Genomic DNA, 788,898 nt, shown 5'->3' with positions numbered 1-788,898 from the left:
GCGAACCTGACCCCGAAACCCCGCAGCGCGCAGCAGGTCGGAGTAACTCCCAAAAATCCGCCGCGCATCATCTTCGCGGATGCGCGCAACATCGCGCAGCTCCTTGTGGCACGGCTGGCGATGCAGCTTCTTCGCCATCTCCTGCACCAGCAGGATCAGCGCATCCCGCGACGGCGGCACGCGATTCGCCGCCCGCTCGCGCCGATTGCCCAGGTTCGGTTCACAGGTTCGGCGAGCCCCTTCCCCGCCGAACTCTCCCACATCCGGTTCGACCTCGGGCCGCGCCGTGTCCGTTTGCTTTTTGCTCCGTACCTTCAGCCTCGCGCATCGCCGTTCCGCGTTCCCTCGGCGAGCGTCGGTACGTGTATGCGCAGTGCGAGCAGTGTCCATGAAAACCCCCGATGAAGAATGGATAGAGAACGACTGCGAATAGTTTATCGAAAAAAGAACATCAATGCAAGGGTTTTGTTTGGCATTCCGATCGGTGATGCAATTGCTTGTGGAATAGGTGTTTGCGCGTGAAAGCGTCTGGGCGGAGCGTGACCAACCCGCCGTCCTTTCCGTGTCCTTTGTGACCTTCGTGCTCGTCGTGCCCTTCGTGCCCTTCGTGCCCTTCGTGCCCTTCGTGCCCTTTGTGACCTTTGTGACCTTCGTGGTGAAGTCCCCAGCACCCGATTCGCCCGTCACTCCGGTCCTCCCCCGTTGCCCAACGGGGGAGGTGTCATCGCGCAGCGATGACGGAGGGGGCCGTCCGGAAAACTGCTTTGTCTTCTCCGCGTCCTCTGCGACTCTGCGGTGAATCCTCTTCACTTCCCGCGCCGCCAATCCCATCCCCGCTTTTCTCTTCGTGTCCTTCGTGCTCTTCGTGGTGAAATCCCCAGCACCCGATTCGCCCATCACTCCGGTCCTCCCCCGTTGCCCAACGGGGGAGGTGTCATCGCGCAGCGATGACGGAGGGGGTGGGGAGGGGGTGGGGAGGGGGTGGGGAGGGGGTGGGGAGGGGGCTTTCCGCCAAAAACTTCTTTGCCTTCTCTGTTTTCTCTGTGGCTTTGTGGTGAAATCACCAGGCTCGAATCACGGCGGCCCTACTTCCCGCGGCGGGCATTCGCAAACCGGATCGCCGCCTCGAAGCCGTCGATCATTTTCGGGATGCTGTAGTCGCGCGTCGCCGTGAGCAGTGCTTCGGCCGACATCCCCCGGAGTTTGGGCCGATCGTTGAGGAGCGCGACGACCTTTGCCGCGAGATCCGGCACGCTGCCGTCTTCGTAGACCTCGCCGTTGATGCCGGGCCTGATGACGTCGTACTCGGGGCCGTGCTTGCTCGCGTCGTTGCAGGTGAGAACGGGGACGCCGTATCCCATGGAATGCAGCACCGACAAACCCATGTGCGAAGGGAAGACCATGAGATCGGACGAGAGGAACCAGGGCGCGAGGTTCTTCTCTTCGTAGACAGCGCCGAGGAATCGCACGCGGGGCAACTGCGCATTCGCCGGGTTCAACAGATTCAGATGCGAGGCAAGCTCGCGCAGGCGCTGCTCATCTTCGCCTCCGCCGATGATGAGAAGCTGCGTGCCGTGGTGCGACTGCGCGATGGTGGGGAGCGCTTCGAGGAGCAGATCGAGCCGGCGCAGCGGGTCGAGGCGCGCGCAGAAGATGAGCGTGGGCGGCGGGAACGGGAGCGATGGTGAACTCTGGCCGAGATCGTTGGTGCGCTGAAACGCTTCGAGATCGCGCGGGCGCGCGAGCCAGTCGCGGCGTGCCGCCTGGATCTCGGTTTGATCGATGCTGTTGGGCGCGACGAAGACGCGCTCCGGCGAAAAGCCGTCGTTGATGAGTGCTTGGCGACCCGATTCTGAGTACACAAGGATGCAGTCGGCGCGTCGTCCGAGCGCGTTGCGGATGTTGCGCCGGGCCGGAGTTTCGTTCTTCGAGACGCCGTGTCCGAAGAAGACGACGCCCATCTTGTTGCGGCGTGCTTTCAAGATGCAGAGCGGATTCTCGAGAAAGCGCACGTTCCAGTTGAGAATCACGACGTCGGCGGGGGCAGAATCTGGAGTGGAGTTGCGCGTGGTGGCAGAGGACTTGGAATCGAGCGCGGCCAGATAACCCGCGTGCCAGAAGAGTTCCGGACGCTGGAAGACTTTGCGGGCTGGTGTGAAATGTCCGTCAATTCCGACTGGATCGACATTGGGGACGTGCCCGTCCGACGAGTACTCAAGATGCAGCGAAATTGCGGGTCGAGAGGCCAATTCGCGCCACGCCGGAAGTCGATATCGAGCGAGCGCCGGCTCGCAGATGATCGTTCGGATTGGGGCTGGCGGCTCGGACATGGTTGGGAGGTTAGTCGGGTGCTTTGAGTCCTGAGTCATGTGGTCCTGCGTCCTGACTCAACCGGTGAATCTCGACGAAGGACCCAGGACAACAGGACCCAGGACCGACTCTTGCATCAGGACTGTCCCGGGTTTTCGGCTCTATAGTCGGACCCGTTTTTTTGGGGGTTGGAATGACCGTTTTCGTCGCTGAGAAACAGGCTGGGAGAACACGCGGCATGTCGCACGCTGAGCAACTGCGGAGCAAAATCGAGGGTCGCCAGGCGAAGGTCGCGGTGATCGGGCTCGGGTACGTCGGGCTGCCGCTGCTCGCGGCATTCCACGAAGCCGGTTTCCCCGTGCTCGGTTTCGACATCGATCCCGAAAAGCCGGTCCTTCTGAAAAAGGGCGAGAACTATCTGCCGCACCTCGGCGGCGATCTGTGCAAGCAGTTTGTCGGCAGCAAAAAGTTCGATGCGACGACCGATCCCAAGCGCCTCGCCGAAGCCGACGCGATCATCGTCTGCGTGCCGACGCCGCTCGGTCAGCACGGCGAACCGGATCTGAGCTTCGTGATCAACACGGGCATCATGATCGGCGCGAATTCAAATCCGAGCGGCGGCCAACTCGTCGTTCTCGAATCGACGAGCTACCCGGGCACGACGCGCGAGGACATGTTGCCCGCGATCATCAAAGAGGCGGCGAAGAAGGGCGTGAAACTCGCGCTCGGCGAAAACCTGTTCGTCGCGTTCAGCCCCGAGCGCGAAGACCCCGGCCGCAAGAGTCACACAACCACCACGATCCCGAAACTCGTCGGCGGCCTCGACGCCGAATCCGGAAAATTGGCGACGGCGCTCTATACAGGCCCGATCAAAACCGTCGTTCCGGTTTCGACCGCCGAAGTTGCTGAGGCGAGCAAGGTGTTCGAGAACGTGTTCCGCTGCGTGAACATCGCGCTCGTGAACGAACTCAAAACGATCATGGATGCGATGGGCATCAACGTGTGGGAAGTGATCGAAGCGGCCAGTACAAAGCCCTTCGGTTTTATGCCTTTTTACCCTGGACCGGGTTTGGGTGGTCACTGCATTCCGATCGATCCGTTCTATCTCACGTGGAAGGCGAAGGAGTTCAAGGTTCCGGCGCGGTTCATTGAGATCGCGGGGGAAGTCAATAATTCCATGCCGCACTATGTCGTGCACAAGGTTGCGGCGGCGTTGAATCAGCAGGGCAAGGCGACGAAGGGCGCGAAGGTTCTGGTGCTGGGGCTGGCGTACAAGCCGGACATCGCGGACACGCGCGAGAGCCCGACGTATGAGTTGATCGAGCTCTTGCTCGACATGGGCGCGAAGGTTGATTACAGCGATCCGTTCGTGAAGTACACGAAGCCGGTGCGGAAGTACAACCTCGACATGCACAGCGTCGATTTGACGCCGGAGAACCTGGCGAAATTCGACGTCGTGTTGATCTCGACGAATCACACGGCGTTCGACTACGGCGCGGTGGCGAAGGGCGCGAAGCTGGTCGTCGATACACGCAACGCGATGAAGAAGTTTGCGGGCGAGATGGGCGAGCGGCTGGTTCGCGCGTAAGGCATTCCTGCGTCCGGTTGTCACGCCGGCATGAAGACGAGATTGGTGTAGGGATAGGTTTCGAGCGGGGTGTGCTCGGAGCGCGCGCCGTTCTTGTATTCGTAGCCTTTGTAGCCGCGGGCGAGGATGTGATCGACGACGGGTCGGCTGGTGCGAGTGCCCTTGGCGGCGCCGACGTCGCCCATTTCGAGCGTGACGATGGGCCTGACTTCGCGGAGTGTTTTTTCCATGCCCTTGAGGATTTCGAGCTCGGCGCCTTCGGCATCGATCTTGAGCAGATTCGGCTTCGCGCCGGTGCGTTCGATGTAGCCGTCGATCGTGATCGCGTCGACCTGGAAGTGCTTGGGCGTGGGCGGGGGCCTGGACTTGTCGAAAGCGACTTTGCCTTTGGAGAGCGAGTTGTACGCGCTGTATTCGACGCCGAAGTCGGTGAAGTCGAGCTTGTCCTCGCGGCTGAAGCCGGCGGCGTTGACGAGCGTGACGTTCTTCAGGTGGCCGACGTTCTTCTTGAGCATCTCGAACGTGCTCGGAGTCGGATCGAACGCGTGCACGCTGCCCGAGGGTCCGACGAGATCGAACGCGAGGAGCGAGAAGTAACCGAAGTGGGAGCCCACATCGAAGAAGGTCATGCCGGGCTTGAGCAATTCGAGGAACGCGCGGGTCAGCTCTTCCTCAAAGAAGCCGTAGCGATAAATGATCGTCGAAACGCCTTCGGGGATGATCGAGTGAAACGGCGCGCCCCAGAACGTGCGGCCGGTGACGGGGAAGGCGCCGCCGCTCGCGTGAGCGCGGCGCTCGAGGATCTTGGAGCCGAGCATGCGGATCGGCCGCCTGACGGCCTTGACCGCGCCGTTTGCGCGCATGAGTTTGACGGACGATTCAAAGTCCCGGAGTGCTGCGGCGTTCATGTTCCCCTTCCCTTCGCGTGAGCAACATCTTCTCACAGAGGGCATGGAACGCCAGAGGCATGCGGCCTCAAAAAACAGAATTGCGGTATCTTCGCGCGGCAAGTGCGTGGACCGATAACTCGATTTGCCGTTGCGTAATTGAGTGAGCTGAGACGCGGATACGTTGAGAATTCGAAAGCAAGGGCAAGAGCTCTGGAAGGCTTGCGAATGAGTTCTTCGTGTGGCGTTTCAGCGTGCCTGCACTTCGATGAACTCGGCCCAGTGCGAACCCGCGCCGAGGTTGATGACGCGGTACCGGGTGGCGTGCAGGCTGGGCGCTATGAACGCCTGATCGATGTGAAAAAACGGGACGTCGCTGGGGATGAACATGCGGACGGCGGAGAAAAGTCCGGGGCCGTCGAGCTGTGCGAAGGGGACTTTGCGCGGGTAGGAGGCTGTGTAGCCGCTGCCGGCCTGGTCGTATGCGTTTTCCATGTCGCCGGTGAGATGCTTGAGGCTGCGGCTGCCTCGCGGAATGTTGAAGTCGCCCATCATGACGTCGGGAGAAGGGAAGCCGCGGCGGCGGAGCTGCTCGGCGGGGACGTTGATCCACTGGGGCTCGCCCTTTGAGTCGGGCTCGGCGGAAAGGACGGTTGCGGTTCCCTGCCACGACTCGAGGGTTGCGATGGCCTGCTTGGTGACGTTCTGCCTGCTGAGCGAGGGATCGCTGGGCAGGTCCATGAGCCAGACGACGAAGGGCTGGCCGGTTCCCTGTTTCACGGTTCCTTCGGAGTCGAAGACGAGGTACATGGAGTAGCCGGGATCGTTGGTCTCGTAGCGGCCGCTCTGTTTCCGGAGATCGAACCCGACGCCCGGTTCGATATTCAGCGTGGTGAAGCCCCACTCGCGGAGCGTGAGCCGGGTGTGAACGAGGAAGATGCCGGCGAGGAACGTGGTGTACTTGTGATTGTCTGCGGATTCTTTTCCGAGCGATTTGAAATCATTGACGACGGACCAGTTGGGCTGGTTGGAAACGACGATGAGATCGGCATCGATCTGTCGGAGCTGGTCCATCCAGCCGTCGCGGACGCGGCCGCCGATATTCCAGAAGAGGAGCGTGTTGTCGATCTGGCCGTGTTTGCGGCCGGTGGAGGTGAGGCCCCATTCGCGGAGCATGTTGTGCTCGAAGAGCGCGGACCAGGCGGCGCAGAGGAACCACGCGAAGCAGAGGAGGACGTAGGGGTTCCTCGGGTAACGCTTGTAGAAAGGGGGACGGTTTTCGGGGGGGCCGCCGGATTTGAGTTGCTCGTAGCCTCGGAGAAAGAACTGGATGGAGAGGGCGAAGGCGCAGGCGAGGCCTGCCACCAGGATGGTGAAGATGCTGGGAATCCAGTAGATGAATTGCGACCAGCGAAAGGAGTCGTTGAAGACTCTGCCCACAAGCCACACGCACAGGAGGAGCAGCCCGAGAGTCCAGAGCGCGGCGCTGACGACGCGGCAAGTTGTGAGGGCGGCACGGACCATGGGCGGAATCATTCGCGTCGCGAGAAGCGGAGGGCTGCCGGAGTGTACCGCGGGGGATTGCCTTGTGCGGGTCGGTGGGCACAGGGCTGGCGCGACATCGAGCGGACGTGAAGATTTCGGTCAGGAGAATCGCGAGAAGACGCGGCAATCAGCCGGGGGTGTTGGAAGGCTTTGCGGCTGGCCCGAGATCGAGGTGCAGGATTGCGGCAGCGTGATTGCGGAAGCGTGCGGGGATCATCTGCACGGCTTCGGTGAGAGCTTCGGGCATGACGGTGCGGATGAGAATCGCGTAGAGCGCGGAGTAGAAGATGCCGTTGGCACCAAAGAGAAGGAATTCGGCGGCGGAGACGCCGAAGCGCTCTCCGAGAATCCGAACGAAGGCGTGACGGACGGAATCATCGACGACCGTGTCGGTGGCGATCGTGAGCGCGCCCGCGAGCAGGCCGAGCGACCAGACCGTGAGCGCGTTCCGGACGACTTCGCGGCGGCCGACGCCCAGAGGCTTGAGCGCGACGACGAGGTGGAGGAGACTCGAGATCACTCCGAAGCTCGCGGTGGCGATGGCGATGTAGACACCGGAGAGCCAGACGCGCTCGGTGACGTACGGCCAGAACGAAGAATCGGCGAGCGCGAGGAAGATGGCGAGATCGAGCTGGGGCTTGCCGATCAGCGTCCCGATGTAGGCGGAGGCCATCGTGCCGATCGCGAGGAGCAGCAGCCCGACGCCCCAGGCGCGGAACTGTCCCCGCGCCTGCTGCACGGCGAGGCTGATGCAGAGCAGGACGTTAATGGCGTAACCGGCGCCGATGATCTGGACGGGGAGGATGCTGGCGGCCCAGCGCTGGCGCCAGACGAGAAACTCGAATGGCCGGTAGGTGGCGGCAAGGCCGATCGACATGAACGTGGCGAGCAGGCTGACTTGGCGGAGCGTGCGCAGGACCGCGGCGCGCTTGCGGTCTTCTTCATCCGCGAGACGGGTGAAGACCGGAACGAGCACCTGATTGATGTTGGTCGAGAGCAGGCTGCCGACCTGGACGACGATCAAGAAGGTGAACGCGTAGATGCCGACGACTTCGAGCGGGGCCTCGAGCCCGATCATGGCGCTCGAACTCTGGTTCATGCCGGCGATGCCGAGTGCCGCGACGAGCGCCCAGCGCGAGCGCAGAAAGAGTTCCCACCATTGGTTGGTGTGCGGCGCAAGAGCCCAGGGCCGGTGGCGGCAGTAGTAGAGCGCCAGCACGTTCTCGACGAGGGCGCAGAGCACGTTCGGGAGAATAAATGAGAGCGGGCCAAGACCGAAATAGGCGAAGGTGACCGAGGAGACGTAGCGGACCATCGCGCTCGAGGTCATGACCGAGGCGTTCTCGCGATAGCGCATGTCGGCGAGGAGCTTGGTGAGGAGGATGCCGCCGACGGTCCCGAGCGGGATGCTCCAGCCGATGATGGCGAGCATGAGGATGAGCCGGTTGTCGTTATAGAGGCTGGCGAAGGGGAAAGCGGCGGCGGTGAGCAGGACGGCCAAGACCGAGTTGAACGCGAGCGCCATCCAGAAGCACGGGCCCAGGAGGCGGTCGTGTTGATCGTGGTGTTTGAGAAGGATCTGGCGGACGCCGCCGTCGCGGAGGACGGAGGCGATGCCGCTGATGGCGAGCGCGATTCCGACGATTCCGAAATCGGATTTGGTGAGCCACCAGGCGAGAAAGATCTGCGAGACGAAGCTGCCGATACGGGTGGCGACCGTGTTGGCGATCATCCAGACCGAGCCGCGCAGAACCTTGCTTGCGTAGCCGGAGTCCGGCTTTGGCGCGGCGGCGCTCTGGGGATTTGCTTCTTCGGGATTGGCGATGGAACGGCTCAACGCGGGGCTGGAGCGTAAGGGAGGAAGAAATGGAAACGGCGAAGAACGGGTCGGTCCGTCAAAATCCGGTGGTGTTTCCGAACGTGTTTCGGAGGTCGAAGAAGCACGCACCGAGCTTATAGGACACGGACGCGTCACCGACGCATCGGGTGATCGCGCTTGAGGAAGAACACGTCCATCTGCCAGAGGGTGTCGTCGGCGGGCCGGCGGGAAAGGCCCATGACATCGTGCCAGACGTAATCGTGCTGCGACATGAATTTCATGACGTCTTCGATGAGCGGCATGTGCGGTAAGAAATCAATAAAACTGACTTCGAGCAGGAGCGCCGGCCCGGACTTGAGAGCGTTCTCGGCGCCCTTGAGCACTTCGAGTTCGAAACCCTGCACGTCGAGCTTCAGGAAGTCGGGCTTTGGGATCTCGCCCGAAGCGATCAGTTCGTCGAGGACGTACATCTCGGCGGTGGCGTTGCCGGAGGATTTGGTGTCGCTGAGCAGAGAGGTCTGCGTGTTTTCGTCGGAGTAAGTGACGGTGTCGCGCTTGGGGCCGAGGAAGCCGAGCTTGTACTGAAAGTTGGGGATTTCGCTCTTGACCTTTTCGAGGCTCGGCTGTTCTCGCTTGTTGGGCTCGAACGAGACGATCCGGGATTCGGGGAAAACCTCGTGGGCCATGCGGGCCCACTCGCCCCGGGCGGCGCCGATATCGAAGATCACGGCGGGGTTGAATCCGAGCGTTGCGAGGTGACGCATCCGGGTCGGCATGTCGAGATGGCGCATGGTCGGGATGAACTGGAGGGCGGCGCCGCGGAGCGCCTCCTTTCCCGACCGCGGGAGAACCTTGTTGAGAATCTTGTGGGCGGACCTGGACATCGTGGTCTCCGTTCCAATGCGATAGCGAACGCCCCGGGGGCGTTGACGTCACTTTATCGGTCCGCGCGAGGGGGTGGGATTCGACGGATTGCGGACCCGATTCGCGTCAGGGCGGGGGCTCGCCCCCGGGAAGCGGGAGCGCGGTTTCCAGGACCCAATCCCAGGTAAGAGGCGGGACGGGCGTGGGGATATCGAGACGCCGGCGCAAACGCTCCGCCCAACAGGCGTGGGCGTTTTCGATGCTGTGGAATTTGACGAAGCGTTTGGCTGCCGGATGGGGCGTGAACTGAACGGACGCTTCGAGCGCCTCGCGCAGCGAGCGTGTGACGTTGTCCTGGTCGCGAACGGTGCAGGCGGTTCCGAGCGCGAAGCGGCGGCATGTTTCGCCGGGCCAGCCGAGATCGGACGAAAGAATGGGCCGACCCTGCGCGGCGGCGCGGATGAGGATGCTGGCGGAGCCGAGATGGCGCCGATAGGTGACGCCGACGAGATCCGCCGCGGCGATGGAAAGGACCATCTGCTCGTCGGAGACGTAGCCGTCGCGGGAGATGATGCGGCCGGAGCGGACGAGGTCGGCGGCCTCGCCTTCGAGGAGGGATCTGATTTCGGGCATGTGCGTGCCGACGAGCAGGAGCCGATCGTCGCTCGAGAGCGATGCGGCGAGGAACGCGCGGATGAGGATGTCGACGCCCTTGCGTTCATCGAGACGTCCGACGCAGGAGATGAGCCGGCCCGACTCTTCGATGCCGAGGCGGCGGCGCGCTTCGGCTTTTCCGACGTGCGGGATCGCCTCAACGGGATCGGGCGAGAGAACGGTGCGAGCCGCGATGCTCGGGGTGAGCGCGCGGAACGAACGCATGAGGAGGGGATCGATGATGTGGAGCGTCTTGAGCGAAGTTGCGCCCAGGAGCGCGGCCCAGGCGCGGCGCTTGGCCCAGCGCCTGGCGCTGCGACTCATTGAGCCGCGATCGAGATAGACCCAGGAGGCGCCCATCACCATCGCCTCGAGCTCGGTTCGAGCGAGCGCGGGGGCGAGCAGCGCGAGCCTGCGAGCGCCGAGCATCTCGAGGGCGCCGTCGCTCGAGGGCGCGATGATGTGATCGGGCCTGAGATCCGCGGCGGCGCGGGCGAGCGAGGCGGCGGTGTTCCAGGCGAAGCCGAGCTTGCCCGTCGGATCGGCTTCGGGGTAGCGCTCGACCATTTCGAAGCGGGACGCGAGCGGCGCGAGCTGCTCCGGATAGGTTTCGCACTGGGCCGCGCCTGGGCTGGTGGCGAGAGAGATCCTGACCGGGAGCGGGGCGAGCGCGCTGATGACGTGTTTCACATAGGTGAAGCGGTGGCCTCTCGGGCAGGGCTCAAAGATGACAACGTGCATCGGGCTCCTTGGGCGAAGTTCGGGAGCCACAGTATCGGCGTTCGAGAGGGGGGGCTAGCGTTTGGGCCGGTGCTCGAATGCGTAGCGGATGGCCGCTTCCATGCCGTCCACCATCTTTGTCAGGCTGTATTCCTGCGTGGCGGTGCGGAAGGCGCTTGCTTTCATACGGTCCAGCCGTTCGCGGTCGGAGAGCACGCTACCGACGATGTGGGCGAGGGCATCGACCGAGCCGTCCTGATAGGTCATGCCATTGATCCAGGGCTGGAGCGCATCCACCTCCGGCGCCCACGATGGCTCGTAGTCGGTCGTGATCACGGGCAGGCCGTATCCCATCGCGTGGAGAAGGCTGAGCCCGACGTTTCGCGGATACACAAAAAGATCGGAACTGAGGAACCAAGGTGCGAGCTCTGATTCTTCGTAGATGGGGCCGGTGAAAATGGTGCGGTCGTCGATGCCGCAGTCTTTTGCGACGGCGCGGAGGTTGGCGTCCTCCATTCCGCCGCCGACGATCACGATGCGGAGATCGGGGTAGGTTTTTCGAAGGATCGCGCCGGCCTGGAGGAGCATGTCGGTGCGGTTTTCGGGGCTGAGGCGCGAGACGAAAAGGAGAACGGGGCCGGGGAGGAGGCCGTGCTGCTCCTTGAACTTCTGGAGTTCGTCGGGCTTTGCGCGCCAGGCGTCGCGTGCGGCCTGGACCTCGCGCTGATCGAGCGAGTTGGCGGCGACGAACGCGCGTTCGGGGCGGCCGTTTCGTTCGACGAAGCGGTTGCGAGCGGTGGCGCCGTAGAAGACGAGCGCGGTGGCGAGATTTCCTGTGCTGTCGCGCAGGAAGCGACGCGAATAGGACTCTCGCTTGGAGTAACCGTGACCCCAGAGGACGGTGGGGATGCCGCGCCTTTGGGCGAGCAGAAGCATCGGAACCAGGCTGAGATAGCGGGTGTTCCAGCCGCCCATGATCACATCGAAACGAGAAAGATCGACGAGATCGATTTGGGCCTGACGCCAGATCAGGTGCGGCCGCTTGAGGATGGTGCGGGAACGGATCGATTCACCGTCGAAGCCCTCGGGCTCGACGTTCTTGACCGGTTCGTCGGCGGAGAAGAACAGGCGGAACTTGATGCCGGACCGGGAAGAGAGCTCGCGGAAGACGGGTAGGCGGTACTTGGGGAGCGCCGGCTGGAACATGCAGAGGCGGATCGTGGGGGCGTCCTGCTGCGGAGTTGTCGCCGGAGTGGAGGTCATTTCGCGCGATGTTCCTTTGCTTGGCGACCGACGCTGAAATAGGTGAAGCCACGGGCGAACATGTCATCGGGCCGGTAGAGATTGCGGCCGTCGAAGATCGTTCGGGACTTGAGTGCCGCACCGAGGCGGTCGAAATCGGGGCTTTTGAAATCGTCCCAGTCGGTGCAGATGACGAGCGCATCGGCGTCCGTCGCGGCCTCGTACATGTCGCCGACGATCCGCGGCGCGGAACCGAGCTCGGCGCTTGCGGTTTCGGCGGCGACGGGGTCGAACGCGGTGACGGATGCGCCGGCGCGGAGCGCCTTGGCGATGAGCGTGAGCGCGGGGGCCTCGCGCACGTCGTCGGTGCGGGGCTTGAACGCGAGGCCCCAGAAGGCGAGCTTTTTGCCTTTCAGACTGCCGTCCCCCGTCGATGCGAAATGCGATTCGATGCGCGAGAAGAAGCGGTCGCGTTGCCTCTGGTTGGTGTCGTGAACGGCTTGGCTGACGGAGACGGGAACGCCGGCGACCTGGCCCATGGCGATGCAGGCGAGGGTGTCTTTGGGGAAGCAGGAGCCCCCGTAACCGAGGCCTGGGTAGAGGAATTGAGAACCGATGCGCTTATCGGCGCACATCCCTTCGCGGACCTTGCCGATGTCGGCCCCGTATGCCTCGCAGAGGTTTGCCATCTCGTTGATGAAGGAGATCTTCGTGGCGAGGAAGTTATTGCTGGCGTACTTGACCATTTCGGAAGAAAGGATGTCCATCAGGAAGATGGGGTGGCCGTTGCGGACGAAGGGGTCGTAGAGGCGGCGGAAGAGCGCGCCGGCTTCGTCGGACTCGACGCCGACGACCACGCGATCGGGCTTGTTGAAGTCGTTGATCGCGTCGCCTTCCTTGAGGAACTCGGGGTTGTTTGCGACGTGGAACTGCGCGGACGGCACGGCGGCGCGGATGCGGTCGCGAACCTTGAGCGTCGTGCCGACGGGAACGGTGGATTTCACAACAACAGTGCGCGGTTTTCCGGGGAAGCGGCTAAACGCGGCGGCGATATCGTCGGCGGCGGCGAGGACGTACTTGAGATCGGCGTGTCCGGCGTCGTCGCTGGGCGTGCCCACGCAGATGAAAATGATCTCCGCGTCCTTGTACGCCTCGGTCGGGTCGGTTGTGAAGTGGAGGCGACCGTTCTTGATGTTGCGTTCGAGGAGTTCTTCGAGCCCGGGCTCGTAGATCGGGCAGCGTCCCTCGCGGAGGGATTCGATTTTCCGGGCGTCCACGTCGAAGCAGGTGACGTCGTTACCGGTTCCGGCGAAGCAGACACCGGTGACGAGGCCGACGTAACCAGTTCCGACCATCGTTAGTCGCACGTGGGATGGGCTCCAAAGCGTTTGAAGTGGTGGATCCGCCGGGCGAAGTCGGCCGGCGCCTCTGTCCCGGAGACGAGGAGAAGGAGGATAGCCGACGAACCACCGACCAACGCCGCACCGAGAGGCCTATTGCCGGTCTCAAATATGCGGATTCCGGAAGAGAAGGATGCAAGTGTTCGCGCGTCTTTTTTGGAACCCGAACGCATAAACTCCCGACCCTATGGCGAACGCCCCATCCGTACAAACCACTCCGATTGACTGGGCGAATGCCCGCGTGGCGATCACCGGCGGCGCCGGCTTTCTGGGGCGCGCGGTGCAGGAGCGGTTGAGGGCGCGGGGCGTCAAGCCGGGGAATGTTTTCATTCCAAGGCGGAAAGATTTCGACCTGACCGACCGCGCGGACTGCGCGCGGCTCTATCGCACGGCATTCGGCCAGCAGAAGGTGGACGTGATGATCCATCTCGCGGCAGAAGTCGGCGGCATCGGCGCGAACCAGGCGAACCCGGGGCGATATTTCTTTGCGAACATGGCGATGGCGCTGCACCTGATTGAAGAGGCTCGGCTGGACGCCATGAGCGAGCGGGGAGGCAAGTTCATCCAGGTCGGAACGATCTGCGCCTATCCGAAGTTTGCGCCGATCCCGTTCAAGGAAGATGACTTGTGGAACGGGTATCCGGAAGAAACCAACGCGCCGTACGGCGTCGCGAAGAAGGCGGCGTGGCAGATGCTCGACGCGTACAAGCTGCAGTACGGATTCCGCGGCGCGTTCGTCTTGCCGGTGAATCTGTACGGGCCGTACGACAACTTCGATCTCAAGAGCAGCCACGTGATTCCGGCGCTGATCAGAAAGTGCGTCGAAGCGCAGGCGCGGGGCGACAAGGAGATCGTGTGCTGGGGAACGGGGAGCGCGAGCCGCGAGTTTTTGTATGTGGATGACGCGGCGGAGGGGATCTGCCGCGCCGCGGATGTGATGAACGATCCGGACCCGATCAACCTCGGCGCGAGCTTTGAGATCACGATCAAGGATTTGGTGGAGTTGATCGTGAAGCTGACGGGCTTCAAGGGCGGGATCGTGTGGGATTCGACAAAGCCGGACGGTCAGCCCCGCCGGAAGCTGTCGGTGGAAAAAGCCGAAAAACTGCTTGGATGGAAGAGCCAGGTGACGTTTGAAGAGGGGCTGAAGAAGACAATCGACTGGTACCGGGCGAATCCGAGCCGGTGAGCGGCAGGGCGGTGGTGAGGAATGAGCATCGCGAGAGATTGGGGGGAAACTACCGCATCGGCTGAGTGGAGCGGGCTTCCAAAGGAGCTTCGTGACGCGCTGGCGCGAGAGCTCGATCCGGACGAAAAACTGCTTTGGGCGGGATGTCCGGTTGCGTGGCGCGTCGCGATCGGCGGAATGACGGCGTCGGTGTTCCTTGCGATCGTGGCGCTTTTGTTCGGAATCGCTTTCTTCGGAATCGCATTGGACCTTTGGCACGAATTCGAAAAGTTGCGTTCGGCGGGGCTTGCGCCATCACCAATCGATGGGCCGACGAAAGGCCGGCTTTTGGTTGCGGCGTCGCTGGGCGTTGTCATCACGGCCTCGGGTCTTTTTCTGTTGCTCTCGCCGCTGAGGATTCTCGCGAACGCAAAGAAGATGATTTATGCGCTCACGAACACGCGGGTGCTGGTTGTTTGCGTTTCGCGACGAGGGCGCGTGCGTGTGAGGTCGCTCGAACCCGGACATCCGCTGGAGTTGACGCGGCTGGAGCATCGCGACGGGAGCGGAACGATCGTGATCGGGGCGAGGGTGCCGGGGAATACTTCACGCGAGTTTTCGCTCATCGGAACCCGCGAGCCGCGTGAAGTCGAGCGGCGAATCCGGCAGACGTTTGGCCCCAAATGATTTCCTGTTCATCGCACGGCGATGTGCAGACGCGAGCGAGGGGCATTTTTTGCGTATCGGAGCGGGTCTGGTTCGAGGGTCCGGTGGGGGAATGGCGAGAAGTGTGCCGGATTTCTCGCTCTCCTGTTGCGAGATTTGACTGTCATGCGACATTGGTGGGTGCCGGGAAGCCGGCGCGGGGCCAAACATGACAGTCGCCGAATCTCTTCAGGAACGGCTGGGAAGGGCGTACAACATCAAGTACCCCGGGGAGAAGCTGCCTCCGGCGCCGGTGCTGAGGCCGGATGCGGTTTCGACGAGCCGGAACGATGATGTCGCGAGGCTGCTCCGCGATGAAAAGGGACGGGTGCTTGAGATCGGTTGCAACACGGGCTCGTTGAGTGAGGCGCTGGCGGGCAGATTCGAGCACATCACGGGGATCGATATTTCGAGTACTGCGGTGGAGGCGGCGAAAAGGCGCGCGCAGAGCAAGCCCGAGCTGCGCGAGAAGCTGGATTTCCATGTTGCGAGCGCGGATCAGCCGCTGCCGTTTGCGGACAAGAGCTTTGATGTTGTGCTCGGGATTGCGGTGCTCGAGCACCTTGTATTCATTTACGAAGCGCTCGATGAGTGGAGGCGTGTGTGCAAGCCGAACGGGTGTCTGATCCTGTGCGTGCCGAATCTTGCGTATGTGAAGCATGTGGTGGATCTGGTGCGCGGGCGTCAGCCAATGACGGGGAGCCCGAGCCGGGATGCGGAGTATTGCCGCGAGCACGGGTGGGACGGGCATCACCTGCACTATTTCACGAAATCGTCTTTGACGAGTCTTCTGCGGCACGTGGGGTTTGAACCGGAAGAGTGGACGGGGGACGGGGCGTATGCGAAATACCGCCGGTGGTACATCAATTTCGTGGGGAACCTGACGGTGCGGGCGCGGAGGGTTGAGGATCGGAAGTCCTGAGTCCTGAGTCCTGAGTCCTGAGTCCTGAGTCCTGCGCGTGCCAGAGACTCCATGCATGGCGCTCGGCCTTTGCCGATGCGAGCGGCTGCGCCGGATCGCCGATAATGAGGGGAATGGATCGGGACGCTTCGGACAACGCGGCGAGCGCGAAGGCGGGGGACGCGACTCCGATCGGCAGCACATGGGGCGCAGCCGGGAATCTTGTGCGCGTGATCTGGATGCTGGTGGGGCGGACGCTTTTGAGGATGAGTTTCGAGGGCGCGCACGGGTATCGCGCGTGGCTGCTGAGGAGATTCGGGGCAAAGGTGGGTCGGGGAGTGGAGATCGCGCGGAGCTGCCGCGTCGAGATCCCGTGGACGCTCGATATCCGCGACGGCGTTCGGATCGGCGAGCGGGCGATTCTGTATTCGCTCGGGACGATCACGATCGGCGAGGGGACGGTGGTGAGTCATTTCGCGCACTTGTGCGCGGGCTCGCACGACTACACAAAGCGGACGTTTGATCTGACTCGGCCGCCGATCACGATCGGCGCGCGGTGCTGGATCGGGCCGGATGCGTTTGTGGGACCGGGCGTGAAGGTCGCGGACGAGACGATCATCGAGGCGCGTGCGTGCGTGTTCAAGGACACGGAAGCGGGAAAGACGTACGCGGGGAATCCCGCGAAGGCGGTCACCATAGAGGCACCGAGGCACGGAGAAGAAAAAACTTGAAGAAGATGCAAACGGAGCGTTCAGCACGCGCGGATGGGCGGTCCGGGTATTCGCCGTTTCAGATTCTCTCTGCGCCTCTGTGCCTCTGTACTGAACTCTGATGAGCGACGCGCTGCGAACATTTACGTGGAGGACGATCGGCCGCCGGTTGTTTGCGCTGAGTTTTCACAACTGGTACGGCGTTCGGCGCGCGATCCTTCGCGCGTTCGGCGCGAAACTGACTTCGACGAGCCGCGTGCGCCCGAGCTGCATCATCACGCATCCGTGGAATCTCGAAATGGGGCGTGAGAGCGCGATCGGTGATCTCGCGTTCGTCGATTCGAGCGAGCGTGTCGCGATCGGAGATTTCTGCACGGTGAGCCAGCACGCGAAAGTGTTGAGCGCGATCGCGGACGCGCGGGAGAATCCGGGACGAGGGTGCCGCGGCGAAATCCGCATCGAGGACGATGGCTGGGTCGCGGCGGACGCGATGGTTCTTCCGGGAGTGACCGTCGGCGCGGGGGCGATCCTGGGCGCTCGCGCGACAGCGCGGGAATCGCTTGCGTCTTGGACCATGTTTGGGGGAGAGCCGCTTCGGGCGATCGGTCGGCGCGCGAGGCCCGAAGGCAGCGAATAAAGTCGGCAATTCCGCGCGGGGCCGGAAGAACTCGCCGCGGACCTCGAACGTTCAATCAACGATGGGCGGCGCCCGGCCGATGCTATAGTCGGGTCCACGCAGCCGTTGGCTCCGCGTGGGGGTGTTTTCGATTGGGAATGTGGGATCGAAATCGGGTGGGGGGAGCGGATTTGGGGTCGGGTCTTGGCGTCGGTTCTGGGCGTCGGGCTTGGGGGGACATGGAGACGGCGTCGTGCGGATCTGCATTCCCGGCGGTTCGGGTTTCATCGGCCGCTATTTTCACGAGCAATTGACCCCCAAGGGCCACGAAGTGGTCATCTTGGATCTTGTCAAGCCGGAATGGGATATCGGACGCTCACCCTTTTTTCACGGCGACATCCGTGATCCGCAGATCGTGCAGCGGGCTATTCGGGGGTGCGATCGGGTTCTGAACCTTGCCGCGGCGCACCACGATTTCGGCATCGATGAGCGCACGTTCTTCGATGTGAACGAGACCGGCGCGAGAGTGCTCTGTGAATCGATGGACAAGGAAGGAATTCGCGATGTCGGGTTCTACTCGACGGTCGCGGTCTTTGGGAGCGCGCCCGAGCCTCACACGGAGGACGCGCCCAAGCAGCCCGAATCGAATTATGGAAAGAGCAAGCTCGCGGCGGAGCGCGTGTACGAACCGTGGGTGAAGAAGGGCGACGGAAGGCGAGCTCTCATCATCCGACCGACGGTGACATTCGGCCCGCGCAACTACGCGAACATGTATTCGCTGATCCGCCAGGTGAACAGCGGCAAGTTTGTGCTCGTGGGCGACGGCAGCAACATCAAGAGTCTTTCGTACGTCGAGAACATCGTCGATGCGACAATCTTCCTGTGGATGCGCGAAGAGCGCGAGCCGTGGGGCGTGTATCACTTCGTTGACAAGCCCGACCTCAAGAGCCGCGAGATCAGCGAGCAGGTGTACCGGTCGCTCGGAAAGAATCCGCCGAAGTTCCGGATTCCGCTCGGGCTCGCGTGCCTGCTCGCGCTGCCGTTCGACATCGTGATCAAACTGACGGGCAAGAACCTGCCGGTGAGCAGCGCGCGGATCAAGAAGCTGTTCGCGATGCAGACCAAGTTCGAGGCGCAGAAGATCCTCGATGCGGGGTATCGCCCGAAGGTGCCGCTCGCCGGGCCCGACGGCGGCATCGACCGCATGGTGAAGTGGTATCTCGCCGAGGGGCAGCACAAAAAGGCCGTGTGGCACTTGCCTCCGCCCGAGGTGCAGAAGTTCAGCGACGCGGAACCCGCGAGCGCTTCTGCTCCCGCGCGCGGCGCGGTCAGCGCGGCGTGAACGCACAGCACAGCACGAAATCGGAAGCAAGTTTGTTGCGTGTGCTAGTCTGCGCGCATGAAGGTTTCTCATCTCACCCCCATCCTCAACGTCAGAGACGTCGTTGCCAGTATCGCCTGGTTCGAAAAGTGGGGCTGGCGCAAGCTCTGGGCGTGGTACGACAGCGTCCAGATGATGGAGAACGATCACCGATTCCCGGTTTTGCAGCAATCGGGGAGAATCGGCGTGCCGGGGTTTGCGGCCGTCGGCGCGGGCGAGTGCGAAATCTTTCTTTGCCGCGATGGTCAGGGCGGGCGCGGCATGCCGACCGCGACGGATTACGAAGCGACTTCCGTCGGCGTGTGGATGAGCATCTTCGTGGAAGGTGTGAACGAGATCCATGAGTTGTGCGTCAAGGAAGGTTTCAAAGTCCTGATGCCTCCGACGAATCAACCCTGGGGCATGCGCGAATTCCATTTGCAGCATCCGGACGGGCACGTTTTTCGGGTCGGTCAGAGCGCCGGTTGCGAGCCGTAATCGGGGCGGCGCTGCTCGCTACGCTCCGGCATGCCTCGAAACATCTTCGTTTTCTGCGGCAATCCGGTCGAAGGAAGTCTTTGCGCCCAGTTCACCGAGCAATACGCTTCAGGCGCGAAGGCCTCCGGACATGCATGCCGCGTGATGTCCGTTGGCGCGATGACGTTCGATCCGAATCTGCGTCATGGCTATCACAAGCGGCTCGAACTAGAAGCGGATCTGCTGGCGGCGCAGGAGGCGATGCGCTGGGCCGATCATCTGGTATTCGTCTACCCGACGTGGTGGGGCTCGATGCCGGCGCTGATGAAGGGGTTTATCGACCGAACGTTTCTTCCGGAGTTCGCGTTCCGCTATCGAAAAAACTCGGTCTTCTGGGATCGTCTGCTCGCCGGGCGCACGGCGCGGCTCATCGTGACGATGGACGCGCCCTGGTGGTGGGACACGATCGTGAACGGCGCGACCTCGCGCCACACCATGGCGGCGCCGATCCTGAAATTCAGCGGCGTGCGGCCCGTGCGCCAGACCGTGTTCGACCAGGTGAGGCGTTCGACGCCGAAGAAACGGGAGCAGTGGATGGAGCGCGTGCGCCGGCTGGGCGAATCCGCCGCGTGAATCAGGTCTTCCGCGCGCGGACCAATGCTTCGAGATCGCGCGCGACCCGCTCGATGATCGGGTCCCACTCCCAGCGCGCCCGCTGACGATAAATCCTCATCGTGGGGTACCAGGGAGAGTCCGCACGGTCTTTGAGCCAGCGGAAATCCGGCGGGTAGAACGCGAGAAGCCAGACCGGCTTGGCGAGCGCTCCGCCCAGGTGCGCGACCGATGTATCGACGGAGATGAGCAAATCCATCTCATCGAGCGCGCCCGCCGTGTCGGAGAGATCATGCAGGAACGGCGAAAGATCGGTGACTTGCCACGGCAGAACCTCCGGGATCTGGCTCGTCGCGGAGCCCTTGAGAACGGCGTAGAAGCGCGTGTTCGGAACAAGAGATAGCGGCGCGAGCCGAGAAAGCGGAATCGAGCGGTTGGCGTCGTTCTGATTCTTCGGAGAACCCGACCACGCGAGAGCGACTTTGAGAGCGCCGGAGGATTCGCGAAGGCGGGATCGCCATTCTTGCTTCTTGTGCGCGGAAACGACGAAGTACGGAACGCGATTCGGAATCGTCCCGATCGTCGTGCCGAGTTCCGCCGGAAGGCTCATTAGCGCGAGCGAGCGATCGTGCGGAGGAAGCGCCTCATCGAACAGGACGACTTCGTCGATGCCCGGCGCGGTGCGAAGAAGCGGCGCGGTGATGGCGTTGCACTGCACGATTACCCGCGAAGCCGCTTTCTTCACCATCGGCAGGAATCGCGCGAACTGCACAGCGTCACCGAGTCCCTGCTCGCAAAAGATCAGGACCCGAGGCAATGTTCCGTCGGGCAGGTGCTCGCCCACCTTCCAGCGGGGCGCATCACCCTTGCGACCGCCTCCGTTGCGCTCGGCCCAGGTCAGCCTCCACTCGTATTCGCGCCAGCCCTCGGGCATCTCGCCCCGAAGCAGGAGCATGATCGCGCGATTGACGTGCGAGTGAGCGTTGTCGGGCTCGAGCTCGGTGGCTCGCGTGTAGCACCGCAGTGCTTCGGCATCATCGCCGGACTTCTCGTGTGCGACGCCCAGGCCGTTCCAGGCGTCGGCGAGCGTCGGGTCGAGTTCGAGTGCGCGTCGGTAGGCATGCTCGGCTTCAGCCAATCGGTCGCGGATGAGTTCCGCGGCACCCAGCCCGGCGTGGTTGAGCGCATCGTCGGGGGCGATCCGCACCGCCTCCCTTGCCGCGAGCATCGCTTCGTCAAGCCGCACGAGATTCACGAGCGCGACCGAAAGATTCCGGAAAGCGGCCGCGTTTGTCGGATCGAGTTCCGTGGAGCGGCGCAGCTCCGCTTCGGCCTGCTCAAACCTGTTGCAACGAAGGAGAGATGCGCCCAGATTCTGATGTGCCGGGGCCGAATCTGGGGCGTGCGTGAGCGCCCGCCGAAACGCGTCGACCGCTTGTTCGTGCCGCCCCGCCATGGCCAGCGCGACACCGAGTTCCGCGTGCGCTTCGCTCTCAGCGGGATACTGCTCCGCGATCTGCGATGCGGCTTGAACAGCCTCATCCAAGCGGGCCGTCGCGCGCAGCGCCGCGGCACGGGTCGAGAGCGCGGGTCGCAAAGCCGGCGCCAGCGCGAGCGCGGCATCCGCGTACCGGAGTGCTTCCGGCCAGGCGCCGACTTTCGCGAGTGCCGTCGCCAGATTTGAGAGCCCCCCGGCATGCTGCGGCCGAAGCTGTACCGACTCCGCGAACGCGACGACCGCATCCGAAAACCGCTCGCGCTTCAGCAGAGTGATGCCCAGGTTGTTCCAGACGTCGGCAGACCCGCCCCCCTTGGAGATCGCTTCGCGGTAGCGTCCCTCGGACTCCTCGTACCGCCCGGCTTCGCGGAGCGCGTTGCCCAGATTCGAGAAGTAGTGGGGAAAGGCGGATGGGCCCGCCGCGGCGAGCGCCGATTCCATCCGCGCAATCGCGTTCTGAATTCGCCCGCGGGCAAGATCGATCATCCCGGCAAGATGAAGCGCATCGGCATTGTTCGGTTGAGCCCCGAGGACACGCTGATATCCGGCCATGGCGATGTCGAGATTGCCCGCCTGATGCTGGCGCGCCGCCTGCTCAAGTTCGCGCTGGAGCTGGTCCGGCGTCACCCCGTGCCGCCTTTCCTCTTCGGTCGCAGGCTCCTCGAGCAGCCAGGTCGCGAGCGCAGCCTTGTTGAAGTCAAACTCGGGCTGGTCTGCATCGGCGGAGTCCTGCTCGCGGCTACTTGTTTGTTTCAATGGCCTTCGCAAGATCGTCGAGATCTTTCTGCATCGCCTTTTTCATCATGCCCATCATGAGGTACCCCAAAGGGGCGAAGAGCTTCGCGAAGAAAGTCTGCGCCACGGTCCGGGTGTGCATGCGGATCGTGGATCCGGCGCCGGTCGGCTCGATCGAGATTGTCGAGATGAATCGTGCGCCGCAGGAATCGGCTTCGATCGCGTGACTCCGGGGCGGGTCCCACGCGGTGATCTCCATCGTCTCGGTTGCTTCTTTGCCGAACATCACCCGGGTTTCTTTGAAGCGGGTGCCCTTACCGACGGGGCCGGGCGTCAGCACCTCGATCTCTTTGATCGCAGAGATCGCTCTCTCCCAGTTGTTCATGTCGGCGAGAAACGCGAAGACGCGCTCGGGCGGAGCGTTGACCTGCTTGATGAGCGTGCACGCGGGCAAACGGTGCTCCTTGGCTGGAGGCTGGTCGAGTCTACTCCTCGGTCGCGAGCGCCACGAACATCTCGACGCCGGTTGCGATCGCATCGTCGTTGAAATCAAACTCGGGCTGGTGCAGCGTCGCGGGGTTCTTGTCGCCCGGGCGCTGCAGGCCGAGCATGAAAAAGACCGACGGGATCTTCTGTGCGTAGTACGAAAAATCCTCGCCGCCCATGGTCGGCTCGGGGATTCGGTGCACCCCTTTCTCGCCGAGTGTTCGCGTCGCGGTGGCGAACCACTTCTCGGTCAGTGCGGGATCGTTGTACGTGACCGGGTAGCCCTCGTGCCAGTCGATTTGGGCTTTGCAATCGTGCGCCGCAGCGACACCGTTCACGATCTCGAAAAACCGCTTCTTGGCGACCGCACGCGCTTCGGGCGTGAGCGTGCGGATGGTTCCCTGGAACTGCGCATCGCGCGGGATGACGTTGTTCGCGGTGCCGCCCTTGATCATCGTCATGGAGCAGACAATGTTGTCGAAAGGGCTCGAGTTGCGAGCGACCAGTTGCTGCAGGCTGATCAGGCACTGCGCGACGCAGAGGATCGGGTCTTTGGCGTAGTGCGGGTACGCAGCGTGTGATTGCTGGCCCGTGATCGTCACGATCACATCATCCGTCGCGGCAAGCAGCGGACCGGGGCGGGAGCCGACGGCATTCAGCGCGAAAGTCGGCCAGCCGTGCAAACCGTACATGCGTTCGATTTTGGGGCCGAGCACGGTGCCGTCGAGCACGCCGTCCTTGCACATCTCGTTGCCGCCGGCGCCGGATTCCTCGGCGGGCTGAAAGACGAAGTGGATGCCGCGGGCGCGCCGGGAAAGCTTGCTCAGCACGCGTGCCGCGCCGAGCAGCATCGCGACGTGTCCGTCGTGCCCGCAGGCGTGCATGACGCCCGGCACCGTGCTCGCGTATTCCTTTCCGGTGTTCTCCGAGATCGGCAGCGCATCCATGTCGGCGCGCAGCCCGATCGAGGGTTTGCTCTCGGCCGACTTGTCCGTCGGCGGCAGATAGGCGAGAACGCCGGTGCCCTTGGCAAGGCCGGCCTTGAAGGTCAGGCCCGACGGCGCCAGTTTCGCGAGCTCGCGCTGCACGAGCTCGCTCGTGCGCTGTTCCTGGAAGTTGAGCTCCGGGTGGGCGTGCAGATCATGCCGGATCGCGATGAGGGACGCGAGTTCCGCGCCGATCAGCGCTTTCACGTTGTCGTTCATTTTCACTTCCGTCACGCTGCTCGGTTTCGCGGTGGCCGTGGACATGGACAAGGGTAGGAACGAACGCCCCAATTCCCTTCATCCACCTTCGCCCCGATCAGTATCCCGATCAGTGCCCGGATTTCGGCGGTGCACCGTGGCCCGAACTCGATTTCTTTTCGCCGCCGTGCCCGGTTTCCGCCTTCTTGGCAACGTTGAGCTTTTCCGCCATCGCGTCGGAGAGCGCGTACGTCGGCTTTTTCTTGTGGAGTGGCTGTACGCCGGTGATCGGCTCGTCCGACGCGTGCGATGCGTCGGCATGCTCGTCGTGCCGGTGCTCTTTCGCGTTTGGGTTGCTCGCGTGCGGATCGACACCGTGCGGATCGGCCACTTCCGCGTGCGCGCTACCCGGCGAGGGGCCATCAGCGTGCGCGTTGTGCTCGCTCGAAGTCGCTCCGTGTTCGCCGGAGATCAGAGAAGCGGGCGCTTTGTGCGCCACAGGTTTCTCGGGCTTCTGGAACCACAGGTGATATCCCCAGACCACGCCGGCAAGAAACAAACTGTTGAATCCAAGCCAGCCGATAGTGTCGCGGATCATCCGGGGTTTTCCGGCGAGCGGCCCGGCAAGGACGGCGACCAGTTTCCCGGGTGATTTCGCGGGCGTTGCGGCGGTCGGAGCCTCCGCGGTCTCTGGCGTTTCGACCTGACCCTGCGGCTGCGAGGGCGCGTGGGTCGGCGACTGAGCAGTCGGCGGCGAATGGGTTTGCGAAGACGTGGGGGCCGGACCTGGCAACGGCGAGAAAATCGGAGTGGTCGGCGTGCTGACCGATTCCGCAGGCGGTTCCGCCGCGGAATTGGTCTCGGTGGATGCAGATTGAGGCTTTGCAGCGCTTGCGACGGGCTCGGTCGGGGGGGACGCGAGCAACTCGTCGGTGAGTCGCGCGAGTTGATCATCCAGCGCTTCGATGGTTTCTGTTGTTGCCACCGCGGGCTGTTGTGCAGATTGTGCCGGCGTACGGGCATCGCCGGACGGAGCGGAGGCGTTTGAGCCGGACTGTTCCGGCTCGACAAACTGATCCACCAGGGTCTCGACCTGTTTCTCGATCGAGGCGACCGCGGCTTCGGCTGCCTCGCTCGCGGAATCCTTTCGCGCTTCGGCGTCGGTCGTGTTCGTCGGCGCCGGGCCGGAGAGCAGCGCATCGATCTGAGAATCGAGCGAACCCGGTTCGGGCGCGCTGCTTCCCGGCGCGGGAGCGCTCGGTGGCGAGGCGGGCTTTGTGCCGGTTGGCGACATGCGAAATCAGGCTGCCATGCACCAAATCGACGCGATCCGGAGGCCGGTCCAGCCACCCCGACTCTATCGGACCCGATCGGCGTTGGTTTCCCTACAAGAGGCCGATTTCCGGGAGGCTCTCGGACCCTGGGCGAAGGGCGGAAGCAGCCTTCAAAGCCTGCAAACCGTCGGATTCGCTACGCTCGCGCCGTGTCCATGCACCGCATCATCCTGCACGCCGAGAGCCCGCAAAGCCTGGCTCCGGGCGATTGCGTGGCCATCGGGGGTGACGAGGCGCACCACGCGATCCGAGTGAAGCGGCTCGGTGCGGGTGACGTGATCGAAATCCTCGACGGAAGGGGAACGCGCGCCAGAGCGCGGATCCGCGAAACGAGCAAACACGGCAAATCCGATTGGCGGCTCGACGCCGAGGTGATCGAGGCCAAGGAGGAAGCGCGTCCGCAGGTGCGGCTCGAGGTCTTTGCCGCGGCAGCGAAGGGAGACCGGCTCGATGAGATGCTCGAGAGTCTCTCGCAGCTCGGCGTCGATGCGTTCTATCCCTTGTTGTCCGATCACGCGATTGTCGATCCGCGCGAGGCGAAACTCGAGCGGCTCCGGCGCGGCGCGCTCGAGAGCATGAAGCAGTGCGGGCGCGCGTGGCCGATCGAGATCGGCGAGCCGATCGAGATGAAGGACGCGATGAAGCATGTTGAGGGCGCGTTCGCGTGCGTGGCCGATGCGAGCGGCGCAGGTACACCGGAGATTCCGGGCACGATCGCACGCATCGCGGTGTTTGTCGGGCCCGAGGGCGGATGGAGCCCGCGGGAATTCGAAATCTTTCGTGCAAGAGGTTGGCCCTTCATTCGTTGCGCGCCGCATGTGCTGCGGGTCGAGACCGCGGCAATCGCGTGCGCGACGATGCTCATCAACCACCCTTCCCTTCGCCGGTACACTGTTGGTTGATCCGGGGGCAAGGAGATTCTTATGTCGATGCGCGTCTCTTCCGTGGTGCTCGCACTCGTTGTCGCGGCGGGTGCCGCCCCGGTCTCTCGTGTTTGTGCAAATGTCGCCGATGCGCCCTCGACCATCGGGACCAAGCCGATCTCGAGCGAGATCCGCACGCTCGGAGAGCAGGTCGCAAAGAAAGCCGCGGCATACCTGCGCACGCAGCAGGACAAGGCGACCGGCGGTTGGTCGATCCCCGAGAAGGGGCCGAGTTTCCCGGCGATCACGGCGCTTGTTGTGAGCGGTCTCTTGATGGAGCCCGGAGCGACGGTCAGCGATGGGTCGATCTCGCGCGGCATCGCCTTCGTGCTCAGCAAGCAGCAGAAAGACGGCGGCATCTACGACCAGATCCTTCCCAGTTACAACACCGCGATCAGCCTCTCGATGCTGAGCAAGGTTGACACCCCGCAAGCCAAGGCCGCGATCAAGCCGGCGCAGGACTTCCTGAAGGGGTTGCAGTTCGGCGAGGCCGCGAACGCGGGCGCGCACAAGGAATCGCCGGAAGTCGTCGGCAAGGACAACCCGTTTTATGGCGGGTGGGGCTACGGCAGCAAGGCAAGGCCCGATCTGTCGAATGTGTCGTGGGTGCTGCAGGGGCTGCACGACAGCGGGGTGCCCGGCGACGATGAAGCGTTCCAGCGAGCGATCATCTTCCTGCAGCGCACGCAAATGGTGGAAGAGTTCAAAGGAATGAAGATCAACGATCAGCCCTATGCCGAGGGTTCGACGCAGGGCGGGTTCATCTACTCCGCGGGCGCGGGCAAGGCTCACGCCGGCGAAGGCGAAACCAACGGCGGCACGATCGAAGAAACGATGGACGACGGCACCAAGGTCAGCCGTTTGCGCGCGTACGGCAGCATGACCTACGCCGGTTTCAAGAGTTACCTCTACGCCGATCTCAAGCACGACGATCCGCGCGTGCTCGCGGCACTCGGCTGGATCAAGGACAACTACACCCTCAGCGAAAACCCCGGCGTCGGCCTGAGTGGTTATTACTACTACCTCATCACCTTTTCCAAGGCGATGCAGGCATACGGGCAACCCGTTCTCGACGTGCAGGAAGAGTCCGGGCGCATGAAGAAGACCGACTGGCGCGAAGACCTCGTCAAGGCGCTCGCCGCACACCAGAAAAGCGACGGCAGCTTCGAGGTTCTCAACGATCGCTGGAAAGAAAACGATCCGGTGCTGATCACGTCGTATAGCTTGAATGCCATCGGTGATGCGCTGAAGTAGAAAGCGCTCTCGGTCGGGCAATCGGACGCCGCGCTGCTCGCTCGGCATCGCGCACGAAGCCGACTAATCGCGAGCGATCACCAGCATCGTCTGGTCGTCGCTCGGCTTCGCGTCGCCGATGAATGCTTTGAGCGACGAATTGATTTGCTTGATCACGTTCTCCGCGCCGGAAGGCGCGGCAAGGAACGCGGCGCGGATGCGATCGACGCCGAAGAGTTTGTGATCGCTCGACATCCCTTCGCTCACGCCGTCGGTGTAAAGCAGGACCGTGTCGCCGGGTTGCAGTTTGACCTTCGCTTCCGCGGAATCGACGCGCTCGAGGATTCCCAGCGGAGGCCCGCCCTCGAATTCGATCTCGTGCGTTGAACGATCGCGCTTGAGGATCGGAGGCGGGTGGCCCGCGCCGGCGAATCGCAGCTCGCTGGTCTTGGGGTCGTACACCGCGGCGAGCGCCGTCACGAACGAATTACCGATCCGTCGCGAGAAGAGTTTGCGGTTGATTTCTTCGAGCAATTCCCGGGGCTCGGGCAGATGTGTTAAATTCGTGACCACCGCGTGGAGCATCGCGACCACAACCGCCGCCGATGGGCCGTGACCGGAAGCATCGGCGATGAGAAAGCCGAATCGCCCGCTGCCCGCGGGATCGGGAAAGACGTCGTAATAGTCGCCACCCGCGCGATCGAAGGTCGCGTACGCCGCGGCAAGTTCGATGCCCGGAATCTCCGGGAACGACTGGGGCAGGAGGCTGCGCTGGATCTCCGCGATCTGATCGATCTCGTTCTGGATGTACGAAGTTGCTTCTCGCAGACGCTGCGCGATGTTGAGATTGCGAATGACCACGCCGACGAGATTCGATTGAAGAACGACCGTCTCGAGCTGCTCGATCGACCACCGGTCTTCAGGCCCATCGAGCAGGATGAGCCAGTCCGCGGGTTGCGACTTTTCGGGGAGCGGCGTCGCGACGAGCGAGCGGTATCCGGCGGTCCAGTCACCGAGCGTGCTGTCGGCGTCGCCCCGCAGGCGAGCCATCTGCGGCATTTCGTTTGAGGTGACGAGTGCGACAAGCCCGCCTTGCAGAATCGGGTTGTTGTTGAGCTGCCCGTCGTGCGAAATTGGCGTGACGAGTTCCTCGCCGTCCGCCTTGCGCCAGCGCGTGAGGCGAAACGAGCCCTTGGGGCAATCGCGCGTGCGCACCATCACCATGCACGAGCGGCCTCGCACTTTTCCCATCGCCTCGGCGAACTCGTTGATGATCCCCTGGTCGTTGGTCTGGCTGAAGAGTTTGTGCGTGAGCTTGAGCAGCAGCGGGATGCGATCGTTGCTCGACAAGTCGGCCAGCTGCACGCCCGGCAGGTCGGTGTCGTGATAAACCGGAGTTGGAGACGGGTTGGCCGGCATCGTGGGACGGCGAGGAGTAGTGGAGGAGGCGGAAAAAGCGGTCGGGCGGCGGGATCGAAATGCCCGTAAACTCGGGCACTGTACTCGATTTTGAATCCGTAACCAGACGGCGTATTGGCCGAAGGAACCGTATGACAACTTCTCCGACAGTGGCGTCTCCGGCATATCAGGAACTCTGTGCGCTCGCGCGCCGATCGACCGCGCTCGGTTCGATCGGCCAGCTCCTCAATTGGGATCAGGAGACGTACATGCCGCCCGCGGGCGGCGCGTTCCGCGCCGAGCAATCCTCGCTCATCGCCGAGCTGCACCACAAGCAGGCGACCGATCAGCGTGTCGGCGACCTCATCGCGGCGTGCGAGCAGGACAAGAACCTGATTGCGAACAACGCCGTCGCCGCGAACATGCGCGAGTTCCGGCGCGATTACGAGCGCCTCACCAAGCTGCCTTCGGATCTCGTGGCCGAACTCGCGAAAGTCGGGAGCCAGGCGCAGGAAGTGTGGAAGGAAGCGCGCGAGAAGAATGATTTCAACATGTTCGCGCCCTGGCTCGAGAAGATGTTCGACCTCTCGCGCAAGAAGGCGGATTGCTACGGAGCTCCGAAAGATGGCGAACGCTACGACGCCCTGCTGGATGAGTACGAACCGGGCATGACCGCGAAGCAGATCGAGTCGATCTTCACGCCCCTGCGCACGCGATTGACCGATCTCGTGCAGCGCGTCGCAAAGGTCGGAAAGCACCCCGACACCTCGATGCTCAAGCGCCCCATCCCCGCCGAAAAGCAGCACGCGTTCGGATTGATGGTGCTCAAGGCAATGAAGTTCGATCTCGAAGCGGGAAGGCTCGATGTGACGACGCACCCGTTCTGCTCGGGCCTCGCGCCGGGCGACACGCGACTCACGACGCGCTACCGCGACGAATCGTTCACCGATGCGCTCTACGGCACGATGCACGAGGCGGGGCACGGTCTCTACGAGCAGGGCTTGCCAAAAGTCGCCTCGCGCGAAGATCTGTACGGGCAACCGCTCGCGGAGTCGATCTCGCTGGGGATTCACGAGAGCCAGAGCCGGATGTGGGAGAACCTGGTCGGGCGCAGCCGTGAATTCTGGATGTGGGCGCTGCCTCTCGCAAAGAAGGAATACGGAAGCGCACTCGGCAACGTGGACCTCAACGACATCTACAAAGCGGTGAACACGGTGAAACCCAGCCTGATACGCGTCGAAGCGGACGAAGGCACGTACAACATGCACGTCATGGTGCGCTTCGAGATGGAGCGCGCGCTTCTTTCGGGCGCGATGAAAGTCAAGGACGTTCCGGCCGAGTGGAACCGGCGCTACAAGGACTATCTCGGTATCGATATCCCCGACAACAAGCGCGGCTGCCTGCAGGATGTGCATTGGTCGTTCGGGTTGATCGGGTACTTCCCGACCTACACGCTGGGAAATCTCTATGCCGCGCAGTTCTGGGAGACGATCGTGCAGCAGATCCCGGATCTGAAAGCACAAATCTCAAAGGGCGAGTTTGGCGCGCTGCGCGAGTGGCTGCGCGAGAAGATTCACCGGCACGGCAAGCACTATCGCGCGGATGAGCTTTGCAAGAACATCACGGGCAAGCCGCTGAGCGCCGATCCGTTGCTGCGGTATCTCGAGGGCAAGGTGAAGGATGTGTACGGGGTGTGAGGGATGTGGGATGTCGGGATAGCCGATATGAACGCGCACCGATGCCCTTGCGCCTCTGCGACTCTGTGGTGATTCCGGATTTCCGATGAACCCGCGGCACGGCGGGTGCGCTGCACGGTGCGGAGAGTGAGAAACCCGGAGGTGCGATCATGCGGATGGTGCCGTGCACGCTCGTAGCTATCGCGTTGACTTTGATGGGCTGTTCTTCCGCGACCAAGGTCGCGAGCGGGGAGCGGAGCAAGCAACAGTCGGTCGTCATCGAGCCCGAGGAGCTTGCCCAAACGCTCGCCTCCGGCGCGCGGCCGATGCTGCTCGATGCTCGGAAACTCGAGGACTACGGCCCGGCTCACGCGCTCGGTGCGCAGCGGATCGACATCCATGAGTGGACCGACGCGAGCCGCGACGGCGCAGGCCTAAACGACACCGAGGCGTGGTCGATCCGCATCGGCGCGCTCGGAATCGACGGGAATTCTCCGGTCATCGTGTACGACGACGGCGGCATGACATCCGCGGCACGCGCGTGGTTCATCCTGCGCGAGTGCGGGGTGCGGGATGTGCGGGTCGTCAATGGCGGGTGGAGCAACTTGTGTCCGGTGCTCGAACCGAGTTTGGTTCAGGCCGGAAATCCCGGTGAATTCGAGGCGGTGCGGTTTGCCGCGGCGGCGCCGACCCGCGTGACCACGCGCGACGAGCTCAAGCAAATCAGCGCGGCACATTCGAAATCGATCGTGGATGTGCGCACGGCGAATGAATACACCGGAAACATCCAGGCGCAGCCGGGCCGGGAAGCGAGGCGCACGGGGCATGTGCCGGGCGCGACGAACCTGCCTCACAAGCAACTGATCGATGAGCGCGGGAGGCTGCGAAGCGCGGAAGAGCTCCGCGCGATGTTTGCGGCGAGCGGCGCGAGCGATGGCAAGCCGGCGGTGCTGTATTGCCAATCGGGCGGGCGCGCGGCGTTTGCGGCGCTCGCAGCGGAATACGCCGGGCTTTCGGAGACGACGGTCTACTACATGTCGATGGGGGAGTGGCTTGGCGACCCGAGTTGTCCGATCTCCACTTCAAACTGAGTGAATTCAACCGGCTTTGCGTTGCGCAGTTCCCGTCAGCGATCCTTCCGCCTGCAGTTCTTTGACAAGTGCCGCGGCCAGGGTTTCGTACTGATCGAGGGTGTTGTACGCCTGAGCGCTGATGCGGACGATGCGGCGGTCGTTGCCTCCGACACGCCAGATCGGCGCGACGACGCCGTGGTTGTGGATCAGGGCGTCTTGCAGCGGATCGTCATACAAACTGGCCCGGCCCTTCATGTTCTGGGGCGGCTCGGGGAGGATGATCGAGGCCATCGTTCCCAGCATGTTGTCGGGGCAGGAGATTTCAGCGCCGATTGCCTTGGTCACGATCTCGCGGCCTTTCACGATCAGATCGTGATTGCGGCGCATGAGTTCGGACCAGCCGCCGGGGAGCAGGCGGCCGAGGTAGGCGATCGCTTCGGGAACGACGAGGAAGCCGGAGTAATCGAGTGTGCCGTGGTAGTCAAAGTCGCGGAGGAAAAGTTCGCGGTCGTGCCGAACCTTGTTCGCGCGGCTTGAGAGGTAGACGGGGCGGAAGTTTGCCTGTTTTTCCTTGCAAACCTGCAGGAAGGCGGTGCCCTTGGGGGCGCTCATCCACTTGTGGAGGCTGCCGACGTAGTAGGTGGGGTCGAGTTCTTTGAGATCGACGGGGATCTGGCCCGGGCCGTGCGCGCCGTCGACGATGACCTCGATGCCTTTTTGCTTGAGGGCGGGGACGATCCGGCCGACGGGGAAGATGAGCGAACTGCCGCTGGTGATCTGGCTGATCATCGCGAGCTTGGTGCGGGGCGTGACGGCCGCCATGACCGCGTCGAAAACCTGCTCGGGGCTTTGGATCGGGAACGGGACCCTGGCGAAGACGACCTTGACGCCGGCGGTCTTTGCAAGCCGCTCGAGTTCGTTAATGCCCGACTGGTATTCATGGTCGGTCAGGAGGATCTCGTCGCCCGCCTTGAAGTCGGTGCTGCTGAAGATGGAGGCGATGCCCATGGTCGCGTTGGGGACCGGGGCGATGGACGACGGGTCGCAATTGAGGAACGCGCCGAGGACCTCGCGGACGCCGTCGGTCAGGCGCTCGAGATCGACCTTGTAGAAGCGGACCGGTTCGCGCTCCATGCGGGCGCGCATGCGGTTCTGGGCTTCGAGCACCGCCCGCGGCACGGCTCCGTAACTGCCGTGATTGAGGAAGGTGGTCGCGGGGTCGAGATCCCAGTGCGAGGTTTGGAAGCGGATGCGGGAAACGCGGTCAACCGGCGCGGGCGAGGGGGTGGGGGGCGCGGTGAGCAGTTTCTCGTCGATGAGTTGCGAAGCGGGGTTCATGTTGAATTTCACGAATGCGGTATCGGCAAGGCGGCGGCCCTGACTCGAAGCGCCGGCGCACTTTAGACAGAGCAGCAGAAGAGCAGAGCAGCAGAAGAGCAGAGCGGCGGAGGCAGATTGCTGCGGTTGCAGATTGCTGCGGTTGCAGATTGCTGCGGTTGCAGAGGCGCGAAGTCCAAAGTGGCGAACGGGCGCGAAGCCCATCTGCCCCAGCAATCCGAACTGCAAATCTGCGGCTCTGCCGTTCTGCCGCTTTAACAGTGCTGCTCTTCGGCGTGCGGGTCGATGTCGGGTCCGGCGGAGCAGGCGAACTGATAGGTATTCATCTTCTTGATCGGCGGGCTGTAGATATGCAGCGTGATGAGGTCGGTCCCCGGCGATTGAAGATTGAGCACCTGGTGGATGTCCGCATCCTGTGCCGCACAGACGTAGCCCGGGGTCATGGAGTTTGTCGCGGTGGGGCAGACGAGGCCGGAGGGAGTCTGCGAATAGCGGATTTCCGTGCCTGTGCCCTCGACGACGCGGAAGGCACAGGAGCTGCCCTTGTGATCATGGATGGGCGTGCAGTGGCCGCTGCGCCAAGTGAGGGCGAGCAGTTCGTACCACTCGCTGCAACTGATGCGATTGCGCCGGTAGCCGTGCGTTCCGAAGACGAGGATGCCTTCCAGGTCCTGGCGCGTGATAGTCACCTTGGAGAGAAGGCGCGCCAGCACATCGAGCTTGGCTCGTTCGCCCTGAGTATCGAGATAGTCGATCAATTCGGCCAGCTTGGGGAAGCGCTGGGCGGGGGGCAAAGACGGAGTTGTGGTCGGCGAGGTCTGCGTCACGTTCACGCTCCAGTCTAACCGCGGCGGACGACGGTGCCAACACGTGATACGGAAGGACACGCGCGAACAGGCCGCGAAAAGCGCGGTTTACTGACAAATCAGGAGGTTGTACGCCTGTGCGAAGAGCACAAAATCGTCATCGAGCACGAATCCGTCCTGATTGAGGTCGGCGGGACAGGGCTCGGGCTGCAACGGATAGAGCATCGACTCGGGGGTCGGACAGAGCAGTTCGTCGTACGCGTAGAGGAAGTATTGGAAATCCTCGTCATTTACCAATCCGTCGCCGTTGAAATCCGCGGCACAAGTCAGTCGCAGCGTGACATCCTCGGGCAGGTAGTTGAGACGCCAGACGCGGCGGGGGAGCGAGGGCGTGATCGCGGGCAGATTGAAAGCATCAAAGCCCCCGGTGCGAGTCGCGCCGGGGGAGCCATCAACCAGCAAGAAGAGATGTGTCGAGATCGGGTTGTACCCGCCTGTGAGTGCGACGGTGAGCGTGCCTCCGAGGGTGTACGGCTTCTTCATCGCGATGGAGTCGTAGGAGGACGAGCTTGCGAGGTTGAAATCGAAGACGGTGGTGCCCGCGAGCTGCGGCGCTTCTTCGAAGATGAGTTGGCCGGTGCCGCTGGGCGGCGTGCCGGGAGCGATTGTGCCTTCGACGCGGACATTGCCTCCGACTGTGCCGCTGCCTCGGAGGACCTGGCCTGGTGAAAGGGTAAGAAGCTCAGGCGAGACCGGGCCGTCGAGGCGGGCGCGGACGCTCGGGTTTGAGAGCGCGTTGAGGATGATCGAACCGGTTCCCAGAAGGGTCTGCGTGCCGGGGAATGCGAGGCGCGTGGCGACGTTGTCGTTCGTCGGGTTGACCACAATCTCGCTGTCGTTTGTGAACGCGCTGAGTGTGAATGTCGAACCCGCGGCGACATCGATCGGCGTGGTGGTGCGGACGGAGCTTGCCGCGGCGGAGCCGTCAACGGTCAGGCGGCCGCTGCCGGTGCGATCGAACTCGCCGCCGGAGACGGATGAACCGGACCGCAATGCGAGGCGACCGGCGCCGGCGCGGACTCTGCCGCCGGCGGTTTGGGAGATTGCGCTGACGATTTCGAGCGATTGACCGGCCGACCCGGCCACGATGAGCCCGGAGTTGTTCATCGCGGAATAGATGCGGCCTTGGCCGGTGATTGTGTGGCCCGGGGCGTGTGTAATCGTGAAACCGGGCGCGTCGAGCATGGCGCTGTCGAGGTTCGCGGCGTTCGCGTTGAGAATCACCGAGCCGGTCCCTTGCAAGGTGTTGCTCGACGAGGCGCGCAGGCGGCTGAGTTGAAGGTCGCCGGCGGGGTTGATCACGATCTGGCCGTTGTTGGTGAGACCGCCGGTGAAGCGGAGCGTGCTGCCGCCGAGCGCGTGGGCGACGCCCCCGGCGCTGATCGTGAACGCGCTCAGTGTGGCGCTTTCGCCGAGCGGCACGCTGAGGCGACCCGTTCCGAAACTGGAAAACGAGCCGCCGGTCAGGGTCATGTTGTTTGCGAGTTGGAGCGTGGCGTTGCTCGCGGAGGTTGCACCCGCGCCGGAGTTTGTGACGTTTGCAAGGAGCTGGAGCGGCCCGACGGGGTTGTTCGCGGAGATCGCGCCCTGGTTCGTGATCGGGATTGTGATCTTGCCGTTGCCGCGGATCGCGTGCCCGGCGCTATTTGAGAGCGAAACGCCGGAAGCGCCGGAGATGACGGCGGTAGCGGGATCGAAACTGTTCGCGTTGAGCGTGATGTTGCCCGCGCCGGAAGCCGCGGCGTTTTGGGTGAAGAAGAGGCTCGTCTGTGTGTTGTCGCCGGTGGAGTTGATGAGAAGTGTGCCGGCGTTCGAAAGGCCGAGACCATCGACGCGCAGCATCGCGCCGGGCCGAACTTCGATGGTGCCGGAGAGAGCCGTGCCGCGCAGGAGCGGGGATGCGAAGCTCCTGATCCTTCCGAAAGCGCCCGCGCCGGCGCTCAGGCTGCCGCCGGTGACGGTGACGCTGTTTCCGAGCGAGAGGATCGAGCCCGCGGAGGTTGCGCTCATGGACCCGCCACCGGACATATCGACATCGCCGAGCACTTCGAGCTCGCGCGAGGCCACGTTGGCGTTGATGGTGGGGACGCCGGCGAGGGGCGCGTAGATACGGCCCGTGCCGCGGATCGTGTGGCCGGAGCCGATGGTGAGCGTGCCGCTCTCGGAAGCGAGGATTGCTGAATCGAGATCGGAAGGATTGGCGTTGAGCGAGGTGGCGGAAGTGCCGCCGCCGCCGAGCGTTGCTGCGGCAACGGCGATGGCCTGCGTTCCGGAGTTTGCACCGGTGTCGTTGATCTTGAGATCGAACGTGCCCGTCAGCGAGCCCGCGCCGATCTCGAGGCGGGCGCCCGGCGCGACCCCGATGAGTCCGGAGAGAGTCATCGAGGCGAGACCGGCCTGATCGATGGCGCGCAGCGAAGCGCCGGGATTGGCGGTCACCGATCCGCCGCTGAGGCGTGCGCCCTGCGCGAGTTCGAGGATGCCGAGAGTCGCGGCGATGGTGCCGCCGGAGTTTTGCACATCCCCCGCGATCTGGAGTGTTCGGCCGGTGAGATCGGCGGCGATCGCGCCCTGATTGATGATCGGGCCGTAGAGGCGGCCCGCACCGGCGATGGTGTGCCCCGGGCCGTTCGTCCAGTTGAAGCCCAGATCGGGGCTGATGAACGCGCTATCGAGCGTGCTCGCCTCGGCGTTGAGCTCGATGCGTCCGGCGCCACTGATGATGCAGCCCGCGGGGAAGCGGAGCTGGGTGAGGATCGCGGCGCCCGAGTTGTTGATGCGGAGCGTGCCGGAATTGGAAAGACCGGTGTTGAGCCCGGCCGTTCCGACGGCGAGCACGGCCCCCGGGTTCATCGACAGGATCGCGGACGGGTTGGTGATGCTCGTGCCGACGAGGAGCGCGGGGATATCGAGCGTCGCGGTGAGCGCGCCCGCGCCGGCGATGACGGCGGATTCCGGGGGCGTGTTGGGCACATCGTTGGGCGACCAGTTGAGCGGGTTGCTCCAGACGCCGCTGCCCGCGATCCAGGTGCGCGGAGTCTGGGCGTGCGTGGCGGATGCGATCGCTGCGACGGCGAGCGCGGGCAGCCATACCCGGCTCGATCGCGCGGATCTGCATCTCTTTGGAATCCCGGAATGCGCCTGCATTGCTCTCCTCAAGATCGGACACTAGCCCATACCAGTGTGCCACAGGCTTTGGGAAAGCAAAGGGGGGAAAGAAAACGGCGGCGCTGATGGGGCGCCGCCGCGGGTGTGTGTGGTGAGTTCCAGGGAGATGATGTCCGAGAACCAGTTATTGGGGCATGTTCACTGATTGCTTCATTCCGGGCAGAGCAGGATGTCGTACGCGTAGACGAAGAGCTGGAAGTCTGTGTCGTCCACGAAGCCGTCGCCGTTGAGGTCGGCGGGGCATCCGGCGGGCATGGACGGATCGTTGCAATCGAGGATGTTGTACGCGGGAACGAAGATTACGAAGTCGGCGTCGTCCACCACACCGTCGTGATTGAAGTCGGCGACGCAGCCCGACGCGAGCACCGTGATGACGACCTGGGTCGGAGCGCCGATGGGGACGTAGGTGACTGCAATCTGGCGGCCGGCGGGAAACGCGACCGGCACGATGTTGGTAAAGGTTCCGTTGAGGGTCGGAGAGGTGAGCACGGTCCAGCTTTGACCCACGGAAGGGGCGAAGAATGGATCGAAGTAGACGGCGAGATTGCCTTGGAGTGCAACGGGAGTGGAGATGTTGAGGCGTCCCGCGTCGGAAGCGCTCGAGATCGTGGTGCGGATGGTGGCGCCGGGGTTCTGGGTGAAGGTCGAGACGTTGGCAACGCCGGCGTCGAGTGCGAAGACGCCGCTGTTGGCGATCGGAACCGAGGAGGAAACGGTCGCGGGGCCGGTCTTTGCGAACGTACCCGTGTTGATGATGGAGTTGGAGCCGGTGTAGTTCACGAATGTGCCGCTGGACCAGTTGGCGGCGCCCTGGTTATTGAGCGTGAAGGCTTGGAAGTAAAAGGTGCTGACGGCGAGATTGAGCGTGCCGGAGTTGAGGAGCGTGCCGGAGTAGGCGCTCCGATCGCCGCTGGCGATCGAGAAGATGCCGGCGTTGGTGAGCGTGCGGTCGTTGAAGCTGCCTTCGCCGGAAGCCCAGAGAAATCCGTCGCCGGCGATGTTGGATGTGAAGTCATCGGAGAGCCCGAACGTGTTCATCGCGATGGAACCGGGGCCGCCGGAAGCGCCCGGGAAATTGCCCTTGAACGAGCAGCTATTGAAAACCAGCGAGGAGCCGAAGAGCGTGTCCGTGAACGATGCGCCGCTGGGCATGATGGTCGCGTTCTGGAAGGTGGCCGATCCGGCTTTTACGTGGAACACACCCGATTGCGCAAACGGTACCGAGCAGGTCCATGACGTGGCATCGATTTTTTCCATCGTCCCGGAGTTCGCGAGCGAATTTGTCCCGGTGTAGTTGTGCCACGTGCCCTTGTGGAGGCGGAGCGTGCCGGAGTTGGAGAACGCGAGCGTCTGGAAATAGAGGGTGCCGGCGGAAGAAGCATCGAACGTACCGAAATTGGCGAAAGCGCCGGCGTAGATGCTGCGGTCGGTGTCGGCGGAGAGCGTGAAGAGATTGGTATTGGTAAAGGTGTTGGCATTGAGCGAGAGTTCGCCTCCCGCGTAATTCAGGCCGGGTGCGCCGGAGACGTTGCTCGTGAAGGGCGCCGAGAGGAATGTGCCTCCGTACATGACGGCGGATCCGCCGCTGGCGGACGCCGAGAGCTTGCCCTGGAGCGTGCAGTTTTCGATCGCCAGCGTTGCGCCGGACGAGACGGTCACGCTGGAAGACGGAGTGAAATTCAGGGGCGCGCCGAAGCAGCGGAGTGTTCCGGCCTGCACCTGCAGGGGGCCGGAGATCGTGGAAGGGACGTTCAGGTTGAACTGGTCGGCGGTCGTCTTCTTGAGCGTGCCGGAACTCGCCAGCGAATTTGTGCCGGTGTAGTTGTACCAGGTGCCGTTGCGCCATTCGGTCGTGCCGGTGTTGGAGTACGCGGCGGTCTGGAAGTAGAGGATGCTCTGGGTGTTGTATAAAAGAGTGCCGCTGTTGTTGAAAGTCGAGAAATAGAGGCTGCGGTCGCCGATCTGCAGGATCGAAAAGAGGCCCTGATTCGTGAGAACAAAGCCGTTGCTCTGCCAGTCGCCTGAGGGCCAGGAGAAGCCTGTCGATCCGGATGCGTTCACCGTCAGATTGCCGGATTGATAGGTGTTTGTGACCATCTCGACCGCGGCGCCGGAGCCGAGCGAGGGCCCGAATGTTCCCTGGATCGTGGAGTTTGAGAAAGAAAGCAGGGTGCCCGCCCCCAGTGTGGTGGTGGGATTCTGGAAATTCACGGTCGTTCCGTTGAACTGGACGGCGCCTTGGTTGATCGCGACGGTTCCGGCGAGCGTTGCGGGGACGCTGGTGTAGAACGTGTCGGGGCCGAACTTGGTCATTGTGCCGTTGTTGGTCAACGAGTTTGTGCCGGTGTAGTTGACCCACGAGCCCCGGTAGAGCTGCAGATTGCTGTTGTTCACGAACGCGAGCGTCTGGAAGTAGAGGGTGGAGGGCGCGGTAGCGACGAATGCGTTGGAGTTGACGAGCGTGCCGCTATAGAAGCTGCAATCGCCGGGGCTAGACAGGGTGAAAAGGCCGGTGTTGGTGAGCGTGTTGCCCGCGGCGTTCCAGTTGCCCGACACCCAGGAGAAGCCGTTCCCGCCGAACACGTTGGTGGTCAGGTTGCCCGATTGGGCCAGATCGCCGCTGAGTCGGAGTACCCCGGTATTCACGACCGAACCGTTGAGCTTGCCCGAAGACGAGAGGCTCTGCAGGCTCAGGGTCGCGCCGGTGCGGACGATCGTGGACGATGCGTTTCCAAAGGTGAAGTTGTTGCTCTGCAGATTCAGAGTGCCCGCCTGCACATCCAGCACGCCGTTCTGCTGCATCGCGACGGTGTTTGTGAAGGGGTCGGCCGATACCTTGTCGATCTCTCCGGAGTTACTGACGGAATTCGTTCCCGTGTAGTTGAGCCAGGTTCCCCCGTGCCAGGTGGTCAAGCCGGTGTTGTTGAACGCCAGTGTCTGGAAGTAAAGAGTTCCGGGATAGGCGTGCTCGAACGTGCCCGTGTTGTCGATGACGCTGGAGAAGACGCTCCGATCGCCACCTGGATTGAGAAGAAAGGTTCCCGAGTTCGAGAGACCCTGGCCGACGCCGTTGCCGAAATTCACGTTCCCGCCGGACCATGTCGTGGTACTGCTTCCGCCGTTCGAAATGCCGCTGACCGTGACGTCGCCGTTGATGTTGGGTCCTGCGGCGATGTTCACCACCACGAAGTTCGATCCGCCGGGGAAGATCGGGCCGCCGCACCCGACCTGGCCGAAGCCGTTGAAGTACTGCAATTGGGTGTTGGGGCAGTTGCCGCTCTGGAAGAAATCGAACCAATTCGGTCCGGCAGCTCCATCCCAGGTCACAACCTGGCCCAAGCAAGAACCCGCGCAGAGCACCAGCGCCAGAGGCGACACAAAAGCTAATTTTGAAGGCATGGCCACTTCCCGCAAAGAATGGCGGAAATGACGATCGGTGTCCCTCCACCAACCGCACCGCACGCGCACTCAAACTAGTAGGCGGGAGGCAGAATTCCAAGTGAAATCTGGCACATCAATCCGCGCAAAATGGCGAGACCGGGCTCGGAATTCGAGGATCATGGGCAAATCAGTAAGTTGTATGCCGCCACAAACATGACGAAATCGGCGTCGTCGACCTGCGAATCGGTATTCAGGTCGGCCGGGCAGCCGGCGGGCATCTCGGGGTCGGCGCAATCGAGCAGGTTATAGGCGGCGGCAAAAACGACGAAATCGGCATCGTCGACTAGATTGTCGTCGTTTAGGTCGCCGGAACACCCGCAGACCCCTGGAGCGTCGCCGGTTTTCCCCACTGCGGTGGCGCCGGAAGGAACGCAGAGAACGAAGCCGTCGCTGAAGTGCACGCCGATGGTGTGATCGCCGGGGTTCCACGCGACGTACGTTCGGATGCCGCTCTTTTCGAAGACCGCGTAGTGGGGGACGTCGGCGGAGATCGAGGCGTCGACCGCGCCGTAGATATTGAGTGTGTGGATCCACTGGTACGCGCGGGCGCGGGAGTCGCCGTCTTCGAGCGGGAAGTTCGGATTGCCGTTCGCCAGGTTCGCGGCCTGCGTCGGGTTCGCCGTCGCAAGCGCGGACCAGAGGATGCTGTGCCACGACGAGGGGTTGTTGTTCGTCTGTGCCATCAGCAGGCTCCAGTTGTCGAGCATTCCCTGGCGATGGTGGCCGAGGTAGAGCGACGCGGGCGTGACGGGCAGGAAGTTGATGCCGTGGATCTGCGCGGGGTCGCCGGTCCACCACGTGCCGTATGCGACACCATCGCCCCAGACGATGCCGGCGATGGGCTTGGTGAAAGACGGGGGCATCGCGGCGTCGTCGGCGTTGAACCAGTACTGCTGGATCGCGGCCTCTTCCGCGGCGTGCAGGAACATGCCCATGTCGCGGATGGCGGTGTTGCCGGTCGCGGCGCCCCAGAGGGCGACGGCGGCGGCGAAGTTCATCGACTCGGACGACGATTCCTGGTTGTTGCCCGCGGCGAATGCGGCATGGCCCGAGGCCCATGAGTGGCTCGCGTATGGATCGAACCCGCGGAGGAACGGAAAGCGGGTGTCGGCGCGTTCCCAGTTGCTCGCGTCGCGGATGAGCATTTCGACCATCGGGCCGTAGGCGGATGCCCATGCGGGATCGAACTGCGCGATCGCCGCGGCGGCCATGATGAAGTAGCCGTAGTGGAAGTTGTGGTCGTTCATTTCCTGCGCGAGGTTGAACGAGCCGGGGTTTCCGAGGAGCGTGGACCACGCAGAGTGGTAATAAAAATTGCGGGAATCGCTGCCACCGCTGCTGCCGGCGAGGTTGAACTTGAGCCAATCGATGCGGATGAGCTCGCCCGGATAAGGCGTGTTGCAGGAGATGTAGAGGTCGTGGACGCGGTTGTTGGCCGCCAGTGCGCTGACGCCCGCGCCCTGGACATTGAGGTTGATCGTGGTCCAGGCGTTGATGCCGCCGGTGTTGCCGATTCCGGCATCGGAGAGCAGCGGTCCATCGATCGCATCGACGCGGACTTGAAGGAGCCCGCTGCCGGGGATGTCGGAGGCGTAGCGGATGGTCATCCCGTTGGGATCGCCGGATCCGAAATCGACGGCGGAGAGCTTGAACCAGTCGGTGCCGCTCATGTCGATGAGCGCTTTCCCGCCTTCGATGTCGCCGACGGCGACGCCCGAGCCGTCCGTGAAGTCTTCGGCCTGGATTGGGTTGAACGCGCTGCTGTTGTTCGGATTGCTGGTGACGCCGGCGGTGAACCAGTCCGCGAGTTCGGCCTTGAGAAAATCGAGGAAGCGCGTCTTGGCAGCGGTGTGGCCGACCGCGTCGGCGATGTAGAGGAGCTGCGCGACGCGCCCGTACGACTTGCCGCTGTAATAGGTGTCGCCCGCGGTGTTGAGGCTTGTCGCCTGATAGGCCTGATTGACAAGGCTGTAGAGCTGCGTCTGGTTCAGGCCGGTTGCGAGGGGCAGGCGGGGCAGGATTCCGCGATAGGGGAACGAGCAGACAAAGGACGAGGCCGCGGCCTGCTTCATGCTGCCTCGGGAGGTGTTGAACGTGCCGCCGACGGTCGGCTGGGCGCTGTTGATCCACTGGTGGCGGTAGAGCGCGATCAGGGGCTGCGTTTGGGCGCCTTCCTTGACCTCCGTCTGGAAAACAAACGTTGTGTCGATGGCCGAAGTCGCTTGGTTGTAGTTCCAGGAGACTTCGCTGCCGGTGATGAAGACGAAGGCGTGCTGCTCCGCGAGGTCGAGCGAAGCGGTGCTGGCGTCGGGCAGGACGGCGACCGAGTAGTAATCCTTGCCGGCGAGGCTGGAGATCGCGCCCGAGCCTGAAATGGTCCAGGCGGCGCCGGCTGGCGCACAGAGCGCGTACGAAACGCCACCCGCGGTGATGCCGATGATGTTGCCCCGATTGGCGAAGACGGTGGTGCTCGTGCGGAAGATCACGCGGGCGTTGCCGCCCGTGACTTTGCAATAGGCGAAGGGCATGCCGTGGCCCATGGTGACTTCGAGCGAGCGGGTCGCGTCGGCGAAGCGGGCGGTGACGGTCCAGTCTCCCGCAGCAGCGAGGCGGCAATCGGGCGAGTCGAGCCCGTCGACCGAGAGTGCGAGCGCGACGCGCGAGCCGCTGAAGTCATACGAATAGAAATTGGAAGCGACGGAGGCCGAGGGGACGTAGCCGATGCGCATGCCGTCGGAGGCGGGCCTGGCCGAGAGCGGGTGGGGGTGCATGTTCTGCCCCCAGTTGTCACCCCCGTGGCGCGGATAGACGAGGCTCGACCACCATTCGTTGGTGGGGACCGGACCGGTGAAGCCCGGAGCGAGGCGGGGCAGGCAGGGCGCGCCGTCGCCGTTGGTCGGTACCGCGTAGCCGGACGGAACGCCGTCGTAGTAGCTACCCGAACCCGCGGGGGTGATCGGTTGAGCGAGCGAGAGCGGCGAAGCAAGTGACAGTGCGATGACGAAACTGGGGCGAAGCATTTTCGAGATTCCTTACCCACCGGGCTGTTCGATCGCGACGAAGGTCGCGAAGACAATCATCGTTCCGAATCAAAAAGAAAAACGCCGATGGGCGCGAGTGCGTGCATCGGCGTGAGCAAATGGAGAAATGTTCTTCGGACCTTGCGCTGTTGCGCACCGGACGATGAACTCATCTATTCAAGGTTGCACAATCGGTGACGAACCGCAAGGAGTCTCGCGGGTAATTCGCCGAAGTCGTGCAGTTTCATCGCAAGCGTGTGCGTTACATGGGTCCGCGACGGGGAAAATGCCGAGCGCGCCGGAGAAAACGGAGGCGGGAATGTGTTATCCGGAACGGCGAAGCGCACTGCCTTTGCGGTCGTGATGCGCATTTCGAATCGCGGAGTTACTCCGGGCATTCGAGGGTGTTGTACTGGACCACAAAGAGCTGGAAGTCCGAGTCATCGACGAGGAAATCAAAGTTCAGGTCGCCGCCGCCGTCGGGGCGTGCGATCAGTTCGTTGTAGCGCTCGACGAAGAATTGGAAATCTTCGTCGGTGACCGCGTTGTCGAAGTTCAAGTCGGCGGTACAGCCCGGGCCGGGGTCGGTGGATTCGCGCCTGAAGTCGTCGAAGTTGGCCTGGAAGCCGAATCCGACTTCGATCGTGAACCGCACCTGGTATCCGATCGCGGGGCTGCCCGCAGGAATCGTGAAGGGCAGCGATCTCTCGGCGAACATTCCCGCGGCGGGAATGGTTGCGCCGGACTCGACGTGTTCGGCCAAGAGCTGGTTGCCTGCATAGAAGCGAACGCGGAGTCCGCCGGTGAAGCCGGGCCGGTTTCCAGCGCGCCAGCGGAGCACCCAGTCGCTCTGGCCCTTGACGGTCGCTGGTGGGCGTTTCTCCAGCATGCCGGTTGTCAGGTAGCCGATCTGAGCGCCTTCGTACTGACCGGCGACATAAGGCGAGCCCGAAAGTTGATTCCAGACGCCCATCTGCTGGTCGGGCGAAGCGGGAATCCAGTGGGGGACGCTGTTGATTGTGTACTGACCGGGCGCGAGCAGGCTGTTGAAAAACTCCAACCAGTCGCAATTTCGAACCGCCATCTACCCTCGCGACCCGGGTCTGAGGGCCAGAAAGTTGTCTGCAATGCGTCGGCGCAGTAGGCACAATCAGAATTTCAACAGCCTGCTAGCGCTGGAATTTCGAAACCACCATTCACGATCGGGATGTTGACGCCGAATGCGAGCGAGGAAATTCCTGTCAATCCGAGCGTGACCGAAAAGGTCGTAATCGAGTTGCTTCGCATGTGTTCCCCCTGGGCGGACTACTCCGGCAGGATACCGACCTTGTCAACCCGCTGCCGGAGAACGCTCTCATGGGCAGAGCAGCGCGTTGTACGCGGCAACGAAGACGACGAAGTCGGCGTCATCCACCAAATTGTCGTTGTTCAAGTCGGCCGGGCAGCCCGCGGGCATTGCGGGATCTGCGCAGTCGAGAATGTTGTAGGCAACAATGAAGATGGAGAAGTCGGCGTCTTCGACGAACCCGTCGTTGTTGAGGTCGGCCGGGCAAGGTGTGAGGACAAATCCTCGCAGCTTCCCATCAACAATTCCGTTCGCGGCGATCCAACCTCTCGAATTGATTCCGTTGGCGCTCGTCAGCACAACGCCTCCCGCGTGTGAGACGAGTGAGTTGAGGTCGATGATCTGTCCGTCACGCCAGAGCACGGCGGTTGATTCGGTCGAATCGGCGTCGAGCTTGGAATATCCGACGATTCCACGCGAATCGTCGATGTCGTACGCGATGCCGAAGGTGTGGCCCGGGAGCGCACCGAGATCCTGCGCCGTCGTGCCGACCCATCGTGTCGCGTGACGCTCCGCGCCGAGTGCGGATTGACCGACAACGACACCGGCATCCGAGATTTTCAAGGCGTCGCCATAGGTTCCGTCGAGCGCCGGGAGCGTGACTGGAAGTGAAGCATCGGTGTCCCAGCGGACCGCGACGGCGCTGTCGGAATTCTCGGCGGTGTACGCCCGACCGACCACGACACCCGAGCCGTTGACGCCGTTTGCGATCGCGACCACGAAGTTGGAGATCGGAAGCTCGACCGCCGTGGCGTCGGAATACCACTTCATCGCGCGTGCGGTTGTCTGGATGCACAGAAAACCTCCGCAACCTGTCGTGCGGTTGCTCCATCCGACGACGCAGTCATCGGCTGCGCCAGAGGCGGCACAGTCACCGCCACCGGGGAGCGGGGGATACGTGACATATCCGGATGGATCCAAGACGGAGCCCGAAGCAGCGAGCGAATAGCCGCCACAAACAGACGAAGTGCTGCCCGCGATTCGTCCGCCCGGGCTCACGTCGTTGAGCCCGCTGCCGCCGTAGGGCAGGCACGGCGCGAGCGAACCCATCTGGCGGTGGAATCCGTCCGCGCTCCGCACGATTCCGATTTGCGGGACCGCGCCTGTGGAGGAAGAAGAACCTCCGACGGTGTAGCCGTCCGCATCAAGGCCGCTCGCGTACGTCTGGTCGTACGGCGATCCCAACGGATAGAGCATTCGGAGCGCGTACTGCTGGGCAAACGCAACAGAAGTCAGGAGCACGGGAATCGTGGCGATTGCAAGAAGTTGGGGACGCATGGGACCTCCGACTTCTCGACATTGTCGGCAGATGGTTTAATGCCGCAAGCAAAATCCGGGATTTCGACCGAATCGCTCGCTGAGAATCACGGGCAAAGAAGCGTGTCGTACGCACCGGCGAAAATCACGAAGTCAGAATCATCGACGTAGCCATCGAAGTTGAAGTCCGCGGCACAGCCCGCCGGCATGGATGCATCGGAGCAATCGAGGATGTCGTACGACGCCGCGAAGATCACGAAGTCGCTGTCTTCAACCAATCCGTCGCCGTTGAGGTCCGCGGGACAACCGGTCGAGAGCACGAGATTGGTGACCGAACCGGCGCCGGTGTCGAGCGTCGAATCGACCGAGACCGCGCCGATCGCCGCGTTGTAGGAATATGCGATCGATGAGCCGTTGCGGAAGACTCCCGCGACCGCGCTGTTCGCGGGCACGCGGAACGTCGTTCCGATGCTCAGCGCGAATCCGCTGTCGTTGCGAAACGACTGGGTGTACGCCGCGGCATTGAGCGGGGCGGTGTTCTCCGAAACCGTCACGTCCACCTGGTGGTGCTTGCCGCTGGGCTGGTGTTCCAGCACAACGTTGTTGAACGTCATGGTGTTCCACGCCGAGGGGAGCTTGGGCTTGAAGTTCATTTTCTGATTCGGAGCATCCGGCGCGTAGTTGAGGAACGCCATCACGCTGTCGACGAGCGTGCTCATGCTCTCCCATGCGTTGGGCCACGCGGTCTGCAGAACGAAGTTGGGGTAGGAAATCGAGTTGTCGTAAGCGATCTGCTCGGCGCCGAAGCCCGCGGGCCCGAGCCGATCGATCATGAGATCGACGCGGTGTTTGTGATTATCGATGTCGGCTTTGCCGGCGGTGAAATCGGCGCGCTCGGCGTAGAAAAGGCCGTACCAGAGCGTCGAGAGGAACCAGGGGCCGCCGTTCCAGTATCCGTCGCCCCAGTAGCGGTTGATCGTGTCCTGGTGCTGGCCGCTGAAGTTGACGAGCGGGTGATTGTTGCCGAAGGCGTCGAGCGCGACGCCGTTGATGCGATCGACGACGAGATTGGTGCGGGCCTCGGTCGGCGTGTAGATGTTGAACGGATAGACCATGCCGAGCTGGCTGATGTCGGTGTTCTCTCCGTTCCAGTCGAGGCGGGCATCGAGCGAAGGCTTCATCGCGCTTGCCTTGTCGAGCGCATCCGACGCTTCGGCGGAAAGCCCGAGCACGTTGAACGATTTGGCGGCATCCTGCAGCCCGCGGATCACGTTCGCGTTGCTGTAGATGAACGTGTCGTACGAATCTTCCCACACGTTATTGGAATACATGAGGCCGAACGCGACGTGCAGACGCGTGCTGTCAACGGTGGATGTTTGCGTGGACGAATAGACGGCGTCGCGGATCTGATCGACGAACGTGCCGAGAAGTCCGGCGTCGGCGTTCATCATGTAGTGGTAGTAGAGACCCCACGGGAGCACGGCGGTCTCGTCGATCTGCGGCGCGCCCCAGATCACGTAGCCGTCGGTGCTGTATTTTTGTTTCCAGTATCCCTTGCGCGTTCCGTAGAACGGGGTCGTTCCGATGTAGTTTCCGGCTGGCGTGTTCCCCGCGTTCCAGGTCTCAAAGTCGCGGTAGCACGTATCGCGCATCCACTTGTAGACATTGAACGATTCGGCGAGGTGGCCCGTCCGCGCCATCGTGATCGCGGCATACACCGCGTCGCGAGGCCAGACATACGGATACGCGCCGTTGTGGAATCCGGCGATCACGCCTCCGTTGAATCCGTCGCAGTGCAGGACGGTCGCGAGCAGGCCGCGCTTGAGCAGCCTGTTGTACGCGGCATCGGGTGTGGAAACGGTCGTCCCGAGTTCGAGCCAGGCTTGCCAGGCACTGTCGGTCTCGGTTTCGCGGGCCGCGACCGAGGTGCCCGCGAACCAATCGAGCACGGGCACGAGCTGTCGGTCGTAGATCTGATCGGTGCCGGGAATCGGTCGCTCGTGCGCGCCCGCGAGCATGATGTCGACTTCCTGTGTCGCGCCCGGGTTGAGCACCAATTGCATGCCGAGCCAACCCTGTCCGTTGTCGGCGGAGGTGTCGCGCCACGATTCGGTCGCGAGCGTGCCACCGGAGGCGCCGGGCGAAGACGTCGATTTCATGGATGCCGCGAGATAGAGCGCGTTGTTCTTCTCGTAGCCGCCGGAGGTCGTCGGGTTGTATTCGTTGGGATCACTGAATCCCGTGCCGGTTCCGGTGACAATGCGGTAGGTCTTGTCGTAGGCGCACATGGTCCCGCGCGCGGCATCGAAGAACATGAAGTCGTAGTTGTCGCCCCCGTTCAGAGCCGGATCCATGTAGAAGTAAACATTCATCGTCTTTGCGCTCGCGCCGTCGTTCCGGAGCAGCACGCGTTTCAGTGCGATGTGACGCTGCGGATTCCCGTTGAGATCGGTGGGAAACGTCACGCCGTAAGGCGCAAAGTCGTGCTGCGTGATGGTGATGTTGTTGCCGCCGGCGAAGAGATGCTGGCTCGTTGTGACCGAGTTGGTGTCGTCGGACGAGTACGACTGCGCGACATTGTCGTACGAGACGCCCGCGGGGTTGCTCACCCAGTGCGTGAGGCCATCCACGCGCAGGCCGATCATCGCCTGATTGAGATGCATCTGGCCGCGCCAACCGACGGGAAGACCGGGCGGAAATGTGTCGGGGCCGTCGGAGTAGCCTTCGTTCCGCGTTCCGACGCCGTACACACCGCCGGGGGTCGGGAAGTGGAAGTCGTAGTAGGTGCCATTCTGGTCGAGTTGCCCGGCGCAGAACGTGTTGCCGATGATCGCTTCTTCCTTGAAGAACGAGACGGGCGGATATCCCTCGCCTGGATTCGCGTTCCCGGCGCCGCGCCCGGGCCACGCGAGTTTGTTCGTGAAGGAATACGAAGCGCCGCCATTGGCGAAGACTTCGCTTCCGACAAACGGTTTCCACGCGCTGACTTTGTACTTGATTGCCTTCGCGTATGCGCGCGTGGCGATGGGCAGCGTTCCCTTCCACCAGTCGCGCGTGCCGCCGTTGGTTTCGTTGCGAACGAAGGAGATCGTTGCGGCGTCGTTCGTCAGGACCTGAGTCGTTCCGGTCGGCGCGCCGAAAGCACCCGATGGCTCCGAGCCGTCGGTCGTGTAGTAGATGCAGACCTTGTCGTAGGTGAACTGGAAACTGACGCGGAAGAACAATTCGACCGCTTCATCTTCACGCGGCACATCTGGTTCGCGCTGCGTGATGCCCGAAGGCTCACCGAACGTCTGGGAGGCGGGGGCGTGCTCCACGCTCGACGGCTGCGCGAGAGCGAGGCAAGAAATCAGCGCGGCGAAGAGCGCGCCAACAAAACTCGGTGATCGCATCGGGTCTGCTCCGGACAAAGGGGCGCAAGACGCGGGCCCAAGGCAAATATCGCGGATGCGCCGGGGCTGGTCAACGAAAAAGCGCCGCGCGGCGCGGAATCTCGGCGGTTTTCCCACGGACTGTTCGGAGCGTGCCCGGTGGAGCCGAGCCCGAGCCGGAAAGTCCGATAGACTTCTGACCTGATCTCGATGAAACAGCCGTTTTCTTCACACTTTGCGGAATCCACGATCATGCAAGCATTCGCCAGTGTTTCCCCGGTGATCTCGCTCTCGCGCACGATTCTTCTTGGTGCCGGTTTGGCACTCGCGGCGCTGGCCGCCTGTGACAGCGGGAGCACGACGAGCACGACAAAAAACGACATCGCGATCGGTCACTATGGATCGCTCACCGGTCCCGAAGCAACGTTCGGACTCTCGACCGACAACGGCATCAGGCTCGCCGTGTCGGAGATCAATGCCGCGGGCGGCGTCGACATCGGCGGCACCAAGCACAAGGTCGAACTCAAATCGGAAGACACCGAAGGCAAGCCGGAGAAAGCGGGAACTGTCGTCACGAAGCTGATCACGGCGGACAAGGTTGCGGCGGTGCTGGGCGAAGTCGCGTCGAGCGTGACGCTCGCGGGCGCGCCGGTCGCGCAGCAGTTCGGCGTGCCGATGATCACCCCGAGCAGCACGAACCCGCAGGTGACAGCCGTCGGAGACATGATCTTCCGAGTTTGCTTCATCGATCCGTTCCAGGGGTTTGCGTGCGCGAAGTTTGCGGCGCAGGATTTGAAAGTGAAGAAGGCGGCGATCCTCTTCGATCAGGCGTCGGCGTATTCGGTGGGTCTCAAGGATGAGTTCGAGAAGAACTTCAAGCAAATGGGCGGGGAGATCGTCGGGGTCGAGGCGTACACCAAGGGCGAGGCAAACTTCAATCCGCTGTTGACCAAGATTCGCGAAACTGGCGCGGAGCTTTTGTTCATTCCGGGTTACTACACCGACGTTGCCAACATCGCGCTCCAGTCGCGCAAACTCGGCATGACGATGCCCCTGCTCGGTGGCGACGGATGGGATTCGGCCGATCTCGCGAAGAACGGGGGCGCCGCGATCGAGGGCAGTTTCTATTCGAATCACTACGCGTCCGATCAGCCGACTCCGGAAATCCAGACGTTCGTGACCAAGTACCAGGAAAAGTTCAACGGCGAGACACCCGACGGGCTCGCGGCACTGGGCTACGACGCGGCGCGGGTGCTCTTTGATGCGATGCATCGCGCCGGCAGCACCGACGGATCCAAGCTCCGCGACGCGATCGCGAGCACGAAAAACTTCAAGGGCGTGACGGGTACGATCTCGATCAACGAGAAGCGCGACGCCGTGAAACCGGCGGTCATCGTCGAGATGAAGGGGGGCAAGCCCGTCTTCCGGGCGCGAATTGAGCCGTAAGCAGACCGGAAATGCGGAGCTACTTCGGGCGGAGTCTTCCGGGCGCGCCGCGGGTCGGTCGAGGGTGTAACTGTTGATTCGCGCGGAGCGCGGTCACGAGGAATCAGAGATGATCGAAGGAAAACGCGACAGTGCGACGGTGACACAGGAAGGCAAGCGGCTCCAGAAGCTGATCGACGGTGTGATTGTTCGCTACGCGACGACGCACGCCGACGAGCGGGGAGAGCTCTGCGAGATTTATGATCCGGCGTGGGGAATCACGCCCGAGGCGATGGTCTATTGCTATCTCACCGTCGTTCGCGCCGGGAAGGTGAAGGGCTGGGTGTATCACGAAGATCAGATTGATCGCCTCTTTGTCGCGACCGGCGCGCTCAAAGTCGTTCTCTTTGATCGGCGAAAGGAATCGCCGACGCACGGCATGGTGAACGAATTCACGCTCGGAGAGCGCAACCGCGGGCTGGTCGTGATCCCGAAGCAAGTTCTGCACGCGGTGCACAACGTCGGAACGACGGAGGCGACTTTCGTGAACCTTCCATCGCGCCCGTACAACCACGCCAAGCCCGACAAGTTCCGCGTGCCTTTCGAATCGCCCGAAATCCCCTACAAATTCGACAGCCGGCTCGGCTGGTAGTGTGGAGGCCGAGTGGCCCGGGTGAGTGTTGTCATTGCGACGTACAACTGGAGCGAAGCGCTCGCGTGTGCACTGCGCTCGGTGCAACTCCAGACCTATCAGGACTACGAGGTGCTGGTCGTCGGAGATGCCTGCACGGACGATTCGGCGGAAGTGGTCGCCAAGGTCGGCGACAGCCGTTTCCGCTGGATGAACCGCGCGCAGAATTCCGGCGGGCAGTGGGGACCGAACAACGACGGCATTGCCGCGTCGAGCGGCGAATACATCGCGTACCTGGGACACGATGATTTGTGGTACCCGACGCATCTCAAATCGCTGGTGCGTGCCGCGGAGAGGCAAAGAGCCGACCTTGCCTGCGCCATGGCGATCATGTACGGACCACCGGAGACCGGGGTGCGTTCGGTCACGGGCGTTTTCCGAGACGGCGCGATGGACGCCGGCCAGTTCGTCGTGCCTTCGTCGATGATGCATTCGCGCGCGCTTGTCGATCGGATGGGCCCCTGGCGCGATCCCGCGGCGGTGCAAATGCCCGCGGACTGCGAGTTCGTCCGGCGCGCGGTCGAGAGCGGAGCCGTGTTTGCTTCGACCGATGAGCTATCCGTGTTCAAGTTCAATGCCGCCTGGCGTCGCGATGCGTACGGAAACAGGCAGACGACCGAGCAGCGCGCGATGCTCGAGAAGATCGAGAGCGGCGTCGACTTTCGGCGTGAGGAACTCACCGAACTGATCCGTGCATTTGTGAGCCACCGGAACGTGGAGATTCGGATGCCGCACGCGAGCGAGGCGACGGCCGGCGCGATGAGGCGCACGAGCATCTACAAGGGTGCGGCGAGCCAGAAGCCCGCGATCGAGCCCCTGTGGGTTGCACGCCGCTTTACGCTCGGCGACCAGCCGGCGTCGCTCGAGTGGTACCCGCCCGAGACGCGCGACGGGCGAGAAACTTTTCGCTGGTCGGGCCCGAGCACGATCTCTTCTCTGCGCTTTCCGATCTCGCTTCAGGCGGAAACGGACATCCGCGTGCATGTGCTCGGGGTTGTTGATCCGCAAATCCTCGGAGCGTTGCGGGTGGAGCTCAATGGTGAACCGGTCGCCTGCGCCGTTTCGTCTCGCGAAGACGGAACGCATGTTCTGCAGATTCGATCAGACAAGCCCTCGCCTCCGGGCCGGGAAGTGTCGATCCAGATCGGCGTGCCGCGAACGACTCCGCGCCCGCAGGATCCGGACCGGCGTCCGCGGGGGATTGCGGTGGGCTGGGTCGACTTTCTGCCCTTCAGTCGTTCGTGAGAGTCGGCTAGACTCTCCGCCCTGCACTCGCCGCGATTCGAACCGGCGGAGTGCGTCTCCAATCGGGCCCTGATTCGCGTGGACACCCTGCTGCAAACTCTGAAAGACGGCCTGACCATCGGGAGCCTGTATGCGCTCATCGCGCTCGGCTACACGATGGTCTACGGCATTCTCAAGTTCATCAACTTCGCTCATTCCGACATCGTGGTGCTGGGCGCGTGGATCAGCCTTGTCATCGCGACAGCGATCGTCAAAGCGCTCGGGCTGGAAACGGGGCAGACGGCGCCCTGGTGGGTCGGGCCGTTCGTGCTTTCGTGCGCCATGCTCGCGTGCGGCCTGATCGGATTCACGATCGAGCGGCTGGCGTACCGGCCGCTGCGCAACGCGCCGAAACTGAACGTGCTGATCACGGCGATCGGCGTTTCGCTGTTTTTGCAGAATACCGGGCAGCTTCAGTTCGTGTTCGGCACGCGTCCCCGGCCGATCCCGCCGCTTCTCTCCGACAACGTCTGGTTTTCGATCGGCAATATGCAGGTGCGGATGCTCGACTTTGTCGTGATCGGCACTGCGGTGGTGCTCATGATCGCGCTCGAATGGCTCGTCTTTCACACGAAGCTGGGAAAGGCGATGCGGGCGGTGAGCTTTGACGTCCGCACCGCCGGGCTTATGGGAATCAATGTCGATCGGGTCATCAGCATCACGTTTGTCATTGGTTCCGCGCTCGCCGCGGCGGGCGGATTTTTGTGGGCGGTCAGTTTCACGTCGATCAAGCAGCCCGCCGACACGAGCTGGGTGCTCCTCGGGCTGAAAGCGTTTGTCGCGGCGGTGGTGGGAGGGATCGGAAACGTGCGCGGGGCGATGTTCGGCGGGCTCGCGATCGGCATGCTCGAAGTGTTCGGTCAGCAGTACATCAACCCCGCACTGAAGGACGTGTACGTCTTCGCGGCACTGATCATCGTTCTGCTCGTCCGGCCGGGCGGCATTCTGGGGAAGGCGACGGTGGAGAAGGTATAAGCGCAGCTCCGGCAGAATGTGCCGGGCGGCGATCAGCCGGAAAGATTCACGGACTCAGGACAACAAGACAACAGGACTCAGGACTCATTCGATTCATGGCCTCGCTTCAAGACAGAGCCGCTCACTTCAAGCCCGCACCGATCGGTGCGGCGTGGCGCATTGCCTGGCCCGTTTTGTTCGCGCTCGTTCTCGGCGTTGCGATGCAGATGTTCGTCCGGCCGAACATCGATGCCTATTCGTCCGCCCAGATCCTGAATATCGGAATTGCGGTGATCCTCGCCGTCTCGCTGACGATTGTGAATGGGTTCACCGGCCAATTCTCGATTGGCCACGCCGGGTTCCTGGCGGTGGGCGGATACGTCGCCGGTTCGCTCGCGTACTACGGCTCGTTCGCGATCTTCGGTTCGGGTGCCGCGCGGATGGGGATGCTCAGCGGCCTGTACGGTGCCCCCGCCGGTGCGCCGTTGATCACGGGCGGCGAGGTTCTCTTCCTGATTTCGCTGATCGTCGGCGGATTGGTCGCGGCGCTCCTCGGCGTGGCGGTCGGACTTCCGAGCCTTCGGCTGCGGGGCGACTACCTCGCGATCGTCACGCTCGGCTTCGGCGAGATCGTGCGTGTTCTTATCCAGCAGACGCCGCAGGTATTGATGAGCAAGGAAGAGATTGCCGCGGCACCGGCGTGGAAAGTCCCTCTCAGCGTCGGAGGTTCGCTCGGGTTCGGCAACGTGCCCAAGTACACGAGTCTTTTCTGGGTCTATGCGGCGGTCGCGATCACGCTGGTCTTTGCGTACCGCTTGAAAATGAGCTCAACCGGGCGCGCGATGCTTTCGATCCGCGAAGACGAGATCGCGGCAGAAGCGATGGGCGTCCGCACCACGTATTACAAAGTCTGGGGCTTCGTGATCGCGGCGTTCTTCGCGGGCATCGCGGGCGGGTTGTACGCGCACACGCTGGGGATCTCGCTCAGCCCTGTTGATGCGGGTTTCCAGAAAAGCTTCGACATCATCATCATGGTCGTGCTCGGCGGGCTCGGTTCGATATCAGGGGCCGCCATTGCCGCGGCGATCGTGACCTATCTGCCGGAACTGTTGCGCACGCCGGACACACTCCAGAAGTTCGCCGTCGTGGGTGTACCGATGCTCATCCTCGGCTTCGCGATGCTCGGGATGGCCGGGCGCCGTGAAAAGAGCGCGGACAAGAGCGGGCGCGATCGGCGTGCTCTCCCCCGCGTGATCATCTCCGTCGGCCTTGTGATCACCGGGCTCAGCGCGCTGGCTTTCTTCGCGAAGAAGCTCGACATCAATCTCGGCGAGTATCGGCTGATCATCTACGCGCTCGCGCTTGTGATCATGATGATCACGCGTCCGCAGGGGTTGCTCGGCGTTCGGGAGCTATGGGAAGGCTCGCTCTACCGCCCGCTCCGCGATTTCTTTTCGTCGCGCTCCGCAGACTCCGGCGGGAGGAAAGCATGAATGCTTCTGCCTCCATGATGGATACGGCAGAGGTGCTCGCGGGCGCGGGAGCGGGCGAGAACTCGCTCGAGGTTCGCGATGTCTGCAAGTCATTCGGCGGGCTAAAGGCCGTGCAGAATTTCCGCTTGACCCTGCCGCCGCGCGGGCTGTACGGGTTGATCGGGCCGAACGGCGCGGGCAAAACGACGTGTTTCAATCTTCTGACGGGCGTGTATTCGCCGGATCAGGGCGGCGTCTTGATCGGCGGGAAGTCGCTGATCGGGCTGCGTCCGCACCAGATTGCCGCGGCGGGTCTCGCACGAACCTTCCAGAACATCCGCCTCTTCGGCGAACTCTCGGTTCTTGAAAATGTGAAGCTGGCGTGCCACGTCCGGACGACGCACTCGATGGCGGGCGCGATCGTGCGCAGCGGTTGGCAACGCGCCGAAGAAGGGGCGATCCGTGAGCGGTCGCTCGCGCTGCTCCAGGTCTTCGGGCTGCTCGATCGGCAGGATGAATCGGCGCGGAATCTCCCGTACGGCGATCAGCGCCGGCTGGAGATCGCTCGAGCGCTGGCGACGGGTCCAAGGGTGCTATTGCTCGACGAGCCCGCGGCAGGAATGAACCCGCAGGAAAAAAAGGACTTGCGAAAGCTGATCCGGGAAGTGCGGGATATTTTCCGGGTTTCGATCCTGCTGATCGAGCACGACATGGGCGTCGTCATGGATTTGTGCGAACGGATCACCGTTCTGGATTACGGCATCGTGATCGCCGAAGGCCCACCGGCAGAAATCCAGAAAGACCCGAAAGTGATCGAGGCGTATCTAGGCAAGGAGTAGTGGGATCGCGGCGAGAGCGCTACGGCGCTCGTGTGCATGAAGCGACTGTCGGATTTGGCACTTTGTCCCTTTGGAGTTCGGAACTGTGCTTTCTGTCGACAATCTCCAAGTGAATTACGGCGCTATCCGCGCACTCCACGGCATCTCGCTGCGCGTCGAGAAAGGCGAGATCGTCACGCTCATCGGGAGTAACGGCGCCGGCAAGACGACCACGCTGCGTGCGATCTCGGGATTGGTGCGCTCGAGCGGCGGTTCGGTCAGCTACGAGGGCCACGACATCACGCGGGTCCGGCCGCACGAACTGGTGCGCATGGGCATCGCTCACTCCCCGGAAGGGCGGGGCGTGTTTGCGAACCTGACGGTCGAAGACAATCTGGATCTCGGCGCGTACGCGCGGAGCGACGCGGCGGGGATCGCGCACGACAAGGAAAAGGGGCTTGCGCTCTTCCCCAGGCTCCGCGAGCGCATCGATCAACTGGCGGGAACACTTTCCGGAGGCGAGCAGCAGATGCTCGCGATCGCGCGTGCGCTGATGGCCCGTCCGCAGCTCCTCTTACTCGACGAACCATCGCTCGGTCTTGCGCCTCAGGTCGTCACGACGATTTTCCAGATTATCCGCGAGATCAACGCCTCGGGAACGACGATTCTGCTGGTCGAACAGAATGCGCACATGGCCCTCAAGGTCGCGCACCGGGCGTATGTTCTGGAAGTGGGGGAGATCGCGATGGAGGGCCCGGCCACGCAGCTCGCCGCGAGCGACGAGGTCCGCAAGGCGTACCTTGGCGTCGGTTAGCGCGCTGCTCGCTTCGGGGGCGGCGCAAATCCCTACACGACGACGTTCACCATCTTCCCCGGCACCACGATGATCTTCTTCACGGGCTTGCCTGCGATGGCCTTCTGCACTCCCTCGTCGGCGAGCGCGATCGCCTCGACGGCTTTCGGCTCGGCCCCGGTCGGGACCGTGATGCGAGCGCGGACTTTTCCCTGCACCTGAACGGGCATTTCGATGGAGTCATCGACGAGCATGCGCGCGTCCACGGTCGGCCATTTCTGGGTGCTGACGCATCCTTCGGATTGTGTCAGCCCCAGACGCGACCAGGCTTCTTCCGCGACGTGCGGCGCGAGTGGCGAGAGCACGATGCACACGCGGCGCGACTGATCCTTCGTGAACGCGCCCGCGCCTTTTTCGCCGGCAGCGATCATCGCTTCGTTCACGAGCTGGATGAGCGAGGCGATCGCCGTATTGAACGAGAGTCGCTCGAAATCCTGCCCGACCTTGTGAATCGTGCGCTGCAGCAGTTTCTCGAGCGACGGATTCTCCTGTGCCGCCAGCCGGGGCTGGCCGCTTTGCTCGTCGATGAGCACGCGCCACGCGCGCTGCAGAAATCGGAAGAGGCCGGGAATGTCCTTGGTATTCCACGGTTTGCTCGCTTCGAGCGGCCCCATGTACATCTCGTAGAGCCGGAACGTGTCGGCGCCGTACTCGGCGATCACGTCGTCGGGGTTGACGACGTTCTTGTATCGCTTGCTCATCTTGGTGACGATCGGTGTCACCGGCTGGTTGTTCGTGATCTCGACATACTTGCCTTCAGCGACTTCCTTCACCTCGTCAACCGGGACGATCGTCTTGTCGGCGCGCTGGTACGCGTAGCTCGTGATCAAACCCTGGTGGAAGAGTTTCTGGAACGGTTCGGGCGTGCTGAGAAAGCCGAGATCGAAGAGCACGTTGTGCCAGAAGCGTGAGTAGAGCAGGTGTCCGACGGCGTGTTCGTTGCCGCCGATGTAGAGATCGACGCCCCCGAGCAACGTGTTCTCGCTTTCGCCGCGCGAATTGCCCGTGAGCCTCTTGTCTTGTCCACCCATCCAGTAGCGCTCGGCATCAACGCCGACGAGGCGCTCGGTGTTCTTCGGATCGCAGTAGCGCACGCAGTACCAGCTCGAGCCCGCGCTCCCGGGCATGGTGTTGGTCTCGCGGCGCACCGGTGTTTCGGGCGCGAGCACATTCGGGTCGACTCCCGCGGCAAACGCCGTCGTATTTGCCCACTGCCGTGCCTTGGCGAGCAGCGGCTGCGGATCGTCGGATTCTTCGGGCTGGTAATCGTTCAATGGCGGCAGGATGACCGGCAGCGCCTTTTCGCTCACCGGGAAGTGATTGCCTTCTTCATCGAAAACAATCGGGAACGGCTCGCCCCAGTAGCGTTGGCGGCTGAATGTCCAGTCGCGCAGCTTGAACCGCGTCTGCGCCGTGCCGACGCCGGCTGCTTCCATCCAATCGATGATGCGTGTGATTGCATCGTCGGTGGCGCAGCCGTCCAGTGACACCGCGGGCAGATCGTCCTTCTCCTGCCGCGATGAGTTGACCGCGATCCCCGGCGCGACACCGGCCTCGCCGCGCCAGGCCTGGAAGCCGCGCCGGTCGAAGATGTGTTTGAGCTGCGCGAAAGACGCGATATCCATGGATTCGAATGCTTCGAGCCAGGTGATACGGATCGCGCCGCGCGACTTCATGCCGATCGCGTCGAGGCTCGCGGGATCGATGTGGGTATTCGACGCCGGGTTCTCGCGTCGGCTGCGAACGATCGCGATCGCCTTCGCGAAGTCCTGCTCCTCGCCGGTTACGACGCCGAGAAAATCCGCGAGCAGCGGCTGCCACGTGTTTTCAACTCGCTCTTCTTCGGTCGCGTGTTCGCAAAAATAACTCATCGCGAGCGCCGTTCGCGGGTAGAGCACATCCACGATCGGCAGATTGAATTGTTTCGCGAATTCGAAATCGCGCTCGTCGTGTGCCGGTACGGCCATGATCGCGCCGGTTCCGTATCCCATGAGCACATAGTCGGCGACCCAGACCGGGATCTTCTCATCTGTGAGCGGATTGATCGCGTAGACGCCGCTGAAGACGCCGGTCTTCTCCTTGTTTTCCATCCGATCGACGTCGGAGGTGTTGCGGGCTTTTTGTACGTATGCCGCGAGCGCCGCGCTATCGGCTCCGGCGCCCGGATGGCGCAGCACGTGATCGATAAGCGGATGCTCCGGCGCGATCACCATGAACGTCGCGCCGAAGATTGTGTCGGGGCGCGTGGTGTACACCGTGAGCGAAAGAGGCATGTCGGCTTTCGCGCTCTTGAGCTCGCTCAGCGCCTGGGGCGAGAGCGAATGAACATCGATATCGAAATCGACCTGTGCGCCGGTCGAACGTCCGATCCACTCCGACTGCTGAATACGTGTCGAAGACGGCCAGTCGAGTCGGCCGAGTTGCTCGAGCAGACGATCCGCGTACGCCGTGATGCGGAACATCCACTGTTTGAGCGGCTTACGGAGCACGGGGTATCCGCCCCGCTCGGAGCGTCCGTCGATCACTTCGTCGTTCGCGAGCACCGTTCCGAGCTTCGGGCACCAGTTGACGGTCTGCTCGCCGAGATACGCGAGACGCTGGTTGTCGATGAACAGGCGGCGCTCGAGTTGCGTGAGCTGGTGCCAGGAGCGCCCGAGATTCATGCCGCCCTCGAGCGGGGCCGCGAAGCCGGACAGACCTTCACGCACGATCTCGCCGCTCGGACCGACGCGGATCGCACCCGACTCGAGCGACCGGATCAATTCCGCGATCGGGCGTGCTCTTCCCTTGGAGAGCCTGCTCGGAGACGGCGCCTCTTCATCGAACCACGAGTTGTAGATCTGCAAAAAGATCCACTGCGTCCACTTGTAGTAGTCCTCGTCGATCGTTCCGAATTCGCGCGACCAGTCGTAGCAGAAGCCGAAGCGCTTGAGTTGGCGCCGGAAGTTGTCGATCGCCTTCTTGGTCGTGATCGCGGGGTGCACGCCGGTCTGGATTGCGTATTGCTCGGCGGGAAGCCCGAAGGCGTCCCAGCCCATCGGGTGGAGCACGTTGAAGCCGTTGAGCTTCTTGAATCGGCAGACGATGTCGGTGGCGGTGTAGCCCTCGGGGTGTCCGACATGCAGCCCGGCGCCAGACGGGTAAGGAAACATGTCGAGGCAGTAGAACTTCGGTCTGGAAGAATCGAACCCCGCCTCTCCGGGGTTGGGTTGGCGGAATGTGTGGTTCGTTTCCCAATATTGCTGCCAGCGAGCCTCGATGTCGTCGGCGAAGGCGGCGTTGTAGCGATGCGGGAATTCCGCGTCTCGTGTCGGAGTTTCGGCTTGCTGGCTCATGAGATGGCCAAGCGTAGCGGTCGCCCGGGGGCGTTTCGGGCAACAAACCCGTCACTCTTCAGGCGCTCACGCGGCAGGCCGATGCCGACCGGAATGCGCATTTACTTGCGGGCGGAGAGCGCGGACGGGCGGGCGGCGACCTGTACAGCGGCGCTGGCCGATTTCTTGGCGGCCATGAGTTTCTTCGCCTCACCCGCAAGATAGAAGGACCCGGTAATGCAGATCAAGTCATCCTTCTGCGCCGCTTTGGCGGCCATGTTGATCGCCTCTTTCAGCGTCGGCGCAAGCTGCGTCATTTTGCCCTGATTCTCGGTAAATCGCCTCTGCAGTTCGCGCGGATCTGCGGCGCGAGAATTTCCCTCCGCTTTGGTGAAGATGATCTTGTCGGCACCGGTACCGAGTCGCGTCAACATCCCGCCGATGTCCTTGTCGGTGGCGCATCCGAAGATGACGATGAGCGAGTCGTACTTCACGTGCGCGCCGAGAGACTTCATGAGTGCGTGAATCGACTCGGGGTTGTGTGCGCCGTCCACGATAATCCGCGGCTGGGAATAGATCTGCTCCATCCGCGCCGGATTCGGCGTCTTCGCCAGGCCTGCCGCGGCCAGACGCTCGCTGATCGCGACGCCTCTTTCCTTGAGCCGATCGAGAATTGCGAGCGCAAGCCCGCAGTTCATCGCCTGGTGCTCTCCGCGGAGCGGCACGGCCACGTGTTCGAATTGAACGCGCGGCGTCGCGAGAGAGACCCGCATGTGCGCGCCCAGTCGAGACGTCGTCTCGAAACGGCTCGAGAATTCGATGGTCTGCCCGATCACGGCGATCGGGGCGCCCTCACGCAGCGCAACTTCCTTGATGGCCTCCAGCACAACGGGCTTCTGCTGCGGGATGGTCAGGATCGGCACGCCGGGCTTGACGATACCCGCCTTTTCCCGCGCGATCTTGTCGAGTGTGTCGCCGAGGATGTGCGTGTGCTCGAGCTGAATCGACGTGATCGCGCAGACTTCGGGCGTGATGACATTCGTTGAATCGAGTCTTCCGCCCAGTCCGACCTCGATGACGGCGACGTCGACAGCCTCTTGCGCAAAGTGCACGAATGCCGCGGCGGTCATGAGCTCGAAGAAAGTTGCCTGGCCCCACCGTCGTCGGATCGAGTCGGCGGCGATCGCGACATCGGAGACGAGCGAAACAAATTCCTGCTCGGAAATCATCTCGCCGTTCAATCGAATGCGTTCGCGGATATCGGCGATGTGGGGGCTCGTGTACAAGCCGGTCGTGAGGCCGCAGCCGATGAGCGCCGCACTCGTCATTTCGCACACGCTGCCCTTGCCCTTGCTGCCGGCGATGTGAACGCTCTTGAATGAACGGTGCGGATTCCCCAGCGCCTCCATGAGCGCAAACATCCGGTCCAGTTTCCAGATTTGCGACGGCACTTTCTTCGGATTGAGGGCTTCGACGTTCGTCCGGCTATAGAGGAAGCGGATCGTCTCGTCGAGATCGGCAAAGCCTTCGAATCCGGGGCCGATTGCAGGCGTCGGTTTCGTGTTTTCCTTCTGAATGACCCGAAGCAGGGAATGGCGCCGTTTCTTCGCTGGCCTCTCGGGCTTCTTCGTCTCTCGGCGCGAACTTGACTTCTTTGATGGGGCCATGGGGAAGTGCGCCGATCGTAACGCGGCGGCCGCGTTGGGCAAAGAAAATATTTGCGGCGCCACCGAAGCTCTCCTGTGCGCGCCCATCTGAATCGGTTGGCGCGGCGGCGAGACCGTCCACCGGGGCTTCATGAAATGAAGCCGGGTCCGCTGCGTCGCGCAATCCGTTATCCCACAAGCCTTTTCATTTCGCGTACGGCTTGTTCAAGCCCAACAAAGACCGCGCGCGACACAATCGAGTGTCCGATGTGCAGTTCCCGGATATCCGAGCGGGCACCCGGCAGAGACAGCAGATCCGGCGTGTTCTGATAATTCAGGGCGTGCCCGGCATGGATGCGGAGCGCATCGGAGAAGTCGCGCACACATCGAACGAGCGACTCGCGTGCTTTCCGATACGTCTCGCCTCCCGCGCCATCGCGATCGATCCACGCGTGCGCAAACGCCCCGGTGTGCAGCTCGAGCGCGTCGAATCCCGCTGCCGCGGCGGCCTCAGCCTGCTCCGGATCCGGGGTGATGAACGCGCTGGTTACGATGCCCGATTCCTTGAGCGGCGCCAGAAATGCCTTCCAGTGATCTACTTTTCCGGCGACCGCCAAGCCGCCCTCGGTGGTCACCTCCTGTCGGCCTTCAGGAACCAGGGTCACCTGATCGACACGATGCCGCAGGGCAATCGACTGCATTTCGACCGTCCCCGCCATTTCGAGATTGAACTTGACATGGCACGCGTCTCTTGTTTGTTCCACATCCCGATCAATGACGTGGCGACGATCCTCTCGCAGGTGGAGTGTGATGCATTCCGCACCTCCGCGGACCGCGGCGGCCGCCGCAGGGACGACATCCGGTTCGCCGTATCCCGCGCTCCCGCCCGGCCCGCTGCGATAGCGGGCTTGGCGGATCGTCGCGACATGGTCCACATTGACTCCGAGCAGCGGCATCGCACGATTGTTGGACTGTTGCCACCCGGGGTATCTTTACCGACGTGAGAGTCCTTATTGGCACACTCGGCTCGGCGGGCGATACTCACCCGTACGTCGCTATCGGCGAAGAGTTGATCCGGCGGGGTCACGTGGTCGCCATGCTCGCCAATCCACACTTTGAGGGTCGAATCCGATCGGTCGGGATTGAGTTCATTCCTCTCGGTGAGGAAGAGGACTTTCTCAGCGTGTTGCACGATCCCCGGCTCGCGCAGGAGGGAAAGAGTCCGTTTCTGGTCATCGAAGCGCTCTTCAACAAGTCGGTTGAGCCTTCGTATCACGCCACACAAGAGGCGATCTCGTCGTTTCGTCCGGATGTGCTGCTGCGGCACCACATTCTCTTCGCCGCGCGTTGGGCGGCCGAGGAGCACCACATCCCGGTTGCGACCGGAGTGCTCACGCCGTCGATGTGGTTTCACCCGGCCGAACCGATGGTGCTCCGATCGTTTCTACCCCATTGGATTCAGAAGTCGCTAGGGCGCGCGATTCGCGAGGGTGGCCGGCTCGCACTCCGGTGGTTCATCGATCGACCGGTGAACCGGGCGCGAGACCGGCTTGGATTGCCGGCGATTCGGGATGTGTTCTTCAGGGAAACCCGCGGCGGAGAAAACGTGCTCGGGCTCTGGTCTCGACACTTCCGACCGGCGCTCTCGGGCGATCCGGCAGGTTCGAAAGTGTGCGGGTATTGCTTCTTTGATCGGGCTGGTGGAGCGGAAGACCGATCGCTCGACCCGAGCCTCGATCGATTCCTCTGCGATTGCGAAGATCGTGGGAAACTGCCGATCGCGTTCACGCTCGGGACAACAATCGTGCATCACGCGCAAGACTTCTTTGGCGTGGCGGTGGAGGCGTGCCGGCAAATCGGGCGACCGGCGGTGCTTCTGGTTGGTCGCGGCGAATCAGGGCCGAGAGCTGGCGGGGAATCGGACGTGTTCGTCGCTCCGTATGCGCCCCACTCGTTGCTGATGCCGCGAGCGGCAGCGTCGGTTCACCACGCCGGCGCCGGATCTTCGTCTCAGGCGCTTCGAAGCGGCAAGCCGAGCGTGGCAATTCCCTTCGTCAACGACGAATTCGACATCGCGTATCGGATGAGCAAACTCGGGGTTGCGCTCGAGGTTCCGGCGTCGCGAATGCGATCGAGAAGAGCGGTCCGCATTCTTGCGGATGCGCTCCGGCAAGTGGTGGATTCACCGATATTTCCGGATCGGGCAAGCCGGCTTGGCGAAAGAATTCGGGCGGAATCTGGCGAAAAACATGCAGCCGATTCTGTGGAATTGATCGCAAATACCTAGGCGAGGGCCCAATCTATTGTGCGATGAAACCGAAATAATTGCCACTTGACACTAGACACGACCTTCGTTTTCGCCTACAACATTAGGACTTCGGTTCGAGGCAGTTTCAATCAGCCCCCACCCCAAAGCCCGCGATTGGCCCAAAAGGCAGATCGCGGGCTTCTTTTTCGGGACGCTCTGTTCGGGGTGTTGAAGCGCTCACGCATCTCCATGCATCGATTCTCAGTTCCGTCTGCACTTCGGGCTGAGATTTCTCCGGTCCGACGTTTCATGGCACCGCTCGCGCGAGCGGAGTGCCCGTCGTCTTCGTCGAATGCTTGTCGATTGAGGCATTCGCGGTTCGATGATCGCGCGCCGATGTAACCAGACCTTTCGTGATCCGGACGAAAGACGCGTCCCCGCGAAACGGTCACGAATTACATTCGAACCTCATTGCCGGAGATGGTCATCAAGGCTTGCGCGGCTGCCTGAATCTCGCCCGGAAATCGAATGGGTTTGCGGATACGCCTCCGGCACTCGTCGCGACTTGTGTGACTTTCTGGACAAGATATTCGGCGAGCCGGCAACGTACACTTTCCGATCTTGCAAGTGCGGCGGGGCGGGTCCTCGGCCGCGGAGCGAACCTTTGGCCACTACCGCGATCAGTACCAAACCCCTTCGACTGTCGGTCGTCGCCGGGCCGGCGATGGAGAATCTGGAGATCGCGCCGGACAAACAGACGGTTCTCGGGCGGGCCGGGATCGCGGATATCCGGTTGCTGGACGAGACGGTTTCGCGCAGGCATGCGCAGCTTGCCCTCAGGGCCGACTCCTGGCTCATCACCGACCTTGAAAGCAGGCACGGGACCACGCTCAACGGCGTCCAACTCGCGCCCAATGCACCGGCGCCGCTCCAACACGGCGACATGATCCGAATCGGACCGTGGATCTTCCGTGTTCTGCTTCAGGGGGGAGGACCGACTACCAGCATCGTCGCGACAACCGACGATGCCGGCGGAAGCATCAGTCGGGTGCAGCGGGTGCCCGAGAGCGAACTTTCGCTGCGAGCACAGGAACGCCTCGACCTGCTCATCGATGCCGCGGCGGGTATCGCGGGCGCGGACTCAGAAATTACTCTTGCCGATGCCGTTCTCGACGTGCTTGTCAAAGCAACGAGTTTCCCGCGTGCCGCGTTCATCAAGCGTGTCGGAGATTCGGATGCGGTTGAGCTTGTCGGCTACAAGGGAGTCGAGGCGGCGTCCGCCACGCCGATTCCGGGCGCGACCGGCGCGACGAATGTGAAACCGACCGAGGGTGGTTTTCCGAGCACGTTCTCGCGCACGGCTGCGGCGAAAGCGTTCTCACCCAGCCGCTCGCTCATCCGCGCCGCGAGCGAGGGCCAAGTTGTGCGCATCGACGCGGGAAGCAGCGCCAACTACGGGCAGTCGATCATCGACATGGGAATCCACAGCGCGATCTGCGCGCCGGTCATGGTTGGGCCTAATGCCGCGGCGTACCTCTACCTCGATAGCCGCGGCGGCGAAGACGCGGTGGCGCCCGATTCGGCGGCGTTCTGTCAGGCGCTCTCGAAAATCTGCGGCCTGGCCATGGCCAAGATCAGCGCGATGGCCCTCGCGGATCGGCAGAAGAAGCTCGAAGCGGACCTGCAGGCCGCACGCGATGCCCAGAGCCTGATCATGCCGGTTCCGACGGCTCGCGTCGGCGCGATTACGTACGCCATGCACAGCGAACCGGGCCGGATCGTGGCCGGCGATTTGTTTGACGTTATCGCCCTCGAGCCGAGCAACCCGCACGGGAAGGTTGCGGTGCTGCTCGGTGACGTCGCGGGCAAGGGTGTCGGTGCGGCGCTCCGGATGGCGACGGCACAGGCGTTCATCAACGCCATGCTCAAGCACACGAGCGATCCCGCTCAAGTGATGAACGCAACCAACCGTCACCTCGCTTCGCGCTGCGACGCCGGGCAGTTCATTTCAATCTGGTTCGGGATTTTCGATCCGCGCCCCGCCGGTGAAGGAGGCGGCACGCTGACGATCGTCGACGCCGGCCACGGCTACTGGCTGCTGATGCCGCCGGGACACGAACCGCAGCGCGTCGAAACCGTCGGCGGAGTTCCGATCGGCGTCGACCCCGACTATTGCTATACCGCCGAGACCGTGCAGATCAAACCGGGCACGCGCATCATTCTGTACAGCGACGGTGTGCACGAACAGCCTTCGCCGGCGGGCGACGAGTTCGGTCTTCAGAGGACGGTGGCGGCGCTGTCGAGCAGTACAAACCCGGAAGAAGACGTTGTGAACCTGGTGCAGTCGGTCAAGGCCCACGCGGCGCCGCAGCTTGTGGCGCAGGCGGCGCAGGGACCATTTGCCGCGGCTCCGACCGTGAATCTCGCGGACGATGTGACGGTCGCGAGCGTACTGATCTCGGAATAGGCGACTATTCGCGGGACGAGCCGGGCGGGTCGGTCGTGCGAAAGCTCATCGTGTACTGCGAGCCGTATATCGGATAGTCCGAGGCGACGCGGTACCCACGGAACTCATCCGGATCGAACAACAGCTTTGCGCAGACGAATTCGAGCATCTGGCGATAGCGCGGCACATCGCTCGAGGCGAAGCGAGCGAGGCCCGAACCGAGGTGGTCGAGCGACTCGAGGAGATCGAACTGATCGATATCGCGCGCCGGGTCGTTCCGATCCGCCGTGCCGCGGATCGCGGTGTCGTAGACGCGAAGATCCGGGTGTTCGTTCGGAAAGAGGTCCTTGTGAACGATGGCGTCGAACTGGAATCGCTGCGCAGGGATCGCAAGATCGCTGGAAGCCCACGCCCGGCGTCCGCGGGAAGCGGGAACAAATCGCGCGATTTCCGAGCGGTTGACTTCGCAGGTCATCATCTGGATCGAATCGCCCAGCTTTACGCCTTCGAGGAGGTAGTGGGTTTGTTCACCCACGATCTGGGCCGTGAGTGCGGGCGTGGGGCTGGTGCAGAACTCCGGCACGACGGTGTTCTGAACAGAGTCGATCGGTTCGCCGGAAACGGTGAACGGAACGCGTGTGTTCGGCGACTCGATGCCGCGCTTCGACGTGAATTTTACGACCGCGGCCGGGCGCAGCCTGGCGAGTCCGGACACCGCTTTGATCCACACGACGTCGCAATGCTCTCCGTCGGCGCTCGGCGCGAAAATGGCGGTCTCGGCAAACACGTTTGCCTGGAGCCCCTTGAGTTGGCTGATCGCGCGGAACGCCGCCTGCTTTCGGCGGAGTTCGAATTCGCGCCGAGCTTCGGGAACCCAGGCGCTCAAAATGGCCTCGAGCGAGCTGCGGTCGCCCGCGGCGCTGTCGATCAGGTTCTCGAAAGCGTCAACGGCTTCGTGCGCCGCCGCGAGCGCTTCCGCCGGAACGCCGTGCTTGGCGCTGGCTCTGAGGACGCGGCGCAACGGTTCGGGACCGGGAGCCCGGTGAATCAGGCTCATCGAATCGGGCGAGCGAACCGCCTTGAGAAGTCGAGAGGCCAGCACAGTGTCAACGCCGAGTTCGGTCGCCAGCCGCTGCGGCCCGGCGTCATTCCCCGGCACGAACTTCAGAACGCCGGTGAGGCCGCTCATGAGTTCGTCGCCCGTTCGCATGATTCGAACGTCTAGCGGAACATTTGAGGGAGGATGGGGAATAGACGTCGCTGCGGAAGTCATGCGTGCACCCGGATCGTAATCCGGCAGATTCGCCCATCATATCGCGAAGAAAGACCAATTCGATCAACATCTTGGAAATTTCCTTGAAACTTCCTTGAATCATATTCCCGGGTCGGTTATACCAGTACAAGTGCCGCGGGAGTTGGGCTTTGGATCCCAATCCTGCGCGGCGATTTATCAACCGCGTTTTCCGCACGCAGAGGAGAGTTTGACATGGCTCGCAACTGTTCACTGTTCGTCGGCGCCGCGATCGTGGCCGCCCTTTCGACCACCGGTTCGGCGAATGCCGGGACGATCTGGGACACCGGCTCGCCGGAGGGTGGTTTCTTTGGATACACCGGGTACGACGTTTTCGTCGGGCAATCGGTCGCCGTCGCGTTCACTGTCACCCAGTCGTACTCGCTCGATCGCGTCGGGGTGTGGATGATGAGCAACGACTGGGAGAATGCGGGTCGCACATACACGCTCTCGATCCGAACCGACGCAAACGGCGGAGCGACTTCGCCGAGCAACTCTGTCCTCGAGTCCTGGAACATGGCCACGGGCGCCACCGGGTGGAACCCGGTGCTCGATCAGGCGAATTCCGTTTTGCACCCGATTCTTGAAGCGGGAAAGACGTACTGGATCGTCGCCGAGAGCACCGAGGAGCCCTTTGTGGATCCGGTTTGGGTGTGGGCGAACTACTGGGATGGGGCGCTCAGCGGCAATATCGACTGGGTTAGCAATCCCGGGGTCTGGCAAACCGGTGTGACCTACGGCAGCACGCCGGGCACGGTGATTGAAGGAACTCTGATCCCCGGCGTCGGGACTCTAAGCCTCGCGGGTATGGCGGGCCTGCTCGCGGCGCGCCGTCGACGCTGAGTCGCACCAACTCGTCTTTCGTTGCACTCCCTTGCACCTCAGCCCCGAAAAACTCGGGGCTGTTTTGTCTTTGTCGGGCGTGTGCGGCAGGGCGACAGGAGATTCGAGCTATCGGAAACCTGTGTTCATCCGAACTGTCCGCAACCCGCAATTCCGAGCGGTCGAATCGGCCCTGGCGGGTACGCGCGGGGAGAGTGGAGACGATCATGCGAATGCAATGCTTGTTGCTCGCGGTTATCGCACCGTTCGCCGTCGCGAGCACAGTGGCGAACGCGGGATCGGGGAGCGGGGAGCTCTCGGAACTGCATCGCGAGATGCTGAGCAAGCGGTCGGACGCAGCACTTTCGACGTGTTTCGCCGAGGGCGCGAGCCCGGAACTCGTCGCGGCGTTCGCGCCCGCTGACGCGGCGCGCTTTCAGAACGCGGGTCGCTGGGAAAGGGCGGCGTATGCGCCGGCGGGCAGCCCCTTCGGACAACCCGTCACGATTTCGTACTCGATTGTTCCGGATGGAACTCCGATCAACGGGTTCAACGGTGAGGCGGATGCGCCGTCCAATCTGCGCGAATTCCTCACCGGAATTCACGGGAGCGAAGCGGCGTGGATGGCTCATGTGCACGCGGCGTTTGCGCGCTGGAGCGAGGTGTGCGGCGTGAAGTACGTCTTCGAAGAGAACGACGACGGCGTGGCGCTTGGGTACGGGCTCGGGGTGCCTGGAGTGAGGGGTGACTGCCGCATCGGCGGGCACCGGATCGACACAAACGGGAACATCCTGGCGTACGCGTTCTTTCCTTCCTCGTTCGAAATCGGTGAGAGCGGGGACGTCGTCGTCGATACGAGCGACAACTTTTTCAACAATCTCGCGGGCAATTCTCTGCTGCTGCGGAATGTGATCGCCCACGAGCATGGGCATGGGTTGGGGATGGCGCACGCGTGCCCGGTCGATGCTTCGAAACTCATGGAGCCGTTTATCGCGTCCAATTTCGATGGGCCGCGGCACGATGAGGTACGTCACGGGCAATACCTGTACGGCGATCGATTCGAACCCAACGATGATGCCGGGGCGGCGACAGCGATGGGAGAGTTGAGCGCCTGCGGGGCGCTGCGCGTGGGCGATCGGACCACGATTTCGCCGTTCAATCCGGCGGAACTGAACCGCATACCCCAGACGTCGCCCGCGGCACTCGGGTACTTTGGCGACCGCGATTTCTATTCGTTCGAAACGACGGCGGCGCTGCGGGTCGACGTGAAGCTCGAACCAGTCGGGTACTTGTTCGACGATTCTCCCGAGGCTTGCGGCGGCTGCTGCTCGGGCACGCTTGGCGATTCTCAGAGGCAGTGGCGGCTCGGCTTTGATGTGTTGGCGGCGGACGGCCAAACGGTCATCGGGTCCGAGACCGCGACGACACTCGGCGGCGCTGCGCTCGCGTCGGAGGTGCTGCTGCCGAGCGCCGGGAATTACTTCGTTCGGGTTCGGGGCGACGCCTTCGAAGCCGGATCGCAGATGTATTCGCTTGTGATCGATGCGAGGAGCGCCGCGCTCCGTGCCTCGCCGGCGGGTGAAACGGATCAGGGTGTCTTGCCGGGGGCTTCGCGAGCGATTGATATCGTGGTCGCACCGGATCGGGAAGAGGTGGACGTTTCGAGTTCGCGTTTGTGGTATCGGCGCACTCCGGCCGAGGCGTGGCGCGCGGCGCTCCTGCGGCAAGAATCGCCCGGCCTGCTTCGGGGAATCATTTTCAACGTTCCGTGCGGCGTGCCGCTTGAGTGGTACGCGGAGGTCGCCGGAACGGGCGGCACGGTGGTGACGACGCCTTGCGGGGCACCCGCCGCAACGCACAAGCCATTCGTCGGTGCACGGACGGTTGTGTTCGAAGACGATTTTGAAGTCGGTCGCGGCTGGAGTGTCGGGACCGATACCGCGACATCGGGAAACTGGACGCGCACCATTCCTGTCGGGACGCAGGCGCAGCCGGGCGAAGATCGCTCGCCGGTGGGATCGCGGTGCTATGTCACCGGGAACGGTCTGCCGGGCGACGCACCCGGCGCTGCCGATGTGGACGGTGGGTACACGCAGGTCGTGAGCCCGCTTCTGAATCTGGCGGTGTATTCCGATGTCGAGGTGTCGTACTGGCGCTGGTATTCCAATGGGAGCAGCAGCGGTCCGTACGTTGACACCGCGAGCTTTGATGTCAATGTCAATAACACTTCGAACTTCTTCTGGCGCAAGGCCGACATCATCGGTCCGGGAAGTGCGATCGATACCGACGTCAACGGTGGCTGGCGGAAGCGCGCGTTCCGATTCTCGTCATTGCCGGTCACGCCGACGAGCATGACAAGGCTGCGGTTTTACGTGTCGGATCTCTTTGAAGGATCGATTGTCGAAGCGGCGTTGGATGATGTGAAGGTGGTGGGGCTCCGATGCGATGCCGTGCCCTCATGCATCGGCGACCTCAACGGAAACAAGGTTGTCGGCGATGCCGATTTCGGCCTGTTCGTCGAGGCGTACAACCAGATGCTGTGCCCAGCGGAAAACCAGACCTGTCCCGCCGACTTCGATCTGAACGGATTTGTGGACGACGCGGACTTTTCAATCTTTGTCGGAGCCTACGCGAGCATGGTCTGTTCGTGACCGGGAGCTATTCCTCCGGCACATTGTCGCTGGTCACGATCTCGCGGAACTTGGCGCGGAGTTTCTTGGTGATCGGCCCTTCGCCCTTGGTCTTACCGATGTGGTTGGCCTTGGTGATGGCTTTGCCGTCGTGCTGATCGATCTGCGAGATCGCGATGATTTCCGCCGCGGAACCGGTCAGGAACACCTCGTCGGCCTTGAGCAGTTCGTCGAGCTTCATGTTTTTTTCGGCGCACTTGAGGCCGAGCGCCGGGCAGAGAACCTTCTGCACGAATTCGCGTGTGATCCCTTCAAGAATGCCCGCGTCGCTCGGCGTGGTGTAGACGACGCCGTCTTTCACCATGAACACGTTGTCGCCCGAACCTTCGGTGACAAAGCCCTCGGTGTTCATCATGATGACTTCGTGGCAGCCGTAGTCGATCGCTTCGCACTTCGCAAGGATGTTGTTCAGGTAGTTGAGGCTCTTAATACGCGGATCGAGGCAGGGGATCGGCGTTTTGGGTCGGTTGGCGACGATGACGCGCATCCCGTTCTCGTACATCTCTTTCGGGAACAGGTGGATCTCGTCGGCGATGCAGATGACGCCGGGAACCGGGCACTTGCGCGGGTCGAGGCCGAGCGTGCCGTAGCCGCGGCTGACGACGAGGCGGATGTACCCCTCGGAGATGTTGTTCATCTCGATGCAGCGGCGCTGCACGGCGACCATTTCATCCTTTGTGATGGGGATCTGCAGGCGGATGGCTTCGGCGCATTTGTAGAGCCGGTCCATGTGCTGCTTGGACTTGAAGATCTTGCCGCGGTAGACGCGGATGCCCTCGAAAACGCCGTCGCCGTAGAGCAGTCCGTGGTCGTAGACGCTGACCATGGCCTTGTTCTTGGGGAGCATCTGACCGTTGACGTAGATGAAGGGGCGTTCTTCCTGCGCGCTCGGAACATGAAAGACGCTGGGGCCCGGCAGAGCGGAGGCGTTGCCGGTGGGGCTTGGCACGATGGTCGAAGTGGCCATGGGTGTACTCCCGACGTCTGGTAACGGAGCGGTCCTTCCCGCGAAACTCCCTTGGCGGTCGGGCGATCCGTACGAAACGCATGATACGGATGCTCGTCGGCCCGGGTGCGAAATGAGGGGCTCCACAGGTCGGACTTTGCGTGAGAAATCCCGCCGCATTTGTGTCTCACCGAAACCGAAAAACCTCGATTGCGAACATGTTTCCCGGGGAAATCGTGAGGCAATCCACTCAATCTCTCATCGCCACACCGACGTGCGAATTCGGGATTTTCCGATCGGAGTCCGCATTTCCCGGTGAAGTTCGCCGGTCGGTGGCGCGCTCGCACCTGCTCGCGTTTCCGCGCGGCACGTCGAGCATCAGGCAGTCGGGACAGCCGGCGCAGATCGCGACGCCGGTGTTCGCGGTTTTCTACAACGTCGGCTGCGAGTACACGGCGACCTCGATCGGTTCGGATCGCGAGAGCACCGCGTTTGTACGAGTGGGAGGACGGGATCTGCGCGAGATGATCGGCGGCTTCGATCCAGCCGTCGCCGACCGCCCCGAGGCGCCGTTTTCGTTTTCGTCGGGGCCGGTCTCCGACCGGGTGTTTATTTCCCAGGCGGCACTTGAGTGTTCGGCGACGCGTCTCGACGCGCTCGCGGCGGAAGAAACGACGCTCCGGCTCGTGAATGACGTCGTCGTGGCGGCGTACACGGCGCGGTCGATCCGGCGGAGAGTCCGCGCCGGAAAATCGGACCGGGACTACGCGCACTGGACTCAGGAAATCCTCGCTTCGAGCTTTCGGTCGCAGAGCGGGCTGACGGAACTCGCCGAACGCGTCGGCGTTTCGCCGTTCTATCTCTGCCGCATCTTCAAGCGCGAAGTCGGGATGACAATTCACGAATTCCGCGATCGGCTGCGCCTTCGGGCGGCACTGGTTGAAATCGCCGACTCCGATCTCCCGATGTCGCTCATCGCGGCACGCGCCGGCTACTCGAGTCAAAGCCACTTCACCGATGCGTTCCGGACTCGATTCGGTGTGCCGCCCGGCCGCGGCAGGAAGCTCCTGAAAAATAGGGCTTGCGCCTCCGAATTTGAAGACCGCAAGATTCTGGAAGACTGAACAACCCGCTCGCGATACGTTGCAGGGAGTCGCCGTTCGGCGCCCCTTTTCTACTTTATTTCGTGGGAGCGGGAGATCGCGATGAAGTCTTTGAAATCTTTGTTCGTTGTCGCATTGCTGGCCTTTGCCGCGGCCTCGGCGCACGCGGAACGCTTTGTGCTCGTTGGCAGTTGGCAGGGAGCGATCAATCGCTATCGCCTCGACGGCTCCTTTGTGGATCAATTCGTCGCGCCGGGCACCGGCGGCATGAGCTTTCCGGACGGCATGGCATATGGAGCGGATGGAAACTTGTACGTGGCGGATGCGAACAACGCCCGCGTGCTCCGATTCAATGGTTCGACGGGCGCGATCATGGGCACCTTTGCGATGGGCTCGCTGCAACGTGCCGGATACTGCGAGTTCGGCCCCGACGGTTTGCTGTATGTCTGCAGCAACGGGGACAACGCGGTGCATCGGTTCGATCCGACGACCGGCGCGTCGCCGGGAGTCTTCGCGAAAGTTGCCGGGATGCAGTTTCCGGCAGGGCTCGCTTGGTCCGACAACACCATGTACGTCACCGGGTTTCAGAGCAACAGGGTCTACAAGTTCAACGCGGTATCGGGAGCGTCGCTCGGCACACTCGCCGGCACATTCAATATGCCTCTCTATGTCCGGGCGGGTCTTGGCGGCAATCTGTACATTTCCGAGTACGGACGCAACGCGGTCTCCAAGTACAGCCTCGTGCAGAACCAAATAATCTCGAGCTACACGAACCAGATGAACGGTCCCGTCGGCCAGACCGTGCTGCCGGATGGAACGATGCTGGTCACGGAATGGAACGCGGGCATCATCAACAAGTACAACGAGGCGACAGGCGCATTCCTGGGCGCGTTCGTCACCGGCTTCCCGCAATGTAACGACATCCTGGTGACGCCGGACATCGTGCCGGCGCCGGGCGCCCTCGGCGGCATCCTCTTGGGGCTGGCGGTACTCGGGCGTCGGCGTCGTTGAGACCGGCTCTCGATCAGCTGCGGAGCCGTTGCGGGCCTTTTTGCATATTCATGCGATGAACAGGGCAGAAAGGTGCGGATGGCGCATCTGACAGCGCTGAAACACACTTTCGGCGCTGTTTCGGAGGCCGGTTTTGTACGGTAATGCTCTTCTGCGCTCGTCCGTGCAACTTCCCGGGTCTCATTCCGAATAACCGAAGTGCTCCGTGGGTCGAGGGAGCTCGGATGCATTCGCAAACGACGATCGTTCTCCGGACAACTCAATTCGAAGCGGGGATCTTCCGGTCGATCGGTCGGAACCCCGGAGAGTTGCGGCACGACGTCACGCGGACGCATCTGATCGCCATTCCCCGCAGCGTCAGCGCGATCACGCAGGCCGGGCGGGGCGAAAGAATCACGACTCCGGTTCGCGCCGTGTTCTATAACCGGGGTTGTCACTACACCGCCCGAAGCGTGTGCTCGCTGCGGGAAACGACGCTGTTCATCCGCGTTCCGACGGCTGTGCTGGCGGACGCGATCCGTCCGCACGATCCGCGCGTGGACGCGCGGGGCGAGCAACCTCTGACATTTACCGATGGACCGATGAGCGATGCGACGTATCTGGCGCTGACGCGCATCGCGTTGGCTTCGCCTCGGGCGCACGATGCGGACAGAGTGCTGCGCGGCGCGGTGCGAGAATTGATCGATGGTGCGTACGCCGAGCGAGCTCGGCGTGCACCTTCGCGCCACGGTGTGAATGACGATGACTACGTCCGGTGGGCTCAGGAACTGATCTCGCTGAGCATCGGAGAGAACATCGGGTTGGCGGAGATCGCAAGGCGGGTGGGGGTTTCGTCGTCGCACCTGTGCCAGGCCTTCCGGCGCCGGCTCGGCATGACGACCCAGGAATTCCGCGCTTGTCTGCGGCTGCGTTTCGCGATGCAGGCGCTGGCGGGAACGACCCGGCCCGTCGGACGGATCGAGCCGATCGCCGCGAACTTGGGGTATCCCGATCCCGCGCAATTCGCACTTGAATTCCGCCGGCGCTTCGGTGTCCCGGCGGAAAGCATGGGCTCGATTCTTCGGTCGGGCGTGCTCCACCCCGCGGGGGTGTAGTGAAATTTGCTACGCGCCTCGGAATTCGGCGTGCAATTCGCTCTTCATCTGATCCATGAGCACGCCGACTTCGGGGTCCACTTCTTCGTGGCGCAGGGTCTTGGAGGGATCGCGGAAAACGACGCGGAGCGTCACGCTTTTCTTGCCCTCGCCGAGCTGCTTGCCCCGGTAGGTTCCGATGAAACGGAACGATTCGATCCGCTTGCCGGCTTCGGAAGAGCCGACGCGCTGCACGATCGAGGAGACATTCGCCCACGTGACCGCCTCGGCGACAACCGGCGAGAGATCGCGCTCGACCGAAGGAAAGGACGGGAGTGCTTCAATCGCACCCTTCGGCGGAAAAGTGTTCAACAGTCGGTCTACAAGCATCTCGCCTCCGACAAGCGGAAGATCCAAGCCGAAGAGTGCCGTTGCCGACGGCGCAAGGACGCCGAGGTGTCCGATCGGCGCATTGCCGAGTTTGACGAGGGCGAACGCCCCCGCGCCGAACGCAGCGGAAACGGGTTCCGTGGCTTCGATTGTCAACTGAGCGAGCGCTTTGGCGCCGCCGAGTGACGAGACGATCGTTTCGATCACCCCGCGGAGCGCTCGAACACCATCCTGCGTTTCATTCAGGGTCACCGACTTGCCGGCCACCGCGACATCCATCAACAGACCCAGGCTCCGGTGTTCGACCTGCGCACCCTTGGCATCCCTTGCGAAGACCGAAGCGATTTCATAGAGTCGAATGCCACCCGGGTTTGCAACCTGGCCATCGAGATTCGCCTTGCGGCAGGCGAGCAAACCGGTGAGCACGCTGGGCCGGAGCGTGGGTTCCTCACCCCTTCGATCGTCATCGACACCGATTGGAGAAAGCCCGGACGGCACGAATGCCGCGGCACGCTCGGGGCGGGTGAACGAAAACGTCACGGTCTCAAAGAACCCCAAACCGCCGAGCACGGAGCCGAGTTCGCGCCGGGCTCGCACCCGTTCCTGCGGGCGCTTCACGGAAACGCCGAGGCGCGGCGCGAGCGGAATCTGATCGAGCCCGTTCTGGCGGGCGATCTCTTCGATCAGGTCGATCTCGCGGGTGAGATCGGGGCGGAAGACGGGAATCGTGCAGCGGAGTACCTCGCCCTGCGTCTCGACGCCGATTTCAAGCGCCTTGAGAATCGCGGCGATTTTCTCGGCTGGTACAGAAATGCCGAGGATTTTCGCGCAGCGATCGGGACGGAGTTCGACAACAGTTCGCGGCAGCGCGGGCGCACCCGCGCTCAGCACACCCTTAAGCAACTGCCCGCCCGCAACCTCGACGATGAGGCTGGCGGCGCGGCGCGATGCGGACTCCAGAGTGCGCGAATCGACAATCCGCTCATACCGATGGCTCGCGTCGGTGCGGAGTTGGAGACGGCGTGCGGCGGCACGCACGCGCGTCGGGTCCCACGTGGCCATTTCGAGCGCGATATCAGTCGTGGTGTTCGTGACTTCGGAATCACCGCCACCCATCACACCGGCCAAACCCTGTGCGCGCTGCGCGTCGGCGACGACGATCTCGCCGGCTTTCAGGACCCGCTGCTTGCCGTCGAGCGTGAGAAGTTTTTCTCCTTCGGTCGCCTCGCGGACGACGATCGCGGGGCCCGCGAGTTTCTTGAGATCGAAAACGTGGCAGGGATTGCCCAGTTCGAAATTGATGAAGTTCGTGACATCGACCACGTTGTTGATCGAGCGCTGGCCGACCGATTCAAGTGCCTTCACCAGCCACGCGGGGCTCGGGCCGACTCTGACGCCCCGGATCACGCACAGCGTGAACATCGGGCACGCCTGGGGCGCGCGGTTTTCGAGTTTGACCGCGGAGGCGACATCTTCATTGGCTGGAGCGGGCTCGGGCTTTTCCTTGCCGCCGGTGCCGGGGGACTTGAACTTGCGGCCGGTCTTTGCCGCGGCTTCGCGGGCGAGACCGACGAGGCTGAGCGCATCACCACGGTTGGAGGTGATGGCGACATCGAAGCGGGTGTCGCCTCCGAGATCTTCGCGGGACTCGATCTCGAAGCCGGCATCGATAAGGGCGTGCTCGATCTCGCCGGGGGTCAGGTTGCCCGGTTCGAGGTAGGAATTCAGCCAGTTGGCGGCAATGTGCATGGGGCGGAAGAATAGGAAAGAGGCGGGTCTCGGCGACCCGCCTCATCAAGTGGCACAATCGAGAGTCGTGGAACTGGCTACTTTCGGGGCTTCAAGGGCGCATCGGGGACAATGTCGCCATTCGCATGCGAATCGGTGCCGTTTCCGGAAGAAACTCGTCCAAGCGCCGGAGGCAATTCAATTCCCGCCTGATTCGCGAGTTCGTGCAGCTTCGGCAGCGCGCCGACCATGCCCGAGACCCAGTCGGCGGTGGTGTTGCGGCCGGTTCCGTTGGCGGACATGCCGCTGTCCCAGACCGTGACCTTGTCGATCTTGAGATTCTGCACGGCCTTTACCTGTTCGGCGACGAGCTTGGGCAACTGCTCGATGAGAAGCAGCGTCGGTCCGACCTGCGGGTTGCTGCCGCAGGCTTCGATCAGCTTGCGATAGCCCTCGGCCTTGGCTTCGAGCACCTTCTGCGTACCGGTCGCTTCGGCCTCGTACTTGGCGAGAATTGCGTCGGCGGCGCCCTGTGCTTCGATGCGCTGGCGTTCGGCCTCGGCGCCCGCCGCGATCTCGATGCGCTTGCGCTCGATTTCCTGCGATGCGAGCGTTTCTTTGCTCAGGCGTGCGAGTTCCTGCTCGCGCTGCGCGATGAGAATGGCTTCCTGCGCTTTGGCCGAGGCGACTTCGGAGCGTTTGCGCGACTCGGCCTGGACTTCGGCGAGCTTGGCATTGCTCTCGGCCATCGTGGCGCGGGCGGAGTTTTCGCCCGTCGTCGCCGCCGACTCCGCCTGGGCGACTGCGATGCGCTGCTCCTGCTCGGCTTTCTTTTTGGCCGCCATCGATTCGGCCTCGCGCTGCGCACGAGAAACTTCCATGTCGCGGTTGGATTGCGCTTCGCCGGCGATGGCCTGCGCTTCGAGCGCCGCAACGGCAACGCGCTTGGTCTGCTCGGCGTCTTTTTGTCCTTTGGCGGCGATTGCGCTTTCGTTCGCGACCTGCACGTTGCGTTCGCGGATGGCGAGCGCTTCACCGATGGCGCCGTCGCGTTCCTGCTGGGCGACCTCGACCTTGGCGCGGTTGATCGCTTCCGCCGCGGCACGCTTGCCGATCGCCTGGATGTAGCCCGACTCGTCGGTGATATCGCGGATGTTGACGTTGATCAGTTCGAGACCGACCTTATTGATTTCCGTCCCGACGTTCTCGTTGATGAGCGTCATGAATTTTTCGCGGTCGCGGTTGATCTCTTCGATCGAGAGCGTCGCGATCACGAGGCGCAATTGACCGAGGATGATGTCCTGGCATTGCTCGCGCACCTGCTGAACGTCGAGATTCAGCAGACGTTCCGCGGCGTTGTTCATGATGACGGGGTCGGTCGAAATGCCGACCGTGAACGTGGCGGGTACGTTGACGCGGATGTTGTTCTGGGAGAGCGCGCCCTCGAGTGGAATGTCGATGACGATTGGCTCGAGCGAGAGGTAGGAATAGTCCTGAACTAGCGGGATGACGAACGCGCCGCCGCCGTGCAGGCATTTGCTCGCTTTGTTCCCGCCGACGCGACCGAAGATGACGAGGATCCGATTCGACGGGCAGCGCTTGTACTGCTTGACGACGAAGATCACGAAGAACAGGAAGAGGAGCAGCACCCCGCCTATGAGACCGAGCCACATCAGCGGCTGCGCCGAGTTATTCGAGCTGCTTTGTCCAAGGCTGAGAATCTGATTCATGGTTCCCTCGCACTCGTTTCTATGACCATTCCGGCTGGCCCGGCCGTTTTTCCAATCAAACCGTTTGCGCAAGCGCAATCACGCTTCGACCGCGACGACGCCCACGGTATTGTCCTGATTCACTCGTACTACACGCACACGCCGGCTCGACGCGATCGCATCGCCCTCCGATTTGGCGTTGACGATCCGCATTCGATCGCGCAGCACCATCCGAACCTGCCCCGAGCCTTCGCCCAATGCGGGGATGTTGACATAGACCTCGCCCTCGTTTCCGATTGCGGAGTCGAGCGAGATATTGCCGCTTTGCTGCATGTCGAAAATTGCCTTCAGCATGAGCGCGAGCAGCCAGACCATTCCCATCCCGCAGAGGATGGCGACGAGCAGACTTGTTTGCCAGGGCCAAACAGCGCCGCGATAAGCGCCGAGACCGCCCCAGCCGAATCCCATTGAAAAAGTGGAGATGCTCTGCAGGCTGAGGAGCTTGAACGCCTCGCCCGGGTCGGTGTGCGATCCATCGACATCGGCATCAGTTTCGATGTCGAGGCCGTGAGAGTGCCCAAGCAGCAGGAACGCGAGACGGAAAACGAAGAACGCCGTGCCCAATGCCGCTGGCAGAGCGAAGTAACCCGCGTTGTCGCCGAAGAAAAGTTCGAGCACCCGGAATCCCCCTTTCAACGCGCAATCGTAAGCGACCGGCGTCCCATCCTCGCCCCATCATTCCGAATACCGCGATCGCGGTTTCATAGATGCCTTGGGGCGCGGGAATTGACAGGCGGCGCGCGCAAGTATCCACTATCGTTCACGGTGGAGGCCACCAAACCCGCAACTCCGATCGCCGTCGGAATCGACCTGGGTACGACCAACAGCCTGGTTGCGGTGTGCGATGAGCGTGGTCCGCGCGTGATCGAGGACGAGGCGGGGCGGGCGCTCCTCCCAAGCGTGGTGCGGTACAACGACGACGGCGGGGTTGTGGTGGGACATGAGGCGAAGCTGTACGCGCACGAGTTCCCGGCTGCGACGGTCTCGAGCGCAAAGCGGCTCATGGGTCGATCGGCCTCCGATGCGCGGAAGTCCGAGGCGTTTGTGCCGTTCAGAATCGTTGCGGGCGAGAACGATACCGCGCGGATTCAGGTTTCGCGGGGAGACCGAGAAGAGGTCCACACCCCGCAAGAGATTGCGGCGGTGATTCTGCGGGAATTGAGACAGCGTGCGAGCAAAGCGCTGGGCGTTGAGGCTTCACGGGCGGTCATAACCGTCCCGGCGTACTTCGATGATGCGCAGCGCCAGGCGACCAAAGACGCGGGCCGGCTGGCCGGACTCGATGTGATCCGGATTGTGAACGAGCCCACTGCCGCGGCCTTGGCGTACGGGCTTGGCGCGGGTACTTCCGAGGAATCATCCGGCGAGCGGATCATCGCTGTTTACGACCTGGGCGGCGGCACTTTTGATGTGTCGATCCTGCGCATCACTCCCGCGCGCAACCAGGGAGAGACGAGCTTCTTCGAGGTTTTGGCGACGGCAGGTGACACGCACTTGGGAGGTGACGACGCCGACCACGCGCTGATGACATTCCTGCTCGGAGGCGATCCCGCGGGGCTATTTCCCGCCGATCGCCGGATCCTGAAGAACGAGGCCGAGTCGCTGAAGATTCGGCTGAGCGAGCATGAAGCCGTCAACTCTGAATTCGCGATCGCGGGGCGCACGCTCAGTCGGCTGGTGACACGTGAGCAGTACGAGAAGCTCATCTCGCCGCTCGTCGATCGCACGATCGAGCACTGCCGGCGAGCGATCGCCGACGCGGCACGAACGCTGAAATCGGAGTCGCCTCCCGCCATCGAGCGTGTGATCATGGTCGGCGGCATGACGCGGACGCCGCTGGTTCGAAGGCGAATCGGCGAGTTTTTTCATCTCGAGCCGTACATCGCGGTCGATCCGGATCAGGTTGTCGCGCTCGGAGCCGCGGTGCAGGCCTCGATCCTGACCGGCCGCACCAAGGGTGCGCTCCTGCTTGACGTCATTCCTCTTTCGCTCGGGATCGAGACAGTGGGGGGCGCGGTCGCGAAGCTCATCGTTCGAAACAGCACCGTCCCGGCGAAAGCGAGCGAGTTTTTCTCGACGAGCGTGGACAACCAGACCTCGATCCGGCTTTCGGTTTTTCAGGGTGAGCGAGAAATGGCGGCGGACTGCCGCAAGCTCGGCGAATTTCACGTCCGCGGCATCCCGCCGATGCCCGCCGGAATTCCGCAGCTCGAAGTTCGATTTCTGGTCGATTCGAGCGGCGTGCTGAATGTTTCGGCGCACGAGCGCCGAAGCGGGAAGAGAGCGGCGCTCCAGGTCATCCCGAATCACGGGCTGACGCGCGAAGAGGTCGACCGAATGGAACTGGAGAGCTACGCCCACGCTCGCGAGGACATGCAGCGACACCGCATCGTCGATCTCATCGCCAACTCAAAGTTGGATCTGAAGTGGATCGGAGAACGGTTCGAGCGGTTTAAAGACATACTCGAACCAGAGAACCGTGTCGAATTGCAGCGCCGCATGGAGGCTCTTCGCGACTTTGTGCAGAGCGCGGAAGCACAGTGGGATTCGGTGAACGCCGACGAGTTCCATCGCGCCAAGGAAGCGCTCGATCGGGCCAGCATGCGGCTCCAGGAAGTGGGTATCGCGATGTCACTCAAGGCAGAAGGCCGCAAGATTTGATGCGGGTGACCGGTCAGAATTGAGGTTGCAGCGGCGCGGGACCAACGGTCTGGATCGTCATCGGCCCGAGTTGGCGCCTCGAGAGATACTCGTTGACCTGTTCGAGCGTCACGGCATCAACCTCGCGAGAGAGTTCCGCGAGCGTGCGGCAGCGCCCGAGGCGGAAGTAGTCGGAGCCGATCGCGGCTGCACGTGCGGCGGAGGATTCACCCGCAAACACGAGCCGGCTCTTCATTCCCGTCCGCGCGCGTTCAAACTCGTCGGCGGTGACGGCGCCCTCTTTCGTCAGGATCTTTCGGAGTTCGGCGATCAGCACATCGAGGCTTTCCTGGGCGCGTTCCGGCTTGCTTCCGACGTACGCGACGACGCCTCCCGTGTCTCGGTCGCCTCTGTACCCGGCGCTGACGCTGTAGCAGAGCCCGCGTTTCTCGCGCACTTCGGTGAAGAGCCGCCCCGACATGCCGCCGGAGAGAACGTTGACCACGATCTTCTCGAGCAGCGAATCGGAGGAGGATTCGGTCGGCGCGTCGTAAACGAGCACGATCTGCATCTGGTTCGTGGCGTCGATCTCGTGGCCGTAACCGCGAACCGGAACTCCGTCGACGACGGGTTCGGGGCTCGTGCCGCTCCAGTCGCCAAGCAACTCATCGAGTTGCTGAGCGAGTTCGGCCGGATCGACCGCGCCGGCCGCGCAAAAGATCGAGCGCGCCGGGCTCTGCGCCTCGATCCATCCCTTCGCGAGTTCATCGTGTGTAATCGAAGTCAGGCCGGATTCGGTTCCGAGCCCCGAACGATTCAACGGTGAGCGATAGTGTCGCTCGCGGGCCGCGAGCACGGCCCGCTGCTGCGGATCGTCCGCGAGCGCCGCGATCGCCTGGAGTGCCAGGTCGCGTGCGGGCTCCACGGCGTTCTGATCGAACCTGGGACGCAGAACCATGTCGGTCAGCAGCGGCAGTGTGGCGTGCAGGCGCTCTCCCAGCAGGATCGAGCTCAGGCGAAGGAAGTACGACCCGTTATCCACGTTCCTCGAAGCGCCAAGCCGGTCCACCGCATCCGCGTGAGACCTGGAATCGAGCGCCTGCGTGCCGCGCATCAGCATTTCGGCCCACATCGCGGCACGTCCCATGCGCGCCGAGGGGTCTTCCGCGAATCCGCCGGGCAGGAGCCATGAAAGCGAGAGAGAGCGAACGGCGGGGTTCGGTTCGACGAGCAAGGTCATACCGCACCGCAATGTGGAAACGTGGATCGACATCGGTGTCGAGTGTAGGAAACTCTTGCTTATCGGAATCGGCCGGCGCAATCGCGCAGCGCAGCTCCCGGCGCTGCTGGACCGGGCATCCGATCGGGCCGATGGGGGTGGGGGTGTTTTCATGCTCAGAGTGACGATCTACCAGGCCCGGGACGGCATGATCGTGGCGATGCCGGTGCTCCATCCGCGCCGCCCCGAGGTTGTGTTGCTGCGCCCCGGGGCCGTGCTCGATCCGCACACGATCGCGAAAATGCGGGAAATCGGGCTTCACGAAGTCTGGGTGAAATATCCGCGGCTCGATCGGCTGAGCGAGTATTTCTCCGCCGGTGTCGTGCAGGCGTGCGCCGCGGTGACGGGACAGATCCGGACCGCGCTCGACAGCGCCATGCGTGACGCACACGCCCGGCTCGACTACGCCGCGTACCGGCGGGCGGTGTCGGGCTTGCTGGAAAAATTCTGCGAGCGTCCCAAGGCCGCGATGTTCGTCGGAGAACTGGGAGATGGCGCATCCCCGGCGCTGCGCCACGCGAGCAGCGTCTGCATGCTCAGCGTGCTCATGGGCATCAAGCTCGATTTCTATTTGATCCAGGAACGCATCCGCCTGGCGGCGCACAGCGCAAAGGACGTTTCGAACCTCGGCGTCGGAGCGATGCTGCACGACATCGGGATGGTGCGGCTCGATCCGGCAGTGCGGGAGCGCTGGGAAGCGACGCGTGATGAGTCCGACCCGGAGTTCCGCGAGCACGTTCAGATCGGGTTTGAAATGGTCCGCGATCAGATCGAACCTTCCGCCGCGGCGGTGGTGTTGCATCATCACCAGGCGTTCGATGGAACGGGCTTTCCGGTGAGGAAGGAAGAAGACGAGAAACCTCCCAAGGGTCAGGAGATCCACGTCTTCGCACGGATCGTCGCGGCGGCGGACCGCTTCGTACGGCTCCAGCGGACCGGCAGCGCGAACGGGACGGCGATCCCCACGGTCCGGGCGCTCAAGCTGATTCAGGAACCCGCGATCGCGGACAAGATCGATCCGGTCGTGCTCAAGGCGCTCTTCAATGTCGTCCCCGCATACGCGCCCGGCACGATCGTGACGCTCTCGAGCGGGCACGAGTGCGTGGTGACGCATTGGTCGCACGAGAATCCGTGCCGCCCGGTCGTCGAAACGCTGGTGCCGCCGGGCCGCGATGACGAGCCCGAGGCGTTCGATCTCAGGTTGCGGTCGGACATCTCCGTGGTGCGGGCGGAAGGACACGCGGTGGCGGAAGACAATTTCGCTCCCATGAACGCCCATGCGTACGACCTGCTGCATGGCGCGATGGGAAAAGAGAACCGCACGCTCGAACTGCTGAAACAACGCAAGGCTTCTTAGGAATGTCTTTGGCGCCCTATTTCGCGGGAGCCGACGCGTCCGCCTGCTTGCTTTCGGGCTTGGCTTCCGATGATTTCAGAGCGACGGAGGCTTCGGCGGGCTTGACGGCGCTGCCGGGCGAGGAGCCGTCGGCGATTGGCTTCGGCGCCGGCTTGCCGCTCTGCGTGATCGCGGCCTTTGGAGCTGGTGAGTCTTTGACAACCGGGATGCCCTTTTCATCGAGCGTATAGCCCGCGAGTTCAAGGCTTGCCTTTTCCCAGGCGCCCGAAAGCACCTCCGCCGGCGCCGGATCGCGGAGCAGGATTGTGCGCCCGACGTCGATGCCCGCGAGGATCTGCGCGAACGTGTCCGAGCGCTTTCCGAGTTTGATGGGCACACGTTCGTATCGGCCCGCCTTGCTGGCGTACACGTATCGCACGGGACCGCTCGTGAAGACGCCCTGCACCGGAATCCCGATCGAGTCCTCCACCCTGCCCATGGTGAGCCGGGCCTCGCAGCGCATCGACGGCTTGAGGAGTGAAATATCCTCGTCGCGTTCGATCTTGATTTTGACCGTGTATTCGCGGCGGTCGGGATCGCGCCATCCGCCAGATTCCGCCAGCACGCCGATCGAATCAACCATGCCCTGGAAGATTCGTCCGTTCGCCGCGTCAACCTTGACCGTTGCGGGCATCCCCGGCTTGATATCGCCTGCCAGGCTCTCGTGCACCTGAACGGATGCCACCATCTCGCTTGTGTCCGGGAGGACGACGAGCAGCTCGTTCGGATAGACCTGCCTCCCGATCTGAAGCGGACCCTCGTTGTTCCACCGGTTGCGGCTCATGCTCGTCGCGTAAACGACCAGCCCGCCGGACGGCGCTTTGACGGTGCACGCCTCGAGCTGCTGGCGCCACTTGTTGAGCGAGTTTTCCCGGATCGTCAGTTGCGTGCGCTTGTTGTTCCGCTGCGCCGCCTTGCTCGCAAGGTCGATCTCGGCGTTCATCTTGACCTTGACGAGCTCGCTGTTGGCCTGCTCGAGATCGCCCTGTTTCTGCTTCTGGTCCTTGGGAAACTGGTAATCCTCGTACACCTTGTCGTCGAGCTGCGATTTGATCCACGCACTCTGCGCCTTGATGTAGTCGAGCTCGTCGCGATCCAGTTCATCCTTGGAAAGGAATCCCTGTTCCTGAAGCTTCTGCGAGCGGATCAGCTTTTCGGCGAGGCGATCAAGCTCCAGCTTGGACTGCGACAGCGCGAGCCGATTGCCCTCGCGTTTGGTCTTCACCTCGCCCTCCAGCCACTGCTCCAGCGAAAGCTTCGCGAGCGTGACCTTCAACTCGGCGTTGCGCAGGTTGTTGGCGTTTTCATTGACCTGGATGTTGTACCCGTTCTCCGCCGCGACCAACTCGCTTTTGGAGGTCTCGATCTGGAGAAGCTGCTCATCGATCGCGGTCAGAATCCGATCCGAGTTAAGACGCACGAGCACGTCGCCTTCCTTGACGCGCGTCCCCTCCGGGATGATTTCCTGGATCACGGCCTGTTGCTCGACCCGTGATCGGATCTCGATCTGCTTCTTGGCCTCGAGTTCCCCGGTGGCGAGCGTTGTGATATCGAAGCTGATCTTCGAAATCTCGGCCGTATCCGATGTCGATAGAGCACCGGGATTTGCGGCTTCGCCCGTCAGACGCCCATTCGCAAAGATTGCCCAAGTCGTCCCCGCCGCGAGCACCACGATCACTCCCGTCACCAAGACCCTTTTCTTTGGCTTTGATTTGACCATAGAAGGGGCTCCTGATCGGGCGGCTGGACCGGTCGAGGCAAGATCCGGGTGAATCGCCTCAGGAACTACCGGCTATCGTGCTCGAGGTTGCCGACGGATGAATTCGGCGGGTACCGCGCTCTAGACGAAGAATAGCGAACAATGACGCCAATCCCAACTATGTAGCCGCATGAAACGCAAAAGGTTCGGTAATTTTGAGGCCCGCAGAATGTTCCAATGACCGGTGTTTGATCGTGGTGGCTGCGGCAGTCGAAGCGCGCGCCATTCACGCCGGATTCCGCTGTGCAGCGCCGATCCCGGATCATTGGGAGCGATCGCGGCTTCACGAGAGATTCGAGTTGTTGTTGTGCGGCGTGGGCAAGTCCAATGCCGCAGGTGCCGCGGCACGCGCGATCGCCTTGGATGCGCCGTCGCGAGTCTTGAATCTCGGGATTTGCGGCGCGCTTCCGCACCCCCAGCCGCTACAGATCCGTGAATCCGTTCTGGCCTCGCGCTGCGTCCTCGCGGATGAAGGAATTGCGACAGATGGCCTCTGGTTGCCGCTGGCAAAGGCCGGATTTCCAAGCGCCATCGACGGCGACGCGATTTCAACTTCGGATTCTTTCAACCATTCACTCACCCCGTTCGCGGATCGTGTTGGCGCGATCGCGACCGTCTCGACTTGTTCTGGAAACGACGAACGCGCACGGGAAATCTTCGGGCGTTGCGCGCCCGATGGGCTTGCCGAAGCGATGGAGGGCGCGGCGATCGGAATCGCGGCGCAACGCAGCGGAATTCCCTTCGCCGAATTGCGGGTCGTGAGCAACCGGGCGGGTCATCGCGATTCGCAAGGCTGGGATTTGAAGGGCGCGCTCGCCCGCCTGGAAGCGATCGCGGCAGGATTGGCCCGGCAAGAGAGCTGATCCCGGATCGCCGCGTTATCGGCCCGCCCGGTCGCGGCTCCGGTTGTTCGCATCGCTCCGAATGCGCCGATCGCGTCGGGGCGAAAACCAAACCGATTCCCGCTCCATCCGCGCCGGCGTCAAGCGCGAGCGGCTCCTCGTCGATTCTCTTGCGTCGCTTTGTCGGCGCGGGAGGGATCGCGGCGCATGTCGCTCGAACTGCTACGAAAACTCAATTCCGTCGGGCTCATGAAGCAGCTGTCGCCTGCCATCGGCGTCGATTTCGGCGTCGACTCGCTGAAACTGATCCAGGTCCAGCCCGGCCCGGTTCCCACGCTCATTGCCGCTGCGATGGTCGAAACGCCCGACGAAATCGGCGACGATCACGCAAAGCGCCTCGACTTTCAGTTGTCGCAAATGCCGCGGCTCATCAAGAAAGGCGGCTTCCGGGGCAAGCGGGTGGTCTGTTCGCTCCCGAGTTGGCAACTCTTCTGCAAACACTTGCAGGTACAGCGCATCGACGGAGTCCCGATGCATCAGGTCGTCGGCGCCGCGGTCGGACAGCAGATCGGCTGCGATCCCGGCGCGCTGGTGCTGCGCCATCGCGAAGTGAGCGCCGCCGGTGGCAAGGCCGAGGTCATCGTGAATGCCGCGGCGCGTTCCGCCGTTCGACACATGGTGGAGGCGATGCGCAAGAGCGGGCTCGAACCCGTCGGCATGCACAGCGAATTTGCCGCGGCCATGAAAGCGTTCGAAATCGCGGGCGGCGGCGAGCAGGACGGCGTGGCCCTTTATCTCGATTTCGGTGCGCACACGACCAAGGCGATGATCGCACACGGAAAGACGATCGTCTTCGAGCGCATCATCGAGGTCGGCGGGCGCCAGCTCGATCGGGCGGTCGCGAGCCAGCTCAAGTGCGCGATGACCGAAGCGCGTCGGACCCGGCTTTCGCTCGATCGCATGATGCCGGAAGGGCAGTCGTCGGAAGGGATGGCCCTGCTCAAGGGCGCCGGTTCCGATGAGCAATCAAACGAAGTCAACCTAAGGGAGCCGCTCGAGATTCTGGCGGATGAAATCCGCATGGGGCTGCGCTATCACGACGGACTCTTTCCCGGTAAACGAGTGGATCAGGCTGTTTTTCTCGGCGGCGAGAGCCGGCAGCAGGCTTTCAGCCGTGCCATGGCGATGGGCCTGGGCATGAACACCAAACTCGCGGACCCGCTCGCCAAGGTGGCGCGAACGGGTTCGGAACCAAGCCAGGGTGTGGATCTCAAGCAGCCGCAGCCGGGTTTCGGAGTCGCCGTCGGACTTTGCCACTGCCCCGCCGACCTCTAGATCCTGAAAGGGCCAAACCATGAACCCGTTCTTGCGACAGAACAACGAGGCGCCGGCCGGAACGAGCTTCCTCCCGGAGGACTATGTCGAGCGGCAGAGCTCGGCGCGCGCCAACGCGATGGCGCTCTCGCTCTTCGCGATCGTCATGGTCGGAGTGATCGCCGCGTTCTTCGTGACCACGCGCCGGTGGGAGACCGTGCGCGCCGAGCAGAGCAAGATCAACGAGCTCTACGCGCAGGAAGCAAAGAAGATCGAGCAGCTCAAGGCCCTCGAATCGCAGCGCTCGCAGATGCTCGACAAGGCCGAGATCACGACCGCGCTCACGGAACGGATCCCGCGAAGCGTGCTCCTCGAGCAGATTGTCAACCGCTGCCCCGACGATTCTCTCGCCTTCGCCGAGCTGGAACTCAAGAGCAAGCGGATCGAACCGCCGAAAGAACTCCCCAAGTCCGCAGCGGGCGCCAAGCCGGCGGTCAAATCGCTCACCGATACCAAGGACCCCAAGGACGAGAAGAAGGACCCCGTTCGGGCTCCGAAGTTCGAATACACGCTCACGATCAACGGCCTTGCGCAGCGCAACACCGACGTCACGGACTTCCTGTCCAGGCTCGGCGACTGCAATCTGCTCGATCGCCCCGACCTGCCCTTCATCGACACGGTGAAGATCGACCAGACGACGTTCCGCAAATTCCAGATCACCGCCGGGCTCAACTCGAATGCCGACGCCCGGATCGGCTTGCCAGTGGCGAGCGCGGAGAAGCAGGCGCCCGCAAAAGCGACGGCCGGTGCCGACGTGAAGCACAACGACTGAACCCGAAAGCGGAGTGAATGATCATGCGATTCGGATTTCGCGAACTGGTGCTGATGCTCATCCTGCTCGCGGTTCCTCTGTCGAGCTACTGGCTGGTCTTTCGGCCGGTGAACGCGGAGATCGAGCTCGCCAAAGCCGAAGCGGACCTGAAGCGCGATCGGCTCTCGAAACTGCGCGAAGAAACCTCCCGCAACGCCGACCTCGAAAAGGAAAACAAGGACATCGCCGCCAGCATCGAGGCGTTCGAAGCGAAACTGCCGAGCAAGAAGGAGCTCGACGCGATCATCCGGCAGGTCTCGGAACTCGCGACGCAGCAGGGCCTCACTTCGCCGACGGTCAAGAGCCTGAAGGCGGTGAAGGCGGCGATGTACATGGAGCAGCCGCTCGAGCTCGCACTCCAGGGAAATTTCCGTTCGTTCCACGATTTCGTCCACAAGCTCGAGCAGCTCCCGCGAATCACCAAAATTCCGGACTTCAAGCTCAAGCGCGCGACCGACAAGAACGGCGATATGCAGGCCACATTCACACTCAGCATCTACTACGTTGACGAAGGGGCAAAGTCACAATGAGCGCCGCCAACAAAGAAAAGCGACTGACGGGAGAAGTCCTCCCCGAAGAAGGCAATTCGATGCCCGGCGCGTTCGCCGCGGGGCTTTCGATAGGCGATGCGCACGGGCTTTCCGCCGCGCCGCGCTCGCGGTTTCATACGCAGCACGTCATCATCTTTTCCACGCTCGCGCTCTCGGTGGCGCTGATCTACGGGATGCGACGCTACGGCATGCAGTCGGGCTTGAAGTTCAATACCGCGGACCTCAGCTACAAGCGCGATGAGTCGCAGCACCGCCGCGCCGAGGGATTCCAGCGCGTGATGGCCGAATTGAACGCCATGAACAAGCAAAGCACGGAAGGGGTGAAGACGAACCCTTTCAAGCTGATGGGAGCCGAGGCGGGCGACGCCAGAAACGACCTGACGCCACGCGATGACAGCGCCGAACTCGCGCGTCGAAAGGCCGAGGAGCGCACGCGAAAACTCACCGAAGAGCTCGGCACCCTCAAACTCGGGAGCATCATGATGGGGCGGGTCCCGCTCGCGCGCATCAACGATGAACTCGTGCGCGTCGGTGATTTCGCGGGCGAGAGTTTCAAGGTCGTGGAGATTTTGCCGCTCGCAGTCACGCTCGAGGCCGACGGCAAGAAGTTCACCCTCGAACTCGCCGACGAATCCAATCCCAAGTCCCGTCCGCCCAGGGCAAAGTAGCCGTTCAAGGTCGTCTTCGAATCGCCGGTCGCGGCGAGCGCAAAGACAGAGAGATCAACCGCGCGTGGCCAAGTACAACATCGACGACATCCTCAACGAGCTGGGCATTGAAAAGCCCACCAGGGCGCTTCCCTCCGGAAACACGGAGTGCGCCGCCACGCCGCCCGGTCAGAAGCGAGTGAGTGTTGACGATCTCGGCGGGATGCCGGCTTCGGTGCGTGCCGCAGGGCCGGATGCTCAAGAGATGGCGCTCAGTCCCATTCCTGCAGTGCCCGCCAATCAGCGCGCCTTTGGAGAGCTCTCCAAGACCCGAGACGGCACCGACGAGACTTCGATCGTGCCCAGCCACGACCCGGCCGTCAAACAGAATCTGCCCGCGGCACCGCGCTCGTCCGTGGGCAGCGCGATGTCCGACCTCTACCGCCCGGAAGCGGCTTCGGGTGCTCTGGCACGGGGCGGGGCCGATCTCGCCGAATACCTTCTCAGCCGGGGCCTTGTCCCGCCCGATCGCATGACGGTCGCGCAGGGAGTGTTGAAGCAATCACCCGGCCGTCGCCTCGCCGACATCCTGATCGAGCAGGGAATCGATGAAGTCGTCATCCAGCGCGCCGTCGCCGAGCTCGCGGGCATCCCGTTCGAGCGGATCGACCTTTCCAAGGGGCTCGACGGCGGATTCGATGGGCGGCTCCTGCAGCAGCTCACCCCCGATTTCTGCAAGAAGAACGGTGTGCTCCCGCTCCGGATGGACGGAGGGCGCGTCGTGCTCGGCGTGACTCGCGCGGACGACGTGTTCCTCCTCGACGAGATCAAGGGCAGGCTCCGCGTCGCCGGCATCAAGGTCGTGATGATCACGAGCTTCGACCTGCGCGGCGCGATGGAAATCGTCGGCGCAGGCAGGGAAGAAGCCGCGGTCGACGTTTCCGAGCTGCTCGCCGAGGTGAACGAGGGCGACGTTCAGGTCGAGAAAAAAGAGAGCAACGAAGTCAACCTCGAGAAAGAGGCCGGCGAGTCGCCGGTCATCCGCTACGTCAACTACATCATTCAGACCGCCGTCAAGGAAGGCGCGTCGGACATCCACGTCGAACCCGCGGAAAAGAAGCTCCGAGTGCGCTTCCGGATCGACGGCGAACTCTTCGAGATGATGAACCCGCCGGGCGCGATGTCCGCCGCGATCACCAGCCGCCTGAAGATCATGGCGAACCTCGATATCTCCGAGCGGCGACTTCCCCAGGACGGGCGTATCCGCTGCGTCGTGCAGGGCCGCAAGCTCGACCTGCGTGTCTCGACGCTGCCGACCGGTTACGGCGAAAAAACCGTGATGCGTATCTTGGACACCAAGAGCATCAACGTGGAGCTCGACAATCTCGGCTTCCACACCGACACGCTTGAAGTCTGGCGCAAGATCATCGATTCGCCGCACGGCATCGTGCTCGTCACGGGTCCGACCGGCTCGGGTAAGACCACGACTCTGTACTCGTCGCTGCGCAAGCTCGACAAGAACACCATGAACATCTCGACGGTCGAAGACCCGATCGAGTATCACCTCGATGGCATCACGCAGACGCAGATGCACGAGAAGATCGGGATGAACTTCGCCGCGGCGCTCAAGAGCCTCCTGCGTCAGGACCCCGACGTGATCATGCTGGGCGAAATCCGCGATATGGAAACCGCGCACATCGCGGTGCAGGCGGCGCTCACCGGCCACCTGGTGCTCAGCACGCTCCACACCAACGACGCGCCCTCTTCGATCACGCGCCTGGTCAACATCGGCCTCGAGCCCTTCCTCGTCGGTGCCGCCGTCAACGGCGTGCTCGCGCAGCGGCTCATCCGGCGCCTCTGTACGCATTGCAAGGCTGAGGAAGCGCCGAGCGCCGACATGATCGAGTATCTGTCGATGCAGGGATTGCCGACGGACAAGCTCTGGGCCGCCAAAGGGTGCGAGCGCTGCCGCAACACCGGCTACGCGGGCCGCGTCGGTATCTACGAACTCCTGACGGTGGACGATCAACTCCGCGACGTGATCGCCCGAAACCCCAACGTCTCCGAATTCCGGCGCATGTGCATCGAGCGCGGCATGGTCACGCTCCGCATGGACGGCGTCCGCAAAGTCGCGCAAGGCCTGACGACGATCTCCGAAATCCTGCGCGTGACCGAGGCAAACGCCTAAGGATTCGCCGCGGAAAACCCGCGAACGCAGGTTTCCTCGCGCCGGTCGCGCTCCGTCTACGGTTGACCGTGAGCAGCGCTTCCCGTCCCAAAGTCGCAATCTCGCTCGGCGATCCCGGCGGCATCGGCCCCGAAGTGATCGTCAAGGCTCTCGCCGACTCGGCGCTGAGAAAGCAGGCTCACTTCCGGATCCTCGGCGCACAGGCTCCGCTCGATGCCGCCGCACACTCAGCGGGCATCGAGCCATTCTGGTGGCGCGTCAACGCAAATACTCCCGCCGCGGAAACCGCGGGCGTTCACGATGTCGTCCTTCTCGACTACGAGCCGGGCGGTTCGTCGCATGCGGCGCGAGTGACAAAATCGTCCGGCGAGCTTTCCTTCCGATTCGTGGACGACGCGATCGCGCAATCGAAGTTGCCGCAGTCTCACGCGCTCCACGCCGACGCGATCGTGACCGGTCCGATCAGCAAAGCCGCCTGGGCCGCGGCGGGCCACGGCCAATTTCCAGGCCACACCGAACTTCTCGCGCAGCGCTTCGGCGTCAAGTACTTCGGCATGATGTTTCATGCTTCCAAAGCCCCTTCCCTGAGGGAAGGGGTTGGGGGAAGGGAGGCGGCTTTTCAATGCGTCCAACCCCACGACCTCAACGTCATCCTCGCCACTGCACACGTGCCGCTGATGGATGTCCGAAACGTACTCACGATCGGGCGGGTTTCCGAAACGATCGATCTGGGATCGAGTGCCTGCAAAACGCTCGGCATCGCTCGCCCGCGCATCGCGGTCTGCGGTCTGAACCCGCACGCAGGAGAAGACGGACTACTCGGTGACGAAGATCAGCGGATCATCGAGCCCGCCATCAAGATTGCACGAAACAACGGGATCGATGTCTCGGGGCCCTTCCCCGGCGACACGATCTTCATCGCGGCGCTCCAGGGAAAGTTCGACCTCGTCGTCGCGATGTATCACGACCAGGGCCTGATCCCGGTGAAATTGCTCGCACGCGACCGCGCTGTCAACATGACCGTGGGGCTTCCGGTGATTCGAACCAGCCCGGATCACGGAACCGCGTTCGATATCGCCGGTAAGAATCTCGCCGATCCGGGGAGCATGCGTCGTGCGATCCTGCTCGCGCTCCGGATGCTCGCGGCACGCTGAGCCTCCTTTCCTACCATCCGCCCCGCACCCATGTCGCAAGCCATCGACTCAACCTCTTCCAAGGCTGGTGACGCTCTTCAGCCGGCCGGGCGATCTCCGCTGATGGAGCTGCTCGCGATCGCGATACCAACGGTCGCGACGATGACCAGCTACACGCTGATGACTTTCGTCGACAAGCTGATGGTCAGCCGGATCGGACCCGATCCTGTCTATGTCGGCGCGCAAGGCAACGGGGGAATCACGAGCTGGATCGCCGTGTCGATCGTCTTCGGCACGCTCACCGTCGTCAACACCTACGTCAGCCAGAACTTTGGGGCGGGGAAGCCCGAGCGGGCGCCCGCCTACGCCTGGAACGGCGTCTGGCTCTCGATCATCGCGTGGATTGTTCTCATTCTGCCCTACGCCGCGTTCATTCCCACAATGTTCGACCTCATCCGCGATCGCAGCCTGAGTCCGGACGCGCTCGCCGACGCGGTTCGCCGCGACGAGATGGCTGCTCCGTGTGCGCAGATTCTCCTGGTCGGCTCGATCATTACGATGGCGAGACAGGCGATCGGCCAGTTTTTCTACGGCATGCACAAGCCGTCGATCATGTTGATTGCCGGCGTCGCCGGCAATATCTCCAACTTCATTCTCAATTCGGTCTTCATCTACGGACCGAACGGGCCCGCCGAAGGTACTCAATCCGGCGTCGTTCAATCCATTATCCACGGCTGGTTTGCCGCGGCATCGGGCGTCGCCGATGCGCTGCACATCCCCGCGCTCGGCGTCGTCGGCGCCGCGGTCGGCACGGTCCTCGGCACGGTGGTCGAGTTGCTCGTGCTCCTGGTTGTGTTTCTCTCGCCTCAGTTCCACCGCCGGTTCGCGACGCGCTCCGGTTGGCGCCCGTCGCTGTCGCATTTGAAAGACCTCTTCCGCATCGGCTGGGCGCCCGGCCTCATGTTCGGCAACGAGATGATCTGCTGGGGCGCCTTCATGGTCTATTTCGTCGGGCACTTCGGCGCGCAGCATTCGACCGCCGGATTCATCGCCCACCAGTGGATGAGCCTTTCCTTCATGCCCGCCGTCGGAATTTCAGTCGCTGTCACGGCCGTCGTCGGAAAGTGCATGGGCATGGGCAGGCCCGATCTCGCGGCACAGCGCGCGTGGCTCGCGCTCGGCTTGGCCATGATCTACATGGGCATCTGCGCCGTTTGCTTCATCGTTTTCCGGCACTGGCTCGTCGGCATCTTCATCGACCCCGAGACTTCGCCCGAGGTCGCGGCGGAGGTCCTGCGTCTCGGCTCCGCCTTTTTGATTCTGTGCGCGCTCTTCCAGATCTTTGATGCCATCGCCATGACGCTCTCGGGCGCCCTGCGCGGCGCGGGCGATACCACCTTCGTCGGTGTCGTCACCGTCATCAGCTCCTGGATCGTCATCGTCGGCGGCGGCTGGGTCAGCGTGCGTTACTTCGCCCAGTTCGAGTCCATCGGCCCCTGGGTCGCCGCGGCACTCTACATCATCACGCTCAGTATCTTCATTCTCACGCGCTTCCTCGCCGGGCGCTGGAAGTCGATCAGGCTCGTGCACGACGAGCAGCACCCGGCCCCCGAGCCGCAGGTCACGGCGGGAGCCGTTGCCGACGGCGTTGTGTGACAGCGCTTTATGCTGTGCGCATGAATCCGCTCAAGCTCTACGACTACCTTGTTCGCTCGCGCGAAAAGATGTTCGATGCGGTGCGCCCGTTAACATTCGAGCAATACGGACAGAGGTTCGACTTCGCTCTCGAAACCATCGGCGCGACGATTACGCACATGATGATCTCCGAGTGGTACTACCTCGCGCGCTTCCGCGGGCTGCCGGTGCCGCCGTATTCGCAATGGCCTGTCCAATACGAGAATCCTGCTACGTTCGAAGTCGTGGAGAAGAACTGGCAAGCGCAACAGCGGGAAGTGCGGGGCGTGATCGGATCGGAGCGTGACTGGACTCGCCGCATCGAGTACGACTCGTTCGCCGATGATGCCGGAAAGCGCTGGCACATCGGCGCGACTGCCGGCGACGTGCTGACGCAGCTTGCGCTCCACGAAGTGCATCACCGATCACAACTCATGGTCATGCTGCGCCTGCTCGGCGCTCGGCCCCTGCAGGATATTGACTACAACGAATTGATGTACGAACGCCGTGAAATCACTTGACCGGTTTCGGCGATTTCTTCGCTTCGATCTCTTCCCAGGCGCTCATGACAGCCGGACGCACAACATCAGTCCAGATCGCGTATCCCTTCGCGGTCATGTGCAACCCGTCTTCGCGAAACAGAGTCGGATCGAGTTTGCCTTCGGGGCCGAGCATCGGAGTCGCGATGTCGAGAAAGGTCGCGCCGGGCGTCTTGTTGCAATAGTCGTTGACGATCGAGTTCGCTCGCTCCATCGCCGGCCAGTTGTTCCAGCGCGCCAGGCTCGGCTTGATCGCGATGTAGAACACCCGCACATCGGGGAACACCGCGCGTGCTTTCTTGTCGAAGTCAATGAATCCCTTTGCCGCGCCGGCGAAGTCGTGATTGTCGGTTCCGAGGTCGTTGTCGCCGCAGTAGTAAACGATTGCGCTCGGCTTGTACGGGAGCACGATGCGATCAAACACTTCGATCACGTCGCGCGTCTGCGATCCGCCGAATCCCCGGTTCAGCACCGGCATCGGCTTCATGTCCTCCGCGAGCGATATCCACATCCGGATGCTCGAACTCCCGGTGAATAGCACCTGTCCCCGGGCGGGCGGCGAAGCGCGATCCGCCTCCTCGAACGCACGGATCTCGTTCTCGTACCACGGCGATTGTGTCGCCGCGCTCTGACCGGATTCCGGCGCGCCCGGCTCTGCGGAGTTGCCGCCCATCAGCGCCGCGCCAGCGCCAACGGCCAGAACGAGAATGCAGACTCCGCGGAATCGTAGCGCCATGGAATGCTTCCTTTTCTGCGCGACGAGCCGCGAACCTTTTCAAGGCTCGATTGCTTGTCTTATGGTCCTTCGACGCCGGCGTATTCGTCATCGGTCGGCAGAATCGGTTGACCGTGCATTCCGTGCTGCACGACCTTGAACTGATCGATCAGGAACAGCGGCTTCTCGCACTGCTTCGCGAGCTCTTCGATGCGCTTCTGCATCCCCGCGACCTTCTCGGGATACTGCGACGCGAGATTCTTCGCTTCCGATGGGTCGTCCTTGATGTTGTACAAGTCAACCGACGAGGGGAGCATCGTCCGCCAGATCAACTTCCAGTCACCCTCCCGGATCGCGGCACGGAACGGCTCGATGTTGTAGACGATTTCGTTTCGCGTCGAATTCGAATCCTGCGCGAGCATTCCCCAGGCATCCATCCCGTCGAGCGGCTTGCTCTTCGAGGTCGGAGCGCCCGCGAGCCCCGTCACTGTCGGGAACATATCGACAATGTGGATCAGTCCCTCCCGTGTGCCCGGCGCGATCTTGCCCGGCCAGTTCGCCAGCGCGCACACCCGCGTTCCGCCCTCGAAAAGAGTTCCTTTTCCTTCGCGATACGGCCCGTTGTCGCACGGGATCGTCACCTTCGACATGTCCGCCATGACGCCCGCGAACATGGCGCTGCGCGTGCCGCCGTTGTCGCTGTGAAAAACAATCAGGGTGTTGTCACGAATCCCCGCCTTGTCGAGAGCCGCAACAACTCGGCCCACCTGATCATCGAGGCACGAGACCATGCCCGCGTAGGTCCGGCGGGTCGGGTCCTGAATGTTCGGGAAGCGATCAACATATTCCTTCGGCGCCTGATAGGGCGTGTGGGGCGCGTTGAACGCGAGGTACATGAAAAACGGAGTCGACTTGTTGTGAAGCTCGATGTACCGCACCGCGTCGTCCCCGAGCAGCGTGGTCGTGTATCCCTCTTCGCGCACGGGTTCGTTATCGCGGAACCAGTCGAGCACACCCTTGTCGCCGTGCGTGTAGTAATCGAGCTCGCCGATCATCGCGCCGTACTGATAATCAAACCCGCGCTGCTTCGGCCAGAACTTCTTGTCGGCGTGGCCGAGATGCCACTTGCCGATGATCGCCGTGTCGTAGCCCGCTTCCTTGAGCGCCTGCGGCAACAGCCACTCGTCGAGGTTCAAGCCGTACGTCGAAGTGGAAGGAATAACCGCGGTCTGCAGCCCGTATCGGAACGGGTAGCGCCCGGTCATCAGTGCCGCGCGAGTCGGCGTGCACATCGGCTGCACATAGAACTGATCGAGCCGCGCCCCTCCCGCGGCGAGCGCATCGAGGTTCGGAGTCTTCATGTCCGTCGCGCCATTGAACCCGACATCTTTCCATCCGAGATCGTCCGCCACGATGTACACGATGTTGGGCTTGGTGCCGGACTGGACCCCGTGATTTGCCTGTTCGCCGCGCACATGCGAGACCAGCGAGACGAAGAGTGCCAAGGCCAACAAGATTCGCATCTGAAAATCCCCGGTGACGGCGTGCAAAAGTGCTACCGATCAGAAGGATTGAGGGTGGGGGACTCGATTTCCTTCTTTCAGAGTCGAGGATCCAACGCCTCGGCTCGAAAAAAACTTCCGGAACAGCGGCGATCTGTAAGGATCGCGTTCGGTTTTGCGGTTGACCTCTGTCTCGAGGCTTCTAGTCTCCCCTCGACAAACAACCCGCCGGCACAGTGTCCGGCGGCAGAGGCCCGTTTTTTCGGAGCACGCATGAGCAGCGACCCAATGGACATGGTGATCGGTTCCAGCACCGCAACGCGCGATGCCGCGGCGGCGGACAAGCACGTTCAGGCCGCGAAGCAGGCAACGCAATCGGGCAATCGCGCCGAGGCGATCGCGGAGCTGCGCAAAGCGCTCTCGAACGATCCGAACAACGCCGAAGTGCTGTTCAATCTCGCGTACCAGCTCGACCTCGTCGGCGAAGAAGACGAGGCGCTCTCGCTCTACGAGCGTGCCGCAAACCGTCAGCCCGCGCACATCAACGCACTGATCAATCTCGCCGTGATGTACGAAGACCGGGGCGATCTCATGCGTTCGGAGCGCTGCCTGCGCCAGGTGCTCGACACCAACCCGAATCATCCGCGCGCCCGCATGTACATGAAGGACGTGATGGGCAGCAAGGAGATCATCGTCGAGGACGAGGCCGATCGCGACATCTTCAAGCGTCGTGCTCTTCTTGACACGCCGGTGACCGATTTCGAACTCTCGGTCCGCGCCCGCACCTGCCTCAAGAAGATGAACATCCGCTCGCTCGGCGACCTGCTCAAGATCACCGAGGCGGAATTGCTCAGTTACAAGAACTTCGGCGAGAGCAGCCTGCAGGAAATCAAGGCCATGCTCGTACAGAAGAACCTGCGCCTGGGCCAGGGCCTCGAAGATGCGCATCGTGCCGCGCGGCGCGCTCTGCAGGATCAGTACAAGGGCACGGGCCAGGAGCAGACGCTCGGCAAGCCGGTCACGGATCTCAATCTGTCCGTCCGCGCCCGTAAAGCCCTCCAGCTTCTCAATATCCAGACGCTGGGCGATCTCGCGAGCCACACCGAAGCGGAACTCATGGGCATCAAGAATTTCGGCGCGACCTCGCTCACCGAAATCCGCGATCGCCTCACCGAGTTCGGGCTCGGCCTCCGCAAGCTCGATTCGTAAACAAACCTTTTCGTGTTCACACAGCCCCGAGCGCCGGGGCTTTTTCATGCGCGAGACGTGCGCGACGGTTGTACAGGTTCGACGCGAGCGCACCGATCAGGATCGAAACGACCGCGAGGACCGCTGTGAAAAAAACCCTATTGATCGCCGTCCCGATGTCCGAGCGCCGAATTTCGCGGGCGGTCGGAGCGCCGTTCACGACATCCCACATGTAGACCATCGAACGCGCGTGCTTCAGATCTGAGTCACGAAGCGCAAAGCGCTCTGTTGGGCCGCCGATCGGAAGTCTGCTCAATTTCAGCGCTCGGTCCTGCGTGGTGAAGCGGGACTCGAGCGCACCAACCATCGCCATTGATTCCATGGGTATCGCGGCGGTTACGTCGTCGGGCCGCAGGTATCGCGCGCCCCCAGCGGTTTGAACCGGGATCGGATTCTTGTCCAGCAGCTCCTGTTGCGTGCAGATGATGGCGCGGTCGAGTACCGCCACGCCCTTTCCGTTGGGTGCGTCGAAGAGATCGACATGCGAAGTGCTCGGGAACATCACAAAGCAGAATCCGTCTGGAACCGGGCTTCCATCCTTTGCGTCCCAAACGACGCGCTCAAATGCCGGACGAGGAACCGCCAGCCACAGAACCGTCATCGATGTCACAAAGGCAATGAAACCGACGAGCGCTGAGGTTGCCTTGTGCTTTGCCTGCCCGCTGAAAATCGCCATGTTCGACTGTTTCTTGTTTGCGCGGAGCGGTGGGGCCGCGAATACGTGGGGTCTGCGCCCGCCGCGCCTCAGCCTAACCGGATTGCTTCGCCTGCTCAACTACGGAAGGGTCGCGCTCGTGCGTCTCGTGGAAGCCGAGTCGCGCCGTCGCGTACTTCTCGGGCGATACGTTCAAGTCCGGCGTTTTCCCTTGAACGTGCTGCGCGTGGAGATGCTTCAGAAACGGCACGCACCAGCCGCAACCTGTCCCCGCACTCAAACACTCGCTGATGAGCGACGCAACCGGCGGATTCTCGACCGCCAGGAACGTGCGGATCTTCCGCAGGCTTACGCGAAAGCACAAGCAAACTTCATCGTCCGGATCCACACCCAATCGTATCGCCGGCTACTCGCAACCCGTCCGCGCGGCACGCGCGCCGGTCACGGCAGAAAATTGTCCGGCTCCGCCGGCGCGGGCAAGACCATCGAAATTCCGCCCGCCGTCAGAATGAGCCGACCATCCACCGCGTGCAGTGCCGAGGGCGGTCGCGAAAGAGCCACGGGCTTGGAAGACACCAGCTTCCCGCTCGGTAACGCGAGGATCCGCAGATCGAGCGTCCGATCCGGTTCCTCGTCCGGGATCATCGCCACCTTGTCCGCGCCCAGGGCAAACAACTGCGCCGTCGCTTCGCCCGCCATCACTCCGCTGTCCATGCCGATGAGTTTGCCGTCGCGCTCAAAGACCGCGACGCCGCGTGAGGAAGCAAAGGCGACGCTGCCGTCGGGCAACGCCACGACACCAACAGCTGAATCGGTCTGAATTCTTTCCTTGCTGTCCAGTTCGCCCACCGGCGAGCTTCCGTCTCCGAGCGTGAGCCCGACGATGGCGTGGTCGTCGTTCAGAACGAACGCCCGATCGCCGACAATCCAGCACTCGAGCGATCGGCCGACCGAGGGCTTCTCGTAGCTCCAGAGCACACGTTCGGCCGGAGCATCGATCGCGACCACCCGGTCGTACATCCCCACCAGCACCCGGCCCCCGCCCAGGCTGCGGAGCCAGCGCACCTGCTGGCGATCACCGGGCGAGCGATTCGAAACCTTCGAATCCGGGACGAGTTTGCTCAGAATCGGTCTCAGGTCCTTCGGCGTTCCGCCCTTTCGTGCATCCAGCGCGAACATCGTCATGGCGGGCAACGAGATCGGCCCGGCGCCCACCCCGACTCTCGCATCCGGGCGTTCGGTGCTCGCCCCGCCGACGATCAATGTTCCAGCCGAGATCGCCCCGTCATACACTTGGATCGAAGGAATTCGCGTCGACCACAACGGCTTTCCGCTTTCGAGATCGATGCTCACGATCCGGCCGACTCGTTCAATCAGGATGAGCGTGCCCGCATCCATCGCGACAAGCAGGTCGCCCGGGCTGACCGAACCATCCAGCGGCGTTACAAACGGCGCCGCGTCGTCCGGAAGGCGAAGCTCGATCTCGTCGAGCATGCCGGCAACCTCGCGCGAAAGCCACGCGCTGGTTCCATCGTTGCGGATTCGTTCGATCACGCCTCCGGCCCGATCGGGGCGCGATTCCGCCGGCCAGTAGAGATACGTCGCCGACTGATCGATCCGGATCACCCGCGGCTGCCTCTGCTCGTAGTTTCGAACCCAGCGCGGCTCGAGCCGGCCGTCTGTCAGCGAAGTCACAAAGAGCCCGACCTGCTTGCGCCCCGGCGAGGTCATCACCACGCGATCGGTCGGTCGGCCGGGGCCTTCGGTGATCTTGGGCTCCGCAACCAGCCATCCGACGAGCGACTGAACGTCGGGTTGGACTCGGTCGCCAAACCGCGCCCGTCGGTTGCCACTCAACAGCCGATCGCTCGCGACCGACGGCACCGCGATCGGCCCGCCGCTGAAGATTCTCGACGCCTCGTTCGCCACGCGAACCGCCTCCGACGCCCGGTCGAGCGCTGCGAGAGTCTCTACAAGCCGGGTCGCGACATGCCGGCCCTCTGCCGCCAACTCCGGGGCGCGTGAACTCTGCGAATACTCAAGCGCTCGCATCGCCAGCGCGAGAGCGCGTGCCGCGGCAGGACGTCGGTTGTTCTTTGTATATGCCTCGGCGAGTCTCGACCACGCGCTCGCAGCCGCAGGCGCCGCGGGATACCGCCTCGCGAGCGCAACAAGCTCCGCCGGGCTCGCCTGCTCCCCTAATTCCTCGAGTTCGCGCGCGGCCTGCGCAGCGAACGCCGCATAGATATCCGGCCCCTGGCGCTTCACCAGCGCCAGCAGGCGATCGGTCGCCATCTCCGATGCACGCACCGGCACACCGAACTCTCCGGCGACCGTCGATCCGCCGAGTGAATCATCCGAGAGGATTCTCGTGTACGCCTCAAGGCTTGATGCCGGAGCACCCTTCGCTTCGCCGAGCCAGCCGAGCGTCAGCTCGTACTCCGCGAGTTCCGCCGGCGATTCCGCTCCGCGCGCAAACCGCAGCGCCAGCTCGCTGAGCACTTGAACCGAGGGTGCCGCAATCGGTCCGCCGCTCGCACGCTGATCGGCCGCCGGGTCCCATCTCTGCTTGCCCGCGGCAAACATATTCCTGAGCGAATCGATCAGCCTGCGCCGCGCCGCCTGCGCCGCCGTCGAATCCGGCAACCGATCGCGGATCTCGAGCACACGATCCACCGCCGGAACGATGCTCGGGTATTTCTGTGCGCGGAACGCGAGATTCATCATCGACAGCGCTGGCGACGGATCGTCGGGAGTCGCCGCCAGCCTCTTGCTCAGGATCGCCTCGGCGGTTTCCCACTTCAAAAAGGCGTGCAGCTCGCCGGAATCCGCGACCAGCAACCCGTCGCCGAGCGCGATGATGTTCCCGGTCTTCGTGATCGGATGCGAGGCCGCTTGCTTGAGGTCCGCCGCGTCGAAGACGAGCAGCCGATCTTCGAGCGGGACCAAGAGCTGTCCACCCGAGAGCGCCGCCATGCGCCCGACCATGGCCGGCTCGCGGAACGACGGGCTCACCACAGGATTCGACTTTTCGAAACCGGAAAGCGGCAACGAAATCACTCGATCCGCCGTCACCACGATGAGCCGATCCTTGACGCGCATCAGGTACGAAGGCAGCGTGGTCGCGTCGCCAAGGTCGTCGGCGTTGCGGCGTCCGAGCATGGTTCCGTCCACAGCAGAAAGCCTCACGATGGCGGAGGCATCCGGGGTGAGCGTGATCAAAGAGGTCCCGTCAAGCACCGGCTCCGAGCCCGCCCAAGGCTGGTTGCTCGCCTGCAGCGAGAGCACCGAAAACGTCCGCAGATCGCCGGGCGGATTCATTCGACGCACCCACACGACCCGGCCGCTCGCAGCCTCGACCGCCGCCACGATTCCCAGTCCGTCGGCGCGATACACAATCCCGTCCGCCGCAACGCATCGCTCCGCGGCACGCGGCGCACGATTGAACGGCATGACGCCCACGCTGCACAGAGGCCTCACCCACCGAAGCTTTCCCGTCCAAATGTCAAGCCCCGCCAGCACGGCGCCCGAGACGCGCCGCACCGACGAATTCCGGCGCATCGGAACGATCAGCACGCCCTCGCTCACGACCGGTTCGCCGCGGACCGAGCAGCCTTCGAGCCTGCGATCCAGCGTCGCGGGGTCGACCGACCACAGAACTCTTCCGGTTCGAATGTCGAACGCGATCAGGCGTCGATCGCCTTCGCGTCCGGTCTCGGTCACGTAGCCCATCGAAGCGACACCGACCGGCCCGCTCACGATCACCCACGCGCTCTCCTCGAGCCTCGAAAGAGGCGGACCCTGGCGCGATGAATCCCTCCGAAAATCGGATCGGGCCGACGGCGCGGGCCGGATCGACCACACCGGGCTCAGCGTGAAGCGGTCGAGCCCGCTGATCTCGGCGCCGTTGTTGACGATGACGAGATCGTCCACAACCACGGGCATCATCCACGCCCGCGATGCCGACTGCCGCGCTATTTCGAAGACCTGAACATCATCTTCGTCCTCTTCGCCGTCGCGCGACGCGCGCCGTGCCAGCACACTCGAGACGAGCGCGGCTTCGGGCAGCGAATCCCACTCGGGGGCTTTGCCCCCCACGCGCGGGCTGGCGAACTCGGTGTCCAGCCCGGCCGGAAGGTCGATCGGGTCACCGACTCCGCCTCCCGCCCCCGCCTCGCGAAGCCACCGATCCGCCCAATGCCTGACGTCTTCGCGCGGCAGATAGCGCGACACCTTCGCGGCAAGGGCCGCGGCATCCCGCCCGCCCTTGCCCGACCGATCCGGGTGGTGCTCGAGTTGCTCGAGCGTCAGCCGAGCCGCCTCAAATTGCGCGGCTTCGAAATTCGTTTGCGCCACCCGAAGAGCCGCTTCGAATCCCGCGGCAGTCAGCAGCCGCGCCCTCTCGACCTCGGCAAACTTGCCCTCCTCCAACAGCTTGTCCGCGCGCGGGCCTTCGGTCGCGCGATACCGCTCCAAAAGGGCGGGCCTCGAGAGCAGCAGCTTGTGTATGTGTTCGCGCACGCTGAAAAAGACGTCCCCGTCATCCTTCGATTCGAGAACCTTGTCGCCCTCTCCATCCAGCAGCGCCTGGATGACGCGTGACGACTCGGCGAGATTCCCGGTGCCGAGCAGATCGTCCACGCGGGAAAGTGTCTCGCGCGCCTGGACCGAATCATCCGGATAGACGGGTGCCACCTGGGCCACGACCGGGGCGCTGACGCCGACGAGAAGCACAAACGCGAAGAGCCAGGCTCTCACGCTTCGCTTCACCTCGACTTCGAATCGCCCCCACATGGATGGACTCCGGGTCAAACGTTCACCGGCGGGCAATGGTCCCAAAACCGTTCGGTCCGGCGTCCCACACTCCGAAAGCAACGGAACGCCAGTCCTCCCAGACACCATGTTCGGTCCAGTCTGTTCCACGGTTTGTGAAGTCTACGGGTCAGTCATCAGATAGCGCTTCAGTAAGCGTTATCAACGGTCGATTCCGCACGACCGATGGCTCGGATTCAGGTCGCCGGTGAAATCCAGTTTCCCGGCGACGCACATGACCCGTCCTCGCGCTCCGCGGTCACGCCAGCGACCGTGGGAGCGGCATCGATTTCCCAGGTTCCGACGTCTTACCGCCACCGACCGCTCTCGTGGCGGGATTCCCGCTTCGCGTGCATTCTTCTTGCGATCCTCGCCATGAGCCTGGCGGATCTCTCGATGACCCTTATCCACGCCACCTCGATCGGAATGCAGGAAGAAAACCCGATCGCCCGGTTGCTCATGCGCTACGGTGGCATCTGTTCGATCTGCGTCTGGAAGGCCGGTACTGTCGCCATCGGCGTGTTCATCCTGTGGCGTATCCGCCATCACCGCTGCTCCGAAGTCGGCGCCTGGCTCTGCTTCTCGATTCTCGCCGCGCTCTGCTTCCACTGGGCCAGCTACAACGCGCAACTCTCTTCTCTCACCAACGAGGTTCTCTCGCTCGACAAATCGACGCACACGAGCGAGTGGGTCGTCATGCACCCCGAAGCGGTGCGCTGAACGCGGGGATGATCTGCCGCGGCAGAATCCCACCGTTCCTGGCTCGCGACCGATCGCAAGAACCCGATTCATTCACTAGACTCGGGGCATGTTCAAGCCCGCGCTCGCATTGATCGCCCTTCTCCCGCTCCTCGGCTGCAGCGGCGTCGCGACTCCCAAGCTCTCGATCGTGGACGTGCGCCAGGATGAACACGAGCCCTCCGGCCGACGCATGATGGTCGTCGTCAAAGCCGAGAATCTTTCCGATGAACAACTGCCGCTCCGCGACGCAACGTACGTCGTGCGACTGGACGGCAAGGAAGTTTTCAACGGCCAACGCTCCCCGGAGAGCACGCTGCGCAAGTGGGGGGTGCAGGAACTCCACTTCCCGGTCGCGCTCCCGGCCGATCGCTGGCCGACGACGGACGTGCCGGTTCGATACGACATCTCGGGCTCGCTCGTCTATCTTCCGCCCGGCAAGCTCAACGAGATCCTCTACGACTACCACCTGCTCCGCCCGACCGCCTCGTTCTCCGGTACCGGCCAGGTCAGCCTCCACGCGCCCTCGCAGCCTGTGTCGAGCGCGGTTCCCGATCAGCCCGCCACCGGCGGGTAATTCTCAAAGCACGCGCACGGGATCGACATCGTTCATCGCACACGACACTCGCACGCCGGGCAGTGCCTTCTCCAGCCGCGCCGCCAGCCGCGCCAGATACCCGCGCTCCGTGCTCGTGTGCTCTCCGAGAATGAGCCCGACGCCCGCGTCGAGCGCGCTCATCACCTCGTGGTGTTTCATTTCCCCCGTCACAAAGACTTCGCACCCGTCCTTCGTCGCCGCCGCAACCAGTTCCGCACCCGCTCCCGGGCAAACACCGATTACGCTCACCGGCTTGTTGATGTCGGCACACGCAACCCGAACATTTTCGCGGGCGATGTGCTTCTTCAGCCTCGCCGCCAGCTCCGAAATCGGAATCGGGCGATCCAGCACGAGCCGTCGCCCGGCCCCCACGCGCCGCGCCGGCTTGGGCATCAGTTCATAAACATCGAGCGCCGGCTCCTCATACGGATGAAACTGTTCGAGCGTCTGGATCGCGAGCGCCAGCGCCGCCTTCGAGCACACCATCTCGAGCCGTACCTCGCGGACGCTCTCGAGACTCCCGGCTTTTCCGGCCGCCGGTGCCGCGCCCGCGCCGCCCAAAAACGTCCCGTTTCCCTCGAGCGAAAACGAACACACCGAGTAGTCGCCGATGAGCCCGGCCCCGGCGGTCGCCAGCGCCGAGCGGATCCTGTCCACCTCCGCCGACGGAACAAACGTCACGATCTTCACCTGCTGCGTCTCTTCGATCCGCGCGTGCGACTTCAAAGCGCGGCAGTCGCCCAGAATCTTCCCTTCGCTCCCGCCCGACAACCCCCCACCCGACAATCCTTCGCACAGCCAATCCGTCATCCCGCCCTCCACCGCATCCAGCGCCGTGTGAGGCGAATAGATCGCGATCCCCCGCTCGATCGCCCGCAGAATCACGCGCTGCTTCGCCGAGGTATCGGTCACGCGCGCGAGCGCCTCCCAGATTGGCGGGTGATACGCGATGATCAGGCCGACACCCGCTTCCTCCGCCTCGTACATCACGCGCTCGGTCAGATCGATCGTGAGAAGAATTCCTCCCCGCAGCGACGCCTCGCCGCGCCCGACGTGCAACCCCACGCGGTCCCACGCCTCGGCGTATTCCAGCGGCGCGATCCGCTCCATCGCCTTGACCGCATCTTGAACCCGCATAGCGCTCCTTGTCTTTGGATCTCGATCAAACCCCGAGGAGTACATACTACGAGTCGTTCGCCCGACGCCGGACTTAGCATCTCCCGTGTCCAAAACGCTCGTCATTCCCGCGCTCGCCAAGCTCAATCTCGCGCTCGCCGTCGCGCCGCCCGAGCAAGACGCGCTCCCCGATGGCAAACCCAACCTCCGCGCCGGCTGGCATCGCATCAGTTCCATCTTCACTTGCATCACCCTCGCCGATGAACTCGCGCTGACACCGCTCCCCGCCGGCCCCTCGCGCTTTTCGATCCGCTGGGCGCCCGACGCTCCGGCTCCCAGCCCGATCGACTGGCCCATCGAAAAAGACCTCGCTTTCCGCGCTCACGCGCTCCTCGAAGCCCACATCGGTCGTCCGCTCCCCGTCGAAGTCGTGCTCACAAAGCGCATCCCCGTCGGTGGCGGCATGGGCGGCGGCTCTTCCAACGCCGCCGCCATGCTCCTCGGCCTCGCATCGCTTTTCGAAATCGACCCCACAGCGCTCCCCGCGCTCGGCGCTCGGCTCGGATCCGATGTCCCGTTTTTTCTCGATCTCGAGCGCCCGCCCCGAGAAGCCGCGCGGCCGGCGCTCGTTCAAGGCTTTGGCGAACGCATCGAGCGCCGATCCGCTTTCTCGTCCTCCGTCGTCCTCATCTGCCCGCGCCTGCCGTGCCCGACCCCCGCGGTTTACCGCGCCTTCGACCGGCAACTTCGCGAGATGCACGCGTTCCGCTTCCGCGAAACCGAAATCCGCTCCATCTTCGACTCCGGCCAATCGCTCGACTCGCGCGCACTCTTCAATGATCTCGCCGCACCCGCCTTCGAAGTCGCTCCCGCCTTGCGCGATCTTCACGCCCGCGCTTCACAAGTGCACACTCCCGTTCACGTCACCGGCAGCGGCAGCACGCTCTTCGCGCTGGCGGATTCCAAAGATGCGCCGAGCCTGACCGAATCCCTCCGCAGACAGCTTTCCGCCGAATCCGCCGTATTGACCGCGTCGCTCATTTGACGATCGAGCGCGCCCGCCGTGCCCGAGCTCGCTCAGAACACGGCCGATTCCGCCATTTGTTCCGTCGTCCTTCATTCCGTCCTCACCCCCGCCGATACACTCAATTGCCCTCCTTGAGCTAGCCATGGCGAAAAACGGAAAATCCGGCTACTACATCGGGATCGACCTCGGCGGCACAAACATGCAGGTCGGCGTCGTCTCTTCCGATCTGAAGCTGCTCTCGCAGGCCAAGAAGAAGACCAAGGCCGAAGACGGCATCGACGGCGTCATGAGCCGCATCGTCGAAGGCGTGGTCGAAGCCTGCTCCGAAGCCAAGGTCAAGCTCACCGATCTCGAAGCTATCGGCCTCGCCGCGCCCGGCGCCGTCGATCCTTCCGAAGGCGTCGTTCTCGCCGCCGACAATCTCCGTTGGTCCAACGCGCCCGCCGCGCAGATCCTCCAGAAGCGCACCGGCGTCAAGACCTATCTCGACAACGATGTCAACGCCGCCGTCTGGGGAGAGAACAAACTCGGCGCCGGCAAAAACTCCAAGAACCTCCTCGGCGTCTGGCTCGGCACCGGCATCGGCGGCGGACTCATTTTCAACGGCGAGCTCTACTACGGCCCCTTCTTCACCGCCGGCGAGATCGGCCACATGATCTCGCTCCCCTTCAATCCGCCCGGTGAGCGCTCGCTCGAACACAACTGCTCGCGCACCGCCGTCGTCAATCGCCTCGTCAAGCTCATCAAGGCCAACCGCAAGAGCAAGCTCGTCGATCTCGCCGAGGGCGATCTCGACAAGATCAAGTCCAAGCTCGTCGCCAAGGCATACGAAGACAAGGACGAACTCACGGTCGAAGTGCTCGATTCCGCCGCGGAATTGCTCGGCATCACGCTCGCCGGGGTGACGACTCTCCTCTCGCTCGATCGCATCGTGCTCGGGGGCGGCCTCACGGAAGCGATGGGAAATCCCTGGGTCAATCTCGTCGAGCAGCACACCCGCAGGTTCGCCTTCCCCGATCGCTGCAAACAGGTGAAAGTCGTCGCGAGCACGCTCGAAGACCGCGCCGGTCTCATGGGCGCCGCGATGATCGCGATGCAGCGCCACGAGAAATAGCAGCGCACGTTGCCCGAACGCTACAGTCCTCCGATGCCGACTGCCGCCCCGGTGCGCCGATCGAACACGCCCGCTCGATTGAAACCGGGTACACCCGCATCAGTCGCGATCCCCCATTTGGTCGATCGCCACGGCCCCAAGCTCTTTGCGCTCGCCTCCCGGCTCTGCGGCAATCCCGCCGACGCCGAAGACATGGTGCAGGACGTCTTTCTTCAGGCCTATCGCAAGTGGCACGCCTTCCGAGGCGAGTCCGATCCCGGCACGTGGCTCTACTCGATCGCCGCGCACTCGTGCAAAGCCCGCACCCGGCGCAAAGGCGGCATCGACCGCCGCATGCCCGTTGTCTCGCAGCTCATGCCCTGGACCGACAACTCCGTCGCCGAACTCGGCGTCTCCAAACAGTCGCCCGTCGCCAAGGCGATCGAGCGCGAATCAGAGCGCGCCGTGCACGAAGCAATCGTCTCACTCCCCGAAAATTTCCGCGTCCCGCTGATCCTGAAAGAAATGCTCGAACTCCCGATCGAAGAAGTCGGCGCGGCGCTCAACATCAAGCCCGAAACCGTCAAGACCCGCGTCCACCGCGCGCGCCTGCTCCTCCGCAAGGCGATCCTCGCGCGAAAAGCAATCCCCAAAAAGTCCGCCCCCGCGCCGACATACGAAATGCAGGTCCTGCGAAGACCTCCTCCGCGCCAAGCTCGACGCCATGGACAAGGGGCGCCACTTTCCGATTCATCAGAAGGTGGTGTGCGAGCGCTGCCGCGCCGTCTTCGCCGAACTCGACCTCGCCCAAGACACCTGCGCGCGCCTCGCCGCCGGAGAATGGCCCAAAGCGATCCGCGACCGCATTCTCCGCTCCATCAAATCCGAAGCCTGATCACTCCGCGCGCTTGCACGTCGAAAGCCCGATCGGCACATACGCCGGGCAGAATCCCACCGCGCTCGTCAGCACAAACACGACGCCGATCGCCGCGACCAACACGCCGAGCCATTGCCCGTGCAGCGCTCCGTGCATGCCGATCCCGATTGCGATCGCCGCCGCGCCGAGAACCAACCGCACCGTGCGATCGGTCTTTCCCATATTGATTGCGATCATGATCGAACCTCCTTTTCCGGTCCGTTCGGACCGCCGCACCCTTTGAGGCCCCAAATCTCCGCAAGGTTCCCGAAAACAGAATACCGGGAACCTCAATCGCACTCGCCGCCTCCAAGGGGTGGACGGGGAAGGCCCCGTCCGGAGGTTCCCAATGAAAACCGCTCGTTTCGCACAGCCGACACACGTCGAATTCGACCCCGTTTCGGTGCGCAGACTCATCGCCGACGGACAAGCGCAACTGATCGACGTCCGCGAGCCACAAGAACGCGCACGTCTCTTTGTTCAAGGCTCCGAGTCGATGCCCCTCAGCGCATTCGATCCCGACAAAATCCCCGCAAACGCAGACAAACTCACCATCCTCCACTGCCACGGCGGCACGCGCTCGCGCAAAGCTCTTGACCGCGCCCTCGCCGGCGCCAAAGGCACTTTCGCCCACATGCGTGGCGGCATCCAGGCCTGGAAAGCCGCGGGCCTCCCCGTCGTCGAAAGCCCTTCGTTCTCGCTCACCCCGATGCAGCAGACCCAGGTTCTTATGGGCTTGCTCGTGCTGAGCGGCACGCTCCTCGGCGCGTTCGTCACCCCCTGGGCCCTCATTCTCTCCGGCTTCATCGCCTGCGGCATGATCTACGCCGGCGTCTCCGGCAACTGCGCTATGGCCAACTTGCTCGCATCGTTTCCATGGAATCAGACAAAGACCGCGCCCGCCGCGTGCAAGATTTGAACGTCATTCAAGAAAGGAATTCACCCCATGCTCAATAACCCCGCCAAGTTCTATGAATCCTGGCCCGCCGAGATGCACGCGATGAAGGCCGCAGCGCCCGACATCGGCAAGTCCTTCGGCCCCTTCTTCCAGTCGCTGATGAAGCCAGGCGCGCTCGCCGTGAAGGAAAAAGAACTCATCGCCCTCGGCATCGGCATCGCGCTCCGCTGCGAACCCTGCATCTACGCCCACGTCGAAAAGTGCTTCAAGGCCGGTGCAACACCCGAGCAGATCATGGAAGTTGCCGGCGTCGCCGTCATGATGCAGGGCGGCCCCGCCTACACCTACGCCCCTCTCGTCGCCCGCGCCGTCGAGTATTGGCAGAACGCTTCCGCCGCGGCGTGAATTCCCGGTAGCGGCGAATTTGAATTTGGTGGCACCGGTCTCCAGACCGGTAGCTTCAGAGAATCGCATCTTGGGAGCGAAGCGCCGCCACAGGCGTCGTGCCCCAGAATTCGAGTGAACCGCTCGTCCGACTTGAATACCGGGATCGATTCAGCACCCGCCCGCGCCGCCTTCTTTGTGAAGATTGCAAGACAACGCGGCATCCGCTGCGGGCATCAAAGCCACGTTTGACAGAATCAAAGAGGTCTTCGATCCCGATTCCACAACTTTGTGGATTCGGCATTGCAATAGAACCAGCTCGTGCTGTTGACACCGCAATCACAATTTGGTAGCGTCTTGCCGCCGTGCCGCATGTGCCGGCCGATCGCATTTCGCTTCCAAACCTTCGCCGGACCCGAATTCACCCGCGGCGTTGCCACCCCTTTTGTTCCGCCCAAAAACACAAAACCCGGAGCATCGCTGCTCCGGGTTTCGTTCTCTCTCAATGCCACTTCCGTAAAGGCCGGACCTCGCTCGGGTTCGCCGATCGAAGCCGCGGCCCGTATGTCATGCTCAGCAGATCTGCCCGCTCTGCGTCTCGTCGATCATGCCGTCGAGCGCCGCATTCAGCTTTTCCGGCGTGTCGTACGAACCGTTCGCGATCTGCGTACGGATCTGATCCACGAGGTCCTGACGCACCGCGGGGATCTGCTTCAGTTTTTCCAGCCAGGGTGCCAGCACCTGCGCCTCCGTGGACAGTTCGACCTTGTCTTCGCCGCGCGATACCTGGCCCTGCACCTGGATATCGCGTGCCCGAGGCTCGCTCACACCCGCGAGCCGACCCACCGAATTCACTCCCGACACACCTTCTGAGATCCCACCGATGCGTGATTCTCCGTTCAAGGGAAAACTCCTTACCACCCGTCGTCGCGAAAGGCACAACCTCCACCAAGGTTCGCCGAGCCACTTCCGGTCTCCCACCGGATCGCCCGCTCGCTGCGGGCTTCTCGACGTCCTGCCCTTCGCTGACTCCCGGCGTCAACGACACTCGACTCTGTTCGGGTCTCCCTTCGATCCGCGATCGGATCCGAGACGAGTGTGCGCCTTTCATCGACGACTTGATAAAGAGTTCTTCAAAGTTAAAACTTCGGCCCAGTCGCCGATAAGTCCAGAAAGCCCCTCAGGTTAACAGGCGTTCATCTCGCCTGCGGCCGCAGAAAATCTTTCCCGGCCTTCCTGCTAGGCTCCGGAAGCCAAAATCACGCCAAGAAATGTGGTACACTCCGACCATGATCCAAACACAATACGAATTTCGGCGATTCGGGGCGGGCAATCGGCCGCCCGTCTCGCACGCTTTGCGCTTCTGTTTGGCCTTCGTTTTTTTCCTGCTCGGGCCGCTCGGTTGCCAGAGCGCCCCCAAGGCCGATCTGGCACTCAAAGCCCAATCCCAGGAGCTCTTCCCCGAAGGCGCGACCCTCCAGGCATCCGACGCTCCGAGCGAATCTTCCGAACTCGCCTCCAAGTGGACCATCAAGCTCCTCCACCTCAAAGGAAGCGAGCGCGATCCCGCGGTCAACGCCGTGCTCCGCTCCGTTCGCGCCACCGGGGTTCCCGAAGCATTCCTCGAAACCCGAGGCGACAGCACGCTCGTCGTCGTCGGCAAGTACGACTCGCCCGCGTCTTCCGACGCCCAGGCGATGCTCAAGCGCGTCAAAGAAATCCAGATCGACGGCCAGCGTCCCTACATGGCCGCCCACATGCTGCCGCCCCCGCCTCAGAATCTCAAGGGCAGCATGCCCGAGTGGGACCTGCGCAACGTCAAAGCCAAGCACGGCAAAGACGCCGAGTACACGCTGCAAGTCAACATCTACACCAACCCGAGCGGGCGCGCCACGCCCGCCGAATTGAGCGAGTTTCGCAAAGCCGCGGAAGATGCCGTTCGAACGCTGCGAAAAGACGGCGCCGAAGCCTACTACTACCACGATCAGACCGGAAGCACCGTGACCGTCGGCCTCTTCAGCCAGGACGATCTCGACTCCGGTTTCAGCCTTAAGCCCGGCGCCGGCAGCGGCGTGCGCGAACTCCAGAAAAAGTTCCCCTACGCCTTGGTCAACGGCCGCGGCGTCAAAGACAAGGCGATCGACGCCCAGGGCAAACCGGTCGAGGCCATGCGCCCCAGTTTCGTGGTGCGCGTCCCCTGATGCTCCCCTTCACGCAATCGCCCGCGGCATTCCGATGAATGTCCATCGCCCCGCCTCGCCGGCGGTGTTGTGCCATTGGAACCAAGCATGCCCGAAACCCAGGCGCCCAGCATCGAATCTCTGACCGGAGGCATCGGCCTGCAGGATCTCCTGCAGATCGCCGGGTTCGCCCCCGCCGCGCCGGTTCCCACACAGCCCGCGCTCCCGCCCGGTTGCACGCGCCTCGCGCTCAGCGCCGAGCAGAAACAGATCAACCTCGACAACAACCTGCGCGCCATGCCCGCGCAGGCCGTCCGCACCATCCGCAAGATCGCCGCGGCATCCCCACGCACCGACATCGCGTTCTTCACGACTCAGGAAGGCGCGATCAGCGCCACGATTTCAGAAAGCGCGGGCACCCGCCAACTCGCGAGCCTGCGCCGGCCGCGCGAAGAAGCCGCAGCGCTCACCGCCGATGTCGATCCGGTCGCTTCCGGCGCCGTCGCGATTCTCGGTTTCGGTCTCGGCTACCACGCCGAAGCGCTCGCGCGAAAGTACGGGAAGATGGGCGTCCTGCTCGTCTTCGAGCCCGATGTCTCTCTCCTCCGCGCCGTGCTCGAGCATGTCGATCACAGCGAGTGGCTGAGTCTCCGCAACTGTGTGGTCGTGACCGATGCGGATGATCAGGGCGAAATCACCGCGTCGATCACCGGCGCCGAAGGCATCTTCATGCTCGGCACCCGCTTCCTCGATCACCCCGCCAGCAAGCAGCGCCTCGGCGATCTCGCCGAGCGCTTCAGCACCACGCTCTCCGGCGCGCTCCGCGCCACCCGCACCTCGATCGTCACGACGCTCGTGCAGGTCGACAAGACGATGCGAAATCTGCTCGGCAACATCGAGGCGTACGCCAGCGCGCCGGGAATCGCCGAACTCGCCGATGTCGCGCGAGGCAAACCCGCGATCGTCGTCTCCGCCGGCCCGAGTCTCCGCCGCAACATCGATCTCCTGCGCAAACCCGAAGTTCGAAACCGCTTCGTCATCATCGCGGTGCAAACGGTGCTGAAGACTCTGCTCGCAAAGGGCATCAAGCCCGACTTCGTCACCGCGCTCGATCACGACGCGATCAGCCGGCGCTTCTATGAAGGATTGACGCGCGAAGAAGTCGAGGGCGTCACGCTCGTCGTCGAACCCAAGGCAAGCCCCGCGATCTTCGAAGCATTCCCCGGTTTCATCCGTTGCCCCGGCGAGCGCATCCTCGACAACATCCTCGCCGAGGGCGCCGACGAAGGAGCGAAACAGCTTCTCGCGCGTCCGCGCGGCGAGCTCAAGCCCGGCGCCACCGTCGCACATCTTGCGTACTACCTTGCGCGCCACCTTGGGTGCGACCCTGTCGTGTTCGTTGGACAGGACTTGGGGTTCACCGATGGACAGTACTACGCGGCCGGCGCCGCGATCCATCAAGTCTGGTCCGGTGAACTGAACGAGTTCAACACGCTCGAGATGCTCGAGTGGCAGCGCATCGTGCGTCAGCGCTCGATGCTCCACAAGATGAAGGACCATCTCGGCCGCGATTGCTACAGCGACGAGCAGATGACCACCTACCTCGTGCAATTCGAGCGCGACTTCGGCGAAGACGTCGCGAGAGGATTGCGTGTGGTGGATGCAACCGAGGGCGGCGTTGCCAAGCGCCACGCGAGCGCGCTCACGCTGCAGCAGGCGATCGATCGCTACGCATCTCCCGAGCCGATCGCGCTTCCAAAGTGCGATCGCGCGCCGGAGAATCCGCGGCGGCGCGATGCGCTCTACCGGCGCTTGCGCCAGGTGCGCGCGGATGTGTGGCGCGTCGGCGAGATCAGCCGCGCGACGGCAAAGTGCGTGCGGGAAATCATCGAGCACCAGCAGGATCAGGCGCGCGTGAACCGCCTGATTTCACGCATCGAATCGCACGCGAAGGACGTGCAGGCGATCGTTCCCGGCTATCCGCTCGTGCAGCACCTGAACCAGACCGGGATTCTCAACCGCTTCAAGGCGGATCGCGCGATCGAACTCGACGGAGATCTCGCGCCGCTCGAGCGCCAGCGCCGCCAGGCCGAGCGCGATCTGAAGAACGTGACGTGGCTTGCGGATGCATCGGATGAACTCGGCGCGATGTTCGATTGCGCGATCGCGTCGATCAAGACGGGGCGTCCGCTGGCGACGGATCGCGCGGATACGCGGCGTCTCGATGCCACGGTCGCCTCGATCACGGTGAGTGTCGCGCGCGAGAACGTTCATGCATTCATCCCGGTCGATCCGGAGCTCTCTTCGCTCGGCATCGCGCGCGATCTCTCGAAGTCGATCGCGGGTTCGCACAATGCTTTGCAGATGACGCTCGCGCGGCTCGCGCGCTCGAAGAAGCTGCGGGGCGTGACCTTGCTCACTTCCAAGCCGGATCGTGTGCGCGCGCTGCTGGGGAATTCTTCGGGTTTGTTCGGCGCGCTCGACGTGCAGATCGCGGCACTGCCGGACAAAGCGGGCGATGCGCGCCGGCGGGCGATCGGCGCGGCACGCGCGTGGTCGCAGCCGTGCTGGCGCGGCGGGATCGCCAACATCACGATCTTCGACGAGGCATTCGCGCCGGGAGCGATGCGCCAAGCAATCGAGCAAACTCCATCGCTGGATGGTGTGCTGCTGCTCGGCGCCGACTGGTGTTTCGCGGATCCCGAGAACATCGATCGGCTGATCGAGCGGTTCGCGAGCGCGACCGACCCGCAGCGGATGGTGTTCTCGCCCGCGGCGCCGGGGCTCGGCGCGTGCATCCTCGAGCGCGCGCTCGCGCTCGAGTTCGCCGCGCAGTTGCGCGCGAACGGCGCGCTCGGTTCGATCGGCACGATTCTCGGCTATTTCCCGGCGGCGCCGCAGGTGGATCAGATCGCCAAGCCCGCGTGCGTGACGGTCGAGCCCGCGGTTCGCGACGCGCAGCTGCGCTTTGTTGCGGATCGCGCGGATCGGGTTCACTTGCTCGCGTCGATCGCGCGGCGGCTCGGGGATCGCTGGATTTCAGCGAGCGCGGAAGAAGTGGCAAAGATCGGGCGCGAAGTGGCGACAGCGGTCGCGCCGAATCCGGATGCGGTGCACATTCAGTTGTCGGCGCAGCGAGTGGGGGGCGCGATCTCGCAGCCGCTCGATCTGGAATTGCTGCGATCGCGGCTTGTGCCGCTGCGTCTTGGCGAGCGCGGCCTTGCGGTGACGTTTGACGGCGGCGAGCCGCTGCTGCATCCGCGCTTTGAACAAGCGGCCACGATGGTGCGCGAACTCGGCGCATCGGCGGTTCACGTTCGAACGGAACTGCTTGACGAGAATGATGTTGCGCGACTGATCGCGATCGCGTCCGACGTCATCAGCATCGACCTGCACGCGGATCGAGCCGAGACATACAAGCGCGTGCGTGGGATCGACTCGTTCAATCAGGTGCGCGAGCGCATCGTGAAACTTCTCGAGGCGCGGAAGACACTCGATGATGGACTGGTGGATCAGTGGATTGTGCCGCGGATCACGAGGCGCGACGAGGTGTACGGGGAGATCGAGAGCTTTTACGACCGATGGATCATGGCGGCGGGCGCTGCGGTGATTGATGCCCTCGATGCGCCGATCGAGGGACAGCGGATCGAGCCGCTCCCGATTCCGGCGATTGCGGCGAAGCGGCTTGAAGAATCGGTGATCCGGATCGGCGCGGATGGGTCGGTTGTCGGCGGCGGAATCTGCGGGATGGATGCCGCGGCATGAAGGCGGTTGCTGTCATCCTGGGTCGCGCGGGGAGCAAGGGCGTACCGGGCAAGAACACGGCGCCGATCGCGGGCAAGCCGTGCGTTCAATGGACGATCGAGGCGGCGAAAGCGTCGGAGCACGTCGCGCACATCATCGTTTCGAGCGATGATCCGGTGATGCTCGAACTTGCCGAGCACGCGGACACGATCGCGATGAAGAGACCGGCGGAACTGGCGAGCGATGGGGCACGGGTCGATGATGCGGCGAGGCACGCGATCCGGGAATTTGAGCGCACGCACGAGAACCTGACGGAGCGTTCACCGATCGTGATTCTCTATGCGAATGTGCCGGTGCGGCCGCCGGACCTGATCGATCGCGCGGTTCACCTGCTGCGCACGACCGAGTGCGACAGCGTGCAGTCGTACGCGCCGGTGGGGAAGCATCATCCGTGGTGGACCGCGAAGGTTGATCAAGCGGGGAAGGTGTCGCCGTGGGAGGGAGAGGTGCTGAATCACGGCGTGTTCCGGCGGCAGGACTTGCCGCCCGCGTTTGTTCCGGACGGTGGGATCATCGCGCTGACGAGGAGGGCGCTTTTTCTTGAAGTGCCCGGCGTGCCCGCGGGCCCGCACGCGTTTTTCGGGAAAGATCGGCGGGGCGTGGTCAATCCGGAAGGTACGGTGATCGACATCGATGCGCCGACCGATCTGCTTGTGGCGGACGCGATTCTCAGGGAGCGAAATGCGGATCGGTGAGCGACAAATTGCTGATCCAAAGGGGGGAGCGCGGCCGTACGTGATCGCCGAGATCGGCGTGAATCACGATGGTTCGGTGGATCGCGCGCTGGAGTTGACGAGGACTGCCGCGGAAGCCGGGGCGGACGCGGTGAAGTTTCAGTTGTTTCGCGCGGATCTCCTGATGAGCCGCGCTTCGGTGCTTGCGAACTATCAGGCGGCGTCGGGAGAATCGGACCCGTTCGCGATGCTGCGCCGATTGGAACTGTCGGTGGACCAGCTCGCGCCGGTGGTCGCGCTCGCGCACCAGCTCGGGATCCATGCGATCGTGACGGTATTCAGTCTCGAATTGGTGGCCGAGGCGGAGCGGCTGGCGTGGGATGCGTACAAGACCGCGAGCCCGGACATCATCCACAAGCCGCTGCTCGAGCGACTGGCCGCCACAGGAAAGCCGCTGATTCTCAGCACGGGCGCTTCCACGATGGAAGAGGTGCACCGCGCGATCGTGTGGCTTCGCGCAGCGCGGGGGCGCCTCGCCGTGCTGCAATGCGTGAGCAGTTACCCGACGCCTTTTGCGCAGGCGGAACTTGGGGGGATCGTGCTCCTGAAGCGGGCGCTCGATTGCCCGATCGGGTACAGCGATCACACATCGGTCGAGGAAACGGGTGCGCTGGCGGTGTCGCTCGGGGCGTCGATTCTGGAGAAGCATTTCACGTATGACACGCATGCGAAGGGGCCGGATCACGGTGCATCGCTGAATGGGGCGTCGCTGCGGCGGTATATTGCCGCGGCCCGAAGCCCGGGCCGGGCGCCCGAGGTCGAAGCCATGAAGCGCGTGCTCGAAATTGAGAAGGATGTACGCCGGGTCTCGCGGCAGTCGATCGTCGCGGCGAGGCCGCTTTCGGTGGGGCACCTCATCGGCCGGGGCGATCTGACGTTCAAACGCCCGGGGACCGGCGTACCACCCTTTGACCTTGAGCGCGTGCTGTCGCACAGAGTGGTGCGCGAAGTGGAGCGCGACATGCCTCTTCAGTGGGACGATCTCTCGCCGATGTCGTAAAAGCATGGCTTTTCAACCGCCCAAGTCCGACTCCGAATTGCTCGCGCCTTCGCCCAAGACGCCGGGGAAGCGGCGCATCGCCATCGTGACGGGCACGCGCGCGGAGTTCGGGCTGCTCAAGCCCGTGATCGCGGCGATCGGCCGGGAGCCGGGGCTCGAACCGGCGGTTGTGATCGCGGGGAGTCACTTGCTCGCGCCGGCGAACACGCACGAAGAAGTAAGGCGCGCGTTCCGCGTCGCGGCGGTCGTGCCGATGCAACTGCCGGGTGCGCATACACGCATCGAAGATGCCGAGGCGCTGGGGCGGGGCATCTCGCGCTTCGCCCGGACTTTCTACAAGGCGAACGTCGATTGCGTGCTGGTGCTCGGGGACCGGATCGAAGCGTTCGGCGCCGCGAGCGCGGCATCGGTCGGCGGGGTGGCGCTTGCGCACATTCACGGGGGCGATCGGGCCGAGGGGGTCGCGGATGAAGCGATGCGGCACGCGATTAGCAAGCTCGCGCATGTCCACTTCGCGGCGTCGAAGCAGAGCGCCGATCGGCTGATCCGGATGGGTGAAGCGCCGGCATCGGTTCACAACGTCGGTTCGCCGGCGATGGATGGGCTGAGTGAGATCGCGGCGCTGGGCGACGAGGAAGCGCGGGCGGTCGGCGACCCGGAGATTGTGATTCTTCATCACCCGTGCGGCTTAGCTGACGCGGAAGAAGCGGCGTGGACGCGCGCGATCGTGGAATTCGCGGCGGGTACGAAGAAACGGGTTCTCGTGCTTGCGCCGAATTTTGATCCGGGGCGGGACGCGGTGTTGCCGGTGCTGAAGGAAGCGATCGCGGCGCACGGGTGGCACTTTCTGGATCACTTGCCCCGCGAGGTGTTCGTCGGCCTGCTCAAGCGTCTGGCGGCGCGCGATGGGATGCTGATCGGGAATTCATCGGCGGGGCTGATCGAGGCGGCGGCGATCAACTGCCGCGTGGTGAATGTGGGCCCGCGGCAATCGGGGCGGGAGTCGCCGGGCAATGTGGTGCATGTTTCGGAGCCGTCGGCTGCTGCGATCGCGCAGGCGGTAGATGCTCATCGGATGCCGCCGAAGCCCTTGCATCCGTACGGTGACGGGAAGAGCGGTCCGAGAATTGCAGGAGTTCTGGCCGGGATCGACTTTGCTGATCCATCGCTGATCCGCAAACGCTGCGCGTTCTGAGCGGGTTTCGAGCGTCCAACGCTTTCGATTTGGTGGCTCGTGAGGGTCTTTGAATACGCGCGGCAAATGCCCGAAAGTGGCACCAAGGCCCGGCCGATAGCTCCTCCATCCAGAGGAGTCTGCTATGTCACAACCGGCCGCCGGCACACCGTCATCCGTTGCTCCCGCTGCAAATGCACAGGCTTCCGGTGCCGCGCCCACGGGCGCCAAGCCGGGCGCACCGGCGACGCGTGAGCAGGTTGTTGCCGCGGCGATCCGCGAGATCAGCCACATCGCGACGCTCCCGGAGATCACGCTGAAGATCGTGGAGCTGGTCGAGAGCCCGAAGAGCACGGCGCAGGACCTGAACAAGATCATCTCGGCCGATCCGGCGCTTTCGTCGCGGATTCTGAAGGTTGTCAACTCGTCGTTTTACGGTCTGCCGGGTCAGATCGCGTCGATCAATCGCGCGATCGTGATGCTGGGGCTGAATGCGGTGAAGAACATCGCGATCGCGGCCAGCCTCGCGAAGCTCTTTCGCGGCGGCGAACTCACGGCAAACTTCTCGGCGAAGCACCTGTGGTCGCACTGCAACGCGGTGGCGGTCGGCAGCAAGATGCTGGCGGACTCGCTGCGGCTCGGCCTTGCCGATGAGGCGTTCCTCGCCGGCCTGATGCACGACATCGGGATCATGGTCGAGATGCAGTTCGATCGGGCGAAATTGATCGAGGTGCTGCAGAAGGTGGGAGCCGACAGCAAGGGCGTGCCGATGACCGACTGGCTGAAAGCCGAGGAAGAATGCTTCGGCGCGAATCACCAGGATTTCGGCATCGCGCTCTGCGACAAGTGGCGCTTCCCCAAGCCGTTTGTGTACGCGACGGGATTCCATCACCGGCCGCTCGAACTGCCGAACGAAGCGCGGACGATCGCCTCGATCGTGTACGTCGCGGACCATCTCGCGAGCCAGCTCGAGGGCGGCTTCCGCCAGGATCTGCTCGTGACCGACATCGGCGCGGATGTGTGCGAGCAGATCAAGCTCGATCAGGTGAAGCTCGATGCGATCCGCAAGATCTTCCCGGACGAGGTAAAGAACGCGAATTCGATGCTGGCGTGAACCAATCCATTCCGGCGGACGGGATCTGTTGAAGCCCGCCGCCGACACGAACTCTCTCTTTCTCCCTTCGGGCGGCTTTGTGGGAACACGAGGCCGCCGTTGTTTTTGTGAGGGTGCTTTGGGAAGCGGGTGGGAAGAGGCTTCCGGTGGTTGACATCGATTTCGGATGACGTTGGAATTCGCCCTGCGGGCGAAGACATGTGCGGGAGATGTGCTCAGCTGGGCGAAGGGAGCACTTGCGCCTTCGTTGGAGGAGCCGAACAAAAAACTGCGGTCGAACTACTTCGCGAGCCTGTCTTTCCAGCGTCCTAGGTGTTCCCGGCGCGTCAGGTCGTACATGAGCGGCGTGACGGTGACGTAGCCCTTCTTGAGGAAATCAACGTCGGTTCCTTCGTCGCAGCCGCGGAAGCCCAGTCCGCTGCCGGTGGACCAGTAGTAGGCTTCTTTCGCGGGGCTGAGGCGCTTCTCGTAGCTGTCTTCAAGTCCGTGCGTGTTCATCGGGCAGACGCGAATCTCGGGCATCGGGCCGCCGGATTCGGTGATCGGGATGTTGATCGAGATGCACTCGTGCGCATCGGGCAGGCCGCCGGCGAGGACCAGCTCGATCGCTTTGCGTGCGCGATTGGCCGCGACATCCCAGCGTGTGAGGCCTTTGCCCATGTGGAGGCTGACGGCGATCGCGGGGACGCCGAGGAAGGCTCCTTCGATTGCCGCGGCAACCGTGCCGGAGTAGATGACGTTGATGCCGCAGTTCGCGCCGGAGTTGAGCCCGCTGATGAGGAGATCGGGGCGGGCGCCCTTGCCGAACTTTTCTTCCCAGAGATTGGAGATCGCGAGCTTGACGCAATCGGCGGGGCGGCCGTCGACGGCGATGCCGCTCATGCGCGGGTTGACCTGAACCTCGGAGACCATAATCGGGAGGTGAAACGTCACGCCGTGGCCGGTCGCCGACTGCACGCTGAGCGGGGCGATGGTGAAGACTTCGAAGCTGGTGGCGCTGTTGGGGGCGGTGATGGGGCCGCCGAAGCGGTTTTCGGGGTCGGTGAGCGCATCGAAGAGGTGGGTGATACCCGGAGCGCGGATGCCGTCGTCGTTGGTGAGCAGAATCTTCATCAAGGCCAGCGTAGGTGTGGGCGGGGGCGATGGGCGCAATCGCGTGCAAAGGACGCACCTTGACCGGCGTGCAACCCGCGGAGCGGAGAGCGGTAGAGCGGTGTCGGAGCACACCATGAAACGCAAATGGGACGAACGGCTGGCGCTCTTGCTGACGATCGTTGGGGTCGCGGCGGGGACGTGGGGGCTGATCGGGCTGGCGCGCACGGTTTTCGCGGCGGACACGCCGGGATATGCCGCACCGAATTCACCTGTTCAAAGAACCCCGGAAAAGCCGGAGCCGGTTTCGGTTGCTTCGGAGATGAGATCGCACGCGGCGGCGGGCGCGGCTCTTTGCGAGACCCCGTTGGGCGAGCAGTTTCTGGGTGCCGCGGCGAGCCTGCCGCCGGTGGCGCCTCGGACGATCTATCGAGATCGGGAACGAGGGCTTGCGATCACGGAGGACGCGTGGAAGAAGCTCGCTGAGGAGGAGCGGGCGAAGTTCAAGCCGCGCGAATGCGATGAGAAGTTCTATTACTACACGGGGTACGGAACGCCATTGAATTACGCGCGGGCGCTCGACCTGGCGGGGAAGTATCTCGGCAGCGGCTCATGGGAAGGCAAGCGAATTCTGGATTTCGGCTATGGAAGTGTCGGGCACTTGCGGATGCTCGCTTCGCTCGGGGCCGATGCGGAGGGGGTTGAGGTGGAGCCACTGTTCGCGGCGCTGTATTCGTGGCCGGGAGATCAGGGGGCGATCGAGCCGGTTGCAGGAAGTAAGAAGTGGGGGTTGCTCAGACTCCATCACGGACATTGGCCGGGTGAATCCGAGATCGCCAAGTCGGTGGGGGACCGGTACGACCTGTTCATCAGCAAGAACACGCTGAAGCGCGGGTACGTGCACCCCGAGCGCCAAGCCGACGAGCGGATGCTGATCAAGCTGGGCGTGGATGACGAGACGTTTCTGAGGGCGGTCTACGACAGCCTCAACCCGGGTGGCATCATGCTCGTGTACAACATCGCGCCGGCGCAGAACCCGCCGCAGAAACCGTTTCTGCCGATGGCGGATGGGCGGTTCCCGTTCGATCGCGCGCTCGTGGAGAAAGTGGGGTTCGAGGTGCTGGCGTTCGATGTGGTCGATGATGAGGTGATGCACAAGTACTGGCAGGTGTACTTTCCGGACCCCGATATGACTCCGCAGAAACTGAAGGAATCGATCTTCACGCACTACACGGCGCTGCGGAGGAAGTGAGCAGAGTTCGATATTTCGGGGATTTAACACGGAGGACCACAGAGAACCACGGAGAGGAAAGGCAGAGAAAGAGGGGAAAGAGAAAAGGCAGCAGATCCGGTGGTGCGAGTGCGCTGGTGCAGTGAGGAATGGAAAACACGGAGGACCACAGAGAACCACGAAGAGGAAAGGCCGAAAAAGCCAATAACGAAATCAGCGATCCGACTTCCGTACTTCCCGTCTCTCCCTTTTTCTGTCTTTCACCGCCTCTTTTCTCCGTGGTTCTCTGTGGTGCTCCGTGTTGAGCTTCACTCTTCGAGCGTTTTTTTGCGGCGAAGCAGGTGGTGGTAGCTCTGCGCGAAGCGGTGCGCCTCGTCGCGGATGGATTGGCAGAGGCGCAGGCCGGGGTTGTCGCGGCCGAGGCGCACGGGCTCGCTTTCTCGCTGGATGTAGATGAGTTCTTCTTTCTTGGCGAGGCTGATGACCATGGGCGGCTTGACGTCGAGCTGGTCGAAGGCTTCCAGTGCCGCGTGAAGCTGACCGAGCCCGCCGTCGATGAGGATGACGTCGGGGTAGAGCTCGTGGCCGCCGCCGGCTTCGCGGTAGCGTCGGCTCACGACCTCGCGGATGCTGCTGTAGTCGTCGTTTGTGCCGCCGCCGGGGAGGTTGGAAACGTTCGCGATCTTGTAGCGCCGGTATTCGTTCTTAAACGGGCGTCCGTCCACGAAGCAGACCTTGCTGCCGACGGTTTCGCCTCCCATGAGGTGGGCGATGTCGATGCCCTCGACGCAGCGGATCGGGTCTTCCATTTTGAGCGTGCGCTGCAGACTGGCGAGGGCTTTCTCGGGATCGAGATAGGAGATCTCGGTTTCGGGCTGCCAGCCGTCGCTTTTGCTGGCGCGCTCGTCGAGTTTCTGGATCGCCTTGATCTGGTCGCGGAGCACGGCGGCGCGCTCGAAGCGCATTTCGTTGGCGGCCTCCGTCATTTCCGATTCCATCTCGCGGAGCATGACGCTGCGTTTGGTCCCGAGGAAGCGGACGAAGCGATCGATATCGGCGCCGTAGGCGTCTTTGCCGATCTTGGCGGCGCAGGGGGCCGTGCACTGGTTGATCGCGTAGAGGAGGCAGGGGCGGAAGAACTTGTTCTTGTCGTCGTTCTCGATGATGTCGAGCTTGCAGGTGCGGAACTTGAAGACGCGCTGGAGGATCTGGATCGCGTCGCGGAGCGCGCCGGCGTTGGTGAAGGGGCCGAAGATCTTCGCGCCCTTGAGGTCCGGGTCGCTCGGGTTGCGTGTCACGAAGACGCGCGGGAAATCCTCGCGCTGGGTGACGACGAGATAGGGGAAGGTTTTGTCGTCGACGAGGCGGACGTTGAAGCGCGGCTTGAGGTCCTTGATCAGCCGGTTCTCGGTGAGGAGCGCTTCCCACTCGCCCTCGCACTCGAGCGTGTCGAAGTCCTGCACGCGGTCAAGCATCGGGTCTTTCTTGAAGCCGAGCTCGGCGGAGGGGATGAAGTAGCTGCTGACGCGGTCGGGGAGATTCGCGGCTTTGCCGACGTAGAGGACGACGCCCTTGTCGTCCTTCATGAGATAGACGCCGGGGACTTTGGGAAGGCCGCGGGCCTTGACGAGCAGGCGCGCGAGGCGGTCTTCGCGCGATTCGGACGGATTCGGGGGGCTGTCGCTCACGGGCGATTGTATTTTGCCGCGGAACGCTGCGGAGGAAGTGAAGAGTTCACCACGGAGGCAAAGAAGCACGGAGAAGAGGCAGGGAAATGGGAAGGCGGAGGGGGAGGACGCGAAGAGGCGTACGCGTGAACAGGTGACGGGGCGAGCAAGTGGAGCGGAAGGGTCGCTCAAGACTCGCATCGCGGCATGCCTCCTCCGTCGTTGCTCCGCTGCTTGAGAATGCGCAAAACACGTGGTTGATCAACCGTTTCAGGCGTTGGTTGTTGCACGCCTACGGCGTGCTGAAAATCTGCGCGCGGGTACGGAGGGTGTCGCTCAAGGACTCGCTCCACCCTCGGCTCGATTCTCTCAGCCCGTTCGGGCTGAAAAGGAAGTGTGCGCCGCGGTGCGTGATAACGAATTCCGCGCCGCTGCACGATCAGTCGTGGGAAGCGGGGGGATCAAGAGAGGAGCCCAAATGTGCAACCTGCGCCGTGAACCGTCTTTGAGCCATCACAGGCAAATGAATTGCTCGTAGCCCTGAATAAAGATCACGTAGTCGAAATCATCGACGACGGAATCCTTGTTGAAATCGCTGGGGCAGGCGGAGGGCATGGAGGATTCGCCGCAGTCGTACAGGTCGTATGCCTGTGTGAAGACGGCGAAATCGTGATCGTCGATGAAGCCGTCGTGCGTGAGATCCCACGGGCAGGGGATGATGACGGGGACGCGGGCGTCTTGCAGGATGGCGAAATCGAGCGCGGAGACTTGATAGCGAATGCCGCGGGCGAGCGGTCTGCCGGACATGACGTCGTTGAGGAGATCGGTTCCGGGCCTGGGCGGCTCGTTGCCGACGAGGAAGGGTGCGCCGAACGTCACGGGGACGGGCGCGCGGTACGCTGCGACGGCGTTGTCGCCGATGAAGCTGAAATTCGTGCCGTCGAACACGATGAGCTGGTCAAAGGTCGAGCGAGCGTTGCCGGAGTAGGTGCCGTCGTTGCCGTTGATCCAGCCGTCGAAGGCGAAAGCGCGTCCGAGGCCGCGGGCAAACTGCGAGACCGCGTCGAAGCGCGCCGAATCGATCGGAGCGGTGCGTGAGAACGGAGCGGGATCGAACCACAGGTCGTTGACGGCGAAGGTCGGGTTGATCTTGAGAACGATGTCGGGATCGAACGAAGCGGCGGGATAGCCGTTTCGGATGTGCGTCGAGGCGCCGGTCTCGAAGATGTCGATGCCGCCGTCGATCGTGTCGAGGTACGACCACGTGAAAGAGCGGCAGGACAGATTGGACACGGATGAATCCGGGAGGACTTCGATCCACAGTTCGGTGTTGCCCTTGAGCCGCTCGGACCACAATGCCGCGGCACCGTGCAGATTGCTCGCGATGCTCGCGGACAATGGAGCGAGCGTGTTCTCGGGATCGTTGAAAGTGACTCGCAAAGTCACCTGAGCCGGTGCGGCGGAAGCGAGGCAGAGCAAAGACAGGACTGCCCCGGCATTTCCTCGGCGCGAACCCGCAATGACCCGCATGATGTCCATCGGCCCCTCCGATGTCCGGAAGAACGCACAGCCATGCCGCCCCCAAAACCCCGATCACATCCCGGAATACGACTTCAGCCTACCCACAGATTCGCGAATCACAAGCAAATCAAGCAGAGCCCACCTCTTAGAAGCGTGAAATGTGCGAAGGGACCGTGGTGAAATGCGAGCGGATCGAGAGCGAGAGCGCAAAATCGGTGCTACTGCGGAGAGATATGCGAAGAAAAACGGAGCTGGTTGCCGGATTCCTGCAAGAATCGGCGGATGCGCCGCGGGGCATTCGTGATCTATTCGTCAGTTTTTTGCCCACATGCAGGCGGGCGGGCGTGGCGGATGGATCACAGTCTTGCCGCAGCGAGGCTGGCGAGTTCGCTGCGCTCGCTCTTGTTGAGCACGACGTGGCCGAAGAGACCGAGGCCTTTCATTTTTTCGGCGGTGTAGGAGAGGCCGTTGGAGGATTGATCGAGGTAGGGGTTGTCGATCTGGCCGATGTCGCCGGTGAGGATGAGCTTCGTACCTTCGCCGACGCGGCTGACGATGGTTTTGACTTCGTGGGGCGTGAGGTTCTGGGCTTCGTCCACGATCATGAACTGGTGAGGGATGGAGCGGCCTCGGATGTAGGTGAGCGGTTCGAGGACGAGCTTGCCGTCGGCCATGAGTTTCTGGATGCGCTGTTCGCTCGAGTGGCTTTCGGCGGCCTGGTGCATCGTCGCGCCGCGCGTTGAAAGCAAGTAGGAAAGGTTGTCGAAGATCGGCTGCATCCAAGCGCCGAGTTTTTCGTCCTTGTCGCCGGGGAGATAGCCGATGTCGCGGCCCATGGGCATGATCGGGCGGGCGACGAGAAGCTTTTCGTAGCGCTCTTCGCTGAAGACCTTGGACATGCCCGCGGCGAGCGCGAGGAGGGTTTTGCCGGTTCCGGCGCTGCCGAGGAGCGTGACGAGGCGGACTTCTTCATCGAGGAGGAGATCGAGCGCCATCGTCTGCTGGACGTTGCGGGCCATGATGCCGAAGACGGGCTTGCGCGGGCCGGTGACGGGGATGACGTGATCGGTCTCGCCGAGGCGGCGGCAAAGGCCGGTGTGATTCTCGTCCGACTCGTCTTTGAGCACGACGAATTGATTTGCGATCAGCTCGCGCTGGTATTCGTGGCCGAGATCGTCGGTGGCGACGAGGTGAGGGGCGAGGCGCTGCATCTCGAGCAGGCGGTCTTTGTAGAGTTCATCGATCAGCGAACCGTCCACGTCGGCTGTGACAAAGCCGGTGTAGAGGCGATCGGCATCGACCTTCTGATTTTCGAAGTCTTCGGTCTTGATGCCGAGGCTGTCGGCCTTGATGCGGGCGGCGAGGTCTTTCGAGACGAAGATCGTGCGCTGGCCCTGCTTGTGGAGCGCGAGCGCGGCGGCGATGATGCGGTTGTCGGGCGAATCTTCCTTGATCGCTTCGGGGCGCGGGTGATCGGTGACGTCGATGCGGATCGTGCCCGTTTCGCCATTGGCGCCGACGGAAGCGCCGGCGCGCGCCTGCGGCGCGAGATCGCCCCAGTTGACGCCGTCGATGAGGCGGCCGGCGCCGCGGAGACGATCGAGATAGCGGATGCACTCGCGCGCGTTTCGCCCGAGGTCGTCTTCCTTGCGCTTCATCTTGTCGAGTTCGCTGATGACGGCGAACGGGATGATGACGTGGTTTTCCTGGAAGACAAAGAGAGCGCTTGGGTTGTGGAGCAGGATGTTGGTGTCGAGCACGAAGTGCTTGACGCCGACGGCGGAAGAATCCGACGGGCTGCGCTTCACGCGACGTCCCGGTTCGTTGCCGCTATCAGAAGCGGTCGCGACGGCTTTTTCCGTTTGTCGTTCGACAGGCTTTTCGGCTGGCTTGCTCGGCACGCCTTTTCGTATTCCTCGGTCGGCGCCCTTATCAGCCTCCGTGGCTCGGGCGGTTGCTGCATCGGACTCCACGGCCAGTTCCTTGGCCCCGCTCAGCGCTTTGGACATCGATCTCTCCGTCGATCGAGAAGCCGGGCTTCTCGACGCCAAGGGAAGCGACTCCGTCGCTCTCCCGCCTTTCCTGTACCGGCGCAGCATACCTCAAGGATCGGTCGAAGCGAAAGTCCCCCCGAGCAAAGTTCTTGCAAATCCTGAGTCCACAAGAGTTACACGCCGCTGGCGGCGCGCTGAAAGCGGTGGCTTGCGTTGATCGCGACCGGCGGTCGTGCATCAGAGGGCCTGAGATACCGCGCCGATCATGAGGAGCAGGGCGATTGCCGCACCAAACGCTCCTTTCAGCACGATGGCGACCCCGCGCGCCGCGGCTGCGCCCGCACCGACGTTGGCGCAATCGCGCCAGGTGCGGTTCGCGCGAGATCGATCCATGAGGCTCGCGCCAATGCCCGCACCTGCGATGGCACCGATGATGGTTCCAACGGGGAAAAACAGGATCAATGAACCGATGAGGGCACCTGCGATGGTCCCGACGATCGCGCCTGCCGCGGCACGCTTTGTGCCGCCCGCCTTGGCGGCTCCGGCGGCCGACGCGACGAGTTCGAGGATTTCGGCGAGGACTCCGAGCAGGAGCGCGACGATGATGACCCACCACGGGAACATGCCCGGGCTGAACCACTGGAAGAGCAGCGCGACGGCGATCGGCAGCCAGATTCCCGGCAGCGTGAGCAGCGTGAGAACAAAGCCGACAAGGCCGGCAAGGAGAAGTGAAAAAAGGGCGAACCAGAGCACGGCTGATTGTTGGGATCGCGATCCGATGGATTGTGGCCCCTCCGATGCGAAGGCTGCCCGCTATGCGGCTTCGAGCACCACGCGCAGGCAGTCGGGGCGGGATGCGCGGCTAAACGCTTCCAGAAACTGAGTCACGCGAAACTTCGCGGTGAGCAGGCTGCGCACGTCCACGCTGTCGCCGGCAAGGAGCCGCAGCGCCTCGGTCAGACGCTCGCCGCGCGAGCCGACGAGTGCGATCTCGTTGGTGTGCAGGAGGTTCAGCGAAGCATGACTCGGAGCCGCCGATCCGGCGGAGGCCGCTCCGGGTGGTTCGAGCAGCAGCACCGTCGCCCGCGGACGGGCGAGTTTCATCGCGATCTCGAGATCGCCGGGCTCGTTCGAACAGAGGAATACAACGTCCTGGTCCGCGCGCCGTCCGACCTGATCGATGTGGCGGTGCTTGACGCCCCATTTTTCACAGAGCTCGAAGCGCGAGGGTTCGCGTCCGAGCACGCGCACGGACGCGTTGCGCTGTGTCATCACCTGGGCTGAGAGCAGCGCGATCGGATCGTCGCCGAGAATCGTCACGAACGGCTTGGATTCGAGCCGGACGAGATCCGCCGCGTGGATCGCGCGCCCGAGCACGGTTGCGAAGCACGCGCGATCCTCATCGAGACCCTTTGGAATCTCGACGAGTGAAGCAACGGGAAGCGAGACCTTCTCGGCGAAGGCGCCGTCGCGCTCGCTCCCCAATTCGGAGCGCGAGCGGCAATGAATCGAGAGTCCGGCGCGGCACAAATCGCAGGCGGAGCACGGGAACACCGAGGGTGCGACCACGCGCTTGCCCTCGAGCGACGGAGAATCCGGCGACGAAAGCACGATTCCGACGAATTCGCATCCCGGAGCAAAAGCGCGACTCGATTCTCGTCTCGTGGCCAGCGTGCGAGGATCGATGAGCGCACGCGTGATTTTGACCAGGGCTTCCCGCGAGCGCACGATCGGATCGGGCGATTCCACGAGCGACCAGCCGGATGTGTGAGCAAGCAGTCTTCGCACCCTTCCCTATCGACTCGCCCGGGGCGCAGGCCGAAGGTCTCCGGTCAGTTCTTTGAGTTCTCGGACGGAGCTGCCGGGGAGGGCGATGCGGAATCCGGCGACTTTTTGCCTCCCGGTGCGATCTCGGAGAGCGGCACCAGCGTGCCCCCGGCGATCGGCGGCATTCCGGCGGGAGTCGCGGCGATCTCGTTGGGCGGAGGCGAAACGAACGGCAGGTATTCGATCCACGTCTTCTTTCGGTGGAAGACCGGGTAGATAAATGGCGTGCCTGCCGCGAAGGGGGATTTCGTTTGGTCGTACCAGCGGATCCATTCGCGGCGGTCGAATCCGAAATCCTGCCCCGTCATCGTCCGGAGCGACGAGAGCGCCGCTTCGTTCACCGAAAGCTGCGAATCCGTCAGGATCGTAATGAGATGCTGGATGACATCGGTGCTCGGGTATTGACCGAGCGCCGTTGCCGCGGCGGTGCGGATATCGGGATTTTCTTCGCTCCCCTCATCGCCCCGGACCGAATCGGGGTCGCGGCTCGCGTCCATGAGAGGCTTGATGGCCTCGCCGCTGTGCAGGCGCTGCAATCCGCGAGCGGCTTCCAGTCGAACCAGCGGATCCTTGTCGTTCAGATTCTTGACGAGGATGGGAACGTTGCTGCTGCTGCCGTGGTTGGCGAGTGCGCGAGTTCCCGCGATCCGCACGGTTGCGTCCGAATCCTGTGCGCGATCCTCGAACAATTGAAGATAAACCGGCTGTCCGGCGAAATACGCGTTGCTGAGGAGCATGGTGCCGCGGTAGCGGTTGTCCGCGTTGTACGGATCGATCGCGAGTTGAACGGCCTCGCTCGGGGTGGGCTGAGCGAACACGTCAAAGATGCTCGTTGCGCCGGGACGGGCATCGTCGAAGACATCGCAGCCCGAAAGCCAGCACGCACACGCTAGAGTTGCGATGCAGATGCGTGCTCCGAGACGAAGCGGGTAGAGGCATTCGGGTTCGGGCGACGCGGACATGGGCGGGAGTATAAGTTTGACTCGCGTGAACACAAATCACCACTGTCGTTCTGCGATTCCTGTCCCGGCCGTACTCGCCGTTCTGGCGGGCGCGCTGGTCGGAGCCTGCGCGACCGAGTCTTCCGGAAGTGCGGATTCCGCGGACCCGGCCGAAATGGTTTCGCAGTCCTCCGGATCGATCTCGGCGGAAACGGTCTACAAGCCGGCTCCCTGGAAGAAGACCTACTCAGAGGGCAGGCGTGTCATCCGGCGTGAAGCGAGGCAGGTCGGCGATTCTCCAAACAAGTGGATCATCGATGAGTTCGATTCGCCCGACGGAACGCTTCGCGGCGGGCTAGTCCGTCAAACAACATTGGAGCGCGGGGCGGATGGTTCTGTTTTTCTCGTCGAATTAGGGCTGGTTCTCGAGAACCGCTCTCTGGCGTTTGACCCGCCGCTGGTTCTCATGCCCGCCACGCTCACAGGCGAAAAAGCCTGCATCAGTACTTCCGATGTGACCATGAAAGACGGCGACTCGGCCGCGGCAACCAAGACCCGTGGCACCGCCACCCAAACAACAAAGCTGGTCCGTCAGAGCGGAGACTCCACCGTCATCCGGTCGCAAATGGAAGCGAAATTCGATTTCTCCACCGTCGATCGAACAGCGGTTCTCACGGTGGTGCCCGGTCGAGGGATTGTTCGCGAAGTGCAGGATCGCTCCGTCCGCTTCGGACTGTTCAACCTCTCACGCACCACTTCCACGGTGACGCTGGTGGAACAGGTTGATCAATAGTCAGCCTCGGCGGCCCGCCGGCTTGCTCCCGCTTAATGCGGCGATTCCGCGGGCTTGGCGTTCGGCGACGCAGGCTCGGTGGGCTTTGGCTCGGCCTTGGGCTTTTCCGTTTCGGGCGCGTGTTCATCCGCGACTGGTGTTGAAGGTGCGGCGTTTGGTGCCGGAGGTTGCTGGGCCGCATTTTGCATCGCTTCCCGCCTCGATCGTTCGAGCGCGGCGGCAGGACCGCCGCTGTCGGCGGCAAAGCCGCCGAAGAACGCCCCGGCGAGACCGCCAAGAACAAGCCCGATGATCAGCCCCGGCAGAAACGCTTTGACGAAAGCACCCGAATTGGCGGATTGGTCGGGCGTCGAAGTTGTTGCTTGATCAGACATTGCGATACTCCCGCGATCTTGTGCCGCGCTCGACTGGCTACAGAAGCCGGCGCATGCGGTGAACCCAAGCCCCATACCTCACAACAGAGCGTATCAGATCAATTCTGGAAGGGCGTCCCCGGCCAAACGCCGTATGAAGGCGCCAACGCCAGTAGGGCCCGCGGAACTTCCATCGGCTGACGAAGGCCAACCGCAACAACTCCCAGATTCCAACAGTCGTTTCGCGCAGAGCTCGGCCAAGACGCAGCATAGTTAAAAATCTCTTCATCCGGCTGGCACGGATTGCCGGCACCATTCGATCAGTTCGACCAAACCCGCCTCGAGCGTGTTCATCGGTTCGTACCCGAGGAGTTGGCGCGCGAGATCAATATTGGCCAGAGAGTGCTTGACGTCCGCTGGACGCTCGGGCTGAAGCACTGGGTGGATGTTGGGGACGCCCGCAACGACCGCCATCTGTCGGGCCAGTTCGAGCAGGGCGATGCTGCGGCCTGTTCCGATGTTGACGACGTCGCCGCGCGGCGGCACCTTGGTTGAGCCCGCAAGCAAAAGAGCGAGAACCACGTCGGAGACAAACGTGAAATCACGGGTTTGCAGACCATCGCCGTAGATCACCGGCGGCTGCCCGGCCATGAGCCGGCGGGCGAATGCCGCGATGACACCCGAGTATGGAGAATCCGACGGCTGGCGGGGCCCAAAGACATTGAACAACCGAAGAGAAATGGTGCTCATCCCGTAGCAACGGGCGTGCACGCTGAGCAGGTGCTCCGCGGCGAGCTTGCTGGCGGCGTAGGGGCTCAGCGGGCGGGGCAACTGGGATTCGACGCGGGGCAGCGAGGGGTCATCGCCGTAGGGCGAGCTGCTCGAAGCGAACACAACGCGTTCGACTCCGGAACCCGAAAGTGAGTTTGTCTTCTTCGTCGCTTGCAGCACGCGGAGCGTGCCTGTTGCGTTGACGCTGAAAGAACGCTGCGGATCATCGACCGAGCGCTGCACGCTGCACACGGCGGCGAGGTGGAACACGGTGGCGGCGCCTTCGAGCGCCTCCGAAAGTGCATCGTCGTCGAGAATGCTGCCCCGGAGAAAGCGGACACGTTCCGGCTCGAGTTCGATCAGGTCCGCGAGATGCTCGAGCGTGGAATTTGACAGATCGTCCAGCACGCGGATCGAGGCGCCCAGCGAGAGGAGCGCGTCGACCAGATGCCCGCCGATGAATCCGGCTCCTCCGGTCACGCAAACGGTTCGTCCGTTGTAGAACGGGCGAAGTCGGTGCACCTTGTCCGCCGGGAGTTTCATCGCCCACGATTATAACGGGCGGCAAAAGGTCGTCACGGGCAGACGAGGCTGGTGTAGGACTGAGCGAATCGGACAAAGTCTGCGTCGTCGCACGATCCGTTGTGATCGAGGTCTCCGGGGCCGGAGACGAAGGCGTCGTAATACGCCGCGAAATAGCTGAAATCCTCGTCATCGACGAAGCGGTCGCCGTTGAAATCGCCCGGGCAGAGCGCTCGGAGCTGGTTCCGCACAATCGCCCACGAGTTATCGGTGAACTGCAGGCGGAACACGAACTGCCCGGCGCTGTTGATGGAGCTGGCGAGCCCGTCCTGACCGTTGCCCATGTAGTAGTTTCCGATCGCAGCGACAGTCTTGCTTTGTCCGTTCACGAGGATCGAATCGCCGGTGGCGATGACCTTGGAGCTGCTCCCGTCGGGATAGTTTGTGAACAGCACACGGTCGTAGCGAGCGCCCGGAATAAAACCTTTCAATGGCGCGCTGAGGAACAGCTCACCCTGCGGACCGACGGCGGAGTACGGAGACAACTCGAACGTCTGGCGGGCGCCCGCGACGCCCGGCGCGGCCTGTCCTGCGCGAAAGCGCTGCACGACAGAGCCATTGGAGAAGCGGGTAAAAAAGCCGTGGTCGGTTTCGGTCTTCACTTGCGATCCGGTGACCGTGGCTTTGAAATGAACGTTGCCGATCGCATCGAGCACGGCCGAAGAAAAGGCGGAGACGCCGAGAGGTTCACCGAACGCTTGGAGCGGTGTCGTACGGGTTACGACCGGCAGGATGGTGTTCGAGCTCGAAAGCCAGATGGAGTGCGCGAACTTCGGTACGGCCAACGCGTCGTCGTGATCTGCAAAGAACACGATGGTGCCGCTGCTGTTCATGCGGTGCATGCCGGGCAGCACGCGCCGAACGATGTAGCCCCCGCCGTCTTCGGCGAGCGGGATGAGCGTGCCGCCCACAATCTGAAGGCTGGGGACCCAATTCGTCGCGGTCCAGCGCGCGCTCTCGTTGATCGGGGCGATGAGCGGACCCTGCAGAACTCCGCCAAACGCCAGCTTGCCGCTGCCGTTCAGGAGCGGGAGCATGAGCTCGCGGACGGTGGTGGTGGGCTGCGAAATGTTGGGAATGTCTCCGCCTTTGAGAACAGGAAGGAGCACGCCCGCGCTGTAGAGCCAGACGCTCCCCTGATTCGACGAAGTGATTCCGGGACCTTGGAGCGAAGCACTGAAGGAGATCTGGCCCGAAGCATTGATCACAGGGTCGCCGAAGTCGCGGAACGTGACTCCGATCGCGAGGCCCGGCGCCTGCTGACCGACGCTGGCGACGACCTGAACTCCCAGCGACTGGGAAGCGCGGAAAACACGCAGCGTGCCGTCGCCCGAACCGGATCGCGCGCTAAAGGCGACTTGCCCGGTGCTGTTGAATGTGACCACGCTCGTGAAGAGCGACTTCAGCGTGCCGAATCCGCCTGACAGGCTCTGGCCTTCGCGTGCGAGCATCGTCCAGTTGCCTGAGGTGCCGACCCAGATTCCGGTCGATTGTGTCGCCGAAGAGAGATTCCCGACGAACGCGAACGTTCCCGCGTCCGAAGTGACCGGCGCCATGAACGAAACGAACTTGGTACCAGACTCGGTGCCCGGCGCGGCCGTGCCGGATGCGAGGATCACGTCGAGTGGCGCGTTCCCGGCAAACGCGGTCGCTCCGAGCAAACCCGCCAGACAGATGCTGGCGGGCACATTCGTATTTCGCAAGACTTTCTCCTCGCGCGCTACGCCGCCCGGATGCGGCAAAGTTTTAACTGACTGTCCTAGTCCTGTGCGGCGAACCGCCGGGCACTGCACGGCGCTTCACGCCGGGCCCAACAATCCAGGCCGTCCGACCCCACAAGTCGGCTCCCTATTGTGCACCACTCCAGCTGAAAACGCTCTCATAAAAACCGCGAAAATGAGAAAAAACTTATGAATACGGAGAAAGCCGGAACAGGAATTCGCGCAGGGATCATCGGTTTGGCGTTGTTTGCCTCGCTTCCGGGCTTTGCGTCCGCGGCAGCTGCCGATCCGGCTGCTTCGGCACCGGAAGACGCCAGGCTCCAGGAAGTCCTGCAGCGAATGCGGGGAGTCATGCGCGATGTCACGACACTCCGCTACGACGGCTCGTCCAAGGTGCAGATGCCCGACGGAAGACGCATCGCTGTGAGCGAGACAAAGGTCGTTGCGGAACGTCAGGTGGAAGCGTCGGGTTGGAAAGTCCTCGTGGACGGCACATTCGGTTTCGATTGGGTCGATCCGAAGGTCGCGCGGAAAGACGATCCGATCGCGATTCGCGCCGCTTGGGACGGGCAAGTTGCCTCAGTCCTGTTCGAAAAGCGCAAGATCCTGAGGAAGACTGCGCCGGCCGACATGGAGGGCGTGCGCCTCGATATGAACCAGGGGGATGCCGCGGCCACGGTTGCGTGGGAGTTGCTCGCAAACCCGCCGTACGGGAACATTGACGGTGCACAGAAGGTGGAGTTTGAGGAACCGGAAAAGGTGGACGAACTGGAGTGCGATGTGATCTGGGTCGTGCCGGCGTCCGCGCGGGGTCCGGCTGTCCCGTTCCGCCTGGCCGTCGCCAAGAAAGACGGCCTGCCAAGGCGCGTCGAGATGTTCCGTCCTGCCGCGGCTCGTGCCCCCAAGGAAAAGCGCGGGGAACCCGGCATCGTTCTCAGCTACTCGAACCTGATTGGAACGCCGGCAATGTCCGGCGAAACTTTCGACGTCGAGTTGCCCAAGGGCTTCACGCTGTCGGCCTCGAAGAATCTGCCGCAGCAAACGGCGGAGCCGAAGGAAGATCCCAAGCCGGTGGAGACGACTCCATCGGCCGACGTGCCGCCGCAGCATCCGTTGCTTCCATCAAACCCGCAATTGCTGTCGGTTGGCTCGAATGCACCGGCCTTCACCTTGAAGGACTTCGAGGGCAAGGAGCACACGCTCGACGAGTTCAAGGGAAAAGTGATCGTGATGGATTTCTGGGGAACGTGGTGCCTTCCCTGCAAGATCGCGATGCCCGCGATTCAGAAGGTCCACGAAAAATTCGCGGGCAAGGACGTCGTCGTGATCGGGATGAACTTTGAATCGAATCCCAGCGCCGACCCCGAGAAGTTCAAGAAAGACAAGGGCTACACCTACATGTCGCTCGCGCATGCCGAGACGATCGCCGGAAACTACAGGGTTTCGGGCTGGCCGACGTTCTATGTCATCGGTAAGGACGGAAAGGTCGTGTGGGGTTCGAAGGCGCTCGTGCCTCCGCCGGGCGGGACGAACAAGCAAGAGGATCTCGTCAAGTATCTCGAGGACAATCTGACACTTGCCGTCGAGAAGGCGTTGAAGTAATCCGGATCACTTGCCGCGGGACGCGATTGCCCGCGGTTTTCTTTTTTGCATCGAGTACCGTACATTGGGCGCATGGGCGAGAGCGCATCAGATCGTCGTTTTGTCGCGGTGAGCGCCGATACGGCGCGCCTGATGGGAGTTGATTTTCTGCCGGTCGCTCGCCGCGCGGCCGTTGATGGGGTTCGGGACACCGTCTTTGTCGGCGCGGATTCGAAGGGTGCTCACGTCGAGGCCAAGCCGCTGCAACGCGGCTCGGACGCCGAAGGCGCGAACCGCGACATTTCCGTGCGTTTGCTCGACGAGCTGCGCGCCCGATACGAGGCCGACGCTCCGCATCAGCACTTTGTGACGGATCACCATTCGATTGTGTTCGGCGAAGGCGATCCGTGTGCGCGGCTGATGTTCATCGGCGAAGCGCCGGGAGCGGAAGAAGACAAGACGGGCAGACCGTTCGTCGGCAAGGCGGGGCAACTGCTCGAAAAGATGATTCTTGCGATGGGTCTCCGGCGCGAAGATGTCTACATCTGCAACGTGCTCAAGACTCGTCCGCCCGGCAACGCGACGCCGACGGGCCGCGAGGCAGAATTGTGCAAGCCCTATCTGATCGATCAGATACGCATCGTCAATCCGCAGGCGATCGTCACGCTGGGCCTTCCCGCGTCGAAAACGGTGCTCGCGACCGAGGCCTCGATGGGGAGCCTGCGTGGAAAGTTTGCGCGGGTGGTGTTCCACGCGCATCAGGGAATTCTGGAGTCCGTGAACGGGCTGCGGCCGGAAGGGATGGAGATCCCCGTTATGCCGACGTATCACCCGGCCTATCTCCTTCGGGATTACACCCCCGAGAACAGGAAAAAAGTATGGGACGACTTGCTGCAAGTTGTGAAATTGCTAGGGCTTACGCCCCGTTCCGTTGTCACAGGGTGAGCAGTTGCCGGCCAAAGGAACGCTGAAACCTGAAGGCCGCAGTGGCTCCGAAACCGGACTTCAGAAAGCGGTGACAAAAAGTCGGCGGGAATCCTGAACCGGACCCGGAACCTTGCGTATCGGAAACCGCCCTGACGGATCGGCCGGTGGCCGCGCCGGCGGGGATCCATGTGACCCCCACGAGACCCGGCGCTCGAGCGTTTGCCCGCAGCGCCGGGGCTTTTTCTTTTTTGGATTTGAGGGATTCCAGTAGGCTCGGGCATGATCATCACCGTTCTTTCGCTGCTTTTGTTCTTGGCCGAACCGGCGGCAAGCACCATTTCGCCCGAACAGGACGCGCCGGCGAAAGCACCCGATCCCGCGGCGGAACAACCGGATGAATACGGCCCGGTCGTCAAAGTTTTGTCAACGGGAGACGAGCCGCGTGAACGCGCGAAATTGTCGCTGCATGTGGGTGATGTGCAGTTCGCGGTGATGGAAGTGGACATGCAGATGAAGATGGCAATGGATGGCGTGGTGCACCCATCGCCTCCGATGCCCGTGATCAGCGTGAACATGCGGATCACGGTGGAGGAAGCGTTTCCCGATGGCCGCTGGAAATACGCGGCGGAATTCACCAGCGTGGATATCACCCCGAAGGATGAAACGCCGGCGGAAGTCGTGACGATGATGCGGGGGATGATTTCGGAAATGGCGGGGATGAAGATGAGCGCCGAGATCGACTCTGAAGGGAGGCAGCGGAATCTCGAGATCGTGTCGAAGATCGCCAATCCCATGCTGTTCCAGTTGCTCGAATCGATGAAGCAGAGCGTGTCGCAGATGGCGATCCGGCTGCCGGAGGAAGAGATCGGTATGGGTGCGCGATGGGAAGTGGACGCCAAGATAAACGTCGGCGGAATCGCCGTGCGCCAACGCAGCACGTATCGCCTGGTTTCGCGCGAGGGAAATACGGTCAAACTCGGGATCTCCACTCAACAATCGCCGGCCGAGAAAAACGCGGCGATAAAGAATCTCCCCGAAGGGGTGAGCGGCACGCTTGTCGATATCGCGGGCAATGGCAAGGGGGAGCTGGTTTACGACCTTTTGCGCGTCTTGCCGGCTCGGGGGCACATCACCGGAGAGTCGGTCGCCAACATGGATATGGAAGGCCCTGGAATGAAGGCCAAGGTCGATACGCACATGACCATGTCTATGGTGATCCGGGAATCCAAGGGGCCGGCCCAGACGGCTGAATCGAAGTGATGCCGAAGCCTACTTGGGTTCCGGCTTCTTTTCCGGCTTGGGGTCGCTGATCGACGGCTGACCTTCGAAGTCGAGCTTGGTTTCGGGTGCGAGGCGCGTCAGCTTCGTGATCACGAGCCGATCTTCCGGGAGCGCGGCGGTCCACTCAACTTCCACGATGACTTCGACTTTGTCGCCGACTTTTAGCCCTTCGTAGCTGACTCCCGCCCCCTTGGCAAAGCTCATGGTCATGGGCTTCATGCCCGGCTTGCCCCGCGAATCGGTTCCGACTTTGCCGTCCTTGTTTGCGAAAGTCGGAATGCGTTCATGGTGCAAGCGCATCACGCTGCTCTCGATGCCGGGGAGTGTTTCAATCTCCGCGCGCACGGTGTACGTCGGATTCGCGGGCGTCGCCGGGGCTTTGACTTCGGACGCGGGCGTTTCGACTTTCGGCTCTGGTTCCGGCGTCGGCTGTGCCACGGGCTGAGGCGGCGGCGTTTCTGCGATCGGCGTGGGAGCCGGTTTCTTGTCCGGCTTGGTTTCTTCGCCGCAGGATGCGAGCAGGAGCGAAGACGCGGCAACGAGCGCGATGTGTTTCATGGTCGATCTCCAAGGCAGTGTACGGGGCGGGTGCGCGCGGGTTCCTGAAGCGCGGGGGCGGCGCAGGGCCCCGATCAATCGCGCATACCGGCGTGAACAACATTCGGTTCATTCTGATCGCCACAACAAAAAACAAACGACCGCCCTGAACGGGCGGTCGCAGTGAATTCCGGAGGCGATCGATCGAATCAGCTCGCCTTGATTTGCAGGAAACGGCTGACCGAGGCGATATCGGGAGCCAGGTCGAGCGTGTAGACCATCTTCCATTCGGCGCCTTTTTCGACGCGAACAACACGCGCGGCGGTCTCGCGGCTCACCCAGTCGCGGTTGCCGCGGTTGTAGACGTTCATGCGCTGGCGACGCTTGGTCTGGGCGCGGCCGAGGGCGCGGCGGTTGTCGGGGTCACGCCGCATGAGACGCTCGATCGTGGAGATGGCGCCGGTCGCCCGGGGCATGGAGCTGACGGTGCAAACGACGTTCTGGCCGGCCTTGAAGGTCGGGGCGGACGGAGCGGATGACTTGGCAGTGGCCATGGTGAACCTCGAAATACCTTTTGGACTGGCCCGGAAGCGGTACTCCGCTCCGTGCAGGGTCGAGATATTAGGCACGAGCCGCAGGCTTTTTGCTCCCATTGGATTCTGAATGCGCCATCGGATCGAAGTCGGTCTCCCTAGAGTTGCGCATGACCACCGAGAATCCCGGCCAGAACCCAACCGGACAACCCTCCGGCCAGCCCCAATTGCCTCCCTTTCACCCGGAGTGGACGCACCACAACAAGCCGAAGATCCGTCCGCTTCGCGGCTTCGCGGCACAGGTGGGCGACCAGCAAGCACTCGGCCTCGCCGATGCCAAGCAGATCACCGATCGGATCGTGATCACGGCGCCGGCGATGCAGGTGGTGCTGCCCTTGATGAACGGGGAGCGGACAGTGGATCAGATCTGCGCCGAAGTGGGGCGCGGTTTGACGCCGCAGATCCTCGGGCAGTTTGTGGTTCAGCTCGATGAATCGGGCCTGCTCTTTGGTCCGAAGTTCGACGAGATCATGACGAAGATGAAGACGGACTTTGATTCGTCTCCGATCCTGCCTCCGGCGACGACGGCGACTTTTGTCGATGCGCTCGTCATGCAGGAAGTGGCGCGCGAGATGAATCTGCCGGCGAAGCCCCCGGAGGATCAGGCGGAGGCGCAGAAGCTCCAGAGGCAGGTGCAGGAGCGTGCCGCGGCGTTGCCGGATGCGAGGAAGGATGAGATCGGCGGCACGAAGCTGCGCGAGATCTTCGACGCGTGGATCGACAAGGCGCTCGAGAACGCGGAGAAGCCGAGCTTCGATCAGTTGCCCAAGGGCGTTGTGGCGCCGCATATTGATTATGCGCGAGGCTGGATCAACTACGCGAGCGTGTGGGGTCGGATGCGCGTGACGGACCGCCCCGACCGGATTGTCGTGCTGGGGACCAACCACTTCGGCGATTCGACCGGCGTTTGTGGCTGCGACAAGGGGTATCGCACGGTGCTGGGCACGTGCGAGCTCGATGAAAAATTACTGGCGACGCTGAAGGAGAAGCTCGGCGCGTCGAACTCGGAGCTGCTGTTCCGGAATCGCTACGACCACGAGCGCGAGCACTCGGTCGAATTGCAGATCCCGTGGATCCAGCACTGTGTCGGGCGCGACGAGGCGGGGAATTTCCCCAAAGTGTTCGCGGCGCTCGTACACGATCCGGCGGTGAACAACGGCGAGAGCTACGACGGCAAGGGTTTGGCGCTCCAGCCGTTCATCGATGCGCTGCGCGAGACGCTCGCGGCGCTCCCGGGCAAGACGCTCATCGTGAGCAGCGCGGACTTGTCGCACGTCGGCCCGGCCTTCGGCGACCAGCAGGGTCCGGCGGGCGACACCAAGGAAGCGGTCGAGTTCCGCAACAAGACGTTCAGTCACGACAAGGAGATGCTCGAGATCTTCAGGACGAACCGGCCGGATGATCTGGTGGCGTCGATGGCGTGGCAGCAGAACCCGACGCGCTGGTGCTCGACGGGGAACCTGGTCGCGGCGCTGAAGACAGTGCAGCCCGAGCGCGTGGAGATGCTGAACTATTCAGCGGCCGTGGACAACAGCGGCGCGGGCATGGTGAGCAGCATCTCGGCGGCGATGTTCTAAAGACGAAGCCAAAGCGATTTACCACAGAGAACACAGAGGGCACAGAGAAGAAAAGGCAAAGAGGAGATTCAGGCGGCACATGCTTCTGACTTCTCTATCTGTCGTGTCTTTCTGTCTGGCTCTGTGATCTCTGCGTTCTCTGTGGTGAAATTCTGAGTTGAATTGTTCGGAGACGGATGATGACGCAGGAAACTTCCAAGAAGCCGATGGACGCGATCATGGCGCTGTGCAAGCGGCGCGGGTTTATCTATCAGGCGTCGGAGATCTACGGCGGCATCAACGGCTTCTGGGATTACGGCCCGATGGGCACGCAGCTCAAGAAGAACCTGCGCGACGCCTGGTGGCAAGACATGATCCTGCGGCCGTGCTGGGGACGCAACGGACCGAACGGAAAGCCGGTGCGGAACGTGGGGCTCGAGACGTGCATCATCCAGCACCCCAAGGTGTGGGAGGCGAGCGGGCACGTGGGCGGGTTCAACGATCCGATGGTGGATGACACAGAAACGAAGCAGAGATTTCGTGCTGATCACTTGGCAGCCGCCCATCTCATTGCGACCGGCCCAAGTCGGGAGAGTGTTGTTGCTTCACCACTGATAGGTGTGGCTATTACGCAGCTTCACCCGACTGCCACTTTTGTTGACGCAAATGCATCGTGGGATGAGTTCCTAAAGCTCGATCAAATCAAGAAGCGCAAGCTGCACATTGTCGAGGCGCAGACATTGGTGCTTTCCGAATTGGTTGGTACATCCCTGCTGTGTCAGAACGGGAAGACTGGTGAGTGGGAATATTGGGTGCTTCGACCTATCCCGCTGAGTGCTTTGCGTGAAATCTACAAAGAGATTCCAAGTCCATTTACTGGTAAGAAGGGCACGCTCACCGAACCGCGCATGTTCAACTTGATGTTCGACACGATCCCCGGCGCGATCCGGGACGAGGCGAACAAGGCGTACTTGCGTCCGGAGACCGCGCAAGGTGTCTTTGTTCAATTCAAGAACGTGGTCGATACCTCGCGCATCAAGATGCCCTTCGGCATCGGAAACACGGGGCGGAGTTTTCGCAACGAGGTGACTCCCCGCAATTTCACGTTCCGTTCGCGCGAGTTCGAACAGGCCGAACTCGAGTTCTTCTGCCATCCGGACGAGTCGCTCGAGTGGTACAAGTTCTGGCGCGATTTCCGCATGGAGTGGTGGAAGACGATCGGGCTTGCGGGCGAAAATCTCATCCTGCGCGAGCACGAGAAGGACGAACTCTCGCACTACTCGCAGGGCACGAGCGACGTCGAATACCGCTTCCCGTTCACCGCGCCCGGGTTCGGCGAGCTCGAAGGCATCGCGCACCGGGGAAACTACGACCTGACGCAGCATCAGAAGGTCAGCGGCGTCAAGCTCGACTTCTTCGATACCGAGCGCGGCGAGACGCTCCCCAACGGCGGCAAGAAGGGCGAGCGCTATATCCCGCACTGCATCGAGCCCGCGGCGGGGCTCGATCGCGGCGCGCTCGCGCTCATCTGCGAGGGATACACGCACGATGCCTCGCGCGCCAGCCCCGAGTTCCTCAAGTTGCACCCGCGCGTCGCGCCGATCAAGGCGGCCGTTTTCCCGCTGGTCGCCAAGGACGGCATGCCGGAAGTCGCGGAGAAGCTGCACACCGAGCTGAACGACAAATTCTGGAAACTCGGCGGCATCGAGATGGACGAGAAGCAGTCGATCGGAAAGCGCTACGCCCGCATGGACGAGATCGGGACGCCCTTCTGCATCACCATCGACGGCGACACGATGAGCCAGCAGATCGTGACGATCCGCAACCGCGATACGGCGCAGCAGGAGAAGGTAAGTCTCGACAAGGTGGGGGCGTTCTTGAGCGAGAAGCTTGGGGTGTAGCGACAGCTTGTTTTCAATTTGTCGCGATCGCGAGTTGATACCTTGACGACATGGGTATTGATGATGGCACGCCCGCAATTCGCTGCGATCATCTTGGGCGAGGCAGGTGTGTAAGGGTGTTGCGATGACGCCGTCTCTTGTCCTTCTTCCCGGGCTCGGCGCCGATCAACGCTTGTTTGATCCGCAGCGCCGCCACTTTCCGAATCTCATCAGTCTCCCGTGGTTCGAGCCGCTGGCGCGCGAGTCGCTGGCGAGCTATGCGGTGCGGATGTCGGAACGTATTCGCGACTCGGTGCCGGCGAATTCGCGGATCGTGCTCGGTGGGGTCTCCTTCGGCGGGATGCTGGCGGCGGAGATGGCTCCGCTGCTCAAGCCCGATGCGGTGGTTCTCATCGGCAGCGCGCTCCATCCGTCAGAGATCTCCTTCAAACTCCGTACGATGGCCTTCGCCGGGAAGTGGATGCCGGTGCCGCCGCGCGCCACAACGCGGATCATGGGGCGCACGTTCATCCGCACGCTCGGCCCGATGAAGCGTGAGCATCGCCATTTTCTCGAAACAATGATCGACGCAGCCCCCTTCTCGTTTCTGCGCTGGGCAGGGAACGCGATCTTCGGCTGGGAAGGGCGTGCGAAGTTTGGATGCAAACTGGTGCGGCTGCACGGCGATCGCGATCGGATCATCCCCCTCCCGAGAAACGGCCTCATTCACATCATCCGCGGCGCGGGGCATGTGCCGAATGTCTCGCATGCGGATGAAGTGAACGAGCACCTGCACGCGACTCTTCGGAATGTGTGAGTATTCTGGGATTGGCAGAGAGGGTCGGGGCAGTATGGGCGGGAGAGGAGGCGACGATGCGATTCTCGTTTTCTGAAGCGGTCCCGATGCTCGAGCGCACGCCGCGGGTGGTGCGGTCGATGCTCCAGTTCCTTCCGGAGAGTTGGACGCATCGGAACTACGGCTCGAACCCGGACGGATCGGCGACGTGGGCGGCACACGAGATCGTGGCGCACCTGATTTTCGCGGATCAGACGGACTGGCTGCCGCGGGCGAAGCACATACTCGAATTCGGAGATTCACGACCGTTCGAGCCATTCGATCGGCACGGCCACAAGCCGTTGATGCAGGGAAAGCCGCTGCATCGTTTGCTGGAGGAGTTCGAGAGCGGCAGGCGCGAGGCACTCGAGGGCCTGCACGCTTTGAAATTGTCCGACGAAGACTTCGGGCGTTCCGGCAAACATCCGGCACTTGGGGCTGTCACGATGGGCAACTTGCTCGCGATGTGGGTTGTGCACGACTTGAATCACGTCGCGCAGATGTGCAAGGCGATGGCGTATCAGTACAAGTCGGAGGTGGGGGCGTGGGAGGCGTACGCGTCGATCCTCGCGCCGCCCGCGCCGAGATAGTGAGAGAAAAGAAAAGGCCCGGCGTTTGCCGGGCCCTTTCGCACGAGAGAAGAGCGATCAGCGTGTGACGATGTACGCCGCGTCGAGCGTGCGGGCGATACGCGTACGTGCGTCGTCGAGATGAGCCTTGGTGTAGGGGTCGTTCGCGCTCTTCATGCCGGATTCCGCGAGCGCATCAACGCGTTTGAGCTCGGCCCGCGCCAGCGTGGAGATCGCACGGAGCGAGGCGCTCCCCGTATCTTCCAGCAGCGCGAGCGTGACGAGGCGTTCGAGGTGCTCGCGCTGGAGATTTCGACGCAGCGACGAGACCGTCGTGCCGGATGTGCCGTATTCGCGCCAGACATTATCGGTGATCGTGCGCACGACTTCGACCATCGTGAGCGGGTTGTCCGACGGCGAGGCGCGGAACTCGTTGTCGTAGAGACGGCGCAGGCGCGTGCTATTCATGAGCATCGTGAGCGCAAACGACTGCGCGCCGCCGATCGTGTCGTGGATCGTGAAGTTTGCATCCTGCACGATTTCACCGACTGCGTTGGGGTCGTAGAAATATTCCTTGTTAAAGTGGCGGACGAGATCGGGGGTGAGCCCGTACGCGTTGTCTTCGAAGGCGTTGTCGATGATGAGCTTGAGCGCGCGGCGCTGCTTCTCGGGCGGGATATCTTCGATCGGCGAGCGATTGCCCGGGTCTCCCTTGGCATCGTTATTCAGATACGAGCCGCCGACCCACCTCGAGGTGATTGAGAGCATCTGCAGGTGCGTACCGAGAAGTGCGGCGTAGCGCCGTCTCGCAAAGGCCCACGACTCGCCGTCCTTCACGACCTTGTCGAGCAGCTTGCTCCGCACGTCTTGCACGAGAGCGAGGCGACTTTCGGCGAACTGCAGATTGTCCGAGCCCAAGTCCCACGTGTTGTTGCGCGGATCGGCATCGAAGGAAATCGCGGCCTGCGACTGGAAAACCAGTTCCGGCTCGCCCGCGCGCTTGGCGAGTTCGGCCATCTTGTCTTCCGGTCCGTATCCGTACGCGATGACCCACTTGTCATACGGCCCGACCGTGGGGGTGGCGTAGGGACCTTGGACATCGCCGAGTTTGAAGTTGATGTTTGCCGCGGCATAGTCCATGACCGAGCCGATGGTCGGGCCGCTGAAGCCGGCGGAGTTGATGTCCTTCAGCGAACAGATGCTGCTGGCGATCATGTTGTGCTGCAGCCCGAGGCAGTGTCCGACTTCGTGTGCCGCGATGTAGCGGATCATCTGGCCGACGAACTCTTCCGGCAGATCATCGAGAAGATCGGCGGAGTTCGGCTTGACCGAATCCGCGGCGAACGCGGCATCGGCGAGTGAGAGGTCGAGCGAGAGCAGCGAGCCGACCTGGCACATCCCGCCGCTCATGTTGGACTGTGCCCATGCTTCCGATCGGGTGAGCGGCGCGGGCGTCGGAGACATGGCCTTGAGCGCCCTCTCCTTCAGAATCGCTTCTCGCTGCTCCGCGTTCACCATGCGAAGGCGAGGGTCCCATGTCGGATGCTCTTCGAGCCACGCGAGCGTTTCGGGACCGAAGGCGTGCTCGGTGAGCGCGGGCGAGAAGTTTTCGATCATGCTTCGAACGGAGCGGGTGAGCCCCTGGTGCCAGACGACGTCGGCATCGAGAATCTCGCCGGTCATCGGATTTGTCCGGCTCGGACCGATCGCGTAGGTCTGGTCGCTGGCGCTCCAGCAAAAGAAGTTGTAGCGGGAATCTTCCGGGTCTTTTTCCATGTTGGCGCCGGTTGCCGCGTCCTGTTGATAGACGACGACCGCGTTGTCGATGCCGATGTCGGCAAAGGCCTGGTTCCACAGAAGGATTCCTTCGCGCACGTAACGCCGGAAGCGCACCGGCGTGGTGTTCTCGATGTACCAGACGATGGGCTGCTTGGGCGGGCTGAGTTTGAGGTTCGGATCGGCCTTTTCGAGGCTCCAGTGATTGATGTAGCGATCCGTCACTTCGCGATTGGCTGTTTTGCCGAAGTCCTGGTGCCAGGTGTAGAAGTAGCCGAACTTCGAATCGGCCTTCCGGGGTTTGAATCCCGGCGTGCCGCTCAATTCGCCGAAGGAATACGCGAAACGGACGAGCTGGCCGTCGGGCTTGGGCGCCTGAAACTCGATGACAATGTTCTTCGGGAAGGCCTTGGCCTTTGTGACCTTTGCCAGCGCCGGATTCACGGTGGGCAGATTCGGTCCATAACCTCCGAACGCGGAGCCGCCGAAGAACTTTGAAACGTCCTTCGTCGCCATGGTGCCAAGGTCGATCACCGGCCGGTTCTGCGGCGCCATCCCGACAATCGGCACGGCGGTCAGAACGCGCCCTGTGTAGAGCTGTTCGATGGAGTCTTTGGCCTGCTTGTCGCCGTTGGTGCGCACGCTGAAGTCCGGCGCGACGAGTGCGAGCTGCTTGTCGAACCGCTCCCATTTGACGTAGTGCGTCGGGCCCATCACGCCGGCCTGCGGATCGCCCGCGGTCACCGTGCACGCGATCATGAGCAGCTGCTGCTCGTAATTGGCGGGCAAGACCGCGAGCAGCTTGGAAGTTTTTTCGTCTCGGTACAGGTCGTAGAGGGGGTTGGAGCCGTCGGCGACAGAAACGACTTTGGTCATTCCTTCCGTGATCTTTTCGAGAGAAGGAAAGTCGGGAGCCTTGGCCGGAGCGCCCGGTGCCGCATCGGGCGCCGGCGGCGGGGCGGATGCGCCCGAGGGTTGCACCGTTTGGGCAAAGGCCGAACCGGCGGCAAGGAAAAGCGAGCAAAGAGAAACGCGAACGCTTCGATTTGTGTTGTTCATCGTCGTGCTCCCGAAAGCGGACGGTTGTCGCCGCGAGCACGATACAAATTGAAGTTGCGAAAGTTGCGACGGATCTCTGCACGCTGTGGCGCGAGAGTCGAGCGGTGCGCGAACGCCGATGCCGAAGACCGCGAACCACCGAGGTGTTTCAGAGTGCAATTGGCGATGTTGCAAAGAAGGGTTTTGATCGGTATACTTTGTGCTCGCGCTGAGTGCGCGATTCAACCGTTTGCACCGTTGCCCGTTGCTGGCTGTAAGAAAAGGATGCTCCTCTCGCTTTTTCGCGGAACGGCGCCTGCGTCGTTTCCCAGAAAGCACGAGACGGGATCTTGGCGACGGACGGATGCGTAACCGGCGGCGGGTTCCAATGGCCCGGGGCGACGAAGGCGGCAGATTTCGGCTTGCGGCGCGGTGACAGACTGAACAGCAGGCCGGCGAGGAGCGTGTTCGCGTGTGGAAATGGATTCTTGGGACCTTGCTCGTCATCGCCGTCGGAATTGGCGGCGCCGGCGTTTGGCTGGTCAAATCCGGTCAACTCGAAAAGATCCGCCAGAACTTCGATCCGTCGCTCAAGGCAACCTTTGTGAAGCTCGAAGTCGTCAAGCGGGGCGATCTCGTGCGCGTGGTCAGCGCGCCGGGTGTGATCGAGCCGCGCCAGAAAGTCGATATCTCCGCGCAGGTTTCGGCGCGCATCATCGCGATGCCTTATCGCGAGGGCAAGCGCGTGAAGCAAGGCGAAGTGATCGTTCGTCTCGACGCGGACGATCTGAGAGCCTCGCTCGAATCGGCGAAGGCGTCGCTCCTGAGCGAGGAAGCGCGGCTCGCGGGCGCCGATGCGTCGATGCAGAACATGACACAGGAACTCGGGCGCAAGCGCGAGCTCTGGGCGAGCAAAGACATCTCGAAGGCCGAACTGGATTCCGCCGAGGCGGAGTACACGCGGGCCCAGAGTCTGTACAACCAGGTTGTCCACTCGATCGCGATCGCGAAAGCGAACATCGAAAAGGCCCAGAAAAACCTGAGCTACACGGTCATCACCGCTCCGTTCGACGGCGTGGTGACCAGCGCACAGGCCGAAGTTGGGGAGCTCGTCGTCGTCGGCACGCTGAACAATGCGGGATCTGTGATCATGCAGGTCGCCGACCTCAACACGATGATCGTGAAAGCAAAGGTGGACGAGACCAACATCGCGCCGGTGCGGATCGGGCAGCGCGCCAAAGTGTACATCAACGCCTTCCCGAATCGGACTTTCGGCGGCGTGGTCGAAACGATCCAGCCCCTGCGCGTGGTGGACAGAGACGGAACCGCGTTTTTTCAGACCGAAATCAAACTGGAAGTGCCGGAGGATGTGTCGATTTACTCGGGCATGACGGCGAACGTCGATATCGAGGTCGAGACCTTTACCGACGTGATCAAGGTTCCGAGCCAGGCTGTCGTCGAGCGTCTCGTTGAAGAACTGCCGAAAGAGGCGATGCGCGACCCGTCGCTTGTTGACCGAAACAAGAAGTGGACGCGGGTCGTGTACGAATACAAAGAGGGCAAGTCGGTTGCGCAGCCCGTTCTCGTCGGGCCGAGCGACCTGACCGATACCGTGATTCTCAAGGGGCTCGATGACGGAAACAAGGTCGTCACCGGCCCGTTCAAGGTGCTGATCAGTCTGAAGTCGGATCAGAATCTGACGGACAAGGAGGATCGCCCGGCGGGAGCGCCTCAGGCCGGCGACGTGCGGACGACCAGCACGACTCCCTCAAAGACGGAAGAAAAGCCGGCGAAACCCGAGAAGGAAAAGCCAAAGGAAGCGTCGAAGGACGAGAAGCCCGCGGAGACCGCGGGCAAGGGCGGCGCGTCATCCGGCGCGCAGGCAACCGCGCCGGCGGGTAGTCGGTAGGGCGATAGCACTCGGCAGCGTTTTATGCTCGCGATCAAGATCCGCCAACTCGAAAAGACCTACCGCATCGGTACAGAGAAAGTCCACGCTTTGCGCGGCGTCGACCTCGACATCCAGCGCAACGAATTCGTTGCCATCATGGGTGCTTCGGGTTCGGGCAAGTCGACGCTGATGAACATCCTGGGTTGCCTGGATCGTCCGACCCGCGGGCAGTATGAACTGGCGGGAAAGCCGACCCACAAAATGAATGCGGCGCAGCTCGCCAAGGTGCGCAACGAAGAAATCGGCTTTGTCTTTCAGAGTTTCGAGCTGCTCAGCCGCGCCAACGCGGTCGCAAACGTCATGCTCCCGCTTCTTTATTCGACGCGGCATTGGTGGGGGGCGCGTTCGATGGCCAAGCGCACGCTCGAGCGCGTGGGCCTGGGCAACCGAATGGGGCACAAGCCCAACCAGATGTCGGGCGGGCAGCGCCAGCGCGTCGCGGTCGCCCGCGCGCTCGTCACAAACCCGAGCATCCTTCTCGCCGACGAACCGACGGGCAACCTCGACAGCAAGACGAGCGAAGAAATCATCGCGCTGTTCAAGCAACTCCACGACGAGGGACAGACGATCGTGATCGTGACGCACGAAGAAGATATCGCCGGACACGCCAAACGCATCATCCGGTTGCGGGACGGAAAGATCGTGTCCGATCATCCGACCGACGAGGATCCCATCCACCAGGATTACCTTCAGTCCGCGGCGGATTTCGCTGTGCGTGCCGCGGCCGCGGTGCCATCTGCGCAGGGCAATCGGTCGAGCTCGATCGGAGCGGGAGCCTGACCCATGTTCATCTTCCGACTCCTTTTTCAGACGGTTCTCATCGCCCTTGCTCAGATTTGGGCGAACAAGGTTCGCGCGCTTTTGACGACACTGGGCATCGTGATCGGCGTTGCCGCGGTGGTTTCGATCATTGCCGCGACCAAGGGCATGGAGAAGTTCGTTCTCGATCAATTCGCCACGATCGGCGCGAACAAAGTCTGGATTTTTCCGCGCATGCCCGACGGCCGGCGCGACCGCTACAGCTGGCGTCAGCTGCGAATCTCGACAAGGCAGGTTGACGGCATGCTCGCGGCCGCGCCGTCGCTGGCCCGGCTCACGCCCATCATGAATTTCACCGGCACGGTCCAATACGGCGACCGAGTGCGTGATCTTGTCACGGTCACCGGGATTCGTCCCGACTGGCACAAGATCGAGGATCGCTCGGTGACTGTCGGCCGCCCGTTCACGCAGACCGACGAGGACGGCAAGCTCCAGGTCTGCCTGATCAACGACAAGGGTGTCGCGGAACTCAATCTGAATTCGGATCCGACGAGCACGGTCATTCTGGTCGCCGGTCGGCGCTTCAAGATCGTCGGCGTCGTCGAGACCAAGGCCGTCTCTCCGATGTTCGGTGGCAATGAATCGCAGACAGAGATTTACATCCCGTTTGCGACCGGCGAGATGATGCGCCCCGAGCCGCGGATGTACGTCGTTGCGCAGAGCCGCGGCCCGGAGTTGACCGAAGACGTCAAGGCCGAAGTCACGACGTATATGCGCCGAGTCCGACAGATCCAGCCGGGTGATCCCAATACGTTCGGTGTGGAGGCGATCGATTCCGCGATCGAGCAGTTCAAGAAGGTCGCGACATTTCTTCAGGTGTTCGCCGCGGGGATCGTCGCGATCTCGCTCGTCGTCGGCGGCATCGGCATCATGAACATCATGCTCGTTTCGGTCAGCGAGCGGACCCGGGAGATCGGGCTGCGCAAGGCGGTGGGCGCGAAGCCGAGCGTGATCCTGACTCAGTTCCTGGTTGAGGCGATCACGCTTTGCCTGATGGGAGGAGCGATCGGGCTTGCGATCGGTCAGGGGTTGGTGTTCCTGTTGCGTTCGTTGCCCGGGCTGTCGTTGGGTGGCGCCATCATTCCCGGCTGGGCGATCACGCTCTCGGTCGGGTTCTGCGCCGCGACCGGGCTTGTCTTCGGCATGTTCCCCGCGATCAAGGCGGCTCGTCTGGACCCAATCGAGGCATTGCGGCATGAATAAGCGGGCTCGCGCACGAGGCGCGTCTTCCTATCCCGGGTCTTACTTCGTTCTTGGGTTCAGAATCGCGGCGCTCGCGGGTGCAGGGGCTGTGCTCTGTGCGTGCGAAGGAAATCCGTTCGCGAGCGAACCGGCCGATTTTGGGCGCGAGGTTGCGCTCGACCGGTTACGCCGGATCGATACAGCGAACCTCGACCGGTACGCCAAGCCGAACCCGAAGATTCCGACCGATGCGGCGGGCATGGTTGACAAGGAAGCCATCGAGCGCGCCCGCAAGCGATTCGAAGGGTTGAAGACGTATGACCTGACGATCGAAGAAGCGCGCGCCAGCACGCTCGCCAACAACTTGGACCTGCAGATCGCGCTGATGGACCCGGCGATCGCGCGCGAGACCGTGAGCCAGGAAGACGCGCGGTTCGAGAGCGCTTTTACGCTTCGGACGTTGTGGAGCGAACAGAATCAGCCGACCGGGCTCGATCTGCCGTTTATCGATCAGACCTACACGGGCACTCGCTTCATCGAGCCCGGCGTGACGATTCCCACGCGCACGGGTGAAACCATCAACGTGTCGTTTCTGCCGCAGCGGTTTGATTCGAACCCCAGCACCGGCGTCTTCAATCCGCAGTACACCAATGATCTCGCCTTTTCCGTCAGCCAGCCGCTGCTCCGGAATGCGGGCCGGCGTGCGAACACAGCCGCGCTCCGCGTCGCAAACTACAACCGTCAGGCGTCGGAAGCCTCGACCAAGCTGGAAGCGATCCGTCAGCTCGCGGCGATCGATCGTTCGTACTGGCGGCTTTACCAGGCGAAGAAGAATCTCGAAGTCGCGCAGCAGCAGTACGAGTTAGCGTCGGCGCAGCTCGACACCGCCCAGAACAAGGTCCGCGCCGGGTCGGTCGCGGAGATCGAGGCGATCCGTTCGCAAGCGGGAGTTTCTGATCGGCTCGACACGATCATCCGCGCGCAGAACGATGTGCTCACACAGCAGCGGGAACTCAAGCGGGTCATGAACATGCCGGGGCTTGATGTCGGTTCGCCGACGATGGTTGTGCCTTCGACGCCGCCGGATCTCGTGCTCTATGAGTTCAACCGCGATGATCTGACGAAGTTTGCCGTCGCGACGCGAATGGAAATGTTGGAACTGGAATTACGCCTTGCCGCGGACGCAGCCAACATTGATTTCCAGCAGAACCAGGCGCTGCCGCTGCTCTCGCTCGACTACACGTACAACGTGAATGGGCTCGGGGGCGTGCGCGGCACCGCGTTCCAGAACACGATGTCGTTCGAGCACGCGGACTGGTCGGTGGGTTTGTCGGCACAGATTCCTCTGGGCAATGAGGCGGCGCGTTCGGCGGTGCGCCGTGCGATTCTGACGCGCCTTCAGCGCTTGAGCACGCGCGAGGCACGCGAGTTGGCGATTCGCCAGGAAGTGTTGAATTCGATCGATTCGATCGAGGCGGCGTGGCAGCGGGTCATCGCTTCGCGACAGTCGGTCATTCTGAATACCCGCGCGCTGCAGGCCGAGCAGCGCCAGTTTGCGGTCGGTAGCAGCACGAGCGTGTTCGTGCTCGACGCAACAACGCGGCTGGCCGAAGCGCAGTTCAGTGAGATTTCCGCCATCACCGACTACGAGATCGCGCAGGTTGATCTGGCGTTCTCCACCGGGACGCTGCTCGGGCAGTCGCGGGTAGACCTGACCATTCCCGGCCGCCCCGATCCCGATCAGCCCGCGCCGCGCGAAGAAGTCGGGCGCGAAGGGCCCGCGCCGTATCTGCCGGGTCCGGGCATTCTCGAAATCTTCCGCAAGGGACGCGCGCCATCCGAGGAAACTCCGCCCGTACTTCCCGCGCCGACCGAACAGCCCGCGCCCGTTCCGTCCGGAACTCCGGTCGATCCGGGCAGGGCCGTGCCCGACCCTGTGCAACCGGTCGCGGACGGGTACGACAAGGCGAAGGCGCCCGCAGGGCCGTAACCGCTCAGTCGCAACCAAAGGCGTTGTACGCCGCGGCAAAGATTGAAAAATCCTGATCGTCCACGACTCCATCGGCGTTGAAATCCGCCGGGCAATCTGCCGGCTGGGCCGGATCATCGCACAACAGATAGTTGTACGACGAGGCGAACAACACGAAATCGGCGTCATCGACGACTCGGTCTGCGCTCAGGTCCGGCAGGCACAAAGTATTCGGCACGAGAGTCAGAATCGAGTTGGACGCGAACGGCCCTTCGAAATGCTGCGTGCGCTGCGCGATCGAGCCGCGCCGCGGCCAAAGGATTTCAATGGAGTCGATTTGGTTCGCATTCCCGATCCCGAAGTGCGCACGCGGATCCTCGGTCGCGCTGTAGCTGGAGCCCGCGACGATCTCGCGCACCTGCGTGCGTCCGCCCGCGGTCAATCGGACGACGGCACCCAGAGCGCTGCCATTGATTCCATTGCCGCCACGGAGGAGCACGTTGAACCAGTTGCCCGTGCCGGGAAGAGCGCCGGAAACATTGTGATAGATGCTCACGAAGTTGCCCGGATTGACGGTGACAATGTCTTCAAAGCCGTCGTTATCGAAGTCGATGCGTGCGCACTGCTGGCTGGCGAGCGAAGTGGTGTTCAGAGCCGCCCGCGCATTTGTCCACGTTCCGTTACCGTTGTTGCGGAACAGAAAGTCGACGTTCGCCGAGCTGAACGAACCTGCCTGATAGTTGTCGAGGAAGCCATCGTTGTTGGCGTCGATGAACGTTGTGCCCCATCCGAAGAAAGTCTGGAACGGAGTGACTTCGGTCAGGGTTCCGGCGCGGTTTTCGTAGTACGTTCCGACGACGGCGTCGGTGATCGCAAAGTCGATCCACCCGTCGCCGTTGAAATCTCCGGGTGCGATTCCCATCGGCGCTGGTCCGACATGGCGGAATCCCGATGCAACGGTCTGATCGTTCAGTCGTCGCTTTCCCGCTCCGGCGGATGAATTCTTCAGTGTCAGCGGCACGGTGTTGTTGAACAGAACCAAGCCATCTTCCCAGCCATCGTGGTCGTAGTCGGACCAGACCTGGGCGTAGGTGATCCCGCTGAACGTGGTCACGGGGACAAGGTCATTCCTCTTCGAGAAAGTTCCGTCTCCGTTGTTGCGAAGAAAGAGCAGTGCCTTTCCTCCGTATCCGCTGTTGGTGACCAGAAGATCGGCGAATCCGTCATGATCAAAGTCGACGGCAGAGGCCGAGGTCGGATTCGTGTCGGTCTGGCGCACGCCCGATGGGCTGCTGACATTGGTAAAGGTTCCATTCCCGTTGTTTCGATAGAGCAGCCCGCCGGTCAGGCCGGCGCCGGGTCCGATCTGATAGATATCGCTCCACCCGTCGTTGTTGTAATCGAAGACAACGACGCCGCCCGGGCCGCGCGCGGTCCCGTCCGCATCGCCGATGCCGCTCGCGACCGTGACGTCGACAAAGCGGCGCCCGCCGGGAGCGGACGGATCGGCGGCATTTCGGAAGAGCCGGTTCGGCGATCCGGCGTTGTCGGCGATGAAGAGGTCGTACCAGCCGTCGCGATCGAAGTCGATGACGCCGATCGAGCCTCGGATCGTTCCGAGCGTGATTTCGTTGCGGGCGGCGCGATCGACAAACGCGATACCTCCGATCGAGGTTTGACCTATGGCAGGTGCCGCTGCAACGCCGGAGCACATGGCGAGAATGCCGCAGTACGTTCTGGTGTTCAAGGAGTTGATCCCGACTCCGCAAATTGGCGCGAGGTCGTGCGGAGAGACGACGTTCGCGTGGCCGCCCGATGTGCGGCGCTCTTCACTGAGATGCCGGGCGAGCCCGGTGTGTGGTTCGAGTTGACAACCCGCCCGAATTTCAGGAAGTTTGCCGGTCCGCGTGATCGCGAAGCGCCCTCAGAATCCGGCGGATGGAAGCGGGCGGAATTCCCTGCCGAGTATTCGCCGCACCGATCGCGAACGCCAGCGTCCACTGTTCGGCGAGAATCCGCAAGCCTTGAGGCAGGCTGAGTGAAGGGTCGTAAATATTCGTTGATTCGGACAGCACGCCATTCAACTCGACGACGCGAAACTCCCGGCCGCGCGCGAACGCCCGCGGGCATGAATAGCGAATGTCGAAGCGACCGAAGAAGAAGCCGGGAGTCCGGCGCGCAATCGAATCGATCGCTTCTTCGAGCTCCGGCGTGATCAGATTCGCGCCGTCGAGAAACATCGTTCCGCGGCAGTGGTTGCCCCGGATCGACAGCGGCACGACTTCGTCCGCCGCAGGAACGGAGTCGGCGCGCTCACCGAGCTGTTCCAGCAAGGTGCGGGCTTGAAGCCGGAGACGAGGATGACTCCAGATCAGCGTCCGGAGGGTCGAGGCGCCGTCGCCCTGCACGCTGGGGAACTTCTTGTCTGTGATCGAGAAGATCCGCCCCTTTGTTTTGCCGGGGTGCCTGAAATAGAAGACGCCTGCCTCAAACGGACCGCGGTCGTAGGTTTGCGCGACGATACGGCCGGGATGCGATGCGAGGTATGCCGTGGCTTCCTCGCGATCGCGAACAAGCGCGACGCCCGTGCCACGTTCACCGACATCCGGTTTCAGAACCAGCGGATATTGCCAAACTCGCTCCGACATGACATCGTCGAGAGCGCGAAGCCGCGTCGAGCCGCGATGACCGTAACGTGGCGACAATTCCGGTTCGAGCACCGCGCTCGGCACGATCGCTTCAGGCGGAAGGCTTCGCAGGATGTCCCACTTGGATTCGCCGACCAGCCCCCCAAGAGGAATTCCAGGGTTCGCGGCGGTGAACGCGGTCAGACTCCGGTGCCGCAACACGAGACGCGCAAAGTGGGGAAGCAGAAGAACGTAAAGGACCCACCACGGCCAGAATTCCCGGCGAGTGAGACGAGACCAGCGGACCGACAATCGGGCAAGCAAGCCACCCGGTCGGTGTGCGGCGGCATCCGGCGCCGGCAATGCCAGGGGTTCAAGCCGTGCGGGCAACGTCGTCATGCAGTCGTCCGAGTGCGAGAGGAAGCAAAGATGCCGCGATCAGCGTTTGTTGTCGAACGCTCGGCGACCGTGTATCGCGCACGCACAACAGAAGAGGCCGCAGGTTGGTTGGAGAGCGAGCGATAGGTGAGACGCACGGAATCGGTGCCCACCTCCACGACCGATCGGCTGACGGTGCGTGCGTCGGGTCGCGACATTTCCACGCTGAGATGGCGACAGTCGGGCCACGAGTGACGGTGAAAAGCATCCTGAGCTTCGAACGCGGACAGGCCCGAAGTCATGATCTCAAGGAAAAGATCGCGGCGAGGCCACTCGACGAGGTGATCGCCCAGGCCCGAAGAAGTCGCGATGAAAGGCTGATCGAGCGAGCGGAACGATTGGACGGTAATCTGCAAACCGTCCGCCGCGGCAACGGCGATTCTCCCGGCTTCGACGGCGACCAGTCGAAACGGCGGATATTCTCGCGCATCGAGTTCGAGTAACGCGGACATCGCGCTCCGCACATCGCCCGCTCCGAGCAACTTCGGAATAATGTCGCCCCGGCTTCGCGTCCCGATCGGCTTGGGTCGGCGCTCAACGGGATTCGCGTTGAGCAACCCGAGCACGACACCGGCGCTGTTGACGCCGATCCAGGTGCCCTGCGAAGGTGGATCGATCGGAAGAATCGCGTCGTATGCGCCGAATCGACGGACGACGGGGGGCAGCGCTTCACAGCGACTTCGCTGTTCATCGCGGTTTACCACGACTCGAAACAGCGTCGAGGGGAGGGCGCCCGATCCCGGCACGATGGTCAGTGTGCACACGCGCTGTTTCCCTTCGCCGAGGCTGATTGATGGGCGAGTGTCGCGGGCGCGTAACCGAAAGAGCCCGGCAGCGAAACCCCGAGATCAACGGCCATTCCCTTGATCGTGGCGTTGTGATGGATTGTGTGCGAGAGCACAAAGGCGAGTTCGCGTCCGAGTGTCGAACGCAGATCGACCGGCGCACCGTCCTTGGTCGGAAGCAATCGGACCGTGAGCGGCAAGTCCAGAGACAGGCTTGCGACGTCGTCGATCTCGCGCCGAAGTCCGCGGATCTCTTCTCGCGCGGCGATGGGGTCGGTTTCGATTTCGGTTCCCCGCAGCCGCCTGTCATATTCGACGACGTCCCCCGAGACGCCGCGGACGAGGGCTCGAATGTGATCAAGACAATGGCGAACGTGCCCGCCGATCGTGCCCTTGAAGAAAGCATCGTCGGCGCGCCGCGTGTATTGCTCTGCGGTCAGCGCGGCAACTACACCGGCGAGCTCACGCAGAAGCTCAACGACCGGACCTGCGAGGGGGCCGGCGAAGTGAGAAGCGGGTGAAGCGGCGGAAGATCGGTTGTCACGGGTCAGGCCGATCATGCCGAGCGGACGCAACTGTGCCTGGGTGCTTTGGATTGCCGTCACGGAGAATGACTCCTTGATCAGAGGATGAACGGACCCCCTTGTGATGCCGGCTAAGCCGCTCTGTGGCACATCTCAAGCCTGGCTCAGAGCGGTCGGACTCCCCCCGAAGGAACCCGCAAACGCTTGATGCCAGCGAGGATTTCGAGCTCTCCGGTGACGGAAACCGGGTCGGCGACAAAGGGCCAGAATTCCGGTCCCAGCGGATCGCCCGTATCGGAGCAAAGCAGAACATGCTCGAACCGCGTCTGCGCGTCGCGGGTGACCAGAACCGGCGGAACGCCGCCCCGGATGCACAGCGTCGCACATGCTTTATGTGTTTTTCCCTCTCCGGGTTTCATCGCGCCCAAGTAGCACTTGGAATCGACGATCTCTCCCGTGATGGTGACGGTACCGAGGCGGGTCGGACGGGCGAGATTGATCGACTTGGTCGCGCTCTCGGGTTTCAGCGCGTCCGATCCGGGCTCGAGTTCAATCATCTGACGCCCATCGCGATCGAGCTTCCAACCGGAAATGTTGACCGCGGAGCCATCGGGGGGGAGTTCCCGGGCTGCGCCGTGTTTTCCCATTTCCACCAACAGAAAAACCGAAGGCGGTCCCCCGCTCGATTCAGATTGAACAAGCAGAGCGGGGTAGGGCGTTCGGACGATGAATCCGCGGAACTGCTGCGCGACTCCGTCATTCCAGCGTGCCGGGCCGGGATCGCGCTGCGTTCTCGCCGCGACGAGTCCGACCGCGATCACGCCCGCAACAAGCAACGGCGCGATCACCTTGAAGAACGTCCGGAGAGGGGCCGGCACCGGTAGATACCCGACATAAAACGGCTGATCGTTTGTTGTCGTGGGTACTTCCTCAGGCACGGACCACCTCCGGCGCTCCGAGTGAGTCTTCCGAGGCAACGGGGGCGGGTTCGATGGGAGTTCCCGGCGGAAGCGGCATGGCGTTCACTTCGATTCGACCGCGAACGACGCGGACCTGATAGGTGGCGATCTTCTCCGTAAACGGTGGGGGGGAGCATCCGTCACCGGGCTTGTACTGCCATCCGTGCCACGGACACGTAATGCAGCCGTCGATGACTTTTCCTTCGGAGAGCGGTCCACCCTGGTGTGCGCAAACGTTGGTCACGGCGGAAATGCCGCCATCATGCCGAAAGACCGCGATGCGCTCCCCTCCGGGTGTACACACATTGCGTGCGCGATTTGCGGGAATGCCCGTGACAGGACCCGCATCAACCCATGTCTCGTCTGATTCGATGCTTGTTTGAACGCCGACATCGCCCCGCCGTTCTTTCTCTGCCGCGGCGATATGCAGCCCGCAAACCAGGGCCGCGCCGCAAGCCATCAGGGCGGGAGCGAGCATGCCGCGATCGGTCTGCAACGCGCCGAGCGCAACATGCCCGACGAGAAGCGCATACGCGACATACACCAGCATGTGAAGCCGCTTCCAGCTTCGGCTCGAAAGATTGCGCAGCCAGAAGTCATGACTCGTGGCTGCCATGAAGAACATGATGATCAGGGCGCAGAGGCCGAGCCACTCGAAAGGGAACGCCTCGATCGATGAAACGCGAGTGCTGCTGGTGAGGAGTGAAAGTGCCGGATTCACAACACCGAAACCGTGGTAATAACCGACGGCGATCGACGCGTGCGCGAGGGCGATCAGGAATGTCAGAACTCCAAGGTGCCGCCGGTTGTAGAGAACCGGGAGAAAACGCGGATCGAGTCTCGCAAGAGGGCCGATGCACAGGATTACATGAAACAGGACGATCGCGCACGAACCGAGCGCGCGCATGATGAGGATTTCGTCCGAGACCTGGTGCGGCGATCTCCAAAGAAACTTCCCCACGGCGACGAAACCGAGCACGTAAAGCGCTGCAGCGCCGCACGCGATCGTGTCGTACACGCGCTTGTGCGCACTCCATTGAACCGCGCGATACCCGACGCTCATCGGCGCGTCTCCGGAGTTGGAGTTTGGCTATCCAGAACACGGACTGCGCGTCTGTGTGCAACGATCGCGAGAACGAGCAGCAGAGCCAACGCCGGAGTGATCAGGATCCATGCCGCGCGATGCATCCGCCGAAGATCGCGTGTCATGGATGCTCTCCCCCCCGAGGGCGGGCGTTTGCGAACTTCACGAGTACCCAGGGCCAGAGTGCCGCGGCACCCGGCCAGATGATCAGCCGGAAGCCGAGCGATACATGGGCCGTTGCCTGATCGATTCGGGCGATGCCGGCGAAAACGAACCAGCCGCCGATTGCGATTCCGATTCCGGCGTATGCCGCGGCAAGGATGAGGATGATGGTTGCGACCGACTCGGACATCGATTGCTTCGATGCCGCAGAATCGGGTTGATCTCAACGGCTGGAGGTTGCGCCGAATGTTTCGAGCCGGATCCGGTAGAGACCCGTTCGGGCGGTCATGTAAAGAGAACGGCCGTCATCGTCGCCAAAAGCAAAATTTGCGGGTAGTTCCGGAATCGAGATGGTTCCCAGGTGCTCGCCTGCTGGCGAAATGATCCAGATGCCGCCGGGACCGGAGACAAACACATTCCCACCATGATCGACTTTGAGCCCATCCAGCGCGATTTCGCCGGGGACGGAAGTCATGTCGAAAAAGGTGGTTTGATTCACAAGTTCACCGGAAGGGGTGACCTCATACCGGAGCACAACCTTGCGCGATTCCTCCCAGTTGTCAACGTAGAGGAAGCGTTCGTCGGGGCTGAATGCCAGTCCATTGGGAGCCTTGAGCTCGCGCGACGCGAGCCGGAGCTGTCCGTTGTAAACGCAGTAGACACCTGAGTAGGCCAACTCCTTCCGAGAATCATCGAAAGCCTTGGGCAGCCCGAACGGGGGATCGGTGAAAAAGAGCGTTCCGTCGGAGCGGTAGATCAGATCATTCGGGCTGTTCAATCGCTTGCCGCCGTCTTGGTCGGCGAGCACCGTAATCGTGCCGTTGGGTTCGAGGCGCGTCACTCTCCGGTTGCCGTGCTCGCAGATCGTGAGGCGGCCTTGAGGATCGAGCGCGAGTCCGTTGGACCCCGGCTGAAAATACTCGCTGATTTCGGCTCCAGCTTCGCCCGTGTAACCGCTCGAAGCGCGGAAGATCGAAACCCGGCCCGACTGCGGGTCGTATCGGTGGATCACGTTCTGATTCGGATCACTGAAGAGCAGATAGCCGCCGTTGCCGCCGCCGCCATAGCGGAACTCTGAAGCGCGTGGAACCCACACCGGTCCTTCAGTAAAGGCGAATCCGTCGGCGAGCAGCTCCGCCTGAGTGTTCGGAGCCAGAATCGCATCGAGCGCCGTGGTCTTGCGTGTAATTCTGGTTTCGACCGGCCGAGCACCGGCGAGTCTGCCGGGTTTGTAAAAGCCCAGGGTGGCGCTACGGATCCAGATGTAGTTGGAGGGCGGTGCCGAGAGCGGCGCGTTTGCAACGAAAACAGCGATCTCGTGCTTGGAGCCGGGGCGAGCATTCGCATCGACGACCACGCGGTTCGGCGCGTTCCATCCGCTGCCAAGTCCGTTGCTTGATGAACCAAGCACCGGTGTAAGCACGCCATCGACCCAGATTTCTGAATAGTCGTCCGCCGTGATGTCGAACACGATCATGTCGCCGCTCACGCCGCGGCCGCGAACTGTTTCGGGCACGGTCAGACTCAGGCGATACCAACCGAACGCGAGTTTGCCCGCGGTTTTTCGCGCTTCGAGTTGATTCGGTTCGACCTGAATCCACGGAGCGTTGTCGAAACTGTCGGTGCCGGGCCGGGGTGAGACATTTCGCGTGGGCGTCGATATACCAGTCGGCTTGTTGTCAGGTCCGGCCAGGCGATTCGTGTCTTCGACAATCGCCGCGTCGAGATAGCGCCACTGCGCACCGACAAGTTGCGCCGCCGAGACCGACCGAAGATCGATGATTGAGTCCGGAACCGGCGGCGATTGGCGAGACGCCGCAAGAACAGTTTGGCCGACTGGGCTGGTGCAGAATGCAACGGCGATCGAGAGAAGAGCGAAGCGATTCATGAGTGTCTCCGGAAGCGGGGTCGATCGCGGGGCTTGCGATCCCGTGTTGGTTGACGGCAATACCTTGAGAGCTGAGGCGAGAAACATGGATCAGTTGCAGCGCAGGTGCGAAAGGCTCGGCCAGTTTTGCTCGGCCTTTGTGTAGTTCCCGCTGGTGTCCTGATTGAAGAGCCGGTAGGCCTCGTCGGTGTGCTGAAGAACCAGCTTGCCATCGACGAGTTGGTAGATTTCAGGATTTACAGGAGAGACTTTGTTGATCGATGCCGCGTAGCCGCAGAATCCGCCGAACTCAGGAACGTACTTTGTCGGCTCCTTCTCGAACATGTTCTTGTTGTCCGCGCTGACGAAGTAATAGGTCGCACCGGCGAAAGTGCGTGCGAGTGCGGGGTCGCCTTTCACGGGCTTTGGCTGCGTGAAATATGTCACCGGGTCGAACCCGTCGAGAGCGAGGCCGCTCGAATCGACGTTGACAAGCGAACGTGGCGCGGTCCCATTTCGATCCACAATGCCGGGCCAGTTCTTGTCAGCTTTCACGAGGTTGCTCGCCGGGTCCTGATGCCAGAGATCCCACGCCTTCTTGTTGTGCTGCAAGAGCAAGCGCCCATTCACAACCTCCCAGTACGTTGGATCGATTGGAGAAATCGCGTCGATCGATGCGGCGTACGCGCAGTAACCTCCGAACTGCGGGGCATATTTGTCCGGAGCAGCATCGAACGCCTGTTTGTGTTGTGCGGATGCGAAGTAATAGACCGCGCTTTCGTACGTTGATCGGATGGATTCGTCACCCTTTACCGCCTTCGCGTCGGTGAAATAGGCGACCGGGTCGTAGCCTTGGATTGCAAGTCCCTCCGAATCCAGATTGAGAAGCACCTTTGTGTCCTTCGTCGTCGCGTCGGCAACGCCGACGCAGCGTCCCGGTCCGGATTGACATCCTGCGAGCGAGGCCGCGATCCCGAGCATGAGGCCGGCGACAAGGCAGAGTGAACGAGCGCGTGTGGTAATCATGTGGAAGTCTCGATGTTTTTTGGCGTGAGTGTGAAGCGAATCGCGATTACTTTGCAGCTGAGGTTGCGCCGGAGGATGCGACAGCAGCGGCGCCGGCGAGAGCGATTTCTTCGTCTTCGCCTTGTGAATGCGCCCCGCTGACGCCGATCGCGCCGATGATGGCTCCGTCGCGCTCGATCGGAATGCCGCCCTGCAGCGGTGTCATCGCATTGACTCCAACAAGCGCGGTTCGGCCCTTGTTGATCGATTCCTCAAAGGCGCGAGTCGGCTTCTTGAAGAGCGCGGCAGTCCTGGCTTTTCCGATCGAAACTTCCGCGCCCGCCGCGAATGTGCCGTCGACCCGCTGAAACGCGATGAGGTTGCCCCCGTCGTCGACGACCGCGATCGCGCCGCCGGCGTTGCGTTTGCGGGCTTCGTTGATCGCCGCCTCGAGAACGCGATTGGCGCCCTCGAGCGTCAGCACGGGCTTGAGCGAAACTGAGCTGCCGGCCGGGCTATCCGCCTCGCAGCACGCGTATTCGGCGGCGCCCATGCCGCCGACCGCGGCCAAAGCGATCGGAAGAGCGAGCAGCGAAAGTGCGAGCGACTTGTTCATGGTTATCCCCTGTTGTGCGCGGATCGATCGCGCCGCGCATCCACCGGGATGCGTTATCGCCGCGAACGCTTCACGCGGAACTCATTTGTTGACGAACGTGCTCTTCCGATGCCCACGGGGCGCGGAACGTGTCACGCGCCTATCGAAGGCCGAGCACTTTTCCGAGCACAACAATGCGCTCTTTGAGGCTCTGCGTGGGCGGATCAGATGCGTTGTGATGGAGCACGACCATCGTCGCGTCATCATCAAGTGTCGGTGCGCCGGTGCGGCGAGCAATCTCCGCGAGCACGAGCGTCCGGAATTGCGAAGGATCGGACGCATCAACCGAGTTGATCACATCCAGCAAGCCGTCTTCACCCCAGGGCTTGCCGTCCGAGCCGGACGCTTCCAGGAATGCGTCGGAGTAGAGCGCAAGCAAATCGCCTCTTTCAAGCTGCACCGCGAACTGTTCGTAGCCGGTCGGATGGATGATGCCCAGGGGTAGGTTTGTCGCTCCGAACTTGCCCGCCGATGCAGAAGCGAGCGTTCCTTCGCACGTTCCATCGAGAAACCGCCACTTGCCTGTGCGAATCGACCGATGCAGCGGCCGGGGATGCCCGGCGTTGCAAATGACCGCGTGATCGGTGGGCGAGAAGTACGTAACGAGAACGGCGGTCGCGAATCGCCCGGCATCACTGGCGAATTTCTTGTTCAGTGCTCGCGCGAATTTCCGCTGATCCGCTGTGTTTATATAGCGGCGCATCAGATCGCGCAGCGATGCCGCCGAGGCGGCCACCACGCTCCCGTGGCCGGCAACATCCGCCAGGACGAACCGCGTGATCATTCCCGCGGCACAGTTCGAAACGTAGTAGATATCGCCGCCCTGCGCGTCGCCGACGTGCGGCGTGCACCCGACAAAGACGTCGTTCCCCGGAACAGAAACTTCTCCGACGAAGCCGTCGTGCCCGCCCCAGACTTCCATGCAGGCGATCCGGCGCGCATCGACTTGCTCTGCTTGATTGATCACGAGACCATGTTCCGACGCGTCGCTTTGATGGCTTTCAAGAGACCCTCGGGTGCTGAACCGCGCGCCGAGTCATCGCTCGGCTCGAGCGCCGCCCGTCCGAGTACGATCGTCTTGCGATACGCGTCCAGATAGTTCACGCACGAAGGACAAACCGCAAGGTGTCGCTCGAATTCCCGAAGCTGTTCCGCCGGAAGCCGACTCTCAAGGTAGTCCGAAATGAAATCGATCAGCTCGCGGCATGTGATGTAATCGGATTGAGACACGAATCTTCCTTGAATGGCGTGCGAACCGAGACCCCCGGGGCTTTGATGCCGCCCGAAATCCCCATGCGTCACTCGTTTCGGGGAAAACTTCGCGAAATTCTGATTTTCTTTGCAAGGCGCGCGAAGACGCGCCCCGCAAGACACATCCGGAAACACGCGGCATCGCACTGCTGCCGCATCGGCTGACGGGCACACCGCCCAGCGTCCGGCGCGAGGAGACCATCATGAAAGCTGTCGCAGTTTTCCCGCGCGAGCGGGCTGTTCGTGTCATCGACGCACCGGAACCCCGAATCACAGCACCCGATCAGGTCAAGCTCCGCACGCTCGAAGTAGGAGTCTGCGGCACCGACCGGGAGATCTGCGGCTTCCACTACGGATTCCCGCCCTCCGGCAGCGACCACCTCATCATCGGGCACGAAGCGCTCGGTGAGGTGATTGAAGTCGGCGCGAAAGTGACCGGATTCAAGAAGGGGGATCTTGCAGTCCTCACGGTTCGGCGCCCGTGCAACCGGCCGGAATGTCCCTCCTGTCAGGAGGGGCGGCAGGATTTTTGCTATACGGGCGCTTTCACCGAGCGCGGCATCAAGCAGCAGCACGGATACATGACCGAGTACGTCGTTGATTCCGAGCGCTTTCTCCTCCAGATCCCCAAGGCGCTCCGCGAATTTGCCGTGCTCGTCGAGCCGCTCACAATCGCCGAGAAAGCGCTCATCGAGGTCTGGCAGGTTCAGCAGCGCCTTCCGTGGTCGTGTCCTCAGGGAGGCAAGAAAAAGCCCGGACATTGCCACCACGCTCTGGTCCTGGGTGCCGGTCCGATCGGCCTTCTCGGCGCGATGGCGTTTGCCAACGCCGGGTTTTCGACGTTCGTCTACAGCCGGGAAGACGAGAAGAGCAGCAAAGCCGAGCTTGTCCGCTCGTTCGGCGCAACATACATCTCAGCGCAGGTCACTCCGGTCGACAAGCTTGTCGATCGCATCGGCACCATCGACGTCGTCTATGAAGCGGCCGGTGCATCCAAGCTGTCATTCGAAGTTCTCAAGCACGTCGGCCACAATGCGGCGTTTGTATTCACCGGCGTCCCGGGGCTGAAGGGCGCATCCGAAGTCGATACCGACCTCATCATGCGCAACATGGTGCTGAAGAATCAGGTCCTTCTCGGCACCGTGAACGCCGGAAAAGATGCGTTCGAAAACGCCATCAAGGACCTCAAGGATTTCAAGAAGAAGTGGCCCGAGGCGCTCCGTGCACTCATCACCGGACGCTACAAACTGAGTGAAGCAACGACTCCGCTGCTCTCGACTGATGGCATCAAGAACGTCATCTCCTTCGGATGACCGAGATGCTTTTGCACTGGAAGGCATACTGCATCGAGGCGTCGCTCCTCGGCGCCTTCATGTTTACGGCGTGCGCCGCGGTCGTGCTCTTTCACCACCCCGGTTCTCCGGTTACTGGCGCGATCAATTCCGACTTTCGAAAGCGCCTCGCGATCGGCGTCCTGATGGGGCTGACCGCGATCGCGCTGATCTACTCGCCGCTCGGGCAATTGTCCGGCGCGCACATGAACCCTGGCACCACGCTCACGTTCTTTCTACTTGGCAAGGTCGAACCCTCCGATGCCGCGTGCTACATCTGCTTCCAGGCCTTGGGCGGGATCATCGGTGTTGCCGCGGCACGGCTTCTTTTTAGCCATCACGTCGCACACGAGCATGTGCGCTATGCCTCAACTCTGCCCGGCAAACACGGGCTCGCCGTCGCGTTTGCCGCGGAATTCATCATCTCGTGCATGCTCATGACCGTGGTGCTGTGGACGAGTAACTTTACTCGGACTGCCGCGTACACCGGAATCTTCGCCGGAATCCTTGTCGCATCTTTCATCGCGATTGAGGCTCCCTTATCCGGCATGAGCATGAATCCGGCGCGCACGCTTGCATCCGCGGTCTGGTCCCGCGAGTACCGTGGCCTCTGGCTCTACTTCACCGCGCCGCCGCTCGGGATGCTTCTCGCCGCGGGTGTGTACGTCGCCCTCCGCGGCACCGACGCCGTCTACTGCGCCAAGCTCCATCATCCGCACGAGGGCATCTGCATCTTTCACTGCAATATCGATCGCATGCCCGGCTGGACCGCGACACCACATTGATCCCGCGGCATCGCATGCGCATCTTTTTCACGCGCGAGCAATCTCATGAACCCAAACGTTTCATCCGACGCTGCCTACGACGTCATCATCATCGGTTCCGGCGCCGGCGGCGGCACGCTCGCACAGCGCCTCGCTCCCAGCGGCAAGCGCATCCTCATCATCGAGCGCGGCGATTTCCTTCCCCGTGAACGTGAAAACTGGGATACACGCGCGGTCTTCGAGGAAAAGCGCTACCTCGCCAAGGAAACCTGGTTCGACAAAGACGACAAACCCTTCGAGCCCTACACGCATTACTGGGTCGGCGGCAACACCAAGGTCTATGGCGCCGCGCTCCTCCGCATGCGCGAGCACGACTTCGGCGAGGTGCGTCACTGGGGCGGAGTGTCTCCCGCCTGGCCCATTTCCTACTCCGATCTCGAACCGTATTACTCCGAGGCCGAGCACCTTTATTCCGTCCACGGCACGCGCGAGCCCGGCAAGCGCGATCCTTACGACCCCAAATCTTCGCGCGATTACCCGTTCGGCCCCGTCGCGCCCGAGCCGCGCATCGCCGAATTGATGAGCGATCTCAGATCGCTCGGCACCAATCCTTTCCCGGTTCCGCTGGGCGTGCGGCTCAACGAGCGCGATCGCGCCGCGCCCCCGTCTCACCTCAGCCAGTTCGACGGCTATCCCGATCTCACCGAAGCCAAGGCCGATGCGCACGTCGTCGGCATCCGCGCCGCCCTCAAGTATCCCAATGTCTCCATTCTCACCCGCGCCAAAGTCGAGCGTCTCGACACCGACGAGCGCGGCCGTACCGTCCGCGAGGTCATCGTTACGCGCGACGGCGAGCCCCTGTCACTCCGCGCCGACATCGTCGTTCTCGCTGCAGGCGCGATCAATTCCGCCGCGATCCTTCTCCGCTCTTCGAGCGCGAAGCATCCAAACGGCCTCGCCAACAGCTCCGATCAAGTTGGCCGCAACTACATGACGCATCACAACGGATGCTTCCTCGTCGTCTCGAGCGAGCCCAACTCCTCTCAATTTCAAAAGCACTTCGCGATCACCGACTTCTACCGCGGTGCGCCCGATTCACCATACCCCCTCGGCACAATCCAGCTCATGGGTAAGCCCGATCCGGGCACGATCCAGTGGCTCCGCGGCGATCAGCTCCCCGGTGAGAATCTCGAGAGCATCCAGTCCCGTACCATCGATTTCTTCCTTACATCCGAAGACCTTCCCAGCGCGACCAACCGTATCTCGCTGCGCGCCGATGGCTCCCTCCGCGTTGCCTACACGCCCAACAACCTCAACGCCTACCAGCGACTTGAAGTCAAACTCCGCGAACTCATGACGCTCGCCGAGCGCGGTCGCGGCAGATCGCAACCTCATTTTCTCTCTTCACGTCTCGGCGTCGGCGGCGTCTCTCACCAAAACGGGACGCTCCGATTCGGCACCGACCCGCGCACGAGCGTGCTCGATCTCAATTGCCGCGCCCACGATGTCGAAAATCTCTACGCCGTCGATGGTTCTTTCTTCCCATCCAGCAGCGCGGTGAATCCGTCTCTCACCATCATGGCCAATGCGCTCCGTATCGGTGATCACTTGAATCGCCTTCTCGGGGCTTCGCAAGTCAGACAGCCGGAGGTCGTGCACGCATGAATCGCCTCGTGCAAGCCCTCTACATGATCGCCGTTCTCGCGCCGGTTCGCGCGCAGACCCCCGCGCAGCCTTCTTCTTCTTCTTCTTCTTCTTCTTCTTCTTCTTCTTCCCAGCCCATCGCCGCCGCCGTCCTCGGTGTCACCATACCCGTCAGCGATCTTGATGCCGCGATTGATTTCTACACGCGCGTGCTCAGTTTCGAAAAACGCGACGAGCGAGAATCCGCCGGACGCGAGTTCGAATATCTCGAAGGGACGTTCGGCGCTCGCGCCCGCTTCGCGACGCTCCGCCTCGGGCAGGAGCAGATCGAACTCGTGCAGTATCTCGCGCCCGAAGGCCGCGCGATCCCCGCCGAGTCGCGCAGCAACGACGCCTGGTTCCAGCACATCGCCATCGTCGTCCGCGACATCAACGAGGCCTATTCCCATCTGCGCCAGAACAAGGTCCGTCACGCATCTTCCGGTCCGCAAACACTCCCCGCGACCATTCCGGCTGCCGCCGGAATCAGCGCGTTCTATTTCAAAGATCCCGATGGCCACGTACTCGAAGTGATCCACTTCCCCGTCGGCAAAGGCGACCCGCGTTGGCAGACTCCGACCGATAGGCTTTTCCTCGGAATAGATCACACGGCGATCGTCACTACCGACACCGAGCGCGCCCTTGCCTTCTATCAAGGCAAGTTGGGCCTGCGCATCGCCGGCACAAGCGAGAACTTCGGCGATGAGCAGGAGCATCTGAACAACGTCTTCGGCGCCCGACTGCGCATCACGGGTCTTCGCGCTGCTTCCGGTCCGGGGATCGAGCTTCTCGAATATCTCGCCCCGCGCGACGGACGCCCGTTTCCGCCATCAACCAAAGCCTCGGACCTCTGGTCCTGGCAAACGCGCGTCGAAACGTTCAACTCGTCCTCTCTCGACGCCGCGGCGACGCTCACCCGATCGTCGTGGGTCTCGCCGGGAATCGTCGAATTCGCGGCCACATCGCAACCTCGTGCTTTCGTCTCGCGAGATCCCGACGGCCACGCGATCATGCTTCTCGCCCCCGCCCCATCCCCTGCCTCAGCCTCCGCCGTAGCCCCAACACCCGTATCCGCAAAGGCAAGCGATTGACACGCTTCACGACACGCGGCATCCCATTTCCGAGCACCAAAAAAGGACGCCCCAGTGATTAGTTTCTCTCGAATCGGCCTCGTCAGCACGCTCGCCTTCTCCGCTCTCGCAATCGCCGAGCCCGCGCCGAACACTTCCGAAATCCGCACGACGCTCACTGCGCTCCAGACCGGCAAGTCTTTCGCGCCCAAGGATGCCGTCGGCTCTTATCTCGCGCTCCACTTTCTTCCCGCTGTCTCAGGTCAGGCTCAGCCGCACGCCGACATCGTGAAAGAATTTGCGTCGCAGACTTCGACCCTGGCGGGACTGACGGAAATCTTCATCACGCCCGACCCAGCGCCCTGGACAACAAATCTCGGCGACTCCGCGGCAATCGTGTATCTCGATACCGGAAGCGGGCTCGCGACCGAACTCAAGCTCAGCCCGCTCAATTCCCCGGCGACGATCGTCTTTGATCCCGCCGGTCACGAACTCTTCCGCTGGTCCGGCGCCGCGCCGCACGACCATTTGTCTTTCGTTGCTTTCCAGCAGCGCTTCACCAAAGCGACTACTCCTGAGTCGATCAAGGAGTACAACCTCCCCAAGGGCAACAACCTCGCGATCGAAGGCTACGACCCGGTCGCCTACTTCGTGGGCGGCAAGCCCCTGAAGGGAAGCGCCAATATCACGTCGACCTGGCGCGGCGTGCAATACCGCTTCGCGAGCAAAGAAAACCGCGACACCTTCAACGCCAATCCCGACAAGTTCGCGCCCACCTACGGCGGCTGGTGCGCGAGCGCGATGGGAGCAAAGGGAACCAAAGTCGAAATCGACCCGACCAACTTCAAAGTCAAAGACGGTCGCCTTCATCTCTTCTACAAAGACTTCTTCTCCGACGCGCTGAAAGACTGGAACAAGCACGAGAAGGAATGGGAGCCCGCCGCCGACGCAAACTGGAAAAAGTCTAGCGGCGAAGGCCCGCGCACTGCCTCGAAGTAGCCATCTCGTTTCCGAGTCTCTCCCTCTCCCTCGTCCCTCGCTTCTTTGCGTTCATTGAAGCGGGGGATTTGAACGCTTCCGATCGGAGCTCCACGATGAATCAACCGCTCTCTCGTCCGCTCCTCATCCTTTCCTGGTCGCTCCAGATTCTGGTCGCGATCATCCTCTTCCAAACCCTCTTCTTCAAGTTCACCGGCGCCGAAGAAAGCAAGTTCATCTTCCGCACGATCAACGCCGAGCCCGTCGGCCGCATCGCCAGCGGCATCTTCGAGCTCATCGCCGTCATCCTCCTGCTGAATCCTCGCACGGTCGCGATCGGTGCCATTCTTTCTGCCGGCGTCATCACGGGTGCAATCATCACCCATCTCACCAAGCTCGGAATCGTCGTGCACAACGATCGAGGCCTCCTCTTCGGCCTCGCGCTCACTGTTTTCTTTGGCTCGATCGCGATCCTCGTTATCCGCCGCCGCGAAATCCCGTTCATCGGACATCACTTTGCATCGAGCGGCGCTCAACCCGGAATCGTGAACACCTAGCGCTTCGCGCACACGCCGTCACTTATTCGGAGCGACAACATGGCAACAGCGACACCCGACCCCGAATCCGCTCGCCTTCAGCATGCGGACAAGCAGCCATGGCGCCGCTGGGGTCCCTATCTCTCCGAACGTCAGTGGGGCACGGTGCGCGAGGACTATTCCCCCGGCGGCGATTGCTGGAATTCCTTCCCGCATGATCACGCCCGCAGCCGCGCTTACCGCTGGGGCGAAGACGGGCTCCTCGGAATCAGCGACGAAGAAAGCCGGCTCTGCTTCGCGCTCGCGCTCTGGAATGGCAAAGACCCGATTCTCAAGGAACGTCTCTTCGGACTCACCGGTCCCGAGGGCAACCACGGCGAAGACGTCAAGGAGCATTACTTCTATCTCGATTCGACGCCGACGCATTCCTACATGAAGGCGCTGTACAAGTACCCACAGGCCGAGTTTCCCTACACGCGCATCGCCGAAGAAAACCGCCGCCGCTGCCGCGATCAGCGCGAATTCGAGCTCGAAGACACCGGTGTGTTCTCGTCGAATCGCTACTTCGATATTCAAATCGAATACGCCAAACGCGGTCCAGAAGATATCGCGATCCGAATCACGGTTTCCAATCGCGGACCCGATGCCGCAACACTCCACGTTCTTCCCACCCTCTGGTTTCGAAACACCTGGTCGTGGGCCAACGACTCGTGCGCGGGTTCGTGCACCACGATGCCCATGATCAAGGCGATCGGTCCCGCATCACTCGCCGCGACGCACGACGATCTCGGCCGGTACGAACTCCACTTCGAATCCGGCGGTGCTCCCTCTGCTCAAACGCCCAAACTCGTCTTCACCGACAACGTCAGCAACGCCGAGCGTCTCTGGGGCGTTCCGAGCGAATCTCGTTTTCGAAAGGACGCGTTTCATCGACTTGTGATCGACCGAGACGCCGACGCTGTCAACCCGCAGCCGATGGGAACCAAGGCCGCGGCGTGGTACACGCTGAACATCGCCGCGGGCGCAAGCGTCGTCCTCCGTGCTCGCCTGGTCCGCACCGGCGACAGCGCGATGCGTGCCCCGACCTCGTCATCGCTCGAAGCAGCCGAAATCAACAAGACCTTCAATCAGCGCATCGCGGAAGCCGACGCCTTCTACAACGCTCCCGGTCGCCGCCACGATCTCCTTCCGCCCGAGGAACGCCTCGTCGCGCGCCAGGCCGCCGCCGGGCTGCTCTGGAGCAAACAGTTCTACTACTTCGACATTCCAGATTGGCTGAACGGAGATCCGAAGACCCCGCGCCCCCCCGAATCGCGCAAGCGGGGCCGCAACAGCGACTGGGGCCATCTCAACAACAAAGACATCATCTCGATGCCCGACAAGTGGGAATACCCGTGGTACGCCGCGTGGGATCTCGCATTCCAGATGATCCCCTTTGCGCGTCTCGATCCGCAGTTTGCCAAAGACCAGCTCGTGCTCTTCCTCCGCGAGTGGTACATGCACCCCAGCGGCCAGCTCCCCGCGTACGAATTTGCGTTCGGCGATGTCAATCCGCCCGTGCACGCCTGGGCGGTGTGGCGCGTCTACAAGATCGCCGCCGAGAAGATTCCCGACGGTTCTTCCAGGCGCGACCGCGTTTTCCTCGCCCGTTGCTTCCAAAAGCTTCTCCTCAACTTCACCTGGTGGGTCAACCGCAAAGACCCGACCGGCAAGAACCTGTTCAGCGGCGGGTTCCTCGGTCTCGACAACATCGGCGTCTTCGATCGCTCCCAGCCGCTCCCGACCGGCGGACACCTGGAGCAGGCCGACGGCACCGCGTGGATGGCTTTCTACTGCGGCACGATGCTGAGCATGGCGCTCGAACTCGCCAAGGACGACCCCGCCTACGAAGACATCGCCACCAAATTCTTCGAGCACTTCATCGCCATCACCGACGCCATGAACACGCTCGGCGGCACCGGTCTCTGGGACGAACACGACGGTTTCTACTACGACCAGATCCGCATGGGCGATCAGGTGACCCCGCTCCGCGTCCGTTCACTCGTCGGCATGATCCCGCTCCTCGCCGTCGAAATCCTCGAATCGGACACAATCGACAAGCTCCCCGATTTCAAGAAGCGGATGGAGTGGTTCCTGAAGTACCGCACCGATCTCCCTTGGGCGACCGAGTGCGCCTGTGCGCATTCACAACACTCGTCCAATCACCGGTTGCTCGCGATCCCGACTCGAGACCGTCTCGTCCGGACCGTGCGCTATCTCCTCGACGAATCCGAATTCCTGTCTCCCTTCGGCGTGCGCTCTGTTTCCAAGTTCCACGAGGCCAACCCCTACATCTTCCGCGCCGGAGACCAAGAACACCGTGTGGACTACTGCCCCGGCGAGTCCAACACATGGCTCTTCGGCGGAAATTCCAACTGGCGCGGGCCCATCTGGTTCCCGCTCAACTTCCTCCTTGTTGAAGCTTTGGAACGCTACCAGCACTATTACGGCGATTCGCTCACGGTCCAGACCCGCGCCGGTCAAACGCTCACCTTCGCACAAGCCGCCGACGAGATCCGTGTCCGGCTCACCAGTCTCTTCGTTCCCGACGAAGACGGCGTGCGTCCTTGCCACGAAGGAAGCCCGCAGTTCTCAACCGATCCGCACTGGAAAAACCTTGTCTACTTCCACGAGCATTTCCATGCCGACACGGGACGCGGGCTTGGCGCAACCCACCAGACCGGTTGGACGGCGCTCGTTCTCGAAATGCTGAGATCCTCTCCCAAACCCGGAAAGTCCGTCGACCGTCGCGATTCGGAGCAGGAAAGCACCGTGACAGTCCGCCGTCACGCCGCCCCGGTCGCGGCATCTCAGTGACATCGTTCCTTTGCGCTCGCCGTGAGGAGTCGCGATGCCCATTTCCCGAATTCTCATCACATCCGGTCCCACACACGAGCCCATCGACGCCGTGCGCTTCATCGGCAATCGCTCGTCCGGTCGCATGGGTGCCGTGCTGGCAGACGCCGCCGCAGGGCGAGGCGACGAAGTCGTATTGCTTCTTGGTCCCGGTGCGGCACAACCTGCGGACCCCGCCGTCACAGTTATCCGTTTCCGTTCCTGCGCCGATCTCCAATCGCTTTTGCGTTTGCACGCCCCGCACGCGGACACCCTCATCATGGCCGCGGCAGTCGCTGACTATCGGCCCAAGCCCAATCCCCTGATGTCCGGCGGAAAATTCCGCCGCACAAATCAGCCGCTCACGCTCGAACTCGAGCCCACGCCCGATCTGCTCGCGGAGGTCGCCGCAACCCGGCGTGCGGGTCAGCTTTTTGTAGGCTTCGCGCTCGAGCCGCGCGAAGAGTTGCTTGCTTCCGCGCAGCGCAAGCTCACGAAGAAAAGAGTTGATGTCGTCGTCGCAAATCCGCTCGAGACCATGGATTCAGATTCCGTCGAGGCCATGCTCGTCTTCAAAGACGGAAGCCGCATTGACACGCCCGGCCTTATGAGCAAGAAAGCGTTCGCGTCGTGGTTCTTCGATGTGCTGCCGGCTTTTCAGAGCGCAGGCAAGAAAACGTCCGAATCCACTGCCTTCGCACCCGCGGCAAACTGAGCTTCCTCCAAGTCCTAAATCCCGGTCGCCATTCGCACAACTTGCGTGGTCATTTCCATCTCGCCTGCGGGCACCATCACCATCAGGTGATCGCCCGGCAGCATCACAAAGCGCGCTTCCGGCAGCACCTCCTGGCCCGCGCGCTCGATGCCGATCACGAGGCAGCCTGCCGGCAAGCCCGATTCGCGGATCGTCCTGCCCGCCAGGCTCGAGCCGTGCTGGATCCCGAGATAAACCGTGTGCGGTTTGGTGATCGTCAGCGCTCCGTGCTCCGCCGTCATCCGATCCACATCCGCCTCGAGCAGCGCCTCATAGATCGGCACGTCCTTCAGTGCGCCCGCGACCAGGTCGCTGATCAGGCACGTGACGCCGAGCGCCAGAAGTTGCTGGTAATTCCCCGTCATCTCGACGATCAGGACGATTCCCGTCAGCGGCGCCCGAATCGAGCCGGTGAAGAACGCCGCCATCCCCAGCACGGCAAACGCGGTGATGTGCGGTTCGAGCGCTGGGAAGAATCGTGCGATCTCCTCGCCGATCATCGCGCCCGAGATCGCGCCGAGCAGAAGAATCGGCGCGAAAATGCCGCCTGGCGCTCCCGACGAGTAGGACAGAATCGTCAGAACAAACTTTACGAGCAGCAGGACGAAGAGCATCCCCAGCCCCCATCCCAGATGCCCGCCGAGTAGTTTTTCTGCGATCGAGTGCCCGCCGCCAACCGCCTCAGGGAGCCACCACGCCGCAAATCCGCAGATCGCCGCCGCGATCCCGGGCAGCATCCACGACGGCACAGCGCGGATCTTCCGAGCCGATGCGCACGACTTCAGCAGCACGCGATTGAACAAGACGCCGAGCAAGCCTCCCGCGACTCCCACAAACGCCGCGGCGGGCAACGCAGAAAGCGGAATCGCCGAGTATCCCGTCGCACCGAATGAGGGCAAATCACCGCCGAGCGCGCGAGCAACGATGTCGGCCGTCAGCGCCGCGACCAGCGCACCCGCGAACGTTCGCGCCGACAGCTCGCGGTGCATCTCCTCGATAACAAACAGGAACCCCGCGAGCGGCGCGTTGAACGCCGCGGCAATCCCCGCCCCGGCGCCGCATGTCAGTAGCTGAGGCACCGACCGCGAAGGTATGCGCAGCAGCCCCGCGACCGCCTGGCCGATCGCCGCGCCCATCTGCACGGTCGGGCCCTCGCGTCCCATCGAAAGCCCGACGCCGATGCCGAGAATTCCGCCCAAGAACTTGATCGGCAGGAGCCTCTTCCATCGCATCGTGCGGACGTGGAGCAACACGCCCTTCAAGTGAGGAATGCCGCTCCCCGCCGCGTCCGGAGCGAACCGCAGCACGACCCATCCGATCAAACTGCCGGCGCACAGCCCGACGATCGGCAGCACCGCCCACCCCCAGAACTCCGCCCGAGGCATGCCATGCAGCCACTCGAGAAAATTCCCGCGCGATCGCTCCGCTTCAACGAGCACCCACTTGAACGCGACAGCGAGTAGTCCTGCCAGAATCCCGACGATCGCCGCCCGCAACAGGTGCCGGTTCTTCGAATCCTGAAGCCGAGTCTCGACATTCGAAACCGGTGAGGAATTTGCTGCAGCGGACGCGGCCGGGGACTTGTGCTCACCGGAATTGGTACTTCCATCCTCCGTCACGAGTGCCCTCGCGATGCATGAGCCTCGGCGTGCCGGCTCTTCGGTTCGCCCGTAACGCGGCGCGCCGCCGCCTCTCGCGATTCACTCTCCGGTTCATCGGCAAAGTAGATCGTCTGCGACGGAAAGGCGAAGTCGATCCCGGCATCGCGGAACTGACGAGCGATCGCCAGATTGATCGACTGCAGCGCATCCATGTGTGCGTTGTAGTCCGGTGACTTGATGTAGTACACCGCCTCGAAGTCGAGCGACGACCCCCCGAATTTGGCGAAATGGCACCGATCAAACCGCAGCTTCTCGTTTCCCTCGATGATCTTCCGCACCATCTTGGGAATCTGCTCGAGTTGATCCGCCGCCGTTGCATAGACCACGCCAAAGTTGAACACGACGCGACGCTCGGCCATCCGCTTGTAGTTCCGTATCCGGCTCTTTAGAAGGTCCGAGTTCGCGAAGACCAGCTGCTCGCCCGAAAGACTCCGAACTCGCGTAGTCTTCAGGCCGATGTGCTCGATCGTTCCCATCTCGCTTCCGGAAATGATGAAGTCGCCCACGACAAACGGTTTGTCGAGCGCAATCGAAAGCGACGCAAACAAGTCGCCCAGGATGTTCTGAGCCGCCAGCGCGACCGCGATGCCGCCGATTCCCAGCCCCGCGATGAGCGCCGTGATATCGATCCCCAAGTTCTGCAAGGCCAGCAGCAGCACCAGCGCGTACACGATCGCCAGAACCGCCCAGCGCAGGCTGACGATCGTTGCGGCCGCCGAGTGTGTCGAAGCGCCGTCCCCTTTGTCCCGCGAGATCCAGGCCAGTCCCCAGTCGACGAACACCGGCACGAACCGCGCGAGCTGGATCGCCAGCATTACGACCACGACGGCCTTGGCCGGGAGCGCGATGCGCGGATCAAACACCAAAAGGGCCGCGGCGACCGCCAAGACCCACGTGGTGATCGCCAGCCACTTGCTTCCCATGCGGCGCATTACCGCGCGGACCGACCAGTCATCCGCTGCGATCGGGCCTCTCCGACCGGTGAACAACTTCCGGATGATCGGAATACCGAAAAGCACAAGCACGAACGTGGCCGCCGCCGCGAGCCAAATCCAGAGCGGCCGATCGAGAATCAACTTGTTCCAGTCCAAGTTCTTCCAGTCCATGGTTCCTCCGGCAATCTCGCCGCGTCCGTTCCCGATTGTTCCAAGCCCAACCCGGCGGGCGCCACCGGCCCGCTCATGAAGACGCTCTCATGATTTATGTTTTTCTTCTGACCGAATACTACCGCCCTCATGCGCTCCCGAAAGTGCAATTCCGGAATTGCATCGATGGGCGCGCAAAGAAGATAATGCCAAAGCCCAAACATCCGTTCTCTAGAATGACGCGCTCGCGCACTCCGCGTTCATCCCATCGGGTGGAGACTCCATGATGCGGAATTCACTTTCAGCGGCTCTCGCAATCATCTCTCTTGCATTCCCGTCCGCCGCGGACCCGCCGCCGCTCGAACCGGTGGATGAAACGATCGAGGCGCTGCTCGCGCAGCAGGACACCAATCACGACAGCCTCATCACCACCGCCGATCAGGGCAGCCGGCTCTTTTTCCTGAATTCGCACGGTAAGAAGCCGTTCCTTGTGGAAGGGACATACCGGCTCGGCAATCTGCTCCAGCAACTCGGGGCCGCGCGCAGGGAAGGAAAGCGGCAGATCCAGGTCACCTCCGCCGAGATATTCCTCAACCCGGCGCAGCACGTTTCCTTCATGATCCGTGAGTACTACTGGAACTGGCTCACCCGCACCGTCGATGCGAAGGGTCTGTCTCGCATCGTCGATGACCCGAAGCTCGCCGGCGCGCCCGCGCGCGTCTACGTTCCGTTCGGTGACGCCGAAGCATGGAAGTACTACTCGACCATCGCAAGCGAAAACCCGAGCCTGCACGTCGAGGCAATCCGTCTGCCCGAAACCGTCACGCCCGAGTTCGCGAGATCGCTCAACAGTGCGCCGGGGATTCTCGCGCTCGCGCTCGTCGGAGACGATTCCGGCGCTCTTTCGGGCGAGCCGTTCGTCGTTCCCGGCGGGCGTTTCAACGAGATGTACGGCTGGGACAGCTATTTCATCGCGCTCGGCCTGCTCGCCGACGGACGCACCGATCTTGCGCGATCCATGGTGGACAACTTCGTCTACCAGATCGAGCACTACGGAAAGATTCTCAACGCCAACCGAACGTACTACCTCACCCGGTCGCAGCCCCCGTTCCTGACCTCGATGGCGCTCGCGGTGTATGAGAAACTGCCGCGAACGGGAGAGAGCCGTTCGTGGCTGGAGCGAGCGGTGCGAGCCGCTATCCGCGAGTACGAAACCGTCTGGACCGCCGAACCGCACCTCACGCCGACAGGCCTCAGCCGCTATTTCGGCTCCGGGCTCGGGGTACCTCCCGAAGTCGAACCGGGGCACTTCGCACCGATCATCCGTCCGCTCGCCGCCGCCAAGGGGCTCACCGAAGCGGAATTCGAGAAGCGCTACATCGCTGGAATGCTTTCTTCCCCCGAACTCGATGAATCGCTGAAGCACGATCGCGCGATGCGCGAGTCCGGCCACGACACGTGCTACCGGCTCATCGGTCGCGCCGCCGATCTCAACACCGTCGCGCTCAACGCGCTGCTCTACAAATACGAGTCCGATCTCGCGAGCATCATCGAACAGGAATTCGGGGGGAGCATCACGCTCGCCTCCGGCGACTTCAGCCCGGACCAGTTGTGGAAGAAGCGAGCGCAAACCCGCCGCGAGCTCATGATGAAGCTGATGTGGGATGAACAGCGGGCCCTCTTCTTTGACTACGACTTCGTGCACGCCAAGCGGCTCGACGATGTGAGCGCCACCACGTTCTATCCGCTCTGGGCGGGGATGATGAACCGCGAAGAAGGGCAGCGCCTCGCTCGCGCGGCACTCGCGCTTCTCGAAGAGCCCGGCGGTATCGTCGCCGGCACCGAGGAATCCCGAGGTCGACTCGGCGCGGGCCGCCCGCCCCGCCAGTGGGATTACCCCTTCGGCTGGGCGCCGCACCAGATGATCGCCTGGCGTGCGCTCGTGCGGTGCGGCCTCGAGGAGGACGCGCGCCGCATCGCCTACCGCTGGATCTACATGATCGCGATGAACGCGGCACGCTCCAACGGCGCGATCGTCGAGAAATACGACGTCGTCGCCCGCAGCATCGAAGCATCGGCCGAGTACGGAAACGTCGGTTCTCGATTCAAACTCGTTCCAGACGGCGGCTTCGGATGGACGAATGCTTCATATCAAGTCGCTTGGTCCTACGTCAGCGACGCCGACCGCGAATCGCTCGGAAGGTTGATCCCGCCGGAGTGGGTCTTCGGCGCATCGCGCGAGAGCCAATCGCCGGAGTAGGCGCAGAAAAAGGGCGAGCCCCTCTGGCTCGCCCTCGCTCACACTCTCTCTCGTGACTCATCTCACGGACAGAGCAGTTCGTTGTACGCGACGACGAAAATCTGGAAGTCGCTGTCGTCGACGAAGTCGTCGCCGTTCAGATCCGCCGGGCATCCCGCGGGCATCGATGCGTCGTTGCAATCGAGAATGTTGTACGCAACGACGAACATCGTGAAGTCAGAATCGTCCACAAAGCCGTCGTTGTTCAGATCGCCCGGACACGGTGCAACTTCCGACTGCCGCTCGAACGCGCCGTGATCCACAATCGGCGCCGTTCCGAATCCGGTATCGACGGTGTCCGGATCGTCCACAAACCGCGGCATCCCGTTCCAGTCCGTCGTCATGCCGCTCGGAACCGCGGCATTCTCTCCCGCATCAACGCTCGGCGAACCCGCGAGCAACCGGTAGTCCCCCGCGCCCGGATCCACAAACATCGGATCCGCAGTCACGATCGTCAGACCTCCGATCACAGGGCCCATCGAGACCTGCGTCGCCTGGAAAACGGTGTTCGCCATGATGTCGATGATGCCGAGATCCGTCGATTCAAATCCGATGCGTGCCCCCGGTCCCGAGAAGTAGAGAATGTTGTTGTTGGCCATCGCCGAAAATCCCGAAATGTCCTGTCCCGTCGTGCGCGGCCCCGTCGCCTTCCCGGTGTTCCCACCCGATCCGGACGATCCGCCGCTCCCGGTCGATCCGGTCGAGCCCGTCGGCCCGGTGCTCCCGCCGATTCCCGGGTTTCCTCCAGGCCCGCCATTTCCCCCCGCGCCACCCGAGCCGGCCGCACCTGCTGCACCACCGGCGGCCGCGACGAGATTCGAAAAAGTGTTGTTGACAACCCGCGGACTCGCGCCGGGATTCGTGACAAGGACCGACCAGAGATTGCCCGAGTTGCCGCCATCGCCACCCGGACCACCTGTACCTCCCTTTCCTCCTGTGCCGCCCTGACCTCCATTGCCGACAACACCTTGGCCGCCTTTGCCTCCGGTACCTCCCTTGCCTCCCGTGCCACCTTTGCCTCCTGAACCTCCGCGGCCGGAAGTGGTCGATTCGAAGAGGTTTTGCGCGATGAGCGATTCACCGGTGTTGCGCATCTCGATGAGGACAAGCGTGCCACCGTTGCCGCCGTCTCCGCCCGGGCCCCCCAAGCCTCCTTGGCCGCCGGTGCCCCCGGTTCCGAATGTGGCGTTGTCGCCGGTGGTGCCTTGGCCGCCGGTGGAACCTTGCGAGCCGTTGCCGCCGGTGCCGGCCTTGAGGTTTGTGAAGAGCGAGTTGGTGACATCGAGGCGCTGTGCGCCGTCGACGTAGATTCCGTAGAGACTGGAAGCACTGCCGCCGTTGCCTCCGGTGCCGCCGGCGTTCGCTCCGCTGTACGATTTCATCGGACCGATGTTGCTGGCGGTCACGGTGATGTCGGCGTCGGCGCCGCCGAGGATCGCGCGACGCGTGCCCGGAGCAACGACGAAATCGTCGTCGTCTCGGATGGTGCACGAAATCAACTTGAGTGTCGCGTTCGATACGTTGAAGCACGTGTTGAGCATGTCGCTGATGATGGTGTGTGTGAACGTCGCGTGCGAACCGCTGAGCACATCGATTCCGTCCCAGGTGTCATTCACAGTCATGAACTGAACGGGGTCGGCTTCGGTGCCGTTGACGTTGACAACAGCGCCGGATTCGAACGAGACTTTCCAATCGGGACCGACGATCACGAGCGCTCCGGCGCCGATCGTGAGGGTGCCGGTGTAGCTTGTGTCGTCGGAGATAATCAGAAGACCGTGAGCGGGCACCACAACATCGCCCGGCATGACGGTGAGCGCCCGGGCCTGTCCCGAAAAGGCGAGAAGCGCGAGCAGAGGTGAAACCGAGCAGAGTCCGCGAGTGAGCATCTTTCGTCTCCTTTTTCTTTGGCGAGCGTGAGGCTTATTCCCCGTGCCAATCACCATCGCGTTGCGGGCGCGCGGCGCGCTTCACGGTTGCTTCGAGAAATCCTGAGATTTTGGCCCTTTAATCAGGGGCGCGGGCTGTTCAGCCAATCCGGCGGTATTTGATCCGGAGGTGGGCCCATGTCGGAAGGTGCGGACATCGCGACGACACTTCTCGCCCGGATCACGCGGGGTGATGGTCATGCCGCGGATGCGCTGACCCCGATGCTTTACGAACAGCTGCGCGCTCTCGCCGGGTCATTGCTCGTGGATGAGCGGCGCGGGCATTCGCTGCAGCCGACGGCGCTCGTTCACGAGGCGTACCTTCGCATGATCGATCAGCAGAAAGTTGACAAAGACGATCGCGCGGCTTTTTTCGGTCTCGCGGCGACGTTGATGAGGCGGATTCTGGTCGATCACGCAAGAGCCCGTCGGCGGATGAAGCGCGGCGGCGGTGCACGACGCGTGATGTTGCGGGAGTCGCTCGCGCCCGGTGTGGAGCCGGCGGACGAGTGGAGCATCGATGTCGAGATTCTGAACGCGTCTCTGGAAAAGCTGGCGGAGCTCGATGAACGCAAGGCACGGCTCGTGGAACTGCGGTTTTTCGGCGGGCTCGACGAACCGCAGGCGGCGGAAACTCTGGGGATTTCCCGTGCCACGGCCGCACGGGACTGGCGGTTCGCGCGTGCGTGGCTCGCGCACGAGATAGAGGAGTCTTCGGGGCCGCGGAACAGGAGGGCGAAGGGAGGCGAGGGTGACTGAGCGAAGAAGCGACGCCGATAGGTTTCGAAGGATCGAGCGGCTGTTCGACGCGGCGTGCGATCTGCCGCGGGAGAAATGGGCGGAAAAGCTGCGTCAATTGGAACCGGAAGACGAGAGTTTGCGCGACGAAGCGATGGCGTTGCTCCGGTCGGAAGGGTGCGGCGTTCTCGAGACCGGCGTGTCGGGCCCCGTCGCGCTGGCATCGCTGCTCGCGGAGAGCACGCCCGCGCCCGTCGATGTTCCGGGGTTTCGAATCACGCGCGAGCTCGGCGCGGGCGGGATGGCGGTGGTCTACGAAGCCGAGCAGTTGCACCCGAGACGATCGGTCGCGCTGAAAGTGCTGCGCGCCGGATTGAGCACGCCGGAACTTGTGCGGCGATTCGAATTCGAAGCGGATGCGCTCGGACGGTTGCAGCATCCGGGGATTGCGTCCGTCTACGAAGCCGGCGTCGTGGGGACCCAAAACCACCCGCGGCCTTACTTCGCGATGGAGCTGGTGGAGGGTGTTCCTCTCGATCAATGGGTGGAACGGGAACAGCCGTCGGTGCGTGAACGGCTGGCGCTGGTTGCGAGCGTGTGCGATGCGGTGCAGCACGCCCACGCACGCGGCGTGATCCACCGCGATCTGAAGCCCGCGAACATTCTCGTGTGGACCGACGGCGCGGCGCACGCGAAGGTGCTGGATTTCGGCGTGGCGCGGGCCACCGATCAGGGTGCTGGTCTGGTGGAATCCACGCAGCACGGGCAGCTTGTGGGAACGCTCGCGTACATGAGCCCCGAGCAACTCGCGGGCGAGCACGACGCTGTCGATATCCGGAGCGATGTGTACGGGCTCGGTGTGGTCCTCTTTGAACTGCTCGCGGGCAGGCTGCCGTGTGACGTGAGCGGGATGGGCGTCTTCGAAGCGGTGCACAAGCTGTGCGAGACCAAGCCTCCGCGGCTGGGGGCGCTGAAGTCTGAGTGTCGTGGTGACATCGAAGTGATTGTGGCGAAAGCAATGGAGACTGACAAGCAGCTTCGCTATCAGACAGCGGCGGCGCTCGCCGAGGACATCCGGCGGTACCTCGATCACCGGACGATCCTCGCGAAACCACACAGCGCGATCGAGCAGATCTCGCGCTTCGCCAGGCGCAACCGGCTCGCGGTGCTGGGAGGCGCGCTCGTTGTCGCGGCGATCGGGGTGGGTGTGCTCGGGCTCGCCCTCGGCCTGAATTCGGCGCGCACTCAAGCGAAGAAAGCCGAGGCGCGCCGCTTGGAAGCGGTCCGCCAGGCGGCGATCGCGCAGGCCGTGACCGACTTCTTCAACAACGATGTGCTCGCGTCGATCGTTCCGAGCGCGGAAGGGCGAGACGTGACCGTCGCCGAGGCGCTCGATGCCGCCGCTTCCGGCCTGCCCGATCGATTCCATGACGATCCGGTGACGGGTGCCGCGATCCGAAACAACATCGGCAACGTGTACCACGCGCTCGGCCGATTTGGCGATGGCGAGCCGTTGATTCTCTCGGCGGCGGAAACGTTTGAAGACAAGCTGGGCGCCGCGAGCGAGCTTACGCTCGCGGCGTGGACTGATTACGGGAAGATTCTCCGCGACCAGGGGAAGTACGACGAGGCAAAGGTCGTTCTTGCGAGAGAGTCTGAGATCGCGGAGAAGAATCTTGGCCGAGCATCGCGCGCGGCGCTCGAACTTCTGATCGTGCGCGCCGCGATGAGGGCGGAGGGTTTCGATGACTTCCCCGGTGCGAGGGCACTGCTCGACGAATTCGATGCGCGCAGCAAGGAGGCTTTGAACGCAAACGATCGGCTGATCGTGTACGCGACGCAGATCCGGGGCGACTGCGCGTTCGCGCTCGGCGAAGCGGAGGAGGCCGAGAGGCTTTACCGGAAGGTGTACGAGGATCGGGTTGCCGAATTCGGGCCCGATCACCCTTCCACGCTGATCGCGCTGCATAATCGCGCCGCGGCGCTCGAGAAACTCCAGCGGTTCGAAGAGGCCGAACCCATGTACCGGCGGATTCTGGAGATCGAGCGGGTGCGCTCGGGACCGGATCATCCGGACGTGCTGGTCACTGCGCACAACCTCGCGTTCCTGTGCGAGAGCATGGGGCGATACGCGGAGGCGGAACCGCTGTATGTCGATACGCTGGCCCGCTGTCACCGGGTCTTCGGGGATGCTCACCCGGGAACACTGACGTGCTCGGTAAGCTTGGCCTCGCTGTATCGCGCGACTGGGAGGCCCGAACTCGCGGCGGAACTTCTCGAGTGCGCGCTGCACGATGCGCTCGAGGAGATGACGGCGGATGCGCCGCCCGCGGTTCACGTGATGACGGCGCTTGCGACAACGCTCGCGGACCTAGGTGAGAACGAGCGGGCCGAGCCGCTCTTTGCGCAGAGCATCACGGTGCTGCGGGGTACGTTGCCGCCGGGCCATGCGCGCCTCGGCGCCGTTCTTTCGAACTGGGGAGGCTGCCTCGTGGCGCTGGGACGGATCGGCGAAGCGGAGGCGCCGCTGGTTGAGGCATTCGAGATTCTCGATGAGAACGGGAGCAGCGCGGACGCGAAGAAGGCCGCGGACCGGCTTTGCTCCGTCTACGAGGCGATGGGGCGCGAGCGCGATCATCGGTCATGGGAAGCGCTGGCGGCGACGGAAACGCAAGACTAACAACCGAGAGGTCTCTGGGTGAGCTGATTCAGGACCGGAGTGCCGCCGGAGTCTCAAGCGCTGACGAATCGAAACCTTCTCCGGTGCTGAGGCGCGCGAATATCTTGGCGCGGTGCGCGAAGAGTTCGCGTGTGCGTTCCTTCTGGCTCGCCTGAGCCTTCTTTGCCGAGCGCTCGCCCAGCAATTGGAGAAGGTGGCGGATGGCTTTTTCGGCGATGCGGTTCTGCTGGCGCGCTTCGCGATCAATGCGCGTCCGATCGGTCGAAGCGAACGCGATTCGTTCGTTGGCGGCACGTGACTCGATGATGCGCGCCTGCTCGACGGCGTTTGCGAAGATTCCGCGGCAGCGGTCGATCGCGAGGATTCGCCGAGCGAGAAGGCTCGGGCGTTCGGACGTGGCGGCTTCCGGGTTGGCGAGCGTGCGGAGCTGTTGCGCGGCGAAATCGGTGCGAACCAGCAGCACAATTTGGCGCAGGCCGCGCGGAACGAAGTCGTATCCCGCGAACGCGGTTCCGTTGCAGAACGGGCAGCGCTTGAGACCGAGCCCCGCGCACGGCTGGCAAACTTTGGTGCCGGAATAGAAGCCCTTGCCGCCGCAGTCGTCGCATTTCTCGCGTCCGCCTTTGCAGTAGGGACACGGGTCGGTCGCGAAGGCATAGATAAGCCGCTGGGCCTGTTTTTCTCCGATTTGCTTTTGGAGCGCGGGCAGCATGCCCGAGCCGCGGCGGATGGCGCCGGATCCGTCAGCGAAGCGGAGGATCTGCATGGCTTCGGTCAGATCATCCTTGCGCAGCGCGGTCTTCAACTCGTCAAGAATCTCGGCCGTTTTGTCCGCGTCGTACGACATGCATCGCGTCCTTTGCTCACAACTTTCGGATAGTGGCACCTATGGTACCTCATGGCAGGCGGTCCGGCCGATCAAGTCGAGCGTGATGATTTGTCGGCGAACGAGCAATCGCAAGACGTCGTCGCACGGTTTCAGGCGGTCGATCTCGGTCCGGACGCAACGCGTGCCTTCTTTGGAACACTAAACCAGGATGAGGCGGCTCGCGTTCTTGAAGGGCTGACGGAGGACACACGCGCGCGGGAAGTGCTGCTTTGGCTGCCGCGGGAACAGAGCGGATTGATTCTGGCATCGATCGATCCGTCGAACGCGGCAAGATTGGTCGCGGAATTGCCGAGCGACGAGCGGGCGGATATTCTGGCTGCTGTCGAAGAGGAACGGCGCGCCGCCATTCAAGCGATGCTTCCGGTCGGGGTGCGACACGATGCGGCGAAGCTTCTTTCGTACGAGCCTGATACCGCGGGCGGGCTCATGGAAACGGAGTTCGTGGCTTACTCGGCGAAGGCGACGGTGAGCGACGCGATCCGGGACTTGCGCGCGAATCAGCAGAAATATGCGGTGATCGGCGTCCAGTATCTGTACCTGCTCGACGAGGCGGGAAAACTGGTGGGGGTTGCGCCGATACGCGATCTGATGTTGGCGGCGGAAGATTCTCCACTCGCGAGGCTCTCGGTCCGCGAACCCGCGTCGGTGCGCGACGTGGCGACGCTGCACGAAGTTGCAGCCGTGTTCGATGAGCACCCGTACCTCGCGCTGCCGGTTGTGGACGGAGCCGGGAAGATGCTCGGAGTCGTTTCGCGCGCCGATGCGACCGAGGGAGAGCAGGAAGAAGCGGAAGACGACTATCGACTGAGCCAGGGAATTGTTGGCGGCGAGGAATTGCGCTCGATGCCGGTCGGGACACGCCTGAGGAGGCGTTCGGCGTGGCTGGGAGTCAATCTGATTCTGTGTCTTGGCGGCGCAGCCATCGTCGCGTTCAATCGCGACACAATCGCGAAGGCGATCGTGGTCGCGGCGGTGCTGCCGGTGATCTCCGCGACGAGCGGGAATGCCGCGATGCAGGCGGCGGCGGTGAGCATCCGCGAGTTGACGCTGGGAGTGATTGATCCGGCCGCGTGGCGGCGGGTGCTGATGCATGAATTGGGGCTCGCCGGACTGATCGCGGTTCCGCTGGGCGGGGCGGTGGCGGTGCTTTCAAATCTCTGGGGTGCGTCGTGGTCCATCGGCGCCGCTGTGGGGACGGCGATGACGCTCAATGCGGTGATCGCAATCGCGATCGGGGCGATCTGTCCGCTGCTGCTGCGAAGGCTCTCGGTGGATCCGGCGCTGGCGAGCGGACCGATCACAACAACACTTGCGGATGTGAGCGGCTTTGCGTTGACCCTTGGGCTGGTCGCGATCGCGACCTAGCAGGCTGTTGAAATTCTGATTGTGCCTACTGCGCCGACGCATTGCAGACAACTTTCTGGCCCTCAGACCCGGGTCGCGAGGGTAGATGGCGGTTCGAAATTGCGACTGGTTGGAGTTTTTCAACAGCCTGCTAGGACCGGTCGCTCAACGGGAACTACGCGGCAGGGACCGGCGCGGGTGGCGTTGAGGGGGCTGCGGTCGACGTTCCGACTTCGGATGTCGCCTCGGGCTTGGGGGCGTCGTCCGGCTGAGCATCGAGATCGATGTCTTCTCCAGCGACGACCATGGCGCAGACGGGGAGGGAAGAAAGCGAATCCTTGAGCGGCTGCCCGCGCGGGCCGGAGAGGCGTCCGCCCCGGACTCGGAGCGGCAGGAAAACGATGGTTGCGCTTCGGGAGTGCTCAATCAGAGAGTCCGGGCCGGAAAAATCGACGAGATCGATCTCGGCGTCGATCCGCGCTTCTTCGAGCATCTCACGGGCGCGGGCGATGGCATCGTCGCGGTGTGCTTCGCCGGAGTGGATAACGCGCAGGCGGATGTCGGCGGACTTCCAGCCTTCGGCCCGCGTCATGAGATGAGCGAGCAGAAGGCAAAGACGACAAGTATCGCTTTCTTTCCACCAGACATCGATGCAGCGTTTGTCGAGGTCGGTCTTTTCGAGCGTGATCCAGTCGGAATCGTCTCCTTCGAGCAGGATCAGGTTCTTCTTCTGTCCGAGCGCGGCACTGAGCGCTTCGGGTGGCGGGGCATCACCCGAAACGGGCGCATCACGGAACTGCTCGCGCGCGCTCATGAGGATGGTGTTGGCGCGAAGAGGGCCAAGTCCGTGTGATTGCAGAAGGACCGCAAGCCCTTCTGCCACGGTCGGTGTGGCGACGACACGCGTAAACGTTTCGAGGCCGGCTTCACGGACCTGCGTACGGAGCATCTCTTCTGCGGCGGCAAGCCGGTCCGCGTCCACGTGCTGTGTGGAGTTGGCCGAGTCCTTGTCGTTCTCGCCGGGCGTCAGAACGCGGACCGCGGTTGTGAAGCCGCTGTCGCCGTCGATCCAGGAAGCGAAGGTGAGGAGACGGACGCGATCACGCGGCTCGTTGCAGAGGGCAAGGACGAAGGGTCGCCAGTCGCGCGGATGCGGAGTGCCGCCGTTCATCTCCATCAGGTGGTCGCGGACGCGCCGGAAGTGATACGCGTAGCGGCTGTCGGCCCATGCCGAACGGGGGGCGATTCGTCGGAGGTATTGATAGAGAGCGACCATCGCGGCGCCGGCGATTGCCGCGGCAACCGGATTGATCATGATCCCGGCGAACAGACAAAGGGCGGCGCCGGCGAGACTGAGCCACGAGTTGAAGAATCGGAAGGTCGGTCTGAACGCGGGGCTCTTGGCGCGGGCTTCGATGAAGGTGGCGTAGTTGAGAAGCCCGTAGGAAAGCAGGAAGCACATGCCGACAACGGCGGCGATGGCGTTCAGGCTTCCGAGCGCGATCGTGGCGAGCGCCACGGCGACGGTGAGCAGGACAGCGCGCCGGGGATTGAGCGTTGGACCGACGCCCTGGGCAAACATCGCCAACGGAGGGATGACTTTGTCGGAGGCCAGCGACTGGAGAATGCGCGGAGCGCCAAGGCAAGACGCCATCGCAGATGAGAGTGTGGCGGCGATCACGCCGACTTCGATGAGCCAGGGGGCGATCGCAACGCGGCGCATTGCGCCGTAGTCCTTTTCGAGAACATCGAGCGGTACGGAAGCGGCGAGGAAGACGGCGGCGGCGAGATAGACGACTGTGGAAATCAGGACGGCGAAGAACGTGCCGCGTGGAAGGCTCTTCGCGGGGTCGCGGAGATCGCCCGACATGCTCACGCCCTGCGTGAAGCCGGTGACGGCGGGGAAAAAGACCGCGAACACGAACCAGAAGGGAAGACCCGACCGCTCGCCGTAAACGCGGAGCGAATCGCGCAGTAGCTCGTTGTTCCAGTTGAGCGCGCCGCCGATGAAGAACGAGGCGATCGCGAGTGCGAGCGCCGCCATAACAAAGTACTGAAACTTGGTGGCGAGGTCGGCCCCCGCGAACGCGATCGTTCCGATGATAATTGTCGCGGTGGCCGCGATCCCGGCGGTGACGGTGACATCGCCCGTGCGACCGATCAGAGCGGCGACTGCTTCGCCGAAACCGATGCAGTAGAAAGCAACAGAGACAGATTGCGCGAGAAAGAGAACCAGACCGATCGCGCCGCCGTACTGCACGCCGAGCGTTCGCGAGATCAGGTAGTAGTCGCCTCCGGCGCGAACGCGGATGTTGGTCGCGATCGCGGCAAGCGAGATGCTGGTGATAACCGAGATCGTGGTCGCGAGCGCGATGATGGCAATTGCTTCGAGCAGCCCTCCCGTGCCGACGACGTAGCCGAGACGTCGGAAGAGGATGATGCCCAGAATGGTGAGAATGCTCGGCGTGAAGACGCCGGCGAAGGTTCCGAGCCGTCCGCGTGCGAGTTCCGGCGAGTGCTGGGCGGGGGGAGCCATGGGATTACTCTATCGATCGCGCTTCGCGCACGGGAACGAGGAGAACCGGGCAGGGAGACGATTCGAGGACGCCCCTTCCGACCGAACCGAATACGAGGCGCTTGAGCAAGCCGTCGGCGTGCGTACCCATCACGATCATATCAATCGAGTGTCTTTGGGCGTGGGTAACTATTTCGTCGATCACTGTGCCGATCGGGCAAAACGTCTGGATTCGAGAGGAAGCGCCGCGAAAGCGTTCTTCGACAAATCGGCGGAGCTTCGAGTTCGCCTCGGCGAGAAGTTCGGAAGAGGGTGGCATCGGCATCGGCAACGCGGCCATGGCGCCGGTTACCGCTGGATCGGTCACGATCAAGGGCGGTTGCATCACATGGATGATGTGGATGTGCGAATCGAAACGGGAAGTGAGAAGTGAGACGTGCTCCGCGGCACGCTGCGAAAGAAGCGAAAAGCGCGTCGGAAGCAGGATTGATTTCAGAGAAGCGTTCATGCGTTTCTCCCATTGAATGGCGGCTCAGATCGGGCGAATGCACGAAGAGTCTTTTCCATCATGAGTCGCCGCATTGAATGAATTCCTCCGGGGTCGTCGGGGCAATCACACGCGGTCAGCGGGGCGAACGAGTCTGGCTTGAGCGTGGTACGGCACGGGGGCGTCGAGCTCCTCGGCGGTACGAGATGCGAGTGATCGTACCGGCCCGAGGTCTTCATCCCAGGAAAGCGACGCCTGCGCAAGCGAAGCGATGGATCCGACGTGCCGGCTGAGTGTTCTCCGCCGCGCCGGATCGGATGTGCGCCTTCCCGCGGCGGAAACGGCGTTCAGAAGCGCGCACATGACGGCGGGATTGCCCGTGGAGCACCGACGGATTTGATCGAGGCATTGGCCGGCGAGCGCATCGAACGAACGCCCCGATGCGAGAACGCGGACGACGCCGTCTTCGGTTCGAAGGCGATCCGGGATGTCGCGGTCGCCGAGCGCTTCGAGGATTACGCCAAGATGATGCACGCACATGACGGCGGTGGTGGTGTCGTTCACGCCCGGCGAGAGCGCCTTCAGTGCGATGTCCACGATCTGGCGGATACCGAAGGCCGCATCCTGCTCGATTGTGCGCGTCGAATCGATCTCGAAGAGGGCTCGGATTCGCGCGTGCGACTCGCCATCGGGCAACGAGGCCAAGCCGATTTCGCAGAGCGTACCGGCGGGCGTCACGAATTCGCCGATATCGGCCGTCATGCGGATGATGCAGTCGAACTCTCTGGCGATCGCGAGCAGTCCAGGGGAATTCAGCGACTGCACATAACCGAAGCGCTCGGCGAGAACAGGATGCCATGCCGTCGCGTTTGGCGGCGGAGCGACCGCCGCAGTGTCGTAAGCGGAAATCGGAGCGCCGAGTTCGTCCGGGAAAAGATGACCTACGGCGGTGAGAGTTTCGGCGGTGACGCTCGAAAGAATGGTGCTAACTTGAATCGATCTGGCGATGTGATGAATAAAGAAGATGAGGACGCCGATGCTGGCAAGGGCCAGGACGAGGCCGCCAAACACGGCGAGAGGAGGAACAAAGTCACCCTCGTCTCTGCTGAGAACCGTGCGCAGCACAATGAGGCAATACGCGAAGAGGCCCACAAAGTAGCCGAGCACGAACTGATTGAGCCGATCTCGCATGAAATTGCGGATCAGGCGCGACGTGTATTGAGAGGAAGCGGTCGCGAGCGTGGTAATGGTGAGCGAGAACGAAAGACTTGCGACCGTCATCATCGACGCGGCGATAGCGGAAAGCATGCCGCGCGCACCGGCGGCCCCAACGCCGAAGATCAATGAGTTTTCTCGAACCCAATCCGTTCCGATCGAGACATCGATGAGGATCAGGGCGAGTGCCAGCGCGATCGCGCCGAAGACCAGAACCAACGGCACAAACCACAGGCTGGAAGCAATCCTGATCCAGAGTTGGTGCAGGTGGTGCACAGAATCGATGATACCGTGAGTCGGAGTCGATCTACGAAGTAATCTGTCGCGTGTGAGCGGCAATTCACGTGGAGTCATCGCGGAGGCGAAGAAAAAGCGACGCTCGTTTGAGCGAATCGATCGCGCTGCGCCGCTCGTATTGCTGAGTCGAGGCGGCCTCATCGACTTGGCGATTGCTGAGCACTCCGGAGGTTGTTGCCCCACGCGGTGCGCGCAAGGAGTTGCGGAATCCGCATCGCTCACTCGCGTCGTCCTATCCGGCTTAAGCCGGGATTTAGTCTCGTTTCATCGTTCTGGCGCGGGTGCCGCACTTTCTCCGGCTGTTGGACCATTTATGATGAGATCCGAAGAGAGAAACACATGTCGTTACAGCAACCAAAGCCTCGTCCGTGGTTGATCGCCGCCTGGCCGGGGATGGGAAACGTCGCTGTTCTCGCGGTAACCCATCTCATCGAGCAATTGCGGATGAACCCATGCGGGGAGCTTGACACAACGCCGTTCTTTGAGGCGACGGAAGTGCAGGTTCGAAGTGGGCTCACACACCGGGTCGAATTGCCGCGCGGGCTGTTTTTCTGCTGGTCGAATCCCGGTCGCGGTCGAGACCTGGTGGTGTTCATCGGTGAAGCACAGCCTCAAACGGGAACTCTGGAGTATGCCCGAGAGGTTGTGCTGGAGGCAAAGAAACGGGATGTCGAACGCGTGGTCACGTTCGCCTCTCTCGCGTCGGCGATGCATCCGTCGCTCCCTTCGAAAGTGTCCGGCGTCGCGACCGATACGGTGACACTCGACGAACTTCGGCGCGCCGAAGTGCGAGCATCCCCGGATGGTCAGATCGGTGGTTTGAACGGACTGCTGCTTATCGCGGCGGCGAATCTTGGAGTCTCGGGATTCTGTCTCTTGGCGGATATTCCATACTTCGCGATGCGCGTTGCCAACCCCAAGGCCGCGAGAGCGGCGCTGAGCGTCTTCAGCCTGCTGGCCGAAGTCGATATTCCTTTGGAGAAGCTGGATGCGCAGGCGGCGATTGTCGATCGAGCGCTGATCGAAGCGCTCGAACAGATGGAGCAGAGCCTTGGCGAAGACGCGCCCTCTGCCTCACGCGATGAAGAGGAAAAGCCGGAAGTCTCGCCGCCCGAAGACGAGAAGGCATTGTCCGAGCCCGACCGGGCGCGCATCGAGCGGCTCTTTGACGCGGCAAAGAAGAATCAGGGCAAGGCTGTTGCGCTCAAGAAAGAACTCGACCGGCTGGGAGTGTTTCCGGAGTACGAAGGCAGATTCCTGGATCTTTTTCGCAGAACGGAATGAAACCTGACGGAGGAGCGGATGTTCCTCGGAGCCGGCGAAATGATTCCGCTCGGAATCGGAAACCGCTCCGGCGAGGAACGCGTCAAGCGACCGCCTGACAGCGATGGGAAAGCGGAGGTTACTCTCCACCGCTCGAACACTCCTCGCGACGGAGACCTCAGGGGAACACTGACGGAATTACTCATCCGATACAAGCGAACAAGACTGCGAACAAGCCTTAGCAGGGCGTTGAACAAAGGCGGCGTCTGCTCCGGATCGCCGATGCCGACTTTGTTCAACGCCCTGCTAGGGCAAGGGCTGGAATGTGATGGCTACAGATAAAAAAGCGAGCGGCAAAATTATTTTTGAAATCCACAAATATGTGGAATGTGAACCACGCAACTTCATAGACAAATGACTTGGCGGTCGCTCCCGGCGAGACAACTTCGTGCGCCATACTGAGTTGCGCGGCGGCTGCAGTAAGAGCTTGTCGCGACTGCATGAACCCACAAAGTTGTGGAGCAAGATGAATGCGAATTGAATGGTGCAACGGCAGCAACGAGCGCAAATCCATGCAATGCAAGACCGTACATTTGCTGAGAGTGCCTGGAACGCTGACTTATCCACATCATGTCACAAACTGCCCACACAATTGACAGAGTTTCGTCACGTTCATATACCGTGCCTCCTGTCAATGTGGGAGTGACTGCCCCGACGAGAAGTCGGGGCCGAAGGCGTGTCAGATAAGCAGGGGAAACAACAGGCCAGCAAGTAGGAAAGGGACATGTGCGTCATGAGAGCACGGGAAGAATTCGGAGCATCGTACGGCCAACGCCTGCCGAAGGCACAACACAGTCGATCGGGGCACCCATGCAGTGCGCGGCAAAACGGCGTCAGAAGTCGCCGGATTGTCGCCATCGTTATCACGATCGTCGCTGCTGCGTCTGGGATTTGCAGTGTGGATCCGCGATGCGCCGCCGCCGCGTTGTTGGAGGAGCCACACCGAGTTAGTCCTGCAACATGTCTCGCGCTGCTTGGCTTTTCGGCAGAGGCTTTGGCTATTGCGGATGCATCCGACGAAGAAGTGCAGCAGGTTCTTTCGTTTATCGCGTCTCAGAGCGCTGACTTTGACACGATTCAGCGGCTTCGGCGGGAGCTCTCCAAGAAAGCGGCTGCCGATAGAACGGACGGAGGTAATCAATCCGACTGCTCCGAGACACAGAAGCAATTGACGGCGCTCGTGGTGTCGCTGAGAACAGCGCTGTTGGGACAATTCAACGACCAATCGCGGACCCTGTTGCAACGATGGATCGAGACATCAAAGTACGACGTCGATCCCGACTTGCGGGTGTTGGAACTGGAGCCGCAGGATTGGAAACGCCTTGAGGCGGCGACGGCGGCAACGCGGGCTGCAGCGCGATCGGGAGAAGTGAGCCCGGCCGCTGAGCAGTCGTTCATCGATGATTTGCGGGCCCGGCCGGAAGTGATTTCGGCCGCGGCGCGAATGGGTGCGCGCTTGGGCGCGGTGCGGCAATCTCTTCGTTCATAGGAGCGGGTGTCATGAATCGTAATTCCGGCATTTCAGCCAGATTCTGTGCGCTTCTCGTGTTGGGAATAGTTGTCGCGACCTCGGAGGCAGGGCTCCGGCTTGACCCGCCCTGCAATCCGGGGACTTTTCCGCAGCTCCAGATTCCCTTGTTGGCGTCGATTCCAAACACCGGTCCGCTCGTGACCTGCTTGCCGAGCGATCGACCTCCGACCGGAGAGGAGCGAGACGAATTCCAAAAACTGCGCGATAAGTTCATTGAGGCCGGATTCAAGCCGGAATGCTTTCCGTCAACCGATGGCAACGGGCATGCCGTTACCAAATGCGTGTGGCGGCGCCCGGACGGTTCGCTCGTGTTCACAGGAGATAAGGATTTCCCGTTTCCCGATGGGTCCCCAAACGGAAATCCGCCCGGGCCACAAGTCACACCGATCAACGCCGGGGGCGGCGGTTCGCAGGGTGGAGGATCTCCAGGGTCGGAGAAGCACGACGATGACAAAGAGAATTGGGCGGGAGCCGCAGGAACGACTTGCAATCCCACGGTGATCGCAACGGGCGCGAAGGTCAACGACGAAGTTGACCTGGTTGTGGCTCTACCCGGTCAGAACTTTGAGTTGCGTCGCTGCTTTTCTCCCGCAGAGCCCAAGATGGGCTACACCGCTGGGCTGGGGTGGAATCTCTCCGTTGATACTTCGGTTGTCAAAGCCGACGTGTTGCGCAATGCAGATGGGTCGCTAGCCCAAGACCGCGGAGTGGCCTACATCGTTGTGAACGCTATTCCGCAGCGCCAGACCACTCTGTTTCATAACGATCGGACTGGTGGGCTGGAGGGAACGGGATCATTCTTCCTCCCAATCGGCCCTGGCTCGACCTTTATCGAAGAGATTGAGAACTTCCCGATTCCAACAGGTCCAAACGGCGAAACCACACCGATGCCGGTGTTCCGAGAGGTGACGTTCGGCGGCGGGGCAACTGTGTATTTTCGAACGAAGAACTTGGTCGCGCCTTCACTTCCGACGGACAAGGTCGAGAAGTACAAGCGGCTCGAAGGAAGCATCGCGCAGCAGTTCGATCCGTTCGGCAATGTCTGGACCTACGACTACGACCAGGACTTCGACTCGCGCCACGATCCGGTGAATGGGTTGGTCATACAGGAGCCGGTGCCGCGCCTGCGGCATGTGTTCTTGCATGGAACTTACGCCGGAGATCCAGGGATGCGTGCCCGCGTGGACTTTGATTGGGACTGGGGGTACATGGACAACAACGCGTTTGTCTGGCGTACGGACATGCTGCGTCGCGTCAATGTCGTGCGCTTTGCGAAGACGGCCACCTCCGCAACCCAGGAGTGTGTCACCGATTCCGTTGTCTATACGTATGTTCAAGATCTGCTCGACATTGCACCTGGTGGCAATACCCAAGCAAACCGCGATGCGATTCTGTATATCGGCACTCCTCGGTGCCTCGCCATGGCAACAAGGCGCACGCTCCTGAATGCTCCCGTCAACGGTGACGCTGTTGGCGGAGATGGCCCGGAGGTGCATAACAGGTTTTCTGAATATCGCTATGCCTTCGTTGGCGGAAGCCTCGCAGGTTTGAAAGCGATCTTCTATCCCGAGCAATTCGAATACATCGCAGAGAATGCCACGACCAATCTGCAGCCAAGCGGCAGTTTGGGCGCGCTCGCCGGAGACGGAAATCTCGTTCAGGCCGCTGCGTTTGAGATGTTGCAACTTGACGACTCGACCGTCGAAGATGTCATTGCGCTGCGAAACTCCGGAAGCTGGACACCCAAGCAACTCGCCGGCAAGTGGATGCACTACGACGCCGGAAAGACACTGAGGTATCAGTTGGTTCGGAGCGGATGCGGCTGCGGTGCTTCGATACGCGAAGACTACGCGGTTGCGCTTTCCGCAACCTCGAACAAGGTCGAGTTTCCGGGCGGGGCGACATTCTGGCTCGCCAACTATGCGCGGATCGTTCATGAACGAGTCTGCGACAAAGACGGAGTTCCCGGAAACGGACCTCCCCTGCGAACCCGTATCTATCGAAACGAGCAGAGGATTATTCACCGAGTTGAAGAGTTTCCCGTTGAACAGTTTCCCAACGGTCCGCCGAGCGAAGGTCAAGTCGGCTGGGGTTCAATCGATTGGGCGCCGTTCACTACCGCAGAAGCAACATTTGAATACAACGACAATGCATTCTCCGAGCCGACACTGAAGCGTGTCTGGGTCACAGGATATGAATACGACGTGAAAAACCGCGCGATAGCGCGGAGAATGTCATCCTCGATGCTGAGCGGGGTGACAAGCGTTCCCATGCCAACGCTCCCGAGCGGAAGCGGCGAGTTCTCGATAGGCAACACGAATGCCGCCGCGGACGCATTGGATTTTCTAGTAAACTCGTATGTGACTGCGGTTCCGGAGATACCTGGTTACTCGGTCGTCGCCTACAAGGCGAGCACGGGTGGGGTGACGGAACTCACGCAATACCGAGATTTCTCGGACGACGCGGCAGGCTTAGGTTACAACCTGCAGACATGGTTTGGACGTACTTTCGGCAGGATAGCGAGTCTCGATGTTGTCCAGAAGAGCACGCAGTCGGGCACTCAGAACTACATAACGGAAGAAAGGGAATTCCTGCCGGTCTCGAGTTGGCGGCCCGACCTCCCAACGCTGCAACGGCGCTTTACCCGCGTTCCTTCCAGTCCGACCATCGACACGAAAAATTCATATCAACTTGAGGCGTTCTACGGCGACGCCAACGTGTTCGGCCCCGCCTCGCTCGGAAGCAGCCTTGTTCGCGTGGCCACAGCCACAACGTCGGTCACAAAGGATGATGCCGGCCAAAACGGAATCACCGACGACATTTTTTCTGCTCAGGGATTTAGCAGGATTGGCAACCGAGTTTGGGAGCGTCAGCCCAACGGACGCTTGGACGTTGCGTTTCACGATGGACCAACCGGCGCCGAGGTGATGCGTGTCAATCACGTGTCGAACGCCACCTCGATTGCGGGCAAGCCGAATCCGCTGGTGACCGGTGCCGCCGGACGCGCCCTCGGCTTTTCGCCGGCAAAGATCACATTCAGCAACAGTGTCGATTCACTTGTTTCAATCGCCATTGTCGACATATTGGGGCGAGAGCGGCGCCGCGTCGTCAATATCCCGAATCAGCACAATTCAAACGGGAGCGGCGGCGATGACTTGGTGCTTCAACCGGGTGGGAGTGTCACGGACACGTCGTATGGCCGCGACACGGTTTTTCAGCGCTGGTACCCTTTGTACTCTGATCGTCGATGGATGACATATGTTGAAACTCACGGGGAAGGATTTTTCTCGTCGCCGACGACCACGAGTTTCTTTCAGCCACCTTCAACGACGCCTGTCGTCTGGCTTGGACCGGCTCAGCGTACGTATCTCGATTCCGCGATGAACGCGGTTTGCGAAGAGACACGCGAATCCAATCACGTCGAAGCAAGTGGGCAAACCCTCGCCCGTACGGAGTATTCGCTCGATATCGCGGGAAGAGTATCCGCAACCCGAAGGTGGTGGTCGGCGCTTAGTGCCGAGGCCGCAGAAGACAAGTTCTACCTGTCCACGGTGGAACGGGATGCGCTCGGTCGTGTAAGCAAGACGATTGACGAAAACGGGGGCGTGACCGAAACAGACTACGACGCTCAAGACCGGGCAATCGAAATACGAACGACGGCGAGTGAGGGCACGTCATTGTCCGCGGCGGCGACGACGAAATTCATCTACGACTATTCCGCAACTTCCACCAACAAAGGCGGCGATGGTCTCCTGCAATTCACGATTCAGTCTGTAGGTAGCGGCAGCCCCGCCAGAGTGCGTCGGAGTTTCTACGACAATTTGTACCGCCCAGTGGCGGAAGTCGCAGTCGAATCGATCGCGGCAATGAACACTCCGGTCGGTCCCTGGAAGCTGACAGTCAGCGATCTCGCCGGACGTACGATTGAGTCAGGAACGGCATCGTCCGAGCTGAGCGTAAGCGCTGTCGTTGCCCGGCTGTCCTCGGTCACGATTGCGATTCCAAACGGCTTGGATGGTCTGGATCACCTGCTCAGCCACGAAAAAACCTATTACTCGGCGCACCGCGGGCTCGCATACCGAACCGAGCGAGCAGTCGAGCCCGGCAATTGGAGCGCCGGTGTGCTTCGAACGGACAGTTGGTTTGGTACCAGCGGCCAAGTGCAGCTATCCCGTGCGCCGTCCTCGCCGATGACTGTTTACTGGCGTGATGTGCACAACCGCGTGTTGATGGAGACGACGCGCTGGCCCGAATTTGTCGCGCCAAACTTCGAGACATTGCCGGCGCCGTCACACCCGGCGCTGCAGCGTCAGTCGTACAGCTATCACCCGGGCACATCTCTGATCAGCCAGAGAGTTTCGATTGCGTCCTCTCCAGACACGACCCTTCCGCAAGTGCAGTCCACTATTGGTTACGTTTACGATCCTGCAGGTCGCTCCATCGCGACCGTGGATTACGGGTACGGGAGCAGCAGTGATCACACCGTTGACGATAAGACGCAGCCGCTCAACGCGGATTCCGCGCCACCGCCGGCGATCATTCCGATGCCGCTCTCATTGGCCCTGTTCCCGTGGTACATCGATTCATATGACTCGGCCGTTCCGGAGGTTCCGAATTCGTTCCTTTCTGCCAATCCGGGCGTGCTCATCACCCGTCAGTCGTACAACGCGATGGGCTTGCCGCAGGATTCCATTGATCCCAACGGACGCATCACGCGCACGCTTTACGATGCGCTCGGGCGCGTTGTCGGCGCGATCGAGAACCTGAGACCGAACAGGTTTGATGGCGTTCGCAACTATCTTGTTTTTCCCAGACTGGTCGAGGCCTCGGGTGCTACGCCCGCGCATTGGGGCGTTGATTGGGCAGACTTCAGCGGGGCCGGCACGCTCGGCGGCGATGAATTCCGCGTCGCGACAAACATGCTCGACGGGTTGGGAAATTCGACCCTAAGGGTCGCCTTCCAGCGCCCGTCGTCCGGCGAAACGACTCCCGCGAAGCAATTCACCCGGTTCGTCTATCGCATCAGCGAGACATCGGGCACTTTCTCGAGCGCAGGGTACGGGTCTTCGAATCTCCTCTATGAAATTCGGTATCCGGATCCCGTGTCCGGCTTGCCTTCGACCGCGGATGATCAGCGAGTTCGCTATCGATACAACATGGCGGGCGAACAAACCGCCGTTATTGATCAGAACGGCACGACGCGGCTCTTTTCACGCGACTCGCAGGGACGGTTGTTGACCGATGCGGTGCAGCTGCCTCTGCCGAGCGGGAGCAAGGTTGATGCGACTGCCGCAAAGATCCGCAATGTCTACGACACCAGCGGCCGCGTCTCGACGACCGAGATGCTCGACGCATCCAATACGACGCTGAACAAAGTGACGTACGAGTACGATGCGCTCGGGGGCGTGAAAGCGCTCAAGCAGATTGCGGGCTTTGCCGGGTCGAGCGCCCTCGGCGGCGAGCGTGCCGTGAAATACGACCTGCAGTCGATTCCGTGGGTCACGAGTCCTTCGGGTGTTTCCGGCGTCTATCTCAACAACTGGCGGGGCGTGCGCGGCATTTCGTATCCGGATGCCACGCCTTCGTCAGCCACGGACGACACCGAGCTTCGTTATTACGCGGACGCGGATCATGTCGGGAGCGTGGCCGCGACCGATGCGCACCATCGATTCTCGATCGCTCAGCCCACGCTTCTTGCGCTGCGGAATGCGGGCGCGGACGTGGGAACAGTTGCCGCCACTTCGCTCAATCCCTCCGGCGTGAAGCTGCTGGCGAACGTGCAGCGGCTGGGCATGGGCCGCACGGTGAGCATGTCGCTGGATGTGCCGCAGGTACACCTGGACCGGATCCGATCGGTGACGGGGCGCACGAAGGAAAACGTGTACTTCGGGTGGGATCGTTTCGGCCGGCTGAAGCATCAGGCCTGGACTCCGACGCGGCCATCAGCACCGACCTCGGCGAACGCGACTCCTGCGAGCGGAACCGGAAGCACGGGCTGGATGCAGGACGCCTCGTCGATGAGCGCGCCGATTGTTCGCCCGCTCTATCAGCACGGGTACTCGTACTCGGCGAGTTCGGAGCGGCTGAGCGACGACGATCTGCGGCCGCAGGTCGCGGGGTCGGCGCCGGACCGGAAGTACACGTACGACAATCTGCGTCGGCTCGTCAAGGAAGAGACCGGCAAGTTCAGCTGGTCGTACGGCGTGCTCGCCTTCGCGCCGGGGATCGGGCCGGCAGGGAGCGGCGTGGAATCGAGGTCGTGGTCGCTCGACATGCTGGGGAACTGGAAGAGCGTGGCGAGTGATGTGGACGGAGACGGGGTATTCGCCGCGGCGGAGACCTCGATCAGGACGCACGATGCACAGAACCAGTTGACGAGCCTGGGCGCGACGACCGCGGGAGGGGGTGGGGGGTGGGGGTGGGGGGACGCCGAAGTACGTTCGCGCGTACGACAAGAACGGGAACCTGATCTCCGAGACCATCGAGGGAGACAGCCAGCCGATCCGCCGGTACACCTATGACGCGTGGAACCGGCTGGTGCGTGTCGATCGGGGAGAGGGCGGCAGTGTTGAACCGTCTCCGGTCGCGTCGTACGCGTACAACGCCTTGAACTGGCGGACGGTGGAGCGGGTGCGCTGGCCCGGGGACGCGGAGTCATCAAACGCGGGGTACACCAGAACCCGCGTCTACTTCTTCAGCAGCGACTGGCAGGTGCTGGACGTGCTGGAGGAGCGGAATGTCGCCGATGCCGGGGCGACGCCTCCGGTGCCGCTGCCGACGGAGCCGGCGACGGGGATCACGGGGGTGGGGGGCTTCACGCCCGACACCGAGACGCAGTTCTTCTGGGGCGTGCGGGACAAGGACGAGCTGCTGGAGGTGCGGAGCCGGGCGCTGACCAACGCGTCGGGGGTGACGATCGATCCGGTGATTCCCTGGACGGACGCCGCGGTGAACTCTCGCTACGCGCTGACGGACGCGAACCTCTCGACCGCGGCGTACGTGAGCGCGGGCGGGACCTTGCGCGAGTCGCGTGTCTTCGATTCGTACGGACGGATGATCCGCTGCCTGCCGGGTGATCTGAACGGTGACGGGGTCTGCGACGACACGGATTTCTCGATCTTCGACTACGCGTACAACGTGCTGGACTGCACGGACGCGTCGATGCCGGACCACAACGGGGGTCCGGGCGGGGGCGGGGGGAATCCGCCGACGTGGGGATGCCCCGCGGACCTGAACGGCGACTGGTACGTCGACGAAGCCGACTTCCTGATCTTCGCGGCGAGCTACAACCAGCTGATGCCGGAGGCGGATGCGCTGGTGAGCGGCAACGCCGCGGGGGGAGCGCTGGCGTGGGGCCCGGGCTGGAACGGGTACTGGTTTGATCCCGCGACGGGGCTGTGGCTCTCCCGCAACCGGTGGTACGACCCGATCGGCGGCAGGTGGATCACGCGCGATCCGGCCGGGTACGTGGACGGCATGTCGTTGTACCTGTATGTGAAGGGCAACCCGTTCCTGTTCAGGGATCCGAGTGGGTTGTACACGTTTGGGGAAATGATGCAGATTGGAGGAGCCTTCCTCTCTGGTGCACATCAGGCGTTTCAAAATGAGGTTGTGGGAATTGATAATATGGCCAGACAGGCGATTTACAACGCGGGGGACACAATTGGTTTTGCGGTTGAAGTGGCGACCGGCGGAGCGGTTTCCTACGAACCATATGGAGAACTCGCGAAGCAATCGGGGGCTACAACCGACGTTGCAGCCGACACATACATGATCGCATCGCGGGCAAAGACCTCTATCGCTTCGCTCACGATCGCCGACAATGTCGAAAACATCTACAACTACGCGAACGGGGAAATCTCTGATGAGCAGTTCTCACAGGGACAGGGGGGCAACGCCGCCAATGCCGTCTTGATGTCGAGGGGTGCCCCGACGCGACCGTCACGAGCGTCTGTGCCCGCTCCGGCCGGAGAAATCCGCCCCGCCGACGCGCCAGTTACCGAGGGAATCTATGAATTTCCAGATCAACAAGCCGGCAAGGTTCCCTATGTTGGCGAGTCCGAAAACATTCCAAGGCGGCTGACTGAACACGAAAGCGCTGGAAGGTATGTGCCTGGCACCGAGACTCGACAAGCTGTTCCCGGCGGAAAATTGGCGAGAGAAATCGCAGAGCACCAGCGAATCCAAAGGATAACAGGTGGACAGAAAGCCAAGAATTCGCCAGCTGTCGCAAATAAGAAAGATCCGATTGGCCCTGCTCGTCGCCCAGGTTGCGGGCTGCCGGAGCCTCATGATTAAAGAAAGAAAGGCTTGGTGTCATGAATTCAAGACCGTCCGAGCTACCCATGCCCGATGCCGCCGCAAGCGATCCGCGCGCTCTCGAAATCTTGCGCGTTTGGGCAGCAGGCGGGAAACAGCATGTTTCAATCGCAACCGACCTTTGGAGAGATCCAGCAAATTGGGGGATCATGCTGGTTGATCTCGCCCGACACATTGCAAATGCGTACGAGCAGGCGGGCACAATGGGCCGCGACGAAGCGCTTAGCAAGATAAAAGCGGGCTTGCAGGCGGAGTGGAGTTCTCCCACGGATCTGCCCACTGGAAGAATCAAAAAATAAGGGCGGGTAGTAGAGCAACGCGCGCCACGTAGACGAGCATGGCGTATTTTTGCAACGGACTCACTGGCGGACGGTGGAGCGGGTGCGCTGGCCCGGGGACGCGGTAGTGTCTGTCAAGTTGCGCACATTCGCTGAGGGCGTCTCCTCGGGAAGGTGCTGCCCGTGCTCCGGGGCGATCAAAGAGGGGAAGATCGACTGGGCGGGCGCCCGCGCGGACGAGGGAACCTGGGCGCGATGGTTCGTCCGGGGCGAACGCCGGAGCGCGGCGTTCAAGAAGAGCCAGCGACGAAGAAAGCTGGTGGAGGAGTTCTTCGGATGGGTGAAGACGGTGGCGGGGATGAGACGGGCCAGGCATGTGGGATGCGAGAAGATCGGGCAGTGCTTCGAGCTGGCTGCCGCGGCGTACAACCTGGTGCGGATGCGGAAGCTGCTGGCGGCGTGAGCGGTGCGGGAAACCAGCCAGCAGGAACGATGCCGCCGGGGAAGTGCTCAAATCGCCGGCAATCGGCCGTTGTTCAACAGCCTCTAGAAACTAACGGAGGGGAGGAGATTCGAACTCCTGAAAGGGACAAGCCCTTTGGCAGATTTCAAGTCTGCTGCTTTCAACCGCTCAGCCACCCCTCCGAGGGTGCGGGCGATTTTAGTCGCCGGCGGACCGTGCGCGCTGCCCGGTTTGCCGCGGATTGACTGATGCCGGACGCTCCGCGGCGGCTGCGATGGGCTGGCTCGGCCAGAGCCCGTGCGATCGCAGAAACTCCACGAAGCTCGCCTTGTATTTTTCTTCGTCGTTTCCGGGCAGATCATTGTGATCGCAATCGAGCGTCACGAGCTCCGCGTCCGGGCGGAGCTTCTTGAGTTCTTCCGAATGACGGTGCGGGATGATGCGATCGTGCTCGCCGTGCACGAGCATGACCGGGGCCTTGATGGTCTTGAGCGCCTCGTCGTTTCGAAAAGGGTGTCTCACAAGCCAGCGCGGCACGTGATAGCCGTCCGCCATCGAGGCGAGGGATGTAAACGTGCATTCCAGAATCAGCGCCGCGGGCGGCACTTGAAGCGCCACGGCGCACGCCACTCCTCCGCCGAGCGATCGCCCGAGCAAAACAAGCTTGCTCCCGTCGATCTCGGGCCTTTGGAGCACGATGCGGAGGATTGCCGCGGAATCCTCGACGATTGCTTTTTCCGAGGGTTCGCCCTCGCTGCGCCCGTAGCCGCGAAACTCGGGCAGGAGGACGTTGAAACCTTCCCGTTGACACGTCTCCGCCATCCACGACCAGTTTTCGATGAAGTCCGCGTTGCCGTGGAAGCAAACAAGCAGCGGACCGGGGGATTGCGCGCTGCGGCCCGCACCCTTGAAATACCACGCTTCGATCTTTCGGCCATCCGGCGCCGTGTACCAGATTCGTTCGCCGGTTGACGGGAGTCCTCTGCCGGACGAGTATCCCGCCGCGCGGGGAAAAATGATTGAATCCTGGACTTCCCACAGCGCGCCCGCGAACGCGGCGTATCCGAGGCCAATGACGGCGACGAGCAGGGCCGCGGCGCGGATCACCCAGCGAGAGACGCGTCCACGCGCGTTTTTGTTCCTTGGGCCGGTCTGATTGGCGGACATCTAACAGGCTGTTGAAATTCTGATTGTGCCTACTGCGCCGACGCATTGCAGACAACTTTCTGGCCCTCAGACCCGGGTCGCGAGGGTAGATGGCGGTTCGAAATTGCGACTGGTTGGAGTTTTTCAACAGCCTGCTAAACCCTTGCTCGTTGGGAGCGACAAAATCTCTCTTATAACCCTCGCACGATGCGGCGCACTTCCTTCAACCACGCAAAATCTTTCTCCCATGGCCAGGGGTGACCCGACTCGTTGCCTTGTCCCACATCCTTCGATCCGAACCACCAGCCTCCCCAAAGAATCGCGCTGTCGCAGCGCTCGCGCACGGTGTCGATCATCGTGCCGAAATACGGAATCATCTTGTTTCGAAACTTCGGATCGGAATGGTGGTAGTGGGGGCAGATGAACGGAATAACCGGCTTGCCATACTTGTACGCTTCTTCGATATTCGCGATTGCGTACTTCACCCAGCCTTTTTCGTCGTCGTAGAACGCGTAAAGAGAAGGGCAGATGACATCGAGGTCGCCCGCTATCACTGAATTGAAGCGGTTGGTTCCGTGCCATGCAAGCAGCTTTTCTTCGCTCGGCATCACGGGCGTCCAGTAATCCCCGACCGGGCATACGGCGTACGTTCCGATCTGTGCGTGCGGATTCTTCTTGTCGCGCTTCGCGGCGCGAAAAGCCGCGATTCGCTGCGCGTGCCCCTGCGCAACGCACTCGGCCTTTTGAACGCGGACGTCCGAACAAAGCCCCTCGAAATCGACGATCAGGAGATCCGATTTCTGCTCGCTCGCCCACTTGCCGACGACGACGGGGTCATATCCGCCGCGTGAATACCACGAGACCGGGGTGAGTCCTTCCAGCGTGAGATCGGGTTGATCCTTGAATCCCAGCAGATTGTACAGCTTGAATCCCATGACTCAAGCGTATCAGCCCACCGCGCGCCGACGCTCTCACGGGCTCTTCCAGCCTTGCGCGATCGGCATTCTTCGCCCCGACCCGAACGCCACGCCGGTCACCTTCAGCCCGATCGCGGCTTGCTTGCGTTTGTACTCTGACAGATCCGTCAGGCGGATCACTCGACGAACTGTTGCCTCGTCGAACCCTTCACGTCCGGAGCAGTCGCGAATGATGTCGCCGGCGCTCTGCTTGCGCTCGACATAGCGGTGGAGTATCTCATCGAGCACGTCGTAGGCGGGCAGCGAGTCCTGGTCTGTCTGATTCGGGCGGAGTTCCGCGCTCGGTGCCTTCTCGATGCTCGCAGCGGGAATCGGGGGCGCCGCAAAGCCGCACTCGCGTGCGTGTGCGTTCATCCACTTTGCGAGGCGATAGACCCAGTTCTTTGTCAGATCACACAGCACGGCGAGTCCGCCGTTCATGTCGCCATAGAGAGTGCAGTATCCAACCGCAAGCTCGCTCTTGTTCCCGGTTGTCAGCACGATCGCGCCGGTGCGATTCGAGAGAGCCATCAGGATTGTGCCGCGGAGGCGCGATTGCAGGTTCTCCTCTGCAAGGTCCGGCAAACGTTCTCCGAGTTTCGGCGCCTCGAGAGAAACCAGGGCCGGATCAATCGTGCTTACCGCGCCGTCGAACACCGGCGAGATCGGCACCGTGATGCACTTCATGCCGAGCCGCTGCGCGACGTCGTATGCATCCGACTTACTGTGCTCGCTCGAGTATGGGCCGGGAAGCGCGACGCCCAATACGCTGGAAGATCCGAGTGCCGCGCACGCGAGCGCCGCCGTCACCGCGCTGTCGATGCCGCCCGAGAGCCCGAGGAGCGCGCTTTTGAATCCGGTCTTGCGGCAGTAGTCACGCACACCCAGGACCAGCGCACGGAACAACTGCTCTTCGTCGCTCTTTGTCGTGACAGGATCCGTCACGGAGCCCGATTTTGTCGGCAGCTCGACGATCGTCATCGCCTCTTCGAAGCCGGGGCCGGCGGCGATCAGATCGCCATTCGGAGCGAATGCCGCGGCATGTCCGTCGAAAACCAGTTCGTCGTTTCCGCCCACCTGGTTCACGCTCGCCACATACACGCCATGGTTCATGGCGTGCTTCTTGAGAATCGTGCGATGTCGCGGGCTCTTCCCGAGCACGAACGGGCTTGCCGAAGCGGAGACAATCACTTGTGCGCCGGCCTGAACGACTTGAGCGACGGGATCGGGCGCGTCGGAATAATGCGAAGCGAATCCGGCGTCTTCGCCCTTCCACAAGTCCTCGCAGATCGTCAAGCCAATTGTGACACCACCGACCTCGACCACCAAGGCGCGATTCCCCGGGGTGAAGTAGCGGTCCTCATCGAAGATGTCGTATGTCGGCAGAAGTCGTTTGTCGTAATAACCCAGCATTTGGCCGCCGCGGTACGCCAGCAGCGAATTGGCGATCCCATCAGGCGAATCCACGTTGCCGCTCACCGGCAGTGGAGAGCCGAAGATCACCGTGATGCCGCTCGAGTGCTTCTTTCCCAACTCCTTTGCGGCATCGACGCATGCGCGGAGAAATCCTCCTTGAAGCAGCAGATCCCTTGGCGGGTAGCCGCACAGGGCGAGTTCAGGAAACACGACGCAGTCGGCGCCCTGGTCTTTGGCGTGCTCGATCGACTTGGCGATTGCCGCGGCGTTGCCCGCGATATCGCCGACCGTCGGATTCGTTTGTGCAAGAGCCAGTCGCATTCATCAATCGTAGTTGTGCGCGATCGCATCGAGCACTCATTCAAGTTTCGAACTCGGTCTCTGGATTCCGTGAGGACGCACCCGCCGGGGTGTGGCCGGTCAGTCCCCGCGGCACAAACATGCGGTGAATGCCGAGTCGAATGAGAGCGAACGCGGATAGCGTCGCATTCACGACGGCTTCACTGGCGAGAACAAGCAGCGCGACGCCGGCCATGGCCGGCGGGTTCTCCAGCCCGAGCATTGCCGCGGCACCGACAACTGCTGCCTCCCGAGTGCCGACCGTGCCGGCAGGGCTCATGACGCCAACGACAAAGTGCATCGATGCCAACAGGACGCATGATTCGAACGGGATCGGTGTCCCGACAATTTGTCCCGCGATGTAGAAGCGTCCCGCCTGGCTTGCCATATCGACCAGCCGCACGGCGACCAGCGCAAGGACGCGACCCGGCGACGCGAGGATGTCGAGCCCGCCGTGAGCGGTGCGGACGAACCTGGTGCGCACGATTGTCCTTGCCCGGTTTCCAAACCGCTCGGCGATCGCCCGAAGGATCGCCATGCCGCGGGTTCCGTGAAAATACCACGCGAGCAGGCAGACGATCGAGTAGCCGGCCGCGCCGGTGAAAAACGCGATCGCGATCCATTTCCCGTTGATTTCGCGCACGGCCAGTGAAGCCAGGAAGAGCGGCAAAATGGTGATTGCCATCACGATCGAGACCGCTCCGAACCAAGCTCCGATCAGGGCCAACGGGACTCGATCTCGCCGGTTGTGTACCAGAATCCGAAAGAGCATCCCGGCCTTGAAAGGGACATAACTCAAGAACGTGGCGATGACGTTGGTCGCCTGCAAATCCCAGAAGTTCAGTTTCTTGATGGGGTGGAGTGAAACATAGAAACTCAGGCCGGAACAAAAAAGCACCATCGCGTTGGCGGCGCAAAGAATCGCGATGTGGTGCGGAGGGGCATGCCTCAACGCCGCCAGCTGCTCCTGGTTACCCGGGCTAAACGCTTGCCTGACGCACCAGGCGAGCAGAGCCACTCCGATCGCAAAGCCGATCACTTGCAGCGCGATTCTTCCGGCGGACATCCGCTTTGGTGTCTCCGTGCTGTTCATTTCCGCGACTCCGGCGCTCGGATCGGACGCACAACCGGCGGCAAGTCCTGCCCCGAAGACTTTGGTTTGCCCGCTGGGACTGTCGCCGGGAACCAACGCGTCAGAACGTCGCGTGAAATCGCCGGGTCGTACCACTTGATTTCGATGAGCCGCCCCAGCTCCGAGAAGTTGATCAGAACCGCGTCGATTCCCCGGTCAAGCAATTTGCCAGACCACTCAAAGGGCGCGTTCTCACTCTCTTTCGTGGTGCGGACGGCGTCACCCAGCGGCGAAGCATCCCAAGTCGTGTGATACACCAGCGGACCCGGAACGTAGAACGGCGTCGAATCTCCGAGCAGATACAGCGTTTCTCCCGGTGCAACCCGGGCGGTGTCGCCCTCCCGCAAACTCGTTTGAGCAAAGAATTGCGGCCCGAACCCGAGCGCTTGATTCGGGTTCCCACCCTGCTCGGACCAGAACGCGTCGAGCGAGCGCATCGCCATGAATCCGGTGCAGACCGACGTGGCGGTTATTGCAAGTAGAGCGTACCGATCGCGCCGTCGCGAAGCGGCGCGGAGCCAGGCTCCGCTGGCCGCCAGCCCTATGAGCATCGCTCCCGGGATCGCAAGGGGTATCAGAAATCGCGACTGCAGGTGTGTCAACGTGAGCCACGCCAGGATCTGTACGGCGAGCGAAGCAACCAGCAGCCCGGTGCACTGTCGAGTGCTTCGGGCGACAAGCCCGATCACGGCCGCGGCGCCGACGATCGGAAAAAAAGCGCTCCACTGCGGATGCATCAACCCCCGATGCCGCGCTCCGGCCGGATCGTTCGGGTCGATGAAAATCAGCATCTTCAGACGATCCGACCAAGAGCCTTCGAATTGGTGCGCATGCGCGAATCGCGCATACTGCTCGGCTGTCCAATGCGCGTCGCCGAAGAGCCCGTGGGCGTACGGGAAAATTGGATTTCCGCTTGCGAACCAGTTGCGGAGCAACCATGGCGCGAGGGCGATGAATCCCGCGCCGGCTGCGTACGCCACCAGCCGGATCCAGCCTCGTGCCGGCGAAAACCAGATGAGCGCAAGCCCCGCCATCGGCGCTGCCAGAACAAGCGCGGTCGGTTTCAGTCCGCACGCTACGCCGATCAGCCAGCCAGTGAGAACAGCTCGGCTCGTTGCTCCGATGCCGCGATCCAGCGCCGCGACCATCGCGCCGGCGATGAGAGAGCACATGGCAAGTTCGTTGTACGCCATCGAACCAACGACGACAATCCACGGAACGCACAGGAACGCCGCGGCACCAACCCAACCGGCTCCGTGCGGCGCCCCCTCGCCTCCTTCTTTCGTCCGAGCGAGCGTTTCGCGCGTCGCGGCGGCGACCATCCATGCGGCAACCACTCCGAATCCAACGTGCAGCAACTGACAAGAGATCGCACGCCAACCGTCATTCGCAAGAATGCCGCTGACGCCGTTCACGGTTGATCGCGGCGCGAACGTCCAGAGTTGCAATGTGAGAAAGGCGCTCTCAAAGTACGACGGAAGATACGAATAGACATTGTGATTCAGCGGCGTGAGCCGGCCTAGTTCCAGCCACTCGCGCGGCAATTGGAGGTGGTAGCTCAGAACATCGAATCCGCCAAACTCGCTTGACCACAGAATCCCCGGTGCTTCCATCGCCGCCACCAGCATCACGGCGAGTGCCAGAACGAACGCACCCGGCGCGATCATCCAAAGTCCGATCCTGCTTCCTCCGGACGCCTCTCGCGGCGGTCGGCGCAGGGAAGCGATCAGCAGCACGAGGCCCAAAGCTCCGGGTGCGAGCGAAACCAGATTCCACAAGTACCCCGGCAGCCATGCCCCGACGCAATTGATTCCATGTCCGATTGACAATTGAAGCGACAACCCGGCGACTGCTTGAATCGCCCATGCTTCTCTGGCTTTTCGGAACAGGGGAAGAACGAGTCGCCCGAGCCCAATTCCAGAAGCGATGTACAGCGCCGCGGGCCCGGCGGAAGCCAGCAGCCAGTACGCCGCGGCAGCCGGACCCTGTAGGCCGCTCAACGGGCCGCCGATCGACGCGATGGCGCCGACCAGAACAACCAGCAAGGCGGCGAGCAGGGGCCACACCAAACGCTCGGTTGATGGTCCAGGGTGTGTCGGGAGCGCGTGAGCCATTCGTTCTGGCTTAGGATAATCTATGCCCGGGTCCAAATCGTTGTCCGGTTCCCCCGCAGAACTCGACGAACTCGCCGTCATTGAACCGGTCTGCGCGGTCTTTCGACGAACGCTAAAAGGGGCCGGGCTGAAGTACACGCTCGAGCGCGCACAGATTCTTGATTCGGTCATGCGCCAGCCGGGCTTGTTCCACGCGGATGAACTGATCAAGGGCCTGAAAGCCGAGGGGTTCCGTGTTTCGAAGGCGACGGTCTATCGCACGCTGAAACTGATGCAGGATTCGGGCATCATCCAGAGGGTGCTCTTCGATGACGATGATGCCGGGCGATATCAGGTTGTGTTCGGAACGAGTGGCAGCGACCTGCTCATCCGTACCGACAACGGTGATGCGGTCCAGATCGAGATTTCCGAATTGCGGGGCCTCTGTGAGAAGCTGTGCGCCGAACGTGGTCTGACACTGAAAGCCCACCGGCTCCAGGTCTTCGCCGCGCCGAATTGAAACAGGGTTGCCGGCCGCCCGCTATTTGCTGGTGGATCGAGAATCCCGATCTTCTCGACACCGATTCTCGCGCAGCGCTCGTGCATCGTGACGACGGCTTCGTACGGAACGTTTTCACGCGGGCGTACCACGATCGCGAGCTCCTTGGGAGATCGATTCGCGGTCATATCGGTCAGCCAGGCATCCAGCGAATCGATCGGTGCATCCACAAGGGTCGGAATGCTCGAAGCCGAGCGCGTCGTGACACGGACGTCCTTGCCGTCCTTGGAAGTCAGCAGCAGCTCGACGCGCGTCAGGTGCTCCGGCACTTTCACGATCGAAGGTTTCGACGGCGGGAGCGCGGTCTTCAGCAGCCACTCCGGTCCCAGCACGCTCGCGCTCGCCATAAAGAACACGAGGATCACCATCACCACGTCCACCATGGGCGTCATGTTCGGTGCGTAATGCTCGTCGTGCATCGCCAGTGCGTTGCGCCGGCGAAAAGCGTGTGCGCGAAGTCCGCTCACGAGGTGCTCCTCCCGCCTTTGGCCGCGACGAGCTTCACCGAGACCAACCCCGCATCGCGGCACGCGGTCAGAATCGGCGCAACCTTGCCGTAGTTCAGCGATCGGTCCGCACGGATCTGCACCTCGGATTCGGGCGCGATCTCGGACATGTCCTTGAGAATCTTGGTGAGTTGCGACTCGAGCACCCGTTCGGTGCCGATGAGCAGAACCGTCTCGTTCGTCTTCTCGTCGACCGCGACGTTGATCACGATCGGTGTGGCTTTGTCCGGCGGGCGCCCCGTGGTCGAGGTCGGCAGATTCACGCTGCTGGACCGCCCCGCGGCGAGATGGCCGACCATCAGGTAAAAAATGATCAGGCACATCACCACGTCGATCAGCGGTGTGACGTTGACGTGCCCCGCGCCTTCGGATTTTCTGAACGTTCGCAAACGCATGATTTGTTTCGAATGAGATTCGGTTACACCGCCGTGGCCATGCGTGAAACCGGTTTGGCTTCGACGCGCGGCGGGAAGGTGCCGTCGTCGTCGTCATCAGCGGGCAGGGACTCGATCAGCTGGGAAGAAACAAGCATGCCCCGCGTGCAGATCCGGTCCACGATCGAGCGGTAGAAACCGAACACAAACAGGCAGGGAATCGCGAGCGTCAGGCCCAGCAGCGTGTGGAAGAGCGCCTTGCTGATGCCCATGGAAAGATCGGCCGGGCCCGCCTGGCCACCCGTGGCGCCGAGCGAAGTGAAGGCCAGGATCATGCCCCAAACTGTCCCGGCCAGACCGATCAACGGCCCGAGATTGCCGACGACGTTCAACGGTTCGATCGCGCGGAACCAGCGCGCAACCTCTTCGCTCGCGGCGATCTCAGCGGTCTCACGCATGCCGAGCCGGTCACGCTTGCGTCCGGGCTCGATGACCTGACGCAGCACCCGCGAAGGAAAGCTCTCGTCGTGCTTGACGAACGCCCGGAGATCTTCCTCGCGACCAGCTCTCATCAGGTCGTTGATGCGTCCGATGCTCGCCTCGGGCAGGATCTTGCGCTCCCGCACATCGATCAGGCAGCGGACGATAATCGCCACCGCGATCAGAGATCCCAAAAGCAGCAGCACAGTGAAGAAGTCGAATGACTGAACGAACAGACCCCAGAGGCCCCCCTGGTCCGAAGCGGCAAGCACGGAAGCGCCGCAGAGAGTGAGACTTTGCATCATGCCTTTATCGTAGAGACCCCGGAGGGCGGCATTAGTTCTCTTTTTCGTCGTGGCTCGCGCGGTCCGGATCGGGGGATGGAATGCCTTCCCGGGGCGCCGCGTCATAGTCGGCGTCGGTTGCTTGGCGGCCGATTCGGTAGGCGCCCGAAAACCATCGGTTCAAATCGGCGAGTTTCTCTCGTTCTCCGGCAAACGGGTATGTAGTACGCGTCGGTTCAACCCAGGCGCCCGAAATCGGACACCGGGTCGGTTCGCGCTCGATGAATTCCGTGGCAAGCGGTCTTTTCGTGAATGATTGAGGCAGGGAGATATCGAGCCGCCGCGTCGAATCGCCGAGATTGGCAAGCCGAATCCGGAGCGAGTCCGGCGATGCACCAAACGCCCCGGAGATCCGTGCCGGCCATTCCACGATAATCACGCGATCGGGTCGAGCGCTTCCGGCCGGGTCCACCGATCGGTCCCATCCCGCGGCGTCGAGATCGTCGGATGAATGCAGCCGATACGCATCGACGTGAACAAGCCGGAGAATGCCCCGAACTCCGCGCCCCAGCGGGTACTCATTGATGACCACAAAGGTCGGGCTGCTCACGAGCCCCGGCCCAACTCCAAGTGCTTGCGCGAACCCCCGAACAAATGCCGTTTTGCCAGCGCCGAGGTCGCCTTCGAGCAGCACGATGTCGCCGCCGCGCAGCAAAGCAGCTACTCCTGCACCGATCGAAGCGGTGTAATCGGCGCTAGTGCTGGTTCGGACAATCTGCGTCACAGCGGAATCATTGGAACGCTTTATCGATGCTCCCAGCCCAGTTCGTGGGCGTCAATTGTGGCCGTGCCGTCGAGAATGCCGCACCCGCGTCCGTTCCCGACGCTCCCGATGCGCGAGATCCTCAGCCCGCCGGGCAGCAGCGAGTCAACCGCGCCAGCGGCAGCGAACAAGAGCTCGTAGTCCTCGCCATCAGAAGCGGCGCGACGCCAGTCCGAACTCTCGCCGGGGATGAGATCAGAACGAATCTCGAATCGGGCGCTCGAAGCGCTCGCCATTCGTGTCGCGTCGCGTCCCAGCCCGTCGGAGATATCCATCATCGCGTGCAGGCGTGGACCGAGAGCTTCGGCGAGCGCTCGGGCCTCTTGCAGGCGGGGCTCGAACGTCAGATGCTTTCCGAGCCCGGTCGCCGCGTCGAGCGTGCCGCCGAGCGTGCCTGTGACGTAAATGCCGTCTCCAGGTTGAGCACCAGAACGGAGCACCGCTCCACGCGATGGATGCGGCGAACCGACGATTGTGACCGTGATCGTGAGCGGGTCGGTCGCGCACGGAAGAGATGCGATGTCGCCTCCCACCAGCGGGCACTGCCAGTGCTCCGCCCATCCCTTCATCGACTCGAACAGCGCGTCCGCGTCCGGCTGCGGAAATCCGCGCGGCAGAGCGCCAGTTGCCAGCGCGCAAACCGGTGTTCCCGCCATCGCGGCAATATCTGAAAGAGAGCGGGCGATCGCCTTGCGCGCCACAAGATCGAGCGGCGTCCCTTTCCGAAAGTGGCGACCCTCAATGACCTGGTCGACCGTCAGCAGGCAGTCGGTGTTCGCGATTCGCACAACGGCGCAGTCGTCGCCCGGGCCGGTGGTGACCTGGGGAAACTTGCGGGCCAGCGATCCTGAGCGCTCGGCGATTTTCGCAAGAAGTTCGCACTCTCGCATCGCATCAGCGTAGCCGCCGATGCAGCCGAATATCGCGGAACGGCGCTTGCCGCCCGCAAAGGAGTATGGGACGCTTGGCGCAACAAAGGAGTCTGGCCATGGCGATCAATCAGGACAAGCTCAACAGCCTGCTCGGAAAAATCGTTGGAGACTTTGGCGGGGCAATGAGCTCTGTGCTCGTGACCATCGGCGATCGTCTCGGTCTGTACAAAGCGATGGCGAAGGCGGGCGAGAAAGGCGTGACGCCTGCTGATCTCGCGCGCGATACCAACACAAACGAGCGCTACGTGCGCGAGTGGCTCTTGAATCAGGCCGCGGGCGGATACTGCGAGTACCGGCCCGCCGAAGGCCGCTTTGTTCTCACGGAAGAGCAAGCGTTCGCGTTGGCGGATGATTCGAGTCCGGCGAACATGGTCGGCGGCTTTCTGGTTTCCAATTCGATGGTCAAAGACGAAGACAAGCTGATGGAGGCATTCCGTTCGGGAAAGGGAGTCGACTGGGGATCGCACCATCACGATCTCTTCCACGGAACCGACCGCTTCTTCGCCGCAAACTACCGCGGCAATCTGGTCGGCAACTGGATTCCCTCGATGGATGGCGCGGAGAGTCGCCTGAAGTCCGGCGCCGTCGTGGCCGACATCGGCTGCGGGCACGGATCTTCGACGATCCTCATGGCCCAGGCTTATCCAAAATCCAGATTCATCGGCTTCGACACGCACGGACCGTCCGTCGAGTTCGCGAATCGCGCCGCGAAATCGGCGGGCGTCTCCGATCGCTGCAGCTTCGCGATCGATTCCGCGACAACAGTCAAGCCGCAGGAAGGCGGATTCGATCTGGCGTGCTGCTTCGATTGCCTGCACGACATGGGCGACCCGGTGGGCGCAGCTCGCAACATCCGGAAAACGCTCAAGCCCGACGGATTCTGGATGATCGTCGAACCATTCGCGAACGACAAGGTCGAAGAGAATCTCAATCCCGTCGGGCGCGTCTATTCCGCGGCATCCACCATGATCTGCGTCGCCCACTCCCTCTCACAGAACGGTCCGGCGCTCGGGGCGCAGGCGGGCGAGGCTCGTCTTCGCGCCGTGGTTTCGGAGGGCGGGTTCACCCGTTTCCGGCGTGCAACGCAGACTCCATTCAATCTGGTGCTCGAAGCGCGACCGTAGCCGAGTGTCGGCGCGGAGCTTCGAGTAGAAGATAGAGAAGGTCGTCCGTAAACGGGGCGTTGCTCGTGAGCTCGATGTGGTCGCCTTGCAGAAAGCGGACACTCGACCATGCGATCGGCGAATCGAGGCGCGCTTTCCATCCGCCGCCCGTGCGTTCATCCATCAACGCGCTGGCGCGTGTCACCGTTCCGTCGCCGGGGGCCTGTTCAGAAACCGTGAGTTGGCCGCTCCGGTGGTCAACTGTGATCACGCTCGGGGTGGGGATGGTGTCGCCGGCGATCAGGTGAATCGGAACCGGGGATTCGCCTATCGGTCGATCGAGCGCCGCATGCAGTTGCTTCGCGCGCTTCAGGCACTTCGACAACTGGTCGAGCGCGATCGCGCGGCGTTGCTCCGCGTCCCCGACATCCGGCAGCAGCCAAGCGACGTACCGATCCTGCCTCGCATCCGCAAGCCCCCAGTTGTATTTCTTCCACGTTTCAACGTCGTAGAGATCGATCGCCTTCCGCGTTTGCGAATCGATCACCCGCGCGTGTCTCGTCCGCGGCAAGAGCTCATAGATCGAAGGCATCGTGCCCAAGAACGCCGGCTGATAGGTGGGCGTGATCGGCGAGTACGAGACACCTTCGACCATCTGCTTCAGCGCGAGCACGGAACCCGCGCTCGGCGTTCCGACAATGATCAATTGATCGATGAACTTGGCGCCCTCCCAGCTGGGCTGAGGAAGCGATCCGTCTTCCGGCAACGCCTGAGTCCCGTACCTCAGGTAATAGAGAGCGACGAGCCCACCCATCGAGTGCGCGACGACATCCACCTTCGCGGGCCTGCCGTCGGCGCGTGCATCGGTCGCGAGCCCCGCGGCATCGCGCACGAGGCGGTCCAGCCGCGCCGCGCTCTCCGAGATGTCACGCCGCCAGTCGTAGTCGAACTGAAAGCAGGTGTAGTGCAGCCCGGCGTAGTCGATCGGCCCCTCGGCCTCTGTCTTCGCCCGAGACGCTCGCGCGATATCGCGATCCACATACTTTCCCGCCGCCAGCGAACGGATGATCCCTTTGTACGGTTCGAGCGCGTTTACTTTGAGCAAGCCCACGTTGGCCTCGAGCGATTCGAGCACGCCGTCGGGCTCGACATCGTCTGTGAGTTCACTGAGCGACGCACCCGAACGCATCGGAAGGCAAAAAAGACGAGCGCCCTCGGGATAGTCCGTGTCGGTCGCGCCGTAGGTGAATGCCCCCCAGACGACTTTGCCCGAGCCCTTCTCCACGAGGTTGGAGCCGAGGATTCCGGGAATGACAACCACCGGGTTGCGCTCGCTTCCGATCTTCTGCGCCGATTCCTCGTAGATCGCCTTGAGGTCCGGCGAGCGTGCCGAATTGGTTGCGCATCCCGGCGCGAGAACGGCCAGCGCCATGACGGCGATTGCGAGCGCGATAGATCTGCTCATGCAAGCGTGGATGCCGGCCGTACCCGATTGTGGCGGCAGAAGTCGGCAGTCGTGCGGAGAATCAGCGGGCGAGGCGTGCCGTAAGCCAGCGGATCGAGCCGACCGCCAAGAGCGCTACGGGGAATCCGACGAGCCAACCCAAGGCGGTCGCCTTGAATGTCCGGGCTGGGAGATGGGAATCAAGTCCAAACCAGGCGATCGAAAGCACGACCGCCGAGCAGGCGGCCACGATCAGCGAGAGCAATGCCAAAAACACCAGTTCCGCACCGCGCTTTGAGAGCATGACACTGGTATCGGCATACGCTGTGGCGTATGCCGCAGATGCAAGATCCGTTGCCGGGCGCGATACGTACGAACAATCAGAAAGCCATGGAGTCGATCTCGGTCTTTGACATCTTCAAGGTGGGGGTCGGGCCCTCAAGCAGCCACACGATGGGGCCGTGGCGGGCGGCACAGCGTTTCCTCGACGCGGTCGCATCCAAGGCGACGCTCGCTCGCGTTCGCCGAGTACGGATCGATCTTTATGGCTCGCTCGCCAAGACCGGACACGGACACGGGACCGATCTCGCCGTCATCCTCGCGCTCAGCGGCGAAGACCCCGAAACCTGCAAAGTCGAGGGGCTGACCCTCCGCGTCGAAGAGATCAAGCAACGGGGGCTTCTTCAACTAAGCGGCCGTCATCCGATCGACTTTGATTTCTCGCGCGATCTGCTTTTTCACATGGGCACGGCACTGCCGTTCCACCCAAACGGAATCACTTTCACGGCGACGCTTGACGATGCATCCGTCATCTCCGAGACGTACTACTCCGTCGGCGGCGGATTCGTCGTGCAGGAAGGCGAAGCCCCGAGCGGCAGCCACGCGCGCAAACTCCCCTTCCCGATCGAGCACGCATCGCAATTGCTCGGATACTGCCGCGCCCAGGACGCGAGCATTCCCCAGATCGTCGGTCGCAATGAACTCACCTGGCGCACCGGCGCGGAGATCCGCGAAGGGCTCCTCAAAATCTGGCGCGAGATGCAGGCGTGCATCTGGCGCGGCTGCAACACCGAAGGCGTGCTCCCGGGCGGCTTGAACGTGGTTCGCCGCGCCGCGCGCATGAGCCGCAAACTGTTGAAGAGCGACACCGCCCGCGATCTTCCGCACGATCTCGACGAGTGGACCGACGCTGTGACCGTCAGCGCCCGCGATTTCGAAGCCATTCTGAAATGGGTCAGCGCGTTCGCGCTCGCGGTCAACGAAGAAAACGCCTGCTTCGGGCGTGTCGTTACAGCTCCGACCAACGGCGCCGCCGGCGTCATCCCCGCCGTGATGATGTACGCCCGGTGCTTCAAGAGCATGAGCGACGACGCGACAATCGACTTCATGCTCGCCGCGGGCGAAGTGGGGAGTCTCTTTAAGAAGGGAGCGACTATCAGCGCCGCCATGGGCGGCTGTCAGGCGGAGATCGGCGTGAGCAGCGCGATGGCCGCGGCAGGCCTCACGCAGGTGCTCGGCGGTTCTCCAGGTCAGGTTCTCATGGCGGCAGAGATCGCGATGGAACACCACCTCGGCATGACCTGCGACCCCATCGGCGGACTCGTGCAGATTCCCTGCATCGAGCGCAACACCATGGGCGCGATCAAGGCGATCACCGCCGCGAACGTCGCGCTCGAAAGCGACCCGGCGCAGGCAAAGGTCACGCTCGATCAGGTCATCGCCACGATGTGGCAAACCGCCAAAGACATGCATCACAAATACAAAGAAACGGCAGAGGGCGGGTTGGCGGTGGCGGTGAGCATCAGCGAGTGCTGAAGAGGCACGAGGCACTAGCAGGCTGTTGAAGAATCCCGCAAAGCCCGCGCAACCGGAAGTTTCCGGCGTGCGAAGATGAGGGCATGAAGGGCACACCCGGTCGGCAGGCGGCGATCTACCACACGTTCAACGTCGAAGATTTGATCGAGACTGGCCATCCGCTGCGGCCGATCAAGCGGATGGTGGACGCGGCGCTCGCGGAGATGACCCGCACGTTTGCCGCGGCGTACAGCAGCCTCGGGCGGCCGGGCATCCCGCCCGAGACGCTGCTCAAGGCGCTCCTGCTGCAGTGTCTCTACACCATCCGGTCCGAACGCGAGCTGTGCAGGCGTCTGAAGACCGACCTCCTCTTCCGCTGGTTCCTGGATTTGCAGCCATCGGACGAAGTGTTCGACCACTCGGTCTTCACGCACAACCGCGACCGGCTGGCCGAGCACGGCATCACGAGGAAGTTCTTCGAGCATGTGGTGAAGCAGGCGATCGATGCGGGATTGACCAGCGACGAGCACTTCACGGTGGACGGCTCGCTCATCCAGAGCCACGCCTCGCTCAAGAGCCTGAAGAGGATCGAACGCGAGGCGTCGGACAAAGACGACGATGGACCATCGGGACGCAACCCATCGGGGGACTTCAAGGGCGAGCGGCGGACCAACGCGACGCACGCCAGCACGACCGACCCGGAGGCGAAGCTCTACAAGAAGGGGAATGGGGTGGGAGCGTTCCTCTGTCACTCGGGCCATGCGCTCACCGAGAACCGGCACGGGCTGGTGATGAGCGTGCGGGTGGATGAAGCCAACGGCACGGCCGAGCGTGCCGGCGCGCTGGCGATGCTCGATCATGTCGAGTGCCGGCACGGGGTGCGTCCATCCACGCTGGGTGCGGACAAGGGGTACGACGCGGGGGCGTTCCTGCTGGCGCTCGAGGAGCGCTGGATCCGGCCGCACGTGGCGATCAAGGAGGGGAAGATCGACTGGGCGAGCACGCGTGCGGACGAGGGAACCTGGGCGAGATGGTTCGTCCGCGGCGAACGACGGAGCGCCGCGTTCAAGAAGAGCCAGCGACGAAGAAAACTGGTGGAGGAGTTCTTCGGATGGGTCAAGACGGTGGCGGGGATGAGACGGGCCAGGCACGTGGGACGCGAGAAGATCGGGCAGTGCTTCGAGCTCGCCGCCGCGGCGTACAACCTGGTGCGGATGCGGAAGCTGCTGGCGGCGTGAGCGGTGCGGGAAACCAGCCAGCAGGAACGATGCCGCCGGGGAAGTGCTCAAATCGCCGGCAATCGGCCGTTGTTCAACAGCCTGCTAGGTGGGAGCGTTGCATTCGGGGCAGGATGTGTTTGGTGGAAGGCCGGCGAGGGAGTAGCCGCAGGATTTGCAGTGGCCGGTGCGGTGGCGCTTCATGCGTCGGATGAGTGCGAAGGAGAGCGGGACGAGGGCAAAGGGGAGTGCGAAGAGAAGAGAGTTGGCGGCGAAGCCGAGCGGGATGGGGCGGAACGAAATTGTGCGACCGTTGGGATCGTTCAACGCGGCAGGGAGAGGCGGAAGGACTTTCAGTTGCCACATCGAGCGCGGCAGTAACTCGCCCGCAGGCACGTACAGCAGGGATGAGAGGCTGAGAAGGGGCCAGCCGCTGGCGCGACCTTCCCAGGTGGTGAAACTCGAATCGTCGTCAGGCGGAAGCGGCATCCATGCAGGCCAGATTCTGGGAGGCATCATGATGTCGCCAGCGCCCATTGGCCACGGCACCATGCGTCTTGAGTTGGTTGGGCTCATATCGGAAGCGATCCGTTCGGCGATTTCATGGCTGAACTTCGTTTTGGAACTGATCGTGACGACGTAAAAGCCGGTGCGATAGCGGAATTCGGCATCGAAATGTTCAACATAGATTGGTTGGCCCGAAGGCCGGATGTTCGCGGGTGCTGAGTCACCCACCTTGTAGACCTGAGCCGGCCGAAGTGACAGCCACCACGCGACTGCGATGTTGGTCACCGCTCCGCAGAGAAGGCAGATTGCAAGGGTGATGATGGTGCGGCGGCGTTTGAGCATGTGAAGCGATTGCAGGTGGGTTATGGTACCGGAATGCCCAACGAACCCCGATACTGCTGCGCGATCCTGATAGATTCGCGCGGCAGGTACGTGTTTGAGCGCCGACCTCGGGATGAGGCGGATGCGCCGGGGATGTTGACATGCTTTGGAGGCGGACGCGAAGATCGCGAGAATGCGGAGTCGTGCCTGCGGCGCGAACTGAAGGAAGAACTGGGGTTTGAGGCGAGCGAACTGGAGCGGGTGTTTACGTTGCGGACGCCTCGGGGCGAGGCGTGGTTTTATCGGATAGCGCAAGGTGCGACGGGTCCGGAGGAGGGGACGGTTCGCGCGCTCGAAGCAGGGTTTGAAGTTGTGTGGGTGGAATCGGGGAGTGAACTGATGAAGGAAGTAGGGGCGTGGCACCGCGTCGTATTCGATGCCCTTGCCCGCGGCGAGCGCGAAGCCCGTGTCGACTAGGTTCTGTCTGACGGATCACCTGTACGGCGCATGTTCGGCGCGACATGCTCATTTTCAGCGTTTCCGCATGGTTCACTCCTGACGATCAACGCTGTTTTCGATCCGTCAGACAGAACCTAGAGCAGTCTCATTTCAAGCAGCGCGTTGGCAAAGAGACATTTCAAGCGATCAACGGCGTGCCGGAAGAGCCCGAAGCGCAGCGAGGGCACCCTTGCAGCCGACATCAACGCTGGTACCAAGAGTCTCCGCGCGTGGCGTGAGTTGAAAACGCTCCAAGCACGAAAAAAGGGCGAGCCGTTGGGCTCGCCCTTCTCAATGTTGAATTGCTCCGAGAACTTACTTTCCTTCCGACGACGCATCCGCCTTCGGCTTCTTCGGGCCGAGATTGCGGACTCCGATCAGATTCAGTTCGATCGTGCACGGAACGTCGCCCGCGCGCGTGCTCCCCGACTGCGGGTTCACCTTGTTCATCTGCGCCGGCACGACGATCTTCCGCTTGCCGCCTACTTTCATCCCCTCGACGCCGTACTGGATCGGCTGAAATTCGTTCGGAATCCAGACGTACGGGTCCGTAGCCGTCACTGTCTCGATGACTTTTCCATCGGCATCGGTAATCGTGTGCGTCGTCACCGCGACGAACTGACCGCTCGCCTCTTCGCCCGTGCCCTCCTTCTCATCAACCACCTGCAGCGCGTCGACCAGCTGAATGACGAAGACGAGGTCCGAATTCGGCGGGATGCTCGCGCCCGCGCCGCGCTCGCCATAGCCGAGCGCCGCCGGGATGATCAGGCGACGAACGCCGCCGACCTTCATGCCGGGCACGCCTTCCTGCCAGCCCTTGATCACGCCGTTCAGCGGGAACGCGACGGGCTCGCCCCGCCGGAACGCCGAATCGAACTCCGTGCCGCCGTTCTTCAGCGTGCCGTGGTAGTACGCCACGACCGCGCCTCCCGGCTTCACCTCATAACCGTCGCCGATCTTGAGGTCCTCGATGATCAGTCCATCCGCCAGTTCCTGCCGATTGACCACCGGGCCATCCGGAACGGGAACCTTCGGGGGCGGGGGAGGCAGCACATCGCCCTCGGGCTGCGGCGAGCCGCCCTGGGCCGGCGTGGCCTGCTGAGCGTGTTGCGGACCTTGTTTCTGAGCGGGGTCGCCGGCGTAGCACATCCCGGCGGCAAGCACGAGCGAAAGAGCGGCAGTCAAAGAGCGCATTGCAGTATTCCTTTCAAGAAGGGAGACAAGGGTAGCCGGGGGCGGGGGTGGTTGCGATAGGCTGCGGACGTGACGCCCGTTCTATCCCCGACTTTTGTGCTTCCGCTGGAGGGTTCGCCCGACGGACGGGTCATGGAACCGGGACTCGCGTTCAGCGGATCGCCTCCGATGTTGTACGTGCTGGAGCCGGTGTGGAACGCGACGTGGGGCAAGTGGTTCTTGTGGCACCTCCCCAGTTTTGGCGCCGCGGTCTTACTGATGACGCTGGCGCTGACTGTTTGGTGGATACGAAGAGTGTGGGTGCGTCCGCGGGTGGCGGGGCAGATGTACTGCCGCGGCTGTAACCATCAGTTGGCGCGCCCCCAGTTGAAGTTGAACGAGAAGAAGCGTGCCGTGTGGGCGGATGCGGAGTCGAAGTGTCCTGAGTGCGGTGTGCGGCACAAGCGCGGGCCGGTGCGGGGAAGGGCACGCTGGGTGCGGCTGCTGATTCCGGCACTGGTAGCGCCGGTGGTGATGTTCGTGTGCGCGCTGGTACTGGTGGCGACGCTGAAGTTCTTTATCGCGTCGCCGTGGGGAGGAACCACGTGGCCGGTGATGGGAATGGAGAAAGCGTTCGGATCCTGGGCGCTTGAACGGCGCGCTGGCGCTCTTTTCTCGCAGTCGCTTCGATTGCTCAAAGTGGATCCGGAGACGGGCAAGGCAGACTCGCTAGGGATCATCGACAAGTGGGGAGGAGGCGGCCTGGAGTTTGTGACGCCCAGCGGCGAGTTCGTGGTGATTGCGATGAATCTGGAGGACGAACTGCTGGTGATCGACACGCGGAGCGGTGATCGGAAGAGCTATTCGATTGCCGAGAGCGATCAAGAGGCAGTTTCCGCTTACGTGCTTCAGTTTGGTCGGGACGGGAACTCCGCGTTCATCAACCGAAACTTTGTCGAACCTTCGGGGAAGGTGATGAACGAGTTGGTGAAATTCGAGCCGCGGAGCGGGCGGATGGAGGTTGTCGGAACGGTGGAAGAGTTTCCGGCGTTTGGTGGGCCGGGCACGCACACGAACGGGCACTTCGAGCTGATGGAGCTGCCCGATCGGGTGATATGGGTGCATGTGACGAGTCGGACGAACACATCGGGGCGCGGGGAGGAAATCGTGCTGCGTTGGATGGCCGGTCGGATGCTGACGGAGTGGACGGAGACAACGGCGAACGGATCGTTCTCGGTTGATTTCAGTGCGGATGGATCGCGGTGCCTGGTGAATGACTTTGTCGCTGGGTCCACGGTCGTGTTCGACATGGAGTCGGGGCAGAAGGTGGACGCGCCGGCGACGAAGCGGCGGGAGCGACCAGAACCGTGGGGTCCGCGGATCGGCTACGCCGGTCCCGGGCGGGCGGAGGTGCGGGCGATAGGAGGCGGGCGCGATGTTGTGGGATCGCTCGCGATTTCGAACACGGGGATGACGCTGGCGGCGACGGACGACGGACGATTCGCCGCGGCAATCGGCGATCGGGACGTGCCGCCATCGTGGCTCGGTTGGCTGCTCGGCCTGCCGCCCACCAAAGGGGCCGAGCTCCGGATCTGGGACTTGCAAAAACTGATCGACTCCAAGCCCTGAATGCCGCACTCGATCAACCGATAGAAGTCGATTGTGAGTTCGGCCGAATCGGGCGCCGCCCGTGAACGCTGTGGGGACACCTCGTTCACTCGCGCCGGAACAAGTACACCCCGAAGCCCATCGTCGCGCGTCCATGCTTCCGATACAACGCATGCCAAGCTCGCGAACGCTCCAGCATCGCCGGAACATCCTTGTCTTCAGGATTCTCGCGCGCAAACCGCTCGATGTTCTCGGAGTACGCGTTTTCGTATACGTCCCATTCTGCTTCGCTCGCAGCGACGGACCACACCAGCCGAAGGCCGTGCGTTTCTCCAAGCCGCTGATTCGCCTCGTGCGAATCCATCTCATCTTCTGTCGTGCCAAGCGCCTTCAGATACTCCGCTTCCGGCTTCTTTCTCCAGTAACCCTCGCCAAGCAGAACATGCCCGCGCGGCGTCACCAGCCGCGCCATCTGCCCCATCGCCCGATGTTTGTCGAGCAGCGCGTGCGACGACCCGATGCAGCTCACAAAATCAAAGCTGCCGCCCGGCAACAGCGGCACGACATGCTCCGCATCGGTCAGCCGAAAACTGATCCGTTCGCCAACTCCTCTCGCCGCGGCACGCGCCCGTGCCTCTTCCATCATGAAGGCCGAGTTGTCAATCCCGAGCGCCCGGAACGGCGCTGCAAATCGCTCCGCCAGACGCACGAGCAACTCGCCCTTGCCGCACGCGATGTCCAGTGCCGACGCGAGCGGTGCCGCGGCCGGCGCGCGGTGCGCCGCTTCGATGTGCTCCAGCGCAGCCTCCATCGAGACGCCGGAAACCGGGTTGCAGTACGCGTGCGAAGCATGCGCAAGCGCGGAAAAGCGGGCGCGGTCCATGTTCCAAGGGTAATCAGCGAGCCAAGCCCTCCCCAGAATTGCCAGCAAATCGCCTGAAACCCTGCAAGATTTCCCTCTCGGCGCGCAAGACATGTCGACGACTCAGTCGTTTGCACTGAGCGAAACGAAATACGACGAGACCGGAGAATCGATATGAAGCACGGAACAATCGTTTCGGCGTTGGGTGTGATTTTGTCCGCGACCGCATCTCAAGCAGCAATCACCGGTGTCACCGGCTCCGCCACCTGGCTCGGCGTCGCGCCCCCAAGCTGCGTACCCGGCGCGCTCACCGGGCCCACCGTCTACACCTGGGATGAACAGCAGAACGTCTTCACCGGCGGCGTCTTTGTCGACATGGTCAACAACCCGGGTTCCAGCGGCGGCGCGATCTCCGGCGTCATCGGCGGCAACTTCGACAGCCACTTCCTGCATCTCGAGGACTACACCGGTGTCGGCCCGTTCATCGGCTCGGTCACTTTCAGCGGCCAGATCATCGGCGTCGTCTTCGTGAACACGACGCTCGACAGCACCGACGCCGGCTTCGGCGCGCTCGGAACCGCCTATCCCACCACCTACCCCTTCCGCGGCCTCAACACCCAGTCCTCATTCTCGATCAGCGGCAACACGCTCAAGTTCAATCTGTGGTCGATCTCGCCGGTGCCGGAAGTCGTTCAGATTCGCGTGCTCACGCACCCCGTCCCCGCGCCGGGCCCGCTGGCGCTGCTCGGTCTCGGAGGCCTGTGCGTCGCGCGCCGCCGCAGGTAATTCCAAATTCGCCCGCTCAGCGGGTCATCGCATTCGAACCACTTTTCAAGCATCCGGATGCTGAATCCGGCATGCAGGGGGATTCCCATGAAACTTGCAATGTCCATCACAGTGTTGGGGCTGTTCACAGGTCTTGCTTCCGCGGCAAACGCTGCAATCACCGGAGTCTCCGGCGCCACCACCTGGCTACCGCTCCCGCCGGCTTCTTGCATGCCCGGTGCCCTGACCGGACCCACGGCGTTCGCGTGGAATGAAAAGCAAGGCCTGCTCGTCGCCAACGTCGCTTGCAACATGGTCAACAACCCGGGCGCAAGCCCCGGCGCCGTCGCCGGTCTCGTCAGCGGCGTGGTCGACAGCCACTTCATCCACTTTGAGCCCAACACCGCCACGCAGATCGTGAACGGGCAGGTCACCTTCGCCGGCAAGATCCGCGGCGTGATCTTCAAGCAACTGCTGCTCGATATCACCGATGTTCCGCTCGGCTCGCCCGGCACCGTCTATCCGACCGGCAATCCGTTCCGCGGCCTCAACGCGTCATCGATCTTCACGATCAACAACAACGTTCTGCACTTCCACTTCGCGGCGCCCGTGCCGACCTCCGACCTAATCGAACTGCGCGTCCTGACCGAGCACGTCGTTCCGGCGCCGGGCGCGATGGCGCTCCTCGGCCTCGGCGGGCTGGGCGCGGCACGCCGGCGTCGATGACCAAGAGCCAAAGAGCATCAACCTTTGAGAGCAAACAAGAGTCAGCAATCAAAATCTAGGAGCATCGATCATGAAGAACTTGACCGCGGCATTGTGTGCGATGATTGGTCTGTGCGGCGCCGCCAACGCCGCGATCACCGGTGTGACAGGGCAGACCACCTGGCTGGGCTCGCCCCCGGCTTCGTGCGTGCCGCTGGCGCTCACCGGCTTCAACGCCTACGCCTGGGATGAACAGCAGAACATCACGCTCGCCACGCTGGCGGTGGACATGACCAACAACCCAGGCACCAGCGCGTTCATGATCCCCGGGTTGCTCGGCGGCACGTTCGACAGCCACTTCATCCACTTCGAGGGCATTCCCGGCGTGATCAGCGCGCAGGGAACCGTCACCTTCGCGACCAACATCGTCGGCGTCATCGTCAAGCCGCTGACGCTCGACAACTCCGACGCCACCTGCGGCTCGTTCGGCACCGTGTATCCGACCACCTATCCGTTCCGTGGCATCAACACGACGATCCCCTCGTTCTTCTCGATCAACGCCAACACCATCACGTTCAATCTCGCGGCACTCTCCGCCGTCGGCGAAGTAGCACAGATCCGCGTGATCACCGACGCCGTGCCCGCGCCCGGCGCGTGCGCCCTGCTCGGAATGGGAGGCATGATCGCGGCGCGCCGGCGCCGGTGATCCACCGGTGACCCGCCGACCACCCGACAAAAACCGGTCGCTCGCGTTCTTCTCGCAAGATCGCTCGGTACAACGAACATTTGTTCGGAGCGCCGAAACATGATCACACAGACGCACTCAGGGCCTGGAGGCCTGCTTCGCGAGTGCATCGATCGCCCGTCCGCTCCTTGAGTCGGCGGGCGGTTGCAATTCGTTTCCGATTAAGAAGATGAGCTGACTTCCCGACGGCAGGGCGAAGCCCTGATCGGCAATGGCCGGTGGTTGCGGCGTAGCCGCACCACCGGTCGATAGCGCCACCCGTTTCATTTCAGGCCGAAGGCCTGAACGAGCGAAACGACAAAAGGCCCCGCGTCGAGCGGGGCTTGTGCGAAATCGGATGGCGAGTGAATCCACCCCCTGCGCGCTCTCTCCGGGAGAGGGTTTCGGAGGAGTGGGGGTTAGCGGCCGGCGGTCTGCTTCATGCCGAGCTTTCCCACCGTCTTCTTCACGCGGCTTGTCTTGATCTCGGTGAGCAGCCTTTCCGCGGCCTGCTTCTCGTAGAGATCGGCGAACTTGAACGCCTTGCGCTTCTTCCACTCGCCGCGGTGATACGCATCGCTCGCGAGGATCGGGAAGAGCGCCGACAACTCGCCGAAGACCATCTGCTCGTGGACGACATCGACCTTGCCCCAGGAGCAGGCTTCGCGGAGGGTCGAGCCGGAGAGAGCGCCGTCGCGGCTGTCGGCGACGGTCATCTGGATGGCGTACTTGTGCATGCCGATGTCGCCTCGGGCCTTGCCGCCCTTGCGCTCGTTGAGCAGTTCAGCGGCAACCACGATGTCCTGGGCGAAGTTCTTGGGGACGCCGCCGCCGAGCATGAGGAGGCCGGTGTCCTTGCAGGCCAGTTTGATGTCAGTCAGTTCGCGGAAGTCCTTGCCGCTGTCGAAGGCGACCTGGCCGCGGCCCTGCTCGATGGCTTCGGTCTGCTGCAGCACGATGCCGAAACCCGCGGAGCAGTCGCTGAAGGCGGGGCAAAAGATCGGGACGCGCTTCTGGTAGGCGGTCTTGACGAGCGATTCGTTCTTCGGGTGATTCTCGACGAGGTACTTGCCCATCGCCTCGATGAACTCGCGGCTGCTGTACGCCCCGGGGGCGAACTGGTTGAAGATCTCGTAGGTCGCGTCGTCGCAGTCGCGGAGATCGTCCTCGTTGATGTAGGTGTCGTAGATGCGGTCGATCATCCAGTTGCGGAGGGTCATGTCATCGACGGGCGGCGCTTCGGGCGAGCCGGGGGCGATGTAGTGCTTGAATCCCAGGCCCTCGAAGAAGTCCTGATCGACGATGTTCGCGCCGGTCGAGACGATGGCATCGACCATGTTGTTCTCGAGGAGCGTGATAATGGCCTTCTTGAGTCCTGCCGACACAAGCGAACCGGCGAGGGTCAGGATGACCGCGCACTCCTTGTCCTTCAGCATCATCGAGTAGATGTCCGCGGCATTCGCCAGCGTTCGGCTCGAATACGCCATGTCGCGGTAGCTGTCGATGATCACCCGCGCATCAAACGCGGTGATATCGATGTGCTCGATGGGGCGGGAGAGGAGTTGCTTTTTGGTCCAGGTGGATTTGGTGTTCTTGGCCATTGTGGGCTCCAAAGAGTCCAAAGCGCCAAAGTTCCAAAGCGCCAAAGACGGGCAGAGCCACCTTTGGCAATTTGGGTCTTTGGCCCTTTGGCGATTTCCTGCAGGCCAAGCCCCCCTGGCCGGTTGCGAGTTGTTCTGGGTGCCGCGGGGGTGACGCGACGACAAATCATACGCGCCTCGCACCGCAAAGTTCGTCACACTCAGGCGCTTGTTACTGGCAGATCAGCCGGTTGTACGCATCCACAAAGATCACGAAATCAGAGTCATCGACAAGTCCGTCGTCATTGAAGTCCGCCGGACAGCCCGCAGGCATCGACGGATCGCCGCAGTCCAGGATGTTGTACATCACCGCAAAGAGCACGAAATCGGCGTCGTCCACGTAGCAGTCGCCGTTGATGTTCGGGCGACACGCGAGGTTGAAACCGGTCACCAGAATCACCCGATCGCCGCCGTTGAATGTATTGAAGAGAAAGTGACCGTTGCGCGGATCGCGCGTGCCGCCCTCGGCGCCCGTGAGCCCCGAGATCAATTCGCGCCGGGTCGCAAGTATCGGATCGCCAGAGGCGTCGAGGTCGTAGCACGCGATCTTGCCCGTGTTGTATTCGCTCACCAGTACGCTGTGCTTGGTGAATCCGGGATTGCCCGGCTGGACAAACACCAACCCTTCGGGTCCGCCGCCGATCCCGATGGTTGTTGGCGCGCCGGTGATGTTGTACGTTCCCGATCCGTCCGCCGAGAACGCGAGGTCCGCCCAGAGCGATGCGTTGTACGAAGATGCTTTCATTCTGCCCTCGCCTGGAAAACCGGCGGGAACAAACTGCACGCTGCCCGTCGAGCCCGCGAAGAAGGGGGCGAGCGACACTTCCTTGTCGGGCCCGGTTGACAACGGCTTGATCTGCCCGATCGCATGCTGGCTGAATCGCGTGAAAAAGAGCACGTTCCCGGGTCCGAAGGTCAGCCCGCCATCGATGTTCGGCGCCGTCGCGAACAACTCGGCCGTCCCGTCGAATCCGTCGATAACCCCTTCCGCGTCGCGCGTCACCCTGATCGAATAGATGGCGCCGCCGTCCTGATTCGCCGCGCCTCCGATGAGCATCATGTCGGGATCGTCATACTTAAAAGTCACACCGCCGTACGGCACGGGCACGCCCGGAACACTTCCGAGTTGGCGGATCGAGTAGCACCCGCCGAAGTCGGGGTTGATGGTTTGCGCCGATGCGATACCCGCGCTCGTGCAGACAATTCCAAAAGCGATGCTGAACTTCATCAGGCTCTCTCCTTCGGCTTCGAAGGCCGGAACCCCTATTCTGTCTGCACACACACGGTAAACGCAAGACCCTTCTTCCCACAAATCTATTGCATTGGTTCTCGGACGCAGGAGCGCGTGATGGAACTTCGATCGCTACAGGAATTCATGGGGGAGCGCCGGATCGACGCCTGGCTGCTCCACGATTTCCGCAACACCAATCCGATTTTCCTGCGGCTCTTTCCCGGCAAGCGCCACGTAACGCGGCGATCCTTCGCGATCGTGCCGGCGCAGGGCGAGCCGAAGCTGATCACGCAGAGCCTCGATGAGGGCGCGTTCGCGACCGGGGAAAGCACCAAGGCGCTGAAGCGGGTGGTCTACTCGGGATGGAAGGATCTGCACGCGACGCTCGCGCGCGAAGTCGGGATGCTCGGGCGCGTCGCGATGGACTATTCGCCGGGCGATGCGCTGCCTGTGATGGACGTCGTACCCAGCGGTGTGCTCGACGTGGTGCGCAATATGGGGCTCGAGGTGGTGTCCAGCGCCAACCTCGTGCAGGTCTCCATCGCGCGGTGGGGCGCGGAGGCAAAGAAGAAGCACGACACAGTGAGCAAGCACACCGGCGAAATCATGCCCGGTGCGTTCGCGTTCATCGCCGAGCGACTCCGCGCCGGCAAGGAAGTTTTTGAACTCGAGGTCGCGGAGTGGGTACGCGCGCAGTTTACCACAAAGGGGCTCGAGTGGCCGGACGGCCCGATCGTGAGCGTGAACGGGCATGCCGCGGACCCGCACTACGAACCGATTGAGCGCACGCCGACAAAGATCAACAAGGGTGATTGGGTGCTGATCGACATGTGGGCGCGGGTGAAGGGCGAGCGCGACGGCGAAGAGAATGTGTACTCCGACATCACGTGGACGGGGTTTGTCGGGAAGGAAGTGCCGCCGGGGATGAAGCGGGTGTTCGATTCGGTGCGCAACGCGCGCGATGCATCGGTGAAGCTCGCGCAGGAATCCTGGAAATCGGGAAAGGCGGTTCAGGGTTGGCAACTCGATGAAGCGGCGCGCGGGGTCTTCGAGCGCGACGGGTTCCTGCCCTTTGTCAAGCATCGCACCGGGCACAGCCTCAGCCCGGGTGTGATGGTGCACGGGATGGGGATGAATCTCGACAACTTCGAGACGCGCGACACGCGCGAGATGCTCGGGGACATCGGCTTCACGATCGAGCCGGGGCTTTACCTATCGAAAGAAGAGGCGGAGCGCGTCTGCGGCAAGGGAACGCCGAGCTTCGGCGTGCGGAACGAGATCAATGTGTATGTCGATCCCAAGAACGGGCCGCAAATCACGAGCTGCGTGCAGAACGAGCCGGTTTTGATCGGGTAAGTCGTTTGCTCGTTCTATTGGACGGATCGCGCAGAAACAGCCGATAGGGGGTAGACCGGAAGAGAGACTCCGCGCGCCGAGCGCGGCGAGCTTTGCATTCGGGCGGGAGAGGGAATTCGGTGCGGAGCCTTGGCGGAGTGTGTGCGCGTGCGCGAAGCAAAACTCAAAGTCTTGATGGCGGGTGGTGCAATTGCCGCGGCATCGTGGATCGGCGGCTGCGCGGGATCCGGCGAACAGAAGGCGCAGGCGAACAAGCCGAGCGATGTGAACGCCGGTCTCAACGCGCTGGCGCGCGGCGATCAGCCGACGCAGGAAGAGCTGCAGAAGTTCATCGAGCGTTCGGCGATCGACATGGAAGAATTGAAGCAAGCGCAGGCCGAGCGCGAGCGCCGGCTGGCGCAGGCGCGGCTCGCGCACGCGGAATTGCCGGAAAACAAGCCCGTGGAAGCCGAGGCTGCTCCGGCGCCCGCCGAGAGCGCCGCGTCAGCCGAGGCGCCGGCGCCGAGCCTGTCGCTGAATGCCGAAGCACGCAAGGCGGAACAATCGACGCAGGATCGGGTGAAGGCGCTCGCAGCGGAACTCCGCCGGGCGATCAGCGACAGGGCGGATGATCCGGAGAGCGCGATGCCCAGGTATCTCGCGCTCGCGATGCTCGAGATGCTGGCGGCGAGCGAACAGGGCGTCAACACCGACGGGCTTTCGCTGCCCGCGCTCGATAAATTGACGGACAAGGAACGGGCGGCAATCAACTCGGTGCGCGATCTGCTGGAGGCGCTCGCGAAAGATCCGGCGTCGGCGGGCGATCCGCAGCGAGTGGCCGAGCTCTTTGCGCGCAGCATGGAGGCACTCTCCGGCGCTCAGAACGTTCACATCGCACGGGCCGAGCTGTGCAGCAAGGTGGAGGCGTTCGGGCGGTTCAAGCCGTTCGAAGGAACGCAGTTTCTCGCGGGGCAATCCAACCGCGTGATCGTCTACACCGAGGTGGAGAAGTACGCGTATCGCGATCTTGCGGGCGACGGCGCGAATTCGGGCGGCGACCGCTGGTCGGTCGAACTCTCGCAGGAGCTGCGGCTCTACAACGCCGACGGCAGCATGCTCGCGTGGCGCAAGCCCGAAGAGACGGTGATCGAGAAGTCGCGGAACAAGCGCCGCGATTTCTTCATCACGCAGATGATCGAATTGCCGCGGACGCTGACGGTGGGTCCGTACAGCCTGAAGGTGATCGTGCGCGATCGGGTGGGCGGCGGCGTGAGCGAAGCGGTAATCCCGGTCAGTATCGTCGCGGATCGCGCGCTCGTGAATGCGGGCGAGTCGAAGACGCAGTGATGACTCGGATTGCCGCGGCGCGGTAGGCTCGGATCGTGCCCGAACTTCCGGACATCGAGGCGTACATCGGCGCGCTGCGGCCGCGGGTGATCGGTCGCGAGCTCTCGCGTATCACGATCAAAGGTCCGTTCCTGCTGCGAACATTCGAGCCGCCGATCGAGGAAGCGGAGGGGAAAGAGGTTGTTTCAGTCGAGCGTCTCGGGAAGCGGATCGTGCTGGGCCTCGCGGACGAATTGTTTCTCGTGTTGCATTTGATGATCGCGGGCAGGCTGCTGTGGAAAGCGCCGGGTGCGAGGCCGAGCGGCAGGATCGATCTCGCCAGCTTTGATTTCGGCGATTCGGGCGTGCTCTTGCTGACAGAAGCGAGCCCGAAGAAGCGGGCTTCGCTGCATCTCCTGCAGGGGCGAGCGGCGCTTCGAGCGGAAGATCGTGGCGGCATCGATGTGCTGAAGTGCACGCCGGCGGAGTTCGCGAGCGTGCTTCTTTTGGAGAACCGCACGCTCAAGCGCCGCCTTACCGATCCGCGCGCGTTCAGCGGCATCGGCAACGCCTACAGCGACGAGATTCTCCACGCGGCAAGGCTCAGCCCGGTGAAGCTCACCCGTGCGCTCGGCGCGGAGGAAATTGAACGTCTCTGCGCGAGCGCGAAGAGGGTGCTTTCGGAGTGGTCCGATCGGTTGCGATCGCAATTCAAAGACCGATTCCCCGGCGTCGGCGACATCACCGCGTTCCGCCCCGAGTTCGCCGTGCACGGCAAGTACGGCAAGCCGTGCCCGGTCTGCGGCAGTCCGGTGCAGCGGATTGTGCACGCGGAAAACGAGACCAACTACTGTGCGACCTGCCAGACCGGCGGGAAAGTGCTCGCGGATCGCTCGCTCTCGCGCCTGCTGAAGGACGACTGGCCCCGCACGATCGAAGAGTGGGAGAGCGACGTGGGCGGGGCTGAATGAAAACCCCGCGCCGGAGCGCGGGGTTTTTCTTTGCAAGCCCTGATTGTGCGAATCCGATCAGCGCGCGGTGAGCACGCGGTCTCCCTGCATGTGCGACGAAACAAGCCGTTCGAGGTCCGCGAGACGCGCCTTCAGATCGCGCGTTTCCGCTTCGAGTTCTTTCACTCGGAGGGAATCGGCGCTTTGCGCTGGCGACGCGTGAGAAGCGTTGAGAATCTCAATGCGGTTTTCGGCAAGGTTTCCGAAGTCTTCGGAAGAGCCGCCGTACCACATCGGGCGCACGAGCACCAGAATCTTTCCGGGCTCGTTCGCGTCTTCCATCGCGATGCCGAGCGACATGCCGGGTCCGTTCTGCCTCATGGCGTGGCCGGGGGTCGGGCTGCTGGTGAGTCGATCGCCCGCCCGGATGACTCCGTAGCCCGTGTCAACCTTGCAGGGAACCCGACCGAGCATCGCGATGGGGCGCCACTCTTGCTTGGCGCGCGATTGCAGCATGTTGCCGACCGCGTTGAAGCCCCACTGATCGCCGGCGTAGTACATCTCTTCCTGCAGGCGCGAGAGTTCGGAGTCGGAATCCTGAACGGCGCTGATGCCCATGCCGCAGACAAACGCGGGCTTGGTGGAGACGACGCCGAGAAGCATGGCCTGACCGGGGCGTGTGCTGCGCTCGACGTGCTCGCTGTTCGGCCCGCCGATCGCAAGGGCGACGACATCACCCGCCTCGAGGTCCATCTGTCCTTCGATCGGCCGGAACGCTTCCGCAAAGTCGAAGGCGTTGGTGGTGACACCGGCGTCGAGTTCCAGATTCGCCTCGTTGGTGCTCTGCATCCGCATCAGCGGCGTGCCGAAGATTTCGGCGGCGTTGGCGTTCAGGGCGAAGACGCCTGCGTTCGGGCCGCTCTCGTTGTTGTCGGTGTCGATGCGGATCGTGATGCCGCCGGTGGATTGGATATCGCTGAAGCCGTCGGGGTCTTCGACGGTGATGTTGCCCTGGATGTGGATGCCGTCGGAGAAGACGAATCGATCGACCGAGTCGTCCCAGCGGAAGTTCTCGCCGGTATCGCTTCCGTCCTCGCGGAAGTAGATGACGCCGTCCTGATCGGCTTCCTGCGAGTGAAACATCATGTTCCCCTGCACGAGGATCGTGCTGTTGCACTCGAGATCGTCCGTGATGTAGACGTCGCCGACGTTGTTCATGCCGCTGGAAGTCGGGGTGCCGGAGCCGAAGCGGCTAAACGACTCCGAAGCGCCGATGCTCAATGTTCCGACGGCGATCGGGCTGCCGAAGGCGGTCGCGTCGCTCACCTCAAAGCGGTCGTCCGAGTCGTCCCATCCGATCCATTCGCTGGTGTTGGAACCGTTGTTGAAGAAATAGATCGTCTGATCGGCGTCGCCGCCCGAATTCGGGCGCATGAAGAGCGCTCCCTGCAGCAGCACGTCGTCCGCGGCGGAGTCGCCGAGCTGGAGCTGCAGGTTGCTTCCGGCGATGGTCAGCTCGGACGTCGAACCGGTGACGATCCACGTGCTTTCATCGATCACGGTCGTATTGCCAAGGCTGTTCGCGCGATCCGCGTTGATCGCAAATGGAGCGGAGTTCAGCCTGGTTCTGGGCAGCACGGCGGTGCCGTTGACTTCAGTCTGCACGTACAGGATCTCGTTGTCCTTGAGCACATCTCCCAGATTGGTGTAGACCGGTCCGCCCGCGGCATCGATGACGGCGGTGCCAAGGTCGACCGTGAACACGCCATTCGAGACCGCCGTGCCGGGCCGGCTGATGCTGCAAATCTCCGTTCCGCCAACCAGCGCGGTGAAGAGCCGGAAATTCAGGTTGAACGCACCATTCGCAGCGACCCCGCCATTGGTGAGGCGCCCCTGATAGGTGACGATGCCCAGCGGCGGAGCCGCGACGGCGAGTCCTGCCAATGACACAAGTCCGGCGACAGCGAAAGCGCGCATCATGGGTCAACTCCTTTCTGTTCGAGCCGGCCCGCACGTGCGCCGGCGGTCCCGCAAGGGCTTCGCGCTTCGGCGAATTGCGGTGCTCCTGCACGCTAACCATGGGCAGATCAAACTGCAACAAAAACCCTGATGTTCCGGGTGATTTCTGAAAAGCGGGTTTGGAGTGTGATCGCTTTCAGCGGGCGCCGTTTCATTTTCATGAAGCGAACTTCACGGCTCCGCCCACACGCGCTCGAAGATCTCGACCGCCCTTGTTTCGCTCGCGGCGACCTTTGCGAAATCCGGCAGGCTTTCGTGACCTGCGGTTTGAAGTTCGCTCGGCGCCGGCCAACCCCCTTTGAGCGCTGCACCGCTCGATACGAACAAACGCTGCACAGGGTCGGCCAACAGGAACCTCACAAAGTCCTGCGCGAGCGCCTCGCGGGAAGCGTCCGAGTCTTTGGATGGATGCGCGACGAGTGCCGCGACCTGCGGCATCATGAGTATCGCGCCTTCTCCTTGCGAAGGCGCGCTCGCGTCGAGTTCGGCCGTGCCGCCGCGGAAGTCGACCGGCCATTTCTCGGCTTTGCCGGCGGCGACATCGTCCGAGTCGGTCAGACCCGCGCTGATTTCTCCTTGCGCGATCGCCTGCACGACCATCGAGTTGCCGTCGTAGAGGCGCGCACCGTTTGCTTTGAGCGCGCGGACAAACGCCTCGTATTCCGTTTCGCCGAATTGCGTCAGGAGCGCCGCCATGTGCGTGCGCGTCGTTCCGAACTGCGGTCGGGCGAGGCCGATTTTTCCCATGAATTCTGGTTTGAGAAGATCACCGAGTCTTCGCGGCGGAGTTTCGTTCTCGAATCGTCCGGTGTGATACGCGATCACCCGCGCCCGGTACGCGAGCGGAAGCCACAAAGGCTGCGAGGGATCGATCGAGGCCGGAATCGGCCTGAGAACACCGGACTGACCGAGCCGGATGACCCCGATCGGTTCGCTCGCCCAGAAGACATCGGCCTTCGGAGATTCTTTTTCGTCCATCAGCCGGCGAACGAGGCCGAACGTTTTGGTTGCTTCGGTGTCGCCGACGATCAAGATCCTCGCGCCGGTCTGTTCTTCGAACAAACGGACGATCGGCCGGAAGAGCGCATCATCGGCAGAGACATACAGAACGAGCCTGTTCTCGGGAGCAGCATTCGCTTTCGCTGAATCGCGCCCGCAAGCGGCGAGGAAGCAACTCGCAAGTCCGCCCAGCGCGGCGACGATCGCGATCTTGATGCACCGCCGGTTGGACTGCACGGAACGTTCGTTCATGCTCGATTCGTACGCGCCCGATTACGTGCCCGAAGGCTTCGGCGCCTCCGGTTTGGAGTCCGCGGGCTTCGGATCAGGCTTGGCGCCCGACTCCGTGGCGGGCTTGGCGGCGGCGTCCACGGCTTTCTTCTCGAGCGTGCCGAAATAGGTCTTGACGGCTTCCTGATACTCGCGCGGCACGCGCATGGCCTCGAGTGCTTCGGCGGCGGAACCCTTTGCCGTCTCGACCGCCGACGCGAACTCTGCCGCGGACTCGCCTCGCACCTGCTCTCCATACACAAGGCGCGTTCCGATGATCGGGCCGCCCTGTGTGTTGCTGTTGGCTTTGCGCTTTTCGGTGCGGTAGTCGGCGGCCAGCTGCTCGGGGCTCTTTCCGTCGCCGCGGCCGGGGCCGCCGGAGCCGCTTCCGTTTCTGTTGGTATCTCCCTCGCGCCACAACCCGTTCTTGGCGTTCTTGCAATTGCCGCCCTTGCAATCGCCCCCGTTCTTGCAGCCGTCGCACTCGCCTTCGGCTTCGCACTTGCCGCCCATTTCCTTGAGCTGCTGCTTCGCTTCGCTCGCAGCGGCCTGGAGCGCCTGGGCTTCCTGGGCCATCTGCTCCATCTCGCTCATCTGCTGGCTGAGCTGCTGCATCGCCTGCTTGCCGGCCTCGCTCATTCCTTCCTTCGACATGCTCTGAGCCATCTGGTTCATGGACTGGCTCATGTTCTCGCACTGGCCCATCGACTTCGACATCGCCATCGCCGACTCGATCATCTTCTTCTGCTGCTCGGGCGACATGTTCTTCATCTGCTCGAGAGCCTTCTTCACGGCCTCGGGATTCTGCGCGGCCTGCTTGGCGAGCTGCTCGGCGGTCTTCTTGTCAACTCCGGCCTGCTGCATCAGGTTCTTCAGTTCTTCCTGCTTGGAAGCCTGGTCTTTGAGCTGCTTGGCGAGCCCGTCGAACTGCGCCTTGACCTGCTCTTTTTCCTGCGGAGAAAGCGAGGAGTCTTCGAGCTTCTTCTGGAGCTCCGCGAGATTCTCCTGCGCTTTCGAGAAGTCGCCCTTGGCGAGATTGCGTGAAAGTTCCTGGAGAGGACCGGGGCCCGGCTGCTTGAGCTGCTTGAGTTGATCCTGGAGGCTCTTGAGTTGCTGCTGGCGCTCGCCGGACTGCAGTTGATTCAGGCGATCGTTCACGTCGGTGAGCTTCTTCACCGCGGCGCGCCGGATCTCATCAGGATTCACTTCGGTCGGCGGCTTTCCGGTCGTGGCGTCGTCCTGCCCTTCCTTTTTCATCTCGACGCCGGCTTTCGCGAGCATCTCGGCGAGCTTGTCTTCCTTGGCTTTGACTTCGGCCTTGACCTGCACGATCTCCTGCTGGTGATCCTGCGCTTCGTGGCGCTTGGCGAGCAAGCCGAGCAGGTCGTAGCGGGGGAGGCTCATCCAGAGGATGCCGACGCAGAGCGCCGCGAAGACTGGCACGTACCAGCGCTGCGGAGCTTCGATCGGAATCGCGTGCGCGACGCGAAGTTTTTTTGCCTTTTCTTCCGCGCTCAAGACGACCGCCTTTGCCCACGAATCGCTGTTCTTCTCGACGCAGAGCGCCGTCGAGAGCGATTCGCGAAGCCCGGCCCTTTCATCGAGGACACGTGCCGCGGCGATTTCACGGTGGCGCTTGGCGATGGACCAGATGAACGCGGCGGCGAAGGCGATGCCGAACGCAACCCAAGGGGAGAGTTTCCAGTTGATCGCGACGCCGAGCAGGCGATCGAGCAGCGTGGCGATGAAGAGCGCGACGATCGCGAGCGTGATCAGCGTCGCGAAGCGGGCGATGAATCCGACGATGAACAACCTGATTGACGCCGCCCGGACCGCGTCCTTGACGTGTTGCATGGCTCGTCCTTCCCGACCGTTTCCCGGCGTGGTCCCCTTCGGGGATGCTCTCGCGTTCGGTTCTACGGTCGCCACACCCGATTCGTTTCGAAACCGACCCTACTTGAGCGCCAAATTCTAGGAGAATGTTCGGAGAATCATCGGCGGGGTTGCGGCGTGCCGTCTATTCGTCGGCAAAGCTCTGGACGGTGACCAGCCCGATGATGATCGGCTTGGCATCCTCCGAGGCGCCGGGGGCCGGGCTTTGTTCGACCTGGCAGAGCACGACAGGGTCTGGAATGTCGGACGCCCAGAATCCGCCCTCGCGGAACGGTTCCCCGAACTCATCGCGAAATTCCCGAAGCGGCAGGGAAACCGATTGGCCGACTCCGATCGGTGTGGTGATGGGTCGGCTGAAGCGGCGATTGAGCCAGATTGTTCCCGGACCCAGAGGCGAAGCGGTGGTGTTCGTGAAGTCCAGTGTCTTCGAGCGCCGGAAGACCTGGACGTCGATCGTGGGTCCGGCGGGAAGCTCCTTCGGATACGGGCGTGCGTAGTCCACGGGAGGAACCGAACCGCAGGCCGACAACATTGCGGCCAAACCAGCGACGAGCAGCGGGGGCAGGAGCATTGAGTTGGCGCACCGGGCGGTCTTCATGATTCCGCCAGAGAGTACCCGCTCGGAGCGCGCCGCGAAAGCCGCGTCGAGAGCGCGAACAATTCGGTATGGCGCCGTCGGTCCACCAGATCAGTGTTTCCAAGGGAGGCGTGCCGAAGCTGCCCGTCGCTTCCGCCCGAGTTCTGGTTGAAGGCGTCGAAGGTGATTGGCAGCGCGACCGGAAGCATCACGGCGGACCGGATCGCGCGGTGTGCCTCTTTCCGCTGTCGCTGATCGAGAAACTGCGGGCGGAGGGGCATCCGATTTCTCCCGGGACGATCGGCGAAAACCTGACGCTGGCGGGAATGACGACGCAAGAGTGGGCGAGTCTCGCGCCGGGCGCTCGGCTTGCCTTCGCCGGTGGTGTTCGACTCGAGATCGTTTCCTTCTGCAATCCGTGTTCGAATATCCGCGACTCGTTCCGCGATCTGCAATTCACGCGGGTCAAGCAGGATCTGCACCCGGGCAGTTCGCGGTTGTACGCGCGGGTGCTTGCGGAGGGCACGATCGAGACCGGTGAAGCGCTCACGATCGAGGCGTCCGGATGAGCACGCACGCGGCAAGGGTTTCGGACGAACTCGCGTGCGAAGGTGCGGAGGAATCGCTCGCATCGTGCGACGTGGGAGGCAACGCGACGGCTCCCTCGCCGGCGATCGCGCCGGGGATCGAATCGATCGATGCGCGCGGCGCGGCGGCCGAAATCGCGAGCGCGCACGGCGGGACAGGAATCGACCCGCGCATCCCGGAGCTCGTGCCAGGGTTTGATGCGCCCTTTTTTCAGGCGGGGCTTGCGGGGTACAGCGATGCCGCGATGCGGATCATCGCGAGGCGGCACGGCTGCCCGTTCTGCGTGACCGAGGCGCTGCTCGATCGGACGTTGCTCGCGGGCGGGCGAGGATTTGCGAAGGCGGACCTGGGCGAGATCGCCGACAACGTGCCCGGCGGGGATGAGGATCATCCGCTGGCGGGGCAGATCATGGGGAGCGACCCGCGCGAGATGGCCGCGGCGGCGCTGAAGATGATCGAACAGGGCGCGCGGAACGATCGCGCGTACCGGGAGCTTGCGTACGTCGATGGAAAATTTCCGGAGCCGGGCGAGCATCTGCGGTTGCCGGGCGGATTCCAAGGTGTCAAGGTGCCGAGGTATCAAGGCGCCGAGGGTGAAACCAAATGCCAAGTTCGCGGCGGTTCTTCTCTTGACACCTCGCCTCCTCGAAACCTCGACACCTCTTTCCAGGTGATCGATGTCAATCTCGCGTGTCCGGTGAAGAAGATCAAGAGCAAGGCGCGGGGCGGACACTGGCTGGCCGAGCCGCAGGGCGCGATCCGGATTCTCGAGGCGGTGCGCGAGGCGGTTCCGAAGGAGATTCCGTGCGCCGTGAAACTCCGGCGCGCGTTCGACGACACGCCTGAGATGGCGGAGAACTTCGAGCGGATTTTCAGTGCGGCGTACGAGATGGGGTATGCGTGGGCGACGGTTCACGCGCGCACGGTTGAACAGAGATACGTCGGCCCGAGTCGGTGGACGTTCTTCCGCGAGCTGCGGGCAAAGCACCCGGAGAAGATTTTTTTCGGCTCCGGCGATGTGTGGCGCGCCGAAGATATTTTTCTGATGATGAAGTACGGGGGCGTGAGCGGCGTGAGCGTCGCGCGCGGGTGCATCGGCAACCCGTGGATCTTCGCGCAGGCGCGGGCGCTCATGCGAGGTGAACCGGCGCGCCCGCCGACGATCGCGGAGCAGCGCGCGGTGCTCGACGAACACTTCCGTCTGCTGGTCGCGGTGAACGGCGCGATGAGGCCGGGATCACCGACCGTTTCGCCGGACGGGACGCCGACGTGGAGCGAGAAGCATGCAGCGCGGCTGATGAGAAAGTTCGGGGTGCGGTTCAGTGCGCATCATCCCGATCGTGAGCGCGTGAAACAGAAAGTTGTGCGTGTCACCAATCTCAATGATTGGCGGCGCGTACTCTCCGAACATTACGGCGAACCGGGCGCCGTCTGAGCGCTCCGCTTCACAGTCGAGGCTGCCCGCGGACGCTCAGACGTTTTTGCTCCGTTCGCCGGTGCGGCAAGGACATGCCGCCCGCCACCCATTCTGGAGGTTTGCATGAGAAAGGTGATCTTTTTCCTTGTTTTCGTCGGCACCCTGATGGCGGGCGTGCCCCGAGTCGCTGCCCAGGACAAGCCGGCGTCACCTCCTCCCGCGGAGCAGCAGGCGCCCGCATCGCCGGCGACGGAGCCGAAGGCCGAAGCGCAGCAGATTTCGACGCAGCAGGCGGAAGATGCCGCGGTCGCAGATACGGGCGAGGGAGCGGCGGCTGCGCCGAAATCGAAGAAGAATTTTCTGGGTCTGCCCGAGGGCTGGAGCGGCGCGGTTGAGCTCGGACTAAGCGGCTCGGACGGCAACACCGAGAACTTCAACATGCGTGCCGCGTTCGATCTTGCGCGCAAGATCGGGCTGGCATCGACCGAGCTCAACCTGACGTATCGACATTCTGCCGAAGGCGGCGACGTGACGGCGAACCGCTTTGTCGCGGGGATCAATCATGATCAGCGATTCTCCGAGACCTCGCGGTGGCGGTGGTTCGCGACGGCGCTCTATGAGTACGACGATTTTCAGGATTGGCGTCACCGGCTGACTTTGGGTACCGGTCTCGGATACGCGTTCATCGAGGACGAGAAGACAAGGCTGATCGGTCGAGTCGGTGCGGGCGCGAGCAAGCGGTGGGGCGGCGCCGACGAGAGCTGGACTCCGGAAGGAGTCCTGGGGATTGATCTCGAGCACAAGCTCTCGGAGCGCACGTCGGTGTATGCGCACGTGACGTATCTGCCGGACATGTCGGAGCTCAGCCAGTACCGCATCAACTCGAGCGCGGGCCTGAAGATCCTCGTTGATCCGGAATTGGGGTTGAACCTGCACGCGGGGTTCGAAGATCGGTACGACTCGAACCCCGGTCCGGGCAGCCGGCGCAACGACATCGACTACTTTGTGATGCTCGGCTGGAAGTTTTGAGAACGCGATGAACGCGCGTGATCAGACTGCTTTGGCGGTGCCGGTCTTGGGTTCGACCGCCGCGGGCTCGGGGTAATCGATCCGGGTGTGATGGATCCCGGACAGGGTGCGCGCGACGCTCTCGGCGATGCGCGAGAGATCGCGGAGTGTGATCTCGCAATCTTCGAACTGTCCGTCGAGCAGACGCTTGTTGACGATGGTCTGGACGAGTGCTTCGAGGCGGGCGGGGGTGGGATCGGAGAGGGCGCGTGCGGCGCTCTCGACGGCGTCGCAGATCATGAGGATCGCGGCCTCGCGCGTCTGAGGTTTGGGGCCCGGGTAACGGTATTCGATCTCGTCGGGGACGTGCACGTCCTGTTCATCGAGCCCTTCGCGATTGGCCTGTTCGAGCGCGCGCTTGCGGGCGCGGTGATAGAAGAATTCGACGAGTGTGGTTCCGTGATGGCTCTCGATGAAATGCTGGATGGAGCGGGGGATGCCGAAGGCGCGCGCCATTTCCATGCCGTCTTTCACGTGACCGACGACGACGAGCAGGCTCATCGCCGGGGTGAGCTTGTCGTGCTTGTTGGGTCCGCCTCCCTGATTCTCGACGAAGTACTCGGGCTTGTTCATCTTCCCGATGTCGTGGTAGAGAGCGCCGACATAGGCGAGGAGCCCGTTGGCGCCGATCGCGTCGGCGGCGGATTCGGCGATGTTGGCGACCGCGAGGCTGTGGTTGTAGGTGCCGGGGGCGCGCATCTGCATATCGCGCAGCAGGGGCTGCTTGGGGTCGCGGAGTTCGATGAGGGTCATGCCTGTCGTGATATCGAACAGGCGCTCGATTGTCGGAAGGAAGAAGAGGAGCGAGCCACCGAGCGCGACCGTGGCCATGCCGGCCGTGATCGAGTCCCAGGTGACCTGCCAGATCGCCGCGGTGCCGAGCGGACGCTCGATGAACCCGACCAGCGCGGTCGCGAGGCCGACGGCCAGCCCCGTGACGAGCGACATGCGGATGACGGTGGCGCGATCGCGCAGGTCCTTCAGCATGAAGACGGCGCAGCAGACGCCGAGCAGGATCACGGCGTAGGAGCCCGCGCTCTGGTTGAGGGCGAGGCAAACGAGCAGCCCCTGCAGCACGCCGAACGCGAGCGCGACGCGCTGGTCGTAGGCGATACAGAGCACGATCGCCACCATGAGCGTCGGCAGAACCGAAAGCGTCGGGGCGAGTTCGGGCTTGAGGGCCGTGCCGATGACGGCGATCGCGAGCGCGGATGCGAGCAGCGCGCACACACCGATGATCCGGCCGCTGCTCCTGCGGATGCGCTGAGCAAAGAGCGCGGTGTACGCGATCATCGCGAGCGTGATCGCCGTGACGATGGTGGCGATGGCGCCGTCGCGCAGCCAGACCCGCCATTTCTCGGCGTCGCGCTCGAACGCGACCATCTCGGCTTGGAACAGGCTGAGTTCCGACTCCTTGAGCGTGTCGCCCCGCCGGAAGATCACCTGGCCGACCGGGCTTTCTGCGATAACCGGCTTGACCGCGTTCGCCGCGGCGTCCTGCGCGAGCGCCGTCGCGTTGCCGTCGAGGCGGAAGGTCGGCTTTGTCAGCTGGGCGATGCGCTCGACGATGACCGGGCGCACGGCGGCGGAAAAACCGGCTTCCCGCGCGAGTGAGTTGACGGTCTGGCGAAGGTGAACGGGGTCGCCCAGGTTCATGACTTCGCGTCGGGATACGCCTTCGACAATCGCCGTTTTCTTCGAGGTGGGCTCCTCAAACGTCAGCGTGATCTGCGTGTGCAGCCCTTCCTGGGTTGCGCGCTGCCAGGTGCCCGCATCCAGAATGGGCATGCCGCGAAGACCCTTCATCAGCTCGCCGACCATCGCGACCCACTGGGCGGATGGCTCGCCGTTGACCGCCTCGCTCTTCACCGCGGCGAGCGAATCCGCGGTCAATGCGAACTGCTCTCGGATCCCGGGTTCGACCTGATCGAGCGATTGCACCCGCGCGAGCGTGCGAGGCAGATTTTCCAGCGAGCTCTTGAGTTCCTGCAGCGCCGCCATGTCTGCCGCAAATATGCGTGGTGTGCGCTGGCGCGCCGCTTCGCGCGCGGTCTTGGTCGCTTCGAGGTCCTCGATCGCGAGCGGCACGCGGACGAGACGCGTGTCGTTCATCACCCTGTTGACCGCGACCATCGGCTGCCGGCGCGCCCAGACCGCGAGCGCCGTCGCAACGAGCACGAAGCACAGCGCGACGAGGATCGCGTTGGTGATGCGGGGCGTCGCAAACAGCGGAGACAGCGCGGATCCGATGGAATCCAGCAGCCGCGACGAGGCGCGGTGGCGCTGCCGGATCAATTCGGCGCGGGAAGACGGCTTTCCCGAATCCTGCGGCATCAGGCTTTCTCTCCGTTCAGGTGCGCCGCGGAACCCGCGGCGTCGTCGCCGTACGCCTCGATGATCCTTTGAACGATCGGATGGCGCACGACGTCCAGCTTCGTGAGTTGCGAAAACCCGATTCCCGGCGTTCGCGACAGTCGCCGTGCGGCATCGATCAGGCCGCTCTCGCGCGGATCGGGCAGGTCGATCTGCGTCGTGTCCCCGGTCACGATCATCTTGCTTCCATGGCCGAGCCGGGTCAGGAACATCTTCATTTGTCCCTTGGTCGTGTTCTGCGCCTCGTCCAGAATGATCACGGCGTTGTTCAGCGTGCGTCCGCGCATGTATGCCAGGGGAACGACTTCGATGACATCGCTCGCCATGAATCGCTGGATCGTGCCGAAGTCCATCATGTCGTGAAGCGCGTCGAGCAGCGGACGCAGGTAGGGATTGACCTTCGCCTGAAGATCCCCCGGCAAATAGCCGAGTTTTTCGCCGGCCTCGACGGCGGGGCGCACCAGAATCAATTTGCGGCAGCGATCTGTCTTGAGCAGATGGACCGCGGCGGCCACAGCCAGGTATGTCTTGCCCGTTCCCGCCGGCCCCACGCAGAACACCAGATCGTGATCGCGGATTGCCTCGACGTAAGCCTGCTGGTTGGAGGTCTTTGGTCTGACGGGTCGGCCCGCCGAGAACACGGCCAGCCGTCCGTCCCACTCTTCGAGCGAGGGTCCCGCGACTGTCGGGTCGTCGAGCGTGCCGTTCGAGCCGGACTTGGCCCGGCGGTCCTCTGCGACCGTTTCATCCGAAATCAGGTTGAGAACTTCCTGGCGGCTGAGGGCGGAACTCTCGCCGTTCATTTCCCCGAGCTTTTCCAGCACGCGGCGGGCGATCGAAACAGGTGATCGATCTCCTCGAACGTACACCGTCGAGTCGCGCGACGTGATGCTTACTCCGAGCGCTTCTCGGAGCATCTTGAGGTTCCGTTCCGACGATCCCACCACGCTGACGCGTCGAGCGCCGGTGGGTACGCGAACTGCGATTTCAATGCGGTCGGACTGCGGCAAGGCGATCCATTCCGATGGCAACCCGTCGAGGGATCGGGAAAACGGGGTGCATCCGATCGAGAAGACCCGGACGGTGGTAGGCTGCTTGATAAAGTCTAAGGGGCGTGGAAGGCCCTTCCCGGTGAATCCGGGTTCATCACACCATCAGCATCGGAGCAAGTCGTGCCGCGTATCAGTCCAATCGCCGCAAGTTCTTTTTTCGTTATCGGACTATTTTCTGCTTTTCAGGGGGCGTGCCTGGTTGGTTGTTCGACATCCGGCGGCAGCAAGGGCTTCTTCACAATTTCAGGAACAACTTCGGTCGCGACAGGAGACTGGGATGATGTCAACGCCTCCGTGCTGGCGGCATCGCAGCACAGAGAAATGACAGTCTTGACCGAGTCGCAACCAAATCCGACGACGCTCGAATTCGATCTTCTGACCGTTTCGAGCGAGCCGGTCACCATCACCGTCACGCGCAGTAGCCCACCGGATCCTTCGATTCGCCTGAGTCAGGAAGGCCCGATCGCGATGACACTGGAGGTCAAAGTGGGAAGATTCGGCGATTCGCGTCGTGAGCGCGAATTGATCGATGACATCCGATTCAGGCTGGGGGATCTCGTCGGGCCGTTCACGACGAAACCGCTTCCTTCGAGTTGGGGGGGCTGGGGGAACTAAGCACCCGGCTGTTCGGCAATTCAACGATCATGGTGGTGCCCTGCTGCCAGACCGATTCGACGCGGATGGAGCCGCCGAGCGCACGCACGGCGTTCTGCACGATCGCCAGACCCAGCCCGGTTCCTCGACGCTTGGACGTGCCCGTTCGCGCGGCATCGACTTGATAGAAACGATCGAAGACTCGTGCCTGATGATGAATTGGAATGCCGACTCCGCGGTCGATGATGCGCCATTCGGTTGAATCGGGCGTATCTCCCGTGCGCGCAACAATTCGGATCCTGGTGCTCTCAAACGCAAACTTGCCGGCGTTCTCGAGCAGATTCTTGAGAATCAGCTCGAACAGCCGCGGGTCGGTGCGGATGCAGGCGAGCTCCGGAGCGAGGTCGAGTTCCAGACTGAGGCGGCGCTCGTTCAGCAGCGGGTCGAGAAGTACGCCGATCGAATCCACGGCCGGCCGCACTTCGACTTCCGCAAACTCTGGCGCTTGTCCCGAAGACTCGAGCTGCGAGAGACGCAGCACATCCGCCGTCAGTGCTTCCAATCGGTTGACGTTGGTGTCGATCATCGCGAGGAGCTTGTCCGTCATTTCCGGATCGTCGTGGACCGACTGCTCCAGTGTCTCGAGCGCTGCTTTGATCGATGCCAGAGGCGTGCGGAGTTCGTGGCTCACGCTCGCGACAAATTCCCCGCCGAGCCGGAGCGCCGATTGGAATTCTGTGATATCCCGGAACGAAAGCAGAATCGATCGGGGCCGGTCCCGCGGCTCCTGAGCCAGCGGCGCCCCAATTACGCGAAACACGCGCCGGGCATCACGACCGGTTATGGCAATTTCTGTCTCGCGACGCTGCTCGGTGCGGGCCGACTCGAAGAGTTCGATGATCTCGGTCTGCGGGAGCAAGTCTTCGATCGAGCGCCCGATGAGGCCGACTCCTCCCGTGCCGAAGAATTCGCTCGCGGCGGTATTCGCGGAAAGCACCGTTGCATCTGCGGAAACGAGCAGCAGCAGATCGTCACTGGCGTTTGCGGCAGCGTGCAGGTCGGCGCCCGCTTGGGCGGCGGAGTCGCGCGGCGGGTTCGCGCCGGATGGCGGACTGATTCCTCGGCCGCGCCGCACAGGAAGCGTCGCAGGCGGGCCGGCCCAATCCGTTTCAGATCTTCGTGCCAGAATCGCCCGGGTCGTCCAGGCGACCGTCGCGATTCCGAGTGTGAGCGAGAGGGTACTCGAAAAACCGGAGTACGCCGTGATGCCGGTTGCCGCGGCGCCCGCGCACAGGATGGCGACATCTCGAAGTGAGCCCGGGCTTGGGCGGCGCGGTGGCATCTTGAATCGTAGAAAGAAGAAGGAGAGCGTCCGGGTCAGGAAGCCGCGGCATCCAGATCGGATGGCGCATCATCTTCGACCGCGAGAGAGCAGCGATACCCGACTCCCCGCACGGTCTTGACGATGTGCGCGGAATCACCGAGTTTCTTTCGGATGCTGGTCACGTGCACGTCGATCGTGCGTTCAGTGACGGTCACTCCCGGCCCCATCGCGCGTGTCATGAGCGCGTTGCGCGAGAGGACGCGTCCACTCGCCTGGACCAACGAGGCCAGAATCCGGAATTCCGTGAGCGTGAGTTTGATCGGGAGATCGTGCAGGGCGGCTTGGTGTGTATCGGTGTTGATCTCGATGGGACCGAGCCTCATGATCCCGCGTTCGCCCGAGAGTCTGCCGCTGCGCCGGAGCAACGCCTCGATTCGGGCGAGGAGTACTTTCATTGAGAAAGGCTTGGTGACGTAGTCGTCGGCGCCGAGCTTGAGGCCGACGACCTGGTCGGTTTCTTCCCCCTTTGCGGTGAGCATGATGATGGGGATGGAGGCCGAAGCTGGCTCGGCGCGAAGGCGCGCTGCGACTTCGGTCCCGGGCAATTCCGGAATCATGACATCTAAGAGGATGAGATCCGGTGCGTGCTTGCTGACGGCATCGAGCGCCGACCTTCCCGCTGCCGCGGTCGCGGTCGAATAACCGGCCCGCTTGAGGTTGTACACCAGCAAATCGCTGAGATCGCGTTCGTCTTCAACGATCAGAATGTGTGGTCGATCGGACATTTCGGTGATCCCAACAATTTGCGAACGCGGAATAAAGGCCGGAGCAGCGTAACGCAGGAGGGACCGAGATGGCTGGAAAGGAGTATTGAGACTGCGCGAAGAATGCCGATCCTGCCGATTAAAGGATTTTGTTTGGCATCAAGATTGAGCAGAAGTCAAAAACGGAGGTGCGAAAACAATTGGTCAGGGGGGGCATACGACCGAAAAAGTCGAAGAGAGTTTGGACTTGCTAATATACGGGTGGTACTGTTCAAGTCCCACCCGGCTCGGATTCCGGGAGTATGTCCCACGATTCGAAGTGCGTTGGAGGTGGGGACTGATCGTCGAAGAGAGCCGCGGAGCGGCTCGAAGCCTGGAGGCGATTCGACGATCGGAAGAGTTGTGGTCGTTCCGCGACTCAGGATTGCGTGGTCCGGAAGACTGGCCTTGGGGCCTCTCTTTCGTTCGGACTTGAAAGATGGGCGAGCTTTGAGACGGCTCGTCCGGGAACAAGGAGTCTTACGAGATGGGTCACACGAGCAAGATGTTCTTTATCGCTGGCGCGGCGCTGGGCCTTGCGGGCACAGCGATGGGCGCAGAGTCGTCCGACACGAGCCGCGCGTACAACGCCGAGCTCACGGCGGACGCCGCGGGTCGCACGAGCCTCGCCGCCGGCAAGGCGAGCCAGGGCCTGACCATCACCGATGGTTCGGGCAACTTCAGCATGCGGATCGGCGGACTGATCCAGTTCCGCTACACCGCTGACTTCCGCAGCGGCAACACCACCGACACGAACCTCCCGACGCCGACTCCGGCTTCGGGCGGCGGCGTGACCGGTCAGGACAAGGCCACGATCGGCTTCAGCCTGCCCCGCACGCAGATCTACTTCGCCGGTATGGCCGGTTCGCCCGAACTGACGTACTACATCCAAGGCAATTTCTCTTCGGCCTCGAGCAACACAACATTCAATAACCCGAATCCGGCGGGCGACTACCTCCAGAACTCGAACAACGGCAACTTCCAGCTCGAAGACGCCTACATCAAGTACGCGTTCGACAACAACTGGGACGTGCGCTTCGGTCAGTTCAAGCTGCCCATCCTCACCGAAGACCTCATCGGTGACGGCTACCAGCAGTCGATCGATCGCTCGTTCGTGACGAACGTGTACCGTCAGCAGCGCAGCCAGGGCATCCAGGTCGGCTACACCGCCGACTCGTTCCGCGTCCTCGGTGCGTTCAGCGACGGCTGGCGCTCGGCGAACACGGACTACAACAACCCCAACGAGTCGGACTACGCCGTGACGCTCCGCATCGACGGCAAGTTCGCCGGCGACTGGAACCAGTGGAACCAGTTCAGCAGCTGGCAGAACAGCCAGTTCGCCGCGTTCCTCGGCGGTGCGATCAACTGGCAGCAGGGCGGCAAGACCGGCACCCCGGGTGACGCTCAGGTCAACCTGAACCAGGCCAACTACCTCCTCTGGACGATCGACGGCCAGGTGAAGGGCAACGGCTGGAACTTGTACGGCGCGTTCATCGGCAGCCATGCTCGCACGCTCAACACCATCGCGGGCGCGGGCGCGAATCTGAACAGCTACGGCTGGCAGATCCAGGGTGGCTGGTTCGCCACGCAGCAGATCGAAATCTTCGGTCGTTACGACGGCCTCTACGCCAACAACTCGCTGGGCGCAGCCCAGGGCGGCGGCACAGTGAGCCCGCGCACGTGGAACTTCATTGACTTCGGCGTGAACTACTACCTCTTCCCCGAATCGCAGACGGCCAAGATCAGCGCCGATGTCGTCATCGGTCTGAACAAGAGCCAGAACCTGCAGGCGATCAACTTCCAGGGTAACGCGGGCACGGGCCAGTTCGTTCCGGGCAGCACCGTTGCTGCTCCTGACACGAACGCCGGCGTCCTCGGTGGCCCGAAGGCCGGCGAAGTCGCGATCCGGGCTCAGTTCCAGCTCCTCTTCTGAGCTGATACTGCTCTGATCAAGCCGCGAGGGTGAAGACTCTCGCGCGGTCCGAACGAGTTGTCTCACCGGCCGCCCTGCACGGGCGGCCGGTTTTTCTTTTTGCGGAGTTATCTGCCTCTGTTCCGGCGTACAAAGGAACCTCCCGATTCCGGCGCATGTATCCGTTGCGGCGAGGTGATCATCGAATGGTTGATGCCGATCCGGGCCGGTGCGGCAGAGCTGGGAAGCGTGGCGGCTTGGAAGTGACTGGGAGGTGATATTTTGCGGACACTGGTCGCGATTCCGGTCTACAACGAATCCAGGCATATACGGGCCGTGCTTGATCGCGTGCTCGAGCACGCGGGGAACGTTCTCGTCGTCGATGACGGCTCAACCGACGACTCGGCGTCGCTGCTGGCGTCGCTGCCGGTGGACGTTATCCGGCACTGTGTGAACCGCGGGTACGGTCGTTCGCTCATCGATGCGTTTCGGTTTGCGGCCTCCGAGCGGTACGACTGGGTCATCACCATGGACTCAGACGAGCAGCACGAGCCCGAGCGATTGCCCGAGTTCTTCGACGCGATCGAACGGAACGACGCGGACATCGTGAGCGGCAGCCGATATCTGCGGGAATCAACTCCCGAAGCGCTGGCGATGGCGCCCGGCGATCGCCGACGCATCAACCGTCTGATGACCGAAGAAATCAACAAGCTTCTTTCGCGGCGTCTCGGAATGACCTTGACCGATTCGTTCTGCGGCTTCAAGGCCCACCGGGTTTCGGCGATGTCGCGACTCGAGCTGTCCGAAGACGGCTATGCATTCCCGATGCAGCTTTGGGCGCGAGCCGCGGCACACGGTCTGCGGGTGCGCGAATTGCCCGTGGATCTCATTTACAACGATCCGAATCGGACCTTTGGCGAAACGCTGAATGATCCGGAGGTGCGGCTGAGACACTATCGCGAGGTGCTGCACAGAGAGATCGCGCTCGGCGGCGACCGGATCCGGCATCACCGTGCGGAGATCACGCCCGCTCCGTGCCGCCACGCGGGGCTTGTCGAATCCGCGGATCGACGTGCGTGCACGCCGAATCGGGCGGACAGTCGCGACCGTTCTTGACGCTCATCCTCCGGCACGAAGAAGAGCGATAAACTTCGTCGTGTCTGATACTTCCGAGAAATCAAGGCCCTGTCCGCTCGGCCACGCCGCCGAGTCGTTCGTGTTGCGTGCAAAGGAACACGGCACGGCGCGTCCGGGCGCACTGGAGCAGTATCGATCGTTCTTCTGGCGGGGCGAGGCGGCCGGTGGCGAGGTTGCGCGGATCGCGAGCGTCGTGATCGACGAAGGGGCGGAAGGCAGAATCTTCAAGTTCACGCAGGAAGTGCCCGCTTCGGAGTCGAAGCTCGCGGGGCAAGTCGAGATGTTGCGGACGGAGAGCGTGCTCATTCCGATGATCGGCAAGCGGCGTGTGCGCACCTACACGCTTTGTGTTTCTTCTCAGGTCGGGTGCGCGATGGGTTGCACATTCTGTGAGACGGCACAGATGGGGCTTATCCGGTCGCTTTCGGTCGCGGAGATCGTGCAGCAGTGGTACGCCGCGACGCATTTGTTGAAGCACGCGGACATCCCCGAACCGGTCGTCACTCCTCAGGGTCTGGAAGGACCGGTGCGCAACATCGTGTTCATGGGCATGGGAGAGCCCATGGACAATCTCGACAACGTGCTGGGAGCGATCGACGTGCTGCGCGATCATCGTGGGCCGTCGATTCCGATTTCCAAGATCACGATCTCGACAGTCGGTCGCGTCGACGGCATCGCGCGCCTGGCCGATCACATTCGCAAGGACGGCTGGCACCGGCTAAACCTCGCGATATCGCTCAACGCCGCGTCGGACGACATTCGCTCGGAAATCATGCCGATCAACCGGCGCTGGAATCTTTCGGAACTTCAGAAAGCGCTGATCGGCTTCCCGGTCTATGGCGGCGGCAAGCTGTGCGTTGAATACGTGCTGATCCCCGGGGTGAACGACAGCGACGACGATGCGACGCGGATCGCCAAGTTTCTGGCGCCGATTAACAGCGACTATCGCGCGCGGAAGAACGCGAGCACGCCGCGCACGCTGCTCAATCTCATTCCGTACAACCCGCGCCGCGTTTCTCCGTGGCCGGCTCCGACGGAAGAGAACGTTGATCGGTTCCTCGCGCGATTGATCGAACTCGGTGTGTACGCCAAGCGCCGGCGCACCAAGGGGCGCGACCTGATGGGCGCTTGCGGTCAACTGGGGAGCGAGCACATCCGCCAGCGAAAACTCGTGGACCTTTCGGTGTCGCGCTAACGCCCCGCGTCAGGGTTGCAAGCGAGTTGATTTCCACTTGCCGCAGCGGAATTCCGCGGGAATGTCCGAGGGCTCGATCGTGCGAGTCCATTCCGCACGATCATGCACTCTTCCGGGTCCGCCTAGCCACAATTCGACGCGTTCCGCCCAGAGCCGCCATCCGCCCCAGTGAGGAGGGCGTGGGATCTCGACTGCATCGCCCTTGTCCATGATGTCTTTGATGGAAATCCCAAGCTTTTCCATGACACCAGCGATCTGAAACAAGAGTTCTTCGCGCGAGGCGATCGGCTGGCTTTGATCGCTCGCCCATGCACCGAGACGGTTTTCCCAGCCGCGGGTCTTGAAATACGCGTCGCTCTCTTCCGCAGGACTCTTCACCACCGGTCCTTCGATGCGGACCTGTTTTTCCAGCGCGTCCCAGTGAAAGACCGCCGCGGCCCGCGGGTGCTTGGTCAAGCCCCGGCCCTTGCGGCTGTTGTAATTCGTATGAAAAACGATCGCGCCCTGATCGAGGATTTTCTTGCAGAGCACGATGCGGGCGGTGAGCGCCCCGCCTTCGTCGAGGCACGCGAGCGTAAAGGCGTTTGGATTCGGTGTGACCTTGTTGGCGACGGCATCGTCGAACCAGGCACGAAAAAGCGGCCAGGGGTCTGCCGGCAGACTATCGGGCAGGGTGTTATGGGGAGAAAAAATCGCCGCGATATCGATGGGCTCTGACATTTCCCAACTCTAGCGGCGGGCGGACGGGGGACGAATTATGCACACTGCTGGGGATTGATTGTCGCTTGGTACAAGTCGTCGGAATGGCGGGCTACGGTGCTGGCGATGAGCAGCTTCGAGGGACAAGAAGGCGGCGGGGGGAGTGTGGGGGGCGGCGGCAAGCCGTGGCGGGAGCGCCGGCCCCCGGTCTCAACGGAAAAGCTGTTCGATCGCCTTCCTCCGCACTCTCTCGAAGCGGAAATGAGCCTGCTCGGTTCGGTGCTTCTCGACCCGCGGATGCTGAGCGATGTGCTCGCGGTGGTGCGGAAGCCCGAGGAGTTTTACGCCGAGGCGCACGCGACGATTTTTCGCTCGATCGTCGAGGTGTACGACCGGTTCAACTCCGGTGACCTCGTTCAGATTGTCGAATCGATCAAGGACAAGGGCCAGCTCGAGAACGTCGGCGGCGCGGACTATCTGGTGAAGCTCGCCGAGAGCGTTCCGAGCGCGGTGAATGCGCCGCACTACGCCCGGATCGTCGCGGAAAAGGCCAAGCTGCGGAAATTGATCGATGCCGCCGGGACGATTTTGTACGACGCGTATCACACCGGCGAACTCGGGCCGGACGGCGCGCGAGAGGTGCTCGACAAGGCCGAGATGGCGGTTTTCGAGATCGCGCAGCAGCAGCAGCTCGCGGATCCGCAGTTGCTGAAGGACTTGCTCCAGCTTGAAATCGATCGGATCGAGAGCCAGGAAGGCAAGGGCATCAGCGGCGTGCCGACCGGTTACATCGATCTCGATGATCTCCTGCGCGGGATGCAGCCCGGCGAAATGGTCATCGTCGCGGCGCGTCCCAGCATGGGCAAAACGGCGCTCGCGCTCAACATCGCGGAGCAGATGGCCGTCGGGGTTTCATCGGGCGGGTATTCGGCGGCCCCGAATCCGGTCGCCTTGTTCAGTCTTGAAATGTCGAAGAGCGCGGTGACGCAGCGATTGATCTCGGCGCGCTCCGGAATCCCTTCTCAGAATCTTCGCGGTGGCCACAAATTGAACGATCGCGAGTATCGCAAGCTGCTGTCGGCTTGTGATGAACTGGCGAAGGCGCCGCTCTATGTCGACGATACGCCGAACATGACGGTGCTCGCGCTGCGTGCGCGTGCCCGGCGATTGGTGGCGCAGCACGGCGTGAAGGCGATCATGATCGACTACTTGCAGTTGCTCACGTCGCCGGGCGCTGCACGAGAGAGCCGCCAGGTGGAGGTCTCGGCGATCAGCCGGAATATCAAGGCGCTCGCGCGCGAATTGAACGTACCGGTGATTTGTCTGTCGCAGTTGAACCGCGCCAGCGAGCAGCGTGAGGGCAACAAGCCCCGCATGAGCGACCTGCGCGAATCGGGTTCGATCGAACAGGACGCCGACGTCGTGATCCTGCTGCACCGCGAGGACTATTACCACACGCAGAATCCGGATTGGGCGCTCGACAATCCGGACAAGGTGGGCGTCGCCGAGCTGATCATCGCGAAGCAACGTAACGGACCGACCGGCGTCGTGCGTCTGACGTGGGATTCGACGACGACGCGGTTCCGCAACTACGCGGGCGCCGGCGTGCAGCCACCACCGGAATTCGCAGGTGGCTTTGATTCCGGTCCGCCATCCGGTGGATACGAATCGGTTTCTGCCGCGGCAGGATTTGTCGAGGCCGCGCCGCGCTCGGCCTTTGCTCCGGGGCGAAAGACGGGGCCGATCGAGAGCCATCGCGACGGCGGCGGTCCGGAGCGAGAGGCCGAAGTCGCTGCGGACGAAGGCGACGATTCGGTGGGCGGCGTTCCGTTCTAAGCCCGATTGCCAATTCCGGATCCCGGTGCGCTCGCGCCGGTCATATGCGGTGCGTCCGAGTCCTTGTTCGCCGGGCCGATCAAGTGCAGCGGGCGTTCGAGCAATTTCATAACCACCAGCGCGATGAGCGCGGCGCCGGTCACGATGGACGCGAGAAGAATCTCGCCAAGACCGCAGGCAGCCCCGATCGCGGCGACGCACCATACCGCGGCGGCGGTCGTGAGGCCGTGAACTCCCTTGTCGGCGCGCACGATTGTTCCGGCGCCGAGAAAGCCGATCCCAGTCGTCAGGCCTTGCAGGACGCGGCTCGTCGCCTGTGCCGCGGAATCGCTGCGCATCCCGCTCGCTCCCGCGCCCACTTCGATGACGAGCAGCGTGAACGCGGCGGACCCGATTGAAATAAGCGTCATCGTGCGAAAACCCGCGGGATGCTTGCCGAACTGGCGTTCCAATCCGATGACAGCGCCGAGGCCGAGTGCGGCACCGATGCGGGCCACCGCTTCAATCGTTGTGATCGTGAGCATCGGGGGAGTTTACCGGCGCCTACCGGGTCGCCGGTTCGGTGATCGGACTCGGGGCGACAAAGCCGTCGTACTTGATGAAAATCGCCACGTCGTCGTCGCTGGGTGCCGCGGATTGCCAAGCGGCGACGTAGAGTTCGGCGAGGAAAGATGCGCCGTCGGCGAGCCGATCGGTGATGAACTCCGCGCCCGGCGCACGCCACAGATCTCCGTTTTGTTCGAGCTTGTAAAGCGGCTCGACCTGCGCGTGTGAGCGCTCGATCTGCAGGATCACGGCGGGCCACGGATTCACCGGGTCGGGCGTGTTGATTTTGGGCGGCGACGCTTTGAGTTCGGCGCGGATCGAGGCTTCATTCAGTTTGTGCTTGGTGAGCGTGTCGGCGTCGATCTGAGCGTGGATTTCTTTCTTTGTCGTGTAGGCATTCGGATTGTCGCCGACCCAGCCGTGGTGATGGCGGGTGGTGTGGAGCGGCTGGGCGCAGTCGCCGACAAAGTGGCTCAGCGCGCCCATCGAAACCGCGATCGCCATGCGCACCGCTTCGATCTCGTTGTGGCGCGCCGGGTCGTTGATTTTCTCGAGCGTTCGCAGAGTCTTGAAGTTTGATTGGAGCTTCGCGTAGTTCTCGCAGATTGCCTGCGGGAGAAAGCCGGGGTAGGCGTCGGTCTTTGCAGCATCGAATCTGGGATTCGGCTGGCGTCCCGCGCCGGGGTGCGCCTCGCGGGCCAGGCGAAGCTGCACCGCGAATTCGTGACGCAGAGGCTCGATCGTTTGAAGCGTCAGACCCAGATCGGTCAGATCCTCGACATCAAGGTAGTGATCCGGGTTGTTGATGTGAGCGAGGAAGGGATTCTTGATGTTGCGCCAGCGATCGGGCATCGTGGCAAGATCGGCGATCCTGATCGACCAATCGGTTTCCGCGATCCAGGCGGCATCGGAATCGGCGACTTTCTCTTTGAATCGTTCGATTCCGACGCGGGTAATCGCGCGATGTCCGAACGCGTCCCACGCGAAGACGGGGGATGCGATAAAGGCGGCACACGCAAAGAGTACTGGTAGATTTCGCACCCAAGAAGCGTAGCGGATTTCGGCCGCGGCCCCAAGCCCTATTCACGGGGCAAGATCAGCCCCGAAAGCAGCGGCTTGCAGCGGTACCCGAGATCGAAACACTCTTCGGATACGTCCGGGGCGGAGTCGTTGGTCGAGCTTGAGTGGGCGGATTGCAGTTGAGTTGCTCGGGGACTATCCGCCGGCATTCTTCACCAGGGTTTTGATTGATTTCAGGTATCCCGCGGCGTTCTCGTTGACACACCCAATCGCGGCATCAAGAAAAGTGATTGCCGCCGGTCCATCCATCACGATCGGAGCCGGAGCCGAGCCGTCGCGCCATGCCGTGACCTCCACGAGGCTTCGGCCAGCGGATTGCGCGGGGACTGATTTTCCGACGCATGCCAGCGCGTCGGCTTTGGATTCAACCGAGGTGACACCGATCGGCGCGAGGCCGCGCTTGGAGAGCCAGTCCGACGATGATTTGAGTGCGGCGGCATCGGTCCACAGCACGATCGGCGGCGAAGGTCGATCGCTCGGGCCCACCCAGGCGACGATGATGGCGGAAGGGGTCTGCATCGTTGAGTCCGGCGCGATCGTGCCCGGTGAAGCTGATTGTTTCGACAACTGCGTCGTTGTTTTCTCTTGCTGCTTTTCGCACGCCGCAAGCGTGGCGAGGGCGAACACCGCGAGAGTCGTTCGACCCAAGAGAATCATGGGGCCTCCCGGTGTTCGCGACTGTCATTAGGCCGCGGCACGCCGCCTGCGAGCGGCGAATACCGCACCGAAGCCGACGACTGCCAGGCAGGTGGGCGCGGGCACCAGGCAGTCCGTGCAGTCGGTACTGAGCGAGTATTTTCCTTTGCCGTACCGGGCGTCGAGCGCGGCCTGTGTGAGCCACTGCGGACCGGCAAGTTCATCCCAGCCGTTGACGACGTTGTTTCCGTCCTTGTCGATGTTGAAGCCGTAGGTGCCGCTCCAAAGCACGCCGATCTTGCCGGGCGCGATGAAGCACACGAGCGAGAGTTCCGCAAGCCAATCAACGGCGCCGCGAAGGTACTCGCGCGTGGGCTTGTCTTCGAACCGCAGGCCGAGCCCGCCGTCGGTTTGATGCGTCTTGTAGAAGAGATTCGGGTACTCGTTTCCGTCGCGTGCTTTCAGCGTGTAGTTCCAATAGAACGGGTAGTCGACGCCCTTTGGATCCGTCTCGCCGGGGTCGAAATAGGGTGTGCCCGCGGGCGTGTCGGTGTTGATCGGCTTGGTTGTCTTGATCAGTTGGATCCACTGAAGCTCGCCTTTGAGCATGTTGGTGGCGACGGCGCCACCGCTGACGGAGACGCCCTTGGCCTTGAGATCGTCATCGCGATAGGGAATCGGGAACGCGAGATTGATCGTGGCGAGGAGTTTTCCGTCGCACTTGATCTCTTTGTTCTTGATTTCCTTTGTGTCTTCGGCGCCGGGTGACGGGCAGGCAACGCCGACCGAGAAAGAAACGAGCAGCAGAGCGATAGATGTTTTCATCCGAATGTCTCGCGGGCAAGCACACGTGTCGGGATATGAATTCACTCGGCAATCGGAAAGGGGCGACCGCCGGTCGCGATCGCCCCTGTTCGACTTCGGTCATCGGCCGGTCGCTTCTCGTTCTCTCAATTTCGGCGGCGACGGCCTGTTGCCAGGATTCCGGCGAAGGCGAGAGCACCCGCCGCACCCGGAGCCGGAACAAGGCAGTGTTCGCAATCGGTGCTGACGGTGTAAATGTCACCGAAGCGCTGATCGATCGCGGCCTGAGTCAGATAAGTGCCGCCGACTGCGATCTCGTTGATCCCGTCGATCGTCAGCAAACCACCGGCGGTGATAGTGAATCCGTAGCTGCCCGTCCACAGAACCCCGATCTCGTTGGTGAGTTTGTTCCAGCAAACCAGGCTGAGTTCGGCGGTCCAGTCGATGGCGGCGCCGGTCCATTCGCGTTTGGGTTGATCAGAGAAGGCGAGCGTGTTGCCGCCGTTCGAGAACTGATTCTGCACCCACAGGCCGGGGTAGTTGTTGCCGTCGCGCCCCTTGAGATTCTCGTTCCAATAGAACGGAAAGTCATTGCCTTTCGGGTCGAGTTCGCCCGGATCGAAGTAGGGCGTGCCCGCCGGAGTGTTGGTGTTGATTGGTTGATTCGTTTTGATCATCTGGAGCCAGCGCATCTCGCCGGCGAAGTTGGCCGTCTTGGTGGCGTTGCCTGTGACTGTGATCCCGCCGACTGCGCCGTTCGAATAAAGCGTCGGCTTGGCGAAATTGATGGTGGCGAGCAGCTCGCCGTGGCATTTGATCTCGCGATCGACGATGCCCTGAAGGGCGGCGAGCGAAGAAGCACTTCCAGCAACAAGCGCGAAAGTCGCGCACGCAACGTTGAAAACTCGAGACATCGCCGATCTCCTATTGATCAATGTGCAGCGCCCGGCAATCTTCCCGGAGATTGCGAAGGCAGAAACTGGAATCGGCGGTGCTTCGTGCCCCGCCCCTCTCCTGAGCGCGCTCTGGACTGGATTGGAAACGGCCGCGCCCACGAACCCCGGCCCGCGCCGGACTCGGTCAGTTTCCCGAGAAACCGGGTGGCTGTCAAGGGAGTACCTTCGCTTGGGGCTCGTTTCGGTAATTTGCTGAGTCGCAGAGCCCTTAGGAAACAAACAGGTCACGGTGAGGCTCGTCGTCCCGCTCGGGACGGGCAGCCCTGGACATGAGCGACCCGATAGCGGCCAGCGGATCGACCTTCTCGAACAGAACCGCATGAACCGCACGAGTTATCGGAACTTCGACCCGATATTTGGCGGCAAGCTGCAAAACAGCACGGGTCGTGGCGACACCTTCGACGACGAAGGGCGATTCGGCGAGATACTTCTCGACGTTTGCTCCGCGGCCGATCGCTTCGCCGCATGACCGGTTCCTGCCTTCCGGGCTGAAGCAACTCGTGGCGAGGTCGCCCATGCCGGCGATGCCGGCAAATGTCTGCGTTGAGGCGCCCATGGCGGCGCCGAGGCGGGCGATTTCGGCCATGCCTCGCGAGAGCAGGGCGCTCTTGGCGTTGTTGCCCGCCTTGAGCCCGTCGAGCACACCTGCCGCGATCGCGATGACGTTCTTGACGGCTCCCGCCAGCTCGATTCCCAGCAAGTCGCTGCTGGTGTACACGCGCAGCCATGAAACGGAAAAAAGGGATTGAATTTGGCATGCAAACACCGGGTCGTCGCTTGCGGCGACCATCGCTGCGGGCAGACAGAGCGCAAGTTCCGCTGCGATGGTCGGACCGGAGAGACAGCCGATCGGCCTTGGTTTCCGATCCGGATTGTCCCTTCCGGTCTTTCGAAGCACATCGGCGATGATCTCGGACGGGCGAAGCAGCGTGCCTTCTTCGATTCCCTTGGAAACGGAGATGATCCCGGCATCGTCGGGCAGGAGCGGCGCGGCACGTTCGAGCGCAGGGCGGATGAATTGCACGGGGATCGCAACGACGACGATGTTCGTGCCCCGGAGTGCGTCTTCGAGCGTCAGGCACACTTTGACCTGTTCGGGCAATTTGAAGTGGTGAAGCCGGGGGCTGGTGCGGGTCTGCGCAAGTTGCGCGCCTTCGGATGGATTCCGACCCCAGATTCTCACGTTCGCGGGCCGCCGGATCAGACCCGGAGCCGCTGGCAACTGCTCCGCCGCCGAAAGAACGCCGGCACATACCAAACCCATCTGGCCCAATCCCAGTATTGCGATCGAGGACAATGCGGGGTTGTCAGGGCTTTTCTTCACGGGGCTCGAATCCGCGTTTATCGATGTTCGGTTTTTGATACCGTTCCGCGCTCGAACCGTTCGGACGCGGGCGTCGTATTGTTGGCCTGCCGGACCGTGCGTCCGGCTGGTCCGGCATTCTGCCAGTCCACCCGGTTTCGTCCAATCATCCAGCCGCCGATCATCGTCCCGCAGTCATTCGGCGCCGATTCAGCAACCTAAAACGCTATGGCAGCTCACACACACACGCACGCCCACGATCACACGCACGACCAGACCAGCGAAGAATTGATCTGCTGCTCGCATCATGAGATCGAGATCGAGCGGTATATCAAACTCTCGCTTTTCGGCGGAGTTCTGGTTTTCGTGACAACCGCCGCCCGGGTTCTTCCTCTCGGCGTTTCGCCAGCGATCGTGCAGATCCCGGCGATGATCGGTGCGGTGCTCTTGGCTTTGCCCTTGCTTTGGGCGGCCTGGAAAGAAGTCCTGGCCGTGCACCTGTCGAGTTCTTCGCTCGCGGCGATCGCGATCATCGCGGCCATCGCTATCGGTGAATACGAGATGGCGGGCTGGCTCGCCTTCATTCTGGTGATCTTCGGTCAGTTCGTCCGGCGCAGCGCGACCGGTGCTCAGCGTGCGATCGCCGAGCTCGTGCAATTGACTCCTGACGTTGCGCGGCTTGTTGACAACGGCGCTGAGCGCGACGTGGCACTGAGCCAGGTTCGCGTCGGCAATCTTGTCCGGGTTCGTCCCGGCGAGAACCTGCCGGTGGACGGAAAGGTCGTCACGGGGCGATCGACCATCAATCAGGCCTCGTTGACGGGCGAAGCAGCGCCGGTGGAAGTGCAGCCGGGCGATCAGGTGTACGCCGGCACGAGCAACCTCACCGGCGGCATCGATATCGAGGTCACGCAGATCGGCGCCGAGACGACGATCGGCAAGGTGACTCAGTTGATCCGGCAGGCCGAACGCAGCCGCACGCCGCGCCAGTTGCTCATCGAGCAGGTTGCGGGCTTCTTTGTGCCGGTTGTGCTTTCGGTCGCGTTCATCGTGTGGTTCTTCATGAGTCAGTCTGAAGACCTGAACTTGCAGAAGAGCGCGATGAAGACGGCGGTGGTGGTGCTGGTGGTCGCGTGTCCGTCAGCGATTTTGCTTTCGAGCCCGAGCGCGATGCTCGCGGCCTTTGCCGCGGCGGCGCGCCTCGGCATCATGGTGAAGCAGCCGAACTATCTCGAAGCGGCGGCCGACATCACGGCGGTCATTCTCGACAAGACCGGCACGATCACGACCGGCAAGTTCCAGGTGACCAAGTTGGCGCCCTCGGCCGGTGTGGACGGGGCAGACTTGCTCCGCGCAGCCGCGAACGGCGAGCAACATTCGAATCACCCGCTGGCACAATCGATTCTGACAACCGCGCGGGCCGCGCGCGTCGAGGTTGACGGCACGCAGAATTACGAGGAAATCCACGGGCGCGGCGTGATCGCGCGGACATCGCTCGGTGAAATCCGCGTCGGGCGCGCGAGCTGGATTTCCGACGGAAACGCGGGCGTTCAGCGCGAGATCGAAGAGGTGGAGAAGCGCATCGAGGGAATGACCGGCGTGCACGTGATGCGCGACGGCCGGTATCTCGGTGCCGTCGGCCTCGAAGATACCGTGCGGTCGAACTGCCGCCAGGTGATTCAGAACCTTCGCGAGAACGGCGTGAAGCACGTGGCGATGTTCACCGGCGACCGGCTCAGCGTCGCGACACGGGTTGGCCAGGCGGTCGGCGTCGACATGATCGAAGCGGAATGCCTGCCCGAAGAGAAGCACGAGCAGATCCGCGGGCTCAAAAAGCTCGGCTATCGCACGCTGATGGTGGGCGACGGCATCAACGACGGTCCCTCGCTCGCGGAAGCGGATGTCGGCGTTGCGATGGGTCTTTCGGGTTCGGACATCGCGGCGAATTCCGCGGGCGTCGCGCTCATGAACGACGACCTCTCGCGCATCCCGTTCCTGATCGAACTTTCCCGCCGCACACGAGCGATCATCGCGCAGAACATCGCGGCGTCGGTGCTCATCGCGATCGTTGGACTCGTGCTTGCCGCGACGGGCAACTTCAACCGCGCGGGAGAATTCGGTCTTCCGCTCGCGGGTTTGTACCACTTCCTCGGCGACATCTTCGTCTTGGCGAACAGCTTCAGACTCTTCCGCTTCGGCGAGAGCTTTGCTTCAACCGAGAGCGCGCAGCCGGCCCTCAGGCGTCGCGCGGCATCTGTTCGCGGTCTCGCCGGTGCGCAGCCTGCTGCGGCCTGACGTTTGGTCAAGAATCTTGTTCCGATGGAGCCCGGGCGAATGCTCGGGCTCTTTCTTTGCTAGAGCAGCGTGCCGCGCAGGATGACGATCGCCGCGGTGAAATAGATGATGATTCCGGTGACGTCCACGAGCGTTGCGACGAAAGGCGTGCTGGAACCCGCCGGATCGAGTTTCATCTTTTTGAGACCGAAAGGCAGCAGCGCGCCCATGATCGAACCCCAAAGCACGACTCCGAACAGGCTGGTCGAGATCGCCGCGGCAAGCCGGATGTAGTGTTCTTGCACCGACGGATCGGTGACTTCGATCCCCTGGGAATTCTTGCGGACCTCAACCCACCAACCCATCAGTCCCCAAAGGCTGACACGGATAAACCCAAGCGAGCCGATGATCAAACCGAGCACCATGGCAACAACGAATTCGCGTCGGATGGTTTTCCACCAGTCCTTGACCGTGACTTCGCCGGTGCCAAGCGCGCGGATGACGAGCGTCGAACTCTGTGAGCCCGAGTTGCCGCCGGAAGAGATGATCGCGGGTACGAAGATGGATAGAACGACCACCTTCTGGATCTCGTCGTCGAAGAAGCGGAGCGTGTTGCTCGTGAGAAGCTCGCTGAGAAACAGGAGCGCGAGCCAGGGCGCGCGCTTCGCGACGAGCGAGCGCACGCTCGCCTGAGCGAAGCTCTCTTCGAGCGCCGCCATGCCGCCGACCTTCTGGATGTCCTCGGTGAACTCCTGCTGGGCGACGTCGGCGACGTCGTCAGCGGTCACGATGCCGATCAGATTGCCCCGGCTATCGACCACCGGCAGCGCCGTACGGTCGTAGCGCGCCATCAACTGCACGGCTTCTTCCTGCGGCTGATCGGCCCGCAACGTGACAAAGTTACGGTTCATCAGGTCTTCGATTTTCGCGGCGGGATCGGCGAGGAAAATCTGTCGCAGGCGAAGATCGTCGATCAATTTGCCCGAATCGTCGACGACGTACACGACGTTGATCGTCTCGGCGTCCCGTCCGTGTTTGCGCACATAGTCGAGCGCCTGCGAAACAGTCCAATCCGGCCTGATCTTCAGGTAGTCGGGCGTCATCAGACGACCGACCGTGCGCGGGGGATATCCGAGAATCGCCTGTGTCGTCGCGCGCGTTTCGGGCGAGAGTTTGGCGACGACGCGCTCCGCCACGGATTCCGGCAGTTCGTCCAGCAATCGCGCCTGGTCGTCGGCGCTCATTCCCTCGATGACGCGCACGGATCCTTCGGCGCCGAGCTCGTTGATCAGCGTTTCCTGGAGCTCGGGCGTGAGATACGCGAAGGCTTCCGCCGCGGCATCGCGTGGCATGAATCGGAAACCGAGTGCCGCTTCGCTCGGCTCGATACTCGACAGAATGTCGGCGACGTCGACGGGCGGAAGTCCGTGCAGCGCACTGCGAACTTCGGAGAACGCTCCTTCTTTGATCAAAGCGGCAATGTCCGGGGCCAGCAGCTCGGCCGTGAGATTCACAGCAAGATCAAAGCACGGACCCAATGCAGCCGCAACAGTCTTGCGGGCAAAATGCGATCAAAGCGCCAGATCTCCCAGTCCTCGAAGCCCGAGTGGTTCGTGCGTGAAGAAGGGTTCTGCCGCGGCGGTTCCGATCCGCGAACCCATAAAGCTCACTCCGGCATCAAGCCGCTCGAGAAGCCCGCTTGCCGCCGGGTTCAGCTCGAATTGGGTGCGGTAGGCGCGGATCGCGGCGCGACGCTTTTCTTGGTAGCCCGCGATATCCATGACAAATGTGGGGTCCGGAACGCGGCGCAGATGGGTGCAGTAGTAGTAAATCAACCATTTGGGGTAGATCGGCGGCCGGTCGAGATCTCCGGGCATGGGCTGCTTCGTCAATTTGGCGTCAAAGCGGGCGTCTTCCACGATCCGCGTGGTCGCAATGTGATCCGGGTGCGCATCGAGCGGATGCGGACAGAAGACGATCGTTGCCTGGTGTGCTCTGATTTGTCCCGCCACCGCATGACGGGCTTCCAGCGAGTGCTGCACCCGCCGATTCGGAAGATCGAGCAGATGCCGGGTAATGACCGGTTTGTCCGGGCCGGGTTGCAGCGCGGCGAGCGCCTCCTTGGCTTCTGTCAACCTTGTTGTTCGATCGCCGACCGGGGTCGGGCATCCGTCGGTGATATCGAGGATCGCGACCCTGTGTCCCTGGTCGGCGAGGCGGGCGATCGTGCCCCCCATTCCCAGTTCCTGATCATCCGGATGCGGTCCGACGACAAGTATGTTCGCCATGCGGTGTTCCTGTGGTCGGGGATCACTCTTGCTGGACCGGCACCTCTTCAAACGGCTTGGGAGGCCGGGCATCGTCGCTCTTTGCCGCGAACGAAAACGGTCCGCTGGCCGGCTTCCAAGGCGGTTCCCCCTGCCAATGAAGCTGCCGTGCATAGACCCACAAGGGCACGGTGTTTCGAATCGGCGTTGAAATACGCTGCTCCACGGGGGTCGGGGTTACGACAAAGCTTGGGTTTGGAGGCGAGATCGAGATAAAGACCTCGGTGCGTCCGCGCTGCTCCATGATCTGATCCAGCGAAACCATCCAACCGCCGATCGGCGGCTCGACGACAACAGTCCATTGGGGGCTGGATTCGATCCAGACGGTGGGGCCGTTCCAAGCGGCCTGCGTCTTTTCGGGGATGAATCTCCCGGGCCCACAGCCGGTGAGCAACGCGCCCGACGCAAGAGCGCCGAATGCGACAACGACTTTGCGAGTTTTTCGAGTCAACGGAACGATTCTGTACATGCGCGAAGATCGTAACCGATGGCCGCACGCGTGCCGCCAGTAGGCCGCGTCGAACGCGCGGAAACTGCCCGTTTCTTCTGGAGCCTGCCAAGCATGTCTCGCCAATGGATTGCGTGTGTTTCCCGCCTCGGGCTTGTCGCCTCGATTGTTTTCGCCTCGGTGGGCTTGGCGGGATGCTCCTCGTTCGATGCCAAACCGACCGGGAGGCCCGTGTCGTTCCGCGAAGAGCCTGACATCCGGGTGCGAATCAAGAAAAGCACCTTGCAGACCCGGATCGAGGGTCCCAGCCGGATGGTAATTCGCCCGACGACTGTAGTGCGGGCGGAAGCGGTCACCGGTCCGCTGACATTCCGCGGCACCACGAACGGCATGGTCATGACGGACGGGACCGGTCGGCAGCGAGAATTCGCGCCGGGCACGGATGTCGAGGTGCTACCCAGAGAAATGAGCGAAACCGAGCGCCGTTCGAGCGACGGGTACAAGCCCGGGGACGCGCTGGTCGTTGACGGAGGGACTCATCCGGGCTTCGCGCTCGTGCATTCCAAGTCGAATGAGGGCGGGGTGCTCGACGTGATCGGCGTGATGCCGATCGAAACGTACGTGCCGGGCGTCATCAGTCACGAACTCATCGCAACGTGGCCCCGACAGGCGTTCGAGTGCCAGGCGGTGGCGGCGCGTAGCTATGCGCTGCACGAGCGAGAACGTTCCCGGCGCGCGTACGAGTACTTTGACGTTGAGAGCAACACCAGCGATCAGATGTACGGCGGGTTGTCGAGCCTGACGGTCGCGGTGGAGGCAACCCGGGCGACTCGGGGCGTGGTCATGACCGAGGGGGTCAGCGGACCGGCGAGCAAGGTGCTGCTCCGCACTTACTACTCGTCCACCTGCGGCGGCGAACAGGCGTCGGCGAAGGATGTGTTCCCCACGGCCGGCGCCAGTGCGTTCAATCTCGCCAAACCGCTCCAGGCGCAGAAACGCGAGCATTTCTGCCAGAGCGCGGGGCGGTATCGATGGAGCGCCAAGCGAGGAGACACCGAGCTTTCAAGAAGAATCCAGGCCTGGGGCGCGAACGCGGGTCACCCGGTCAAGACGATCGGCCAACTCACCTCGTGCAAGATTGTCGAGCGGAATGTCACGGGGCGACCTGTTCGTTATGAACTGGGTGACGACCGTGGCCAGATCTTCAAAATCAACGCAGAGCAGCTGCGCAACGCTTGCAACTTCGCGGCGCCGGGTTTGACCGAGATCACGAAGGAAACTCGGGTCTACAGCGGCGATCTCGAGATGTTCATCGCATCCGAAGATGTGATCATCAACGGAAGGGGATTCGGGCACGGCGTCGGCATGTGCCAGTACTGCGCCAAGGGCATGGCCGAAAAAGGCTGGGATTGGCCCGCGATGATGAAGCTGTTTTACCCGGGGGCGGGAACCATGAAGGCGTATTGAGCCGAGAAGCGTCACCCGAGCAGATCGATCACCATGCCCTGGATGATCTGGCTCGCCGACTTGTTCATGTTGTCGAGAATCTTGCTCGTCTGCTGAAAGCCGGTGAAGAGCTGCGCCGCTTTGAAGAGTTTGGCGCCATCGGTTCGCAGCTTTCGTTCCGACTGCACGACGTCCGGAACTTCGGGCATCGAGGCGACTTGTGCCGCGAGACGCGCCGCGGCCTTGACACTTTCCCGATTGCTCTTGGTGAGATAAAGGTCGAACGGAGTCGGCGGAGCGTTGGTCAGGAGCGCGCGCAGATACTCGTTTTGCGAAAGCAGCACAACATCGAATGGCGGCTGAGCGTCCCGAGCCAAGACCGGCGTCGCGTACCCGTCGTTGCGAATCACGACGGGCAGGAGCGTCGGTCCCTGTTCAAATCTTGCCACCGGCGAGATCACGCAGAGACGAGTTCAACGGCTGTGCCATGCTATTGGATGGGTCCGGAGCTCCGATAAACAAGCCGCTGCTGTACGGAGACCCGGGCGATCGATGCCGGCGCCTTCGAAGGGCTGTTCCGTTTGTGACGACTGTCTCGATTCGGCAACATTTGAAGTCGAATGGTGACCATGGTCAACGCGACCAAAGATCGCCGGTGCTTCAGACGAGCGAACTCGACTACGACCTGCCTGAAGAGCGAATTGCCGTGGAGCCTGTTTCGCCCCGCGATTCCGCGCGCCTGATGGTCGTCGAGCGCGCCCGTGGCCGGCTCGCGGAGCATGCGGCGGTGCGAGATTTGCCGCGCTTGCTGCGGGCGGGAGATGTGTTGGTCTTCAATACCACCCGTGTTCTGCCGGCGCGCCTGCTCGGCAAGCGAGAAGATACCGGCGGTGCAGTCGAGGGCCTGTTTCTTTCGCGCGCAAATGATGAGGATGTCGAACGTTGGACGGTGCTGCTTCGTGCCAAAAAGGTTCGATCGGGCATGCGGTTTTCGCTCGAAGATCCGGCCGGTGCGTCCTGTGGTGTCACACTTATTGCGATTGAGAAGGTTCCGGATGAGGCCGGCGCATGGCTGGTTGCGGTCGAGAACAAGTCCGGAGGCGACGCGCTCGAACGCGCGGGGCACACGCCTCTTCCGCCGTACATCATCAAGGCGCGCGAACACTTGCACCGACCCGGCGAGGAAGCCGACGATGCGAAGCGCTACCAGACGGTGTACGCCGATGCGCCCGGGTCGGTCGCCGCGCCGACCGCGGGGCTTCATTTCACTCCTCAACTCCTGACCGATCTGCGCCGAATCGGAGTCGAACGGGTGGATGTCACACTTCACGTCGGAACCGGGACGTTCCGGCCGATCGAGGCATCGATCGTCGAACAACACCCGATGCACTCGGAGCGATGTTTCATTTCGAAAGACGCATTGCGCCGTATCGTTCGAGCAAAGAGCGAGAACCGCCGCGTGATCGCGGTCGGAACCACCAGCGCGCGCACGCTCGAGAGCTTCGCCGCGAATTACGAAGCGTTGATCACCGGGGGCGCGAGCGAAGAACAGGCGATCGGTCGCCTACCCGACTTTCTTGATACCTCGTTGCTCATCACGCCCGGGTACAGGTGGAATTGGGTTTCCGGCCTTTTGACCAACTTCCATCTGCCGCGCAGCACCCTGCTCGCGATGGTCGGCGCCTTTCTGACCGAGACACAAACACCTCTCCGTACCCTGCGAGACTTGTACGCCGAAGCCATCCGTCAGAAATACCGCTTCTACTCCTACGGCGACGCCATGCTGCTGCACTAGGCGTCAAAAAACGGCCGTTTGTTCAAACCAATCCGCTCTTCGCGGCATCGAACTCTCAAGGGAGTGCGCGATGATTGCAGTCGTCATGTCGTTGCTCGGGATTCATTTGGCGGTTGCCGATCCGGAATCCGGGGCTCGAGCATCGGAAATGAAGCCCGCCGCGGTCGTCGAGTTATTCACCTCGGAAGGATGCTCCTCCTGCCCGCCCGCGGACAAATTGCTCGCCGAGTTGATCGATGAGCACGCCAAGGCCGGCGACCTGATCGCGCTCTCGTTCCACGTGGACTACTGGAACAACCTCGGTTGGAAAGATCCTTGGAGTTCACCCGGCGCCACTCAGCGTCAGCAGGAATATCGCGATTCTCTCGGCGATCAAAGCCTCTACACGCCCGAGTTGGTCGTTGGAGGCAAGGTGGGCTTTGTCGGCTCTGATCGGGCTCGCGCCGAGCGAGAGATCGCGGCCGAACTACTCCGTCCAAAGCCGATCCCCGTTTCAGCCACCGCGAAATGGAAAGAGACCAGCGAAACCGGTCGGCAACTTCACGTCGTCGTCCGGCTTGGAAAGAGCGACAAGATCGAAAAGTTGATTCGCAAGTGGACGGTCTTGGTCGCGGTCACTGAAAAGGGTCTCTCCAGCGACGTTCGCCGGGGCGAGAATGCGGGTCGGAAACTCAGCCACCAGAGCGTCGTTCGAGTCTCGAAGACTATCGAATCCGAATTGAACACCAAGCCCGAAATCGATTTCGCAATTCCGGCTGATTTGCAAGTCGATCGCGCTTCCGTCGTCGTGCTGGTGCAGGCCTCTCCGGGAAAGCCAATTGAAGGGGCTTCTCATACGGAATTGGTTCGAGCCGAACCCGCCACGCCCTGAGACCGCTCTCGCTTCGGCACAGACCAAGTCAGTTTCCTGCTCCGCGTGCTCGTTCCGGGGCTGTTGCTGTCCAGCGTCTATCCGAACCGATATAGGATTCGCGCGCCGGATCGGTCGCGGCATGGAGGCACGGGAATGGATACGTTCGTGATCGAAGGCGGTCGGCGCCTGGAGGGCAGGCTTCGGATCAATGGCAGCAAGAATGCCGCGCTGCCGCTGATGTGCGTGCCTCTGCTCACCGACGAGCCGGTCACGCTGAGGGACGTTCCGAACCTTGCGGATATCCGCAGCCTGCGCAGCTTGCTCGCGGAACTCGGCTGCGTCCAGACCGGCGAGAAGCCGGGAATGATGACCCTGCACTCGCAGGATTTGACCAAATGTCACGCACGATACGAGATCGTTCGCACGATGCGTGCGAGCATCAGCACGCTGGGCCCTCTGGTCGCCCGGCGGGGCTACGCCAAAGTCTCCATGCCCGGCGGGTGCGCGATCGGCGATCGTCCCGTTGATCTTCATCTGCGCGGGCTTGCCGCTCTCGGCGCCGAGATCACACTCAACGGCGGCGACATCATCGCCAAGGCGCCGCGCAACGGGTTGAAAGGCGCGACCATTTTCCTCGGTGGCCAATTCGGTTCGACGGTGCTTGGCACCGCGAACATCCTCTGTGCCGCGACGTTGGCGAAGGGAACGACGGTCATCGAGTCGGCCGCGTGCGAACCCGAGATTGTCGATCTCGCGAACATGCTGATCCGGATGGGTGCCCGCATCCAGGGACACGGGTCACCCCGGCTGGTGGTGGAAGGAGTGGAGAAACTCTCCGGCGTGGATCACACCGTCATGGCCGACCGGATCGAAGCGGGAACGTTCATGCTGGCGGCGGCGATCACCAACGGCGATATCACACTCGAAAACTGTCCGATCGATGCCATGCTGGTGGTCAAGGACAAGCTCGGCGCGATGGGAATCCAGCTCGCAGTGAGCGGGACCGACCTGCTTCGCGCCACCGTTCGTGTCACCAGCGCGCGAACACTCCGACCGGTGGAATTCACAACACAGCCTCACCCCGGCTTCCCGACCGATCTCCAGGCGCAAATGATGGCGACGCTCACGCTCGCCGACGGAAACAGCGTGATCACCGAGCGCATTTTCCCTGAGCGCTTTCTCCACGTGGCCGAGTTGTCGCGCATGGGTGCACGCCTGATGCGCCAGGGACCGACCGTGATTGTCAGCGGCGTGCGGAAGCTGGTCGGCGCCCCTGTGATGGCGAGCGATCTTCGGGCCAGCGCCGGTCTCGTGCTCGCCGGCATGGCCGCGGAAGGAACGACGATCATCAACCGTGTCTACCACCTCGACCGGGGCTACGAACAGATGGAAGACCGCCTCGCGTCGCTTGGTGCGAGCATCCGGCGAATAGACGACAAGGACCTTCCGGGCAATATGACGGGTGTTCTCGAATAGCCTGAAACAGAGGCGTATTTCGGGGGTCGAATGCTCAATCCGAGGCACCGGTTACGGCTCGAACCCGTTCGTTGCCCGTCCGTATGATTGTCGCTCGCCCCATTCTTCCGCAGGAGTTCGCGATGCGGTATTCGAAGATTCTCACGCCGGCGCTTGTCGTTGCCCTATTCACCGGGATCGCCTCACCTTCTCTGGCGGGTGATGGAACATTCGATCCGAATCGCAAGGGCGCCGGCGAGCGCCGCGTAAAGCTCACCGCGATGGAGCGAACGCCGTTCGATTGGACACTTTTCAACAAGCTGTCGGACTGGAAGAACGGCCCCGCGCCCACGCAAGCGGCACTCGATGGCAAGGTCGTACTCATTGTGACCTATTCGGACTGGTACCGTCCGGCCGCTCGCGCGCTCACGATCGCGCGCCGCGCGGTGGAGGCATACGGAAAAGAAGGGCTCGTCGTCATCGCGGCGCACAACCCGGATGGTTGGAAAGACGCCGCCAAGCCCGAGGCGCCCGCCGGGGCCACCATGCTGATCGCTCACGATGCCAACGGCGAATTCCGCAGCGCTCTTCTGAGCGCGCAAGACCCGAATTTCTATCTCATCGATCGCGCCGGGCAACTTCGGTTTGCGGATATCGCGAACGAATCCGTGGACGAAGCTGTGACGTTCTTGCTTTCCGAGAAGCGGGAGGACGCGGCATCGATCAATCAGCGCGAGGCCGAGTCGAGGCGCGCAAAAGAGATCGCGGAAACTCGGACCGCTTCGATCAACAGCCAAAGCGACCTGCTCCGCAACCTCCCGGAGTTGCCCTTCACCGCCCCGACCGCGGACCAATACAGTGCCGCGAACTGGCCAAAGCTTCCGAGCGACGATCGCGGTTCTTCGAGCGGTGAATCGCACAAGGTCACGCTGCCGAACGCCGGGTGGTCGCCGGCGCAGCCGCCGCTCGCGGGTCGAGCGGCGTTGCTCTACTTCTGGAATCCCGGGATTCCCGCCTCCTACGAGCAGATGCAACGGCTCGCCGATCTGATGCAGCGCCAATATCAGCGGGATCTTGTCGTGGTTGGTGTGCTGACCGACATGAGTTCGCTCGGCCAGCGCAACGACCACATGTCCGACGAGGAAAGGGCGAGAAAGTCCCTCACCCCCGAAACAGCTCTCCAGCGCATGCAGGAGTTTCAATCGGCTCGTCGCTACGACCACGCGATGGTCGTCGACCTTCCGGGAAGTGTTCTCAAGACCGTCACCTCGCAGAGCGAGATTTCGCTCCCCTATGTGGCCATTGTTTCATCCGACGGCATGACGCGTTGGTGGGGTTTCATCGGCTCTCCGGAAGCACGAGGGGCTCTCGATCGCGTGCTCGAAGTCGATCCCGGCGTGCAGGCTCGCCGCAAGGCCGAATCCGATTACCTGAAGGCGGCCAAAGGCGAGAGTGTGGGTTCTGCGGCGCAAACGCCGCCCAAGAAGTGAATACGCCGCCTCTGCTGAATCTCGTTCTGCACGAGCCGGAGATTCCCAACAACACCGGCAACATCGGTCGCACGGCGATCGTGCTTGGGTGCTCGCTCCACCTGATCCGCCCGCTCGGGTTCGACACGAGCGAGAAAGCCTGCCGGCGCGCCGGGCTGGACTACTGGCCGCGGCTTTCTGTCGAACATCACGATTCGTGGTCGGACTTTCAAAGTCGCGCTTCTTCCAATCGGATCTGGTATTTCTCTGCGTTCGCCGCGCGGAGTGTGTTTGACGCCGATTTTCACAGGGGTGACTGGCTGGTCTTTGGGAAAGAGACAGCGGGCTTGCCCGAGTCGATTCTGCGACAAGCCTCTCCGGAACAGTGCCTGCGCTTTCCCATGGTCGACGGAGAGCGCGGGCTGAACCTTGCGACAGCGGTCTGCGCCGCGGCATACGAAGCTATCCGCCAGATGCGGGCGCGAGGAGAGATTGCCATCGATGACCGAGGCGTCATCCGACAGTGATCAGGCATCGCGGCTCGAAGCGGCCGTTTCCGATCCCGCTTGTGACGGAAATACAAATCGATCGAGGAACTCTGAGGTCTTCCAGACGCAGTGCTCGAGAGCGTGCGTCCTTCCTTTGCTCCCCATCGCCGCACGCCGCAACGGGTCACACGCAAGCATGCGCATCGCGTCCGTCAGTTCGGATTGGCTCTTGAAGCAAATGCCGGCCTCTGTGCCCAGTTTTTCGCGGATTGCCGGGAGATCGCGGCCGATGACCGGCATCCCCGTCAGCATTGCTTGTACGCACGCCTGCGAGTAGGTTTCCGAAGCCGAGGCGATGATGAGCACATCCATCGCCCGCAGAAAGCCCGGAATCTCGGCGGCCGTCATCCACGGATAAGGGATGACCCGCGAGCCCCACGCGCTCCGTGTGCGCTCGTCGGGCATCCGCGGATAGCTCGCGAGGTGCAGCTCGCAACGCGCGGCGCAATCCTGGGGAAGCGCCGAGAAGGCGCGTATCACGCCCTCCACGCCCTTCAGCGCCGTATCCAGCTTGCCGAGCATGCAGAATCGCACCGGCCTTTGCTGCCGCGCCTCGGGGGCAGGAAAGAACGCGTCGGGGTTCGAGATCCCGTAATACACGTCCACCGGTTGTCCCCCGGTTTTCAACGGAAAAGCATCGGCCACGTGGCGGCTGACGGCGACGACGCGCGCGGGCCAGCGCGAGAGCGTTTTCAGGAACGAAGCTTTCGGCGCCGCGTTCGCTTGGATCACCAGCCGCGCGAACACGCCCCGCTTGAGCATCATGTTCACGCCGGGCACAATTCCCCGGGCCACGTTGCCCACAATCGCGACATCGAACGTGCGATTGCGAAGCGCAACCGCCGCGGCAACGGTCGTCAAGAGCGGCTTGCGCAACGCGGGAACCAGAACGACTTCCAGATTGGGCGCACGCGATTGCGCACCCAGCTGCTCATCGAATTTCGATTTCCAGGTCCGTTCCAGCGGCACGCACAATTGATGACCGAGCGAGACGAGATCGGAGAGGATCTGGAAATCCATCACCTGCACGCCCCGGATCTGTTTGCCGGCGCGATTGGCGAGAAATGTCGGCGCGAGATACAGGATCGCACGCGTGCGGCTCATCGGCTTTGGCTCCGCATGTCGGCGAATCGAGAACGCCGATCAGCCCAATGCCGCGGCACCGGCGACGATTTCGGTGAGCTCGGTCGTGATCTGCGCCTGGCGGGCACGGTTGTAGACGCGGGTGAGGCGTTTGCCCATCTTGCCGGCGTTGTCGGTTGCGGCCTTCATCGCGACCATGCGTGCGACCTGTTCGCTGACGATCGCGTCGTTGAACGCCTGGAAGAGAACAGCCTTGACCGCAGAAGGCAGCAGTTCACCGAGCAGCTCCTCGGCGGACGGGCTGAACTCGTACTGCACCTTCATGCCGCTCTTGGACTCCGGTTTTTCGGTCTTCGATTCGAGCGAATCGGCCTTGAACGGCAGCAGTTGCATGACCGTCGGGATCTGCTTGCCCGCAGAGATGAACTTCATGTAGATGACGTGAACGCTCGAAATATCGCCGTTCGAAAACCGGTCGATGTAGTTCTGCGCGAGTTCCTCAACCTTTTCGTAGCTGGGCTTGTCGCCGAACTGGTTGTGCTGCTGCGAAACCGGAATCTGGTTGTACTTGAGGAAGCCTGCACCCTTCTTGCCGACGAGCTCGATGAATCCCGCTCGGTGCGACGGATTCTCCCGAACAAAGTGCATGCCGGTGCGCAGGATGCTGCCGTTGTACGGTCCGCACAGGCCGCGATCGGAGGTGAGGACGAGCAGGAGAGGCTTGGCTCCGGTCTTCGCCGTGCCGCCGGTGAGCAATGGGTGCTTCACGTCGGTCAGGCTCTTGGCGAGGCTCGCCACGAGTTCGAAAAGAGCGTCGGTGTAGGGGCGGCTCGAGACCGATCGCTGCTGAGCCGCCGAGAACTTGGCGGTCGCGATCATCTGCATGGTCTTTGTGATGCGCCGAATATTGCCGACGGCCCTGATGCGTTTCTTGATTTCGCGGGTCTTGCCCATAGGGGGAGAAGGATAGGCGATTGCAGCGGCAGAATCGCTGGCAAGCGGGGCGAGCTCGGTTCTTGTTCGGTGGCTGGACGAGGCCTTTAGACGGGCATTTCGGCCATGATTTTGGCCGCTGCAGCGAATCCCAACGAAATCGCCTGGCCGCCTTCGGGCGTAACGCGAATCGACTGCGCAGGTGCATCAATTTCCGTGATGGTGGCGAGCGTGCCGGGCTTGAGTCCCTGGCGCGCAATGAATTCGAGGAATTCACGATCCTGATCGGCAACGCGAGCCACTCGAACGCGCGCTCCTTTGGGAAACCCGCAAAGCGACTGCCCCCGCGCTTCGCGCACGCCACCCTTGCCATCCGGAATCGGATCGCCGTGCGGATCGACACTCGGATGGCCCAGATGCCGGTCGAGCGCTTCGAGAACCGTGGGGGAGATCGCGTGCTCGAGGCGCTCGGCCTCGGCGTGCACAACCGACCAGTCGAGTTTGAGCGTTTCGACAAGAAAGGTTTCGATCAGCCGATGGCGGCGCAGGATGTCTCGTGCCGCGGACTGCCCTTTCGCCGTCAGAGAAATCCCGCCGAAACGCTCGTACTTCGCGAGCTTGGCCGCCGCCAGCTTCTTCGCCATGCTTGTCGCGGTTCCGGTCGTGACGCCAACCACCGCGGCGAGACGTTTCATGCCCGCTTCGCCCGTCGGCGACTCGCGGCAGAGCGCGTCCAGCGCTTTCAAGTAGTTTTCAACGGTTTCACTCGCCATCGGATTGTGGAGTAGCCACGTTCGTGTCGGGCGCGGGTTTGATCCATTCCACTGCGGTTTCATAAAGCAAATACCCGTTCAGAACCACGATCACGACTGCCATCGACCACGAAATAGTCTTGAGCCAGGTTCCGTTGACAAAGCGCCCCATCTTCGTCCGGTCGGAAGTGAACATCACGAGCGGAATCACCGCGAACGACAACTGCAGCGAGAGAATGACCTGGCTCAGGATGAGCAGCTCGTTAACGCCCTTGGAACCGTACAGAACCGCGACGATCGCGGCCGGAACGATCGCGACCATGCGGGTGATGAGGCGTCGAAGCCACGGCTTCAGCCGGATATTCAAAAACCCTTCCATGACGATCTGCCCGGCGAGCGTGCCGGTCAGCGTGCTGTTCTGGCCGCTGGCGAGAAGGGCGATCGCAAAGACCGTGCTCGCGGCAGTCGCGCCGAGCACGGGCGTAAGAAGTTCGAACGCCTGCTCGATTCCCGCGACATCCTGGTGGCCGGAATTGTGGAACGTTGCCGCGGCAAGAATGAGAATCGCGGCGTTGATGAAGAACGCGATGAACAGCGCGGCGGTCGAGTCGATGGTCGCGAATTTCACCGCCATCGCCTTGCCCGCGTCGGTGCGTTCGTATCGGCGCGTCTGCACGATGCTGCTGTGCAGGTAAAGATTGTGCGGCATGACGGTCGCACCCAGAATGCCGATGGCGATGTAGAGCTTGGCGGGGTCGGTCACGACCTCCGGGCGGGGCAAGAGTCCCGAAGCGATGCCGAGAATATCCGGCCTCGACGCGATCATCTCGTACGCAAAGCACAGGCCGATGGTGAGCACGAGTGCCGCGATCACGGCCTCGATTGCGCGGAAACCGCGATACTGCAGCGTGAGAATCAGAAGCACATCGACAGCGGTGATGCACACGCCGAGCCACAACGGGATTCCGAACAGCAGATTGAGCGCGATCGCGGAACCGATCACTTCCGCAAGATCGCACGCGGCAATCGCGATTTCACACAACACCCACAAAACGAATCCAACGGGCTTGCTGTAGTGATCGCGGCAGGCCTGGGCCAGATCGCGCCCGGTCACAACGCCGAGCTTCAGCGCGAGGTGCTGCAGCACCATCGCCATGATGTTCGAGATCAGAATGACCGTGAGCAGCGTGTATCCGAACTGCGCGCCGCCCGCGAGGTCCGTCGCCCAGTTGCCCGGGTCCATGTATCCGACCGAGACCATCAGCCCCGGCCCAGTAAACGCGAAAAGCTTCTTCCAGAACGAACCGGTGGTGGGGACCGGGACTGATGCGTGCACCTCCGCGAGCGAAGGAGTTGAGCTTCGGGCTCGCCAGCCGGGCTCGATCGCAGGGGTTGCTGGAGTCGGGTCGGATGGATTCGGCGGAGTGTTTGTCATGGTCTCTTCTCAATACCGCACGGTCATCCCGGCGAAAATCTCGACGGCGCTCGCGGCGTCCGTGAGTCCGATCCGGACTCCGCCGTCGTACTTGAGGTCGGGCGTCACTTGCCACCACGCGCCGAGATTGAGCGAAGCCCGGTAAGGCTCAGCGTGCGAGAAGTTTGCGACCCCCGCGTATTCGACAAACGCACCGACGGCTTCGGTGAATTCTTTTCCGAGCGTGGCCGTGTGAACAAAGTCGACGCTGTACAAACCTGTCCCGCCCGCTTGCACAAGGTCGAACTCGGCCATCGCGCCCAGATCCCATCCGTGTCCGAGCCCCAATCCCGCTGGGATGATCATCGCGAACGCGAACTGGTCGTTTCCGATTCCGGGATGCGCTGTTGGAATCTTGATCGCCGGCATCGCGGCGATCGCGAACGCGTGTTCCGAAGTGTCGTCATTCCCGTAGAGATTGACCTTCAGCCGGACGGTTGTATCCCCAAATCCCTGCGCGATCGTGCCGCCAGCGGGGTCGTCGGTGTGAATCCACACATAAGGCTCCAGTCCGATCTGAAGATCCACATTGTCGAGCAGTCCGGCTTTGGCGAGAAAAGGAGCAACGCCCCATTCGCGCACCCGGGGCGAAGAAGAGTCGGCGTTCCGCAGGGTCCACTCGGCGAAGCTCATTTCGAGCTGGAAATGTCCGGCATCCACCGTGTACGGCGACTCCGTGACATCCGGTCGGTCGGTCGACATCGGCCGCATCTGGTCGCGAGGAACCGGCGAGAAAAGCGTGTACTGGCCGAAAGCAGGCGGCGAAACACCCAGGCATAGCCCGGCGGGAATCATGAGGGGGAGACGGCGCACGTCAAATACTACGGAGATGAGTTTGATGAGTCAAACTTTTAAGTTGGACGAACGAAACGACGTCCGTTTGCATCCGGCGCGGCCAAATCAAAGCGATCACGCCGAGCGCTTGTGCGCTAGAGCCTTTTGCGAGTTACACTCGCAAGGAGGGTTGAATACCTCCCGCCTCCCGGGGTGACCGAGTGCGAGAATTCAACGACCAGCCGAAACAGTCGCTACGGAAGTCTTCCAGCGTGCGCCCAGCACCTGCTCCGCGTAACGGTTCATCGAATCACGAAGCTGCTCGAAGCTCTCGAGGACGTAATAGATCGGCTGGAAGTGGTCAATCTCGAAGTCGGTGTTGCACACGCGTTCCATGTCGAACGGCCGCCATTCGGCGACGGGGCGTTCGATGCAGTCAGCCGCGCTCTGACCCTTCTTTTCCCACGCGCCCTTCAGCGCGTACTCGCTCTCTGCGTGGCTGCTCACCAGACCGCTGCCATAGATCTTGACCTGGCCGCCCTCCTTGATGAGTCCAAACTCAACCGTGAACCAGAAGAGCCGGCCGAGGCGTTTGATGTGCTCTTCGTCCTCGCAGAGCAGCGACGCCTTTCCGTACGTCTGAAGGAAGTCCGCGAAAACACGCAGCGCATGCAGCGGGACGTGCCCGAACACATCATGGAAAATGTCGGGTTCCGGCAAGTAATCCATCACCTCGCGCGGGCGGATGAGCACCGTCGTCGGAAACTCCCGCTGCGCCAGGCAGGCGAAAAAGGCCTTTGCCGGCAGATACCCCGGAACGCCGTACGACGCCCAGTTCGATTGAGCCCGCAGAAATTTGTTGATCCCGTCCAGCTTCGTGCCCTTCGGGAGTTTCGCCCCTCCCGCGATCTCGATGTCGCGGTCCAGCACAAGATCGTCGAGCAGCGGGAGCCGATCGCGCGTCAGCCGCAGGATCTTCATGCCGTCGATGAACTGGTTGCTCACTTGGCGTTCGAGCACATCCCAGCGCCGGTCAAAGAGATCGCGCCACACCTCATGATCCTGGCGCGTGTACTTCGTGTAGTGCTGAGTGATGTAAAACTTGTCGGCGTCGATGTCCTGATGGTGTTGCTCGGGCGCTCTATCCGCCCATGCCTGGGCCTGACGCGCTTCGTCGGAATCGATGATGTTGTTGTAGCGGATTTCCTGGCGCATAGGCCTCTCCGTGCGGAATCGAGTCCTTCAGGGCACGGCACTGTATCCAGAATGAAGTACGAATCCGGCTCACCATGTGCTCGGTCGATTGTCGCCAAAAATAGCGTGGGCCGCAATGACTGCGGCCCACGCCAGGTCAGAGGCGCGTTGGCGCCCCTTTATATGCGGTTGCGAAGCCGAAACCCCACCGGGCGCGCGACTGCTTGCGGCATGGGTCCGCCGAATGTTCTGAGCAAATATCGGCGAATCTCACCGATCAATGCGCGCAACATGACGTGGTTCCTCCCTTCGTACGCCCGCGCGTACGTCTCCCTGATTGACTGAACTCAGGCAATCGGCGGCAACTGCGGAAAACTGCCGCCCGAGTCCACCCAACCTCTTGTCTCTTGGCCACAGAGTAACGCTTGGGTTCGCCCGAACGCAAGCAAAATCCACAAGACCTTGAATGTTCGGATCGTGTAAGGATTTGCAAGGGCCTTTCTTATTCCACGGTGAACGGCAATCTAATTGCTGCGCCTGCGGTCGTCGGACGGAAGCACTCCCATGCCAGCGTTGCGGGAATCGCCTGTTCGGGCGCGATCGCGCTCTCAAGTGTGTTCCTTCGGCGCTCCGTTGCGGCCCGGACACTGTCTTGAGGGTTCGCTCGCACCACGGGCACATCGCTTCCAAACAGAAGCGTTCGACCCGGTTCCAGTCCCGCATCGATGAGCTCGCGCCAAGGCATAACTCGGTCGAGTCGGTGGCCGAGACCGGCGCGAAGCGCCTCAATGTCCGCGAGCAAATGGCAAGGTTGCACGCTGGCGATCGCACCGAGTTCCGCGAAGCGCGGGACGTCGCGCTCATCGACGATTTCGCAGTGCTCCACGCGGATCGCCGGATGGTCTTTTTCGCGCTGATCACCTTTCCAACGCTGGATGCCATCCAAACAGGCGCGAACCGCACCGTCACCGATGGCGTGCATTGCGATCCCCAAACCCGAAGCGCGGCATCGGGCGATCGATTCGGAGATCGCGCGCGCATCCATCAGCGGCTTGCCGTGCGCAAGCTCGGACGGTGCATCCGAGAATGGTTCGAGCACCCAGGCGGTTCTGCTATTGAGCGTTCCATCGGTGAAGATCTTTCCACCCAGCAGCCGTACTCGCTCCGACTCCCACGAAGCGCGCCCGCGTGCCGCGCTTTCTACCTCCTCCAGCGGCACATACAAACCCACCCGCATCTCCCCGTCGCGCCGTGCATTCAGCGCCGCGATCGTCGGCCCGAGCCATGCAGGGCTGAACAAATCATGAACTTCGACGAAGCCGAGCGCGGCAAGGTGATCGAGAGCGCGATCAATGAGCTCCGGCCGCGAAGACTCCGGCGGCTCCGGTGCCAGCGCCCAAGTCGAGAAAGCCACGCTCTCGAGAAGCAGTCCGGTCGGTTCGCTTTCTCGGTTTCGTTCGATGATTCCCCCTGCGGGATCGGAGATCCCGCGGTGAATCCCGGCTTTTTTGAGGGCCGCGGAGTTCGCAAAGACCGCGTGGTGATCGAACGACATGATGAGCGTCGGGATCGTGCCGGTGATGCAATCCAGCGCGTTCCTCTCGAACCAAGCGCCCTCTTGCCATGCCGCGGTTCTTGCGGAGTGTGCCTGCAGCCACGCGCCGGAAGGAAGGGCATGAACCCTTCGCCCGATCCGGTCGAGCGCTTCCGCGGCACTCGCGCATCCTTCCAGCGAGAGCATGTCGAGGGCCCGTCCGAGCCACGGAATGTGCGCATGGGCTTCGCGCAGCGCGCCCGGAGGGGTATTCAGTGCCGGCTCAGCCATGATTCGATTGTTGCCGCGGCCCGTTCGCAAGCGAGACGGCGTTCAAACTCCACCCGCACCAAGCCGGTGCGGGTCCGCACATCAAGACCTATGTCGTCCACCCCGACCGCTTTCGGCTCGATGACTTCACGCCCGCTCAGATCCTTGACGAGCGTTCTCAAAGCGCCCGAGTCCGAGTTCAGAACACGACAGATCCGGGGCTCGTCCGCCCAGAGAGGGTTTGATGCAAATTTTTTTTCGATTTGGAATGATTTTTTGTTCAATTTGCCATCGACCGGGGTCAGCCCGACGAATTTGGCGCCCTCCGACCGCCCGTGATAGATCAGCAGACGATCGCACGCGCCGTCGCGAGCCGCGTCGAGCGCGCGGCACTCGACGAGCAGTTGCAGCGCTCCGTCGGCCTCGTCCGGCACGTGCAGTACGACCGACTGCGCTTCTTCGACGTTCGGCGGCAGCGACGCGACGATTTCGCCCGAGCGCGGATCGATGACAAAATTTCTCCGAAGCACCACTTCATCAGAAAGAATCGTGCCCGAAAAGTGGCGACGCAAGAAGCGCGCCGGATCATCGGGCGAACTCGCTTCAATCATTTCTGTGTTCACCATTGCATCATCGGTTCCTGTCATGACAATTGCAAATCCGGCTGCAAATCAGGCCCAAAACGCCAGCGGGGCCGCACGGCGGCCCCGCAAACGGTCGCGAAATTTTGAATTCGGATCGGAACGATTTGCCGGATTAGCCGGCCCACCCATCCGCGAGTGCAGATAGGGGATTGCGAGAGGGATGTGCGCCGCGGCTATTTGGCAGGGACCACCGCGGGCCTCCCGAATTCCTCTCGCCTGGGAGGATTCGGTCCCAACAGCGCGTTAGCGCCGCTTAGATTTCTTCTTGCCCTTCTTCTTTGCTTTCTTCTTGGCCATGAAAGAGGTCTCCTCAAACATGAGTTCGTGCGCCTTGACCGTTCGGATACGCGACAGGTCCGAGCGGACGCACGTTGAATTATCGGAAGTGTGACAACTTTCTCTTGAGAGTGCAAGTCAAAATCTCAAGTGGCGGAAAGTTTTCCACATAGCGCGCAGCGCGCGACAGCGCTCACCTGTCGTTTGCGCGCGCACTGCGCCACTTCGGCGCCTCGAAGAGAGAGTCGAGTGATGTTGTGTTGACGCGGTTGTACTGCGCGAGCGTTTCTCGATCGCTCGCGCCCGCCGGCACGCGCGCGCGGACATTGCCGTTCGCCGGGTTGTACCAGAATTCCGCAAGGTCCGCGCCCACGCGCGAGTCGACCGCCCGAACGACCGGGTCCTGCAGATACAACTGATCGGCCGAAGCGATCTCGATCCACGGTCGCGTGCCTTCGATCCACGTGTTGCGAGGCGGATCGTCGCCGAACCATTCCGGGTCGATTTTCTTTGGCCAGCCTTCGGGACTCTTTGCGGTTTCGACCATCGCGGCGCGACGGTCCACCTCGCGCTTGAGTTGGATCGCCGCCGCGCGGAGCGTGCTCTCCTTCCCGCCCGAGACCACGCGCTCGTACTGCCAGCCACCGACGACCATCACGCCCAGCAAGAGCGTGATCGCCGCAACGAAGTTGACCAGTCGATGCATGAGGCTCCCCTCCGGCACCCGGTGGCGCCGTATCGCACCTTCTTCGGACCGTGCCATGGTCAACTTTGCCGGAAACTCGGGCTTGCGCTGCCGCCCTTGGAACCTGTACCGCCTGTAGCGGGAAGGGCCCGAAAAAACTGGTAGGATCCGGCGAGTCTTCCGGAGACAGTTATGAATACCCAGATGCGTCAAGATTCCCGGGGTGTAGTCCGCCTGATGATGCTCAGCGGCGCCGTTGCGATCGGTCTGATTTCACTCGCCGGCTGCAGCGGCGCGGGGCAGAGCGAAGTCACGCCGACCGATCGACCGTCCGAGGGCGAAGGATGGGCGGTGCAGGAGCAAATGGCGGAGAGTCAGGGGCAGTAAACGCTCCGTCTTCACCATGACAACGACTTCTCGGTTCGCTTCAGCGAACCGGATAGCATCGTGGGATTCCACGGGAGCTTTTCATGCAAACTCGGCGAGCACATAGCGCGGCAACTTTCCTCTCCATCTCTCTCGCCGCCGTGTCCGGTTTCGGTCTTGCGGGTTGCAAGTCCGACGGCAGCGCGGTCACTCCTGAGAATCGCCCATCCGAGGGTGACGGTTCGCACGTGCAGGAGCAGATGGCGGCGGCGAATCAGCCCCAACAGGAACGCTCGAACGAAGCGAAAATGGAGACCGCCGCCGGCGAAGCCGCGAATCGCCAGATGGCGGAAGCGCCACCTCCTTCTCCGGCGCAGCAGGATGTCGCCGCGAACGAAGCGCCAATGAGCGGAGCAACGCCTGAAGCGCCCGCGTCAACGAAAACCGCTGCCGAGACCCCGACAAGCGCCAAGCCGACGGTCAAGGCTGAAGGTGAACCGAAGGCAGAGCCCAAGCCGCAAGTCACTTTTCTGAATTGCGACAACGCAACCGAGATTTCGACCAAGACCAATGACAATGGCCTTGTCATCGAGGAGCTCAAGCTGGGCGAAGGTGAACCTGTCAAGGCCGGCGCGATCGTGACGATCAACTACCACGGCACCTTGAAAGATGGCGGCACGTTGGTCGACACCACCCGCGGCAAGCAGCCCGCGACGTTTCCGCTCAACAAACTCATCAAGGGTTGGCAGCAAGGCGTTCCGGGTATGAAACCGGGGGGGATTCGGCGGCTGATCATCCCCTATCAGCTCGCATACGGTGAGACCGGAAAGCCCCCTGTTATTCCGCCAAAGAGCGACCTTGTCTTCATCATCGAGCTGATTCAGGTCGTCGAGCCTTCCAAGTAAGGAACAGCCATGCCCACTACGCCCGGCGGCGTCGAGATTGAGGAAATCACCCTAGGAAAGGGTGATGAAGCGACCATCGATTCGATCGTCACCGTCCATTATCACGGCACGCTCAAGTCCAGCGGCAAAGTCTTCGACTCGACCAAGGGCGGCAATCCGATCGAGTTCCCGCTCGAAGATCTCATCCAGGGTTGGCAGGAAGGAATCCCGGGCATGAAGATCGGCGGCAAGCGCAAACTCACGATCCCGTGGGCGCTTGCCTACGGCGCTGCCGGTGCTCCGCCGGACATTCCTCCCAAGGCCGATCTGGTCTTTGAAATCGAACTCGTCGATCTTCAGTGATGACCGTTGCCGATTCTCCGAATCCGCCGGTTGAGCGCATCGACAGATCGCCATGGTGGGCGAGTCTCGGAGTGCGCAGCGCGGCATATGCGGGCAGCTTCACGATCGTCCTCATCGGGACGATCGCGAGCTATCGAATCATGCACGGAAACGAGCCGATCGATCGGCGCTTCCGCGATTTCTATGAGTTCTACAGCGGGGCGGAGGCGCTGGTCAACGGCACCGACGTCTTCGCGGCGGGCAAACTCGGCTACATCTATCCGCCGCTGCTTGCGACGTTGCTGATGCCGCTCGTGCAACTCGGCATCGATGGCGCTGGTCTGGTCTGGCTGGTGACCAACGCATTCGTGCTCGCGTTCGCAGCATGGTTCGGCGGTCGAACTGTTGCAACGAAGTTCGGTGTTCCAAAGGCCGCACCGCTCATCACGCTCATCGGGCTCGCTCTGCTCGCCGACAAGCTCTTCGGCGACATGAAGATGCAGCAATCGAACATCCTGATGTTCGCGTGCTGGGTGATCGGAATGTGGGGGCTGGGAAGACACTGGCTCCTCTCGGGCCTCGCGCTCGGATTCGGATTTAGCATCAAATACCTGCCGATCGTCGCGCTTCCGTACTTTGGTGTGCGAGGACGTGCCAAGCACGTCATCGGATTGATCACGGGGATCGTCTTTTGGGCGCTGATTCCCGCCGCGTTTATCGGGTGGGGGACCAACGCGGATCTCTGGCGCGGCGCCGCCGAGGGGCTCATTCACTCGGGGGACGGCGGCTGGCAGACCGAAGAGGGTCGCGCCCGCGTCATGAACACCCGCGAATACGGAATCTCGATCACGACCGCGATCGTCCGCACCGCGGATTCGATGGGGCAGCCCAAACTCGGCTTGCCGATCGCGGCACTGCTCATGGGCGTCACTTTTCTGGCCGCGTGGTGGGTCTACCGGAGAAACAACCAGCCGATGTGGCTCGGCCGATGGGGAAGAGCCGAGCAGGATCGCTGGCCCTTGCTGCTGGTGGAATGGACCGGGCTGATCGTCGTCGCGCTCGCGTTTTCGCCCCAAACCAACTCGCGCCACCTGGTCCACTCGATGCCCCTCGGGTTCCTGATCGGCGCGGTGATCATCACCGGGAAGAGTCAAACAACGAGGCGTCTTGCAATCGCCGCCGCGGCGATCTGGTGGCTCGGGATGGTCCTGCCCCCGTCGATTCCATCGCTACAGGAGTCGGTCACGGCTTGGAGGCGTGCATCGGGCTCGTGCATCTGTATGGTGATCGCGTGGCTCATCACGGCCGAGGCGGTGCTCGGTGATCGGAATCAAACCCGGAAGATCGAGCCCAGTTTCTTGCCGAGCAGCACCGACGCGGAGAAGAGCGTGATCGTGAGCAGCGCCATCCCCCAGACACCCATCGCGCTGGCGATGTAAACGCCATCGCCCAATCGTTCGGTAAACGCAAAAATCGCTTTGGTCAGCGGATACTGATGCTTCTGCTGCGCGAGCAGCATCGAGTCTGAAACTTCGAGCATCGAGAAGCTGAAGACCAGCATGCCTCCCGCGATGAGATTGGCCATGATGAGCGGGATGATGACGCGCCGCACGGCGGTCAGGCGCGAAGCACCGAGATTCATCGCGGCTTCTTCCAGTTCGCCGCTGGTCTGCTCCAGCCCCGCAACGGTGGATCGAACGATGTAGGGCAATCGCCGGATTGCGTACGCCGCGATCAGCAGCGGGACCGGATTGGGGTTCGCCGCCAGCACGCTCACGAACTCGCCCAGCGGCCCTTCCTTGCCGAACGGCCAGCGCAAACTCATCGCCACATATCCGAACGCCATCACCAGTCCCGGCACGGCGAGCGGGAGCATGCAGAGCGCATCGAGCACCGCGCGCCCCTTGATCGTCGTCCGCACGATCAGATACGCGATGACGACTCCGGCCACCATGCTGATCAGCATCGCCGCGGTCGAGAATTTGAGGCTGTTGACGATTGCGCCGAAACTGTCGCGCGCAGTCAAAGCTTCGCGGTAGTGGGAGGTTGTCCAGGAAGTCGGAAGGACCGAGTCGTACCACTGGCCCGGCACCGTGAAGCTGGTCAGCACGACGCCGAGGTGCGGCAGGATCGCGAGCGCGAAAACGAACAGAAACAGGCCCGCCGCGGCATACCCCGCAAATCCGGTCAGTTCTACTTCTCCTCCCGCGCGGCTCGCCTTGCTGTACATCGCGTAGCCGGCGCGCCCGAAAAAGTACTTGCCCAGCACGTACATGAACACCGCCGAACCGAGCAGCACCAGCGTCAGCGCATACGGCTCGGCGCTCGTCTCGACCTGCTTGAGCCCGTAGAAAATCTGTACGCTCGTGACATTGTAGAAGTCGAACATCAGGGGCGTTCCCAGTTCTGTGAACGCCCAAATGAAGACAATCGTCGCTCCCGCGAAAATGCCCGGACGGATGAGCGGCAGAGTGATCCTGAAGAAACGCCGCCACCAGCCCGCGCCCAGGTTTTCCGCCGCCTCATCGAGCGCCGGGTCGAGGTTCGCGAGTGCCGCGGTGGTGTTCAGGAAAATGATCGGATAGAGCGAGAGCGCCTGGACACCGACGACGCCCCACACCTTCGCCGAACCCAGGATGTCAAAGTGCGTGCCGAAGAGCGCGTTGAACGCGCCCTCCCGCCCAAGGATCGCCCGTACCCCGATCGCCCCGACAAACGGGGGCAGGATCATCGGCACCAAGACCGCGGCATTGAAGAATGTCTTGCCCGGATATTTGTACTGTGCCGCGAGCAGCGCCAGCGGGAGGGCGATGATCGTGGCAACCGTCGTCGTCGCGACCGCGAGCAGCGCCGAATTCCCGATCGCCCGGAAGAACATCGGGTTGCTGAAGAGCAACTGGAAGTGATCGAGCGTGAAGTTCGAGAATCCTCGACCGAATCCCTCGCCTTGCACTCTCTCGAACGCGCCTTGGATCGTCAGAAAAATCGGGTAGATCAGCAGGCCGCTCAGCACGCCGAGCGTGAGAAGCAGAAGCGCGTAATGCCAAGCCTGCCGACGGAAGCGCATGGGGGCGAGTGTAGCGAGCAGGGTCAGACCGCCGCGAACTCCGGCGTTTCCCCGTTCAGCACCCGCCACACATCGCGAACCACCCACGACATGTTTTCCTGCGCTCTCACCGTTGCCGCGGCAAGGTGAGGCGACAGATGCACATTCGGCATCCCGAGCAGCGGATAATCGGCTCCAAACGGCTCGGGTTCGTGAACGTCGAGCAGCGCCATCGCTTCGGCGTTTGCTGCGAAGAATGCGGCGCACGCTCTGTTGTCGATCAAAAAGCCCCGCGCCGAATTGATGAGGAGGACATCAGGTTTCAGGTGCCCAAAGGCGTCCGCGTTCAGTAGTCCGCGGTTCGACGGACGCCCATCGACGTGGATCGTCAAAATGTCGGATTCGCCAAGCAGTTGCTCGCGTGAGGCAGGCTCCGCACCGTGGCGCATCTCCGACGGCATCTCGAGCAGATCGTGGTAGATCGCGCGCATGCCGAGCGAGGTAGCGACCGCCGCCATGCGCTTGCCGATGCGCCCGAGCCCGTAGATGCCAAGTGTCAGTTCATCGATCTGGCGCCGGGCGCGCAGGTCGCGCCGAACTTCAACCCAGTTTGCTTTTTCGAGTGCATCGCTGAGAAAGAGCCGGGGCCGCAGCGCGTCAAAGATCAGCGCCCACACGAACTCGACCACCGCCTGCGTATTCGCGTCCGGCGTGCTCACGACGCGCACGCCCCGCTCGCGGCAAGCCTCCTGATCAATATTGTCGAGGCCCACCCCGGCGCGCCCGACCACCTTCAGATTCGGCGCGCCCGCCAGCATCGCCCGATCGACGCGTGTGTACGTCCGCACAACCAGCCCTTGGGCCGACGCCAACAAACCCCGGAAGTTCGGTGCATCGGTACCGCAGCGGACGAGTTCGCATCGCTCCGCCAGCCACGCGGCAGGGGCGGCATCAAGGTCCTCGGTCTGAATCACGAGCGGTTCGGCCACACAGGAGAATAGTGACGAAGGGATTCCGGGAATTTGCGGATTTCCGCGAACTCGTCGCGGGGGATCCCCGCTCCACAATGGAATCGGGGGGCGAGAAAACTGGGAGTACCTGCATGAAGACCTTGAACACGCGTCTGGTTGCCGGAATCTCCATGGTCTTTGCGCTCGCCGGGCCGACGCGCGCGCTGGCACAGGTCTCGGGCGGGGCGGCTTCAGTGGAAATCGTGCCGCAGGCTCGCCGTTGGATCGCGCCCCAGGCAAATGTTGCAAGGCTCTCTGCGGTTGATGTCCGGGTTTCGATCGACGGGCAGATGGCCACAACCACCCTTGAGCTGGCGCTGTCCAATCCCTCCGGCATTCCCCAAGAAGCCGAGGTCATGCTCCCTGTCCCCGACGGCGTTTCGATCCGGTCGTTGCAATTCGACGGCGTGGGGAATGAGCCGACGGCAAAGCTCCTGCCCAGAGATGAAGCGCGCCGTGTCTACGACGAAATCACACGCCGACGCAAGGACCCCGCCCTGCTCGAATTCGCCGGTTACGGCATGATCCGGACCTCGGCGTTTCCGATCCCGGCAAACGCGACGCTCAAGGCACGCATCACCTACGAGCAGCTGTTGAGCAGCGATAACGGCCGCGTCGAGTATGTCCTGCCGCGGAGCGAGAACATCGCAATTTCGCCTCATGCTTCTCTGGGCGGCGTGGCATGGACCTTCGCCTGTTCGATCAAGGGCGATCGTCCCATCAGCACGATCTATTCCCCGTCCCACGAACTTGCGATTGAAAGGACGACGCCAAAGAGCGCGGAAATCAAGGTTTCTGCCGCGGCGGCCGCGGCACCGGGTGCCTTCCGAATCACCTACTTGCCCGAGAGCACGAAGCACGAGGGGCTTTCCGCCACCCTGCTCGCCTACCCCGATCCTTCGATCGGTGATGGCAACGGCGGCTTTTTTCTGCTACTCGGCGCGCTCCCGCCCCGGGATGACGACGCGCTGATCCAGAAACGCGAAGTGACGCTCGTGCTCGATCGCTCGGGCTCGATGCAGGGTGAGAAGTTCCAGCAGGCCCGCGATGCCGCGATCGCCGTGGTGAACGGCCTCGGTGAAGGTGAACTCTTCAACATCATCGACTACTCGGACTCGGTAAGTTCCTTTGAGAAGGCACCGGTCGCGAAGTCGGCGACGAGCGCGCAGCAGGCAAAGGCTTATCTCGGGGCGCTCCGTGCGGACGGCGGTACAAACATCCACGATGCGCTGCTCGATGCCGTTCGCCCCGGCGTGGCCGAGGGCGCGCTGCCGATGATCATTTTCCTCACGGACGGGCTTCCCACGGTGGGGGTGACGAATGAGGTCGCGATCCGCGAGGCCGTGAAGGCGGCGAACACGCACGAGCGACGCCTGTTTTCTTTCGGCGTCGGCTACGACGTGAACACGCCCCTGCTCTCAAGCCTGTCTTCGGCATCGCGCGGCGCCCCGACGTTCGTGCTGCCCGGCGAAAACATCGAGAACAAGGTAAGCCAGGTTTTTCGCCGGCTCGATGGGCCGCGACTGGCTTCACCCGTTCTCACGACCGATCGAACGATTCGCGAATTGCAGCCCCCGACCATGAACGACGTCTTCGAGGGTGATCAGATTCTCGTCGTTGGTCAGTACACATCGACCGCGCCGCTCAAGTTGCGGCTCGATGGCAAAGCCGGCGGCAAGGATGTCAACTACGAGATGTCTTTCGATACCGGCGAATCGGCTTCCGCACGCAACGGCTACATCGCGCGCCTGTGGGCGACACGCAAGATCGGTTTCCTGCTCGGTGAGATCCGCGAGCACAGCGCCGAAGGCGTGAACCGCGCGGACCCGAAAATGAAAGAACTCGTGGACGAGGTGGTCCGCCTCTCGACCCGCTACGGCGTCATGACCGAGTACACCAGTTTCCTCGCGACCGAGCCGGGGGTCGATTTTGTATCCGGGGCTGGTCGGGAGGCCATGATGGATCGCGCGACGATCGGATTCACTAGGCGTTCGTTCGCCAGAGCGGGCAAGGCGTCCGCCAACCAGGAAATGAATGTCACCGAGCTTCGATCGGCGGTCGTGCCGCAAGCCGCGGCAGTTGGTGGGTATGTCAACAAAGACATGGAGCAGGAAACCGTGGACGGCGTGCAGAACATCGCGCAGAACACCTTCTATCAGAGGCAAGCTCCCGGTGATCAGAACGCACGTCAGCGCTGGGTCGATTCGCGCCTGCTCACCACCGAAACCGAAAAGCCGGATCAGACGGTTGCGTTCGGAACACCGGAGTACGACCTCGTCGCGCAGCGGCTGATCGATCTCGGTCAAGCCGGCTATCTCGGTATGCCCGGCGAGGTGCTCGTGCTCGTCGATTCCAAACGCATTCTCCTTCAGAACATCTCGGAGTAGCGATCCGAAACTCACCCGAAGAAGGGGGACGCAGCGCCCATGAAAAAAGGCCCCGGCGAACGCCGGGGCCTTGGCATTCAGGTGAATCGCGTTATCACGTCGATTGTCCCGCCGCCTCGGGCTTCGACTGCTTCGGCTCCGCCGGCGCTTCGGCCGGAAGCGTCTCGGTGTGGAAGTAGAGATGGTCGTCGGCCTTGGCGGCGGTGTCGCCCTCGGCCGGCTTCTTGTGCGTGATCGTGATCTTGCACGGCGGCGTGAAGTCGCCCTGCAGAAGCATCTCGGAAAGCGGATCCTCGACGTACTGGCCGATCGCCCGACGCAGCGGACGCGCACCGAACTCGGGGTTGTACCCGCGCTCGATCAGGAAGTCCTTCGCCAAGTCGTCGATCCCGATCTCGATCTTTTGCGCCTTGAGCCGCTTGCTCACCTTCGCGACTTCGTAGTCGATGATGTTGGTGATATCGGCCTTGGTCAGCGGGCGGAAGACGATCACGTCGTCCAGACGGTTGATGAACTCCGGCCGGAAGAAGCGCTCGATCTCCTTGGCGAGCACGACCTTGATGTTGTCGTAGTCGCCCGCCTCGGTCCGCTTCTGGAAGCCGAAGCCCGCGCCGCCCTTGATCAAATCAGCACCCAGGTTGCTGGTCATGATCAGGATCGTGTTGCGGAAATCGACGTTTCGTCCGAACGAATCGGTCAAACGGCCTTCTTCCATGATCTGAAGGAGCATGTTGAACACGTCCGGGTGCGCCTTCTCGACTTCGTCGAGCAGGACCACCGAATACGGCCGGCGACGGATGCGCTCCGTCAACTGGCCGCCTTCCTCGTAGCCGACGTATCCGGGGGGAGCGCCAACCAGCCGCGAGACGTTGTGCTTCTCCATGTACTCGGACATGTCGAGGTGGATCAGTGCCTCCTCGTCTCCGAACATGAACTCCGCGAGCGCCTTGGCGAGCAGCGTCTTACCCACGCCGGTCGGACCGACGAAGATGAACGAGCCCATCGGGCGCTTCGGGTCCTTCAGCCCGGCGCGAGCGCGCCGGATCGACTTCGCGATCGCCTTGATCGCCTCGTCCTGGCTGATGACCTTCTTGTGCAGTTCCTTCTCGAGTTCGAGCAGGCGCTGCGCTTCGTTCTTCTCGAGGCGCTGGAGCGGCACGCCCGTCATCTTGCTGACGACTTCGGCGACCACTTCCTCGTCCACGACGCCGTCCACGGCCTGCGCCTTGGTGCGCCATTCCTTCTGCAACTCCTCCTTCTTGCGTCGGAGCTGCTCGGCCTGGTCGCGCAGTTCCGCGGCACGTTCGTAGTCGGCCGCTTTCACCGCCTCGTCCTTCGAAACCGACAAGCGCTCGATGTCGCCCTCGATCTCGGCAAGATTCGGCGGCTTGGTCATGCTCTTGATCCGGACGCGTGCGCCCGCTTCGTCGATCACGTCGATCGACTTGTCCGGCTGCACGCGACCGGTGATGTACCGGCCGGAGAGATCGACCGCGGCCTTGAGCGCTGAATCGGTGATCTTCACCCTGTGGTGCTGTTCGTAGCGATCGCGCAGTCCCTTGAGGATCTCGATCGTCTGCTCGTCGCTGGGCGGATCGACCGTGATCGCCTGGAATCGGCGTGCCAGCGCCGCGTCCTTCTCGATGTATTTGCGGTACTCGTCGAAGGTGGTGGCGCCGATGCACTGGATCTCGCCTCGTGCGAGCGCCGGCTTGAGCACGTTCGATGCATCGATCGCGCCCTCCGCGCCGCCGGCGCCGACAAGCGTGTGCAGCTCATCGATGAAGAGCATCACGTTCTTGGCGCGGCGCACTTCGTTCATCACTGCTTTGATGCGCTCTTCGAACTGTCCTCGATACTTCGTGCCCGCGACCATCATCGCGAGGTCGAGAACGACCAGCCGCTTGTCGTGGAGAATCTCCGGCACGTCGCCGCTGATGATGCGCTGCGCAAGACCCTCGACGATCGCGGTCTTGCCCACGCCCGCTTCACCGAGCAGCACGGGGTTGTTCTTGGTGCGCCGGCAGAGAACCTGCACGACGCGTTCGATTTCGATCTGGCGACCGATCACCGGGTCGAGCGTGTTCTCGCGCGCCAGTTCGGTGAGGTCGCGTCCGAAGCTGTCGAGCGCCGGCGTCTTGCTCTTGCCGCCCTTGGTCGCGGAGACCGAGCCGCCGCCCGAAGACTGCGCGCCCGCTCCGGCGGCTCCCGCGGCCCCGCCTTCCATCTCCTCCGCGCGCTCGTTGCCGGCGCCCAGGAGATTGAGGACTTCTTCGCGGACTTCCTCGAGCTTCAGGCCGAGGTTCATGAGAACCTGTGCCGCGACTCCATCGTGCTCGCGGAGCAATCCGAGCAAAAGGTGCTCGGTGCCGACATAGTTGTGGTTGAGGTTGCGTGCTTCTTCGATGGCGTACTCGATCACCTTCTTGGCGCGGGGCGTCTGCGGCAGCTTGCCCATGGTGACCATCTCGGGGCCGGCCTTGACGAGCTTCTCGACTTCGAGGCGGACCTTGCGAAGGTCGACATCGAGGTTCTTGAGCACGTTGGCGCCGACGCCGGAACCTTCCTTGACGAGGCCGAGCAGGATGTGCTCGGTCCCGATGTATTCGTGGTTGAAGCGCTGAGCCTCTTGATTGGCCAACGCCATCACTTTGCGTGCCCGATCGGTAAAGCGTTCAAACATCTCTGGCACTCCCGGAGGGCAGAACTCCCTCCTTTATCTTCGCACCGGCCGGCCCCCCGGCTTTTGGCTTGACCGCCACCGGGGGCCCAAAACAGTGCTTCGCGAGATCTCAAACGACGCCAAGAATGCGCAAGAGCCTGTAGATCAAGTAGTTCCGTCGAAAAGCGGCGTTTTCCCGCCCTTGCGCCGATTTTGCCCCGAAACGCTCGCGGCAACAAACGGCATCGCTTGTATCGTCTGCACAAGCCGTGCCGTTCGGTAGAAGTTGGATGCCGCCCAAGGAATGTGGGCACAGCCCCGCGCAGCGCCCGGTGTGGCACAAGAAGGGTCAGAACTGCGTTGAGCAGCCAAATGCTGCCAATCTGGCAGAAATGACTCAGGGGCAGATGAGCGCGTCGTACGCGGAGGCGAAGAAAAGGAAGTCCGAGTCATCCACAAGACCGTCCTTGTTGATGTCGGAGGGACATCCCGCGGGCATCGCGGGATCGATGCACAAAAGCAGGTTGTACGCCGAGGCGAAGAGAACAAAGTCTTCGTCGTTGACGAAGCCGTCGCCGGTGAGATCGGACGTCGCGCACGAACCGTTCACCTTCAGTGTGTACTTGCCGCCCCATGGTTGGTTGCGCGAGACCTGGATCACGTAGTTGCCCGGCGCGAGCGAGCGGAACGTATCCGCCGTGTAGGAGCCGCCGTTCAGGATGAAGAAGCCCTGCGCGATCTGCCCGCCGCCGGCGGAAAGAATGCGGATATTGGCGTTGCTCTGAGCCCACACATTATCAGCGACGGCGGAAACCGTCAGCGTGCGATAGTCGGTCAGCGTCACCTTGAAGTAGTCGGCGCTCGCCACAAGCTTCATGTTGTACGTGGTTCCGAGCGAGATCGGCGCGGCACTCGCGAGCGTGGCGTTCGGCGCGAACGCATCGTCGACCGGCGCACCGTACCGACTGACTAATCCGTCCTTGTCGCCTTGGCTCATATAGCTGCGGTTGCCCATCGAGGTGGCAAACTGGGAATACGCGGGGAGCGTATCGATCGCGCGGCAGTTCGCCGGGCACACGCACGATGACCCGGCGGGGCAGCAGATGGAAAAGGAGCACTCGTCGTAGTGCATGATGCTCTCGAAGTCGTACGTGCCCTGCGGCGCGCCGCTGTTGATCGGAAAGTTGGCGCTGTAATACTGCGACTGGATGTTGGCCTGGTTGACAACGACGTAGGTCCCGCGGTCGGAACGCTGCTGTTCGTGATAGATACCGAGCGCATGCATGAGTTCGTGACAAATGACGTAGCGCGAGGACCAGCTGACCAGATTGACCGTTTGAGATCCGCCGATACGCCCGACGAATGAATTGTTGCCGGTGCTGTCCTGCACCATGATGTAGTTGGATTCGCTCGTCCGAGGCACGTACGAGACGTTGCACACAGTCTCGAGCTCATTCATCGCGATGCGAAGCCGATTCGCGTTGGTCGCGTTCACGTTCGCGTTCATCACGTACGGAACGACGCCGCCCGGCCACAAGTTGGCCGCCCAGAGGCTGCGGTCGTCATATATCTGGAGCGGAAGTTGGCAGGGCACATCGTCGGCCGCCGGCTCCGAAAAGAGTGGATGGCTCGGGTAGGGAAAAGTCTGGGCGAAGGCAGCCGTGCAGAGGCTGGCGGAGAACAGGAACGCACACGCGGTCGATTGGCGGGTCGATTTCTGGGTCACAAAAGGCCTCCTGATTTCGGCGGGGGCTTGGTTTGCCCGGGACTTGAATCTACCACCAGAGAAGCCGATTTGATTCGCCCGATTTGGGAGTTCCGCCTAGAATCTTGACCCCACAAGGCCGGAAACCGTCTTTGTGAAGGGACATTTAGGACCGCGTTCACTACCGCGCTGCCCGAGGCTTCGCCGCCCCGGGAATTCGAGAGCCCCGCCTGGTTGGCGACGGCGTCTCGAAACAGTCGGTGGGAGGTTGAAAGTTATGGCGAAAAAAGAAGTCACTCAGGTCTTCAAGATCATGGCCCCGGGCGGGCAAGCGACGCCCGCGCCACCCCTCGGCCCGGTTCTCGGTTCGAAGGGCGTGAACCCCGGCCAGTTCATCCAAAAGTTCAACGCGGCAACCGCGTCGTTCAAGGGCAAGGTCGTCGGGTGCATCGTCACGGTGTACAGCGACAAGAGCTTTGAGCTTGAAGTAAAGAGCTCGCCCGCGAGCGTCCTGATCAAGGACGCGGCAGGCGTCGAAAAGGGCTCGGGCGTTCCGAACAAGGACAAAGTCGGCAAGATCACCAAGGCGCAAGTCAAGGCGATCGCCGCGACCAAGCAGGCCGATCTCAACGCCGCAAGCGTTGAAGCGGCGATGCGGATCATCGAAGGCACGGCGCGCTCGATGGGCGTCACCGTGGTCGAAGGCTAAAGGAGCAAGACCACATGCAATACGTCACCAAGCGCACCAAGAACAACGACAAGCTCCGCGTCAACAGCGCGGTCGAACCCGCCGCGGCGATCGCGGCCCTCAAGAAGTTCAAGGCCACCAAGTTCGATCAGACGGTCAACGTCTGCTTCCACCTCGGCATCGACACCGCGCAAGCCGATCAGGCGCTGCGCGGCTCGCTCAGCCTTCCTAAGGGTATCGGCAAGACCAAGCGTGTTATCGCGTTCTGCCAGAGCGACGTTTCGCCGCAGGCTCTTGCCAACGGCGCGGTCAAGGCCGGCGCCGACGACCTCGTCGCCGAGATCGAAAAGGGCTGGATGGATTTCGATGTCGCCATCGCGTCGCCCGACATGATGCGCGTCGTTTCCAAGCTCGGTAAGGTGCTCGGCCCCAAGGGCCTCATGCCCAGCCCCAAGGCCGGAACGGTCACGACCAACGTGCCCGAAGCCGTGAAGGAATACTCGGCCGGTAAGGTCGAGTATCGCGCCGACAAGGGCGGCAACGTGCACGCGGTGATCGGCAAGATGTCGTTCAAGGACAACGACCTCGTCGAGAATCTCGAGCACTTCATCCGCGCGATCGAGAAGGTCCGCCCGGCGACGGCCAAGGGCGTGTACATCAAGAAGATCACGGTCAGCGGCGTCATGACTCCGGGCGTGCAGGTCAAGTACGTCAATGCCGCGGCGGCCGAGGAATAAGCACACCAGCACTGAGAGGATTCACCCATGTCAAAGACAGTGAAAAACATGATCATGCGGGACTACACGACCCGCATGGGCGAGGTGGAGACGGCGCTGGTGATCGGCGTCCGTGGCCTCAACGCCAAAGACACGACCAAGCTTCGCGCCGGACTCGCGAAGAAGAAGATGAAGGTCACCGTCGTCCGCAATGCGCTGGCGAAGAAGACCTTCGAGGGCGGCAAGCTCAAGCCGCTCACCGAGTTCTTTTCGGAATCGACCGCGCTCGCCTACGGCGGCGAATCGATCATCGAACTGACGCGCGAAGTGGTCGAGCTCACCAAGGCGATGCCGAAGGTTGAACTGCGGGCCGCGATGCTCGACGGCGAGATCTTCAAGGGCAAGGCCGGCGTGACGGAACTCTCGAAGTTCCCGACCAAGGATGAGGCCATCGGCCAGATCGTCGCGCTCGTCATCAGCCCGGCGAAGAAGGTCGTCGGCCAGATCCTCGGCCCGGGCCGCAATGTCGCGGGCCTGGTCAAGGCGATCGAAGCCAAGCTCGAAAAGGGCGAGGCGATCGCGAAGGCGGGATAAGGCAGAGGCATTTGGCATCCGGCACGAGTGTCGCAGAAAGCATCAAACGCCGCGGGGCTCCGAGCCCCGCGGTTTTCTTTTTGTCGCGGAGTGGCCAATGCATCAGCTCTTGGTTCCGGGCGTTAGGCTGTTTGCATGGATCATGCAGTTGCCGCGCGCCCTTCTCAAAGACGAACAGCGGTCGTGGCGACCGCAATGACAATCGCGCTCGTTGCCGGCGCGATGGCGCTGCGCTCCGTGATGCTGTTCTCCAGGGTGCTGCCCCCCGGCATCGACGCCGCGTACTACCCGATGCAGGCGCGGGGCGTGCTCGAGAATGGCAAGCTCCCCTACGTCGAAGTTCCGTTCATTTTCTGGCTCGATGCCGCGCTCGCCAAAGCGCTGATGATCTTGCGCGGCATGGATGTCGATTCGGCGACGCTGCTCGCTTCACGCATCGTCGATGCGGTTTCGCAGCCTCTCGCGGCAATCCCGCTCGCGCTCCTTCTGCTCGGGCTGGCCGGCGCGATCCGCGCGCGAAATGCAGGATCAAGCGGTGAACAGGGCGAATCTCGTCGAGCCGTCCCGCGTGCCCTCGTGATCGCAATCGCCATCTTCGCCGTGGGCGCGATCGCGATTCTCAGCCCGCCGATTCTCCGCATGACGGGTGACTTCCAGAAAAACTCGCTCGGCCTGGTGTGGATGGCGGCATGCGCGTGCGCAATCTACGCGGCCCTCCGGCGCGGCGGCGTGATCCGCTGGCTCTTCGTCGTTTTGTTTCTCGCGCTCGCGGCGATCACGCACATCGGCGCATTCGGCGTGACAATGGTGCTCGTCTCGAGCTCGATCGGCGTGTTCGTGCTGTTCCGTGCAAAGCCTCGCCCCAAGACGATCGTTCTCAGCGGGCTTGCCTGCATCGCCGGCGCGGGAATTCTCTGGCTGCTGGTCTACTCGGTCGCGCCGTCAAAGGCGATCGGCCTGACGCAGGGCGTGACGAAGATGTTCGGCGCGGGCGATCGGCCGCAAGGCCGACCGGCTCTTTTCGATCAACCGGGTCGGCCCGATTTCAGATCCGACAGACCGCATTTTGACGGCCCGGACACTGATCAACCGAGTTTCGACCGGCCGATGCAAGACTCCGCGGGTCCGAATCGTCCGATGCAGTTCGATCGCGGGCCCGGCGGTCCCCCGGGCGGTTTTCCAGCGGGCGCACTCCCGATGCGGGCCGGTGCGTGGGCCGTGCTCTTGGTCTTCGGCTCGCTCGCGATCTGGCGAGCTCGACATGTCGGCGTGGCCGAGATGGCAATCGTTTCGGGCGCGGTATGCACGGCCTTGCTCGTCACATGTCCGCTGATCCAGGGTCAATACGCCGAGCGCTTGTCGCTCATGACGCCGATACCGCTCGCGATCATCGTGGGCTTCTTGCTCCTGAGTGGCGCCGAATCAATCCGAACTTGGGTGCGCATCGGTGCGCCGGCGCTCGGCGCGATCGTCGGAATCGTCATCCTCATTTTGGCGTTTCCGATGGCCCTCCGCGGCAAGGGCGGACCGCCGCCGCGCTTCGCAAACAACTCCGGCAATTTCGCTCGCGGCACAGGCAATTTCAGCGGCCGCGGCAGTCCAAATGGACCGCAAGGTCCCGGTGTTCAGAATGGCGGGGACGGACCGGGCGCACCCGGGGGTGGGGGTGGGGGCGGTTCGGTCGTCGCGGATGATGCCGTCCCTGAGTTTCGTTCGATGCGCGGGCTCGTTCCGTCCGATGGAAGCGCCGTCGTTCTCGCGCGGCACGGCTTGCAGTGGTGGGCCGGGTATTTCCTCAAGACGCCCGTGCGCGAGGAGCATGCGACCGAGGAGCAACTCGAGAAATACCAGCAGGTGTTCGTGCTGACGGAAAAACGCCGCGGCAGCGAGGCGGGCTTTGATTCCGTGGGTGAATTGTCGGGCAATCGTGATCGAGTCCCTGCTGACGGCGATCAGCGCCGTCCGCCGGACGGGGGCACGATGATCCGCGTGCCTCCGGGCGCGGAGGTGGTGTACGACGGTACGTTCTACCGGCTTTCTCGCCGTCGTTGATGTCCAATCACGGACAGATCAGTTCGTCGTAATTGTGAACGAAGACGACAAAGTCGCCATCGTCCACCAGACCGTCGCGGTTCAGGTCGCTCTGACAGTGCGGGGGCATGAAATCGTCGGTGCACAAGAGCAAGTTGTACGCCTGAACAAACTTGACGAAATCGGCGTCGTCCACGAGCCCGTCGAAGTTGAGGTCGCCGCGGCAGACGGGGACTTCGTCGGGGATTCCGTCGGCGTCGGCGTCGCGCGAATCGCCCAACAGAATGTCCATCTTGTCGCGGGTGGCATTGGCGTTCTGATCGAGGTACATACCGGCGTTCACCCCGATGCTTTCGCCTTTCAAGAACACGTCGGTGCCCGCGTCGTAGATTCCGTTATTGTTGACGTCGAGCACGCCATCCACCTCGCACAGGTCGCCACCCTGCGAAGCGCTGCTGTCGCACGGAACGCCCACTTGGACATTCAGAAGATTGCCGCCGGAAACATTGACGACCTTGAACGTGTGCGACGGGGAAATATCGACGAGCGTTTGACCGTTGGAGAGCGGCCCGTTCGCGATGAAGTAGAAGCGCGCGGGGCCGTTGGCGGGAAGGCCAGAACCCTTGAGGAACACCGTTTCGCCGGGCAGGTATTCGTTGCGGGCGTTCCCCGCGTTGTCGGTGAACGTGAGGCGGAGTTCGGGCGGATCATACTTTCGCACGTAAGGATCGCCCGGGATTCCGTCGGCGTTTCCGTCGAGTTGATTCCCTGCGGCATCGGTGATCTGAGCGGGCAACAAAGTCAGCGCGTACATCTGCTCGCTGGGGGCGGTAACCGGGGTCTGAAAGTAAACGTCCATCGTGCGCCACGATCGCACGATGTTCAGCGGCAACGGGGGTGCGATCTGAATGGGGTTCGGACCGATGGTCACGTTCTCGTTGAACGTGAAGCGGATGTGCGCCATCGGGGCGACGGCATCCTTCATCTGTCGCGCCTGAACCACGTACGGAGGTTCGCCGATTCCCGAACCCTGAGCCAGCCATTGGACCATGTAGCGATGCGCGATCTGATTGTTCGGCTCGACATCACGGAGAATGCCGTTTCTGTCCAGTTCCACCATGACGGCGAACGCCGAACCGAGGCCGAGCGCGGACTTGGAGACGTAGGCCACCGCCTCTCGCCCGCGGATCGCGTGGAAGAGCACGGGCATTGCCGTCGCGTGCCACGAACCGGCCGTGTATTGCTCCACGCCCGCGGTTGTTGAGTTTGAGGAGCCGTCGGAGGTCTGGTGAATCCTGATGCGCCATTCACATCCGACCAGAGCGTTCCAGGGCGCGCTGGGCGGCACGCCCGTCGCGGGGTTCATGTCGGCGTCGATTCCGAAGAGGAAATCGCGAGTCTGCCCGGCGAGCATGGGGATCTGCAATACATCGTCGCCCACTCCCATGTGCAGATCGATCTCGTCGTCGCTCGATTGGCCTCCCCGGGCCTTCTCGATGTTGTCTTCCGGAGGAGTCGGCGGAGGACCGCCCGAATCGCAGCCGATCGGCGCGCACGTTCCAATCTGACATGCCTTCCACGTGAGGGTGACCGACCCGTTGTTCTTTCCCGCCCCGCCGTCAAGATTCACGGGCTCGGTCGTATCGGTCGCATCGCAGAAGATGCAGGTGCCCGGGGGATGAATATCCAGATTTCGCATGGTTCCCATCGAGTCGGACGTCGGCTTGCCGGTGAGTTGGAGCGCCTTGTGAATTCCGGCGAGCGCATCCTGGATGGGTTTGCCGTCGGTCTTGAGAATGACGCCCACTGCCGCGGCGAGAACATTGTCGGCGATGTCCGCGATCATTTCCGCCGTCGAATCGTCGTCGTCCCAGAAGTCGATGACCGCTTCGAGGTCGGGAATCGGGCAGCAGAGGTCTTTTTCGATGAGCAGCACGTTGAGTCCGAGCGTGCTGTTATCGCAGATGTTGTAGGGTTTGTCGTCGGAGTTCTTTGCCTTGGCGCCCGCGGAATTGGAGGTGGAAGGTTCGCCCTCGAAGCCGCAGTTCCATGCGAAAACCAGGTCGCCGCACCCGCGCGTGAGCCGGTCGTCCATGTCGTCGATGATCGAAAGATCCTTCAGCCAGACTTTCACCTTGACCTTGGGAACCGGCGCGACCTGCGCGTTCGACGAGTGAACGACGAGCATCGAGCCGGCGAAAAACGCCAATGCCGCCACCGCGCTCCGGAACGAATCGAACCGAGAGGGTCGATCGCTATTCATGTGAGTACTCCCTGCGGGGGCGGAAGCGGCGCGAGCCGCTCCCGCTTCGCATTCTACCTTGCGGTGGGCATTGGCCACCAGAGGGAATCACCCTAGATTGCGGCGGTCCGGGCCCAAAGAGGCAGCGTTTTTGCCGCGGCGGAGCACTTCTCCCTACCATCGCCTCCTCTCAACCTCGGAGATTCGTATGGCTTGGATGAGCGTCAAGCAGGCCGCGAAAGCGGCGCCGGGAACCGCGGTCACCCTGAAAGGGTGGGTTCGCACCCGGCGCGACAGCAAGGCCGACGGCGGCCTCTCCTTCATCGCGCTCCACGATGGAACGTGCTTCGACACGATCCAGATCGTGGCGAAGGGCGACATCTCCAACTACGCCGACGTCGCGAAACTGACCACAGGCTGCGCGATCGAGGCAACAGGAAAGATCGTTCAGAATCCCAAGGGGGGCAACGAAGTGCTCGTCGATGCCGCAATCGCCGGCGAGGGCGCGGGTATCAAGGTCATCGGGCTTGTGGACGATCCGGACAAGTACCCGATCCAGCCCAAGCCGCACAGTTTCGAATACCTGCGCGAGGTCGCGCACCTGCGTGTTCGCACGAACACGTTCGGCGCCGTTGCGCGCGTGCGTCACACGCTGAGCATGGCGATACACCGGTTTTTCGACGAGCGCGGCTTTTTCTATGTGCACACGCCGATCGTCACCGGCAGCGACTGCGAGGGCGCGGGGCAGATGTTCCGGGTGAGCACGCTTGATTCGGTCAACCCGCCCCGGTTGCAGGCGGGCGAAGGTGTCAAGGGATCTGGTGTCGAGGTGTCAAGTACGAAAACACCCTCGGCACCTGGACACCTCGACACCTCGGCACCTGATTTTTCCCAGGACTTCTTCGGCAAAGAAACGCACCTCACCGTCAGCGGCCAGTTGAACGTCGAGACCTATTGCTGCGCTCTCTCCAAGGTCTACACCTTCGGTCCGACTTTCCGCGCCGAGAACAGCAACACCAGCCGCCACCTCGCCGAGTTCTGGATGATCGAGCCCGAGATTGCGTTCGCCGATCTGAAGGATGACGCCAAGCTTGCGGAAGACTTCATCAAGTATCTGATCCAGACGATGCTGAACGAGCGCGCCGACGACATGAAATTCTTCGACGAGCGCATCGAGAAGGGTCTGCTCGTCCGCCTCAAGGATGTGCTCGACAAGCCCTTCCGCCACCTGCCATACACAGAAGGGATCAAGATCCTCAAGGAGGCGATCGCGAGCGGCAAGGCCAAGTTCGAGTATCCGATTGAGTGGGGCAAGGACCTTCAGTCCGAGCACGAGCGCTATCTCACCGAGCAGCATTTCAAGCAGCCGGTGGTGCTGATGAACTATCCGAAGGCGATCAAGGCCTTTTACATGCGCGAGAACGATCCGGGGACGGACGGCGCACCCGGCCCGACGGTCGCGGCGATGGACGTGCTCGTGCCGCAGGTCGGCGAGATCATCGGCGGCAGCCAGCGCGAAGAACGCCTCGACAGGCTCGACGCCCGCATCACCGAGATGGGCCTGCCGATCAAGGAATACTGGTGGTACCGCGACCTGCGCCGCTACGGAACCGTGCCGCACGCGGGCTTCGGGCTCGGCTTCGAACGCGCGATGATGTTCCTGACCGGGATGCAGAACGTGCGGGATGTGATCCCGTTCCCAAGGGCGCCGAAACAGTGTGAGTTCTGAGTAACTGCTCGCTTTTCATGCGCTGCGATACAAGCGCATCCGAGAATGGCCAGTTTCGGTGTTATCGAAGAAGTAACGGGAGTTCATGATTCGAATCGCAAGGCAGTGCTTTGACAGGCCGTCAAACGCACACTGAATCTGACTAGCGGCCGCCAACGCCAAGTCCCACGCACTGCTCGCTTCGACAATTCTGCGTCCAATTGTGTATTTGTTGGGGCCGTTGAACACGATCGGTCGTTTGGATTCGAGTCGATGGATTAGCGCCCCGAGCACCAACCGTCGCGGTGCAGCGGCCGCGCCGGCAGCCATGTTGGCTTGGATCTCAAGCCGCTCCCGAGTCATGTCGTCCAGCGTTATTGTCGTGTCGTGCAACACAGCCTCCTCCGCGCAGCGATGAAGCTCTGCACGCAGCAAGTCGCCTTGAAGCACGCCATGACCAATAACCTCATGCCACAGCACGAATGTGCGACGCGGGTGCCCAGATTCCGGACTTGCGATCTGATCAATCCATGCGCAGTTTCTTACCGGGTCAAACGCGCCGAATACCTTCGCCTTGCCGAGCATTCCAAGATTTGCTCGCTCGATAAGCTCGATGCCGTATTTTGGCTTGATCACTTCACGATAAACGTGAGCAAATCTCCACGATCCCAAGACAAAGTCCATCTCGGTCTTGCGATTGAGAATTGGCGCGAGCACTGCATCGACCGAACGCTCTATTTCGTCCGGGGACGCGTAGGGGACTCGGATCAAACTGAACTTCTTGGCATTCAACGAAGTGTCCATGGTTCCCGAGGATACCCCTCCTCGAAGCGTATCGATCCATTGCCGACAAGTTGAATCGCATAACGTCCCATTCCCGAGAAGCTCTCCATCCCAGGCTTGGCTCGCCAGCTTCGGGCTCCCAATCCGCAGCACGAAAATTCGCCGCTGGAACGCCAATCAGCCCAATGGCAGGTTCCTGCCACCGGCAACGAATCATCCATCTCTCGAGCTGGGAGATTTGCGCTTTGACCATGGAGAAGGACGCGAACGAAGACACGCAAAATGCACCTGAGTGGCGTCTTACTCTCCCTCACCCGGCGCGTGCAGCGTCGTAATCTTGACAAGTGTTAATTGGTTCGGCGATTCGGACTCGTCAAGAAAGAAAAGACGCACAACCAAGTTCGCGTCAAAGGATGTGACGCAATCCAGAACGAGGAGGCCGGGTCGTTCACCGACGGCGCTCGACCGTCGTAGGTACGGATGAGGGGCATCGCTGATGTGGTACACATGCGTCGCGACTTCTTCGCGCACTCCCTCGTCGAGAGCCATCCACGCTCGCTGTGCATCAGGCGTAAGTCGAACGATCCAAGGCAAAGTCAGCTCTTGCCTCTCGCGGTGCCGCGATTTCCAGCGTATGACGACAAATCAAGCACCGCGGTGCGACCTGCTTTTGCGTCGGCGATTGACGCTTCCAGTTCATCAAGGTCAATCCCGATGTTCTTCGCCTCTTTTTGTGCTTGCTCGCGAAAGAACTCGCTGAGAGCGGCGTCCGATATTGGAACTCGGGCGCGGTCGTCGCTCGGACGCGCGCCCCAAGCCTCTTTCCACGGTCGTTCTCGGTGCGTCAGCTCGCGCAGGTACGAACCGGAGTACCTGCTGTAGCGTTGCCACACCCACCTCAGCAACTCTGTTTCTTCACTGGACAGATCGGTTGCGCTCGTCCCAACTTTCGCCGCGATCGCCTCCCCGCCAAATTTTTTGAACTCCTGGTACACACGATCAACCACAGGGCCGTGCTGCCACGCCTCGATGGGTTCTAGGAAGAGCGGCTTCTTGTAATACGCCAGCGACCACCCCTGCGCGTAATACACCAGCTTCTGCACTTGCATGTGCGTCAGGGGCGTTGGCTCTTCCATCTGGTTTGCCAAATGAACAAAGTGGCGGGCGACGGCTTCGGCGGTGGTCATCGGGGCCTCCGTTCCCTTCCGAACTGAAGCCGAACAATAACGGGCCGCACACAGGGAGTCAATGCGTGTCGGTTTCGGGTGCCGCTTACGGGCACACCAGTTCGTTGTACGCGCCGACGAACAGCACGAAATCAGAGTCGTCCGCGAAGCCGTCCTCGTTGAGATCGGCCGGACACTCCGCGGGCATCATTGCATCGGCGCAATCAAGGATATTGTACCCGACGACGAATAGCACGAAGTCAGAGTCATCCACGAACGAATCGCCGTTCAAGTCCGCAGCACAATGCGTCTGGATGATCGCGTTGTCGAGCGCCCAGCACTCATCGAGGAATCCGTTGTACTGGCCGGTCTGTGTGATCGTCCCGAGACAACTGAATGCCACGGTTCCTCCCGTGTGGTTGATCACTCTGCGGAATCGGTAGCGATACGAGGGAATAGCAGAATTGCGATGGATCACAAGCTCGTTCGAGCCCGAGGCGCCGGTTCCGCCGGAGAACGGGCCACCGCCGAAAGGCGTCGCCGGTGAGTACGTTTGCTCAGGCCGATCCGCGTTACTGAACGCGGCTCCGACTTTCTGAACTCCGTTCAGGCTGAACGAAAACGTGTCGGGGCCGAGAAAGAATGCGCCGTTGCCGTCCCACGAGTTGATGTTGTAAAAGTCGAACGCGAAGTCGTACTTGCCCGGCGCGAGCGGCCCGAATGCAAAATTCACGGCTGCGGTCTGGAACACGCCAAGGACGACCTTGCCGTCATCGGCCGCGAATGTCGCGCCGGTGCTCCAGCCCGCCGTTTCTCCCGATTGAAAATCGCTTTGATAGAGAACACCGGCGTCTGCGCATGCCGCGGCCGCCGCCATGGCTACGAATCCTCGACTCCAAAGACGCATCGATCCCTCCATAAAACTGGATACTGCCCCGACAGTCCCGATCGTGCGTGAGGTCACCGCGCGAGGTCGGAACCCCAGGCTCACCCGCTCAGCCTATCGCTCCTTCCGAAGCCGACTCAATGAGAATCTGACGATGTTTGCAGGATTTTCGTGCAGGAATCGGCTCCTCGTGTGAACTCCTTCGTCGCCGTTGCGCTTCAGAAAGGAGTTCGCACCCAAAACGAGTGCCCCAAAAAAGCAAGCCGCGGAACACGAGTCCCGCGGCCGCTCTGAAGAACGGGCAACTTTGAAAGCGAAGAGGCAGCTGCGCGGTCGATTCAGGACCACGCCATCCACTCCGTGCGCGGGAATCCCGGCGCACGCTCGCTTGTGCATGGTCTTGCCAGATGCGCCGTCAACCTTGCAACCGAAAACCGGAATTTTGAAAAAATCTCGAAGTCGGTTTCGGGGATCCCCAAAAGCGAAAAACGCCGCCCCCGAAAGGGCGGCGTTCCGAAACTGGCGACTGCCGTTCTTCAGGAAGCGGCCGCGCCGTACGGGACGGTGCAAATCCGGTCAGCGGATTCGCCGGCCGTGGCCGACAGAACTCTTGTCAGCTACAGAGATTACCGCCGTGTGAAGATTCGAGCAAGGCCTTCACTTCTCCTTCGGTCGCACGAGACTGCTTTGGAACGAAAAAGGCCGCCCCGGAGGCGGCCCGATGATGAGCAACATTTGTCACAAACTGCGAGCGGCGAGCGATTACGAGGCATCACCGCCGTAGGGAACGCAATTCTTCTGGCAGGCCTTCGCGGCGTAGCAGTCGTTGCTGTAGACCTGGCCGTTGGGGCACAGCACCGGCCGCCACACGTCAAGGCAGTAAGTCCCCTTGTTGCAGCCGCCGCCGATCGGACCGACCGCGATGGTCACCGACGCGATGCCGGCAACGCCGCACACCGCCGTCGCAACCGCAAGCATGGACAACTTCCGCACGTTCGCTTTCATGGCGAGACTCCTCGTTCGTACGGTCCCGCGTCCCACGCGGAGGGGGACCGACTGGGCCAATAGCCTACCGCGCGCCGCGGGCGACACAAGCCTGCGGCGATGATCCCAACGCACTGATTTGGCGCAACTCCCGCACCCGCCTGACCCTGTGACATCCCAAAAAAACTGGCGCGCCCACGAATCCACAAATCTGTGGATACGAGGAGGCTTCTGGGTCGTGGTAGTATCGGCGCGTGCCCAATTCCTCCGAAGCTTCCGGCAGTTCCACGCGTAAGCCGGTCGATCGAGCTTCGCTTACTTTTCAGATCTTCTTGCTCGCCGCCGTGTGCGTGCTGTGCGTGCTCGTCGTTCTGCTCGTGCGCCAGAATCGAGATCTTCGCGCACAACTCGAGTGGAAGCAGCGCGTTGCGGAGACGACGGCGACGCCGGCGCTCGCGATCGGTGAGACGGTTGAGCCGCTCGAACTCATTCAACCCGACGGCGCTGTCCAGCGAACGAGTTTCGGAGACGGAGAACCGGCGACACTCCTGCTGTTTGTCTCGGAAAACTGCGGTTACTGCGAAAAGGCGATTCCGCTCTGGAGGGGCGCGCTCCGTGATTCACATGAGTCGCTCTCGCACGCGAAAGGACAGGGAATCCGCATCGTTGGAATCGTCGCGGATCCCGCGGACGACGCGCCGCTCAAACCGATCGCTCCCGAAATCCCGACGTATCGTGTCAAGGACGGCCCAAAGACGTGGCTGATCCGAGTGAACGCGACGCCGAGCGCCGTGCTCTTGTCACCGGTCGGAAGAGTCGAGAATTTCTGGATCGGCGAAACCAGCGCGGCGCAGGTCGAAGAAATGCGTACCGCGATCCTCGCCGCCGCGGCACGCTGAAAGATCGCTTTCGATCACGATGGGCTAGATCGCGCCGTGCAGCGCGCCCTCGCGCGGGAACGCGGAGCCGATCAGTCCGGGCGCGAGCTGCGATTCACCCGAGAGCAGCGCCGCGTTTGCCGCGGCATCGTTCGCGCTCTGCAGCACGCCGTACGCGACGCCGCACACCACGTGGTTGATGTGCTTGAGCTGGCTCAGGATTTCCAGGTGGAGATCGGTTGTCTCCATCGTCTGCTGAGTGCCCTTCTGCAGCCGGTCGTAATGCTTTTCGCGGAGCGAGATCTCGTGATCACGCATCCGCGTTTTATGTTCGAGCAGTTTGCGAGCCATTTCCGGCGAATCCGAGACGAAGACCGCGCTCGCGAGTTCGAGCGTCGCGGTCGTGCCCCGGAAATAGACCTTGAGTTCTTCCCAGCCTTCTTCGCTGAAGCGAAGGCCTTTCTTGGCTTTCTTGATGGCGGCCGAGACCAGATTGCGGTCGATCACGTCGCCGATCGTTTCGAGATCGGTCAGGAATCGCAGTTGGCGATCGCGGGCTTTGTCTAGTTCTTCGGGAAGATCGTCGCCCATCGTTGCGGTGAGATACTTCTTGATCTGACGATCGAGGCGATCGACGTGATCGTCGCGACCGCGGATGTGCTTGCACATCTGCTCATCGCCCGATTTGAGCGCTTCCCACGCTTCCTCGAGCATGTCCACGATCTCGCGGGTGACGAGGCCGATCTCGCGCTTGCTCTGCGAAAGCGCGATCGCGGGCTCGTTCGGCCAGCGGCTGGTGCGCAGCGCAGTCGTGCCGCCGAGGGCACCCGCGCTGCCCGTCAGGAACGTGACAAACTGCGCAACCCACACGAGGAAGGGTAAAGAGACGACGACGGCGATCAGGTTGAACGCCGTGTGCGCGATCGCGATCCGCGCCGCGAGCGAGTACGGGATTTTTTCCATCCACTGCACCGGTATCGGCAGCAAGTAGATGATGACCACGGCGAGGAGACCGCGGCAGATCGTGACGCCGATGCCCAGCCTGCGCGATTCCATCTGCTTCCATCCCGCGATGAGAAGCGTTGCGCACAATCCGAGATTGGCGCCAACCACAAAAGGCAGAGCCACGCTGTCCGACATGAGCCGGCTATCGGTCAGGCCGAGGGTGACAAGCACGGCGATGGTGGCCGTGCTCGATTGGGCAGCGACCGTGAGCGCGATCCCGAGAAGAACGAGCACCATCGGGCTTCCCGCGGCCATTTCAAGGAGCACCGGCACTTGCTTGGAGGATGCGAGCTCGCCGGTGGCATTCGAAATGACTTGCACGCCAAAGAACAGGAACGCGACAGAGAGGATGATCTGGCCGAACGCCCTGATCTTGTCGCGGCTGGTTCCCTGAAAAAGCACAACGCCGACCAGCGCCAGAATCGGCGCCTGATTGAAGATGTTGAACGCGATCAAATGGACGGTCAGCGTGATGCCGACGAACGCGCCGAGAAGCAGAGCCATCGCGCGATGCAGCGCCAGCTCACCATCGCGAACGAGAGAGACTGCGAGCAGACTCAGCGATGTGCTGCTCGGAACGACGGTTCCAATAAACGTGCCGGCCAGAGCCGCCTTGGGTGCGCTGCTCGTCGCGCGTCCGATCCACAGGTCCAGACGCTCGCCCACCAGCCGATCAAGACCTTTGCGAAGGAATCTGATCGCAAAAAGCAGCAGTGCAATACCGCCCGCGGCGTGTAGAAACTCGACCATCAACCAAGCTCCATCCTGTGCATGCACGCGCCGGCTTGCGCTGCCCTGCGCCGCCCATCTGTCGCGTCATGCCCCCAAACCTTTTTCCTCTGTTCCCGAACGCTTCAGCATCGAACCAGCCGGGGCGCGATTTGAGCCAGCGCGCAAACTCCGGCCGGTTCATTACTTCGACGTCGGGAACCGATCGTCTTTACCATTTCTTAACACTTGTTCGGGCTTGGGTCAAGCGATTTTTGCACTCCGGCCCCGAGAAAGGCAGGTGGCGCTCCAATTCGGATCATTCTCAAACCGTCTTCACCGAGTCGGACGGTGACTCGTCCTCAGCTTTGTCAGGCGGAGTAGCCCCACTTGAGAGACTCTTTTCGATGCGCGCGTAGACGATTCCGACGCCGAGCATCAGCAAGCCAAGGCAGAGGACGCTGACCGCTCGCCAACCAAGAGCGACCCGAGCAAGATCGAAGATCAATGCCTTGCTGGCCGCGATCGTGAGCAAGCCAAGCCCGCAGCGCCGTACCAGAGGCACATTTCGCCAGAAGCCGACGACGAGCAGGATGATGGCGAAGAGGCCCCACCAGACACTGACAGCCGCACCGCGCGCGGTGGCGTCGATGGGAAGCATTTCCGAGAATCGGGCGACTTCGAGGCTGGTGGCGACCCAAACGATAACCGTTGCCGTCGACCAGCTCAGGGCCTTCGCCTTGGCTTCCCGACCGATGAGCCGGGGTCTTGAGATTCGCTGGATCGCCAGCAGAGTGCCCGCGAGTGCAAACGCGATCCAGAGCCCGGGGTGGAGCAGCGGGGGAGCACCGGAGCCGGCCCAATCATTGAAGCCGAACTTGGCTACCCATGTGGCGAGTGCCGCCAGCCAGACCAAGAGGGAGTGGAACTCAAACGCAAGATCCTTTGTGACACGAGCGAACGCCAGGCACGTCCAGCAGATTGCAAGCCAGGCGTAGCAGATGCTCGTCGCACTCGAATCGGCGTGCGAAATGCCGAGTACGAGGAGGAACACCGCGAATCCGCTCATGACTTTTGCGACTTGCACCCATCGCCAGGATGCCTCGCTGAGGATCCATGCCATCGCAAGGATGGCCAATCCGTTTGCGAGCGCGACCCACATTTGAGGCACCAGCACAAGGCCGGCAATCTCGACGGTGTTTGAACGCTGCACCCACCACGACAGGCCGATGGTGCAGGCGGTCGCGCCCGCAATTGCTGCGAGAGAAGCAACTCGGAGTCCATCGGATCGGCGGAACGCTGCGGTAAGGCCGAAGACTAGAGCCGTGCCGATCATGGCGCAGGCGATCGATTCGTGCGCCGCTTCTCGGTGCATGACCGACGCGCCGAGAAAGAAAATGCCGATGCCCAGACCGAAGTTCCTAGCGGGTTGCGCCGATCGCCAGGATGCTTCGGTGAGGATCCATGCCAGTGCCAGGACGGACAGTCCGTTGGCGAACGCGACCCACATCTGGGGAACAAGCACGAAGCCTGCAAATTCGACGGCCCCCGAACGCTGCGCCCACCACGACAGGCCGATGGTGCAGGCGGTCGCGCCCGTGATTGCCGCGAGAGAAACAACTCGGAGCCCACTGGATCGGCGGAATGCCGCGGTGAGGCCAAACACCAGCGAGGTGCCGATCATCGCGCATGCGATTGATTCGTGCGCCGTCTTCTGATGGAAAAGGGAAGCGCCAAGCAATGCGATGCCGATGCCCAGGCTGACGTTCTTTGCGATTTCAAGCCAGTGATCCGGGATGAAGCGGGCGGTTCGTTCCGGCGAATCCGCGTCGGCGGGCGTTCCGGGTAGTGCAATCACAATCGAATAGACAATCCACGCGACGCCGACTCCCGCGCACGCGCCGGCCCACTCCGTGAGATAGAAGCCGAGGATCTCGAGGCCCGGGGCGTTTGGCGCGGTCGCCCACGAGTCGTAGAGGAGCACGCGACCGGCGGCGAACAGGAGCACCAGGCCGCTGTAGATGTCGAGCACCTGGGTCCGGAGCCAGCGGGCTGCGCCGAGTGCCGCGAGGCCGATCGCGGTGAGGGCGATCGTTTGTGCAAAGCCCGAGAGCGCGATCGCGATGGTTGCAACGAGCAATGTTCCCGCGGTCACGGACAATGCCGCGGCCAGTCGTTCACGCGTCGACTGTGGTCGCGGATTGAGGATTCCCCCCGGCCCAACCAACAAGCACGCGAGCACGAACGCGAGCCCGCCGATAGCGCCGGGCGTGAGACTCTGCGCGAACGCGTGCGATTCGCGCGCGAGGTAGACGCCGAGAGAACTGGCCCAGGCCGAGAGTGAAACGCTCGCGAGCGGGCGCAGCCGAAGCCGCATCGCCTTCGAGAAAAAATCTTCCGACTCGAGAATCATCGAGAGGTCGGATTCCGAATACTCCGTGATTCCCGCGAGTTCCGCCCGTCGCGCGGTCCAGGCGTTTTCGATGTGACAGAGGAGCCACGTGCCCCCGAGCATGGAGAGCCCGATGATCGGCGACTCCGCGCCAAACTTCATGATCCAGCCGGCGCCGAGCAAGAGCGTGCCGCACGTCGTGAAGAAGCGGCAGATTGCGAACGTTCCGCCCTTGGTCAATGCGAGCACCTGACCGACGACGAGAAGCGCGCCCCAATAGAGCGGCAGATAGACGTAACCGGTGTTGCCGCTGCTGGCGATGAACGGCGCGATGTACGCGCCAATGAGCGAAACAAGTCCGACCACGCTCAGGCTTGTCAGCGCGCTGATTGCCACGCCGATTCCCATGATGCCGGCGAGCACCGCCAGCGTGACTGGAGGCGGCATCAACTGGTACAGCGCGTACGCGGCATAGGACGAGATGTAGAGCGAGCCCAAACCGGCAATGGTGAGGCCGACCGCCGCCCATTCATTCACGCGCCGGCGCGCCCATTCGCCTGCACAGAGCAGCGCGATTCCGAGCATGCCGCCGAGCGAGCAGCGCGCCCAGCCGGGAATCAGCCCAAGCCAGCCATTATCCACAGCGATTTTCACGAACAGCGCAACGGCGATCGTGACCGCGAGACCTCCCGCGAGCGGAAGCCACTTGCCCCCGATGAGGCTTTCGAGTTTCGCCCAGTCAATCGGATTGTGCGCCGCGACCTTGTCGAGCTGCGCTCGCCAGCGAAGTTCCTGCTCATCGTGCAGATCGAAACCCTCGTCGTCCGTGAACTTGACTGGCTCGGCTGCGATCGGCTCAATCACCGTGCGCGGCGGAAACGATTCGGGCGGGATAACAACAGGAGTCGGTCGAACGGGTGGCGTGGGAGGAGCCGGGATCGGTGCGGGCCGCTCCTGTGCGGGCGTGCTGACTGGAGGTGCAACAGGAGGCGCCGCTTTGCTTGGAAACGTCGCGGATTCGATCGCAAGCAGCCGTCGCTCAATCGCTTCGAGCCGTTTCTCGAGATTGTCATCCACGCATGCCCCCGGGCTAAGTGTTAGTAGATACTAGCAAGGTTGTTTTCTGGGATCAAGTCGATCCGGGGATACGCGCCCGAACATCCGGGCCTTCTCTCGGCTACCTTCCCAGACTACCCGGAGACTCGCATGACCAACGCCACTCGACAACCCGAACCCACGATCAAGCTCTATGAAGGTGATGCCGAGGCGCTGCTGCGGGCCGAGTTGTCGCCCGACCGCGTGAGTCTCTTGCCGGGCGCCGGGGGCAAGCTCGCGAGCGGTCAGCGCCTGCGGATCCTGTGGGGGCAGGACATGCTTCGCGACATCCTCGACGGGCGCTATCGCACGGTCGTCTGCGGTGTGAACGACCAGGACAATTCGCACGGGATCATCGCCCAATTGTGCGAGCTCGTCGCGACCAGCCAGTGGTCCTCGCGCTCGGTCACGAGCTACGCGAAATTGTTCCAGGAATCCGTCGCGGTGCACGCGGCGCACGACCGTGAGCCATACGTGCTGAAGTTCGATCTCGACAGCGTACTGATTCTCGCGCTGCTCCGGCCGCGCGGACGAGATCACTTCACGCTGGACGATCTCTCGCGCGGATTCATCACGATCAACAAGATGCTCGCGGAGCGGCGCGATCGGCTTCCGGTCTGCACGGTGAGTTTTCTCAACGCCCGCGCGAACAAGCTCGTCTCGGGAGGGGGCGGCGCCGACGCCAACGCCGAGCCGAGTTTCGAGAGCGTGCTCAAGACGATGTACCACGCGGGATTCCGGGGCGATGTCTACACCTCGCCCGCGATGTGGAAATTCGGGAATGTCGGCGTGTTTCCGAGCTATCCATTCCCGGAGGGCGTCGAGCGCATGCGCGACGGCAGCAGCTAACACGGAACCGCCCCGCTTCCGCACACGAGTTCCGTTCACTCATCTATTTCAGAGGACTCACACGCATGTTCAAGACCAAGGCATTGGTGCTCGCGCTGACCGCAACGCTTGCTGCCGCGATCGGCGCGGCATCCGGTTCCGACATGAACGCCGAATCGGCGGCCGAGCAGCAAGCAGAGAATCTGAATCAGCGCGTCGGCGAATTGGTCGCGCAGCTCCGCAAGAGCCGCGAGGCGATCAAGCAGTACGAGTGGATCGAGACGACGACCGTTTTCCTCCGCGGCGAACAGAAAACGCAGTTCGAGAAGCGCTGCTACTACGGGGCCGACGACAAAGTCGAAAAAATCATGCTGACCGAGCCCGCCCCGGCGGAGCGCAAACGCGGGCTCCGGGGAATGATCATGCAGCGCAAGAAGCAAGAGATGTCCGACGAGATGCGCAGCGCGGTAGGCATTGTGCACGACTATGTACCACCCACGCACGAACGCATCGAAGCATGCAAGGACGCCGGCAATGCGTCGATCGACGTACTCGACCCGGGCAAGCGCGTGCGCCTCAGTTTCAAGGATTACAAAGTCCCCGGCGACAAGCTCAGCATCGAGATCGACCTCACGAACAACCGCCCGACCAAGCTGAGCATCTCGAGCTTTCTCGATTCGCCCTCGAAGCCGCTCAATTGCGACGTGAAATTCGGCACGCTCGATGACGGAACGACGTACGCCGAGGAGACGACACTCAACCTTGAGAAGCAGGAGCTGAAGGTTGTCGTCGAGAACTCGGGGTACCGCAAGCAGCAGCAGTGAGCGACGCGGCGCGATAGTTTTTTTCGCTACCGCAACTCGAGGCCGTCCCACGCGAGCATCATGTCTTCTGGGAGTTCGGCTTGGGTCGCGGCGTGGCCGAGATCATGCGTCATGTGCACGAAGTATGTTCTGTCTGCTCGTACTTCGTGCGCGATGCCGACGGCTTGGCCGAGCGTGAGGTGCGTCGGGTGATGTCGGTGGCGGAGCGCATCGAGCACGAGCGTGCGCGTGCCCCTAAGCGCCGGCCAGGTTTCGGGCGGAATCGCGGAGACATCAGTCAGATACGCGAGCGGAAGAATTTCGCTCGAGGCGTCGGAGGCGTCGATCCTGAACCCGGCGATCGGAAGCCGGCCGTGATGAACACGAAGCGGAGTCACGCGCAGGCCGAAGAGATCGATTGCTCTTCCGATTTCGAGCGGCCACGCGATCAGCGTCGCGACGAAACTCTGATTGATATTCTTCTCGCTCTCGAAGATGTGTCCGAATGTTCGCTTCAGAAAATTCAGAGTGTGCGGCTCGGCGTACACATCGATCGCCTGTTCCTGGAGCGCGTTGTAGCGGCGCACCTCGTCGAGACCGAATGTGTGATCGACGTGGTTGTGCGTGAAGAAAATCGCGTCGAGCCTCTTCACTCCGAACCGCAGCGCCTGTTGTCGAAGGTCGGGGCTGGTGTCGATCAGGATCGTGCGCGGCTTGCCCGAGTCGTCGACCCACTCCATGGCGGCGCTCGTGCGCAGCCGATTGTCTTTCGGATCGCTGCTGCGGCAGACGGCGCATTCGCAACCGATCACCGGGATGCCGCTCGATGTGCCCGTGCCCAGGAACTTGAATCGGAAATTGCGCACGATCCTTTTTGGGCTAGTGCTTGGTCTGCTTCATCGGGATTCCCTCGAAGAGCAGGGGATTGTCGAGTGGCTTGTGCGAGCCGATGAAGATCGAACGCGTGAGGGGGGTGCCCGATTCCTGGGCTTCCCAGTCGGTGATGAAGTTCTTCCAGTTGGGCTGCGTCGTCGGCATGTAGACGTGCGGGAAGTGGCGCTTCATCTGGTTGTAGATCCACGGTCGCGTCGGGCGGCAGCCGGTTCCGTGCATCGCCTGGGAGAAGTGCGCCTTCTCTTCTTTCACCAGATTGATCGATTCGTCCGAACCCATCGAGACGCACGTCTCGAGCAGGAAGAGTTCCTTCGCGAAGGGCGAGAGAAACTCGAGCGATTCCTTCGGATTCGCGAGGTGGTAGAGCACGCCGAAGTTAAAGACAATGTCGTACTTCTCGTCGCGGCGGAGATCGCTGGTCGCGGGGTGCTCGAGATCGAGAAAGAAAAAGCGGAGGCCCGTCATTTCCTTCTCGAAACGCCACTTGAGCATGGCGAGGTTTTCGGGGCGGCTGTCGGTGGCGTCGACAGTGCAGCCACGATCAAGGAAGAACGTTGTCAGATCGCCGATACCCGCCGAGATCTCGAGGATGCGTTTGTTCTTGAGAGGCAGGTTGAGGCTCGCGAGATGCTCCATCACGCGGAAGGTGTGGCGCAGGTACCACCAGGAGTGAAAGTCCGAGCGCGGGTCTTTCTGGTTGTCCCATGCCGCGATCGGCTGCATTCCGCCCGGCCTCATCGGGCCTCCTGTCGTCGTTGTGAACGTCTGAAAATTCTGCACTTTCGAAGCTCCTGTCCGGACCTATCCGCGATTCCGCGTCGTCGTGATTCTTTGCTGCTAGTCGCGATCGCGGAACGAACTCTCACCCATGTAGTTCGGCGATTCTTTGGTGATCCTGATGTCGTGCGGGTGGTTTTCCACGACCGTGGCATTGGAAACGCGGCAAAAACGTGCGCGCTGACGCAGTTCTTCGATGGTTTGACATCCGCAATAACCCATGCTGCTGCGGAGCCCGCCGACGAGCTGATAGACAAATTCGGCGAGCGAGCCGCGGTAAGGAACAAGACCTTCCACGCCCTCGGGTACGAACTTCATTCGCACTTTGCCATCATCGTCGAGTTTTTCGGCCTGGCGGTAGCGATCGGCGCTGCCGGCGCTCATCGCGCCCTCGCTGCCCATGCCGCGGTAGGTTTTGTAGCGGCGCCCGCCGCTGATGACGGCTTCGCCCGGCGATTCATCGAGGCCCGCAAAGAGCGAACCCATCATCACGCAGTGCGCGCCGGCGGCGATCGCCTTTGGAATATCGCCGGAGTGACGGATGCCGCCGTCGGCGATGACGGGGACGGACTTGTCTGCAGCCATCGCGCCGCTCACGGCGTTCATGATGGCGGTGATCTGGGGCACGCCGACGCCGGTAACGACGCGCGTCGTGCAGATGGAGCCGGGACCGATTCCGACTTTGATTGCGTCGGCGCCCGCTTCGATGAGATCGATCGCGGCCTCGCGCGTCGCAATATTGCCGACGATGACCGGTACGCTCGCGCGCTTCTTCACATCGCGGAGCGTTCGAAGGACGTTCTCGCTGTGGCCGTGCGCCGTGTCGATGACCACGACGTCGACTTCGGCTGCGAGCAGTTGCTCGAGGCGATCGAGTTGACCGACACCCATCGCGGCGCCGCAGAGCAGACGTCCGCGCGAGTCGGTATTGGCATTGGGGAATCGGCTGAGGCGCTCGATGTCGCGCATCGTGATCAGGCCGCGCAGGTTTCCCTGCGCATCGACCAGCAGCAGTTTCTCGACCTTGTTCTTGCTGAGAACGACCTCTGCCTGTTCGAGCGTCGTGCCATGCGGCGCGGTGATCAGGCCGTCGTGCGTCATGACGTCGCGGACGAGGGTTGTCGGCTCTTCGACGAATTTCAGGTCGCGCCGGGTGAGAATACCGAGCACTTTGCCCTTGCCGCGCGGGTTGGTCGCGCCGTCTTCGGTCACGGGAAAGCCGCTGACGTTGTGGGCTCGCATCAATTCCTTGGCGCGGCTGACCGTATCGGAAGGGCCGAGCGTGAGCGGATCGGTGATGATGCCGTTGGCGCTGCGTTTCACCTTGGCGACTTCGCGTGCCTGGGCTTCGGGAGACAGATTCTTGTGGATGATGCCGATTCCGCCTTCCTGGGCGAGCGCGATCGCGAGCGAATGCTCGGTGACGGTGTCCATCGGCGCCGACACGAGCGGGATTTTGAGCGTGAGCGTGCGTGTCAGGCGGGTACGCGTGTCGGCCTCGGCCGGCATGACACCGGAACGGCGCGGCACGAGCAGCACATCATCGAATGTGATGCCGTCGTACTCGATCTTTTTGAACGGGTCCAAGCCGCCGGAATCGTTTCGGGGCTTTGCGTGTTCCGCGGCACCCGAGTCCTGGGCACCCTTGGAAATCGGCCGGGCCGCTTCTGCTTTGGGCAACATGGATGAGCGTTGGGGGTGATATCCACCGGGTCAAGCCCGCGACGCTTTCCGGCTTTCGGCATCTCAAGATTCTCATCGGATCTTCAATGGAGCCCGGTCCCGATGCCCGTTTCCGATCGCTAACCTTGCGACTCTCGCCATGCCGCTGCCCACCCTTCAACTCGACCTTTCCCATTCGGCCGACGCTCCCGGTTCTTCGGGTCTTGCGGCACCTCTTCGCCGCGAATGGTTCTTAACAAACGGACTCGGGGGCTTTGCGAGCGGCACTCCGGTTGCCATTCCTCAGCGGAGATATCACGCCTGGTTGATCGGCGCGATGCAGCCGCCGGTGGGCCGAGTGGTCGGGCTGAATTCGATGGTGGAATCGGTCGTGCTTCGCGCGGGCGATGCGCCAAAGGTTGGAACCAGCGCGGGAGGCGAACAGCGCCTCGACTTTTCTTCGTTCATGTTTCCGGGCAATGACGAAGCTGCGCGCATGGGTGAAGCGGGGGGGGCCGCTGCCGTGTTCAGCCCAGCAGGCTATTCCTATCTTCGTCGATTCGAGAAAGACGTTTCGTGCCGCTGGTTCTATCAGTGCGGGCCGGTTGATTTCACTCGCGAACTCACGCTCGTGAGGCATCAGAACGCCGCGATCCTGCGATACCGCGTGAAATCGGCGCGACACGCGGCACGCCTCGAACTCCGTCCGCTGATTTCTCTCCGCGATTTCCACGAAATGGTGCGGCACGCCGATCGCAAGAACGACTACAGCGTGCTCGCGGGCACCACATCGTGCGAAGTCAGCGCTCGCGGCAATCGCCTCTCGATCGAGACGTCGCAGGGCTCTTTCACACAGGACCGTCAGTGGTGGTTTAATTTCCGATACGAACGGGATTTCGAGCGGGGCCAGGATTGCCAGGAGGATCTGTTCACTCCCGGATGGTTCTCGTGCAACATCGAGCCCGGACGCGAGCAAACCGCTGAACTCGTTGTGCGCATTCTTCCGGCGACATCAAAGCCCGTGCGGGTGGCGCTGAGTTTCGATGCCGCGGCAAGTGCGGAGCGCGGCCGATTGAACGAACTCGCTGCCGCTTCGCTTTCGAGGTCTTTGCTCGCGAAGTCTTCTTCTCCGGATGCTCAAACAACGGCCACGCTGGTTCAGTCCGCAGATCAGTTTGTCGTTCGGCGCGTCCGCGCTGTCGCGGCGGGCGCGCGGGCGATGGCGGGTGTCGCCCCAAGCGAAGCCGCGCTGCCGGAGGAGTCGTCGGTGATCGCCGGCTACCCGTGGTTCAGCGATTGGGGTCGCGACACGATGATCTCGCTCCCGGGTCTGCTGCTCACAACGGGTCGATTCGACGAGGCCCGGCGCGTCATGGAAACTTTCGCGGGCCTCACGCGGCGCGGGCTGGTTCCAAATTGTTTCGACAATGGCAGCGGCGAAGCCGAGTACAACACGGTTGACGGCTCGATGTGGTTCCTGCGGGCCGCCCGCGCGCTCCAACTCGCGTGCGCCGCGGAAAAGCTGCCCGATCCGGCGCCGGAGAACTCTCCGATCCGGCGCGCATGCCTTGCGATCGTCGAGGCGTATCAGAGCGGGACGGACTTCAGCATCCGCATGGATCCGGATGACGGCCTGATTTCCGCGGGAGATGTCGGTACGCAGCTCACGTGGATGGACGCGAAGCGCGACGGCGTCGTGTTCACGCCGCGCCACGGAAAGCCCGTTGAAATCAACGCTCTCTGGTATTCCGGCCTGCTCGAAGTCGCCGACATGATCGAAAAAGATCGTCCAAAGACTTCACGCGAGCTTCGTCAGATCGCGGAACGAGCCGGGAAGAGTTTTCGCGAGCAGTTCTGGAATCCGGCCGGATACTTGTACGACGTGCTCTCGCCGGGCGCCGGCGGATATGTGCCGAATGATCAGATCCGACCGAACCAGCTCTTTGCGTGCAGCTTGCCTTATTCGCCCCTCGAAAAGCCCCAGCGTGACTCTGTGCTGGCGGTTGTGCGCCAGCATCTCTTGACCAATCGCGGCCTTCGGACGCTCAGCCCGCACGATCCGCACTACATCGCGCGATATCAGGGGCCGCTTTTCGAGCGCGATCGGGCTTATCACAATGGAACGGTGTGGCCGTGGCTGCTCGGTCCATTCGCCGAGGCGATTCTGCGGTCCGGAAGTTTTTCCGCTTCGGCAAAGTCCGAAGCGCGCAAGGTGATTCAGCCGCTGATTGAAATGGTGAGCCAAGCCAGCGGTGGCGGCCCTTCGCTCGGTCAGATTCCAGAAATCTACGACGGCGATGATTCGCCCGAACGTCCCCGACGCCCAGAAGGCTGCTTTGCGCAGGCGTGGAGCGTCGCGGAATGTCTTCGCGTGTGGCTGCTCACGGAATCGAAGTAGGAGGCGCGTTTGCCGCGCAATTGTCCGTTGAGATTCCCGACGGATCAGCCGCAGGATTTCTTGTCTTTCGGATCCTCGCCGGCCGCCATGAGTCGTTCGCCCTGTTCGGCCGTCATGCTTCCTTCGGCGATGTACGCCGCGATCTCGCGCCGCGATTCCTCGCGCTGCTTGGTCTGGCTCGCACTCCTGATCGCGCTCATCACCATATAGATGATCCAGCCGGTGCCACCGAACACGATCGCAATGATCGGTATGAACATCTCCGCATCATTTCCGAGTGTGTGAATCGCCATCATGTTGCGTCGCTCCGTTTCTCGATCGTCTCGAATCGCTCAGCACATTCCGCCGCGCTTGCCCGCCTGCATCAGTCGCTCGCCCTGCTCGGGGCTCATGGTTCCCTCGGCGATGAACGCCGCGATCTCCCGGCGCGTGCGTTCCCTTGCCACTCCGGTGACCGCCATTGCGGTGTGCTTGGCGATGCTGCAGATCACGATTCCACCGACGACCAGAAGCCACGGGAAATAGCCGTGGTCCATCACGCTGACCCAGAATCGCGGAAAATCGCCGTCGGCCAAGAGTGTGAACATGGTGCAAATCCTAATCCATCGTGTCGCTTCCTCGCAACGAACTTCTTGGGGATCGGCGGCCAAGGATTTCATGAGGACTTTGTGAGTATTTCCCCTTCAGGCCGGCGCCAGACCCCCTCACCAGAGGCTCAGGATGCCGCCGTGGTCGCCGATGTGCTCGGCGCGTATTCCAAGGGCTGGTTTCCGATGGCTCAACCGGACCGCCGGACCGAGGCCGGGGAGACGGAAATCGAGTGGGTGCAACCTCATCGGCGGGCCATTTTGCCCCTCGATCAGCGCTTTCACATTCCAAGGTCTCTCGTCCAGCGCGTGCGGTCCGGACGCTTCAGAGTCACCACCGACCGAGCGTTCGAAGCCGTGATCCGCGGGTGCGCTTCCGTTCCGCGAACAAGCCCGGACGGAGAGGGCGCCAATTCCGCTTGGCTCGCTCCCGACATCATCGACGCGTTTCTTCTGCTCCACAAGCACGGGCACGCGCACAGCGTCGAAGCATGGATCGAATCTCCCGGAGCGAAGGCGAAACTCGTGGGCGGGCTTTACGGGCTTGCGCTCGGAAAAATTTTTTGCGGCGAGTCGATGTTCCATCGCGCCGATCTTGGCGGGACGGATGCGAGCAAGGTCTGTCTTGTTCACCTGGTGTGTCACCTGCGCGCCAGGGGGTTTGAGTTGCTGGATGCGCAGCTCGCCAATCCGCACACAGCGCAATTCGGGATGTTCGAGATGCCGCGTACGGAATACCTCGCTCGACTCTCGGCGCTCGCGCCGCAGAAGGTCGAATGGGCTCCATTCGAACCGGCCCGCTTGTGACCGCGCTACTTCGGCTTCGAACGATTGCGGAGGTGCACGAGCAGCAGGCACTTCCACTGGCTGTAGAAATCAAACGCGGGTCCGGTGTCGACGATCGTCACTGACCCATCTCCGAAAGCGCGCGATGAGTGTCCGCTGCGATTGGGGGGAGGCCTGAACTTCTCGAACGCATCATCGAAGATCGCACGCGGTGCCTCGGCCCGAAAGCGCCGGCACATGCGGTCAAAGTTCTCGCGATCGGTGAAACCCAGTTTCCCCTCCAGAAAGTCGAAACTGAACTGTCCCGTGTCGATCCGGATCCGGCGCGAATCAACGAGATAGATATCGAGAAGGAATCGTTCGGCCACTCGCGACGAAACCAGATTCCCTCCGACGCCGGATCTTCCCGCGGCACCTGCCGCCCCGGTCGCCTCGCCCGGATATCCGTATTCACCCGTGGGAACGGGCGTCGAAGTCACCGAGCGCCGCTCACGGATACGCCCGGCGATCATCGCGAACACATCGTCCATGATGAGCGATCCGGTCTCGTGCATCCGAGGTCGGAGCGGCTCGTACCCGTACATCGCGCGCGGTGCACCGAGCGCCGGAAGCAGGCGCTTGGCCGTGATAGGCGATCCGAGTTTGTCGAGCGATTTCCGCCTCGCCGCGAACGCCTGGATTCCGAGGTCATGAAGCGTGTGGACCGCCTCGTGGCCTTCGGCATCGTCGCAGATCTTGACGATCGCGGGCGTTTCCCACTTCTGGGCGATCTCCGCGCTGTATTCATCGATTTTCAGTGCCGCCGAGAGGGCAACGGTCCGCTCGCGCTCCGTCATATCGGCGGGATAGTGAAGCACGGTGACATACGCCCGGTCGAGAGTCATCTGCGAAATTGTTGCCTCGGCGCGCGCCGAGGTCTCTCGCGGCAAGCACCTCACCCCGTAGCATTCTCGATGCTCTCCGCCGCGGGAAAACAGTCGCCTCCAACCGCTCATCCGGCTCATGCGTTTCAGCGTTGCATCAACCCGCGCTGCGCCGCGGAGTTTCCGGTCGAGCGTGTTCTGGTTGCCTGCCCGAGGTGCCATTCGCTTGTGGATGTTGTCTATCACAGCCATCGCAAGAGCGACCTGGATTTTTCGCTGTTCACGAAGCGCTCTCTCACGACCGGGCCGCGATCCGCGGCGGGTGTGACGATCGGCCAGGGGTCGACCGCCGCGGCACTCGACTTCTCCGGTGTCTGGCGCTTCCGCGAGCTGCTGCCGTTCTTCCGACGCGAGAGCGAGATCGTCACGATCGGAGAAGGGCGGACGAATCTTCAGCGCGCCGATCAACTGGCGAAAATGCTCGGTTTCGATGTGCCCACAGGCCCCGGCACTTCCGGGCCGCTCTATCTCCAGTACGAAGGCTTCAACCCCAGCGGCAGTTTCAAGGACAACGGCATGTCGGCGGGTTTCACGCATGCCTCGATGGTGGGGGCGAGCAGCGTCGCGTGCGCGAGCACGGGCAACACCAGCGCGAGCCTCGCCGTGTACGGCGCGCTCACCGGCGTGAAGTGCTTCGTGTTCATCGGCGAGGGCAAGATCGCCTACGGGAAGTTGTCTCAGGCGCTCGATTACGGCGCGATCACGCTGCAGATCGCGGGCGACTTCGATGCGTGCCTTGCCCGGATCCGCCACATCGCGGAGAACATGCCGCAGGCGGGCGTGTATCTGATGAACTCGGTCAATCCTTTCCGTCTGGAAGGGCAGAAGACGATCATGTACCGGGTGCTGGAAGGGCTTGACTGGAAAGTGCCGGATTGGATCATCGTTCCGGGCGGAAACCTCGGCAACTGCTCGGCGTTCGGCAAGGCGTTTATCGAATTGTTCGAGATGGGGCTGATCTCGAAAGTGCCGCGGCTGGCGGTGATCCAGGCGAAGGGTGCGCGCACGCTCGACCGCGTGGTGAATGAACAGGGAGTCGGGTGGGCGAAATCCGGCGCGGGTTCACTCCTCTCTGGCGAGTACGACCGGGCGAAAGTCGAAGCCGAGTATCTGCGGATGGACACGGCAAATGAGCGCGCGCACACAGTCGCGACGGCGATCGAGATCAACCGTCCGGTGAACTTGCCCAAGGCGCTGCGGGCGCTGCAGGCGATGAACGGCGTGGTGCGGTCGGTGAGCGATGCGGAGATTCTGGAGCACAAGGCGCTCGTTGGTCGCACGGGCTTTGGATGCGAGCCGGCGAGCGCGGCGTCGGTCGCGGGCGCGCGGCTGCTGCTGAAGGAAGGCGTGATCAAGCCGCACGAAACGGTGGTGTGCATTCTGACCGGACATCAACTGAAGGATCCGGACGCGACGGTGCACTACCACATGGAGCCGGAGAAGCAGAAGGGCGACTCGAAGCCCGAAGGCCGCTTCACCAATCGCCCCATCCGAGTCGCCGACAATCTCGATGACATCTTGAAAGCCATGGGTATCGCCGCCACCTGATCTCACTCGATTTGTTGATGCTTGCTCGACCCCGCTTTCTCCGTCTTCCTCCGCGAAACTCCGCGATCTCCGCCCACTCCGCGTTCTCTCGCGTCTTCTACCATCGAGGTCATGCGTTTCAGACTTCTTGCACTTGACCTCGACGGCACGCTTTTCAATCGGGAAAGCGTAATTTCGCCTGCAAATATCGCGGCCGTTGATCGCGCGCGCGATGCGGGACTGAGGGTCGTCGTCTGCACCGGGCGCGGCTTGCTCGAATGCGTCGGGGGTCTTGAAGCGATCAACCAGCGCGAGCCGGTGGTCGTCGCGGGCGGGGCGATCATCGCCGATCCGCTGACGCGCACGACGCTACACCGTTTCAACATTCACCAGAGCCTTGTTCACAATGCGGTGGAGATCATTCTCGCCAGCAAGCACGCGGCACTCGTGCTGAAGGATCCGCTGCAGGCCGGATTCGACTATCTCGTTGTGAATCCAGAAGGCTGCCCGATCGATCCGGTTTCGCAGTGGTGGTTTTCGAAGATGAATGTCGAGGTGCGCTACACCCAGAGCCTTGCGGACGATCCGTGTCCGCTCGCAACGGTGCGCGTCGGCGCCTGCGGCAGAGGGCACATCCTCGACGGCGCAAAGGGCAAGCTCATCGCGGCGCTGGGTGATCGCGCGGTCATCCACAACTTCCCCGCGGTGATTTCGCCCGAGCACGCCAAGGCAGTCGGAACGGGCGAAAGCCTCAACATCCTCGAGATTTTCGATCGCGACGCGACCAAGTGGTCGGCGATTTCCTATCTCGCGTGCGAGTGGGCGATCGAGCCTTCGCAGGTTGTGGCGATCGGCGACGAGATCAACGACGTCTCGATGATCGAGGGCGCGGGGCTCGGAATCGCGATGGGGAATGCGATCCCCGCGGTGAAGGCCGCGGCGAAGCGTGTCACACTATCGAATGCAGAATCGGGCGTCGCTTACGCAATCGACCGCGTTTTGGCGGGCGAGTGGTAGCCTACTTCGGCAGCACAATCCCGAATGATTTCGAGTTCTGCTTCATGTAGTCGTACTTCTTCGATGCCGTGTCGATGCCCGAGATCGAGGCCCAGGCCTTGTCGACGGCCGCGTAGCCCGATTTGATGTGCTCTTCCGACATCGTCATCATGGACCCGCTGGACATGCTGGCTTTTTCCGATTCCGCCTGCTTCTTGGCGGCTTCGAGCGACTGACGGACGACTCGGGCATGCTCGTTGGCGCCGATCGCTTCGTACGCGTCCGCCGCGATCGAGCCGAGCTCCTCGGTCTGATTGAAGTAGGCCCTGGAGAATCCGCCGTGCGAGACCTCGTTCTCGAGCATGAACAGCGACGCCATGCGCTTCTGGTGCTGATCCATTTTTTGGAATGCCTCGCTGTCCACCGACGGATTTCCCCGGTGGGCAAGCAGCATCTCGATCCGGTCTTCGAACATTTGACGGTCTGTGTTCATTGAGATCCTCGCGTTACGATGAAAGCAGGACACACACTTGCCCCAAACCTTGACCACAATAAAAGACCTGCTCTCGGCCCGGGGCCTTGCGCCAAAGAAGTCCCTGGGCCAGAATTTTCTGGTCGATCACAACCTTATCAAAAAACTGGTGGATGTCTCGGGGGTTCAGGCCGGTGAGCTTGCCCTTGAAATCGGCCCGGGAACCGGCGTTCTGACCGACGAATTGCTCTCCAGAAACGTGCGCGTGATCGCGTGCGAACTCGATGACGGATTGCACGCGCTGTTGCAGGATCGCCTCGCTGAGCAGATTTCTTCCGGTCAACTCACGCTCATCAAGGGAGATTGTCTCGACGGAAAGCGAGCCCTGAACCCGGGCCTGCGCCGGCTGCTTCGTGAATCCTCCGGCCAGTCGGACTACGTTGCGGGTGCCGCTCCCCCGACACCTCGGCGCCTCGACATCTCGACGCCTTCATTCCGACTGATCGCGAATCTGCCGTATGGCGCCGCGACGCCCTTGATGACCAATCTGCTTCTCGACTATCCCGGTTGTAGTGGACTGTTTGTTACGGTCCAGAAGGAAGTCGGCGACCGATTCGGGGCTTTGCCCGATACTCCCGACTACGGGCCGCTTTCCGTTATCGCTTTCGCAACAACGCACGTTGAACGGATCGCCAAGCTGCCGCCCGAATGTTTCTGGCCCCGGCCCGATGTGACCAGCGCGATGATCGCGCTTCGCCGTCGGGCGGATCCGCTGACTCCGCGACTTCACGAGCTCGCCGACTTTGTGCAGGCGGTTTTCGAGCAGCGGCGCAAGCAGCTCGGCGGGATTCTGAGGGAGAAATTCTCCGTTCGCGAGCCATTCGCATACCCGGAGGGCGTTTCGCCAAAATCCCGGGCCGAGAACCTCTCGCCCCGGCAACTACTTGCGCTCATGCTCGCCGTTGAGGGTGGCACGAGCCGAACCGGCGCGGTATCGTGAACGAAGATTGACAGGCCCCTTGCCGCGAGGAACCACGCCCTTGCACTCCGCTGCGTCGATCCCGACGAACCGTTTCGCGGCACGCCTCTCACCCCCGATATCGCTCAACCCCGCTGTTCTTCGCGTTTTCGGTTCGCCCAGCCGCGTTCTTGTCTCGCTCGGCCGCCCCGTGCCTCGGCTACACCCATGAGCTTTACCGATCCGCACGCCTCAAATCCGCTCGACCAGAACGATGTTTCGTCGCTCGCCCACATGCTCGAGCCGGTACTTCATCGCCAATGCGACGGCCGCCTTGGGCCGATTACGTGGTTCAAGTCCGCCTGGTCATCCAGCGGCAGCGCGACCGGAACGGCCACATGGACCGATTCCCGCGGCTCTTGCGACGCGATCGTCAAGCTTCCGCTGGGGCCCGCCGAGTTTCGCTGGACCACCGAACTCGGAAACCCCGAGGCGAAAGCCCCGACCCCGCGCGTGTTTGCTTTCGGAAGCGAACTCAACGGATACGACCTCGCTTGGATTGTTGAAGAACGTGTGAAAGGGGAACCGATCGCCCCGCGCATGAAGCCGGATGATGTGCGCCAGGTGCTGGTTGCCGCGGCGGACTTTCACGATTGCGCCATCCGGGTGCGTCCAGAAGTTGAACAACCCAAGCAACTCGATTGGGAAGGAACCTTGGCGAAAGCGCGAGAGGTGTGCCATGCCCACGCCATCGCGGAGCCCCAGCGCTGGAACGAAGCCATCAAGCACGCGGTCAAGCTGCTCCCCAAGCTGCTTGCGCGCTGGAGCGCCAGGCCCCTCAACTGCTGGTGCCACGGCGACCTCCACCCGGGGAACGTGCTGCGGCTTGCGTCGCCTCGCGATGACTCGCACGCGTGCGTCATGATCGACCTTGCCATGGTGCATCCGGGGCACTGGATCGAGGACGCCGTGTACCTCGAGCGCCAGTACTGGGCGGCGCCCGACTACTTGCACGGGGTGAAGCCGGTGACCGAATTGGCGAATCTGCGCCGCAAGCGGGGCCTCAGAGTCGATCCCGAGTACCCTGATTTTGCGAATATCCGCCGCGTGCTCATGGCGGCCGTTTCTCCGGCGTTTGCAGACCGGGAAGGCCACCCCCGATACCTCAGGGCCGCCTTGGAGATGCTGGAAAACACGCTTCCGCAAGTTGCCCGATAGTCCGAACAATTCCCTTGCGGATTCCGCGGTTGAGCCTCCTAGAATGGCCGCCCCACCCCGCCACCGCGCGTGGCGGTGGGGAATGGGGTTGGACGCAGTCAATCAGTGGAGCCATTCGCGTGGAATCCTTCGACAAACTCAAGAAGCTCATCGCCGACGCGGAAGAGGACATTCTCAAATTCGACGGCGGGAACAAGGCCGCGGGAACTCGGGTCCGCAAGTCGATGCAGGAGATAAAGGCCGCCGCCCAGGAGATCCGCGAGAAGGTTCTGGAAGTTCGCGATGCCCCAAAGCCCAGCTGAGGCACAGGTCCATTCCACGGCTCAAGGCCTCTCCAAAGAGGAAGAGTCGCAGAGCGCGCCCGCCAAGTTTCTCTTTGACCTGTCGGGAATCGACCTGCAGGGCGAGGCTGTCTCGGCCCAAGGGCTGGAACTGGTTATCCCGCACCGCGGGAACATGAGGCTGCTCGACAAAATCGTCCACCACAGCGACGATTTTCGCCGGGGTTTGGGCGTCCATCACACGCGTGCGGACGAGTTCTGGTGCGCGGGGCATTTCCCCCCTCGCCCGATCATGCCCGGGGTCCTGATGATCGAGGTGGGCGCGCAGCTCGCCTGCTACCTCTACAACGTCCGGATGCGGAACACGCATATCGCCGTCTTCCTGCGGATCGATGAATGCTCCTTCCGGGCGATGGTCGAGCCCGGGCAGGACTTGTTTGTGCTCTGCCAGGAAGTGAAGGCCTCGCGCCGGCGCTTCATCTCCGATATCCAGGGGATGGTCGATGGCAAGGTCGCGTTCCAGGCACAGATCACCGGCATGAGCATGTGATCTTCGTCGCTTTCGCCGGTCTTCCGCTTTCGCTCCGTCGCGCGCTCAAACATGTCGCCCTGCTGAATGCCGAATTGCTTCGAATGCGTTGCTACCCGCTCGTCTTCCGCCCCATCTTCAAAGACAAAGTGTGGGGCGGGCGCGCGCTCGAGACGCTCGGCAAGAAACTGCCGCCCGGGAACATCGGTGAGTCGTGGGAACTCGTCGATCTTGATTCCACTTCGGCGAGCGGCGGAGGTGGCAGTGCGGAGCACTCGGTCATCGAGAACGGTGCGCTGGCGGGCAAACCGATCCGGGAAGCGATCCGGCAGTGGGGGCCGGAGTTGCTGGGAGAAACCAATCTCTCCCCGGCCGGCGCGTTTCCGCTGCTCGTCAAGTTTCTCGATGCTCGCGAGCACCTCTCGATTCAGGTACATCCCTCGCCCGACTATGCCGCGGCCAACCGCGATTGCCACTTGAAGACCGAGTGCTGGTACGTGCTCGCAACAAGCAAGGTGAACGGACAGGAGCCGGTCATCTTCAAGGGCCTCAAGCCCGGCGTCACGCGCGCGGATCTCGAAGCGGCGGTCAACAACGAGACGGTGCCGGATGTCATGCAGTCGTACCCGGCGATCGTCGGTGAGTGCCACAACCTTCCCAGCGGCACGATCCACGCGCTCGGCGCGGGAGTCGTCGTCGCCGAGGTGCAGACGCCGAGCGACACGACATTCCGCGTCTACGACTGGGCGAAAGAATACGGGCGAAAAGGACGCGAATTGCATATCGGGCAGACGCTCGCATGCACCGATTTCGGTGCGCCGCCGCCCGTCGCGCGGCTCGACGCCGATCAGAACAAGGCGCGGCTCGTCACCACCGACTACTTTCGGCTGGACGAGTGGCGGCTGCGCGCGGGAGAAACCGCGTGCCTTTCCGGTCGGCCGAATCGCGCGCATGTCGTCATGATGCTTCGGGGCGCTGCATCGCTCAACACGGGCGCTTCGCAATCGCTGGAAATCGAAGCCGGCCGGACGATCCTGATCCCGGCTTCGCTGACGAATTCGTCGTCGATTGTTGCAGCGGCAGACTCGACGCTTCTTGTTGTCGATGTGACGTGATCGACGGCTTCGGTTTCGCTACCCGCGCCGCAAGAGGAACGAGTTGTAATTCTCGTGCAGGTTCGGACCAATGAGCGCGATGCGCTCATCGGGCAAGCCGCGCAGCTTCGCAAAGTACGACATGAACAGTGAGACATTGCTCCACCCGATACCGACAAGGGCGTCGCAGCGCGAAGCGAGCAGGGTATCGAGGAGCACATCTTCGCCGAGCCTGCGACCGTCACGATTCTCGTGGAAGTGCAGCCCGACGCTGCCGGCCGTTCTGGTGGCAGAAGTTTCGATCACGCGCGATCCGTATTTGGCGCGGTACTCGTCCGCGGCCGGTTCCCAATCGGTGAGAAGGAGCAGGCGAGCATCGCTCCCGAGCGCTTCCATTTGGCGGGCGATCTCGGTGTGATACGCCGCGTGCACCGGACGCATGTCGCCGACTTCGATGGCTTTGTCGCTGCCGCGCACGTGCGCCGCGATGACCGGTGTGCCCTTTGTTCCGATGCCGAGCTTGTCGGCGGTTTCATCAACCCTGGCGAGGATTTCGGGCCTCGCGTGAACGTGGCGGGCGAGCACGAACTGGTACATCTCGGCGAGCGACTTCCCGGCGAGCGGGCTCGAGCTTCGGATCCAGTGCGAGACGGCGACCGGCGGCGCGTGAAAATCGCTGACCGTGACGCTCGCGTCCGAGGACAAGAACGGCAAGAACGCGATGCGCGACCCCGGCCCGGTGAACGCGCCGTTCTCCGCCACCATGAGGTTGTCGGCGCGCCACTTACTTGGAAAGAACGTCGCGTTTGCCGGAACATCAACGGACGAAACCAGCTCGAAGAAGTACTCCCACGTGTTGACACGCGATTCACCGAAGCGGGAGTTCTCGCCCCATAAGACCAGCGGCGTGCGCTCGGTCATCTCCGCGACCATCAGTTGTCCGATCACGTGATCCACATCCGACCAGAAACCCTGGCCCCACGAGCGGATGATGTGCAGGCCGCCGCGACCGGGTGAAGACTCCGGCATCGTCAGAGCCTTTTCGCGAGCCGATTGCGCGTCGCCGGGCGCGAGCCCGGGCATGTTCATCGCGCGCTCGAGCGCGTCGAGCGCGATATCGCGCCGACCGACGATCCGCGCGACTTCCGCGATCATGATCCACGTGCGTGCATCGCCCCAGCCTGTCGCATTCATCTCGCGGCAGACGCGCTCGGCGAGTTCGATATTTCCTCGCAAGATCGCGTCGCGGCAGAGCGAAAGAAGCAGATTCTGCCGCGGAATGTCGATCGGGATCGTCTGCATGAGGGTGAATGATTGACGCCCAATCGGCGGCGGCTCCAAAAAGAAAAGGGCCCGCGTTTGCACGCGGGCCCGGGAATTCAGATCAGAACGAGGATTACCGGCTGACGTAGTTGGTGAGTTCGTCGTCGCGGACCGGGGTCTTGAGCTCGGTGCAGGTCGTGATGCCCGAGATCAGGTGTTCGCCCGGAGCCGAGGCCTTCGCCAGGAACTTCCACATCGTGCGCCCGCCAACCGGGATCGTGCCGACTTCGAAGACCAGCTTGCCGTTCTCCATGCGGTTCGACTGTGCGGAGCTGACGAACGTGATGACCGACGGGATTTCCATGGTCATCTTCACGTTGGTGAGCGGCACCATGCCCTGGTTCATGACCTCGCAGGTGTACTCGTGATTGTCGCCGACGTAGACCACGCCTTCCACGTCGCTGACGAGCGTGCCCAGGTCGGGCAGGCCGGCCGTCGTCGCGGTGCAGGGGGCCGAAACAGCCGTCGCGCAAGGAGCGGTCGCCGTTGCGGTCGTTGCCACGCTGCCGACGCCCGAGGTCTGCACGGTCATGCTGACCGACTTCGATGCGCCCGGAGCGAGCGAGCCGAGATTCCACGAAGCGCCACCCGCGCCGCCCGTGCCGCCGCTATCGGCCGACGAGAAGGTCGCGTTGGTCGGAGCGGTCGCGGAGACGGTCGTGTTCGCCGGAGCGTTTCCGGTATTGGTGACGGTGAACTTAAAGGTCAGGGGCTTGCCGGTGCGGCCAACCAAGCCACCCTGCGGGCACTCGGCCACGATCTTGAGAGCGGGCTGCGTGATGGTGACCGACTGCGGCTCGGAGGTCGCGAGCAGGCCGTCATCCGCCGTGACCTTGGCCGGAATCGTGTAGGTTCCGGGCTTGGTGGCCTTGAGGCCGAGGCTGAACGGCTTGCTCTGGCCTTGTGCCAGAGAGCCGGCATTGAAGGTGTACGAGGTGCCGCCGTCCATCGTGGTAAGTCCCGCGGGGAGGGACTCGCTGACGACGACGTTCGTCGCCGGTCCCGAACCGGTGTTCTTGACCTCAAAGGTCGCGTTGATGGCGTCGCAAACCGTTGCGTTCGGCGTGACCTTGTGGGTCAGAGCGACGGCCGGCTGAACGACCTGAAGGTTCGAGCAGAGCGAGTTGGCGTAGCTGACGGTGAGACACGTCGAGCTGTTGCCGACCGCGTTGGCCTTGGCGGTCGCATCGATCACCATGCACTTGCCGGGGGGCAGGTCGCCGATAAACCAGCGGGTCTCGCCATTGGGGCCGCTCGTGGTCGCCTGCGGATTGCTGGTGACGATCGAACGGTTCTGCAGGCTGGTGGCCGTGACGATCACGTTGCTCAGCGTCGCACTGGTGAGGTTGCTGACGTAGATCTTGTACGGGAAATTGCTGTTGGCCTTCACCATCGCCGGGAAGACTTCCTGCAGCATGACGTGCGACGAAGACATTTCGCCCGTCGGGAAGCCCTGCTTCGTGGTCATCATGTCCGGGCCGATAACGGGATTGCAGGGGTCCGCCGAGACGCGGGCCGGCGTCGGGGTGACCGCCGGGGCATCCTTCGGCTTGCGCCAGTAGTAGCCGTACGCACCAACGCGCGTCGGGGACTCATCCGTCGGAAGGCGCTTGCCGTCCGCCTGACACCCGATCAAGCTCGATCCCACAGTCACGGCCAGTGCCGTGAGCCCGACCAGTTTTCCGAACATTTTCATAGTTTTCCTCTCACGCCGAGACCGGACTGATGTTTCCAGCGGCCCCAGAGCCGCCAGAATTCGAACCCTCGATCGTGCATGCCGGCCTCGACCGCAAGCGACGACCATGACGGAATAAACACTGCCGCGCGATCGACCCAACGCGGCGGCGAATCGCAAAACTCCAACGCTTTCCCCTGCCGGAAGAACCGTCCTCCAGAAGTTGCCACATGCCATCTTGCATGGAGAAAACGCCCCCGAATGACCGGTGACGGGCCCAGTTAGGCGAACGCCTTTGGCACCCGTTCCGGACTTTCGCCGATTCAGTGTATCCAATTGGGGACCCACCTGTCACCCCCTTTGTCGGCATGAGGCGACTTTTTCGGACTACGTTCGTAAGCTATCGGACGCGAGATTGCGCAAGATCTGCTGTTTTTTCGGCGTCGGCGCGGGGTCGGATGCGGGTCGGCATTGTGCAACTCGCGTGGAGATTCGACGGCGAAGCCATCTTTGCAACCGTCCGACGCATGTTCCAAACAACGATCACGTTTTTGCTACTGGCATGATCCAGAAACTGAGAAAGGACTTTGGCTTGAAACACGCTTCGCGCTCGGCGCCCGGTTCCCGGGCGGCTCTGCTTGCACTCTTGGCGGGAATGACCGCATTCTGCGCGCCGGCAATGGCATGGCAGGCGCCGCCGGCAGGCAAGATCGAGGTGAAAACGGCCGACGACCTGCCCCGCCATACCTACAAGATCGAGGGTGCTGCCAGCGATTTTCTTGTCAGCGACGCGGCGTTCAGGGCTTTTGTTTCGGAGCTGAAGGCCAACACCCTGACCGATCTCGAGAAGTACGACATCCAGGATAAGACGACGCTCAAAGGCTATCAGCAACTGCTCGCGCAGATCGCGATGTTCGAAGGAAACTACGACGAGGCAATCAAACGCATCGACATGGCGAAAGAGCTCGAAGGCAAAGAGTCGGTCCGGCTGATGTCCGGCCAAACGCTCCGATCGATGATCGCGGCGAGAAAAGTCAGCGATAACGGCGCCGACAAAGCCGCGTACCTCGCGGCGTTCAAGAAGGAGCTCGAATCCCGCGTCGCACCGCTTCCGTGGGACAAGGTCCGAGAGAGCATTCTGCAGGCGCGCTCGACCGCGATGATCCTCAACAAGGACCTGATCATCGGGCAGGTGAAGGCGAATCTGGATCCGGTCGTGGCGGCGAACAACGGCGAGATCTCCGGCGACTACGTGGCCGGCATGGTCAACATGCGCAACCTGATCGACAACATGCTCGAACTTCAGCCCGCGGTGGCGGAGGTGTACGGAAAGCTCGCGGAAACCAACAGCAAGCCGCGCGTGGACGTGCTGAGCGCGAGCAAAGTCGAGTTGGCTCCGACCGATAGCGCCACCCCGGTCGTGATCGGCATCTGGGACTCGGGAGTGGATGTCTCGCTCTTCTCGGGAAGGCTCTGGGAAAACAGCGCCGAGATAATCGACGGCAAGGACAACGACAACAACGGGTTTGTCGACGACGTGAACGGCATCGCCTACGACATGAACGCGAAGCCGACGAGCGGGCTGCTGATCTCGATCGACGAGTTGAAATCACCGCTCAGCCTGGTCGAAACGTACACGAAGGGAGCGGGGGATAGCCAGGCCGGTGTCCAGAGCAAGGAAGCCGATGCGTTCCGTACGTACGTGAAAGGGCTGAAATCCGATCAGGTCCAGAGCTTCATGGAAGACCTCGGGCTTTACGGCAACTACTCGCACGGGACGCACGTGACGGGGATCGCGACCGAGGGCAATCCGTTCGCGAGGGTGTACGGCGTTCGCCTCACCTTCGATTTCAAGGCGGTGCCGCGCTACACCTGGACCAAGGAGTTCGCGACCGACATCGCGAAGAGCTTCACCGACACGGTGGCGCTGATGAAGAAAGCGGGCGTGCGTGTGGTCAACATGTCGTGGGGCTTGAGCCGCGAGGACATCGAAAAAGAACTCGAAGCCAAGGGGATCGGCAAGTCGAAAGAAGAGCGGGCGGAACTCTCGCGTGAGTACTTCAAGATCATCCGGGACGCGATGAAGAACGCGATGGCGAGCGCGCCGGAGATTCTCTTTGTTCCCGCGGCGGGTAACAGCGACAACGACAACACGTTTGCCGAGCTTATCCCCTCGGGGATCGAACTGCCCAACGTGCTCACGATCGGCGCGATCGATTCATCGGGCAAGCCGACCAGCTTCACGACGTTCGGCAAGGGCGTGACGATCTACGCGAACGGCTTTGAAGTCGAGAGTTACGTTCCCGGCGGCAAGCGGTTCAAGTACAGCGGCACGTCGATGGCGGCGCCAAACGTCACAAACCTTGTCGGAAAGATGGTTGCGGTGAATCCCGAGCTGACGACGGCGCAGATCGTGCAGTTGATCCGGGAGAACGCGGATCCGATGCAGGGTTACGACGGTCGTTTCGTCATCAATCCGAAGAAGACGGTTGCCGCGGCGAAGCGGTGATCGCGAACGAGGTGTTCGGCAATGAAAAACCCCGGCCGAGCGGCCGGGGTTTTCTGTTTTTGAAGGCGATCGCGTGATCAGAAGGCCGAGGTCATGTCCGGGTCGGGCCAGAAGCGGGCGGCGCCGATGTTCGCGGTGAGCGCGAAGCCGGAAGAGGTCATCTGATAGATCGTCACGTCGTCGCTCGACGCGCCGGCCTGATTGCCGGTTCCGCCCTTGCCGCTCTTCGTGGTCACGCCGGCCGAAGCGGTTCCGCCCCATTCCCACTTCCCGGCGACGAAGCGATCGAAGGCCGCCTGATTCTTAAAGATGAGGACGATGCGGTTTTCTTGAGCGCTGACGCCGGCGTTCAGGCTGTTGCTCGACATCCGCATGAAGGTTTGCTTGCCGGTCGCACGATCTTCGGCAACGCCGAATCCGTTGCTGCCGCCGATTCCCGCGCCCATCGCGATCGTTTGAAACGCGGCATAGCCGGCGGCGCTCTGCAACGCGGCCTTGGCATCGGGGTGTTCACGTTCAAGACGTGCCAGCGCCTGGTCACGCATCAGCTGCGTGCTCGCCTGCCGCTCCGAGGTCGTTTGCCCTGACGGAGATGCGCACCCGCCCACGAACCCGGTCATCCCGGCAATGCCGACGATCATCAACGCACACGCAATATTCCGAGTCTGCATTTGTAGTTCCCTTTGTGTTTCCCGCGGCGTTCCGGCGCGACGACGCGCCCGCGAGTCCGAACGCCCCTTCACTCTATCAACTCCAGCGGAATTGAATTCGTCGGCATGCAGTAAATGTCGAGCGGGCGCAACACTTGCGCCGAAGCCAACTTAGGCGCACCTGGCGTGTTCCACGGTCGCGTCGAACCCTCATTCGGGTGCGGCACCGGCGCACGATGAGCTTTGCATCGTCGAGCTGCAGTGTGCGCGAGCGAGCGAAGCGCCGGTCAGTCTTTGAGAACCACCCAAAGGGCGAGAAGCAAGCCGGGAATGTAGAACACAAAGCAGAGCACCAGGCACAACAGTGTCATGCCGATACTCTTGTTCTTCAAATACACGGCGAGCGGCGGCAGCAGCAACGCGATGATGACCAGAAGCAGTTTGTTCGTCGCAAGATCGTCCGCCATCGCCGTGATCTCCAATTTGGTGCTCGTGTCGATCGAACGCGTGGTTCAATGTACCAAGGAATCGAGAGTCCGGTCGAGTGACAAGTCTCGGGTTGCTCGACGGGACGAACCGAGCTCGCTTCGGGTCGGGCGCGCTCTAGCAGGCTGTTGAAATTCTGATTTTGCCCGCTGCGCCGACGCATTGCAGACAACTTTCTGGCCCTCAGACCCGGGTCGCGAGGGTAGATGACGGTTCGAAATTGCGACTGGTTGGAGTTTTTCAACAGCCTGCTAGTCCGCGGGAAGCGGCGAGTCCGAAGTTGGAGGGATTGCTCTGTACCCGAGATCGTTGACGGCCTTCGCGAGTTTTTCGGGCGCGGTCGTTGCGGGTTCGTACTTCACCGTCGCCACTTTGGTTGCAAAGTTCACGCTTGCCGAGAGCACTCCCGGCTGCTTGGCGAGGCGCCGTTCGATGGTGTTCGCGCACGAGGCGCAGCTCATTCCCTCGATCGAAAGGTCGGCTCGGCGAGATTCGCCTGGCATGTTTTTCTCGCTCCCTTCTAGTGACCGTGATGATGCGGAGCGCCCGGCGCACGCCGCAGCGGCGGGGGAAGAATCCAGGATTTCGTCGCCGCGGCAGGAGCGCGCGGCGCGCTCGCTCCGTCCGCTCGAACTCCGCTTTGCTCGAGCGATTCCTTCGTCGCGGGCAGAGACATCGTTCCGGGGGGCGGCTCGTACCACCCCGGGTCTTCATTCAGGTTCGCGATCTCATCCCGAACTTTCAGAATTGTGAACATGCCGCCCATGGTGATTTCGTCGTACGGACCAACGCCGCCAACCATTGGGATGCTGTTTTGCGGCACCGACATGCCCATTTCCGTCATGCCGCCCATGCCGTTTTCTCCCATCGTCATGTATCCAGGAAGCAATTTGCGGATTCGCGCATCGAGATCGCCGGGCTGTACTCCGATCATGTTGGCGATTCCGTGACCCATTTGATTCATGACGTGGTGAGTCATGTGGCAATGCATCGCCCAATCGCCCGGGTTGTCGGCGACGAACTCGACCGTCCGCGTGGAGCCGACCGGCACCAGCACCGAGGTCTCCGGCCAGCGGGCGGACTCGGGGATGACGCCGCCGTCGGTCTCGGTGAGAATGAAGTAGTAGCCGTGGAGATGGATCGGGTGATGATCCATCGCGCTGAGATTTCCGATGCGGATGCGCACTCGGTCGCCGGTCTTGACGATCAGAGGTTGCGTTCCGGGAAAGCACTTGGCGTTGATCGTGAGCGTGTTGAAGTCGGTCATCTCGTTCGGATCGGGCCGGCTCGCGCCGACTTCGATCTTCCATTCGTGGAGCATCAGCGCGAAATCACGGTCTGGGCGCGGGTCCTGTGGATTGCGCGGGTGAATGATGAAAAGACCGGTCATGCCCATGCCCATCTGGGTCATTTCGTCGTGGTGGCTGTGGTACATCAGCGTGCCGTGCTGGCGGAGCGTGAACTCGTACATGAAAGTCTCATCCGGCAGGATCGCGCGCTGTGTCAGACCGCCAACGCCGTCCATCCCGCTGGGCAAGAGAACGCCGTGCCAGTGAACGGTTGTCGGCGCGGTGAGCTTGTTGGTGACGAAGATGCGGACGCGATCGCCTTCGACGGCTTCGATGACCGGACCGTGCACGCTTGCGTTGTAACCCCAGCAATTGGCCTTTAGTCCGGGCGCGAATTCGTGCTCGACATCCTCTGCGACAAGGTGAAACACCTTCACGCCATCGACGATCCGATATGGGAGAGTCCATCCGTTGGGCACGACGACCGGCGTGTAGTCCCGGCCGGGCTCGCCGGGGGGAAAGTGTTCGCCCGATCGCGGGGTGTGTGTTGCGGGGTGTGCCCCACCGTGATTGTGATCGGGCGGCGTGGAGGGCGACTCCGCGGCACGAGCTTTACCTCCGAGCATCAACGCGCCGCCGGCAATAGCCCCCGCGGTGAGCATGTTCCTGCGGGAAAAGGCGAGCTTGGATCCGCGCGGAGCGACCGTGGTTGGGTTGTTGTTGTTGTTGTTGTTGTTGTTGTTCACTGATGTTCTCCGGTTGCAGAAGCGCCCGTGCTCGTGGAAATGGCGCCGGCTGTTCTGGTCGTTCGTTCGAAGGGGGTCATGCGTCCGCTCAGGATCTGGTCGAGCTCGGATTTGGCCTGCCAATAGCCGTGAACCGAGGCGATGTACTCGGCGCCCGCGGCAATCTGGTCGCGTTTGGCCTGCAGAAGCTGAAAGCCGGAAATCTGCATCGCGTTGTACTGGTCTTGCGTCTCGTCGAGGATTTTCTGCCTCAGAGGCAGAATGACTTTCTCGTAGTAGCGGGCTCGCTCGAACGCAGAAAGAGCTCCGCTTTGTGCGGCACGCACGCGCGAGCGGATCTCGACCGCTCGGGCGATGGTGCGTTCGGCGGCTTGTTTGTAGCGAGCCTGTGCGGCACCGAGTGCCGCCTGACCCTGATCGAAGATTGGAATCGGAACGGCGAGCGAAGGCCCGACGGACCATTCGCCTTCGAGCTCCCGTTCGCTCGCGGCGCCGATCTCGGTGCCGTCGAGCCAGGCGAAAGGCTTGGCCATGCCCGCGGATCGTGCCGCGATTTCGGCTTCTCTGCGCAGGAGAGCGAGGTCGAGGCTCGCTCGGATCGCCTTGGCCTCGAGCCCGTCCTGCGGGGGCTGTTGATCGGGGAGCGCGGGTAGTCGTGCGGCGGCGACCCACAATGTTTGCGATCCCCACAGGCCCATGAGCGCATTCATGCGCTCGCGCAGGTGGATTTCCTCGGCCTGAGCCGCGGCCAACTCGATCTTGGACTGCTCCTTCAGCGCTCGTTCGTTGGAGAGATCGAGCTCGCGGATGTTTCCCGCGTCGCGCAGGCGGCCGGCGAGTTCGTACGAAGCCCCGGTCGCTTCCACAACGGTCTCGCGCATTTCGCGCATCTGACGCGCCGCTTGATAGTCGTAGAACGCGGTTCGTACTTCGAAGGCCGTGTCGAGCACCGCAGCGGTTACGCGTACCTTGGCGGCCTCGAACGCGGCTTCGGCTCGCCCCTTCTTCAGCGGCATGGCCAACAGGCTCAAGAAATCCTGGGCGATTCCGAGATCAACGCCGGGTCCGACGCCGCTCACGCCGAAGCGGAAATCGCCGCTGAAGACCGGGTTTTTCAATAGCCCGGCCTGCACCACATCGCTCTGGGCCAGATTCAGTTCCTCGTAGACTGCTTGCAACTCGTGGTTGTTGAGCAGCGCGACCTGCACGGCCTGATCGGCGGTGAGTTCGCCTTCGAGAATCGTCGCGACAGCGGCCTTTGCCTGCGCATCCTCGGGTGTTCCGTTGTTCCAATGAACTTGTTCGCCCGATCGCTCGGCGATACTTTGTTTCACATCGTCGAATCCGAGGCCGGGCTTCATCGACGAGCAGCCGGCCAGAAGAGAGGAAGCGAGGATCGCCGCGAGCGGCGCTTTGGTTCTCACTTTGGCTCTCCTTGCTTTGCTTTGATGGCGGATATCGGCTTGAGTTTCATGTTGCACTTGGGGCAGCGCTGATCGGGCTTGTCGGACGTGACCTCGGGATGCATGGGGCATGAGTAGATCACGGGCGCTTGCGATGCAGAGGAATTCGAAGGTGCGGACGTGCTTTGTCCCGCGGAGGATTCATGCTCCGGCGGCATCGCCATGTTGCTCATTCCATGGCCGGAGTGATCTGTCTCTTTCTTCGGCGCGTAGACCGGTTCTGCCGCGGCAAGATCCAGAGCGCTCGAGCGCGGCGGCGGAGGCGACTCAAGCGCGACCGGATTTGCCGGGTTGTCGCTGGAGAGCACGGGATCGGTGTACGTCATCGTGCAGCCCCCGAGCGTGAGCAGTATTGCAAGCAGGATTCGATGCTTCATGAGAATCTCCGAGACTTGAGCGGGCATATGCGCGACCGTGATCGCGAGAAGTCCCCCGCGCGGGCGTTTGCCCGCCGGAGGAAGAATGGTGAGAGTGAAAGTGAGCGAGCGTGCATCGGTTTCTCAGTTGTCGCCGTGCATGTGTTCGCCGTGGCTGTTCTTCTTGTCGTTGCCCGCTTCGGAATCAACGGACTTTGATTTGCGGGCCTGATCGACCATGTTGAGGTATTTGGCCGGGTCTTTTTCGATGCCCGACTTGCAGTCGGCGCAGCAGATTTGGATCATCCGACCTCCGACGACGATGCTGTCCGCTTCGCCCATCGCGCCGCCGAGGTCTTCATCGCTCACGGGGCACTTGGTGAGCGGATAGGTGTCGGTCTGCGCCTTGATTGCCGCGGCATCGATTTCGGCGAGGTACTTCTTCGGGTTCTGAAAGAACATTTCCTTTTCGCTTTCGGCGCCGAGTCGGATGAGACGGTTGCCGAAGACGAATTCGTACGGCTTCGCGGGCAAGTCTTTCCCTGTGACGACCGAAGTCGTGAGCGGGTAGAGCGGCCGCTGATCCTCAGCGATCTTGGCATCGAGCTTGGCGGTGCTCGCGGGAAGATCCTTCTCGAATTTGGGTGGGCACTTCGAGCAACAGAAGCGAACTTCGTGCCCTTCGTAGACCTTGATGTCGGCGTCGCCCATCGCGCCGAACTTTTTGCCCGATACCGGGCACATGCCGAGCGGATAGGGATCGCCGATCCGGTTGTTGGACTGCGACGCGGGTGCATCGGCCGCGGGGGCGCCGTGTTGCTTCGACTCATCGGTCGAAGAGGGCGAGTGATGATCATGCTGGCCGAACGCGGGTCCGGCGCTGAAGGCGATCGTGCAAACAAGCACGGAACGAAGAGCGGAGAGAGTTGTCATCGTGTAGCTCCTGATTACCGTTTGAAAATGAGGGGAGCGTGTTGGGTCGCCGGCGGAGGCGCCCGAACTGACGGAGTGAATCCGAACAAACGCCCGCGAACTTGCGGACGCAGTGCTGCATGGAATAAAGAAAGGAACCGATTCGCGCGAGCGGCCAGTGGGAGGGGCCGCCATCAACTCGCCTCTTCGGCGGCGTATCGATCTGCTAGACGATCAGCGCGCAATGCTGGCGCAGAAGCGAAGTCGCGGGTCTGACAACCGTGCGCTGGATATCAAAAGCTGCGTGGGCCGCCTCGTCCGCCCGCTCGGCGATCGGAACGCCCCACACGACGGGAGCGACAACCGGGCTTGCCTTTGCGATCGTCGAATCCGGCGGCAGAGGAATCGCCTGCAGCCCGAGACCGGCGCAATTGTGATGTCTCGGTTGATCGCCGGGGACTGACTCGTGGCAGCCGCCGGTTGTCTCGGATTTGCAGCAGCCGCAACTGTCGCCGCACAACGACATCGCTCCGGAGTCCGACTTCGCAGCCGCCGAAGCGCAGAGGCAAACCGGACCGCCCAGAGCGAGGGCAATCGCGAGCAGAAGACGGAAAATGATTGAGCGTGCGAGCATGAGATTGCGTCGTCCGATCAATTCATAATAGCTCGGCGGTCGCGACGAAGTTCGTTCCGCGCAACGGCCACGATTGATGAACGCGGTCGTGGACACTGGGCAGCCGGTGCACGGTTCGTGCGGCGGGACAGACGTATCGTCCGCGATCCTCTACCCTTCCACCATGCGAACCACCGTCCTTGCTCTGATTGCGGGCGTTTCGATGGCGTGTCCGGCGTTCGGCCAGGCGACGACCAATCCGTCATCTGCTTCAAAGAAGCCCGGGCTCGCCGATCGCTCGGGCGAGCGCATGGACAACTGGTGGAACGAAGCGGTGTTCTATCAGGTGTTCGTGCGTTCATTCAAAGATTCGGAGCAGGGGCCGCTCGCGAACGACGGAATCGGCGACTTCGCGGGGCTGATCGAGAAGCTCGACTACATCAACGACGGTGATCCGAATACGACCACTGATCTTGGCGCGACCGCACTCTGGCTGATGCCCGTTTTCGAAGGTCCGACGTACCACGGATACGAGACCAGTGACTACTACAAGATCGAGAGCGAGCACGGAACCAACGCGGACTTCAAGCGGTTTCTCGACGAGTGCAAGAAGCGTGGGATCCGCGTCATTCTTGATCTCGTGCTCAATCACACTTCGAGCCAGCATCCGTGGTTCAAGAACGCGGCCGATCCGAAAGATCCCAAGCACGACTGGTTCATCTGGTCGAACAGCAAGCCGGCGTGGAAGGGTCCGTGGAATCAGGAAGTCTGGTTCAACGCGGCCGATGCGGGGGGCAGGCGGAGCACCGGCGGCGGAGGCCCGTACTACTACGGCATTTTTTCGAGCCACATGCCCGACCTGAATTACCGCAATCCCGAAGTGACCAAAGAGATGTGCAAGGTCACGGAGTTCTGGCTCAAGGACTATGGCGTGGATGGATACCGGCTCGATGCGATCCGTCACCTCATCGAAGACGGCCAGCAGCAGGAAAATACCAAGGAAACGCACGACTGGCTCCGCAACTGGCACACGTTCTACAAGTCGGTAAATCCAACTGCGTTTACGGTCGGCGAAGTCTGGACCGACACGGCGACGATCGCGAGCTACGTGCCGGATCAGCTTGACACTTGCTTTGAATTCGATGTGTCTTTCGCGACCATCGATGCCGTGAACAACGCGGACGCGAAGCGGCTGCGCGACGCGACGATGAATGCGTGGAAGGCGTACCCACGCAATCAGTTCTGCACGTTTCTGAGCAACCACGACCAGACGCGCGTGATGACGCGCTTCGGCGATGATTTCACGAAAGCAAAGCTCGCGGCGAGCCTGCTCTTCACGCAGCCCGGAATCCCGTTCATGTACTACGGCGAGGAGCTCGGCGTGGTGGGGGACAAGCCCGACGAGAATCTTCGCACGCCGATGCAGTGGACGGCGGGCGCGAACGCCGGATTCACGACCGGGAAGCCGTGGCGTGCGGCGAACGCCGATGCTTCAACGAAGAATGTTCAGGCCGAATCGTCCGATCCGAACTCGCTGCTGAGTTTGTATCGCCGATTAATACGGCTGCGTCGGGACAACCCAGCGCTCGCGAAAGGCGATTACACGGCGCTCGAAGCGAGCGACAAGTCGGTGTATGCGTTCGCGCGGACGGAAGGCGACCAAACGATCATGGTCATGGCAAATCTCTCGGACAAGCCCGTGCAGGGATGCCGCGTCCGCGCGGCATCGGGCCCGTTCGCCAAGGTCGCGCCGCCCCGCGAACTGCTGCAGACCGGGGCCCAGATCAATCCGGCCCCGCCGCGCGTGGTCGGAAAGGGCGGCATCGCGGACTACGTTCCGGTCAATCAGCTCGGACCGAGGAGCGTGTACGTTCTAGAAATCTCGGGCACGAAATAGGGGGCGCTATTTCTTCCGCTGAGGAGGCCGTGCCGCAGGAGGCGGCGCGGTCGGAGCGGACTCGGGCTCTTCTTCGAAGAGCTGCTTCTTCAATTTTTCCAGCGACGCGACAACCGCTTCAGCTTTGTCGTCTTTTGCCCGGGCGAGCATGCCGTCGAATAGTTCTTCGGCGTAGGCACCCTCGTCAAACGTGCTTTGGTCGCGCGTCGAGCGGAATCGCCCGCCGGGCGCAAACTTCACCTTGTAGCTGTGCTCGAAGACTTCGTCATGCGTCACATCGACAAGCCAGTCGCAGTAATCCTTGTTCGCTGAGTAGCAGTCGCACTTCTCAACGAGCGCGTGCGCCTCTTTGCGATAATCGTCGCTGACCCGGCTCTTCTTCAGATAGACATTTCCGATACCGGCCAAGAGCGCGATCAGCAGAACGATCGCGCCACCAATCGATCCCACCCGTCCGAACATGGCAGAGTCTCCTCGGCTTGAACGTTCCGACCGCGTTCCCCGGTGGCGCGCGATTGGCGGAACAATTTAGCAGAGGATCAATCGTCGCACAACACGGAAACGTCCATCCACAGAATTGTGGACTCGAAGAAAGGTTCGATAAGAAACTAGACCCGCTCTTTTTCCGCGTCGGCGATCCGTAGTCCGGCCCTCTGAGCGACGTTTGCAAGCTTTACTCGGTCGTCGATTTTTAGTTTGCGGCCGATGTTTTCGCGGTGGGTGTTGATGGTCTTGACCGAGCGGTGCAGCAGCTTTGCGATTTCTGCCGCGGCAAGGCCCTGACCCAGGAGCGCGAGCACCTCGAGTTCGCGGCTTGTCAGAACATCGAGGGCGCCGAGTTCGATGACCTCGCTATCGACTTTGTCGAAGCCGTCGGTGCGGGTCAGTTCTTCGGCCTTTCCTTCGCCGCTGACGCGCTTGGTAATGACGAGGAAGCGGCGGGGCATCGGGCCGCCGTGCTGTTCACCGGGTTCCATGGAGTCTGCCGCCTCGGCTTCGAGCGGGTGGATCCACGAGTACTGCTGTCTTCCTTCCCAGATCGAACGCAGCTGGACCGGCTTCTTGGTGTCGCCGGCGTGCTTCAGCAGTTTCAGGCGCTCTTCCACCCATGGCTTGGGGTACATGTCCGCAAGATTCTTCCCGATGGTGTCGTGGGACGACTTTCCTTCACCAAAGAACATCTTGGCAATCTGCGGGTTTGCCCAGAAGATGTGTCCGTCCTCGCCGACAATCGCGACCCCGATCATGGGGTCGGCTCCGATCGCTGCAAAAACCGCCCTTAGCTCAGCGGGCGCAACGCCCTCTGGAAGCGAAGACTCCGAACCCGTGCCGTGGGAAGGGTGAAAGTCGGCGTGCATGAGGGAAGCATACCACGGTCTCAGGCTCTTTCCCGAGTGGCATCTGTAAGGCGGAGTCCGGCTCTTTGCGCAACCGCGGCAAGTTTTACGCGATCGTCGATTTTCAGCTTTTTGCCGATGCTCTCCCGGTGCGTATTGATCGTCTTCACAGACCGGTGGAGCACGGAGGCGATGTTGGCAGCCGAAAGTCCTTGCCCGAGTAGCGCGAGAACTTCGAGCTCGCGCGTGCTTAGAACGTCGAGAGCGCCGAGATCGATAACCTTCATGTCGAGCTTTTCGAAGTCGGAGGTGGGGAACATGTCCTTGGCGTTCTCGTCACCACGAACCTTTCGGCTGATCGTCAAAACCTGATGTTCACCTGTTCCTTCGTCTGCTTCGGCAGAGATGACCTGTGCCCATGTGTAGATTTGTTCGCCGCGCCAGATCATGCGAATGAGAGCCGATTTTCCGCTGGCGGCGCACTGATCGATCACCGAGGCCACTTCGTTTGCGAACGATTCCGGATAGATTTCCTTGAGTTTGCGTCCGATGGCCTGTTCGGGTGTCGCGTCCGGCCCGCGGAACATTCTCGAGAGTTGCGGGTTGGCCCAAACCACCGCGCCGCCGGGACCGAAGATCGCCACGCCGCTCATCGGGTCCGATCCGAGCGCAACACCCAGCGCTTGAAGCTGAGCCTTCCCGAGAGCGCCCCCTGTCCCAACGGCTTCCTTTTTTGGGCCGGTGGTCATGCGCTCATTCTACAAAATCGAGGAGCGCGAAGACGACTCAGGAGCAAATAAACCGCTGATAAACATTCCTTCATCGCACCGCGTACGGCGAGATCAATCGTCGTCGGGCGCAGGGATCGCGCAGTGCCCGCCGTGCTTCAGGTGGTAATCCTGGTGGTAGTCTTCCGCCATCCAGAAACCGCCGGCGTCACCCGACTCCTTCGCGAGTTCGATCGTGGTAACGATTTTGCGGGTCCGGTATTTCGGTTTTGCGCTCTGTTCCGCGATGAATTTCTTCGCTTCAGCCAGTTGAGACTCATCCGATGCGAATATCGCGCTCCGGTATTGGCGGCCGTGGTCCGGCCCCTGCATGTCGAGCTGCGTCGGATCGTGAAACTTGAAGAACTTCGCGAGCAGTTCGCGGTAGGTCACGCGCGCCGGGTCAAACACAATGCGCACGGTCTCGGCGTGTTCGGTGTCGGTGTAGCAGACGTCTTTGTATGTGGGGTTTTTGACGTGCCCGCCCATGTATCCGCTCACCACGTCGATGACGCCCGGCACCTGCTGAAACAAATCTTCCGTTCCCCAGAAACAACCGCCGGCGAAGTAAGCGGTTTCAGTCTTCACAGGTCGGCTTGCCGCCGGCAGGTCGAGCTTGCCGCCTGTCATCTCCACAAATTCGAGGGACACGCTGTTGACGCAGTAGCGAAGCCCGGTGGGATCCGGTCCGTCTTCGAAGACGTGACCCAAGTGCGCTGAGCATCGTGTGCAGAGGATTTCGATGCGCTCCATTCCGTAAGCGGAATCCTTGAGATAGGCGACATGGTCGTTGTCGAACGGCCTGAAAAAGCTCGGCCACCCCGTGCCCGAATGGAATTTGTGATCACTCGTAAAGAGCGGCAAGCCGCAGAGGCGGCAGACATACGCACCGTCTTTGTGGTTGTCGGTCAGATTGCCGCAGAAGGCACGCTCGGTTCCCTTTCCGAGAATGACGTCGCGTTCTTCCGGTTTGAGTTTCTGCGCGAGGTCGTCGATCTGCTTCTGCGTGAGAGGCGTGAGGTCGTAGCCGCTCTTGGAGTAGCGAGGTCCGTCGATTTTCTTTTCTCCGGCTTTGCTGATCATGTCTTTGAGAGTTCCTTTTTCATCGGAGGTTTCGCCGCTCTTTGCCGGGAGTGCGGCATTGCCGTATCCGTAGCCGGCATCGGGCCCGCCCGCCTTTGCCAGGTAGAAAATCCCGCCTGCGATCGTTGCGGAAGCGAGGAACAGAACGGTCATCCGAAGAATGCGCATAGTCGTTTCCGCTGGCAAGGTCCGCGAAGCACGCGCCTCGGGGTTCGTGGAACCCTTGGTTTCCGGTACGTCTTCGATGCCGGATGGGTCTTGGATGGTGCACCTTCGTTTCTGATTTGCTGCAATTCCCGATCGTGTGCCAAACGCTGTTTTTGGGGCGTGAATGCCGGATCGATTGCCGAAAAACCGATCATTCAGGAAATGTTGCGAGATCGGGCTCGATCCATGATTCCCGGGCCTGCGCCGACATGATCCTTGCTCGGGAATAGAAAACCCGCATCAGCGAAACGCAGAGCAAGTGGGGATGCTGGGTGAGGAATTCTTCGGGACCCGAGAGCGGGCCGAATGTCTTCATCGCGCTGTGGATGACCCGCATCCAGGCGACGGTCAGGGTTTCGTGGTAACCGCCCGACGGCGTGTTCTCGACTCCCTTGGCTTTATTGAAACGGAGAATTCCGGAGCGCATGAGGTTGATTGCTTCGGGGAGCGGGTGTGTTCGCAGATAGAGATAGGCGACGGTGAGGTGCGCGCGATGCGTGTATTCCTCCTTGGGGATTGCGCATGATTCGAAGTTTGCGAGGGTGATTTCCATGGTGTTCGCTGCAAACTGTCGTCAGGAAGGCGCGCGTGCCGCGGGCGAAAAGATCGCGTTTGCCGCGGCGACACCGGACTGCAACGCGCCCTCCATGTAACCGATAAACGCGTAACTGCAATGCTCGCCCGCGAAGTGAAGCGGGCCGACGCCGCGTGCAAGCGCCGGGCCGATGCTTGTAACCTCGCCCGGAGCGGGAAACGAGTAGCTGCAGCGTGTCCATTCTTCGTGAGGCCAGCCCATGAATCGTGAAGCGACGAAGTTGGCTTTGTAGCCCGGATAGAAGCGCTCGAGGATGCCGGCAAAGTTCGAGTCGCGTGTTTGCCGGGCCCAGTCAAGCGTGTGAACTGAGCCCGGGCCGCCGTTGAAGCCGACCAGACAGGCTTCAGGGCCGGCGTTCTGCCCATCGGTCCCGTCCCAGGTTTGTTCGACGTCAAGATCGCTCAGCGCGTATTGAGAGAGATTGTCGTCCCGCCAGAATCGGCGCTTGACGCGCGCGAGGTACTTCGTGTTCGATCCCGTCTGCGGCAGCAAGTCCGGCGGGAGTGCGGGATCAAACGCAATACGGGCCCAGGTGGGAGGAGGCGTCGCGAACACGATGTGATCGCATTCGATCATCTCGCCGTTCGCAAGAAAGACTCGCGTCGGCATGCGTCTGTCGGTGTTGAACGCGCCGCGTGTGTCGATCGAAGTCACGGGCGTGTTCAAACGGATGCGACCTGCGCCGATTGCGTCCGCGAATCGCCGCGCCAGAAGATCATTCCCGGAAAGTGTGCGATAGGATTCGGTTTCGGTCCAGAATTTTTCGAGCCCACCGCCTTTCACGCACGCGAGCTGCGCCAGCAGGCTCATTCGCGACGGATCCTGCCCGTTGTCGGAAGAGAGCAGCACCCAGCAGGCCCGCTTGGTCAGCGCATCGACATCAAGGTCCTGAATCCACTCATCGATTGTCTTTCGATCGAGTTCGTTGGCGCGCGCACTCAGCCATGGCTGGTTCGAATCGATGTCTTTCGCGAGCGAGTTCATCCGGCTCAACGCCGCGTTCATGCTCTCCCACAATTCGGCGGCCCGATCAAAGTCGAGTTTTTGGCCATCGATCACAATCGGATCGCGTGTTCCCTCACCCTTGCTCACATCGGTGAGCTCGATATCGAATTCCCTGGCGAGCGCGAGCCAAAGCGGGTGATTGGCTCCGATGAGTTCGCCGCCGCCTTCGACTTTCTTTCCGGGCACGAAATCGCGAAGCGTCAGCACGCGCCCTCCGATGCGGTCGCGCGCTTCGAACACGGTGACCCCCGCTCCCGCCCGCGAGAGTTGATACGCGGCGCACAGACCAGCGAACCCCGCGCCGATCACGACCACCTTTTCTTTAGAGGCCTTGTTCGCGATCGACTTGGGACCGGAGGCGCAGGCGGGCAGCAGGAGCGCAGCGCCCGCCGCGGCAGTCGCACGAAGAAACGCGCGACGCGACTCATCCGTCGGTCGTTCGCCAAACAATCCGTGCAATCGCGAATAGATTGTCATAATGTTCAGCCTCCGGGCACACTATCGCATATCCGAACGGATACGCGCCGCATTCTGGCTCCCCTGATGCTCGGGTGATGGACTACCCGCTTCTTCCGCGAAATCCATCCAGCGGAAAGGCGGGATTGGCGATCGGGCGCAGCGCCAGCGCCAGGAGCGAACGCTCCTCGTCGTCGCCGGCGACCCGGTTTGTCCCGATCATGCCGCAGCCCGTGCAGCGGTGGATGATCGCCCATTCGCCGTCTTGGCGGACTTCGATGGCGATCGGCTCCATGCCGCTGCGGCAGGCGCACGCGCGGTCTCCGGGTTCATCATCCACGTGGCGCGACCAGAGGCAAAGCGGGCAGTGGTTTCGATGCCTGGTTCCCCACGCCTGAACGGCGACCGGGGCGTTGCAATGAATACAGGTGAAATCGTTCGATTCAATTCTGCTCTTGTGAGACATTGGTGAAAGCAACCGTGCAAGCCGACGGGCCTTGGCGCGTCGGAAGACTGAGAATCAAGATTCCCGGTTGGATCCAACCCGCGGCGGGTGCGCGCGTACACGCCTCTCCGGAGCCGAGACGCTCTGGAGATTGCGATCTATTGCTCGTGTTCGGAGGCGAAGGGCGCTTCCGGGGGGCAGATCGCGGCCACGGGGGTTGGATCAGACAGTTGCTGCCATCAAAGAAACTGTAGCACGTGCCGCGAGTGGACAAATGTTGTCTGTTGTGCCGGCTTCCGGCCGATGCGATACTCATTCGGAGCCTGTGTGGTGGCTCTCTGACAAAAGGAGTCCCCCATGACGCAGCTCGCTTCTGCTCCCGCATCCGCAGCGACCGCTCCCCACGTTCACGCATTGGCCATGGGTTGGAAGTCGCTGCTGGTGCGCGGCATTTGTGCGATCATCTTCGGCGTGATCGCGGTCGCGGCGCCGATCGCGACGCTGGGCACATTGATCTGGCTCTTCGCTGCGTTTGCGATCGTGGACGGCGTGTTCGCATTTGCCGCCGCGATCTCCGGACGCCTGCGTGCCTACGCACCGACTTGGTGGCTTGTGCTCGTCGGTGTCTTCAGCATCGTGGCCGGGCTGACGATCTTCGCGTATCCGGCGCTCTCGGCGCTTCTGATGCTGACGTTCATCGGGGTGTGGGCGATCTTCCGAGGGATCTTTGAGGTCGTCGGCGCGATCCAACTGCGAAGAGTTATCAAGAACGAGTGGGCGCTCATCATCGGCGGGCTCATCGATATCGCCTTCGGTGTGTACGTGCTCGCATTCCCGGGGCAGGGGGCGCTCGCGATGGTGGTCGTGCTCGGAATCTTCGCGATCATTTCCGGGTTTTCGCTCATCGCTCTCGCCATGAGGCTCAAGAAGCACGCGGTGGCAGCGCACTGATTCGTGAATGAGTTTGCTTTCGCCGCAGCACTTTGGGTTCCATCGTTGCATCAAGGAACTCGTTTCGCCGGGTTCCACTTCCAATCTCGAACTTCGGGCATGTCTTCGCCGTGCTGCTGCACGTAGCGCGTGTGCTCGCGTCTCTTTTCGGCCATTCGCTGAGCGAGGTCGTCCCCCGGCGTACCGAGCGTCCCGATTCGCCGCACCGCATCCATGACGAGGTGATACCGGTCCATGTCATTCAGCACGACCATGTCGAAGGGCGTCGTGGTCGTTCCTTCTTCTTTGTATCCACGCACGTGGATGTTGCTGTGATTCGTGCGCCGATAGGTCAGGCGATGAATGAGCCACGGATAGCCGTGATAGGCGAAAATCACCGGCTTGGTCTTGGTGAAGAGCAAATCGAAGCCTTCATCGGACAACCCGTGCGGATGTTCTGATGGTTGCTGAAGGCGCATGAGATCGACGATGTTGACGACTCGGATCTTGAGGTCGGGAAGATTGTCGCGGAGCATCATCGTTGCCGCGAGAACTTCGAGCGTGGGGGTGTCGCCGCAGCACGCCATGACCATATCGGGCTCTCCTCCGTGGTCGGTGCTCGCCCAGTCCCAAACGCCGATTCCGGCCTTGCAGTGCGCCGCGGCGGAATCCATGTCGAGCCATTGCTGCGAGGGCTGCTTGCCCGCGACGATGACGTTCACGTAATTGCGGCTGCGCAGGCAATGATCGGTGATGCTGAGCAGGCAATTCGCATCGGGCGGCAAATAGACGCGGATGACGTCGGCCTTTTTGTTGACGACATGGTCGATGAACCCCGGGTCCTGATGGCTGAACCCGTTGTGATCTTGCCGCCAGACGTGCGAAGAAAGCAGATAGTTCAGCGACGCGATCGGCTTGCGCCAGCCGAGTTTGCGAGTCACTTTCAGCCACTTGGCGTGCTGATTAAACATCGAATCGATGATGTGGATGAACGCTTCGTAGCACGAAAACATGCCGTGACGCCCGGTGAGCAGGTATCCCTCCAGCCAACCCTGGCACTGATGCTCGCTGAGCATCTCCATGACGCGGCCATCGCGAGAAATATGCTCGTCGGTCTTGAGGATTTCGGCTGCGGACATCCGGCCGGTGACTTTGAAAAGTGCCTGCCATCGATTCGATGAAGTCTCATCCGGGCTGAAGACGCGAAAGTTCGCTTCCTCGGCGTTCATCTTCATCACGTCGCGCAGGAATTCGCCTTGGATACGCGTCGATTCTGCGATCGCGCCGCCCGGAGTCTCGACTTTCACGGCGTACTTGCGGAACGATGGCAGCCTGAGATCCTTCAGAAGCATGCCGCCGTTGGCATGAGGATTCGCGCCCATGCGCCGATCGCCCTTGGGCGCGAGTTCTGCGAGTTCGGCGATGAGCACGCCGTTCCCATCAAAGAGCTGATCGGGCTTGTAGCTCTTCATCCATTGTTCGAGCATCTTGAGATGCCTCGGATTGTCGCGAACGTGGGACAGCGGAACTTGATGCGAGCGGAACGAGCCCTCGACCGGAAGGCCATCCACGACCTTCGGTCCGGTCCAGCCCTTCGGCGTGCGCAGCACGATCATGGGCCACTTGGGTCGCTGCTTGAAGCCGGTCCGGCGCGCCTTGCTCTGGATTTTGCGGATTTCGGACAGCACCTTGTCGAGCGTGCTCGCCATGAGCTTGTGCATCTTCGCGGGGTCGCTACCTTCGACGAAATAGGGCTCGTGGCCGTATCCGCGCATGAGCGCCTGCAATTCGGCCTTCGGGATACGCGCGAGAACAGTGGGGCCGGCGATCTTGTAGCCGTTGAGGTGCAGGATCGGAAGAACCGCGCCGTCGCGCGCCGGGTTCAAAAACTTGTTCGAGTGCCAGCTTGTTGCCAGCGGCCCGGTTTCGGCCTCGCCGTCGCCGATCACACACGCCGCGATGAGATCTGGATTGTCAAAAACCGCGCCGTACGCGTGCGAGAGGGCGTATCCGAGCTCGCCGCCCTCGTGAATCGAGCCCGGTGTCTCTGGAGCGACGTGGCTGGGAATGCCTCCGGGAAAGGAAAACTGCTTGAACAGCCTTTGCATCCCGGCCTCGTCCTGCGAAATGTTCGGATAGATCTCGCTGTAAGTGCCTTCGAGATAGGTGTTCGCGACCAGTCCGGGCCCGCCGTGTCCGGGCCCCGTGACGTAGATGACGCTCAGGTCGTCGCGTGCGATCACGCGGTTGAGGTGGACATAGATGAAATTCAGACCGGGAGTTGTTCCGAAGTGACCGAGTAGGCGCGGCTTCACGTGCTCGAGCCGGAGCGGTTGTTTGAGCAACGGGTTGTCGAAGAGATAGATCTGCCCGACCGAGAGGTAGTTGGCGGCACGCCAATAGGCGTCCATCCGACGGAGAAGCTCGGGTGTCGGCGGCTTGGGCATCTTCAATTCTCCTTCAGCGGCGCTCGCGGACCAGCCTGGCGACGTGCCGCGCGATCATAACTTCCTCATCCGTGGGAATCACGCGGACGCACACGGCGGAGCGCCGATCGGATATGAGCGGCTTATTCGAGCGATTTGCCTTGGCGTCGAGCCGGATGCCGATTCCGGACAGGCCATCGCATAGCCCGGCGCGAATTTCTGGTGAATGTTCACCAATCCCGCCGGAAAACACGAGCGTGTCGATGCCGCCGAGGGAGGCGATCATGGCCCCGAGTTGGCGCCGTGCCGACCAGCAGAACAAGTCGATCGCATCGCCGGCGCGCCGATCGCGATCACACCGCTTGAGAAGTTCTCGAACATCGTTGCTCGACCCCGAGATGCCGAGCAGCCCGCAGCGCTTGTTCAAGAACTCGGTGAGAGCGCGCGGATCGAAGTGCTCCCTTTCGGCGATGTGAATGACCGCGCCGGGATCAAGGTCGCCGGGTCTCGTGCCCATCATGAGCCCCGCCAGCGGCGAAAACGCCATCGTCGTGTCGATCGAGCGTCCGTCCAAAACCGCCGCCATGCTCGCACCGGATCCGAGATGCGCGAACACCACGCGCCGGCGCTTCGCTGCGAATCGCTCCACCCGCGCGAGTTCTCTTACGAGGAATTCGTACGAGATTCCGTGATATCCGTATCGCCGAACACCCGCGTCAAAGAAACGCTTCGGAATCGGCAGCAGCGTCGCGAGCCGCGGCATCGTGCGGTGGAATGCCGTATCGAGGCACGCAACCTGTGCCATGCCCCTAAATTCCCTCTGAAATGCTGCAATCAGCGCGAGTTCGGCGGGGAGGTGCGCGGAATCAAGTGACGAGGCTGCGTCGAGCTTGCGCAGAAGCGGCTTCGTCACAATCTGGTGGTCGGGAGAATCCGAACCGCCGAAGACCAGGCGGTGTCCGATTCCAAGGAGCGGAGCGTCGCACGACAGTGCTCGCAACTCCTTTGCGAGCAGCGAGGCAGCTTCCGCTGGAGAGATCGCGCCGATGGAGCGAGCGCTCTCCGAGGTCCCCTTTGCTTCGAATCGGCGAATCACGAGCCGGGTGCTCGCCGCGCCGAGCCGCTCGATCAGGAGCGAGGCGATCCGGTCTGGCTCTTGCCTCACACGAAACACCGCGGCCTTGATGCTCGAAGAGCCGCCGTTGATCGCAAAGACACAAGCATCCGGCGCGAGCGACCGGCTTTGCGAGCGCCTTCTTGAAATGACTCGTCCGGTGCTCATGTCAACGCTTCGACCCTTCAAAAGAGATCGTCCACCACCAGAACGGCGCGCCGACATAGGAATGAGGCGCACACCAACGTCCGTTCCTGTACGACAAGAGTACCGAAGCCGAAATCTGTGTGTTCAGCGTCCGATTTCGGCGAACAGCGGCAGGTGGTCGGATGCGATATCGCCCCCGACTCTCGCCGCGGAGCACCGAAGCCCACGAACGAGAATGTGATCGATTGGCATCGGGACGAGGCCGGCGAGTCCGCTTGAGGGCCAAGTGCCGATCCACCCGCGCCCGGCGATACCAGCCGTATCGAGCGCTCCCGCGGCCGCGAGTTCGCGCAGATTGTCACTCCGATCGGTGCTGTTGAAATCACCCGCGATCACGACCGCGCGGGTTTCGCTCTTCAACCAGTCGCAAAGCCAGCGAGTCATCGCGCGCTGTTCGGCAAAGTATTGAAGATGGATGGGAGGCGCGAAGTGGACGTTCTGCAGAACAATCGGTTCGCCGTCGTGCTCGATGATCGCTCGAACCTGCGGATCCCAAACACCGACCTCGCCTCCAATGCGCCCTTCCAGCCCATTCGGCGCACGGATGGATCGATGGGGATACAGGTCGGGAACTTCGAGGAAAGGGAATCGCGAATAAATCGCGGAGCCGAACGCGTGATCTCGAAGGCCCTCGGCGACGTTGGGGTATCGACCCGCGAGCAAGGGGATCAGCCTTCTCGCTTTCGCTGGTGTGTACTCCTGAAAGAAAATCACGTCAGGATTCAACTCGATGATCCGGCGCGCGAGCACATCCACGCCGTCGTGCCCGACGAGCAGATTGGCGGTCATGATGTGTAGCGGCGAACGAATGGGCGAAGGTGAGGGACGCATCAATGACCACGCCATCGGTCCGAGCGTCCACCCCAAAAGCGGCGCCGCGATGACTGCGACCCTCCAATTCCGCAGAACAAGCAGACCGATGATCGCGAGCGCGGCGACAATTCCCAGGTGTGGTTCGAAGGTGAGCACGAAGAACGACGCCGCTCCGAGAAGACCTCGCGGGGCAGAAGATTCGATCCAGGCGCTCGGAATCACGTTTGCGAAGACGATCGCGCTCGAAACGAGAATCAGCGTCGACACGCAGGCTGCGACACACGTTGGTCTCGCACGCGGGAGTCGTGATTTCATTCCCGGCCTTACGCCTCGTTTCTACCAAGGTTCGATCGCAAAGTGTGCCTATTTCGCCATAATGAGCCAGCGCCCGAGCCGTGCCGCCCAATTCCGAAAAACCAGCTTGGTGTCCGCATAAGGGTCTTTGACAACGCCGGGTTCTCGGGTTTTGACGAGTGACGAGTCGATCGCAGAGGCAAGCGGTTCGCCAGTCAAAGAATCGACAATCTCCATCTCTGCGGCGGCACCGCCGTCCCATCGGAACCAGTCGTTGTTCGGACCTGCGGAACGCGCCACTTCCGTAATTGCAGTCTTCACGCGCGCCGTTTTCGGCGCGGGGACCGTGATGACCGGATAGGTCGCCTGCAAGATGTCCACGATCTCGTACCGGAAGTCAGCGGCGAGCCGTTGCTTGTCGTGTTCCGTGATCGGGAAGCCTCGCGAACTCTCGCTCGGGATCACGATCACAGGATCGACGATGAATCGCTTGTATTGAGAAAGTTTCGGAGAACTCCAAACGAGCGTGCCCGGAAATTCGGGCGAAGGTTTGAGCCTCGCGTAGTCGGAAATCAGCCCGGAGTGCCGCGGCGGCGGGAGGGTGTTGACATCGAGCGGCTTGGGTTCGCCCAACGTGTTGGTCTCGGCGCGGCTCCCCGAGGACTTCGGCGTTTCGGAGCAGCCGACGAGTACGAGGCCGGAAACAAGAGCGATGCGGAGTGCGAGCATGAGGAGTTCCGGAATTGGGTGGAGCGTCGATCGTTGGAGATACAAGCCTACTCGATCGGCGCGAGCCCCTGCAGCGCCCGCAGATAATTGATCTGGCCGAAGTGATAGGAATCGTGCGGGAGAAAGTGGCTGATGGCGTTCATGTGTTCGGCCGACGTGTCGTTTGAAGCAAGTGCCGCCCCGATTCGCTTCTGGGATTCGACGAACCGCGCCCGTGCCGCGGCCCAGGCGCCTTCCGAGGAGTCGGTGATCTCAGGGAAATTCTCGCGCTCCAGCACTTCCTTGGGAGTTGTCTGGCCGTTCAATTTGCGCAGCCAATGCTCGCGCCACAGGCACATGTGCAGGACGATCTGCCAGATGGAATGGCGCCGCGAAGCGCCGTCGCTCGTCGGGGGTTGCCACGAGGCTTGTGACGCCGAGAGTCCTTCGATCGACTTGGACCACGAGGCTGCCCAGAGACCTTGCGTGAAAGCGTCGTTCCAGAGTTTCGAGATGAATTGGGGCGCGGTTGCAGACATGCAGAGACTCCGATCAGTGCAGATTCGGGGGTGTTTGCCATGCTTTGATCGACTCGATCGGATGCACAAGCATGACCACATTGAGCGTGAGATTGTCGCGGATCCAAAGCAGCGTCACGACCTCGAGTGCGACGAACAGAATCAGGGTGCGCCGTACGCCGATTTTGGATGCGATGAAAAAGCCGAATGCGCAGGACAAGATGTCGCCCAGCGAATTGCCGATGCTGTCCCCGTCGTAATTGAGGGAGGCGGTTTGCGCCCGGTAGCGCTCGATCACAAACGGCGTATTTTCAAGGACTTCCCACCCAGTCTCGAGTGCAATCGCGCCGAGAAACCACCAAGTTGGAGTAAATGCTCTTTGCCAGTGTTCGGGAAGCGCGCCATGCAACCACCGGAAAGCTATGAAGAAAAGCAGGCCGTGCGAAACATGAGAGAACGTGTACGCGTCAAGAAAATGCTGCGAGCAGTGCATCGACCAGACGTCGGTAACCCACGGGGATGGATTACCGCAGGCGCACCACCAGACGCGACCCATCATGCGGAGCCCGACAATTGCGACCCCAACGAAAACAAGAGACATCGCGAGCGGCACGCGCCAAGCGTCATCGAAGTCTTGCGATCTCGGTGCCAACTGCGCCATGATGAAGCGTAACACTCCCCGGCAGCGTGGCTTCAGGGGTCCCCTCGGCCGTAATGCGACACCGATCGACGAATGAGGAGCGATTCGGTGAGGAAGAAAATCTCCGCCGATAGTTCGCCCCCGGGAGGCGTGTCGTGGCTGTGGCGCCGGTAGGTCAGGATCACCGACTCCAGCCCGGTCGCGAGATCAGCGGGTTCGAATCGGAGCGAGGGGTTGCGATCGAGCGCGCGCTGAAAATAGCCTCGAAGGTCGGGGATTCCCTTGATCGACGGTTCGTCGCCTTTTCCGATGGCGTCGTTGTATCGCTTGATGAATGGTGAGTTGTGCTCGATCGAAGCGTCGTAGCACGCGAGAATCGCATCGATATCGTGGGAATTCCACGCGGAAAACCAGCGGCTTGCGAACGAGCGTGATTGTTGGGGAGTGAGCGCCATGGTTGTGCTTCTCTGGGAATGCGATCAGGAGGTGCGCGGACCGACCGAAGGCTGGATCAAGTCCCACTTGTTGCGATAGAGATCGAGAAAAACCGCGACAGTTCCGAACGCCTCGCGCCGGGGCTGCGAAATGAACGTGACGCCGCGCGAGGTGTAGAGATCAAAGTCCCGCGCGATGTTGTCGGTGTGCAGAAAGATGAACACGCGTCCGCCGGTCTGATTGCCGACCGAATCGAGCTGCTCCTTGCTCGCGGCACGGGCGAGCAGAATCGCCGGCGAAGTCGCGGACGGAGGAGACGGCGGCTGCACGCGCACCCACCTTTTTCCTGCGCCCATGTCGGTATCTTCGAGCAGCGTGAAGCCGAGTTTGTTGCAGAAGAAGGCGATCGCTTCGTCGTAGTCCCGAACAGTGAGCGCGAATTGGGCGATGTGCATCGCGCAGAGCGTACACGCCGAACACAGCGTCCGGCGACCTGCCGGGCAGAGCCGTCGGCCCTTCCGCGATTACGGCTTGCGAGCCGAGACATCCAGGCTCGTGATGTAGTCCGAAGGTTTGGAACCCGCCGGCAATTTCGCGATGATGGCTTTGTAGAGCGGATCTTGCCAGTCGGTCATGGAATCGATGTACTGACGCTTCGGAGTCAGGATGATGTCCCCGAGGCCGACCGACGCCGCCATCGCCCGGGTTTCTTCTATGAGCACCGCGCCCGCAACGCAGCCGACGAGCGCCTCGATGTCGGATCGCACCGAATCCGGCAGCGGCCGCACAAGCGCCAAATCGGACACGGCGACTCTGCCTCCCGGTCTCAGAACGCGGGCGATCTCTTTCCAGACCCGCGGCTTGTCCGGCGAAAGGTTGAGCACGCAATTGGAAATCACGACATCCACCAAGCCATCCGCGACCGGAAGGTTCTCGATTTCGCCGAGACGGAACTCCACATTGTCGAGCCCGGTTTGCGCGCGATACGACGCGGCATTCGCGCGAGCCTTGGAAAGCATGTCCGGCGTCATATCCACGCCGATCACACGACCATTGGCTCCAACCTTCGGGCCCGCGACGAAGCAGTCAAATCCGCCACCCGAGCCGAGATCGAGTATCACCTCGCCCGGTTTCAGCGAAGCGATCGCGGTTGGGTTGCCGCAGGACAACCCCATGTTGGCTTCGGCGGGTGAGGCGGACAGATCGGAAGCGGAGTAACCGATCGCGGCGGCCAATTGCTCCGGAGAAAATGTCGCCGGGCCGCAGCAACCGCCGGCGGGCGAGCAACAGGTTCTCGCCTCCTGCCCGGCCTTTGCTTCTTCGAGCATTGCCGCACTTTGCGCCGCAGACCATCCGCCGGCATTTGCGATTCGCGCGTAGCCGGCTCGCACATGCTCGCGGAGCACATCGGCCGAAACCGTGGAGGACGACTTTGCTTCCGTTTCGGCGCAGCAATCCGGGCCGCAGCAGGACTTGTTTTCTTCATTTGTCACGTTCGAGCCTCCTTCAGATTCAATTCGAGCAGCCGCGGTCGCAGCTCGGCAACAAACTTGGCGATCTCGTCGCGGACACGCCGGTAATGCGGCAAAGCGTCTTCATCGGAACGCGCACCGTTCGCCAACCGCGGCGGATCTTCGAACGGCACATGAAGAACACGCACTCCGGGAACGACCGGACAAGATTCATGCGCGGAATCACAGACCGTGATGATCACCTCCGGCGTTGGAACCTCTGCGAGAGACTTCGAAAAGTGTTTCGAAATATCGATCCCGACTTCCGCCATCGCTCGCACCGCCAACGGATTCAAACGCTGCGGATGAGTACCTGCGGAATACGCGCGGACAATGTCGGCAAGCATGGCGCCGGCAAACCCCTCTGCCATCTGGCTCCGGCACGAGTTTCCGGTGCACAGAAAAAGAATGTTGCTAACAGCAGCCACCGGAGGTTTCCTTTCTGGTTGGGCGACACTGTTCGATCGCGACGGCGAGCGCGCGGAAAATCCCGGAGAGGTGAGCGAACCGCACGGAATACGTCACGGTGCGACCGGACTTCGTGGCTTCGAGCGCGCCGGCCCGCGCCAGGATCGCGAGATGTCGCGACACAACCGAGAAGTCAACCGAGCAGCACTCCGCGACCTCGCCGACCGAGCAAGAGCGGCCGCACTTGGCGATACACGCGAGCAGCGAGATGCGAGTGGGATCCCCGAGCGCCCGGAACAACTCGGGCGTCAGCAGCTCGTCGATGGGTGCGCAGCAGGAGGCGGCCTGCTTCGGGGAAGCGGGGCGGTGTTTTATGCGTAGTTGCGTCATTATGCAAATAATAGGCTCCATCGCAAGAGCCGCCTGCGCGACATCACGGCGAAAAAAGCCCCGCGATCACGGGGCTCGTTCCGGATCGGAATGTTCGAACGCGATCAGCGGGCCGTAGCGATCGTGGCTTTCACAGCAGTCGGCACGCTCTGTGCGAGTGTCTGGGTGCGAGCGCTCGCCGGGTACGCGGCAGCAAGCGCGGGCGTTTCGGCCCGTGGCGCCCGGAACGCCGCAGCCTGATCTTGCGCTGACAGCGAAACCGCGCCAACGTACGCCCCGAGGCAGCAGGCGATTGAGCCGACGGCTTTGTTCAGGCGGCGAGTCTTCACGTTTGAAACCTTGGCGTTCATGTGTCGCAACCCCAAAAGACAAGGAAACCCGGCGGAGTGAACACATCAGCCATCTGAAACATGCCCCGAGACCGCGATGCGTGCCAACAAAACCTCCGTTTCCCTCTCCGTCTTTGCGCGTCTGTAACGTCAGTTCCGATAATCCGTTTGGGATATGGGCGGAAGTTCGGCCTTGGCGCCCCCCCCCCCCCCCCCCCCCGAAGCCAAAGCCGCCGAGAGACGACCTGTTGAGGCGCACCCACCGATTCAAATTCCGTCGCGGCTCCCACCTCAGCACAGCTTCGGGGCAAACAGGGGCCCTGGGCACTGCACCGGGTTTGGCTCGGTTGAGCGTCTCCGCATTCGAAGCCGCACTCTTCCTACTCGAGGATTCGCAGAGTCACGACTCGTCGCTCGCCTCGCGCAACTCGCCGACGCGATTCAACAACTGCCAAGCGGCGCCAAGCTCGCGTGCGTGTTCGCGCCGAAGTTCGAAGCAAACAAGCGCGAGCACGAGAACGAAACGCGCACAAAATCTCGGAGGTGTGCTTTGCGCTGCGCTTACATCGTTGCGTGCGCGCGCAGCAATCGCGAATCAGTAGTAATCATCACGCTGCCAATCTGACACGCCAAAACACGCTGGAATTGCGGCGAGATGCGCGTCGCTGTCAATTCCGTCATGTCGTTTTCCGACGGGCGCGGCCGCTCCGCGCCGTGTGCGCGAGCGAACTGAAAAGTGCAGCGATGTGTAACACGAGAGACCGTCACCGGGACGGCCAAACAACTCAACGCTCCGTGGAAGGAAGCACACATGAACACGAATCGGAATGCCACTCACACTCGCTGGTCCCGTCGCGCCGGAATGAGCGCACTCGCTTTGTTTGCCGCCGCGGGCATGGCTCTCTCGGCTCGTCCTTCGGTCGGGGCAACCGATACGAAGATCGCGCCGGAACCCGCACAAGCAACCTCGCTCGCGAAGAGCCTTTCCGCGGCATTCCGCGGCGCCGCGAGCACCATCGGTCAATCGGTCGTGAGCATCCGCATCGAGAAGAAGAGCACAACCCCCGCCATGTTCAATGGCGGATCCGAAGGGGGGAATGGAAATGGTCAGGAAGCGCCGTCGTTACCGCCGGGTGCAGAGAAATTCTTTGAGCGTTTCTTTGGCGGGCAGGGACCCGGAAGCGAGAACCCATCCGCTCGGCCGCAGACGCCGCGCCAGGGTTCCGGGCCGAGCGCTCGCCGCGCGCCGATCATGATGGGCCAGGGGTCCGGCGTCATCGCCACAGAGGACGGCAACATCGTGACCAACGCCCACGTGGTGGACGGTGCCGATCGCATCGTCGTCACCATGTCGGACGGAACGGAACACGAAGCCAAACTCCTTGGTGCCGACAAAGACGCCGACCTGGCCGTCATCAGGATTGATGCGACCGGACTCGCCGCCGCGAAATTCGCCCAAAGCGATGAAGTGCAGCCGGGCGACTGGTGCGTGGCAGTGGGCAACCCTTTCGGGCTCGATCACACCGTGACCGCCGGCATCGTCAGCGCGAAAGGGCGCAGTGGCGTCGGCATGGCGGCCTTCGAGGACTACATCCAGACAGATACATCCATCAATCCCGGAAACTCCGGTGGTCCGCTCGTGAATCTCGACGGCGAGATCATCGGCATCAACACCGCAATCCGCTCGAACTCGGGCGGAAACGAAGGCATCGGTTTCGCGATCCCCGCGGCGACCGTTCAGGCCGTGATGCACGATCTCATGACCAAGGGCTATGTCGAGCGCGGCTATCTCGGTGTGTCGATCCAGCAACTGACCCCCGATATCGCCGCCAACATGGGTGCCAAGCCCCGGCAAGGCGTGCTCATCGGTGATGTCGTGCCCGGCGGACCTTCCGCGGTAGCGGGCCTCGAGGCCGGAGACATCGTGACGACTGTCAACGGACACGCCGTGACCGATCCGGGTCAACTCATGAGCCGCATCGCGCGGTTGAGCCCGGGTTCGACTACCGATCTGCACGTTCTTCGGAACGGCGGCGATCAGGAGTTCTCGGTGAAGCTCGGCAAGCGACCCAGTTCATCGAGTTCCGTGCCAGAAGCCAAGCCGACGGAGTCGCAGGGCAGCGCGCTCGGCCTCTCGGTCCAGAATCTGGACAAGGCGCTGCGTGAGCAATTCAACCTGAAGGCCGATGAGAGCGGGCTCGCGATCACCGATGTCGCGCAAGGCTCCGCCGCGGAACTTGCGGGATTGCAGCCCGGCGACATCATTCTCGCCGCAGGCGGCAAGCCGGCGTCCGATGCCCAAGCGTTCGGCGAACTCGCGAAGAGCACGAATGCCGACAAGGGGCTGCTGCTGCGAATCAAGCGCGGCGAAGCGACCCGCTTCGTGGTCATCAAGCCCGAGAAGTAGTTTCGTGAAGTCGTCCGCCCGCGGGAGGTGGCGGCGGACGACGGCCCGGGTTCGTGGGGCTTTGTTCCGGGTGTGGTGTGTGCTGAGCGCTTGGGGCACGGCCGGGGAGTATGGCCGCAAACGTCCTCTCGCTCTCAAAGCGGGTGTCCGGTGTGTAAAAGCCCCGGGCACCTTTACAAGAGACGGCTCCTTCCCTCCGCGGCCCCGGGTGTGTGTGACCCCGGGGCTGCGGTCTCTGGGGAGTGCATCGCCCGTGCCGCAAGAATCGAACACGGCCGCAATTCAAATGATGACGGTTCGGTGGTTGGGACGGGAGGTATCGGCCGATTCGGCCCGCATGGCGTCCGCGAGCGGCTCGCCGGTGACGAGTGACCTCAGAATTCGCAGCGTGAACAGTCCGTTCGACGGACCATCCCAGAATTCGGCGAACTCGATCCGCACCCGAATGATCGCGATCGAAGGATCGTCCGGACCGGCGGGCCACCACGCCTTGAGCAAGTAACTCCACAGCTCACGCACCTTTGTCGGGTTTCGCTCCGTCATCGCGCGACCGAGTACCGATACAAATCGATTGTGCGACGAGTCCGCGTAGGTGATCTGCACCCGATCCTCGTTGGCGATTTCCCGAACCTTGCCCGTGTGATCGTCCGTCACGAAGAGCAATTCGCCGTTGAATGTTCCGGGGTCGATGCGCTGGGTGTACATCGGGCGCGTGTGACAGAAAGGCTGCGTCGGTCTCGTGGGAAAAGTGGTCATCATCGCGACGCGGATGTGTTGGATGAGCTCGGCGAGTTGACGAAGATCGGATTCTGGTGATGACATTGGTTCGGTTTGTCAAACTTGTGAGTGGCGCACAATCTCAAAAAGATCGGGCGGCCCCGTGAAGGGCGGCTCGATCTCGAGAGAGGGAGAGAGAGGGAGAGACAGTCAGGAGGGCCTAGTTCGGATCTTTCCGTTCGGTTTCGACCTTGCGCTCGACCGTCTCTGTTGTCTTCTTGGTTCCTTCCGGGGTTTCCGTCACTTTGGTGGTCGTGGACTTGTGCGTGCTGGTTTCCTTGTCGCATGCCGATAGGCAGAGCGGCACAAAGAGCCCGAAGAGGCCGGCCGCCGAAAGTGCGGCGATTCTGAATTTCTTTCTCATGACATTGCCTTTCTGAAGTGTGCGCGCGAGGCGATGGCCCTCGCTAGTTGGGCGTGATGGTGGTGTTTTTCTCACGCGTTTCGGTGACGGTCGTTTTTTCTGTGGGCGTATCGGTTGTGGTCTTTGTCGTGGTCTTGGTGTAACCGACGGGTTCACTCGCGCACGAGCAGAGCAGCATCGCCGGCAGTGCCATCGCCGAAGCGGCCACAAGCGACACGATCAATCCCGATTTGGCGCCTTCCTTTCGCATAAACCTCCCGGCTGAAACGGTTCGTCGAAGCGGGGTTGCCCGGGGCTTCGGTGCCTCGTGCTCCTCGCCGAAACAAACCTCAACAACAACTTCGATCGCGACTCTGTTGACGCGATGAGCAGAGCCTAAAAAGCGGCTCAGAGGCGGCCCGACGACTCTCGCGAAACATGTAGACTGCCGCGTCGTGAGCAACATTTCAGACACACCGTCAAAGCCGCGGCCTCCCAAGCCGATCGCGTTCGCGATTCTCATCATGCCATTCGGCGCGATGAGCGGTTTTGTCACCGTCGCGATGGCATTTCTGGGTACGCGTTTTCAGTTGACAGTCGAAGACTCGGCGCTGCTGATCGCGTCGGGCATGTTTCCGCACGTCTGGAAATTTCTATGGGCGCCGATCGCGGATACGACGCTCACGCGAAAGAAGTGGTATCTCATCTCCGTGATCGGTTGTGCCGCGGGCATCACGGCGATGAGTTCGGTGCACTTGAACCCGCAGAATCTCAGGCTTCTTCAAGCCGTCATTTTCACCGCGAACCTCGCGTCCACGTTTCTCGGCATGAGTGTCGAGGGACTGATGGCGCATTCCACTCCGCCGGAGCGCCGCGGGCGCGTAGGCGGCTGGTTCCAGGCCGGCAATCTCGGAGGGAACGGCCTTGGTGGCGGCGCGGGACTTTGGATGGCGACGCACCTTCCATCGCAGGCCGATCCGGCGCCGTGGATATCCGGCGCCGCGCTCGGAGTTGCGTTTCTCGCGGGGAGCGCCGCGCTCTTCATGGTCCCCGACGCGGCCGCGGAGTATCGGAACACCTCGCTTCCGCGTGCGGTCTTCGGAGCGGCGACCGAATTGTGGCAGACGGTCAGGTCTCGCGGAGGTAGAGGCGGCGTTGCGAGCCATCGAGCGGCGTTGCGGCAAAGACGATGCGGCGACCGTCGGGTGAGATCGCCGCGTCTCTCGCGGATCGGTAAATCGATGTGGACGATGGAATGGTGAACGCGAGCGTGCGTTCCGCCGGGGAGCCGCGGACAGGAAACAAATGTGTTGCCGCGAACCAGCTCGCCGTGCCGGCAGCAAGCGCGGCGATCGCTGCCACCAGCAGCACGTTCCGGCGGGATGATTCGCGCGGGACGGGGAGCGCGAGCGTCGTCCCCGTCGGATGGTTCGCGGCAAGATCGAGCTCGATGCGGGCATCGCCGATGTCGTGCAGCCGGTTGTGCTTGTCCTTTGCGAGGCAACGCTTCAGTAAGAGCAGCAACGTCGGGGGAGTATCCGGGGGCAGTAGCGCCCAAGGCGGTTCGCCGTGCAGGATGGCGCCCATCGAATCGGTCGCATTCTCGCCCGGGAACGGACCCGCGCCCGAGAGCATTTCGAAGAGCACGCATCCGAAAGAGAAGATGTCGGAGCGCTTGTCGACGGGCTTTCCGCGAGCCTGCTCGGGCGACATATAGCCGGCGGCGCCCAGCACGACGCCCGCGATGGTGGGGCTGTGCGCCGCCTTGGGGGTGACGACGGTCGGCGAGTCGCCCCTGATCGACGCAAAGCCGGAAGTCGATGGATTGCCATCGGCCGTGCGCGCGAGCCCGAAATCAGCACCTTCACCTTGCCTTCGGGCGTGACCATCACGTTGCCGGGCTTGAGATCACGGTGGATCACACCCTTTTCGTGCGCCGCTTCCAGCGCTTCGGCGATCTGGCGGGCAAGCGGGATCGCATCGTCGATCGGGATCGGGCCGCGCTTCAGCCGATCCGCGAGCGTCTCACCTTCGATGAATTCGAGAACGAGAAAGCGATGCGACTCGGCCTCTTCGAGGCCATAGATCGCGCCGATGTTGGGGTGATTGAGCGAAGCGAGAAGCTTGGCCTCGCGCTGAAAGCGGGTGAGGCGGTCAGGGTCGCCCGACAGATGCTCGGGGAGCGCCTTGATCGCGACCGGGCGGTCGAGGCGCGTATCACGGGCAAGAAAGACGACCCCCATGCCGCCACGCCCGAGCTCGCGCTCGATGGTGTATTGACCGATTTGGCTGCCCGGTTTGAGCACTCGGCAGAGCCTATCAGGATTGACAACAAACGCACCGGCGCGCTCGTCGCGGACTCACCGAGCGTCCACAACGCGCACAGACTTGACCACGACGAGTTCGAGAGGCACGTTCTGCATGCTGCCGTCTTCGACGGGGATATCCGGGCGGGGCTGCGTCTTGCCGCTTCGGATGATCTCGACGACATCCCATCCATCGATGACTCGGCCGAAGACCGCATACCCGGCGCCGCCCGCAATTTCACGGGGCGTGTCAAGCTTGGGGTTGTCCACGACGTTGATGTAGAACTCACGAGAAGCGGAATCCGGGTCTTTCTCGCGGCCGAGTGCGATGGTTCCCTTCACGTTCTTGAGCCCATTCTGCCACTCGTTCTTGATCGTGACATCGGGATGGCCTGCCTCGGCATCCCGCTTCGCATTGTCGCGCAGTCCACCCGGCGCGGAAGGATCAATCGTCCAGCCTCCGCCCTGGATAACGAAATCCGGGATCACCCGCTGGAACGCCGTGTTGTCGTAGTGCCCGGCTTTGGCGTGATCAAGAAACGAAGCCGTGCTGAGGGGAGCATGCACGGGATCAAGTTCGAGCGTGATGTCGCCCTTGGTTGTGGACATCACAACGATGACGACGTCGGCTTTGGTTGTACCGGACGACGCTTGTCGATCGGGAGCGCCCGAGTTCTGAGTACATGATGCGACGAGAAGAATGAGCGGTGCGCCGAGCGTGCGTGCGATCATGCGATCAGCATACCGCCGACGCTCGCACATCATCTGGCCCGAATGTTCCAGTGCCGGAGGTAATTGTGAACCTCCATTTCCTCCGAGGCGATGAGGCCGATGTGCCCATCCGGCCGCACGAGGTAAAGCTCCGTTGGCGAGAAGCCGGCGTCCGCCGCGTGCGAATCAAAGGGAAAGTGTGAATAGGCGAGATTGTGTGTCTTCGCGAAGCGGGGAGTGTTCTCGCTTTGCGAACCGAACGCGTGCAACTGCCAATCGAGCGAACGAAGCGGCGCGAAATTGTCGTGCGTCAGAAGCCAAGGGAGCCGGTCGCCACCCTTCAGTTTCCCGGACTTGCCGCGGCTGAGCGCGCTGCTGTGATATTGGATGCGCACCTGCGAAACAAGACGGAACTGGGCACGCCGAATAGCCCGACTCTTGAGCAAGAGGGGAAACACAAACGGAAAAAGCACGCTTCGAACAAAGCCAGGCCCGACGCCCGGTCCGACCACCGCTTCGAAGATCCGGTCGGTGGTGTCAACGAGCGTGCGCGCGAATCCCATGCGCTCAGACTCATAGGTATCGAGAATCTCGGGTGCGGCACGGTGTTCAAGCACCGCCGCGAGCTTCCACGCGAGATTCACCGCGTCGCCGATGCCGGTGTTCATTCCCTGTCCGCCCGCGGGGCTGTGGATGTGCCCGGCGTCGCCGGAGAGAAACACGCTGCCGCGCCGGAAACCCTGCGCGACGCGGTGATGGACGCGGTACGCGGAAAACCAGTGAACGGCCTGCACTTCTGCGTTGAGCTGCGACCGGATGATCGGCCGAATGTCTTCGAAAGTCGCTTTCGTCGGGTCCGGATGATCGGGCGGAACGATCCCGATGAAGCGATACGAACCCTTTGAGCGCACCGGGAACGCCAGGATGAATGTGCCTTTCGAAACCGAGATGTTCACGCTGTCGTCAAATTCAAGGCCCCGCGCATCGACGTCGGTGACATAAAAGACCTCGTCGTACGTGCCTCCGGGAAAGCCGAATCCGAGAGTCTCCCGTACGGTGCTTCTCGCGCCGTCGCACGCGCAGAGGAATCGGAAGTCGATCGTTTCATCGCCGCTTCGGTTCCGGAGAGTCGTCCGCACGTGAGAATCGTGGTTCTCGCAATGAGTGAGTTCGGTGCTCCACTCGATATCGACGCCGAGCGCCTGCAATTCCGCGACGAGCAGGTGTTCATGATCGTCCTGCGGCAGGCTGAGCACGAACGGATAGGGGCTGATGTCGTCGCCGATCTGATCGAACCGAAAGCCGGCGATCTGTTTTCCTTGCTCGCGCAGCCGGATGCCGCGCATCTTGATTCCGGCGTCGATGCATTTGTCTGCAAAGCCGATCTGGCGGTAGAACTCGAGCGTGCGTGCCTGAATGACCATGGCGCGCGACGCCTGCCCGGGACCCGACAGTTTGTCGATGATCCGAAAGGGAATGCTCAGGTGACGCAGGAAAAGCGCCAGCACGAGTCCCGTCGGGCCGGCGCCGACAATGAGAACCTGCGGAGTCATCCAAATCGGAGTGTACAGGCGGGAATCGCGGCTCGAGCGTTTTGGTTACAGCCCCCCGACTCCAAACACTGTTCCACTCGGAAACTCGAGTCGGTAGTGCGTTCGAAGCACTTGGAGCAATCGGGCCGAGTCCGCGATGACCTCGCTCTTCAATGCTTCGCCGTCGCTCGCGCGACGGTGCGTGAAGTTCCGGGTTTCGAGCACGTATCGAGTTCCGTCGCGGTTTGCGATCGCGGCCATGATGTTCTGCGCAAACTTTGAATTGGGATTTGTGCTCGTCCACCAGTTGCCGACTTCACGGTCGATCGCGTGCATCTCTTCGCCGGTGAATTCGCACACATCTTCCCAGACTCCGGCCAGTTTCACCTGGTGATAGAACCGGTCGTTCTCGCGCACGATCCGTCGGGGCTCGTGAGGCGATTCCTGTTCCTCGTTCAGCACAAATCGGATCGGTGCGGTGGGAGAGAGGCCGCCGACGCCGACATCAGCGATCCACTGCTCGTTGCCCAAATCGACGCGAACGAAAATGTGGGTGCGGGGCGGAACGAAATCGCGGGGCTGTCGAAAGCGAACCCGTGCGGCGAGAGGCATCGCGTTGAAACCGAGTTCGCGCAGCACGTGGAGCAGCAGCCAGTTCTGCTCGAAGCAGTATCCGCCGCGGCGATTGGCAACAAGCTTGGCTTGAATCGAGTCGAGATCGAGCGCGATGCCGCGTTTGAGCAGAACGTCGAGATTCTCGAACGGGATCGAACAGGCGTGGTGCAACTGGATCGCGCCCAGCGTGTCGAGCGTGGGGTCGGTCGGGCCCGCGTAGCCGATGCGGACGAAATAGGCGTCAAGATCGATCGTCGTTGTGCTCAAGCGTACTTCCCGAAACGACCAAGGTAGGAGCGGAGTCTGTACCATCGCGACGCAAAGAGAGCGCAATTGAAACGAGACTTGCACATCCCCGTTCTGCTCAAGCAGGTGCTCGAGGTGCTGGATCCCAAGCCCGGGCAGACGATCGTGGATTGCACGCTCGGACTGGGTGGGCATGCCGCGGCAATTCTCGAACGCATCAAGCCGGACGGTCGGTTGATCGCGATCGATATCGACCCTTCGAACATCATCGAGGCACGCGTCAAACTCCAGAAAGTGAAAGGGCGCGAGGGGACGGTGCGGTTCGACATCGTGCACGACAACTTCGGGAACATCGAGAAAGCCCTCGGCGGCCTGGGCATCGCGCTCGGGAGTGTGGACGGAGTTCTCGCCGATATTGGCGTCGCCAGCACGCAGATCGATGACCCCGAGCGCGGCTTCTCCTATCGCAAGCCCGGTCCGCTCGACATGCGCATGGACCCGTCGCGCGGCGAACCGGCCTCGGCGATCGTCAACAGGATGACCGAACAGGATCTCGCCGACGCGCTGTATGAACTCGGGGATGAAGAAGATTCGAAAGAGATCGCGCGGCTCATCGTGAAGCGCCGGGCGAAGCAGCCGATCACACGCACCGAAGAACTCATGGCGATCGTGTGCGAAGCACGCGACTTCACGATCGAGCGCGGCATGGGCGCGAAGCTGCATCCGGCGGCGCGGACTTTTCAGGCACTACGGATCATGGTGAACCATGAACTGTCGAACCTGGACAACTTGCTCGATGCTCTGCCGCGCGTACTGAAACCCGGCGGGATCGCGGCGATCATCACCTTTCACAGCGGAGAGGATCGGCCGGTGAAACACGCATTCCGGGACTTGTTCCGAGCAGGTGTGTACGCGGCCGACGGACGCGACCCGATCGTCGCGGACGAGGCAGAACTCAAGGAGAATCCCCGGGCGGGCTCGGCGAAGCTCAGGTGGGCGAAGAAGGCGTGAACATGAGACCGGAATTACGGCTGCCCCAGCCCTCCGAGGCAAGAATAAATCAAGAGCGGCCCGGTGCTGAGCACCAGCCACGCGAGTCGATGGCCGCGAGTTGAAAGTACGATGAAAAGCGCTAACCCGAGCAGCATTGTTGCCAAGCCACAAACTGCCAAGGTCTCCGGAAACTGCGTCCTGTACAAGGCGCGAGTCATTCCCAAAGCCCGGCCAATGGGCGGTATTGTCCACGGTGTGGTGACGATCAGCGTGAATGCTGCGAAATAAATGGATCGCAACATGCGGACCCATGCGGGTAATGGAACAGGACTCGTTCTTTCGCTCTGAATGGTGTAATGACCCAGTGGCCGCATTCCGGACAAACGCTCGATATTTGAAGACCGGTCAGGTCATACTCGCACGCGGCGCACGACAAGCCCGCAGGCACCGTCGCGGATTTGGACAATTGATTGTCGAGATGTACCCCATCCACTTTCATCTATTCGCGGGAAAAGCCGCGAGGATGCGTTTGTAGAACTCGGCCTGAGCATCTTGCATGTGCCAGCGCCAAACCACGACGAGATCGTGCTCGGGGTCGATCCAGATGGTGTTGTTGCCGGCGCCGATTGCCGCAAAAGAGGATTTGGGCGCGGCGGGCCAGGCGTTGGTGGTATTGAGCCACCAGAGGTAGCCGTAGTCGGGGCGGCTGCCAGAGAGCTCGGGGTGCGGGTGTGTGGCCTGCCGAATCCACTTTTCGGAGACGATCTGTCGGTGCCACAATCCGTTGCGAGAAATGAGCAGGCCGAAACGGGCGAGATCGAGGGTGCTGATCCAGAGGCCGCCGCCCCATCGGGTGCCGCCACTCACTGAAGGCATGGGAACGGTCTTGCCGTCGGGGTTTTCGACTTCGACGGAAGCATTGTCGTACGGGATCCACTTCCACGTGTCGGAAGCGCCGATGGGATCCATGATTTCAGACTTGAGGACATCGGGAAGCGGACGCTTCCAGAGACGGAGGAGCGAGAGCGAGAAGCGGTTGATGCGGGCGTCGTTGTATTCGAAGTAGGAGCCAGGATCTTTGATGTCGCGCGGCTTCATTGCACCCTTGCCGAACTGCTCCGCGCCAAGGAATGTGCTGGGCTTGCCGAACATTTCACCCTGCCATTCGCTGGTTTGTGTGGCGTGGTGTTGCCAGGTGATCTTTGAGTTGTGGGGTTGGGTGCTGGAGGGATCGGTGTAGCCACCGTCGTGGATGTATTCGACGACCGGATCAGAAATCGACTTGATCTTTCCGCGATCGAGCGTGAGTCCGAGAATCGTGGAGAGGAAACTCTTTGCCACGCTGTATGTGGGATCGACGGCGTTGATGTCGCCGAACTCGGCGATGATGTAGCCGTGCATGACAATGACGCCGTTGGTCGCGGCGTGACTCGCGGGGAGCGGACCGATGGGAAGGCCGAAAAGCTCGGGCTGTTTCGCAAAATCCCAGCCCGAATCTTGTGTTTGCGCCCACTTGATGGCTTCGGCGATCGCGGCATCGTCCAATTCGAAATCGGACGGATTGCGGTGCCACCATTCACCCCGGGGTGGCATGTGGGGGCCTGGTGTTGCCGCCATTCGCCCCGGTGTAGGCGGGGCGCTGGTTTGAGCAAACGCCGGGAGGGTAAAAAACGCGGCAAGAAACAGTGCGGGCGAGTAGCGGAGAAGCATGGGCGCAGTGTACTTGCCGAGCGGGGTGGCGAAGGCGATTTGCGAAGCCCGAAAAAATACGGACGATGCGCGAACCGAATTCCCGCAACGTGCATAAGCCTGATCACCCCGTCGGAGTAAAGAAACGCGGGGCGATAGAAGCAGGACGTAATCGCAAAAAGCAAAGAACGGCGTGGCTCGGAAGAGCGTGAGAGAACGCGCCGATAACTCGTTCATGCACCAGACAAGAAGGACTCATGACCAACGTTCCATTCCGGGCGAGCGCGATCCACGCGCTTGATGAACTCTTGCGTGGCAAACTAACCGACGCGAGCCAAGTGCGGGTTGGTTTGACCCCTGTCCGGCTCTTTGGCCCGTGGGCCCTTGCACTCGGGGCAATTTACGGCTCGTTCATGGCGTGGTACGCGATCGCGGGAGGCGCTCCGAATGCGTGGCTGCACCTTTTGTATCTCATGATAAAGCTTCCGGCGTTGTTCCTCTTGACGCTCGGTGTGACGTTTCCCAGTTTGTATGTGTTTAACGCACTCATGGGGTGCGGGCTGGGCTTCCGGGCGACGCTGCGGCTGCTCGTCGCGACAATCGTGGTGAACCTCGCGCTTGCGGCATCCCTCGGGCCGATTCTGGCGTTCTTCACCGTGAGCACGACGAGCTACACATTCATCGTGCTTCTGAATGTTGCGCTCCTCGGCATCGCCGGAATCGTCAGCATCGGGTTTCTCTTGAGGGCGCTGATCAAGCTGCAGGAGGATGAAGCATCAAAGCAGACCGAGCAAGCAAGCGGTGCCGATGAGCTCATTTCGAGGCGATCGGTCACAGGAATGTTCTTCATCTGGATTGTCACCTATGCATTGGTGGGATCGCAGATGGGTTGGCTGCTGCGGCCGTTCATCGGTCATCCGGGTCAGGAACTGACTTTTCTGCGCGCTCGCAGCGGGAGTTTCATCGAAAGCGTTTGGAATTCGACGGCGGGCCAACTGGATCCTGGAAAGGGCGGCCGCAGGTGAGCGCCGCGAGGTCGTCTTCAATCCGCGAAGCAGACCTAGTTTTTGTCGCGCGTCTGCTTGATCAACTCCGGCGCCCAGGCGACTCCCCGCCGATCCGGCGTGCGATTCTGACGATCGCGCTCTTCAGTCCGCTGTACGGGCTGGCGATGGGGGCGTTCGAACTGAGCGAGCCGCGGGCGATGGGCCCGATTTACTCGGCGGTGAAGATGCCCCTGCTGATCTTTGCGACGTCGGCCGTTTGTTTGCCGGGATACTTCGCGTTGAGCACAGTGCTGAGACTGAGGGACGATCTGCGGACTGCGCTCCGGGCGATCGTCAGTTCGCAGGCCGCGTTCGCGGCGGCGCTTGTCTCGCTCTCTCCGATCACGTTGTTCATGTATGCGAACGGTGTCGATCATCGGACGGCTCTGCTGACGAACGGGATGATGTTCTTCATCGCGACGCTCGCGGCACAGGCAATTCTCTGGCGACGGTACCGACCGTTGCTGATGCGTTCGCGCCGGCACGCGCTGATGTTGAGCTACTGGCTGGTCGCCTACATCTTCGTTGGTATTCAGATGGGCTGGATGCTGCGACCGTTCGTGGGAACCCCTGGATTCGCGCCGACTTTTTTCCGCGAGGAGCCCTTCAGTAATGCCTATGTCGTCGTTTGGAGACTGGTCGTCGGGCACTGATGCCGTCGGCGACGTGCGGACAAGAGTCAACTCGCCGTCACCAAGATCGTCCGCATGGTGAGTCTCCGATCTCCGGGAGGCCAAGGTGAATGCTCGTATGCCCCGTGCACGTCCGAGCACTCGAAGAGGGAGGCTTCAGAATCGTCCATCAAATCGGCTTTGGATTCTGACCGAATTCCGATACGATACGTGGTGTTGTTGAGTCGTTTCCGGCGTTCAGCCGTCTTTGGAGGAGATTGGAATGTCCAATCGTTTTCGTGCTACGGCAGCATGCGCTGTTGCCTCGGCCACTCTCGCTTCGTTCGCGCACAGCCAAGTCATCACGCAGGTCGTGGATGTCGGCGGCAGCCCGCTCAGTCAAACCCCTGCCGCCGGAGGTCAATTTGCGAAATTGGTCGGCACCGGTTTCCCCGCAGTCGTGACCGGCGTTCAGGTCGGTAACAACTTCTCACCGCGCATCATTTCATCGTCCGCAACTCAAATTGAGTTCGTCATGCCCGCGGGCACGGGGACCGCGAAGACCATCCAGGCGTTCTTCAGCGGCGGCGTCTCTTCAAATCAGGTTCTCATCGACTATCAGGGACCGTCGCTTCGCGAGATCGCGCCTTTAAGCGGGCCGACCGCGGGCGGAGGCACCATCACGGTCTCGGGCACTAACTTCGGTTCGAACCCGTCGGTGACATTCGGCGGCGCCGGCGTGATAGTGACATTTCAATCGGATTCGGTCATTCAGTTTCAACTGCCGCCGGGCAGCGGGAAGGGTATTGAACTCAAGGTGACTTCGGGTGGACAGTCGGTGACCACGCACGAGTTTTCGTATTCTCCGCCCTTTGTCAGCTCGGTCGCCGGCAACGGCGGTTCGACCAGCGGCGGACACAGCATCACCATCATGGGTACGGGTTTTATGAGCGGCGCGACGCAGGTGACGATCGGCGGCAATCCGTGCACCCTCGGCTCTGTCACACCCTCATCGATCTCGTGTCTCACGCCCCCCGGCGTCGGCCTGAACCTCCCGGTCGCGGTCACGGTTGGTGGTCAGCCGGCTTCCGGCACCGCGACGTACAGCTACGGCGCGCCGTCCGTCAGCGGGTCGCCCGTTCCCTCGCTCGTCGGCACGGCGGGTGGGCAGCAGGTCACCGTCACCGGTCAGAATTTCGCAACGGTCGCACAGGTTTTGGTCGGGGGGATTGCTGCGACCAACGTCATCGCGGCCCACACCACACTGAAGTTTGATGCTCCGGCCGGGCAGGGTCTCGGGCAGCCGGTCGTCATTCAGACCGCAAGCGGAAGCACGCAGACGTCCATCGGCTATCTCGCCCCTTTGATCGTGACCGCCCCGAATCACGCGATCCCCGGTTCGATCATCCAGATCGATGGACAGAATTTCGGTCAGACCCCCGCCGTGCTCTTCGGCGGATTGGCCGCGAGCGTCGTATCCAAAAGCTCGACGCGATTACACGTTGTTGTTCCCAATCCGACAAGCGCCTCGGCTTCGATAACGGTCTTCGCGGCGAATCAGTTGAGCAACGCGAGATTGTTCGACTTTGACTGCATCGCCGACCTCGACGGAAACCTCCTGGTCGACGACGCGGACTTTGTCCTCTTTGCGACGGCGTACGACCAGCTGGTTTGCTATTGATCGAAAGGCTCTCATCAACTCGCCGTCACCACGATCGCCCTCATCGTGGCGCCGCACGGCTTGTCGCCAAGGTTCGCGGCGATCGCCTTCTCCGCGGCAATCCTGAACGGCGCCGGATCGGTGATGCCGCGCTCGAGAAGGGCGCTGAGTACGGGTGTTCCCTCAACCCACGCCCGCGCCGCGTCCGCCGCGCAGGGCGCGCTACTCGGAAACTCGACGGTTTCGATCTTCACATTCTCAAACCCGCCCGCCCGCGTGACGCGCTCGATCTCCGCGCGATCGGAATACCCATAAGGCATCTTCGCGAGAAACTGGATCGGATTGTCGGGCAGGAGCGACGCGAGCGTCTCGTGCACAAGTCTCGGGATCGGGTTGTGCTCCAGCGAATCCCAGATATTGAAAATGTACGCGCCGCCGGGCGCGAGGACGCGCCGAGCTTCCCGCATCGCCTTCACCTTGTCCGGGAAGAACATGACGCCGTATTGACAGGCGATCAGGTCGAACGAGCCGTCCTTGAACGGAAGCGCGCAGGCATCGGCAGTCTGGAAGGTGACTCCCGGCGCGCCACTGTAAGTGGTGCGAGCGTGAGCGAGCATCGGCTCGCTGATGTCGGTCGCGATGAGCGAAGCGCCCGACGGGAGCGCCTGTGCGATACATTCGGTCACGATGCCAGTGCCGCAGGCGAGTTCGAGGATTCGGGCTTTCGAATTCGCATTCAGCAGCGGCGTGATCCGCGCGGTCAGATCGCGCGCGTACGCATCGAAGATGAGCGGGCCGAGAAAATCGTGATAGGTCTTGGGGACGGAGCCTGAGAAAGTTGGGGACGACATGGAAGAATCCTGAAGGGGCAAAGGGGCAAAGGGGCAAAGGGGCAAAGGGGCAAAGGGGCAAAGGGGCAAAGGGGCAAAGGGGCAAAGGGGCAAAGGGGCAAAGGGGTAAAGAGAGGTTATTCGTAGCGTACGCCCTTGAACTCGATCCACCCTCCCTGCACGTTCCGCGAGTTGTACTTGGGCTTGTGCGTGAAGTGGATCGTGCCGCCCTTGTCCGTGTATTCGTATTCTCCCCGGAGCGAGATCATGTCCCCCGGCCTTACCGGAACGCGCTGCGAAGTCGAGATGTTGTGCGCCACAAGCACCGTGATGTCGCCAGGAACTAGGAGTAGGAACCTCTGGTGTTTGTCCGAGTTGTCGCTGGTGTCGGTGTCATCAGGCAGAAGCTTTTCGACGCGGCCGGCGGTTTCAACCCAGGCATTCCCGCGCTTCGCGTAGAAGAGTTCGCGAACCGTCGAGATCGCGTTGGAATCGACTCGGACGGGAGCGGGCGATGAGGGCGCGCCCGGCTGCGATGCAGTCGGTGTTTGCGAAGTGGGAATCCAGCCCCGCCGCATGGCGATCGTGATCGCCGCGGCAATGAGGACCGCGAGCAGCTTGAAGCCGAAGGAAGAGGCGGACTTTGGAACGCGAGAGGGCATGGGTTTGGTAAACAACTATTCGGCTGGGAATGCGAGTTCGACAAAGTCGCCCGGCGAGAGCCTTTCAACCGCTTGGACGACGATCTCGACATTGCTTTGGATGCGCGGCCAACTTGTCGTGGGCAGAACCAGAATCGCGAGCTTTCGCTTTACGTTGTTCTGCTGGTATTTCAACCCCTGGTCGGTGGTGATAAACGCATCGAAGGCTTCTTCCGCGGCACGAAGCAGTTCGCCATTCTCGAGTCGGTCCCAGTTCATTTCCCGTGCGATCTTGACGTCAAATGCGGATAGCGCACGGCGCAGCGGGGCCGGCGTTCCTTGATCGAATAGAACCTTCATGTCGCGATTCTAACGAACGGAGTACGGCATCCCGATCAGGCCGCCAGGCTCTTCTCGGCATGGAGCAGCACTTCCTCGACCTGACGCGCAGACACATCGGGGAACCACTCCAGGAACTCGGCCACCCGAGCTCCTCCCTCAAGATTCTCGAAGAGTGCTTTCACCGGCACACGCGTGCCCTTGAAGAGCCACGCCCCGCTCACCTTGCCGGGTATCCGTTCAACAGCAGGACATTTCTCCCAGTCGAGCATGCAGCATCGTATGCTCGGAAGGATTCACGCATATGAATCAGTACACCACCCAATAAATGACTTCACCGGTCGTGGTGTTCACCGACACGCCTCCGGCGTTCATCCCGCCATTCGGAATAACGAGCAAATAGGACTTGAAGCCGGCCGGATGTCCGCCGTGTTTCAGGATGAACTGATTCGCGTGTGCGCCCGGGTCAGTGCCGTGGGTCTTCGGATCGGCTGCGATCGCGTTCGTCTCGGCTTGCGCGCGGACTTTCTCGGCGTCGGCAGGAGGCAGATAGTAACGCAGGTCGATGCAGAAATCCGGCGCGGGAAGCCATCCGTATGGGCCAAGAGCGGTGATGCGGACGTCGGTGGCGTTCGCGGGGATGGCGCGCGGGAAGTGCGTCGTACCACCGCTGGCGAGTTGAAGCATCTGCGGGTACTCGCTGATGCGAAGATGACCGCTGTTAAGACGACTATTTTCCATCACGAAGTAGCTGCCGCCGACCAGGCCGAGGACGAGGCCGAGAATGGCGGGCCATCGCGGCTTGAAGAACAGGCCGATGAGACAGACGACGATACCGAGAGGAAGTGCGGGCAATGCGAGGCACGAAAGAGGCGAGGAACTGCCGAACACAACCGTGGCGGCGGAACCGATGGCAAGCACCGGGCCAAAGAGGAGCAGAAGGCCGTGCGGCAGGATTGGATCGACTGTAGCTGACGCGGTTGTCACGGCGACGGAGTCCAGAGTGCTTCGCGAAGAGCGAAGGTACAAGTAGAGAAAAGCTGGTGCCGCTGGTCTGGCACGCACGCGAGCTTCGTAACAGGTCCGACAAACGTTGTTGAGCGGCGTTCGCCCGGCGCTTTCAATCTATCGAGTTTCCTAATGCCTTGTTCTCGAGTTCTCCTGTTATTCATCTTGATATTGGTTCGGGTGGCTCGATTGTCCATTTCGCGGTGAAGTCCGGATTCACGACAACTTCGCCGGTTGATCGAAGCCTGTACTCCCCAGGCGCAGCACGAAAGAAACTTGAAGTACAGGGCGGTAAGAAATACTGCTGGCCCGCTCCTCGTCCGCGCAGTCTAACAGGCTGTTGAAAAACTCCAACCAGTCGCAATTTCGAACCGCCATCTACCCTCGCGACCCGGGTCTGAGGGCCAGAAAGTTGTCTGCAATGCGTCGGCGCAGTAGGCACAATCAGAATTTCAACAGCCTGCTAAGTTCGATTCCTTTTCTTTCGGATGCGGAAACAACCAGCCCATGGAGCTGGCGTTGCTCGACAACCTTACCTTCGGAGTCGACTGTCGTAAGCCCCACAAGAACATACTTCCCAATGAGGGCCCGCGCGAAATCGGAATCCCAGTCTGGACGCGGAGAATTGATGGGAATCGCCTCGGACACTACACCACCCGATCTTCCTTCGCAATCCCCAGCGCCGGCCTCACATCCAGCGGCACAAGCACCTCCCTCCCCGCCTTCTGCTCGATCATCTGCTTCGCCGTTTCCGGATCAACATAGTCGGAGTGGCATGAAAGCTTGGGGGCATTCGGCGTTCGGGATTCGGCATTCGATGGTGCTTCTTCCCCCTGCCCGATGCCTGATGCCGAATGCCCTCCCATCGCCTTCTTCGTCTTGTTTGCGAGCTTGTGGATCTCATCCGGCGAGAGCACGCCGCGCTTGGCGAGGATTTCTTGCTGCTCGGGCGTGAGCGCCGCGCTCTTCACCGGCGCGCCGGCTCTGCCGTTCGCGCCAATGCGCTCGAAGCCCTCGGCCTTGCCGCTGGCGAATTCCTGGATTTCCTTGCTGATGCGGACGCTGCACCAGTCGTGCCCGCACATCGCGCAGAAGTCGGTGTCGACATCGAGGTCTTCATCGTGATACGCGCGGGCCGTGTCCGGGTCGAATGAAAGTTCGAAGTGCTTTTCCCAGTTGAGCGCGGCGCGGGCCTTGGTCAGTTCATCGTCGCGGTCGCGCGTGCCGGGAATCCCGAGCGCCACGTCCGCGGCATGCGCCGCGATCTTGTATGCGATGCACCCCTGCTTCACATCATCCTTCTTCGGTAGGCCCAAGTGCTCCTTCGGAGTGACATAGCAGAGCATCGCCGCGCCGTGATACGCCATGCTCGTCGCGCCGATGCAGCTCGTGATGTGGTCGTAGCCGGGGAACATGTCGGTCACGAGCGGGCCGAGCACATAGAACGGCGCGCCGTGGCAGAGCGTGCGCTGGACTTTCGCGTTGTATTCGATCTGATCGAACGGAACGTGCCCCGGGCCTTCGATCATGACCTGCACGCCTTTTCGCCACGCGCGCTCGGTCAGTTCGCCGAGCGTCTCGAGTTCCGCGAGCTGCGCATCATCGGTCGCATCCGCGAGCCCGCCGGGACGCAGCCCATCGCCGATCGAAAACGTCACGTCGTACTGGCGGAGGATGTCGCAAATGTCCTCCCAGCGCGTGTACATGATGTTCTCTTGATTGTGCACGAGCATCCACTTGGCGAGCAGCGACCCGCCGCGGCTGACGATGCCGATGAGCCGGTTCTTGACATACTTCAAATGTGCGCGCCGAACGCCCGCGTGAATCGTGAAGTAATCGACGCCCTGCTTCGCCTGGTGATGCAGCGAGGCCTCGATCGTCGGCCAATCGAGATCCTCGATCTTCTTTCCGATGATCATCGAGTAGATCGGCACGGTCCCGATCGGCACGGTCGCGTTCCGGATAATCGCTCCGCGCGTGGCGTCGAGGTCGCCGCCGGTCGAGAGATCCATCACCGTGTCCGCGCCCCATTTCTCGGCCCACTTGAGCTTCTCGACTTCTTCATCGGTGCCCGACGAAACCGGGGATGCGCCCATGTTGGCGTTCACCTTCGTTTTGCTCGCGCGGCCGATGCACATCGGATCGAGTTTGTGCGTGAGATGGTTGATGTTCGCCGGGATGACCATGCGCCCCGCCGCGACCTCATCGCGCACGGCTTCGGCGGCGCGGGTTCCATCGGCGCTTGGAAAGAGCGCTTCAAAGTGCGGCTCGCGCTCCGCGACGCGCTTCATCTGAGGCGTGACAATCCCGAGGCGTGCGAACTCGAGTTGAGTCACGGGCCGGAAATTCTTCGGATAGAGCACGCGTCGGCGCTCGCCCCTCGCCGTGGTGAATTCGACAAATGCCTTGTCATCTCCAAGGCAGGTGGCGCATCCGGAGGCGCCGAGCTGCCCGCTTGTCGCGGCGTCCAGTGAAGGCACGTGCGGATTGGCGCTGCAGACCGCGCCCGACCAATCACTTTGCCCCTCTGCCCCTTTGCCCCTTTGCCCCTTTTCCAACAAGACAACACTCCAGCCCTCGGGCAAAAAATCCCACGCGGTCTTGCTGCTGGGCGCGGGCATGCCGGGTGTGTCGGGGCTGGCGAACATGAGCGGGCCGCCCACATCGGGTTTGAGTGCAAACGAACCGGGAGTCGTGACGCTGGGCGTCGCGGCAGGATTGAGCGCGCCGTGCAGCGGCAGTCCGAGACGAGCGTTTGGATTCGAATTGGAATGGACGATCATGGGCTTCCCTCCGCCGGTGCGAACCGGATCAGGTTCTACGGGTGCGTCTCAGCGACGGATGCCGACGAACACCATGGTGTTCAACGCAGCCGCCGCGCCCCGAGCGAAGAAAGAGTGTAGGAGAGAACGGATTGCCAACCCGGGCTTACGAAGTACCATCGCTGCCCGAAGCTGCAAGGCGATATCCGACGCCCGGCTCTGTGAGCAGGAAGACGGGCTGAGCCGGATCCGCTTCAATCTTCCGGCGCAGCTGCCCCGCGTAAACGCGGAGATACTGGATGTCATTCGCGTGCGTTGGGCCCCAGACTTCCTTGAGGATCATCTGGTGGGTGAGAACTTTTCCCGCGTGCTTGACAAGAAACGCGAGAAGCTGAAACTCGGTCGGCGTCAGCCGCACATCCGTGGTCGTGCCCGCGTTCGAGACCCGGACGCTGCGGGATTCGAGATCGATCCAGAGTTTGTGATCGCCCACCATGGTCTCGTAGTTGGAACCGGCTCCCGCACGGGTGTTGGCGTGGCGAAGCGCAACGCGGATTCGGGCGAGGAGTTCCGGAATGCTGAATGGTTTGGTGAGGTAGTCATCGGCTCCGGTGTCGAGCGCGTTGACCTTGTCCTGCTCCTGCTCGCGCGCGGAAAGAACGACAATCGGAACTGACGAATCCGCCCGGAGCGACCTAGTGACATGCAGGCCGTCGCCGTCGGGCAGGCCGAGGTCGAGCAACACCAGGTCCGGTCGCTGTGTGCGTGCGAGAATCAAGCCCTCATTCGCAGTTGCGGCCTCTTTGGTGCGGTAGTGCTGATGCTCCAGCGTCGCACGAAGAAAACGCCGGATCGGTTCTTCATCATCCACGATCAGAATGAGTGGCCTGTGCTCGGGCTTGGGAATGCTTTGAGCTCGCGAATCGGTCATGCGGCATCGCCCTTGACGACCGGGGCATCGTTCGCGCGCTCGATCGGGAGCGAAAAAAGAAACGCCGCGCCGTTCGGGATATTTCGCTCGAACCAGATTCTCCCGCCGTGAGCCTTGACGATTCCCTCGCAGATCGTGAGGCCTAGTCCCATTCCGGGAGGACCGTTCGTCTCGGACTTTCGCCCGCGCTTGCCCCGATAGAAACGCTCGAAGACCCTCGCCGCATCCACCGCGTTGAGTCCGGCGCCCGCATCGGCAACCTTAACGACGACGCTGCTATCGGTTGTCCATGCGGCGATCTCGATCGGTGTCGTTGGCGCTGTGTAGCGAAGAGCGTTTTCGACGAGATTGTGAATGACCTGCGGAAGCATCGCATTATCAACGCGCACCAGCGGAAGCTCGGGCGAGAGGTTCACTCGAAACGGGCGACCAGCGAGCGCGGCGCGGTGGCGCGAAAGTCCGATGCCCACGATTTCCTCGACAGAAATCCATTCTTTTCGAAGCGAAACGCCGGCTTCCAGCCGTGTGGCAAAGACGAGATTCGCAATCAATTCATTGAGCCGCTCGGCTTCGTGCACGATGATGGTTGTCAATTCCGAGCGGGTCGCCGGCTCGAGGTTTTCCTCGAGCAGCGTTTCACCGGCACCCGAGATCGTTGCGAGCGGCGTTCGCAGATCGTGCGAAACCGAGCTCAGAAGCGCTCCTCGCAATCGCTCCGACTCCGCCTCGATCTTGGTGATCTGCTGGCTCTCGATAAGGTCAACCCGTTCGATGGCGAGAGCGATCTGATTGGCGAAGGTATCGAGCAGCAGCAGCTGGGTGGTCGAGGCGAGGTTCGTCTGCTCGTTAGTCCGGATCGCAAGAACGCCCTGCTTGCCGCGGGTTGTCGCAAGAGGTGTATAGCGCCCAGAAAATGCTGGAAGCGCCCGCGTGCCCGAACCGGCGGGCTTGGCGTGATCAAAGGACCACCGGGCGACGCCCTTCTCGCGCTCGTCGAGCCAATCTGGAGATCCAGCGCTTGCGAGCACTTCGAGCGGTTCGGGAGCTTCCCTACCCGGAGTCAGCAGTGACGCATCGCAGTCAAATGTATCGTGCACGTGTTTGACGGCAACCGATGCGACCTCGTTACGGTTCGACGCCGCGGCCAACCCCTTCACCATGTCATAAGAAAGCGCTGTGCGCTGCTCGCGCTGGCGTGCGGCCAGTGCAAGATTTCGAAGCCGATTCGTGAGGTTTGCGATGAGGAGGCCAACCGCGAGCATGACGGCAAACGTGACGAGATACTGCGCATCCGAAATGCGGAATGTGAGCGAGGGAGGGACGAAGAAAAAGTCAAAGGCGCCCACGCCGAGGATCGCGGAGGCAACCGCCGGTCCGCGCCCCAGCCAGACGGCCGCGATGACCACGCCCGCGAGATAGATCATCGAAAGATTGGCGGCATCAAAGCTGGCGGGGAGAAATCGCCCCATGAGCGATGCGATTGCCACGAGCACGAGCGCGCGGGCATACGCCCAAGGCTGTGATCTCTGCACCGCGGGCTGAAACGACGGATCGTCCGCATCTTCAACTTCCGCATCTCCCCGAATCACGTAGATATCAATGTCGCCGCTGGATCGAATGAGATTCCCGAGAAACGAACCAAAGAGCGCCTCGCGCCACGCCGGCCGCCACGTTTTTCCAACAACAATCTTGCTGACGTTTCGGGCGCGTGCGAACGCGACCAGTTCTTCTGCCGCGTTGTCCGCGCTGAGCGTTGAAGTGCTCGCGCCAAGGCTTTCGGCCAGACGAAGTGTTTCGATCACGCGATCCTGATCGCGAGCCGTGAGGCGGGCGGTTCGGGGCGTCTCGACATACACGGCAAGAAGATCCGCGTGCAACCCTGCCGCCATGCGCTTGGCGGCGCGGACAATCTTCGTGGATGCGGGGCTCGGGCTGACCGCGACGAGTATCCGCTCTGCCGCGGGCCAGATGGCTCGGATGCTGTTCCCTTCGCGATACCTCCGCATCTGCCCATCGACCCATTCGGCCGTGCGGCGGAGCGAGAGTTCTCGAAGCGCTGTGAGATTGCCTCGCCGGAAGAACGAATCCATCGCGGGCGCGATGCTGTCGGGAACATAGACCTTTCCGGCCTTGAGGCGTTCAAGCAGGACGTCCGGGGGCAGATCGATCAACTCGATCTCGTCCGCCTTCTCGATCACCGAGTCGGGAACGGTTTCACGCACCTGTACTCCCGTGATCTGCGAGATCACGTCGTTCAGGCTCTCGATGTGCTGAACGTTGAGCGAGGTATAGACACTGATCCCCGCGGCAAGCACTTCTTCGACGTCCTGCCACCGCTTTTCAAAGCGCGAACCCGGTGCATTGGTGTGCGCGAACTCGTCGAGTACCAGGATCTCGGGCCGTCGAGCCAGAGCAGCATCCAAGTCAAACTCTGCGAGTGTCGTGCCCTTGTAGTCGACCCGGCGGCGGGGCAGGATGTCGAGGCCGAGCAGCTGCTGCTCCGTCTCAGCCCTCCCGTGCGTTTCGACGAGGCCCACCACGACGTCCACGCCCTCGCGGGCCAGCCGCTGGGCCGCGGTCAACATCGCATACGTCTTGCCGACGCCTGGTGCGGCACCGAAGAAAATCTTGAGCCTGCCGCGGCCGGCGCGAGCCTCTTCGTGCCGAGCGCGAGCGAGAAGTTCATCGGGATTCGCGCGGCCGGGCATGGTTGATTATTCGTTGATTCGATTGGTGGGCGAAGAGAGAGGAGCCGGCCCCTTCGCGCTCGGAAAGTGCGCATCCAGATCCAGGTTCAAAGCAAGGACATTGACAGTCGGTTCGCCCAGCACGCCGAATTGTCGGGCTTGCGTGTGCAGGGCGACGAGTTCGCGCACCTGAGCGTCCGAGAGATGACGGGCTTTGGCAACTCGCGAGAGCTGGTATTCAGCCGCCGCAGGGCTGATGTGCGGATCGAGCCCGCTGGCAGAACTGGTGATCAGATCGACGGGGATGAGTTGATTCGGGGGACGTACGAAGCCGACCCGGGAGTCGGCGGCTCGAAGAGCGTCGATCCGGGCCTTGACGTTGTCGATAAGTGCCGGATTGGTGGGGGCGAGATTTGATCCGGAAGATCCGGTGAGTTTGTCCGCATTGAACGACGTGTACGGTACCGGCGCGGTTGCGGAGGGGCGCGACCATAAATAGGCGGGCGAGTCCGTTACGGATGCAAATTCCTGGCCGATCAACGTCGAACCTACCGCTCCGTTTCCGCGTGCGATGAGCGAGCCATTGGCTTGTGCGGGAAAGACAACCTGCGCGACTCCCGTGATCGCAAGCGGGTACGCGATTCCCGTAACGATCGAGAAAAGGGCAAAGAGCACGAGTGCGGGGCGGATGAGAGTGAGCATGTGAAAGTGTGTCCTGGGTTGAATCAGGTGCTACAGAAAGCCGAGCACCACATCGATCGCCTTGATTCCGATGAACGGCACGATGAGGCCGCCGACGCCGTAGACGAGCAGGTTGTTGCGGAGCAGCACCGAAGCTTCGACCGGCTTGTACTTCACTCCGCGAAGGGCCAGCGGAATGAGAGCAACGATAATGAGTGCGTTGAAGATCACCGCCGAGAGAATCCCCGTCGCCGGATTCAGCCTCATGATGTTCAAGGCGTTGAGCTGCGGATAGGTGGCGGCAAAGGCGACCGGGATGATCGCAAAGTACTTCGCTACGTCGTTCGCGATGGAAAACGTCGTCAGGCTGCCTCGGGTCATCAGAAGCTGCTTGCCGATCTGAACAACCTCGATCAGCTTGGTTGGGTTGCTGTCGAGGTCCACCATGTTGCCGGCCTCTTTCGCCGCCTGTGTCCCTGTATTCATGGCGACGGCAACGTCGGCCTGCGCGAGCGCCGGCGCGTCATTGGTTCCGTCACCCGTCATCGCGACCAACCGCCCGCCCTGCTGGTACTTGCGGATCAGATCGAGCTTGTTTTCTGGGGTTGCCTGCGCGAGGAAGTCGTCCACACCCGCCTCCGCGGCAATCGCCGCGGCTGTCACCGGATTGTCGCCCGTGATCATGACGGTTTTGATGCCCATCCGGCGCATCTCGGCGAATCGTTCGGAGATACCGCCCTTGACGATGTCCTTGAGCTCGATGACGCCGAGCGTTCGGCCTTTGCCATCGGCGACCACGAGCGGCGTGCTGCCGCGCTTGGAAACGTCGTTGACAATCGCACGTGCCTGCTCGCTTGGGCGCGCGCCCATGCGTGTGACATACGCATCAATCGCGTCCGAGGCGCCCTTGCGAATCTCCCTGCCGTTCACGCTGACGCCGCTCATGCGGGTCTGTGCGGAGAACGGCGTGAACGCGGCGCCCAGCTCGTGGATGTTCCGTTCCCGCAGCCCGTGTTTCTTGGCGAGAACGACGATACTGCGGCCTTCTGGTGTTTCATCGGCGAGCGACGCCAGCTGGGCGGCATCGGCAAGCTCTTCCAACGTCGCGTGATCGACCGGCAGAAACTGGCTGGCCTGCCGGTTGCCAAGCGTGATGGTGCCCGTCTTATCCAGCAATAGCACGTCCACATCGCCCGCTGCTTCAACCGCGCGGCCGCTTGTGGCGATGACATTGGCCTGAACGAGGCGATCCATTCCTGCGATGCGGATCGCCGAAAGCAGCCCGCCGATGGTTGTGGGGATGAGGCAGACCAGAAGGGCGACAAGCACGGTGACCGAAACCGGTGCTGCAGACGACCCGGGATCAGTCGCCTTTGCCTGAGTCACGGCGTAGAGCGAGTAGGGGAGGAGCGTCACGCACGCCAGAAGAAAGATGATCGTGAGTTTGGCCAGAAGAATGTCGAGGGCGATTTCGTTGGGAGTTTTCTGTCGCTTGGCCCCTTCCACAAGCGCGATCATGCGATCAAGGAACGTCTGACCGGGATCCGCCGCGATGCGCACGACGATCCAATCTGACAACACGTTGGTACCGCCGGTCACGGCGGAGCGATCACCACCGGCTTCACGAATGACCGGGGCGGATTCACCGGTGATTGCCGATTCATTGACCGACGCGACGCCTTCGATGATTTCTCCATCGCCCGGGATGACTTCGCCGGTTTCGACAAGAACAACATCGCCCTTGCGGAGAGCAGATCCTTCGACGATCTCGAACACCTTGCGGCTTCGGGAGTCACGCAGCTTCTTGGCTTTCACGTCGCGACGTGTTTTGCGGAGGCTGGCGGCCTGCGCTTTACCTCGCCCTTCCGCCATCGCTTCCGCGAAGTTCGCAAAGAGCACGGTGAACCACAGCCAGAGCGCAATCCACCCGATGAAAGACGCCGAAGCTTCACCCTTGCCAAGGAGAGCTTGAACCCAAAGCAAGGTGGTGAGCAGACTGACAACGAAGACGACGAACATGACTGGATTGTGAATCTGTTCACGCGGATTCAGCTTGGTCAGCGCGGAAACGATCGCGCCGCGCACGATGGTGGGATCAAAGAGCGACCAGGAACTTGCGGAAGTGGTGTTCATGTTTTTAGTGCCCCTGCAACTGGAGCTGTTCGACGATGGGACCAAGCGCAAGCGCGGGAACAAACGTCAACGCTCCCACGATGATGACAACGCAGATCAGCATGCCGACGAAGACCGGCGTGTGCGTCGGAAGCGTGCCCGAAGTTGTCGGCAATACTCGCTTGCCCGCAAGCGAGCCGGCAACCGCCAGCACGGGGACGATCAGCCAGAACCGCGAGAGAAACATGCAGATTCCGAGCGACGTGTTGTAGAACGGGTTGTTCGCGCTGAGCCCGGCAAAGGCCGAGCCGTTGTTGTTTGAGGCTGAAGAGAAGGCGTACAGGATCTGGCTGAATCCATGCGCACCCGGGTTGCTCGTTGTCTGTCCCTGAGGGGCGAGCACGGCGATCGCGGTTCCGAGGAGCACCAGCGCACATGGCATGAGTACCGCCAGCGCCGCCATCTTCATTTCGAACGGCTCGATCTTCTTACCCAAGTATTCCGGCGTTCGACCGACCATGAGCCCCGCGACAAAGACCGCGACGATCACGAACATCAGCATGCCGTAAAGCCCGCAGCCGACGCCCCCGAAGATCACTTCTCCCAGTTGCATAAGCCACATCGGGATCAGCCCCCCCAAAGGCGTGAACGAATCATGCATCGCGTTCACGCTTCCGTTGCTCGCGGCGGTTGTCGCGGTGGCCCAGAGCGCGGAGTTAGCGATTCCGAAGCGGACTTCCTTCCCTTCCATGTTGCCGGCGGATCCAAATGCGGAATCCACACCGAGCGCCGAGAGCCGCGGATTAGTGCCAGACTCCGCCCACACGCACGCTCCGAGCAAGACAACAAAGATCGCCAACATTGCCGCGAGCACGGCCCATCCTTGCCTTCGATCTCCGACCATCTCGCCAAACGTCCAGCACAGTGCGGCAGGGATCAGCAAGATCGCGAGCAACTCGAGGAAGTTCGTCAAGGGCGTGGGATTCTCGTACGGATGTGCGGAGTTGACGCTGAAGAATCCGCCGCCGTTGGTGCCAAGTTGCTTGATCGCAATTTGGGATGCCGCTGGTCCGAGCGGAAGAACCTGCTCGATGACTGCGACCGCTTTGGACACTGGCTTTCCATCTGCTGAAGTCGTCGTGTTTCCCGAGGCCTCGGGCACCGGGTCGTCGTACTGGAGCGGCTGCGTAAGGGTCACGGCCTGGTAGGGCTTGAACGTCTGGACTACTCCCTGCGAAACCAGAACGAGTGCGAAAACGGCCGACAATGGCAACAGGATGTACAAGATCGATCGCGTGAGATCGACCCAGAAGTTGCCGATCGTCGCCGCAGATCGCCGCGAAAGCCCGCGGATGAGGGCTACGAGAACGGCCATGCCCGTCGCGGCCGACACGAAGTTCTGTGTGCCCAGCGCGAGCATCTGCGAGAGATACGACATGGTCGTCTCGCCGCCATAACCCTGCCAATTTGTGTTGGTGACAAACGAGATCGACGTGTTGAACGACGAGTCCGCAGTGATGGCGCTCAAGCCTTGCGGATTGAATGCGAGTGACGCCTGGAATCGCTGCAGGCCATACACAACGAACAAGCCCACCGCGCTGAAGATCAGGACCGCCGCGGCGTATTGCTTCCAGTTCATTTCCTGGGCCGCCTTCACACCGGCAAGGCGGTAGAAGAGCCGCTCGAATGGTCCAAGAACGGAATCAAGGCCGCAAGGCCGCTCTGTATAAACCCGCGCCATGAACCAGCCAAGCGGCTTCACCAAGGCAAGCAACACCGCGAAATAGAGCGCAAGCTGAAAAGCACCCGACGTTGTCATTGAAACCACTCCGGCTTGAGCAGGGCACACAGCAGGTACACGAAGAGCGCCGCGGCAACCACGGCTCCGAGCAGATAAATCCAGCTCACTTGACGCTCCTTTGCTCACGCGGGGCGAGCAGATCGCATACTCGGATGAAACCGAAAGTGGCAAGGACCAGGGCGGAAATCAGCAACAGGAATGTGAAATCGGGCATGAGTGAACCTCGTGGAAGATGGACGCATCAAGCATCGTCCGATGTACGCCCCGCGTCGATAGGACGCGCATAAGGGAACACGCTGTGCGCATAAAGAACGTATAAAGAGCGACGCGTTCTTATGGGCGCCTTATGCGGCAGGGCTGTTTTCTGATGCGTTGTTGATCGACGCTGGAAGAAACACTGCCGATTCTCCCTTCATGCAAAGAGAGAAACCCCTCATGAGCACAATTGCCGAGACGTCTTCGGTTGTCAATATCGTCGCCGCGGCGCTTGGCGTCGCTGCTGCTCTGGCCGAGCTAAACCTTCTGCGAATCTTCGTGCTCGATTGGCGTCAAGGCAGAGCAACCGCTCGCCATCGCGCGCGGCAGAATAGAACGACCTGCTTGTGGGTTGGAGCGGTCGCCGGCAGCGTCTTGTGCCACTCCGCGAGTGCCGATGAATCCGCACCTCCGCAAGCGGTGCCGGCCCCGATGAATTCTGCCCTCGCCCAGGGGGAAGTGGCCGACGCAAAACCGCTCGTGATCTCAACGGATCGGCCGAGCTTCTGCGATACCACCGGCATCGTGCCCCAAGGCCACTTCCAACTCGAAACCGGCTACACGTTCACGCTCAACAATCACAGTGGCGTCAACTCCCAGACACTGAATGCGCCCGAAATCCTCGCGCGCTACACGTTTCTGGACGACCGCCTCGAGCTTCGGCTCAGCACGTCTGGCTATGTCTGGTCGCGGACAAGTGCGGATGGAAACACATCCACGACGAACGGTTTCAGCGATGTCTTGCCCGGTCTGAAGCTGAAATTGACCGATCAGGACGGTGCCTTGCCACGACTTGTATTCGAGGCCGCGACAACGACCGGCATCGGCTCCGACGGCATCAGCAATCAGGACATCGAGCCGATCTTCAAGCTGCTCTGGTCCTATGACCTCGGCAAAGGGTGGGGGATTTACGGAAACTTCAACGTTGCCTACGCAACCACGAGTGGCGAACGTTTCGTGCAGGGACAGGGCGGAGTCTGCGTGACGTATGCCGCGAACGATCAACTCTCGTTCTTTGGCGAGTACTTTCTCTTCGGGCCCAACGCGAAAGGGACAAACTCGGCGCAGTATCTTGATTTCGGCGCGGCGTACTTGCTCACGAATCGCGTGCAGCTCGACGTGCGCGCAGGCGTAGGGCTGAATCACCAGTCGAATAACTTCTTTGCGGGCGCGGGAATCAGCTTCCTGTTCTAAATGGCCCGCCGCGCGACGCACGCTCTTCTCGCGTCGCAATCATCTCGCCAGAGTTCCCTGATCGAAACCGAATCGCTTGTTGAACTCCGCGCTCCCGCCCCGCGCAACCGTGAGTGTCTTCCACTCGATTCCGCTTCGCGAAGCGAGCACGCGAGCTACCTGCATGATCTGCCCCGCGTGATACGCGATGTGCGTCACCGAGCGCATGAGCGCGAGCATCACGGTGTGCGGCTCGCCGCGGATCGTGATGGTCTTTGCGAGGTCCGCATCCGTGAGCGCCGCGAGCTGAGTCTCGAGCGCGCTCCAGCCGGCGCTCCAGATCGACATCAACGCCTCGCGATCCGCAAAGTCGTCCACAAACTCCGTATCGCGATTCCGCCACGGCTTCTCGCCGTCGGTCGTCAGCGCGTCCGTCCAGCGCGAACGAAGATTTCCCCCCACATGCTTCATGATCACCGCGATCGAGTTCGTTTCCTTGTCGAGCGCAATGCGCAACTGATCCCACGGCAATTGTTCCGCAGCGCGCTCCGACAGCATCCGGTACCGCCGGAACTCCGCTTCGATCGCGCTCAGCACGACGCGGCTCATGGCTGCTCCCGTAGATCTGTTGTTGCCTGCCATGTGATCACGGCGAGATCGGGCAACTTGTCCGAGACGTCGGCAATGTTCAGTTGCCGCAGCACATTCACCGCCTGCGCCCGGTGATAGTGTCCGTGCGTAAGCACGTGGAGCAGCAGCGCCGAAGCAGTGAATGCCGATGGTGCAACGCCGAAATCGACGCGAACAACCCTTCCGGGGTCCGCGCGGATCGCCGGCACGAGTGCCGCCAGGTCGCGATGATTTGTGTCGAGGATCGCATCCAGTTCATCGGGCGTGCGGACCTTCGCGTCGACCGCTCCGGTGTACCCGCCCCACGCAGGCTCCAGCGGCAGCCGCGGCGGCTTCCCCGCAATGCGATCCGCCCAGCGCCCCATCACGCTGATGATGTGCGTCAGTAGGCCGTGCAGCCCGCTTTTTTCCGCCAAACCGATTTTGAACGGCTGGGCAAATTGCTCCGGGGTGAGTTTTCGCGCGACGCGCAGCAGTTCGCGCGTCGCCCACAAATTGTGATTGAGCAGGATGTCGTACGGATCGCATGTCGAGGGAATCTTCATGTGGGTGCTCCGGAAGGAATCAATGTATGAACCGCCCGCGGCAAAAGTTCAGGTCTCGAGCAGACGCTTGGTTGATTCCTTGCCGCGATCGGCAGCACCATCTGGCCCGTGCATCGCCGCCCAGACGATCGCTCCCGCGACCAGCATGCTCACTTCCTGCGCCGCACGATCAAGGTCGCGATCCCCGAGCTTGGGCTTGGCGCCGGCGATCCATCCCCGGATCGAGGAATTGAGTTCCGCCGTGTGTGCCGCCGAGATCCGGAAGGCTTTGGAACGCGGATCCTTGACCTCGGCCGCGACGTTGATGAATGCGCACCCTTTGAAATTCTCGGTGTGGAACCAACTGTCGAGCGCATCGAAAATCGCCAGCGGCCGTTTCGCCGGCGCCGATGTTTCGACGATGCCGCGCAGCCACGCCATCCACGCTCCGTGCTTGCGTTCGAGCCATGCCGCCACGAGCGCATCCTTCGAATCGAAGTGGTGATAGAGCGACATCTTCGCGACACCGGCCTTCGCGATCACCCGGTCGATGCCGATGGCGCTAATGCCGTGCGCATAAAAGAGTTCATCCGCGGCTTTCAACAACTTGTCGCGCGCGGACAAACGCCCGCTCGGGCGAAAATCCGCGAGGGGCGTGTCGGACTTTGACTTGCCAGTCGGCATGGGCCGCAATTCTTGGCTTGTCGTTCAGGTTGCCTGAACGAGCGGGAAATCGATCTCGGTCTCCGCGCTCTTGTTGAAAACATTCGTGAAAAGGTTGAGCGCGACGGCGCCGATGATTTCGGCGATCTCCCGGTCGTTCCAGCCCACTTTCCGGACGGACTCAAAGTCCGAGGCCGAAAGCGTGCCTCCGGTCTGCGCCAGGCGGCGAGCGAACTGCAGCGCCGCGGCGGTCTTGGCTTCCGGCGATCCCGCGTTGCGGCTGGCACCGATCTCATCGGGCGTCAGGCCGACCATCTTCCCGATCGCGGAGTGCGCCGAAAGACAGTAATTGCAGGCGTTTGTCTGCGCCGTGACGATCGCAATCTGCTCGCGCAGCTTTGCCGGGATTGACGACGCATTGAGCGCACCCGAGAAGGCGAGGTACCCATCGAGCACGGCGGGCGAGTTCGCCATGACCTTCGTCATGTTCGGGACCAGTCCGAGCTTGTGCTTCACGGCGTCGAGCAGTTCCTTGGTCTTTCCCGTGGCGGCTTGGGGCGAAATGGCGGGGAGTCGTGACATCGGTTGTTCTCCAATTGGTTTGAGGGGCGGGAGCGGGTGTATGGGATGGGGCGTGGGGGCGACGAGCGTGTCCCACACCTGTGTGATGTAGACCGGTCTGTATAGTGACGGTCCGGATTCAAAAAAGCGAAAAATGAATGACGTACCGTGTCGGAATCGTTGGGCTGGGGGGAGGGGGAGGGGGTGGGGGTGGGGGTCGTGTCAATGAAGCCGCTTCACGGCGATCCGATGTGCCGCCCGAGGAATTGCAGAATCGCCTGCGGCAGGTACGTCCCGTACACGTACGCGACGATGTGGTCGCCCCTGGAGTCGATCACCACTTCAGTCGGCACGCCCGCCTCTTTCGCGGAGGCCGCGATCCTCCGCGCGTGGTACACCGGCAGGATGTCGTCGCGCTCGCCGTGCGTGATGAGCAGCGGGATATTGCCGAGTCCCGCCGCCCAGTCTTCCGGATCGGGCTCGTCGGTACCGCCGAGCATGAATCCGGCGATCGGGACAAAGTCGTTCATCGCCCGCCGGTAGGTCGAAAATGCCGAGGCGCTCACCACGCACGCGACCGGAATGTTTTCTTTGAATGCGCGGGAGCCCACGCTCAACGCCATCGCCCCGCCCAGGCTGTGCCCGTAGACCGCGATCTTGTCCGGGTCGACATCGGGGCGCGAGCGCAGATACTCGAACGCCGCCCACGAGTCTTCGGCGAGCGTTGTCGCGGTGAGATCGGCCTTGCTCGAATTCCCGAAACCCCGGTAGTCAAAAGAGAAGACGGTGTATCCCGCCTGCTTGATGAAGTCGGCCATGTTGGAATCGGCCGAATCCTGCACGCCGTGGCAGAACAGCACTGCGGGCTGGCGAGTTCCGGGGTTCGCGATCAACTGCGAGCCGGGGAGAAACCAGCCTTCAAGCGTCAGCGTGTCCGTCGTCGGAAAGTGAACGACCTGCACCAGTTCCGGAGGCACTGGGGGCGGCCCGCCCTTGGGAATCTGATTCATCAGGTTGCAGCCGCCCAGCACGAACACGAGCAGCGCCCGGGCCATGCGAAAACCGCTGGAAGCGAGCAAAGCGATCATGACCGCGCCCCCAAGCTCTTCACGTTCATCAAGCGGTTGATGTATTCTGCGCCCATGTTCAGAACCATCCTAGCGATTCTGCTTCTCATCGCGAGCGGGTGTTCGGTGAATACAAACACAAGGGCCGCGCCTGCTTCACAGTGGGCCATCGCGATTCACGGCGGCGCGGGCGCGATTAATCGGGGAGAGTCGGCGCAACTTGAGGCGGCGTATCGCGATGCGATGGAAAACGTTCTGCGCGAAGGCGAGCGGAGGCTTGCCGCGGGAGAATCCTCGCTTGATGTTTGCGAAGCGCTTGTCTGCATGATGGAGGATGATGAGCTCTTCAACGCCGGAAAAGGAGCGACGCTCACCGAGCGCGGCACAGTCGAACTCGACGCCGCGATCATGGACGGCGGAAAAGGAGGCAGCGAAGCGAGCGCGCCGAGAGCGGGCGCTGTCGCGAGCGTAACTACCGTCAAGAACCCGATCTCGCTCGCGCGGATCGTCATGCAACGAACGCCGCATGTGCTGCTGGTCGGCCCGGGTGCGGATGATTTCGCGGAAAGAGCGGGTGTGGAGCGGGTTCCGAATTCCTATTTCATCACCGAACGCCGCCGTCGGCAACTCGAAGCGGAACTCGAAAAGCGACGCACGGTGACCGAAGCTCCCGCGGCAAGGAAATACGGAACGGTGGGGGTCGTCGCGCTCGATACCTCGGGACGCCTCGCCGCGGCAACTAGCACCGGCGGAATGACCGGCAAGATGCCCGGTCGTGTCGGCGATGCGCCGATCATCGGCGCCGGAACCTATGCGAACGATCTTGTCGCGGTGAGCTGCACAGGAACGGGTGAGCAATTCATCCGCAACGCTGTCGCCAGCGGCGTCGCGACGCGCATGCGCCTGCTCGGCGAGGGCGTGCAAGAGGCGAGCGACTATTACATCTTCAAGGGGCTCAAGCCCAGGGACGGCGGATTGATCGCGCTCGATGCGCACGGAAATATCGCGATGCCCTACAGCAGCGCCGGCATGTACCGCGGCAGCGCCAACAGCGAGGGCCGATTCGAAGTGCGGATCTGGGAGGACTAAGTGGCCGCGGAGTTTGAATTCGCTCTCGCTGCGCACGCCGATCGAGTACGCCGGCAATGGTTTCCGCTCCGCGTTGGCTCTGGGAACTCGGCGTGAAGCGCTAGCAGAAGGCGATCTCGATCAACGGTTCGAGCAGAGGACGTCCGCGTCGATCGACCTCGTATCGCGGCGCCGGAGGAAACGAATCGTCCACCTGCCGCTTGATTACTTGATCGGCTTGCAGTTTTTTTAGGGTCTGCGCGAGCGCTCTGTCCGTGACCGGCCCGAGCGCCCAGCCGATTTCCGAAAACCTTGCACGCGGCGAGTTGCCGACCACAAAGAGCGTCGGCATCGACCAGCGCAGCAGAGCCGACTGTCGGAGTTCGAGGCGCGTGATCGCCCGATCGAGCGTGACCGTCGCCGGACCGAGCGCTTCGCCCGATTCGGTGAGGATGTACTCGGGCCGGAGCGGGTGGCCGTAGCCGGGATTCGGCTGCGCGAGGCCGAGGGCCATGAGATGGTCGAGCGATTGGCGCACCGCGACGGGGCTTGCGCCGAGGCGCCTGGAGAGCGTGACGAACTTGCTTCCGTCGCTCCTTTTGAGCTCCGCCAGGATGGGGATGCACCACCGGCGGGCAAAGAGATGCAGGAGAGTGTCCGGGACTTGTGACATTTTTACCGGGTATTCAAAAAACGGATTGACACATAAAGTATAGCGGCTATATTCCGTTTGTCGATGGGCTTTTTGGTTTGAAGATTCATCCTCAGGAGCAAGCCATGACCACCACGGGATCACCAAAGTCCGCACCGGCGTCCGAAGGCCTCGGGTTCGACGGGGGCCTCACCCTTTCCTGCCAGTGCACCGATCGAAAGAAGTCGATCGCCTGGTACGAAAGGGTGCTCGGCTTCAAACTGCTTTATGATGTTGCGGAGATCGGTTGGTGCGAACTCGCGACCGCGGTCTCGAAAGTCAACATCGGTCTGTCCGAAGTCGAAAAGCCGCGGGTCGGTTCCGGTCCGGTGCCGACCTTCGGCGTCACGAATATCGAAGCCGCTCGCGGGAAGATGGAAAAGCAGGGCGTTCGGTTCGACGGCGCGACGCGTGAAATACCGGGGATGGTGAAGCTCGCGACATTCTTCGATCCGGACGGGAACGCGCTCATGTTGTATCAGGACCTTCAGAAGTCGTGAACCGCGTGCGCAACTGCGATTTGGAAATCAAACATGAACATGCGATCGAAAATGCAGACGGGTGCGATATTCGTGGCGCTTGCGGCCGGTGCCGCGATGTTCGGGGCCGCCGATCCGGCCACTCCGCAAACTTCCGGCGCCTCCGCGCCGGCAAACGGGATCACGGCGACTCTTGCGGACGCATCGTTCCTGAAGGGTTGCTGGCAGGGCTCGATGGGCGCCGATTCGTTCGTTGAAGAGACCTGGAGCGAGCCCAATGGCCGCAACTGCATCGGCATGTTCCGCTGGAACAAACCAGACGGAAACGCGTCGGTCTTCGAGCTTCTCACGATTCAAGAGGAGAACGGAACGCTCCTTCTGCGTCTGCGCCATCATTCCGCGCAGGGTGTTGCGTGGGAAGAAAAGGAAAAGCCGATGGTCTTTGCGCTCGCCGAAAAGACTCCGACGATGCTCCGCTTCGATGCGTTCCGCGATGCGGGCGACGTCGCGCGGTGTAGATATTCGGAGCGCGACGGAAAGCTCAACATCGACGTGGAATTTGCCGCGCCGACTCCGGCGGCTGTCGAGGCCGGAAAAAAGCAGCGCAAGCCGCTGAATTTCGAGTTGAGCCGCAAGCCACTCTGAGGCGAACCGAAGCTGTCAGGGCTTGGTGGCGTATCACGAGCCCCCACCAGAACAGCGCTACTTGTGCGGCGAATCGAGATCCTTCAGATAGTCGAGCATCTCCCGGTCGATCGCTCGGATTTCAGGAGACTGAAAGATCGTGCCGTGGTCGTAGCCGGGAAGCACCTTGATGTACCCTTCCGGCGGCGGTGGATGTCCTGCGGGAGCCTCGTCGCTCCATCCGGTTTGGCTTGGTTGTTCCTTCGCCGCAACCAGATGGTCCACGTCTTCCTTGAGCAGCGAGACTGCTTCGTTTAGGAAGAAGCTGTCTGAATCGCCGACCATGATGCGCACGTTGTATCGCAAAAGCGGGAGGTAGCGATCGGGGTCGGCGCGAACCATCGCGCCGATGTCGAAGGCGCGATATTTCTCCGCTACGGCGTGATCGATGACGCCGGTTGCGGGATCGAAGAGTGCCGCGGGATGGCCAGCGGCGTTCCGCGGGCCGAAGACGGCGAACCACGAATCCCATTGCTGGCCGGAGGTGTTGTCGGGGCCGAGGACATCCTCCTGCATCGCTTCGCGACGGATGGTCATGACGTTGCGAGCTTTGCCGGTGGTGCGATCGAGTTCGCGAAAGCTCGGGCGGTCTTCGCACATGAGCGCACCGGACTCGGTTTTGGTGGGGGCGGTGTAGAAATTGTCTTCGTCGTAGATGTTCACGACCTGAAACTTGCGGAAATCCACTGGATCGGGCGAAGAGGACCACGCGACGCCGAAGGTGTTTGGTTCGGTGAGCGCGAGCCAGATCGTGGACCAGCCGCCCGACGAGTGGCCGCGGAGGATGCGAGCCTCGGGCTTGGCGATCAGCGGAAACTCCTTTTCGAGCGCGGGGATGAGTTCGGTCGTGAGCGCCTTGGCGCACGGCCCGTTGTTCGCGGAGTCGGCGAACAGTGTGTGGCCGTTTGGCCCCTCGGGGTTCAGAACGATCAGAAATGTTTGCTTGGCGAGGTCTCGCGCCGGGCCGGTCGAACTCGCGCGCTCGATCGCGAAGCGAGCGGCGTCAAGGTCGTCGCCTCCAAAACCGGGCACGAAGTAGATCGCGCGGTATTTTTTGGAGGGGTCGTATTCGAGCGGAAAAACGACTCCGGCCCGCAACTCGACCGGTTCGCCTCGAAAATCGCTCAGCAGTGTCGAAGGTGTCGCGAACCAATCAACGCCGTCGACCGACTTTCGGTCCGGGGCTTGCGTGAGGCGATCGAGCTTGAGCCGGACGCTCCCGTTTCCGTCCGCGTCGATCTCGAGATCGCCACGCTCAGAATACAGATTGCCGCTCACTCGCTTCCAGTTGCTGTCCTCGCGTCGAACGATCGCGCATGCCTGCGCGCGATACTTTCCCCGCTTGAGCGCGCCAACGTTGCCGGGATATCCGTCGGCTCCCGCATCGATCACGATCTCTCGATCCGGCAGAAGGGAGTCGAAATCCATTCCGAAAATCGGCTGCTCGGATTCCCAGAACGGTCCGTCGATCGGCGCAGTCTTCTCGTCGAGCCCCGAGTCTGAGTTCACCAGGAAAACGACCATGCGACCCGGCCGGTTCACCGGGGCGGAGCTTGGTTCGAGCGAGACCGAAATCTTCGGAGCCGCGAGAGCTGCCGATCCCAGCGGCAGAATCGAAGCAAGCGCAAAGCTGATGGCAGGTCTTCGCATAAGAACGCACTCGAGGAGTTCGTTGTTGTACCACACAAAATGCGCCGTTGGGCCAAACAAAATACAAACACGCAGACACTGCAACACACGGAATTTCCGTTTAGTGCAGTTTCATCTGCATTTCATGTAGAATTGGTAGTCGAAATACCTAATCCTTGATCCGTCGCCAGGTCCGCCCGAATACAGGTTGCGTCGCCGCACAGATTTGTCGGGCCGGAGACATTGGTCCGGTAGTTCGGGCGAAGGACATCGGAGAGGCCGCCGGTGAGCCAGGACGGGTTTGCGACAAGTTCTTGCGATGTGAATGAACGCTCCATACGGAGCGCGGCTCGACATTGGTTTATCGAGTTGCACTTTGCGAAGTTGCGCGCCACGGGAGAATTCCCGCGCGTGCTGAGCCGACCTCGCGTCCAATTTGTGTATCTCCATCATGTGTTTGACGACGAGATCGAAGGCTTCAGAAACACGCTCAGGGAAATCGGCAGCACGCACGAGTTTGTCACGTATTCGAAGGCGGTCGAACTTGTGTATTCCGGGAAGATCGATCGCCCCTATGCGTGCGTGAGTTTCGACGACGGGCTGCGGACGACCCTGAACGCTTCGCGCGTGATGGATGAGCTGGGGATCAAGGGCTGCTTCTTTGTTTGCCCGGCGATCGTGGGGGAGCCGGACCGGCGTCTCGTGAAGCGTTTTGCCGAGACAAGGCTTCATTACCCTGCAATGGAGGTTCTCTCGTGGGGGGAAATCGAAGACATGCTCTCTCGCGGCCACGAGATCGGAAGTCACACCTATTCGCATCCGAATATGGCCGACGTTACGGCCGAGCAGGCGATCGACGAGCTGGAATTGTCCGCCGACGTGCTTCGCCGGCGTCTGGGCGGAGTGAAACACTTCGCCTGGCCGACCGGCAAGTGGGAGACATTCGGTGCTCTCGCAGGCAGGGCGGTGTTCGACGCAGGCTACGCGAGCTGCGCTTCGGCGATCCGTGGCTGCCACTTGCCGCGCCCGATGCCCGCCGAACGGCGCGAAGTTTGCCTGCGTCGGGATCACATCATGGGCTCCTGGCCGATTCATCACAACATGTACTTCCTGGCGAGAAGCGCGCTGCGGGAGAGCGGGAATGATTACGAATGGCCCAGCGACTGGCAGTCAACCGTCAAGCACGAGCGAAGAAGCGCCCGTCCGGTCTTTCCGGACATGGTCTCGTCGCTCGCGATGACTTCGGCGTAGAACTGTCGAGGCAAGCCGGGCTGTACGACGATCCGGTGATCTACGACCTCTTGCACGAACCCGGCACGCACTCCGAAGCACGGACGCTCGCCAGGGTTTGGAAGCGCGTGAGCGCGGCGGCGCCGCGCGTCGCGCTCGAACCCGCCTGCGGAACGGGCCGGTATCTCGAACGGCTGGCACGCGCCGGTTGGATCGTGCGTGGCTTTGATCTCGACGCGAACATGGTCAAGTTTGCGATGGCGCGCTTGCGAGAGCTCGGCGCGAACAAGTCTTCTGCGATCCGGGTGTGGCGCGACAGGTTCGACACGTTTGGCCGAAGAGTTCGCGCGGATTCGGTCGGATTGGCGTTCTGCCCGATCAATTCGATCCGCCATGTCGCGTCCGATGCCGAATTGGTTCGGCACCTTCGGATGATCCGACGGGTCCTCGCGCCGGGCGGCGTCTACGCGGTCGGAATCAGCCTGAGCGTGTACGGCGCCGAGGCACCGACGGAAGATATTTGGAAGAGTTCGCGAAGAGGCATTTCCGTCAAGCAAATCGTGAACTACACACCTGCCGCTGGCCGAAAAACAGCGCGCGAAAGGGCCGAGCGGGTGGACAGCGTGCTCGAAATTCGGCGCGGAAACAAGACCGAGATCCGCTCGGCGTCGTATTCGCTGCTCAGCTTCTCGCGCGAACAGTGGGAAAATGCGGTCGCCCGATCCGGACTCGTGGTGATCGGTATCGTCAACGAGTCCGCCGCGCGATTCGATCCCGGCGCAATCGGCTACGCGATCTGGCTGCTCGCTCGGCCGGAGCACCCACTCTCGGTCAGGGGATCAGGACGGAGCGATTGATTCTGATCCCCGCTTCCGGGTCCGAGATCGCGACCGGGACGCGCTGGCCCTTGTGCGACGGATAGACCTTTCGGAGAGTGAAGCGGTGAATTACCTGATTGCCGGGCATGACCTCGCCCACATCGACGAGCTGCCGCGGCATCTCGGGCGGGAAGGCGGTCATCACCAGAGTCAACGGCGCCCGGGACTGATTGCTGATCGTTGCTTCGAGGATCACATCGTCTCCCCGAGGGGTCGCGGTTACGGAAAACGAGATATCCCGAAGGCCAAGCTCCATCCGCGAGGTGACGCGAAATGGTTCGTACGAATGACCGGCCGCGAGTTCGACATTGAACACGAATGGCTTCGTTCCGACTTCTTCCGCCGTTCCGAATGAAACGGTCATCGGGAGATTTGTCACCTCTCCCGGCGCGAGCGCAAAGCTGAATGTGCGGGGATTGATCCGCCAGGTGCGATCACGCCGGGCCGACGAACCCAGCCCGCCCGGTTCGAGCAATAGAAGCGTCCCGCTGATCGGCATAGGCCACGTGTTGGTGATCTGGATGTTGTGCTGCGTTTCGGGGCTCGTCATCGAGAGCAAAGGCGGGTCGATCGAAAAGCTCGCGACGAAGTGCAGCAATTCCGCATCGACTCCCTCGATGAAGACGGGCGTGGAGGAAATCGCAAGAGGAGCGCGCGAAGGATCGGTCAGCGGCGCGTGATTGCCGAACACATCGACTGCCTCGATGGGATCCGGTCCGAGATAGTTCTGCAGCTTGACCTGTTCGGGCGGCGCGGCGTCATTCCAGAGCACGAGCACTCCGGAGCGGCGAGACGCCGAACCGCTGCGGTCGCCAAACAGATATGCCTCGCCCCCTGCCGGGAGAGGAAATTCGCAGACAAAATCGCGATTGGAAAGCCGATCGATGGTGGCGCGCCATGCCGCGAGTTCCGGCCGGGGCATGAGTTGGGGTGTCCGCTCCCCGCGAAGAGTCCAGGGGTCGATGAGCGCCGCGCTCACGAAATCACGCGACTGTGAATCCGGACGCGATCGCGTCGCAGCAGACCACACCCGGACGGCGCGCTTCACGAGCGAGGCGGCGGCGTCGCTTGCATCAAGCTGCCCCTCCGGCGAGCACGCGAGCGCCGCGAACAGTCGCCGAATGCCCTGAGCGCTCGACGGAGCGGCGTCACGCCACCCCTCGATCGCAAGAGCACACGAAGTCGGGAGCGCATCGTGCGGCATGAATACCGCGGGTTCGAGGTCCGTTTCCGCCGCGGCAACGGTGAGTTCTTCCATCGAAGTCGGCAGAACAACAATCGGGCCCGGGACGAGTTTTCCCAGAGTTGATTCGATTGAGGCGAGGCCCGACCGAAACGCGCCGGGTGCCGGGAGATTCCTCGACCCAAACCAGCCGATCTGCCAGCGCTGCACGGTTTGGCCGTAGTCATCGAGAAACGCGTCCAATAGTGGGTGGGCCAGCTTCGGCTGTGATACCAGCAATGTCCAGGGGTCGACCGCGACGATCGCCTTCGGATCGGTCGCCGCCTCGGGAACAACCGGAAGTGAGAAGGCCAGATCCAGGCGTTCGGAACGGAATGAATCGACCAGGGGGCGGAGCGAAGCAGAGCGCGCGGGCACGAGCGAATCTGTGAGCCCGGGAGTCCAGACGGGCACGCTCAGTCCGCTCGAACGGATCTCTTTGCACGTCTGTGCGAGCGTGGGATAGGCTGATGAAGGAACTTCCCGCGATATCAACCAGAATCGCGGCGCTGACCCTGCAGCGCTATACGCAAAGCCGGGAGTGGACTCGGGCTGCGGCGGCAGCCAGGCGAAGTCGAGATACGTCGCCCCAACTCTTGCCAACGAATTGGACATGTCCAAAACGGCTCGGTACCAGCCGTAGCCAGGTAGGGCGGGGTTCCAGTTCGTGCGGCTCCGCCCCTCTCCGATCGAGATTGCCCGGGTATCAACAGTGCGTCCGGATGAATCCAGAACGATCAATTTGCCGGCGAGTGCTTCACCTGTGAGGTCTCGCACCAGAAGATGAATCACCGGCGATTCGGGCGCCGCGATGATGTTGGTGACGACCTGAGTCGTCAATTCAAGCCGGGGCAGTTGAACGATGCTGACGTCGTCGAAGTAAGCCGAGCCCGAGAGATCCTGCTTGCGCAGCTCGATCGAATTGTCGAGGGCGGGTGGAGCATCGATCGCTCCGGATCCCTTTGGACCCGGCTCGGTGGAGGACTTCGCTGAAAGGCTTGTTCTGGCCCGCAGTTGATCCGGCTGAAGCAGAAGGAGTTCGAACTGCACGAACGCGGCCTGGGGGAACTCCCCGCGAATGGGAACGGCGAGTTTGGTCCAACGCCCCTGGGAGTTGATCGGCTCCGAAAGCAGTTCGCTCGCCGGAATCGGCCGGAGTTTTTCGTCGAGAAAGCGCACGGCGAGCGCCGCGCGGGCGTGCTGGAGCCCATCGGTGCGGACGCGTGCACCGACCAGGTAATCCGCTTCCTTGAAAACGGGGATGACGCCGCCATCAAGCAACAGAGAAGTTGACCCGCCGCGCGTCGAGAGCCGGACACAGCCTCGAGTAGCGAGCGGCTCGTCTTCCAGTTCGTCGAGTTCGATGGAGTTGAAACGCGGGAAGCCGGGGTGGGGGCGGTCCGGCTGGTCCTGGTTTCGTGTCCAGAAACGCGGGACCGGGTTGGGGTTGGATTCACGTTCTTCGAAGTCAAAGAGCCGCACGATCCGACCCGCCGCGGACGGTCGCGACGCCTCGGTCGTCGAGGAAGCGGCCTCCGGCGCCTGTGCGAGCGAATGCGAGGTGAGCGCGAGTGCGACGGCGACGATATGGAAGTGTTCGCGGAGCATGGGATTGCGAAACAGGAGCGCAAGGATCGCGCTTGGGTCATATCGACCGATCAATGCGGAATTCTGAGATGGAACGCCTACCGAACGCGATTGGCACGCTTTGCGAGTGAACGGGCGGCTCCGCGCAGCGCCACCCACGTGAGCACGAAGTAGGTGGCACAAAAGGCGATTGAGCTGAGCGTAAAGGTCCAAAGGTTGAAATCAAAGAACGTGCGATACGGGCTCCATCGAAATCCGGATGCTTCGCTCACATCGGCTCCCTGGATCGCCGTGATAACCATCGGGGCTGGGTTCCAGACGGCGACAATCCCGAATACCTCGTCGGGCGGCGGGAAGTGGCCGATCTGCGATGCGATCGCAACGCATGCCATAAACACCGCGGGAAAGACGATCCAGATCGCCACGCCAAGACCGAGGTTCAGGGTCGCAGCGACGGGGCTCCGCCGCGCAACGACGCTGAACCAAACCCCGGTGGCGATGAGAAACATGACCGGTGGGATGGCGATCAGGAGCAGGTGCACGAGCACGACAAACGAAAACGTGCCCGGCAGCACGGCGAAAACAAGCGTGATCCCGAGATAAAAAACGAAAACGGGGGAAGCGCGGCGCAGGGCGCCGATCCACTTCGCGCGAACGATCGATCGAGCAGAAAGCGGCGTTGTGAGCAGCACCTCGAGCGATCGCGACTCACGCTCGCCGGCGATGGAATTCGATGCGATCAGAGCGGATTGGAAATAGAACACCACCAACAAGACCGCGGAGGCAAAGAAGAAAATCTCGATCGTCTGGATTCCGGATTCCCAGTACGCGAACGCGAGAAGGGCGACGGCGGCGATCCCCGCCACCCACGGATGCCACGGACGGATGAAAACGCGCTGGCGCAGTTCTCTCCATGCCATGGCGTCGTCCCAGACCGATAGGTCGCGAGCACGAGACGAGGCGCCCTTGTCGCCATCGGGAAGAAGCGCGGCGGCGCGCTTCTTCTTCGACTTGGGTGGAAGGGCGACGTCGCCCCCGAGGGTGATCTTTCGGAATCGCCACGTCGCGATCGCGAGGAAGAGGGCGCAGCCGGCGCCGTTGTACGCGACGGACCACCACCAACCGTTGGCGCTGAACACCGGCGTGTTCACCGCGCCGAGCGAGCTCGTCGTCTCGAGTCCGAGGCTGAAATACGGGCTGAACGGGAGCAGCTTCATCGTTCGCGGGCCGTTGGATCCGATGGCCAGCACGAGCGTCAGGATCATCGGCGCAAAGCACCAGAACACGCTTGTCGCAAGCCCCGAGCTCGCGGCCATCGTGGACGAGCGCACGCGAGCCGATGCGGCGAGCGAAATGCTCGCGTGAAGCATCGCGGTGGTGACCGTGATGCAAGTCGAAGAGACGATGAATGACGGAGAGATTCCGCCAAACAGGCGGATCGCGAGAAGCAGAGGAACTCCCGCCGCGATCAGGATGACGATCTGAACCAGCGCGCCGGCGAATTTTCCCAGAACGATCTGCGCCGGTGTGAGCGGGGTCGCCAGAAGCGATGAGAGCGAGCCCTTGCGTCGCTCGTCGCAGATGGCGCCGGCGGTGAGCGTCGAAGCGACAAAGCACATGATCACGAACTGGAACCAGGCAAAGAACGCTCCGAGCGTCGGCGCAAACATCTGGAGCTGCTGGAGCGCCGACGCCTTTCCGCTGCCGGCGAATCGGATATCGACGGTGATCGCGAAATAGACAAGGCTTGAAATGCCCGCCAGCCCGAGCACATAGAGGGCGCGAACCCAGTACGAAGACGAGCGCCGGGAGACGACGCGGATCTCGCGATCGCAAACGGGGCCGAAGAGCCCGCGGGAGAGGAGTTTGATGGGATTCGCGTTCACGTGTTTGCTGCGTAGTCGTTATTGGAGCGCGCCGGTTGTGAGCTTCAGGAACGCGTCCTCGAGATTGATTTCCGCCGGAGCCAGGCTGTGGATGCGGGCGCCGCTCGCGATCAGCAAGTCGGCCGCGAACGCGTGGCCCTCGCGTTCGGAGAGGCGAAGATCGATGTTGAGTGATGTCGGAGACTCGATTGCGACCGATTCGACTCGGGAGTCACGGCGCAGCGCAGCCGCGATCGAATCGATGGCGGCGGACGCGGGGTGGAGCACAACGACGATCCGTTCGCGCGCCGCGCCGATGGAAGGGCCGTCGGCGTCGAGTGCCGCGGACCGGACTTTTCTGAACGCGTCGTCGATCGACCCGGCGAAGAGCAGCGAGCCGCGTTCGACGATGCCGATCGAGGTGCACATCTCGGCGAGTTCGCTGAGAATGTGCGAGCTGACCATGAGGCACTTTCCCATTTTCCGCAGCTCGATGAGGAGGGATCTCATCTCGATGCGGGCGCGAGGGTCGAGCCCGCTCGCCGGCTCGTCGAGCAGCAGAACCTGAGGTTCGTGAATGAGCACGCGCGCGACGCCGAGGCGCTGCTGCATGCCGCGGGAAAGCGAATCGACCATCGCGTGCTTTTTGTCGGTCAGGTCGGTCAGTTCGAGCACCTGATCGATGACGGCGCGCCGGCGGGAGCGGGGCACGGTGAACGCCGCGGCAAAGAATTGAAGATACTCATCGGCGGTCAGGTCGTCGTAGACGCCGAGAAAATCGGGCATGTAGCCGACGAGCCTGCGGATGGCGTCGGAATCAGTGCGCGTGTTCTTGCCGCAGACAATGGCCTCGCCGGAATCCTGCTTGAGCAAGCAGGCGAGGATCTTCATCGTTGTGGACTTGCCCGCGCCGTTGGGCCCGATGAAGCCGAAGATTTCTCCCGGCCCGATCTCAAGCGTGAGATTGTCGAGGGCGACGAGCGAGCCGAATCGCCTGGTCAGGTTCTTCGTCGAAATCATGGCTTTCTCGTTTTTCGAGGGGGTTTCGAGTCTTTGAGTTCGGCGGCGGGGAGCGGCTGCGGCTTCACACACTCCTCGGGCGCGAGAGGCACCAGAATCCGCCAGACCGTCGATTCGCTCGCGACAAAGTCGACCTTTGATCCCGCGGCGCGGGCAATCAGGGAGGGGTGACCGCTGCTCTCGAACAAATACACGCAGGCCCATCCGCCCGAAGCAATCAGGGCGTTGACCGCTCGTGATCGTTCGCGCGGACCGGGCAATTCGAGCGCCGTTCCAGGCGCAAAGGTCGTTCTGACCTGGAAATCGTCGGGCACAGCATCGGTCGCCGAATCGGCGCCCGGAGGAGCATCCCATCTCGAGCGGGCTTCTTCCCGAGATGAAGACCGGAGCTTGATGCTGTTGCTGGTACTCCCGGAGCTTTCTGAATGGAGCGCGAGGAACCGCGTGCCGACTCGAATCGCACCCTGTGCAAAGGTGCCCGTCGGATTCTGTATCTCCACGATCCAGTCTCCGTCATTTCCTGTTACCCGCACGGTTGGAACGCTTGGTGGCACGGCCGCGGATTCGTTCATGAATGAGCGAAGAGTCCACTGAGACATCGAGAGCGAGCGCGGCGGATGCGGTGAATTGATTCGCACCGGTTTTCCGGATCGCGGCCTGAATTCCGCTTCAAACGTCTCGAACGTCGAGAGCGGCTGTGAGCGCCCGTACTCATCGAGGTACGCGGCAGAAACACCGCGGAACCAGCCGATCGGAGGATCGTCGGGGCGACCCGGATCAAACAGGGAAATCGACGAGCCCGAACTCGAGAAAAGCGATGTGAGGGCAGTGGAGGCAAACGGTGCGTTCTGATCGGGCGTTTGGATTCGATCATTTACCCGCAAGCGATTGGACGTCGACGCGCCGCTCCGGATGAGCGGCGGCACGACCGCCGCCAGAACCGAGGCGATCAAGATCCAACCGAGCGCGGTCACCCAAGACCATGCACGCAGATTCATTCGTCGCAGAACGATTGCATCGAACGGTCCGATCGCGGTGGCGAGGAGAATCAGGAACGCGACGATCGCGATGAACGCACCATCGCCGAGCGCCGGGATGTCGGTGAGCTTGTCAAGAGAAGTGCGGATTGCCAGACGCGCGGGGGCATCGCTGCCGCTGCCGCGAACCCTCCATGAATAGTCAGACCCCGATGCCCGCCTCATCGAGGCCTCGGCGAGCGCGTTTCGGAGCGCACGGGTCCAGTGATACGTCAACTCGGACGAGGTCTGCCCGAGCAACGCGGGGTCCACTCCGACAACAACGATCCAACCGAAGCCGACCGGACCCTGCGCGAGCAGCCCTTCGAGCGGCTCGCCGTCGTGGCGGGCGGTACGGGCGAGCGGCCAGTCGATTCTCCATCCCGATTCTGCGACGGGCGTGGTCAGCCGCAAAGCGCGTCCGGCGATCGCGAATTGCCCGCTCGGCTCCGGCTCGCCGGTATGCCAGGCCGGATCGGGCAGGAGGGCGCTCGAGCTCTCGATGTCGAGAGGAGGCTCCTGCCAGAAGAGTTGCAGCCAAGACTGCGGTTCGGCTCCGGCAAGGACAACGAGACAACCGCCGGAACGCACCCACGCCGCGAGCGAATTCGCCTTGGGGAGAGCCAAAGAAGCGAGCACGTCGGAACGCGCCGCAACAAACGCTGCGCCCAAGTATCCGTACTCGCAAACCGGCAGCTCTTCTTCGCGAACCACGCAGCACGCCAGTCGCTCGTCGACCTTGCGTGCCTCGCTCCGACCGCTGATCGAAGGGCGCGGCTCCGAAACATCTTCAGGTGGACGGAGGGCGCGGGCGATGCTGGGCTGCATGCCGGTCTTGTCGGCAAGAACGACCCCTAATTCGACGTCCTTCAGAATGCAGGCGGGAAGAGCGGAGTCGCCGAATTGCATCCGCCAGTACATTCGCTCGTCGACCACTCGGCCGGCCGGATCGCGCAACTCGACCCTGATCGAGGCCGTCGCCAGCGGGATCGCGGCGATGATCTCGGTCGGCATGATGCGTCCCGGTGTGGTCACGATCCGCGACGTGATCCGGGCGCTCTGCGAAGCGTCCTGTGCGAATTCGAGCGAAACCGTTCCCTCGAACGCGCCGGAATTGATCGCCGGGTTGCCGCTGACGTAGACGCGGACCGGCGCCCAGGTATCCGAGAGCAAATACCCATCGAATCCGAAACGAACGGCTTCGATGCTCGCCGGATACTTCCTATCTGTGCGCGGCGCAGCCGGGATCGGCTCCTGCTCGAAGCTGCGCGGGGCGGCGACGACAGAGTGAACGAAGAGCCCGAGCAGCAGTGCCGTCGCGAGCAGAAATGGGCGGCGGAGAATCATCGGAGGCAGCGCGCAACATCAACAGGGTTACCGAGTGGTTGGTTTGACACGGGCAGCGGATCGGCGAACTCAGATGTGAACTTTGCGGTTGTAGATGAACCACTCGAGCATCAAAAGTCCGGCGCACACGAGAACCAAGTAAGGCCACAGACGCTGATCACCTTTGAACGTTCCATCGTTCGATCGCACGATTCGGCTTGCGAGTTCGACCGAGCCGGTGGCGGCGACCACAGATTCCTGAGGGTCAAGCAGATTGGCAGGGATGCGTCGGATGGTGCGCCCGTTTTCGACCAGGTCTCCGGGTGCCGCGGCTCCTTTCCAGGTCAGGCGATACACACCGGCGCGCCGGACCGGCCCGAAGACCACGGTGCCGTCGGGAAGCGGTGTCAGCGCTGATTCCGACAGATCCTCCACGCCCGGGGGCGGGAGCAGGCGGATGTCGGAAGCGCCTGCGGGAAGTCTTTCGGAAACAGTCGCGCCTATTTGCGTGGAATCGCTGGCTCCGGCGATTGCATCGCCGCCCAAATAGTCGAGGGCGGATGCGAGGAACACGACGAAACTGACATCGAGCGGCCAGGATGAGGCCCCGATATCGAACGGGACGATGATCGCACGGGTGGGTCCGCTCGAGAGCTCGATCATCGCCGGTCCGCGTTCTGTGCGGGCGATCGTGACGGCAGTCGAGCCGGGCCGGACTTCGACATCCCGCGATTCGGCGATGAAGACAGAATCGAGCGTGACATTTCGGAGCGCCGGGTGCGTGCGCTGCCAATCGACGATGGTCGCGTTGCCGGCCTTGCCCTTGTCGGTGATCGGTGAAGGCGGGCCCTCCTTTACACCTGTTGCCGCGGGAACACTTCCGAGAATGAGAAACCGACCCGGAGGCAGGCCCGCCGCATTCGACATGTTGGATAGCGGCGGCAAGACGCCGTCGAGAATCAGCACATCGACCGGAGGCGACTCTCCCTTGTCCGCCATCTTCTTGTATTCGGCGGGCGTGATTGTCCGAAGTTCCGCCAGCGGTAGCCCCGCGAGCGCGGACGAAAGAAACAGACTGCCGGGCGTGACGATCCCGACGCGCAGCCGCTTCGCCGGAGGCGCTTCGACGTAGACGCGATCATCGGTCGGGAATGGATCGAGATCGAGGCTCGACCCTGTCGGCGGGCGCAGCCGGACTTCAGCGAGCAGCGCATCCTCGCGTTCTACCGAAAATACGACACCACCGACGCCGGGGTTCAGAGGTGGTTCGGCGCGCGGCTCTGCGGGCGATGCGGCATCTGAAGTCGAGGGGGATGGTGGGTTTCCGGGTGCCGGGGCTGCGGTCGCGTTCGCGGAGTTAGGCTGTGTTGCGCCCGGAAGCGTGACGGACTTGATTGCCGCAACCGCACCCTCGATCGTCAACTCGACATCGCAGTGGCGCTCGGCCGGATCGGAATTCTGCATCCCGACAAAGACATTGAGTTGCTTCGGGTTGTCGTAGGCACGCTGCGCGCGGACGCTGACGATCCCGAGATTTCCGGATTTCGCCGAACCGATACTGTGGAACTCGAACGAATCGTCGGCCGAGGGCTTGGCCTGATCGGCGTCGGGAATACGACCATCGCTGAAGAGATGGATCGCGATTTGCGGGCCGCCCGAAAGCCCTTCGATCACCTGCGTGCTGCCGTCGGTGTCGACGTGGATGCGCTTGGGCGCGTGCGCCTTGGCGAGGCGCATGGCTTCGGCGACGCTGGTCGGCGCGTCCGACTGTCTGATTCCCTCGATCGCGGCACGGAGCTTCTGCTTGTCGCTGGTGAAACTCTGGCGCACGTCCGCCGCGTTGTCGAACGTGATGATCATCGCCTCGTCGCCGGTCGCGTTCGTCGCTTTCGCGAACAGGCCGGGCTCGCGGAGCGAATCGACGAGCGCGAGCGATTCCTTTTTCGCTTGTTCGAGCCGGGGCGCCGAGGTCGACGAACCGGGCGAAGCGTCGAGCGTCGCCATGCTCGCGGAACGATCGAGCAGGATCACGTGACGCTGACCCTTGAACGTGCCGCTCTTCATCACCGGCTCGGCGAGCGCGAAGAGGAGCGCGCCGAGCACGAGCAACTGCAGGAAGAGCATGATGTTGCGGCGGAGCTTCTGCAGCGGTGCGTTCGCCTGGAGATCCTGGACCGCTTTTTTCCAGAGCAGCGTTGTCGAAATCTCGAGGTCGCGCCGGCGAAGTTTCAGCAGATACAGGATCACCAGCGCCGGGATGGCGATTGCTGCGACTGCCGCGGCAAATGGCCAGGAGAGGAACGTCATTTCAGCACCCCCAGTCGGCGCAATTGATCGGCCACAAGCGCATCGACCGGCATGTCGCTGCGAACCGTGAGCAGAGCCATGTCACGCCGGAGTGCAAACTCGCGGAGTTTCTGGCAGTACGCGGAAAGATTTGCCTGATAGCGCTTCAAGAGCGGCGCACTGATCGTGACCTCGGCGGTGTCGGCATCTTCGATGTCCTTGAGGCGAAGATCGCCCTTGATCGGCGGCTCGAGTTCCTGCGGGCTGAGCACCTGCACGAGAATCAGGTCGTACCCGTGTCCGGCGAGCAGGCGCAAGCCGTCTTCGTAACCATCCTTAAAGAAGAAATCGGAGAAGACGACCATGACTCCCTTGCCCCGGCGCGAGAGCGCGATGCGTTCCGCGGCGGTGCGGAAATTCAGCACGCCCCCGGGCCGAACCGCGCACAGGAACCGCGCGAGATCGTGCACGCGACGGCGACCGCGCAGGTCCCTGAGCGCGCGAATGGACGCCGCGGGCGGAGCCTGCGCGCCCGACTTTGGCTTCTCGTCGGGGGCATCCGCATCGATCCCCGACATCACCGTCGCGGCAACACGATTGAGATTCACAAGCCCGACGTAGCCGAGCGCCATCGCGCAGCGCTGCATGAAGTGGAACTTGTTCGGTTCGCCGCAGTCGGAAGACGCGGACGCGTCGAGTACGACGTGCAGCGAGAGGTCTTCTTCCTCGAGGAAGAGCTTGAGGAAGAGTTTGTCGAGCCGGCCGAAGATGTTCCAATCGATGTGTCGCAGGTCGTCGCCGGTGACGTACGGCCGGTGATCGGCGAACTCGACGGAGTGGCCGCGCTTCTTGGAGCGGCGTTCGCCCTTGAGCTTGCCGAAGAAAACGCGACGGGACGCGAGATCCAGCGGATCGAGGCGAGCGATCTCCTTGGAAGATAGAAGATCTTCGAGCTTGGTGGGGCGGGAGATGGAAGAGGTGCGGAGCATGGGAAGGGAGAGAACGCGGAGGGGCGGAGTCGGCGGAGTTACGCGGAGGGGAGACGCTCGGCGAGCGTCAATTCAGGCTTGTCCGTTTGTTGAGAGCGATCCCGTTCCATCATCCGCCTCCTCCCAAGTTTCATTGAACTGTTTGTGGATCGCGCCAAGCACTTCTTCGCGTGAATTGAAGCCATTGAGGTCGTATGCGCGTGCCACGTGGCGTGCGATCTGACACAACAAATGGCCCCAGGTAGCCGGATCCTTGTAAAGGCGACCTGCAATTCGCACGTACTCCGTTCGGTCTGTCCAGGCACGAAGCACTTCGTGGGCGTCAGGATCAGCCATTGCGTCGTTGGGGACTGCGATTTCACGTGTTTCCTGCATGGTCACTCTCTGACATCGACAAACTGAATTCGAGAGAACGCGGAGGGCGCAGAGGAAGCGGAGTTACACGGAGAGGGGATCGGACTTGAAGAACGCAGAAGGAAGTGGAGTATCGCGCGTCAAGACTCGGCGGTACATTCCGTCTTTCAGCCTTGCGACGTTGAAGTTGAAGATGAGGCCGAGAGGTAGCTTGGCGGAGCGCATATAGCTCTTCAGTTGTGCGAGGTGGGTGTCTGAAACATTCTCTACAGATTTCAACTCGATCACGATGAGACCAGCCACGACAAGATCGACGTATTGGTCACCGAGCGGCGCGCCCTTGTACATCAGGCGTATTGGAAACTGGCGGACGAACGCGATTTGCCGTAGTTCAAGCTCGCGGCAGAAGGCGAGTTCATAGAACTTCTCGAGCAGACCTGGCCCGAGCTCAGAATGCACCGCCATCGCGGCTCCGATCACTGAGTTGGTTAGACGATTCCATTCTGCGGGAACGTCGCTTGGCCCCAAGTGTTGTTTTTGAACACTCTCCATGCATTTCTCCGCGAAACTCCGCTTCCTCCGCGCACTCCGCGTTCTCTCTGTTTATTTCTTCTCCGGCCCCGTCGGCGTCAATTCCAGGATCTGCCGCACGATCGCGTCCGGGTCCACTTTGTCCGCTTCCGCTTCGAAGTTCATGAGCAGCCGGTGTCTCAGCGAGAGCGCGGCAATCGACTTCACATCCGCGTAGCTCGCGTGGAATCGCCCGTCGATCAGCGCCTTCACTTTCGCGCCGAGCAGGAGCGCCTGTGCCGCACGGGGTGAAGCGCCGCACCGGATGTACTTGTTCGTCGGTCCGTCGGTTCCGCCCGCGGCGGTCTGCGTTCCGGGGTGCGTCGCGAGCACCAGCCGGGCGACGAAGTCCTTCACGTGCGGCGCGACGATCACGCCGCGCACCAGGTCCTGCGCCTGCAGAATCCCGGGCCCGTCCAGCACGGGGCTCGCATCCGGATTGTCCTGCCCGGTCGTGCGATCGAGGATGGTGATCAGGTCGTCGAGCTTGCTGTAGCCGACCACGATCTTGAAGATGAAGCGGTCGAGCTGGGCTTCCGGCAGCGGGTAGGTCCCTTCCTGCTCGATCGGGTTCTGCGTCGCGAGCACGAGGAACGGCTTCTCGAGTTTGTACGAAACGCCGGCGACCGTCACGCTCCGCTCCTGCATCGCTTCGAGCAGCGCGGATTGTGTCTTCGGCGTGGCGCGGTTGATTTCGTCCGCCAGCACCACCTGAGCAAAAATCGGCCCGCGCTGAAACTCAAACTTGCGACGCCCTGTCGCCGGGTCTTCCATGACGATGTTCGTGCCGATCACGTCCGCCGGCATCAGGTCGGGTGTGAACTGAATGCGGCTGAACGGCAGGGTCAGGGTTCGCGCCAGCGTGCGCACGAGCAGTGTCTTTCCCAGGCCCGGCACGCCTTCGAGCAGCACGTTGCCGCCGGCGAAGAGCGAGATGAGCACGGCCTCGACGACGTCGGAGTGTCCGACGACGACTTTTCCGATCTCAGATTTCAAACTGGAGAAGGTCTTGCGAAAGTTTTCGCACGCGGCCTTGACCTGTTCAGGCGACATTTCGGTGTGGGGGTGTGGGGGGAAGGTGGTTGGGGTCATGGGGAGTTCTGGATCCTTTCAGTCTCGAATTCAAGTCTGGCGTTGAAACAGATCAGGGCATGCGGAAGAGTGGGATTCGCGTGATATTCGTCTTTCCTCGAAACCTCGTCACCTTGGCACCTCGACACCTTTCCTATTCGTTCATCTCATCCCGTGCGCGTTTCTTGGCTTTGAGGAGCGCGGACATTCCTTCCGAAGCGTCCTTCTTTTCCTGGGCTTGCTGTGCCGCGGCAGGTTTGGTTTCGGCGGGGCGGGAAACATCGACGATGGGCGCTGTGGGCCTCGTGCCCGGCTCCGCTTCGAACTTGACAGCGGCGCTTGATGTTTCCGGTTCTCCCGAGCGCGACGCCATCGTCTGGCGCGCCGCTTCGCGTGCTGCTTGCAACCGATCGATCTGCTGGCTCTGCTTGTTCTTGTGCGGAGACACGAAGCGCTGGAGCGCCCGCGCCATCGCGAGCAGATCGATCCGCACTCGGCGCACACCGACATCGACCAGGAATACTGCTGCCGCGGCGAGCGCGAGCCAACTCCAGATCGGGCGCAGCGCCACCGGCATCTTCAAACCTTCGCGCGACCAGAGATCGTTCTTCGTTGGGTCGTCTGTCAGAAGCCGCCCGCCTGTGATCGACCGTACTTGTTCAAGCAAAGCGAAGTTGTCTTCCAGCACGCGGAATTCATCCGCGAACGGGCGATTGATCGCGGCCTGCACCGATCCCTCGATCTGGCCGTTATCACCGGGCGCGGCGTACACAAGCCCGACGATTGAGGTGCCCGGCGGCGGATTCTTGACGACGCCCTCATAGCGCCCCGGCCCGACCTGCCGGATATCGACCGATTGGCTCGTGCCGTCGGGCATCGCGATGCGCCCGCGGAACGCGGCAAAGTTCAGCCGTTCGCCCTTGGTATCGAGCGCATCAATAAAGATCCGCGCATTGGCGCCCTGCACTTCCGTGGTCACGCGCACATTGGGCGAACCGCTCGGCCTCATCGCCCAGCGGATCTGCTGCTCCCAGAAACTCTTGAACCCGGGCCACGAAACCCAGTCGCCCGCCCAGCGCGTGCTGACATCGCTCGCGAAAACGATGCTGCGCCCGAGGCCGAACTGCCACTGCGCGCCGATCGCGTCGTTTTCTTTGCCGCGCAGCGTGACTTGCGAGAGTCCCTCGCGGTCCGCGGCAACGACATATCCGTGCACCGGAGGAACCGACTTCACGCCACGAAGCGTGTCAAGAACTCCGCCCGCGATCGTCGGGGAGAATGGATCGCCTTCCCAGATCAGCGGGCGCTTCACGGTCTGCGCTTCTTTCGTGAAAATCTGCGGCAGCGTCGCGAGCGCCTGCTGCGTGTTCACGTCGTAGTGGCGGCCGCCCGTGAACTTCGCCATGTCCGACATCTTCCGCGTGTCCATTCCAGAATGCGGGAAGACGCCGACAGTCGAGATCGTGATTTTGGCGTTGACGTAATCCTGCAATAAAGAAACGGGCGGCGGCTGCGGATCGCCGTCCGAAATGATGATGACATGCTTCTGGCCCGCGTTGGCCTTGACGAGTCCCTGATAGGCCAGGCGCACAACCGGCGTGAAATCGGGCATGTCGCCGAACACAAGGTTGTTCACCGCACGCTTGATCGCCGAGCCGTCGCCCACCTCGCGCAGCGGGTACGCCCAGTCCGTGCTGTACATCGGGTTGTATTCGATGAGGCCGGCGAGGTCGAGCCGCGAGAGCGCCGAGATCGCGGCGATCGCCGTTTGCTTTCCGTAGTAGACGCCGTTGGGCATCTCGACCGAGTGCGTGATGATGACGAGCGCGCCCTTCGGAAGCTGGCGTTTCTGGGGCGGATCGAGCCGGACCGGGAGCGCATCTTCCACCGGTGATCCGATCCAGCCTCCCGCGCCGAGTGCGTCGGGGCCTCCGGTCATGACAAGCCCGCCGCCGGAATCTTGGACGTAACGCTTCAGTTCTTCCTGCTGGGCAAGGCTGAAATTGAACGCGGGCTGATTGACGAGAACGACCGCGTCGAACGCGCTCCACTCGGTGAGCGTGCGCGGCGCGGCCTCCGGCGTAACCTCCTCCGTTCGGATCCCCGACTTGTTGAGGACCGCGACCAGTTCCGTCGATTCCTTCTCGCTCGAAGAAATCACCAGCACGCGGCCCTCGCCGCTGACGAACGTGACCGCGCTGGCGACGTTGTTTTCGAGGACCGTGTCTCCCTCCGGTCGACCCCCGGACAAGTGCGGTTCGAAGATCGCCCGAAATTCCTGTGCGCCGTGGCGCGGCGCGATTACCGGAACTGTGAATACGTTCGACCCCGGTTTGAGATCGATGTCCATTCCGAGCATCGAGCCGTTGCCGGAAAGATCGATGGGCTGCCCGTTGAGTGTGATGACCAGCTTGCCGCTGACGGCCTTGGTGGACTGGATCACCGCGCGCAGGCTCATCGTTTCGCCTTGACGCGCCGTTGCGGGCGCGACAAGCCGGTCCACAAGCACTTCGCTGTCGTAGCGGAAACGCAACGGCAAGACATCGATCGGAACGCCCGCGGCGCGGGCCGCCTCGGCGGCACTGATCAGCGAATCTTCCGTCTCGTTGCCGTCCGTCGCGAGCACGATTCGCCGCGCCGCGTCATCGACAGGCAGCGCGAGCGCCATCCGCACGCCCGAAGCAAGATTCGTCGCGTCTGCCGCGCCCACGTTCTGACGCTCGACGACTTTGTTTGTCTTGCTCGGAAGCTGCTGCACAATCGCGGTGCGTCCGACCGTAATCGTCCCCATCCGATCGTCTTCGCGCGGGTCGAGCTCGCGCGCGTGCTCGAGGAATCGATCGACCCGATTCTGAAGGTCGGCGGGCACCGATTGGCTCGCGTCAAGAACATTGAGAATCGCGACGCCTTTTCCCACGCGCCGGAGCTGCGGCTCCGCGAGCGTCGCGAACAACAGCAGCAGCAGGAGTACGCGTGCGCCGAGCGAAACCCACCGCGCAACCGGGCCGAGCCCGGCGATGCTGCGAACGGCCATCAGGACCGAAAGCGCGGCAAGCACGGCGCCGACGGCGAGCCATCCCGGCGAATCGAATTGAACAGGGCCGACCACCAGGGCGCCCAGCGTGGGAGTCATGGGTTGCCCTCACGCTGGCGGGAATTCGGCGCCGCCGCCACATGATTCGGATGCGCGAGGCGATCGAGCGGCGCACGGAAACAAAGCACGCGGTTGTTGCCCGAATCGAGCGCGAACGCGTCGGCGTTGTGAACCGTCACGCCCCATGGCGTGATAAGTTCTCCGTCGCCCCGGCCCGGCTTGCCGGTTCGCTCGAGAACTTTGCCGGATTCAAGATCGACGCGCGTGATGCGCGCCGCGCCCTGCTCGCTGATCAGGGCGCTCCCGTCGCTCAGCAGAACCAGCCCGTACGGATATCGGAAGAGCTCGGAATGATCGTGCAACGCGGTCTTGTCCGCCGTGAGCGCATCACTCCCCGGAATCCAGTGGATCAGTTCGCCGTCGAGCGTGAAGACGCCGATGCGATGGTTGCACGCGTCGGTCACGACCAGCCGCCGGCGGGCAACATCAACTTCCATCGACTGCGGCCTGCTGAATTGAATCTTTTTCGGGTCCGCGCTGTCGCCGAATTCGCCGAACGAACGCACGAACGAAAAGTTACCCGAGCCGTCGGGTTCGTAGATCGAGATGCGGTCGTTGCCTCCGTACTCGCTCACATAGAGACGCGACACCGTCCGTCCGTCTTTTCCCGGCAGGACCGCGACATCGGTCAGATAGATGAATTGTCCCGCACCCGTTCCGTACGCTCCGAAACTCGCGACGGGCGCGTTTTCGGTGGTTCCATCCGCGCCCGGCTTGTAGATCTGCACGCGGTGGTAATGTGTGTCCGGTATGAAGAGCGTCTCGTCCTTGTCGTCGCCCGTCGGATCGAAGACGCAAATCCCAGTCGGCTTTCCCGCGGCAAACTCGGGCATGCGCCATCCGCTGATCGCGCGACCCGTGTCGGCATCCAGCCTTTGAACCCGTGCCGCCTTATCGATTACCCAGATCGAGCGGTGATCGCTGTCAAGACAACGCGGAAACGCGAATTGCCCCGGGCTGATCCCGACTTCGCCGATCGTGCGAGACACCGGCAGGGCACTCGCGACAGAGGAAGTAGAGTCGCCACAAGATTCAAGCGACAGTGCAACCGAAGCAGTGAGAAGCACCAGCGCTGTCGCGCACCTTCGGTTCATGCGGCCCCATCCTACGAAAACCCGTCGGGTGTTGTTCGGATTCCCCAACCTGTGGTTCCAGAAACAGGCTTCACTGCCTCACGATGGAGGATTCGGGCGGGAGAATCGGGCGCTCCGGCTGAGGAACCACAGTGTGACACCCCCGATGACAAGTCCGACCCCCAGCAGGATCAGTCCGGCGGCGGACAATTCCTGCGTTCTTGCAAAGTGGAGTTGATTGAGTATCGCCCGCGCAAATGTGTCAACGCCGGGCGGTTGTAGTTCGATCGAACATTCGATCTCATGAAAGCTGAGGATCGCGACAATCGCCCCTCCGGCACCGAGTGCCGCCCAATTGCCCGCGATCGCCGCTTTAAGCAGACCCAAGACGCCCGTTGCGCCATCCAACCGGCGCTGATCGGTTTGCTCACGCGCTTCTCCCGAAGCGAGCCAGCATCCCAGCGCGATCGGGACGATTCCGAATCGGACGAGGTGCGCGATTGCGAGGATGGCCGCCGAGTCCTCGAGAGCCGGGTAAACGCGCCGAACGAATGCCGCGAGCCAGACACCGATCATGATTCCCGGCGCCAGCGCGCCAAAAGCAAACACGAAGAGAGAAAGCCGCACCAATCGGCGCGAGAATGGGCCCGAAAGCATTCCGATCCAGGCAGCGAGCATGAGAAGCACAGCCGCAACGCCGGTGCTCGTTGCGATTTCGGCGCTGTTGATCAATTGATCGGCGTAGATCCGGACGAAGCCGAGGAGTCCGCCCGCCGAAGCGAGGTGAACAGCAAACAGGCCGAGGGGCACGAGCGCACCCAGCGCGAAGATCCCAATCGCTCCAAGAAGGGAATGCCCACGGACCGACTCGGGCCGAACATCGGTCCGGAGTTCGACATCGGGCCGATCTCGCCAGGAAAGCCGCCAGAAAAGCCACGCACCAATGAGCGCGAACAGAAGCATCGGCCACGCTGTGATCCAGGCGCGCCACTGCCGATCTTGAGGCAGCAAGTCCATGGCCAGCCAAACGCGGATCGTAAGTGTCTCGAGCCGTGCGACGTGCAACGGGATCACCGACCCGAGCATGAGAAGCGTGACAATGGTGATCGCCGCGAGAATTCCCGGTGCGCCGAGCCGGACGCGCTCGAGGAACCACTTCGCCTTCCCCGGAGAATCAAGCGTCAGTTGCTCCAACGTGGAAGTTTCGATCCGGGCGAGCCAAATTGAGAGCGTGATCCCGGCGAGTGGGGCGGCCCAGAGGCTCAGCGATGCCGCGGCAAGCGCCTTGCCCGCGAAGACCGGAATCCAGCCCGAATCTCCCCTTGCGGCCCTTTCCAGCCAGTCGCCCAGAATCGTTCCGGGCGCGCGGAGCAGGTTGTACGCGCCGAATGCGAGGTAATTTGGGAGCAGCAGGGGAGTGGCGACCAGCGGCAGAAACCTCCACCCACGCATCCGGAGAAGCCACGCAAGGGGCCATCCGAGCACTGTCGAGCAAAGCCCGATTCCCAATGCGGTTGCGATCGTCTGAAGTGTCAGTGACCACGAGAAAAAGTGGAGTTCGAACGTTTCGGACGGGGTGTTCGAAACGATCTGCCCGGGATCCGTTTTGAGGGGAGCAAAGAGGTTCGTTTCGCGCAGTGCCGAGGCCCCGGCCCAAACGACAGGTCCGCCGACAGCAAAAAGGGCGAAGCAAAGAAGTGCCGCAGCGACCAGAATGACACCCGGACGATCCTTCATCGCGGCCGCTTCCGGCGCCTCCAAGCCCGATCAACTCCCGAGCGCTCCGCTCAGAGTCGCATCCGGAGAGGCTTCAGAGTATCATCCGAGTCCCTATGTCTATCTTCCCTCCGCAGGCCCTTGCCGGTAAACGCCCGGGCCCATCCAAACCGACCCGAGCCAAGCAAGCGACCATTCCCGGCCAGGAAGAGGCGCAGGGTGGGTTCTTCGGAAAGCGGATGAAGCGGCTCCGCGAAGCGATGGGCGGGCTCGAGCTTTCCCACCTGCTCGTCACCAATCCGCTGGATGTCGGCTACCTGACCGGATTTCTCGGGGGCGACAGCTACCTGATCTTGGGCCCGGGGCGACCGGTCCTTGTCAGCGACTTTCGCTATCAGGAAGAAGTGAGCGAATTCAGCGAGTTGTGCGAGATCGTGATCCGCAAGCGATCGATGGGCGAGGCGATCGGCGAATTGCTTGCGGGTGAGAACGTGCTGCGCGTCGGCATTCAGGCCGAGATCATGACGGTCGCGGAGCGAGATCAGCTGGCCAAGCGCATCGGAACCAAGCGCGTTGCCGCAACCCTTGGTCTTGTGATGAAGATGCGCGCCGTGAAGGATCAGGCCGAGGTCGCGCTCATCCGCAAGGCCGTAAAGATTCAGGAAGATGCGCTCAAGGCGGTCCTGCCGACTCTCGAGCCGGGCTTGACCGAACTCGAAGTGGCCGCCCGCCTCGAAGCAGAGATGAAGAACCGCGGCTCGAGCAAGCCGAGCTTCGAGACGATCGTTGCGGCTCGCGCGAACGGGAGCATGGCGCACTACCGCCCCGGCTCGACGAAGCTCGCGGCGAATCAGCCGGTGCTGATCGACTGGGGCGCGATCTGGCAGGGCTATCACAGCGACATGACCCGCACGTTTTCGCTCGGCAAGTGGCCCAAGCAAATCGCCGAGGTCTACCAGATCGTCCTCGAAGCGCACCAGCGCGCCGCCGCGGCGATCGCCCCGGGGAAATCCACTTCAGAAATCGACAAGATCGCCCGCGATTTCATCACCGACGCCGGGTTCGGCGAAAATTTCGGGCACGGCCTCGGCCACGGCATCGGGCTTCAGACGCACGAAGAGCCGCGTCTCTCGCACATGCTCGCCGGCACAAAGCTGGAGGTCGGGCACGTCTGCACGGTCGAACCGGGGATCTATCTTCCCGGCGTGGGCGGCGTGCGCCTGGAAAACGACTATGTCGTGCAGGAAAACGGATCGCAGAACCTTTGCTCGCTTCCCATGACGATGGACTGGGCAACACTTCGATGAGACGATCGGGACCGCTCCGACTCTTCGATCGACTGGAATCACCATGATTGACCCCAACAAGCTCAAGGATCTGATCAAGCTCATGGTCGACAACGACCTGACGGAGATCGATCTTCAGGATGACAAGGAAACGGTGACGATTCGCCGCGGGCAACCTCCGGTCGCTTCCGTGCCGATGATGTACGCGCCGCACGCACCCGCAGCGGCCGCCTCAGCGCCCTCCGCTCCGGTGGCATCATCCGCGAGTGCACCCGCACCGGCGATATCGAGTGACGCCGGGCTCATCGCGATCGAATCGCCGATGGTCGGGACGTTTTATTCCGCCGCCAACCCGGATTCGGCGCCGTTCGTCACCGCCGGCGCAAAGGTGTCGCCCGCCACCGTCGTTTGCCTCATCGAAGCGATGAAGGTCTTCAACGAGATCAAAGCGGAAAAAGGCGGGACCATCGAGCGTGTGCTCGTCAAGAGCGGCGAAGCCGTCGAGTTCGGGCAGAAGCTTTTCCTTGTGCGTCCGGCCTGATGCGGCAAGGCACTTGGCACTAGGCACTGGGCACTAGTGACAACAAGCCTGACCGAATCTTGTGCCCTGTCCCGACCGCTCGCTCTTCCGCATGTTCAAACGAGTACTCATTGCCAATCGAGGAGAAATCGCTCTCCGCATCATGCGCGCCTGCCGCGAGATGGGTGTCGAGGCCATCTGCGTCTATTCCACCGCGGACAAGGATGCGCCGTACCTCAAACTCGCCGATCGTGCGATCTGCATCGGCCCCGGCCCCGCGAAGGAAAGCTATCTCAACATCTCACGCATCCTGAGCGCAGCGGAGATCGCGGACGTCGACGCGATTCATCCCGGATACGGATTCCTGTCCGAGCGACCCGATTTCAGCCAGGCGTGCCGGGATTGCAAGATCGAGTTCATCGGGCCGAGCCCCGAAGCGATGCAGGCGCTCGGCGACAAGGTCGATTGCAAAAAGACGGCAAAGGCTAACGGTGTTCCGGTGTTCCCGGGCTCGCCGGAGGCGATCGAAGACGAAGAAGAAGCGGTCCGCATTGCAAACGAGATCGGTTTCCCGGTGATCATCAAGGCATCCGCCGGCGGCGGCGGGCGCGGCATGAAGGTTTGCCACAACGAGGTCTCGCTCCGTTCGATGCTGCGGGTCGCGAGCCAGGAAGCCGCCGCGGCATTCGGCAACGGCGCCGTCTTCATCGAGAAATATCTCGAAAGAGCACGCCACGTCGAGATCCAGATGCTCGGCGACAAGCACGGCAACGCCGTGTATCTCTGGGAGCGCGATTGCTCGCTTCAGCGCCGGCACCAGAAAGTGATCGAGGAAGCGCCGGCGCCGAATGTCGATCGCGCCAAGCTCCAGAAAGTGGCCGAGTCCGCCGCGAAGATGATCAAGAGCGTGAAATACGCCGGCGCCGCGACCTGCGAGTTTCTGCTCGATGACAAGGGCGACTTCTACATGCTGGAGGTCAACACCCGCGTGCAGGTCGAACACCCGGTGACGGAGTTGATCACCGGTGTGGACATCGTCAAGATGTCGATCGCGATCGCCGCGGGCGAGAAGATTCCGTTCAAGCAGAGCGATATAAAGATCAACGGCCACGCGATCGAGTGCCGCATCTGCGCCGAAGACCCGGCGCAGGGTTTCCGGCCGAGCGCCGGGAAGATCGCGCAGTGGGAGCCACCGGGCGGCCCCGGCGTGCGCATGGATACGCACGTGGTGAGCGGGTATGTCGTTCCGCCCAATTATGACAGCATGGTCGCAAAGCTCATCGTGCACGCGGAGTCGCGCGAAAAGGCGCTCGACCGAACCGCTCGCGCACTCCGCGAGTTCACGGTCGGCCCGATCAAAACGACGATCCCGCTGCACCAGCGCCTCGTCGAGAACACCGATTTCCGCCAGGGCGGCGTCGATATCCACTATCTCGAGCGTCTGCTGAAGTGATCGATCGACCCGCGGTCAATTGCAGCCGAGCTTGTCGTACGCCGAGACAAAGAGAACGAAATCGTCGTCGTCGGTAACACCGTCGCCGTTGAAATCTCCTCCGACGTCCAGCAATGCGTCGTAGCTGAACGCGAATCGCACGAAGTCGCCGTCATCGACGATGCCGTCGCGATTCATGTCTTGAAAGCAGCGAGTGAGCTCGGCGATGAGGAATTCGCGTGCCGCCTGGTCGGTCTGCGCGCCGAGGTCGCCATGACCCGCCCCCGGAACGGGAAGAAACGTTGGCGATGCGTTTGCCGCGGAAAGCGAGTCAAAGAGTTTCTGGCTCTGCTTGATCGGGACGGAAGTATCGACCGTGCCGTGGGCGATGAAGATGCGTCGATCGCGCGCATTCACGTGCGAGATGGGATTTGCCAGCGTGATGAGACGCATCTTCTCCGGGAAAGGTGAGGCGGGATTGTTCTGATTCGCCCGGAGCACGCCGACGCCCTCGCCGGGCTGGCCGAAACCGATGAGTAGAGACTCTCCGGAACTCGGCGCGTCGTGATCCGTCGTCGAACCCGGGGGCGTGACGACATCCGGATTCATGTTCAACAGATCGGTGGGCCCGAAGTAATCCACGGCGGTGCGGATCGTTGCAAACGGGCCGGTGCCGCCGACAAATCCTTCGAGTTCGAACACGTTGTTGCTTGTGAGCGCGAGCGCCGAGAGATGCCCGCCCGCGCTGCTGCCCCAGGTCGCGATCCGAGCGGGATCGATGCGGAATGTTGCCGAATTGCGCTTGAGAAATCGGATCGCTCCCTTCACGTCGAGTATTTGCGCCGGAAAAATCGCGTCGGAACTCAGGCGGTATTCGACACTGGCAACGACGAAGCCGCTCTGAAGGAGAGCTTTCGCACCGGCAGGAACATTGTTGTGCGTGCCGCCGATCCACGCGCCGCCGTGAATCCAGACGACGCACGGCGAGGGCGAACCCGGAGCGATGTTGTTGTTCCAATAGATATCGATGTGAAGCTGCATCGCCGTTCCATTGTCACGCTGAACGGTGGCGAACACGACTTCGTTGAAGGTGGGAAGCTGTGCGATTGCAGCTGAACAGAGCGTGGCGGCAGAGTAAGCGGAAAGCAGAAAACGATTCATACGCGTGATCTCCGATCCCGTGGAACGCGGAATTAGCAATCGGAGAACGCAAGTCGGGCTCTACTATTGCGGCGGCTCAAGAGCACAGCTAGTTTTCGGGCTCAGGGGCAGAGCAATTCGTTGTATGCCGCGGCAAAGACGACAAAATCTGAGTCGTCGCATTGAGCGTCGCCGGTGAGATCAGCCCCTTGGTAGTTGCCGGGCATGATGAGCTGGTCGTAGAACCCGGCGAAGATCACAAAGTCGGCATCGTCCACGAAGCCGTCGTTGGTCAAGTCGCTCGGGCAGCAGCCTTGCGGCGAGCGCGGGTTCGCGAATCGGCAGAGCTTGATCTCGACTGCGTTCGGCAGATTGTTTCCGACGGCACCCGGGATGCAGTCCGCGCCGATCGGCATCGTTGCGTCAGGGGTGGGGTAGGTACCGACGGCGACGAAGACTTTCGCCGGAAGGGCTGTTCCGCCTCCGAATCGCTTTTTCAGGTCGATTGTTGCGGACAACACGCCGCCGTTGTTCGTCGCCGCGTTCTGTGTGATGTTGCCGCTGGGAACATCAAACCAAGCGTTGTACCCGTTGCTGCTCTCGTTGCCGACGAAGGAAGCCCAGGCGCCCACTTGCCCGCCTTTTCCCCACATCGCATTCTGCAGCGAGCCGGGGCCGGAAGCGCCGGAGAGCAGGAGGAACCGATCGTTGTTTCCCGCCGCGGCCTGTGTCGCCATGTAGAAAATGTCGCCCTTGAGTCCGGCCCACAGATTGATGTTGTTGCTGGCGCTCGTCGCGATGAGCGTCGAGGCGGGATCGCGCACGCCGGTGACGCTCCACGTATCAACCGGTTGTCCGCCGCTCACAGGAAAGTGCCAATCCTGCGATGCATTGTTGTCCCAGATCGTGGCGCTTCCGGGGAGCAACGCGTTGTTGAAGACCATGTCGAGTTGGGTCGCGTTTGGCGGAAGCGAAATCGTCACATTCCACTTTCCGGCGCCCGGTCCGGACGCCATCTGCACCGCGGGCTGCACGGGCGTCCACTGGTTGATGCCCCAGTAGAGTGCGACGTTGCTCGCGCCCGCGAGCGGGCGACCGGCGGAGTCGTAGGTGATCGTCACATTCTGGCCGGCAATCGGGCTCGACGGCGAGATCACGACGGTGTCGCCGCCGCCGCCGGAAGCGCCGGCGCCGTCGCCGACCCAGACGTGCTGGATCGGGGATTTCTTGATGTTGCCGCGGGCGTCGGTCGCTTCGATGTAGTAGTCGACGAGTTTGCTGCGGATTCCGGTGAGGCGGGTGTGGTACTCGTCCGCGACGTACTGCGGCATAACGAAGAAGTTGATGCCGGGATCGTTGAAGAAATTGCCCGCGGGGAAGACGCGCTTGGTCATCGTCACCGATTGCCACGCGCCGACTTCGCTGCCACCGGCGTAGGTCTCGTTCTGGCTGGAAGACAGCGGATTCACGCCGTCGTTGTCGAAGCGGTATTTCAGAATGACGCTGCCGTCCGGGATTCCGCTGGCGTCGTAGGCGAAGGTCCAGATGTCGAAGTCGCCGTTGTTGACGACTTGCTGGTACTTGTGCTGCGGGCCGAAGTTGGTCGAGCCTGGGTTCCACGGAGTCCGCTGCGGAATCCAGATGGTGGGTGCGATCGTGTCGCCGCTCGGACCGGCGCTCGCGATCACCGGATCGGCAAGGCGCGCCGCGTTGTTGCACGCGATGGTCGGCTTCACTTCCATGTCGAGCGATGTGCCGTAGTACATGTAGCCGCTGTTGAGCGCGCCCATGAAGTAATGCCAGGCGCGTTCGGCGGGGAGCGTTGCGTTGTCGGGGTAGACGATGCGGCCCACGTCGAGCGGCGCGCCGTTCGTGCCGCCGTGCGTCGGGTATGACACCGGACGCGCAAGCGTGATCGCTTCCGCGGTTTCAACCCGGTTCTGCATCGCGGTGATGACCGCCCAATTGCGAGCATCCTCCGCCCAGCCGCCCGCGACATCGATGTTGCCCTGCGCATTCACGAGCGGCCAGTTCCAATTGATGAACTGCGGCGCACCGAAGTCCCCGTCGGCATTCACCCATGCTCCGTCTTCCACATGCACGAAGTCGTTCGCGCCGACCGGATAGTCGCTCAGATACTGCTCGATCGTGGTCGCCGGGTATATGCCGTTCGCGGTCGAGACGAGATTCGGCGTCGCCTCCATGTAGTACGAATACCCACCTCCCCAGGCGTTGTCGCCGTCGTGCGCGAGCGTGATGAGCAGCGGCCGCGATCCGGTGTTGAGCGACGCGAGATTTGCGAAGTCGCTGGTCCCTAAAGGCGAGTAGCCGTCGCGCCAAGAGAGACCCTGCGATGAGGGCACGACGATGATCGACGACTCCGTACCTGTGTTCGGATCGACGGATTTCGCGCGGTGCGGAAGGAGCGAGAAGGGCGATTCGACGGGCGAACAACCCCGCGAGATCGATTGCCGGTACCACGCGTTGATGAGCGTCGAATTCGCCGGGTTGATCTGATCGGATTTGTTCGGCGGGTCGCAGTTGATGCCGCCGGAGCCGAAAACCACCGGAAAGTCGGGCTGCGCACGGGCGATTTTTTCCGCGCTCACGACCGACCACGCGATGTTCTCGCTCGCGAGCACGCCGATCATGCGGGTGGAAAACGCCATTTCGCTGGGGAAAAAGCCGCGAGAAACCGGGACCGCGCTGCCCCACGCGTCGGCGTAGATGCGCTTGTACGCCTGCACCTGCTTTCGCATGGTGTTTTCATCCACGAGCGGCATGAGCGCATGATGGAACGGGAAGACGACGACATCGAGGCGCGGCTTTCCGCTGATCGTCGTCCAGCCTCGCGCCTCGCGGATGGAGTTCATCCATGATGGCGAATAGCCGAGCTGGCTTGCTCCGCCGAGCGACATGATGTTCTCGATCAGCCCGCCGGAGTACGTGAGTTGCGCCCCGCCGCGCTGCGTCCAGCAGATCGCGTTCACGCAGTCGCGCGTGCGATACTGATACACGGCCTTTCGATCGTCCGAACCGAAGATTTCGTCGAGGTTGTTTTCGGGATGCGCAGCGCCCGACGCTTTGTGCGTGCGCGATTCCTGGGCGCGCTCGTAGCGATCGAATCCGGATACCTGCTGATCGGGCCAGTAGATTGGCTGCTCGAGATGCCAGAGATACGTGAATTGAACCTTGGATTGAGCGCTGGCCCCGCCGGCGATCAAGACACACCCCGCCGCGGCGGCCACAACTCGAATTCGGGATCGCATCACGCCTCGCTCCGTGTGATTGAAACACCGAGCGTACCGGCACGCGCCGAATGAAGCAAGACAATCCTCGCGTCCGGACGGTTACGGGCAAATAAGCGTGTTGTACGCGGTGACGAAGATCAGAAAATCCTGATCATCGACGAAGCCGTCGCCGTTCAGGTCGGAAGGACACCCCTCGGGATATCCGTTCTCGAGCGTGGGGCAGACCAACTGGTTATACGCCACGACGAAGAGTGAAAAATCCGCATCGTCCACGAGCGCGTCGTTGTTAATGTCACCGGCACAGTATTTCTGGAAGTCGACGTAGCCCAAGTATCCGCAACTGAAATTGTCGCCGGTGTAGATCACGCGGCTCGATCCGTTCGCCGGGTTGAGCGCGAAGATTCCCTGAGAAGCGGTCCACAGCAGCTCACCGGTTCCGATCGGGGAGAAGCCCCGGGGATTCGTCACGGTGATGTCGGGGAGCAGGATGATCGTCGAGAGGCGCTTCACGAACGCGCCGTTCGAAGCGTTGTAGACATAGAGGCCCGGAAATGCGCCCGTGAATCCGACCGCGACAATCCGGTCCTGTCCGCTTTCGTTCCAGCGCCCGATCTGCATCGGGAAATCAATGAGGCTCGATCCGCTCCAGACTCCGCCGGCCGCGCCGATCGATCCCGACGACTGGAAACGGTCGAGCCGGTTTTGCTGAATGTTGGAGGTGACGATCCAGTCGGTGTTCAGCGAGTAAACCGCAAAGGGATCCTCGGCGGAAAACGAGGCGAGGAAGTTTCCCGCCGAGCCGAGGCGCACGACGCCGCCGCCGCTACCGATGTTTCCGCTCGCAACCCAGACCTCTCCATTGACAACGCACATGCCCCGCGGGTTGTTGACGCTGGAAATCGTTCCGAGAAACCTGGGATGCTCGACCTCGGCTGAAAAGCGATAGATCGAATTCGACGTCTGATCGCTGACCCAGACCTCTGACCCAATCTGCATGGCGTGGCGCAGCAAACCGATCGTTGAAGAGTCCACATCGTCGCTGAGATCGAGCCAGCGTCCCGCCGGCTTGGTTGCGAACGCCGTCAGCGATCCCGATGACGGATTCACGCTGATGATCAGCAGGTTTGCGTTGTCCGGAGTGACAACCGCGCTGCCGACAGCGCCGGCGCACACCGTGCGGAGAGACAACAACAGCAAGCCGGCGATCAAAGGCCTCAGCATCAGCACCCTTTGTGGTTCGCTCGAGAGATTCCTCGGCGTTCAATTCCCTTTCCGCGTGCGAAGGCGCGAAGGCTGCATCGAACTTCAGTCCTTGGCGCATTCGTGCGTTGTATTTATCGAACCTGAACCTCAGCCATTTCACCGATGCGACACCCGGAACGAGTTTTTCCGAGTCGCCGAGAGATCGTGCCGGAATTCGATCGTCCGATAACTAAATCGCGGTGTCCGCGATACCCAAGCCGCCCACCACGAGGCTCACGAGGCTGTTCATGGTGAAGAACGCGGCATCGAGACCGGCTTTCCCCCGTCGCGCGAGAATCAGATGCTCGACGATGAGAAGCGCTGCAACCAGGGCGATTCCGCCTCCGAATGCTGGACCAAGCCGGGGATCGAATCGCCACGCCTCGATCAGACAAACGACGGCGAGGCCGTGCAGCGCGCGGCTGATCCAAATGGCCGTGCGCACCCCGAGTCGCGATGGAATGCTGAACAGGCGTTGGCGCCGGTCTTCGTCCACATCCTGCAGCGAGTAGATGATGTCGAAGCCGGCAACCCACAGCGTCACCATCGCGGCGAGAAACCAGAGTGCGGCGCCCGAGTCGGCTGCAACAGGGCCGGAGGCCGCCGCGGGAAGTCCGAGCGCGGCAGGTTCGATTGCGATTGCGGCGGCGAGCGGCGATGCCGCGAGCGAGGTCCCGAGAAAGAGGTGGCAGGCCCAAGTGAATCGCTTGGTGAAGGAGTAGAGCCCGATCCAGAGAAGCACAGGAATCGAAAGCACGAGCGGCCACGGATTCGCGAACGCAAGCCAAAAGATCGCGGTCGTCATGACGAAGAGAGCACCAAGCGACAGCGTGAGCGCCGTGCCGAAACGCGGAGAAAGCCGGCCCGAAGCAAAGGCGCGCCGAGCTGTGCGGGGATTCTGCGCATCGAGCGTGCGATCCGCGAGCCGGTTGATCAGCATGGCCCAACTTCGTGCAAGAAACATGCAGACCACGACCAGCCCCAGGGCGACGCCGAATCGGAGCCAGGGCATTTCGTGCGGGCGAGCGAGGAACGCGGCGAGGAGCGCGAACGGCATCGCGAAAATCGAGTGAGAGAGTTTGATATCCCCCGCGGCGATCGCGAATCGATCGACAACTGCGCTTCGAGGTCCGGCCGAAGTTTGAAGCGAGGTGCTCATTCGCCGGCGGGCTTGCCGCCCTTTCTCGGATCACTTCCCGCTTCGTAGCGTCCGGGAGCGATGGGGGATTTCCGGATGACCTGGATAACGCACTCGGATTTTCCGAGATTGAGTTCATGTCCGCGAGATTCGAGTCCGGCGCGCACCGTTTGCTCTTTCGCTCCCGCGCGCTCGTGCGAATCGGCGATCTCCGGTTCGATACGCAGCACGTTGGGCATCCACTGATGGTGAATGCGAGGCTGCGCGACCGCCTTCGACGCCGGGATTCCATAGGTCACGCAATCGAGCAGAACCTGCAGCGTTCCGGTGATGATCCATGGCCCGCCCGATCCGCCAACGACGAGTTCAACCGGCGAAGATGTGGACTCACCCGCGAGCACGATGGTGGGGCACATGCTCGAGAGCGGCTGCTTGCCGGGAGCCGGGAGATTGCGCTCGTCTTGCCGGAGTCCAAAGGCGTTCGGTTTGCCGCGGCGGGTCGTGAAATCGTCCATCTGATCGTTCAGCAGGAAGCCGAAGCCGGGGACACAAACAAGAGACCCGAAACTCAGATTGATCGTTTCGGTGCAGGCGACAGCGTTTCCCCAGGAATCGACGGCACTCAGATGGCTTGTGCCGGCGTCGCTTGTTGCTTTGTTGTCGTTCTGCGGCAGATGGCTTCCGTACGAATCAATCGGCTGCGTGCGCGTCATGTCGATGCGGGAGGCGAGCTCGCGGGTGTTGCTCTGGCTCGTGAGCGCGAGCAGGGGCACGTTGACAAACGTCGGGTCCGCGAGAAAGCGCGAGCGATCGGCAAACGAATGCTTTAGAGCCTCGGCAAGAAAATGGATCTGTTCACTGCCGGCGAATTCGAACGAATCGAACTCTCTCCGCCTTGCTTCGATCATTCCGAGTGTCTGCACCAGCACGATGCCGCCGCTCGAAGGAGGCGGAAACGCGTAAACACGCCTTCCTTGGAATACCGTGGAAAGGGCGGGCAGCTCGCGCGGTCGATACGCGGCCAATTCTATCGCGGAAACTTCGGCGCCGCCCGCCGCGAGCACGCGCCGGATCGCGGTGGCGATTTCTCCTTTGTAGAACGCGCTCGCGCCGTCGCGCGCGATGAGCTTCAGCGCACGCGCCTGTTCGGGCTGTTTGAGAATGTCGCCCTCTCTGATCGTTCCGTTCAGAAGGTAGATCGTGCGAAACTGAGCGAAACGGCCGCCGTCTTTGAGCCCTCGGGCGACATTGGGTGAATTCGTGGCGCGAATGTAGTCCGCGTCCACGGCGAAGCCCGCTTCGGCGGCACGGATCGCCGGCGCGAGCACGGTCTCCCGGGGAAGCGTCCCGTACGTTGCGAGCGCCTCGAGAAGACCCGCGACGGTGCCCGGGATCGCAACGGCGTGCGCGCCCATCGTCGACGCGCTCGGATCATTCTTCAACCTCGGATCGGTCTCGAAAAAATCAGCCTTTGCCCATGCGGGCGCGACTTCGCGGTAGTCGAGGGCGACGGTGCGAGGCAGGCCGTCGATCTTCGGATGCTTCTTGAGATGGATGAGCATGAACCCGCCCCCGCCGATCCCGCAGGAATAGGGCCGAACAACCGAAAGCGTGAAACTCGCGGCAACGGCGGCATCGATCGCATTGCCGCCTCTTTGAAGCATCTCGAGCCCGGCCTGCGAGGCGATTTCCTGATCCGCCGCGACGACGTGCTTGTACGTCGGTTCCGCGCCGGCCCTCAGGGATGAGCGCGGCGCTGCGGCAAGTCCCTGTTTCCCGGCGAGTTGCGTCTGAGCGCAGGAAGCGAGGAGGACGCAGGCAAGGGTGGGCAGAGCCAATCGACGGAACATCGGCGAAAGGTAGCCCGCAAGCAGGGTGTGGAATTCAGAGCGCGGCGCGACCCCATATTGTTGTGCATGTTGTTTCAGCGACGGAGCAGCCGCTCCCGCTATCAGGAATATCTGACGAAGCGCAAGGATCCGGCGTGGGCCAAGCTCGACGCGGCGGAGGCGACCGGCCAGAGGCAGCGCAAGGGAGCGCGAGGGCGCGGCTTCTTTGAGCTCTTTCGGCTGTTCTGGAAGCAGATCCGGGAACATCGCAAGACGGTGGTCGCGGCACTCGGAACCGTCACGCTCGCGACCGGCATCGGTCTGCTCATGCCCGCGAGCACGCTGATCACAATTGACTACATCGTCACCGATCACCCCGGACCTTCCGGCATACCCGAGGTGGCGCGTCGCCTCATCGCGGCGACAGGCGTCAACATCGACTGGAGCTCCATCGAAAAACTCGATCGGGTCCGTTTGCTGTGGGTGCTCGGGTTCTTCATGGTCGTTCTCACGATGATCAACATCGTGGTGTGGACTTGGGGACGCTGGCAGATGACGCGACTCACGAAGCGCGTGCAAGCCTCGATGCGGATGCAGGTGTTCGAGCACGCGTCGAGACTCCCTCTTCACCGGATCTACCAGCTCAAGACCGGCGGCGTCGTGAGCATTCTCCGCGAAGATGCCGGTGCCGCGGCGGAGCTTCTCTTCAGCCTCCTCTACAACCCCTGGCGAGCGATTGTCCAGCTTGTCGGAACGCTCGCGATCCTCGCGCTGGTTGATTGGCGGCTTCTGGTCGGCGGGATGCTGCTCATTCCGGCGGTCTGGCTGAGCCACCGGACGTGGATCAACCGCATCCGACCGATCTATCGCGATATCAAGATCACCCGCACCAGCATCGATGCGCACAGCACCGAGGCGTTCGGGGGCATGCGCGTGGTCCGCGGATTCTCACGCGAGCTCTCCGAATCCGGCCGATTCACCAAGGCCGGGCACCTCATGTCGCGCCAGGAGATCCTGGTCTGGTGGTGGTCGCGGATCCTGGAGATGGTCTGGTCGCTGCTCATTCCTGTCGCGAGCACGGGCGTGCTGGTCTACGGAGGCACGCAGGTCATCCGCGGCAACCTCACCATCGGCGAGGTGATGATGTTCACGAGCTACTTGCTCATGCTGCTCAGCCCGCTCGAGACGCTGACCAATACCGCGACGGCGGTTCAGACGAATCTCGCGGGATTTGATCGGATTCTCGATGTGCTCTCGGAGCCGGGCGAGTTCGGCGACGACGGACAGGAGGGCAAACTCCAGCTCGATCGCGCGAAGGTGAGGGGGCACATTGCGCTCGAGCACGTGTCGTTCGCGTATCCGATTCTGCAGGCCAGGAGCAAGTCTTCGGGCGCAAAGGGCGACCAAGCCACGCCCGCCCCCCGCGCGGTCCTGAAAGATGTTTCGCTCGACATTCGCGCGGGTATGACCGTCGCGCTCGTCGGCGCCAGCGGCAGCGGCAAGACCACACTCTGCAATCTGATCGCGCGATTCTTTGATCCCTGCGAAGTACCGGATGAGGAAGCACCCGGCGGCAAATGGCCCGCCGGCCGGATCATGCTCGACGGCGTCGATCTCAAGAACATCGATGTGCGATCCTTCCGCAGGCTGCTGGGAATCGTCGAGCAGGACGTTTTTCTGTTTGATGGCACGATCGCGGCGAACATCGCGTACGGTCGGCTGGCCTCCAGCGGCAACGGTTTGGTCACCGAAGAAGAAGTCATGCAGGCCGTGAAGCGTGCGGCGGAATCTGCGAATGCCGCGGAGTTCATCGACAGGCTTGAGCACGGGTATCAGACGCTGATCGGCGAGCGGGGAGTGCGGCTGAGCGGCGGGCAGAAGCAACGGCTCGCGATCGCGCGGGCGCTACTCGCGGATCCCGCGATCCTTATTCTGGACGAGGCCACGAGCAACCTCGACGCCGAAAGCGAGGCGCTTATTCAGCGGAGCCTCGGAGTTCTGATGAAGGGCCGCACCTGCTTCGTGATCGCCCACAGATTGAGCACCATCCGGCACGCCGATCTCATCGTCGTGCTCGAACAGGGCCGGGTCGTGGAAACAGGCACGCACCAGCAACTGCTGGCGTTCGAGGGCCGCTACGCCGATCTGCTTCGAACCCAGCTCGAGGCCCATTCGCCCGACGCCGCAAGGGGTATCCGCGAGGACCTCGCGGAATCCAGGCATTTATTGGGCGATACCGCGGCCTCCGGCATTTCGGAATGAACAGGTTCTACAAATCCGATGTATCATGGTGCCAATGGTCCGCGTCGGGGTCATTTTCGGCCTCCTCTTCCAATCGCTGCTGCTGCTTTGGTGCGCGGCACCGGCGTCGCTTGTCGCCGCGACAGCAGGCGGATGTTGCGAGGTTGAGACCGAGTTCGAAGAAGAAGCGACTTGTTGCCGCGAACCGGCCAACCTCGCCGATGAGGCGGTCGGGGCTGAATGGCAAACGGTTCGCGCGACGCGCGAACGTTGCTGCGAATGCCCGCTGACCGTCGAAGATCCGCGCGTTCCGGTGCGCCCGGAGCGGCGTCCGGTGCTCGAACTCTTCCGGCTTTCGGGATTGTTTGTTTTAACGCCCGTGCTGAATATGCCGGAGCGGATCGGAGCCAGAATTGCCAGCGTCCCGGCGATGGTGCATCCGCCGGATTTCGCGGGTCGATTTGCCTGCGAGAGATTCTGCCGCTGGACGATCTAGAGAGCCGCGGCATTCACACGTTGTGTATCTGCAATGGCCCGCGCGCAGTGCGCGCAGCCACCGATTCAAATACGAAGCGGAAGCCGATGCGCTTCCGCTACACGAAAGGACTTTGATATGAACGCACTATTGCTTGCTGTTTCAACCGCCGGGCTCGTTCTGTTGTCGCCGGCGCCGCAGATTGCGAGCGGTACCGATTGCTGCTGCTGTTGCTGCGGTACGTCCTGCCCGTGCAGCGACTGCTCTTGCAGTACTGGATGCTGCGCTTCCAGCGATTGTGCCGGCTCAGGCTGCGCCGGAGCGCAGAAGCAGAAATCGAAGTGTGCTGCCGCCGGCTCCTGCGGCGGATAACCCGGTTTGAGCGTCCGGGGCCCGGTCACTCCGGGCCTCGGGCCTTTGATTGCGTTATGATTCATGTGTGCGTTCTGATTGATTTCACCCAGGCCCCGGCGATTGGCCGCGAGGAATTCCGGAAGGAAACAGCGCTTGAAGACTCTCTTGAAATTGGCCTTGCTCCTGTCGATTTCCCTCGCACTTTCCGCGGTTGTCACAGGATGCACTTGCAACGAGAAATGCGACGACGGCGATGAGTGCTGCGAAGGCGAGGGAGCTTGCTGCAAGGGAGGCGGCGAGTGCAAAGAAGGCGACAAGGCCAAGCCTGTCGCCGGGGGAAATCAGCAGTCTTCGGCTCCAGTCAACACGACCTGCCCGATCGGAGGCCACGATGCGGATCCGAATCTGACGGCGTCGTACCAGGGAAAAACGATCGCGTTCTGCTGCGACGATTGCAAGCAGGAGTTCCTGGGTATGAACGACAAAGGAAAGTCGGAAATCTTGGCGAAGGCGACGGAGCGCTAACGGGCCCTTCACGAATGTGTCGCTCGACGGTCCGTCCGGATAAATCCCGACGGGCCGGTTGCTTTTTGCGGAAATACCGAAACAGGGCGCCTCAAAACCGCTCGCTGCTGACATAATGCTGGGAGAGGTTGCCCGTCAATCGGAGGTATCGATGGCACGCGGATGGTTACTCGGCGTTGTGTCTTTCTCGCTCGTGGTTCCGATGGTTCGGGCTGATTCCGAACGCGTCTGGTCGCTCGCCTCGCCGGCCGATATCGCCCGCGCGAACGCGGCAAGAACTCTGCCGGATTCGGGCGCCGTGTATCGACTGGATCGTGCGGCGCAACAGGCGGTTCTTTCGAAGGCGCCGCTCGAGTTTTCTGCGGCAGCCGCGCATGCGCCGATCGTGATGCTGCCCCGGCCGGACGGACTGATCGAGGCGTTCGAAGTGGTGGAGTCTCCGATCATGGAGCCGCCGCTCGCGGCGAAGTATCCGCAGATCCGCACGTATTCTGCCCAGGGAATCGATGATCCGGCCGCGACCGCGCGCCTGTGCCTGAACGAACTCGGATTCTTCGCGACCGTGCTCTCGCCGGACGGGGACTACTCGGTTGCGCCGTCTGATCTCGGCGCCGACGCCGTCTATTCGAGCGCCTTCACGAAGAATCAGGTTCCGCCGAGTTGGGAATGCGGAACGACGGGCGAGCCGGTTGAGACGCCGTTGAATGCGGTCGCGGCCGTGACCGGTGACAAACTCCGGACCTATCGCGTTGCCGTTTCGATGGACCCGCAGGTGTGCGTGAACGTCTGCGGCGGAACGGTCGCCGGCGGGCTCTCGGGTGTGACCACCGCCGTGAACGCGCTGAACGCTCTCTGGGAAAAAGAGTTTTCGATCCGTCTGATTGTGATCGCCGACAACGACCAGATCATCTTTACCAATACGGGATCGCACCCGTTTGATACATCCGGCAGGACGGAGATGATGCAGAGCAACGGGACGGTGCTCAGCACATACGTCGGCCTCAACAGCTTCGATGTCGGACATGTTTTTTCCCGTTTCGGAGGCGGTGTCGCCAATCTCGGTGTCGTGTGTACCGGAAACAAGTCCAACGGGCTGACCGGCATTTCCAGTTTCTCGACTTTCTCGAATCCGCAGACCTTCTATCACGAGATGGGACACCAGTTCAACGCGCCGCACAGTTGGAACGGCGCGGGTGGTTCTTGCACGGCCGAGCAGTGGTCGGGAAGCGCCGCGTACGAGCCCGGCAGCGGATCGACCATCATGTCGTACGCGGGCTCCTGCAGCCCGGACAACGTGCAGAATTTCCGCGACAATTACTACAGCCAGGGAAGCGTGCAGCAGATCACCGATTTTTCTGCGTCGCGCACCTGCTCGGAGATCATCACAACCGGAAACGGCTTCCCGACCGCCCAGACCTCCGTGATCAATCAGGCGCCGATCCCGATCGGCACGCCCTTTGAACTGACGGGCTCGGCCACCGACCCCGATGGCGACACGCTGACCTTCACATGGGAGCAGCGTGACACGGGGCAGCGCCGGTCGCTCTCAGCTGGCGACGCCGGAAACGGTCCGCTCTTCCGCTCCTTCCCGCCGAGCACAACCGGGAACAAGCGAGTTTTTCCGAAGCTCTCCACCGTGCTGACCGGGAATCTGTCGGGCTCTCTTGGCGAGATCATGCCGACGACGACTCGGTTCATGCGGTTTCGGATGACGGCACGCGACAACCGGGCGGGCGGCGGCGGACAGAACTACACCGAGGCCCTGATTCGCTCGTACTCCGCGAACGGACCGTTCAAGATCACCGAGCCGAACACGTCCGCTTCGAAGTCCGGTGCTGCGGTGATTCGTTGGCTGGTCGGCGGCACGCAGACTTCTCCCTTTGGTCACACCAAGGTGAACATTCTGCTTTCGACGGACGGCGGCAACACTTTCCCGACCGTCCTCGCTTCGGACACGCCGAACGACGGCGTCGAGGCGGTGGCGCTCCCGCAAACGGCGACCAATTGCCGCATCCGCGTGCAGCCGGTCAACGCGATCTACTTTGACATTTCGGATGCGAGTTTCTCGATCACGAGCGCACCGAACGCGGCCCGGCTCGAATCAGTTTCTCCGGTCAGGATCGACGACGCGTTCGCGAACGGAAACGGCAACGGAATCGCCGAGCCCGGCGAGTCGAAACTACGGGTGTACCTTGATGTTCTCAGCAGCGGACTGGTTTCCGCCACCAACGTTCACGCGACGCTTTCGACAACGACTCCGACAGCGACGGTGCTGCTCTCGCAATTGGACTATCCCGACATGCCTCAGGGGAGTATGGCGGCGGGGATGCTTCCCGCGGTGATCGCCATCGACCCGGCGCATCCGTGCGGCACTCCCATCGCGCTGAAACTGGTTGTGACCGCGAGCGAAGGAAACTGGACGTTGAACTACTCGCTGCCCACGGGAAATTCGGGCGTCTGTGTTCCCGCGGCGAGCTTCTGCCCGGGCGATTTCAACAGCGACGGCTTCGTCGATGACGCGGACTTCGTCATCTTCGCCGGCGCGTACAACGAATTGACCAATCCCGCGGGCGACCTGACGGGCGACACGCTCACCGATGATCTGGATTTCGTGGAGTTTGTCGCCGGGTACGACGCGCTGATTTGTCCGTGACGCTGCGTGAATGTCTCGCAGAAAAATTGGGGATCTAGGATTCGAACCTAGACTAAGTGAGTCAGAGTCACTCGTGCTACCGTTACACCAATCCCCAGACAATCCGGCCGATATTTCAAGGGGCAATGGTACGCCCGAAACCGGGCTCGGCAAGCGCCGAGAGCCGGGCGAGGCCGGCTCGTAAGACCGTTCCGACTTCAACCATGGCGCACGCATCCGGGTACGCCTCACCCTGTAAACTCGCGCCATGCACAACGGAATTTGCGTCCGGGATCGGTGTCGCGCGGCGGTCGCGGTTGCCGCCTTTGTTTTTGTCAGCTTTGGAAACGCTTCGATCGGCGCGGGTGAACCGGCGACGAAACCCGCATTTGTGCCGACACACACCGAAATCGCAGACCGCTCGCCGAAGGTGCTCGCGCTTCTGGATGAATACTACGACTTCACGATGCGGACGAGTCCCGAGGGGGCGAGCACCAAGGGAGACCTGCGATTCAACGATCAACTGAGCGACATGAGTGCGGGCGCAATCGCCGAAGAACGAGGGCAACTGAGGTCCTTCCTCACTCGCATCAGAGCGTTCGATCGCACCGGTCTCGCGGAAGCCGACGCAACCGACCTCGATCTCCTCGAGTACACGATCGGCGTCGCTCTCGATTCCGCGCGTTTCCTTTCCGAGCAGCAGCCGATCACGGCGCTCTCCGGTCCGCACATCGAACTGCCGCAACTCTATTTGTCGTTGCCCCTGCAGAACGATGCACTGCTCGCCGACTACGCGACTCGTCTCGAAAAAATCCCTGTTCTCATCCGGCAGCACATCGCGAACATGCGTGACGGCTTGAACGCGGGCCGCGTGCCGCCCAAAGTCATTCTCGCCAAGAGCGTCGAGCTCACGCGGGGCCTCGCGGGCGATGATGTGATCGCCGATCCTTCGCTCTCTCCGTTCTACGCTCCATTTCGCGCGCGCCCGACGAACGATCCGCTCTCGGCCCGCGCCGCGAGAGCCGTCCGCGAGCAAGTCGTGCCCGCGTTCCGCGAGCTCGCCGATTTTCTCGAAAAGGAATACATCCCAAAGTGCCGCGACAGCGTCGGCGCCGCGCAGGGGCTCGATGGTCTGGCGGCATACGAATCCAATCTCCGCCGCGAAACAACCACGAATCTGACGGCCCAGCAGATCCACGAGATCGGCCTCAAGGAAGTCGCGCGGATCAAGGCCGAGATGATGCGTGTGATCGACGAGACCGACTGGGCCGAGAAGGACAAGTACCAGGGCGAGGAACCATTCGCCAAGTTCGTCGAGTTTCTCCGCACCGATCCGCGCTTCTACTTCACCGACGAGAAATCGCTTCTCGACGGCTACAAGGTGATTTGCAAGACCATCGACCCCGATCTCACTCGGCTCTTCGGTGTTCTCCCCAGGCTTTCGTACGGAGTGCGGCCCATCCCGCGGTTCGCGGCGCCGAGCTCTCCCGCGGCATACTGCTACCCCGGTTCGATCAAGTCCGGCGTTCCCGGCTACTTCATGGTGAACACCTACGACCTCAGCCAGCGCCCGCGCTATGGCATGTGGTCGCTCTCGCTCCACGAAAGCGTTCCGGGGCATCACTTTCAGCTCTCGATCGCGGATGAACTCCAAGGGCTTCATCCGTATCGCACGCAGATCCAGTACACGTCCTACGTGGAAGGCTGGGCGCTCTACAGCGAAAGTCTCGGCCTGGAAATGGGAGACAGTCCGCGCACGAAAGCGAATCCCGAAGCGCGAGGTGTCTACGCCGACCCGTACGACTATTTCGGGCGGCTGAGCGACGAGATCTGGCGTGCCTGCAGGCTCGTCGTTGATACAGGCATGCACGCGATGGGCTGGACGCGCCAGCAGGCGATCGACTACATGCTCGCCAACAGCGCCGGCACCGAGCTCGACACGGTGAGCGAGATCGACCGCTACATTGGCTGGCCCGGTCAAGCCTGCGCGTACAAGATCGGCGAACTGAAGATCCGCGAGCTGCGATCACGTGCCGAAAACACGCTCGGTGATCGGTTCGATGTTCGCGCTTTTCATGATGAGATTCTGGGCGCGGGCGCGTTACCTCTGAGCGTGCTCGAGAAACGCATCGACCGCTGGATCGCGAATCAGGTGAAAGAAACAGTTCAGCCGCCGAAGGGCAGCGGCGTCGCGCGCCCGTAGGGGCTGTTCTGCCGGTTTGCAGCCTCAGCGGGCCTCGGTGCGGGGGTGATCATCGGCGGCGGAACTGGTGCCGGCGTGGGGAACGCCTTGTGGTCACCGGTCGTGCGGCGGGCCCGGACCTCGTCGATCGAGCGATCCAGCTTGCCCAGAATCGCCTTGACTTGACTGAACGATTTTTCGGTAGGACCCATACGCACCGCCTCCATGCAGGTACGCGTCCATCGGTTCACGGACATTCCAACTTGCTTGCTCTTTCGTTCCGCCAGCCACTGGGGCTTGGGCGAGTTCCGTCTATGCGGGCTGGGGTAGCCTGAGGCCCGTCGCTATTCTGGGAGTCGGTCCAGTTCGGCTTCGGCCCTGTCGACCAGCCGGCGCACCGTTTCGGGTCCAAAATCAAAGCGCAACCCGGCGGCGCTGAAGAGCGCCGGCAACGGCCTTGACCCGCCCAGCGTCATCGCCCGGATGTACAGGTCGATGGCCGCTTTTTCGCCTCGTTCAAGCCCGATCAGCCATAACTGCAATGCGCCCAGCTGGGCAATCGCGTATTCGATGTAGTAGAACGGGACCGAAAAGATGTGCGACTGGCGATGCCAGATGTACCGGCGTGTCTCCTCGATCCCTTCCCACGAACAAGAGCTGCCGAACCGCGTGTCGAGGCGCAGCCATTCCTCGATTCTCTGCTCGTGCGAATGGCGGGGGTTGGTATAGATCCAGTGCTGGAACGCATCGACCGTGGCGATCCAGGGGAGCAAATAGACGGCACGCTCGATCTGCTGGCGCCGGGCGCGGGCCAGGTCTTCCTCCGAGGAATAAAAGCCGTCTTGTCCGCCGATGTGAGGCAGCGTCAGCAGTTCCATGCTCATGCTCGCGACCTCGCAGAACTCTAGCGGCGCGTGCCGATACGCCAGCAGCGGCTCGTTAATCGACAGCACGGAGTGAAAAGCGTGCCCCGCTTCGTGCAGCATGGTCGATACATCCCGCCCGGTACCTGCGGCATTCATGAAAATGAACGGCTTGCGCGAGCGGTCGCGTACGTACTGATAACCGCCGGGAGCCTTGCCTTTGCGCGAATCCAGATCGAGGCAGGCGCCATCAGCCGATCCACGTGCTTCGCTTCCGCTTCCGAGTTCGGCGAGCATCGAGCCCAACCGCGGATCGAGCCTGTTGAATGTCCGGACCGACTTGGACATCAATTCCGTGCCGTTACTGAACGGTCGCAGCGGGCCACGCCCTTTGACATCGACGGTGAGGTCCCACGGGCGCAGAACATCGACGCCGAGCGAGCGCCGGCGCTTCTCCTCCTGGCGCCGGATCATCGGAACGACGACGTCCTCGCAGGCACGATGAAAATCGAAACAATGCCTCGGTGTGTAATCGAATCGGTGCTTCGCCTTGAAGACGTAGCCGACAAAGTCCGCGAACCCGGCGTTGCGTGCGACCCGATCGCGCATTTCGACCATGGTGTCGAACAGGCTGTCGATCCCGTCTTTGTCCTGCAAGCGGCGTGCGGCAACGCTCCGCCAGGCGCTTTCTCGCACGGAGCGGTCGATCGACTCCTGGTACACCGCCATCTGAGGCAGCGTCTTTTCACCTCCGTCAAACGACACCGTCATCGCGCCGATTATCTGATCGTACTTCTGGCTCAACTTGGAAAGCTCGGTCTCGAGCGGGATGTTCTCGGTACGAAAAAGCGCGATATCCGCCGCAGTGTCGCGAATCACGACTCCATACCGCTCATCCGAAAGGCTCAGACGCTCCGCCTCGGCCGTCAGCTTCTTGTCCAGCGCAAACGCGAGCGGCTTTATTTTGGGGACGATGTTCTCGATGAATTCCGCGTACGCCCGCTGCGCCGGGGCGTCTTCGGTCGCGCACGTCATCGCGATATACAGATTGGCCTGCGCTTCCGAACACGCCGCGTCCAGTTCGCTCCGGTCGATCATCCACGCATCGAAGTCCGCCCGGGAGCGCAGGGGACGATCAAGCAGCTCGTGAAAAACCGGCTCCAGAGCGCTCCATGAAGTGGCATCCAGCGAAGCGGGAACGCTCGTTGCCGGGGGCACAAACTCGATGGTTGCTGATGTCAATCGTCGTCCTTCCTCTCGCGATGCGGCATCGCGCCGCGTCCCGACGATAGCAGACATCCAAAGAAAAAACGCCGCGAAGGCCGCGGCGTCTCGGGGCAATTTGCGAAAGAAAGGCGGCTATTTCTTCTTGGTCGTCAAATCTTTGATCTTCTTGTCCGTGGGCTCGACCCACTCTTCCTTGAACTTGTCCGGCAGGATGTTGAACTTGAAAATGGAAAGATTCGGATTGTTGTTCACCGCCGACAGAATGCGGTTCATGCATTCACGCGCTTTGCCGGCGAGACGGGCCTTGCGTTCGTCGTCCAGCCCCGATGCCATCTGCAGTGCCGCGTTCAGCGTCTGCACATACTCGGTGAACTGCTGATCGTCGCGCGCCGTCTTCTCGCGGAAATCCATCTGCATCTGCTCGGCCCTGCAGATCGGCCACAAGTATCCGGGTTTCTTCACGCCGACCCACTCCACTTCGGGGAGCCGCATCGCCTTTGCGAGCTCGTCGAGCGTGGCGGCCGTTCCGAGCGAGAACTTCACCTTCGCCGCGGTCTGGGAATTGAACGTCAGCACGCGATCCTTCGGGTTGAGCACGATGTCGCCCGACGTGGTGTCCTGATAGAACGAAACGTCGCCCTCGGGAGAAATCGAAGCGCTCAACGGCTCCATGATCTGCATCGCACGCATGATCTCGAACTTGTGGTTGCCGCGCGCAGAAATCTTCTCCATCTGGAAAAGGATCTGCTCGAGGTCGCGATCCTTCACGGCCACCAGATCGCCGCTCCATCCGGTGCAGGCTCCGTACGCGCCCTCGGGCGTGAAGTAGATTTCCTCAATCGCGTGCGAGGTCATCGCCGCGGCAGAGATCGCGTAATCGATCCACGCGACGGTGCGGAAGTTCCTGCGATATTCGTTGTAGATCACATCCGAAAGCTTCTGGATCTCGAGCAGCGCGCCGCCGCCCGAATTCACCCGGAATACCACGATGTCCACGTCTTCCTGCTTGAGCAGCGGGATCGCATCGTGAAGCGGCTTGGCCATCATGTACAGACCGACCATGTCGCGTTCGCCGCCCTCACCCAGCGTCAGAACCGCGGCACGGGGAACGCCCGGCCGGCGGGGCTTGGGTGCCGCGTCCGAACTCGCCGGAGCGGGGATCGCTTCCGCGGACTTGATCTCTTCCGGCTTGGTTTCTTCGACCTTGCTTTCCTCGGCTTTCGACTCCGCCTTGGCCTCGGCCGACGCCGGATTGCGCTCGATCGACTTCATCTCGCTCGGCGTGAACATCCTCGTTTCTTCGAGATTCCCCGAGCCGATCTTGATCCAGACGATGCCCTCGAACTCGCGAACGATCTCGCCTTCGACGGTCTTGCCGTTCTGAAGCGTGATCCTCGCGTGGTCGCCCACGGCCGCCATCGCTCGCGGCGAGATGCCGGCGATTCCGACCGCCAGCGCGGCGCCCACGAACAATCCCAACACTGACTTGGTGATCCGGATTCTGTTCATTGCCTTTGCCTCTGGGTTCTGTGGCTCTTTGGCCGCTTATTTTCGGTCGACGAGCTGCTGCAATTCGATCTGCTCGCGCTGAAGTTCCAACTGGGTCAAACTCGGCACACGGTTGTCCGCATGCCAGCGCGGACCGAACGCCTCTCCGTACAGCTTCAACTTGTTGATGATTGTGTCGTACTGGCGGATCTGCTTGCCCCGCGATTGCGTGCGCTGCTCGTACGATCCCGTGCCCGCCACGACGCCGCCGCCGCTCTGGTCGGCGTCAAAGTCCTCAAGAATCCTCTTGATTTCCTTGGTCGCGTTGTTCAGGTCGCGCTTCCAGCCGTCCATGATGCGCTTCGAGGCGCCGTTCACGATCTGATGGTTCCTTGATAGACCGAGTTGGAAGATCAGATCGTCGAGATTGTCGGCCGTGCCCTTCGAAACATTGATCGCTCGCGCCGTATCCGAGTTCAGCGTGAGCACCGACTTCGTCGTCCCGCGCACGCTCGCCTGCATCGAGTCGCCCATCTCGCCCGATGTCAACGCGAACTCATCGGGCCGCTCCGGCGCGCGCTCGAGGAAGATCGGCCTCCCGCCCTCGAGCCGGTAGGAGAGCAGATAGCCCGGGCGGCACATCGCCTGGATGATCATCGGGTCGTATCCGCCCCGGATCAGGAAGCCCTCCGCTCTGGCCATCCGCAGCGAGTACTGCTTCTGACGGACGACCTCGTCGCCCTTGCCCTCGAGCATCACGCCGATGCCGCCGATCCCGCCCATTTTGCCGTCGTTCGTAAAGTAGATTTCCGGCGAAATGAACGGAATGAACGCCGGGCCGCCCATGGCGCGCTTCACCCACATCACCAGCCGTGGCGGCTGGCTCCACTCGCGCATCATCTCGTCCCCGAAAATCGGGATGATCTTCTGCGCCCGGAACAACTCGTCGAAGTTCGCTTCGTTGTCCGGAAGAGGTGTGAGCTCGTCCGCCTCCCACTTTGCATCGATCTTGACGATCACCACATCGGCGTTCTGGTTGCGTGCATCGCGCATCGCCTGCCTGATCGGTGTCTCGCTGATGTCGTAGCCGAACTCGCCGTTCAACTCCATCACGTACACGCGCTTGGGTCCCGAATCCTGGGCCCGCACGTGCGACACATTGATCAGCATCGCCAGCGCCGCCGCCGCGACCAGCCCAAGTAACCTCGCTCCGCCTGCGAACACGCTCAGCATCGCCGAAATCTCCATGAAGGGCGCCGGACGCTCGGCCGGCGCAAAAAACCCGTCTCTTTCTATCGAAGCCGGGCCCACCGGGTTCGTCAAAGGTTAGACGCCGGAGGGCGGGTGAAGTTCCCGAGAGATCCGGATCGCCTCGGCCAATCCTTCCGTCGCCGACGTGATTCTGCCCTCCAATTGCCCGTCGTACACCCGCTCCAGGACGGTACGGAAAACCGGCCCGGGCGACAGGCCCGAAGCGACCAGATCGTCCCCGGTCACGAAGGGCTTGGGGGCGATGCCCCCGAACAAACCCTTCAACTCTTCGATACGCCGCCCGATCGCCTCCGCGACCGGAGCATCGATCGCCCGCACGATTTCAACCGCCCAGAAGAACCCGCGGCACGCCGCGGTCCGCTTCTGAAAAGCCATCGCGCTTTCCGTCCATTTGCTCTTCAAAGCAGCCGTCAGCCGGAGCACAGCCAGGCAATCGTCGCGCTCCTCATTGCTCAGGCAGAGTGCGCCGCGTGTCTCACGAAGAACCTCGAGGCGCAGCCCGTCCGCTTCGGGGCCCGCTTGAACGAGGCGATCACCCTCGCGATCGAGAAGTGCCGAAGCCAGCGCGCCGGCAAAGATGCCGCACGGCTCGTCACGCGACGCGAGGGACAGCCGATCCAGTGTCGGTCGCGCGGCATCCGCCCGCGCCGGCCTCTGAAATGTCGGCCCATCCAGCCCGAGCGCCGCGAGCAGCCGCATCGCGCTGCCGCGCGATTCGTGCGCCAGCATCAGCCGCACCTCTTCGCCGATCCGTTCGCGGCTGATCCCGCTCAGTTCGCCCGCGTGCCGCCGGATCGCCTCGCGCGTCGCCGGCTCGATCTCGAAACCCAGCCGCGTCGAAAGACGCACGGCGCGCAGGGCGCGCAGGTCGTCTTCTCTCAGCCGCTGATCGGCATCGCCCACCGCGCGCAGCACCCTCGCGCGCAGATCGGCCACGCCCCCGACATGATCGATCACGCGCGACGGATCATCCGGGCGCTTCACGGGGTCAAGAAACAGCGCATTCACCGTGAAATCGCGCCGCTTCGCGTCCGCGACTTCATCCGAAAACGTGATCTGATCGGGCCGGCGCCGATCGGTGTATTCGCCATCAGCGCGGAACGTCGCGACCTCGACGGTGACGCCCTCGTGGCGAACCAGCATCACACCGAACGCCGCGCCGACATGGGCCGTGCGCGGAAACAGCGCCGCGATCGCATCCGGCCGAGCATCGGTCGCAACGTCGTAGTCTTTCGGAGCGGTCCCGAGCAACTCGTCGCGCACGCACCCGCCCGCGAAATAAGCGACATGCCCGCGCTCGCGCAGCGTCCGCACGATCCACGTCGCGACTTCTCTCGCCTTGGCCGAACCTTGTGCCATCGGCTGAGTTTATGAAAGCGAAAGAGGTTCCGCGTGCCGGCACGTTTCGACTCAGGACTTCAAAACACAGGACCCAGGACATCCCGACATCAGGTTCCACGCGCCCGCATTCGGGTTCTTCTCCGTGTCCTCTGCGATCTCCGTGGTGAATTGCCTTCTCTTCACGCCTTCGCGCGAGCCTGATCCAGAAACTCCACCGCCCGCCTCAAGTGCGGCACCACGATGCTCCCCCCGACGATCAGCGCCACATCCATCGCTTCCCAGATCTCTTCATCCGAGAAACCCAGCTTCACGCACTGATCAACGTGGTACGCGATGCAGTCGTCGCACCGCAGCACCGCCGACGCCACCAGCCCGAGCAGCTCCTTGGTCTTGACCGGTAGCGCGCCCTCCGAATACGTCTGGTGATCGAGCGAGAAAAACCGCTTCGTGACCAGCGTTCCGCCCGGCGCGACCGAACCATCCGCCCGCGCCGCGCCCACGCCGGCTCGCTCCTTCTCATCGCCGAGAATGCGGCAATTCATCCGCGTGCGATAGGTCTGGAACTGCTCGTACCTCGAAGTGGCTTGCGTCATGCCCGATCGTACGGGGAGGAGATTTCACCACGGAGGACACAGAGAGCACGGAGAAAAACGGGAGAGAATGGGACGGGAAGCAAGAGGGAGTCATTTGCGAATGCAGGTGGGCATCACTGGCCGAGAAATTCCCTCCCCCTCCCCTTCATTGCTTTTCTCTGTGTTCTCTGTGTTCTCTGTGTCCTCTGTGGTGAATCTCTTCGCCCTCACTTCTTCCTCACCATCGCCACCCCGTTCCCGATCGGCACGCAGCACGCGATCAGCCTCGGGTCCGCGCCCATCTTCCGATTGAGCGCATCCATCGTGTCCCGATCCGCGTCCTTCCCGGGCTCCATGTCCATCGTCCACCGGCTTGCCAGCGCGTTGTCGAACAGGATCACACCGCCCGGCCTCACCAGCGGCAGCGCCGCCTCCAGATACTGCGGATACTCGCTCTTGAGCGCATCGATGAACACCAGATCCACGCTCTCGTTCCCGATTTCCTTTGCGATCTCTTTTTCAATTTTGGGCAGCACCTCCAGCACGCGCCCCTGACGGATCGAGATCCGCTCCGAGAGCCCGCACTGCCGGAACGTCTCCGCCGCCTGCTCCGCGTGCACCGTGCTCATCTCGATCGTGATCAGCTTCCCGCCCTCCGCCATCCCGCGCGCGATCCAGACACTCGAATACCCCGCCAGCGTCCCGAACTCGAGCGCCAGTTTCGCTCGGCCACTCTTTCCCGCCATCGACGCGATCACCTCCAGAAACTTCCCCGTCTCCGGGCTCACCTCGATCCGCGGCACGCCCGCCTTCTCCGCGCGCGACATCACCGCGCCCAGAGGCGCATCTTCTCGCGCAAACACCTCTCGCATGTAGTTCGAAAGAAACGCCCAGCGCTCGGCGGTCATGTCCATGCCGCACGGTAGCTGGGGAGAAATGAATTCACCACGGAGCACACAGAGAGCACTGAGAAAGACAGAGAGTTATGAATCGAAGTGCAGTGCACGACGACGGCTCCGGCCGCCAAACTCTCTTTCTGCCTTTCTCTGCGTTCTCTGTGTTCTCTGTGGTGAAATCTCTTGCTTACGCCGCCTTCGAGCTTTGATCCACCCGGCTCTTCTCCGCCGCCCAGGCAAACCCCTTCGAAGCGCGATCGCGCAAGGGGTGGAGAACACCTCGCGCCCCTCGCGCGACCGCAGGCACCAAGTTCTTGACGGCGCTGCGGAATGCCGCGGCCCCGTACGCACTCTCCGGTGTCGCTTGCGCTGCAGGCTGCTCGGCCGGAGCCTGCGGAATGTCTTTCTTTCCCAACGATCCGCCCATCGAACCAATGGATGCCACCCGTTCCCGCACGCTCGCGCACGCGCCTTTCGCCATTCCGACGCACGCATCCTTCATTCTGCCGACCGGCCCCTTCGGCCTCTCCCAGCGCTTCCGCGCCACGCTGCGCACGAGGAGCACGCTCGAGCACGCCGCGACCGCGCATCCCCACGCCCACAGCATCGTGGCCCGCGGGCCCGAGAGCGCATCCGACGCCGCTAGTCCGCCCGTGAGAATCGCAAAGAAGGAGCACAAGCCCAGCGTTCCGATGAACGCACCCTTCAGCATCCCGCTCGGCACGGGCATCGGGGGTGGCAAAGGGACCGCTGTTTTCTTGGCGGCTTTCGAAACCCTTGCGTCTTTCCTGTTCGCGGCTTCCGCGCTGTCTTCGCCATCGACGAACTTTGGAGGCGGGATGTACGCCGCAGAGGTCGTCTTCGCGCTCAGGCGTGCCGCCGCCCGTTCCGACGAGTCGTCAAAGGCCCACCAGAGCAGCAAATACCCACGCCAGAGCAGCCAGATCGGGCTCGTGGCGACGCGCAGAACCATGGAGAGTGCGTCGGGCATAGAGCCTTACTCGGAATTACTCGCTCCGTCTTTCGCCAGTTTCCAAGTCTTTCTCGGCCTTTTGCCTTTCTCCGTGTTGCTCCGTGTTGCTCCGTGTTGAGCTGCTTTTTCCCACCTCAGCACGCGAACAATGTAGTCTCGTGTTCTCCCCCATCTCCGAAATCCTCGATGACCTCCGCGCCGGCCGCATGATCGTCCTCACCGACGATGAAGACCGCGAAAACGAGGGCGATCTTGTCCTCCCCGCCCAGTTCGCCACCCCCGAAGCCATCACCTTCATGCTCACGTCGGCCCGGGGCTACCTCTGCCTCTCGCTCACCGAAGCCGATTGCGATCGCCTCGATCTGCACGCCCAGGGACCGCTCAACACCTCCAGCCGCGGCACGGCCTTCACGGTCTCCATCGACGGACACCCCAAGCACGGCTTCACCACCGGCGTCTCCGCGCGCGAGCGCGCCCGCTGCATCCAGATGATGATCGATCCGCGCACCACGCCCGAAGATTTTGTCCGCCCCGGTCACATCAATCCGCTCCGCTCACGCGACGGCGGCGTGCTCGTCCGCACCGGCCAGACCGAGGGCAGCGTCGATCTCTGCCGCATGGCCGGTTTGTACCCCGCCGCGGCAATCATCGAGATCATGAAAGACGACGGCGAAATGGCCCGCGTCCCCGATCTCGAAGTCTTCTGCAAAAAGCACAAACTCAAGATGTGCAGCGTCGCGCAGCTCATCGCCCACCGTCTCGGCGACGGCAGCCTCATCAAACGCCTCGGCCCGATCCGCACGCTCAAGACCGCCTTCGGCGAGTTCGATGCGATCGCGTACGAATCCGCCGTCGATCCGCTGCCCCATCTCGTTCTCGCGCTCGGCGGCGTCGGTCGCGTTCCATCGAACGAGCCGACACTCGTGCGCATGCACCGTCGCCATCTGCTCGGCGATGTTTTCGCGGAGATAAATGGATCCATGCAATCCAGCGGCGATGTGCTCCGTGATTCACTGAAGAAGATCGCCGCGGAAGGGCGCGGCGCCGTCGTCTATCTCCGCACGCAGATGCCCGATGAACCCGAAGACGATTTGGAAGCACTCTTGCAGGCGCCGCGAAGCAGCGGAGTGCCGCGCGTCGCCTCAACCGCAGGCGACGCCTCGCGCACCCAGCGCGATTTCGGCGTCGGTGGCCAGATCCTCCGCGATCTTGGTCTCTCCAAACTCCGGCTCATCACCAATTCCGCCCGCGACCTCCCCGGGCTCGATGCCTTCGGCCTCGAGATCGTGGAACGCATCGCGGCGGGGCAGTGAGCGGCCCATCGCTCGACGATAAAATCTTTCGTAATAGCGTTTTACGAAGAAATACCTAAAATTTTCCGATCCCGTCCAAAAACCGGATAGACTATACCGTGGCGCCCGGCTTTGTGTGCGTTGCGGACCGCAAAGCGTGCAGCGGGTGGGCCAAGGTAATCACGCTCCATCTGGAATTGCTCGGAGAAACGAATCGTGAAACGCAAATCAAATCTGTTCGTCGTGTTCGCAGGGCTGTGCCTCGCGGCCGCTCCCGTCGCCTTCGCCGATGAGCCGCAGAATCCGGCGCAGAAGACCATGGATCAGACCAAGGACGCCGCGAAGCAAGGCTGGCAGCAGGCGCAGGATGCCGCGAAGGATGGCCAGAAAAAAGCCGCCGACATGATGGGGGGAATGGACCCCAAGCAAATGGAAGAGATGATGAAGTCGATGATGCCGGGCGAGCATCACAAGACTCTCCTCCAGTACGTCGGCGACTGGGACGTGAAGGCAAAGATGTGGATGGCGCCCGGCGCGCCGGCCGAGGAAACGACCGGTACCGCGACCGCCAAGTCGGAATTCGGCGGCCGCTTCGTCTTCATGACCTACGAGAGCGAGATGATGGGGCAGCCCTTCGAAGGCCGCCTCATCCTCGGATACAACAACAACACCAAGCAGAACGAGGCGGCATGGGTGGACAACATGAGCACCGGCGTGTGGTATTCGACCGGCAACGCGTCGAGCGACGGCAAGGTGTTCACGTTCACGGGAACATTCGTCGAGCCCGACGGCGAGAAGAAGGCGACTCGCGAAGTGACGACGTTCAAGTCCCCCGACCTGTACGTCTCTGAGTTCTTCGAGACCGGGAAGGACGGCAAGGAAAACAAGATGATGGAACTCACCTACACGCGCAAGGGCAAGGCCGCCACCATGAAGCCCGCAGGTGGCGAACCGAGCAAGTAGCACGCGGTCAACTTGCTTTCTTCGCGGCGTCGGCTTGGTCCTCCCCCTTTGCCAAAGGGGGAGGCGGCCGCTTCAGCGGCCGGAGGGGTTTTCTGCAATCCCTTATGCCCGCTGTCGAAAGCAGGATTCGAATCGGAATTCGTGTGATCAGCGCGGAGAGTGCCAGCGGAATAATCGAAGGGGAGTGAAGCGCCGCGCGAAACCGCCGCGGCGCTTTTTCTTGCCGCGTCAATCTCTTTGCCTGGTCAATTCTTCTGCCGCGACCTCGGCGTTACTGCGACCACCACGCCGCCAGCGCGACCGGCACCACCAGCCAAGCCAGCCCCTTCACAAGGAAGAACGTGAATGCCACGACTCCCGCGCGCTTGCCCCAGCGAGCCACCCATGCAGACTTGCCCGGCGAGGTCGGCGGTTCCTTCTGAGTTTCCGATCGCGAATCGGCCATGCGGAGCTCCGTTGAGACTGAGTCTCAATAGAGTAGCCGCGTCGTATGCCGCGGGCAATCCGAGCGAATCAGATCCGGTCGAAAACCGGCAGGGGGCCCACAAGCGGGCGGGCGTAGTCAAGAAACGCCTGGCTCACATCGTTCGTCCCCTGGATGAACTCCTTGGGCATGTGCTTGGTTTTCGCCGCGACATCAGTCAGCTCGATCCGCTTGAACTCGCAGCGGTAGGGGTTTCCTGGCGCGCGGATCAGCGCGATCGAGCCGTCGAGTTCACCCGCCGCGGCAGCCTTCGCCGCCACGCGCCCAGCTTCGCGCGCTTCCTGCTTGTCCACGACGCTTGCATCCGGCCAGCAGCGCTGCAGATACCCAAACGTGTCCGCGCGCACGCGAGGCGGCTTTCCGTCTTTGCCCTTGATCCGGCTCTTGACCAGATCAGACAACTGATCGCCGAGCGCGCCCGAACCGGAAAGCTGCACGTTGCCGTGGCTGTCCACCTGGCCGCCCTTGATCAGCTTCGCGCCGATCGCCTGCCCGTTTTTATCTTGAATCCCTTCGCTGACCGCGATCTGGCAGCGCCCGGTTTTCGAGTACACCTTCTCGACATCCGCGATGAACTGATCCGTGTCGAACGGGACCTCGGGAAGATAGATCAGGTGCGGCCCGTCATTCGGGTCGCCGCCTATCGAACGCGCCAGCGCGCTCGCCGCGGTCAGAAAACCCGCGTGCCTTCCCATCACCACGTTGATCTTGATGCCGGGAAGGCTCCGGTTGTCGAGGCTGTCCGCGGCAAACGCCATCGCGACAAAGCGCGCCGCGCTCGGAAACCCCGGTGTGTGATCGTTCACCGGAAGATCGTTGTCCACCGTCTTCGGAACATGGAAGCAGCGCAGCTCGTAGCCCGAGGTACGAGCCAGTTCGTTCACGATGCGGCACGTGTCCGAACTGTCGTTGCCCCCGACATAGAAGAAGTAGCGGATGTTGTGCTGCTCGCACGCCTTGAGAATCTTGGCGCAATAGTCCTTGTCCGGCTTGTCGCGGCTGCTCCCCAAGGACGCCGACGGTGTGTTCGCGACGCGCTCGAGTTTGTCCTGCGCGACTTCGGTCAGGTCGATCAGGTCGCCCTTCGTGAGCCCGTTCACGCCGTGGCGCATCCCCAGAATCTTCTGGACGTTTCCCGTCGCTTTCAGCCCGGATCGAAGACCCTCGACCACACCCACCAGCGACTGATTGATCACCGCCGTCGGCCCACCCGATTGCCCGACCACCGCGTTACCCGTCAACAACTTCGCTCCAGCCATACACAAAACTCCTGAACAGGTGTCCGGTTTTCGTTGCTCACTCGCGAGCGCGATAGTACGACCCAAACGCGCGCTCCCGCGCTCCGCGAAGCAACCTCAACCGCTTTTTCCCGTAGACTCGAACCATGACCCTCCGCAGTCTCATCCGTCGTTCTTCGTTCCTCGCCGCCGGCATCGTTTCGAGCTTGGTCGGCGCCGCCGGCGCTCTCGCGCAGCACGCCGTCTCGCCCGATCCGGGGAATCCGCTCGCCGGCCCGGCGAACGGGATGCGCCGCACCGATCTCGGCTGGCAGGCCTTCACGAACGCGACAATCCACGTCGCTCCGGGCAAGACCGTCGAGCACGCAACGCTTGTTGTCCGCGATGGGAAAATCGTCGCGATCCTCACGCCCGAAGCCGGCGGCAAAGCCGCGCCGACGCCGATCGGACCGATCGTGCGCGACTGCACCGGGCTGCACATCTACCCCGGTTTCATTGACGCGTACGTGGAAGTTGCAACGCCTCTTCCCGATCTGAACGCGCCGGGCGCGCACTGGAGCGCGAAGGTGATGCCCCAGCGCCGCGCGACCGACGGCAACGGAGTTTCTGAGCGCGAGGCAGAGTCGCTCCGCAATCAGGGCTTTGTTGCCGCGGCACTCGTCCCCATCAACCCAAGCTCGGGTCGCCCCTTCTCCGTCAACACCAGCGACGATGACTTCGATGAATCCGCGCCGGTGCGCGCCAATCCGGGCGGGATCTTCCGAGGCCACGGCGCGGTCGTGAGCCTGCAAAAGCCCGGCGAAGGAATGAGCGCATCGCGCCCGCCCATCTACCGCGACGATGTCTTCCACGCGCTCGCCTTCGAACTCGGCGGGAGAGCTGGGGGCGGAGGACCCGGTGGCGGTTCCGGTTCGCTCAGCCCGCAGGAACTCGAGCGCTGGCCGAGTTACCCGGGTTCGGAAATGGGCGCGATCGCCCTGATCCGACAGACCTTGAGCGACGCCGATTGGCTCGCGCAGACAAGAAAAGACAACTACAGCGTCCCACCCGGCGTGCTCGATTCATTGATCGATCGCGCGCAGCCCTTGTACTTTGAAGTGAGCGACGAACTCGAAGTCGTTCGCGCCGCGAAGATCGCGCGCGAGTTCAAGCGCCCCGCGATCATCAAGGGCTCGGGCCTCGAATTCCGTCGGCTCGACGACATCGCGCAAAGGCTCGCCGCGGCAGGCGATGCACCGCAGATCCCGCTCATCGTGCCGCTCTCGTATCCCAAAGCGCCCGATGTTTCGACCGTCGGCGCCGCCGAGGCCGCCGGCTTGCGCGAGATGATGACTTGGGAGCAGGCGCCGAGCAACGTGCGCCGCCTGAAAGACAAGGGCGTGCGCGTCGCACTCACGAGTTCCGATCTCCGCTCGCGCTCGCAGTTCCGCGCGAACCTCGAAAAAGCGATGAAGTACGGCCTCGCCCCCGAGGCCGCGCTGGCGATGCTCACCACCGAGCCCGCGGCAATCCTCGGTGTGGACAAGACCCTCGGCACCATCGAGAACGGAAAAGCCGCGAGCTTCATCGTCGCATCCGGCGATCTCTTCGCGCTCCCGCCCGATGAACCCGAAGACAAGAGCGCTGACGAAAAAGCCGACAAGCCCGACGCGGGCGCCCCCGAACCGGAGAAGGCCGATGGTCCCGCGCGCAAGCGCGCCGGACCCGGCCGCGCCGACAAGCCGCGCGCTCCCAAGGTCGAGATCCGTGAGGTGTACGTGGATGGCATTCGCACCGAAGTTGCGCTTGCCGGTGCGTCGCAGCTTGCGGGAGTATGGGATGTGACGTTGGACAAGCCGATGGACGGCACCATCAGCCTCACCTTCAATAACACCGGTGAGTTGACGATCACCAAGACGTTCACCGATCAGAAGGATGATAAGGGCAATCCCAAAGTCACGACTTCCAAGGGCAAGAACGTCGCGGTCGAAGGCCGGCGCGTTTCCTACTCCTTCGAGCACAAGCCCTTCGACAAAGAAGGCGTGTTCAGCGCTTCCGCCGCGCTCGCACCCGACAATCAATCCATGGAGGGGATCGCGCTCACAACCAGCGGCGAACCGCTCAAGTGGCGCGCGGTGAGGAAAGAGGAAAATCAGGAACATGCCGCACGGAAAATGCCGGGATTGGTCGGCTGTTTCCTGCTCGAAGAGATCGATGGCAAGAAAGGCGGCGGCTCGCTCATCTGCATCCGCAAAGACGGAACCGTTACCCTGCGGATGAACAACACGGTTCTCAAGGCCGACGACGTCTCGATCAAAGATGGGACCATCAAGTACACGTGCGACATGGGCAAACTCGCAGATCCTTCGCGCGATGCGCCTTCGGATCGACTTGTGAAAGTGGAAGCAAAGCTCGAGGGCGATCAACTCATCGGATCGATGGTCGTGCCCGATGGTTCGACGCATCAGTGGAAAGGATCGCGAAAGCCCGGTGATCCGGAAGTGCTCGCCGATTTGCCCGACGAAATCGGCTATCCGTTCGGTGCGTACGAGCGCGATGATCGCGCGGCATTCACCGGTGATGCGCCGGTCGTCGTGATCACCAACGCGACGGTGTGGACGAGCGGGCCGCAGGGGATTCTGAAAGATGCGTCGGTCGTGCTCAAGGGCGGAAAGATCGATTCGGTCATCGCGGGCGGTGCGGCGCCGATCGACGGCGCGATCGTGATCGACGCGAAAGGCAAGCATGTCACGCCGGGGATCATCGATTGCCACAGCCACACGGGGATTTCGAAGGGCGTGAACGAGGGCGGGCAGGCGGTCACTTCGGAAGTGCGCATTCAGGATGTGACCGATCCCGATTCGATCTCGTGGTATCGGCAGCTCGCGGGCGGCGTCACTGCGGTGAACAGCCTGCACGGTTCGGCGAACGCGATCGGCGGACAAACCGCGGTGAACAAGAATCGCTGGGGATCAACGAGCGCGGATGACCTGCACTTTGCGGGGCGCGATTCGTTCGATGACGCGAATCCGTTCGCGCCGGGCGTGAAGAAGTCGTATCCGATGCCGCCGGGAGTGAAGTGGGCGCTCGGAGAAAACCCGCGGCAGGTGAACGGCAGCAGCCGCAACCGGTATCCGCAGTCGCGCATGGGTGTCGAAGCGCTCATCCGAGATCGGTTGACGGCGGCGCGGGAATACGAGCAATCGTGGAGGGATTGGAGCGCGGGCAAGCACGGGGCCGGTGCGCTGCCGCCTCGCCGGGATCTCGAACTCGAAGCGCTCGCGGAAGTGCTGAGCGGTTCGCGCCTCGTGCATTGCCACAGCTACCGGCAGGATGAACTGCTCGCGCTCGCCAAGATCTGCAAGGAATTCAATTTCAAGCTCGGGACGTGGCAGCACATTCTCGAGGGGTACAAGGTTGCGACCGATGTGCGCGACAACGCGCGCGGGGCGAGCGCGTTCTCCGACTGGTGGAACTACAAGGTCGAGGTGCAGGACGCGATCGCGCAGGGGCCGATTCTGATGCACGATGTCGGCGTGGTCGTGAGCTACAACTCCGACAGCGACGAGATGGCGCGCCGGCTAAATCTGGAAGCGGCAAAGGCCGTGAAGTACGGGAATCTCTCAGAGGAAGAGGCGCTCAAGTTCGTGACCATCAATCCGGCGATTCAGCTCGGTCTCGAAAAGCGGGTCGGCAGTCTCGAGCCGGGAAAAGAGGCGGATGTCGTGATCTGGAGCGCGGATCCGCTCTCGGTTTCTTCGCACGCCGAGCGCGTGTTCATCGATGGTCGCGAGATGTTCTCGCTCGACATGGACGCGAAACTTCGCAAGCAGAACAACGAGAATCGCCAGCGAATCATCCAGAAGCTGAAGAAGGAGCCGCCGGCGCGCGGCGGCGGGGGCGAAGGGCCGAAGGATTCCGAGATGGATGACGCCGACGCGGCGCGTGAGCGCATCATGCTCGACATGCTGAATCGGCGCGGCAGCCTCGATTCCAACATGCCGGGTGAGTGCGGGTGCGGGCTCGTCCACGCGGTGCAGTAGAGGCAGAGGCATTCACCACAGAGACACAGAGGCGCAGAGAAGAAAGGACAAATCAGGATTGTGGAAAGGCGAAGGCTCTCGCCATTCCGAACGCAAAGTTTTCCGAACAGAAATTCTCAACGAACGACTCACCCATGAAGACTCAAACCAATTCCCTGTTTTTCTCTCTGTGTCTCTGCGCCTCTGTGGTGAGTTCTTCTTCCGCTCAAGATTTGACGGTGAAGGCGCCGGCTCAGGATCTGCCGGTGCTGATCCGGCACGCGACGGCGCACCCGGTGAGCGGGCCGGAGATCGCGGATTCGGTGATCTGGCTTGCGGAGGGCAAGATCAAGGGCGTGTTTTCCTCGGCGGACTTCGCGGGCATCGAGAAGACGATGAGCTGGAAGTCGCCGGGCCCGGTCGAGATCGACGCAACGGGCAAACACGTCTACCCGGGCATGATCGCGGCGTACACACAGCTCGGGCTCGATGAGATCGGGATGGTCGATGCGACGCACGACTACAAGGAACTCGGCGATATCGTGCCGGAAGTGCGGGCGATTGCCGCGGTGAATCCGGATTCGACGGTGCTTCCGGTGACGCGGTCGAACGGCGTGCTCGCGGCGGGCGTGTTCCCGAAGGGCGGGTTGATCCCGGGTCAACCCGCGGTGATCCAGCTCGAAGGCTGGACGTGGGAGGACATGGCGATCGAGAAGTCGATCGGCATGACGATCGAATGGCCGAACGTTCGCCCGGTTTCGTCGTGGTGGATGCGCACATCGGAAGCGGAGCAGAAAAAGCGGGCGAAACAGTCGATCGACGCGATCGAGAATGCGTTTTCGACAGCGACCTCGTACTTCGAAGCGCGGCGAGAGAACGCGTCCATGCCGAACGACCTGAGGTGGGATGCGATGCGGGGCGTACTCAACATTCAGCCCGCGAAGGGGACGATGGGGCTGACGCGTCAGTGGCCGGTGTTCATCGTCGCCAACGACTACGACCAGATCGTGTCGGCGGTGACGTGGGCGGCGACTTTGAAGTTGCGGGTGGTGATCGTCGGCGGCATGGATGCGCCGCTGTGCGCCGAGCTGCTCAAGAAGAACGAAGTTTCGGTCATCGTCGCGGGCACGCAGCGGTTCCCCAAGCGCGATGACTCGGATTACAACCAGTCGTTCGCGTTGCCGGCGAAACTCAAAAAAGCGGGCATCCCGTTCTGCATCGCGAGCGGCGAAGAGACGCCCCACGAGCGGAACACGCCGTACGCGGCGGGGATGGCGACGGCGCACGGACTTTCACAGGAAGACGCGATCCGGTCGGTGACGCTGTCTGCCGCGGAGATACTGGGCGTTTCGGGCCGGCTGGGTTCGCTCGACAAGGACAAGGACGCGACGCTGATCATCACGACGGGATCGCCGATCGAGATCACGACGCAGATCACTGATGCGTTCATCAGCGGGAAGCGGATCGATCTCTCGAACAAGCAGACGAAGCTCTACGAGAAATACCGCGAGCGGTATCGGCAGATGGGGGAGTTGAAGGACCGATCGGGAAAGTAAGAAAAAGGCGATTTACCACAGAGATCACAGAGGACACAGAGGACACAGAGAAAAACAGAAAGGAATCGGGAATTCAGATCCAGCAGTCGTGCTTGGCGCTCACGCCAAGCACTCTTCCGCCTTTCTCCGTGCTCTCTGTGGTGAATTGCCTTTGATTCGGATCAATTCGCGATCGGTGTCGCGGCGGGCGCGAAGTCTTCGGTCGCGGAGAGTTCGATGTCGGGATGGCGCTTGGTGAAGTGACGCATGCCCCATTCGTCGGCGAAGAGAACGACGTTTCGTCCCTGCCAATCGGTCGCGAGCGTCGTATCGGCGGGAAGATCGGGGAGCCAATCGGGCTCGGCTGCGGGTTTGCGCCACCATCGCATGATCTGCCAGCGCGTCATCTCGAGGCGCGACTCGGCGCCGTACTCGGACTTGAGGCGGTACTGCACGACTTCGAACTGGAGCGGCCCGACTGCCGCGAGGAGTGGAGTCTTGATCTGGCCCGAGCCGGTGTAGAGCACCTGGATGACGCCCTCCTGAAGCAGCTGATCGAAACCGAGGCGGAACTTCTTGGAGTTGCCGGGCTGCGGGTTGTGCAGGTAAGCGAACGTCTCGGGCGTGAAGCGCGGGATCTCGTTGAAGACGATCGACTTGTCTTCGGTGAGCGTGTCGCCGATGCGCAGGATGTCGTGGCCGAGGATGCCGACGACGTCGCCGGCGCGGCCTTCGTCCACGGTTTCGCGTTCCTGGCCGAAGAGTTTTTGCGCGTTGGAGAGGCGGATGCGCTTGCCGCTCTGGGCGTGGATGACGGACATTTCGCGCGTGAACGCCCCGGAAACGATGCGGACGAAGGCGATGCGGTCGCGGTGTTTGGGGTCCATGTTCGCCTGGATCTTGAAGACAAAGCCGCTGAAGACGGGGTCTGCGGGCTTGATCCAGCGTTCTCCCGCGGCGGTCGTCACCTTGCGCGGGGCGGGATCGGCGGAATGCTCGACGAAGCCGTCGAGGAGAAGCTGGACGCCGAAGTTGTTCATGGCGCTGCCGAAATAGACGGGCGTCACCGTTCCGGCGAGCACGCGTTCCTGGTCGTAGGTTTCGCCTGCTCCTTGGAGCATCTCGATCTCTTCGCGCGACTGCGTGTAGACGGCCTCGTCCATCTTGTCCTTGACGGCGGGATCGTCGATGCCCATCACTTCGACCGGCGCGACGTAGGCGCCGTGCGTGGCGCGCTCGAAGAGATGGACCTTGTGCGTGAGCCGGTCGTAGACACCCCGGAAATTCGGGCCGGTTCCGAGCGGCCAGTTGACCGGGAATGCGCCGATGCCGAGCACTTTTTCGAGTTCATCGAGGAGTTCGAGCGGATCGCGCGTCGGGCGATCGCACTTGTTCATGAAGGTGAAGATGGGAACGCCTCGCCGGCGGCAGACTTCGAAGAGCTTGCGGGTCTGCGGCTCGATGCCCTTGCCGGCGTCGATGACCATGACCGCAGCGTCCACGGCGGTGAGCACGCGGTAGGTGTCTTCGGAAAAATCTTTGTGGCCGGGGGTATCGAGGAGATTGATGCGGTAGCCGTCGTAATCGAACTGCAGGACGGTGGAGGAGATCGAGATGCCGCGCTGCTTTTCGAGTTCCATCCAGTCGCTGGCGGTGGCGCGCTGGTTCTTGCGGCTCGTGACCGAACCGGCGAGCTGCACGGCGCCGCCGTAAAGGAGGAGCTTTTCGGTGAGCGTGGTTTTGCCGGCGTCGGGGTGCGAGATGATCGCGAAGGTGCGGCGGGGGAGATGTGCGGAAGTCATGGGAGAGTCCTGGGTCCTGAAGTTCTGGGTCGCGTAAGAAGGAAGAATTCACCGCAGAGTCGCAGAGGGTGCAGAGCAAGAGAAGTCAGATGGAAGATTTCGGGTTGTGAAGTTCAGGGTCATCAGTTGGAAAACGCTCACAGGAACCGAGATGCCAAGCACTTCTGACCTCAACCCATTTTCCTCTCTGTGTCCTCTGCGACTCTTCGGTGAGTACTCCGGATAGCGACGTGCGAAACGGGATGTGGGGTAATCGACGAAGATGTGAGGCGACTTTGCTAGACCGCAAAGGCCCGCGCTGTGAAGCGTTCACGATCTTTCGCGAAATCGAGCGGCATATCGGGCAATCGTAGGTAGCGTGCCGGCCTTCCAAGGCCTTGTTCGATCTCGCGTTCGAAGCGGCCGGGGCGGCAGAGTTCCTGCGTGTTGGTCGATGCGAAGAGCACGCCCTTGGGGTTGAGGATTTTCGCGGCGTCGCCGACGAGGCGCGCGTAATCGGCGATCGAGCTCCACGGGCGGATCCCTTTTTTCTTCGAGCCCGCGGAGAAACTGGGAGGATCGAGAATGATCATGTCGAACTTCAGGTTCTTGCGTTTGGCGTAACTGAAGAATTCGAACGTGTCCATGCGGGCGAAGCGGTGCTGCGAAGGATCGAGCTTGTTGTGCTCGAAGTTGCGTTTGCCCCAGTCGAGATAGCGGGGAGAAACATCGACGCTTGCGGTTTGGGCGCCGGAGATTGCCGCGGCGACGGAAAAAGCGCAGGTGTATGCGAACGTGTTGAGCACGGCGGGGGGCGTGCCGGTTGCGCGGACTCGATCCCTCACCCAATTCGCGATGAACTTGCGGTTGTCGCGCTGGTCGAGGAAGAGACCGGTGGACAAACCGTTGTACAGGCGGACTTCGAGATTCCAATCGTGCTCGCGGATGAGGAGGGATTCCGGGAGCGGCTCACCCGCGGCGGGAGCGGGATCGGTCACGATCGGGGGCAACTCGCCGCCCATTTTGGAACGGTCTTTCGCGAAGGGCTTGAAATAGACGGCGCGAGTGTCGAAGGGCGCGAGCACACGGAGGACAGTCTCTGCTTCCGCGATCGGATCGAACGCGCGGGGCGCGCGACCTTCGTACACGATCAGCACGGCGCCTTGGGCGTAGACGTCGACGAATACGCCGTCCATTCCGTCGGCTTCGCCGGAGAACACGCGAAACGCCTGGGTTGTGCGACTGTTCACGAGTGGGCGGCGGCGCTTGAGCGCCTTTTCGAGCAAATTTCGGAACGCCGTCGTGTTCTGGCGCTCTGGCGATGGAGTCGGCGGTTTCACGCGGAGGAGAATACGGAGAACGGCGAACGACCGCGCTGGATGGGCTCTTGCGCGTTCGAGGCTGGTGAGCTGTTCGGTGCGGGCTGTTCGTTGCGAGGGACCGGGCGGGCCGGCTGTTTCACGGCTTGTGGATTTGTGAAACGCCTGGGTGAACGGGTTTGGCTCGCGAAATCGAAGCGAACGGTTGTCTTTGTTCCTCTTGAGTGGAAAGGCGAGTTATTGTCACGCCATGTCAGAGGTGGTTTCACAGCCCGAGCCTCGTGCGAAGCCGATCGGGGTTTGGGTCTCCGCGCCGGCGGCGACACGGCTGGTGTTCTTTATTTCCGGCTTTCTGATTGCCGCCTGGGCGCCGCTGATTCCGTTCATCAAGAACCGGTTTCACTTGAGCGATGCGCAACTGGGTTTGCTCTTGCTTTGCATCGGCGTGGGCTCGATCGGCGCGATGCCGCTGACGGGCGGGCTCACAGCTCGCTTTGGATGCCGGCGCGCGATCGTCGCGGTCGGCACGATCGCGTGCATCATGCTGCCGCTTGCCGCGGCGATCACGCGGCTTGAGCTGCTGATCCCGGCCCTCTTCGTGTTCGGCGCGGTGCTCGGGATGCTGGATGTCGCGATGAACATCCACGCGGTGATGGTCGAGCGTGCGCTCGATCGGGCGATGATGTCGGGTTTTCACGGGCTGTGGAGCATCGGCGGCATTGCGGGCGCGGGGACGCTGAGCGCGCTGGTTTCGATCGGTTCGACGCCGCTTGTCGCTTCGATCGTTGTTGCGGTGATATCGATGATTCTGCTCGCGGTCAGTGCGCGGGCGTTCTATCCGCGCGGCAGTGAAAGGGGAGGACCGGCGTTCGCGCTCCCGCACGGGGGCGTGGTTGTGCTCGGGTGCTGCTGTTTCGTGCTGTTCCTCGCCGAGGGGTCGGTGCTGGAGTGGAGCGCGGTATTTCTCAACAAAGAGCGCGGCATGCAGATCGCGCACGCGGGGATCGGGTTCATCGGATTCTCGGTTGCGATGACCGCGGGCAGGTTGACGGGTGACCGCATTGTTCGTGCGCTCGGATCGAGGCGGATTGTTCTGTTGGGCGGTTTGGTTGCTGCCGCGGGCTTTGGTCTTGTGGTGGCCGTTCCTTCGGCGGCGGCGTCGATCGGCGGGTTTGTGCTGATCGGAGTGGGGGCTTCGAACATGGTTCCGGTGATGTTCTCTGCCGCGGGAAGGCAGGAATCGATGCCGGCGCACCTGGCGTTGCCGGCGATGACGACGCTTGGGTATCTGGGAGGCTTGGCCGGGCCGCCGCTCATCGGATTGATCGCGCAGTGGCTCGGGCTGCCCGTGGCGCTGGGGCTGATCGGGGCGATGATGGGCGTGATCGCGGTTGCGTCGGTGCGGATGAGGTTGTGAGTTCGCGCCGCGGTGCATGGCCTTCGATGGCACTGCGCGAAGCGAACTAGGGAACGAAATTGGGTTGCGGTGCAGATTCCGATCGAGTCGGTTCTGAGGTCTCCGCTTCAATTTCGGTGGTCTCTCTCAGGGGCACAGCATTGTGTCGTACGCCTGGGCGAAGATCACAAAGTCGGCATCATCGACGAAGCCGCTGTGATCGAGGTCGGCGTCGCATCCGAACGGCGACTCATCTTCCGGCGCCGGGCAAGCGTACGTGCTGTATGCCGCGGCGAAAACGACGAAGTCATCATCATCGACCAGCGCGTCGAACGTGAGCTCGCCCGGGCAGGATCGATCGAGATCGACAAGCCAGATTTTGCGTGTGTATTCACCGGCTCTTGTGACGAAATCAGCTGTGCCCGCAAAGATTCGGTTGCTCGCGCTGATCGCTCCGAGCCAGGGTTCGGAATAGAGCAATCCGGGCAATGCCGCGCCGTCCGGCGCGAACAGATCTGTGATTGTTCCAAAGCCGTAGCCGCGCCTCCAAAACGATGCCTGCGGCCCGGGGTAGGGGTTGTATGACGGGTAGATTCCGATGATGGAGCAATCCGGGCTTGCGCCGCCGACACCGACAACATCGACGTCAAGGCGATCACCAGCGATGACGGTTCCGTTGCCCAAGACTTGCCAGAAGCGCAGTTGGCTGCGGCGACCGTATTCATCGAGCGCCATCGCATTCGTCCCGTCGGAGCTGACAAAGACCTCTCGTACATACCCCGTGTTTAGTTGCTGCAAACCGGCCTCTTGAGTCCACAACGCCGACGAATAGCCCGCGCCGATTCCAACCACGCGACCATCATCTGAGATTCTTCCGGACTCGGTGCGGGTGTCCATCACGCGGATTTCCGATGCACCCTGCCAGAGAAACGTACCGGCGTCGCTCGTGTACAAGACGGTCGCGCCGTCGGGTGAGATCGCGATCGCCCGCGCATCCGGCGAGTTTGATGGCGGGTAGTCGTATTGCATCGACTCAACGTGCAGCCGAAACGCGCCTTGTCCTTCTTTGCCTCCGACGACCATCGAACCGTCGCGGCTCAGCCCGCCGTGGCGCGGGTACGTCGCATTCGGCAGACTCACATAGCCGGCCGAGTCGCGCCAGAGCCATGCGGCCGAGAGGTACGGGTAGATCACGATCAGAGTCGATCCGTCGGCGCTCATTCCGCTTACGTATTGATATACGCCCGGCGGGAGATCGATGTAGCGGGTAAGACCGGCGTGAGATGACGCACAAACGATCGCAGTCCCAAGGCACAAGTTGAGCGCGGATGCATGAATCATGGCGGTTCTCCGAGAAGAGGTGCGAATTCCTCTCTCCGGGCGAAGAAACACGGCCGCGAGCGCACAAAAACGGTAGAGATTCTTTGCTTGTGCGAGGCCTAGTTCGGCGGTGCCGCCGCCGCTCGCGCCTCTTTCAACAGGTCCGCATCGTCCTCATCCATTCCCGGAAACAGGAGTCCCGCCGGGATCGAGTCGAGTGCTCTTCGGGCGTCGTCGGCCTTGTTTTGGGCGATCAATGAGAGCGCGAGCACTGCGAAATCTCCGACGGCGGGATCGGCTGTGAAACCGGCGGCTTTCCATGAAGCGAGCCGTTCTCGTGCCGCGGCTTCCGCTTCCTTTGCTTTTCCGGCCCGCAGCAGCGCGAGGGCGCGCGTATTCGCGAGGGCGGCGTTTTTCGGCTGAGCGGCGGTGGCCTCGTCGAGGCGAACGAGCGATTGCAAGGCGAGTTCTTGTGAGGTGTCTGCGCCCTTCACGAGCGCCCAGCAGGCGACATTGACATCCTGGGGCGATCGGGTGAAGGACGGATCGAGCAGTTTCTTGGTGAGAGCGGCTGCCGCGCCGTCCGAGCCGGCCCTGCGGAGGGCTGTGTAGATGTGGGCGTTATTCGTGACGCTCGATGGATTCCGCGAAACAGCGCCGGAATAGAGCTTTAACGCCAAATCGAGCGCATCGGGCGAACCACCCGCGCATTGGAGCAGGACATCGGCGGTGCTTCGCTGCGCCCATTCGTTCATCGACTCGATGCCGGCACGCCGGACGCCTTCGATGATGAATGCTCGTGCTTGATCGGGTCTTTCCAGCCCGATCAGGGCACGTGCTTTGCGTTGAAGCGCGGCGATCGAATACTCGCTGGCGGGTCCGGCGAGATCACAAAGCCTTTCGTACACGCCCTCGAGCGCCGCTACTGCTTCTTCGAATCGACCCTGCATGTTCAGGCTTTCGGCCAGGAGGGACGCGCAGAGCTGTACGTACTCGTGCTCCGGGTCAGCCGCGAAAAACCCGTCGCGAGCTGTACGAAACAGGGGCTCGGATCGGGCGCCTCGATCGGATGCAGGAACGTCCGGGTCGTAGCCTCGGCAGATTCCGATGCCTTCCCTGTAGGCAAAGTGAGCGTGCACAATCGGGGGCAGCCCGGGCAATGCCGCGGCTAACACGCTGATGTCCAAATTGAGCCGGTGCAGGATTGCGGGGGTCATTCCCGGCACCCGGCGACCGCTTTCGAAGTCGGAGGAGAGCGAGTTCTCCCAATCGAGCATCACGTACGCCGGGTCGCTCGGTGGCGGGCACAGCTTGCGGCGCAGCTCGACAATGGTGAGCACTTGTGCGCCGAGCTCAGGCGAACCCGCGTCGGCGAGTTCGTAGTACTTGTTCACGGCGTCTGCGAGCGATCGCTGCTCGGGCGGAAAGGCTTTGTTGAAGACCGCCTCGGATTGCGGGCAGTAGTGGCGCGAGAGGGACCAGGCGAGAGCTCTGTCCTCAAGGGCTTCCGCTTTGTCTGGCAGACCGAGCGACGTGTAGGCCCGGGCGGCTCGCTCGCGGAAAGCGTTGGCCATGACGGGATAGACGCCGGCGGCGTCAAGACCGTCCGCCGCGGCGGCGAGCAACGGCGCCGCGCCGGCGAAGTCCTTCTGACCGAACAGAGCCTGCCCTTCGAAGCCGTCAATGAGGCGCACTATCCAATGGTCGGCGGAAAGCACCTTCGATGCTGCGCCGCGCCACTGCGCGAGCGCTGTTCTCGCGGCGGCAAAGTCGCGCATCTGCAGCAGCGCTTCCGCCTTCCATTGGCGAGCCTGGGCGACGTGGGAATTCGTTTCCGACTTTGTCTCGAGCAGGAGCGAGAGCGCGCGATCCAGGCAGTCGATTGCAAGGCGTGAGTATGCGTCGGGATCGCTGCCGAAACGGCGACGCTGGTGCGACTGATGACCCCAGTAGACCAGCGCGAGAACCGCGGCGTCCCGATCGCGTGACTGCGGGTCGATGTCGGAGCGAATCTGCTTTTCAATTTCCGCGGCACACGCGTGCCCGCCGGCCTCATTGATCTGCGACCAGACGATTCCCGAGTCTTTCATCGACTCAATCGCCCGCCAAACGCCGGGATGCGACTGCTGGAGAACCTGCTTCATTGAGTCGTACACCCGCAGCCGAGGGCTTGTCCTTGCGTCGACACCCCGGGCCTCGTTGGCCTGCCAGTAGGACGAGTAGAACTCGAATGCCGCGCCGGGATCAACCCTTACCCCTGCGCGAAAAAGGTCGTCAGCGATGTCGAATTGCGCGAGCGCCAGCGGCAGAGCCCGTTGCGCCCAGAAGGCACGCCCGATCCGGCTGCGCACGGAAAACTCCGCTTCCGGCTGCGCTTTGAAATAGTCCTCGATGCGCGTCGAGGCCCGTTCCAGCATTTCATGCGATGTTGTGGTCGCGGTGTTTGTGACGTCCGGGTCGGCCGAGCCGATCACCAGATCGCTGAACCGAAGAAGCGATTCCGCCCGCGCCGCCTCGGTCGCGGCCTGAGTCTTGGCGGCTGATTCGGTGCGTTCCGCCGCTCGCGCCGCTTCCGCCGATCGTTCCGCTTCGAGCCGGGCCGACTCCGCTAGTTGACGCAAACGCGTCTGACCGGCTTCGGCGGTCAGGGCGCGGTCGCGCTCGCGTGCCGCGCGAAAGAAGCCCGCGCTGGAGACCACGAGCCCGAGAATCAGAACGAGAAAGATCGAAGCAGAGGAGACAACCAGGCCACGGTGGCGCGCGAGGAATTTTCTCGACTTGTAAGCGGCGCTCGCCGGACGCGCTTCAACCGCTTCGCCGGTGAGGTATCGGCGCACGTCCGCCGCCAGTTCTTCGGCGGTCTGATACCTTCGGCGCCGGTCCTTTTCGAGCGCCCGCATCACGATCCAGTCGAGTTCGCCTCGGATAATTCTGCCGAGTCGTTGAGGCTCCGTTCGGCGCAAGCCGGCGATTGCGGGAAGCCGGCTTCCCGCGGTACTCACGCGCGTGCTCGGACTGGGCGGGTCCTGCTCGCGGATAATGCGCTGCATCTCGAGGATGCCCGCTCGCGCGAGCGAGTCGGAGTCAAACGGGGTGCTGCCCGAGAGCAATTCGTACATCAGCACTCCGAGGGAATAGACGTCGGAGCGGGTGTCGATGTCCTGGCTCGTCATCTCGACTTGCTCGGGGCTCATGTACGCCGGAGTTCCGATCATCTGGCGGAATTCGGTATAGACCGTCAGATCCGCCACGCGCCCGCCGAGCATCTTGGCGATGCCAAAGTCGATCACTTTGGGAACCGAGGCGCCGTCCTGCATCGTGACAAGCACGTTCCCCGGCTTGATGTCGCGGTGGATGATGCCCTTTGAGTGGGCGTGCTGCACAGCCTGACAAACAGGAATCAGCAATTCGAGTCGCTCGCGCGGCGAGAGACGTGCGGCATCGCAATAGCCCGTGATCGGCGAGCCTTTTACGAGTTCCATGACAAAGTACGGCAGGCCGTCCGCCGTGCTCCCCGCGTCGAACACCTTCGCGATGTTCGGGTGGTCCATGAGCGCAAGCGCCTGGCGCTCGGCCTCGAAGCGGGCGATCACTTGCCGGCTGTCCATTCCTGGTTTGAGCACTTTGAGCGCCACGCGCCGTCGGATCGGGCGCTCCTGCTGCGCGAGGTAGACGCTTCCAAAACCACCTTCGCCGATCAACTCCAAGAGCTTGAAGGCGCCGATGGTCGACCCGATCCGATCGAGGTGCGCGGGCGCGTTCGACGCCGCATGGCCTGACGTCGGATTCTGGAGAAAATTCCCCGCCCGCTCGAGCGCCGACAGCAGGGACAAGACTTCAGCCGAGATGCGCGGGTCGGCGCCGGCCTGCGCATGCACGAAAGCTCTTCGCTCCGAGTCGGGCAACTCCAAAGCCTGCTCGAACAGGTCATTGATGCGCGAGCGATCCAATCTGAAGAGCCCCCACGTTGCAAAAACTCTCAGTCTTCCAGCGCCCGGAAAAGCCATGCCCGCGCGCGAGCCCAGAGCGTGTCAGCCTTGCGCGATGAAACGCCGAGCACCCTCGCTGCTTCGTCGCCGCTTAGTCCGGCAAAGAACCGCAGGCGCACAACGTCCGCCAGCACAGGGTCCTCCACCTCCAGGCGAGAAAGCGCCTCGTCGAGCGCAAGGATCTGAGAAGGATCGGCGTGAAGGGCTCCGGAGAAATCGGTCAAGGCTTGGTGGCCGGTACCTCCGCCGCGCTTGTCCGCGTTCCGGGCGCGCGCGTGGTCGATCAGTATCTGGCGCATCGCTCGCGCCGCAGCATCATAAAAATGGGCGCGGTTTGCCCAGTCCGTCGGCGCCCCGCCTACCAGCTTTGCGTATGCCTCGTGCACCAAGGCGGTCGCCTGGAGAGTGTGGTCGCGCCGCTCGTCGCGCATGGCGTTCTGTGCCGCGGCACGCAACTGCGAGTAGACCAGCGGCAGCAATTCGTCCGCCGCTCGCCGGTCGCCCGACGACGCTCTCTGAAGGATGGCTGATACCCCCGGATCTGGCATCGTGCGATTGTATGAATCATCAGCCCGCCGCCAGCGAAATGCTCGAAATCGGAGAGTGGGCCAGTTTGAGTTCTCATGCACGGTGCCTTTGGTGGGACGCCTCTCCGCGGCGTCTTTGGGCCTGTTTCATGAGACCCGCTCCGGAGAAGCGGGCCACCAAATCCAAACTGGCCCGCTACCCGGAAACGCGAAAATCAAGACGAAATCCTCGCGTCGTCACACAGGACAAAGCGTCCGGAGAGAAAATATTGAATGAAGCCAGCGAAACACCGGTTGAACTTTTTGTCGTGGCCGCGGATGCTTTGCCGGGGTCTGTTTGGCGCGGGATTCAATCCGCATAGGCGGCGCGGCAAGGGGATCGCAACGGACGACCCCGACGTCAGTCTTTGCCGCAAAGGCAGCAGCGCTCGACAAAGTGAGAGAATGGGAAACGCAGCGTGCTTGCGAGCTTCGCGAGATCATCGCAGGCAATATCGCCGGTCGCTTCATATCGCTTGATCCAACGGGGATGAATTCCGGATCGCTTTGCAAGCTCGTCCAACTCCCATCCTCGGAATCGGCGCGCCGCCGTGAGCCGTCGGCCGATCATGCGTGTGTCTTGGCTTTGTATGCCCATGCGATTCCCTCCACGTTTTTGGTGAGGGGGACCGCTCAGGTGCCGAGAGGTTGAAATCGCCGAAACGTGGCGCGCGGTATTCCCGCGGACTGTGTTGTATTCCCGCGCCCTCTCGACCTGGAGGGCGCGCGCTTCCGTGAACACACGCGCAATCGCAGTTTCGGGGATCTCACGCCCCATCACGAGATCATGTTTATCTGATTTGGCTCGCGTTGTCACTTGAATTCCGAGGCGTGAGTTCCCCCCCCGATCGTTTGGGCCCAATTAGGAGATTGGGCCAAAGTAGATGTTGCGGCCAATACCGTTTGCGGGCTAACGTCAAGCGGCAAATGGGAGTGGGTGTGTGGCAAAAAATCGACCCACCAAGGCTGCTGCAGAAACCTACGAATTATAGGAACCATGACTCTGGACAGCCGAGTGAATTGTGGATGAAAGCAAACTCAAGGTTGGCATTGACTGCCGGACTCTACCAGGTTGGAGGAGGACCTCCGTAGGGGGCTGAAGGGTAAGATACTGCAGTGGAAGCCGTGTATTCGGTACATGTTAAATCTATTGCACGAATCAGTAAGGTTGTAGCAAGCTTGCGACCTCGTCGATTGCCGATTTCGAGTGACGAGATAGGGACCGGGGATTCACAACCTCCCATTGCGCGGTATCCTTGTACCAAATTGAAGAGGCGAACACAGTGAAGGTGACGCAACCCCCCACCCAATCTGCGTGGGCCCGGTAACGGGCCCCGCAGGTTCTAGCGTTTTTTGTGTTCTACGCGAGAAGCGGACTGTCGGGTGGGAGGCTTGTCCGTTGTATTGACGGTGTATGCCTGGATTGAATCTCGAGACGTGTGGCGCTCAGCAAGCGGCGCGGAGTCGTAAAGATTGACGCCGCCCCTGAGTCGCGACTCACTGAGTTTGCGGGTCACGCCCCTTCGGGGTCATCGGCGGCCAGCATGCAAATCAGGCGGCTGTCTTGCTTGGGGTGACGTTGATCATCTCGTTGACCGCCTCTATGAATCTCGAGATTGGTGTTGGCGTTACAAGAAGCCGCCAAGCCCGTTCTTGCATCGCCGCACCATCAAGTGTAATCTTCTTGTCGAATGACAGAATGATGGTGGGGAGCGAAGCCGCTCCTTTTTCCCTTTCAGCAGCCAACAGCTTATCGACAAGGGGACCACGCTCCTTGGCAGAGGCGATGTGTACGACGCACAAGTTCGGAGGCTCCTGAGTTCCCGATTTCGAGATCGCTTCGCAGAAAATTCGAAAAGCATCGGTATCCGGCTCCATGCCGACAAATATTGGACGAAACGGCCCGGTCAGAGATTGACGAAGCTGTTCCGACCGATGTGTCCAGGAAACGGCGCTGGAACCAGACAGCAGCGAGAGGGTTGTATCTTCCGTGTGCTGGCGAGCAGTTTCTTCGAGCTGACGGACTAATGCTGGTCCAATGTGAAGCGCTCGGCAGTGTTCTGTCGTTGGATAAATTACGTCATTGCCACTACTTCCCAGCAGCATCGCGTGCGCAAAGCGGTCGGCGAGCCCGAGCCGGATGATTTCCATGGATCTAGATGGAGATGCACTTCGTGCGGCGCTAACCGAGGTGTGGTGATGAAGCACCGGGTCCAGAATCAGCCTTGGAAACTTCCAGGCGCCGAGAAATCGATCCATGATGTCCGCGTGATTCAGTAGGAGCATGCGGGACTCGACCAACTCCAGCGGAGCTCCGAGTTGTTGAGCCGTTTCGATAACGTGAATGTATTCCTCGCCCAGGACTTCAGCCAGGATTACGCGGCCCACGTCATGCAACAGGCCACTAGTGAAGGCCGAGTCCACGTCTTGAGCTCCAAGAGCGCGCGAAATCTCGGCCGCCATGACTCCCGTTGCAATGGAATGTTCCCAAAACTGCGTAGTCGCAATGTGCTCTTTGAATGCGGGACAGTTGAAGCGCTCAACAACACTGATATTTAGAACAACTTGTCGAATGTTGTCCATGCCAATACGAAGCACCGCTTTGTGAACAGTATCTATGCGGTCCCCGCGGGAATAGATAACCGAGTTCGCAAGCCGCAGTATCTTGAGCGCCATTGCCTGATCCTGGCGAACGGCCAATGCCACAGAATCCAGGGAGTAGTTCGGGGTCGCAGTTAATTTGAGAATCTGCGACACTGCAGGGGAGAATCCTTTGAGCTCTTCGAACTCCTTTAGGCGGTTGAGAAGGTCGGATCTCGGTATAATCGGCTTGATGGCCTTTAACAGGCTGTTGAAATTCTGATTGTGCCTACTGCGCCGACGCATTGCAGACAACTTTCTGGCCCTCAGACCCGGGTCGCGAGGGTAGATGGCGGTTCGAAATTGCGACTGGTTGGAGTTTTTCAACAGCCTGTTAAGTCATCTGCGAGAGATCCGGTTGTCGTAAGGTGTGCGTTGTGACACCCAGTCACTCGATGTGAGTGCTCAGATCCGACCATTGCAGCCGGAGACACTGCTGGCTCGCTGGCGGGCGGGGATTTGGACTTAGGCCCAATCATCGCAAGTTTCGGATCTGCTGTACTGTCCTCATTCGAAGTGCTTGGAACTGAAGGAAGTCGAGTCGCGGTGGCGAATTGCTCCTTCACGCGACTCAACAGTTCCTTTAAGGAAAAACTAGCCTTGAGCAAGTATCCCGCAATCCCGAGCTTCATGGCTTCGACAATTCGAACTCGATCAGATTCTGCGGAAAGGACAATCACCGGCGTTGTCTTGAACGTCGGTTCATTTCGCATGTATCGCAAAACAGAAAGCCCATCCAGCACCGGCATTCCGAGATCCAGGAGTACTAGGTCGGGTTTCACTTCCGACAAGAGCACAATCGCTTCGTGCCCGTTGGCCGCGGTTGCGGTTTTTAGCCCTTCAGCGCGCAGCACAGCTTCGATCGGCTCTCGGAAAATCGGCATGTCGTCAACGACTAGAACAGTCTTCAACATGCGATGCCCTTTCGGTACCTGGAGTGTCGATGCCGTCCTATCGGCTTAACGATATCTTGGCTTGACATCAATATTCCGCTTGATTGGTGCTGCGGAATGACCGAGGTGTGTGAGATTGTCGGTCCTCCGATAGAACCATTGAGCGGGCAAGATCGCTGCGGAATACTGGAAGGGGGCAGCGTTAAGGCCGTGAAGTACCCGGCCTATGAGGTGCCGTTGATGCGACGAAAGATCTTCAGAATCATCGGCGCAATCAGAATCGCGTTGAGAGCCGCTAGCAGGCTGTTGAAATTCTGATTGTGCCTACTGCGCCGACGCATTGCAGACAACTTTCTGGCCCTCAGACCCGGGTCGCGAGGGTAGATGGCGGTTCGAAATTGCGACTGGTTGGAGTTTTTCAACAGCCTGCTAGCGTCGCAGCTGTTCCCATAACGATCATTGGTGGCACCGCCACTCTCATTGTCGCCGCCGCGCATTTGCGGGATGCGGTTCGTTTGAAGAACAACGGTGAGGCGCTCTCGGCCGCTCGACAGTCAATGCTGGACACCGGACACCTGCTTAGGCTAGACGTTGAAAGGGTAACAGGAGCCGCGATGTCTCGTGGTCGCAAAATTGCGACAAGTTCAACTGTTGTCGCGGCGCTCGGTGATAGGAGCAGAGAACGGCTAACGCAAATCTGCAATGAAACGGTCGTCAATTCAACCGAGATTGATGCCGTCGCAGTATTCAATCGAGACGGAGAAATCCTGGCGATCAATACCGTTCTCAGCGACGGGACTCCCATTCCGCGCGAGCGGGTTGAGAAGATCACCTCGCGGAGCTTTGGTGATCGAGGTGTTATCGCGCGATGTGCGCGCAACGGGGAGCGTGCCGAAGCACTGGAATTTCAAACCAGTTGCGATATTACGCCTGCGTTCTTTGGATCGAGCGGGCTTTCTGTTGCCCACTCACAGGCGGTATACGGTGCAGATGGAAGGCAGATAGGTATCGTCAGTACAAGGCTTCGCTTTGAGCGGATTACTGCCCTCAGTCGCGAGCGGCCTATTGCGGGAGGCAACGGTTCAGTCAGATTCGTTTCCGATCATGGCGCATTTTTCGATGAAGCCACGAATCGAGGCGCCACTCCACCTATTCCGGCAGGTGAATTGTCGGAGATAATCGCGCCGCTGGTGCACGGGCAAGCCTCCGAAGTGCTCGTCGATCGAGATGGCACCACACACGCATTATTTCGCGTAACGGGATTGGCAACCATAGAAGGGGGCGGGATCCAAGTGATGTTGAGCATGCCAACATCATGGTCGACGATAGACACGCGAAATGCGGCAATCGTTGGGGTAGGCACACCATTGAGCATTGGATTGCTGCTTCTTCTGGTAGGAGCTACCTTACGCTCAAGAGCAGAAGCTCGCGTCCAAGCGGACGAGGCGAAGCATGCACTCCTTGAGTCCGCGGCTCTCCGTACGGCCGTAGAGCAGCATTCGATTGTTTCGGTGGCGGATACCGAGGGGCGCATTGTCGCAGTAAATGACTTATTCTGCCAGCTCAGCGGCTACACGCAGCGGGAGCTCGTTGGACACAGTCATCGAATTGTCGAATCAGGACTTCATCCAGTCTCGTTCTGGACGGAAATGTGGCAACGCATAGGATCCGGAAAGGCGTGGCGTGGAGAAATCTGCAACCGAGCCAAAAACGGATCATTGTACTGGATCGACAGCATCATCGCACCGTTTCGAGGCTCAAACGGAGCAATCGACAAATTCGTGTCAATAGGTTCGGACATCACGGCGCGTGTGGAAGCCCAGGAACAAATTGCGGCGAACGAGTTGCGGATGCGCGCCATTATCGACGCAGAGCCAGAATGTTTGACTGTGACCGGGCCAAACCATGAGCTCCAGGAGATTAATCAATCGGGGCTTCAATTGTTCGAGGCAGAGTCGGTAGAACAACTGCGGGAGCTTACTCTGCTGGCGCTGGTGCGGCCAGAGTATCGCGAATTGTTTTCTGAAATGCAAAGACGTGTACTCAAGGGCGCTTCGGAGACATTCGAATGTCAGATCTGCGGATGCAGAGGTCGTTTGCGATGGATAGAGTCACGCGCCGTCCCATTGCGAAGCATCTCAGGAGGTATCGAGGCGGTTATTACGGTATCTCACGACATCACCGATCGAAAGCAAGCCGAGGGAAGAGTTGCAGCGATGCACGCGGAATTGGAATGCCGCGTAGACCAGCAAACAGCTCAGTTGCGTGCGAGCGAAATGCAATACCGCACGCTATTCAATTCGATCGATGAAGGCTTTTGCATTATCGAAATGCTCTACGATGCCAATGGCAAACCAGTCGATTACCGCTTTCTAGAGATTAGCCCTTCATTCGAGAAGCAAACTGGCATTAGCAATGCGGTGGGGCGAAGAATGCGAGAGATCGCGCCAAACCACGAAGAACATTGGTTCACATGCTACGGGAGAGTAGCGCTAACCGGCGAAGCGTCCCGGTTTCAGCACCGAGCCGAAGCGCTGAATCGGTGGTACGATGTCTACGCCTTTCGCTTTGGCGAACCGGCAAGTCGCCAGGTGGCGATTCTATTTAAAGACATTAGCGATCAAAAGCAGATGGAGAACGTGCTTCGCGAAGCAAAGAACGCCGCGGAGCGGGCGAACCGCGCCAAGAGCGAATTCCTTGCGCACATGAGTCATGAAATTCGCACTCCGCTCAATGGCGTAATCGGAATGACCGACCTGCTTCTGGGAACCAAACTCTCAGAGGTTCAGCAGAGATACGCCAGTGTAGCGAAGTGCTCGGCGGAGACGCTCACGACCGTGATCAATGATATTTTGGATTTTTCAAAAATTGAAGCGGGAAAGCTAGATTTTGTCATAAATGATTTTGATCTACACTGCGCTGTTGAAGATGTCATTGAGGTGATGTCGCAGCGAGCTCATGTCAAGGGCCTTGAAATCGGATGCCATATTCATCGAACTGTTCCTCGTCGGTTGCGCGGCGATGCTGATCGGCTCAGGCAGATTCTTATCAACCTGGTCAACAACGCCGTCAAATTCACCGAACAGGGATCAGTTGTAGTTCGACTTTACGGCGAACCTACGACCCGCGGTCGGACGATCATCCGCTTCGAGGTAGCGGATACCGGGCCGGGAATTGCACCGGAACGCATCGGGCGACTATTCAAGTCATTCTCACAGGGGGATGCATCAACGACGCGGCTCTATGGTGGCACTGGATTGGGGTTGGTCATTTCCAAGCAATTGGCAGAACTCATGGGTGGTGATATTGGAGTTTCAAGCGAAGTTGGCCACGGAACGAAATTCTGGTTTACCATTGAATTGGAAGAGTGTGGAGACTCAATCGCCTCCTCGAGAGAGGACTTGGGACGAGTGTCAATACTGCGGGCGCTCGTAATCGACGACTGCGAAATGCAAAGCAAACTGTTGTGTGAGCAGCTCGAAACCGTTGGGATTGCCTCGGATGCTGTGTCTAGCTGCGACGAGGCGCTTCAAATGCTAGTGGCTGCAGCATCCCAGGCGGCGCCATATCGTGTCGCTATCATATCAAATAAGCTCTCAACTCCATCCAGCATCGAGTTTGCGGAGCTCATCCAAGCTGACAAACGCATCCAGCACACGGTGCTGTTGGTGCTACTAGCGGCCGAAGAGCAAGTCGACCATGAAAAGATCCGCGTGAGAGGATTCGCAGGGTATGTCACCAAACCCGTCCGTCAGTCGAGATTGGCGAAGATGATTGATGACAGCATCGCTTCGCCGCAGTGTCGGCCGAAACCAGTGACGCCCGATGAAGGGCAAGGAGTCGTCGAACGCGGGAAGAATGAATCGCCGGCGCAGTGCCGAGGTCGGATTCTTGTTGCCGAAGACAATGAGGTAAATCAGATTGTCACACAAGAGATACTGTCGCGTGCAGGATACGTATGCGATATCGTGGAAACAGGAAAAGAGGCTGTGTTCAGAGCTCTCACCGGACGCTATGACGCGATTCTGATGGATTGTCAAATGCCCATCTTGGACGGATTTGACGCGACACGTGAGATTCGGCTTCGAGAGAGAAGCGCGGACCGCGGGATGGGCCGCCAAAGCCGCATTCCGATCGTGGCGCTGACAGCGAATGCCATGATGGGAGACAAGGAGCGGTGTCTGCAAGCCGGCATGGATGCATATACCAGCAAACCCGTCAACCCGGAGGAATTGATTCGCACCATCGAGCGGGTGGTGCTCAACAAGGGGCGGAGCAACAAGGCGAAGGAAAGCAATGTATGAGTGACTCAGCTGGGCAGGACTGTCGGAGGGACGCAAGGCGGTCAGGTGAAGAACCGTTTGTGCTTGAGGCTCTCCTGGAGAGGTGCATGGGAAACACGACGATTGCGATTCTCGTTCTTGACAAGTTCGAGTCGCAGTTGCGAAAGGATCTAATCGAGGTGGGACAGCGTCCTCTTGTTCACGACGCAAGTCAACTTGCCAATAAGGCGCATTCTCTGAAAGGCTCGGCGGCGGCGGTCGCCGCAATTGGCCTACAGCGAATGGCCGCCAATTTGGAGAGTCTTGCTCGCCACAACGAAATCGCCTCGATCGCGGCGGAGTTGGCAGGGCTGCAAACAGAGATCGGAAGGTGCCTGGGGTACATTCCGACGGCAAAGGCAGAATTGCGTAAAGCGGACGAACGTCGAGTGTCTACGGAGTCGCCGTTATGAATGTATTGGTCGTCGATGACAACGATGTATCCCTCACGCTCTTGGAAGCGACTCTCACGCAGGCCGGCTACGACGTTGAGGCCGTTCGCGATGGAGCGGATGCGCTCGAGCGTGTACGTCGGGGCGGCGTGAAGCTGGTAGTGTCCGACTGGGAAATGCCGAGAATGAATGGATCGGAGTTGTGCAAGGCGATTCGCGCTGATGGCCTATCCGGCTATGTGTACATCGTCCTGGTGACCGGACACGACTTGCCTCATCAGCGAGTGGAAGGACTCTCTGCCGGCGCCGATGATTTTATCGGAAAGCCATTTGATCCATCAGAGCTCATCGCCCGAGTTAGGACTGGCGAGCGGATTCTTGCCTTAGAAACTCGCGATGTCGCCATCTTTGCGATGGCCAAGCTCGCCGAATCTCGCGATCCTGAAACCGGAGCGCATTTGGAAAGAGTGCGCGGTTACTGCGGAGTGCTTGCTCAGGATTTGGCCCGCAGCGGCGCACACAGAACGGAGATCGATGAAGAGTTTATCCGGTTGATTTATGCAACTAGCCCGCTGCATGATATCGGGAAGGTAGGTATCCCGGACAGTGTGTTGCTGAAACCCGGGCGGTTGAGTGATCGTGAATTTGAGATTATGAAAATGCACGCGACACTGGGGGAGCAGACACTTGATGCCGCGCTGCAGGCATTTCCGGGCGTTAAGTTCCTCGAGATGGCTCGCGATATCGCCGCTTCACACCATGAGAGATGGGATGGCTCAGGCTATCCACGCGGCCTGGCCGGGTCCGCAATACCCCTGTGCGGTCGGATCATGGCGCTGGCGGATGTATATGATGCGATGACATCTAAGCGAATTTATAAAGACGCGTTTACGCATGAAGTAGCTCGAGCGATGATTATTCAAGAGGCTGGAACGCATTTCGACCCCGACATAGTGCAGGCGTTCATAAGAAGCGAAAGGAAGTTCATGGAAATCCGCGCTAGGTATATGGAAAGCGGCGCGGCAATTGCAGCTTAGCGGGTCCTCAAGGGTCACAATGACCGCCGCGTCGGGAGATGTCGGGTCGGAATGTGTCGGGCATCAGAGCACAGTTGTGAGAGGGAGTATTGGACCTGAAGCGGGTGCAATGACCGACTTGGGGCCACTCTGTAGCCGGCGTAAGTGAGATTAGTTGTCGAAGTCAAGATGCGGTAACTAGCGGACCTGTGTGGGTGTGACTAGATCAAATGCGGGGAAAGCTTGAGCGCAGTGTGCATCTGCGTCGGCATTGAGGCGAAGCAAATGGAGAACGTGGTTGTCTCGATCACTGATCGAGCAAAGGAGAAGCCCGCGATCCGAGTGCTATGCGTGAGCGTCAAGCGGTTCGAAGGAGACATTCCATGTCGAAGCCGGCAGCAGAGAAGCAGAGAGTTCCGGACGTTTCAACGCGGCATAGCAAGGGCTGGAGATCGCTCGTGGTCGTCGCCCCTGCGATCGCATTCCTAGCGATTGCGGTGGCCGCCGCCTCTTCATTGCTGTGGGGCAGTGCGAACGGAGAAAACTGCGGGCCGCTTGCTCACATGAAGGATCTGTCTTCCGAATTAGTCGGCAAGATCAGGGCTGTAGGAGAGAACGGTCTGCGAAAAACGATTGCCCTATCCAATAGCCCGCGTCTCCCGGAAGTGATTCGGCGGCACGACCGCGCCGCAGCCGAAGCATTGGCGAATGAACTGCTAGCCAACTCTCTCGAACTTGACATCGTCGCAATTTTTGACGCGGAAGGAAGACTCCTCGGGGTTAACTCTGAGGATCACGAACATCGACCGATCGAGCGGAGTCGACTGGAAGCGCTTTATCAGGGAGATTTCTCGAAGCGCGATGTAATTCAACGCTGTCTATCGGACAAGAGCCGTGAATCACGGATGGAATTCCAGACACACTGCGACTTTACGCCGCCGATTTTCGGGAGTAGCGGATTGTCTGTGGCGTACTCGGCCCCGGTGAACGAAAGCGGGAGTAGTGCACATCTGGGTGTCGTGAGTACACGCCTGAATTTTCAGCGCATTGCGGATTTGGCGCAGGAGAATTCATTCGTACGTGCGGGAAACTCTGTCTTCTTGGTTTCGGACGCTGGGGAGTTATTCGACGAGGAAACCAATTCTGGAAGGCGACCCGCGCCGTTGTCGCAAAGCGAGGCTCAAGCCGCTCTTGGTGCTGCAATTGGAGGCGCGCGCGCGGGGGCGCTCGCTCGCATTGATGGAGATGTGTTGCTGGGAGTTCCAGTTTCTATCTCGCATGCGATGGCGGGAGGAGGCCTGAACGTCGTATTGAAAGCTGCCGAGAAATGGGTGAAGGGCGAAACAACGCAAGCGCGGCTTGTCGCCGGCAGCGCGCTGTTGGTGTCTCTTGCCGCAGTCGGGATTTGGACGCTTTATGTGTCCTCAAGGACGAGCAAGTTGCGAGCTCTCGCGGCTTTGGGAACCGAGCGGGCACGAACCGCCATGATACTAGAAAGTGCGGGAGAAGGAATTGTCGCGGTGGATTCTCACGGCAACCTGTCATATGCCAATTCTGCTGCATGTGGAATGTTGGGGGCAACCCAACCTGGTATGCTCAGACAACCATGGACAAGCTACGCGCCATCGGCCACTACCGGAGGTGCGGCGAATGAATGGCATACAGAAGAAGCGATCTTACGTCGTGCAGATGGGTCGCAATTCCATGCTCGCGTTACAACGGCAGGTCTGCCGGACGACGCCGGGAGCGTCGTTACGTTTCTTGATCTAACGGCCCAGATGGAACTACAGGCTCAGTTGCTAAAAGCGACGCGGCAGGCTGGAATGGCGGAGGTTGCGACGGGAGTGTTGCACAACGTCGGGAACGTGCTGAACAGTGTAAACGTCTCCGCGAATCTAGTGAATGAACGGATCCGCAAATCCGAAGTCGCTAGCTTAAAAGATGCGGGAGATGCTCTTCAGCAACACCGCGGTGATTTGGCCCGCTTCCTTTCTACCGACGCTCGAGGGAAGCATTTCGCCGATTACCTCGTTCAACTTGCTCAATGCCTCGGAGCTGAGCGTACCAGCCTGTTGGAAGAGTTGGAAGTAGTCACTCGTGGCGTGGAGCATGTCAAACACATTATCTCAATGCAGCAGGAGCACGCCAAGAAGCAGGGTGTTCTGGAGAAGACAAGAGCGGATCGCATGTTTATCGACGCACTCGAAATGCAAAAAAGCGAACTTCGCGAGTGCGGTATTGCAGTTGAATGCGACTTCGATCCCAGCCCCGCCATTCTGGTTGACAAGCATCAGGTGATTCAGATCCTGGTCAATCTTATCTGCAATGCCACACAGGCAATGGCCGCGAGCGGCGCAAGAGACAAGCGTCTCACGCTGTCGCTTCGCGCAGCTATTGAAGAAGGAAAGCGGTTCATTCACTTCGAAGTAAGTGACAACGGCATTGGGATTCCTTCACAGAATCTGACGAAAGTATTCAGTCACGGGTTTACCACTCGAAAGGACGGACACGGATTCGGTCTTCACAGCGCCTCGAATGTCGCAAAGACGATGGGTGGATCTCTGACAGCGTTCAGCGACGGGATCGGAAAGGGCGCCCGGTTCGTGCTGTCTATTCCAGTTCACGAAGTCGGGATTCTTTCGGATGGAGGATCGGAGGCTCTTCAACCCACGGTGGAGGACGCATGCACCGCATCCTAGTCATCGATGACAATCAGGCAATTCACGGCGATTTCCGAAAAATTCTAGCGGCGGAGCAGTCCGGAAACGAGGCATTGGCAAACGCCAAAGCTGCTCTTTTTGGAGTTGCCGCCGGTCCGAAGGAGCAACGAGGGCGATTCGCAGTCGACTCGGCATTGCAAGGCCAAGCGGGTTGGGACAAACTGAAAGAGGCGGTTCAAGCCGGATCGCCGTACTCGGTCGCTTTTGTGGATATGCGGATGCCTCCGGGGTGGGATGGCCTGCAAACGATTCAGCACCTGTGGGAAATCGATTCGCAATTGCAGGTCGTGATCTGCACGGCTTTTTCCGACCATTCATGGGAAGAGATTTCGTCCACCCTCGGTCTGACAGATCGACTTCTGATTCTGAAGAAGCCATTCGATCCCATTGAAGTATCCCAATTGGCGGCTGCTCTCAGCGAGAAGTGGTCCTTGCAGCGGCAAGCGTCTCTGAAGCACGAGGAGCTCGAAAGGCTTGTTGAATTGCGGACGCGCGACCTCACACACGCGGCAACGCACGACAAACTGACGGGGCTGCCAAATCGAGGAATGCTAAAAGAGCATCTGGCGCGCGTGGTGCAACAGCGGCGTAACAACACCGCTCTGCATTATGCCGTGTTTTTTCTCGATTTCGACCGCTTTAAGATTGTCAATGACAGTCTTGGGCATGATGCGGGCGATCAATTGCTGATCGAGATTTCACGGCGACTGGGTGAGTGCATGAAGGGACCCATATACTCTCTGAGATGCAGTGAGACAATGGCAGCGCGACTAGGGGGCGACGAGTTCGTCGTTGTGGCATCTGGGTTGAAGGATCTCGGTGACCTCCCGCAACTGGCATCCGGGCTGCTTGAGAAGCTTGCAGAGCCGTACTGCCTAAAGGGTTATAATGTCGTCAGTACCGCGAGCATTGGCGTGACGACTAGCGATCTAGATTATGCGCAAGAGGATGAGGTGATTCGGGATGCCGACACGGCCATGTACCACGCGAAGGCGGCGGGAAAAGCGAGATATGTAACGTTTGATCGCGCAATGCATGAAGATATGATTCGACGTTTGTCGATGGAGAATGAATTGCGGGGGGTTGCAAAGCGGGGTGAGCTCGTCGTGCACTACCAGCCGATCGTCAGCCTTGCTTCGGGGATGCTGACTGGATTCGAAGCACTCGTGCGATGGAATCATCCCAAGCGGGGACTGCTGTCGCCGGGAGAATTCATTGCTTGTGCCGAAGAAACGGGGTTGATTGCGCCGATTGGACTCTGGGTGCTCGAAGAAGCATGCAAACAGTTGCAGCACTGGAAACAACGACTTCCTGCCGCGGCCAATGTTGTGATGAGTGTTAATGTATCAGCGAAGCAATTGGCGTCAACACAATTCGCCGATCATGTCGAAACGATTGTCAAAAAGTACGATCTCCAACCCGACTCGTTGGCGCTGGAAATGACTGAGACGGCGGTTGTCAAGGATCCAGAGTTTACAACAACACTCATTCAGCGTCTCCGTGCATTTGGCGTAAGGATATACATGGATGACTTCGGTACCGGCTATTCGTCTCTGAGCCATTTGCATCGCCTGCCACTCAATGCGATCAAGATGGATCGCAGCTTTATGAAAAGCATGGAAGAGCGTAGGGACTACGCGGCGGTCGTTAACGCAATTGTGGCACTCGCGGACAATTTAGGAGTTGCAATTATTGCTGAAGGGGTAGAATCTTCCGGTCAAGCGACAATGCTTCAGGCTATGGATTGCAGATACGCTCAGGGGCATTTGTTTGGACACCCGTGCGCGGCGGAGCAAGCGGAGGCGTTTTTTCAAATGCATGTAATGGGGAAGGCAGCTTAGCGCATAGAGAGTATCAAGCTAACGGGCAACGGTGGCGAGGGGCGATGCAGTAACGCGGCAGCCATTCGTAGTGCAGGTGAGGCCGATCGCTGTCATGCTGCGATTATCGGATGCGCGTGGGACAGTGTAAATGTGCGGTCTTGCGCGGAGTAGCCGTGGACGAAAGACGGTTTTCCGTCGAAGTGAAGGCCGGTGTTCACGGGGATTCTGGATCAAGCCGAAGTGGATGTATCGTGAAGTCGCCAGCGGGGCTCTGATGTGCGTGTCATTGAAGAGTCCTAAAGGGCCATTGTGGGGGTGAAGTGTCCCATGAACTCGACTGCCAGTGCGCTGAAGTCTACCGCGATCATCCAGCATTCGAGTGAGCGCGGGTGGTCAGGAACGTTTCCTCAGCTCGATAGCGAGAGGACGATGATCATTGTTTTTGGCGCCAGCGAATACAAGGACAAATCGGAAGCCTTGCATGAGCTGCACAAGGCGTTTCCGCGATCTCGGATCATCGGGTGTTCGACGTCCGGCGAGATCTTCGGAACCCGCGTGATGGATGGAACACTGTCGGTTGCGATCAAGCGGTTTGACGCTACGACTGTTACTACTGCCATCGCCCCGGTCCGTAACGCCGATGATTCATATCGGGCAGGGGCAACGCTCGGAGAGCAATTGCTACGGCGCGGCCTGCGTGGCGTCATGGTATTGTCCGATGGATTGAATGTTAATGGCACGGAATTGGTGCACGGACTCAACAGTGTACTGCCCGAGGGTACGGTATTGACAGGTGGACTCGCTGGAGATGGGGATCGTTTTAAGGAGACGTGGGTTCTTCGGAATGGGCTTCCTGAGAGCCGGATCGTCTCGGCAATGGGGTTCTATGGGGATCAGGTCGAGATTGGTCATGGATCCAAAGGGGGATGGAGTCCGTTCGGTCCGGAGCGCATGATTACTCGAAGCCAAGGCAACGTGCTCTTTGAGCTCGATGGAACTCCGGCGCTGGCTCTGTACAAGAAGTATCTTGGAGATCGGTCCAGAGAACTTCCTGCGAGTGGCTTGCTGTTTCCGCTCGCAGTTCGGCCGTCACGCGGCGGCTCTCCAATGCTTGTTCGCACTATTCTGGCGGTAAGCGAAACGGATCAGTCGCTGACGTTCGCCGGCGATATTCCTGAAGGGTGGTCGGCCCAGCTCATGAGAGCGAATTTCGATTGGCTGGTTGATGCTTCAGCTGAATCTGCGAAAGCGTCGTGTGCGCTAGATTCCCCTATTTGTGAGCCATTGACGATTGCAGTTAGTTGCGTGGGCCGAAGGCTCATCCTGGGAGAACGGACAGAGGACGAACTGCGCGCCGCCGAGGAAGCGCTGTCGTCCGCTGGCAGAATGATTGGGATGTATTCGTATGGCGAGCTATCGCCGCACATAAACGGGGGCCGATGCGAATTGCACAATCAAACCATGACCATCACCACAATCGGAGAGCGCTGCATCGACAGCTAGTAGAATACGCAAGCCCGTCCCATGCACTCCATTCTTTTGCGTCATCTCGATAAGCTTGGGCTCGAGAAGGACTCGATCCCGTCGTCAGCTGAGCGCTGGATGCAGTTCCTGTCTGCAATGGATCGAGCATTCGTTCAATTCGAGAGCGATCGGCAGTTTCATGAACGATCCATGACCATCGCATCCGAAGAGATGGCCGAATTGCATCGGTCGCTTGCGGCGCAGAATGCCACATTGGAATGCCTTGTTTCCGAACGAACTACCCAGCTAAACAGTGCGTTACAAAAGGCGCAGGCCATCAATGCCGATCTCGAATCCGCAAAGAGTGTGGCGGAGTCGGCAAATCGTGCAAAGAGTGAATTCCTGGCCGCTATGAGTCACGAGATTCGAACACCACTCAATGGCATCGTCGGAACTCTTGAGTTGCTGCAGACTGTGAGTCTCAATGAGAAACAGCGGCGTTATATTCAAATTGGAAAAACCTCGGCAAGGTCGCTCAATTCTGTAATAAACGACATTCTTGATTTCTCAAAGATCGAAGCTGGCAAGCTGGAACTGAGCCCTATCCAATTCAACTTGCGCGGGGTGATTGAGGATGTGATGGAGATGCTGGCGGGCGCTGCTTCGGAAAAACACTTGCAAGTGAGCGGGAAACTGAGCTCGGACGTCCCGGAAGTGGCATTTGGAGATCCGGACCGCTTGCGGCAGATTATAATTAATCTGGTAAATAATGCAATCAAGTTTACATCGCGCGGCTCAGTTATGTTGCAGGTGGGAATGGGGGCCCGCGGAAGGGATGGAGTGCCCCGCGTCAGATTTGAAGTATCCGATACCGGTATCGGGATTCCCAAAGAGCGTCTGAATCGACTATTTAAGGCGTTTTCCCAGGCGGATGCGTCAACTACGCGAACGTATGGCGGTACCGGTTTAGGATTGGCAATTTCAAAGCAGCTGGTCGAGTTGATGGGTGGGAGCATCGGGGTAAGGAGTGAAGCGGGGAAGGGGTCGACATTTTGGTTTGAGGCGAATCTCCTGTGTCCGGGAGCCTCTGAGCCGACTCGAAATAAGGCCATAGACGTTGATGTTTCGGCTGCGTGCTCGAAATCACCGCCGGTCACAGGCGACGTCCAAGCGGACCATGCATCGGTGGAGGTGACGGACAACTCACGAGCGCGAGTGTTGCTGGTCGAGGACAACGAGGTGAACCAGTTGATTGCACGGGAAATGTTGTTGGAGGCTGGATTTGAATGCGATGTTGTATCCAACGGCAATGCTGCAGTGACCGCTGTAAAGGAAGCGGCATTTGACATAGTTCTGATGGACTGTCAAATGCCTGAAAAGGATGGATTTGAAGCAACTCGTGAAATCAGAAAATTGGAGCAGAAGTGTCTCCTCCCCGCACAACGAGGCAGGAATCTTCATATCATCGCACTCACGGCCAATGCTCTCAAAGGTGACCGCGAGCGGTGCCTTGAGGCCGGAATGGATGCCTATACGTCCAAACCCATAGATCGACAACAACTGTTGGCTACGATAGAAAATGTACTCCGAGTGCCGCGACAGACTGTTGAGCCACATAGCCTCTAGTCACATTGCGGAACCGCTACAGATGTGCTTGTGCCCTCTTCGTTGACTGGGGTTGCACCCGTCCGAACTGCCCCAACACGGACCTTGCAGGGATCGCGTGACTATCGAGCATCCGGCCGCGCATGTTGTGGCGTCAAAGAAGACGCCAAAGCTGGAAGCCCTGCGACGAACTGCTTCACCTCTCGAACACCATGCACACATCATGTAGACCGGGAATAAACGCGCTGCGGTAGGTCTTCTTGCCGCTGCTGGCTCCGTGGCCGAAGCGGATGATGTCGGTACACCACTGGCGGAGCCCGCACTCAAAGGCGAGGCGCTTTGTGTGATACGTGAGGGGGACGAACCCGATTTCACGGTCGCAGTAGTCGCCCATCAGGATTGCCAGCTTGCCGTCGGGTGCGAGCAGGGACGCGCAATTAGCGATCGCTAGCCGATAGCGTTCGAGGAAGTCGTCAAGTGTTGCGGCGCGTGAGAGATCGCGTGCGTCGGTTTGCGCATGATCCGGCCGCCGAGCCGTTGTTGGGCCGCCTCGAACGTGGCCCGATCGACCAGTGCTTCGAACCTTCCGGGGTACCACACAATGATAGCGAACCTCGCCGAGATAGATCCGGTTCCGCAGAATCCGGTAGAGGACGGACTTGTCGAATCGAGGATGCGGATGGTAGAGCACGCTCTGCAGAACCCGTTCTACTGCGGGATCATGCGGTACAAAGGCGAGTTATTTGACGGGAAGCACACGCCGCTTATCAGCCGCGAACTCTTCGACAAATGCCGTGAAGTCAGAGTACGACGCGGGATTGGCGGAAGCCACAAGAAAGTGCCGGGGTTTTTGTTCTCACGGTCAATTCGGTGCGGCGAGTGCGGGTACTTCATCACCGCCGAGCGACACAAAGGCCGTCACTATCTGCGTTGCTCGAAGAAGGGGAGGACATGCCATCAGCCCTTCGTGCGTGAAGACGCAGTCGGCGAGCAAGTGCGAGAGCTACTGGCGAAATGCAGCATGCACGACCGGACGGCGGAGAGGCTCTTACAGAAGGCTGACATCCTCGTGAAGGAGGACATCACGGAGTGCAAGTCCGAGCAAGAGTCAATTCGGCGCGACATAGAGGCGTGCGAAGGGCGGTTGGGTCGGCTAAGAACGGCGTACATCGATCAAGTGATCGGACTTGATGAGTTTCGCGAAACGAAGAATCAACTCATCCTCGAGACCCAAGCGAAGCGTGAAAAGCTCGACACTTTGGCGTCCGGTTTGTCGTCGTGGGTTGAACCGTACAAGCGGTTCATAAGAGCTTGTCAGGAGGCGACTTCCGTCGCTGCGAGCGGCGATCCGGCCGCGCAAGCCGAATTTTTGAAGAAACTCGAGTTGAACCCGACCCTTCGGACTCGGCGGCTCGAGTGTGATCTGCCGGGGGTGTGGCAACTGGTTGAGGACGCAGACTTTATGAAACTCAGATCGCTGGCATCGCGTGCCGAAAGTCTGAGCGCGCAGGAACTCGAAGACGAGGAAAACAGGGAATGGAGCCGGGGGGAATTGAACCCCCGTGCCGTGACAGTCAGATGGTCGCCTCTACGCGTGTATCGGGTGATTTGATCTCGACCGCGCGGCTGCCACCAGCAACATCCGCTTTGGTCCAGCGCCCGGAGTTTTCTCGCCTTGCCGCCCGGGTGCGCCGCGGCAAGGCCAGCCTGCTGTCTTCGTTCCGGTCTCTAGCAGGCGTTGAGACCGGAACGCGCAGCCTGTATTAGGCCGCGAGAGCGTAGTTGCTCTCAGCAATCAATTTTTTGCATACTTTTTACCAGGCCAGCATGCTCCTGGACGCGCCACGATCAACGGATCATGCACGGTCGAAACCGATCGGCCCCGGGTTGTCAAAGAACGACGAATTGTACGTGCATCAGTCGCGGCGGGTTCGCGGGGCGTGAGTGGGGGCGTGAGTGGGGGCGTGAGTGGGAGCGGGAGCAAGGACCTGCGCTGTGCGCGCGGGCACGTACAGCTGCACGCTCTGCTCGAAGCCGTCCCACGAGACCGGGTTGCTCGGATAGAACATTTCTTTCACGAGCCCGTGCCCGCTGAACGAGGGATCGTCGGTGTTCAGTACCGACGTGAATGGGATGCCGGAGGGCATCGACGGCGGCACGCCGACGCGCCAATCGGTGCGCGAGTATTCGGGGTTGAGGTTTGCCGTGACGACGAGGCCGGCGCGTTCGAAGACGAGGCACTTCCCAAGTTCATCGATCTGCATGGCGCGGGCCGGGGGCGCTGCGAGGATTCCGAAGCGATCGTCGAGCGCCATAAGCGCGCGGTCGAAGGCCCCAAGATCGCCGTAGCGGAGCAGAGGATTTTCGGCCAGCGACCACTGGCGCCGGGCGTACTTGTAGGAATTCCCGTTGCCTTCGCGGGGGAAGTCGATCCACTCCGGGTGGCCGAATTCGTTGCCCATGAAACTCAGCCAGCCTTCGCCACCAAGGAAAAATGTGAGGAGGCGGATGAGTTTGTGGAGGGCGATGCCGCGGTCGATGATGAGGTTGTTCTCCGCCTTGCTCATGTGGTAATACATGGAGGCGTCCATCAGGCGGAAGGCGAGGGTCTTGTCGCCGACGAGGGCCTGATCGTGGCTCTCGGCGTAGGCGATGTGTCCTTCGTGGGCGCGCCGATTGGTCAGGATGTGGAAGAGTTCTCCCATGTGCCAATCCTGATCGCGGCGCTCCTTGAGGAGCTTGATCCAGAAATCGGGGATGCCCATCGCGAGCCGGTAGTCGAAGCCGAGGCCGCCTTCGCTGACAAGTCGGGCCATGCCCGGCATTCCGGAGACGTCTTCGGCGATGGTGATGGCGTCTTGGCGCGTTTCGTGCGCGACTTCGTTTGCGAGCTTGAGGTAGGTCAGAGCGTCTTCGTCGATATTCCCGCCGAAGTAGTCGTCGTACGAAGTGAACGCTTTTCCAAGACCGTGATCGAGATAGAGCATGCTCGTCACGCCATCGAAGCGGAAGCCATCGATGTTGAACTCTTCGAGCCAGAAGCGGACGTTGCTGAGGAGGAAGCGGAGCACCTCGTATTTGCTGTAGTCAAAGAGCATCGAATCCCAGGCGGGGTGGATGCCGCGGGGTCCGGAATGGAAGTATTGGAAATCGGTGCCGTCGAACTGGTTGAGTCCTTCGATGGTGTTCTTGACGGCGTGGCTGTGCACGAGATCGAGGAAGACCGAGAGACCGAGGCCGTGCGCATCATCGACGAGACGCTTGAAATCGTCGGGTGTTCCGAAGCGAGATGAGACGGCGAAGAAATTGCTGACGTGGTAACCGAATGAGCCGTAGTAGGGGTGTTCCTGCACCGCCATGAGCTGGAGCGAGTTGTATCCGTCGCGGGCGATTCGGGGAAGGACAGTCTCGCGGAACTCGGCGAAGGTCCCGACGCGCTCCTGCTCGACGGCCATCCCGGTGTGTGCTTCGTAGATGCGCGGCGAGTGGGGATGATTTGCCGCTCTGGGCTTCGGGTTTGTTGTTGCAACCGCCACCGGGCGCGGGTTTTTCCACGCGAATGCGGGCGGAAGCCAGAGGCGTCCCGTTGCGTTGTGCCCGTATTGATCAAATGTGACGCGCTGGATGTATGCCGGGAGGCGATAGCTTGCGCCGCGATCGGTCTCGACACGCACCTTGACGGCGCTGTCGTTCGTCAGCTTGTTTGCGTACTCGCGATCGGGAAGGAAAACGTTCCAGATGCCGTACTGGTCTCGTGCGAGCACGTTTGCTTCGGAGTTCCAATTGTTGAATTCGCCGACGAGTGAGAGGCGGAGTGCCGCGGGTGCCCACTCGCGGTACCAGATGCCGGATTGGCCCGAGTTGGTTCCGCGATTGAATCCGAAGTAGCGGTGGCCGAGCGCGAAATCCTTCAGCGACCTTGCGCCGGCCAGCAGTTCGGCGCGGCGGCTGAGGTAACGCTGGTAGCGGGTCTCGAGCGCGGCGCGCTGGTTTTCGAGCCAGGGATCAAGATCGATCAGGCCGGTTCCGGGCGAGGATTTGCTCTTTGTTGCCGTCAAGGAGACGGAGGGTATCCGATCCGGCGGCGGCGCTGCGGAGCTGTGTGGTGCGCCTGGGAATCACTCTCGTTGGAGGTGCGGCCGAAATGCGACAGCGCCGTACGGATGAGGGTGCAATTCACAATGCAGCAGCGGGCGCACGTCGCTCTGATGCCAACTCTTCTTTGAGCGCCTGCAGCAGGTATTCGTATTGTTCGAACGAGTTGTAGAGCTGCGCGCTGATGCGAAGAACGCGCTGGGGCGTGCCCGGCACGCCCCAAACGGGGACTTGGATCTTCCACTTGTCGATCAGCCGCTCCTGTAGAGGATCGCCGTATCGGCTGGTGGGGGGGCGAGTCGAAGGCGGAGCACCGTCGCCGCGGGCGGGCAGCAGCATCGCGGCGATCGAGCCGATCATGTCGTCCGGTGCGAGCGCGCCATTCCCGAAATGCTCGTTGATCAACGCGCGGGCTCGAAGCGCGAGCTCGCGATTCCGGCGCATTACAGAGGAGAATCCGCCGGGAAGAAAACCGCCCATCGTCCGCAGCGCCGCGGGAATCGAGAGAATCGCCGAGTAATCGCCCGTTCCAATGTAGTCGAATTCGGTCAGGAATTGCGGCCGACCCGGCTTTGGCAACTCGGCGTTGTTGCTCAATACCAGCGGGCGAAAGCCGTCGCGCAGCTCTTTGCGAACATAGAGCAGCGCCGATCCTTTCGGCGAGCAGGTCCATTTGTGGCAGTTCGCCGTGTAGAAATCCGGATCGAGCCGGCGGATCGAGAGTCCACCGATCATGCCGGGCGCGTGCGCGCCGTCGATCAGTGAGAGAATGCCGCGCTGCTTGAACACCGGGATTAGCTGCTCGATCGGCAGGACAAGCGCACTCGGGCTGGTGACATGGCTGACAAGCGCGACTTTGGTTCTCGGCGTGATACCGCCGAGGATTGCGTCGATGATGGATTGGCGCGCGCCGGCCTTTGGCAGCGGCCAGGGCAGCGTGACCTTGACAACCTTCGCGCCCGTGCGGGCGGCGATCCGCCGCACATTGTTCAGGCACGCCGGGTATTCGTGATCATTCACGAGTATCTCGTCGCCCGGTTGAAGGCGCACGTTCTCGAGCGCGACCGCGACACCGGTCGTTGCGTTGGGCAGAAAAGCGAGGCAATCCCAATCGCAATCAACAAAACCGGCGACGGCGTCGCGGGTTTCATCCATCAGCCCTTGCAACTGCTCGACAAAGAACCGGACCGGCTCCGATTCCATGCGCGATCGAAATTCTGATTGGGCGTCGAGCACGGCCCGGGGACAGCCGCCGAACGAACCGTGATTCAGGAACACCATTCCCTGTTCGTGCGTCCAATTGTGCGCGAACTCTGAACCCTTGGGTGCCGCGTGCGCTGCTTGCATTCCCGATTGTTGGAGACCGCCGGCCGATCGAGTCCGCACCGCACCGTCGCCGCTTTGGGTACCATCGGCCCATCAGCGAAGCGGTCTCGCAATCTCCGGATGCAGGTTCAAGGATGCGTTGGGCGCTCACCGTCGCGCTTGCCGCGGCATGCCTCGCCCCACCCCCGTTCATGCGCCCGGAATACGCATTGGTTCTTGGTGTTGTCGTTGCGCTGATCGGAATTGCCCCGCACGGCGACATGGTGAAGAAGCTCTCCCGGATCACGATCCAGGTCTGCGTGGTCGGGCTCGGGTTTGCGATGAACCTGCACGAGCTGGTTCGTGCCGGGCTGACGGGCCTGGGATTCGGATTCGGAACGATCGTCGCCACGTTTGCGCTGGGGTTCCTGATCGCGAAATGGCTTCAGATCGATCAGAAACTCTGCACCCTGATCTCTTCGGGCACTGCGATCTGCGGCGGCTCGGCGATCGCGGCGGTCGGCTCGACGATCCGCGCGAGCGGCACGCACATGTCGGTGGCGATCGGCGTCGTGTTCATTCTCAACGCGATCGGGCTCTGGGTCTTTCCCCCGCTCGGACATTCCCTCAACCTTTCACAGCATCAGTTCGGAGTCTGGAGCGCGGTCGCGATCCACGATGTGTCGAGCGTGGTGGGGGCCGCATCGGCCTACGGCAAAGAGGCGCTCGAAGTCGCGACCACCGTCAAGCTCTCGCGCACGCTCTGGATTGTTCCGGTTGCGGTGGTGGCGGCGTGGTTCTTCCGCAAGGAACTCGCAGGAAAAGAGAAACATTCGAGGCTTCCCGTTCCGTGGTTCATTCTGCTCTTCGTGTTCGCGAGCATCGCCGGGACCTATTTCATGTCGCAAGACGTCGCGGCGTGGATTTCCGCCGCGGCCCGCAGGGGCATGAATATCGCGCTCTTTCTTGTTGGCCTGGGGCTGAGCCGAAAGGCGCTCGCGAGTGTCGGAGTGCGCCCGCTCGTACTCGCCGTCGGGCTTTGGGTCTTCATCAGCGTCGTGGCGCTGATCGTGGTGCGCAGCACGATTCAATAGCAAACAGCAATCCGGCGTCGGGCGACCTAAATCACATCGATATGCGAATACTGATCGAGGTTGATCGTCACGATCTCGCCGCTGTCTTTCTTCATCTCGAGTCGATCGAGCCAGAGCTTGTCATCCTTCGAGTGGGCGAACCACGAACCGGTTTTTCCCTGGTAGAAGCGAAGGACTTCGCCCTCGATCGTGGTCGTCATCGTGCCGCCACCGAACGATTGGCGGGGAATTTGCTGTGTGACGCGCACGCGTTGACCGGGCTGGAATCGCTGAAAGGCGGCAAGCATGGGCGGAGTGTAGGAAAAGAGACGCCGATCGGCGAGCCAACGAGCCCATCGGCTTTCACCGTACCCTTCCCTCGTGCGCTACGTCTCGCCAAAGCGTTGGCCGATGGCGATCGATCGCGGGCTACACACTCGCCGGGCTGTTGCCGGCGTTGCTTGATGCGCCCCTGAGAAAGGTGCTCGTCTACTTCCAGTTGCCGCCCGTCGGAGCGACCATCATCCTCGTGAACATCATGATTCCGCTGCTCTTTGTGGCAACGGCGGTCATCTATCCGCGGCCTCTCTTCGCGATTCTGGGCGTTCCGCTCGCGCTCGTCGCGTTCACTACCGAGCGCCTGATCGAATTGAATCCCGCCTTTTGGCAGTGGAGCTTGGGCATGTTTGCCGCGCGGCTCCACCCGATCGTCACCGTCGGAACGATCATCTCGGGCGCGATCGCCCTTTCTGCCTGCTTTGCCACGATGCCGAGGCGCAGAGTCGGTGTTCCGCCTCTTCCCAACGCATGCCACAACTGCGGCTACGACCTTGGAGAAGAGATTCTCCAGTGCCCCGAATGCGGGGAAATCCGCATCAATGCCGCCAAACGTGCTTAGACCGCGACGCCCTTGTCCTGCTCGTCCGCCGGCTTCTCATACCAGAACGGCCCGACCGCCAGCCCGCTCATGCGCGTCCGCTGGAAGCAGCCGATTGCGTGCGATGGCGTGTGCACGATCGGTTCGTTCTCGTTGAAGCTGGTGTTGAGCAGTACCGGCACACCCGTGCGCGCCTTGAAGGCCGTAAGCAGGTCGTAGAAGAGTTCGTTCTGCTCGCGCCGCATGGTCTGCACGCGACCGGTGGAATCCTCGTGCGTGGTTGCGCTCAGCCGCGCCCGCCATTCGGGCCGAACTTTGTACACGATGTTCATGAACGGCACATCGTGCTGCCCTTCGTACAACTCGCTGAGGTGCTCTTCCATGCAGAGCGGCGCGAAGGGACGGAAGGGCTCGCGGTTCTTGACGCGCGCGTTCAGGATCGCCTTCATGTCCGGCCAACCCGGGTGACAAATGATCGAGCGATTGCCGAGCGCACGCGGTCCCCATTCCTCGCGTCCCTGGAACCAGCCGAGGATTTTGCCCTGGCTGAGCGCGTCCGCCGCGGTGTTCAGCAGTTGCTCACGCGTCAGTTTCTTGAACGGCATGCCGCTCTCGCGCACCGCCTTTTCGCACTCATCATCGCTCCAGCCCGTGCCCCAGTATCCGTGAATCACTTCACCCAGCCGAGGCTTGTTGAGGATGCTGTGCATCACGTACGCCGCCGCGCCGGCCGCCGTGCCGTCGTCGCCGGCCGCGGGGTGGATGTACACGCGATCGAGATGATTCTCCATCACGAGCCGGCCGTTCGCGACGCCGTTGAGCGCGCAGCCGCCCGCGAGCACCACGTCGCGCAGCCCGCCGTTCATGCGGATTCCGTCCTGGACGTACTTGATGTAGATGTCCTCGAAGCGCTTCTGCATCGAGGCCGACATGTCCTTGTGCTTCTGCTCGGTCGGGTCTTTGCGCCCGCGTGGCTGGCCGAAGAGCTCCTTCATCGCCTCTGACCACATCGGCTTGACGACGATCTCGCCTTCTTCGCTCTGGTTGTGCGTGTGAACGGTGTAGTGGTGGTTGTAGTACTTGAGGTTGAGCCGCATTCCCTGACCGGGGATGTAATCAACCAGCGCCTTCATCTGGTCGGCGAACGTGTCCTTGCCGTACGCGGACAAGCCCATCACCTTGTATTCCTCGCCGTATTTGTTGAAGCCGAGGAAGTTGCAGACCGCGGTGTAGAACACGCCGAACGAGTGGGGCCAGAAGTTCTTGTGCAGAACCTCGATCTTGTTCCCTTCGCACTTCGCGATGAGGCCCGTGCAGAAGTCGCCCGCGCCGTCGGTCGTGAGCGCCGTCGCGCGCTCGAAGTTGCTCCAGAAAAAACTGCTCGCGGCGTGCGTGATGTGATGCTCGACGTGATGAACCTTCGCCTTGAAATCCGCGTGCGGACGGCCGCACGCCTCCGCGATGAGCTGATCCACCGTCGCGAGCGTCCCGTGAACCTTCTGCGACCACATCGCCAGTCGCAGCCCGCTGATCGGGTGACGCGCGATGAAGCCGAATTTCGCGCCGCGGTTCGCGCCCGAATCGCGCGCGATCGCGACATCCGTCACATCGTTCAGGCTCGCGCCGCCCAGCCGCAGCACTTCCGCGATCGCCAGCGACGGAAAACCCGCGCAGTGCTTCTTGCGGTTGATGCGTTCTTCCGCGATCGCGGCAATCACGCCCTTTTTGTCGTCCATCAACACCGCGGCAGCATCCGGGTGGATCGAGTTCAGTCCCAGCACGAGAGCCATGTCGCGTTCCTGATCTGCCGCGGCAACTCGAAGGAGCATTCGCGAGCGGCGCGGCGGCCCCGCCCGGAAATGGGAAGGGCAAGGGTAGGTCTTGCCCGCTGCGACGACCCGTTTCGGGCCGTCCGCAATGGGGATGTATCGGCACATCCGGGTGCGCAAAATCACAACCCGAGCCGCTTATCATCTTCAAGAAAAGTTCAAGAAAGCACCGGGATCGGCCGGTTGTATTCGTGCACGAAGAGCACGAAATCAGCGTCATCAACCTGCCCGTCGTGATTCAGGTCGGCGCTGCACTCTTCGAGCATCCCCGCGGAGTCGCACTCCATGGCGTCGTACTGCAGCGAAAACAAAATGAAATCGGCGTCATCCACGTAGCCGTCAAAGTCGAGATCCGCGGCGTCCTGCGGATTGATCCAGTTTCCCGTGCCGCGCTGGGGGCCGGGTGCGCTCTCCGCCGCGGCACACAACCCGGCGGCCACCACCAGGCTCAGAAGCAGCGTGCTTGTCGCAAAGTTCCGCATGGGCGCTCCTTCCAAGCAGCGGGGTCATGGTCTCCTACGTGCCGAATCGCTCCGCGTTCGAGCAGCGACCAATTGTTGCCCCGCTTTTCCAGCCGCCCGCACAGAGAAACGCGCGGTCCGAAAACCGCCCTGTTCCTTCCGGCGGGCGCCCGACCGGCTCGGGCGAACCGATTCTCAGCGCTTCGCCTTTCCGGCCTTGGCTCGCACCATCGCGATGCACGCCTTGATCCTGCGTTCGCGTGTCTCGGGCTTCTTCGCCTGCTCGATCGCTTCGACATGCTCGCGCTGATGCGTGTACGCGAGCGCCGAAAACGCATCCATAAGTTTCGCGGCCTTCAGTTCGCGTACCAGATCCTTCGGCGGTGTGACGGTGCGCGGCTGATCATCAAGCGTGAGCGTGACTTTGACTCGCTCTCCCGCCTTGACGCCCGCCGCGTCGCGGTTGCTCTTGCGGAGCGGGATCATCCAGCACCCGCCCATCGGCGAGATGGTCGAGCGATAGGAGTGCTTGCCGATTTCGACGACGACGGGCGCGCGCACTTTTCCAAAGACCGGCTTCGGATCGAACGGAACTTCGAATCCGGTCATCGTTGTATTGTCGTCTGCGAGGATTGTGGCGGTGAAAGTCTTCGAGGCCATGGCGACAGCGTACTCGATCACCCAAAAGAGAATCGGGCGCTGGAGTTCATCCAGCACGGGCCCGAAGAGAAGATTCGCCGAACGGTGTTTCAGTCGCCCGTTGCGAGCAGGACGTTGTACGCCGGAACAAACAACACGAAGTCCTGATCGTCCACGAAGCCATCGCCGTTGAAGTCGGCGGAGCACCCGTCGGGCATCGCGGGGTCATTGCAAATCATGGTGTCGTATTGCACGACAAACAGAGCAAAGTCCGCATCGTCCACCAGCCCGTCGGCGTTGATGTCCGCCGCGATCATCCGCACTTTCAGCATGCCGCTGTCCGAGAGCTGCGTGCCGCAGGCGCTGGTCGCGACCACGTCGTACGCACCGGCGTCCGACGGCTGCACGCCGAAAATGTGCAGCGTGGCGCTGGTCGCGCCCTGAACCGTGCCGCCCCCGGCGGAAGCGCCGCCGACACCCTCACTGATCGGAACGCCGTCGCGCCGCCACTGGAAGGTCACAGCACTCGGGCGCTCGGCGCCGGCCTCGAGCGATGCCTGCATGCGAGCCTCTGTGCCTCGCGTTGCCCGAGAGTCCGCGGGTTGGCCCTCGAAGAACGGCCGCGAATCCTCGGTGTATCTCGTCAGAATTATTCCGCTGGGACTTGCCACGTTGACGACACCACCGGATGGACTTCCGAGATATCCCGCGATGTAGAGCTTTCCCCGGTACTCGGCGGCTGCCGAGTAAGTGAAAACCGGTGTTTGGTTGCGAGGATTGTCGATGGAGGCTCCGATAGCTTGCCAGGTTGTTCCATTGCGGCGATAGATGTTCACTGCATTGAGAACCGACGCAAAGGAGCCAACGGCATACAGGTGATTCTGGTACCGGGCAAACGCAATATTTCCGGAAACGGAGCCAGATTGAGAAACCCACGCGCCGGACGCCCAGGAATAGATTCGAGAGTCCGTCGCCGCCAAGAGCGCGCCATTGTCGCTCGCGAAATCGCGGACATTGCTGATTCCGACATTGGCGCCCGAACGCATCGGCTCCCACTGAAAGCCCGTCCATCGAAATGCATCCGACGGCGTGCCGGCATACAGAATCCCATCGACGACGCGAAGGCAGAATACCGGCCCGGGCAATTGCCCCATGGAGTGAAGAACCGTTCCATCCCAACGAACCACATTTGAAGCCGGGCCCTCGGCGGTCACGGCATTGGCGAACACGCCGCCCATGATTAGCGATCCTTCCATAGACGCGATCGAATGAAGGGATGTGGAATCCGGTAGGCCCGCGGGGACTACCGGCGTCCAATTCTGCCCGTCAAATGCGGCGATCGATCGTGCTGTCACGCCGTCGATGCTTGAAAAAGCGCCCACGAAGATCAGCTTGTTGTCCGCGACGACCGCGTCACGCAAGCGGGCGATCTGGCCCGATTCCGGCGTTTCCGGGCTGATGATGGGCGTCATGTTTCCCCCGACAAGATCCACGCGCGTCCCGTCGACAGTTGCGAGCGAGGGCGATTGCGCGTTGATCGAATTTTGGGAAAACACGCCGTACAAATACAATTTCTCGTTGAAGGTAATCAGTCCGTCCGCCCACGAGCCGGGCAATGGTGTAAGAGGCTGCGGGATACCCGCATTCGACAACCGCGCGACGTGCGTTGAGTACCTGTAGTCGTCAAGCGCGGAATTCGGAGAGAAATAACCTCCGAAATATAGCGACCCTTCGAACTCTTCGAAGGCGAACAAGTCCTTGAGCGTCCCCCCCTTCGCTTGAATGAACGAAGGAGGCGGAACTTCCCACGAGAGCCCATTCCAAAAAGCGAGCGCCGTTTGAACACCAATGCCCCCGACGGCTTTGAAGGTGCCGCCGACGGCGAGTTTTCCGCCGAACTCACCAAGCGCTTCCACATGGTCGCTTGTCAACCCCGATCCAAGCGAGTGAAACGCCGAACCGTCCCACGCAGCTATGCAGGTCGCCGGGACCCCGCCCGCCGAATTGAACATGCCCGCCACTACCAGACTGTTGTCGAAAGCACGCATCGTCAGGATCGAAGCCTCGACATAGTTCGGGTCGGGTACCGTTCCGGTCACGCCGGGGATTGCTCCACCGACCGGCTGCCACACAGCACCATCCCATCGCGCAAGGTGATTGAGTGTGGTTGATCCGATCGCCGTGAAATCGCCTCCCACGTAAAGCTCGTTGTTGTAAACAGCAATACATCGAACCCCCGAGGGACTTGGGCTGTTGCCGAAACCGCGCCATGCCGCGCCATCGAACCGCACGACTCCCCCGACGTTCGCGCCGCCGAGCACGATGTCTTTGGTGCTCGCAACAATCAGTGCGTCATCCTGGACGACTAGCGAACTCGCAATCAACCCCGACGGGGTTCCCGGCAAGGGGCGCCATCGCGCCCCGTCCCATCGAGCGATTCCAGAGAGCGCGGGCGCAAACGAATATGCTTCCGATGCCAGCGCTCCCGCGGCGTAAAGCTCCCCTCGGTAGACCGCCAATGCCGTGACGGCCTTGGTCATTCCCAGTCCGATTGGACGCCAGGATTCTCCATCCCACCCCGCGATTCCATCCGTTCCCAGAAACTGCGTCCACCCGGCGGCAGTCATTCCGCCGCCAGCCACAAGCAACTGTGCCGCCGGTCCGCCTCCATCCGGATCCCATTTGGTCAGTGCTCGAATCGGACCAGAAATTCGTGTGGCCCCCGGATGTCCTAGTCCACCATCAAATCGCCCTTGGCAACCAGTTTGCGCCCACGTCGAATTGCCGCAAAATGCTGCCACTCCCGCCGCAGCGAGAACACCCACCAATCGAATACTCATGTCAGAACCCCAAAAGTAACTGCGCGAACGCGCACCCGCCGCCCCGTACGATGCCACCGCTTGCCATCGTCCCGAAACGACCCCAAATCGTTTCCTTGTTCCCGAGCCGATCGACCATTCGCCCCGGCCCGAGACGGGGTTCCGCAGGAATACCGACATTCCTCAACAGACTACGTGAAAGACGGTCGGGCCGCTGCTTTGGCGCCCGGCCGTTCAAGCTTTCGCGTGAGCGCCCTCTTCATAACGACAAACCCGCCATGCCGGTCCGCCGCGGCCCCAGTCCGGCCACAAATGAAGAAGGACGATCGCGCCGCGATCGTCCTCGTGGAGAGCTTGATGTTTGCCCGAGTTAGCGCCGACGCCGCCGAATCAGCGTCAGCGGCAGCATCACCGCGAGCGTGGCCGGGGCCGGCACTTCCGAGATGACCATGCGAGTGAAATCGATTCCCATCGCATCGTTCCCGCCGTCGTCCGTCGAGAATCCGAAGTTGTTGAGGCCGGTGTAGTCGTACGTGCCCACGGCGTCCGCGATGTTCAGCGTCGAGAGCGTGGTGCCGACGTACCCCACATTGAAGTACACGCCGAACTGGCCGAAGACGCCCGGTTCGCTCGTCGGAATCGGCCACGGATACGCCGTGCCCGTCGAAAGGAAGAATCCGTCCACCGCCGGATCGTTGTTGCGAAGGACGAACATCGGAGTCTGCCCGGCCGGGAAGGGATTCTGAATCCCGACCGTTGCGCTGCCGTACGTCGCGCTGAACGACGATTGATTGATTGTGTATCCGCGCGTCGGCAATCCGTCCGGATCGTTCAAGTACAGATTCGAATCAAGCAGGAAGTGGATCACCGCCTTCGAACCGGCCGGCACATTCGCCCGGTCGAGCGGGCCGCCGTTGCGGATCCCGTTGTAGTAGATGTCGCCGAAGATTTCGACCTGAAAGATCGCCGCACCCGCCGCGGCAGATAGAAACGATGCAAGCCCCGCCGAAATGAGAACCTTGTTCATACTTTCTCCTCAAAGGTAAGAAACGCCCCTCTCACCGAGAATCGGCGATGTGCCGATCCTCCTGATTCCATCAAGGACACACAAGCTGGTCGTACGCCTGCGCGAACAGCACGAAGTCCGCATCGTCCACGTACTCGTCGCTGTTCATGTCCGCGCGGCAGTAACCCGTCATCGAAGCGCTCGCGCACTCGAGCACGTCGTACTGAGCCGCGAACGAGACGAAGTCCGAATCATCAACCTGCCCGTCGTTGTTCAAGTCGCCCGGGCATGGCTGGCGCAGGCGGATGATCGCCGAGTAGTAGTTGAACGTTTCGTTGTCGAAGATCGTCGCGTTGATCGTCGAGCCGTCCGCCGAAACGTTGTAGCAATCCGCAACCGCATATCCATCCGGAAGAACGACGCCGACCATCGCGAAGTACGCCGCCGCCGAGATGAGCCCGGTGCCCTGCGTCCACACCATGCCCTCGGTGTTCCCCCACGAATACTGATTGACGCCCACCGCCAGCGAACCGTCGTTGGTGATCGCAAGCAGAATCGCCTGTCCGAAACCCGGGAGCGTGTCCGGCAGAGCGCCGACCTGCTGAGCGTCGTACCCGGAGCCGTTCCAGGTCCAGATCGTGGCGACATTCAGCGCTGTGTTCTCGTCGGCCGAACTGCCGACGATGAGTGAGCCGTCTCCGTTGATTCCTTCGGCCGCGGTCACGCCGCCATCGACGTTGCTCAGCTCATACTTCGTTCCGTTGCGCCACGCGCGCGGGAACCAGGAACCCGTTTCGCCCTCTTCCCAGCCGCAGGTCACTGAGCCGTCGTAGTTCGTCGCGTTGGCGCGTGCGCTGCGACCCGCCGTTTGCCCGAGCGCGAGTACGCCGCTCGATTCAGACCACGATGAAGCAATAGCTCGGTACGCCGCGCTCCAGAAGAAACCCGTGACAACTTGCCCGTTGCCGGAGAGACCCCAAGCCGAGCCGTAGCCGTCGTCTACAAGCGCTCCGTCCGCGGGCGGCGGGGGCATCGTTTCGGTCCAACCGTTTCCGATGTCCCACAGACCTTGAGTCAGTTGGAAGTCCGAACTCAGGATCGACGCTGAAACCTGGTTTCCGTTGTAGGAAATGTCGGGCGTGCCCGCACCGCGCCCGATCGGAATCACCGTGTCTCTGCCGAGCCGAACGATTCCGCCCGCCGCCGTCCAGCGGAACGTTTCGTACGAACCGTCCCAGACGATGTTGCCGCAGGCAACCGTTCCGTCGTATGACAAACTCGAGACAAACTCACCGGAGGGGAGCAGCGTCACCGTCGGCGCCGCGAAGGCGGCCCCCGCAAACGCGATCGCGGCGAATGAAGACGCAACGCACAGAGCAAGTCGGGGGCGCATGCAGTTATCCTTTGTTCGGAGTAAATGGATCGATGGAAATGAGGCGAGGCGCCCTTCGGCGGCACACCTCGACTGGAGAGAGAGGACATTCGGCCCGCGCGGTTTTCCGCGGCGCGGGCCGCGGTCAGGGGCAGAGAAGCGCGTCGTACGCGCCGGCAAACAGCACAAAGTCGCTGTCGTCGACGATGCCGTCACGGTTCAGATCCGCCGGGCAACGCAAGGGCATCGCCGGGTCGGCGCAGTCGAGCAGGTCGTACGCGTTTGCGAACTGCACGAAATCGGAGTCTTCCACCATGCGGTCGTTGTTCAGGTCCGCCGGGCACGGCTCTTTCAGATGGATCAGGAACGATTGGCTCAGGCCGTTTTCAATCACAAGACCCGCCGCGGCAATGACCGAACCGTCCGGCGAAATGCTCTGGAAATCGCGCAGCCACAGGCCCTCGGGCACTTCAAGATTCAGCGAAGCGAGGAAGTCCAGCCCGCTCATCAAGCCGGTCTCGGGCGTCCAGATGATCGCGTCTCCGCCCTGAAAGGGATTGAACGCGAAGTAATTGGAGCCCACGGCGGTGTTCCCGTCGTCGGTCACGCTCGTGAACCGCGCGCTCCCCCAGCCGAAAGTCGTCTCCGGCAGATACCCATTGAACTGCTGGACGTACTCGTTCCCGTTCCAACGCCAGACAACCGCGGCCTTCATCACAAGGAATTCGTCCGGAGCGTCACCAACGACGACCGAGCCATCGAGGTTGACGCCCTGCACCATCGTCGAGCCGAGGCTGGTCGAAACAAGCGAGTGCTTCACGCCCGAGCGCCACACGGTTGGAAGCCACGGACCAGGGCCCTCATCCTCCCAGCCGCCGACCACCGAACCGTCATAGCTCATGGCGTTCGCGCGCCCGCGCTTGCCCGGCGCTGTGGGCAAATCGATCAGCGTCCCATCGGGCGACCATTCGCACGCCTGCACGCCCACGCCCACCTTCTGGTAGTAGCCCGAGACAAAGCGCCCGTCGCCCGAGAGTCCCCACGCCGTAGACGACACCTGATCGAGCAGGTACACATTCGCAGGCAATGGATTGAAGGCTTCTTCCCAGTCGCCCCCCAGTGTCCACCGGCCCATGGTCGCCATCGAATAGTCCGATGCGACGATCATCGCCGAAACCCTGTCGCCGTTGTATGAGATGTCGGGCGAGCCGCCGCCGACGCCCAGCGCCGGAACCGATGCGCGACCGAGCGCCACGACTCCATTGTCGTGCGTCCAGCGGAACGTCTCATACGAGCCATCGCCCGTAATGTTGCCCGTTGCCGCGGTTCCATCCCACGACAGGTCCGTCACGTAGTAGCCCTGGGGCAGCAGCTCGATCCAGGGCGCTGCCGACGCCGCGCCGCACGCGGTAAAGACACAGAAAGCCATTCCAGCAAAACAAGGATTCTTCATGAGCGAGTTCCGATTTCGTTGAGTGAGGTGACGCGAAGCACGAAACGAAGGAGGCGCATCGCCGGTTGGACGATGCGCTTCAGAAAATGGGGAAACCGACTCAAGCGCGCCGACGGCGGCACGCAACGATTCCCGACAGGGCGAGCAATCCCGCCGTGGAGGGCGCGGGCACCTGGTCCCACGAGAGGTTGTCCGCGTACGCCTGCGGGAAGAACCCGAAGCCGACAAGCCGGACTTCGTCGAAGGTCGAGCCGCTGGTCGTCGTGATATTGATCCACGACTTCGCGGTGGGGCTGAACGCCGGGTTGGTGAGAAAGAGCGATCCGACTTCCACGCCGTTCTTCAGGGCGACAACAGCCGCGCCGCCGCCGAAGAACGAGCCCGGGCCCGAGTCGTCCCAATACTGGCAGCTGAAGGCGCTCAACTGCGACGAGAAGTTCATGTACAGCCCGTATGAGCCATGGGCCGAGTTGCCCGTACCAAGCCAGCTGTAGCCGGGCGCCGTGTTGTACGCGCCGATGTCGACCACGTTCGCATTGTCGCCGGTGCCGAAGTTCGTGATCCCGTACGAGGCAAACGAGTTGGACGGGACGGTCCCGGTCGGAGTGCCGGGCTCATCAAAGTTCAGCGTCGTCCCGTAGGTTGGGGCGGCAGCCGTCGTCTGCGTGATGTTGATCGCCGCGCTGGCGGTCCCGGCGATAGCGGCGCAAACCGTGGCGGCGACAAGGGAAACGTGATTGGGACGCATGGGAGTTCTCTCCTCTTACTGTGTGGGAAACCGAGGGCTAGGAAGACGCCTCCCTGCCTTTGATTTAGGACGTTAAACGATTTGAGACGTCCAGTCAAGTGTCAATATTGACAATTTGTGTGACATTTTTCTGGGATTTCGGCGTGCCGCTCGCTATACTCCGAACAGCTACCGGCTTGCCAGATCGTGGGTGGGGGGCCAGAGACAAATATGTCAACCATCAGTCCACAACAAAAGGTCCGAGAAAAGCTCAACTCTTTGACAGAGGAGCGGGGTGGGACGCTGGAAAGCGTCATTACCGCCTTCCACCGAGCCAGGGCAGAGGTCGCCGGCTTGTTCGCGCTCGTCGGGGTCGATCCGACCAAGACCCGCGAATCCGCTCGCGAACTCGGGATCAACCGCGGGCTCACGTGGCGACTCACCAGGATGGTGCAGGAATCAAACCCGACGCTCGCCGCGAGCGACGTTCCCGGCGCGCAGAGCATGGCAAAGTTTCTCGATGCGTGCCGCGTGAAGGGCGCGCCGGAATCCGCGATCGATTCGGCGCAGGCGGCGCTCCGCGATTTCGAAGCGGCGCTGGCGTCGTGCTCGGGCGATCGCAAGACGCTCGCGATGCTGATGGCCAATCACGGCGACATCAAAGCGACCGCCGAAGCCGAGAAAGTTCGACGCAAACTCTTCGAGGGCGCCTGCGGCACGTGGGGCGTTCAAGCGCGCGTCCGCTTCGTCACCGTGTTTGTCTTTCCTTCTCCGAACGATCCGAACATGCTCGACGCCGGGCACGTGAACGGTTTCGTCGGTTTCCGTCGTCTCCGCACGCAGGCGGTGCCGCTCAGCTACGAAGCGGTGCACAAGTCGACCGGCGAAGTGATGAAGTTTTCGAAAGAGCCGCTCGATCCGAGCGGTTCCGGCGAGGGCAAGGCGCAGGTCTACAAGAAATTTTCGAATCCCGCCGAGCCCGACATCCGCATGGTCGAGTCGGGCGGTTACCGGCGCTTCGAACTCGCGACGGGCCCCGTCGGTAACGAGGGTCTCACAACGTGCGTCTTCGGCACGCGACTGCGCCGGCTCTACGACCGCTATTCCGAAACACCCGAAACCGCCGGCTTCATGGTGCTGCTCAACATCCCCGTCGAGCGCGTGATGTTCGACCTGTTCATCCACAAGGACATCAGGCTCGACAGGCAGCCCAAGACCCTGCTGCTCGATCGACTTCTCTTCCCGCACGTCAACAACGAAGCCGACTTCGACCGTCAATCGCTGCCGCTCGCCGAAACCGCGCACACGTTGCCGCACGGTCTGGATGGAACGCTCTGCGCGTACATGCCGTGGTACACGTCGATGGTGGCGGATGCGACCGGACGGATCGGACAATCGATCGACGACTTCGTCGGTTCGCGCTTCGAAATGATGTACCCGCCGATCACCGCGACTTTGCGTCGTGAGTTCAATCTGCTGCCGCGCCCGCGCTGAACATCACGATTCGGTACACTTGGGCTGCGCGATGCGTCGAACGATGCCGTGTGCGCTGGAGTGTGCGATGTCGCGTGTGGTCCGAATCTGGGACTGGCCGATCCGGGTCTTTCACTTCTGCTTCGCCGCGGGCTGGATCGGCGCGCTGGCGATTGCGCTCCTGAGTTCAAAGCTCGGTTCCACCTTTGCCTATCACAGCCTCATCGGCCTCGCGCTCGCGTGGATGGTGGTGCTGCGCCTGATCTGGGGTTTCGCCGGTACGCGCCACGCGCGTTTCGGCGCGTTCGCGTTCGGGCCGCGCCGGGTGCTGAAGTATTTCCGGGATGCGCTGCGCTTCAGAGAAACCCGGTTCATGGGTCACAACCCGGGCTCGGCGTGGGTGATCTTCGCGATGATCGCGCTGACCCTTGCGCAGGTGTTCACCGGCATCGCGGTCGGCTCGGGAAAAAAGAACCTGCGTCCGCTGCACGAATGGCTCGCCTACGCGATGATCGCGCTCATCGTCGCGCACCTGCTCGGCGTTGCGCTGCACACGCTGCGTCATCGCGAGTGGATCGCGCTCAGCATGATTGATGGCAAGCGAGTTGGGCCGGTTGAAGACTCGATCCGTTTGAGCCGGCCGCTCGTCGGTGCGGCGGCGGCGTTACTGATTGCCGGTTTTTCCTACGGGATCTACCGCAATTACGACCCCGTGCGCCAAGCGACGACGCTCCCCCTGATTGGCGTCGAGGTTCAGATCGGCGACAGCGAAGAAGACTGGGACTAGGCGTTCTCGGTTCGACCGATGGCAGGGCCGATTGAACAAAGTACCGGCGGCTTCGATGGCCATCGATGATTGCTGCCGGCGCTCGCTTCGCGACGGCAATCACCGGCACCAGAATCCGAAAAGCCCGGCGGGCGCTCTCACGCCGGCCGGAATGGTTTCAGGGACAGAAGAGCTGGTTGTAGGCATCGACGAAGATCACAAAGTCGTAGTCGTCAACCAGCGTGTCGCCGTTCAAGTCGCCCGGGCAACCGAGCGGCATTTCCGGCTCGCTGCAGAGCAGGATGTCGTACCAACCCGCGAAGAGCACGAAGTCCTCGTCATCCACGAATCCGTCGTGGTTGAAATCGGCCGGGCAAGAAAGCGGTCCGCCCGCGGCGCCCCAGTATCCGCCCATGAGCATGAAGTCGTCGCCGCCGGTCATGGGTCCGGCATCGGCCTGACCGGTCGTGCCGTTGAGCGTGATGAGCCCGTTCATGCTGAAGCCGCCGCCGCAGTCGATCGTGTGCCAGGAAAGATCGAAGCTCTGGCAGTCGCTCTCGAGAATGACGTCGGCGAAGTAGCAGGAATTCTGGAACGAGCCGGTCGGGAATCCGCCGCCCGCGCCGTGACGATAGACCCCGTTGTCGCCGCTCTCGCCGGAGGCGAGCCCGCGCAGAGGCGGCACCAGGACCGGGTTGTCGAAGACGTTGTTTGTGGATTCGTACCACCCGCCGGGAGAATACACGGAAATCACGTAGACGATGTTGGCGCTGATCGGGATCGGACCGGAAAAATTCACCTGATTCCAGCCCGGCCCGGCGAAGGGCGGAAATGTCGCAAAGCCGAGAAGCGTGCCCGTGCTGGTCCACAGCGAGGCCTTGCATGTCCCGTTGTTGCTGGCGCCGACATAGAAGCGCGCGCCGACAACATTTCCCGATACTTCCGACTTGAACTTGGTGCCGACTTCGATCGGCATGCCGTCGTTGTTGTTCTGGAACGCCGGGGCCGAGTCCGCGGCGAAAAGGCTTGTCTGACACAGGGTATCCGCGCGGGCCGGCAACGCTGCCAGCAACGCCGCGCCACCCAGCATCGCGATTGGAATGTGTTTTCTTTGTGTCATCTGAAATCCTCGAACGGAAGATTGAATTGCGATGGTCGGACTCGTGATCGCTCTGGGTCTTGAGCTTCACTCGTTCATGGCGGATGCACTCGCGTGCGACGCATGCCCGAGTTAACTCTGTTCAGGAACCGGACCTCCCGATGTGGCGCTCAAGACCTTCGGGGGAAGAGCGTGGAAAAAGCGCCCGGGCCACCGGCGGGAGAGCGAACATCGATCTCGAGGTAGCGTTCGTCACCGGCAAAGACATTGTTGCCGAAATCGAGCGTGACGCTGAAGCGGCCGCGGATGAGCGTGACGTCGTCGACGCCGAGTTCCGGGCCGATCTGATTGCCGCCGATCGGTGAGTCGTAGAGGCGGAAGTTGAGGTCGGCATGGGAAACGACAGAGGGCCCGCTGCGCAGTTCGCCCTGGTAGACGAAGCTTGAAGTAACTGGGGTCTGTGCTGCCGCGGGGCGCACGAGGATTCCGCCGCCACCGAGTCCCATAGCCAAGCCGCACGCAAGGAACAGCGCGAAGACATTGCTCTCTGAACGTTTCATGTGTGCTCACCCTCAAAAAGTGATTGACCGAAAGCGCACGTGAGGCGCTGCTGCCTCACGGAAAGACAACCGGAGAAATCGCCCTGCTCGATGCGGAATGCGCATCAATTAGAACACGATTTTGGTGTTGCTTCCCTGCACCCAAACTCCTCAACGATTGAGGAATTACCCCGAACCTCAGTCAGACTCTACCACAATCGAGGAAACGCAAACAGGCGATTTCAGTTTTTTTCGACAAAGAAAGCAATCTCATTCCGGAGCCGCTTTATTGGGCACGGCAAAGAGGCGAAGCTTGACGACAATCGCACATGCCGATTTTTGTTGTTGCAAGCGGGCAGTTTGCGGAAAGCCGCGCTCGCTGCGCGCGGTGCGCGCCCATCGAATATCGATTCGTTCTTGCGTGTCCGGAGAACATCATGTTGCATGAGATAAGGAAAACACCTCAAGACTAGCTAAGGAAAACGCCTCATCGATTATGTAAGGAAAACACCCCATTCGATACGGAAGCAGGGACGCCAAAGAGTATTGTCCGGTCGCAACTCCGCACGGCAAACTCTGCGCGGCAGAGCGCGGCGACGAATCAGCGTGTCGAAATTGGAGCGGCAAACGGCCGGTAATTCTGAATTCGCGTCGCATTCCGGCCGACAGCCATGGCGATTCTTTCTCTATTCAGGGAGAACGCCATGGCCAACTTGTTCCAGTCGATGTTCCGCTCGCTCGTCGCGTGCTTCGCGTTCGCATCGCTCGCGCATGGGGGTCCGCAAACCGCGTTCACCTTCCAGGGATCGCTCGAACAGGCCAAAGGGAGTTTGACCGGGCCAACCGCGATGACGTTCACGCTCTGGGATTCGATCATCGAGGGGAATCAGCTGGGGCAGACTCTGGTGTTCGATGGCGGCGAAGGGAACTTTCCGCCCGTGAACGTGTGGGACAACGGAGGATTCTCCGTCGGTCTCGACTTTGGTGTGCCGGTTTGGGGAGCGGCTTCGGCGCGCTACGTCGAAGTGACGGCCGACGGTCAGCTTCAGCAGCCGCGCTTCATCGTGACCGGGAGCACGTTCTCGAGCAACACACGCGGCATCAACGTCACGCCGAACGGAAATGTCGGCATCGGTACCGCGCAGCCCGGCGCTTTCCTGCTGGCGGTAAACGGGCCCGCGGCGAATCGCACCGGAACCTGGTCGGTCATGTCCGATGCGCGTCTCAAGAAGGATGTTCGCGGCGTTCAACCCGGAACGCTCGATCGCCTTCTCGAGCTTCGCGGCGTCGAATTCGAATACACGAACGAGGCGGTCGCGCAGCACAGTGTCGCGGAAGGCCCGATGGTCGGCTTTGTCGCGCAGGAAGTCGAGTGTATTTTTCCGGAGTGGGTGGAGTGCGACGCGCAGGGAATCCGCTTTGTCACGGAGCGCGGCACGACGGCGCTGCTCGTCGAGGCGCTGCGGGAACTTCGCACGGAAAAAGATCAGCAGATCGCGGAACTGAATGCGCGGCACAAGGCCGAGATCGAGTTGCTCGAGTCCAAAAAGGACTCCAAGATCGCAGAACTCGAGGCGCGGCTTGAAAGGCTCGAGCGGGCGGCTACGAAGTAGCAGGCACTTCAGCGCACATGAAGCCGTCTACTTCGCACCCGTGACGGCCGGCATCTGCGAGGCGACATCGAGATCCATCAGGAGCGCGATCTGGTGCTCGACCTGCAGGAATTGTGCCGCGCGGATCGGAGAGACCGCGGCACCGATTTCCTTGTTGTATTTCTTCCAGAGGTCGAGGCGATCCTGCTCGCCCTGAAGCCACTCGGTCGAGAGCATCGCGGCGTTTGCGTTGTCGAGCCCGCCCTCGTTCGAGAGCGTGACAAACTTCCGGATGAGCGCGATGCGCCGGTCGATGACGGAGTTCAGTTCCTTTTCGTACTTCTGATAGACGGGCCAGAACTTTGCCGCTTCTTCGGGGGTCAGCTTCAGCGCCTGATTCAGCACGCGGATCTTGGTTGCGTTGGAATCGGAGCGGAACGTATCGAGGAGCGTGCGCAGGTTGTCTGAGTTGCCCTTGGGCCGGTTGTCCGCGGCCGGGGCGGATTTCGCCGGAGCGGGTTCGCGCGAGACGCAGACCGAAGCGACAAGCGAGCCGATGCCGAGCGTTGCCGCGAGAATTCCGATTGCTCCGATTTTCATGAGACGAATTCCTGTTTACGAGCAAGAGTGTGCTTGATAGTTGTCGGGGAGTGGCGTTGTTTATGGGGGAGGAGGAGGGGGGGTGGGGGTGGGGGTGGGGCTCAGTTCAGATCGGGATCGACCCAGTACTTGGTGCCCGAGACGGTTGCCTGGAGCGCGATGCCGCTTTCGGTGAACTGATAGATCTGCATGCCGCTGCCGACCGCGACATTCTGTCCGGCGGTGTTGCCGTCGCCGGAACCGGCGCTCGTGCTTGTGCTCGAAGTTCCTTCCACCGTGCCGTCGCTGAAATCGACGTTGGCCTGCGTGGATTGATTGGCGCCGACGCCCTGGTTGTTGTACTGCGCGTTCGCATCGGCATTCGCGCCGAACTGCCAGCCCTCCGTGACAAACTGATTCATCACATCAGGATCGGTGAACACGAAAACGACGCGGAGGTCGGTGACGCCGAGCCCGACGCCGCCACCGAGCGAGGCGACATCCATGTACGTGGTCTCGCCGGTCTTGTTGTTGACGAGCATGCCGTAGCCGTTGCCCGAGGCGACGAGGAAGAGGTGGACGTTGGTCTTCTTGAATGTCGCGTAGCCCGCGGCATTGACGATCACATCGTTCAATTCGGGCTTGATCGCATAAAGCTCCTGCAACATGTCGGCGCTCTGTTCCTGAATGGTCTGCTGCTTCTGGCTCTTGTCGTTGCCGCTGGGGCCGAGGATGCCGAGGCCGAGCAAGTCGGCGTGTGTGCTGCCGGCGGTGACGGAGACGCAGAGCGCGAGGAAGAGGCCCGCGAGCGTCGCTGCACCCTTCGAACGTTTTTCGCGAGCGACTGCTTTGTCGTGCATGGGAGGTACCTCGTAGCGAGGCGTCCCCGTCGGATCACGATTTCCGATCGGTGCGCCCGCGTGAAGCGTAACAGGTCGGACCTCGGCCGGAGCGGGATTTGGATTGGCAGCGTGGCGGAATTTCTAGAGAATCGGACCCAGCATCGCGAGCGCGTTGTTCCAGAGTCGTCGTCCGATGGGCCACGCGCGAACAGATTCGCGCGTGACACGGGTGGAGCGGGCGATATATTCGAGTTGGCGCTCGTAGACGGCGCGGGTGACGCCCGGATCGTGGAGCAGGATGTTGTTTTCGTAGTTGAGATCGAGGCTGCGCCGGTCCATGTTGGCCGAGCCGATGAGCGTGATCTCGCCGTCGAGGGTGAGCGACTTGGTGTGGAGCAGACCGCCGGCGTATTCGTAGAGGATGACGCCGGCGTCGAGCAGGTCGGCGTAGTAACTCCGGCTCGCGCCGGAAACGATCCACGAATCGTTGCGCGCGGGGAGAATGAGCGTCGTCTTGACGCCCCGGTAGGCGGAGGAACAGAGCGCGCTCTGGAGCGATTCATCCGGCACGTAGTACGGCGTCGAGATGGTCACTTCGCGGCGCGATGCGAAGATGAGCGATTCGAAGACCTCGGGCATGGCGGAATAGCGAACGGTGGGGCCGGTGCCGATGACCTGCGCGGCGAAGCCGGGGCGGGGCGCGCGGAGGGGCTGACGGAGCAACCCGTCGATGTCTTCTCCCGTGGCGCTCATCCAGTCGATCGCGAAGAGCCGCTGGTTCTGCTGGGCGATCGGCCCTTCGAATCGGACGAGCGCATCGACCCACGGGGCGAACTTGGCCTTGACGCGGAACTCGGGGTCGGCGCAGTTCTGACTGCCGCAGTAGGTGATGGCGTTGTCGATCACGACGATTTTGCGGTGATTGCGGAGATCGAAGCGGCGGATGGGGGCGAGCAGGATGGGGTGCTTGATGCCCAGGGCGATGCCGAGCCTGACGCCCGCGTCGCGCATGACCTTCCAGGTGGAAGACCTGATCATGAGGCGCGAGCCGAGGCTATCGACGATCGCGCGGCAGACGACTCCGCGCCGTGCGGCACGGATCAGCGCCTCGGCGACACGCTTACCGTTGTTGTCTTCGAGCCAGATGTAGAAGAGAACGTGGACGTGCTCGGCGGCGGCGTCGATGTCGGCGATGATCGAATCGACCGCGGCCTTGGAATCGGCCATGAGGCGGGCGGAGTTGCCGGCGACGGGGTCGAACCCGGAGATCGATTTACCGACGTGGAACAGGTGCTCGCAGCGATCGGGGATCTCGGCGTGCATGTTGGCGAGATCGGCGGGCGGGCTGGGATCGGGGCGGGGCGTGCGTGCTTCGACGGCGCGCAGGCGCTTGAGACGCGCGCCGCCGATGTTGACCTCGCCGAAGAAGATGTAGGCGACGATGCCGGCGAGCGGCAGCGCGAGGATGACGGCGATCCACGCGATGCGCGAGGCGGGCTCGCGGTGGGGGCGGAGCATGACGCGGGCGAGAACGAGGAGTTCGAGCGCGAGGAAGAGGATGAACGTCAAGAACGCAGGGATCATGCGTCGCAATTCTTGGCATCGCATTTTCTGCGATATGAAATCAATTCTTGTTATCGCGTAGTCGAGGAATTTGCAAAATAGTTCCGGGTGCTAGTTCAATTTCGTTGGGAAGTTCGTCAGCCTCAAACGCCGCTGTATAGTTTTCGCGAATCCATTCGGATAAGTGCGCGAAACCTCTCAATCGCAAAAAACTTCTGTTGTGCGGCTGTTGCGCTTCAAACCGAGCGTCCTGTGTAAAGCTCGTGTTGGTGACCATCACGCCAATCTGAAAATCCGAACCCTTCCAGCGAAGCAATGAGCCGAGCTTTGGTCGACCAGTTTTCTGATCTCCAGAGTGATGTTCGCATTGCACTCCAATTAGAATTCCAAAATGCAGTTTTTCACGCGGCCTGGCAATTATATCAATTCCACCGTCTTTGGCGTTGACATGTCCGGTCAAGATCGGCTCCAGCCCCATGCGGTCTAGTCGATCGGCAATGAGCAATTGAAACTCGTCGGGGGTCAATTGGCTCATTTTTTCAGGCGAAAGCTGGAGTTCTCTTAGCGTTGCTTCGGGAAAGGGAATTATCTCAACGCGCGGAGTAGTCAGAGGCTGCTGCTGTGGAACGCGATTGTTGTCTTCCCCAGATGTTGGAGTGCCAACTACGTCGTTCGCCTTATCGAAGCGATCATTCGGAAGCGACTTCTCGACAAAGGCTCGGAGGAAGTCGTCGGTAACGGCTTCTTGAGGAATTGTGATTCGGGCAAGGAGCTCCGAAATGGTGTCGTTTCCTACGCCTGGACGACCAAATAACTCGGGATATTTTGATATAGCGCCAGAAATCCAAAGTCGATTAGTTTTGTACCGCTCATAGGGGTTAGAAACTGCCTCGAGTGCGCGAGCCACAAGCTCTTCGTGCTGGCGATATCCAGTAAGGCCTTGGTCAATTTCCGAAGTGCGACGGATGATTCCGTCGATTGAATTTTGGAGAGTGCTTCCGATCGTGGAGTCGTAGCCGATGCGTTGATTTATTGCTGCTTGTTCAAGTTGGAGCATTGCATCTCGCTCCCGAATTGCTCGAAACGGATCGGAGCGGCTGCTGAAAACGGACGAATATGCTGGATCTCTTCGGTATTTCTCTAGCGGATCAAGCAGATCGGCAATATCCGAGATCTTATATTGCTCCCGTATTTCACGGAGAATCCGCTCGACAATTGATTCTTCAGGCATCTCCCACCTCTATTTGGCCAACGGCAGTTGATGTTAGTGCATTGATACAGCTTCCACAACTTTCTTCGCCGCATCGGAGAGATCCGTTGCCGCTTGCAGCGTCGGCAGCGAGCCCTTCGCATCCTGCAGGAGTTTGCGACCGGCTTCGACGTTGGTGCCTTCGAGGCGGACGACGAGCGGCACTTTGAAGCCGGTGCTTCCGTCTTTGTTCTTGAAGCCGCGCGCGGCGTTGATGATGCCCTGCGCGATGACATCGCACTTCATGATGCCGCCGAAGATGTTGACGAGGATTCCTTTCACGCGATCGTCGGAGAGGATGATGCCGAAGGCTTCGGTGACGGCTTCTTCGGATGCGCTGCCCCCGACGTCGAGGAAGTTGGCGGGCTCGATGGTTTTGTCTTTTATTCCTTTGGACTCGAGAAGCTTCTGACCCTCGAGCTTGATGATGTCCATCGTGGCCATGGCGAGGCCGGCACCGTTGACAAGGCAGCCGATCTGGCCGTCGAGCGCGACGTAGGAGAGGCCGTATTTCTGCGCGCGGGTTTCCGCTGGGTTTTCTTCGGCGGTGTCGGCGAGGGCGGCGATGTCCGGATGGCGGAAGAGGCCGTTCTCGTCGAAAGAGAACTTGGCGTCGATGGCGATGACTTGGCCGTCGGGGTGCTCGGCGGTGGGGGGCGTGAGCACGAGCGGGTTGATCTCGGCGAGCGTGCAATCTTTCTCGATGAACAAGCGCGACAGATTCGTCATGACGGCGACGGCCTGGCCGATTTGCTTGCCCTTGAAGCCGAGCTTGAACGCGACGTCGCGCGCCTGGAATGCCTGCAAACCGAGCAGCGGGTGGAGCGGCACCTTGATGATGGCGTCGGGGCGGTCGTGCGCGACTTGTTCGATCTCGACGCCGCCTTCGCGCGAGGCGATCAGGATGTTGCGGCGGCTCTTGCGGTCGGTGGTGATAGCGAGGTAGAACTCTTCCTTGGCGGAAGAGGCATTGGGCATTCGGGATTCGGCATTTGCCGCACGATCCGCGATCTGCGCGGCCTGTGCGATCAGGACCTTTTTGACCTCGAGGCCTTCGGGCGGAGTCTGAGGCGACTTCATGCGGTTGGTGAGCATGAAATGTGCCGCGGCAACGGCGTCGTCTTTGGTCTTCACGAGCTTGACAAAGCCGGCCTTGCCGCGGCCTCCGGCGTGGACCTGGGCCTTGATGACGACTTCGCCCGCCGGGCTGCCTGCGACGGCCTGCTGGAAGGCGTCCGCGGCGTGTTCGACCGTGGTGATCATGCGGCCGGGGGGAACGGGGATCTTGTAGGAATGGAGGAGGTCGCGGGCCTGGTGCTCGTGGATCTTCATGGGAGTGGAGGATACCGGGGCACTAGGCACTAGCAGGCTGTTGAAATTCTGATTGTGCCTACTGCGCCGACGCATTGCAGACAACTTTCTGGCCCTCAGACCCGGGTCGCGAGGGTAGATGGCGGTTCGAAATTGCGACTGGTTGGAGTTTTTCAACAGCCTGCTAGGCACTAGGCATCCGGCATCGGGCATCGGGCATCGGGCATCGGGCGTTGGGAGTCGGGCGTTGGGCAACAGGAGGTACGCTCATGGCATGAAGATTGACGCGGGGAATAGGCCGGTCATCGAGACGCAAAGGCTCGTGCTGGCGGCACTCGAGATGTCGGACTGCGCGCGGGTCGCAGCGCTCGCGGGCGATAAGCGGATCTACGACATGACATTGCTCATCCCGCACCCGTACGAGGTGCGGGATGCGGAGGACTGGATCGGCACGCACGCGGCGCAGTGGGCGCGCTGGCGCGAGGACTGGAGCATGAACTTTGCGATCCGGGCGCGGGGCGGGGGTGATTTGTTGGGCGTGATCGGGCTCGTCGGCAAGCCGACGCACAGGCGTGCGGAGATGGGCTACTGGCTTGGGATTCCGTTCTGGGGCAAGGGGTACATGACCGAGGCGGCGCGGGCGGTGGTGCAGTTCGCTCAGAGCGAACTTGGAGTGAACCGGATCGAGGCCGGCGTGTTCGACGGGAATGCGGCGTCGATGAGCGTGCTGCGCAAAGCGGGGTTCACGGAGGAGGGATTGCTGCGCCAGCGATTCTGGAAGAGCGGCAAGTTTGTGGATGAGCGGATGTTTGCCAGAATCTGCTCAACTCCGGACAAGAATTAAGAGTCGGGAGATCGAACCTGTGGGGCAGTGTCTGCGCTTGAACGCCATGATCACGCGTGTTCTGCTGATCGTCGGCCTCATTTGCGTGTTTCGCGGTGCGGCCGGTTCGCAATCGGACTCCGATGTTGGTGATCCCGCGAGTAGTCTCGAGTCGGCCAGGGTTGCCGCGGAGTTGACTGCGCACGTTCGGAGCATCACGCAGGACCAGCGGGGCAACATGTGGTTCGCGACCGACGGCGCGGGTCTTGTTCGGTGGGATGGGAAGGCCTTCGCGTTCTTCACCGAGAAGCAGGGATTGCCGAACGACTATGTGCGGACGGTGCAGGTTGATGGCGCCGGAAATTTGTGGATCACAACGCGAGACGGGTTGTGCCGCTTTGACGGCACGAAGTTCACACGCATCCCCGTTCCGGCGGATTCGAAGCAGAATCCGCCTCGGCTCACGCCGGATCTGTTGTGGTTTGAGTCTGAGGGTGGCGCGATGTATCTCGACGGCGACCGGGTCGGGTTCCTGCGGCTGCCGGTGGACGAAGCGGACAAGAACTGGCGATCGGATGTGCCGGGCCTGAACCCGTATCGCCTCTACTCGGTCCACAAAGCCCGCGACGGGACGGTCTGGTTCGGGACAGAGACCCGGGGCGTCTGCCGCTGGGACGGGAAGTCGTTCACCTGGTTCAGAGGGGTGGACCTGGACAAGTCGGCGGTGCGCTCGATCTATCAGGATTCTGGCGGCAACACCTGGATTGGCAACAGCGGCGTCGGGCTCTTCCGGCATGACGGCAAAGAGCTGCGGAATTTCGGCGACGACAACAACATCGGCAATCGCACGTGGCTCCAGGGTGCGCTCATCCGCATCCCCGGCACGATCGGCGATCCGCACGCGATCACGCAGGACAAGGCTGGGAACATCTGGGTCGGCGCGTTCGATTCGGGCGTGTGGCGGTACGACGGCAAAGCAATGATCAACTTCACGACGAAGGACGGTCTGCCCGTGGACTCGGTTTCGGCGATCTATGAGGACCGGGCGGGAAAGCTCTGGTTCGGGACGTACCGGGGGGTATGCACCTTCGATGGGAAGGCGTTCGCGCCGGTGCGTGGGGCGGCGGACTCGAAGGATCGATAAGGCGACGCGCTATTTCTTGGCTTGGTTGATCTTTTTGACTGCCGCGAGAAGGTCGTCGGGCGAGGCGCGCTTGGTGTAGTCTGGATCGATGAAGGCGTAGCGGATCACGCCGTGCGGGTCGATGACGTACGACGCGGTGAGGGGGAGCGCTTCGCCTTCGCCCCCGTTGAACTTGGAAAGATCGAGCTTGTACTTCTTGAGGTGCTCTTTCATCGCGGGAGGCAGTTCGTACTTCACGCCGTACGCCTCGCCGACCTTGAAGCCCTCGTCGCTGAGCATGTGGAATTTCACGCTGTCTTTCGTGACGGTTGCTTCGGTGTGGTCCATGGTCTGCGGGCTGATCGCGACGACGGTCGCGCCCGCGGCATCGAACTCGCCGAGGCGATCCTGCAGGCCGGTGAGTTGCTTGTTGCAGAAGGGGCACCACTCGCCGCGGAACCAGGTCAGGACGACGGGGCCTTTCTTGAGCGCATCTTTGAGCGAGAAATTGCCGCCTTGAGCATCGGGGAGCGTGAAGTCGGGCGCGGTGTCGCCGACTTTCTTGGCCCGCTCGGTGACGCCGGTGGAGGCGATGATTGCGCCGGGGCCGGTGGGTTTAGCGGCATTCGCCGGCGAGTTCGACGGCGCGCTCGCTGGTGCGGGAGAAGACTTCGTTGTCGGAGTGGGGGAAGTGGGGGCAGTGGGGGAAGCGGGTGCAGCCGGAGCCGCGGGCTGTTGCGGCGCGGGCGCGCCGAATGTCGCGGCTTGAGTCAGGAGGATGAGCAGTGAGGCGCGACCGTTTTTGGAATGCAGCATTTCTCGCTCCGCCGGGCGGGTGGGGGAAAGGATGGAACCCCGGCTGACGCCTGAGATGCAGGGGCGCGGGAGCGCGTGACACGGAGTTTCGGAGATTGGGCGATTTGGTTTTTCGGGCTAGGCGTTCGGATTCGTGATGTTCGTCTTGGGTTGCGGGCGGGCTTCCGGGAATCTTGAGCGTGGTAACGGAACAAAGCCGCGTCTTGGAAACCGTGTCGCGCGGATGTTCGTAACGGAACAAGGGGGAAGGGGATTGGCCTGTGCGCGCATCCAGATCCATTTTGACGGGTGTGCTCCGCTATTGGCGTTGCTGGGGCTACCCGCTTCCGCTCATCGGGCTTCTGGCGTACGTGATGTTTCCGGCAATCCGTCCGCGCTTTGGGCATGATGTCTGGACAAGAGAGAACCCTCTTGTCAACCCTCTTGCGGTTGCGGGAGTTCGAAATGGAGTGATTGCTCTTGCCGACGGAAGAATCCTCAAGCCGGCGGGAATTCGCGCGAAAGCTTCGATCAGTAGCGATGTCTACGACAATGCTCTTGCGATCATGCTCGCGCAAGGCGTGATTGTCGAGCGCGACCTCGGAGATGGGCGGGCATTTCTTGTTTGTGAACCGAAGTTTTACAACTGGTGCGGTACGCTCGGATGCGGAGCGAACAATCGTTGGGATCGTTGGGCTGGCGGATATTTCCGATGCCCGCTGAGCCCGCTTTTGATCGCTGGGGGATTTGCAGAGGCTGTGCTCGACGAGCCTGGGTTGAATGATTTCGAGAAATGGCGGCTTGAAGGCACGACTCAATCGCTGTGCCATGAACACCGTCAATTCAGGATGTCCTCCATAAGCCCGTCATTTGCCTTTGATTCGGTCGCTCGGGAAGTCGCCCATCTCGACGAGACATTGGATTTGATTTGGAGCAAGCCGGTCCCGGTGCGCACGGCCGAGGATGCTTCTTCGCGAAGTCCCTGACAGGTGCGTTGGTTCGATGGCGCCGGCTTCTGCTGTCGCTCGAAACGCCCGCCCAACCGTCCCCCCTTCCCCCTCCCTCTGGGAGGGGGTTTTTGATGGCATTCATCGCTTTCCAAAAGGGCCCCTTCGCGCTATCCTTGCCTCCCCCTTTTCCGATCCTTTGGCGGGTTGCGAAGCGGGGCGAATCCGATTGTCTCCGAGGAGTTTTCATGGCCACCAACGGCACGATTACGCAGGTCATCGGTTCTACCTTCGATGCTCAGTTTCCCGAGGACCAGCTCCCGGAAATCTACAACGCTCTCGAGATCAAGGCCCAGACCAAGGCGGGCGATCTGAACTTGACCGGCGAAGTGCAGCAGCACCTCGGCGGCGGGCGCGTCCGGGCGGTGGCGCTCGGTTCGACCGACGGCCTGCGGCGCGGCATGGCGTGTACGGACATGGGTTCGCCGGTGACGGTGCCGGTCGGTGAACAGGTGCTCGGTCGCGTGTTCAATCTGCTCGGCAATCCGATCGACAAGCTGCCCGCTCCGCCCAACGCGAAGCGCGCCCCGATCCACAAAGAGCCGCCCGAGTTTTCGGCGCTGAACCCCAAGACCGAAGTGCTCCCCACGGGCATCAAGGTCATCGATTTGCTTTGCCCGTTCGTACGCGGCGGCAAGATCGGACTGTTCGGCGGCGCCGGCGTCGGCAAGACCGTCGTGATTCAGGAAATGATCGCCCGCGTCGCCAAGAACTTCGGCGGTTACTCGGTGTTCGCCGGCGTCGGCGAGCGCACCCGCGAGGGCAACGACCTGTGGCGCGAAATGAAAGAAGCCGCGTACACCGACGAGAACGGCAAGACCGCGCACGTTCTTGACAAGGTGGCGATGGTGTTCGGCCAGATGAACGAGCCGCCGGGCTCGCGTCTCCGCGTCGCGCTCTCGGCGCTGACGATGGCCGAAGAGTTCCGCGATGCTTCGGGTAAGGAGACCCTGATGTTCGTGGACAACGTCTTCCGCTTCACGCAGGCGGGTTCGGAAGTGTCGGCGCTGCTCGGGCGTATGCCGAGCGCCGTGGGATATCAGCCGACGCTGAGCACGGAAATGGGCGAGCTGCAGGAGCGCATCACCTCGACCGCGAAGGGCGCGATCACCTCGGTGCAGGCGATTTACGTGCCCGCCGACGACTTGACCGACCCGGCGCCCGCCACGGCCTTCAGCCACTTGGACGCGTTCATCGTTCTGGCCCGCGGCATCGCCGAGAAGGGCATCTATCCGGCCGTCGATCCGCTCGCTTCGACCTCACGCATTCTCGATCCGGGTATCGTCGGCGAGAAGCACTATCGCGTTGCGATGCGTGTGCAGCGCATTCTGCAGCGGTACAAGGATCTGCAGGACATCATCGCGATCCTGGGCGTCGATGAACTCAGCGAAGAAGACAAGCAGACCGTGAGCCGCGCCCGAAAGATCGAGCGCTTCCTTTCGCAGCCGTTCCACGTCGCCGAGCAGTTCACGGGCTTCAAGGGCGTGGACTCGCCGCTGGAAGCCACGATCGACTCGTTCGAGCGTCTGTGCAACGGCGAGGGCGATGGTCTGCCCGAGGGCGCGTTCATGTATGTGGGCACGCTGGAAGATGCCAAGTCCAAGGCCGCGAAGATGGCGGCGGGGTAAGCAAAGAAGGCACTAGGCATCAGTCACTCGTAAGAGGTAAAGACATGGAACCCCCGGCAAAGGCCGGGGGTTTTTCTTGGACGCGTATTTTGGGGGCTCGATTGGGCATTGAGAAGCGCTGGGCGTGTGTTACGCTGGGTCGATCCGGGAGCGAAACATGAACGTGAAGGCATTGTGGTCGGGTGCGGTTTGCCTGCAGGTGGTTGCCGCGACCGCGCTGGGCGTGGGGCGTGAAGCATGCACGAAGACTCGCAATGTTGCGAGCGCCACGATCAGGGCGATCCGCTGCATCAAGGACGACACAAAGGTGCGCGGACTCGATGGCTCGTTCATGGCGCCGTGGTCGGACACGATCACGGGGTTTTGGAATTCAACACCGGACGATCCGACGTCGGCGATCACCGCTGGGCATTTCACGGTTGCCCCCGGCGTGCCATCGGGCGGTTCACAAACAGGCTCGCTCGACTGCTGGATTGGCGCCGAGATTCATGGCGTGCTGGCGCCGAGCACGCGTGTCGAACTGAGCTTTACATACGCCGAGCCGATCGTAACAACGGAGCCTTCGACGCTTCGTTTCAAGCCGCACAACATCCTTCCGGGCGTCTATCACCGAGTGACGTTGAGCGGACCGGGCGGGGTGCTCGCGATACGCGACATCGTCGGTGCCGACGTGCTGCTCTCGGTCGCGACGCCGGGGACATACACGTTCGAAACCGAATCGACTTGGACGAGTAGCGACCTGCCGATCGGATCTTCGGAGGTCATCTCGGACACGATGAGTATCCGGAATGCTCTCGAAGTGGGCGCCAGTTGTCCGGCTGATCTGACCGTCGATCAACAGGTGGACGATGCCGACTTCGTCGGGTTTTCCGGCGCGTACAACATCCTGGATTGCGCGGACCCTGCGATGCCGCAGGGCTGTCCGGCGGATCTCAATCTCGATGGATTCGTGGACGACACGGATTTCGTGATCTTTGCCGCGGCGTACGACGCGTTGCTGTGCGAGTAGACTGGGCAAAGGAGTCGATCGCACGATGACCACGCTGGCCTGCGGGCCGTACTTCTCTCCCGGTCTGATTGTGGCTTCACTGCTGGTCTTATCGCTGGTGAAGTACCCGATCTATGTGCTCTTCATCCTGTGCTTTCGCTATCGCGTGAGCACGCCGACCCCGCTTTCTCTGAGCAGCGTGAATCTCGCGGCGCTGCTCCGAACTATCGGAGGGATCCTTGTGCTCGCCACCATCGCGATGTTTGCGACCGGAGTCGCTGATGCACCGGAGGGTTGGCTGTCGTTGGCTTTGCTGCTCGCGGAGCGGGCGCTGCTTTGGCTTGTCATCGGGGCCGTCTTTCATCTGCGTGGCAGACGATTGGTCGGCTTCGCGTTCTCGGGCACGGGGTCGACGCCGCATCCGATCTCCTGATCTTCTTGATTCTCGGTGGTTCCACACCGTTTGGCGCGAAGGCGTCGATCATCCTGGTCTTCCTGGCTGTGGTCGCGTTTCTTGTACCGCTGTTTGTGATCGGTCGTCGTCCGTCGCTCAAGGCCCGGTTCTTTGCGCCGAATCTGTGCCGATGTTGCGGCTACGACCTGACCGGCAACTGCACCGGGACTTGTCCGGAATGCGGTACACAGGTAGGCGCGCCGGCGCTGGCGACTTGAAATCAGAGCTGACGATTTAATCAGCTTCGCGCACCCGCAGCTGATGCGCCGCATTCCGGGCACACCGGGCCGGTCAGTCCGACAAGCGAGTATCCGCAGGCGCGGCATCGAGTGTTTCGTTCTCGCGCCCAGGCACGAAGGTCTCGAACCGTCCGGCGACCTCGGAGCAGCAGGAACCAAGCCGCGCCGAAGAAGAACATATTTCCGGCAAGACCGGCCATTGCGGGTGAATAGGGGATGACTGTGACCTTGTACAGCGCGGGCAGAACATTCGAGTTTGGCCACAAGCACTTCTTCGGAACAGAGAATCCCCCCGCGACGCGCATCCAGTCGTCAACGATCTTTGCGGGCAAACTCGGACGGCCATCATCCCATTGATAGGTCTGAATTCGCGCGGCTTCGCATCGGAAGGCGATGAAGGGCCAGCCCATGCCGTACCAGCGCCACTCGCAGGACTGAGTAGAGCGAAAGCCGCACCGGATTCTCTGCCACATTCCGTCGATCTTTGTGCCGACCGGACGGTTGTAGAGAAACGGAGCTTGAGCGAGAAGGTGCGTGCGGCAAGGGCCGACAAGGCTCTGTCCAAATTCCTGCGCCGCTCCGGATTGGTCATCCGAAACGGTCCAGCTGGTGATGCCGCTCGACCAAGTCTGGGAGACGGCGGGTGAGAACTGCTTTGCCGTGGACTTGCCAAAATCGGGAACGGCGTAGGTGAACGTTTGGGGCTGGTAGGCGCCAGTTTGCGGGGGCGGCCGGAGGGGTGTGGCGATGTTGGTGACCGCCGCGAAAGTGCAGAGTGCGATCGTCGAGATCAGTCCGGCAAAGAGAAAGATCGCTGTCGTTCGAGCGTGCGCGGCGATGGAAATCGGACGCTCCATACGACCTTTAGCTCCCGCGATAGGCGGTTGGTTCCTGATTCCGGCAGGATTTTGGCCGCGCGGTCAGCTTCGTGCGCCGACCACGGATGCACCGCACTCCGGGCACACGGCTGTTTGTCCTTCGGCTATTTCCAGCCCGCGAAGGGAGTAGCCGCACTTGCCGCAACACTCGCCCTTTCGCCAGCGGCGGACTTCGATCACGCGGCTGAGTGCCGCGGCGGCCAGCATCAACAAGGCGAGTATCCAGATCGGCCAGCGCGAAAACGCGGGAAACTGGCGAGCATCGGGCATCCAGAACAAGTGGGGGTTTGAGGGGTCGTACCAGCGGCCTTTTCCGTCGTCGCCCTTTCGCGGGATCGGGTCGGCGGCGATGTAGTAGCGCTGCGCCAGCGGCCAATTGCGACCGAAGCGGAGTCTCCAGGGAGAAGCCGGGCTCGATCTCTGCATGTTGTTGCCGAATTGTTCAGGAAGTTTCAGCGCGACGCTTCCTTCGCCGAGCGACACGAATCCGTAGTCGGGCAGCGTGAAGAAGAACGCACCGAAGGCGGAGAGAAAGAAGAATGCCATGACGGCCGCGGCAAGCCAGAACAGTGTCTTCGTGCGGCGCCGGTACGGCGCTTGCCGCGTTCGGCGAGCCAGCGCGAGAATCTCACTATTCTCATTCATGGCGAACACCGGCTCCGAGTTCACGGTCTCGACGGAAAAAGGGCTGCTCGACCTCGATGTCATCCACGGCTTTCTGAGCACCTGCTACTGGTCTCCCGGGATTTCCCGATCGCGCGTAGAGCGTGGAATCGCGAATTCGATGTGCTTCGGGGTGCATGAGAAGAGTTCCGCACCGGAGGGGCGAGCCTCCCTCAGACAAGTCGGTTTCGCCCGAGTCATTACCGACAAGGCGACGTTCGGTTACATCGCGGACGTGTTCATCCTGGAGGAATTTCGCGGCCGCGGACTCTCGAAGATGCTGATGGACGCGATCTTGAACCACCCGGACCTGAAGGGCCTCCGGCGATTGTGCCTCATGACGCGCGACGCCCACGGTTTGTACGCTCGGTTTGGGTTTGCAGCGATGCCGGAGCCAGGCCGGTACATGGAAGTGGTCGATCGGGAGTCGTACAAACGAGACTAGCACCGGGAGAGCAGCGTTGCGCAAATCGAAAAAGCAGCCGGCCACGTCACGAGCGATGGCGAACATGAAATTCGGGCCAATGTCCCGGCGCGATCTGCCGGAAGTCGCGCGCCTTATCACGCTCGCGTTCGCGGGCACAATGGAGAACAGCACCAAGTGGGTGAGGGAGAACGGCCCCGAAAACATCCGGGTGGTGCGGCAGGGAAACAAGATTCCGGCGTGCCTGCGCCGCATCGAGATGGGGCAGTTCTTTGGAGGAAAGAGCGTTCGGCTGTGCGGCATCGCGGGCGTGGCGACAGCGCCGGAAGCGCGGGGCAAGGGCCACGCTCGCTGGATGATGGAAGAGTGCGTGCGCGAAATGTACAAGCGCGGCGAAGCGATCGGCGGACTTTACGCATCGACGCAGGCGCTCTACCGCCAGTCGGGGTTTGAGCAGGCGGGGCACCGGTGCACCATCAAGGTGCCGGTTGCGCGATTGCTTGGGGGGCAGAAAGCGCGGAATGTCATCGTGCTGAAGGATGCGGACATGCCGCGGGTGGAGGCGTGCTATCAGCGATTCGCTTCTGCGTACAACGGCATGCTCGATCGGCGAGAGTACATCTGGAAGCGCATCAAGGAACGGCCGGACTCGAAGTATCAGGGGTACGGCGTGCTCGATGAACGCGGCATGCTTTCCGGGTATCTATTCATGTCTCAGCCCCGCGACAGCAGCACCGGGCGGCAGGATCTGCAACTGTCCGACATCGCGTTCACGAGCGCGGAGGCCGGGCGCCAATTGATTGCTTTCCTCGCCGACTACGAACCCATGGCCGATTGGTTGCATTTTGGGGGCGGACCCCTTCACCCGCTTCTCACGCTCTTGCCTCAGCAGCGCTACGAGGTCAAACTCAAGGACTATTGGATGTTGCGCGTGGTTGATGTCAAGCGCGCCCTGGAAGGGCGCGGCTATTCGACTGCTGTTCGAGGATCCGTGGACATCGACATCACCGACCCTGTGATCGAAGCCAACACCGGACTCTGGCAAGTCGAATTCGCAGATGGAAAGGCCCGGGTGGAGAGGCGACAGAGCGGCGGGAGCGCAGCAGTCGCATGCACGATCCGCGGCCTGGCGGCGCTGTACAGCGGCCTCTATTCCCCACGTCAGGCAGAAGTGATCGGCTTCTGCTCCGGCGATGGAAAGACGCTCGAATTGCTCGGCGGCGCGTTGGCCGGCGGTACACCGTGGATGACCGATCATTATTGATCCCGGGCTCCGTTGAATTCGATCGTGGAACCGACACCCGGCGGTCCGGTACGCTTGGCACATGCGCACACGTCTTCTTCGGGCGATCGGTCTCGTTGGTGCATGCACGATCGCGTTCGCGGCACATGCGAGGCAGGACACGATGAAATCCGGCACTCAGGCCGACCCGTTTCTTGAACAATTTGCAAAGACCAATCGCTTCCGGCTCGGTGAGCCGGGCGCGTTCAAGGTAACACCCGATGGCAGCGCCGTGCTCTTTCTGCGGAGCGAAGGACCGGAGAGCTTCGTCCAGGAACTCTGGATGTTCGAAGCTGCGACAGGCAAGGAGCGCCGCGTATTGAGCGCGGCCGATCTGCTCGGCAAGAGTGACGAGAAACTGAGCGCGGAGGAACTCGCGCGGCGCGAACGCATGCGTTCGAGCGGCCGCGGCATCGCCTCGTTCGAACTCTCAAGGGACGGAAGGACACTGATCGTCCCGCTCGGCGGAAGACTCTTTCGCGTGCTGATGGCGAACGTCGAATCAGGAGGACCGATTCACGCGACCGAAGTCAGCACCGGCGGATCGGTCATCGATCCGCGCCTTTCTCCCGACGGCAACTTCGTCGGCTTTGCCCGCGACGGCGCGCTCTGGATCAGCCCCGCGGCAGTGGGGGACCCGCGCCGCATCAGCCCGGAGCCGAAGGAAAACGTCAGTTACGGCGAGGCCGAGTTCGCGGCACAGGAAGAGATGAAGCGCATGCACGGCTTCTGGTGGTCTCCGGATTCCCGCCGCATCATGTACCAAGAAACAGATGTCGGCCCACTCGAGACCTTTTACATCCCCGACCCCGCCGATCCGGCCAAGGCGCCGCAGCCGTGGAAATACCCTCGCGCCGGAAAAGCAAACGCGGTGGTGACACTTTGGGTTTCTCCGGATATCAGCGCGGCGGGCAGGGCGCCGACCTCTGTTCAGTGGGACCGCGCCAAGTTCCCGTATCTCGCGCGCGTCGATTGGCCGAAGCACGGCGTGCCGACGATTCTCGTGCAGAATCGCGAGCAAACCGAGCAGATGCTGCTGCGCGTCGATGTCGATTCCGGCGAAACGCGCCCGCTCATCACGGAAAAGGATGCGGCGTGGATCGGTCTTGGACACGATATCCCCGCGTCGATCGGGCTTTTACACGATATCCCCGCGTGGTGCTCCGACGGCAAGCGATTCCTCTGGCTCACCGAACAGGGTGAGACCGACGGATGGGAGCTGCAGGCTCGCGGCACGGACGGCGCGATCCAGAGGAAGTTCCCGCTGCCCGGATGGGAATTGGAGGGATTGGTGGATGTGTGCGACAAGTCGGACATCGCGCTCGTGAGCGCCGTGCCGCAGGACGACAGCGCGCAGATTCAAGTGCTGCGCGTCGATCTCAAGACCGGCGGTGTCCGGCCGGTCACCGCGCCGCTTTCGCGCAGCGAGACCGATCTGGGCGGTCAGATGCACGTTGTCACGAACGACGCGATGACGCTCTGGTTGATCGCGGGTCGGAACCGCGACGGGAGCCAAGTGCTCGATGTCTTCAAGGGCAAACCCGGTCTCGAAGACGCAGCGCGCGTCGGGACTATTCGATCGGTTGCCGCGGAGCCGCCGTTTGTTCCCAAGCCCGAATGGGTTCGCATCAAGGCCGGCGGGCGTGAATTCGCGGCCGTCGTTGTGCGCCCGCGCGATTTCGATCCAAAAAAGAAGTACCCCGTGCTCGACTTCGTGTACGGCGGACCGGGTTCGAACCAGGTGAACGCCAACGCCCGCGCGTATCTGCAGAATCAGTGGTACGCCGATCAGGGCTTCATCGTTGTGAGCATCGATGGAAGGGGAACGCCCCGGCGTGGTCGTGATTGGTCGCGGGTTCTCAAGAAGAACGGAGTGGGCAACTTCATCGACGTGCCTCTCGCGGATCAATGCGACGCGATCGAGGCTCTCTGCAAGAAATACCCGGAGATGGACCGCGAGCGCATCGGGATTTCCGGTTGGTCGTTCGGAGGCTACTTCTCATCCATGGCGACCATGCGCCGGCCCGATGTCTTCAAGGCGGGCGTCGCCGGCGCGCCGGTCACCGATTGGCGTGATTACGACACGCACTACACCGAACGCTACATGGGATTGCCGGATAAGAACAAGGCCGGCTACGACGCGTCCAACGTTCTGACCTATTGCAAGGACTTGAGAGTGCCGCTGCTCGTCATCCAGGGGACCGCCGACGACAACGTGTACTTTGTCCACTCGCTCAAACTGACCGACCGGCTTTTCCGTGAGGGAAAGCAATTCGAGTTCGTGCCGCTGGCGAGCCAGACGCACATGGTGACCAAGCCCGAGATGGTGCTGCGGCTGAACGAACGCATCGTTGATTTCTTTAAGCGGACCCTCGGCGGACCGAAATAGCAAACCATGCTGCCGCACGGTGGCGATTCTGCTGTGCGCGTGTTCAAAAAGCGAAACGCGGCGACCCGCACGAGTCCGCCGCGCTCCAAAGTGTCTCCGGAAAACCTGTTCTCAACACCCCCCGGAGGGCCCAAACCGACTCCCGAAGGACTGCAAAGCGAGAGCGCCGATGGGGCGCCGACACTGCAGGCCTGCGAGAGGCGAATGCCACATTCTCTCCGAAGCAAGAGCGGAAACCAAGGTCATTTGATTTCCGATTGCGTGGAAAGAGAGCGGTTTTCCCTCGGCACTGGTATCTGTTAGGATGCTCGAATGGAAGCGGTCAATACGGCCAAGCTGAAAGTGTCGCCGGAGGGCGTTCGTGACCTTCATTTTTCCAGTCTTGACGAGGTTCTCGCTGAGGCGGATCGGATTGCCGCGGCCGAGAGGGATGGCCGCCTCAAACAAATCGGCAACTGGAGCGCGGGTCAGATTTTCAATCACCTCGCCACCTGGATCGACTATTCCTACGACGGTTTCCCGCCCCAGCTCAGCCCGCCGTGGTTTGTCCGTTTGATCGTCAAGCTTCAGAAGCACAAGTTCATGAACGGGGCGATGCCGCGAGGCGTCAGAATTCCCGGTATCGAGAACGGAACGCTTGCGACCGAGTCTGTGCCGCTCGAAGAAGGCGTGCGACATCTTCGCGCATCGCTGGAGCGATTGAAGCGCGAAAAGCCCACGCAAAGAAGCGTGCTGTTCGGAGAAATGACGCACGAAGAGTGGATCAAGGGAACTCTGCGCCACGCCGAGCTTCATATGAGTTTCCTTCGGTACTGATCGCGTCGATGCCGAAGGAGGAGAAGCAAATCATGCACGTTCTCGCGTTGATTGTTCTGCTCTTCATCGGCTTTGTCGGGTCCGAGCCCGCGCCGAATACGGCTCCGAAGCCCGCGCGCGATCCGGTCATCGCCGCGGTCGAGAGACTCGATTTCCTCCTGGGCGAATGGGACGGCGACGGCATGCTCGCGGGAAACGAAAAGAGCGTGACGCAGAAGGGGCCATGGAAGATCGAGAAAGCGTTTGGCGGCCGGTTTGTGCGACTGGAATTCGATGCGGTCGTCGATGAGGGCGCGGGCGGGAACAACCGGTTCGTCGGGTACTTCACGTTCGATCCGCAGTCAGGCAAGTACACGACTCTCTGGCTCAACGTGGAGAATTTGTTTCAGTTTCGCGAGACCGGCGATCTCGATGCGGACGGCCGGGTGCTGACACTCATTTCGGAGCAGTCCCGCAAGGATGGAAGCATCGTCAAGGTTCGCTCGGTGTTCACTCGTGCGGACGAGAATCACCTGACGGTCGAGGACCATCCGCTCGACGAGGATGGAAGGCCGATCCGCAAGTCGTTTGGTTTCGAGCTGACGCGGAAAAAAGAGCGGGACGCAACGAAATGACGACCGACCAGCCTCGATGAAAACTCACCAGCAGCCAAACATTATCACGCTTCAGTTGATCTGCTTCGCGCTCTGCGCCGGGATGCTGATCTTCGCGATCGTCGCGATTGTCACCACGATCGAGGGCAAGTCGCCGGGCACGCAGCAGAACCCGGCGCCTTCATCGTCCCTCGGGCTGCTTCTGCTTGTTGTCGCGGGGGGACTCGGGATCGGGAATCTCGTCGCCGGGCCCGCGATTCGGCTCGCCGCGGTTCGCGGTGCGAAAGAGCTGTGGCGGGGCGACGGCAGCGTCGAGGAACGCGAGCACGCGCTCTGGTCGCGGTTTACGACGCAGGTCGTCACTCGTGCGGCGTTCGCAGAATCGCTCGGGATTGTCGGAATCCTGGCGCTCTTTCTTGGCGGCCCGCCGCTGGGATGGTGGGGCATGGCGGCGCCGGCGATTGCGCTCGTTTTGATCTTCTGGGCGCTCCCGTCGCAATTCAAGTACGAATCGTTCCTGGCGCAAGCAACAAGTGAAGCGTGACGCCGGGATGTATCAGGCCATCGTCATGCCGCCGTCGATGACGATGGTTTGTCCGGTGAGGAAGCCCGCTTCGTCGCTGGTCGCGTACGAAACCGCCGCCGCGATATCTTCGCCCGTGCCGAATCGCTTGACCGCGATCATGCCCATCACATGATCTTTCACCTGCTGAGGCAGATTCTGGGTCATGTCGGTTTCGATGTAGCCCGGCGCGATCACGTTGCAGGTAATGTTCTTGCCTCCGAGTTCTCGCGCGATCGACTTGCTCAGGCCGATCAACCCGCTCTTTGCCGCGGCATAGTTTGCCTGGCCCGCGTTCCCGACGACGCCGCTCGTCGAAGAAATATTGACGATGCGTCCGAATTTGCCCTTCATCATCGCGCGTGCCGCGGCACGGATCGCGACGAACGCACTGGTCAGGTTGGTCGCGACGACCGCGTCCCAGTCCTCATCGCTCATCCGCAGCGCCAGGCCGTCCTTCGTGATCCCCGCGTTATTGACGAGAATGTCGAGCCGGCCGTGCGTTTCGGCGATTTGTTCGATCGCCGCGGCGAAGGCCTTCGCGTCCGCGATATCCGCCGCGACGACCGAGGCGCTCCCGCCGTTGGATTCGATTCCGTGCTTCACATCGTTGAGCGCGCTCTCGGTGCGTGCGACAAGAACGACGTGCCTCTCGTCCTTTGCGAGGCGCTGGGCGATGGAACGGCCGATGCCGCGGGATGCTCCCGTGACGACGGCGACTCTCTTTGCTGTTTCTGTCATGAGGATTCCGCGATCAGAAGTGGTTTTTGTATGCGGCACGATCAGTCAAAGACCCCGTCGTCAAACTGATTCGCGCGCGCATGAGTTTTGCGTCCGCCCGGCAATCCGGTGAACAGGTATTTGCCGTTGTCCAGCGTGCCGGTGAAACGGACGAGGTAGGCGATTCCGGGTTCCTGCACAGCGAGCGAAACATTGAAGCTCTGCGGTTTGGCGCCCGGCGCACTCAATTCCACCACGCGGATCGCCTCAATTTTCTCCGTGGCATCTTCCCATTGCCCGTTTGCCTGCAGTTGCTCGAGCACGTCCTTTCCGACGTTGATCAGCATCCCGTTCATCGCCTTGGCGTCGCCCTTGGCGATCGCGCTCGCAAGGTCGATCACCGCGAGGGCGACCGTGTCGTCCACGGGCGCCTTTTCCTGCGGGAACTGCACACGCTTGTCCGCGCGGCTGGTCTGGAGCAACGTCGAAACTTCGATCTGCTTCGGCGCCGGAGGAGGGGGAGGAGGTGGTGGGGCGGTCGGTTTCGGGGGCGGCTTCTTTTCGCCGCAGCCGGGAAGAATCGCCGTGCCCGCGAGCAGAGCGAACGAGATCGGAAGGATTGTCCAGTAGGAGTTCAGTCGCATGCGAATTCCTGAGAAGAGTTTCGCTAGGGCTCTTCGTGAGCGATGACCTTGACGTTCTTGTCGATTCTTCGATACAGACCGGCGAGCGTGCGCCCGGGGGCCAGCTCATGGAATTCGGCCTTGCCGGCGAGCGCGGAGGCGATCGCGGCGCAGGATTGTGCCCAGCGAACCGGACTCGTGAGCTGTTCCACCAGTCGCTCGCGGATGCTCGTCGCGTCGATTGCATGAGGCTGCGCTGTGACGTTTGCGTACACCGGGCAGCGGGGGGCGCGGATTTCGACTTCGGAAAGAGCCCTTGCCAATCGCTCGGCGGCGGGCTGCATCAGGGGCGAGTGGAACGCGCCGGCGACGACAAGCGGCGTCGCACGCAGGCCCATCTCACTTGCGATCGGCCCGGCGCGATCGCACGCCGACTTTGAACCCGAGAGCACGATCTGTCCCGGCGCGTTGAAGTTGGCGCACACCAGCACTTCGGAGCCACGTGCTTTTTCGCAGATCTGCTGGGCCTGATTCTCGTCCGCACCGATCAGGGCCACCATGCCGCCCTGGCTCGCTTCGGCGGCATCCTGCATCGCGCGTCCGCGGAGCGCGACCAGTTTCAGCCCGTCTTCGAAGGACATCGCACCCGAGATGGTCAGCGCGGTGTATTCGCCGAGCGAGAGACCCGCCGCCGCGGCGATCGGGGCTTCGCCGTTGCCGTAGTTCCACTGGGCCTTGAGCGCCGCGTAGCACGCGATCGAAGTGGCGAAGATCGCGGGCTGGCTCGCGTCGGTCTTGTTGAGTCGTTCCGCCGGGCCTTCGAAGCACAGTGCGCTCAGAGGAGAGCCAAGCGAAGTTCCGAGGATTCGATCGGCTTGATCGAAAACCGCCCGCACATCGGGCGACTTCTCCGCAAAGGCCTTGCCCATCCCGACGGACTGTGCGCCCTGTCCCGGACAAAGAATGACGAGCGGGGTGCTCATGCGGAAATCATAGGAAACAGAGGTCGATTGCGAGTGGTGGCCGGCCGACAGATTAGAGCTGCCAGAGGCTGCTGCCCCACGTGAGCCCGCCTCCGAAGGCGACGAACATGACCTTGTGCCCCTCGCGGACTCGCCCCGAGCGGCGTAGTTCATCGAGGCAGAGCGGCACGGACGCCGCGACGGTGTTGCCGTAGCGATCGATGTTGATGTAGAGCTTGTCCTCTGGAAGACCGAAGCGCTCGCGCGCGGCCGTCAGAATGCGCTGGTTGCTCTGGTGGCAGACGTACATATCCACGTCGGGGGCAGAAACCTTCGCTTCTTCCAGTGTCTGTTCGATCAGCTTCGGAAAGGTGCCCACCGCGAATTTGAAGACCGACGCGCCGTTCATCTGAACGTGCTCGATCTTGTTCTCGTCGAATTCGACCCCCTGCGGAAAATCCTGTTTGCAGCGCGGGACATAAATCTCTTTCCAACCCTTGCCGTCCGAGTGCATCGACTGGGCAAGAATTCCCTTGCTTGTGTCGTCGGTCGCCTTGATGATCGCGGCTCCCGCGGCATCACCGAAGATGATCGACGTCGATCGACCGAGATTGTCGTAGCGCATCAGCGTCGAGAGCGCGTCGGCGCCGATGAGGCCAATCGTCCGGTACGCGCCCCCTTTGATCAGGTCGTGGGCGACGTTGAGGCCGTAGACGAAGCCGGAGCAGGCGGCGGTCAGATCGAACGCGCCGCAATCCCCCGCGCCGACCAGGTTTGCTACGAGCGATGCCGATGCGGGGCACGACATCTCAGCCGTCATCGTGGCCACAATGATGAGATCGAGGTCGGCGGCGGTCAGCCGGGCATCGGCGAGCGCGAGCTTCAGCGAATCCGCGGCCAACTGGCTGGTGGACTCACCCTTCTCGCGGTCCATGATGCGGCGCTCGCGGATCCCGGTCCGCTGGACGATCCACTCGTCCGAGGTTTCCATCATCTTTTCGAGGTCGGCGTTGGTGAGACGGCGGCTGGGCAATGCCGAACCGGTCCCCGCAATTCGAACGCCGACAGGACGCCGGCCGGTGTTTGTGCCGCTGGACATGAGTGGCAAAGTCTACGCGCCGCCCGGGCCGCACGCCCCCGATTTCTCAGGACTCGGAGCCCACTTCGGCGAACTGGGCGCCGATCGAGCTGACTTCTTCGAGGCGTTTGGCGATGACCTGGTTGACGCCGCTGCTCACAAAGCGGCGGCAATTCCGGATCGCGTTCTTGATCGTCTTCGCCTCGCTGCTGCCGTGCGCGATGAACATGGCGCCGTTGACGCCCAGGAGCGGCGCGCCGCCGTGCTCGTGGTAGTCGTTCTTTTTCCAGATCTGTTTGAAGACCGGCTCGATCTGGAGCATCAGGCCGGGATCCTGAGTCATTATTTCCGTCGCGAGCGCGGAGAAAATGGATTTCGCGAGGCCTTCGGCCATCTTCAAAAGCGTGTTGCCGACAAAGCCATCGGTCACGATGACGTCCGCGTTGCCGTCAAAGAGATCGCGGCCCTCGACGTAACCCACGTAGTTCAGGCCCGGAGTGGCGCGGAGCAGGTCGCGCGTTTGTTTCACGGTGTCGGTGCCCTTGGCCTCTTCGCTGCCGATGTTCATCTGCGCAACGCGCGGGTTTTCGATGCCGTGCACGATCCGCGCGAGCTCTGCCGCCATGACGCCATACTGCCAGAGGTGCGTCGGCTTGGGCTCGGGATTCGCGCCGCAGTCGATCATGACGACCGGGCCTTTGAACGCGGGAACCGTGACCGCGATGCCCGGGCGGTGCACTTTGGGCAGGCGCTTCATGTGCATGATGCCCGCCGAGACGCACGCGCCGGTGTTGCCAGCGCTCAGGACCACGTCGGCGCGAGCGCCCGGGCCTGTTTCAGGAGCCTTTTCGCTGCCCAGAAGCGCCATCTTGACGATCGAGCTGTTCTTCTTCGATCGCACCGCCTTTGCGGGGCTTTCTTCCATGCCGATGACTTCGGAAGCGTCCTCGATCTCGATCCGCTCGTCCCGGATCGCGCGCTCGTTCAGATAGTCCTGGATGAGCTCGCGCGGCCCGACGAGAATGAGCCGGTCATCGCGCGCGAGATCTTCGAGTGCCGCGGCGCAACCCTTCAAGATTGCATCGGGGGCGTGGTCGCCACCCATGACATCAACGGCGATTCGCATCGGCCGATTCCTGCTTCTGGAAATGCCCCTCCGATGGGCGAGCAATGTTCAAGCCAAAACCACGCTCGGGTTTATCAGTTCTTGGGAACGCCGATTCCGAGCTTCGGAACCTTGATCCGCAGGCCGGCGCGAACGTAGCCCGATTCGGCGCACACGCGGTGGTGCTGCTTCGGCATGCCCGAGAGCGGGCAAACGGTCGGCGTCGAGCCGGTCAGAGCGTGGTGCGTGCGACGGCGGCGGGTGCGTCCGTAGCTGACTCTTTGTGGAGGTAGCATCGTTCCAATCTCCCAAACACGCGGCAGTCGCCCGCCGGTTTCGAATCCAAAGTATCGCCCGGCGCACCCTTGCGGCAGGCTCTTGCAGGGGGGGAGTTTAGGGATGCACCCCGAAGGGGTCAACGTGAGGAGGTTGCGCCCGGACAACGCCCATCGGCCCGCAAGGGCTCGCACCGGCCCTCGAAGTTAAGACGCCGAGGCTTTGCTCGCGGCAGTTGGGCGCGTACCATCTCGACCTGAGCGGGTTCAGCCCGCCGATCGCCTCCCTAGCTCAGTTGGTAGAGCAGCTGACTCTTAATCAGCGGGTCGAAGGTTCGAGTCCTTCGGGGGGCACTTTCCTACGGTTTTTAGAGAGTTCAGTGACCGGGCGGCATTTGCCGCCGGGTTTTCTGTGGGCTAACGCGACACCTTTTCGCCCTGTGCCGCCGGAATCCGCGGCTCGACCAGCGCCCCGATGCTCGGCACGGCCGACGGAATATTGACGATGCGACGGGGGCGGGGCTCGAGCTGGAGCGCCACGTCTTCCAAGTCCGCCTCGACCATTTCTCGCACCAGATCCTGGAATCCGGTCTTGTGCTTCCAGCCCAATACACGACGGGCCTTTTCGGGATTGCCGCAGAGAACTTCCGTTTCCGCGGGGCGGAAGAAGAGCGGGTCGATGACGACGTGCTTGCGATAGTCGAGCCCGGCCGTGCCGAAGGCGAGCTCACAGAACTCGCGGACCGAATGCATCTCGCCGGTGGCGATGACGTAATCGTCGGGCTGTTCCTGTTGCAGCATCAGCCACATCGCCTCGACGTAGTCCTTGGCGTGCCCCCAGTCGCGCTTAGCCTCGAGATTGCCGAGTCGGAGTTCGGTCGCAAGGCCGTGCTTGATGAGCGCGACGTGCCGCGTGATTTTCCGGGTCACGAATTCAAAGCCTCGCCGCGGCGATTCGTGGTTGTAGAGAATGCCGTTGCTGGCGTGCAGCTTGTACGCCTCGCGGTAGTTCCGCGTGAGTTCGAAGCCCGCGACTTTGGAAATGCCGTAGGCGGAGCGAGGGTGAAAGGGCGTGTCTTCGTTCTGCGGAGTCGAGCGCACTTTGCCGAAAGTTTCGCTCGATGCCGCGTGATAGAGCCGGCACTTGGGCGCCGCTTCCTTGATCGAAGAGAGCACGAAGTGCGTGCCGTTGATGTTGGCGTTGAGAGTCGAGAACTCGTCTTCGAATGAATACGAAACGAACGACTGTCCCGCGAGGTGGTAGCACTCATCGGGCTGGAGGCGAGAAATCGCCTTGAACACGCTCGGGTAACTCTCGAGCGACGCGGGATGGAGCTTGATCTGATCACCCAGCGGCGCGAGCCGGCCCATACGGTGCAGAGGATCTTCGAGCGCGGCACGTCGGACCAGGCCGTGAACTTCGTACCCCTTCGAGAGCAGCAACTCGGCGAGATAGGAACCGTCTTGGCCTGTGATTCCGGTGATAAGAGCAACCTTGCCCATGCCCGCTTCCTTTCCGCTCGCAGCGCGACCTTAGTGTACCGGCGCTGCCGACGTCGCTCTCGGTCCCAACGACGCCATCCGGATGCAGTCATTCATGCATTCCCTCACGCTTTCCGGCCAATCCGGCCAGACGAATTCTTCGACCGGCTTGAGACGCGGGTTGCGCTTTTCGTGCAGATCTTCGCGGAGCAATCGGGCAAGTTCTTCCGGTCGCGCCGGGTCGAAGAACTCGCAGAATCCTTCGGCGATTTCGCGGTGCGCCGGGATTCCGCTGGCGAACGCGGGCTTGCCCCTCGCCATCGCTTCGGCGACCGGCAGTCCGAAACCCTCGGCGTACGAAGCCATGATCACGCCCCGGCTGGCTTCGTACCACGCTTCCAAGTCGCTGTCGGAGGCGTTCGAAGCCCAGAAGAGCCTCTTGCCCCATTCGCGATGTTCACGAACCCGCTTCATCTGATCGTCGGCCCTGAAACCGGGGCGTCCCAGGATCAGGAGGCAGACGTCTTCTCCAGAGTCCCAGAGCCGATCGAACGCATCGAGGACGGCCTTGTGGTTCTTCCGGATTTCGAACGTGCCGACGATGAGGTACGCGGGTCGCGTTCCAATTTTCCGCACGACTTCGCGGCACGCGTCCGAACACGGAGCCTGTGCCTTGGTCCACTTGTCGCCGCCAAGTCGGAACGTTCCCGCGCGTGCGTCATTCCAACCGGGAACTCCGGTCGAGAGCGCGAATTCGAGGAAGTCTCGGCTCGTGTCGCGCGAGATTCCGATGATGAAGTCGTTGTTCTCGGTGACGCGGAACAGGTGCCTCGTGAAGACCTCGAAGAGCTGGTGACCCACAAAGTCCGGCCGACGCAGCGGGATCAGGTCGTACATCACACTCCCCACCAGCGCGCCGCGGGTCCGGATCTGCTTGACATGGGTCCAGAGCACGTCCACCTGCCAGTTCGAATCCGCGAGAAGGAGCACATCGCCGGGTGAGAAATCGACGTGCTGTTTCCACAGCCGGAGCGTCAGCACTCCCCGGCCGAGCTTTGCGCGCAGCGCCCGGATTCCTCGGCCAACATAGCGAATCGATCGATAGCCAAAGCGTGCGACAGCGGCCACCCCTCTCCAGACCCGTGCGAGGGCTCGTCCTCCAAAGCGAAGTGCACGCCAAATGAGTTTCAGGATCCACCGCACGCCCGACCAGAACCAGAAGAAATGGCTTTCGCGCGATCCGTGCTTTGAGATCTTCCGGAGCAGCGTCCGGAACCCCCAGCGTAATTCAACGAGCAGGTCTTGCGGCAGGCTTCGTTTGATCCATTTGATCGAGTCCTTCACTTGGTCGCGGGTCCAATTCGTGAATCGGATCCAGCGACGTTGCAGTATGAACGGGGAGAACGCGATCAGCGCGCTCAGCGTGGCAAAGAAACCGAAGACGAATGTGACGAATCGGCGCAGGATCCGCGAAACGCCCTCCGCATCGCGGGGCGAGAGCCATTCCGGCGGGATCGTGGCGAGGCCGCGAGACGTCAGAACAATGGGGCTCACCGGAACGCCGAGTTCGCCGGACAGCCCGGACCCCAGTATCGCGAGATTGCGCACGACGCGCGGAATGCCGGAGCGGTTCTTTGTCTGGAAGACGTGCGTGCAATCGACGTAGATGGCACGGACTTTCTGCGCCCTGTCACTCTTCGCCAGAGGCAGATTCCGAGCGATAGGCTGGGCGGTTGCGATCGCGCTCATCGATCGCTCCGTGTGCGGAGCGCACGGCGTCCGGCGCGCGACTTGCGAGGCTGCCCGGGGCGTTCCGTGTTGTCGTGACCAAAGTTGCTCACTCGGGCTTTCGGATGATCATCCCGAACGACGTGCAGCGGAATCCCTGAATCGCAAGTCGCAGGTGCGCCACATCATCCGTGTGCGGGCCGTACGGCGGGAGATCGGTCAGACCGTCAAAGATTTCTTCTCCCATGGAAAAATCGAGTTCCGCGACGTGGTAGCCCTGCTTCCGCATCCGATCGGCGAATTCGGTGAAGTGGCGCTTCTGGAAGAGCACGCATCCGCAGTGGTCGAGCGTCGGGCCCTCGTCGGCCATGTTCCATTCGGTCGTGTGCACAGCTACTCCGCCTGGCTTCAGGGTCTTCAGCGATTCTTCGATGAAGCGAAGCCCGAGCGCGATGCTTCCCAGGTGTTCGAGTGAGCAGGTGGACCAGCAGAAATCAAACGAGTTCGCAAGGTCCGCCGGGATCGCGTTCATGTCCACATAGCGAAGGCTGATGTTCTGGAGCAGCGCCGGATCGGGACAGATTTTGCTGATGCGCAGTTTTTCGACCGAGGCAGAGTGCTGGTCCGTTTCGATCCAGGCCTTGCTTTCCGAGCGTTTGGGATCGAGATCGGTGGCGACCACTTTCACGCCGTACTTGGCGAAGAGGCTGGGCAGCGGCTCTTCGCCGCAGCCGAAGCCGAGCCCGACGCTCCCGGGTTTCAGCTTGCCTTCGTTGAACAGCACCTGCGGGATGTAGCAAAGCTCCCAAACTTTGCGGTGGTAGATCGGCGAGCAGACAAGTTGCGAGCACCAGTAATGAAACCACGGAGACTCGACATCGCGTTGGACGCACGCCTTGGAGGTCAAGGGGGCATCGTTTGGCGACGGGCTCAGCGGGGCGGGGGTGGTAGCGCGGACGATGCGCGCAAGGTAATACCCCATGTTCTTGATGTTCGCCCGCGCGAGTTCGTGCTCCCGCTGCTCCGAAGTAGCAAGGGACGTTACAGCATTTCTGAGTTGGCCCAGCATGTGTTCGTGATTCTCCAATGAACCGGTCCTGGATCGCGATTTTGCAGCTCGCGGCATCCCGAACCGGTGCGCTCTCCTCGGCGACTGCCACCCTTGAGGTGCTTCGAGTTGGCCCCGCACGGAATCCGGCCCGAACGCCTAGGTTGCCGCCCCCGACAGAACGCGATCATAGGACGCGGCGACTTCCTCGACAGGCCCGTTCGCTCGTATTTCGCCGTGCGTCAGAAGGATCGCCCGATCGCATACCGCCCGCACCGTCGCAAGATCATGGCTTACGAACAGGGTGGTGACGCCGCGGCTTCGAAACTGCCGGAAGCGGTCCATGCACTTGGCCTGAAACGCCGCGTCCCCCACCGAAAGAATCTCGTCGACGAGAAGTATCTGGGGGTCGAGATGCGCCGCCACCGAAAACCCCAAACGCGCGAGCATCCCCATCGAGTAGGTGCGGATCGGCTCTTCAATGAAGACGCCGAGTTCGGAGAATGCGATGATCTCTTCACTCCGCTTCTGCACTTCGCGCCGGAGCATTCCGAGGAGAACGCCGTTGAGGATGATGTTCTCGCGTCCCGTCAGATCCGGATGAAACCCGGCGCCCAGTTCGAGCAGCGGACAGATTCTGCCGCGGGTTTTGACGCGCCCTTCATCGGGTTTCAGAACGCCGGCGATAAGGCTGAGCGCCGTGCTCTTCCCCGATCCGTTGCGCCCCATCAGTCCGAGACTCTCTCCTTCGTCCACGCGGAACGAGACGTTCTTGAGCGCGTGAAATATCTGTCGCGGTGCGCGTCGGCGCAAACGAGACGGCAGGCTGAGGATGTATTTCTTCAGCCCCGAGTGCGCCATCGCGTGCATCGTGTAGCACTTGCTCGCGCCCTCGACCAGGATGACTGGTTCCTTAGACAACCTCCGCGAATCTCCATTTCAGTCGGTTATAGAGAATCGTGCCTCCCGCGAGCAGCAGCACGCCCCAGGCCGCCGATGACGCGGTGAGCCAGAGATCGAGCGGTCGATTCTGGAAGACCGCGCGCCACATCCCGGTGATCCCGGCGAAGGGATTCAGATACATGATCCAGCGCATGTTCTCCGGCACGATATCCGACGGATAGATGATCGGAGTCAGATAGAACGCGAGCATCATCGCGAGGCCGACGAGCCGCTCCATGTCCCGGAAGAACATGTTGGCCGTCGCGACGATGAGCATCAGTCCGATGGCCGTGATGATCTGAAGGCCGAATGCCGCGGGCAAGAGGTAGAGCCATTCCGCGGTCGGACGATGTCCGTACCACAACATGAAGACCCCGATAACGGGAAGACAGAAGAAAAAATGCGTCATCTCGTTCAGTGCCGCGGCGAGCACGAGCGTGAATCGAGGGAAAGCCACTCTCTTCAACAGGCTGCGATTCGCCAGAAAGATGCCGCTTCCCACGTTCACCGAATTCGACATCCATTGCCAGGGGAAGAGGCCGGTGATCAGGACCAGCGGGTAGTCCTCGACGTTGTTTTTGAGAACGATCTTGAACGCGAACAGGAAGACCATCGCCATCGCAAGTGGCTGCAGCACGGACCAGAAGTAGCCCAGCACGGTCGCCTGATAGCGGACCTTGAGCTCCTTCTGGAGGAGAACGATGACAAGATCCCGCGCGTGCTCCATCCGGAGTTTCCAGCAATCATCGGTTCGATCGGCGTCGATCCGGCCGCGAGCGCGCCGTGGCGCTGAGGAAGGGCCGGAGCCTAGCAGGACCGAGAATGGCTTTCCAGCGTTGAACGCGTTCCACCAGCCGACCGGGCCACACCGCCACCTACGATTTTCGCGTGAACATCGTCGTCAACGGAGAGAATACCCAGGTGCCGGAAGGTGCATCGGTCCGGGAGCTGATCGAGCGGTTGGGTCTTGGTCAAAGGGCGTGCGCCGCCGAGGTGAATGAATCGCTCGTTCCCCGCAGGGATCACGAGGCGCGTCTTCTGATGGAAAACGACCGCGTCGAGATCGTCACGCTCGTGGGGGGTGGTTGATGCCCGCGCAAGTCGAGATCAAGCCCACGCATCCAGAGGGCCCCGAGCGGGCGCTCGCGCCGCTCGCCATCGGCGGTCGAGTTTTCAGCAGCCGCCTCTTCGTCGGAACCGGTAAATACGCTTCGATGGAATTGATGCGAGATTCGCTCCAGGCGAGCGGTGCAGAGGTGATCACCGTGGCGGTACGCCGCGAGCGGCTTTTCAATGAAGCGGGAAAGAGTCTGCTCGAATTCATCGACCTGTCGCGGTACGCAATTCTTCCGAATACCGCGGGATGCTTCAGCGCGTCCGATGCGGTTCGCGTTGCGCGGCTCGGTCGCGAACTGCTTTCTCAGGCCGGAAACGCGGGCGCCGACTGGGTGAAGCTCGAAGTGCTCGGCGACAAGAAAACACTTCTGCCAGACCCCGCGGGCACCGTCGAGGCGACGCGAGAACTCGTGAAGGACGGCTTTTGCGTTCTCGCGTACACGAGCGACGATCCGATCGCGGCGCTCCGAATCAAGGAAGCCGGCGCGACGAGCGTGATGCCGGCCGGCTCGCCGATCGGCAGCGGGCAGGGAGTCCTCAATCGCGCGAACATCGTGCTCTGTCTCGAACTTCTGAAGCAGGGCGACCCGATGTTTCCGGTCATCGTCGATGCCGGAGTCGGGGCCGCGAGCGACGTATCGGTCGCGATGGAACTCGGTGCGGACGGCGTGCTGCTCAACACCGCCGTGGCGCACGCGAAGGACCCTGTGATGATGGCGCACGCGATGCGCCATGCCGTGATTGCCGGGCGCCAGTCGTATCTCGCGGGCCGGATTCCCAAGCGGCTCTACGCAACGGCCAGCAGCCCGTGGGAAGGCGTGATCGCCCACATCCCGGGAGAGTAAACGTGTGCGGTGTGCTCCGGTGGATTCTGAGCCCTCTCGTGATCGTGCTGGCCTCGTGCTCGCGCGATCCGGGATACTCGCAGGCGAGTCCGGAAGCGACGATCGCAACCGCGAAGCAGATGGTGAAGGACGGCAAGGCCGGACTGCTGGTCAAGCTCATCCACTCCGACGACGAAAACATGCGTCGTTGCCTCAACCGGCTCGGCCACACCCTCGCGCACCTCCAGGATCTGGCGATGGAACTCAATCGCGCATTTCCGGAAGAAGTCCGAAAGCTTCGGGAGGAGGCCGCCTCGCAAACTGCGAACTCCGGGCTTTCCGGTCTGGCCCGCACCTTCACGGGAGGACGCGCGACCAGCCGGCGCGACGGCTCTCCGGCTGACGCCATGAATTCGTCGCTCACGCGGCTCTTCGCGTCCCCCTTTGAAGCCCTCGAGGAAGAGAGCGCGAATCTGACCGCGCTGCAGCTCGACCAGGAAACCAGCTCGCTGCTGTACAAGGGCGGCCCGATTATCCCCGCCGTTCCGATCCTGCTCAAACAGGATCCAAAGGACAAGCGGTGGTACTTCGTTCTTCCGATCGATCTTCCGATCCTGAACGGATACTTCTTCAAGACTCCGGAAGCGTGGCGGACGTACACGGGACTCATCGCGACACTCGACAACATTGTCAAGGACCTCACCCAGGACGTGCGCGACGGCAAGCTGAAGTCGCTCAACGACACGGCACGCGTGGCGGGCGAGAAGGCTTTCACCTCGTTGCCCTTCGCGATCATCGCGATCGACCGGCTGACCGCCGCCGAACGAAGGACGCGCGGGCTGAGCGACCCGTCAGGCTCATCGGGTGGCACGCCGAAAACACCGCCTCTGAAATAGCGATTCGTCCCGGGATCACCGCGCCTATCTCACCTGCGCCTGTTCTCCCAGAATCGGAGTTCGGCCCCGTGTTTCGCCGATGCGGGGCGTCAGCGTGAAGCCGAATCGTGTCTCGCCGGAGATCACGCTTCGGGCGATATTGAAGCCGAGCCGTACGCTCTGGAAATCGCGTTTCACTTCCGCACCAATGCCCTGGAGCTGGTTGCTCGTCAGGTCGTAGCTGGCGCTCACCGTCACGATGTACTGATTTGCGAGCCTGTACGCCAGCCCGCCCCCGAGCGTGGTCAGGTCGAGTGCGTTGAGATACCTGAAATCGACGTTCGCGGTCACGTCCGGAGTCTGCTGCACGATGATTCCGGCCGATGTCCTGGCCTGCTGATTGAGATCGAAGTCATAGACCGTCCCGCCGGTCAACGTCGTGGCATCGGTGACGCGCCACGCCGAGTCCACCGTGCCGTAGTTCCCAAAAGTGGATAGCTCCGGTCGGAAATCAAAGAACCGCCCGACGGGTGATCGGATGTCGGTTTCGGACGTCGAGTCGATGTAGTTCACATCAAGCGTGAATACGTCCACGCTGTAGTAGTGACCCGGCCGGCCGCGCTGCGTCTGCCAGATCTGGTTCACGCCGGCGCGGAACGACGAGCCCTTCGCGATCGATTCGACATTCTCGTCGTATGTAGGAAGCGTCGTCTCGTCGCGGTTGGTCGCGGCGGTGAACAGCGTGACCGACGGCTCGATGATGTGGCGCATCCGGTGCAAGTCGAACAGGCGAGAATCGACGGAGTTGTCCACGCGTTGAATCTGCGTGCTGAGAGTGCCGCCCGTCGAACCCCAGATGCGATACCGGTCGGTTTCGTCGCTGCCGACGTTGCTGCTGAACTGCTGGAAATCATGGTCGTACGCCGTGAGCCGAACGACGCCGAACGGGACGAAATTCACGGGCCCCATCTCGATCTTCGCGTCCACCTGCTGGCGCGTATCGAAGCGGAAGACCTGCTGCGGCAGATAGCCCTGCGCTGTGAGGCTCTGGTTGAGTGTCTGGTTCGGATCGATCCCGAAAATCTGCTGCGACTGCACGGGATTCGAAAAGCCTCGGTACGAGGGCGTCACCGAGTCGAACTTCATCCCCATCATCCCCGCGCGATACTCCTGCGTCCACGTCAGCACGTCGCCGAACCAACTCGAGAGCAGCGGGTCGGCCTGGCGCAGATACTGCAATTCCGGAGCCTTCGACACGTAGTAGCCCTGGCTCTGCAGCAGATACTCGTTCGTGATGAAGTCGTTGAACGAGCCCTTGAGATTCACGTTGAACTCGGTGTTGTCCTCGATCCGGCGCAGGTACATCTGTGTCGTGAATTCGCGCCGGACCTCCGCCATTTCCGGATAGAACGACTCGACAAAGTTCGCATCCGACTGGTACGCACCCTCGCCGAGCAGCGTCCAGCGTTCATTGAGCGCGAGCGCGTGATCCACCAGCACGATGCCGCGGTTCTCGCCGTCATACTTGTGCCGCTCACCGGTCGGCAGGACATCGGTTCCGTGATCGTTGAAAAGCCCGTACGCGAGCGCGCTGCCGTTCGCGTCGGGACCGGCCCAGGCCAGATTGGTGCCGGCGCCGGGGCCGCGGCTGAAATAGGCATCGAGCATCACATCCGCGCGGGTGAAGGGTGTCCCCTTCAGGCCGATGAGCTTGTACGCGTTCCATCGGCTCTTGAGCGCAAAGCCCGAAGCTGTGCGGTTCTCGGCGCGCAGGTCGCGGAGCAGCGGTTCATCGACCGTGCCTTCGTAAAAAGGCCAGTAGAAGAACGGGATTCCTTCGGCGTTGAGCGTGATGTTCCTGGCGTCTATGTAGTTTTCCGTCACCATCGAAGGCATGAGCGCCGAAGCGGTGATCAGGTCCGTCTCGAGTTCGTAGCCGGTGGTGGGCACGCGACCGACACCTCCCGCGTCTCCGGCCGTCGCCATCCCGCGAACACCCATCGTCTGACCGGGAGCGGTGGCGCCGCTCGGAGCGGGGCCCTGTCCCTGGCCGCCGCTGGTCCATGATTCGATCGTCGGCAGGAGCCCCTCGGGCTTGCTCGCAACCTGGCGCCGCGTGAGCGTGACGGTGGTCGTGCCGATCGAGAAATCCGGATTGAAGAATGCGCTGGTCGCCAGTCGCGCTCGCTTCGCGACGAACTCATTGCTCGATTTCTGCCGGATCGTGTCGGCGCGCACGTACAGGGGCAACCGCCGCTGCTGGTCGTACGTCCAGAATACTCCATCGAGCACGATCGCCTTGTTGCGCCGAACGTCGTAATAGATCTTCGGCCCGCGCAACGTGTACTGACCATCGGAGGCGATCACATCGCCCTCGAGATAAAACCCGCGGATGTCGGAGGCGCGGAGCCGACCCATGTCCTGGATCTCGCTCGGATCGGTGAAGACCACGCCGCGCTGTGCGGTGAGCTGCAGCGTCCGTCCGCTGCGCGTGTCCGAGTACTGCACGACCAGACCGTTCGAGATCAGCAGCGAATTCTCGTCCTCACCCGAGATCAGCGTGATGTCGCCGGGGGCGATGGTGAAAATGCCGTCTTTCGCAAAGATCGGACCCGTAAACGCGACGTTCTGCAGAGTGGTCGCGTCCATGTTGTCCGACGCACTCGCCGCGAGCTGGCTTGCGGTGGGGGGGAGATACGAACGCGATTCCGCGGGAATCGGCGCCGACAACCGCTTTCGGCTGTCGAGATCGGGCTGTGCGGTCGCGACCGACTCCGCGCCTTCCTGCTCGCGCAGAATGTTGGCCAGCGCACGCTCGGCCTCGCCGATCAGCGGGTCCAGAGGTTCGCCGGTCATCAAAAGGTCATACTGCAGGTCGATTCCGCTCTCGGGTTCGATCACCGCGCGCACCGGAAGCCGATTGGCCTGCACGCTGACCGAGATTTCCGCCATCGGCGAAGAAACACGATCGAAATAGACGTAGATCTGATAGACCCCCGCGCTCGCGTCGGGCGCGAACGGAACTGGGACGTCTTCGGCCTCCTGCTCTTCGCTCGCATCCGCGAGTTTTTCGATGAATACAACAGCTCGTGCCGCGGAAAAGTGGTAGACACCGAGAGTCACCTTCACGTCGCCGGCCAGAAGCATCTGCTGAATCGTGGTTCCCGTGGCGGAGGATTCCCGCGTCCACGTCGTCACGCGGGCCGCGCCGAACGAAACGGGCCCGCGAACTGTTCGCATAGGGAACCGCAGGCCTCCGAAATCCCGTCCGGTGAACTCGTCGTTGCTGTCGGTGGCGCGACGGCCCATCAGGTTGTCAATCGGGGATTCCGCTCGAACCTTTGCTTCCGGCTGCAACGCCAGACACAGTGCGAGTCCTGCGCAGCAGACCACGGCGCGAGCGCCCGCCTGCGCCGATCGGTGGTTTGCCGTTCCTTGGCGACCGCTTCCTTGTTTCATCACCGGTCATGATACCTGAACGGGGCCGGCGGTCCTGCGGGCCTTGGCTTTCTCATTTCGACTCCAGGAGCTCATCGACCTTTTTCACGAGGGTCGGATCGTCCGGCTTGATCTTGGAATCAAACCTCGCAACCACATTCCCCTGCCGATCGACGAGAAACTTGGTGAAATTCCAGCCCGGTACACCCTCGCCCCCAAGCGGCTTTGGCTGACCTGAAAGCTTCTTGTACAGCGGGTGCTTCTCGTTGCCACGCACCGAGATCTTCGAGAACATCGGAAACGTCACGTTGTACTTGGTCGAGCAAAAAGCCTTGATTTCGCTGTTTGTGCCCGGTTCCTGTTCGCCGAAGTCGTTCGCCGGGAATCCGAGAATCACAAACCCCTTTCCCGATTTTTCCTTGTAGAGCTTTTCCAGCCCGGCGTATTGCGGCGTGTATCCGCATTTGCTCGCCACGTTCACGATCATGATGACCTGCCCCTTGTACTTTGACAGATCTACTTCGTTTCCGTCGATGTCGAGCATGGTGAAGCCCAGCACATACGCGTCGTCGACCTCTTCCGATGACGATGTCGTCTGGGGGTCTTGCGTGACCGGCTCCGCCTTTGGCGCGTCCTGCTTCGGCGCACCCGTGTCGGCGGGAGCGATGGGCGAGGGAGCATCGGCGGGCTTGGCAGGCGCCGGCGAGGCGCCGGTCGATTGCGCCGCCGGGTCCGAAACGACACTTCCTGCAATGGCAATCAACAACGCGGCAGCGACATTCACCATGTTTCACCTCCGTTCGAGTCTTTTCCTCGGACGCACTTCTATCGTACAGCGCTCGACGTGGTTCGGATTCGAGAACCCATGCATCTGCTCACGCGATCAGTCCGATTTGCGATCAACGACGGCCCTTCGCCGGCGGGGTCGAACGGGTATGCGGGTAATCCACCCATTTCCGGGTTCGGGCGCTGGTTTGAGCTGCTCGTCACCTGCCGCGGCAAGATCGATCAGAAAACCGGTTATCTCATCGACATCAAGACAGTGGACGCCCATGTGCGCCGAGATGCCGTCCCGCTGATCCAATCGAGCATCGCCTCTGGCGATGATCCATTCCGCACGCTCGCACCTGTCGTTGCGGTTCTGTCCGGCAGATTGCCCGCGGCACTCGAGCGCGTCCGTCTGCGCCTCACGCCGTACCATGATATCGAAATGGCCTCGAATCAAACGACGCACGCGCTCATCCGCCAACGCTTCGATTTTTCCGCGGCTCACCGGCTCCACTCGCCGGCGCTCTCGGATGCAGAGAATCAGAAGCTGTACGGAAAGTGCAACAACCCGAGGGGCCACGGACACAACTACGTGGTGCAGCCGGTTGTCAAGGTGCGGATCGATGCCGTGCCCGCTTTTTCCCTCCGCGATCTCGAGTCGATCACCGACGACGCCGTTGTAAAGAGATTTGATCACAAGCACCTGAACGAAGATACCGACGATTTTTCGATCGAGCGGGGCGGGGTTCTCCCATCAGTCGAGAACATCGCACGCATCTGCTTCGAGCGGCTCGCGCCCGTGATTGCGGCGCACCCCGCCAGTCCGTCGCTTGAGCGCGTGACGGTGTGGGAAACCGATCGCACGAGCGCCACTTATCCGGGCTGAGCGTGCGCATCCAAAAAACAAAACCGGCCCAAAGGGCCGGTGAAAGAAACAAAAGCGGTTACCGCGCGCCGGCGAGCGCCGGGGACTTCGCTTCGACCGAAGCGCCGGCCTTCATGCCCAGAAACGCGATCACGCTGTTCGCCACGTGCTGGAGCTGTTCCTTGGTCAATTCCGGATAAATGGGCAGCGCCAGCGTCTCGTGCGCCGCGCTCTCCGATTCCGGCAGACTGCCGTTCTTGTACCCGAGGTCGGCGAAGCACTCCTGCAGATGCAGCGGCACCGGATAGTAGATTTCCGTGCCGATGTTGAGGTTCTTGAGGTGATCGCGCAGCGCATCGCGCTTGCCGCCGGCAATGCGAATCACGTACTGGTTGTAGATATGGCGTGCCGGTGCCGCCGGACGGAACGGGATGCGCAGAGGCGACGGATCCGCGCTCCACGGCGTGCCCGAAGTCTTGGCTCCTGCCGCCTGGAACGCGGCGCTGTAGAAGTCCGCATTGCGCTGGCGTCCCGCGTGCCACGCTTCAAGGTGCCGAAGCTTCACGCGGAGGATCGCCGCCTGGAGCGTATCGAGGCGAGAGTTGATGCCGACCAGCTGGTGGTAGTACTTTGGCTTCATCCCGTGCATGCGCAGCATGCACAGCCGATCGAAGAGCTCCGGGTCGTTCGTCGTCATGATCCCCGCATCGCCGAACGCGCCGAGGTTCTTGCTCGGGAAAAAGCTGAACGTCCCGATCGCGCCCCGCGCTCCGACATCGATGCCCTTGTTGTCCCGCGTGCCAATGGCCTGCGCACAATCTTCGACGACAGGAACGTTGAACTCGCGCCCGATCTCGAGGATCGCGTCCAGATCCGCCGCTTGCCCGTACAGGTGCACCGGCACAATCGCCTTGAGCTGCTTGCACTGCTTCGCGACTTGACGCGTGTGCTTCGGACACATGTTGTAGGTCTTGGGGTCGATGTCCACGAAGACCGGAATCGCGCCGAGCCGCGCGATCGATCCCGCCGTCGCGAAGAACGTGTAGCTTGGGCAGATCACCTCGTCGCCCGCTTTCACTCCCAGCGCCTGGAGCGCCAGCAGGATCGCGTCCGATCCGTTCGCGCAGCCCGCGGCAAACTTTGTCTTGCAATATTCCGCGATTTCCTTCTCCAGCGCCGCGCAGTCCGGCCCCATGATGTACGCCGCGCTCTCCAGCACGCCCTTCACCACCGGCTCAAGCTCGGACTTGAGTGTGGCGTACTGCGCCTTGAGGTCGAGAAGCGGGACGGTCACGGAAGTCGCGGGGGTTGGACTGGTCATCAAGGACTCCTTCATTGATCTTTCTGCATCTTCATCCGATGGGCAGCGAGCGCGCCGGCCTCGGGTTTGTCACGCGCGGCAAGGCCTCCATCGTGCCGCGGCGATTTTTGCCCGCGATGGTAGCGCCGCGCTCAACCTTTCTCCGCCGCTGTTCGGGTTTTGAACGGAACGAGTTGCTTGCCGCACGCTCACGCTTTCACGCGCTCATCCGCGCGAATGGCCTGCACCGGCGACTTGGCCCGTTCCCGCAGAATCTCTCGGTAGACCTCGAGGTGTTTCTCATACATCCGCGTCGCACACAAATCCACGCGACGCGATGCCGTCGCGCGCTCGGGCGCGAGTCGCGCGGTCTCGGCTTCGTCAAAGCGCAGCATCGCGAGCGCCAATTCCATCACGTTCATCGGGTCGTTGAGCACGACGCCGTCCCGCGGCAGCGTCATCAACTCCGTCGCGCCGTTGTAGCTTGTCGTGATCACCGGCAATCCGCACGCGAGTGCCTCCATCACGACCAGCGGGCATGGGTCATAGAGGGTGGGGAGAACGAACACATCCGACGCGTGGTAGTAGGGGACCGGATCTTCCTGATCACCCATGAATATCACGTCGTTCGCAACACCCATATGCCGCGCGATCCGTTCGTACTTCGGAATGTCTCCTCCACCGATTACGATCAGCCCGGCATCGCGCCCACGCCCCCGGAGATGCGCCATCGCCGCGAGAATCCTGTCAACACCCTTCAATTTGAAATCGTGGGCGACTGTCAGGTAGATCGTGCGGCTCTGCCATTTGAGCTCCGAACGGATCTGATCGCGGTTCACCCCCGAATCGTCGGGCTTAAAGCGGCCGAGATCGACGCCGTTGTGAATGACGACCACCCGCGAAGGCTCAATGGGGTAGGTTGAAAGCAGCTGGCGCCGCACCATTTCCGACACGGCGACGATGGCCGCGGCGCCTTTCTTGGCGTACTGCAGCCTTTCCATCTTGCGGAATTCCCGGTATCGGGGAAGAACGGCAAAGCCGAGCGGGCGCGCCCATCGCAGCAAACCGTGCGAGAGGCGGCTCCGCTGCTGATATACGTAGCGCCGGATGCCGTGGTGAGGCATCATGACATCCGCCTGCCATCCGTCGCCCATGTCCAGAACGATGTCGAACTTCTCGTTCTGCAACATCCGATCGACTGCCGCGCCGAAACGCAGTCGCCTGCCCGCCGCTAACTGGCCGATTTCGACCAGGTGCGTGCGGGCGCCCGCGGGAGCGCCCTTGATCGACCTGGCGTAGATATGAATGTGATGCCCGTCGTGGAGCAGCCGCTGGGCGTGATCGTGGGTCCAGCGCTGAGCGCCCCCTCCAACGGCGTCGTAACGGTCCAAGACAAAAGCGATGCGCATCGTCGCCGACATCTCCTGCAGTGTAGCTTCTCGAACAAGCACCTGAACCAAACTCTAATAGGCGCCGCGCCCCGTCAGCACGACCCACACAGTCTTGATGATGATGTATAAGTCAAGCCATACGGACCAGTTACGCACGTAATACGCGTCGAGCATCACCCGCTCTTCGTACTCAAGCTCGTTTCGACCAGAGACCTGCCAGAGACCCGTCAGCCCCGGAAGCACTTTCGTGTACAGCGATACCAGTTCCGCGTATCGCGCCGTCTCCCCGGTCGTGATCGGGCGGGGTCCGACCAGGCTCATCTGCCCGACGAGCACGTTGAAGACCTGAGGGAGTTCGTCGACGCTCGACATCCTTAAAAACCGTCCGACGCGCGTGAGGCGCGGATCGTTCTTGAGCTTTTGTGTTTTCTCCCATTCAAGGGCCAGCGCCTCATCGCCCGCGAGCGTGGCACGCAGCACGCCGTCGGCGTTCTCCACCATCGTGCGGAACTTCAATTGGTTGAACAACTTCCCGTTCTGCCCGACCCTGCGCAGCTTCACGAACACCGGGCCTCGTGAATCCAGTTTGATGGCGAGCGCGAGAACCGCAAGGATCGGCAGGAACAGCGGCAACAAAACCAGCAGCGCAAGCAGGTCGAGCCCGCGCTTGAGCGTCCGGCGTCCCGGGTCAAGCAGCCTGTGCTGCACCTCAAGCCCGAGCATTCCACCCAGATCTCGCCCCGACATCCAGAGCGTGGATGGCAGTGGCAAGTCGGGAATCAGAATGACGTTCGGAAACGACTGCAGCGGCCCGGCGAGCAATTCCTTCAGCGAATCGGGCGACATCCCCTCGGTCGCCACAAGTGCATACGGCAGCCGCCCCGCTTCACGGAGCATCTGAGTCAGAGCCGGCGGATCCACAACGGGCACTCCTCCGATTGACTTCGGAAGTCCGAAGTCGGTGCTCACGATCGCGCGGGCCCGCAGCCCGAGATTCGGCTGGCGCGCCAGTTGCCCAACGACACGATCCGCCGCATGACCGCGCGCGAAAATGACCGTCGGGTAGCCGAACCAGGGAGCTCGCTTGAACGCGAGCTTGGTAATCGTGCGCGCCACCGGCACCGCAACAACACACATCGCCCACGCGATCAGGAAGACCGCGCGCGAATAGTCGCTCCCCTGCTTGAGCATGAACGTCCCGGTGCCGAACATCAGGAACACCATCGTGATGACGAGCACCTGCCGCCGGAATTCTTCTACAGGGTGATTCCCCACCCCCGGATACAGCTTCAAAGCCCACGAAAACCCGAGCAGCACCACGATCGCCGGCCAAAGCGTCAGATATACCCGCGGGTCGATCTGCCGTTCGATGACCATCCACAAATACACCGCGATCGCGCAGCAGCTCGCAAACACGATCGCGTCCACGACCGCCAATACCACTCCCGTTAGCCGATGCCCGCGCCCGACTCGCAGAATCGGCGTTGCCGCGGCGTCCATCGCCCGCTGAGGCTTGGTTTCAAAGACACTCGGCATTTCAAGGCCGCCAGGCACGATGTGCAAGGGTACGCGCCGCATCTCCCGCCCGTTCATCCGCCGCGCTTCGCTACGCTGACCGGGCATGTCGCCGGCCGAACAACTCCTCCAAGCTGTCGATCGGTCGCGCCGATGGCTGCTCCTCGCCGCCGCCGCACTGGCCCTCGCCTCGTTCAGCCCACACTGGCGGATCACGCCGGATTCGGCCGTTTTTCTCGGGATCGCCCGCAATCTCGCCGCGGGCCGCGGCTTCACCTTTAATGGCGAGACGGTCACTTCGGTCAACGCCGGCTTCCCGTACCTCCTGGCGCTCGTCCCGTCTTTCGAGTCCGATCCAATCGTCGGCTCGCATGTTTTGATCATGACGATCGGCCTCGCCGCGCTTGTTCTGGTCTACTTGCTCATCACGCGTCACGCCGGGCGCCCGCTCGCGGTTCTCATCACGGTGTTGACGGCAGTCAATGGCACGTTTCTTCGTCATGCATGCGAAATCCTCGCCGACGTCCCGTTCTTCTTCTGCTGCACACTCGCGCTGCTCGGATACGAACTGACGTTCCCTTCCCGTTCCCGCGCGGATGATGCAACCTCACCCGCCGCGCAGTCGGGTGATCCTCACCGCATCCTTCGTCTAAGTCTCGCAGCGGCTCTCGTCCTCATCGGACTCGCCGGAATGGCCTCGCTCCGCATCGTCTTTCTCGGCCCTCTGGCCGCGATCTGTGTCGATCTGCTCTGGCGGCTCCGTCGCTCGCGATTCAAGTGGGCGCTCGTCGCGGGTGCCGCCGCCGTGCTTCTCGCGGCAGTCGCGATCCGCCTCGCCGATCCTCGCATGGAAAACGGGTTCACACTTCTGTCGAAGGAACGTGAGCTCCTCCATCACCTCACCAATTTCTCTGAGACATGGACGCGCATCGTGTCATTCAACGCTCCGCAACTCTTCTTCGACGTCGCCCCCCGGGCAATCTTCGGAAACAAGCTCGGATTGTGGCCCGTTGATGGAGCGATCACTCTCGCGGTTTTCGCCGCCGGCACGATGCTGTTCCGCAGGCGGATCGCGTGGGGAATGCTCGTCGTGATCTACGTTGTTCAGTGGCTGGTCATATTCCCGGATTCGCGTTATTTCCTTCCGGTCCTCCCGCTGCTCTTGCTCGGCTGGTGGGATCTCTCGCTCCTCGTCGTCGGGCGCATCCGCCTGTCGCGACAGCGCGCCGCGCTCGCTGCCATGCTCGCGCTCATCGCGATTCCAAACGCGGTTCGCTCCGTCGGCTTCGCGATCGAGCAGCACCATCATCCGTTTCTAGAGCGCTATCTGCGGGGCAGGTTTCAGGATCTTCCGGAATTGGCGGCACGCGCGCGCGAGTCGCTGCCGCCCGATGCGGTCGTCATCACGGATGCGCAGTTCGCCGCGCCCTTGCACTATTTTTCCGGTCTTCGCACGATCCCCACGATCGGGCCGACCCTGCTCACGCCTCTCCCGAAAGACCAACCAGTCTTTGCGCTCCTTCCAACCGATGCGGGCCTCGATGCCGCACTCAAGGCGCTCAAACTGAAGCGCGCTGGTGAAGTCATCACAGGTCCCGATCGGGGGCCGGCTTCAACTCTCAAAATCATCGCCGTCCATTAGCTGAATCACGTGCTTCCATTTGTAGCACGCCCTCGGCGGCATCTCCGATCGATCGCACAACCAGGTCCGCACGTACACCCTTTTCTTCTGCTTCCTGCAAAACCTCCGCTCCGTGGTCCCCGCTCGCGATCAACACCGTGCGGCAACCAGCCTTCTCGCCCGCCTGTATGTCGCGAATGGCATCGCCGATCATCACGCTCCGCGCAAACTCGATCCCGGGAAAGTCGCGTTGCGCGTCGAACAGCATGCCGGCTTCTGGCTTGGTGCGAGGGCACTTCGCCGGCGCACTGAAATAGATCGCATCGATCCGCACGCCAAAGGGTGCGAGCAGCTCCGCCATCCGTTCGTGCACCCGAGCGAGGTCCGTTTCGGTCAACAGCCCAAGCTCGATGCCGCGCTGGTTGGTCACAACGATGAGCCGCATCCCCGCGCGCTGCAGCTTCGCGAGCGCTTCGCCCGCCCCCGCCGTCAATTCAAACTGCTCCGGCCGAACGATCCACTCGCCCACAAGCCGGGTGTTGATCGTTCCGTCCCGATCCAGAAAGACCGTGTCGATTCTGCGCGCACCCATACTCCCACAGTACCCCTCGCGTGTTCCCGAGTTTGCCTTTCCGTGGTTTTCTTCATGACTTCCTGTGCTCTCGCTCTTTGGTCAGCCTCGCCTTCCCTTCTTTCCACCCAATTCTCCTTGAGCGCATCGATCCCTTCGATTGGAGGTCGTTGCTTCTCCGCGTAACTCCGCAACCTTGACCCTCCGCGTTCTCTCTCCTCTGTCCTTATCTCGCCTTTGCTACCCTGCTCCCATGCCGGCCCACCAAGCGCCCGCCCATCTCGATACCGACGCCATCACCAAACTGCTCCGCGCCGACATCGAGATCGCGCACCGCGCCCTCGACGCCTTCCTCGCCGAACCGGCCAACATCCGCCGCATCGCCGAAGCCGCCGCGATGATCGCCGACTGCTTCCGCTCCGGCAACAAACTCCTCGCGATCGGAAACGGCGGCAGCTGCGCCGACGCGGCACACCTCTGCGAAGAACTCTCGGGTCGTTTTCGCGACGATCGACCGTCTCTTCCCGCCATCGCCTGCAACGACGCCGGCCACATCACCTGCACCGCGAACGACTACGGCTTCGAATCCATCTTCTCGCGCTGGGTCGAGGGATTGGCCCGGTCCGGTGACGTGCTGATCGCGCTCTCGACCAGCGGCAATTCTGCCAACGTCGTCAAAGCGATCGAAGTCGCCACATCCCGCGGCATCAAGACCATCGCGCTCCTGGGAAAAGGCGGCGGCAAACTCGCCGGCCGCTGCGATCTCGAATGGATCGTCAATGGTCCCGATGCACTCCACGCCGACCGCATCCAGGAGATCCACATGGTCGTGCTGCACAGCCTTGTGCGGGCAATTGAATTGCGAATGTTCGGAAACCAAGAGTCCTGAGTCGGATTCCCTCAGTCCTGTGTCCTGCGTCGCGCGCAGCTGATTGCCAATTCTCGACTCAGGACGTCATGACTCAGGACGCAGGACCTTCACTCACGCCGGCCTGATCCCGCGATAGAGCTGCTGCACGCGCTCCGCTTCTTGCTTCCGCACCATATCCAGCACCGCCTTCGGAATGCGGACGTTCTTGTCTTCCTTCGTCACGTTCGAGCAGTGCTCCGCCATGCAGCGGTACAGAAACTTGAACGCGTCTCGCGGCTGGTGCATCTGGTCGAGCGCATCCACCAGGTCCCCACGCGTCACTTCTTCGCTGAACAGATCGAGCAGCGAAATCGGTGTCGCGCCCGGCTGCAGGCACGCGTGCAATCGGCTCGTGCAGAGGTCGTAGAGCATCGCGCCGGTCCAGCTCAACCGATCCACCATGTTCTGCTTGTCGAGCCGCGCCTCCTGAAAGAAAGCCGCGGATTCTTTGTAGAGCGCGTAGCGAAGCTCGACCGGCAGCAGCATCTTCACGCCCACGCCGTCCTGCTGCAGGAACTTGTTGTTCAGCATCGGCCACACCACCGCGCGCATGCGGTCGTAGTCGCCGCTGATCAGCGTCGGCTCGTCCACGCGATCGATGATGATCACGATGCCCGCGTAGCCCAGCGCCTTCAGCACATTCCGCAACCGATCGAACAACCGGTAACGCACCTCATCCGAATCGCCCGCCGGGATGTTGTCCTCATCCCGCAGCACCGGGTCGAGCTGCGCCAGCGAACGCGCGTACGACCGATCCCCGCGCGAAAGCACCCGCACCTGCTTCCGCACGCGCTTCCCCGCAAGGTTGAACGCGATGCGATCCCAGATCGCCGCCTTGCCGATCAGAATCAGCCAGAGCCCGATCAGCGCGAGAAACGCGTACAGCGGCACGCCCGGCCCGATCTCTCCCGGCGTCATCTTGTACCAGTACACGACCGCCGCGGCAGGAATCCACCCGAGCCACGCCGCCGCCTGCCAGAGCCTGCGACCCAAGGGCTTCCAGATTCCCAGTTTCTTCCGCAGTTGCGTCGTGCGTAGGTCCGCCTGCTCAGGTCGGTCGTAGAGCGCTTGCAGCAGCAGCAGATCGCGCCGCTGGCCTTCATCGAGCCGGCGGATCGATTTCCGCGCATCTTCTTTGAGCAGACCTTCGGGGTCGCCCTTCCCCAGCACCGCATCCACCAGCCGCGGCACGAACCCCGCCATCAACGCATCGAGGTGATCCACCAGCCGAATTCGCTGGAAGCTCTCCAGCGGCGATTTCCCGTTCATCCGCGCGTGAAACCGGTCGAGCACGCCATTCAAATCGTCGTACGCCAGCAGCAGGACGCGCTTCTCCACGCCCGGCCCGACATTGAACAAGTCGATCGCCTTGGTGATCTGCAGACGGATCGCGGTCTTGCCGCTGCCCTTCTCGCCAAACACAATCGCCGTCGCCGGTCGCGCGAGATCGCCCAGAATCTTCTCAAAGTCGCTGTGAAAAGTGCCCGTGACCGTCGGCAGCATCAGCGAGACCGTGCTCTGCGACAGCGAGCTGGGGTTCGGAATGGTTCCCGGCGGCGGTGTGTTCCCCGTCGAAGAGAGCGGCGGAGCGCTCGGCGGCGAGGTCATCTTCGCGAACACCGCGTCGTTGCGCGCTTCTTCCCCCCGAAACGGATTCTCCGCCAGTCCGAATCGAGATAGAAGTTCGTTGAGTGTCATAAGAAGGCGCTTGGCACGAGGCACTTGGCACGAGTGAAATGCTGAGCAGCAGCGGGTATCCGCGTTTGAATGAACAGTTTCAGAATCGCCTTTCGAACTTTGGGCCTTGCACTAGTGCCAAGTGCCTAATGCCTAGTGCCTCTCTCCTCAATGCTCCACCCGATGCCCCAGCTTCGGACCGATCTCGGCGAGCATCTTGTCCAGCGTCTTCTTGTCTTTCGCTTCGAGGTTCAGGCGAAGCAGCGGCTCGGTGTTGCTCTTGCGGATGTTTGCCCACCAGCCTCCGTGGTCACCCTTGTTGTTGAAGCAATCGATCGTCACGCCGTCGAGTTCATCGATCGCGCCCTGATATTCCGAGGCCGGACCGTAGAACTCCTTCACCGCCGCGATCGCGCCGTCCTTGTCCTCGATGCTGAAGTTGATCTCGCCGCTCTGCGAATACCGCGCGATCGGCTTGATGAGTTCCGAAAGCCCCTTGCTCGAGTGCGCGAGCACCGTGAGGATCGTGCACATCGCGATCGCGCCGCTGTCAGCGCAGAAGTTGTCGCGGAAGTAGAAGTGCCCCGAAAGTTCTCCGCCGAAGATCGCGCCGCTCTCCGCGAGCGCCTGCTTCATGAACACGTGGCCGACGCGCCCGCGCACCGGCTTCCCGCCGTGCTTGGTGATTTCTTCCGCGACGGCCTTGGTCGAACGCAGGTCGTACGCGATCGCGCTCCCCGGCTCCTTCTCGAGGAAGTGCTTTGCGAGCAGCGCCGTCAGCAGATCGCACCCCACGATCCTGCCCTTTTCGTCCACGGCCATGCACCGGTCCGCGTCGCCGTCGTAGCAGAAGCCCGCGTCCGCCTTGTGCTTGAGCACCGCATCCTGCGTCCACTTCATGTTCGCCGCGACCAGCGGATTCGGCTCGTGCACAAACGTGTTCTTCGTGTTCTCGAAGTTGATCGGGATGATCTCGAGCCCCGCAATCGCACCGAGCGGGCTCTCCTTCCCGAACACCTTGGGGATCATCGTCCCCGCCATCCCGTTGCTCGCGTCGATCACGATCTTGAGCTTCTTTCCTTTGATGTCGAGGAAAGAACGCACGTGCTTGTTGTACGCCTGCCACAGATCGCGCTGCTCCACGCGCCCGTGCGCCGGAACCATCGTCGCCTTGTCCACCATCGCCGCCTGCTTGCGGATCTCGCCCAGACCCGTCGCCTCGCCCACCGGCTTTGCCTTGCGCTTGCTGACCTTGAACCCGTTGTAGTTCGGCGGGTTGTGGCTCGCCGTCACCATGATCCCGCCCGCGCAGTCGAGGTGATTCACCGCAAAGTAGATCATGCTCGTATCGATCATCCCGATGTCGATCACGTTCCCGCCCTGATCCGAAATCCCCTTGATCAGCGCCTTCGCCAGCCCCGGGCTGCTCGCACGCATGTCGCGCCCGACCACGATGTTCTTCATCATCGGGCTCGTTTCGCCGCCCGCCGCGGCATCGCTCAACAGGTATTTGCTTGCCCCGTACCCGATCTGCCACGCCAAGCTCTCGTTCAGCAAATCCGGATAAGTCCCTCGAACGTCGTAGGCCTTGAAAATCCGTCCCAGCATGAATGCATTTCTCCCGCGGCACGCGCGCCGATCGCAGCCCGCACCCGCCAAGCGTAGCGGAGTCCGCACCCATATTTTCTCCGAACGAATCGGCAATTCGTCGGAGGAGACTCTTCAAAAGAACACCGGCGTGCTCGTCGCACGCCGGTGAAATACTCGAGATCTTCAGCGCGTCTAGTTGATCCGCTTTTCCGGGCCGGTCGCTCCGGTCTGGGTGCCGATCTGCTTCGACTGGTCAAAGCCGAACGCCTCGGGCGCGAGGTACATGCCTCGATCCGCCGGCGCCTTTTCAGTCTCGACGGGAATCCGGTGATACTGGGCAAACGCATCGTTGCGCGTGCCGGTCACCTGCCAAGAGACCTTCATCCCCGGCTTGCCGCCGCCGATCTTGAACTGGTTGTCCTTCACTTCCTCCGCGATGTACACCTGCGCGTACCCGCCGACGCACGTGAGCTGGTAGTGATGATCGACGTTGAGCGCGCCGAAATACGCGGGCAGTTTCACGACCGCCGCGCCGTCCTCGCCGATGACCGCCGTGCCGGTGTACACGTTCATCATGTCCGGCGACTCGACGAAAGAGTGATACAGGTACTTGTTCGCCGGGTCGAGCGGGTGATCGATCTTGAACGAACCGCCGCCCTTGCTCAGCGTGCCGGTGACCGTCACGTTCCCCGAGAAGAACCCGGCCGTGCCGCTCGTGGATTGCGCGTACAGGCCCGTTCCCTGGTTGTTGAAGAACGCGCCCCCGGCCACGCCAGCCGCCGAAGCGTCGCCGCGCACGCCCGCCGGAACGCCCGATCCGCCGCCGTTGCCGCCAGCCGTCGAAACGCCGTACACGCCCGCGCCGTTCGTGGTGCCCGCTTCGCCGCGCACGCCCGCCGAGAGGCCCACGCCGCGCACGCCGTACGAGAACGATCCGGTCGCTTGCCCGTACACGCCCACGCCGCTCGATCCGTTGCTCGTCCCGTAGAGCGCCGGCGTGCTGCTCGACGTGTTGTTGACCTGGAAGTACCCGGCATTTCCCGTTCCGATGGTGTGCGCTTCCACCGCTTCACCCGCGTTGTTCGCGTTGGTGATCTCGAAGAGCGCGTTGTCGCCAAGCCCCGTGTGCAGACACCGCAGCGCCTGGCTTGTTGAGTTTCCGTTCGACTGGATCTCCACCGCGTTGGCCGCATTCGACGAATTCGTCACCGTGAACAGCCCCGCCCGACCGAGCCCCGAGTTGCCCGCGTCAATGGTGTTGCCCGTATTGGCGGAATTGGACATGTCGGCGCGAACACCCGCGCCAGACGTCGCAGAAGTATTCGACGCGACAAGCCCCGAGCCTCCGTTGCCCGAGCTTGACAAATACGCCGCGTACGCGCCCGCCGCGCTCGTGTACGACGCCAGCCCGTTGCCGTCGTTGGTATCAAGAATCATGACGGGCTGGAAGAAGATTCCGGCCGTATTACCGCTGGGGCCGGTGCTCGTGAGTTTCATCACGTACGCCGTGTTGCTCGAATTCGTGTTCGTAAATGTCAGCAGCCCATTGGTGATGCTGCTACTCTCCGTCACCGGCAGCTTCAGCGCCTGCGCATACGGCGCGGCCGTCGCCTCCGTCCGGGGCAGAATGGTCGTGTACGCGCCGACCGAAACTCCCGGCCGCACTCTCACCTCGATCCACCTCTCCTCGCCATCGTACTGTGCGCCGAAGTCCGGATTCACGGTGAACACACCGTTCGAAACCGTGATGTCGTTGAAAGTCTGAGTCAGTCCTTGCTGCGATCCTCCGACCGACGCATTGAACATCAAGAGCTGAACGTCATACGTTCCATTCGCGGGTGCTCCACCGTCCGTGAGTCGACCCTGGTACGGGAAATTCGTCCCCACGATGCCCGCCATCGCAGACAGCGGAACAACACCCAATGCAGCGGCCGCCAAAAGGCTTCGAACGACACTTCTCATTTGAAATCCCTCCAAAGTACGAGCCACAAACCGCGCCGACTCAAGCCCGCGCGCCCAACGGTTACACCCTGTTCAGGCTATCAGGCGATCATTCGAACTCCAAGCAGTTCTGCTCTCCAGGCCGCATCGCGGTTAAACGCTTAAAAATACACAACTTGTGGAAGGCTGCTTCCCGGGAAAAGCCAAGACCCCTTCGGAGAGGCCGTCTCCGGAGGGGTCTTGGCAGATTGTCACTGATGAATCCGAACCTTCGCGCTCAGTTCGCGCCCGCGGCAGCCTTCAGCTGCCGAACGGCCTCGTCATGCAGGCTTGCCGGAATGCCGAGCTGCTTCTCCACCGGCTGGCCGTACTCCTTCGGGTGCAGGTAGAGTCCCTTGTCCGAAGCCTTCTTCTCGACTTCCGGCACAATGCGGTGATACTGGGCGTACGGATCGTTACGGGTGCCCGTCACCAGCCAGCTCACCTTCATCCCCGGCTTGCCGCCGGCGATCTTGAACTGGTTGTGGCTCACCTCTTCCGCGATGTACACCGGAGCGCTGCCGCCCACGCAGGTCAGCTGGTAGCGGTAGTCGACGTTCAGCGCCTCGAAGTAACCCGGGAGCTGCACGGTCGCCTCGCCCTGTTCGTTCAGCTTCACAATGCCGTCGTACATGTTCATCATGTTCGGCGCTTCGACGAACGAATGGTACAGAAACTTGTTCGCCGGGTCCAGCGGGTGATCGATCTGGAACGATCCGCCGCCCTTGCTGAGCGTCCCGGTGATCTGCACATCGCCCGAGAAGAAGCCGGCCTTGCCGCTGCCGCCCGACGACTGTCCGTAGATGGCGTTGCCGAAGTTATTGAAGCCCGCGACGCCGCTCGTGCCCGCGCCGTTGCCGTCGCCGCGTACGCCCGTCGAAACGCTGCCGCCGCCGCCGCCGGTCGAGCCCCACACGCCCGCGCCGCCCGTCGCGCCCGAGTAGCCGAACACGCCCGCCGTGACGCCCTTGCCGTACACGCCGATGCCGAATCCACCGGTCGATTCACCCTTGATCGCGACGCCGTTGTCCTGGCTCGCGTTCGGGATGCTGTCGCCCGTCGCGATGTTCTTGGCGTACAGCGTGGGAAGCGTCGCCGCGGAGTTGGAACTGTTGAAGTATCCCGCCCGCCCCGTGCCCGCGTTGTTGACCTCGAGCACGTTGGTCGATGCCGCGTTGTTGAAGTTTGTCAGCAGCGCCGCCCGGCCCATGCCCACCGTCTGCACCTCCAGGGCGTTCGAAGGGTTGGTTGCATTGGTGATATTGAGCGTCGAGACCTGCCCCGACGTTCCGCTGTTGATCCCCACGATCCCGCGCCCGCCGTTCCCGCTCTGAACCGCGTAAATCGCGTACGCGCTGTTCGCGCTCGTCAGCGCAAAGATCCCGTTTCCGTTGTTCGTGTCCGCCGAAAGCACGGGGTTGAAGAATCCGACCGGGAAACTGCCGCTCGCGGCGCCGCTGGTCAACTTCAAGACGTGCGCCGTAGACGACGTGCTCGTGTTCGTAAACGTCAATAGCCCGGAGGAGGCGCTCCCGGTCTCGCTCACCGGCAGCCGAAGGCCCAGCGCGTACGGAGCGGAATCGATCGGCGTCCGCGGCGAGATCGTCGTATACGCCCCGACCGACACGCCCGGCCGCACCCGAAGCTCGATCCATCGGGCATTGCTGTCAAACTGCGATCCGAAGTCCAATTCCGCCGTGAAAACGCCGTTCGAAACCACCTGGTCGTTCAGCGTGATCGTGGACCCCACCTGCGAGCCGCCTACCGAGGCGTCAAATAAGCGAACCTCGATGTCATACGCGCCGCTCGCGGGCGCCCCCCCGTCGGTCAGCCGTCCCTGGTATGTGAACGCCGTCCCTTGCGGCGCCGCAAGCGCATTCGAAAGGAACACCGGGGCCGCGCACACCGCGGCAGAAATCAAGAGTTTTCGGATCGCACGGTTCATGGCAAAGCTCCCTTGTGAACGGTTTGCACGTGTGTGATTCGCGCGATCAAAAGCGCCGCGCCACCTGTTCGTGCGTCGTCCGCAGTCGAAAAGGCTAACCAACGGACCCGTTTTTTCGGAGCCTTTCTGTTGTCGTGCAACCGCTTCGGCCCTGCGGATTTGCGTGCTCGCACTCCCAAAGGGGGCCCGTCGCCTTCAAACTCCCCGTCCGCGTGCTCACCCGCGCACTTCTCGGACCTCCTCCGCCCTTCCTATTCAATGGTGGTCAAGCGCACGCCCTTGGGCAGTGCCGCCAAGAACTGCTTCCCATACCCCGACCGCACCAATCTCGGATCCAGCACCACCACGCGCCCGTGATCTTCCGCGCTCCGGATCAATCGACCAAAGCCCTGCTTGAACCGGATGATCGCCCGCGGCAATGAATCCTCTCCAAACGAGTTCCCCCCGCGCGATTCGATCAATTCGTGCCGCGCCTGCGTCAACGGCCGATCCGGCGGATCGAACGGCAATTTCGTGATGATCACGTTCCGCAGCCCCCGCCCGCGCACATCCACGCCCTGCCAGAAACTCGCCGCGCCCAGCAGCACGCTCCGCTCATCCTTCCGAAACTGCTCGAGCATCGCCGTCCGCGATCCATCAACCGTCTGCGCCATCACCGGGTGCCCGAGCATCCCCAGCGGCTCGCGCACGATCTTCGCCACCGCCCGCAGCATCGCCAAACTCGTAAACAGCACGAACGTGCCCCCGTCCGTCTCTTTCACGTGATGAATCACACGTCGCGCCACGTGCGCCGCATCGTCCGCCCCCGCCCGCCGCGCCCCCATTCCAGCGCGCCGCGCTCCCACCTGCGAAAACTCGTCCGCATCCGGAGCCGTGAGATCGACAATCAACTCCACCTGCTTCGCGTAATCGAACGGGCTCCCGACCTGCATCGTTCGCGCGCCCTCCGCACCCAATCTCCTCATCGCGTGCGCGAACGCGTCCTGCTTCTGCACAAATCGCGGCGGGGCGGCTTCCTCTCTCGCCTCCGCCTCTTCCGATTCCGGCACAAACCGCCGCTCCGTCACTTTCACATCCGCCGCCTTCGCCGCTTCCACAGTCTTCGTCGCCAGCGTCGCGCTCGTCATCACTACGCTGAAATCACCCGAAAAAAGCCGCTCTTTCAACAGCGGCCCGACATCCACCGGCGCGCACGCCAGCGAAACTTTCTGGAACCCGCCCCCTCCCCAGTCCTCATCCCCGCTCGATTCCACCCAGTACGCGCACCCCGGCTGACTCTGATCGACCAGCACGTTCGCATCATCCGCGATCATGCGCGCCCGTTCCGCATATCCATTCAACTCAAACCGGTCCGCGTCCGTCTTCACAAGTTCCTTCAGCGTGTTCAGCCGCTGCGCGAGTTCCGTGCACGCGCCGCTCAGCGAATTCTCGATCGCTCCCGCCCGCCGGATCCGTCCTCCCGATCCCGCGCCAAATACTCCCGATTCCCCCTCCGGCCGCGCCGCCCGCAGCACTTGCTCAAAGAAACCGCGGCACACCTCCTGCGCCCGAATCGCAAGCTGCATTGCCCGCTCCACCGCGCTCGCATCATTCGCATACATCAGCAGATTCGGAAGATACCCCTTCCCCGTCCGCGGATGACACAGCGTCGTGAGCAGGTGCATCACCCGCCCCTCCGACAACGTCCTTCCGAAATGCTCGCTCGCAACATCCTCAACGTTGTGCGCTTCATCGAGCACGACGTGGTGATACCTGGGCAAAAACCCGACATCCTGCACCCGCAGCGCCAGATCCGAAAAGAACAACGCATGATTGCAGATGAGCAGGTTCGCGCCGTCCAGTTCCGCCCGCGCACTCTGATAAAAACACCGATCGAACGTGGGGCACTTCCGCCCCATGCAATTCCCGCTGTCCGATTGCACCTTGTCCCACACGCCCATCCGCTCGAGCGCCGGCAGCGTGCTCAGCGTCCCGTCCAGCGTCTCCCGCGCCCAATCCTCGATCACGTGCAGGCTCCGCCTCGCCGCGGCATCCGCAAACAACTTCTCCTGCCGCTCGCTCGCCTGCCGGAGCCTTCGAATGCTCACATAGTTCCCGCGCCCCTTCACAAGCACCGGTTTGATCCGCAGCTTCTTTTCTCCCCCTCCCTCCGGGAGGGGGTGGGGGGTGGGCGCCGTCTTCTTCTCTCCGTCTCTCCGTCTCTCCGTCTCTTCTTCTCTTCTTCTCTCCGCCCCTTCCATCAGTTCCACCAGCAGCGGCACATCCTTCTGGATCAACTGCTCCTGCAGCGAGATCGTGTTCGTCGCGATGACGACCGTCTCGCCACGCAGGCACCGCAGCATCGCGGGCACGAGATACGCAAAGCTCTTCCCGACTCCCGTCCCCGCCTCGGCCAGCAAGTGCGTCCGTTCCGCCATCGCGCGCCCGACCGCGCTCGCCATCTCCACCTGCTGCCCGCGCGGCTCATACCCCGCGCCGAACACGCCGGCGATCGGCCCCTCCTTCTCAAAGATCGCCCGAACTTCCTCGATCATCGCGCACAGTCTACGAGTCGCAACGGCCTGCTCGCAGGTGAATTCACTTTTGACGGATTTCGCGCACTGCTGCAAAACAGCACGCCTCGAAGCGGCGCAGCTTCCGTGAATCGTGTTTCCCCAATAGGATTCTGAGCAGTGCACCGCCCCGCCGCCTCACCCACGATCAAGCGCAACTGGACCAAACGGGTCATCGGGGCGCTGATTTGCTTCGGGCTTCCGGCGGCATTCGCCGCATCGCTGATTCGGGGTGTTGCAGCTTTGAACCCCGCGTGGTTCGCCGGAGCGTGGTGGCTCTCACTCGCCGGCGTGATCGCCGGGCTCAACATCTACCTTGGGATCGTTCGTCCGTGGATCTTTCGCATTCGAAATGGGTCGTTCGACGGGTTCAAGTGGACCTCGTCCTTGCCCGTGTTGGGAACGCTCAGCCTTATCCCGGCGGTGTTCCAAGGTTGGGGGCACCCGGAACAGCAGCGCTCGGTTTGATTCTCAGCTTGGTGGACTTCGGAGGTTTGCCGTGGTTTGCGATAATGACACGGAGCGATAGATCGCTGTGGGATCAACCCCAGAAACACTGGTCGGCGAGTTCCAGCCAAAAGATCTGACGCGATTCAATCGGAGCGTGGAACGGAACTTGCACTCTGCCTTCGCAGTCCGGAGGACTGCCGTTCAGTAGCCGGGGCGTGGAGCGAGCCGTTTCGGCGAGCGACACCCCCGGTCATGCGACCAAACGACATCGCACCCCGGAGGGGTGCCGGTACTTCGTTTCGTCGCTCTCCGTTTTGCCAAGTGCCCGTTCTCCAGAGGAATTTGGTACCCTCCGCACTCGCTCAAGTGCCGGAGATGATTCATGGCGAGCATTTCAATCAAGACAGTCCTGTCAGCGATGAAAGAACACCCTTTGGTAGAAACTCACCGAGGTGCGAGCGAGCACGAGATAAAGTATTTTCGAAAGATCGCGAACCGACCGCTCCCGGTCAGCTACAAGACATTTCTCTCTGAGATTGGCTTCGCGTATCTCGGCTCCGACATCCTCTACGGACTCGGCCCCGACGCGACGCGCGCAACGTCCGTGCTTGAAAACATGGTCTTTGAGAGCGTGAATGCCGAGCCTCCCATGCGTTCGACTTTGATCCCCGTCATGGGCGATGGTGCGGGGAATCACTTCTGTTTGGATACAGCCGCGATCAAGGACGGCGACTGTCCCGTCGTATTCTGGGATCACGAGCATTCCCGGGGCATGATGCAACGCCCAGAACGAGTCTCCGTTCGGTTCGCCGTCTGGCTGCAAAGACAATTGAAGCAGCTTTCAGACTGAATGCTTTTGTCAAAGGAGTCCGCCGCCATCAGGACAAAAAAGCCCCGCCTTCGCGGGGCTTCACATCGTCCTGTCGCGCCGCGTGGTCTTGGCGCTCTTCTTTCGCTTCCCAAACAACCTCAGATTCGGCCGCCGTATTCCCCGTTACGGGCATTCCAGCTGGTCATAAGCCGCCACAAACAGCACAAAGTCGGAATCATCCACAACTGTGTCGCGGTTCAAATCGGCCGCACAGCCGGCAGACATACCCGGGTCATCGCACAGCAACAGGTTGTACGCCTCGACAAACAGAACAAAGTCCGCGTCGTCAACCAATCCGTCGCATTGCAAGTCGGAGGAACACACCAAGAGGGCGGCGGCCGTGCCGGCAACCTCGCCGCAGGAATTCGAGACCACGGCCCGAACCCGACGCTCATTCAACAGGCCCGTCGAGTCGCTTATCTGCAGCGAAGATTCGTACGCCGAAAGCGCCGAGAGAGCGGCCACGGCGCCTCCCGATTCCGGAATCGGGCCTTCCGCAAGGTCCACAAAGCTCCCCGACCCCGACGCAGTTTCAAGCTGCCAGCGCACCGCAAGCCCGTCGTTTGGCTCTTCGAGTTGAACCGAGAAGGCCGCGGTTCCCAGGCCGCACACATGTTCAGCAACGGGATCCTGCAAAAACTCCGGCGTCCGCGCATCCGTCCACTGGGCAAGCCCCTTCGAGGGCTTTCCGGCCGCGAGTGAGAAATTCCCGCCAGCCATGAACCCGCCTTGCGGCAACACGGCAAAGGCTCGGCCACGATCGTTGATGCCGCCGTCGAGCGCCGACCAGGTGCTGCCGTCCCAACGCGCGATGTTGCTTACCGCGACGCCACCGGCGCTCGTGAACCTTCCCGCCGCAACGACGTCCCCACTTGGTAACACCGCGACCGCCTCGACATCCGCGCCTCCGGTCATCGCCATCCCCGAGCCCATCGTGCTCCACTGGGTCCCGTTCCAGCGTGCAATCGACGCCGCCGGAATCGAAGGTGTGCCGACCCGCGTGAACGTGCCGCCCACGATGAGATCACCGTTCGGGGCGAGAGCCATCCCATGAATCCAGTGCAGCACGCTCCCGGCGTAATTCTCCCAGGCAGTTCCGTTCCATCGCGCCAGCATCTTGACCGCATTCGGCACCGCGAACATTCCGCCCGCAATCAAATCCCCGTTGGGCATCACCACGAACGCAAACGGCAAATTGTTCAGCTCCGATCCCATATACGTCCAGCTCGCGCCGTTCCACTCCATCGCGCAGCGCGGCGTCGTCGTTCCGCTTGGCGTGAAGCTTCCACCCGCCACAATGTGGCCGTTCGGCAATTCGATCAGCGCGTTCACCTTCTTGATCAGCCCGCTCCCGATCGGCGACCACGTACTTCCGTTCCAGCGCGCGATATTGAGAGTCGGGACTCCCCCCGCGCTATCGAACACTCCGCCCGCGATCACGTCGCCGTTTGCCGCCACCGCCAGCGCGAGAATCGACGGCGGCAAGCTCGTCGTCGTCCCCATGCCCGTCGAGAGCGGGTGCCAGTTCGTGCCATCCCAGCGCGCGATCGAATTCGCCAGAACACCGTTCATCATTGTGAACGTCCCGCCCGCGTACACATCGCCGTTCGGCGCGACAGCCAGAGCCGTGATTTCGGAATCACTCCCCGATGCGATTGCGTTCCACTCCGCACCATTCCACCGAGCAAGACCCGCCGCGGTTCTTCCGTCCGCAGTCACGAAGCGGCCGCCCGTCATGAGATCGCCGTTTGGAAGTTGGGCCGTCGTCGAAACCACCCAATTGGTTCCGCCCGCAAAACCGCCCCCCAACGCAGACCAGGTCGATCCATTCCAGACCGCAATCCCCGGGCTCGCAATGCCGCCCGCGGTCTTGAACTTTCCGCTGACGACAAGATTGCCGTTTGCAAGTGGGAGCAGATCAACACCTGCCGCCGAGCTCCCTTCGCCGCCAAGCCCGGATCCGAGCGAACTCCACGATGTGCCGTTCCATCGGGCGATTCCCGAAACGGGAGTTGCTCCAGAATTCTGGAAAACACCCACCGCGACGATCTCGCCGTTCGGCTGCAGCACCATGTCTCTAACAGTCATGTCAAGCCCCGACCCGAGCGCCGCCCACGTGCCGCCGGTCCAACGAGCGACGCACTTGATTGATGCGCCGTTCGCGAGATCGAAGGTCCCGCCCGCGACGATCTCGCCGCTGCTGTTGAGAAGGAGGGAGTTCACGTCCGCGTGCGGTGCGAACAACGACGTCACGCCGAATCCGGACCCGTATGTGGACCAGCTCGTTCCGCTCCAGCGAGCGATCGAATTACCCGGCAAGCCGCTCGTGGTCGTGAAGTTCCCGCCCACGATCAGTTGATTCTGGGGAGTGACGAGCAGCGCCTCCACGTTCGCATACGTGCCCGACCATCCGCTGAACGCCGACCACGACGTTCCGTTCCACTTCGCAAGCCCCAGCGCGCTCACCCCGCCGGCTTCGGTGAACCCGCCGCCCGCGATCAGCATCCCGTTCTGCACAGCGAGCGCCGAGACCGACCCGTTGACGCCGCTTCCCACAGGCGCCCACACCCCCGTCTGCGGATCGAACGTCGCAACATTGCGGCAGAGTGTTGCCCCGACATATTCAAACTCGCCGCCGATCACCAGCACCGGCCCCGCCGGGCCCGCGCCGTCCGGGTCCCACATTGTCGACGTGTAGACCGCACCGTCCACGCCCGGCGCGCCGCTCCCCGGCAGCCACCGCGGCACACAAGGCTCCGCATGCGTCACGCCCACGAGCGTCATCAGCGAAAGAAAAGCAGTACCCACACAGCGATTGATCATTCCATAAAGATACCGGACGCCCACGAACGTGCAAAGAAAAACGCATGCATTGAAACCCGCAACAAGTTCCCGCGAACGGATTACCACCAAAGTTGCACCGCAGCAATTTCTGTCGCTGCGCTGGCTCGCCCCAAACTCTGCGACGATCGCCAAGCCCATTCCACTCGGCCAAGGTCTCCCGCAAGTTATCGACCCGCCGAGCTCGCCTTCGAGCCAATCCCTTTGTCCGTCTCTCCAAAACAAAGGCCCCGCACATCGCGGGGCCTTTCTCTTCCTAATGCCTAGTGCCAAATGCCCAGTGCCTTCTGCCCCTACTTCAGCGACCCCATATCCACCACAAACCGGTACTTCACATCGTTCTTCAACATCCGCTCGTAAGCCTCGTTGATCTTCTGCATCGGGATGATCTCGATGTCGCTCACGATCTTGTGCTTCGCGCAGAAGTTCAACATCTCCTGCGTCTCGCGGATGCCGCCGATCAGCGACCCCGCGATCTCGCGACGCTTGAAGATCAGGTTGAACACCGTCGGCGAGGGGTGGGGGTGTTCCGGCGCTCCGACCAGGCACATCGTCCCGTCCCGCCGCAGCAGCGAGATGTACTGATCGAGGTCGTGCGACGCCGCGACCGTGTTCAGAATGAAATCAAACGAGTTCGCGTGCTTCGCCATCTCTTCCGGGTTTTTCGAGATGACCACCTCGTGCGCACCCAGCCGCTTGCCGTCCGCCACCTTGCTCGGCGACGTCGTGAACAGCACCACCTTCGCGCCCATCGCCCGCGCCAGCTTCACGCCCATGTGCCCGAGCCCGCCCAGCCCGACGATGCCGACCTTCTGCCCCTTCTTCACCTTCCAGTGGCGAAGCGGCGAATACGTCGTGATCCCGGCGCACAGCAAAGGCGCGGCAGCCGCCGGATCGAGCCCCTTCGGAATCGTCAGCACAAAGTCCTGATCGACCACGATCTGCGTCGAGTACCCGCCGTACGTCTGCGTCCCCGGCGCCGATCCGGTGGGCGCCTTGTGATCGATGCTGTTGTACGTGAAGATGATCTCGTTGTCGCAGTACTGCTCGTCCCCGTGCTTGCAGTTCGGACACTTGCGGCACGAATCCACCATGCACCCCACGCCCACCATCTGCCCCGGCTTGAACTTCTTCACAGCCTTCCCGACCGACAGCACGCGGCCGACGATCTCGTGACCCGGCACGCACGGATACTGCGTCATCTTCCATTCGTTGCGCGCGGTGTGCAAATCGGAGTGGCACACGCCGCAGTACAGGATCTCGATCTGCACATCCTTCGGTCCCGGCACGCGCCGCTCGAACGAGAAATCACCCAAGGGCGCGTTCGCCGATCGCGCCGCGTATCCGGCGACCGCGATCGGTGAAGTCGGAAGCGGTGCCGCGGCAAATCGCACCGAAGGCTTGCGAGCGGAACGGGACTTTGTCTTTGTTGCAGTTGCCATTGTGGAATCCTCCGGGGCGCACAATAGCCCCGCCAAATTCGCGTCCGCCCAATCAGGCAAATGCGCCCGGGCCTACGCACAGAATCTTCACATTCTCAAGCTATAGGGCGCGTCATTCCGCATCCACAAATCTCAAACCCAATCCTTGGTCTTGCCCACGACTTTCGGACAGTGGTGAATGAGCGTTAGACGGTAGCGGCCTCGGCCTGAACGGGTGATCGATAGCCGATGCCGCTGTGCAGGCGGTGGTTGTTGTAGAAGCCTTCGATGAACCGGAAGATCGCATCGCGGGCGTGTTGCTGGTCTTTGAACACGGTCTCTCCGATCAATTCTGATTTGAGTGTGGCGAAGAACGATTCCATCGCGGCGTTGTCGTAGCAGTCTCCCCTGCGGCTCATGCTCTGGATGATCCCGTGACGGTCGAGCAGCGTGCGGTAGCTCGCGCTGTCATACTGGATGCCGCGATCGGAGTGGTGCACGAGCCCGCGGAGCGGGCGGCACAAGGCGATTGCCGCGTGCAGCGCGTGCTCGGCCAGCCGCGGACGAAGCGAATCGCCCAGCGTCCAACCGACGATGCGGCGTGAGCACAGGTCCATCACCGCCGCCAGGTAGACGAAGCCGCTCTCGGTCCGGATGTAGGTGATGTCGGCGACCCAGATCAGGCCGGGTCTGTCCGGCGACGGCAGATGCCGCAGCAGGTTCGAAGCTGGCGCCACCGTCCGCGACGAATCGGTCGTGCGAGGACGGAAGCGTCGAGAACGCCTGGAACGCAGGCCCGATTCACGCATGATGGCCGCGGCGGTGTTGCGGCAGATCGGGATGCCTCTTCTCCGCAGCTCGCGGCACAGACGCGGGCTTCCGTAGGCCTGCCGCGTCTCTTCGTGCACGAGACGGACCTGACGGGTAAGCAGTTGATGCCGCTGCCGACGCGGAGAATCGCCGCGATCTTGCGCGGCGTAGTACCCGGAGCGGCTGACTCGCAGCGCCGAGCAGCAGACTCGGACCGGGTAGAGGCCGGCGAGATGATCGCGGATGAAGGCGTACTTCACGGCTGCTGGTTCGCGAAGAACGCCGTCGCTTTTTTTAGGATGTCGCGCTCCATGCGGAGCTGCTTGTTCTCGGCTTCGAGCTGGCGGATGCGTTGCTGGAGATCGGTCTCTTTGGGAACCTGAGATTGAGAGGTCGGCGCGGGAACGGGCAGATCGAGCTTCATCCAACGCCGCAGCGTCCAGCCGGTGATGCCGAGTTCGTTGGCCACCTTCTCGACCGAGACATCCGGCTGCGACGCCAGCCGGACGGCGGTCTCACGGAACTCCCGGGTGTACACCTTGCGTGCCATAATCGGACTCCTGTCGAACCATAACCGAGGTTCAACGGTGTCCGAAAGTCGTGGGCAGGGTCACCTCTCCGTCTTTCCCCGTGTCCTCTCCGTGGTGCTCTGTGGTCCTCCGTGTTGATCTCCTCCGCACATCATCCTGCCCGCAATCCGCAATCCGCAATCCGCAATCCGCAATCCGCAATCCGCAATCCGCAATCCGCAATCCGCAATCGCAATCCGCAATCCGCAATCCGCAATCCGCAATCCGCAATCCCTAGAACGTGATCTTCACCCCCGCGAACGGTCCGTTGAACATCATGTCGTACGCGAAGCGGTCCGCGCCGCTCCCCTTGCTGTAGTTGTCGCTCAGCCAGCGCCAGCCCGCGAATATCGCCCAGTGCTCGTTCAGGTTCACGTTCACCATCGTCAGCGCGTTCCACGTCATGTCCGACATCCCCGCCCCGATATCAACCCGGCCGGTCAACGAAAAAGTCTCGTTGAACGCCAACTCTCCGCGGATGCCCCCGAATCCGTCCACCCACGTCTCGTCGACGCCGCGCGAGCCGATCGGAGTCTGGATCGTCGCATCGAGGTACCAGAGCCGCACTCCCACAAGCGGCTCGATCCGCACCCGAACCGTCGAGTCCGCCGCCGCGCCCGGCAACGGCCCGTCATGGATCGCGTACGAACCGCCAAGCTCAAAGATCCCCTGCTTGTAGTCCACGTTGACCGGCAGCCCCTTGACATCGTTCCCCAGGTGCATGTACATCACGTCGCCGAAGATCGACCAGCGATCCTTCACGGCCTCCATGTGCAGGCACCCGGCAAACCGGAAGTTGTCCCAGAGCGCGTTCCACGTGTCGCCCACCGTCATCGACACATTCGCGTTCAGTCGCCGGATCCCGATCGTGCCGTGCTGCGCGGGAATCCACAAGTACGGCGCGATCACGAACTTCCACGGCTTCCCGTCCACCGTCAGCGCCTGCGAGGGCTGCGATTCCGGTTCGGCAACCGTCATCGAACTCAACGCCGCGGCACTCAGATCAATCGACCCGCTTTGCCGTTCGTCCCCATTCGCACACGCCGCCGCGCCACACGTCACCAACAAAGCCAGCCCGATTCTCCGATTCATGCCCGACTCCTTCACTGTGTTCTTTCAAGACTTACCCGCAGTTTCTTCGGCATTGCGTCCCGGTTGTGCGTTATACAACGAAACCAGCCGCGCCACCAGCAGCGCCATGTAGAACAAGCCGCACGTCGATTCCAGCACCGCCAGTATCCGCGCAAACCCCGAAACCGGCGTGATATCGCCGTATCCCACCGTGTTGAGCGTGATGAAACTGAAATAGATCGCCGTTTCACCCCGCATCACCCCGGCGCCGTCCATGCCGCCCGTCGCGCTCTGAAAGACGAACGCCCCCGGCTGGAGCACCGCAATGAGCGTGTACGCAAAGGACCAGACCAGCCCGAGCATGAGGTACACCGCGATCCCGGCACAGAGCACCTCCGAGTTCACCCGCGGCGCACGGATGATGAACTCGAACAGGCTGAGCGTCACGAACGACATGAACACGATCCCGCCGCACAAAAATACCGCCGGCGGCATGCTCTCCGGGTGCGTGTGATTCAGCCAGCGCGCGATCAGCGCCGGAATGACCAGCAGGATGGCGAGCACAAGCGTGCGATGCTTCGCGCCCACGGCCGGAACCGCCGCCAGCAGCACCAGCGAAATCGCCATGCTCTCGGCGATGTCGCCCCCCTGGATCCTCGAAAAAACCGGCACCGTGATCAGCAGCAGCACCACGGCGCCGAGAAACATCGCGACCGAATGCTTGAGCAGCCCCGGTTCACGCAGCCCTGATGGACGCCAGATCGCCCGGCTCTCTCGTTTCACCTCTGCTCTATCCGTCCTGGGGCACTTTGCATCGCCGCGTTCCCGATGTCCGCCATCCTACATCCGCCATCCCACATTCCTCAGGGCTTCTCCACCCACAGCGCGACAGCCTTCGTCACGCGCAGGTTCATGTCGTTGCCGACCGTCACGTTCGCCAGGTTCACATCCGGCGCCACCCGCAGCACGCGCGTGTTGCCGAGCGGGCCGCGAACCGTAATCGATCGATTGACCGAGTCCACCTTCAACACACGCGCGGAGATCATCGCGGTGTCGGTGATCATCATCCCCGGCTTCTCTCCCGGCTTGGCGCGGAGCATCACCGTGCCGACATCGGCCGTCGGCGCCGATCCGCTCGGGCCGACCCAGATCGCGACCGCGTCCGCCACGCTCGCCTTCACGATGTCCCCCGGCTGAATCTGGTTGAAGTTCCGCACCTCATCGCCGCACTTGTACGTTTCGACAGCGCCGTCTTCCCATTGCAGCGTCACCGTGCGCGCGTTCCGGTCAACCGATTGCACCGTCGCGCTCGCCGTCGCGCCGACGGCGTCGATCGCGCCCACCGTCTCATCCGCGGGCTTGTTCGTGTTGCACGCCGGCATCGCGATCGCCACTCCAACAAACACCGCCGCCAAGAGCTGATTGATTCGATTCACGATTCTCGTCCTTTCCTTGCTTTTCCAAACGATCGGGCCCCGACAGCCACCTTTTCCAATCGCCCGCTTCGCCTTTCAACGGAGCGGGCCTGTTGATCGAATCTCGAGAATCAGATCTGGATTGCCAAACGGGGTTCCGGGTCCCGTCGGACTATTCGAGACAAGCGGTTACTCTCGCCCTGCCTCGATCCTTTTCTGATTTGCTTCGAGTTTCTTGATGTCTTCCGGCGTCAGCTTCGGACGTTCGACCTTGATCGTCAGCTTGTTCAGTTTCGCCGTCAGCGGGAACGGAGGCATGTAGTCCGCGTCGTTCACGCCCGTCAGCGTGTCGCTGCCGATGTCAAAGCTCTCGTCCCATTGCAGGATCATCGGGAGCGTCTTGGGCATCTCGATCGTCTTCACCTCCTTGCCGTCCACGCGCAGCGTCCCTTTCCCGCCCTTGCCCACACCGCTCAGGTCGTTAAACGCGAGCGTCGCGACACCGAGCCCGTCATACTCGAAATCAAACTCGATCGTGTGCTTGCCGGGCGCGAGCTCCGGTCCTTCCCACTTCACTCGCTCCAAATCGATGAGGTTCCACAGGAATACCGGCTTGCTCTTCAAGAGATAGAACCCGTATCCCGCGAACCGACCGCCCGAGGTGAGAATCATCCCCTCCGCGCCGCCAGAAGGGATTTCGATCTCCGCTGTGATCGTGTACGAACTGTCCAGCAGAGCCGGTGAGTCGCCTTGCGGCAGCCCCGTCATCGGGCGCGTGTAGACAAACTCCGTGCGTCCCGCCGTGATGTTCGGCCGCGGCGCCACCAACCGGGCCGCCACCGACGCGTCGAGCGGGAACACCTGGTACTTCTTCGCTTCTTCGATGAACATCTGCTTCATCGCTTTGACTTTGTCCGGATTCTCCGCCGCGAGATTCTTCGACTGGCTGAAATCCGCGTTGAGGTCGTACAGCTCCAGCACCTGGTTGTTGAGCGGGTCCGGGTTCGCCACGCCGTAGGCTTCCCACGGCGCGCGATTGACCTTCGTACTCAGCAGCCAGCCCTCGTGATAGAGGGCCCATTGGCCCATCATCTCGAAGTACTGCGTCTTGTGATGCGAAGGCTCCTTCGCGTTCTTCGCATCAAACGTGTACGCGAAGCTCGTCCCCTCGATCGGGGCCTGCTTGATGCCGTCCACATACTCCGGCGCCGGAATCCCCGACACCTCCAGAATCGTCGGCACGACATCGATCACATGGCAGAACTGCTCGCGCAGTCCGCCCTTGTCCTTGATGTGCCCAGGCCACGAGATCACCATCCCCTGCCGGATGCCGCCGAGCTTCGACGCATTCTGCTTGAACCATGTGAACGGCGTGTCGAACGCCCACGACCAGCCGGCGCTCATGTGGTTGTACGTGGCTTCGGTTCCCCACACGTCATACCACTTCATCTGCACATCGACCGGCACCGAGACGCCGTTGAAGAACGCGACCTCGTTGGGCGTGCCGAGCGGTCCGCCCTCGGCGCTTGTTCCGTTGTCGCCGTTGATATAGATGATGAGCGTGTCGTCGAGTTTGCCGATCTCGTCGAACGCGTCGATGACCCGGCCGATTTCGTGATCGTTGTAGGCCGCGTACGCCGCGAAGATATCGACCTGGCGGATGTACAGCTTCTTCTCTTCCGCCGTGCAGTCATCCCAATTCTTGATCACGTCGGTCGGCCAGGGCTCGAGTTGTGTGTCGGCCGGAATCACCCCGAGTTTCTTCTGGTTCTCGAAGATGCGCTCGCGCAGCTTGTTCCAGCCGTCATCGAAAAGATGCATTTTCTCGATCTTCTCAACCCATTCTTTCGTCGGGTGGTGCGGCGCGTGCGTGGCGCCCGGCGCATACTTGATGAACACCGGTTTGGAAGGATCGATCTGGTGCATCCGATGGATGTAGTCGATCGCGTCGTCCGCCATCCCCGTGATCAGATTCCAACCGGGCTTGCCCGTGAACGGATAGATCTGTGTCGTGTTGCGAAAAAGGTTCGGCTGCCACTGATTCGCGTCACCCCCGACAAAACCGTAGAAATAAGAGAACCCCATTCCGAGAGGCCACTGATCGAAGGGTCCTACTTGGCTTGCGGCGAACGCCGGGGTGTTGTGATCTTTTCCGAACCACGCCGTCGCGTAGCCGTTGTCGAGCAGGATGCGCCCGATCGTCGCCTTGTCTTCGGCGATGATGCTGTTGTAACCCGGGAATCCGGTCGATTGTTCCGAGATCACGCCGAAGCCGGCCGAGTGATGGTTGCGCCCGGTGATCAGCGCGGCGCGGGTCGGTGAGCAGAGCGCGGTCGAGTGGATGTTGTTGTAGCGCAGGCCGTTCTTCGCGACGCGGTCCATTGTCGGCGTGGGGATCACGCCGCCGAATGTGCTCGGGACCCCGAAGCCCGCGTCGTCGGTGATGATGAGCAGAATGTTCGGCGCGCCCCTGGGCGGAACGATGCGCGGCGCCCACCACGGCTTGCTGTTCAGCGCATCGTCTTTGATGACGCCGCCGAATTTCGGATCGGGCGCGGGCAGCTGCTTGCCATCGATCGTCGTCGTCGCGCTCGGTGAACCGGGTTCACCAGTGACCTGCTGGCCGAACGCGGCGCCGCCTGTGAACATCACGATCGCGGCCGCGAAAGAAACTCGTAATTCCCTTTCCATGCGCATCTCCTTTTCCCCTCGCCTGATTCTCCGGCACTTTTTGTCGCAAACTTCGGAGTGACTCCGATCAATTCCTGGTTGCCGGCGCGGCGCCCGGTCCGCTCGCCGAAGAAGGCAGCGACCAGAGCTGCCATGACTTGGGGTCTTCGCCCATCTTGCGTCCGAGATCGGCGAGCGAATCCATCGTCGCCTTTTCAAAATCTCCGGGGACGGGAGGACGCCACGAATCCGGGATCGCCGTGACGCGCACTTCAATGTCCGCGTTGTATTTCAGGTTGACGTAGTCCGCTTCCGCGGCGAGCAGCTTTGCTTCGGTGATCGTGGCCGATCGGATCGCGACCTCGAGCGCCGGCCCGGCGACATCGGGCCACTTTTCCTGCACGGTCTTTGGGATGTGCGCGAGCTGGTTGTTGATGATGACCCAGAATCGCACCTTCGGCAGCGGCTTGTCCGGATTCAATTCCTTCCACCGGTGTATGAACCCGAACGGGCTGCGGTAGTCGAGCCGCAGAAAGACGTTCGCGGTCACGCCGCCGTCGCAGTAGATCTCTTCTCCGACGCCGATGGGGGGGAAGACCGCGGGGATTGCCGCGGACGCGAGCATGATTTTGTGCACGCGGTCGAGATTGCCGCTCGCAATGGCGTCCTGCGCCTCCTCGCCGAGTTCCCAGAAGCGCTGCCGTCCGAGATCGAGATCGGTCGCGCTGACGATCAGGAGCTTGCCCTTCTTCGATTCTTCCGCCATCTGCGCGACGAACTTCTGATCGATCACGCCCTGCAGATCGCGCGTCAGCCCGGGGATCGTCGCGAACGAAGGGTTCGACGGCAGGAAGAACAAGAGCCCGCGCTCCTCCGTCCAGTCCTTTTTCGGATTGCGATAGAACTCCTCGACGGTCAGGCACGACTCGTCGGTTCCGACGTACGCGAAGGGAGCAAGCATCGCTCCCGTGCTCACACCCGTGACGCCGTCAAACTCGGGGCGGCGCCACGCGGGGTCGGGTGCCTTGCCCCAGCCGACGAGGAATCCGGCGCCGAACGCGCCGTAGTCGCCGCCGCCGGACATCGCGAGGATGTTCATGACGACGGGCTGGCCGCCCGCGGCCGCGGTGCGCTTCTGTTCGCGGTTGACCAGATTTCCAACCGATCGCTGGAAATTGCTGATCATCTCCTTCGTGTCTTCGCCCGCGCGCTCCGTCAATTGCGCATCGGTAAGCACGGGACGTGAAGGCGAGCTGCTGCAACCCGCGATCGCGATGGCGATCCCAATCGCCGCTATCAACTTGTACTTCATCGGCTTCATTCCCCGTAAAAAGCGAGCTCGGCTTGCGAGCGGTGTGCCGTAGACTAACCCACGTGCCATCGATTTTCGAGGCTCCGCGGCCGAATTCTCCCGGTATTCATGACGCGCACAGCGTGCGCCCACCTGTCAAACGGCTGTCACGTGGCAAGCGGGCGAGCGGCACAGAATCCCCTTACTCGTTGCGAACTCGGTGTCTGTCGCGAACTTACTGCGCTGAACTCATCCGGATTGAGGCGTCGTCGCGGGCGGCGGGCCGAACAGGTTGTGGACGATGCGCATCACCGCGCGCCCCACGAAAAAAACGCCGAGCGCGAGCACAACGATGATCACGATCACGACGAGCAATTCCACAAGCGAGAATGCACGCGGCCGACTCACAAAGCACAGCATACCGCGCAGAGGGTGCGGCCGGCGCGCGGAACTCCGCGCCGTTTCCGGTGGTCGTCGTGTCGGATGAAACCCGACGGATTACTTCGCGAGCACTGCCGCGGGCGGCTTCCAGGTGCCGTCGAGGATCGAGGGAGGCGTTTCCGAGGGCCAATAGAGGCGCAGCATGAGGATGAATCGGCCCTTGGGCGAGGGAAGCCAGTTCGGCTCCATATCGCCGCCGGGATTCTCGTTCTGGATGATCACATCCACCGAGCCGTCGGCGTTTTCCTTGAATTTGCTCCGGCTGCTCACGGTGTAGCGGTTCAGCGGATTGTTCACGAAGAAAAAGTCCGCGTCGTACATCGTGATCGACCAGAACGCGTTCGCCGGCGGCATCTGCCCCTTGTCGAAGTGGATCACGTACTTCTTTGTTCCGTCGTAGGGCTTGCCGCTCGCGTCCGCTTCCGAAGTCGGATACACCGCGTCCTTCGGACGATTCGCACCCAGCCCGAACGCCGTGATCAGCGCCCGATCCAGGTAATCCGTCCCATACTCGCCTGTCTTGGTCGTGAAGACCCAGCCGTTGATCGGCTTCGCGGCGGTCTTGAACGCACCCATGATTTTTTCGACGCCCAACTTCGGTACCTGCTGCATCGCCTTCGCGGTCTCCGCGTCCCACGAGCCCGCGCTGAACTGCCCGGGAGTCACGCCGATCTTCGCCAGCTTCGCCAGCATGGGCGCGTCCGCCGCGGCGGGCGGATTCTCTTTCATCAGTTTCGCCAGCAGTTCGAAATACTTCTCAGCACTGAGCGCGTTCACCTGCTCGCGCACCGCCGTCTTCATGTCGATCGAAGGATCCACTTTCCCCGGCGCGGGCGTGTACGCCTTGCCACCAGCTCCAGACCAACTGCTCAGCGGCTGAATCGTTATCTTGTCTTCCAGCGCATGCACCGCCTTGTAATCTTCCGGCGTGCCCGTGCAGTAGATCCGGCCCAGCAGCCACACCATCGAAGTCGGCGACTTGTACTCGGTCATCCCCTGCGGGATCGTGCCCGTCCACCCCGGCCCGGTGATCACGTACGTCTGCGCTTTGTCCCCCGTCGTGCGTTTTCCCGGCACCTCGAACACATTCGTCCAGCCGTCCAACATCGGCATCAGGTAGTACCGGTCGTTCATGTCCGGCAGGCTGAGCACCCACGGCTCCTTGCCGACATCCATCCACCCCGTCGTGTAAAGCGTGTCGGCGTTGGGCGCAGTCACATCGCGAAAGCTCGCGTTCGGATACTCGCGCATCCGCACAAGCTGCCCCATCGGAGCGCGCGTTGCTTCCGGCGCAGCGACATTCGTCATGACGCGCCGGGTCATCTCCATCGTGACCAGCGGATAGCCGTAGATGTACGCATCGGTTCCGATCGCGAGCGCTTCCTGCTCGCTGGGTGTCGCGGGCGACGCGAGCGCGCTCCCGCACATCCATACTGCCGCACCGATCGCCGCCGCGCGTCCGACATTGAGCATCGACATTCTGATTCCCCTCGGTCGGTTCGCCTCGCCCGTTGCGGGCTTGGTCGTCCGACGCCGCCAACATTCAACATCCGGGTTGACATGGAGTCAAATCGGGGCTTTTGATGCCGGTTTCGCCCCGGCCTGCCCGGGAACAAATCGAAGAAGCGCGCCGTCGAGTCAAAACCGCCCGTTGTGCGCGCCCATCATCGGTTGCTGTCGCCATGCACCCATTGATTCGGCGGGGCCGGACAGGGTCAGCCAAATCGCCCTTTCGGAGTGGTTCCGACCAGCAAACACGAGTCGGTTCGAGCCGAGCGCGCAACTACACGCTTGGCATTGCAAAAACAGGGCGAAATCACGAGAACTCGCGTCGCAACACCTGATTCGCGCGCAGAGCCGCCCGCGTTTCTGGTAGACTACCCCATCGCGAGATGGAGAGTGCTCGCACGGGTTTCTGCCGCGTCGTTGACGCAGCAAGACTCCACAATCGTCCGGCCTTTTCCTCTTCGTTCAACCCTCTTCAGCGTTTCCAACTGACTCCCGGCTTGTTCGCGCGACAGTCGCGCTCGCTCTCCACACAAATCCAACTCAGATTTCCGGCGCGCACACGGTGCAGCGTTTCCGCGCGCCGGTGCGGCAATCTCTTTCAAAGGGTCATGCTCATGGCGCGCACTACTCGTTCGTTTACTCGGAAGGAAATCATCGATGCGCTGGCGGCGCTCGGCGCCCGGCTCGGGCACTCGCCGAGCAGGGATGAATTCCGGTTGCACTCGAAGATCAAGCGGAGGCAGATCGAAAGGAACTTCAGAACCTGGAACGACGCGCTGTCGGCGGCGGGGCTTGCGGTGAACATCGCGCGCGGCCTGCGCCACGATGAGCTTCTGGAGGATTGGGGCAGAGCGGCGCGGCGGCTGGGCAAGTGCCCGCAGGCGCCGGACTATGTGATGGAGGGGAAGTGGAGTCTGAACACGTTTTACCGGCGGTTCAAGACGTGGTCGGGCGTTGCGCGGGCGTTTTACGCCGGCTATGAGAAGAACCCGGAATGGCAGGATGTGATCGGGATCATCCGCGAGCGCGAGGCACGGGGGGCGAGGCCGTGGTTTATTTCGCCGACGTATCAGCGCGAGGCGGTGGCGCGGAAAGTGTTGGGCCCCAAGTGCGAGATCGTGTACGGGGAGCCGATCGACTTCGAGCTGCTGCGCAATGCGCCGGTGAACGAGGCGGGGGTAATTTTTCTGTTCGGGTGCCTTGCGCGGAAACTCGGGTACATCGTCGAGGCGATCCAGCCCACGTTCCCGGATTGCGAAGCGAAACGGAAGAACGCGGATGGAAGATTGCGGCGGGTGCGGATCGAGTTTGAGTACGAGAGCAGAAACTTTCTGCTGCACAAACACGACCCGGCGTTGTGCGATGTGATCGTGTGCTGGCGCAACAACTGGGAAGGATGCCCGATCGAGGTGGTGGAGCTGTCGAAGCACCTTGCGGAGTTGAAGGCGGCGGCGTGAGGGGGAAGAGATATGCACCGCAGAATGGATTTCGGATAGCGGATAGCGGATAGCGGATCGCAAATAGCGGAAGAGAATTCACCACAAAGGCACAGAGGACACAAAGGGCACAAAGAAAGCAGGACGGATTTGGGCAAAAGGCGTGGCCGAAGAGCGAGCAAACCCGCCGAAGCGGGCTGTGCCATTGGGACACCCCGTTTTCCATCTGCACCCATTCAACAATCGTGCATGGGTCAAGAGTTCACGTCGACTTACACGCAGGTCATCGTTCATTCGTCGCGGTATGCGGCCCAATTCGGCCGAAATGTCGCGCCGGAGGACATGCTGATCGTCGCGTCGCACGCGCCCGCGTGCATGGCGGCGCTCGTACTCGACGCGCGCGGCATCGCCCCTGACTCAGTCCTCCATGAAGTTCAATCGGAATCGGAAGCGGCCGGCAATCCCGACCTCGACAAGTCGCTCGCAGCGATGGCGGCCGTGGTTGATGAGTCGCGCTTTGCGAAGCGGGAATTGGTCGGAACCGAGTTTCTGCTGCTCGGATTGCTGCGACTGGAGGGCAGCATTGCGGCGAGGGCGCTGGGCAAACTCGGCTTGGGCCTCGACGATACGCGCGAGACGATCCGAGAAAAGTTGGCGCGTGAAGGGTTTGTGTATCCGGAGAAGTTGCGGGAGAACCGGGGCTGAACGATGAGGGGTGCTGACTGGCGGCGGCGTGAGGGGGAAGAGTTCACCACGGAGGCGCAGAGGCACAGAGAAGAAAGGGATTGGGTGAAGGCGAGAAGAAATGGTGGCGGCATTCGGAACAGAGGCGGGAATTCGGAATTTGGTGTGCGGATTGGAAACGCGGGAAAGGCGTTCACCACGGAGGCGCAGAGGCACAGAGAAGAAAAGGGGATGGGGGAGATGGCGGATTTCGGATTTCGGATAGCGGAGCGCGGAATGGAAAGGCTGGAAAGGCGTTCAACACAAAGGAAACGAAGAAAGCCGGAGGGGTTGTGCCTGAACGTGGCGGTGAGAGAGACCGTGCAGATGGGCTGAAATGCGTTCACTCGTCCGCGCGAAATCTTTTCGTGCGGTCGTTCGGCTCGCGGTTGCGTGTGGTATCGTGTTTTTGTCCTGCTGAGGGGGATAGATGGGAGTGGCCGTGAGAACGATGCGTTTGCAACTGCGTGGGTCGTCGGCAGAGAGCACGATCATGTGGGTTGGCGCGGCGTTTTTTTTGTCGGCTGCAGCCACGATCTCGCCATGCCCGGCAGAAACTCCCACCATCACAGGGATCGGATTCATTTCATCGAGCTTCAAGAGCTCAACGGCGGCGCAGATCAGCGCGGATGGATCGACGGTTTCTGGTTACGCGGCATTTACGGCGGCAGAGAACCGCGCGATCCGGTGGAGTCGCCTCGGCGGAATTCAGAACCTCGGCCCTGCCGCGTCCGGCGGGCAATTCCCACTCAGTACATACGCCGGCGGATTGAGCAACGATGGCTCCGTCGTTGTCGGTGTCAACGATTGCTGCAACGGCCAGGCGTTTCGGTGGACCAGCGCCTCGGGGCTCGTGTATTTCCCAAAACTTCCGGGGGGCGAAACGTATCTTGCCAGCGCTTCGGCGCTTACGGGCGATGGCTCTCGCTGCGTCGGCCAAAGCTCCACCAACGACGGAACCCGCGCTGTCCTTTGGACAGGTACGACAACGGTGCAAAGCCTCGGGACGCTCCCCGGCATGCGCGATTCTTCCGCGAGTTCAATTACGAACGACGGCTCGACGATCGCCGGCACATGCACGGACACCACCGTTGTTCCCGCGGTCTCCCGCGCATTCCGCTGGACCGGGGCCGGCGGCATGACCAATCTCGGCGTGGTTGCCGGATTCGCAAGCTCCGGCGCGGCGGGAGTCAGTGCGAACGGATCGGTCATCGTCGGGACATCGCACAATGGGAGTAACACGACTCAGCACGGCTTTCGCTGGAAGTCGGGTTCCGGAATCGAGGACCTCGGCACGCTGCCTCCGGCCGCGGCTTCGAGCGCGATCTTTGTGAGCGCGGACGGGTATCTCATCTCGGGATCGACATACGACTCGGCCAATCCGATCATTGCCGATCGGACTCGCGCGGTGATCTGGACTCCGAAGACGGGCTTTGTTGATCTGGCTGAATATCTCGTGGCGCGAGGGCTCGATCTTTCCGGCTGGAAGCTATCGAGCGCGGGGGGAGTCAGTGCGGACGGCCGGACCCTCGTCGGCCGCGGCAATCACAACGGCTTGCCCGAAGGGTGGGTCGTCACGATGGCGGCGCAATGTCCAGCCGACCTCAACAACGACGACCTTGTTGATGACCCTGACTTTGTTTCCTTTGCATCTGCGTACGACCTGTTCGCGTGCGCGGATCCGGCGATGCCGCAGTGGTGTCCGGCGGATCTCAACCTTGATTCTTTCGTCGATGACTCGGACTTTGTCTTGTTTGCGGCGGCATATGACGTTTTCGTGTGTCCGTGACAGTGATTTCAATTTCGGCGCACTCGGCGAGTCGGGAACGAAGTGAGGGGGTGTAAGAACGGGGCGAAGTGCCGCGGGGAATTGCCTGGGGTGCCTGAAGGCGGGGAAGTGCAAGCCCGCTGAAGCGGGCTATGCCGAGACGCGGGAGTGGACCGACTCGGACATGCGGCACGAATCACCGAGAGAAATCGATTGGGAGTCGCTGGTCCCGGCGGATGACAGGACGTGCTGGATGTGGTTCGATGAGAACATACGGGAGATCGAACTCGATCCCGCGGGAGCAAGGCGGGACTTCGAATCGTGGTGATCCAACCGTCTATATCTTGACTCAAGTGCCATCGGTTGATTCGCACCACTCGCGGAGAGACCGCGAATGGTGGCACGCCGTGAGTGGTGCCACCTGCCGCTCAACGTGAGCATCGGATTGCCGACAATCGCTATACTTCCTCCGCCGGAGCTGTGAGAATCGTCGATGGCACGTCAGCCTTCCATCCCCACGCCCACCCCCGCTGTGCCGGTTCATTTTGACTACAGGGGTGCTGCGCAGGCCGCGAAGTTGTCGGAGAACGAGCTGCGCACACTCGTCCGGATTTTTGAGATCGACTATCCGGACGATCTCATGCTCCGCGAGCTTCATGTGCTGCGTGCCTGCAACGCGATCGTGCGCGGGCTGACCACTATTGGTCAGGTGTTGGGTTCGTCGGGCTCACAGGCTGCGTAGGGGATTTGCGTTTCGTCTTTCAGCCCGTTTCAACGGGCTTCCACCCTTCACCCGTCATTCATTCTCTACCATTCTCTATGCGATTCCCCGCGGTGCAGGGCGTGATCGAGCGGCGGCTGCTCGTGAACTTTCGGGCCGATCCGGCCGCCGTGTCGCGTCTTCTGCCGCGGCCGTTCGAGCCGATCGTGGTGGGGAAGGTGGGGGAGGTGGGGGGAGATGGGGGCCACGCGATCGTGGGCATCTGCCTCATCCGTCTCGGCGGCATACGGCCCGCGTTCTTGTCTTCATTGGGGCCCGCGCTTCGGGAGCGCTGCGGCCTCCGCTCGGAAAACGCGGCACACCGCATCGCCGTGCGCTGGCGCGACGGCAACCAGAGCGGTTCACCATATAAGGAAGGCGTGTACATCCCGCGGCGCGACAGTTCGTCGCGTTTCAACGCGCTCGTCGGGGGCCGGCTCTTCCCCGGGCTTCATCATCGCGCGGCGTTCCGCGTTGCGGAGAACGTGCCGCGGCTCGATATCGAGATGAAGAGCGAGGACGGGAGCACGAGCCTCGAAGTGCGCGGGCGCGTGAGTGAATCGTGGCCCGCGGGTTCTGTTTTCAATGATCTCGCGGAAGCGTCGGCGTTTTTCGAGCGCGGCTCGCTCGGCTATTCGGCGACAAACAAGCTGGGGACGTTTGACGGGCTGGAGCTGCGCTGCCGCGGCTGGGCGGTGGAGCCGGTCGAGATGGAATCGGTGCGCTCGTCGTTCTTTGAGGATGCGGAGGTGTTGCCGCGGGGAAGCGTGGAGTTTGATTGCGCGCTGTTGATGCGGAATATCGCGCACGAGTGGCATGGAAGGGGGCAGATGTGTTGTGAGGAGGCGTGTGCGGCCGCGTGACTTGCAGTTGGTGTTGCTGCTGACGTCCCCGATGGAAGATGAGGGGGCGGAAAGGTGATGCAGGCAAGAGCACACTGACGTCGGAGGAACCGACGTCAGTGCCACGGCGCGTTGGGTGAGAATTGCGGGTCCGTAAGGGCGGAACGTGAGGGCCACCCGCCGCTTCCCGCTCCTGTCCCCTTGCTTGGCAATCGCCGACTTCGTGCGACAGAATTCAGGTAATCGAGAAACTCGAGCGCCTTGCGAAGAATGCCCCCCAACGCACTTTGCAGACTTTGGCTATCAACGCCGAATCTTGCCGCAATCTTGCGGTAGTTGTCCCCTTTTCGGTGAGCAGAACCGGAAGATCGCAGGTCTTGAAGGTCTCGTAAGAACTTGATGTGCTTCTCTACTCCGGTAATTCCGCACGCATCAAATGCAGCCTCGAGACGGGAGATGCCGCTCTTCAATCCTGCTCGATTTTTCAGCGGAATACACTCGTTCAGCGATTTCTCGTTCAGAGAATCGATCAAGATTTTAGTGAGGCTCAAGACGACCTCGTCAAAATCGCGCTGTTCGTCAGTTGCCGGAATGCGCACACCCTTGACGTGGTGCTGGTCGGCATCTGTCAGCGGTAGCAGCAACTGCCACCCCAGTACTTCGTCGCACGATTGAACTAGCTCACGGTATCGTTCCTGGAAAACGTGCTCGGGCCGATCGGAATCCGCAAATTCGGCATCCAGCTGCCTTCGAATGAAAGTCTTGCTCATGCCCCCGACTGGAATGATGTTGTGACTTCGCCAATGCAGCTGCTCTTCGTAAGGAAGGTCACGCCCCAAGTCGCCCAACCAAGCACACACTCTGTCGTCATGGTGATTGTCAAGATACATGCCCCACAGCGACGCCCGCCGCAAATAGCCGTCTTCAACGGAATATTTTTGCGGCTGTTGGTAGTACTTCTCCAAAACAGACTTTCGAAAATGTACCGGCGTCAAGTAATTTGGTGATTGCGGGTTGGCGCCAAAATTATTCCCAAGCGCATCTGGATTGCTGGAGTGAGTGCGCGGCCCTCCGTGTTTGTCTGTGCCGATGATGAAGTCGACGTACTTCTTAGGATCGGCGTCAGAATAACCCCAGAAGCCACTCTTGTTCTTAGGAAATGGTGCGATCAATCTTTTTCCAAGCAGCCGGCTGAAGGCTCGATGGCTGCCGAGCATGATGTCGCCGTAGTGTAATCCCCAACATACAAGATCTCTGCGGTAGTCGCTACCCTCCTCGTCGATTCCAAGTTCCTCGAGCGTGTGGGCAGAATCCTCCCTGCAGTCAAACTGCAAGGCGAGGTGCATCTCCTTAATTGCCAGAAACTGGCAAATTTCCTTCACGCGAATTTTGACCAGGTTCGGTTCAATCGTTGCGACAAGATGCTCCTCCCCCTCGTTGTCAATTTTGATGAATTGGTTGAGCTTCTGGTCGTGATACAAGCGATGAAAAAGTCGAAACTCCTCGCTGATTTCCGTGTAGCGCTCGCGTGCCCCATGAAAGTCGCGATCGATGACAAGTGGCTCGATCCCGTCGTCGTCGCCAAATCGGTGATATTCAACGCGTTTGCTTCCTTGTTGGTGGTACTCCACCGCTCCGGGCAGTCCACTGCCGTGACTCAAGTCCCAGTTTGTAGATTTGAGACTCTTCGCGACCTGTTCAGTCGGAATGAGCGCCGCATAAACCCCGTAGTTGTGTTGGTCCCTTATGTCCGACAGATAGACAGTCAACATGTCGGTGGCCGACAACTCGCGCGTTAGCCATTCGCGCATCGCAGCCTGTTGTAGTCGGAGCTTGTCTTCGGCTTCGGACATCGGCCTTTACCTTGTCAGGCAACCTCTGATTCCTGCAGGCTAGGTTACGGAGGCGGGCGTTCGGACGTTGAAATGCATTGAGGGCGGGCGGATGGCCCTGACCTTGCACCGTGGCACCGATCTCGGCTTTGCGAGATCGGTGTGTTGTTGCAGCCCCTTCCTACTTTTCGTCGGGCTGGCTCGCTTCCCCTCGACGTGCGCGGCACTTCGACATGATCCCGTGAACCACGCTGCCAGCCGCCGGTTGATACCCGATCTCGTCGAGCACGGATTGCAGGGTTTCCGGTGTTTCGCTTTGAAGCCAAAAGTCGCTGACCACGTAGTCATTTCGGGAGGACTCCCATTCCAGGAGGAAGATGAAATGGGTAGCCTGCGGCAATCCCGATTCTGCTGGCGGGTGCGTGTAATACTGGACGAGTTGTTTCAGGATGATCGCGCCGAGCGGAGGTTCATGCTTTGCCCACCACGCGGCGCCTGAGAATTGGCGATACCGATCTTGATCTGTGTAGGACGGAGCGGTGAAGGGCGGGCGGTGCCACTCCGCCGGGATGTTGAGTTCCTTGGAAAGCTGAACTAGGTATTCGCGCCCGGGGACAGGGCTTTCGGGAATCGAGAAGAAGAGCCAGCGAATCCGTCGATCGCCGCTATCGATCCGAACTTCGCGGACTCCGCATTGAGTTGCGATCAACCATCCGAGCACCGGCAATGCAACCACAAGTGCAAGGGTAAATCGTCGCGATTCCCGAGTGTTGACAATCCCCCCGAACATGGAGGACGATACGAGCCGCGGCTGACTTGGTTTCGTCACGCTGCGGAGGCGCCAGTCGGAGCTTCGTGAACATAGCGAAGGCAGAAGACCAATCCCACCCCTAGCCCCTCCCTCGGGGAGGGGGAGAAACATCTACTTCTTCCCCTCGCACACCCACTCCACCTCATCCTTCGTCACATCGGAACAAGGCAAGGCACTAGGCACTTGGCAATAGGCAATAGGCATTAGGGTTTTGGCGCCTCACACATCCACTCAATCCCATCCACTACCGGTGAATTGCCGCCCTCATCCCGTCCCGTTGCCCTCACGCGGCAGGTTCCAACGGGCAGCCCGACCCCCTTCCACTCAAACACCCGATCCGGACACTCGCTCGCTTTGAGCACACCCATCGACTTGTCGTTCACAAACAACTCGACCGCGGGCTGATTTGAGTAGACCTTGATGCTGGTTGTCCCGGCCGGTCGAGGGGAGAAGCGTCGGCTCGCGATGTAGACGACGGGTTCGTCGGACCAGTTCGCTTTGAAGAAGTAGAACGCGTCCTTTTTGGTTTTGCGGTCGTAGCTGACGACGCCCTTGTCGTTGAGCGATTGGAAGCCGCCTTCCTGGCGGATCGGCGTGGCGAAGTCGAACATGTTCCAGAAGAACGCGCACCAGAGCCACTCGCGGGTTTTCATGACGTTCCACGCGGATTCGTGGAGGAGCGCCTGGTATTCCTCGGGGTGCCACGGGCCGTTGTGCCGCGGCATCTTGGTCGGCCATTCGTGATGCGCCGGATTTGCCCCCGCGCCCCACTCGGAGATTCCGACGCCGCGGGTCGGAATTCTCGCGTGCAGTTCGTCGATGCCGGCCCAGTCGGTGTGCTTGTCGACGTACCAGCCGTAGTAACGGTTGAAGGCGATCGCGTCGGTGATGTCGTTGAATTCGTGATCGGGCGGGCCGTTGTCGGCGAGCACGATCGGGCGCGACGGGTCGAGCGACTTCGCGAGTTCGTACAACTCGCGGGGGAGTGATGAGCCCTTGTTGTTGTCGCGGCCCATCCAGAGTTCGTTGGAGATTCCCCACACGATGATCGACGGGTGATTGAAGTGCTGCTTGATGAGTTCGCGGAGTTGCTGCTTGGCGTTGGAAGCGAACTCGGGCGCGGAGGGTGGGGGAGCGATGCGATCGACGAGTGGGATTTCCGCCCAGACAAGCAGGCCGCTCTTGTCGCAGAGCGAGTAGGCGTAATCGGCCTGGGGGTAGTGGGCGAGGCGGACGCCGGTCGCGCCCATGTCGAGGATGAGCGCGAAATCCTGCTCGTGATCTTCCTTTGAGATGGCCCAGCCCTTGTCCTTACGGTCCTGGTGGCGATTGGGGCCGTGCAGCGGATAGTGCTTGCCGTTGAGGAAGAGGCCCTTGTCGGGGTCGATGCGGATGGAGCGGAGGCCGAGGGGCTGCTCGACAAAGTCCGTCATGAGATTGCCGTCCGATGCGCTGACCTGCACCAGGTACAGGTAGGGATTGGGCGCGCCGGTCGATCGATGCCCGTCCCAAAGGTGGGGCGCGTCGATCTCCAACGTCTGAATCGCCTCGTCATGAGATTCCGGCGCGACCGTGGTATCGGAGACGCTCTTCGCCACCTCGCATCCCTTGGCATCGCGCAGCGTGCAGTTCACGGTTGCGCGCCACGGAGAGCGGCTTGTGTTGCGCAGCCGGACAGTGACTTTCACGCGCGCTTTTTCCGGCGTGAGTTGTTGCTGGAGCAGATATACCCCCGGCGAAGCATCATCGAGCGGATCGATTGAGCGCTTGTCGAGCGAGAGCAAATGCACATCGCGGTAGATGCCGCCGAAGATCGCGAAATCGCCCGAGATCGGCGCGATGTCGGGGAACTTGGTGTTGTCCACGCGGACCGCGATCACGTTCTCGCCGAATTTTTGTGCCGGAGACGCGTCGAAGCAGAACGCGCCGAACGCGCCGCGATGCTGGCCCAGCTTCTGCCCGTTCATGTAGACATCGGCAACGACCGCGGCGCCCTCGAAGCGCAGGTAATTGACTCGAGCAAGATCGTTCTCTTTGAGCGTGATGCGCTTGCGGTACCAGCCCGGGCCGCGGTAGTAGTTCGCTCTGGACTGCGCATCCTCCGCGTTCCATGTGTGAGGCAGAGTGACTTCCTGCCACGAGGAATCGTCGAACGCCGGCGCTTCGGCACCGGCTACATCTTCGCGCACGAAGCGCCAGCCATCATCGAGCAGCGTGTCTTGCCGCGGGCCAACCTGCCATGACGAGTCTGGCGCCGACTCCGCTCCCGATGCGCACATCGCCATCAAGCCGGCAAACACAATCGCAACCCACAAAGCCACGCGCATCATTCAAACTCCTGCTTGTACTGGTTTCCGCCGCTCCGCCGCTCTGCCGCTCTGCCGCTCTGCCGCTCTGATCCCGATCCTCTTCGTCTCTTCATCTCTCCGTCTCTCCTCTCCGTGCTTTCTCCGTGGTTCCCCGTGTTGAACTCCTACCTCGCGATTCTTCGATAAAGCAACATCGCAAGCACAACCGAGAACGGCGCAACGATCACGATGATCAACAGCCGCCAGAACGCGTAATTCACCAGCTCGCGTCCCGACCCCTGCACTTCCTGCATCACGACCTGCAATCCACCCGCCTTATCCATCAACTGAGGCGAGGCGAGCAGCCGATCGATGCTTTTCGTCAGTTCCGTCAGCCGGTCCGCGGCATCTGCCGTCTTCTGTGCCACGACGCCAAAATCCTTCAACGCATCACCATCCTTCTTCTCCGCGGGCGCACCGCCCGTATTTTCCGGGGCATTGGCGGGGGCGAAGCGTGCCGCGAGTTGGTCCGCGGCCTGGATCGTGACGGTCAACTTGTCCGCGAGCGTGTTCGTTGCGGTCGCCGCCTCGCGATAGTCCTTGAGCGTTCCCTGGAATTTGCTCTGCGCATTCTCGAGATCATTCAGCGCCGCCTGTCGCTGCAGATTCAGAGAGTTGTTGATCTGTTCGATGGTCGCCTGCCGCTCTTTCGTCAGCTCTTCAAAGAACTGCTTGAAAAGCGCCTCGCGCTCCTCGGTGATCTGTGCCGGAAGCGCGGCGAGCGTCTGCGAAATCTCGCCCGCCGCCGCGCTCGCCTGGCGCGCCGAGCCGAGCACTCCCTGCATCTCCGGCGCCTGCATCAGATTCTGATACGCACTCTCGACCTGCCATTTCAGGACATTGGGCACGCGGCTCGCGTAGAAGAAGATCCGCTCCGCCAGCATGCGCGTCTCCGTCACCTCGCGCTGCGCCGGGTCGAGCCCCGCGAGCGGATCGAGAGAGAGCAGGGTCAGCAGGCTCGGGGTGCGCTCGTTCTTCGGCGCGAGGGCAACTTGTCTTGCGCTCGCAAAGTCGTCGAGGCGGATCGAAGACACGTAGGTTGCATCGGGATGATCGGCGCGCCACTGCTTGATGAGGTCCATGAGTTCGGTCTGCTGCTGCGGCGTCATCGCCAGCTTTGCGATCTGCCAGGCGTTTTCTTCCTGTTCTTTGTAGACCGTGACGAGCTCCGCCTGCACTTCCTCGCCGAAGAGCCTTTTCGTTCCCGGCGATTCGAGCACCATGCGCTGCAGCGTCACGACCGTGATGATGTCCGAGAGCGAGACGAGCGGATTCGGGCTGCTCGCGATCAAGAGCGCCGCGTTCACGTTGGCGAGTTTGATTTCGAGGGATGCGCGTCGCACGCTGTTCAGTCTTGCGTTCTCGGGATCCGTGAGTCCGCCCGCGGTCGAGTCCTTTCGGGCGTTCGCCGCGATCGCGTTCCAGATCTGGGCGACCGCGGAGTTGAACGTGTCGGTAAACGACATCACCTCCGATTGCACGGCGGTCGGTGTGAGTTGGCCGGGTCCGACCTTGCGCTCGGCGCTCATGCCTTCGACAACGAAGGGAGAGCGGATCGTGGTTTCGGCGCATCCGGGGGCAACGAGGAGTGCCGCGATGGCGAGCAGGAGACATGAACGCACGGAATAGTGAGAGCGCATAGCCAGAATCGAAGGCACCCAAACGCCGCAACGTTTTCTCTGCTATTTTGTACAAGAAGACATCCGCGGGAGCACATCATGATCGAATCGATTCGCCGCCGTTCCGTTGCCGCGTACGCCTTGACTGCCGTCGCGGCCTGTGCGATCGGGGCGCCGAAGGCGGAAAAGAATCCGGTGGTCGATACGTACCACGGCGTTTCGGTCAGCGATGATTACCGCTGGCTCGAGGATTGGGACGACGCAAAGGTCAGGGAATGGTCGAGCGCGCAGGATCGGGTCGCGCGAGGTTTTCTCGCCAAGCTCCCGAATCTCGGGGCGATCAAAGCGCGCGTGGCGCAGGTGATGTCGGTGCCGACGCCGTCGTTTTCGTCGCTGCACATGACGTCGGACGGGAAGGTATTACTCGGCATGCTCAAGCAGCCTCCGAAGCAGCAGGCGATGCTGGTCGCGTGGGATGAGCCGGCGAAAGTGTTGAGTGCGGAAGTCGGGACGGGGGTGGGGGCGGATGCCGTGTCGCTCGCGCGCCCCGTCGTCGATCCGAACACGCTGGACGCCAAGGCGCTGACATCGATCGATTGGTACGTTCCCTCGCCCGATGGGAAGCTGGTGGCGGTCTCGCTGTCGGAAGCGGGCACGGAATCGGGCGATGTATCGGTCTTTGAGATTCCCAGCGGCAAGCGCGTGTTCGAGACTGTTCCGCGCGTGAACGGCGGTACGGCGGGTGGAAGCCTCGCGTGGGCGCCGGATTCGAAGTCGTTCTACTACTCACGCTACCCGCGCGGCACGGAGCGGCCGCCGGAAGACATGGATGTGTACACGCAGGTCTATTCGCACACGCTCGGCACACCGACCGAGAAGGACCGGTACGAAACGGGCAAAGAGTTTCCGCGGATCGCCGAGATTCAGCTCGAGACGCTGCACTCAAAGTCGGCGCTCGATGGCACGGTGCTGGCGACGGTGCAGAAGGGTGATGGAGGAGAGTTCGAGTTCTTCCTTCGCGTGCCCGATGGAACGTGGACGCAGTTCGCGAAATACGAGGATCGCATCGTGCAGGCGACATTCGGTCCGGACGATGCGCTGTATCTGATCAGCCGGAAGGATGCGCCGCGTGGGAAGCTGATGCGGATGAGTGTCGCTGCTCCGCAGATTGAGAAAGCGGCGCTGATCGTGCCCGAGCAGAAGGAAGCGCTGATCAGTGAGTTTGATCACGCGAACAACTTCGTCGTAACCGAGTCGCTCATCTACACGACCTACCAACTCGGCGGCCCATCGGAGATCCGGGTCTTCGATCACGCCGGGAAGCCTCAAACTGCTCCCACGCAGTTGCCGGTCGGATCGGTGGGCGGCCTTGCTACGGCCGGTGGCGACCAGATTCTGTTTGGGAACACATCGTTTACGACTCCGCCGGCATACTTCCGTTTTGGGCCGCAAAAATGGACATTCAGTTCCCCGTATTCCAGTGAGAAACTGGTGAATTGGGAAACGACGAAAACGGCACTCGCTTCTTCCAGCCCCGTCGACTTCTCCGATTACGAAACCGTCCGCGACTTCGCGACGAGCAAGGATGGCACCAAAGTTCCGATCAACATCATTCGCAAGAAGGGAATCGCTCTCGACTCTTCCCATCCGTGCGTCGTCACCGGCTACGGCGGCTTCGGCGTCAACCGCGAGCCCGCGTTCAGCCCGGCGAGCATCGTGCTGCTCGAGCAGGGTGTCGTGCTCGCGTCCGCCAACCTCCGCGGCGGGGGCGAATTCGGCGAGGAATGGCACAAGCAGGGGATGCTCACCAAAAAGCAGAATGTCTTCGACGATTTTCTCGCGTGCTGTGAGTACATGATCGATCACAAGTACACGACGAGCAATCGACTCGCCATCCAGGGCGGCTCGAACGGCGGCCTGCTCATGGGCGCCGCGCTGACGCAGCGCCCCGATCTCTTCCGCGCCGTCGTCTCTCACGTCGGCATCTACGACATGCTCCGCGTCGAACTCTCTCCCAATGGCGCGTTCAACGTCACCGAATACGGCACGGTCAAGAACCCGGAACAATTCAAGGCGCTGCACGCCTATTCACCCTATCACAACGTGAAGGACAACACGGCGTATCCGGCGGTCTTGTTTCTCACCGGCGCGAACGATCCGCGTGTTGACCCGATGCAGAGCCGCAAGATGACGGCGCGGCTCCAGGCGGCAACATCGAGCGATCCGGCCGCTTCTCCGATTCTGCTCCGAACGAGCATGGATTCTGGACACGGGGGCGGCACGCCGCTCAAGGCGAGAATCGAAGAAGTGGCGGACGTCGATGCGTTCCTGCTCTGGGCGCTTGGCGTGCAGTTCAGCCCGAAATGAGTTGGCGGGTCAAGCCGGACGAGATTGACCGGGGAGAGCGCGGAGAAAGGCACGCGGACTCTACAAGAGGCTTGCGGGAAAGGTGATGACGATCAGAATCGAGGAATCCAAGAGCTGAGCATTCAGATTTCAAATGCGGAAGCCCAGAAGTGGAAGTCGGAATTGGAAGTCAGAAGTTCAAGAGCCGGGGCTAGGGTGGCCGGGAACATCTTCGAGGCGCGAGAAGACCTTGCCGCCCCTCGCGCGAATTACTTCTACTTCTTCGTCGGCGCCCTTGGATGGGCCGCCGATCCGCAGGACGGCGTCGCAGCGGGCGGCGAGGGCGAGGCTGATGGGCATCATAAGAGCGTCGTGTTTGCCGGAGTGATCGTCGGAGTGGGAGTGATCGACGGAGCGGGCGGCTTCGATCACCGGGAGCGCCATATTGACGCCGATGACGGGGGTGTGTCCGAGTTGAAAGACGCGGTATGCCGCGGCGTTCATGGCGCGGAGGTTGGCGGCGCGCTCGCTCTCGGTTCGCGCACCTGACGTGTAGGGCCCGGCGATCATGATCCACATGCTGTGATTGTTGTGCTGAGAGTGTGGGCTTGTGCCGGCCTGCGCTTTTTCAGAATGCGGGGAAATGGGCGCGTTGACCGGGAGTGGCGCTCAAGGTCTCGCTCACGCCGGGCTATTCACTGTCAGTCCTGTGGGCGAAAGACGGCGGAGGCGAATCTATCCTCCGTCTCCATCCATTGCCCTCCCCACTCCCTCCCCCTCCCCCCGGTTTGGAGTCCGACGCGATGCGCGCCGACCAGCAACGTTGATACCAAAACCGCTCTTTGGTTCGTTATCAGAATCCTTGCGGTGGTCGGGATTCTGGCTATGGGAATCGTTCTGCTCCTTGAAACCGACCCCATAGCGGAAAGCACCGGAAGAAAGGGGATCACCCCTGCGAAAACGGCATTGGGGTCTTGGGCCCGATTTGTTAGAATACGGCACAACTTCCGGGAGTCGGGTATGCGTCACACTGTGGTGTCCGCGCTTGCCGCCGTCGCCTGCGCCGTTTCCGGCGCGTGGGCTCAGAGCAACACTTTTATCTCCATGCCGATGCTTCAGGGCGATCCCGTCCCCGGGCTTGCGGGCACGAACTTTGGAAGCGCGACGAGCGTTCCGGCGATCAACGCTTCGAACAACGTTGCATTCTGGAATCGGTACAACGTCACCGACGGTGCGCTCTTCGCGAACTCCGGTGCCATGCACATCGTCGTCAAAGGAAATGACCCGGCGCCCGGGGGCGGACTCTTCGCACCCGTGACGGGGCCGGCGTTTACCTTTTCAGATACCGGGTTCGCGGCGTTCGTGCACTCCCTCAATGGTGGAGGAACTTCGCTCGGCATCTGGTCCGAGACCGGGCTTGGTTTGAATCTCATGGCGTACAACCATGCCGCTGCGCCCAGTTCGCCCCCGGGGACGTTCATCCTCGAAGGCACGCAGCTTCTCTCATGTTCGAACAAGGGTCATCTTGCCTTCACGTGCGTGTCGGATGCGACGGGGACGGGGCATTCCTACATCACGCTGTTCACGGGCAAGCCCGGCTCGCTCTCGCAGCATGCGCGCCAGGATGCACCGCCTTCGAGTACGGGGTTCACCAGCCTCAGCCCGGTCATGCAGATCAACGGCGGGGGAGTAGCGTGTCTCGCGGGGAGTTTCATCAGCGATGCGCCGCACAGCGGCGTGCTCACCGGCGCTTCGGGCGGGCTCCAGGTGACCGCGGCGACCGAGCAGGATGCGCCCGGCACGGCGGGGCAGCCGCTGCCGGGAGTGAAGTTCAAGTCGATCGGGGCGTACGCGCTGAACGGTTCCAATGCCGTGGCGTTTCTGGCGGCGCTCCAGGGCGGCGGGTACAACGGCGAGATGGCGTTGTATGTCAAGGATGCTGGGGGCGTGCGGCAGTTGTTTGTCGCGAACCAGCAGGTGCCGGGCGAGCCCGGAGGCACGTTCTGGGGAACGTTCAATGCGCCGCTCTATTGCGACAACGGCGACATCATCATCCAGGCGAATGTGTTCGGGCCTGCGACCAACAGTTCGAATCAGACGGGCATCTGGCGGTATCGCGCCAATGCCCTTTCGAAGATCTGCCGCGGTGGGCAGCAGGTGCCCGATGTGCCCGGGGCGACGCTGGGACTCTCGTCATCGACGGCGGTTGCCGCGAATGCGGTTGGCCAGATTGCGTTCAGCGGGACGTTCGATCTCGGGGGCAACGTCCAGGCGCTCTTTGGCACCGATCGCTCGGGCAATCTTGTCACGGTGTACAAGGCGCCGGACAAGGTTACGGTTCGGCCGGGCATGATCCGTTCGTTTTCGAGCTTCTCGAATCTCAACATCAGCGGCGGGAACGACGGGAGGCAGCGTTCGCTGAATGACGCGGGGTACATCGCGTGCAGCGCGAGCGTGAATGTGCCGCCGGGGCAGCCGTTTGGCCAGAACGGGAAGGGGATTCTCCTGTTCCGTATTGCGGCAAGGTGTCCGGGGGATCTGAACAACGATGGCGCCGTCGATGACGCCGACTTCATCGTTTTCGTCTTTGCGTACAACACGCTCGATTGCGCGGATCTGGCGATGCCGCTGGGGTGTCCGGCGGATTTGAACGGGGATGGATTCGTGGACGACGCGGACTTCGTCATCTTTGTCGTGGGGTATAACGAGTTGGTTTGCCCGTGAGGGGGTCGGCGAGAATTGATGTGCTGATCGCCGAGAGCAGAATGTGAGAGCGGCTACACCACTCATGCCGAGCCGCGAGCAGTGGCACGTCAAACCGAGTTGCTTACGTCACTCTTCGATACGTCGCGCTCATGAACTGCATCCACTTCCCGTCCGGCCCGAGCGCCTGTGAGCGCATCAGGCGCGTGCCGTCTTTTCGCATCTCGTGGATGTCCTGATACGGCATCGTCTTGGTCGGGTCATTCCAGCCCGGGACGGTGCAGTTCAAGGGCAGGGTTTCTCCCTTCGCGTCCAGTTCGCCCTCGTAGACAAACAGCGTTGTCATCGGCGAACCGATCCACGAGCCTACGCACTTCTTTTTGCTGGCGTCGTAGCCGAGCGTGAGGATCGCGCCGATCATGTTGCCGTCCGGCATCTTGCCGCTGGACTCGGCGACTCTCGCGGCAGCTTCCGGATTTCGGCTTCGCAAGCGCGGCGCAACGCCGGCCTGTGTAGCATCACTCATGCAGGAGCCGCCCGTTCAATCCGCGCCGGATCGGCCGCGTCAGGTACACCGTCCGCCTTCAAGCAACGTCGATCCGAAAGCGATGCTCCTTGCCGCGATCGCGCTCGTCGCCGTGGTCGGTGCCATGTACCTGACCATCCACCTGGTCTTCCGGTAAACGAAAAAGCCGCACGCCGCGGCGATCCGCGGTCGTGCGGGTTCGTGTGGGCAAACCGTTCAGGGTTTCAAGAGGCCGCCGCGAGATTCGCCGAAATCAGCTCCCAGAATTCGTCGCGCCGGAACGTTCCCCTGCGCACCTGCGCAACGACATCCAGAATCAAGTCCGGGTGCATCCATTTCGCGACGCACGCGTCGGCGCCCGCGTCGTACCAGCGCTGCACGACCGGCTCGGCGATCGTGGGCACGAACAGCACGATTCTGGTGTCGGGAGAAACCGCGCGCGTGAGCTTCACAAGCTGATGGGTTGTCTCGCGGAATCCGAGCGGATCGATGAGCGCGATATCGGGCTGCGCCGCGATCAGCATCTCGCGCCAGCTCGGGGTGTCGATCGCGAGCCCCGCCCAACTGATCGACTCGTTGCGCTGGAACACGCGTGCGAGCGCTCGCCCCACCGGCCACAAAGCGTCAAGTGCCATCACCGTTGTCGTGTGCGTCATGTACAAACTCCCCGTGGAGTCCCGGAGCACGTCCTGGCCTCCCACGGAAGATTCTTCCGGTCGCACTTTGCGCGCCGGTAAAGACAGGATAAATGCATGTTCATGGAGTGTGCGCCTGCGAGGTGATGCCCGAGCGCAAAGGCCTCTCTCGCCAGGGGTTACGGGAGCGATATGCGGCCCGCGATTGCTGTCAAAAACATGTCAAAACGGCGCGAAGGCTTTGTTTGAGTCGTCAATCCATGTGGCGCAACGGTGGATATCTTCCGTGGCTTTCTTCAATCTGCCGTGCGTTCAACGAGACGCCCCAAGTTCGGCGACGGCATTTCGAATGGCCTCCGGTCGCTCCCACGGGACAAAGTGTCCTTGCTTGTCGAGTCTCACCACCGAGACACTCTTCGCGTTCGTCAGCATCTTCGTGATGTAATCCACATTGGCGTAGGGCACGAGTTGATCGCTCGCGCCGTGGATGACGATCACGGGGCAGGTAATCTTTGAAAGCTCGGGCGCGAGCAGTTCGGTCTGCTTCTTTGCCGCGGCCAGTTCTCCCATGCTGTTGTCGAGCGTCTGCGGCAGAAAGAACCGTATGAAGTCGGTCGTCGCCACTGCCTGGCCGAGTCCGGGCTTTTCCTGCGCCGGATCGAGCGAGCCCGCCACGATGATCAGTCCGCGCACACGCTCCGGATACATCGTCGCGAGTCGCGCCGCGATCGGTCCGCCGAGTGAATGCCCCACGAGAATCGGCCAGTGCCCGTCGCGCTCCACAAGCAGCGGCGCGATCGCGTCGGCCTGCTCCTGAAACGAATCGACTCCGCTGCGCCCGCCGCGCGAGTCTTTGGATTGCCCGAAACCGAGCCGATCGACCGCGATCGACTCGAATCCCGGAACCGGCGAGGTCAGAAAATCCGCCCATGCTTCGGCGGAGCCCGGGGTGCCGTGAATGTAGATGAGACGCGGGTCGTCCGGTTTGCCGGCATGGAGATACGAAAGCGAAGGTGTCTCCGCTTCCGGTGGCTCGGCGGTTGCCCGGATCGACGCGCGCCGGAGCGCCGCGATCTCCTCGGGCTTGGATGCCGGTCCCGGCGTTGAGCAACTCAAGACAGCAATCGCGCCCGCCGCGGCAAGGAGCAAAACAGCAGCCGGCGCGGATTTGCGTGTCCGTCGCCGCACTCTCCTTGCGCCGCACACCATGCAAATCACTCCGCTCACGTTTTCGATGCCGGAAATTGCGGACTGTTTCGTCTCGCCGCGGGCTCACGAGATGGATTCACGCGCGCTTTCCGCCGGCAAATCAAAGAACATCGCGTGCAGCTTGCCGTCGCCCAGTGCCCGGCCGATTTCCCAGATCGCAAACAGGGGGACGAAGAAGATGAAGAGCACGACGGCGCGGGCGATGATCAATTTCGGGCCGATGTTTGCGAGCTCCTGCCAGAGCTCGTCGAAGGATCTGCCGCGCAGCATTCCCATCACCAGCTCTTCAAGCGCCGAAAACAGCATCGCGAAAACCGTGAATGCGAAGGCCCTCGTCAGTGTGCGCGAGAACATGCGGCGACGAAACACCCGCTCGCCCAGGCGCAGGGCGTTTCCGATCAGCATCACTTTGGCGAGCACCAGCGCTTCGATCGCGCAGTGCAAGAGCGGCCACGCCCCGGCGCCGCCTTCTCCGAGCAGGATCGCGCGATAACCGGCCAGAGCCGCGAGAAACAGGAAGATGTACAAGCCGACCCACGCCATGGTCCGCGTCTCGTGCAGCAGCCGCTGCCGGACGCGCGATCTGGATTCTTGTGACAGCATGCAGCCTCCGTTTGTGGATCCGCCACAGAATACGGAGCCCGCCGCGTTCGCAGAAAAGAACACACCGGCGCCGCGAGGCACCGGTGTGGACACAAAACAAAATGAATCCGGCGGATTATTTCTCGCGGCGACGACGCGCGAGCAGCGCGAGCCCACCGAGCGCCATGACGGCCGAGCCCGGCGCGGGAACCGCGATCACGCTCATCGTGTCCGGTTGCACGTTGTCGGTTTGCACGGCCGGCATCGGTCCGGGCGTGCCGCCGATCGTCTGATTCATCGGCACCGAAAACTGCGATGCCGCGGCGAACGAGCAAGTTGCAGAAACAGCGAGAACGGTCATCATCGCGCGCATGTGTATCACTCCCTGCCCTCTCGGGGCTTTCAATCTCAAAGGTGATGCAGGGTTCTCGGAATGCCAACCGACGTCCGGGAATTGGCGGAAGTTTCCAAAAAGCCTCCTCGAGGCCTCGTTGGGCAATGGGGTCAATTCCTCAGACATCCGGGAAAACCCCGGTTCCCGAGCCCTCGCGGCGCTTCAAGAACGTGGCTCGCGCTTTGGTACTCTCCCGGCCCCGAGAGGGCTTACGGAGTCTGTGAATGTTTTGTCCGACTTGCGGGGCTCAGGCAATCGACGGTGCGAACAACTGCACGGCCTGCGGCAAGCCTCTGCCGCGGGCGATCCCACCCGACAATCAACTCAAGTCGCTCGAGCCGGTCCTGCCCGTGAACACATCGATATGGGCGATCGCTTCCGGGTATCTCGCGCTCTTTTCGATCCTGCTCTTGCCGGCGCCCTTTGCCCTGATCACCGGCATCATGGCGCTGCGGAGCCTCAAGCGGCATCCCGGCCTTCGCGGGCATGTGCGCGCCTGGCTCGGGATCGTGCTCGGCTCGCTGTTCTCGCTCTTCCTTCTTCTCTTGGTTTTCAACATCGTTGCGTCGTCCACCGGGCGGCGCTGATTCCGGGAGTCGCTTTCCATGTTCTGCGCAGTTTGCGGCGCTCCGAATGATGACAACGCGTTCCGATGCACCGCGTGCGGCAAAAAGCTGCTCCGCCCCGGAGACGTGATCTCCGAGAGCGACGAGGACCCGGGAATCGGTCCGGTCGCCGTGCCGATTATCCTCGCCGCGTTCACCGCGCTTTTCTGCTGCCAACCCGCCGGAATCGTCGCTGTGGTCTTCGCGGCGCTCGCGATGGGGCGCAATTCGGCGGGCGCCTATTCCGAGGCGCGCCGTCATTCGGAAACCGCGCGAAAGTGGGCGTGGGCGGCATTCGGGATCGGCCTCACGATTCAACTGATCTATTTGGCGATCGTTCTGATGGGAGTGCTCGCCTCAAAGACCGCCAAGCCCTGAATCGCGATCGAGACTCTCCCGTGGGTGCCTCTACTTCTCTTTCCCTTCCACCCAGATCAGCTTGCCCTTGCGCTTCACGATGTTCTTGTAATCCCACTGGATCTTGGCGCCCTTCTTGAGCCAGCGCTTGAGGTCCTTCTCGGAAACCTCATCAACATCGGTGAACCGCGCTTCCGCGGCCTTGAAACTCCCTTCGGGCGCGAGCCCGGGCTCATCGAACGACTGCCCGCTCCAGAAGAGCAGACGCACGCTGTCCTTCAGCTTGTGATAGCCGACGATCGGGTTGCCATCGAGAAACCACACCGGATGCGCGTGCCAGATCTTGCATTCCGCGCCCGGGAGATGGGCGTCGATGATCTTTGCGAGCGCGGCACAGATCTTCTTGTCCGCGGCGGATTGGGAAGCGTTGTACGCGCGGATGTCTTTGTGGATGGGCATGTCCTATTCCTTCCTGCAAGAGGTGGGAAGACTACCCGATCTCACGGGGCGAAATCCACAAGCAAGCCCACACCTCAAAGGCGCTCAAATGAGGCACGTATTCAAACGATTTTCTCCTGCGCCGACAGGTCACGGACACACAAGCTCGTTGTACGCGCCGACGAAGATCACAAAGTCGGCATCATCCACGAATCCGTCGCCGTTCAGGTCCGTCGGACATCCTGCGGGCATCGACGGGTCGGCGCAGTCGAGGATGTTGTACGCCGCAAGGAAGAGCACGAAATCGGAGTCGTCCACGAAGCCGTCGTTGTTGATGTCGCCCGGGCACGCGGCGCCCTGCGCGCCATCAACGACCACATTATCGAGCGCCCAGTATTCGTCGGAGCTGTCGCCGAAGTTGTTCGAGCCGCTGTAGCGCGTCCACTCGAGCACCGCGCTGCTTCCCGATGCGGTGAACGTCAGCACCGGGTTTCCCGCGCCGTGGCTGAAGTAATAGATTCCGTAGTAGCCGCTGTAGCCCGGGCCGTCTTTGCGCCAATACTCGGCACCCGTATATGCCTTGACGTCCGGCCCGTTGGGACTTGTGTAGTTGGTGTCTGTGTAACGCTGCGGCGAATACGCGCCGTAGTCCGTCCCCTGGTCCCCGTTTGAAAAGATCGTGTCCACCAGGCGCGTGCCGTCCGCCGAAAAATACCAGTTGTCGGTGCCATAGCCGCCTGCCGCGCCGTCCCACGATGCGCCGACGAGCAGATCGAACGACACGGTGTACTGCGTTCCGGGCACGAGCCCCGTTACAGTGAGATTCACGATCTCTTTGCTCGCAGGTCCCTTGCCGATGTTGTACCCCATGCGACCGAGCCACATCGACTGATTGGCGGAGTTCAGCCCGCCGCCGTCAGACGGGAGGCTGAAGCGGGTCAATTCGGTGAGCACGCCGTTGTAAGTGAAAGCGCCGATGCCGCTTTCGAAGTCATTCGAATAGACAGGCGCGGCGGATGCAAATCCGCACACCAGCAAGACACCGAGCGCACACGTAAACCGACTCCCCGCACACATAGATGAACTCATGATTCCCACTCTCCTTGGTTCCCGGTTCGTTCATGGTACAGGGCATGACAAGTGGCAGAGAAATCACGCCCCCCCAATTTGAGCGTGCTCCGCCGCCGGCGTCCCGTGCGGGGTTCTGCCCGCGGTGACTCGATCACCTCGCTCGAAGTTGCTGCTCGAGCACCTTCAGCCTCTCTGCCAATTCCGCGTTCTGCTTCGCCTGCGCTTCCAGCCTCGTCCGCAGTTCCGCGATCTGCGCATCCTTCTCCGCGCGAAGATCGCGCAGCGCCTCAGATCGAGCATTTCGAGCGTCCGGCCTGATCTTGTAGCATTTGGCAATGGCCGTCGACATCTGCCCGCGCTGCGGCAGGCAATTCTCTCGCCGCCCGACCGAGCACACCTGCGAGCGGCTCCCGATCGCGCCCTTGCTCAAGGGCAAAGAGCCGCACGTGCTCGCGCTCTACGAACGCTTCATGCGAGCCGCCAAGTCCGCCGGCAAGAACCGCGGCGATTCCAAGCTGCAGGTCCGCGCGCTCAAGACCACCATCGCACTCAGCGCCCCCCGCGTGATGGCCAATCTCACGCCGCAGAAGAACAAGCTCAAGGTGCTCCTTGTGCTGCCCGGCTTGTGCAACCACCCCCACCCTGCGCCGCCGCCAGGAGATGAGCACGCTCCGCATCTCGCACGAATTCTCGCTCTCGTCCGAGGCCGACTTCGACGATGCGTTCGAAGAACTCATCCGCGAATCGCGCGACCTCGCCGCGGGCTGATGCTTGTGCAGAACGTTCGGTGTGGCTCTTCTTGTCGCGCGTGGCCCGGCGCTTCGGCATCACGGACAGATCAACTCGTTGTACCCCTTCAGAAACTGCACGAAATCAGCATCTTCGACGAGCCCATCCCCGTTGAGATCCGCCGGGCAACCAAACGCCGCCGCCGGATCGGAGCAGTCGAGAATGTTGTACGCCGCGAGAAAGATGACAAAGTCCGAGTCGTCCACGAAGCCGTCGCGATTCAGGTCCGCGGGGCATCCCGCTGCGAGCCCCACATACACCGTTGCATGATCAAGATTGACCCAGCCGAAGTTTTCACTCCACACATAGCCGCGCAGCCGCGCGCCCGGCATTCCGACACCAGCGGTCCAGTCGATGCGCGCCGGATTGCCTGTCAACGCGGTGTCGAAGTTGAACCATCCGGCATTCTCACCCCACGCATAGCCGGTGAGCTTGCCCGTGCCATCCACGTTGATGCCGAAGTTCGCGCCGGTCGTATTGATGTACGGCCCCACTCCGTCGGCCGGGCCATTCCCGAGATTGATCCATCCGATGTTCTCGCCCCACACAAAGCCCTTGAAAAACCCCTGGTAGTTCGACGCCGAGCGCGGATAGAAGCGCGCACCAAGAGGCGCGCTCGGCGCGCCCGCATCAGCCCAGTTCAAGAAACCCGCGTTCTCACACCACGCGAACTTGTGCGCGGGGTCGGTCCAGAGCGACTGTGCCGCGGCAAGCCGCGACAACAGCACGACGCTTGCTGAGCCCACCAGCCCGACGATTGCCCGCTCTCTCCGCATTCATCCAGTATCGCACGCGTGCTCGTCCGCCGCAAGAGAATCCGCGGCAATTGATCCGGACTCTGCACGCCCGCCGCTCCGGAAATTCGCCTTGGCGAAATCGCGAGATTCCTTTACAATCGGCTGATCCTTCGGAGGTGCTCGCATGCGTCACGCTGCTCGAGTTTTTGTCATGGCCGGCCTGATTGGTGCCGCGGCATTCGTGATCGCCGGGCCGCTCAACCCGCCCGCCGGGACCGTCAGCTCAACGGGGAAGACCACGCAGGAAATCTACGACGCGGTGCAGAGCGTGAATTCGAGCGTCGGCGGCGCGGGCCGGGGCGAAGGCGTTCCGGGCGCGGACATGCAGGCGGGCACGATCGACATTCCCGCGGTCAGCGGGTTTCCAAAGATCACCGCGCCCATCGTCGGCATGACCTGCGATCTCGCGTACACGGCGCAAACGGGCGGCGGCTCGAACGGGCAGGCGACTCTCACCGAGTTTTCGGTGCTCCGGAATCTCGATCCCGGCTCGGTCTCGACGTTCAGAGTGATTACGGCGGGCACCCATTTGCAGACCGTGACGGTCAAGCTGACAAACGCATCAGGAAACATCGAGTACAAACTGACCGACGCCGTCCTGACTCGGGTGACGACGCAGTTGATCCAGCGCGCCGACGGCACCTTCGCGCAGCTCGAAAAAACCTGGTTCGCGATGAGCAAGCTGGACATCACGACACCGCTGGGTGTGGCGAGCTACAGCTTCGTCAGCACGCCCTAAAGCAGCAGCATTTCGCGTTGTCCTTCGCGCCTAAACCTCTGAATGCACTGGGTGGAGCTGCAGCCGCTCAGCCCATGTGCCTGATCACCGCGTCGCCGAACTCCGAGCATTTCACTTTCTGAACCGAGGTGTCACCCTCCGCTTTCATGAGCCGCTCGAAGTCGTACGTCACGGTCTTCGCGCTGATCGCGCCGTCCATGCCCTTGATGATCAAGTCCGCGGCATCGCTCCAGATCTTGTCCCCGCCGCTCCCCATATACCGCAGCATCATCTCGCCGGAGAGAATCACCGAGCCCGGGTTCACCTGATCCAGGTTCGCATACTTCGGCGCCGTTCCGTGCGTCGCCTCGAAGATCGCGTGACCCGAAACATAGTTAATATTCGCGCCCGGTGCGATCCCGATGCCGCCGATCTGCGCCGCGAGCGCATCCGACAAATAGTCGCCGTTCAGATTCATGCACGCGATGACGTCGAAGTCCTTCGGCCGCGTCAGCACTTGCTGGAGCGTAATGTCCGCGATGCTGTCCTTGATGAGCAGCATCTTCTTCCACTTGCCGTCGCCGTGCGAAGCGCCGATCGACGCGAGCACGCCCTCGACTTCCTTCACGATCTTCGCCTTCTGATCCGCGGTCATCATGTCATAACCGGGGTCGATCATCTTCGCATTCGCTTCCGCGCTGAGCCCCGGACTCGAATCGCGATTGCCGAGAATCCACGACTCGCGCTCCGTCACCACCTGCGCCCGGAAGAACTGCACGGCAACCTTGTACCCCCAATCCTTGAATGCTCCTTCGGTGAACTTCATGATGTTGCCCTTGTGAACAAGGGTCACGCTCTTTTTCTTCTCTTTGAGCGCGAACGCGATCGCGCTGTGCACAAGCCGCTCGGTCCCCAGATATGAAACCGGTTTGAACCCGATGCCGACCTGCACCGGGTTGTCGCGCGCCGGCGCGCCGATCGCCTGCAGCGCGCTTTGCCACGAATCGCCTGCGGCCTTCGTCCCAAACCGCACCTTCGCGAAATCCTTCGGGAACGTCTGCTGCAGAAAATCCAAAACCTTCTGCGCCTCCGGCGTTCCCGCGGCCATCTCGATGCCCGCGTAGATGTCCTCTGTATTTTCTCTGAAGAGGATCATGTCACAGTCCTGCGGGCGCTTGACTGGTGAGGGCACGCCCTTGAACCAGCGCACCGGGCGCAGGCAGACATAGAGATCGAGCAATTGGCGCAGCGCGACGTTGAGCGAGCGGATGCCGCCGCCGATCGGCGTTGTGAGCGGGCCCTTGATGCCGACGAGATACTTCTTGAAGTCTTCGATCGTCTGATCGGGGAGCCAGTTGCCGGTTTTGTTGAACGCCTTTTCGCCCGCGAGCACTTCGTGCCAGTGGATCTTGTACTTGCCGCCGGAGGCCTTGTTCACCGCGGCATCGATCACGCGCACCGATGCGCGCCAGATGTCTGGTCCGGTGCCGTCGCCTTCGATGAACGGGATGATCGGATCCGCGGGGACGTTGAGTTTTCCGGCGGACATCGTGATCGAAGAAGGCATGTTCAATGCTCCAATGGTTCTGGCTTGATAGGTCGTGGGGGCGGGGACGCCCCGAAGGGAAACTGACAGGGGGGAAGGTTAGCCGGAATGGGGCCTCCGCGGCACGGGGTACACAGGTGCTGCGAACGTTCGCCGCAACCCTCAAAGAAAAGGATCGGGCGGCTCTTCGCCGCCCGCCGTCAGTCGCCGCATGTTCACGACCTGGGTGTGGCGGCCTCTACGCAGCGGGCATCCATTCCCATCCGCCGCCCTCAATCGCAGAGCAGGGTGTTGTAAGCGGTGACAAACAGCACGAAGTCCGCGTCATCCACCAGTCCATCGCGGTTGATGTCGTTCGGGCAGGCCGCGGGCATATCCGGATCGGTGCAATCGAGCAGGTCGTACGCGCCGGCGAAGATCGCGAAATCTGCGTCATCCACGCGGCGATCGAAATTGAAATCCGCGCCACAGAAACTGGGCGCGTTGTTCAGATCGAGATACCAGAACGAGTCGGAGACCCCGGCGAACACGCTCGCGTCGGCGTTCATGCAGAGGGCGGTGATGCCGCTGTTCGGGCCGAATTCGATATTCCGCGAGGCAAGGAACGACTCGAAGGTCTGCAATCCGGATTCATCGTTCCAGATGTACGACTGCGAATCGACGGAAAACGCGATCGTGCGTTCGTCGGCGCTGACGCCGGCGATGGTGAGCCAGGGATAGGCATTCTCGCCCTGCGGCAGGAAGCAGATCGTCTCCGGTAAGCCCGCGTGCCGTCCCGCAAGCGGGACGGTCAAGTCCCAAGACACAAGAGCCGCTCCATCGGGCATCTGCATCATCGCGTACACGTGCGATCGATCGGCGCTGAAGACGACCTCGTCGCCGCCGGAAATCATGTCCGGCAGCGACGGCAGCGTTTCCACGCCATCCGCCCGAGTCCAGAGCCGGAACTGGTTGGTTGCGTACAAGTAGTACGCGGCCCGCTCGCCGTTCGCGGAGATCGCGGCGTTCCACGGCGTATCGGTGCTGATCTTTTCGCTGGCTTCGCCGTCCCAGAGGAAGAGCCCGTAGTCGGAATCGTTGTCCGCCCAAAGCATTTTGGAGCCGTCGCGAGTCAGTGCGAGGCCGCGACCGTACGACTCACTGTTCGGCATGTAAACGCCCGAACCTTCCGAGACGATCCAGTTGCACGCGCCCGAGCGCCAGTCCCGATGAAAGCCGTACTCACGTCCCGCAATCCGGTTGCCATCGGCGCTGATCGCGTGACGCCACGGTTGAAACGACCAATAGCCGATCGGCGAGAACCCGGTTCCGGCGCGCCAGACTTGGCCGGCCGGTCCCGTGCTGAACGGGGGGTTGTAGCTGCCGGGCAAGGCGCCGGCGACTGTCGAACCGTCGGCCGTGAGAGCAGTGGGTCGGAATTCAGTCGGATAGCCGGGCCGCAGCGCCGTGCCGCCCCCGAACGCGGGTCGCAGCGCAACTGCGGCAAAGCAGAGGCCGGACGCAAGGCGGGTGAGGTGTGAATGAGTGGTGCGGGTGTTCATCGCTTGGGCTCCAGGTGCGGGCCGGCATGGCCCGCCAGACTCCGGGCGAGGAAAGCGGGGAAAGGGCGCAAGGGAAACCGGTGAAAATGAGGGGAGATTGTGCAATGTCGGATGTCGAGCGGGGGTAGTGGACCGGTTCGACTTTGGTGACCCGCCTCTCCGAAGCTGGCCTCCTGAAACATGCCAACCTGGCGCGCGGAGGGAGGCCTGGGAAGCTGCGTTGTTTCCGTTTCCGCTCTTGCTCCGGCACTTGGAGGTGCCAATCGCGGATCACCGGCAATCGAGCGCGTCGTATGCGCCCGCGAACAGCACGAAGTCCGCGTCGTCCACCTGGCCGTCGTCGTTCAGGTCAGACGGGCAGCCCGGAGCCATGTTCACGTCCGAGCACAGCAGCAGGTCGTACGCGCCCGCGAACAGAACGAAATCGGCGGCGTCTACTGCGCGACCGCGGGATTCAAGGGCCCGCCCGTCGATGGCATGCTCGAGCTCGGCTACAGCGTTGTCCCGTCTCACCACCGCCGCGGCATCGCAACCGAAATCGTCCAGCTCCTCATCTCCTCGGCCTCACACCAATTCCAAATATCTTGCTTCTGTGCCCACACTCTCGCCGGCGACCCGGCTTCGTCCGGCGTGCTCCGGAAGAACGGGTTTGTGTCCGCGGGGACGGTGATCGATCCGGAAGACGGAGCGTTGAGAGATTCGAGCGGAAGGGGTGAGCAGCAGGGTTTGATGTGCGGAGCGGGCGGTGCATCGGCGTAGCGCGGGCGCGCTCGGTGCGATTGGTCTCGTTGTGGCGCTGTGGGCACGAACGTATTCGGTTTGTCCCGCTGCGAACTGCTTTGTGATGAAGAGCGGGCTTCCCGGTCTCGGCCGAGCGACGCCAAGTTCAATCAATCCGCTCTGGATACAAGTTCATCCGCTCGAGATCAAGTTGCAGGTCAGCCGCGTCGTCGCGGACTGGTCCGGCTTTGCGATCGTGGTTCACACGCAAGCGGACGAAGGCGTGATCATCAGCCGCGCTGAGCGAGGCACATGCCGCGGCAGAACGCGCGCACACGCGGGGATCGGAAATGCGGGTTCGCATCGAAACGGAGATCGGTGCGCCGTTGACGGGAGCGGCTTGATTGACCGGATGGATGCATTCGGGGATATCGACGTTTTTCGGGCGTGCCGCGCATTCGCCGCCGCTACCGGCTGCTCATCACAAAGCCGTTGTTGATGACGGAGGAAAACTGCCCGCTGCCGTCGTCGCGCCTGACCAACCAGCCGCCGCAGAGAACATTGCCTTGAGGGCTGTCCTTCGGCGCCAGCAAACCACTGATATCGACGAGTCGCGGTTGCTGGAAGTAGACGGTGGTATTGTCAACCACCACACGAAGCTCGCGATACGCGGGGTCGTTGTCTTGCCAATCCTTTTCGAGAAAACCGGCGAAGACGATCGGGATGCCGCTCTTGGCGACGGCTCCCGTGAGCAGCGCGCCGATCGCTTTGTTGAGCCGATCTTGCCAGGCGCCTTTGCCGATGGTGACGAGTGCGCGGAGTTTTTCGAGCAGGTCGTCGTGTGCCGCGGGCCAGCGATCGTCGGTGGTGTCGATCTGCGCGAGCGTCTCGGCGAACTTGTTGCCGGTGGTGACGATGCGTTTGTCTTTGGTGAGGCGCTGACCATCGCAGGCGGGGCAGTCGATGGTGACTTCTTTGATGATGTCCTGCTTGATCGGGAATCCGGCTTTGTCGGGCTTCACGGTCCGCGTGCCGGTGACGACCTTCTTGGTCGCTTTGCCCGATCCCTTGCAGCTGCTGCAGAGCGCGGCATCGTGCCAGCGCTTGAGCGCGAGCACCGCCGCGGAAGGTGCGGGGGCGCGGGGTGCTTTCACTGCGGGCGCTTTGGCGTCGTTCGTCGTTGAATCGGAATCGTCGGATTGGGGCTGCTCGGCCGGCACGCCGGGCTCCGGTGTACTCGGTTCGGCGCCTCCCACACGTCCGACCACGCACGCGATCAGGACAACGGCAAACAAAACTCGATGCGTGAACGAATTCATGGGAAGCCCTCTGAGCGGTGCACAGATCGCAGCGAACAAAAACACGGATGGAAGATACCGAAACGCGATCCACAGATTTGTGGAATCCGCCTTGCGGATGCTCCGCCATTCCTCTGCCCCTCCGGGGCAGGCGGGTACGGGCGATCGTCTTAAGGGGTTCGCCGCACCCTGTCCACGGGTTGCGCTTCGCCCGCTATCGGCGGGCTTCGCTGCACCCGTGGCTACATTCCCGCGCCCCGCTGGGACGGGGATTCAGAAATGCGATTCGTTTTCGGTTGCGCGCGCGGCTGAACGCTCTCGACGAGTTCGCTTCGAACTTTCCACGGGTTACGCTTCGCCCGCCTATTGGTGGGCTTCGCTTCACCTCTCGCTACATTCCCGCGCCCCGCTGGGGCGGGGATTCAGAAATGCGATTCGTTTCAGCGGGTTTTGCTTCGCATTCAATTGCCTGCTTATCGCCCCATTGGGGCGACGGCTTGTAGCCACGTGGTGGAGCGGCGGTGCTCTGACCGCCGCGGAACCCGTGGAAGACGGAGACCTCAGAAACATTCCTGTATCTTGTTTCCGCCCCGGCGGGGCGGGGGAATCTGTTCCAGCTCGGCGAGAGAAGTCACACAAAGGGACCCACATGCCCGGCACGTATTCACAGATTCTCTTGCACATCGTTTTTTCGACGAAGTGCCGCGAACCGTGGATCACGCGCGACGTCGCGTCTCGCCTTTATCCGTACATCGGAGGCATCGTGCGCGCCGAGAAAGGCGTGCTCTACGACATAGGCGGGGTGGAGGATCACGTTCACATGTATCTGCGTTGGCGCGCCGACGGTGCGGTCTCGAATCTGATGCGCACGGTGAAGGCGCGATCGTCTCTTTGGGTGCACCAGACATTTCCGAATCTGGAGCGGTTCGCGTGGCAGGAGGGATACGGCGTGTTTTCGGTGAGCAAGTCGCAGGAGGACGCGGTCAAGAAGTACATCGCGATTCAGCACGAGCATCACCGGCGCGAAGACTTCAAGTCAGAACTTCTGCGGCTGCTCCGCGCGCACCGGATTGAGTTCGATGAGAAGTATGTGTTTGAGTGAGGAGGGGAGGGGAGGGGTGGGCCGGGGGATTCCTCTGCCCCTCCGGGGCAGACGGGTGGGGGCGATTGTCTCAAGGGGTTGTGGCGCACCCTTTCGACGGGTTGCGCTCGGTCGAAACGACCTCGCTCCACCCGTCGCTACATTCCCGCGCCCCGATGGGGCGGGAATTCAGGAATGCGATTCGTTTTCGGTTGCGCGCGGGGCTGCACTTTCTCGACGGGTTGCGCTCAGTCGAAACGACCTCGCTCCACCTGTCGCTACATTCTGGCGCCCCGTTGGGGCGGGGATTCAAGAGAGCCGATTGGCGTTGACGACGTGAGGGTCGTCTTGCATCGCTTGCCTTTCGCCCCAACGGAACGAGGGCATGCGGCCAGCGCTCTCGCGCCCGCTCGTTTCGCCCCATAGGGCGATGGCTTGTAGCCACGTGGTGGAGCGGCGGTGCTTTCACCGCCGCGGAACCCGTGGAAGGCGGATCCCTCCAAAACATTCCTGTACCTTGTTTCCCTCCCGGGGGCGAACAACCGAGCCGACTCTCGTCGGAAAGGGTTCACGATCAAAGGGGGTGCCGAAAGAGGAATTCTCGGATGTCTCTTTCTCCTAATTCGCGGATTTGGTATTTGTCGAGCACATGAAGGAGTCGGGCGGTTTTCTCGACATGCCCTCGGTCGGTGAGAAGCTGGAATTTGCACGTGTAGGCAACAGCAGCGAATTCCCTCAGTACTTCGACGTCGCTTTGCGATTGGACACAAAACGGCGGTCGGCCTTCCCAACTGACCCACAAACCCTTTCCATCGTGCCAGCTCTGGAATCCGTTCATTCGAATCTCCGTGAAGAACTGCCAGCCTCCGAAATGGATGCTGCTCCGTTCTCCATCGGCACGCAGATTGGCTTGGCGAAGCGACGCTGCTGCCGTTGAATTCATGGGCTATCGGTCTTCGCTAAACTCCTATTCGGGCTGAATTTATGAGTTGTGCCCATTAATCCGGTCAAAAAACCATTGACACGTACGGTAAAAGTTTGGTATGCTGTGAACCCGTGGGCGGTCGTTCGCTCTTCTATGTCTTTTCTTCTTTTTCTACAGGGGGCCTTCTATGCGAACACGGGACGCGGGACGCCGCACGAGACGGACGCGCCGGGAAATTGTCGAGGCGATTCGGGCGATGGAGAAGCGAGCGGGGCGCGTGCCGCGGAAGGTGGAGTTTCATGCGCAGTCGCGGATTCGGGAGCACGCGTTGCAGCGTGCGTTCTCGAACTGGGGCGAGGCGCTGAAGGCGGCGGGATTTGAGCCGTATCACAAGAAGCCGCTGAGCGATGAGCAATTGCTGGAGGATTGGGGAGGCGTGGTGCGGAAACTTGGGCGGCGTCCGAAGCGCGACGAGTACAACAAGCTCGGTCGGTTCAGTCCCTACCTGCTGAAGAAGAGCCTGGGGAGTTGGAAGCGAGCGGCGGACTTGTTCTGCTCGTTTGCGAAGGGCAAGGCGGAATGGAATGACGTTGTTGAGGTTTTGAAAGAGAAGGGCGAGGAAGAGGATGTCGCGGCGAAGTTGCTGGGGCGCGAGAAAGTGGCGCCGTCGACGGGGGTGTTGCTTGGGGGATCGCGTCTCGAGCCGGTTCGTTTGAAGGGGGCGTGGCGGAGGAGCGAGAAGGGGTGGAAGGGGCTCGGCACGGTTGGGCATGGCGACCCGCTCGATTTCCGGCGGCTGCGGACCGCGCCGGTGAACGAGAGCGGTGTGATCTTGCTGTTCGGGATGATTGCGGCGGAGCTTGGGTTGATGATCGAAGCGGTGCAGCCGGCATTCCCGGATTGCGAGGCGAGGTATCTGTGTGAGGATGGGAAGTGGCGGCGGGTGCGGATTGAATTTGAGTACGAGAGCCGCAACTTTGTGTTGCACGGGCATAAGCCGGAAGGGTGTGATGTGATTGTGTGCTGGAAACACAACTGGAAGGAGTGTCCGCTTCAGGTGATCGAGCTGTCGAGCATCGTGAAGCAGCTCAAGGCGGCGTGAGGAAGAAGAAAGGCACTAGGCACTGGGCACTTGGCATCGGGCATCAGGCATCAGGCATCAGGCATCAGGCACCGGGCACCGGGCACTGGGCACTAGGCACTAGGCACTAGGCACTGGGCACTCAAATGGCCAAATCGCCAAAGGGCCAAAGAGAGTCATCGAGTCATCGAGGCATCGGGCATCGGGCATCAGGAAAACAGAGCCAAATCCCGGAGCGCAGAACAATGAAGCGCAAAGCCTTGAATCTGCGATGCAGAGCGAAAGACACACCGGGTCTGATCGAGACTCGGTGCGCGTGCGTGTCAAGAACGGCGGCGGCGACGCGGCGCGATCGCCAGCAGCGCGAGCGCGATGGGGCCCGGCGCGGGGACCAATTCAACGTTGAAGTCGAGTCCGGTCGTGTCGCCGTAGAAACTGCCCGCTTGGAAGCCGACAGCGGCGTCGATCGTGTCGCCGGCGGCGAGATTCATGGCGAATGTGCCGCTGGAAGCGGTAGCGAGAAACCCGTTGACCAAGCCATCGAAGACCGAGACGTTGTTGACGAGCAGGTGCACATCGGTCGTCGTCCCGATGATGTAATCCTGTCCGATGAAGTTGGCGCTGAAGGTGTACATGCCCGCCGTGGGGGCGGTGAAGCGTGCGAGGCTGTAGTCTCCGGCACCGGCGCCGGGGTGCAACGCGAGTTGCCCGGGATCGAGGACGACCGTGCCCCAATTGATGGCGGAGCCGGTACCGTTGTGAATGGCGCCGAGATAGCCGAGGTACCCATAGGCGCCGTAGTGCCAAAAATCGAAGCCGCTCGTCGTTCCGTTGACGCTGAAGGCGGTGAAGGCGCCTCCGAGCGATGTTTGTCCGCCGAAAGACCAGACGCCGTTGGGATTGTTGGAAGTGGAGAAGTCTGCCGCGGCGTTGTATGTCGTGGCGTGCGTTGCGGAGCATGCGGCGGCAAGGACAATGGCGGCGGAAACTGCGAACGCTTGCTTGCTCATAAGAAACTCCTTCTGTTGCGAACGGGGAAATTGCTCGTTTGGGAGTCTGCGTGCGACGAGGCGGAGTCTTGCGGCGAAAGAGCACAAATCTGCTCTGTTTTTTGGCAAAGGCACCGGATTGATTGGTCCAATTCGCTTGGTTTTCTTTCTGCCCTCCGTGTCCTTTGTGTTCTCTGTGGTGAACCCTTCCCACTTTCCCGATTCTGCTACGCTGCCGCGATGAAGACGACATGGTGTGCCGTTCTGGCCGGGGTAGGGGCCGCGTTGGGACTGACCTCCGGATTTGCTCGCGCCCAGGAGAAACCCATCGCGTTTGTCAACGCGCGGGTGATCCCGATCGAAGCCGGCGGCAAGGCCGCGGAAGAGATCGAGCGCGGCGTGGTCGTCGTGCAAGGCGGCAAGATCGTCGCAATCGAGACGCTCACCAAAGACGCGAACTACAACGCGCCGAGCGGCACGACGGTCATCGACTGCAAGGGCAAGGTGATCATGCCCGGCATCGTCGATACGCACAGCCATGTCGGCGGCATCGGCGGCGCCGACGGGAGCGCCACGATCCAGCCGAGCGTGCGCATCTCCGATTCGCTCAACCCGTTCGACTCGGGCTACCGGCGCGTGGTCGCGGGCGGATTGACGACGATCAATGTCATGCCGGGGTCGGGCCACCTGATGAGCGGCCAGACGCTGTACATGAAGATGCGGATGAAGGATGGCAAGCCGGCGCACCGCATGGAGGATCTCGCGATTTTCGATGAGAACGGCAGCCCGATGGGCGGGATGAAGATGGCGAACGGCACGAATTCGCTGCGGGAGCCGCCGTTTTCGGGAACGCGCGGGAAGAGCGCGGCGATGGTGCGCGAGGTGTACATCAAGGCGCAGGAGTATCAGAAGAAGTGGAAGGAGTACGACCAGAAGGTGAGTGCCGCGGCGAGCGAGGAAGAGAAGGCGAAGATCAAGGCGCCGGCACGGGACCTGGGCATGGATGCGCTGGTGGAGGTGCTGGAAGGAAAGAGGATCGTGCATCATCACACGCACCGCGCGGACGACATCGCGACGGTGATCCGGATCGCGCGGGAATTCGGATACAAGGTGGTGCTGCACCACACGAGCGAGGCGTGGAAGATTCCGGAGGAGATCGCGCAGGCGCAGAAGGACGGCGTCGTGCTTGGATGCAGCATCATCCAGATCGACTCGCCGGGCGGGAAGCTCGAGGCGGCGGAGAAGAGTTTCGTGACCGGTGGCGTGCTCGAGAGAGCGGGCGTGCGGGTGGGGCATCACACCGACGACTGGATCAACGATTCGAGGCTGTTTCTCAGGTGTGCGGCGATCGGCGTGCGGGCGGGGATGACGCGCGCCGGCGCGCTGCGCGGATTGACCCTGAGCGGCGCGGAGATGCTCGGGCTGGAAAAGCGGGTGGGGAGTCTGGAAGCGGGGAAGGACGCGGACCTTGTGATCCTGAGCGGCGACCCGCTGAGCGTGTACACGCACGTCGAACAAACCTGGGTCGATGGGAACAAGGTGTTCGATCGGTCGATCGATGTGGATTACCTGCACGCGGTGGGCGGGTTCGGCGCGGGGCGTGATCAGGAGCCGTACTTCTGCTGCTTTGGGCAGTAGTAAGGTATCGGGCATTCGGCGTTCGGCAATCGGCATTGGGCATTGGGCAATAGGGGAAGGCAGCGAAGCATCACGACGCATTCGAACGGGAAGGTGACATGAGCGATTGGAAACTGAGCGCGGCGATCGGGTTGATGTTGGTTGCCGGCGCGGCGCTCGCGCAGGACATCGCCATCAAGGGCAAGAAGGTCTACACCATGAGCGGCGCGCCGATCTCGGACGGCGTGGTCGTCGTGAAAGACGGAAAGATCGCGGGCGTCGGAAGAGCCTCGGAAGTCACGCTGCCCGACGGCGTGAAGGTGATCGAGGCCGCGGTGGTCACGCCGGGGCTCGTCGATGCACGCGGCACGGTCGGTGTCTCGGGCTTGTTCAACACCAGGCAGGATTCGGATCAGCTCGAGAAATCCGCTCCGATCCAGCCCGAGATGCGCGCGATCGACGCGTACAACCCGATGGACAAGCTCGTGGAATGGGTGCGCGGATTCGGCGTGACGGCCGTGAACACCGGTAACGCGCCGGGCGCGCTCGTGAGCGGACAGACGATCGTCGTCAAGACGGCTGGAAACACGGTGGACGAAGCCGTGATCCTGTCGCCCGCGATGGTGACCGCGACAATCGGACCGGGCGCGTTCGAATCCGGCGGCAAGGCGCCGGGCACGCGCGGCAAGCAGGTCGCGATGCTGCGCGAGGAGTTGATCAAGGCGCAGGAATACGCCAGAAAGCGCAGCGCGGCCGAAGCAAAGAAAAAGGTCGGCGAACCGGCCGAGTCGGGGAGCGAGGATTCGAAGGAAGAAGAAAAGAAGGATTCCGACGCGCGGAATCTCCGCCTCGAGATGCTCAGCGACGTGCTCGCCGGGAAAGTGCCGCTGGCGATCACGGTGAACCGCGCGCAGGACATCGAGAGCGCGCTGCGCGTGCAGAAGGAATTTGGCTTCAAACTGATTTTGGACATGGCCGCGGAGAGTTACCTCGTCGCCGATCAGCTGGCGAAGGCGAACGTGCCGGTGACGCTGCACCCGACGATGTATCGCGCGGTGGGCGAAGCGGAGAATCTCAGCTTCGAGACCGCGGCGAAACTGAAGAAAGCGGGCGTGCTCTTCGCGATCGAGAGCGGATACGAGAGTTACGTTCCAAAAACGCGCGTCGTGTTGTTCGAGGCCGCGGTCGCCGCGGCAAACGGATTGAAGTTTGAGGATGCGCTCGCGAGCATCACAATTGATGCGGCGAAGATTCTCGGCGTCGATAAGCGCATCGGCAGCCTCGAAGTTGGCAAGGACGCTGATGTCGCGCTTTACGACGGCGACCCGTTCGAGTACACGACGCACTGCGTCGGAACGGTTGTCGACGGCCGAGTTGTCAGCGAGGGCAAGAAGTAAGCTAAGCGCTTCCCTGCGGGAATTGCTTGCGTCGACCAACTGCCGGTGAATCCAAAAACAGATGCTCGAGTGATCGCGCGTAAGGCGAAGATTCATAGGCGGTTACGCACGGTTGCGCCCGGTTTGTCCACATCGGATTCTGCTCAAGGATTTTGTGACCACGATCCGATATTCTCTGTCCCCCGCCCCTGAGGTCTCTACGGAGCGGACGGAGAGCAGAGAGATCCCGCGAGGGCAGAGAGAACGCGAAGAATTTTCGCAGAGAGACAAAGGAACGGGCTGCCGACAGGCGGCTCGTTTCGTTTTTAAGGGAGTGATTTGATGCGGTAGCATGGCGCGGAGCGGGTCGAGGGATGCGGGCGGAGGGGGGTGTGGGGCCAACGAAAGGAGAAGCCGGGTATGAGCGCGAAGAAACGATCGGTGGCGTTGATTGCGGTGTGGGGTTTATCGCTGGGATCGGCGGTCGCGGGAACGCCGGAGGCTGGAAAACCGGGGGAGTACACGACGATCGACGGGCGGTATCTACCGAATCCGCCGGCGGCGTTCGGGGGTGAGATCAGCCCGAACGCGGCGGGCTCGAAGCCGTACTGGCCGCCGTTGGTCGCGCCGCCGAAGGGGGCGCCGAACGTGCTCTTGATCATGACGGACGATGTGGGGTTCTCGGCGCCGTCGACGTTCGGCGGGGTGATTCCGACACCGACGCTGGACAGGATCGCGGCGGCGGGGCTTCGGTACACGAGGTTTCACACGACGGCGCTGTGCTCGCCGACTCGCGCGGCGCTGTTGACTGGCCGCAATCACCACTCGGTGGCGACGGGCGTGGTGGTGGATCAGGCGACGGGCTATCCGGGCTACAACAGCGTGATGCCGCGGGACGCGGCGGCGATTGGCGAGATTCTCCGGCTGAACGGGTATGACACGTCGTGGTTCGGGAAGGACCACAACGTGCCGAAATGGGCGGCGAGCCAGGCGGGTCCGTTCACGGACTGGCCGACGGGACCGGTGAAGGGGTTTGACTACTACTACGGGTTCATCGGCGACGACACCAACCAATGGCAGCCCAACAACCTGTTCCGGAACACGACGCCGATCGAGCCGTACCTGGGCAAGCCGGGCTGGAACCTGATCACGGCGATGGCGGACGAGGCGATCGGGCGCATCCGGATGATGAGCGAGGTGCAGCCGGATCGTCCGTTCATGATCTACTACGCACCGGGCGGCACGCACGCGCCGCACCATCCGACCGAGGAATGGGTGAAGAAGATCGAGGCGATGGATCTGTTCAGCGAGGGCTGGAACGCGCAGCGCGAGAGGATCTTTGCGAACCAGAAGAAGCTCGGGATCATCCCGGAGAGCGCGGAACTGACGCCGTGGTCGAAGGACCTGCCGGAGTGGAGTTCGCTGTCGGAGGAGGCGCGGAAGCTTTATGTTCACCAGGCGAACATCTACGCGGCGTATCTCGCGTATACGGACCATGAGATCGGGCGGGTGGTCGAGGCGATCGAGAAAGCGGGGAAGCTCGACAACACGCTGATCATCTATATCAGCGGCGACAACGGGGCGAGCCCGGAAGGAACGCTGAACGGTTTGTACAGCGAATTCGCGGTGGCGAACGGGATTCACCCGACGGTCGAAGAGAACATGAAGTTCTTTGAAGAGTGGGGCACGGACCAGACGTACCCGCACTTTGCGGTCGGATGGGCGTGGTGCTGGGCCACGCCGTATCAGTGGACGAAGGAAGTCGCTTCGCATTTCGGCGGGACGCGGAACGGCATGGCGATGAGCTGGCCGGCACGGATCAAGGACAGGGGCGGCATCCGCCACCAGTTCCACCACGTGATCGACGTGGTGCCGACGATTCTGGAAGCGGCGGGCCTGCCCCAGCCGGTGATGGTGAACGGCGTCGCGCAGCGTCCGATCGAGGGCGTGAGCATGGCGTACACGTGGGAAAAGGGGGATGCGCCGGGGCGGCGGACGACGCAGTACTTCGAGATGTTCGGTTCGCGCGCCATTTACCACGACGGCTGGATCGCCTCGGCGCCGCCGATCCACGCTCCGTGGGATCTTTCGTTGGCCAAGCCGAATCCGGACGTCATGAACGGATTCAAGTGGGAGCTATACAACATCAACGAGGACTGGACGCAATCCAAGGACCTCGCGTCGCAGATGCCCGACAAGCTGCGCGACATGCAGCAGCGCTTTACGATGGAAGCGGAGAAGTACCGCGTCTTCCCGCTTGATGACAGCGTGCTGACGCGGTTTGTGTCGCAGGAGAAACCAAACTACGCGTTTGGCCGAACGGAGTTCACGTATTCCGGCGAGATCGCGAACGTGCCCTTCCCGGGGATCGGCGGTTCGCCGAGCCTTTTGGACCGGGACTTCGCCATCACGGCGGAGTTCAGAGTTCCCGAGGGCGGAGCCGAGGGGATGCTGATGACCGACGGCGGGAGGTTCGGCGGGTACGGGTTCTATCTGCTCAAGGGCAAGCCCGTGTTCACGTGGAACCTTCTGCAGCTTGCGCATGTGAAGTGGCAGGGCAAGGACGCGCTCGCTCCGGGCAAGCACACGCTGGTGTTTGACTGGAAGTACGACGGACCGGGATTCGGCAAGGGCGGCACCGGCACGCTGAAAGTAGACGGCGCGATTGTCGACGCGCACGCGATGCCCAGAAGCATTCCGGTGATTTTGCCCTGGTGTGAGACGTTCTGCGTGGGCGTTGATACCGGTACGTCGGTGGACGGCAAGGACTATGAGGTTCCGTTCCGGTTCACGGGCCAGAACCTGGTGGTTCGGGTGAAGCTGGGACCGGTCGAGCAGTAAGGACCGCTTGAATTTCAGCACTTTCGGGCCGCCTTCGGGCGGCCTGTTTTTTGTCTGGTGCGGGAAGCGGAGGATCGGAAAGAAGACCGCCCCGGGCGAGAGCGCCCGGGGCGGAGAAGTGGTCAGTGAACGAACCGCCAGGAACGGACTGACCGGAGCGGCGCGACGCGTGCCGCCTCGAATGCGAATCGAAAATCAGTTGCGGCGGCGGCGACCGGCGATGAGGCCGGCGAGACCGACGAGCGCGATGGAACCCGGCGCCGGGACGAGATCACCCTGAACGACGAGGTTATCGAAGCGCTGATTGCCGCTGGCGGAGGTAGCGCCCGGAACGACGATGCGGAAGAAAACGTTGGCCTTGTTGGCGAGCGCGGCGTTCGTGAAGGAGAAGAAGTAGTCGCTGACGACGATGCCGGAGCTGCCGAAACCCGGGGACGAGGCGCCGGGGACGATGATGCCGAGGTTGTTGTAGGTGGAACCGTTGAGCGAGTACTGCACGGTCGCGTTGGCGCCGCCGGTGCCGGTGCGCTGCGCGGCGAAGGAGAAGACGATGTTGGTGTAGTTGATCGTGCTGAGCGAGAAGGTCATCGAACCGCCGTCGGTTCCGACGATGGCAAGGGACATCGCGCCGGACTGGCTGCTGGGGCCGCCGGGGGGCGAGCCGCTGCCGGGAAGGCCGAGCGTGGTGCCGGCGAAGTTGGAGGCGGTCCCGACGACGTTGAGGTCGCCGCTGCCGACGTTGGGGCTGAGCGAACCGTTGTCGAAGCCGTAGTGCTTGAGGACCACGGCGGCATTGGCCGCGGAAACAGCGGTGCCGGCCACGAGGGCCAGCGCGAACATGGAAATCTTCATCTCTCAAACCTCCAGAAAAAAAACTCATACGAGTATTCGCGCGCCGCGGAATGGCGCCCCCAACGGAGGGGTGAATATTCGAGCATGACGATAAACGCGGGCGCGCGACTGGAGTATCCGGATTGCGCGCAGTCTTCGCGAAGATCGTGTGAGCAAGATGAACGTGCTTTGAGAATGGCGCTCGCACTGTGAAGGAAGCGCCAAGATTCGGCGCATCGACGTGTGATAACTGTTCGAGCGTGGAATCTGGGATTGCTGCGCGTGTGCAGGGCTTTCCGGAGAGCGTGCGGCACCGCGAATTTCCGCGATTTCCGCTCGCGGGCGCCGCCGATGATGGCGCCGCACGCTCTCCGGTGCGAGGAAGAAAAACGGGAGAGGCGGAATGTACGCGCGAGCGCGCGTGAGGTGCGTTGCGGTTGCGCGCTGATCGGATCAAGGTTGTGTGAAAGCGTGCGCGAGGCCGGGCGGCGAAACGAAGACGGAGCGCGGTGAGAGCGGCGAACTGGTTCTTGACCACAGAGAGCACAAAGGACACAAAGAACACAAAGAAGAAGCAGAGTGCGGAGTGGTCAGCGAATCGATCGTGGGCTCGGGAGCGGAATGCGCATAGCGTTGCGCTTGGTTGGGCGCGGTCCGGGTTTTTAGCTTCGGATGTCCTGGGGTGCGCGGCAAAGAAGGATGCAACGCATGCAATCGCGTGTGCTCGGAAAGAGCGGCTTGAAAGTCTCGGCGATGGGGCTTGGGTGCATGGGATTGAGCTATGCGTACGGCGAGCCGACGGAGAAGCAGGCGGCGGTTTCGCTGCTTCGCGGCGCGTTCGAACTGGGCGTGACGTTTTTCGACACGGCGGAGTCGTACGGGCCGTTCACGAACGAAGAACTGGTGGGCGAGGCGCTGGCGCCGGTGCGCGATCGCGTGGTGATCGCGACGAAGTTCGGCTTCAAGGGCGGCAAGCCCGCGGACGGCTTGGACAGCCGGCCGGAGAACATCCGAGCGGTCGCGGAAGCATCACTCAAAAGGCTGAAGACCGATTGCATCGATTTGTTCTATCAGCACCGCGTTGACCCGCAGGTGCCGATCGAAGATGTGGCGGGCGCGGTAAAGGAGTTGATCGCGCAGGGAAAGGTGAAGCACTTCGGGATGTCGGAAGCGGGAGCGGGCACGATCCGGCGTGCGCACGCGGTGCAGCCGGTCGCGGCGCTACAGAGCGAATATTCGCTGTGGTGGCGCGAGCCGGAAGGGGAGATCTTGCCCCTGCTCGAGGAATTGGGGATTGGGTTTGTGCCGTTCAGTCCGCTGGGGCGGGGTTTTTTGACGGGGGCTTTGAGCGGGGCGGCACTTGATGCGAAGGATTTTCGTAGCGCGCTGCCGCGGTTTTCGGAAGAGGCGCGGAAGGCGAACCAGGCGCTGGTGGATTTGCTCGGAGAATTGGCGGGCGCGCGAGGAGCGACGCGGGCGCAGATCGCGCTGGCGTGGCTGCTCGCGAAGAAGCCGTGGATCGTACCGATCCCGGGGACGACGAAGATGGAGCGGCTGAAGGAGAATCTGGGCGCGGCGGCGATTGCGTTGAGTGCGCGCGATCTGGAAGAGATCGAGGCGGCGGTTGCGCGGGTTCCGGTTCAGGGTGAGCGGTATACGCCGGCGCAGCAGAAGATGGTGGGGCGGTAGAGCAAATGGCCAAAGAGCCAAATTGCCAAAGAGCCAAAGAGCCAAAGGGCCAAAGGGCCAAATTAGGAAGAGAACGCGGAGGAGCGGAGGTGGCGGAGTTGCGCGGAGGGGCGAATTGGGAGAGAGCGGGCCGCTCGAGGGCGGTTCACTTTGGCGCTTCGACTTGCTGCCAGTAGTCGGGAGCGAGTTCAACGATTGCGGACCAGTAGGTGCTTTCCCGAAGGCGCTGATGAAAAGACTCGAGGAGGCGCTGCCGGAGGTTTGGCATGTCGTTCGGGCACGCCCGCGCGAGAAATGATTCGGCTAAGTCCGGGTGGCCCGAAAACACAAGGTCGAGCATCGGCTGGAGCAAGCCGTTTTCGCACAGCACGCTCCACTCTGTTGCGAACTCGTCCGGGAAGCTCATGCAAGTTCCATCGGCCTGTTCGTTCAGGGATTCGGTTGAAGGCGGCGGGGCACGCATCATGTCGACGTCGGGAATGAGTTTGCCATTCTTCATTGAGAGAATGACTATCGGCGCGGGACCGCCGGTGCCTTCCCAGCAGGTGAATTCACGATCACTTGCGCGGATTCCGAACTTGCCCGATTCCGCCGGGGATTCGATGACACGGAATTCTTCTCCGTGCTCGCGATCAAGCTGCGCCGATTTCAACAGGTCGGCATCGATGATGGTGTACGTGTCGTGATCAAACGAAACCGATTCCACGACGATGTCGCCGATGCCATCACCTGTGAAGTCCAGTCCGTTTAAAGACTCGGACAGACTCGAGCGCCACTCCGAAAGGAAGAGCCGAGAAACCTCGGAACCGCCTCGATGCATCTTTAACAGGTAGCCCAAGCGCATCCATGTCACGTCGCTGTGCGGATTGGCGAAGCCGTTGTAGACGATCGCGTACGTTTGACGGAGAGATCGCCGATCGTGCACTGCTGTTCGAGCAGTTCCTGGCGATTCCACCAGACCCATTGGTCCAGGGCGAATTGCCGCGGCACGAAGCTGAGTGCTGCAAGAGCGAGCGCGATTACGATCATCCCGAGGCGGATAATGGGTGTGCGTCGAGGGGCGAATTGGCTTGCGGGCGTGCCGCACTCGGGGCAGCGGTCCGATGTGAGACCGCGTCTGTCGTAACCGCAATTGCGGCAGTGGGTGTCGCGCAGGCGGTACTGACGCCAGAGCGAATAAATCAGGATCAGGCAGACTGCGATGCAGAGAGTCGCCCAGAGCACGCGCGCGGATGTTTCGATGGAGGGCACGTGTCGTTCAATGTACACACTTGCGAGAACCCGTCAAAGAGTCGGATCGGAATTCGAGACGCGGGCGCGGAAGCAGAGCGTTGACGGGGGAGGGCGGTTGAGTATTTGGAGAATGGTGCGGATTCCTCCGCCCCTCGCGGGGCGGGCGGGTTCGGGGCATTCTCTCGACGGGTTGCGCTCGGTCGAAACGACCTCGCTCCACCCGTCGCTACAGCCCGGCGCCCCTGCGGGGCTGAAGAGGATGCGGGATGCATGGATTGTGCTGCCGCGGCGGTTGCGCGGGTTTCGGCTCACAGGATTCTCCGGCAGATGGGGGGACGGTATTGGCCTCGCTAGTGGCGGGCGACGGCGCTCCAGTATTCCGGCGCGAGAGCGACAATTGCGTCCCAGTACGGGCTCACCTGCAGTCGGGAGAGGAACGCAACGCGGAATTCCTGCTTGCCGCGGAGGTTGGCAGGCCACGCGCGGTCGAAGAGTTCGTCGGCGGTGGTCGGATTGCCGCTGTAGATGAGATTGAGCATGGTGCCCCAGAGCAGGGGAGTGGGTTCGGTTGAACCGGGGTCTGCGTTCGATTCATCGTGAATGGCATCGACCATCAATGTGAGCGCGGCGGGGGAGGGCTCGGGTGAGCGCATCAGGTCGATGTCTGCACGGAATTGGCCAGCATCGTATTTCAGAATGACACGAGGTGCGGGCGACCCCGCGAAGCTGGTTTTCCAGTATGCAAAGGTCCAATCGCGGATTGCGAAGCGATAGGTGCGCGATCCGGAGGGCCATTCGAAGAGTTCTTCGCCACCGTCGTAGACGTCAATCGCAGAGTGCACAGGAACTGGGCCGCTGACATCGAAGATGTGGTAGGTGCGGCAGCAGTGCGCGCCGCCCGAGTAAGTTGTCAGAACGATTTCCGGAATTCCATCGCCGGTCAGATCGAATCCTGACATTGGGGCGGCGCCGTGCATGTCGGCCAAGGGATCGGAGGGTTTGAGATGGTTTCCAGATTCAGATTCTTTCGGAAACATCAACGGAGTCGTCGTCACTCGGATGTCGGTGTCGAGCTGCCCCGTGTCTTGGTGTGTGAAGTGGAGCAGAAGACGGTCTCTCCTTGTCAACACGAGGCCGATGCCGAAGTTTCGTTCTCCCCAATCAGGCCTGGAGTATTTGTACTCGTAAGAAAACAGCTCGGCGCGTACGCCGGCGACTTCCGTTCTTCCGAGGGGTACGGCTTCGCGGAAGAAGTATTCCCAGTAATCGATGAGCCGACGTTGCGTCCACCAGCCGACCGAGCAGAGAACGAGGAGAATCGCGGCGAATACCGCGGGTTTAAAGGAAAAGGATCGTCCGCGAAGTTCGGCATCGCTTTGGTGGAGCGTGCCGCATTCGGGGCATTGAAGCGACCTGAGGTTGCGCATGTCATACGAGCATTTGCGGCAACCAGCGGGTCTTCGGCGAACGAATTGAAACGCAAACCAGATCGAGAACACAACGCCCAGGAAAGCGATCGCCAAGAGACTAGCGCGGAGGACCAAATGGGGCGTCGAATACACAGCCTAACCGTAGAGCTTCGCGAGATCGTGCCAGAAGGTCGGGTAGGTTTTCGCGACGCAGGCCGGGTCTTTGATGAAGACGTTGGGGCGGCGGAGGCCGATCAGCGCGAGGCTCATGGCCATGCGGTGATCGTCGTAGGTGTCGAACTCGACGCGGGAGCTCGCGAGCGACATATCGCCCCCGCCTGCCAATGGGGGGGGCGTGATTGCCATGACATCGTGGTCGCCCATGACGGGGCAATCGACTCTGACGTGGAGCTTGGTGAGTTCGTTGCGGAGGGCTTCGATGCGGTCGGTTTCTTTGACGCGGAGGGTGCGCAGGCCTCGCAGGATCGACATGCCGGGTGCGAAGCAGGCAACCGCGGCGAGGGTCATCGCGGTGTCGGGCATGGTGGAGAGATCGGCCATGATCGGTTCGAGCGAGACCGGGCCGCCAACCTGGATGAAGTGATCGCGCGGATCGGGTTCTTCGCGCGCGGAGAGGGGCGTGTTCTGGGTCGCCGGGTTCTGCTCGATGATCGCGCCCATGCGCGCGAGGAGAGAGGGAAAACTCGCGTCGCCCTGGAGCGAGCGGTGGGAGAGGCCGGTGAGTTTCGCGGTGGAACCGGGATTGATTGCCGCGGCTGCCCAGAAGTAGGTGGCGCTGCTGGCGTCGGGTTCGACTTCGTAGTCGAAGGCGTCGAGGCCGGGGGCTTTTCCTGCGGCGGTTGGTGGGGGGCCGACACGGATGATGCGGAGGTCTTCGGACGTTTTGACGAGCGCGCCGGCGCGCTGGAGGAGGCCGACGGACATTTCGATGTAGGTGGGGCTGGTGATTTCGCCGGTGAGGCGGATGGTGAGGCCGCCTTCGAGCCAGGGCGCGATGAGAAGGAGCGCGGAGATGAACTGGCTGCTCTGCGTGGTCGGGATGTCGAGGACTTTGCCCGGACCCTTGCGTGACGGCGGCGGGGTGATGCGAACGGGCGGGCAGTTGGGCGTTTCGAGGAATTCGCAGGTGGCGCCGAGGCGAGAGAGGATTTCGGTGAGTTCGCCGATGGGGCGCTCGCGCATGCGGGCGTTGCCGTCGATGGTGAGCGGGTTTTCGGCGAGGAGCGCGGCGGCGGCGAGGAAGCGGGTTGCGGTGCCGGCGTTGTTGAGATTGAGCGTAAGACCAGATTGCGGCACGGGCCAGGTGCCGGATATGCCGCGGACGGAGAGGGTGTCGTTTTCGAGTTTGAGTGTGACGCCGAGTTGTTCGAGGGCGGCGCGCATGCGGATCGCGTCGTCGGCTTCGAGGAGGGGCGCGTGGATTCTGGATTCGCCGCGTGCGAGCGCGGCGAGGAGGAGCGCGCGGTTGGTGAGGGATTTGGAGCCGGGCGTGCGGAGCGAGAGATCGAAGATGCCGCGCTTGCCGCGGGGGAGAGGCGTGATGGGAAGCGGGTTTGGGAGATCGGAAAGCGGGCGCAGGAAGACCGAGGCGGGGTGATCGGGGGGGAGAGATGAAGAAGTCGTGGTCACGGTGCGCAGATTGGAAGGCGCGCACGAGCGAGCCGCAGTTTGAGGCGGGATTGTATCGGTGGAGAAGCGGACATTGGAGAGCAGAATGACGAAACAGATCACCACCAGCCGAAGACAATCCCAGAAACCACGACGCCGACAGCCATCAGCGCGCACAGAATGCCGAAGAAAAAGTACCACCGCTCAGACTGTCGAGCTGGCATGGGTCCTTGGGCGACTTGACGAAGACATTCGGACAAGACGTGGAAATCGGTGATCCAGTCCGGAATGAGAATGCAACCTCTTGTCGTGAGAACCGCGAGGCCGGAAGAGCGAGGCCAATTCTCTGCTGCAAGGATTTCGTCAAATCTGCATTCGAGAGAGGCACGCGGACTTAAGTAACTGGGCCATCGATTCGAGATCCAGGTGTTTTCGAAGCGGATGCAGTCTGTACTCGTGTCAATAGCGACAGAGAACGGTTGGGAACCCGGACCGCGAAGTAAGAAGAGATAGCCAACTGCAATCAAGCCGGGCCCAGTCGCGATGGTTGCCAGCGCGATGATGATCTGCGCTGGCAGCGATAACTGGCTCGGTTTCGTCAACATGAAGACGCCCAAGACCGGCAGCGAAACTCCACCGATCAGCATGCCGACGCCGAATATCCGATCTCTGATGTGTCGCCATCCAAGAGACCAAGGACTGGCACGAAAAACTCTGATGCGGCCTTCGTTGGGCTCCACGGCGATCACTCAGGTATTGCAAGCGGCGCAACCGCGGCTATTCAGACAGTTCCATGTCGTTGTCGCGGCGGAAGATCGCGACGACATCTTCGATGGGGATGACGAAGAGGCGGTTGTCGCCTTCGAACTCGACGGGGATCGCGTTTTTGGGATTGAAGAGGACACGGTCGTACTGCTCGATGGTGTAGTCGTCGTCGCGTTCGACCTGGCGGCTGATGGCGACGACGCGACCGGTGAGCGTGGGGATCTCGATCTTGTCGGGCAGATGGATGCCGGTCTTGGTTTGTTTCTTGTCGGCGTCTTTGCGGATGAGGACGCGCTTGCCGACGGGTTCGACGATTTCGAGTGTCGGCTTGCGGGAGGACTTTTGGGTCATAGGGGAGAGTAGGAGTGCGGCATTCGGAGTTCGGAGTGGAGGGAGAAATGGCCAAAGGGCCAAAGTTCCAAAGGGCCAAAGGAAGAGGAAGCGCGGAACGCGGAACTCGGAGTGCGGAACGGCGGATCGGATATGCTGCGATTCGTTTCGGTTTTCGCACCGATGCCTGATGCCATTTGCCTGATACCTGCCATGAAACAACTCACCGATCTCATTCGTGATGTGCCGGACTTTCCGAAGCCGGGGATTCTGTTCAAGGATTTCACGCCGCTGCTCGCGGATGCGGCGGGGCTTGCGCTGGCGGTGGAGCTGATGGCGAATCCGTTTCGGGGCAAGGGGATCGAGTTTGTGGTGGGAGCGGAGAGTCGCGGGTTTATTTTCGGGACGGCGATTGCGCAGGCGTTGTCGGTCGGGTTTGTGCCGATTCGCAAGCCGGGGAAACTGCCGCGGAGCGTGCACGGTGCGGACTACGCGCTCGAGTACGGGACGGATCGGCTGGAGATTCACACGGACGCGATGACGCCGGGGAAGCGCGTGCTGGTGGTGGATGATCTGCTTGCGACGGGGGGGACGCTGGCGGCATGCTGTGAACTGGTGAAGAAGTGCGGCGCGGAGATCGCGGGGATCGCGGTGCTGATTGAACTGGTGGCGCTCAAAGGGAAAGACCGGCTGGCGAAGTACGGGCCGGTGGGGGCGGCGATCAGGTACTGAATTTCGGATGTCGGATGTCGGACAGGCGGACAGGCGGACAGGCACCCTATTTCAAGAGCAACGAGCGAAGCAAACCCACCCCCTGCCCCCTCCCGCGGGGAGGGGGTCTCTGAGTTGCGCGACCGCGCGTGCGATGTTCACTTCGCCGGCGTAAGCGTTTCGGCGTCGTCGACAACTTTTTCGAGTTGCTTGTGCTTGAGATCGGAGCCGCTAATCGGCGCGCGTTCGACGACGCGGAGGCCGGCGGGGATCGGGATGCCCTCGAGTCCGGCGGCGATCACGAGGCGCGCGGTGACGCCGGGGTTGCCGGGGCCGACGACGACGAGCACGATGCGTGCGACACGGACATCGCCGGTGGGGAGGTCTTTGCCGGTGTCGAAGTTGGCGATGGTGAATGTCGTGTGCGAGCCGGGCTTGGAAACGCGGCGGGAATCGAAGAGCGGCTGGCGCTGGAGCGCCGGGTGATCGCCGCCGCGGACGCCCATGAGCGTAACGCGCGCCGTGTCCGGCGCGGACATGGAGATTTCGATCTGGAAGGCGGCGAGTGCGCGTGAGCCGACATCGAGCATGATGTCGTAGGAGAGGATGCGGGTTTCGGCGAAGCCGGGCTGTGCGAAGCCGGGCGCGGGGGCGACGGCGGGCATGGCCGGGCTGAAATTGAATCGTGGCGCGTCGTGGCGTTCGGCGCCCTCGCTTGAAGAATCCGCGAATGCGTCGCGTTCGTCGCGGGCGGCGAGCGCTCGATCGGCGAGCGCGGGAACCTGACTCGGCTCGGCACCGACGACCTTGGCGGCGAGTTCGTTGACTTCTTCGAAGGGGCTGACGACTTCGCCGGTCGGTTTGAACCCGCTGCGGGAGCGCTTCGCGGTTGCGCCGGGAGAGTTTTCGACGCGGCGCGCGAGATTGAGGACGTCGAGAATAGTGGGCTTTTCGGGGACGGCGTAGGCGTAGGTTGCGGCGGCGAGCGGCGTGGTCGCGTTGAGATCGTCGGTTTTCTCGGCGGCGCCGGCGTCGGCGAGATGCGTGATGGACTCTTCTCTTGCCTTCGCCGCTTCGCGCTGTTCGGCGGCGACCTTGGCGAATGCGCTGTTGGCGGCCATCTCGGCGTTGCGGCGGTTCATGTAGAACATGAACGATGCGACGATCGCGAGGACGGCGGCGATCTGGAAGCCGCGCCAGAAACCGGCGCTGTGCGCCTTCTTGCGGCGGTAATCGTGGAGCGTGTGGAGCACGCGCGCATCGGCCTCGGGGCTGACTTCGAGAGAGGGCGCGAAGGCCTCGCGCAGCTCGGCGAGAGCGCGCGGCGCGAGGACAGGATCGGGGAGCGCATCGCCCAAGGCGGCTTCGGGGTCGAGAGGGGGTTGAGTGGGCGGGCTAGACATTTTCTCAGACGGGAAAGATGAGACAAAGAGGCCGGAAAGACGGCCCGGTGCTTGAGCGCGCCGGGCGGGGGGGAAGTTCATCGGGTCTGGAATGGGGATTTGGGAAGAGGTTGGGGTCGGGGGTGAGAAACCGGCGAGGTGATGAGGTGATGAGGTGGGGAGGTGGGGAGGTGGGGAGGTGATTTGCGGAACTAGGAGGTCGGCGGAGGTTCGCCATCGAAGAGGGACTGAGTTTTCGGGTCTTGGCGGAGGGTGGCGATGGCCTGGTGGAGGCGGCTTTTGACGGTTCCGATGGGGATGTCGAGGACTGCCGCGACTTCACGGAGAGAGAGGTCGTTGACGAAGCGGAGAATGATCACTTCGCGCTGACCTTCGGGGAGATCCGAAACGACTTTTTCGATCGGGCGGGGCCCGGTTTCGGGAGATCCGGAAGCGGGTTTCCCGGCGGCATCGTGGGTGGGCGAGAGCGCGACCATGCGGTCTTTGCGGCGGATGGTGAGCGCGATGTTGCGGACGGCGGGATAGAGGAAGGTGGAGAGTTTGGACGTGAGGCGGAGGGTGGGGAGTTTCTTGACGAGATAGGAGAAGGTGTCCTGGAGCACATCGAGCGCTTCGGATTCATCGCGCGTGTAGCGGCGGGCGACACTGATGACGAACGAGCGGTGGCGCTTGTAGAGAGCGAGAAAGGCTTCTTCGTCGCCCCGGGAAGCGAGGCCGACGAGGAGCGCATCGGCGCGGGGGTCGTCATCGCGCGGATTGGAAACGGGCGCGGGGAACTTGAGGGGCGCGGGGCCGTGGTCCTGGCCGGGTGAGCCGGTGATCTGCAATCGGGGGTTTTGATCGCCGGGGCGTTCCATGTCGGGAGAAGAACAGGTGAGGAGGTGAAGAGGTGAACAGGTGACGAGGTGTGAGCAGCCTACTCGATTCTGGGGTCGACCCAGCGGTAGAGGACATCGACGATCAGGTTGAAGATGATGAGCATGGATGCGTAGATGAGCACGACTCCGATGATGAGAAAGAGGTCTTTGTTCTGGACGGCGTTGACGAAGTGTTGACCCATGCCTGGGACGACGAAGACGCGCTCGACGACGAAGGAACCGGTCATGGCGTATGCCGCGGCGGGGCCGAGGTAGCTGAGGACGGGGAGGAAGGCGTTTTTGAGGGCGTGCTTGAAGAGGATGCTGCGTTCGGAGACGCCCTTGGCGCGGGCGGTACGGATGTAGTCGGACTGGAGCTGCTCGATCATGCCGAGGCGCGTGAGGCGGGCGATGTACGCGGCGAAGGGGAGGCTGAGCGTGAAGGCGGGGAGGAGGAGATCGACCGGGCGGCCCCAGCTTGGGATGCGACCCCAGCCGAGAAGAACGGGGAAGATGAGGAGGAGCGCGGCGCCGATGACGAACGAGGGAAGGCTGATGCCGATGAGCGCGACGATGAGCGTGAAGAAGTCGGCGGCGGAATTGGGCTTGACCGCGCCCGCGACCCCGGCGACGACTCCGATGATGAGCGCGATGAGGATGGCGGTTGCGCCGAGCGCCATGGAGACTGGGAGCGCGCTGGCGATGATTTCGTTGACGCGCTGATCGCGGTATTGGAGCGAGGGGCCGAGATCGAAGACGAGGCGCGTTGGCGGAGCGTGTCCGGCGGCTTCGGCAGCGCGGGCCTGCGCGGCGGCGCGGCCGGAGAGCGTGTCGCGGAGGTATTTGATGCCCGAGGCGTTGTCGAGATAGGACCAGTAGAAGGACCAGAAACTATCGAGGCGGTACTGCGCCTGCATCGCGGCGGCGACTTCGGGCGCGGGGCGGCGGCCTTCGGGGTTTTCGAGCGGGTTGCCGGGGATGCGCCAGGCGAGCACGAGCGTGAGGGTGTAGATCACCGCGAGGATGATGGGGAGCTGGATGAGGCGGCGGATGATCAGGCCGAGCACAGTCGAGTTCCGTTGGGAGATTCACCACAAAGAACACGAAGGACACAAAGAGCACAAAGGAGACGGGAAGAGAGTAAGGACGGAAGCCGAGAGAGTGAGGATCCGGTGCGGATGTCGGCGCATTTCGCGTCTCTTCTCGGTGTTCTTTGTGATCCTTGTGACTTGGTGGTGAACTCGACCGGGCACGAAATCACGATTCGGTCTCGCCGTCGTGGTGTTCGCCCGGCTTGCGGGGCGGGAGCGAGAGAGGAGTGTCGGAGCCTTTGCCGTCGCCGAAGAGATCGGCGCGATAGAGGAGCTGATCACCCCGCGGGTGCGAGCTGATGCCGGTGAGCTTGTTCGCGTCGAAGAGGTACATGTTGACGTAGTAGAAGATCGGGATAAAGGGCAGGTCTTCTTCGACGAGCAGACGCTCGGCGGCTTCGAGGAGCCGCATGCGAGCAGCGGGATCGGTTTCTATCGCGGCGAGGTCGAGGAGCGAATCGAATTCGGGGCTGGCGTAGGCGCGGTCGTTGTTGCCGTCCCCGGTGCGGGAGATCTCGAGGAAAGAAGTGGGATCGCCGTAATCGCCGAACCAACTGGCGCGGGCGGTCATGTAGTTTTTGTTCTTGAGGCGCTCGCGGAAGACCTTGATTTCCTGAACGGTGATCGTGGTGTTGATGCCGAGGACGCGCTCCCAGTCTTTGGCGAGCGTTTGCGCAATGAGTTCGTGGCCGCCGTCTTTGGTGATGAGCAGATCGAGCGTGATGAAGCCCTTGCCGCCGGGGTAGCCGGCCTCGGCGAGAAGGCGGCGCGCTTCTTCGGGGTCGTATCCGAGCCCCTTGGGAGATTGGTAGTTGCCGATCGAGTTGGGCGGGATGAGGGCGGGGGCGATGTGTTCACCGACGCGGCGGATGCCGCCGGCGATGTCGTGTTTGTCGGTCGCGAGCGCGAGGGCGCGGCGGACGCGCGGATCGGCGAGCGGGTTTTTGCGGCCGTCGGGCAGATTGGGCGAGCAGTTGAAATTCCAGAAGTAGGTGCCGAAGGCCGGGAAAACGTGCACGTTTTTGCGTGGATCGGGCGGGAGGCGCCGGTCGATCTCGATCGGATCGAGGCCCTGGGCTTTGAGCGAGTCGTACTCGGCGCGATGCTCGTTGTAGAAATCGCTTTTGTGCGCGACCATCTCGGCGCGGAACGGTGCGAGCACGTCGCTCACCCAATCGACGGCGCCGGTCTCGAACGCGAGGACGGAGGAGACCGGGTCTTCGACGGTCGGGATCGAGATCGTGTCGATGCTGATCGCGGATTGATTCCAGTAGTAGGGATTGCGGCGGAGGCGCAGGTCGCGCTTGAATTTCCAGGATTCGACTTCCATCGGCCCGTTGGTGACGAGGTTGGGTGGCTTGGTCCAAGCCTGATTCCACTTGATGCGGGCGGTGGCGGGGTCGAGGTTTTCGTAGCGGCTGACGACTTGCTCGCAGATTGGGAAGAACGTGACGAAGCCGACCATGTCGAGGAAGTAGGGCGTCGGGCGCTCGAGCTCGATGATGATGGTGTGATCGTCGGGCGTGCGGGCGCTGACGAGTTCCGCGAACTTGTTCTTTGTCTCGTTCCACAGCGCTTCGGCGGCGGCAGGGTCGGGTGCGCCGGAATGAGCGAGAGCGAAATCGGCGAGGGCGCGGGTGCGCCAGTCGGAGAATGCTTTCCCGCCCTTGACGTGCTGCAGGAAGCCGGCGTAATCGGCGCCGACATCGGGGAGCAGGCCGCGCATCCAGGCGTAGAGAAAATCGGCCGGTGTGATCGGTGAACCGTCGCTCCACTTGGCGTCGCGCAGGTGGAACGTGTAGGTGCGAAGATCGGGAGAGATCTCCCAGCGCTTCGCGACGCCGGGGACGACGTTGTAGTCGTGCGTGAACACGTCGTTGGTGACGAGACCTTCGCCGATGACCTTGGCGACGCGGAGATCCTGTTGCCAGGACATTTGCTGATAGTCGAGGGTGGTGACGTCGCCCCGGTTGATGAACGTGAAGTCGGCGCGGGGCGATGGTCTGTCGGCGCCGACGATGGCGAAGATCGCGGCAATCAGGAGCGCGATGGGGATGAACAGGCGCAGCACGGCCCGAGTCTATGAGGTTGACTCGGCGGGCCCGGTCGCGTTATTTGGTGTTGAGATTGAAGAGACCGTCGGGCAGGTTGAACGGCGGGCGAGAAAGGCGGCCGCCGGGCCCGATGAGTTTCCTGGCGTCGATCACGAACTCGGCATCGGACTCGACCGATGCGCGTCGGATCTTGTCGGCAAAGTTGGTGCGGATCGGCTCGGTCTTGTCGGCGATGAGCGAGAGGCTCTGCTCGCTGGCGCCGACGATCTGAGACGGGGCTTCGCGCAGAGCCTCTTTTTCCTTCCGTTCGGCTCCGGCATCGGCCTGGCGGATAGGGGGCAATGCATTCGCAGAGACCAGGCGAACCACCATGGCGATCAGTTGACCGCTGAGTTCCTCGATGGCGCGGAGGGCTTCGGGCGAAAGGCTGGGGCGATCGGCCTGAACCTTGGTCAGGTCTTCACGGAGCGCGAGCGAAGTGCGGCGGAACGCGTCGAACATTTCCGGCGCGGGAAGCTGGGTGGTCACCTTCACGGCGCACGCCACGATTCCTTTGCAGAGGACGACGCAGGCGCCGTTGCGCACTTCCGACTGGCGCGAGATTTCCATGGCCTTCACGAGCGCACGCGAAGCAGAATCGACGACGATCGGATCGGGGTCCGCGAGTAGCGAGCCCAACTGCGTGGCGGCATCGAGCAAGCGCTTCGGAACGACGGCTGATGACGTGCTGTTGGCAACGACGAAGGCGCGGCTTGCGGCGCCGGCGGCGGCGACGCGGACCGGGACGCTCGGCGAGCGAAATCCCTTTTCGATGATGTCGAAGCCTTCGGCGGTGGCGAGCTCGGCCCCGACCCGCATCGCGTTGATCGCGTTGAGCGCCCGCTTGTCCTCGGCGAGGGTCGCGAGCGGGCGGCCGAGGACCTGGGAGTAGGCCTGCCGGAATGGAACACCGACCGCGATGTCGGTGCGTTGGAGTGGCCGTACCAGGGCGACGCGGGCGTCGCGCACCTTGACGGCGTCGTCACCGCGCAGCGATTCGAGGAATGGATCGGCGTATTGCTTGATGGCTTCTTTTTGCGCGTCGCTCAGGGGCGTGGCGCTGGTAACGATCTCGGTGGGGAGGTCTTGCGCGCGGGCCGCGGGAATCGCGAGCGTGCAAGCGGCCAAGACGACCGCCCACAGAGCCGAACGGACGAAACGAGTGCGGAGCAGTGCCGGGGCGGGAGTGAGCATGGATTGAGTCGTCACTGAAGCGGGCTCCTGTCGGGTCCCGGAAAGGGAGAGGCGATTGTTCGCAGGCTCGGGCGTTGTTTCCGGGGGCGAGCCGAAGAAGGGCAGCCTATCACGCGACGGCGGGAAGCTAGTAGACCTCCAAAAAGACGCGACGGGTCGGGCGAACCTGCTTGTGGATCATGCGGCGATCCCAGGATGCGATTGCATCGAGCGCTTCCGGGTCGACGCGCAAGTATGGATCGAGAGAGGCCGGTTCGAGCATGCGGGCCATGCCCTGGAAGATGCCGAGCTCCATGCCGGCGATGCCGCAGATGTACACAAGCGTGCGGTCGGACTTGAGCAGGGGTTCGAAGAAATCGCGGCTTGTATCGAGGCGATCCTGCACGTAGAGGGGCCGGGGCGCATCCGGCATGACTTCGCGGCTGATGGCGGTGATGTACTTGAAGTTTGGATGTCGCGAGGCGAGTTCGCGGAAGTGCTTGTCGTAGAGAAGATCGCTCGAATACGGGGAACCCATGACGAGCGCGATGCTCGAGCGGCTTGATGCGGGATCGTCGAGAAGATCTTGCAGCATGCCGCGGAACGGGGCGATGCCGGTGCCGGTGGCGAAGAAGATGTAATCGTGTTCACCGGGCGAAGCGGGCAGGACAAAGCGCTTGCCGCTCGGGCCGGTGACGCGCACTTCATCGCCGGGCTTGAGATCGCAGAGGTAGTTGCTGGCGACACCGAGGAAGAGCCTCTCGGTCTCGTCGTGTTCGTCGATCAGGCGCTTGACAGTCGTGGCGAGGACTTTGCCCTGGCCGTCTTCGCCTTTGGTTGGCGAAGCGATCGAATAGAGGCGCAGCGCGTGGTTCTTGCCGCGGGAGTCCTGGCCGGGCGGCAGCACGCCGAAAGATTGCCCCGAACGGAAATTGCCCGCGAGCTTGGTGTTGGAGACGTCGATCGCAACGTGCCGAACAAAGCCGGCCGCTCGCCTTCCCGCGGTGCATTTTTCATTGGAGACGACGATGCCGACGCCCGGATCGGCGGGCGGGTGCAGGTGCATCTTGACATCGTGAAGAACTGGACCTTCGGTGTGCTCGGTCATGAGAAGATTCGACTCTGCGGAAAGCGGCACGAGTGATTAGCCGCCACCCGGCTTGATGCCGGCGCTCGCCCGCTTCTGGACTTCGACGAGAACTTCCTCGATGGAAGTGATTTTTCCGCTTTGGACATCGGCGGTAACCGAATCGATTGCGACCGAGATCGGTCCGGCGAAGGGAGCGACTGCTGCGGAAGGACCCTGTGCGAGCGAAGAAGACGAAAGCATCCACTTGCCACCATGGTTCTTCATGCTGACTTCGGGAGTGCCCGGAAAACTGACCGTTGCCGTGTCGCCCGTTGTTTCAACCTTGTAATCCGAAGCCTTTGTCGGCGCGGTAACGCCGATTGCCTGAGCCTGGGCTTCGGAGAACGCCTTGCCGAATTTTTCACGGCATGCGTTGTCGAGTTTTTGCTGCGCCGCGCTCAGGATGACGACACCGCTGATGATGTTCTCGTGTGCCGGATCTTCCAACTCAACTGCCGAAAGCACCGCGGCTTTGTCGCCGGACTCCATCGCCGCATACACCTGTTCCCAGGCTGCTTCGGCACTCTGCGCTGAAGGGGCTTCGGAATCAGGCGTGCTCTCCGAGCTTGCGGAAGGTGTTGAAGTCTGCTCGGGTTGCGGCGCGGGTTCGGTCTGTTCAGAGGCGGGTTTGCCGGCGAGCGCACCGAGAGCCTCGGCGACCTGCGTCAGGCGATCTTTGATCGCGGCGGCACCCTGGCCTCGCAATTGAACGGAGGAGAATGCGGACTGCGCGGCTTCGAACGCGGTCTTTGACTCTTCGGTCGTCCGCTGGAGGAGTTCGGAGGCTTCTTTCAGAGGCGCCGTGAGTGAAGCAGCAAATGGAAGTGACGGGTCCACAGCGGCGCTCTGCGCAAGAAAGGAGACGTACGACTTGACGCTCGAAGCCTTGGCAGCGAGCGCTCCGGCGAGAGCGAGCTGGGTGCGGCCGACGAGAATCTTGCCGATGACCGAGTTGTCGTTCGAGGCGGCCTTGGCGGAAGCGGCCGCGCTGCGCAGCGAGGCGATCGCTTCGTCGTACTTTGCGATCACGCCCGAACTGCGGGAGGATGCGAGTTCGGTGATCGCGGTTTCGATCTGCTTTGCCGTTTCCGCGGCGGCGGTGCGGGACTGAGCGGATGCCGCGCGACCCTGCTGCGCGCGTTCGCTGATTTCCAGTTTCTCACGGTCGAGCGCGGCGATGCGGTTCTGAGTCGCGGCGATCAACACTTTCAGTTCGTCCGCCTCGGGCTGCGTGACATCGGCTTGCGCCTGAAGGCGTGAGGCTTCCACACGGATGGCGTCGCCTTTTCGGCGCTCATTGCGGGCGTTCGTCAGCTGGGACTCCGCTTCGGTGGCGGAGAGCGAAGCGAGCGATTCACGTGCTTTCGCAAACTCGAGCGCGTACTTGTCCGCTTCTTCAAACTTGGACTTGGCCCGGGAACGAAGATCCGCGAGCCTTCGCTCGACGTCCTGCAGTTTGGACTGAAGGGTCTGGAGTTCGCGGTTGCTCGCGGTGCGGTCGGACTCGATGCGTTCGAGAAGTGGAGCGGGATCAAATCCCTGCGCTGCATCGGCGGACATGTTGTACGCCACCCAGTTGTCGAGTTGAACCCGGATCAACGAAGCGGCATTGACGGCGGCGTGCTCGAGCTCGGCGGCTTCATCGAGAAGAGCGATGGATTGGCCGAGCTGCGCGGTGCCCACGAGTGATGCCGCAGCGGCGCTCTGGACAGATTTATCCTCGCTGCTTGCGACCGGCTTGGCGACGGCGATGACTTCTTTGTAGTTCTTGGCCGTGTAGGCGTTGGCGTAGGCGCCCCCCGAGCTGGCCTGAAGTCTGGCGGAGCCGGTCGCGATCGCGCTCTGGTTCGGGTCCGTGCGATCGCAGGCGGACGGCAGCGCACCCGCCATCAGAATCAGCGCCGACGCGAGGACCGGGCGGCGGACGAGAGTCAACTGGCAAACCTGCATGCGGGCCTCCGGCGGGGTTGATTCATGGGGTGTGAATCGCTGAATGGGCGGGACTCGGGAAGGGGGGGAGTTTATCAGGGAGGCGGGCCCGCCGCGGGTCTCGAGAATCAACGTTCACCATTCGCGGCCGGGGCGAGCTGAAGAGTTCCTTTGGGGACGGGGGGGTCGTAGGTGAGGCCGTATTCCGGACGTGGACGGTACATGGAGCGGATCCAGTCGAGCGTGGCGCGGTAGCGTCGGTCATCGACGGAGCGAATCGCAGGCTTCCACTGGTCCATTCCGGCTTGATTCCGCACGGTGGGATGAGGCCTCATGGAGAGGTTTCGCGGCATCGCCATCTGCAGAAGCGGAGACTTTTCGGGTTCCTCGTAATTGATGAGCGGCTTGCCGTCGGAGAGGCGGAACCGGTCGAGGATCAGGAAGTTGGTGTAGTAGGTCGAGGCGTCGGTCGGGCGCGATCGCTTGATATAGAGCCGGCCGGCCTCTTCGCCGCCGTGACAGCGATTGGAGGCACAGCCGTTCATGAGCCAGCCTTGGTGGACATCGCGCCGGAAAGCCTGTATCGAGGCAGGGTCTTCCATGACTTTGACCATTGGGTACAAGTCTTTGGCTTTGAGCCGGTAGAGCAGATCGAGGATCTGCGACGGCTTTGTCTGGTAGAGCTTGTCGCGGAGCTCGGGCGTCGCCGGCATGAGCGAATCGTCCGAATAGCGTTGGATGAGGGACGCGATGAGCTCTCGCGGAATCAGCAGACGCGGAGGGTTGGTGAGATCGATCTCGTAGACACGGATCAGATTGATCTGGTCGTCGCTCAGAATCGGGAAGGGTTGCGGCGCCGCGATATCCCTTGATTCATCATTCTCAGAGGGAGCCGCGGAGCTCTTTTCCGATCCTTTCTCGGCTTCGCGAGCGGCTTTGCGTTCGGCGGCGGCCTTGTCGATGTCCATCTGAAGCTCGATGGTTTTCTTGAGCTCTTTCGCACGCGGGTGCGAACCATCTATGTGGAGCACGCCGTCGAGTTCGCTCAACGCAAGCTCATATCTCTTGCGGTCGCGGAGCCATTCGGCGAGGAGCACGCGCCGGTCGAGATCGGAATCATCGATCGCCGCCCGCATCTGCTTGTACCGCTCTTCTACCGGCGGCTGCGGCAGGAGCTTGATCACGTTTTCTTTGGCGAAGCGCGTCGGGATACCCGCGATCAGGACGGTGTACTTCTCGTCGTCGATACTGACAAGCCGGCCGACAACTTGAGATCCGTCTTTCAAGATCAGAATGGTCTCGAGTTGACCCGAAGTAATGGGCTCGGCTTTCGGCGCCGGTGACTCGGGCGCTGGCGCTTCCTCCTTCGTGGGCGGGGCGCTCTTGTCGCCCGATTCCGGTGCGACTGGCGCTTCTTCTGCCGGAGCGGGCTCATTTGCCGGGGTGGGAGTCGGGCTCTCGGGGGGCTCCCAAGCAAATGCCGGCGCAATGCCACCCGACGACAGAAGTGTCGCCAGTACAAAAACCCGCCATGAGCAGCGGCTGAATGGACCCGCTTGAGCCATCATTTCCCTGCGATTGTCCGGTCTCCGGGCGATGCTGTCCAGCACGGTGCCGCAGATTCGCAAGGGCGCTACGGGGCAGACCGCCGGACGGTTGCGGCAAATCGCCGGGGACCGAGCGCAAGAATCGCGAAAGTGGCGGGAATTCAGGCCGCCAGCGAGACCGGTTGCGGCGGGAGAGCCTGCGCGATCGCGCGGCGCAGGGCTTCGGGGGCGAACGGCTTTTGCAAGATTTGGACCTTGGGGTGTTCGGCGCGTTGAAGCGATTCGTCGTCGCGAGTCAGCGCGATGAATTCCGCGCGGAATCCCGCGAGTTCGAGGGCGCGAGCGAACGGAACGCCTTCGGCGTCGGGCATGGAGCGATCGAAGATGCAGAGGGCGAATTCCGCAAACCGAACTCGGGAGACCGCCTCTGCGGCATCCGCTGCCTCGTCGACGTCATAGTGTCCGAGCTGCGCGAGCACGGCGCGGGTGATGTTGCGCATGGTTCGGGATTGGTCGGCGATGAGAATTCGCATGACGTCGAGTCCGGAAGGGCCGGACGCCAGCATCATCGACCGAGAATCGGCGCGTCTTTGGGCGCAGCGGAGAAATCGCGGCGCACTTCTTGCCGCGGTCTGATTGCAAACCCGAACGAAGAAATGGGGAGCGACCGCTTTGGGATGGGCGCGGTCAGATCGGAATCGCGAATGCCCAGGAGAGGATTTGAACCTCCATGCCCTTGCGGGCGCTACCACCTCAAGGTAGTGCGTCTGCCAATTTCGCCACCTGGGCTCTGAAGCGGGCTGAAACCCGCTTGGTGGGGGGGAAATATAGTCGCGTTTTTGTCTGCCGCGCGGATAAAGTTGGATCGATCGGGACGGATTGCCCGCGGGCAGCCCGATCGGCATGACTGTGGAGGTTTGCGTGGTGGAGACGCGGAAAATTGCCGCGATTCTGGAGTCCCTGTCCGAGTTTGCCCGCGGGTCGGGCCTGTTCGGCGAGGTGAAGGTCTTGAGCAACCGCCTGGTGGCGAGTGCGGCGGCTTCGGCTGCGCCGGCCGAATACCGGGTGGAAGTGGATGGTGACAGCATTGATGTGGGGCTTTTTATGAAGGACCGGTGGCTGAGCCACTCGATCGAGGCGGACTTGCTCAATACGGGCGACGATCTGGAAGAACTGCTCGAAGAGGAGCTTGTGGAGGTGGGATACTCCGGACCTGCGCTTACGATTGATCACTACCGCAATGACGAGAAGATGTTTGCGTTTCGGTCGCGCACGGGCATCAAGCTGACGGAACAGGGCGCGGAGGAAAAGGTTCGAAAAGTGCTGACGGCGTACGAAGCGTGCTTCAGACCACTTGGAGACATGCACCAGGAAGGCGACGACGAGTGATGAATTCAGGAAGCGCATCATCGTCGGACCGGGCGTGGAGAATCCCATGAGAGTGCTCATGCTCGGCTGGGAATTTCCTCCGTTCATCGCGGGCGGCCTCGGTGTCGCGTGCTACGGCCTGACGCGCGCGCTCGATTCGCTCGGGCATCAGGTCACTTTCGTGCTTCCCAAGCCGGTCGATCGGTCGGAACCGTCTCATGTCCGCCTGCTCAGCCCCGACGCGATGGGCGCAAAGCGGGCCAACGGGGTTCCTCCGGCGGTGCGCGACGCGGTTTCAGCCCAACAGCGCGTGCAGCCGACCGAAAGCATCAGCGGGCTGGCGTCACACGGATTTCGGCACGCGGTCTTTCGCGGAGTGCCGGCGGCATTTGCGAGCCCGTATCCAGGGCACGATCAGAGCGACAAAGCAACCAAAGTGGACGTGAACGCTGTCGCGGCTGCGGTCGCGCCGGAAATGATGCAGAAAGCTGAGGACGCGGAATCACAGGCGGCGGCGCGCCAGATCAGCGAGTTACTCGCGGCGATTTCGCCGGTGGCGAACGGAGGTTCGCTGCAGAACGGCAACGGCGCGTACGGCTTCGATCTCGTGGGTGATTCCGAGCGGTACGCGAGGTTGGTCGTCTCGCTCACGCGGCGCGACGAGTTCGACGTCATCCACGCGCACGACTGGCTGACCTTCCCGGCGGGAATGATGCTCAGCCGCATCAGCGGCAAGCCTCTGCTCGTGCACGTGCACTCGACGGAATTCGATCGCGCCGGGAACAACGTCAATCAACGGGTGTACGAGATCGAGCGGCTGGGGATGCAAGCGGCGGATCGCGTGCTGGCGGTGAGCCAACTCACGAAGAACATCTGCGAGCGGAGGTACGGGATTCCCGGCGAGAAGATCGACGTCGTGTACAACGGCATCGAGCGAGAAACTCAGCAGCCGTCAACGGGCTCGGAGATTCAAAAAGGCGACAAGATCGTGCTCTTCCTCGGGCGGATCACGATGCAGAAGGGACCGGAGTATTTCATTGCCGCGGCGAAGCGCGTGCTCGAGAAGGTGAAGGACGTGAAGTTCGTCATTGCCGGCTCGGGGGACATGGCGCTGCGGATGGTTGAACTCGCGGCAAACATGGGGATCGGGCACAAGGTGCTTTTCACTGGATTCCTGCGCGGCAAGGACGTGGAACGGATCTATCAGATGGCGGATTGCTATGTGATGCCGAGCGTGAGCGAGCCCTTTGGTCTCGCGGCGCTCGAGGCGATCAGTCACGACGTGCCGGTGATCGTGAGCAAGACCAGCGGCGTTTCGGAGGTGTTGTCGCACGTGCTCAAGGTCGATTTCTGGGACATCGACGAGATGGCGAACAAGATCATCGCGGTGCTGAGACACCCGCCTTTGGGCGCGACGCTCCGCGAGCACGGAAGTTTTGAACTCCAAAGGCTGACGTGGGGCGGTGCCGCCGAGCGATGCATCGGGGCGTATTCCGCAGCCATCGAGTCCCGCGCTCGCCAGAATACTCTGCAGCCGGCTTGAACACGAGCGGTGCCGGCGCGGGACAGAGGTCAGCCCACGTCGCGGCCTTCGAAGAGCACGATCGCGAGCGAAAGAAAGACGGTGATCTGGCAGAAGGCGTACCCGGCGGCGAGCAGCAGGTAGACGGATGGAATCGGCCGGTTCTGAGAGACGGCGTCGACCATCCAGAAGCTCTGCATGTTCGGAAACGCGCCCCATACAGCCAGCCAGAACGGCCGGATTCTGGTGGGCTGCAGAAAAACAAAGTCGTCGGGCTGGGGCGGAGCGACCCGCTCGAGGGGCTTTCCGCCGACCATTCTGATCGTGAGTTTCTGCCCTTCGGCGTGGGTGACGACCAAGCCGGGAGGAATATCCGCGCCCAGGAATGTCTCACCTTTCTGGAGATTCCCCTTGAACGGCGGGAACGAAGCGGTCATCATCGGGAACCCGGTCGGGCTTGGAGAATAGAAGAAAGAATCGCCCACTTTGATCGTCGGCTTCGGCGCGTTCTTCAGCTCGATATCGAATGACTCGCCGGGGCTTTCGAGCCGGGGTTTGCCGGGATCGGTCGGAGTCGCCTTTTCGATCTCGGCGACGACCTGATTCACGAAGACTTCTCGCCCGACGAAGTAGTTGGACATCAGCGAGAGCACGAAGACTCCCATGCAGACGACGATCGTCATGACCTGACCGAGCCGCGTGGAGGCGGCGATGGCGATCGAGGTGAGGACGAGCACGGCCATCGAGAGGCACGCGCAGGCGGTGAGAATCTGCGGTTTCAAGTCGACGATGAGACCCTGAAATTTCCAGTCCTTGTGGGTGAAGAGCATCGCCACGTAGGCGATGAGAATGAGCGGCAGAAGCAGGAGCGTCATGACCTGCGGGAAATTCCAGCGGTAGAAGAAGTTGCCCCAGGCGCCGCCGATCGCCGCGATGAAGACCGCGCCGAGGGCGTAGACGACGACCGGCATGTCGACCGAGTCGGCGGCGGTGCTCATGACGCCGTGGCGCACCGCCATGAGCAGGAAGGTGAGCATGATGACCGTGGCGATGAGGATCGCGCCGCTCACGCCGAGGAATTTTCCGAATACCACGATCCAGCGCGAGATCGGTTTGCTCACGATGGTCAGGATGGTCTTGTTCTCGATCTCGCGGCTGATGGCGGCGGTCGCGATGAAACCTGCGATCAGAGCGCCGCAGCCGAAGACCGTCGAGAGCCCGACGTCGAGCAGCACTTTGTTGTCGCCCTGAACTTCGGCGGTCTCGATGTCCGCGAGGCTGAAGGCCGACATCCAGGTGATCAGGATGGTCAGGATCCCGTTGGCCAGGACCAGCATGAGAAGCACCGGCTGACGCAGGCTTTCGATGAACGTATTTCGGGCGATTGCAAGGACGCGCAAATTCATACGGAGAGAGGACTCCGGAGCCGGAGAATCGAAGCAGGAAGGCTAGCAAGCCGGAGGAAAGACTTCCCCGAACCGGCGGTGCGTCCGCGGTCCCGCTCTCCGTTCGCGCGTTTCGACTCGTCGGTTCGGTCGAACCGCTCGGAAACTCGAGCGTATCAACTCGGGTCCGATCCGGGTCCGCGTGGTTCTTGCGCGGCCCGCTCGGTACGGATGGCGCGACGGGTCCCGGGGACAGCGTTCCATCCGTTTGTTGGACGCGGCAACGCTCCCGTTGTCGCGTTCTACCATAGAGGCTCACTGTCTATTCCGCCCCCGAGTTCTTTGGGGGCTTCCGACGCGGACCCACACGATGCGCGCAGATTATCTGAGCTACCAAAAAGCCACGGGCGTCAGTTTTCTCGGAATGGCCATCCAGGGCGTCGCCGCGGCGGCGCTGGTCATCTATGCGGCGCTCGCGAACGACCATTCCGCCATGACCGTGGGTTTGTTTGCGGCGGTCGGCGTGGTCGCCTGGCTTGCACTCGGCATTGTTTTCGACCAGGCCCGACGCGAGCGGATCGAAGCGATCGAGGTGGAAACGCTGGGACGCGACGCGGCGTCGGCGAGCGTCTTTGAATCGACCGGGGACGACTTCAAGGTTGCGGCGCGCCGGCTGCGGGCGATGTACCGGGTTTTCTTCCCGATCGTCAGCGTGCTCATCGGCGGCGCGCTGATCACGATCGGCTGGATCGGCTACACGAAGGGGTGGGCGCTTCGGAACAACCACGACGCGCCTGCGATGCGCGGCTGGGCGATGAGCGTCGAGGCCGGAGTCGCGGCAGCCATGTTCCTGTTGGCCCGATACGCGGGCGGCATGGCGCGCCAGCCGGTTTGGGCCAATCTTCGCGCCGGTGGCGCGATGGCCGCGGGCGTGTCGCTGATGTGCATCGCGATCTTCGCGGCGCACATCGCGGACATCGTGGGACCGGACGGGCCGCTCCGGTACCTGCGATTTATTCTTCCGATCGTGCTGATGGTGCTGGGGGCGGAAGTGTTCCTGAACTTCCTGCTCGAGATCTATCGCCCGCGCAAGGCCGGGGATATCCCGAACCCGGCGTTCAATTCGAGACTGCTCGGATTCTTTGCGGCGCCCGAAGCTGTCGCGAAGTCGATCAACGAGGCGATCAACTATCAATTGGGCTACGACGTTTCTTCGACGTGGCTCTATCGGCTGCTGAGCCGGGCCGTTTTGCCGCTGTTGCTGGGGGGGGCGCTGGTTTTGTGGGGCCTCTCGTGTTTCACGGTTGTCCTGCCGTATCAGCGCGCGATGGTGCTGCGATTCGGGAAGCCGGTGATGAATGATGTGGGCCCGGGGCTTCTCATCAAGTGGCCGTGGCCGATCGATCAGGTCGTGATCCCGGTCGAGATTCTGCGGAACGAAAAAGGCGAAGAGATCGGAACGGCCGAGACGACGACGGGGCTCCGGGAGATCTCGCTCGCGACGCAGGCGCCGACGGGTAGCGGCGCGATCCTGTGGACGAACGACCACGCGCGGGAAGAGGTATACCAGCTCGTCAGGCCGTCGGGTTCGGCGGGATTGCAGTCCGCGGAATCGACGGGCGCGGCGCGCGACCTGTCGGTCCTCTCGCTCGAGATACCGCTGGTTTATTCGATCTCCAACGTTGAGCTCTTTGAAGAGCTTGGCGCGCCTTCGGTTCGCGATGATCTGCTCCGTGCGACGGCGCAGCGCGAGATCATCCGATACATGGCCACGCTGAGCGTCGATGACATCCTCGGGCCGAAGCGAGCGGAGGTGAATCAGGATCTGACGGAGAGGATCGAAACGGCGTTCGCGCGGCTCAACCCCGGCCCGGACGGAAAGGGTCGTGGCCCCGGGATTCAGATCGTGCGACTGGGCGTCGCGGGCGTGCACCCGCCGAAGAAAGTGGCGAACGATTTCGAAGCGGTGGTGGGCGCCGAGCAGAACCGGCAGGCCAAGATCGACCGGGCCAGGGCGGACGCGATCAAGATTCTGACGGACGTGGTTGGAAGTGTCGGGCTTTCCGACCAGATCATCGCGGACTTCGATGCACTCGACAAACTGCGCGCGGCGAACGCGAGCGCGAAGGAAATCAACGAAAAAGAATTCGCGATCCAGAAGCTGCTCGATCAGGCGGGCGGCGCCGCGGCGGGGTTCATCGCGGAAGCGAAAGCCGACCGGTGGAAGCGCCACATGGGCGAGTGGGCGCGATCGGAGCGTTATGCCGGCCAGCTTGCGAGCTTTCTGGCATCGCCCGAAGTGTTCAAGGCTTCGCTGTATTTCGATGCGCTCAAGGTGGTGATGGCGGACAGCCGCGTGTACATCACCAGCGACAGGATTCCCGACCTTCGCTTGACGACGCAGCTGTTCGATCGTCAGTCGGGGACCGACGTGTTCAGAGAAATCAAGCAGGACGATATCCCGAACTGATTGTCATTCATTGCTGAGCGCTCGGCGCTCGGGAGTTTTCAGGTGCGAAAAGCCTTTGTCATCATTCTCGCGGGTCTGTTTGTTCTTGCCATGGTGGCGTACATGTGCACGTACACCGTGCGATTCACCGAGATCGCGGTGCTCACGACCTTTGGCAAGGCCGGTGAGGGCGCGATCAAGACCGAACCCGGTCTCAAGTACAAGCTGCCCTACCCGATTCAGAACGTGACGACCTACGACCGTCGCGTCCGGTTCGTGCAGACTCGATCGGAGACCCAGCAGACGGCCGACGCACGCCAGATCATCGTCGAGGCGTTCGCCACATGGCGCGTGCAGGATCCGCTCAAGTTCTTTCAGCGTTTCTCGAACGCGGGCGACCGGGCCGAGGATCAATTCCGTCGCGCCGAGGACTACTTGCGCGACAGCCTGCGCAGCGCGCTTGGAGTCACGAGCCGGTTCCGGATGGACGAACTCTTCTCGGCGGATGAAAAGGGGAGCAGAATCCCTCAACTCGAGGCGCAGGTGCTGCAGGCGTTGCGCGCTGCGACAACGGGCGGGCAGTCTCTTGCCGATCAGGGCATCGAGGCCGTCAACGTCGGCATCAATCGGATCGTTCTACCCGAGGACACGACCAACAAGACGATGGACGCGATGATCCAGAACCGCCAGAAGCTGGTCAAGGAGCTCGAGAGCCAGGGCGATTCGCGTGCGGCGGCGATCCGAAGCAAGGCGCAGTCCGATGCGCAGCGGATTCAGGCGTTCGCGAAGCGGCGTGCGGATGAAATCAGGGCCCAGGGCGATCGTGAGGCACGCCAATATTTCGAGCAGATGAACGAGAGCCCCGAACTAGCCGTATTCCTGAGGAACGTGGAATTCCTGAAGACCACCCTGAGCAAGCGGACCACGCTGGTTCTCCCCGACAGTCTGCCGGGCTTTGAGATGCTGTCGCTGACGTCGATGGACAAGCTGCGGTCGGGCGCGGCGGGTGGTTCGAAATCGTCTTCGTTCAATTCTGATCCCACGCTGAAGCTGATCCCCGGGACCGAGGAGCGCAAGTCTGCCGGCACGGAGGGCGCGCGGTGAACGACGCCTTTGATCCAACCAATCCGGTGCGATCTCCCGACGAGGGCGAAACGGGCCGGCCGGTGAGCACAAGACGGGCCAGCGTGCAGCTCTCGCGCACCAGCGCGCCGATGCAATCGACCGACGACCTGATGGCGACGGCGAACAAGTCGCTGTCCGACGCCCTGACGGTGACGCTGCGCATTGTGCAGTTGTCGATGATCGTGCTCTTCATTCTGTTCCTGGGGAGCGGCCTGCAATCGGTGAGAGAAGGTCAGCGGGCGATCCGGCTGGTGTTCGGTCGCGTTGAATCGCCGAACCTGCCCCCGGGTTTTCAGTTGTCGTGGCCGTTCCCGGTGGGCGAACTGGTGAAGGTCAACACGGGCACCGAGAGCGTGACACTGGATTCGCAGTTCTGGCCGCTGGTCTCGGATAAAGCCAGGGGCACGTCGATCGAAAACCTGAGCAAGGATCCGCGCCTCAAGCCGGACAACGACGGCTCACTCATCACGGCCGACGCCAACCTGGCGCACGCCCAGTGGCGCGTCGAGTATCAGCGGACTCGGCCCGAGTTGTTCGCGGAGCACGTGCTTCCCGATCAGGAGAAGGCGATCGTCACCGCCGCGTGCAGCAACGGCATCGTTCGCGCGGTCGCTCAGACCAAAGTCGAGGAATTGCTCCGGCAGGCGGCGGGCGAGACCGGTCACGTCGCAGAGATCGCCAGGGGCATCGCACAGAAGCAGCTCGACGAATTGGAATCGGGAATCCAGATCAATCAGTTCCAGCTCACGACGGTCACGCCCCCGATGTACGTCCGCGAGGCGTTCAACAGCGTGCAGTCCGCGGCATCGAATGCGCGGAAGGCGATCGAGCAGGCGGAGACGGGCGTGAAGCAGTTGTTCAATGCGCAGGCCGGCGAAATCGAGCCCTACTTGATCGCGCAGATCGATGCGTACGAACTCGCCGTTGCGAACGACGACGAGAAGGCGAAAGCGTCGATCCTCGGAACGATCAACGAAATGCTCGAGGGGCGTCCGGTGACGATCGACGGGAATGTGATCGAGAACAAAACGTCGGGCGAGGTCGCGAGGATGATCAGCGAAGCGCGGCAGTACAAGGGCGAAGTGGTGAATCAGCGCCGCGCAGAACTCGCGAACTTCAGGGCGAAACTCACGCAGTATCGCTCGAACCCGAGCGTCATGCTGAATCGCGAGTGGACCGATGCGCTGAGCGCATTCCTGGATCGCGACAGTGTTCAGCTGCTGGTTGTCCCCCAGAATGTCCGCACACTCGAAGTGCAATTGACCGAAGATTTCGACCTGGCGAAGAAGCGTGAGACCGCGGAACGCCTGAAAGCGGCACAGGATGCTCGCGCGCAACGAGAAGCCCTCCAGCGCGCGACGGAGTTCAACACGACGCCGAATTCGAGCTTCGCTCAATAGCGCCGGAGGACGCGATGGTTGTTTCTCAGTCCACCGCCGAGAGTCAGGCCGCCAGCGGGCGTCCGGTTGTTCTTTGTCAGAACCTGACGAAGGTCTTCAAGGACTTCTGGCTGCGTCAGAACGCGCGGGCGGTCGAGAATCTCTCGTTTGAGATCCGTCCGCGCGAGGTGTTCGGGTTGCTGGGGCCGAACGGATCCGGCAAATCGACGACGATCAAGATCATCTTGGGGCTTCTCCGCCCGACGAGCGGCAGGATCGCGGTCTTCGGGAAGCCGCCGACGGACGTGGCGGTGAAGAGGCGCATCGGTTACCTGCCGGAAGAGTCGTACCTCTACCAGTTCTTGAATGCCCGTGAGACGCTGAACTACTACGCGAAGCTCTTTCAGCTCGACTACCGCACGAGGCAGCGACGCATCGATGAACTGATCGACATGGTCGGGCTTGCGGGGGCTCAGTTCCGCCCGGTGCGCGACTATTCGAAGGGGATGCAGCGGCGAATCGGCATCGCGCAGGCGCTGATCAACGACCCCGATTTTCTCGTGCTCGACGAGCCCACGACCGGTCTCGATCCCGTCGGAACGCGCCAGGTCAAAGACCTGATCATCGAGCTCGGCCGGCGGGGCAAAACCATCCTGCTTTCAAGCCATTTGCTCGCGGACGTGGAGGATTGCGTCCACCGGATGGTCGTGCTGTACGGCGGCCAGAAGCGCGAGGAAGGCACCTGCGACTCGCTTCTTGAAGTCGAAGATCGAACCACGATCGAAACCGACACGCTCGACGAAGACACCGTCGCGGAAATCGACGCGGTCATCCGTCGGCGGACGGCGGGGAGCAAGAGCATCCGCCGCGTTTCGCATCCGCGCCAATCGCTCGAAGAATATTTTCTTCAGATCGTGGAGAAGGCGCGATCGAGTCATGTCGCGACATCGGGCGCTCAGTCGGGAGGCCCGACCGCGGCGTTCCTGCTCGGGGAAGAATCGCGCGCGTCGGGCGATCAATTGATCGAGCAGTTGACCGCGCAGTCCGCGCCAGAACCTCCCGCGGCCGCCGTTGTTCACCCGGCCGTGCGTGCGGAGCAAGTTCGCCCGAGCGGGCCGGACGCCGACATCATCGGTGCGCTGACGTCGTCAGAGTCGTCGGAGCACGGACCGTCGTTGCCGACGCGCGCAGAGCAGCCGGCCGAGCCGAGATCCGAACCGAACACAAAGCCAGGTAGGCCTCCGGAAGCGGTCGACACCGACATCATTTCGCGTCTCACGGGCGAAGAAGGCGATTCGACGGGGAGGCAAAGCCCGTGACGTTCGGGGAACGCATCCGCGCACTCGACCGGCTTCAAAAATCGAAGCTGTTCAAGCTGATCGCGACGGGAGTCGTGGCGTTCGCCTGTCTTTCGGGGCTGATCACCTATTCGGTCTTGCACAAGATCGAAGCGCCCCGGCTCGAATACCAAGCGCCGCCTCCGGAAGAATCACCGGCCGCCGTCGATTCCGGCGCCGGTGGAGAATCGAGCCCGGTTGTCAAGAACGACATCCCGACGGCGGAAGATTCCAACGCACAGATGGCGGTGCGAGCGATCAACTCGGTTCTCGCGCGCAAGGCGGAGACGATGCAGATCATCGCTCCGGTCGTCGGCGCTGCGCTGTTCGCGATCCTCGTCATCTGGCTCGGGCTCGGGCTTTCCTACACGGCGATCACTCTCGCGCTCGTAGGGGCGTTCTTTGCAGGTTCGCTCTTCCCCTCTATCCGGACGTGGGTGCTCTTTGTCATCGGGGCGGGAGCCCTCTGGGCGGTTTTCCTCGCGCTGGTTGCGGCGTGCCGCGTTCTGCTTTCTGCGCCGCACCAGGTCTTCTCGATCGCAAGGAACACGCTCGATCAGGCCGTTCGAATGAAGATATCCGCGGTCTTTGTCGTGTTGCTGGTTCTGCTCCTGGCGGCGCTGCCGTTGCTGCTCGATCCGAATCAGGCCCTTCGCTATCGGGTGCAGAGCTTTCTTCAGTATGGCACGGGGCTCTCCTACACCATCATCGCGGTCTTGACGGTGCTTTTCTCGGTATACACGGTCGCGACCGAGCAGCGGGACCGGGTCATCTGGCAAACGGTCACCAAGCCGGTTGCTGCGTGGCAGTACGTGCTCGGGAAATGGCTCGGCGTGGTGACGCTCTCGGCGGTCTTGCTCGGGGTCACCGGGTGCGCGGTCTTTTTGTTCACCGAATACCTGCGGGCAAGCCCCGCGCAGGGCGAACGAGAAGCTTTTGTGACTTCGGACGGGACGATCATGTCGCCGGATCGTCGCATTCTGGAGACGCAGGTGCTGACCGCGCGCGTCACCGAGTATCCCGAACTGCCGGCGCTGGACGAAAAGGCGATCACCGAGAGTGTCGAAGCACGAGTCAAGGCCGAGCAGCACAACCGGCCCAATTTCGGTTCCGACCCGGCCGACCGCGAGGGCGCGCGGGCGGATCTGATCCGCGCGATCAATATCGAGTATCGGACAATCGAGCCCGGGCGTGACCGCGTGTTCGCGTTCACGGGTCTCAAGAGCGCCCGAGACCGCGGCGTGCCGATCATTTTGCGTTTCCGCCCCGAGTCGGGAAGCAACCGGCCCGATCTCCAGTATCTTCTCACGTTTCTCTTTCCCGCCAACGGAACTTCCGTCGTCGAGAAAGTCGCGCTCGCGCAGAGTCACAGCATCACGCTCAGTCCGAGCGTGATCAATGACGAAGGCGTGCTGATCGTCAGCATCGTCAACGGTGATTTCTTCAATCGGATTCCCAACCCGAGCGCGACATTTTTCGCGCTCGACGCCCTGGAAGTCTCGTATGCCGCGGGCAGCTACCGCGTGAACTTCATCCGGGTCTTCGCCGTGTTGTGGTTGAAGACGGCGTTCGTGGCCATGGCGGGGGTCTTCGCCGGCACTTTCCTGTCATTCTCCGTGGCGACGTTGACGGCCTTCGGGATATTCCTCGTCGCCGAGAGTGCTGGATTTATCCAGAATGCTCTCGAGAATTGGAACATTACGGACAACAAGGGTCACGACATCGCGTTCTTCTGGGTGATCGACAAGATCGCGAACGGTGTTTCAGCACCGTTCCGGTTCTATGCCGATCTGCGCCCGGCGCAGCGGCTCGTGGACGGGGTCCTTCTGCCGTGGTCGAGCGTCGCGACCGGGGGAGTTCTCCTGATTCTGCTGGTCGTCATTTTGTTCGTCATCGGGTCGCTGATCTTCCGCTCGCGCGAACTCGCCATCTACTCGGGTAACTAGAGAGAGTGGCCTTCCACCATGACACGGTTCACACCAGCCAAGATCGTCGCCCTTCTCTGCGTTCTGCTCGCCGCGGCGGGAAGCGTCGTGTTCTCGGTTCAGATGGCGTCGGTCGCGAGCCGGAACAAGCTGGCGTACACCGATCGCGTCGAGGAAGGGCAGCCGCCGGAAGTGGCGCTCGGGATCGCGCTCGGCGCGTTCCGCGGCGTGTTCGTCAATTTCCTCTGGATCCGGGCGAACGACTTGAAGCAGGAAGGCAAGTTCTTCGAGCTGAATCAATTGGCGGAAGCCATCACCCGGCTCCAGCCTCGGTTCCCGCGCGTGTGGGTCTTTCACGCCTGGAACATGGCGTACAACATCTCGGTTTCGACGCAGACCCGCGCCGAACGCTGGTACTGGGTTCAGAAAGGCATCCAGCTCCTGCGCAACAAGGGCATCGTCGCGAACCCGAACGACATGCTCCTGCACAAGGAGCTCGCCTGGATTTTCCTCCACAAGATCGGGGGCATCACCGATGATGCCAATCGCTACTACAAGATGAAACTGGCCGAGGAGTGGACCACCGTACTCGGGCAGCCTCCCGCGCGTGACTTCAAGGATCGCTCGCGCGAGCACGCGATCGAACAGACGGTCGCATTCCTTCAGCCGATCGCCGATGCGCCGCGCGATCTGAGCGCGGTCATCGAGAAGACCCCATCGGTCCAAACGCTTTTGGATCGGATCGTGGCAGATGTCGGCGACCACGGGGCGATAGGTTCCGATTCGCAGGCAAATGCGGAGAACGTCATGACGTTGCTCCGGCGCTACGAGCTGATCCAGGCCGTGCTCCGTTCGTCGAGCGGCAAGATCGCCGAAGCATCCATGAGCGCTCGCATGAAGGCGATGCTCGCGCTCGTACGCGACCCGGCGCTCAAGTCCGCGTGGGACGCGTACCTGCCTTTCGCTCGCCGGTACATCCTCGAAACCAGCTACAACATGGAGCCGGGCCAGATGATCCGCTTCGTGCGGAAGTACGGGCCGATCGACTGGCGCGTCCCCGCATCGCACGCGCTCTACTGGTCGGCGCAGGGGGTCGAGCGAGGTCTCTTGCGCGCGACGGCACGATCGGAAAAAGACTTTGACTTCACCAACACCGATCGCATCGTGATCCAGGCCGTTCAGGACCTGTATCGCTACGGGCAGATCTACTTTGACTATCTGGGTTTCAACGTCGGCGCCGCCGAAATGTACCTCGAGATTCCCGATCCGAGCTTTGCGCAAACGTACGCCGACATCATGCAGGAGCTCGTGGGGCGCAGCAAGTGGGACACCGCGGATCGTGCGTACACCATGTATGCCGCCGGATACGAGAACTTCTTCACCGACGTCATCCTGTATTTCTACCGGCTGGGCATGAAGGACGTGGCCGAGAAGTACTACCGCCACCTCGCCACATGGGGCGGGATGAACCTGAACGATCCGGACCGGCCCCGCAAGTTCAGCGTGCCGCTCGAGGACTTCGTTCAGGCCCAACTCGCCGATCGCCAGCGATCACCCAATGTTGCGGTTTCCGAAGTGACGGCGTCCCTGATCGGCGCGTTCACGGCGCTGCTCGCGGGTGACGACGAGCAATTCCGCAGCCAGATGGATTACGCGGCGCAGTCGCACGCGTACTTCATGAAGAATCAGCGCAACGCCAGCGCCGTCGACACCGCGAACGCCCGCATGGACATCATGGAGCCGGATTTCCGGATTCAGGCGGGAGCGACGTTTGTGCAGTTCATGAGCATGCTCGGGCTCGACGAGGCCGCGGCGGTCTTTAAGGCAGCGCCCGACGACCTCCGCCGGTTTGCCTACGACCTCGTGGTCGAGCGGTTCCGCGATCCGCAGGACAAGAGCCTCGCGGTCAACGGCGAAAGGTTCGACAATCTCTTTGTCGAGCCGCCGGGGATGGCGGAGCATCGCGCGATGATCGAGGACTATCGCAAGCGGAAGTCGCGGCAGAATGTCCAAGAACTCGAGCAGAAATAAGTTTGGACCTATGAGCGTTTGAGGGCCTCGAGCGCCGCACGATATCTGCCGATTGTGCCGCGGACGACCTCCGCCGGAAGTTGGGGTCCGGGACTCTGCTTGTTCCATGTTCCGGAATCCACGAGAGTTTCGAGGTACTCGCGAAGAAACTGCTTGTCGAAGCTCTTCTGGGGGCGTCCGGGCTCGTACTGATCCGCCGGCCAGAACCGCGAGCTGTCGGGGGTAAGCGCTTCGTCGACGAGCATCGGGCTCGAGTCGGTCGGTTCCCCATCCGTCCCAAGCGGGATACCGAACTCGAACTTCGTGTCCGCGATGAGAATTCCACGTGCCGCGGCATGCTCGCTGGCGGCGAGATAAATCCTGATGGAAGTATCGCGCAAAGTTTCGAGAACCCGCCTGCCCACAAGCTCGGCAGCGCGATCAAAGGTCACGTTTTCATCGTGTTTCCCGAATTCTTCCTTCGTGGCCGGCGTGAATATTGGTTCGGGAAGCCGATCGCACTGACGCAGCCCGGAAGGAAGCTGCACGCCGCAGACCGCCCCGGATTCGTGGTATTCCTTCCACCCCGAACCTTCCAAATAGCCGCGGACGACGCATTCGATCGGTATCACCCTGCACTTTCGTGCGATGGTGCTCCGTCCCTCGAGGTCGGAGGGCTTCAACCCCGAGCCTCGAAATGCCTCGTCGGGTATTCCGGCGATTTCCGAGGAAATCAAGTGCGTTCGCGCGAGCCCCTTTTCGGCGATCATTCGAAGCCAGAAAGTCGAGAGTTCGGTGAGGATCACGCCCTTGCCGGCGAGGGGCGTCGGCATGACGACGTCGAACGCCGAGATCCGGTCCGTTGCGATGATCAAGAGCCGCGGCCCCATCGAGTCCGGCGGCAGGTCGTAGACGTCGCGTACCTTGCCCGAGCGTTTGCCGGGAAGATCGAGGTCGGTGCAGGTAACAGGCCGTTCCGTTGAATGTGGCATGAAAGCGGTGGGAGGCAGAATCGTGCAGTGAAGGGAGAATACCCGACTGGCGGCGGGGCTGGGAACCCGAAAGGTTACACGCCGGAAATCTCGCGAGTCGCGGCCGATGCGACGTACACTCCTCGCTCGTTTCACCCGAACGAAGAAAGCGGGAGCCTGCGCCGGAATGTTCAGCTTTGCCGTCTTCGATTCCGCAGGACTCCCGAGAACCAGCTTCGAGCTGCGCGGCGAGCATCTCATTGGGAATGACGACATGCCGGCTCAGGCGGAAATCCGCTTCGAGAACGGCTTGCTCATCTGCACCAAGCAGGGTCCCGAGGCCGCGGGCATCAGCCTGCTTGTGGATGTGCCGGCGCCACCCGCCGTTCCCCCCTCACCCCCCTCACCCGGTGTGCCCGGGCTCCCGGCACCGGTGCCTTCGCTCGGACAGTTGATGCTGCGGACTTGCTTCCTGCCCAAGCGGGAGGAGCCGTACCTGCTCAGCCTTGAACTTGCGCGCCACCGCATCATGCTCACCCTCAACAAGCTGGAGGAGTGGGGAATGTTCGAGCTTGCGCCCGATCACCCCGCGCTCGTCCAGCTCGAAGCGGCGCGGCTCAAGTTCGGTGAAGCGTTGGTCGCGGACCGGTCCGGTTCGGTTTCGGCCGGAGGTTCCGCTCAGCCGAGCGCCCGTGCGTGGGCCGACAAGCTCGCCTGGGAAGCGCTGGCCATCGCCCTCGACGTTTCCGAAAAGCTGAGCCTGATGAACGCGATGCGCGAGATGCCCGGGCGTCTGACCGGTCAGGTCTTCGAAGACGCGAAGGCGCGCTACACGAAGCTGATCGGGGATCCGCCGCCGGCCGGCCAGCACGTGGTTGTGCCGGGAATGGGAACCGCTGTGGTCCCGGGCGCGCCGCAGATCGGCATCGCAATCAACCCCGGGCAGTTTTCGGAGCCTCTCGTCAAGGCGGCGACGGCTTTCGATTTCTTGCAAATGCCGGTTCGATGGAGCGACCTCGAACCCGTTGAAGGAAAACTGAGCTTCGGCGCGACCGATCGCTGGATCGAATGGGCGGTACGCAACGCGAAGAAGACAGTGAACGCCGGTCCCATTCTCGACTTGCGAGCCGCGTGCTTGCCCGAATGGATTTACATCTGGGAAAACGATTACGAAACGCTTCGCGACATGATGGTTGAGCACATCACGCAGGTCGTAACGCGCTACCGGCGAACGGTGACGCGCTGGACGGTGTGCTCCGGGCTGCATGTCAACTCGAACGTCAAGTTGAGCTACGAACAGATCATGGATCTCACCAAGGTCTGCATCCTGTTGACAAAGAAGATCCATCCGCAGGGGAAAATCCTCGTTGAGATTCAGGAGCCCTGGGGTGAGTACTTCGCACACGACCGCAAGAGTTTGCCCCCGACTTTCTACGCCGAGAGCGTGCTGAACCTGGGGCTGGGCGTGGACGGGCTGGGCCTGCGGCTGCAAATCGGCGCGCCAGTTTCGGGGCAATCGGCGCGCGATCTGATGATGATCTCGAGCCTGATCGACCGCTACGCGGCGATGGAGCGCCCATTGCACATCACCGCGGTGGGCGCGCCGAGCGCTCCGATTTCGATTTCCGCTTCCGACACGAAAACCGCGGCTGACGAGGACGAGCAGGTAGTCATTTCCGCGCGAGAGCACGCTGCGGGCCGCTGGCGCTCCCCCTGGTCCGAAGGTGTGCAGGCCGATTGGCTGGCCGACGTCATTTCGATACTAGTTTCAAAGCCGAGCGTGCAGAGCATCTGCTGGCAGGACTTGGCCGACGCTCCGCCGAGCGCGCGGTCGCCCGAAATGCCGTTCGGCGGCATCCTGAACACGGCGGGAGCGCCCAAGGCCTCCGGGCAGAGGCTGGCGCAACTGCTCCAAACGCTGCGGGAAGGCAAGGCGCCCGCGCTGTAGTCACAATTCGGTATTCTTTTCGGCCATGGGCGGAAAGCCGACCGACGTGATCGAAGACTGGACCTATGGACCTGTCCGCTGGATCGGGGCCGGATTGGTTGTTGGTGCCGCGACCGTCGGACTCGCGTGGTCGGTCTCGGCACGCCGCGTCCCGGCGGGGACGCCGCCACCGATTCAGCCCGTTCTCGCGAGTGAGCACAAAGCTGAGGTTCAGGCTGCGGCGAAGCCTGAGCCGGGACGGGCTTCGTCGCCGAAGCCGATCGTGACCGAATTGCCTCCTCGCGATGCGCCGGTCATGACGCAATTGCAAGCATCGCCGGTCAAGGAAGAGCCGGTCGCGAGCGCGAAGAAAGGGCCGATCAACGTCAACACGGCGACGGCTGCGGAATTGGAATCGCTCCCGGGAATCGGGCCCGGCCTGGCGGCACGCATCGTGGAAGATCGCGAGAAGAACGGTCGGTACAAAGCGGTGAAAGACCTCGATCGGGTTCGAGGAATCGGTCCGAAACTTCTCGAAAAAGTCCGGCCGTTTGTTGTGGTTGACTGATTCGCCGCTTTGCGCGAAGAAACCGTCCGTTCGCAGCGCGGGTTGCCGGGCGGTGGTAGCATCTGGCAACTTGCATGCGTCCGACCGGCCGGGCGAGCGTCTCGCTCGGGCGGCACGCGCCTGCGCGCTCGGGAAAAATCGGTTGGCAAAGAAGAGCGAAAGAACGGCGGGGCAGGCCAGTGACCCGGACGCGACGAGCGTTCTTTCGCGTGCGCGCACAGATCCGGCGACAGCGCGTCTCGCGGCGGTGCTGGCTCAAGGAAAGCGTGTGGTCGCGTCGGGCTCGAGCGGCTCGTCGACAACTTTGCTCGCCGCGGCACTCGCTAGCGAGTTGTCACGCCCGATCGTGCTCGTCTGTGCGCACCTGGACGACGCGGACGAATCGTTCGATGAACTGCGCGGGCTGGGGGCCTTCGCGCTCAGACTTCCGGCGCTCGAATCGCTTCCTGCGGACGGCGCGGCCGTCCCCGATGCCCTCGCCGAGCGGCTCGCCGTCGTGCGCGAGATTTCGGGCGTGCGCCCGGATCGGCCCGCGGTCGTCGTTGCGCCGATCCAGGCACTCATGCAGGGCGTCCATCCAGCCGCGAAGCTCGCGGCGGTTTCGAGAGCCGTTCGAAGGGACGAACAGATTTCGCCGACAGCGCTCATCGCTTGGCTCGACAACGCCGGCTACTCGCGGGTTGAAGCGATTGAAGAAGCAGGCGATTTTGCGGTCCGCGGCGGGATCATCGACATCTTTCCGGCAGGCGATTCCGCGAGCCCCGTCCGCTTCGACTTTTTCGGCGATCAGATCGAACGGATCAACGAAATCGATATCGGAACCATGGGCGCCGATCGGGCGATCGACTCGGCGCATCTCGTCGCGGCGGACGTCAAGCTCGCACTCCCGGGAGATGACGCGCTCAATTTTCTTCAGTTGATTCCGCCCGAGTCGGTCGCGTTGTTGCACGAGACGATGGAAGTGGTGGAGCAGGGGCGCGGGTACTACGAAAGACTCAGCGATTCCAAGGGTTTCTTCGGTCCGCCGGCGGTGCTCAAGATTCTCGAGTCACGGTTTCACGCGATCGCCGAGATCAATCAGTTTTCGGCGGGTGCGGGCGCGGCAGATGTACGGATCGATCTTCCAGTGCGTGCGCTCGACGCGTTCGATCGCGAGGCGACAGTCGCCGTCAGCGAACTTATCGCGATGACCACCGAGCCGATGCGGTGCACCGTGACGGTTTTCTGCCAGAACGAGGGCGAGGAGCAGCGGTTGAAGGAATTGCTCGCCGCGGCAGAAAAGGAGCCGGAGCGGCCAATCCAATCGCGGATCGAATACCTGCACCGCGGATTCATCTGGGGCGAAACCGAACCTGCCGCATTCGTGCCTTACCACGAATTACTAAACCGCTTCACCGTTCGCCGCAAGGCGACTCGACTGCGCAGCAGCCGCGCCCTCGACACCTTTCTCGATTTTCAGCCCGGCGACTTTGTCGTGCACCAGGATCACGGCATCGCGAAGTTCATCGGGCTCACGCAGCAGCGGCCGCGCGAGATTGCCCGGCGCAGCGAGACCGCGCTCGCCAACATGGAAGGCCGCAAGGTCAAGGAGCCGGAACTCGAGGAGTTTCTCACGCTCGAGTTCGCAGGGAACGCCAAGCTGCACGTTCCGGCGACCCAGATCGATCTCGTTCAGAAGTACGTCGGCGGATTCGGGGGAAAGCCGACACTGAGCACGCTGGGCGGTCAGCGCTGGAAGGGTCAGAAGGAGCGGACGAGCGAGAGCGTGAAGGACCTTGCCGCGGAGATGATGCGGGTTCGCGCCGCACGCGAGGCGATGCCGGGCGTGGCGTTCCCCGGCGACACGCCGTGGCAGAGCGAGTTTGAAGAGGAGTTTCCGTATGAGGAAACCGAAGATCAGTTGAGTGGGCTCAAGCTGATCAAGCAGGACATGAGCAAGCACCGCCCGATGGATCGCCTCATCTGCGGCGACGTCGGCTTTGGAAAAACCGAGCTCGCGATCCGCGCCGCGTTTAAGGCGGTGGAGTTCGGCAAGCAGGTTGCGGTGCTGGTTCCCACAACCGTGCTTGCGGAACAGCACGAGCGCACCTTCCGGCAGCGCTTCGCCGGATACCCCTTCAAAGTCGAGAGTCTGAGCCGCTTCAAGACCGACGCCGAAGCAAAGGAAATCCTTGAGAAAGTCAAGAAAGGCCAGATCGATGTCATCATCGGGACGCATCGCATCCTGAGCAAGGACGTCGTCTTCGCGGATCTCGGCCTGGTTGTCATCGACGAAGAGCAGCGGTTCGGCGTCGAGCACAAGGAGAGCCTGCTCCGGCTGCGGCTGACCGTCGATGTGCTCACACTGAGCGCGACGCCGATCCCGCGCACGCTGCACATGGCGATGCTCGGCATCCGCGACATCTCCTCGCTCACGACGCCCCCGCTCGACCGGCGCGCGATCGTCACCGAAGTGATCCCGTACAACGAGCGGCGGATCCAGCAGGCGATCGCGCGAGAACTCTCCCGCGACGGGCAGATCTTTTTCGTTCACAATCGCGTGCACGACATCAAAAGCGTCGCGGACAACGTGCAGAAGATGGCGCCCGATGCCAGAATCCTGATCGGTCACGGCCAGATGAACCCGCACGAACTCGAGCAGGTCATGCTGAAGTTCATGCGCGGTCCGAGCAAGGACGGCGGCGCCGACATTCTCGTCAGCACCACCATCATCGAGTCGGGCATCGATATCCCGACGGCGAACACGATGGTGATCAACGATGCAGATCGCTTCGGCCTTGCCGAACTCCACCAATTGCGAGGGCGCGTCGGCCGTTCCAAAAACCGGGGCTACTGCTATCTGCTCCTGCCCCCCGAGCGCAGCGTCAACGACATCGCCCGCAAGCGTCTCCGCGCGATCGAGCAGTACTCAATGCTCGGCGCCGGGTTCAAGATCGCGATGCGCGATCTCGAGATCAGGGGCGCGGGCAACATTTTGGGGGCCGAACAATCGGGACATATTGCCGCGGTCGGCTACGACATGTACTGCCGCCTGCTCGAGGATGCGGTGCACGAACTCAAGAACGAGAAGCCTCCGGAAAAACCCAGCACCGTCTCGATCGAGATCGGGCTCTCGGCGAGCATCCCCAAGCCGTACATCCCGAGCGACCAGCGCCGCCTCGAGGCGTACCGGCGCATCGCGACCGCTTCGACCCGCGAGCAGCTCGAGCAGGTGAAAGCCGACCTCACGAGCGCGTACGGCGAACCGCCGAAGCAGGTGAATCGGCTGCTTTTCATGTCCGAGCTCCGCATCGCGGCGGTCGCTCTCGGAGTGAAGTCAATCAGCGTGCGCGAGAAGGATGTGATTTTCAAAGCCTCTCGCGCGAAAGAACTCGCCGAACGCCTCGCCCGCACGCCTCCGGAACTGGCAAAGGCGGGCAAGGCGCTACAGGTGAGCGTGACGGTTCTACCCGCAAAGACCGGCGCGAAGACTCTCGGCGGCGGCATCGCCGTGAGCGATGAACTGGCCGAGGTCTACTTTCGACCTCCCGAGAAGTATCTGGAGCCGGAGACGCTGCTCAGTGTCTTGCGGAAACGGCTGCAGGGCTGAATGCCGCTGTGCTCTTTCGGAAGTTTCGCACGCCTCGATCGGGAACTCGATTCGAGTACAATGCTCCCCCGAAAAGGAACCCCGCATGTCCCACCACGATCGCGAGCATCCGAATCATCACGGCCACGGCGGACCCCGTTCCGGCCTCCGCAAGCACGCTCCGTGGATGATGACCGTCGCCGTCATTCTGATGCTCCTCGCGATGGTCGCGTACGTCATGAGCGACAACGAGGCGCTCCCCCCGGGCGCCAAGACAGCACAGCCCGGTGTGCCCGCGGCACCGTAACGCGCTCCGCCCGACTCTGAAACCAAGAGACGTCGAACCCGCACAAGGGAATGCGATGACGCATTCGACCAGACTCTCGCACGCAGAACGAACCAAACTGCGCCGTCAGATTCTGGTCGGCTGGATCGCCATCGCATTTTGGGGCGCGTTCGTGGTCGGTTTCGATTCGTACTTCGCGCTGACAGCATTCCGCCAAGTCCGTGCGGGGCAGACCTGGCAGCGGACGATCGGCACGATTACCACAAGCGACATCGTGACAGGCGTCGGCTCCAAGGGCAAGACGACCTATCACCCGAGAGTCTCGTTTACCTATTCCGTCGGAAGCGCATCCTTTACCGGAGACGTCGTCGAGGTCGGTGGAATGGCGGGCTCGGGGCGCAAGCACGCTGACCGGATCATCCAGGCGTTTCCGCTCGGGTCGAAGCGGCCAATCTACTTCGACCCGAACGACCCCGGAAACAGCGCCCTGCTCGTCGGTGTTCAGCCGGGCACGCTCATGATGCTCATGGTCGCGCTCCCGTTCAACGCGGTGCTGCTCGGCGCCGCCGCATTCCTATTCCGCGCACGTCGCCTCGCCGAAGAGCCGATGTCCGCTTGGCTCGTCCGTGATGATGGCGCCCGCGCCGTGCTGCGATTGGTGCACTGGGCTCCGATGACCGCGGCATGCTTTTCCCTGGGGGCGGTCTCTTTCGTCGGCGTTTTCGCCGTGATGTTCGCGTACGACGGCGAGCCGCCCGTTGCGATCTCCGGCGCGGTCGTCGTCGCCTCGCTCGCTTCCTTCGTGCTCGCCTATTTGTGGAAGAAGGCGGTGGACGCATCCGGTCGGCGCGACGTCGTAGTCGATCGCACGCTCAAGCGGGTTTCGCCGCCGCGCCCGCGGGGAATCATGTCCGAAGCAAGCATCCGATTCGACCGGCTCGCGGTTTCGATCGGACCGGACAGCGATCGAAGAATCAACAAGCAACCGGCCTGGAAACTGGTTCTGGAGGAGGCCGGGGCGGATGCGCCGTTCACTCTGCACTGGCTGAGCCGGCAGGACGCCCGTCGCATCGCGAACTGGATCGCGACCGAGTGCGGAGTGAAGGTGCGCGATGTCGGGCGCGAAAGCGGCACCGACGATGATTCAGGCGATGACGCCGATGAAGATTTGCCGGTCGGCCGCGTTGAGCGCCGCCCTATTTCGACACGAGGGTTTTGAATCCGCCGTAGCACATCTTCTTCGGATCGAACGGCATCTTTTTCATGTTCATCGAGCTTGCGAGGCGCGGGTCCTTCATGACCGCCGCGTTCACTTTGTTGCGGTGCGCCTTCGATTTGAAAACAATCCACGAGAACGCGACAGTTTCGGACGGCTTGGTCTTGAGCAGTTTGGTGAACGGGATTCCCCACTTGGTCTTGAGTTCCTCGCCGACGCATTCGCGGTAGTCGATCGCTCCGTGATCCATCCACACCTTGCATCCAAGCGCCGCCATCTTCTTGTACTGCGCAATATTCTTTTTCGGAATCGGGATGAGGTATCCATCGACGTAGCTCATGAGCGCTCCTTGTTGTGCGAAAAGTGAACGGACGCGACGAGCGGCAGAATAGCGAATCTGTCAACCCGGCTTCGGGCGTCTTCCGGGTTCACGAATTGGATGGCTTCGGGCGCGATCGCAGCTTGGCGGCTTCGCGCTCGGCTTTCAGCTTGATGCGATCGAGCTGGTGCGTCCAGAAGTGCTCGAACGCTTGCGCCCAGTCGTGCACAGTCTTGAGTTCCGCGGCTTCGAGTTTGTAGACGCGATGCTGCCCGACCCGCGTGACCGAAACCAGCCCGACCGCACGTAACACGCCGAGGTGCTTCGACACCGCGGGTTGCGGCAGGCCCAAAAGATCCACCAGCGATCCGACCTGGTGCGGCCCTCGCCTCGCGAGCAATTCGACGATCTGGCGCCGCCGGGGCTCGGCGATCGCATTGAAAACGTCGGAGGTGGTCGGGCTACGCGCCATAAAAGATTATATTCCAGATAAAGAATATTTCAACAACGGGTGAGCTTTTCAAAGCGGGTGTCTCCGCAATTCCCACAAACTAAACAGTTGTACCGATGGATTTTGCGCCGATGGTTCGCACGCAGACCCGATCGGGGCAAACCGGTCGATTCAAGTGCCACTTCGCATTGGCGCGAGGGAATTTGCGGTTATCGTGTTCGCATGTACTCAGATTCGGCGGAAGCAGCAGCGGAACCAATGCGTTCGGAGGTCGAAGGGGGTCTCTCTTCGATCGAGAGACTCTTTGATGCGCACGGGTTTATGCCTCGCTGGCAATGCGGTGACTGGTCGCTCTGGCTCGGCTGGCTTCACATCGTCTCCGATTTTCTGATCTTCGTGGCCTATGCCTGCATCCCGCTCTCGCTGATGTTCTTCGCGCTACGCCGGCGCGACATCGCGCTAAAGGGAATCATCTGGCTCTTTGTCGCCTTCATCCTTTCCTGTGGCCTGACCCACCTGACCGACGCCGCGATGTTCTACTACCCGGCGTACCGATTCCTCGGACTGATGAAAGGAATCACGGCGGTGGTGTCGCTCTCGACCGTCGTTGCGCTTTTCCTGGTCATGCCAACGGCGCTGTCCCTGCCCGGGATTGCCGAAGCGCACAAGATCGCCCAAAGAGAGATCGAGCGCTGCAAAAAAGCGGAGATCGAACTGGTGCGCACGCGCGACGAACTCGAATCGCGTGGCGCCCAGCTCACGGGCCGGCTGCACAAGGCTCAGCAGTCTCTCGCGGGCGCCGAATCAGCGCTTGTTCACTGGGATGCGGGAACAGGCAAAATACTCTGGGAATCCGGCTTGTCCGAGCTGATCGCCGTGACAGGGAAAGAAGTTCCGAATCCGACATCATGGAGCGAGATTCTGGATCCTCAGGAAACCGCAAGCCTGAACGCCGGTGCCAACGCCGCGCTCCAGGTGAAGCGGAATCTCGTGCTCCGCCTGCCCCGCACCGACACCCATGGCGTCAAACGCGTGCTGGAAATCCGCGCGAGGCACGATCGGGGCGACCCAGATGCCAAAGTCATGATCGGGTCCATGACTTGGTATTCCGTCGGCGAGGAGCCGGTTACTCGGTGATCATCAGGCTCACCGGCGTGCCGCCGGCGCTGCTCGGCGCGATCCAAACGGTCAATTCGGCCGGCTCGATCGTGTGCTGCATGTCGATGTTCCAGAACGCGAGCTGCTCTTTGCCGATCTCGAATTTCACGAGCCGCGATTCCCCCGGCTGGAGCAGGAACTTTTCGAAACCCTTCAGCTCGCGGACCGGACGCGCGACGCTCGTGCCGCGCTGACGGATGTAGAGCTGCGCGATCTCGGTTCCGGCGCGCCCGCCGCGGTTGGTCACTGTCGCCTCGATCGAAATCTTCGCGCCCTTTTCAAGCTCCGAGAGGCCGATCGCTTTCGCGCTCGTCGCGAGCGCAGTGGGGGAGTACTCAAAGTTCGTGTATGTCAAGCCCCAACCAAAGGGATAGAGCGGGGAGTTCTTTTCATCGAGGTAACGCGACTGATACCGAAAGCCCGAGTCTTTCTCGTCATCGTCCTCGCCCGGAATCGGACGCCCGGTCTTGAAGTGGTTGTAGTAAATCGGAACCTGTCCAACCGATCGGGGAAACGTCACGGTGAGCTTCCCCGATGGGTCGGTCTCTCCAAAGAGCGTCCGCGCCAGCGCCGGTCCGGCTTGAACGCCCGGGTGCCACGCCTGCAGAATCGCCGGCACATGCTCATCTTCCCACGCGAGCGTCAGAGGCCTGCCGCTGAAGACAACTAGCACGACCGGCTTGCCGGTTGCGAGTACCGCTTTCAGGAGCGCCTGCTGATTCCCCGGCAGATCAAGCCGCGTGCGCGACGCAGCCTCGCCCGACATCCGCCTGTGTTCGCCCACCGCCATGATGACGACATCCGCCCGTTTCGCCGCGTTCACCGCTTCTTCGAATCCCGCATCCGAAGAACCAAGAACTTCCGTTCCCTTCGCATAGATCAGCTTGTCGTTCAGCCGGTCGGCGAGCGCGTGCTTCAGCGTCACCACGTCTTTCTTATCGCCTTTGCACGCCCATTCACCCAGCATGTCGTCCGCGTTGTCCGCGAGCGGGCCGATCAGCGCGATCGTCTTTCCTGCCGCGAGCGGCAGCAGCGGAGCCGACTCAATCGGCTTCGCCCGATCGTTCTTCAGCAGCACGAACGACTCTTCCGCCGCTCGTCGCGCCAGTTCCACATGATCCGCACGCAGCAGCACCGAATCGCTCAGAGCCTCGTCGGTGTACGGATGTTCGAAAAGCCCGAGCGCGAACTTCGTGCGCAGAACCCTGCGCACCGATTCATCGATCGCCGATTCCTTCAGCTTCCCGTCACGCACCAGCGCCGGCAGATACGTCGCGTACAGATTCGCCTGCATGTCCATGTCCACGCCCGCGGCAAATCCCTTGTACGCCGCCGTCTTCCCGTCGAGCGCGATCCCGTGCGGGATGAGTTCCGCGATCGACGTCCAGTCACTGACGACAAAGCCGTTGAACCGCCACTCGTCGCGCAACACCGTGGTCAGCGTGAAGTGATTCGCCGAAGTCGGCACGCCGCTGAGCGAATTGAACGCGCTCATGAACGTGCCGACGCCCGCGTCCGCCGCGGCCTTGAATGGCGGCAGGTACACATCGCGCAGCATCCGCTCCGACATGTCCACCGAGTTGTAGTCGCGCCCGCCATCAGCCCCGCCGTATCCGACGTAGTGCTTCGCGCACGCGAGCAGCGACGTCGGGTCCGACAAGTCTTTCCCTTGAAAACCGCGCACGTACGCCGCGGCGAGCACCTCGCCGAGGTAGGTGTCCTCGCCGCTTCCCTCCATGACCCGTCCCCAGCGCGGATCGCGTGCGATGTCCACCATCGGGGCGAACGTCCAGCGGATGCCTTCCGAAGTCGCTTCGACCGACGCGGCGCGCGATGTCTCTTCGATCAGCGCAGGGTCCCACGTTGCCGCGAGCCCGATGGGCACCGGGAACGTCGTGCGATAGCCGTGGATGACGTCGAGGCCCATCAGAACAGGGATCTTGAGGCGCGATTTCTCCACGGCGATGCGCTGCATCGCGTTGACTTCTTTCGCGCCCGTCGCGTTGAGAATCGAGCCGATGCCGCCTCGCGCGAGCAATTCGTTCTGATCGACTTGCACGTTTTCCGGGCCCGTCGCACGCCCGTTGGAGAATTGAACCAGTTGCCCAACTTTTTCCTCGAGCGTCATTTGCTTGAGCAGCGCATCGACGCGAGGGTCGAACTGTGTGAAATCCGACCGGGGCGCGGCGACTTCCGCGCCGAATACAGGACGGACACCGGCAGCAAGGACGAGAGCGAGCAGCGCGGCGCGAAGTGGACGAGTTGACATAATCCGGTTCCTCGGAGAATCGCGTCGGCGCGTCCTGCGGACTCGACCGACTTGGGCAGGACGGTAGACGACAATCGATGCGCGGGTGTTTCATCGCCGCGCGTTGTTTCATGGCTCTGCGGGCGTCGACCTCAACGATTCGAATCAGAGCTGGCCAAAGTCCGACGCAAAAACAAACCGGGCTCCGCGTCACGGAGCCCGTTGATTCACTCTTGGTTGAAGCAACTTACTTCGAGGCCTTGGCCGGCTTCTTCACCTCGCCGCCCTTGAGCCACACCGGACGCTCCGCCTTCTCGTCGCTCGGGTCCACGTGCACCTTGCGGCCGCTGAAGACCACCGTGCCTGCCGCCAGCGAGTAGAGCGTGTTGTCCGTGCCGATGCCGACGTTGAAGCCCGGCTTGAACGGTGTGCCGACCTGACGGACGATGATCGAACCCGGCTTGGCAATCTCGCCGCCGAAGAGCTTCACGCCGAGGTATTGCGGGTTGGAGTCGCGGCCGTTTTTGGTCGAACCCTGGCCCTTTTTGTGTGCCATGACTGAAAATCCTCGAAAAGTGCCCGCGTCAATACCGGTCCGGGCAGGGCCAAGATATTAGGCACACCACCCCGCCGGGGCGACCCGACGAATCCCCGCCAGTACGCGTTGTCGGATGCCAAAAGCCGCCTTTACCGCATCACCCAGCGCTGCTCAAAGAGTGGCAGCGGCTCGTTCACTCGCCCTGTCACATCGCCCGGGAGCTTGTACTCAAGGCTGAGCGTCTTGCGGAGCAGCTCTTTGCGCACTTTGCCGGTTTTCGGATCCTTCACTTCGTAGGGAGCCGTTTCGCCTGAGAAGCCCGTTGCATAGATCGTGATATCGCGGGCCGAATTATCGACGTCAGAAAAAACGACGACTCCCTCGCGCCCGTTCTCCTCGCCTTGGAGCAACGTTCCCAGGATCGAGATCTGGTCCTGCGCGAGCGGATTGTCTACCTCCGCCATGATCTTCTTCACGACCGACTGCGGTACATCCCGCCCGGAACGGATGATGTCACCGTTTTCCGTGGTGAGCTCGAATAGCGGGGCAAGAAGCAAATCCTCACGCGTGTTGTTCACGACGCGATAGGTCAGGAAGAAGTAGCCGCGGAGCTGCCCATCCGGCGTCTCAAACTTCGCAAACCGCAGGTTGCCCGGGTACACATCAAACTGCCAGCGCTGCGGCACCGGATTGGGCTCCGGGGCCATCGCGCCGATTCCGACGGCTGCAACACCGAGCAAAATAACGCGGGAGATCGGGTTCCGGAAGTATTGCGGCATCATGGAGGTCGACTTCATAGCTGATCTTTCGCTCGTTCCTGCCCTGCGTCTGTTCGCGGCAATCGGGCCAGGCGTTCCCTTGACTTGCCCCATCGCTTCATCCGCGGTTTCCGAGGCGGGGAGGCTAGTCTACTTGCAAAGCCCCGTCCGTCAAACTTCCCACGCGCGGGTGAACTTTTGAGTTTCTTTCGTCCGTGAACCCCGTTTGCTCGCCGATGACCCGCTCAGCGCCCAACCCGCCCGCCCGGCACGAGCCCTCACCCGGCTTCGCAGTTGTCCGAGTCGGTGAGGAATTGCTCCTTGCCGCGGCCCAAAGGCTCGTGAGCCAATCGCTGAAAGACCGGCAGGCCGCCGCCAAGCGCCTTATTTCCAGCGCCCCGGAGCACGGAATCGATCTGTCGTGTATCTGGGCGAGCGTGAGCACTTCCGAAATCGGGAAGCGCTCCGCCGGCGTCCGACAGGCGTGTCTTGCGGTTCCAGGTTCCGGCCGCACGGCGATGATCTTCATTTCCGAGCCCAGCCCATCGCAGGAGAGCGCGGCCGCGGGACCAAGGGCACTCGAAGAGGCCCGCGAAGAACGCATCGCGCTGCTCAACGCCGTCGGGGCACACTTTTCGAATTCCCCCGGCACGCCTGTGCGAGTTCTTCAGGCGCTCCCCGAGCCCTCCGACGCGTGGGCCGAATCCGCATTCCGCGGGGCCGGCTTCGTGTGCGTTGGCGATCTCGAATACCGCCGCCGCTCGCTCGCCCCCGTCGAGCACAAGCCTTCGAGGCGCAAAGTCGAGTGGCCGACCGACGTGCGGGTCGCGCCGCTCTCGTCGTTGCCTCAGCCCGAACGCGATCCGGTCTTGCTGCGCGTGCTCGACGAGTCGTACGTCGAGACCCTTGATTGCCCTGAGCTCTGCGGCATGCGCGCCACCAGCGACATTCTCGCAAGCCATTACGCCACCGGCGTTTTCGATCCGAGTATCTGGTTTGTCGTTTTCATCAAAGACCCAAGCGGCATCGAGCATCCGGCCGGGTGCATGCTCCTGAACCGCGTGATCGAGCAGCGCGCACTCGAGCTTGTCTACGTCGGCCTCGCCAAGGGCGCTCGTGGGCGCGGCATCGGGGCCAAGCTCATGGAGCTCGCCCTCATCTCCGCCGCAGAGCCGCGCATCGACGCGATCACCTGCGCCGTCGATTGCCGGAATCTGCCGGCGATCAAGATGTACGAGCGATTCGGTTTCGCGGCCATCGGCCGTCGTCGGGCGTTTGTTCGAAGTGTGAACGGAAATCGATCAGGCTGAGCGCTGAATCAATCGCCGCACGCAACTGAATCAAGTGGAATCACACACCGGCGCGCCGTGCCAGAATTCGCGCAAACGACGGATCACCAATTTGTTGCAAGCAATCGACAGATGTTGTCCACATGCTGTCCGCATCACTCGTGCGAGCGTGGAGAAGAATTTTTAGATCTCGCTAAGCCCTGTTTTTTCCGTCCGCTGCGCTGCCGGCAGTGCCGGAAATGCGCTCTCGCGGGTTGTTTGATCGGTTGATCGCCACTAGATTTCTCTCTGCGGTCACGGACTCGACCGACTCGAGATTTTCCGGGATCAGCCGGCGCAAGTGCGCACGCTGCCCTGCAACGCGATTCGTATTTCGGTACCCGATTCCGGGTCCGGGGTATCGCTTTGCCTGAGATTCGAGGTGGGCACGGACGGTAACTGAGTTCGAGTTGGCAGATCGGATGCTCCGGACAGGCACGCGGCAAGGACCAGGACGGTCACGGACGGACTTTGCCGCAGGCCATGGACAGTTCGGGGCTCCGATCCGTCTTTGTGCGTCGTCCAGAGTGGGCGAGAGAGCGGAATCCTCGTGGCGACAAAAAATCTCAGCACAAGCGATCGACGAGAAGCAGGAGCGTTCAATGAATCAAGCCCCGAACTGACCCCCCGTCTGATCGCCGCTCTTGCCCGCGAAGGCGGCAGCGATCGAGCCGAGCGTTACCTCCGGCAAGCGAGCGGGGTGCGCTTGCGGGGCGATGTGCTTGAGGTTGTCGCCCCCTCGTCGTTCGTCGCCGATCTCATCTCGCGAAGGATTGGTGGCGACCTCTGCCGCGTGGCGAGCCAGACTCTTCTCGAAGGCAGAAAAGCGGAATTGCGCTTTCGCATCGCCGAAGCAGCGCCCGCGCGGATCGCGCAGCCCCTTCCGATCGAAAGCGCCCGTCCGCGCGTCAGCGCGGCACCGAAGCCCGCTCCTCTGCCCGGCGCGCCCCGCCACCGTCTTGAAGACTTCGTCGTCGGTGTCTCCAATCGCCTCGCGCACGCCGCGGCGGTCCGCATCGCGGAAGACGATCACGTTGCCTCGCTCAGCCCGCTCTTCATCCATTCCGCCTGCGGCATGGGGAAGACGCACCTGCTCAATGGCATCGCGGCGCGATTCCAGGAAAAGCATCCCGGGGCCAAGGTGCGCTGCGTCAGTGCCGAGGCGTTCACGAACGAATTCATCGCATCGCTCAAAGCGGGGGCGATCGAGGGCTTCCGGCGCACGCACCGTCGCCTCGCGCTGCTCTGCATCGACGACGTCCACTTCCTGGCAAACAAAGAAGCGACGCAGACCGAGCTTCTGCACACACTCGACGCGGTCGGGCTCGATCGCGCCCGGATCGTGCTGGCTTCGGACGAGCACCCTCGCGACATCCGCAGGCTTTCGAGCGCGCTCGCCTCGCGTTTCATGTCCGGGGCGGTGCTCCGGATCGAAGAGCCCGATTCCGCGCTTCGGCTCGAATTGTCGACAAAGCTCGCCGCCCGTAAGGGCCTCGGGCTCGACGAATCCGGGGCCCGGGCGCTCGCCTCGGCCAACTGGAAGTCGGTCCGTGAACTCGAAGGACTCTTCATGCAGTTGCTCGCCGTCTCCCGCCTCATGCCCGACCTTGGCGCCGGCGGCCGGCTCGATGCCGGAGCTGTGCGCCGCGCGCTCGATGTCTCGGGCACGCGCTCTCCGACGCAACCCGCGTTTGGATCCGTGATCCGGCCCCGCCGGCCAGTACCGATCGCCGTGATCCAAACAGAGGTGGCACGCCGCCTTCGCGTCGAGCTTTCCGACATGGCCGGCAAGGGCCGCCACCCGCGCGTGGTGCTCGCTCGATCCATCATCGTCCACCTTGCACGCAGACTCACGACGCTCAGCTTCCCCGAGATCGCCCGCGCCATGAACCGGCCGAATCACTCCTCGGTCATCACCGCCCACAACCGCCTGCTCGCTCAACTCAAGGGGCACACCGCGCCGACAACGGGGCCGGCGAGCGCCCCCTGCACCGAACCGGCATCGGATCTCGGCCGCTCTCTGCTCCTGGGAGAAATGAAGGTCGAAATCGGACCGGACCTTGCCGGGCTGACGCTCGCCTCGCTCTGCGAGAGCATCGAACAGGAAGTCATCCGCCTCGCCGACTCCCTCTGATCGAGCGACCGCGGATTCACCCAGCGCCGGCTTGTCCGTCGGCGTTATTCCATTACTTGGGGGGCAGTCTTTCTTCCCGTTCTACTCTCCCGACGCAGCCGGTATTCCGTTCCCAGGGATCGACCGATATTGACACCCATGTCGCACGCCCACGCCGAGATCCCCCTTTCCCGACCCGACATCACGCGGCTCGAAGAGGATCTTGTTCTTCAGACGCTCCGCTCCGGCCGACTTTCCATCGGCCCCATGGTCGAACAGTTCGAACACGAACTCGCCGCGAAAGTCGGTACGCGCCACGCAGTCGCGGTCAACAGCGGCACCAGCGGCCTTCACCTCATCATGCGGGCGCTCAACATCGGACCCGGCGACGAGGTCATCACCACCCCGTTCAGTTTCATCGCATCTTCCAACGCGATTCTGTTTGTCGGAGCGACGCCGGTCTTCGTCGATATCTGCCCCAAGACCCTGAACATGGACCCGGCGCAGATCGAGAAGAAGATCGGTCCGCGCACGAAAGCGATTCTCGCCGTCGAGACCTTCGGCAATCCCGCGTACATGGATCAGTACGTCCAGATCGCCGCCAAGTACGAGATCCCGCTCATCGAAGATTCCTGCGAAGCGCTCGGCGCCGTCCACAAGGGGCGCAACGCGGGTACGTTCGGGCGCGTCGGTGTCTTCGGCTTTTACCCCAACAAGCAGATCACCACCGGCGAAGGCGGCATGATCGTCACCGACGACGCCCGCGTCGCCGAACTCTGCCGCTCGATGCGGAATCAGGGCCGCCCGCTCGGCCACGCGATGGCCGGCGGCACCGCTTCCGGCTCATGGCTCAAGCACGAGCGCCTCGGGTACAACTACCGCATGAGCGAGATCAATGCCGCACTCGGCCTCGCGCAGACCCGCCGCCTCGAAGAGATTCTCGCCAAGCGCAACGAAGTCGCCGAGTATTACATCGAGCGTCTCGCCGGGAACAAGCACCTGATCATGCCGACGGTGGACCCGCAAAGCACCATGAGCTGGTTCATCTTCGTCGTGCGACTGGCCACGACCTACACCGCCGTCGAGCGCGACCGGATCATCAAGGGCATGCGTAACCACGAGGTGGGCGCGAGCGACTACTTCCCCTGCATCCATCTCCAGCCTTTCTACCGCGAACAGTTCGGCTTCGAGCCGGGCATGTTCCCCATCGCCGAGAGCGTCAGCCACCGAACCATCGCCATCCCGTTCTACAACAGCCTTTCTCGCCGCGAAACCGACCTCGTCGCTCAGACGCTGGAGGTCATGCTCGGCCGCGAAAACCTGATGCGATAAGGGTGTTTTCCGAGGCGGAATTCCGCGGCGATCCTGCCTAGTATCTCGGCCCCACCCGGTCCTATTCCGGGTCTTTTTCGAGGTACGAACCATGGCCAGGCAGTGCGATTTCACCGGCAAGAAGGTCAGCAAGGGCATGAAGCGGGCGTGGCGCGGCCAGGCCGTCGCCAAGGGCGGCTTCGGTCTGAAGCCCACCGGCATCACCCGCCGCACCTTCAAGCCGAATCTTCAGGACATCGTCGCCGTCATCGACGGTCAGAACGTCCGCGTCGTCGCCTCGACCAAGGCCATCCGCACCGGCATGGTCACCAAGGCTCTCAAGCGCAAGTACGGTTACACCCGCCAGCAGAAGTCCGCCGCGGCACAGTAACCCGCTTTCTTCCGCACGCATCCCAAGGCTCCTTTCGGAGCCTTGTTCGTTTTTGCCGAAGCGCGTCGCCGAATCCCGCGTGAATCTTTCGGTAGACACCCCGTGTACGCTTCCAATACCTCTTCACCTCTTCACCTCTTCACCTCTTCACCTCTTCACCTCTTCACCTCTTCACCTCTTCACCTCTTCTCTCTGTGCCTCTGTGGTGAATGCTCCCTCATGAAGTGCGACCACTGCGACAAGGAAGCCACCGTCCACGACACCGTCCTCCGCGACGGCGCATGGGTGGAAGTCCACTGCTGCGAGGCATGCGCCGCCAAACAAGGCCTCGCCGGCCCCGGGCCGACCCTGAACGAACTGCTCACGAATTTCATCCTGCCGCAGGTCGCCGGCGAAAAGCCGCGCCCCAAAGCCGCCAAGCCAAAGACCCCCGCGTGCTCGAACTGCGGCTTCACGTTCGAGCAGTTCCGACAGGCGGGTCTTCTCGGCTGCCCCGAGTGCTACGCCGCGTTCGAATCGCTTTTGCTTCCCTTGCTCGAGCGGGCCCACGAGGGCGCGGGGCAGCACATCGGAAAGATCCCGCGCCGGATGAGCGAGTCCGGTGGCGGCAAGTCCGAACTTGAAGATGCGCGGGTGCTCGCGGCCAAGCGCGAGCAACTCGAGCGAGAGCGCATCCTCCGCCGCCAGCTCGACGACGCGATAAAAACCGAGCAGTACGAGCTCGCCGCCAAAATCCGCGATCAACTCCAGCGCATTTCTCAGTCTTCGGGAATTTCCAAAGCACACTGAAGAACCTCACCCGTGACTTCCAAAGGCGACAACCCCAAGGGTGATGGTTCAAAGGGCGGACGGTCCGGACGCATCAAGCCGGATTCCGGTGAGATCAAAAACCCCGGAAACGGCGGCGGAACCGGTTCCGGTGGGGGCGTGAGCGGTGGGGGTGGCGTCGCTATCGCCGAGTGGCTCACCAACGGAGGCGAGGCGAGCGACATCGTGCTCTCTTCTCGCGTTCGTCTTGCGCGCAATCTCGCCGGCCATGTTTTCGTTCACCGCGCCGGAAAGGACGATCGCGAGCGTGCGCTCCAGATCTGCCGCGACTGGATCCTCGCATCCAATCTCTGCGATCGCATCATGTGGGTCGATCTGCACGAATCGCCCGCGATCGAGCGCAACCTGCTCGTCGAGCGGCACCTGATCTCCAAGCAGCACGCCAAGGGCAAGCCCGCGACCAGCGGCGGCGTCGCGACTCCCGCATCGGAAGAGCCCCGCGCCGTCGCGGTTTCGATCCCCGACGAACGTCTCTCCATCATGGTCAACGAAGAAGACCACATCCGCATGCAGATGCTGCGCGCCGGTCTTTCTCTCGGCGATTGCTGGCGCGAGGCGAGCGCGATCGACGACAAGCTCGAAGCGGGCCTCGACTACGCGTTCTCGAAAAAACTCGGCTATCTCACCGCCTGCCCGACCAACGTCGGCACTGGTATGCGCATGAGCGTCATGCTCCACCTGCCCGCACTGAAAATCACGGGCGAAATCGAGAAGGTCAAGCGTGCCGCGACCGACATGAACCTCGCCGTCCGAGGCTTCTACGGCGAAGGCAGCGAAGCCGTCGGCGATCTCTACCAGATCTCGAATCAGACCACGCTCGGAAAGCCCGAGGGCGCCGTGCTCGCAGATCTGCAGGACGTGATCATCCCGGACGTGATTCAGTACGAGCGCCATGCGCGCAACACGCTTCTTTCCAAACGTCGCGCTGCACTCGAAGATCAGGTCTTCCGCGCACTCGGCGCACTCACGCACGCGCGACTCATCGCCGCCGACGAATCGATGCAGCTTCTCAGCCTCGTGCGCCTGGGCGTTGTGCTCGGTCTCATCCCCGAACTCCCCGTGCAAACGGTGAATCTCCTTTTCTTGCTCGTCCAGCCGGCACACCTCCAACGCGTGCTCGGCAAAGAGATCGATCAGGAGCAGCGCCGCATCGGCCGCGCGACCATGATCCGCGAACGCCTGAGCAAGTAACGCCAATTCCCACTCCATGCGCGATGTCATAGGTCCTATGGGTCTCATAGGACCTATTTGTCCCATTGCTTCGCGCCGTCTGTTACCTTGCCCCCGTGGACCCCAAGCCGCCCAAATTCCCCTGGCCACCACACCCCACCGACCCCACCGACCCCACCCACCTCTCCGCGCCCGCCGAAAAGCTCTCTCCTGGCGCCGTTCACCTCCTCACGCATACTTCCGACGACCTCGATCTCGACGTCATCACAGAAGAACCCGCCGACGAACTCGCCGGCGACTTTGAGCACCCCGCCTCGGCCACTCAACCCCGCGGCATTTCTCGCTTCCTCGAATCCTTTGAACTCCATTTCCTCGGGCGCACCTCCGAACCCTGGCATATCCGCGCCGCGGACTTCCAGGCTGATGAACCCGGGAACTACTGCCCGCGCTGCGGCACAACCTGCCGCCCGTTCGAACTCGACACGCTTTCCGATCCCGCCATGTGCGTGCGCTGCCACGACAAGCGCCCCGCGTGGGATCGCTTCATCCGGCTCGGCGTCTACGAAGGCGTGCTCGCGCGCTCCGTGCGCGAACTGAAGTTCTCCCGCTTCCGCGCGCTCGGCGAGAGCATCGGCCGCGCACTCGGAAAAAGCATCCGCGCCGAAGTGGATGCCCGCGAGATCAATCCCCGCCGCGTCATTCTCATTCCGATGCCGATGTCGCCTTGGCGCCGGCTCTCTCGAGGCATCGATCACGCGCTCGTCATCACCTGCGGCACGCGCCGCGCATCGGGTTTCAATGTCCGCCGCCTTCTTGCGCGCCGACACCGTCCGAGCCAAGTCACGCTCCCTGTCAGCGAGCGCCGGAGCAACGTCTCCGGCGCGTTCTTCTGCAAGCGCGCCGCACTGCTCGTGCCGCCCGATGCAGTCCTCGTCGTCGTTGATGATGTCCGAACGACCGGGGCGACCATGTCCGAAGCCTGCCGCACGCTCCGCGCGGCACTCCGTCTCCGCCCCGAGCACCCAAACTCAATCCAAACGAACCCAAAGACCCAGATCTGGGCTGCGACTGTCGGGGTGGCGCCCTCCCCCGGCGACCGGGAATCGGGCGAGAACCCTCGCGGATGACACTGCGTAAGTGTCGGCGGGGTTAAGTTTTAAATCAATTTCGCGCCGGAGATTCTCCCGCGGGCTTGACCCGGATGGGTGGCGGCTTAAACTCTCCCCCTGCCGAGAAATCGACAGGCCCTCCCGTCGCGAAGGCTGCGGGCGGATATCTCTGACAATTGAACAGTTGGGACCGCGCGAGAATGTGCGGCACGAACAACCGGATCACTCCGGGACGGCTCCGGCTTGAGCTCGTTCGTGTCGAACAATCGCCCGATCGGTGTGACACACACCGGTACGGGTAAGCCCGCCGAAATTCACAGTTCGGCGTTCATTCTCGTAGTGGTTGAAAAGAGAAGGTGAAAACCTATCGATTCACGAGTTTGAAAAGAAACGCCGGATGATCTCCGGCGTGTTCCGGAAGTCTGTCACGCAAGTGGGAGGCGGCCGGGACGAAGACCGCCTCTGGTCGAATCGCAAGATTCGGGCAGAGGTACTGGTTCAAACCCCTTCTTTGAAATTCTCCGGCCGGCGTCGCAAGATGCCGGTTGGGATAAAGAAAATCAAGTGAAGAGTTTGATCCTGGCTCAGATTGAATGCTGGCGGCATGGCTAAAACATGCAAGTCGAACGAACCCGCAAGGGTGAGTGGCGAAAGGGTTAGTAACACGTTCGAATGTACCCCGAGGTGGAGGATAGCGGGAAGAAATTTCCGGTAATACTCCATGATGTCTTAGGACCAAAGTTTTGGCGCCTTGGGAGCAGCGATCGTCCTATCAGGTAGTTGGCGGGGTAATGGCCCACCAAGCCGAAGACGGGTAGCGGGTGTGAGAGCACGGCCCGCAACATCGGAACTGAGACACTGTCCGGACTCCTACGGGAGGCTGCAGTAACGAATCTTCCGCAATGGGCGCAAGCCTGACGGAGCAATGCCGCGTGCGGGATGAAGTATCTCTGGTATGTAAACCGCTGTCAGGGGGCAGAAACAATGATTGCCCCCAGAGGAAGTGGCGACTAACTCTGTGCCAGCAGTCGCGGTAATACAGAGGCCACAAGCATTAGTCGGAATCACTGGGCTTAAAGGGTGCGTAGGTTGCTCGCCAAGTGCACTGTGAAATCCCACGGCTCAACCGTGGAACCGCAGGGCATACTGGCGGGCTTGAGGCAAGTAGGGGCTGACGGAACAGTAGGTGGAGCGGTGAAATGCGTAGATATCTACTGGAACGCCGATGGTGAAGACGGTCAGCTGGGCTTGTCCTGACACTGAGGCACGAAAGCGTGGGGAGCAAACAGGATTAGATACCCTGGTAGTCCACGCCGTAAACGATGCACACTGGACCGGTGCGGTTTTGACGCCGTATCGGTCGTAGTAAAAACGATAAGTGTGCCGCCTGGGGAGTACGGTCGCAAGATTAAAACTCAAAGGAATTGACGGGAGCTCACACAAGCGGTGGAGCATGTTGCTTAATTCGAGGCAACGCGAAGAACCTTACCTGGGTTTGACATGCTTGGATTAACCTCTTGAAAGAGAGGCCACGCCCTTCGGGTGGAACAAGCACAGGTGCTGCATGGCTGTCGTCAGCTCGTGCTGTGAAGTGTCGGGTTAAGTCCCTTAACGAGCGCAACCCCTGTCGCTAGTTGCTCACAGGTTATGCTGAGTACTCTAGCGAGACTGCCGGTGTCAAACCGGAGGAAGGTGGGGATGACGTCAAGTCCTCATGGCCCTTACATCCAGGGTTGCAAACGTGCTACAATGGTGCATACAGAGCGACGCGAGGCCGCGAGGCGGAGCAAATCGCAAAAAATGCACCCCAGTTCGGATTGCAGGCTGCAATTCGCCTGCATGAAGTCGGAATCGCTAGTAATCGGAGATCAGCTACGCTCCGGTGAATATGTTCCTGAGCTTTGTACACACCGCCCGTCACGTCATGGGAGCCAGAAGCGCCCGAAGCCGCCCTAATTCAAAGGTGTCTACGGCGATGCTGGTGACTGGGACGAAGTCGTAACAAGGTAGCCGTAGGAGAACCTGCGGCTGGATCACCTCCTTTCTAAGGGATTTCCTTAGACCAGAGCACGAGTCTTTCTCAGGTCGCCGAAAGGCATATGGCTTGGATCGACTCCGCGAGAGCAATCTCACTCTGGCTGTCAACACATTCTCGACGCGGGACTCAACTCCCGCGCTGGTCGAAAGACCTCGCATCCCAACTGTTCTTTGCATTCCCGAGTCAAACTCGGCGAAACACCCCGCTCTCCGGCGGGGTGTTTTCGTTTTGGGTGGCTGTTGCCGTGGCACCGGCCTTCCGGCCGGTGTTCCCGTCCACCAGTTCACAACTCTCTTCGGCACATCCTGCCCGAAGTTGCCGCCCCGCCTTACGCACACAGCCGACTCATGCAGCCTGCTCTTCCCACCTCTTCGTGCTGACTACTCGTGCAAATTGATCACCGTGTAGCTCAGGCTGTCCTGCCCATCCACGATGAAACTCCCCGTCCCCGCCGCACGCGTCACGACCAGATCGATCGTCGGGCTTCCACCCTGCACCGCCAGCGCCGTCGAGCCCGAGATCGTCTGATGCACGTTCGCGTTGTTGAAGAAAAACCGCATCGGCGTTGAAAGCGTCGTCGCTGCACCCGAAACAATCCGCACCTGAACCTGAAACGCCGTGTTCGCGAAGTTTGTGTAGCACGTCAGCGACCAGTTCACCGCCGCCGTCCCGCTCTGCAGCGCCACCGTCATCGATGAGTTCGCGATCGAAGACACCGACGGCGCGGCAAGCACGCAAAGAGCAAGTGAAACCGGTAGGAAAGCGGGATTGCCGCGGGATAGGTGGTTTGTCGTGCTGGAAATGCAGCAAATGGTGGTAGACTGCGAGTATCTCCGGGAGGTCGCCGATGCGCTTTTTTGTTGCGGTCGCTGCGTTTGCGATTGGGTTGTTTGCGGCGCCGGCTCGTGCGCAATCGCTGACGGCGTTTACGTATCAGGGTGAGCTTGCCAGCGGCGGGGTGAACTACAGCGGGAGCGCGGACATTCAGTTCCGGCTGTATGACGCGAGCGTGGAAGGCACGCAGATCGGGCCGCAGGTTGTGGTCGCCGCATTGAGCGTTGACAAAGGGCGCTTCAGCACCGATCTTGATTTCGGCAACGTGTTTGCTGCCGGATCGTCGCTGTGGCTTGAAATGGATGTGCGGACTCCGTCGGACTCGGGCGGCTTTACGAAGCTCTGGCCCCGTGTGGCGGTGAGGCCGACGCCGCTGGCGCAGGGGATCGCGGGGATCACGATCGCGGTTGCGCCGCTGGCGACGGTTGATCAGAGCCAGGATTCGTCGGGCGGCGGGGGCGGGAACGTGGGCAGCGCGCTGTCCTGGCAATCGTTCACGGCAGGGAAATCGGGCTGGCTCACATCGATCGAACTCTCGCGCGGACCGGGGAGCGCGGCCGACCCTCTGACGGTGATCGTGCACGCCGGACTGGGCACCGCCGGGGCAGTTCTTGGCTCGGGCCAGGTCGATGCGACGCCGGGAACGTTTTCGGTTCCGATTTCGGGAGTCCAAGTCAGTTCCGGAAGCGTGTACACGCTGGAATTCGTGGGGAGTGTCAATCTGAACTTCGCCGCGCCGGCGATCCCCGGTGCCACGGGCAGACGCGGCGCCGCCACGGTCAACTGGTACTTCCGGACTTTTGTGAGGGCTCGGAGCGTCATCAACGCCCTGGCGGCGGGAACGGCGAATCCGCCGCAGGTGTTTGTGAAAGCGCAGGAGCCGCAGACATCTCAGACGATTCCTGCCGGGAAAGGGGCAGGGGATCGGCTCACTCACCTCGCGAATCGCCGATCGCGCCCCTCGCGCAACTCCGAAGCCCCTTCCCGTGGGTGGGGGAGGGAAGGGGTTGGGGGAAGGGAGGATCATTCGCGCGCTCGCAGAATCACTTCGAATGCGCCGCTCGCGCAATTCCAAAGCCCCTTCCCGTGGGTGGGGGAGGGAAGGGTTTGGGGGAAGGGAGTGCATTTATTCGATTGTTTGTCCGTACCTCTGCTGCACTTCTTCTTCTTCTTCTTCTTCTTCTTCTTCTTCTTCTTCTTCTTCTTCTTCACCGCGAAGCGGTGATCGTGAAGAGCGGGGGTGGGGGTGGGGCCGCGCAGCGGCACCCCCGGTCCGAATCACCAAATTCCCTTCGCACGCCGAAGGTGTGCGACACCAACGGGTCAAACTCTTCGTCCGAGCCCGCTTCTACGAGCCCGACGCGCCAGCGAGGGCGCGGTTGCTTCCAATCTCTGATTCAAGCCCAAGTGACGTCAACTCTTGTAAGTCCGCGGCACTTCCCGGCCGGAAATGCTCCTCATCGCTCTCTCCGCCCGCGAACCAGACCAACTTCTGCTTTCCTCCCATCCCGCAAAGCCGATCCGCTCCCGCATCTCTCTCCGCCCGCGAAGCGGGCGAGCGATCGTTGCCACGGGCGACGCGAGCGCAGCGAGCAAGCCCCTGGTCACAGCTCCCCAAGACTTTCTCGCCGCTCGGGGCTCGATGCCCCGAGTGGCGATCACTCCAATTGAGATTTCCAACCCATTCGCGCGGCATCTGCGGAGCCGACCGCCTTCCACATTCCTTTCAGCTCGCGAGCACTCGGGCTGACACTTTCATCCGGAAGTATCGAAGTCCGCTCGGCGAACCTGCTCCTCCATTTCTCCCAGCCCGCGAAGCGGGCCCGCGGCCGTTGCCAGACACGCAGTGTCTGGTTTCAAGCCTCCAAAACTCTTCGCCCATGAAATGGGCGAGCGTAAAGCATCATCCGACGCGCTCGACCCCCGCGAAAATGGTGTGTACGACCACGTCTCCCCGCATTCAACTTCGCGAACCTTCGAAAGCCCATGCATCCCCGACAGATGCGCGCTACTGCTTACCATCGCTATGTGGGCACCGATCGCCAAGAGACGAGTTCGGAAGCAGAAAGCGTACCGCAATGGCTGTGCGGCATTTGCGGGTCTCCCGCCGCCGATCTGAAGTCGCACATTGTCCCCAAGGGCGAATTGCGCAGGATGAAGGGCGACAGCAAAGACTTTTTTTTCTTGAACTCAGACGCGCCCTCGCCCACTCGATGGGTTGAAGACAGGTTTTGGGAAAGGGGCTTGCTTTGCGCTCGCTGCGAGGAAGAATGCGGGACGCTCGACAGGTGGTGGGCGCGATTTTCCGACGAGCGAAGCGATGCGGTTCAAACTGTGCGGACGCGCCGGGCTTGGATTTTGCCGGGTGTCGACGTGGAGAAACTGACAACGTTTCTAATGAGCGTACTCGTACGCGCTCATTGCGCGACAATTCCGGATTTCGACGACTTTGATCTTGGTCAACACTTCGATTCCGCGATCAGCGTCCTCAAGAGCGGCAGTCCTCTCGCCTCTGGATTTCATCTGATCGCCCAAATTCCGTTCTCTTCAGAGATATCTTCCGGGCTCCGTGCTCTTCCTCGGTTTAGCCAGGATTCAGCCAAAGCGTGCCTGTGGTTCGGTGCGTTCAGATTCGTGATAGGTTTTCCGGCCGCCCATTGGAGCGACGAGGAACGAAGATTGGGCAAGCATCGAGGCGGCCTTTTCGTTAGCAGATGTCTTCTCGAAGAAACGCAGGAATATCAGTACTTTGAGTCGGCGCTACGGCAGCGACGAGCCAATTCTCGATCAAAGTCATGAAAGCCTTGGGCGGCTGACAAAATCAACCAAATGCCCGTTGTACCACTAACCTTGCCGCAAGGTCAGTGCGTCTTCCCTGAAGGCTATTCACACCCCGAAAACTCGATACACGGCGTCATTCCACCGATCCGCCTGCCACAGAAAGACTGTCATGCCGACGATGCCGGCCGCAAGCGAAAGCAAGGCCCAGTAAAAAAATGCCCGTCGAAGCCGCATCGCATCTTTCAGCACGTACCAGTTCCAGCACAGCAGCCACAGCCCAAGCAACAACGGAACAAGAACGCGATCAAGGTCCCACTCCCTCATGACGCCCGCGTACGAAGCGATGTCGGGCCTTTGTGTGTCCAGAAACTCTGCGAATGCGGAAGTCAATCCTGCACCCCAATGTCCGAGCGGCCAGGCCACAAATCCCGCCGCAAGTGCGTAGAACGCGCACCGGGCCAACTGTGTCTTGCTGATGTCTTTTCTGTGCCGACGAAGCCCGAGCAAAACCGCCGGCGTCGCCATCGCCATCGCAGCGAACGGATAGAACCACCAAGTGAGAGGTGGCAATGCGAGTCGGACAATGCGGCAAGCGTGATCGAACGCGTATTCGATCGTCAACTCCGGACCGGACATTTCCCAGTAGTGAATCGTCTCCGCGAAGAAGGTGTAGATCGCTCGAAGAATCGACGGAAGCAACCAAAGGGTGAGCGGCAGTGCAAACCAAAGGACAGCGCAAGCCAGCTTCAGCTCATGCCGCGCTTGCACGCGCGTCCAGAATCGCCGAGGCCACAGGATCGCAAACGACGTTCGAACACCCCACCAAGCCCATTGGCGCGTTCCCCGCGCATGCTCGACAAGCCCATCACATCGTGGGTTTGTAAAGACATCGCGCCAGTCGATGAGCAATCCGCACTCGACGCACCGCCCATGCAAAGGGCAGCGATCATGCCAGCGCGCGACTTCTCCCGACTGGTCGTAGTCGCAGCGAGGACACTTGGGAACTTCAGTTGTCAGGCGGAATTTCCTTGCGTCGGTCCGGCAATCCTGCAGATGCACGAACCGCACACACTTCGATGCGCGGCAGAGCGATGTTCACGCAGATCGGCGGGCTCGTGATGCCGACACGCAATCGACCCCGCCGCGGCAAAAGCGTTTTTCCAAATCCCCGCATCCGTCTCAATTCTCTTCCCCCTCCGTGCTCTCCGTGCCCTCTGTGGTAAATCGCCTTAGTCTGTTCTCTATTCATCAAACACACCCCAAAAACCACTCCTTCTAACTCCATTCCCCACAACCATTAACCACCAATTCTGCCCAATGCCAAACAAAAACCGTGCGTTTATTCCACTTTCTGCTAAACTGCCCCCATGATCGGCCTCGACACCCGCAAATCACCAACCGCCACCGTCCATCTCGCCCGTGCCTACGAAAAGCCGGGTGAAAACCCCGCGCTTCGAAGTTCTCGAGTCGCCGATTCCGCCGCGCGAACCCCTCGACCTGCGGCGGGTCCCTCCTCCCGAATCTCCCATCGCCCAGACCGCGCCGCTCACCGACCCCGCCCTCACCGCACCTCTCCTCGTCGATTACCTCGCCGTTTAATCGGCCTCTCGTCTCTTCGCCCGGCACCACCTCTCCACCTCCTTGCCTCTTCCCTTCTTCCCCTGTTCCCCTGTTCCCCTGTTCTCCTGTTTTCCTCCTCCAACCCCCAAAACATCCTGCACCACTCCACAAATCTGTGGTTTTCCGTCACCTCTTTCGGACATGAAAATAACTTCACCATGAGGTACGCTGCTCCTCGCTCATTCGTTCTTCCGCCCGAGCAGCGCTGATTCGGCCGCCGCTTCTCGCCACCCGCCGCGGCGGCCCGGAGAAACAGGTCATGCAACGTTCCATCGTCCGCACGCTTTGTGCAGCCGGCGCCATTCTCTGCGCCGGAACGGTCTTCGCCCAATCCCTGCGACCCGGTATGGGCGCGACGATTTACTCGGGGGGAACCACCTTCCGCGTCTGGGCGCCCAACGCCACCGCCGTTTCCGTCGGCGGCACGTTCAACTCTTTCTCCGCGACCGCGAACCCGCTCGTCAGCGAAGGCAACGGAAACTGGTCCGCCGACGTCTCGGGAGCCGGCGCCGCTCACGAATACAAGTTCTATGTCACCAACGGCGCCAACTCCTACTGGCGCAAAGACCCACGCGGCAGAGAGGTCACCAACAGCGCCGGGAACTCCATCATCCGAAACAACACCTACGCGTGGTCCGATTACGGCGCGACCACGACGATCTTCTCAGACGACTTCGAAACGGGCGCGCTCGGCTCCTCGTGGTCAACCTCCGGCTCCGGTCCGTATCGCATCGCATTCTCCACCACGTACAAAGCCGCGGGCACACGCGGCCTCACCTTCGATAGCTCGACCAGCGGCACGTACGAGACCGGGCAGCTCACCCTCACGCTCAACTGCGCGAACTACGACGAGCTGCTTCTGACCTACAAGATCCGCAACATCGGCGACGAAACGCACACGCAGGACGGACTCTACATCTCCAACAACGGCACGACCTGGACGAAAGCCATGGGCTTCCCCGCCATCGGCTCGTCGTTCTCGACGTACACCGTGCACCTCTCGCAGTGCGCCATGGCCGCGGGATATGTTCCCGGCTCGGCGTTCAAAGTCCGCTGGCAGCAGTACGACGACTTGTCGATCCCGAGCGACGGCATCGCCATCGACGACGTCTCGGTGACGGGCAAGCCGAAGACCAACTTTGTTTCCGCAAATTGGAACGAGATGGTCATCTATGAGATGCACATCGGCACGTTCAACGACACCGCGGGCGGCAATCCGGGCTCGTTCAGCACCGCGATCTCCCGACTGAACCAGCTCCAGTCGCTCGGCATCAACGCTGTCAAGGTCATGCCGCTCAGCGAATTCGCGGGAGATTTCTCCTGGGGCTACAACCCGTCCGACCCCTTCAGCATCGAATCCATTTACGGAGGCGTCGCCGGATACAAATCGTTTGTCGACGCGTGCCACCAGCGCGGCATCGCGGTCATCCAGGATGTCGTCCACAACCACTACGGGCCCAGCGACCTCGGCATGTGGCAGTTCGATGGCTGGCAGCAGAACAACAAGGGCGGCATCTACTTCTATCAGGATTACCGATCAAGCACGCCGTGGGGCGACACCCGCCCCGACTACGGACGCAACGAGGTCCGCGGTTACATCCGCGACAGCGTTCTCCGCTGGCTTCAGGAATACCGCATCGACGGGCTCCGCTGGGATTCCACCGTCAACATCCGCAACACCAACAACGGCGTCGGCACCGACATCCCCGACGGCTGGAGCCTGATGCAGTACTGCAACAACGAGATCGATGTCCAGAACGCCGGCAAGATCTCGATCGCCGAAGACCTCCAGAACAACGACTACATCACCAAAACCACCGGCGCCGGCGGAGCGGGCTTCGACAGCCAGTGGGATGCGCAGTTTGTCCACCCGATTCGTGCCGCGGTGATCGACGGCAACGATGCCAACAGAAACATGTTCGCCGTGCGCGACGCGATTGTCCACCTCTACAACAACAGCCAGACCCAGCGAGTGATCTACACCGAAAGCCACGACGAAGTCGCCAACGGTCACTCGCGCGTGCCCGAAGAAATCTGGCCCGGCAACGCCGGCTCGTGGTACAGCAAAAAGCGCTCCACCCTCGGCGCCGGAATCGTCTTCACTTCCCCCGGCATCCCGATGATCTTCCAGGGACAGGAAGTGCTCGAAGACGGCTACTTCGCCGACAGCGATCCCGTCGATTGGAACAAGCTTACAACCTACGCGGGCATCCAGACCATGTACCGCGACATGATCCGCCTCCGCCGCAACTGGTTCGACACCACGCGCGGCCTCCGCGGCAACAACACCAACGTCTTCCACATCAACAACACCAACAAGGTGATCGCCTATCACCGCTGGATGAACGGCGGCGCGAAAGACGACGTCGTCGTCGTCGCCAATTTCGCCAACACCAGCTACTCGAGCTACAACATCGGCTTCCCGCGAGCCGGCACCTGGAAGGTCCGCTTCAACAGCGACTGGAACGGATACAGCTCCGACTTCGCCAACACCAACAGCTACGACACCACCGCGAACTCCGGCGCGAAAGACGGCCTGAATTACAACGGCAACGTCGGCATCGGCCCGTACACCGTGATCATCTTGTCGCAAGATAACTGATGTCCCCACCCCCAAACCTTCCGGCGTCGTCGAGAGACGTCGCCGGAAATTCGCTCTCTTTGACAACCGAAGAATCCTCTGATTGCGCGTTGCCCAAACAGTGCTCGCCAATTGGATGCGGCGATTGCGGTTCTCTTGAGCACCACATTCCGCACTGCGCTGCACACGGCGCTGCCCACTACTTCGCGTTTGTCTTCGGGATGTACGTGTCGATCAGGTTCATCACCACCGGGCGCGCCACCTGCGCCGCATCGTCGCGCCCGTGCACGTGCCGGAGCACGAGCGTGCCGTCGACCAGGATCGTGTAGTGATCCGCGAAATCATCCGGGTGCGTCGCGCCGGCCTTCACCGCGAGATCGCGGAAGAAATCGCGCACCTTGCGCTTGTGCTCCGCGCCGGCCTTGTGGATCGGATCGCGCTTGTCGGAGAATTCCGAAGCGACGTTGATGAACATGCAGCCATGGAATTCCGGGTCGTTGAACCACACGTCCAGCACATCGAAGAACGCGACCAGCTGCGAGCGCGGGTCATCGCCCCCCAGCTTGCGAGCCGCGCGATCCCACGCCTGCATTTCCCACTCGTCGCGGGCGCGAACGCACGCGAGCACGAGATCGTCCTTCGCCTCGAAGTGCTTGTAGAAAGTGGTCTTCGTCACGCCCGCGTGCTCGATCACGCGATCCAGACCCACCGCCTGAAAACCCTCGCGATAGAACAGCTCGATTCCCGCGGCGATCAATCGATCGCGTCCGGTGGTGGGGGGCGGCGGCTGGCCGAGCAGTTCCGCCACGCTCTTTGTCGAATTCCTGTTGATCATCGTCGTGCTCATCTCAGAGCATAGCAGCGTGAATTTTGCTGAAAAACAGGGGGTTTACCACGAGTCAACCGGTGGGTGCACCCCGAGTGCTCTGTTCGAGAGCGCCTCCGAAGGCATCATTCACTCGTCGGGCCAGTAACCCGGCGATTGAACAAAGGAGGTTTCACCATGAATTCGACCGCAACCCAAACCCGCAATGTTGTGAACGGCATCGATGTTGATGCGCTCAACGGCGTGATCGAGACAGTCCGCAGGTCGCCCGCCGAAGGAAAAACGTCGTGGAGCGTGCGGAGCGCGTGGAAGGGCGGCACCCGCGCGGATCACCAGGTGAACGGATGCGTCATCGGTTCGAAGGATGTGCCGCGCGAGTTCACGATCCGATCCGATGAGCCGCTCGAGATCGGGGGCACGAATCGGTACCCGAATCCGCAGGAGCTTTTGATGGCGTCGCTCAACGCGTGCATGATGGTGGGCTATGCCGCGGTCGCCGCGAGCATGGGCATCACGCTGAGCAAGCTCGAAGTGGAACTCGACGGTGACATTGATCTTCGCGGGTTTCTCGGGATCGATGCCGCGGTTCCGGCCGGATATCGCGGGCTCTCGCAGGTGGTGCGCATCGCGGGTGACGGAACGAAGGAGCAGTTCGCGCGGTTGCACGATGTGATCCGCGCAACGAGCCCGAACTTCTACAACCTGACGCGCGCGATCCCGACCGACTCGAAGCTGATCGTGGAGAGCGCGAAAACGGGCAAGTGATTTGACCCGCTCGAGATATCGGTGGTGTGGAACAGCGCGGCGGCCTTGACGGGCCGCCGTTGCGTTTTCGTGTGCATGGCCGGTTGATGCCAATTCAAAGCGGTGAAGAGAACGAAAGAACCCCCTCCGTCATCGCTACGCGATGACACCTCCCCCGTTTGGCAACGGGGGAGGACCAGCGAGAATGATGCGGGGGAAAGAGGAAGCGGAACAGGAAGCGAAAAGGGAACGGAACAGGAAGCGAAAAAAGAAGCGGACGGGGAAACGCTCTAGCGCCCCGGTGGCGGGGATTGTTCGAAGTACATCACGCTCGCGCCGGGCGCGGTTTGGTCTGCGTTCCACTGGTGGACGATCGGCGGCGGATCGGTGTACTCGTGCCAGATTTTGAGCGGTCCCCAGAAACTTTTCTGCCAGCGCGGGCGGTAGTTCCAGTTGTGCGGCAGAACGAACGGAACGTGACCGGTTTCCTCGAGCGCCATCGCGAAGCCGGCCTGATCGTTCAGCGGCGCGCGGAAGATCTGGTTGCCCTGCCGGTATTCGATCGATGAATCGACGGAGCGCACGAGACGCTTCCAGGCATCGAAGACGGGGCGAGCTGCGCGCGTGAAGAACAAGACGCCGGTGTTGTACTCGATGATGTCGCCCGAGATCCCTTTGTACCTGCGCGCGATGGGGCACTCGCAGATCGCGCACGCCAAGCCGTGCCGCGCGGCTTTGGCGAAACCGAAATCGAGCTTGTCGAGCACGACGGTGTCGGTGTCGAGATAAAGGGTTTCCTCGAACGGAGAATGGTCGAGCATGTCGGCTTTGTCGAGGAAGTTGCTGGTATCGGGCAGGGTCTGGACGTGGACCGGGAGTTCGGGGTGAAGCTTCTTCAGCGACGCGAGCGACCGCTCGATCACCTTGTCCGCCTTGGTGCCCCACTTGAGATAGAGAACGCCGCGCTTTTCGCCCATCCGACTTTGCTCCCAAACAGAAGAAATCCGCGTTTCCGCCGCAACCAGTGTAAACCGCGACCCGTTTCATGAGTCGAGGTTCACGGGCACTCTTGTTTCGCCCTTCCTTGTTGCCCGCTGTGGTAGATTGATCGTGCTACGCCCGTTCGCCGGAAGGACCAGCCATGCCCGAAGAAACGAGACCACCCGGTTTTTCCCGCAGGTCGTTCATCAAGACGGTCGGTGTTTCCGCGACGGTGTCCACGCTTTCGGGGATCGCCGAGGCGCATGCCGCGGCGAGAGAGAAGGAGCAAGCCGATGCTCTTGAGGGTCCGGGCCCGATCGCCGTCGCGTTCACGGTGAACGGGAAGTCCGCGGAAGTGCGCGTCGAACCTTCGGTCACGCTCGCTGAGGTTTTGCGGTTGAACCTCGGGCTGACGGGCACGAAGATCATCTGCGATCGCGGCTCATGCGGCGGGTGCTCGGTGATTGTGAACGGCAAGCTGGTGAATGCGTGTATGACGCTCGCGTTTGATGTGCAGGGCGCGACGATCACGACGGTGGAAGGGATCTCGCAGGGCGGGAAGCTCGACGCGGTGCAGGAATCGTTCCTGCGGCATGATGCGCTGCAGTGCGGATACTGCACGCCGGGGTTCATCGTCGCGACGCGCGTGCTCCTGAACGATGTGCCGAAGCCGACACTCGACCAGATCAAGAAGGCGCTGGGCGGCAACATCTGCCGGTGCGGGACATACACGAACATTTTCAACGCGGCGCTCGAAGCCTCCGGGCAGGCTCCGATCATGGATCAGAAAGGAGTCTGAGCGATGAGAGCAGATATGGCGCCGGCGCTCGCGAATGGACCCACGGTCATCCCGACCGACATGCCCACATCGAACCGGCCCATGAACATGGGCCAGTCGATGAACGACAACACGTCCCGATTGGACGGGATCGCCAAGATCACGGGAAGCGCGAAGTACTCGAGCGACATGCTCCTGCCGAATTCGGTCTTCGCGCGATTTATCCGTTGCCCTTTCGGCGCGGCAAATCTGCAGAGCGTGGATGATTCGGAGGCGCGCAGAGTTCCCGGCGTGATCGATATCGAGATCACGCCGAAAGAGTGTCAGTACAACGGCCAGCCCGTCGGGCATGTGGTTGGTGAATCGCCGATGGCGGTGAACCGCGCGCTGCAGGCTCTGAAGCTGAGCTGGAAGAAGCAGGCGGTGAAGACGACGATCGCCGATTCGGTGAAAGTGGAGATGCCGCGGGGCGATGTGGGCGGCGCCGACGTGACGGTCGCCGCGGTGTATTCGACGCCGGTGCAGACGCACTCTTCGCTCGAGACGCACGGCGGCGTGGTCGATCATCGGGGCGACAAGGCGACGGTGTACGCATCGACGCAGGGAACTTTCTCGGTGCGCGACGGGTTCGGCGATGCGCTTAATCTCAAGTCGTCGGACTTCGAAGTTGTGTGCGAGTACATCGGCGGCGGATTCGGATCGAAGCTGGGAGGGCCGGGCAAGGAACTGATGCTCGCGGCGAGGCTCTCGCAGAAGTACAACCGCCCGGCCTATGTGATGTGCAATCGCGCGGAAGAGCACCTGGATACGGGTAATCGGCCGTCGAGCGTGACGAGCGTGCGCATCGGGCTGAAGAAGGATGGCTCGTTTGTCGGCGGAGAGGTGCGCACGTGGGGAGGCGTGGGTGTTGCGAACGGCGGCGGCGGGTGCAATGTGCCTTCGGGCCGGTACACGCTGCCGAATATCGACAAGAAGCACGAGGATGTCTCGTTCAATGCCGGCGGGCCGCGGGCGTTTCGCGCGCCGGGTCGCCCGCAGGGCGCGTTCGCGGAAGAACTGATGCTCGACGAAGCGGCCGCGGCGATCGGCATGGACCCGCTCGCGCTCAAGCGGGCGCTCGCGTCGGATGATGTCTATCGCGAGATGATCGACACCGGCGCGAAGCTGATCGGATGGAGCGAGCGCAAGGCGAACGGCTCGCAGAAATCGGTGATGCGCACGGGGTTTGGGATGGGGCTCGCCGGATGGGGGAGTGCATCACCGGGGGGGAATGCGGAAGTAGTGATTCACCCGGACGGATCGGTCGAGTGCCGCACCGGAACGCAGGACATCGGGACTGGTCAGCGGACGACGATGGGTATCTGCGCGGCGGACACGATCGGGATTCCGCTGAGTCTCGTGACGGTGAAGATCGGGCGCTCGACACTGCCGCCGGGGCCGGGCTCGGGCGGATCGGTGACGTCGCCGACGACGGCGCCGACGATGATGAATGCCGCGGCGCAGGCGCGGGATAAGTTGTTCGAGGTGCTGGCGAAGCAGAGCGGCGACAATGCCGCGGACTTCTCGATGAAGGATGGCGCGGTGCTGCGGCGGGGCGAGAAGTTTGCGAGCTGGAAGGACGCTTGCGCGAAATTGCCGGCGGACGGCGTGATGGCATCGGCGAGCGGCGGCGATCGGGGCAAGGGTGATTCGCAGGGCGTGCAGTTTGTGAAAGTGGTGGTGGACTGCGAGACGGGGATTGTTTATCCGAAGCACGTGATCGCGATTCAGTCGTGCGGGCGGGTGATCTGCCGCAAGACGGCGGAGAGCCAGATCATCGGGGGCGTGATCCAGGGTTTGTCGTACGGGATGTTCGAGAACAAGATTCTGGATCGCAATGTCGGCGCGATGGTGAACCCGAACTTTGAGTGGTACAAGATTCTCGGCCCGTGCGAGATGCCGCACATTGAGCCGGTTTTGTGGCGGGGAGGCGGGCCGGACGGGCAGACGGGCGTGAAGGCGCTGGGTGAGCCGCCGACGATACCGACATCGGGAGCGCTGGCGTGCGCGGTGTTCAATGCGATCGGCGCGCCGGTGCGGCACTTGCCGCTGACTCCGGATAAGGTGCTGGCGGCGCTGGAAGGAGCGAAGTCATGAACACGTTTGCCGTGGCTTCGCCGAAGTCGTTCGAGGATGCGTCGAAGGTGGTGAATGACAAGAAGTACAGCCTTGCGGTGATCAAGGCGGGCGGGATCGATCTGATCGATCATCTGAAGGAAGGTTTGATCGAGCCGGATGTGCTGGTGAATGTGCGGACGCTGCGAGGCGGCGAGCAACCGATCGATGTGTCGGGCGAAGAGATCCGGATCGAGGCGACGGCGACGCTGGCGCAGATCGCGGGATCGGATGGGCTGCGTTCGTCGGCGCCGGTGCTTGGGCTTTCTGTTGAGGGCGCGGCGTCGCCGGCGGTGCGGAACGTTGCGACGGCGGCGGGGAACCTTTTGCAGCGGCCGCGCTGCTGGTACTACCGAAACGAGCAGTTCAACTGCCTGAAGAAGGGCGGGGCGACGTGCTTCGCGGTCGAGGGCGAGAACCGGTATCACGCGATCTTCGGCGATGGACCGTGCCACATCGTGCATCCGTCGAACCTGGCGCCCGCGCTTTGGGTGTGCGACGCGACGGTGCACTTTGTGGGGGGCGAGCAGCCATCGATCCCGATCCGCTATCTCTATCACACGCCGGACAAGGGGGTGCGGACGGAGAGCAACCTGCCGCCGGGCGCGGTGGTGACGCACATCACGTGCAAGCCGAGAAAATCAAGCGGGTTTTACGCGATCAAGGAGAAGCAGTCGTTCGACTGGCCGGTGGTCGCCGCGGCGGTGGCGCTCGAGATGGACGGCAACGTGATCCGGAGCGCGACGGTGTGCGCGGGGGCGGTGGCGCCGATTCCGTGGGAACTTCGGAACGTGGCGAACGCGCTGCGGGGTGTGGATGTCGGAAACGAGGAAGCGCTGAGCAAGGCGTGCGCGAGCGCGGGTGCGGGCGCGAAGCCGATGAGCGACAACGCGTACAAGGTGAAGCTGCTGCCGGTCGCGGTAAAGCGGGCCGTGCTGATTGCGGCGGGGAAGAAGTTGGAGGTGCAATCATGAACTTCGATGCGCCGCTGTACATGAAGCCGTGCTGCCTGAACATGCGGCACAAGATGATGTACTGCGACCCGAGGCAATCGACGCCGGGGATGATCGACGGCTCGTCGGAGACGCGGGTGCTGTTGTGCGTGCTGACGCAGGAGGTGCTGGGCCCTGACGACAAGCCGGTCGGTACACTGCAATGCGGTCCGGGGCGCGCGTGCTACCGGGCGCCGGCTTCGGGGTCGTCACCCGAGCCGATGTCTCCGGAGGGGCAAAGTGGTTCGCGGATGTCGTAGGCATACGCAGTCGGGGGAATGATGCAGAGTGCTTCGCTTGAACAGGCGCCCGCAACCTTGGAAGTCGCGGGCGCACAGGGCGGCGGAGCATCCGCGGAAGAGCGCTATCTGGAGCTGTTGAAGCGGACGCTGATGCGGATCGGCTTTGAGGCGAAGTACGAGCCGCTCACGTTCCAGCGGGTACCGTCGATCCGCACGAAGATTTATCGGGTGCTCGCGCGTGCGCTCGGGCCGCGCTACGAGATTGTCCGGCGCCGAAGAGTGCGGCGCGAGGATCCGACTGAGGGGCGCAAGTGTTCGCCCGATGCGGAGTCGATGATCGGGCTTTACAGGATGAACAACCTGCACGAGGCGATCCGGACGATCGTGCGGGAGAAGATTCCCGGCGACGTGATCGAAGCCGGAGTGTGGCGCGGGGGCGCGGCGATTTTCATGCGGGCGGCGCTCTGGGCTTACGGCGACGAATCGCGCACCGTATGGGTTGCGGATTCGTTCGAGGGCTTGCCGAAGCCCAGCGAGAACATCGCGGCCGATGCCGGGTACGACTTGAGCGGCGTCTCGGATCTGGCGGTGTCGGTGCAGGAAGTTCAGGAGAACTTTCGCAAGTACGGGTGGCTGGACGAGCGCGTGCGATTTCTGAAGGGGTGGTTCAAGGACACGCTGCCGACGGCGCCGATCGGGTCGATCGCGCTGCTTCGGGCCGACGGCGATCTGTACGAATCGACGATGGACATCCTGAACGCGCTGTACGAAAAGGTTTCGCCGGGCGGCTACGTGGTGATCGACGACTACGGGGCGTGGCCCCCGTGTCAGAAGGCGGTGGACGAGTTTCGCGCGAAGCACGGGATTACCGAGCCGATGGTCACGATCGACTGGACGGGGCGGTACTGGCGCAAGGGTTAGAAGCAGACACTTCCCAGGAGGTGTCTTCAGGAATTGGGCGACCGGTACGCGAGCGGCCGCGGGATGCGGCGGCATCAGCGAGCGGGTCGTTTGACTTTAAGATCCTCGAACGTGATGTCGGGGCCGGTCCAGATCCAGTCGATGAAGGTGTTCTTTTCACCGGCGGAGACGGACGGGCGGAGAATGACATCGACGGCGTCGCCCATTGGCTCGGTGATTTGGGCTCCGATGCCATAGCCGCCGCTGTTGCCCTGCAAGTAGGAGATCTGCCCGAGCGAGAATAGTTTGCCCGCGCTCGATCCCGTCCGTGCCCGCACGAACACATCGAACCCGACATTGGCGGGCATGTTGGTGGCGTTAAGCATCAGCGAGTAGTAGCTTTGCGAACCTTCCGACAGCGAATCGACCCGCAGCGCGCGGCGGATCGCCGGAACGAGCGCGGCATCTTCCCGCGATTCGACGATCGCTGTTTCTGCCGGCACAACTTCCACGTCGTCGGTGAAGTCCTGCGTCCAATTGCCGAGCGATTTGTCGGTGACCGGATCAATCGCTTCGAATGAGTATGTGAGCAGAAGCTTTGATTTTGTCGGCGGGGTGTCGATGGCGACATGAACCGCGGTTCCGGAGGATCCATTGGCGGAGATGGTCGCGGAAGTCGGGAGAGCGTGCGTGCGGCGGTAGATCTCGTGACCATCGAGGCTGGCGCGTGAAAGGCCGTACTGGATCTTTGTCTGGGCTGATGCTGGGGGCGACGTGCCGAGCTGCGCGCCGGTAACGGTCACACCGAAGACAGCTTCTGCGCCGGTCCGCATCTTCTTGCGGTGGAGATCGAAGGCTTGAATGCTGTAACGCACGTAGTCGGTCCATTCGGCGTCGGTGACTCTGCCGCGGGCGCGTGCGAGTTCGATGAATTCGCTCCAACCCCGGTTCCATCGCGCCGATGGCGTGCGGCGGCGCTGGATCGCGTCGGCGACGAGCGGGGCCCAGGTGACTATGGCGATGGAGTCGGCACGGATGCGCCGGTTGATTTCGGTGAGGGCTTCGGCGGATTGCGCGGGCGCGCCGTGAAGGGCTTCGGTTTTGAGGAGCCAGAAAGGCTTGACCGAGGTGAAGTTGGCTTTGGAAATCGAGAGCGCGACCACGGCGATAGAGGCGCAGAATGGAATGCCGGCAAGGAGCAGCCCGAGCCAGAGACGGCTCTTTGAGCGAACGCGGAGGGGAACGATCGCGTTGGGGGTGGTGAGCGATTTGCCGCACTCGGGACAGGCGGGCGCAGCGGAGAGGCCCTTGAGATCGAAGCGGCAGGCGCGGCAGAGCGAAGTCCCGGGAACGGCCCGGCCGCGCGCGTATTTCCAAAGCAGCAACCCACCGACGGTTGCGAATGGCGTCCAAAGGGCGAGTAAGAAGACGAAGAATGACATGTGACCCGCGCTCGCGTGGGTCGATCGCGGGCGCGGGTCACATGCTACCAATCGTCGGAATCACGGAACGCGCAGTTGAGTCGATCCGCGCCGAAATTCAGAATGCGTAAAAAACATTGCGGTGGCCGCGGCGTGCTCGCCTCGGTGCTCGGGAAGAGAACAGCGCGCGCGAGGTTGGAACGAACATCAGCGGTTTCGGCCCCGATTGGAGTCGGGGCTGGATTCGGGTGTTGAGGAATACACCCCCTCGGAAACGGCCTTGCTGATGCCGCCGGTCTCGCCATCGGCTGGCGGCTCTTTTTTCTCGCACGAAGGATCGGTGCAAGGTTCGAACCAGGAAGAATTGAGGAGTTCCTGGCGTTCGCCCTTGGGTTCGATTTCTCGAGAGGCTGGTCGAGAGGTCTTGGGGGGGAGATTGGGCAACATGAGAGACTCCTTTCCGGCCGCGTTTGAATCGCGGCAATGAACTCGGAATTCTCTCTGGCGTCGGGCGGACCGAAGTCTGAAGGAACAGATCCGTCGCGAGGCCCGCCGTGACCAGCCGACACGAGATTCTACGGTTTTCGGGGTGCGCGGGGTCGGGACTCGGTGAAACTTGCGACCGATATTTCGTGCAAACAGGTCGCGAACGGGGGAAGGAACGAGGCGGCGGAAACGGGATCAACTCGAGGGTTGCTCAGGACTCGAAAGGAATGCGGAGGAAAGGCGAACGCGGAGTAGGGGAGTTTGCGGAGTTGCGCGGAGGGGGAGAAGAGAGCAGAGACGAAGAGGCGAAGAGACGGAAGACGCAGAAGCGATGCAGGAGCGGCCCAACGAACTCACGGGCTGGCGGGGGAGGAGCGGAACTCAAAATCGTCCAGGGAGCCCGCCGGCACGAGGCCGGCGGACTCCGGACGAGTCTCCGGGACGAACAGACCCCGGAGACGGGGGTGGGGCAGTGTGGGGACGGCGCGTAGGGGCGGGGTAGGGGCGGGGTAGGGGCGGGGTGGGGGCGGGGAGGGGGGAAGAGGGGAGGGGGATCAGATGGTTTCGTCGTCGCTGCAGCAACCGCCTTGCTCGGATCGTCCGAGGTCGGCTTCATCACCCTCGGAAACTGATTCAGCTTGGCCCTTGCGGGCTGCATCCGCGATTCCCGTCGGCGCATCTTCATCCTGATCGGTGCGCGCATCGCTTCCCTTTGTTGTGGAGCCGGCGCTCCGACGGCGAATTTCGTCGTCTGTGAACTCTGCTTGGCCGGGCTGAGCGGATCGCGACTTGGATTGAGACTGGCGCGGATCGGCGCTGTGTCCGCCCGGATATTTCCCCGGGGGAGAGCCGGGCTGCTCGTGCTCGCGCCCGGGCTGGTCGTTCGGTTTGTGCGGGGCGTTCTGGCTCGGCTGGTTGTTCGTCACGATCGGTTACTCCTTGTGCGTGGACCGGTGCGAATGGAATTGGTTGAGAACGAATTGACATGCGAGCCGACGTCTAACCGCCGATGCAGCCCTTGATGAGAAAGAAGAGGAGAATCAGCGGGATCGGGACGCCGAGCAGCCACAACAAAATGGCGGTTCGCGCTTTTCCCGTGCGCGACGGGAACGTCGATGGTTTTTCAGAGGGATGCCGGTCCATGGAGGTACATTTGCCGCGTCGGGTGACGGGTCTGTGACCGGGCGATAAGGTTTCGCTCACGCGCGAGCGCTGTGTCGATCGGCGAGGGTGGGGGCGTGTGGGGCGTGGGGGCGTCGCTCAGGCGCCTTTTCGGCTCGAGCGTTTTTCGTGGCGGACGATGTTGCCCGTCGCGAGATAGACGATGTCTTCCGCGACGTTGGTCATGAGATCGGCGACGCGTTCGAGCTCGCGGCCGATGCGATAGATGTACATGCCGATGGTCATGGCGCTGTCGGTGCGGCCTTCGGCGCGGATGAAATCCTGCACTTCTTCGAAGAGGCGCCGATCGAGCTTGTCGATCACCTCGTCGGAGCGGACGAGGGAGCGTGCGCTCTCGACATCTTCATCGAGGACTGCGCGGAGCAACTGGTGGCACATCAGCGGCACGCGTTCGGCGAGTTCCGCGAGCGCGGTCGGCCAGTTCGGCGTGCCGGGCACATTCTGCGAGATGCGGACGGCGACCTTGGCGATCGAGCTGGCGTGGTCGGCGACGCGTTCGATATCGGCGTTGACCTTGAGCACGAAGGTGATCACGCGGAAATCGCGGGCGAAGAGGTGATGGAGCGCGAGAATCTCGTAGCACTCCTGCTCGATCGCGACTTCCTCGGCATCCACGCGGTCGTCCTGCTTGCGGACGGCCTTGGCGGCATCGACATCGAGGCGGAGCAGCGCCTCGACGGCGGCGTCGAGCATCGACATCGCGATGCTGGCTTCGCGGACGAGGCGGCGCTTGAGCGCGATGATGCGGCGTTCGTAGGTGTACTTGTGATCGGCGACCGAGCGCGGGCCCGGTGTGGGCTCGGGGTTGACCTCTGAAAATGGATCGGGATCGGCCATGGTGAAGGCGGGCGAGTCTAGCGCACCAGCGTTTCAGGCCGAGGCTTGCCGGATCGCGGCGAGCCGGGCGAGCAGCGCCGGAACGCCATCGAGCGGGAGCATGGTGCTGGAATCAGACAACGCCTTCGAGGGAATCGGATGGCACTCGAGGAAGATCGCGTGGACACCGGTCGCGACGGCGGCGCGAGCGAGAAGCGGCGCGCGGTCCGGCCTGCCGCCGGTTTGTTCACCGGCGCCGGGCAATTGCGTGCTGTGCGTGCAATCGAAGCAGACGGGGGGCGGGGCGTCGACACCTTTGCCCTTGAGGTCGATGAGATCGCCGAGGCCGAGGAAATCGTTGACGAGGCGGCCGTAGCCAAAGAATGTGCCGCGCTCGGTGGACATGGTGTTGAGGCAGCCGGCTTCGGCGAGTTTGCGGTGCGGGCCGGACATTTCGCCGGGAGAGAGGAACTGGCCCTTCTTGATGTTGACGGCGCGGCTGTGGGTTGAGGCGGATTTTCCGGCGGCGAAGAGGAGGTCGGTCTGGCGGCAGAGAAAGGCGGGGATTTGAAGAAGGTCGATGGCGCGGGCGACCGGTTCGGCCTGCTCGGGGGTGTGGATGTCGGTCGTGGAGGGGACGCCGAGCTCTTTGGCGATCGAGGCGATCCAATCGAGGCCTTTTTCGAGGCCGGGGCCGCGGGGCGAGGAAACGCTGGAGCGGTTGGCCTTGTCGAACGAGGCTTTGAAGATGTAGGAGAGGCCGTGGGCGCGGCAGGCGTCGCGGACGGCGCGGCCGATTTCGAGGCCCATGTCGCGGGATTCGATGACGCAGGGGCCGGCGATGATGGCGAGGGGCTGGCCGGGACCGATGGAGACGGGGCCGACTTGGCAGAGGCGGGGCATGGGGAGATCGTAAAGGGCCAAATGGCCAAAGTTTCAAAGGGCCAAAGAAAGGCGATTTCAGAGACCCGCGGCCGCGGGCGCCTGCACCTTGCGACCTCGCGGGCCCATGGCGAGGAAGTTGGCGAGGAGCTTCGGTCCTTCGAGCGTGAGGAAGCTCTCGGGGTGATATTGCACACCCTCGACGTGCTGCTTCTTCGGATCGGCGAAGACGCGGCGGAGGCCCATGACGACTTTGTGCGCGCCGGGCTTGCCGGGGATTTCGTCGAAGGTCCAGGCGCTGACGATCCAGCCGTCTTCGCCGGGCTTGGGCGGCGGCGGGATGGTTTCAGGAAGGACGACGAGCGAGTGATATCGCGTTGCAACGAATGGGTTGCTCATGCCGGCGTAGATGCCCTTGCCGTCGTGATGGATGTCGCTGGTTTTGCCGTGCATCTGGATCGCGTGGCGGGCGACGGTCATGCCGCTGCCGTCGGCCATGCACTGATGACCGAGGCAGACGCCGAGGATCGGGATCTGGCCGGCGTAGGAAGCGATGACGGCGCCGCTGACGCCAGCTTCTTTGGGCGTGCAGGGGCCGGGGGAGATGATGATGTGTGTCGGCCCCTTGCCCGAATCGAGCGAGGCGATGGATTCGGGTGTGATCTTGTCGTTGCGGATGACGAGCAGATCGCGATCGGGCTCGAGCGTGGGATCGAGTTCGCCGAGGCGCTGGACGAGGTTCCAGGTGAAGGAGTCGTAGTTGTCGATGAGGAGGATCACGGGGCGATCGTAGGGGAAGGGATTAACCACAGAGGACACAGAGAGCACAGAGGAACACAAAGCAAGGCAGAAGGGATGGGAAGAGAGAAGGGTGTAGGAAGAAGAGAATTGGACTAAGGCTGGTAGGATGAAAGTGTGAGCCAAGAAGAAATGGAAGCGAGAAGGAAGACGTTGATCGCGGAGGTGTATGCCGCGTTCAAGGGTGTGACGCGCGAGGGCGGGGTTTCTTGGAGTCAGGCGTATGTGATCGACAGCTACGGCGACGAAAGCAGCTACGCCGCTGCTGGCAAGGAAGATGTAGAAAACAATTGGGAAGATCTTGTCACTGACGAGAACTGGCTGGCGGATGGCATGGGTGGAGGGTTTGCCTTTCTCGATCCGATCGGATTTCGTTACTACTTGCCCGCGGCGATGATTCACGAGTTGAACGAGCATGCTTCTTCGGGTATCGAGAAGTATCTCAACCTGCCGCCGCGCGGAACCAAAGGGCGAAATTCTCACCTGAAACAATGGGCACTACTGAACGAGCGGCAGGGACGATGTACCGCCGCTTTTGTCCGGTTTGCCATCGATCGCGAAAAGAACTCGGACAACCCGGAAGGTGAACTCCTTCGGATTCTCGAGTTCGCTTGGGAAAACCATTGGTGCGACTTAGCGGATGACAGCGAATGACGGTTGATAACGACATGGAGAAACGCAAGCAAGCGTTGATCGCGGAGGTGTATGCCGCATTCGAAGGTGTGACGCGCGAAGGTGGAATTTCGTGGAGTCAGGCGATGCTTCACGACCATGGAGTTCGGCCGTACACGCCGCGGGAGTATCGAGAGGCGGGAGAACGCGATCGAGAGAAAAAGTGGGAAGAGCTTGTGGACTCGGAGAAGTGGAAGCCGCGCCCGAGTTGGGGTGGATTCAGCTTTCTCGATGCGATTGGCTTTCGGTACTACGTCGCGCCGGCGATGATTCGGATGATGACGGATGCGGACGCCGAGATGCTCTCGCCGTTGGATTTTGAACACGAAATACTGGGTCGGTTTGCGATGCTGAATGGCCGGCAATCGCGCTGCATTGCGACGTATCTGGAGTGGATGCTCGATCGGGAACTCGAGTCCGGAAGTGGGCTCGAGGCAGCCCTGTATGAATGGGCGATGCTGTATTGGCGTCTGCGGCTGATGCTCGGTGGCGGGGAGAAGTCATAACCGGACTTGCACGCGATTGCTGTGATGCGGCGGGGAGAGTCGAGAAGCGAGGCGCGGCGTATGCTGAATAAAACAGCGGAGGAAAAATGCCCAACGCCAAGAAACACACGTGGACGGAACTCACGGTTGATCGTCCCATGGACAAGATCGAGCGGCGGCGGATCATCGGCGAAAAGATGATGATTTCGCGCGTGCATCTGTCGAAGGGATTTGTTGTGCCGTCGCACGAGCACGCGAATGAGCAGTTTGCGGTGGTGCTTTCGGGGAAGATGAGTTTCGGATTGGGGCGCGAGGGGACGAACGAACACGAGACGATGATCGTCGGCGGCGGGGAAGTGTTGTGGCTGCCGGCGAACCTGCCGCACTCTGCGGAGGCGCTGGAGGACACGGTGATTTTGGACCTGTTCAGCCCGCCGAGCGAGTTGACGGGCGTGGATGTGAAAAGGTGAGGATGGTGCCGGAGTGTGTGGTGAGTTTCTGTCAAGTTGCGCAGCGCTGTGCGCAACCGTCGCCCACCCCCAACCCCCTCCCTCGGGGAGGGGGCTTCAGATGCCCGTCGAACCGAAGCCGCCCGTGCCGCGGGCGGTGGAGGAGAGATCGGAGACTTCCGTGATTGTGGCGTGTGCAACAGGGGCGATGATGAGCTGCGCGATGCGCATGCCGTGGGTGATCTCGAAGGGCTCGCGTGAGAAGTTGATGAGCGCGACGCGGAGCTCGCCCCGGTAGTCGGAGTCGATGGTGCCGGGGGCGTTGGGCAAGCCGATGCCGTGTTTGGTTGCGAGGCCGGAGCGGGCGCGAACCTGGCCCTCGAAGCCGGGCGGGATCGCGACGGCGAGGCCGGTGGGGATGAGTGAGATCGCGCCGGGGGCGAGCGTGATCGGGCTATCGAGACAGGCGCAGAGATCGAGTCCCGCGGCACCATCCGACTGATAGGCCGGAAGCGCGGCGCGTTCGTTGAGCTTTTTGAACTGGAGGACCGGTTGCATCGGCGAGCGTAGGTGCGCGGCGATCTAGTTCGGAGACTTTGGAGGCGCCGGACGACGCTGGCCGCGTCGATCCGAAACCTGGACGGAGGCGCCGACGTCGTATTGCTTCAGCCAAGCGACGGGCGGCTTGACGGTCGGATCGGCGTAGAGCGGCGCGAGCGTGGCCGGCGATTGCACCGGGGGAGCACCGGGAGGGACGATCGCGACCCAGATGCGTGCTTGGAGCCGGTGACCTCCGAGCCGGTCGAGCGCGGGTGTTGCGACCAGCCCGAGGTTTTCGGAGAGCGAGAGCCGCGGCTGCGCCAAGAGCGCGGCTTGCGGCGTGGGAGAGGGCGCGACCGGATCACGGCTGGAGAGCAGCATCGCGTTTGCGAGTGTTTCCCACTTGGAGTAGTTGAGGATCGGTGTCGGGTCGGCGTCGTCGCGCAGCCATTCGAGGCAGACGGCGATCCGATCGCGCGGCACGCGGCGGAGTTCGAGCGCCTGGATGGTCACGGGAACGGGGCTGCCGGCGAAGCTCGAGCGGGGCGCGACGATTTGGAACGCGAGCGAAAGGTCCATGAAGCCGTCGGCGGCGGTTCGCGGTGCTTGGCCGCTGAAGACGAGGTCTTCGAGCCAGCGGTACGCGCCGTTGTCGCGGAGCGAGTTGTTCGCCGTGCCGCGGAGGACGAGATCGGCGAGCGACTGCGCCTGCTGATCGGTGAGTTTACGTTTCGAGAGTTCGCGCCAGAGTTCGGCGTCGAGCATGTAGTTTTCCTTCAGCGACTTTGTCGCTTCGGAAAAAATCCACGCGGTGGCCATCTGGCGGCGGATGAAGGCGCGGCCGACTTCGAGGCGGGGGATCGGCGCAAATGTGCAGATGAAGAGAAGGATGATGCCGGCGGAGATCAGCTTGGTGCTGCGGACGATCCTGCCGCGGAGGAGCCTGTGGGCCCAGACGCCGGCACATTCGGGGCAGCGGCGGGGGAGGCTGGTGTCGATGATCTGGTAGTTGCAGCGCGAGCAATGGAGGGTGTCGCCGATGCGGCGGGTCATCCCGGAATAGACGAGGCGTGCCCCGGCGAGCCCGGAGAAAAGGCAGAGCGAGAGATTGGGCGCGAGATAACGGCGCGAAGGGATGAGCAGGAAGTAGAAGAAGAGCGCGCCGAGAGTTCCGAGCAGCCAGAGAAGATCGTCGGCGGCGTCGTGCGCGGGGCGGAGCAATTCGTCGCGGATGAGCCAGCGGCGCCAGCGCCAGATCCCGAAGACACCGAGCGCGAGCCCCCACGCAGCGACCGTGGGCGCTGCCGGGTCATTTCCTCGGAAGAGACGGCCGGAATCGTCGAATCCGAGGATGATTCCGATCAGCCAGAGCGAAAGGATGCACGGGATCAGCCAGCGGATGTCGCGCGAGTCGATGGAGCGAAGTGAGATCGGGATCGGGTTTGATCGCGTGAATGAAGCCGTTGCATCCACAGATGCAGCATACGGATTCGGCGTCGCGGCGTTCGGTGGAAAAAAGGGGACGAGGCGAGAGGAAAATAAACAAGGCCGCGTGTGCGGCCTTGAGGTGGGAGATCAATTGGAGCGAAAGGAACGTCGGCGTGGATCAGCCGAGGCCGCCCTTGAACTTCATCTTCTTGGCCTGCTCGCGCATGCGGCGGAGTGCCGGGGTTTCCTTGAGAATCTCTTCGGCCGTGCGGTTATCGCGCGGGGCTTTGCCGCCACCCCCGCCACCCCCCCCAAATCCGCCGCTACCGAAGCCGGAGCCGCCACGTGGGCCGGCGTTGTTGCCGCGGCCGCGACCCGGACCGCCCGGGCGGCCCTGACCATCGCCGGGCGCGCCGCCTTCCTGAATCTTGATTTCGGGGAGCGGCTTGAGGGCCTTGATGGAGAGGCTGACGCGCCGGTTGCCGGGGTCGAGCTTGAGAACCTTGCAGCGGACGATTTCGTCGACTTTCAGAGCGTCTTCGACCTTGCCGATGCGCTTGTGGTCGATCTCGGAGATGTGCACGAGGCCATCGACGCCGGGCGCGACTTCGACGAACGCGCCGAACTCGAGGAGCTTGGTGATCTTGCCGGTGATCTCGGCGCCTTCGGAAATCGTGTTGACAGCGGTTGCGAACGGATCGCCCTGGACCTGCTTGAGGCCGAGGCTGATGCGGTTGTTCTCGAGTTCGACCTTGAGAATCTTGACTGTGACGCGCTGGCCTTCCTTGACGTGCTTCTCGACTGCCTTTTCGCCGAAGCCGATCTTGTCGTAGGAAAGGTCGGAGATGTGGACGAGCCCGTCGACGCCGCCGATATCGACGAACGCGCCGAAGGGCATGATCTTGCGGACGATGCCTTCGACAGTCTGGCCTTCGGTGAGGTTCTTCTTGGTTTCCTCGGCGAGGCGCTTGCGCTCGGTATTGAGCACGTCGCGTCGGGAGAGGACGATATTGCCCTTGCCGACGCGCTCGACGCGGACGACGGAGCAGTTCATCTTCTCGCCGACAAAGACAGAGAAATCGGGCACGCGATCGAGCGCGACCTGGCTTGCGGGCATGAAGGCGCGATGGCCGGCGACCTCGAGTTCGAGGCCGACCTGCTTGCCGTCCTTGCCGGTGGCGACGCCGGTGACGCGGCCCTCGACGACCTGGCCGGACTCGAGGAACTCCCAATCGGCCTTCTGCACCGCGCCGGGGCGCGAACAGACGAAGAGGCTTTCGCCCGCTTCGAACTTGTCGATCACGACTTCGATCGAATCGCCGACTTTGGGAACGTCGGCGTCGGTGAACTGCGCGCGGGGAACGATGCCGAGTTCCTTGGGACCGAACTCGAGGAAGATGTCGGTCGGGCCCACCGAAACGACCTGACCGGAGCGGTGCTCGCGGCCGGCCTGAACCAGGCGAGGACCCCTGATGTGCGCCGGGCGTCCCCCGGACAACTTGTCCCGTTCGGACTTCTTCGCGGTCTGCTGGGCGACCGCGTCGGCCTCGCGATCGAGTTGCGCCATCGCGGCTTCGATCTCGGCGTTGAGCTCATCGGTCAGAGAATCACCGGCGAGCGAGGAAGAGGTGCGATCGGAATTGGGTTGGGTTGACATGGGGGATGACGCAGACACGCGGCCCGGGATTCGCGGATGGCACATCGGCGCATCCGCCCCGCGCGTGGACCGATTAACGCGCGAGAGCCTGCGCGCGGTGCGCAGGGCTAAGAGTGTAGCGTTCCGGCGTGAATGACGCGGGCTGGATATCGGAACGTATTGAGAGAACGCGGAGGGGCGGAGTACGAGAAGTTTCGCGGAGACAGAGGATTGTCGGATTGTCCAAACGCGAAGCAACACGATCCGCGGTCGACCGCTGCACCCTCGCTGGTGATTCGGGCTCGTAGAGGCTTACTGCATCGTGCGCTTGATTGCGTCGACGATGCGCTGAGCGGTGCGGACGTTGGCGAAACCGGCTTCCGCGTCGATCGCGGGACGGCGGCCGGAGCGCAGGGCACCGATGAACTCCTCGATCTCGGCGACGATCGGCTCGGCATCGTCCACCGTGAGCGGATCGATGTTGACAAGGTCCTGCCACTTGAGGCTGGTGAGGTCGGCGCCGGAACGGAGCTGCTCCCGCATTTCGCGCATCTGCGGCTCGTTGGCGATGCGCCGGATCATGATCCCGGTCTTGGCGGCGTAATCGATCTTGATATAGGCATTTTCGCCGGTGATGCGGGTCACGCGTTCGGTCTTGAGCGCAAGCCGGCTGGCGGTGATGTTGGCGACGCACGTTCCGACCGGCCGGCGCCAGGTGAGGCGAGCGTTGCAGACATCTTCGTGATCGGTAATCACCGCGACGCCCGCGGCCTGGACATCATCGGGCTCCTGACCGCCCATCAGCATGAGTACGACGTCGAGATCGTGGATCATCATGTCCATGACGACGCCGACATCGACGGAGCGGAATGTCATGGGGCTGACGCGGTGCACTTCGATGAAACGCGGGACGACGTCCTGCCCGCGATTGGTCGCGTTCTGCATCGCGCGCATGATCGGATTGAAACGTTCGATGTGGCCGACCATGAGCGTCGAGCCGGTGCGCTCCGCGATGTCCTTGATCGCGCGGGCGTTCTCGACGTCCTGCGCGAGCGGCTTTTCGATGAGGCAGGCGACGCCGGCCTTGAGAAGAGGCTCGGCGACGGCGCGGTGGTATGTGGTCGGAACGGCCACGCTGACGGCATCGACGCCGGCGCTGATCAGGTCCTCGACGGTTTGGAAACCGCTGGTCTCGAACTTGCCCGCGATCTCGGTGCGCCGGGCCTGATTGGCATCAACAACGCCGACCAGTTCGCATCCGGCGAGCTTGGAATAGACGCGCGCGTGGTGCTGGCCCATGCGGCCAACCCCCACGACGCCGCAACGGATCTTGCGACCCGCGAATCGATCCGCGGGCGCGTGAACCTCGAGAGGTGACGTTGCGGTGCCTGAGAGAGTGACTGATGGTGCCATATTGAGTGTTTGTTACGCCGCGCCGGACTGAGCCAAACCGGAAAGGGCCGCGGCAAGGTCTTCCTTGCGGGTGAGGCCGACAAACTTCTTCGCGACCTCACCGCCCTTGAAGAGGATGATGGTAGGGATGGCGGTGATTCCGTACTTGACGGAAACCTGTCGGTTGGCATCGGTATCGATTTTCCCGATCTTGACCTTGCCGGCGAACTGATCGCTGAGGGCTTCGATCGTCGGGGTGAGCATGCGGCACGGCATGCACCATTCGGCCCAGAAATCGACCAAAACAGGCACCTGACTCTTCAGGACTTCGCTGTCGAAATTCGAATCGGTAAACGTTTGGACGTTGGCTCCTGCCATATGGGTCTCCTTGGGCTGTCCCGGCTGAATGCTACACACTGCGGACTGGCCGGGACGCCGGATCGGAACATGTTTCACCCTCTTTGATGCCGGAAACAGGCGGGAGATGCGGCATCGAGAGTGCCGCGGCAGCCCGCAAAGCGCTCGCGCAAGCAGCGACGTCGTGCACGCGGAAGATGCGGGCGCCATTCAGAAAATGGATGACGGAGAGCGCGATGGTGCCTTCGAGGCGCTCGCTCGGATCGGAATCTCGACCGAAAGAAAGGCGACCGACAAAGCTCTTGCGGGAAAGGCCGCTCAAGATCGGTCGGGCGAGCGATTCGAACTCTGAGGTGCGCCGGATCAGCTCGCAGTTTTGTTCGACAGATTTTCCGAACCCAAGCCCGGGATCGAGGACAATGCTCAATGGGTCGAGGCCGCGGCTGGTGAGCGTGCGAAGGGACTGTTCGAAGAACGTACGCACATCAGCGACGAGGTCGCCGTACTCGGGAGCTTGTTTGTATTGATCGGAGTAGCTGTCGCGCGCGGGCGGAACGCGCCGGTGCATGAGGATGGAGCCCGTCTGAGTCGCGGCGAGCAGTTCGAGCATTTTGTCCGTGTCATCCCGGAGGCCGGAAACGTCATTGATCGCATCGGCTCCGGCGTCGAGCGCAGCTCGTGCGACTTCGGCGAGCGTCGTATCGATACTGATTGCAAGAGAGCTCAATTCGGATTCGGCGCGGATCGCGCGGATGACGGGAATCGTGCGGCGGATCTGCTCCGCGGCATCGACGGGCGCCGATCCCGGGCGCGTCGATTCACCCCCGACATCGAGAATCGCGGCGCCGGCGCGCTGAGCGGCGCGCGCCGATTCCACGGCGGAGTCGATCGAGTGCAGCCTGCTTTCGCCATAAAAACTGTCGGGCGTGCAATTCAGGATCGCCATGAGCACGGGCGTGTTCGTGTCGATGATGCGGGAATTGGCGAGGCGCCACTGCTGCACGGGCGAATGGTAGAAGAAGTGTGTGCCGCCAATGAAGAAGGGCGCACCGGAGTGCGCCCTTCAGTGAATACATCAAAGAAACCCGGTTCAGAACCGCGGCTTTTCGTTGGAATCGTCGTCGCCACCACCTTGATGCTGCTGCGATTCACGGACCTGCTGCAGCACATCGCCGATGGTGTTCACGACCTGCATGGGGGCGTGGAAGCGGATGTGCATGCCGCCGCCGTCGCCGGTGACGCCGACCGCCATCGGGGGAACGTCGGCGGGAACCTTGAGCTGGATCGGCATGCCGGCGAAGGACATCGCCATCTGAGCGAGATCGAAGATGCTTTTGGTGCCGATCAGCCCGCGCGCCATCGAGCCTTCGGGCAGACCCTTCACTGCGGTGGCCACACCCTTGTTCTCCGCCATGGTGTTCTTGCCGGAGGCGGCGTCGAGCGCTGACTGCATGATCTGCGTATTGGGGCTGAAGGTGACGATCGCGGAGTTCTTGGTGGTCGCGATGTTGCCGCTCATCTGGCCGGTCGCGCCGAAGATGAACATGTTGACCATCGCCATCTGCGATGCCATCGGGTCGTTGGGGTCCATCTTGGGCTTGAGGGCCCACGTATCGAGCTTCACGCCGTTCACTTCCGCGGCATTCGCCGTCACGGAAGCTTCCATCTTCATCGGACCGTCCATTTCCTGCGTGGCCTTGATGCGGTCGACGAAGAGGCCTTTGAGCGCGGCGGGATCGCTGCCCCGGGCCTGGTAGATGACGCCGCTGAAGAGGCCGGCGCCGGCCAGCATCGCGGGCGAATAACCCCAAACAAAGTCGACGCCGTCGATCTTGTCGATCGACTTGGCCAGATCGCGGATGCCCGCGGTCTGACCCTCGATCATCTTGATCACCATGTCGGCCTGCTTCGAGGCTGCCTTGTCACCCTCTGCGGCCTGACGCTTGGCTTCGTCTTTGGCGACCGTCAGCATTTTCTCGGCGATGTCCGACGCGTTGTGCGCGATCTGACGCGTGCCGGGGCTGGTGGTGTCGGCCGAAACCGCAAAGAGGAAGGGAGTCTGCGGGAGCGAAACGAGCGTGGTATCGGCCTTGCCGGTGCTCTGGAAGAAGCCGGCGATCTGGCTCTTGGGTTTGAATTGTGCGCCGATATCGAAGGTGAGGCCGTCTTCGCCGAGGCCGATTCCGGCGACGCAGGTCTGCGCATCGCGGTTGTACGCGCGGGCAATATCTTCGATCGGGGCGATGAACTGCGCCATTGTTTCGGGCGGAATGGGGCCGAACATCGGGTTGCGCCGCTTGCCGCCCTTTTTGGCGTCGGCAACAGCGCGGTCGATCTGCTTGCTGAACTGGGGCGCGATGGTCTCCCAGTTGGCGATGAGGATGAGATCGCTGGCTTGCGCGGCGCGATTACCGACGACGCCGAGCGCTTCTTCGTGTTGCTTGAGGGCGTGCTCGGCGGGCTGGAAGGAGGAGACGGTTTCTTCGACCGGCCCGATGATCACCCAGCCATCGCCCGCGTCGCGCACGTACATCGGCATGTCGCCCATGCCCTCGACGCTTGCGACCTTGGCCGACGCATCGCCGCCGAGTTCTGTGACGAGCTGCTTGTAGTCTGTGGTCTGCGCGAGAACGACGGCGCGCTCCATCGGATCGTCGTGGTCGCGATGGTCGTGATCCATGTCGTCGTTGTCATCTTCTTTCTTTACTTCCTTGGGCGCTTCCGTCGGCGGAGCCATCACCACGAGCGCGAGCGAACCGTCTTTCTTGAAGCCTTTGGTTTCGGAGAGCTGCTTGACGAAGTCATCGAAGTCCTCGGTGTCTTCGATCCGGAGTTTGTCGGCGTAGTTCTTGATTCGGTTGGTTGTCTGCTCGAAGTTGTCGGTCGCGATGACGAGCATCGCGTTCTTGGGGACGCGGTCGAGTGCCGCGGGAACCTTGGCGAGCGCCTGCCCGGAGAGCGCGAGGAGTGCCGCGATCGGCGCGGCGAAGAGATTGCGTTTGAGAGCGAGGACAGAGCGGGTCTTGGTTGCGGACATCGATCGATTCCTTTCTCGGTTGATGCTCGTTGGAAAGCGCGGGCGAAGTATAGAAGTGCGGGCGTGGAACACCCGCAATTCTGCCGAGAGTTGTTGGGAAACGATCAGGACCGATTGCGTCAGGCGAGGGGCTTCGATTCGGGCTGCGGGGCGGAAGTGTCTTCCGCCGCCGCATCTTCATCTTCGGCATCTTCCGAATCCGTCTCGTCTTCCGATTCGTCCTCCGAAGCGGTCTCCGACTCCGATTCGGCGGCATCCGTTGCGGCGGATGCGCCAGCGGGTTCGGCTTGAAAGAGTTGCGTCTGCTCGGCTTCCTTCGCGGGCCAAGCGATGCCCTTCTGAGCCGCTTCTTCCTTCGCCATTTCTTTCATCATCTCCCATTCATCGAGGGTGATGAGCACGTCGCGCGCGACCGAGCCCTTGTGATCGGAGATGATCCCCGCGATGCCCATGAGGTCGATGAGACGGCTGGACCGGGTGTAGCCGATGGCGAGCCGGCGCTGCAGGAGCGAGACGCTGCCACGCCGGGATTCGAGCACGATTTCCACGGCGCGCTCGAATAGCGGGTCTTCCTGTGCCGCCTTGAGGCTGGCGGAAGAGTTGTTCTTGCTCTGGAGAAGACGTTCTTCGTCGCTGAGATTGCCGAGGCCGTTTCCTTCTTCGCTCGGCTTGCGCATGACGAGAAGCTGGCGCTCGAACGTCGGCGAGGCGACTTCCTTCATGAACTTCACGACCTTGCGGATCTCGCTATCGGTGACGAGCGTGCCCTGTGCGCGGCTCAGATCGTTGCTGCCGGGGTTGAGGAAGAGCATGTCGCCGTGACCGAGCAGGAGTTCGCCCCCCTTGCTGTCGAGAACGATGCGCGAGTCCATGCCGCTGGCAACCTTAAAGGAGATGCGGCACGGCATGTTCGACTTGATGAGGCCGGTGACGACATTGGCCTGCGGGCGCTGCGTCGCGAGGATCAAGTGGATGCCGACGGCACGGGCCTTCTGTGCGATGCGGATGATGTGCCCTTCGACTTCCTTCGCGGTCATCATCAGGTCCGCGAGCTCGTCGATGATGAAGACCATGTAGGGGAGCTTGCGCGGGATGCGCGCGGCCTCTTCGTCGCTCTTGAGCCCCATGCGGTCTTTGAGTTCTTCCCAAGGCAGTTCGTTGTAGCTGGCGATGTCGCGGCAGCCCGCTTCCATCAGGAGTTCGTAGCGTTCGTCCATCTTGACCGTGGCCCACTCGAGGATCGCCGCGGCCTTGTTCATTTCGGTGACGACGGGGCACATGAGGTGCGGGATGTCCTTGAACTGCGACATCTCGACCATCTTGGGGTCGACGAGCACGAGCTTGAGTTCGTTCGGCTTCTTGGTGAAGAGGAACGACATGATGATCGTGTTCATGCACACCGACTTGCCCGAGCCGGTGGTGCCGGCGATGAGCATGTGCGGCATGCGCGTGAGGTCGGCGATCAGAGGCTGTCCGGTCGCGTCCTTGCCGAGGAACATCGGCAGCTTCATCTTGCCGAAGAGCTCGGTCTTGCCCATCAACTCCTTGAGCCGGACTTTTTCCTTGGTCGGATTGGGCACTTCGATGCCGACGGTGTCGCGGCCGACCTGATTCGGAACGATGCGGATGTTGACGGCCTTGAGCGATCGCGCGATGTCGCTCGCGACTGCTTGTACCACGGCCACCTTCGTGCCCGGCGCGAGGCGCACGTCGTAGAGCGTGATGACCGGTCCGGATTCGATGCCGACGACTTCGCCGTCGATGCCGTATTCATTCATCGCGGACTCGAGCGCGATGCCCTGCGTGCGCACGATCTCTTCCAGCTTCTCGTTGAAGTTTTCTTCCGGCTCCTCGAGCATTTCCAGCTGCGGGAAGCGGTAGCCCTCCATCTCGGAAACATTCTGCATGCCTTCGAGGTCGGCCTGTGTCGCGACCTGTTTGTCCTTTTGGCCAAAGGCGATGGGTAGGCGATTGATCTTGTCGCGGAGCGAATCGCGATCGAAGACCTGTGGCGCGCCGGGGAGTTCGTCTTCGGCAACGTCTTTGTCCGAAGTCGCGGGCGCGATCGCGGCGGGGACTTTGTCGTCTGATTCCACCTGCGTTTCTGGCGCTTCCTCTGCCGCGGCGGCCATGCCGGCTTCAGAATTTTCGAGGTCGGGGTCCTTGATCGCCGGCGCCGGTTCTTCGACGACAAAGCCGAACTCCGCAAGACGCGAGCGCGGTGAATCTCCCCCCGTTTCGCCGGGGAACATCGCATCGGGCGCCGAATCAGGGTCGCTCGACTTGCGTAGACGCTTTGTGGGCTTGGCTTCGGTGATGGTGTCGGTTTCTTCGTCGGTCTTGTTGCTCAGGCCTCCCCAGAAGCGAGAAAGAAATCCGGCGCTGCCCTTGGCGGTGGCGACGGTCGCCTTTGCCGCGGCGGGCGCGACGACGTCGGTCGTGAACTTTGCTGCGGCTCCGCCCGCGACCGCGGCGGCGGGCGCGCCGGTGTGGCGCATCCAGTGCCAGCTCCAGCCCATGCCGATGTTGAGCCATTCGTCCGCCGCGACGACGAGGCCGATGATGCCCATCGCACCGAGCCAGATCGCGCTGCCCATCGGACCGAAGCGGTAGAGGAGTTGCTCGACGCCGACGGTGCCGATCACGCCTCCCGGCAGGTCGGGAAGGGCAGCCGTGGTCTTGAAGATGAGTGCCTGAAAGCCCGAGACGCTGATCGCGAACATGACGATGCCGATGAGGCGCACGGCGAGATGGCTGAGGCTCGTGCCGACGACGCCGGAAGCCAGGACGATCCCGCCCAGCGTGAAGAAAACCCACGCGCCGGCGCCGGTGTAATAAATGGTCCAGTAGCTGACCGCGGCACCGAAAGCGCCGCACCAGTTCTGAATCGTGGCGTTCGGCGGCGAGACGACGTGGCTGGGCGGATCGCCCGGGTCGAAGCCGACAAGGCTCATCAGAACAAAGACCCAGACGAAGAGAAGCAGGACGAGCGCGAGCCGGCGACCGGCCGTGGAAACGGAGATGCCGGAAGCGCTCGAAGAAGTTCGGGACCTGGATGAGGTTCGGGAAGCCATAAGAAGGATGCCTCAGCAAAGGTGCGGCCGAGTTGCCGGGGTCGCGCAGCCCTTTTCACGCAAGGGCATGAGACAGCCCGCGGCAGATCGCCACGTCTCCACCGGTATCGGCCGGGCGCGTGAGAAATCGGTAGAAAGTGCGCGGGGGGAGAGAGCCGCGAGCTTTCGCTGTCACTTTTCTCAGTAGACGACCTTGTTGTACGCCATCACGAATATCTCGAAGTCCGCGTCGTCAACGACCCCGTCGGCGTTGAAGTCAGAGGGGCAACCGGCAGTCATCCCGCCCGCCGTGCACAGCATGAGGTCATAGGCGGCACTGAACTGCTGGAAATCGGCATCATCGACGGCCCGGTTGCAGTTCAGGTCTGGACCCACGACTTCGAGATGCGCGTGCCATGATAGTTCTGTCGCGCACGGATTCGTAACGACGCAGTCGTAGTCCCCGGAATCAAAGCTTGTGAGCTTTCCCTTTGCCGGGACTTGAACGAAGAGGATTCTGGACTTACTGCCGGAGATTTTGGAGCCGGTCCCGGTCACCCCATCGACGAGCGGCACGCCGTTCTTTCGCCACTGGTACGTGATTGGCAACATCCCGTTGGTCTCGACCGAAAACGAAGCATTTCGGTACCAGCACCCGGTAACATCGGTGGGTTGCGCCGTGATTTTCACTCCATTGTCGACCGGTGCGTACGTCGCGAGATAGGCGCTCACATTCTTGGGTGTCTGCGTGAAATCGCCGCCGACGAGAAGCTTTCCGTTTGAGTTAAAGCAGCTGTAGAAAGGACCGACGGGCGGTTCGCCGATCGAGGAAACTGAGCCCGAAGGGCTTCGATAGAACAGGCTTGAACCGCCGAAGACTGTGCCGCCGTTCCAAACGCAGAAACCTTGAATGTCGTTTGCGGGGCACGGCTCGAGCTTCGTCCAAGCTGTTCCGCCGCTCCAGAACCGTTTGCCGTATACATCGAAAATGGTGCTGCCGTCGGAACGAAGGCAGGCAAAGGAGAAATATTCCTGATATGGAGTTTTTAGTGGAGAAAAGAGCGTTGAAATCCCATCATACACATATGATCTAGTGATATTGTTGCCTGGACTAGAAGATCCAGCGAATATCAATGCTTTCGCACCATTTTCGAATGGCGCAACAGACACTATCGTATTCCATCCCTCCGAATCGTTGGCGCCGATCACGGAAGAGGCGCCATCCCAACGAAGTCGCGTACATCCCGTGGTCCCGCTGCTGCTCTGCATCGCCAGCAGAATTGCATTGCCGACAATCTTGGCGTCCGTTGCAGGCCATGTAGCGTTGTTGAAGAATGGAATGGATTTCCATTCGCTTCCGTTCCATCGTGCAAAGAACTTGGTATTTGGGGTCCCGCCGGCGGAAGTAAAGTGACCGGTGACGAAAATGCTCCCGTCAAAGGCCACGATGTGCCGGACATATCCGTCGAGCCCCGTTCCCAACGCTTCCCACTTCCCGTTTCGCAAACGAGCAATCCGATTCGCAGATACCGACCCAGCGCGGGAAAATTCTCCCGCAACATACAGTTCTCCGTTGAGTTCGGTTATGCAGCGGACCGGACCGTTGAAGCCGGACCCCCAAACCTGCCAAGTTCCTGATTCGAGACCGTAGCTTGCGATTCTGTGCCCTCCGATGCCAATGTCTTTTGAGTCCGACGCCGCGGCCAGGCCTAGGCTCGTGATCGCAGCCGCAGTCGGTGTGCCACGAAAGCTCTCTATTCCACTGGCGTTCGCGCCATCCCACACCGAAATTCGATTGCTGTAAATTGCAAGAAAGTTATCGCCGTTTGGTATCACAATTCCGGCTGTCGCTGGAGGAAAAAAGCCGGGCGGAAGATCTTTACGCTCGAAACAGGCCGGATATGGCTCGTTGTTGCCTAGCCAGCGATACAAGACGGTCTTTTGCGGCCCGGAGTTTCCATTAATAAATTCGGACCCCAGGATGTGAAGCTCCCCCCTCCACAAAAACGCGTATTCGGTCGAGGCCCAGAAAATGCTGTTGCCGCCGAGGGCGAAATAGTTGGCACCGTCGATGATGTGGATTCGCTCGGTCTTCCGCACGAATCGTCCGTCCGGAAGCTGAAGCACCTGGTTCGTGCCGCCGAGCAGTCCTGATGGATCGAAATACTCCCATCCGCTCGCGGATTCACGAACAATCCCATCGCAGTGCACCGTTTGTAGGCTGCCATTCAAAGTTCGATAGGAAGCGTTGCTGAATGACCCTCGGATCAGCATGCCCTGATCCGTCTTCATGAAATTTGAGACACGAGATGTGCTCGTGAAAGTGTCCCCCGTCAGATCGAGAAGCGATTCCCACTGTCCGTTCCGATTGCGAAAAACCTTCGCGGGCGGAGCGACGAGTGGCGGGTTGTATGGATACTCGTAGGCGACGTACAAATCAATGCCGTCAACCGCGATGGCAGTTGGTGTGCCGGAAGTCGTCGGCACCGAGATCGGAATCCATTGGGAGCCGTCCCACGCGGCGACGCCGGACACTTTCGTGGCGCCGGCGAGCGTGATGTCGCCCACAACCACAACGACCGACTTTGCCGGCCCCGGGCCATCTGGGTCCCACTCGACAATGCCCGTCACAGTTCCATTGACACCGGGAATTCCTTCGCCCGGCAACCAGTCAAACTCGCACTGTGCCCTCGCACAAGGAGCGCCGGCAGCGCAGGCGATCATCAGGAAAGTCAACCAAACACAAACACGGAAGCGCATAGTGAATCCCCGTTTTATCCGAGGATATCACAACATCGTTGAAACTCCAAGAGACTACTTTCCAGGCTCTGCCGACAAATCGTCCCACTGCCGGTAGTTTTGATAACACACCGGCCTGCACCACCGCTCAATAGCTCTCGGCCCGACCGCCGTTGACTCGGGGCGGTTGGTCGCGGGCCACGGGCCGCCGTGCACCATGCCCTCCGCAACTCGGACGCCGGTCGGCACACCGTTGAAAATGATGCGGCCGGTGCGGGCGGCGACCTCGGGCAGCAGCCCACGGACCTGTTCGAGATCGGAGTCATCAAACCACAGTGAAATCGTGAGCGAGCCTGGTAGCGTTTCAATCACGGCGCGAGACTCTTCCATTGTGCCCGAGAGAACGACCGCCGCGGGGCCGAACATTTCCGTCTCGAGCACCTCCGAGAATTCGAGTCCGGCCCGGGTGGGCGCGCGGAGCACGAGCGGCACGGTCTTGTCTGAGCCGTCGGGGTGCTCGGAGACATCTTCTCCAAGCGCCGCTGCGACCTTCGCGACCGAGCGCTGAAAGCCGGTTCGCACGTTTTCTGAAAGCATCGTTCGCGCCGGCGATTTGCCCAGCTCATCTTCGAGCATCGAAGCGAAGAAGTGATCGTTCGAGGGTACGAGGACAATGCCGGGGCATGTGCACTGCTGACCGTGCCGCGCGGCGATCGACGATGCGAGCTGCTGTGCGATCGCGGGCCCGCGCGCTGCCAGAGCGCCGGGAAAAACGATGTTCGGATTGACGCTCCCCATCTCCGCGAAGACTGGAATGGGAATCGGCCGCGCGTTGGCAATCTTGATGAGCGTGCTGCCGACCGAAGTCGAGCCTGTGAAGCCAACTGCCGCAGCATTCCGGTGTTCGACGAGAGATTTGGCCAGTGCCGGAGTGTCTTTGCCATCGTCTTCGACATACCCGAGCAGGTCGGGGTCGAATCTCGCAGACTTGATCGCGTCGCGCGCGATGCTCGCGATCAGGCGGCCGGTATTGCGGTGCGCCGGATGCTCCTTGACGACGACAGGGCAGCCCGCGGCGAGCGCGCTGGCCGTGTCGCCGCCGCAGACGCCGTACGCGAGCGGAAAGTTGCTCGCGCCGAAGACGATTACGGCGCCTCGCAGAGGGATGAGCATCGAGCGCACATCGTGATTGGGGCCGATGGCCGAGGAAGGGTCGGATTCTGCGGGCGAAACTGCCGCGCGGACCCACTTTCCCTCTTCCACAAGCGCGGCGAACATCTCGAGCGTCCGCGTCATGCGGGAGAATTCGGGGGCGAGTTCGGCATCGGTGAGCGACGTTTCGGATGCCGCGGCGGCGATGATGAGGGAACGAGATTGATCGAGCGCTGCAGCGATCGCGCGGAGAACTTTGCCGCGTTCACGCGCGGGCAGCGCGCTCCACGCGCGCTGGCATCGGGCGGACGCCGCGACAGTTTCGCTCGGGTTCATGCCGAAGCGTACTGCTGCTGAAGAGTGGGGGCAGGCGGCGGATGGCAGTGGGCGGTGGGGGCTGGGGGTGTGGGGCGGCGCGATATTCTCTGCCCCGTGAAATCCGACCCCTCAATTTCCGGCATCGGCGAACTCGTCCCCGATCTTCCCCGCAAGGTCGGCTTCTGGGGCGCGATCGCCGTCATGGTGGGGGTGGTCATCGGCAGCGGCATCTTCCGCACGCCCACGACGATCGCGCAGAACCTCGGCGATCCGTGGATGATTCTGGCGCTCTGGCTGGCTGCGGGTCTCATCGCGCTCTGCGGCGCGCTCACGTTTGCGGAACTCGCCGCGATGATGCCGCACTCCGGCGGCATTTATGTTTTCATCCGCGAGGGGTTCGGCTCGTGCCCGGCGTTCGTCTTCGGCTGGACATACATGCTGATCACCAAGCCCGCGGCGGCCGGCGGGATCGCCTTTATCTTCGCCGAGTACTTCAACACCCTCACCGGGCTGCAATGGAATCCCGCGTTGCTCACATGCAGCGCATTGTTTGTTTTGACGCTCATCAACGTGATCGGCGTGCGTGAATCGACCGGATTCTCGATGGTGGTCACGGCATTGAAGTATTCGGCACTCGTGGGTGTGATCGCGCTCGGTCTTTTCCGCGTCGTGTATGGCGGCGCATCCACCGTCGGAACTCTCGCTCAGTCTGCTGTTGAGATTCCGCTGTGGAAGGGCGTGCTCGTGGCACTCACGCTGATCATGTGGACGTACGACGGCTGGAGCGATATCGGCGCGATCGCGGGGGAGATCAAGAACCCTGAGCGCACGCTGCCGCGGGTGTACATATCGGGGACGCTCGCGGTTATTGGTCTCTATCTGCTCGTAAATCTTGTGTACCTTTGGTTCGTGCCGCTGCCGGAAATGCGGGGATCGAAAACGATCGCGATGACGACGGTTGAACGGCTGACCGGGCCGACGGGCGCGACTTTGATCGCCGTTGTCATCATCATCTCAACGCTCGGCTCGTCGCACGCATCTGTCATGACCGGAGCACGCGTGACTTTCGCGCAGGCGCGTGATGGATTGCTCTTCAGGTTTCTGGGCCGAATCAGCCCGCGTTTCGAAACGCCCGCGGTCGCGCTCTGGGTTCAGCTCGCGCTTTCCTGCCTTGCCGTCACGCTGCTCAAAAACTTCGAGAGTCTGGCGAGCTCCTTTGTCTTCACAATGTGGATTTTCTACGGAATGGGAGCCATTGCTCTCTTTGTCCTGCGAGCCCGGCGACACCAGCACGCACGGCCGTTCCGGGTTCCCGGGTATCCGATCGTGCCGCTGATCTTCGTTCTCGCGAGCGTGGGGATGACGGTGCTGTCGATTGTGGCCGATCCGGGCTCGACGCTTCCGTGGATCGGCGTCCTGTTCGCGGGCGTGCCGGTGTATTTTGTGTGGCGGTGGTTGTATCCTGCAGCACACGCCGCGGTATAACCGCGTCCGCGTTGGCGACATTGGAGCTTTGACCCCGCGCTCACTTTTTCGGGTCGTACGCCATCGCCAGGTCTTCTTCCGATAGATCGCGTTTGAAATCGTCGAGGGCGCGATTCAGCATATCGACCGACCTTTGTGCCGCGGCAACGGCGTTGTCCATCGAACTTTTGCCCGTCACTTTCTTGAGCTGGTCGCCCAATTTCAATTCGGCCAGCCGCCTGTCCGAAACCTGGCGGGCCTCGATCAATCCCCGCAGCAGAGCTTCGGCTTTGTCGCGTGCGGCGGTCGTCTCCGCCAGAATTCGCTGTCGCTCGGTCAGTGACATTGGAGGAAGTGTACGTCGCGCGACTCGCGCGGATTTCTTACTCGGCTTTCATGCCCATCTCATCCCAGTCCCCCAATATCACCCTGTTGTCCGGTCCGCGGACGTCCCCGGAATTCGTCCGCGGCCGGACAACACCTTTATTGGTCCTTGACTAGCCCGCGAAGACTCGCGGTTTTTTTTCGATCGTCGGGCGGATCCCGTTAGAACAGCCCGGCGACTACCTGCCGGCGCGCGGGGCTTTCTTTGTTGAAGACCTCGCGGCCGACTTCTTTGGCGCCGCCTTCTTCGCAGCGGGCTTGTTTGCAGCGGGCTTGCCCGGCGTCCGGTTCGCGAGCGCCGATTCCACTTCCGCGATGTATTTCCTCGCCGGCACGCGCCGGATCGCTTCGCCGATCACGTCCAGCGCGAGGTCCTCGATTTTCTTGAAACGAATGCAAGACTTCCCCATGTCGAGCTTCTTGCCGCTCTTGGCCCAGGCTTCCTGAAACCATTTCATGTGCGAAGCATTGCCGTAGGTGCACATCAAATAGATCGACATGTAGTTCTTCTGAGAGGCCAGGGCCGCGAACGGAAGCGCCTGCTCCGGCTTGCAGTGATAGCCCTTCGGATAGACGCTATGCGGCACGCAGTAGCCGATCATGCCGTAGCTCATGTTCTCGACATAGTCCTTGTCGAGGTTCTTGAGCACCACTTTCCGGACAGCTTCGATCGCTTCGCGACGATCCGGAGGAAGGGAAGCGAGATAGGCCTGAACTGTCGCGGCTTTGCTTTGCATTTGTGTAGTCTACCGAGCCCTGACCGAGTCAAGCGTGGGCTTGGCGGGCCTCTCACCGCGAGGAGGACCTTCGGAAGCCGCTTCGTGATTCCCGCCTTATTCTGAAGCCCCATGAGCAAACACGAGCCCAATGCTCGGATCTATCAGCGCGTTCTCAGCGGCAAACCCGCGATCGTGGAAATTGAAGAACACTGCATCGATGCCGCGAAGCGAGAGGGCCTGAACTCGTGCGTGCTGGCCTCCGCCCGATTCGCGGACCAGGACGCCGACGGCCTGCCCGCTCCGGGAGCGCTCGAGCAGTTGCAATTGCTTGATGAACACGTTGCTGCCGCGGCAGACCAGTGCAACGCGGTGCTGGCCGCGATTGTCACCTCCGACGGCCGGCGTACGTGGATCTTGTACGGGTCGAACTCCGAAACACTTCTGCGTGCGGTTGCCGCAGGAGCCAAAGCAGGCGGCCCGATGCGTGCCGGAATCGGGCTTGGCGCACAGGTCGGCATCGTGGTTCGAAGCGAGAACGACCCCGGCTGGAAGCAATTCTCGGCGGCGCTTCCCACTGCGGAGGAGATCCGCTGGAACGAAGATCTCGCGGTCATCGAACAACTCGAGGAATACGGCGACGACCATTCCGTGCCAAGGCCGATCGAGCACATGGCGTTTCTTCCGACCGAGGAAGCCAGGATGGAATTCATGCAGTGGGTGCGATCAAACGGTTACGAGATGATCATGGAAACCGGCCGACGCGAAGCCCGTGGTTGGCCCGCGGAATTCGCCATCGATTCGGTCATCGATATCGATGAAATATTCGAGCAGACGTGCGCGATCACGGTCGAGGCCGAGCGACTGGGCGGAACGTACGACGGCTGGCAAACTCGGGCGGTCGAAAAAGGTGCCGGCGGCGACGACGCCATGTGATATGCTGCCGCCTTCCGCGGCCGGACCCGTGTAGGAGCGGGGTCGGCCGACGCGAGAGAGAACAAGGAGACAGAGCGCATGCGTATTCAGATTTTCGTTCCCGCCGCCCTGGCGGCCGTTGTCGCTTCCGGGGCATCGGCACAACTGGTGTTCGGCACCACCTCGCCGACCACAACGAATCCCGCGGCTGTGTACCTCGACATCAACAGCGGAACGACCACGACTCTGTGGAATAGCGCAGCAAACAAAAAGGTCAACGGACTTGCCGCGGACACCGCCAACGGGCTGCTCTATGCCAATGACGCGGCTCGTCTGAATGTCTGGTCGTACGGCAGTGTTGGGACTGTTCCCGCGTTCATCGGCGGCATGTACCGAACCAACGACAACGTGAGCTTTACCGCGACCGGCGTTGACGGGCTCGCGTTCGCCAACAACAAGCTCTACGCATCGACTTCGTTCGGAAGCACCGTCTACAAGCGCGGCATCTATCAGGTGAACACCACTCCCGATTCCGGCGGGCGATGCGTCATGACTTCGGTCTGGCTCGATCCAACCGGTGTCGGCACCAACAGCGGCACGATTCAGTTCGGCGGAATCGATTTCAACGCCGCGGACGGAAAGTTCTGGGTCACCAACGGTACCGACACGACCGGTTCCGGCGGCACCTATCAGCGCGCGATTTACACCGTCGACGCCTTCGGCACCGGCGACATGATCAAGATCGCTGATTTTCCGACCGGTCACAACCAGATCGACGGCCTCGCGATCGGCGGCGGCTACGCCTGGCTGACCGAGCAGGCGCCGAGCTCGTCGGTCGTGAACATCTTCGGCTTCAATCTGACGACGCTGCAGTACGACAAGAGCTTCACGTTTGCGTTGACCGATGCTTCCCAGCGAGCAAGCGGCGCGTGCTGGGCGCCAAACGCCTACCTCGCGATTCCGGCTCCGGCTGCAGGTGCGATGCTCGCGCTCGGACTCTTCGGCGCGACTCGCCGCCGTCGATCCTGAATAGCGAATTCTTCCTGAATCAAAAAGCGCCCGGCAGACCGCCGGGCGTTTCATTTTTTGTTTTCAGGGCTCGCCCCAACTCCCGTCTTCGTGCGCTTCCGGCGCAAACCAGTTCGCGGGCCATTCCGGCGCTTCGACGCGTGTGATGATGAGTTTGCGGATACCGGCGCGCCTCGGCACTGCTCCCCGCGTCTGCGCTCCCGGCATTTGGGCCCCCGGCGGCGGTGGACGCATCCCGGGCCCGGCTTCCGGAGGCGGAGGTCTCTCGCCGCGCGGTGGCGGCATTCCTGCAGGCGGCATTCCCGGCGGCGGCCGATCTGGCTTTTCACCCCGCGGACCTTCGCCCTCGGATGGCGGCGGACGTCTCCCAGCAGGACCGCGCGGACCCGGATGATCGGTCCAGTCCATCTCCATTTTCTCCGCGATCATCGTCTCGGCATCGATCCAGAGCTCGATGCGATCGGCGAGCGGGCGCGATGCGCCGGCGCGTTTCGTGCCTTCGATACGTCGGAAGGAGCGTCCATCCACGATTTCTGGTTCGAGAGCCCTGAGTTCGTAGCCCGATGCGAGCGCTTCCAGCAATTGCTCGATCGACTCCGCGAAAATTGATTCGCCTTCCGCGGTCGCCCAGCGCGGCCAGGCCCGACGCGGATCGCGCCGCTCGATCCCGCCCTCACGCCGGATCGCCCATTCGCCGATCGAGTCTTTCCCCGCGATCGCGGTGTGCCCATTCGGCGCCCGAGCGCGCAGCAGGAAATTCGAGCCGCTGCTGTCGAAAACAGCCTCCGCTTGCTCCGGCATTTCCGTCTCATCCGCGGAAAGTATGTGCACTTCGTAGCGCCGATCCCCGGCATTTCGTGCCGCCTGGATCGAAGCCATCAGCGTGGCGCGGGCCTGATTCGTCGCGGCGGAACTAAAGATCCACGCGGTCAGGAGCGTGGCGAGCACAACAGCGAGCACACCCGAGAACCGCCGGATTCGTGCCCAGTTCAATCGCCTGCCACTCGGCATTTCGGACCGGCGCAGCGCGCCCGCCAGCCGATCCATCCGCCGCTCAGCCGCGTTTTCCGCGCGCTCGTGCAATGCGCCAAGCGCGCCGTGTACGAAGAGCTCATCGGCCTGACTCTGCGCATCGCGGGCGGGGTCGGGCCCGATGAACTCAGCTTCGGAAGAATTGCTGCGCTCGTTCATGGCGATCCCTCCTGTTTGCGAAGGCAATCCGCGATCGCCGCGCGGCTGCGCTGCACACGCTTCTTGATCGTCTCTTCTTCGACCCCGAGCGCGAGCCCGATCTGTTTGAGCATCATGCCGCGGGCATAGGCCAGTTCCATCACTTCGCGCATCGCGGCGGGCAGTTCTGCCAGGCAGCGGAGCAGCCGATCGATTCCCTCAGAGAAAGATCCGCCGGCGGGCAACGACGCCGCGAAGCCGTCGTATCGCGCATCGAGCAAATCGAGCACGCGCGGGTCCGACATCACCATTCGTTGAGTGTTCTTTCGGGCGTGCTCCATCGCGAGATTGCGCGCGATCCCCCGCAACCACGCGTCGAACGGTCGCGTGCGGTCGTAATCGTCGATCCGCCTCCACGCCACCATCATCACCTCCTGGAACACATCATCGAGCAGAGCGCCCGATCCCACACCCACGAGAAGGCTCCGCAGATACGCAGCAAGCATCTCGGCATGCCGCCGGGCCAGTTGTTCGAATTCGGCCAGGCGATCCTCGGTGCTGCGCTGCGGCAAGTGCCTCTTCCTTCTATTGGTGCGTTCGCTCCCTTGGGGGACACGAACGCACGAACGCCCCCGATCATTGCAGAAAAAACCGGCGGGTGTCCCCCGGCGGGTCGCCAGGGCCAATTCTCTCGGGGGACCCCACGCCCGAACCGCACGTCCGAGGAGGTCTGCATGCGAGCCATTTCCGCTTTCGCTTTCTTTGCTGTCGCGTCCGGGGTCGCTCAACTTTCGTCGGCGCAACCGGACGTGAAAGCCTGGAAGCAGAACGCGACCGGGAGTCACGGCCAGAGCAGCGACGCGTTCATCAACAACATCCTCAGCACGATCCTCTCCGATGTGCAGCAGGTGCGCACGACTTCGACCAATTCCTACGTCAACGCCACGGGAATCCCCGCCTATCCGATCGGTCCGTGGCCGAGCAATCCCAACACGCCTTCAAACCAGAACATCCTCGCACGCTTCCCACATACGCCGACCGCCGCGACCGGAACACACACCAGCACCGGTCTCGGCGCGATCGGGCTCTGGATCGACGGCGTCGAAATCTTCAACGCGAAAGATGCGCGCTCCTATCAGAACAAGGGCTTCTGGAATCAGAACGCGGTCATTGTCGAAGGGCCGAGTTTCGATTCGGCCGGCGGACACCCGGCTCCCGGCGGCGCCTATCACCATCACCAGACTCCGATCGGCTTGCGCATCGTTCTTGGAGACAGCGGCACGAAGCACTCTCCGATTCTCGGTTTTGCGTTCGACGGATTCCCGATCTACGGCCCGTACGGATTCGCGAACGCCGACGGAAGCGGGGGAGTCGTGCGCTTGAATTCGAGCTACCGCGCGCGCTCAATTACAACGCGCACAACCCTCCCGAACGGAACGGTCCTGACCCCCACGAATTACGGTCCGAATGTCAGCACGACCTATCCGCTGGGCTACTACATCGAAGATTTCGAATACATCGCGGGCCTCGGCAATCTCGATCAATACAACGGTCGCTTCTGCGTCACGCCCGACTATCCCGGCGGCACCTACGCCTACTTCACGACCATCGACGCGTCCGGCGCTTCCGCCTACCCCTACATCGTCGGCCCGCAGTACTACGGGGTGCTCCAAACCGACAACACCTCGCACTCGGTTTCTGTCCCTTCCGGCGCCGCGCCCTACTGCGAGGCCGATCTGAATTGCGACGGCCAGATCGACGACGCAGATTTTGCAATGTTCGCTCCGGCGTACAACATCCTGTTGTGCACCGAAGCCGACATGCCTGCCGGCTGTTACGCGGACCTGAATCACGATGGATCGGTGGACGACGCTGATTTCGTTCTCTTCGCGGTCGCGTACGATGCCCTCGTCTGCAATTGACCCGCAGCGCTTCGCGCGGCGGAATCAAATGAAGTCGCGAATCCTCACCATCCTCGCGCTGGTGTTGATCTCGCTCGGCGCTCCGGCAGCGGGCGCACCTTCCTCCGATCCCCATCTGCGGCTCGTGTTCGATCATGTTTTCGGCCCCGAGCCGATGCGATTCGAGGATGTGAGCCTCCGCACTTCCGGCGGCAACACGATCTCGGTGACTCGTCTCTCCTATCTGGTTTCAAACATCCGGCTGCTTCGCTCGCACGCGCCACCCCTCGCAATCTCGACCGTCGGTTTCATCGATGCCGCGGAAAGCCGAATCGGAATCGATCTCGGCGCCGTTCCCGACGAAAACTATTCCGGAATCGAATTCGACATCGGCCTCGAGCCCGAGCGTAACCACAGCGATCCGTCGCAGTACGGCCCGGAAGATGCGCTGAACCCGGTGTTGAACGGGCTGCACTGGAGCTGGCAGGGCGGCTATGTCTTTCTCGCCATCGAAGGCCGGTATGTGCTCCCGGCGGATCAGCTCGGTGGATACTCGTACCACATCGCGACCGATCGTCACCTCATGCACTTTTCGCTGCCGGGCCCGATCTCGGTCGACGGGGATTCGGCGCTCGCGCTCCGCTTCGATGTGTCTCGAATCTTCGATGCGCCAAATCGCATCGTGATCCGGCACGCGGGCGGCGCGGATTCAACCCATTCCGCGGACGATGATCCTCTCGCGGGCCTTCTTGCTTCCAATATCGCCGGAGCGATCTCACTCGGAGAAATCTCGCGATCCACGCCGACTGAAGAGACCTCGCCGCTGGCGAGCACATCCATTCCGCCCGGGACGCGCCGGTTCTATCTGCAAATCCCGCAAGGATTCGGCGAGCCGCCCCTTCCAGCCGACAACCCTCTCACGGTCGAGGGCGTATCCCTTGGCGAAAAACTGTTCTTCGAAAAGAAACTCTCCGCCAACAACGCCCAATCCTGTTCGGATTGCCATCACCCCGATGCCGCGTTCTCCGATCCCGGCAACGCCTACAGCAAAGGTGTCGACGGGTTGCTCGGGAAACGCAACACCATGCCGCTCTTTAATCTCGCGTGGATGACATCCATGACGTGGGACGGCAAGCGCACCCGCCCCCGTGATCAGGCGCTCGCGCCGATCCAGGACGAGCGCGAGATGCACCAGAGCCTTGATGCCGCGGTTGCCAAGCTCCGCGCCGACCCCGACTATCCGGCGCTCTTCGAAAAGGCCTTCGGCTCGCCGGGCATCACCGACGAGCGCCTCGGGCTCGCGCTCGAGCAGTATCTTCTCACGCTCATCTCCGGCGATTCGAAGTTCGATCGCGCCGTGCGCGACGAAGCGCAGTTCACCGACGAAGAAAAACACGGGCTGACGCTTTTCGTCCTCGAATTCGATCCCGCCCGCGGCCGCCTCGGCGCCGACTGCTTCCATTGTCACGGCAACGAGCTTTTCACCAACAACCTCTTTAAAAACAACGGACTCGACTCCGAATTCTCCGATCGCGGCCGCCAATCAGCGACCGGCCGAAGCACCGACGCCGGAAAGTTCAAGGTTCCTTCGCTTCGCAATGTTGAACTCACCGCGCCGTACATGCACGACGGCCGATTCGCAACGCTCGAAGAAGTCATCGATCACTACGCGGATGGAGTGCACCCCTCCGACACGCTCGATCCGAACATCTCCAAGCATCCCGATGGCGGCCTCGCCCTCTCCTGCGAAGATCGCAAAGCCTTGGTCGCATTCCTCAAAACGCTGACCGACATGAAATATCGAAAACATGAAGTCGAAATCAGCCCGCCCTGAGCGCCGCGGCAAATCACGTTCATACATTTGATCGAGAACAACCGGAGAGCGTCGTGCCCGGCACCGATGGATTCCATCGCGAGAAGACCGATTCCGCGCAGCCGCAAGCGCGCTCCGGCTTTCCTTTTTTGTTGGTTGCGGTGGCCGGTTTCGCCGCAATCGTGATCGTCGCACTCGTGGTTCGAAGTGCAAGGCTTGCCCAGGCGCCTCGCGAGATCCCATCGAAGCCCGAGACATCGAATCCCGCGGCACTCGCCGAGATCCGTGCTATCTCCGAAGAAGCCCGAAAGGCCTCGCTCGACGGCGATGACGAGAAAGCGATCCGCCTCACTGCCGAGACCGCAAAGAAACTCGAAGCCGTCGCGGCCTCTTCCACGGGCGCAGAAAAAGCGGTCATGGAATACGCAGCCGCGCTTGCCGCGGAACAGAACCAGATTCTGAAAAAGTACATCGATGCCGCCGGCGCGTTTGCCGATGCGGGAGGGACTTCCTACACCGGCCTGACCGATGCACAATCCGTACAAGCACGACAGTCGCTGCTCGAAACGGCAACGAGTTCCCACGAAGCCGTGATCGATTATTTCCGCGGCATTTCGGCGCGCATTCCCAAGGACCTCGCCGCTCGGGGTGTTTCCAGAAAAGATGCGGACGAGTTCGCAGCGGGCTTCAACGCCAAGGCAAACCCCGAGAATCTTCTCGGCATTCACCAACTCGAACACCAGATCCTGCTTGCTTCCAAGCAGCAGTTTGAAGTGCTCGAAGTAAACGCGGATCGATGGTCGGTCACGAGCGAAGGGGAATTGTCATTCTCCGACGAATTTCCGAAAGACGCCAGAGAAGAGATCGCACGCCTGCGCCGCCAGATCGAGTCGCTCGCTTCCCAGCAGGAATCGCTCATCGAGGCGCGCAAAGCCAGCCGCTGATTTCAGACATCCCACCCCCAAAGAAACAGACCGCCGATCCTTCGATCGGCGGCCCAGGAGATTTGATCATGCATCAAAATGCGATCAGGCGCGACGGCGGCGAGCCGCGGCAAGACCACCGATGGCAAACAGCGCGAGCGAGCCCGGCGTCGGGATCGTTTCGATCACCGCGGTGCCGTACTGGCCGACATCGGTCACCCACACGCACGGTCCCGTCACTTGAAAGCCCCACTGAACATGGCGGCCCGGCGCGGCGATCGTGTTGAGGCTCAGGCTGAAGTTGCCGGCGACGATCGGGATGAAGATGTCCACCGACGAGGAATAGTCCGGAGCGAAATCGCGGATGAAGATCATCCCGACGTGCGAACCCGCCAGCGTGTTCGAGAGCACCTTGCCCTGGAACGTCACCATCTGGCCCGAATACGTGTCCGTCACCTCGTGGTAGAGGTTGGCTTGCATGACCTTGTTCCCCATCGCGCCCGGTCCGCCGCTCGGCGTGTACCAGAACGGATCGGGATCACCGATGGTGTTCGGTCCGAGCGTCAGGGTGTGGCCCGGATCATTGAACACAGCCGTGAGATCGGGTGGGCCCCAGGGGCTTCCGAAGACGTAGCCGCCACCATTGGAAGGCAGTTCGAACACATTCATGAAGCCAAGCCACGAGGGTCCGCTCGGGTCGACATTGACGACGACTGCTTGGGCGCCAGTCGCGCATGCCGCGCCAGCCACCAAGGCTGTCAGAATACGTCTCATCGTTCTCTCCTCTTGAGTTTCGCGGAACAGTTACAGTAACGATCCACAACGAGCTTCAAGACTAATCGATGCAGCAGTTTCCGTCTACGGAATTAGGGGAAGACCGTGCAGAAAGTGTTACATGTGGTTTTATGGGACGCCACTCGTTACATGGCTTTGGGACCTGGAGCCGCTGCTCCGCTCTTCGGTCAAGTGCGGGTTCCGCGGGATGTTGGGTCCGCTTGGGCCGGACCACAGGACAGGATTTGCAAAAATAAAAAGGCGCGGCCGAGATGCCTCGGACGCACCCTTTCTTCCCTCCTGAACCAACATCAGCGTCGGCGTCGTGGGGCGACAATCAGCGATGCCAATCCGGCCAGAGTGAAGGCGCCCGGAGCCGGGATCGAAATCGTGTCGATCACAACTTCGTGGAGAACTGAACCTTCTTTTACTTTCAGCGTGATCAGGTCCCAATCCGGATTGGGCCGGATCTTCCAGTCCTGATAAAAATGATGATCATCGACGACGCCGCCGCCGACCAGCTCGCCGAGATGCGGAATGATCAGCGGATCGAAACCGACGACGGAAAAAATGTCCGGCGGCTTCAGTCCGCTCCAGGTCACTTGAATGCGCAGGAGTTTGATCGGCAAGTCGTCCACCCAGTTCTGTAGTTTGAAATTGATGAGCGCGTCACCGTGCTTTGGAGTGATGCCGCCGATCGGACCGGTTTGCCAGTCGCCCCCGTCACCGAAGGCGTGTGTTTCAAACAAACCAAACAGGTGGTAAGCGGGCGGCCCCGCCACCGCGCTGAATGCTGTCGGCGTCACATTCAGCCAATTCGTCGGCTCCGAAGGAAATTCCCATCGCGCATACACCGACAGCGGTCCTCCTCTGTATGGAGGCGGGGCAAAGTCGTCGGCGAACGCTGTGGCAGCAAGCGTTGCAACGCCCACAAGTGCTGAAGCCAAATGTCGATTCATGTGCTCTCTCCTCCCGTGCCGACGGCAAGCAGAGCCGCTCCGGGCAACGAGCCCGGATCGAGTCGGCGTACTTGGCGGATCGGCAATCTTGTCTCTCGCGGGCGCACCGGACGAGCAACGGATGGAACCGGTGGTCCGACACCCAAATCCAACTGATCTGATCGCGGGGCGGACCGCGATGGCAGACCCGAACTCCGCGATGCTATACAAACCCATTCATCTCGCAAGATGAAATCCAGAGAATCGACATAGGTATTCGCCTCAATTTTCTTCAATGGACAAAATGGAACATGCAAACATCTTGGTCTGTTCGGTTTTTGGATGCAGCATGTCAACCATCCAAATGCCATTCATTAGTGTGCAGAGGGATCGCGTAATCAAATAGTGCGCGTCCGACACCGCGCCCCGGGCTTCGCAATCGATAGCAAAACGCGGGCGAGTTCGAACAGGCTTCGAAGGGCGGGATTCCTTGGATGCCGTCACTCTTGAGCCAAAGCCCGAGCGGTGTAACCGTTTTCGATCGGGCCGGTCGTGTCGAGACGTATTCAGATTGCATAAAGACGAAGGGCGGCGGCTGCGAAATGAATCGATGCGCTTCGTTCAGCAATGCGCGGTCGTTCTGTCAACATTTGTCGGTAAGATGTTCGGAGCGCTGTTGAAGGAGTGAATGGCATGTCAACCCGCCCGCGTACTGTGGCGTTCGCGATCACGATTCCAGCGCTCTTCGGTCCTGCAACGAACGCGCAATGGTGCAACGCCGGCTGGGTGCCGGGCTCCGGCGCGCCAGGTACAAACGGACCCATCTTCGCGGCAACGCTCTGGGACCCCGACGGTTCCGGGCCTGAAGGTCCGCGTGTGGTGGTCGGAGGCAGTTTTTCTTCCGCCGGCGGTGTCGGCGGGAGCAATATCGCCTCGTGGGATCCGGCGACCAATCAGTGGACCGCGATCGGCAACGGAATCGGCGGCACGGTCTACGCACTCACCGCCGCGCCGAACGGAGATCTCTACGCGGGCGGTCTCTTCTCGAGCGCGGGCCAAACCAGTGCCGCCAACGTTGCAAAGTTCAGCGCGGGATCGTGGTCCAAACTCGGGACCGGCACCAGCCATTCGGTGCGGGCGCTGCACGTTGCGACAAACGGAAACCTCATCGCGGGCGGCGAGTTCATCACCGCGGGCGGCATATCCGCGCAGCACGTCGCGCGATGGAACGGCTCCGCCTGGTCCGACATGGGCGTCGGCGTGAACGGGACGATCCACGCGATCGCAACAATGCCCAACGGCGACATCATCATCGGCGGCGGATTTACCTTCAGCTTCGGCAACGGGCAAGCGGTCAACTCGATCGCGCGATGGAACGGCTCCGGCTGGTTTCCGATGGGCGGCGGCCTCGGCGGCATCCCCTACGCGTTCGGATTCCTGCCCGACGGAACGCTCTACGCCGGCGGTGACTTCGCACGCTCCGGAAGCACATTTGTTCTCTTCATCGCGCGCTGGAACGGCGCCGCCTGGCAGCCAGTCGGCTCGGGAATGAACAACATCGTGTTTTCGATGGCGACGACCGCCGACGGAAATCTGATCGCCGGCGGCAGTTTCACGACCGCCGACGGCTCGCCGGTTTCGCGCGTGGGCATTCGCTCCGGCAATTCGTGGATCCCATTCACCAGCGGCGTCAACTCGAATGTCAACGCGATCGTGACTCTGCCCAGCGGCGAGATCTTCCTCGCCGGACAATTCACAAGCGCCGGCGGATCGGCGGCCGGATTCCTTGCTCGCTATTCGATCGGTTCTCCCCCCGCGTGCGCCGCCGACTTCACGTGCGATGCGCTCGTCGACGACACGGACTTCGTGCTCTTCGCCAGCGCGTACGACCTGCTTCTCTGCTCCGACCCCGCGATGCCTCAAGGTTGTCCTGCCGATCTGAATCATGATGGACAGGTCGACGACGCGGATTTCGTGCTGTTCGCAACGGCCTACGACGCGCTGGAGTGCACGTAGAACCGCCGCCGTTTCATTTCAGCAAGACCGGCATCGACTCCACGCCTCGCAGCAGCATTCCTCGACGCCAGCGCAGCCGATCGCGGGGGATTGCGAGTCTGACCCCGGGGAATCGCTCGAGCAACCGCGAGAGAGCGCGAGTACCTTCCATTCTCGCAAGCGGCGAGCCCAGACAGAAGTGGACCCCCTGGCCGAAAGCAAGATGGCGGTTCGGAGTCCGCCGAATGTCGAATTCATCGGCATCCGCAAACTGCTGTTCATCTCGATTGGCAGAGGCCAGCACGACATAGACCATCGATCCACGTGGGATTCTCACATTCTGAATCTCGACTTCCTCGAGCGCGTAACGCTCCGACGCCATGAGAACCGGCCCGTCGTAGCGGAGGATTTCCTCGATTGCGCCGTCGATGAGCCAAAGATCGCGGATGAGCGCCTCTTTCTGCTCCGCGTGAGCGAGCAGCGTGAGCACGCCGTTCCCGATCAGATTCACCGTGGTCTCGTGGCCCGCCACCAGCAGCAGCACGATCATCGCGACCATCTCGTCTTCGCTCAGTCGGTCGCCCTCGTCGTCCGCCGCGACAAGGCTTGTAACAAGGTCCTCACGAGGCTCGCGCCGCCGATCGCGGATCATCTTTCGGACATATTGCATGAACGCGTAAGCGCTCGGAACCGCCATGAGCGCGTGCAGCGCCGAGGTATCGGCGCTCACCATCCGGTTCGACCATCTCTGGAACCGGTGCCGATCTTCTTCGGGAACTCCGAGCATTTCGGAAATGATCGTGACGGGAAGCGGGAGAGCGAAGTCGCGGATGAGGTCCATCCCGCCGCGCGACTCGGCGTCGGTGAGAAGCCGATCGACGATTTCCAGGATCCGGGGTTCGAGCGTTTCGACCAGCCGCGGCGTGAACGCCTTGTGAACCAGACGGCGCAATCGCGCGTGATCCGGATCATCAAGATCGAGCATGTTTCGGGAGAGCGGCCGCAAAAAGCCCGGCATCCACGCCGGCCGCTTGCCCGATGCGACAGTCACATCCTTGATGATCCGTTCATGATCTCTGAGCGCGTTCTGGCAATCGGCATATCGCGCGATGAGATAGGCATCGGTGGAGCGCGAGAGCCAGACGCGATGCACCGGCGCACTTTCGCGCAGCTTCTTGTAGAACGGGAACGGGTCGGCCTTAAAAGCGCGGCTCCCGAGAGCGGGCGTTGACATGCGCAAATGCTAAGAAAGCAGTTCACCCATGCGTTGCCCGGGGCTTCGGCGCAGGCGCAGCGAACCCCACTAAGCTTTCACCGACCGGCGTTCGCCGCGACCGCACTCGGTTCGGCGATTCACTCGGGAGTTGATTGCCGTGGCGGAAAGATTGATTCCATCCGTGGTGACGAGCGCCGAGTTGCTGAATCGGCTCGAGCGCTCTCAGGACGTGTTCGTCATCGATGTCCGTAGCCGCGATGAATTCGAACGCCTCCACATCGAGGGCCGTTCTCCGTTGCCCGCGTTCAATGTCCCCTATTTCGAGATGCTCGAACTCGGCGGCAAAGACGACATGATCGACTCCGTCGAGGCGTACGCCGAGCGAGAACTCAAGGAGAAGCTCCCGACCGACAAGCAGATTCTCACCGTGTGCGCCAAGGGCGACACCTCAAGCTACGTCGCGCAGGCGCTCACCCGACTCGGCTACTCCTGCGCCAATCTCGAGGGTGGCATGAAAGCATGGGGCGAGTACTACGCGACGCACACCATCGTCGAAGAGCCCGATCTCTCGATCTACCAAATCAGCCGCCCCGCGCGAGGGTGTCTCAGCTACGTTGTCGCGAGCAGTGGAAGCGCGATCGTCATCGATCCGCTCCGCCACGTTCATCACTACACCGAACTGGCCCGAGAAAAGAATCTCAAGATCGAGACGGTGATCGATACGCACGGTCACGCCGATCACATCAGCGGCGGCGTCGAACTGGCCGCCCGATCCCGCGCTTCGTACTACCTTCATCCGTACGACGCGATTCATCCGATCGACGTGCTCCCCGCCACGATCGACTACGAGTACATCGCGAACGATCGCGTCTTCCGTTCCGGAAGCCGCGAACTCCGAACAATTCACATTCCCGGTCACACGCTGGGGGTCATCGCTCTTGCGCTCGACGACAGATTCCTGTTCACCGGCGACAGCATCTTCATCCGTTCGATCGCGCGTCCGGACCTCGGCGGCAAGGCCGAGACCTGGGCGCCGCTCCATGCGCGTTCACTCCGCAAACTTCTCGCTCTAAACGGCCGGATCAAAGTGCTTCCCGGTCACTTCAGCTCGCTCGCCGAAGCCGACAGCTCCGGCCGATTTGTTGCAAGCCTCGACGAACTCAAGCGCACGAACGATGGACTCGTCGTCTTGCAGCGTGATACGGAAGAGGGCTTCGTTCGCTACCTCGTTGAGAGTCTGCCCCGCTTTGTCCCCGAGTATGTGGATATCAAGCGCGTCAACGCCGGACTCTTGAGCGCCGACGAGGAGTCCGCCGCCGCCCTCGAAACAGGCAAGAATGTCTGTGCGCTCTCGCAGGCCTACGCGGCGCGAGCCGGAGCAACGCCATGAGTCAGACTTTCGACCAGGTCTTCGATGCACGCGGCCTCAACTGCCCGATGCCGCTCGTCAACGCGCGCAAGGAGATCGGCAAGCTCGAGCCGGGCCAGATTCTCAAGGTCATGGCGACCGATCGCGGCTCGGTCGCGGATTTTCAAGGGTGGGCGAAGATCGCGAAGAATGTCGAACTCGTCGCGCAGGAGAACGAGTCGATCGATGGAGCCACGGTCTACGTTCACTTTATCAAACGTACTGTGTAAGGGGTAAATCCGATGAGCGCGCAGAGCACCATCGCAACGGAATCCGCCGAACTGCAAACGCTCCGCGAGAAAGTCCGTGATCTCGAAACGCGGCTCGCGCAGGTGGAAGGCCGGGTCGCCGAAGACCGCGTGTCGATCGTCGTCTTTTCCGGCGATCTCGACCGCGTGATGGCTTCGTTCGTGATCGCGACCGGTGCCGCGGCAATGGGCCAGCAGGTCAGCATGTTCTTCACATTCTGGGGGTTGAGCGTGATGAAAAAAGACCGCCAGCTCGCCGGCAAATCTCTTCACCAGAAGATGATGACGCTCATGTCGCCCGGCTCGAGCAGGTCCCTGCCTGTCTCCAAGATGAACTATTTCGGTGTCGGCGCCAAGATGCTGCGTTCCATGATGAAGGCAAAGAATGTCAACTCGCTCGAAGAAATGATCGCCCTCGCGCGCGAGCTCAATGTCCGCATGATCGCCTGCGAAATGTCGCGCGATGTCATGGGTATCCGGCAGACCGAACTGCTCGACGGACTCGAGTGCGGCGGTGTCGCGACGTTCCTCGCCGATTCCCTGAAATCTCGGACCAGCCTGTTTATCTGACGAAGGCGCTCATCTTCGGTCGAAGCGCCGCTCGAAATCTCGGGCGTTCGTTCCCGCGGGCTGTGCCGCGCACTACGAGCGAATAACCAATACCCGATCCGCGCCGACTCTCACAAAGTCGCATTCCGGGTGGCACGCGTCACCTTTGAATAGCCACGCAGAGAGAGGCGCGGCAGATATCGGAACATTTCAAGAGGGGGAAGCGAAGCATGAATTGCAAGCTCGTACTCGGTGTACTTTCGCTCGTACTCGGCGGCGCACTCGCTCAGGCGGAAATCGTGAAGATCGACTTCGAAGACCTCGCCGCTTCCACCAGCGTCACCAACCAGTACGCGCACCTCGGCGTTCACTTCTCCATGACGCCGATCGTCGACCCCAGCGGCACCTACCACTCCGCGGTCGAAGTGTTCTCATACGCAAAGGGCGATTTCGGCACCAAGGCCGCCGGCCTCTGGGCAAGCCCGGTTCTCATTACGTTCGATTCGGCCGTCAGCAATTTCTCCGTATTGATGAGCGACACCGAAAGGGGGTCTCTTCTCGGCAGCGTCCGCGCCTACGACGCCAACGGCAAACTCATCGACTATGTCACCGACATGACGGGGAACTACAACACATCGTGGTTCTATCAGAACACGCTCCGAATCCAGGCCGGCGGCATCCGCTCCGTGGTGCTCATGAGCGACGCCGACGGCGCGATCTTCGACAACATCACCTTCACGCGCATCCCCTCCCCCGGCGCGATGGCGCTTCTCCCTTTCGGGCTCCTCGGTCTCGCCCGCCGCCGCCGCGATTGAACGGGATTTGCGGCACCCGCTGCTCCGTCTTTTTTCTTCGTATTGTCCTTCCATGCCCATTTCGCTCGACGGTCTTCGCATGCACGTCACCCGCACCGCCGAGCTCGGCGTGGTCAACGCCGACACAATCTTCCGGTTTCATCAACAGGCAAACGAAGTCTGGGCAGACTATTCCGGAGGCGGGATCCGCCGCGGCTCGCTCATCGGCACGCTGGAAGGCGCCACGCTCAGAACTTTCGCGGATCCGCCCCCCGCGCGATTCACAAACGTCACCTCGAACGGCGTATCCACGCCGCCGGGCGATCCCCAGCGCGCAAAGAGGTGATAGTCCGCGAAGAACCCCGCGTCGAAGCGCATCCCCGCCATCGCGCCGCTGCGATACGGTCCCGCGGGTGCGTTGTACTCCCCGTCGTACTGCGGCACGTTGCTCAGGATGTTCTCGCCTCCCGATCGCGAGTCGATGAACACCTCCAGCGTGTTGAAGTTCCGCTCGAGGTTTCCCGTGAACATGAGATAAAGCCGCCCCGCGCGGATCACGCCGTACGCCGCGTCGAGCTCGCTGCCCTTCAAGTCTCCCGGCGGCACCGCATCCCCGAACCCCGTCTGCACCGTCTGCACCGCGCGCGGTGCGCCGTAGGTCGCATCCAGAATCCCGTTGACGGTCGGAGTGACTGCAATCGAGGCGCTCGCGCACATCGACGCGGCAGCCAAGAGCACGCTGATGCGCGAACAGGCTGAGCCGCTCGAATGACCAGCGCTTCGGTTATTCCGAGTCATCAAAGTCTCCCGTGAAATCCGTGCCTGCCGCGGCACGCGCGCTCAACCCCGAGCGAGCTTCGGCGAATCCAGAACGCCTCCCGGTTCGCGAAAACCCGGCCAAAGCCGCCGCAACCCCCCATACAAGGTAGCGGAAAGCCTCCGGATCACGCGCGGCGAATTGCCGAAAAATCGAATTCATCGGGGGCCTTGCAGCGGCGCAGCGGCCGGACTTGGACCACTGCTGCTTTTTGCATCAGGGCGCGGGTCCGTGGAGTGCGCGGGTTGAACGGGCGGGCGGGGCCTTGCGCGTGCCGCGAAGTTCTTTGTTGATGCTGCGGGTTGATGAGGAGGCGAAGCTGCTTTGGGCGCCTTTGCGCGAAGTCGTGGTTGAATGGTGCGGCGCGCGGGAAGCGCGTCTGCTGGAATCTGCGGGAACGCGGCGTGGCGGGGCGATTGATGCTGCGCGGCGATTGGATCCCGCGTCGGGGCGAACGGAATCGGCTGGTTGTTCGGCGGAGTTGGCGTGACGCTGCCGGCCTTGTTGCTTGTTTGTGTCTCGGTGCTGCGCACGCGAATCGATGTTGCGCGGAGACTTGCCGGGTGGGCCTGAACGCGGCGGATTCGAAGGCGGAGAGGTTGGCTTTGGAGACTTCGGCGCGGACCAGCGCTTTGCGGAGCGTTCGAAGCGGGCGATGTTGGCGAGGAGCGCAACGGTCTTGCGGATGTTTTCGCGGTAGCGAACGCGGAGCGTGTTGGATTCGAGCGTGAGGGTGAGGTGACGGAGGAACTTGGATTCGGTGACGGCCTGCTCGAGCGAAGTGGCGAGGGAATGCGCGTAGTGGGGGAGGTGCATCCCGGCGATGAAGCCCGCGCGCTGGGCGGAAGCGGAACGGATCTCGGCGAGGCGCTGCACGACGTCGGGGCGGGAGAGCCAGACGGAAATAGCATCGACGGTGGTGCTGTACATGCGCGCGAGATCGGCGAGCGAGAGCTCGGGCCGGCAGACATCGTTGAGGAAATTCACCGTGTTCGGCGGGACGAACGGCCGCGTCTGGGCCTGGAGGCGATCGACCATCGGGGGATTGAGTTGGCACTCGGGCATGGAGGTAGTTTACCATGAAGCGAATGAATTGCAAGGTGTTTGTTTGGTATTTTGGGCTTTGCCTCTAAAATGACACAACCACTTGAATTAAAAGGCATTACGGCGAATTTGTGGGCAGACTCCCACGGCGTCGCAATTTATGGGCAGACACCGGAGCGGCGAAATGGACGGCGGAACGCAAGTCGCGATTGAACCCGTTATCTTGGAGAACGATGGACAGTCGTTATCGATTGACCGATGCGGGCAAAATCACGCTGGTCACTTTTTTGGGCATGGTTGGAAGCATCTCCTGTGGAGTTGCGGCCAGTCGATTCGATCAGGGTTGGGCATCCTTTGGCGTAGGTGCGGGGATTGTCGTATTGGTGCTTGTCGCGAGTTCGATCATACAGATTCGCAAGACACGAGAGCAGGTAAAGCAGATCGGAATAGAAGAAGCACTTCGAGCCCGAGAGAAAGATATAGCTCATCAACGCGAGTCGATAGAGAGTCTCCAGAAGGACTTGGTAGGTCTGAAAGACCAGCTTTCGGCATATCACGAATTGGCTTCAAGCGAGGCCAGTCTGGGTACGGCCTACAACAACCTCGAAAAGACCATGATCGAAGTGGGCAATTTGGAGGGGGTGGCGAGCCTCTTAACGTTGAAGAGGAGTCGCAAATGAACGAGATACAGCTAGTATCTGAGGCGAGCCAGAAGATCCGAGACATGAGTCCGCCAGATCGCGATCAGTTCTTGCGATTACTCGATCGTCTCCAGTACGAGCCAATTACGAATGCCGCGAAAGCGCAACCTCGGCCTGATGTTCCCGACGTTTACCTTCTTGCTCGCGGAAATTTACGCCTCGCCTTTTACTACAAGATCAGAAATCCAGGAAACGATTCAATCGTCATACTTGACGTCTTTATTAAACGAGAGGAATGACCGGCGTATCACGCCGTCCTCGCCCACTCCCTCTTCCCCAGGTCAATCGTCAGCTCCAGCTCGAACATCGCCGAGATCAGGCAGCAGATGTTGTGCGCCAGGATCTTGCAGAGGATCTCGTTCGTCGCCGCTTCCTTGGACTTGCTGCGTACCGAATCGCCGAACTTCGTCTTAATCATCATCACCGTCGATTCGACATTCGAGCGACGGTGGTAGTGGCGGAGAAACTCCTCCTTGTTCAGCGAGAAGTAGTGGAACATCTTCCCGTACGCGCCACCTACGGCGCCGGTCGCTCCCGCCTTAAACATGATGTACGACTTCGCCCCAAGATCCTCGATCGCGTTGTGGTTGAAGACGCCGGCGTATCCCTTGTCGGCGGAGACTTCTTCAAGGACAAAGTTGTCAGCCGTCCTCTGGACCAATCCAGGCAGTTCCGGGCCGTCGTTCCTGTTGCTTTCCGTCACCTTCGCCGCGGTCACGATGTTCGTCATCGTTCCGCACGCCAAGTGAGCTTTCAGCCACTGCTTCTTCGACTTGATGGCCCCGTATTTTTCCTCGTACCAGCGATCAAAGCGGCAGAACGCAAAGCCGGTCGCATCTACGGCGAACTGGTACTCAACCACGTTCAGCGGAGCTGCGGACCGCTCAATCAGCGACATCAGCACGGGAGTCACGCTTGGACTCTCCATGTACTTGAACGCGGTGTTGTAGTGGATGGCGGTGTCGATGTGCCAGGCGTGCGGCGCCAATCCCAAATCGACCTACGACAGCCTGATTCGGGCGATTTCGTGATGCTCTTTGTGAGTGGGTTTCGCGTCATTCGCCACGTTAGTCGAATATAATTGACATGCTCAAATCTCTCCAAAACTTCGCTTGGACCGGGTACCACCTATGGCGATGTTTTCGATGGAACGTGCTGGGATATGCCATGCACGCTGTCGGTATACCGGGACTGGTCCGCGATGCTGACCTGCAATGCTCAAATGGTGATTCGATCCGAGTGCGCGTAGTGGACAACGGCGTTCTTGTTCTCACGCGTACCGATCGATTTCGATTTACTCTGGGTGGTGGTCTTTACTCTGCTACGCCGGTGAATTCCATCTACGAATGCCCTGTACGGGCTGATAAGCCGACACAAACTCCTGAATTCCCGTTTCGACATCCGCGGTGTGTCGCCACAGGAAACTCTTCGGACGGTAATCGTTGAGAGTTTTTTCGTTGAAAACCGCTGCAACAGAATAAGGCATTGGGCCGTCGCCGACTTGTAAGCATACGAGGTCAGAAAATATGGCCCAGACGCAGTCCTCGCTATCGCACCTTTGGGAAGCTATCACTAGGAATTGAAAATCAAGTCTTGTGTTTTGTGATCCACTTATCATTGTCATGGTATAACAGAAAACGACCGAAGATCAAGCCTTTCTCGTCAAAGGAAATAACCCGCCGCAGGCAACTTTCGATCACAAATCAGGCCTTGCAGATGAACGGCCGTATCTCGAATGCAAGCCATACCGCCAAAATCGCAATGCATGTCCAAGGAATCAACCCGCTAATCCAACCGCGTTTGCTGCCTTTTCTGCCAACTTCGTTCTCCGAAAGGCCTGCAGCGTGATCGCCAAACGCTTTCAAATGGTCAAAGGCGATTTCAAATTTCTGCTGAGCACGCCGTAGCGTGGCCGCGATCTGGAGAGTCACAATGAGACCCGCGGCAAGCAATACGCACCGAATGGGTTTTTCCGAAGTGGTAGCGGCACCAACCAAAATTACGCCGAAGAACACGATGAAGAAATTGAATCGCTGAATGAGCACTGTTTCGATGTGTCGGCGTTCGTCGGCCCATTCCTGCCTATCCCTATCGCCACATGAATGTCGGCGGTGAGGAGGTTGGCGTCAATGCGGGGCTTGGTGGCGGAGTTCCAGCACCAGAGATTTGCGACATGATCTAATTCTCCGGCTCTTAAGCGACCGCCCGTTTACACCTACGCGGCATGATGCCGCCTGCACCGCCTTGGTAGTGTTTAGACGAAAGTCCACGACAAAATTCTATCCGTTTCCGGGATTAACCGTTGAGCGGATGTTTTCCAGCACTAACTGACAAATCCCTTGCACGGTGACTCCGAGTCAATACTGAACATGCCACTTCCCATGCTCGTCCTTGAAGACATTTTGGTTGAACTCGATCTGTATGAGCGTTTCACCACGCCGCTTGAACCGAAAGAACTCAAGCCCGTCGGCAAAAAGTACGTCCCAGTCATCCGGGACCGATTCGAGCCGTCGCTTTAGCTCTGCGGCCTTGATGGTCGCGCGCTCAGGCGATGATCCGACCGTTTTCTCGATCTCCATTTGAAAACCGTCTGGTTTCATGGTGTTCCCTTACGCGTACACGTCATCCGTGAGACATTTTTTGGCGGTATGAGTACAGAGTTTGTATTTTCTAGCCTTCGAAATAAGCGACAAGAGTCGTTCGCGCCCCGCCTGAGGAAGCAGGTATGCCGTCGCAAAGATATCGACGCCATTCCACCAGTTGTCGCTGAATCCGGAGAGTAATCTCGATAGCGGCTGAAACGCCTGTCCAATTCCAAGGATCACAATCCGATCTGCCGAAACCAAGAGACGACGTGCGCGGTCGAACTGCACTATATCCTGATTCTCCTCCCAAAAGAACCGTAACGCCGAAGCGCTGTTAGTGGCAGCCACGACGGTGTCGGCGTTCAGATCCGCAAAAATGTATGGCGTTCCGCCAGCTTTAGGAATCTTGGAAAGCGTGCCCAATGCGCCGTGCAGGTGCACAATCGGAATTCTCGCGAATCGATCGTAGAAGTCGCAAGCCGTTCGATAGCCTGCAAGCCGGGTCATCATGTGCCTCTCGATGAGTCGGTCGTAGTTGTAGGTAATGAAAGAGACATTTGGTTCCGGATCGTTCTTGATGCTCTCTGTGTGGCTGTTGAATGCGGTGCGAAGCCAATCATCTTCGTGGTCCAAAGACAAAGCATGATTCTGCTCCGCGCGCAGAAGACAAAGTGCAACGCCAAAAGCTGCGGCGGCGTGATGGGGACTCGTGTGTCGCACAAACTCGTCGATCGATTCCGGCGCGGCCCATTTCAAATCTTTTTGCAGTCGAGAGAAGGCATTCAGACCGGGATCCTGAATCGACTTCAGATCCACTCCCGGCGCCCATCGCAATAATGCGATTTGCTCGACAAGATTTCGGCCATTTGGGAAGTCGTACGCGCAGCTTCCTCCGGCTCCGACGATGTAACACGTGTGCTTAAACATTCGGCGTTGAATCTGACTTGGATCAGTTCTTCTTGCCGTGGCTCCGGTTGGTGTCGCCGTGTCCAGGCTTCGGAATGTTCTCCATCTGCGTCGTTCTTGGGTGTGACTTCGCGTATGACTCCTTCACGAACTTCCCGGTCACGGAACTACGTGCACCTCGAAACGCCTTGCTGCCCATGTGTCACCTCCTTGTGAATCCGCTGCCAGTGGCCCGCCATCGACGATGACTGTCGGCGTCCGAGGGTACCCGTGCAACTGCCTCACGGCCATAGCGCCTTTTGATCGGAAGGAAAATTTTCGGTGTAAACGCTTTCACACGGCAAGGGTGAATTTATGGGCAGCCCTCACGGGTCTAAGATCTTGTCTCCACAGGATTTATGGGCAAGAGGAGGCTTTTGTGGGCAGACGAGGGTTGGTGGGCAAAGCCGGTATTTTGATTGTGCCTTGAAAAAGGCGCGCTAAATCGATAATTCATAAGATGTTGTGTTTGCGCGAGCCGCGCTCACTTCCCTAGCTCGGCCGCATCTCGTCGCCGATTCCGTCGACGAAGAACTCAACCCCGCCACACCGCGGACAGGCGTAGACGTCAAACGCTTCCTTGTTGACAAACAGTTCGCCAAGATCGCCGAGAATCCCCCAGCGATGTCCTTCGTGGAATTGCTTCGTGCCGAGGTACCGCTTCGGTATGTTGCATCGCGGACACAGGATCGCCTTGGAAGGATCGCCCATATTCGATGATACTCCAATCTCAATTCCCTCTCTGTTTCCTCCGTCCGTGTCGGCGCGGTAGGGTTGCGGGGGCATGCGGACACAACGCAAGCCGTTGCCTCAACGCTCTTCCCGCTCCACGTGCCGCGGCGGCCATCAAACGCTGGCGACGAACCCGGTCGTCCACCCGCGGACGAAGAATCGACGCGATCCCCGCGAACAAAATCTTGCGATGCGACGAACTCCCATGAGATCAACGCATGCTTTGCCTGCGCATGCAAATCGGGGAATCCTCGTCTGCAATCCAAGGTGCCCAAGTGTCCTTGCTGCGGCTACGACCAATCCGGCGAGGTCGCGCGCTGGCGGGATCGCTGTCCCATGGACGGCCGGTGCGTTGAGTGCGGACTGGCGTTCGATTGGCGGGATGTGTTCGCGAGCCCGCTCTGTCCGGGTCTTGTGGAGCACGCGCGCGGGATGCGGCAGTGGCTCTGGTGGGGCGTGCGAACCTCCTTCGCGATTCTCTGGCCCCGGCGCTTCTGGATGCGAGTCCTGCCGCGCCACACCTTGAGGCCGGTCCCGGCCGCGCTTTGGTTTGCGTTGCCCATGACGCTCTGGCTGCTCTTCCCGTTCTGCCGCGCGCTCTACACGTTTGTCGCGGAGTGCATCCATTACTGGGCGCTTTCCGGTCCGGAGTTGACCATCAACTGGGCTTTCAATCAGTCCCGCTGGATTGTTGAAAGCGAGGTGCCCTTTCTGGCGTGGTGGTTCTACCCGTTCTTGGCGATGGCGCTGACAAGCCCCGTGCTTCTCGCGGCACTTCGCCCGAAATCTCGCGAAGAAAGTGTCGCGGCGCCGACTCTCGTGCGTCTTGCGTTGTACGCAATCGCGATGGGCATCCTGGCTTGGCCGATCGGAGCGTGGTGGGACAAATTGTTGTTCGCGCTGGAAGGGCTTCTTTCACCGTATTGGTTTGCACACGCTCAATACTTGGATCCAATCGCTCGTTGGCGATTGGACGATGCCACCATTCCCGCGATGCTCGTGGCGTGGCTGCTGTTCTGGAATTGGTGCGCGCTGAGCAAGGGCACGCGCCTCCGAAACCCATTTTGGGTGTGGCTCGTGCTATCGACGGCGACGCTCACCGTCGGGCTCGGAATCGCCTTGTGCCGATGGATGCTGTGGGCGGAAGTGCCTCGGTTCTGTCAATAGAAGGATTGCGCACCCGGCATGAGTGTCGTGCCTCCTCACCGCGAAGCGGTGAACGAACTTGGCCGGGGCGTGAAGCGAGTCCGCGAGCGGCACCCCCGGATCCCAGCGACCCACAATCTCCTTCCCTCATTCCTGTCCGCGTGGTGGGGGAATGCGGACACAAATCAAGCCAACTGCCTTGCACGGTTGCTCCAACAAGCCGCCCACCAATCCACAATTCTGTGGAAAGTTGTTGAAAGATTCCACAACATTGTGGAGGCCTTTGTCGCTATAAGTCGCCTTTGCGGCGAATCTGCCGCGCAAGGGGGCCGTGATGAATCGCAGCGCCACAATTGCACCGAAAGCAGGCAAATGTCTGCTTATGAGCATGTCGATCGGATTCGCGCTCGGAGGCTGCATCACCGGCGGCTCGAGCACCAGCGAGAACGGCGACGCGGTCGGAGGCAACGCGTCGCTCGACGTGCACGTGCATGAGGTGCGAGCCGGAACACTCCGAGTTCGCAATCCCTATCCGTTTCCCGTCAATGTGCTGGTTGGCGGGCGATGTGCCGGTTGGCTCGCTCCACATCTGGAAGGAGGCGCAAGCGAACTGCGGAAGCTGCAGACGAAGTGTCCATCGCGACAACACCTTGTCGAGTCGATCGCGCAACAAGATTGCCGCGCCGGACTCGGTATGGTTGACGACCAACGGTGCGGTGTTCGATATCATCGCCAAGAAATATCTTGACGTCAATCAGCAGGCATGCAAATCGATTTTCCATGTTGATCTTCTGCTTGCATATGGCGACATTTCGGTGTGCTATCGGGTGCATGTGTGGAATGCTCACGGAGGAATCAACGGGAACAAGATCTTCATGGGCTGCGAGGTCGATGTCGCCGGATGGGGCACGGCCAGTGTTTGTCTCCGGAATCCGTGCGGCAAGGATCCGTGCGCGTCGTATTCCATCGGCCTCGGGCTGAAGGGACCGCTGAAGGGCGGCCTGTCGCTCGATACGAAAAAGAAAGTTGTTGATAAGGCAGCAACTCGCCTGCTGCAGATATCCGGATTCTGCGACGAATTCCCCGGGTTGTATGTGATCGGATTGCCGGGAATCATCGGTGATCTGGTGAACAAGATTCTCGGTGCCGCGACTTCATTCCTGTTCGAAAAATTCCTGGATGCTCTGTTGAAATCAATCAAAATCTACGTCGTCTCAATTCCGATTGCCGTGCCCGGAACGCATGTGGAGATAGAGGTTCAGGATTTCGGCGTGAACACTGGAGGTGGAAAGCTCACCCTGAGTGTGAAGCCAAAATTCAGGAAGCTGAACTGAATGTTTGTCGCAGATGGCCCAAGTCGGTCTTGCGCCAGTCTCCGGTTCCGGCAGGTGGCCTTGACGTCGCGGCACTGACATCGTGCCACGGACCTTGGTTTGGCAAGGTCAGTGCGTTCGGAAAAGGAATTGAAAAGCAAACGACACACTGACGTCGGAGGAACCGACGTCAGTGCCACGATGCGAGAGTGGAATTTCGCGAGCTGGAGGATGCAAGGTCGGGGCCATCCGCCGCGAACACCATACCTGTTGATTCGCTACAGGATCGGCTCGCACCGGACCTCGGTTCGTACAGAACTCGCGATGTAGCACTGCTCGTGTGCCGCGTGGTGCAAGGCGAGCAGGTCGTCCGGCGCGGGTCGGGTGTCGCCATCGAACTCGACCCGGGGGCGGAGTGTGACGAGCGTCATCGCCGTTCTGCCGGATGAGTCCTTGGCGAGAACTCCCACGGCCTCATCGCGGTAGCTTTCAACCGAGTAGCCGCGCTTCGCGGCGAGGGACAGGAACCACAGCATGTGGCAACTGGACAAACTGGCGACGAAGGCCTCTTCCGGGTCGACCGCTTCGGCGACGGACATCGGGATCGGGACGACACGCGGCGACGAAGATGCCGGAACTTCGATGCCGCCGTCGAACTGCCACACGTGTGCGCGGCTGTAGCGGTTGTCGGTGAAGGTCGCGCCGTCGCGGGACCATTTGATCACGGCTGTGTATTCGCCCATGCGGTTGCCCTTTGGAGGAGGGTATTGACACGTCGGAAGGTGCGGCGGGTTGGCGGACTTGATGTGCCAGTACTCGTGGGGCTTTCAGGATTGGTGCGATGGGGAGAGGCGGATCAGGGCCAACCTTCGAGCAAAAACACACTGACCTGGAGGAACCAGGTCAGTGCCACGGCGCGTGGGATGAGTTTCACGGGTCGGGAGGGACGCAAGGTCATGGCCACCCGCCGACGCGGTAAGCGCAACAGAAATTGGTACACTTTTCAACATGGATGAAGAAGAGAAAAACGCAAGCCCCAATAGGCCGCTTAAACCACGGCTGGTACGCAAAGCATATGTGGAGCACCGAAGAAGGTTGCGGGTTCTGACTTGGTATACGTATTTGTTTGGTCTGTCGGCAATTGCTTGCTGGGTACTGCCTCTGGTGTTTTCAGACTCTGAACTGCCAAATCCCATGAGAGGAGGACTCAAAGCAGCTGGGCTGGGGCTGTTTCTGGCCGCCGCCGCATGCAGTATGATGAATTATTTGCTTGTAGGTGAACTGGTTGCCCCAAGGGTGCTGATGCCGCTGTTGCAACTTCTACTTCCAATTGAAACGGCTGCACGGGGCGAAATCAAGCAATCGCCGCTCAAGCCCTCTCACCAACAACCGAATGTTCAACCGCCCATTCGTGCCGAACAAACTGAAGAGGGTCAGCAATGGTCTTTCGTCGACGCAATGGAAGATACGAATCGAAAAAATCAAGTTCTCTGTCTCGTCGCCTTCTACGACGCTCTTGAGCGGCGGCTTTCTGCAGAACTTATCGCGCTTACACGGCGTAACGGCATTAACTTGGTGGTGGGAGCGACGGTTGCTCTTGGAGGTATAGTTTTACTAGGGATCAGTGCAATGTCTCATGATCCCAAAGCCCCAATTAACGAGTGGCTCGTGAACATGGCGCCGCGTATTACACTTGCGACCCTGATTGAACTGTTCGCGTTTTTCTTTCTTCGACTCTATCGCGCAGGGCTTTACGACATTCGATTTATTCACAACGAACTCTCGACACTTCAGTCTCGGTTCGCTGCGACCGGCGTAATCCTCTTTCACGAGGGGAAGAGCGCCGGCTCCAAGGCGGTGGAATGCCTCGCGACGACGGAACGAAACGGAATACTTTCCAAAGGGCAGACAACCGTCGATTTGGAACGGTCACGACTTGACGCAGATGAGATGCGGATTATCTTGAGGGAATTACAGCAACTGCGTTCGCGACCGGCGCAGTCGACAACAAAAGCAACTAGGACCTGACTTTAAACGGTACGTGGCGCGGACGCTTCGGCTTTGAGGCAGGTGGCACGACTCAACACAGACTGACCCACAACTGAACGTGCCACCACTCGTGGCCTTGCACGAGTGGTGTGCCTCGATTGATTTCCAGGTCCTTCCCCGTTCGAACGGACGTCCGTCCCCGTTCGCACCACTCGTGGAGGAACCACGGGTGGTGGCACGACCGTTCGGCGTTGATCCCGGGGCGACTGAGTGGTGCCACCCGCCCGTTCAAACTCTAGCCCTCAAATCCGACCACGAGTTCAGGATTTCCGTACTGGGTATAGACAAGAGCTTCGACAAACGCAGCCTGATTTAAAACCAACTGCTTCGCCGACTCGCTCGAGACCTGCTTTGCCTTTGCGATGTGATCTAACAGCAATTGCAACCACTCTTTTCCGGTATCTATTGCCATTCCGACGGACGTTTCGATTGCCATCATCTCTTTATCGCCCAAGCTCAACTGGTTTAGGGCGGTGAGGCGGCGCAGCACTTCCGAAGTGTATTGTCGTCTCTGAAGTCCGGGGAACACCTCCGACCAACGAAATGAACGCCACGGGCGATTGATTAATAAGGGTAGGAAACTCCCAACTCGAAATAGCAATCGAGCGGCAAAGATCGCGGCAGCCTTTCCTTCGATTGGAACACTTGTTCCGACAACCGTGTGCGCGCCTGCTGCGAGAAAGCCGTTCGCTGAGGTTGCGTGCGAAGCACCGAAAGGTTGCGTGTCGCAAGCAGAGAGGATTACGATCGGAGGAACTCGCGCAAGCTGACGAAGGCTCCAAGGGTTGACATCTTCTTTCTCAAGTGCCAAATGCCCAATGTCTGACGAATCGTGTTTGCCATGGCCATCATAAACGAGAATCGCTCCGTGAAAGTCGTTTAGCGCCGCGATCAGTTCGTCGCGAGTCGAAACGTCTTTGACTCGGACTTTTGGAAAGTTGCCAGCAGCTTTGTAAACATCCATGCTGAGTGCGAGAAGCGATCGCAGCGGATCGTCAGGTGCAAACGACCTCAAGACCAATACGTCTTGGAAATGACTTGCCGGAAGCGCCATCTCCGAGCAGCGCAGCGTTTGCTGCACAAACATGTTTCCTGGAGTCACTGACACCCTCGAAACATCCGCCCGAAGCATCAACGGGAAACCGTCGATCGGAAGCCATTCGAGAGGCGCATCGCTTATTAATTTGATGCGCTGAGAAGCCTTAAGTCGTTCAAATATCCACTCAGGCAAGTTGCGAGCTAGTCGCTTAGACAACGTTCTCGTCAAACGATTTAGTTTGTGCGGCGAGCCTCCTTTGTCTGAGCGAACAGCGGATGCAAGCTGCGAGATTTCTTGATGCGCACCGTTCACCGACGTGGGCAATCGGAGTACCGGTGAAAAACTAGATGCGGCCCGGATGGACACCATGGCGGTGTAGACTTCCAAATCTCTTAAATTGGCGGAAAGAAACTGCTGGACGATTTCAGAGTCGAACATCGTCTTTGCATTGCTGCCATCAGGTACTTGAAGGAGAAAGTTGTAGTTGTCACGCGTAACAATTTGACGAAGCAGATCGTTCACAAGACGAGCCTCGGACTGTGTGGAGGAAGGGAGGTTGTGTCTCGGACTCTGTCTCCAGTGCTTTACAACGCCAGGGGACGTCAGGATCAAGTCGACTCGGGATCGTGCGTCGGCAGCGGGATGATCCGCAGCGACACCGTCGCGAATCGCGACGATGGCATCTATAGATTCTTTCAAAGCTTTGTAATACGGTTCGTTGTCAGTCCCTACCAATGGCTTTCTGTCCCAATCCTGCGATTGAAAGCCTGCGCTGCGCAACGCGCTGTAGTTCGGCCATGTTAGTAGGTGTTTCCGGTCCATCAGCGGCAATTGTGTGGCCTTGAGCGGATCGGTCCAATTTGTTAGGCCGTCAATAATCGCTTTCGCGTGATGAGCTCGCGAAGGCCGATCTTTCCAGAAAGATGCCGCGGTGAGCGCATATTCCCGAAGCAGACTCCGATCTAGCCGCCACATCGCAGGCGACACGTGCAAGACGGGCCCTACACAAGTCTTGATCACCGCAACAGTCTGCTCTGCTATACCCTCGGTCGCGCTTACAACAACGGTGAGAGCCGACAAAGACATTTGCGGAAGGACTTCTTCAAGCAAGGTAACCGGAAGCGGAGTGACGGATAATCCTCGCCCCGCCATGCGATATGTCACGATGTCTTCAGAGGTATGAATCAGATCTGTCACATCGCGAGGAGATTCTGCGATCAGGGCAAACGCGTACTTCGTTTCCGATATTCCGGGGGAGATCAGTTGAAACGGGCTTGCGTCTTCCAAAGCGGAAGCAGTATGTGGGACGAAATAATGAAATGAAAGTTGGTCAAGGAGCGGATCTGCGTCGACGATGAACATGCGCAATCATGATAACGCATTGACTTCGGCAGGCCGCGTAGGCTTTGCGGCCCGGGAGGTAGTCGGGTAGGGAAGCACGCCAAGCTACCGAAATGCTCTATTTGGATTTGGCGGCGTTATCCGACGGCCGCGTGGGGGAGACAGGTGGTGGTTGCTTCGGAGGCGGATTGGGATTTACGCTCGCGCTTTCGTGAAGCGGAATGTTGTTGTGTTGTGTTCGCGGGCTGGGATTGGAGGAATGCTGGGACTGATTTGGCGTTTCCAAAGGGCTACTCCTTAAGAGACTCACTTGCGCGCGAGCGAATTAGTTCGTTCGCGATTTCTCCGGCTTGATCTGCGAAACCGGCGGGTCCTGTTTTGGGGGCGGATTGGGATTGTTGTTCGCTGATTTCTTCTCTACATTGGACTCTTGCCGTGGGGGCTGAGACTTGCTCATTGGAAAATTCCTTTACCGGAATAATGCGCATCGCACGCACATTTGACAAATCGTTTAGGAACAACAGTTCGTCATCGGGCCACAAGAAGCTGGTGCCTTCGCGATCGTATTCTCGGATTTTCTCCAGTACCAAGGCACGTTCTTCAGAGGCCACGTCGTGAGATTTAAGCCAACCCGTAAAGGCCGTCCCGTCATTCAACAACAGCATCAGCCACTTGTCCCGCGCACGCGTAATAAGCGTTGCGTCCCACTCGCTCGCAAATCCATTCTTGGTAGTCATGCCGACTAACGCAGCGATGCGATGCACCAGCCGCCCGTTGTGAGCGAGAACAAGAAGGGTCGCAAAAATGAGTGCTAGGCCAGAGGCGATCACGACGCACATCAACTGTGCAGGGGCAAAGATCGCCGAGGTAGTCTTGTCCGCTAAACCCAATAGAGTCGAGGGGTCCGGAAGCCAATCAAGAGCGGGCCAACAGCGAAGTAGCGAGATCGAGATGTACGAGAATGCCGAAAGAATAATTGCAATCACGGTTCGCGCGGACCATGAAGGCGCAGCGGTGTACGTCAGGGCGCAGAAAAGCGAATGGCCAATGAGGCCGGGAACAAGCAGCAGCACACATACAGCAATTTGTGGGCTGACATCCATCGAGCCTGCCTTACTCTTTCTTCGTGTTGGCAAGTAGTCCCGTGGCGGTATTCACCGTTTCCGCGAGTTGTATGAACTCGTTTGCCCATGGTACGAGACTGGCCGCCTTCTTGACGATGTCCCAAATACGCTTTGAGAGTCCGGACTGTCTCGTTTCTGGGTGCCGAGTCCACAAAATATAGAGCATGCCGACGCCGCGCTCTGCTGCACGACGAACTCCGTCGTTTCCTCGAATCTTGTAGTGCGAAAAGGCGACGTCGAGCTCGCATAGAAAATCGACCAACAGCTGGCGGAGTGCTTTGGGCAGGTCTGCTTGTAACGCATCGTCTAGGAGTGAACGAATTTGAGCGTGGATTGCAGCGAGATCACTTCGCGAAATGGCCGGCTCAGGAACTTTTTCGAGAAGTGCGTCCGCCGTAGCTTCAAGCAACGCGAGGGGCGTCCCCTCGATTCGCGGGACAATCAGTCCCCATTGGCCCGTCATGGCATCGGGCGTAAAGCATGCTCGGATCTGGTTAAGTGATTTCAGATGAATATGTTCTTTGAGTCCGCAGTCAACGACGGCAACTTGTGCCTTGGCGATGAGCATGTGAAAAGCAGCGAATGCAGATGCAAACTCGACGTCGTTGGAAGCATCAATGTCCAAGCACGTTGACAAAACGTGACGAGTTGAGAGGTGTCGTTCCTTCGGAAGCATCTCTTGCAGCAGCTCAAAGAGCATCTGAGCGGGATTAGTCGTTCTCTGGACGACGTGAGATGAAGTTTCGGTCGAGGTCTCTGTCGGCATCGACGCCTCCGGAACAATGCGAGTATTTGCGGCTAGGCAAATACTCACTGAAGTACTAGTAATCCATATCATCATGCGAGTGGTCATGGCCACCACCCGCCTTCTTCTTTTCTTTGATCTCGACGATCGCGGCCTCGGTGGTCAGCAGGAGCGCGGCGATTGATGCCGCGTTCTGGAGCGCGACGCGTTCGACCTTGGTCGGGACGATGACGCCCATCTTCAAGAGGTCGCCGTACTCGTGGGTGAGGGCGTTGTAGCCGAAGTTGGTCTCGTTCGACTCTTCGACCTTGCTCGCGATGACCGAGCCGTCGAGCCCGCAGTTTGCCGCGATCTGCTTGACCGGGGCCGAGAGCGCACGCCAGACGATGTCCATGCCCGCGCGCTCGTCCTGGTGCTCCGTCTTCTTCTTGAGCTTGTCGAGTGCCTTGCGGGCTCGCAGCACCGAGACGCCGCCGCCGGGCAGGATGCCCTCTTCAACCGCGGCGCGGCACGCGTGCAACGCATCTTCCACGCGCGCCTTCTTCTCCTTCATCTCGACTTCCGTCGCCGCTCCGACATTGATCTGCGCCACACCACCGGCGAGCTTTGCCAATCTCTCTTCGAGCTTTTCGCGGTCGTAGTCGGACGAAGTGTTCTCGATCTGGGCCCGGATCATCTCGATCCGTCCCTTGATCTCGCTGCTGGAGCCCGCGCCCTCGACGATCGTCGTGTTGTCCTTATCGACGGTCACCTTCTTCGCGCGGCCGAGATCCGAGATCTCGACCTTGTCGAGCGCGATGCCGAGTTCTTCCATGATCGCCTTGCCGCCGGTGAGCACCGCGATGTCCTGCAGCATCTCCTTGCGGCGATCGCCGAAGCCCGGCGCCTTGACCGCGCAAACTTTCAGAATGCCGCGCAGCTTGTTGACCACCAACGTGGCCAGCGCCTCGCCCTCGATATCTTCCGCGATGATCAGCAGCGACGCGCCGCTCTCCGCGATCTTTCCGAGCACCGGCAGCATGTCCTTCGCGCTCGAGATCTTTTTCTCGTAGATGAGCACGTACGGATTCTCGAGCGTGCACTCCATCGTCGCGGTGTTGGTCACGAAGTGCGGGCTGAGGTAGCCTTTATCAAATTGCATACCTTCAACCAACTCAACTTCAGTGCTTATTGATTTTCCATCTTCCACGGTAATAACACCGTCTTTACCAACTTTCTCCATTGCTTGGGCGATGATCTTGCCGATTTCCTCGTCCTGGTTCGCGCTGCACGTTCCGACCTGCGCGATTTCCTTGGAGGAGTCGACTTTCTTCGACATCTTCTTGAGTTCATCGACGATCGAGGTGACGGCCTGATCGATGCCGCGCTTCACGGAGTTGGGGTTGGCGCCGGCGGTGATGTTTTTGAGGCCTTCGGAGTAGATTGCTTCGGCGTAGATTGTTGCGGTGGTGGTGCCGTCGCCCGCGTCTTTGCTGGCTTTGGAGGCGACTTCCTTGACCATCTGCGCGCCGAGGTTTTCGTACTGATCTTCGAGCTCGATTTCCTTCGCGACGGTGACGCCGTCCTTGGTGACGGTGGGGGCGCCGAAGGATTTTTCGAGAACGACGACGCGGCCGGAGGGGCCGAGCGTGACTTTCACGGCGTGTGCGAGTTTCTGAACGCCTTTCAGGATGCGTTCGCGGGCGTCGGTGTTGTATGCGATTGATTTAGCGGGCATTTCAAATCTCCAAATTTCCAAATGGCCAAAGGGCCAAATGCAAAGGTTTCTCTTTCAGGATTTGGCCATTTGGCGCTTTGGCCATTTGGCACTTTGGGACTACTTCAAACCGATTCGAAGCCAAGCGACTCGCTCGGCGTCGAGGATGACGATTGATTTTCCGTCGGTGACTTTGACGAGGTGATCGGCCTCGTCGGGGATGAGCATGGCCTTCTTGACCTCGATGCTCGCGAGGCCCGGGACCGGCGACGGCACATCGGCGAAGACGACGATCAGGTCGCGTTCGCCGTTGAGTTCGCGGAGGGCGGTTCGTAGTTGGTCGGGGGTCATGGGAGAGGCATCAGCGATCAGGCATCAGGAACGCGCGGGCCACGGCGACCGGTGAATGCAACAGGCTGCGCATCGCGGCATCTGAACTGATGCCCGATGCCAAATGCCTGATGCCTTCTTCCTCAGTCAATCACCGCGAGGATGTCGTCCTCGGACATGATCAGGAGTTCCTGGTCGTTGATCTTGACCTCGGTGCCCGAGTAGGACGAGAAGATGACCTTGTCGCCCTTCTTGACCGTGAGCGGAATGCGCTGGCCGGTGTCGGTGTTGAGCGCGCCGTCGCCGACGGCGGTGATGACGCCGGTCTTGGGCTTGTCCTTGGATGTTTCGGGAAGGAAGATGCCGGACGAGGTCTTCGTTTCGGCTTCGTCGCGCTTGACGAGGATTTTGTCGTGGAGCGGACGGACGGCGACTTTGGAATCAGACTTGGGCATTTCAAACTCCTCAGGAAAAACAGGCACTAGGCACTGGGCACTAGGCACTAGGGTTAAGACGGAGGCATCGGGGATCAGGCATCGGGCATCAGTTGAGACAAGGAAGGACAGTTCAGGTGACGAGGTCGGAAGCGCCGGGCCAGCGGCCCTGATAGAAGCGGCACAAGCAACGACGCAGAACTTCGAGCAGGACGTTGAGATCGTGGGCATCGTGCGGCCTATCGACGACGGCGAACGCGCCCATACGGAGCGCCTGCGCCATGTCGCGGTGATCGTCGCGCGTCGAGCGGGCGCGCTTCACGACGACAGTGGGCGGCGGCGTGCTCATGCGGTGAAGCAACTCCAGGAGCCGCGCGCCGCCTTCTTCAAGTTCGGGCGCGGAATCGAGAAGCGAGGGATCTGCCGCGGCTTGGGATTCGAGCGGCAGGCCGAGATCCACGACCGCGATGTGGATCGGGATGTTCTTGATGACGTCCTGCGCCTGGCGTCCCGAGCCCGCGCGGTGCGATTGCACGCCCATCGGCTCGAGGAGTTTGGGGAGCCGATCGACCCACGGATCCCGGTGCCAGCCGGCGTAGGAGAGCAGGAGATTGAGGCGGCCGCCTGTTGGGCCGCCGGTGGGGGCGTCGGGAGGACATGTGCCGCCGTCGGGAGAGGCGGGGCTTTCGGAGGGGGAGAAGATAGGCCGAATCGGGAGCATGACGTACCGGAAACAGGGCAAGTTTGGTGCCGGGGGCGGGTGGGAGGATGGGCGAATGTGGGGAGGGAAATGCCGCGTGGCGCTGAAAAAGAAGGGGCTCTCAGCGGGTGAGCGAGCAAGGACCGCTCTTGGAATGGCCAATTGCTTGTTGTGGAAAAGGCGTGGATGCCATTTCGGCAGGGGGTGCCGGACCGGATTCGGCCTTGGGAGAACCGTTTCGGCACTAGGTCTTCACGCCAACAGCCTCCTCGGAGGGCTAGGCAAAAGGTGAGTTGGGGCCCCCAGATCGGACAGTTGGAGTTGCACGCTTTCAGCGTGCGGAAACGCTGCCCACACGACCGAGGGTGTCGCTCGAAGACTTGCTCCACCCTCGGCTCGAATCTATCAGCCCATTCGGGCTGGGATGCATCGCCTCTTGGGCGCAACCTTGGGTTGGTGCGTTTTGTCGGTGCAGAATGTCCTCCTGAGAGGGGGGCTCTGAGAGACGAACTCGTAGACTGCAAGCATGATGGAAGTTGTTGCGGGCGTGCTGGTGGTTGTGTGCTTGGCGCTGGTCGGCGTTATCGCGTGGCTATTTGTCGAGCGCGGCAAGTTGATGGCGGAGGCGGCGCGGAGTGCGGCGGAAAAAGCCGGGATCGTGGATGACCTTTCGCACGCGAACGAGCGGGCGGCGATGGTCGAGACGAAGGCGAACGAGTTGACGGCGCGTGCCGGGCAATTGGAGGTCGAGGCGGCGCGATTGAAAGAACAGGCACGCGGCGCGGCGGAGGCGCTCGAGATGGAGCGGCGTGCGCTGCGCGAGCAGAACGAACAGATGAAGCGGGCGCTCGAGAAGCAGCTGGCGGATGCGAACGCGACGATGTCGGAGAAGTTTCGGGCGCTGGCGTCGCAGGTGCTGGTCGATGCGCGGGCGGAGCTTGTCAAGATCGGCGACGAGAAACTGAAGAGCCAGACGACGATCGCGGCGCAGGACATGGAGCAGCGCAGGCAGGCGGTGGAGCGGCTGCTGCAGCCGATCGCGGAGACGCTGAAGAAGACGGACGAGAAGCTGGCGGCGATCGAAAAGGAGCGGACGTCGAGCTATTCGGAATTGCGGACGCAGGTGCAGCAGATGGCGATGGGGAACGAAGGGTTGCGCGCGGCGACGGAGAAACTCGGGCGGGCGCTGCGCGATCCGAAGGTGCGGGGGCAGTACGGCGAGATTCAACTGAAGAAGGTGGCGGAACTGGCCGGGATGCGGGCGTTCTGCGATTTCACGGAGCAGTCATCGACGATCGATTCGGAAGGGAATCGATTGCGGCCGGACATGATCGTGAAATTGCCGAACAAGCGCGAGGTCGCGATCGATGCGAAGGCGAATCTGAAGCCGTATCTCGATGCGATCGAATCGACGGATCCGGCGCAGGTGGAGAGTTTCTTGAAAGCGTTTGCGGACGGGATCGCGAGTCAGGCGGGCGCGCTCGCGAAGAAGGGGTACTGGAAGCACTATGAGAACGCGCCGGAGTTTGTGGTGATGTTCGTGCCGGGGGATCAGTTTGTGGATGCCGCGCTCTCGCGCCGGCCGGATTTGCTGGAGTTCGCGGCATCGCAGCGCGTGCTGCTCGCGAGCCCGAGCACGCTGATCGGATTGCTCCGCGCGGTGCATGTCGGGTTTCAGGAGCAGACGCTGGCGGAAGAGGCGATGGAATTGCGGCGGCTCGGCGCGGAACTGCACGAGCGGGCGTCGGTGGCGTTCGAGCATGTCGGGAAGCTGGGCAAGTCGCTCTCGAACGCGGCGGAGCATTACAACAAGTTTGTCGCGAGCTATGAGCAGCGGCTTGAGCCGACGTTCCGGAAGTTTGAGGAGAGCGGGGCGAAGAGCGGGAAGGAACTTCCACAGGTGGAAGTTGTGAGCACGCAGTTGCGGTTGACGGCGGAGTGAGAAGAGCGGCAGAGCAGCAGAGTTGCGGAGCGGCAGAGAGGCGCAAACACATTCGGGAATCGACTCTGATTCGGGCGAGCAAATGATTCGGCCACGCGATAGGCTGCCTGCATGCGCGGAGGCCTTCGTTTCAATCTGCAGAAGACGACTATGCGATCGATGCTTGCGGTGGCGATGCTGGTGCTCGCATCGTGCGGCCAGCAGCAGCCGCTCGACATCATTGCGAAGAACAAGTCAAGTGCAAGCGTTGACAATTTCACGATGTCGTTTGCAGGTCAAGACTGTCGTGTCGGAGCGCTTGTAAAAGACGGGACTGCGGGGATGTCAGGATTCCCGTATCCCGTCACGAGCCCGGCGCGCGTTTCATGGACGGACATCGCGGGGGCGAAACATCAGAAGGATGTGGTGCTGCCGCCGATGGACCGGTCGAAGCCCGGAGAACTGGTGTTTGTGCTGGAGGGGAGCGAAGTTAGTGTCGTGTTCCGAGATCGGTTTGCGAAAGACTGAGTGGTCGGCGTGCCAGGCGCTTTGACGCAAGCCGGGCATTTCGGCAGAAATGAGAGAGAGTGCGGCGGGTTCAAAGCGCAGCCCACCCCCAAACCCCTCCCTCCGGGAGGGGGCTATTGAGCGGTGAGTTCGTTGATGTTGAGCGTGTTGTTTTTGAAGAGCGCGGGGAGTTGTTTTTTGGGGTCGCTCGGTCCGAGCGGGATGTTCCACTTGATGGTGCCGTAGACCTCTTCGAGCACGTCGTAGGCGACGGGCTGTTTGTCGGCGGGGACGACGTACTTGATGGTGGAGAGGCCGATGTTTGCCGCGGAGAGCGTGGTGCGGAGCTGGGTGAGATAGTCGAGGCGTGCCTGGCGGTCGGCGGCGTCTTTGTCGGTGTTGAGAACGAGGGACTGTTCTTTGGTGAGCGCGGATTCGACGCGCTCGGACTCGGATTTGAGCTGGTCGTAGCGCGAGGCGCAGGAAGCGAGGGAGAAGAGCAGTGCGCATGCCGCGATGAATGGTCGCATGGCGATAGCGTAAGCGATCTTGCGGTCAGAATTCCGTGAACTGCGCGACGCTGAGGATGTTTCCGTCCGGGTCCTTGAACCATGCGACCATGGCGCCGCTCGAGAATGTGGCGATGCCGTCATCGTCCTGGAACGACATTCCCGGGTAGCGTTCGATCGCGACACCGGCGTTCTTGAGGCGATGCACGGTTGTGCGGAGGTCGTGCACTCTCCAGCCGAGCACGGTGAATCTCTGGGGCTGGAATGAATTGGCTTTCTGGATTCGGAGAATCCCCGAGTCGTGCCTCAGCATGATCGCCATTGGGTCGTCTTCGAGCACGCGCATGCCGAGCTTGCCTTCGTAGAACGCGCGGCTGCGCGGGGCGTCGCTCGTTGCGACAAAGCCCATCATGCCGGCGTCCGAGAGCGGATTGGCCGGATCGGAACTCGGGGAAGCCGAGCCGCTGCTGGCGCACGCGCCAACGAGCAACGAACAGGCGAACAGGGATACGACGTTGAGCGCGAGCGACATGGTGGCTCCTTTCAGAGCGCGGTTTCGAGGATGCGATCAGCGGACAAATGCTTAGAGGGAGGGATTTTCGTACTGCATGGCGCAGACGATGTTGTTCTCGGTGTCGGCGAAGCGGATCAATGAGCCGACGGAGGGGATGGTGGCGCGGGGCATGAGCACCTTGCCGCCGTTTTTGGCGACGGCGCTTGCCGCGGCATCCACATCCGGAACGGAGATCGTGCACTCGTAACCGGCGAGGGTGACGCCGGGCACGACTTCGAAGCGTTTCTGGAGCGCGCCGGGAACGCGTCCGCCTTTCCCGGCACCGGAGGTCTCGAGGAGATAGAAGCCCGGAGGGCCGTAGGGCTGGAAGGCCCAGCCGAACGCACGCTCGTAGAAACGGCGGGCGCGATCGGTGTTGTCGGCGCTGACGGCGAAGTGAGAAAGGTGATTGGCCATCGATGGTTCTCCGTTTGAGATGGGTGAATGTAGCGGCCTTGCATCATTGCGCCAAGTCGATAGAATGACGATTCATGTCGATTATGCGCCAACCGGGCCTCCGGCTTTCCGACGAGCGATTTCTGGTTGTCCGGACGATGGTGGCGCGGTGCGCCGCGGGGGTTCGGACGACGTCGTTTGCGGAGAACTGGCATCGGCTGATCGCGGCGGGAGAAGGCGTGATGATCGTGCGGACGCCTCAGGGATCGTGGTCGGTGCCCGCCTCGAACGCGGTGTGGGTGCCGGCGGGCGTTCGGCATGAGCTTGAAGTGTGCGTGGAGACTGCGATGCGGGTGTTCTATCTGCGGGCGTCAAAGGCCGCGCGCGGCAAGAAGCGAAGCGGGACGGCGGAACTGCCGGATCGGTGTTGTTCGGTTTTGACGAGTCCGCTGCTGCGAGAGGCCCTTGAGCGGATCGCGGCGATGAGTGCGCTCGACGGCAGGGTCTCCTGGCACGGCGCGCTCGTGGAGATCGTGCGGCGCGAAGTGTGCGAGGGCGCTCGCGAACCTCGGGAACTTGTTTGGCCGGCTGATGGGCGTGTCGCGCGGGTGGCGAGCGTGCTGCAGGCGAATCCGGGGGATCGCAGGAAGCTGGCGGCGCTGTGCCGCGGGAGGGGCGTGAGCGTGCGCACGGTGCAGCGTCTCTTTCCGGTGGAGACCGGGCTCACGTTTGAGAAGTGGCGGCAGCGCCAGCGGCATCTCCACGCGGGGCGGCTGCTGGCGCGGGGCGTGAAGGTGGCGACGGTTGCGGAGGAGTGCGGCTACCGGAGCGTGAGCGCGTTTGTTTCGGCGTTCAGGCACGAAGCCGGCGTGACGCCGGGGGAATTTGCACGGGCGCGTTGATCAGGATGTGGTTCCGGGCTCGCGGCGTCGGCGCGAAGATGCGATGACGGCGAGAACGCCAAGTGCGGCGGCGGCGCCCGGTGTCGGGATTTCGGCGAAGGTCATCGAGGTGGTGAAATTGGCGCTGCCGGTGGAGCCCTGTCCGAATCCGGTGTAGTACTGACTGTTTCCGTTGGCGCCGACGAGCAAGCGGTAGTCGCCTGGGCCGAGCAATACGTTGGTTGTGATGTTTGACCAGGTTCGCGTGCTGTGGAAAGACACCGGGTCGTACACAAACGTTGCGAGGCTCCATGAATCAAAGACGAGGGCATTCGTACTCGCGTTGTAGATCACAAAGTATGCGTTTGCTTGTTCCGGCTTTGTGTGCTGGTAGAAATCTTCCGCGCTGCCACCGTTGAGCTTGATCGACGCTGAGACACTTCCGGAAACGGTGAAGTACGCTTCGAGCGTCGCTTGACTGATCTCGTCGACGTGATTGCTGGCGCCGGTGTGTTTGTACGCAGAAAACGACCCGCTTACACCGGAGTTCGTGACGGTGGAGGTGTGGTTGTAAAACGTCATCGCGACCGAACCGGTCCCCATCTGGTCGTAGGTCCAAGACTCGTTGTAGTAATAGAAAGAGGTGGAAGTATCGATGCGTATGTTCTTGGCCTCGCTATGGCGAGATGTGAACGTCACGGCGCTGAACGCGGCGGACATTGGGATGCACATGACTACAAGTGCTGCAACTCTGGTCCGGGAGCGCATGGACGATCTCCTTCTTTGCTTTGCCCGGGGCACCAATCCCGAACGGAAGAGAAAGGTAAGTGACCTCGCTCAAAGTGCACGGGCGCGAATTCACAGGAGCTTTCTCTCGAGCGAGGAAGGTTGAATTCGTTCTGCACCTTGATTGCCGCGCCCTTCACTCGCGCTCTCCAGCCCCCGCGAGAACGCAAGACAAATTTATCGCAGATCAGCGGATTCCGCAAGACCAAGATTGATTAAGAAGGGATGTCCGAGCGCCGTTTGTGCGTTTCCCGGGAGCGGAAAGGCCGTTCACATCTCGTGCATCGGGTGTGTTTCCAGCCCCTGCATTCCGGCGACACCCGGATGGAAACAGCGCGGATCGATGGAGAAGCGGGGTCGTGAGCACGCCGCACCTGAAGAAGGGGCATTCGAGCGCCGAAGCTTTGATTGCCGCCGGGACGACGCTGATCGCCCGGCGACTTCGAAGCCGAGGCGCGTGCGCCGTCAGCGCGAGCGTTAACGCTTGGGCTTGGCCCGACCCGCGGCTTCGGCGGCCTTGCGCTGTTGCTCGACGAGTTCCTGCATGCGTGAGAAGAAGCCGCCGCCACTGCCTGCGCCCTTCTTTCCCTTTTGTTCCTTGATCTTGTCGAGGTTGAGCAGGTCGTGCTTGTTGATGTGGGCGCGGATGCGCTTGTGTTCGACGATGCCGAGCGCGCTGTTGGCGACGAAGTAGATCGTGAGCCCGGCGGGCGCGTTGTACATCAGCACGGGGAACATGATCAGGCTGATCCACTTGATCATGGTCTGCTGCGTTTGCTGCTCGGGGGTGAGCTGCGTTGTTGTCGGCGGGGTGAGGTATTTCTGGTGGAGATAGAAAACGACGCTCAGAATGAGCGGCAGAATGTTGATCGAGGTGACGGGGCCGAGCATGCTGCTCAGGAGCGGAATATTGATGCCCTTCTGCGAGAAGACCCAGAAATTGTCGGGCACGGAAAGATCGGCGAGGAACGTGGTGTGGCCGAGTTTCTGGAAGACGCCGTAGAAGGCGGGCTGGTGGCGGAGCTGAGCGGCGAAGAAGAGCGTCGCGTAGAGCGCGAGCCAGATGGGCGTCTGCAGGAACATGGGCAGGCAGCCCAGCATGCCCATCGGGCTGATGCCCTCTTCGCGCCAGAGCTTGGCGGTCTCGGCTTGCAGCGTCTTGGGATCGTTGCCGTACTTCTCTTTGAGCTTGGCCTGCTTGGGGCCCATCGCGGCCATCTGCTTGCCGAAGCGCTGCATGCGCACCTGCGACCACTTGGTCACGGGGTGCAGGATCGTGCGGACGACGACGACGAGCAGGATGATCGAGAGCGCCCAATCGTGGACGATCGAGTGCAGGAACGTGAGCAGCCAGAGGAGGAACGACGTGAGGAAGTTGAACGTGCAGAACGCGCACGGTCCGGGCATGGAATACAGGACGAGCCCGTTGAGCGAGAGCGCCTGGCCCGCGGGATTGGCGTTGATCTCGCTGCGTATGAGGGCGCCGCCGTAGAGCGAGAGCGAGAGATCGGCGGCCTTGCCGGGCTGCACGGTGACACTTGGGCTGGTCAGTCGGAGCGCAACGACGTCGTTTGGATGGCCGTTAACGGGGGGGCGCTCGAGCACGAGCCGATCGACCTGCTCGACGCTGTGCAGAGGCTTTTCGGCGATGAGCGCCGCGCCGGTGGCGCCTAGGGTGATCGGTGTGTGGAGCGCGACACCGAAATAGCGGTTTGTGAGGCCGATCCAGGAGAGCGTGAACTGCTTTTCTTTGCTGAGCGCGTTGGGCCATTCCGTCACGCTCTCGGTGTAATGACCGTTTGGCTGCTTCGTGCCCAGGACCGCCGAGTGTTCGATCACATAGTCGCGGCTCTGGACGAAACTCTGCGTCGGGTCGTACTGAGGAGAAAGCAGATAGCCGAAGCGGAGGCGGCGCTTCTCGCCGACGTAGGTCGCGGCGTCCATCGGGAGATCGACGGGGCCGATCTGGATAAAGCGGAAGGAGATCGGCGCGTTGCTGAGGTTCTCGACGTTCTGCGCGACGAGGAGATTGTGCGCATCTGCCGCGAGCGAATAGGTGCGTGTGATTCGCATCGCGGTCTGGTCTTTGTCGTCGGCGATTTCCGCGGTGAACGTGGAAGGCGGCGTGAACTTCCAGAGCGAGCCGGCGGCATCGACCGAGAGATTGATGAACTGACCGTTGATTTCGAGGCCGAGTGCCGCGAGGGGCGCGACGATGGTGGTCAGCGGCACTCCGGCGGCGGTCGTGAGCGCGTTTCCGGCGGGGTCGTAGACGGGGGTCGTGTATTCGGATTGCAGATCGACGCGGTTGACGCGCTCGATGGTCTCGTAGTGATCGGCGGTCTGGAGCGCGGCGATTCCGGCGCCGACGACGGAGAAGCGGGCGATGAGGTGCGAGCTCGCGATTTGCGCGGTGGATGCCGCGGGATCAGCGGGCCAGACGCGTGCGCGGAGCGAAGGGGCGTTGATTGTCGGTGCGGCCTTCGGCTCTGGCTTTGACTCGGGCTTCGAGTCGGTTGAAGAGGAAGATGCGGGCGTGGTGGGCTTCGCGGATGTTTCGGGGACAGGCGGTAGCTTCTGGGATTGCTGGGGCTGCGATTCAACAACCGGGTCGGCGGCGGCAGGGTCTTTCACGACCGGCGCGGGGGTTTCGGGCGAAGAGGCCTGCGCGGCGGCGTTCTGCGCGAGTTGCTGCTGCGTCGTCCTCTTGGACGAGAAGTACATCGCGAAGAAGCCGGCGATGACGATGAGGAACGCGCCGGCGACCGCGAGGGGTCTGAGTAGTTTGTTTGGTTCTTGGGGCATCGGAATTGGGAGCGTCAGCGGCCTTCGAAGAGTCGATCGGCCAGCCAGACGGGGAGTTGGGGGATGAGCTTGATTTTGCCTGCGGTGACGCCGATGTCGTAGTCGATGCGGACGAACTGCGCGTACTCGGGGTAGAGGATGACGTAGCAGGCACGCGGGTCCTGGTCGCGCGGCTGGCCGACGGAGCCGACGTTGATGATCGCTTTTTCGCCGGCGCGGAAGTGGTAGCGCAGATCCGTGCCGAGTTCATCGGGCGGATAGAAATCGGGTTCGCTCGTGAAGACGCCGGGAACGTGGGTGTGCCCGACGATCGCGGTCGAGGTCACGCGATCGAAGATCGCTTCCATCTTGTCCGGCGCGTTGTTCACATCGTCGGGGAAGATGTACTCGTTGATGGGGCGGCGCGGCGAGCCGTGGATCGCGAGGATCGGCGACGGCATGTCGTTCAATTGCTCGACGATGCGGACCTTGAGGCGGCCGAGGAAGTCGTAGCGATCGGCGCGGAGCTTGGCGTCGGTCTCGCGATCGAACTGATCGCGCGTCCAGAACGCGGCGGACTCGGCGCCGGCGTTGAAGTTGGTGGGCTCGTAGAGGACGGCGAAATCGTGGTTGCCCATGAGCGACCACTTGCAGTGGCGGCGCACGAGGTCCACGCATTCGAGCGGCTCGGGTCCGTAGCCGACGATGTCGCCCAGACAGATGATCTGGTCGATCTTGCGCTTGTTGATGTCTTCGAGGACCCGCTTGAGTGCTTCGGCGTTGCCGTGGATGTCGCTGATAACGGCGGTGGGCACGGTTGGAGAACCCTTGGTCGGCTGTGAGATGCGGGGTGTCAAAGCGGCAGGCGACCTGCCGGAAAACCTGGATGATGCGGGCTCACCCGCACAGAGAGGGGGTCATGCTAGGCGATTTGGGCGAGTTTCGCACGCGACGGGTGGCCGTTGAGGCTCCCATTGGCTTCTTGCGAAATGCGGCACCGGGATTGCACCAAGTGGAAGGGCCGGAAAGCCGATGGATCGGGAGTAAGGCCGGTTCCGGTGACGATCCTTTCAGACCGGGGCTTCGGGGTGGGGGCGGAGTAGGATCGGGCGAGAAGACCCAGTAGACAGGAAAAGCACATGCCCGCGGCAAGCGTTTCATACCAGCGAACCCGAGAAATGACGATCGACGAACTCCTTTTGGAGAATCGGATTGTCTTCCTGATCGGCGAGATCAATCACCAGTCGGCGGCACGGGTGATGATGCAGATGCTCTACCTGGAAAACCAGAAGAGAGGACAGGAGATCAATTTTTACATCAACTCGCCGGGCGGCGCGGTGGACGACACGCTCGCGCTCTACGACACGATGCGGTTCATGAGCAGCCCGGTGAGCACGTACTGCCTCGGGCGGGCGTACTCGGGCGGCGCGGTGCTGTTGACCGCGGGCGCGAAGGGCAAGCGGTTCATTCTGCCGCACGCGAAGGTGATGATCCACCAGCCGTTTGGCGGCGTGACCGGCCAGGCGGAAGACATCCGTATTCAGGCCGAGCAGATCATCAAGATGAAGACGGAACTCAACCGCATTCTGGCGGAGCACACCGGCAAGAGCATGGAGCAGATCCACGCCGACAGCGAGCGCGACCGCTACTTCTCTGCGGAAGAGGCGGTGGCGTACGGGCTGGTGGATGAAGTGCTGCGGACGCCGCCCAAGGAGGCGTCGGGCATTCTTCCAAACGTTCGATAGTCCGTATTTGAATGGTGAAAGGGCCAAACGGCCAAAGCGCCAAATGGCCAAAGCAGAAAGCAGCGAGCGATCAAAAACCCCAGCAATTTGGCCCTTTGGCCCTTTGCAAATCTGGAAATTTGATATGTCAGGCCACCTCATTCCCATCGTCATCGAAAAGTCCGCCAAGGGCGAGCGCGCATACGACATCTATTCGCGTCTGCTGAAGGATCGCATCATCTTCCTTGGCGGCGCCGTGGACGACGACATCGCGAATCTCATCGTGGCGCAGATGCTCTTCCTCGCGAACGAAGATCCGAAGCACGACATCCACCTGTATATCAACAGCCCGGGCGGCAGCGTGAGCGCGGGCCTTGGCATCATCGACACGATGAAGTTCGTGCAGTGCGACGTGAGCACGTACATCATCGGGCAGGCGGCGAGCATGGGCAGCCTGATCGCGACCAGCGGCACCAAGGGGAAGCGGTTCACGCTGACCAACAGCCGCAATCTGATGCACCAGCCGCTGCTCGCGGGCGTGATGGAGGGGCAGGCGACGGACCTCGAGATCGAGGCGCGCGAGATGCTCCGCATCCGCGACCGGCTCTATCACATTTACAGCGAGGCGACGGGCAAGTCGACGGACGAAATCGCCAAACACTGCGACCGCAACAAGTGGCTCGATGAGCAGGAGATGGTCGACTACGGGCTGGTGGACAAAGTGCTGACGCGCATGCCGACGCCGACGGGCCCGCGGCAGCACGATGATGAGTAAGAAATCCGGATGATTACTTCCCGCCGCTCGGTGAAAACCGGGCGGTTTTTCTTTTGGCTTGGCTCCGCGCGGCAGCTTGAGTGATTCACCACGGAGAACACCGAGGGCACAAAGGGCACGGCGAAAACAACAAGAAAAGCGCTTGATGCGTCCGGCGAGTGTCTATCACCTGTGCCATCAGCCGGTCGGAACCGAATGAGCGACAATTGCTGAGACCTAGAAGCGGAGATCGTTGTCTTCGATAGCGGCGCAGGCGCACGCCCAGAGCCCGCTGGAAACATCGAGTTGCCAAGCTGCGGCGATTTCGGCGAGACAATCTCCGGGTGGACGATTGGTGACCTTGGCGAGCGCCGCCGCTGTGATGGAAGGCGCGCGGCTCATTCCGGCGCTGCAGCAGACGATCGTGGGGACGTTTGACTGGACGAGTCCAACGACGGCATTGATTGCCGCGCGGAGCAACCAGGCGGGATTGGTGGTGCCGTCGTGCAAGGGGAATCGGCAAACCATCAGTTCACGACTCAGCACCGGCGGCGGTTCGTTAACTGCGAGGTCGATGACGGCGGCGATTCCCAGTGCGCGAAGACGCGCCGAGTCACGTGCTTCAGAAGCGTTTCCGATCCAGAGTCTGTAGGGGTGGATTTGATGCAACCACCTAATTCTTAGGAAAAGGCGCGGGCAAATGCCGGCGTCACACAATTCCAACAATTCGGGGTGCAGACGGGCGACACGATCATCGCGTGCGCGACGGCGCCGGGCTTTTCGGCGCGGGCGATTGTGCGTTTGAGCGGGCCGGGGGCGTTTGTGGCGGTTGATCGACTGACGGGAAACTCCCGATCGGTGCGGACCGAGCGCGGGGTTGCATCGGCGCGGATGCGGCTGGGCGGTTCGTCGTCCATGCCGTGCATGATCGCGGTGTTTCCCGGGCCGCGGAGTTACACGGGCGAGGATGTCGTCGAGATCGCGATGCCGGGGAACCCGACGCTGGTTGAATTGGTGATTGCGCGGGCGATCGGCGCGGCGCCGGGAATTCGGATGGCGGGGCCGGGTGATTTCACGGCGCGTGCGTATCTCAACGAGCGGCTCTCGCTTGCGCAGGCGGAAGGTGTGGCGTCGCTTATCGCAGCGCAGAGTCAAAGCGAACTCGATGAGGCGAAGCGGCTGGTTTCGGGAGAGCGCGGAAGGATGTATCGCGAGTTTGCCGATGAGGCGATGACGCTGCTCGCGCTGGTCGAAGCGGGGATCGACTTCACGGATCAGGAAGATGTGGTTGCGATTTCGGGGACAGACCTGCGCCGGCGCGCGGGCGCGCTCGCGACGAAGATCGAGCAAGTTCTCGGGGTTGCGGCGGGTTGCGAAGTCGAGAGCACGCTGCCGCGGGTTGCGCTGGGAGGAGCGCCGAACGCGGGGAAGAGCACGTTGTTCAATGCGCTGCTTGGTCGGCGGCGCGCGGTTGTTTCGGAGGAAGCCGGCACGACGCGCGATGTGCTCGAAGAGAGGCTGGACCTTTCGCGCGATTTGTCGGGGGGCGGCGAAGTGCTGCTCTGCGATACGCCCGGAGTCGATGAGATTGCGCGCGGGAGCGTGGATGCCGGAGCGCAGGATGCGAGCCGGGAGTTTCTTTCGCGCGCGGATGTGGTGATCTGGTGCGATCCGAGCGGGCGATTCGATGAGTCGAGTTTGCAATTCGGCAAGGAAACTCGGGCGATCCGGGTGCGGACGAAGGCGGATCTGCCGCGGGCTTCGGAAGGGCGAGAGGCGATCGCTGTGTCGGCGCTGGATGGTTTTCATTTGCCGTCGCTGAGGCGGGCGATCGCGGACGAGGCGTGGGGGGGCAAGTCGAAGGCCGGGGTGCTGCCGCGGCATCGGCGGGCGCTGGGTGCCGCGAGTCGGGAATTGCGGGAAATCGAAGGGGAATTAGCGAGTTCGGGCTGTTCGTTGGGCGAGCCGGAGGTGATCGCGGGGCGGCTGCGGGTGGCACTGGATGCGCTCGGGGAATTGACCGGCAAACTGACTCCGGACGATGTGATCGGACGGGTGTTCGCAACGTTTTGCGTGGGGAAATAGGTTGGCGGGTGTTCGCAATCTTGATGAAAGTTTGTCGGTGCCAACCTGAGGGGATTGATCGCCCGGGCGAAACAGGGCCGATACAGTTGGGGCTGACGATTTGGGTCCCGTGCGAGCCGGAGGCTCGCGGAGGGCATTCGATGAGCGATCGGATTCGTAATCAGGCCGCGGAAGATCAGGGTTCTTCGACGACGCCTTCGGGCGATACGGGGTCGGAGAATCAGGGACGTGTCGCTGTTGCGGAAAAGCCGGCGCCGGCGAAGACGCGCGGACCGGTGGACACGCTGCCCCTGTTCAAGGTTTTGCTGCACAACGACGCCGTGAACACCATCGAGCACGTTGTGGATTCGATCGTCGAGTTGACGCCGCTCGATCACGGGCGTGCGGTTGAAGTGACGATGGAAGCGAACGCTTCGGGCGTCGCGCTGGTGTTGGTCACGCACCAGGAGCGGGCGGAGCTGTACCGAGAGCAGTTCCAGACCAAGAAGCTGACGGTCACGATCGAATCGGGCGAATAACTGCGGGAAGATCGGGCTTGGCGGCGCCGATAAGCGGTCCGCGTCCGGAAAGATCAAGCAGGGAATATGAATGAGCGGCGTGCCAACAGGTACGCCGTTTTTCTTGGATTTGGCGAGTGGCGAATCGGCACAGAACTGCTGTGTGGTGCGATCCGTTCACTGGCGCGCCGGACGGGAAAAATTCTGAAGCGGGAACGCACGCGATCGTCAGGGCGGCCGATGGATGAGCGTCCGCCGGTGCCCCGTTTTCTCGGGGGGCGGCGGATGAACTTCCCAGACACGGCGATGCGCTCGCGGGCGCCGTGTCGGTCCCCGCGCGTGCACGCAGGTGTGTGGGCGGGGAGGTGTGCATGGTTCTCAGGCTTGGCGATCTACTGGTGCGTCAGGGCGTTCTCACCCAGCAGCAGGTGGAGGACATTCTCACCGAGCAGCGTGCGGTCGGACGTCCGTTCGGCGAACTGGCGGAGCACTTGTTCGGCGTTTCAGCGCAGGATGTCGAGCGGGCCTGGGCGGAGCAGTATTCACAGATCACCGGCGAGTACAACCTGCACTCGGCCAGGTTCGAGGCGGACGCGCTGGCGAGCGTGACGCCGCGGCAGGCGTGGCAATTTCGGGTCTTGCCCGTGCGTTTCAGCGGGGATGAGTTGACGGTGTGCACGACGAAGAACCACCTGGCGCGGGCGCTTCGGTTTGTGGGCTGGAAGATCGAGAACCCGTGCCACTTTGTGATCTCGAGCCCGGAGGAGCTGGCGCAGATGCTGATGAAGCATTTCCCGCTGGCGGGCGCGACGGTGGGGATGGTGACGGGGAAGACGATCGGGTCGGTCTGACCTGAATGGATGCGAAACGAAGAGAACGCAAGGTGCACCGAGGGGGCGGAGTTTCGCGGAGGTGAAAAGCGGGCGGAATGGAGCACGGACGCCGGCGAATCCACCTTTTGACGGGTCAATTGATCGACTCCGCGTTTCTCCGCAATCTCCGCGTGCTCGGCGTTCTCTCCCGTTTTGCGCCCAATAATCAAGGGTGCCCAGAGTTCTCGCGAAAAAGCGGAAATCGGACGAGGTCCGATCGGTGTCTCTCGTCAGCCTCGGCTGTCCGAAGAATCTTGTGGACAGCGAGAAGATGCTCGGCATGCTCGCGGAGAGCGGGCTCGCGCCCGTGAGTTACGACCCGAGCGATGAGGGCTCGGCGTTTCAGGGCGCCGACGCGGTGGTGATCAACACCTGCGGGTTTTTGGAAGCGTCGAAAGATGAATCGCTGCAGGTGATCCAGGACGCGATCCGCGAGAAGGAAAAAGGGAATGTGAAGCGTGTCGTGGTGGCGGGGTGTCTCGTGCAGCGGCATCGCGCGAAGATGCTCGAGTGGGCGCCGGGCATTGACGCGATGGTGGGCGTCTTTGATCGCGACAAGATCGTCGAGGCGGTGGTCGGCGCGCAGGCCGAGGTAAAGCGCGCGGGCTCGATGAAGGAAGCGTCGGACGGGCCGAAGTACTGGATCGCGGCGAACGCGCTGGCGGCGGCGAAAGCGCGCGACATGACCGTGACGGGGTTGACCGTCAACGGGAAGGACGGCAAGGGGATCGGGTATTTCGAAGATGATTCGGCGCGGCTGAGATTGACGCCCCGGCACTACGCGTATCTGCGAATCAGCGAGGGTTGCAATCAAAATTGTGCGTTCTGCACGATCCCGAGCATCCGCGGCAAGATGCGGAGCAAGCCGCTGGATCGGATCGTCGAGGAAGCGCGCGAACTAATTCATGACGGCGCATTCGAGCTGCTCCTGATCGGGCAGGACACGACGAGCTACGGCGACGACATTGGCGCTGGGCTTCGAAATGGCCAAAGGGCCAAAGCGCCAAAGGGCCAAAGTGCGGACTTCTCGAGCTATGGCGGACTGCCGGCGCTCTTGCAGGCGCTTTCGGATGCGATGGACGACGCGAATCACGGGCAGGGTTGGCTGCGGCTGATGTACGCGTACCCGAGCAACTTCAGTGATCCGATCATCGAGGCGTTTGCGGCGCTCGCGAGCAAGGGAAGGCTGCTGCCGTACCTCGATATTCCGCTCCAGCACGCGAGCGATCGGGTGTTGAGCTTGATGAAGCGGAATGTGACACGGAAGCAGCAAGCGGATGTGATCCGGAAGTTGCGGGCGCAAACGCCGGGTATGTCGGTGCGCACGACGTTCATCAGCGGGTTTCCGGGCGAGACGGAATCGGATCACAAGCAGCTGCTCGAGTTCATCGAGGAGATGGATTTCGAGGCGGTCGGGGTCTTTGAGTACAGCCACGAGGCGGGGACCGTCGCCGGAACGATGGAAGACGATCCGAAACTCGCGGTGGCTCCGGAAGACAAGATGCGCCGGCGGAACGAGGTGATGGAACTGCAGCAGAAACTCGCTTTCGCGAAGGCGGAGAAAATGGCGAGCGGGTTTGATGAGAAGCACCCGGAGAAGTCAATCCGAAGCGGCGCGACGGTGTTGGATGTGGTGATCGATGCCGGACTGCGGACCAGCGGCCGCAAGACCAGCGGTGTCGGCGACGGGGGCAGGCTGTATCAAGGCCGGACGAGATTCCAGGCTCCGCAGATCGATGCCGTGACGTATGTCCAGTCGCGAGAGAAACTTGCAGCGGGTGAGGTCGTGCGGTGCGTGGTGGTGGGGAGCGACGGATACGACCTTGTCGCCAAGCCGGTGAGCGAGATCGAGAAGCGCGTGGGATTGAAAGTACTTCGCTGACTGCGGAGTTTGTCTGCCCACCGGGGCGTCAAGTCGCGTCATTGCAGGAAGTTGCGGGCAGCGGTCGATACTGTGACCATCGAGTCCCGCGCGGCCCGAGGGAGGGTTGCGCCCGCAGGGACAGGTCGAGCGATCGGTTCGCGGCAGATTCGAATCCATGATCCGTGCCGGCCACGTCATCGCGCTTTGTGCACTCGCGCTCCTCACGATCGGGGTCGTGATGGTGAATTCGGCGGGGCTGAGCGTGACCGGCGTTGCCGGGCCGCTCTCTCCGGCGGGTACTCCGGTCGAGGCGGCGCCGCTTACGCTGAAATCGGTGCTTTTGACCAGCGCGACGATGCACATGTTTGTCGCGATGGTGATGCTGGGGGTGATGGCGTTCATGCCTATCCGGCAGCTTGTCGGCAGCGCGGGGGCGCAGGATTCGGATCAGCACGATGTGAGGAAGGCGTGGACTGGGCTTGCGTTGGGCGTTTTACTTTCGCTGATGGTGCTGGCGCTCGTGTATCTGCCGGGACTCGGACAATCCAAGAACGGAAGCCACCGGTGGATCACGATTCCCGGGTTAGGTGACGGGCTTTCGGCGCAGCCGAGCGAGATCGCCAAGTGGGGAATGTTGCTCTTGATCGCGTGGTACTGCGCCGTGCGCGGGCCGCAGATGAAGAGTTTCTTCAAGGGGCTGGCTCCGGCGCTGGTTGCAATCGGCGCGGTGGCGGGGTTTATCGTCATCGAAGACTTGGGCACCGGGCTGCTGATCACAACCGCGTGCTGCGTGATATTGCTCGCGGGCGGCGCGCGAATCTGGCACTTCCTGATGTTTGTCCCGCTGGGTCTTGCGGGCGTTGCCGCGGCGGTGATCAAGAGCCCGTACCGGTTGACGCGCATCACGACTTTCCTTGATCCGTACAAGGACCCCGAAGGAACGGGCTATCACCAGGTGCAGTCGCTGATCGCGATCGCGAACGGCCAAGGGTTCGGGCGCGGTCTCGGATTTGGGTTACAGAGCAAGGGCTACTTGCCGGAAGATCGGACGGACTTCCTGTTCTCGATCATCTGTGAGGAACTCGGAATTCCGGGCGCGGCGGCGGTGATCTTCCTGTTTGTGCTGCTGATCTGGGCGGGTCTTTCGATTGTGAAGCATGAGCGCTCGCCGGCGTTGAAGCTGTTTGCGCTGGGCGCGACGATTACGATCGGGCTGCAAGCGGTGATCAATCTCGCGGTCGTGACTGTTGTTGCACCGACGAAAGGGATCGCGCTGCCGCTGATCAGCGCGGGCGGAACGGGATGGATTCTGACGGCGATGTCGCTGGGCCTTTTGATCGCGATCGACCGGACGAGCGATGAGCGCGATGCCGCAGGCGCCAGTGAAGTCCCTTTGCTCCGGATGGGACAGATCGCGGAATCCGGATCGGTCGCGGCGTGAACGGCGGAAAGCCAATCGAGCAGAGTTTGCGGGTGATCTTTGCCGGAGGCGGCACGGGCGGACACTTGTATCCGGCGCTGGCGATTGCCGAGCAGCTCACGGAACGCGCGGAAGGAATCGAGTCTGAGTTTTTCTGCTCGACTCGGCCGCTTGATGCGAGAATTCTGACCGAAGAGAGCGCCAAGTTTGTGGCGATCCCGGCGCGGCCGTTTTCGATGAGACCCCGCGCGCTGGCGGGGTTTTTGTGGTCCTGGCGCTCGGTTGTGGCGCGGTGCAGACGACAACTCTCGCGGGAAGCGAAGCAGGGAAAAACGATCGTGGTCGCGATGGGGGGGTTCGTGAGCGCGCCGGTCGTCGCCGCGGCAAAGAAAGAAGGGCTGCGCGTAGTGCTCGTGAATCTCGACGCGACGCCGGGGCGTGCGAACCGTTGGGTCGCCGGCCGAAGCGACGCCGTGTTCACGGCGGCGGAAATCGCGGGGGACGCGACCTGGAAGCGGGTTCGTCCCATCGTTCGGTGGGCGGCGATCGCCGATGGCGATCGCCCGTTCTGCCGGCGCGAGCTCGGGCTTGACCCCGAGTTGAAGACTCTGCTTGTGACGGGCGCGAGTCAGGGCGCGCGCACGATCAATCGGCTGATGGTGGCGCTCCTCGAACACCAGCGCAGAGCCTTCGAGGGCTGGCAGGTGATCCATCAGTGCGGTCCGGTTGCGGTCGCGAAGGACTCGCTGGATGAGAAGGCGATCGCGGTCGCGTATGAGAAAGCCGGCGTTCGATCGATCGTAAAGCCGCTGTTTCGCGAGATGGGGCGTGTGTGGGGCGCTTCGGATCTGGCGATCGGGCGGTGCGGGGCCGGGAGCGTGGGTGAAGCTTGGGCGAATCGAGTGCCCAGTGTCTTCATGCCCTATCCGTATCACAAAGATCAGCATCAGAGGCAGAACGCGTTGCCCCTCGAACACGCCGGGGGAGCGACGATCGTGAAGGATGAGATCGACGTTGCTGCGAACGAGGCCGAAGCCGGAACGGTGCTGGTTTCGCTGATGGCGGACGGCGCCAAACGCGAAGCGATGCGAGAGAAACTCCGAGAACTCGGCCCTGCGGACGGCGCGAGCGCCATTGCCGATGCGATTCTCGCAATGGTTTGAGTTCGCAGAGGGCAATCGTCCTTGGCGCGGTACACTTGAAGCATCCGGTCGGCGGACCGGACTTGCCGCGATTTTCGGACGTCAGCATGGAGAGAAGCAGAGCATCTCCGCTCGAGAGTGGGACCGTGGCGATCATTTGCCGTGGTAACGAGGCTGCGCCGACACAGTTGAAAGACGCGCTTGCACGGCGTGGGTTTCGCGTGGAGGAAACCCAAACAACCTACATGGCAATCGGGCTTGCCGTGCAGCATGCGCGGCGGGATGGCAGTGGCAAGGTTGTGGTGGTGTTGGTACAGCCCGCAACGCTCGCGCGGCCGCACGAGCTTGTTGCTGCGTTGTCGAACAGCGCGCCGAGCGCGGTTTGCTGGATCTGCCGCAAGGCCGGCAGCGGCATGGAATTGCGCGCGGTTTCTGAGGCGGACGTCGCAGCCTGGCGCTCGTCCGGAAAAATCGCGGACGCGGGGGCTGTAACTGCTGTGGCGGCAGCATCTTCCGGCAAGCCTGGACCTGTGAAGGCGAACGAAAACAGCGAAGCAACGTATGACAAACGAGGCAACACCCCTTCGCTTCGGCTGGCCGGAGACTGGCAGGGTGATTCGGAAGTGCCGCAGAGCGGCGCTCCGGAATCTCCGGTTCTGACGGATGAAGAACTGGCGATGCTGCTGGGTGATGAATCGAGTGCGGCGGAGCCGGGTACCTGAGTTTGCCAGCGAAGGGAAGGCATGTCGTCGCACGGTGAGCAAGCAAGGCGGGTGATACTGGTCGGACGGACCGGACTTGATGCCAAGTTGCGGCTCGATCCGGAATTGGAATTGCTCCGGGTGCGCAACCCGATGGAAGCAATCGCGGAACTTGCGGATCCGATCGACGACCAATCGCCCGCGCGCGCGGTTGTCGTGTTTGGCGAGGGCGCGATGCCCGGAACCGGCGAGCGTGCGGACGAATCGCTGAAAGAAGTAGTCGCGGGATTGCGGCTCGTTGATCCTGCGGTTGATGTGATGCTGACGTCTCCGGCTCCGGATGGGATCGCAAGAACCGTGGATGCGGTTCTCGATGCGAGTCGTCCGGCGGAAGAAATCCGTGAACAGATTCGGTCACCCCGGAAGCCGCAATCTTCGGAAGAAGCTTCGCAGCCGAGTGCGCACGATCGCCGTAACGAAGCGCCGAGCGAGACCGAAGAATTGTTGCAATCGAGGCCGGAGCACGCGATGGCGGCAGGAAATGATCCGGTCGCGGTCGTGCTTCGTGGGATTGCGACGGAGCTTGGAGTTGAAAATCTGCGGGTTGAGCGAGGGCTTGTCGAAAACGGCGCCGCGATTGTGTGGGGCGGCGCTGTGGTTGGGACGTTGCTTGGTGAGGGGCTGAGACCGGAAAGGCTCGCGCTGCACACTGCGACGCTCGCGCCGTGGGTCGCACTGCGGGAGCAGATGAGGCGGCTGCGGCTCGCGGCCTACTCGGATCCGCTGACCGGCGCGTGGAACCGGCGCTACTTTGATCAGTTTCTCGGCGCGGCGCTTCAGATTGCGAGCAAGCAGCGTCACAGCGTGACCGTGCTGGTTTTCGATATCGATGATTTTAAGAGCTTCAACGATCGCTTCGGGCATCAGGCGGGCGACGACATCTTGAAGGAGACCGTCCGGCTCTTGCGCAGCGTGATTCGACCCACCGATCGGGTCTGTCGCATCGGTGGCGACGAGTTCGCGGTGATCTTCAACGAACCCGAAGGCCCGCGCGACCCTGCGAGCCGCCACCCGAAGACGATCTACCAGATCGCGGCGCGATTTCAGCAGCAGGTTCGCGAGGCGAAGTTTCCCAAACTCACGGCCGAAGCTCCGGCGACGCTGCGGATTTCGGGCGGGCTTGCGACCTATCCGTGGGACGGTCTGACCGCGACGGATCTTGTCTGCAAGGCGGACGAGCGCGCGATGGAAGGCAAGCGGCAAGGCAAGAACGTCATCATGCTCGGTCCCGGCGTGGACCCCGCCTGAGATTCAGAAATGCAGCGGTGAGAGCGAGAGCACGGTCGAGAGCGCGATCAGGATGATGATGATCCACTCGAGCAGCTCCATGCGCCGCGTGGCCTGCTGATCGTTGAGTTTCTGGTAGATGCTCTCGAGCACGCCGAGTTTGCGCAGCACGGATGAATCCCACTCCGGGTGGTGCAATCGATCGGTCAGCCGTCGATAGAAACGGGCAAGAAAGTGATCGCCGACGAGCTTGATCGCGTTGTTCACGCCCTCGAACAGGATCGCTGCATCCGCCTGCAGGACGGCGACACGTCGAAGACGACGGTTGCTTGCGCGGCCGCGGGGGTGCTGTGAGAGGATCGGATACACCTCTTCGAGCGCATCGTCGAGGGCTTCGTCGAGGTGACGGATCTCGAGGAGTTCGACGTTGGCGAATTCGATGAGGTCCATCAGGTCCGAGGCGTCTGGTCCGATGACAAAGCCGGCGGAGAAATCGAGAATGGCGGCGTCGGATTGCGAGTAGCTGATGCGTGAAGCGAGGGCTTCGTCGATTTCCTGGGCCGAAAGTGCGGAAGCGTCGCCGCGCAGGATCTGAGCCATGAGGGTGCGGTTGGCCCGGAGCAGGTCTTCGAGCTGGTCCGACTCTCGGCCGAATCGATCGAGTTGGAACGTGACGTAGTCCTCCGTCAGGTCATCGAATCGGGGGCGGAAGATGGCACTCTCGAGGGAGGGCAGTATCGCGCTTAGTTGCTCGCGGGCTTGCTTGAGCAGTGAATCGTCCGAGGAGAGCGCGTTTGCGAGGGAGACGAGATCGCCCAGTCTGCCGGCAATCGGAATCGTGAAGACGACGCTGGCGCCGCCGAAATCGTACAGCGTGGTTTCGCTCCGATTCGCGAACTGGAAGCCGGCTCGGGAAGCGGGCGCGAAAGACTGCAAGAACCGAACCGGAGCGGGATCGAAATTGAAATAGCGGGGCGCGCGGCGGGTCAGTTGGAGCTGCTCACGCTGAGGGCTTGGAAGCGCCTGGCTGCGCGCCAGGGTTTCTGTCGCCTGATTCAGATCGATCGCCTGCCCGACATCGAAGCAGAAAATGACCGCGCAGGTGCCCTGGATTTCGGGGCCGCCCGGTTGATCTATCGTTGATTGAGCAAGGGAAGTCATGCGCCGGCCTCGATGCAAACAGCGTAGCGGAAGCATCCGGCGGGACGCGGAAGATTCCGGGCGGAAAGAACTGAGGCGTCCAACCCGCAAAAATGAACCGGTGGCGCGGCACGTTGCGCCGATCTGTATGGAGGGATTGCGAGGAGAAGGCGAGATATGCGGCTGGACGATCTGATATCCCGAGCCAACGCCCGGATGACCGAAAGGGGCTTCGGTCGGGCGTCGCTTCGGATCGCTTCGGGCCTCGCGTCGGTTCGGATCTGCGATGTCACGGAGGACAGCCGGACTGTCCTGCCGGGATCGCTTTTCGTGGCCCGAGCGGGCGCGAAGGCGGACGGACACCAATTTGTCCAGCAGTCGCTGAAATCCGGGGCGGCGGCGATTCTGGTGAAATCAGAATCCGGGCTCGATCTTGCCGCGGAGGGTGGTTCCGTCGCACGCAGCGCTGTCGTCGAATCGGCCGACGTGGAACGGGCGGCGGCGTACCTGGCGGAGACTTTCTACGGCGAACCGAGCAACAAGATGCGATGCATCGGAGTCACCGGGACCAACGGCAAGACGACCGTGACCTGGCTGCTCTGGAGGCTGCTGAACGGTGTGGATTTGCGGACGGGGCTGATCGGCACGGTGATGATCGACGACGGGAACGAGGTCGCGCGAGCGGAAATGACGACTCCTCCGGCGATCGAGCTGAGCCGCACGCTGAACATGATGGCCGAGAGCGGCTGCAGATTCGCGGCGATGGAGGTCTCCAGCCACTCGCTCGCGCAGAAACGCGTCGCCGCCCTGAGTTTCGGGGTCGGCGTTTTCACGAATCTGACGCAGGATCACCTGGATTTTCACAAGACGATGGAGGAGTACGCAAACGCGAAGGCCGAGCTCTTTCGCATGTTGCCAGCCGATGGGCTTGCGCTGGTGAACACGCAGGACGACGCCGCCGAGCGAATGCTGGCTGGTTGCATCGCGAGGAAGATTCTTTGCGAGGGAGTAAAAAGTGAGAGCAAGGAAGCGGTGCCGGGGCGCGCTTCGGTGCGCATCGTGGAGATGGACCGCACCGGGATGAAGCTCGGGCTTGTCGGCCCCTTTGGATCGTTCGAGGCCTGGGTGCCTCTGATCGGATCGTTCAATGCCATGAACGTCTTGCAGGCGGTCTGCTGCGCGTTTGAGTGCGGAATGAATGTCCAGCAGATCGCGCAAGGATGTTCGCGGCTCGATGCGCCGCCGGGAAGGCTCGAGAGAGTTCCGACCCGGGGTGATGAACCGCTCGTGCTGGTTGACTTTGCGCACACCGAAGACGCTCTGCGGAATGCGCTCGGAACCGCGAAGAAGGTCGTCGGCTCGGGGCGGCTGATCGCGGTGTTCGGATGCGGCGGCGACAAGGACCGCACCAAGCGGCCCAAGATGGGGCGGGTCGCGACGGAGATTGCGGATGTCGCGATCATCACGAGCGACAACCCTCGAACAGAAAAGCCGGGCGACATCATTGATTCGATTCTGATCGGCGTCGACGACTCGGATCGTCACAAGACGAGTGTGCAAGCCGATCGACGGCAGGCGATTTTTCATGCGGTTTCAATCGCGCGGGCGGACGACATCGTGGTGATCGCCGGCAAGGGGCATGAGACCGACCAGATACTTCCGGACGGTCGCGGCGGTACGGAGACGCATCACTTCGATGACCGCGAGGTGGCGAGAGAGGCGATCGCGGAAAGGCGAGCGATGATGCGAGTCGGGCGGGCGAAATCTGAAACCGGGAGCATTCTGGAACCATGAGTTTCTGGCAACTCGAGAATCTGCGTTCGGTCTTGAGCGGGAACTGGCTCGTCAGGCCGGGCGCGAATGCACGCTCCGAAGCACAGGGCGCGTCGATCGATACCCGATCATTGAAGAGGGGCAACATTTTCTTCGCGCTCAAGGGCGAGAAAGTGGACGGGCACAAGTTTCTTGGTGCGGCGGAGAAAGCGGGGGCGGCGCTCGCGGTCGTCGAGGATGCTTCGGGTGCATCCGGCGTCGCCGAGGGATTGCCGATCGTACAGGTGGAAAGCGTCGGTGCGGCGCTGCTCAGGTGCGCCGGCGAATATCGCAGGACACTCGAGGGCACGAGAGTCGTTTCGATCGGCGGGTCGAACGGCAAGACCACGACCTCACGGCTTGTCGAGTCGGTTCTGAGCCGTCACTTTCGGGGAGTGTCGTCGCCCAAGAGTTTCAACAACGCGATCGGGGTGCCGCTGACGATACTTTCGGCCCGCAAGGGGGATCAGTACCTGGTCTGCGAAGTCGGGACGAACGAAAAAGGGGAGATCGCGCAACTGGCTTCCGTCGTCAACCCCGAGATCGCGGTGATCACCAGCATCGGGCGCGAGCATCTGGAGGGGCTGAGCTCCGTGCAGGGAGTTCTCGAGGAAGAAGCAGCGATCGCCTCGGAGATTCGCGCGGGCGGCGTCGCGATCATCGCCGATCAGCCGGTCGAGCTGGGCGATGTCGTGCGCGGGCTGATGCTCGGAGGGAAGCGAGGCAGCATGCTGCGCTTCGGAATGACCGAGGAGGCCGATCTGAGAGTCGGGTCGGTTGCGACGGATGAACTGGGAACCTCTTTCTCGATCAACGAGCGCGCGCAATTCAGGGTGCCGTTGCTCGGTGCGCACAACGCGCTGAACGGCGCGGCGGCGGTTGCCGTGGCGCGCCGATTCGGGCTTGATGACACGGTCATTCGAACCGCCCTCGCCGAGGCTGCCACTCCCGAGATGCGGATGCGGCTCGAATCGCACGGCCCGATCACGATCCTGAACGACGCCTACAACGCCAATCCGGATTCCATGCTCGCGGCACTCAAGGCGTTTTCTGTGTTGGCGCGTCAAAGGAATCCGGCGAGGCGGGTGGTGGTGCTGGCCGACATGCTCGAAATGGGAGATGCGGGGCCGGACGCGCACCGGGAAATCGGCGAGGCCGTTGCGAGCGATCAATCGATCGATTTCGTCGTGCTGGCGGGGCCGTTGATGATGTTCGCGGCCGAGCGCGTCCGGAAGAAGTGGGCGGGTGAGCGCGTCGTCAACCTGCCGCGGATGGACGACGAGCACGCGAGACGCATTGCTTCGATGCTCAAACCGGGCGATTTTGTGCTTCTGAAGGGGTCTCGAGGCATGGGCGTCGAGCGCGTAGCCCGAGCACTTGATTCCGCCGGGAGTCCGCTTCGAACAACCCAGGAGACTGGGGTTTGAAGTCCGAGGCGCAAATTGTGCGGTTGGCAAAGCTATCGGAACGAACAAACGGGACGGGGGGCGCGGCCTGCCCCCGGCAGGTCTTCTGATACCTCATGCTCTACGTCCTTCTCGATTACTCCCGGCGTTGGCTCTCCGAACATGGGCAATGGCTCGGCGAGAGAGGCTTCTACAGCCCGCTGGCAATCCTTGACCAGATTCAGTTCCGCGCGCTGGCGTCGGCGGTTTTGAGCTTTGCCATCATGATCGTCTTTGGGCGGCGCGTCATCGCGATGCTTGTGCGGCTGAAAATCGGGGATGCCGGTCTCAGCGATGCCGAAGCTCTCCAGCGGCACGCTGCAAGCCGCGCCAACGTACCGACGATGGGCGGGATTCTCATAGCCGGGGCGATTCTGGTTTCGGTGCTGCTGTTGGCAGACCTCCGCCATTTCTTTGTTCAGGCGGGCCTCATGGTCTTTGTCGCGTTCGCGGTGCTTGGGGGCGTGGATGACTGGCTGAAACTGACGGCCTCGCGGCGAGGCAGCAAGAGCCGTCAGGGGCTGTATGCGTGGGAAAAGCTGGTTTTCCAGCTTGCTATCTCGGCCCTCGTTTCGTACTTCCTGTTCCGGCAGGGAGGGGCCACGAAGGAAGAGCTGCTCCATGTGCTCAACCTGCCGGGGCAAAAGACCTGGGAAAGCCCCGGCAATGTATCGACTTCGCTCTTTTACCTGTCGGTTCCGCTCTTCGTGCTCTTTGCGACGCTCATCGTCACGGGGCTGAGCAACGCCGTGAACATTTCCGACGGGATGGACGGATTGGCGGCGGGCACGAGCGGGATCGTTTCAATCGGCCTGGTCGTGCTGGCACTGATCGCCGGGAGTCAGTCGGCGTCGCAGTATCTGCTTGTGCCGCACATTCCGATGGGGGATGAACTCGCGGTCTTTGCCGGCGCGATGGCCGGAGCCTGCTTCGGGTTTTTGTGGTGGAACTGTTCCCCCGCGAGTGTCTTCATGGGGGACACCGGCGCGCTTTCGCTGGGCGCGATGGCGGGGTACGTCGCGGTCATCACGCGCCAGGAATTCGTCGTGCTCGCGATGTGCGGCGTGTTCCTGATCGAAGCCGGCTCGGTCGTGCTGCAGGTCGGATATTTCAAGTACACGAAGGGGAAGCGCATTTTCAAGGTTGCGCCGTATCACCATCACCTGCATCTCTCGGGCTGGACCGAGCAGCAGGTCGTCGTCCGCTTCTGGATCATTACGGTTTTGCTCGTGGTGCTCGCGATGGTCTCGATCAAAGTGCGCTAGGCGACGAATGAAGGACAAAGGCAGGTGAACGAATCCGCCTGGTATTCGCTTCAGCGCCGCGTCGAGTTGGGCTTTCTCAGCACAAGCGGCTCGCCGAGCGTGACGCGAGATTGAACATCCGAGTACGCTCTGCTGCGGACTTCCAGTCGCAGAACGCTTCCGTCCGTGACATTTGCGACGATATCTGCCGCCGGCTTGTCCGCTGAAAGCTCGGCTTTCGCGACTTCGCGGAAACTCCCCGATGCATCGGCGACCAGAATGGACACGGCGGCATTCCCCCAGGGTGCTGCGCCCGGGGGGAGCATGATCGAGGCGCCGAATTTCTGGCTGCCGTCTGGAAGTATCCAATCAACTTGCGCGGGACCGGAAATCGTGATGGATGCCAGCCCGAGCGGAGCAGAGTTTACTGGCGAGATGAAAGGCGTCGGAGTCCAGCGTCGTCCTTCGAGCCCGACCGAATGTTCGATCGGAATGGAAGCGAGCGGCACGACGGCGCGGGGCTCAAAGAGAATCGAATCAATGGATTCAATATCAACGAGACCGGTTCCGCCGTCGGAGGCGAGCGCCCATTGTGCCGTCGCCGTGGCGCTCGGTGCCGAAGGCTTGCCGGGCGATGACGCGCTGGCGAGGTCGGTTGCCGCGAGCGCCGAGCCGTCACTCAGAAAGACAAGCGGGAGCGCGCCCGGTTCAACGGGGTTCGCGAGTTCGATCTGCGTGGCCCGGTCGATCGGGATCGCGTTGTTCTTGCCACCAACTTCGATGACAAGCTGCTTCCCGATCGAGACGACGAAGCCTTCGAGCCGGTCGCCGTTGGCGAGGACGGCGGTGTCACGCTGCGGGCTTTGTTCCTCGTGAACAGCGTCGGAGAGCGCGAGAGATGAAGCACGCTCGAGCGGCACGACAAACTGTCCGATCCGGCGGCTGCGCCACGAAAGGCTTTCGCCCGGGGAATCAGAGGCGATGAGAAACCCGGGGACGACCTGACCGTCCGTCAGGCGCAGAATGCCCGGCACGCCGCCGCTTCCATCACCGGCGGACAATGCGGACGGGACCGAAGCACTGTGCAATCGCGTGCCGAAGAGCGCGAGCACTCTCGCCCGCTCAATGGAGCGCGAACGTCCCGTGGAGTCGGTGTATTGCAGAGTGTTCGCGGAAAAACTCTCGAGCGAACCGGCGATCCGGTGCAGGTCCCGATCGAGGATCACGATTCGGCCCGGCGCGGTTTCCTGCGCGAAGGCAACTGTGGCGCCTGGCGGGATCGCGGCAACGAAGAGACAAAGAGTGAATATGCGGCGCATCATTTCTGGAAGATCGGCAGATAACGCTTGGGCATTTGAAGGACGATGAGGGCCATCGCGGTTCCGTACACATCTCCGACCCCGGGGTCCTGCCAGTAGCCTTCACCCTGCTGCGAAGCGATGAGTTCGGTTCGGACTGCGACCCACCATTTGCTCCAGTTTGTGCCTCCGGCGAGGTACATCGCCTGCGCGGCGTAGTAGTGTCCGTAGAAGTAATGGGGGCTCGAGCGGTCAACCTTGCCGGGCATCGCGTTGTCGCGGAGGTAGTCGAGTCCCTTGTCGATCTGAGCATCCTCGTAGACACCGGAGTAGTACAGGCTGGCGATTCCGGCGGCGGAGCGAGGCCACGCGCTCGGGCCGGGCGTCAATTGATACTTGAAACCGCCGTCGTCGTTCTGGCAGCGACGGATGTAGTCGACCGCGCGATCGATCGTCTGTTTCGGAACGTCGAGCCCGGCGTTGCGGGCCGATCGAAGCGCCATGATTTGGCAGATCGTGACCGAAACATCGGCGTCATTCGGGATGGGGTTGTAGCGCCAACCGCCCTCATCATTCTGAGTCGAGGAGATCAGGCGCACGGCGCGAAGCACCGCGTTGTGTAACCGAGAGGCCTGCGCGGCATCCGGTCCGCCGCCGGTCATGCCGTAGACCTCGCACAGAAACAGCGTCGCGAAGCCGTGCCCGTACATCGGTGCGGCGGCGGTATCGCCGGCGATCAGCCCGGATTCGGTGCAGTTGTCGAGAACGTGCTTGAGAGCGCGCTCGACGTTTTCGCCGTAGGGTCCGCGACCGGGAAGATTGCCGTCCGCCATGAACGAGATGGCGGCGAGCGCCGTGATCGCGACTGAACGGCCCCAGCGATCATCACCGAAACTCCCGTCGGGGCTCTGTTTTCGCGCGAGCCATGCGAGGCCGCGCGAAATCGCGGCGTCGAGTTGGGGTGTCATCTCGCCTTCGGTCGGCGCATTCTGTGCAGACTTGTGATCGCCGGTGAAGGGGAGATCAAATTTGTCGCTGGTGGTGGGCAGCGATTTGGGAGATCCGGGCTCCTCGGGCGAGGGAGGCAATTGAGGCGGCGAGGGCCGCTCGGCGGGCGCAGGCTCAGATGGCGGAGTGGGTTGGTCCGGGCGGCCGATCACTTGAGCTGCGCAGCAGAGCAGTGCGAGAGAGAAGACGACGCGATTGGAGTTCCGGCGGCTCATTTCTTCTTTTCTTCAGCCAGTCTGCGGTAGTACGACTCGGTCATGTTCTGATACATCGAACTGAATTTGTCGGAAAAGCCCTGAAGCAGAGCGTCACGCACGTGGGCGGGCAGGTCTCCCCACGAGGCGGGAGGCGCTGCGGGAGGGGAGCCGAGGGCGCCGTCTTCCCGATCTGGGCCGTCTGCCCGGTCGGCGGGGTTGTTTGTCGCGGCCTGCTTCGACTGCGCTTGCGACTGCTGACGCATGTTCTTGTTCTTCTGTTGATCCTTGTCCTGATCCTGCTGCTCTTTCGATTGACTCGAGCTGTTCTGCTGCGCCGCCTTGATGAGCCGATCGAGTCGGGTGAGAATGTCTTCCTGAAGCCGCTGGGTCGCGAGCCCCGTGTCGTTGTCGTTTTCCACGCGATCCGCCGTTTCGTTCATCAGTTCCACGGCCTTCGCGAATTCGTCGGCCTGTTCCTGCAGCGACAACTGGCGATCGAGTTCTCGCTTTGAAGGATCGGCGGCATCGGGTTTGGCTTCTTGCTTGTCCGGCTTGGTCCCCAGCAGCGAATCGAGATCGGGAATCTCTGACGCGGGCTTTTGAGGCGGCTTCGCCTGCTGCTTTGGGGCGTCTTTCGTTGGAGCGGGCGTATCGGGTGCGGCATGTGCCCCGTGCCAAGAGAGGATCGCGATGAGCAGCAATGGTTTGATGAGATTCACTGCGGACCCTCCCCCGGCCTGATTGGATCAACGGGCTTGCCGGGGAGACCCGGCGGCTTCGGGCCGCCACCCTGCTGCTGCGACAGTTTCTTGATCAGGCCCTCTCCCTGATCCGCAAGCTCGCGCTGGAGGCGTCCGATCTCCACGATCGTCGCGACATCACCCGGCTGCTCCGCGGCTTCGCGTGTTCGCCCGGCGGCATCCTGCTGAAGCGCACGCAAGAGCCGGAGTTCGGCAATCGGCGGGATGACCGGACGCGGCCCGCCTTGTTGTCCGCCGGCGCCGCCGGCCCCGCCCTGGGCGTTACGGAAGTCCTGTTCGTTCTTCAGCTGCGAGAGCGCATCAACGAGCGAGCGGAGGAGCGAGGCGCTCGCGGCTTGATCGGCGTCGACGCCCTTGGACGCCACGCCGTCTCTTAATGCGTTCGCGGCGCGATTCATGAGCGTATCGAGCCGCTTGTGGCTGAAGTGAAAGACTCCTTCCTCGGCAAGCTCCTTCGTCTGCGTCTGGAGATCCGCGATGCGGATCCGCAGCTCTTCCTGTTTATCTCCGAGCGAGCGAACGGCGGCTCGGTCACGCCGCGAGAGCTCCTTCCCCATGAAGCCCGAAGAATCGGCGCGGATCGCGATCTGCTGCTGAAGGGCGGAGTCGTAGGCCTTGCGCAGCTCCTCGCGCTGTTTCTCGGTTTCGCGTCGGTTCGACTCGTCGCTCAGTTTCTTCGCGAGATCGCGAGCGTCGGTGAGGTGTGCAAGCGCGGAACGCTCCCAGCGGTCGGCACCCGGCGTATCGGCGGGCGAAAGACGCAGGCTCTTCACGGCCGACGCTTGATCGCTCGCTCCGGCGTCGACGGCGTCGGCGACCTGTGCAGTCTCGGCACCGCCCTTGCGGGCCGAATCCGCGACGGAAATCGTGTCCTGATTCAATCGGATCTGGGCGCCATCGAGGGTCTCATTGGGGCCGAGCTTGGCGGAATCGGCCAGCTTCTCGAGCTCCGCCGACTGGCGGATCATCAAGTCTTCAATCTGCTCGACGAGATCGGCGAGCATGCGGCGGAGTGATTCATTCTTCTTCTGAGTTCCCTTGTCTAATTCCTCCATCATCTTTCGGAGCGTCTCTTCCGATTTTTTCTGATAGTCGTTGGCGCTGGCCGTCTGGTTTTCGCCCGCGCTCTTCGCCGCCTGCTGCATCGTTTCTTCGAGCTGATCGCGCGAGGACTGCTCGGCGGCACGCTCCATCGCCTCGGCCTGCGCCGGATCGGTCGATCGGGTTTTCGCGGCGCGGTCCTGGAGAGCGTCGGTTGCGGCGCGGGCGCGCAGGGAAAGCTCCTGCTGCGCGCGCGCGAGGCGATCGAGATCCTGCCGCTGCGCCGGGGTCAGGTCTTGCGGCTTCTTCCCGCCGGTTTGTTCTGCAAGATCACGTGTCTGTTCCGAGAGTCGCGATTGATCCTCGAGCAGCTTTTCGATTTCACGCCGAGTGGCCCAGCCGTCCTTTCCCTGATCCAGCACCGACGCGAGACGAGCCATCGCGTCACGCACCGCGGATTGCGCTTGGCGAGCCTGCTCCGTTTCGGAGGCGTCCGCCGGTGCGTCCGGGTCGATCGCCTGGGCGCGATCGAGTGCGTCGGACGCTTCCCTGGAACGGTCGGCGGCTTCGTCGAGCAGACGCCGCGATTCTTCGAGCATCTGGCGGAGGGTTCGATCGGCGAGCGCGTTGCGATCTACGCGCTCGGTGAGTCGATCGACGAGTGCCGCGGGCGGTGTGATCCGTTCTGTGAGACTCTGCTGGTCTTTCCGCATTCGAGCGGCGCGCTCGCTGCCGCCCTTTTCGGTGAGGTTCGGGATCTGGCGCTGGAGCCTCTGCTCATCCTGATCGATGCGCTGAGCCGCGGAGCGGAGAGTTCCGAGTTCGGCGAGAATCTGCTCGATGAACTGCGATTCGCCGATGATGCGGAGCTTGCGCGGCGCGGACAGGACCGGATCGCGTGTATGCCCGTCGAGCGCGAAATTGTCCTTGCCGACGGCGTAAAGATGGATTTCATCTCCTGGTTTCACGTCGAACGAGCCGAGTTCGATGGTGGTCTCCGCGCGCGCCTCGTGCAGACTGGCAACGTCGGTTTCCGCTTTCCAACTCGCGATTTCCACCGGTTGGCCGCGGGGCTCCGGCGGCGCGCCGGGTGAATCGGATCGCGCCGCAAGCACGCGGGCCTCGAGCGTCAGCCACGCAAGCGCCACATCGTCGCGGGCTTCACCCACCACGTCGATAACGGCCGACGCCAGCACCGATTCATCCTGTGCGGGTTTGAGCACGCTCAGCGTGGGCGGACGATCCGGCACGACGACAAGGCCAACCGCCGAGGGATCCTGACTCTTGATGCCGAAGGAGTCCTCGAGAAGCGCCCCGAATCGGGTGGTCTCCTGAGCGAGCCAGTTCAGCCGGAAGCCGTTCTCCAGCCGCTGTATCTCAAGATCCGCCGGCGGAGTAGTTCCCTGCATCAGCTTGGTCGCGAACGCGTTTGCTTCTGCTCCCGACGCTGACATCGGAAGCGGGATCTCCTTGTTGAGCGTGAACTCAACACCCACGCGCGAGCCCTGCAAAACCGGTGCAACCGCCGGGGCTTCGGGCTTCCCCGGGCCCAAGTCTTTCGTTCCGCTGACGAACCCGGATTCGCTTCCGATTGCGGTGGCGGCATAGCTTGGAGGCTCGACCGTGACACGCAGCCGCGTCACCGCGGGCGGCTCGACAAGTTGAATGATGGCCGACTCCGTGCGAGCGTCGCTCGTCTCGAACCAGTACTCCAGCCGCCGATCAGCTTTGGAGGACACTCCGCCCGTGGCTTCTGCGAGGGCACGCGGCTCGAGCAATCGCTCGTACACCTCTCCATGCACCTCGCGATCGCGCTTCACGCCCTGCGGCGTCAACAACGCGGTTTGTAACTCGCCGATCCGTTCGCCATCGATCAATCGATATTTTAGTTCGACGCGCGTTTGCCCTGGAGACCGGTTGGTGCGCGTCAAGACGGCGCGCATCGGCAGCGCCGCTGTGAGAGCGTGGGCGCGCTCCGCGGTCGCGTCGAAGAGTGCCGTTCGGCTTGGCCACTGCGCATCGGTCCACGGGAGCAGCGTTCGCTTGGCGCCCAGCAGAGTCATCACGGGCGCGAGAGACACCACGGCAGCAAGCACGGCAACCGTGAGCATCAAGAGCGTTAACCCGCGCCTCGCGCCGCCCACCGGTCGCAGCACGGTGCCAATGCGCAGGTCGGAAAAAAGACCCGACGCCATCGAAGCAATCTGCCGGCGCAAACTCGCGCCCGGTCCGGCTTGTGCGATGTTGAACTCGTGGCCGGCCGCCAGTACATCGCGCAGCCCGGCTTCCCGACCCGCCGGTGTCTGCTCGATCCGGAGCGCCAAATCCGTGAGCGACGGACGAAACCGAATCGCAGGCAAAACGTACCTGCGGATCGCGCCGAGAATCAGCGCGACTCCGATGAGCCAGAGCGCACAGCGCATTGCGCGAGGCATTCGGATCAGGTAATCGAAAAGACCCGCCGCGAGACAGACCGCTAACCCCGAACCGAGCAGAGTGCTCGCCCGATCAACGATCAACCAGAGCCGGATTCGCCATCGGAGCGCGGCGAGCGAAGGGGCGATCGCCTTCGCCACGCCCGCAACGGGCGAGGGAGCCGGAACGGAGGCTGGCGTGCCGGGCTCATGGTTCATGGCGCTTCAGGAACTCAATCGCAATCTGGAGCGCAACCCCGCACGGTCAGGTTCGGGCCATCGCGAGCACGCTCCCAATAACCACTTTCGAACGATCTGCCGCAAGACTGTACGGTGAATACCGGGATCGGTGCGGAGGAGATTCGGGTTCCAGCACTGTTTGCGCCCAATCAAGCCGCCGGCGTCCAGAGGCCCGGAGAGGCTGGCGGGGAGAGGGACCTAGGCGAGCCGGATGAGTCGCCTGCCGATCCACTCCAGACTGAGCAGGAGGATCAACAGCGTCCAGACGATGGGTTTGTCCCAAAGCGGCTCGGACAACGTTTCGCCGGCGGTGCGCACCTGACGGTTTGGAAGCAATTCAGTCAGCTGGCCGATTTCATCCGTCCGGAGCACGCGGCCTGCGGTCGCGTCGGCGATCTCCGCGAGCAGGACATGATCCGCCGCAGGTTCGCGCATTTCGTCGTCGCGTGCCCGAACCTCCACTTTGGCGCTCAGACCTAGCCCCGAGAGAATCGCGTCGACGGGCCTGATGGTGTAGTCGCCCGCTTCCGCGAATGTCCAGCTGCCGGTGTAAAGCCCGCTCGGCGCTTCGCCTACGCCTCGGTTGCTCTCCTGCGGACGAAGGGTGATGCTTTGCTCTCCGATGTCGCTCGAAGACTCAGGCTTGGCGCGAACGGTTAAAGAGACTGGCCGGGTGTTCAGCAGAGATTGATCGAGCAAGCGCACGGAAATCTGTACTGACTGGTCCACGGTCGCGCGTTCGGGAGTTGCGTCG

661 protein-coding genes, 4 tRNA genes, 1 rRNA gene, 1 other RNA gene, 1 pseudogene and 1 riboswitch (1 of these 669 only partly in view) are annotated in these 788,898 nt (G+C 62.0%); of the genes and pseudogenes, 284 read left to right on the top strand and 384 right to left on the bottom strand.

Translation table 11 applies throughout. The annotated features are described in order from the left end of the window. Positions 1-180: hypothetical protein (locus KF691_16215; protein MBX3390996.1), on the bottom strand; the 180-nt coding region annotated here is incomplete at its 3' end. A gap of 905 nt (positions 181-1,085) precedes the next feature. Continuing rightward, the gene (locus KF691_16210) at positions 1,086-2,330 is read right to left on the bottom strand and encodes a glycosyltransferase family 4 protein (GenBank protein MBX3390995.1); all 1,245 of its coding nucleotides are present in this window, start codon (positions 2,328-2,330) and stop codon (positions 1,086-1,088) included. A 218-nt stretch (positions 2,331-2,548) separates the two neighbouring features. Here KF691_16210 and KF691_16205 point away from each other — a divergent pair, with 218 nt between their 5' ends. Further along, positions 2,549-3,898 (top strand): nucleotide sugar dehydrogenase, encoded by a 1,350-nt coding sequence (locus KF691_16205; GenBank protein ID MBX3390994.1) that lies wholly within the window; start codon positions 2,549-2,551, stop codon positions 3,896-3,898. A gap of 20 nt (positions 3,899-3,918) precedes the next feature. Here KF691_16205 and KF691_16200 read toward each other — a convergent pair whose 3' ends face one another. The 7 genes from KF691_16200 to KF691_16170 all read right to left on the bottom strand — a co-directional run bounded on the left by KF691_16200 (position 3,919) and on the right by KF691_16170 (position 12,996). Then, the gene (locus tag KF691_16200; GenBank protein MBX3390993.1) at positions 3,919-4,806 is read right to left on the bottom strand and encodes an FkbM family methyltransferase; all 888 of its coding nucleotides are present in this window, start codon (positions 4,804-4,806) and stop codon (positions 3,919-3,921) included. A 228-nt stretch (positions 4,807-5,034) separates the two neighbouring features. Next, on the bottom strand, positions 5,035-6,309 hold the full coding sequence (locus KF691_16195; GenBank protein ID MBX3390992.1) for a hypothetical protein: 1,275 nt from the start codon (positions 6,307-6,309) through the stop codon (positions 5,035-5,037). A 148-nt stretch (positions 6,310-6,457) separates the two neighbouring features. After that, positions 6,458-8,167 carry an oligosaccharide flippase family protein gene (locus tag KF691_16190; GenBank protein ID MBX3390991.1) on the bottom strand — a complete coding sequence of 570 codons (1,710 nt, stop codon included), beginning with the start codon at positions 8,165-8,167 and terminating at the stop codon, positions 6,458-6,460. A gap of 134 nt (positions 8,168-8,301) precedes the next feature. Then, positions 8,302-9,033, bottom strand: coding sequence for an FkbM family methyltransferase (locus KF691_16185; protein MBX3390990.1), 732 nt, complete (start codon positions 9,031-9,033; stop codon positions 8,302-8,304). Positions 9,034-9,139: 106 nt separating this feature from the next. Next, positions 9,140-10,408 carry a glycosyltransferase gene (locus KF691_16180; protein MBX3390989.1) on the bottom strand — a complete coding sequence of 423 codons (1,269 nt, stop codon included), beginning with the start codon at positions 10,406-10,408 and terminating at the stop codon, positions 9,140-9,142. Between the two features lie 54 nt (positions 10,409-10,462). Beyond that, positions 10,463-11,650 carry a glycosyltransferase family 4 protein gene (locus KF691_16175; protein MBX3390988.1) on the bottom strand — a complete coding sequence of 396 codons (1,188 nt, stop codon included), beginning with the start codon at positions 11,648-11,650 and terminating at the stop codon, positions 10,463-10,465. Then, positions 11,647-12,996, bottom strand: coding sequence for a UDP-glucose/GDP-mannose dehydrogenase family protein (locus tag KF691_16170; GenBank protein ID MBX3390987.1), 1,350 nt, complete (start codon positions 12,994-12,996; stop codon positions 11,647-11,649). Before KF691_16170 ends, KF691_16175 begins: the two co-directional genes overlap by 4 nt. Positions 12,997-13,216: 220 nt before the next feature. On the opposite strand from KF691_16170, the gene KF691_16165 reads away from it, so the two are divergent. From KF691_16165 to KF691_16130, 8 genes are all read left to right on the top strand, one after another. Beyond that, positions 13,217-14,218, top strand: a complete 1,002-nt coding sequence (locus tag KF691_16165) for a GDP-L-fucose synthase (GenBank protein ID MBX3390986.1) — start codon at positions 13,217-13,219, stop codon at positions 14,216-14,218. Between the two features lie 21 nt (positions 14,219-14,239). Further along, entirely contained in the window at positions 14,240-14,884 is a 645-nt protein-coding gene (locus KF691_16160; GenBank protein MBX3390985.1) for a hypothetical protein, read from the top strand. A gap of 187 nt (positions 14,885-15,071) precedes the next feature. Next, positions 15,072-15,824, top strand: coding sequence for a methyltransferase domain-containing protein (locus KF691_16155; GenBank protein MBX3390984.1), 753 nt, complete (start codon positions 15,072-15,074; stop codon positions 15,822-15,824). Positions 15,825-15,937: 113 nt separating this feature from the next. Further along, entirely contained in the window at positions 15,938-16,534 is a 597-nt protein-coding gene (locus KF691_16150; GenBank protein ID MBX3390983.1) for a hypothetical protein, read from the top strand. Positions 16,535-16,634: 100 nt separating this feature from the next. Continuing rightward, positions 16,635-17,150 (top strand): hypothetical protein, encoded by a 516-nt coding sequence (locus tag KF691_16145; protein ID MBX3390982.1) that lies wholly within the window; start codon positions 16,635-16,637, stop codon positions 17,148-17,150. Between the two features lie 232 nt (positions 17,151-17,382). Next, entirely contained in the window at positions 17,383-18,471 is a 1,089-nt protein-coding gene (locus KF691_16140) for an NAD(P)-dependent oxidoreductase (GenBank protein ID MBX3390981.1), read from the top strand. Positions 18,472-18,528: 57 nt separating this feature from the next. Then, positions 18,529-18,987: a bleomycin resistance family protein gene (locus KF691_16135; protein ID MBX3390980.1), complete on the top strand. Its 459-nt coding sequence runs from the start codon at positions 18,529-18,531 to the stop codon at positions 18,985-18,987. 30 nt (positions 18,988-19,017) lie between these two features. After that, positions 19,018-19,599 carry an NAD(P)H-dependent oxidoreductase gene (locus tag KF691_16130; GenBank protein ID MBX3390979.1) on the top strand — a complete coding sequence of 194 codons (582 nt, stop codon included), beginning with the start codon at positions 19,018-19,020 and terminating at the stop codon, positions 19,597-19,599. Position 19,600: 1 nt separating this feature from the next. Here the strand turns inward: KF691_16130 and KF691_16125 are convergent, their stop codons facing one another. The 4 genes from KF691_16125 to KF691_16110 form a co-directional block, all read right to left on the bottom strand. Beyond that, positions 19,601-21,832 carry a tetratricopeptide repeat protein gene (locus KF691_16125; GenBank protein MBX3390978.1) on the bottom strand — a complete coding sequence of 744 codons (2,232 nt, stop codon included), beginning with the start codon at positions 21,830-21,832 and terminating at the stop codon, positions 19,601-19,603. Continuing rightward, positions 21,816-22,265: an SRPBCC family protein gene (locus KF691_16120; protein MBX3390977.1), complete on the bottom strand. Its 450-nt coding sequence runs from the start codon at positions 22,263-22,265 to the stop codon at positions 21,816-21,818. The genes KF691_16125 and KF691_16120 overlap by 17 nt, the downstream gene beginning before the upstream one ends. A gap of 31 nt (positions 22,266-22,296) precedes the next feature. Then, positions 22,297-23,547, bottom strand: coding sequence for an amidohydrolase (locus KF691_16115; GenBank protein MBX3390976.1), 1,251 nt, complete (start codon positions 23,545-23,547; stop codon positions 22,297-22,299). A 64-nt stretch (positions 23,548-23,611) separates the two neighbouring features. Beyond that, positions 23,612-24,775 (bottom strand): hypothetical protein, encoded by a 1,164-nt coding sequence (locus KF691_16110; GenBank protein ID MBX3390975.1) that lies wholly within the window; start codon positions 24,773-24,775, stop codon positions 23,612-23,614. Positions 24,776-24,964: 189 nt separating this feature from the next. On the opposite strand from KF691_16110, the gene KF691_16105 reads away from it, so the two are divergent. Together KF691_16105 and KF691_16100 are read left to right on the top strand one after the other, a co-directional pair. Then, positions 24,965-25,717 (top strand): 16S rRNA (uracil(1498)-N(3))-methyltransferase, encoded by a 753-nt coding sequence (locus KF691_16105; protein MBX3390974.1) that lies wholly within the window; start codon positions 24,965-24,967, stop codon positions 25,715-25,717. Between the two features lie 21 nt (positions 25,718-25,738). Next, complete coding sequence (locus tag KF691_16100) at positions 25,739-26,992, top strand: hypothetical protein (GenBank protein ID MBX3390973.1); 1,254 nt, start codon at positions 25,739-25,741, stop codon at positions 26,990-26,992. Positions 26,993-27,055: 63 nt separating this feature from the next. On the opposite strand, the gene KF691_16095 is transcribed toward KF691_16100, so the two are convergent. Further along, on the bottom strand, positions 27,056-28,390 hold the full coding sequence (locus KF691_16095) for a PP2C family protein-serine/threonine phosphatase (GenBank protein MBX3390972.1): 1,335 nt from the start codon (positions 28,388-28,390) through the stop codon (positions 27,056-27,058). Positions 28,391-28,521: 131 nt separating this feature from the next. Between KF691_16095 and KF691_16090 the strand changes: the two genes are divergently transcribed. Together KF691_16090 and KF691_16085 are read left to right on the top strand one after the other, a co-directional pair. Continuing rightward, complete coding sequence (locus KF691_16090; protein ID MBX3390971.1) at positions 28,522-30,066, top strand: carboxypeptidase M32; 1,545 nt, start codon at positions 28,522-28,524, stop codon at positions 30,064-30,066. Positions 30,067-30,215: 149 nt separating this feature from the next. After that, complete coding sequence (locus KF691_16085; protein MBX3390970.1) at positions 30,216-31,136, top strand: sulfurtransferase; 921 nt, start codon at positions 30,216-30,218, stop codon at positions 31,134-31,136. A gap of 6 nt (positions 31,137-31,142) precedes the next feature. On the opposite strand, the gene KF691_16080 is transcribed toward KF691_16085, so the two are convergent. From KF691_16080 to KF691_16045, 8 genes are all read right to left on the bottom strand, one after another. Then, complete coding sequence (locus KF691_16080; protein MBX3390969.1) at positions 31,143-32,456, bottom strand: aminotransferase class V-fold PLP-dependent enzyme; 1,314 nt, start codon at positions 32,454-32,456, stop codon at positions 31,143-31,145. 254 nt (positions 32,457-32,710) lie between these two features. Then, positions 32,711-33,289, bottom strand: a complete 579-nt coding sequence (locus tag KF691_16075; GenBank protein MBX3390968.1) for a cysteine dioxygenase family protein — start codon at positions 33,287-33,289, stop codon at positions 32,711-32,713. Between the two features lie 81 nt (positions 33,290-33,370). Beyond that, complete coding sequence (locus KF691_16070) at positions 33,371-36,469, bottom strand: hypothetical protein (GenBank protein ID MBX3390967.1); 3,099 nt, start codon at positions 36,467-36,469, stop codon at positions 33,371-33,373. Between the two features lie 171 nt (positions 36,470-36,640). Continuing rightward, complete coding sequence (locus tag KF691_16065) at positions 36,641-39,889, bottom strand: hypothetical protein (protein ID MBX3390966.1); 3,249 nt, start codon at positions 39,887-39,889, stop codon at positions 36,641-36,643. Between the two features lie 158 nt (positions 39,890-40,047). Continuing rightward, entirely contained in the window at positions 40,048-42,951 is a 2,904-nt protein-coding gene (locus KF691_16060; protein MBX3390965.1) for a carbohydrate-binding protein, read from the bottom strand. A gap of 385 nt (positions 42,952-43,336) precedes the next feature. Further along, on the bottom strand, positions 43,337-44,035 hold the full coding sequence (locus KF691_16055; protein MBX3390964.1) for a hypothetical protein: 699 nt from the start codon (positions 44,033-44,035) through the stop codon (positions 43,337-43,339). Positions 44,036-44,305: 270 nt separating this feature from the next. Then, positions 44,306-45,574: a hypothetical protein gene (locus tag KF691_16050; protein MBX3390963.1), complete on the bottom strand. Its 1,269-nt coding sequence runs from the start codon at positions 45,572-45,574 to the stop codon at positions 44,306-44,308. An 86-nt stretch (positions 45,575-45,660) separates the two neighbouring features. Continuing rightward, positions 45,661-48,945 carry a hypothetical protein gene (locus tag KF691_16045; protein ID MBX3390962.1) on the bottom strand — a complete coding sequence of 1,095 codons (3,285 nt, stop codon included), beginning with the start codon at positions 48,943-48,945 and terminating at the stop codon, positions 45,661-45,663. Positions 48,946-49,176: 231 nt separating this feature from the next. Between KF691_16045 and KF691_16040 the strand changes: the two genes are divergently transcribed. The 7 genes from KF691_16040 (at position 49,177) to KF691_16010 (ending at position 56,382) form a co-directional block, all read left to right on the top strand. Beyond that, positions 49,177-50,370 (top strand): ABC transporter substrate-binding protein, encoded by a 1,194-nt coding sequence (locus KF691_16040; GenBank protein ID MBX3390961.1) that lies wholly within the window; start codon positions 49,177-49,179, stop codon positions 50,368-50,370. Positions 50,371-50,479: 109 nt separating this feature from the next. After that, a complete protein-coding gene (locus KF691_16035; GenBank protein MBX3390960.1) occupies positions 50,480-51,001 on the top strand; it encodes a dTDP-4-dehydrorhamnose 3,5-epimerase family protein in 522 nt (173 codons plus the stop codon). 21 nt (positions 51,002-51,022) lie between these two features. Next, on the top strand, positions 51,023-52,285 hold the full coding sequence (locus KF691_16030; GenBank protein ID MBX3390959.1) for a glycosyltransferase family 2 protein: 1,263 nt from the start codon (positions 51,023-51,025) through the stop codon (positions 52,283-52,285). Between the two features lie 78 nt (positions 52,286-52,363). Next, the gene (locus tag KF691_16025) at positions 52,364-53,299 is read left to right on the top strand and encodes a branched-chain amino acid ABC transporter permease (GenBank protein MBX3390958.1); all 936 of its coding nucleotides are present in this window, start codon (positions 52,364-52,366) and stop codon (positions 53,297-53,299) included. 95 nt (positions 53,300-53,394) lie between these two features. Continuing rightward, the gene (locus KF691_16020) at positions 53,395-54,771 is read left to right on the top strand and encodes a branched-chain amino acid ABC transporter permease (protein ID MBX3390957.1); all 1,377 of its coding nucleotides are present in this window, start codon (positions 53,395-53,397) and stop codon (positions 54,769-54,771) included. Positions 54,772-54,788: 17 nt separating this feature from the next. Continuing rightward, entirely contained in the window at positions 54,789-55,589 is an 801-nt protein-coding gene (locus KF691_16015; protein MBX3390956.1) for an ABC transporter ATP-binding protein, read from the top strand. A gap of 85 nt (positions 55,590-55,674) precedes the next feature. After that, positions 55,675-56,382 carry an ABC transporter ATP-binding protein gene (locus KF691_16010; GenBank protein MBX3390955.1) on the top strand — a complete coding sequence of 236 codons (708 nt, stop codon included), beginning with the start codon at positions 55,675-55,677 and terminating at the stop codon, positions 56,380-56,382. 32 nt (positions 56,383-56,414) lie between these two features. Here the strand turns inward: KF691_16010 and KF691_16005 are convergent, their stop codons facing one another. The 3 genes from KF691_16005 to KF691_15995 all read right to left on the bottom strand — a co-directional run bounded on the left by KF691_16005 (position 56,415) and on the right by KF691_15995 (position 62,337). Then, positions 56,415-59,756, bottom strand: coding sequence for a leucine--tRNA ligase (locus KF691_16005; protein ID MBX3390954.1), 3,342 nt, complete (start codon positions 59,754-59,756; stop codon positions 56,415-56,417). A 101-nt stretch (positions 59,757-59,857) separates the two neighbouring features. After that, positions 59,858-61,402 (bottom strand): bifunctional folylpolyglutamate synthase/dihydrofolate synthase, encoded by a 1,545-nt coding sequence (locus KF691_16000; protein ID MBX3390953.1) that lies wholly within the window; start codon positions 61,400-61,402, stop codon positions 59,858-59,860. Positions 61,403-61,569: 167 nt separating this feature from the next. After that, the gene (locus tag KF691_15995) at positions 61,570-62,337 is read right to left on the bottom strand and encodes a pyridoxine 5'-phosphate synthase (GenBank protein MBX3390952.1); all 768 of its coding nucleotides are present in this window, start codon (positions 62,335-62,337) and stop codon (positions 61,570-61,572) included. Between the two features lie 44 nt (positions 62,338-62,381). On the opposite strand from KF691_15995, the gene KF691_15990 reads away from it, so the two are divergent. After that, complete coding sequence (locus KF691_15990) at positions 62,382-63,668, top strand: glycosyltransferase family 1 protein (GenBank protein ID MBX3390951.1); 1,287 nt, start codon at positions 62,382-62,384, stop codon at positions 63,666-63,668. A 625-nt stretch (positions 63,669-64,293) separates the two neighbouring features. Beyond that, complete coding sequence (locus KF691_15985; GenBank protein ID MBX3390950.1) at positions 64,294-66,096, top strand: SpoIIE family protein phosphatase; 1,803 nt, start codon at positions 64,294-64,296, stop codon at positions 66,094-66,096. A 4-nt stretch (positions 66,097-66,100) separates the two neighbouring features. Here the strand turns inward: KF691_15985 and KF691_15980 are convergent, their stop codons facing one another. Then, a complete protein-coding gene (locus KF691_15980) occupies positions 66,101-67,285 on the bottom strand; it encodes a hypothetical protein (protein MBX3390949.1) in 1,185 nt (394 codons plus the stop codon). Positions 67,286-67,561: 276 nt separating this feature from the next. On the opposite strand from KF691_15980, the gene KF691_15975 reads away from it, so the two are divergent. Next, positions 67,562-68,209 (top strand): hypothetical protein, encoded by a 648-nt coding sequence (locus KF691_15975; GenBank protein MBX3390948.1) that lies wholly within the window; start codon positions 67,562-67,564, stop codon positions 68,207-68,209. A gap of 206 nt (positions 68,210-68,415) precedes the next feature. After that, on the top strand, positions 68,416-70,839 hold the full coding sequence (locus tag KF691_15970) for a matrixin family metalloprotease (GenBank protein ID MBX3390947.1): 2,424 nt from the start codon (positions 68,416-68,418) through the stop codon (positions 70,837-70,839). Between the two features lie 7 nt (positions 70,840-70,846). On the opposite strand, the gene ilvE is transcribed toward KF691_15970, so the two are convergent. Beyond that, positions 70,847-71,845: a branched-chain-amino-acid transaminase gene (ilvE, locus tag KF691_15965; protein MBX3390946.1), complete on the bottom strand. Its 999-nt coding sequence runs from the start codon at positions 71,843-71,845 to the stop codon at positions 70,847-70,849. A 311-nt stretch (positions 71,846-72,156) separates the two neighbouring features. Here ilvE and KF691_15960 point away from each other — a divergent pair, with 311 nt between their 5' ends. From KF691_15960 to KF691_15950, 3 genes are all read left to right on the top strand, one after another. Further along, positions 72,157-72,948, top strand: coding sequence for a helix-turn-helix transcriptional regulator (locus KF691_15960; GenBank protein MBX3390945.1), 792 nt, complete (start codon positions 72,157-72,159; stop codon positions 72,946-72,948). 81 nt (positions 72,949-73,029) lie between these two features. Further along, positions 73,030-73,938: an NHL repeat-containing protein gene (locus KF691_15955; GenBank protein MBX3390944.1), complete on the top strand. Its 909-nt coding sequence runs from the start codon at positions 73,030-73,032 to the stop codon at positions 73,936-73,938. 224 nt (positions 73,939-74,162) lie between these two features. Continuing rightward, on the top strand, positions 74,163-75,032 hold the full coding sequence (locus KF691_15950; protein ID MBX3390943.1) for a helix-turn-helix transcriptional regulator: 870 nt from the start codon (positions 74,163-74,165) through the stop codon (positions 75,030-75,032). A gap of 9 nt (positions 75,033-75,041) precedes the next feature. Here the strand turns inward: KF691_15950 and pheT are convergent, their stop codons facing one another. From pheT to KF691_15935, 3 genes are all read right to left on the bottom strand, one after another. Then, the gene (gene pheT / locus KF691_15945) at positions 75,042-77,150 is read right to left on the bottom strand and encodes a phenylalanine--tRNA ligase subunit beta (protein ID MBX3390942.1); all 2,109 of its coding nucleotides are present in this window, start codon (positions 77,148-77,150) and stop codon (positions 75,042-75,044) included. Between the two features lie 77 nt (positions 77,151-77,227). Next, positions 77,228-78,859 carry a hypothetical protein gene (locus KF691_15940; protein ID MBX3390941.1) on the bottom strand — a complete coding sequence of 544 codons (1,632 nt, stop codon included), beginning with the start codon at positions 78,857-78,859 and terminating at the stop codon, positions 77,228-77,230. A 78-nt stretch (positions 78,860-78,937) separates the two neighbouring features. Continuing rightward, positions 78,938-79,516, bottom strand: a complete 579-nt coding sequence (locus KF691_15935) for a hypothetical protein (protein MBX3390940.1) — start codon at positions 79,514-79,516, stop codon at positions 78,938-78,940. Between the two features lie 147 nt (positions 79,517-79,663). On the opposite strand from KF691_15935, the gene hscA reads away from it, so the two are divergent. Beyond that, positions 79,664-81,559, top strand: coding sequence for a Fe-S protein assembly chaperone HscA (hscA, locus tag KF691_15930; protein ID MBX3390939.1), 1,896 nt, complete (start codon positions 79,664-79,666; stop codon positions 81,557-81,559). A 13-nt stretch (positions 81,560-81,572) separates the two neighbouring features. Here hscA and KF691_15925 read toward each other — a convergent pair whose 3' ends face one another. Continuing rightward, positions 81,573-82,811 carry an insulinase family protein gene (locus tag KF691_15925; protein ID MBX3390938.1) on the bottom strand — a complete coding sequence of 413 codons (1,239 nt, stop codon included), beginning with the start codon at positions 82,809-82,811 and terminating at the stop codon, positions 81,573-81,575. Between the two features lie 22 nt (positions 82,812-82,833). Between KF691_15925 and KF691_15920 the strand changes: the two genes are divergently transcribed. Next, entirely contained in the window at positions 82,834-84,174 is a 1,341-nt protein-coding gene (locus tag KF691_15920) for an HD domain-containing protein (protein MBX3390937.1), read from the top strand. A gap of 16 nt (positions 84,175-84,190) precedes the next feature. On the opposite strand, the gene KF691_15915 is transcribed toward KF691_15920, so the two are convergent. Next, positions 84,191-85,933, bottom strand: a complete 1,743-nt coding sequence (locus tag KF691_15915) for an HlyD family efflux transporter periplasmic adaptor subunit (protein MBX3390936.1) — start codon at positions 85,931-85,933, stop codon at positions 84,191-84,193. 233 nt (positions 85,934-86,166) lie between these two features. On the opposite strand from KF691_15915, the gene mqnB reads away from it, so the two are divergent. The 9 genes from mqnB to KF691_15870 all read left to right on the top strand — a co-directional run bounded on the left by mqnB (position 86,167) and on the right by KF691_15870 (position 95,713). Further along, complete coding sequence (gene mqnB, locus KF691_15910) at positions 86,167-86,835, top strand: futalosine hydrolase (protein MBX3390935.1); 669 nt, start codon at positions 86,167-86,169, stop codon at positions 86,833-86,835. A gap of 186 nt (positions 86,836-87,021) precedes the next feature. Beyond that, positions 87,022-88,149: a pilus assembly protein PilM gene (pilM, locus tag KF691_15905; GenBank protein ID MBX3390934.1), complete on the top strand. Its 1,128-nt coding sequence runs from the start codon at positions 87,022-87,024 to the stop codon at positions 88,147-88,149. Between the two features lie 19 nt (positions 88,150-88,168). After that, entirely contained in the window at positions 88,169-88,960 is a 792-nt protein-coding gene (locus KF691_15900) for a PilN domain-containing protein (GenBank protein ID MBX3390933.1), read from the top strand. A gap of 23 nt (positions 88,961-88,983) precedes the next feature. Further along, positions 88,984-89,529: a type 4a pilus biogenesis protein PilO gene (pilO, locus tag KF691_15895; protein ID MBX3390932.1), complete on the top strand. Its 546-nt coding sequence runs from the start codon at positions 88,984-88,986 to the stop codon at positions 89,527-89,529. Beyond that, a complete protein-coding gene (locus tag KF691_15890) occupies positions 89,526-90,218 on the top strand; it encodes a hypothetical protein (protein ID MBX3390931.1) in 693 nt (230 codons plus the stop codon). Before pilO ends, KF691_15890 begins: the two co-directional genes overlap by 4 nt. Before the next feature lie 64 nt (positions 90,219-90,282). Beyond that, positions 90,283-92,385, top strand: a complete 2,103-nt coding sequence (gene tadA / locus KF691_15885) for a Flp pilus assembly complex ATPase component TadA (protein ID MBX3390930.1) — start codon at positions 90,283-90,285, stop codon at positions 92,383-92,385. A gap of 68 nt (positions 92,386-92,453) precedes the next feature. Further along, positions 92,454-93,539, top strand: a complete 1,086-nt coding sequence (gene pdxA / locus KF691_15880; protein ID MBX3390929.1) for a 4-hydroxythreonine-4-phosphate dehydrogenase PdxA — start codon at positions 92,454-92,456, stop codon at positions 93,537-93,539. A 30-nt stretch (positions 93,540-93,569) separates the two neighbouring features. Next, a complete protein-coding gene (locus KF691_15875) occupies positions 93,570-95,174 on the top strand; it encodes an MATE family efflux transporter (protein MBX3390928.1) in 1,605 nt (534 codons plus the stop codon). 20 nt (positions 95,175-95,194) lie between these two features. Further along, entirely contained in the window at positions 95,195-95,713 is a 519-nt protein-coding gene (locus KF691_15870) for a DinB family protein (GenBank protein MBX3390927.1), read from the top strand. On the opposite strand, the gene KF691_15865 is transcribed toward KF691_15870, so the two are convergent. Continuing rightward, positions 95,706-96,467 carry a hypothetical protein gene (locus KF691_15865; GenBank protein MBX3390926.1) on the bottom strand — a complete coding sequence of 254 codons (762 nt, stop codon included), beginning with the start codon at positions 96,465-96,467 and terminating at the stop codon, positions 95,706-95,708. The genes KF691_15870 and KF691_15865 overlap by 8 nt on opposite strands. A gap of 59 nt (positions 96,468-96,526) precedes the next feature. After that, on the bottom strand, positions 96,527-97,969 hold the full coding sequence (locus KF691_15860) for an arylsulfatase (GenBank protein ID MBX3390925.1): 1,443 nt from the start codon (positions 97,967-97,969) through the stop codon (positions 96,527-96,529). Positions 97,970-98,221: 252 nt separating this feature from the next. Between KF691_15860 and KF691_15855 the strand changes: the two genes are divergently transcribed. Further along, positions 98,222-99,157 (top strand): tetratricopeptide repeat protein, encoded by a 936-nt coding sequence (locus tag KF691_15855; protein ID MBX3390924.1) that lies wholly within the window; start codon positions 98,222-98,224, stop codon positions 99,155-99,157. A gap of 16 nt (positions 99,158-99,173) precedes the next feature. On the opposite strand, the gene KF691_15850 is transcribed toward KF691_15855, so the two are convergent. The 3 genes from KF691_15850 to KF691_15840 form a co-directional block, all read right to left on the bottom strand. After that, positions 99,174-99,872, bottom strand: coding sequence for a hypothetical protein (locus KF691_15850; protein ID MBX3390923.1), 699 nt, complete (start codon positions 99,870-99,872; stop codon positions 99,174-99,176). A 73-nt stretch (positions 99,873-99,945) separates the two neighbouring features. Then, on the bottom strand, positions 99,946-100,239 hold the full coding sequence (locus KF691_15845; GenBank protein MBX3390922.1) for a hypothetical protein: 294 nt from the start codon (positions 100,237-100,239) through the stop codon (positions 99,946-99,948). Positions 100,240-100,292: 53 nt separating this feature from the next. Next, positions 100,293-104,645 carry a PQQ-binding-like beta-propeller repeat protein gene (locus KF691_15840; GenBank protein ID MBX3390921.1) on the bottom strand — a complete coding sequence of 1,451 codons (4,353 nt, stop codon included), beginning with the start codon at positions 104,643-104,645 and terminating at the stop codon, positions 100,293-100,295. A 204-nt stretch (positions 104,646-104,849) separates the two neighbouring features. Between KF691_15840 and KF691_15835 the strand changes: the two genes are divergently transcribed. Then, positions 104,850-105,383, top strand: coding sequence for a hypothetical protein (locus KF691_15835; protein MBX3390920.1), 534 nt, complete (start codon positions 104,850-104,852; stop codon positions 105,381-105,383). An 88-nt stretch (positions 105,384-105,471) separates the two neighbouring features. Then, a complete protein-coding gene (locus tag KF691_15830) occupies positions 105,472-105,978 on the top strand; it encodes a hypothetical protein (GenBank protein ID MBX3390919.1) in 507 nt (168 codons plus the stop codon). A 3-nt stretch (positions 105,979-105,981) separates the two neighbouring features. Here KF691_15830 and KF691_15825 read toward each other — a convergent pair whose 3' ends face one another. Next, entirely contained in the window at positions 105,982-107,136 is a 1,155-nt protein-coding gene (locus KF691_15825; protein ID MBX3390918.1) for a Nif3-like dinuclear metal center hexameric protein, read from the bottom strand. Between the two features lie 85 nt (positions 107,137-107,221). Between KF691_15825 and KF691_15820 the strand changes: the two genes are divergently transcribed. From KF691_15820 to KF691_15810, 3 genes are all read left to right on the top strand, one after another. Continuing rightward, positions 107,222-108,160: a hypothetical protein gene (locus KF691_15820; GenBank protein MBX3390917.1), complete on the top strand. Its 939-nt coding sequence runs from the start codon at positions 107,222-107,224 to the stop codon at positions 108,158-108,160. Positions 108,161-108,284: 124 nt separating this feature from the next. Beyond that, entirely contained in the window at positions 108,285-109,256 is a 972-nt protein-coding gene (locus KF691_15815; protein MBX3390916.1) for an ROK family protein, read from the top strand. A 703-nt stretch (positions 109,257-109,959) separates the two neighbouring features. Then, positions 109,960-110,130 carry a hypothetical protein gene (locus tag KF691_15810; GenBank protein MBX3390915.1) on the top strand — a complete coding sequence of 57 codons (171 nt, stop codon included), beginning with the start codon at positions 109,960-109,962 and terminating at the stop codon, positions 110,128-110,130. Here the strand turns inward: KF691_15810 and KF691_15805 are convergent, their stop codons facing one another. Then, positions 110,131-110,349, bottom strand: coding sequence for a DUF2892 domain-containing protein (locus KF691_15805; protein MBX3390914.1), 219 nt, complete (start codon positions 110,347-110,349; stop codon positions 110,131-110,133). Positions 110,350-110,500: 151 nt separating this feature from the next. On the opposite strand from KF691_15805, the gene KF691_15800 reads away from it, so the two are divergent. Both KF691_15800 and KF691_15795 read left to right on the top strand, forming a co-directional pair. After that, positions 110,501-111,070, top strand: a complete 570-nt coding sequence (locus KF691_15800; GenBank protein ID MBX3390913.1) for a hypothetical protein — start codon at positions 110,501-110,503, stop codon at positions 111,068-111,070. A gap of 27 nt (positions 111,071-111,097) precedes the next feature. Further along, positions 111,098-111,454 (top strand): carboxymuconolactone decarboxylase family protein, encoded by a 357-nt coding sequence (locus tag KF691_15795; GenBank protein MBX3390912.1) that lies wholly within the window; start codon positions 111,098-111,100, stop codon positions 111,452-111,454. Between the two features lie 552 nt (positions 111,455-112,006). On the opposite strand, the gene KF691_15790 is transcribed toward KF691_15795, so the two are convergent. Beyond that, on the bottom strand, positions 112,007-112,336 hold the full coding sequence (locus KF691_15790; protein MBX3390911.1) for a flagellar biosynthesis anti-sigma factor FlgM: 330 nt from the start codon (positions 112,334-112,336) through the stop codon (positions 112,007-112,009). Between the two features lie 386 nt (positions 112,337-112,722). Here KF691_15790 and KF691_15785 point away from each other — a divergent pair, with 386 nt between their 5' ends. The 6 genes from KF691_15785 (at position 112,723) to KF691_15760 (ending at position 121,439) form a co-directional block, all read left to right on the top strand. Next, on the top strand, positions 112,723-113,634 hold the full coding sequence (locus tag KF691_15785; protein ID MBX3390910.1) for a hypothetical protein: 912 nt from the start codon (positions 112,723-112,725) through the stop codon (positions 113,632-113,634). An 87-nt stretch (positions 113,635-113,721) separates the two neighbouring features. Beyond that, positions 113,722-117,378 (top strand): DUF115 domain-containing protein, encoded by a 3,657-nt coding sequence (locus tag KF691_15780; GenBank protein ID MBX3390909.1) that lies wholly within the window; start codon positions 113,722-113,724, stop codon positions 117,376-117,378. Then, positions 117,375-118,112, top strand: a complete 738-nt coding sequence (locus KF691_15775) for an acylneuraminate cytidylyltransferase family protein (GenBank protein MBX3390908.1) — start codon at positions 117,375-117,377, stop codon at positions 118,110-118,112. Before KF691_15780 ends, KF691_15775 begins: the two co-directional genes overlap by 4 nt. Beyond that, positions 118,099-119,151, top strand: a complete 1,053-nt coding sequence (locus KF691_15770) for an N-acetylneuraminate synthase family protein (GenBank protein ID MBX3390907.1) — start codon at positions 118,099-118,101, stop codon at positions 119,149-119,151. Before KF691_15775 ends, KF691_15770 begins: the two co-directional genes overlap by 14 nt. 4 nt (positions 119,152-119,155) lie before the next feature. Further along, on the top strand, positions 119,156-120,346 hold the full coding sequence (gene neuC / locus KF691_15765; GenBank protein MBX3390906.1) for a UDP-N-acetylglucosamine 2-epimerase (hydrolyzing): 1,191 nt from the start codon (positions 119,156-119,158) through the stop codon (positions 120,344-120,346). Between the two features lie 124 nt (positions 120,347-120,470). Then, a complete protein-coding gene (locus KF691_15760) occupies positions 120,471-121,439 on the top strand; it encodes an HDOD domain-containing protein (protein MBX3390905.1) in 969 nt (322 codons plus the stop codon). Positions 121,440-121,718: 279 nt separating this feature from the next. Here the strand turns inward: KF691_15760 and surE are convergent, their stop codons facing one another. Then, entirely contained in the window at positions 121,719-122,552 is an 834-nt protein-coding gene (surE, locus tag KF691_15755) for a 5'/3'-nucleotidase SurE (protein ID MBX3390904.1), read from the bottom strand. 115 nt (positions 122,553-122,667) lie between these two features. Here surE and KF691_15750 point away from each other — a divergent pair, with 115 nt between their 5' ends. After that, positions 122,668-123,783 (top strand): hypothetical protein, encoded by a 1,116-nt coding sequence (locus KF691_15750; protein MBX3390903.1) that lies wholly within the window; start codon positions 122,668-122,670, stop codon positions 123,781-123,783. Positions 123,784-124,070: 287 nt separating this feature from the next. On the opposite strand, the gene KF691_15745 is transcribed toward KF691_15750, so the two are convergent. From KF691_15745 to KF691_15720, 6 genes are all read right to left on the bottom strand, one after another. Beyond that, positions 124,071-125,348, bottom strand: a complete 1,278-nt coding sequence (locus tag KF691_15745) for a UvrB/UvrC motif-containing protein (protein MBX3390902.1) — start codon at positions 125,346-125,348, stop codon at positions 124,071-124,073. Between the two features lie 594 nt (positions 125,349-125,942). Next, positions 125,943-126,968: a hypothetical protein gene (locus KF691_15740; protein MBX3390901.1), complete on the bottom strand. Its 1,026-nt coding sequence runs from the start codon at positions 126,966-126,968 to the stop codon at positions 125,943-125,945. Positions 126,969-127,306: 338 nt separating this feature from the next. After that, entirely contained in the window at positions 127,307-128,959 is a 1,653-nt protein-coding gene (locus KF691_15735; GenBank protein ID MBX3390900.1) for a PhoH family protein, read from the bottom strand. Positions 128,960-129,181: 222 nt separating this feature from the next. After that, positions 129,182-129,697 (bottom strand): DUF456 family protein, encoded by a 516-nt coding sequence (locus KF691_15730; protein ID MBX3390899.1) that lies wholly within the window; start codon positions 129,695-129,697, stop codon positions 129,182-129,184. Between the two features lie 60 nt (positions 129,698-129,757). Then, positions 129,758-130,732: an alcohol dehydrogenase catalytic domain-containing protein gene (locus tag KF691_15725; GenBank protein MBX3390898.1), complete on the bottom strand. Its 975-nt coding sequence runs from the start codon at positions 130,730-130,732 to the stop codon at positions 129,758-129,760. Positions 130,733-130,776: 44 nt separating this feature from the next. Continuing rightward, positions 130,777-131,733, bottom strand: coding sequence for a HEAT repeat domain-containing protein (locus KF691_15720; protein MBX3390897.1), 957 nt, complete (start codon positions 131,731-131,733; stop codon positions 130,777-130,779). A 25-nt stretch (positions 131,734-131,758) separates the two neighbouring features. On the opposite strand from KF691_15720, the gene KF691_15715 reads away from it, so the two are divergent. Continuing rightward, positions 131,759-132,505 carry a hypothetical protein gene (locus tag KF691_15715; GenBank protein MBX3390896.1) on the top strand — a complete coding sequence of 249 codons (747 nt, stop codon included), beginning with the start codon at positions 131,759-131,761 and terminating at the stop codon, positions 132,503-132,505. 32 nt (positions 132,506-132,537) lie between these two features. Here the strand turns inward: KF691_15715 and KF691_15710 are convergent, their stop codons facing one another. The 3 genes from KF691_15710 to KF691_15700 form a co-directional block, all read right to left on the bottom strand. Continuing rightward, complete coding sequence (locus KF691_15710) at positions 132,538-132,879, bottom strand: hypothetical protein (protein MBX3390895.1); 342 nt, start codon at positions 132,877-132,879, stop codon at positions 132,538-132,540. Between the two features lie 264 nt (positions 132,880-133,143). Then, complete coding sequence (locus KF691_15705; protein MBX3390894.1) at positions 133,144-134,172, bottom strand: SDR family NAD(P)-dependent oxidoreductase; 1,029 nt, start codon at positions 134,170-134,172, stop codon at positions 133,144-133,146. A 32-nt stretch (positions 134,173-134,204) separates the two neighbouring features. Then, a complete protein-coding gene (locus KF691_15700; GenBank protein ID MBX3390893.1) occupies positions 134,205-135,914 on the bottom strand; it encodes a hypothetical protein in 1,710 nt (569 codons plus the stop codon). 207 nt (positions 135,915-136,121) lie between these two features. Here KF691_15700 and KF691_15695 point away from each other — a divergent pair, with 207 nt between their 5' ends. The 3 genes from KF691_15695 to KF691_15685 all read left to right on the top strand — a co-directional run bounded on the left by KF691_15695 (position 136,122) and on the right by KF691_15685 (position 139,700). Beyond that, positions 136,122-137,534 (top strand): TlpA family protein disulfide reductase, encoded by a 1,413-nt coding sequence (locus KF691_15695; protein ID MBX3390892.1) that lies wholly within the window; start codon positions 136,122-136,124, stop codon positions 137,532-137,534. A gap of 72 nt (positions 137,535-137,606) precedes the next feature. Next, positions 137,607-138,458, top strand: coding sequence for a uracil-DNA glycosylase (locus tag KF691_15690; GenBank protein ID MBX3390891.1), 852 nt, complete (start codon positions 137,607-137,609; stop codon positions 138,456-138,458). Between the two features lie 261 nt (positions 138,459-138,719). Next, entirely contained in the window at positions 138,720-139,700 is a 981-nt protein-coding gene (locus KF691_15685; protein MBX3390890.1) for a hypothetical protein, read from the top strand. 9 nt (positions 139,701-139,709) lie between these two features. On the opposite strand, the gene KF691_15680 is transcribed toward KF691_15685, so the two are convergent. Further along, positions 139,710-140,279, bottom strand: coding sequence for a copper-binding protein (locus KF691_15680; GenBank protein ID MBX3390889.1), 570 nt, complete (start codon positions 140,277-140,279; stop codon positions 139,710-139,712). A gap of 188 nt (positions 140,280-140,467) precedes the next feature. Then, positions 140,468-140,812 carry a hypothetical protein gene (locus KF691_15675; GenBank protein ID MBX3390888.1) on the bottom strand — a complete coding sequence of 115 codons (345 nt, stop codon included), beginning with the start codon at positions 140,810-140,812 and terminating at the stop codon, positions 140,468-140,470. Between the two features lie 149 nt (positions 140,813-140,961). Here KF691_15675 and amrB point away from each other — a divergent pair, with 149 nt between their 5' ends. From amrB to KF691_15655, 4 genes are all read left to right on the top strand, one after another. Next, positions 140,962-142,428, top strand: coding sequence for an AmmeMemoRadiSam system protein B (gene amrB / locus KF691_15670; protein MBX3390887.1), 1,467 nt, complete (start codon positions 140,962-140,964; stop codon positions 142,426-142,428). Between the two features lie 218 nt (positions 142,429-142,646). Further along, positions 142,647-144,308, top strand: a complete 1,662-nt coding sequence (locus tag KF691_15665) for a glycine--tRNA ligase (GenBank protein MBX3390886.1) — start codon at positions 142,647-142,649, stop codon at positions 144,306-144,308. Between the two features lie 124 nt (positions 144,309-144,432). After that, complete coding sequence (locus KF691_15660; protein ID MBX3390885.1) at positions 144,433-145,104, top strand: alpha/beta hydrolase; 672 nt, start codon at positions 144,433-144,435, stop codon at positions 145,102-145,104. A 56-nt stretch (positions 145,105-145,160) separates the two neighbouring features. Continuing rightward, on the top strand, positions 145,161-145,712 hold the full coding sequence (locus KF691_15655; protein MBX3390884.1) for a DinB family protein: 552 nt from the start codon (positions 145,161-145,163) through the stop codon (positions 145,710-145,712). A gap of 57 nt (positions 145,713-145,769) precedes the next feature. Here KF691_15655 and KF691_15650 read toward each other — a convergent pair whose 3' ends face one another. Then, positions 145,770-148,526 (bottom strand): zinc-dependent metalloprotease, encoded by a 2,757-nt coding sequence (locus KF691_15650; protein ID MBX3390883.1) that lies wholly within the window; start codon positions 148,524-148,526, stop codon positions 145,770-145,772. A 451-nt stretch (positions 148,527-148,977) separates the two neighbouring features. On the opposite strand from KF691_15650, the gene KF691_15645 reads away from it, so the two are divergent. The 4 genes from KF691_15645 to KF691_15630 are packed head-to-tail and all read left to right on the top strand — an operon-like array spanning position 148,978 to position 154,447. Next, positions 148,978-150,414 carry an efflux RND transporter periplasmic adaptor subunit gene (locus KF691_15645; GenBank protein ID MBX3390882.1) on the top strand — a complete coding sequence of 479 codons (1,437 nt, stop codon included), beginning with the start codon at positions 148,978-148,980 and terminating at the stop codon, positions 150,412-150,414. Between the two features lie 24 nt (positions 150,415-150,438). After that, positions 150,439-151,236 (top strand): ABC transporter ATP-binding protein, encoded by a 798-nt coding sequence (locus KF691_15640; GenBank protein ID MBX3390881.1) that lies wholly within the window; start codon positions 150,439-150,441, stop codon positions 151,234-151,236. A 3-nt stretch (positions 151,237-151,239) separates the two neighbouring features. Next, complete coding sequence (locus tag KF691_15635) at positions 151,240-152,478, top strand: ABC transporter permease (protein MBX3390880.1); 1,239 nt, start codon at positions 151,240-151,242, stop codon at positions 152,476-152,478. Continuing rightward, the gene (locus KF691_15630) at positions 152,471-154,447 is read left to right on the top strand and encodes a TolC family protein (GenBank protein ID MBX3390879.1); all 1,977 of its coding nucleotides are present in this window, start codon (positions 152,471-152,473) and stop codon (positions 154,445-154,447) included. Before KF691_15635 ends, KF691_15630 begins: the two co-directional genes overlap by 8 nt. Positions 154,448-154,451: 4 nt before the next feature. On the opposite strand, the gene KF691_15625 is transcribed toward KF691_15630, so the two are convergent. From KF691_15625 to KF691_15565, 13 genes are all read right to left on the bottom strand, one after another. Continuing rightward, positions 154,452-156,173 (bottom strand): VCBS repeat-containing protein, encoded by a 1,722-nt coding sequence (locus KF691_15625; GenBank protein ID MBX3390878.1) that lies wholly within the window; start codon positions 156,171-156,173, stop codon positions 154,452-154,454. Between the two features lie 139 nt (positions 156,174-156,312). Beyond that, positions 156,313-157,452, bottom strand: coding sequence for a hypothetical protein (locus KF691_15620; GenBank protein MBX3390877.1), 1,140 nt, complete (start codon positions 157,450-157,452; stop codon positions 156,313-156,315). Further along, positions 157,449-158,255 carry an NRDE family protein gene (locus tag KF691_15615; protein ID MBX3390876.1) on the bottom strand — a complete coding sequence of 269 codons (807 nt, stop codon included), beginning with the start codon at positions 158,253-158,255 and terminating at the stop codon, positions 157,449-157,451. The genes KF691_15620 and KF691_15615 overlap by 4 nt, the downstream gene beginning before the upstream one ends. After that, complete coding sequence (locus KF691_15610; GenBank protein MBX3390875.1) at positions 158,243-158,881, bottom strand: DinB family protein; 639 nt, start codon at positions 158,879-158,881, stop codon at positions 158,243-158,245. The genes KF691_15615 and KF691_15610 overlap by 13 nt, the downstream gene beginning before the upstream one ends. An 83-nt stretch (positions 158,882-158,964) precedes the next feature. After that, entirely contained in the window at positions 158,965-159,738 is a 774-nt protein-coding gene (locus tag KF691_15605) for a hypothetical protein (GenBank protein MBX3390874.1), read from the bottom strand. After that, a complete protein-coding gene (locus KF691_15600; protein ID MBX3390873.1) occupies positions 159,731-160,822 on the bottom strand; it encodes a ferric reductase-like transmembrane domain-containing protein in 1,092 nt (363 codons plus the stop codon). Before KF691_15600 ends, KF691_15605 begins: the two co-directional genes overlap by 8 nt. Further along, positions 160,819-160,968: a hypothetical protein gene (locus KF691_15595; protein ID MBX3390872.1), complete on the bottom strand. Its 150-nt coding sequence runs from the start codon at positions 160,966-160,968 to the stop codon at positions 160,819-160,821. The genes KF691_15600 and KF691_15595 overlap by 4 nt, the downstream gene beginning before the upstream one ends. Continuing rightward, positions 160,965-161,195 carry a hypothetical protein gene (locus tag KF691_15590; protein MBX3390871.1) on the bottom strand — a complete coding sequence of 77 codons (231 nt, stop codon included), beginning with the start codon at positions 161,193-161,195 and terminating at the stop codon, positions 160,965-160,967. The genes KF691_15595 and KF691_15590 overlap by 4 nt, the downstream gene beginning before the upstream one ends. Positions 161,196-161,228: 33 nt before the next feature. After that, complete coding sequence (locus KF691_15585; protein MBX3390870.1) at positions 161,229-162,893, bottom strand: SMP-30/gluconolactonase/LRE family protein; 1,665 nt, start codon at positions 162,891-162,893, stop codon at positions 161,229-161,231. A 90-nt stretch (positions 162,894-162,983) separates the two neighbouring features. Then, positions 162,984-163,898, bottom strand: a complete 915-nt coding sequence (locus KF691_15580) for a hypothetical protein (protein ID MBX3390869.1) — start codon at positions 163,896-163,898, stop codon at positions 162,984-162,986. 46 nt (positions 163,899-163,944) lie between these two features. Then, entirely contained in the window at positions 163,945-164,493 is a 549-nt protein-coding gene (locus KF691_15575; protein ID MBX3390868.1) for a heme-binding protein, read from the bottom strand. 139 nt (positions 164,494-164,632) lie between these two features. Further along, positions 164,633-165,499: a serine/threonine-protein phosphatase gene (locus KF691_15570; protein MBX3390867.1), complete on the bottom strand. Its 867-nt coding sequence runs from the start codon at positions 165,497-165,499 to the stop codon at positions 164,633-164,635. After that, entirely contained in the window at positions 165,496-165,762 is a 267-nt protein-coding gene (locus KF691_15565; protein MBX3390866.1) for a zf-HC2 domain-containing protein, read from the bottom strand. Before KF691_15565 ends, KF691_15570 begins: the two co-directional genes overlap by 4 nt. A 224-nt stretch (positions 165,763-165,986) precedes the next feature. Here KF691_15565 and KF691_15560 point away from each other — a divergent pair, with 224 nt between their 5' ends. From KF691_15560 to KF691_15525, 8 genes are all read left to right on the top strand, one after another. Beyond that, on the top strand, positions 165,987-167,096 hold the full coding sequence (locus tag KF691_15560; GenBank protein ID MBX3390865.1) for a glucose 1-dehydrogenase: 1,110 nt from the start codon (positions 165,987-165,989) through the stop codon (positions 167,094-167,096). Further along, complete coding sequence (locus KF691_15555; protein MBX3390864.1) at positions 167,093-167,899, top strand: aquaporin; 807 nt, start codon at positions 167,093-167,095, stop codon at positions 167,897-167,899. The genes KF691_15560 and KF691_15555 overlap by 4 nt, the downstream gene beginning before the upstream one ends. 45 nt (positions 167,900-167,944) lie before the next feature. After that, complete coding sequence (locus KF691_15550; protein MBX3390863.1) at positions 167,945-169,543, top strand: GMC family oxidoreductase; 1,599 nt, start codon at positions 167,945-167,947, stop codon at positions 169,541-169,543. Beyond that, positions 169,540-170,652 (top strand): VOC family protein, encoded by a 1,113-nt coding sequence (locus KF691_15545; protein MBX3390862.1) that lies wholly within the window; start codon positions 169,540-169,542, stop codon positions 170,650-170,652. Before KF691_15550 ends, KF691_15545 begins: the two co-directional genes overlap by 4 nt. A 54-nt stretch (positions 170,653-170,706) precedes the next feature. Next, the gene (locus tag KF691_15540) at positions 170,707-171,630 is read left to right on the top strand and encodes a hypothetical protein (GenBank protein MBX3390861.1); all 924 of its coding nucleotides are present in this window, start codon (positions 170,707-170,709) and stop codon (positions 171,628-171,630) included. A 95-nt stretch (positions 171,631-171,725) separates the two neighbouring features. Then, positions 171,726-172,166 (top strand): DoxX family protein, encoded by a 441-nt coding sequence (locus KF691_15535; GenBank protein MBX3390860.1) that lies wholly within the window; start codon positions 171,726-171,728, stop codon positions 172,164-172,166. Positions 172,167-172,205: 39 nt separating this feature from the next. After that, positions 172,206-175,001, top strand: coding sequence for a glucosidase (locus KF691_15530; GenBank protein MBX3390859.1), 2,796 nt, complete (start codon positions 172,206-172,208; stop codon positions 174,999-175,001). 34 nt (positions 175,002-175,035) lie between these two features. Next, complete coding sequence (locus tag KF691_15525; protein MBX3390858.1) at positions 175,036-175,734, top strand: phosphopantothenoylcysteine decarboxylase; 699 nt, start codon at positions 175,036-175,038, stop codon at positions 175,732-175,734. 14 nt (positions 175,735-175,748) lie between these two features. Here the strand turns inward: KF691_15525 and clcA are convergent, their stop codons facing one another. Next, complete coding sequence (gene clcA, locus KF691_15520) at positions 175,749-177,392, bottom strand: H(+)/Cl(-) exchange transporter ClcA (protein ID MBX3390857.1); 1,644 nt, start codon at positions 177,390-177,392, stop codon at positions 175,749-175,751. Then, on the bottom strand, positions 177,389-178,540 hold the full coding sequence (locus KF691_15515) for a mechanosensitive ion channel family protein (GenBank protein ID MBX3390856.1): 1,152 nt from the start codon (positions 178,538-178,540) through the stop codon (positions 177,389-177,391). Before KF691_15515 ends, clcA begins: the two co-directional genes overlap by 4 nt. A gap of 262 nt (positions 178,541-178,802) precedes the next feature. On the opposite strand from KF691_15515, the gene KF691_15510 reads away from it, so the two are divergent. Next, positions 178,803-180,779: a hypothetical protein gene (locus KF691_15510; protein ID MBX3390855.1), complete on the top strand. Its 1,977-nt coding sequence runs from the start codon at positions 178,803-178,805 to the stop codon at positions 180,777-180,779. 62 nt (positions 180,780-180,841) lie between these two features. On the opposite strand, the gene KF691_15505 is transcribed toward KF691_15510, so the two are convergent. Further along, positions 180,842-182,704 carry a hypothetical protein gene (locus KF691_15505; GenBank protein MBX3390854.1) on the bottom strand — a complete coding sequence of 621 codons (1,863 nt, stop codon included), beginning with the start codon at positions 182,702-182,704 and terminating at the stop codon, positions 180,842-180,844. Between the two features lie 177 nt (positions 182,705-182,881). Here KF691_15505 and KF691_15500 point away from each other — a divergent pair, with 177 nt between their 5' ends. Then, positions 182,882-183,502, top strand: coding sequence for a sigma-70 family RNA polymerase sigma factor (locus tag KF691_15500; protein ID MBX3390853.1), 621 nt, complete (start codon positions 182,882-182,884; stop codon positions 183,500-183,502). Then, positions 183,495-186,161 carry a serine/threonine protein kinase gene (locus KF691_15495; GenBank protein MBX3390852.1) on the top strand — a complete coding sequence of 889 codons (2,667 nt, stop codon included), beginning with the start codon at positions 183,495-183,497 and terminating at the stop codon, positions 186,159-186,161. The genes KF691_15500 and KF691_15495 overlap by 8 nt, the downstream gene beginning before the upstream one ends. A gap of 28 nt (positions 186,162-186,189) precedes the next feature. Here the strand turns inward: KF691_15495 and KF691_15490 are convergent, their stop codons facing one another. Continuing rightward, complete coding sequence (locus KF691_15490; protein MBX3390851.1) at positions 186,190-187,008, bottom strand: hypothetical protein; 819 nt, start codon at positions 187,006-187,008, stop codon at positions 186,190-186,192. Between the two features lie 51 nt (positions 187,009-187,059). On the opposite strand from KF691_15490, the gene KF691_15485 reads away from it, so the two are divergent. Then, positions 187,060-188,415: a magnesium transporter gene (locus tag KF691_15485; protein MBX3390850.1), complete on the top strand. Its 1,356-nt coding sequence runs from the start codon at positions 187,060-187,062 to the stop codon at positions 188,413-188,415. A 154-nt stretch (positions 188,416-188,569) separates the two neighbouring features. Here KF691_15485 and KF691_15480 read toward each other — a convergent pair whose 3' ends face one another. The 3 genes from KF691_15480 to KF691_15470 form a co-directional block, all read right to left on the bottom strand. Further along, positions 188,570-190,930 (bottom strand): amino acid permease, encoded by a 2,361-nt coding sequence (locus KF691_15480; GenBank protein MBX3390849.1) that lies wholly within the window; start codon positions 190,928-190,930, stop codon positions 188,570-188,572. A gap of 4 nt (positions 190,931-190,934) precedes the next feature. Next, positions 190,935-191,417, bottom strand: a complete 483-nt coding sequence (locus KF691_15475) for a universal stress protein (protein MBX3390848.1) — start codon at positions 191,415-191,417, stop codon at positions 190,935-190,937. 105 nt (positions 191,418-191,522) lie between these two features. After that, positions 191,523-192,887 carry a DUF2254 domain-containing protein gene (locus KF691_15470; protein ID MBX3390847.1) on the bottom strand — a complete coding sequence of 455 codons (1,365 nt, stop codon included), beginning with the start codon at positions 192,885-192,887 and terminating at the stop codon, positions 191,523-191,525. Positions 192,888-193,247: 360 nt separating this feature from the next. Between KF691_15470 and KF691_15465 the strand changes: the two genes are divergently transcribed. Continuing rightward, entirely contained in the window at positions 193,248-194,192 is a 945-nt protein-coding gene (locus KF691_15465; protein MBX3390846.1) for a PAC2 family protein, read from the top strand. A 274-nt stretch (positions 194,193-194,466) separates the two neighbouring features. Here KF691_15465 and KF691_15460 read toward each other — a convergent pair whose 3' ends face one another. Then, complete coding sequence (locus KF691_15460; GenBank protein MBX3390845.1) at positions 194,467-194,745, bottom strand: hypothetical protein; 279 nt, start codon at positions 194,743-194,745, stop codon at positions 194,467-194,469. 210 nt (positions 194,746-194,955) lie between these two features. Between KF691_15460 and KF691_15455 the strand changes: the two genes are divergently transcribed. The 5 genes from KF691_15455 (at position 194,956) to KF691_15435 (ending at position 204,822) form a co-directional block, all read left to right on the top strand. Then, complete coding sequence (locus KF691_15455) at positions 194,956-195,720, top strand: hypothetical protein (GenBank protein MBX3390844.1); 765 nt, start codon at positions 194,956-194,958, stop codon at positions 195,718-195,720. A gap of 11 nt (positions 195,721-195,731) precedes the next feature. Beyond that, positions 195,732-202,283, top strand: a complete 6,552-nt coding sequence (locus tag KF691_15450) for an RHS repeat protein (GenBank protein MBX3390843.1) — start codon at positions 195,732-195,734, stop codon at positions 202,281-202,283. Beyond that, entirely contained in the window at positions 202,168-204,060 is a 1,893-nt protein-coding gene (locus KF691_15445; protein ID MBX3390842.1) for a hypothetical protein, read from the top strand. Before KF691_15450 ends, KF691_15445 begins: the two co-directional genes overlap by 116 nt. Positions 204,061-204,107: 47 nt before the next feature. Next, the gene (locus KF691_15440) at positions 204,108-204,380 is read left to right on the top strand and encodes a DUF5076 domain-containing protein (GenBank protein MBX3390841.1); all 273 of its coding nucleotides are present in this window, start codon (positions 204,108-204,110) and stop codon (positions 204,378-204,380) included. A 118-nt stretch (positions 204,381-204,498) separates the two neighbouring features. Next, the gene (locus KF691_15435; GenBank protein ID MBX3390840.1) at positions 204,499-204,822 is read left to right on the top strand and encodes a transposase; all 324 of its coding nucleotides are present in this window, start codon (positions 204,499-204,501) and stop codon (positions 204,820-204,822) included. A 94-nt stretch (positions 204,823-204,916) separates the two neighbouring features. Here the strand turns inward: KF691_15435 and KF691_15430 are convergent. The 6 genes from KF691_15430 to KF691_15405 form a co-directional block, all read right to left on the bottom strand. Further along, positions 204,917-205,004, bottom strand: a tRNA-Ser gene (locus KF691_15430). A 16-nt stretch (positions 205,005-205,020) separates the two neighbouring features. Then, complete coding sequence (locus tag KF691_15425) at positions 205,021-205,989, bottom strand: alpha/beta fold hydrolase (GenBank protein ID MBX3390839.1); 969 nt, start codon at positions 205,987-205,989, stop codon at positions 205,021-205,023. Positions 205,990-206,159: 170 nt separating this feature from the next. After that, on the bottom strand, positions 206,160-206,903 hold the full coding sequence (locus KF691_15420; GenBank protein ID MBX3390838.1) for a hypothetical protein: 744 nt from the start codon (positions 206,901-206,903) through the stop codon (positions 206,160-206,162). 36 nt (positions 206,904-206,939) lie between these two features. Further along, positions 206,940-208,661: an NAD+ synthase gene (locus KF691_15415; GenBank protein MBX3390837.1), complete on the bottom strand. Its 1,722-nt coding sequence runs from the start codon at positions 208,659-208,661 to the stop codon at positions 206,940-206,942. Positions 208,662-208,701: 40 nt separating this feature from the next. After that, complete coding sequence (locus KF691_15410; GenBank protein MBX3390836.1) at positions 208,702-209,772, bottom strand: flippase-like domain-containing protein; 1,071 nt, start codon at positions 209,770-209,772, stop codon at positions 208,702-208,704. After that, positions 209,769-211,925, bottom strand: a complete 2,157-nt coding sequence (locus KF691_15405) for a hypothetical protein (GenBank protein ID MBX3390835.1) — start codon at positions 211,923-211,925, stop codon at positions 209,769-209,771. The genes KF691_15410 and KF691_15405 overlap by 4 nt, the downstream gene beginning before the upstream one ends. A gap of 22 nt (positions 211,926-211,947) precedes the next feature. Between KF691_15405 and KF691_15400 the strand changes: the two genes are divergently transcribed. Both KF691_15400 and KF691_15395 read left to right on the top strand, forming a co-directional pair. Further along, on the top strand, positions 211,948-212,424 hold the full coding sequence (locus KF691_15400) for a transcriptional repressor (GenBank protein MBX3390834.1): 477 nt from the start codon (positions 211,948-211,950) through the stop codon (positions 212,422-212,424). A gap of 87 nt (positions 212,425-212,511) precedes the next feature. Then, a complete protein-coding gene (locus KF691_15395; protein ID MBX3390833.1) occupies positions 212,512-212,868 on the top strand; it encodes a hypothetical protein in 357 nt (118 codons plus the stop codon). A 58-nt stretch (positions 212,869-212,926) separates the two neighbouring features. Here the strand turns inward: KF691_15395 and KF691_15390 are convergent, their stop codons facing one another. Genes KF691_15390 through thiL form a run of 4 tightly spaced genes read right to left on the bottom strand, consistent with a single transcriptional unit; the run spans position 212,927 to position 215,820 of the window. Further along, a complete protein-coding gene (locus tag KF691_15390; protein ID MBX3390832.1) occupies positions 212,927-213,364 on the bottom strand; it encodes a biopolymer transporter ExbD in 438 nt (145 codons plus the stop codon). 23 nt (positions 213,365-213,387) lie between these two features. Further along, positions 213,388-214,128: a MotA/TolQ/ExbB proton channel family protein gene (locus tag KF691_15385; GenBank protein MBX3390831.1), complete on the bottom strand. Its 741-nt coding sequence runs from the start codon at positions 214,126-214,128 to the stop codon at positions 213,388-213,390. A gap of 31 nt (positions 214,129-214,159) precedes the next feature. After that, positions 214,160-214,891, bottom strand: coding sequence for a tRNA (adenosine(37)-N6)-threonylcarbamoyltransferase complex ATPase subunit type 1 TsaE (tsaE, locus tag KF691_15380; GenBank protein ID MBX3390830.1), 732 nt, complete (start codon positions 214,889-214,891; stop codon positions 214,160-214,162). A 20-nt stretch (positions 214,892-214,911) separates the two neighbouring features. Next, entirely contained in the window at positions 214,912-215,820 is a 909-nt protein-coding gene (gene thiL, locus KF691_15375) for a thiamine-phosphate kinase (GenBank protein ID MBX3390829.1), read from the bottom strand. A 98-nt stretch (positions 215,821-215,918) separates the two neighbouring features. Between thiL and KF691_15370 the strand changes: the two genes are divergently transcribed. Further along, positions 215,919-216,986, top strand: coding sequence for a methyltransferase domain-containing protein (locus tag KF691_15370; protein MBX3390828.1), 1,068 nt, complete (start codon positions 215,919-215,921; stop codon positions 216,984-216,986). Here KF691_15370 and KF691_15365 read toward each other — a convergent pair. Together KF691_15365 and KF691_15360 are read right to left on the bottom strand one after the other, a co-directional pair. Next, positions 216,958-218,430 carry a hypothetical protein gene (locus tag KF691_15365; GenBank protein MBX3390827.1) on the bottom strand — a complete coding sequence of 491 codons (1,473 nt, stop codon included), beginning with the start codon at positions 218,428-218,430 and terminating at the stop codon, positions 216,958-216,960. The two genes, KF691_15370 and KF691_15365, sit on opposite strands and share 29 nt — an antisense overlap. Positions 218,431-218,491: 61 nt before the next feature. Beyond that, positions 218,492-218,713, bottom strand: coding sequence for a hypothetical protein (locus tag KF691_15360; GenBank protein MBX3390826.1), 222 nt, complete (start codon positions 218,711-218,713; stop codon positions 218,492-218,494). A gap of 29 nt (positions 218,714-218,742) precedes the next feature. On the opposite strand from KF691_15360, the gene KF691_15355 reads away from it, so the two are divergent. After that, positions 218,743-220,224, top strand: a complete 1,482-nt coding sequence (locus KF691_15355; GenBank protein MBX3390825.1) for an L-serine ammonia-lyase — start codon at positions 218,743-218,745, stop codon at positions 220,222-220,224. 83 nt (positions 220,225-220,307) lie between these two features. Beyond that, a complete protein-coding gene (locus KF691_15350) occupies positions 220,308-221,441 on the top strand; it encodes an IS5 family transposase (protein ID MBX3390824.1) in 1,134 nt (377 codons plus the stop codon). An 84-nt stretch (positions 221,442-221,525) separates the two neighbouring features. Here KF691_15350 and KF691_15345 read toward each other — a convergent pair whose 3' ends face one another. Further along, complete coding sequence (locus KF691_15345) at positions 221,526-222,269, bottom strand: hypothetical protein (protein ID MBX3390823.1); 744 nt, start codon at positions 222,267-222,269, stop codon at positions 221,526-221,528. 33 nt (positions 222,270-222,302) lie between these two features. On the opposite strand from KF691_15345, the gene KF691_15340 reads away from it, so the two are divergent. Then, positions 222,303-222,725 carry an NUDIX domain-containing protein gene (locus tag KF691_15340; GenBank protein MBX3390822.1) on the top strand — a complete coding sequence of 141 codons (423 nt, stop codon included), beginning with the start codon at positions 222,303-222,305 and terminating at the stop codon, positions 222,723-222,725. 336 nt (positions 222,726-223,061) lie between these two features. Here KF691_15340 and KF691_15335 read toward each other — a convergent pair whose 3' ends face one another. Then, positions 223,062-223,940: an FKBP-type peptidyl-prolyl cis-trans isomerase gene (locus KF691_15335; GenBank protein ID MBX3390821.1), complete on the bottom strand. Its 879-nt coding sequence runs from the start codon at positions 223,938-223,940 to the stop codon at positions 223,062-223,064. Positions 223,941-224,009: 69 nt separating this feature from the next. Between KF691_15335 and KF691_15330 the strand changes: the two genes are divergently transcribed. Further along, positions 224,010-225,548 (top strand): hypothetical protein, encoded by a 1,539-nt coding sequence (locus KF691_15330; GenBank protein ID MBX3390820.1) that lies wholly within the window; start codon positions 224,010-224,012, stop codon positions 225,546-225,548. Between the two features lie 85 nt (positions 225,549-225,633). Here the strand turns inward: KF691_15330 and KF691_15325 are convergent, their stop codons facing one another. Then, a complete protein-coding gene (locus KF691_15325; GenBank protein ID MBX3390819.1) occupies positions 225,634-226,410 on the bottom strand; it encodes a class I SAM-dependent methyltransferase in 777 nt (258 codons plus the stop codon). A 153-nt stretch (positions 226,411-226,563) separates the two neighbouring features. On the opposite strand from KF691_15325, the gene KF691_15320 reads away from it, so the two are divergent. The 3 genes from KF691_15320 (at position 226,564) to KF691_15310 (ending at position 228,565) form a co-directional block, all read left to right on the top strand. Next, positions 226,564-227,175, top strand: coding sequence for a hypothetical protein (locus KF691_15320; protein ID MBX3390818.1), 612 nt, complete (start codon positions 226,564-226,566; stop codon positions 227,173-227,175). A gap of 99 nt (positions 227,176-227,274) precedes the next feature. Continuing rightward, entirely contained in the window at positions 227,275-227,880 is a 606-nt protein-coding gene (locus KF691_15315) for a PEP-CTERM sorting domain-containing protein (GenBank protein MBX3390817.1), read from the top strand. Between the two features lie 70 nt (positions 227,881-227,950). After that, positions 227,951-228,565, top strand: coding sequence for a hypothetical protein (locus KF691_15310; protein ID MBX3390816.1), 615 nt, complete (start codon positions 227,951-227,953; stop codon positions 228,563-228,565). A 437-nt stretch (positions 228,566-229,002) separates the two neighbouring features. On the opposite strand, the gene KF691_15305 is transcribed toward KF691_15310, so the two are convergent. Further along, positions 229,003-230,184: a deoxyhypusine synthase gene (locus KF691_15305; GenBank protein ID MBX3390815.1), complete on the bottom strand. Its 1,182-nt coding sequence runs from the start codon at positions 230,182-230,184 to the stop codon at positions 229,003-229,005. Between the two features lie 211 nt (positions 230,185-230,395). Continuing rightward, on the bottom strand, positions 230,396-231,451 hold the full coding sequence (locus KF691_15300) for a hypothetical protein (protein ID MBX3390814.1): 1,056 nt from the start codon (positions 231,449-231,451) through the stop codon (positions 230,396-230,398). A gap of 120 nt (positions 231,452-231,571) precedes the next feature. Between KF691_15300 and KF691_15295 the strand changes: the two genes are divergently transcribed. The 3 genes from KF691_15295 to KF691_15285 all read left to right on the top strand — a co-directional run bounded on the left by KF691_15295 (position 231,572) and on the right by KF691_15285 (position 235,086). Continuing rightward, positions 231,572-232,810 (top strand): aminopeptidase P family protein, encoded by a 1,239-nt coding sequence (locus KF691_15295; GenBank protein ID MBX3390813.1) that lies wholly within the window; start codon positions 231,572-231,574, stop codon positions 232,808-232,810. Positions 232,811-232,957: 147 nt separating this feature from the next. Beyond that, positions 232,958-234,136: a hypothetical protein gene (locus KF691_15290; GenBank protein ID MBX3390812.1), complete on the top strand. Its 1,179-nt coding sequence runs from the start codon at positions 232,958-232,960 to the stop codon at positions 234,134-234,136. Positions 234,137-234,171: 35 nt separating this feature from the next. Then, positions 234,172-235,086, top strand: a complete 915-nt coding sequence (locus KF691_15285; protein MBX3390811.1) for a hypothetical protein — start codon at positions 234,172-234,174, stop codon at positions 235,084-235,086. Positions 235,087-235,143: 57 nt separating this feature from the next. Here the strand turns inward: KF691_15285 and KF691_15280 are convergent, their stop codons facing one another. From KF691_15280 to KF691_15265, 4 genes are all read right to left on the bottom strand, one after another. Beyond that, positions 235,144-237,045, bottom strand: coding sequence for a hypothetical protein (locus KF691_15280; protein ID MBX3390810.1), 1,902 nt, complete (start codon positions 237,043-237,045; stop codon positions 235,144-235,146). Between the two features lie 210 nt (positions 237,046-237,255). After that, the gene (locus KF691_15275; GenBank protein MBX3390809.1) at positions 237,256-238,335 is read right to left on the bottom strand and encodes an extracellular solute-binding protein; all 1,080 of its coding nucleotides are present in this window, start codon (positions 238,333-238,335) and stop codon (positions 237,256-237,258) included. Between the two features lie 21 nt (positions 238,336-238,356). Then, on the bottom strand, positions 238,357-240,207 hold the full coding sequence (locus KF691_15270) for a hypothetical protein (protein ID MBX3390808.1): 1,851 nt from the start codon (positions 240,205-240,207) through the stop codon (positions 238,357-238,359). Positions 240,208-240,370: 163 nt separating this feature from the next. Next, complete coding sequence (locus KF691_15265; GenBank protein ID MBX3390807.1) at positions 240,371-240,844, bottom strand: hypothetical protein; 474 nt, start codon at positions 240,842-240,844, stop codon at positions 240,371-240,373. A 68-nt stretch (positions 240,845-240,912) separates the two neighbouring features. On the opposite strand from KF691_15265, the gene KF691_15260 reads away from it, so the two are divergent. The 3 genes from KF691_15260 to KF691_15250 all read left to right on the top strand — a co-directional run bounded on the left by KF691_15260 (position 240,913) and on the right by KF691_15250 (position 243,857). After that, on the top strand, positions 240,913-241,392 hold the full coding sequence (locus KF691_15260) for an MOSC domain-containing protein (GenBank protein ID MBX3390806.1): 480 nt from the start codon (positions 240,913-240,915) through the stop codon (positions 241,390-241,392). Further along, positions 241,389-242,846: a tRNA-dihydrouridine synthase family protein gene (locus tag KF691_15255; GenBank protein MBX3390805.1), complete on the top strand. Its 1,458-nt coding sequence runs from the start codon at positions 241,389-241,391 to the stop codon at positions 242,844-242,846. The genes KF691_15260 and KF691_15255 overlap by 4 nt, the downstream gene beginning before the upstream one ends. 105 nt (positions 242,847-242,951) lie before the next feature. Continuing rightward, entirely contained in the window at positions 242,952-243,857 is a 906-nt protein-coding gene (locus KF691_15250) for a DUF481 domain-containing protein (GenBank protein ID MBX3390804.1), read from the top strand. Between the two features lie 21 nt (positions 243,858-243,878). Here KF691_15250 and KF691_15245 read toward each other — a convergent pair whose 3' ends face one another. Beyond that, on the bottom strand, positions 243,879-246,230 hold the full coding sequence (locus KF691_15245; protein ID MBX3390803.1) for an HDIG domain-containing protein: 2,352 nt from the start codon (positions 246,228-246,230) through the stop codon (positions 243,879-243,881). Beyond that, the gene (locus KF691_15240) at positions 246,230-247,186 is read right to left on the bottom strand and encodes a PhoH family protein (protein ID MBX3390802.1); all 957 of its coding nucleotides are present in this window, start codon (positions 247,184-247,186) and stop codon (positions 246,230-246,232) included. Before KF691_15240 ends, KF691_15245 begins: the two co-directional genes overlap by 1 nt. A 255-nt stretch (positions 247,187-247,441) precedes the next feature. Here KF691_15240 and KF691_15235 point away from each other — a divergent pair, with 255 nt between their 5' ends. Next, complete coding sequence (locus KF691_15235; protein ID MBX3390801.1) at positions 247,442-247,936, top strand: hypothetical protein; 495 nt, start codon at positions 247,442-247,444, stop codon at positions 247,934-247,936. On the opposite strand, the gene KF691_15230 is transcribed toward KF691_15235, so the two are convergent. Beyond that, positions 247,890-249,257 carry a PAS domain-containing protein gene (locus KF691_15230; GenBank protein MBX3390800.1) on the bottom strand — a complete coding sequence of 456 codons (1,368 nt, stop codon included), beginning with the start codon at positions 249,255-249,257 and terminating at the stop codon, positions 247,890-247,892. The genes KF691_15235 and KF691_15230 overlap by 47 nt on opposite strands. A gap of 35 nt (positions 249,258-249,292) precedes the next feature. Then, positions 249,293-250,024, bottom strand: coding sequence for a response regulator transcription factor (locus KF691_15225; GenBank protein MBX3390799.1), 732 nt, complete (start codon positions 250,022-250,024; stop codon positions 249,293-249,295). 505 nt (positions 250,025-250,529) lie between these two features. Between KF691_15225 and KF691_15220 the strand changes: the two genes are divergently transcribed. From KF691_15220 to KF691_15210, 3 genes are all read left to right on the top strand, one after another. Continuing rightward, entirely contained in the window at positions 250,530-251,975 is a 1,446-nt protein-coding gene (locus tag KF691_15220; GenBank protein MBX3390798.1) for a hypothetical protein, read from the top strand. A 261-nt stretch (positions 251,976-252,236) separates the two neighbouring features. Continuing rightward, complete coding sequence (locus KF691_15215; protein ID MBX3390797.1) at positions 252,237-253,070, top strand: glycosyltransferase family 2 protein; 834 nt, start codon at positions 252,237-252,239, stop codon at positions 253,068-253,070. A gap of 40 nt (positions 253,071-253,110) precedes the next feature. Further along, on the top strand, positions 253,111-254,286 hold the full coding sequence (locus KF691_15210; protein MBX3390796.1) for a 23S rRNA (adenine(2503)-C(2))-methyltransferase RlmN: 1,176 nt from the start codon (positions 253,111-253,113) through the stop codon (positions 254,284-254,286). 9 nt (positions 254,287-254,295) lie between these two features. On the opposite strand, the gene pdxH is transcribed toward KF691_15210, so the two are convergent. Next, a complete protein-coding gene (gene pdxH, locus KF691_15205; protein MBX3390795.1) occupies positions 254,296-255,006 on the bottom strand; it encodes a pyridoxamine 5'-phosphate oxidase in 711 nt (236 codons plus the stop codon). A gap of 105 nt (positions 255,007-255,111) precedes the next feature. Here pdxH and dnaB point away from each other — a divergent pair, with 105 nt between their 5' ends. Next, positions 255,112-256,821, top strand: coding sequence for a replicative DNA helicase (gene dnaB, locus KF691_15200; protein ID MBX3390794.1), 1,710 nt, complete (start codon positions 255,112-255,114; stop codon positions 256,819-256,821). Here the strand turns inward: dnaB and KF691_15195 are convergent. The 6 genes from KF691_15195 to KF691_15170 form a co-directional block, all read right to left on the bottom strand. Next, the gene (locus KF691_15195) at positions 256,818-257,345 is read right to left on the bottom strand and encodes an MgtC/SapB family protein (protein MBX3390793.1); all 528 of its coding nucleotides are present in this window, start codon (positions 257,343-257,345) and stop codon (positions 256,818-256,820) included. The genes dnaB and KF691_15195 overlap by 4 nt on opposite strands. A gap of 19 nt (positions 257,346-257,364) precedes the next feature. After that, positions 257,365-258,408, bottom strand: coding sequence for a hypothetical protein (locus tag KF691_15190; GenBank protein ID MBX3390792.1), 1,044 nt, complete (start codon positions 258,406-258,408; stop codon positions 257,365-257,367). 174 nt (positions 258,409-258,582) lie between these two features. Next, positions 258,583-259,104, bottom strand: a complete 522-nt coding sequence (locus KF691_15185) for a hypothetical protein (protein MBX3390791.1) — start codon at positions 259,102-259,104, stop codon at positions 258,583-258,585. 27 nt (positions 259,105-259,131) lie between these two features. Then, positions 259,132-259,908, bottom strand: a complete 777-nt coding sequence (locus KF691_15180) for a hypothetical protein (protein MBX3390790.1) — start codon at positions 259,906-259,908, stop codon at positions 259,132-259,134. Between the two features lie 125 nt (positions 259,909-260,033). Next, positions 260,034-260,801 carry a hypothetical protein gene (locus tag KF691_15175; GenBank protein MBX3390789.1) on the bottom strand — a complete coding sequence of 256 codons (768 nt, stop codon included), beginning with the start codon at positions 260,799-260,801 and terminating at the stop codon, positions 260,034-260,036. 250 nt (positions 260,802-261,051) lie between these two features. Further along, a complete protein-coding gene (locus tag KF691_15170) occupies positions 261,052-262,167 on the bottom strand; it encodes an NAD(P)-dependent glycerol-3-phosphate dehydrogenase (protein MBX3390788.1) in 1,116 nt (371 codons plus the stop codon). Between the two features lie 207 nt (positions 262,168-262,374). Between KF691_15170 and KF691_15165 the strand changes: the two genes are divergently transcribed. Then, on the top strand, positions 262,375-264,441 hold the full coding sequence (locus KF691_15165; protein MBX3390787.1) for a cation-translocating P-type ATPase: 2,067 nt from the start codon (positions 262,375-262,377) through the stop codon (positions 264,439-264,441). A gap of 59 nt (positions 264,442-264,500) precedes the next feature. Here the strand turns inward: KF691_15165 and mgtE are convergent, their stop codons facing one another. From mgtE to KF691_15150, 3 genes are read right to left on the bottom strand one after another with little or no spacing between them, the layout of a single operon-like run. After that, positions 264,501-265,934, bottom strand: coding sequence for a magnesium transporter (gene mgtE, locus KF691_15160; protein MBX3390786.1), 1,434 nt, complete (start codon positions 265,932-265,934; stop codon positions 264,501-264,503). A 57-nt stretch (positions 265,935-265,991) separates the two neighbouring features. After that, on the bottom strand, positions 265,992-266,708 hold the full coding sequence (locus tag KF691_15155; protein ID MBX3390785.1) for a PIG-L family deacetylase: 717 nt from the start codon (positions 266,706-266,708) through the stop codon (positions 265,992-265,994). A gap of 22 nt (positions 266,709-266,730) precedes the next feature. Next, positions 266,731-267,216: a hypothetical protein gene (locus tag KF691_15150; protein MBX3390784.1), complete on the bottom strand. Its 486-nt coding sequence runs from the start codon at positions 267,214-267,216 to the stop codon at positions 266,731-266,733. A 93-nt stretch (positions 267,217-267,309) separates the two neighbouring features. On the opposite strand from KF691_15150, the gene KF691_15145 reads away from it, so the two are divergent. After that, positions 267,310-268,662 (top strand): SpoIID/LytB domain-containing protein, encoded by a 1,353-nt coding sequence (locus KF691_15145; protein MBX3390783.1) that lies wholly within the window; start codon positions 267,310-267,312, stop codon positions 268,660-268,662. Positions 268,663-268,673: 11 nt separating this feature from the next. Here KF691_15145 and KF691_15140 read toward each other — a convergent pair whose 3' ends face one another. Beyond that, on the bottom strand, positions 268,674-269,090 hold the full coding sequence (locus KF691_15140; GenBank protein MBX3390782.1) for a hypothetical protein: 417 nt from the start codon (positions 269,088-269,090) through the stop codon (positions 268,674-268,676). A 206-nt stretch (positions 269,091-269,296) separates the two neighbouring features. On the opposite strand from KF691_15140, the gene queA reads away from it, so the two are divergent. The 5 genes from queA to KF691_15115 all read left to right on the top strand — a co-directional run bounded on the left by queA (position 269,297) and on the right by KF691_15115 (position 274,740). Then, positions 269,297-270,436 carry a tRNA preQ1(34) S-adenosylmethionine ribosyltransferase-isomerase QueA gene (gene queA / locus KF691_15135; protein MBX3390781.1) on the top strand — a complete coding sequence of 380 codons (1,140 nt, stop codon included), beginning with the start codon at positions 269,297-269,299 and terminating at the stop codon, positions 270,434-270,436. A gap of 70 nt (positions 270,437-270,506) precedes the next feature. After that, positions 270,507-271,307 carry a DUF1223 domain-containing protein gene (locus tag KF691_15130; protein MBX3390780.1) on the top strand — a complete coding sequence of 267 codons (801 nt, stop codon included), beginning with the start codon at positions 270,507-270,509 and terminating at the stop codon, positions 271,305-271,307. A gap of 135 nt (positions 271,308-271,442) precedes the next feature. After that, a complete protein-coding gene (gene murA / locus KF691_15125) occupies positions 271,443-272,765 on the top strand; it encodes a UDP-N-acetylglucosamine 1-carboxyvinyltransferase (protein ID MBX3390779.1) in 1,323 nt (440 codons plus the stop codon). A 122-nt stretch (positions 272,766-272,887) separates the two neighbouring features. After that, complete coding sequence (locus tag KF691_15120) at positions 272,888-274,234, top strand: hypothetical protein (protein MBX3390778.1); 1,347 nt, start codon at positions 272,888-272,890, stop codon at positions 274,232-274,234. Then, the gene (locus KF691_15115) at positions 274,231-274,740 is read left to right on the top strand and encodes a tRNA (cytidine(34)-2'-O)-methyltransferase (GenBank protein MBX3390777.1); all 510 of its coding nucleotides are present in this window, start codon (positions 274,231-274,233) and stop codon (positions 274,738-274,740) included. The genes KF691_15120 and KF691_15115 overlap by 4 nt, the downstream gene beginning before the upstream one ends. Here the strand turns inward: KF691_15115 and KF691_15110 are convergent, their stop codons facing one another. The 9 genes from KF691_15110 to KF691_15070 all read right to left on the bottom strand — a co-directional run bounded on the left by KF691_15110 (position 274,741) and on the right by KF691_15070 (position 284,401). Then, a complete protein-coding gene (locus KF691_15110; protein ID MBX3390776.1) occupies positions 274,741-275,865 on the bottom strand; it encodes a glycosyltransferase family 4 protein in 1,125 nt (374 codons plus the stop codon). It abuts the gene before it with no gap. Positions 275,866-275,904: 39 nt separating this feature from the next. Beyond that, the gene (atpG, locus tag KF691_15105) at positions 275,905-276,798 is read right to left on the bottom strand and encodes an ATP synthase F1 subunit gamma (GenBank protein ID MBX3390775.1); all 894 of its coding nucleotides are present in this window, start codon (positions 276,796-276,798) and stop codon (positions 275,905-275,907) included. Positions 276,799-276,884: 86 nt separating this feature from the next. Next, entirely contained in the window at positions 276,885-277,550 is a 666-nt protein-coding gene (locus KF691_15100) for a metal-dependent transcriptional regulator (GenBank protein ID MBX3390774.1), read from the bottom strand. Further along, a complete protein-coding gene (locus tag KF691_15095; protein ID MBX3390773.1) occupies positions 277,540-278,964 on the bottom strand; it encodes an Nramp family divalent metal transporter in 1,425 nt (474 codons plus the stop codon). Before KF691_15095 ends, KF691_15100 begins: the two co-directional genes overlap by 11 nt. Positions 278,965-278,973: 9 nt before the next feature. Next, on the bottom strand, positions 278,974-279,816 hold the full coding sequence (locus tag KF691_15090; protein ID MBX3390772.1) for a transporter: 843 nt from the start codon (positions 279,814-279,816) through the stop codon (positions 278,974-278,976). A gap of 192 nt (positions 279,817-280,008) precedes the next feature. Beyond that, positions 280,009-280,992 (bottom strand): hypothetical protein, encoded by a 984-nt coding sequence (locus KF691_15085; GenBank protein MBX3390771.1) that lies wholly within the window; start codon positions 280,990-280,992, stop codon positions 280,009-280,011. A 481-nt stretch (positions 280,993-281,473) separates the two neighbouring features. Then, entirely contained in the window at positions 281,474-282,796 is a 1,323-nt protein-coding gene (locus tag KF691_15080) for an amidohydrolase family protein (GenBank protein MBX3390770.1), read from the bottom strand. Then, the gene (locus tag KF691_15075) at positions 282,778-283,422 is read right to left on the bottom strand and encodes a hypothetical protein (protein ID MBX3390769.1); all 645 of its coding nucleotides are present in this window, start codon (positions 283,420-283,422) and stop codon (positions 282,778-282,780) included. The genes KF691_15080 and KF691_15075 overlap by 19 nt, the downstream gene beginning before the upstream one ends. Before the next feature lie 466 nt (positions 283,423-283,888). Beyond that, positions 283,889-284,401: a hypothetical protein gene (locus tag KF691_15070; GenBank protein MBX3390768.1), complete on the bottom strand. Its 513-nt coding sequence runs from the start codon at positions 284,399-284,401 to the stop codon at positions 283,889-283,891. Between the two features lie 183 nt (positions 284,402-284,584). Between KF691_15070 and KF691_15065 the strand changes: the two genes are divergently transcribed. From KF691_15065 to KF691_15050, 4 genes are all read left to right on the top strand, one after another. Further along, positions 284,585-284,767, top strand: coding sequence for a hypothetical protein (locus tag KF691_15065; protein ID MBX3390767.1), 183 nt, complete (start codon positions 284,585-284,587; stop codon positions 284,765-284,767). Positions 284,768-284,850: 83 nt separating this feature from the next. Then, positions 284,851-285,651 carry an FKBP-type peptidyl-prolyl cis-trans isomerase gene (locus tag KF691_15060; GenBank protein MBX3390766.1) on the top strand — a complete coding sequence of 267 codons (801 nt, stop codon included), beginning with the start codon at positions 284,851-284,853 and terminating at the stop codon, positions 285,649-285,651. Positions 285,652-285,660: 9 nt separating this feature from the next. Next, positions 285,661-285,993: an FKBP-type peptidyl-prolyl cis-trans isomerase gene (locus tag KF691_15055; GenBank protein ID MBX3390765.1), complete on the top strand. Its 333-nt coding sequence runs from the start codon at positions 285,661-285,663 to the stop codon at positions 285,991-285,993. Then, entirely contained in the window at positions 285,993-287,411 is a 1,419-nt protein-coding gene (locus KF691_15050) for a DUF2029 domain-containing protein (GenBank protein ID MBX3390764.1), read from the top strand. Before KF691_15055 ends, KF691_15050 begins: the two co-directional genes overlap by 1 nt. Here the strand turns inward: KF691_15050 and KF691_15045 are convergent. Beyond that, positions 287,303-289,039: an iron ABC transporter permease gene (locus KF691_15045; protein MBX3390763.1), complete on the bottom strand. Its 1,737-nt coding sequence runs from the start codon at positions 289,037-289,039 to the stop codon at positions 287,303-287,305. The genes KF691_15050 and KF691_15045 overlap by 109 nt on opposite strands. Before the next feature lie 23 nt (positions 289,040-289,062). Then, positions 289,063-290,007 carry a hypothetical protein gene (locus tag KF691_15040; protein MBX3390762.1) on the bottom strand — a complete coding sequence of 315 codons (945 nt, stop codon included), beginning with the start codon at positions 290,005-290,007 and terminating at the stop codon, positions 289,063-289,065. 113 nt (positions 290,008-290,120) lie between these two features. Between KF691_15040 and KF691_15035 the strand changes: the two genes are divergently transcribed. Continuing rightward, on the top strand, positions 290,121-292,415 hold the full coding sequence (locus KF691_15035; protein ID MBX3390761.1) for a VWA domain-containing protein: 2,295 nt from the start codon (positions 290,121-290,123) through the stop codon (positions 292,413-292,415). A gap of 94 nt (positions 292,416-292,509) precedes the next feature. Here KF691_15035 and KF691_15030 read toward each other — a convergent pair whose 3' ends face one another. Both KF691_15030 and KF691_15025 read right to left on the bottom strand, forming a co-directional pair. After that, positions 292,510-295,098, bottom strand: coding sequence for an ATP-dependent Clp protease ATP-binding subunit (locus KF691_15030; GenBank protein MBX3390760.1), 2,589 nt, complete (start codon positions 295,096-295,098; stop codon positions 292,510-292,512). A 376-nt stretch (positions 295,099-295,474) separates the two neighbouring features. Continuing rightward, the gene (locus tag KF691_15025) at positions 295,475-296,803 is read right to left on the bottom strand and encodes a hypothetical protein (GenBank protein MBX3390759.1); all 1,329 of its coding nucleotides are present in this window, start codon (positions 296,801-296,803) and stop codon (positions 295,475-295,477) included. A 256-nt stretch (positions 296,804-297,059) separates the two neighbouring features. Between KF691_15025 and rplK the strand changes: the two genes are divergently transcribed. The 4 genes from rplK (at position 297,060) to KF691_15005 (ending at position 300,832) form a co-directional block, all read left to right on the top strand. After that, positions 297,060-297,491, top strand: a complete 432-nt coding sequence (gene rplK, locus KF691_15020) for a 50S ribosomal protein L11 (protein ID MBX3390758.1) — start codon at positions 297,060-297,062, stop codon at positions 297,489-297,491. Positions 297,492-297,505: 14 nt separating this feature from the next. Beyond that, the gene (gene rplA / locus KF691_15015; protein MBX3390757.1) at positions 297,506-298,207 is read left to right on the top strand and encodes a 50S ribosomal protein L1; all 702 of its coding nucleotides are present in this window, start codon (positions 297,506-297,508) and stop codon (positions 298,205-298,207) included. A gap of 27 nt (positions 298,208-298,234) precedes the next feature. After that, on the top strand, positions 298,235-298,780 hold the full coding sequence (gene rplJ, locus KF691_15010) for a 50S ribosomal protein L10 (protein MBX3390756.1): 546 nt from the start codon (positions 298,235-298,237) through the stop codon (positions 298,778-298,780). Positions 298,781-298,915: 135 nt separating this feature from the next. Then, positions 298,916-300,832 (top strand): hypothetical protein, encoded by a 1,917-nt coding sequence (locus tag KF691_15005; protein MBX3390755.1) that lies wholly within the window; start codon positions 298,916-298,918, stop codon positions 300,830-300,832. Positions 300,833-300,839: 7 nt separating this feature from the next. Here the strand turns inward: KF691_15005 and KF691_15000 are convergent, their stop codons facing one another. Beyond that, the gene (locus tag KF691_15000) at positions 300,840-303,074 is read right to left on the bottom strand and encodes a hypothetical protein (protein ID MBX3390754.1); all 2,235 of its coding nucleotides are present in this window, start codon (positions 303,072-303,074) and stop codon (positions 300,840-300,842) included. Between the two features lie 187 nt (positions 303,075-303,261). Here KF691_15000 and asnS point away from each other — a divergent pair, with 187 nt between their 5' ends. Continuing rightward, positions 303,262-304,782, top strand: coding sequence for an asparagine--tRNA ligase (gene asnS, locus KF691_14995; GenBank protein MBX3390753.1), 1,521 nt, complete (start codon positions 303,262-303,264; stop codon positions 304,780-304,782). A gap of 15 nt (positions 304,783-304,797) precedes the next feature. Here the strand turns inward: asnS and KF691_14990 are convergent, their stop codons facing one another. The 5 genes from KF691_14990 to KF691_14970 form a co-directional block, all read right to left on the bottom strand. Further along, positions 304,798-305,565, bottom strand: coding sequence for a hypothetical protein (locus KF691_14990; protein MBX3390752.1), 768 nt, complete (start codon positions 305,563-305,565; stop codon positions 304,798-304,800). A gap of 279 nt (positions 305,566-305,844) precedes the next feature. Then, complete coding sequence (locus KF691_14985; GenBank protein ID MBX3390751.1) at positions 305,845-306,093, bottom strand: hypothetical protein; 249 nt, start codon at positions 306,091-306,093, stop codon at positions 305,845-305,847. A 47-nt stretch (positions 306,094-306,140) separates the two neighbouring features. Beyond that, complete coding sequence (locus KF691_14980) at positions 306,141-306,731, bottom strand: SocA family protein (protein ID MBX3390750.1); 591 nt, start codon at positions 306,729-306,731, stop codon at positions 306,141-306,143. Between the two features lie 85 nt (positions 306,732-306,816). Beyond that, on the bottom strand, positions 306,817-307,617 hold the full coding sequence (locus tag KF691_14975) for a hypothetical protein (protein MBX3390749.1): 801 nt from the start codon (positions 307,615-307,617) through the stop codon (positions 306,817-306,819). A 741-nt stretch (positions 307,618-308,358) separates the two neighbouring features. After that, positions 308,359-308,601: a hypothetical protein gene (locus tag KF691_14970; protein ID MBX3390748.1), complete on the bottom strand. Its 243-nt coding sequence runs from the start codon at positions 308,599-308,601 to the stop codon at positions 308,359-308,361. 233 nt (positions 308,602-308,834) lie between these two features. Here KF691_14970 and KF691_14965 point away from each other — a divergent pair, with 233 nt between their 5' ends. Then, a complete protein-coding gene (locus KF691_14965) occupies positions 308,835-309,479 on the top strand; it encodes a hypothetical protein (GenBank protein ID MBX3390747.1) in 645 nt (214 codons plus the stop codon). A gap of 24 nt (positions 309,480-309,503) precedes the next feature. Here the strand turns inward: KF691_14965 and KF691_14960 are convergent, their stop codons facing one another. After that, positions 309,504-311,213 (bottom strand): Na/Pi cotransporter family protein, encoded by a 1,710-nt coding sequence (locus tag KF691_14960; GenBank protein ID MBX3390746.1) that lies wholly within the window; start codon positions 311,211-311,213, stop codon positions 309,504-309,506. Between the two features lie 283 nt (positions 311,214-311,496). Further along, positions 311,497-314,640 carry a DUF2339 domain-containing protein gene (locus tag KF691_14955; protein MBX3390745.1) on the bottom strand — a complete coding sequence of 1,048 codons (3,144 nt, stop codon included), beginning with the start codon at positions 314,638-314,640 and terminating at the stop codon, positions 311,497-311,499. 129 nt (positions 314,641-314,769) lie between these two features. Between KF691_14955 and KF691_14950 the strand changes: the two genes are divergently transcribed. Together KF691_14950 and KF691_14945 are read left to right on the top strand one after the other, a co-directional pair. Continuing rightward, positions 314,770-315,507 (top strand): hypothetical protein, encoded by a 738-nt coding sequence (locus tag KF691_14950; GenBank protein ID MBX3390744.1) that lies wholly within the window; start codon positions 314,770-314,772, stop codon positions 315,505-315,507. Between the two features lie 65 nt (positions 315,508-315,572). After that, complete coding sequence (locus KF691_14945; protein ID MBX3390743.1) at positions 315,573-316,310, top strand: hypothetical protein; 738 nt, start codon at positions 315,573-315,575, stop codon at positions 316,308-316,310. Between the two features lie 26 nt (positions 316,311-316,336). Here KF691_14945 and KF691_14940 read toward each other — a convergent pair whose 3' ends face one another. Genes KF691_14940 through guaB form a run of 3 tightly spaced genes read right to left on the bottom strand, consistent with a single transcriptional unit; the run spans position 316,337 to position 319,643 of the window. Next, a complete protein-coding gene (locus KF691_14940) occupies positions 316,337-317,155 on the bottom strand; it encodes an MBL fold metallo-hydrolase (protein ID MBX3390742.1) in 819 nt (272 codons plus the stop codon). A 13-nt stretch (positions 317,156-317,168) separates the two neighbouring features. After that, a complete protein-coding gene (locus tag KF691_14935; protein ID MBX3390741.1) occupies positions 317,169-317,963 on the bottom strand; it encodes a class I SAM-dependent methyltransferase in 795 nt (264 codons plus the stop codon). Positions 317,964-318,020: 57 nt separating this feature from the next. Then, positions 318,021-319,643 (bottom strand): IMP dehydrogenase, encoded by a 1,623-nt coding sequence (guaB, locus tag KF691_14930; GenBank protein ID MBX3390740.1) that lies wholly within the window; start codon positions 319,641-319,643, stop codon positions 318,021-318,023. Between the two features lie 139 nt (positions 319,644-319,782). Here guaB and KF691_14925 point away from each other — a divergent pair, with 139 nt between their 5' ends. Both KF691_14925 and aat read left to right on the top strand, forming a co-directional pair. Then, positions 319,783-322,020, top strand: coding sequence for a glycogen debranching enzyme N-terminal domain-containing protein (locus tag KF691_14925; protein MBX3390739.1), 2,238 nt, complete (start codon positions 319,783-319,785; stop codon positions 322,018-322,020). Next, complete coding sequence (gene aat / locus KF691_14920; protein MBX3390738.1) at positions 321,984-323,414, top strand: leucyl/phenylalanyl-tRNA--protein transferase; 1,431 nt, start codon at positions 321,984-321,986, stop codon at positions 323,412-323,414. Before KF691_14925 ends, aat begins: the two co-directional genes overlap by 37 nt. 5 nt (positions 323,415-323,419) lie before the next feature. Here aat and KF691_14915 read toward each other — a convergent pair whose 3' ends face one another. Beyond that, positions 323,420-324,277, bottom strand: a complete 858-nt coding sequence (locus tag KF691_14915) for a hypothetical protein (protein MBX3390737.1) — start codon at positions 324,275-324,277, stop codon at positions 323,420-323,422. Between the two features lie 69 nt (positions 324,278-324,346). Between KF691_14915 and thrC the strand changes: the two genes are divergently transcribed. Beyond that, positions 324,347-325,864: a threonine synthase gene (gene thrC, locus KF691_14910; protein ID MBX3390736.1), complete on the top strand. Its 1,518-nt coding sequence runs from the start codon at positions 324,347-324,349 to the stop codon at positions 325,862-325,864. A gap of 111 nt (positions 325,865-325,975) precedes the next feature. Beyond that, complete coding sequence (locus KF691_14905) at positions 325,976-326,860, top strand: HAD hydrolase family protein (protein ID MBX3390735.1); 885 nt, start codon at positions 325,976-325,978, stop codon at positions 326,858-326,860. Position 326,861: 1 nt separating this feature from the next. Here the strand turns inward: KF691_14905 and KF691_14900 are convergent, their stop codons facing one another. Beyond that, complete coding sequence (locus KF691_14900; protein MBX3390734.1) at positions 326,862-327,332, bottom strand: DUF4375 domain-containing protein; 471 nt, start codon at positions 327,330-327,332, stop codon at positions 326,862-326,864. A 49-nt stretch (positions 327,333-327,381) separates the two neighbouring features. Between KF691_14900 and KF691_14895 the strand changes: the two genes are divergently transcribed. From KF691_14895 to KF691_14875, 5 genes are all read left to right on the top strand, one after another. After that, positions 327,382-328,311: a 16S rRNA (adenine(1518)-N(6)/adenine(1519)-N(6))-dimethyltransferase gene (locus KF691_14895; GenBank protein MBX3390733.1), complete on the top strand. Its 930-nt coding sequence runs from the start codon at positions 327,382-327,384 to the stop codon at positions 328,309-328,311. A gap of 186 nt (positions 328,312-328,497) precedes the next feature. Further along, positions 328,498-329,487, top strand: a complete 990-nt coding sequence (locus KF691_14890) for an aminoglycoside phosphotransferase family protein (protein ID MBX3390732.1) — start codon at positions 328,498-328,500, stop codon at positions 329,485-329,487. A gap of 119 nt (positions 329,488-329,606) precedes the next feature. Then, positions 329,607-329,789 carry a hypothetical protein gene (locus tag KF691_14885; protein MBX3390731.1) on the top strand — a complete coding sequence of 61 codons (183 nt, stop codon included), beginning with the start codon at positions 329,607-329,609 and terminating at the stop codon, positions 329,787-329,789. Further along, the gene (locus KF691_14880; GenBank protein ID MBX3390730.1) at positions 329,770-330,318 is read left to right on the top strand and encodes a hypothetical protein; all 549 of its coding nucleotides are present in this window, start codon (positions 329,770-329,772) and stop codon (positions 330,316-330,318) included. Before KF691_14885 ends, KF691_14880 begins: the two co-directional genes overlap by 20 nt. Continuing rightward, the gene (locus tag KF691_14875; protein MBX3390729.1) at positions 330,315-331,412 is read left to right on the top strand and encodes a class I mannose-6-phosphate isomerase; all 1,098 of its coding nucleotides are present in this window, start codon (positions 330,315-330,317) and stop codon (positions 331,410-331,412) included. Before KF691_14880 ends, KF691_14875 begins: the two co-directional genes overlap by 4 nt. Before the next feature lie 18 nt (positions 331,413-331,430). Here KF691_14875 and KF691_14870 read toward each other — a convergent pair whose 3' ends face one another. Both KF691_14870 and KF691_14865 read right to left on the bottom strand, forming a co-directional pair. Then, positions 331,431-332,693, bottom strand: coding sequence for an O-fucosyltransferase family protein (locus KF691_14870; GenBank protein MBX3390728.1), 1,263 nt, complete (start codon positions 332,691-332,693; stop codon positions 331,431-331,433). A 94-nt stretch (positions 332,694-332,787) separates the two neighbouring features. Continuing rightward, on the bottom strand, positions 332,788-334,404 hold the full coding sequence (locus tag KF691_14865; protein MBX3390727.1) for a DUF11 domain-containing protein: 1,617 nt from the start codon (positions 334,402-334,404) through the stop codon (positions 332,788-332,790). A gap of 547 nt (positions 334,405-334,951) precedes the next feature. Here KF691_14865 and KF691_14860 point away from each other — a divergent pair. Continuing rightward, positions 334,952-336,898: a S8 family serine peptidase gene (locus tag KF691_14860; protein ID MBX3390726.1), complete on the top strand. Its 1,947-nt coding sequence runs from the start codon at positions 334,952-334,954 to the stop codon at positions 336,896-336,898. 77 nt (positions 336,899-336,975) lie between these two features. On the opposite strand, the gene KF691_14855 is transcribed toward KF691_14860, so the two are convergent. The 8 genes from KF691_14855 to KF691_14820 form a co-directional block, all read right to left on the bottom strand. Next, positions 336,976-337,569 (bottom strand): hypothetical protein, encoded by a 594-nt coding sequence (locus KF691_14855; GenBank protein ID MBX3390725.1) that lies wholly within the window; start codon positions 337,567-337,569, stop codon positions 336,976-336,978. A gap of 266 nt (positions 337,570-337,835) precedes the next feature. Then, entirely contained in the window at positions 337,836-338,015 is a 180-nt protein-coding gene (locus KF691_14850) for a YqaE/Pmp3 family membrane protein (GenBank protein MBX3390724.1), read from the bottom strand. A 270-nt stretch (positions 338,016-338,285) separates the two neighbouring features. Then, positions 338,286-338,537: a heavy-metal-associated domain-containing protein gene (locus KF691_14845; protein ID MBX3390723.1), complete on the bottom strand. Its 252-nt coding sequence runs from the start codon at positions 338,535-338,537 to the stop codon at positions 338,286-338,288. A 17-nt stretch (positions 338,538-338,554) separates the two neighbouring features. Next, complete coding sequence (locus KF691_14840; protein ID MBX3390722.1) at positions 338,555-340,069, bottom strand: copper oxidase; 1,515 nt, start codon at positions 340,067-340,069, stop codon at positions 338,555-338,557. Beyond that, positions 340,066-341,493 (bottom strand): TolC family protein, encoded by a 1,428-nt coding sequence (locus KF691_14835; GenBank protein MBX3390721.1) that lies wholly within the window; start codon positions 341,491-341,493, stop codon positions 340,066-340,068. The genes KF691_14840 and KF691_14835 overlap by 4 nt, the downstream gene beginning before the upstream one ends. After that, positions 341,490-341,909, bottom strand: a complete 420-nt coding sequence (locus tag KF691_14830; GenBank protein MBX3390720.1) for a hypothetical protein — start codon at positions 341,907-341,909, stop codon at positions 341,490-341,492. The genes KF691_14835 and KF691_14830 overlap by 4 nt, the downstream gene beginning before the upstream one ends. 123 nt (positions 341,910-342,032) lie before the next feature. After that, positions 342,033-342,821: a hypothetical protein gene (locus tag KF691_14825; protein ID MBX3390719.1), complete on the bottom strand. Its 789-nt coding sequence runs from the start codon at positions 342,819-342,821 to the stop codon at positions 342,033-342,035. Between the two features lie 205 nt (positions 342,822-343,026). Then, positions 343,027-343,434, bottom strand: coding sequence for a hypothetical protein (locus KF691_14820; protein ID MBX3390718.1), 408 nt, complete (start codon positions 343,432-343,434; stop codon positions 343,027-343,029). Between the two features lie 163 nt (positions 343,435-343,597). Between KF691_14820 and KF691_14815 the strand changes: the two genes are divergently transcribed. Further along, positions 343,598-345,310 carry a DUF3459 domain-containing protein gene (locus KF691_14815; GenBank protein MBX3390717.1) on the top strand — a complete coding sequence of 571 codons (1,713 nt, stop codon included), beginning with the start codon at positions 343,598-343,600 and terminating at the stop codon, positions 345,308-345,310. Between the two features lie 6 nt (positions 345,311-345,316). Here the strand turns inward: KF691_14815 and KF691_14810 are convergent, their stop codons facing one another. The 7 genes from KF691_14810 to KF691_14780 all read right to left on the bottom strand — a co-directional run bounded on the left by KF691_14810 (position 345,317) and on the right by KF691_14780 (position 351,226). Beyond that, the gene (locus KF691_14810) at positions 345,317-345,772 is read right to left on the bottom strand and encodes a hypothetical protein (protein ID MBX3390716.1); all 456 of its coding nucleotides are present in this window, start codon (positions 345,770-345,772) and stop codon (positions 345,317-345,319) included. A gap of 146 nt (positions 345,773-345,918) precedes the next feature. After that, positions 345,919-346,668, bottom strand: coding sequence for a hypothetical protein (locus KF691_14805; GenBank protein MBX3390715.1), 750 nt, complete (start codon positions 346,666-346,668; stop codon positions 345,919-345,921). Between the two features lie 20 nt (positions 346,669-346,688). Continuing rightward, entirely contained in the window at positions 346,689-347,396 is a 708-nt protein-coding gene (locus KF691_14800) for a PAS domain-containing protein (protein MBX3390714.1), read from the bottom strand. Between the two features lie 93 nt (positions 347,397-347,489). Then, on the bottom strand, positions 347,490-348,665 hold the full coding sequence (locus KF691_14795; GenBank protein MBX3390713.1) for a bifunctional methionine sulfoxide reductase B/A protein: 1,176 nt from the start codon (positions 348,663-348,665) through the stop codon (positions 347,490-347,492). A gap of 190 nt (positions 348,666-348,855) precedes the next feature. After that, the gene (locus KF691_14790; protein MBX3390712.1) at positions 348,856-349,257 is read right to left on the bottom strand and encodes a hypothetical protein; all 402 of its coding nucleotides are present in this window, start codon (positions 349,255-349,257) and stop codon (positions 348,856-348,858) included. Positions 349,258-349,278: 21 nt separating this feature from the next. Next, on the bottom strand, positions 349,279-350,781 hold the full coding sequence (locus KF691_14785; protein ID MBX3390711.1) for an FAD-dependent oxidoreductase: 1,503 nt from the start codon (positions 350,779-350,781) through the stop codon (positions 349,279-349,281). Between the two features lie 82 nt (positions 350,782-350,863). Continuing rightward, positions 350,864-351,226 carry an RNHCP domain-containing protein gene (locus KF691_14780; GenBank protein ID MBX3390710.1) on the bottom strand — a complete coding sequence of 121 codons (363 nt, stop codon included), beginning with the start codon at positions 351,224-351,226 and terminating at the stop codon, positions 350,864-350,866. 336 nt (positions 351,227-351,562) lie between these two features. On the opposite strand from KF691_14780, the gene KF691_14775 reads away from it, so the two are divergent. Further along, positions 351,563-352,156, top strand: a complete 594-nt coding sequence (locus KF691_14775) for an HdeD family acid-resistance protein (protein ID MBX3390709.1) — start codon at positions 351,563-351,565, stop codon at positions 352,154-352,156. Between the two features lie 50 nt (positions 352,157-352,206). On the opposite strand, the gene KF691_14770 is transcribed toward KF691_14775, so the two are convergent. From KF691_14770 to KF691_14715, 12 genes are all read right to left on the bottom strand, one after another. Then, entirely contained in the window at positions 352,207-354,582 is a 2,376-nt protein-coding gene (locus tag KF691_14770; GenBank protein ID MBX3390708.1) for a phosphoketolase family protein, read from the bottom strand. A 13-nt stretch (positions 354,583-354,595) separates the two neighbouring features. Further along, entirely contained in the window at positions 354,596-355,843 is a 1,248-nt protein-coding gene (locus KF691_14765; GenBank protein MBX3390707.1) for an acetate/propionate family kinase, read from the bottom strand. Positions 355,844-355,966: 123 nt separating this feature from the next. Further along, the gene (locus KF691_14760; protein ID MBX3390706.1) at positions 355,967-356,962 is read right to left on the bottom strand and encodes an endonuclease/exonuclease/phosphatase family protein; all 996 of its coding nucleotides are present in this window, start codon (positions 356,960-356,962) and stop codon (positions 355,967-355,969) included. A 96-nt stretch (positions 356,963-357,058) separates the two neighbouring features. Further along, a complete protein-coding gene (locus tag KF691_14755; GenBank protein ID MBX3390705.1) occupies positions 357,059-357,718 on the bottom strand; it encodes a DUF3313 domain-containing protein in 660 nt (219 codons plus the stop codon). Between the two features lie 47 nt (positions 357,719-357,765). Then, entirely contained in the window at positions 357,766-358,236 is a 471-nt protein-coding gene (locus KF691_14750) for a DinB family protein (protein MBX3390704.1), read from the bottom strand. Positions 358,237-358,249: 13 nt separating this feature from the next. Next, positions 358,250-358,876: a DUF2585 family protein gene (locus KF691_14745; GenBank protein ID MBX3390703.1), complete on the bottom strand. Its 627-nt coding sequence runs from the start codon at positions 358,874-358,876 to the stop codon at positions 358,250-358,252. Between the two features lie 32 nt (positions 358,877-358,908). After that, on the bottom strand, positions 358,909-359,310 hold the full coding sequence (locus tag KF691_14740; GenBank protein MBX3390702.1) for a nuclear transport factor 2 family protein: 402 nt from the start codon (positions 359,308-359,310) through the stop codon (positions 358,909-358,911). A 24-nt stretch (positions 359,311-359,334) separates the two neighbouring features. Further along, positions 359,335-359,745, bottom strand: coding sequence for a VOC family protein (locus KF691_14735; protein ID MBX3390701.1), 411 nt, complete (start codon positions 359,743-359,745; stop codon positions 359,335-359,337). A gap of 69 nt (positions 359,746-359,814) precedes the next feature. Continuing rightward, on the bottom strand, positions 359,815-360,783 hold the full coding sequence (gene arsM, locus KF691_14730; protein MBX3390700.1) for an arsenite methyltransferase: 969 nt from the start codon (positions 360,781-360,783) through the stop codon (positions 359,815-359,817). After that, a complete protein-coding gene (locus tag KF691_14725; protein MBX3390699.1) occupies positions 360,780-361,229 on the bottom strand; it encodes an arsenate reductase ArsC in 450 nt (149 codons plus the stop codon). Before KF691_14725 ends, arsM begins: the two co-directional genes overlap by 4 nt. Beyond that, complete coding sequence (locus KF691_14720; GenBank protein MBX3390698.1) at positions 361,216-361,599, bottom strand: helix-turn-helix transcriptional regulator; 384 nt, start codon at positions 361,597-361,599, stop codon at positions 361,216-361,218. Before KF691_14720 ends, KF691_14725 begins: the two co-directional genes overlap by 14 nt. 104 nt (positions 361,600-361,703) lie before the next feature. Further along, the gene (locus KF691_14715; protein MBX3390697.1) at positions 361,704-361,949 is read right to left on the bottom strand and encodes a hypothetical protein; all 246 of its coding nucleotides are present in this window, start codon (positions 361,947-361,949) and stop codon (positions 361,704-361,706) included. 790 nt (positions 361,950-362,739) lie between these two features. Between KF691_14715 and KF691_14710 the strand changes: the two genes are divergently transcribed. After that, the gene (locus KF691_14710; protein ID MBX3390696.1) at positions 362,740-364,335 is read left to right on the top strand and encodes a Do family serine endopeptidase; all 1,596 of its coding nucleotides are present in this window, start codon (positions 362,740-362,742) and stop codon (positions 364,333-364,335) included. Positions 364,336-364,617: 282 nt separating this feature from the next. Here the strand turns inward: KF691_14710 and KF691_14705 are convergent, their stop codons facing one another. From KF691_14705 to KF691_14695, 3 genes are all read right to left on the bottom strand, one after another. Further along, a complete protein-coding gene (locus KF691_14705) occupies positions 364,618-365,157 on the bottom strand; it encodes a pyridoxamine 5'-phosphate oxidase family protein (GenBank protein ID MBX3390695.1) in 540 nt (179 codons plus the stop codon). Positions 365,158-365,272: 115 nt separating this feature from the next. Beyond that, positions 365,273-365,476 carry a hypothetical protein gene (locus KF691_14700; GenBank protein MBX3390694.1) on the bottom strand — a complete coding sequence of 68 codons (204 nt, stop codon included), beginning with the start codon at positions 365,474-365,476 and terminating at the stop codon, positions 365,273-365,275. A 43-nt stretch (positions 365,477-365,519) separates the two neighbouring features. Then, positions 365,520-365,726 (bottom strand): hypothetical protein, encoded by a 207-nt coding sequence (locus tag KF691_14695; GenBank protein MBX3390693.1) that lies wholly within the window; start codon positions 365,724-365,726, stop codon positions 365,520-365,522. A gap of 184 nt (positions 365,727-365,910) precedes the next feature. On the opposite strand from KF691_14695, the gene KF691_14690 reads away from it, so the two are divergent. Beyond that, positions 365,911-366,717: an MFS transporter gene (locus KF691_14690; GenBank protein MBX3390692.1), complete on the top strand. Its 807-nt coding sequence runs from the start codon at positions 365,911-365,913 to the stop codon at positions 366,715-366,717. Positions 366,718-366,963: 246 nt separating this feature from the next. On the opposite strand, the gene KF691_14685 is transcribed toward KF691_14690, so the two are convergent. From KF691_14685 to KF691_14670, 4 genes are read right to left on the bottom strand one after another with little or no spacing between them, the layout of a single operon-like run. After that, positions 366,964-367,761, bottom strand: a complete 798-nt coding sequence (locus KF691_14685; GenBank protein ID MBX3390691.1) for a serine/threonine protein kinase — start codon at positions 367,759-367,761, stop codon at positions 366,964-366,966. A 54-nt stretch (positions 367,762-367,815) separates the two neighbouring features. After that, positions 367,816-368,493, bottom strand: coding sequence for a peptidylprolyl isomerase (locus tag KF691_14680; protein ID MBX3390690.1), 678 nt, complete (start codon positions 368,491-368,493; stop codon positions 367,816-367,818). 29 nt (positions 368,494-368,522) lie between these two features. Further along, positions 368,523-370,025 (bottom strand): FAD-dependent monooxygenase, encoded by a 1,503-nt coding sequence (locus KF691_14675; protein MBX3390689.1) that lies wholly within the window; start codon positions 370,023-370,025, stop codon positions 368,523-368,525. A gap of 45 nt (positions 370,026-370,070) precedes the next feature. After that, positions 370,071-370,886 (bottom strand): arylamine N-acetyltransferase, encoded by an 816-nt coding sequence (locus tag KF691_14670; protein ID MBX3390688.1) that lies wholly within the window; start codon positions 370,884-370,886, stop codon positions 370,071-370,073. A gap of 66 nt (positions 370,887-370,952) precedes the next feature. On the opposite strand from KF691_14670, the gene rsmH reads away from it, so the two are divergent. Beyond that, positions 370,953-371,876, top strand: a complete 924-nt coding sequence (gene rsmH, locus KF691_14665) for a 16S rRNA (cytosine(1402)-N(4))-methyltransferase RsmH (protein ID MBX3390687.1) — start codon at positions 370,953-370,955, stop codon at positions 371,874-371,876. 477 nt (positions 371,877-372,353) lie between these two features. Here rsmH and KF691_14660 read toward each other — a convergent pair whose 3' ends face one another. Beyond that, a complete protein-coding gene (locus KF691_14660) occupies positions 372,354-373,568 on the bottom strand; it encodes a serine hydrolase (GenBank protein ID MBX3390686.1) in 1,215 nt (404 codons plus the stop codon). A gap of 236 nt (positions 373,569-373,804) precedes the next feature. Here KF691_14660 and KF691_14655 point away from each other — a divergent pair, with 236 nt between their 5' ends. The 3 genes from KF691_14655 (at position 373,805) to KF691_14645 (ending at position 376,885) form a co-directional block, all read left to right on the top strand. Beyond that, positions 373,805-374,572, top strand: a complete 768-nt coding sequence (locus tag KF691_14655) for a hypothetical protein (GenBank protein MBX3390685.1) — start codon at positions 373,805-373,807, stop codon at positions 374,570-374,572. Continuing rightward, positions 374,569-375,246, top strand: a complete 678-nt coding sequence (locus tag KF691_14650) for a hypothetical protein (GenBank protein MBX3390684.1) — start codon at positions 374,569-374,571, stop codon at positions 375,244-375,246. The genes KF691_14655 and KF691_14650 overlap by 4 nt, the downstream gene beginning before the upstream one ends. Positions 375,247-375,487: 241 nt before the next feature. Further along, the gene (locus tag KF691_14645) at positions 375,488-376,885 is read left to right on the top strand and encodes an IPT/TIG domain-containing protein (protein ID MBX3390683.1); all 1,398 of its coding nucleotides are present in this window, start codon (positions 375,488-375,490) and stop codon (positions 376,883-376,885) included. A gap of 14 nt (positions 376,886-376,899) precedes the next feature. Here the strand turns inward: KF691_14645 and KF691_14640 are convergent, their stop codons facing one another. The 12 genes from KF691_14640 to kdpF all read right to left on the bottom strand — a co-directional run bounded on the left by KF691_14640 (position 376,900) and on the right by kdpF (position 390,763). After that, on the bottom strand, positions 376,900-377,715 hold the full coding sequence (locus KF691_14640) for a class I SAM-dependent methyltransferase (protein MBX3390682.1): 816 nt from the start codon (positions 377,713-377,715) through the stop codon (positions 376,900-376,902). 116 nt (positions 377,716-377,831) lie between these two features. Then, entirely contained in the window at positions 377,832-378,356 is a 525-nt protein-coding gene (locus KF691_14635) for a DUF3465 domain-containing protein (GenBank protein ID MBX3390681.1), read from the bottom strand. 15 nt (positions 378,357-378,371) lie between these two features. After that, complete coding sequence (locus tag KF691_14630) at positions 378,372-378,695, bottom strand: hypothetical protein (protein MBX3390680.1); 324 nt, start codon at positions 378,693-378,695, stop codon at positions 378,372-378,374. Between the two features lie 35 nt (positions 378,696-378,730). Next, positions 378,731-378,946 (bottom strand): DUF433 domain-containing protein, encoded by a 216-nt coding sequence (locus KF691_14625; protein ID MBX3390679.1) that lies wholly within the window; start codon positions 378,944-378,946, stop codon positions 378,731-378,733. Between the two features lie 37 nt (positions 378,947-378,983). Continuing rightward, the gene (locus KF691_14620) at positions 378,984-379,661 is read right to left on the bottom strand and encodes a hypothetical protein (protein ID MBX3390678.1); all 678 of its coding nucleotides are present in this window, start codon (positions 379,659-379,661) and stop codon (positions 378,984-378,986) included. 668 nt (positions 379,662-380,329) lie between these two features. Beyond that, a complete protein-coding gene (gene thiC, locus KF691_14615; GenBank protein ID MBX3390677.1) occupies positions 380,330-382,303 on the bottom strand; it encodes a phosphomethylpyrimidine synthase in 1,974 nt (657 codons plus the stop codon). Between the two features lie 150 nt (positions 382,304-382,453). Continuing rightward, a riboswitch (TPP riboswitch) is annotated at positions 382,454-382,577 on the bottom strand. A 33-nt stretch (positions 382,578-382,610) separates the two neighbouring features. Further along, positions 382,611-383,375, bottom strand: a complete 765-nt coding sequence (locus KF691_14610; protein ID MBX3390676.1) for a response regulator — start codon at positions 383,373-383,375, stop codon at positions 382,611-382,613. Continuing rightward, positions 383,372-386,083 (bottom strand): sensor histidine kinase KdpD, encoded by a 2,712-nt coding sequence (locus KF691_14605; protein ID MBX3390675.1) that lies wholly within the window; start codon positions 386,081-386,083, stop codon positions 383,372-383,374. Before KF691_14605 ends, KF691_14610 begins: the two co-directional genes overlap by 4 nt. Before the next feature lie 6 nt (positions 386,084-386,089). Next, positions 386,090-386,764 (bottom strand): potassium-transporting ATPase subunit KdpC, encoded by a 675-nt coding sequence (gene kdpC / locus KF691_14600; GenBank protein MBX3390674.1) that lies wholly within the window; start codon positions 386,762-386,764, stop codon positions 386,090-386,092. A gap of 30 nt (positions 386,765-386,794) precedes the next feature. Then, a complete protein-coding gene (kdpB, locus tag KF691_14595) occupies positions 386,795-388,876 on the bottom strand; it encodes a potassium-transporting ATPase subunit KdpB (GenBank protein MBX3390673.1) in 2,082 nt (693 codons plus the stop codon). 4 nt (positions 388,877-388,880) lie between these two features. Further along, on the bottom strand, positions 388,881-390,674 hold the full coding sequence (gene kdpA, locus KF691_14590) for a potassium-transporting ATPase subunit KdpA (GenBank protein ID MBX3390672.1): 1,794 nt from the start codon (positions 390,672-390,674) through the stop codon (positions 388,881-388,883). Beyond that, positions 390,671-390,763: a K(+)-transporting ATPase subunit F gene (gene kdpF, locus KF691_14585; protein ID MBX3390671.1), complete on the bottom strand. Its 93-nt coding sequence runs from the start codon at positions 390,761-390,763 to the stop codon at positions 390,671-390,673. Before kdpF ends, kdpA begins: the two co-directional genes overlap by 4 nt. Before the next feature lie 328 nt (positions 390,764-391,091). Here kdpF and KF691_14580 point away from each other — a divergent pair, with 328 nt between their 5' ends. Next, positions 391,092-392,105 (top strand): transporter, encoded by a 1,014-nt coding sequence (locus KF691_14580; GenBank protein ID MBX3390670.1) that lies wholly within the window; start codon positions 391,092-391,094, stop codon positions 392,103-392,105. A gap of 39 nt (positions 392,106-392,144) precedes the next feature. Here the strand turns inward: KF691_14580 and KF691_14575 are convergent, their stop codons facing one another. The 5 genes from KF691_14575 to KF691_14555 all read right to left on the bottom strand — a co-directional run bounded on the left by KF691_14575 (position 392,145) and on the right by KF691_14555 (position 395,550). Further along, entirely contained in the window at positions 392,145-392,693 is a 549-nt protein-coding gene (locus KF691_14575) for a DUF1572 family protein (protein ID MBX3390669.1), read from the bottom strand. Further along, positions 392,690-393,259, bottom strand: a complete 570-nt coding sequence (locus KF691_14570) for a DinB family protein (GenBank protein ID MBX3390668.1) — start codon at positions 393,257-393,259, stop codon at positions 392,690-392,692. The genes KF691_14575 and KF691_14570 overlap by 4 nt, the downstream gene beginning before the upstream one ends. A gap of 48 nt (positions 393,260-393,307) precedes the next feature. After that, the gene (locus tag KF691_14565; GenBank protein MBX3390667.1) at positions 393,308-393,922 is read right to left on the bottom strand and encodes a TetR/AcrR family transcriptional regulator; all 615 of its coding nucleotides are present in this window, start codon (positions 393,920-393,922) and stop codon (positions 393,308-393,310) included. A 24-nt stretch (positions 393,923-393,946) separates the two neighbouring features. Next, the gene (locus KF691_14560) at positions 393,947-394,483 is read right to left on the bottom strand and encodes a carboxymuconolactone decarboxylase family protein (GenBank protein ID MBX3390666.1); all 537 of its coding nucleotides are present in this window, start codon (positions 394,481-394,483) and stop codon (positions 393,947-393,949) included. 215 nt (positions 394,484-394,698) lie between these two features. Then, the gene (locus KF691_14555; protein MBX3390665.1) at positions 394,699-395,550 is read right to left on the bottom strand and encodes an alpha/beta fold hydrolase; all 852 of its coding nucleotides are present in this window, start codon (positions 395,548-395,550) and stop codon (positions 394,699-394,701) included. Between the two features lie 54 nt (positions 395,551-395,604). On the opposite strand from KF691_14555, the gene KF691_14550 reads away from it, so the two are divergent. Continuing rightward, complete coding sequence (locus KF691_14550) at positions 395,605-396,618, top strand: isoaspartyl peptidase/L-asparaginase (GenBank protein ID MBX3390664.1); 1,014 nt, start codon at positions 395,605-395,607, stop codon at positions 396,616-396,618. A gap of 100 nt (positions 396,619-396,718) precedes the next feature. Here the strand turns inward: KF691_14550 and KF691_14545 are convergent, their stop codons facing one another. Continuing rightward, the gene (locus KF691_14545; GenBank protein ID MBX3390663.1) at positions 396,719-397,270 is read right to left on the bottom strand and encodes a winged helix-turn-helix transcriptional regulator; all 552 of its coding nucleotides are present in this window, start codon (positions 397,268-397,270) and stop codon (positions 396,719-396,721) included. A gap of 104 nt (positions 397,271-397,374) precedes the next feature. Here KF691_14545 and KF691_14540 point away from each other — a divergent pair, with 104 nt between their 5' ends. Together KF691_14540 and KF691_14535 are read left to right on the top strand one after the other, a co-directional pair. Continuing rightward, the gene (locus KF691_14540; protein ID MBX3390662.1) at positions 397,375-397,788 is read left to right on the top strand and encodes a VOC family protein; all 414 of its coding nucleotides are present in this window, start codon (positions 397,375-397,377) and stop codon (positions 397,786-397,788) included. A 33-nt stretch (positions 397,789-397,821) separates the two neighbouring features. Continuing rightward, positions 397,822-398,412, top strand: a complete 591-nt coding sequence (locus KF691_14535; protein MBX3390661.1) for a hypothetical protein — start codon at positions 397,822-397,824, stop codon at positions 398,410-398,412. A gap of 57 nt (positions 398,413-398,469) precedes the next feature. On the opposite strand, the gene KF691_14530 is transcribed toward KF691_14535, so the two are convergent. Continuing rightward, positions 398,470-400,101 (bottom strand): hypothetical protein, encoded by a 1,632-nt coding sequence (locus KF691_14530; protein ID MBX3390660.1) that lies wholly within the window; start codon positions 400,099-400,101, stop codon positions 398,470-398,472. Between the two features lie 390 nt (positions 400,102-400,491). Here KF691_14530 and KF691_14525 point away from each other — a divergent pair, with 390 nt between their 5' ends. Both KF691_14525 and KF691_14520 read left to right on the top strand, forming a co-directional pair. Continuing rightward, positions 400,492-401,331 (top strand): polysaccharide deacetylase family protein, encoded by an 840-nt coding sequence (locus tag KF691_14525; protein MBX3390659.1) that lies wholly within the window; start codon positions 400,492-400,494, stop codon positions 401,329-401,331. Beyond that, positions 401,232-402,167 (top strand): class I SAM-dependent methyltransferase, encoded by a 936-nt coding sequence (locus KF691_14520; GenBank protein ID MBX3390658.1) that lies wholly within the window; start codon positions 401,232-401,234, stop codon positions 402,165-402,167. The genes KF691_14525 and KF691_14520 overlap by 100 nt, the downstream gene beginning before the upstream one ends. On the opposite strand, the gene KF691_14515 is transcribed toward KF691_14520, so the two are convergent. The 12 genes from KF691_14515 to KF691_14460 all read right to left on the bottom strand — a co-directional run bounded on the left by KF691_14515 (position 402,142) and on the right by KF691_14460 (position 421,458). Beyond that, positions 402,142-405,018 (bottom strand): hypothetical protein, encoded by a 2,877-nt coding sequence (locus KF691_14515; GenBank protein ID MBX3390657.1) that lies wholly within the window; start codon positions 405,016-405,018, stop codon positions 402,142-402,144. The genes KF691_14520 and KF691_14515 overlap by 26 nt on opposite strands. A 77-nt stretch (positions 405,019-405,095) precedes the next feature. After that, entirely contained in the window at positions 405,096-406,883 is a 1,788-nt protein-coding gene (locus tag KF691_14510) for an ABC transporter permease subunit (protein MBX3390656.1), read from the bottom strand. Between the two features lie 18 nt (positions 406,884-406,901). Then, positions 406,902-407,882 (bottom strand): ABC transporter ATP-binding protein, encoded by a 981-nt coding sequence (locus tag KF691_14505; protein MBX3390655.1) that lies wholly within the window; start codon positions 407,880-407,882, stop codon positions 406,902-406,904. Beyond that, positions 407,879-410,245, bottom strand: coding sequence for a hypothetical protein (locus KF691_14500; GenBank protein MBX3390654.1), 2,367 nt, complete (start codon positions 410,243-410,245; stop codon positions 407,879-407,881). Before KF691_14500 ends, KF691_14505 begins: the two co-directional genes overlap by 4 nt. Before the next feature lie 69 nt (positions 410,246-410,314). Next, the gene (locus tag KF691_14495) at positions 410,315-412,531 is read right to left on the bottom strand and encodes a VWA domain-containing protein (GenBank protein ID MBX3390653.1); all 2,217 of its coding nucleotides are present in this window, start codon (positions 412,529-412,531) and stop codon (positions 410,315-410,317) included. After that, on the bottom strand, positions 412,528-413,499 hold the full coding sequence (locus KF691_14490; protein MBX3390652.1) for a DUF58 domain-containing protein: 972 nt from the start codon (positions 413,497-413,499) through the stop codon (positions 412,528-412,530). Before KF691_14490 ends, KF691_14495 begins: the two co-directional genes overlap by 4 nt. A gap of 72 nt (positions 413,500-413,571) precedes the next feature. Next, complete coding sequence (locus tag KF691_14485; GenBank protein MBX3390651.1) at positions 413,572-413,874, bottom strand: DUF5076 domain-containing protein; 303 nt, start codon at positions 413,872-413,874, stop codon at positions 413,572-413,574. Between the two features lie 63 nt (positions 413,875-413,937). Then, positions 413,938-414,318: a GxxExxY protein gene (locus KF691_14480; protein MBX3390650.1), complete on the bottom strand. Its 381-nt coding sequence runs from the start codon at positions 414,316-414,318 to the stop codon at positions 413,938-413,940. A 138-nt stretch (positions 414,319-414,456) separates the two neighbouring features. Beyond that, complete coding sequence (locus KF691_14475; GenBank protein ID MBX3390649.1) at positions 414,457-415,476, bottom strand: MoxR family ATPase; 1,020 nt, start codon at positions 415,474-415,476, stop codon at positions 414,457-414,459. Between the two features lie 172 nt (positions 415,477-415,648). Continuing rightward, positions 415,649-418,627 carry a VWA domain-containing protein gene (locus KF691_14470; protein MBX3390648.1) on the bottom strand — a complete coding sequence of 993 codons (2,979 nt, stop codon included), beginning with the start codon at positions 418,625-418,627 and terminating at the stop codon, positions 415,649-415,651. After that, positions 418,624-419,637, bottom strand: a complete 1,014-nt coding sequence (locus KF691_14465; GenBank protein MBX3390647.1) for a hypothetical protein — start codon at positions 419,635-419,637, stop codon at positions 418,624-418,626. The genes KF691_14470 and KF691_14465 overlap by 4 nt, the downstream gene beginning before the upstream one ends. A 183-nt stretch (positions 419,638-419,820) precedes the next feature. Next, on the bottom strand, positions 419,821-421,458 hold the full coding sequence (locus KF691_14460) for a hypothetical protein (protein MBX3390646.1): 1,638 nt from the start codon (positions 421,456-421,458) through the stop codon (positions 419,821-419,823). A gap of 95 nt (positions 421,459-421,553) precedes the next feature. Here KF691_14460 and KF691_14455 point away from each other — a divergent pair, with 95 nt between their 5' ends. From KF691_14455 to accC, 3 genes are all read left to right on the top strand, one after another. Beyond that, positions 421,554-422,744, top strand: a complete 1,191-nt coding sequence (locus KF691_14455; protein ID MBX3390645.1) for an aminopeptidase P family protein — start codon at positions 421,554-421,556, stop codon at positions 422,742-422,744. A 43-nt stretch (positions 422,745-422,787) separates the two neighbouring features. Continuing rightward, a complete protein-coding gene (gene accB, locus KF691_14450; GenBank protein MBX3390644.1) occupies positions 422,788-423,264 on the top strand; it encodes an acetyl-CoA carboxylase biotin carboxyl carrier protein in 477 nt (158 codons plus the stop codon). A gap of 91 nt (positions 423,265-423,355) precedes the next feature. After that, positions 423,356-424,696 (top strand): acetyl-CoA carboxylase biotin carboxylase subunit, encoded by a 1,341-nt coding sequence (accC, locus tag KF691_14445; GenBank protein ID MBX3390643.1) that lies wholly within the window; start codon positions 423,356-423,358, stop codon positions 424,694-424,696. A 15-nt stretch (positions 424,697-424,711) separates the two neighbouring features. Here accC and KF691_14440 read toward each other — a convergent pair whose 3' ends face one another. From KF691_14440 to ggt, 5 genes are all read right to left on the bottom strand, one after another. Then, the gene (locus KF691_14440) at positions 424,712-425,836 is read right to left on the bottom strand and encodes an alpha/beta hydrolase fold domain-containing protein (protein ID MBX3390642.1); all 1,125 of its coding nucleotides are present in this window, start codon (positions 425,834-425,836) and stop codon (positions 424,712-424,714) included. Between the two features lie 101 nt (positions 425,837-425,937). Next, positions 425,938-429,084 (bottom strand): hypothetical protein, encoded by a 3,147-nt coding sequence (locus KF691_14435; protein ID MBX3390641.1) that lies wholly within the window; start codon positions 429,082-429,084, stop codon positions 425,938-425,940. A gap of 81 nt (positions 429,085-429,165) precedes the next feature. Beyond that, positions 429,166-430,287: a hypothetical protein gene (locus tag KF691_14430; GenBank protein ID MBX3390640.1), complete on the bottom strand. Its 1,122-nt coding sequence runs from the start codon at positions 430,285-430,287 to the stop codon at positions 429,166-429,168. Positions 430,288-430,498: 211 nt separating this feature from the next. Next, positions 430,499-431,467, bottom strand: a complete 969-nt coding sequence (gene ubiA / locus KF691_14425; GenBank protein ID MBX3390639.1) for a putative 4-hydroxybenzoate polyprenyltransferase — start codon at positions 431,465-431,467, stop codon at positions 430,499-430,501. Further along, positions 431,464-433,296, bottom strand: a complete 1,833-nt coding sequence (gene ggt / locus KF691_14420) for a gamma-glutamyltransferase (GenBank protein ID MBX3390638.1) — start codon at positions 433,294-433,296, stop codon at positions 431,464-431,466. The genes ubiA and ggt overlap by 4 nt, the downstream gene beginning before the upstream one ends. 66 nt (positions 433,297-433,362) lie before the next feature. On the opposite strand from ggt, the gene KF691_14415 reads away from it, so the two are divergent. Further along, positions 433,363-435,537 (top strand): ABC transporter ATP-binding protein, encoded by a 2,175-nt coding sequence (locus tag KF691_14415; protein MBX3390637.1) that lies wholly within the window; start codon positions 433,363-433,365, stop codon positions 435,535-435,537. A gap of 34 nt (positions 435,538-435,571) precedes the next feature. After that, complete coding sequence (locus tag KF691_14410; protein MBX3390636.1) at positions 435,572-436,012, top strand: hypothetical protein; 441 nt, start codon at positions 435,572-435,574, stop codon at positions 436,010-436,012. A gap of 65 nt (positions 436,013-436,077) precedes the next feature. Here KF691_14410 and KF691_14405 read toward each other — a convergent pair whose 3' ends face one another. Continuing rightward, positions 436,078-436,428: a hypothetical protein gene (locus KF691_14405; protein ID MBX3390635.1), complete on the bottom strand. Its 351-nt coding sequence runs from the start codon at positions 436,426-436,428 to the stop codon at positions 436,078-436,080. 70 nt (positions 436,429-436,498) lie between these two features. On the opposite strand from KF691_14405, the gene KF691_14400 reads away from it, so the two are divergent. Both KF691_14400 and KF691_14395 read left to right on the top strand, forming a co-directional pair. Beyond that, positions 436,499-436,870: a hypothetical protein gene (locus KF691_14400; GenBank protein ID MBX3390634.1), complete on the top strand. Its 372-nt coding sequence runs from the start codon at positions 436,499-436,501 to the stop codon at positions 436,868-436,870. Between the two features lie 151 nt (positions 436,871-437,021). Then, the gene (locus tag KF691_14395) at positions 437,022-439,523 is read left to right on the top strand and encodes a hypothetical protein (protein ID MBX3390633.1); all 2,502 of its coding nucleotides are present in this window, start codon (positions 437,022-437,024) and stop codon (positions 439,521-439,523) included. A gap of 26 nt (positions 439,524-439,549) precedes the next feature. Here the strand turns inward: KF691_14395 and KF691_14390 are convergent. Further along, a tRNA-Gln gene (locus KF691_14390) sits at positions 439,550-439,620 on the bottom strand. 150 nt (positions 439,621-439,770) lie between these two features. Here KF691_14390 and KF691_14385 point away from each other — a divergent pair. After that, positions 439,771-441,705 (top strand): DUF885 domain-containing protein, encoded by a 1,935-nt coding sequence (locus KF691_14385; protein MBX3390632.1) that lies wholly within the window; start codon positions 439,771-439,773, stop codon positions 441,703-441,705. Here the strand turns inward: KF691_14385 and KF691_14380 are convergent. From KF691_14380 to KF691_14345, 8 genes are all read right to left on the bottom strand, one after another. Then, positions 441,669-441,896: a hypothetical protein gene (locus tag KF691_14380; protein ID MBX3390631.1), complete on the bottom strand. Its 228-nt coding sequence runs from the start codon at positions 441,894-441,896 to the stop codon at positions 441,669-441,671. The genes KF691_14385 and KF691_14380 overlap by 37 nt on opposite strands. Before the next feature lie 132 nt (positions 441,897-442,028). Further along, positions 442,029-443,846: a M3 family oligoendopeptidase gene (locus KF691_14375; GenBank protein MBX3390630.1), complete on the bottom strand. Its 1,818-nt coding sequence runs from the start codon at positions 443,844-443,846 to the stop codon at positions 442,029-442,031. 60 nt (positions 443,847-443,906) lie between these two features. Beyond that, complete coding sequence (locus tag KF691_14370; GenBank protein ID MBX3390629.1) at positions 443,907-445,283, bottom strand: hypothetical protein; 1,377 nt, start codon at positions 445,281-445,283, stop codon at positions 443,907-443,909. A gap of 36 nt (positions 445,284-445,319) precedes the next feature. Continuing rightward, complete coding sequence (locus KF691_14365; protein MBX3390628.1) at positions 445,320-446,495, bottom strand: hypothetical protein; 1,176 nt, start codon at positions 446,493-446,495, stop codon at positions 445,320-445,322. Positions 446,496-446,588: 93 nt separating this feature from the next. Continuing rightward, complete coding sequence (locus KF691_14360; protein MBX3390627.1) at positions 446,589-447,893, bottom strand: hypothetical protein; 1,305 nt, start codon at positions 447,891-447,893, stop codon at positions 446,589-446,591. A 161-nt stretch (positions 447,894-448,054) separates the two neighbouring features. Next, complete coding sequence (locus tag KF691_14355; GenBank protein ID MBX3390626.1) at positions 448,055-448,468, bottom strand: carboxymuconolactone decarboxylase family protein; 414 nt, start codon at positions 448,466-448,468, stop codon at positions 448,055-448,057. A gap of 206 nt (positions 448,469-448,674) precedes the next feature. Further along, positions 448,675-449,361 carry an O-methyltransferase gene (locus KF691_14350; GenBank protein MBX3390625.1) on the bottom strand — a complete coding sequence of 229 codons (687 nt, stop codon included), beginning with the start codon at positions 449,359-449,361 and terminating at the stop codon, positions 448,675-448,677. A gap of 169 nt (positions 449,362-449,530) precedes the next feature. Next, on the bottom strand, positions 449,531-450,334 hold the full coding sequence (locus KF691_14345) for a hypothetical protein (protein ID MBX3390624.1): 804 nt from the start codon (positions 450,332-450,334) through the stop codon (positions 449,531-449,533). A 140-nt stretch (positions 450,335-450,474) separates the two neighbouring features. Between KF691_14345 and ribB the strand changes: the two genes are divergently transcribed. Together ribB and KF691_14335 are read left to right on the top strand one after the other, a co-directional pair. After that, a complete protein-coding gene (gene ribB, locus KF691_14340; protein MBX3390623.1) occupies positions 450,475-451,629 on the top strand; it encodes a 3,4-dihydroxy-2-butanone-4-phosphate synthase in 1,155 nt (384 codons plus the stop codon). Positions 451,630-451,824: 195 nt separating this feature from the next. Further along, the gene (locus KF691_14335) at positions 451,825-452,571 is read left to right on the top strand and encodes a DUF1579 domain-containing protein (protein ID MBX3390622.1); all 747 of its coding nucleotides are present in this window, start codon (positions 451,825-451,827) and stop codon (positions 452,569-452,571) included. A 271-nt stretch (positions 452,572-452,842) separates the two neighbouring features. On the opposite strand, the gene KF691_14330 is transcribed toward KF691_14335, so the two are convergent. Together KF691_14330 and KF691_14325 are read right to left on the bottom strand one after the other, a co-directional pair. Then, on the bottom strand, positions 452,843-453,016 hold the full coding sequence (locus KF691_14330; GenBank protein MBX3390621.1) for a hypothetical protein: 174 nt from the start codon (positions 453,014-453,016) through the stop codon (positions 452,843-452,845). 68 nt (positions 453,017-453,084) lie between these two features. Beyond that, positions 453,085-454,314 carry a 6-phosphofructokinase gene (locus KF691_14325; GenBank protein ID MBX3390620.1) on the bottom strand — a complete coding sequence of 410 codons (1,230 nt, stop codon included), beginning with the start codon at positions 454,312-454,314 and terminating at the stop codon, positions 453,085-453,087. Between the two features lie 125 nt (positions 454,315-454,439). On the opposite strand from KF691_14325, the gene KF691_14320 reads away from it, so the two are divergent. Then, on the top strand, positions 454,440-458,315 hold the full coding sequence (locus KF691_14320) for an amidohydrolase family protein (protein ID MBX3390619.1): 3,876 nt from the start codon (positions 454,440-454,442) through the stop codon (positions 458,313-458,315). Positions 458,316-458,449: 134 nt separating this feature from the next. Continuing rightward, positions 458,450-459,850, top strand: coding sequence for an amidohydrolase family protein (locus KF691_14315; GenBank protein ID MBX3390618.1), 1,401 nt, complete (start codon positions 458,450-458,452; stop codon positions 459,848-459,850). A gap of 161 nt (positions 459,851-460,011) precedes the next feature. On the opposite strand, the gene KF691_14310 is transcribed toward KF691_14315, so the two are convergent. Continuing rightward, on the bottom strand, positions 460,012-461,631 hold the full coding sequence (locus KF691_14310) for a peptide chain release factor 3 (GenBank protein ID MBX3390617.1): 1,620 nt from the start codon (positions 461,629-461,631) through the stop codon (positions 460,012-460,014). Positions 461,632-461,909: 278 nt separating this feature from the next. Continuing rightward, entirely contained in the window at positions 461,910-462,950 is a 1,041-nt protein-coding gene (locus KF691_14305) for a class I SAM-dependent rRNA methyltransferase (protein ID MBX3390616.1), read from the bottom strand. A 229-nt stretch (positions 462,951-463,179) separates the two neighbouring features. Here KF691_14305 and KF691_14300 point away from each other — a divergent pair, with 229 nt between their 5' ends. Next, complete coding sequence (locus tag KF691_14300; GenBank protein MBX3390615.1) at positions 463,180-464,346, top strand: MFS transporter; 1,167 nt, start codon at positions 463,180-463,182, stop codon at positions 464,344-464,346. Positions 464,347-464,472: 126 nt separating this feature from the next. Here the strand turns inward: KF691_14300 and KF691_14295 are convergent, their stop codons facing one another. From KF691_14295 to KF691_14270, 6 genes are all read right to left on the bottom strand, one after another. Beyond that, on the bottom strand, positions 464,473-465,666 hold the full coding sequence (locus KF691_14295) for a hypothetical protein (protein MBX3390614.1): 1,194 nt from the start codon (positions 465,664-465,666) through the stop codon (positions 464,473-464,475). Positions 465,667-465,764: 98 nt separating this feature from the next. Further along, complete coding sequence (locus KF691_14290; protein ID MBX3390613.1) at positions 465,765-469,595, bottom strand: serine/threonine protein kinase; 3,831 nt, start codon at positions 469,593-469,595, stop codon at positions 465,765-465,767. 29 nt (positions 469,596-469,624) lie between these two features. After that, a complete protein-coding gene (locus KF691_14285) occupies positions 469,625-470,182 on the bottom strand; it encodes a hypothetical protein (protein MBX3390612.1) in 558 nt (185 codons plus the stop codon). 379 nt (positions 470,183-470,561) lie between these two features. Then, positions 470,562-470,798, bottom strand: coding sequence for a helix-turn-helix transcriptional regulator (locus tag KF691_14280; protein MBX3390611.1), 237 nt, complete (start codon positions 470,796-470,798; stop codon positions 470,562-470,564). A gap of 953 nt (positions 470,799-471,751) precedes the next feature. Then, positions 471,752-472,957 (bottom strand): HDOD domain-containing protein, encoded by a 1,206-nt coding sequence (locus KF691_14275; GenBank protein MBX3390610.1) that lies wholly within the window; start codon positions 472,955-472,957, stop codon positions 471,752-471,754. Positions 472,958-473,163: 206 nt separating this feature from the next. Further along, the gene (locus KF691_14270; GenBank protein MBX3390609.1) at positions 473,164-473,754 is read right to left on the bottom strand and encodes a response regulator; all 591 of its coding nucleotides are present in this window, start codon (positions 473,752-473,754) and stop codon (positions 473,164-473,166) included. A 377-nt stretch (positions 473,755-474,131) separates the two neighbouring features. On the opposite strand from KF691_14270, the gene KF691_14265 reads away from it, so the two are divergent. The 7 genes from KF691_14265 (at position 474,132) to KF691_14235 (ending at position 487,096) form a co-directional block, all read left to right on the top strand. Further along, positions 474,132-478,037: a PAS domain S-box protein gene (locus KF691_14265; protein MBX3390608.1), complete on the top strand. Its 3,906-nt coding sequence runs from the start codon at positions 474,132-474,134 to the stop codon at positions 478,035-478,037. Positions 478,038-478,123: 86 nt separating this feature from the next. After that, a complete protein-coding gene (locus KF691_14260) occupies positions 478,124-478,468 on the top strand; it encodes an Hpt domain-containing protein (protein ID MBX3390607.1) in 345 nt (114 codons plus the stop codon). Beyond that, the gene (locus tag KF691_14255) at positions 478,465-479,484 is read left to right on the top strand and encodes a response regulator (protein ID MBX3390606.1); all 1,020 of its coding nucleotides are present in this window, start codon (positions 478,465-478,467) and stop codon (positions 479,482-479,484) included. The genes KF691_14260 and KF691_14255 overlap by 4 nt, the downstream gene beginning before the upstream one ends. Positions 479,485-479,846: 362 nt before the next feature. Continuing rightward, positions 479,847-482,162: a PAS domain S-box protein gene (locus KF691_14250; GenBank protein ID MBX3390605.1), complete on the top strand. Its 2,316-nt coding sequence runs from the start codon at positions 479,847-479,849 to the stop codon at positions 482,160-482,162. Then, entirely contained in the window at positions 482,147-484,024 is a 1,878-nt protein-coding gene (locus tag KF691_14245; protein MBX3390604.1) for an EAL domain-containing protein, read from the top strand. The genes KF691_14250 and KF691_14245 overlap by 16 nt, the downstream gene beginning before the upstream one ends. A 309-nt stretch (positions 484,025-484,333) precedes the next feature. After that, positions 484,334-485,509 (top strand): FIST C-terminal domain-containing protein, encoded by a 1,176-nt coding sequence (locus KF691_14240; GenBank protein ID MBX3390603.1) that lies wholly within the window; start codon positions 484,334-484,336, stop codon positions 485,507-485,509. 21 nt (positions 485,510-485,530) lie between these two features. Continuing rightward, the gene (locus tag KF691_14235; protein ID MBX3390602.1) at positions 485,531-487,096 is read left to right on the top strand and encodes a response regulator; all 1,566 of its coding nucleotides are present in this window, start codon (positions 485,531-485,533) and stop codon (positions 487,094-487,096) included. Positions 487,097-487,271: 175 nt separating this feature from the next. On the opposite strand, the gene KF691_14230 is transcribed toward KF691_14235, so the two are convergent. Beyond that, entirely contained in the window at positions 487,272-487,673 is a 402-nt protein-coding gene (locus tag KF691_14230) for a hypothetical protein (protein MBX3390601.1), read from the bottom strand. Between KF691_14230 and KF691_14225 the strand changes: the two are divergent. Continuing rightward, positions 487,593-487,880, top strand: a pseudogene (locus KF691_14225) (recombinase family protein). The gene KF691_14230 and the pseudogene KF691_14225 overlap by 81 nt on opposite strands. A 729-nt stretch (positions 487,881-488,609) precedes the next feature. Here the strand turns inward: KF691_14225 and ssrA are convergent. The 3 genes from ssrA to KF691_14210 form a co-directional block, all read right to left on the bottom strand. Beyond that, positions 488,610-488,959, bottom strand: a transfer-messenger RNA (tmRNA) gene (ssrA, locus tag KF691_14220). 32 nt (positions 488,960-488,991) lie between these two features. Further along, positions 488,992-491,133, bottom strand: coding sequence for an alpha amylase C-terminal domain-containing protein (locus KF691_14215; GenBank protein ID MBX3390600.1), 2,142 nt, complete (start codon positions 491,131-491,133; stop codon positions 488,992-488,994). A gap of 118 nt (positions 491,134-491,251) precedes the next feature. Continuing rightward, positions 491,252-492,517: an aminotransferase class V-fold PLP-dependent enzyme gene (locus KF691_14210; protein ID MBX3390599.1), complete on the bottom strand. Its 1,266-nt coding sequence runs from the start codon at positions 492,515-492,517 to the stop codon at positions 491,252-491,254. Positions 492,518-492,630: 113 nt separating this feature from the next. On the opposite strand from KF691_14210, the gene KF691_14205 reads away from it, so the two are divergent. Beyond that, a complete protein-coding gene (locus KF691_14205) occupies positions 492,631-493,569 on the top strand; it encodes a putative sulfate exporter family transporter (GenBank protein MBX3390598.1) in 939 nt (312 codons plus the stop codon). Positions 493,570-493,595: 26 nt separating this feature from the next. On the opposite strand, the gene KF691_14200 is transcribed toward KF691_14205, so the two are convergent. Continuing rightward, positions 493,596-493,856 carry a hypothetical protein gene (locus KF691_14200; GenBank protein ID MBX3390597.1) on the bottom strand — a complete coding sequence of 87 codons (261 nt, stop codon included), beginning with the start codon at positions 493,854-493,856 and terminating at the stop codon, positions 493,596-493,598. Positions 493,857-493,996: 140 nt separating this feature from the next. Between KF691_14200 and KF691_14195 the strand changes: the two genes are divergently transcribed. Continuing rightward, a complete protein-coding gene (locus tag KF691_14195; protein MBX3390596.1) occupies positions 493,997-494,446 on the top strand; it encodes a hypothetical protein in 450 nt (149 codons plus the stop codon). Here the strand turns inward: KF691_14195 and KF691_14190 are convergent. The 8 genes from KF691_14190 to KF691_14155 form a co-directional block, all read right to left on the bottom strand. Next, positions 494,443-496,254: a hypothetical protein gene (locus KF691_14190; GenBank protein ID MBX3390595.1), complete on the bottom strand. Its 1,812-nt coding sequence runs from the start codon at positions 496,252-496,254 to the stop codon at positions 494,443-494,445. The genes KF691_14195 and KF691_14190 overlap by 4 nt on opposite strands. Before the next feature lie 158 nt (positions 496,255-496,412). Further along, positions 496,413-496,736, bottom strand: coding sequence for a hypothetical protein (locus KF691_14185; GenBank protein ID MBX3390594.1), 324 nt, complete (start codon positions 496,734-496,736; stop codon positions 496,413-496,415). Positions 496,737-496,910: 174 nt separating this feature from the next. Further along, positions 496,911-497,375 (bottom strand): DUF1905 domain-containing protein, encoded by a 465-nt coding sequence (locus tag KF691_14180; protein ID MBX3390593.1) that lies wholly within the window; start codon positions 497,373-497,375, stop codon positions 496,911-496,913. A gap of 89 nt (positions 497,376-497,464) precedes the next feature. After that, positions 497,465-499,981: a hypothetical protein gene (locus KF691_14175; GenBank protein ID MBX3390592.1), complete on the bottom strand. Its 2,517-nt coding sequence runs from the start codon at positions 499,979-499,981 to the stop codon at positions 497,465-497,467. 562 nt (positions 499,982-500,543) lie between these two features. Beyond that, positions 500,544-501,200, bottom strand: a complete 657-nt coding sequence (locus KF691_14170) for a hypothetical protein (GenBank protein ID MBX3390591.1) — start codon at positions 501,198-501,200, stop codon at positions 500,544-500,546. A gap of 70 nt (positions 501,201-501,270) precedes the next feature. After that, positions 501,271-502,572, bottom strand: a complete 1,302-nt coding sequence (locus KF691_14165) for a hypothetical protein (protein MBX3390590.1) — start codon at positions 502,570-502,572, stop codon at positions 501,271-501,273. Positions 502,573-502,696: 124 nt separating this feature from the next. Continuing rightward, a complete protein-coding gene (locus KF691_14160; GenBank protein MBX3390589.1) occupies positions 502,697-504,004 on the bottom strand; it encodes a hypothetical protein in 1,308 nt (435 codons plus the stop codon). Positions 504,005-504,104: 100 nt separating this feature from the next. Next, a complete protein-coding gene (locus tag KF691_14155) occupies positions 504,105-504,752 on the bottom strand; it encodes a hypothetical protein (GenBank protein MBX3390588.1) in 648 nt (215 codons plus the stop codon). Positions 504,753-504,962: 210 nt separating this feature from the next. Between KF691_14155 and KF691_14150 the strand changes: the two genes are divergently transcribed. Continuing rightward, the gene (locus KF691_14150) at positions 504,963-506,225 is read left to right on the top strand and encodes a hypothetical protein (GenBank protein MBX3390587.1); all 1,263 of its coding nucleotides are present in this window, start codon (positions 504,963-504,965) and stop codon (positions 506,223-506,225) included. Positions 506,226-506,292: 67 nt separating this feature from the next. Further along, positions 506,293-506,991: a cytochrome b/b6 domain-containing protein gene (locus KF691_14145; GenBank protein ID MBX3390586.1), complete on the top strand. Its 699-nt coding sequence runs from the start codon at positions 506,293-506,295 to the stop codon at positions 506,989-506,991. Positions 506,992-507,148: 157 nt separating this feature from the next. Here KF691_14145 and KF691_14140 read toward each other — a convergent pair whose 3' ends face one another. Beyond that, a complete protein-coding gene (locus KF691_14140) occupies positions 507,149-508,090 on the bottom strand; it encodes a DUF4082 domain-containing protein (GenBank protein MBX3390585.1) in 942 nt (313 codons plus the stop codon). A 149-nt stretch (positions 508,091-508,239) separates the two neighbouring features. After that, positions 508,240-508,629, bottom strand: a complete 390-nt coding sequence (locus KF691_14135; protein MBX3390584.1) for a hypothetical protein — start codon at positions 508,627-508,629, stop codon at positions 508,240-508,242. Positions 508,630-509,312: 683 nt separating this feature from the next. On the opposite strand from KF691_14135, the gene KF691_14130 reads away from it, so the two are divergent. Next, positions 509,313-510,221: a tail fiber domain-containing protein gene (locus tag KF691_14130; GenBank protein MBX3390583.1), complete on the top strand. Its 909-nt coding sequence runs from the start codon at positions 509,313-509,315 to the stop codon at positions 510,219-510,221. Positions 510,222-510,248: 27 nt separating this feature from the next. On the opposite strand, the gene KF691_14125 is transcribed toward KF691_14130, so the two are convergent. The 5 genes from KF691_14125 to sucC form a co-directional block, all read right to left on the bottom strand. Next, positions 510,249-510,800, bottom strand: coding sequence for a hypothetical protein (locus tag KF691_14125; protein MBX3390582.1), 552 nt, complete (start codon positions 510,798-510,800; stop codon positions 510,249-510,251). 101 nt (positions 510,801-510,901) lie between these two features. Beyond that, positions 510,902-511,639: a hypothetical protein gene (locus KF691_14120; protein ID MBX3390581.1), complete on the bottom strand. Its 738-nt coding sequence runs from the start codon at positions 511,637-511,639 to the stop codon at positions 510,902-510,904. 123 nt (positions 511,640-511,762) lie between these two features. Next, a complete protein-coding gene (gene cls, locus KF691_14115; GenBank protein ID MBX3390580.1) occupies positions 511,763-513,205 on the bottom strand; it encodes a cardiolipin synthase in 1,443 nt (480 codons plus the stop codon). A 40-nt stretch (positions 513,206-513,245) separates the two neighbouring features. After that, on the bottom strand, positions 513,246-514,415 hold the full coding sequence (locus KF691_14110) for a restriction endonuclease (GenBank protein MBX3390579.1): 1,170 nt from the start codon (positions 514,413-514,415) through the stop codon (positions 513,246-513,248). Between the two features lie 33 nt (positions 514,416-514,448). Further along, a complete protein-coding gene (sucC, locus tag KF691_14105; GenBank protein ID MBX3390578.1) occupies positions 514,449-515,765 on the bottom strand; it encodes an ADP-forming succinate--CoA ligase subunit beta in 1,317 nt (438 codons plus the stop codon). Between the two features lie 253 nt (positions 515,766-516,018). Here sucC and KF691_14100 point away from each other — a divergent pair, with 253 nt between their 5' ends. Together KF691_14100 and KF691_14095 are read left to right on the top strand one after the other, a co-directional pair. Further along, positions 516,019-516,588 (top strand): GNAT family N-acetyltransferase, encoded by a 570-nt coding sequence (locus tag KF691_14100; protein MBX3390577.1) that lies wholly within the window; start codon positions 516,019-516,021, stop codon positions 516,586-516,588. A 46-nt stretch (positions 516,589-516,634) separates the two neighbouring features. Further along, positions 516,635-517,711 carry a hypothetical protein gene (locus KF691_14095; protein ID MBX3390576.1) on the top strand — a complete coding sequence of 359 codons (1,077 nt, stop codon included), beginning with the start codon at positions 516,635-516,637 and terminating at the stop codon, positions 517,709-517,711. 9 nt (positions 517,712-517,720) lie between these two features. On the opposite strand, the gene KF691_14090 is transcribed toward KF691_14095, so the two are convergent. After that, complete coding sequence (locus KF691_14090) at positions 517,721-518,506, bottom strand: AhpC/TSA family protein (protein ID MBX3390575.1); 786 nt, start codon at positions 518,504-518,506, stop codon at positions 517,721-517,723. Between the two features lie 353 nt (positions 518,507-518,859). Between KF691_14090 and KF691_14085 the strand changes: the two genes are divergently transcribed. The 5 genes from KF691_14085 to KF691_14065 all read left to right on the top strand — a co-directional run bounded on the left by KF691_14085 (position 518,860) and on the right by KF691_14065 (position 522,780). Next, entirely contained in the window at positions 518,860-519,471 is a 612-nt protein-coding gene (locus tag KF691_14085) for a hypothetical protein (GenBank protein ID MBX3390574.1), read from the top strand. Between the two features lie 209 nt (positions 519,472-519,680). Next, positions 519,681-521,120, top strand: a complete 1,440-nt coding sequence (gene atpD, locus KF691_14080) for a F0F1 ATP synthase subunit beta (GenBank protein MBX3390573.1) — start codon at positions 519,681-519,683, stop codon at positions 521,118-521,120. A 157-nt stretch (positions 521,121-521,277) separates the two neighbouring features. Then, positions 521,278-522,129, top strand: coding sequence for a hypothetical protein (locus KF691_14075; GenBank protein MBX3390572.1), 852 nt, complete (start codon positions 521,278-521,280; stop codon positions 522,127-522,129). Positions 522,130-522,154: 25 nt separating this feature from the next. Further along, positions 522,155-522,541, top strand: coding sequence for a hypothetical protein (locus KF691_14070; GenBank protein MBX3390571.1), 387 nt, complete (start codon positions 522,155-522,157; stop codon positions 522,539-522,541). Positions 522,542-522,546: 5 nt separating this feature from the next. Further along, entirely contained in the window at positions 522,547-522,780 is a 234-nt protein-coding gene (locus KF691_14065; GenBank protein MBX3390570.1) for a hypothetical protein, read from the top strand. A gap of 20 nt (positions 522,781-522,800) precedes the next feature. Here KF691_14065 and KF691_14060 read toward each other — a convergent pair whose 3' ends face one another. Together KF691_14060 and KF691_14055 are read right to left on the bottom strand one after the other, a co-directional pair. Then, positions 522,801-523,658 carry a hypothetical protein gene (locus KF691_14060; protein MBX3390569.1) on the bottom strand — a complete coding sequence of 286 codons (858 nt, stop codon included), beginning with the start codon at positions 523,656-523,658 and terminating at the stop codon, positions 522,801-522,803. Between the two features lie 63 nt (positions 523,659-523,721). Beyond that, positions 523,722-524,324 (bottom strand): hypothetical protein, encoded by a 603-nt coding sequence (locus KF691_14055; GenBank protein MBX3390568.1) that lies wholly within the window; start codon positions 524,322-524,324, stop codon positions 523,722-523,724. Here KF691_14055 and KF691_14050 point away from each other — a divergent pair. From KF691_14050 to KF691_14025, 6 genes are all read left to right on the top strand, one after another. After that, entirely contained in the window at positions 524,323-524,787 is a 465-nt protein-coding gene (locus tag KF691_14050; protein MBX3390567.1) for a GNAT family N-acetyltransferase, read from the top strand. The genes KF691_14055 and KF691_14050 overlap by 2 nt on opposite strands. Before the next feature lie 64 nt (positions 524,788-524,851). Beyond that, complete coding sequence (locus KF691_14045; protein ID MBX3390566.1) at positions 524,852-526,030, top strand: GNAT family N-acetyltransferase; 1,179 nt, start codon at positions 524,852-524,854, stop codon at positions 526,028-526,030. 61 nt (positions 526,031-526,091) lie between these two features. Then, on the top strand, positions 526,092-528,437 hold the full coding sequence (locus KF691_14040) for a S9 family peptidase (protein MBX3390565.1): 2,346 nt from the start codon (positions 526,092-526,094) through the stop codon (positions 528,435-528,437). Between the two features lie 312 nt (positions 528,438-528,749). Beyond that, positions 528,750-529,253: a DUF1569 domain-containing protein gene (locus KF691_14035; protein ID MBX3390564.1), complete on the top strand. Its 504-nt coding sequence runs from the start codon at positions 528,750-528,752 to the stop codon at positions 529,251-529,253. 32 nt (positions 529,254-529,285) lie between these two features. Continuing rightward, a complete protein-coding gene (locus KF691_14030) occupies positions 529,286-529,867 on the top strand; it encodes a DUF1579 family protein (protein MBX3390563.1) in 582 nt (193 codons plus the stop codon). 16 nt (positions 529,868-529,883) lie between these two features. Then, positions 529,884-530,390, top strand: coding sequence for a hypothetical protein (locus KF691_14025; GenBank protein ID MBX3390562.1), 507 nt, complete (start codon positions 529,884-529,886; stop codon positions 530,388-530,390). A gap of 12 nt (positions 530,391-530,402) precedes the next feature. Here KF691_14025 and fabG read toward each other — a convergent pair whose 3' ends face one another. From fabG to rpmF, 6 genes are all read right to left on the bottom strand, one after another. Beyond that, complete coding sequence (gene fabG / locus KF691_14020; protein ID MBX3390561.1) at positions 530,403-531,149, bottom strand: 3-oxoacyl-[acyl-carrier-protein] reductase; 747 nt, start codon at positions 531,147-531,149, stop codon at positions 530,403-530,405. Between the two features lie 41 nt (positions 531,150-531,190). Then, entirely contained in the window at positions 531,191-531,772 is a 582-nt protein-coding gene (locus KF691_14015; GenBank protein ID MBX3390560.1) for a hypothetical protein, read from the bottom strand. A 23-nt stretch (positions 531,773-531,795) separates the two neighbouring features. Then, the gene (gene fabD / locus KF691_14010; GenBank protein ID MBX3390559.1) at positions 531,796-532,734 is read right to left on the bottom strand and encodes an ACP S-malonyltransferase; all 939 of its coding nucleotides are present in this window, start codon (positions 532,732-532,734) and stop codon (positions 531,796-531,798) included. Between the two features lie 52 nt (positions 532,735-532,786). Further along, entirely contained in the window at positions 532,787-533,812 is a 1,026-nt protein-coding gene (locus KF691_14005; GenBank protein MBX3390558.1) for a ketoacyl-ACP synthase III, read from the bottom strand. Positions 533,813-533,858: 46 nt separating this feature from the next. Continuing rightward, positions 533,859-534,917 (bottom strand): phosphate acyltransferase PlsX, encoded by a 1,059-nt coding sequence (gene plsX / locus KF691_14000; GenBank protein MBX3390557.1) that lies wholly within the window; start codon positions 534,915-534,917, stop codon positions 533,859-533,861. Between the two features lie 74 nt (positions 534,918-534,991). Continuing rightward, entirely contained in the window at positions 534,992-535,192 is a 201-nt protein-coding gene (gene rpmF, locus KF691_13995; GenBank protein ID MBX3390556.1) for a 50S ribosomal protein L32, read from the bottom strand. A 260-nt stretch (positions 535,193-535,452) separates the two neighbouring features. Here rpmF and KF691_13990 point away from each other — a divergent pair. After that, positions 535,453-535,525: transfer RNA gene (locus KF691_13990), tRNA-Lys, on the top strand. Between the two features lie 63 nt (positions 535,526-535,588). Here the strand turns inward: KF691_13990 and KF691_13985 are convergent. The 5 genes from KF691_13985 to KF691_13965 form a co-directional block, all read right to left on the bottom strand. Further along, positions 535,589-536,674, bottom strand: coding sequence for a GDP-mannose 4,6-dehydratase (locus tag KF691_13985; GenBank protein MBX3390555.1), 1,086 nt, complete (start codon positions 536,672-536,674; stop codon positions 535,589-535,591). Positions 536,675-536,704: 30 nt separating this feature from the next. Continuing rightward, complete coding sequence (locus KF691_13980; protein MBX3390554.1) at positions 536,705-538,402, bottom strand: glycosyltransferase; 1,698 nt, start codon at positions 538,400-538,402, stop codon at positions 536,705-536,707. Positions 538,403-538,490: 88 nt separating this feature from the next. Further along, positions 538,491-539,450 (bottom strand): methyltransferase domain-containing protein, encoded by a 960-nt coding sequence (locus KF691_13975; GenBank protein MBX3390553.1) that lies wholly within the window; start codon positions 539,448-539,450, stop codon positions 538,491-538,493. A 138-nt stretch (positions 539,451-539,588) separates the two neighbouring features. Then, positions 539,589-540,350, bottom strand: a complete 762-nt coding sequence (locus KF691_13970; GenBank protein ID MBX3390552.1) for an ABC transporter ATP-binding protein — start codon at positions 540,348-540,350, stop codon at positions 539,589-539,591. After that, entirely contained in the window at positions 540,343-541,098 is a 756-nt protein-coding gene (locus KF691_13965; GenBank protein ID MBX3390551.1) for an ABC transporter permease, read from the bottom strand. The genes KF691_13970 and KF691_13965 overlap by 8 nt, the downstream gene beginning before the upstream one ends. Positions 541,099-541,259: 161 nt before the next feature. Here KF691_13965 and thiS point away from each other — a divergent pair, with 161 nt between their 5' ends. From thiS to KF691_13950, 3 genes are read left to right on the top strand one after another with little or no spacing between them, the layout of a single operon-like run. After that, positions 541,260-541,460, top strand: a complete 201-nt coding sequence (gene thiS / locus KF691_13960) for a sulfur carrier protein ThiS (GenBank protein MBX3390550.1) — start codon at positions 541,260-541,262, stop codon at positions 541,458-541,460. Continuing rightward, the gene (locus KF691_13955; GenBank protein ID MBX3390549.1) at positions 541,460-542,332 is read left to right on the top strand and encodes a thiazole synthase; all 873 of its coding nucleotides are present in this window, start codon (positions 541,460-541,462) and stop codon (positions 542,330-542,332) included. The genes thiS and KF691_13955 overlap by 1 nt, the downstream gene beginning before the upstream one ends. A gap of 2 nt (positions 542,333-542,334) precedes the next feature. Next, the gene (locus KF691_13950; protein ID MBX3390548.1) at positions 542,335-543,207 is read left to right on the top strand and encodes a hypothetical protein; all 873 of its coding nucleotides are present in this window, start codon (positions 542,335-542,337) and stop codon (positions 543,205-543,207) included. A 24-nt stretch (positions 543,208-543,231) separates the two neighbouring features. On the opposite strand, the gene lptD is transcribed toward KF691_13950, so the two are convergent. Beyond that, positions 543,232-546,645, bottom strand: a complete 3,414-nt coding sequence (gene lptD, locus KF691_13945; protein ID MBX3390547.1) for an LPS assembly protein LptD — start codon at positions 546,643-546,645, stop codon at positions 543,232-543,234. A 52-nt stretch (positions 546,646-546,697) separates the two neighbouring features. Then, positions 546,698-547,168 carry a glutathione peroxidase gene (locus tag KF691_13940; GenBank protein MBX3390546.1) on the bottom strand — a complete coding sequence of 157 codons (471 nt, stop codon included), beginning with the start codon at positions 547,166-547,168 and terminating at the stop codon, positions 546,698-546,700. A gap of 321 nt (positions 547,169-547,489) precedes the next feature. Here KF691_13940 and KF691_13935 point away from each other — a divergent pair, with 321 nt between their 5' ends. Next, on the top strand, positions 547,490-548,278 hold the full coding sequence (locus KF691_13935) for a 6-carboxytetrahydropterin synthase (protein MBX3390545.1): 789 nt from the start codon (positions 547,490-547,492) through the stop codon (positions 548,276-548,278). Between the two features lie 58 nt (positions 548,279-548,336). Here the strand turns inward: KF691_13935 and KF691_13930 are convergent, their stop codons facing one another. From KF691_13930 to wbaP, 3 genes are all read right to left on the bottom strand, one after another. Further along, positions 548,337-549,551 carry a DegT/DnrJ/EryC1/StrS family aminotransferase gene (locus KF691_13930; GenBank protein ID MBX3390544.1) on the bottom strand — a complete coding sequence of 405 codons (1,215 nt, stop codon included), beginning with the start codon at positions 549,549-549,551 and terminating at the stop codon, positions 548,337-548,339. Positions 549,552-549,766: 215 nt separating this feature from the next. Beyond that, positions 549,767-550,978 (bottom strand): glycosyltransferase family 4 protein, encoded by a 1,212-nt coding sequence (locus KF691_13925; GenBank protein ID MBX3390543.1) that lies wholly within the window; start codon positions 550,976-550,978, stop codon positions 549,767-549,769. A gap of 42 nt (positions 550,979-551,020) precedes the next feature. After that, positions 551,021-552,502 carry an undecaprenyl-phosphate galactose phosphotransferase WbaP gene (wbaP, locus tag KF691_13920; GenBank protein MBX3390542.1) on the bottom strand — a complete coding sequence of 494 codons (1,482 nt, stop codon included), beginning with the start codon at positions 552,500-552,502 and terminating at the stop codon, positions 551,021-551,023. 67 nt (positions 552,503-552,569) lie between these two features. Between wbaP and KF691_13915 the strand changes: the two genes are divergently transcribed. Then, positions 552,570-554,105 (top strand): hypothetical protein, encoded by a 1,536-nt coding sequence (locus tag KF691_13915; protein ID MBX3390541.1) that lies wholly within the window; start codon positions 552,570-552,572, stop codon positions 554,103-554,105. Here KF691_13915 and KF691_13910 read toward each other — a convergent pair. Then, on the bottom strand, positions 554,089-554,676 hold the full coding sequence (locus KF691_13910) for an HAD-IIIA family hydrolase (protein MBX3390540.1): 588 nt from the start codon (positions 554,674-554,676) through the stop codon (positions 554,089-554,091). The genes KF691_13915 and KF691_13910 overlap by 17 nt on opposite strands. 232 nt (positions 554,677-554,908) lie before the next feature. Between KF691_13910 and KF691_13905 the strand changes: the two genes are divergently transcribed. Beyond that, positions 554,909-555,544, top strand: coding sequence for an SIS domain-containing protein (locus KF691_13905; protein MBX3390539.1), 636 nt, complete (start codon positions 554,909-554,911; stop codon positions 555,542-555,544). A 93-nt stretch (positions 555,545-555,637) separates the two neighbouring features. Here the strand turns inward: KF691_13905 and KF691_13900 are convergent, their stop codons facing one another. From KF691_13900 to KF691_13880, 5 genes are all read right to left on the bottom strand, one after another. Next, the gene (locus tag KF691_13900) at positions 555,638-557,287 is read right to left on the bottom strand and encodes a hypothetical protein (protein ID MBX3390538.1); all 1,650 of its coding nucleotides are present in this window, start codon (positions 557,285-557,287) and stop codon (positions 555,638-555,640) included. Positions 557,288-557,410: 123 nt separating this feature from the next. Continuing rightward, complete coding sequence (locus KF691_13895) at positions 557,411-558,850, bottom strand: phosphomannomutase/phosphoglucomutase (protein MBX3390537.1); 1,440 nt, start codon at positions 558,848-558,850, stop codon at positions 557,411-557,413. Between the two features lie 174 nt (positions 558,851-559,024). Beyond that, a complete protein-coding gene (locus KF691_13890) occupies positions 559,025-560,731 on the bottom strand; it encodes a hypothetical protein (GenBank protein ID MBX3390536.1) in 1,707 nt (568 codons plus the stop codon). 319 nt (positions 560,732-561,050) lie between these two features. Further along, positions 561,051-562,757 carry a hypothetical protein gene (locus tag KF691_13885; protein ID MBX3390535.1) on the bottom strand — a complete coding sequence of 569 codons (1,707 nt, stop codon included), beginning with the start codon at positions 562,755-562,757 and terminating at the stop codon, positions 561,051-561,053. Positions 562,758-563,008: 251 nt separating this feature from the next. Further along, entirely contained in the window at positions 563,009-565,291 is a 2,283-nt protein-coding gene (locus tag KF691_13880; protein ID MBX3390534.1) for a hypothetical protein, read from the bottom strand. 138 nt (positions 565,292-565,429) lie between these two features. On the opposite strand from KF691_13880, the gene KF691_13875 reads away from it, so the two are divergent. After that, on the top strand, positions 565,430-565,777 hold the full coding sequence (locus KF691_13875; GenBank protein ID MBX3390533.1) for a hypothetical protein: 348 nt from the start codon (positions 565,430-565,432) through the stop codon (positions 565,775-565,777). A 364-nt stretch (positions 565,778-566,141) separates the two neighbouring features. Then, positions 566,142-566,609 carry an SMI1/KNR4 family protein gene (locus KF691_13870; GenBank protein ID MBX3390532.1) on the top strand — a complete coding sequence of 156 codons (468 nt, stop codon included), beginning with the start codon at positions 566,142-566,144 and terminating at the stop codon, positions 566,607-566,609. A 144-nt stretch (positions 566,610-566,753) separates the two neighbouring features. Here the strand turns inward: KF691_13870 and KF691_13865 are convergent, their stop codons facing one another. The 11 genes from KF691_13865 to KF691_13815 all read right to left on the bottom strand — a co-directional run bounded on the left by KF691_13865 (position 566,754) and on the right by KF691_13815 (position 580,638). After that, entirely contained in the window at positions 566,754-569,453 is a 2,700-nt protein-coding gene (locus KF691_13865) for a hypothetical protein (GenBank protein MBX3390531.1), read from the bottom strand. 311 nt (positions 569,454-569,764) lie between these two features. Continuing rightward, positions 569,765-570,913 (bottom strand): NAD(P)-dependent alcohol dehydrogenase, encoded by a 1,149-nt coding sequence (locus tag KF691_13860; protein ID MBX3390530.1) that lies wholly within the window; start codon positions 570,911-570,913, stop codon positions 569,765-569,767. 185 nt (positions 570,914-571,098) lie between these two features. Next, entirely contained in the window at positions 571,099-571,962 is an 864-nt protein-coding gene (locus KF691_13855) for an IS3 family transposase (GenBank protein ID MBX3390529.1), read from the bottom strand. Next, positions 571,959-572,252, bottom strand: coding sequence for a transposase (locus KF691_13850; protein ID MBX3390528.1), 294 nt, complete (start codon positions 572,250-572,252; stop codon positions 571,959-571,961). Before KF691_13850 ends, KF691_13855 begins: the two co-directional genes overlap by 4 nt. A gap of 253 nt (positions 572,253-572,505) precedes the next feature. Next, positions 572,506-573,363, bottom strand: a complete 858-nt coding sequence (locus tag KF691_13845; protein ID MBX3390527.1) for a hypothetical protein — start codon at positions 573,361-573,363, stop codon at positions 572,506-572,508. 24 nt (positions 573,364-573,387) lie between these two features. Continuing rightward, positions 573,388-574,125, bottom strand: coding sequence for a two pore domain potassium channel family protein (locus KF691_13840; GenBank protein ID MBX3390526.1), 738 nt, complete (start codon positions 574,123-574,125; stop codon positions 573,388-573,390). Positions 574,126-574,205: 80 nt separating this feature from the next. Next, on the bottom strand, positions 574,206-574,778 hold the full coding sequence (locus tag KF691_13835) for a hypothetical protein (protein ID MBX3390525.1): 573 nt from the start codon (positions 574,776-574,778) through the stop codon (positions 574,206-574,208). A gap of 168 nt (positions 574,779-574,946) precedes the next feature. Then, positions 574,947-577,448 carry an arylsulfatase gene (locus KF691_13830; GenBank protein ID MBX3390524.1) on the bottom strand — a complete coding sequence of 834 codons (2,502 nt, stop codon included), beginning with the start codon at positions 577,446-577,448 and terminating at the stop codon, positions 574,947-574,949. Positions 577,449-577,515: 67 nt separating this feature from the next. After that, positions 577,516-578,739, bottom strand: a complete 1,224-nt coding sequence (locus tag KF691_13825; protein MBX3390523.1) for a patatin-like phospholipase family protein — start codon at positions 578,737-578,739, stop codon at positions 577,516-577,518. A 228-nt stretch (positions 578,740-578,967) separates the two neighbouring features. Beyond that, a complete protein-coding gene (locus KF691_13820; protein MBX3390522.1) occupies positions 578,968-579,126 on the bottom strand; it encodes a prepilin-type N-terminal cleavage/methylation domain-containing protein in 159 nt (52 codons plus the stop codon). Between the two features lie 90 nt (positions 579,127-579,216). Further along, positions 579,217-580,638, bottom strand: a complete 1,422-nt coding sequence (locus tag KF691_13815) for a DUF1254 domain-containing protein (protein ID MBX3390521.1) — start codon at positions 580,636-580,638, stop codon at positions 579,217-579,219. A 644-nt stretch (positions 580,639-581,282) separates the two neighbouring features. On the opposite strand from KF691_13815, the gene KF691_13810 reads away from it, so the two are divergent. The 6 genes from KF691_13810 to KF691_13785 all read left to right on the top strand — a co-directional run bounded on the left by KF691_13810 (position 581,283) and on the right by KF691_13785 (position 586,218). Continuing rightward, positions 581,283-582,125, top strand: coding sequence for a hypothetical protein (locus tag KF691_13810; GenBank protein ID MBX3390520.1), 843 nt, complete (start codon positions 581,283-581,285; stop codon positions 582,123-582,125). 228 nt (positions 582,126-582,353) lie between these two features. Next, entirely contained in the window at positions 582,354-582,809 is a 456-nt protein-coding gene (locus tag KF691_13805) for a hypothetical protein (protein ID MBX3390519.1), read from the top strand. A gap of 3 nt (positions 582,810-582,812) precedes the next feature. Further along, the gene (locus KF691_13800) at positions 582,813-583,163 is read left to right on the top strand and encodes a hypothetical protein (GenBank protein MBX3390518.1); all 351 of its coding nucleotides are present in this window, start codon (positions 582,813-582,815) and stop codon (positions 583,161-583,163) included. A 106-nt stretch (positions 583,164-583,269) separates the two neighbouring features. Continuing rightward, the gene (locus KF691_13795) at positions 583,270-584,616 is read left to right on the top strand and encodes a hypothetical protein (GenBank protein MBX3390517.1); all 1,347 of its coding nucleotides are present in this window, start codon (positions 583,270-583,272) and stop codon (positions 584,614-584,616) included. Between the two features lie 472 nt (positions 584,617-585,088). After that, complete coding sequence (locus tag KF691_13790; GenBank protein ID MBX3390516.1) at positions 585,089-585,337, top strand: hypothetical protein; 249 nt, start codon at positions 585,089-585,091, stop codon at positions 585,335-585,337. 77 nt (positions 585,338-585,414) lie between these two features. Further along, positions 585,415-586,218 carry a hypothetical protein gene (locus tag KF691_13785; GenBank protein MBX3390515.1) on the top strand — a complete coding sequence of 268 codons (804 nt, stop codon included), beginning with the start codon at positions 585,415-585,417 and terminating at the stop codon, positions 586,216-586,218. A gap of 95 nt (positions 586,219-586,313) precedes the next feature. Here KF691_13785 and KF691_13780 read toward each other — a convergent pair whose 3' ends face one another. The 4 genes from KF691_13780 to KF691_13765 all read right to left on the bottom strand — a co-directional run bounded on the left by KF691_13780 (position 586,314) and on the right by KF691_13765 (position 592,810). After that, positions 586,314-588,050 carry a hypothetical protein gene (locus KF691_13780; GenBank protein MBX3390514.1) on the bottom strand — a complete coding sequence of 579 codons (1,737 nt, stop codon included), beginning with the start codon at positions 588,048-588,050 and terminating at the stop codon, positions 586,314-586,316. A 160-nt stretch (positions 588,051-588,210) separates the two neighbouring features. After that, positions 588,211-588,765, bottom strand: a complete 555-nt coding sequence (locus tag KF691_13775) for a hypothetical protein (protein MBX3390513.1) — start codon at positions 588,763-588,765, stop codon at positions 588,211-588,213. 278 nt (positions 588,766-589,043) lie between these two features. Further along, a complete protein-coding gene (locus KF691_13770) occupies positions 589,044-591,170 on the bottom strand; it encodes a DUF4982 domain-containing protein (protein MBX3390512.1) in 2,127 nt (708 codons plus the stop codon). A gap of 143 nt (positions 591,171-591,313) precedes the next feature. After that, positions 591,314-592,810, bottom strand: a complete 1,497-nt coding sequence (locus KF691_13765) for a hypothetical protein (protein MBX3390511.1) — start codon at positions 592,808-592,810, stop codon at positions 591,314-591,316. Between the two features lie 96 nt (positions 592,811-592,906). Here KF691_13765 and KF691_13760 point away from each other — a divergent pair, with 96 nt between their 5' ends. Next, positions 592,907-595,174, top strand: coding sequence for a S9 family peptidase (locus KF691_13760; protein MBX3390510.1), 2,268 nt, complete (start codon positions 592,907-592,909; stop codon positions 595,172-595,174). 177 nt (positions 595,175-595,351) lie between these two features. Here the strand turns inward: KF691_13760 and KF691_13755 are convergent, their stop codons facing one another. Then, positions 595,352-595,732 (bottom strand): hypothetical protein, encoded by a 381-nt coding sequence (locus KF691_13755; GenBank protein ID MBX3390509.1) that lies wholly within the window; start codon positions 595,730-595,732, stop codon positions 595,352-595,354. A 441-nt stretch (positions 595,733-596,173) separates the two neighbouring features. Between KF691_13755 and KF691_13750 the strand changes: the two genes are divergently transcribed. Further along, entirely contained in the window at positions 596,174-597,877 is a 1,704-nt protein-coding gene (locus KF691_13750) for a dockerin type I repeat-containing protein (protein MBX3390508.1), read from the top strand. Positions 597,878-597,980: 103 nt separating this feature from the next. Here the strand turns inward: KF691_13750 and KF691_13745 are convergent, their stop codons facing one another. Beyond that, positions 597,981-598,382: a DUF1579 family protein gene (locus tag KF691_13745; GenBank protein MBX3390507.1), complete on the bottom strand. Its 402-nt coding sequence runs from the start codon at positions 598,380-598,382 to the stop codon at positions 597,981-597,983. Here KF691_13745 and KF691_13740 point away from each other — a divergent pair. After that, on the top strand, positions 598,381-598,539 hold the full coding sequence (locus tag KF691_13740; protein MBX3390506.1) for a hypothetical protein: 159 nt from the start codon (positions 598,381-598,383) through the stop codon (positions 598,537-598,539). The genes KF691_13745 and KF691_13740 overlap by 2 nt on opposite strands. A 67-nt stretch (positions 598,540-598,606) precedes the next feature. On the opposite strand, the gene KF691_13735 is transcribed toward KF691_13740, so the two are convergent. The 4 genes from KF691_13735 to KF691_13720 all read right to left on the bottom strand — a co-directional run bounded on the left by KF691_13735 (position 598,607) and on the right by KF691_13720 (position 601,181). Further along, positions 598,607-599,038 carry a response regulator transcription factor gene (locus KF691_13735; GenBank protein ID MBX3390505.1) on the bottom strand — a complete coding sequence of 144 codons (432 nt, stop codon included), beginning with the start codon at positions 599,036-599,038 and terminating at the stop codon, positions 598,607-598,609. A 291-nt stretch (positions 599,039-599,329) separates the two neighbouring features. Further along, positions 599,330-600,205: an alpha/beta hydrolase gene (locus KF691_13730; GenBank protein MBX3390504.1), complete on the bottom strand. Its 876-nt coding sequence runs from the start codon at positions 600,203-600,205 to the stop codon at positions 599,330-599,332. Between the two features lie 84 nt (positions 600,206-600,289). After that, on the bottom strand, positions 600,290-600,829 hold the full coding sequence (locus tag KF691_13725; GenBank protein MBX3390503.1) for a hypothetical protein: 540 nt from the start codon (positions 600,827-600,829) through the stop codon (positions 600,290-600,292). Between the two features lie 115 nt (positions 600,830-600,944). Continuing rightward, positions 600,945-601,181: a hypothetical protein gene (locus KF691_13720; protein ID MBX3390502.1), complete on the bottom strand. Its 237-nt coding sequence runs from the start codon at positions 601,179-601,181 to the stop codon at positions 600,945-600,947. 245 nt (positions 601,182-601,426) lie between these two features. Here KF691_13720 and KF691_13715 point away from each other — a divergent pair, with 245 nt between their 5' ends. Together KF691_13715 and KF691_13710 are read left to right on the top strand one after the other, a co-directional pair. Next, positions 601,427-601,789 (top strand): DUF4190 domain-containing protein, encoded by a 363-nt coding sequence (locus KF691_13715; protein MBX3390501.1) that lies wholly within the window; start codon positions 601,427-601,429, stop codon positions 601,787-601,789. An 18-nt stretch (positions 601,790-601,807) separates the two neighbouring features. Next, entirely contained in the window at positions 601,808-602,185 is a 378-nt protein-coding gene (locus tag KF691_13710) for a CD225/dispanin family protein (protein ID MBX3390500.1), read from the top strand. 30 nt (positions 602,186-602,215) lie between these two features. On the opposite strand, the gene KF691_13705 is transcribed toward KF691_13710, so the two are convergent. The 4 genes from KF691_13705 to KF691_13690 all read right to left on the bottom strand — a co-directional run bounded on the left by KF691_13705 (position 602,216) and on the right by KF691_13690 (position 605,238). Beyond that, the gene (locus KF691_13705; protein ID MBX3390499.1) at positions 602,216-602,623 is read right to left on the bottom strand and encodes a DUF1801 domain-containing protein; all 408 of its coding nucleotides are present in this window, start codon (positions 602,621-602,623) and stop codon (positions 602,216-602,218) included. A gap of 129 nt (positions 602,624-602,752) precedes the next feature. After that, positions 602,753-603,691 carry a hypothetical protein gene (locus tag KF691_13700; protein MBX3390498.1) on the bottom strand — a complete coding sequence of 313 codons (939 nt, stop codon included), beginning with the start codon at positions 603,689-603,691 and terminating at the stop codon, positions 602,753-602,755. Positions 603,692-603,824: 133 nt separating this feature from the next. Then, positions 603,825-604,103, bottom strand: a complete 279-nt coding sequence (locus KF691_13695; GenBank protein ID MBX3390497.1) for a hypothetical protein — start codon at positions 604,101-604,103, stop codon at positions 603,825-603,827. A 397-nt stretch (positions 604,104-604,500) separates the two neighbouring features. Further along, positions 604,501-605,238, bottom strand: coding sequence for a hypothetical protein (locus KF691_13690; protein MBX3390496.1), 738 nt, complete (start codon positions 605,236-605,238; stop codon positions 604,501-604,503). 145 nt (positions 605,239-605,383) lie between these two features. Between KF691_13690 and KF691_13685 the strand changes: the two genes are divergently transcribed. Continuing rightward, positions 605,384-605,998 (top strand): type VI secretion system tube protein Hcp, encoded by a 615-nt coding sequence (locus KF691_13685; protein MBX3390495.1) that lies wholly within the window; start codon positions 605,384-605,386, stop codon positions 605,996-605,998. Between the two features lie 67 nt (positions 605,999-606,065). On the opposite strand, the gene icd is transcribed toward KF691_13685, so the two are convergent. Continuing rightward, a complete protein-coding gene (icd, locus tag KF691_13680; protein MBX3390494.1) occupies positions 606,066-607,544 on the bottom strand; it encodes an isocitrate dehydrogenase (NADP(+)) in 1,479 nt (492 codons plus the stop codon). Positions 607,545-607,795: 251 nt separating this feature from the next. Further along, entirely contained in the window at positions 607,796-609,064 is a 1,269-nt protein-coding gene (locus KF691_13675; protein ID MBX3390493.1) for a hypothetical protein, read from the bottom strand. A 180-nt stretch (positions 609,065-609,244) separates the two neighbouring features. On the opposite strand from KF691_13675, the gene KF691_13670 reads away from it, so the two are divergent. Continuing rightward, on the top strand, positions 609,245-609,823 hold the full coding sequence (locus tag KF691_13670; GenBank protein MBX3390492.1) for a GNAT family N-acetyltransferase: 579 nt from the start codon (positions 609,245-609,247) through the stop codon (positions 609,821-609,823). Then, on the top strand, positions 609,810-610,283 hold the full coding sequence (locus KF691_13665; GenBank protein ID MBX3390491.1) for a hypothetical protein: 474 nt from the start codon (positions 609,810-609,812) through the stop codon (positions 610,281-610,283). Before KF691_13670 ends, KF691_13665 begins: the two co-directional genes overlap by 14 nt. Here the strand turns inward: KF691_13665 and KF691_13660 are convergent. Continuing rightward, complete coding sequence (locus KF691_13660; protein ID MBX3390490.1) at positions 610,252-611,103, bottom strand: hypothetical protein; 852 nt, start codon at positions 611,101-611,103, stop codon at positions 610,252-610,254. The two genes, KF691_13665 and KF691_13660, sit on opposite strands and share 32 nt — an antisense overlap. A 628-nt stretch (positions 611,104-611,731) precedes the next feature. Between KF691_13660 and tnpA the strand changes: the two genes are divergently transcribed. The 3 genes from tnpA to KF691_13645 all read left to right on the top strand — a co-directional run bounded on the left by tnpA (position 611,732) and on the right by KF691_13645 (position 614,190). Then, a complete protein-coding gene (gene tnpA / locus KF691_13655; protein ID MBX3390489.1) occupies positions 611,732-612,184 on the top strand; it encodes an IS200/IS605 family transposase in 453 nt (150 codons plus the stop codon). A 628-nt stretch (positions 612,185-612,812) separates the two neighbouring features. After that, the gene (locus KF691_13650) at positions 612,813-613,100 is read left to right on the top strand and encodes a hypothetical protein (protein MBX3390488.1); all 288 of its coding nucleotides are present in this window, start codon (positions 612,813-612,815) and stop codon (positions 613,098-613,100) included. Positions 613,101-613,275: 175 nt separating this feature from the next. Then, positions 613,276-614,190, top strand: a complete 915-nt coding sequence (locus tag KF691_13645; GenBank protein MBX3390487.1) for a hypothetical protein — start codon at positions 613,276-613,278, stop codon at positions 614,188-614,190. Positions 614,191-614,492: 302 nt separating this feature from the next. On the opposite strand, the gene KF691_13640 is transcribed toward KF691_13645, so the two are convergent. Then, positions 614,493-615,179: a hypothetical protein gene (locus tag KF691_13640; GenBank protein ID MBX3390486.1), complete on the bottom strand. Its 687-nt coding sequence runs from the start codon at positions 615,177-615,179 to the stop codon at positions 614,493-614,495. Between the two features lie 219 nt (positions 615,180-615,398). On the opposite strand from KF691_13640, the gene KF691_13635 reads away from it, so the two are divergent. From KF691_13635 to KF691_13625, 3 genes are all read left to right on the top strand, one after another. Continuing rightward, the gene (locus tag KF691_13635) at positions 615,399-616,796 is read left to right on the top strand and encodes an amidohydrolase family protein (GenBank protein ID MBX3390485.1); all 1,398 of its coding nucleotides are present in this window, start codon (positions 615,399-615,401) and stop codon (positions 616,794-616,796) included. Positions 616,797-616,894: 98 nt separating this feature from the next. After that, the gene (locus KF691_13630; protein ID MBX3390484.1) at positions 616,895-618,172 is read left to right on the top strand and encodes an amidohydrolase family protein; all 1,278 of its coding nucleotides are present in this window, start codon (positions 616,895-616,897) and stop codon (positions 618,170-618,172) included. A gap of 399 nt (positions 618,173-618,571) precedes the next feature. After that, a complete protein-coding gene (locus KF691_13625) occupies positions 618,572-620,992 on the top strand; it encodes an arylsulfatase (protein ID MBX3390483.1) in 2,421 nt (806 codons plus the stop codon). 195 nt (positions 620,993-621,187) lie between these two features. Here the strand turns inward: KF691_13625 and KF691_13620 are convergent, their stop codons facing one another. Then, positions 621,188-621,844 (bottom strand): PEP-CTERM sorting domain-containing protein, encoded by a 657-nt coding sequence (locus tag KF691_13620; GenBank protein MBX3390482.1) that lies wholly within the window; start codon positions 621,842-621,844, stop codon positions 621,188-621,190. 687 nt (positions 621,845-622,531) lie between these two features. Between KF691_13620 and KF691_13615 the strand changes: the two genes are divergently transcribed. Then, positions 622,532-623,512, top strand: a complete 981-nt coding sequence (locus tag KF691_13615; protein ID MBX3390481.1) for an aldo/keto reductase — start codon at positions 622,532-622,534, stop codon at positions 623,510-623,512. A 145-nt stretch (positions 623,513-623,657) separates the two neighbouring features. Here the strand turns inward: KF691_13615 and KF691_13610 are convergent, their stop codons facing one another. The 6 genes from KF691_13610 to KF691_13585 all read right to left on the bottom strand — a co-directional run bounded on the left by KF691_13610 (position 623,658) and on the right by KF691_13585 (position 628,899). Then, positions 623,658-624,437: a hypothetical protein gene (locus KF691_13610; GenBank protein ID MBX3390480.1), complete on the bottom strand. Its 780-nt coding sequence runs from the start codon at positions 624,435-624,437 to the stop codon at positions 623,658-623,660. Further along, on the bottom strand, positions 624,362-624,763 hold the full coding sequence (locus tag KF691_13605) for a hypothetical protein (GenBank protein MBX3390479.1): 402 nt from the start codon (positions 624,761-624,763) through the stop codon (positions 624,362-624,364). Before KF691_13605 ends, KF691_13610 begins: the two co-directional genes overlap by 76 nt. 332 nt (positions 624,764-625,095) lie before the next feature. Further along, positions 625,096-626,172: a hypothetical protein gene (locus KF691_13600; protein ID MBX3390478.1), complete on the bottom strand. Its 1,077-nt coding sequence runs from the start codon at positions 626,170-626,172 to the stop codon at positions 625,096-625,098. Between the two features lie 138 nt (positions 626,173-626,310). Next, on the bottom strand, positions 626,311-627,804 hold the full coding sequence (gene aroA, locus KF691_13595; protein MBX3390477.1) for a 3-phosphoshikimate 1-carboxyvinyltransferase: 1,494 nt from the start codon (positions 627,802-627,804) through the stop codon (positions 626,311-626,313). 98 nt (positions 627,805-627,902) lie between these two features. Further along, on the bottom strand, positions 627,903-628,532 hold the full coding sequence (locus KF691_13590; protein ID MBX3390476.1) for a hypothetical protein: 630 nt from the start codon (positions 628,530-628,532) through the stop codon (positions 627,903-627,905). Positions 628,533-628,560: 28 nt separating this feature from the next. Then, positions 628,561-628,899 (bottom strand): co-chaperone GroES, encoded by a 339-nt coding sequence (locus KF691_13585; protein MBX3390475.1) that lies wholly within the window; start codon positions 628,897-628,899, stop codon positions 628,561-628,563. 192 nt (positions 628,900-629,091) lie between these two features. Between KF691_13585 and KF691_13580 the strand changes: the two genes are divergently transcribed. Next, complete coding sequence (locus KF691_13580; protein MBX3390474.1) at positions 629,092-629,610, top strand: adenine phosphoribosyltransferase; 519 nt, start codon at positions 629,092-629,094, stop codon at positions 629,608-629,610. Positions 629,611-629,747: 137 nt separating this feature from the next. Here KF691_13580 and KF691_13575 read toward each other — a convergent pair whose 3' ends face one another. The 10 genes from KF691_13575 to KF691_13530 all read right to left on the bottom strand — a co-directional run bounded on the left by KF691_13575 (position 629,748) and on the right by KF691_13530 (position 641,600). Then, positions 629,748-630,992 carry a hypothetical protein gene (locus KF691_13575; protein ID MBX3390473.1) on the bottom strand — a complete coding sequence of 415 codons (1,245 nt, stop codon included), beginning with the start codon at positions 630,990-630,992 and terminating at the stop codon, positions 629,748-629,750. A 191-nt stretch (positions 630,993-631,183) separates the two neighbouring features. Further along, complete coding sequence (locus KF691_13570) at positions 631,184-631,849, bottom strand: sigma-70 family RNA polymerase sigma factor (GenBank protein MBX3390472.1); 666 nt, start codon at positions 631,847-631,849, stop codon at positions 631,184-631,186. A gap of 59 nt (positions 631,850-631,908) precedes the next feature. Then, entirely contained in the window at positions 631,909-632,916 is a 1,008-nt protein-coding gene (locus KF691_13565) for an ABC transporter permease (protein ID MBX3390471.1), read from the bottom strand. A 190-nt stretch (positions 632,917-633,106) separates the two neighbouring features. Then, complete coding sequence (locus KF691_13560) at positions 633,107-635,011, bottom strand: peptide ABC transporter substrate-binding protein (protein ID MBX3390470.1); 1,905 nt, start codon at positions 635,009-635,011, stop codon at positions 633,107-633,109. 40 nt (positions 635,012-635,051) lie between these two features. Then, positions 635,052-636,242, bottom strand: coding sequence for a hypothetical protein (locus KF691_13555; protein ID MBX3390469.1), 1,191 nt, complete (start codon positions 636,240-636,242; stop codon positions 635,052-635,054). Between the two features lie 112 nt (positions 636,243-636,354). Further along, entirely contained in the window at positions 636,355-637,314 is a 960-nt protein-coding gene (locus KF691_13550; GenBank protein MBX3390468.1) for a hypothetical protein, read from the bottom strand. Positions 637,315-637,350: 36 nt separating this feature from the next. Then, positions 637,351-639,285 carry a hypothetical protein gene (locus KF691_13545; protein ID MBX3390467.1) on the bottom strand — a complete coding sequence of 645 codons (1,935 nt, stop codon included), beginning with the start codon at positions 639,283-639,285 and terminating at the stop codon, positions 637,351-637,353. A gap of 107 nt (positions 639,286-639,392) precedes the next feature. After that, positions 639,393-640,832, bottom strand: coding sequence for a hypothetical protein (locus KF691_13540; GenBank protein ID MBX3390466.1), 1,440 nt, complete (start codon positions 640,830-640,832; stop codon positions 639,393-639,395). A gap of 140 nt (positions 640,833-640,972) precedes the next feature. After that, entirely contained in the window at positions 640,973-641,380 is a 408-nt protein-coding gene (locus tag KF691_13535) for a response regulator (protein ID MBX3390465.1), read from the bottom strand. A gap of 136 nt (positions 641,381-641,516) precedes the next feature. Then, a tRNA-Leu gene (locus KF691_13530) sits at positions 641,517-641,600 on the bottom strand. A gap of 135 nt (positions 641,601-641,735) precedes the next feature. On the opposite strand from KF691_13530, the gene KF691_13525 reads away from it, so the two are divergent. Both KF691_13525 and KF691_13520 read left to right on the top strand, forming a co-directional pair. After that, entirely contained in the window at positions 641,736-642,200 is a 465-nt protein-coding gene (locus KF691_13525; GenBank protein ID MBX3390464.1) for a hypothetical protein, read from the top strand. 46 nt (positions 642,201-642,246) lie between these two features. Continuing rightward, on the top strand, positions 642,247-643,722 hold the full coding sequence (locus KF691_13520; GenBank protein MBX3390463.1) for a glycosyltransferase: 1,476 nt from the start codon (positions 642,247-642,249) through the stop codon (positions 643,720-643,722). A 29-nt stretch (positions 643,723-643,751) separates the two neighbouring features. Here the strand turns inward: KF691_13520 and KF691_13515 are convergent, their stop codons facing one another. Then, a complete protein-coding gene (locus KF691_13515; protein ID MBX3390462.1) occupies positions 643,752-645,107 on the bottom strand; it encodes an ABC transporter permease in 1,356 nt (451 codons plus the stop codon). A gap of 349 nt (positions 645,108-645,456) precedes the next feature. Here KF691_13515 and KF691_13510 point away from each other — a divergent pair, with 349 nt between their 5' ends. Genes KF691_13510 through KF691_13485 form a run of 6 tightly spaced genes read left to right on the top strand, consistent with a single transcriptional unit; the run spans position 645,457 to position 655,332 of the window. Beyond that, positions 645,457-647,556 (top strand): hypothetical protein, encoded by a 2,100-nt coding sequence (locus KF691_13510; GenBank protein MBX3390461.1) that lies wholly within the window; start codon positions 645,457-645,459, stop codon positions 647,554-647,556. After that, positions 647,557-648,639 (top strand): hypothetical protein, encoded by a 1,083-nt coding sequence (locus tag KF691_13505; GenBank protein MBX3390460.1) that lies wholly within the window; start codon positions 647,557-647,559, stop codon positions 648,637-648,639. It begins immediately after the preceding gene. Then, the gene (locus KF691_13500; protein MBX3390459.1) at positions 648,636-650,060 is read left to right on the top strand and encodes a hypothetical protein; all 1,425 of its coding nucleotides are present in this window, start codon (positions 648,636-648,638) and stop codon (positions 650,058-650,060) included. Before KF691_13505 ends, KF691_13500 begins: the two co-directional genes overlap by 4 nt. Before the next feature lie 14 nt (positions 650,061-650,074). Next, entirely contained in the window at positions 650,075-651,358 is a 1,284-nt protein-coding gene (locus KF691_13495) for an ABC transporter ATP-binding protein (protein MBX3390458.1), read from the top strand. Next, positions 651,355-653,322: a hypothetical protein gene (locus tag KF691_13490; GenBank protein MBX3390457.1), complete on the top strand. Its 1,968-nt coding sequence runs from the start codon at positions 651,355-651,357 to the stop codon at positions 653,320-653,322. The genes KF691_13495 and KF691_13490 overlap by 4 nt, the downstream gene beginning before the upstream one ends. A gap of 18 nt (positions 653,323-653,340) precedes the next feature. Continuing rightward, positions 653,341-655,332 carry a hypothetical protein gene (locus tag KF691_13485; GenBank protein MBX3390456.1) on the top strand — a complete coding sequence of 664 codons (1,992 nt, stop codon included), beginning with the start codon at positions 653,341-653,343 and terminating at the stop codon, positions 655,330-655,332. Between the two features lie 8 nt (positions 655,333-655,340). Here the strand turns inward: KF691_13485 and KF691_13480 are convergent, their stop codons facing one another. Next, positions 655,341-656,303 carry a phosphoribosylaminoimidazolesuccinocarboxamide synthase gene (locus KF691_13480; protein ID MBX3390455.1) on the bottom strand — a complete coding sequence of 321 codons (963 nt, stop codon included), beginning with the start codon at positions 656,301-656,303 and terminating at the stop codon, positions 655,341-655,343. A 166-nt stretch (positions 656,304-656,469) separates the two neighbouring features. On the opposite strand from KF691_13480, the gene KF691_13475 reads away from it, so the two are divergent. The 5 genes from KF691_13475 (at position 656,470) to KF691_13455 (ending at position 663,850) form a co-directional block, all read left to right on the top strand. Further along, entirely contained in the window at positions 656,470-658,230 is a 1,761-nt protein-coding gene (locus tag KF691_13475) for an endo-1,4-beta-xylanase (GenBank protein ID MBX3390454.1), read from the top strand. A gap of 25 nt (positions 658,231-658,255) precedes the next feature. Then, a complete protein-coding gene (locus KF691_13470) occupies positions 658,256-658,777 on the top strand; it encodes a helix-hairpin-helix domain-containing protein (protein ID MBX3390453.1) in 522 nt (173 codons plus the stop codon). Positions 658,778-658,919: 142 nt separating this feature from the next. Further along, the gene (mfd, locus tag KF691_13465; protein ID MBX3390452.1) at positions 658,920-662,366 is read left to right on the top strand and encodes a transcription-repair coupling factor; all 3,447 of its coding nucleotides are present in this window, start codon (positions 658,920-658,922) and stop codon (positions 662,364-662,366) included. A gap of 85 nt (positions 662,367-662,451) precedes the next feature. After that, positions 662,452-662,652 carry a hypothetical protein gene (locus tag KF691_13460; protein MBX3390451.1) on the top strand — a complete coding sequence of 67 codons (201 nt, stop codon included), beginning with the start codon at positions 662,452-662,454 and terminating at the stop codon, positions 662,650-662,652. A 55-nt stretch (positions 662,653-662,707) separates the two neighbouring features. Then, a complete protein-coding gene (locus KF691_13455) occupies positions 662,708-663,850 on the top strand; it encodes a DUF3592 domain-containing protein (protein MBX3390450.1) in 1,143 nt (380 codons plus the stop codon). On the opposite strand, the gene KF691_13450 is transcribed toward KF691_13455, so the two are convergent. Further along, entirely contained in the window at positions 663,828-664,187 is a 360-nt protein-coding gene (locus KF691_13450) for a DUF1428 domain-containing protein (protein ID MBX3390449.1), read from the bottom strand. The genes KF691_13455 and KF691_13450 overlap by 23 nt on opposite strands. 88 nt (positions 664,188-664,275) lie before the next feature. Then, positions 664,276-664,638: a helix-turn-helix transcriptional regulator gene (locus KF691_13445; GenBank protein ID MBX3390448.1), complete on the bottom strand. Its 363-nt coding sequence runs from the start codon at positions 664,636-664,638 to the stop codon at positions 664,276-664,278. Positions 664,639-664,839: 201 nt separating this feature from the next. On the opposite strand from KF691_13445, the gene KF691_13440 reads away from it, so the two are divergent. Continuing rightward, positions 664,840-665,754: a hypothetical protein gene (locus KF691_13440; protein MBX3390447.1), complete on the top strand. Its 915-nt coding sequence runs from the start codon at positions 664,840-664,842 to the stop codon at positions 665,752-665,754. On the opposite strand, the gene bglX is transcribed toward KF691_13440, so the two are convergent. The 3 genes from bglX to KF691_13425 all read right to left on the bottom strand — a co-directional run bounded on the left by bglX (position 665,744) and on the right by KF691_13425 (position 669,358). Then, the gene (bglX, locus tag KF691_13435) at positions 665,744-668,044 is read right to left on the bottom strand and encodes a beta-glucosidase BglX (GenBank protein MBX3390446.1); all 2,301 of its coding nucleotides are present in this window, start codon (positions 668,042-668,044) and stop codon (positions 665,744-665,746) included. The genes KF691_13440 and bglX overlap by 11 nt on opposite strands. Before the next feature lie 226 nt (positions 668,045-668,270). Beyond that, positions 668,271-668,579 (bottom strand): 50S ribosomal protein L27, encoded by a 309-nt coding sequence (gene rpmA / locus KF691_13430; protein ID MBX3390445.1) that lies wholly within the window; start codon positions 668,577-668,579, stop codon positions 668,271-668,273. 131 nt (positions 668,580-668,710) lie between these two features. Continuing rightward, positions 668,711-669,358 (bottom strand): hypothetical protein, encoded by a 648-nt coding sequence (locus KF691_13425; GenBank protein ID MBX3390444.1) that lies wholly within the window; start codon positions 669,356-669,358, stop codon positions 668,711-668,713. A gap of 197 nt (positions 669,359-669,555) precedes the next feature. Between KF691_13425 and KF691_13420 the strand changes: the two genes are divergently transcribed. From KF691_13420 to KF691_13385, 8 genes are all read left to right on the top strand, one after another. Next, entirely contained in the window at positions 669,556-670,629 is a 1,074-nt protein-coding gene (locus KF691_13420; protein ID MBX3390443.1) for a GNAT family N-acetyltransferase, read from the top strand. 568 nt (positions 670,630-671,197) lie between these two features. Then, complete coding sequence (locus KF691_13415; GenBank protein MBX3390442.1) at positions 671,198-672,781, top strand: ATP-binding protein; 1,584 nt, start codon at positions 671,198-671,200, stop codon at positions 672,779-672,781. Between the two features lie 138 nt (positions 672,782-672,919). Continuing rightward, positions 672,920-674,092, top strand: coding sequence for a DegT/DnrJ/EryC1/StrS family aminotransferase (locus KF691_13410; protein ID MBX3390441.1), 1,173 nt, complete (start codon positions 672,920-672,922; stop codon positions 674,090-674,092). Positions 674,093-674,183: 91 nt separating this feature from the next. Next, positions 674,184-674,462 (top strand): 50S ribosomal protein L28, encoded by a 279-nt coding sequence (rpmB, locus tag KF691_13405; GenBank protein ID MBX3390440.1) that lies wholly within the window; start codon positions 674,184-674,186, stop codon positions 674,460-674,462. Between the two features lie 219 nt (positions 674,463-674,681). Further along, positions 674,682-675,251 (top strand): UvrB/UvrC motif-containing protein, encoded by a 570-nt coding sequence (locus tag KF691_13400; protein MBX3390439.1) that lies wholly within the window; start codon positions 674,682-674,684, stop codon positions 675,249-675,251. A 138-nt stretch (positions 675,252-675,389) separates the two neighbouring features. Continuing rightward, positions 675,390-676,481 (top strand): protein arginine kinase, encoded by a 1,092-nt coding sequence (locus KF691_13395; protein ID MBX3390438.1) that lies wholly within the window; start codon positions 675,390-675,392, stop codon positions 676,479-676,481. 95 nt (positions 676,482-676,576) lie between these two features. Then, on the top strand, positions 676,577-677,587 hold the full coding sequence (locus tag KF691_13390; GenBank protein ID MBX3390437.1) for a ComF family protein: 1,011 nt from the start codon (positions 676,577-676,579) through the stop codon (positions 677,585-677,587). Positions 677,588-678,130: 543 nt separating this feature from the next. Beyond that, positions 678,131-679,613, top strand: a 16S ribosomal RNA gene (locus tag KF691_13385). Positions 679,614-679,987: 374 nt separating this feature from the next. Here KF691_13385 and KF691_13380 read toward each other — a convergent pair. Further along, complete coding sequence (locus KF691_13380) at positions 679,988-680,341, bottom strand: hypothetical protein (protein MBX3390436.1); 354 nt, start codon at positions 680,339-680,341, stop codon at positions 679,988-679,990. A gap of 113 nt (positions 680,342-680,454) precedes the next feature. Here KF691_13380 and KF691_13375 point away from each other — a divergent pair, with 113 nt between their 5' ends. Together KF691_13375 and KF691_13370 are read left to right on the top strand one after the other, a co-directional pair. Beyond that, the gene (locus tag KF691_13375; GenBank protein MBX3390435.1) at positions 680,455-681,666 is read left to right on the top strand and encodes a hypothetical protein; all 1,212 of its coding nucleotides are present in this window, start codon (positions 680,455-680,457) and stop codon (positions 681,664-681,666) included. A gap of 761 nt (positions 681,667-682,427) precedes the next feature. Continuing rightward, entirely contained in the window at positions 682,428-683,240 is an 813-nt protein-coding gene (locus KF691_13370) for a hypothetical protein (GenBank protein MBX3390434.1), read from the top strand. An 87-nt stretch (positions 683,241-683,327) separates the two neighbouring features. On the opposite strand, the gene KF691_13365 is transcribed toward KF691_13370, so the two are convergent. After that, positions 683,328-683,990, bottom strand: a complete 663-nt coding sequence (locus tag KF691_13365; protein ID MBX3390433.1) for a hypothetical protein — start codon at positions 683,988-683,990, stop codon at positions 683,328-683,330. 669 nt (positions 683,991-684,659) lie between these two features. On the opposite strand from KF691_13365, the gene KF691_13360 reads away from it, so the two are divergent. Next, the gene (locus tag KF691_13360) at positions 684,660-684,821 is read left to right on the top strand and encodes a hypothetical protein (GenBank protein ID MBX3390432.1); all 162 of its coding nucleotides are present in this window, start codon (positions 684,660-684,662) and stop codon (positions 684,819-684,821) included. Between the two features lie 280 nt (positions 684,822-685,101). After that, positions 685,102-687,444: an alpha amylase C-terminal domain-containing protein gene (locus KF691_13355; protein ID MBX3390431.1), complete on the top strand. Its 2,343-nt coding sequence runs from the start codon at positions 685,102-685,104 to the stop codon at positions 687,442-687,444. Positions 687,445-687,622: 178 nt separating this feature from the next. Here the strand turns inward: KF691_13355 and KF691_13350 are convergent, their stop codons facing one another. Further along, on the bottom strand, positions 687,623-688,270 hold the full coding sequence (locus tag KF691_13350; GenBank protein ID MBX3390430.1) for a TetR/AcrR family transcriptional regulator: 648 nt from the start codon (positions 688,268-688,270) through the stop codon (positions 687,623-687,625). 156 nt (positions 688,271-688,426) lie between these two features. Between KF691_13350 and KF691_13345 the strand changes: the two genes are divergently transcribed. After that, positions 688,427-689,014 carry an OsmC family protein gene (locus KF691_13345; GenBank protein ID MBX3390429.1) on the top strand — a complete coding sequence of 196 codons (588 nt, stop codon included), beginning with the start codon at positions 688,427-688,429 and terminating at the stop codon, positions 689,012-689,014. 269 nt (positions 689,015-689,283) lie between these two features. Here KF691_13345 and KF691_13340 read toward each other — a convergent pair whose 3' ends face one another. Then, a complete protein-coding gene (locus KF691_13340; protein ID MBX3390428.1) occupies positions 689,284-689,970 on the bottom strand; it encodes a hypothetical protein in 687 nt (228 codons plus the stop codon). 164 nt (positions 689,971-690,134) lie between these two features. Between KF691_13340 and KF691_13335 the strand changes: the two genes are divergently transcribed. Genes KF691_13335 through KF691_13315 form a run of 5 tightly spaced genes read left to right on the top strand, consistent with a single transcriptional unit; the run spans position 690,135 to position 695,061 of the window. Then, complete coding sequence (locus KF691_13335) at positions 690,135-690,773, top strand: (2Fe-2S)-binding protein (protein MBX3390427.1); 639 nt, start codon at positions 690,135-690,137, stop codon at positions 690,771-690,773. Positions 690,774-690,776: 3 nt separating this feature from the next. Further along, positions 690,777-692,888, top strand: coding sequence for a xanthine dehydrogenase family protein molybdopterin-binding subunit (locus KF691_13330; GenBank protein ID MBX3390426.1), 2,112 nt, complete (start codon positions 690,777-690,779; stop codon positions 692,886-692,888). Beyond that, positions 692,885-693,880, top strand: a complete 996-nt coding sequence (locus tag KF691_13325; GenBank protein MBX3390425.1) for an FAD binding domain-containing protein — start codon at positions 692,885-692,887, stop codon at positions 693,878-693,880. The genes KF691_13330 and KF691_13325 overlap by 4 nt, the downstream gene beginning before the upstream one ends. Then, positions 693,877-694,158 carry a hypothetical protein gene (locus KF691_13320; protein MBX3390424.1) on the top strand — a complete coding sequence of 94 codons (282 nt, stop codon included), beginning with the start codon at positions 693,877-693,879 and terminating at the stop codon, positions 694,156-694,158. The genes KF691_13325 and KF691_13320 overlap by 4 nt, the downstream gene beginning before the upstream one ends. An 18-nt stretch (positions 694,159-694,176) precedes the next feature. Continuing rightward, positions 694,177-695,061, top strand: a complete 885-nt coding sequence (locus KF691_13315; GenBank protein ID MBX3390423.1) for a TylF/MycF family methyltransferase — start codon at positions 694,177-694,179, stop codon at positions 695,059-695,061. 74 nt (positions 695,062-695,135) lie between these two features. Here KF691_13315 and KF691_13310 read toward each other — a convergent pair whose 3' ends face one another. The 7 genes from KF691_13310 to KF691_13280 all read right to left on the bottom strand — a co-directional run bounded on the left by KF691_13310 (position 695,136) and on the right by KF691_13280 (position 700,607). Beyond that, positions 695,136-696,482: a hypothetical protein gene (locus tag KF691_13310; protein ID MBX3390422.1), complete on the bottom strand. Its 1,347-nt coding sequence runs from the start codon at positions 696,480-696,482 to the stop codon at positions 695,136-695,138. A gap of 186 nt (positions 696,483-696,668) precedes the next feature. Continuing rightward, positions 696,669-696,908: a hypothetical protein gene (locus tag KF691_13305; protein ID MBX3390421.1), complete on the bottom strand. Its 240-nt coding sequence runs from the start codon at positions 696,906-696,908 to the stop codon at positions 696,669-696,671. A 593-nt stretch (positions 696,909-697,501) separates the two neighbouring features. Next, complete coding sequence (locus tag KF691_13300; GenBank protein MBX3390420.1) at positions 697,502-697,873, bottom strand: hypothetical protein; 372 nt, start codon at positions 697,871-697,873, stop codon at positions 697,502-697,504. Positions 697,874-697,946: 73 nt separating this feature from the next. After that, complete coding sequence (locus tag KF691_13295; protein ID MBX3390419.1) at positions 697,947-698,090, bottom strand: hypothetical protein; 144 nt, start codon at positions 698,088-698,090, stop codon at positions 697,947-697,949. Between the two features lie 117 nt (positions 698,091-698,207). Beyond that, positions 698,208-698,966 (bottom strand): phosphate signaling complex protein PhoU, encoded by a 759-nt coding sequence (gene phoU / locus KF691_13290; protein MBX3390418.1) that lies wholly within the window; start codon positions 698,964-698,966, stop codon positions 698,208-698,210. A gap of 33 nt (positions 698,967-698,999) precedes the next feature. Next, the gene (kdsA, locus tag KF691_13285; protein ID MBX3390417.1) at positions 699,000-699,848 is read right to left on the bottom strand and encodes a 3-deoxy-8-phosphooctulonate synthase; all 849 of its coding nucleotides are present in this window, start codon (positions 699,846-699,848) and stop codon (positions 699,000-699,002) included. Between the two features lie 57 nt (positions 699,849-699,905). After that, on the bottom strand, positions 699,906-700,607 hold the full coding sequence (locus KF691_13280; protein MBX3390416.1) for an aminodeoxychorismate/anthranilate synthase component II: 702 nt from the start codon (positions 700,605-700,607) through the stop codon (positions 699,906-699,908). 183 nt (positions 700,608-700,790) lie between these two features. On the opposite strand from KF691_13280, the gene KF691_13275 reads away from it, so the two are divergent. The 3 genes from KF691_13275 (at position 700,791) to KF691_13265 (ending at position 702,252) form a co-directional block, all read left to right on the top strand. Continuing rightward, the gene (locus tag KF691_13275; protein ID MBX3390415.1) at positions 700,791-701,279 is read left to right on the top strand and encodes a hypothetical protein; all 489 of its coding nucleotides are present in this window, start codon (positions 700,791-700,793) and stop codon (positions 701,277-701,279) included. Further along, entirely contained in the window at positions 701,276-701,803 is a 528-nt protein-coding gene (locus KF691_13270) for a hypothetical protein (protein ID MBX3390414.1), read from the top strand. The genes KF691_13275 and KF691_13270 overlap by 4 nt, the downstream gene beginning before the upstream one ends. An 86-nt stretch (positions 701,804-701,889) precedes the next feature. Then, positions 701,890-702,252: a cupin domain-containing protein gene (locus KF691_13265; GenBank protein MBX3390413.1), complete on the top strand. Its 363-nt coding sequence runs from the start codon at positions 701,890-701,892 to the stop codon at positions 702,250-702,252. 96 nt (positions 702,253-702,348) lie between these two features. On the opposite strand, the gene dut is transcribed toward KF691_13265, so the two are convergent. From dut to KF691_13215, 10 genes are all read right to left on the bottom strand, one after another. Then, positions 702,349-702,789, bottom strand: coding sequence for a dUTP diphosphatase (dut, locus tag KF691_13260; protein ID MBX3390412.1), 441 nt, complete (start codon positions 702,787-702,789; stop codon positions 702,349-702,351). 24 nt (positions 702,790-702,813) lie between these two features. Continuing rightward, positions 702,814-704,244 carry a hypothetical protein gene (locus KF691_13255; GenBank protein MBX3390411.1) on the bottom strand — a complete coding sequence of 477 codons (1,431 nt, stop codon included), beginning with the start codon at positions 704,242-704,244 and terminating at the stop codon, positions 702,814-702,816. A gap of 133 nt (positions 704,245-704,377) precedes the next feature. Beyond that, positions 704,378-705,856: a S1 RNA-binding domain-containing protein gene (locus tag KF691_13250; GenBank protein MBX3390410.1), complete on the bottom strand. Its 1,479-nt coding sequence runs from the start codon at positions 705,854-705,856 to the stop codon at positions 704,378-704,380. Positions 705,857-706,147: 291 nt separating this feature from the next. After that, on the bottom strand, positions 706,148-707,134 hold the full coding sequence (locus KF691_13245) for a Gfo/Idh/MocA family oxidoreductase (GenBank protein ID MBX3390409.1): 987 nt from the start codon (positions 707,132-707,134) through the stop codon (positions 706,148-706,150). 126 nt (positions 707,135-707,260) lie between these two features. After that, positions 707,261-707,605 (bottom strand): thioredoxin, encoded by a 345-nt coding sequence (gene trxA / locus KF691_13240; GenBank protein ID MBX3390408.1) that lies wholly within the window; start codon positions 707,603-707,605, stop codon positions 707,261-707,263. 31 nt (positions 707,606-707,636) lie between these two features. Then, positions 707,637-708,587 (bottom strand): dihydropteroate synthase, encoded by a 951-nt coding sequence (folP, locus tag KF691_13235; GenBank protein MBX3390407.1) that lies wholly within the window; start codon positions 708,585-708,587, stop codon positions 707,637-707,639. A gap of 87 nt (positions 708,588-708,674) precedes the next feature. Continuing rightward, positions 708,675-710,621 carry a hypothetical protein gene (locus tag KF691_13230; protein ID MBX3390406.1) on the bottom strand — a complete coding sequence of 649 codons (1,947 nt, stop codon included), beginning with the start codon at positions 710,619-710,621 and terminating at the stop codon, positions 708,675-708,677. A gap of 119 nt (positions 710,622-710,740) precedes the next feature. Then, positions 710,741-713,695 carry a DNA translocase FtsK gene (locus KF691_13225; GenBank protein MBX3390405.1) on the bottom strand — a complete coding sequence of 985 codons (2,955 nt, stop codon included), beginning with the start codon at positions 713,693-713,695 and terminating at the stop codon, positions 710,741-710,743. Between the two features lie 180 nt (positions 713,696-713,875). Beyond that, positions 713,876-715,774, bottom strand: coding sequence for a hypothetical protein (locus tag KF691_13220; protein ID MBX3390404.1), 1,899 nt, complete (start codon positions 715,772-715,774; stop codon positions 713,876-713,878). A gap of 714 nt (positions 715,775-716,488) precedes the next feature. Further along, a complete protein-coding gene (locus KF691_13215) occupies positions 716,489-717,901 on the bottom strand; it encodes an aldehyde dehydrogenase family protein (protein MBX3390403.1) in 1,413 nt (470 codons plus the stop codon). A 96-nt stretch (positions 717,902-717,997) separates the two neighbouring features. Here KF691_13215 and KF691_13210 point away from each other — a divergent pair, with 96 nt between their 5' ends. Then, entirely contained in the window at positions 717,998-719,368 is a 1,371-nt protein-coding gene (locus KF691_13210; protein MBX3390402.1) for an amino acid permease, read from the top strand. 40 nt (positions 719,369-719,408) lie between these two features. On the opposite strand, the gene KF691_13205 is transcribed toward KF691_13210, so the two are convergent. Both KF691_13205 and KF691_13200 read right to left on the bottom strand, forming a co-directional pair. Beyond that, positions 719,409-719,693, bottom strand: coding sequence for a hypothetical protein (locus tag KF691_13205; protein ID MBX3390401.1), 285 nt, complete (start codon positions 719,691-719,693; stop codon positions 719,409-719,411). A gap of 217 nt (positions 719,694-719,910) precedes the next feature. Further along, positions 719,911-720,468, bottom strand: coding sequence for a DUF1801 domain-containing protein (locus KF691_13200; protein MBX3390400.1), 558 nt, complete (start codon positions 720,466-720,468; stop codon positions 719,911-719,913). A 111-nt stretch (positions 720,469-720,579) separates the two neighbouring features. Between KF691_13200 and KF691_13195 the strand changes: the two genes are divergently transcribed. Further along, a complete protein-coding gene (locus tag KF691_13195; protein MBX3390399.1) occupies positions 720,580-721,383 on the top strand; it encodes a DUF695 domain-containing protein in 804 nt (267 codons plus the stop codon). A 78-nt stretch (positions 721,384-721,461) separates the two neighbouring features. After that, complete coding sequence (locus KF691_13190; protein MBX3390398.1) at positions 721,462-722,391, top strand: PEP-CTERM sorting domain-containing protein; 930 nt, start codon at positions 721,462-721,464, stop codon at positions 722,389-722,391. Between the two features lie 63 nt (positions 722,392-722,454). On the opposite strand, the gene KF691_13185 is transcribed toward KF691_13190, so the two are convergent. Both KF691_13185 and KF691_13180 read right to left on the bottom strand, forming a co-directional pair. Next, the gene (locus tag KF691_13185; GenBank protein MBX3390397.1) at positions 722,455-723,582 is read right to left on the bottom strand and encodes a hypothetical protein; all 1,128 of its coding nucleotides are present in this window, start codon (positions 723,580-723,582) and stop codon (positions 722,455-722,457) included. Beyond that, positions 723,579-724,133, bottom strand: coding sequence for a sigma-70 family RNA polymerase sigma factor (locus tag KF691_13180; GenBank protein ID MBX3390396.1), 555 nt, complete (start codon positions 724,131-724,133; stop codon positions 723,579-723,581). Before KF691_13180 ends, KF691_13185 begins: the two co-directional genes overlap by 4 nt. 162 nt (positions 724,134-724,295) lie before the next feature. On the opposite strand from KF691_13180, the gene KF691_13175 reads away from it, so the two are divergent. From KF691_13175 to KF691_13165, 3 genes are read left to right on the top strand one after another with little or no spacing between them, the layout of a single operon-like run. Next, positions 724,296-725,483: a YHYH protein gene (locus tag KF691_13175; protein MBX3390395.1), complete on the top strand. Its 1,188-nt coding sequence runs from the start codon at positions 724,296-724,298 to the stop codon at positions 725,481-725,483. Positions 725,484-725,511: 28 nt separating this feature from the next. Further along, the gene (locus tag KF691_13170; protein ID MBX3390394.1) at positions 725,512-727,296 is read left to right on the top strand and encodes a hypothetical protein; all 1,785 of its coding nucleotides are present in this window, start codon (positions 725,512-725,514) and stop codon (positions 727,294-727,296) included. Positions 727,297-727,349: 53 nt separating this feature from the next. After that, positions 727,350-728,219, top strand: coding sequence for a hypothetical protein (locus KF691_13165; GenBank protein ID MBX3390393.1), 870 nt, complete (start codon positions 727,350-727,352; stop codon positions 728,217-728,219). 84 nt (positions 728,220-728,303) lie between these two features. Here KF691_13165 and KF691_13160 read toward each other — a convergent pair whose 3' ends face one another. Together KF691_13160 and KF691_13155 are read right to left on the bottom strand one after the other, a co-directional pair. Beyond that, positions 728,304-728,972, bottom strand: coding sequence for a hypothetical protein (locus tag KF691_13160; protein MBX3390392.1), 669 nt, complete (start codon positions 728,970-728,972; stop codon positions 728,304-728,306). A gap of 311 nt (positions 728,973-729,283) precedes the next feature. Continuing rightward, positions 729,284-729,931: a hypothetical protein gene (locus tag KF691_13155; GenBank protein ID MBX3390391.1), complete on the bottom strand. Its 648-nt coding sequence runs from the start codon at positions 729,929-729,931 to the stop codon at positions 729,284-729,286. A 672-nt stretch (positions 729,932-730,603) separates the two neighbouring features. Here KF691_13155 and KF691_13150 point away from each other — a divergent pair. Next, positions 730,604-731,926, top strand: coding sequence for a hypothetical protein (locus tag KF691_13150; protein MBX3390390.1), 1,323 nt, complete (start codon positions 730,604-730,606; stop codon positions 731,924-731,926). A 13-nt stretch (positions 731,927-731,939) separates the two neighbouring features. Here KF691_13150 and KF691_13145 read toward each other — a convergent pair whose 3' ends face one another. Next, positions 731,940-733,139, bottom strand: a complete 1,200-nt coding sequence (locus KF691_13145) for a cytochrome P450 (protein ID MBX3390389.1) — start codon at positions 733,137-733,139, stop codon at positions 731,940-731,942. 139 nt (positions 733,140-733,278) lie between these two features. Between KF691_13145 and KF691_13140 the strand changes: the two genes are divergently transcribed. From KF691_13140 to KF691_13125, 4 genes are all read left to right on the top strand, one after another. Continuing rightward, positions 733,279-734,511, top strand: a complete 1,233-nt coding sequence (locus tag KF691_13140) for an MBL fold metallo-hydrolase (protein MBX3390388.1) — start codon at positions 733,279-733,281, stop codon at positions 734,509-734,511. Continuing rightward, entirely contained in the window at positions 734,508-734,759 is a 252-nt protein-coding gene (locus tag KF691_13135; GenBank protein MBX3390387.1) for a sulfurtransferase TusA family protein, read from the top strand. The genes KF691_13140 and KF691_13135 overlap by 4 nt, the downstream gene beginning before the upstream one ends. A gap of 12 nt (positions 734,760-734,771) precedes the next feature. Then, positions 734,772-735,347 carry a DsrE/DsrF/DrsH-like family protein gene (locus KF691_13130; GenBank protein MBX3390386.1) on the top strand — a complete coding sequence of 192 codons (576 nt, stop codon included), beginning with the start codon at positions 734,772-734,774 and terminating at the stop codon, positions 735,345-735,347. A gap of 209 nt (positions 735,348-735,556) precedes the next feature. Then, on the top strand, positions 735,557-736,141 hold the full coding sequence (locus KF691_13125; GenBank protein ID MBX3390385.1) for a PEP-CTERM sorting domain-containing protein: 585 nt from the start codon (positions 735,557-735,559) through the stop codon (positions 736,139-736,141). 168 nt (positions 736,142-736,309) lie between these two features. Here KF691_13125 and KF691_13120 read toward each other — a convergent pair whose 3' ends face one another. Further along, a complete protein-coding gene (locus tag KF691_13120) occupies positions 736,310-736,918 on the bottom strand; it encodes a hypothetical protein (protein MBX3390384.1) in 609 nt (202 codons plus the stop codon). A 235-nt stretch (positions 736,919-737,153) separates the two neighbouring features. Continuing rightward, complete coding sequence (locus KF691_13115; protein ID MBX3390383.1) at positions 737,154-738,002, bottom strand: hypothetical protein; 849 nt, start codon at positions 738,000-738,002, stop codon at positions 737,154-737,156. A 212-nt stretch (positions 738,003-738,214) separates the two neighbouring features. Between KF691_13115 and KF691_13110 the strand changes: the two genes are divergently transcribed. After that, entirely contained in the window at positions 738,215-738,661 is a 447-nt protein-coding gene (locus tag KF691_13110; GenBank protein ID MBX3390382.1) for a hypothetical protein, read from the top strand. Between the two features lie 268 nt (positions 738,662-738,929). Here the strand turns inward: KF691_13110 and KF691_13105 are convergent, their stop codons facing one another. The 6 genes from KF691_13105 to KF691_13080 form a co-directional block, all read right to left on the bottom strand. Continuing rightward, positions 738,930-739,670, bottom strand: coding sequence for a transposase (locus tag KF691_13105; GenBank protein ID MBX3390381.1), 741 nt, complete (start codon positions 739,668-739,670; stop codon positions 738,930-738,932). Positions 739,671-740,385: 715 nt separating this feature from the next. Further along, positions 740,386-740,727, bottom strand: coding sequence for a hypothetical protein (locus KF691_13100; protein ID MBX3390380.1), 342 nt, complete (start codon positions 740,725-740,727; stop codon positions 740,386-740,388). Positions 740,728-741,039: 312 nt separating this feature from the next. Continuing rightward, on the bottom strand, positions 741,040-741,282 hold the full coding sequence (locus tag KF691_13095; GenBank protein MBX3390379.1) for a hypothetical protein: 243 nt from the start codon (positions 741,280-741,282) through the stop codon (positions 741,040-741,042). A gap of 9 nt (positions 741,283-741,291) precedes the next feature. Next, a complete protein-coding gene (locus tag KF691_13090; protein MBX3390378.1) occupies positions 741,292-742,083 on the bottom strand; it encodes a hypothetical protein in 792 nt (263 codons plus the stop codon). Between the two features lie 133 nt (positions 742,084-742,216). Next, complete coding sequence (locus KF691_13085) at positions 742,217-742,372, bottom strand: hypothetical protein (protein MBX3390377.1); 156 nt, start codon at positions 742,370-742,372, stop codon at positions 742,217-742,219. A 332-nt stretch (positions 742,373-742,704) separates the two neighbouring features. Further along, complete coding sequence (locus KF691_13080) at positions 742,705-742,923, bottom strand: hypothetical protein (protein MBX3390376.1); 219 nt, start codon at positions 742,921-742,923, stop codon at positions 742,705-742,707. 288 nt (positions 742,924-743,211) lie between these two features. Here KF691_13080 and KF691_13075 point away from each other — a divergent pair, with 288 nt between their 5' ends. Continuing rightward, positions 743,212-744,111 (top strand): hypothetical protein, encoded by a 900-nt coding sequence (locus tag KF691_13075; protein ID MBX3390375.1) that lies wholly within the window; start codon positions 743,212-743,214, stop codon positions 744,109-744,111. Between the two features lie 629 nt (positions 744,112-744,740). After that, positions 744,741-745,424, top strand: a complete 684-nt coding sequence (locus KF691_13070; GenBank protein ID MBX3390374.1) for a hypothetical protein — start codon at positions 744,741-744,743, stop codon at positions 745,422-745,424. A gap of 257 nt (positions 745,425-745,681) precedes the next feature. Here KF691_13070 and KF691_13065 read toward each other — a convergent pair whose 3' ends face one another. Beyond that, on the bottom strand, positions 745,682-746,146 hold the full coding sequence (locus KF691_13065; GenBank protein ID MBX3390373.1) for an OsmC family protein: 465 nt from the start codon (positions 746,144-746,146) through the stop codon (positions 745,682-745,684). A 265-nt stretch (positions 746,147-746,411) separates the two neighbouring features. Between KF691_13065 and KF691_13060 the strand changes: the two genes are divergently transcribed. Next, positions 746,412-747,431 (top strand): hypothetical protein, encoded by a 1,020-nt coding sequence (locus KF691_13060; protein ID MBX3390372.1) that lies wholly within the window; start codon positions 746,412-746,414, stop codon positions 747,429-747,431. Positions 747,432-747,687: 256 nt separating this feature from the next. On the opposite strand, the gene KF691_13055 is transcribed toward KF691_13060, so the two are convergent. From KF691_13055 to KF691_13025, 7 genes are all read right to left on the bottom strand, one after another. After that, complete coding sequence (locus KF691_13055) at positions 747,688-749,853, bottom strand: CHAT domain-containing protein (protein MBX3390371.1); 2,166 nt, start codon at positions 749,851-749,853, stop codon at positions 747,688-747,690. A gap of 269 nt (positions 749,854-750,122) precedes the next feature. Continuing rightward, positions 750,123-750,935, bottom strand: coding sequence for a hypothetical protein (locus KF691_13050; GenBank protein ID MBX3390370.1), 813 nt, complete (start codon positions 750,933-750,935; stop codon positions 750,123-750,125). 10 nt (positions 750,936-750,945) lie between these two features. Continuing rightward, positions 750,946-751,722 carry a hypothetical protein gene (locus KF691_13045; protein MBX3390369.1) on the bottom strand — a complete coding sequence of 259 codons (777 nt, stop codon included), beginning with the start codon at positions 751,720-751,722 and terminating at the stop codon, positions 750,946-750,948. 55 nt (positions 751,723-751,777) lie between these two features. After that, on the bottom strand, positions 751,778-753,418 hold the full coding sequence (gene groL, locus KF691_13040) for a chaperonin GroEL (protein MBX3390368.1): 1,641 nt from the start codon (positions 753,416-753,418) through the stop codon (positions 751,778-751,780). 99 nt (positions 753,419-753,517) lie between these two features. Then, positions 753,518-753,748: a hypothetical protein gene (locus tag KF691_13035; GenBank protein MBX3390367.1), complete on the bottom strand. Its 231-nt coding sequence runs from the start codon at positions 753,746-753,748 to the stop codon at positions 753,518-753,520. A gap of 122 nt (positions 753,749-753,870) precedes the next feature. Next, positions 753,871-754,182, bottom strand: a complete 312-nt coding sequence (locus KF691_13030) for a co-chaperone GroES (GenBank protein ID MBX3390366.1) — start codon at positions 754,180-754,182, stop codon at positions 753,871-753,873. Positions 754,183-754,294: 112 nt separating this feature from the next. Next, positions 754,295-754,882, bottom strand: a complete 588-nt coding sequence (locus KF691_13025; protein MBX3390365.1) for a hypothetical protein — start codon at positions 754,880-754,882, stop codon at positions 754,295-754,297. 505 nt (positions 754,883-755,387) lie between these two features. Here KF691_13025 and rmuC point away from each other — a divergent pair. Further along, complete coding sequence (gene rmuC, locus KF691_13020; protein MBX3390364.1) at positions 755,388-756,803, top strand: DNA recombination protein RmuC; 1,416 nt, start codon at positions 755,388-755,390, stop codon at positions 756,801-756,803. 111 nt (positions 756,804-756,914) lie between these two features. Next, a complete protein-coding gene (locus KF691_13015) occupies positions 756,915-757,310 on the top strand; it encodes a hypothetical protein (protein ID MBX3390363.1) in 396 nt (131 codons plus the stop codon). A 113-nt stretch (positions 757,311-757,423) separates the two neighbouring features. Here KF691_13015 and KF691_13010 read toward each other — a convergent pair whose 3' ends face one another. From KF691_13010 to KF691_13000, 3 genes are read right to left on the bottom strand one after another with little or no spacing between them, the layout of a single operon-like run. Beyond that, complete coding sequence (locus KF691_13010; protein MBX3390362.1) at positions 757,424-757,819, bottom strand: hypothetical protein; 396 nt, start codon at positions 757,817-757,819, stop codon at positions 757,424-757,426. 25 nt (positions 757,820-757,844) lie between these two features. Continuing rightward, complete coding sequence (locus KF691_13005; protein ID MBX3390361.1) at positions 757,845-758,330, bottom strand: VOC family protein; 486 nt, start codon at positions 758,328-758,330, stop codon at positions 757,845-757,847. 51 nt (positions 758,331-758,381) lie between these two features. Beyond that, positions 758,382-758,768 (bottom strand): hypothetical protein, encoded by a 387-nt coding sequence (locus KF691_13000; GenBank protein MBX3390360.1) that lies wholly within the window; start codon positions 758,766-758,768, stop codon positions 758,382-758,384. A gap of 74 nt (positions 758,769-758,842) precedes the next feature. Here KF691_13000 and KF691_12995 point away from each other — a divergent pair, with 74 nt between their 5' ends. Then, positions 758,843-759,649, top strand: a complete 807-nt coding sequence (locus tag KF691_12995; GenBank protein ID MBX3390359.1) for a helix-turn-helix transcriptional regulator — start codon at positions 758,843-758,845, stop codon at positions 759,647-759,649. On the opposite strand, the gene KF691_12990 is transcribed toward KF691_12995, so the two are convergent. The 3 genes from KF691_12990 to KF691_12980 all read right to left on the bottom strand — a co-directional run bounded on the left by KF691_12990 (position 759,650) and on the right by KF691_12980 (position 764,013). Continuing rightward, positions 759,650-760,396, bottom strand: a complete 747-nt coding sequence (locus tag KF691_12990; GenBank protein MBX3390358.1) for a hypothetical protein — start codon at positions 760,394-760,396, stop codon at positions 759,650-759,652. A gap of 495 nt (positions 760,397-760,891) precedes the next feature. Next, positions 760,892-763,219: a YidC/Oxa1 family insertase periplasmic-domain containing protein gene (locus KF691_12985; protein MBX3390357.1), complete on the bottom strand. Its 2,328-nt coding sequence runs from the start codon at positions 763,217-763,219 to the stop codon at positions 760,892-760,894. 14 nt (positions 763,220-763,233) lie between these two features. Further along, positions 763,234-764,013 (bottom strand): metallophosphoesterase family protein, encoded by a 780-nt coding sequence (locus tag KF691_12980; protein ID MBX3390356.1) that lies wholly within the window; start codon positions 764,011-764,013, stop codon positions 763,234-763,236. A gap of 324 nt (positions 764,014-764,337) precedes the next feature. Here KF691_12980 and KF691_12975 point away from each other — a divergent pair, with 324 nt between their 5' ends. Continuing rightward, positions 764,338-764,943 carry an ATP-dependent Clp protease proteolytic subunit gene (locus KF691_12975; protein ID MBX3390355.1) on the top strand — a complete coding sequence of 202 codons (606 nt, stop codon included), beginning with the start codon at positions 764,338-764,340 and terminating at the stop codon, positions 764,941-764,943. Positions 764,944-765,067: 124 nt separating this feature from the next. Next, positions 765,068-765,697, top strand: a complete 630-nt coding sequence (locus KF691_12970; GenBank protein MBX3390354.1) for an ATP-dependent Clp protease proteolytic subunit — start codon at positions 765,068-765,070, stop codon at positions 765,695-765,697. 216 nt (positions 765,698-765,913) lie between these two features. Here the strand turns inward: KF691_12970 and KF691_12965 are convergent, their stop codons facing one another. Beyond that, complete coding sequence (locus tag KF691_12965) at positions 765,914-766,345, bottom strand: dual specificity protein phosphatase family protein (protein ID MBX3390353.1); 432 nt, start codon at positions 766,343-766,345, stop codon at positions 765,914-765,916. Positions 766,346-766,408: 63 nt separating this feature from the next. Between KF691_12965 and KF691_12960 the strand changes: the two genes are divergently transcribed. The 8 genes from KF691_12960 (at position 766,409) to KF691_12925 (ending at position 775,565) form a co-directional block, all read left to right on the top strand. Beyond that, positions 766,409-767,761, top strand: a complete 1,353-nt coding sequence (locus KF691_12960) for a 50S ribosome-binding GTPase (protein ID MBX3390352.1) — start codon at positions 766,409-766,411, stop codon at positions 767,759-767,761. 140 nt (positions 767,762-767,901) lie between these two features. Then, positions 767,902-768,279 carry an ATP-dependent Clp protease adaptor ClpS gene (locus KF691_12955; GenBank protein ID MBX3390351.1) on the top strand — a complete coding sequence of 126 codons (378 nt, stop codon included), beginning with the start codon at positions 767,902-767,904 and terminating at the stop codon, positions 768,277-768,279. Between the two features lie 350 nt (positions 768,280-768,629). Beyond that, on the top strand, positions 768,630-769,109 hold the full coding sequence (locus tag KF691_12950; GenBank protein ID MBX3390350.1) for a hypothetical protein: 480 nt from the start codon (positions 768,630-768,632) through the stop codon (positions 769,107-769,109). Between the two features lie 193 nt (positions 769,110-769,302). Continuing rightward, complete coding sequence (gene rimO / locus KF691_12945; GenBank protein ID MBX3390349.1) at positions 769,303-771,012, top strand: 30S ribosomal protein S12 methylthiotransferase RimO; 1,710 nt, start codon at positions 769,303-769,305, stop codon at positions 771,010-771,012. 157 nt (positions 771,013-771,169) lie between these two features. Beyond that, a complete protein-coding gene (locus KF691_12940) occupies positions 771,170-772,435 on the top strand; it encodes an FtsW/RodA/SpoVE family cell cycle protein (GenBank protein MBX3390348.1) in 1,266 nt (421 codons plus the stop codon). Beyond that, on the top strand, positions 772,432-773,577 hold the full coding sequence (locus tag KF691_12935; protein MBX3390347.1) for a UDP-N-acetylglucosamine--N-acetylmuramyl-(pentapeptide) pyrophosphoryl-undecaprenol N-acetylglucosamine transferase: 1,146 nt from the start codon (positions 772,432-772,434) through the stop codon (positions 773,575-773,577). The genes KF691_12940 and KF691_12935 overlap by 4 nt, the downstream gene beginning before the upstream one ends. Positions 773,578-773,702: 125 nt before the next feature. Continuing rightward, on the top strand, positions 773,703-774,278 hold the full coding sequence (locus KF691_12930) for a hypothetical protein (protein MBX3390346.1): 576 nt from the start codon (positions 773,703-773,705) through the stop codon (positions 774,276-774,278). Between the two features lie 21 nt (positions 774,279-774,299). Continuing rightward, positions 774,300-775,565, top strand: coding sequence for a GGDEF domain-containing protein (locus KF691_12925; protein MBX3390345.1), 1,266 nt, complete (start codon positions 774,300-774,302; stop codon positions 775,563-775,565). Positions 775,566-775,568: 3 nt separating this feature from the next. On the opposite strand, the gene KF691_12920 is transcribed toward KF691_12925, so the two are convergent. Then, on the bottom strand, positions 775,569-776,705 hold the full coding sequence (locus KF691_12920) for a hypothetical protein (GenBank protein MBX3390344.1): 1,137 nt from the start codon (positions 776,703-776,705) through the stop codon (positions 775,569-775,571). Positions 776,706-776,861: 156 nt separating this feature from the next. On the opposite strand from KF691_12920, the gene KF691_12915 reads away from it, so the two are divergent. From KF691_12915 to mraY, 3 genes are all read left to right on the top strand, one after another. Then, positions 776,862-778,478, top strand: coding sequence for a UDP-N-acetylmuramoyl-L-alanyl-D-glutamate--2,6-diaminopimelate ligase (locus tag KF691_12915; GenBank protein ID MBX3390343.1), 1,617 nt, complete (start codon positions 776,862-776,864; stop codon positions 778,476-778,478). Continuing rightward, positions 778,475-779,923, top strand: a complete 1,449-nt coding sequence (locus tag KF691_12910) for a UDP-N-acetylmuramoyl-tripeptide--D-alanyl-D-alanine ligase (protein ID MBX3390342.1) — start codon at positions 778,475-778,477, stop codon at positions 779,921-779,923. Before KF691_12915 ends, KF691_12910 begins: the two co-directional genes overlap by 4 nt. Positions 779,924-780,018: 95 nt before the next feature. Continuing rightward, positions 780,019-781,206, top strand: a complete 1,188-nt coding sequence (mraY, locus tag KF691_12905; protein MBX3390341.1) for a phospho-N-acetylmuramoyl-pentapeptide-transferase — start codon at positions 780,019-780,021, stop codon at positions 781,204-781,206. Between the two features lie 50 nt (positions 781,207-781,256). On the opposite strand, the gene KF691_12900 is transcribed toward mraY, so the two are convergent. The 5 genes from KF691_12900 to KF691_12880 form a co-directional block, all read right to left on the bottom strand. Beyond that, entirely contained in the window at positions 781,257-782,507 is a 1,251-nt protein-coding gene (locus tag KF691_12900) for a hypothetical protein (GenBank protein MBX3390340.1), read from the bottom strand. Then, entirely contained in the window at positions 782,504-783,706 is a 1,203-nt protein-coding gene (locus KF691_12895; GenBank protein MBX3390339.1) for a terpene cyclase/mutase family protein, read from the bottom strand. The genes KF691_12900 and KF691_12895 overlap by 4 nt, the downstream gene beginning before the upstream one ends. Further along, on the bottom strand, positions 783,703-784,407 hold the full coding sequence (locus KF691_12890; protein MBX3390338.1) for a hypothetical protein: 705 nt from the start codon (positions 784,405-784,407) through the stop codon (positions 783,703-783,705). Before KF691_12890 ends, KF691_12895 begins: the two co-directional genes overlap by 4 nt. Further along, positions 784,404-788,123 carry a hypothetical protein gene (locus tag KF691_12885; protein MBX3390337.1) on the bottom strand — a complete coding sequence of 1,240 codons (3,720 nt, stop codon included), beginning with the start codon at positions 788,121-788,123 and terminating at the stop codon, positions 784,404-784,406. Before KF691_12885 ends, KF691_12890 begins: the two co-directional genes overlap by 4 nt. A 219-nt stretch (positions 788,124-788,342) precedes the next feature. Beyond that, a protein-coding gene (locus KF691_12880; protein ID MBX3390336.1) for a hypothetical protein crosses the window boundary here: on the bottom strand, positions 788,343-788,898 show its end. The gene runs 1,799 nt beyond the window's last position; only the last 556 of its 2,355 coding nucleotides appear in the window; its start codon lies beyond the right edge, outside the window; it ends in the stop codon at positions 788,343-788,345.

This window comes from Phycisphaeraceae bacterium, from assembly GCA_019636555.1.
In the GTDB taxonomy this organism is placed as follows: domain Bacteria; phylum Planctomycetota; class Phycisphaerae; order Phycisphaerales; family UBA1924; genus JAFEBO01.
Note: the sequence above shows the minus strand (reverse complement) of the source record. Positions and strands in the feature narration are given on the sequence as shown.

Coding starts and splice junctions, on each gene's coding strand:
- KF691_15180 (MBX3390790.1), bottom strand. CDS start 259,908: ATGAAAACATCTATCGCTCTGCTGCTCGTTTCTTTCTCGGTCGGCGTT.
- KF691_15230 (MBX3390800.1), bottom strand. CDS start 249,257: ATGCCACCGCGCCGCCCAAGCCCGGGCTCACTTCGAGATGTCGCCATC.
- KF691_13320 (MBX3390424.1), top strand. CDS start 693,877: ATGAACTTCGATGCGCCGCTGTACATGAAGCCGTGCTGCCTGAACATG.
- KF691_15415 (MBX3390837.1), bottom strand. CDS start 208,661: ATGCGACTGGCTCTTGCACAAACGAATCCGACGGTCGGCGATATCGCG.
- KF691_15070 (MBX3390768.1), bottom strand. CDS start 284,401: ATGCATCGACTGGTCAACTTCGTTGCGGCGATCACGCTCTTGCTGGGC.
- kdsA (MBX3390417.1), bottom strand. CDS start 699,848: ATGCCCCGCCTCTGCCAAGTCGGCCCCGTCTCCATCGGTCCCGGCCAG.
- KF691_14655 (MBX3390685.1), top strand. CDS start 373,805: ATGACCAACGTTCCATTCCGGGCGAGCGCGATCCACGCGCTTGATGAA.
- KF691_14720 (MBX3390698.1), bottom strand. CDS start 361,599: ATGACGCAACTACGCATAAAACACCGCCCCGCTTCCCCGAAGCAGGCC.
- KF691_15805 (MBX3390914.1), bottom strand. CDS start 110,349: ATGATCGCAATCAATATGGGAAAGACCGATCGCACGGTGCGGTTGGTT.
- KF691_15550 (MBX3390863.1), top strand. CDS start 167,945: ATGAACCCAAACGTTTCATCCGACGCTGCCTACGACGTCATCATCATC.
- KF691_15975 (MBX3390948.1), top strand. CDS start 67,562: ATGGCTCGCAACTGTTCACTGTTCGTCGGCGCCGCGATCGTGGCCGCC.
- murA (MBX3390779.1), top strand. CDS start 271,443: ATGGATACGTTCGTGATCGAAGGCGGTCGGCGCCTGGAGGGCAGGCTT.
- KF691_14030 (MBX3390563.1), top strand. CDS start 529,286: ATGCACGTTCTCGCGTTGATTGTTCTGCTCTTCATCGGCTTTGTCGGG.
- KF691_14820 (MBX3390718.1), bottom strand. CDS start 343,434: ATGCTCGCACGCTCAATCATTTTCCGTCTTCTGCTCGCGATTGCCCTC.
- plsX (MBX3390557.1), bottom strand. CDS start 534,917: ATGCGAATCGCCGTTGATGTCATGGGTGGCGACCACGCCCCCGATGCA.
- KF691_15465 (MBX3390846.1), top strand. CDS start 193,248: ATGTCGTTACAGCAACCAAAGCCTCGTCCGTGGTTGATCGCCGCCTGG.
- KF691_14025 (MBX3390562.1), top strand. CDS start 529,884: ATGAAAACTCACCAGCAGCCAAACATTATCACGCTTCAGTTGATCTGC.
- KF691_12925 (MBX3390345.1), top strand. CDS start 774,300: ATGTCGTCGCACGGTGAGCAAGCAAGGCGGGTGATACTGGTCGGACGG.
- KF691_14050 (MBX3390567.1), top strand. CDS start 524,323: ATGGCGAACACCGGCTCCGAGTTCACGGTCTCGACGGAAAAAGGGCTG.
- KF691_15405 (MBX3390835.1), bottom strand. CDS start 211,925: ATGGCTCACGCGCTCCCGACACACCCTGGACCATCAACCGAGCGTTTG.
- neuC (MBX3390906.1), top strand. CDS start 119,156: ATGGCTTTTCAACCGCCCAAGTCCGACTCCGAATTGCTCGCGCCTTCG.
- KF691_16100 (MBX3390973.1), top strand. CDS start 25,739: ATGTCGATGCGCGTCTCTTCCGTGGTGCTCGCACTCGTTGTCGCGGCG.
- KF691_13425 (MBX3390444.1), bottom strand. CDS start 669,358: ATGAAGTCGACCTCCATGATGCCGCAATACTTCCGGAACCCGATCTCC.
- KF691_15855 (MBX3390924.1), top strand. CDS start 98,222: ATGAGCAGCGACCCAATGGACATGGTGATCGGTTCCAGCACCGCAACG.
- atpD (MBX3390573.1), top strand. CDS start 519,681: ATGGCCACCAACGGCACGATTACGCAGGTCATCGGTTCTACCTTCGAT.
- KF691_14355 (MBX3390626.1), bottom strand. CDS start 448,468: ATGACGCAAGCCACTTCGAGGTACGAGCAGTTCCAGACCTATCGCACG.
- KF691_13885 (MBX3390535.1), bottom strand. CDS start 562,757: ATGAACCGTGCGATCCGAAAACTCTTGATTTCTGCCGCGGTGTGCGCG.
- KF691_13910 (MBX3390540.1), bottom strand. CDS start 554,676: ATGGGTGCGCGCAGAATCGACACGGTCTTTCTGGATCGGGACGGAACG.
- rpmF (MBX3390556.1), bottom strand. CDS start 535,192: ATGCTACCTCCACAAAGAGTCAGCTACGGACGCACCCGCCGCCGTCGC.
- KF691_14345 (MBX3390624.1), bottom strand. CDS start 450,334: ATGCCCGACGCACTCTCCATGGTTCTGCGCGTCGCCACGAGCCCGATC.
- KF691_13005 (MBX3390361.1), bottom strand. CDS start 758,330: ATGTCGCTCGCGCTCAACGTCGTATCCCTGTTCGCCTGTTCGTTGCTC.
- KF691_15505 (MBX3390854.1), bottom strand. CDS start 182,704: ATGCTCACTCGCGGACTCTGCTCGGTTTCACCTCTGCTCGCGCTTCTC.
- KF691_15530 (MBX3390859.1), top strand. CDS start 172,206: ATGGCAACAGCGACACCCGACCCCGAATCCGCTCGCCTTCAGCATGCG.
- KF691_13850 (MBX3390528.1), bottom strand. CDS start 572,252: ATGGCACGCAAGGTGTACACCCGGGAGTTCCGTGAGACCGCCGTCCGG.
- KF691_14320 (MBX3390619.1), top strand. CDS start 454,440: ATGACCCTCCGCAGTCTCATCCGTCGTTCTTCGTTCCTCGCCGCCGGC.
- KF691_13615 (MBX3390481.1), top strand. CDS start 622,532: ATGCAATCGCGTGTGCTCGGAAAGAGCGGCTTGAAAGTCTCGGCGATG.
- KF691_13570 (MBX3390472.1), bottom strand. CDS start 631,849: ATGGAACGCCCCGGCGATCAAAACCCCCGATTGCAGATCACCGGCTCA.
- KF691_14880 (MBX3390730.1), top strand. CDS start 329,770: ATGCCCCAAAGCCCAGCTGAGGCACAGGTCCATTCCACGGCTCAAGGC.
- KF691_13010 (MBX3390362.1), bottom strand. CDS start 757,819: ATGCGACCATTCATCGCGGCATGCGCACTGCTCTTCTCCCTCGCTTCC.
- KF691_12950 (MBX3390350.1), top strand. CDS start 768,630: ATGGTTCTCAGGCTTGGCGATCTACTGGTGCGTCAGGGCGTTCTCACC.
- KF691_13520 (MBX3390463.1), top strand. CDS start 642,247: ATGAGAGTGCTCATGCTCGGCTGGGAATTTCCTCCGTTCATCGCGGGC.
- KF691_14520 (MBX3390658.1), top strand. CDS start 401,232: ATGGCCCAGCGACTGGCAGTCAACCGTCAAGCACGAGCGAAGAAGCGC.
- KF691_15750 (MBX3390903.1), top strand. CDS start 122,668: ATGAAACGCAAATGGGACGAACGGCTGGCGCTCTTGCTGACGATCGTT.
- KF691_16115 (MBX3390976.1), bottom strand. CDS start 23,547: ATGTCCACGGCCACCGCGAAACCGAGCAGCGTGACGGAAGTGAAAATG.
- KF691_14535 (MBX3390661.1), top strand. CDS start 397,822: ATGAACATGCGATCGAAAATGCAGACGGGTGCGATATTCGTGGCGCTT.
- KF691_14975 (MBX3390749.1), bottom strand. CDS start 307,617: ATGCGTCTTTGGAGTCGAGGATTCGTAGCCATGGCGGCGGCCGCGGCA.
- KF691_13270 (MBX3390414.1), top strand. CDS start 701,276: ATGACGGTTGATAACGACATGGAGAAACGCAAGCAAGCGTTGATCGCG.
- KF691_15060 (MBX3390766.1), top strand. CDS start 284,851: ATGCAAACTCGGCGAGCACATAGCGCGGCAACTTTCCTCTCCATCTCT.
- KF691_15100 (MBX3390774.1), bottom strand. CDS start 277,550: ATGGCGAGTGAAACCGTTGAAAACTACTTGAAAGCGCTGGACGCGCTC.
- KF691_13915 (MBX3390541.1), top strand. CDS start 552,570: ATGTCGCCGGCCGAACAACTCCTCCAAGCTGTCGATCGGTCGCGCCGA.
- KF691_14375 (MBX3390630.1), bottom strand. CDS start 443,846: ATGTCTGCTATCGTCGGGACGCGGCGCGATGCCGCATCGCGAGAGGAA.
- KF691_13740 (MBX3390506.1), top strand. CDS start 598,381: ATGCAGGAGCCGCCCGTTCAATCCGCGCCGGATCGGCCGCGTCAGGTA.
- KF691_14270 (MBX3390609.1), bottom strand. CDS start 473,754: ATGTTGAAGACTGTTCTAGTCGTTGACGACATGCCGATTTTCCGAGAG.
- rplA (MBX3390757.1), top strand. CDS start 297,506: ATGCAATACGTCACCAAGCGCACCAAGAACAACGACAAGCTCCGCGTC.
- KF691_14500 (MBX3390654.1), bottom strand. CDS start 410,245: ATGATTCTCCGCCGCCCATTTCTGCTCGCGACGGCACTGCTGCTCGGG.
- KF691_14460 (MBX3390646.1), bottom strand. CDS start 421,458: ATGAAGGATCGTCCGGGTGTCATTCTGGTCGCTGCGGCACTTCTTTGC.
- KF691_15335 (MBX3390821.1), bottom strand. CDS start 223,940: ATGCGCTCTTTGACTGCCGCTCTTTCGCTCGTGCTTGCCGCCGGGATG.
- KF691_14915 (MBX3390737.1), bottom strand. CDS start 324,277: ATGACTCTCGACCGGGCGTATGTCACCGTGCTTCACTATCCCGCCGAT.
- KF691_13660 (MBX3390490.1), bottom strand. CDS start 611,103: ATGAATTCGTTCACGCATCGAGTTTTGTTTGCCGTTGTCCTGATCGCG.
- KF691_14550 (MBX3390664.1), top strand. CDS start 395,605: ATGTTCAGAACCATCCTAGCGATTCTGCTTCTCATCGCGAGCGGGTGT.
- KF691_16205 (MBX3390994.1), top strand. CDS start 2,549: ATGTCGCACGCTGAGCAACTGCGGAGCAAAATCGAGGGTCGCCAGGCG.
- KF691_13540 (MBX3390466.1), bottom strand. CDS start 640,832: ATGATGGCTCAAGCGGGTCCATTCAGCCGCTGCTCATGGCGGGTTTTT.
- KF691_15940 (MBX3390941.1), bottom strand. CDS start 78,859: ATGAATCAGATTCTCAGCCTTGGACAAAGCAGCTCGAATAACTCGGCG.
- KF691_13015 (MBX3390363.1), top strand. CDS start 756,915: ATGCGCGGAGGCCTTCGTTTCAATCTGCAGAAGACGACTATGCGATCG.
- KF691_13125 (MBX3390385.1), top strand. CDS start 735,557: ATGAATTGCAAGCTCGTACTCGGTGTACTTTCGCTCGTACTCGGCGGC.
- KF691_14855 (MBX3390725.1), bottom strand. CDS start 337,569: ATGCAGACTCGGAATATTGCGTGTGCGTTGATGATCGTCGGCATTGCC.
- KF691_13940 (MBX3390546.1), bottom strand. CDS start 547,168: ATGCTCGACATCGACGGAAACGAAGTAGATCTGTCAAAGTACAAGGGG.
- KF691_13720 (MBX3390502.1), bottom strand. CDS start 601,181: ATGCGCGCGATGATGACCGTTCTCGCTGTTTCTGCAACTTGCTCGTTC.
- KF691_14985 (MBX3390751.1), bottom strand. CDS start 306,093: ATGGCTCTCGACGAGGGAGTGCGCGAAGAAGTCGCGACGCATGTGTAC.
- KF691_13035 (MBX3390367.1), bottom strand. CDS start 753,748: ATGACCCCCGACCAACTACGAACCGCCCTCCGCGAACTCAACGGCGAA.
- KF691_15390 (MBX3390832.1), bottom strand. CDS start 213,364: ATGCGTTTGCGAACGTTCAGAAAATCCGAAGGCGCGGGGCACGTCAAC.
- KF691_13030 (MBX3390366.1), bottom strand. CDS start 754,182: ATGCCCAAGTCTGATTCCAAAGTCGCCGTCCGTCCGCTCCACGACAAA.
- KF691_15735 (MBX3390900.1), bottom strand. CDS start 128,959: ATGTCCAAAGCGCTGAGCGGGGCCAAGGAACTGGCCGTGGAGTCCGAT.
- accB (MBX3390644.1), top strand. CDS start 422,788: ATGATTGACCCCAACAAGCTCAAGGATCTGATCAAGCTCATGGTCGAC.
- KF691_15525 (MBX3390858.1), top strand. CDS start 175,036: ATGCCCATTTCCCGAATTCTCATCACATCCGGTCCCACACACGAGCCC.
- KF691_13495 (MBX3390458.1), top strand. CDS start 650,075: ATGGTTGTTTCTCAGTCCACCGCCGAGAGTCAGGCCGCCAGCGGGCGT.
- KF691_16060 (MBX3390965.1), bottom strand. CDS start 42,951: ATGCTTCGCCCCAGTTTCGTCATCGCACTGTCACTTGCTTCGCCGCTC.
- KF691_13480 (MBX3390455.1), bottom strand. CDS start 656,303: ATGCCACATTCAACGGAACGGCCTGTTACCTGCACCGACCTCGATCTT.
- KF691_15280 (MBX3390810.1), bottom strand. CDS start 237,045: ATGATGCGCGCTTTCGCTGTCGCCGGACTTGTGTCATTGGCAGGACTC.
- KF691_15270 (MBX3390808.1), bottom strand. CDS start 240,207: ATGCAACACGTCAAGGACGCGGTCCGGGCGGCGTCAATCAGGTTGTTC.
- KF691_15475 (MBX3390848.1), bottom strand. CDS start 191,417: ATGAACGCTTCTCTGAAATCAATCCTGCTTCCGACGCGCTTTTCGCTT.
- KF691_15250 (MBX3390804.1), top strand. CDS start 242,952: ATGAGAAAGGTGATCTTTTTCCTTGTTTTCGTCGGCACCCTGATGGCG.
- dut (MBX3390412.1), bottom strand. CDS start 702,789: ATGCAACCGGTCCTCCAGTTCAAAAAGCTCAACGAACGCGCCGCGCTT.
- KF691_14765 (MBX3390707.1), bottom strand. CDS start 355,843: ATGAGCACCGGACGAGTCATTTCAAGAAGGCGCTCGCAAAGCCGGTCG.
- KF691_14950 (MBX3390744.1), top strand. CDS start 314,770: ATGACCAACGCCACTCGACAACCCGAACCCACGATCAAGCTCTATGAA.
- KF691_13965 (MBX3390551.1), bottom strand. CDS start 541,098: ATGGAGCACGCGCGGGATCTTGTCATCGTTCTCCTCCAGAAGGAGCTC.
- KF691_13145 (MBX3390389.1), bottom strand. CDS start 733,139: ATGTCAACGCCCGCTCTCGGGAGCCGCGCTTTTAAGGCCGACCCGTTC.
- KF691_15360 (MBX3390826.1), bottom strand. CDS start 218,713: ATGCTCTCAAAGCGCGGTGCGGAACTGGTGTTTTTGGCATTGCTCTCG.
- KF691_15095 (MBX3390773.1), bottom strand. CDS start 278,964: ATGACAAACACTCCGCCGAATCCATCCGACCCGACTCCAGCAACCCCT.
- KF691_14090 (MBX3390575.1), bottom strand. CDS start 518,506: ATGCTGCATTCCAAAAACGGTCGCGCCTCACTGCTCATCCTCCTGACT.
- KF691_15130 (MBX3390780.1), top strand. CDS start 270,507: ATGATTGCAGTCGTCATGTCGTTGCTCGGGATTCATTTGGCGGTTGCC.
- sucC (MBX3390578.1), bottom strand. CDS start 515,765: ATGAAGATCCACGAGCACCAGGCCCGCGACCTCCTCCATTCCTACAAG.
- KF691_14075 (MBX3390572.1), top strand. CDS start 521,278: ATGAACGTGAAGGCATTGTGGTCGGGTGCGGTTTGCCTGCAGGTGGTT.
- KF691_14480 (MBX3390650.1), bottom strand. CDS start 414,318: ATGGCGGTGCATTCTGAGCTCGGGCCAGGTCTGCTCGAGAAGTTCTAT.
- KF691_16045 (MBX3390962.1), bottom strand. CDS start 48,945: ATGCGATCACCGAGTTTTGTTGGCGCGCTCTTCGCCGCGCTGATTTCT.
- KF691_15745 (MBX3390902.1), bottom strand. CDS start 125,348: ATGAAGGACGACAAGGGCGTCGTCCTCTACGTCGGCAAAGCCGCGAAT.
- KF691_15425 (MBX3390839.1), bottom strand. CDS start 205,989: ATGTCCGCCAATCAGACCGGCCCAAGGAACAAAAACGCGCGTGGACGC.
- KF691_14440 (MBX3390642.1), bottom strand. CDS start 425,836: ATGAATCGTTTTCTGCTTTCCGCTTACTCTGCCGCCACGCTCTGTTCA.
- KF691_13685 (MBX3390495.1), top strand. CDS start 605,384: ATGCGTCACGCTGCTCGAGTTTTTGTCATGGCCGGCCTGATTGGTGCC.
- KF691_13050 (MBX3390370.1), bottom strand. CDS start 750,935: ATGGATGTCAGCCCACAAATTGCTGTATGTGTGCTGCTGCTTGTTCCC.
- KF691_15195 (MBX3390793.1), bottom strand. CDS start 257,345: ATGCTCACGATCACAACGATTGAAGCGGTGGCCCGCATCGGTGCCGCA.
- KF691_15955 (MBX3390944.1), top strand. CDS start 73,030: ATGAAGTCTTTGAAATCTTTGTTCGTTGTCGCATTGCTGGCCTTTGCC.
- thrC (MBX3390736.1), top strand. CDS start 324,347: ATGCTCTCCGCCGCGGGAAAACAGTCGCCTCCAACCGCTCATCCGGCT.
- KF691_14795 (MBX3390713.1), bottom strand. CDS start 348,665: ATGCGCATTCTTCGGATGACCGTTCTGTTCCTCGCTTCCGCAACGATC.
- KF691_14210 (MBX3390599.1), bottom strand. CDS start 492,517: ATGCAAGCAGCGCACGCGGCACCCAAGGGTTCAGAGTTCGCGCACAAT.
- KF691_15450 (MBX3390843.1), top strand. CDS start 195,732: ATGAATCGTAATTCCGGCATTTCAGCCAGATTCTGTGCGCTTCTCGTG.
- pilO (MBX3390932.1), top strand. CDS start 88,984: ATGCGATTCGGATTTCGCGAACTGGTGCTGATGCTCATCCTGCTCGCG.
- KF691_14185 (MBX3390594.1), bottom strand. CDS start 496,736: ATGCGGAACTTTGCGACAAGCACGCTGCTTCTGAGCCTGGTGGTGGCC.
- KF691_14645 (MBX3390683.1), top strand. CDS start 375,488: ATGTCCAATCGTTTTCGTGCTACGGCAGCATGCGCTGTTGCCTCGGCC.
- ilvE (MBX3390946.1), bottom strand. CDS start 71,845: ATGGCCACTTCGACCATCGTGCCAAGCCCCACCGGCAACGCCTCCGCT.
- mraY (MBX3390341.1), top strand. CDS start 780,019: ATGCTCTACGTCCTTCTCGATTACTCCCGGCGTTGGCTCTCCGAACAT.
- KF691_15350 (MBX3390824.1), top strand. CDS start 220,308: ATGAAGGGCACACCCGGTCGGCAGGCGGCGATCTACCACACGTTCAAC.
- KF691_15490 (MBX3390851.1), bottom strand. CDS start 187,008: ATGTCGTACGACGCGGACAAAACGGCCGAGATTCTTGACGAGTTGAAG.
- KF691_15225 (MBX3390799.1), bottom strand. CDS start 250,024: ATGTCCGATCGACCACACATTCTGATCGTTGAAGACGAACGCGATCTC.
- tnpA (MBX3390489.1), top strand. CDS start 611,732: ATGCCCGGCACGTATTCACAGATTCTCTTGCACATCGTTTTTTCGACG.
- KF691_14680 (MBX3390690.1), bottom strand. CDS start 368,493: ATGATCGCACGCACGCTCGGCGCACCGCTCATTCTTCTCGTCGCATCA.
- KF691_13195 (MBX3390399.1), top strand. CDS start 720,580: ATGAGCAAACACGAGCCCAATGCTCGGATCTATCAGCGCGTTCTCAGC.
- KF691_16135 (MBX3390980.1), top strand. CDS start 18,529: ATGAAGGTTTCTCATCTCACCCCCATCCTCAACGTCAGAGACGTCGTT.
- KF691_16195 (MBX3390992.1), bottom strand. CDS start 6,309: ATGGTCCGTGCCGCCCTCACAACTTGCCGCGTCGTCAGCGCCGCGCTC.
- KF691_14300 (MBX3390615.1), top strand. CDS start 463,180: ATGTCAGAGGTGGTTTCACAGCCCGAGCCTCGTGCGAAGCCGATCGGG.
- rpmB (MBX3390440.1), top strand. CDS start 674,184: ATGGCCAGGCAGTGCGATTTCACCGGCAAGAAGGTCAGCAAGGGCATG.
- KF691_16165 (MBX3390986.1), top strand. CDS start 13,217: ATGGCGAACGCCCCATCCGTACAAACCACTCCGATTGACTGGGCGAAT.
- KF691_14365 (MBX3390628.1), bottom strand. CDS start 446,495: ATGCTGAGCGTGTTCGCAGGCGGAGCGAGGTTACTTGGGCTGGTCGCG.
- KF691_15510 (MBX3390855.1), top strand. CDS start 178,803: ATGATGCGGAATTCACTTTCAGCGGCTCTCGCAATCATCTCTCTTGCA.
- KF691_13745 (MBX3390507.1), bottom strand. CDS start 598,382: ATGAGTGATGCTACACAGGCCGGCGTTGCGCCGCGCTTGCGAAGCCGA.
- KF691_13315 (MBX3390423.1), top strand. CDS start 694,177: ATGATGCAGAGTGCTTCGCTTGAACAGGCGCCCGCAACCTTGGAAGTC.
- KF691_13170 (MBX3390394.1), top strand. CDS start 725,512: ATGAAGTCGCGAATCCTCACCATCCTCGCGCTGGTGTTGATCTCGCTC.
- KF691_14200 (MBX3390597.1), bottom strand. CDS start 493,856: ATGCTTGCCGCCTTTCAGCGATTCCAGCCCGGTCAACGCGTGCGCGTC.
- KF691_13705 (MBX3390499.1), bottom strand. CDS start 602,623: ATGCCCATCCACAAAGACATCCGCGCGTACAACGCTTCCCAATCCGCC.
- KF691_14805 (MBX3390715.1), bottom strand. CDS start 346,668: ATGCACGCCGACTTTCACCCTTCCCACGGCACGGGTTCGGAGTCTTCG.
- KF691_12975 (MBX3390355.1), top strand. CDS start 764,338: ATGCCCGCGGCAAGCGTTTCATACCAGCGAACCCGAGAAATGACGATC.
- KF691_14405 (MBX3390635.1), bottom strand. CDS start 436,428: ATGAATCATAACGCAATCAAAGGCCCGAGGCCCGGAGTGACCGGGCCC.
- KF691_13155 (MBX3390391.1), bottom strand. CDS start 729,931: ATGAATCGACATTTGGCTTCAGCACTTGTGGGCGTTGCAACGCTTGCT.
- KF691_15825 (MBX3390918.1), bottom strand. CDS start 107,136: ATGCGGGTTCAAGATGCGGTCAAGGCGATGGAGCGGATCGCGCCGCTG.
- KF691_15185 (MBX3390791.1), bottom strand. CDS start 259,104: ATGATTCTCTTGGGTCGAACGACTCTCGCGGTGTTCGCCCTCGCCACG.
- bglX (MBX3390446.1), bottom strand. CDS start 668,044: ATGTCAACTCGTCCACTTCGCGCCGCGCTGCTCGCTCTCGTCCTTGCT.
- KF691_13545 (MBX3390467.1), bottom strand. CDS start 639,285: ATGCAGGTTTGCCAGTTGACTCTCGTCCGCCGCCCGGTCCTCGCGTCG.
- KF691_14540 (MBX3390662.1), top strand. CDS start 397,375: ATGACCACCACGGGATCACCAAAGTCCGCACCGGCGTCCGAAGGCCTC.
- KF691_14240 (MBX3390603.1), top strand. CDS start 484,334: ATGAACTCGACTGCCAGTGCGCTGAAGTCTACCGCGATCATCCAGCAT.
- KF691_14280 (MBX3390611.1), bottom strand. CDS start 470,798: ATGGGCATACAAAGCCAAGACACACGCATGATCGGCCGACGGCTCACG.
- KF691_15860 (MBX3390925.1), bottom strand. CDS start 97,969: ATGCGAATCTTGTTGGCCTTGGCACTCTTCGTCTCGCTGGTCTCGCAT.
- KF691_13955 (MBX3390549.1), top strand. CDS start 541,460: ATGCCCGCGCAAGTCGAGATCAAGCCCACGCATCCAGAGGGCCCCGAG.
- KF691_14860 (MBX3390726.1), top strand. CDS start 334,952: ATGATCCAGAAACTGAGAAAGGACTTTGGCTTGAAACACGCTTCGCGC.
- KF691_14180 (MBX3390593.1), bottom strand. CDS start 497,375: ATGGCCTCGAAGACTTTCACCGCCACAATCCTCGCAGACGACAATACA.
- KF691_15800 (MBX3390913.1), top strand. CDS start 110,501: ATGAAAACCGCTCGTTTCGCACAGCCGACACACGTCGAATTCGACCCC.
- KF691_14380 (MBX3390631.1), bottom strand. CDS start 441,896: ATGGGTCCTACCGAAAAATCGTTCAGTCAAGTCAAGGCGATTCTGGGC.
- KF691_13445 (MBX3390448.1), bottom strand. CDS start 664,638: ATGGCGCGTAGCCCGACCACCTCCGACGTTTTCAATGCGATCGCCGAG.
- KF691_15480 (MBX3390849.1), bottom strand. CDS start 190,930: ATGGCTCCCCCCGCCCAGCACTCGCCGGAACTCGCACGCGGACGGCTC.
- KF691_14750 (MBX3390704.1), bottom strand. CDS start 358,236: ATGTCTGCAACCGCGCCCCAATTCATCTCGAAACTCTGGAACGACGCT.
- KF691_14040 (MBX3390565.1), top strand. CDS start 526,092: ATGCGCACACGTCTTCTTCGGGCGATCGGTCTCGTTGGTGCATGCACG.
- KF691_14285 (MBX3390612.1), bottom strand. CDS start 470,182: ATGCCAGATCCGGGGGTATCAGCCATCCTTCAGAGAGCGTCGTCGGGC.
- KF691_14435 (MBX3390641.1), bottom strand. CDS start 429,084: ATGCGATCCCGAATTCGAGTTGTGGCCGCCGCGGCGGGGTGTGTCTTG.
- KF691_13135 (MBX3390387.1), top strand. CDS start 734,508: ATGAGTCAGACTTTCGACCAGGTCTTCGATGCACGCGGCCTCAACTGC.
- KF691_13265 (MBX3390413.1), top strand. CDS start 701,890: ATGCCCAACGCCAAGAAACACACGTGGACGGAACTCACGGTTGATCGT.
- KF691_13750 (MBX3390508.1), top strand. CDS start 596,174: ATGCGTCACACTGTGGTGTCCGCGCTTGCCGCCGTCGCCTGCGCCGTT.
- KF691_16175 (MBX3390988.1), bottom strand. CDS start 11,650: ATGACCTCCACTCCGGCGACAACTCCGCAGCAGGACGCCCCCACGATC.
- KF691_14120 (MBX3390581.1), bottom strand. CDS start 511,639: ATGCACGACAAAGCAGTCGCTCGCGAAAAACGTTCGAAGGGTGCAGCG.
- KF691_14415 (MBX3390637.1), top strand. CDS start 433,363: ATGTTGTTTCAGCGACGGAGCAGCCGCTCCCGCTATCAGGAATATCTG.
- KF691_14125 (MBX3390582.1), bottom strand. CDS start 510,800: ATGAAAATCGGAGCAATCGGAATTCTCGCGGCAACGCTCGGCATCGGC.
- KF691_14530 (MBX3390660.1), bottom strand. CDS start 400,101: ATGCGAAGACCTGCCATCAGCTTTGCGCTTGCTTCGATTCTGCCGCTG.
- trxA (MBX3390408.1), bottom strand. CDS start 707,605: ATGGCAGGAGCCAACGTCCAAACGTTTACCGATTCGAATTTCGACAGC.
- KF691_14905 (MBX3390735.1), top strand. CDS start 325,976: ATGCGTTTCAGACTTCTTGCACTTGACCTCGACGGCACGCTTTTCAAT.
- KF691_13650 (MBX3390488.1), top strand. CDS start 612,813: ATGAAGGAGTCGGGCGGTTTTCTCGACATGCCCTCGGTCGGTGAGAAG.
- KF691_14005 (MBX3390558.1), bottom strand. CDS start 533,812: ATGTCCAGCGGCACAAACACCGGCCGGCGTCCTGTCGGCGTTCGAATT.
- KF691_15365 (MBX3390827.1), bottom strand. CDS start 218,430: ATGAGCAGATCTATCGCGCTCGCAATCGCCGTCATGGCGCTGGCCGTT.
- KF691_15875 (MBX3390928.1), top strand. CDS start 93,570: ATGTCGCAAGCCATCGACTCAACCTCTTCCAAGGCTGGTGACGCTCTT.
- KF691_15785 (MBX3390910.1), top strand. CDS start 112,723: ATGATCCAAACACAATACGAATTTCGGCGATTCGGGGCGGGCAATCGG.
- KF691_15265 (MBX3390807.1), bottom strand. CDS start 240,844: ATGAAGACCGCCCGGTGCGCCAACTCAATGCTCCTGCCCCCGCTGCTC.
- KF691_15865 (MBX3390926.1), bottom strand. CDS start 96,467: ATGGCGCTACGATTCCGCGGAGTCTGCATTCTCGTTCTGGCCGTTGGC.
- KF691_15705 (MBX3390894.1), bottom strand. CDS start 134,172: ATGAAACTCCCGGCGGACAAGGTGCACCGACTTCGCCCGTTCTACAAC.
- KF691_14295 (MBX3390614.1), bottom strand. CDS start 465,666: ATGATTCATGCATCCGCGCTCAACTTGTGCCTTGGGACTGCGATCGTT.
- KF691_13510 (MBX3390461.1), top strand. CDS start 645,457: ATGCGCGCAGATTATCTGAGCTACCAAAAAGCCACGGGCGTCAGTTTT.
- KF691_13980 (MBX3390554.1), bottom strand. CDS start 538,402: ATGAGCGCGATCGCAACCGCCCAGCCTATCGCTCGGAATCTGCCTCTG.
- KF691_15075 (MBX3390769.1), bottom strand. CDS start 283,422: ATGACAGGAACCGATGATGCAATGGTGAACACAGAAATGATTGAAGCG.
- KF691_13130 (MBX3390386.1), top strand. CDS start 734,772: ATGAGCGCGCAGAGCACCATCGCAACGGAATCCGCCGAACTGCAAACG.
- amrB (MBX3390887.1), top strand. CDS start 140,962: ATGACCACCGAGAATCCCGGCCAGAACCCAACCGGACAACCCTCCGGC.
- KF691_15460 (MBX3390845.1), bottom strand. CDS start 194,745: ATGGATTTGCGCTCGTTGCTGCCGTTGCACCATTCAATTCGCATTCAT.
- KF691_13810 (MBX3390520.1), top strand. CDS start 581,283: ATGGCGCGCACTACTCGTTCGTTTACTCGGAAGGAAATCATCGATGCG.
- KF691_14045 (MBX3390566.1), top strand. CDS start 524,852: ATGAAATTCGGGCCAATGTCCCGGCGCGATCTGCCGGAAGTCGCGCGC.
- KF691_15035 (MBX3390761.1), top strand. CDS start 290,121: ATGAAGACCTTGAACACGCGTCTGGTTGCCGGAATCTCCATGGTCTTT.
- KF691_14545 (MBX3390663.1), bottom strand. CDS start 397,270: ATGTCACAAGTCCCGGACACTCTCCTGCATCTCTTTGCCCGCCGGTGG.
- KF691_15665 (MBX3390886.1), top strand. CDS start 142,647: ATGGCGCTGTGCAAGCGGCGCGGGTTTATCTATCAGGCGTCGGAGATC.
- KF691_15385 (MBX3390831.1), bottom strand. CDS start 214,128: ATGATGCAAAGTCTCACTCTCTGCGGCGCTTCCGTGCTTGCCGCTTCG.
- KF691_13375 (MBX3390435.1), top strand. CDS start 680,455: ATGCGCTTTTTTGTTGCGGTCGCTGCGTTTGCGATTGGGTTGTTTGCG.
- KF691_13575 (MBX3390473.1), bottom strand. CDS start 630,992: ATGTCTAGCCCGCCCACTCAACCCCCTCTCGACCCCGAAGCCGCCTTG.
- KF691_13645 (MBX3390487.1), top strand. CDS start 613,276: ATGCGAACACGGGACGCGGGACGCCGCACGAGACGGACGCGCCGGGAA.
- KF691_15155 (MBX3390785.1), bottom strand. CDS start 266,708: ATGGCGAACATACTTGTCGTCGGACCGCATCCGGATGATCAGGAACTG.
- KF691_14625 (MBX3390679.1), bottom strand. CDS start 378,946: ATGCTCGACTGGGAGAAATGTCCTGCTGTTGAACGGATACCCGGCAAG.
- KF691_15770 (MBX3390907.1), top strand. CDS start 118,099: ATGCGGATCGGTGAGCGACAAATTGCTGATCCAAAGGGGGGAGCGCGG.
- thiC (MBX3390677.1), bottom strand. CDS start 382,303: ATGCCCGCGCCCAGCAGCAAGACCGCGTGGGATTTTTTGCCCGAGGGC.
- KF691_15680 (MBX3390889.1), bottom strand. CDS start 140,279: ATGAAACACATCGCGCTCGTTGCCGCGTCTTCGCTCCTGCTCGCATCC.
- KF691_14235 (MBX3390602.1), top strand. CDS start 485,531: ATGCACTCCATTCTTTTGCGTCATCTCGATAAGCTTGGGCTCGAGAAG.
- KF691_14740 (MBX3390702.1), bottom strand. CDS start 359,310: ATGGCGCTCACTCCCCAACAATCACGCTCGTTCGCAAGCCGCTGGTTT.
- KF691_16065 (MBX3390966.1), bottom strand. CDS start 39,889: ATGCCTTCAAAATTAGCTTTTGTGTCGCCTCTGGCGCTGGTGCTCTGC.
- KF691_16210 (MBX3390995.1), bottom strand. CDS start 2,330: ATGTCCGAGCCGCCAGCCCCAATCCGAACGATCATCTGCGAGCCGGCG.
- KF691_15305 (MBX3390815.1), bottom strand. CDS start 230,184: ATGGCCAAGAACACCAAATCCACCTGGACCAAAAAGCAACTCCTCTCC.
- KF691_15950 (MBX3390943.1), top strand. CDS start 74,163: ATGCATTCGCAAACGACGATCGTTCTCCGGACAACTCAATTCGAAGCG.
- KF691_13985 (MBX3390555.1), bottom strand. CDS start 536,674: ATGGGCAAGGTTGCTCTTATCACCGGAATCACAGGCCAAGACGGTTCC.
- rpmA (MBX3390445.1), bottom strand. CDS start 668,579: ATGGCACACAAAAAGGGCCAGGGTTCGACCAAAAACGGCCGCGACTCC.
- KF691_12895 (MBX3390339.1), bottom strand. CDS start 783,706: ATGAGCCGCCGGAACTCCAATCGCGTCGTCTTCTCTCTCGCACTGCTC.
- KF691_14370 (MBX3390629.1), bottom strand. CDS start 445,283: ATGAACAGAATCCGGATCACCAAGTCAGTGTTGGGATTGTTCGTGGGC.
- KF691_13815 (MBX3390521.1), bottom strand. CDS start 580,638: ATGTCGATGCTCAATGTCGGACGCGCGGCGGCGATCGGTGCGGCAGTA.
- KF691_12990 (MBX3390358.1), bottom strand. CDS start 760,396: ATGCGCTCCCGGACCAGAGTTGCAGCACTTGTAGTCATGTGCATCCCA.
- KF691_13190 (MBX3390398.1), top strand. CDS start 721,462: ATGCGTATTCAGATTTTCGTTCCCGCCGCCCTGGCGGCCGTTGTCGCT.
- fabG (MBX3390561.1), bottom strand. CDS start 531,149: ATGACAGAAACAGCAAAGAGAGTCGCCGTCGTCACGGGAGCATCCCGC.
- KF691_13085 (MBX3390377.1), bottom strand. CDS start 742,372: ATGGGCAGCAAGGCGTTTCGAGGTGCACGTAGTTCCGTGACCGGGAAG.
- KF691_15575 (MBX3390868.1), bottom strand. CDS start 164,493: ATGAACAAGTCGCTCGCACTTTCGCTGCTCGCTCTTCCGATCGCTTTG.
- KF691_15400 (MBX3390834.1), top strand. CDS start 211,948: ATGCCCGGGTCCAAATCGTTGTCCGGTTCCCCCGCAGAACTCGACGAA.
- KF691_15315 (MBX3390817.1), top strand. CDS start 227,275: ATGTCCATCACAGTGTTGGGGCTGTTCACAGGTCTTGCTTCCGCGGCA.
- ubiA (MBX3390639.1), bottom strand. CDS start 431,467: ATGAGCACCTCGCTTCAAACTTCGGCCGGACCTCGAAGCGCAGTTGTC.
- KF691_15850 (MBX3390923.1), bottom strand. CDS start 99,872: ATGGCGATTTTCAGCGGGCAGGCAAAGCACAAGGCAACCTCAGCGCTC.
- KF691_15410 (MBX3390836.1), bottom strand. CDS start 209,772: ATGAACAGCACGGAGACACCAAAGCGGATGTCCGCCGGAAGAATCGCG.
- KF691_13410 (MBX3390441.1), top strand. CDS start 672,920: ATGTCGCACGCCCACGCCGAGATCCCCCTTTCCCGACCCGACATCACG.
- KF691_14485 (MBX3390651.1), bottom strand. CDS start 413,874: ATGCAGGAAACACGTGAAATCGCAGTCCCCAACGACGCAATGGCTGAT.
- KF691_16095 (MBX3390972.1), bottom strand. CDS start 28,390: ATGCCGGCCAACCCGTCTCCAACTCCGGTTTATCACGACACCGACCTG.
- KF691_13580 (MBX3390474.1), top strand. CDS start 629,092: ATGAAACAACTCACCGATCTCATTCGTGATGTGCCGGACTTTCCGAAG.
- KF691_15835 (MBX3390920.1), top strand. CDS start 104,850: ATGGCTCGGATTCAGGTCGCCGGTGAAATCCAGTTTCCCGGCGACGCA.
- KF691_14085 (MBX3390574.1), top strand. CDS start 518,860: ATGTTTCCGGCAATCCGTCCGCGCTTTGGGCATGATGTCTGGACAAGA.
- KF691_15340 (MBX3390822.1), top strand. CDS start 222,303: ATGCCCAACGAACCCCGATACTGCTGCGCGATCCTGATAGATTCGCGC.
- KF691_13440 (MBX3390447.1), top strand. CDS start 664,840: ATGTACTCAGATTCGGCGGAAGCAGCAGCGGAACCAATGCGTTCGGAG.
- KF691_15310 (MBX3390816.1), top strand. CDS start 227,951: ATGAAGAACTTGACCGCGGCATTGTGTGCGATGATTGGTCTGTGCGGC.
- KF691_13535 (MBX3390465.1), bottom strand. CDS start 641,380: ATGATGCTGGCGTCCGGCCCTTCCGGACTCGACGTCATGCGAATTCTC.
- KF691_15740 (MBX3390901.1), bottom strand. CDS start 126,968: ATGGACATCATGCGGGTCATTGCGGGTTCGCGCCGAGGAAATGCCGGG.
- KF691_13690 (MBX3390496.1), bottom strand. CDS start 605,238: ATGCGGAGAGAGCGGGCAATCGTCGGGCTGGTGGGCTCAGCAAGCGTC.
- KF691_14970 (MBX3390748.1), bottom strand. CDS start 308,601: ATGAAAGCGAACGTGCGGAAGTTGTCCATGCTTGCGGTTGCGACGGCG.
- KF691_15320 (MBX3390818.1), top strand. CDS start 226,564: ATGAAGCACGGAACAATCGTTTCGGCGTTGGGTGTGATTTTGTCCGCG.
- KF691_15980 (MBX3390949.1), bottom strand. CDS start 67,285: ATGCGAACGGGCGACGAACTCATGAGCGGCCTCACCGGCGTTCTGAAG.
- KF691_15650 (MBX3390883.1), bottom strand. CDS start 148,526: ATGAACAACACAAATCGAAGCGTTCGCGTTTCTCTTTGCTCGCTTTTC.
- KF691_12900 (MBX3390340.1), bottom strand. CDS start 782,507: ATGATGCGCCGCATATTCACTCTTTGTCTCTTCGTTGCCGCGATCCCG.
- dnaB (MBX3390794.1), top strand. CDS start 255,112: ATGAGCAGCTTCGAGGGACAAGAAGGCGGCGGGGGGAGTGTGGGGGGC.
- KF691_13860 (MBX3390530.1), bottom strand. CDS start 570,913: ATGGCAACTGCAACAAAGACAAAGTCCCGTTCCGCTCGCAAGCCTTCG.
- KF691_15630 (MBX3390879.1), top strand. CDS start 152,471: ATGAATAAGCGGGCTCGCGCACGAGGCGCGTCTTCCTATCCCGGGTCT.
- KF691_13710 (MBX3390500.1), top strand. CDS start 601,808: ATGTTCTGCGCAGTTTGCGGCGCTCCGAATGATGACAACGCGTTCCGA.
- KF691_14130 (MBX3390583.1), top strand. CDS start 509,313: ATGGCCAACTTGTTCCAGTCGATGTTCCGCTCGCTCGTCGCGTGCTTC.
- KF691_14630 (MBX3390680.1), bottom strand. CDS start 378,695: ATGAAGGTTCTATTCGATCAAGGAACGCCGGCCCCGCTGCGCCGTGCG.
- KF691_14610 (MBX3390676.1), bottom strand. CDS start 383,375: ATGACCGATTCGCGAGCTCAAAGCATTCCCAAGCCCGAGCACAGGCCA.
- KF691_14555 (MBX3390665.1), bottom strand. CDS start 395,550: ATGATCGCTTTGCTCGCTTCCAGCGGTTTTCGCATGGCCCGGGCGCTG.
- KF691_13370 (MBX3390434.1), top strand. CDS start 682,428: ATGCATCCCCGACAGATGCGCGCTACTGCTTACCATCGCTATGTGGGC.
- KF691_15710 (MBX3390895.1), bottom strand. CDS start 132,879: ATGTCTGATCAAGCAACAACTTCGACGCCCGACCAATCCGCCAATTCG.
- KF691_14810 (MBX3390716.1), bottom strand. CDS start 345,772: ATGTTCGGACGGGTGGGATCGATTGGTGGCGCGATCGTTCTGCTGATC.
- KF691_14205 (MBX3390598.1), top strand. CDS start 492,631: ATGCGTTGGGCGCTCACCGTCGCGCTTGCCGCGGCATGCCTCGCCCCA.
- KF691_13800 (MBX3390518.1), top strand. CDS start 582,813: ATGAGGGGTGCTGACTGGCGGCGGCGTGAGGGGGAAGAGTTCACCACG.
- KF691_15005 (MBX3390755.1), top strand. CDS start 298,916: ATGGATCATGCAGTTGCCGCGCGCCCTTCTCAAAGACGAACAGCGGTC.
- KF691_12915 (MBX3390343.1), top strand. CDS start 776,862: ATGCGGCTGGACGATCTGATATCCCGAGCCAACGCCCGGATGACCGAA.
- KF691_14705 (MBX3390695.1), bottom strand. CDS start 365,157: ATGTCATCACCAGAATCCGATCTTCGTCAACTCGCCGAGCTCATCCAA.
- icd (MBX3390494.1), bottom strand. CDS start 607,544: ATGCCTTCTTCGATCACGATGTCCGCCGGAAAACTCAACGTCCCCGCG.
- KF691_13485 (MBX3390456.1), top strand. CDS start 653,341: ATGACACGGTTCACACCAGCCAAGATCGTCGCCCTTCTCTGCGTTCTG.
- KF691_12940 (MBX3390348.1), top strand. CDS start 771,170: ATGATCCGTGCCGGCCACGTCATCGCGCTTTGTGCACTCGCGCTCCTC.
- KF691_13340 (MBX3390428.1), bottom strand. CDS start 689,970: ATGGGCGAAAAGCGCGGCGTTCTCTATCTCAAGTGGGGCACCAAGGCG.
- KF691_13245 (MBX3390409.1), bottom strand. CDS start 707,134: ATGGGCCAGCACCACGCGCGCGTCTATTCCAAGCTCGCCGGATGCGAA.
- KF691_14575 (MBX3390669.1), bottom strand. CDS start 392,693: ATGAGCCGCGTCGTGCTGAGCGCGATCGAAGCGGAGTTCCGGCGGTAC.
- KF691_15580 (MBX3390869.1), bottom strand. CDS start 163,898: ATGATTACCACACGCGCTCGTTCACTCTGCCTTGTCGCCGGCCTCATG.
- KF691_13585 (MBX3390475.1), bottom strand. CDS start 628,899: ATGACCCAAAAGTCCTCCCGCAAGCCGACACTCGAAATCGTCGAACCC.
- ggt (MBX3390638.1), bottom strand. CDS start 433,296: ATGTTCCGTCGATTGGCTCTGCCCACCCTTGCCTGCGTCCTCCTCGCT.
- KF691_15175 (MBX3390789.1), bottom strand. CDS start 260,801: ATGTCTCGAGTTTTCAACGTTGCGTGCGCGACTTTCGCGCTTGTTGCT.
- KF691_14790 (MBX3390712.1), bottom strand. CDS start 349,257: ATGGAAATCACCCTCGCAAACTTCGAATCATGCGCAATCCCCAAGGAG.
- KF691_14315 (MBX3390618.1), top strand. CDS start 458,450: ATGAAGACTCAAACCAATTCCCTGTTTTTCTCTCTGTGTCTCTGCGCC.
- KF691_16150 (MBX3390983.1), top strand. CDS start 15,938: ATGGATCGGGACGCTTCGGACAACGCGGCGAGCGCGAAGGCGGGGGAC.
- KF691_16005 (MBX3390954.1), bottom strand. CDS start 59,756: ATGAGCCAGCAAGCCGAAACTCCGACACGAGACGCGGAATTCCCGCAT.
- kdpC (MBX3390674.1), bottom strand. CDS start 386,764: ATGCTCACTCTCATCCGCCCCGCACTCGTGCTCTTTGCCCTTTTCTCG.
- KF691_15775 (MBX3390908.1), top strand. CDS start 117,375: ATGAAGGCGGTTGCTGTCATCCTGGGTCGCGCGGGGAGCAAGGGCGTA.
- KF691_15300 (MBX3390814.1), bottom strand. CDS start 231,451: ATGAAGTTCAGCATCGCTTTTGGAATTGTCTGCACGAGCGCGGGTATC.
- asnS (MBX3390753.1), top strand. CDS start 303,262: ATGGCTTGGATGAGCGTCAAGCAGGCCGCGAAAGCGGCGCCGGGAACC.
- KF691_15110 (MBX3390776.1), bottom strand. CDS start 275,865: ATGAGCCGCACGCGTGCGATCCTGTATCTCGCGCCGACATTTCTCGCC.
- aat (MBX3390738.1), top strand. CDS start 321,984: ATGTCTTCGCGTGTGGCTGCTCACGGAATCGAAGTAGGAGGCGCGTTT.
- KF691_13905 (MBX3390539.1), top strand. CDS start 554,909: ATGCCGGCCCACCAAGCGCCCGCCCATCTCGATACCGACGCCATCACC.
- KF691_13350 (MBX3390430.1), bottom strand. CDS start 688,270: ATGAGCACGACGATGATCAACAGGAATTCGACAAAGAGCGTGGCGGAA.
- KF691_14095 (MBX3390576.1), top strand. CDS start 516,635: ATGATCACGCGTGTTCTGCTGATCGTCGGCCTCATTTGCGTGTTTCGC.
- cls (MBX3390580.1), bottom strand. CDS start 513,205: ATGATCCCTGCGTTCTTGACGTTCATCCTCTTCCTCGCGCTCGAACTC.
- KF691_15485 (MBX3390850.1), top strand. CDS start 187,060: ATGGCAGGCGGTCCGGCCGATCAAGTCGAGCGTGATGATTTGTCGGCG.
- KF691_14800 (MBX3390714.1), bottom strand. CDS start 347,396: ATGACCACCGGCCCAAAAAAGGAAGCCGTTGGGACAGGGGGCGCTCTC.
- KF691_15590 (MBX3390871.1), bottom strand. CDS start 161,195: ATGTCCGAGTCGGTCGCAACCATCATCCTCATCCTTGCCGCGGCATAC.
- KF691_13880 (MBX3390534.1), bottom strand. CDS start 565,291: ATGATCGAGGAAGTTCGGGCGATCTTTGAGAAGGAGGGGCCGATCGCC.
- KF691_14190 (MBX3390595.1), bottom strand. CDS start 496,254: ATGCTCCTTCGAGTTGCCGCGGCAGATCAGGAACGCGACATGGCTCTC.
- KF691_15655 (MBX3390884.1), top strand. CDS start 145,161: ATGCGATTCTCGTTTTCTGAAGCGGTCCCGATGCTCGAGCGCACGCCG.
- pheT (MBX3390942.1), bottom strand. CDS start 77,150: ATGCACATTGCCGCCAACTGGCTGAATTCCTACCTCGAACCGGGCAAC.
- KF691_14515 (MBX3390657.1), bottom strand. CDS start 405,018: ATGCTCCGCGAACACTTCCATATCGTCGCCGTCGCACTCGCGCTCACC.
- KF691_13475 (MBX3390454.1), top strand. CDS start 656,470: ATGTTCAGCTTTGCCGTCTTCGATTCCGCAGGACTCCCGAGAACCAGC.
- KF691_16185 (MBX3390990.1), bottom strand. CDS start 9,033: ATGTCCAGGTCCGCCCACAAGATTCTCAACAAGGTTCTCCCGCGGTCG.
- KF691_13310 (MBX3390422.1), bottom strand. CDS start 696,482: ATGTCATTCTTCGTCTTCTTACTCGCCCTTTGGACGCCATTCGCAACC.
- KF691_14605 (MBX3390675.1), bottom strand. CDS start 386,083: ATGCCCGGCCGCGCGAATCCCGATGAACTTCTCGCTCGCGCTCGGCAC.
- KF691_13065 (MBX3390373.1), bottom strand. CDS start 746,146: ATGGGCGAATACACAGCCGTGATCAAATGGTCCCGCGACGGCGCGACC.
- KF691_13455 (MBX3390450.1), top strand. CDS start 662,708: ATGACGCATTCGACCAGACTCTCGCACGCAGAACGAACCAAACTGCGC.
- KF691_15420 (MBX3390838.1), bottom strand. CDS start 206,903: ATGGGATTCAAGCTGTACAATCTGCTGGGATTCAAGGATCAACCCGAT.
- KF691_15545 (MBX3390862.1), top strand. CDS start 169,540: ATGAATCGCCTCGTGCAAGCCCTCTACATGATCGCCGTTCTCGCGCCG.
- KF691_14260 (MBX3390607.1), top strand. CDS start 478,124: ATGGGAAACACGACGATTGCGATTCTCGTTCTTGACAAGTTCGAGTCG.
- KF691_14775 (MBX3390709.1), top strand. CDS start 351,563: ATGACGCAGCTCGCTTCTGCTCCCGCATCCGCAGCGACCGCTCCCCAC.
- KF691_14360 (MBX3390627.1), bottom strand. CDS start 447,893: ATGGCACAAGGTTCGGCCAAGGCGAGAGAAGTCGCGACGTGGATCGTG.
- KF691_14815 (MBX3390717.1), top strand. CDS start 343,598: ATGCGAACCACCGTCCTTGCTCTGATTGCGGGCGTTTCGATGGCGTGT.
- KF691_14825 (MBX3390719.1), bottom strand. CDS start 342,821: ATGACAACTCTCTCCGCTCTTCGTTCCGTGCTTGTTTGCACGATCGCC.
- KF691_15675 (MBX3390888.1), bottom strand. CDS start 140,812: ATGGCCACTGCCAAGTCATCCGCTCCGTCCGCCCCGACCTTCAAGGCC.
- KF691_13295 (MBX3390419.1), bottom strand. CDS start 698,090: ATGGACCGGCATCCCTCTGAAAAACCATCGACGTTCCCGTCGCGCACG.
- KF691_14495 (MBX3390653.1), bottom strand. CDS start 412,531: ATGACGTTCCTCTCCTGGCCATTTGCCGCGGCAGTCGCAGCAATCGCC.
- KF691_15685 (MBX3390890.1), top strand. CDS start 138,720: ATGATCATCACCGTTCTTTCGCTGCTTTTGTTCTTGGCCGAACCGGCG.
- KF691_13460 (MBX3390451.1), top strand. CDS start 662,452: ATGTCCCACCACGATCGCGAGCATCCGAATCATCACGGCCACGGCGGA.
- KF691_14475 (MBX3390649.1), bottom strand. CDS start 415,476: ATGTCGCCTGAACAGGTCAAGGCCGCGTGCGAAAACTTTCGCAAGACC.
- KF691_14165 (MBX3390590.1), bottom strand. CDS start 502,572: ATGCGCCCCCGACTTGCTCTGTGCGTTGCGTCTTCATTCGCCGCGATC.
- KF691_16160 (MBX3390985.1), top strand. CDS start 14,240: ATGAGCATCGCGAGAGATTGGGGGGAAACTACCGCATCGGCTGAGTGG.
- KF691_12970 (MBX3390354.1), top strand. CDS start 765,068: ATGTCAGGCCACCTCATTCCCATCGTCATCGAAAAGTCCGCCAAGGGC.
- KF691_14980 (MBX3390750.1), bottom strand. CDS start 306,731: ATGACCACCGCCGAAGCCGTCGCCCGCCACTTTGTTCATTTGGCAAAC.
- KF691_14470 (MBX3390648.1), bottom strand. CDS start 418,627: ATGACTCCCACGCTGGGCGCCCTGGTGGTCGGCCCTGTTCAATTCGAT.
- KF691_13785 (MBX3390515.1), top strand. CDS start 585,415: ATGCGATTCCCCGCGGTGCAGGGCGTGATCGAGCGGCGGCTGCTCGTG.
- KF691_16180 (MBX3390989.1), bottom strand. CDS start 10,408: ATGCACGTTGTCATCTTTGAGCCCTGCCCGAGAGGCCACCGCTTCACC.
- KF691_16055 (MBX3390964.1), bottom strand. CDS start 44,035: ATGGCGGTTCGAAATTGCGACTGGTTGGAGTTTTTCAACAGCCTGCTC.
- KF691_16130 (MBX3390979.1), top strand. CDS start 19,018: ATGCCTCGAAACATCTTCGTTTTCTGCGGCAATCCGGTCGAAGGAAGT.
- KF691_16200 (MBX3390993.1), bottom strand. CDS start 4,806: ATGAACGCCGCAGCACTCCGGGACTTTGAATCGTCCGTCAAACTCATG.
- KF691_15325 (MBX3390819.1), bottom strand. CDS start 226,410: ATGGACCGCGCCCGCTTTTCCGCGCTTGCGCATGCTTCGCACGCGTAC.
- KF691_13670 (MBX3390492.1), top strand. CDS start 609,245: ATGCCAACCTGGCGCGCGGAGGGAGGCCTGGGAAGCTGCGTTGTTTCC.
- KF691_13215 (MBX3390403.1), bottom strand. CDS start 717,901: ATGAACCCGAGCGAAACTGTCGCGGCGTCCGCCCGATGCCAGCGCGCG.
- KF691_14245 (MBX3390604.1), top strand. CDS start 482,147: ATGCACCGCATCCTAGTCATCGATGACAATCAGGCAATTCACGGCGAT.
- KF691_16070 (MBX3390967.1), bottom strand. CDS start 36,469: ATGCAGGCGCATTCCGGGATTCCAAAGAGATGCAGATCCGCGCGATCG.
- KF691_13345 (MBX3390429.1), top strand. CDS start 688,427: ATGAATTCGACCGCAACCCAAACCCGCAATGTTGTGAACGGCATCGAT.
- KF691_13635 (MBX3390485.1), top strand. CDS start 615,399: ATGAAGACGACATGGTGTGCCGTTCTGGCCGGGGTAGGGGCCGCGTTG.
- KF691_13630 (MBX3390484.1), top strand. CDS start 616,895: ATGAGCGATTGGAAACTGAGCGCGGCGATCGGGTTGATGTTGGTTGCC.
- KF691_15165 (MBX3390787.1), top strand. CDS start 262,375: ATGGCAGCTCACACACACACGCACGCCCACGATCACACGCACGACCAG.
- KF691_14715 (MBX3390697.1), bottom strand. CDS start 361,949: ATGAACGCCAAGGTTTCAAACGTGAAGACTCGCCGCCTGAACAAAGCC.
- KF691_13115 (MBX3390383.1), bottom strand. CDS start 738,002: ATGCCCGAGTGCCAACTCAATCCCCCGATGGTCGATCGCCTCCAGGCC.
- KF691_14145 (MBX3390586.1), top strand. CDS start 506,293: ATGTCGCGTGTGGTCCGAATCTGGGACTGGCCGATCCGGGTCTTTCAC.
- KF691_15345 (MBX3390823.1), bottom strand. CDS start 222,269: ATGCTCAAACGCCGCCGCACCATCATCACCCTTGCAATCTGCCTTCTC.
- KF691_16040 (MBX3390961.1), top strand. CDS start 49,177: ATGCAAGCATTCGCCAGTGTTTCCCCGGTGATCTCGCTCTCGCGCACG.
- KF691_14325 (MBX3390620.1), bottom strand. CDS start 454,314: ATGGCTGGAGCGAAGTTGTTGACGGGTAACGCGGTGGTCGGGCAATCG.
- KF691_14865 (MBX3390727.1), bottom strand. CDS start 334,404: ATGTTCGGAAAACTGGTCGGGCTCACGGCACTGGCCGTGACTGTGGGA.
- KF691_13895 (MBX3390537.1), bottom strand. CDS start 558,850: ATGCTGGGACGGATTTTCAAGGCCTACGACGTTCGAGGGACTTATCCG.
- KF691_15000 (MBX3390754.1), bottom strand. CDS start 303,074: ATGAATAGCGATCGACCCTCTCGGTTCGATTCGTTCCGGAGCGCGGTG.
- KF691_13715 (MBX3390501.1), top strand. CDS start 601,427: ATGTTTTGTCCGACTTGCGGGGCTCAGGCAATCGACGGTGCGAACAAC.
- KF691_15915 (MBX3390936.1), bottom strand. CDS start 85,933: ATGGTCAAATCAAAGCCAAAGAAAAGGGTCTTGGTGACGGGAGTGATC.
- KF691_16020 (MBX3390957.1), top strand. CDS start 53,395: ATGGCCTCGCTTCAAGACAGAGCCGCTCACTTCAAGCCCGCACCGATC.
- KF691_14770 (MBX3390708.1), bottom strand. CDS start 354,582: ATGCCCAAGCCGCCGACACCCGAGCTTCTCCGTCGGATGGACGCCTAT.
- KF691_15720 (MBX3390897.1), bottom strand. CDS start 131,733: ATGTCCGCGTCGCCCGAACCCGAATGCCTCTACCCGCTTCGTCTCGGA.
- KF691_13760 (MBX3390510.1), top strand. CDS start 592,907: ATGATCGAATCGATTCGCCGCCGTTCCGTTGCCGCGTACGCCTTGACT.
- KF691_14170 (MBX3390591.1), bottom strand. CDS start 501,200: ATGAACAAGGTTCTCATTTCGGCGGGGCTTGCATCGTTTCTATCTGCC.
- KF691_15695 (MBX3390892.1), top strand. CDS start 136,122: ATGAATACGGAGAAAGCCGGAACAGGAATTCGCGCAGGGATCATCGGT.
- KF691_15245 (MBX3390803.1), bottom strand. CDS start 246,230: ATGCCGCAGGATTCGGGAAAGCCGTCTTCCCGCGCCGAATTGATCCGG.
- KF691_15635 (MBX3390880.1), top strand. CDS start 151,240: ATGTTCATCTTCCGACTCCTTTTTCAGACGGTTCTCATCGCCCTTGCT.
- KF691_14250 (MBX3390605.1), top strand. CDS start 479,847: ATGTCGAAGCCGGCAGCAGAGAAGCAGAGAGTTCCGGACGTTTCAACG.
- KF691_13305 (MBX3390421.1), bottom strand. CDS start 696,908: ATGTTGCCCAATCTCCCCCCCAAGACCTCTCGACCAGCCTCTCGAGAA.
- KF691_14035 (MBX3390564.1), top strand. CDS start 528,750: ATGGAAGCGGTCAATACGGCCAAGCTGAAAGTGTCGCCGGAGGGCGTT.
- KF691_15925 (MBX3390938.1), bottom strand. CDS start 82,811: ATGTCGATCCACGTTTCCACATTGCGGTGCGGTATGACCTTGCTCGTC.
- KF691_14100 (MBX3390577.1), top strand. CDS start 516,019: ATGAAGATTGACGCGGGGAATAGGCCGGTCATCGAGACGCAAAGGCTC.
- KF691_15055 (MBX3390765.1), top strand. CDS start 285,661: ATGCCCACTACGCCCGGCGGCGTCGAGATTGAGGAAATCACCCTAGGA.
- KF691_13865 (MBX3390531.1), bottom strand. CDS start 569,453: ATGATCAATCGCTGTGTGGGTACTGCTTTTCTTTCGCTGATGACGCTC.
- KF691_14505 (MBX3390655.1), bottom strand. CDS start 407,882: ATGATTTCGACGAAGAACCTGACCAGGCGATTCGGCTCGCTCGTCGCC.
- KF691_14330 (MBX3390621.1), bottom strand. CDS start 453,016: ATGGCCGATTCGCGATCGGAAACTCAGAAGGAACCGCCGACCTCGCCG.
- KF691_14255 (MBX3390606.1), top strand. CDS start 478,465: ATGAATGTATTGGTCGTCGATGACAACGATGTATCCCTCACGCTCTTG.
- KF691_15370 (MBX3390828.1), top strand. CDS start 215,919: ATGGCGATCAATCAGGACAAGCTCAACAGCCTGCTCGGAAAAATCGTT.
- phoU (MBX3390418.1), bottom strand. CDS start 698,966: ATGGCCGATCCCGATCCATTTTCAGAGGTCAACCCCGAGCCCACACCG.
- KF691_15085 (MBX3390771.1), bottom strand. CDS start 280,992: ATGCGCCAGGAAATCCGCTACAACAACATCATCGATTCCGACGAAGCG.
- KF691_15560 (MBX3390865.1), top strand. CDS start 165,987: ATGAAAGCTGTCGCAGTTTTCCCGCGCGAGCGGGCTGTTCGTGTCATC.
- KF691_14150 (MBX3390587.1), top strand. CDS start 504,963: ATGTCAACCATCAGTCCACAACAAAAGGTCCGAGAAAAGCTCAACTCT.
- KF691_14580 (MBX3390670.1), top strand. CDS start 391,092: ATGAGCACAATTGCCGAGACGTCTTCGGTTGTCAATATCGTCGCCGCG.
- KF691_13225 (MBX3390405.1), bottom strand. CDS start 713,695: ATGGCTTCCCGAACCTCATCCAGGTCCCGAACTTCTTCGAGCGCTTCC.
- KF691_14925 (MBX3390739.1), top strand. CDS start 319,783: ATGCCGCTGCCCACCCTTCAACTCGACCTTTCCCATTCGGCCGACGCT.
- KF691_15870 (MBX3390927.1), top strand. CDS start 95,195: ATGAATCCGCTCAAGCTCTACGACTACCTTGTTCGCTCGCGCGAAAAG.
- KF691_14140 (MBX3390585.1), bottom strand. CDS start 508,090: ATGACACAAAGAAAACACATTCCAATCGCGATGCTGGGTGGCGCGGCG.
- KF691_13045 (MBX3390369.1), bottom strand. CDS start 751,722: ATGCCGACAGAGACCTCGACCGAAACTTCATCTCACGTCGTCCAGAGA.
- KF691_15145 (MBX3390783.1), top strand. CDS start 267,310: ATGTCTCGCCAATGGATTGCGTGTGTTTCCCGCCTCGGGCTTGTCGCC.
- KF691_15515 (MBX3390856.1), bottom strand. CDS start 178,540: ATGGACTGGAAGAACTTGGACTGGAACAAGTTGATTCTCGATCGGCCG.
- KF691_14565 (MBX3390667.1), bottom strand. CDS start 393,922: ATGCCGACTGGCAAGTCAAAGTCCGACACGCCCCTCGCGGATTTTCGC.
- KF691_14015 (MBX3390560.1), bottom strand. CDS start 531,772: ATGCGACTGAACTCCTACTGGACAATCCTTCCGATCTCGTTCGCTCTG.
- KF691_13250 (MBX3390410.1), bottom strand. CDS start 705,856: ATGTCAACCCAACCCAATTCCGATCGCACCTCTTCCTCGCTCGCCGGT.
- KF691_13625 (MBX3390483.1), top strand. CDS start 618,572: ATGAGCGCGAAGAAACGATCGGTGGCGTTGATTGCGGTGTGGGGTTTA.
- KF691_13825 (MBX3390523.1), bottom strand. CDS start 578,739: ATGAAGTACAAGTTGATAGCGGCGATTGGGATCGCCATCGCGATCGCG.
- KF691_14395 (MBX3390633.1), top strand. CDS start 437,022: ATGGCACGCGGATGGTTACTCGGCGTTGTGTCTTTCTCGCTCGTGGTT.
- KF691_13230 (MBX3390406.1), bottom strand. CDS start 710,621: ATGTCCGCAACCAAGACCCGCTCTGTCCTCGCTCTCAAACGCAATCTC.
- KF691_14385 (MBX3390632.1), top strand. CDS start 439,771: ATGCACAACGGAATTTGCGTCCGGGATCGGTGTCGCGCGGCGGTCGCG.
- KF691_13080 (MBX3390376.1), bottom strand. CDS start 742,923: ATGGGCGATCCTTCCAAGGCGATCCTGTGTCCGCGATGCAACATACCG.
- KF691_13000 (MBX3390360.1), bottom strand. CDS start 758,768: ATGGCCAATCACCTTTCTCACTTCGCCGTCAGCGCCGACAACACCGAT.
- KF691_15585 (MBX3390870.1), bottom strand. CDS start 162,893: ATGAATCGCTTCGCTCTTCTCTCGATCGCCGTTGCATTCTGCACCAGC.
- KF691_14900 (MBX3390734.1), bottom strand. CDS start 327,332: ATGAACACAGACCGTCAAATGTTCGAAGACCGGATCGAGATGCTGCTT.
- fabD (MBX3390559.1), bottom strand. CDS start 532,734: ATGAGCACCCCGCTCGTCATTCTTTGTCCGGGACAGGGCGCACAGTCC.
- KF691_15260 (MBX3390806.1), top strand. CDS start 240,913: ATGGCGCCGTCGGTCCACCAGATCAGTGTTTCCAAGGGAGGCGTGCCG.
- kdpB (MBX3390673.1), bottom strand. CDS start 388,876: ATGAACACCACTTCCGCAAGTTCCTGGTCGCTCTTTGATCCCACCATC.
- KF691_15760 (MBX3390905.1), top strand. CDS start 120,471: ATGTCACAACCGGCCGCCGGCACACCGTCATCCGTTGCTCCCGCTGCA.
- groL (MBX3390368.1), bottom strand. CDS start 753,418: ATGCCCGCTAAATCAATCGCATACAACACCGACGCCCGCGAACGCATC.
- KF691_14660 (MBX3390686.1), bottom strand. CDS start 373,568: ATGCTTCTCCGCTACTCGCCCGCACTGTTTCTTGCCGCGTTTTTTACC.
- KF691_16090 (MBX3390971.1), top strand. CDS start 28,522: ATGACAACTTCTCCGACAGTGGCGTCTCCGGCATATCAGGAACTCTGT.
- KF691_13330 (MBX3390426.1), top strand. CDS start 690,777: ATGAGAGCAGATATGGCGCCGGCGCTCGCGAATGGACCCACGGTCATC.
- KF691_13450 (MBX3390449.1), bottom strand. CDS start 664,187: ATGAGCTACGTCGATGGATACCTCATCCCGATTCCGAAAAAGAATATT.
- KF691_14560 (MBX3390666.1), bottom strand. CDS start 394,483: ATGTCACGACTCCCCGCCATTTCGCCCCAAGCCGCCACGGGAAAGACC.
- KF691_13200 (MBX3390400.1), bottom strand. CDS start 720,468: ATGCAAAGCAAAGCCGCGACAGTTCAGGCCTATCTCGCTTCCCTTCCT.
- KF691_13355 (MBX3390431.1), top strand. CDS start 685,102: ATGCAACGTTCCATCGTCCGCACGCTTTGTGCAGCCGGCGCCATTCTC.
- lptD (MBX3390547.1), bottom strand. CDS start 546,645: ATGAAACAAGGAAGCGGTCGCCAAGGAACGGCAAACCACCGATCGGCG.
- KF691_12955 (MBX3390351.1), top strand. CDS start 767,902: ATGAGCGATCGGATTCGTAATCAGGCCGCGGAAGATCAGGGTTCTTCG.
- accC (MBX3390643.1), top strand. CDS start 423,356: ATGTTCAAACGAGTACTCATTGCCAATCGAGGAGAAATCGCTCTCCGC.
- KF691_15150 (MBX3390784.1), bottom strand. CDS start 267,216: ATGTACAGAATCGTTCCGTTGACTCGAAAAACTCGCAAAGTCGTTGTC.
- KF691_12920 (MBX3390344.1), bottom strand. CDS start 776,705: ATGACTTCCCTTGCTCAATCAACGATAGATCAACCGGGCGGCCCCGAA.
- KF691_14870 (MBX3390728.1), bottom strand. CDS start 332,693: ATGCAGACGATCCCGATCGACATTCCGCGGCAGAATCTGCTTCTTTCG.
- KF691_14135 (MBX3390584.1), bottom strand. CDS start 508,629: ATGAAACGTTCAGAGAGCAATGTCTTCGCGCTGTTCCTTGCGTGCGGC.
- KF691_15255 (MBX3390805.1), top strand. CDS start 241,389: ATGAGCACGCACGCGGCAAGGGTTTCGGACGAACTCGCGTGCGAAGGT.
- KF691_15840 (MBX3390921.1), bottom strand. CDS start 104,645: ATGTGGGGGCGATTCGAAGTCGAGGTGAAGCGAAGCGTGAGAGCCTGG.
- atpG (MBX3390775.1), bottom strand. CDS start 276,798: ATGGGCAAGACCCGCGAAATCAAGAAACGCATCAGGGCCGTCGGCAAT.
- KF691_13845 (MBX3390527.1), bottom strand. CDS start 573,363: ATGAATCGGAGAATCGGGCTGGCTTTGTTGGTGACGTGTGGCGCGGCG.
- KF691_15500 (MBX3390853.1), top strand. CDS start 182,882: ATGTCGGAAGGTGCGGACATCGCGACGACACTTCTCGCCCGGATCACG.
- KF691_13110 (MBX3390382.1), top strand. CDS start 738,215: ATGGACAGTCGTTATCGATTGACCGATGCGGGCAAAATCACGCTGGTC.
- KF691_13055 (MBX3390371.1), bottom strand. CDS start 749,853: ATGTTCATCGTCGACGCAGATCCGCTCCTTGACCAACTTTCATTTCAT.
- kdpA (MBX3390672.1), bottom strand. CDS start 390,674: ATGACAACGTCGGGTGCTTTTCAGCTTGCGCTCTATTTCGCGGTGTTG.
- KF691_15455 (MBX3390844.1), top strand. CDS start 194,956: ATGTGCGTCATGAGAGCACGGGAAGAATTCGGAGCATCGTACGGCCAA.
- KF691_14110 (MBX3390579.1), bottom strand. CDS start 514,415: ATGCCTGAAGAATCAATTGTCGAGCGGATTCTCCGTGAAATACGGGAG.
- KF691_15275 (MBX3390809.1), bottom strand. CDS start 238,335: ATGAACGAACGTTCCGTGCAGTCCAACCGGCGGTGCATCAAGATCGCG.
- rplK (MBX3390758.1), top strand. CDS start 297,060: ATGGCGAAAAAAGAAGTCACTCAGGTCTTCAAGATCATGGCCCCGGGC.
- rmuC (MBX3390364.1), top strand. CDS start 755,388: ATGATGGAAGTTGTTGCGGGCGTGCTGGTGGTTGTGTGCTTGGCGCTG.
- KF691_14175 (MBX3390592.1), bottom strand. CDS start 499,981: ATGACTGCCGCCGGGTGGACGCAGTTTCTGGGAACGGATGGAATCGCG.
- KF691_13175 (MBX3390395.1), top strand. CDS start 724,296: ATGCGAGCCATTTCCGCTTTCGCTTTCTTTGCTGTCGCGTCCGGGGTC.
- KF691_13600 (MBX3390478.1), bottom strand. CDS start 626,172: ATGCGCAACCTCAGGTCGCTTCAATGCCCCGAATGCGGCACGCTCCAC.
- KF691_14055 (MBX3390568.1), bottom strand. CDS start 524,324: ATGAATGAGAATAGTGAGATTCTCGCGCTGGCTCGCCGAACGCGGCAA.
- KF691_15890 (MBX3390931.1), top strand. CDS start 89,526: ATGAGCGCCGCCAACAAAGAAAAGCGACTGACGGGAGAAGTCCTCCCC.
- KF691_13335 (MBX3390427.1), top strand. CDS start 690,135: ATGCCCGAAGAAACGAGACCACCCGGTTTTTCCCGCAGGTCGTTCATC.
- KF691_15830 (MBX3390919.1), top strand. CDS start 105,472: ATGTTCAAGCCCGCGCTCGCATTGATCGCCCTTCTCCCGCTCCTCGGC.
- KF691_13095 (MBX3390379.1), bottom strand. CDS start 741,282: ATGAAACCAGACGGTTTTCAAATGGAGATCGAGAAAACGGTCGGATCA.
- KF691_14990 (MBX3390752.1), bottom strand. CDS start 305,565: ATGGACACTTCGTTGAATGCCAAGAAGTTCAGTTTGATCCGAGTCCCC.
- KF691_16000 (MBX3390953.1), bottom strand. CDS start 61,402: ATGGCCCCATCAAAGAAGTCAAGTTCGCGCCGAGAGACGAAGAAGCCC.
- guaB (MBX3390740.1), bottom strand. CDS start 319,643: ATGTTGCCCAAAGCAGAAGCGGCCCGGCCGATTTCCAAGGGTGCCCAG.
- rplJ (MBX3390756.1), top strand. CDS start 298,235: ATGTCAAAGACAGTGAAAAACATGATCATGCGGGACTACACGACCCGC.
- KF691_13755 (MBX3390509.1), bottom strand. CDS start 595,732: ATGTGGATCATGATCGCCGGGCCCTACACGTCAGGTGCGCGAACCGAG.
- KF691_13770 (MBX3390512.1), bottom strand. CDS start 591,170: ATGATGCGCGTGGCTTTGTGGGTTGCGATTGTGTTTGCCGGCTTGATG.
- KF691_14785 (MBX3390711.1), bottom strand. CDS start 350,781: ATGACAATCTATTCGCGATTGCACGGATTGTTTGGCGAACGACCGACG.
- KF691_15555 (MBX3390864.1), top strand. CDS start 167,093: ATGACCGAGATGCTTTTGCACTGGAAGGCATACTGCATCGAGGCGTCG.
- KF691_15045 (MBX3390763.1), bottom strand. CDS start 289,039: ATGCGCTTCCGTCGGCAGGCTTGGCATTACGCGCTTCTGCTTCTCACG.
- KF691_14430 (MBX3390640.1), bottom strand. CDS start 430,287: ATGCTGAGGCCTTTGATCGCCGGCTTGCTGTTGTTGTCTCTCCGCACG.
- KF691_13620 (MBX3390482.1), bottom strand. CDS start 621,844: ATGAAGATTTCCATGTTCGCGCTGGCCCTCGTGGCCGGCACCGCTGTT.
- KF691_13830 (MBX3390524.1), bottom strand. CDS start 577,448: ATGGAAAGGGAATTACGAGTTTCTTTCGCGGCCGCGATCGTGATGTTC.
- KF691_15660 (MBX3390885.1), top strand. CDS start 144,433: ATGACGCCGTCTCTTGTCCTTCTTCCCGGGCTCGGCGCCGATCAACGC.
- KF691_14780 (MBX3390710.1), bottom strand. CDS start 351,226: ATGTCTCACAAGAGCAGAATTGAATCGAACGATTTCACCTGTATTCAT.
- KF691_14755 (MBX3390705.1), bottom strand. CDS start 357,718: ATGCTCGCACTCCGCATCGCTCTTGTTTCCGGCCTCGTACTCGTCGGC.
- KF691_14060 (MBX3390569.1), bottom strand. CDS start 523,658: ATGGAGCGTCCGATTTCCATCGCCGCGCACGCTCGAACGACAGCGATC.
- KF691_16085 (MBX3390970.1), top strand. CDS start 30,216: ATGCGGATGGTGCCGTGCACGCTCGTAGCTATCGCGTTGACTTTGATG.
- thiL (MBX3390829.1), bottom strand. CDS start 215,820: ATGCGAGAGTGCGAACTTCTTGCGAAAATCGCCGAGCGCTCAGGATCG.
- KF691_13700 (MBX3390498.1), bottom strand. CDS start 603,691: ATGAGTTCATCTATGTGTGCGGGGAGTCGGTTTACGTGTGCGCTCGGT.
- KF691_15595 (MBX3390872.1), bottom strand. CDS start 160,968: ATGACACGCGATCTTCGGCGGATGCATCGCGCGGCATGGATCCTGATC.
- KF691_16050 (MBX3390963.1), bottom strand. CDS start 45,574: ATGCGTCCCCAACTTCTTGCAATCGCCACGATTCCCGTGCTCCTGACT.
- KF691_13185 (MBX3390397.1), bottom strand. CDS start 723,582: ATGAACGAGCGCAGCAATTCTTCCGAAGCTGAGTTCATCGGGCCCGAC.
- KF691_12910 (MBX3390342.1), top strand. CDS start 778,475: ATGAGTTTCTGGCAACTCGAGAATCTGCGTTCGGTCTTGAGCGGGAAC.
- KF691_13790 (MBX3390516.1), top strand. CDS start 585,089: ATGGCACGTCAGCCTTCCATCCCCACGCCCACCCCCGCTGTGCCGGTT.
- KF691_15120 (MBX3390778.1), top strand. CDS start 272,888: ATGCGGTATTCGAAGATTCTCACGCCGGCGCTTGTCGTTGCCCTATTC.
- KF691_15640 (MBX3390881.1), top strand. CDS start 150,439: ATGCTCGCGATCAAGATCCGCCAACTCGAAAAGACCTACCGCATCGGT.
- KF691_14455 (MBX3390645.1), top strand. CDS start 421,554: ATGTCTATCTTCCCTCCGCAGGCCCTTGCCGGTAAACGCCCGGGCCCA.
- KF691_15780 (MBX3390909.1), top strand. CDS start 113,722: ATGCCCGAAACCCAGGCGCCCAGCATCGAATCTCTGACCGGAGGCATC.
- KF691_14830 (MBX3390720.1), bottom strand. CDS start 341,909: ATGAAGCATCGAATCCTGCTTGCAATACTGCTCACGCTCGGGGGCTGC.
- KF691_13675 (MBX3390493.1), bottom strand. CDS start 609,064: ATGAACACCCGCACCACTCATTCACACCTCACCCGCCTTGCGTCCGGC.
- KF691_15795 (MBX3390912.1), top strand. CDS start 111,098: ATGCTCAATAACCCCGCCAAGTTCTATGAATCCTGGCCCGCCGAGATG.
- KF691_14735 (MBX3390701.1), bottom strand. CDS start 359,745: ATGCACATCGCCCAATTCGCGCTCACTGTTCGGGACTACGACGAAGCG.
- KF691_13550 (MBX3390468.1), bottom strand. CDS start 637,314: ATGACCGAGCACACCGAAGGTCCAGTTCTTCACGATGTCAAGATGCAC.
- KF691_15690 (MBX3390891.1), top strand. CDS start 137,607: ATGGGCGAGAGCGCATCAGATCGTCGTTTTGTCGCGGTGAGCGCCGAT.
- KF691_15295 (MBX3390813.1), top strand. CDS start 231,572: ATGGAACTTCGATCGCTACAGGAATTCATGGGGGAGCGCCGGATCGAC.
- KF691_13870 (MBX3390532.1), top strand. CDS start 566,142: ATGGCGAGCATTTCAATCAAGACAGTCCTGTCAGCGATGAAAGAACAC.
- KF691_13470 (MBX3390453.1), top strand. CDS start 658,256: ATGGGCGGAAAGCCGACCGACGTGATCGAAGACTGGACCTATGGACCT.
- KF691_13400 (MBX3390439.1), top strand. CDS start 674,682: ATGAAGTGCGACCACTGCGACAAGGAAGCCACCGTCCACGACACCGTC.
- KF691_13205 (MBX3390401.1), bottom strand. CDS start 719,693: ATGTCACTGACCGAGCGACAGCGAATTCTGGCGGAGACGACCGCCGCA.
- KF691_14160 (MBX3390589.1), bottom strand. CDS start 504,004: ATGAAGAATCCTTGTTTTGCTGGAATGGCTTTCTGTGTCTTTACCGCG.
- KF691_13925 (MBX3390543.1), bottom strand. CDS start 550,978: ATGTCGGCGACGATGCGCATCGCTTTTGTCTTGGACCGTTACGACGCC.
- KF691_15810 (MBX3390915.1), top strand. CDS start 109,960: ATGGACAAGGGGCGCCACTTTCCGATTCATCAGAAGGTGGTGTGCGAG.
- KF691_15030 (MBX3390760.1), bottom strand. CDS start 295,098: ATGTTTGAACGCTTTACCGATCGGGCACGCAAAGTGATGGCGTTGGCC.
- KF691_15900 (MBX3390933.1), top strand. CDS start 88,169: ATGAACCCGTTCTTGCGACAGAACAACGAGGCGCCGGCCGGAACGAGC.
- KF691_14350 (MBX3390625.1), bottom strand. CDS start 449,361: ATGGACATGACCGCCGAGCGCTGGGCGTTTCTTTCGAACTACATGCGA.
- KF691_12885 (MBX3390337.1), bottom strand. CDS start 788,123: ATGAACCATGAGCCCGGCACGCCAGCCTCCGTTCCGGCTCCCTCGCCC.
- KF691_12985 (MBX3390357.1), bottom strand. CDS start 763,219: ATGCCCCAAGAACCAAACAAACTACTCAGACCCCTCGCGGTCGCCGGC.
- surE (MBX3390904.1), bottom strand. CDS start 122,552: ATGAAGATTCTGCTCACCAACGACGACGGCATCCGCGCTCCGGGTATC.
- KF691_13890 (MBX3390536.1), bottom strand. CDS start 560,731: ATGGCGGGCATCGTGGGGACGAATTTCCCGTACCAGGGTCGACTCACG.
- KF691_15440 (MBX3390841.1), top strand. CDS start 204,108: ATGCCCGATGCCGCCGCAAGCGATCCGCGCGCTCTCGAAATCTTGCGC.
- KF691_14700 (MBX3390694.1), bottom strand. CDS start 365,476: ATGAGAAAGAAATTCAGAATCGCCGCACTTTCGGCGGCCGGCCTCTTC.
- KF691_15050 (MBX3390764.1), top strand. CDS start 285,993: ATGACCGTTGCCGATTCTCCGAATCCGCCGGTTGAGCGCATCGACAGA.
- KF691_13160 (MBX3390392.1), bottom strand. CDS start 728,972: ATGAGACGTATTCTGACAGCCTTGGTGGCTGGCGCGGCATGCGCGACT.
- KF691_16155 (MBX3390984.1), top strand. CDS start 15,072: ATGACAGTCGCCGAATCTCTTCAGGAACGGCTGGGAAGGGCGTACAAC.
- pdxH (MBX3390795.1), bottom strand. CDS start 255,006: ATGTCAGAGCCCATCGATATCGCGGCGATTTTTTCTCCCCATAACACC.
- KF691_14890 (MBX3390732.1), top strand. CDS start 328,498: ATGAGCTTTACCGATCCGCACGCCTCAAATCCGCTCGACCAGAACGAT.
- KF691_14745 (MBX3390703.1), bottom strand. CDS start 358,876: ATGGCGCAGTTGGCACCGAGATCGCAAGACTTCGATGACGCTTGGCGC.
- KF691_16110 (MBX3390975.1), bottom strand. CDS start 24,775: ATGTCGCCAACCGGCACAAAGCCCGCCTCGCCACCGAGCGCTCCCGCG.
- KF691_13640 (MBX3390486.1), bottom strand. CDS start 615,179: ATGAGCAAGCAAGCGTTCGCAGTTTCCGCCGCCATTGTCCTTGCCGCC.
- KF691_14960 (MBX3390746.1), bottom strand. CDS start 311,213: ATGGTCGAGTTTCTACACGCCGCGGGCGGTATTGCACTGCTGCTTTTT.
- KF691_16035 (MBX3390960.1), top strand. CDS start 50,480: ATGATCGAAGGAAAACGCGACAGTGCGACGGTGACACAGGAAGGCAAG.
- KF691_14070 (MBX3390571.1), top strand. CDS start 522,155: ATGACCACGCTGGCCTGCGGGCCGTACTTCTCTCCCGGTCTGATTGTG.
- KF691_14640 (MBX3390682.1), bottom strand. CDS start 377,715: ATGTCGTCCCCAACTTTCTCAGGCTCCGTCCCCAAGACCTATCACGAT.
- KF691_15220 (MBX3390798.1), top strand. CDS start 250,530: ATGGGTCACACGAGCAAGATGTTCTTTATCGCTGGCGCGGCGCTGGGC.
- KF691_14635 (MBX3390681.1), bottom strand. CDS start 378,356: ATGCCCTCTCGCGTTCCAAAGTCCGCCTCTTCCTTCGGCTTCAAGCTG.
- KF691_13060 (MBX3390372.1), top strand. CDS start 746,412: ATGGATGAAGAAGAGAAAAACGCAAGCCCCAATAGGCCGCTTAAACCA.
- KF691_15600 (MBX3390873.1), bottom strand. CDS start 160,822: ATGAGCGTCGGGTATCGCGCGGTTCAATGGAGTGCGCACAAGCGCGTG.
- KF691_13420 (MBX3390443.1), top strand. CDS start 669,556: ATGACCCGCTCAGCGCCCAACCCGCCCGCCCGGCACGAGCCCTCACCC.
- KF691_15065 (MBX3390767.1), top strand. CDS start 284,585: ATGCGTCAAGATTCCCGGGGTGTAGTCCGCCTGATGATGCTCAGCGGC.
- KF691_14945 (MBX3390743.1), top strand. CDS start 315,573: ATGTTCAAGACCAAGGCATTGGTGCTCGCGCTGACCGCAACGCTTGCT.
- KF691_15970 (MBX3390947.1), top strand. CDS start 68,416: ATGCGAATGCAATGCTTGTTGCTCGCGGTTATCGCACCGTTCGCCGTC.
- KF691_13325 (MBX3390425.1), top strand. CDS start 692,885: ATGAACACGTTTGCCGTGGCTTCGCCGAAGTCGTTCGAGGATGCGTCG.
- KF691_16015 (MBX3390956.1), top strand. CDS start 54,789: ATGGATACGGCAGAGGTGCTCGCGGGCGCGGGAGCGGGCGAGAACTCG.
- KF691_15620 (MBX3390877.1), bottom strand. CDS start 157,452: ATGACGACGTTGCCCGCACGGCTTGAACCCCTGGCATTGCCGGCGCCG.
- KF691_14695 (MBX3390693.1), bottom strand. CDS start 365,726: ATGCGAAAGGAAGGCGCCAAATCGGGATTGATCGTGTCGCTTGTGGCC.
- KF691_13515 (MBX3390462.1), bottom strand. CDS start 645,107: ATGAATTTGCGCGTCCTTGCAATCGCCCGAAATACGTTCATCGAAAGC.
- KF691_14675 (MBX3390689.1), bottom strand. CDS start 370,025: ATGACTCCGCAGGTTCTCATTGTCGGCGCCGGCCCGACGGGACTCGTG.
- KF691_14310 (MBX3390617.1), bottom strand. CDS start 461,631: ATGACTTCCGCACATCTCCCCCGCCGCACCTTCGCGATCATCTCGCAC.
- KF691_15240 (MBX3390802.1), bottom strand. CDS start 247,186: ATGCTCCGAGAAGCGCTCGGAGTAAGCATCACGTCGCGCGACTCGACG.
- KF691_15535 (MBX3390860.1), top strand. CDS start 171,726: ATGAATCAACCGCTCTCTCGTCCGCTCCTCATCCTTTCCTGGTCGCTC.
- KF691_14570 (MBX3390668.1), bottom strand. CDS start 393,259: ATGAAGATTCCCTCGACATGCGATCCGTACGACATCCTGCTCAATCAC.
- KF691_14155 (MBX3390588.1), bottom strand. CDS start 504,752: ATGCGTCCCAATCACGTTTCCCTTGTCGCCGCCACGGTTTGCGCCGCT.
- KF691_15995 (MBX3390952.1), bottom strand. CDS start 62,337: ATGCCGCTGCTCGGAGTCAATGTGGACCATGTCGCGACGATCCGCCAA.
- KF691_14710 (MBX3390696.1), top strand. CDS start 362,740: ATGAACACGAATCGGAATGCCACTCACACTCGCTGGTCCCGTCGCGCC.
- KF691_16145 (MBX3390982.1), top strand. CDS start 16,635: ATGAGCGACGCGCTGCGAACATTTACGTGGAGGACGATCGGCCGCCGG.
- KF691_13150 (MBX3390390.1), top strand. CDS start 730,604: ATGTCAACCCGCCCGCGTACTGTGGCGTTCGCGATCACGATTCCAGCG.
- KF691_13975 (MBX3390553.1), bottom strand. CDS start 539,450: ATGCTGGGCCAACTCAGAAATGCTGTAACGTCCCTTGCTACTTCGGAG.
- KF691_13025 (MBX3390365.1), bottom strand. CDS start 754,882: ATGCTCCCGATTCGGCCTATCTTCTCCCCCTCCGAAAGCCCCGCCTCT.
- pilM (MBX3390934.1), top strand. CDS start 87,022: ATGTCGCTCGAACTGCTACGAAAACTCAATTCCGTCGGGCTCATGAAG.
- KF691_13120 (MBX3390384.1), bottom strand. CDS start 736,918: ATGACTCGGAATAACCGAAGCGCTGGTCATTCGAGCGGCTCAGCCTGT.
- KF691_14850 (MBX3390724.1), bottom strand. CDS start 338,015: ATGGCGGACGATCTTGCGACGAACAAACTGCTTCTGGTCATCATCGCG.
- KF691_15815 (MBX3390916.1), top strand. CDS start 108,285: ATGGCGAAAAACGGAAAATCCGGCTACTACATCGGGATCGACCTCGGC.
- KF691_13735 (MBX3390505.1), bottom strand. CDS start 599,038: ATGACGCACACGACAACGGTGATGGCACTTGACGCTTTGTGGCCGGTG.
- KF691_13805 (MBX3390519.1), top strand. CDS start 582,354: ATGGGTCAAGAGTTCACGTCGACTTACACGCAGGTCATCGTTCATTCG.
- KF691_14410 (MBX3390636.1), top strand. CDS start 435,572: ATGGTCCGCGTCGGGGTCATTTTCGGCCTCCTCTTCCAATCGCTGCTG.
- KF691_13780 (MBX3390514.1), bottom strand. CDS start 588,050: ATGTCCGAAGCCGAAGACAAGCTCCGACTACAACAGGCTGCGATGCGC.
- KF691_14490 (MBX3390652.1), bottom strand. CDS start 413,499: ATGCTCCGCACCTCTTCCATCTCCCGCCCCACCAAGCTCGAAGATCTT.
- KF691_14845 (MBX3390723.1), bottom strand. CDS start 338,537: ATGCCAGGCGAATCTCGCCGAGCCGACCTTTCGATCGAGGGAATGAGC.
- KF691_13725 (MBX3390503.1), bottom strand. CDS start 600,829: ATGCTGTCACAAGAATCCAGATCGCGCGTCCGGCAGCGGCTGCTGCAC.
- KF691_12995 (MBX3390359.1), top strand. CDS start 758,843: ATGTCGATTATGCGCCAACCGGGCCTCCGGCTTTCCGACGAGCGATTT.
- KF691_15080 (MBX3390770.1), bottom strand. CDS start 282,796: ATGGCTGAGCCGGCACTGAATACCCCTCCGGGCGCGCTGCGCGAAGCC.
- KF691_15355 (MBX3390825.1), top strand. CDS start 218,743: ATGCCGCAGATGCAAGATCCGTTGCCGGGCGCGATACGTACGAACAAT.
- KF691_16080 (MBX3390969.1), bottom strand. CDS start 32,456: ATGAACCCCGCTTCGCAACTCATCGACGAGAAACTGCTCACCGCGCCC.
- KF691_13935 (MBX3390545.1), top strand. CDS start 547,490: ATGCATCTGCTCACGCGATCAGTCCGATTTGCGATCAACGACGGCCCT.